This window comes from Streptomyces sp. ITFR-6 (assembly GCF_031844725.1).
In the GTDB taxonomy this organism is placed as follows: domain Bacteria; phylum Actinomycetota; class Actinomycetes; order Streptomycetales; family Streptomycetaceae; genus Streptomyces.
The window spans coordinates 7,365,305-8,288,050 of sequence record NZ_CP134612.1; the positions used below are offsets into that span (position 1 = coordinate 7,365,305).

The 922,746-nt window shown below is 71.0% G+C and carries 739 protein-coding genes, 1 tRNA gene, 57 pseudogenes and 6 riboswitches (2 of these 803 only partly in view); of the genes and pseudogenes, 414 read left to right on the forward strand and 383 right to left on the reverse strand.

The window, feature by feature from the left end; all coding sequences use genetic code 11:
• Positions 1–333, forward strand: partial view of a DNA polymerase IV gene (locus RLT59_RS33535; RefSeq protein WP_311306860.1) — the final stretch only. Its footprint begins 1,152 nt before the window's first position; only the last 333 of its 1,485 coding nucleotides appear in the window; its start codon lies beyond the left edge, outside the window; its stop codon occupies positions 331–333.
• On the opposite strand, the gene RLT59_RS33540 is transcribed toward RLT59_RS33535, so the two are convergent.
• Positions 258–626, reverse strand: coding sequence for a PRC-barrel domain-containing protein (locus RLT59_RS33540; RefSeq protein ID WP_311306861.1), 369 nt, complete (start codon positions 624–626; stop codon positions 258–260). The two genes, RLT59_RS33535 and RLT59_RS33540, sit on opposite strands and share 76 nt — an antisense overlap.
• Before the next feature lie 113 nt (positions 627–739).
• Positions 740–836, forward strand: a riboswitch (glycine riboswitch).
• A 193-nt stretch (positions 837–1,029) separates the two neighbouring features.
• Here RLT59_RS33540 and gcvP point away from each other — a divergent pair.
• Complete coding sequence (gcvP, locus tag RLT59_RS33545) at positions 1,030–3,915, forward strand: aminomethyl-transferring glycine dehydrogenase (protein WP_311306862.1); 2,886 nt, start codon at positions 1,030–1,032, stop codon at positions 3,913–3,915.
• A gap of 97 nt (positions 3,916–4,012) precedes the next feature.
• On the opposite strand, the gene RLT59_RS33550 is transcribed toward gcvP, so the two are convergent.
• Complete coding sequence (locus tag RLT59_RS33550; protein WP_311306863.1) at positions 4,013–4,219, reverse strand: DUF5999 family protein; 207 nt, start codon at positions 4,217–4,219, stop codon at positions 4,013–4,015.
• Positions 4,220–4,533: 314 nt separating this feature from the next.
• Positions 4,534–5,127, reverse strand: a complete 594-nt coding sequence (locus RLT59_RS33555) for a hypothetical protein (protein WP_311306864.1) — start codon at positions 5,125–5,127, stop codon at positions 4,534–4,536.
• 482 nt (positions 5,128–5,609) lie between these two features.
• Here RLT59_RS33555 and RLT59_RS33560 point away from each other — a divergent pair, with 482 nt between their 5' ends.
• Complete coding sequence (locus RLT59_RS33560) at positions 5,610–7,115, forward strand: glutamate-cysteine ligase family protein (protein WP_311306865.1); 1,506 nt, start codon at positions 5,610–5,612, stop codon at positions 7,113–7,115.
• Positions 7,116–7,216: 101 nt separating this feature from the next.
• On the opposite strand, the gene RLT59_RS33565 is transcribed toward RLT59_RS33560, so the two are convergent.
• On the reverse strand, positions 7,217–9,004 hold the full coding sequence (locus RLT59_RS33565) for a substrate-binding and VWA domain-containing protein (protein ID WP_311306866.1): 1,788 nt from the start codon (positions 9,002–9,004) through the stop codon (positions 7,217–7,219).
• A 184-nt stretch (positions 9,005–9,188) separates the two neighbouring features.
• Between RLT59_RS33565 and RLT59_RS33570 the strand changes: the two genes are divergently transcribed.
• Positions 9,189–9,968: a CPBP family intramembrane glutamic endopeptidase gene (locus RLT59_RS33570; protein WP_311306867.1), complete on the forward strand. Its 780-nt coding sequence runs from the start codon at positions 9,189–9,191 to the stop codon at positions 9,966–9,968.
• An 11-nt stretch (positions 9,969–9,979) separates the two neighbouring features.
• On the opposite strand, the pseudogene RLT59_RS33575 reads toward RLT59_RS33570, so the two are convergent.
• A pseudogene (locus RLT59_RS33575) lies at positions 9,980–10,794 on the reverse strand (PhzF family phenazine biosynthesis protein).
• 148 nt (positions 10,795–10,942) lie between these two features.
• On the opposite strand from RLT59_RS33575, the gene RLT59_RS33580 reads away from it, so the two are divergent.
• Both RLT59_RS33580 and RLT59_RS33585 read left to right on the forward strand, forming a co-directional pair.
• Positions 10,943–11,521 carry a carboxymuconolactone decarboxylase family protein gene (locus RLT59_RS33580; RefSeq protein ID WP_311306868.1) on the forward strand — a complete coding sequence of 193 codons (579 nt, stop codon included), beginning with the start codon at positions 10,943–10,945 and terminating at the stop codon, positions 11,519–11,521.
• Entirely contained in the window at positions 11,518–12,390 is an 873-nt protein-coding gene (locus tag RLT59_RS33585) for an RNA polymerase sigma-70 factor (RefSeq protein WP_311306869.1), read from the forward strand. The genes RLT59_RS33580 and RLT59_RS33585 overlap by 4 nt, the downstream gene beginning before the upstream one ends.
• A 202-nt stretch (positions 12,391–12,592) precedes the next feature.
• Here RLT59_RS33585 and RLT59_RS33590 read toward each other — a convergent pair whose 3' ends face one another.
• Positions 12,593–13,156: a DinB family protein gene (locus RLT59_RS33590; RefSeq protein WP_311306870.1), complete on the reverse strand. Its 564-nt coding sequence runs from the start codon at positions 13,154–13,156 to the stop codon at positions 12,593–12,595.
• 183 nt (positions 13,157–13,339) lie between these two features.
• On the opposite strand from RLT59_RS33590, the gene RLT59_RS33595 reads away from it, so the two are divergent.
• Positions 13,340–13,939, forward strand: coding sequence for a PadR family transcriptional regulator (locus RLT59_RS33595; protein WP_311306871.1), 600 nt, complete (start codon positions 13,340–13,342; stop codon positions 13,937–13,939).
• Positions 13,940–14,117: 178 nt separating this feature from the next.
• Positions 14,118–15,254 (forward strand): IS30 family transposase, encoded by a 1,137-nt coding sequence (locus RLT59_RS33600; RefSeq protein ID WP_399127021.1) that lies wholly within the window; start codon positions 14,118–14,120, stop codon positions 15,252–15,254.
• 121 nt (positions 15,255–15,375) lie between these two features.
• On the opposite strand, the gene RLT59_RS33605 is transcribed toward RLT59_RS33600, so the two are convergent.
• Together RLT59_RS33605 and RLT59_RS33610 are read right to left on the reverse strand one after the other, a co-directional pair.
• Complete coding sequence (locus RLT59_RS33605; RefSeq protein WP_311306873.1) at positions 15,376–15,807, reverse strand: type II toxin-antitoxin system Rv0910 family toxin; 432 nt, start codon at positions 15,805–15,807, stop codon at positions 15,376–15,378.
• 108 nt (positions 15,808–15,915) lie between these two features.
• Entirely contained in the window at positions 15,916–16,098 is a 183-nt protein-coding gene (locus RLT59_RS33610; RefSeq protein WP_311306874.1) for a hypothetical protein, read from the reverse strand.
• Positions 16,099–16,341: 243 nt separating this feature from the next.
• On the opposite strand from RLT59_RS33610, the gene RLT59_RS33615 reads away from it, so the two are divergent.
• The 4 genes and pseudogenes from RLT59_RS33615 to RLT59_RS33630 all read left to right on the forward strand — a co-directional run bounded on the left by RLT59_RS33615 (position 16,342) and on the right by RLT59_RS33630 (position 19,734).
• Positions 16,342–16,884, forward strand: a complete 543-nt coding sequence (locus RLT59_RS33615; RefSeq protein ID WP_311306875.1) for a Clp protease N-terminal domain-containing protein — start codon at positions 16,342–16,344, stop codon at positions 16,882–16,884.
• 170 nt (positions 16,885–17,054) lie between these two features.
• Positions 17,055–17,495: a nuclear transport factor 2 family protein gene (locus RLT59_RS33620; protein WP_311306876.1), complete on the forward strand. Its 441-nt coding sequence runs from the start codon at positions 17,055–17,057 to the stop codon at positions 17,493–17,495.
• Between the two features lie 123 nt (positions 17,496–17,618).
• Complete coding sequence (locus RLT59_RS33625) at positions 17,619–18,623, forward strand: EamA family transporter (protein ID WP_311306877.1); 1,005 nt, start codon at positions 17,619–17,621, stop codon at positions 18,621–18,623.
• 152 nt (positions 18,624–18,775) lie between these two features.
• Positions 18,776–19,734: pseudogene (locus tag RLT59_RS33630) on the forward strand (DMT family transporter).
• A gap of 15 nt (positions 19,735–19,749) precedes the next feature.
• Here RLT59_RS33630 and RLT59_RS33635 read toward each other — a convergent pair.
• Positions 19,750–20,445: a pyridoxamine 5'-phosphate oxidase family protein gene (locus tag RLT59_RS33635; RefSeq protein ID WP_311306878.1), complete on the reverse strand. Its 696-nt coding sequence runs from the start codon at positions 20,443–20,445 to the stop codon at positions 19,750–19,752.
• 35 nt (positions 20,446–20,480) lie between these two features.
• Here RLT59_RS33635 and RLT59_RS33640 point away from each other — a divergent pair, with 35 nt between their 5' ends.
• Positions 20,481–21,812 carry an aminotransferase class I/II-fold pyridoxal phosphate-dependent enzyme gene (locus RLT59_RS33640; protein WP_311306879.1) on the forward strand — a complete coding sequence of 444 codons (1,332 nt, stop codon included), beginning with the start codon at positions 20,481–20,483 and terminating at the stop codon, positions 21,810–21,812.
• Positions 21,813–21,961: 149 nt separating this feature from the next.
• Positions 21,962–22,783: an APH(3'') family aminoglycoside O-phosphotransferase gene (locus tag RLT59_RS33645; protein ID WP_311306880.1), complete on the forward strand. Its 822-nt coding sequence runs from the start codon at positions 21,962–21,964 to the stop codon at positions 22,781–22,783.
• Here the strand turns inward: RLT59_RS33645 and RLT59_RS33650 are convergent.
• Positions 22,750–23,781: a DMT family transporter gene (locus RLT59_RS33650; protein ID WP_311306881.1), complete on the reverse strand. Its 1,032-nt coding sequence runs from the start codon at positions 23,779–23,781 to the stop codon at positions 22,750–22,752. The two genes, RLT59_RS33645 and RLT59_RS33650, sit on opposite strands and share 34 nt — an antisense overlap.
• A 74-nt stretch (positions 23,782–23,855) precedes the next feature.
• On the opposite strand from RLT59_RS33650, the gene RLT59_RS33655 reads away from it, so the two are divergent.
• Positions 23,856–24,776 carry a LysR family transcriptional regulator gene (locus tag RLT59_RS33655; RefSeq protein WP_311306882.1) on the forward strand — a complete coding sequence of 307 codons (921 nt, stop codon included), beginning with the start codon at positions 23,856–23,858 and terminating at the stop codon, positions 24,774–24,776.
• A gap of 35 nt (positions 24,777–24,811) precedes the next feature.
• Here RLT59_RS33655 and RLT59_RS33660 read toward each other — a convergent pair whose 3' ends face one another.
• Complete coding sequence (locus RLT59_RS33660) at positions 24,812–25,288, reverse strand: pyridoxamine 5'-phosphate oxidase family protein (protein ID WP_311306883.1); 477 nt, start codon at positions 25,286–25,288, stop codon at positions 24,812–24,814.
• Between the two features lie 149 nt (positions 25,289–25,437).
• On the opposite strand from RLT59_RS33660, the gene RLT59_RS33665 reads away from it, so the two are divergent.
• A complete protein-coding gene (locus RLT59_RS33665; protein WP_073739272.1) occupies positions 25,438–26,088 on the forward strand; it encodes a cysteine hydrolase family protein in 651 nt (216 codons plus the stop codon).
• On the opposite strand, the gene RLT59_RS33670 is transcribed toward RLT59_RS33665, so the two are convergent.
• The 3 genes from RLT59_RS33670 to RLT59_RS33680 all read right to left on the reverse strand — a co-directional run bounded on the left by RLT59_RS33670 (position 26,072) and on the right by RLT59_RS33680 (position 30,050).
• Positions 26,072–26,530 (reverse strand): Rieske (2Fe-2S) protein, encoded by a 459-nt coding sequence (locus RLT59_RS33670; RefSeq protein ID WP_311306884.1) that lies wholly within the window; start codon positions 26,528–26,530, stop codon positions 26,072–26,074. The genes RLT59_RS33665 and RLT59_RS33670 overlap by 17 nt on opposite strands.
• Before the next feature lie 73 nt (positions 26,531–26,603).
• The gene (locus RLT59_RS33675) at positions 26,604–28,799 is read right to left on the reverse strand and encodes a S9 family peptidase (protein ID WP_311306885.1); all 2,196 of its coding nucleotides are present in this window, start codon (positions 28,797–28,799) and stop codon (positions 26,604–26,606) included.
• A 45-nt stretch (positions 28,800–28,844) separates the two neighbouring features.
• The gene (locus tag RLT59_RS33680; protein ID WP_311307949.1) at positions 28,845–30,050 is read right to left on the reverse strand and encodes a cytochrome P450 family protein; all 1,206 of its coding nucleotides are present in this window, start codon (positions 30,048–30,050) and stop codon (positions 28,845–28,847) included.
• A 302-nt stretch (positions 30,051–30,352) separates the two neighbouring features.
• Here RLT59_RS33680 and RLT59_RS33685 point away from each other — a divergent pair, with 302 nt between their 5' ends.
• The 3 genes from RLT59_RS33685 (at position 30,353) to RLT59_RS33695 (ending at position 31,951) form a co-directional block, all read left to right on the forward strand.
• A complete protein-coding gene (locus tag RLT59_RS33685; RefSeq protein ID WP_311306886.1) occupies positions 30,353–30,580 on the forward strand; it encodes a hypothetical protein in 228 nt (75 codons plus the stop codon).
• Between the two features lie 19 nt (positions 30,581–30,599).
• Positions 30,600–31,088 carry a hypothetical protein gene (locus RLT59_RS33690; protein WP_311306887.1) on the forward strand — a complete coding sequence of 163 codons (489 nt, stop codon included), beginning with the start codon at positions 30,600–30,602 and terminating at the stop codon, positions 31,086–31,088.
• Between the two features lie 110 nt (positions 31,089–31,198).
• Entirely contained in the window at positions 31,199–31,951 is a 753-nt protein-coding gene (locus tag RLT59_RS33695; RefSeq protein WP_311306888.1) for a thioesterase II family protein, read from the forward strand.
• An 81-nt stretch (positions 31,952–32,032) separates the two neighbouring features.
• Here RLT59_RS33695 and RLT59_RS33700 read toward each other — a convergent pair whose 3' ends face one another.
• The 7 genes from RLT59_RS33700 to RLT59_RS33730 are packed head-to-tail and all read right to left on the reverse strand — an operon-like array spanning position 32,033 to position 51,906.
• Complete coding sequence (locus RLT59_RS33700) at positions 32,033–34,069, reverse strand: beta-ketoacyl synthase N-terminal-like domain-containing protein (RefSeq protein WP_311306889.1); 2,037 nt, start codon at positions 34,067–34,069, stop codon at positions 32,033–32,035.
• A complete protein-coding gene (locus RLT59_RS33705; protein WP_311306890.1) occupies positions 34,066–37,362 on the reverse strand; it encodes a non-ribosomal peptide synthetase in 3,297 nt (1,098 codons plus the stop codon). Before RLT59_RS33705 ends, RLT59_RS33700 begins: the two co-directional genes overlap by 4 nt.
• A gap of 5 nt (positions 37,363–37,367) precedes the next feature.
• Positions 37,368–41,318 (reverse strand): non-ribosomal peptide synthetase, encoded by a 3,951-nt coding sequence (locus RLT59_RS33710; RefSeq protein ID WP_311306891.1) that lies wholly within the window; start codon positions 41,316–41,318, stop codon positions 37,368–37,370.
• Positions 41,315–46,024 (reverse strand): non-ribosomal peptide synthetase, encoded by a 4,710-nt coding sequence (locus RLT59_RS33715; RefSeq protein WP_311306892.1) that lies wholly within the window; start codon positions 46,022–46,024, stop codon positions 41,315–41,317. The genes RLT59_RS33710 and RLT59_RS33715 overlap by 4 nt, the downstream gene beginning before the upstream one ends.
• Positions 46,024–47,076: a MupA/Atu3671 family FMN-dependent luciferase-like monooxygenase gene (locus RLT59_RS33720; protein WP_311306893.1), complete on the reverse strand. Its 1,053-nt coding sequence runs from the start codon at positions 47,074–47,076 to the stop codon at positions 46,024–46,026. The genes RLT59_RS33715 and RLT59_RS33720 overlap by 1 nt, the downstream gene beginning before the upstream one ends.
• Positions 47,061–50,576: a non-ribosomal peptide synthetase gene (locus RLT59_RS33725; RefSeq protein WP_311306894.1), complete on the reverse strand. Its 3,516-nt coding sequence runs from the start codon at positions 50,574–50,576 to the stop codon at positions 47,061–47,063. The genes RLT59_RS33720 and RLT59_RS33725 overlap by 16 nt, the downstream gene beginning before the upstream one ends.
• Positions 50,560–51,906 (reverse strand): MFS transporter, encoded by a 1,347-nt coding sequence (locus RLT59_RS33730; protein WP_311306895.1) that lies wholly within the window; start codon positions 51,904–51,906, stop codon positions 50,560–50,562. The genes RLT59_RS33725 and RLT59_RS33730 overlap by 17 nt, the downstream gene beginning before the upstream one ends.
• Positions 51,907–52,227: 321 nt before the next feature.
• Here RLT59_RS33730 and RLT59_RS33735 point away from each other — a divergent pair, with 321 nt between their 5' ends.
• Positions 52,228–52,620, forward strand: a complete 393-nt coding sequence (locus tag RLT59_RS33735) for an ATP-grasp domain-containing protein (RefSeq protein WP_311306896.1) — start codon at positions 52,228–52,230, stop codon at positions 52,618–52,620.
• 369 nt (positions 52,621–52,989) lie between these two features.
• A complete protein-coding gene (locus RLT59_RS33740) occupies positions 52,990–53,262 on the forward strand; it encodes a hypothetical protein (protein ID WP_311306897.1) in 273 nt (90 codons plus the stop codon).
• A gap of 121 nt (positions 53,263–53,383) precedes the next feature.
• Here RLT59_RS33740 and RLT59_RS33745 read toward each other — a convergent pair whose 3' ends face one another.
• Positions 53,384–56,398, reverse strand: a complete 3,015-nt coding sequence (locus RLT59_RS33745) for an AfsR/SARP family transcriptional regulator (protein ID WP_311306898.1) — start codon at positions 56,396–56,398, stop codon at positions 53,384–53,386.
• Between the two features lie 277 nt (positions 56,399–56,675).
• Between RLT59_RS33745 and RLT59_RS33750 the strand changes: the two genes are divergently transcribed.
• Positions 56,676–58,040: a helix-turn-helix domain-containing protein gene (locus RLT59_RS33750; protein WP_311306899.1), complete on the forward strand. Its 1,365-nt coding sequence runs from the start codon at positions 56,676–56,678 to the stop codon at positions 58,038–58,040.
• Between the two features lie 78 nt (positions 58,041–58,118).
• Positions 58,119–59,045 carry an ornithine carbamoyltransferase gene (locus RLT59_RS33755; RefSeq protein WP_311306900.1) on the forward strand — a complete coding sequence of 309 codons (927 nt, stop codon included), beginning with the start codon at positions 58,119–58,121 and terminating at the stop codon, positions 59,043–59,045.
• A gap of 90 nt (positions 59,046–59,135) precedes the next feature.
• Here the strand turns inward: RLT59_RS33755 and RLT59_RS33760 are convergent, their stop codons facing one another.
• Entirely contained in the window at positions 59,136–59,348 is a 213-nt protein-coding gene (locus RLT59_RS33760; RefSeq protein ID WP_311306901.1) for an MbtH family protein, read from the reverse strand.
• 154 nt (positions 59,349–59,502) lie between these two features.
• Positions 59,503–59,784 (reverse strand): hypothetical protein, encoded by a 282-nt coding sequence (locus RLT59_RS33765; protein ID WP_311306902.1) that lies wholly within the window; start codon positions 59,782–59,784, stop codon positions 59,503–59,505.
• Between the two features lie 366 nt (positions 59,785–60,150).
• Between RLT59_RS33765 and RLT59_RS33770 the strand changes: the two genes are divergently transcribed.
• The 15 genes and pseudogenes from RLT59_RS33770 (at position 60,151) to ilvC (ending at position 93,439) form a co-directional block, all read left to right on the forward strand.
• Positions 60,151–60,498: a cobalamin B12-binding domain-containing protein gene (locus RLT59_RS33770; RefSeq protein WP_399126554.1), complete on the forward strand. Its 348-nt coding sequence runs from the start codon at positions 60,151–60,153 to the stop codon at positions 60,496–60,498.
• Positions 60,495–61,892 carry a methylaspartate mutase gene (locus RLT59_RS33775; protein ID WP_311306904.1) on the forward strand — a complete coding sequence of 466 codons (1,398 nt, stop codon included), beginning with the start codon at positions 60,495–60,497 and terminating at the stop codon, positions 61,890–61,892. The genes RLT59_RS33770 and RLT59_RS33775 overlap by 4 nt, the downstream gene beginning before the upstream one ends.
• Positions 61,889–62,905 (forward strand): asparagine synthetase A, encoded by a 1,017-nt coding sequence (locus RLT59_RS33780; protein WP_311306905.1) that lies wholly within the window; start codon positions 61,889–61,891, stop codon positions 62,903–62,905. The genes RLT59_RS33775 and RLT59_RS33780 overlap by 4 nt, the downstream gene beginning before the upstream one ends.
• Positions 62,902–64,164, forward strand: a complete 1,263-nt coding sequence (locus RLT59_RS33785; RefSeq protein WP_311306906.1) for a glutamate synthase-related protein — start codon at positions 62,902–62,904, stop codon at positions 64,162–64,164. Before RLT59_RS33780 ends, RLT59_RS33785 begins: the two co-directional genes overlap by 4 nt.
• Positions 64,165–64,321: 157 nt before the next feature.
• Positions 64,322–75,703, forward strand: a complete 11,382-nt coding sequence (locus RLT59_RS33790; RefSeq protein WP_311306907.1) for a non-ribosomal peptide synthetase — start codon at positions 64,322–64,324, stop codon at positions 75,701–75,703.
• On the forward strand, positions 75,700–82,785 hold the full coding sequence (locus RLT59_RS33795) for a non-ribosomal peptide synthetase (RefSeq protein WP_311306908.1): 7,086 nt from the start codon (positions 75,700–75,702) through the stop codon (positions 82,783–82,785). Before RLT59_RS33790 ends, RLT59_RS33795 begins: the two co-directional genes overlap by 4 nt.
• Positions 82,786–83,050: 265 nt before the next feature.
• Positions 83,051–83,896 (forward strand): GHMP family kinase ATP-binding protein, encoded by an 846-nt coding sequence (locus tag RLT59_RS33800; RefSeq protein ID WP_311306909.1) that lies wholly within the window; start codon positions 83,051–83,053, stop codon positions 83,894–83,896.
• Position 83,897: 1 nt separating this feature from the next.
• On the forward strand, positions 83,898–84,947 hold the full coding sequence (locus RLT59_RS33805) for a PLP-dependent cysteine synthase family protein (RefSeq protein WP_311306910.1): 1,050 nt from the start codon (positions 83,898–83,900) through the stop codon (positions 84,945–84,947).
• Complete coding sequence (locus tag RLT59_RS33810; protein WP_311306911.1) at positions 84,944–86,209, forward strand: ATP-grasp domain-containing protein; 1,266 nt, start codon at positions 84,944–84,946, stop codon at positions 86,207–86,209. Before RLT59_RS33805 ends, RLT59_RS33810 begins: the two co-directional genes overlap by 4 nt.
• Complete coding sequence (locus RLT59_RS33815; protein ID WP_311306912.1) at positions 86,206–87,672, forward strand: argininosuccinate lyase; 1,467 nt, start codon at positions 86,206–86,208, stop codon at positions 87,670–87,672. The genes RLT59_RS33810 and RLT59_RS33815 overlap by 4 nt, the downstream gene beginning before the upstream one ends.
• Positions 87,669–88,961, forward strand: coding sequence for an MFS transporter (locus RLT59_RS33820; RefSeq protein ID WP_311306913.1), 1,293 nt, complete (start codon positions 87,669–87,671; stop codon positions 88,959–88,961). Before RLT59_RS33815 ends, RLT59_RS33820 begins: the two co-directional genes overlap by 4 nt.
• Positions 88,962–89,006: 45 nt before the next feature.
• A complete protein-coding gene (locus RLT59_RS33825; RefSeq protein ID WP_311306914.1) occupies positions 89,007–89,783 on the forward strand; it encodes a 4'-phosphopantetheinyl transferase family protein in 777 nt (258 codons plus the stop codon).
• A gap of 133 nt (positions 89,784–89,916) precedes the next feature.
• Positions 89,917–91,779 carry an acetolactate synthase large subunit gene (locus tag RLT59_RS33830; RefSeq protein WP_311306915.1) on the forward strand — a complete coding sequence of 621 codons (1,863 nt, stop codon included), beginning with the start codon at positions 89,917–89,919 and terminating at the stop codon, positions 91,777–91,779.
• A 14-nt stretch (positions 91,780–91,793) separates the two neighbouring features.
• A complete protein-coding gene (gene ilvN, locus RLT59_RS33835; RefSeq protein ID WP_311306916.1) occupies positions 91,794–92,366 on the forward strand; it encodes an acetolactate synthase small subunit in 573 nt (190 codons plus the stop codon).
• 67 nt (positions 92,367–92,433) lie between these two features.
• Positions 92,434–93,439, forward strand: a pseudogene (gene ilvC, locus RLT59_RS33840) (ketol-acid reductoisomerase).
• Positions 93,440–93,535: 96 nt separating this feature from the next.
• Here the strand turns inward: ilvC and RLT59_RS33845 are convergent.
• The 5 genes from RLT59_RS33845 to RLT59_RS33865 all read right to left on the reverse strand — a co-directional run bounded on the left by RLT59_RS33845 (position 93,536) and on the right by RLT59_RS33865 (position 101,004).
• Positions 93,536–96,910, reverse strand: coding sequence for a pyruvate carboxylase (locus RLT59_RS33845; protein ID WP_311306917.1), 3,375 nt, complete (start codon positions 96,908–96,910; stop codon positions 93,536–93,538).
• Between the two features lie 225 nt (positions 96,911–97,135).
• The gene (locus RLT59_RS33850; protein WP_311306918.1) at positions 97,136–97,921 is read right to left on the reverse strand and encodes an SDR family oxidoreductase; all 786 of its coding nucleotides are present in this window, start codon (positions 97,919–97,921) and stop codon (positions 97,136–97,138) included.
• A 73-nt stretch (positions 97,922–97,994) separates the two neighbouring features.
• On the reverse strand, positions 97,995–98,981 hold the full coding sequence (locus RLT59_RS33855) for an acyl-CoA dehydrogenase family protein (RefSeq protein WP_311306919.1): 987 nt from the start codon (positions 98,979–98,981) through the stop codon (positions 97,995–97,997).
• Entirely contained in the window at positions 98,981–100,156 is a 1,176-nt protein-coding gene (locus RLT59_RS33860) for an acyl-CoA dehydrogenase family protein (RefSeq protein WP_311306920.1), read from the reverse strand. The genes RLT59_RS33855 and RLT59_RS33860 overlap by 1 nt, the downstream gene beginning before the upstream one ends.
• A complete protein-coding gene (locus RLT59_RS33865) occupies positions 100,156–101,004 on the reverse strand; it encodes an enoyl-CoA hydratase (protein WP_311306921.1) in 849 nt (282 codons plus the stop codon). The genes RLT59_RS33860 and RLT59_RS33865 overlap by 1 nt, the downstream gene beginning before the upstream one ends.
• A gap of 117 nt (positions 101,005–101,121) precedes the next feature.
• Here RLT59_RS33865 and RLT59_RS33870 point away from each other — a divergent pair, with 117 nt between their 5' ends.
• Genes RLT59_RS33870 through RLT59_RS33880 form a run of 3 tightly spaced genes read left to right on the forward strand, consistent with a single transcriptional unit; the run spans position 101,122 to position 103,696 of the window.
• Positions 101,122–101,907, forward strand: a complete 786-nt coding sequence (locus tag RLT59_RS33870) for an SDR family oxidoreductase (RefSeq protein WP_311306922.1) — start codon at positions 101,122–101,124, stop codon at positions 101,905–101,907.
• Positions 101,904–102,506, forward strand: a complete 603-nt coding sequence (locus RLT59_RS33875; RefSeq protein ID WP_311306923.1) for a TetR/AcrR family transcriptional regulator — start codon at positions 101,904–101,906, stop codon at positions 102,504–102,506. The genes RLT59_RS33870 and RLT59_RS33875 overlap by 4 nt, the downstream gene beginning before the upstream one ends.
• Positions 102,507–102,538: 32 nt before the next feature.
• The gene (locus RLT59_RS33880) at positions 102,539–103,696 is read left to right on the forward strand and encodes an acetyl-CoA C-acetyltransferase (protein ID WP_311306924.1); all 1,158 of its coding nucleotides are present in this window, start codon (positions 102,539–102,541) and stop codon (positions 103,694–103,696) included.
• A 24-nt stretch (positions 103,697–103,720) separates the two neighbouring features.
• Here RLT59_RS33880 and RLT59_RS33885 read toward each other — a convergent pair whose 3' ends face one another.
• The 7 genes and pseudogenes from RLT59_RS33885 to RLT59_RS33915 all read right to left on the reverse strand — a co-directional run bounded on the left by RLT59_RS33885 (position 103,721) and on the right by RLT59_RS33915 (position 107,959).
• Positions 103,721–104,068: a hypothetical protein gene (locus tag RLT59_RS33885; protein ID WP_311308004.1), complete on the reverse strand. Its 348-nt coding sequence runs from the start codon at positions 104,066–104,068 to the stop codon at positions 103,721–103,723.
• Positions 104,069–104,125, reverse strand: a pseudogene (locus tag RLT59_RS33890) (hypothetical protein); the annotation flags it as partial.
• Entirely contained in the window at positions 104,122–104,391 is a 270-nt protein-coding gene (locus RLT59_RS33895) for a hypothetical protein (RefSeq protein ID WP_311308005.1), read from the reverse strand. The gene RLT59_RS33895 and the pseudogene RLT59_RS33890, both read right to left, overlap by 4 nt.
• A 100-nt stretch (positions 104,392–104,491) precedes the next feature.
• Complete coding sequence (locus RLT59_RS33900; protein ID WP_399127024.1) at positions 104,492–105,550, reverse strand: NAD(P)H-dependent flavin oxidoreductase; 1,059 nt, start codon at positions 105,548–105,550, stop codon at positions 104,492–104,494.
• Positions 105,551–105,564: 14 nt separating this feature from the next.
• Positions 105,565–106,344 (reverse strand): CoA-transferase subunit beta, encoded by a 780-nt coding sequence (locus tag RLT59_RS33905; protein WP_311306926.1) that lies wholly within the window; start codon positions 106,342–106,344, stop codon positions 105,565–105,567.
• The gene (locus tag RLT59_RS33910; protein ID WP_311307950.1) at positions 106,341–107,189 is read right to left on the reverse strand and encodes a CoA transferase subunit A; all 849 of its coding nucleotides are present in this window, start codon (positions 107,187–107,189) and stop codon (positions 106,341–106,343) included. Before RLT59_RS33910 ends, RLT59_RS33905 begins: the two co-directional genes overlap by 4 nt.
• 14 nt (positions 107,190–107,203) lie before the next feature.
• Entirely contained in the window at positions 107,204–107,959 is a 756-nt protein-coding gene (locus RLT59_RS33915; protein WP_311306927.1) for an enoyl-CoA hydratase family protein, read from the reverse strand.
• A gap of 148 nt (positions 107,960–108,107) precedes the next feature.
• Here RLT59_RS33915 and RLT59_RS33920 point away from each other — a divergent pair, with 148 nt between their 5' ends.
• Positions 108,108–109,028, forward strand: coding sequence for an SDR family oxidoreductase (locus tag RLT59_RS33920; protein ID WP_311306928.1), 921 nt, complete (start codon positions 108,108–108,110; stop codon positions 109,026–109,028).
• A 47-nt stretch (positions 109,029–109,075) separates the two neighbouring features.
• Here RLT59_RS33920 and RLT59_RS33925 read toward each other — a convergent pair whose 3' ends face one another.
• The gene (locus tag RLT59_RS33925) at positions 109,076–109,288 is read right to left on the reverse strand and encodes a hypothetical protein (RefSeq protein ID WP_311306929.1); all 213 of its coding nucleotides are present in this window, start codon (positions 109,286–109,288) and stop codon (positions 109,076–109,078) included.
• 328 nt (positions 109,289–109,616) lie between these two features.
• The gene (locus tag RLT59_RS33930; protein ID WP_311306930.1) at positions 109,617–111,773 is read right to left on the reverse strand and encodes a ricin-type beta-trefoil lectin domain protein; all 2,157 of its coding nucleotides are present in this window, start codon (positions 111,771–111,773) and stop codon (positions 109,617–109,619) included.
• A gap of 625 nt (positions 111,774–112,398) precedes the next feature.
• Between RLT59_RS33930 and RLT59_RS33935 the strand changes: the two genes are divergently transcribed.
• The 3 genes from RLT59_RS33935 (at position 112,399) to RLT59_RS33945 (ending at position 117,748) form a co-directional block, all read left to right on the forward strand.
• Positions 112,399–115,011: a lectin gene (locus RLT59_RS33935; RefSeq protein ID WP_311306931.1), complete on the forward strand. Its 2,613-nt coding sequence runs from the start codon at positions 112,399–112,401 to the stop codon at positions 115,009–115,011.
• A gap of 152 nt (positions 115,012–115,163) precedes the next feature.
• The gene (locus RLT59_RS33940; protein WP_311307951.1) at positions 115,164–116,570 is read left to right on the forward strand and encodes a glycoside hydrolase family 76 protein; all 1,407 of its coding nucleotides are present in this window, start codon (positions 115,164–115,166) and stop codon (positions 116,568–116,570) included.
• Between the two features lie 44 nt (positions 116,571–116,614).
• The gene (locus tag RLT59_RS33945; protein WP_311306932.1) at positions 116,615–117,748 is read left to right on the forward strand and encodes a ricin-type beta-trefoil lectin domain protein; all 1,134 of its coding nucleotides are present in this window, start codon (positions 116,615–116,617) and stop codon (positions 117,746–117,748) included.
• A gap of 23 nt (positions 117,749–117,771) precedes the next feature.
• Here RLT59_RS33945 and RLT59_RS33950 read toward each other — a convergent pair whose 3' ends face one another.
• The gene (locus tag RLT59_RS33950; protein ID WP_311306933.1) at positions 117,772–118,614 is read right to left on the reverse strand and encodes a FadR/GntR family transcriptional regulator; all 843 of its coding nucleotides are present in this window, start codon (positions 118,612–118,614) and stop codon (positions 117,772–117,774) included.
• 243 nt (positions 118,615–118,857) lie between these two features.
• On the opposite strand from RLT59_RS33950, the gene RLT59_RS33955 reads away from it, so the two are divergent.
• From RLT59_RS33955 to RLT59_RS34055, 21 genes and pseudogenes are all read left to right on the forward strand, one after another.
• A complete protein-coding gene (locus RLT59_RS33955; protein ID WP_311306934.1) occupies positions 118,858–119,700 on the forward strand; it encodes a fumarylacetoacetate hydrolase family protein in 843 nt (280 codons plus the stop codon).
• Between the two features lie 33 nt (positions 119,701–119,733).
• Complete coding sequence (locus RLT59_RS33960) at positions 119,734–120,660, forward strand: VOC family protein (protein WP_311306935.1); 927 nt, start codon at positions 119,734–119,736, stop codon at positions 120,658–120,660.
• 4 nt (positions 120,661–120,664) lie between these two features.
• A complete protein-coding gene (locus tag RLT59_RS33965; RefSeq protein WP_311306936.1) occupies positions 120,665–122,296 on the forward strand; it encodes a bifunctional 3-(3-hydroxy-phenyl)propionate/3-hydroxycinnamic acid hydroxylase MhpA in 1,632 nt (543 codons plus the stop codon).
• An 81-nt stretch (positions 122,297–122,377) separates the two neighbouring features.
• Positions 122,378–123,160: a CoA transferase subunit A gene (locus RLT59_RS33970; protein WP_311306937.1), complete on the forward strand. Its 783-nt coding sequence runs from the start codon at positions 122,378–122,380 to the stop codon at positions 123,158–123,160.
• A complete protein-coding gene (locus tag RLT59_RS33975) occupies positions 123,160–123,819 on the forward strand; it encodes a CoA transferase subunit B (RefSeq protein WP_311306938.1) in 660 nt (219 codons plus the stop codon). The genes RLT59_RS33970 and RLT59_RS33975 overlap by 1 nt, the downstream gene beginning before the upstream one ends.
• A 57-nt stretch (positions 123,820–123,876) precedes the next feature.
• On the forward strand, positions 123,877–125,898 hold the full coding sequence (locus RLT59_RS33980) for an ATP-binding protein (protein WP_311306939.1): 2,022 nt from the start codon (positions 123,877–123,879) through the stop codon (positions 125,896–125,898).
• Positions 125,838–126,251 carry a helix-turn-helix domain-containing protein gene (locus RLT59_RS33985; RefSeq protein WP_311306940.1) on the forward strand — a complete coding sequence of 138 codons (414 nt, stop codon included), beginning with the start codon at positions 125,838–125,840 and terminating at the stop codon, positions 126,249–126,251. Before RLT59_RS33980 ends, RLT59_RS33985 begins: the two co-directional genes overlap by 61 nt.
• Before the next feature lie 408 nt (positions 126,252–126,659).
• Positions 126,660–127,679, forward strand: coding sequence for an ABC transporter substrate-binding protein (locus tag RLT59_RS33990; RefSeq protein WP_311306941.1), 1,020 nt, complete (start codon positions 126,660–126,662; stop codon positions 127,677–127,679).
• A 10-nt stretch (positions 127,680–127,689) separates the two neighbouring features.
• Positions 127,690–128,547, forward strand: coding sequence for an ABC transporter permease (locus RLT59_RS33995; RefSeq protein WP_311306942.1), 858 nt, complete (start codon positions 127,690–127,692; stop codon positions 128,545–128,547).
• On the forward strand, positions 128,544–129,173 hold the full coding sequence (locus tag RLT59_RS34000; protein WP_311306943.1) for an ABC transporter permease: 630 nt from the start codon (positions 128,544–128,546) through the stop codon (positions 129,171–129,173). Before RLT59_RS33995 ends, RLT59_RS34000 begins: the two co-directional genes overlap by 4 nt.
• Positions 129,170–130,002, forward strand: a pseudogene (locus RLT59_RS34005) (ABC transporter ATP-binding protein). The gene RLT59_RS34000 and the pseudogene RLT59_RS34005 overlap by 4 nt, the downstream one beginning before the upstream one ends.
• 155 nt (positions 130,003–130,157) lie before the next feature.
• Positions 130,158–130,754, forward strand: coding sequence for a flavin reductase family protein (locus RLT59_RS34010; RefSeq protein ID WP_311306944.1), 597 nt, complete (start codon positions 130,158–130,160; stop codon positions 130,752–130,754).
• Between the two features lie 13 nt (positions 130,755–130,767).
• Positions 130,768–131,982, forward strand: a complete 1,215-nt coding sequence (locus RLT59_RS34015; RefSeq protein WP_311306945.1) for an acyl-CoA dehydrogenase family protein — start codon at positions 130,768–130,770, stop codon at positions 131,980–131,982.
• Between the two features lie 229 nt (positions 131,983–132,211).
• Complete coding sequence (locus RLT59_RS34020) at positions 132,212–132,673, forward strand: SRPBCC family protein (RefSeq protein ID WP_311306946.1); 462 nt, start codon at positions 132,212–132,214, stop codon at positions 132,671–132,673.
• 329 nt (positions 132,674–133,002) lie between these two features.
• Positions 133,003–133,854: a HipA family kinase gene (locus tag RLT59_RS34025; RefSeq protein WP_311306947.1), complete on the forward strand. Its 852-nt coding sequence runs from the start codon at positions 133,003–133,005 to the stop codon at positions 133,852–133,854.
• Positions 133,851–134,234 carry a DUF3037 domain-containing protein gene (locus RLT59_RS34030; protein WP_073736285.1) on the forward strand — a complete coding sequence of 128 codons (384 nt, stop codon included), beginning with the start codon at positions 133,851–133,853 and terminating at the stop codon, positions 134,232–134,234. The genes RLT59_RS34025 and RLT59_RS34030 overlap by 4 nt, the downstream gene beginning before the upstream one ends.
• A 172-nt stretch (positions 134,235–134,406) precedes the next feature.
• On the forward strand, positions 134,407–135,168 hold the full coding sequence (gene fabG, locus RLT59_RS34035) for a 3-oxoacyl-ACP reductase FabG (RefSeq protein ID WP_073736284.1): 762 nt from the start codon (positions 134,407–134,409) through the stop codon (positions 135,166–135,168).
• Positions 135,169–135,188: 20 nt separating this feature from the next.
• Complete coding sequence (locus RLT59_RS34040; protein WP_311306948.1) at positions 135,189–135,944, forward strand: SDR family oxidoreductase; 756 nt, start codon at positions 135,189–135,191, stop codon at positions 135,942–135,944.
• A 118-nt stretch (positions 135,945–136,062) separates the two neighbouring features.
• A complete protein-coding gene (locus RLT59_RS34045; protein WP_311306949.1) occupies positions 136,063–137,643 on the forward strand; it encodes an ABC transporter substrate-binding protein in 1,581 nt (526 codons plus the stop codon).
• A 120-nt stretch (positions 137,644–137,763) separates the two neighbouring features.
• Positions 137,764–138,447 (forward strand): uracil-DNA glycosylase, encoded by a 684-nt coding sequence (locus RLT59_RS34050; RefSeq protein WP_311306950.1) that lies wholly within the window; start codon positions 137,764–137,766, stop codon positions 138,445–138,447.
• Positions 138,448–138,587: 140 nt separating this feature from the next.
• Complete coding sequence (locus RLT59_RS34055; protein ID WP_311306951.1) at positions 138,588–139,073, forward strand: hypothetical protein; 486 nt, start codon at positions 138,588–138,590, stop codon at positions 139,071–139,073.
• A gap of 41 nt (positions 139,074–139,114) precedes the next feature.
• Here the strand turns inward: RLT59_RS34055 and RLT59_RS34060 are convergent, their stop codons facing one another.
• Both RLT59_RS34060 and RLT59_RS34065 read right to left on the reverse strand, forming a co-directional pair.
• Positions 139,115–139,582, reverse strand: a complete 468-nt coding sequence (locus tag RLT59_RS34060; protein WP_311306952.1) for a hypothetical protein — start codon at positions 139,580–139,582, stop codon at positions 139,115–139,117.
• Between the two features lie 4 nt (positions 139,583–139,586).
• Positions 139,587–140,375, reverse strand: a complete 789-nt coding sequence (locus tag RLT59_RS34065) for a TetR/AcrR family transcriptional regulator (RefSeq protein ID WP_399126570.1) — start codon at positions 140,373–140,375, stop codon at positions 139,587–139,589.
• Positions 140,376–140,465: 90 nt separating this feature from the next.
• On the opposite strand from RLT59_RS34065, the gene RLT59_RS34070 reads away from it, so the two are divergent.
• The 3 genes from RLT59_RS34070 (at position 140,466) to RLT59_RS34080 (ending at position 143,098) form a co-directional block, all read left to right on the forward strand.
• Positions 140,466–141,716, forward strand: coding sequence for an FAD-dependent monooxygenase (locus RLT59_RS34070; RefSeq protein ID WP_311306953.1), 1,251 nt, complete (start codon positions 140,466–140,468; stop codon positions 141,714–141,716).
• 19 nt (positions 141,717–141,735) lie between these two features.
• Entirely contained in the window at positions 141,736–142,635 is a 900-nt protein-coding gene (locus RLT59_RS34075; RefSeq protein WP_311306954.1) for a Gfo/Idh/MocA family protein, read from the forward strand.
• A 250-nt stretch (positions 142,636–142,885) separates the two neighbouring features.
• A complete protein-coding gene (locus RLT59_RS34080; RefSeq protein WP_311306955.1) occupies positions 142,886–143,098 on the forward strand; it encodes a DUF8108 domain-containing protein in 213 nt (70 codons plus the stop codon).
• Between the two features lie 32 nt (positions 143,099–143,130).
• Here RLT59_RS34080 and lnt (RLT59_RS34085) read toward each other — a convergent pair whose 3' ends face one another.
• Positions 143,131–144,741, reverse strand: coding sequence for an apolipoprotein N-acyltransferase (gene lnt / locus RLT59_RS34085; RefSeq protein ID WP_311306956.1), 1,611 nt, complete (start codon positions 144,739–144,741; stop codon positions 143,131–143,133).
• Between the two features lie 127 nt (positions 144,742–144,868).
• Entirely contained in the window at positions 144,869–145,372 is a 504-nt protein-coding gene (locus RLT59_RS34090) for a nuclear transport factor 2 family protein (protein WP_311306957.1), read from the reverse strand.
• A gap of 118 nt (positions 145,373–145,490) precedes the next feature.
• Here RLT59_RS34090 and RLT59_RS34095 point away from each other — a divergent pair, with 118 nt between their 5' ends.
• Complete coding sequence (locus RLT59_RS34095; protein WP_024494038.1) at positions 145,491–145,868, forward strand: hypothetical protein; 378 nt, start codon at positions 145,491–145,493, stop codon at positions 145,866–145,868.
• Positions 145,869–145,890: 22 nt separating this feature from the next.
• Here the strand turns inward: RLT59_RS34095 and RLT59_RS34100 are convergent, their stop codons facing one another.
• Positions 145,891–146,883, reverse strand: coding sequence for a helix-turn-helix transcriptional regulator (locus RLT59_RS34100; RefSeq protein WP_311306958.1), 993 nt, complete (start codon positions 146,881–146,883; stop codon positions 145,891–145,893).
• Positions 146,884–146,939: 56 nt separating this feature from the next.
• Between RLT59_RS34100 and RLT59_RS34105 the strand changes: the two genes are divergently transcribed.
• From RLT59_RS34105 to RLT59_RS34145, 8 genes are all read left to right on the forward strand, one after another.
• Positions 146,940–147,407 (forward strand): hypothetical protein, encoded by a 468-nt coding sequence (locus RLT59_RS34105; protein ID WP_311306959.1) that lies wholly within the window; start codon positions 146,940–146,942, stop codon positions 147,405–147,407.
• Positions 147,404–147,652, forward strand: a complete 249-nt coding sequence (locus tag RLT59_RS34110; RefSeq protein ID WP_311306960.1) for a hypothetical protein — start codon at positions 147,404–147,406, stop codon at positions 147,650–147,652. Before RLT59_RS34105 ends, RLT59_RS34110 begins: the two co-directional genes overlap by 4 nt.
• A 261-nt stretch (positions 147,653–147,913) precedes the next feature.
• On the forward strand, positions 147,914–148,582 hold the full coding sequence (locus tag RLT59_RS34115) for a hypothetical protein (RefSeq protein ID WP_311306961.1): 669 nt from the start codon (positions 147,914–147,916) through the stop codon (positions 148,580–148,582).
• Between the two features lie 46 nt (positions 148,583–148,628).
• Positions 148,629–149,240: a class F sortase gene (locus RLT59_RS34120; protein WP_311306962.1), complete on the forward strand. Its 612-nt coding sequence runs from the start codon at positions 148,629–148,631 to the stop codon at positions 149,238–149,240.
• A 267-nt stretch (positions 149,241–149,507) separates the two neighbouring features.
• Positions 149,508–150,251: a hypothetical protein gene (locus RLT59_RS39495; protein ID WP_399126574.1), complete on the forward strand. Its 744-nt coding sequence runs from the start codon at positions 149,508–149,510 to the stop codon at positions 150,249–150,251.
• 197 nt (positions 150,252–150,448) lie between these two features.
• Positions 150,449–150,607 carry a hypothetical protein gene (locus RLT59_RS34135; RefSeq protein ID WP_311306963.1) on the forward strand — a complete coding sequence of 53 codons (159 nt, stop codon included), beginning with the start codon at positions 150,449–150,451 and terminating at the stop codon, positions 150,605–150,607.
• Between the two features lie 157 nt (positions 150,608–150,764).
• Positions 150,765–151,403: a TetR/AcrR family transcriptional regulator gene (locus RLT59_RS34140; protein ID WP_311306964.1), complete on the forward strand. Its 639-nt coding sequence runs from the start codon at positions 150,765–150,767 to the stop codon at positions 151,401–151,403.
• 107 nt (positions 151,404–151,510) lie between these two features.
• A complete protein-coding gene (locus RLT59_RS34145; RefSeq protein WP_311306965.1) occupies positions 151,511–152,452 on the forward strand; it encodes an alpha/beta fold hydrolase in 942 nt (313 codons plus the stop codon).
• A 48-nt stretch (positions 152,453–152,500) separates the two neighbouring features.
• Here RLT59_RS34145 and RLT59_RS34150 read toward each other — a convergent pair whose 3' ends face one another.
• Complete coding sequence (locus tag RLT59_RS34150) at positions 152,501–153,052, reverse strand: excalibur calcium-binding domain-containing protein (RefSeq protein ID WP_311306966.1); 552 nt, start codon at positions 153,050–153,052, stop codon at positions 152,501–152,503.
• A gap of 249 nt (positions 153,053–153,301) precedes the next feature.
• Between RLT59_RS34150 and RLT59_RS34155 the strand changes: the two genes are divergently transcribed.
• Complete coding sequence (locus RLT59_RS34155) at positions 153,302–154,141, forward strand: hypothetical protein (protein ID WP_311306967.1); 840 nt, start codon at positions 153,302–153,304, stop codon at positions 154,139–154,141.
• 36 nt (positions 154,142–154,177) lie between these two features.
• Positions 154,178–154,747, forward strand: a complete 570-nt coding sequence (locus RLT59_RS34160) for a GNAT family N-acetyltransferase (protein WP_311306968.1) — start codon at positions 154,178–154,180, stop codon at positions 154,745–154,747.
• Positions 154,748–154,774: 27 nt separating this feature from the next.
• Here RLT59_RS34160 and RLT59_RS34165 read toward each other — a convergent pair whose 3' ends face one another.
• Both RLT59_RS34165 and RLT59_RS34170 read right to left on the reverse strand, forming a co-directional pair.
• Positions 154,775–155,647 (reverse strand): undecaprenyl-diphosphate phosphatase, encoded by an 873-nt coding sequence (locus RLT59_RS34165; protein WP_311306969.1) that lies wholly within the window; start codon positions 155,645–155,647, stop codon positions 154,775–154,777.
• 184 nt (positions 155,648–155,831) lie between these two features.
• On the reverse strand, positions 155,832–156,545 hold the full coding sequence (locus RLT59_RS34170; protein WP_311306970.1) for a TVP38/TMEM64 family protein: 714 nt from the start codon (positions 156,543–156,545) through the stop codon (positions 155,832–155,834).
• Between the two features lie 176 nt (positions 156,546–156,721).
• On the opposite strand from RLT59_RS34170, the gene RLT59_RS34175 reads away from it, so the two are divergent.
• From RLT59_RS34175 to RLT59_RS34185, 3 genes are all read left to right on the forward strand, one after another.
• Positions 156,722–156,856, forward strand: a complete 135-nt coding sequence (locus tag RLT59_RS34175) for a hypothetical protein (protein WP_311306971.1) — start codon at positions 156,722–156,724, stop codon at positions 156,854–156,856.
• A 92-nt stretch (positions 156,857–156,948) separates the two neighbouring features.
• Positions 156,949–158,118, forward strand: coding sequence for an elongation factor Tu (gene tuf, locus RLT59_RS34180; protein ID WP_311306972.1), 1,170 nt, complete (start codon positions 156,949–156,951; stop codon positions 158,116–158,118).
• Between the two features lie 112 nt (positions 158,119–158,230).
• Positions 158,231–159,076 carry a spermidine synthase gene (locus RLT59_RS34185; RefSeq protein WP_311306973.1) on the forward strand — a complete coding sequence of 282 codons (846 nt, stop codon included), beginning with the start codon at positions 158,231–158,233 and terminating at the stop codon, positions 159,074–159,076.
• Here RLT59_RS34185 and RLT59_RS34190 read toward each other — a convergent pair.
• Together RLT59_RS34190 and RLT59_RS34195 are read right to left on the reverse strand one after the other, a co-directional pair.
• Positions 159,038–160,342 carry an MFS transporter gene (locus RLT59_RS34190; RefSeq protein WP_311306974.1) on the reverse strand — a complete coding sequence of 435 codons (1,305 nt, stop codon included), beginning with the start codon at positions 160,340–160,342 and terminating at the stop codon, positions 159,038–159,040. The genes RLT59_RS34185 and RLT59_RS34190 overlap by 39 nt on opposite strands.
• A 54-nt stretch (positions 160,343–160,396) precedes the next feature.
• Positions 160,397–161,479, reverse strand: a complete 1,083-nt coding sequence (locus RLT59_RS34195) for a DUF8017 domain-containing protein (RefSeq protein ID WP_311306975.1) — start codon at positions 161,477–161,479, stop codon at positions 160,397–160,399.
• 154 nt (positions 161,480–161,633) lie between these two features.
• Between RLT59_RS34195 and RLT59_RS34200 the strand changes: the two genes are divergently transcribed.
• Together RLT59_RS34200 and RLT59_RS34205 are read left to right on the forward strand one after the other, a co-directional pair.
• Positions 161,634–162,071 carry a DUF4442 domain-containing protein gene (locus tag RLT59_RS34200; protein ID WP_311307952.1) on the forward strand — a complete coding sequence of 146 codons (438 nt, stop codon included), beginning with the start codon at positions 161,634–161,636 and terminating at the stop codon, positions 162,069–162,071.
• 155 nt (positions 162,072–162,226) lie between these two features.
• On the forward strand, positions 162,227–162,886 hold the full coding sequence (locus RLT59_RS34205; RefSeq protein WP_311306976.1) for a DedA family protein: 660 nt from the start codon (positions 162,227–162,229) through the stop codon (positions 162,884–162,886).
• Positions 162,887–162,985: 99 nt separating this feature from the next.
• On the opposite strand, the gene RLT59_RS34210 is transcribed toward RLT59_RS34205, so the two are convergent.
• Positions 162,986–163,516, reverse strand: a complete 531-nt coding sequence (locus tag RLT59_RS34210) for a gamma carbonic anhydrase family protein (protein ID WP_311306977.1) — start codon at positions 163,514–163,516, stop codon at positions 162,986–162,988.
• Between the two features lie 170 nt (positions 163,517–163,686).
• On the opposite strand from RLT59_RS34210, the gene RLT59_RS34215 reads away from it, so the two are divergent.
• From RLT59_RS34215 to RLT59_RS34225, 3 genes and pseudogenes are all read left to right on the forward strand, one after another.
• Entirely contained in the window at positions 163,687–164,424 is a 738-nt protein-coding gene (locus RLT59_RS34215; protein WP_311306978.1) for an acyltransferase, read from the forward strand.
• 141 nt (positions 164,425–164,565) lie between these two features.
• On the forward strand, positions 164,566–165,138 hold the full coding sequence (locus RLT59_RS34220; RefSeq protein WP_311306979.1) for a helix-turn-helix domain-containing protein: 573 nt from the start codon (positions 164,566–164,568) through the stop codon (positions 165,136–165,138).
• Positions 165,139–165,182: 44 nt separating this feature from the next.
• Positions 165,183–165,742, forward strand: a pseudogene (locus tag RLT59_RS34225) (YbaK/EbsC family protein).
• On the opposite strand, the gene RLT59_RS34230 reads toward RLT59_RS34225, so the two are convergent.
• Positions 165,732–166,571 (reverse strand): AAC(3) family N-acetyltransferase, encoded by an 840-nt coding sequence (locus tag RLT59_RS34230; protein WP_311306980.1) that lies wholly within the window; start codon positions 166,569–166,571, stop codon positions 165,732–165,734. The pseudogene RLT59_RS34225 and the gene RLT59_RS34230 overlap by 11 nt on opposite strands.
• 524 nt (positions 166,572–167,095) lie before the next feature.
• Here RLT59_RS34230 and RLT59_RS34235 point away from each other — a divergent pair.
• Together RLT59_RS34235 and RLT59_RS34240 are read left to right on the forward strand one after the other, a co-directional pair.
• Positions 167,096–168,301: a type II toxin-antitoxin system RelB family anti-toxin gene (locus RLT59_RS34235; protein WP_311306981.1), complete on the forward strand. Its 1,206-nt coding sequence runs from the start codon at positions 167,096–167,098 to the stop codon at positions 168,299–168,301.
• Between the two features lie 280 nt (positions 168,302–168,581).
• Positions 168,582–168,851 carry a DUF7848 domain-containing protein gene (locus RLT59_RS34240; RefSeq protein ID WP_311306982.1) on the forward strand — a complete coding sequence of 90 codons (270 nt, stop codon included), beginning with the start codon at positions 168,582–168,584 and terminating at the stop codon, positions 168,849–168,851.
• Between the two features lie 217 nt (positions 168,852–169,068).
• Here the strand turns inward: RLT59_RS34240 and RLT59_RS34245 are convergent, their stop codons facing one another.
• The gene (locus RLT59_RS34245) at positions 169,069–169,479 is read right to left on the reverse strand and encodes a CoA-binding protein (RefSeq protein WP_311306983.1); all 411 of its coding nucleotides are present in this window, start codon (positions 169,477–169,479) and stop codon (positions 169,069–169,071) included.
• Positions 169,480–169,538: 59 nt separating this feature from the next.
• On the opposite strand from RLT59_RS34245, the gene RLT59_RS34250 reads away from it, so the two are divergent.
• The 3 genes from RLT59_RS34250 (at position 169,539) to RLT59_RS34260 (ending at position 174,531) form a co-directional block, all read left to right on the forward strand.
• Positions 169,539–170,165 (forward strand): YigZ family protein, encoded by a 627-nt coding sequence (locus RLT59_RS34250; protein WP_311306984.1) that lies wholly within the window; start codon positions 169,539–169,541, stop codon positions 170,163–170,165.
• A 137-nt stretch (positions 170,166–170,302) separates the two neighbouring features.
• On the forward strand, positions 170,303–171,469 hold the full coding sequence (locus RLT59_RS34255) for an exonuclease SbcCD subunit D (RefSeq protein WP_311306985.1): 1,167 nt from the start codon (positions 170,303–170,305) through the stop codon (positions 171,467–171,469).
• A complete protein-coding gene (locus RLT59_RS34260; RefSeq protein WP_311306986.1) occupies positions 171,466–174,531 on the forward strand; it encodes an AAA family ATPase in 3,066 nt (1,021 codons plus the stop codon). Before RLT59_RS34255 ends, RLT59_RS34260 begins: the two co-directional genes overlap by 4 nt.
• Here RLT59_RS34260 and RLT59_RS34265 read toward each other — a convergent pair.
• On the reverse strand, positions 174,521–174,967 hold the full coding sequence (locus RLT59_RS34265; protein ID WP_311306987.1) for an Lrp/AsnC family transcriptional regulator: 447 nt from the start codon (positions 174,965–174,967) through the stop codon (positions 174,521–174,523). The genes RLT59_RS34260 and RLT59_RS34265 overlap by 11 nt on opposite strands.
• A 93-nt stretch (positions 174,968–175,060) precedes the next feature.
• On the opposite strand from RLT59_RS34265, the gene RLT59_RS34270 reads away from it, so the two are divergent.
• Positions 175,061–175,549, forward strand: coding sequence for a rhodanese-like domain-containing protein (locus RLT59_RS34270; RefSeq protein WP_311306988.1), 489 nt, complete (start codon positions 175,061–175,063; stop codon positions 175,547–175,549).
• 51 nt (positions 175,550–175,600) lie between these two features.
• Here the strand turns inward: RLT59_RS34270 and RLT59_RS34275 are convergent, their stop codons facing one another.
• Together RLT59_RS34275 and RLT59_RS34280 are read right to left on the reverse strand one after the other, a co-directional pair.
• Positions 175,601–177,286 carry a DUF885 domain-containing protein gene (locus RLT59_RS34275; protein ID WP_311306989.1) on the reverse strand — a complete coding sequence of 562 codons (1,686 nt, stop codon included), beginning with the start codon at positions 177,284–177,286 and terminating at the stop codon, positions 175,601–175,603.
• Positions 177,287–177,324: 38 nt separating this feature from the next.
• Positions 177,325–177,843 (reverse strand): Lrp/AsnC family transcriptional regulator, encoded by a 519-nt coding sequence (locus RLT59_RS34280; protein ID WP_311306990.1) that lies wholly within the window; start codon positions 177,841–177,843, stop codon positions 177,325–177,327.
• Between the two features lie 59 nt (positions 177,844–177,902).
• Between RLT59_RS34280 and RLT59_RS34285 the strand changes: the two genes are divergently transcribed.
• A complete protein-coding gene (locus tag RLT59_RS34285) occupies positions 177,903–179,153 on the forward strand; it encodes a trans-sulfuration enzyme family protein (protein WP_311306991.1) in 1,251 nt (416 codons plus the stop codon).
• Here RLT59_RS34285 and RLT59_RS34290 read toward each other — a convergent pair.
• Positions 179,083–180,519: a GNAT family N-acetyltransferase gene (locus tag RLT59_RS34290; protein ID WP_311306992.1), complete on the reverse strand. Its 1,437-nt coding sequence runs from the start codon at positions 180,517–180,519 to the stop codon at positions 179,083–179,085. The genes RLT59_RS34285 and RLT59_RS34290 overlap by 71 nt on opposite strands.
• Positions 180,520–180,671: 152 nt before the next feature.
• On the reverse strand, positions 180,672–182,141 hold the full coding sequence (locus tag RLT59_RS34295; RefSeq protein ID WP_311306993.1) for a MocR-like pyridoxine biosynthesis transcription factor PdxR: 1,470 nt from the start codon (positions 182,139–182,141) through the stop codon (positions 180,672–180,674).
• Positions 182,142–182,188: 47 nt separating this feature from the next.
• On the opposite strand from RLT59_RS34295, the pseudogene RLT59_RS34300 reads away from it, so the two are divergent.
• A pseudogene (locus RLT59_RS34300) lies at positions 182,189–183,037 on the forward strand (DMT family transporter); the annotation flags it as partial.
• A gap of 57 nt (positions 183,038–183,094) precedes the next feature.
• Here RLT59_RS34300 and RLT59_RS34305 read toward each other — a convergent pair.
• Positions 183,095–183,925: an alpha/beta fold hydrolase gene (locus RLT59_RS34305; RefSeq protein WP_311306994.1), complete on the reverse strand. Its 831-nt coding sequence runs from the start codon at positions 183,923–183,925 to the stop codon at positions 183,095–183,097.
• A gap of 153 nt (positions 183,926–184,078) precedes the next feature.
• On the opposite strand from RLT59_RS34305, the gene RLT59_RS34310 reads away from it, so the two are divergent.
• Both RLT59_RS34310 and RLT59_RS34315 read left to right on the forward strand, forming a co-directional pair.
• Positions 184,079–184,963 (forward strand): RNA polymerase sigma-70 factor, encoded by an 885-nt coding sequence (locus tag RLT59_RS34310; protein WP_311306995.1) that lies wholly within the window; start codon positions 184,079–184,081, stop codon positions 184,961–184,963.
• Between the two features lie 363 nt (positions 184,964–185,326).
• A complete protein-coding gene (locus tag RLT59_RS34315) occupies positions 185,327–186,094 on the forward strand; it encodes a GntR family transcriptional regulator (RefSeq protein ID WP_311306996.1) in 768 nt (255 codons plus the stop codon).
• A gap of 52 nt (positions 186,095–186,146) precedes the next feature.
• Here the strand turns inward: RLT59_RS34315 and RLT59_RS34320 are convergent, their stop codons facing one another.
• The 3 genes from RLT59_RS34320 to RLT59_RS34330 all read right to left on the reverse strand — a co-directional run bounded on the left by RLT59_RS34320 (position 186,147) and on the right by RLT59_RS34330 (position 189,432).
• The gene (locus tag RLT59_RS34320) at positions 186,147–187,304 is read right to left on the reverse strand and encodes an ROK family transcriptional regulator (protein ID WP_311306997.1); all 1,158 of its coding nucleotides are present in this window, start codon (positions 187,302–187,304) and stop codon (positions 186,147–186,149) included.
• A 300-nt stretch (positions 187,305–187,604) separates the two neighbouring features.
• Complete coding sequence (locus tag RLT59_RS34325; protein WP_311306998.1) at positions 187,605–188,255, reverse strand: response regulator; 651 nt, start codon at positions 188,253–188,255, stop codon at positions 187,605–187,607.
• Between the two features lie 4 nt (positions 188,256–188,259).
• Positions 188,260–189,432 carry a sensor histidine kinase gene (locus RLT59_RS34330; RefSeq protein ID WP_311307953.1) on the reverse strand — a complete coding sequence of 391 codons (1,173 nt, stop codon included), beginning with the start codon at positions 189,430–189,432 and terminating at the stop codon, positions 188,260–188,262.
• 108 nt (positions 189,433–189,540) lie between these two features.
• Between RLT59_RS34330 and RLT59_RS34335 the strand changes: the two genes are divergently transcribed.
• Positions 189,541–190,476, forward strand: a complete 936-nt coding sequence (locus RLT59_RS34335) for an ABC transporter ATP-binding protein (protein ID WP_311306999.1) — start codon at positions 189,541–189,543, stop codon at positions 190,474–190,476.
• Between the two features lie 2 nt (positions 190,477–190,478).
• Entirely contained in the window at positions 190,479–191,216 is a 738-nt protein-coding gene (locus RLT59_RS34340) for an ABC transporter permease (protein WP_311307000.1), read from the forward strand.
• Between the two features lie 162 nt (positions 191,217–191,378).
• Here the strand turns inward: RLT59_RS34340 and RLT59_RS34345 are convergent.
• Positions 191,379–191,786, reverse strand: a pseudogene (locus RLT59_RS34345) (mismatch-specific DNA-glycosylase); the annotation flags it as partial.
• Between the two features lie 66 nt (positions 191,787–191,852).
• Between RLT59_RS34345 and RLT59_RS34350 the strand changes: the two are divergent.
• Genes RLT59_RS34350 through RLT59_RS34360 form a run of 3 tightly spaced genes read left to right on the forward strand, consistent with a single transcriptional unit; the run spans position 191,853 to position 196,101 of the window.
• On the forward strand, positions 191,853–193,049 hold the full coding sequence (locus tag RLT59_RS34350; protein ID WP_311307001.1) for a tyrosine-type recombinase/integrase: 1,197 nt from the start codon (positions 191,853–191,855) through the stop codon (positions 193,047–193,049).
• Complete coding sequence (locus RLT59_RS34355) at positions 193,042–195,393, forward strand: tyrosine-type recombinase/integrase (RefSeq protein WP_311307002.1); 2,352 nt, start codon at positions 193,042–193,044, stop codon at positions 195,391–195,393. Before RLT59_RS34350 ends, RLT59_RS34355 begins: the two co-directional genes overlap by 8 nt.
• Before the next feature lie 27 nt (positions 195,394–195,420).
• Complete coding sequence (locus RLT59_RS34360; protein ID WP_311307003.1) at positions 195,421–196,101, forward strand: hypothetical protein; 681 nt, start codon at positions 195,421–195,423, stop codon at positions 196,099–196,101.
• Between the two features lie 35 nt (positions 196,102–196,136).
• Here RLT59_RS34360 and RLT59_RS34365 read toward each other — a convergent pair whose 3' ends face one another.
• Together RLT59_RS34365 and RLT59_RS34370 are read right to left on the reverse strand one after the other, a co-directional pair.
• On the reverse strand, positions 196,137–198,599 hold the full coding sequence (locus tag RLT59_RS34365; protein ID WP_311307004.1) for a tyrosine-type recombinase/integrase: 2,463 nt from the start codon (positions 198,597–198,599) through the stop codon (positions 196,137–196,139).
• Entirely contained in the window at positions 198,596–199,852 is a 1,257-nt protein-coding gene (locus RLT59_RS34370) for a tyrosine-type recombinase/integrase (protein WP_311307005.1), read from the reverse strand. The genes RLT59_RS34365 and RLT59_RS34370 overlap by 4 nt, the downstream gene beginning before the upstream one ends.
• A gap of 170 nt (positions 199,853–200,022) precedes the next feature.
• Here RLT59_RS34370 and RLT59_RS34375 point away from each other — a divergent pair, with 170 nt between their 5' ends.
• Positions 200,023–200,247, forward strand: coding sequence for a recombinase (locus tag RLT59_RS34375; RefSeq protein ID WP_311307006.1), 225 nt, complete (start codon positions 200,023–200,025; stop codon positions 200,245–200,247).
• A gap of 7 nt (positions 200,248–200,254) precedes the next feature.
• Here RLT59_RS34375 and RLT59_RS34380 read toward each other — a convergent pair whose 3' ends face one another.
• The 4 genes and pseudogenes from RLT59_RS34380 to RLT59_RS39500 all read right to left on the reverse strand — a co-directional run.
• Positions 200,255–201,013 (reverse strand): class I SAM-dependent methyltransferase, encoded by a 759-nt coding sequence (locus RLT59_RS34380; RefSeq protein ID WP_399126584.1) that lies wholly within the window; start codon positions 201,011–201,013, stop codon positions 200,255–200,257.
• A 136-nt stretch (positions 201,014–201,149) separates the two neighbouring features.
• Positions 201,150–201,308: pseudogene (locus RLT59_RS34385) on the reverse strand (uracil-DNA glycosylase family protein); the annotation flags it as partial.
• Between the two features lie 19 nt (positions 201,309–201,327).
• Positions 201,328–202,770 (reverse strand): adenylosuccinate lyase, encoded by a 1,443-nt coding sequence (gene purB / locus RLT59_RS34390; protein WP_311307007.1) that lies wholly within the window; start codon positions 202,768–202,770, stop codon positions 201,328–201,330.
• Between the two features lie 376 nt (positions 202,771–203,146).
• Positions 203,147–203,803: pseudogene (locus RLT59_RS39500) on the reverse strand (CHAT domain-containing protein); the annotation flags it as partial.
• A gap of 3,997 nt (positions 203,804–207,800) precedes the next feature.
• Here RLT59_RS39500 and RLT59_RS34400 point away from each other — a divergent pair.
• Both RLT59_RS34400 and RLT59_RS34405 read left to right on the forward strand, forming a co-directional pair.
• Entirely contained in the window at positions 207,801–208,187 is a 387-nt protein-coding gene (locus tag RLT59_RS34400) for a hypothetical protein (protein ID WP_311307009.1), read from the forward strand.
• Positions 208,188–208,193: 6 nt separating this feature from the next.
• Complete coding sequence (locus tag RLT59_RS34405; protein WP_311307010.1) at positions 208,194–209,012, forward strand: hypothetical protein; 819 nt, start codon at positions 208,194–208,196, stop codon at positions 209,010–209,012.
• 270 nt (positions 209,013–209,282) lie between these two features.
• Here RLT59_RS34405 and RLT59_RS34410 read toward each other — a convergent pair whose 3' ends face one another.
• Positions 209,283–210,416, reverse strand: coding sequence for an FAD-dependent oxidoreductase (locus RLT59_RS34410; protein WP_311307955.1), 1,134 nt, complete (start codon positions 210,414–210,416; stop codon positions 209,283–209,285).
• 130 nt (positions 210,417–210,546) lie between these two features.
• Between RLT59_RS34410 and RLT59_RS34415 the strand changes: the two genes are divergently transcribed.
• Positions 210,547–211,239: a TetR/AcrR family transcriptional regulator gene (locus RLT59_RS34415; protein ID WP_399126587.1), complete on the forward strand. Its 693-nt coding sequence runs from the start codon at positions 210,547–210,549 to the stop codon at positions 211,237–211,239.
• Positions 211,240–211,357: 118 nt separating this feature from the next.
• Complete coding sequence (locus RLT59_RS34420; protein WP_311307011.1) at positions 211,358–212,098, forward strand: class I SAM-dependent methyltransferase; 741 nt, start codon at positions 211,358–211,360, stop codon at positions 212,096–212,098.
• Between the two features lie 46 nt (positions 212,099–212,144).
• Here the strand turns inward: RLT59_RS34420 and RLT59_RS34425 are convergent, their stop codons facing one another.
• The 4 genes and pseudogenes from RLT59_RS34425 to RLT59_RS34440 all read right to left on the reverse strand — a co-directional run.
• Complete coding sequence (locus RLT59_RS34425; protein WP_311307012.1) at positions 212,145–212,930, reverse strand: PIG-L deacetylase family protein; 786 nt, start codon at positions 212,928–212,930, stop codon at positions 212,145–212,147.
• On the reverse strand, positions 212,927–215,266 hold the full coding sequence (fxlM, locus tag RLT59_RS34430; protein WP_311307013.1) for a methyltransferase, FxLD system: 2,340 nt from the start codon (positions 215,264–215,266) through the stop codon (positions 212,927–212,929). Before fxlM ends, RLT59_RS34425 begins: the two co-directional genes overlap by 4 nt.
• A 103-nt stretch (positions 215,267–215,369) precedes the next feature.
• Positions 215,370–216,410 (reverse strand): GNAT family N-acetyltransferase, encoded by a 1,041-nt coding sequence (locus RLT59_RS34435; protein WP_311307014.1) that lies wholly within the window; start codon positions 216,408–216,410, stop codon positions 215,370–215,372.
• 177 nt (positions 216,411–216,587) lie between these two features.
• Positions 216,588–217,304, reverse strand: a pseudogene (locus tag RLT59_RS34440) (ATP-binding cassette domain-containing protein); the annotation flags it as partial.
• Between the two features lie 231 nt (positions 217,305–217,535).
• Between RLT59_RS34440 and RLT59_RS34445 the strand changes: the two are divergent.
• The 8 genes from RLT59_RS34445 to RLT59_RS34480 all read left to right on the forward strand — a co-directional run bounded on the left by RLT59_RS34445 (position 217,536) and on the right by RLT59_RS34480 (position 229,555).
• Positions 217,536–218,276: a TnsA-like heteromeric transposase endonuclease subunit gene (locus RLT59_RS34445; RefSeq protein WP_311307015.1), complete on the forward strand. Its 741-nt coding sequence runs from the start codon at positions 217,536–217,538 to the stop codon at positions 218,274–218,276.
• Positions 218,273–220,459, forward strand: a complete 2,187-nt coding sequence (locus RLT59_RS34450) for a TnsB C-terminal domain-containing protein (protein WP_311307016.1) — start codon at positions 218,273–218,275, stop codon at positions 220,457–220,459. Before RLT59_RS34445 ends, RLT59_RS34450 begins: the two co-directional genes overlap by 4 nt.
• On the forward strand, positions 220,456–221,577 hold the full coding sequence (locus RLT59_RS34455) for an AAA family ATPase (protein WP_311307017.1): 1,122 nt from the start codon (positions 220,456–220,458) through the stop codon (positions 221,575–221,577). Before RLT59_RS34450 ends, RLT59_RS34455 begins: the two co-directional genes overlap by 4 nt.
• Entirely contained in the window at positions 221,574–224,843 is a 3,270-nt protein-coding gene (locus tag RLT59_RS34460) for a TniQ family protein (protein ID WP_311307018.1), read from the forward strand. The genes RLT59_RS34455 and RLT59_RS34460 overlap by 4 nt, the downstream gene beginning before the upstream one ends.
• Before the next feature lie 1,379 nt (positions 224,844–226,222).
• Entirely contained in the window at positions 226,223–226,486 is a 264-nt protein-coding gene (locus RLT59_RS34465; protein ID WP_311307019.1) for a helix-turn-helix transcriptional regulator, read from the forward strand.
• 225 nt (positions 226,487–226,711) lie between these two features.
• Positions 226,712–227,530, forward strand: coding sequence for a DUF6083 domain-containing protein (locus RLT59_RS34470; RefSeq protein WP_311307020.1), 819 nt, complete (start codon positions 226,712–226,714; stop codon positions 227,528–227,530).
• 14 nt (positions 227,531–227,544) lie between these two features.
• Positions 227,545–228,060 carry a Rossmann-fold NAD(P)-binding domain-containing protein gene (locus tag RLT59_RS34475; protein WP_311307021.1) on the forward strand — a complete coding sequence of 172 codons (516 nt, stop codon included), beginning with the start codon at positions 227,545–227,547 and terminating at the stop codon, positions 228,058–228,060.
• Between the two features lie 25 nt (positions 228,061–228,085).
• Positions 228,086–229,555: a UvrD-helicase domain-containing protein gene (locus RLT59_RS34480; RefSeq protein WP_311307022.1), complete on the forward strand. Its 1,470-nt coding sequence runs from the start codon at positions 228,086–228,088 to the stop codon at positions 229,553–229,555.
• Positions 229,556–229,914: 359 nt separating this feature from the next.
• Here the strand turns inward: RLT59_RS34480 and RLT59_RS34485 are convergent, their stop codons facing one another.
• A complete protein-coding gene (locus RLT59_RS34485; protein WP_311307023.1) occupies positions 229,915–230,151 on the reverse strand; it encodes a phosphopantetheine-binding protein in 237 nt (78 codons plus the stop codon).
• Positions 230,152–230,441: 290 nt separating this feature from the next.
• Here RLT59_RS34485 and RLT59_RS34490 point away from each other — a divergent pair, with 290 nt between their 5' ends.
• On the forward strand, positions 230,442–230,663 hold the full coding sequence (locus RLT59_RS34490; protein ID WP_311307024.1) for an MbtH family protein: 222 nt from the start codon (positions 230,442–230,444) through the stop codon (positions 230,661–230,663).
• A 435-nt stretch (positions 230,664–231,098) separates the two neighbouring features.
• Here RLT59_RS34490 and RLT59_RS34495 read toward each other — a convergent pair whose 3' ends face one another.
• The 20 genes from RLT59_RS34495 to RLT59_RS34590 all read right to left on the reverse strand — a co-directional run bounded on the left by RLT59_RS34495 (position 231,099) and on the right by RLT59_RS34590 (position 267,017).
• Entirely contained in the window at positions 231,099–231,974 is an 876-nt protein-coding gene (locus RLT59_RS34495; protein ID WP_311307025.1) for an LLM class flavin-dependent oxidoreductase, read from the reverse strand.
• A gap of 1 nt (position 231,975) precedes the next feature.
• A complete protein-coding gene (locus tag RLT59_RS34500) occupies positions 231,976–233,253 on the reverse strand; it encodes an MFS transporter (protein WP_311307026.1) in 1,278 nt (425 codons plus the stop codon).
• A gap of 32 nt (positions 233,254–233,285) precedes the next feature.
• Positions 233,286–234,179, reverse strand: coding sequence for a branched-chain amino acid aminotransferase (locus RLT59_RS34505; RefSeq protein WP_311307027.1), 894 nt, complete (start codon positions 234,177–234,179; stop codon positions 233,286–233,288).
• On the reverse strand, positions 234,176–234,757 hold the full coding sequence (locus RLT59_RS34510; RefSeq protein WP_311307028.1) for a bacilysin biosynthesis protein BacA: 582 nt from the start codon (positions 234,755–234,757) through the stop codon (positions 234,176–234,178). Before RLT59_RS34510 ends, RLT59_RS34505 begins: the two co-directional genes overlap by 4 nt.
• A 227-nt stretch (positions 234,758–234,984) precedes the next feature.
• Positions 234,985–236,667, reverse strand: coding sequence for a DUF885 family protein (locus tag RLT59_RS34515; protein ID WP_311307029.1), 1,683 nt, complete (start codon positions 236,665–236,667; stop codon positions 234,985–234,987).
• A gap of 49 nt (positions 236,668–236,716) precedes the next feature.
• A complete protein-coding gene (gene asnB, locus RLT59_RS34520) occupies positions 236,717–238,540 on the reverse strand; it encodes an asparagine synthase (glutamine-hydrolyzing) (RefSeq protein ID WP_311307030.1) in 1,824 nt (607 codons plus the stop codon).
• 18 nt (positions 238,541–238,558) lie between these two features.
• A complete protein-coding gene (locus RLT59_RS34525; RefSeq protein ID WP_311307031.1) occupies positions 238,559–239,704 on the reverse strand; it encodes a GNAT family N-acetyltransferase in 1,146 nt (381 codons plus the stop codon).
• On the reverse strand, positions 239,701–240,120 hold the full coding sequence (gene panD, locus RLT59_RS34530; protein ID WP_311307032.1) for an aspartate 1-decarboxylase: 420 nt from the start codon (positions 240,118–240,120) through the stop codon (positions 239,701–239,703). The genes RLT59_RS34525 and panD overlap by 4 nt, the downstream gene beginning before the upstream one ends.
• Positions 240,121–240,160: 40 nt before the next feature.
• A complete protein-coding gene (locus tag RLT59_RS34535) occupies positions 240,161–241,522 on the reverse strand; it encodes a DUF6002 family protein (protein WP_311307033.1) in 1,362 nt (453 codons plus the stop codon).
• A gap of 92 nt (positions 241,523–241,614) precedes the next feature.
• Positions 241,615–242,709 carry a branched-chain amino acid aminotransferase gene (locus RLT59_RS34540; RefSeq protein ID WP_311307034.1) on the reverse strand — a complete coding sequence of 365 codons (1,095 nt, stop codon included), beginning with the start codon at positions 242,707–242,709 and terminating at the stop codon, positions 241,615–241,617.
• Between the two features lie 27 nt (positions 242,710–242,736).
• On the reverse strand, positions 242,737–243,111 hold the full coding sequence (locus RLT59_RS34545; protein ID WP_311307035.1) for a nuclear transport factor 2 family protein: 375 nt from the start codon (positions 243,109–243,111) through the stop codon (positions 242,737–242,739).
• A gap of 32 nt (positions 243,112–243,143) precedes the next feature.
• Positions 243,144–246,110 (reverse strand): non-ribosomal peptide synthetase, encoded by a 2,967-nt coding sequence (locus RLT59_RS34550; RefSeq protein WP_311307036.1) that lies wholly within the window; start codon positions 246,108–246,110, stop codon positions 243,144–243,146.
• A 77-nt stretch (positions 246,111–246,187) separates the two neighbouring features.
• Entirely contained in the window at positions 246,188–247,483 is a 1,296-nt protein-coding gene (locus tag RLT59_RS34555) for a glutamate synthase-related protein (protein WP_311307037.1), read from the reverse strand.
• Positions 247,480–248,496 (reverse strand): asparagine synthetase A, encoded by a 1,017-nt coding sequence (locus RLT59_RS34560; protein WP_311307038.1) that lies wholly within the window; start codon positions 248,494–248,496, stop codon positions 247,480–247,482. The genes RLT59_RS34555 and RLT59_RS34560 overlap by 4 nt, the downstream gene beginning before the upstream one ends.
• Positions 248,493–249,857: a methylaspartate mutase gene (locus tag RLT59_RS34565; protein WP_311307039.1), complete on the reverse strand. Its 1,365-nt coding sequence runs from the start codon at positions 249,855–249,857 to the stop codon at positions 248,493–248,495. Before RLT59_RS34565 ends, RLT59_RS34560 begins: the two co-directional genes overlap by 4 nt.
• Entirely contained in the window at positions 249,854–250,309 is a 456-nt protein-coding gene (locus RLT59_RS34570) for a cobalamin B12-binding domain-containing protein (RefSeq protein WP_311307040.1), read from the reverse strand. The genes RLT59_RS34565 and RLT59_RS34570 overlap by 4 nt, the downstream gene beginning before the upstream one ends.
• 31 nt (positions 250,310–250,340) lie before the next feature.
• Complete coding sequence (gene ccrA, locus RLT59_RS34575) at positions 250,341–251,540, reverse strand: crotonyl-CoA carboxylase/reductase (protein WP_399126597.1); 1,200 nt, start codon at positions 251,538–251,540, stop codon at positions 250,341–250,343.
• A 78-nt stretch (positions 251,541–251,618) separates the two neighbouring features.
• Positions 251,619–258,545, reverse strand: coding sequence for a non-ribosomal peptide synthetase/type I polyketide synthase (locus RLT59_RS34580; protein ID WP_311307041.1), 6,927 nt, complete (start codon positions 258,543–258,545; stop codon positions 251,619–251,621).
• Positions 258,545–265,030, reverse strand: a complete 6,486-nt coding sequence (locus tag RLT59_RS34585; protein WP_311307042.1) for a non-ribosomal peptide synthetase — start codon at positions 265,028–265,030, stop codon at positions 258,545–258,547. The genes RLT59_RS34580 and RLT59_RS34585 overlap by 1 nt, the downstream gene beginning before the upstream one ends.
• Positions 265,031–266,336: 1,306 nt before the next feature.
• Positions 266,337–267,017 (reverse strand): LuxR C-terminal-related transcriptional regulator, encoded by a 681-nt coding sequence (locus tag RLT59_RS34590; RefSeq protein ID WP_311307043.1) that lies wholly within the window; start codon positions 267,015–267,017, stop codon positions 266,337–266,339.
• A 382-nt stretch (positions 267,018–267,399) separates the two neighbouring features.
• Between RLT59_RS34590 and RLT59_RS34595 the strand changes: the two genes are divergently transcribed.
• Positions 267,400–268,542 (forward strand): acyl-CoA dehydrogenase family protein, encoded by a 1,143-nt coding sequence (locus RLT59_RS34595; protein WP_311307044.1) that lies wholly within the window; start codon positions 267,400–267,402, stop codon positions 268,540–268,542.
• Positions 268,543–269,888: 1,346 nt separating this feature from the next.
• On the opposite strand, the gene RLT59_RS34600 is transcribed toward RLT59_RS34595, so the two are convergent.
• Positions 269,889–270,188 (reverse strand): hypothetical protein, encoded by a 300-nt coding sequence (locus RLT59_RS34600; RefSeq protein ID WP_311307045.1) that lies wholly within the window; start codon positions 270,186–270,188, stop codon positions 269,889–269,891.
• 157 nt (positions 270,189–270,345) lie between these two features.
• Here RLT59_RS34600 and RLT59_RS34605 point away from each other — a divergent pair, with 157 nt between their 5' ends.
• From RLT59_RS34605 to RLT59_RS34615, 3 genes are all read left to right on the forward strand, one after another.
• Positions 270,346–271,140 carry a transposase family protein gene (locus tag RLT59_RS34605; protein ID WP_311307046.1) on the forward strand — a complete coding sequence of 265 codons (795 nt, stop codon included), beginning with the start codon at positions 270,346–270,348 and terminating at the stop codon, positions 271,138–271,140.
• 213 nt (positions 271,141–271,353) lie between these two features.
• Positions 271,354–271,644 (forward strand): hypothetical protein, encoded by a 291-nt coding sequence (locus tag RLT59_RS34610; protein ID WP_311307047.1) that lies wholly within the window; start codon positions 271,354–271,356, stop codon positions 271,642–271,644.
• A gap of 541 nt (positions 271,645–272,185) precedes the next feature.
• Positions 272,186–272,977 carry an IS5 family transposase gene (locus tag RLT59_RS34615; protein WP_311304303.1) on the forward strand — a complete coding sequence of 264 codons (792 nt, stop codon included), beginning with the start codon at positions 272,186–272,188 and terminating at the stop codon, positions 272,975–272,977.
• On the opposite strand, the gene RLT59_RS34620 is transcribed toward RLT59_RS34615, so the two are convergent.
• A complete protein-coding gene (locus tag RLT59_RS34620; RefSeq protein ID WP_311304304.1) occupies positions 272,934–273,482 on the reverse strand; it encodes a hypothetical protein in 549 nt (182 codons plus the stop codon). The two genes, RLT59_RS34615 and RLT59_RS34620, sit on opposite strands and share 44 nt — an antisense overlap.
• Before the next feature lie 353 nt (positions 273,483–273,835).
• Here RLT59_RS34620 and RLT59_RS39505 point away from each other — a divergent pair, with 353 nt between their 5' ends.
• Both RLT59_RS39505 and RLT59_RS34625 read left to right on the forward strand, forming a co-directional pair.
• On the forward strand, positions 273,836–274,024 hold the full coding sequence (locus RLT59_RS39505) for a helix-turn-helix domain-containing protein (RefSeq protein ID WP_399126601.1): 189 nt from the start codon (positions 273,836–273,838) through the stop codon (positions 274,022–274,024).
• Positions 274,025–274,439: 415 nt separating this feature from the next.
• Positions 274,440–275,654, forward strand: a complete 1,215-nt coding sequence (locus RLT59_RS34625) for an ATP-dependent nuclease (RefSeq protein ID WP_311307048.1) — start codon at positions 274,440–274,442, stop codon at positions 275,652–275,654.
• On the opposite strand, the gene istB (RLT59_RS34630) is transcribed toward RLT59_RS34625, so the two are convergent.
• Positions 275,597–276,394: an IS21-like element helper ATPase IstB gene (gene istB, locus RLT59_RS34630; RefSeq protein ID WP_311307049.1), complete on the reverse strand. Its 798-nt coding sequence runs from the start codon at positions 276,392–276,394 to the stop codon at positions 275,597–275,599. The genes RLT59_RS34625 and istB (RLT59_RS34630) overlap by 58 nt on opposite strands.
• A 248-nt stretch (positions 276,395–276,642) precedes the next feature.
• On the opposite strand from istB (RLT59_RS34630), the gene istA reads away from it, so the two are divergent.
• The 4 genes and pseudogenes from istA (at position 276,643) to RLT59_RS34650 (ending at position 279,990) form a co-directional block, all read left to right on the forward strand.
• Complete coding sequence (gene istA / locus RLT59_RS34635) at positions 276,643–278,061, forward strand: IS21 family transposase (protein ID WP_311307050.1); 1,419 nt, start codon at positions 276,643–276,645, stop codon at positions 278,059–278,061.
• Positions 278,058–278,828, forward strand: coding sequence for an IS21-like element helper ATPase IstB (istB, locus tag RLT59_RS34640; protein WP_311307051.1), 771 nt, complete (start codon positions 278,058–278,060; stop codon positions 278,826–278,828). Before istA ends, istB (RLT59_RS34640) begins: the two co-directional genes overlap by 4 nt.
• A gap of 95 nt (positions 278,829–278,923) precedes the next feature.
• A pseudogene (locus RLT59_RS34645) lies at positions 278,924–279,311 on the forward strand (VOC family protein).
• A 130-nt stretch (positions 279,312–279,441) separates the two neighbouring features.
• On the forward strand, positions 279,442–279,990 hold the full coding sequence (locus tag RLT59_RS34650) for a hypothetical protein (protein WP_311304304.1): 549 nt from the start codon (positions 279,442–279,444) through the stop codon (positions 279,988–279,990).
• Here the strand turns inward: RLT59_RS34650 and RLT59_RS34655 are convergent.
• The 14 genes from RLT59_RS34655 to RLT59_RS34720 form a co-directional block, all read right to left on the reverse strand.
• Positions 279,947–280,738 carry an IS5 family transposase gene (locus RLT59_RS34655; protein ID WP_311304303.1) on the reverse strand — a complete coding sequence of 264 codons (792 nt, stop codon included), beginning with the start codon at positions 280,736–280,738 and terminating at the stop codon, positions 279,947–279,949. The genes RLT59_RS34650 and RLT59_RS34655 overlap by 44 nt on opposite strands.
• 165 nt (positions 280,739–280,903) lie before the next feature.
• On the reverse strand, positions 280,904–281,779 hold the full coding sequence (locus RLT59_RS34660) for a Mu transposase domain-containing protein (RefSeq protein ID WP_311307052.1): 876 nt from the start codon (positions 281,777–281,779) through the stop codon (positions 280,904–280,906).
• Positions 281,780–281,969: 190 nt separating this feature from the next.
• The gene (locus RLT59_RS34665) at positions 281,970–282,884 is read right to left on the reverse strand and encodes a site-specific integrase (protein ID WP_311307053.1); all 915 of its coding nucleotides are present in this window, start codon (positions 282,882–282,884) and stop codon (positions 281,970–281,972) included.
• Positions 282,885–283,512: 628 nt separating this feature from the next.
• A complete protein-coding gene (locus tag RLT59_RS34670) occupies positions 283,513–283,833 on the reverse strand; it encodes a helix-turn-helix domain-containing protein (protein ID WP_311307054.1) in 321 nt (106 codons plus the stop codon).
• Between the two features lie 154 nt (positions 283,834–283,987).
• Entirely contained in the window at positions 283,988–284,365 is a 378-nt protein-coding gene (locus RLT59_RS34675) for a hypothetical protein (protein ID WP_311307055.1), read from the reverse strand.
• A gap of 3 nt (positions 284,366–284,368) precedes the next feature.
• Positions 284,369–284,509 (reverse strand): hypothetical protein, encoded by a 141-nt coding sequence (locus RLT59_RS34680; protein ID WP_311307056.1) that lies wholly within the window; start codon positions 284,507–284,509, stop codon positions 284,369–284,371.
• A 62-nt stretch (positions 284,510–284,571) separates the two neighbouring features.
• The gene (locus RLT59_RS34685; RefSeq protein ID WP_311307057.1) at positions 284,572–287,043 is read right to left on the reverse strand and encodes a site-specific integrase; all 2,472 of its coding nucleotides are present in this window, start codon (positions 287,041–287,043) and stop codon (positions 284,572–284,574) included.
• On the reverse strand, positions 287,040–287,390 hold the full coding sequence (locus tag RLT59_RS34690) for a helix-turn-helix domain-containing protein (RefSeq protein WP_311307058.1): 351 nt from the start codon (positions 287,388–287,390) through the stop codon (positions 287,040–287,042). The genes RLT59_RS34685 and RLT59_RS34690 overlap by 4 nt, the downstream gene beginning before the upstream one ends.
• Before the next feature lie 16 nt (positions 287,391–287,406).
• Positions 287,407–287,619 carry a tyrosine-type recombinase/integrase gene (locus RLT59_RS34695; protein ID WP_311307958.1) on the reverse strand — a complete coding sequence of 71 codons (213 nt, stop codon included), beginning with the start codon at positions 287,617–287,619 and terminating at the stop codon, positions 287,407–287,409.
• Positions 287,620–287,720: 101 nt separating this feature from the next.
• Positions 287,721–288,482, reverse strand: coding sequence for a metallophosphoesterase family protein (locus tag RLT59_RS34700; RefSeq protein WP_311307059.1), 762 nt, complete (start codon positions 288,480–288,482; stop codon positions 287,721–287,723).
• A 135-nt stretch (positions 288,483–288,617) separates the two neighbouring features.
• Complete coding sequence (locus RLT59_RS34705; protein ID WP_311307060.1) at positions 288,618–289,079, reverse strand: hypothetical protein; 462 nt, start codon at positions 289,077–289,079, stop codon at positions 288,618–288,620.
• Positions 289,076–291,280, reverse strand: a complete 2,205-nt coding sequence (locus tag RLT59_RS34710; protein ID WP_311307061.1) for a site-specific integrase — start codon at positions 291,278–291,280, stop codon at positions 289,076–289,078. Before RLT59_RS34710 ends, RLT59_RS34705 begins: the two co-directional genes overlap by 4 nt.
• Positions 291,277–292,983 (reverse strand): hypothetical protein, encoded by a 1,707-nt coding sequence (locus RLT59_RS34715; RefSeq protein ID WP_311307062.1) that lies wholly within the window; start codon positions 292,981–292,983, stop codon positions 291,277–291,279. The genes RLT59_RS34710 and RLT59_RS34715 overlap by 4 nt, the downstream gene beginning before the upstream one ends.
• A gap of 8 nt (positions 292,984–292,991) precedes the next feature.
• Positions 292,992–294,464 (reverse strand): site-specific integrase, encoded by a 1,473-nt coding sequence (locus RLT59_RS34720; protein WP_311307063.1) that lies wholly within the window; start codon positions 294,462–294,464, stop codon positions 292,992–292,994.
• 206 nt (positions 294,465–294,670) lie between these two features.
• On the opposite strand from RLT59_RS34720, the gene RLT59_RS34725 reads away from it, so the two are divergent.
• Positions 294,671–295,219, forward strand: coding sequence for a hypothetical protein (locus tag RLT59_RS34725; RefSeq protein WP_311304304.1), 549 nt, complete (start codon positions 294,671–294,673; stop codon positions 295,217–295,219).
• Here the strand turns inward: RLT59_RS34725 and RLT59_RS34730 are convergent.
• The gene (locus RLT59_RS34730) at positions 295,176–295,967 is read right to left on the reverse strand and encodes an IS5 family transposase (RefSeq protein WP_311304303.1); all 792 of its coding nucleotides are present in this window, start codon (positions 295,965–295,967) and stop codon (positions 295,176–295,178) included. The genes RLT59_RS34725 and RLT59_RS34730 overlap by 44 nt on opposite strands.
• A 381-nt stretch (positions 295,968–296,348) precedes the next feature.
• On the opposite strand from RLT59_RS34730, the gene RLT59_RS34735 reads away from it, so the two are divergent.
• Entirely contained in the window at positions 296,349–296,897 is a 549-nt protein-coding gene (locus RLT59_RS34735) for a hypothetical protein (RefSeq protein WP_311304304.1), read from the forward strand.
• Here the strand turns inward: RLT59_RS34735 and RLT59_RS34740 are convergent.
• The 4 genes from RLT59_RS34740 to RLT59_RS34755 all read right to left on the reverse strand — a co-directional run bounded on the left by RLT59_RS34740 (position 296,854) and on the right by RLT59_RS34755 (position 300,894).
• Positions 296,854–297,645, reverse strand: coding sequence for an IS5 family transposase (locus tag RLT59_RS34740; protein WP_311307064.1), 792 nt, complete (start codon positions 297,643–297,645; stop codon positions 296,854–296,856). The genes RLT59_RS34735 and RLT59_RS34740 overlap by 44 nt on opposite strands.
• Before the next feature lie 265 nt (positions 297,646–297,910).
• Entirely contained in the window at positions 297,911–298,633 is a 723-nt protein-coding gene (locus RLT59_RS34745) for a tyrosine-type recombinase/integrase (RefSeq protein ID WP_311307065.1), read from the reverse strand.
• Between the two features lie 296 nt (positions 298,634–298,929).
• The gene (locus tag RLT59_RS34750; protein ID WP_311307066.1) at positions 298,930–299,976 is read right to left on the reverse strand and encodes a tyrosine-type recombinase/integrase; all 1,047 of its coding nucleotides are present in this window, start codon (positions 299,974–299,976) and stop codon (positions 298,930–298,932) included.
• 123 nt (positions 299,977–300,099) lie between these two features.
• Positions 300,100–300,894: a hypothetical protein gene (locus tag RLT59_RS34755; RefSeq protein ID WP_311307067.1), complete on the reverse strand. Its 795-nt coding sequence runs from the start codon at positions 300,892–300,894 to the stop codon at positions 300,100–300,102.
• A 326-nt stretch (positions 300,895–301,220) separates the two neighbouring features.
• On the opposite strand from RLT59_RS34755, the gene RLT59_RS34760 reads away from it, so the two are divergent.
• From RLT59_RS34760 to RLT59_RS34785, 7 genes and pseudogenes are all read left to right on the forward strand, one after another.
• Positions 301,221–301,742 (forward strand): TOPRIM nucleotidyl transferase/hydrolase domain-containing protein, encoded by a 522-nt coding sequence (locus RLT59_RS34760; RefSeq protein ID WP_311307068.1) that lies wholly within the window; start codon positions 301,221–301,223, stop codon positions 301,740–301,742.
• A 45-nt stretch (positions 301,743–301,787) separates the two neighbouring features.
• Positions 301,788–302,096, forward strand: coding sequence for a transposase (locus tag RLT59_RS34765; protein ID WP_311307069.1), 309 nt, complete (start codon positions 301,788–301,790; stop codon positions 302,094–302,096).
• Positions 302,093–302,341 (forward strand): annotated as a pseudogene (locus tag RLT59_RS39510) (IS3 family transposase); the annotation flags it as partial. The gene RLT59_RS34765 and the pseudogene RLT59_RS39510, both read left to right, overlap by 4 nt.
• Positions 302,342–302,364: 23 nt before the next feature.
• Complete coding sequence (locus RLT59_RS34770) at positions 302,365–303,009, forward strand: IS3 family transposase (RefSeq protein ID WP_399127026.1); 645 nt, start codon at positions 302,365–302,367, stop codon at positions 303,007–303,009.
• Between the two features lie 92 nt (positions 303,010–303,101).
• The gene (locus RLT59_RS34775; protein WP_311307071.1) at positions 303,102–303,254 is read left to right on the forward strand and encodes a hypothetical protein; all 153 of its coding nucleotides are present in this window, start codon (positions 303,102–303,104) and stop codon (positions 303,252–303,254) included.
• 3 nt (positions 303,255–303,257) lie between these two features.
• Entirely contained in the window at positions 303,258–303,662 is a 405-nt protein-coding gene (locus tag RLT59_RS34780) for a UvrD-helicase domain-containing protein (RefSeq protein WP_311307072.1), read from the forward strand.
• Positions 303,614–305,191, forward strand: a complete 1,578-nt coding sequence (locus tag RLT59_RS34785; RefSeq protein WP_311307073.1) for a UvrD-helicase domain-containing protein — start codon at positions 303,614–303,616, stop codon at positions 305,189–305,191. Before RLT59_RS34780 ends, RLT59_RS34785 begins: the two co-directional genes overlap by 49 nt.
• 96 nt (positions 305,192–305,287) lie before the next feature.
• Here the strand turns inward: RLT59_RS34785 and RLT59_RS34790 are convergent, their stop codons facing one another.
• Complete coding sequence (locus RLT59_RS34790; protein WP_311307074.1) at positions 305,288–306,289, reverse strand: IS630 family transposase; 1,002 nt, start codon at positions 306,287–306,289, stop codon at positions 305,288–305,290.
• A 744-nt stretch (positions 306,290–307,033) separates the two neighbouring features.
• On the opposite strand from RLT59_RS34790, the gene RLT59_RS34795 reads away from it, so the two are divergent.
• The 5 genes and pseudogenes from RLT59_RS34795 to RLT59_RS34815 all read left to right on the forward strand — a co-directional run.
• A complete protein-coding gene (locus tag RLT59_RS34795; protein ID WP_311307075.1) occupies positions 307,034–307,576 on the forward strand; it encodes a hypothetical protein in 543 nt (180 codons plus the stop codon).
• A 269-nt stretch (positions 307,577–307,845) separates the two neighbouring features.
• Positions 307,846–309,900, forward strand: a complete 2,055-nt coding sequence (locus RLT59_RS34800; protein WP_311307076.1) for a hypothetical protein — start codon at positions 307,846–307,848, stop codon at positions 309,898–309,900.
• A complete protein-coding gene (locus RLT59_RS34805) occupies positions 309,884–310,675 on the forward strand; it encodes a hypothetical protein (RefSeq protein WP_311307077.1) in 792 nt (263 codons plus the stop codon). Before RLT59_RS34800 ends, RLT59_RS34805 begins: the two co-directional genes overlap by 17 nt.
• A gap of 157 nt (positions 310,676–310,832) precedes the next feature.
• Positions 310,833–311,941 (forward strand): annotated as a pseudogene (locus RLT59_RS34810) (thiolase family protein).
• A 213-nt stretch (positions 311,942–312,154) separates the two neighbouring features.
• Positions 312,155–312,490 (forward strand): annotated as a pseudogene (locus RLT59_RS34815) (aminotransferase class I/II-fold pyridoxal phosphate-dependent enzyme); the annotation flags it as partial.
• Between the two features lie 343 nt (positions 312,491–312,833).
• Here RLT59_RS34815 and RLT59_RS34820 read toward each other — a convergent pair.
• From RLT59_RS34820 to RLT59_RS34845, 6 genes and pseudogenes are all read right to left on the reverse strand, one after another.
• Positions 312,834–314,003, reverse strand: a pseudogene (locus RLT59_RS34820) (ABC transporter ATP-binding protein); the annotation flags it as partial.
• Between the two features lie 575 nt (positions 314,004–314,578).
• Positions 314,579–315,421, reverse strand: a complete 843-nt coding sequence (locus tag RLT59_RS34825; RefSeq protein WP_311307078.1) for an SGNH/GDSL hydrolase family protein — start codon at positions 315,419–315,421, stop codon at positions 314,579–314,581.
• Between the two features lie 110 nt (positions 315,422–315,531).
• On the reverse strand, positions 315,532–316,551 hold the full coding sequence (locus tag RLT59_RS34830; RefSeq protein WP_311307079.1) for a hemolysin family protein: 1,020 nt from the start codon (positions 316,549–316,551) through the stop codon (positions 315,532–315,534).
• Positions 316,548–317,885 (reverse strand): hemolysin family protein, encoded by a 1,338-nt coding sequence (locus RLT59_RS34835; protein ID WP_311307080.1) that lies wholly within the window; start codon positions 317,883–317,885, stop codon positions 316,548–316,550. Before RLT59_RS34835 ends, RLT59_RS34830 begins: the two co-directional genes overlap by 4 nt.
• A 171-nt stretch (positions 317,886–318,056) precedes the next feature.
• Positions 318,057–318,482, reverse strand: coding sequence for a GNAT family N-acetyltransferase (locus tag RLT59_RS34840; protein ID WP_311307081.1), 426 nt, complete (start codon positions 318,480–318,482; stop codon positions 318,057–318,059).
• Positions 318,483–318,566: 84 nt separating this feature from the next.
• Positions 318,567–319,847 carry a cytochrome P450 gene (locus tag RLT59_RS34845; RefSeq protein ID WP_311307082.1) on the reverse strand — a complete coding sequence of 427 codons (1,281 nt, stop codon included), beginning with the start codon at positions 319,845–319,847 and terminating at the stop codon, positions 318,567–318,569.
• Positions 319,848–320,137: 290 nt separating this feature from the next.
• Between RLT59_RS34845 and RLT59_RS34850 the strand changes: the two genes are divergently transcribed.
• Both RLT59_RS34850 and RLT59_RS34855 read left to right on the forward strand, forming a co-directional pair.
• Positions 320,138–320,365, forward strand: a complete 228-nt coding sequence (locus RLT59_RS34850) for a hypothetical protein (RefSeq protein WP_030921856.1) — start codon at positions 320,138–320,140, stop codon at positions 320,363–320,365.
• Positions 320,362–320,733 (forward strand): fic family toxin-antitoxin system, toxin component, encoded by a 372-nt coding sequence (locus RLT59_RS34855; RefSeq protein ID WP_311307083.1) that lies wholly within the window; start codon positions 320,362–320,364, stop codon positions 320,731–320,733. The genes RLT59_RS34850 and RLT59_RS34855 overlap by 4 nt, the downstream gene beginning before the upstream one ends.
• A gap of 173 nt (positions 320,734–320,906) precedes the next feature.
• Here the strand turns inward: RLT59_RS34855 and RLT59_RS34860 are convergent, their stop codons facing one another.
• From RLT59_RS34860 to bioB, 4 genes are all read right to left on the reverse strand, one after another.
• Positions 320,907–322,304: an IS1380 family transposase gene (locus tag RLT59_RS34860; RefSeq protein ID WP_311307084.1), complete on the reverse strand. Its 1,398-nt coding sequence runs from the start codon at positions 322,302–322,304 to the stop codon at positions 320,907–320,909.
• 178 nt (positions 322,305–322,482) lie between these two features.
• Entirely contained in the window at positions 322,483–323,172 is a 690-nt protein-coding gene (bioD, locus tag RLT59_RS34865; protein ID WP_311307085.1) for a dethiobiotin synthase, read from the reverse strand.
• 1 nt (position 323,173) lies between these two features.
• On the reverse strand, positions 323,174–324,478 hold the full coding sequence (locus RLT59_RS34870; protein ID WP_311307086.1) for an adenosylmethionine--8-amino-7-oxononanoate transaminase: 1,305 nt from the start codon (positions 324,476–324,478) through the stop codon (positions 323,174–323,176).
• Positions 324,471–325,664 (reverse strand): biotin synthase BioB, encoded by a 1,194-nt coding sequence (gene bioB, locus RLT59_RS34875; protein WP_311307087.1) that lies wholly within the window; start codon positions 325,662–325,664, stop codon positions 324,471–324,473. The genes RLT59_RS34870 and bioB overlap by 8 nt, the downstream gene beginning before the upstream one ends.
• A 142-nt stretch (positions 325,665–325,806) precedes the next feature.
• Here bioB and RLT59_RS34880 point away from each other — a divergent pair, with 142 nt between their 5' ends.
• Positions 325,807–326,949, forward strand: a complete 1,143-nt coding sequence (locus RLT59_RS34880) for an 8-amino-7-oxononanoate synthase (protein WP_311307088.1) — start codon at positions 325,807–325,809, stop codon at positions 326,947–326,949.
• A 48-nt stretch (positions 326,950–326,997) separates the two neighbouring features.
• Here RLT59_RS34880 and RLT59_RS34885 read toward each other — a convergent pair whose 3' ends face one another.
• Together RLT59_RS34885 and RLT59_RS34890 are read right to left on the reverse strand one after the other, a co-directional pair.
• Entirely contained in the window at positions 326,998–327,204 is a 207-nt protein-coding gene (locus RLT59_RS34885; RefSeq protein WP_311307089.1) for a DUF397 domain-containing protein, read from the reverse strand.
• Positions 327,205–327,229: 25 nt separating this feature from the next.
• Complete coding sequence (locus RLT59_RS34890) at positions 327,230–328,090, reverse strand: helix-turn-helix domain-containing protein (RefSeq protein WP_311307090.1); 861 nt, start codon at positions 328,088–328,090, stop codon at positions 327,230–327,232.
• A gap of 219 nt (positions 328,091–328,309) precedes the next feature.
• Between RLT59_RS34890 and RLT59_RS34895 the strand changes: the two genes are divergently transcribed.
• Positions 328,310–328,741 (forward strand): ATP-binding protein, encoded by a 432-nt coding sequence (locus RLT59_RS34895; RefSeq protein ID WP_311307091.1) that lies wholly within the window; start codon positions 328,310–328,312, stop codon positions 328,739–328,741.
• A gap of 18 nt (positions 328,742–328,759) precedes the next feature.
• Here RLT59_RS34895 and RLT59_RS34900 read toward each other — a convergent pair whose 3' ends face one another.
• Positions 328,760–329,677 carry a LysR family transcriptional regulator gene (locus RLT59_RS34900; protein WP_311307092.1) on the reverse strand — a complete coding sequence of 306 codons (918 nt, stop codon included), beginning with the start codon at positions 329,675–329,677 and terminating at the stop codon, positions 328,760–328,762.
• Between the two features lie 72 nt (positions 329,678–329,749).
• Between RLT59_RS34900 and RLT59_RS34905 the strand changes: the two genes are divergently transcribed.
• A complete protein-coding gene (locus RLT59_RS34905) occupies positions 329,750–330,403 on the forward strand; it encodes a LysE family translocator (protein WP_311307093.1) in 654 nt (217 codons plus the stop codon).
• A 33-nt stretch (positions 330,404–330,436) separates the two neighbouring features.
• Here the strand turns inward: RLT59_RS34905 and RLT59_RS34910 are convergent, their stop codons facing one another.
• The 3 genes from RLT59_RS34910 to RLT59_RS34920 form a co-directional block, all read right to left on the reverse strand.
• Positions 330,437–330,910: a C40 family peptidase gene (locus RLT59_RS34910; RefSeq protein ID WP_311307094.1), complete on the reverse strand. Its 474-nt coding sequence runs from the start codon at positions 330,908–330,910 to the stop codon at positions 330,437–330,439.
• Between the two features lie 3 nt (positions 330,911–330,913).
• Positions 330,914–331,086: riboswitch (cyclic di-AMP (ydaO/yuaA leader) on the reverse strand.
• A 329-nt stretch (positions 331,087–331,415) separates the two neighbouring features.
• Positions 331,416–331,724 (reverse strand): hypothetical protein, encoded by a 309-nt coding sequence (locus tag RLT59_RS34915; protein WP_311307095.1) that lies wholly within the window; start codon positions 331,722–331,724, stop codon positions 331,416–331,418.
• 7 nt (positions 331,725–331,731) lie between these two features.
• A complete protein-coding gene (locus tag RLT59_RS34920; RefSeq protein WP_311307096.1) occupies positions 331,732–332,367 on the reverse strand; it encodes an ATP-dependent Clp protease proteolytic subunit in 636 nt (211 codons plus the stop codon).
• A gap of 98 nt (positions 332,368–332,465) precedes the next feature.
• Here RLT59_RS34920 and RLT59_RS34925 point away from each other — a divergent pair, with 98 nt between their 5' ends.
• On the forward strand, positions 332,466–332,750 hold the full coding sequence (locus tag RLT59_RS34925; RefSeq protein WP_311307097.1) for a type II toxin-antitoxin system Phd/YefM family antitoxin: 285 nt from the start codon (positions 332,466–332,468) through the stop codon (positions 332,748–332,750).
• Between the two features lie 65 nt (positions 332,751–332,815).
• On the opposite strand, the gene RLT59_RS34930 is transcribed toward RLT59_RS34925, so the two are convergent.
• Complete coding sequence (locus tag RLT59_RS34930; protein WP_311307098.1) at positions 332,816–333,805, reverse strand: ABC transporter permease; 990 nt, start codon at positions 333,803–333,805, stop codon at positions 332,816–332,818.
• 134 nt (positions 333,806–333,939) lie between these two features.
• On the opposite strand from RLT59_RS34930, the gene RLT59_RS34935 reads away from it, so the two are divergent.
• From RLT59_RS34935 to RLT59_RS34965, 7 genes are all read left to right on the forward strand, one after another.
• A complete protein-coding gene (locus tag RLT59_RS34935; RefSeq protein ID WP_311307099.1) occupies positions 333,940–334,569 on the forward strand; it encodes a TetR/AcrR family transcriptional regulator in 630 nt (209 codons plus the stop codon).
• A gap of 138 nt (positions 334,570–334,707) precedes the next feature.
• Entirely contained in the window at positions 334,708–335,010 is a 303-nt protein-coding gene (locus RLT59_RS34940) for an urease subunit gamma (RefSeq protein ID WP_311307100.1), read from the forward strand.
• A 13-nt stretch (positions 335,011–335,023) separates the two neighbouring features.
• On the forward strand, positions 335,024–335,335 hold the full coding sequence (locus RLT59_RS34945) for an urease subunit beta (protein ID WP_311307959.1): 312 nt from the start codon (positions 335,024–335,026) through the stop codon (positions 335,333–335,335).
• The gene (locus RLT59_RS34950) at positions 335,328–337,049 is read left to right on the forward strand and encodes an urease subunit alpha (RefSeq protein WP_311307101.1); all 1,722 of its coding nucleotides are present in this window, start codon (positions 335,328–335,330) and stop codon (positions 337,047–337,049) included. The genes RLT59_RS34945 and RLT59_RS34950 overlap by 8 nt, the downstream gene beginning before the upstream one ends.
• 31 nt (positions 337,050–337,080) lie before the next feature.
• Positions 337,081–337,743, forward strand: coding sequence for an urease accessory protein UreF (locus RLT59_RS34955; protein ID WP_311307102.1), 663 nt, complete (start codon positions 337,081–337,083; stop codon positions 337,741–337,743).
• Positions 337,744–337,805: 62 nt separating this feature from the next.
• Positions 337,806–338,483, forward strand: coding sequence for an urease accessory protein UreG (gene ureG, locus RLT59_RS34960; protein ID WP_311307103.1), 678 nt, complete (start codon positions 337,806–337,808; stop codon positions 338,481–338,483).
• On the forward strand, positions 338,480–339,253 hold the full coding sequence (locus RLT59_RS34965; protein ID WP_311307104.1) for an urease accessory protein UreD: 774 nt from the start codon (positions 338,480–338,482) through the stop codon (positions 339,251–339,253). Before ureG ends, RLT59_RS34965 begins: the two co-directional genes overlap by 4 nt.
• Before the next feature lie 4 nt (positions 339,254–339,257).
• On the opposite strand, the gene RLT59_RS34970 is transcribed toward RLT59_RS34965, so the two are convergent.
• The 3 genes from RLT59_RS34970 to RLT59_RS34980 all read right to left on the reverse strand — a co-directional run bounded on the left by RLT59_RS34970 (position 339,258) and on the right by RLT59_RS34980 (position 343,373).
• Positions 339,258–340,307, reverse strand: a complete 1,050-nt coding sequence (locus tag RLT59_RS34970) for an NAD-dependent epimerase/dehydratase family protein (protein WP_311307105.1) — start codon at positions 340,305–340,307, stop codon at positions 339,258–339,260.
• 64 nt (positions 340,308–340,371) lie between these two features.
• Positions 340,372–341,085 (reverse strand): lysophospholipid acyltransferase family protein, encoded by a 714-nt coding sequence (locus tag RLT59_RS34975; RefSeq protein ID WP_311307106.1) that lies wholly within the window; start codon positions 341,083–341,085, stop codon positions 340,372–340,374.
• Positions 341,086–341,312: 227 nt separating this feature from the next.
• Entirely contained in the window at positions 341,313–343,373 is a 2,061-nt protein-coding gene (locus tag RLT59_RS34980; RefSeq protein WP_311307960.1) for a glycoside hydrolase family 6 protein, read from the reverse strand.
• 1,091 nt (positions 343,374–344,464) lie between these two features.
• Here RLT59_RS34980 and RLT59_RS34985 point away from each other — a divergent pair.
• Positions 344,465–344,863 carry an SSI family serine proteinase inhibitor gene (locus RLT59_RS34985; RefSeq protein ID WP_311307107.1) on the forward strand — a complete coding sequence of 133 codons (399 nt, stop codon included), beginning with the start codon at positions 344,465–344,467 and terminating at the stop codon, positions 344,861–344,863.
• Positions 344,864–344,917: 54 nt separating this feature from the next.
• Here RLT59_RS34985 and RLT59_RS34990 read toward each other — a convergent pair whose 3' ends face one another.
• The 10 genes and pseudogenes from RLT59_RS34990 to RLT59_RS35035 form a co-directional block, all read right to left on the reverse strand.
• Positions 344,918–345,076 (reverse strand): hypothetical protein, encoded by a 159-nt coding sequence (locus RLT59_RS34990; protein ID WP_037778359.1) that lies wholly within the window; start codon positions 345,074–345,076, stop codon positions 344,918–344,920.
• Positions 345,077–345,142: 66 nt separating this feature from the next.
• A complete protein-coding gene (locus RLT59_RS34995; RefSeq protein ID WP_311307108.1) occupies positions 345,143–346,093 on the reverse strand; it encodes a cytochrome c oxidase assembly protein in 951 nt (316 codons plus the stop codon).
• Between the two features lie 119 nt (positions 346,094–346,212).
• On the reverse strand, positions 346,213–347,238 hold the full coding sequence (locus tag RLT59_RS35000; RefSeq protein ID WP_311307109.1) for a 6-phosphofructokinase: 1,026 nt from the start codon (positions 347,236–347,238) through the stop codon (positions 346,213–346,215).
• A gap of 143 nt (positions 347,239–347,381) precedes the next feature.
• Positions 347,382–348,110 (reverse strand): type 1 glutamine amidotransferase, encoded by a 729-nt coding sequence (locus RLT59_RS35005; protein WP_073736191.1) that lies wholly within the window; start codon positions 348,108–348,110, stop codon positions 347,382–347,384.
• Between the two features lie 34 nt (positions 348,111–348,144).
• Complete coding sequence (locus tag RLT59_RS35010) at positions 348,145–349,383, reverse strand: Mur ligase family protein (protein ID WP_123528582.1); 1,239 nt, start codon at positions 349,381–349,383, stop codon at positions 348,145–348,147.
• A gap of 287 nt (positions 349,384–349,670) precedes the next feature.
• The gene (gene sbnA, locus RLT59_RS35015; protein WP_311307110.1) at positions 349,671–350,678 is read right to left on the reverse strand and encodes a 2,3-diaminopropionate biosynthesis protein SbnA; all 1,008 of its coding nucleotides are present in this window, start codon (positions 350,676–350,678) and stop codon (positions 349,671–349,673) included.
• A gap of 53 nt (positions 350,679–350,731) precedes the next feature.
• Positions 350,732–351,259 (reverse strand): annotated as a pseudogene (locus RLT59_RS35020) (2,3-diaminopropionate biosynthesis protein SbnB); the annotation flags it as partial.
• Positions 351,260–351,372: 113 nt separating this feature from the next.
• The gene (locus RLT59_RS35025; RefSeq protein ID WP_311307111.1) at positions 351,373–352,416 is read right to left on the reverse strand and encodes a TauD/TfdA family dioxygenase; all 1,044 of its coding nucleotides are present in this window, start codon (positions 352,414–352,416) and stop codon (positions 351,373–351,375) included.
• 27 nt (positions 352,417–352,443) lie between these two features.
• Positions 352,444–354,963, reverse strand: coding sequence for a non-ribosomal peptide synthetase (locus RLT59_RS35030; RefSeq protein ID WP_311307112.1), 2,520 nt, complete (start codon positions 354,961–354,963; stop codon positions 352,444–352,446).
• Positions 354,960–357,385, reverse strand: a pseudogene (locus tag RLT59_RS35035) (Pls/PosA family non-ribosomal peptide synthetase). Before RLT59_RS35035 ends, RLT59_RS35030 begins: the two are co-directional and overlap by 4 nt.
• Before the next feature lie 317 nt (positions 357,386–357,702).
• On the opposite strand from RLT59_RS35035, the gene def reads away from it, so the two are divergent.
• Positions 357,703–358,257, forward strand: a complete 555-nt coding sequence (gene def / locus RLT59_RS35045) for a peptide deformylase (protein WP_311307114.1) — start codon at positions 357,703–357,705, stop codon at positions 358,255–358,257.
• A 23-nt stretch (positions 358,258–358,280) separates the two neighbouring features.
• Here the strand turns inward: def and RLT59_RS35050 are convergent, their stop codons facing one another.
• Positions 358,281–358,931 carry a TetR/AcrR family transcriptional regulator gene (locus RLT59_RS35050; RefSeq protein WP_311307115.1) on the reverse strand — a complete coding sequence of 217 codons (651 nt, stop codon included), beginning with the start codon at positions 358,929–358,931 and terminating at the stop codon, positions 358,281–358,283.
• 186 nt (positions 358,932–359,117) lie between these two features.
• On the opposite strand from RLT59_RS35050, the gene RLT59_RS35055 reads away from it, so the two are divergent.
• Entirely contained in the window at positions 359,118–360,347 is a 1,230-nt protein-coding gene (locus tag RLT59_RS35055; RefSeq protein ID WP_311307116.1) for an acyl-CoA dehydrogenase family protein, read from the forward strand.
• Between the two features lie 158 nt (positions 360,348–360,505).
• Entirely contained in the window at positions 360,506–360,904 is a 399-nt protein-coding gene (locus tag RLT59_RS35060; RefSeq protein WP_311307117.1) for a hypothetical protein, read from the forward strand.
• Positions 360,905–360,971: 67 nt separating this feature from the next.
• Here RLT59_RS35060 and RLT59_RS35065 read toward each other — a convergent pair whose 3' ends face one another.
• Positions 360,972–361,460, reverse strand: coding sequence for a glutathione peroxidase (locus tag RLT59_RS35065; protein ID WP_311307118.1), 489 nt, complete (start codon positions 361,458–361,460; stop codon positions 360,972–360,974).
• 55 nt (positions 361,461–361,515) lie between these two features.
• The gene (locus tag RLT59_RS35070; RefSeq protein WP_311307119.1) at positions 361,516–362,520 is read right to left on the reverse strand and encodes an Lrp/AsnC family transcriptional regulator; all 1,005 of its coding nucleotides are present in this window, start codon (positions 362,518–362,520) and stop codon (positions 361,516–361,518) included.
• 151 nt (positions 362,521–362,671) lie between these two features.
• Between RLT59_RS35070 and RLT59_RS35075 the strand changes: the two genes are divergently transcribed.
• The 4 genes and pseudogenes from RLT59_RS35075 (at position 362,672) to RLT59_RS35090 (ending at position 366,698) form a co-directional block, all read left to right on the forward strand.
• Complete coding sequence (locus RLT59_RS35075) at positions 362,672–364,006, forward strand: amidase (RefSeq protein ID WP_311307120.1); 1,335 nt, start codon at positions 362,672–362,674, stop codon at positions 364,004–364,006.
• 249 nt (positions 364,007–364,255) lie between these two features.
• A pseudogene (locus RLT59_RS35080) lies at positions 364,256–365,392 on the forward strand (MFS transporter); the annotation flags it as partial.
• A gap of 261 nt (positions 365,393–365,653) precedes the next feature.
• Positions 365,654–366,211, forward strand: a pseudogene (locus RLT59_RS35085) (amidohydrolase family protein); the annotation flags it as partial.
• 193 nt (positions 366,212–366,404) lie between these two features.
• The gene (locus RLT59_RS35090) at positions 366,405–366,698 is read left to right on the forward strand and encodes an amidohydrolase family protein (RefSeq protein ID WP_311307121.1); all 294 of its coding nucleotides are present in this window, start codon (positions 366,405–366,407) and stop codon (positions 366,696–366,698) included.
• On the opposite strand, the gene RLT59_RS35095 is transcribed toward RLT59_RS35090, so the two are convergent.
• From RLT59_RS35095 to RLT59_RS35105, 3 genes are read right to left on the reverse strand one after another with little or no spacing between them, the layout of a single operon-like run.
• A complete protein-coding gene (locus tag RLT59_RS35095; protein WP_311307122.1) occupies positions 366,668–367,225 on the reverse strand; it encodes a GNAT family N-acetyltransferase in 558 nt (185 codons plus the stop codon). The two genes, RLT59_RS35090 and RLT59_RS35095, sit on opposite strands and share 31 nt — an antisense overlap.
• Before the next feature lie 13 nt (positions 367,226–367,238).
• Positions 367,239–367,811, reverse strand: coding sequence for a helix-turn-helix domain-containing protein (locus RLT59_RS35100; RefSeq protein WP_311307961.1), 573 nt, complete (start codon positions 367,809–367,811; stop codon positions 367,239–367,241).
• Positions 367,812–367,856: 45 nt separating this feature from the next.
• Complete coding sequence (locus tag RLT59_RS35105) at positions 367,857–369,617, reverse strand: cation:proton antiporter (RefSeq protein ID WP_311307123.1); 1,761 nt, start codon at positions 369,615–369,617, stop codon at positions 367,857–367,859.
• Positions 369,618–369,872: 255 nt separating this feature from the next.
• On the opposite strand from RLT59_RS35105, the gene RLT59_RS35110 reads away from it, so the two are divergent.
• Positions 369,873–370,103, forward strand: coding sequence for a DUF6011 domain-containing protein (locus tag RLT59_RS35110; protein ID WP_311307124.1), 231 nt, complete (start codon positions 369,873–369,875; stop codon positions 370,101–370,103).
• A gap of 35 nt (positions 370,104–370,138) precedes the next feature.
• Here RLT59_RS35110 and RLT59_RS35115 read toward each other — a convergent pair whose 3' ends face one another.
• Both RLT59_RS35115 and RLT59_RS35120 read right to left on the reverse strand, forming a co-directional pair.
• Entirely contained in the window at positions 370,139–371,020 is an 882-nt protein-coding gene (locus tag RLT59_RS35115) for an acyl-CoA thioesterase (protein ID WP_311307125.1), read from the reverse strand.
• A 46-nt stretch (positions 371,021–371,066) separates the two neighbouring features.
• Positions 371,067–373,580 carry a DEAD/DEAH box helicase gene (locus RLT59_RS35120; RefSeq protein ID WP_311307126.1) on the reverse strand — a complete coding sequence of 838 codons (2,514 nt, stop codon included), beginning with the start codon at positions 373,578–373,580 and terminating at the stop codon, positions 371,067–371,069.
• 182 nt (positions 373,581–373,762) lie between these two features.
• Here RLT59_RS35120 and RLT59_RS35125 point away from each other — a divergent pair, with 182 nt between their 5' ends.
• Positions 373,763–374,554 carry a metal-dependent hydrolase gene (locus RLT59_RS35125; protein ID WP_311307127.1) on the forward strand — a complete coding sequence of 264 codons (792 nt, stop codon included), beginning with the start codon at positions 373,763–373,765 and terminating at the stop codon, positions 374,552–374,554.
• Between the two features lie 9 nt (positions 374,555–374,563).
• Here the strand turns inward: RLT59_RS35125 and RLT59_RS35130 are convergent, their stop codons facing one another.
• A complete protein-coding gene (locus RLT59_RS35130; protein WP_399127028.1) occupies positions 374,564–375,556 on the reverse strand; it encodes an Lrp/AsnC family transcriptional regulator in 993 nt (330 codons plus the stop codon).
• A gap of 164 nt (positions 375,557–375,720) precedes the next feature.
• Here RLT59_RS35130 and RLT59_RS35135 point away from each other — a divergent pair, with 164 nt between their 5' ends.
• Both RLT59_RS35135 and RLT59_RS35140 read left to right on the forward strand, forming a co-directional pair.
• Positions 375,721–377,310 carry an MFS transporter gene (locus tag RLT59_RS35135; RefSeq protein ID WP_311307129.1) on the forward strand — a complete coding sequence of 530 codons (1,590 nt, stop codon included), beginning with the start codon at positions 375,721–375,723 and terminating at the stop codon, positions 377,308–377,310.
• A 105-nt stretch (positions 377,311–377,415) separates the two neighbouring features.
• Positions 377,416–378,288 carry a methylenetetrahydrofolate reductase gene (locus tag RLT59_RS35140; RefSeq protein ID WP_311307130.1) on the forward strand — a complete coding sequence of 291 codons (873 nt, stop codon included), beginning with the start codon at positions 377,416–377,418 and terminating at the stop codon, positions 378,286–378,288.
• A gap of 12 nt (positions 378,289–378,300) precedes the next feature.
• Here RLT59_RS35140 and RLT59_RS35145 read toward each other — a convergent pair whose 3' ends face one another.
• Genes RLT59_RS35145 through RLT59_RS35160 form a run of 4 tightly spaced genes read right to left on the reverse strand, consistent with a single transcriptional unit; the run spans position 378,301 to position 385,518 of the window.
• On the reverse strand, positions 378,301–380,091 hold the full coding sequence (locus RLT59_RS35145) for an ABC transporter ATP-binding protein (RefSeq protein WP_073736167.1): 1,791 nt from the start codon (positions 380,089–380,091) through the stop codon (positions 378,301–378,303).
• Positions 380,088–381,836 (reverse strand): ABC transporter transmembrane domain-containing protein, encoded by a 1,749-nt coding sequence (locus tag RLT59_RS35150; protein ID WP_073736166.1) that lies wholly within the window; start codon positions 381,834–381,836, stop codon positions 380,088–380,090. The genes RLT59_RS35145 and RLT59_RS35150 overlap by 4 nt, the downstream gene beginning before the upstream one ends.
• Before the next feature lie 53 nt (positions 381,837–381,889).
• Positions 381,890–383,671: an ABC transporter ATP-binding protein gene (locus RLT59_RS35155; RefSeq protein ID WP_311307131.1), complete on the reverse strand. Its 1,782-nt coding sequence runs from the start codon at positions 383,669–383,671 to the stop codon at positions 381,890–381,892.
• Positions 383,668–385,518 (reverse strand): ABC transporter transmembrane domain-containing protein, encoded by a 1,851-nt coding sequence (locus tag RLT59_RS35160; RefSeq protein WP_311307132.1) that lies wholly within the window; start codon positions 385,516–385,518, stop codon positions 383,668–383,670. The genes RLT59_RS35155 and RLT59_RS35160 overlap by 4 nt, the downstream gene beginning before the upstream one ends.
• Before the next feature lie 247 nt (positions 385,519–385,765).
• Here RLT59_RS35160 and RLT59_RS35165 point away from each other — a divergent pair, with 247 nt between their 5' ends.
• The gene (locus RLT59_RS35165) at positions 385,766–386,506 is read left to right on the forward strand and encodes a L,D-transpeptidase family protein (protein WP_399126630.1); all 741 of its coding nucleotides are present in this window, start codon (positions 385,766–385,768) and stop codon (positions 386,504–386,506) included.
• On the opposite strand, the gene RLT59_RS35170 is transcribed toward RLT59_RS35165, so the two are convergent.
• Positions 386,497–389,436: an FAD-binding and (Fe-S)-binding domain-containing protein gene (locus RLT59_RS35170; RefSeq protein ID WP_311307133.1), complete on the reverse strand. Its 2,940-nt coding sequence runs from the start codon at positions 389,434–389,436 to the stop codon at positions 386,497–386,499. The two genes, RLT59_RS35165 and RLT59_RS35170, sit on opposite strands and share 10 nt — an antisense overlap.
• Positions 389,437–389,479: 43 nt before the next feature.
• The gene (locus RLT59_RS35175; RefSeq protein ID WP_311307134.1) at positions 389,480–389,923 is read right to left on the reverse strand and encodes a MarR family winged helix-turn-helix transcriptional regulator; all 444 of its coding nucleotides are present in this window, start codon (positions 389,921–389,923) and stop codon (positions 389,480–389,482) included.
• Positions 389,924–390,020: 97 nt separating this feature from the next.
• Here RLT59_RS35175 and RLT59_RS35180 point away from each other — a divergent pair, with 97 nt between their 5' ends.
• The 3 genes from RLT59_RS35180 to mltG all read left to right on the forward strand — a co-directional run bounded on the left by RLT59_RS35180 (position 390,021) and on the right by mltG (position 394,045).
• Positions 390,021–391,826 (forward strand): ABC transporter ATP-binding protein, encoded by a 1,806-nt coding sequence (locus RLT59_RS35180; protein ID WP_311307135.1) that lies wholly within the window; start codon positions 390,021–390,023, stop codon positions 391,824–391,826.
• Positions 391,827–391,979: 153 nt separating this feature from the next.
• Entirely contained in the window at positions 391,980–393,122 is a 1,143-nt protein-coding gene (locus RLT59_RS35185; RefSeq protein ID WP_311307136.1) for an FAD-dependent oxidoreductase, read from the forward strand.
• Between the two features lie 80 nt (positions 393,123–393,202).
• Entirely contained in the window at positions 393,203–394,045 is an 843-nt protein-coding gene (gene mltG, locus RLT59_RS35190; RefSeq protein ID WP_311307137.1) for an endolytic transglycosylase MltG, read from the forward strand.
• A gap of 30 nt (positions 394,046–394,075) precedes the next feature.
• Here the strand turns inward: mltG and RLT59_RS35195 are convergent, their stop codons facing one another.
• The 6 genes from RLT59_RS35195 to RLT59_RS35220 form a co-directional block, all read right to left on the reverse strand.
• Entirely contained in the window at positions 394,076–395,164 is a 1,089-nt protein-coding gene (locus RLT59_RS35195; protein WP_311307963.1) for an NAD(P)-binding domain-containing protein, read from the reverse strand.
• Positions 395,165–395,242: 78 nt separating this feature from the next.
• Positions 395,243–396,451: an LLM class flavin-dependent oxidoreductase gene (locus tag RLT59_RS35200; RefSeq protein WP_311307138.1), complete on the reverse strand. Its 1,209-nt coding sequence runs from the start codon at positions 396,449–396,451 to the stop codon at positions 395,243–395,245.
• A complete protein-coding gene (locus tag RLT59_RS35205) occupies positions 396,448–397,476 on the reverse strand; it encodes an ABC transporter substrate-binding protein (RefSeq protein ID WP_311307139.1) in 1,029 nt (342 codons plus the stop codon). Before RLT59_RS35205 ends, RLT59_RS35200 begins: the two co-directional genes overlap by 4 nt.
• Before the next feature lie 47 nt (positions 397,477–397,523).
• Positions 397,524–398,303, reverse strand: a complete 780-nt coding sequence (locus tag RLT59_RS35210) for an ABC transporter ATP-binding protein (RefSeq protein WP_311307140.1) — start codon at positions 398,301–398,303, stop codon at positions 397,524–397,526.
• On the reverse strand, positions 398,276–399,178 hold the full coding sequence (locus tag RLT59_RS35215; protein ID WP_311307141.1) for an ABC transporter permease: 903 nt from the start codon (positions 399,176–399,178) through the stop codon (positions 398,276–398,278). The genes RLT59_RS35210 and RLT59_RS35215 overlap by 28 nt, the downstream gene beginning before the upstream one ends.
• Before the next feature lie 207 nt (positions 399,179–399,385).
• Positions 399,386–399,469: a putative leader peptide gene (locus RLT59_RS35220; RefSeq protein WP_311307964.1), complete on the reverse strand. Its 84-nt coding sequence runs from the start codon at positions 399,467–399,469 to the stop codon at positions 399,386–399,388.
• Between the two features lie 92 nt (positions 399,470–399,561).
• On the opposite strand from RLT59_RS35220, the gene RLT59_RS35225 reads away from it, so the two are divergent.
• From RLT59_RS35225 to RLT59_RS35245, 5 genes and pseudogenes are all read left to right on the forward strand, one after another.
• Positions 399,562–399,984 (forward strand): YjbQ family protein, encoded by a 423-nt coding sequence (locus RLT59_RS35225; RefSeq protein WP_311307142.1) that lies wholly within the window; start codon positions 399,562–399,564, stop codon positions 399,982–399,984.
• Between the two features lie 365 nt (positions 399,985–400,349).
• Positions 400,350–400,682 (forward strand): SseB family protein, encoded by a 333-nt coding sequence (locus RLT59_RS35230; RefSeq protein WP_311307143.1) that lies wholly within the window; start codon positions 400,350–400,352, stop codon positions 400,680–400,682.
• Positions 400,679–401,323, forward strand: coding sequence for a hypothetical protein (locus RLT59_RS35235; protein WP_311307144.1), 645 nt, complete (start codon positions 400,679–400,681; stop codon positions 401,321–401,323). The genes RLT59_RS35230 and RLT59_RS35235 overlap by 4 nt, the downstream gene beginning before the upstream one ends.
• A 14-nt stretch (positions 401,324–401,337) precedes the next feature.
• A pseudogene (locus RLT59_RS35240) lies at positions 401,338–405,677 on the forward strand (putative T7SS-secreted protein); the annotation flags it as partial.
• A 519-nt stretch (positions 405,678–406,196) separates the two neighbouring features.
• Complete coding sequence (locus tag RLT59_RS35245) at positions 406,197–406,526, forward strand: hypothetical protein (protein ID WP_311307145.1); 330 nt, start codon at positions 406,197–406,199, stop codon at positions 406,524–406,526.
• A gap of 61 nt (positions 406,527–406,587) precedes the next feature.
• Here RLT59_RS35245 and RLT59_RS35250 read toward each other — a convergent pair whose 3' ends face one another.
• Positions 406,588–407,856: a DUF6357 family protein gene (locus tag RLT59_RS35250; protein WP_311307146.1), complete on the reverse strand. Its 1,269-nt coding sequence runs from the start codon at positions 407,854–407,856 to the stop codon at positions 406,588–406,590.
• Between the two features lie 39 nt (positions 407,857–407,895).
• Positions 407,896–408,972 carry a recombinase RecA gene (gene recA, locus RLT59_RS35255; protein WP_311307147.1) on the reverse strand — a complete coding sequence of 359 codons (1,077 nt, stop codon included), beginning with the start codon at positions 408,970–408,972 and terminating at the stop codon, positions 407,896–407,898.
• A gap of 234 nt (positions 408,973–409,206) precedes the next feature.
• Here recA and RLT59_RS35260 point away from each other — a divergent pair, with 234 nt between their 5' ends.
• Positions 409,207–409,812: a class I SAM-dependent methyltransferase gene (locus RLT59_RS35260; RefSeq protein WP_311307148.1), complete on the forward strand. Its 606-nt coding sequence runs from the start codon at positions 409,207–409,209 to the stop codon at positions 409,810–409,812.
• Between the two features lie 110 nt (positions 409,813–409,922).
• Here the strand turns inward: RLT59_RS35260 and RLT59_RS35265 are convergent, their stop codons facing one another.
• Positions 409,923–413,351, reverse strand: a complete 3,429-nt coding sequence (locus RLT59_RS35265) for a GH92 family glycosyl hydrolase (RefSeq protein ID WP_311307149.1) — start codon at positions 413,349–413,351, stop codon at positions 409,923–409,925.
• Between the two features lie 242 nt (positions 413,352–413,593).
• Here RLT59_RS35265 and RLT59_RS35270 point away from each other — a divergent pair, with 242 nt between their 5' ends.
• From RLT59_RS35270 to RLT59_RS35310, 9 genes and pseudogenes are all read left to right on the forward strand, one after another.
• Complete coding sequence (locus tag RLT59_RS35270) at positions 413,594–414,688, forward strand: substrate-binding domain-containing protein (RefSeq protein WP_311307150.1); 1,095 nt, start codon at positions 413,594–413,596, stop codon at positions 414,686–414,688.
• A 112-nt stretch (positions 414,689–414,800) separates the two neighbouring features.
• The gene (locus RLT59_RS35275) at positions 414,801–415,394 is read left to right on the forward strand and encodes an ABC transporter substrate-binding protein (protein ID WP_311307151.1); all 594 of its coding nucleotides are present in this window, start codon (positions 414,801–414,803) and stop codon (positions 415,392–415,394) included.
• Positions 415,391–416,104, forward strand: coding sequence for an extracellular solute-binding protein (locus RLT59_RS35280; RefSeq protein ID WP_311307965.1), 714 nt, complete (start codon positions 415,391–415,393; stop codon positions 416,102–416,104). The genes RLT59_RS35275 and RLT59_RS35280 overlap by 4 nt, the downstream gene beginning before the upstream one ends.
• 123 nt (positions 416,105–416,227) lie before the next feature.
• Positions 416,228–417,124: pseudogene (locus RLT59_RS35285) on the forward strand (carbohydrate ABC transporter permease).
• Positions 417,125–417,132: 8 nt separating this feature from the next.
• A complete protein-coding gene (locus RLT59_RS35290; protein WP_399127030.1) occupies positions 417,133–418,095 on the forward strand; it encodes a carbohydrate ABC transporter permease in 963 nt (320 codons plus the stop codon).
• A 21-nt stretch (positions 418,096–418,116) separates the two neighbouring features.
• On the forward strand, positions 418,117–419,115 hold the full coding sequence (locus tag RLT59_RS35295; protein ID WP_399126638.1) for a hydroxyacid dehydrogenase: 999 nt from the start codon (positions 418,117–418,119) through the stop codon (positions 419,113–419,115).
• Between the two features lie 78 nt (positions 419,116–419,193).
• Positions 419,194–419,865, forward strand: coding sequence for a ThuA domain-containing protein (locus RLT59_RS35300; RefSeq protein WP_311307152.1), 672 nt, complete (start codon positions 419,194–419,196; stop codon positions 419,863–419,865).
• Positions 419,866–419,937: 72 nt separating this feature from the next.
• Positions 419,938–420,951, forward strand: a complete 1,014-nt coding sequence (locus tag RLT59_RS35305) for an NHL repeat-containing protein (protein ID WP_311307153.1) — start codon at positions 419,938–419,940, stop codon at positions 420,949–420,951.
• Complete coding sequence (locus tag RLT59_RS35310; RefSeq protein WP_311307154.1) at positions 420,948–421,925, forward strand: PQQ-binding-like beta-propeller repeat protein; 978 nt, start codon at positions 420,948–420,950, stop codon at positions 421,923–421,925. The genes RLT59_RS35305 and RLT59_RS35310 overlap by 4 nt, the downstream gene beginning before the upstream one ends.
• A 70-nt stretch (positions 421,926–421,995) precedes the next feature.
• Here the strand turns inward: RLT59_RS35310 and RLT59_RS35315 are convergent, their stop codons facing one another.
• The 7 genes and pseudogenes from RLT59_RS35315 to RLT59_RS35345 form a co-directional block, all read right to left on the reverse strand.
• Complete coding sequence (locus tag RLT59_RS35315) at positions 421,996–423,033, reverse strand: ABC transporter permease (protein ID WP_311307155.1); 1,038 nt, start codon at positions 423,031–423,033, stop codon at positions 421,996–421,998.
• Positions 423,030–424,616 (reverse strand): sugar ABC transporter ATP-binding protein, encoded by a 1,587-nt coding sequence (locus tag RLT59_RS35320; protein WP_311307156.1) that lies wholly within the window; start codon positions 424,614–424,616, stop codon positions 423,030–423,032. Before RLT59_RS35320 ends, RLT59_RS35315 begins: the two co-directional genes overlap by 4 nt.
• A gap of 99 nt (positions 424,617–424,715) precedes the next feature.
• Positions 424,716–425,759, reverse strand: coding sequence for a substrate-binding domain-containing protein (locus tag RLT59_RS35325; RefSeq protein WP_311307157.1), 1,044 nt, complete (start codon positions 425,757–425,759; stop codon positions 424,716–424,718).
• Between the two features lie 326 nt (positions 425,760–426,085).
• Positions 426,086–427,367, reverse strand: a pseudogene (locus RLT59_RS35330) (ABC transporter substrate-binding protein).
• A gap of 67 nt (positions 427,368–427,434) precedes the next feature.
• Positions 427,435–428,314 (reverse strand): annotated as a pseudogene (locus RLT59_RS35335) (carbohydrate ABC transporter permease).
• A 3-nt stretch (positions 428,315–428,317) separates the two neighbouring features.
• Positions 428,318–429,244: a carbohydrate ABC transporter permease gene (locus tag RLT59_RS35340; RefSeq protein ID WP_311307158.1), complete on the reverse strand. Its 927-nt coding sequence runs from the start codon at positions 429,242–429,244 to the stop codon at positions 428,318–428,320.
• Between the two features lie 312 nt (positions 429,245–429,556).
• Positions 429,557–430,540: a LacI family DNA-binding transcriptional regulator gene (locus RLT59_RS35345; protein ID WP_311307159.1), complete on the reverse strand. Its 984-nt coding sequence runs from the start codon at positions 430,538–430,540 to the stop codon at positions 429,557–429,559.
• Between the two features lie 400 nt (positions 430,541–430,940).
• Here RLT59_RS35345 and RLT59_RS35350 point away from each other — a divergent pair.
• Positions 430,941–432,245, forward strand: a pseudogene (locus RLT59_RS35350) (RICIN domain-containing protein).
• A 57-nt stretch (positions 432,246–432,302) separates the two neighbouring features.
• Here the strand turns inward: RLT59_RS35350 and RLT59_RS35355 are convergent.
• The gene (locus tag RLT59_RS35355) at positions 432,303–434,051 is read right to left on the reverse strand and encodes a glycoside hydrolase family 35 protein (RefSeq protein WP_311307160.1); all 1,749 of its coding nucleotides are present in this window, start codon (positions 434,049–434,051) and stop codon (positions 432,303–432,305) included.
• 439 nt (positions 434,052–434,490) lie between these two features.
• Here RLT59_RS35355 and RLT59_RS35360 point away from each other — a divergent pair, with 439 nt between their 5' ends.
• The 9 genes and pseudogenes from RLT59_RS35360 (at position 434,491) to RLT59_RS35400 (ending at position 444,092) form a co-directional block, all read left to right on the forward strand.
• Complete coding sequence (locus tag RLT59_RS35360; protein WP_311307161.1) at positions 434,491–434,967, forward strand: hypothetical protein; 477 nt, start codon at positions 434,491–434,493, stop codon at positions 434,965–434,967.
• A complete protein-coding gene (locus tag RLT59_RS35365) occupies positions 434,964–435,983 on the forward strand; it encodes an alpha-1,3-galactosidase-related protein (protein ID WP_311307162.1) in 1,020 nt (339 codons plus the stop codon). Before RLT59_RS35360 ends, RLT59_RS35365 begins: the two co-directional genes overlap by 4 nt.
• Positions 435,984–436,046: 63 nt before the next feature.
• On the forward strand, positions 436,047–436,658 hold the full coding sequence (locus tag RLT59_RS35370) for a hypothetical protein (protein WP_311307163.1): 612 nt from the start codon (positions 436,047–436,049) through the stop codon (positions 436,656–436,658).
• Between the two features lie 603 nt (positions 436,659–437,261).
• Positions 437,262–438,542, forward strand: a pseudogene (locus tag RLT59_RS35375) (glycosyl hydrolase family 95 catalytic domain-containing protein); the annotation flags it as partial.
• Positions 438,543–438,810: 268 nt separating this feature from the next.
• Complete coding sequence (locus RLT59_RS35380) at positions 438,811–439,503, forward strand: RICIN domain-containing protein (RefSeq protein ID WP_311307165.1); 693 nt, start codon at positions 438,811–438,813, stop codon at positions 439,501–439,503.
• Between the two features lie 207 nt (positions 439,504–439,710).
• Complete coding sequence (gene thpR, locus RLT59_RS35385; RefSeq protein WP_311307166.1) at positions 439,711–440,319, forward strand: RNA 2',3'-cyclic phosphodiesterase; 609 nt, start codon at positions 439,711–439,713, stop codon at positions 440,317–440,319.
• Positions 440,320–440,353: 34 nt separating this feature from the next.
• Positions 440,354–441,300 (forward strand): annotated as a pseudogene (locus RLT59_RS35390) (aldo/keto reductase).
• Positions 441,301–441,321: 21 nt separating this feature from the next.
• Positions 441,322–441,672 carry a MerR family transcriptional regulator gene (locus tag RLT59_RS35395; RefSeq protein ID WP_311307167.1) on the forward strand — a complete coding sequence of 117 codons (351 nt, stop codon included), beginning with the start codon at positions 441,322–441,324 and terminating at the stop codon, positions 441,670–441,672.
• Positions 441,673–441,875: 203 nt separating this feature from the next.
• Positions 441,876–444,092 carry a serine/threonine-protein kinase gene (locus RLT59_RS35400; protein WP_311307168.1) on the forward strand — a complete coding sequence of 739 codons (2,217 nt, stop codon included), beginning with the start codon at positions 441,876–441,878 and terminating at the stop codon, positions 444,090–444,092.
• 109 nt (positions 444,093–444,201) lie between these two features.
• On the opposite strand, the gene RLT59_RS39515 is transcribed toward RLT59_RS35400, so the two are convergent.
• Together RLT59_RS39515 and RLT59_RS35405 are read right to left on the reverse strand one after the other, a co-directional pair.
• Complete coding sequence (locus tag RLT59_RS39515) at positions 444,202–444,318, reverse strand: 50S ribosomal protein bL37 (protein WP_399126645.1); 117 nt, start codon at positions 444,316–444,318, stop codon at positions 444,202–444,204.
• Positions 444,319–444,401: 83 nt separating this feature from the next.
• Positions 444,402–445,583 (reverse strand): PP2C family protein-serine/threonine phosphatase, encoded by a 1,182-nt coding sequence (locus RLT59_RS35405; protein ID WP_311307169.1) that lies wholly within the window; start codon positions 445,581–445,583, stop codon positions 444,402–444,404.
• A 336-nt stretch (positions 445,584–445,919) separates the two neighbouring features.
• Between RLT59_RS35405 and RLT59_RS35410 the strand changes: the two genes are divergently transcribed.
• Positions 445,920–446,882, forward strand: a complete 963-nt coding sequence (locus tag RLT59_RS35410) for an NADP-dependent oxidoreductase (RefSeq protein WP_311307170.1) — start codon at positions 445,920–445,922, stop codon at positions 446,880–446,882.
• Positions 446,883–446,945: 63 nt separating this feature from the next.
• Here the strand turns inward: RLT59_RS35410 and RLT59_RS35415 are convergent, their stop codons facing one another.
• From RLT59_RS35415 to RLT59_RS35430, 4 genes are all read right to left on the reverse strand, one after another.
• Positions 446,946–447,578, reverse strand: coding sequence for an isochorismatase family protein (locus tag RLT59_RS35415; protein WP_311307171.1), 633 nt, complete (start codon positions 447,576–447,578; stop codon positions 446,946–446,948).
• 79 nt (positions 447,579–447,657) lie between these two features.
• On the reverse strand, positions 447,658–449,283 hold the full coding sequence (locus RLT59_RS35420; RefSeq protein ID WP_311307172.1) for a (2,3-dihydroxybenzoyl)adenylate synthase: 1,626 nt from the start codon (positions 449,281–449,283) through the stop codon (positions 447,658–447,660).
• A complete protein-coding gene (gene dhbC, locus RLT59_RS35425; RefSeq protein WP_311307173.1) occupies positions 449,280–450,485 on the reverse strand; it encodes an isochorismate synthase DhbC in 1,206 nt (401 codons plus the stop codon). Before dhbC ends, RLT59_RS35420 begins: the two co-directional genes overlap by 4 nt.
• 56 nt (positions 450,486–450,541) lie before the next feature.
• Positions 450,542–451,372 (reverse strand): 2,3-dihydro-2,3-dihydroxybenzoate dehydrogenase, encoded by an 831-nt coding sequence (locus tag RLT59_RS35430; protein ID WP_311307174.1) that lies wholly within the window; start codon positions 451,370–451,372, stop codon positions 450,542–450,544.
• 465 nt (positions 451,373–451,837) lie between these two features.
• Between RLT59_RS35430 and RLT59_RS35435 the strand changes: the two genes are divergently transcribed.
• The 10 genes from RLT59_RS35435 (at position 451,838) to asnB (RLT59_RS35480) (ending at position 471,628) form a co-directional block, all read left to right on the forward strand.
• The gene (locus RLT59_RS35435; protein ID WP_311307175.1) at positions 451,838–452,077 is read left to right on the forward strand and encodes a phosphopantetheine-binding protein; all 240 of its coding nucleotides are present in this window, start codon (positions 451,838–451,840) and stop codon (positions 452,075–452,077) included.
• Positions 452,074–452,925 carry a siderophore-interacting protein gene (locus RLT59_RS35440; protein WP_311307176.1) on the forward strand — a complete coding sequence of 284 codons (852 nt, stop codon included), beginning with the start codon at positions 452,074–452,076 and terminating at the stop codon, positions 452,923–452,925. The genes RLT59_RS35435 and RLT59_RS35440 overlap by 4 nt, the downstream gene beginning before the upstream one ends.
• Positions 452,926–453,026: 101 nt before the next feature.
• The gene (locus RLT59_RS35445; RefSeq protein WP_311307177.1) at positions 453,027–454,025 is read left to right on the forward strand and encodes an ABC transporter substrate-binding protein; all 999 of its coding nucleotides are present in this window, start codon (positions 453,027–453,029) and stop codon (positions 454,023–454,025) included.
• Positions 454,022–455,047 (forward strand): FecCD family ABC transporter permease, encoded by a 1,026-nt coding sequence (locus RLT59_RS35450; RefSeq protein ID WP_311307178.1) that lies wholly within the window; start codon positions 454,022–454,024, stop codon positions 455,045–455,047. Before RLT59_RS35445 ends, RLT59_RS35450 begins: the two co-directional genes overlap by 4 nt.
• 50 nt (positions 455,048–455,097) lie before the next feature.
• Positions 455,098–456,039, forward strand: a complete 942-nt coding sequence (locus tag RLT59_RS35455) for a FecCD family ABC transporter permease (RefSeq protein ID WP_311307968.1) — start codon at positions 455,098–455,100, stop codon at positions 456,037–456,039.
• Positions 456,036–456,821, forward strand: a complete 786-nt coding sequence (locus tag RLT59_RS35460) for an ABC transporter ATP-binding protein (RefSeq protein WP_311307179.1) — start codon at positions 456,036–456,038, stop codon at positions 456,819–456,821. Before RLT59_RS35455 ends, RLT59_RS35460 begins: the two co-directional genes overlap by 4 nt.
• Before the next feature lies 1 nt (position 456,822).
• The gene (locus tag RLT59_RS35465; protein WP_311307180.1) at positions 456,823–466,791 is read left to right on the forward strand and encodes a non-ribosomal peptide synthetase; all 9,969 of its coding nucleotides are present in this window, start codon (positions 456,823–456,825) and stop codon (positions 466,789–466,791) included.
• Entirely contained in the window at positions 466,788–468,221 is a 1,434-nt protein-coding gene (locus RLT59_RS35470) for a DHA2 family efflux MFS transporter permease subunit (RefSeq protein ID WP_311307181.1), read from the forward strand. The genes RLT59_RS35465 and RLT59_RS35470 overlap by 4 nt, the downstream gene beginning before the upstream one ends.
• Before the next feature lie 9 nt (positions 468,222–468,230).
• The gene (locus RLT59_RS35475) at positions 468,231–469,646 is read left to right on the forward strand and encodes a hypothetical protein (RefSeq protein ID WP_311307182.1); all 1,416 of its coding nucleotides are present in this window, start codon (positions 468,231–468,233) and stop codon (positions 469,644–469,646) included.
• Positions 469,647–469,786: 140 nt separating this feature from the next.
• A complete protein-coding gene (gene asnB, locus RLT59_RS35480) occupies positions 469,787–471,628 on the forward strand; it encodes an asparagine synthase (glutamine-hydrolyzing) (protein ID WP_311307183.1) in 1,842 nt (613 codons plus the stop codon).
• Between the two features lie 113 nt (positions 471,629–471,741).
• On the opposite strand, the gene RLT59_RS35485 is transcribed toward asnB (RLT59_RS35480), so the two are convergent.
• The 3 genes from RLT59_RS35485 to RLT59_RS35495 all read right to left on the reverse strand — a co-directional run bounded on the left by RLT59_RS35485 (position 471,742) and on the right by RLT59_RS35495 (position 474,989).
• A complete protein-coding gene (locus tag RLT59_RS35485) occupies positions 471,742–473,943 on the reverse strand; it encodes a hypothetical protein (RefSeq protein WP_311307184.1) in 2,202 nt (733 codons plus the stop codon).
• A gap of 77 nt (positions 473,944–474,020) precedes the next feature.
• A complete protein-coding gene (locus RLT59_RS35490; RefSeq protein WP_311307185.1) occupies positions 474,021–474,410 on the reverse strand; it encodes a hypothetical protein in 390 nt (129 codons plus the stop codon).
• 162 nt (positions 474,411–474,572) lie between these two features.
• Positions 474,573–474,989: a Fur family transcriptional regulator gene (locus RLT59_RS35495; protein WP_311307186.1), complete on the reverse strand. Its 417-nt coding sequence runs from the start codon at positions 474,987–474,989 to the stop codon at positions 474,573–474,575.
• 397 nt (positions 474,990–475,386) lie between these two features.
• Between RLT59_RS35495 and katG the strand changes: the two genes are divergently transcribed.
• On the forward strand, positions 475,387–477,615 hold the full coding sequence (katG, locus tag RLT59_RS35500) for a catalase/peroxidase HPI (RefSeq protein WP_311307187.1): 2,229 nt from the start codon (positions 475,387–475,389) through the stop codon (positions 477,613–477,615).
• A 65-nt stretch (positions 477,616–477,680) separates the two neighbouring features.
• On the opposite strand, the gene RLT59_RS35505 is transcribed toward katG, so the two are convergent.
• The 4 genes from RLT59_RS35505 to RLT59_RS35520 all read right to left on the reverse strand — a co-directional run bounded on the left by RLT59_RS35505 (position 477,681) and on the right by RLT59_RS35520 (position 482,953).
• A complete protein-coding gene (locus tag RLT59_RS35505; protein ID WP_311307969.1) occupies positions 477,681–480,962 on the reverse strand; it encodes a GH92 family glycosyl hydrolase in 3,282 nt (1,093 codons plus the stop codon).
• 279 nt (positions 480,963–481,241) lie between these two features.
• Positions 481,242–481,697: a tellurite resistance TerB family protein gene (locus RLT59_RS35510; protein WP_311307188.1), complete on the reverse strand. Its 456-nt coding sequence runs from the start codon at positions 481,695–481,697 to the stop codon at positions 481,242–481,244.
• 49 nt (positions 481,698–481,746) lie between these two features.
• Positions 481,747–482,328, reverse strand: coding sequence for a TerD family protein (locus RLT59_RS35515; protein ID WP_311307189.1), 582 nt, complete (start codon positions 482,326–482,328; stop codon positions 481,747–481,749).
• Positions 482,329–482,377: 49 nt separating this feature from the next.
• Positions 482,378–482,953, reverse strand: coding sequence for a TerD family protein (locus tag RLT59_RS35520; RefSeq protein WP_311307190.1), 576 nt, complete (start codon positions 482,951–482,953; stop codon positions 482,378–482,380).
• Between the two features lie 265 nt (positions 482,954–483,218).
• On the opposite strand from RLT59_RS35520, the gene RLT59_RS35525 reads away from it, so the two are divergent.
• Together RLT59_RS35525 and RLT59_RS35530 are read left to right on the forward strand one after the other, a co-directional pair.
• On the forward strand, positions 483,219–483,641 hold the full coding sequence (locus tag RLT59_RS35525; RefSeq protein WP_311307191.1) for a BlaI/MecI/CopY family transcriptional regulator: 423 nt from the start codon (positions 483,219–483,221) through the stop codon (positions 483,639–483,641).
• A gap of 3 nt (positions 483,642–483,644) precedes the next feature.
• The gene (locus RLT59_RS35530; protein ID WP_311307192.1) at positions 483,645–484,577 is read left to right on the forward strand and encodes a M56 family metallopeptidase; all 933 of its coding nucleotides are present in this window, start codon (positions 483,645–483,647) and stop codon (positions 484,575–484,577) included.
• 143 nt (positions 484,578–484,720) lie between these two features.
• Here the strand turns inward: RLT59_RS35530 and RLT59_RS35535 are convergent, their stop codons facing one another.
• Together RLT59_RS35535 and RLT59_RS35540 are read right to left on the reverse strand one after the other, a co-directional pair.
• The gene (locus tag RLT59_RS35535) at positions 484,721–486,931 is read right to left on the reverse strand and encodes a HelD family protein (protein ID WP_311307970.1); all 2,211 of its coding nucleotides are present in this window, start codon (positions 486,929–486,931) and stop codon (positions 484,721–484,723) included.
• A gap of 230 nt (positions 486,932–487,161) precedes the next feature.
• Complete coding sequence (locus tag RLT59_RS35540) at positions 487,162–487,737, reverse strand: CGNR zinc finger domain-containing protein (protein WP_311307193.1); 576 nt, start codon at positions 487,735–487,737, stop codon at positions 487,162–487,164.
• 103 nt (positions 487,738–487,840) lie between these two features.
• On the opposite strand from RLT59_RS35540, the pseudogene RLT59_RS35545 reads away from it, so the two are divergent.
• Positions 487,841–488,866, forward strand: a pseudogene (locus RLT59_RS35545) (epoxide hydrolase family protein); the annotation flags it as partial.
• Here RLT59_RS35545 and RLT59_RS39520 read toward each other — a convergent pair.
• Positions 488,776–489,644: pseudogene (locus tag RLT59_RS39520) on the reverse strand (LLM class flavin-dependent oxidoreductase). The pseudogenes RLT59_RS35545 and RLT59_RS39520 sit on opposite strands and share 91 nt — an antisense overlap.
• Before the next feature lie 70 nt (positions 489,645–489,714).
• Between RLT59_RS39520 and RLT59_RS35550 the strand changes: the two are divergent.
• Positions 489,715–490,464, forward strand: a complete 750-nt coding sequence (locus RLT59_RS35550; protein ID WP_311307194.1) for an MmyB family transcriptional regulator — start codon at positions 489,715–489,717, stop codon at positions 490,462–490,464.
• A gap of 131 nt (positions 490,465–490,595) precedes the next feature.
• Positions 490,596–491,153, forward strand: coding sequence for a nitrobindin family protein (locus tag RLT59_RS35555; protein WP_311307195.1), 558 nt, complete (start codon positions 490,596–490,598; stop codon positions 491,151–491,153).
• Between the two features lie 57 nt (positions 491,154–491,210).
• On the opposite strand, the gene RLT59_RS35560 is transcribed toward RLT59_RS35555, so the two are convergent.
• The gene (locus RLT59_RS35560; protein ID WP_311307196.1) at positions 491,211–492,026 is read right to left on the reverse strand and encodes an alpha/beta fold hydrolase; all 816 of its coding nucleotides are present in this window, start codon (positions 492,024–492,026) and stop codon (positions 491,211–491,213) included.
• A gap of 451 nt (positions 492,027–492,477) precedes the next feature.
• Positions 492,478–492,666, forward strand: a riboswitch (cyclic di-AMP (ydaO/yuaA leader).
• A gap of 3 nt (positions 492,667–492,669) precedes the next feature.
• Between RLT59_RS35560 and RLT59_RS35565 the strand changes: the two genes are divergently transcribed.
• The 3 genes from RLT59_RS35565 to RLT59_RS35575 all read left to right on the forward strand — a co-directional run bounded on the left by RLT59_RS35565 (position 492,670) and on the right by RLT59_RS35575 (position 495,301).
• Positions 492,670–493,569, forward strand: coding sequence for a LysM peptidoglycan-binding domain-containing protein (locus tag RLT59_RS35565; protein ID WP_311307197.1), 900 nt, complete (start codon positions 492,670–492,672; stop codon positions 493,567–493,569).
• Positions 493,570–493,745: 176 nt separating this feature from the next.
• Positions 493,746–494,825 carry an NAD(P)H-dependent amine dehydrogenase family protein gene (locus RLT59_RS35570; protein WP_311307198.1) on the forward strand — a complete coding sequence of 360 codons (1,080 nt, stop codon included), beginning with the start codon at positions 493,746–493,748 and terminating at the stop codon, positions 494,823–494,825.
• Positions 494,822–495,301: a carboxymuconolactone decarboxylase family protein gene (locus RLT59_RS35575; RefSeq protein ID WP_311307199.1), complete on the forward strand. Its 480-nt coding sequence runs from the start codon at positions 494,822–494,824 to the stop codon at positions 495,299–495,301. The genes RLT59_RS35570 and RLT59_RS35575 overlap by 4 nt, the downstream gene beginning before the upstream one ends.
• A gap of 158 nt (positions 495,302–495,459) precedes the next feature.
• Here RLT59_RS35575 and RLT59_RS35580 read toward each other — a convergent pair whose 3' ends face one another.
• Entirely contained in the window at positions 495,460–497,103 is a 1,644-nt protein-coding gene (locus tag RLT59_RS35580; protein WP_311307200.1) for a GMC oxidoreductase, read from the reverse strand.
• A gap of 188 nt (positions 497,104–497,291) precedes the next feature.
• Between RLT59_RS35580 and RLT59_RS35585 the strand changes: the two genes are divergently transcribed.
• On the forward strand, positions 497,292–497,480 hold the full coding sequence (locus tag RLT59_RS35585; protein ID WP_311307201.1) for an antitoxin: 189 nt from the start codon (positions 497,292–497,294) through the stop codon (positions 497,478–497,480).
• A gap of 125 nt (positions 497,481–497,605) precedes the next feature.
• On the opposite strand, the gene RLT59_RS35590 is transcribed toward RLT59_RS35585, so the two are convergent.
• Positions 497,606–497,776, reverse strand: a complete 171-nt coding sequence (locus RLT59_RS35590; protein WP_311307202.1) for a hypothetical protein — start codon at positions 497,774–497,776, stop codon at positions 497,606–497,608.
• A 167-nt stretch (positions 497,777–497,943) separates the two neighbouring features.
• Between RLT59_RS35590 and RLT59_RS35595 the strand changes: the two genes are divergently transcribed.
• A complete protein-coding gene (locus tag RLT59_RS35595) occupies positions 497,944–500,505 on the forward strand; it encodes a SpoIIE family protein phosphatase (protein WP_399126658.1) in 2,562 nt (853 codons plus the stop codon).
• 7 nt (positions 500,506–500,512) lie between these two features.
• On the opposite strand, the gene RLT59_RS35600 is transcribed toward RLT59_RS35595, so the two are convergent.
• Positions 500,513–502,027, reverse strand: a complete 1,515-nt coding sequence (locus RLT59_RS35600; protein ID WP_311307203.1) for a DHA2 family efflux MFS transporter permease subunit — start codon at positions 502,025–502,027, stop codon at positions 500,513–500,515.
• Positions 502,028–502,106: 79 nt separating this feature from the next.
• Here RLT59_RS35600 and RLT59_RS35605 point away from each other — a divergent pair, with 79 nt between their 5' ends.
• A complete protein-coding gene (locus RLT59_RS35605) occupies positions 502,107–502,790 on the forward strand; it encodes a TetR/AcrR family transcriptional regulator (RefSeq protein ID WP_311307204.1) in 684 nt (227 codons plus the stop codon).
• Positions 502,791–502,854: 64 nt separating this feature from the next.
• On the opposite strand, the gene RLT59_RS35610 is transcribed toward RLT59_RS35605, so the two are convergent.
• Together RLT59_RS35610 and RLT59_RS35615 are read right to left on the reverse strand one after the other, a co-directional pair.
• A complete protein-coding gene (locus RLT59_RS35610; RefSeq protein ID WP_311307205.1) occupies positions 502,855–504,177 on the reverse strand; it encodes a geranylgeranyl reductase family protein in 1,323 nt (440 codons plus the stop codon).
• 408 nt (positions 504,178–504,585) lie between these two features.
• Positions 504,586–505,071: a potassium channel family protein gene (locus tag RLT59_RS35615; RefSeq protein ID WP_311307206.1), complete on the reverse strand. Its 486-nt coding sequence runs from the start codon at positions 505,069–505,071 to the stop codon at positions 504,586–504,588.
• Positions 505,072–505,426: 355 nt separating this feature from the next.
• On the opposite strand from RLT59_RS35615, the gene RLT59_RS35620 reads away from it, so the two are divergent.
• On the forward strand, positions 505,427–508,030 hold the full coding sequence (locus RLT59_RS35620; protein ID WP_311307972.1) for a SpoIIE family protein phosphatase: 2,604 nt from the start codon (positions 505,427–505,429) through the stop codon (positions 508,028–508,030).
• A gap of 76 nt (positions 508,031–508,106) precedes the next feature.
• On the opposite strand, the gene RLT59_RS35625 is transcribed toward RLT59_RS35620, so the two are convergent.
• Positions 508,107–510,290: a pectate lyase-like domain-containing protein gene (locus RLT59_RS35625; RefSeq protein ID WP_311307207.1), complete on the reverse strand. Its 2,184-nt coding sequence runs from the start codon at positions 510,288–510,290 to the stop codon at positions 508,107–508,109.
• 472 nt (positions 510,291–510,762) lie between these two features.
• On the opposite strand from RLT59_RS35625, the gene RLT59_RS35630 reads away from it, so the two are divergent.
• Positions 510,763–512,208 (forward strand): helix-turn-helix domain-containing protein, encoded by a 1,446-nt coding sequence (locus RLT59_RS35630; protein ID WP_311307208.1) that lies wholly within the window; start codon positions 510,763–510,765, stop codon positions 512,206–512,208.
• 96 nt (positions 512,209–512,304) lie between these two features.
• Here the strand turns inward: RLT59_RS35630 and RLT59_RS35635 are convergent, their stop codons facing one another.
• Positions 512,305–515,787, reverse strand: coding sequence for a M28 family peptidase (locus tag RLT59_RS35635; RefSeq protein WP_311307973.1), 3,483 nt, complete (start codon positions 515,785–515,787; stop codon positions 512,305–512,307).
• A gap of 490 nt (positions 515,788–516,277) precedes the next feature.
• Here RLT59_RS35635 and RLT59_RS35640 point away from each other — a divergent pair, with 490 nt between their 5' ends.
• Positions 516,278–517,192, forward strand: a complete 915-nt coding sequence (locus RLT59_RS35640) for an oxidoreductase (protein ID WP_311307209.1) — start codon at positions 516,278–516,280, stop codon at positions 517,190–517,192.
• Between the two features lie 73 nt (positions 517,193–517,265).
• Positions 517,266–518,258 (forward strand): annotated as a pseudogene (locus RLT59_RS35645) (aldo/keto reductase).
• A gap of 9 nt (positions 518,259–518,267) precedes the next feature.
• Here the strand turns inward: RLT59_RS35645 and RLT59_RS35650 are convergent.
• The 11 genes from RLT59_RS35650 to RLT59_RS35700 all read right to left on the reverse strand — a co-directional run bounded on the left by RLT59_RS35650 (position 518,268) and on the right by RLT59_RS35700 (position 532,226).
• Entirely contained in the window at positions 518,268–519,440 is a 1,173-nt protein-coding gene (locus RLT59_RS35650) for a serine/threonine-protein kinase (RefSeq protein ID WP_311307210.1), read from the reverse strand.
• 326 nt (positions 519,441–519,766) lie between these two features.
• Positions 519,767–520,252 carry an Lrp/AsnC family transcriptional regulator gene (locus RLT59_RS35655; RefSeq protein WP_311307211.1) on the reverse strand — a complete coding sequence of 162 codons (486 nt, stop codon included), beginning with the start codon at positions 520,250–520,252 and terminating at the stop codon, positions 519,767–519,769.
• 137 nt (positions 520,253–520,389) lie between these two features.
• Entirely contained in the window at positions 520,390–520,980 is a 591-nt protein-coding gene (locus RLT59_RS35660; RefSeq protein WP_311307212.1) for a lytic polysaccharide monooxygenase auxiliary activity family 9 protein, read from the reverse strand.
• A gap of 209 nt (positions 520,981–521,189) precedes the next feature.
• The gene (locus RLT59_RS35665) at positions 521,190–523,304 is read right to left on the reverse strand and encodes a ricin-type beta-trefoil lectin domain protein (protein ID WP_311307213.1); all 2,115 of its coding nucleotides are present in this window, start codon (positions 523,302–523,304) and stop codon (positions 521,190–521,192) included.
• A 113-nt stretch (positions 523,305–523,417) separates the two neighbouring features.
• Positions 523,418–525,061 carry a beta-N-acetylhexosaminidase gene (locus tag RLT59_RS35670; protein WP_311307214.1) on the reverse strand — a complete coding sequence of 548 codons (1,644 nt, stop codon included), beginning with the start codon at positions 525,059–525,061 and terminating at the stop codon, positions 523,418–523,420.
• Complete coding sequence (locus RLT59_RS35675) at positions 525,058–525,909, reverse strand: carbohydrate ABC transporter permease (protein ID WP_311307215.1); 852 nt, start codon at positions 525,907–525,909, stop codon at positions 525,058–525,060. The genes RLT59_RS35670 and RLT59_RS35675 overlap by 4 nt, the downstream gene beginning before the upstream one ends.
• 20 nt (positions 525,910–525,929) lie before the next feature.
• A complete protein-coding gene (locus tag RLT59_RS35680; RefSeq protein WP_311307216.1) occupies positions 525,930–526,892 on the reverse strand; it encodes a carbohydrate ABC transporter permease in 963 nt (320 codons plus the stop codon).
• A gap of 61 nt (positions 526,893–526,953) precedes the next feature.
• Positions 526,954–528,279 carry an extracellular solute-binding protein gene (locus RLT59_RS35685; RefSeq protein ID WP_311307217.1) on the reverse strand — a complete coding sequence of 442 codons (1,326 nt, stop codon included), beginning with the start codon at positions 528,277–528,279 and terminating at the stop codon, positions 526,954–526,956.
• A gap of 67 nt (positions 528,280–528,346) precedes the next feature.
• Positions 528,347–529,537: an ROK family transcriptional regulator gene (locus tag RLT59_RS35690; RefSeq protein ID WP_311307218.1), complete on the reverse strand. Its 1,191-nt coding sequence runs from the start codon at positions 529,535–529,537 to the stop codon at positions 528,347–528,349.
• A gap of 133 nt (positions 529,538–529,670) precedes the next feature.
• A complete protein-coding gene (tsaD, locus tag RLT59_RS35695) occupies positions 529,671–530,738 on the reverse strand; it encodes a tRNA (adenosine(37)-N6)-threonylcarbamoyltransferase complex transferase subunit TsaD (protein ID WP_311307219.1) in 1,068 nt (355 codons plus the stop codon).
• A gap of 75 nt (positions 530,739–530,813) precedes the next feature.
• On the reverse strand, positions 530,814–532,226 hold the full coding sequence (locus RLT59_RS35700; RefSeq protein ID WP_311307220.1) for a prenyltransferase/squalene oxidase repeat-containing protein: 1,413 nt from the start codon (positions 532,224–532,226) through the stop codon (positions 530,814–530,816).
• A gap of 122 nt (positions 532,227–532,348) precedes the next feature.
• Positions 532,349–532,423: riboswitch (cobalamin riboswitch) on the reverse strand.
• Positions 532,424–532,507: 84 nt separating this feature from the next.
• Positions 532,508–532,653, forward strand: a riboswitch (cobalamin riboswitch).
• A gap of 200 nt (positions 532,654–532,853) precedes the next feature.
• Between RLT59_RS35700 and RLT59_RS35705 the strand changes: the two genes are divergently transcribed.
• From RLT59_RS35705 to RLT59_RS35725, 5 genes are read left to right on the forward strand one after another with little or no spacing between them, the layout of a single operon-like run.
• Positions 532,854–535,562, forward strand: a complete 2,709-nt coding sequence (locus RLT59_RS35705) for a prenyltransferase/squalene oxidase repeat-containing protein (protein ID WP_311307221.1) — start codon at positions 532,854–532,856, stop codon at positions 535,560–535,562.
• A complete protein-coding gene (locus RLT59_RS35710) occupies positions 535,559–536,500 on the forward strand; it encodes a hypothetical protein (protein ID WP_311307222.1) in 942 nt (313 codons plus the stop codon). Before RLT59_RS35705 ends, RLT59_RS35710 begins: the two co-directional genes overlap by 4 nt.
• 4 nt (positions 536,501–536,504) lie before the next feature.
• The gene (locus tag RLT59_RS35715) at positions 536,505–537,689 is read left to right on the forward strand and encodes an energy-coupling factor transporter transmembrane component T (protein WP_311307223.1); all 1,185 of its coding nucleotides are present in this window, start codon (positions 536,505–536,507) and stop codon (positions 537,687–537,689) included.
• The gene (locus RLT59_RS35720; RefSeq protein ID WP_311307224.1) at positions 537,686–539,350 is read left to right on the forward strand and encodes an ABC transporter ATP-binding protein; all 1,665 of its coding nucleotides are present in this window, start codon (positions 537,686–537,688) and stop codon (positions 539,348–539,350) included. Before RLT59_RS35715 ends, RLT59_RS35720 begins: the two co-directional genes overlap by 4 nt.
• Positions 539,347–540,174 (forward strand): ECF transporter S component family protein, encoded by an 828-nt coding sequence (locus RLT59_RS35725; protein WP_311307225.1) that lies wholly within the window; start codon positions 539,347–539,349, stop codon positions 540,172–540,174. Before RLT59_RS35720 ends, RLT59_RS35725 begins: the two co-directional genes overlap by 4 nt.
• A gap of 30 nt (positions 540,175–540,204) precedes the next feature.
• Here the strand turns inward: RLT59_RS35725 and metE are convergent, their stop codons facing one another.
• Positions 540,205–542,523 (reverse strand): 5-methyltetrahydropteroyltriglutamate--homocysteine S-methyltransferase, encoded by a 2,319-nt coding sequence (gene metE / locus RLT59_RS35730; RefSeq protein WP_311307226.1) that lies wholly within the window; start codon positions 542,521–542,523, stop codon positions 540,205–540,207.
• 162 nt (positions 542,524–542,685) lie between these two features.
• Positions 542,686–542,902, reverse strand: a riboswitch (cobalamin riboswitch).
• Between the two features lie 289 nt (positions 542,903–543,191).
• Between metE and RLT59_RS35735 the strand changes: the two genes are divergently transcribed.
• Together RLT59_RS35735 and RLT59_RS35740 are read left to right on the forward strand one after the other, a co-directional pair.
• Complete coding sequence (locus tag RLT59_RS35735) at positions 543,192–544,703, forward strand: FUSC family protein (RefSeq protein ID WP_311307227.1); 1,512 nt, start codon at positions 543,192–543,194, stop codon at positions 544,701–544,703.
• A gap of 105 nt (positions 544,704–544,808) precedes the next feature.
• Positions 544,809–545,879: a lactonase family protein gene (locus tag RLT59_RS35740; protein ID WP_311307228.1), complete on the forward strand. Its 1,071-nt coding sequence runs from the start codon at positions 544,809–544,811 to the stop codon at positions 545,877–545,879.
• A 77-nt stretch (positions 545,880–545,956) separates the two neighbouring features.
• Here RLT59_RS35740 and RLT59_RS35745 read toward each other — a convergent pair whose 3' ends face one another.
• The 6 genes and pseudogenes from RLT59_RS35745 to RLT59_RS35770 form a co-directional block, all read right to left on the reverse strand.
• A complete protein-coding gene (locus tag RLT59_RS35745; RefSeq protein ID WP_311307229.1) occupies positions 545,957–546,880 on the reverse strand; it encodes a sirohydrochlorin chelatase in 924 nt (307 codons plus the stop codon).
• Positions 546,881–546,975: 95 nt separating this feature from the next.
• Positions 546,976–548,040, reverse strand: a complete 1,065-nt coding sequence (locus RLT59_RS35750; protein WP_311307230.1) for an N-acetylglucosamine kinase — start codon at positions 548,038–548,040, stop codon at positions 546,976–546,978.
• Entirely contained in the window at positions 548,037–548,714 is a 678-nt protein-coding gene (locus RLT59_RS35755; RefSeq protein ID WP_311307231.1) for a uracil-DNA glycosylase, read from the reverse strand. Before RLT59_RS35755 ends, RLT59_RS35750 begins: the two co-directional genes overlap by 4 nt.
• Positions 548,715–548,748: 34 nt before the next feature.
• A pseudogene (locus RLT59_RS35760) lies at positions 548,749–549,879 on the reverse strand (WD40/YVTN/BNR-like repeat-containing protein).
• Between the two features lie 174 nt (positions 549,880–550,053).
• Positions 550,054–550,345: pseudogene (locus RLT59_RS35765) on the reverse strand (hypothetical protein).
• A 66-nt stretch (positions 550,346–550,411) separates the two neighbouring features.
• Positions 550,412–551,089 (reverse strand): annotated as a pseudogene (locus RLT59_RS35770) (substrate-binding domain-containing protein); the annotation flags it as partial.
• Between RLT59_RS35770 and RLT59_RS35775 the strand changes: the two are divergent.
• The 11 genes and pseudogenes from RLT59_RS35775 to RLT59_RS35825 all read left to right on the forward strand — a co-directional run.
• Positions 551,085–552,041: pseudogene (locus RLT59_RS35775) on the forward strand (extracellular solute-binding protein); the annotation flags it as partial. The pseudogenes RLT59_RS35770 and RLT59_RS35775 sit on opposite strands and share 5 nt — an antisense overlap.
• 2 nt (positions 552,042–552,043) lie before the next feature.
• Entirely contained in the window at positions 552,044–552,925 is an 882-nt protein-coding gene (locus RLT59_RS35780) for a carbohydrate ABC transporter permease (protein ID WP_311307233.1), read from the forward strand.
• Positions 552,926–552,929: 4 nt separating this feature from the next.
• Positions 552,930–553,823 (forward strand): carbohydrate ABC transporter permease, encoded by an 894-nt coding sequence (locus RLT59_RS35785; protein ID WP_311307234.1) that lies wholly within the window; start codon positions 552,930–552,932, stop codon positions 553,821–553,823.
• A 52-nt stretch (positions 553,824–553,875) separates the two neighbouring features.
• Positions 553,876–555,686: pseudogene (locus tag RLT59_RS35790) on the forward strand (glycoside hydrolase family 3 protein).
• A 58-nt stretch (positions 555,687–555,744) separates the two neighbouring features.
• The gene (locus RLT59_RS35795) at positions 555,745–555,906 is read left to right on the forward strand and encodes a hypothetical protein (RefSeq protein WP_311307235.1); all 162 of its coding nucleotides are present in this window, start codon (positions 555,745–555,747) and stop codon (positions 555,904–555,906) included.
• Entirely contained in the window at positions 555,903–556,286 is a 384-nt protein-coding gene (locus RLT59_RS35800; protein ID WP_311307236.1) for a hypothetical protein, read from the forward strand. Before RLT59_RS35795 ends, RLT59_RS35800 begins: the two co-directional genes overlap by 4 nt.
• Before the next feature lie 84 nt (positions 556,287–556,370).
• A complete protein-coding gene (locus RLT59_RS35805) occupies positions 556,371–556,643 on the forward strand; it encodes a DUF1876 domain-containing protein (protein WP_311307237.1) in 273 nt (90 codons plus the stop codon).
• 179 nt (positions 556,644–556,822) lie between these two features.
• Entirely contained in the window at positions 556,823–557,920 is a 1,098-nt protein-coding gene (locus tag RLT59_RS35810) for an NADH:flavin oxidoreductase/NADH oxidase (protein WP_311307238.1), read from the forward strand.
• 260 nt (positions 557,921–558,180) lie between these two features.
• The gene (locus tag RLT59_RS35815; RefSeq protein WP_311307239.1) at positions 558,181–560,619 is read left to right on the forward strand and encodes a GH92 family glycosyl hydrolase; all 2,439 of its coding nucleotides are present in this window, start codon (positions 558,181–558,183) and stop codon (positions 560,617–560,619) included.
• Positions 560,620–560,817: 198 nt separating this feature from the next.
• Positions 560,818–564,111, forward strand: a complete 3,294-nt coding sequence (locus tag RLT59_RS35820; protein ID WP_399126672.1) for a LamG-like jellyroll fold domain-containing protein — start codon at positions 560,818–560,820, stop codon at positions 564,109–564,111.
• A 105-nt stretch (positions 564,112–564,216) separates the two neighbouring features.
• Positions 564,217–564,729: a GNAT family N-acetyltransferase gene (locus RLT59_RS35825; RefSeq protein ID WP_311307241.1), complete on the forward strand. Its 513-nt coding sequence runs from the start codon at positions 564,217–564,219 to the stop codon at positions 564,727–564,729.
• A gap of 94 nt (positions 564,730–564,823) precedes the next feature.
• Here the strand turns inward: RLT59_RS35825 and RLT59_RS35830 are convergent, their stop codons facing one another.
• Positions 564,824–567,094, reverse strand: a complete 2,271-nt coding sequence (locus tag RLT59_RS35830; protein WP_311307974.1) for an AbfB domain-containing protein — start codon at positions 567,092–567,094, stop codon at positions 564,824–564,826.
• Between the two features lie 178 nt (positions 567,095–567,272).
• Positions 567,273–569,342: pseudogene (locus tag RLT59_RS35835) on the reverse strand (beta-L-arabinofuranosidase domain-containing protein); the annotation flags it as partial.
• A 532-nt stretch (positions 569,343–569,874) separates the two neighbouring features.
• On the opposite strand from RLT59_RS35835, the gene RLT59_RS35840 reads away from it, so the two are divergent.
• From RLT59_RS35840 to RLT59_RS35870, 7 genes are all read left to right on the forward strand, one after another.
• Positions 569,875–570,960 carry an ABC transporter substrate-binding protein gene (locus RLT59_RS35840; RefSeq protein ID WP_311307242.1) on the forward strand — a complete coding sequence of 362 codons (1,086 nt, stop codon included), beginning with the start codon at positions 569,875–569,877 and terminating at the stop codon, positions 570,958–570,960.
• 192 nt (positions 570,961–571,152) lie between these two features.
• A complete protein-coding gene (locus RLT59_RS35845) occupies positions 571,153–572,880 on the forward strand; it encodes a sugar ABC transporter ATP-binding protein (RefSeq protein WP_311307243.1) in 1,728 nt (575 codons plus the stop codon).
• Positions 572,877–573,851, forward strand: coding sequence for an ABC transporter permease (locus tag RLT59_RS35850; protein WP_311307244.1), 975 nt, complete (start codon positions 572,877–572,879; stop codon positions 573,849–573,851). The genes RLT59_RS35845 and RLT59_RS35850 overlap by 4 nt, the downstream gene beginning before the upstream one ends.
• Positions 573,848–574,909 (forward strand): ABC transporter permease, encoded by a 1,062-nt coding sequence (locus RLT59_RS35855; protein WP_311307245.1) that lies wholly within the window; start codon positions 573,848–573,850, stop codon positions 574,907–574,909. Before RLT59_RS35850 ends, RLT59_RS35855 begins: the two co-directional genes overlap by 4 nt.
• A gap of 97 nt (positions 574,910–575,006) precedes the next feature.
• Entirely contained in the window at positions 575,007–576,029 is a 1,023-nt protein-coding gene (locus RLT59_RS35860; protein ID WP_311307246.1) for a LacI family DNA-binding transcriptional regulator, read from the forward strand.
• 38 nt (positions 576,030–576,067) lie between these two features.
• Positions 576,068–577,135, forward strand: coding sequence for an aldose epimerase family protein (locus RLT59_RS35865; protein WP_311307247.1), 1,068 nt, complete (start codon positions 576,068–576,070; stop codon positions 577,133–577,135).
• A 323-nt stretch (positions 577,136–577,458) separates the two neighbouring features.
• Positions 577,459–577,857 carry a hypothetical protein gene (locus RLT59_RS35870; protein WP_311307248.1) on the forward strand — a complete coding sequence of 133 codons (399 nt, stop codon included), beginning with the start codon at positions 577,459–577,461 and terminating at the stop codon, positions 577,855–577,857.
• Positions 577,858–577,893: 36 nt separating this feature from the next.
• On the opposite strand, the pseudogene RLT59_RS35875 reads toward RLT59_RS35870, so the two are convergent.
• A pseudogene (locus tag RLT59_RS35875) lies at positions 577,894–578,854 on the reverse strand (SDR family NAD(P)-dependent oxidoreductase).
• Between the two features lie 130 nt (positions 578,855–578,984).
• Between RLT59_RS35875 and RLT59_RS35880 the strand changes: the two are divergent.
• Positions 578,985–579,353: an ArsR/SmtB family transcription factor gene (locus RLT59_RS35880; protein ID WP_311307249.1), complete on the forward strand. Its 369-nt coding sequence runs from the start codon at positions 578,985–578,987 to the stop codon at positions 579,351–579,353.
• 99 nt (positions 579,354–579,452) lie between these two features.
• On the opposite strand, the gene RLT59_RS35885 is transcribed toward RLT59_RS35880, so the two are convergent.
• Positions 579,453–580,124 (reverse strand): DUF305 domain-containing protein, encoded by a 672-nt coding sequence (locus RLT59_RS35885; protein WP_399126677.1) that lies wholly within the window; start codon positions 580,122–580,124, stop codon positions 579,453–579,455.
• A gap of 175 nt (positions 580,125–580,299) precedes the next feature.
• On the opposite strand from RLT59_RS35885, the gene RLT59_RS35890 reads away from it, so the two are divergent.
• Complete coding sequence (locus tag RLT59_RS35890) at positions 580,300–581,790, forward strand: LVIVD repeat-containing protein (RefSeq protein ID WP_311307250.1); 1,491 nt, start codon at positions 580,300–580,302, stop codon at positions 581,788–581,790.
• A 127-nt stretch (positions 581,791–581,917) separates the two neighbouring features.
• On the opposite strand, the gene RLT59_RS35895 is transcribed toward RLT59_RS35890, so the two are convergent.
• The 7 genes from RLT59_RS35895 to RLT59_RS35925 all read right to left on the reverse strand — a co-directional run bounded on the left by RLT59_RS35895 (position 581,918) and on the right by RLT59_RS35925 (position 586,228).
• On the reverse strand, positions 581,918–582,142 hold the full coding sequence (locus RLT59_RS35895) for a hypothetical protein (RefSeq protein ID WP_311307251.1): 225 nt from the start codon (positions 582,140–582,142) through the stop codon (positions 581,918–581,920).
• Positions 582,143–582,254: 112 nt separating this feature from the next.
• The gene (locus RLT59_RS35900) at positions 582,255–582,434 is read right to left on the reverse strand and encodes a hypothetical protein (protein WP_311307252.1); all 180 of its coding nucleotides are present in this window, start codon (positions 582,432–582,434) and stop codon (positions 582,255–582,257) included.
• 70 nt (positions 582,435–582,504) lie between these two features.
• Positions 582,505–583,206, reverse strand: a complete 702-nt coding sequence (locus tag RLT59_RS35905) for an HAD family hydrolase (RefSeq protein WP_311307253.1) — start codon at positions 583,204–583,206, stop codon at positions 582,505–582,507.
• Positions 583,207–583,253: 47 nt separating this feature from the next.
• Positions 583,254–583,949, reverse strand: coding sequence for a phosphatase PAP2 family protein (locus tag RLT59_RS35910; protein WP_311307254.1), 696 nt, complete (start codon positions 583,947–583,949; stop codon positions 583,254–583,256).
• Positions 583,950–584,081: 132 nt separating this feature from the next.
• Positions 584,082–585,017 carry a M56 family metallopeptidase gene (locus RLT59_RS35915; protein WP_311307255.1) on the reverse strand — a complete coding sequence of 312 codons (936 nt, stop codon included), beginning with the start codon at positions 585,015–585,017 and terminating at the stop codon, positions 584,082–584,084.
• 87 nt (positions 585,018–585,104) lie between these two features.
• Positions 585,105–585,698: a DUF5134 domain-containing protein gene (locus tag RLT59_RS35920; protein WP_311307256.1), complete on the reverse strand. Its 594-nt coding sequence runs from the start codon at positions 585,696–585,698 to the stop codon at positions 585,105–585,107.
• Positions 585,699–585,841: 143 nt separating this feature from the next.
• Entirely contained in the window at positions 585,842–586,228 is a 387-nt protein-coding gene (locus RLT59_RS35925; protein ID WP_311307257.1) for a VOC family protein, read from the reverse strand.
• A gap of 75 nt (positions 586,229–586,303) precedes the next feature.
• Between RLT59_RS35925 and RLT59_RS35930 the strand changes: the two genes are divergently transcribed.
• Positions 586,304–586,861, forward strand: a complete 558-nt coding sequence (locus RLT59_RS35930; protein ID WP_311307258.1) for a GNAT family N-acetyltransferase — start codon at positions 586,304–586,306, stop codon at positions 586,859–586,861.
• Positions 586,862–586,868: 7 nt separating this feature from the next.
• Here the strand turns inward: RLT59_RS35930 and RLT59_RS35935 are convergent, their stop codons facing one another.
• Positions 586,869–587,552 (reverse strand): glycerophosphodiester phosphodiesterase, encoded by a 684-nt coding sequence (locus tag RLT59_RS35935; protein ID WP_311307259.1) that lies wholly within the window; start codon positions 587,550–587,552, stop codon positions 586,869–586,871.
• A gap of 92 nt (positions 587,553–587,644) precedes the next feature.
• Positions 587,645–587,770: a hypothetical protein gene (locus RLT59_RS35940; RefSeq protein ID WP_311307260.1), complete on the reverse strand. Its 126-nt coding sequence runs from the start codon at positions 587,768–587,770 to the stop codon at positions 587,645–587,647.
• 303 nt (positions 587,771–588,073) lie between these two features.
• Here RLT59_RS35940 and RLT59_RS35945 point away from each other — a divergent pair, with 303 nt between their 5' ends.
• From RLT59_RS35945 to RLT59_RS35960, 4 genes are all read left to right on the forward strand, one after another.
• The gene (locus tag RLT59_RS35945) at positions 588,074–589,471 is read left to right on the forward strand and encodes a DUF6421 family protein (RefSeq protein WP_311307261.1); all 1,398 of its coding nucleotides are present in this window, start codon (positions 588,074–588,076) and stop codon (positions 589,469–589,471) included.
• Between the two features lie 26 nt (positions 589,472–589,497).
• A complete protein-coding gene (locus RLT59_RS35950; protein WP_311307976.1) occupies positions 589,498–590,265 on the forward strand; it encodes an SDR family NAD(P)-dependent oxidoreductase in 768 nt (255 codons plus the stop codon).
• On the forward strand, positions 590,244–591,323 hold the full coding sequence (locus RLT59_RS35955; RefSeq protein ID WP_311307262.1) for a threonine aldolase family protein: 1,080 nt from the start codon (positions 590,244–590,246) through the stop codon (positions 591,321–591,323). The genes RLT59_RS35950 and RLT59_RS35955 overlap by 22 nt, the downstream gene beginning before the upstream one ends.
• 75 nt (positions 591,324–591,398) lie before the next feature.
• The gene (locus RLT59_RS35960) at positions 591,399–591,998 is read left to right on the forward strand and encodes a transglutaminase domain-containing protein (RefSeq protein WP_311307263.1); all 600 of its coding nucleotides are present in this window, start codon (positions 591,399–591,401) and stop codon (positions 591,996–591,998) included.
• Positions 591,999–592,078: 80 nt separating this feature from the next.
• Here the strand turns inward: RLT59_RS35960 and RLT59_RS35965 are convergent, their stop codons facing one another.
• Positions 592,079–592,801: a lysophospholipid acyltransferase family protein gene (locus RLT59_RS35965; protein ID WP_311307264.1), complete on the reverse strand. Its 723-nt coding sequence runs from the start codon at positions 592,799–592,801 to the stop codon at positions 592,079–592,081.
• 218 nt (positions 592,802–593,019) lie between these two features.
• On the opposite strand from RLT59_RS35965, the gene RLT59_RS35970 reads away from it, so the two are divergent.
• The 5 genes from RLT59_RS35970 to RLT59_RS35990 all read left to right on the forward strand — a co-directional run bounded on the left by RLT59_RS35970 (position 593,020) and on the right by RLT59_RS35990 (position 597,529).
• Positions 593,020–593,346 carry a TlpA family protein disulfide reductase gene (locus RLT59_RS35970; protein ID WP_311307265.1) on the forward strand — a complete coding sequence of 109 codons (327 nt, stop codon included), beginning with the start codon at positions 593,020–593,022 and terminating at the stop codon, positions 593,344–593,346.
• Positions 593,347–593,545: 199 nt separating this feature from the next.
• Complete coding sequence (locus tag RLT59_RS35975) at positions 593,546–594,052, forward strand: flavin reductase family protein (RefSeq protein WP_311307266.1); 507 nt, start codon at positions 593,546–593,548, stop codon at positions 594,050–594,052.
• A 201-nt stretch (positions 594,053–594,253) separates the two neighbouring features.
• Positions 594,254–595,039: an electron transfer flavoprotein subunit beta/FixA family protein gene (locus RLT59_RS35980; RefSeq protein WP_311302742.1), complete on the forward strand. Its 786-nt coding sequence runs from the start codon at positions 594,254–594,256 to the stop codon at positions 595,037–595,039.
• Positions 595,040–595,099: 60 nt separating this feature from the next.
• On the forward strand, positions 595,100–596,062 hold the full coding sequence (locus tag RLT59_RS35985) for an electron transfer flavoprotein subunit alpha/FixB family protein (protein WP_311302743.1): 963 nt from the start codon (positions 595,100–595,102) through the stop codon (positions 596,060–596,062).
• 168 nt (positions 596,063–596,230) lie between these two features.
• Positions 596,231–597,529, forward strand: a complete 1,299-nt coding sequence (locus tag RLT59_RS35990; RefSeq protein WP_311307267.1) for a DUF6986 family protein — start codon at positions 596,231–596,233, stop codon at positions 597,527–597,529.
• 31 nt (positions 597,530–597,560) lie between these two features.
• On the opposite strand, the gene RLT59_RS35995 is transcribed toward RLT59_RS35990, so the two are convergent.
• Complete coding sequence (locus RLT59_RS35995; RefSeq protein ID WP_311307268.1) at positions 597,561–598,589, reverse strand: LacI family DNA-binding transcriptional regulator; 1,029 nt, start codon at positions 598,587–598,589, stop codon at positions 597,561–597,563.
• Between the two features lie 183 nt (positions 598,590–598,772).
• On the opposite strand from RLT59_RS35995, the gene RLT59_RS36000 reads away from it, so the two are divergent.
• On the forward strand, positions 598,773–599,729 hold the full coding sequence (locus RLT59_RS36000; RefSeq protein ID WP_311307269.1) for an ROK family protein: 957 nt from the start codon (positions 598,773–598,775) through the stop codon (positions 599,727–599,729).
• Positions 599,730–599,847: 118 nt separating this feature from the next.
• Here the strand turns inward: RLT59_RS36000 and RLT59_RS36005 are convergent, their stop codons facing one another.
• Both RLT59_RS36005 and RLT59_RS36010 read right to left on the reverse strand, forming a co-directional pair.
• On the reverse strand, positions 599,848–601,896 hold the full coding sequence (locus tag RLT59_RS36005; RefSeq protein ID WP_311307270.1) for an NPCBM/NEW2 domain-containing protein: 2,049 nt from the start codon (positions 601,894–601,896) through the stop codon (positions 599,848–599,850).
• 211 nt (positions 601,897–602,107) lie between these two features.
• The gene (locus RLT59_RS36010) at positions 602,108–603,010 is read right to left on the reverse strand and encodes a LysR family transcriptional regulator (RefSeq protein WP_311307271.1); all 903 of its coding nucleotides are present in this window, start codon (positions 603,008–603,010) and stop codon (positions 602,108–602,110) included.
• Positions 603,011–603,123: 113 nt separating this feature from the next.
• On the opposite strand from RLT59_RS36010, the gene RLT59_RS36015 reads away from it, so the two are divergent.
• The 3 genes from RLT59_RS36015 to RLT59_RS36025 all read left to right on the forward strand — a co-directional run bounded on the left by RLT59_RS36015 (position 603,124) and on the right by RLT59_RS36025 (position 605,016).
• The gene (locus RLT59_RS36015; RefSeq protein ID WP_311307272.1) at positions 603,124–603,936 is read left to right on the forward strand and encodes an inositol monophosphatase family protein; all 813 of its coding nucleotides are present in this window, start codon (positions 603,124–603,126) and stop codon (positions 603,934–603,936) included.
• 56 nt (positions 603,937–603,992) lie between these two features.
• On the forward strand, positions 603,993–604,640 hold the full coding sequence (locus RLT59_RS36020) for an NADPH-dependent F420 reductase (RefSeq protein WP_311307273.1): 648 nt from the start codon (positions 603,993–603,995) through the stop codon (positions 604,638–604,640).
• 109 nt (positions 604,641–604,749) lie between these two features.
• Positions 604,750–605,016, forward strand: a complete 267-nt coding sequence (locus RLT59_RS36025) for an MDR/zinc-dependent alcohol dehydrogenase-like family protein (protein ID WP_024490055.1) — start codon at positions 604,750–604,752, stop codon at positions 605,014–605,016.
• A 74-nt stretch (positions 605,017–605,090) separates the two neighbouring features.
• Here RLT59_RS36025 and RLT59_RS36030 read toward each other — a convergent pair whose 3' ends face one another.
• On the reverse strand, positions 605,091–605,267 hold the full coding sequence (locus RLT59_RS36030; RefSeq protein ID WP_311307274.1) for a DUF8839 family protein: 177 nt from the start codon (positions 605,265–605,267) through the stop codon (positions 605,091–605,093).
• A 207-nt stretch (positions 605,268–605,474) separates the two neighbouring features.
• Here RLT59_RS36030 and RLT59_RS36035 point away from each other — a divergent pair, with 207 nt between their 5' ends.
• Complete coding sequence (locus RLT59_RS36035) at positions 605,475–606,512, forward strand: NUDIX hydrolase (RefSeq protein ID WP_311307275.1); 1,038 nt, start codon at positions 605,475–605,477, stop codon at positions 606,510–606,512.
• 99 nt (positions 606,513–606,611) lie between these two features.
• On the opposite strand, the gene RLT59_RS36040 is transcribed toward RLT59_RS36035, so the two are convergent.
• On the reverse strand, positions 606,612–607,976 hold the full coding sequence (locus RLT59_RS36040) for a dipeptidase (protein WP_311307276.1): 1,365 nt from the start codon (positions 607,974–607,976) through the stop codon (positions 606,612–606,614).
• Between the two features lie 183 nt (positions 607,977–608,159).
• Here RLT59_RS36040 and RLT59_RS36045 point away from each other — a divergent pair, with 183 nt between their 5' ends.
• Positions 608,160–609,377, forward strand: a complete 1,218-nt coding sequence (locus RLT59_RS36045) for a geranylgeranyl reductase family protein (RefSeq protein ID WP_311307277.1) — start codon at positions 608,160–608,162, stop codon at positions 609,375–609,377.
• 42 nt (positions 609,378–609,419) lie between these two features.
• Here RLT59_RS36045 and RLT59_RS36050 read toward each other — a convergent pair whose 3' ends face one another.
• Positions 609,420–609,872 carry a nitroreductase family deazaflavin-dependent oxidoreductase gene (locus tag RLT59_RS36050; RefSeq protein ID WP_311307278.1) on the reverse strand — a complete coding sequence of 151 codons (453 nt, stop codon included), beginning with the start codon at positions 609,870–609,872 and terminating at the stop codon, positions 609,420–609,422.
• Between the two features lie 152 nt (positions 609,873–610,024).
• On the opposite strand from RLT59_RS36050, the gene RLT59_RS36055 reads away from it, so the two are divergent.
• From RLT59_RS36055 to RLT59_RS36065, 3 genes are all read left to right on the forward strand, one after another.
• Complete coding sequence (locus RLT59_RS36055) at positions 610,025–610,792, forward strand: TetR/AcrR family transcriptional regulator (protein ID WP_311307279.1); 768 nt, start codon at positions 610,025–610,027, stop codon at positions 610,790–610,792.
• 160 nt (positions 610,793–610,952) lie between these two features.
• Positions 610,953–612,362: a sensor histidine kinase gene (locus tag RLT59_RS36060; RefSeq protein WP_399126688.1), complete on the forward strand. Its 1,410-nt coding sequence runs from the start codon at positions 610,953–610,955 to the stop codon at positions 612,360–612,362.
• Positions 612,337–612,993 carry a response regulator gene (locus tag RLT59_RS36065; protein ID WP_311307280.1) on the forward strand — a complete coding sequence of 219 codons (657 nt, stop codon included), beginning with the start codon at positions 612,337–612,339 and terminating at the stop codon, positions 612,991–612,993. The genes RLT59_RS36060 and RLT59_RS36065 overlap by 26 nt, the downstream gene beginning before the upstream one ends.
• Here the strand turns inward: RLT59_RS36065 and RLT59_RS36070 are convergent.
• The 4 genes from RLT59_RS36070 to RLT59_RS36085 form a co-directional block, all read right to left on the reverse strand.
• Complete coding sequence (locus RLT59_RS36070; protein WP_311307281.1) at positions 612,954–613,316, reverse strand: DUF6332 family protein; 363 nt, start codon at positions 613,314–613,316, stop codon at positions 612,954–612,956. The two genes, RLT59_RS36065 and RLT59_RS36070, sit on opposite strands and share 40 nt — an antisense overlap.
• Positions 613,317–613,402: 86 nt before the next feature.
• Complete coding sequence (locus RLT59_RS36075; RefSeq protein WP_311307282.1) at positions 613,403–614,164, reverse strand: maleylpyruvate isomerase family mycothiol-dependent enzyme; 762 nt, start codon at positions 614,162–614,164, stop codon at positions 613,403–613,405.
• Positions 614,165–614,184: 20 nt separating this feature from the next.
• The gene (locus tag RLT59_RS36080; RefSeq protein ID WP_311307283.1) at positions 614,185–614,565 is read right to left on the reverse strand and encodes an SCO4225 family membrane protein; all 381 of its coding nucleotides are present in this window, start codon (positions 614,563–614,565) and stop codon (positions 614,185–614,187) included.
• 67 nt (positions 614,566–614,632) lie between these two features.
• Entirely contained in the window at positions 614,633–615,862 is a 1,230-nt protein-coding gene (locus RLT59_RS36085) for an MFS transporter (protein WP_311307284.1), read from the reverse strand.
• A 122-nt stretch (positions 615,863–615,984) separates the two neighbouring features.
• On the opposite strand from RLT59_RS36085, the gene RLT59_RS36090 reads away from it, so the two are divergent.
• Positions 615,985–617,199 (forward strand): ROK family protein, encoded by a 1,215-nt coding sequence (locus RLT59_RS36090; RefSeq protein ID WP_311307285.1) that lies wholly within the window; start codon positions 615,985–615,987, stop codon positions 617,197–617,199.
• 55 nt (positions 617,200–617,254) lie between these two features.
• On the opposite strand, the gene RLT59_RS36095 is transcribed toward RLT59_RS36090, so the two are convergent.
• From RLT59_RS36095 to RLT59_RS36130, 8 genes and pseudogenes are all read right to left on the reverse strand, one after another.
• Positions 617,255–618,163, reverse strand: coding sequence for a phosphotriesterase family protein (locus RLT59_RS36095; protein WP_311307286.1), 909 nt, complete (start codon positions 618,161–618,163; stop codon positions 617,255–617,257).
• Positions 618,157–618,738 carry a DUF4865 family protein gene (locus tag RLT59_RS36100; RefSeq protein WP_311307287.1) on the reverse strand — a complete coding sequence of 194 codons (582 nt, stop codon included), beginning with the start codon at positions 618,736–618,738 and terminating at the stop codon, positions 618,157–618,159. Before RLT59_RS36100 ends, RLT59_RS36095 begins: the two co-directional genes overlap by 7 nt.
• Before the next feature lie 34 nt (positions 618,739–618,772).
• Positions 618,773–619,171, reverse strand: a complete 399-nt coding sequence (locus tag RLT59_RS36105; RefSeq protein ID WP_311307288.1) for a (R)-mandelonitrile lyase — start codon at positions 619,169–619,171, stop codon at positions 618,773–618,775.
• A gap of 43 nt (positions 619,172–619,214) precedes the next feature.
• Positions 619,215–619,784: a TetR/AcrR family transcriptional regulator gene (locus RLT59_RS36110; RefSeq protein WP_311307289.1), complete on the reverse strand. Its 570-nt coding sequence runs from the start codon at positions 619,782–619,784 to the stop codon at positions 619,215–619,217.
• Positions 619,785–619,857: 73 nt separating this feature from the next.
• Positions 619,858–620,617: pseudogene (locus RLT59_RS36115) on the reverse strand (glycosyltransferase); the annotation flags it as partial.
• Positions 620,614–621,345, reverse strand: coding sequence for a MerR family transcriptional regulator (locus RLT59_RS36120; protein ID WP_311307978.1), 732 nt, complete (start codon positions 621,343–621,345; stop codon positions 620,614–620,616). The pseudogene RLT59_RS36115 and the gene RLT59_RS36120, both read right to left, overlap by 4 nt.
• Before the next feature lie 191 nt (positions 621,346–621,536).
• Positions 621,537–622,058, reverse strand: a complete 522-nt coding sequence (locus tag RLT59_RS36125) for an ATP-binding protein (RefSeq protein WP_311307290.1) — start codon at positions 622,056–622,058, stop codon at positions 621,537–621,539.
• A 187-nt stretch (positions 622,059–622,245) separates the two neighbouring features.
• The gene (locus tag RLT59_RS36130; protein WP_311307291.1) at positions 622,246–622,563 is read right to left on the reverse strand and encodes a hypothetical protein; all 318 of its coding nucleotides are present in this window, start codon (positions 622,561–622,563) and stop codon (positions 622,246–622,248) included.
• A gap of 229 nt (positions 622,564–622,792) precedes the next feature.
• Here RLT59_RS36130 and RLT59_RS36135 point away from each other — a divergent pair, with 229 nt between their 5' ends.
• Positions 622,793–623,956 carry an L-cysteine desulfhydrase Cds1 gene (locus tag RLT59_RS36135; RefSeq protein ID WP_311307292.1) on the forward strand — a complete coding sequence of 388 codons (1,164 nt, stop codon included), beginning with the start codon at positions 622,793–622,795 and terminating at the stop codon, positions 623,954–623,956.
• Positions 623,957–624,004: 48 nt separating this feature from the next.
• Here RLT59_RS36135 and RLT59_RS36140 read toward each other — a convergent pair whose 3' ends face one another.
• From RLT59_RS36140 to RLT59_RS36155, 4 genes are all read right to left on the reverse strand, one after another.
• Positions 624,005–624,487, reverse strand: coding sequence for an SRPBCC family protein (locus RLT59_RS36140; RefSeq protein ID WP_311307293.1), 483 nt, complete (start codon positions 624,485–624,487; stop codon positions 624,005–624,007).
• Between the two features lie 125 nt (positions 624,488–624,612).
• Positions 624,613–626,616, reverse strand: a complete 2,004-nt coding sequence (locus tag RLT59_RS36145) for a hypothetical protein (protein ID WP_311307294.1) — start codon at positions 626,614–626,616, stop codon at positions 624,613–624,615.
• Between the two features lie 119 nt (positions 626,617–626,735).
• Complete coding sequence (locus tag RLT59_RS36150) at positions 626,736–627,188, reverse strand: SRPBCC family protein (protein ID WP_311307295.1); 453 nt, start codon at positions 627,186–627,188, stop codon at positions 626,736–626,738.
• Between the two features lie 81 nt (positions 627,189–627,269).
• On the reverse strand, positions 627,270–628,112 hold the full coding sequence (locus RLT59_RS36155) for a DeoR/GlpR family DNA-binding transcription regulator (protein ID WP_311307296.1): 843 nt from the start codon (positions 628,110–628,112) through the stop codon (positions 627,270–627,272).
• Between the two features lie 184 nt (positions 628,113–628,296).
• Here RLT59_RS36155 and RLT59_RS36160 point away from each other — a divergent pair, with 184 nt between their 5' ends.
• A complete protein-coding gene (locus tag RLT59_RS36160; RefSeq protein WP_311307297.1) occupies positions 628,297–630,672 on the forward strand; it encodes a hypothetical protein in 2,376 nt (791 codons plus the stop codon).
• Here RLT59_RS36160 and RLT59_RS36165 read toward each other — a convergent pair.
• From RLT59_RS36165 to RLT59_RS36190, 6 genes and pseudogenes are all read right to left on the reverse strand, one after another.
• A complete protein-coding gene (locus RLT59_RS36165) occupies positions 630,632–633,064 on the reverse strand; it encodes a right-handed parallel beta-helix repeat-containing protein (protein ID WP_311307298.1) in 2,433 nt (810 codons plus the stop codon). The two genes, RLT59_RS36160 and RLT59_RS36165, sit on opposite strands and share 41 nt — an antisense overlap.
• A 197-nt stretch (positions 633,065–633,261) precedes the next feature.
• Complete coding sequence (locus RLT59_RS36170; RefSeq protein WP_311307299.1) at positions 633,262–633,870, reverse strand: Rv1733c family protein; 609 nt, start codon at positions 633,868–633,870, stop codon at positions 633,262–633,264.
• A gap of 358 nt (positions 633,871–634,228) precedes the next feature.
• A complete protein-coding gene (locus tag RLT59_RS36175) occupies positions 634,229–634,705 on the reverse strand; it encodes a DUF6643 family protein (RefSeq protein WP_311307300.1) in 477 nt (158 codons plus the stop codon).
• A gap of 298 nt (positions 634,706–635,003) precedes the next feature.
• A complete protein-coding gene (locus RLT59_RS36180; RefSeq protein ID WP_311307301.1) occupies positions 635,004–635,378 on the reverse strand; it encodes a RidA family protein in 375 nt (124 codons plus the stop codon).
• 42 nt (positions 635,379–635,420) lie between these two features.
• Complete coding sequence (locus RLT59_RS36185; protein WP_311307302.1) at positions 635,421–636,548, reverse strand: mandelate racemase/muconate lactonizing enzyme family protein; 1,128 nt, start codon at positions 636,546–636,548, stop codon at positions 635,421–635,423.
• A gap of 41 nt (positions 636,549–636,589) precedes the next feature.
• Positions 636,590–637,030, reverse strand: a pseudogene (locus tag RLT59_RS36190) (creatininase family protein); the annotation flags it as partial.
• Here RLT59_RS36190 and RLT59_RS36195 point away from each other — a divergent pair.
• The 4 genes from RLT59_RS36195 (at position 637,028) to RLT59_RS36210 (ending at position 641,021) form a co-directional block, all read left to right on the forward strand.
• Entirely contained in the window at positions 637,028–637,699 is a 672-nt protein-coding gene (locus tag RLT59_RS36195; protein WP_311307303.1) for an IclR family transcriptional regulator domain-containing protein, read from the forward strand. The pseudogene RLT59_RS36190 and the gene RLT59_RS36195 sit on opposite strands and share 3 nt — an antisense overlap.
• Positions 637,696–638,736 (forward strand): serine hydrolase domain-containing protein, encoded by a 1,041-nt coding sequence (locus RLT59_RS36200; RefSeq protein WP_311307304.1) that lies wholly within the window; start codon positions 637,696–637,698, stop codon positions 638,734–638,736. The genes RLT59_RS36195 and RLT59_RS36200 overlap by 4 nt, the downstream gene beginning before the upstream one ends.
• Positions 638,737–638,858: 122 nt before the next feature.
• Positions 638,859–639,329 carry a MarR family winged helix-turn-helix transcriptional regulator gene (locus RLT59_RS36205; RefSeq protein ID WP_311307305.1) on the forward strand — a complete coding sequence of 157 codons (471 nt, stop codon included), beginning with the start codon at positions 638,859–638,861 and terminating at the stop codon, positions 639,327–639,329.
• A 138-nt stretch (positions 639,330–639,467) separates the two neighbouring features.
• Entirely contained in the window at positions 639,468–641,021 is a 1,554-nt protein-coding gene (locus tag RLT59_RS36210) for an MGH1-like glycoside hydrolase domain-containing protein (protein WP_311307306.1), read from the forward strand.
• Positions 641,022–641,023: 2 nt separating this feature from the next.
• Here the strand turns inward: RLT59_RS36210 and RLT59_RS36215 are convergent, their stop codons facing one another.
• From RLT59_RS36215 to RLT59_RS36240, 6 genes and pseudogenes are all read right to left on the reverse strand, one after another.
• Positions 641,024–642,559 carry a purine-cytosine permease family protein gene (locus RLT59_RS36215; protein ID WP_311307307.1) on the reverse strand — a complete coding sequence of 512 codons (1,536 nt, stop codon included), beginning with the start codon at positions 642,557–642,559 and terminating at the stop codon, positions 641,024–641,026.
• Positions 642,560–642,616: 57 nt separating this feature from the next.
• A pseudogene (locus tag RLT59_RS36220) lies at positions 642,617–643,387 on the reverse strand (ABC transporter substrate-binding protein); the annotation flags it as partial.
• A 15-nt stretch (positions 643,388–643,402) separates the two neighbouring features.
• A complete protein-coding gene (locus RLT59_RS36225; protein WP_311307308.1) occupies positions 643,403–644,122 on the reverse strand; it encodes an ABC transporter permease in 720 nt (239 codons plus the stop codon).
• Positions 644,123–644,128: 6 nt separating this feature from the next.
• The gene (locus tag RLT59_RS36230) at positions 644,129–644,545 is read right to left on the reverse strand and encodes an ABC transporter permease family protein (RefSeq protein WP_311307309.1); all 417 of its coding nucleotides are present in this window, start codon (positions 644,543–644,545) and stop codon (positions 644,129–644,131) included.
• Positions 644,542–645,534 (reverse strand): annotated as a pseudogene (locus RLT59_RS36235) (ABC transporter ATP-binding protein). The gene RLT59_RS36230 and the pseudogene RLT59_RS36235 overlap by 4 nt, the downstream one beginning before the upstream one ends.
• Positions 645,535–645,719: 185 nt before the next feature.
• Positions 645,720–646,190 carry a hypothetical protein gene (locus RLT59_RS36240; protein ID WP_311307310.1) on the reverse strand — a complete coding sequence of 157 codons (471 nt, stop codon included), beginning with the start codon at positions 646,188–646,190 and terminating at the stop codon, positions 645,720–645,722.
• Between the two features lie 1,311 nt (positions 646,191–647,501).
• On the opposite strand from RLT59_RS36240, the gene RLT59_RS36245 reads away from it, so the two are divergent.
• From RLT59_RS36245 to RLT59_RS36260, 4 genes are all read left to right on the forward strand, one after another.
• Entirely contained in the window at positions 647,502–652,592 is a 5,091-nt protein-coding gene (locus RLT59_RS36245) for a non-ribosomal peptide synthetase (protein ID WP_399126699.1), read from the forward strand.
• A gap of 33 nt (positions 652,593–652,625) precedes the next feature.
• Entirely contained in the window at positions 652,626–654,095 is a 1,470-nt protein-coding gene (locus RLT59_RS39525) for an alpha/beta fold hydrolase (protein ID WP_399126701.1), read from the forward strand.
• Positions 654,092–655,120: a threonine ammonia-lyase gene (locus tag RLT59_RS36255; protein ID WP_311307311.1), complete on the forward strand. Its 1,029-nt coding sequence runs from the start codon at positions 654,092–654,094 to the stop codon at positions 655,118–655,120. The genes RLT59_RS39525 and RLT59_RS36255 overlap by 4 nt, the downstream gene beginning before the upstream one ends.
• 68 nt (positions 655,121–655,188) lie before the next feature.
• Positions 655,189–655,929, forward strand: a complete 741-nt coding sequence (locus RLT59_RS36260; protein WP_311307312.1) for a 4'-phosphopantetheinyl transferase family protein — start codon at positions 655,189–655,191, stop codon at positions 655,927–655,929.
• Between the two features lie 30 nt (positions 655,930–655,959).
• Here the strand turns inward: RLT59_RS36260 and RLT59_RS36265 are convergent, their stop codons facing one another.
• Positions 655,960–656,505: a helix-turn-helix transcriptional regulator gene (locus RLT59_RS36265; RefSeq protein ID WP_311307313.1), complete on the reverse strand. Its 546-nt coding sequence runs from the start codon at positions 656,503–656,505 to the stop codon at positions 655,960–655,962.
• Positions 656,506–656,818: 313 nt separating this feature from the next.
• Positions 656,819–656,965, reverse strand: a pseudogene (locus tag RLT59_RS36270) (helix-turn-helix transcriptional regulator); the annotation flags it as partial.
• 146 nt (positions 656,966–657,111) lie between these two features.
• Here RLT59_RS36270 and RLT59_RS36275 point away from each other — a divergent pair.
• The 6 genes from RLT59_RS36275 (at position 657,112) to RLT59_RS36300 (ending at position 662,825) form a co-directional block, all read left to right on the forward strand.
• Positions 657,112–657,501, forward strand: a complete 390-nt coding sequence (locus tag RLT59_RS36275) for a hypothetical protein (RefSeq protein ID WP_311307314.1) — start codon at positions 657,112–657,114, stop codon at positions 657,499–657,501.
• Positions 657,502–657,622: 121 nt separating this feature from the next.
• A complete protein-coding gene (locus RLT59_RS36280) occupies positions 657,623–657,856 on the forward strand; it encodes a hypothetical protein (RefSeq protein ID WP_311307315.1) in 234 nt (77 codons plus the stop codon).
• A gap of 108 nt (positions 657,857–657,964) precedes the next feature.
• Positions 657,965–659,224, forward strand: coding sequence for an MFS transporter (locus RLT59_RS36285; protein ID WP_311307316.1), 1,260 nt, complete (start codon positions 657,965–657,967; stop codon positions 659,222–659,224).
• A 946-nt stretch (positions 659,225–660,170) separates the two neighbouring features.
• Entirely contained in the window at positions 660,171–660,422 is a 252-nt protein-coding gene (locus RLT59_RS36290) for a helix-turn-helix domain-containing protein (RefSeq protein WP_311307317.1), read from the forward strand.
• Complete coding sequence (locus RLT59_RS36295; protein ID WP_311307318.1) at positions 660,419–661,873, forward strand: DUF6221 family protein; 1,455 nt, start codon at positions 660,419–660,421, stop codon at positions 661,871–661,873. Before RLT59_RS36290 ends, RLT59_RS36295 begins: the two co-directional genes overlap by 4 nt.
• Positions 661,866–662,825, forward strand: a complete 960-nt coding sequence (locus tag RLT59_RS36300) for a TniQ family protein (protein ID WP_311307319.1) — start codon at positions 661,866–661,868, stop codon at positions 662,823–662,825. Before RLT59_RS36295 ends, RLT59_RS36300 begins: the two co-directional genes overlap by 8 nt.
• A gap of 57 nt (positions 662,826–662,882) precedes the next feature.
• Here the strand turns inward: RLT59_RS36300 and RLT59_RS36305 are convergent, their stop codons facing one another.
• The 5 genes from RLT59_RS36305 to RLT59_RS39530 all read right to left on the reverse strand — a co-directional run bounded on the left by RLT59_RS36305 (position 662,883) and on the right by RLT59_RS39530 (position 669,346).
• Positions 662,883–664,010, reverse strand: coding sequence for a TniQ family protein (locus tag RLT59_RS36305; protein ID WP_311307320.1), 1,128 nt, complete (start codon positions 664,008–664,010; stop codon positions 662,883–662,885).
• A gap of 46 nt (positions 664,011–664,056) precedes the next feature.
• The gene (locus RLT59_RS36310; RefSeq protein ID WP_311307980.1) at positions 664,057–665,262 is read right to left on the reverse strand and encodes a TniB family NTP-binding protein; all 1,206 of its coding nucleotides are present in this window, start codon (positions 665,260–665,262) and stop codon (positions 664,057–664,059) included.
• Positions 665,262–667,424, reverse strand: coding sequence for a TnsB C-terminal domain-containing protein (locus RLT59_RS36315; protein WP_311307321.1), 2,163 nt, complete (start codon positions 667,422–667,424; stop codon positions 665,262–665,264). The genes RLT59_RS36310 and RLT59_RS36315 overlap by 1 nt, the downstream gene beginning before the upstream one ends.
• Entirely contained in the window at positions 667,414–668,211 is a 798-nt protein-coding gene (locus RLT59_RS36320) for a TnsA-like heteromeric transposase endonuclease subunit (RefSeq protein ID WP_311307322.1), read from the reverse strand. The genes RLT59_RS36315 and RLT59_RS36320 overlap by 11 nt, the downstream gene beginning before the upstream one ends.
• Positions 668,212–668,389: 178 nt before the next feature.
• Positions 668,390–669,346, reverse strand: a complete 957-nt coding sequence (locus tag RLT59_RS39530; protein ID WP_399126706.1) for a TniQ family protein — start codon at positions 669,344–669,346, stop codon at positions 668,390–668,392.
• 235 nt (positions 669,347–669,581) lie between these two features.
• On the opposite strand from RLT59_RS39530, the gene RLT59_RS36325 reads away from it, so the two are divergent.
• The 3 genes from RLT59_RS36325 (at position 669,582) to RLT59_RS36335 (ending at position 673,553) form a co-directional block, all read left to right on the forward strand.
• Entirely contained in the window at positions 669,582–671,138 is a 1,557-nt protein-coding gene (locus RLT59_RS36325) for an aromatic amino acid ammonia-lyase (protein WP_311307981.1), read from the forward strand.
• Between the two features lie 112 nt (positions 671,139–671,250).
• Positions 671,251–671,961 carry a DUF4232 domain-containing protein gene (locus RLT59_RS36330; RefSeq protein ID WP_311307323.1) on the forward strand — a complete coding sequence of 237 codons (711 nt, stop codon included), beginning with the start codon at positions 671,251–671,253 and terminating at the stop codon, positions 671,959–671,961.
• Between the two features lie 230 nt (positions 671,962–672,191).
• On the forward strand, positions 672,192–673,553 hold the full coding sequence (locus RLT59_RS36335) for a TerD family protein (protein ID WP_311307324.1): 1,362 nt from the start codon (positions 672,192–672,194) through the stop codon (positions 673,551–673,553).
• Between the two features lie 16 nt (positions 673,554–673,569).
• Here the strand turns inward: RLT59_RS36335 and RLT59_RS36340 are convergent, their stop codons facing one another.
• Positions 673,570–674,742 carry a glycosyltransferase gene (locus RLT59_RS36340; protein WP_311307325.1) on the reverse strand — a complete coding sequence of 391 codons (1,173 nt, stop codon included), beginning with the start codon at positions 674,740–674,742 and terminating at the stop codon, positions 673,570–673,572.
• 58 nt (positions 674,743–674,800) lie between these two features.
• Between RLT59_RS36340 and RLT59_RS36345 the strand changes: the two genes are divergently transcribed.
• The 5 genes and pseudogenes from RLT59_RS36345 to RLT59_RS36365 all read left to right on the forward strand — a co-directional run bounded on the left by RLT59_RS36345 (position 674,801) and on the right by RLT59_RS36365 (position 680,478).
• The gene (locus tag RLT59_RS36345; protein ID WP_311307326.1) at positions 674,801–675,586 is read left to right on the forward strand and encodes a glutamate racemase; all 786 of its coding nucleotides are present in this window, start codon (positions 674,801–674,803) and stop codon (positions 675,584–675,586) included.
• Positions 675,587–675,654: 68 nt separating this feature from the next.
• Positions 675,655–676,218, forward strand: coding sequence for a hypothetical protein (locus tag RLT59_RS36350; RefSeq protein WP_073738060.1), 564 nt, complete (start codon positions 675,655–675,657; stop codon positions 676,216–676,218).
• Positions 676,219–676,479: 261 nt separating this feature from the next.
• Positions 676,480–678,075 carry an apolipoprotein N-acyltransferase gene (gene lnt, locus RLT59_RS36355; RefSeq protein ID WP_311307327.1) on the forward strand — a complete coding sequence of 532 codons (1,596 nt, stop codon included), beginning with the start codon at positions 676,480–676,482 and terminating at the stop codon, positions 678,073–678,075.
• A 30-nt stretch (positions 678,076–678,105) separates the two neighbouring features.
• Positions 678,106–678,585: an NUDIX hydrolase gene (locus tag RLT59_RS36360; RefSeq protein ID WP_311307328.1), complete on the forward strand. Its 480-nt coding sequence runs from the start codon at positions 678,106–678,108 to the stop codon at positions 678,583–678,585.
• 223 nt (positions 678,586–678,808) lie between these two features.
• A pseudogene (locus tag RLT59_RS36365) lies at positions 678,809–680,478 on the forward strand (protein kinase).
• A 31-nt stretch (positions 680,479–680,509) separates the two neighbouring features.
• On the opposite strand, the gene RLT59_RS36370 reads toward RLT59_RS36365, so the two are convergent.
• Together RLT59_RS36370 and RLT59_RS36375 are read right to left on the reverse strand one after the other, a co-directional pair.
• Positions 680,510–681,151, reverse strand: coding sequence for a hypothetical protein (locus tag RLT59_RS36370; RefSeq protein WP_311307329.1), 642 nt, complete (start codon positions 681,149–681,151; stop codon positions 680,510–680,512).
• 95 nt (positions 681,152–681,246) lie between these two features.
• Entirely contained in the window at positions 681,247–681,813 is a 567-nt protein-coding gene (locus RLT59_RS36375; RefSeq protein WP_311307330.1) for a TetR/AcrR family transcriptional regulator, read from the reverse strand.
• Positions 681,814–681,932: 119 nt separating this feature from the next.
• On the opposite strand from RLT59_RS36375, the gene RLT59_RS36380 reads away from it, so the two are divergent.
• From RLT59_RS36380 to RLT59_RS36395, 4 genes are all read left to right on the forward strand, one after another.
• Complete coding sequence (locus RLT59_RS36380; RefSeq protein WP_311307331.1) at positions 681,933–682,862, forward strand: SDR family oxidoreductase; 930 nt, start codon at positions 681,933–681,935, stop codon at positions 682,860–682,862.
• A 229-nt stretch (positions 682,863–683,091) separates the two neighbouring features.
• On the forward strand, positions 683,092–684,252 hold the full coding sequence (locus tag RLT59_RS36385; protein WP_311307332.1) for a DUF6236 family protein: 1,161 nt from the start codon (positions 683,092–683,094) through the stop codon (positions 684,250–684,252).
• Between the two features lie 186 nt (positions 684,253–684,438).
• On the forward strand, positions 684,439–684,810 hold the full coding sequence (locus RLT59_RS36390; protein ID WP_311307333.1) for a DUF4267 domain-containing protein: 372 nt from the start codon (positions 684,439–684,441) through the stop codon (positions 684,808–684,810).
• A gap of 34 nt (positions 684,811–684,844) precedes the next feature.
• A complete protein-coding gene (locus RLT59_RS36395) occupies positions 684,845–685,339 on the forward strand; it encodes a cupin domain-containing protein (RefSeq protein WP_311307334.1) in 495 nt (164 codons plus the stop codon).
• A gap of 19 nt (positions 685,340–685,358) precedes the next feature.
• On the opposite strand, the gene RLT59_RS36400 is transcribed toward RLT59_RS36395, so the two are convergent.
• The 5 genes from RLT59_RS36400 to RLT59_RS36420 all read right to left on the reverse strand — a co-directional run bounded on the left by RLT59_RS36400 (position 685,359) and on the right by RLT59_RS36420 (position 689,273).
• A complete protein-coding gene (locus tag RLT59_RS36400; RefSeq protein ID WP_311307335.1) occupies positions 685,359–685,895 on the reverse strand; it encodes a GNAT family N-acetyltransferase in 537 nt (178 codons plus the stop codon).
• A 75-nt stretch (positions 685,896–685,970) separates the two neighbouring features.
• A complete protein-coding gene (locus tag RLT59_RS36405; protein WP_311307336.1) occupies positions 685,971–686,603 on the reverse strand; it encodes a class I SAM-dependent methyltransferase in 633 nt (210 codons plus the stop codon).
• A 67-nt stretch (positions 686,604–686,670) separates the two neighbouring features.
• The gene (locus RLT59_RS36410; protein WP_311307337.1) at positions 686,671–687,684 is read right to left on the reverse strand and encodes an NAD(P)/FAD-dependent oxidoreductase; all 1,014 of its coding nucleotides are present in this window, start codon (positions 687,682–687,684) and stop codon (positions 686,671–686,673) included.
• The gene (locus tag RLT59_RS36415) at positions 687,681–688,205 is read right to left on the reverse strand and encodes an isoprenylcysteine carboxyl methyltransferase family protein (RefSeq protein WP_311307338.1); all 525 of its coding nucleotides are present in this window, start codon (positions 688,203–688,205) and stop codon (positions 687,681–687,683) included. The genes RLT59_RS36410 and RLT59_RS36415 overlap by 4 nt, the downstream gene beginning before the upstream one ends.
• 12 nt (positions 688,206–688,217) lie before the next feature.
• On the reverse strand, positions 688,218–689,273 hold the full coding sequence (locus RLT59_RS36420; RefSeq protein ID WP_311307339.1) for a type III polyketide synthase: 1,056 nt from the start codon (positions 689,271–689,273) through the stop codon (positions 688,218–688,220).
• 150 nt (positions 689,274–689,423) lie between these two features.
• Between RLT59_RS36420 and RLT59_RS36425 the strand changes: the two genes are divergently transcribed.
• Positions 689,424–690,293 carry a UbiA family prenyltransferase gene (locus tag RLT59_RS36425; RefSeq protein ID WP_311307340.1) on the forward strand — a complete coding sequence of 290 codons (870 nt, stop codon included), beginning with the start codon at positions 689,424–689,426 and terminating at the stop codon, positions 690,291–690,293.
• 27 nt (positions 690,294–690,320) lie between these two features.
• On the opposite strand, the gene RLT59_RS36430 is transcribed toward RLT59_RS36425, so the two are convergent.
• The 3 genes from RLT59_RS36430 to RLT59_RS36440 all read right to left on the reverse strand — a co-directional run bounded on the left by RLT59_RS36430 (position 690,321) and on the right by RLT59_RS36440 (position 691,689).
• The gene (locus RLT59_RS36430; RefSeq protein WP_311307341.1) at positions 690,321–690,470 is read right to left on the reverse strand and encodes a hypothetical protein; all 150 of its coding nucleotides are present in this window, start codon (positions 690,468–690,470) and stop codon (positions 690,321–690,323) included.
• 117 nt (positions 690,471–690,587) lie between these two features.
• Positions 690,588–691,322 carry an SDR family NAD(P)-dependent oxidoreductase gene (locus RLT59_RS36435; protein WP_311307342.1) on the reverse strand — a complete coding sequence of 245 codons (735 nt, stop codon included), beginning with the start codon at positions 691,320–691,322 and terminating at the stop codon, positions 690,588–690,590.
• Positions 691,323–691,506: 184 nt separating this feature from the next.
• Positions 691,507–691,689 carry a DUF6381 family protein gene (locus RLT59_RS36440; RefSeq protein WP_311307343.1) on the reverse strand — a complete coding sequence of 61 codons (183 nt, stop codon included), beginning with the start codon at positions 691,687–691,689 and terminating at the stop codon, positions 691,507–691,509.
• Positions 691,690–691,861: 172 nt separating this feature from the next.
• Between RLT59_RS36440 and RLT59_RS36445 the strand changes: the two genes are divergently transcribed.
• The gene (locus tag RLT59_RS36445) at positions 691,862–692,572 is read left to right on the forward strand and encodes a ribonuclease H family protein (RefSeq protein WP_311307344.1); all 711 of its coding nucleotides are present in this window, start codon (positions 691,862–691,864) and stop codon (positions 692,570–692,572) included.
• A 124-nt stretch (positions 692,573–692,696) separates the two neighbouring features.
• Positions 692,697–693,437: a CDP-alcohol phosphatidyltransferase family protein gene (locus RLT59_RS36450; protein WP_311307345.1), complete on the forward strand. Its 741-nt coding sequence runs from the start codon at positions 692,697–692,699 to the stop codon at positions 693,435–693,437.
• On the opposite strand, the gene RLT59_RS36455 is transcribed toward RLT59_RS36450, so the two are convergent.
• Positions 693,406–693,852 (reverse strand): FAD synthase family protein, encoded by a 447-nt coding sequence (locus tag RLT59_RS36455; RefSeq protein WP_073738042.1) that lies wholly within the window; start codon positions 693,850–693,852, stop codon positions 693,406–693,408. The two genes, RLT59_RS36450 and RLT59_RS36455, sit on opposite strands and share 32 nt — an antisense overlap.
• Before the next feature lie 214 nt (positions 693,853–694,066).
• Between RLT59_RS36455 and RLT59_RS36460 the strand changes: the two genes are divergently transcribed.
• The 3 genes from RLT59_RS36460 to RLT59_RS36470 are packed head-to-tail and all read left to right on the forward strand — an operon-like array spanning position 694,067 to position 698,375.
• Positions 694,067–695,350, forward strand: a complete 1,284-nt coding sequence (locus RLT59_RS36460; RefSeq protein ID WP_311307346.1) for a glycosyltransferase — start codon at positions 694,067–694,069, stop codon at positions 695,348–695,350.
• The gene (locus tag RLT59_RS36465) at positions 695,347–697,134 is read left to right on the forward strand and encodes a P-loop NTPase family protein (RefSeq protein ID WP_311307347.1); all 1,788 of its coding nucleotides are present in this window, start codon (positions 695,347–695,349) and stop codon (positions 697,132–697,134) included. Before RLT59_RS36460 ends, RLT59_RS36465 begins: the two co-directional genes overlap by 4 nt.
• Positions 697,131–698,375: an MATE family efflux transporter gene (locus RLT59_RS36470; RefSeq protein ID WP_311307348.1), complete on the forward strand. Its 1,245-nt coding sequence runs from the start codon at positions 697,131–697,133 to the stop codon at positions 698,373–698,375. Before RLT59_RS36465 ends, RLT59_RS36470 begins: the two co-directional genes overlap by 4 nt.
• Here RLT59_RS36470 and RLT59_RS36475 read toward each other — a convergent pair.
• The gene (locus RLT59_RS36475) at positions 698,344–699,858 is read right to left on the reverse strand and encodes a hypothetical protein (protein WP_311307349.1); all 1,515 of its coding nucleotides are present in this window, start codon (positions 699,856–699,858) and stop codon (positions 698,344–698,346) included. The genes RLT59_RS36470 and RLT59_RS36475 overlap by 32 nt on opposite strands.
• 104 nt (positions 699,859–699,962) lie before the next feature.
• Between RLT59_RS36475 and RLT59_RS36480 the strand changes: the two genes are divergently transcribed.
• The gene (locus RLT59_RS36480) at positions 699,963–701,123 is read left to right on the forward strand and encodes a glycosyltransferase (protein WP_311307350.1); all 1,161 of its coding nucleotides are present in this window, start codon (positions 699,963–699,965) and stop codon (positions 701,121–701,123) included.
• A gap of 1 nt (position 701,124) precedes the next feature.
• Here the strand turns inward: RLT59_RS36480 and RLT59_RS36485 are convergent, their stop codons facing one another.
• Genes RLT59_RS36485 through gmd form a run of 5 tightly spaced genes read right to left on the reverse strand, consistent with a single transcriptional unit; the run spans position 701,125 to position 706,325 of the window.
• A complete protein-coding gene (locus RLT59_RS36485) occupies positions 701,125–701,952 on the reverse strand; it encodes a glycosyltransferase family 2 protein (protein WP_311307351.1) in 828 nt (275 codons plus the stop codon).
• Positions 701,949–702,647 carry an Rv1352/Rv1906c domain-containing protein gene (locus RLT59_RS36490; protein WP_311307352.1) on the reverse strand — a complete coding sequence of 233 codons (699 nt, stop codon included), beginning with the start codon at positions 702,645–702,647 and terminating at the stop codon, positions 701,949–701,951. The genes RLT59_RS36485 and RLT59_RS36490 overlap by 4 nt, the downstream gene beginning before the upstream one ends.
• The gene (locus RLT59_RS36495; RefSeq protein WP_311307353.1) at positions 702,644–704,896 is read right to left on the reverse strand and encodes a LamG-like jellyroll fold domain-containing protein; all 2,253 of its coding nucleotides are present in this window, start codon (positions 704,894–704,896) and stop codon (positions 702,644–702,646) included. Before RLT59_RS36495 ends, RLT59_RS36490 begins: the two co-directional genes overlap by 4 nt.
• Positions 704,896–705,315, reverse strand: a complete 420-nt coding sequence (locus RLT59_RS36500) for a hypothetical protein (RefSeq protein WP_311307354.1) — start codon at positions 705,313–705,315, stop codon at positions 704,896–704,898. Before RLT59_RS36500 ends, RLT59_RS36495 begins: the two co-directional genes overlap by 1 nt.
• Entirely contained in the window at positions 705,312–706,325 is a 1,014-nt protein-coding gene (gene gmd, locus RLT59_RS36505; RefSeq protein ID WP_311307355.1) for a GDP-mannose 4,6-dehydratase, read from the reverse strand. The genes RLT59_RS36500 and gmd overlap by 4 nt, the downstream gene beginning before the upstream one ends.
• Positions 706,326–706,437: 112 nt before the next feature.
• On the opposite strand from gmd, the gene RLT59_RS36510 reads away from it, so the two are divergent.
• The gene (locus RLT59_RS36510; RefSeq protein ID WP_311307356.1) at positions 706,438–707,421 is read left to right on the forward strand and encodes a GDP-L-fucose synthase family protein; all 984 of its coding nucleotides are present in this window, start codon (positions 706,438–706,440) and stop codon (positions 707,419–707,421) included.
• Positions 707,422–707,511: 90 nt separating this feature from the next.
• Here the strand turns inward: RLT59_RS36510 and RLT59_RS36515 are convergent, their stop codons facing one another.
• Positions 707,512–709,026 carry a sugar transferase gene (locus tag RLT59_RS36515; RefSeq protein WP_311307357.1) on the reverse strand — a complete coding sequence of 505 codons (1,515 nt, stop codon included), beginning with the start codon at positions 709,024–709,026 and terminating at the stop codon, positions 707,512–707,514.
• A gap of 406 nt (positions 709,027–709,432) precedes the next feature.
• Here RLT59_RS36515 and RLT59_RS36520 point away from each other — a divergent pair, with 406 nt between their 5' ends.
• Entirely contained in the window at positions 709,433–710,692 is a 1,260-nt protein-coding gene (locus RLT59_RS36520) for an FAD-binding protein (protein WP_311307358.1), read from the forward strand.
• Between the two features lie 18 nt (positions 710,693–710,710).
• Here RLT59_RS36520 and RLT59_RS36525 read toward each other — a convergent pair whose 3' ends face one another.
• Positions 710,711–711,709: an MASE1 domain-containing protein gene (locus tag RLT59_RS36525; RefSeq protein ID WP_311307359.1), complete on the reverse strand. Its 999-nt coding sequence runs from the start codon at positions 711,707–711,709 to the stop codon at positions 710,711–710,713.
• A gap of 66 nt (positions 711,710–711,775) precedes the next feature.
• Complete coding sequence (locus RLT59_RS36530) at positions 711,776–712,609, reverse strand: PP2C family protein-serine/threonine phosphatase (RefSeq protein WP_311307360.1); 834 nt, start codon at positions 712,607–712,609, stop codon at positions 711,776–711,778.
• A 268-nt stretch (positions 712,610–712,877) separates the two neighbouring features.
• Between RLT59_RS36530 and RLT59_RS36535 the strand changes: the two genes are divergently transcribed.
• The 3 genes from RLT59_RS36535 (at position 712,878) to RLT59_RS36545 (ending at position 714,756) form a co-directional block, all read left to right on the forward strand.
• Positions 712,878–713,177: a DUF1876 domain-containing protein gene (locus RLT59_RS36535; protein ID WP_311307361.1), complete on the forward strand. Its 300-nt coding sequence runs from the start codon at positions 712,878–712,880 to the stop codon at positions 713,175–713,177.
• Between the two features lie 105 nt (positions 713,178–713,282).
• On the forward strand, positions 713,283–713,918 hold the full coding sequence (locus RLT59_RS36540; protein ID WP_311307362.1) for a DUF6629 family protein: 636 nt from the start codon (positions 713,283–713,285) through the stop codon (positions 713,916–713,918).
• Positions 713,919–714,315: 397 nt separating this feature from the next.
• A complete protein-coding gene (locus tag RLT59_RS36545) occupies positions 714,316–714,756 on the forward strand; it encodes a lamin tail domain-containing protein (protein ID WP_311307363.1) in 441 nt (146 codons plus the stop codon).
• Positions 714,757–715,026: 270 nt separating this feature from the next.
• Here the strand turns inward: RLT59_RS36545 and RLT59_RS39535 are convergent.
• The 8 genes and pseudogenes from RLT59_RS39535 to RLT59_RS36580 form a co-directional block, all read right to left on the reverse strand.
• Positions 715,027–715,185, reverse strand: a pseudogene (locus RLT59_RS39535) (protein phosphatase); the annotation flags it as partial.
• A 265-nt stretch (positions 715,186–715,450) separates the two neighbouring features.
• Positions 715,451–716,452: pseudogene (locus RLT59_RS39540) on the reverse strand (PP2C family protein-serine/threonine phosphatase); the annotation flags it as partial.
• A gap of 124 nt (positions 716,453–716,576) precedes the next feature.
• Positions 716,577–716,930 (reverse strand): annotated as a pseudogene (locus tag RLT59_RS36555) (PAS domain-containing protein); the annotation flags it as partial.
• Positions 716,931–717,052: 122 nt separating this feature from the next.
• Positions 717,053–718,693: a phosphoglucomutase (alpha-D-glucose-1,6-bisphosphate-dependent) gene (gene pgm, locus RLT59_RS36560; RefSeq protein WP_311307365.1), complete on the reverse strand. Its 1,641-nt coding sequence runs from the start codon at positions 718,691–718,693 to the stop codon at positions 717,053–717,055.
• Between the two features lie 52 nt (positions 718,694–718,745).
• The gene (locus tag RLT59_RS36565) at positions 718,746–719,477 is read right to left on the reverse strand and encodes a 4'-phosphopantetheinyl transferase family protein (protein WP_311307366.1); all 732 of its coding nucleotides are present in this window, start codon (positions 719,475–719,477) and stop codon (positions 718,746–718,748) included.
• Positions 719,478–719,571: 94 nt separating this feature from the next.
• A complete protein-coding gene (locus RLT59_RS36570) occupies positions 719,572–720,126 on the reverse strand; it encodes a cysteine hydrolase family protein (protein WP_311307367.1) in 555 nt (184 codons plus the stop codon).
• Positions 720,127–720,172: 46 nt separating this feature from the next.
• Entirely contained in the window at positions 720,173–721,603 is a 1,431-nt protein-coding gene (locus RLT59_RS36575) for an MFS transporter (protein ID WP_311307368.1), read from the reverse strand.
• Positions 721,596–722,042 (reverse strand): MarR family winged helix-turn-helix transcriptional regulator, encoded by a 447-nt coding sequence (locus RLT59_RS36580; protein WP_311307369.1) that lies wholly within the window; start codon positions 722,040–722,042, stop codon positions 721,596–721,598. The genes RLT59_RS36575 and RLT59_RS36580 overlap by 8 nt, the downstream gene beginning before the upstream one ends.
• Positions 722,043–722,464: 422 nt before the next feature.
• On the opposite strand from RLT59_RS36580, the gene RLT59_RS36585 reads away from it, so the two are divergent.
• The 13 genes from RLT59_RS36585 to RLT59_RS36645 all read left to right on the forward strand — a co-directional run bounded on the left by RLT59_RS36585 (position 722,465) and on the right by RLT59_RS36645 (position 739,863).
• Positions 722,465–726,754: a discoidin domain-containing protein gene (locus tag RLT59_RS36585; RefSeq protein ID WP_311307370.1), complete on the forward strand. Its 4,290-nt coding sequence runs from the start codon at positions 722,465–722,467 to the stop codon at positions 726,752–726,754.
• A 328-nt stretch (positions 726,755–727,082) separates the two neighbouring features.
• Positions 727,083–728,510 (forward strand): extracellular solute-binding protein, encoded by a 1,428-nt coding sequence (locus tag RLT59_RS36590; RefSeq protein ID WP_311307371.1) that lies wholly within the window; start codon positions 727,083–727,085, stop codon positions 728,508–728,510.
• Between the two features lie 92 nt (positions 728,511–728,602).
• A complete protein-coding gene (locus tag RLT59_RS36595; RefSeq protein ID WP_311307372.1) occupies positions 728,603–729,562 on the forward strand; it encodes a carbohydrate ABC transporter permease in 960 nt (319 codons plus the stop codon).
• A 15-nt stretch (positions 729,563–729,577) separates the two neighbouring features.
• Positions 729,578–730,537, forward strand: coding sequence for a carbohydrate ABC transporter permease (locus RLT59_RS36600; protein ID WP_311307373.1), 960 nt, complete (start codon positions 729,578–729,580; stop codon positions 730,535–730,537).
• Positions 730,538–730,667: 130 nt separating this feature from the next.
• Positions 730,668–732,290 carry a glycoside hydrolase family 13 protein gene (locus RLT59_RS36605; RefSeq protein ID WP_311307374.1) on the forward strand — a complete coding sequence of 541 codons (1,623 nt, stop codon included), beginning with the start codon at positions 730,668–730,670 and terminating at the stop codon, positions 732,288–732,290.
• 88 nt (positions 732,291–732,378) lie between these two features.
• Positions 732,379–732,705 carry a cupin domain-containing protein gene (locus tag RLT59_RS36610; protein ID WP_311307375.1) on the forward strand — a complete coding sequence of 109 codons (327 nt, stop codon included), beginning with the start codon at positions 732,379–732,381 and terminating at the stop codon, positions 732,703–732,705.
• A 173-nt stretch (positions 732,706–732,878) separates the two neighbouring features.
• A complete protein-coding gene (locus RLT59_RS36615; RefSeq protein WP_311307982.1) occupies positions 732,879–733,445 on the forward strand; it encodes a GNAT family N-acetyltransferase in 567 nt (188 codons plus the stop codon).
• A 98-nt stretch (positions 733,446–733,543) separates the two neighbouring features.
• Positions 733,544–734,416 carry an ABC transporter substrate-binding protein gene (locus RLT59_RS36620; RefSeq protein ID WP_311307376.1) on the forward strand — a complete coding sequence of 291 codons (873 nt, stop codon included), beginning with the start codon at positions 733,544–733,546 and terminating at the stop codon, positions 734,414–734,416.
• Positions 734,417–734,539: 123 nt separating this feature from the next.
• Positions 734,540–734,803, forward strand: coding sequence for a type B 50S ribosomal protein L31 (locus tag RLT59_RS36625; protein WP_311307377.1), 264 nt, complete (start codon positions 734,540–734,542; stop codon positions 734,801–734,803).
• A gap of 86 nt (positions 734,804–734,889) precedes the next feature.
• Positions 734,890–736,131, forward strand: a complete 1,242-nt coding sequence (locus RLT59_RS36630; protein ID WP_311307378.1) for a beta-ketoacyl-[acyl-carrier-protein] synthase family protein — start codon at positions 734,890–734,892, stop codon at positions 736,129–736,131.
• A 68-nt stretch (positions 736,132–736,199) separates the two neighbouring features.
• On the forward strand, positions 736,200–738,116 hold the full coding sequence (locus tag RLT59_RS36635; protein WP_399126726.1) for an acyl-CoA dehydrogenase family protein: 1,917 nt from the start codon (positions 736,200–736,202) through the stop codon (positions 738,114–738,116).
• A 266-nt stretch (positions 738,117–738,382) separates the two neighbouring features.
• Positions 738,383–738,643 (forward strand): acyl carrier protein, encoded by a 261-nt coding sequence (locus tag RLT59_RS36640; RefSeq protein WP_311307379.1) that lies wholly within the window; start codon positions 738,383–738,385, stop codon positions 738,641–738,643.
• Positions 738,640–739,863: a beta-ketoacyl-[acyl-carrier-protein] synthase family protein gene (locus tag RLT59_RS36645; RefSeq protein ID WP_311307380.1), complete on the forward strand. Its 1,224-nt coding sequence runs from the start codon at positions 738,640–738,642 to the stop codon at positions 739,861–739,863. The genes RLT59_RS36640 and RLT59_RS36645 overlap by 4 nt, the downstream gene beginning before the upstream one ends.
• A gap of 127 nt (positions 739,864–739,990) precedes the next feature.
• On the opposite strand, the gene RLT59_RS36650 is transcribed toward RLT59_RS36645, so the two are convergent.
• Positions 739,991–741,007: a PRC and DUF2382 domain-containing protein gene (locus RLT59_RS36650; RefSeq protein ID WP_311307381.1), complete on the reverse strand. Its 1,017-nt coding sequence runs from the start codon at positions 741,005–741,007 to the stop codon at positions 739,991–739,993.
• 424 nt (positions 741,008–741,431) lie between these two features.
• On the opposite strand from RLT59_RS36650, the gene RLT59_RS36655 reads away from it, so the two are divergent.
• From RLT59_RS36655 to RLT59_RS36680, 6 genes and pseudogenes are all read left to right on the forward strand, one after another.
• Positions 741,432–742,232 carry an IclR family transcriptional regulator gene (locus RLT59_RS36655; RefSeq protein ID WP_311307382.1) on the forward strand — a complete coding sequence of 267 codons (801 nt, stop codon included), beginning with the start codon at positions 741,432–741,434 and terminating at the stop codon, positions 742,230–742,232.
• Positions 742,233–742,350: 118 nt separating this feature from the next.
• Positions 742,351–744,005 (forward strand): annotated as a pseudogene (locus RLT59_RS36660) (OPT/YSL family transporter).
• An 86-nt stretch (positions 744,006–744,091) separates the two neighbouring features.
• Entirely contained in the window at positions 744,092–745,150 is a 1,059-nt protein-coding gene (locus RLT59_RS36665; RefSeq protein WP_311307983.1) for a 2,5-dihydroxypyridine 5,6-dioxygenase NicX family protein, read from the forward strand.
• A 171-nt stretch (positions 745,151–745,321) separates the two neighbouring features.
• Positions 745,322–746,623 (forward strand): alpha/beta fold hydrolase, encoded by a 1,302-nt coding sequence (locus RLT59_RS36670; protein WP_311307383.1) that lies wholly within the window; start codon positions 745,322–745,324, stop codon positions 746,621–746,623.
• Positions 746,624–746,773: 150 nt separating this feature from the next.
• The gene (locus tag RLT59_RS36675; protein ID WP_399126729.1) at positions 746,774–747,397 is read left to right on the forward strand and encodes an adenosylcobinamide amidohydrolase; all 624 of its coding nucleotides are present in this window, start codon (positions 746,774–746,776) and stop codon (positions 747,395–747,397) included.
• 55 nt (positions 747,398–747,452) lie between these two features.
• The gene (locus RLT59_RS36680; RefSeq protein ID WP_311307384.1) at positions 747,453–748,361 is read left to right on the forward strand and encodes an NAD(P)-dependent oxidoreductase; all 909 of its coding nucleotides are present in this window, start codon (positions 747,453–747,455) and stop codon (positions 748,359–748,361) included.
• A 53-nt stretch (positions 748,362–748,414) separates the two neighbouring features.
• Here the strand turns inward: RLT59_RS36680 and RLT59_RS36685 are convergent, their stop codons facing one another.
• The 9 genes and pseudogenes from RLT59_RS36685 to RLT59_RS36725 all read right to left on the reverse strand — a co-directional run bounded on the left by RLT59_RS36685 (position 748,415) and on the right by RLT59_RS36725 (position 757,225).
• Positions 748,415–749,686: a sulfite oxidase gene (locus RLT59_RS36685; protein ID WP_311307385.1), complete on the reverse strand. Its 1,272-nt coding sequence runs from the start codon at positions 749,684–749,686 to the stop codon at positions 748,415–748,417.
• Between the two features lie 46 nt (positions 749,687–749,732).
• Positions 749,733–750,905 (reverse strand): homoserine O-acetyltransferase MetX, encoded by a 1,173-nt coding sequence (locus RLT59_RS36690; RefSeq protein ID WP_311307985.1) that lies wholly within the window; start codon positions 750,903–750,905, stop codon positions 749,733–749,735.
• Positions 750,902–752,263: a bifunctional o-acetylhomoserine/o-acetylserine sulfhydrylase gene (locus tag RLT59_RS36695; protein ID WP_311307386.1), complete on the reverse strand. Its 1,362-nt coding sequence runs from the start codon at positions 752,261–752,263 to the stop codon at positions 750,902–750,904. Before RLT59_RS36695 ends, RLT59_RS36690 begins: the two co-directional genes overlap by 4 nt.
• 107 nt (positions 752,264–752,370) lie before the next feature.
• Positions 752,371–752,463 carry a putative leader peptide gene (locus RLT59_RS36700; RefSeq protein WP_311307387.1) on the reverse strand — a complete coding sequence of 31 codons (93 nt, stop codon included), beginning with the start codon at positions 752,461–752,463 and terminating at the stop codon, positions 752,371–752,373.
• 260 nt (positions 752,464–752,723) lie between these two features.
• Positions 752,724–753,221 (reverse strand): thioesterase family protein, encoded by a 498-nt coding sequence (locus tag RLT59_RS36705; RefSeq protein WP_311307388.1) that lies wholly within the window; start codon positions 753,219–753,221, stop codon positions 752,724–752,726.
• Positions 753,218–754,267 (reverse strand): 3-hydroxyacyl-CoA dehydrogenase NAD-binding domain-containing protein, encoded by a 1,050-nt coding sequence (locus RLT59_RS36710; RefSeq protein ID WP_311307389.1) that lies wholly within the window; start codon positions 754,265–754,267, stop codon positions 753,218–753,220. The genes RLT59_RS36705 and RLT59_RS36710 overlap by 4 nt, the downstream gene beginning before the upstream one ends.
• A gap of 54 nt (positions 754,268–754,321) precedes the next feature.
• Positions 754,322–755,215, reverse strand: a complete 894-nt coding sequence (locus tag RLT59_RS36715) for a beta-keto acid cleavage family enzyme (RefSeq protein WP_311307390.1) — start codon at positions 755,213–755,215, stop codon at positions 754,322–754,324.
• Positions 755,216–755,352: 137 nt separating this feature from the next.
• Positions 755,353–756,243, reverse strand: coding sequence for a TetR/AcrR family transcriptional regulator (locus RLT59_RS36720; RefSeq protein ID WP_311307391.1), 891 nt, complete (start codon positions 756,241–756,243; stop codon positions 755,353–755,355).
• Between the two features lie 101 nt (positions 756,244–756,344).
• Positions 756,345–757,225 (reverse strand): annotated as a pseudogene (locus RLT59_RS36725) (SigB/SigF/SigG family RNA polymerase sigma factor).
• A 708-nt stretch (positions 757,226–757,933) separates the two neighbouring features.
• On the opposite strand from RLT59_RS36725, the gene RLT59_RS36730 reads away from it, so the two are divergent.
• The 7 genes from RLT59_RS36730 to RLT59_RS36760 all read left to right on the forward strand — a co-directional run bounded on the left by RLT59_RS36730 (position 757,934) and on the right by RLT59_RS36760 (position 764,221).
• Entirely contained in the window at positions 757,934–758,854 is a 921-nt protein-coding gene (locus RLT59_RS36730) for an NADP-dependent oxidoreductase (protein ID WP_311307392.1), read from the forward strand.
• On the forward strand, positions 758,851–759,609 hold the full coding sequence (locus tag RLT59_RS36735) for a GNAT family N-acetyltransferase (protein ID WP_311307393.1): 759 nt from the start codon (positions 758,851–758,853) through the stop codon (positions 759,607–759,609). The genes RLT59_RS36730 and RLT59_RS36735 overlap by 4 nt, the downstream gene beginning before the upstream one ends.
• A 292-nt stretch (positions 759,610–759,901) precedes the next feature.
• Complete coding sequence (locus RLT59_RS36740) at positions 759,902–761,119, forward strand: PP2C family protein-serine/threonine phosphatase (protein ID WP_399126734.1); 1,218 nt, start codon at positions 759,902–759,904, stop codon at positions 761,117–761,119.
• A gap of 126 nt (positions 761,120–761,245) precedes the next feature.
• Positions 761,246–761,917: a TetR family transcriptional regulator gene (locus RLT59_RS36745; protein ID WP_311307394.1), complete on the forward strand. Its 672-nt coding sequence runs from the start codon at positions 761,246–761,248 to the stop codon at positions 761,915–761,917.
• A complete protein-coding gene (locus RLT59_RS36750; RefSeq protein ID WP_311307395.1) occupies positions 761,914–762,687 on the forward strand; it encodes an SDR family NAD(P)-dependent oxidoreductase in 774 nt (257 codons plus the stop codon). Before RLT59_RS36745 ends, RLT59_RS36750 begins: the two co-directional genes overlap by 4 nt.
• Before the next feature lie 57 nt (positions 762,688–762,744).
• Complete coding sequence (locus RLT59_RS36755) at positions 762,745–763,785, forward strand: NAD(P)-dependent alcohol dehydrogenase (protein ID WP_311307396.1); 1,041 nt, start codon at positions 762,745–762,747, stop codon at positions 763,783–763,785.
• Between the two features lie 130 nt (positions 763,786–763,915).
• Positions 763,916–764,221 (forward strand): DUF6191 domain-containing protein, encoded by a 306-nt coding sequence (locus tag RLT59_RS36760; protein WP_311307397.1) that lies wholly within the window; start codon positions 763,916–763,918, stop codon positions 764,219–764,221.
• A 33-nt stretch (positions 764,222–764,254) separates the two neighbouring features.
• Here RLT59_RS36760 and RLT59_RS36765 read toward each other — a convergent pair whose 3' ends face one another.
• Both RLT59_RS36765 and RLT59_RS36770 read right to left on the reverse strand, forming a co-directional pair.
• On the reverse strand, positions 764,255–764,869 hold the full coding sequence (locus RLT59_RS36765; RefSeq protein WP_311307398.1) for a phosphatase PAP2 family protein: 615 nt from the start codon (positions 764,867–764,869) through the stop codon (positions 764,255–764,257).
• Positions 764,869–765,513: a DedA family protein gene (locus tag RLT59_RS36770; protein ID WP_311307987.1), complete on the reverse strand. Its 645-nt coding sequence runs from the start codon at positions 765,511–765,513 to the stop codon at positions 764,869–764,871. The genes RLT59_RS36765 and RLT59_RS36770 overlap by 1 nt, the downstream gene beginning before the upstream one ends.
• 267 nt (positions 765,514–765,780) lie before the next feature.
• On the opposite strand from RLT59_RS36770, the gene RLT59_RS36775 reads away from it, so the two are divergent.
• The 3 genes from RLT59_RS36775 to abc-f all read left to right on the forward strand — a co-directional run bounded on the left by RLT59_RS36775 (position 765,781) and on the right by abc-f (position 768,985).
• Complete coding sequence (locus tag RLT59_RS36775; protein WP_311307988.1) at positions 765,781–766,137, forward strand: BlaI/MecI/CopY family transcriptional regulator; 357 nt, start codon at positions 765,781–765,783, stop codon at positions 766,135–766,137.
• Positions 766,134–767,075 carry a M56 family metallopeptidase gene (locus tag RLT59_RS36780; protein WP_311307399.1) on the forward strand — a complete coding sequence of 314 codons (942 nt, stop codon included), beginning with the start codon at positions 766,134–766,136 and terminating at the stop codon, positions 767,073–767,075. Before RLT59_RS36775 ends, RLT59_RS36780 begins: the two co-directional genes overlap by 4 nt.
• Before the next feature lie 266 nt (positions 767,076–767,341).
• Complete coding sequence (gene abc-f / locus RLT59_RS36785; RefSeq protein WP_311307400.1) at positions 767,342–768,985, forward strand: ribosomal protection-like ABC-F family protein; 1,644 nt, start codon at positions 767,342–767,344, stop codon at positions 768,983–768,985.
• 12 nt (positions 768,986–768,997) lie between these two features.
• On the opposite strand, the gene RLT59_RS36790 is transcribed toward abc-f, so the two are convergent.
• Complete coding sequence (locus RLT59_RS36790; RefSeq protein WP_311307401.1) at positions 768,998–769,576, reverse strand: TetR/AcrR family transcriptional regulator; 579 nt, start codon at positions 769,574–769,576, stop codon at positions 768,998–769,000.
• A gap of 223 nt (positions 769,577–769,799) precedes the next feature.
• On the opposite strand from RLT59_RS36790, the gene RLT59_RS36795 reads away from it, so the two are divergent.
• Complete coding sequence (locus tag RLT59_RS36795) at positions 769,800–771,221, forward strand: MFS transporter (RefSeq protein WP_311307402.1); 1,422 nt, start codon at positions 769,800–769,802, stop codon at positions 771,219–771,221.
• Between the two features lie 106 nt (positions 771,222–771,327).
• A complete protein-coding gene (locus RLT59_RS36800) occupies positions 771,328–772,221 on the forward strand; it encodes an SDR family oxidoreductase (RefSeq protein WP_311307403.1) in 894 nt (297 codons plus the stop codon).
• Positions 772,222–772,337: 116 nt separating this feature from the next.
• On the opposite strand, the gene RLT59_RS36805 is transcribed toward RLT59_RS36800, so the two are convergent.
• The 5 genes from RLT59_RS36805 to RLT59_RS36825 all read right to left on the reverse strand — a co-directional run bounded on the left by RLT59_RS36805 (position 772,338) and on the right by RLT59_RS36825 (position 775,749).
• Positions 772,338–772,844, reverse strand: a complete 507-nt coding sequence (locus RLT59_RS36805) for an NUDIX hydrolase (protein WP_311307404.1) — start codon at positions 772,842–772,844, stop codon at positions 772,338–772,340.
• 56 nt (positions 772,845–772,900) lie between these two features.
• The gene (locus tag RLT59_RS36810) at positions 772,901–773,311 is read right to left on the reverse strand and encodes a PTS sugar transporter subunit IIA domain-containing protein (protein ID WP_311307405.1); all 411 of its coding nucleotides are present in this window, start codon (positions 773,309–773,311) and stop codon (positions 772,901–772,903) included.
• The gene (dhaL, locus tag RLT59_RS36815) at positions 773,308–773,922 is read right to left on the reverse strand and encodes a dihydroxyacetone kinase subunit DhaL (protein WP_311307406.1); all 615 of its coding nucleotides are present in this window, start codon (positions 773,920–773,922) and stop codon (positions 773,308–773,310) included. The genes RLT59_RS36810 and dhaL overlap by 4 nt, the downstream gene beginning before the upstream one ends.
• A gap of 69 nt (positions 773,923–773,991) precedes the next feature.
• On the reverse strand, positions 773,992–774,978 hold the full coding sequence (gene dhaK / locus RLT59_RS36820; RefSeq protein ID WP_311307407.1) for a dihydroxyacetone kinase subunit DhaK: 987 nt from the start codon (positions 774,976–774,978) through the stop codon (positions 773,992–773,994).
• Between the two features lie 375 nt (positions 774,979–775,353).
• Positions 775,354–775,749 carry a TOBE domain-containing protein gene (locus RLT59_RS36825; RefSeq protein ID WP_123467041.1) on the reverse strand — a complete coding sequence of 132 codons (396 nt, stop codon included), beginning with the start codon at positions 775,747–775,749 and terminating at the stop codon, positions 775,354–775,356.
• Positions 775,750–775,977: 228 nt separating this feature from the next.
• Between RLT59_RS36825 and RLT59_RS36830 the strand changes: the two genes are divergently transcribed.
• Both RLT59_RS36830 and RLT59_RS36835 read left to right on the forward strand, forming a co-directional pair.
• Positions 775,978–777,471, forward strand: a complete 1,494-nt coding sequence (locus RLT59_RS36830) for an MFS transporter (protein ID WP_311307408.1) — start codon at positions 775,978–775,980, stop codon at positions 777,469–777,471.
• 81 nt (positions 777,472–777,552) lie between these two features.
• Positions 777,553–778,584 carry a glutathione S-transferase family protein gene (locus RLT59_RS36835; protein ID WP_311307409.1) on the forward strand — a complete coding sequence of 344 codons (1,032 nt, stop codon included), beginning with the start codon at positions 777,553–777,555 and terminating at the stop codon, positions 778,582–778,584.
• A 14-nt stretch (positions 778,585–778,598) separates the two neighbouring features.
• Here the strand turns inward: RLT59_RS36835 and RLT59_RS36840 are convergent, their stop codons facing one another.
• Positions 778,599–779,099 (reverse strand): tetratricopeptide repeat protein, encoded by a 501-nt coding sequence (locus RLT59_RS36840; protein ID WP_311307410.1) that lies wholly within the window; start codon positions 779,097–779,099, stop codon positions 778,599–778,601.
• A 194-nt stretch (positions 779,100–779,293) separates the two neighbouring features.
• Here RLT59_RS36840 and RLT59_RS36845 point away from each other — a divergent pair, with 194 nt between their 5' ends.
• The 4 genes from RLT59_RS36845 to RLT59_RS36860 all read left to right on the forward strand — a co-directional run bounded on the left by RLT59_RS36845 (position 779,294) and on the right by RLT59_RS36860 (position 785,448).
• Positions 779,294–781,516 carry an NADP-dependent isocitrate dehydrogenase gene (locus RLT59_RS36845; RefSeq protein ID WP_311307411.1) on the forward strand — a complete coding sequence of 741 codons (2,223 nt, stop codon included), beginning with the start codon at positions 779,294–779,296 and terminating at the stop codon, positions 781,514–781,516.
• Between the two features lie 328 nt (positions 781,517–781,844).
• Positions 781,845–783,575 carry an aa3-type cytochrome oxidase subunit I gene (gene ctaD / locus RLT59_RS36850; protein ID WP_311307412.1) on the forward strand — a complete coding sequence of 577 codons (1,731 nt, stop codon included), beginning with the start codon at positions 781,845–781,847 and terminating at the stop codon, positions 783,573–783,575.
• Positions 783,576–783,610: 35 nt separating this feature from the next.
• Positions 783,611–783,955 (forward strand): hypothetical protein, encoded by a 345-nt coding sequence (locus RLT59_RS36855; protein WP_311307989.1) that lies wholly within the window; start codon positions 783,611–783,613, stop codon positions 783,953–783,955.
• 131 nt (positions 783,956–784,086) lie between these two features.
• Positions 784,087–785,448, forward strand: a complete 1,362-nt coding sequence (locus tag RLT59_RS36860; protein WP_311307413.1) for an NAD(P)/FAD-dependent oxidoreductase — start codon at positions 784,087–784,089, stop codon at positions 785,446–785,448.
• Positions 785,449–785,503: 55 nt separating this feature from the next.
• Here the strand turns inward: RLT59_RS36860 and RLT59_RS36865 are convergent, their stop codons facing one another.
• The 7 genes and pseudogenes from RLT59_RS36865 to mutA all read right to left on the reverse strand — a co-directional run bounded on the left by RLT59_RS36865 (position 785,504) and on the right by mutA (position 796,064).
• Positions 785,504–786,502: an aldo/keto reductase family protein gene (locus tag RLT59_RS36865; protein ID WP_311307414.1), complete on the reverse strand. Its 999-nt coding sequence runs from the start codon at positions 786,500–786,502 to the stop codon at positions 785,504–785,506.
• A gap of 58 nt (positions 786,503–786,560) precedes the next feature.
• Positions 786,561–787,727 carry a transcription termination factor Rho gene (rho, locus tag RLT59_RS36870; protein WP_399126743.1) on the reverse strand — a complete coding sequence of 389 codons (1,167 nt, stop codon included), beginning with the start codon at positions 787,725–787,727 and terminating at the stop codon, positions 786,561–786,563.
• Positions 787,728–788,006: 279 nt separating this feature from the next.
• A pseudogene (locus RLT59_RS36875) lies at positions 788,007–789,843 on the reverse strand (hypothetical protein).
• Positions 789,840–790,901 (reverse strand): ATP-binding protein, encoded by a 1,062-nt coding sequence (locus tag RLT59_RS36880; protein ID WP_311307416.1) that lies wholly within the window; start codon positions 790,899–790,901, stop codon positions 789,840–789,842. Before RLT59_RS36880 ends, RLT59_RS36875 begins: the two are co-directional and overlap by 4 nt.
• 118 nt (positions 790,902–791,019) lie before the next feature.
• Positions 791,020–792,003, reverse strand: coding sequence for a methylmalonyl Co-A mutase-associated GTPase MeaB (gene meaB / locus RLT59_RS36885; protein ID WP_311307417.1), 984 nt, complete (start codon positions 792,001–792,003; stop codon positions 791,020–791,022).
• Positions 792,004–792,015: 12 nt separating this feature from the next.
• Positions 792,016–794,217, reverse strand: a complete 2,202-nt coding sequence (gene scpA, locus RLT59_RS36890) for a methylmalonyl-CoA mutase (protein WP_311307418.1) — start codon at positions 794,215–794,217, stop codon at positions 792,016–792,018.
• Entirely contained in the window at positions 794,217–796,064 is a 1,848-nt protein-coding gene (gene mutA, locus RLT59_RS36895; protein ID WP_311307419.1) for a methylmalonyl-CoA mutase small subunit, read from the reverse strand. The genes scpA and mutA overlap by 1 nt, the downstream gene beginning before the upstream one ends.
• A gap of 220 nt (positions 796,065–796,284) precedes the next feature.
• On the opposite strand from mutA, the gene RLT59_RS36900 reads away from it, so the two are divergent.
• The 3 genes from RLT59_RS36900 (at position 796,285) to RLT59_RS36910 (ending at position 798,012) form a co-directional block, all read left to right on the forward strand.
• Positions 796,285–796,713 carry a DUF6325 family protein gene (locus RLT59_RS36900; RefSeq protein WP_311307420.1) on the forward strand — a complete coding sequence of 143 codons (429 nt, stop codon included), beginning with the start codon at positions 796,285–796,287 and terminating at the stop codon, positions 796,711–796,713.
• Between the two features lie 53 nt (positions 796,714–796,766).
• Positions 796,767–797,060, forward strand: a complete 294-nt coding sequence (locus tag RLT59_RS36905) for an SHOCT domain-containing protein (protein WP_311307421.1) — start codon at positions 796,767–796,769, stop codon at positions 797,058–797,060.
• A 154-nt stretch (positions 797,061–797,214) separates the two neighbouring features.
• Positions 797,215–798,012 carry a tyrosine-protein phosphatase gene (locus RLT59_RS36910; RefSeq protein WP_311307422.1) on the forward strand — a complete coding sequence of 266 codons (798 nt, stop codon included), beginning with the start codon at positions 797,215–797,217 and terminating at the stop codon, positions 798,010–798,012.
• 23 nt (positions 798,013–798,035) lie between these two features.
• On the opposite strand, the gene RLT59_RS36915 is transcribed toward RLT59_RS36910, so the two are convergent.
• Together RLT59_RS36915 and RLT59_RS36920 are read right to left on the reverse strand one after the other, a co-directional pair.
• The gene (locus tag RLT59_RS36915) at positions 798,036–798,248 is read right to left on the reverse strand and encodes a hypothetical protein (protein ID WP_311307423.1); all 213 of its coding nucleotides are present in this window, start codon (positions 798,246–798,248) and stop codon (positions 798,036–798,038) included.
• 283 nt (positions 798,249–798,531) lie between these two features.
• A complete protein-coding gene (locus tag RLT59_RS36920; RefSeq protein WP_311307424.1) occupies positions 798,532–799,107 on the reverse strand; it encodes a hypothetical protein in 576 nt (191 codons plus the stop codon).
• Between the two features lie 210 nt (positions 799,108–799,317).
• On the opposite strand from RLT59_RS36920, the pseudogene RLT59_RS36925 reads away from it, so the two are divergent.
• Both RLT59_RS36925 and RLT59_RS36930 read left to right on the forward strand, forming a co-directional pair.
• Positions 799,318–799,723: pseudogene (locus RLT59_RS36925) on the forward strand (DUF1992 domain-containing protein).
• Between the two features lie 57 nt (positions 799,724–799,780).
• Complete coding sequence (locus RLT59_RS36930) at positions 799,781–800,272, forward strand: GNAT family N-acetyltransferase (protein ID WP_311307425.1); 492 nt, start codon at positions 799,781–799,783, stop codon at positions 800,270–800,272.
• A gap of 69 nt (positions 800,273–800,341) precedes the next feature.
• Here RLT59_RS36930 and RLT59_RS36935 read toward each other — a convergent pair.
• From RLT59_RS36935 to RLT59_RS36945, 3 genes and pseudogenes are all read right to left on the reverse strand, one after another.
• Positions 800,342–800,730, reverse strand: a pseudogene (locus tag RLT59_RS36935) (VOC family protein).
• Between the two features lie 117 nt (positions 800,731–800,847).
• Positions 800,848–801,675: a VOC family protein gene (locus RLT59_RS36940; protein ID WP_311307426.1), complete on the reverse strand. Its 828-nt coding sequence runs from the start codon at positions 801,673–801,675 to the stop codon at positions 800,848–800,850.
• Between the two features lie 128 nt (positions 801,676–801,803).
• Entirely contained in the window at positions 801,804–802,136 is a 333-nt protein-coding gene (locus RLT59_RS36945; protein ID WP_311307427.1) for a DUF6479 family protein, read from the reverse strand.
• A gap of 200 nt (positions 802,137–802,336) precedes the next feature.
• Between RLT59_RS36945 and RLT59_RS36950 the strand changes: the two genes are divergently transcribed.
• From RLT59_RS36950 to RLT59_RS36980, 7 genes are all read left to right on the forward strand, one after another.
• Positions 802,337–802,741 (forward strand): hypothetical protein, encoded by a 405-nt coding sequence (locus RLT59_RS36950; protein WP_311307428.1) that lies wholly within the window; start codon positions 802,337–802,339, stop codon positions 802,739–802,741.
• A 103-nt stretch (positions 802,742–802,844) separates the two neighbouring features.
• The gene (locus tag RLT59_RS36955; protein WP_311307990.1) at positions 802,845–803,399 is read left to right on the forward strand and encodes a 2Fe-2S iron-sulfur cluster-binding protein; all 555 of its coding nucleotides are present in this window, start codon (positions 802,845–802,847) and stop codon (positions 803,397–803,399) included.
• Positions 803,396–804,382, forward strand: coding sequence for an FAD binding domain-containing protein (locus RLT59_RS36960; protein WP_311307429.1), 987 nt, complete (start codon positions 803,396–803,398; stop codon positions 804,380–804,382). Before RLT59_RS36955 ends, RLT59_RS36960 begins: the two co-directional genes overlap by 4 nt.
• A 14-nt stretch (positions 804,383–804,396) precedes the next feature.
• On the forward strand, positions 804,397–806,496 hold the full coding sequence (locus RLT59_RS36965; RefSeq protein WP_311307430.1) for a xanthine dehydrogenase family protein molybdopterin-binding subunit: 2,100 nt from the start codon (positions 804,397–804,399) through the stop codon (positions 806,494–806,496).
• 173 nt (positions 806,497–806,669) lie between these two features.
• Positions 806,670–807,188 (forward strand): ATP-binding protein, encoded by a 519-nt coding sequence (locus tag RLT59_RS36970; protein ID WP_311307431.1) that lies wholly within the window; start codon positions 806,670–806,672, stop codon positions 807,186–807,188.
• A 170-nt stretch (positions 807,189–807,358) separates the two neighbouring features.
• Positions 807,359–808,771 carry an NADP-dependent succinic semialdehyde dehydrogenase gene (locus tag RLT59_RS36975; protein WP_311307432.1) on the forward strand — a complete coding sequence of 471 codons (1,413 nt, stop codon included), beginning with the start codon at positions 807,359–807,361 and terminating at the stop codon, positions 808,769–808,771.
• Between the two features lie 54 nt (positions 808,772–808,825).
• Positions 808,826–811,213: a phosphoketolase family protein gene (locus tag RLT59_RS36980; protein ID WP_311307433.1), complete on the forward strand. Its 2,388-nt coding sequence runs from the start codon at positions 808,826–808,828 to the stop codon at positions 811,211–811,213.
• A 61-nt stretch (positions 811,214–811,274) separates the two neighbouring features.
• Here the strand turns inward: RLT59_RS36980 and RLT59_RS36985 are convergent, their stop codons facing one another.
• Positions 811,275–812,390, reverse strand: coding sequence for a baeRF3 domain-containing protein (locus tag RLT59_RS36985; RefSeq protein WP_311307434.1), 1,116 nt, complete (start codon positions 812,388–812,390; stop codon positions 811,275–811,277).
• A 182-nt stretch (positions 812,391–812,572) separates the two neighbouring features.
• On the opposite strand from RLT59_RS36985, the gene RLT59_RS36990 reads away from it, so the two are divergent.
• Complete coding sequence (locus RLT59_RS36990; protein ID WP_311307435.1) at positions 812,573–813,136, forward strand: hypothetical protein; 564 nt, start codon at positions 812,573–812,575, stop codon at positions 813,134–813,136.
• A 10-nt stretch (positions 813,137–813,146) separates the two neighbouring features.
• Positions 813,147–814,481: a glutaminase A gene (gene glsA / locus RLT59_RS36995; RefSeq protein ID WP_311307436.1), complete on the forward strand. Its 1,335-nt coding sequence runs from the start codon at positions 813,147–813,149 to the stop codon at positions 814,479–814,481.
• Between the two features lie 32 nt (positions 814,482–814,513).
• Here glsA and RLT59_RS37000 read toward each other — a convergent pair whose 3' ends face one another.
• Positions 814,514–815,338, reverse strand: coding sequence for an endonuclease I family protein (locus RLT59_RS37000; RefSeq protein ID WP_311307437.1), 825 nt, complete (start codon positions 815,336–815,338; stop codon positions 814,514–814,516).
• Between the two features lie 230 nt (positions 815,339–815,568).
• On the opposite strand from RLT59_RS37000, the gene RLT59_RS37005 reads away from it, so the two are divergent.
• The 3 genes from RLT59_RS37005 to RLT59_RS37015 all read left to right on the forward strand — a co-directional run bounded on the left by RLT59_RS37005 (position 815,569) and on the right by RLT59_RS37015 (position 818,327).
• On the forward strand, positions 815,569–815,793 hold the full coding sequence (locus RLT59_RS37005; protein WP_311307438.1) for a hypothetical protein: 225 nt from the start codon (positions 815,569–815,571) through the stop codon (positions 815,791–815,793).
• Between the two features lie 92 nt (positions 815,794–815,885).
• Positions 815,886–817,043 (forward strand): methyltransferase, encoded by a 1,158-nt coding sequence (locus RLT59_RS37010; RefSeq protein WP_311307439.1) that lies wholly within the window; start codon positions 815,886–815,888, stop codon positions 817,041–817,043.
• A gap of 105 nt (positions 817,044–817,148) precedes the next feature.
• Positions 817,149–818,327 (forward strand): acyl-CoA dehydrogenase family protein, encoded by a 1,179-nt coding sequence (locus RLT59_RS37015; protein ID WP_311307440.1) that lies wholly within the window; start codon positions 817,149–817,151, stop codon positions 818,325–818,327.
• A 114-nt stretch (positions 818,328–818,441) separates the two neighbouring features.
• Here RLT59_RS37015 and RLT59_RS37020 read toward each other — a convergent pair whose 3' ends face one another.
• A complete protein-coding gene (locus RLT59_RS37020) occupies positions 818,442–819,437 on the reverse strand; it encodes a winged helix-turn-helix domain-containing protein (RefSeq protein ID WP_311307441.1) in 996 nt (331 codons plus the stop codon).
• 78 nt (positions 819,438–819,515) lie between these two features.
• Between RLT59_RS37020 and RLT59_RS37025 the strand changes: the two genes are divergently transcribed.
• The 7 genes from RLT59_RS37025 (at position 819,516) to RLT59_RS37055 (ending at position 828,336) form a co-directional block, all read left to right on the forward strand.
• On the forward strand, positions 819,516–820,424 hold the full coding sequence (locus RLT59_RS37025; RefSeq protein WP_399127037.1) for an oxidoreductase: 909 nt from the start codon (positions 819,516–819,518) through the stop codon (positions 820,422–820,424).
• Positions 820,425–820,567: 143 nt separating this feature from the next.
• A complete protein-coding gene (locus RLT59_RS37030) occupies positions 820,568–821,437 on the forward strand; it encodes a helix-turn-helix domain-containing protein (protein ID WP_311307443.1) in 870 nt (289 codons plus the stop codon).
• Between the two features lie 166 nt (positions 821,438–821,603).
• Positions 821,604–822,473: an ABC transporter ATP-binding protein gene (locus RLT59_RS37035; RefSeq protein ID WP_311307444.1), complete on the forward strand. Its 870-nt coding sequence runs from the start codon at positions 821,604–821,606 to the stop codon at positions 822,471–822,473.
• Positions 822,474–822,664: 191 nt separating this feature from the next.
• A complete protein-coding gene (locus tag RLT59_RS37040; protein ID WP_311307445.1) occupies positions 822,665–823,729 on the forward strand; it encodes an iron-siderophore ABC transporter substrate-binding protein in 1,065 nt (354 codons plus the stop codon).
• A complete protein-coding gene (locus RLT59_RS37045; protein ID WP_311307446.1) occupies positions 823,726–825,828 on the forward strand; it encodes an iron ABC transporter permease in 2,103 nt (700 codons plus the stop codon). Before RLT59_RS37040 ends, RLT59_RS37045 begins: the two co-directional genes overlap by 4 nt.
• A gap of 100 nt (positions 825,829–825,928) precedes the next feature.
• Positions 825,929–827,053 carry a peptidase C39 family protein gene (locus RLT59_RS37050; RefSeq protein WP_311307447.1) on the forward strand — a complete coding sequence of 375 codons (1,125 nt, stop codon included), beginning with the start codon at positions 825,929–825,931 and terminating at the stop codon, positions 827,051–827,053.
• Positions 827,054–827,103: 50 nt separating this feature from the next.
• On the forward strand, positions 827,104–828,336 hold the full coding sequence (locus tag RLT59_RS37055; protein WP_311307448.1) for a GNAT family N-acetyltransferase: 1,233 nt from the start codon (positions 827,104–827,106) through the stop codon (positions 828,334–828,336).
• A 22-nt stretch (positions 828,337–828,358) separates the two neighbouring features.
• Here the strand turns inward: RLT59_RS37055 and RLT59_RS37060 are convergent, their stop codons facing one another.
• Entirely contained in the window at positions 828,359–828,988 is a 630-nt protein-coding gene (locus RLT59_RS37060; protein ID WP_311307449.1) for a TetR/AcrR family transcriptional regulator, read from the reverse strand.
• 73 nt (positions 828,989–829,061) lie between these two features.
• On the opposite strand from RLT59_RS37060, the gene RLT59_RS37065 reads away from it, so the two are divergent.
• The 5 genes from RLT59_RS37065 to RLT59_RS37085 all read left to right on the forward strand — a co-directional run bounded on the left by RLT59_RS37065 (position 829,062) and on the right by RLT59_RS37085 (position 835,527).
• Positions 829,062–829,889, forward strand: a complete 828-nt coding sequence (locus RLT59_RS37065) for a class I SAM-dependent methyltransferase (protein WP_311307450.1) — start codon at positions 829,062–829,064, stop codon at positions 829,887–829,889.
• Positions 829,890–830,053: 164 nt separating this feature from the next.
• Positions 830,054–830,659, forward strand: a complete 606-nt coding sequence (locus RLT59_RS37070; RefSeq protein ID WP_311307451.1) for a GOLPH3/VPS74 family protein — start codon at positions 830,054–830,056, stop codon at positions 830,657–830,659.
• 65 nt (positions 830,660–830,724) lie between these two features.
• A complete protein-coding gene (locus tag RLT59_RS37075) occupies positions 830,725–831,624 on the forward strand; it encodes an oxygenase MpaB family protein (protein WP_311307452.1) in 900 nt (299 codons plus the stop codon).
• Positions 831,625–831,641: 17 nt separating this feature from the next.
• Positions 831,642–833,903, forward strand: a complete 2,262-nt coding sequence (locus RLT59_RS37080; RefSeq protein ID WP_311307453.1) for a serine/threonine-protein kinase — start codon at positions 831,642–831,644, stop codon at positions 833,901–833,903.
• Positions 833,904–833,982: 79 nt separating this feature from the next.
• On the forward strand, positions 833,983–835,527 hold the full coding sequence (locus tag RLT59_RS37085) for a phytoene desaturase family protein (protein WP_311307454.1): 1,545 nt from the start codon (positions 833,983–833,985) through the stop codon (positions 835,525–835,527).
• Between the two features lie 17 nt (positions 835,528–835,544).
• Here the strand turns inward: RLT59_RS37085 and RLT59_RS37090 are convergent, their stop codons facing one another.
• The 11 genes from RLT59_RS37090 to RLT59_RS37140 form a co-directional block, all read right to left on the reverse strand.
• Positions 835,545–836,519: an acetylxylan esterase gene (locus RLT59_RS37090; protein ID WP_311307455.1), complete on the reverse strand. Its 975-nt coding sequence runs from the start codon at positions 836,517–836,519 to the stop codon at positions 835,545–835,547.
• A 4-nt stretch (positions 836,520–836,523) separates the two neighbouring features.
• Complete coding sequence (locus RLT59_RS37095) at positions 836,524–839,010, reverse strand: polysaccharide lyase 8 family protein (RefSeq protein ID WP_311307456.1); 2,487 nt, start codon at positions 839,008–839,010, stop codon at positions 836,524–836,526.
• A complete protein-coding gene (locus RLT59_RS37100) occupies positions 838,967–840,127 on the reverse strand; it encodes an SGNH/GDSL hydrolase family protein (RefSeq protein ID WP_311307457.1) in 1,161 nt (386 codons plus the stop codon). The genes RLT59_RS37095 and RLT59_RS37100 overlap by 44 nt, the downstream gene beginning before the upstream one ends.
• Positions 840,115–841,194, reverse strand: a complete 1,080-nt coding sequence (locus RLT59_RS37105; protein WP_311307458.1) for a DUF1565 domain-containing protein — start codon at positions 841,192–841,194, stop codon at positions 840,115–840,117. Before RLT59_RS37105 ends, RLT59_RS37100 begins: the two co-directional genes overlap by 13 nt.
• On the reverse strand, positions 841,191–841,793 hold the full coding sequence (locus tag RLT59_RS37110; RefSeq protein WP_311307459.1) for a DUF624 domain-containing protein: 603 nt from the start codon (positions 841,791–841,793) through the stop codon (positions 841,191–841,193). Before RLT59_RS37110 ends, RLT59_RS37105 begins: the two co-directional genes overlap by 4 nt.
• Before the next feature lie 3 nt (positions 841,794–841,796).
• Entirely contained in the window at positions 841,797–843,776 is a 1,980-nt protein-coding gene (locus RLT59_RS37115; RefSeq protein ID WP_311307460.1) for a DUF4962 domain-containing protein, read from the reverse strand.
• A 3-nt stretch (positions 843,777–843,779) separates the two neighbouring features.
• Entirely contained in the window at positions 843,780–845,567 is a 1,788-nt protein-coding gene (locus RLT59_RS37120; protein ID WP_311307461.1) for a heparinase II/III domain-containing protein, read from the reverse strand.
• Positions 845,555–846,319, reverse strand: a complete 765-nt coding sequence (locus RLT59_RS37125; protein ID WP_311307462.1) for an SDR family NAD(P)-dependent oxidoreductase — start codon at positions 846,317–846,319, stop codon at positions 845,555–845,557. The genes RLT59_RS37120 and RLT59_RS37125 overlap by 13 nt, the downstream gene beginning before the upstream one ends.
• 44 nt (positions 846,320–846,363) lie before the next feature.
• Entirely contained in the window at positions 846,364–847,287 is a 924-nt protein-coding gene (locus tag RLT59_RS37130) for a carbohydrate ABC transporter permease (protein WP_311307463.1), read from the reverse strand.
• Positions 847,274–848,116, reverse strand: a complete 843-nt coding sequence (locus RLT59_RS37135) for a carbohydrate ABC transporter permease (RefSeq protein ID WP_311307464.1) — start codon at positions 848,114–848,116, stop codon at positions 847,274–847,276. Before RLT59_RS37135 ends, RLT59_RS37130 begins: the two co-directional genes overlap by 14 nt.
• A 138-nt stretch (positions 848,117–848,254) precedes the next feature.
• Positions 848,255–849,523: an ABC transporter substrate-binding protein gene (locus tag RLT59_RS37140; RefSeq protein ID WP_311307465.1), complete on the reverse strand. Its 1,269-nt coding sequence runs from the start codon at positions 849,521–849,523 to the stop codon at positions 848,255–848,257.
• A gap of 225 nt (positions 849,524–849,748) precedes the next feature.
• Between RLT59_RS37140 and RLT59_RS37145 the strand changes: the two genes are divergently transcribed.
• A complete protein-coding gene (locus tag RLT59_RS37145; RefSeq protein ID WP_311307466.1) occupies positions 849,749–850,864 on the forward strand; it encodes a LacI family DNA-binding transcriptional regulator in 1,116 nt (371 codons plus the stop codon).
• On the opposite strand, the gene RLT59_RS39545 is transcribed toward RLT59_RS37145, so the two are convergent.
• Positions 850,746–851,267 (reverse strand): SbtR family transcriptional regulator, encoded by a 522-nt coding sequence (locus RLT59_RS39545; protein ID WP_399126760.1) that lies wholly within the window; start codon positions 851,265–851,267, stop codon positions 850,746–850,748. The two genes, RLT59_RS37145 and RLT59_RS39545, sit on opposite strands and share 119 nt — an antisense overlap.
• Positions 851,268–851,497: 230 nt before the next feature.
• On the opposite strand from RLT59_RS39545, the pseudogene RLT59_RS37150 reads away from it, so the two are divergent.
• Positions 851,498–852,525 (forward strand): annotated as a pseudogene (locus RLT59_RS37150) (aldo/keto reductase).
• Positions 852,526–852,568: 43 nt separating this feature from the next.
• On the opposite strand, the pseudogene RLT59_RS37155 reads toward RLT59_RS37150, so the two are convergent.
• Positions 852,569–854,419, reverse strand: a pseudogene (locus tag RLT59_RS37155) (serine hydrolase).
• Between the two features lie 181 nt (positions 854,420–854,600).
• On the opposite strand from RLT59_RS37155, the gene RLT59_RS37160 reads away from it, so the two are divergent.
• The 3 genes from RLT59_RS37160 (at position 854,601) to RLT59_RS37170 (ending at position 858,870) form a co-directional block, all read left to right on the forward strand.
• Entirely contained in the window at positions 854,601–855,710 is a 1,110-nt protein-coding gene (locus RLT59_RS37160; RefSeq protein WP_311307467.1) for an NAD(P)H-dependent flavin oxidoreductase, read from the forward strand.
• Complete coding sequence (locus RLT59_RS37165; RefSeq protein WP_311307468.1) at positions 855,707–857,248, forward strand: acyl-CoA synthetase; 1,542 nt, start codon at positions 855,707–855,709, stop codon at positions 857,246–857,248. Before RLT59_RS37160 ends, RLT59_RS37165 begins: the two co-directional genes overlap by 4 nt.
• 83 nt (positions 857,249–857,331) lie before the next feature.
• Positions 857,332–858,870, forward strand: coding sequence for an acyl-CoA synthetase (locus RLT59_RS37170; protein ID WP_311307469.1), 1,539 nt, complete (start codon positions 857,332–857,334; stop codon positions 858,868–858,870).
• Here the strand turns inward: RLT59_RS37170 and RLT59_RS37175 are convergent.
• Positions 858,843–859,631, reverse strand: a complete 789-nt coding sequence (locus tag RLT59_RS37175) for an SAM-dependent methyltransferase (RefSeq protein WP_311307470.1) — start codon at positions 859,629–859,631, stop codon at positions 858,843–858,845. The genes RLT59_RS37170 and RLT59_RS37175 overlap by 28 nt on opposite strands.
• A gap of 172 nt (positions 859,632–859,803) precedes the next feature.
• Positions 859,804–861,099, reverse strand: coding sequence for a phenylacetate--CoA ligase PaaK (gene paaK, locus RLT59_RS37180; RefSeq protein ID WP_311307471.1), 1,296 nt, complete (start codon positions 861,097–861,099; stop codon positions 859,804–859,806).
• A gap of 209 nt (positions 861,100–861,308) precedes the next feature.
• Here paaK and RLT59_RS37185 point away from each other — a divergent pair, with 209 nt between their 5' ends.
• Positions 861,309–862,832, forward strand: coding sequence for an alpha/beta fold hydrolase (locus RLT59_RS37185; RefSeq protein WP_311307472.1), 1,524 nt, complete (start codon positions 861,309–861,311; stop codon positions 862,830–862,832).
• A gap of 17 nt (positions 862,833–862,849) precedes the next feature.
• Here the strand turns inward: RLT59_RS37185 and RLT59_RS37190 are convergent, their stop codons facing one another.
• Positions 862,850–864,484 (reverse strand): FAD-dependent oxidoreductase, encoded by a 1,635-nt coding sequence (locus RLT59_RS37190; RefSeq protein ID WP_311307473.1) that lies wholly within the window; start codon positions 864,482–864,484, stop codon positions 862,850–862,852.
• A gap of 276 nt (positions 864,485–864,760) precedes the next feature.
• On the opposite strand from RLT59_RS37190, the gene RLT59_RS37195 reads away from it, so the two are divergent.
• The 7 genes from RLT59_RS37195 (at position 864,761) to RLT59_RS37225 (ending at position 870,092) form a co-directional block, all read left to right on the forward strand.
• Positions 864,761–865,882 (forward strand): TcmI family type II polyketide cyclase, encoded by a 1,122-nt coding sequence (locus RLT59_RS37195; RefSeq protein WP_311307474.1) that lies wholly within the window; start codon positions 864,761–864,763, stop codon positions 865,880–865,882.
• 77 nt (positions 865,883–865,959) lie between these two features.
• Complete coding sequence (locus RLT59_RS37200; RefSeq protein WP_311307475.1) at positions 865,960–866,394, forward strand: cupin domain-containing protein; 435 nt, start codon at positions 865,960–865,962, stop codon at positions 866,392–866,394.
• The gene (locus tag RLT59_RS37205; protein WP_311307476.1) at positions 866,391–867,659 is read left to right on the forward strand and encodes a beta-ketoacyl-[acyl-carrier-protein] synthase family protein; all 1,269 of its coding nucleotides are present in this window, start codon (positions 866,391–866,393) and stop codon (positions 867,657–867,659) included. The genes RLT59_RS37200 and RLT59_RS37205 overlap by 4 nt, the downstream gene beginning before the upstream one ends.
• Positions 867,656–868,903, forward strand: a complete 1,248-nt coding sequence (locus tag RLT59_RS37210; RefSeq protein ID WP_311307477.1) for a beta-ketoacyl synthase N-terminal-like domain-containing protein — start codon at positions 867,656–867,658, stop codon at positions 868,901–868,903. The genes RLT59_RS37205 and RLT59_RS37210 overlap by 4 nt, the downstream gene beginning before the upstream one ends.
• Before the next feature lie 40 nt (positions 868,904–868,943).
• Entirely contained in the window at positions 868,944–869,201 is a 258-nt protein-coding gene (locus tag RLT59_RS37215; protein WP_311307478.1) for a phosphopantetheine-binding protein, read from the forward strand.
• A gap of 1 nt (position 869,202) precedes the next feature.
• Positions 869,203–869,682, forward strand: coding sequence for an SRPBCC family protein (locus RLT59_RS37220; RefSeq protein ID WP_311307479.1), 480 nt, complete (start codon positions 869,203–869,205; stop codon positions 869,680–869,682).
• A gap of 77 nt (positions 869,683–869,759) precedes the next feature.
• Entirely contained in the window at positions 869,760–870,092 is a 333-nt protein-coding gene (locus RLT59_RS37225; protein WP_311307480.1) for a TcmI family type II polyketide cyclase, read from the forward strand.
• Positions 870,093–870,165: 73 nt separating this feature from the next.
• Here the strand turns inward: RLT59_RS37225 and RLT59_RS37230 are convergent, their stop codons facing one another.
• From RLT59_RS37230 to RLT59_RS37240, 3 genes are all read right to left on the reverse strand, one after another.
• Positions 870,166–871,242, reverse strand: coding sequence for a methyltransferase (locus tag RLT59_RS37230; RefSeq protein ID WP_311307481.1), 1,077 nt, complete (start codon positions 871,240–871,242; stop codon positions 870,166–870,168).
• Positions 871,243–871,277: 35 nt separating this feature from the next.
• The gene (locus RLT59_RS37235; RefSeq protein ID WP_311307482.1) at positions 871,278–872,351 is read right to left on the reverse strand and encodes a right-handed parallel beta-helix repeat-containing protein; all 1,074 of its coding nucleotides are present in this window, start codon (positions 872,349–872,351) and stop codon (positions 871,278–871,280) included.
• A 225-nt stretch (positions 872,352–872,576) separates the two neighbouring features.
• Positions 872,577–874,205 (reverse strand): acyl-CoA synthetase, encoded by a 1,629-nt coding sequence (locus RLT59_RS37240; RefSeq protein ID WP_311307483.1) that lies wholly within the window; start codon positions 874,203–874,205, stop codon positions 872,577–872,579.
• Between the two features lie 166 nt (positions 874,206–874,371).
• On the opposite strand from RLT59_RS37240, the gene RLT59_RS37245 reads away from it, so the two are divergent.
• The 7 genes from RLT59_RS37245 (at position 874,372) to RLT59_RS37275 (ending at position 881,882) form a co-directional block, all read left to right on the forward strand.
• A complete protein-coding gene (locus RLT59_RS37245) occupies positions 874,372–875,172 on the forward strand; it encodes a crotonase/enoyl-CoA hydratase family protein (RefSeq protein ID WP_311307484.1) in 801 nt (266 codons plus the stop codon).
• Positions 875,173–875,187: 15 nt separating this feature from the next.
• The gene (locus RLT59_RS37250) at positions 875,188–876,138 is read left to right on the forward strand and encodes a Zn-ribbon domain-containing OB-fold protein (RefSeq protein ID WP_311307485.1); all 951 of its coding nucleotides are present in this window, start codon (positions 875,188–875,190) and stop codon (positions 876,136–876,138) included.
• A complete protein-coding gene (locus RLT59_RS37255; RefSeq protein ID WP_311307486.1) occupies positions 876,139–877,191 on the forward strand; it encodes a thiolase family protein in 1,053 nt (350 codons plus the stop codon). It begins immediately after the preceding gene.
• A complete protein-coding gene (locus RLT59_RS37260) occupies positions 877,184–878,350 on the forward strand; it encodes a thiolase family protein (RefSeq protein WP_311307487.1) in 1,167 nt (388 codons plus the stop codon). The genes RLT59_RS37255 and RLT59_RS37260 overlap by 8 nt, the downstream gene beginning before the upstream one ends.
• 67 nt (positions 878,351–878,417) lie before the next feature.
• On the forward strand, positions 878,418–878,825 hold the full coding sequence (locus tag RLT59_RS37265) for an ACT domain-containing protein (protein WP_311307488.1): 408 nt from the start codon (positions 878,418–878,420) through the stop codon (positions 878,823–878,825).
• Positions 878,826–878,914: 89 nt separating this feature from the next.
• A complete protein-coding gene (locus RLT59_RS37270; protein WP_207314634.1) occupies positions 878,915–879,415 on the forward strand; it encodes a hypothetical protein in 501 nt (166 codons plus the stop codon).
• A gap of 226 nt (positions 879,416–879,641) precedes the next feature.
• Entirely contained in the window at positions 879,642–881,882 is a 2,241-nt protein-coding gene (locus RLT59_RS37275) for a glycoside hydrolase family 95 protein (protein ID WP_311307991.1), read from the forward strand.
• Here the strand turns inward: RLT59_RS37275 and RLT59_RS37280 are convergent.
• On the reverse strand, positions 881,858–884,071 hold the full coding sequence (locus tag RLT59_RS37280) for a terpene synthase family protein (protein WP_311307489.1): 2,214 nt from the start codon (positions 884,069–884,071) through the stop codon (positions 881,858–881,860). The genes RLT59_RS37275 and RLT59_RS37280 overlap by 25 nt on opposite strands.
• A gap of 296 nt (positions 884,072–884,367) precedes the next feature.
• On the opposite strand from RLT59_RS37280, the gene RLT59_RS37285 reads away from it, so the two are divergent.
• Complete coding sequence (locus RLT59_RS37285; RefSeq protein ID WP_311307490.1) at positions 884,368–885,705, forward strand: N-acetylmuramoyl-L-alanine amidase; 1,338 nt, start codon at positions 884,368–884,370, stop codon at positions 885,703–885,705.
• A gap of 89 nt (positions 885,706–885,794) precedes the next feature.
• Here the strand turns inward: RLT59_RS37285 and RLT59_RS37290 are convergent, their stop codons facing one another.
• On the reverse strand, positions 885,795–886,931 hold the full coding sequence (locus RLT59_RS37290; RefSeq protein ID WP_311307491.1) for an aminoglycoside phosphotransferase family protein: 1,137 nt from the start codon (positions 886,929–886,931) through the stop codon (positions 885,795–885,797).
• A 231-nt stretch (positions 886,932–887,162) separates the two neighbouring features.
• Between RLT59_RS37290 and RLT59_RS37295 the strand changes: the two genes are divergently transcribed.
• On the forward strand, positions 887,163–888,662 hold the full coding sequence (locus RLT59_RS37295; RefSeq protein WP_311307492.1) for a DNA-binding protein NsdB: 1,500 nt from the start codon (positions 887,163–887,165) through the stop codon (positions 888,660–888,662).
• Between the two features lie 40 nt (positions 888,663–888,702).
• On the opposite strand, the gene RLT59_RS37300 is transcribed toward RLT59_RS37295, so the two are convergent.
• Positions 888,703–890,160, reverse strand: a complete 1,458-nt coding sequence (locus RLT59_RS37300) for a PP2C family protein-serine/threonine phosphatase (protein ID WP_311307493.1) — start codon at positions 890,158–890,160, stop codon at positions 888,703–888,705.
• A gap of 632 nt (positions 890,161–890,792) precedes the next feature.
• Between RLT59_RS37300 and rpmG the strand changes: the two genes are divergently transcribed.
• The gene (gene rpmG, locus RLT59_RS37305; RefSeq protein ID WP_311307494.1) at positions 890,793–890,957 is read left to right on the forward strand and encodes a 50S ribosomal protein L33; all 165 of its coding nucleotides are present in this window, start codon (positions 890,793–890,795) and stop codon (positions 890,955–890,957) included.
• A gap of 197 nt (positions 890,958–891,154) precedes the next feature.
• Here rpmG and RLT59_RS37310 read toward each other — a convergent pair whose 3' ends face one another.
• The 4 genes from RLT59_RS37310 to RLT59_RS37325 all read right to left on the reverse strand — a co-directional run bounded on the left by RLT59_RS37310 (position 891,155) and on the right by RLT59_RS37325 (position 895,730).
• Positions 891,155–891,823: a DUF1275 family protein gene (locus tag RLT59_RS37310; protein ID WP_311307495.1), complete on the reverse strand. Its 669-nt coding sequence runs from the start codon at positions 891,821–891,823 to the stop codon at positions 891,155–891,157.
• A 103-nt stretch (positions 891,824–891,926) separates the two neighbouring features.
• Positions 891,927–893,300, reverse strand: a complete 1,374-nt coding sequence (locus RLT59_RS37315; RefSeq protein ID WP_311307496.1) for a cryptochrome/photolyase family protein — start codon at positions 893,298–893,300, stop codon at positions 891,927–891,929.
• 69 nt (positions 893,301–893,369) lie between these two features.
• A complete protein-coding gene (locus RLT59_RS37320) occupies positions 893,370–894,908 on the reverse strand; it encodes an SDR family oxidoreductase (protein ID WP_311307497.1) in 1,539 nt (512 codons plus the stop codon).
• Positions 894,909–895,112: 204 nt separating this feature from the next.
• Positions 895,113–895,730, reverse strand: coding sequence for a sigma-70 family RNA polymerase sigma factor (locus tag RLT59_RS37325; RefSeq protein WP_311307498.1), 618 nt, complete (start codon positions 895,728–895,730; stop codon positions 895,113–895,115).
• A gap of 171 nt (positions 895,731–895,901) precedes the next feature.
• Between RLT59_RS37325 and RLT59_RS37330 the strand changes: the two genes are divergently transcribed.
• From RLT59_RS37330 to RLT59_RS37355, 6 genes are all read left to right on the forward strand, one after another.
• Positions 895,902–896,912, forward strand: coding sequence for a MerR family transcriptional regulator (locus RLT59_RS37330; RefSeq protein WP_311307499.1), 1,011 nt, complete (start codon positions 895,902–895,904; stop codon positions 896,910–896,912).
• A gap of 135 nt (positions 896,913–897,047) precedes the next feature.
• Positions 897,048–898,298, forward strand: a complete 1,251-nt coding sequence (locus RLT59_RS37335; protein WP_311307500.1) for an NAD(P)/FAD-dependent oxidoreductase — start codon at positions 897,048–897,050, stop codon at positions 898,296–898,298.
• Positions 898,299–898,418: 120 nt separating this feature from the next.
• On the forward strand, positions 898,419–899,273 hold the full coding sequence (locus tag RLT59_RS37340) for a VanZ family protein (protein WP_399126771.1): 855 nt from the start codon (positions 898,419–898,421) through the stop codon (positions 899,271–899,273).
• A 129-nt stretch (positions 899,274–899,402) separates the two neighbouring features.
• The gene (locus tag RLT59_RS37345; RefSeq protein ID WP_311307501.1) at positions 899,403–900,230 is read left to right on the forward strand and encodes a DUF4389 domain-containing protein; all 828 of its coding nucleotides are present in this window, start codon (positions 899,403–899,405) and stop codon (positions 900,228–900,230) included.
• A gap of 177 nt (positions 900,231–900,407) precedes the next feature.
• The gene (locus RLT59_RS37350; protein ID WP_311307502.1) at positions 900,408–901,130 is read left to right on the forward strand and encodes a DUF4230 domain-containing protein; all 723 of its coding nucleotides are present in this window, start codon (positions 900,408–900,410) and stop codon (positions 901,128–901,130) included.
• Between the two features lie 284 nt (positions 901,131–901,414).
• Positions 901,415–901,930: a lytic polysaccharide monooxygenase auxiliary activity family 9 protein gene (locus RLT59_RS37355; protein ID WP_073738892.1), complete on the forward strand. Its 516-nt coding sequence runs from the start codon at positions 901,415–901,417 to the stop codon at positions 901,928–901,930.
• Between the two features lie 124 nt (positions 901,931–902,054).
• On the opposite strand, the pseudogene RLT59_RS37360 reads toward RLT59_RS37355, so the two are convergent.
• Positions 902,055–903,525: pseudogene (locus RLT59_RS37360) on the reverse strand (transposase).
• A 284-nt stretch (positions 903,526–903,809) separates the two neighbouring features.
• On the opposite strand from RLT59_RS37360, the gene RLT59_RS37365 reads away from it, so the two are divergent.
• The 3 genes from RLT59_RS37365 to RLT59_RS37375 all read left to right on the forward strand — a co-directional run bounded on the left by RLT59_RS37365 (position 903,810) and on the right by RLT59_RS37375 (position 905,374).
• Complete coding sequence (locus RLT59_RS37365) at positions 903,810–904,214, forward strand: hypothetical protein (protein WP_311307503.1); 405 nt, start codon at positions 903,810–903,812, stop codon at positions 904,212–904,214.
• Positions 904,215–904,338: 124 nt separating this feature from the next.
• Positions 904,339–904,785: a nitroreductase family deazaflavin-dependent oxidoreductase gene (locus RLT59_RS37370; RefSeq protein WP_311307993.1), complete on the forward strand. Its 447-nt coding sequence runs from the start codon at positions 904,339–904,341 to the stop codon at positions 904,783–904,785.
• A gap of 190 nt (positions 904,786–904,975) precedes the next feature.
• Entirely contained in the window at positions 904,976–905,374 is a 399-nt protein-coding gene (locus RLT59_RS37375) for a DUF6221 family protein (RefSeq protein WP_311307504.1), read from the forward strand.
• A gap of 67 nt (positions 905,375–905,441) precedes the next feature.
• On the opposite strand, the gene RLT59_RS37380 is transcribed toward RLT59_RS37375, so the two are convergent.
• Positions 905,442–905,630, reverse strand: coding sequence for a DUF6381 family protein (locus RLT59_RS37380; protein ID WP_311307505.1), 189 nt, complete (start codon positions 905,628–905,630; stop codon positions 905,442–905,444).
• Positions 905,631–905,796: 166 nt separating this feature from the next.
• Between RLT59_RS37380 and RLT59_RS37385 the strand changes: the two genes are divergently transcribed.
• A tRNA-Met gene (locus RLT59_RS37385) sits at positions 905,797–905,870 on the forward strand.
• Between the two features lie 85 nt (positions 905,871–905,955).
• On the opposite strand, the gene RLT59_RS37390 is transcribed toward RLT59_RS37385, so the two are convergent.
• The gene (locus RLT59_RS37390; RefSeq protein ID WP_311307506.1) at positions 905,956–906,354 is read right to left on the reverse strand and encodes a MerR family transcriptional regulator; all 399 of its coding nucleotides are present in this window, start codon (positions 906,352–906,354) and stop codon (positions 905,956–905,958) included.
• 53 nt (positions 906,355–906,407) lie between these two features.
• Here RLT59_RS37390 and RLT59_RS37395 point away from each other — a divergent pair, with 53 nt between their 5' ends.
• Positions 906,408–907,520, forward strand: a complete 1,113-nt coding sequence (locus tag RLT59_RS37395; protein WP_311307507.1) for an alkene reductase — start codon at positions 906,408–906,410, stop codon at positions 907,518–907,520.
• Between the two features lie 25 nt (positions 907,521–907,545).
• Here the strand turns inward: RLT59_RS37395 and RLT59_RS37400 are convergent.
• Positions 907,546–907,629, reverse strand: a pseudogene (locus RLT59_RS37400) (AraC family transcriptional regulator); the annotation flags it as partial.
• Here RLT59_RS37400 and RLT59_RS37405 point away from each other — a divergent pair.
• On the forward strand, positions 907,601–908,800 hold the full coding sequence (locus tag RLT59_RS37405; RefSeq protein ID WP_311307508.1) for an MFS transporter: 1,200 nt from the start codon (positions 907,601–907,603) through the stop codon (positions 908,798–908,800). The pseudogene RLT59_RS37400 and the gene RLT59_RS37405 overlap by 29 nt on opposite strands.
• Here the strand turns inward: RLT59_RS37405 and RLT59_RS37410 are convergent, their stop codons facing one another.
• Positions 908,801–909,592, reverse strand: coding sequence for an AraC family transcriptional regulator (locus RLT59_RS37410; RefSeq protein WP_311307509.1), 792 nt, complete (start codon positions 909,590–909,592; stop codon positions 908,801–908,803).
• Positions 909,593–909,685: 93 nt separating this feature from the next.
• On the opposite strand from RLT59_RS37410, the gene RLT59_RS37415 reads away from it, so the two are divergent.
• Both RLT59_RS37415 and RLT59_RS37420 read left to right on the forward strand, forming a co-directional pair.
• Entirely contained in the window at positions 909,686–910,489 is an 804-nt protein-coding gene (locus tag RLT59_RS37415; protein ID WP_311307994.1) for a sulfite exporter TauE/SafE family protein, read from the forward strand.
• Between the two features lie 38 nt (positions 910,490–910,527).
• Positions 910,528–911,067 (forward strand): AAA family ATPase, encoded by a 540-nt coding sequence (locus tag RLT59_RS37420; protein ID WP_311307510.1) that lies wholly within the window; start codon positions 910,528–910,530, stop codon positions 911,065–911,067.
• A 213-nt stretch (positions 911,068–911,280) separates the two neighbouring features.
• Here RLT59_RS37420 and RLT59_RS37425 read toward each other — a convergent pair whose 3' ends face one another.
• The 9 genes from RLT59_RS37425 to yhfZ form a co-directional block, all read right to left on the reverse strand.
• Entirely contained in the window at positions 911,281–911,532 is a 252-nt protein-coding gene (locus tag RLT59_RS37425; protein WP_311307511.1) for a hypothetical protein, read from the reverse strand.
• 99 nt (positions 911,533–911,631) lie between these two features.
• Positions 911,632–912,873: a phosphopentomutase gene (locus tag RLT59_RS37430; protein ID WP_311307512.1), complete on the reverse strand. Its 1,242-nt coding sequence runs from the start codon at positions 912,871–912,873 to the stop codon at positions 911,632–911,634.
• A gap of 10 nt (positions 912,874–912,883) precedes the next feature.
• Positions 912,884–914,047, reverse strand: coding sequence for an alanine racemase (locus tag RLT59_RS37435; protein ID WP_311307513.1), 1,164 nt, complete (start codon positions 914,045–914,047; stop codon positions 912,884–912,886).
• 2 nt (positions 914,048–914,049) lie between these two features.
• Positions 914,050–915,174, reverse strand: a complete 1,125-nt coding sequence (locus RLT59_RS37440) for an aminotransferase class V-fold PLP-dependent enzyme (protein ID WP_311307514.1) — start codon at positions 915,172–915,174, stop codon at positions 914,050–914,052.
• Between the two features lies 1 nt (position 915,175).
• Entirely contained in the window at positions 915,176–916,132 is a 957-nt protein-coding gene (locus RLT59_RS37445) for a phosphotriesterase family protein (RefSeq protein WP_311307515.1), read from the reverse strand.
• An 89-nt stretch (positions 916,133–916,221) separates the two neighbouring features.
• Entirely contained in the window at positions 916,222–917,556 is a 1,335-nt protein-coding gene (locus RLT59_RS37450) for a YhfT family protein (RefSeq protein WP_311307516.1), read from the reverse strand.
• Between the two features lie 43 nt (positions 917,557–917,599).
• Complete coding sequence (locus RLT59_RS37455; RefSeq protein WP_024491812.1) at positions 917,600–917,956, reverse strand: DUF2620 domain-containing protein; 357 nt, start codon at positions 917,954–917,956, stop codon at positions 917,600–917,602.
• A gap of 61 nt (positions 917,957–918,017) precedes the next feature.
• Entirely contained in the window at positions 918,018–918,404 is a 387-nt protein-coding gene (locus RLT59_RS37460; RefSeq protein ID WP_311307517.1) for a transcriptional antiterminator, read from the reverse strand.
• Between the two features lie 95 nt (positions 918,405–918,499).
• Positions 918,500–919,438 carry a GntR family transcriptional regulator YhfZ gene (gene yhfZ / locus RLT59_RS37465; protein WP_311307518.1) on the reverse strand — a complete coding sequence of 313 codons (939 nt, stop codon included), beginning with the start codon at positions 919,436–919,438 and terminating at the stop codon, positions 918,500–918,502.
• A 91-nt stretch (positions 919,439–919,529) separates the two neighbouring features.
• Between yhfZ and RLT59_RS37470 the strand changes: the two are divergent.
• Positions 919,530–920,918 (forward strand): annotated as a pseudogene (locus RLT59_RS37470) (MFS transporter); the annotation flags it as partial.
• Here RLT59_RS37470 and RLT59_RS37475 read toward each other — a convergent pair.
• The 3 genes and pseudogenes from RLT59_RS37475 to RLT59_RS37485 all read right to left on the reverse strand — a co-directional run.
• Positions 920,917–921,012 (reverse strand): annotated as a pseudogene (locus RLT59_RS37475) (DUF1905 domain-containing protein); the annotation flags it as partial. The pseudogenes RLT59_RS37470 and RLT59_RS37475 sit on opposite strands and share 2 nt — an antisense overlap.
• A 141-nt stretch (positions 921,013–921,153) precedes the next feature.
• Entirely contained in the window at positions 921,154–921,810 is a 657-nt protein-coding gene (locus tag RLT59_RS37480) for a class I SAM-dependent methyltransferase (RefSeq protein ID WP_311307519.1), read from the reverse strand.
• 50 nt (positions 921,811–921,860) lie between these two features.
• Positions 921,861–922,637: an IclR family transcriptional regulator gene (locus RLT59_RS37485; RefSeq protein ID WP_311307520.1), complete on the reverse strand. Its 777-nt coding sequence runs from the start codon at positions 922,635–922,637 to the stop codon at positions 921,861–921,863.
• Here RLT59_RS37485 and RLT59_RS37490 point away from each other — a divergent pair.
• Positions 922,630–922,746: the 5' end (the start) of an OPT/YSL family transporter gene (locus RLT59_RS37490; RefSeq protein WP_399127040.1), read on the forward strand. 1,422 nt of this gene lie beyond the right edge of the window; the window shows 117 of its 1,539 coding nt (coding positions 1–117); it begins with the start codon at positions 922,630–922,632; the stop codon falls past the right edge of the window. The genes RLT59_RS37485 and RLT59_RS37490 overlap by 8 nt on opposite strands.

The following is a 922,746-nucleotide window of genomic DNA, read 5'->3' on the forward strand; positions in this document are numbered from 1 at the left end:
GCGGACGAGGACAGACCGCAGCCCGTGGAGCCGGAACCGGAGAGCGCGGAGCAGCTCGCCGCCCGGCGCTGGCCGGCCGGACACGACGTGCGGCACGACACCCACGGCCATGGCTGGGTACAGGGCAGCGGGGTCGGCCGGGTCACGGTGCGCTTCGAGGAGCCGGAATCGGCGCCCGGCCGGGTGCGTACGTTCCGCATCGACGATCCGGAACTCCGGCCGGCCGATCCGCTGCCGCTCCTACGGGACCCGGCCGACTACTCGTCCTGGCCGGCCAGCCTGCCGAAGTCCCGGTCGGGGGCGGTCTCCTCGGGCGGGGAGTCCAGACCGTAGTGCCGGTAGAGCTGGAGCTCCTGCTCCGGTGAGAGGTGCCGGCCGACCCCGAAGTCGGGTGCGTCCCTGATCAGCCTGCGGTCGAAGGGGACGTGCAGCACGTCCTTGACGAATTCGCTGGGCTCCAGCGGGACGAAGGCGTCCCGGCTGAACAGTCCGGTGCGTACGGCCGCCCACTCCGGCACACCGGTCGCGTCGTCGAGGTACACCTCGTCCACGGTTCCGATCTTGGTGCCCTCGCGGTCGAAGGCCTTGTGGCCGATCAGGCTGCGCGGATCGATGTCGGTCTGCACGGTCCCTCCCACGGGTCGCGGGTACTCCACAGGAACCACAGAAGTGCAGATCCGTGGGGTTGGCCACTCGAAAACTCTGCCGGGCACCCCGCTGGTAGGCTGGGGGCGGCTGCTTACCCCGTGCGGGAGAGTCCTCCGGAGCGAGTCCGGAGGCGCCGAAGGAGCAAATCCTCCCCGGAATCTCTCAGGCCCCCGTACCGCACGGACGAGGTCACTCTGGAAAGCAGGGCGGGTTCCGCACGGCCGGGTGCCGAGTGGGTCCCTCCCTCACCGACGGTGAAAGCCGGTGCGCGCAGTGGGCACCGGTGAAGCTCTCAGGTTGAGATGACAGAGGGGGAGGCCGTTCGGGCACCCCGCGCCGCGGTGCCCCTCGCAGGTCGTGACAGACCAGGAGGCCTCCACCATGACCCCCCGCCGCACTTTGCTCTCCCAGCTGGAACAGGGAATCCCGTTCGAGCAGCGTCATATCGGTCCCGACGCCGCGGCGCAGGCGAAGATGCTCGCCCAGGTCGGTTACGGCTCGCTCGACGAGCTCACCTCGGCCGCCGTGCCCGATGTCATCCGCAGCGCGGAGGCGCTCCAGCTGCCGGAGGCCCGCACAGAGGCCGAGGTGCTGGCCGAGCTGCGGGCGCTCGCCGACCGCAACCAGGTGCTGGTCCCGATGATCGGGCTCGGCTACTACGGCACGTTCACCCCGCCGGTGATCCTCCGCAACGTGATGGAGAACCCCGCCTGGTACACGGCCTACACGCCGTACCAGCCGGAGATCTCACAGGGCCGCCTCGAAGCCCTCCTGAACTTCCAGACGATGGTCGCGGACCTGACCGGGCTGCCCACCTCCGGCGCCTCGCTGCTCGACGAGGGCACCGCCGCCGCCGAGGCGATGGCGCTGGCGCGGCGCGTCGGCAAGGTGAAGAACGGCGTCTTCCTGGTCGACGCCGACGCCCTCCCGCAGACCGTCGCCGTGATCCGGACCCGCGCGGAACCGACCGGTGTCGAGGTCGTCGTGGCGGACCTGGCCGACGGCATCCCGGCGGAGATCGCCGAGCGCGGCGTCTTCGGCGTACTGCTGCAGTACCCGGGCGCCTCCGGAGCCGTGCGCGACCTGCGGCCCGTCATCGAGCAGTCCCACGAGCTGGGCGCGATCGTCACCGTCGCCGCTGACCTGCTGGGGCTCACCCTGCTCACCTCGCCCGGCGAGCTGGGCGCGGACATCGCGGTGGGCACCACCCAGCGCTTCGGCGTGCCGATGGGCTTCGGCGGACCGCACGCCGGCTTCATGGCCGTGCGCGAGAAGTTCGCCCGCAGCCTGCCGGGCCGCCTCGTCGGCGTCTCCGTGGACGCGGACGGCAACAAGGCCTACCGGCTGGCCCTCCAGACCCGCGAGCAGCACATCCGCCGCGAGAAGGCCACCAGCAACATCTGCACCGCTCAGGTGCTGCTCGCCGTGATGGCCGGCATGTACGCCGTCTACCACGGCCCCGACGGGCTGCGGACGATCGCGCGGCGCACCCACCGCTACGCCGCGATCCTCGCGCAGGGCCTGCGGGCCGGCGGCGTCGACGTCGTCACCGACTCGCACTTCGACACGCTCACCGTCCGGGTGCCCGGCCGGGCCGCGGAGGTCGTGGCCGACGCCCGCGAGCGCGGTGTGAACCTGCGGCTCGTTGACGGCGACCTCGTCTCGCTCGCCTGTGACGAGACCACCACGCGTACGGAGATCGTGTCCGTCTGGGCGTCCTTCGGCGTCAGCGGTGACATCGAGGCGCTGGACGCCACGACCGCCGACGCGCTGCCCGAGCGGCTGCTGCGCTCCGACGACGTGCTGACCCACCCGGTCTTCCACCAGCACCGTTCCGAGACCGCGATGCTGCGTTACCTGCGCAAGCTCGCCGACCGCGACTACGCGCTGGACCGAGGGATGATCCCGCTCGGCTCCTGCACCATGAAGCTGAACGCGACCGCCGAGATGGAGTCGATCACCTGGCCCGAGTTCGGCGCGCTGCACCCCTTGGCGCCGGCCGAGCAGGCCCAGGGCTTCCTGACGCTCATCCGCGAGCTGGAGGAGCGCCTTGCCGAGGTCACCGGCTACGACGCGGTGTCCATCCAGCCGAACGCCGGCTCGCAGGGCGAGTTCGCCGGGCTGCTGGCTGTCCGCGCGTACCACCGTGCCAACGGTGACGACGGGCGGACGGTCTGCCTGATCCCGTCATCCGCGCACGGCACCAACGCGGCCAGTGCGGTGATGGCCGGCATGCGGGTCGTCGTGGTGAAGACCGCCGACGACGGCGAGGTCGACATCCAGGACCTCCGAGCCAAGATCGAGCAGTACCGCGACGAGCTGGCCGTGCTCATGATCACCTACCCGTCGACGCACGGTGTCTTCGAGGAGCACGTCGCGGACATCTGCGCCGAGGTGCACGACGCGGGCGGTCAGGTGTACGTGGACGGCGCCAACCTCAACGCGCTGGTCGGCCTCGCCAAGCCGGGCCACTTCGGCGGCGACGTCTCGCACCTGAACCTGCACAAGACCTTCTGCATCCCGCACGGCGGCGGTGGCCCCGGCGTCGGCCCGGTCGGGGTGCGCACGCACCTGGCGCCGTACCTGCCGAACCACCCGCTGCAGCCCGCCGCCGGTCCGGAGACCGGGGTCGGCCCGATCTCGGCTGCGCCGTGGGGCTCGGCCGGCATCCTGCCGATCTCCTGGGCGTACGTACGCCTGATGGGCGGGGAGGGTCTGAAGCGTGCGACGCAGGTCGCCGTACTCGCCGCGAACTACATCGCCAAGCGGCTGGAGCCGCACTACCCGATCCTGTACAACGGCCCGGCCGGGCTCGTGGCGCACGAGTGCATCGTGGATCTGCGGCCGATCTCCAAGGCGACCGGAGTCAGCATCGACGACGTGGCCAAGCGGCTCATCGACTACGGCTTCCACTCGCCGACCATGTCGTTCCCGGTCGCGGGCACGCTGATGATCGAACCGACCGAGAGCGAGGACCTCGCGGAGCTGGACCGCTTCTGCGACACGATGATCGCCATTCGCGGCGAGATCGAGAAGGTGGCCTCCGGCGAGTGGAGCGCGGACGACAACCCGTTGGCCAATGCTCCGCACACGGCGGCCGCGCTGGGCGGGGACTGGGCGCACGGCTACAGCCGTGAGGTGGCGGTCTTCCCGGCCGGGGTCACCGCCGCGGACAAGTACTGGCCGCCGGTCCGCCGGATCGACGGTGCGTTCGGTGACCGCAACCTCGTCTGCTCCTGCCCGCCGCTGGACGAGTACGACAACTGACGGGACCGACGTCACGGACGTCGTCGTATGACGCGGGACCGCGCCGGGGCCGGTTCGGAGATCTCTCCGGGCCGGCCCCTTTCCGTATCTGCCCCGGTCAGGCGGCCCTCACCACCCGGCCCGTTCCCAGCGGCCGGTGGGGCGCGATGATCTGCCCGTCCGGGAGCAGCTCACCGGTGTCCTCGAAAAGCAGGACGCCGTTGCACAGCAGGCTCCAGCCCTGCTCCGGATGGTGTGCCACCGGGCGGGCTGCCTCCCGGTCGGCTGAGTCGGCTGTGGGGCAGGGTGGCTGGTGCTGACACATGGCTGGGTTCTTTCGCTGCGTTGAGTTGAGTGTCCTGCGGCTTGAAGAGGTGTTCACGGCCGCCCCCCGTATCGATCGGTCCGGTCCCAGTGTTGCCCCACGGGCGTCAATCCGCAGGGATTTCGCGGCAGCGCTGCTTCTCCTCTCATGACGCATCACCCGGCCGGACGGTTCAACGCAACTGCCCTGTCACTTCGGGTGGTTCGGGGTGGCCTGATGGGGCTAGTCCGGATGGGGCGCGGAGGCGTCCCCGCGCACTGTGCCCCGCCACCGGAATCGGAGGCGGGGCACAGTGAAGTGGGGGCGGCCGGAGATCAGGCCGGGGAGCCGAGCAGGGGGCCGGGGCCGCGCGTGATGCGGGTGGTGATCACGGGAAGCAGATCGGCGACCTGGTGCGGACGGTGTGCCGCGATGCCCGGAGGGGCGGGAGCCAGCGGCACCAGCAGATCGGCGGGTGCGGGGGACCCGGTGGACGCGTCGGCCTCGGTGTCCTCGTGCAGCCACAGCGCCAGCATGTAGAGCTCGGGAATGGACAGCAGCCTCGGTTGGTAGGACGTGCTCACCGCCTCCGCCTGGCGCAGGGCGAGTTCGGTCGAGGCGATGTACGGGCCCTCGAAGAAGTGCGAGAAGGTCCAGCCGTCGGGGGTGAGGATGGTGTCCGCCGCGGCGATCGCCCGCTCCGCGCCGCGGATCTGGAAGCGCCAGGCGGCGAGCCGGGTGGTGGGTGCGAGTCCGCCCGGTCCGCTGCCGTCCAGCACGTGTACGGGGAGCGGGTGTTCGGGGCTCAGGGGGCCCTGGGCCGACCGCAGGGCAGGTGTTCGGGCCTCGCGGACCGCGGTGGGTGAACCGAGTGCCGCGAGGACGCTTCTCAGCGCGGGCGCGGGGGCCGGAGGAACATGCAGGGGCATAGTGGGTCGCCTCTCACTTCGGAGACACGGTGGAGCGTGGGCGGGTGCAGACGGCGCTGTCGGCGTGCGGGGCCAGAGGAGGCCGGTGACTGAGCCGGTGCGTCAACTCTCTGCCTCGTCCGCGGAGTTTATACGACACGTGTTCACGCGGTGATTCCACTAGCCGTCACTACTATTGCCGGCAAGGCAGTATCCAGACTTTATTATGCGGTGATTATGCTGATTCGGTGTGAGCGGCGCCGCTGCCGCCTCGGGTTTTCCCTCCGACGCGGTAGGCTGAAACACGTCGGTGTATTTCCCGCACCCCGAACGGTGGAAACCGCTCACTGTGTCATGCCGAGTGAATGTGCCCCGGGCCGCGGTCATCAGATTAGCGGGTGCGCACCGTCCGCGGGGCGTTATGGATCACCCCGTCTGGGCATTATCGATCGTGACGCGAGCTGCCTGGGCCGCGGGCTGCCCACTCATGGAGGGACACGTCGATGGGGGAGAAGGTCGTGGCGGGCGCCTTTGACCTGTCCGATCGGCAGAGGTACCGACGGAAGCTCCACCAGTGCCTGGAGGGGCTGGAGAGGCTGCTGGCGGAGCGGAGATTCGACCGGCCGCGCAACCTCATGGGCATGGAGATCGAGCTGAACCTGGCGGGTCCCGACGGCATGCCGAAGATGTTGAATGGACAGGTTCTTGAGCGCATCGCGAGCCGGGATTTCCAGACGGAACTCGGGATGTTCAATCTGGAAGTGAACATTGTCCCCCATCGGCTGGACGGCCGCGTTCTCGATCAGCTGGCGGAAGAGCTGCGGACCGGCCTCGGATATGCCGATCGGAAGGCCGGTGAGGTCGATGCCGGGATCATGATGATCGGAATCCTGCCCACCGTCGGCAGTGCGGACATGGTCCGCGGGAACCTCTCCGATGTGGACCGCTACGCGCTGCTGAACGACCAAATGGTGGCGGCGCGCGGGGAGGATTTCTCCCTCGATATCGAAGGTGTGGAGCGCCTGGTCTGCACCTCCGGGTCGATCGCACCGGAGGCGGCCTGCACCTCGGTCCAGCTCCATCTGCAGGTGACCCCGGAACGGTTCTCCGACGTCTGGAACGCCGCCCAAGCGGTTGCCTCGGTCCAGGTGGCCCTGGGAGCCAATTCACCCTTCCTGTTCGGCCGGGAGCTGTGGCGGGAGTCGCGTCCGCCGCTCTTCCAGCAGGCCACGGACACCAGGCCGCCCGAACTGCAGAACCAGGGGGTGCGTCCCAGGACCTGGTTCGGGGAGAAGTGGACGGGTTCGGCGTACGAGCTCTTCGAGGAGAACGTGCGCTATTTCCCCCCGCTCCTGCCCATCTGCGACGAGGAGGAGCCGCTGCGGGTCCTCGACGAGGGCGGGGTGCCCCGGCTCCAGGAACTCGTGCTGCACAACGGCACGGTCTACCGCTGGAACCGGCCGGTGTACGGGCTGGCGGACGGCGTTCCCCACCTCCGGGTGGAGAACCGGGTGCTGCCCGCCGGACCGACCGTCGCGGACGTGATCGCCAACGCCGCGCTCTACTACGGGCTCGTGCGGGCCCTGGCGGAGGAGTCCCGCCCGGTGTGGACCAGGATGCCGTTCGCCGCCGCCGCCGAGAACTTCGACACCGCCTGCCGCCGGGGCATCGACGCCGAGCTGCTCTGGCCCCGGCCCGGCCGGGCCGGCGGGCTGACCCGGGTGCCGGTCACCAAGCTCGTACGGGACGAACTGCTGCCGCTGGCGGCCGCCGGGCTCGACGCGTGGAACATCGAACCCGCCGACCGCGACCACTATCTCGGGATCATCGAGGAGCGCTGCAAGCGGCGGACCAACGGGGCGTCGTGGCAGGCGGACACCTATCACCGGGCGCGCGAGGCCGGACTGGGGCGGGACGCCGCGCTCGCCGCCATGACCCGGCGGTACGCGGAACTGATGCAGTCCGGAGAGCCCGTGCACAGCTGGCCGGTGGGCATCGCGGGGACATGAGCGGCCGGGGCCGGACCGGGGCGGGTCCGGCCCCCGCGCGCTCGGGCCCGGCCCGAGGACGGGACCGCCCCGCCCCTCGCGTTCGACGCGGCGCGGCGGCGCTACTCCTGGGCGGCGCGGCCGCTCTGCCCGGCGGTCATGACCGCCTGAAGGATCACTGCCTGGATCTCGGCCGGGTCGTTGACCTGGTAACCGCCGCCACCGGTCACCTTGGCTATCTCGTTCACCTCTTCGCGGTCGGCGTCGGGGCCGACGGCGATGGCGAGCAGCGGAACCGGTCGCTCGGGGGCGGCGATCCGGGTGAGTTCCGCGATCAGGGCGCTGCGCGAGATGGAGTGGTCATCCTGGTTCGAGCCGTCGGTGAGGATCACGACGGCGTTGAACTTGCCTTTCACATAGGTGCGCTGCGCCTCCTTGTAAGCGGCCAGCGTGGTGTCGTACAGCCCGGTCGCCCCGTCCGGCACGGGCTGCAGCGCCGAGAAGGCTTCCGTGAGCTTCGCACGGTGGGTGCCGCCGTCCTTCGCCTTCTCCCCGAGCCGGCTGGTCGCCACCAGCCGGCGGTAGTCCTTGTCGCCGTCGAGCCTGGTGGCGAACTCCCAGAGGCCGATCTCGTCGTTCGGGGTGAACTGGTTGAGGGCCTCGATCAGGGACGCCTTGGTGACGTCCATCCGGGACTGGTTGCGGCCCGGCACGATGGTGGACATCGACCCCGAGGCATCGACGACGGTGGTGAGCCGGGCGCTCTGCACGGTGATCGTCCACATGCCGAGCGTTTCCTGAAGTGTCTCGTCGGAAGGCGCCGTGGCGGGTGAGATGGCGTACGGCTGAGGCGACCTGCCGCCCGCAGAGGCGACCAGCGCGCCGCCGGCCGTGCCGTCGACCGTCCGGAAACCGTGCTCCTCCAGTGTGCGCTGCGAGCTCTCCTCGGACAGCAAGGTCATGAACCGCAGCGCCGCCCGGCTCTTGTCCGTGCTGAGCTGATCCTCGTTGACCAGCGCGAAGGGATAGTCGAGCAACGGGGTGCCATCCTTGGGGTAGAACAGCTTGAGCTTCCCGGCCCCGGTCGACTCGGCGTTGTGGGCGAACGCGGCCTGCTCGGACAGCAGCACCGCCTGGTTGCGGGCGGGGTTGCCCTCCTCGGCGCCCGAGTCGTCGCCGGCCAGGGTCCCGAGCACCTGGGTGTCGCCGTCCGACATCCGCTGGGCGAGGAGCTTGGCGGTGGCCGCGACCCTGGTGTCGCTGTCCCCGCCCTGCTTGTCGGAGGACGCGCCGATGCTGGTGAGCGCGAGCAGCCCGGTGGCGCTGCGAGCCGGGTCGGCCGAGCCCAGCCGTACTTTGTCGGACTCCATCGCCGTGGCCATCAGCTCGGCCCAGGTGTACTTCTTCTTCGGCCAGCCGAGGGTCTTGGCGGCGGAGGGCACCATGGCCAGGGCCACCGGGGAGGTGGCCACGGAGTCGCCCGGGGTGACGGGCACGGCGTCGCCGGTCCCCTTCGCCCGGCTCAGCCAGAGGTCGGAATCCGGCAGCCACATCTGGTAGTCGGGCTTGCTGGTGCCGGCGGCGAGCGCGTCGGCGACCTTGTACGAGTCACGGGCCAGCACCTCCACGTCGAGGCAGTGTCCGTCGGATCTCAGATCGTCCTTGCGGGCTTTGTCGGCCACGGCGCGCACAGCGGGCGCGATATCGGGCGAGGCCACCATGGACAGGTGCACCGCGGAGTCCTCGCAGGACTTCGAGAACGACAGCAAGCCCCCCTGGGCCGCTACCGCCGTCCCCGCCGCCACGGCGAGAACGAGCGCGGTGGCGATGGCTACGGTACGACGGCGGTTCGGTGGACGGTCCCCGCTTCCGTCCGTCGTGTAGTCGTCGGGCAAGCTGTGACGTCCCATGTCGGTGGTGCCCCTCCTTGAGGATGAACAAGGAAAAGGGGGACCACACCATCGGCAATGGTGCTTGTCCCCCGGCCTGTCGCGCATGATCTTCGTACCTGTATTCGAGACCCTAGCGGGGCGGGGAGCGGCATGGGACGTGAATGCACAACTGAAGGCAGGTGTACAGGTGGAGGCGGGGCGCGTGGCTGATTCTTATCCTCAGGAGGCCGTGTCACGACGGATCTTGCGGTCCGAGACGGTGGTGGTGCTGGCGCTCTCGCTGGGAGCCAGCGGGGTGTCTGCCCTGATCAGTTTTGTCGGATCACTGACGAAACCAGGGGGTTTGAAGGACCAGGCGGCGACGCTCAACAGCTCCTACGCACCCGGCCGTCCCTGGCTGGATCTCGCCTGGCAGCTCTTCGGTATCGCGACCGCGCTGGTGCCCGTCGTGCTGGTCGCCCATCTTCTGATCCGTGAGAGGACGGGCCTGCGGGCGATCGGTCTCGACCGGACCAGGCCGGGATCGGATCTGGGGCGCGGCACGCTGGTGGCGGCGGGCATCGGCAGCGCCGGACTGGCCTTCTATCTGGTGGCGCGGGCCGCCGGATTCAACCTCACGGTCGTCCCCGAGTCGCTGCCCGAGGTGTGGTGGAAGTTCCCGGTACTGATCCTGTCGGCGGTCCAGAACTCCGTACTGGAGGAAGTTATCGTCGTCGGATACCTGCTGCGCCGGCTGGGGCAGTTGGGCTGGACCCCGATGGCCGCCCTGGTGGCCAGTTCGGTGCTGCGGGGCTCCTACCACCTGTACCAGGGGATCGGCGGGTTCATCGGGAACATGGTGATGGGCGTCGTCTTCGTGCTGCTGTACCGCCGTTGGCAGCGGGTGGGGCCGCTGGTCGCCGCGCACGCCCTGCTCGACATCGGGGCGTTCGTCGGATACGCGCTGCTCGCCGGAAAGGTGGGCTGGCTGCCCACCCCGTGAGCGGCCGGCCTCTACCGGGCGACGAGCAGTTCTCCGTCCCAGGCCGTGACGGCGTCGCCGGTCAGCAGGGTCCGGTCACCGCGCAGGGCGGTGCGGACGAGACCGGACCGGGCGGAGGCCCGGAGGCCGGTCAGGTCGTCGCGGCCGAGCCGGGCCGACCAGAACGGCGCCAGGGCGGTGTGGGCGCTGCCCGTCACGGGGTCCTCGTCGATGCCCACGGCGGGGAAGAAGCCGCGGGAGACGAAGTCGTAGCCGGACCCGGTGGCCGCGGCCGTGGCGATGACGCCGCGCCGCGAGTGGGCGGCCAGTGCCGCGAGATCCGGGGTCAGTCCCCGTACGGCCGCCTCGGCGGCCAGTTCCACGAGCAGGTCGCCGAGGTGCGGGCCCGTGTCGTGTACGGATACGGGCTCCGCGCCCAGTGCGGCGGCCAGCCAGTCCGGCGTGGCCTCGGGGGCAGCGGCGCGGTGGGGAAGTCGAGCGTGAGCGAGCCGTCCGGGCGGGCGGTCGAGGTGAGGACGCCGCAGCGGGCGGCGAAGCGGACCGTGCCGCTCGCGACGGCTGTGGTGTGCAGGACGTGGGCGGTGGCGAGGGTGACGTGGCCGCACATGTCGACCTCTGTGGCCGGGGTGAACCAGCGCAGCGCCCAGTCCGCGGCGCCGCCCGGCGGCAGCGGGTGCGCGAACGCGGTCTCGGAAAGGTTCAGCTCCGCCGCGATCTGCTGGAGCCGGCTGTCGTCGGGGAAGCCTTCCGGGCCGAGCAGCAGGACGCCTGCGGGATTGCCGGTGAAGGGGCGGTCGGTGAACGCGTCGACGATTCGAATCCTCATGCCCCGACCGCAGGCGCGCCGCGAAGCCGTGGGCCAAGGCCAATTCCGGATCCGCGGACTGATCTGTCCCGCCTCCGGGCGGGTGTCACATCCGCGGGCCCGGCGGTGTCTTCATGCCAAAGCAGGAAAACGCCCAGAGGAGAACACGATGGCACTGCGCATCCCGAAGGCCGAGCTCCCCGCCGAGCTCCGCGAAGACCTGATCAAGCAGCTCGGTTCCGTGCCCGAGCCCAACGAGGTGCTCTGGATAAACCCCAAGCTCGCCGAGGCCAACCAGGAGTTCTCGGCCAGGGTGGGCACCTGGGACGCGGCCGACGCGAGCCTCAAGACATTCGCGCACATGGCCGTCGCGGCCCAGATCGGCTGCAGTTGGTGCCTCGACATCAACTATTTCGCGGCACTGAACCAGAAGCTGGACCTCACCAAGGCGAGCCAGGTGCCGCGCTGGCGGGAGTCGGAGGTGTTCACGTCATTGGAGCGGGAGGTGATGGAGTACGCCGAGGCCATGACGAACACGCCGCCGACCGTCACCGATGAGCTGTCGGAGAGTCTGCTCGGCCGGCTCGGCCCGGCGGCGCTGGTCGAGATCACCGTGTACATCGGCTTCGCCAACCTGGCAGCCAGATGCAAAACGGCGCACGGGATCACCTCGCAGGGCTACTCCGATGCCTGCGAGATCCCGCTGGCCGCGCGTCCCGGGACGTCCGGTATAGCGTCGACGGCATGACCGAGGACCCGTTCGTCGCCCATCGCGGTCTGCTGTTCACGGTCGCCTACGAGATGCTCGGCTCGGCGGCCGACGCGGAGGACGTGCTGCAGGAGTCCTGGCTGCGGTGGGCCGAGGTCGACCGGTCGCGGGTGAACGACGCGCGGGCGTACCTCGTCAGGACCGTCACACGGCAGGCGCTCAACCGGCTGCGAACGTTGGCATGCAGCCGCGAGGACTATGTCGGAGAGTGGCTGCCGGAACCGTTGCTGACCAGCCCTGATGTCGCGGAGGACGTCGAGCTCGCGGAGAGCGTCTCGATCGCGATGCTGACCGTCCTCGAAACGCTCGGGCCGGTGGAGCGGGCGGTGTTCGTGCTCCGCGAGGTCTTCGAGCTGCCGTACGGAGAGATCGCCGGGGCCATCGGGAAGTCCGCGGCCACGGTGCGGCAGATCGCGCGGCGCGCACGCGAGCATGTGGCGGCCAGGCGTCCGCGGGTGCGGGTGAGCCGGTCGGAGCAGCCGGCCGTGGTGGAGCGGTTCTTGCGGGCTCTGCGCACGGGGCAGTTGCAGGAGCTGGTCGAGGTCATGGCGCCGGACGTGGTCCTGATCGCTGACGGTGGCGGGCCGACGGCCGCCGCTCTGGCTCCGATCCATGGGGTCGAGCTGGTGGCGAAGGTGCTCGCGCGCACCGATCAGTTCGACGCGGCCGCGCTCGTGACGACTGCCGTGTGGCTCAACGGCGCACCCGCGGGCCGGATCGAGATCGACGGCGAGCTGGCCACGGCGGTGAGCCTCGTGGTGGAGAGCGGGCAGATCACCCGGGTCTACTTGGTGAGAAACCCGCGGAAGCTGACGCGACTGGACGAACCGGCCGAACTCACCAGGTGAGCCGGCTGCTGCTCCGGTGTCGTGAGTGTTCCGGGCGAAACCGCCCGGAACACTCACGACTGTGCGGAGGGCCCGAACCTGACGGCGTGCCTGTCCGGTCCGCGAAGGCCCCCGACGCCGAGCACCGCGAAGAGCCGTCCCGAAGAAGAACGTAGGAAGGCCGAGTGGTCTCACCGAAGCTCGGTCGCCGGTCGCCGCAAAGTCATATCCGGTGCGGTACGGCTCCGTCCTGCCGACGGTAGAGGTCGCGCAGCAGGGAAATCTCGGCGCCGTGATGGATCAGCTCCCTGTTGACGTGCAGGACCCGGTTCTCCATGGGAAACCGCTCGGGACCCACCTTGGGCGGATTGTCCAGGTCGGCGTCCGAGAGCTCGCGGACCCCCGCGTTCCACCTCCCGTACATCTCATCGAGCTGTTTCAGGGCCTCGTCAGCGGTCCCCGCGTAGGCGAATGTCCGGAAGTCGATGTCCTGGCCGCCGAAGTGCCATCCGACCCGATAGCCCAGGCAGGAGACGGTGATGTGCGCCAGCCGCCAGGCAATCGTGGTCACCGGCGCTGGCACCGGGTCGGGGGACGCGGAGTCCATCGTCCACTTCCCCGAACCCGCCGACTCCGGTGCGGCCGACGTGCCACGCGGGCGGATGCTCCAGCAGTCGCGCACCGGCTCCCAGAAGTACTCCTCGTCGGTAAGACCGTCCAGCCGTGGTCGCAGGTTCTTGCGCCAGTACCAGTCCAACTGCTCCGCGAGTCGCTCGCTTCTTGTCATTGCCGCACGTTACAGACCCGTCGGGCAGCGCCACCGTCGCCGTCTCCGGTCGGCCTTCGCCTGCGATCGATCAACAACCACTGACGCAGGTGACGACCGGTTTCAGCAGGAGGTTTGTCAGGCGACCGGTTCCGATATATCGTTGAAGCATCGCGACCGATCAACGATAGAAGGCGTGCAGTCATGCGATCCCACGGATATGAACACGGACACGGCGAGCGTGGACGGGGCGACTTCGAGGGGCGCCGGGCGGCCTTCGGGCAGTTCGGTCCGCCGTTCGGTGGCGGACCGTTCGGCGGTGGCCCCTTCGGGGGCGGGCGCGGCCGGGGGGGTGGCCGGGGAAGGGCGCGCCGCGGTGACGTACGTGCGTCGATCCTGGCTCTGCTGAAGGACCGGCCGATGCACGGCTACGAGATGATCCAGGAGATCGGCGAGCGCAGCGGCGGGGCCTGGCGGCCCAGCCCCGGCTCGGTGTATCCGACCCTCCAGCTCCTGGAGGACGAGGGCCTGATCGTCAGCGCCAGCGAGGGCGGCAAGAAGCTGTTCACGCTGACCGACACCGGCCGTACCGAGGCGGAGTCGGGCCCCGAGGCGCCCTGGGAAGAGGCCGGCCGAGGCGTCGACTGGGAAGGGGTCAACGAGATCCGGCAGGCCGGATTCGGCCTGATGGAGGCGTTCGGCCAGGTCTGGAAGACCGGCTCTGCGGACCAGCGCGAGAAGGCGCTCGCGGTCATCAACGACGCCCGCAAGAAGCTCTACCTGATCCTCGCCGACGAGCACTGAACCGGCGGTGCGAAGGCTGATGAGCTGTACGTCGAAAAGGCCCCGCGGATGTCTTGAGTTCTAGTGGTCGTTGCAACACCCCAGCTCAGGGGATGCGATGGACTTCGAGAGACGCAAGGACCGGGGGCCGCAGGGGCCACGGAAGCTGACCCGTGAGCGGGCGGCATACTTCCAGCTCATGCAGCAGGGCTGCAGCAGCAGGGAAGCCTGCCGGATCGTCGGTATCAACCTGCGGACCGGCAGGAAGTGGCGCGACGGGTCACACGCGCACATCGGCAAGAAGAAGGCGGCGCCTCCGGTCCACCAGGATGCGCCGCCTTCTGGCCCGTCCCGCTACCTGCGTGAGGCCGACCGTATCCACATAGCCGACCGGCTGCGGGAGAAGGCCACGGTCCGCGCGATCGCCGCCGAGCTGGGCCGCAGCCCGTCGACAGTCAGCCGTGAGATACGCCGCAACCGGCACCCCGGCAACGGTCAGTACCGGCCGCACGCCGCCCAGGCCCGCGCCGATACCCGCCGGCCCCGCCCCAAGGCGGGGAAGATCGGCCAGAACCCCGAACTGCGGGACTTCATCCAGGACCACCTGACCCTGCGCTGGAGCCCCGAGCAGATCTGCCACGCTCTCCACAGACGGTTCCCCGACCGGCCGGAGACGCACGTGACCCACGAGACGGTCTACCAAGCCCTCTACGTCCAAGGACGCGGCGAACTACGGCGCGAACTCACCCGGGCCCTGCGGACCGGCCGCGCCCGCCGCCGCCCCCACCGCCAGGCAGCCAAACGCCAGCCCCGCTTCACGACCCCGATGGTCATGATCAGCGACCGCCCGGCAGAGGCCGAAGACCGGGCCGTCCCAGGCCACCGGGAAGGGGACCTCATCATCGGCAAGAACAGCGGATCGGCGATCGGCACCCTCGTCGAACGCAGCACCCGCTACCTGATGCCGGTCCACCTGCCCGGCGACCACAGCGCCGAAAGTATGCGCGACGCCCTGACCGACACCGTGAAAACACCGCCGCCCCACCTGCTGCGGTCCCTCACCTGGGACCAGGGCTCCGAGATGGCCGCCCACCACGCCTTCAGCATCGCCACCAACATCCCGGTCTACTTCTGCAACCCCGCCAGCCCCTGGCAACGCGGCTCGAACGAGAACACCAACGGCCTGCTCCGCCAGTACTTCCCCAAAGGCACCAACCTCGCCACCCACAGCCGCGACCACCTCGACGCCGCCGCCGCCGAACTCAACAGCCGCCCACACAAAACGCTCGGCTGGGAAACCCCAGCCGAGCACCTGCATAAACTACTCGCGGCCTGAACAACCGACCACGTGTTGCAACGACCCCTCGAATTCGCCATGTTCTGCGGGGCCTTTTCGGTGCCGGTGTGTGAACGGATGGTGTGGGCGGCCGGTTCGCCGGTACGGCCGTCCGTCGGTTTCAGGCGACGATCAGTCCGTCCAGTTTGCGCAGTGACTCGATGAGGGCGGCAGTGGCTGAGTCCTTGAGCTTGCCGGCCATCAGGGAGACCGCCGCCCCCGTGAACTCGCCGTCGATGCGGACCGTGGTGGCGTCCCCGTCCGGTGTCAGCGCGTAGCGCATCTTCAGGTTGACGCCCATGGGGCCCTTCCCGGTGGTCGTCAGCAGGCGGCCGTCTTCCAGCTCGGCGATCGTCCACGTCACCTCGGCCGGGAACCCCATGAGCTTCATGTTCTCCTCATAGGTGCCCGCGAGCTCCAGCGTGGCCGGTCCGCCCTTGGGGAAGCTGGTGTGGGTGGCGTTCCACTCCCCGTACGTGCTGAAGTCGGTCAGCTGGGCCCAGACCTTCTCGGCCGGTGCCTCGATGCGCGCCTCTGCACTGACTTCGGCCATGCGACCACCCCTTCTCGGCGGGTTACGGTGTCGCGGAACGTAGCCGCAGGGGCTTCAATATTCAATACTGATGAACTGTCAGGTCCAAGGTTCTGTCCAGATGCAGGGTTACGTTCCGGTCCGCCAGATCCGCGCGGAGTCGAAGCGGTCGGAGGCGCGCGGGTGCGGACCGTCGTCGTGGCAGTGGAACGCCGCCCAGAACAGGTCGGCGGGCAGCGCGTCGCGGGGTGCGTGGACCCGGTAGACGTAGTCACGCCCGTCCAGCGCGGGCAGGGCGACCAGCCAGCTCACCTCCGGCACCCCTCCCGTCGCCGCAACAGTGCTCCGGGCTGTGGGACGTGTGCGGAGACGGTTCCGGTTGCTCCGGGAGCGCAGGGCAAGGCGGCGCGCGCCGATTCCCGGGATTGGTTTCCAGAACGGCGTGATCTCATCCGTGAGGAGGAGGAGTCGCGCTTCTGTGCCCAACTCGGGTGGGATGCGTCAATGGGCCTCTCCGGGGACGATCCGGTCTGTCAGGGCTGATGAGGTGGGAGTGTGCAGAACCGGACACCGCGGATTTCTCAGCAAGCCGCACCGAACCACCGTGCCGAGACCGACGCCGAGCTCACCGACGAGCTGGCCGCCGTGGTGACGGGTGCGCGCAGGCGCGCCCTGCGTGACGGTGATCAGCAGATCGACACGGCTCATCTGCTGCACTCCCTGATCGAGTCCGACCCTGCGGTCCGCACCGCCTTCGACGGCGGACCGCAGCTGGCCAGAGTGCTCGGCTATCTCGTCCAGCGCAGTATCGGCTACGGGCTCCGCTGGCAGGGTGCGATCGAGGACTCCGGGGCCATCCCGGTCGTCCCGGCCGCGCCGAACGCGGTGGCCGAGGGCTGGTCGCCGGCCGCCGGGTCCGCGATGGACGAGGCCCACCAGCGCGCCCGGCTGCTGGGCCGGGAACGGGCCTGCGGGCTCGATCTGCTCGCCGCGATCGCCGCGGACCGGCAGTGCCGGGCCGTCGAGGTGCTGGAGCGGGCGGGCGTGGACGCGGGACTGCTCGCGGACCGGATCGTCGACACCTCCGGCCGGGGCTGACCGCCGGGCCCGAACCGATGGCCCCGCGCTCGGTGGTGAAGTGCTCCGTCAGCAGCGCCGCGTCCGCGTCCGCCTCTGTGGCCGACGGGTTGGCTCCACGGCTGTTGACCGACGGTGGGCCGACTCGTATCGTTTTGCTCAACGAGCGTTGAGTTAATGGAGTAGGTTCCATGGTGACGTCACAGCCGGCCGGGCCTCCCGATGCGCGCACGGTGCTGAACCGGTACCACCAGGCCATGCGGGACAAGTCGGCGGACGGTCCGGCCGATCTGTACGCCGTGGACGCGGTGCACGAGTTGCCGTTCTCCGCGCCCGGCTTCCCCGAGCGATTCGAGGGCCGGGAGGAGGTCCGGGCGGGTTACCGGGCAGCCTGGGGCGCCGGCCCGTTCCGGGTGGTCGAGATCACGGACGTGGTGGTGCACGGGACCACCGGTCCGGGCACGGTCATCGCCGGACACGTGGCTGTGGTGGAGTCCGCCAGGGGCGAGCGGGCCCGCGTCCCGGGACTGCTGATCATCGAGGTCGACGAAGGTCTGATCACCCGGGTCCGCGACTACATGGACGCGCCCGCCGTGGCCCGTGCGGCGGCGTCGGCCGCCGGGAGGTCCTGACGGGTGGTTCCGGCGGGTTCCCGTGGGTGGTTCCCGCAGGAGCGGGGGCGGTGACGGCAGGCTGTCGGCCGCGTCAGGTGTCACCGGGGTGACGCTCCTGTCGGCAGCTGTCATGATGTGCCGATGCACGCGTCTCAGGGTAGAAGCGCCGGCCTGGGACTCGCCCTCGCCTCGGCCTTCGCGTTCGGCGGTTCCGGAGTGGCGGCCAAGCCGCTGATCGAGGCGGGGATCGACCCGCTCCATGTGGTGTGGCTCCGGGTGGCGGGCGCCGCGCTCGTCATGCTGCCGGTGGCCTGGCACCACCGCGCTCTGGTGCGCAGCCGGCCCGTGCTGCTGCTGGGCTTCGGGCTGCTCGCCGTCGCGGGCGTCCAGGCCTGCTATTTCATGGCGATCTCCCGCATCCCGGTCGGTGTGGCGCTGCTGGTCGAATATCTCGCGCCGGCGCTCGTCCTGGGCTGGGTGCGCTTCGTCCAGCACCGCCCGGTCACCCGGGCGGCCGCGGTGGGCGTGGTCCTGGCCGTGGGCGGTCTGGCGTGCGTGGTCGAGGTGTGGTCCGGGCTGACCTTCGACATCGTCGGCCTGCTGCTCGCACTCGGCGCCGCCTGCTGCCAGGTCGGCTACTTCGTCCTCTCCGATCAGGGCAGCGGCGAGCAGGCGGCGGGTGCCGGGACTCCGCACCCGGTCGGGGTCATCGCCTACGGGCTGCTGATCGGTACCGCCGTCCTCACCGTGGTGGCCCGGCCCTGGGGCATGGACTGGTCCCGGCTCGGCGGGAGCACCACCATGAACGGCACGGATGTGCCGGCCTGGCTGCTGCTCGTCTGGATCGTGCTGCTCGCCACCGTCATCGCGTACGTCACCGGAGTGATCTCGGTGCGGATGCTGTCCCCGGCCGTCGCGGGCGTCGTCGCCTGTCTGGAAGCGGTCATCGCGACCGTGCTCGCCTGGGTTCTGCTCGGGGAGCATCTGGCGGCCCCTCAGCTCATCGGCGGATTCCTGGTGCTGTTCGGCGCCTTCATCGCGCAGTCCTCGACACCGAAGGCGCCCTCGGGACCCGTCGCTTCAGGACCGGGCGGTCAGCTCGCCGGGGCCGAGGGGGAGTTGTCCGCAGGCCGTGCCGCTCCGTAGGGTGACGATCATGCCTCTCACCGTACTTCCGCCTCCCGCCGCTTAGCGCGGGCGGCCACCTCTGACGAAGACCGGGCTCGGGCAGTCCCCGAGCGGTTCGTCGCTGCCCGCGTGCGGAGCGACCACCTTCCCGTCTTCCTTGGAGAAGTCACGTGTCGAATCCTGCTTCCGGCCTGTCCACCGGGCGGAGCCTGTGCTATCTGATCATCGCAGGAGTGGCCTGGGGCACGGCCGGTGCCGCTGCCTCGCTGATCTTCGGGGCCAGTGATCTCGGCCCCCTCGCGCTGTCGTTCTGGCGATGCGCGAGCAGTCTCGTACTCCTGCTCTCCGCGCCGGCGCTGCGGCCCCCGCGCGGGCCGCAGCCGCTGCCGAGCCCCGCCGTCGCCGGCTGCTGCGGATCGTCGGTACCGGCGTCGGGCTCACCGTCTTCCAGACCGCCTACTTCGCCGCGGTCCAGGTCACCGGCCTCGCGGTCGGGACCGTCGTCACGCTCGGCGCGGGCCCGGTGCTCATCGCCGTCGGCGCCCGGATCACCATGGGCGAGCGGCTGGGCGGCGGCGGGATCGCCGCGGTGGCGGGCGCGCTGACCGGGCTCGCCGTACTGGTGCTCGGCGGCGACGCCGGTACGGTGCGGCCCGCCGGTATCGCGCTGGCGCTGCTCTCCGCGGCCGGTTACGCGTCGATCACCCTGCTGACCCGTTGGCTCGGCCGGGACGGTGGCGGCGCCGACACGCTCGCGACCAGCGCCTGGGCGTTCGCCGTCGCGGCGGTGCTGCTGCTGCCGTTGGCCGCCGGTGAGGGAATCGTGCCGGCGACCGCGCACCCGGTTCAGGTGGTGGTCCTCATGGCGTACGTCGCCGCCATCCCGACCGCACTCGCCTACGCGCTCTACTTCGCGGGGGCCGCGGTGGTGCGCGCCGCCACCATCTCGGTGATCATGCTCCTCGAACCGGTGAGCGCGGCGTTCATCGCCGTCGTCGTGCTTCGCGAGGAGCTCACCGCCGCCACCGTCACCGGGACCCTGCTGCTGCTCACCGCGGTGGCCGGGCTGGCGGTGACCGAGATGCGGGGCGCCGCGAACACCCGCCGGGAGGCGGCTGCCCACGTATGACCGACGGAGGGCGGTTCAGAGCGCCTTGAGGTACTCCGGAACCGCGATGGCGGGATCGAGGTCGGCCGCGGGGACGGGGGCCGTGAAGCCGTGCGTGAGCGGGACGACACCGGTCCAGTGGGGCAGCGCGAGATCTTCGGGTTCGTCGTTCGGACCGCCGGTGCGGACCTTGGCGGACACCTCCCGCAGATCCAGCCGGAGCACGGCGGTGGCCGCCAGCTCCTTCTCGTTGGCCGGACGTGAGTCCCGTGAGCGCCCCGGAACCACCTGCTCCACGATCGCGTCGAGCGCGGTGCGCCGCTCCTCGGGGTCCGTCACCGTGTGCGCGGTCCCGTGGACCACCACCGAGCGGTAGTTGATCGAGTGGTGGAAGGCGGAGCGGGCCAGCACCAGCCCGTCGACTTGCGTCACCGTCAGGCACACGGCGAGTCCGTCGGAGCTCCCGCCCGCCGCCCGCAGCGGGCGGGAGCCGGTGGAGCCGTGTACGTAGAGCCGCTCACCGATCCGGCCGAAGAGCGTCGGAAGGACGACGGGGGCGCCGTCGCGTACGAAGCCGAGGTGACAGACATAGGCCTCGTCGAGTATCGAGTGGATCTGCTCGCGGTCGTAGGCGGCCCGTTCGCGGGAGCGGGTCGGGACCGTGCGCCCGGTCGGTTCATAGGCGGCTGCGGCGTCCGGGCCCGTGGTCTGCGGCGGTTGGGTGTCCGGCATTGCGCACTCCATTGCACTAGTGCATACTGTTCTTTGTGCTAGGAGAGTATCGGATCACCGGACGGCGTGCATCGGAAATTGCCGCCAGCGTGGAGCGGGCGGTTGGCTCGGGGGAGCTGACCCCGGGCCAGGCGCTGCCGTCGATGCGGGAGTTGGCGACGCTGCTGGAGTTGAATCCCAATACGGTGGCGGCCGCCTACCGCACCCTGCGTGAGCGCGGGGTGATCGAGACGGCGGGGCGCAGGGGCAGCCGGGTCCGCCCGCGCCCCGCCAGTACGGCGCGAGGATCGCTGCGGATCGAGGCGCCGCCCGGGGTGCGGGACCTGGGCACGGGGGATCCCGATCCGGCACTGCTGCCCGGCCTGCGCGAGGCGTTCGCGGCGGTCACGGAGGCGTATGCGCAGGCGCCCGGGATGTACGCGCAGGCGCCCGTGGATCCGGAGTTCGCCGCGCTCGCGCGAAGCGCGTTCGACGCCGACGACATCCCGGCCGGGCCGGTGATCGCCACCTCGGGATCGCTCGACGCCATCGAGCGGGTGCTGACCGCCCATCTCAGACCGGGCGACGCGGTCGCCGTCGAGGATCCGGGCTGGGGCAGTCTGCTGGATCTCGTGCCCGCGCTGGGGATGCGCCCCGTCCCGGTGGCGCTCGACGACGACGGACCGTTGCCGGACGCTCTCGAAGCGGCGCTGCGAGCGGGCGCCCGTGCGGTCGTCGTCACCGGCCGGGCGCAGAATCCGACCGGAGCCGCGATCGGTGCCGGGCGCGCGGCCGAACTGCGCGCGGTGCTCGCGGGACACCGGGGCGTGCTGCTGATCGAGGACGACCACGGGCACGCCATCGTCGATCTGCCGCTGCACACCCTGACGGGCGCCACCGACCGCTGGGCGGTGGTCCGTTCGGTGGCCAAGGCGTACGGGCCGGATCTGCGGGTCGCCGTGCTGACGGGCGACGCGGTCACGGCCGACCGGGTGTCGGGGCGGCAGCGGCTGGGGCCCGGCTGGGTCAGCAAACTGCTGCAGCGGGCGATGGTGCACCTGTGGACCTCGGGCGCCGTGGATCCGCGCGAGGTGGCCCGGTCGTACGCGCTGCGCCGGGACGCGCTGGTGCGGGCGCTGGAGGCCCGGGGTGTCGAGGCGCACGGCCGGAGCGGGATGAACGTGTGGGTTCCGGTGAGCGACGAGACGGGGGCCGTGGCGCGGCTGCTGCACACGGGCTGGGCGGTGGCGCCCGGGGCCCGGTTCCGGCTGTCCGCGTCGCAGGGGATCCGGATCACCGTGTCCCCGCTCGTCGACGCGGACATCGGTCCGCTGGCGGACGCGGTGGCGGCAGCGGCGGGGCCCGCCCGGCCGCTGAGCTATGGCTGAGCCGGTGCTCCGGCGGGGAGATGGGAGGGCGCGGCGGCCCGGACGCGGAACAGCGCGAGCGCCTCGGTCGGTGGCTCGGGCGCAATGCCGGGGGGAGAGGGACCTGCGGTCCTGGCCCCCCGTGCCGGGCCGGATGGGAAGTGGCCGCAATGAGTGACCGCCGCGGAACCCGGACTCCGTCGCCGGTGCTGCTCGGCGTGGATGACGGCGGCTGGTCGCCCGTCACCGCGGGCGAGTCGGGAGCGACTGTCTTTCGCAGTGCGGACGCCACTCGGTACGCCAAGTGTGTGCCCGCCGCGGACGCGGCCGATCTGGAGGCGGAGCGCGACCGGGTCGCGTGGCTGAGCGGTCAGGGCGTCCCCGGACCCCGCGTGCTCGACTGGCGGTCCGGTGCCGACGGCGCCTGTCTGGTGACGCGTGCTGTCTCCGGTGTACCCGCTGATCAGGTGCCCGCCGAGGACCTGTGGGTCGCCTGGGAACACATCGCGGACGCCGTCCGCCGGCTGCACGATCTGCCCGTGTCCCGGTGCCCGTACCGCCGGAGTCTGGACGACATGGTCGCCTCGGCGCGGGACGTCGTGGCCCGTGACGCCGTCAGCCCCGAGTTCCTCCCCGTCGAACAGCAGCGGACACCCCCTCCTGAGCTGCTGGACCGCCTCACCCGGCAGGTCTCCCGGCGACGGGAGCAGGAAGCCGCCGACACGGTCGTGTGTCACGGGGACCTGTGCCTGCCCAACATCGTCCTCGATCCGCAGACCCTGGAGGTGTCAGGCTTCATCGACCTGGGCCGCCGAGGACGGGCCGACCGCTGTGCCGACCTGGCACTGCTGCTCGCCAACGCGCGAGAAACCTGGCCGGACGAGGAGCGCGCTCGGGCCGCCGATACGGTCTTCGCCGCGAGGTACGGCATTGCGTTCGACCACGACCGTCTGCGCTTCTACCTCCACCTCGACCCGCTCACCTGGGGCTGACCGATTTCCGCAGCCGGTTGCGGAAGCCTCGCCGGTTGGGCGGTGGCGCTGGTGAGCCGGGGTCTGCTCTGGGTCAGAGCGGCCCCCGCCAGGACCACGAGGGCGCCGACCGGGGTGTTCCAGTCGAGCTGCTCGCCCAGCACGGTGACTCCGGCGGCGGTGGCGATCACCGGGATGAAATAGGTGACCATCTGCGCGGTCGTCGGGCCGACCTCGGTGACCAGTCCGTACTGGAGGAGTACCGCGAGTCCCGTTCCGAGCGCCCCGAGAGCGATTACGGCCAGGGTGGGGAGCAGCGGGAACCCTGCTGGGGCCGAGGTGAACAGCGGTGTGATCAGGGCGAGTTGCATGGTACCGAGAAAGAGCTGACTGCCCGTCAGTGCGAGGGTCGAGGAATCGCTGCCCGCCAGCGTCCGGCGTACGTAGATCCAGCCGACCGGATAGCTGAGGGAGGCCAGGAGCGCCATCGCGGTACCGGTGAGGTCCAGTCCGGAGAATCCCTGCCAGGCACCCAGTACGGTCAGCACCCCCAGGAACCCGAGCCCGAGGCCGGCGACCCGGCGGCGGGTGGGCCGGTCCTCCGAGAGCGCGACCACTGACAGCGCCATGCCCCACAGGGGCGAGGTCGCGTTGCAGATGCCGGCCAGCGTCGAGGGAATGGTGAGCTCGGCGTACGCGAAGAGCGAGAACGGCAGCGCGTTGAGGAAGAAGGCGGCCACGGCCAGATGGCCCCAGGTGCGGGCCGTGCGCGGCAGTCGCTCCCGCTTCACCGCCATCGCCACGGCGAGTACCGCCGTGCCCGACAGCAGTCGGCCGAGGGTGACCTGGAACGGTGCGTACCCGTCGGTGCCGACCTTGATCAGGAGAAAGCTGAAACCCCAGATGAGCGACAGCGCCGCGAAACGCAGCCGCCAGTCCAGAGCCGGCCGGGCCGCTGCGGGAGATGAGGGAGATGCGGGAGGTGCGGGGGACGGGAGAGAAGCAGGCGGTGCGCTCATGCGGTCTACGATGACGAAGGCAATCTCGTAGCACAAGTGACAGTTTGTGCGGCCATCCGCGTAGCATCGCTTACATGTTGAATCTGGAGCGCCTCCGCACCCTGGATGCCCTGGCCCGGCTCGGCTCTGTCAGTGCCGCCGCCGAGGGACTGCACGTCACCACGTCGGCCGTCTCTCAGCAGATGGCCAAGCTGGAACGCGAGGTCGGGCAGCAGCTGCTCGCCAAGAACGGCCGCGGGGTCCGGCTCACCGACGCGGGGCGGCTGCTCGCCGATCACGCGGCCCGGATTCTCTCCCAGGTCGAGCTCGCCCAGTCCGACATCGAGGCGCAGCGGGGTGAGGTGGTGGGCGAGATCCGGCTGGCCGCGTTCCCCACCGCGGCGCGCGGCCTCTTCCCGTCCGCCCTGCTCGCCCTGCGCGCGGATCACCCCGAACTCAGGCTGCGCACCAGCGAGCTGGAGCCGGAGGCCGGAATCCGTGCGGTGTTCAGGGGGGATGTCGATCTCGCGGTGGTGCTGGACTGGAGCAATAAGCGGCTGCCGGTGCCGGGCGGCCTCGCCACGGCGCAACTGCTCGACGACGTGCCGGACATCGCGATGCCGGCCGGGCACCGGCTCGCGGACCGGGCGGAGGTGGACCTGGAGGAGTTCGCGGACGACGACTGGGTTTCCTGGCCCGAGGGCGAGTTCTGCTACGAGTGGCTCATGTTCACCCTGCGCTCCAAGGGCATCGAGCCGCGCATCGCCCATCTCGCGGGTGAGCACCACACCCAACTCGCCCTGATCGCAGCCGGTATGGGGGTGTGCGTGGCACCCAGGCTCGGTCGCGGTCCGGTGCCGGACGGGGTGCGGCTGGTTCCCGTACGGCAGCGGATGCGGCGTCACGTCCATGCCGTCTGGCGGGTGGACGCGGACCGACGGCCCTCTATCAGGGCGGCGGTCGCGGCGCTGCGGGAGGCGGGCCGGGCCCTGAACGAGCCGCTGGAGGGGGAGTAGGGGGGGCAGAGTCGCGATGTGCGGCCCCGTCGCCGTCAGATGTCGGGCAGGGCAGCGAGTTTGCCGAAGTCCCAGGAGGTGACGGCCTCCGGTGTGAGCCGCAGCCACGCGTGCCGGCCGTCGTGCGGCATCACCTCCATGTCGAAGTATTTCGCCGCGAACAGCTGCTCGGGGACGACGAGTTCAGGGCAGGGCTCGCCCGTGCGCGGCGCCTCCCCGACGAACACCGCGTCGCCCGAGAGCTCGATGCCGCGCAGCTCCCCGTACTCCACGCCGTCGTCGACGACCACCGCGATCCTCGGGTCCCGGCCGAGCTGTGACCAGCGCAGACTACGGGTGATCGAGTACAGCCACAGCGAGGTGCCGTCCCAGCAGAACCAGAGCGCTCCGACATGCGGGCGTCCGTCGGGGCCGACGGTGGCGACCCGGCAGGTGCGCTGCTGTGCGAGGTAGGCGTCGCGTTCCTCGTCCGTCATCATGATCCGGCGGCCCCGTCGCTGTATGACGGCCATGGGGAGCCTCCTCCTGGTAGCTGACTATGTGTCAGGAATCATGGAGGCTCTTCCCTCATCGCGCAATGGCGGTTAGCCTCGCGCGCCCGTTCCTTCAGCGACTTCACCGATGCGACTTCACCGAGCGACTTCATCGAGAGGGGCAGCCCGTGCCGTCCAGGCAACAGCTCGCGGAGCAGATCGATCCGGCCTCCACCGTCCTGCTGACGGTGGAGTGCCAGCAGGGGGTGGTGGGGACCGACAGCGCACTGCCCGAACTCGCCAAGGAGGCAAGGTCGTCGGGGGCGCTGCACAACGTGGCCAGGCTGGTCGCCGCCGCTCACGAGAGCGGTGTCCAGGTGCTGCACGCCGTGGCCGAACGCCGCCCGGACGGCCGGGGCGCCAACCACAACGCCCGGCTCTTCCGCGCCGCCGGGCGGCTGCCCGTACAGCAGCACTCCGGAACCACCGCGGTACGGATAGCCGAGCCGATCGAGGTGGCGGACGAGGATCTCGTCGTCCGCAGACTCCACGGGCTCTCGCCCATCGCCGGCACGGACGTGGACGCGCTGCTGCGCAACCTCGGCTGCCGCACGCTCGTCGTCACCGGGGTGTCGGCCAACGTGGCCATCCCGAACGCGGTGTTCGACGCCGTGAACCTCGGCTACACGGCGGTGGTGCCGTCCGACGCCATCGCGGGGGTGCCCGCCGAATACACCCCCGCGATGATCCGCAACACCCTCGCCCTGGTCGCCACCGTCGCCACCACCGACGACGTGCTCGGCTGCTGGCTGGGCCGGGGCCCTACGAAGCGAGGCTGATCGAGTCGCCCTGCACGCTGATCGGGGCGGCCGGCAGCGGTTCGGTGGCGGGGCCCGCCTTCACATCGCCCGTCGCCACGTCGAACTTGCTCCCGTGACAGGGGCAGTTGATGGTGCCGTCCGCGACGCTCGACACCGCACAGCCCATGTGCGTGCACTTCGACGAGAACGCCTTGAACTCACCGGCCGCGGGCTGCGTCACCACCACCCCCTGCTCCGTGAAGATCTTGCCGCCGCCCTCCGGGATGTCCGTGGTCCTCGCGAGGACGGAGCCCCCGCCGCCGGCCCCGCTCTCGCCGCTCTGTTTCACGGCGCCGGAACCGGCGGACGCCTCCTTCGGCCCGCCGCACGCGGTGAGTACGGCGGCCACGGAGACGGCACCGGCCGCCGTGACGACGTTTCGGCGTCCGGGACGGCCCTCGTGGTCCTGCGATGCGCTCATACTGGCTTTCCCTTCCACGGTGTACTCGGCTCCGGGGATCCGTCCACGGGCGCGTCCGGCGGGCACCCCGTGGTCAAAGCCCCAGGGACTTCCTCAGGAAGTCCCGCTCCAGCAGCAACAGACCGCTCGCTGTGCGCTCCTGGCTGAGCAGATGGCCGGCGCCCGACAGCGGCAGCACCGTATGCGGCCGGCCGGCGGCCAGCAGCGCTGCGGAGAACCGCAGCGTGTGAGCCACGGCCACATTGTCATCGGCAAGACCGTGCACCAGCATGAGCGGCCGGACCAGGGCCCCGGCCTCGTCCAGGAGGGAATTACGGGAGTAGTGCTCCGGAAACACCTCCGGGTGGCCCAGGAACCGTTCCTCCCAATGGGTGTCGTAGAGCCGCCGGTCGACCGACGCGGCACCCGCGACCGCGGCGTGGAAGACGTCCGGATGACGCAGCGCGGCGGCCGCCGCCAGATAGCCGCTGAACGACCAGCCGCGCATCGCCACCCGGGTCAGGTCCAGCTCCGGGTGGAGCGCGGCCGCCGCGTGCAACGCGTCGATCTGGTCCCGCAGCACGGCGGTGAGACGGTCCCCGTGCACCGCCTTCTCCCAGGCCTCACCCCGCCCCGGCGTACCCCGCCCGTCGGTCACCAGGACCGCGAAGCCCTGCTCCGCGAACCACTGGGCGACCGCGACCCACCAGGTACGCACCTTCAGCACCACCTGCATGCCGTGGCCCGCGTAGGGGCTGAGCAGCACCGGCAGCGGACCGTCGCCCGGCCGGTGCCACGACGGCAGGTACAGCCTGCTCCGCAGCTCCCGCTCCCCGAGGCTCAGCGCCAGCGGCCGAGGGGTGACGAGCGGTTCCTCCGCCAGTACCGCGATCCGGCCCGCCGGAACGCCGGCCCGCAGCACCGTCACGGTGTGGCCGTCCGGAGTCCTGCTGTCGAGCACCACCGTCGGTCCGCCGACCGACGCCGTGTGCACACCGGGTGCGCCGCTGACCCGTACGAAACCCTCCTCTGGCGCGTCGGCCGCGTACGACCAGACGTGGGTCTCGGTCGGCTCCTCGCAGGCGGTGAAGTACACCCGCCCGCCTGCTGCGCCCACCACCTCGTGGACCTCCAGGCCCGCCGGTGTGGGGGTGCCGCCGATGTCCAGACCCTGGCTGTCGCCGCCCGGCCGTGCGGCGGTGATGAGCGCGCCCGAGGCGAGACGCAGCGGGGTGCCCCGCCGCAGCGACACCCAGGCGGGATCGTGGGTCGCGTGCACCGCCCGGGTGCCGCCCGTCCGCTCGTCCACCTCCAGGACATGGACGGACCGCTGGTCACGCGTCTGCACCGAGACCAGCGGTCCACGGCTGTCCCAGCCCGCCGACACGACGTACTCGAAGGCCCGGTCCGTCCAGCCACCCTCGGGGTGGTCCGGGCCGGCGGCGGAGGGCAGCCGGACATCGGTCCGTTCCCCCGACACCCGGACCAGACGCAGCGAGACCTTAGCGTTCGGTGTGCCGGCCGCCGGGTACGGCACCGCGCGCGGCGGCCGCTCCGGGTCCGTCGGATCACCGACGTACCGGCGCCGGACCCCGGCCGTGTCCACCCGCGCCACCAGCAGGGCATCGCCGCGCGGCGACCACCAGTAGCCGCGTGAGCGCCCGACCGACTCCTGCGACACATAGTCCGACAGCCCGTAGGTCACCTGCTCGCCGTCCGGACCGGCGAGCGTCCGGACGCCCGTCCCGTCGGCCCGCACGATGTGCAGCGCGCCGTCCGACACATACGCGACCAGGGAGCCGTCGGGCGAGGGGCGCGGGTCCACCACCGGCCCCGGCGTGCGGATCCGGCGCGGCTCCCCGCCGTCGGGACGCACCACCCAGAGCGCGCCCCGAAGCGCGAAGGCCACCAGCCGTACGGCCTCGTCCGTCGCGTAGGAGACCACCCCGGAGGAGGTCTCCCGGGCCCGCTCCCGCCGCGCCAGCTCCTCCGGCGGCACCTCGCCCGACGGCTCGTCCGCGAAACCGGGCCCGACGGGGTCCGCGAGCATCCGCTCCGCGCCGTTCTCGTAGAGCCAGAGGCGGCTCACCGGGTCGGTGCCCGAGGTGCCGCGTACGAACAGCACCCGTTCGCCGTCCGGGGAGACGGTGAACTGCCTGGGCACCCCGAGCGAGAAGCGCCGGGTACGGGCGAACTGGAGCGGGAACGGCTCGGCAGCGGTGGCGAGGGCACCGGCGGTGGCATCGGCATCGGCATGGGCGGTGGCCGGGGCGTCGGCGGAGGGAGTCATGGCGACACCATGACAGGTCGGAATCCGCCGGAGCCGCCGGCCTCCTCAGCCGCGCAGTCGTACGGGCAGCTGCCGCACGCTGTTGCCCACGAAGGACGCGTGCCGGGGCAGTCCGGACTCGGGCACGGCCAGATCGAGGCCGGGGAAGCGCGCGGAGAGCTGCTCCAGTGCCGTGACGCCCTCCATCCGGGCCACTTGGGCGCCCATGCAGTAGTGCGCGCCATGGCCCAGGGAGAGGTGCCGGACCCCGTTGTCGCGGGTGATGTCGAAGCGTGCGGCATCGGGGCCGTGGGCCGACGGGTCGCGGCCGGCGGCGGAGTACCCGGCGAGCACCGGGGTGCCCTTGGGGATCACGGTGCCGTCGATGTCGAGGTCGCGGGTCGGGTAGCGGAACGGGAAGTAGCTGACCGGGCTGTCCCAGCGCAGCGTCTCCTCGACCACGTCTGCCCAGCTCGCGCCGCCGGAGCGCACCAGGTCGAGCTGGTCGCGGTGGGCGCACAGGGCCCGTACGGCGTTGGTGATCAGATTGAGCGTCGTCTCGTGGCCGGCGATGATCGTGAGCATCAGGGTGCCGATCAGCTCGTGCGGGCCGAGCCGGTCGCCGCCCTCCTCGCGGGCCGCGATCAGGGCGCTGGTGAGATCGTCCCCCGGACTCTCCGTCCTGGCGGCGGCCACCGCGCTCAGCAGCTCCACCATCTCCCGGTTGGCCGCCCTCGCCTCCCTCGGACCGATGTCCGTGGCGACGATCCGGTTGGACAGCTCGTGCAGCCGGCCGTGGAGCGCGTCGTCCACGCCCAGCAGTTCGCAGATGACGCCCATCGGCAACGGCAGCGCGAACTGCGCACGCAGATCGACGACACCGCCGCCGGCTGCGGCCGCCGCTTCGAGGCCGTCCAGCAGCGAGGCCGTCAACGCCTCCGTGCGCGGACGCAGTTCCTCAACCCGGCGGGCGGTGAACGCCTTGCTCATCAGCGAACGCAGCCGCCGGTGATCGGCTCCGTCGGCGGTGGTCATCCCCTGCACGGTGGCGAAGGTCCGCAGCGGCCATCCGTCGTCGATCCCACCGGACTGGAGCGCCTCGAAGTGCCGGGCGTCCTTGGCGACATCGGGGTGCGAGAGGAACTCCCTGAGCGCGTCGTGGCCCAGCACGGCCATCCCCGCCACCTCGCCGGGGAGGATCACAGAGGCGACGGAGCCTCGGGCCAGCAGCCGGGCGTTGGCCGCGTGCGGACAGCCGCCCGCCGGGTCCATGCGGTGCGGGAGGTCGGCAGCGGGGTTCACCGGTGAAGTGCTCAACAGGGCTCTCAGTTCATGAGTTACCCAGGTTTGTACCAGATCGGACGAGGTCGCGTGCCGGACCCCGCGAGCCCGGCCCGGCCCCGCCCGACCCGTACGGGTGGACTTGGGCCAACGGGTCTGATTCGGGGAGTCGCCGGGGAAGTGTCCCGTCGGAACCGGGCGGCGGAAGATGCCGCCGTAACTGCCGATCGTGGCCGGAGGAGGAACCTAACGTCAACTCCCGTAAGCGATATCCGACGTCTTGGAGGACAGGCATGAACAACAGCATTCGCACGGCTGCCGCTGCCGCGGCTCTCGTCGCCGGTCTCGTCACGGTGGGCGGCACCGCCAACGCCGCCGAGCGTCCGGACCGGATCACCGGCCAGGAGCAGCTGGCGCAGAGCATCGCGAAGGCGGTCGCCGCCGAGCAGGCGAGCGGCGCCGTCACCGACGGGGTCATCGGCGGCATAGTGGTCAACCCGTCTGTCGCGAGTTCCTGCTGACGAAGAGGAGGTGAGCACCGTGGACAGCACTGCGGACCTCGCCCGGGAAGGGCAGGAGACTCCTCTGAGATGGTGTCCGAGCGGCGATGCGAGCCGCCCGGAGTCCGTCGTCCTCGGCGTGCGGTCCGGGGACGACGGCCAGGTCGCGTACCTGGCGGAGCCCGTACCCGCCGCCGATGTCCTCGGGGCCATTCCGGAGGGGATCGCCCCCAACCGGGTGCTCCGGTTCGCCTCGCACTGCGTGTCGGACTGCGCGAACCGGGTCGGAGAGGCCTGTGGGCTGATCGAACGGATCACGACCGTGCCGGCCGGGACCGTACCGGCCGCCGTGCCGCGGTGCCACCTCCGCCCGCACTGCAAGTGGTGGAACCAGACCGGTGTCGAGGCCTGCCACCGCTGCCCCGCCCTCACCACGCTGGAACCCCGCGACGACGAACTCGCCGTTCTCGTCGCGGACCCGGCGACCACCCGCGAACAGCTGGAGAGCTGGGTTGCCGCCGCACAATGAGGTAGGCCTTCACAGGAGCGGGTCCGTTCACGGGAGCGGGCCCGCTCACTGTGCGTGTCCGCTCAAGGAGCCGGTCGCGGACCGGACCGAGCACGAGAGAAGGGACAGTTGTGAACGACTGGATACGGTGCTTCCGCCCGGCCCCCGACGCCGGGGTCCAGGTGCTGTGCTTCCCGCACGCGGGAGGTTCGGCCAGTGGCTACTATCCGCTGTCGACCGAGCTCGCGGGGGTGGCGGAGACCCTGGTCGTGCAGTACCCGGGGCGGCACGACCGGCTCGCCGAACCGTTCGCCGAGCGGTTCGGTGAGGTCGTGGACGCGGTGCTGGCCTCGCTCCCCACGAGCGACGGCCGGCCCCTCGTGCTGTTCGGTCACAGCATGGGCGCGCTCCTCGCGTTCGAGACGGCGCGACGGCTGGCGGCGAAGGGACGGTCGCCCGCCGCGCTGTTCGTCTCCGGGAGCGAGGCCCCGGCGCTGCCGCGGCACGCCCGGCTGCCCAACCCGCCGAGCGACGACGACCTGATCGGAGAGATGCGGCTGCTGTCCGGCACGGGCGAGGAACTGCTGACCGATCCCGAGATCCTCCGGCTCGCCCTGCCGCCGCTGCGGGCCGACTACGCGATGCTCTTCGCCCGCACCCACGTTCCCGGGCCGCCGCTGCGCTGCCCGGTCGTCGCGCTGACGGGTGACAGGGACCCCCGGGTCTCCGTCGAGGGCGCGCGGGCCTGGGAAGGGGAGACGGTGGGCCCCTTCGAGTTGCACGTGCTGTCCGGCGGTCACTTCTTCCTGAGTGAGCACCTGAACCGTGTCGCGGGACTCGTCGCGGCGTACGCGCCCGGCCGGGCGGTCCAGGTCACCGGCTGAACCCGCTGAACCCGCTTACACAGCACAGGGGTTGGGCCCCGACCGGAAGGTCGGGGCCCAACCCCTGTGCTGTGTGCTGACTCACTCCGCCTCGAACTCCGCGAGCAGCGCGTCGAGGGAGTCGTCACCGTCCCGCACCGCCATGATCTGACGGGCCATCTCGTGCAGCGTCAACTGCTCCAGGAACAGCGTGATGGGGACATCGAGGCCGTACTCGTCCCGCAGGCAGCCGACCAGGTGGACGGCGGTCAGGGAGTCGCCGCCGGCCGCGAAGTACGTCATCTCCGGGTCGTCGGCGTCCGCCAGCCCCAGGGCCCCGGCGATCAGCGCCCGGATCTCCTGCTCCAGGTCCGCGGTGGGCCCACCCGCCTCCGCCTGCTCCCCGGCCTGCGCGACCGGTGCGAGGCGGTACGCGCCGTGGCTCTCCCCGGCGAAGGGGTAGGAGGGCAGCGCGGTCCGCCGGCCGCCCCCCTCCACCGCCTCCGGCACCGGCTCGCCCGCCAGCCACGCCTCGCCCAGCGCATCGGGTCCGCCCGCGGCCGGCGCACCGCCCGCCGCCAGTCCGGCCAGCAGCTCCGCCGCCTCCGCACGGTCCACGGCCCGCACATAGCCGCGCACCGCCATCGGGGCACGGCCCACCCGCAGGGTGTAGGCGGTGTCGGTGAGGGACGGGGCGTCCGGGGCCCGCAGCGCCTCGGCCAGCCGGCCGGCCAGCGCGTCGAGGTCCCTCCGGGTGCGGGCGGACAGCAGCAGCACCTCCGGGCCGTCCGGCGCCCCGGCTCCACCGCGCGGTGGAGCCTGCTCCAGCACCACGTGCACGTTCGTGCCGCCGATGCCGACCGAGCTGACCCCGGCCCGGCGGGGGCCGGAACCGGGCTCCGGCCAGGAGGCCGCCCGCTCGATCAGGTGGAACGGCGAGTCCTCGAAGCCCAGTTCGGGGTGCGGGCGGCCGGCGTCGGCGTTCGGCACCAGCGTGGCGTGCTCCAGCATCAGCACCGACTTGATCAGCGCGGCCACGCCCGCCGCCGCGTCCAGGTGGCCGATGTTCGACTTCACCGAGCCGATCCCGATCCGCCCGGTGCCGAGCGCCCCCTTGAACGCGGCGCTCGCCGCCGCCGCCTCGATGCGGTCACCGAGCGCGGTGGCCGTACCGTGCGCCTCCAGGTACTGGGCGTCCGCCGGGTCGAGACCGGCCGCCGCCCACGCCTCCACGATCGCCGCGGTCTGCTGGTCGACGCCGGGCGCGGTGAACCCGACCTTCGTGGCACCGTCGTTGGTGACGGCGCTGCCCCGGATGACCGCCCTGACCGGGTCGCCGTCCGCGAGCGCGTCGCTCAGCCGGCGCAGTACGACCACCCCCACCCCGTTGCCGGGCACGGTGCCGCCGGCCCGCTCCTCGAAGGGGCGGCACCGGCCGTCGGGGGAGAAGATGCCGCCCTGGTGGTGGACGTAACCCTTCTTGTGCACGGTGTCCACGGCGACGCCGCCGGCCAGCGCCGTGTCGCACTCCCCGAGCAGCAGCGACTGCACCGCGAGGTGCACGGCGGTCAGCGAGGTCGAGCAGGCCGTCTGCACCGTCAGGCTCGGGCCCTCCAGACCCAGCCGGTAGGAGATCCACGGGGCGAGGAACTCGCGGTCGGTGAGGATCCGCACCTGGAGCGCCCCGATGGTCGCGGCGAGCCCCGGATCGGTCTGCGCCGCCAGCATGTGCTCGGTGACCCCGCCGCCGACGTACACACCGGTACGGGCCGGGCCACCGCGCGGATTGCGGCCGGCGTTCTCCAGCGCGGACCAGGCCGTCTCCAGGAGCAGCCGGTGCTGGGGGTCAAGGGCCGCGGCCTCCGTGCGGTTGAAGCCGAACAGCTCCGCGTCGAAGCGGTCGGCTTCCGCGAGACGGCCCTTGGCCGGTACGTAGTCGCGGCCCCGGACCTCCTGCGGGTCGGCGCCGTCTGCTATCAGCTCCTCCTCGGTGAAGTCGGTCACCGAGCAGAGGCCGCCGAGCAGGTTGCGCCAGTAGGTGTCCAGGTCCGGGGCGCCGGGGAAGCGTCCGCTCATTCCGACGACCGCGATCGCGGAGTCGGCTGCGAGGGGCTCGGCGGCGCTTGCGTTCTCGGTCATCGTGTGGAGCCTTTCCGGTAGCTGAGTCGTCGGGCGGCGGCGGTGCGTCGTGCGTGCCGGTCATCGCCGCGCGCGGCGGCCGTCGCGGCGGTGGGGCCGGTGTCGGGGGACCCGGCGGCAGGGCCGGGGACCGACCGGTCGAGGTGGGCGGCGAGGTCGGCCACGGTGGGGTGGCGGAACAGGTCGACGAGGCTGAGTCCGCCGTACGTCCCCAGCTCGCGCAGGGCGGCCAGGACGCTGAGCAGCCGGATCGAGTTGCCGCCCAGTTCGAAGAAGTGATCGGTGACGGCGACCCGTTCGAGGTTGAGGACCCGCGCCCACAGACCGGCCACCAGCTGCTCGGTGGCCGTGCCCGCGACGGTGGCGGATCCGTCCGGCCGGCACGCCACGGTGACGGGTTCCGGCAGCCGGGCCCGGTCGAGCTTGCCGTTCCCGCTGACCGGCATCTCGTCCAGCCGCACGAACACCTCGGGCACCATGGAGCCGGGCAGCCGCCGGGCGAGATGGGCGCGCAGCTCCGCGTCCGGCGGCGCGGCCCCGTCCCGGCCCACCACGTACGCCACCAGCCGTTGTTCGGTGCCCGTACCGCGTACGGTGGCCGCCGCCAGGGCGACCCCCGGCGCGCCGGCCAGCAGGGTCTCGATCTCGCCGAGTTCGATGCGTACGCCGCGCAGCTTGACCTGGAGGTCGGTGCGTCCGAGGTAGTGGATGAGGCCGTGCGCGTCGATCCGGCCGAGGTCGCCGGTGCGGTACATCCGGGTGCCCGGTGCGCCGTGCGGGTCCGCGACGAACCGTTCGGCGGTCAGACCGGGCCGGCCGATGTAGCCGCGCCCCAGTGAGGCACCGGCCACGTAGATCTCACCGGCAACCCCGGCGGGCACCGGCCGGAGCCGCTCGTCCAGTACGTAGACACGGGCCCCCGGCACCGCGCCGCCGAGTGCCACGGGTTCGCCGGGGGTGAGGTCCCCGGTGGTCGCGTAGACGGTCACCTCGCTGGGCCCGTACGCGTTCACGACGCGCCGGCCGGGCGCGCTGAGCCGTCCGACCAGCTCGGGCGGGCAGGCCTCGCCGCCGACCGCGACGGTCCGCAGGTCCGGCAGCTGCCCGGTGAGGTCGGGCAGCAGCATCGCGGCGGACGGCGGCAGGAACACATAGGTGATGCGGGAGTCCCGCAGCCGCTTCAGCAGCCCCTCACCGATCCGCTCGTCCTCGCTCGGGATGTGCAGCTCCGCCCCGGCCACCCAGGGGAAGAACAGGTCGGAGACGGCGACGTCGAAGCCGAACGAGACGAACTGCAGCACCCGGTCCTCGGCGTCGACCGGGAAGGAGTGCCGGACCGCCCGGGTGAGATTGACCAGCGCCCGGTGCTCGACGGCGACGCCCTTGGGGACGCCGGTGGAGCCCGAGGTGAACAGGACGTAGGCGAGATCCCCGGCGGACGGTGCGGCGGCGGCCTCCGCGGGTGCGGGGGAGACGGGGTCCGTGACGGCCGGGCGGTCGACCCGGATGCACGGCACCCCCAGGGCCGTCCCTGTCTCCGCGGTCTCCCGGGCGGTCAGCAGGAGCCCGGTGCCGGAACTCTCCAGCATGTGGCGGAGCCTGGCCTCGGGGTGCGCCCGGTCCAGCGGTACGTAGGCGCCTCCAGCGCGCAGGACGGCCAGGGCCGCGATGCCCTGGTCCGCCGAGCGGGGCAGCAGCAGGCCGACCCGGACGCCGGGCCGCACCCCGGTGGCGCGCAGCCGGGCGGCCAGCGCGTCGGCCCGGCCGAGCAGTTCGGCATAGCTCAGGCGGAGGTCGCCGCAGACCAGGGCCGTGGCATCGGGGTGCTCGGCCGCCCGGTCCGCGATCAGCTCGGGCACCAGGCGGTCCAGCGGCGCGGCCTCCGCGAGTCGGTCGGCGCCGTCGATGGTCCGGGCGCGTTCGCCGGGCCCCACCAGCTCCACGGTGGACAGCGGTGCGGACGGGGCCGCGAGCAGCCCGGCCAGCAGGGTGCGGAAGTTGTCCGTCCAGCGGCGGACCGTCGCCGCGTCGAACAGGTCGCTGCGGTAGATGAACTGGGCGGCCAGCTCGTCGCCCCAGCGCTCCATGAACAGGTGGAAGTCGAACTTGGCGGTGTCCAGGGTCAGGGCGAGCCGCTCGGTGGCGGCACCGGTCAGCCGCAGACCGGGCGCCGCCTCGTCCTCGTAGCTGAGCGCCACCTGCACCACCGGGTCGTGGCTGGTCTCACGGACCGGGGCGAGGGTGTCGACCACCGCTTCGAACGGCGCGTCCTGGTACGGCTGGGCCGCCAGCAGGGATGCCCGGACGCGGCGGGTCAGCTCGTCGAGCGAAGGGTCACCGGACACGTCCACGCGCAGCGCCAGGGTGTTGGTCAGCATCCCGACCATCTCCTGGAGCTCGGGCCGTTCACGGCCGGACGCCGGGTAGCCGACGACCAGGTCCTCGCCGCCCGAGAGCCGGGAGAGGAACGCGGTGTACACCGCGAACATCGTCATGAACGGGGTGGCGCCCTGGGCGGCGGCGACCTCGGCCAGCCGCGCCCTGACATCGGCGCCGAGCAGGAAGCGCTCGGCGCCGCCCGCGGCGGTGCGGACCGGCGGGCGCGGGCGGTCCAGCGGCAGTTCCATGACGGTGGGCGCGCCGCGCAGCCGCTCTGCCCAGTGCCGCACGGACCCCTCGAACGCGCCGTCCGCGGTGCGTTCGCGCTGCCAGGCCGCGTAGTCGGGGAACTGGAGCGGGAGTTCGGCCGGCCGGTGGACGGTTCCCCGGATCTCGTGCGCGTACGCCTCCGACAGGCCGTCCAGCATCAGGCCGAGTGACCAGCCGTCGCAGACCAGGTGATGGGCGACCAGCAGCACCCGGTGGCTGCCGTCGTCCACCGCGTACACGGCGCAGCGCAGCAGCGGCCCCTCCGCGGTGTCGAAGGGGCGGGCGGCCTCCGTGCGGACCAGGGCGTCCGCACGGTCCGCCGGCACGTCCCGGTGGATCGCCGGCCGCACCCGCCCGACGGAGGACACCCGCTGGGCGGGGGTGCCGTCCTCCGCGGTCCGGAAGACGGTGCGCAGGGCCTCGTGGCGGGCGACGAGTGCGTCCAGCGCCCGGCCGAACGCCGAGGTGTCGAAGGGCCCGTGCACGGCGAAGGCGACCGGCACGTTGTACTGGGCGGTGCCCGGATTCAGCTGGTCGAGGACCAGCAGGCGGCTCTGGGCGTCGGAGGCGGGGAACTCGTACTCCTCGTTCCCGCCGCCCTCCCCGGCGTAGAGGTCGATGAGCTCGACGGTGTCGACGGTCATGGGTTTCAGTCCCCTCGGAGGGCGGATTCGAGGACCGCGGCGATCTCGGCCGCCGGGCCCGGATTGAGTACGTCGCTGTGACCGCAGTCCAGTTCGTGGACGTCGAGCGAGGCGGTCACGCGCTGCCAGGCCGCGGTCTTCTCGGCCGTGCCCGGCCAGCTGTCGTGCGTCGCGGAGAAGAGCGTGAGCCCGCCCCCGTAGTCGGACGGCCGCCAGGTCCGTACGAGCGCGCTGTGGTGCGCCCCGATGTCGACCAAGGTGTGCAGAACGGCCTCGGAAAGGCCGTCGAAGGCTCCCTGGTGGGCGGTGGAGAACACCGTGGCCCGGTCCAGCGGCCCGTCCGGTACCGGTGCGCCGGGGGCGTGGGAGTGGAGCAGGATGCGCAGCATCTCGTCCTCGACGGCGGCGGGTTCCAGGGGCGTGTCGAGGATCTCCTCGGGCATCGGCATGGCGTCCACCACGGCGAGCATCCGCACATCCTCGCCGGCCCGGCGCAGCCGCACCGCCAGCTCGTGCGCGAGCGGTCCGCCGAAGGACCGGCCGAGGAGCAGGTACGGCCCCCGGGGCTGGAGTTCCCGGACGCGCGGCAGGTAGAGGTCCGCCATCGCGCCGATCGACGCCGGGAGCCCGTCGGCCCCGGTGAGCAGCGCCGGACTCTGGAGGGTGTGCACGGGGCGGGCCGGATCCAGGTGCGGCAGCAGGTTCGCGTACGACCAGCCGAGGCCGAGCCCCGGGTGCACGCAGATCAGCGGGGCGAGGTTCCCGCCGGCCCGCAGGGTGAGCACGGGCCCCAGGCTGTTGTGCTGCGGTTCTGACCCCTGCTTCCCGGTCACGGGACCGCTCCGGCCGGGGCGCAGCGCGATCCGCGGAGCCGGGCCCTTCCCGGCCGGCGGTGCGTCGAGCCGGGCGGCGAGAGCGGCCGGGGTGGGGGCGTCGAACAGGGCGGAGAGCGGGATGCGGACCCCGAGCACCGTCTCGATCTTCGACTTCAGCCGCAGCGCGGTCAGCGAATGGCCGCCCGCCAGGAAGAAGTCGGTGTCGGGCCCGACCGTCGGCAGGCCGAGCACCGTGCCGAACAGGGCGCACAGCTCGCGCTCGCGTGCGGTGCCCGGACTCCGTGGCGCCGCCGGCTGCCCGGCGGGCCCCGGCTCCGGGAGCGCGGCCCGGTCGGCCTTCCCGTGCCGGGTGAGCGGCACCTCGGCGATACGGGCCCACAGCGACGGCACCAGGTGCGCGGGCAGCTGCCGGGCGGCATGCTCCCGTGCCCGGTCCAGGAGGGCCTGCCACGGCTCGGCCGCGTCGTCCGGCACCAGCCAGGCGGCCAGCAGTTTGCCGCCCGCCGCGTCGGTCCGGGCACCGGCCACGGCCCGCGCCACGCCGGGGCAGCCGGTCAGCGCCGCCTCGACCTCGGCGGGCTCCACGCGGAAACCGCGCACCTTGACCTGGTCGTCGGCCCGGCCCGCGAACTCCAGCGCGCCGTCGGGCATCCGGCGGGCCAGGTCCCCGGTGCGGTACATCCGGCCGCCCGGCGGACCGTACGGATCGGCGACGAACCGCTCCGAGGTGGCCACCGGCCGTCCCAGGTAGCCGTGGGCCAGCCCGCTGCCGCCGAGGTACAGCTCACCGGTGGCGCCCGCCGGAACGGGGAGCAGCCGTTCGTCCAGGACATGCGCGCGGGTGTTGTCCAGGGGGCGCCCGATGGGGATGCCGCCCGGCTGACCGGCCGACTCCTCCGTGGCGGTGTGCGCGGTGGCGAACACCGTCGTCTCTGTGGGCCCGTATCCGTTGACGACGACGGTCCCCGGGCAGTGCTCGTGCAGACGGCGCACGGTGCCGGGCGCGAGGACGTCGCCGCCGGACCACACCTCGCGGAGTCCGGACAGCGCGTCCGGCGCGATCTCGGCGACGGTGCGCAGCAGTTCGGGCGTGAGCATCAGCGCGGTGACCCCCCGGTCGGGGACCACCCGCTTCAGCAGGTCGGGGGTGACCGCCTCCTCGGGGGCGACGACCACGGTCCCGCCGTTCAGGAGCGGGACCCACACCTCGTAGGTGGAGGCGTCGAAGGTGTACGGGTTGTGCAGCAGCACCCGGTGGTGGGCGCCGCCCGCGAACCGGCCGTCCGCGGCGAGTTCGGTGATGGCACGCTGCGGGACGACCACTCCCTTGGGCTCTCCCGTGGAGCCTGAGGTGTAGATGACGCAGGCGGCGGCGTCGGGGGAGGACTCCACCCCGTCGAAGGGCTCGGGGCCGGACTCCTCCGTGAGGTCCAGCACCGCCGTCCCCCCGGGCAGCCGGTTCGCGGCGGAGTCCGGCCGGTCGGTGAGGACGAGCGCGGGCTCCGCCGCCGTCAGGAGCCGGGCCAGCCGCTCCGCCGGGTGCGCCGGGTCGAGGGGGAGCCAGCAGGCGCCCGCCTTGAGGACCGCGAGCTGGGCGACGACCACGGCCGAGGAGCGGGCCAGCAGGAGGCCCACGGTCCGGCCCGGCGCGATCCCGGCCCGGACGAGCCGGCCCGCCAGCCGGTCGGAGGCCGCGGCCAGCCGGGCGTAGCTGAGGATCTCGCCGTCCGTGTCGACGGCCGGGGCGTCGGGCGTGCGGGCCGCCTGGGCGGCGAACCGTCCGACCACGGTGGCGGGCGCGGCGGGCGCCCGGGACGGGCCGTCGGCCAGGGCCAGCAGCTCGTGCCGCTCCGCCACGGGCAGGGCGTCGATCTCGTCCACGGGAGTCTGCGGGGAACGGGCCAGCCGCTCCAGCACGTGCGCCAGCCGGGCGGTGACCGCTGCCGCCGAGATGCCCCGGCGGCAGCTCACCGAGAGCAGCAGCCGGTCCTCCGCGACCGCCGCGATGGTGACCGGGTAGTGGGTCGCGTCCGTCACCTTCGCCAGGCGTACGGAGTCCGGGGCGTCCTCGCCGCCCTCGGCCCGGGGGAAGTTCTCGAAGGCGAGGATCGAGTCGAAGAGTTCACCGGCCCCCACCGCACGCTGCACCTCCGCGGCGCGGGCGTGGTGGTGGGCCAGCAGCCGCGACTGCTCGTCCTGGATCCGGCGCAGCAGTTCGTCCACCCGCTCGCCGTCCCGCAGTTGGACCCGCACCGGCAGGGTGTTGATGAACAGGCCCACCATGGATTCGACACCGGGCAGATCGTGCGGGCGCCCGGAGACGACCGCGCCGAAGACCAGGTCGCGGGAGCCCGTCAGCCTGGCCAGCACCAGGGCCCAGGAGACCTGCACCAGGGTGTTCAGGGTGACGCCCGCCGCGGCGGCCCGCCGGACCAGCATTCCGGTGAGGCCGGTGGTCAGCCACATCCGGTCACGGTCGGGTGCCGTGTCCGGACCGGTGGGGGCCAGCAGCGCGGGCCGTTCCAGGCCCTCCAGCGCCTCGCACCACGCGGCCTCCGCCCTGCCGCGGTCCTGGGCTCCCAGCCACACCAGGTAGTCCCGGTAGGGCACGGCGGGCGGCAGCGGACGGCCCGCCACCAGGGCCGCGAGGTCCCGTTCGACGACCGGCATCGACCAGCCGTCCAGGAGGATGTGGTGGAAGGACACGACGAGGTCGCCGCCGGAGTCGTCCCGCAGGAACGTGGCCCGCACCAGCGGCGGCCGCGCCAGGTCGAAGCGGAGCGCCGCGTCCTCGCGCAGCACCTCGTCGGCCCGCACGCCCACCTCGTCCGGGGCGAGGCCCGTCAGGTCCACCTCTGTCCACGGCACCGCGACCGCCTCCGGCACCACCTGGACCGGCCGGTCCAGGCGTTCGTGCCGGAAGCAGGAGCGCAGGTTGGGGTGCCGGTCCAGGAGCGCGGTGACCGCGTTCCGTACCGTGGGCGAGGCTGTCGCGGCACCGATCCGGAACCGGGCCTGCACCAGATAGGGGTCCGGGCCGGATGTCTCCCGGGCGGCGTGGAAGAGAAGGCCCTCCTGGAGCGGGGAGAGCGGCAGTACGTCCGCGATGCGCGCGTTCATCGTCGTTCCCCTTCTTCGTCGTTGTCCCCCGTGGGGCCGAAGCCGTCGAGGTCACCGAAGTCCATGTCCTGGGCGAGCAGTTCGAGCTGGTCCCCGGTGAGGTCGACGAGCGGGAAGTCGGAGGGGGTGTGGACGGCCGCGCCATCGGATCCGCCGTGGTCGGCGAGGACGCCGAGCGCCTCGGACCAGGCCCCGGCCAGGGCGCGCACCTCTTCCTGCGTGAACACCCCGGACGGGTAGGAGAAGCTCGCCTCCAGCAGGGGTTCGCCGTTCTCCTCGCGGGCCAGCACGTCCACCTCCAGGGTGTGCGCGAGCGGCACGGCGTCCGGCCCGAGATCGAGCAGCCGCCCGCCCGCCGCGTCGGTCGCGGTGAACCGGCCCAGATAGTTGAAGCGGACATCGGGTGCGGGCAGCGCGGCGAGCGCCGGGCCGGTCTCCGGGTGGAGGTAGCGGAGCAGCCCCCAGCCGAGCCCGCCGGACGGCACCGCCCGCAACTGCTCCTTGACGCACTTGAGCGCCTCGCCGGGCCGGCCGCCGGGCTCCACGGTGGCGGCGCCGAGGTCCAGCCGGACCGGGTACTGCGTGGTGAACCAGCCGACCGTGGCGGAGACGTCGACCTCGGTGGAGATCACCTCGCGCCCGTGCCCCTCCAGGTGGACGAGGAGAGCGGAGCCGGTGCCCCGGCGCCGGACGGCCGCTGCCGTGAGCGCGGTCAGCATCACCGCGTCGGGGCGGCAGTTGAAGGTGGCCGGCAGCGTGATGAGCACACTCCGGGTCAGCTCCGCGCCCAGTTCGAAGGTGAACGTCTCCCGGTGCCCGCCCGGCTTCCCGCCCTCGGTGAGGCGTGCCGCGGGGTCCGCCAGCTGCCTTTCCCACCAGGGGAGTTCATCGGTGCGCAGGCCGGCCTCCTGGGAGAGCAGCCGGGACCAGCGGGTGAACGAGGCGGTGGCGGGGGCGGATTCGTGACCGGGGCGCGGATCGAGGGCAGAGGCGAGTTCCTGGCCGAGCACCCGCCAGGAGAACCCGTCGACCGCCAGATGGTGCACGGTCAGGACCAGGGCGCCGGCCCGGCCGGGCCCGGGGTCCAGCCACAGCGCCCGCACCATCTCGCCGTCCTCCGGCCGCAGTGTGGCGGTGCGCGCCAGCTTCGTAGCGTGCGCGTGCAGATCGGTGTCCGCCGGCACGGCCAGCCGGACGGCCCGCGCCCCGGCGGGTGTCCCGGCGACGGGCACGTCGAACTCCCAGCCCGTGTCGTCGTCGCGCACCAGGCGCATCCGCAGCGCGGAGTGCCGCTCGGTGAGCGCGGTGACGGCCGCCTCGATCGCGGCCAGTCCGGTGCCGGGTGCCAGCGGGAACAGCATGGACTGGGTGAACGCCGAGGTGTCCCCGGCCTGTTCGCGCCACCAGTGCATCACCGGGGTGAGCGGCAGCCGCCCGGTCCCGGTGTCCTCCTCGGCCGGGCCCTCGCTGTCGGGGGTACGGGCCAGCACCGCCAGCCGGGCCGGGGTGCGCACGGTGAACACGTCGTGCGGTGAGAGCACCAGACCGGCCGCACGCGCCCGTGCGGCGAGCTGGATCGCCATGATGCTGTCGCCGCCGAGCCGGAAGAAGTCGTCGTCGGCACCGGCCTGTCCGACGTCCAGCAGCTCCGCGAAGAGCCCGCAGAGGATCTCCTCGCGCGCCGATCCGGGCAGCCGGACCGTGTCCCCGGTCCGCTCGGCCGGGGCCGGCAGCGCGGACCGGTCGAGCTTGCCGTGGGACGACAGCGGCAGCGCGTCCAGCACCACCACGGCGGCCGGGACCATGGCCGCGGGCAGCCGTTCGGCCGCGTGCAGGAGCAGCGCGTCCTCGTTGGTCTCCGCACCCCGCGCGGGCACCACGTACGCGACGAGCTGCGCGGTGCCCCGGTCGTGCCGTACGACGGCCACCGCCCGCTCCACGGTCGGGTGTTCCACCAGGGCGGCGGCGATCTCGCCCGGTTCGATCCGCAGCCCGCGCAGCTTCACCTGCTCGTCGCCGCGACCCCCGTAGTACGTGATCCCGCTGTCGTCGCGGTGGACCAGGTCGCCGGTGCGGTACATGCGGCCGCCGGGCGGGCCGTAGGGATCGGCGACGAACCGCTCTGCGGTGAGCGCGGCACGCCCGAGATAGCCGCGGGCCAGGGCGGCGCCCGCGAGGTAGAGCTCGCCGCCCGCCCCGGCCGGGACCGGCCGCAGCCGCTCGTCCAGGACGTAGGCGGTGGTGCCCGCCACCGGAGAACCGATGGGCGGCACCGCCGTGTCGGCGTCCAGCGGCCCGGAGACCGTGGCGACGACGGTGGACTCGGTGGGCCCGTAGGCGTTGTGGAAGCGCCGCCCCCCGACGGCCCAGCGCGCCACCAGGTCCGGCGGGCACGCCTCCGCGCCGACGACGAGCGCGCGCAGCCACGGGTGCGGACCGGCCGGCACCGTCGCGAGCACGGACGGCGGGACGAACGCGCAGGAGATCCGCCGCTCCGCCAGCACCGCCCCGAGATCCTCGCCCACCAGCGGCCCCGGCGGCGGCAGCACCAGGGTGCCGCCGGAGCCGAAGGCCAGGCACAGTTCTCCGACGGAGATGTCGAAGGTGGGCGGTCCCAGCTGGAGCACCCGGCTCCCCGCGCCGAGCGCGACGCCGTCCACCAGGCTCCTGGTGAGCGCGGCCACACCGGCATGGGTCACCAGCACGCCCTTCGGGGTGCCGGTGGAACCGGAGGTGTGGATGACATGGGCCACGTCGTGCGGTTCCGGACCGCCCGGCGGCAGCGGCGGACCGGCCCAGGCGTCCTCGTCGAGGACCAGCACCGGGACGTCCGGCACCGGGGGCACGGCACCCGGCTCGGTGATCAGGAGCACCGGCCCCGCCTCGTCGAGGACCCGGCGGACGCGCTCCGCCGGGTGGGCGGGGTCGACGGGCAGATACGCGGCCCCGGCGCGCTGGACGGCCAGCGCCGCCACCGGCCAGTCGCTGCCGCGCGGCAGGGCGAGCGCCACGGCCCGCCCGGGGCCGGCCCCGAGCCGGACCAGCCGGCCGGCCAGCCGGGCGACCCGGTCGTCCAGTTCTCCATAGCTCAGACCGCGCCCGGGGAACGGGTACTCGACGGCCGGCGCGTCCGGCGTCCTGGCCGCCCGCCGGCTCACCAGAGCGGGCAGCGACTCCGGGCCGGGAGCGGCGGATCCGGCGGAGGCGGCGAGCAGTTCACCGCGCATGGCCTCCGGCACCAGGTCGATGTCCCCGATCAGCGCCGAGGGCTCTGCGGTGATCCGCCGCAGCAACTCGACGTAGCACTCGGTCCAGCGGGCGACCGTCGCCGGGCTGAAGACATCGGTACGCAGACCGAAGCTGCCCTCCATGCCGTCGCCGCTGTCCTTCACCACACCGACGAGGTCGTGCTCGCCGCCCGTGTGGATGCGCTCGGGCTCCGCGAACTCCTTCAACACCGTGACGCTCGGCTGCTGCGTCAGGTGCATGAAGACCCACTGGTACAGCGGGGCCCGGCCCGCGCTGCGCTCGGGCGCGGCGGCCGACACGATCCGGCCGACGGGCACGTCCGCGTTGGCCATCAGATCCGGGAAGTCGGCGGCGAACCCGGCGAGCACATCGGTGAACGACCGGTCGGGGCGCACCTGCCAGCGGGTCGGCACGGCGTTCATGACGTACCCGATGACCTGGTCGAGTCCCTTGGCCGCCCGGTTGGCGATCGGGGTCCCGATCACCAGGTCCTCGGCGCCGCTGACCCGGTGCGCCAGGACCGCGAAGGCGGCCATCAGGACGACGTAGACGGAGGAGCCGCGCTCCCGCGCCAGGGCCCGGACGGCGGCGGTGGTCGCCGCGTCGATACGGAAGGGGACGTTCGCGATGCCGTCGCCCTCCGTGGTGGTGCCGGTACCGGCACCGGGCACGGTCAGCGGACCGGGCGGATCCGCGAGATAGCGGCGCCAGAAGTCGAGCCGGCTCCCGAAGACCCCGGCCTCCGTCAGCTCGCTCTGCCAGGACGAGAAGTCGGCGTACTGGATACGGGGCCGGGTCAGGGGCGGCTCGACACCGTCGCGCAGGGCGCCGTACGCCTGGGCGAACTCGTTCTGCAGCACATCGAACGACCACCAGTCACTGATGGTGTGGTGCAGGCTCAGCATCAGCGTGGAGCGCCGCTCGTCGACCCGGACGAACCTGGCCCGGATCAGCTTGTCCCGGCTGAGGTCGAACGGGCGGTTGCGGAACGCCTCGAAGGCCGCGTCGATCGTCCCGCCGGTGCCCCGCAGATCCTCCCGCTCCAGGTCGAACTCCCCGTCTTCGGGGAACTCGACGTGCAGTTCGCCCGCCGGGTCCGTGACGATCCGGGTCCGCAGGATGTCGTGGTGACGCTGGATCAGCGTCAGCGCCGCCGCCAGATGCGCCGGGTCCACCGGCCGCTCGAAGTGGTACGCGGCGCACAGGTTCAGCGCGGGGGTGCCCGGATACAGGGAGTCGTACACCCACAGGTCGTGCTGCGCCGGACTGAGCGGCACCCGGCGGGCCGGATCGCGCGGCGGAATGACGGCGGGTATCTCACGGGCCCGGCCCGCCTCCAGGAGGCGGCGCATCAGCCGGACCCGCTGCTCCCGGCCGAGCGCGCCGAACCGGTCGGCCATGGAAAGGGAAGGGGACGCGGCGCCCGGAACGGCGCGCGCGACGGTGGGGGCGCTCATCACAGGTTCTCTTTCAGTTCGGCCAGCCGGTGCAGCCCGGCCAGTACGTCGTCCCGTCCGATACCGAAGTCGATGAAGCAGGCGACCTCGTCGACGCCCAGCTCGGCCAGAGCGGCGAGCATCTTGGCGCAGTGCCCCGGGGAGCCGAGCAGACTGCCCCAGCTCAGATAGCGTTCGAAGGCGAAGTCCGCGAGCATCGCGGTCTGTTCCTCGGTGAGCCGCGCGGTTGTGGGGTCCGCCGCCCGGTTGGCCGCCGTCTGGCGGACGTACGAGGCGAGATACGTCTTCAGGGGCGCGCCCGCCATCCGGCGCACCTCCGCGTCGTCGGCGCCGACGAAGGTGTGGGCCATCAGCGTGACCCGGCCGTGCGCGTCGGTGCCGCGCTGCTCCGGGGCGGCCGCGCAGGCGGTGCGGTAGAGGGCGATCTTCTCGGCCAGCTCCTCCCGGCTCTGCCCGACGGTCGCGCCGAGCACCCCGGCGCGCAGTGCGCCGGCCGCCGACCAGGTCTCCGGGTTGCCGGACGTGGTGACCCACAGCGGCAGGGTGTCCTGGACGGGCCGGGGCTGGGGCGTCACGGAGACCGGGGTGCCGGTGCCGTCGGGGTACTCGGCGGATTCGCCGGCCCACAGTGCCCGCAGCCGGGGGATGGTCTCCAGGGCGGTCCGCCGCCGGTCCGCGTACTGCTCCGGAGCCAGTGTGAAGTCCTTGGAGTGCCAGCCGGTGGCCACGGAGAGCCCTACCCGGCCGTGCGAGAGGTTGTCCACGACGGCCCAGTCCTCCGCGACCCGCAGCGGGTGGTGGAGCGGAAGGACGACGCTGCCCGCGCGGATCCCGATCCGCTCCGTGGCGACGGCGAGCGCCGCACTGAGCACCGGCGGGCTGGGGAAGACCTGCCCCACCTGCTGGAAGTGGCGCTCGGGGGTCCAGACGGCGTGGAACCCGAGCCGGTCGGCCGTCCGGGCCACGGCGAGGATGTCCTCGTACGTCTCGGTGTGCCGGGCCTCGCCGGCGGTGGTGCTGTCCGCACCGAAGAACATCACACTGAGGTCCACTGCCGCTCCTCCTGCTTCCTGCTGGGCTGGGTCGGGGTTTCCGGACGGCGCGGCACCCGGGGGCGGCGCGGGATGGGGGCGGAGGCGGCCGGTCCGGGCAGGGCCGCGGCCCGTTCCAGCTCGGCCGCGAAGGCGGCGACGGTCGGGGCGGCGAACAGCTGGGCCACCGTCACCGGCCGGTCACCGGCCAGCCGGGCCACGACGCGTACCGCGCGCAGCGAGTTGCCGCCGAGCGCGAAGAAGTCGTCGTACGGGCCCGCGCTCGGCACACCGAGGACCTCGCACCACACGGCGGCGGTCTGCTGCTCCAGGGCGGTCATCGGACGATCGGCGGGGCTCGGCCGGCCGGTCGCGGCCGTGATCCGGTCGCCCTGCCCGGCCCGCCTCGGTGGCGGGGTCGCGACCAGCCGCGACAGCGGGGTACCGGGCTCCGCCGCGGCTGCCTCCAGGGTCTCGGGGAGGGCGCGGGCGAGCCACTGGACGAAGTCCGCCTCCAGCGCCTGGTCCCGGTACTCGAAGGCCAGGGTCAGCCCGTCCGGGGACCCGTCCGGTGCGGTGGAGTCCGTGACGTCCACGAGGAGTTCGAACCGGGCGGCGCCGGTGCGCACGACCTCGACGCCGTGCTCTGCGCCCGGCAGCGCCACCTCGGCCCGCGCGTTGTTCTGGAGCGCGAGGACCACGTCGGTGAACGGCTGACGGCCGGGGGAGCGCGGCGGGTTGAGGGCCCCGACGACGTCCTCGAACGGCACGTCCTGGTGGCTGAACGCGGCGAGGTCCGTCTCCCGTACCCGGGCGAGCAGCTCGCCCGCCGTGGGGTCGCCGGACAGATCGGTGCGCAGCACCAGCATGTTGACGAAGAATCCGACGACGTCCTCGACGCCGCCGTCCCCGGCCCGGCCGGCCACCGGTGCGCCGACCGCCAGGTCCTCGTCCGCACCGGCCCGTACGAGGACAGCGGCCAGCGCGGTGTGCAGGGCCATGAAGAGGGTGGCGCCCCGGGAGCGGGCCGACTCGACGATCCGGGCGTGGGCCGCCGCGTCCAGGCGGGCCACCATGACCCGCGCGTCAGGCCCCGGTACGGCGGGCCGGCCGGCGCGGCGCGGCAGCAGCGGCCCGCCGGCCGGCAGACCGTCCAGCTCCTTGCGCCAGTACCTGAGCTGGCGGGCGGCGAGCGCGTGCGGATCGGCCGGTGAGCCGAGCCGGCCGAGCTGGTCACGGGCGTGGACCGGGTACGGGACGGCGAGCGGCTCAAGTCCGCTGCCGGCACCGGAGACCCGGGCCGCGTAGGCGCGGGACAGATCGCGGAAGAGCGGGCGCAGGGACCAGCCGTCCCCGGCGATGTGATGGACCAGCACCAGGAGCGCGTGCTCGTCCCCGCGCTCCCGGGTGGTGAACAGGGTGGCCCGGAACGGGATTTCGGCCCCGAGGTCGAAGCGGCGGCGGGCCTCCCGCTCGATCTCCCGGTCCAGCGAGCCTGCGGAGACGCTCAGCTGACGCAAGGGCGGCCGCGCGGCCGCGCCGCTCAGGACCCGCCGTACGGGGGAGCCGTCGGCCTCCTCGAAGACGGTACGGAGCACTTCGTGCCGCTCCGCGACCTGCGCCAGGGCGTCGCCCAGCGCCGTCGCGTCGACCGGGCCCCTCAGCCGTACCAGCATCGGCAGGTTGTACGCGGCCCCCGCTCCGGTCCGGTCCAGGAACCACAGCCGGTGCTGGGCGTGCGAGACCGGGAGCCCACCGGGGGCGGGGCCGGCCGGGGCCTCGGGCGGCACCGGGGGAGCGGTGTCGACGAAGGGCGCGAGGAGCGCCGGGGTGGGTGCCTCGAACAGCCCCCGGATGTCGATCTCGGCGCCGAGCACGGTGCGGATCCGGCCCAGCAGCCGGGCGGCCAGCAGGGAGTGGCCGCCGAGGGCGAAGAAGTCGTCGTCCGGGCCGACCGCCTCCGAGTGCAGCACCTGGGCGAAGAGCTCGCACAGCGCGGCCACGTTTCTGTCCGCCGCCGGCCGGCCGGTCACGGCGGCCACGGCTGCGGGCTCCGGCAGCGCGGCCCGGTCCAGCTTTCCGCTGGGCGTCAGCGGCAGCGCGTCCAGCACCACGAACGCCGCAGGCACCAGGTACTCGGCCAGCGTCTCGCGGGCGTAGGTGCGCAACTCCGCTTCCCGGAAGGCCTGCCGGCCGCCGCCGCTCGGGACGACATACGCGGTCAGCTGCCGGTCACCGGCCGGGTGCTCATGGGCGACGACCGCCGCCCGGTCGACGCCGGGGTGCCGGGCCAGCACGCTCTCCACCTCGCCCGGCTCCACCCGGAAGCCCCGGATCTTCACCTGGCTGTCGGCCCGGCCCAGATATTCGAGGACCCCGTCGGCACGCCGCCGGCCGAGGTCACCGGTGCGGTAGAGGCGCTCGCCGGACGGAGCCGCGACGAAGCGCTCGGCGGTCAGCGCGGGCCGGCCCCGGTACTCACGGGCGAGGCCCGCGCCGGCCGCGTAGAGCTCACCGGCCGCCCCGTCCGGTACCTGCCGCAGGTCCTCGTCGAGGACGTACAGCCGCTTTCCCGCGAGCGGGCGGCCGATCGGCACCGGTCCGTCGTCCAGCCCGTCGCGGGTCACCGGGTGGACGGTCAGGAAGACCATGCACTCGACGGGACCGTAGCCGTTGCTCAGCCGCAGTTCCGGGCTGCGCTCCAGGGCGCGGGCCGCGTGCGGCGCGGACAGCGCCTCGCCGCCCACCACGAGCTCCCGCACCTCGTCCAGCAGGTGCGGGTACTCGTCGACGACGACGTTGAACAGGGACGCCGAGAGGTACATCGAGGTGATGCCGTGCTCCGCGACGAGCCGCGCCATCAGGAGGGGCTCCGGCCGCCCGGCGGGATGCAGCACGCAGGTCCCGCCGTTCATCAGCGGACCCCACAGCTCCAGGGCGAACGCGTCCCAGGACAGCGGCGCGCACTGGAGCCAGACGGCGCCGGGGCCGAAGGAGGCGAAGTCCTGTCCGGTGAGCGTGGCGGTGAGCGCGTGGTGCGGTGCGGCGATGCCCTTGGGCCGCCCGGTCGATCCGGACGTGAACATCACGCACGCGATGTCGTCCGGCCGGACCTGGACCGTGCCGTGCGGCAGCGGCCGCGCCCCGGCGGCGTCCTCGATGTCCACCCGCGCGGCGCCGAGCCCGTCGAACGCGGTGCCCCTGGCCGAGACGACCAGGGCCGTACGGGCGTCCTCGGCCATCACCCGCAGCCGTTCGGCGGGGAAGCCCGGGTCCAGCAGCACATAGCCGGCCCCGGCCTTGAGGATGCCGAGCACCGCCACGACGAGCGAGGCGGAACGGTCCAGGTACACCCCGACCGTATCGCCGGGGCGGACGCCTCTCGTGGTCAGCAGACCGGCCAGCCGGTCCGCCCGTGCGTCGAGTTCGGCGTACCCGATCCGCTCGTCGCCGTGGATCAGCGCGGTCGCGCCGGGGGTCAGGGCCGACTGCTCCTCGAACAGTTCATGCGCGCACCTCATCGCGTTCACCTCCCTGGTGGTCGCTCTGCTCGACCGGGTCCAGCGGAGCGTCGAGATCGGGCAGCAGGGTGTCGATGTCCCTGATCGAACGGCTGGCGAGTCCCCACAGGGCGACCCCGGTCCCGCCGATGCCGGCCAGGAACAACATGGCCGCCATGCCGCTGCCCGGAGAGTCACCGACGAGCGGGCCGAGCACGGTGAAGAGACCGGATCCCTGGGCGGCCTGCGGTTCGAAGACGTGGTCGGCCAGCGGTCCGGAGACCGCCATGGCCAGCGGGACGGAGATCTGCGACAGGAACATCACCGCGCCGAAGACCCGGCCCTGCCACTCGTGGGGGACCTTGGTCTGCACGATCGTCTGCATCGAGGCGTTGACCACGTTCATGAGCAGGGCGCCGACCAGGATGGTCAGACACCAGCCGGTCACACCGCCCACCAGTCCCATCGCCACCAGGCCGGAGAGGCACATGCCGACGACGCCGAGCATCATGCCCCGGCCCCGGTTCGCCGGGCCGCCCCAGGCCGCCATGAGGAGGGCGCCGGCCACTCCGCCGACGCCCACCGAGGTGTTCACCGCGGCGAGCGCGCCGTTCCCGGCCCGGAGCAGCACCATCGGCGAGATGAGCGCGAACCCGAAGACCATGACCAGGTTGACGACACAGAAGTTGATGATCAGGTCGCGCAGGCTGGGCACCCGGAACAGATAGCGCAGCCCCTCGACGGAGTCGGCGGTGATCCGCCGCCGAGGCGCGCCGGGCGTGGTCGTCACCCGGTCACCGACGAAGCGCACGATCCGGACGCCGATGAGGGCGAACGTGTAGCTCGCCGCGTCGAGCAGGAGCGTCGGGCCGATCCCGAAGAGCGCGAGCATCAGACCGCCCAGCGCCGGGCCGCCGATCCCGGCAGCGCTCTTCGCCCCGGCCAGCAGGCCGTTGGTGCGGTCCAGTTGGTCCTTGCGGACCAGCAGCGGAACGGCGGAGGACAGCGCCGGGAACTGGAAGGCGGCACAGACCCCGAGGAGCACCGAGGCCGGATAGACCTGCCAGGCCTGGAACGCGCCGATGTAGTGGAGCAGGGCCAGTGAGCCCACGACGAGAAGCCCGCCGGCGTCGGCTATCTGCAGCGCGGCGCGCTTGGATATCCGGTCGACGATTGCGCCCGCAATGGGACTGAAAATGGCCTGCGGCAGCATGGCGCACAGCGAAAGAATGGTGACGGCGGTCGCCCGCTCACCGGACGACCACACCTCGACGATGAAGGCGAACCGCACCGCCGCGCTGCCCGCCAGGGAAACCGCCTGACCGGACCAGACGAGGAGAAAGGGCCCCATTCCCGAGAATCGACCGGGAATGTCCGTTGATATCCGGGCGCCCATCAGGAGTCGGGCCCGTCGTGCACCGGCGTCCGGCGCCATGTGCCGCCGCCGTCGAATAATTTGGTTACCACGCCTCTGTCTCCCGGATATCGCATCCCCTGCGGATCACCACGGATCCCTGTCTGATCGGAACGGGGTCATCATGCGGCCACCGATTACCGCTGCGTTCCCTTGGCGAACGAGGGAACGGGAAGGAAGCGGGAACGGAACGGGAGGGAACCGGGAGTCCGGACGGCGAGGGTGGCCGGGAAGCTGTCTGCAGTAAGGAGTACTCAAGTGAAGGACCCCAGGGATCGCTCCCCCGACGGGACGGAGCTGCGCCAGGCCTTCCAGGACCTGTCCACCGTGGAACGGTGGGCCGAGCACGTCGCGTCCGGCGTCCATTCCCACCCGTACACCATGCCGGAGTCCCTGGAGGGCCCCCAGCTCAGCGTCGAGACCAGAACCGAGGACGGCATGCACACGGTGGCGGGGATCGAGACGTGGCCGCCCGGGGGTGACGGCGGAGCGGCCGTCCTGGACGAGACGGAGCGCGCGGTGCTCCGCTCCCTCGTGAGATCGCTGCTCGACCTGGCCGGCCACGAGTCGGGAACCGCCCGCACCCGCGTGGTGCTCACGCCGGTCGGCCCCCGCGTCGCCGCCTGCCAACTGGAGCCGGACCGGGCCTAGAGCCTGTCTTCGAACTGCCGTCTGCCGGGCGACGCCATGCACGCACTCTCGCCGCACCGGCCCCAGACCCCGGTACGTCCAGTACAGGGGCCTGGGGCCGGCACGCCGAGAAATGGGGTCTCCCCTGCTCGAACGAAGCCGAGAGCTTGGGGAAGCACCTGACGCCGCCCGGCCGCCCTTCGGGCAACGACGGCAATTTGAAGACAGACCCTAGCCCCGCCGTCCGCAGGCGATTCCTGCCCCGTTCCTGCGGCAGTTCCGGGGGCGGTATCGGGGCAGGAACGGACCGGGAACGCCGGTCAGCAACATCAGTGGTGTCGGGAAGCGGAACACCGCAAAAACCCACAAACACCACTTAGGGGCGGGACCATGGGACACAAGCTTGCTGGGCTCTTCGGGATCATCGCGGCGACGCTGGCCTTCGGTATCGGCGTGACCGCCGAAGCGGGACAGACGCACAGCCCCCGGAGTACTCAGCAGGTCGTGGCCGACGACAAGGGCCCCACGGTGATCGGCACCCACACACTCGCCGACGACAAGGGCCCCACCGTCATCGTCGCCACCCCGAACGACGACAAGGGCCCCACGTCCGTCACCGACACGACCAACGACGACAAGGGCCCGACGTCCCCCGCGATCTGAATCCCGCATCTCGACAAGCGCGCCCCGCACCGGAGTCACGGTGCGGGGCGCGGTGCTGTCCGGGAGTTGATCGTCCGCGTCGATCGTCACGCGTCGTGCGACACCCGTCGTGCGTCGGCCGTCAGCCGCGGCGGTGTTCCGCCGGCACACCCAGGGCGGCGAAGAGCTTCTCGGCCTCGGCCCGGTACTGGACCGCGTCCGGCGTGTCACCGAGGGCGTCGGCCATGCCCGAGAGAGCGTACGCCTCCTCGATGCGGTAGCTGAGGGACGAGGAGAGGCCATGGGCGTGGGTGTGCAGTGCGAGCGCCGCCGCCGTGTCGCCCTGGCGCCGGCGCAGCCGCCCCACCATGTTCTCGACCTTCGCCCGGCGCAGGGGGGAGGAGTTCGTCCGCATCATGCCCAACGCCCGCTCCGCCTGGTCCGGTTCCCGGGGAGGCCGGCCCAGCAGATCGTCCACATCGGCGGACAGCGCCAGGGTGAGTGCGAGGTTCACCTCGTTGCCGGCGTCCCCGTAGAGCGCGCGGGCCTCCGCCAGGCAGCGGTCCGCCTCCTCGTAGGCACCCAGGCCGACGTGGGCGAAGGCGAGATCGGTGATGGCGCCGGGCAGACCCTCGTGCTGCCCCAGCTGCCGGCTCAGTTCGGCCGACCGCTGGGCCGCGTCCCGCGCCTCCTCGTACCGCCCCCACTGTTCGTACAGCGTGCTCAGGATGGTCAGGCTCTCGGCCTCGGCGCGCGGCATGTCCAGGTCCCGTTCGTGCCCGATCGCCGTCTCCATGTGGCCGAGGGCCTCGGAGAAGTCACCGAGCAGGCTGTTGAACTGGCCGAGGATGCTCTCGCTGTGGGCCTGGGTGTGCAGATCGCCGAGCTGGATCGCCACGTCCCTGCTCTTCCTGGCGGCTTCGAGCCCCTCGGTGAGACGGCCCAGTTTCCAGCAGGCGACACCGAGGTTGGAGAGGCTCACCCCCAGCAGCGCCAGATCCTGGAGCCGTCCGGCGGCGGCGACCGCGACCCGGCTCAGTTCACCGAACTCCTCCAGGAGGCCGAGGTCGTTGAGCTGGAAGACGAGATTGCGGGACAGGCACACCACATAGCGGTCGTGGCCCTTGCGCTCCGCCAGCGTCACGGCCGCGAGGAGCGCGGTCTGCTCGCGCAGGAACCATGTGCGCGCCCGCTGGGCCGTGCTGAGGTCGGGCATTTCGGCCGTGGAGGGCGGGATACCGGTGCTGCGGCGGCGCCGCCCCGAGTAGAGGAGGTCGCACGCCTCCTCCGTGGCGGTGAGATAGTAGCACAGCAGTCGCTCCACCGCGTCCGAGCTCTCCGCGGGCTCGGCGGACTCGACGAGCAGGCTCTGCGCGAAGCTGCGGACCAGATCGTGGAAGGTGTAGAGGCCGATCTCCGGCTGCTGTACGAGATGGACGTCGAGCAGCATCTCCAGCAGATCCTCGGCGTCCCGTGCGCCCGTACCGAGCAGCGCACCGGCTGCGTGGATGTCCATGTCGCTGCCCGGGTGCAGGGCCAGCGTCGAGAACGCGTTCCGGCACTCCTCGTCCAGGGCCTGGTAGGACAGGCGCAGGGTGGCGGAGACGCTGCGGGCGCCGGAGCTGAGCTCGTCGAGTCTTCGGGTCTCGTCGCGCAGCCGCTCGGCCAGGTACTGAAGGGTCCAGCGCGGGCGGTTGCGCAGCCGGGCGGTGGCGATCCGCAGGGCGAGGGGCAAGTGGCCGCAGAGCCGGGCGAGTTCGGCGGCGGCCTCCGGCTCCGCGGCGACCCGCTGGGCACCGAGGGTCTCGGCCACCAGCATCGCGCTGTCCTGGGGCGGCATCACGCCGATGGAGATCCACCGCGCGCCGTCCAGATCGACCAGCCGGGCCCGGCTGGTGACCATGATCAGGCTGCCGGAGGAGGCGGGCAGCAGCGGCCGCACGGTAGCGGCGTCCGCCGCGTTGTCGAAGAGGATCAGCAGCCGCTTGCCGATCAGGGTGGCCCGCCACAGAGCGGTGCGGGCGGGTACGTCGTCGGGTATGAGGTTGCCCGGCACGCCGAGCGCCCGCAGCAGGGTGTCGAGGGCCATGCCCGCGGTCACCGGCTGGTCGCCGGGCGTGTACCCGCGCAGGTCTATGTGGAGCTGGCCGTCCGGGTACTGCGGTGCGAGCCGGTGCGCCGCCCGCACCGCGAGCGAGGTCTTGCCGCAGCCGCCCATGCCGTCGATGGCCACGATCTGCGGGCCCTGCCCGCCACCGTCCTCCGCGGCACGCTGGATCTCAGCCAGTTCCCGGTCCCGCCCGGTGAAGTCGGAGAGGTCGTACGGGAGGGTGCTGGGCGGTTCCGCGGGCAGGGCCACCGGTGCGACCGGGGCGGCCGCCGGGCCGGGGCCCGCCAGCTCGGGGCTCTCCCGCAGGATTCCCTCGTACAGCTTGGTCAGATTGGGGCCGGGGTCGATGCCCAGTTCCTCGACGAGGAGTTCGCGCACCCTGCCGTACTCGTCGAGGGCCTCCGCCTGCCGCCCGGACCGGTACAGGGCGATCATCAACTGCCCGCGCAGGGACTCGCGCAAGGGGTGCTGCTGGACCAGCTCGCGGAGTTCGACGACGAGTTCGGCCGCCTCACCGAGACCCAGGTGGAGTTCGAAGAGCTGTTCCGCGGCGGTCAGCCGGCGCTCCTCGATGGAGGTCGACGCGGCCTCGATGACCGGGCCGCCGCCGCCGGACAGAACGGGCCCCCGCCACAGGGCGAGAGCGCCGCGCAATATCTCCGCGGCTTCGGCCGCGCGGCCCTCGGAGGCCGTCTGCTTCGCTTTCCGTATCAGTAGGCCAAATTCGGCCAGGTCGATTTCGCATTGCTCGTCCGCGACGCGGTAGCCGGGCCCATCGGTGAGCAGGACGTCGGCGCCGCCGGGTATCCGCCTGCGGAGATCCGCGACCGCCTTGCGTACTTGGTGCGGTGCCGTCGGCGGTGGTTCTTCGTCCCAGGCCGCCTCGACCAGACGCGAAACCGGAAGCACCTTTCCGGGCTCCAGAAGCAGCGTGGCCAGAACTCGCTCCTGGATGACTCCCCCCAGCCGGAGCCGCGTCCCGTTCGACCACCCCTCGATCGGGCCAAGAATGTTGAAGCGCAGCCGAACCTCTTCCGCTGTTGACACGCATCCTCCCGTCAGCTCTGCCCACCCGCAGCTCTACCCAGGCGCGAAGTGATCGTAGCCCCTCGGTGAAGGAAGTCGCGGTACCGCACCGGGAAGACTTCGGGAATGGCTCGATGGACGCTGTTCATCGACGGCGGACCTTCGCTGTCACGGAGAGTACGGAGCGTGAGCGGGCCGGAATGATCCCGATCCGGGGGGGGGCGCGTTCCGGAAAGTCCTTGGAGGCCGGACAGCCGGCTATTGCCTTTCTGATCGTGTGGAGACCGAGGAGACAATGATGAATTCCCAGCCTGCACACGGGCTTGACGTTCTTCTGCAGAATGCGCGCAGACGGGCGGGGCTCACTCAGGAACAGCTCGCCGGGCTTTCCACCGTGAGCGTCCGGGCCATTCGGGACCTGGAACTGGGGAGGGTTCAGCACCCGCGCAGGGAAACGCTGAAGCTTCTCGCCAACGCCATGAGACTGAGTGACACCCGACGTGTCGAGCTCGAACTCGCCGTCGACGCGAAGGCGGTGGGCCGCGTCTTCCAGGACAGTTACGGGGCGGATCTCGCCACACCACCCCCGGCGCTGCGCCCACTGGTGGGGCGGCGCCCCGAACTGGAGGCACTCACCGCCCGGTTGAGTACGGATCACGAGCGGCTGCTGACACTGGTGGGCCTGCCGGGAGTGGGAAAGTCCCGGCTCGCCCAGGAAGCCGCGTCCGTCATTCACGCCAGGGACCGGGTTCCGGTCCTGTGGGTGAGTCTGGACGACCCGGCAGAGACCTCGGAAATTGGCGACGGCAGCCCGCAGTCGACCGTGGCCGGCTGGGTGCGCGCACTCGTCCGCGACGGCGGGGAATTCGAGGAGCTCGCCACGCTCATAGGGTCCAAGGAGACCCTGATCGTGCTGGACGGTCACGATGCGTCACCGAATGTCACCCCTCGGCTGCTGAATCTGCTGCGCGCCTGCGAGCGCCTGAAAATACTCACCACCTCCGACCGGCCGGTGCAACTGCCCGGCGGACGGCTGCTGCCACTGGCCCCGCTCGCGGTGCCGTCCGCCGCGGAATCGGCCGGCGAGGTGGCCGGTGACACGCTCGTCACGGACGTGCCGGCCGTCGAGCTGACGCTCTCCCATGTCAGCTACGCGCGGCCCGACTTCCTCCCGACGGACACCGTCGTCACCACCGTCGCCCACATCTGCCGGGCGCTGGACGGGATGCCGCAGGCACTGGAGGGCGCGGCGTCCTGGCTGCTCCTCTACTCGCCCCAGCAACTCCTGGACATCGCCCGCACCACTCCACTGGTGCTGCTCGACGGCGTCACCCCGTCCGATCCCGCCGCCGGTCCCACCCTGAGCGAACGGCTCACCGCCGCCGTGACCGGGCTTCCCCCGCAGGCAGCCGCTCTGCTGCGCACACTGGCGAGCCTGGAGGACCCGTGGACGGTGGACGGCGCCGCCCGCGCCTGCGGAACCCCGCTGGCCGGGACCGCCCGTGACGTACATGCCCTGCTGGTCCGCGGCCTGATCCGCAGACTGCCCGCCACGGCGGGCGACCCGGTCGGCTTCACGGTGCTCAACCTGGTCCGTGCGGTGCTGACGGCACAGGACCGGGAGCAGGCGCCCGCCGCTCTCGTCTCCGCCTCGGCCGAATGAGCCGGGCGGCACCGGCCGCCCGGCTCATTCGGCCCTTCGTCCCACCCCGCTCCCGCCCTCACGAAAGGCACCTCACCCATGCGCAACCTGATCTCGCTCGCCGACCTCACGCCCGCCGAGCTGGACCAGCTGGTCCAGCGCGCCGTCTCGTTCGGCCGCGACGGCATCGTGCCGAAGCCGCTGGCCGGACGCCAGGTCGGCCTCTACTTCCGCAAGTCCTCCACCCGGACCCGGACGTCCTTCTGGAGCGGGGCGACCCGGCTCGGCGCCGACGTGATCACCTTCGGCCCGAGCGAACTCCAGCTCACCACCGGCGAGACGGTCGAGGACACCGCCCGGGTGCTCGGGCAGTACCTCGACGCCCTCGTCGTCCGCACCAACGGGGACGTGGAGGAGATCCGGCGGCTCGGCAGCAGTGAGGACCTGGCCGTCGTCAACGCCCTGAGCCTGGACGAGCACCCGACCCAGGCGATCGCCGACCTCGCCACGCTCACCGAACGGTTCGGCTCGCTCGACGGCCTGCACCTGCTCGCCGTCGGCGAGGGCAACAGCTCCGGCGCCGCCCTCGCGCTCGCCGCCGCGCTCACCCCCGGTCTGCGCCTCACCCTGCTGTGCCCGCGGGGATACGAGGTGCCCAAGGAGACCCTGGACCTGGCGGCCGAACTCAGCGGCGGCAAGGCCCTGGTGGACCAGGTCGTGACGCCCGAAGAGGTGCGGGGCCCGGTGGACGCGGTGTACACCAGCCGCTGGCAGACCATGGGTGTGACGAAGGAGAACCCCGACTGGCTCCGCGACTTCGACGGCTTCCAGATCAACGCCGGCTTCCTGGCGCGCTTCGGCGGCCCGGACACCGTCTTCCTGCACGACCTGCCCGCGGTCCGGGGCGAGGAGGTCACCGACGAGGTGCTCGACGGCCCGGCGAGCCTGGCCTGGCGCCAGGCCCACCACAAGATGACCGCCGCCGCCGCGGTCCTGGAGTGGTGCGTCACCGGCTCCCTGGGCTGACCGTCCATTCGTATCCCGTACGGAAAGGGCGGGTGCGAGACGCGTACAGCGTCTCGCACCCGCCCTTTCCGTACGGGAGTGGCGACCGGATCAGCCACCCATCGCCGCGATGACCGAACGCGGCCGCATATCGGTCCAGTTCGCCTCGATGTATTCGCCGCACTCCTGCTTGCCGGCCTCGCCCTTCACCAGTTCCCAGCCCGCCGGCTGCTGGATCCGGGCCGGCCACAGCGAATACTGCCCCTCCTCGTTGGCCAGCACCACATAACGGCCCTGAGCGTCCTCGAACGGGTTGGTTGCCATGATTTTTCACCTCGGGTCATTGGAATATCGGGTCTGACGGACTGACTGCTTCGTCGCCTGTTGTTCTGTCGTCGCCTGTATCAAAGGCTAGGAGCCGCCGACCGGTTCGCCGGGCAGAAGCCCAGGCAGATCGGCGGCACCACGCGGCGCGGGATCAGGCGGGAACACGGGCCGTCCGGTGCGCGTACGTCAGGGCGACCCCGGTGGCCACGGTCGCCGCACGCACCGCGCCGAGCGCCTCGCGCACCAGTTCCGACCGCTCCGCCGGCATCGCCTCCGACCCGGTCTGACCGGCACGGACGATGTTCACCGCCGCTTCGAGCACGGCGACCTGCGCCTCACCGAGCGCCTCCCGCCGGTCGACCCTCTCCCGAACCTGTGCCAGGACGTCCGCGAGCACGTCCGCCGCCCGGACGCTGTGGCCGGTCTCTGCCATGTCATGACTCCTCGGTCGTTCGCCGGCGGTGTGCACAGGGCCGGGCGCTGAATTCTGCGGGCGCAGTCCGGCCAGTCTCACGCCCCGACACCCGCCCGGCACGGCACTGTCGGTCAACTGCTGCTGTCCTGCCGCCCAGTTGCCGCCGGTCACGCCGGATTCGGCTCCGCGGCGAATCTACGTTGGTCATCGAAAGGAAGTTCAGGCCACGTCTGGACCTCTTTCTCCCCCTGTCATCCAATGATGTGGACGAAGCGAACAATGAAGCCTGCGGAATGGGCGGCTCGTCATCGATCCGGGCCGCTGGATGTTGTTGTCACCGGACTGCCATCCGATGCGCACACCTGGAATCTCATCTACATCCAATTGCTGCTCGAAGACCTCGGGCACAAGGTCGTCAATCTGGGTTCCTGCGTGCCCGAGGACGAGATCGTCGAGTCCTGCTGCAAGTTCCAGCCCGACCTGCTGGTCGTCAGCAGCGTCAACGGACACGGCTTCAACGACGCGCAGCCGCTGATCGGGGCCATCCGGGCGCGCTGGGAGCTGACCGGCCTGCCCGCCGTCATCGGCGGCAAGCTCGGTGTCGCGGGCGGCGGGGAGAAGGAGGCCGACGTCCTCAGGAGGGCCGGGTTCGACGCGGTCTTCCAGGACGGCGTCGACCTCACCGCCTTCGAGTCCTACGTCGGCTCACTGCCCAGGGAGGTGGAACGATGACCCCGCAGACCCTCGCGGCAGCCCCGGACAGCCGCACCACCGTGCACCGGCGCCCGCTCTCCTTCGGCCGCTTCGTGGCCGAGGCCCAGAACCGGGGCGCCCTGGTCGTACAGCCCCGCATGGGCTTCTCCGGACCCGCCCTGATGCGGGCCGGACTGCTGGCCACCAAGGGCGCCGCCGACGCGGTCGTCGGCACCATGACGATCGACAGTTACACGCGGGTGAGCGACGAGGCGTCCGCGGTCCGCGCCCTGAACAGCGGCGTCCCGCTCAACGGGTTCCCCATCACCTCCTACAGCCCCCACACCTCGCACTGGGTCCTGGACGGTGTCCGGGACGCCGGATTCCCGGTCCAGATCCGGCACGGCTCCGCACGCCCCCAGCGGATCGTCACCGCACTGGCCAGGCTCGGCCTGGACGCGACGGAGGGCGGCCCGGTCTCCTACTGCCTGCCCTACGGCCGCACCCCGCTCCTGGACTCCGTACGCAACTGGCAGGAGAGCTGCGAGTTCCTGGCCGGTCTGCGCGCCACCGGGGCGGAACCGCACCTGGAGACCTTCGGCGGCTGCATGCTCGGGCAGCTCTGCCCGCCCGGACTCCTCGTCGCGATCAGCGCCCTGGAGGCGCTCTTCTTCCACCGTGCCGGACTGCGCAGCATCTCGCTCAGCTACGCCCAGCAGACCAACGCCGCGCAGGACCGCGACGCGGTGCACGCGCTGCGCCGGCTGGCCGGCGAGTTCCTGCCGGACACCGACTGGCACATCGTCCTCTACACCTACATGGGCCTCTACCCGCAGACCCGCAGCGGCTCCCTGGACCTCCTGGAGCGCTCGGCCGAACTGGCCGTGGAGACCGGGGCGGCCCGGCTGATCGTGAAGACGGTCGCCGAAGCACACCGCATCCCGACGGTGGCGGAGAACGTCGAGGCGCTGCGGGTCGCCGCACGCGCCGCGGCCCGGCACCGGGCGGCGGCCGGTCCCGGAATCCTGCCGGACCCGCCCGCCGCCGCCGACAACGCCGTCTACGCGGAGGCCCGCGCCCTGGTGGAAGCCGTGCTGAACCTCGACGGCGACCTGGGCCAGGCGCTGCTGAAGGCCTTCGCCCGCGGCTACCTCGACGTCCCCTTCTGCCTGCACCCCGACAACGCGGGCCGCTCCCGGAGCCGCATCGACGGCTCGGGCCGCCTCACCTGGTCCGAGATCGGGGCGATGCCCCTGGGGCCCGTCCGCGACCGGGGCCGACGGCTGACCGCCGCCGGGCTGTTCGACGCCCTGTCCTTCGTGCAGCGCCGGCACGACCGCACCCTTCCCTCGTCCCTCTCCCGCACCCCGCTTCCCTCGGCGGCCCGTCGACCGGCGGCCCATCGGCAGCACACCCAGGAGGTAGCACCATGACCAGCACGAGTGCCGAGCCCCGCGCCCGCGTCGCGCCCACGTTCCCGGTCTCTCCCGACCAGCACCTGATGGCAGAGCCGACCCGGGCGACCCTGCGGGTGCAGAGCCGCATGCTCGCGGCGACCCGCGCCTTCCTGACCGGTCAGGGGTTCCAGGAACTGCTGCCACCGGTCATCGGACCGGTCACCGACCCCGGGATCCGGGGCTCCAAGCAGGTGGACATCGACTTCTACGGCCACAAGTACAAGCTGATGACCAGCGCGATCCTCTACAAGCAGGCCTCCCTGATGGCCTTCGAGAAGATCTTCTACATCGCGCCCAACGTGCGCCTGGAACCGCTGGAGACGGCCGTCACCCACCGCCACCTCGCGGAGTTCCACCAGATAGACGTGGAGATCCGCGACGCCGGCCGCGAGGACGCGATGGAGCTGGCCGAGCGGCTCGTGGCGCACGTCGTCGACGAGGTCGTCCGCGAGATGCCCGGCGACCTGGAGCTCCTGGGCCGGGACCGGGACGCGTTCCGGGAGGTGGTCCGGGGGGCGTTCGCCCGCACCACGCACCAGGAGGCCACCGCGGACCTGGTGGCGCTCGGCCACCCGCAGGACCCGGGCGCCGAGATCGACTGGGAGGGGGAGGAGATCCTCTCCGCGAAGACCAGCCGCCCGTTCTTCGTCGTCGACTACCCCAAGGGCTCGCGCGGCTTCTATGACCAGGAGGACGCCGAACGCCCCGGCATCCTGCGCAACTTCGACCTGATCGCCCCCGAGGGCTACGGGGAGCTGGCCAGCGGCAGCGAGCGCGAACACGACTACGCGGCCCTGGTCACCCGGATGCGCGAGACCGGCGAGAACCCCGCGAAGTACGGCTGGTACCTCGACCTGGCCCGCCGAGGCATCCCCGCCAGCTCGGGCTTCGGCATCGGCCTGGAGCGCTTCACCCGGTACGTCACCGGACGCACCGCCGCCTGGGAGGCCAGCGCCTACCCGAAGCTCCCCGGAGTGGTGTCGGCATGAGCGTACTGAGCGCCGAAGGCTTTCCCGAGGAACAGGTGCGGCACCGGGCCAGGGCCGGAGCGGCGGCGGTCTTCCCCGCCCTGGAGTCGTACGGCAGCAGCCTGCTGGGCGCGATCCCGGCCGGCCACGACCCGCAGGACCTGCTGGAGCGGGCCAGGATCGTCCCCCCGGTGTTCATGCCGGAACGGCTGAAGAAGCTCATAGACCTGGCCCGTGAACCGCTCTACACCGATGTCGAACTCGGCACGTCCGTCGGCGGGTTCGCCTCCCGGCTGCCGTTGTACGTCTCCGCGTTCGGCTCGACCCAGGTCGCCAGCCACGACCTGGGCGAGGCCGCCGGACGCCAGGCCGGACAGCTCGGCATCCCGATGGTCATCGGGGAGAACGTGGTGCCGGTCAACGGCTACCGCGCCGCCTCCGACTCCGCGACCTCCCCGCTGCTCGGCCGGATCGCCGCCTACACCGCCGCCGCCGACGACGAGCACGGCGGAGTGGTGGTCCAGCAGTCCACGGAGGACGCGGACGCCGAGGTGTGGAACCTCGTCTACAGCGACCCGGTCTCCGAACCGCTGCTCGCCACCGGCCGGCTCGCCTTCGAACTGAAGGTCGGCCAGGGTGCGAAGCCGGGACTCGGCGGCCTGACCGTCCTGGGCCGCGAGGCCGGCGGCAGGGTCGCGGAACAGTACGCCATGGACGCGGTGTTCGGCCCGGACAGTGACTCCGTCCTGCGGATCAGCAGCCCCGGCACCTTCACGGAGGAGATCCTGCGCCAGCAGATCCGGCTGATGCGCAACAACTTCCCGCGCGTGAAGGTGTGGGTGAAACTGCACCCCGGGCGTGACATCGCCCTCGCGGCCGCCACCGCCTGGGCGGCCGGCGCCGACTCCGTCACGGTGGACGGGGCGGAGGGCGGCACCGCCTGGGCGCCGACCGGCTTCCTCGGCCAGGTGGGACTCCCGCTCGGCGAGTGCCTCACCCGCATCGGGCCCACGGACCACTGCCTGCTCGCCAGCGGGCGGATCTGGGAGGGCGGCAGAGCCGCGAAGGCCCTGGCGCTCGGCGCCCGCGCCGTCGGCCTCGGCCGGGCCGCGCTCCTCGCCGTCGACGAGGACGCCGACGCCGGGCTGGTCCGGCTGGCCGAGAGCATCGCACTGGAGCTCCGGCTGCTGATCAGCTCCGTCGGCAAGTACCACGCGAACGCACTGGAAGCGGACGACATCCTGCTCCCCGCCGACGCGGCGGCGTCCCGCACCGGCTGATTCCCCGCCCCGCCGGCGCGGCGGTGGCGTCCGCACCCGCCGACTCCCGGCCCCGCCGCACGACTTCGCATCAATCCGCACGTCATCCACCGTGGCTCCGTCGGTCTCCCGGCACGCCGCGAGACCACGAGATCCGAGCTACCAAGAAGGTGTCGAGATGTCCCAGCCGCAAGCAGACCCAGCCCTCTCCCTCGGCGTCGGCGAACCCGCGCACGTCCCCGCGCACGTCGCCACGTACAACAGCACGGCGGAGGACCTTCCCGAGGGTGCGCTGCACACGCTCTTCGCCGCGCAGGCCGCCCGCACCCCGGAGGCCGTCGCCCTCGTCCACGAGGACCGAGGTCTCACCTACCGGGAGCTGGACGGCGCGGCCAACGCACTCGCGCACCGGCTCGTCACCGACGGCCTGCGGCCCGGCGACGCCGTCGGACTTCTCTTCGACCGCTCGGTCGCCTACGTCATCACGGTCCTCGCCGTGCTCAAGAGCGGCTGCGTCTACGTTCCCCTCGACCCCCGCCAGCCCGCCGAGCGGCTCAGCTGGATCCTCGACAACACCGGCGCCACCCTCCTGGTGACCGACCGGACCGCCGGGGAGACGGACTTCGCCGCCGGCCTGCCCACCCTGCGGCTCGACGACCGGAGCGCCACCGCCGACACCGCGCCCACGGCGCCCGATGTCACGGTCCACCCCGACCAGCCGCTGTACATCATGTTCACCTCGGGCTCCAGCGGCACCCCCAAGGGCGTCGTCAACACCCACCGCAACGTCGTCGAACTGGCCCTCGACCCCGGCTTCGGCGCCCAGGCCCATCAGCGTGTGCTCGCCTACTCGCCGCTGCCCTTCGACTCCTCCACCTACGAACTCTGGGTCCCGCTGCTCCGAGGCGGACTGGCCGTCATCCTGTCCGCCCCGAAGATCGACATCGGTGAGCTGGCCGAAGCCATCACCCGCAACGACGTGACCGCCGCCTACTTCACGACCGCCCTCTTCGACGCCATGGCCGGCGAGGCGATCGACGCGCTCAAGCAGCTGCGCGAGATCTGGACCGGCGGCGACGTCCTGTCCGGGGTCGCCCTCCAACGCGCCCTCGACCACTGCCCGGACACCACGTTCGTCCACGTCTACGGCCCCACAGAGGCAACGGTCTTCTGCAGCTACCAGGCCTTCACCCCCGAGACCCGCACCCTCGACCGGCTGCACCTCGGCATCCCGATGGCCAACACCGCGATGTACGTCCTGGACGCCGGACTGCGCCACACCGCCCCCGGCGAGACCGGGGAACTTTACGTCGCCGGACCGCACCTCGCCCAGGGCTACGGCCGGCTCCCGGCCATGACCGCCGAACGGTTCACCGCCAACCCGTACGGACCCGCCGGCAGCCGCATGTACCGCACCGGCGACCTGGCCGCCTGGAACGAGCACGGCGAGATCGTCTTCCTGGGCCGCGCGGACCAGCAGGTCAAGCTCCGCGGCAACCGCATCGAACTAGGCGAGATCGAGACCGTGCTCGTCCGCCACCCCTCCGTCGCCCAGGCCGCGGTCATCGTCCGCGAGGACCGGCCCGGCGACAAACGCCTGGTGGCCTACGCCGTACCGGCGGAAGCCGGGGTTCTGGACGGGGCCGAACTCCTCCGCCACGTGGGCGAACAGCTCGTCGAGTACATGGTGCCCTCGGCCGTCGTACCGCTGGGAGCCCTGCCGCTGACCCCCAACGGCAAGCTGGACCGGCGCGCACTGCCCGCCCCCCGAGCGAACGCCGCAAGCAACGGCCGGGCCGCCCGCAACCCCGTCGAGGAGGTCCTCTGCGGGCTGTTCGCCCACTCCCTCGGCCTCCCGTCGATCGGCATCGACGATGACTTCTTCGCGGTCGGTGGCCACTCACTGCTCGCCACCCGGCTGGTGAGCCGGGTGCGCGGCGTCCTCGACGTCGAGCTGACGCTACGGCAGTTCTTCGAGTACCCGACCGTGGCGCTGCTCGCGGAGTACGTCGCCACGGGCGGCGGCGAGCCCGCCCGCCCGGCTCTGACGGAGCAGGCGCGGCCCGAGCCGATGCCGCTCTCGGCGGCCCAGCAGCGGCTCTGGTTCCTCGACCAGCTGGAGGGCCCGTCGGCCACCTACAACATCCCGCTCGCCGTCCGGGTGCGCGGCGAACTCGACGTCACCGCACTGGAAGCGGCGTTCACCGATGTCGCGGGACGGCACGAGAGCCTGCGCACCGTCTTCGGCCAGGCCGAGGGCCGGACCTACCAGCGGATCCTGCCCGCCGACAGCGTCCGGGTCGAGCTGCCGCTCACCACCGCCACCGAGGAGACCGTGGCCGCGCTGCTCACCGCCGAGTCGGAGCGCGTCTTCGACCTGGCGGCCGATCTGCCTTTCCGCGCCCGCCTGTTCAGCCTCGGCACGCAGGAGTACGTACTCCTGGTGGTGATGCACCACATCGTCTCCGACGGCTGGTCCTACCAGCCGCTCATGCGCGACCTGAGCACCGCGTACGCGACCCGCTCCCGCGGCGAGCGACCCGCCTGGGACCCGCTGCCCGCCCAGTACGCGGACTACGCCCTCTGGCACCGAGGCGTCCTCGGTGACCCGGCGGACCGGGACAGCGTCTCGGCCCGGCAACTCGATTACTGGAAGCAGACGTTGGCCGAGCTCCCGGAGGAGGCCAACCTGCCCGCCGTCCGGCAGCGGCCGGCCGTCGCCTCCTACCGGGGTGCCACACACACCGTGCACTGCTCCGAGACCGCGCACACCGCGCTCGCCGAGCTGGCGAGCGAATCGGGCGCCTCGGTTTTCATGGTGGCGCAGGCGGCGGTGTCGACCCTGCTGTCGCGGTCCGGTGCCGGGCACGACATCCCGCTCGGCTCACCGATCGCCGGACGTACGGACCAGGCCCTCGACGACCTCGTCGGGTTCTTCGTGAACACCCTGGTCCTGCGGACCGATACCAGCGGTGACCCGAGTTTCCGGGAGCTGCTGACCCGGGTCCGGGAGACCGACCTCGCCGCCTGGGCCAACCAGGACCTGCCGTTCGACCGGCTGGTGGAGGCACTCAACCCGGACCGCTCGGCAGCCCGGCACCCGCTGTTCCAGGTGATGCTGACGCTCACGGATGCGGCCACCCCGACACTCGTCGCCGGGGGCCTGGACACCGAGTCGGAGTTCACCTGGCTGCGATTCGCCAAGTTCGACCTGACGTTCTCGTTCGCGGAGCATCGGACGGATGAGGGCCGGCCGGGTGGGCTGGACATCACGATCGAGTATGCGACTGATCTGTATGACGCGCGGTCGGTGGAGTTGGCGGGTGAGCGTCTGGTGCGGTTGCTGGAGGGTGCGGCGTCGGCTCCGGATGTGCCGGTGGGTGAGCTGGAGCTGTTGTCCGCGGGCGAGCGTGAGGTGTTGTTGGGGGGGTGGTCGGGTGAGGTGACCGGTTCTCCGGGTGTGGGGCTCGGGGCGTTGTTCGCGGCGCAGGTGGCGCGGACGCCGGATGCGGTGGCGGTGGTGGGTGAGGGGCGTGAGCTTTCCTACCGAGAGCTGGATGCGCTGGCGAATGCTGCGGCGCGTGGGTTGATGGGTGAGGGGGTGCGGCCGGGGGGTCGGGTGGCGTTGTTCCTGGAGCGCTCGGTGAGTGCTGTGGTGATGACGTTGGCGGTGGTGAAGGCGGGTGCGGTGTATGTGCCGCTGGATACCCGTTATCCGGCTGATCGGGTGGAGTTGATTGTTGGGCAGTCGGGTGTGTCGCATGTGGTGACGGACCGGGACGCGGGTGTGTGGACGGTGCCGGCCGGTGTGCGGGTGCTGAGTCCGGGGTTGGTCTCCGACGGGGTGGGTGATGGCTCCGATCCGGCGGTGGTCGTGCATGCGGATCAGCCGGTGTACGCGATGTTCACGTCCGGTTCGACGGGGGTGCCGAAGGGTGTCGCGGTCACGCACCGCAACGTCGCGGATCTGGCGGCGCAGACGATGTACGCGAACGGTGCGCACAGCCGGGTGCTGTTCCACTCCGCGATGGCGTTCGACGCGTCCACGTACGAGATGTGGGTGCCCTGGCTGAACGGCGGCACCCTCGTCGTCGCCCCCGCAGGACACCTGGCCCCGGCCGACTACCAGCGGCTGTTGGCCGAACACGGCATTACCTCGCTGTGGCTGACGGCGGGGCTGTTCCGGGTGATGGCGGAGGAGGTTCCGGAGGCGTTCGCCGGGGTGCGTGAGGTGTGGGCCGGTGGTGATGTGGTGCCGCCGGAGGCGGTGCGCCGGGTCATGGACCGGTGCCCGGAGGTGACCGTGGTGAACGGTTACGGTCCGACGGAGACCACCACCTTCGCCACCACCCACCGCATCCACCGCCCCCTGGACTACGCGGGCGCGATCCCGATCGGGGAGCCGCTGGACAACCACCGGGTGTACGTCCTGGACGAGGGGCTGCGGCTGGTCGCTCCGGGTACCCCCGGCGAGCTGTATATCGCGGGTGCCGGTCTGGCGCAGGGCTATCTGGACCGGCCGTCGCTGACCGCTGACCGGTTCGTCGCTGATCCGTACGGTCCCGCCGGTACGCGGATGTACCGGACCGGTGACCTGGTCCGCTGGAACGCCGAGGGTTCGGTGGAGTACCTGGGGCGTGCCGACCAGCAGGTCAAGCTGCGCGGCTTCCGCATCGAACCCGGCGAGATCGAGACGGCGTTGAGCGCCCAGGAGGGCGTGGGCCAGGCTGCCGTCGTCGTCCGCGAGGACCGGCCGGGCGACAAGCGCCTGGTCGCCTATCTCGTCGCCGCCGGCCTTGCCCGCATCGACACAGAGGCCGTGCGCCGCGCGCTCGCCGGCATCCTCCCCGAGTACATGGTCCCGTCCGCCTTCGTGGTCCTGGACGAGATCCCGCTCACCGTCAACGGCAAGGTCGACCGACGCGCCCTGCCCGCACCGCAGACCGCCAACGACACCACCGGGCGCGCACCCCGCGGACCGGGCGAGGAAGTGCTGTGCGGCCTCTTCGCGGAGGTTCTCGGACTGACCTCGGTCACCATCGACGACCACTTCTTCCACCTCGGCGGGCACTCCCTGCTCGCCACCCGTCTCATCAGCCGCATCCGGCAGACCTTCGGCGTCCAGATCACCGTCAGGGACCTCTTCCAGGGCCCGACGGTCGCCGCTCTGGCCGAGTACGTCGAAGCGGGCGGCGAGCAGCAGGCCGTACAGCGCCCCGCCCTGCGGCAGGCCGACCGGCCCGAGCGGGTACCGCTCTCCTCGGCCCAACAGCGCCTCTGGTTCCTGCACCACCTGGAGGGCCCGTCCGCGACGTACAACATTCCGCTGTCGCTGCGCCTCAAGGGCGTACTCGACACGCAGGCCCTTCAGCTCTCGCTCACCGACCTGGTGGTCAGGCACGAGTCGCTGCGCACCCTCTTCGGCATGGCGGACGACGCCGCATATCAGTGGCAGCTCCCGGCGGCCGAGGTCGAGGTGGCGCTGCCCGTCGTCGCGGCGGCCGAGGAGACGCTGAAGGCGCAACTCAGCGATCACGCGGCCCGCAGCTTCGCTCTCGAATCCGAACTGCCCTTCCGAGCGGTCCTGTTCGCGCTCGGGAGCGAGGAGCACGTCCTGCTGGTGGTCATGCACCACATCGCCTCCGACGGCTGGTCCACCACCCCGCTGCTGCGGGACCTCACGGCCGCCTACACGGCACGGACCCGGGGCGACGCGCCCGACTGGGAGCCGCTGCCGGTCCAGTACGCCGACTACACCCTCTGGCAGCGGGAACTGCTCGCGGCGGACGGGGAGCGGCAGGCGGAGTTCTGGCGCGAGACCCTGGAGGGGCTGCCCGACGAGGCCACGCTGCCGGCCGACCGCCCCCGCCCGGCGGTGGCCACCTACCGAGGCACCACCCACAGCGTTCACGTTCCGGCGGCGTTGCACGACGCGCTGACGCGGCTGGCCCGGGAGACCGGCAGCACGCTGTTCATGGTGGCCCAGGCCGCTGTCGCGACCGCGCTGTCCCGCTCCGGCGCCGGGGAGGACATCCCGATCGGCGCCCCGATCGCGGGCCGCTCCGAACAGTCCCTCGACGACCTGGTCGGCTTCTTCGTCAACACCCTGGTCCTGCGCACGGATCTCACGGGCGACCCCGGATTCCGTGAGCTGCTGACCCGGGTACGGGACGCCGACCTGGCGGCCTGGGCCCACCAGGACCTGCCCTTCGACCGGCTGGTGGAGGCCCTCAACCCCGAGCGCTCCACCGCCCGCCACCCGCTCTTCCAGGTGGTCCTCACCCTTCAGGAGGCCGTCACCCCCACCGTCGAACTGCCGGGAATCGCCGCTGAGTCGGGCTTCACCTCGCTGGACATCTCCAAGTTCGACCTGACCTTCTCCTTCCACGAACACCGCACGGCGGCCGGCAGCCCGGCCGGGATGGACATCAGGGTCGAGTACGCCACCGACCTGTACGACGCCGGGACCGTAGAGGCGGTCACCGACCGACTGGTCCGGCTGCTGGGCGACGCCGTCGAACGCCCTGAAACCCCGGTCCGCGAGCTCGACTTCATCGGCAGCGACGAGCGGCACCAGCTGCTGGAGGGGTGGAACGGCACGATCACCGCCGCCCCCGAAGCCGGGCTCGCGGAGCTGTTCGCCGCACAGACCGCCCGCACCCCGGACGCGATCGCCGTGGTCGACGGTGTCCGGGAGCTGACCTACGCGGAGCTGGACGCGGACGCCAACCGGCTCGCCCGTCACCTCGTGGGCCTCGGCGTCGGGCCGGAGAGCGTCGTCGCCGTCCTGATGGAGCGGTCGGCGGACCTGCTCACCGGGCTCCTCGCGGTGGTCAAGGCCGGCGGCGTCTACGCCCCGCTCAACACCGCGGACCCGGACAGCCGCCTGCTGCGGATCCTCGCGGAGACCGGGGCGCCCGTCCTGCTCACGGACAAGGTGCTGGCAGAGCACCCGGTGGTGGCCAGGACCACCGCGGAGACCGTCGTGCTCGACGGGGCCTCGGGCTTCGCCCACCTTCCGTCGACGCCGCCGACCCTGCCCACCCACCCCGACCAGTGGCTGTACGTGATGTTCACGTCCGGTTCGACGGGGGTGCCGAAGGGCGTCGCGGTCACCCACCGCAATGTCGCGGACCTGGCCGCCCAGACCATGTACGCCAACGGCGCCCACACCCGGGTGCTCTTCCACTCGCCGCACACCTTCGACGCCTCGACACACGAGATCTGGGTGCCGTGGCTGAACGGTGGCGCGGTCGTCGTGGCACCCCCCGGCTACCTCGACCCCGGGACCCTGGGCGGACTGCTGACCGAGCGCGGCATTACCTCGCTGTGGCTGACGGCGGGGCTGTTCCGGGTGATGGCGGAGGAGGTTCCGGAGGCGTTCGCCGGGGTGCGTGAGGTGTGGGCCGGTGGTGATGTGGTGCCGCCGGAGGCGGTGCGCCGGGTCATGGACCGGTGCCCGGAGGTGACCGTGGTGAACGGTTACGGTCCGACGGAGACCACCACCTTCGCCACCACCCACCGCATCCACCGCCCCCTCGACTACGCGGGTGCCATCCCGATCGGGGAGCCCCTGGACAACCACCGGGCGTATGTGGTGGACGAGGGGCTGGGCCTCGTACCCCCGGGCACCCCCGGCGAGCTGTACATCGCCGGAGCCGGTCTCGCCCGTGGCTACCTCGGCCGGTCGGGCATGACGGCGGAACGCTTTGTCGCGGACCCGTTCGGTGAGCCGGGCACGCGGATGTACCGCACGGGCGACCTGGTCCGCTGGAACGCCGAGGGTTCGCTCGAATACCTGGGCCGCGCCGACCAGCAGGTCAAGCTCCGGGGCTTCCGTATCGAACTGGGCGAGATCGAGACGGCGTTGACCGCACACCCGAGTGTGGGCCAGGCGACCGTCGTCGTCCGGGAGGACCGGCCCGGCGACAAGCGCCTCGCCGCCTATCTCGTCGCCACCGAAGGCGCCCGCATCGACGTGGCAGAACTACGGGCACACGTCACGGCCGCACTGCCCGAATACATGGTCCCGGCCGCCTTCGTGGTCCTCGACGAGATTCCGCTCACGACCAACGGGAAGGTCGACCGGCGCGCCCTGCCCGCGCCTCAGATCGCGCACGCCACCAACGGACGTGCGCCGCGCACACCGCAGGAGGAAGTGCTCTGCGGTCTCTTCGCGGCCGTTCTCGGACTGCCGTCCGTCACGATCGACGACCACTTCTTCCACCGGGGCGGGCACTCGGTGCTCGGCACCCGGCTGATCAGCCGCATCCGGCGGGCGTTCGGCGTCCAGCTCGGCGTGAAGGACCTGTTCCGCAACCCGACCGTGCTCGCCCTCTCGGAGTGCGTCGCCGAGAGCAGCGGCGAACTGCCCAGGCCGGCCCTGATGCCCGAGGAGCGTCCGGAGCGCATCCCGCTCTCCTCCGCTCAGCAGCGGCTGTGGTTCCTCGACCAGATGGAAGGCCCGTCCGCCACCTACAACATCCCCCTCGCCCTGCGCCTCAAGGGTGCCCTCGACCACCGGGCGCTCCAACTGGCCCTCACCGACCTCACTACGCGCCACGAAGGCCTGCGCACCGTCTTCCCCACCCACGAGGGCACCCCGCACCAGCACGTCCTGCCCCCGGCCGACATGGAGCTGCCCCTGATCAACACCACTGAGGAGGAGCTCATCGCACGGCTGGCGGCCCTCTCGGCGGCCACCTTCGATCTGGCCGTCCAGCCGCCGATCCGCTCGCATCTGGTCTCGCTGGGCGAGCAGGAGCACATCCTGCTGGTGGTCATCCACCACATCGCCTCCGACGGCTGGTCCAACGGCCCGCTCTTCCGCGACCTGGCCACCGCCTACGAAGCCCGCACCGAGGGCGTCGCCCCCGCGTGGGAGCCGCTCCCCGTCCAGTACGCCGACTACTCGCTCTGGCAGCAACGGCTTCTGGGCAGCGACGAGGAACGCCAACTCGACTACTGGCGAGCGGTGTTGGCGGAACTGCCGGAGGAGGCCACGCTGCCGTCCGACCGGCCCAGGCCGGCCACCGCGTCCAACCGGGGCACCACCCACACCGTGCACTGCACGGCCGGGCTGCACGATTCGCTGACCACGCTGGCCCAGGACACCGGCAGCACCCTGTTCATGGTGGCGCAGGCGGCGGTGTCGACCCTGCTGTCACGGTCCGGTGCCGGGCACGACATCCCGCTCGGCTCACCCGTCGCCGGTCGCACCGACCCGGCCCTCGACGACCTCGTCGGGTTCTTCGTCAACACCCTGGTCCTGCGGACCGATACCAGCGGTGACCCGAGTTTCCGGGAGCTGCTGACCCGGGTCCGGGAGACCGACCTCGCCGCCTGGAGCCACCAGGACCTGCCGTTCGACCGGCTCGTCGAAGCCCTCAACCCCGAGCGCACCACCGCCCGGCACCCCCTCTTCCAGGTCATGCTCACCGTCGGCGACATGTCCGCAGAGGCCCCCGAACTCTCCGGCCTGGAGGCGGAGTACGAGTTCTCGAAGGTGGAGATCGCCAAGTTCGACCTCACCTTCGGCTTCGCGGAGCATCGGACGGGTGAGGGCTGGCCGGGTGGGCTGGACATCACGATCGAGTATGCGACTGATCTGTATGACGCGCGGTCGGTGGAGTTGGCGGGTGAGCGTCTGGTGCGGTTGCTGGAGGGTGCGGCGTCGGCTCCGGATGTGCCGGTGGGTGAGCTGGAGCTGTTGTCCGCGGGCGAGCGTGAGGTGTTGTTGGGGGGGTGGTCGGGTGAGGTGACCGGTTCTCCGGGTGTGGGGCTCGGGGCGTTGTTCGCGGCGCAGGTGGCGCGGACGCCGGATGCGGTGGCGGTGGTGGGTGAGGGGCGTGAGCTTTCCTACCGAGAGCTGGATGCGCTGGCGAATGCTGCGGCGCGTGGGTTGATGGGTGAGGGGGTGCGGCCGGGGGGTCGGGTGGCGTTGTTCCTGGAGCGCTCGGTGAGTGCTGTGGTGATGACGTTGGCGGTGGTGAAGGCGGGTGCGGTGTATGTGCCGCTGGATACCCGTTATCCGGCTGATCGGGTGGAGTTGATTGTTGGGCAGTCGGGTGTGTCGCATGTGGTGACGGACCGGGACGCGGGTGTGTGGACGGTGCCGGCCGGTGTGCGGGTGCTGAGTCCGGGGTTGGTCTCCGACGGGGTGGGTGATGGCTCCGATCCGGCGGTGGTCGTGCATGCGGATCAGCCGGTGTACGCGATGTTCACGTCCGGTTCGACGGGGGTGCCGAAGGGTGTCGCGGTCACGCACCGCAACGTCGCGGATCTGGCGGCGCAGACGATGTACGCGAACGGTGCGCACAGCCGGGTGCTGTTCCACTCCGCGATGGCGTTCGACGCGTCCACGTACGAGATGTGGGTGCCCTGGCTGAACGGCGGCACCCTCGTCGTCGCCCCCGCAGGACACCTGGCCCCGGCCGACTACCAGCGGCTGTTGGCCGAACACGGCATTACCTCGCTGTGGCTGACGGCGGGGCTGTTCCGGGTGATGGCGGAGGAGGTTCCGGAGGCGTTCGCCGGGGTGCGTGAGGTGTGGGCCGGTGGTGATGTGGTGCCGCCGGAGGCGGTGCGCCGGGTCATGGACCGGTGCCCGGAGGTGACCGTGGTGAACGGTTACGGTCCGACGGAGACCACCACCTTCGCCACCACCCACCGCATCCACCGCCCCCTGGACTACGCGGGCGCGATCCCGATCGGGGAGCCGCTGGACAACCACCGGGTGTACGTCCTGGACGAGGGGCTGCGGCTGGTCGCTCCGGGTACCCCCGGCGAGCTGTATATCGCGGGTGCCGGTCTGGCGCAGGGCTATCTGGACCGGCCGTCGCTGACCGCTGACCGGTTCGTCGCTGATCCGTACGGTCCCGCCGGTACGCGGATGTACCGGACCGGTGACCTGGTCCGCTGGAACGCCGAGGGTTCGGTGGAGTACCTGGGGCGTGCCGACCAGCAGGTCAAGCTGCGCGGCTTCCGCATCGAACCCGGCGAGATCGAAACCGTACTCGTCGGCCGGCCCGGCGTGGCCCAGGCCACCGTCGTCGTCCGCGAGGACCGGCCCGGCGACAAGCGCCTCGTCGCCTACCTCACCGCGGCGGACGGCGCACGGATAGAGCCAGGCGACGTACAGCGACAGGTGTCCGGGCTGCTGCCCGACTACATGGTCCCGTCCGCCTTCGTGGTCCTGGACGAGATCCCGCTCACCGTCAACGGCAAGGTCGACCGGCGCGCCCTTCCCCTACCCCAGACCGTCAACGACACCACCGGGCGCGCACCGCGTACCGCCAAGGAAGAAGTGCTCTGCGGCCTCTTCGCGGAGGTCCTCGGACTGACCTCGGTCACCATCGACGACCACTTCTTCAACCTCGGCGGACACTCCCTCCTCGCCACCCGGCTCGCCGGCCGGATCCGCACCGTACTCGGGGTCGAGCTCTCCGTGGCGACCCTCTTCGAGAACCCGATCGTGGCCACGCTCGTCGAGAAGCTCGACGGCGCCTCGGCCGCGCGGCCCAGACTTCGGCCGATGCGCCGGATGGGAGCGACCAAGTGATCCCCTTGTCCTTCGCCCAGCAGCGGCTCTGGTTCATCGCCCAGATGGAAGGGCCGTCGACCACCTACAACATCCCGCTCGCCGTGCGACTGAACGGCGAACTCGACCGCCCGGCCCTTCAGTCGGCGCTCCTGGATCTGGTCGGCAGGCACGAGAGCCTGCGGACCCTCTTCCCCGACCAGGACGGCACCCCGTATCAGCGCATCCTCGACGAGGAAGAGGTGGAGCTCGCGCTCGACGTCGTACCGGCCGACGCCACGACGCTGCCGGCCGTCCTCGCTCAGGAGTCCGCGCAGGTCTTCCACCTCGCAGAGGACCTGCCGGTCCGGGCGCGACTGATCGCTCTCGGTGAGCGGGAGCACGTCCTGCTCATCGTGATGCACCACATCGTGTCGGACGGCGGCTCGACCGCTCCGCTGCTCCAGGACCTCGCCACCGCCTATGAGGCGCGGGTCCGGGGCGCCGTGCCCGACTGGGAGCCGCTGCCGGTCCAGTACGCCGACTACACCCTCTGGCAGCAGGAGCTGCTGGGTGAGGGCGACGACCCCGAGAGCGCCGGATCACGCCAACTGGACTTCTGGCGCTCGGCCTTGGCGGACCTTCCCGAGGAAGGAACGCTGCCGGCCGACCGGCCGCGCCCCGCATCGGCCTCCTACGTGGGCGCGACCTGCGACGCCCGGCTGTCCGCCGACGTCCACACCGGTCTGACCCACCTCGCGCGGGAGTCCGGCGCCACGCTGTTCATGGCGGTCCAGGCCGCCGTCGCGACCGCCCTGTCGCGCTCCGGCGCCGGCCTCGACATCCCGATCGGCTCCCCGGTGTCCGGGCGCATCGACGAGGCGCTCGACGGGCTGGTCGGCTTCTTCGTCAACACCCTGGTGCTGCGTACGGACGTCACGGGCGACCCGAGCTTCCGCGAACTGCTCTCCAGGGTCCGCAAGACGGATCTGGCCGCCTGGGACAACCAGGATCTGCCGTTCGACCGGCTGGTCGAGGTGCTGAACCCCGAGCGCTCCGCCTCCCGCCACCCGCTGTTCCAGGTGATGCTCACCATGGGCGAGGCCGGCTCCGACGTCATCGGCTTCCCGGGGCTCGACGCCCGTACCGAGTACGGCGCACTGCAGATCGCCAAGTTCGACCTCACGTTCGGCTTCGCCGAGCACCGCACCCGCGACGGCCGCCCGGACGGTCTCGACATCACCATCGAGTACGCCACTGACCTCTACGACGCCCGGACCATCGAGGCGCTCATGGCGCGCCTGAACCGGCTCCTGGAGGCCGTGGTCACCTCGCCCGACTCCCCGCTGTCCGTCCTCGACCTGCTGGGCGAGCACGAGCGGCGGCTGCTTCTGGAGGAGCGAAGCGGCGCCGTCACCGGATCGTCCGGGAAGAGCCTGGCGGAGCTGTTCGCCGCCCAGGCCGCCCGCACCCCGGACGCGATAGCCCTGGTGGACGAGGACCGCGACCTGACCTACGCCGAACTCGACGCAGCCACCAACCGGCTGGCCCACCACCTCATCGGCCTCGGGATCCGGCAGCACGACGTGGTCGCCGTCCTGATGGAGCGGTCCACCGACCTGCTCACCGCTCTCCTCGCCGTGGTCAAGGCCGGGGCCGTGTACGCCCCGCTGAACACCAGCGACCCCGACAGCCGGCTCGTCCGGATCCTCGCTGACACCCGGGCGCCGGTCCTGCTCACCGACCGGGCGCTGTCGGACCACCAGGTCGTCCTGGACGCCGACGCGCAGGTCGTCGTGCTGGGCGCCGGCATCGAGCTGGGCCACCTTCCCGCCACCGCTCCGGCCCGCTCCATCCACCCCGACCAGCCCGTCTACGCGATGTTCACCTCCGGCTCGACGGGGGTGCCGAAGGGCGTCGCGGTCACCCACCGCAACGTCGCGGACCTGGCCGCGCAGACCATGTACGCCAACGGCGCGCACCGGCGCGTGCTGTTCCACTCGCCGGCCGCCTTCGACGCCTCGACGTACGAGATCTGGGTCCCGTGGCTGAACGGCCGCACGGTCGTGGTGGCGCCGCGCGGCCACCTCGCCCCGGCCGACTACCAGCGGCTGCTGGCCGAGCACCGCGTCACCGCGCTCTGGCTGACGGCCGGGCTGTTCCGCGTGATGGCGGAGGAGGCGCCCGCGGCGTTCGCCGGGGTCAGCGAGGTGTGGGCGGGCGGCGACGTGGTGCCGCCCGAGGCGGTACGCCGGGTCATGGACCACTGCCCGGAGGTGACCGTCGTCAACGGCTACGGTCCGACGGAGACCACCACCTTCGCCACCACCCACCGCATCCACCGCCCCCTGGACCAGGCGGGAGCCATCCCGATCGGGGCGCCCCTGGACAACCACCGGGCCTACGTCCTGGACGCCGCCCTGCAACTTGCCGCGCCCGGCGCCCCCGGCGAGCTCTATGTCGCGGGGGCCGGTCTGGCGCAGGGCTACCTCAACCGCGCCACGCTGACGGCGGAGCGTTTCGTCGCTGATCCGTACGGTCCTGCCGGTACGCGGATGTACCGGACCGGTGACCTGGTCCGCTGGAACGCCGAAGGGTCGCTCGAATACCTCGGGCGTGCCGACCAGCAGGTCAAGCTGCGCGGCTTTCGTATCGAACTGGGCGAGATCGAGACGGTGTTGACCGCGCACCCGAGTGTGGGCCAGGCGACCGTCGTGGTCCGGGAGGACCGGCCCGGCGACAAGCGCCTCGCCGCCTATCTCGTCGCCACCGAAGGCGCCCGCGTCGACACCGAGGCCGTGCACCGCGAGATCTCCGGCGGACTCCCGGAGTACATGGTCCCGGCCGCCTTCGTGGTCCTCGACGAGATCCCGCTGACCGCCAACGGCAAGGTCGACCGGCGCGCCCTGCCCGCACCGCTGCTGACCGCCGACGCCGGGGGCCGCCCGCCCAGGACGCCCGCGGAAGAAGTCCTGTGCGGCCTCTTCGCGGCCGTACTCGGACTGCCGTCGGTCACCATCGACGACCACTTCTTCCGGCGCGGCGGACACTCCCTGCTCGCCACCCGCCTCATCAGCCGCATTCGTGCCGTCTGGGACACCGAGATCACCATCCGGGACCTGTTCCAGTACGCGACGGTCGCGCAGCTGGCCGAGCGGATCGCGGCCGAGGGCAGCGGGGAACAGCGGCCCGCGCTGACACCGCAGGAGCGTCCGGAGCGCGTACCGCTCTCCTCCGCCCAGCAGCGGCTGTGGTTCCTCGACCAGCTGGAAGGCCCGTCCGCCACCTACAACATCCCCCTCGCCCTGCGCCTCAGGGGCACCCTCGACCACGGGGCACTCCAACTGGCCCTCACCGACCTGATAACCCGTCACGAAGGCCTGCGTACCGTCTTCCCCACGCACGAGAGCACGCCGCACCAGCACGTGCTGCCCCCGGCCGGCCTCGACCTCCCGCTGATCGGCACCACAGAGCAGGCGCTCCCGGAGCGGCTCGCCGCCGAGGCCGCCCGCACCTTCGACCTGGCGGCCGAAATGCCCTGCCGGGCCCGGCTGTTGAGGATCGGGGAGGTGGATCACGTGCTGCTGCTCGTGATCCACCACATCGCCTCCGACGGCTGGTCCAACGGCCCGCTCTTCCGTGACCTGGCCACCGCCTACGAAGCCCGCACCGAGGGCGCGGCCCCCGCCTGGGAGCCGCTGCCGGTCCAGTACGCCGACTACACCCTCTGGCAGCAGGGGATCCTGGAGCGCGACGAGGACCGTCAGCTCGACCACTGGCGCGAGGTGCTCGCGGACCTGCCGGAGGAGGCCACCCTCCCCGCGGACCACGCCCGTCCCGCGTCCGCCTCCAACCGGGGCCGCACCCACGCCGTGCACTGCCCCGCCGAACTGCACACCGCCCTGATGTCGCTGGCCCAGGACACCGGGACCACGTTCTTCATGGTGGCCCAGGCAGCCGTCGCGACGCTCCTCGCCCGCTCCGGTGCCGGGCACGACATCCCGCTCGGCTCACCCGTCGCCGGACGCACCGACCAGAAGCTCGACGACGTCGTCGGGTTCTTCGTCAACACCCTGGTCCTGCGCACCGACACGAGCGGCGACCCGACCTTCCGGGAGCTGCTGACCCGGGTCCGGGAGACCGACCTCGCCGCCTGGGCCCACCAGGACCTGCCGTTCGACCGGCTCGTCGAAGCCCTCAACCCCGAGCGCACCACCGCCCGGCACCCCCTCTTCCAGATCATGCTCACGGTCGGGGACACCAGCAACGAGGCACCGCAACTCACCGGACTGGAGGGCGAGTTCGCTACTCCGGCTGCGTCGGTGGCCAAGTTCGACCTCACCTTCGCCTTCGCCGAGAACCGCACCGCGGACGGCCGCCCCGACGGCCTCGACATCCTGATCGAGTACACCACCGACCTCTACGAGGCACGCACCATCGAGGCCACCGCGGACCGGCTGGTCCGGCTCCTCACCGGGGCCGTGGCAACCCCCGACCTGCCGCTCGCGGAACTGGAGACCGTCTCCGAGGACGAGCACGGCCGGCTGCGGGAGTGGAGCGGCGCCCGGTCGCCCGCGCCGGACCTGGCACTCGACGCGCTGTTCGTACGGCAGGCCGCCCGCACCCCGCACTCGGTGGCGCTCGTCCACGAGGAGCAGCAGGTCACCTACCAGGAGCTGGACATCTGGTCCAACCGGCTGGCCCGCCACCTGACATCACATGGCGTCACACCGGGCAGCATCGTCGCCATCCACCTGGAGCGCTCCCCGCAGCTCATCGCCTCGCTGCTCGCCGCCCTGAAGGCCGGGGCCGGATACACGCTGCTCGACCCGCAGTTCCCGGCCGACCGGCTGAACACCGTGCTCGGCCAGACCGGACCGGCGGCGCTGGTCACCCAGGCCCATCTGACAGCCCTGTCGACCCGGGCCACCGTCGTCGACCTCACCGAGGAGATCCCCGCGATCAGCGGCCTGCCCGGGACACCGGTCGAGACGGGCGGCCACCCCGAATCCATCGCCTGCGTGATGTTCACCTCCGGTTCGACCGGACTCCCCAAGGGAGTGGCCGCCTCGCACCGGGCACTGGCCGCCACCTTCATCGGCCCCGACTACCTGGACTTCGGACCGGGCCAGACCTACCTGCAGAGCTCGCCGGTCTCCTGGGACGCGTTCGCCCTGGAGGTCTTCGGGCCCCTGCTGCACGGCGGAGTCTGCGTCCTGCAGCCGGGCCAGCACACCGACCCGCACCAGATCGCGGAACTGGTCGAACGGCACGGAGTCACCACGCTCCAGATGTCGGCGAGCCTGTTCAACCACATGCTCGACGAGCACCCGGTGGTGTTCGCCCGGATCAAGGAGGCGATGACCGCCGGTGAGGCGGCCTCGCCCGCCCACACCGCCAAGGCACTGGCCGACCACCCCCACCTCCGCCTGGTCAACGGCTACGGGCCCGCCGAGAGCATGGGCTTCACCACCGCCCACACCCTCACCGGGCCGGCGCCCGCCGTCCCGATCGGGCGGCCGATCGCCGGCAAGCACGCCTACGTCCTGGACGAGAACCTCCGGCTGCTGCCCCCGGGTGTCCCCGGTGAGCTGTACGTCGCCGGACACGGACTCGCCCACGGCTACATCGGGCAGCCCGTACTGAGCGCCGAACGCTTCGTCGCGGACCCGCACGGTGCGCCCGGCTCCCGGATGTACCGGACCGGCGACCTGGCCCGCTGGAGCCAGGACGGCGCGCTGGAGTATTTCGGCCGGGCCGACCAGCAGATCAAGTTGCGGGGCTTCCGCATCGAGCCGGGTGAGATCGAATCGGCGCTGCTGCGGCACCCCTCCCTCGCGCAGGCGGCGGTGCTGATCCGGGAGGACCGGCCCGGTGACAAGCGCCTGGTGGCCTACGTGGTGCCCACGGAGGGCAGCAGCCCCGACGCCTCCGAACTGCACAGGCACGCGGTCGCCGCACTGCCCGAGTACATGGTGCCGGCGACCATCGTGCCGCTGGACGCACTGCCCCTCACGGTCAACGGCAAGCTCGACCGCCGCGCCCTGCCCGAACCGCCGCAGTCCTCCACCGGCGGCGGCCGGGCACCGCGTACCCCGGCGGAGGAAGTCCTGTGCGGGCTCTTCGCGGCCACCCTCGGGGTGCAGTCCGTCACCATCGACGACCACTTCTTCCAACTGGGCGGCCACTCACTGCTCGCCACCCGGCTGATCGGCCGGATCCGCTCCGTCTGGGAGACCCGGGTCACCATCCGCGACCTGTTCCAGTACCCGACGCCCGCGCTGCTCGCCGAACACATCGCCTCCGACACGAGCGGCGACCCGATGGAGACGCTGCTGCCGATCCGGGCCGCGTCCCCCGAGGCCGATGAGGCCCCGCTGTTCTGCGTCCACGCGATCTCCGGGATGAGCTGGTCGTACGCCGGACTGCTCCGGCACATCGGCGGACGGCGGCCGCTGATCGGCCTCCAGGCCAAGGAGCTGACGAACCCGGCGGACCGGCCGGCCGGTATCGAGGAGATGGCCGACGGCTATGCGGCCGAGATCCGCTCGGTCCAGGCCCACGGCCCGTACCACCTGCTCGGCTGGTCGTTCGGCGGCCTCGTGGCGCACGCGGTCGCGGCCCGGCTGGAGGAGCAGGGCGAGCAGGTGGCCCTGCTGGCGCTGCTCGACTCCTACCCGCTGCCCGACGGTTTCCGGCCCCCCGCCGTCACCGGCCGCGAGGTGCTGACCGCGCTGCTCGGGGGCCGGGGCGCCGAACTCGACGTGCGGTGCGCCGACAGCGCCCCGGACGCGGCGGAGCTGGCCGCCGTACTGCGCGCGGAGGACGCGATCCTGGGCGCGCTGGACCCGGCCCAGGCCGCCTCCGTCGTCGCCGTCACGGCCGGGAACCTGGAGATGCGCTACCGGTACGTGCCACAGCGGCGGTTCGGCGGCGACGCGGTGTTCCTCAACGCCGCCCGCACTCCCGCGGAGACGACCGGAGCGGAGGCCTGGGCACCCCATGTCCTGGGCCGGGTCGAGGAGTACGACATCGACTGCGCGCACTGGGACATGACCACCGCGGAGCCGCTGCGCGAGATCGGAAAGGTGCTGGCCGAGGAGTTGCGCGGAGCGCGTCACTGATCTCCGCCGACACCGCACAGGTGCCCGGGACCGCCCACCACGGCGGTCCCGGGCACCTGTGCGTGCGCGGCCGGCCGGGGCGGCACCCCAAGTTGCCCGCGGGCTGCCGCTCATGCCGCCGGGCGGCACGTTCCGGCCTGCATAGCGTGAAGCCATCCGCAGGCCACGGTCCCGGCAACAGAAAGTCAAGGAAATGGTTGATCATTCCGGCTGGCGTGTCGGGGTAGCCTCAGCCCCCGTCCACCACGGTGAGATCCTGCAAGGCGTGTTCACCGGTGACGGAGGGCTCACCCGAGGTCTCGTCACTCTTCCCTGCACCATTCACGCGACCCGCGCGACGTTCATCCCCGCCCCCGGCGACGAGGTCACCGTCACGCCGCACTGGAAGGGCAAGGCACGGCGCGCGGCCGAACTCGCGGTCCGCGCGGTGACCCCGCCGGGCGCAGAGCCGGCGGGCGGCCACCTCGACCTCACCGGTGACGTACCGCTGTGCCGGGGCTTCGGCTCCTCCACGAGCGATGTGCTCGCCGCCATCTGGGCGGTCAAGGACGCGTTCGTCAGCCCGCTGCCGCCGCAGGAGGTCGCCAGGATCGCGGTACGGGCGGAAACCGCCTCCGACTCCCTGATGTTCGAGGAGTCCACCGTCCTGTTCGCCCAGCGCGAGGGCACGGTGATCGAGGACTTCGGTTACCGGATGCCGGCCCTGCGGATCCTCGGCTTCGGCTCACGGCCCGAGGGCGGCGGGCGCGGCGTGGACACCCTGGCCTTCTCGCCGGCCCGCTACGGGCAGGACGAGATCGACCTCTTCACCCGGCTGCAGTCCATGCTCCGGGAGGCCATCCAGATGAAGGACGTGGCCCTGCTGGGATCGGTGGCCACGGCCAGCACGGAGATCAACCAGCGCCATCTGCCGATCCCGCGGCTCGACCGCATCCGGGACATCGCGCGGACCACCGGAGCCGTCGGAATCCAGGCGGCACACAGCGGGGACATCGCCGGACTCCTCTTCGACCGGGACGACCCCGAGGTCGAGGCGCGGACCGGCACGGCCCAGGACCTCCTGCAAGAGCTCGGAATTCACGAGCAGTGGAACTACACAACGGGTGACTGACATGACGACGACGACTCTCCCCAAGGCTCACTCCTCGATCGTGGAGGCGACGGAGCTGCCCCGCATCATCAAGGTGACCGACAACCTCTACGCGGCCGCCTTCAGCCTGATGAAGCTGCTGCCCGCCCGCTACATCCTCGACCGGGCGGAGGCCGCCGGCCTGATCTCACCCGGCACCCGGATCATCGAGACCTCCTCCGGCACCTTCGCACTGGGCCTGGCCATGGTCTGCCGGCTGCGCGGCTACCCGCTGACCATCGTCGGTGACTCGGCGATCGACCGCGATCTGCGGACCCGGCTCGAAATGCTCGGCACGACCGTGGAGATCGTCGAGCACACCGGCCAGGCCGGCGGCATCCAGGGCGCCAGGCTCGCCCGCGTGGCCGAGCTGCGCCGGCAGGACCCGGAGGCCTTCGTCCCCGGCCAGTACGACAACCCGGACAACCCCGGCGCGTACGGCATCGTCGCCGACCTGATCGGGGACACCGTGGGCGCCGTGGACTGCCTGGTGGGCCCGGTGGGTTCGGGCGGCTCCACCGGCGGACTCGCCGCCGCGCTGCGGCAGACCGGGCCCGCACTCCACCTGGTCGGCGTCGACACCCAGGGGAGCATCATCTTCGGCAGCCCCGACGGACCGCGCACCCTGCGCGGACTCGGCAGCAGCATCCACCCGGGCAACGTCAGCCACACCGCGTACGACGAGGTCCACTGGGTGACCGCGCCCGAGGCGTTCCACGCGACCCACCAGCTCTACCGCGAGCACGGCCTGTTCATGGGCCCGACCAGCGGTGCGTCCTTCCAGGTCGCCTCCTGGTGGGCCGAGCAGAACCCGGGGAGCACCGTCGTGATGGTCCTCCCGGACGAGGGCTACCGCTACCAGTCCACGGTGTACAACGACACCTGGCTGAACGAGCAGGGCATCGTCCCCGCCCCCGCCGCGGACGGCCCCCGCACCGTCGAGCACCCGCTGGACGCCACCGCCGCCTGGTCCCGGCTGCTCTGGGCCCGCCGCGGCTTCGACGACGTGGTGATGCCGGTGGTCGGCTCATGAGTGAGCGCCTGCTGCTCCTGGTGGAGAGCAACACCACAGGCACGGGACGGCTGTTCGCCCGCCGCGCGGCCGAACTCGGCGTGGTGCCCGTGCTGCTCTGCGCGGACCCGGGCCGCTACCCGTACGCCGCCGAGGACCGGCTGCGGACCGTCACCGTGGACACCTCCGACGAGGACGCGCTGTGGGCGGCCGTGCGGACACTGGAGGACGGGGCGACCGTCGCGGGCGTCCTGACCAGCTCCGAGTACTACGTACCCACCGCCGCCGCACTGGCCTACCGGCTCGGGCTGCCCGGCCCGTCCGCCGACGCCGTACGGGCCTGCCGCGACAAGGCCGAGCAGCGCCGGGCCCTGACCGGCGCGGGCGTCGGCTCCGCGGGCTTCGCCGCCGTCTCCGAGGTGACCGGCGCACTCGCCGCCGCCCGCCGCATCGGACTGCCCGTGGTGGTCAAACCGGTCCAGGGCTCGGGAAGCCTGGGCGTCCGGCTCTGCACGGACCTCGACGAGGTCGCCGAGCACGCCGGAACCCTGCTCTCGGCCACCGTCAACGAGCGGGGCATCGCCGCACCGGGCCGGATCCTGGTCGAGGAGTACCTGACGGGCCCCGAGTTCTCCGTCGAGGTGTTCGGCACCGAGGCCGTCGTCACCGTCGCCAAACACGTCGGCCCGCTCCCGGCGTTCGTCGAGACCGGGCACGACGTACCGGCCGCGCTCCCCGGCGAACAGGAGATCGCCCTGCGCGAGACCGCGGTTCGCGCGGTGCGCGCGCTCGGACTCGGCTGGGGCGCCGCCCACGTGGAACTGCGACTGACCGGAACCCGCACCGCCCAGGTCATCGAGGTCAACCCCAGGCTGGCCGGCGGCATGATCCCCGAACTGGTCCGCAGGGCCTGCGGGATCGACCTCGTACGCGCCCAGGTGCTGGCCGCGCTCGGGTCCGCCCCGGAGCTGGAACGCGTCGGCCACGCCCGCGCCTCGATCCGCTTCCTCACCTGCGACCGGGACGGCATCCTCGTACCGCCTGCCGCCCTGCACGAAGCCGTGGACCGGGCCCGCACCGTACCGGGCACCGTCGAGGCACTGCTCTACCGGGCACCCGGCGAACCGGTCGGCCCCGCCGAGGACTTCCGGGGCCGCGTCGGTCACGTCATCGCCGTCGCGGACCGCTCGGGACGGGCGGCGGAGGCAGCCGGCCGGTCCGTGGCCCTGCTCGGCGAAGCCGTGTCGTACGCGGATCTGCACACAGAGGAGGCATACGCATGACCACAGCGCCCGCGCACGGCGTCGACACCGGCCGGCTCAAGGCCGCGCTCGACGCCGAGGCGCACCGCATCGTCTACGACCAGTACCTGCCGGACACCGCCGACGGACTCGGGCAGGAACTGCGCGGCATCAGCGAGGTCGACCGGGCCCACCTGATCATGCTCACCGAACGCGGCATCGTCGACCGGGACCGGGCCGCGGCCCTGCTGCGCGCCATCGAGGAACTGCGCGGCCAGGACTTCGCACCCGTCAGGGCCAGACCGATGCCGCGCGGCGTCTACCTCGCCTACGAGGGCCACCTCATCGAGCAGCTGGGCGACCGGACCGGCGGCATCCTGCACACCGGCCGCTCGCGCAACGACCTCAACGCCACCACCACCCGGCTCAAGGTCCGCGGTCCCTATCTGGTCCTCCTCGACGCGGTCGACCGGCTGGCGGGCGTACTCCTGGACAAGGCGGAGGAGTACCGGGGCGTGGTCATGCCCGCCTACACCCACGGGCAGCCCGCCGTGCCGATCGGCTACGGCCACTACCTCGCCGGTGTCGCCGGCGCCGTACTGCGTGCGTACGAGTCGCTGCTCGACGCCGGACGCCAGATAGACGTCAACCCGCTGGGAGCCGGCGCGATCGGCGGGACCTCCGTTCCGATCGACCCCAGGCGCACCGCCGAACTCCTCGGCTTCAGCTCCGCCGCGCCCAACTCGGTCGACGCGGTGGCCTCCCGCGACTTCGTCCTGGACCTGCTGTCCGCGTCCGCCGTCCTCGGCGTCGCCCTGGCCCGCACCGGCCGGGACCTGAGCACCTGGACATCGGAGGAGTCCGGACTGCTGAGGGTGGGCGACACCCTCGTCGGGTCCAGCTCGATGATGCCGCAGAAACGCAACCCGTTCCTCCTCGAACACATCCAGGGCCGGTCCGCCGCGAGCCTCGGCGCCTTCGTCGGCGCGGCGACCGCCATGACCACCGGCGGCTACACCAACGCCATCGCGGTCGGCACCGAAGCCGTACGCCACCTGTGGCCCGGACTCAGCGACACCACCGACGCGGTGACCCTGCTGAGCCTGGTCGTCGCGGGCACCGAACCCGAACGCGAACGCATGAGAGACCGGGCCGTGGACGGATTCACCTCGGCCACCTACCTGGCGGAGCGGCTCGTACTGGACGGGATGCCGTTCCGGGCCGCGCACCATCTGGTGGGCGAGACCGTGCTCGGCGCCCTGGACTCCGGCCGGTCGCTGGTGGACGCGGCCCGCTTCCCCTCGGTCGAGGACGGCGGACTGGCCCCGGACCTGGTGGCCCAGGCCTGCGCCCACGGCGGCGGACCCGGCTCCACGGCCGACGGGATACGCGCTCTGGCGGCCCGGCGGGACGTACTCAAGGCCGAGCTGACCTCCCGGCGCACCCGCTGGTCGGACGGGAGCGCGCTGCTGACCCGGGCCGTGCTCCAGGCGGTGACGTCATGAGCGCCGGACTGTCGGAGCGGGCCCCCGGCATGGACCACGAACCGCCCCCGCGCGGCGGGCTGCGCGGCCACCGGGACTTCCGGCTGCTGTGGATCGGCGAGACGACCAACCGCGTCGGCATCAACATCACCTCGGTCGCCATGCCCATGGTCGCCCTGGTGACGCTCAAGGAGAGCGTCTTCTCCGCGAGTCTGCTGGCCGCCGCGCCCTGGCTGCCCTGGCTGCTGATCGGCCTGCCGGCCGGTGCCTGGGTGGACCGGATGCGGCGGCGGCCGATCATGCAGATCTGCAACGTGGTTCCGCTCGTGCTCCTGGCCAGCGTGCCGGTCGCGGGCTGGCTCGGCATCCTGACGATGACCCAGCTGCTGACCGTCGCGCTGATCAACGGTTTCGCCGCGGTGTTCTTCGGGATCTCGTACAAGGTCTACGTGCCGTCCATCGTCGAGCCGGAGGACCTCCAGGAGGCCAACGCCAAGCTCCAGGGCAGCGAATCGGTCGCCCAGGTCGCGGGTCTCGGCGGCGGTGGACTGCTCGCCCAGGCGTTCGGCGCCACCTCCGGCCTCCTCGTGAACTCCGCGACGTTCCTCGTCTCCGCGCTCTGCCTCTCCGGCATCCGCAGCCAGGAGCAGCTGCCGGAGCGGCCCTCGGAACGCCCGGCGCTGAGGCAGGACATCAAGGAAGGGCTCGGCTTCGCCTTCAAGGACCCCTACCTGCGGGTGCTCACCCTCTACGGCACCGCCACCAACCTGGTGCTCACGGCGGAGGCGGCGATCCTGCCCGCCTTCATCCTCCGCGTACTCGGGGTACCCGAAGGCGCCACCGGATGGCTCCTCGCGTCGAGCAGCATCGGCGGCATCCTCGGGGCCACCCTCGCGAAACGCCTGATCGCACGGTTCGGCTCGGCGCACGGGCTGCTGGGCGCCACGATCGTCAGCGCCCCGTTCGCCCTGCTCATCCCGCTGACCGGGGCGGGCTGGACACTGGCCGCGCTGGTGGCGGGAAGCGCCGTGCTCTCGCTCGGTGTCGTCCTCGCCAACGTGATCCAGGGCGCGTTCCGCCAGCGCTACTGTCCGCCCCAGCTGCTCGGCCGGGTCTCGGCCAGCATCTCGGTCGCGAACTTCGGTGTGATCCCCATCGGTTCACTGCTCGGAGGAGGCCTCGGCACCCTGCTCGGCCTGCGGCCCGCCCTCTGGGTGCTGACCGCAGGGCTCGCCCTGACCCCGCTGCTCCTGCTGACCGGGCCGCTGCGCGGAAGGCGCGACCTGCCGGTCGCGCCGGCCACGCGGTGAGACCCGGCTCGCCTGTCTCACTCCCGTACGAACAGGAGAGACCCCGTGGAACAAACCCTGCCGTGGGTCGTTCGTGAGCTGCCACCCCCAGGCTCACTGGACCTCTGGCTCCTGAGGGTCTCGGATGTCCCTCTCGGCATCCTGGACGAACAGGTACTCGACGCGACCGAGCGTCAACGTGCCGCCGGCCTCATGCACGCCGCCGACCGCACCCGGTTCACGGCCGCGCACGTCGCCCTCCGCCGGCTGCTGGGCTCGTACCTGAGCCTGCGACCGGAGGACGTCCACCTCGGCCGGGACACCTGTCCCTGCTGCGGCGGACCGCACGGCCGGCCCACCGTGCTCGACGCCGAGGAACGGCTGTTCTTCTCGCTGTCCCACCGGGGCGACCTCGCCGTCGTCGGCACCGCGGCGGCCCCCATAGGGGTCGATGTGGAGCTGGTGGGCGACGAGGAAGGCACCGCGGAACTCGCCTCGATGCTGCACGTGGACGAGCAGGCGGAACTGGCCGCGCTCAGCCCGGCGGAACGGCCTCGGGCGCTGGCCCGGCTGTGGACCCGCAAGGAGGCCTACCTCAAGGGCCTCGGCACGGGCCTGGGCCGCGACCCCGCTCTCGACTACGTCGGCTCCGGACGCCCCGAGGGGCCGTACCCGCCGTCCGGCTGGACCCTGCTCGACGTCCCGGTGGACCGGGGCTACGCGGCGGCGGTGGCGGTGCGCGGCGAGCTGAGCGTGGAAGGACCGTTCGTCAAGAGGCTCTCCGGCCTCGACGTCGTACGGCACGCCCACGATGCCCTGCGGACGGCGGGGGCCCCGCCCTGACCCGCCCGGTCCGCCGGGTGCACCCGATGCGGTGATCACCCGGCGGCGGGCACGTACCACCGGCCGCCACCGCCGCGGCTCCCGATCACCGGAACGGACTCGACAACACCCCTACGGACTTTTGGAACTGACGATGTCAAACGCTGTGCAGCAGGCCCCCGCGCCCCTCCTCCCGCAAGTGCGGACCCGTCCCACCGGGCAGCCGGACACCGGCGCCGAGCACGTGACGGGTGCCCAGTCGCTCATCCGCTCTCTCGAAGAGGTCGGCGCGGACACCGTGTTCGGCATCCCGGGCGGCTGCATCCTCCCCGCGTACGACCCCCTGATGGACTCGGCCAGGGTCCGCCATGTGCTGGTCCGCCACGAGCAGGGTGCCGGCCACGCGGCCACCGGATACGCCCAGGCCACCGGCAAGGTCGGGGTGTGCATGGCGACCTCGGGTCCGGGCGCCACCAATCTGGTGACCCCGATCGCGGACGCGCACATGGACTCCGTGCCGCTCGTCGCGATCACCGGCCAGGTGCCCTCCAAATCGATCGGCACGGACGCCTTCCAGGAGGCGGACATCGTCGGCATCACCATGCCGGTCACCAAGCACAACTTCCTGGTCACCGACGCCGACGACATCCCGCGGACCGTCGCGGAGGCCTTCCACATCGCCGCAACCGGCCGCCCGGGACCGGTGCTCATCGACATCACCAAGGACGCCCTCCAGGCGGCCACCACCTTCCAGTGGCCGCCGGTGCTGGAACTGCCCGGCTACCGCCCGGTGACCAAGCCGCACGCCAAGCAGATCCGCGAGGCCGCCCGGCTCATCGGCGAGGCCCGCCGGCCGGTCCTCTACGTCGGCGGCGGGGTGCTCAAGGCACGCGCCACCGCCGAGCTGCGCACCCTGGCCGAGCTGACCGGGGCCCCCGTCGTCACCACCCTGATGGCGCTCGGCGCTTTCCCCGGCAGCCACCCGCAGCACGTCGGGATGCCCGGCATGCACGGTGACGTCGCCGCGGTCGCCGCGCTGCAGAAGGCGGATCTGATCGTCGCCCTGGGGGCCCGGTTCGACGACCGGGTCACCGGCAGACTGGACGGCTTCGCCCCCTACGCCAAGGTCGTCCACGCCGATATCGACCCGGCGGAGATCGGCAAGAACCGGCTCGCGGACGTCCCGATCGTCGGAGACGCCCGCGAGGTGCTCGACGCCCTGGCCGTCGCCGTGCGCGGCGAGCGGGACGAGGGGCGCTCGGGCGACTACACGGCCTGGTGGCGGGAGCTGGACCGCTGGCGGACCACCTACCGGCGCGGTTACGAACTCCCCGCGGACCCGGGGTTGCTCTCCCCGCAGCAGGTCATCGAACGGATCGGCCAACTCGCTCCGGACGGAACGCTGTTCGCGTCCGGTGTGGGCCAGCACCAGATGTGGGCGGCGCAGTTCCTCCCGCACGAGGAATCGGACACCTGGTTCAACTCGGGCGGTGCGGGGACGATGGGGTACGCGGTTCCGGCGGCGATGGGGGCCAAGGCCGGGATGCCGGACCGTACGGTCTGGGCGATCGACGGTGACGGCTGCTTCCAGATGACCAATCAGGAGCTCACCACCTGCGCGCTGAACAACATCCCGATCAAGGTCGCGATCATCAACAACGGCGCGCTCGGGATGGTCCGCCAGTGGCAGACCCTCTTCTACAACCAGCGGTACTCCAACACCGTGCTGCACTCCGGCGCCGACACCGACGGCCTCCCGGCGAAGGGCACCCGGGTGCCCGACTTCGTACAGCTCTCGGAGGCGATGGGCTGTGTGGGCCTGCGCTGCGAGAACCCGTACGAGCTCGACGCGATCATCGACAAGGCCAACTCGATCAACGACCGCCCCGTCGTGGTGGACTTCATCGTCCACGAGGACGCGATGGTGTGGCCGATGGTCCCCGCCGGCACCTCCAACGACGACATCATGGCCGCACGCGACGTACGCCCCGACTTCGGCGACTCCGCGGACGACTGAGAGGACCTCCCGACATGTCCCAGTACACGCTCTCCGTCTTGGTCGAGAACACGCCCGGCATCCTCGCCCGGGTCGCCGCCCTGTTCTCGCGCCGCGGCTTCAACATCGACTCGCTCGCGGTCGGCACCACGGAACACCCCGATCTCTCCCGCATCACGATCGTCGTCCGGGTCGATCACGAACTCGCCCTGGAGCAGGTGACCAAGCAGCTCAACAAGCTGGTCAACGTCCTGAAGATCGTCGAGCTGGAGGCCGACTCGGCCGTCCAGCGCGAGCTGGTCCTGGTGAAGGTGAGCGCCGACAACGCCTCGCGCGCCCAGATCGTGCAGATCGCCGAACTGTTCCGGGCCAGAACCGTGGACGTCTCGCCCGAAGCGGTCACCCTTGAGGCGACCGGCTCCGGCGACAAGCTCGACGCGATGCTCAGGATGCTCGCGGCCTTCGGCATCAAGGAGCTCGTCCAGTCCGGCGCGATCGCGATCGGCCGGGGCTCCCGGGCGCTGGCCGACCGCACCGCGCGCGAGGCCCGGCCGGTCCGCCTGACCCCGGCCGGCAGCACCACCGCGGTACGCGCGCAGAGCGCGTAACCCCCCGGCCGCCCCCGCTGTTCCCGTCCGTACATCCTCGTATTCCAGGAACCAAGGAGAACTCCCCATGCCTGCCGAGCTGTTCTACGACGACGATGCCGACCTGTCCGTCATCCAGGGCCGCAAGGTCGCGGTCCTCGGCTACGGCAGCCAGGGCCACGCCCACGCGCTGTCGCTGCGCGACTCGGGTGTCGACGTCCGTGTCGGTCTGCACGAGGGCTCGAAGTCCAAGGCCAAGGCCGAGGAGCAGGGCCTGCGCGTGGTGACGCCCGCCGAGGCGTCCGCCGAGGCCGACGTCATCATGATCCTGGTTCCGGACCCGATCCAGGCCCAGGTCTACGAGGAGTCCGTCAAGGACAACCTCAAGGACGGCGACGCGCTGTTCTTCGGCCACGGCCTGAACATCCGCTTCGACTTCATCAAGCCGCCGCATGGGCGTCGACGTCTGCATGGTCGCCCCGAAGGGCCCGGGTCACCTGGTCCGCCGCCAGTACGAGGAGGGCCGCGGCGTTCCGTGCATCGTGGCCGTCGAGCAGGACGCCACGGGCAAGGGCCTGGAGCTGGCGCTCTCGTACGCCAAGGGCATCGGCGGCACCCGCGCCGGCGTCATCAAGACCACGTTCACCGAGGAGACCGAGACCGACCTCTTCGGTGAGCAGGCAGTCCTCTGCGGTGGCACCGCCGCCCTGGTGAAGGCCGGTTTCGAGACGCTGACCGAGGCCGGTTACCAGCCGGAGATCGCGTACTTCGAGTGCCTGCACGAGCTGAAGCTCATCGTGGACCTCATGTACGAGGGCGGCCTGGAGAAGATGCGCTGGTCGATCTCCGAGACCGCCGAGTGGGGCGACTACGTCACCGGCCCGCGCATCATCACCGACGCCACCAAGGCCGAGATGAAGAAGGTCCTCGCCGAGATCCAGGACGGCACCTTCGCCAAGGCCTGGATGGCGGAGTACCACAACGGTCTGCCCAAGTACAACGAGTACAAGAAGGCCGACAGCGACCACCTGCTGGAGACCACGGGCCGTGAGCTCCGCAAGCTCATGAGCTGGGTCAACGACGACGACGCGTGACAGCGCACGGGCCGCGGCACAGGGGCCGCGGCACACCGGCCGCCGGATTCCGGCGGCCGGTGGCCGGTGCTCTGCGGGCCTCCTCCAGGGGGTCCGTCAGGCGATCTCGATGAGCAGATCGCCCGCCTCGACCTGCTGGACCCGGCCGATCGCGAGCCGTCGGACCGCCCCGGCGGACTGGGCGGTGATCGACGCCTCCATCTTCATGGCCTCGATGGTGGCGACGGTCTGGCCGGCGGAGACCGAGGCGCCCTCCTCCACCTGGAGGGTGACGACCCCGGCGAACGGGGCCGCGACATGGCCCGCGTTGCCCCGGTCCGCCTTCTCCGCGGCCTTGACCTCGGTGGCGACGGACCTGTCCCGCACCGAGACCGGCCGCAACTGCCCGTTGAGGGTGGCCAACACGCTGCGGAAGCCGCGCTCGTCCGCCTCCGAGATGGCCTCCAGCTCGATCAGCAGGGTGACACCCGGGTCGAGCGTGACCGTGTGCTCGGTCTCCGTCTCCAGCCCGTACAGGAAGTCCTGGGTCGGCAGGACGGAGGTGTCGCCGTATGCCTCGCGGTGGGCCTCGAACTCCTTGGTCGGGCCGGGGAAGAGCAGCCGGTTCAGGGTCGCGCGCGGCGACTTCTCCAGCCCCTCGCGGTCCTCGTCCGAGAGCCGCGGCGGCTGCGCCTTCTCCGGGCGGCCCTTCAGCGCGCGGGTACGGAACGGCTCGGGCCAGCCGCCGGGCGGGTCACCCAGCTCGCCGCGCAGGAACCCGATCACGGAGTCCGGTACGTCGAACTTGCCGGGGTCGGACTCGAAGTCGGCCGCCTCGACGCCCGCGCCCACCAGATGCAGTGCCAGATCGCCCACCACCTTGGAAGACGGCGTCACCTTCACCAGCCGCCCGAGCATCCGGTCGGCCGCGGCGTAGCAGTCCTCGATGAGTTCGAAGCGGTCGCCCAGACCGAGGGCGATGGCCTGCTGGCGCAGGTTGGACAGCTGTCCGCCGGGGATCTCGTGATGGTAGATCCGGCCGGTGGGCGAGGCGAGACCGGACTCGAAGGGGGCGTAGACCTTGCGGGTCGCCTCCCAGTAGGGCTCCAGGTCACCGACGGCCTGGAGCGAGAGGCCGGTGGCCCGTTCGGTGTGGTCGGTGGCGGCGACCAGTGCGGACAGCGAGGGCTGGCTCGTCGTACCGGACATGGAGGCGACCGCCGCGTCCACCGCGTCGACTCCCGCGTCGATGGCGGCGATCAGGGTGGCCAGCTGCCCGCCGGGGGTGTCGTGGGTGTGCAGATGGACCGGCAGGTCGAACCGTTCGCGCAGCGCGGTGACCAGGGTGCGGGCGGCGGGCGGACGCAGCAGCCCGGCCATGTCCTTGATGGCGAGGACATGGGCGCCCGCGGCCACGATCTGCTCCGCGAGACGCAGGTAGTAGTCCAGCGTGTACAGGGTCTCGCCGGGGTCCGAGAGGTCCGCGGTGTAGCAGAGCGCCACTTCCGCGACCGAGGTGCCGGTGGCGCGCACGGCGTCGATGGCCGGGCGCATCTGGGAGACGTCGTTGAGGGCGTCGAAGATCCGGAAGACGTCCATTCCGGCGGTCGCGGCCTCGGCGACGAACGCCTCGGTGACCTCGGTCGGATAGGGCGTGTAGCCGACCGTGTTGCGGCCCCTCAGCAGCATCTGGGTACAGATGTTGGGCACGGCCTCCCGGATCTTCACCAGCCGTTCCCACGGGTCCTCCGCCAGGAAGCGCAGCGCCACGTCGTAGGTGGCGCCGCCCCAGCATTCGAGGCTCAGCAGCTGCGGGGCGGTCCGGGCCACGTGCGGGGCGACGGCCAGCAGGTCCCGGGTCCGCACCCGGGTGGCCAGCAGCGACTGGTGCGCGTCGCGGAACGTGGTGTCGGTGACGGCGACGGCCGGCTGGGCGCGCAGCTCGGCGGCGAAGGCCTCCGGGCCGAGGGCCGCGAGGCGCTGCCGGGAACCGGCGGGCGGCGACCCGGTCGGCAGGGCCGGCAGCTTGTCCGCCGGGTCGATGACGGACGGGCGGGGGCCGTAGGGCCGGTTGACGGTGGTCTCGGCCAGGTAGCCGAGCATCCGGCTGCCCCGGTCGGCCGAGGGGCGGGCCCGGATCAGCTCCGGGTGCTCCTCGATGAAGCTCGTCGTGATGCGCCCGGCCCGGAAGTCGGGCTGGTCCAGCACGGCGCCCAGGAACGGCAGGTTGGTCGCCACACCCCGGATGCGGAACTCCGCGACGGCCCGGCGCGCCCGGCGGGCCGCGTTGGTGAAGTCGTGCCCGTGGCAGGTGAGCTTGACGAGCATCGAGTCGAAGTGGGCGGACACCTCCGCCCCGGTGTGGACGGTGCCGCCGTCCAGCCGCACCCCGGGACCGCCGGGGGAGCGGTAGGCGGAGATGGTGCCGGTGTCCGGCCGGAAGCCGTTGGCCGGGTCCTCTGTGGTGATGCGACACTGCATCGCGGTGCCGTTGAGGGTGATGTCGTCCTGGGAGAGGTGCAGTTCGGGCAGCGTCATGCCGGCGGCGATGCGCAGCTGGGCGATGACCAGGTCACGCCCTGTGACCTGCTCGGTGACGGTGTGCTCGACCTGGATGCGCGGGTTCATCTCGATGAAGACGTGGTTGCCGCGTTCGTCGACGAGGAACTCGACCGTGCCCGCGTTGACGTAGCCGATGTGGTGGGCGAAGGCGACGGCGTCGGCGCAGATCCGGTCCCGCAGCTCCGGGTCGAGGTTCGGGGCGGGTGCGATCTCGACGACCTTCTGGTGGCGGCGCTGCAACGAGCAGTCCCGCTCGTACAGGTGCACGACGTTGCCCTCCGCGTCGGCGAGGATCTGCACCTCGATGTGGCGGGGGTTGATCACCGCCTGCTCCAGGAAGACCGTCGCGTCACCGAACGCGGAGCGTGCCTCGCGCATGGCCGCGTCGATCGACTCGCGCAGTTCGCCCGCGGCGGCGACCCGGCGCATGCCGCGCCCGCCGCCGCCCGCGACGGCCTTGACGAAGACCGGGAAGCCGATGTCCTCCGCCGCGGCGACGAGCGCGTCGACGTCCTCCGAGGGCTCGGAGGACTTCAGTACCGGCACCCCGGCCTCCCGGGCGGCGGCGACCGCGCGGGACTTGTTCCCCGTCAGGTTCAGTACGGAGGCGGGCGGTCCGACGAACGTGATGCCGGCCTCCGCGCAGGCGGCCGCGAGGTCCGGGTTCTCCGACAGGAAGCCGTAGCCGGGGTAGATCGCGTCGGCGCCCGCCTTCCGGGCGGCCTTGACGACCTCGTCGACCGAGAGGTAGGCGCGCACCGGATGTCCCGGCTCCCCGATCCGGTACGCCTCGTCCGCCTTGGCCCGGTGGAGTGAGTTGCGGTCCTCGTGGGGATACACCGCCACCGTGGAGATTCCGAGCTCGAACGCGGCGCGGAACGCGCGGATCGCGATCTCACCACGGTTGGCGACCAATACCTTGTCGAACATCAAACTCCCCAGTCGTGTCACGAGCGCGTGGCGTCAGGACGGGCGATGTCGCACGGGCGCACCGTTCGGTGTCCCGTGGTCACTCGGCGGCGGCGAACCGCTCCGTGCCTTCCAGGGTCTGTCCGGCCCGAAGCGTTCGACACCGTACCGGAGACCTACCCACGGATCGCGGACACAGAGGATGGTCTGCGTCACGTGGGCCGGTCGCGTCCCGGCACCCAGGCCTCAGCCCGGTTCGCCGGCCGCCTTCGCGGCGAGGTAGCGGGCCGGGAACTCCCCGCCGCCGTGCACCGCCAGATCCGCCCCGTTGACGTATCCGGACAGCTCGCTCGCGAGGTACAGGCAGGCCTGGGCGACGTCCTCCGGTACGGCCATCCGGCCCATCGGGATGACGCCCGCGACCGAGGCGCCGCCGTCCGCGCCGTAGACCGAGGCCGCGCCCGGCGTGCGGATCAGCCCGGTGGTGATGTGGTTGACCCGGACCGCCGGCGCCCACTCCAGGGCCAGCGCCCTGGTGAGTGCGAGGAGCCCGGCCTTGGCGGCGGTGTAGGCGGCGGTGCCGGGCTGCGGGTGGTGGGCGGAGACGCTGCCGATGTTGACGATCGAACCGCCACCCTGGTCCCGCATGACGCGGTGGGCCGCCTGCGCCACGTAGAAGGGCGCGAGCAGATTGAGCGCGACGACCTTCTCGACGAAGCGCGGTGAGACGGTGGCCGCGGCGGCGTCCGGCGAGCCGCCCGCGTTGTTCACGAGCACGTCGAGCCGGCCGAAGCGCTCCACCGCGCTGTCCACCAGCGAGGACGCCGCCGCCGGGTCGCGCACGTCGGCGGCGAGGAAGACGGCCTCCCGGCCCCCCGCGCTGGGCAGGGTGTCCGGGGTGGTGCGGCCGCAGACGACCACGTGCGCCCCGGCCCCGAGGAAGGCCGAGGCGATGGCGGCCCCGATGCCCTTGGTGCCGCCGGTGACCAGCACCACCTGCCCGGTGAAGTCCAGCGGGCTTTCGCTGTCCATGATGTGAGGCCTCTCTTGTCCGACGGGTTCAGCGGGTCGCCGGCCTCATCCGGCTGGTCTCCCGGGTGTGCGGTCAGCCGGCCAGTACCCGCGCCCGGCACGCGGCCGGGGTGCCCCAGGCGTCCCGGAGCGGACGGGCCTTGCGGATCCACAGCGACAGGTCGAGCTCGTCGGTGTACCCCACCGCACCGTGCAGCTGGAGGGCCGTGCGCGCCGCCCGGTACGCCGCCTCGCCCGCGGTGACCTTGGCCGCGGCGATCTCGCGCCCCGCCCCGTCGTCCCCGGCGGCGAGCGCGAGGGCGGCGCCGTGCACCAGCGGCTCGGTGAACTCCAAAGCCAGCAGGGTGTCCGCCAGCCGGTGCTTGACCGCCTGGAAGGAGCCGATCGCCACCCCGAACTGGGTGCGCTGGGTGACGTAGGCGACGGTACGGGCGAGCAGGGTGCGGCCGACCCCGAGCGCCTGGGCCGCCGTGGCGAGCGCGGCGACATCGGCCGCGTACCGTGCCGCGGCGGTCACCTCGGGACCCCGGGCGACGACCGCGCCCCGGGACGGCCGCGACAGCCGCCGCGCCGGATCGGCCGAGGGCTGCACGGGACCGGGGCCCGCGGCGAGGCGCAGGGTGTCGCCGTCCACCACGAACACCGCGTCGGCCGCGTCCGCGTCCAGCGCGTACGGGCCGAGCGAGGTCAGGCGGAGCGAGACGAGGGACGTGCCGGAGGCGATGGCGGGGAGCCGGGCGGCGGCCGTGTCCGGGTCTCCGAGCCGGTCCAGCAGTGCTGCCGAGGCCACCGTCTCGACCAGTGGCCCGGGAACCGCGTGGCGTCCCAGCACCTCGAAGGCGACGGCGAGTTCGACCGGCAGCGGGCCGAATCCGTCGTGCTCCTTCGGGACCGCGAGGGCGAACACCCCGGCCTCGGCCAGCCGTGTCCAGAGGGCCCGCCCCGGACCGTGCTCGCCGGTGGCCCAGGACCGGATCACGGCCGGGGTGTCGCCGGCGGTGAGCAGGGCGTCGAGGGAGCGGGCGAACTCCCGCTGCTCGGCGTCGGGGAAGAATCGCATCACCGGCGTCCCTTCGGCAGGCCGAGCAGCCGCTCGGCGATGATGTCGCGCTGGATCTCGTTGGTGCCCGCGTACACGGGTCCGGCCAGGGAGAAGGTGTAGCCCTCGGCCCAGGCCCCGCCGGCGGGCGATTCGGCCGCGTGGTCCGCGAGTTCGCCGTACGGGCCGAGCAGGTCGAGGGCCGTCTCGTGCAGGGCGATGTCCAGTTCGGACCAGTAGATCTTGTTGAGGCTGGAGGCGGCCCCGGCGGGCCCGCCCTCCTCGTGCAGCACGTGGGAGGCGCCCCGGTAGGAGAACAGCCGGTAGGCGCGGGCCCCGATCACGGCGTCGGCCACCCGGTCGCGCAGCGCCGTATCGGCCGGATCGCCGTGTGCGCGCCACAGCGCGGTCAGCCGGTCCGCGGCGGCCGTGAACCGGCCCGGACTGCGCAGGGTGAGTCCGCGTTCGTTCCCGGTGGTGCTCATCGCGACCCGCCAGCCCTGTCCGGGCTCACCGATCACGTCCTCGTCCGGGACGAACACCTCGTCCAGGAAGAGTTCCGCGAAGGCGGGCTTCCCGTCGAGCCGCCCGATGGGCCGCACGGTGACACCCTCCGCGTTGAGCGGGAACATCAGATACGTCAGTCCCCGGTGCGGCCGGTCCGCGTCCGGGTCGCTGCGGAACAGACCGAAGGCGCGGTCCGCGAAGGCGGCCCGCGAGGACCAGGTCTTCTGGCCGCTGAGCAGCCAGCCGCCCTCGGTGCGTACGGCCGTCGAGCGCAGCGAGGCCAGGTCCGAGCCGGACTCCGGCTCGGACCAGGCCTGCGCCCAGATGACCTCGCCGCTCGCCATCGGGGGCAGGATCCGGGCCCGCTGCTCGGCGGTGCCGTTCTCGAAGAGGGTGGGGGCCAGCAGACTGATGCCGTTCTGGCTGACCCGGCCGGGCGCCCCGGCGGCGTAGTACTCCTCCTCGAAGACCAGCCAGCGCAGCAGTGAGCCACCGCGGCCGCCGAACTCCTCGGGCCAGGACACCACCGACCAGCGGTCCGCCGACAGGGTGGCCTCCCACTCCCGGTGGGCGGCGAACCCCTCGCGGGTCTCCAGGGACGGCAGGGGGACGGCCGGCACATGGGCGGCCAGCCAGTAGCGTACCTCTGTCCGGAACTCCTCGTCGGTCGCGTCGAGATCGAGGTCCATCAGGCACCCGCCTCCTTCATCGCCCGGATGTCCATGCCGCCCAGCGCGTCGTGCGCGGTCTCCGCGTTGTGGGCGTGCGCCAGGTGGTGCAGGCCGAACACCGAGTCCATGCCGGTGTGCATGCCCTGAAGATCCTCGGCCTGGTTGACGGCGCGCTTGGTCAGGGCGAGTCCCAGGCGCGGCATCTGAGCGATCCGCAGCGCCAACTCGTTTGTTCGCTGCGGAAGTTCCACTCTGGGGACGACCCGGTTGACCATGCCGACCTCGTACGCGCGCCGGGCGCTCATCCGGTCTCCGGTGTACAGGAACTCCTTGGCGATCCGGGGTGGCATCACCCAGGGATGCGCGAAGTACTCGACACCCGGGATGCCCATGCGGACCACCGGATCGGCGAAGTACGCGTCCTCGGAGGCCACGATCAGATCACACACCCAGGCCAGCATCAGGCCGCCGGCCACACACGCGCCCTGTACGGACGCGATGACGGGTTTGGGCAGCTCCCGCCACCGGCGGCACATCCCCAGATACACCTCGGACTCCCGGGCGAAGCGGCTCTCCGCGCCCTCCTTGTCCGAGTGGTCCCACCAGAGCCCCGCCCGGCGTTCGAAGGGCAGATGGGCATCGCGCTCAGGGGTGCCGATGTCGTGGCCGGCGGAGAAGTGTTTGCCCGCTCCCGCCAGTACGACGGTCTTCACCTCGCTGTCGTCGGCCGCGCGGTAGAAGGCCCGGTCCAGGGCGTAGGTCATGGCGGAGTTCTGGGCGTTGCGGTGGTCGGGCCGGTTCATGGTCACCGTCGCGACGGGTCCCCGCTTCTCGTAGCGCACCGGTTCGTCATGGGCAGCGGACATCGGCCCCTCCTTCCCTAACAAGTGTTTGGTAGATTAACGTACCGGCATGAGCAGCGTCGAGGAGTTCCGCACCGTCACCGTCGAGCGCGTCCTCGGCCGGCCCAAGGAGAGTCGCCCGTGACCACCCAGCCGCCCCATGTAGCGGGGCACTCGCTCCTGGCCGGACGCACCGCTGTGATCACCGCCGCAGCGGGCGCCGGGATCGGCGGCGCCACCGCCCGCAGGTTCCTGGAGGAGGGCGCCCGGATCGTCATCGGTGACGCCCACGCACGCCGGCTGGGGGAGAGCGCCACCGCGCTGGCCGAGGAGTTCGGCGCGGACAACGTCGCCGCCCTGCCCTGCGACGTCACGGACCAGGAGGAGGTCGACGCCCTGTTCGGCTTCGCCGCGGAGCGCCACGACGGCCTCGACATCATCGTCAACAACGCGGGACTCGGCGGCACCGCGGACCTCGTCGACATGACCGACGAGCAGTGGTCGAAGGTCCTCGACGTCACCCTGAACGGCACCTTCCGCTGCACCCGCGCCGCCCTGCGCCACTTCAAGGACCACGGCACAGGCGGCGTCGTCGTCAACAACGCCTCCGTCGTGGGCTGGCGCGCCCAGCGCGGCCAGGCCCACTACGCCGCCGCGAAGGCCGGCGTGATGGCCCTCACCCGGTGCGCCGCCCTGGAGGCCGCCGACTTCGGCGTCCGCGTCAACGCCGTCGCCCCGAGCCTGGCCATGCACCCGCACCTGGTGAAGGTCACCACCCCGGAACTGCTGGCCGAACTCACCGAACGGGAGGCCTTCGGCCGGTACGCCGAGCCCTGGGAGATCGCCAACGTCATCGTCTTCCTGGCCAGCGGCTACTCCTCGTACATGACGGGGGAGACCGTCTCCGTCAGCAGCCAGAGGGCGTGACCCCGATCGCCGGGAACGCCAACGCCGAACGACGCGCCGAACTCCTGGCCACCGCCGCCGAGGTGTTCGCCGCCCTGGGCTACAACGCCACCACCGTCCGCCGGATCGCGGACGAGGCGGGGCTGCTCGCGGGCAGCCTCTACTACCACTTCGACTCCAAGGAGTCGATGCTCGACGAGATCCTCTCGGCCTTCCTGGACGAACTGTGGGCTGGCTACGGCACCGTTCTCGCCGCCGGACTCGGACCCGGCGCGACCATCGAGGCGCTCGTCACCCAGTCCTTCCGGCAGATCGACCGGCACGGCCCGGCGGTCGCCATCTACCAGAAGGAGTCCGGCCGGCTCTCCGCCCAGCCGCGGTTCGCCTACCTCAGCGACTCCCGGGCGAAGTTCGAGGACGCCTGGCTGCGGACCCTGGAGCGCGGGGTGGCCGAGCGCGCCTTCCGAGGCGACCTGGACGTCAGGCTCGTCTACCGCTTCGTCCGCGACACCGTCTGGGTCGCCGCCTCCTGGTACCGCCCCGGCGGCACCCACAGCCCGGAGGAGATCGCCCGCCAGTACCTGTCCATGGTCCTGGAAGGCATCACCCCACGCACCTGACATGCCATCAACACGCTTACGAGGGAGCAGTCATGGCCGAGGCCTATATCGTCGACGCGGTACGCACTCCGGTCGGCCGGCGCAAGGGCGGGCTGTCGGCCGTCCACCCCGCCGACCTCGGGGCCCACGTCATCAAGGCGCTGATCGAGCGCAGCGGGGTCGACCCGGCGGCCGTGGAGGACGTCGTCTTCGGCTGCCTGGACACCGTCGGTCCGCAGGCCGGCGACATCGCCCGCACCGCGTGGCTCGCCGCAGGCCTTCCCGAGGAGGTGCCCGGCACCACCGTCGACCGGCAGTGCGGCTCCTCCCAGCAGGCCGTCCACTTCGCCGCCCAGGGCGTGTTGTCCGGCACCCAGGACCTGGTCGTGGCGGGCGGCACCCAGAACATGTCGATGATCCCCATCGCCTTCGCCAGCCGCCAGGCCGCAGAGCCGCTGGGGCTGACCGACGGCCCGTACGCGGGCTCCGTGGGCTGGCGGGCCCGCTACGGCGACGCGCCGGTCAACCAGTTCCACGGCGCCGAACTCATCGCGGAGAAGTGGGGCATCAGCCGCCAGGACATGGAGGAGTTCGCCCTGCGCTCGCACCGGCGGGCCCTGCACGCCATCGACGAGGGCCGCTTCGACCGCGAGACCGTCGCCTACGGGGACGTCCGGGTCGACGAGGGACCGCGCCGCGACACCTCGCTGGAGAAGATGGCCGGGCTCAAGCCGGTAGTCGAGGGCGGCAGACTGACCGCCGCGGTCTCCTCGCAGGTATCCGACGGCGCCTCCGCGCTGCTCATCGCCTCCGAACGGGCCGTCGCGGAGCACGGCCTCACCCCCCGTGCCCGCGTGCACCTCCTCTCGGTGCGCGGAGAGGACCCGATCCGGATGCTCTCCGCACCGATCCCGGCGACGGCGTACGCCCTGAAGAAGGCCGGAATGTCCATCGACGACATCGACCTCGTCGAGATCAACGAGGCGTTCGCCCCGGTCGTCCTGGCCTGGCTGAAGGAGACCGGCGCCGACCCCGGCAAGGTCAACGTCAACGGCGGCGCCATCGCGCTCGGCCACCCGCTCGGCGCCACCGGCACCAAGCTGATGACGACCCTCCTGCACGAACTGGAGCGGACCGGCGGGCGCTACGGCCTGCAGACCATGTGCGAGGGCGGCGGCCAGGCCAACGTCACCATCATCGAACGCCTCTGACACGTCCCGGCCGGGCCGGGTGACTCATCGGGCCGCCCGGTCCGGGACCGTCGGCAGAACCTCCTCCGCGAGGTTGAGGAGGACACCGTCGTCAGGAAGGGCTCCGGTCCTGCTCCATACGGTGATGTCGTAGTAGCCGCCCGCGTCCTTCCGGTCGAGAGCCACGGTCAGCGTCCTGGCGAGCGGGCCTTCCTCGACCGGCGCGCTGGATTCCCTGCCCCCGAGGCTGATCTCGAACTTCATGGTGGGATCCGAGGAGAAGAGCGCGGGCCGGCCGAGAATCGTGTCCGCCCTGTTGTCCTCACCCGCGGTCTTCTTCATCTTCACGTACTGGGCGACCGACAGCTTGTTGTACGTGGCCGAGAGGTTCACGGTGTACGTGTCGAACTCGACCTGGGCCTCCGGCTCGGCGACCCTCCCGTCGGTCAGGGCCGCGGTTCCGCTGGTGCCTGTGGCGGCACGGTGCCGCCCGCCGGGGCCGGCTGGTCCGGGCTCCGGCGGGCGCGCAGCGCACGGACCACCGTGTGGACGCGAATCGCGGTGAACACGAGGAAGACCGTGCCGATGCCGGCCGCGGCCCAGTTCTGTTCGTGAGCGGCGAGATACATGATGCGTACGCCGAAGACGGACCCGACCAGGATGAAGACGGGCTCGCGGACCCAGAAGGGCAGGAGGCGAAAGGGGGGACCGAGCATTCGGTGATCTCACCAGAGCACCTCGGTAACTGCTGTGATGGAAGCCATAATTCCGGCCTGGTTCAGACTTTTCCGGCGCCACGTCCTCCATTCGCGTACGTCAGGGGCTCTGTTCCGCCCCCGGCAGCGACTTCAGTACGGCCAGCGCCTCTGACATGATCCGCTCGACCAGCTCCGCGCAGGACGGCAGATCCTCGATCAGGCCGGCCACCTGCCCGGAGGCCATCACCCCGATATCGGTACGGCCCTCGACCATCGAGGCCTTGAGCAGCATCGGCGTGTTGGCTGCCAGCAGCACCTGGCTCCACGCCAGTTCCCTGCCGTGTTTCATCGCCAGTCCGTCGCGGATCAGTCCGCGCCAGCTCGAACCGGTCTCCTTCCGGAAGGCAGAGGCGTGCCGTACCGCCCCCAGCAGTGCGGCGGCCCGGCCCGAACGCTCAAGAAAGTCGACCATCTCCGTGCGCAGCATGCGGTGCGGCATTCCGTCGACCCGGTCGGTGACCGTGACGTCCTTGACGGTGGCGGCCAGGTACTTCGCCTTCACCGCCGCCGGGACGGTGCTGTCGGAGGTGAGCAGGAAGCGGGTGCCCATCCCGATGCCGGCCGCCCCGTAGGCCAGCGCGGCGACCAGGCCGCGGCCGTCGTGGAAGCCGCCCGCCGCGATGACCGGGATGTCCACGGCGTCCACGACCTGGGGGAGCAGCACGGTGGTGGCCACGTCGCCCGTGTGGCCGCCGCCCTCGCCGCCCTGCACCATCACCGCGTCGGCGCCCCACGCGGCGACCTTCTCCGCGTGCCGCCTCGCGCCCACCGACGGGATGACGACGACGCCCGCGTCCTTGAGCCGCGCGATCAGCTCCTTCGACGGGGCGAGCGCGAACGACGCCACCCGCACACCCTCCTCGATCACGATCCGTACCCGCTCGGCCGCGTCGCCCGCGTCCGCCCGCAGATTGACGCCGAACGGCGCGTCCGTACGGGACCTGACCTCGCGGACCGCCGCGCGCAGCTGCTCCACGGTCATGGTCGCGGAGGCCAGGATGCCGAGCGCCCCAGCGTTCGCGGAGGCGGACACCAGCCGGGGGCCGGCCACCCAGCCCATGCCGGTCTGCACGAGGGGATACCGCACCCCGGTCAGTGCGGTGAGCGCGGTCGGCAGCGGCGCCGGCCCGGTCATGCCGGAACCTCGCGCTCACGCAGCCCCTTCGGGTCGATGACCTCGCGGATCAGGCGAAGTTCAGCCTCGGACGGGTCCCGGGTGAGCGGCACCCGGTCGGGGATCGTGAGGGCGAAACCGGTGGCCCCGGTGACGTCCTCGACGCTCACCCCGGGGTGCAGCGAGCGCAGCCGCATGGTGCGGTCGGGGGTCTCGAAGTCGAAGACGCCCAGATTGGAGACGACTTCGGGGATCCGGTGGTAGCGGGTCGCGGAGGGACCGGCCGCCGCCGCCCGCTCGTATCCGACCCCGCTGACCATGTCCACGTGCTCCACGAACACCCGGGACGAGTGCTTCGGCACCCAGTAACTCGTCGGGTTGTTCAGGGTGTTGACCGGGGCACCGCGGACCCCGAGCAGCTGCCGCACGGGCCTGTCCCACGGGCCGATGCAGGAGATGTTCTGGTTGCCGTGCCGGTCGATCTGGCTGGCACCCATCATCACGTGCCGGCGGCCGGTCGCGGTGAGCGTCAGGTGCTGACGGAACGGCAGCCAGCCCTCGATGCTCGCGGCCCGCGCCCCCAGCGCGGGGGTGTCGCCCGTCAGCAGCGCCTCCCCGTCGGTCAGCAGCAGATCGGGCGAGAAGGTCAGCCTGGCCAGCCGCGCCCCGACGGCCGGGACCGTGCCCATCGGACTGGCGAGGATCTCGCCGGCGTCCCGCCACGCCTCGGCGCACGCCACCACGCAGTACTCCGCACGGCTCGCCGCCGCGATGCCGGTGGACTCGGTGCCGCTCATGCTTCCTCCTGGTGGAACGCGGTGACGGCGGCCTGATAGGCGGCCTCGTCCCCCGACAGGAACCGTTCGACGAAGGCGGGCCAGGCCTCGGGGTCGCGGGCGGCCCGGACATAGACGCGCTGGAAGCTCTCGTCCCGGTCGTGGTCGGGCACGCAGGAGGTGAAGTGCGCGCCGTTCGGCGTCTCGACGACCCCGTCCACGAACAGCCGCTTGACCAGCAGCGTCTGCGGCCCGTGCTCCTTGAGCAGATCCGCCGTCTCGACGATCCGTTCGCAGGAGACGTAACTGTGGTCCGCCGACTCGCAGAACAGGTCGTCGAAGTACGGATCGGGTCCCAGGTACTGGCCGTTGCCCTGGACGTCCGCCCGGTTGAGGTGGACCAGGGCGGCGTCCAGGCGCAGGGCCGGCGCGGCGACCAGCTTCTCCCCGTCCTCGTACGGCGAAGTGACCGTACGCAGACCCGGGTTGACCTTCATCAGGTCGGAGCCCAGACCGGCCCGCACCGGCATGAACGGCAGCCGCTGCGCGCCCGCCGTCAGCCCCCACATCATCATCGCCTCGTCGAGCTCGACCATCTCGAACGCGCCGCGCTGCCGCGCCGCGGTGAAGTGCGGCTCCAGCGGTATCGAGTCGAGCGTCCCGAACGCCGCGACCAGCTTGCGGATCCGTCCCGCGGCGGCGAGCAGCCCGACATCGGGCCCGCCGTACGACACCACGGTCAGATCGGTGACGTCAGACCGCAGCACCGCCCTGACCAGGGCCATCGGCTTGCGGCGCGAGCCCCAGCCGCCGATGCCGACCGTCATCCCGCTCTCCAGCCGGCCGACGACGTCGTCGGCCGTCATCGTCTTGTCCTGTGTCACGTCTGCTGCTCCTTGTCCGTGCCGAAGGTGTCGCGCACGCGGTCGGCGACGCCACTGAGGTTGGCCTCGAAGGTGAAGCCCTGCTCGAAGCGGTAGCTGCGGCGTACGTCGACCGGGTCGATGCCGTTGATGGCCGCCTTGGCGAGCCGGATCAGGTATCCGTCCTTGGCCGCGATCTCCCGGGCCAGCTCCGCGGCGGCCCGGGGCAGCTCGGCGCGCGGGACGACGCTCCACACCGAGCCGTGACCGTGCAGCTCCTGGGCCGTGACGGTGCGCGAGGTGTAGTACAGGGTCCGCATCAGGTGCTGCGGAACCAGCCGGGCCAGATGCGTGGCCGCGCCGAGCGCGCCCCGGTCCAGCTCCGGCAGTCCGAAGGTCGCGTCGTCGCTGGCCACGATCGCGTCCGCGTTGCCCACCAGGCCGATACCGCCGCCGAGGCAGAAGCCGTGTACGGCGGCGACCACGGGCACCTCGCACTCGTAGACCGCCGCGAACGCCTCGAAGCAGCCCCGGTTGGCGCCGATCAACGCCTCCGGACCGTCCGTGCGCTGCATCTCCTTGATGTCCACGCCCGCGTTGAACCCGCGGCCTTCGGCGCTGAGCACCACACAGCGGACGTCCCGGTCCGCCCCGGCGGCGCGCACGGCGGCGGCGAGGTCGTACCAGCCCTGTACGGGAAGGGCGTTGACCGGAGGGAAGTCCACGGTGACGACGGCGACGCCCTCTTGAGGGGCGGAGGTGGAGACACCCATGAGTAGATCAGCTACCTTTCCACCAAACGTTTGTTAGATTCAACGTAGCAGTGATACGGACCCCCCGGGAGAGCGTCGGTCCACTCGGTCCACTCGGTGCTCCCGCCGCCTCGTTCTCCGCTCCTCGCCCCTCGAAAGGACACTCGTCATGACCTCATCGACAGCCCTGTGCGCCGGTCGCGTCGCCGTCGTCACCGGCGCCGGCCGCGGTCTCGGCCGGGCCCACGCCCTGGCCTTCGCCGCCGAGGGCGGGCAGGTCGTCGTCAACGACCTCGGCGTGGGACCCGACGGCTCCGGTACGGCCGCCGGCCCCGCCCAGCAGGTCGTCGAGGAGATCCGCGCGGCCGGCGGCGAGGCCGTCGCGCACCACGGGGACATAGCCACCGCGGACGGCGCGGCCTCGCTCGTCGCGACCGCCCTCGACTCCTTCGGCCGCCTCGACACCCTGGTCAACAACGCCGGATTCCTCCGCGACCGGATGCTGGTGAACCTGGAGGAGGACGACTGGGACGCGGTGACCCGCGTCCACCTCAGGGGCCACTTCCTGCCGCTCAAGCACGCGGCGGCGCACTGGCGCGCCGAGGCGAAGGCGGGGCGGGTGCCGGCGGCGAGGGTCGTCAACACCGGTTCCGGAGCAGGGCTGCTGGGCAGCGTGGGCCAGGGCAGCTACTCCGCCGCCAAGGCCGGGATCATCGCCCTGACCCTGGTGGCCGCCGCCGAGATGGGCCGCTACGGGGTGCAGGTCAACGCGATCGCCCCGGCCGCCCGGACCAGGATGACCGAGGAGACCTTCGCCGAGACCATGGCGGCGCCGGCCGGGGGAGGGTTCGACGCGATGGCCCCGGAGAACGTCTCGCCGCTCGTCGTCTGGCTGGGCTCCGAGGCGTGCGCCGGGGTCAGCGGCCGGGTCTTCGAGGCCGAGGCCGGGCGGATCACCGTGATGGAGGGGTGGCGGCCCGGCCCCACCGCCGACAAGCGCGCCCGCTGGACCCCGGCCGAGGCGGGGGCGGCCGCGGCGGAACTGCTCGCGGCCGCCGTGACACCGCAACCGGTGTACGGGGCGCGCTGAGCACGGCGGTCCGGGCGCCCCGTACCTCCGTCACCGTCCCCGGACGGTCAGTCCTCTTCTGTGGTGTCGCGGAGCCGCTCGATGGCGTGCCGGAGTTCGTCGAAGGCCCGCTGCTCCTCCCTGGGCGTGACCCGGGAGGCCGGCAGGATGCTGTCGCGCGTCCCGTGGACCCGGGCATAGGCATCGAAGCAGGCGAGCACCTGCTGGATCACGGAGTCCTGGGGTATGGCGGGAGGCGACGAGGGGCGCTGCGGGGACATCTCTGAACTCTCATCCAGTCGAAGCTGCCGGGCGGACCGAAGCCGGGCGCCCACAGGGCACCGAGGGATCGGCTCGCGCGGCACACGGGGTGCGGCCCTGTCGACGACGAGTCGCACGCCGGACCGGCGGACACGAGAAGCGATGGGCACGGCAAGCCTTTCCGGGCGCACGACTGTGACGTCGCCGACCAGGCTTCCCGGCACACCACTCGCTCCTCAGCAATGAGTAATGAGACGAGACGCGGACATGCTATCCGCCCAGGCGGATCGGTTCACCGGCCGGGCGGGTGCGGTCTCCCGCACCCGCCCGGCCCGGCTCACCGGTGGATCAGGAAGGGATGTTCCATTTCTGGTTCGGTCCGTTGTCGCAGTCCCAGATGTCGAGCTGGGTGCCGTTGGCCGTGTTGCGGGCGGGGGTGTCGAGGCAGCGGCCCGACTGGGGGTTGACGAGGGCCCCGTTGCTCACGTGCCACTGCTGGTTCGCGGAGCCGTTGCAGTCCCAGATGTCCACGACGGCGCCCGCGGTGGTCGACCCGGTGAAGTCGTCCAGGCACTTGTCGCCGTTGAGGACCGAGCTGACCTGTCCCGTGCCGCCCGTGGGGGGACTGCCCGTGCCGGGGGTGATGGACAGGTTGTCGAACTGGTCGGTGCGGTAGCCCTGGATACCCAGGCCCGCCTGGCCGGTCTGGAAGGAGGCGTCGCTGACCGACCCGAACGGGGTGCCGTCCAGCTCGGCGGTGATCTGTGAGCCCTGGAAGGTGAGTGACAGGTTGTGCCACTTGCCCGTTCCCAGGGCGGTGGTGGTGCCGGTGGCCAGGGTGTGGTTCGAGCCGTCCGTCTGCATCTTCTCGATCCACCACTGGCCGGTGTCACGGATGCGGAGGTAGTAGGCGTTCATGTGCGACTGCGGACGCAGCTGGGTGTTGGTGCGGCCCAGTAGTTCGGTCGTGCCGGCGCCGCGCAGGAACACGTCCGAGCTGACGGTGTAGTTGGACCAGCTCGGATCTCCGGTCAAGGTGTACGAGTCGGAGTCGTCCTGCCACTCGATCGGCTTGACCGGAGCCATCTGCTGCACGCACTTGCCCGCCCGGCCGGCCGCACAGGGCTGGACCTCGAACGAGCCCTGCATATCGGACATGTACTTGGCCTGGGTGCTGTCCTCGTAGCCGTCGAAGTCGTCGCTGTACGGCAGCGCGAGCGGGTGCGCGGCCGGGGCCGTCGCGGTGCCCTTGCCCTGACCGCCGAGGGTGCTGACCGTGTAGACGTAGCCCGGCTCCATCGTGAGTGAGTAGGAGCCGTTGACCGGAGTGATGTCCTGGGTGTGGATGAAGGACGTCGCGTCACTGGGGTTGTTGACGTTGGTCGCCCACACGTGCACGGTGCCGGCCGACAGGCCGCCCCGGACGGTGAAGTCCGCTGTCTGGGGCCCGGTGGACGTCGTCGTCTCCAGGATCGTGGAGTAGTCGGAACCGGTGTCCGACTTGACGGTGACGTACGTGCCGTTGTTCTCGTCGCCGCCCAGGTAGCCCGAGGCCGAGTCGATGAACTTCCATCCGGGCTCGGTGAACTGGGTGACCTGGGCGGTGGCCCAGGTGCTCGCGCCGATCCGGTAGTTGCCCGACCAGGGCGAATTCGCGGTCGCGAGGCCGACCGTGTTGTACGGCAGATTCGGGTAGATCGCGGCCAGCAGAGGCCAGTTGAAATAGCTGGTCATCCTCGCGTCGGTGTAGCCGCGGGTGATCGCTCTGATCAGTGCGGGGGCGCCGGTGTCCATGTCCTGGGAGCCGTTCTCGCTGTCCCACAGCGGCTTGCCGTTGTCCTTCGCCGCCGTGCTGCTGGAGCAGGTCCTGGCGTCGCCCCCGTCACCTCCGTTGCAGGAGTAGTGCGCGCCGATGATCGAGACGGCGTCGTTGGACGCCTGGTTGTTCGCCATGTCGTCGGCGACGCCCCAGCCGCTGTCGTCCGCGACGAGCTGGACGCCTGAATAGCCGGCGTCGTCCAGCGCGGAACGCAGCTGGATGAACCAGTCGACGTCGTGGCCGCGCTCGTTCCAGCCGCCCAGGTACTTGATGTCCAGGTTGTGCTGCTTGGCGCAGTCCAGCCAGGAGACCAGGTAGTTGATGGTGTCGGTGGACCAGAACCCGCCGTCGATCCAGCCGGGCGCGGCCCAGGCCAGCCCGTACGGACCGATGTCGGGGTTACGGGCCTTGGCCTGCTCGGCCAGCCAGAACTCGTAGCCGGCATCGCAGTTGATGGTGCCGCGAGAGTGCTCGATCGACGGCTCCGATCCGTCGGTGGAGTTCGCGTCGCCGCCGATCTCCAGTTTGAGCAGCTGGAGGTTGGCGCCGTACCCCGGCTTGAACATGTAGTCCAGGATCTGGGACCACTGGGCCGCCGGACAGTCCGTCAGTAGACGGGAGTTGCCGCCACCGCCGCTGATCGCGCCGATACCGTCGAAGGTCCGGCCGCTCTGGGCTCCGTCCACAGTGATGGACGTGGTCGCAGCCTGTGCGGGGCGGCACTCACCGCCAGCACGGCGGCGAGAAGGGTCAGCACCCATAAGGGGGCAAGTCTCCGTAGCCGTTTCATCATCGACATCCTTCTTCCGGGAGAACTTCGGCCAACGCGGTGCGGCGTTCGTCTCCGGACCCCCGTCCCCGACCGGCAGGCGGACGTGAACAGGGCGGCGACCAAGGCGTCTGCCGGCGCGGGCGGTCCGGAACTGTGCTGCGCATGGTGCCTGACAACGTTGTCTTTCTGTGGCCAATCCACCCCGGCCGAGGCTTCATGGGGGCTTCCGAGGCGCTCCCGAGAGCTCTGGCCGGGATGTGAGGGTGTGCGTGGGTGACCAGGGAGAGCGCTCTCTGAAGCTAACCAGTCGACATGACCGCGTCAACGGTCTGGACATGTCGTCGGGTCAATCGGAAGGCGTCCGCGAGCCACGGCTCTCCGGTCCGGATGCTCAACAGCCTCTGCTCCGACGTTTGTTGGTCTCTGTTCGCGATTTCGGTCGATTGCGTTGACAAGTGTCGCGGCCCTGCCTTTTGCTTTCGGGGATTCACCCCACCGGTCCGGTGACAGCCGTGCTGTCCGTACCTGGAGCCGCAACGATGAAAAGATGGCGCACCTTCCTCGCGACCTGTCTGCTCTCTGTGGGACTCGCCGCGCCGACCACTGTCGCGCACGCCGCCACGCCGGCCGAGGTGACCGACCCCGCCTCCCTGGTCAATCCGCTGCTGGGCACCTCCAACGGGGGCAATACCTTCCCCGGAGCCGACATGCCGTTCGGCATGGTCTCGTGGAGCCCCGACACGGACTCCCATCCGCCCGGCGGTAACTACGCGTATTCTGACAACGTTGTCACCGGGTTCAGTCTCAACCACATCTCCGGTCCCGGCTGCGGTGCGATGGGCGACATCCCGGTCCTGCCCACCACTGGCGGCGTCGACGGAAACGAGACCGTCGGCTTCTCGCACAGCAACGAGACGGCGAGCGCCGGCGCGTACTCGGTCGACCTCGACAACGGGGTCAGCACCGAGCTGACCACGACCGCGCGCTCCGGCATGGCGCGCTTCACGTTCCCGGCGACCACACAGGCCAATCTCCTGTTCAAGCTGAACGCCGACAAGGCCACCAACCTGCACTTCGACAAAGTGAGCAGCACCGAGGTCAGCGGCTCCGTGGACGCCGGCCTCTTCTGCGCCTCGGCCCCGTCGTACACCGCGTACTTCGACATGGTCTTCGACCGGCCGATCACCGCGAGCGGCACCTTCGACGGGGGCGATTCGCTCACCTTCGACACGACCGGCAACCGCACGGTGCAGGCCAAGGTGGGCCTGTCGTATGTCTCGGTCGCGGGAGCCACGGCCAACCGCGAGGCGGAGAACCCGGACTGGGACTTCACCGCAACCCGGACCGCCGCACACGACGCGTGGAACGACGTGCTCGGCAGGATCGCTGTCACCGGCGGCTCGTCCGACCAGAGGCAAGTCTTCTACACCTCGCTCTACCACTCGCTGCTGCACCCGAATCTGCTCAGCGACAGCGACGGGAAGTACTGGGGCTTCGACAAGAAGGTCCATAGGTTGTCCGGAGGCCAGAAGGCCCAGTACGGCACCTACTCCGGGTGGGACATCTACCGCACTCAGGCACAGCTGGAAGCCCTGGTCGCACCGGAGCAGGCCGGCGACAGCGCCCAGTCCCTGGTGAACGACTACGAGCAGGCCGGGTTCTTCCCGAAGTGGTCGCTCAACTCGGCCGAGACCCAGGTGATGAACGGCGACCCCGGCCCGGCGATCATTGCCGACTACTACGCCTTCGGCGCACGCGACTTCGACACCGCGGCGGCCAAGGCGGACATGATCAAGGAGGGCACGACCACCAACCCGATCCGGATGGGCCTGGACCTGCAGACCAAGTACGGCTATCTGCCGTCCGACGGCTCCTACCCACGGGACTTCTACGGTTCCGTCGCCACACTCCTGGAGTACAGCGCACAGGACTTCGCCACCTCTGCCTTCGTGGGCGCGCTGGGGGACACCACCACTCAGTCGCAGTTCGCCAACCGTGCGCAGGACTGGAAGAACGCCTTCAACGCCTCCAGCGGCTTCATGCAGCCCAAGCGGCTGGATGGCTCCTGGAAGCCGGAGTTCGACCCGAGCAGCAGTGACCAGTTCGTCGAGGGGACGTCCTGGCAGTACACCGGGGCGGTGCCGCACAACATCCGCGGGCTGGCGGACGCCATGGGCGGCAACAGCGAGTACGTGGACTACCTGGACAGTGTGCTGTCCGAGTTCAACGGATCCGGCGGATCGCACGCGGACCTGGGCAACGAACCGTCCATCGAGCTGCCGTGGGAGTACGACTACGTGGGGCAGCCCTGGAAGACGCAGGAGATCGTCCGCGAGGTCCAGGACAAGCTGTGGCCGAACGACCCGGCGAAGTGGGGCGTCGGAAACGACGACCTGGGCACGATGAGCGCCTGGTACGTCTGGTCCGCGATGGGCTTCTATCCCGAGACCCCCGGAACCTCCGATCTCGCTCTGGGCAGCCCGCTGTTCACCCATGTGGACGTGACGCTGGGCAACGGCCGGCACATGGTCGTCAACGCTCCGAAGGCGGCCGGCAACGCCCCCTACGTACAGAGCGCCACCCGCGACGGCGCCGACTGGAACAACGCCTACCTGCCGGCCGGCTTCGCGACCGGAGGCGGGACGCTCGACCTCGACCTGGGCACCGGCGCCAACACCGAATGGGCCACCGCCGCGTCCTCCGCGCCGCCGTCGTACGGAGGCGATGGCGGAGCCAGGCCCCCGGGGCCGCCCGTAGCGCCCTCCGGTGCGGTGAGGTCGGCGATCGGTGACAAGTGCCTGGACGACGACTCCGGTTCGGCAGCGAACGGCAACAAGATCCAGCTCTGGACCTGCAACGACTCCACCGCTCAGCGCGTCACGGTGGCCGTGGACGGATCCCTCCAGGTGCTGGGCAAGCGTGTGGAGGTCACGGGTAGCGGCGGAGCTGCCAACGGCACGCCGGTCGAGCTGTGGGACTGCAGCGGCGGCAGCAACCAGAAATGGAGTTACACCGCCTCGACCGGCGCACTGGTCAACCCCCAGTCCGGCCGCTGTCTCGACGTACCCGACGCGAGCACCGCCGACGGCACCCAACTGGAGATCTGGGACTGCCACGGCGGGGACAACCAGAAGTGGAGCCTGCCCTCCTGAGACCGCGGCGCTCCTGCGTCCCGGGCCGTCCGACGTACAGGCTGGAGAGCGCTCTCCTTCAACGGTGGAGCGTCTTCCGGCCGTGACCGAGAAGTATGGGAGTCCGTTTCATGAAGTCACAGAGGTCCACCACGTCAGCTCTGTTCGTGCTTATGGCGACGCTGTCCTCCTTCTCTGCCGGGGTGCCGACGGCTGCCGCGGCATCGGACTCGGCGGCCGTGTGCAATACGTACTGCGATGCGCGGGATCCGGCGCTGAGCACCCAGGATCGTGTCGCGGTCACCGCCTCGGCTGCCGGGAGGTCGATCGAGCTGCACTTCGACGATGCAGCCGCGATGGGCTGGGCGTCCATCGACGGCGGCGGCTCCGGCGACCAGGTCTGGCTGGACCGTTCGATGGACGGGGGCCGGACGTGGGGCTCGGGCAGCCGTCTCGGTGATACCGCCGTGCCCGATGGCGGGCAGGGCTGGCGTACCCAGATGTACAACGTGGACGACTGGAACACCGAGGGGGTGGGGGCTCTTCGGGCCTGCGGGCAGCCGGCCGGGGGAGGGATCGCGTGTACGCCCTGGGCGCGGACGACCTGGAACGCGGGCAGCCGCAGTACCGCGGCTGCCACCGGGTTGATGATGTCGTTCGACCGGAGCAGCAAGCTCTTCGGCGGAAACGGCTGGTGGACGGCGGCGAACGCGCTGACGGCGGTGATCGACAACAGCCGGATCAGTGGCATGGGCAGCTACACCTACGCCATTGCCGAGACGTACGACAAGAACATCGACGCGCAGGGAGGGCAGTTCCGGAACGAGTATCTCGACGACACCGGGTGGTGGGGGCTGGCCTGGATCGACGCGTACGACGTGACCGGCGACAGCCGCTATCTGGAGACGGCGCGGGCCGACGCGGACCACATGAACGCGAACTGGAACGACACCTGTGGTGGCGGGGTCCGCTGGAGCACGGACGGCAACTACAAGAACGCCGTCACCAACGAGCTGTACCTCCAGCTCAACTCCGCCCTGCACAACCGTATCCCCGGCGACAGCGCGTATCTGGACCGGGCGAAGAGCGAGTGGGACTGGTTCCGGAACAGCGGCATGATCAACGGTGACCGCATGATCAACGACGGTCTCACCGATGGCTGCGCCAATAACGGCCAGCCCACCTGGACCTACAACCAGGGCGTCATTCTGGGCGCGTTGACCGAGTTCCACACGGCCACCGGTGACGACGGTCTCCTGACGACGGCGCGCGAACTGGCCGACTCCTCCACCACCCGGCTCGAGACGGACGGCGTCCTGCGCGAACCCGGCGAGGGCGACAGCTGCACGGGGGACGGCCCGAGCTTCAAGGGCGCCTACGTACGCGGCCTCGGCGCGCTCAACCGCCGGCTGTCCGACCACCCCTATGCCCCGGCCCTCACCCGTTGGGCGGACAGTGCCTACGACCACGACCGCAACGCGCTCGACCAGTACGGCCCGCACTGGAGCGGCGGCGACGGCGCCGGCGACTACGGCTGCCAGCAGAGCGCTCTCGATCTCCTCAACGCCGCCGCCGGCTGAGGGCCCCCCGAGACATTCACACTCCACCCGATGAGGACTTGGTGATGAAGAAGAGATCCATCGCAAATCTCGGCCTGATGCTGGCCACCGCCACCGGGCTGCTCTGGGGCGGCACGCTGCCCGCCACGGCGGCCGAGCGGGCCGAGGCACCGGGCCGGCAGTCCGTCGCGGCGGCCTCCGCCTTACGCGTCATGCCCCTGGGTGACTCGATCACCGACGGCCTCGGGAGCAGCACCGGAAACGGCTATCGAGGCCCGCTCTGGGACGAGTTGAGCGCCAAGGGCTACTCGTTGGACTTCGTCGGCACGTCCCGGGCAGGCTCCATGACGGACCCCGACAACGAAGGCCACTCCGGCTGGCGCATCGACGAGATCGCCTCCATCGCGGACGCCTCGTTGTCCCGCTACCGGCCCAACGTCGTGACCCTGATGATCGGCACCAACGACCTGGGGCAGGACTACCAGGTGCCCACCGCACCGGACCGGCTGGACTCCCTCATCGACCAGGTGATGGCCGACGCGCCGGACGCGACCGTGCTGGTCGCGTCCCTGACCGTCTCCACGGACCCCACGATCGAGGCGAACAGGGGTGCGTACAACCAGCGGATCCCGGGGATGGTCCAGGCGAAGCAGGCGGCCGGCCGGCATGTCCGCTACGTCGACATGGGCGGCCTGACCACCGGTGACCTGTCCGACGGGCTGCACCCCAATGACGCCGGCTACCGCAAGATGGCCGACGCCTTCAACAGAGGCATCCAGGCCGCCGACGCCGCCGGCTGGATCGGCGAACCCGTCGGCACCGGCGGTCAGGTGAGATCCGCGCTCGCCGACAAGTGCATGGACGTCAACGGCGGCGGTTCCGCGAACGGCACCGCGGTCCAGCTGTGGTCCTGCAACAACACCGAGGCGCAGTGGTGGACCGCGGGATCCGGCGGAACGCTACGCGCACTGGGCAAGTGCCTGGACGCCACGGGCTCCGGCACCGCCAATGGCACCCCGGTGGAGCTCTGGGACTGCGACGGCGGAACCAACCAGGTCTGGCAGGCCTACGACGGCGGCTACCGGAACCCGGCATCTGGACGGTGCCTCGACGACCCGGCGGTCTCCACCACCGACGGCACCCAGCTGGTTCTGTGGGACTGCAACGGTGGCCCCGACCAGAAGTGGACGGCCGTCTGACGACCAGCCTCCACACCGAGGGGTCAGCGCTCTGGGGCGGGCTCCTCGGACTGGAGACTGGTGTTGTGCTCACGGATCAGCCGGAGCGCCGCCTCGCGGTCGCGCCGTTCGAGGGCATCGACGAGATCGCGGTGGAGCTCGTGGCGGTGAGCGATGTAGTGGTCCAGCGGTTCCTCGCTGGCCGGCAGCACCGTCAGCGTATGGGCCTCGATGAGGTCCAGCAGGTTGGAGTACAGGGAGCTGAGCAGGGCGTTCGGGCTGATCGCCGCGATAGCGGCGTGCAGCCGCCAGTTCGCGTGCACGAACGCCACAGGGTCAGCGGTGCCCACGGCCGTCTCCATGGCCGCGATGTGGTCCTTGAGGCCGGAGATGTCGGCGGGCGAAGCGTGCCACAGGGCGTCCTCGATCAGCAGAGGGTCGAGGGCGTCCCGGATCCGTACGGCGTTGGCGACGTCACTCTGCTGCGCGTCGAGGGCGAGGACCGAGTTCCCCAGCCGGACCATGGGGGACTGTTCGGCGCTGAACAGGCCGCCGCCGGGTCCCGGCTTGACGGTGACCAGTCCGCGGGACTGCAGCAGGCGCAGCGCCTCGTTGAACGTCCCCACCGATACGCCGCACTGGCTGCGCAACTCTTCTTTGGTCCCCAGCCGCGCCCCTGGCTCGGCCGCGCCGACCAGGGCCGCGACGTGCTCGGCCGCCCCTTCGGCGCGGCCGGACGACGGACCCCGGGACGTGCTCCCGGGCTTCCGGGACGCCTGCGAGGGCCCGGCCCCGACGACCGGGCCGGGGGAGGAGTGCGGGGCGGAGCCGTTGTGGGCGGGGGTGCGCTGTCGCGCTCCCCGCGCGCTGTCCGGTGTGGCCGTCAAGACTTCTCCCAGTGGTTCGTCATATTCATCATGAAGGTTATCGCTGAAACTCTTGACGTCGCGGGTGACGCCGACGCAACATCAAGGTAATCATCATGCTGAATACCCGGCGGGTGAGGCAAGGGCTCCTTCGTCACTGGCGGGCCCCTACTCATCCGGACCGGCTGCTCCGTGGTCCCTCCGCCGGACGTCACAGCCCATCACCGCCCAGGGACCTTCGCTTCCCTTGTCAGGAGTGCATCCATGCGTATCGCCAACCTCTCCGGCCGCCTGGTCCTGATCGCCGAGGACCGTGCGATCGACGTCGAGCGGGCCAGCGGAGGCGTCTTCGCCGCCGACCCCCAGGCCGTTTACGAGCGCTGGGACGAATTCCGGGCGTGGGCCGACGGCGCCGGTCTGTCGGCCGGTGTCCCCTTCGAAGCCTCGGACCTGGGGTCTCCCGTGCCGGCGCCCCGCCAGACGCTGGCGATCGGGCTGAACTACCGCGATCATGCCGCCGAGTCCGGTTTCGTCGCTCCTGACGGCCTGCCGCCGGTGTTCACCAAGTACGTCACCAGCATCAGCGGCCCGGTCACGAAGGTTGCCCTGCCGCCGGGCGGCCACACGGACTGGGAGGTCGAACTCGTCGCCGTCATCGGCGCCCGCGCCGAGAAGGTCACAGAGGCGGACGCGTGGAGCCACATCGCGGGACTCGCCGTCGGTCAGGACATCTCCGAACGTGTCGTGCAGCTCGCCGGGCCCGCTCCGCAGTTCAGTCTCGGCAAGTCCTACCCCGGTTTCGCTCCCATCGGACCGTGGCTGGTCACCCCGGACGAGTTCGACAACCCCGACGACCTCGAACTGCGGTGCGCGATCAACGGCGAGGAGGTCCAGAAGGGCCGCACCCGTGACCTGATCTTCTCCCTGACGGCTCTGATCGCCGGTCTGTCCGCGGTACTGCCGCTGCTGCCCGGAGACGTGATCTTCACCGGCACCCCCGCCGGCGTCGGCCTGGGGCGTGACCCGCAGCGCTTCCTGGCTCCCGGGGACGAACTCGTCTCCACGATCGAGGGCATCGGCGAACTCCGGCAGACCTTCGTCGGCTGACCGGCCGGACCGACGGACAAGGGAGTCCCTCTCATGGCACTGCACCGACTGACCTCCCTCACCATGGGGGTCCCCAACGTGGCGCAGACCGCCGCGTACTACACCGACTTCGGGCTCACCCCCGGCGGCGACGGCTGGTTCAGCACCCGGGACGCCGGACGCCAGTTGCGGATCGTTCACGCGCCGACCCGTCGCCTGATCGAGGTACGCATCGGCGTGGACACGCCCGACGACCTGGCGGCAGCCGCCTCCCGCCTGAACCGCCTCGGAACGGCACGCGAACTGGCGGGCACCACGCTGACCGCCTACGACAAGCCCACCGGTGTACGCGCCGTCCTCGAAGTCACCCCTCGGCTCGTCCAGGACCCGGTCACGGCCACCGTCTACAACGGACCCGGCCGCACCGAGCGCCCCGGAACCCGCGCACCCGGCATCCTGCGCACCGACCGGGTACGGCCGCGCAAGCTCGGCCACGCCGTCATCGGGACGACCGACTTCGAGGCCACGACCGCGTTCTTCCGCGACGGCCTCGGCTTCAAGGCCTCGGACTACATCAAGGGCCACGGGGCGTTCCTGCGCTGCTCCACCGACCACCACAACATCCTGGTCCTGGCCGCGCCGGTCGCCTTCCTGCACCACTCGTCCTGGCAGGTCGACGACATCGACGAGGTCGGCCGGGGTGCCACCGCCATGCTGGAGGACCACCCCGAGCGTCACATCTGGGGGCTGGGCCGCCACCACGCCGGTTCCAACTTCTTCTGGTATCTCAAGGATCCGGCCGGCAACTTCAGCGAGTACTACTCCGACATGGACTGCATCGTCGACGACCAGCTGTGGACGCCCGAGGTCCTGGAGGGGGCCAAGGGACTGTTCAACTGGGGCCCTCCGCCGCCTCCGTCCTTCCTCGACCCAGAGGATCTCGCCGCGCTGATGACCGGCACCCACAGCGAGTCGAGGTAACCCCATGAACCAGGAATCCACCGCCCCCGTGCACGATGTCGCGATCGTGGGCTTCGGCCCCGTCGGACAGATGCTGGCCCTGTTGCTGGGACGCGCCGGACACGATGTCATCGCGCTCGAACGATGGCCCAAGCCCTACGAACTTCCCCGCGCCGTGCACTTCGACGACGAGATCGGCCGGATCTTCCAGGCCGCCGGTGTCGGCGAGGCGGTGCGCGCCGTCACCGACCCGGTCCCCGACCACTACGAGTGGCGCAACCAGGAGGGCGAGGCCCTGGTGCGCATCGACTGGTCCGGCACCGGGCCCTCCGGCTGGCCCACCGCCAGCTTCTTCTCGCAGCCCGACCTCGAAGCCGTACTGGCGAAAGCGGCGGAAGACCTTCCCTCGGTCACGGTTGTCCGTGGCTGCGAGATCACGGATCTGCGGGAGGCAGAAGGCCTCGTCCACTTGACCACGTCCGGGCCGTGCGGCCCGGGGGAGGTACGTGCCCGGTACGTGATCGGCGCCGACGGCGCGAACAGCTTCGTCCGTTCCCGTATGGCCACCACCGTCACCGATCTGGGCTTCTTCTACGACTGGCTCATCATCGACACCCGGCCCCATGAGCAGGCGACGTGGTCGCCGATGAACTGGCAGCTGTGCGACCCCGCACGGCCCACGACCATCGTCTCCGGCGGTCCCGGAAGGCGCCGTTGGGAGTTCCTGCGCCTTCCGCACGAGAGTGTGGAGGAGCTAAACACCCTCGAAACGGCCTGGAAGCTGCTCGAACCGTGGGGGCGTACCGAGCGGAACACGACGATCGAGCGCCACACGGTCTACACCTTCCAGGCACGGTGGGTCGACCGGTGGCGCGAAGGGCGACTGCTGCTGGCCGGCGACGCCGCCCACCAGATGCCTCCGTTCGCGGGCCAGGGAATGTGCTCGGGCATCCGGGACGCGATGAACCTGGCGTGGAAACTCGACCTGGTCCTCGCCGGCCGGGCCCGGCCCGGCCTGCTCGACACCTACACCAGCGAACGCAGCGACCACGTCCAGCACGCCATCGGCATGTCCATGGCTCTTGGCCAGGTCATCTGCGTCCTCGACCCCGAAGAGGCGGCCGAACGCGACGCCCGCATGATCGCCACCGGCGCCGACCCCAGGTACGCGCTGCCCGCACCCCCGCCGCCGGTCCTGGGCGACGGCGTCCTGCGGCAGACGCCGGACGGTGAACGAGCCGGGAACGTCGGCCACCTCACCCCCCAGTACGAGGTCACCCATCAGGGACGGACCGCCTTGCTGGACACCCTCACCGGTGGCGGTTTCACCGTCCTGACCGACGGCCACCGGCCGGCCGAGGCACTCAGCGACGCCGAACGGGACTTCCTCACCGGCATCAGGGCCACCATCGCGCCCCTGTACAGCGAGGACGCACCCGCCGACGGGTACCTCGACACAGCCGCCGGCTTCCTGCCCCACATGCGCGAGCACGGCCACGTCGCCGCGATCGTCCGGCCCGACTTCTACCTCTTCGGGGCCGCGTCCACCGGCAAGGAGCTCCGCGAGCTGATCGGCCAGCTGAGCGAGCAACTGCACCACCCGATGTCCCCCGGCGCGGTCAGTCCCGCTCCCGAACCGCTCATGGCCGTGGAGTAGACGCGCCCCGCCACCGCTGCCGCGCGGCCCGGACATCGCGCGGCGTTCGGGCCGCCCAGACAGAAAGAACACAAGGACTCCATGGACAAGACAGCAGCCTCCGCGGCGCGGGCCGTGGCCGACATCAGGGACGGCACCTCGCTCGCCGTGGGCGGATTCGGTCTGTGCGGCATCCCCGCGACACTGATCTCCGCCCTCTACGACCAGGGCGCCGCGGACCTGAGCGTGGTGTCCAACAACTGCGGCACCGACGAGCACGGTCTGGGCATCCTGCTGGGCGCGGGCCGCATCGCCCGGGTGACCGGCTCGTACGTGGGAGAGAACAAGGAGTTCGCCCGTCAGTACCTCAACGGAGAACTGGAGGTCGAGCTCGTACCACAGGGCACCCTGGCCGAACGCCTGCGAGCAGGAGGGCACGGCATACCCGCCTTCTACACCCCCGCCGGTGTGGGTACCCCCCTCGCCGACGGCGGGATCCCCTGGCGTCACCACGCCGACGGCGGCGTCGCCGTCGCCTCGCCGGCCAAGGAGACCCGCACCTTCGACAAGCGCCACTTCGTCCTCGAAGAGGCCATCACCTGCGACTACGCCCTGGTACGGGCGGCCCGGGGGGACCGGCACGGCAACCTCGTCTTCGACAAGTCCGCCCGCAACTTCAACCCCCTGGCCGCCATGGCGGGCCGCGTGACCATCGCCGAGGTCGAGGAGCTGGTCGACCCGGGAACCCTGAACCCGGACGAGATCCACCTGCCCGGCGTCTTCGTCCAGCGCGTCGTCGCCCTCACCCCGCGACAGGCCGGCGACAAACAGATCGAACGGCGCACGGTCTCCGCGCCTCCGGCGCGAGAGGCGGTGGCCCGCTGATGACCTGGACCAGGAACGAAATGGCCGCCCGAGCCGCGGCCGAGCTGCACGACGGCGACTACGTCAACCTCGGCATCGGACTGCCCACCCTGGTGCCCGGCTTCGTACCCGAAGGCGTGCATGTGGTGCTCCAGTCCGAGAACGGCATCCTGGGCACCGGCCCCTACCCGGCCGACGACCAGGTCGACCCCGACCTCATCAACGCGGGCAAGGAAACGGTCACCGTCCTTCCGGGTGCGGCCTACTTCGACTCCGCGCTGTCGTTCGGCATGATCCGAGGCGGCCACATCGACACCGCCGTCCTCGGCGCCATGCAGGTCTCCGCCGGCGGCGACCTCGCGAACTGGATGATCCCCGGCAAGATGGTGAAGGGGATGGGCGGCGCGATGGACCTCGTTCACGGTGCCCGCCGCGTCATCGTGCTGATGGAGCACACCGCCAAGGACGGCTCCCCGAAAATCGTTGCGGAATGCACGCTTCCGCTGACCGGCCGGCGCTGTGTCCACCGCGTCATCACCGACCTCGCCGTCCTCGACGTCACCGACCGCGGGCTGGTCCTGATCGAAACGGCCCCCGGCGTCACACCCGAGCGGGTCGCCTCGGCCACCGCGGCACCGCTGCACGTCCTGGAGCGGGCGGGAGATGACGTAGGTCACTGAGTCTTGACAGGCGAGAGTGCCTGCTCGGAGCCTTGGGGCCTCGATGACGGGGAGCCTGTGAGCGGACCTGGTGAGATGAACGGTGCTGGTGGTCGTGGTGAAGACGTCGCTCCGGTGGTGCGGCTCCTGGAGGATCCCGAGGTGCGGCTGCTGACGCTCGTCGGGATCGGCGGGGTCGGCAAGAGCCGGCTCGCGCGGCAGGTGTGCGAGGAGTTGGGGCGGGGCGGCACGGAGATCCGTGTCGTGGAGCTCGCCGGGGCCTCCGGACCCGAGGCGGCGCTCGCCCTCCTCACCGACGCACTCCCCGCCGACCCGGCGGAGGGCGCGGCCCCGCACCTGCTGCTCGCCAAGAACCTGGAGGCCGTACTGCCGCTCGCGCCTGCCCTCGGCACCCTCCTGGCCGAGCATCCCCGGCTCACGGTGCTGGCGACGAGCCGCGCGGCCGGCAGGCTCACCGACGAGCATCTGTTCCGCGTCCGCCCGCTCGACGTCACGGACGGGGCCGCCGCCCGCGAGCTCTTCCTGTGGCACGCACGCCGAGTCGCGTACGAGGGCGGGCTCGACACGCACGAGCAGACGGTCACAGCGATCTGCCGCCTGCTCGAAGGGCACCCGCTCGCGCTGATCATCGCGGCCCGGCAGCTCGCCACCCTGCCCGCGGAGGCGCTCCTCGCGCGGCTGCGCGAGGGCTGGGCCCTCAGCATGAAAGGCGCCGTCGATCTGCCCGACCGGCACCGCAGCCTGGGCCGGGTCATGGACGACAGCGTCACCGCACTCTCCCGGGCGGCTCAGCAACTCCTCGCCCGCCTCAGCGTGTTCGAGGACCGTTTCGCGTACGCCGCGGTCGCCGACGTCCTCGCCGATGTCCCCGCGGAGGAGGAGACGGACGAGACGCGGTGGGAAGGCATCAGCGAGCTCGTCGCCCACGGGATGCTGCACCCCGCTCCCTCCGCCGACGGCAGCTCCGGCATCGCCTTCCGGATGCCCGGCGTCGTACGCGAGTACGCGCGTCGGCTGCTGCGCGACGATGCCGGAGCGCAGACCGCCCAGGCCCTGCGCCGCGCACACGCCCGCCATTTCGGCGGACGGGTCCTCGACGGGCACGAGGAGCACGGCGTGGCAGCCGAGAACTGGGCCCGCCGGGTCAAGGAGGAACTGCCCGACGTGCGGGCGGCACTCCGGTTCCTCATCGACTCCGCCGACGGCCGTGCCCTCGACCTGGCAGCCGCCCTGCGCGGCCCCTGGCTCGCCCGGGGCCGGCTGCGGGAGGGCATCGGCCTGCTCGACGAGGTGCTCGCGCTGCCGGCCGAGGGGGACGGCGCCGCCCGGCTGTGGGCGCGCGAGGCTCACGCCGTGCTCACCGGGGCGTCCAGCTCCTACGCCCACGCGCTGCCCGCGCTCCAGGAGTGCGCCGACGGGTGGCAGGAGGCCGGGGAGACGACCGCGCGGGCCCGGACCCTGGTCGACCTGGCCGCGGCCGAGTTCGAGGCGCACGGCTTCGACCGCGCCGGGCCCCTGTACCGGGAGGCCATCGGCGTCCTCGACGCAGCCGGGGACCGCTGGTGGGCGGCGCGCGCACGGAGCCTGCTCGGAGCGTCCGCCGCCACCACCGAGACGCACCGCGCACTCGCCAGAACCGCGCTGGACGAGGCCGTGCGGGGCTTCCGGGAACTCGGCGAGAGCACCTGGACCCACGTCCCGCACCAGCAGCTGGGGAGGATGCTGCACGAGGAGGGACACGATGTGCAGGCCGTCGCGCTGCTCAGCGAAGGGCTCGGTCTCGCGCAGCGCAACGGCGACGACTGGAACGCCTCGGTCTTCCTCAACCTGCTGGCCGACGTCCGGCTCACCCGGGGGAGGCGGCGCAGGCCGCCGGGCATCACCTCGACAGCCTGCGGCTTGTCGAGGGTATCGGGGCCAGACCGCGCTACGTCTGGTGTCTCGAAGGGCTCGCGGCCTGCCTCGACGACCTCGGCGAAACCTCCTGCGCCGCGAGACTTGTGGGTCTGTCCCGGGCGGTGCGCTCCCAGCTCACTCTGGACGGCTGGGTCGAGTTCCCGGCCCGCGCGATCGACCTGAGCAGCGTCGAGTGGAACCTGCCCCGCCCCCTCTTCGAGCGGCTGTGCGCCGAAGGGGCCGAGCTGACCGTGGGCGACGTCCTCACCGAAGTGCCGCCGCTGCTCTCCGCGAAGGGCTCGCCCGGCCCGCGCAGGGAACGCCGCAGACGCCATCCCGACGGACTGACCGGACGCGAGGTCCAGGTACTGCGGCTCATCGCCTCCGGCGCGACGAGCCGGGCCATCGCCTCCGAACTGTTCATCAGCATCGAGACGGTGGGCCGCCACATCAGCAACCTCTACCGCAAGATCGGCGTCTCCGGCCGGGCCGAGGCCACCGCGCACGCCATCCGCTCGGGCCTCCTGGAGGAGTGACCCGGGCAGGTGGCGCGGCTTACCGCCCCGCGATCCCGCCGCCTCCAGTGTCCCCGATTTCCGCTCCCCGAAGATGACCAGTTCCTGTGACGGAACAAGGGGTGGACACAGCCGCGCCCCCACCCCGTCCCGGGCGCGCCGCACCGCACCGCCGTACGCACCCCTCTTGCCAGGTCATCGGCAGCATCGCCGGGGACACATGGGCGAGACGATCCGTTCACGCCGGATACACACGGCCGTCCGTGCCCGGTCATCCGGAATACCGAGTTCTCGTCATTGCCACTCCCGAGGCCCGCACAGCACGCTCTGTCTGTCGGAACTCCCCTCCCGACTTCCTCGTACCTCCTCTCCCGCCTCCGGTCCTGCCGGGGTCCGGAAGGCGGCCGGCGTCGATCGAAGGACCACCCCATGGACTTCCCGCCACCCCTCATACCTCCCACCCCGCACCGGCGGCCCACCCGGAGCGGACGCCGGCCGCGCCACCGCGTCCTCGCCGCCGCCTCGACCGTCCTCGCCCTCAGCGCTCTCGTGAGCTGCGGGCCCGCACGGGAACTCAGCCGGCACGACGGGCTCGCCGTCGTACACGTCGGGCACATCCCGGTCGTCGACGCGGCCGCCTTCACCCTCGCCGTCGACAGAGGCTGGTTCCGGGACGAGGGCATCGACGCACGGGCCGACGCGACGAGCGCCGGCGCCCTGCTCACCAACCTCATCAACGGCACCGACCAGTTCGCCCTCTGCGAGACCGCCGGAGTGGTCTCCGCCTACGCGAAAGGGCTGCCCGTCCACGTGATCGGCGGGGTCAGCAAGGCCGCGCCCAGGCCCGAGGACGACAGCGGCGCACTCCTGGTCATGAAGAACGGGCCGGTCAAGGAGCCCGCCGACCTCAACGGGCGCACCATCGCCGTCGGCCAGCTCAAGGGCGGCGGAGAGGTCGCGCTGCGCGCCGCGCTCGACCTGGCCGGGGCCGACAGCGACAGGGTCAAGATCCTGGAGATGCCGCTGTCCGACATGACGGCCGCGCTCGTCAAGGGACGCATCGACGCCATGAGCACGATCTCGCCCTTCGATACGCCCGCCCTCGCCCAGGGCGCCGTCCGCATGATGTCCCCCGGAGTCGAGGCAGCCCCGCACGGCATGCAGATGGCTGTGGCCACCTCGTCCGTCTTCGCGAGGAAGAACCCGGAGATCGTGCGCGGATTCAGGCGCGCACTCGACAAGGGCATCGCCTATGCCGCCACCCACCCCGCGGAGGTGCGCAAGGTGCTGCCCTCGATCAGCCCGCTGCCCAAGAATTTCATCTCCACGATGAAACTTCCCGTGTTCGACGCCTCCGCCCCCCGCTCCTCGCTCAAGGTGTGGGTCGACCTCATGGAGCGTTATCGGTTCCTCTCCGAGCCCGTCGACGTCGACAAGCTGCTGAGCTGAAGGGCACCGCATGACCACCACTCCGTCTCAGGCTCTCGCTCAGCCCGGCGTCCCCGCCGCCCGGTCCACCTCACACCGGCCCGGCCGCGCCCCGCGCCCGTACGGCAGGCCCCTCAGCCAGCTCGGCTTCGCCGTCGCCGCCCTGCTCACCTGGGAACTGGCCGTACGCCAGGGACTGCTGCCGCAGAGCTCCGTACCAACCGCGAGCGCCACCGCCTCCGCGCTGCGCACGATCGCCGGCAGCGGCGGCTTCTGGCACGCCCTGGGGCAGACCGCACTCGGCTGGTGCGCCGGACTGCTGCTGTGCACGGCCATCGGCGTGCCCGCCGGACTGCTCATCGGAACCTCACGGTTCCTGACCCGCAGCACCCGGCTGCTCACCGACTTCCTGCGCGCCATCCCCGCCGTCGCCCTGTGCCCGGTGCTGCTGCTCACGCTCGGCTCGACGATGACGATGAAACTCGTCCTCGTCGTCTCCGGAGCGCTCTGGCCGCTGCTGACAGCGACCATCGACGGGGTGCGGCACGTGGACCCGGTGGCCGCCGACACCTTCCGCACCTTCCGGCTGCCCGCCCACCAGCGGGTGCGCCGCCTCGTCCTGCCGTCCGCTCTCCCCTTCCTGGTGACCGGGGTGCGCAACTGCGCCGTCCTCGCCCTCATGCTCACCACGGCCGGCGAGTACCTCGGCGCCGCCCCCGGCATCGGCAACGAACTCTCCCGCGCCCAGCAGGCCGGGGCCGTCGACCGCATGTTCGCGCTGCTGCTCGTCGCCGGGCTGCTTGGCGTCGCCCTCAACAGCCTCCTGCTGACCGCGGAACGCCTCGCCCTGCCCTGGGCGCCCGCTCAACGAAAGGGGGCCCGAGGATGAACCGCGTCCCACGGCTGCTGAGGGCCGCCGCCCACGAACTGTGGCTGCCTGCCCTGCTGGTCGCCGTCCTCTGGGTGGTCAGCGTGCGACACCACTCCTTCTTCCTCCCCTCGCTGCTCAGAATCCTGCGGGCCTTCAAGGAACTGTGGCTCTTCGACCGGCTCGGTTCCGACGCCCTGCCCAGCGTCCTCAACCTCCTCGCCGGTCTCCTGCTCGCCGGACTCCTCGGCATCGCCCTCGGACTGCTCCTCGGCCGCGCCGGGCGGCTGTACGACGCCACTCGGCCGGTCCTGGAGTTCCTGCGCGCGGTCCCCGGCATCGCCCTCGTCCCCGTCGCCCTCGTCCTGCCCGGTGCCGCCCCCCAGATCCTGGCCGGCGCCCGGGTCAGCGTCGCCCTCGGCGTGGTCCTCATCGTCGCCAGCGAGTACACCGCCTCCACCCACGGCATCGGCTACCTGCAGCTCCAGTCCCAACGCACTTTCGACATAACCGAGATGTGGGCCTCGCTCCTGCTGCTCGGCATCCTCGGCTACGCGAGCAACCTCGCCTTCCGCGCCCTCGAATCACGTCTGCTGCGCTGGTACACCGGGCAGCGCGCCGCCGGACAAGGAGACACCCCGTCATGACCGCACCCGCAACCCACCCCGCCACCGGCCACCCCCAGGGCGCTTCCGGCCCGGAGCGGGCGGTCCCGCTCCTCGAAGTGCACGGCATAGCGAAGTCCTACGGCAGCGGCAACACGGTCCGGCAGGTGCTCGGCGGCATCCACTTCGACGTCCACGACCGTGAGTTCGTCACCGTCGTCGGCCCCTCGGGTGCGGGCAAGACCACTCTGCTGCGCTGTCTGGCCGGGCTGCTCGCCCCGGACTCCGGGGAGGTCAGGCTCGCCGGTGCCCCCGTACACGCCCCGCCGGAGGGACTCGCCCTCGTCTTCCAGGACTACTCCCGCTCGCTGCTGCCCTGGATGAGCGTCCTCGACAACATCCAGCTTCCCCTGCGTCGCCGGGGTACCCGCGTGGCGGAACGGTTGGCCGCGGCCGGGGAGGCATTGTCCGCCGTCGGGCTCGCCGACGCCGGGCGGCTCTACCCCTGGCAGATGTCCGGTGGCATGCAGCAGCGCGCCGCCATCGCCCGCGCCCTCGCCTGTGCTCCCCGGGTGCTGGTCATGGACGAACCCTTCGCCTCCGTCGACGCGCAGACCTTGAGGACCTCACCCTTCGTCTGCAACGGCAACGCGGCATGACCGTCGTCCTGGTGACCCACGACATGGACGAGGCCGTGTACCTCGCCGACCGCGTCGTCGTCCTGTCCGGCGCCCCCACCACCGTCAGCGAGATCGTGCCCGTGGACCTGGGTGCCGAACGCGAGCAGCTGGCCACCAAACTGATGCCCGCCTTCGCCGAACTGCGCGCCCATGTCCTCGGACTCGTCCGCAGGCCCGCACCCGCGCGGTGACGGCAACTGGCCAGCAACCGGTAGCGCCCCCGCATCACCGTCCGCGCGGGATACCGAGTTCCGGGGATGAACCGGCCGGGCCCCCCGCCCCACGATGAACAGGCAGCCGGCCCACTGCCCGGGGAACCGGCCCGACGAAGAACGGGAGGACCGCCATGTCCGCCACAGCCCAACCGCGCCGGAGCGAAGCAGGGCACACGCTCGCCGCCGACTTCAAGGACGCGATGGCCGCACTCTGCTCACCCGTCACCGTGGTCACCGCCCTACGCGAGGACGGCAGCCCCTGCGGGGTGACGGTGAGCGCCTTCGCGTCCCTGTCCCTCGACCCGCCCATGGTCACCGTCGCCCTCGACCGGCGCTCCAGCCTCCTGCCGGCGGTCAACGCCACCGGCAGGCTCGGCGTCTGCCTGCTGGGCGCGGAGGACCACCAGCTCGCCCTCACCTTCGCCACCTCCGGAGCCGACCGCTTCGCCGCGGTGCCCTGGCACCACGAGAACGGACTGCCCCGCCTCAGCGAGGCCCCGGTCTGGCTGGAGTGCGAGGCCACCACCCTCGTCGAGGGCGGCGACCACGTCCTGGTGCTCGCCGCCGGCAGCCGGGAGGCCCCGCCCCTCGCCTACCAGAACCGGCGCTTCGGCACCCACCGCGCGCTGCCCGCACCGGACGAACGCATCGAGCCCGCCACCACGAGCACCGCACGCCGCGGCACCCTCCGCGGCGCGCACACCCGCCGCGACACCGCCCACACCTGAGAACGGGACCGCCATGACCACGTACGCCACCACGACCGCCACCACGGCCGCCTGGCCCACGGAGCCGGCCGCGCGCCGCGCCCACGCCCTCGCCGCTGTCGAGGAGATCCGCGAGGAACTCACCCTCGGTGCCGCCGAGTCGGAGGAACAGCGCCGGCTCAGCGACCGGTCCGCCGCCGCACTCAGGTCCTCCGGACTGCTCGGCATCATGACCCCCGACGACCTCGGCGGAAAAGTGGTCGGCGCCGTGACCGCCTTCGAGATCATCGAGAAGATCGGCCACATCGACCCCGCCACCGCCTGGACCGCCACCATCCTCCTGGAGGGCGCCGGGGAACTCGCCACCGTCGTCGCCCCCGCCACCGCCCGGAAGCTCTTCGCCGGCGACCTCGCCCTCAAGGCGGCATCGCTCAAGCCCGGCAGCGCCGAACGCGTCGAGGGCGGCTATCGCGTCACCGGACGCTGGGACTTCGTCAGCGGACTCCACCACGCCGACTACGTCGGTGCCACCTTCCTCGTCGACGACGCCGAGGGCCGCCCGGTGCGCCGCGCCGCCGTATTAGGCAAGGCCGACATCCAGATACTCGACGACTGGCGGGTCCTCGGCATGCGCGGGACCGGCAGCAGCAGCTTCGCCGTCGAAGGGGTCTACGCACCCGACGAGATGATCTACGACCCGATGGGTTACGGACAGCGCGAGGACACCCCCCTGGCGCGGCTCGGTATGGTCCCCTACGTCCTCCAGATGCACCCCGGCATGGTCCTGGGCGCCGCCCGCCGGGCCCTCGACGAGATCATCGACGCCGCGCCCCGTATCCGCCGGGGCAGCCGCATCAACCTCAGCCGCCCGCCCGCGCTGTCCGAACTCACCTGGTTCCAGCAGGAGCTGGGCGAACTCGACGCCCGGGTGCGTTCCGTTCGCAGCCTCGCCATGGAGACCCTGGCCGAGGTCGACCGGGTCATCGCCCGGGGCGGGAGGGCCGAACTCCCGCTCCTGGACCGGATGCAGGCCACGGCCTCGCTCGCCGCGAAGACCGCCGTCGAGGTCGTCACCCGCGCCTTCCGGCACGCCGGCGCCGCGGCGATCCTTGAGACCTCGGTCCTCGGCAAACTCGTCCGCGACCTCAACACCATCTCGGCCCACGGCGTGATGTCCGAGGCCGGCTTCGAGAGCCACGCCGAATTCGTCGTCGGACTCCAGACCCCGGAGACCCGCCGCATGGTCTGACGCGAACGTCGCCACCTACGGCCAGGTCCAGCCCGTTGCTGCCGGCCCCTGCGCGACGGCCAGGGGCGGGGCCGCGTCGGCCCGCCCCGTACCGGCCGGGCTCACCTGGTGGAAGCCCGGCCCAGGGCGGGGCGGGCAGAGTGCTGACGATCAAGCCGGGGGTGCTGCGCGCCGTCATCGTCGTCTTACGGCTCCGGCCACCCGGCCGGCCTGTGCGAGGCTGACCGGCATGACGACAGACCGATTCGAAGTGCGGCGCCACATCGCCGCGGCCCCCGACAAGATCTTCGCCCTGCTGAGCGCCCCCTCGGGACACGTGGCGATCGACAGTTCGGGGATGCTGCAGTCCGCCGACGGCGAACCGGTGCGCGCGGCTGGCGACGAGTTCGTCGTCCACATGGACCGTGAGTCGCTCAACGACTACCCGCTCGGCAAGTACGACGTCACCGTGATCATCACGCGGTTCGAGCGGAACGCCCTCATCGAGTGGACGATCTCCGGCCAGGTGCAGCCCCCGATGCGACACCTCTACGGCTACCGGCTGGAGCCCACCGAGGGCGGAACGCTGGTGACGTCGTACTACGACTGGAGCGAGATCGACGAGCGCTACCGGGAGGCGGGCATCTTCCCGGTCGTCCCCGAGGCCGGACTGCGCGCGACCCTCGGCATCCTGGCGCGGACGGTGGGGTAGGAGGTACCCGCCCGTCGACCCCTCCACAAGCAGGTCGTCACGACAGGCACCCCCTCCTCATCGGTGAACGCCGGCTCCTCGACGAAGGTTCTGAAGGGCTCGGGCACTCCTCGCCGTCGATCACTCTCGGCTATTATGTTCACTTCACGCCGGAGGCCGGCAGCAAGGGGCGCGGCACCGTCGACGGTCTGTTCGGGGAGCGGGAGAACGGCTGGCCGGGCGCGCCTTCCCGGGGTCTCCCCGGTGTGCCGCCAACCGGCGGTTCCCTCCTTGTGCCCTACCGGAGTCCTCCATGGGTTACAAGGCTGAAAAGACAGGTGGCCTGGGAAATGCTCAAAGAGGTGATTGCGACCCGGTACGTCACGCCCCTGCGTGAGGGCGGTTCGCTTCCGGGGATCGTCGAGGCCGACGACTTCGGCACGTACGTCATGAAGTTCACCGGGGCCGGTCAGGGGCGCAAGACGCTGGTCGCCGAAGTGATCTGCGGGCAGCTCGGCCGCCGGCTCGGGCTGCGCGTGCCCGATCTCGTGCAGATGCAGCTGGACCCGGTCATCGGTCTCGCCGAGCCCGACCAGGAGGTCCAGGAGCTGCTGAAGGCGAGTGGTGGCCTCAATCTCGGGATGGACTTCCTCCCCGGTTCCCTCGGGTTCGACGCGCTCGCCTACCAGGTGGATCCGCGCGAGGCGGGGCGCGTCGTCTGGTTCGACGCGCTGATCAACAACGTCGACCGGTCCTGGCGCAATCCGAACATGCTGATCTGGCACGGTGACCTCTGGCTCATCGACCACGGCGCCACCATGATCTGGCACCACAACTGGCCGGGCGCCCAGGCCTCCGCCGCCAAGGCCTACAACGCCTCGGACCACGCGCTGGCACCCTTCGCCCCCGACGTCGCCGCGGCCGCCGCCGAGCTCGCCCCGCTGGTCACGGAGGAGCTGCTCACCGAGGTCGCCGCCGACGTGCCCGACGAGTGGCTGGTGGACGAGCCCGGGTTCGACTCGACCGATCAGCTCCGGCGCGCCTATGTGGAGGCGCTGCTCGCGCGGGCGGCGACCATCCACGAGCGGATCACCCTGGACGCGCCCACGGCGGACAAGCCGTCCCAGGCCCCGGGCTGGCTCACCGAACGTCTCGCCCCGAGGCGTGACACCAAGAACAGCGACGAGAGCGGCCGGCCGTGACTGAGCGTGTTGTCTTCGAGTACGCCCTGCTGCGCGTGGTGCCGAGGGTCCAGCGCGGCGAGTTCTTCAACGCCGGCGTGGTCGTCTACTGCCGGGCGAAGGGGTTCGTCGCCGCCCGCACCGAACTCGACGAGGTGAAGCTCAAGGCGCTGGACCCCGACGCCGACGTCACCGGCGTGCGGGCCGCGCTGCACGGCGTCGAGGGCATCTGCCGGGGCGGTACGGAGGCGGGCCAGGCCGCGGGCGACGACGCCGGGCGGCGCTTCCGCTGGCTGATCGCCCCGCGCTCGACCGTCATCCAGCCGAGCCCCGTGCACAGCGGTCTCACCACCGACCCCGCGGCCGAGGTGGAACGGCTGCTCGACCTTCTGGTGCGCTGATCGCGGTGTGACATGCGCCGCTGCGTCCGTGGGCCGTTGACACCGGGTGCCAGGCCTTCTAGCGTCTCGACCGGAGAAGGTACTAAGCGGTTGCTCAGTTATCGGGAACCATTTCGCAGGGAATGTGCCTGACGTCCGCTGAGCCGCGATCCAAGGGCGAGGAGAACCAAGCATGTCCACCACCGAGCAGCGCGTAGCCATCGTGACGGGAGCGGCACGGGGTATCGGTGCCGCCACCGCGGTACGCCTGGCGGCCGAGGGCCGCGCCGTCGCCGTACTCGACCTGGACGAGGCGGCCTGCAAGGACACCGTCGAGAAGATCACCGCGGCCGGGGGCCGGGCTCTCGCCGTCGGCTGCGACGTGTCGGACAGCGCTCAGGTGGAAGCCGCCGTCGCGCGGGTCGCCGCCGAGCTCGGCGCCCCGACGATCCTCGTCAACAACGCGGGCGTGCTCCGTGACAACCTGCTCTTCAAGATGAGCGAGTCCGACTGGGACACCGTGATGAACGTGCACCTCAAGGGCGCGTTCCTGATGGCCAAGGCCGTCCAGAAGCACATGGTGGACCAGAAGTTCGGCCGGATCGTGTCGCTGTCCTCCTCCTCGGCGCTGGGCAACCGGGGTCAGGCCAACTACGCCGCGGTCAAGGCGGGCCTGCAGGGCTTCACCAAGACGCTGGCCAAGGAGCTCGGCAAGTTCGGCATCACCGCCAACGCCGTCGCCCCCGGCTTCATCGTCACCGAGATGACCGCGCAGACGGCGGCCCGGGTCGGCATGGGCTTCGAGGAGTTCCAGGCCGCGGCCGCCACCCAGATCCCGGTGCAGCGCGTCGGCTTCCCCGAGGACATCGCCAACGCCATCGCCTTCTTCTCGGGCGACGACGCGGGCTTCGTCTCCGGCCAGGTCATGTACGTCGCCGGCGGACCGCTCAACTGACGCGAAGGGCTGCGGACATCATGACTGTGCAGGACAGCGGCAAGGTCGCGCTGATCACCGGCGCGAGCCGGGGCATCGGCTACGGCATCGCCCAGGCGCTCGTGGCCCGAGGCGACCGCGTGTGCATCACCGGACGCGGCGAGGACGCGCTCAACGAGGCCGTCGAGGCGCTCGGCTCCGACCGCGTCATCGCCGTGGCGGGCAAGGCGCACGACGAGGCACACCAGGCGGTGGCCGTCGAGCGCACCATGGAGGCGTTCGGCCGGGTGGACTTCCTGGTCAACAACGCCGGTACGAACCCGGTCTTCGGGCCGATGGCCGAGCTCGACCTCAACGTCGCCCGCAAGGTCTTCGAGACGAACGTGGTCTCGGCGCTCGGCTTCGCGCAGCAGACCTGGAAGGCGTGGCAGAAGGAGAACGGCGGGGCGATCGTCAACATCGCCTCCGTGGCGGGCGTCTCCGCCTCGCCCTTCATCGGCGCCTACGGCATGAGCAAGGCCGCGATGATCAACCTGACCCTTCAGCTGGCGCACGAGTTCGCGCCGGTCGTGCGGGTCAACTCGATCGCCCCCGCGGTCGTGAAGACCAGGTTCGCCCAGGCGCTGTACGAGGGCCGCGAGGCTGAGGCGGCCGCGCCGTACCCGCTGGGACGGCTCGGTGTTCCCGAGGACATCGGTGGCGCCGCCGCCTTCCTCACGTCGGAACAGTCCGACTGGATCACCGGACAGACCCTGGTCGTCGACGGCGGGATTTTCCTGAACGCGGGCGTTGGCTGAGAACGGCCTGAGCGGGTTTGGCCCTGATTGACTCAAGTGCCCCGCCGGGCCTGCGGTTCGACCCGGCGGGGCGCTGCGGTATGGTCTGCCGACCCATGGCTGATCGAGGAGCGTGCACGTGTTCTACCGGGCCAGTCTGCAGGCCGCTGCAGCCCTTGCTTCCCTGTCTCTGCTGGCCGGTTGCGGTCTGTTGTCCGACAGCGGTTCGGATGTGGAGCAGAAGCTAGCTGTCGGGACGACCAGCCAACCCTCCACCCTCGACCCGGCGGCGGCGTGGGACGGTTCCTGGGAACTGATGCGCAACGTGTTCCAGACCCTGGTCAGCTTCCCCACCGGAAGTACGAGTCCGGAGCCGGACGCCGCGGACCACTGCAAGTTCACCGACACCACCAGCACCGCGTACCGCTGCACGCTCCGCGAGGGTCTGAAATTCTCCAACGGTGAGAAGCTCGACGCCGAGGCGGTGAAGTACTCCATAGACCGGATCAGGACCATCGCGGTCAAGGGCGGACCGGTCGGCATGCTCGGCTCGCTGGACCGGGTCGAGACCAAGGGCGACCTTGAGGTGGTCTTCCACCTGACCAAGCCGGACGCCACCTTCCCGTTCATCCTGGCGACGCCCGCCATGTCGCTGGTCGCGCCGAGCGAGTACTCGGCACACAAGGTCCGCGACGACGGCAAGGTCACCGGGTCCGGGCCGTACCTGCTGGACGCCTACAAGCAGGGTGACCGCTCCGAGCTGGTGAAGAACCCCGACTACAAGGGCTTCGCGGACCGCAAGAACGACGCCGTGACCATCCGGTACTTCAAGGAGTCCGGCTCCATGGTGAAGGCGCTCAAGAAGAACGAGATCGACGCCACCTACCGAGGGCTGTCCGCGGAGGAGGTGGTCAGCCTGGAGGACAACCAGGACGAGAAGAGCGACCTCCAGCTCGTCGAGTCGGTCGGCGCCGACATCCGTTTCCTGGTCTTCAACCCCAAGGACCCGGCCGCCGGGAAGCCTGCGGTCCGGCGGGCGATCGCCCAGCTGGTGGACCGGGACGCGCTGGTGGCCAAGGTCTACCGGGGCACCGCGGAACCGCTCTACTCCATGGTTCCCAAGGGCATCGCCGGCCACACGACCAGCTTCTTCGACACCTTCGGCGACCCGGACCGTAAGAAGGCCAAGAAGATCCTCACGGACGCCGGTATCACCGAGCCCGTGGCGATGACCTTCTGGTTCACCACCGACCGGTACGGATCCTCGACGGCCCCCGAGTTCGACGAGCTCAAGCGCCAGCTGGAGGCTTCCGGCCTCTTCAAGATCACGCTGAAGAGCCGGCCCTGGAACACCTTCCAGGAGGGTTTCACCAAGGGTGAGTACCCCGTCTTCGGCCGCGGCTGGTTCCCGGACTTCCCGGACCCGGACAACTTCATCGCCCCCTTCGTGGGCAAGGACAGCATCACGGGAATGCCGTACGCGAAGGATGAGATCACCAAGCAGGTGCTGCCCCAGACCCGCAAGGAGAGCGACCGGGGCGCGGTCAGCCAGCAGTTCGAGGTGGCCCAGAAGGCCCTGGTCGACGACGTCCGGCTGCTGCCGCTGTGGCAGGGCAAGCTGTACGTGGCGGCCGGCGAGGACATCGGCGGCGGCGAACGGGCCCTGGACCCGCAGACGGTCATGCAGATGTGGGAGCTGTACCGCAAGGCCAGCTGGTAGCCCGGCGGGCCGCCCACGGCCCCTCCGGGGAGCGCGGCCGGGAGGCTCCCCGGCCGCGTTGTCAGTGGTCGCCGGTAGGTTCTGGGATCAAGAACCGATTGCTTACCGGAGGTTGTTGACGTGACCGACACCGACCAGCTGCCCGAGTCCTGGCGCGGCGTCCTCGGCGAAGAGCTGCAGAAGCCGTACTTCAAGGAGCTCACCGAGTTCGTCGAGGAGGAGCGGGCCGCAGGACCGGTCTATCCGCCCCGTGGGCAGCTGTTCGCCGCGCTCGACGCGACCCCTTACGACAAGGTGAAGGTCCTGGTCCTCGGGCAGGACCCGTACCACGGCGAGGGACAGGGGCACGGGCTGTGCTTCTCCGTGCGCCCCGGTGTGAGGACCCCGCCGTCCCTGCGCAACATCTACAAGGAGATGAAGGAGGAGCTCGGCCTGCCGGTCCCGGACAACGGGTACCTGATGCCATGGGCCGAACAGGGCGTGCTGCTCCTCAACGCCGTACTGACCGTCCGCGCGGGCGAGGCCAACTCCCACAAGGGGAAGGGCTGGGAGAAGGTGACGGACGCGGTGATCCGCGCGGTCGCGTCCCGGCCCGACCCGGCGGTCTTCGTGCTCTGGGGCAACTACGCGCAGAAGAAGCTCCCGCTGATCGACGAGGAGCGCCATGTGGTGGTGAAGGGCGCGCACCCCTCGCCGCTCTCGGCCAAGAAGTTCTTCGGGTCCCGCCCGTTCACCCAGATCAACGAGGCCGTCGCCGCGCAGGGGCACCAGCCCATCGACTGGCGCATCCCCGACCTGGGCTGATGGCGCGCCGGAGCCTGGGTGCGATTGTGCGCCGCTGCGGTTAGCGTCGAACCGGCCGGAATCATCCGGAACGGTCTGAAACCGTACGGAACCTCATGGTTCCGGTCGGTCGCAGGCGGACGGGTACGAGGGAGACCGCGGTGACGGAGCAGCAGGAGGCGTCGCAGGACGTCGTCATGACCAGAATCGGCCAGGCGGTCATGCTGCTGCACGGCGGTGACCGCGAGGAGGCGCGCAACCGCTTCGGCCTCCTCTGGGCGGAGATCGGTGCGGACGGTGACGCACTGCACCGGTGCACCCTCGCGCACTACATGGCGGACACCCAGGACGACCCCGCCGATGAGCTGGCCTGGGACCTGCGGGCGCTGGCCGCCGCGCAGGCACTGACCGACGAGCGCGTCGCGGAACACGGCGACGCGCTCGCGGTGCGGGCCTTCTATCCGTCGCTGTACCTCAACCTGGCGGCGGACTACGTGAAGCTCCGGCGCCCGGCGGCGGCCCGGATCCATCTCGACCGGGCCCGGAAAGCCTCAGGGGTGCTCGCCGAGGACGGGGCCGACGACGGCTACGGGGGAGGGGTCCGGGCGGCCATCGAGCGGCTGGAGCTGCGTCTGCGGGAGCTCTGAGGGGGGAAGCGGCGGGCGGCGCTCCGGGCCGGTCCGCCCGGTCAGTGCCCGTAGGTGCGGTCGCAGATCCGTGACTGCGGACTGCCGGCCGGCCAGTGCCCGTACCCCCGTCCGAGCGCGCAGACATCCGTCCCGGTGACCGGAGCCGGCAGGGTCGGCGCGGGAGGCGCGGGCACGGTCCTGCGCGGCGGCCGGGGCTGCGCCGGGCCGGGGTCGTGCCGGGGCTGCGGGGCGCGGGGGAGGGCGCGGGGCCCGGTGTGGCGCGCGGCCGGAGGCGCGGCGGGCGACCGGCCGGTGCCGGCGGAGGCGGTGGACGGTTTCGGGTCCGGGACGGCCTCCAGGGCGTCGCGGACCGGGGGCCGGCCGATCTGCGGGGCCAGATCCTGGGCGGCCGGGCGGGGCGAAGAGGCCGGCGGGGCGCTCGGCCGAGGCTGCACGGACACGCACCCGGACAGGGCCGTGACCGCCACGGCGACCAGGAGCTTCACGGTGGTACTGGTTCGATGCACCTGATCAACTCTGCGGTGCGGACCGGCCGTCGAGTGAGCCGGAACCCCCGGATTGATCCGCACGAGTGACCCCGGTCAGCGCGGCGCCCCGCGGGTCGCGGCCCGCGGCCCGGTGGGCGGGGGCCGCGCCTCGGGGCCCGAGCATCCCGCGCAGCAGTTCGCCGAAGCCGGTGCGCAGTTCGGCCTCGGTAGGCACGGAACGGCTGTAGGAGCCAACCGCGCACGAGAACATCAGCCCCTCGCACCAGGCGACCAGGGACAGGGCGTGCCGTTCCGGCTCGGGTGATCCGGCCGCCGTCATCAGCGCGACCAGCGGTTCGCGGAACTGCCGGCCCGTCGCGTCGAAGAAAGCCCGCAGCTCGGGGCGGCGCGTGGCCTCCAGAGCGAGTTCGTACCGGCAGACGAGCAGTTCGGGGTGGCGGGTCAGATAGCGGTGCAGGGCCAGCGCCAGACCGGCGATCAGCGCGTCCTGGCCGGGGGATGCGGAGGCGTCGGGTGTCTGGCCGGGAGGCGCGGAGGCGTCGGGTGCCCCGCCGGGTGGCGCGGACGGGTCGGGTGCCGGGAGTTCGCCCGGTGCCAGTACGCGGGCCTCCCGTTCTGCCAGGCGGCGCACCGCCGCCTCCAGCAGGGACTGCCGGGTGCGGGCGTAGTTGGACGTCGAGCCCTGGGGGAGCCCCGCCCGTTCGTCCACCGCCCGGTGCGTCAGCCCGCGCATGCCGCGTTCGGCCAGCAGATCGAGAGCGGCGTCGGTGATCAGATCGGCGCGGGCCGAGCCGGTGGTGCGTGTGGCCATGAGGTCAACCTACCGCTCGCACTACAGATGTTGTACGTTGTAGTTGTTACTACAGCTGTAGTTTCCGGATGCCGGGATCGAGGAGGAGTCATGCGCGCACCCCGTGCGGTCGTCATCGGCAGCGGAATCGGTGGACTCACGACGGCGGTGGCCCTGCACCGGTCGGGATGGCAGGTCACCGTGGTGGAACGGTCCGCGTCGCTGGAACCCGTAGGCGCCGGAATCAGCCTCGCCCCCAACGCCCAGCGCGCCCTGGACGTCATCGGGCTCGGCGACGAGATCAGGTCCCTGGCCGCCTGGCAGGGCGAGGGCGGCATGCGTTCACCGGACGGCCGCTGGCTCGCCAGGACCGACAGCGCCGCCTCGGCCGAGCGGTTCGGCGGTCCGCTCGTCCTGCTGCACCGGGCCACCCTGGTCGGCCGCCTCGCCGCAGCGCTCCCCGCGTCCGTCCTCCGCACCGGCTGCCCGGCCCGACTGGTGGACCCGGGCACCGCGGGCGGGCGGCCCGCCGTGATCGGCACCCCGGACGGGACCGTCGAGGCCGACCTCGTGATCGGCGCCGACGGTATCCACTCGGCCGTACGGGACATCCACTTCCCGGACCACCCCGGCCCCTCGTACGCGGGCTTCACCGCCTGGCGCGTCCTGGTGCCCGCGCCCGCGGAGCCCTTCGCCCCGCACGAGACCTGGGGACGCGGCGCGCTCTGGGGCACCCAGCCGCTCAAGGACGGCCGGATCTACGCGTACGCGGCCGCGGTCGCCCCGGCGGGTGCGCGCGCCCATGACGACGAGCGGGCGGAACTGCTGCGCAGGTTCGGCGACTGGCACCGGCCGATCCGGGGGATCATCGAAGCCGCCGCACCGGAAAGCGTCCTGCGTAACGACGTCCACCAGATGACAGACCCGCTGCCCGCCTTCCACCGGGGCCGCACAGCGCTCGTCGGGGACGCCGCCCATGCCATGGCCCCCACCCTGGGCCAGGGCGGCAACCAGGCCATCGAGGACGCCATCGTGCTCGCCCACCACGTCGCGCCGGGCACGGACCTGGGTGCGGGCCTCGCCACATACACCGCCGAGCGGCTGCCCCGGACCACCGCCATCGTGCGCAAGGCGGCTCAGGTCTCGCGGCTGATGCGCCTGTCCGGGCCCGTCTCCGTCGCGCTGCGCGACTTCACGATGTCCACGGTCTCCCGGCTCGGACCCGGTCTCGTGCTGCGCACGTTCGACGGCATCGCCGACTGGTGCCCGCCGCCGCACACGTATGCTGCCGGGACGAACGACGCGCCGGTCGTACAAACGCGGCGGACCACCACGGACGAGAACCGCGACGCACGGCGCTGAACAGCGAGAGGGAAACCCTGTGAAGGTCGGCTGCATCGGGCTCGGAGACATCGCGCAGAAGGCGTACCTGCCGGTACTCAGCACCCTCCCGGGGGTCGAACTGCATCTGCAGACCCGTACCCCCGCCACCCTGGCCGCCGTCGCGGAGACCCACCGGATCCCCGCCGGGCAGTGCCACACGGACCTCGGCTCGCTGCTCGCCCAGGGACTGGACGCCGCCTTCGTGCACGCCCCCACCGCGGCGCATCCGGAGATCGCGGGCCGGCTGATCGGGGCCGGCGTCCCCACCTACGTCGACAAGCCGCTCGCCTACGGGCTCGCGGAGTCCGAGCGGCTGGTCGAGCTGGCGGAGGCCCGCGGAGTCGGCCTCGCCGTCGGGTTCAACCGCCGCCTGGCGCCCGGCTACGCCCAGTGCGCCGAGCACCCGCGCGAGCTGATCCTCATGCAGAAGAACCGGGTCGGGCTGCCGGAGGACCCCCGGACCATGGTGTTCGACGACTTCATCCACGTGGTCGACACCCTGCGTTTCCTGGTTCCCGGCCCGGTCGAGCACACCGTCGTACGGGGCAGGATCCGCGACGGCCTGATGCACCACGTCGTGCTCCAGCTGTCCGGCGACGGGTTCACCGCCATCGGGGCGATGAACCGGCTCAGCGGCTCGACCGAGGAACGCCTTGAGGTCTCCGGCCAGGACTCCAAGCGCGAGGTCGTCAACCTCGCCGAGGTGATCGACCACAAGGGCCAGCCGAGCGTACGGCGGCGCGGCGACTGGGTGCCGGTGGCCCGCCAGCGCGGTATCGAGCAGAGCGTGCTGACGTTCCTGGACGCCGTGCGGGAGGGGCGGACGCCGAGCGCCCGGGACGCCCTGGAGACGCACGAGCTGTGCGAGCGCGTCCTGCGCGACCTCGACTGCGCGTAGGACTCCGCGCGGGAAGCTCGCGGGGCCGCCCGCCGGTCCTGGGGATGCGTGCGGACCGGGGGCGATGCAGGCTGAGGAGATGGACCCCCGGCCCGCGGAGGTGACCTCGTGAAACCCCGCCACGAGCCCCAGGGCCGGAGCGCTCTCCAGCCTCCGCCCGGCTACTACTCGGCGGACGGCCGCCCGCCCGACGCGGCGCGCCCTGATCCTCGACTGGGCGGTCAGCCAGCGGATCGCGAGCGGCTGGCGCGTGGAGTCCCGCTCGGAGAACCAGGTCGTCATGGTGAGGGGCCGCCCCCTGAACCACGTGCTGCACGCCGTCCTGACGGTCTTCAGCTGCTTCCTGCGGGGCGTGGTGTGGCTGGTGCTCGGCGTGACCAACAAGGTCGAACGGATCGCGCTCACCGTCGATGCCATGGGCGACATCATCGCCGTGAACGGTCCGGGCCGGAACACGTTCTGAACGCACACCGCTCACGAGTCACCGCGCGGACCTCACCGCGGTGACTCCGTCCGGGGCCCCGCCCCCGAGGAGAGCGCACCCACCGGAACGGACCGGCCCGGCCTGCCGCGCACGGACCGCACGCCCTCGAACGCGCAGAACGCGGCCAGGACCACCAGCGCGCCGTACAACGGCCAGTCACCCAGCCGGACGTAGAGCGTGGTGCCGCCGGCCATGGGCACGCCGAACACCTCGGCGCCGCTCGTGCCCGTACCGAGCGGAGTCCCGACCCGCTCGCCCTCCGGGCCGTACACCGCGCTGACGCCCGTCAGCGTGGCGTGCACCATCGGGCGGCCGTTCTCCGCGGCCCGCAGCGCGCCGAGCGAGGCGTGCTGGGCGGGTGCCCAGCCGTGCTGGAACGACGACGTGGAGGACTGCGCGACCAGCACCTGCGCACCGTCCCGGGTCAGCTGCCGGCTCATGTCGGGAAACGCGGACTCGAAACAGACCAGCGGGCCGATGCGCGGCCGGTCCGCACCGGACAGCGCCATCGTCACCTGCCGGGCGCCGCGCAGCCGGTCCTCGCCCGCGGCCCTGCCCATCGAGGTCGCCCAGCCGAGTGCCGAACGGGCCGGGATGTACTCGCCGAACGGAACGAGCCGCATCTTGTCGTAACGGTCCCCGGTCAGCCCGTCCGGACCCACCAGCACCGCGCTCTTGAAGATGCCGGTCCGGCCGGAGGCGTCGGTCTGTCTGGCGTCAACGTTCACCAGCACGTCCGCGCCCACCAGCCGCGACAGCGCCGCGATCCGGGCAGCGACATCGGGCCGCCGGACCGGATCCACCGCGACACTGCTCTCGCCCCACACGACCAGGTCGAGATCCCGCCCGGCCAGCGAGCGCGTCAGCTCCTCGCTGCGGGCGAACCGGCGCTGCACACTGCCGGGCCCCTCGATTACGCCGGGCTGCACGACGGCGATGCGCGCCACCCCCGACTGCTCCGGCCTGGGCGCCCACACCCACACCGTGCCCACCACCACAGCGCCCGCCAGGAGCGAGACGACCGCCGCCGTGCGGGCGGCCGAGGCCACCAGCAGCACGGTGAGCGCGGTGTTCACCGCCACCACCAGCAGACTCACCAGCCACACCCCGCCCACGGAGGCCAGCCGGAGCGCCGGCGTCACCTGCCACTGGCTCGCGCCCAGCAGCCCCCACGGGCCGCCGAGCGCCTCCCAGGAGCGGGCCAGCTCGATCAGCAGCCAGCCGCACGGCACCACGATCACGGCCGCCACCACCGCCGCTCCGGACAGCCGCCCGCCCAGCAGACGGGAGACGAGCAGGCCCCACGGGGCCCACAGCAGACCGAGCAGCGCGGCGAGCACCACGATGAACACATGGAGACTCGGCATCAGCCAGTGGTGCACGGCCAGCATGTATCCGGTGCCGCCGAGCCACCCGTCGACGGCCGCCCGGCGGCCGGTGCCGGCGGACCGGATCAGCAGCAGCAACGGCACCAGGGCCACGTACGCGAACCACCAGAGCGCGGGAGCGGGGAACGCCAGCGCCGGCAGCGCACCGGCGAGGAGCGCGACGACACCATGCCACGCGGTGGATCCGAGTATCCGTTCGCCCCACTCGCGCCGCTGCCCGGCCCCGGTCCACATGGAGCGCCTCCTCGTCCTGCCCGCATCGTCCTGCCCGCGCCGCCCGGTCCCCGGGGAACCCGGTCTCCCGGCAACCCGTTCCCGTGTTCTCCCCCAGTGTGGGGCAGCGGAAGCGGACCGGCGCGGATCAGTCGGCGGCGAGGGCGCCCGTCATGCTCCGCCACTTCTCGTGAACGGTGACGCTCCTGATCCGCCAGCCGCCCTCCGTGCGGACCAGCTCGAAGGCGTAGCGCCCGCCGGAGACGAAGTTCGGCACGGTCCGGCGGGCTTCGTCCGTACCGCTCCCGGCGCCATCGGTGTCCTCGCCGAGCCGCATCGGGTTCATGTAGTCGGCCCGCACCCGGGCGCCGTCACCCGGGTAGCCACCGAGATCCTGGAGGTCGAGCCGGCGGTTGACGATCAGATGCTGCCGTACGGGAAAGAGCAGCATGGTCTGCGAGAGCCATTGCGCCACCTCGGCGGCGGGCCCTTCGATACCGCCCGCGGTGCGGTAGTCGGCGCGGCCGTCCGGGGTGAACAGTGCCCGGTAGTCCGCCCATTCGCCGTCGTCCACCGCCACCGCGTAGCCGGTGATCACTGCGTCGATGGAGATCCGGTCCATCACGGTCGAGAGATCCACACGCTGCGTCATCGGGTCAGTCTGGGCCCAAGGGCGTCAGGGGCCAAGAGCCGTGCACCGGCCGCGTAGATCACGCGTGACATGGACGCTTGTCCTCGTCTGCCGTCGCGCCTGCACCTATGCTCGCGGGATGGAGCAGAGCGAAGTCGTGAAGCGTGTGATCGGCATCCTCACCGAGGCGGGCGAGATGCGCAGGCTCTTGGAGGAGAGCCCTGACCGCGGTGACCCCAGCAACGACTCGACCGTGGTGACCGCCCTCCTGAACGAGACGATGCCGCGGATCGCGATCCCGGAGGACGCCACGATCGAGGACGTGGTGGGCCTTGTCGGCCGCGAGGTCGGCGGTGCGGTGGAGCAACTGGTCGGAGCGTTCACCCTGGCGTTCGCGATGCTGGCGCAGGTGCACGACTCCGGCCAGACGGATGTGTCGTCCGCCGATGTGCTGCAGGACCTCGCCCTGCGGGCCGAACAGTTCGGCACCGAGGGGCCGGGGGAGACGGAAGTCTGAGGTCTCCCGCCCGGGGTGTGATCTACCGGCCGCTCACCGGTTCTCCCGGCCCTGCGCCCCGGCCGGGAGAAACTCCTGCCGCGGGCCCCGCTCCGTAGCGGTTGGCCAGGGCCCGTACCGTCGCGGCGATACGGTCGCGGAGTTCAGCCGGTGCCATGACCTCGATGTCGGTGCCCAGCCGCAGGAATTCTCCGTGGGCGTGGTCGATCGACTCGATGGGCACCCGGGCCTCCGTCCATCCGTCGCCGGCAGAGGTGACGCCGAGGCGGCGGGCGCCCTCCGGGGTGAGCCGTAGCAGGGCCTCCCCGGTGTGCAGCCGTGCTCGGGAATCGGCCAGATAGCTGCTCCAGTGCCTGGTCAGGTCGAATCCGTCCTGGACGGTGAACTCCTCTTCCAACGACTTGAGTTCGAGGATCTGGTCGATCCGGTAGGAGCGGATCCCGGTTGGCCCGTCAGCGACGAGATACCAGCGGCCGGCCTTGAGCACGAGCCCGTACGGTTCCACCCGCCGCTCGATCTCCTCCGGCGCCCGCCAGCGCCGGTATCGCAGCACCACCGCCCGGCGTGCCCATACCGCCGCGGCGGCGGCGGTCAGGTGAGGAGTACGGTCGGCGTCGCCGTACCAGCCGGGGGCGTCGAGCAGGAAGCGCTCCTGGATCCGCTCGGCGTGCTTGGGCAGCTCCGCCGGAAGGGCCGCCCGCAGCTTGAGCCGGGCGGTGGCGAGCGCCTCGCCGAGGCCGAGCTCGGCGGCGGCGCCGGGGAGCGCGGCGAGGAACGCGGCCTGCGCCTCATCCGCGGTCAGTCCGGTGAGCCGGGTCCGGTAGCCGTCGATCAGGCGGCAGCCGCCCGCGTGCCCGGCGTCACCGTAGAGCGGGATACCGGCGGCGCCGAGCGCCTCGACGTCTCGGTAGACGGTCCGTACCGAGACCTCCAGTTCCTCGGCCAGCTGCCGGGCCGTCATCCGGCCCCGGTTCTGGAGCAGCAGGAGCAGGGTGACCAGCCGACTCGCACGCATGCCGCCCAGTATCCACTGACAGGGGATGTCAGTGGACCGGCCCTAACCTGCGGCGCATGGACGACTTCGACTTCCTGCACGGCTCCTGGGACGTGGCCAACCGCCGCCTCACCACACCGCTCGGCTCGGGCCCCGGCACCTGGGTGGAGTTCCCCGGCCACGCGGTGGTCCGGCCGCTCTTCGGGGGCGCCGGCAACATTGACGAGATCAGCTTTCCCACCCTCGACCTGCGGGGTGTGACCCTGCGCCTGTTCGACCGGGAGACGGAGCGATGGTCTCTCCACTGGTCCGACAGCCGGACGGGCCGACTGTATCCGCCGCTGACCGGCGGCTTCACCGGTGATCGCGGTGATTTCCACGGAGAGGACACCCCCGAAGGCCGACCCGTCCGGGTGCACTTCGTCTGGTACCGCCTCGGCCGGGACGCTGCCCGCTGGGAGCAGGAGTTCTCCGCCGACGACGGCCGCTCCTGGGAGCTCAACTGGATCATGGACCTCAGCCGCACCGGGCAGGCCGGCGGATGAGCATCGTCGAACTCCGTCAGTACACCCTGCGTCCCAGAGCCCGGGAGACGCTGATCGAGCTGTTCGAGCGTGAGTTCGTGATCGGTCAGCAGGCGGTCGGGATCACCGTGGGAGCCCGTTTCCGCGACCTCGATGACCCGGACCACTTCGTCTGCCCGTCCGTACCGGGGAGGACGCCCGCGTCTGGTTCGGCCCGGCCGAGCCACCCCCCTGGCCGGCCGGGCGGCTGCGACTGGAACCCGTGACGCCCTAGCCGCAAGCTGATCGATGACCCAGCAGGTCTGTGGTCAGTGGCGGAGGTGGCCGGGCGAGGCAGCCTCACGGGGTGATGTGTACCTGACTGCGCGCCCACCCGCACGGCCCTCTGACCCCGGCTCGTTATCGGCTGCTCAGGGTATGTGTCGGCTTTTTCGGAGTGTTAAGTCATATTTTCGCACTCATTCATGCGATCTCTTAGGTGATCAATCGATCAGTACGACAATCGTCTCGGTTTGAAGGAGTTCAGCATGCGTATTTCCGCTTCCGTCCGTACCCGCAGTGTCCGTGCGGGTGGTGCCGCAGTCGCTGCGGTCGCCATCGCCGGAGCGACGCTGGCTGGAGCATCCGCCGCCTACGCCGTCCCCGGCGACAGCGGCAACATCGACGTCCGCTCGGTCGGCTGGAACTCGCGCGGCCAGGACGGCGTGGAGGTCTGCAAGTTCGTCCTCAACGCGAGCAACTTCGAGTCGTTCCCGGCCGTTCCCTGGACGATCACCGCGCAGCCCCCGACCGTCCCCCCGGGCGACACCCTGCAGAGCACCCTCCCCCTCGTGAACGGATCGGCCCGCAGCCAGGAGTACCTGCTTCCTGAGGGTACGTACCAGCTGGTGTGGATCGTCCCGGCGGGCCCGAAGCAGAAGAGCTTCCGGGTCGACTGCTCCAAGCCCGCCAACAACGGCGGCCGTGCGGACAGCAACGACCACGACTCGTCCGCTTCCGGTGCCGAATCGAACTACGAGCGGCCGTCCGGTGGCGTGCCCGCCGGTGGCGGCGGCGTCCCGGACATGACGAACCTCAGCTCCGACAGCGACTGGAGCCTCGGTACGTCCGCCGCGCTGGCCGCCGGGACGGTCGGAGCAGCAGGTCTGATCATGGCCCGCCGAGCCGCACGCCGCCGTGCCCGCAACGAGGCATAGGGCCCGCAGACGACGGCGGGGGCCGACCCGTGCATGCCGTCTCACGATGACACTGTGCGTGTTCTCCTCGCTGATCGCCGGCATCGTCTGGGCGAGTTCGTCCGACGATCCGTCGGCCTCCACCGCCTACGGCGGCGATGCCGCAGGCGGTGGGGACCGGCCGGCACAGCGAGTCAAGCACCCGCCTCTGTCACCTTCACGGCCGGTGAAGATCGCGGTTCCCGGCATCTTCATCGAGGCCCCGGTCGTCGGTCTCGGTCTCGACGCCAAGGGGCATCTCGGCGCCCCGCCGCTGAGCAAGCCGAGGGTGGTGGGCTGGTATCGGAACGGCCCATCACCCGGTGACGCGGGGACCTCCCTGATCGTCGGTCACCGCGACACCGAAACCGGGCCGGCCATCTTCCTCAACCTCAACGCCCTGCACCGGGGCGACAAGGTGAGGGTCTCCAGGGCCGACCGGCGTACCGTGGTCTTCGCCGTGGATGAGGTCAAGACCTACACGAAGGACGATTTCCCGGACGACAAGGTGTACGGCACCACCAACCGACCGGAGCTCAGGCTCATGACGTGCGGCGGGCGCTTCAACAAGAAGAACGGCTACTCGGCCAACGTGGTCGTCTTCGCCCACCTGACGTCCATGAAGAAGCAGGCGGCCTGAAGGCCGTCAGCGGCACGGGAGCGGTCGGCACCTCGGGGGCGAGGTGCCGACCGTCCGCGTTTCCCCGTGTCCCTGCCGGGGCGGTCCCGCCGAAGCCGTGCGAAACATCCCTGCGGCCGGGCGGGCGGGGTTCTGGCGCCACCTGGCCCCCGGAGCCCCTCCGGCCGAGTGACAGGCTGAGCAGCGCGACCGCGGCATGCGGCAGCTCGGCGTTCCGACGCGCCAGACTGCCCAGGGCCCATCGTCACCGCAGTCCGGAGCACCCTCATGCCCCAGTCCTCCACCGGCCCGGCCGAAGCCCATGCCTACCTGGCCGTATGCGGCCACACTCACCTGTTTCCAGGCGCCCGCTGCCGCGTGCGGGGGCTTCCCGATCCCCGGGCCTTCGCGGCAGACCCGAGGCCGGTCGACCTGGCCCTGCGCTTCTCCGACGATGTGGTCACCGACGCGGAGTTGCGTGTCGAAGACCCGGCGGGCGTCGTACTCACCGTCCCGGCCTACACCACTGTGGCCGGCACACCCGTCGACAGTCACCAGTGGCTGATCCGGGAGGTCTTGGGAACGGGAGACGAGGTCGAGCTGACGGTGGGAAGCCGTCCCTCGGCCTGCCGACCGCGCCCCCGCCCGCCGCTGCTCCACCGGGCGTACGGCCACCGCCTTCCGGCCGTACCGATCGCGTCGGGGCTGGTCCGCCGCGCCGTCCTCCGGGCCCGGCTGCGGGATTCTCCTGTCCGGGCTGCTGTCGGGTGCGGCCATGACCGCGCGCGGGGCGCATCTCACCCGTACCGGGCACCAGTTGGCCGGGTACGCCGCCACGGCCTCGCTCAAGCCCCCGCACGGCGTCAGCCGCACGCCGTCCTGGTGCTCCCGGTACTGGCACGCCTCCTGGCCATGACATCGTGGAGCCCACACACCCGCGTGTCCGCCGTGCGGGCCGCCGCCGGCTGCCGCGCGGCAGCCGGCGCGGCGGCGCTGGTGTGGGCGGCCCGTCGCTCACTGATGCGGCCGTGAAGGCGAACACGGGGCGCACCGGCGACGGTGCCGACGGCCGGACCAGCGGCAACGGATAGGCTCTGCAAGCCTCGTCGGATATACCGGTGCCCTGGTGGGTGTGGGACCGGGACGATGCCACACCCCCGTCGTCGCCGTTGTCCACGGACCGGCCGGCCACGGGGCTCTCACAGCAACTGCGATGTACAGGAGACCCGATGGCTGATACCCCGCCCCGCCAGGCCCAGCGCCGCTCGGACGAGAGCGCCGCAGGCCCGGCGGCCGAGGCCCCGGGCCGTGTCGAGGCTGTACCGACACCGCGCTACCAGGGGCTGTTCGTCGAACCCGATCTTCCGCCTTTCGTCGAGACCGAGTGACGAGACGCGTACCCGGGGCACCCGTAGGCCCGCCCGGCCCCTGTTCCCGTTCCGGCGGGCGCGGGGGCAGTCGCGGTACCGGCCCCGTCCCGTGGCCCTTGGCGGTCCGGCGCGGGGCGCGGCTGTGCGTGCGCGCCAGATCATGGAAGCTGTCGGCATGAACATCTCTGCCTCTGCCGGCGACGGCTCACCGGACCGAGCGGGCTACCGGCGATCGGCGGGATCGCCGCGCGGTGAGGCCCGGCGCCGGGAACTGCTGGACCGGGTCACGGAGGACCTCGCGGCCAACGGGATCGTGGACTTCTCGCTGCGACGCGCCGCACGCGCGGCCGGCACCACGCACAAGGTGCTCCTCTACCACTTCGACGGCGCCGACGACCTTCTCGTGCAGGCCACCGTCCAGCTGCGCCGACGCCGCATCGGAAAGGCCCTGGCCGCCGCCACCGAGGGAGGGGCCCGCCGGTCACTGGGGGACTGGGTGCGCGCGATCTGGCCCATTCTGCTGAGCGACGACGAGGCGGCGGTGCTCGATCAGGCCATCGGCCTGGCGATGTACGACCCCGGACGCTACGCCGCACTCGGCCGCGAGGCGTCCCAGCAGTATCTGCCCACGCTGCTCGCGGTCTGCCCGGAGCACTGGTCCGGGCAGCGGAAGCTGGAGGTCGCCGAGATGGTCCTCGCGACACTCCGCGGCTTCCTGGTGGACGCCCGGACCAGCGGCGACACCGCGGGGGTCGCCGCGGGGTTCGAGGCGTTGGTGCGCGCGCTGGAGCGGGAGGAAGGGGCCGGGGAGTGAGCGTGCGCGCCCGGAGCGGCGGAGCGGGGCAGTCGGGCGATGGACATGATGTGAACCACTTGGTTCACTTTTTGGGAGGGACGAATCCCGCCCACCCGGAGGTCGTCATGAGCACGTCCGCGGAATCCCAGAAGACCCCATCCGCCAGGAGCGCCCCCGGGAACCCCGGAGGCTCCACCGGGACGACGGGCACGAAGGAGATCGAGCTGTCTGCCGGGACGGTCGCCTACGAGGACACCGGCGGCGACGGCCCCGCGGTGGTCCTGCTGCACGGACTGATGATGGACGCGTCCCTGTGGGACGGGACGGTGGCCGGACTGTCCGCCGGATACCGGTGCCTGGCGCCGACACTGCCCCTCGGCGCGCACCCGCATCCGATGCGCGCGGACGCCGACCTGTCGCTCCGCGGGACGGCCCGGCTGGTCGCGGAGTTCCTCGACCGGCTGGACCTGCACGACGTCACGCTCGTGGGCAGCGACACCGGCGGGGCCCTGGTCCAACTGCTCATCGCCGAGGGGGGCGGCGGCCGCGCCGCGCGGGTGGGACGGATCGTGCTCGTCTCCTGCGAGGCGTTCGACAACTACCCGGCCCGGATGACGGGCAGGACCCTCGCGCTCGCCGGCCGGATGTCGCCCCGTCTCTTCGGCCTGTTCATGCAGCAGATGAGGCTGCGCCCGGTCCGCCGCCTCCCGGTCGCGTTCGGATGGCTGACCCGGCGGGGCGACGCGGCCACCCGGCGGTGGACCCGCCCCGTCATGACCCGGCCGGGCATCCGCCGCGACGCGGTCCGGACGCTGCGGGCGGCGGCCGCGGACGCCAGGGGGCTGGCGGGTGCCGCCGATTTCCTGGGTTCCTTCGACCGCCCCGCACTTGTCGTCTGGGCGGCCGGGGACCGCGTGATGCCGCCCGCACACGGCCGGCGCCTCGCGGAACTCCTCCCGCAGGGGCGGCTGACCGAGATCCCCGACAGCCGCACGCTCGTGCCGCTGGACCAGCCGGAGCGGCTGGCCCTGGCGATCCGGGAGTTCGTGCCCGCGCGCCATCGGTGACGCGGGGGCCGAACCGTCGCACCCCCGCGCCGCCGGACGGCCGTACGCCTATTCGCAGCCGACCCCGTCACCGTCGCGGTCCAGGTGCCGCCCGTAGCCGGGTTCCCCGGCGTGGATGGGGGCGGCGCCGGCTGCCCGGACAGCGGTGCAGTTGGCGTAGTACGCCGACTCGGAGCCACCGCCGGACGTGGAGCCGCCGGAGGTGCCGGAGCCGCCGGACGTACCGGAATCGGGCGCGACGGTGACCCGGACGGTCTTCGTCTTCGTCACGGCCGGAACCGGCTTCGGGGTGGCGGTCACGGTCTCTGTCACGGCGGGCAGGGGATCGGCCGACGCGGTCGCCGTGGCCGTTGCCGTTGTGGTGACGGTCGCCGCGGGCGCGGCTTTCGCGTCGGCGGTCTTCTCCGTCCCGGCGCCTTCGTCGGAGGCACCGATGGCGACGCCGACGAAGAGCAGGACGACCGCCGCGGGAATGATGATCCGCTTCCTCGTCCAGCCCGGCCGGCCCCCGGAAGGCGCCGCCGGCACATACGGGTTGGGCCCTGCGGGCTCGGGCGGCTGCCCCCACGGCGGCGGCTGCGGCGGCGGAGTGTGTGACATGGGTCCCCCAGGTGATGCGGTGAGGGATGACCGTAGCGAGGCCGTACCGGCCGGTGTGAGCCGTACATTCCATTAGTGATGAAGTTGTGACCAACTGATGGACAAGCAGTGGGCACTTCGCTGGCCGCGCCTGAACCCCGCACGGGAAGACCGCGCGAATCCGGCACCGAACGGGCGTCCGAGGCCTACGCTCGACGGGGTGGGAGCAGCCCGCCGCCACCGGCGACACCGACCGAACAGGAGAGGTGATTGATCACCCCAGCACCGCCCCGGCGCCCGTGCCGCCGTTACGGCGCCGACGGCACCGCGTGCTCCAACACCACCAACCGCGCCGACGGATGGTGCGGCCGGTGCGACGGGTACACGACCGTGACGCCCGCCGTGACCCGTGACGCCCCCGGCCCGCGCCGCTCCGAGTGGCGATGGGGCCCCGGCGCCTGGACACCCGGCGCCCTCGGCATGGATTCCGACGAGGCGTACGAAGTCGACGTCACGCCCGGCGCGGTCGCCACGTACGCCAGAGTGCACTCCGTCGCACCGCAGATCGCCGAGACACAGATCCGCTCCCTGCTCGAAGACCTCATCTCCGAGCAGGCCACCACCGAACGAAGCGCTACCGGCACGTGGCGGATCTACTTCCGCAGACACGGATACGGCCTCGTCATCAGCGCGGACCGCAGCCACGTCCTGCGCTACTGCACCCGTCACGCGGAACGCACCTGGGCCCAGTACCGCACAGGCGTCACCTCGCGCATCAGCGGATCCGGGGGCATGGCGGCCTGGAAGCGGGAAGCCGTGTCCGGACACGTCCCCCTGCCCGTCGGCGGCAAGGCGCTCAGCCTGTACGCCAGGCACACCCTCGGCCTGAAGATCACCCGCGACACCATCGACGAGATCGCGCGGCGGCTCGCCGCGCACCTCGCCGAGAACGTCCTGCCGCACTGGCCCCGCACCGACGAGGCGGTCATCGAGGACGGCCACGGGAACACCTGGGTCCTGCTGCGCAACGAGCGGTTTCCCGACGGCGTCATCGCCACGGTGTACGCCACCGGCAGCGAGCCGGTGAAGCCGCCGGACCGGCCAAAATAGCTGCGGCGGACCCGTTCACGAACAATCATGGCTGCCATGGAACGACCAAGGCCCGTCATCGAGTGCGGAGATGTCGCCCTGCGCAGCTGGCGGGGACAGCGCGACTTCTCCTCTGCGCACCGGCTGATCGAGGAGTCCGTGGACCACCTGAGCCCCTGGGAACCGTGGGTCGCCCTGCACAGCGAGGCGAACACCCGGGGCTTCCTCGCCAAGTCCGGTTCCGGCTGGGCCGGTGACCAGGTGTACAACTACGGCATCATCGAGCACGGCACGCTCGTCGGCATGTGCCAGGCCTACCGGGGGGCCGAACCGACGGGCTGGTTCCTGGGGTACTGGCTGCACCCCTCCGCCACCGGCCGGGGCATCGCGACGCGAGCGATCTCCGCACTGATCAGCGAGATGTTCACGCTGCCCGCTGTGCGGTACCTGGAGATCGCGCACGACTCGGCCAACACCGCGAGCGCGGCCATACCGCGCCGGCTGGGCTTCACCGAGGTCCGGCGTGAACTCGCCACACCGCCCACGGCCCCCTCGGGGACCGGGATCGAAGTGATCTGGCGGCTCTGCCGCCCCGCACCGCCCGCCGACGCCATTCCCCACCCGTGACCGGCCACCGGGAGAGACCGGTGGGGCTCAGCCCGCGGACTCACCCGCGTGCGGGCTCAGGGACCCCGCGCCGACCAGGACGAACAGCGCGACACCCAGAACGATCCGGTAGATCACGAACGGCATGAAGCTCTTCGTCGTGATGAACTTCATGAACCAGGCGATGACGACGTACCCCACACCGAACGCGATGAACGTGGCGAAGATCGTCGGCCCCCAGGCCACGTGCCCCTCGCCCGCGTCCTTCAGCTCGAAGACGCCGGAGGCGAGGACCGCCGGGACCGCGAGCAGGAACGAGTAACGTGCCGCGGCCTCACGGGTGTAGCCCATCAGCAGACCACCGCTGATCGTGGCGCCGGACCGGGAGACGCCCGGGATCAGGGCCATCGCCTGGCAGAAGCCGAAGATCAGACCGTCCTTGACGCCCAGTTCCTTGAGGGACTTGCGCTCCCTGATCGCCCGGTGCTTTCCGCCGGTCTCGTCACGGGCGGCCAGGCGGTCGGCGACGCCGAGGACGATGCCCATCACGATGAGCGTGGTGGCGATCAGCCGCAGGTCGCGGAAGGGGCCCTCGATCTGGTCCTTGAACGTCACGCCCAGCACACCGATCGGAATGGAGCCCACGATGACCAGCCAGCCCATCTGGGCATCGTGGTCGCTCCGCATCGAGCGGTCCGTCAGCGACCTGAACCAGGCGCCGACGATCCGGACGATGTCCTTGCGGAAGTAGATGAGGACTGCCGCTTCCGTGCCGATCTGGGTGATGGCGGTGAACGCCGCTCCCGGATCGTGCCAGCCGGCGAACGCCGCGGTGAGCCGCAGATGCGCGCTGGAGGAGATCGGCAGGAACTCGGTCAGTCCCTGAACGAGGCCGAGGACGAAGGATTCGAACCAGCTCATGGGGCTTGGGCCATCCTGAAGTGATCATGCATCGTCCGCCGGGCATCGGCCCCGGTCGGCAGCGTGCGGATTGCGGGCGTGTGAGGGCAGGGCCGCCTGGGGCCCGGAGATCGTCTGTCGGTCGCGGGAAGCGTATCGCCCCCGGGTGAACAGGATTACGACAACCCCCGGCCGTACCGCCGCGTCACTCGGCGCCCAGCCGGTGACGCCTGCGCCAGGCGACGACCGCCGCGCCGAGCCCCGTCAGCACGATGAACCCCATCGCCGCGAGGAATGCGGGTGAGGTCGGTGAGGAGGCCTCGCTCCCGGCCACGACGTACGCGGCCGTGTTCGGGATCGAGCCGAGACCCGTCGCCACCAGGAACGGGGGATATCCCATCCGCGACACGGCGGCGCAGTAGTTGGCGGCGGCGAAGGGCACTCCGGGGAAGAGCCGCAGCGCCAGCATCGAGCGGAATCCGTGCCTGCTCAGCTGCCCGTCCGCCGCCCGCATCCAGCGCCCGCGCAACAACGTGCGAAGCGCGTCCTGCCCCAGCACCCTGCCCAGCGCGAACGAGACGCCCGCGCCGAGCACCGTGCCCGCCAGCGCCGCCGCGAGACCGGCCTGAGTGCCGAACAGCGCCCCGGCGGCGAGATTGAGCAGCGGACGCGGTACGAACGCCACCGTGCAGATGCCGTACGCGAGGCCGAAGAGCAGGACCGCGGCGGCGCCGCCGCTCAGCTGGGCCGGCCAGCCGGAGGCGAGCAGCCGGTGGGGCTTGAGGAGCAGCATCGTCGTCGCGGCGGCCAGCAGCACGGCCACGAGCAGCGAGAACCTGGACCAGGGCGAGAACAGCACCCGTGTGCAGCGCGCGCAGAGACCGACGGCGGACCGGGTGGCGGGGACGGGGTCGAGCATTCGGGGAGAGTATCCGAACACCAGGTGTGATCGTCGTAATGTGACCGTTATAGGGACGGAGTCGGAACCGTCCGCGGCGTGCGTACGAGCTGCGCCACGTCTCCGACGCCGCCAACTCACCTGCCGCCGCCCGAAAATCGCTCGACGGGACCGCCTCGGCCGGACATGATCGAAGCATGTTCCGGTACGCCTTCCTCGCAGCGCGGTCCGCAGTCGCGGACGCGCCGAAGGCTGCCGTGAGCCCCACCACCGCAGCAGTCACGGCAGCCGTCACCGCTGCCGCAGCGCCCATCGGCGGCGCCCGAAGCTGACCCTCCCCCGACAGTCCGGCGGACCCCGTGAGGGGAGGGTCGGCGGGGCCCTGGGGTCTTCTCTCTCAGCTTCGAGAACCAAGGAACGAGCCATGTCCAAGACGGCATACGTGCGCACCAAGCCGCACCTCAACATCGGCACCATGGGCCACGTCGACCACGGCAAGACCACCCTCACCGCCGCCATCACCAAGGTCCTCAGCGACCGGGGCACCGGCACCTTCGTCCCGTTCGACCGCATCGACCGGGCGCCGGAGGAGGCACAGCGCGGCATCACGATCAACATCGCGCACGTCGAGTACGAGACCGGCACCCGGCACTACGCGCACGTCGACATGCCCGGACACGCCGACTACATCAAGAACATGGTGACCGGCGCCGCCCAGCTCGACGGGGCGATCCTCGTCGTGTCGGCGCTCGAAGGGATCATGCCGCAGACCGCCGAGCACGTGCTGCTCGCCCGTCAGGTGGGCGTCGACCACATCGTCGTCGCTCTCAACAAGGCGGACGCGGGTGACCCCGAGCTGACCGACCTGGTCGAGCTGGAGGTGCGCGAGCTGCTGTCCGCGCACGGCTACGGCGGCGACACGGTGCCCGTCGTGCGGGTCTCCGGCCTGCGGGCGCTGGAGGGCGACCCGCGCTGGACGGGGGCGGTCGAGGCGTTGCTCGACGCCGTCGACACCTATGTACCGATGCCGGTGCGCTACACCGACGCGCCGTTCCTGCTGCCGGTGGAGAACGTCCTGACCATCACCGGCCGGGGCACGGTCGTCACCGGTGCGGTGGAGCGCGGGACCGTCCGCGTCGGTGACCGCGTCTGCGTGCTCGGCGCGGACATCGAGACGGTCGTCACCGGTCTGGAGACCTTCGGCAAGCCGATGGAGTCCGCGGAGGCCGGCGACAACGTCGCGCTGCTCCTGCGCGGGGTCGAGCGGGACCGGGTGCGCCGAGGGCACGTCGTCGCGGCGCCGGGCAGCGTGACGCCGAGCCGGCGCTTCACCGCGCAGGTGTACGTCCTGTCCGGGCGGGAGGGCGGCCGAACCACGCCGGTCGCCACCGGCTACCGGCCGCAGTTCTACATCCGCACCGCGGACGTCGTCGGCGACGTCGACCTCGGCGCGGCGGCGGTGGCGCGCCCCGGTGAGACGGTCACCATGACCGTCGAGCTGGGCCGGGACGTACCGCTGGAGACCGGCCTCGGTTTCGCCATCCGCGAGGGCGGCCGCACGATCGGGGCCGGTACGGTCACCGGCCTGCTCTGAGCCCGGAGCCGTAACGCCGCACGGTCCGGTCCGCCTTCCGAACCCCGGGAGGCGGACCGGGCATCCGACTCGGCGGTCATGAACAGCCGGCCGGGCACCGCACAATGGGGGAGTGAACGAGTCGATACCGGTCATCCGCGACGTGGACCAGGGCACCGCCAGACTGCTCCCCGACGTGGACCGGGAGCGGGCCTGGCTGCTGACCGTCGACGGGGCACCCCAGTCGTACGTCGACCTGGACGATCCGGAACACCTGGAGTTCGAGTACACGAGACGGCTCGGCCACGTCGTGGACAGCGTCGCGGAACCGGGCGCACCGCTCGACGTGCTGCACCTCGGCGGCGGCGCCCTCACCCTGCCCCGCTACGTCGCGGCGACCCGCCCCGGATCCCGGCAGGACGTCGCGGAGGCCGACCGGGGCCTGCTCGCCCTCGTGGCCGAGCACCTTCCGCTGCCGGACGGCAGCGGGATCACCGTGCACGGCACGGACGCCCGCGAACACCTGGAGGCGACCGCACCCGGCTCCGTGGACCTCCTGGTCGCGGATGTCTTCGGCGGCTCGCGGGTGCCCGCCCACCTGACCACCCTGCCCTACGCGCGGGCCGCGGCACGAGTGCTGCGTGCCGACGGGGTCTACGCAGCCAACCTCGCGGACGGGGCGCCGTTCGACTTCCTGCGCCCGCAGCTGGCCACCTTCGCGGCCGTCTTCGAGGAGCTCGCGCTGATCGCGGAGCCGGCCGTGCTGCGCGGCCGGCGCTTCGGCAACGTCGTCCTGGTCGCCTCCCGCACCCCGTTCGACACGGCCGCGCTGACCCGCCGTTGCGCCGCCGATGTCTTCCCCGCCCGCGTCGAGTACGGCGCCGCCGTGACCGCGCTCGTCAGGGGCGCCGCGCCGGTCGGTGACGAAGAGGCGGTCGACTCACCCGAGCCGCCCGACGGCTCCTTCGGCATCGGCTGACGCCGGGGCACCCTTCGCCACCACCTCGGTGGGGGCGGTTCTGCGGGTCAGGTTGCGCACGTCCGGTACGAACAGCACGGCGCCGGTGACCAGGACGACCAGCGCGGCGCAGCCCCACAGCGCCTGGCTGCGCCCGACGAGCGACTCCACCGGACCGGCGAGCGCGGTGGCGAGCGGCACCATGGCCACGGAGCCGAACCAGTCGTACGCCGAGACCCGCGACAGCTTCTCCTCCGGAATCTCCTGATGCAGGGCCGTCATCCAGGACACGCCGAACACCTCGATGGCGGCGCCGCTGACGAACATCACCGCGCAGAGCCCGGCCACCGGGAAGGGCACGGCGAGCCCCGCGGAGGGCAGGGCCAGCGGGAAGACGCAGAGCGTCCCGGCCAGCAGCAGCCGCCGCGGCTTCCACCGCATCATCAGGACCGCCCCGCCCAGGGTGCCGACGCCGAACGCGGCGAGCGCGAGGCCCCAGGGGCGGGCGCCGCCGAGTTCGTCCCTGGCGACCAGCGGCCCGTACACCGCCTCCGCGGCCCCGACCGCGGCGACGACCACGGAGAACTGCGCCACGACGGCCCAGAGCCAGGTGCGGCCGACGAACTCCTGCCAGCCGTCCCGGAGATCGGCGAGCAGCCCGCCGCCGGGTTCGCGGGCGGGGATGTGGCTCACGTCGAGGAAGGAGCGCAGCGCTCCGGCCACCGCGAAGGCGGCGGCGTCGATGGCCAGTACCCAGCCCGGGTCCATCGCGGCGATCATGGCGCCGCCGAGCGCCGCACCGCCGATGGCGGCGCCCTGCATGGACATCCGGAAGAGGGCGAAGGCCCGGCTCGCCTGTTCGCCGCTGACCGTGGACATCAGCATGCCCTCCGCGGCCGGGTTGAAGAAGGCCTGCCCGGTGCCGCAGAGCGCGGTGAGCACCATCATCTGCCACAGCCGGGCGTCACCGGCCAGGACCAGCCAGGCGAAGACGGCCTGCGAGACGCAGTTGAGGGTGTTGGCCGCCACCATCACGCGGTGGCGCGGCAGCCGGTCCGCGACCGCTCCGCCGATCAGCAGGAAGAGGACCAGCGGCGCGGTCCTGGCGGCGGCCACCAGTCCCACGTCGCCGGCGTCGCCGCCCGATTCGAGAACCGCGAACGCCGCCGCGATCAGCGCGCCGTTGGTGCCCAGGCCCGTGATGATCGCGGCGGCGGTCAGCAGCCGGTAATTGCGGCCCGCCCGGGAGGGGCGGTCCGATGGGGGTGCGAGGTCGGCGGCTGTCACCAGGGGACTATCGCTGGCTTGACCCCGTGGTGCCAAATGGATTGCCGCGGAGTGTCAGGACTCGGTGATCTTCACCAGGCGCACGGTGCTCAGGATCTTCATGATCGTCGTGTCCGGCAGCTCGTCCGGGACGGAGTCGGCACCGTACAGAACCCAGGAGGAGAACGCCCCGTTGCTGTTCTTGAAGGTGAAGGCGATGGACTTGCCGTCCGTGTCGCACTTCTTCTTCTTGGTGACGTTGGGCGCCTTGGCGGTCACCAGGCTGCCGGTCAGACCCGACTTGGTGGTGTACTGCTTCGGCTTGCTGATCTTGATGGTGCTCTTCGGCATGTGCTGCGCGTAGGCGGCCCATACCCAGGTGCCCGCCTCGTTCCTGGCGTTCACATCGGCGTCCGTGGCACCTTCGGCGCCGCGGGTGCCGGTGCCGGCCAGGCTGCTGTTCTCCTTGATGCCGTCGTGGTCGGAGTCGTCGACGCACCACTTGCTCTTGAGGTCCGCGGGCGCGGAGAACCCGATGAGTGGCGTGTCGTCATCCTTCTTCTCATCCACAAAGTACGAGGCCTTGCCGGGGGACGAGACCTCCCAGTCGCCGGGCACGTCGAACTGCGTGCCCCACTTCGGGTTGGTCACCACCTTCCAACCGGCGATGAGCGGCTTGGCGTCGTCTTCGGCACCGCGCGGGTTCTCCTCCGGCGGCGACGCGGATTCGGAGGGCTTGGCGGGCGCGGACGACTTCTTGTCGTCGGCGACGTTCTTGCCGTCCTTGCCGTCGTCCTTCTTGTTCATCACGACGACACCGGTGACCACCGCGGCCGCGACGACCGCGATCGCCGCGACGATGGCGACGACGGTCGTCTTCTTCTTGTCGTTGCCGGGCTGAGGCGGACCGGGCGGACCGGGCGGGCCGGGAACCGCGTACTGCGGAACGGTCGGCTGCTGGTACGGGTTGCCCTGCGGGTAGCCCGGCTGACCCTGCTGCGGGTAGCCGTATCCGGGCTGCTGCCCGGACGCGCCGGGCTGCTGGTACCCCGGCTGCTGGTAGGGATTCGGATGCTGGTAACCCGGCTGCTGATACGGGTTCTGGTTCTGGTCCTGCGGGTTTTGCTCGCCCCCGGGCGGCTGCTGTCCTGGCCACATGGCGAGTAACGATAGAGGTGCGCCGCCCGAGCGGCTACGGCCGCCCCCGTGCGCGGACGGTGGAGGGCGTGACCGGATGCGGACCCGGTGATCCCCGGGGCATGGCCTAACATGCCTACCGGCCGGTAACATCGAGTCCATGAGCGCTGAACAGATGACCGCGGGCGAGATGGTCGCCGCGACGGTCCCGATGGTCCGGACCCTCAACCTCGAATTCCTGGAGTCCACCGCGGAACGCGCGGTGGTCCGTCTGCCGGACCAGGCGGACTTCCACAACCACATCGGTGGGCCGCACGCCGGGGCGATGTTCACGCTGGCGGAATCGGCGAGCGGCGCGATAGTCATCGCAGCGTTCGGGGATCAGCTGACGCGTGCCGTCCCGCTCGCGGTGAAGGCGGAGATCGGCTACCAGAAGCTGGCCATGGGCGATGTCACCGCAACCGCCACCCTCGGCAGGCCGGCGGCCGAAGTCGTCGCCGAACTGGACGAGGGCAAGCGTCCCGAGTTTCCCGTGGCCATCCGGATCCAGCGCGCGGACGGCGCGGTGACCGGCGAGATGACGGTGGTCTGGACGCTGCGCCCGAACGCCTGATTCCGGCCGGCCCGGCAGGGCCGCCTCCCGCCCGTAAGGGGTGCGGGGGCGGCCCTTCGCGCTGTCGGTGCCGCCGGGGCGGCCGGTAGGGTTACCTCTGTGCGCCGAGGGAGCTGTCCGGCGGCCGACAGGACATCACTACGGAGGAACCGGCGTTGCACATCCAGGAGTGGCTGGAGACCGTCCCCGCGATCAGCGTCTACCTCCTGGTGGGCATCGTCATCGGAGTGGAGAGCCTCGGCATCCCGCTGCCGGGCGAGGTCGTCCTGGTCAGCGCGGCTCTGCTGGCCGCGGGGCACGACGGCATCAACCCGTGGATCCTGGGTGCCTGTGCGACGGCCGGGGCGGTGATCGGTGACTCGATCGGATATGCCATCGGCCGCAAGGGCGGACGTCCGATGCTGGCCTGGCTCGGCGGGAAGTTCCCCCGCCACTTCGGCGAGAGCCAGATCGCCACGGCGGAACGCTCGTTCCAGAAGTGGGGCATGTGGGCGGTCTTCTTCGGCCGCTTCGTCGCACTGCTGCGCATCTTCGCGGGACCGCTCGCCGGGGTCCTGCACATGCCGTACTGGAAGTTCCTGATCGCCAACGTGCTCGGCGGGATCATCTGGGCGGGCGGCACCACGGCCGTCATCTACTCGGTGGGTGTCGTCGCGGAGGACTGGCTCAAGCGGTTCTCGTACCTGGGACTGGCGATCGCCGTCCTGATCGGAATCGGCTCGATGCTGGTCGTCAGGAACCGGGCCAAGAAGGCGGCCGCACGCTCCGCCGCGCAGCCCGCGCCCGAACCGGGCACCGTACCGGCGGCCGACTGACCCGCGCGGATTCCGGCCGGCCCGCGCGGCCCCCGCAGGGCTGTCCGCGCGGCGTCCGGCCGGGATCTCCGCGCTCAGCCCTCGGGGGCTGACCCGCGCTCAGTCCTCGAACGCCTCGCGGTGTGCCTTCGCCAGCTCCACGTAGCCGACCGCGTTGAACTTCACGCCGTCGAGCTCCTCCTGGGTGAGCTGCCGCTTGACCTTGGCGGGCACCCCCGCGACCAGCGAGCCCGGCGGCACCCGCATCCCCTGCGGGACAAGTGCCTGGGCGGCGACCAGCGAACCGGTGCCGATGTGCGCACCGTTCAGGACGGTGGCCCCCATGCCGATCAGCACGTCGTCCTCGACGGTGCAGCCGTGGAGCACCGCGTTGTGCCCGACGGAGACGCGCTCGCCGACCGTGACCGGGAAACCGGGATCGACGTGGACGCTGCAGTTGTCCTGGATGTTGGAACCGGCGCCGATGACGATGGGGCCGCAGTCCGCCCGCAGCACCGCGTGGTACCAGACGCTGGAACCGGCCGCCATGGTGACCTCACCGATCACGACCGATGTCGGTGCGGTGAAGGCGGACGGGTCGATGTCCGGCTCCTGACCTCCCATTGCGGTGATCAACGCCTGCTCTGCCATCGCGCGTTCCTCCGTGCTCCGGTGCTGTGGGTCGCGGTCGTCCGGCCGGGAGCCGTGCGCTTCCGCCGGGCAAACGGTATGCGACGGGCCCGCCGGCCGGCGGCCGGGTGGGGTGAAGATCACAGGCCGGGGCGGATACCGGTCCCGGGCGCCCCGACTACCGTGTGCGGGTGCCGAAGAACAGAGACACGGTCTCCTCCCTGACCGCCTGGCGGCGGCGCGCCCTGTCAGGGGCCGTCCACCGCTGCTGGCGCTGGGTCCGGGAGGCGGGCGCGGTCACGGCCACGCACCCCGGCGGGCTGTGGTTCGGCCGGATCGGCGAGGGCACCCGGCTCGCCTTCCCGCAGGGGACGGTCTTCGGGGAACGGTGGATCGAGCTCGGCAACCACTGCGTCATCGGCGAACAGGTCACCCTCACGGCGGGCCTCATGCCCGATCTGGACCTGGGCGCCGATCCGATCCTGACCCTGGGCGACGGAGTGGTGCTCGGCCGGGGCAGCCATGTCGTCGCGGACACCACGGTGACGATCGGCTCCGACACCTACTGCGGGCCGTACGTCTACATCACCTCGACCAACCACAGCTACGACGATCCGCAGCAGCCGGTCGGCCGGCAGTGGCCGCGGATGGAACCGGTCGCCATCGGCCCCGGCTGCTGGATCGGCACCGGAGCGGTGATCCTCCCGGGCGCCCGGCTCGGCCGCAACGTCGTCGTCGCGGCCGGCGCGGTGGTCCGGGGCGAGGTGCCCGACCACGCGGTGGTGGCCGGCGCCCCCGCCCGCGTCGTACGCGGCTGGGACCCGGACAAGGGCTGGCAGCCGCCCCTGCGCACGCCGGCCCCGGTACCGATCCCGGAGGGCGTCACGCCCGAGCAGCTGCTGGCCGTGGCGGAGCTCGACGAGAGCTGAGGGCCGGGCCGTGAGGAGCACCGCGACCACGGTGATCGGCACGGGCACGCGGAGGCCTCGCAGTACAGTGCGGTGAACGGTGGGTACAGCACACCGTAGTGCAGTATTTTTGACTCCGGCATTCAAAATATTGGACGGAATGTGACTGATCTCGACCAGCTGACCCAGTCCCTCGCGCGCAACCTCAAGCGCTGGCGCGGGGAGCGGGGCTTCACACTGGACGCCCTCGCCACCCGCGCCGGGGTCAGTCGCGGCATGATCATCCAGATCGAGCAGGCCCGCACCAACCCGAGCGTCGGCACCACGGTCAAGCTCGCCGACGCGCTCGGCGTAGCCATCACCACACTGCTCGACCACGAACAGGGCTCCCCGGTCCGGCTGGTCCCCGCGGACCAGGCCGTACGCATGTGGTCCACGGAGGCCGGGAGCGCCACCACCCTGCTGGTGGGAACCGAGGCCCGGGGCCCGCTGGAACTTTGGCACTGGCGGCTGGCGCCCGGTGACGGCAGCACATCCGACCCGCACCCCGAGGGCACCGTGGAGCTGCTTCACGTCACGACGGGCGAACTCACCCTCGTCGTCGACGGCGTTTCGTACACCGTCCCCGCCGGAACCTCCGCGACGTTCGAGGCGCACCACCGCCACGCCTACCGCAACGAGGGCTCGGAGCCCGTCGAAGCCACCATGGCCGTGTCCGTCCCGCCCGTCAGATGAGACGTCCGACCGGGCGGGTGCGCGGGGCTGTTAGCGTGATACGCATGCGCGCCCCCATCGGCTCCTTCGAGGAAGCCTGCCCCGCGGCCGAACGCCTCGAACTGCTCACCGCTCCGGTGGCCGCAGCTGTCCGGGAGGGCTGGGGCGGGTTCCCCGCCGAGCAGATCATCCACGTCGACACGGACCCCGAGATCGCTGACACGGCGGCGTTCGTCGAGCACCACGGGGCCGAGCTGCTGAACTGCTCGGCCACTGTGTCGTCGTGGCCGGAAAGCGCGGGGGAGACGTCACCCTGGCCGCCTGCCTGGTGCTGTCCCACTCCCGCGTCGACGTGAACGGAGTCGTCCGCCGGCACCTCGACGCCCGCAAGGTGCGGTTCGCCCCGATGGACACGGCGGTCGGGGACACGGGAATGGAGTACGGCGGCATCACACCCGTCGGACTCCCGGCCCACTGGCCCCTGTTGATCGATCCCGCCGTCGTGGACCAGGAATGGGTCCTGATCGGCAGCGGCAGCCGACGGGGCAAGCTGATCATGCCGGGCAAGGCGCTGGCGGCGTTGCCGGGGGCTGTCGTCGTGGCAGGTCTGGGTATCAGCGGCTGATTCCGCGGCCGCGGTGCGTCGGCAGCCACCCCATGGCGAAGGCGACCGCCGCCGGGAAGCGGAACAGCCGGCCCGTGGCGGAGCCCACCGCGGCGCTGCGAACGGCGGCACCCCGGTCCGACCGCGCGAAGTCCTCGCCCAGTCGCGCGAAGTCGCCGTCGTCCAGGGCCACGTCCTCGTACTCCCACCACCGCCGCCCGCCGCCCTCCCGCACCACACAGCGATAGGTCCGACGGGGCGGCGAGGGCACGCGGTACTCCGCGAGGTGAAACGCCGTGCAGGAGCCGAATCCGGTGCCGAGCAGCAGGACCTGCGCCCGCAGTTCGTGAAGGCGGGCCAGCGGGGAGTCCTCTCCGAGATGGCAGTCCGGACGGTGGTCCGCCACCACGTGGCCGGCCAGCGGGCCCAGGGCGGCGAAGGAGGTCTGCGGATGCGCGCTGCGGACCGAACCGGGGGAGCGGCGCACCGCTTCGGAGAGCCGGCCCATCGACGGGGCCGCCGTGATCGCCGGGTCGAACGCGGGCATCGCCGCCCGCACGGCCTGCCGCTCCCGCTCCCCGAGGCCGTGGACCCGGGCGCGGTACTGCGGGGAGGTGTCGGAGTTCTCCGGAGTGAAGGAAGGAACCACCAGCGTGCCCTCCGGCCCCAGCGCCTCCCGCAGCGCGGCGCCGACCGCGTCCGCACCACCGTCGACCGCCCCCACCGCGCTCAGTGACGCGTGCACCATCAGGACACCGCCGCGCTCGACGCCGAGCTCGGCCAGCTGACGGGACAGGCGGGCCCGGCTGTGGTGGACGGCGGACACGCTCGGGGCGTAGGCGGTACTCACAGCCGGTCATCCTCCCAGCCAGGAGCGGAATGTGATACCCCGCACATTTGGCCGCCGGGTGCTCTCAGCCGTTCAGCGCGGGGATCTCGATCGCCCGGACCGCGAGATCGCGGACATCGTTTATCACCGCATCACGGTTCGGGATGCCGAGGCCGGAGGCGCAATCGAGACTGGTCGCTACGCCTGAGCAGCACGCAGAGGTCACTCCCCGACACGACGGAGTGGCGCCACGCATTCCCCAACTCGACCTGTACGGCGCTGTCATAGAACCGTACGGCGTGTTCCCGGAATTTCGAGAGAGGCAGCCCCGTGAACCACTGCGAGCCCGCCACGAACCAGCCCGTTTCCTGCCGGCAGTGCGGTGCCGAGGTAGCGCAGGTGCCTGGCCGCGGACGGATCAACCAGTTCTGCATCCCGTCGCACGGCCGGTCGTGGCGCACCCGCATGCGGTCCGCCGACTGGTTGTGACGTCAGGATGCGTTCTTCTCGACCCTGTAGCCTGCAGCCGGCGTACCGTCTGAGCTGTGAGCGAGCATCTCGGAGACAAGCTGAGCCGCCTCCGCCGGCTGTCGAATCTGACACAGGAAGATCTGGCGGAAAAGTCAGGCGTGTCGGTTGACGTCATCCGAAAGCTGGAGCAGAGGCGGAAGGGGTCTGCACGCCTCCCCACCCTGCACGCACTGGCCGACGGGCTGGGCGTCGAACTGACGACGCTGCTGGGCGATCCGCCCGGAGTCCCGTCGACGGGGGAGGCCGACCCGCCGCAACTAGTTGCCGTGCGACGAGCCGTGCACCCGCTCATGTTCGCGCCGCCGCAGGAGTCTGACGGGGCGGAGATGCTCACGTCCGACCTCCTGCGCGCTGAGATCGCAGACGCATGGTCGATGTATCACTCGGCAGAGTTCCCGCAGCTTCTCAATCTGCTGCCCGGGATTCTTGCCGACGCCCGGCTGACAGCCTCGCAGGATGCCGACGGAGGGCAAGCCGCGCTCGGTAAAGCTTTCCAACTGGCCGGGCACCTGAGTATCCGACTGGGCAAGATGGACCTTGCCCTTGCCGCCCTTGAGCGTGCAATAGCTGCCGCGGAGGCGTCGGAGGACCCGCTCCTTGTCCCGATGATCTGCAACTCCCTGGCGTGGGCCTATCAGCGGTCCAACCGGCTGGACGATGCGACGGCCATCGCCCTGCACGCCGCTGACAGTCTGGAGCGGGACGGGCTCACCAATGACGCGTCGGGGCTGCGGGTGTGGGGTGGCCTGACGATGAGCGCCGCCACCTCGTACGCCAGACGTGACGACTACGAACGCGCTGACGAGATGATGCGCGCCGCGGAGACGGCTGCCGGCCGGCTCGCGAAGATGCCGCCCACAGAGAGCGACGGGCGCCTTCTGTCCGTCTTCAGTAAGTCGTCGGTCCGCATTGAGCGCGTACGCCTGGCCGTCCAGCACAGCCGCCCGGAGGAAGCTCTCCGCCTCGCCAAGGGAATGCGGCTGAGCAAAGATACGCCCCCCTCCTGGCGCACCTGGCTGCTTTTGGACGTGGCGCGGGCACACACCGACCTAGGAGACGCGGAAGGGGCTGTAAAGGCCCTTGAGAGCCTCCGCCGGGTCGCCCCGACGTGGATGCGCCACCACACGCTTGCAGTCGCCATCGTGAGCGACCTCCAGGAGCTTCCGTCTCACCCCGCGGGGCTTCGGACGCTGGCCGAGTTCCTGGGCGTGGAGAAATAGCGTCGCGGAACTAGGACGTTCCATCCCTGTTTCGCAACCCGCCATGACGAAATGCTTGTCACCACAACCACGGCGGAGGTGCGGGAATGGACGACACAGCGATGCAGGGCCCGGTCTTTCTGACGGATCCACTGACGCCACCCGAGCCACTCCCCAACTTCGGCTGTGACGCCTGCGCGACGCTGGGCCGACAGCGGGAGGCGGCACGCAACAGTGGGGACCCGTCGGCCGTCTCGGACTGCAACGTCGAAATCCGGCAGCACCCCCACGGAGCGAGTCGATGAGGGCCCGCACCCTGCTCCGCAGCATCCCTCACACGATCGTCCCGCACCCCGACACCGACGTCACGTACGAAGCCGACTGTCTCGGCTGCGGCTGGAGCGCTGAGCCGTCCGTCAACGTCGCAGCCGTCGACGTGGAGTGCCTGAACCACGCCGGCAAGAGCAACCACCGAGGGTTCCGCCGGATCGTGACGGGCTTCGCGTTCGTCGTCCGCGCCGGAGAAGACCCCGTACCTCCCAGGGCGTCCACCACGCCTGCTGACGGCTAGGTACGGGCCGTGTCCGTCGGCGGGCACGGCAGGAGGGGGCGGAACCCTTCGACATGGAGTGCCGCCCCCTCCCACAGACCCGCGCCAGGGGCGTCACCTCCAGCGCACGGAGGGCGGCAGGGGAGAGGTTGGCATACCGCCCCCCGCTGCTCGCTGAGCCCTCGTCGTCTCATTAGGGATGGAAACCCTGGAGGGGCGGGGGCTCTCTCGCGTGCTCTCAGCCGTTCAGCGCGGGGATCTCGATCGCCGGGCAGCGGTCCATGACCATTTCGAGCCCCGCCGCCCGGGTGCGCTCGTACGCCTTCTCGTCGATCACTCCCAGCTGGAACCAGACCGCGGAGGCGCCGATCGCGACCGCCTCGTCCGCCACCGCGCCGGCCAGCCCGCTGTTGACGAAGACGTCCACCACATCGACCGGGAAGGGGATCTCGGCCAGCGAGACGTAGCCGTCCTCGCCGTGCACCCGCTCGGCCTTGGGGTGGACCGGGATCACCCGCTTGCCGAAGCGCTGGAGCACCTCGGCCACCCCGTAGGCCGCGCGCGAGCGGTTGTCGGACAGCCCCACCACGGCCCAGGTGTCGCCCGTCCCGGTCAGAATCCTGCGGATCGTCTCCGTGTCTGCGTACATGATCGGCACAACGGACGGCCGCCCCCGGCCATTCCCGGGGCTGCGCATAGGCTGGCCGGATGCAGGAGCAGTACTGGACAGTCGCCCGCGCGGGCGTGCACGAGACCGAGATCAACCGCTCGCGCTTCATCTGCGCGCTCGCCCCCGCCGCCACCGAGGAGGAGGCCCAGGACTTCGTCGCACGCGTCCGCAAGGAACACCCGGCCGCTTCCCACAACTGCTTCGCGTACGTGATCGGCGCCGACGCCTCCGTACAGAAGGCCAGTGACGACGGCGAGCCCGGCGGCACCGCGGGCGTTCCCATGCTGCAGATGCTGACGCGCCGCGAGATGCGGTACGTCGTCGCCGTCGTCACCCGCTACTACGGCGGCGTGAAGCTCGGCGCCGGCGGGCTGATCCGGGCGTACGGCGGGGTGGTCGGTGAGGCCCTCGACGCGCTGGGCACCCTCACCCGGCAGCGGTTCCGGATCGCGACGGTCACCGTGGACCACCAGCGGGCCGGGCGGCTGGAGAACGAACTGCGGGCCACCGGACGCAGTGTGCGCGAGGTCCGGTACGCGGAGGCGGTGGCCATCGAGATCGGGCTGCCGGACGCCGATGTGGAGGAGTTCCGCCGCTGGCTGGCCGACGCGACGGCGGGCGAGGCGGAACTGGAGCTGGGCGAAGAGGCTTACGGGGACGCCTGAGTACTGTGGTGCGGGAGCGCGGGCCCGGGGCCGCGCCGGAGTGACGGACACCGGCCGCGGGGTCCGGGCCGCGCCGAATCGCGAGGGACGCGGCCGCACCGGTGGAGGAAACGAAACATGCAGGTCGGAGCCGGGTCTTGAGGATTTTGCACACATCGGACTGGCACCTGGGCCGGTCCTTCCACCGGGTGTCACTGCTCGAAGCCCAGGCCGCCTACCTCGACCACCTGGTGGCGACGGTCCGTGACCACGAGGTCGATGCCGTGGTCGTGGCGGGTGATGTGTACGACAGGGCGGTGCCGCCGCTCTCCGCCGTCCAGCTCTTCGACGACGCGCTGCACCGGCTCGCCGAGGCCGGCGTACCCACCGTGATGATCTCCGGGAACCACGACTCGGCCCGCCGGCTCGGCGTCGGCGCCGGTCTCATCGGGCGCGCCGGCATCCATCTGCGTACCGACCCCGCGCACTGCGCCACCCCGGTCGTCATCCCGGACGCGTACGGCGACGTCGCGTTCTACGGGCTCCCGTATCTGGAGCCCGCCCTCGTCAAGGACGAGTTCCGGGCGGAGCGGGCCGGGCACGAGGCCGTGCTGAGCGCCGCCATGGACCGGGTCCGCGCGGACCTCGCGGCACGGCCGGACGGCACCCGGTCCGTCGTCCTCGCCCACGCCTTCGTCGCGGGCGGCGAGCCGAGCGACAGCGAACGCGACATCACCGTGGGCGGCGTGGCGGCCGTCCCCGCCGGGGTCTTCGACGGCGTCGACTACGTGGCACTGGGGCACCTCCACGGCTGCCAGACCGTCTCCGAGCGGGTCCGCTACTCCGGCTCCCCGCTCGCGTACTCCTTCTCCGAGTCCGGCCACCGCAAGACCATGTGGCTGATCGAGCTGGACGGTACGGGCGCGGTCACCGCCGAACGGACCGACTGCCCGGTGCCCCGCCCGCTCGCCAGGATCACCGGCCGGCTCGACACCCTCCTCGACGACCCCGCCCTCGAACGGCACGAGCACTCCTGGGTGGAGGCCACCCTCACCGATCCGGTCCGCCCGGCCGAGCCGATGGCCCGCCTCGTCGAGCGGTTCCCGCACACCCTCGCCCTCGCCTTCGAACCGGAACGCGACCCGGAGGACCCGAGGACCTCCTACGCCGAGCGGCTGCGGGGACGCGACGACCAGAGCATCGCGGAGGACTTCGTGGCCCATGTCCGCGGCGGGTACGGCATCGACGAGTCGGAGCGGACGGTGCTGCGCGGCGCCTTCGACCACGTACGCGTCGACGACGGTGTGCGCGAGGTGAACCGGTGAGGCTCCACCGACTCGGCATCACGGCCTTCGGACCGTTCGGCGCCACTCACGAGATCGACTTCGACGCACTCTCCGCAGCTGGGATCTTCCTGCTGCACGGACCGACCGGCGCCGGCAAGACCTCGGTCCTCGACGCCGTCTGCTACGGCCTCTACGGCGCCGTGCCCGGCGCCCGGCAGAGCCCCGGGACCTCGCTGCGCAGCGACCACGCCCCGGCGGACCTGCCGACCGAGATCCGGCTCGAACTCACCGTCGGCGGGCGACGGCTGGAGATCACCCGGAGCCCCGCCCAGCCCCGCCCCAAGAAGAAGGGCGACGGCTACACCACGGAGAAGGCGCAGAGCCGGCTGCGCGAGTACGTCGCCGACGAGGGATGGCGGGCGCTGAGCCGGTCCAGCCAGGAGATCGGCGAGGAGATCACCCAGCTCATCGGGATGAGCCGGGACCAGTTCTGTCAGGTGGTCCTGCTGCCGCAGGGCGACTTCGCCCGCTTCCTGCGCGCCGACGCCGAGGCTCGCGGGAAGCTCCTCGGACGGCTCTTCGACACCCGTCGCTTCGCCGCGGTGGAGGAACACCTCGCCGAGCTGCGCAGGGCCGCCGGGACCCAGGTCAGGGCCGGGGACGAACGGATCCTCGCGGTTGCCCAGCGGATCGCCCAGGCGGCCGGGCCCGCCGCCGAGGAGCACCCGCTGCCCGGCGTCCAGCCCGGCGACCCTGGGCTCGCGGGCGCCGTACTGGAATGGGCGGCCACGGCGCGCAGCGGCGCCCGGGAACGGCTCGACATCGCCGCCTGCGTCCTGTCCGCGGCCGAGGCCCGGCAGTCGGCCGCCCGGCAGGCCCTGGACGCCGAACGCGAGCTGGCCGGGCTCCAGCAGCGGTACGCGGAGACCCGGCGGCGCGCCACGGAGGTGGAGGCCGGCCGGGAGGAGCACGATCAGGCACAGGAGCGGCTGCGACGCGCCCGCAAGGCGGATCTCGTCGCCCCCGCGCTGGAGCTCCGCGAGGAGGCCGGGCGGGCGCACCGGCGGGCGGGCGCGGCCAGCGACCGCTACCGGGCCGGGCTGCCCGGCGAGCTGGCCGACGCGGGCGCCGAGCAGCTGACCGCGCTGGAACGACGGCTCCGCGAGGAACTCGGCGGGCTGGACGCCGCCCGTCGCGCCGAGCGGCGCAGCGCCGAGATCGACAGCGAACGCGCCGCGCTGGAACGGCAGGCCGGGGTGGACGACGAGCTGATCCGGGACGCCCAGAGCTGGCTGGCCGGCTGGGAAACCACCCGGCACCGTCTGCTCGCTCGCATCGAGGCGGCCCAGGAAGCGGCGACCCGCGCCGAACTGCTGGCCGGGCGACTGGACCCGGCGCGCCGGCGGCTCGACGCGGCCAGGCGCCGTGACGCGCTGGCCGCGCGGGTGTCGGAGGCGGAGGACCGTCTGACCGCGGCCCGGGAGGACGCCCTCACCACCGGCGAGGCCTGGCTGCGCCTGCGCGAGCGGCGGCTGCGCGACATCGCGGCCGAGCTTGCCCGGGAACTGGTCGAGGGCGAGGCCTGCCCGGTCTGCGGATCGGCCGGCCACCCGGAGCCCGCACGGGCCGGGGACGGACACGTCGACCAGGCCACGGAGGACGCCGCGCAGGCCGCCCACCGCCGCGCAGAGCAGGCGCGCACCGAGGCGGAACACGCGCTCGGAGCCGTACGCGAGCGGTATGCGGCCGCCCGCGCGGAGGCCGCGGACAACCCGGACGGGCAGACGGCGGACGCGGCCGGCGGCAGCCCGTCCGCAGGCTCCGAGCCGACCGTCGGAGCGCTCACCGAACTCGTGGACACCCTGACCAGGGAGCACGCGGAGGCCTACCGGACCGCCACCGGGACGCACGCGGCGCGCGAGGCCCTCGCGGCCGCCGAACGCGAGCAGGAGCAACGGGCCGGAGACCGGCAGCAAGCCGAACGCCGGGCCGCCGCCCGCACCTCCCGGCGCGAGGGACTCGACGCGGAACAGGCGGCCCTGGCAGAGGCGCTGGCCCAGGCGCGCGGCGGCTCCTCCAGCGTCACCGAGCACGCCGCCCTTCTGCAGCGCCGGGTCGCCCTGCTCGTCGAGGCGGCCGGGGCACTGCGTGAGGAGGAGAGCGCGGCGGCCCGGCTGAAGGAGGCCGACGACCGGCTCGCGGACGCTGCGTTCCGGGCCGGCTTCGACACGCCGCGGGACGCCGCCGCGACGATGCTCCCCGACTCCCGGCAGCGGGCGCTCCAGCACCGGATCGACGCCTGGCAGGCCGAGTCCGCGGCCGTCACCGACCGGCTAGCGGAGGCCGACGCCCGCACTGCCGCCGGCCGGCCCCCGGCCGACCCCGGCGCCGCGCAGTCGGTGTACGACAGGGCCGAGCGGCTGCTGCGGGACGGGGCGGGTGCCCACACCGCCGCCCGGGAGCGCTGCGCTGAACTCGGCCGGCTGTCCCGGCGCGCGGCGGACGAGGTGCGGGCACTGGGACCGGTGCGCGAGGAGTACGAGCGCATCGCACGGCTCGCCGGACTCACCGCCGGCACCTCGGCGGACAACGAACGCAAGATGCGGCTGGAGTCCTACGTACTGGCGGCCCGCCTCGAACAGGTGGCCGCGGCCGCCACGGCCAGGCTGCGGCGGATGTCGTCCGGCCGCTACACCCTGGTCCACTCCGACGCCCGGACCGGCGGCCGCAGGGCCGGTCTCGGACTGCATGTCATCGACGCCTGGACCGGCCGGGAGCGCGACACGGCCACGCTCTCCGGCGGCGAGACGTTCTTCGCCTCGCTCGCCCTCGCGCTCGGCCTCGCGGACGTGGTCACCGACGAGGCCGGCGGCGTCCGGCTGGACACCCTCTTCATCGACGAGGGGTTCGGCAGCCTGGACGACCAGACGCTCGACGAGGTGCTCGACGTGCTGGACTCGCTGCGGGAGCGGGACCGCAGCGTCGGCATCGTCAGCCATGTCGCGGACCTGCGCCGGCGCATTCCGGCCCAGCTCGAAGTGGTGAAGGAGCGCCACGGATCCGCGGTTCGGCACCGGGCGGCGGACGGAGTCAGCGGCTGACCGCCCGGCGCGGCAGCGGCGAGGAGTAGACGACGCTCGTGGTGACGGACCCCAGGGCGCCGATCCTGCCCGACACCGCTTCCAGATGGCTCATGGAGCGGGCCGTCACCTTCAGCACGAAGCAGTCGTCGCCGGTGACATGGTGGGCCTCCAGGATCTCGGGCGTGGCGGCGACGAGATCGTGGAACGGCTTGTAGTTGCCGTTCGGATAGCGCAGCCGGACGAAGGCGAGGATCGGCAGTCCGAGGCGGTCCGGATCGACCACCGCCGCGTATCCGCTGATGATTCCGGCCTCCTCCAGCCTGCGGACCCGCTCGGTCACGGCGCTCGACGACATCGCGACCGTCCGGGCGATGTCGGCGAAGGTGGCGCGACCCTCGCGCTGGAGGACATCGAGGATGCGCCAGTCGGTGTCGTCCGGGGAATAGTCGGTCATACATAGAGAGAACAGGGGAACGCCCGGCGGATCAAGCCCGGTGCCGGGGATCTCTTCTTCCGGCAGGGCGCCGCCGGTCATAGATTTTCGACCATGACTCCATCGCCCGCCATCACCGCGGACAACCCGGTACTTCGGGTTTCGCCCGCTGCTCCGGCCGAAGCCGCTGCCTATGTCGGCGCCTCGCTCGCCCTCCACGCCGATGTCTCCGACGTCGCCGCCGCACTGGCGGCAGACGGGGACCCCGGCCTCGTACTCCTCGACTCCCGCTCCACCGAATCCTGGGACCAGGGGCACATTCCCGGCGCGGTCCACCTGCCGACAGCGCTCATCGCCGGGCGGGCGTCCGGACTGCTCGATCCGGCCGTGCCCGTGGTCACCTACTGCTGGGGTCCCGGCTGCAACGGCGCGGCCCGTGCCGCGCTCGCCCTCGCCGGACTCGGCTACCGGGTCAAGGAGATGCTCGGCGGCTTCGAGTACTGGGTGCGCGAGGGCTTCGCGTTCGAGACCCGGCAGGGACCCGGGCGGCGCGCCGCCGACCCGCTCACCGCACCGGCCGGCTCCGGGGACTGCGGCTGCTGACGGCGGCGGGCCGGGCCCGGATCAGTACCCGGGTCCGGCCCGCCAACCAGGTCAGAGCTTGGAGAGCTCGTCGACCAGGTCGTCCAGACCAAGCGGCCCCTGCGAAAGGGCGGCCATGTGCCAGGACTTGAGGTCGAAGGCGTCCCCGTGCGCCGCGCGGGCGTTCTCCCGGCCGAGCAGCCAGGCGCGTTCACCCAGCTTGTAGCCGATGGCCTGCCCCGGCATCGAGAGGTAGCGGGTCAGCTCGCTCTCCACGAAATCAGCGGGCCGCCCGCTGTGGTTGCCGAAGAACTCCTGGGCCAGCTCCGGCGTCCACCGCTCACCGGGGTGGAACGGGGAGTCGGCCGGAATCTCCAGCTCCACGTGCATGCCGATGTCCACGATCACCCGGCAGGCGCGCATCATCTGCGCGTCCAGATACCCCAGGCGGCGCTCCGCGTCGGGCAGGAAGCCCAGTTCGTCCATCAGCCGCTCCGCGTACAGTGCCCAGCCCTCGGCGTTGGCGCTGACGATGCCGATGGACGCCTGGTAGCGCGAGAGGCTCTCCGCGACGTGCGCCCACTGGGCGAGCTGGAGGTGATGACCGGGAACGCCCTCGTGATACCAGGTGGAGACCAGGTCGTACACCGGGAACCGGGTCTCGCCCATGGTCGGCAGCCAGGTGCGGCCGGGGCGGGAGAAGTCCTCGGACGGGCCCGTGTAGTACGGCGCGGCGGCGCCGCCGGGCGGGGCGATCCGGGACTCCACCTTGCGGACCCGCTCGGCGAGTTCGAAGTGCGTGCCGTCCAGGGCCTCGATCGCCTCGTCCATCAGCCCCTGCAGCCAGGCCTGGACCTCGTCGACGCCCTCGATGTGCTTGCCGTGTACGTCGAGATGGGCCAGCGCCTCCCAGGGGCCCGCGCCGGGCAGCACCTTCTCGGCCTCGGTGCGCATCTCCGCGAGGAGCCGGTGGTACTCGGACCAGCCGTACGCGTACGCCTCGTCGAGATCGAGGTCGGTGCCGTTGAAGTAGCGCGACCAGCGGGCGTACCGCTCGCGGCCCACCACCTCGGGCGCGCCCTCGACGGCGGGGGCGTACACCTCGCGCATCCACTGCCGCAGCTCCTTCAGGGCCCGTGTGGCCTGCCGGGCTCCGTCGTCGAGGCCGTCGCGCAGCGCGGCCGGACCGGCGGCGGCGAAGTCCTGGAAGAACCCCGTGGTGCCGTCCCCGATCCACTCGTCGAGCTGGCCGATGAAGGTGGTCGTGGCGCGCGGACTGCCGTACAGCTTGCGCTCCAGACCGAGCGCGAGGGACTCGCGGTAGCCGGCCAGCGCGGCCGGGACGGCGCGGAGCCGGTCGACGACCGCCGCCCAGTCCTCGTCCGACTCGGTGGGCGTCACCGTGAACACCTCACGGACCGAGTGCGCGGGGGAGTGCAGGTTGGAGACGGCGCGCAGCGCCTCATCGGCCTCGTGGACGGCGAGTTCGGCCGTCAGCCGCTCACGGAGGAGGCGGCCGCAACGCCGTTCGGCGTCATCGGCCGCGCCGGGCAGCTGTTCCGCGCGGTCGAGCCGGGCGAGTGTGGCGCGGGCCAGCGCGGCCAGTTCCTCCTGGCCGGCGGGGGAGAAGTCGGGAAGGCGGCGCGAGCTTTCCGCGACACCCAGAAAGGTGCCGGAAATCGGGTCGAGCCGGATGAACGCGTCGACGTAGGCGTCGGCGACCTGGCGGGGCAGTGCGCTGCTAGGAGTGTCTGACATGTGGACATCCTCATACGGGGAGGGGCTCCCCGTCACCATCAACCGGGCTCCGAGGCCTGACCCGTACCTGGCCCGGCCGTGGTAGCGGCGGGCGGCAGCAGTGGACCGCACTCCCACTGCTGGAAGATCAACCGGGTCTCCACCCGGGCCACTTCGCGGCGCGAGGTGAATTCGTCCAGCACCAGTCGTTGCAGGTCGGCGGTATCGGCGACGGCCACATGGACCAGATAGTCGTCCGGACCGGTCAGGTGGAACAGGGCCCGGGACTCGGGGAGCGTCCTGATCCGGTCGACGAAGGGGCCGATGAGCTCCCTGCGGTGCGGCCGTACCTGTACGGACAGCAGCGCCTCCAGGCCGCGTCCCATTCTGGCCGGGTCCAGTCGCAGCTGATGGCCGAGGATGACGCCCGTGCGGCGCATCCGGGCGACCCGGTCCAGGCAGGTCGAGGGGGCGACCCCGACCTCGGCCGCGAGATCGCGGTAGGTGGTCCGTGCATCGTTCTGCAGCAGGCGCAGAATATGCAGATCCACCGTGTCCAGGGCGATGGGATCGGTCATCTGCCGAACGTAGCACGGCCCTTGATGCCGATTTCCCGGCAGCTGTTCAGAGTGGTGACATGGACACCGAAGCCTCGATGGCGCCCTCGACGACAACCCGGTCCAGGGCGCTGGCCACCGAAGCCGTACACGCCGGACGCGACGATCTCGCGGCTCTCGGCCTGCACGCCCCGCCGATCGACCTGTCCACCACCTACCCCTCGTACGACTCCAGGGCGGAGGCGGAGCGGATCGACTCCTTCGCCGCCACCGGCGCCCGGCTCGACGGGCCGCCGGTCTACGCCCGGCTCGACAACCCGACCACCGCCCGCTTCGAGACGGCCCTGGCCCGGCTCGAAGGGGCCGCGAGCGCCGTGGCGTTCGCCAGTGGGATGGCCGCGCTCACCGCCGTCCTGCTGGCCCGCGCGAGCATCGGACTGCGCCACGTGGTGGCCGTCCGCCCGCTGTACGGCTGCAGCGACCATCTGCTCGGCGCCGGGCTGCTCGGCACCGAGGTGACCTGGACCGATCCGGCGGGCATCGCCGACGCGATCCGCCCCGACACGGGCCTGGTGATGGTGGAGACACCGGCCAACCCGACGCTCGGGGAAGTGGATGTCAGGGCGGTCGCGCACTCCTGCGGCTCCGTGCCGCTGCTCGTCGACAACACCTTCGCGACCCCGGTCCTCCAGCGGCCCGTCGAGCACGGGGCGCAGATCGTGCTGCACAGTGCGACGAAGTACCTGGGCGGTCACGGGGACGTGATGGGCGGAGTCGTCGCCTGTGACGAGGAGTTCGCCGCCCGGCTGCGCCAGGTGCGCTTCGCCACCGGCGGGGTGCTGCATCCGATGGCCGGATACCTGTTGCTGCGCGGTCTCTCCACGCTGCCGGTCCGGGTCCGCGCCGCGTCCGCGAGTGCCGCCGAACTCTCCCGCAGGCTGGCCGCCGACCCGCGGATCGCCCGCGTCCACTACCCGGAACTGGGCGGCGCGATGGTGTCCTTCGAGGTCTTCGGAGACCCGCACCGGGTCATCTCCGCGGTACGGCTCATCACGCCCGCCGTCAGTCTCGGCAGCGTGGACAGTCTGATCCAGCACCCCGCCTCGATCAGCCACCGCATTGTGGATGAAGGAGACCGGCGGGCCGCGGGGGTGGGCGACCGGCTGCTGCGCATGTCGGTCGGACTGGAGGACGTCGAGGACCTCTGGGCCGATCTCTGCCAGGCGCTCAGCGGCGAGGAGCCCGTGGTACGTCAGGGATTCAGTGATGTGCCCGCAGGTGCGGGGGCAGCGGCAGGGACCGTTCCGGAGCCGAGTTCAGCCGGGCGGTGATCACCAGCGTGCCTTCCTCGATCTGGTAGTCGAGCGGCAGCGAGAGCGCGCGCATGGCGGCGACCATGCCGGTGTTGGACGCCTGGGTGACGGCGTAGACGCTCTCGCAGCCGGCCTCGACGGCGAGCGCGACCAGCCGGGCGAGCAGTTCGGAGCCGATGCCCCGGCGCTGCCAGTCGTCCTCGACGAGGAGGGCCACCTCGGTCTCGTCGCCGTCCCAGAGCAGATGGCCGAGGGCGACCAGCCGCCCGGAGGCCGTCTGCACGGCGAGGGTGCGGCCGAAGCGGGGGCTCAGCAGGTGGTCGAGGTAGCGGTCGGCGTCGCGGACCGGACCGTGGTAGCGCAGCCGCAGTGTCTGCTCGGTGCAGCGGTCGTGCATGGCGCGGGCCGCTTCGAGGTCGGCGTGGTCCGCCCGGCGCACGGTGATCTCGTTGCCCTCGGGGAGGGTGAGCACGTGCTCGCTGCGCGGGACCCGGGGGCCGAGCCGGGCGTCCAGCTCGACCAGAGCGCGGGCCCTGGCGAACTCGGTCGGGGTGAACGGGAGATAGGGGCGCTCCACCGTGATGGCGCCGCCCGACGGGTCGCGCAGCCGCATCACCGTCTCCTCCAGCACCCCTTCGACGGGCGCGGTCTCCCCGGTGGCGCGGCCGGTGACCGAGACGGCGGGCAGCGAGTGGATGGTGCACCGGCCCAGCAGCTGCCGCAGGGCGAGCGGGAGTTCGGCGGCGTCCAGTGCGGTGCGGGTGGCGAGGCCGAGCACCCGGGTCGGGGCGTCCACCAGGTCATGGGCGTCGGCGCGCTCGATCCAGGTGGAACCGCCGCCGGCGGCGGAGATCGCCCGGGTCAGCCGCGAAGCCGGCAGTTCGGCGGGGGCGCGCAGCAGGAACTCGTCGACCGTGCCCTGGGCCAGGGGGTGCGTCTGCAGGGTCAGGATGTCGATCCGGTGCTGGGCCAGCACGATGCAGAGGGCGGCCAGGCTCCCGGGCGCGTCCCTGACCGTGGTGCGCATCCGCCACAGCGCCGTTTCGGTGGGCTCGGAGCCGGATGCCGCCTCGGATGCCGGGCCCGGGTTCAGGTGGACGGCCGCCGTGACCGGCCGTGGGGCGGCGTCGGGGCCGGTCACTCCGTCGGTATCCGGCGGCGGCGCGTGACTGTGCCGCCGCGCCCACCAGGTGTGGAACGCGGCGGTTGCGGTCAGCGCCAGGGCCGAGGCGATGAGCAGATACGGGCCGTCCGGCTGGTGCCCGATCAGGTTGGCGATCGCGTCGGCCACGGCGACCGCGGTGAACAGGGCGGCGAGTTCGATGAGATCCCGACGCCATTGGTGCGGGCGGCGGGCGCTCTTGGCGGATGTCACATCAGTCATGCCTTCACTGTGACGGAGCGGTGTTGCCTGATCACGAACGCCTTGTGACCGATGGGTTAAGTGTGGATCTAGCCGCCTATCGTCGGTTTTTGGCCGGTTGCCCGGGGTGTTCGAGCCACGCCCCAGGCGGCCCCGGACGGTGGGCGTTCCGCTCAGCGCGAGCCCTGCTGAGCCTCCGCCAGCAGCCGTACCCCGCGCGCGATGTCCACCGGCGCCAGTTGCGCGTACCCCAGCACCAGGCTCACCGAACGGTCCGCCGGACGCACGGTTCCGCAGTCGCTCATCAGCCGCAGCGCGATTCCGGCCTCCGCGGCACGGGCGGCGAAACCTGCCTCGGGACCGTACCGTTCGGGCAGCCGGGCGATGATGTGCAGCCCGGCGGCGATACCGCTCACCTCGGTACCGGGGAAGTGCTCGGCCAGCGCGGCGGTCAGGGTGTCGCGGCGCGCCCGGTAGGCGCGCTGGCAGCGCCGCAGCTGACGGTCATAGCCGCCCCGGGTGACGAAATCGGTGAGAACCGCCTGGTCGACGGCGGGATTGCCGAGATCCATCGTGCGTTTGCGGTCGACGATCTCGTCCGTCATCGAAGCCGGTGCCAGCAGCCAGCCCAACCGCAGACCGGGTGCCAGCGACTTGCTCACGGACCCGGTGTACACGACATGTTCCGGATCCAGCCCCTGCAGCGCTCCGACGGGCGCCCGGTCGTAGCGGAAGTCACCGTCGTAGTCGTCCTCCATGATCACCCCGTCCACGTCCCTCGCCCAGTCCAGGAGCCGGCTCCGGCGGGCGGCGGAGTACGCGATTCCGGTGGGGAACTGGTGGGCCGGTGTGGTCATCACGGCACGCACCCCGGAACGCGTCAGCGGCTCCATGGCCAGCCCTTCGTCATCGAGCGGCAGCCGGGCCGTGGCAAGTCCCGTCGAGGCGAAGAGCGTGGCGTGCTCGGGGCTCCCCGGATCCTCGACACCGACGGTGCGCATCCCGCGTTCGCGCAGTACGAACCCGAGCAGCGTCGTCGCCTGCGCCACGCCCGAACAGACCAGCAGGCGCTCCGGATCTGCCACCACCCCGCGACGCCTCGCCAGCAGCCCGGCCAGCGCGACCCGCAGCTCCGGCAGCCCACGTGGATCGGGATAGCCCATGGCGCTGTGCGGCAGCCTGCCGAGCACCGAACGGTGAGCGGCGGCCCAGGCACTGCGCGGAAAGAGCGAGAGGTCCGGCGTACCGGGCCGGAAGTCGACGAGGGTGCCGGGGCCGCGCGGCGCGAGATCGCGGGCCCGGTCCGCGGCGGCCCGCGCCGATCCGCTCACCCAGGTACCCGACCCGCGCCCGCTGTGCAGGTAGCTCTCGGCGGTCAGCTGCTCGTACGCCTCGGTGACCAGACCCCGTGAGACGCCGAGATCGGCCGCGAGCTCACGACTGGACGGAAGCCGGGTCCCCGGCGTCAAACGGCCGGACCGGACGGCGTCGCGCAACGCCGACTGGAGGGCACGACCGCGGCCGCGGGCCGGGGTGGACGCCGCCGGAAGCAGCAGCTCCCAGGCTGCGGAGACCGGTTCCCCGTCCCCGTCGCCCCCGCCGCCGTCGCTGTCCGGTCCTGGATTGGTCCCCGAAGACGTCATGGAAGTGGACCTTAAACCGGACCGCCGCGCTCCATAGCGTTGGCACCATGAATTCGACCTCTCTGCGCGGCGCACTGCTCGCCGCCTTCGCCTGCATCCTCGTGGGTGCCTCCTTCACCGCCAACAGTGTCCTCGGCGACTACCCGTACGCGGGCGGCCAGGCGCTGCGCTACGGACTGGCGGGCCTGCTGCTCCTGCCTCTTCTGCGACGGGGCGGGGCGCCCCCGCCCACGGCCACGCTGCGCACGCTCAGCGGCCGCCAGTGGGCGCGGCTGGGTCTGCTCGCGGCGGTCGGAATGGTGGGCTTCAATCTGGCCGTCCTGACCGCGGAGCGGAGTGCGGAACCTGCTGTTCCGGGCGTCTTCGTCGGGTGCGCCCCGATCGTCGTGGCGGTGCTCGTGCCGCTGCTGGACGGGCGCCGGCCGACGCGCCCCGTGATCTACGCGGCGGGGCTGGTCGCCGCGGGAGCCTTCACCGTGCAGGGCTGGGGCCGTACCGACCTGGCGGGCATCCTCTGCTCCGTCGGCGCGCTGGCCGGTGAGGTGGGCTTCGCGGTCATCGCCGTACCCGTTCTGCGGCCGCTCGGTCCGCGGCTGCTGTCCGCCACGGTCTGTGTGATCGCCGCGGTGGAGTCGGTCGTACTGGGCCTGCTGCTGGACGGCGGAGGCTTCCTGCCGATGCCCACGGGCGGTGAGGCGCTGGCGCTCCTGTGGCAGGCCGCCGTTGTCACGGTCATCGGGTTCGTCTGCTGGTACATGGGCCTGCAGCGCATCGGTGCCGAGCGCGCCACGCTCTTCTGCGGGCTGGTCCCGGTCTCCGCCGCGCTCACCGCCCCCCTGGTCGGCACCGGCTCCTACGGTGTCGCGCAGGCCGCCGGCAGCTGCCTGGTCGGGCTGGGCGTGGCCTTCGGCTCCGGTGTCCTGAACCGGCGGGAGGCCGTGCCCGTGCCGGACTCAGCGGCTGGTGTCGAGCACGACCCGCGCCACAAGAGCGGGGTCGTCGCTCATCGGGACATGGCCGCAGCCGGGCAGCCGGACCAGCCGGGCACCGGGAACGGTGTGCTTGGCCCGGATCCCCTGGCGGCGCAGGAGCAGCCGGTCGCCGCTGCCCCACGCGATGGTCACCGGCAGCCCCGGCACGTCGTCGGTGAACATGATGTCGCGTCCGGCGGTCAGCGTCTGGTGGAAGCCGGCAGCCTCGCGCAGGGCGACCGTCTCCCGGACCGCAGCCTCAGGTGAACGGCGGCCGGGCCGGGCGTAGATGGTGCTGGTCAGCACCGCCCGGCCGGCCGGTGTGCAAGAGAGCCGCCCTATGAGCGGCAGTGGTATCGAACCGGCGGCCAGCCGCATGGCGCGCAACGTGCCGAACGCGTAGCGCCGCTCGCGCTCGGTCCAGAACCCGGCGGGCGAGAGCGCCGTCACCGAGCGCACGCGCTTCTCGCGCCCCAACTCCAGCGCCAGCAGCCCGCCGAGCGAGTTGCCCGCGACATGGGGGCGGTCCAGGCCCAGCTCCTCGCAGAAGGCGCCCAGCAGCGACGCCACGGTCGTCAGGTCGTACGGGAGACCGTCGGGCAGTGCGGGCGAGGCGCCGAAGCCCGGCAGGTCGACGGCGATGACATCCCGTTCCACGGCGAGGACGGGGATCACCGGGTCCCAGGCCTGGCGGTGGTGACCGATGCCGTGGAGAAGCAGCAGCGGTTCCCCGGCACCTGTCCGCTCGTACGCGACGGACACGGGCCGGGGCCCGCCGGGGGTGCCGACGGTGAACGAGGCCATGGTTGCCATGGGGATACTCCCGGATGCTCCGGCACGGCTGGGCCGCGCCTGCCGACGACTTAGACAAGTCGTCAACAACAATTACCGTCAGGTAGCTTGAAGTTCAAGAGGTCCTCACGATTCGAACTGGACACCGCGCGGCCCGTCGGCTGGGATGGGGCGGTGACAACCGACATCGTGACCGACGTCTTTGAAGAGCACAGACCCGTGCTCACCGGGGTCGCCTACCGCATGCTCGGCCGGATCGCCGACGCGGAGGACGTGGTCCAGGAAGCGTGGCTGCGCTGGTCCTCCGCGGTGCGGGAGGATGTCCGCGAGCCACGCGCCTTCCTGGTCAGGACCGTCACCAGGCTGGCCATCGACCGCCTGCGTCAGCTCCGGTCGCGGCGCGAGGCATACGTGGGGCCCTGGCTGCCCGAACCCCTCGTCACCGACTTCGGTCCCGCGGTGCCCGATACGGTGGAGCGGGCCGTGCTCGCCGACTCCGTCTCCGTCGCGGTGCTCGTCGTCCTCGAATCGCTGTCCCCGCTGGAGCGCGCCGTCTTCGTACTGCGTGAGGCCTTCGGTTTTCCGTACGGCGAGATCGCCACGACGCTCGACCGGACGGAGGCCGCCGTCCGCCAGCTCGCCGGGCGGGCCCGACGCCATGTGGAGGAGCGCAAACCGCGCTACGACGTCGATCCCGTCCAGCGCCGCGACCTGACGGACCGTTTCCTCGCGGCGGCCGCGGGCGGGGACATCGATGCGCTGCTCGCGCTCCTCGCGCCGGACGTACGGCTCGTCGGTGACAGCGGAGGGAAGTCGAAGGCGCCCCTGCGGATCCTGGAGAGCGCGGACAAGGTCAGCCGCTTCCTCCTCGCCACCGCACAGGAGCCGATCCCGGACGTGGAAATCCGGAGCCTTGAGCTGAACGGCGGGCCGGCGCTGCTGGTCCTTATCGGAGGCAAGCCCGATTCCGTCATGCAGGTGGATGTACGGGACGGACTTGTCCAGTGCGTGTATATCGTTCGAAACCCTGACAAGCTCACGTCTTTCGACGGGGCATAACCGGCGGGATCCGTCGCCTGTCGCAATCGTCTGATCCTTGCGCATCCCCACTGATTTCCGCACATTCTATTTCGGCTGCCCCTGCGTGAAGTCGCCGCCGGCTCGCCGTCGTCGGCCGCCAGCGGGCAGAACGCTCCCGAAGCCCCATGGACCTGCTCGGACGTGGGGCTTTGTGCTGCGTACGGCGCACCGGTCCGCGAACGCCCTGTGAACGCTCTGCGACAGCGACTCGTTTCACAGGGTTACCGGCTAAGGATTGGTCTTGACCAAGGGGGTGCGCCGTCCTATGGTCGCAACGTTAAGACAGGAACCTTTAATAAATAACGTCGCGGAAAAGCCGCTGGGCGATTGCGGAGGACAAGGGTGGGGACCACGCAGCTGGAATCGGTACCGGAGCCGAAGTACTGGCACCTGAAGACCGTGCTCAGTGAGGCACTCGACTCGGACTTTGCGGTGGGGGAGATCCTCCCCAACGAGCGGGACCTCGCCGCCCGGTTCGGCGTCGCCCGAGCGACGCTCCGGCAGGCGCTGGAGCAGCTTGAACTCGAAGGCAGACTGCAGCGCCGGCGGGGGGTCGGGACCACGGTCGCGCCGCCGCGCGTGGGTGTGGCCGTCTCCACCGCTCAGCACGACTGGAGCGGAGGCGGCGCGGGCGAGGCGTGGCAGCCGGTGGACTGCCGGACCGCGACCGCCCCCGCGGCGGTGGCCGATGTGCTCGACGTGGCAGGCGACGAGCTCGTCCACGTCGTGCGACGGATCCGCGTCTCCCACGGGCAGGCCGTCGCGGCAGAGCTGCTGTACGTGCCGTCGTCCTCCGTTCCCGAGCTCTCCGCGATAGACGCACCGTCCGGCTCCGCCAGGGCCCGCGGTGTCGTGCGTGAACTGCACCGGCTCGGGCTCGACGGGCAGGACCGCTCGGTGGAGCTCGGCTCGGCCCGCGCGGACGATGCCAAGGAGCTCGACCGGCTTCCGGGGGCCCCTGTCCTCGTCGTCACCACCCGCTACCTCGCCGCAGGCGGCACGGCGGCCGTTTCCATCGCCACCTACCGGGCCGACACCTGCCGACTCACCTTCGGTGACTCGGGCGACGTGGAGATCAGCCACCACGAGCAGGAGCGCCAGGCCTCCTGACCGGCTGCCCCCGGCGCGCCCGCCGGGACCCGTGCCCCACGGCCCGTCGCGCTCAGCGGCGGGCCGTCACCGTTCCCTCAACCGCGAACAACTGCTCCTCCACGTGGTCGAGGGCCAGCCGCAGCGCCCCCGTCGCCACGGCCGCCTCGCCGAGCAGTGACAGCGCCACCCGTGGGGGCCGCAGACAGTAGCGGGCCAGCTCGCCGCGGAGCGGGTTGAGTACCCCGTCCAGTCCGGCCGCCCAGCCTCCGACGACCACCAGCTCAGGATCGAGCGCCAGCACCAGCGCGGCGACATCGTGGACCAGCCGCTGAATGAAGCGCTCGACCGCCGCCTGCGCCTGCTCGTCGCCGTGCCGCGCCTTCGCGAACACCGCTGCCACCGCATGCTCGTCGAGCGGGTCCAGCGGTGTGTCCGTCGTGGACAGCAGCCGCTCCGGTGTGACGTCACGGCCGAGCAGATGCAGCGCGCCGATCTCGCCCGCCGCACCGCCGAAGCCGCGGTGCAGCCGTCCACCGATCAGCGACCCCGCTCCAGGACTCAGCCCCGCCAGCACGAACACGATGTCGTCGGACTCGGTGGCCGCGCCCTTCCAGTGCTCCGCGACCGCTGCGGCGTTCGCATCGTTCTCCACGAGCACCGGGCACCGGAAGGACCGCCGAAGCCGCTCACCGAGGGCCAGCCCGGTCCAGCCCGGAAGCGCGGTGCCCAGCCTGACCGTGCCGTCGGCCTCCACGATGCCGGGGCTGCCGACCCCAACCGCGCGCAGGCTGCTGCGGGCCACGCCGGTCCGCCGCAGGATTTCGGCGACCACGGTCCGCACCTTGTCGAGACGGTCGTCGGCGCAGGCGGTCTCGGACACCGCACGCGAGCCGGCGCCGATGATCCGGCCGTCCAGGCCCGACAGCAGCGCCGAGACCCGGTGCGGGCCGATCTCGATGCCCAGCAGGTGCCCGGCCTCGGCCCGGAACCGGAAACGCCGGGCCGGGCGCCCCTGCCTTCGTGCCTCGGCGCCGTCGGGCGCCGACTCGACGACCAGGCCGGCCTCGAAGAGCCCTTCCACGACGCCCTCGACCGTCGGCCGCGAAAGCCCGGTGATCCGCGTCAGGTCCGTGAGGGTCGGGGAACCGGCGCCCCTGAGGGCGTGCAGTACCACCGCGGAATTGATCCGACGCAGCAACGACGGGTCCCCACCGGTCAGCCGGCCCACGGTGTGTCCTCCCAGCTCGTGCGCATGTCAGGCGGATGGTACTCGTTGCGCAGGGGCAGGGCGACCGCGGGACGCGACGCCGCCCGCGAAGGACCGGGACCATCCTGCGCTCGGCCCGATTCCGCTCCGGTCCCACCCCGCTGCCGGCCCGGGTTCAGCCCGGCTTCGGCTCGGCGCCGGCTCGGCTTCGGTCCGGCTTCGGTCCGGCTTCGGTCTCTGCTGTGGGCTCTGCTGTGGTCGTGCTCCGGTCCGGCTTCGGCCCGTGCTGGGGTCCTGCTCTGTTCCTGGTGCGGTCCGGGCTCAGCTGGGTGCGACGAATCCGGACTCATAGGCGGCGATGACGGCCTGTGTGCGGTCCCGGGCGCCCAACTTCGCCAATACGGCGCTGACATGGGTTTTCACCGTCTCGACACCCACCACGAGCCTGTCCGCGATCTCTGCGTTGGACAGCCCCCGGGCCATCAGCCGCAGCACGGCGGCCTCGCGCTCGGTGAGCGAAGCCCGGTCCATTGCCTCGCGCGCCCTGTTCGTCCCGTACTCGGAGGCCAGCTGCCGGACCGCCGCCGGGAACAACAGGGACTCGCCCTCCGCCACCAGCCGCACCGCGTTCACGATCTCGGCGGGCCGGGCCCGCTTCAGGAGGAAACCGTCCGCCCCCGCACGCAGCGCCTCGTAGACGTACTCGTCATTCTCGAATGTCGTCACCACCAGGATCTTCGGCGGATCGGGCACCGTGCGCAGCACCACTCTGGTCGCCTCGATCCCGTCCATCAGCGGCATCCGGACGTCCATCGCGACGACATCGGGCCGCAACTGGCGGACCAGGGGGATCACCGCGGCTCCGTCTCCCGCCTCACCGACGACCTCGATATCGGGCTGGGCCTCCAGGACCGCGCGCAGACCCGCGCGGACCAGGGGTTCGTCATCGACGAGAAGAATGGTAACCGGCATCCGGTCAGGGTATGCGGTTCAGCGGAAGGCTCGCGTGCACCATCCATTCCCCTTCGTATAGGCCCGTCTTGGCGTTTCCGCCCAGCAGGGCCGCTCTCTCCCGGATTCCCCGCAGCCCGGTTCCACCCCCGGGCGTACCGGTCGAACCCGTGAACGGGTTGGTCACCTCCAACTCCAGGCGGCCCTCCGCCACGCTGATCCGGACCCGGACGGGGGCGGCCCGCGAGTGCCGCAGGGCATTGGTGAGGGACTCCTGAAGGATGCGGTACCCCTCACGCGATACCGACCCCGGCACTTGCTCCAGGGGCCCGGACACCTCGGCATCGACTTTGGCCCCGGCCCCCCGCGCGGAGTCCAGCAAGCGGTCCGCCTCGATCAGGGACGGCCGTTGCCCCGGCGGCGTACCCGACTCGCGCAGCACCCGCAACACCCGCTCCAGGTCTTCGAGCGCGCAGCGGCCGGTCTCCTCGATCGCCACCAGCGCCCGCTCGGTGAACTCCGGGTCGCGCGCCGCCCTGGCGGCCCCCGCCTGCACCACAGCCACCGTCAGGGCGTGCCCGATCGAGTCGTGCAGTTCGCGCGCGATCCGGTTGCGTTCCAGGAGCTGTTCGGTGCGCTCCTCCAGCACGGTCAGTCGCTGGACGGGGGTCGGACCCAGCAGCCAGCGGGCCGCCGCAGTGATCAGCTCGCCACAGCCCACGATCACCGGAAACATGATCAGTAGGGGGACGGGCGCGAGGAGCGCGGCCCACCAGTGCGGTCCGAGGCCGGTGGCGAACCATTCGTCGCTCGGTTCCGAACCGAGCGCCGAGCGGACGAGGTCGACTGTCGTGGCCGGCAGCCACACCGTCGCGAGACCGGCCAGGCCCGCACACAGCAGCCGCACCTCCAGCCAGAGAGCGGTCCGCCAGCGCTCGGACCAGGAAGTGGAAGGCGCGACAGAGATGGTCGCGTCGGGGGCGCCGCGCTCCGCAGGCGTGAGCAGGAGTTGCGCCTGGATCCCTTCGGCGAGCCGCATGCCGGGTATCAGGCCGACCAGCGCCGCGAGGACGACGGGAACCCACGGCGTGTCCATCGAGATGAACAGCCACACGCTCACGGCGGCGGACGGCATGAGCAGATGCAGCCAGCGGGTGTAGGTGACCTGCGCGGTCAACGGGTGGAGGAAGCGGAGCATGCTGCCCATCGTGCCAGCGTGCACCGGGGAGGCGGCTCCCCCGAGCGAGGGAGATGATCCACTCCTGCGGGGGAGGATCGTCGCCGGCGGGGCGGCCAGGCTGAGGACATGACCAGTATCGACGTCCACGAGCTCACGAAGGACTACGGCGGGACCCGCGCCGTGGACCATCTCACTTTCAGCGTGCGGCCCGGCAGGGTCACCGGATTCCTCGGGCCCAACGGGGCAGGCAAGTCCACCGCCATGCGGCTGGTCATCGGGCTGGACCGGCCCACAGGCGGCTCCGCCACCGTCGGTGGTCAGGCCTACGCGGCCCTCAACGAGCCGTTGCGCCGGGTTGGGGTACTCCTCGATCCGCAGGCCGCTCACGGTTCGCGGACTGCCCGCGACCACCTCCTGATGCTCGCGAGGAGCAACCGCATCGGCCGCGGCCGAGTCGAGGAGGTGCTGGAGGAGACCGGCCTCGCTCAGGTGGGCGGACGCCGGATCAAGACGTTCTCTCTCGGCATGCGCCAACGGCTCGGCATAGCGGCGGCGTTGCTCGGTGACCCGGAGGTGATCATGCTGGACGAGCCGTCGAACGGGCTGGATCCCGAGGGCATCGTCTGGATCCGGGAGCTGATGAAGCGGCTCTCCCGCGAGGGCCGCACCGTGCTCGTTTCCAGCCACCTGATGAACGAGACATCCTCGTTCGCCGACCATCTGATCGTGCTCGGGCGCGGACGGCTCCTCATCGACCTGCCGATGCAGGAGTTCCTCGACTCCCGTAGCCGGCCCAGGGCGCGGGTGCGCACGCCGGACTCCGCCCGGCTCGGCGAGGTCCTGACACGCAGCGGATACCGGGCGGCGCAAGGTGAGGACGGCCGGTGGACCGTCGAGGGCGTCAAAGCGCAGGAGATCGGAGCGATGGCAGCCAGAGAGGGCATCGCGGTCCTGGAACTCATGGACGAGCAGGCCACCTTGGAACAGGCCTACCTGGATCTCACCGCCGGTGCCGCGGAATTCGCTTCCGCCGCCGCGCCCACCACACCTCAGGAGGCCTGACCATGTCCACAACCGCACTCCTGCGCTCCGAGTGGATCAAGATCAGATCGCTGCGCTCCGTCGCGGGATCCCTGATTGCCGTCTTCCTCGTCACCATGGCCGTCGCCGTGCTGACTTCCGCCACAGTCGGTCAGGCAGAGGCCGACGAAGCGGACGCCGAACTCGTCTTCGGTGCCTTCTACGCGCTGAACTTCGGTCAGATCGCGGCCATCAGCTTCGGCGCGACGGCGATTTCGTCCGAGTACCTCAATGGCGCGTTGCGCATGTCGCTCGCGGCGGTTCCGCGCCGCACCCATTTCTACACGGTCAAGATGGCGCTCATCGGAGGAGCGGCGCTGGCGGTCGGCCTCATCACCACCTTCAGTTCGTTCCTGTCGGGACAGCTCTTCATGGGGGAGTACGCCATGGGCCTCGGCGAACCGGGCGCTCTGAGAGCAGTAATCGGAGGAGCGATATATCTGGCGCTGATGGCACTGTTCGCGGCGGGGCTGACCGTCCTGCTGCGCTGCGCGATCGCCGTGCTCAGTCTGCTCATCCCCTTCATCCTGATCGTCTCGTTCGTCGTCGGGGACGTAGCCGGCGGCGCGGCCGACTATCTGCCGGACCGAGCCGGACGGCTGGTGCTTCACCAGCACCCGGAAGGCAGCCTGGGCCCATGGACGGGACTGGCCGTCACCGCCGGCTGGGCCGCGGTGACGCTGTTGGCCGGATGGTGGGCGCTCCGACGCCGCGACGCCTGAGCACAGGAGTCTCCGCCACGGTGAGGATGAGGCAGCGGTGCGCGCATAGCCTCAGGCCCCTGAGGGCGGGCAGCAGCCTCACCTGTGCTGATCATGTCGGGCCCGGGGCCAGGACCCCGATCCCGGGCCTCGGACCGAGGCCCGGAGCTCAGACCCCGGAGCTCAGGTCTTGGTGGTGTTGGTAAGAGAACCCGCGGTGACAGCACTGCGGAGCCGTCCGTACTCCGCGGCCATCGTCTGAGCGGTCCAGTGGGCGTTGAGGCCACTGGGGTTGGGCAGAGCCCAGACGCGGGCTCCGCCGATCGTCCGTTCCTGCCGTCCGATGTGGGCCCGCCGTTCACCGAATGCCGTCCGGTAGGCCGTGATGCCGACCACCGCCAGCCACTGCGGTCGTAGCCGTTCCACCTTGGCGGTGAGGATTTCTCCCCCGGCGCGGAACTCCTCGGCGGTGAGTTCGTCGGCACGGGCTGTGGCCCTGGCGACCACGTTGGTGATGCCCAGCCCGTACTGAAGCAGCTCGGACTGCTCGGAGGGCTTCAACTGCCTCGATGTGAAACCCGACAGATGCACAGTTATCTGCACCTTCTTTGCTCGTTGATACCGGTGATGGTCCCCGAGATCAACGAGGAGAGTGACATGGACCTACGGCATGAACTGATGGAGGGGCGGGCGGAACTTCCCCGCGTCGGAGCGGTGTTTCCGGCGAGGGGAATCCACCCGCCGTACGTCGTCGTCAACGGGTACGACGATGAGATCAAACCCGTCACCGCATACCTGCGCGACCTGGCACTGAACGACAGCAGCCCGCTGACGGTCCGCAGCTACGGGTACGGGATGCTTCGTTGGTTCCGGCTGCTGTGGCTGCTCGATGTGGCCTGGGAGAAGGCGACCGAAGCGGAGACGGCGGTGCTGACCGGGTGGCTTCGGTCGGCGGCGAACCCCCAGCGGCAGCGTAAATCGGCCGGTGGACAGGCCCCGGGCTCGGTGAACCTGCGCACCGGCAAGCCGGTCCTGCGGGCTGGGTACGCGCCACGGACGATCAACCACGCCCTGTCGGTGGTGAGCGGGTTCTACGAGTTCCACGCTCACCAGGGCAATGGCCCGGTCACCAACCCCGTTCCTGTCTCGCCGCAGAGGCGTCGGGCCCTGGCCCACCGCAGTCCGCTGGAGCCCATGCCGGTGCTCGGGCGGGCCCGGCTGCGACAGAAAGTCGCCGACCGGCCGCCACGGTCGATCCCCGACCGGCTGTGGGACGAGCTGTTCGAGCGCATGGCCTGTGAGCGCGACCGGGCCCTGCTGGAGTTCTACGTCTCCAGCGGGGCCCGAGCCGAGGAACTGCTCGGAGTCGGCATCGGAGACCTCGACTGGGCAGGACAGAAGGTCTACGTGATCTCCAAGGGCACGCGCGAGCGCCAGCCCGTTCCGGCGTCGCCGCAGGCATTCGTACGCCTGGCCCGCTACCTCGATGAGGTCGGCACTCCGCCGGCGGATGAGCCGTTGTGGCGCACCCGCCGGGGTGCGGACCGGCCGATGTCCTACTGGGCGATGCGCCGCATCCTCCAGCGCGCGAATGAGGTCCTGGGCACGAACTGGACCCTGCACGACCTGCGGCACACCGCCGCCAGCCGGATGGCGAACGGCGGCAAGCTGACACTGCCGGAGGTTCAGGCTGTCCTGCGGCACGCCAACATCCAGACCACCAGCCGCTACCTGGCGGTGCGCGTCGAGGAGATCTTCGACAAGCTCACCGAGCACTACAACGCTCCGCGTGTTGAGCGGAGCTACCCCACCGGCTACGACGCCGACGACATCGCGGCGGTGTTCGGTGCCTGAGACAGAGCTCCGTACCACCGGTCTCAGCCGTCGCCACGGCCCGGTCGCCGAGGGCCTCCAGTTCCCGAGTCGCTTTGTTGGCGGCCCCATCACGCCTGAACCCGCCGCCGCGGCTACTCTGCCCCGGCCGCATGGAGAGTTCGCCACCGCCTCGGTCTCGCTCCTGTCACAGGTGGCCGGTTCCTCCTCGATCTGGCCCGACACACCCCGCGCCACTCGCCTGAACTGGAAGAACTCCACCCGCGCACTGCTGGAATACCTCCTCGACTTCCGCGGGGAGACATGGCAGGAGCGATGGGACGCCAGTCCACTCGGGCAGGGACAGATCGACGCCGACGAAGTGGGATCGCGCCGGACCACGGGCATCGGCGTCATCGCCGGGATCCGGGCTCTCTACTGCCTCCGCGTCATCCAGCCGACCCCGCTGGCTTTTCGGCGCAACCCGCTGCCCAACTACGGGGCGTTGTTCATCGCAGCCCAGGAGGACCCGCTGCTGCACCAGTACACGGAGGAGGTACGCGCCCACCAGTTTCGCCAGGTGCACCGCCGCGACGCGATCAACGAGTTGTGCATGCTGTTGACCGTCCAGGGCGTCGCCCTCAGCGATGTCACCCCCGCCGCGTTGCTGCACTTCACCCACGAGAACAGGAAGGCGCGCTGCACCCTGCAACCGGGCAGCCAGGCGTCTAACCGGCTGATCGGCCGCGGCGTCTGGAACGTCCTGCGCACGATGGGGCACTTCCCGGCGTCCACGCCCGAATCGATGCGGGCCGCCCTGCTGCGCGGGCAGCGCAGCGTCGAGGAACTCGTCGACCAGTACGAGATCGCCGACCAACCCGTGCGCGGCCTGCTGATCGAATACTTCACTCGTCGCAAGGCCGACACCGACTACGCCACCCTCAAGGACCTCATCTGCAAGCTCACCCGGCACTTCTGGAAGAACATCGAGACGATCAACCCGGACCAAGCCGACCTGCGGATCTCGCCCGAGGACTACACGACCTGGCGCCAGATGATCACCGTCAAGGACGACGGCAAGCCCCGCGTCGGCCAGGACAGCATCGTCATTGCGCTCCGCAGCTTCTACTACGACCTGCACACCTGGGCCGCCGAGGAACCTGAACGCTGGGCGGCCTGGGTCGCCCCCTGCCCCGTCCCACCCGCTGAACTGCGCGGCCTGGGCGCGCGGCGCCGGCGCATCAACGAACGCTCTGCCGACCGCACCCGGCAACGGCAGCCGCTGCTGCCTTTCCTGGTTAACCACGTCGAAACCCGTTACGACCGTGCACGCCTCCTCGTGGAACGGGCTGACAAGGCGGCCGAAGGTGAGGTTTTCACCCACGGGGGCACCGAGTACCGGCGCGTCCTCACCGAGGCCGACCGCAAACTCCGCCGCTACGGCGATGCGGTTCCGACCCGCGTCCAAGAGATTGCCAGTGGCCAGATCGTCCACATCGGCACCGATGAGGAAGCTGCCTTCTGGGAGTGGGCCACCATCGAGACACTGCGGCACTCGGGAGTACGCATCGAGGAGCTCTGCGAGCTGACCCACATGAGCATCCGCCAGTATCAACGGGCGGACGGCGAGGTCATCGCATTGCTGGTCATCGCTCCCTCAAAGACCGACCGTGAACGCGTCATCCCGATGTCCGCAGAGCTCTTCCACGTCGTCGCCTCGGTCGTCCGACGCCACACCCGCACCGGCCGCACGATTCCGCTGGTCAGCCGGTTCGACTACCACGACAAAGTGTGGAGTGCTCCGATGCCGTTCCTCTTCCAACGGCAGAACGGCACTACCCCGATGGTCTTCAGCACGGCGACCTTTCAGGTCATGCTCGGCAGACTCTGCGAGCAGCTCGCTGAGACGCACCACGAGTTCCGCGGACTGAAATTCACCCCGCACGACTTCCGCAGGATCTTTGCCACGGAACTCGTGAACAGCGGCCTGCCGATCCACATCGGCGCGGCCCTGCTGGGCCACCTCAACATCCAGACCACCCGTGGATACGTCGCGGTCTTCGATGAGGACGTCGTCCGCCACTACCAGGAACACCTACAGCACCGCCGCCAGATCCGCCCTGACGGCGAGTACCGCGACACGACGGACGAGGAGTGGTCGGAGTTCGAGGAGCACTTCGACCGACGCAAGGTCGAACTCGGATCCTGTGGACGCCCCTACGGCACCCCATGCCAGCACGAACACGCCTGCTTATCCGAACTAGCGCAGTGTGACGGCGGGTTCGTCTCGGCACTGTCGTCATCACGGAAAGTAGCTCTGGAAGAGTTGGGCGGACCGGCGCCCTTGGGCGTGTCGCTGGCGCCCAACCTGTGGCACGGAAGCTAGGCCGCGGTCCCCGCTATAGTCCCGGGCATGACCGATCCAGCGCTATCAATTCGGGCTCTCGGGCAGCTCGCCAATGCGGCCCGTGCGGCGTCGAACCCGATCACGGTGGTCAGGCATGGCCGCCGCGAGGACCGCGCTGGCGTCTACGACCGCTTCGTTCAGGCATGCAGTCAAGCTGTGGCCACGCACGATCGCGAGGCGATGGCCGAGGTCTGGGCCGCATTGCAGGCCATCAAGCTGCGCGCCGACAGGACCGTTCACGAGGCCGCCGAAGCTCTGTTCGAGCGGGTTGCAATGGTTGCCGATCCCGGCGCAACGGGGATGTGGGCGCGGTGGGTCGCCGACATCGAGATGGAGGGTGCTGAACGTCCGGATTTGGAGCAGGAGTTCGGCACAGATCTTTCCCGCGACGACGACGTCCTGTTCCTATCTGCGCTGGACGACTTCGTCACGCTGGCCAGGCTGGACCTGCTTAGCCGCTGGTGGCACAGTCCTCTCCCGAGCCCTGTGCGTCGCTGGTATATGGGCCGGAAGCATGGAAACCAACGCGGGGGTCCCGGCCGCCCGTGGAAGCAACCCCGAGTTGAGTTGCGACTCTCAGAGGATGTCCTCGCCCGCGTTGACGAGGCCAAGAAGGGCTTCTTTGATACTCGTGGGAGAACGCTGCGTCGGCTGATCGTCCGGGGGCTGGAAGCGGAGTCAGAGTAGACGGGTCTTGCCGATTCTCTGGCCTTGGCCAGGGGCTACTTCCCGTTGGCGGTCGCAGCATCGCCGGCCGTCCTGGAAATCGGTCTTGCATTCTCCTCGGCCGAGTCGGGAGTGAGCCGGCCAGCGGTGGTACGAAATTCGGGCATGCCGAGGTGAACGGTGGACGGCTGTGCTGCGCGGTCGCGCATGGCCTCCAGCTTTTGCGTGGTGGCGGCCATGGTGGTCTCGATGGCGGCGACCTCGCCGAGCCAGCCCTGTTCCTTGGCCTCCTGGAGGCGGTCGATGAGGTTGCCGTGGATCTCCTGGAGGCGTGGCATCTGGGCTGGGTCAACGAGCAGTAGGGGACACCTGACACAGGCGTTTTCATGCTGGCACGGGGTCGCGTAGTCGCGGCCGCAGGTTCCCAGAGCGACCTTGCGTAGTTCGAAGTGCGAGAGGAACTCGTCCCACTCGGTAGCGGTGAGCTCGCGGTACTCCTCGCTGGGCCGCTCGGTTCTGCGGCGGGCGATGAAGGCCCGGTGATGGGTGATCACGTCCTCCGGGTAGATCGCGGCATAGCCCATGGTGGTGTCCAGAGCGGCGTGGCCGCAGATCTTCGCGGCGATGTGCGGGGGCAGTCCGGAGCGGATGGCGTCGGTCACGAAGATCCTCCTGAAGTCGTGGGGGCGCCATTCGAGCGGGTCGCCGGTCACGGTGATCTGGGCGGACTGCGAGGTCGCAACCAGGCACTCGCGGATGTAGCTGCGGGTCAGCGGCCGGTCCTCGGTGCCGTACCTGCGTTGGAACAGGAACGGCATGGGCGGGCTCCAGGTCTGCTCGAACACGTCGTAGGCCGACACCAGCGGCAGGGCGGCGTTCCCGGCTCGGACCCGGAAGATGACCGCGGTCAGCACCTCCGCGAGCTCCGGGGAGACCAGCAGCAGGCGCTCCGAATCGGTCTTGGACGGGGCGACCTGCAGCATCGGAACCACCTCGCCGGTGGTGGGCAGGGTGTAGGCGATGAAGCTGTGGTGGGTGAGTTCCAGCATCTCCTCGATCCGGATGCCGGTGTGCCGCAGTACCTCCACCGTCGCCCAGGACCAGAACGCCGCCTCCTCCTCGTGGGTCAGGTTCCGCCGCCTGCCGGCGGCCACCTCGGTAACGTAGACGCGGCGGGCCTGCCCGGATCCGCAGCGCTCGAACTCCTCCCCGGCAACGAGGAACCGTCCACCGACCGGCGTCGCGTGAGCTGCGGTGATGCGGGCCTCAGCGTCCTTGCGCTGCCGGTCGACGGAACGGAGCAGGGCGGGCAGCAGCGGCAGCTGGGTCCGGGTCCGCTGGTCCATCCGGGACTTCACCCCGGACCTGGACTTCTTCGTCGCGCACTCGTTCGCCCTGATCGGACACGGTGCCACCCAGGGCGCCCACCGCGCCGGGTCGTCGGCGGCCCAGCGGGCGATGTCCTGGTAGAACGCCCGGACGAACACCAACTCGCTGCGGAAATTCACCCGCGCCCGCACCGGGTGGCCTTTGGCGTCACGGATGAAGGCCAACCGTTCCTTCCACGCCTGCGCGACATCGGGCGCCAGCCGCAGCGAGTCGATACCTGGGTGGTGGATCTCCAGGTCGCGCCAGAACAACCGGCACAGGTTGCGGGCGATCGACCGCAGCGAGACGTGGTCGAGCTCGGGAGCCCGCTCGGTGAAGTACTCGACCAGCAGATCCCGGACGGCCCGGCATTCAATGCCGTACGCGTCGACGATCTGCTCGACGCTGCGGCGGCCCTCGATGCGGAGCGCCCGAAGCCGCAGCGGTGCGCTGGCCGGGAGCACGCCGGTCTCCTTGAGCAGGGCGTAGAACAGCGGCCGGCCCGCGCTGCCCCGGAAGTGGTGTTCCTCCAGAGCGGCGGTCAGCTCGATGCAGTCGCCGACGGTGATGTCGCTGACCAGGCCGCCCTTGCGGATCACGATCCAGGTGAGCTTGTTCAGGGCGTCGGACCTCGCTGTGGCCGTCGCATGCTGAGCCAGCTGTTCGAGCCGCTGGAAGGCATCGGGGTCGCTGACGGCCCGGGACTCGGTGAGCATCACCGTCACGCGCTGCCGCAGCAGCCACGGGTAGCCGGGGCGGATCGCCTGCCCGGCGACCAAGAGCACCAGCCCCGTGGCCAGCTCATCGCGCCAGTGGCTCTTGGGCGTGCCGCGTCCCCGCAGGGGCAGATCGGTCCACTCGAAGCCGGCGTCGTCCGCCCCGCTGGCCATCCAGCGATCCTGCCAGGTCTCTCCGGGCTGGCCTTCGAGCCAGTCCAGCAGCTTACCCAGGCCCCGCCGCCGGGTCTTGTCGCGGGTCAGGCCCGCACCGGGGTCGGTGAACAGTCCCAGCAACCGCTCGACCAGGCTCTCCCGGCTCTGACGGGTCTGCCACCAGCTCGCTTCGCCGACTCGCGGTTCCCACTCCAGGGCGTTCCCCACCTCATGTGGTTCGACGGGCCTGGCGACGCCGACGTTCACGGTCGGGTTCACCGGCTCTCCCCGCCTACGGTCGAGGTGCCGAACAGCGCTGCCAGCACCTCGGGGCGGTAACCCGGCGCCGGCGGGGCCGGCGGTTTGGCCTGCTCGGCGCGCTGCCGCTCGTGGTGGGCCAGGACGTGGGCGACGACCTCATCGGGCGTGGGAGCGATATAAATTTCAGTGGTGGTGATGTGGGCATGTCCCATGACCCACTGCACGTCGGCGAGGGTCAGGTTCGGATCGCGGACCATCCTCTTGGCCGCGCTGTGCCGCAGGTCGTGCAGGGTCCAGTTCGCGCCGAGCAGCTGGTTGGCACGGGTGAAGACCATCCGGGCCGCGTCGTACTCCAGCGGGCGGAAGGGCCGTCGCAGCGTCCACCACAGCGGCTCCGACGGGTGCTTGGGGACCATGCCGCGCAGTTCTTGCTGGTAGAGCCGCAGCCACACGAACGCGTCGGCGGAGGCGGGAAGGTGCTGCAGGACCTGACTGCCCTTGCGGACCACCCCGATCGTCTGGTCCCCGGGCGCGACCAGGCCCTGCGGGACACCCAGCAGCTCAGAGGCGCGGGCACCGGTGGAGATGTAGAACGCGATCAGAGCCCTGTCCCGGTTGTATTTCAACCCGGCGAACAGGTCGTTGAGCGCCTGGTCAGGAATGATCCTCGGGGTGGGCTTGGGTTCCTTGGGCTGATAGGTGCCTCGGCGCGAAGGCCGTCGGAAGGGCTGCATCGGGTTGTGATGCGCATTCGGACTCCCCTCCTCGGCAGCCCCGCCCTGCGGGAACGGGTTGATCAGCGGCCGGCCGTGGGTCTCGCGGTGGTACTCGTAGAACGAGCGGATCACCGCGCGAGCGTGCCGCCTGGTCCGAGCGGCATAGTTCTCGCCGGGCGCGGCCTTCCCCGTGACCGGGTTCACCGATCCCGGGGCGGGTGCGTCGGGACGGCGCTGCCGCGGCGGCTTCTTCGTGGTCTTCAGCCATAGTGCGAAGTCACGGGCCTCGACCCTGCTCGCGAGATACCAGGGAACGTCCACGGCGCGTAAGAACCGGACCCACGCCAACAGCTCATAGGCGTAGGACCGCAGCGATGTCGGACTCGCGTCGTCGGCGAGCATGTGGTGCAGGAACTCACTGACCGCCGCCACCTCGGTGCCATTGGCGTCCACGAGCCGAAACGGCTGCAGCGGGTCATCGCGCTTCTCGACGCGGCCGACCCGTGCCACCTTCAGTGCCGCCACGTCCCGGACCGTCGTGCTGTGCTCTGGCATCCATACCTCCACGGGTCGACCTATTTGACGACACGCGATGAAACCAGATCCATCACCACACGCGCAGTCACCACGACCCGCCGGCGGCAGCCACAACGTCCTTATGATCACTATGAGTTGACCTGGGAGGGAACCCAAACTAGTTCGGTCAATGGGACATCCGTTGCCCGGTGCTGCACATCAATCCAAAGATGCTCGATCGCCTCGAAGAGCTCGAAGCTGACCTCCTCGTCCGCCTACGACGGGCCGAAGAGGAGCACTGGCTCGGCGAAGTAGAAGGCATCAACCTCACACTCACCTTTCTCCGCTCCAAGCGCGAAGAAACCCAACGCCGAACCCGACGCCCAGCCGTCGACCTCGGCATCCCCACCCCCCGCAGGAAGGAGAACCAGTGACTGGCGCCTACCGGCGGCGGGCGATCGTGATGATTTCCCGGCTGGAAGCAGTGACCGGTTCCCGGTCCCAGCTGCCGTACTGTGCCTTGATCTCAAAGCCCGCCCCGTCGAGGAACTCGCCGAGTGCTGCAACGTCGAGAAACCGCAGGCTTTCGCTGAAGACCCGCAACACCGTGCCATCCGGCAGAGCCACCGTCCCACGGATTGTGACCACGTCGCCGACGACCGAGTCGACGTCGTGCCAGTACTGCAAGGCGCGGCCAGCCTCGTCAACGACGTCGACCACGTCATCCGGGTTCGAAGGAGTCCAACCTTCCCAAGCCCGTGCCTGCGGATGCCTCGTCTCGAATACGAAACGGCCGCCTCGACGCAGGGCGCCATAGATCGCGGCGAGCGAAGCACGCACGTCATGATCAGTGACCAGGTCCTGGAAGGCATGGCCGGTCATCGTCGCGAGATCGAAGTCGGCGCCGCTCTCTGCTTCCGCCGCAACGCCTTCCACCCACTCGACGTCAGCCCGGCGCCGGGCCCGCTTCAGCGCGGCCCGGTCCGGGTCCAGGCCGACCAGCCGACCATGATGGCCGCGCTCACGAGCAAGACGCAGCATGGCACCGGTGCCACAACCGACGTCCAAGACCGACTCCGCACCCATGACGAACGGGAAATAGAAGCCGTCGTCGGACCTCCCGTCAGGATCCCAGGGGTTCAGCACGTCGTACAGCGCGGCAGCGTCAGCATCTGAGAACACCGCGACAGTGTCCGCCACCCGTTGCCCTGGCAACAAGCGATTATTTCCGCAGCGCGATGCCAGACCCGCCGGCCGCCCCCACTGCCCCCTCAACAATGGAGCACCTGCTGTCCAGCCACACACCCATCACCCTTTCGAGTGAAGTGCAGAGAAGGAGTACCGGCCAGAAGCGATTGCCGGGGAAAGCGAAGTGGTGGCCCGTGGCACCAGTCATCAGGCTCGGATTGATTCCGCAGAACAGCACGCGGAGGCCGCCCGCGGCCACATCGGGAACAGTGTGGCCACGGGCGGCCTGGAGCTCTTCGGGTGTCATCGTCCGGGGCCGCGCGACATCAGAGGATGGAGCCAGGCGCGTACCCGGCAGCCTCCGGGTGCTGCTTCGTGATCTCCTCGATCCGGGAGACGAGCGCTGTGACCTGGTCACCGGCGGCGCCCGTGAACGAGAGCTTGTCGGCCATCAGCGCGTCCAGCTGGGCGTGATCCAGCGGAATGCGCTCGTCGGCGGCCAGCTTGTCGAGCAGCTCGTTGCGCTCCGTGCCCTGCTCACGCATGGCCAGGGCGGAAGCGACCGCGTTCTCCTTGATGGCCTCGTGGGCGACCTCACGCCCGACACCCGCGCGCACCGCGCCCATCAGCACCTTGGTGGTGGCGAGGAACGGGAGGTAGCGGTCCAGCTCACGGGCGACCACGGCGGGGAAGGCACCGAACTCGTCGAGCACCGTCAGGAAGGTCTCCACCAGACCGTCGAACGCGAAGAACGCGTCCGGCAGCGCCACCCGGCGCACCACGGAGCAGGACACATCGCCCTCGTTCCACTGGTCGCCCGCCAGCTCGCCGGTCATCGACGCGTAGCCGCGCAGGATCACCATCAAACCGTTGACGCGCTCGCAGGAGCGGGTGTTCATCTTGTGCGGCATCGCGGACGAGCCGACCTGGCCGGGCTTGAAGCCCTCGGTCACCAGTTCGTGGCCGGCCATCAGCCGGATGGTCTTCGCGACCGAGGAAGGAGCGGCTGCCAGCTGTACCAGCGCGGTCACCACGTCGTAGTCGAGCGAGCGCGGGTAGACCTGGCCGACGGAGGTGAAGGCCTGTGCGAAGCCGAGGTGGCCGGCGATGCGCTGCTCCAGGTCGGCCAGCTTCCCGGCGTCGCCGCCCAGCAGGTCGAGCATGTCCTGGGCGGTGCCGACGGGCCCCTTGATGCCGCGCAGCGGATAGCGGCCCAGCAGATCCTCCAGCCGGCCGTAGGCCACCAGCAGCTCGTCAGCCGCTGTCGCGAAGCGCTTGCCGAGCGTCGTGGCCTGGGCGGCGACATTGTGGGAGCGACCGGCGATGACCAGCTCGCGGTACTCGCCGGCCAGCCTGCCGAGCCGGGCCAGCACGGCCACGGTGCGGTCACGCATCAGTTCCAGGGAGAGTCGGATCTGGAGCTGCTCGACATTCTCGGTGAGGTCCCGGGACGTCATGCCCTTGTGGACCTGCTCATGGCCGGCGAGAGCGTTGAACTCCTCGATGCGGGCCTTGACGTCATGCCGGGTGACCTTCTCGCGCTCAGCGATGGAGGCCAGGTCGACCTGATCGAGGACGCGCTCGTAGTCGGCGAGAGCGGCGTCGGGTACCTCGATCCCGAGGTCCTTCTGGGCGCGCAGCACCGCCAGCCACAGCTGACGTTCCAGCTTCACCTTCTGCTCGGGGGACCAAAGGACAGCCAGCTTCGTGGAGGCGTAGCGGCCGGCCAGGACATTGGGGATGCGAGGCTTCGCAGACACAGCAGTCACGTGTCGTGAGCTTACCTGTCTTCTCCAGCGGCTCGTGAGCGTGCACCGGCTCCCGAAGGTCCAGGTCGGAGGCTTCTGGGCCCGGCCGCACGCGCAGCGTACGAGATATCCGTGAGCCGAAACGGCATCGGGGGCGGAGCTCACGGCCCCAGCGGGACCGTGAGGAGAATCCGCTCAGGGCGGAGAAGCCGGAACCGTGCCGGGCCGTTGCCGCAAGCGTGGTGTGTGGTGTGTGGTGCGCTCGTCGCTTGGTGCGTCGGTGTGCAGGTATGTAGCTGTTCAGCTGCGCCGCTGCCCAGCCTGCGGCATGGGGCTCCGAGGGCGGATCGTGGGCTACGCCCCGGCGTGGACGTACGTTGCCCAGATGTGCGGTCTCCGGGGTGCGGCGTCGTAGCTGGCGGACCGTGTCGTGCAGCGCGTGCGCGGCACTGGGGCTGTCGGGGGCGGTCGTGCGGCGATAGAAGTCCCGCGTCATGTGGTCCGCGTGCATGCTGTCGATCGTCCACAGCGTGCCGACCGCCGTCGGGAATCCCGCAAGCAGGAATGAGCTCGTGATGTGGATGGCCTCGTCAACCAGGCGTTCTGCCGTGCGGGCGGTGCCGCAGGCCGCGAGGAAGACGAGCTGTGCCGAGCGCGGGCGGACCCGGCAGATCTCCAGGACCGAGACCGGCTCGCCACTGGGTAGATGAAGCAGGGCGCCGGAGGGCTCCGCCGGGTCCGACGCCGCGTGGCAGCCGAAATGCGCCCACGAGGCGCTGTGCAGCGCGGCGAGCACGGCCTCGCGGCTGGCGGCCGGGCCGATCAGCGGTGGCCGGGCACCGAGAAGCTCGGCCGCGTGGGCCGCCGCGGCCGCCACGCCGGGGAGATCGTCCTCGGCGTGGCGACGAGGAGCGCGCTGCCGTGGTCGGCCGTATCGCGCCGCCGGGCGCGTGCTCGCGCGTACGCGAGGGTCTGCAGGCCGGGCGCGTAGGACGAGATCACGGTGTCGAGGGCGGCGCCGCAGCCGTCCTCCGAGCAGCCGGGCGCCGTGCATTCGGCCGCGTGGAGCGGCAGGGCGCTGAACGCACCGGTCGCCACCCACCAGACGCGCGGCCACGCGCCGTCACGGGGGACGGGTTCCACCGGTCCGACGGCCTCCAGGACCGGGCGCACGATCCGGTGCCAGGTCCAGGCCAGAGTCTCGCGGACCGTCCTGGCCGCGGCGACGAGCTGAAGCGGGGAGGGGCGGGACATCCCCCTGGCGTTGATGGCGTCGACGGCGTCACGCAGCCGTCGCGCCGCGTCGGTGATCTCGTCGGCCTCCGGGGCGAGGAGCAGCGAGGCGACCGACTGCTGGGTGATGACGAGGGCGTGGCACCGGTTCTTGCCGTGATTGAGGACGACGATGGGGCCATCGGCGGCAAGCGCCCTGAACCCCTCAGTGGTCAGCGGCCGCAGGAAGCCCTCGAACCCCGGCCGTGTGCGGATGTGCCGTACGAGATCGTCCAGTTCGTTCGACGCGCGCAGGGCTGCGAGGCGGGCCCACTCGGCGGCCCCCGGTGTCCCGGCATCAGGTTCGGAACCGGTGTCGAGCCGGTCGGTCAACCGCTGGAAGGATTCGGCAAGTTCCGGGAAGGCGGCCTGCAGATCGCTGATGTCGGCGCGGGCCTCGATGCGGCGCGCCAGCAGCAGGCCACGGCCCCGCTCCAGCAGTTCGGCGGTACGTGCCACGTCGGGGCCCCGGACCGTGTGGTCCAGGGCGGGGAGGCCGTCGAGGCCGGGAGCCTGCCCCGCCTTCTGTCCTGCCTTCGGCGCTCGCACGTCCCCTTCCATGAGCCGCATCCGCTCCGCGATCTGCGCTGCGGACTCGCGCATTTCGAGGGTGCGGAGGATCAGCTCGACGAGCCCTCTGATGTCGCCCTCGAAGATGGACAGGCCGTGCTCGGCGGACGTCTGGTCACTGCCCCGGTCGGTGATCCCGGTCATCGCCTCGACGGCCGCTTCGAGGTGCGTCAGCGCCGGGCCGATCCCCTGCTCTCCGCGGCCGATCTCGCGGGCCGCCGCGCCGATCTCGCCGTTGGCGCGCATCCACGCGGAGCCGACGAGGTCGTCCCAGCCCGCGGCGGGCTCACGGCCGGCGAGGCGGGAGCGGAGGCCGTCCGCGAATGCGGCGAGCGGGCCGAGCAGGATATTGGCACCCCGCGCCGGCTCGGAGCCGTCCGGGGCTTCGCCGTCGGCCCTGGACGGCTCCGAGCCGGGTACGGGACCGGAGGCGTGGTCCGTCCCCGGTGCCTCCGGGGGGTGCACGGGCCCCCGGGCGTCCGTGGCGGACATCTCCGGAAGGCGGTCCAGGCCGATCAGGTCGAACATCGGCCCCATCACGTCGGCCAGGTCGACCGGTGACTGGTCCGGCGTCACGTCCTTCAGGACGCTCTCCAGGGTCCGTGCCTCGGCGAGCAGTGCCCGCGCCCTCTCCGGTTCGCGGGTGCGGAGAGCCGCGGAACGCTGCATCAGGACTCTGACGAGCGTCATGGCCGTCATGGGCCGCATCGGGTGTCCGACGGGACAGGCGGCGAATGCCCTGCGGCACTGTTCGACGACAGCGTCGTCGAGGTCGGGCCGTGGGCCTCCCGGCCCCACGGATTCGACCAGGTCGACATAGGCGTCGCCCATCAGGTCGTACCAGGGCGGGTCCTCCCCGTCGGACGTCTCCGCCCGGGTGAGGTCCCGCATTTCGTGGGCGATCCGCCGGGCCCGTTCCAGCTGAGCGGGGTCGTGGCCGAACACGTAGTTCTGCAGGGCGTTGTGGAACTCCGCGCGAGCGGCCAGCACTTTCTGATCGGTCCGGGTCAGGCCCGCGTCCTCGTGCAGCGCCGCTTCCTCGGCGGTCGGCGGGGGTGCGGAGGCGAGCAGGGCCGCCGCCTCGCGTGCGCCCTCCGCGTCGTGGGAGCCGAGCGACAGAATGCTGAGGGCGTGTGCGAGCGTCCGGTCGTACTCGCTGGGTGAGTCGCCGGAGTTGGCGTCGGCCTCGCGGAGCAGTCGTACGACCTCTTCGAGGACAGCGGGATCGGGGCGTTCCGAGGTACCGGCGGACAGGGCGCTGCCGAGGGCTCCCGCGAGGTGCCGGCGCAGCTCGGGGTCGTCATCGTCCGTGGAGTCGAGGATCTCGCGGAGGGTCGCGATGGCGGAGTCGAGGTGTTCGGGGCGGTCGAGGCGGATGCCGGACATCCGGGACAGTGCGTCGAGCGTCCGGCGGATCTCGTCGGGCATGTCCTCCTCCCGCGTGATGTCCGCCGTGACGGCGAGGACCGCGACGGGCAGCGCCACGTCCAGGATTCCGCGGCGCAGCAGGTCCGTCGCGGGAAAGCTGGGCGGGGCGGTGGTGAGCGCCTCCTCGGTCAGCTCGCGGGATTCGATATCGAGCAGTCCGGCGCGGGCCGGCGCGCTGGAGCGCAGGGCCTCGGCGCGCAACCCGGTGAGGGCGGCCAGGACCGCGAGGTGCGCATGCCGCTTGGGGTGATCGGCCGGGAGGACGGCGAGGGCGGAGCGGTAGCGGCTGATGCGCTCGTCGGCGCGCTCCGCGCCGCGTTCCACGGAGTCGGCCTCGGCGTGTCTTCCAGAGCCGGCGTCGCCGTGTTCGCCGAAGCCGATGTCGGCGCGTGCCTCGGAGCCCGCGCCGGCTGCGACGTCAACATTATCGGTGGGGTCAGCCGGGTCGGTGGGGTCGAATCCGCCGATCAGTGAAAGGGCTTCGATGTCGAGGTCGATCGGCCGGCCCTCGCGGGCGGCACTCTCCCTCTCCTGTGCGGCGAGGCGGTCCAGGAGTGGCGCGGCCCGTTTCAGGGCGTCCGGATCGTCACTTTCGCGCAACGACTCGAATTCCTGGTACGTGGCGAGCATGTCGCTGTGCTCGTCGCTCAAGGCACCGGCCGAGGCGAGCAGCCGGGCCGCCTCCAGGGCCATGTTGTCGTCCTCGCACGCCTGGGCCAGCGCGCTGAGCGCCCGGCCGAGGGCTACGGCGACCGCGCCGTGTTCGGGGTGACCCGCCGGAGTGTCGGTGTACGCCGCCCGCAGTCGGCATACACCGCACGCGACACGTCCCGCGTCCTGCTCGGCGATGCCCGCGTCAGCGATCGCCGTACCGACGTGCAGGTCGAATTCACCGGGCCAGGTGACGGGCTGGGCAGCCAGCATCCGCAGGAACCGCAGCCCTTCCGCGGTCTCCGGGGTGACGGCGTCGTCCGGCACTGCCTCGACCAGCCGCTCGACCCGCGCGAGCCCGGGAGAGCCGAGGAGCCGGGCGGAGTCGACCACCGTGCGCAGGCAGGCGGAGTTCGCGGCGCGTGCCGCGTCGGAGTCGAACAGGCAGGGCGCGACGGCCATCCGCCCGCACACCTCCCGGCCGTAACGGGCGGCATTGGCCAGGCCGTCCGGGTTGGCCTGCGTCTGGAACCGGAGCATCCACAAGTCGTGTGCGTAGATGGATAGTTCAACGAACGCCAACTGCTTTTCTGCACCCACGAGTTCAAGAGCGGCGTCCGACCAGGCGAGCGCGCGGTCGAGCGCGGCCGGCCGCTCCGGAGGAGCCCCGCCCACCGCGACGCCGGCATGGACCGAGCACACCAGGTGCGCGAAGCGCGCTTCGCGCGACGGGTCGGTGGCGTCGAAGCCCTCCTTGAGGGAATCGGGGAGTCCGGCCTCCGGGGGAAGACGCGGGCACAGGAAGCCGAACGTGCAGACCGCGACCTCCGTGTTCTGCGCGGCGTCCGGATCCTCGGCGCCCTGGTGGCGGCCCCAGAACGTCCAGAACACCGCGGCCACCGCGTCGAGATCGATTGAGTCCTCCGGTGAAGGCGTCACCTCAGCGAGCAGAGCCAGCGCCTCGATGACGGCCTCCTCGCCGCGCAGAGGCGTGACATCGCCGGTGCCGAACGCGGCGGTGAGACGTTCGATCACTCGTTCCCGAATCTCGGACATCACACCTACATTAGTCTGATCAACAGTCAGAGAGCCTGGCGCACAAAGGATTAAAGGGTTAACAGGGGGTCCGTGTGGGCGACGGGGCGAAGGCGCACGGCGTGTACGAGGACGCCGTGGAATACCTGTGCCGCAACGTCGGGGAACTGCGTCCGCTCGTCTCGTCCGCCGTATGGCACTCGGCCTTCCCGGTCGTACGGGACGCCGATCCGGCCGGTGCCGAGTGGTGGGACGCCGTACGAGCGCTGCACGACGCGGTCGAGGCGGCCGGCGTCCCGAACGGGCTCGGGCTGCCCGCCACCATGGGCGTCGGTGACTGGCCCGGCGCCCCCACCCCGCAGTCGGTGGGCTGGGTCTGCCCCACGAGCCGCTGCGGCCGGGTCGAACTGCGCACCGGGACGGTAACCGCCACACCGGGCTGTGACCTGGCCAGAGGTCCGATGCGACTGGTGGACGGCTGACGGGCGATGGGCCTGCTCATCGAGTTGCAGAAGCGCATACCCGACGGCTGGTTCCTGCGTCGGCTGCTGCCCGCCGCACTGTTCGTCGTCGTCGCGGTCGGCGGCGGCGGGGAGCTGGGCCATGCCCACTGGAACGACATCGCCCTCGCGCGCGGGCGGATGGCCGATGCCCTGCGAACGGGCGGCGGCCCGACAGCGGACACCGTCGCCTCGCTCGTACTCGTCGCGGTGCCGGTACTGGGAGCCGCCTTCGCGGTGCCCTACGCGGCAGCCTCGATCGGCTCTCTCGCGGCGGGCGCCTGGCCGTGGTGGCTGATGCCGGTGGGCCGGCGGGTGACCAGGTGGCGGGTGCGGCGCTGGGCCGAACCGGACGTGCTGGCCCGGCGCTCCGTGCGCGCCCGCGCCGACGGCCACGCGCTGCGAGCCGACCGCCTCGACGCACGGGCCGCACGGGCCGGAACGGGCGGGCGGCCGAAGTCCCCGACCTGGTCGGGCGACCGCCTCCGCCGCACCGAGGAGAACGTCGGACGGCAGACCGGCGGGGACGTCGCCGGAGGCTGGACCGTCCTTCTGCTCAGTGCGGCCGACCAGCCCCGCGCGGCGCTGGCCCAGGCCCGCGACGCCTATGACGCGGCCTGCGAAGGCCTCGTCTGGAGCACGGCATTCACGGTGCTGGGCGCCTGGTGGTGGCCGGCGGCTCCCTTCGGTGTCCTCCTGGGCCTGGCTTCCTGGCGCTCCCCGCGCCATGCGGTGCAGGCGCTGTGCCGCACGACGGAGGCGGCGTTCACGCTGCGCGGAACGGGAGAGCCGGGCACGCAGCCATGAACCGGGCGGCGGCGGACACGCAGCGAAGCCGCCCGCGTGCGCCCACCGCGCGGGAACGGCGTACACAGTGTGCGGAAGCGGAGCCGGCCCGTGCCGGCACGGGAAACGAAGCCTGGCCCGTGCACGGGGCGCGGGAAATGGAGCCCCGGCCCGTGCCCAGCACGTGGGAACAGAGCCGGCCCGTGCCCAGCGCCGGGAGTGACCGGCCTCCGGGCCGCCGCGCCACTGAGCCGGCCTGAACGGGGCCGCGCGCGTCGACGACCGCCGCGCTCATGACGGCTGGCCATCGCCCCCGGTCATCATGGCGATCCAGCTGTGGGGTGCGTCGTCGCCGAGCATGATGCCGTAAACGTCCTCGCCTGCCGCTTCGGCGGCGCGCGCGAACATGGCATGCTCGTACTCGGCCAGCGCCTTCTCGATGTCGTCGGGATACCGGGCGACTGCCCGGCCGAGCTCGGCGCCGTCCAGCATGGCCAGATTGGCGCCTTCACCGTTCGGCGGGGCGAGGTGGGCGGCATCGCCCAGCAGCGTGATCCCGGGCATCGGATCCCAGTGGTGCCCCACCGGCAGGGTGTGGAGGGGGCGCAGGAACGGCGCGGTGTCGCTGTCCGTGAGGAGAGCGGTGAGCTGCGGGGCCCATCCTTCGAACTCCGCAACGACCCGTGCCGTCAGGGCCGAGGCGTCGGAGGCATCCGTGTCGGCGGGCCAGCCGAGCGGTTTCACGAGCTGGGCGTAGGAGTGCAGGCTCCCATCGGCCTCCCGCATGGCGAGAATTCCCTTTCCCGGCGCGAGCGCGAACAACGAGCCGGGGCCCACTGCTGCCGCGGCGGCGGGGTGACGGCCGACCGCGTCGGACAGGAACGTCTCGACGGAGGTGACGCCCGCATACGTCGGGGTGGCGTCCGACAGGACCGGCCGGACCCGTGACCACGCCCCGTCGGCCCCGACCAGCAAGCCCGTGGTGACAGTGCCGCCGTCGGCGAAGCGCACCTCGTGGCGGCCGTTGCCGAGGGCCCGTACGTCAGTGACCTTGTGCCTCCACCGGACGGTGCCGTCCGGCAACGAGTCCAGCAACAGCTGCCGCAGCCGACCGCGCTGTACCTCCGGACGTGAGCCCGTCCCGTCGTCGGGCAGGTCGAGCAGTACGGACCCCGTCCGGTCCACGACCCGGTAGGACTCGCGCCCCTCCAGGACGAGTCCGCGGAACTCCTCGATCAGCCCGGCGGCCGCCAGCGCGGGCTGGCCGTTCCAAGGATGTATGTCGAGCATGCCGCCCTGAGCGCGTGCGGTCGCGGAGGCCTCCGCTTCGTAGACCGTGGCCGGAATGCCGTGAACGTGCAGGACGCGGGCCAGCGCGAGACCGCCGAGGCCGGCTCCCACGACTGTGACTACCGGTGCCGTCATCATCCTTCTCTTCTCCTTCTTCTGCTTCTGCTCCAGAGCTGACCCCATGGCCAGAGTTCTTTTGGATCGTCGATCCAAAAGAAGGTGCACCTTGGAGCGCCCCTTTGGAGCGGCGATCCAAGGTGACAGAATGAAGAACATGACAACCAAGGGCCATCGCGCAGCGCGGCGCACCGACGCACTGTCCAAAGAGGTGATCGTCCAGGCCGCGACCGAGATCCTTGACACCGGCGGCGAGGCGGCGCTGACCTTCCGCGCGCTCACCCGCCATCTGCAGACGGGCTACGGGGCGATCTATCACCGAGTGGCCAACAAGAGCGACCTGCTCGCGGCGGCCGCCGACGGTGTGATCGACCGCGTCGTCGCCGGCCCCGCCGCCGACGCGAAGCCCCGGGAAGCGCTGCGAGCCCTCGCCCTCGGCCTGTTCGACGCGATCGATGCGCACCCCTGGGTCGGGGCCCAGCTCACCCGGGAGCCCTGGCGCCCCACGCTGCTGGAGGTCTACAAGAGCGTCGCTGAGCAGTTGCAGGCACTCGATGTGCCCGAGGATGCCGTGTTCGACTCGGCGGGCGCGCTCGTGAACTACATCCTCGGGGTCGCCGGGCAGAACGCCGCCAACGCCCGCGTGCTCGCCGGAGCCGAGGTGGAGCGGGACCGTCTGCTGGCGGAGATCGCCGCGCAGTGGGCCCAGCTCGACCCGGTGCAGCACCCTTGGGCGCGCGGTGCGGCGAAGCGTCTGCCGGATCACGACGACCGTGCGCAGTTCCTCGCCGGAGTCGACCTCATCCTCGCGGGCATCGAGGCCGTGAACTGTGGGCGCTGAGCCGGAGCGGACCAAGGGCTGTCCGGCGGATCGAGTGACCGCCAGATCCCCGGATCGTCCTTCCCGGTCGCAGCACAATCGTGTTGACCGTCCCGGCAGGCAGTGCTTGAGTCGGCACGTGGACAGCATTTCGGCCAACCGGCAGTTCTGGAACCGGTTCAGCGGCGCCTACCAGGACAAGCACGACCCGCAGATCGGCGCAACGCCCCGGCTGTGGGGCACCTACGCCATCCCCGACGCGCACCTGAACGCCCTGGGCGACGTCACCGGCAAGCGCGTCCTCGAACTCGGCTGCGGCGCCGGCCAATGGTCCAGGGCGCTCGCCGCCGAGGGCGCCACCGTGGTCGGGCTCGACCTGTCCGAGGCCCAACTCGCCGCGGCGGCCGGCGCGATGGGAGCGGCCCGCTACCCGCTGGTGCAAGGCGCCGCCGAACACCTCCCGTTCGCCGCCGACAGCTTCGACCTGGTGTTCTGTGACTACGGCGGGCTCAGCTGGGCGCCCCCGCAGCTGGCCGTCCCGCAGGCCGCACGCGTCCTGCGGGACGGCGGGTGGCCGGTGTTCAACGTCGCCAGCCCATGGTTCGAAGCCTGCTACGACGAAGCCGCCGGCCGCGCGACCACGACGCTGCAACAGGACTACTTCGGGCTGGACAGCATCGCGGAAGACCAGGGTGCGGTCAGCTATCAGCTCGCCTACGGCGACTGGATCAGGGTCCTGCGCGGCGCGGGACTCGTCATCGACGACCTCATCGAGCCGCGGCCCGGACCCGGAACAGCCAACGGCTACAACCATACCGACCCGCCCGACTGGGGACACCGCTGGCCGGCGGAAGCGCTCTGGGTAACCCACAAACCGTAGACAGGCCGCACCGCCGCACCGCCGCACCGAAGCGTGGAGTAACCCCTCAGCCGGGGCCGGGGCCGGGCTTGAGGCGTGTGAAGTACTCGGTCCGGATGATCTTGAGGCGGGATTCCGCCGGCTGACGGGCGAGGATGCCGGGCAGAGACCGTTCGCGGGCTGCTTCGCTCCGATGGGCAAGGATCGCGCGCCATTTGGCCGCGACCCACGGGGTCACGTCGACGGTCGTGCTCACATACGTGTCCGGGACGCTGAGCAGGGTTTTGCCGACCCCGGTCAGCAGGGGCCCCAGTTCGCCGATGCCGCTGTCGGGGTGGGTGGCCGCGTACAGGGCGCGAGGCTGCCAGGGAGGCCCCGCTTCGGGGTAGAGCGGCCCGACTCCTGCGGCTTCGACGGCGAGCAGGGTGACCTGGTGGGTACGGCGGTGGTCCGGGTGGCCGGTCAGCTGTCCGAGCACGTCGTGCGTGACCACGACATCGGGACGGAACTCCCTCAAGTGGTGCACGACGTGGCCGACGGCCTCGTCGAGCGGTACATCGACGAGCCGGGCCCGGCCGGGGGCGGACGCGGGGTTGCGGGCATCGGCGTGGCCGAGCATGCGCGGCTCGCCGGCGCCGAGGGCACGCAGGGCGTCGCTGAGTTCAGCCGCGCGGGGACTGTCCGGGGCCCATGTGGTGGTGACGACCGCCGTGCGGGCACCGTCGGCGGAGCTCCGCGCGAGCACTCCGCCTGCCAGCAGGGACTCGTCGTCGGGGTGGGCGAACACGCCCATCAGTGAGGGGGCGAGCCGGTTCGTGCCACAGCCGGACGGCCCGTTGACCAGGTTCGTCATGTGCTCTGCCCCGCGACGACGGTTTCGGACGGAGCGTCCGGCCCGGTGACCCGGACGTCACGGCCGGGCCAGCCGAAAACCAGTCGCGAGGCCGGCTTTTCGAGCACGTCGCCGGGTGGCAGGTGGTCGTCCGGGGTTCCGGCCGGGTGGACGCTCATGGAGGGGTAGCCGCTCGCGCGCACGTCCCGGTCCCACGTGCGCACGCACGCGGCGAACCGCCGCGCCAGCTCCGGGCCGGCCGGCCCGTACGCGTGGATGTGGAACGCGTGGCGGGAACCGGCTGGTTCAGGCGCGTCGTGGAGCTTGACGAGGGTCAGATAGGCGAGCGAGCCGTCGGCCACGACCGCTGCCGCGTCACGCTGGGCGACGAGCGCGGATCCGTCCGGGACGGTCAGCCGGCAGAACCCGGCCAGCGTGCTCGCCGCGAAGATCTGCAGCGTCTCGAAATTGAACCGGCCGGCCACGACGAGGCCCGTGGCGAGCTCGTGGCGCGGCCCGCGCAGGGCCTCGTCCAGACCGCCGGTCCTACCCGGGACACCGTTCTCCCACCGCACCGTGACCGCCCCGTCGGCCAGCCGGACCAGGGGGACCGTGCGGGCGGCGGCGCCGCGGTCGCGGACGAACCCGCAGTACGTCCAGTGCTCCGCGTACAAGGTGTCCGCACGCCGGACCAGGGTGACCGAGCGGGTGTAGCCGCCGATCTCCAGGGGGACGACCAGCCGTCCGCCTTCGGCCAGTTGTTCACGCCAGGCCGGGGCGATGTCCGTCGCGGTGTGCGTGATGACGATGCCGTCGAACCCGCCCGCCGGTACATGCGAGGGCGCTCCCAGGCCGCCGTCACCGAGTACGGCCGTGACCCGACCGCTTCCGGCCTCCGCGCACAGCCGTCGGGTGCGGTGCACCACGTACGGGTCGAGATCTACGGTCACCACACGGCCCCGCTCCCCGACGATGTGCGCGAGCAGCTCCGCGTCGTACCCGCCCGAACCGACCTCCAGCACGTTCATCCCCGGCTCCAGCCGGAGTCGCCCGGCCATGTCGGCCTGGAGCCAGGCCGCCGAGACCGAACTGACGGCAGTCCCGGGGGCCCCGCGAACGGTCACTACGGCGTGGTCGTCGTGGTAGGCCGTCGAGAGCGGGACCTCGGGGACGAAGCGGTGCCGGGGCACCGCGCGGAGCGCGGCCCGCACCCGGGCGGAGGGGGCCCAGCCTTTGCGGATCACGCGGTCCGCCATGCGCTCGCGCAACCGGGCCGCCTCCGCGGGTTCACCCGGCACGGGCGGGACGGCGGAGGTGCACGGGTAGGAGTGCACCGGCGGCAGTCCCGGAAGCACCCCGGGGAAGACCGCGTTCAGCGACTGGGCGGAGGGCATGAAGACCGCCCCGAGTGCGGCCAGGGTATGCAACGGGTGCCACTCCCAGCGGACGAACTTCTCCGGCTCCCTCAACGTGAGTCCGCCGTCCCATGCGGTGATACGGACGACGGGGGAGATACGGCGCATGTCCAGCCGGTCGTCGTGCAGGACGGTGATGACATGGGCGTCCTCCACACGGGCCGTCAGCCCGGTCTCCTCCGCAAGCTCCCGTACGGCCGCGGCCTGAGCGGACTCGCCCGCCTCGATACGGCCGCCGGGCAGCTCCCACATGCCCTTGGTGGAACGGCCCAGCAGGACCCGCCCGGCCGCGTCGGTGACCACGGCCGCGGCGCCCGCCACCGCTTGGGGGTTCGGCCGTCCCTTCTCCACCGCGGTGAACGAACCGCCCGCACCGCGCAGCACCAGCACCGCCAGGCCATCCGCTTCGAACCTCAGGGCCTCCTCGAAGCCGTCCGCGATCGCGCTGAGTTCGTTCTCGTCCAGGGCGATGTGCCGCCTCTCCGGCGGGGTGTGCTCCACCACCGGCGTGATGACGACGATCGCGCCGCCCTCCCGCAACAGCGCCCCCAGAGCCCGCAGCACGGACGATCGGTTGCGGAAGAAGGCGACGCTCAGCCGGAGGGTGACCAGGTCGTATCCCCCCTCGGCCCCTTCGGCCGGGCCGGGCAGGCCGCATTGCTCCAGGTCCAGCCGCAGCCAGCGCACCCCGGGCACCGCGGCGTGCTCCGCTCGGGCCCGGACGAGCGCGCCTTCGGTGAAGTCGACCGCGTCCACCTGATAGCCCATGCCGGCCAGCGCCACGGCAAGCTCCCCGGTTCCGCATCCGGCGTCGAGGGCCCGTCCGCCCTCCGGCGCCGGGACGTGCTCAGCCAGCAACGCCCGCTCCGCGTCGCCCGGTGGACGGAACCCCCGGCCGCCCTCGTAGTGCTCCTGCCAGGCTTCCTTCCGGACCTGCCTCAACGTGTCGCTCCCCTCACCGTCGTACGGTCCCTGACGTCTGATCGCTGAGCGCCCGCGGCCCGGATGCCATCGGCCTCCCGCAGGTCGCCCGGCGGCATGATGGTCAGCTGTTCCCCCAGCCCCAGGAGTCGAAGTACGCGGTCGTGCCGGTCAGCCGAGCCGTCATCACCGCGTCCAGACGGGCGAAGTCCTGCGAGGGCATGAGCGGCTCCCACTCCTTCAAAGTGAGGACACGCACGGCGTCGTGTTCGTCCGGGTCCAGGACGATGGACCGGATCTGTGCGTCGGAGAGCCGGCCGCCGTCGAAGACGCATCCCGTCGTGGAGTACGGCCAGTCGCCCCCGGGCGGTCCGAAGACCGAGGCGAGCAGCCGGGGCGGCCCCGCCACGTCGAGGCCGGTCTCCTCACGGCATTCGCGCTGCGCCGTCTGCCAGGGCCGCTCGCCGTGATCCATCGTGCCGCCCGGGAACTGCCAGGGATGCGCCTCGGAGTAGGTGGCCCGCAACTGCACCGGACGGTTCTCCCGGTCGGTGAAGAAGATGAAGGCCGATCCGGTCGACTTGGGTACGGAAGAGGCGTACTCCTCCGGTGGGAGCAGCACACGGCCGGCGGGCGGCTCGACGCGGGCGGCCGCCCCCACGAGCCGCGTCATCCGCATCAGCGCGGGATCGGCCGCGAACCCCAGCTCCCGGTACAGCGGTGTGGCCTCCTCGCCGGCGTGCAGTTCGAAGAGCGTGACCCCGTCCGACTGGAGGCGGTCGAGGAGGTCGGACAACAACTCCCTGGCGAGGCCGAGGCGCCGGAACTCTGGTCGTGTGGCCACCGCGTGCACGCGCGCGGCCAGCCCCTTGGGGTAGGCGGGCGCCGGGAGGACCGGGTGGATCAGGCCGAGCGCGCAGGAGACGACCGACCCGTCCGCTGCCAGCGCGACGTGGGCGCGGGCGTCTCCTCCCGGGGACAGGCGGCGGGCGAGCTGGGTACTGCACAGCGTCGTCCACTCGGCGTCGAGGGGCTCGGAGAGGATGAATTCCGACCTCAGACCGATGATGCCCTCGGCGTCGGCGGGACCGGCCGCGCGGGTGGCCGGGCGCTCGGTCCGGGCCTGCGGCCCCACCGTGGCGGTGGGGGCGAGGTCGCGCTTCATGGAACAACTCCTGTCGTCGAGTGGGATGGGCGGCGCTCGGCGCGCGGCCGGGTCGGCGCCCGTCGGCCCTCCGGGGGCGGCCGTCGGGACGATGCGGTCGTCCGGCGCCGGGAATCCCGCCACGGCACGTACGCGGCCCTGCGCGGCCACCGCCCCGGTTCCGCGCTGCGGGAGCCCTCATGCGCGGGTCGCCCCGTGCGCGTCGTCGTTCGCCTCGGAGGTGACCTGGTAGGACAACAACTGCTTGAACAGGCCGTCTTGTTCGGCGAGCACCTTGTAGATGCCCTCCTGCACGACCCTCCCGCCGTCGAGGACCACGATCCGGTCGGCGACGGCCACGTTCGTGATCCGGTGGGTCACCAGCAGGACGACCCGGTCCCGGGCCAGGTCCCGCAGCCGCTGGAAGATCCGGTACTCGGCGCGCGGGTCGAGGTTGGCGGTCGGCTCGTCGAGAACCAGGAGCCCGGCCTCGCGGAAGAACGCCCGTGCGAGGGCGATGCGCTGCCACTGGCCGCCGCTCAGCTCCTCGCCGTTCAGCCACTCGCGGGCCAGGAGGGTGTCCAGGCCGGCGCCGAGCCTGTCGATGACCTCGTCGGCGTCGGCTGCCTCGCACGCTTCAAGGACCGCGGCGTCACCACGGGCCGTGGGCTGCCCCTGGGTCACGTTCTCCCGCACCGTCAGCGGCCAGTGCGCGTAGTCCTGCGGCACCAAGGCCACCTGCTGCCACAGCGCCTGCGGATCGGCGTCGCCGGTGGGGACGCCGTCCCACAGCACCTGCCCGCACGTAGGCAGGCACAGACCGCTGACCAGCTTCGACAGGGTCGACTTTCCCGAGCCGTTGAAGCCGACCAGTGCGGTGACCTCGCCGCGGCGCAGGGTGAGTGTAGGTTCCGCGCCCGAATGAACAATGCGGGTACTTCCTGAACACTGCTTGAACAGTGCCCGGGAACGCGCCGCTGAGCATTTCGCAATCATGCCCGCTGCGGAGTGGTGCATGCGCGGTACCCCGAACTTCTACCGGTGAGAGTGAAGTTCAGTGATTTATAAGGGTGTTCGGGAGTCGACTGCGTGATCGTGTGGGCCAGTTGCTCGTGATCAGCACGGGCTTGGGCGCGAAGGTGCGCGATGGTCGCAATACGTGAGCGTGGTGCCGCAGGAGCGGCGGTGTGGATCCGGTACGGCGCCGATGAGGTGCGGGAAGTCTCGTTCGAGCGGCTTGGGCAGCGGCATTTCGACGGTTCGGTTCCGTGGCGGGCGATGCGGTCGAGACGCGGGCAGACACATCTGCCTGGCAGTTACTGGTCGTCGACGATGGGCACCCAGGTGATCTTCGAGAGTCAGCTGGAGCTTGCCCGGCTTCTCCTGGCGGACTTTGACCCGGAGGTGGTCGGGATTCGGGCGCAGCCGTGCTGGATGCGGCACCGGGTGAAGGGACGGGTGCGGCGCCATGTCCCGGACTTCCTGCTCACGCTGCGTAGTGGTCTGGCGCGGGTGGTGAATGTGAAGCCTGCCGACCGGGCGAAGGATCCAAAGGTGCGGCATGCGCTGGCGTGGCCAGGTGAGCTGTTCTCCGCGCACGGGTGGCTGTATGAGGTCTGGTCGGGCTGTGAGCCCGTGGTGTTGAAGAACGTGCGGTTCCTTGCTGGGTACCGGCGGCCGTGGGTGGTGGACAGCGATCTCGTCGACCGAGCATGTGAGCTGGTGAGGGACGGCGACGAACTCGCGTTGGCCGAGCACAGATTGAGCCCTTACGGCGAACGTGACGATGTGCGTCCGGCGTTGCTGTCGCTGTTGTGGCGGGGGCATTGGACGACGGATCTGACGCGTCCGCTCGGTGGCGGCTCGGTGCTCAGGAGGTGCGCGTGAGCGGGGGTGTGGCGACACTGCGGACCGGGCTGGTTGTACAGCACGACGGTGAGCAGTTCACGGTGGTGGAAATATCCGGCAGCCGCATCCTGCTGCAGGACCGTTCTGGAGGACTGCGGCAGGTCGATCTGGGCTGGCTGCTGTCGCACCCGACCACCCAGATCCCGGAGACCACCGTCGTGCCGTTGCCGGGGCTGGGGGCACAGTACTCGGCACTCAGCGAAGAGGAGCAGGCGGCGCTTCGGGAACGCTATGAGCACCTGCTGGAGGTGGAGACCGGATACCGGCACGGATCAGCGGAGTTGGCGCTCGGCGGCGAACCGCGCCCGCAGTACGCGCCCGATGTGCCGAAGATGGACCGCTACGAGGCGAAGGCCGCTGAACTCGGTGTGAGTGTCATGACGGTGCGGCGTTGGCTGATGAAGGTCAAAGGCCCCGAAGGAGTGGCCGGACTGCTGCCTGGGGATCGTGGCCGCAGCCCACTGGGGGAGACGGATCCACGCTGGATCGACATGTGCCGCAAGGTGCTTGACGAGTACGTCGACAAGAGCACTCCGCCGCGGCATCTGATCATCGCGACCATCGAGGAACGTCTTGCTGCCGAGTTCGGGCGGGACACGGTGAAGCTGCCGAAGAAGACCGCGGCGTACGCGCTGTTGAAGGAGCTGGGCCGGGGACGCAACGCCTTCTCGGGCAGCGCGAAGGGGCGCCGCTCGATCGCGAACCGCCCGCCGGGCGTCTACGGCAAGCTGAGGGCGACCCGCCCCGGCGAGTATGTGCTCGTCGATACGACACGGCTGGACGTGTATGCGATGGAGCCGGTCACGTGCCGATGGGTGCAGTGCGAGCTGACCGTCTCCATGGACCTGTACACGCGCTGCATCACGGGGCTGAGGCTGACGCCGGTGTCGACGAAGGCCGCAGACGTCGCAGCCGTCCTGTATGAAACCGTGCGCCCGCGAACGGAAGGAGAGCGGGCGGTGCTACCGCATCACGGGGTTCCGAGCGCGGTGGTCGTGGACGCGGCACGGCTGGTGGACGCGCGAGGCGAGTGGCTGTTGCCGTCGGTGGCGGCGGAGACCCTGGTGTTCGACCACGGCAAGATCTACCTGTCGCAGCACGTGCAGGCCGTCTGTGACCGCCTCGGCATGTCGCTGCAGCCGGCCCGGCCGTACACACCGACAGACAAGGCACCACTGGAGCGCTGGTTTCGAACCCTGCGCGAAGGAGTCCTCGCAGCGCTCCCCGGCTACAAGGGCGCGGATGTGCACAGCCGCGGCAAGGACGTGGAGGAGAAGGCGTTCTTCTTTCTGCCGGAACTGGAAGCGATCGTCCGTGAGTGGATCGACTTGATCTACCACCGGCGCGTCCACTCCGGCTTGTGCATCCCGGAGGCGCCGGGCCTTGAGATGAGTCCGCTCGACATGTACGAGCACGGCATCCAACGGGCGGGGCATCTGCGGATCCTGGGGCGGCCCGATCTCGCGTACGACTTCCTCGAGGTGAAGTGGACCACGATCCAGCACTACGGGGTGGAGATCGGCACCCTGCGCTACAACGGACCCGCTCTGAAGGGCCGACGCAACACCACGAGCCCGTACGGCGGGATCCACAGTGGGAAGTGGCCGATCGCGATCGACCCCGGGGACATCACCCGTGTCTACTTTCAGGACCCCGATCCCAAGAGCAGGCGGTGGCATGAGCTGCGGTGGGAGCACGCGGATGCGCTCGATGGCCCGCTCAGCCGTGAGGCGTTGCAGTACGCGCGCCGGCTGGCGGCCAGGACCCAGCGGTTTCCCGATGCCAAGCGCACACTGATCGAGCTGCTGGAGCGGTGGGGCGCGGGCCTGACCGGCAGCCGGGAAGAGCGGCGCATCGCGCTGCGGCTGTCGGATGAGCGACTGTCCATCATGGGCGCCGATACGGTTGCGCCTGGCACAGATGAGGACGATCCCCAGGTGTCCGTTGCGCAGTTGCCGTCGGTGCGTCAGCTCACGGCGCTGGCCCCCACCCGGCCCGAGGCCGACGACCGGGATCTGTTCGAGTCGCCCGCCGTGGATGGGCCTGAGGTGGGGGAGGGCGGCGATGATGACGAGGACGGTGATCTCGATGCTGTCCTGGCCGAAGACGCGGGTGCGGTGAGTGACGAGGAGTACTACGCGGACGCCTGGGAGGTGTCATGACCGCCGCGTTCGAAGAGGGGGAGCGTAACTACAGTCCCGTGCAGTTGACGGGTTTTGTGGAGATGTGCGAGCGGCCCGACCGCGAGCGTCCCCGGCAGTTGAGCCGGGTGGAGATCAAGGATCTGACGCGCCGTGAAATCCTCGTCTACAAGGAGCAGCGCGCGGTGTGGCATGCCAACCTCGGGCCGATCAAGACGGCCCAACTGCGGGAACTGCATGACGGCCTGGCGGAGATCGTGGACTCGAACCGGCAGGACGGCGACAAGGTGAAGCCCTCGGCGGTGGTCGACGCGTTTCCCGGGTTGGGCAAGACGACCGCGGTCTTGGACTACGTGAAGAAGTACCACCGTGATCAGATTCTGGTGCATGGCGCCACGACACCCAGCGGGCACCGCCGCGTCCCGGTCGTGAACATCACGCTCACGGGCAACATCACGATCCGCGGACTGAACGAGGCGATCTGCCGGTTCTATGAACTGCCCGAGAGCGGCAACGCCGACCAGCTCGCCGCCCGCGCAGCCCGGGCCGCCCGGGCCATGTGTACGACCGTCATCGTCGTCGACGACATCCACTTCCTCGACCTGCGCCGCACCAACCACCGGGTCGTGGCCAACCACTTCAAGCACCTGTCCACCGTCTTCCCCGTCACGTTCATCTACGTCGGAGTGGGCGTGGCAGCGCGCGGGGTTCTCACCGACGGCCTTGATGACGAGGACGTGGACCTCGCGCAGGCGGCCCGCCGGATGACGACGTTGACACTGCCGCCGTTCACCGTGGACACGGAGGCCGGGCGGGCGCAGTGGCGCAAGCTGATGCTCACCATTGAACGGCTCCTCGTCCTCGGCGACGCCTACCGCGGCATGCTCGCCGAAGACCTCGCCGATTACCTGTATGCCCGCTCCACCGGCCACTTCGCGTCACTGATGACGCTCATTGCACGCGGCTGCCGGCGCGCTGTGGACAGTGGTGAGGAGCGGCTGACCGAGGACCTGATGGACACCGTCAAAAACGATGTGGCGGCCGAGCGAGGACGCCTGGAACTCCAAGCGGCCCTCGAAGCAGGCACCCTCACCACCAAACCCCGCCGCAAGAAGAAGGGGCCGGGCCAGCTCCCATGACCACCGACACCGTGGCCATGGCGCCCACGTTCTCGACCGAGCGGCTCCCCTATGTGGTGGAGCCGCTGCCGGGCGAGGCCCTCGACAGTTGGATCGAAGCCTACGCCCGTCAACTCATCGTCACCTCCCGTGAATTCCTGACCTTCATCGGACTCCCCGGCACCCACCCCGAACGCATGCTGGTGAAACTCCTTCCTGAAGAGGCGGCTGTGCTCGCCCGGCGTACCGGAGTTCCGCCCGAGGCGTTGCGTGCGATGACGCTGGAGCCCTTCGACCAGATCACTGTGGCAGTCCGGCACACCACGCGCGGGCTCGGCTCCCCGCCGCGCTGGCGACGGCACAAGGGCAGCAGATACTGCCCCACCTGCCTGGCCAGAAACGGCGGCCGCTGGCAGCTGTCTTGGCGCAGCCCCTGGACCTTCGCCTGCACCCGGCACGCCCAACTCCTGGTGGAGACCTGCGAGGGGTGCGGTCAGCGGCCGCACCCCGCCAGCCGTCACCCCGCGGGCGTGACGAACCCGGCTCGCTGCACCATGGCGCGCGACCTCGCGCGCGGCAGCAAAGGCGCGCGCCTGCCCTGCCACACGGACCTCACCGCTGCTGTGGCCCAGCCGATCCCCGCCGACGGCCGGATCATCCGCGCCCAGCACCATGTCGACACGGTCGTCCGCGGCCGCACCGACCGCGGCCGAGATCCCGACCAATCGCACCCGAGCCTGGAAGAACTCTTCTTCCTGGCCTGGCGGGGTCTGGCCACGCTCCACGACGACACCCTCCCCATCCCCCAAACGGCTTCGGATCTCCTGGAAGAAGCGGGCGGACACGCCCTGGCCCTACTGACCGGGCTCAGCAACGAGACTGCCACTGACGTGGCGGTCGGCACCGCGCTCGCCATGACCGTCTTGGAGCGCGACCACCCCCACAGTGATGCGGTACTGCGCTGGATCGCCGACTCGCACCTGCGCAAAGACGGCTCCATGGAAGTGTTGTTGAAGTTCAACTCCTGGCGCACGTCCTGCTCAACGGCCACCGTGACGCGCGCGTTGACGGTCATCGACACCCGCCTGCGGATCATCGACCGGCTGCGCTTCGCCACGACCTCGCCCACCCCACAACCGCCCGCCGCGCACCCCGAGCTGATCGAGCGCCGCGCCGCGGCGATCCCGGCGACGCTGTGGCCGTCGTGGAGCATGAGGCTCATGCCGCACCAGATCGGCGGGCCCAGGGGCGCGAAGGCCGCCGAGTTCCGGGCCGGGCTCAGCGCACTCCTCCTGGTCGTCCGCTCCACCAGCCGTGTCTATCGCGACGCACTCGCACTTCTCGGCGACCCCGTGCCCCCGAGCTTCGTCAAAAGTATGATCACCCGCCTCGACCGCCAGTATCTGACCCCTCTGCTGGCCGCACTGACACAACTGGCCGACGCCCTCGACGATCATGGATCGCCCATCGACTACCAGCGGCGCCGGAGCCTGGCCGACACAGGACTGGTCATCGACCGTCCGGCCTACCGGCAACTCGCCGCCCAAAACCGCTGGCGCACTCCCACCGACCGAAGCCTCGACGCCCTGGACCACTATCTCAGGGCGATGTGGACCGGCACGCTCACCGACACCGACTACCGCCTGAACGTTCTGCGCTTTCGTGCGGATCCCGCGGTGCGCGCCTTCCTGTTCGACCAGGCCGCCGGACACCTGAAGCGGCTGGGCATCGACGAACCCGTCACTTGGGAACCATCGCCTGAGTGGGTAAGCGGTATCCCCTGGCCCGGCACCGAACCGGCAGCCATCAGCGCGGAGGAATTCCGTCGCACCGCAGCACGCCACCACAAACTCACCGATGTCGCCGACTCGCTTGGCATCGGTATCGAGCACGCCCGCCTGTACGTCGAACTCGCCAGCACCATCCCCACAGTTCAACGGAAGACTCTCGGCCCCCCTCGTGGTCCGCGTACCACGGCGCCAGACGCGGCCACCCTGCATGACCTGTACGTTACCCAGGGCCTCTCCCTTCGGGGTATGGGCAAGGCCACCGGCTCCAGCGTGGAGGTGCTCAAGGTGGCACTCGGGGAAGCTGGCATCGCCATACGCCAACCCCGGGAGCGGGCCAGCAGGGGATGCCGCCTCGATCGTGAGTGGCTCTATGAGCAGTACGCCGTGAAGTGCCGAGGCTTTGCCGAGATAGCCGAAGAAGTCGAAATGCATGCGCGCACCGTTCGCCGCATCGCCCGCACGCTCGGCTTCTCGATCAGGCGACACGGCGGAGTACCCCGGGATTTCACCGAGACCACCCGCGGACTGGATCTGCCCCCCGCCGTGTATCAGGCGTTCTGCGGAAGCAACGCGGTGCAGCGGGTCAGAAACGTCAGCCTGCTGATCGATCACCCCACGGTCCCCGAGGCCGCCGCAGCCTGCGACATCCGCGTCGCGGACCTTCAGCGGCAGACGGTAGTCATCGAGAATTCCACCGGGTTCCGCCTCCTGGACACCTCGGAACCGCCGCGGCTCACCGCCCAGGGTCGACAACTCCTGCACGACGCCAGACCGGTACTCGACCGCTACGCCCGGCTGTACGCCGATAATCCTGGCGCCGCATCTGGCGTGCACGGGAGAAGTCCCCGCACCGTCACCCCCGCCCCCGCCCCAGACATCCTTCGAGATCTCTATGTCGACCAGGGACTCTCCCTCCATAAGCTCAGGGACATCACCGGCGCCAGCATCACCGTTCTCCAGCAAGCCCTGAGCACCGCCGGAATCGAGATCCGCAAACAGGGGCACCGCCCCGGATACCCCTACCGGATCGACCGCGACTGGCTGTACGAGCAGTACGTCGTGCAGCACCGCACCTTCAGCGACATCGCCGATGAGCTCGGGACGGTCTCGACAACCGTCCTCAACATCGCCAGAAGACACGACATCCCGATCCGGAGCGCGGTCGGAGTACCCCGGGACTTCGCCGCCACCACACAGGGACTCGTCATCCCTCCCGTCGTCTATCGGGCGTTCTCCGGATGGAAGTCCGTGGGACGGCTGAAGAAGATCAGCCTGCTACTTGAGCACCATGCGCTGGAAACCGCCGCCGATGCGGCCAACGTGCGGCCGTCAGAGCTGAAGCGGATCGCCGCAATCGTCGAGAAGGACACCGGCATTCCCATACTGGAAACCGTGAAGCCCCCGCAGCTCACAGCGGCAGGCCGAATGCTTCTGCAGCAGGTCATGCCGGTCCTTCACCGCTATGACGCCAGGGCGAGCAGCATTTCCGCGCCATAAGCGTCCGTGACGTGCTGAGGGCATAACGGGGCGAAGCCGGGAGCATTGCCCGGACGAAGCGCCACCATTGTTCGTGGTCATTCGCGGGCGGTCTGAAGCCGATCACCCCCCAGTCCTCGGCCGGGGTGAAACGAAGGAGCCGAAGGGCACTGCGGAGCTCCACCGATCCCGGCGCGCTTCGCTACGGTTCCTTTTTCGCCCAGCCGATGTTGGGTGATCGCAGTGGTTGCATCAGCATCCAGCAGAGATCGTCGAACGGCTGGCCTGCGCTCCAGGACCTCAAAATCCCCTCACCAATCAATTGATCCAGGACGGCCAGAAGAGAGGAAGGGGGGATCCCGCATTCGCGTGCCACCTGTTCTGTTTCGGCCGTCCCCTGGACGTCGCCCGGGGCACAGTGGGCGGCGAGACAGAGGGTGACGAGCCGAGGGAGAGGGGCCGAGTCCGTACGGATGCAGCAGGCGCGGCGCAATGCCCAGTCGGCAGCGCGGAGTCGGTCAGGGCGTGCCGGGTGGTGCGTGAACAAGCCCGGGTCGAGAAGTTGGACTGCCACCACAGGAGGCACCCTTGGGACAGGGACAGTGCGCAGCCATCGCGCTTGAGCGAGCTCGCGGAAAGGGTCCGTGGCATCCCCCAAGCGAAGGCTCCGGAGCAGACCCAGGGGAAGGCGCACTTGACCGGCACCGCTCATGCGTAGAGCGCACTGAAGCGCGATGAGCCGCGAGGCTGCTCCAGTGTCGGGAGGGAGCGCGGACGCAAGATAGCTGAGCATCTCTCGTACCCGCGTTTGGCTGTCGGGTCCTTTGGCGCGGCGCCGTCTGCGGTTGGCCGTCTTCCGCTCCGACGCCGAAACCTCAACGGTCAGGTTCGTTTCGGGGATCACCGCGGCCTCATCGGTGGCGGCCGCGCATGCTCTGCATGTATCGCTGAGCCGCCAGATCCGACCGCCGCGCTCGCGCGCGAGCAGGAGTCCGATGGGGCCCTGGCATCCCCGATGGCGGCGGTGCCAGCAGCAGCCCCGCTCGAGGCACTGACACGTCCGCAGATGTGGGGGCAGCGGGGCTCGGCGCGCGTGCAGAGCCAGATGGGCCAGGAGCTCGGCTCGAGCTGACAGGCCGCTGAGCAGTCGGCCGCTGTGTGCGCAGTGCTGGCATACGAGGACCGGCCCGCCAGGCTGCGGGCGCAGTTCAACTGTCCAAGTGCGTCGTACTTCGGGGTGGGCGAAGCGGGGCCTCATGGCAGGCGCCTTCCTCCTGTCGTTTCCGCGCCGACCCCCGTCGGGCTGGGATCGGCGGCACACGGTAGTGCAGACCCCTGCCCTTTGCTGAAGGCTCGACGGCTGGGAATTAGGGCAGAGGTCTGCACCGTCGGATGGTCGGGTGACGATCTTCCCGCCCGATCCGGACTTCGAGGCTCTGCGTCTGGAGTTGGCCCGGCTGCGTGCGGCGCGGGGATGGACCTATGACGAGCTCGCGGACCGAAGCGGCCTGGCCAGAAGGACGCTCATCGAGATCGAGCAAGGTCGCACGATCGGCACCCTGAAGTCGTGGCACGCCCTCGCTCATGCCCTGGGTACGCCCCTCGATGAACTCTTTGGCGCTCTTTGCAGCGGGCACGAACCCCCTCGGTCGGCGAGTAGCTGACGGCTCGTTCGAGCCTGCGGTGCATTCACCCGATCCAGCGCATCGATGTGAACAATTGATCGACTCATCGAATATGCGTGGCCGCGGATGGGGCCGTTCGGTGGATGCCGACGCCCCTGACACTGTGTGCACGGCGTGCGGCCTGGCATCTTCCCGCCCATGCAGCCTTCATCCGCAGCCCGACACGGGGACTCAAGCCCTGCCCTTGCCTACCGGCGACGCTCGTTGCGTATCGATCCCGACAGCCCGACCCGGCTACTGCGCTGCGCTCAGCGCGGCCGTTGCCGCGACTGCGGCAACCACGTCGAGTGGTACCACCGGGTCCGCGACCGCCCCGTCCGCCTGCATCCCCATGAACTGTCGGCAGCCGAGGTGCCCGCCGAACACCGCTGGCACGTCAGCTCCGGCCTCGCCCACCCTGCCGGGGACGGCAGCGCCTGGTGCCGACTGGCCCATGCTCTCGTCTGCCCGAACGGCGACGCCGGCACCCTCCTCGTCCCCACCCTGACAAGACTGCGCCGGGCGCTGGCCGTGAACTCGCGCCGCCTGACCGACGCCGGCGTCTTCACGCCCGCCGCACCGCAAGACCGTTCTGCGCGGCAGTCGGAGGATTCCTGCCGACCCGCCAGACCCGTCGTCCAACTCCTGTACGTGCGCTATCTCGCCGCCCGACCTGTGGACGAGATCCAATGTGTGGCCCAGGCACGGCAGCGTGACCGATGCACCCACACGGTGCTGGCTCCGGATGGCCCGGCCGGAGTCTGGAAACTGGTTCCCGCAACGACTGCTCAAGGTCAACTGGCACCGCCCGCTGAGGTGATGGCTCTCTACGATCTGTCTTCCCTGCCCTACACCGAGCAGCGGCGCTGGCGCACACAGCGCTGCCCTCGGCACGCGGCTGCCCCGACCGCAGCGGACCTCGCGTTGACAGACTGGGAACCCTTCGACTCCCTGATCCACCACGCACATACGCACCCCCGGCTCCCGACCGACGCTCGTCGGCCGCGCCCCAGAGGCGATGCGCGAAAGGCGGCGCGGACGTGAGACGACAGCACGCCGTGGAGATCGTCCTGACTCGGTCGGCCACACGCAGAGAACTTCACCGCGCCTGTCGCGCCGTGCCCCTCGCGGCGAACGCCGACCGCACCCGGCTGATGACCGTACGTCCGGCAAAGTCGCCGGGGCGTGCACTGCGGTCACTCCGCCATGAACTCGATCGACTCCTGCCCATCGACGTGCTGACCACCCACTACCCCGACGCGTCGGGCAAGGTCCTGATCAACCTGGTCCTCACTCGGGCCACGCGCTCGGTGATCAGGCGGGCCGCAGCGGCTCGCGGTCAGAAGCCAGCAGAGTTCGTCGCTCGGGCCGTCGGCGCAGCCGTCGAGCGCGACAAGCAGGACCGTGCCCAGCAACTGGCCGTACAACTCCGGGGCCTCCTCGTCCATTACGCCCCCGAGGACGTGCTTACCTGCACGGCCCGCATCCTGCTCGACCGCCAGCACTTCGCGTCGCCTACCCAGTGCGATGCCGATGGTTCACGACCGAGCAGCAGTTCCCACACGACCCCTTGATCCCCTCCTCACTGCGGAGCCCTCGTTGCACACGCCCACCGACGAACAGACCCACGCCATCGACACCTTCCGCGCGGGTCACCATGTGGTGCTGCAAGCCGGTGCCGGCACCGGCAAGACCAGCACGCTGTGCCTCCTGGCCGCGAGTACCAAACGACGTGGCCGCTACGTCGCGTTCAACAAGGACATCGCGGTCGATGCCGCCGCTCGATTCCCACGCTCCGTGCTGTGCAAGACCGCGCACGCCACGGCCTACGCAGCCGTCGGCCACCGCTTCGCCGGTCGCCTCAGCAGCCCTCGTCAGCCCGCATGGCGCATCGGGCAGGCCCTCGGCGTCAGATCGTCCATCCGCATCGGTGATCACGAGATCAGCCACAGAACCCTGTCCCATTCCGTGCTGCGCACGGTCACCCGCTTCTGCCACTCCGCCGACAACGCTCTGGCACCCCACCACGTACCGGCCCTGCGGAGGCTCGGAACACCGGCCGAGCGCGCCCAACTTGCTGACGCAGTCTTGCCGTTCGCTGAGAAGGCGTGGACCGATCTGCAGAATCCCGAGCGAGGCGAGGTGCGCTTCGAGCACGACCACTACCTGAAGATCTGGGCCCTGACCGAGCCGAAGATCGACGCCGACTTCCTTTTCCTGGACGAAGCCCAGGACACCAACCCGGTCCTCGAGCAGGTCTTCGCCGCTCAACGAGGCCATGCCCAACTGGTGATGGTCGGCGACTCCGCCCAGGCCATCTACGGATGGCGAGGCGCCCGGGACGTGATGACAGGCTTCGACGCCACCCACCTCACCTTGACCCGCTCCTTCCGCTTCGGTCCCCTCCTGGCCGAACAGGCCAATCGGTGGCTTGCCTTCACCGACGCGCCGATCCGACTGACCGGCACCGACACCATTCCCACACACGTCGGCCAGGTCACCTGTCCGGACGCGGTGCTGTGCCGCACCAACATCGGTGCCATGACCGAAGTCATGCGGCAGCTGGAAGCCGGCCGTCGTGTGGCGCTGACCAGAGGCGGACAGGCCCTCACGGCGCTGGCGCTCGCCGCTCAGGACCTCAAAGACGGCCGTCGCACCTCCCATCCCGAGCTTGTCCTCTTCACCTCCTGGGGCGAGCTACAGGACTACGCGGAACACGATCCCGCCGGCCGAGACCTCCAGCCATTCGTTGAACTCGTCGACGACCACGGCCCCGAAGCCATCATCGCCGCCGTTGACGCACTGACCGACGAAACCAACGCGGAGATCACCATCTCCACCGCCCACAAAGCAAAAGGCCGGGAATGGCCCAAAGTCAGAATCGCCGACGATTTTCCCCCGCCGCCGGACAGCGACCAACAGGACGCCAGTGGCCGCCCCATCCCGGAACCTGTCAGCGATACCGACGCACGCCTCGCATACGTCGCGGTCACTCGCGCCCGGCGACAGCTGGACCTCGGGGGACTTGCGTGGATCGAGGACCATACAGCTGCCCTCAACGGCAGGTGACAAGCCAACGAGCGGGCCTCCTCCTGTGCACAGAACCCGGCGTACAGCCCGACTCGTCTGTCGCTTTCTATTTCAGCAGGTCTATGTTTCTTGGTTGAACAAACTGCTGGGGTCGAATCCGGGTCGCATTTGAGCCAGTGTATTGTCCGTCCCGTCCGACGTGTACGCGGGCATGAGGTGTGTATCGGGCATCTTGAAGGTGTGGAGTGCGGCCAGTACCAGGCGGACAGTGAGTTGGGAAGCCTCGGGCCCGCTCGAAAGTATCGTCCGGCGTGTCCGCCCTGCGGAAGCGGTCTGCTGTCGGACGGCAGGGCCGGGTTGGATCCACGCCAGTCGATGGACTTGTTCCCGATGGCGCATCACGAGGAACGCGTCGCCATCTTCCGGGCCATGCCGGCCAGTTCGGCCACGCTCTGACATCGGAAGGCGCCACGCTGGGTGATGACCAGTCCTGCCTCCCGCGCTCGACTGACCAGCTGCATTGCTGTGATGCTGTCTTCGCCGAGGTCGAAGAACCTGTCGTCGACGTCAACCCGGGCCCGCCCCGCCAACTCGGCCATGAGTCGGCACAGAATTTCCTCTGCGGGCGTGTGCATGCTGGCGTCCCCCGTATCACGCTGATCCTCTGTCAAGTCTCGGGAGATCTCAGTCCGAGACTGACTTTCACAAGCCGGGATCGTATGTACTCCGATGTTTCGAGGTAAATCGTTCCATCGGCGCGATTCATGATCGCCTCCTCCTATCGGAGGGGGATGGCTGCTTTCTGGTCCTCCAATAGTGCGAGAGGACTTCGCCGTGCCTCGATGGGAGGGTTTACCGCCGCGCGTACCGGCCTTAGCCTGAGCCAGGCATAACGGATTCAGAATTGGAAACGGTGGAGACGTGGATGACGAACCATTTTGAGAACGACGACGCGTACTACCTGGTACTGCGCAATGATGAGGGACAGCACTCCCTGTGGCCCGCCGCCAGTGACGTCCCCGTCGGCTGGGTCATCGCGAAGCATGCGGACAATCGGGCTGCCTGCCTGGAGTTCGTGGAGCAGCACTGGACGGACATGCGACCGAAGAGCCTGGCCGTGGCCATGAATGACGCTGCCCAGCAGTAACCGTCAACAGGTCAGCCCGGGCTCGTGCCCGGGCTGTCGGCACCGGTGCTCTACTTCTGCTGGTCGTCGTTGTCGGGGCGGCGTACAACGATGACGCCCGTCTTGAATCCAGGTCCGTCGGCGGGGCGGCGTCGCCGGCGTCTTGCTAGTCAGGCACTGCCGTTGGACCTCTTCGCTGACGTGTCGCTGAGACGGATGGAGCACTTCGAGGACTTCGAAGTTTCCGGCGAATCCAGAGGGCTCGCGACGCCTCCTATTGATCCAGCGCGAACCATCTGCCCGCCAGGAAAAACATGACAAAGCAATAAATAGTAATCCATACGCTCAACTTGAGTGTCACCTCCAGTCGCTTTTCGAGTGGCTCGGCCTACCTGAAAGGGCCTCTCAAATCTCACCCCCGCCCGCAGCTGCGGGCCTTCGATCCGGGCAGATCGGCTACCGAAACGCCGTGGCCGCTATCTGTTCTAGCACTTTTAGATCTCCGTGGGCGCTGGACGTCTCGTGCGGGAATGGAACTACCAGATCAGTGGCGCCGGCTTCCCGGTATTGCGTCGCAAGGTCGACAAACACTTCCACTGATTCAAGGATCGATCGATCCTGGGTTAGGTGCACGAGCCTGCGGATGGTGAGTGGATCACGATTCTCGTCCTCACAGATTCGCGAGAGTTGACTGATTTGTTCTCGCACCAGGTCTGGCGTCGCACTCGGTGCGATCAGACCGGGCTTGGGGGAGTGTCCGTTGGTCACCCAGATATCAGCGTGCCGAGCAGCAGTCCGCATGCCTCTCGGGCCGGTGGCTGCGACGGCGATCGGTACCCGAGTGCGAGTCCGACCATCCGGATCGATACAGGCTCCTTTCGCTCCATAGTATCGCCCCGAGTGGTCGGTGTTTTCCGTGCGGAGCAACTTGTCTGTCAGCTCGACGAACTCCTGGAACCTTGCGGAACGCTCGGCTGCCGACCATGGTTCCTTCCCCATCACCCTGGCATCGACACCGCTGGATCCGGCTCCCAGCCCCAGTATGAAACGCCCCTCCGACAGGTCATCCAGCGTCACGATCTCTTTCGCGAAGGGTACCGGATGGCGGAAATTGGGTGAGGACACCAGGGTTCCCAAGTGGATTCTCTCCGTTATCCCCGCAGCGGCCGCAAGTGTGGGCATTGCGGCATACCACGTGTTCCCAACGCGCTCACGCCAGGCCACATGGTCGTACGTCCATGCATGATCGAATCCCATCTGGTCGGCCAGACGCCAAGCACGCTGAGCGGACTTCCAGTGCTCTGACGGGAGAATTCGTGCACCGACCTGCATATTACCTCCTATGATCGGGCTCGCGCAGGGAAGGGGCGTCCATCTGCTCGGGCAATTTACGCATGGTGCGAAGCGGAGACAGGAAGTTCGGGAGGATGCTCAATGTCATTCCCACAGCGCCGATCCACAGAGTGGCCGTTGCTCCGAATGCGGATCCCGAGACTCCGCCCAAGAATCCGCCGAGTGGAATACCACCCCAGGACACGAATCGGGCCGTTGCGCTCATGCGACCCAGGAGATGATCCGGCGTGAGGGCTTGCTGGAAGCTCGATTGAGCCACGACGCGGACGACTCCGCCCAGCGAGAGTGACGCGAGTCCGACCGCAGCCACGTACAGGCTCCAGCCCGGTTGCGCCAACGGCATCAAGGCTGTCAGAGGGCACGTGACGAGCGGGGCGAGCCAGATGACGGGGCCCTGACCGACCCGCTTGGAGATCCTGGTAGCCAGCAATGCGCCCAGCAGGGCGCCGCAGCCCATTCCCGACAGAACAAGGCCGATACCGAAGGAACCGAGGCTCATCTCTCTCTCCAGGAAGATGAGCAGCATGGCTTGGTACATGACCAGGAAGAGATTGAATATCCCGTCCCCCAGCATGATTGCGCGCAAGGCAGGATACTTGAGAACGAACTTGAGCCCTTCCTTGATTTCCCGGCCCAGTTGAGGGCGCTCACTCGGCTCCGACTTCTCTTCACATTTACGGATGCTGATCGCGAGCAGACCCGACATGGCCATCCCGATCGAACTCACCAATAGTGTCGCAGGGGCTCCGACTGCTCCGACCATCGGGCCCGCGATCGACGGCCCGCTGATGCTCGTCACCGAACGTATCGCCGACAACCTGGAGTTTCCCTCGACAAGATGGTCGCGGCCCACCAGGTGTGGTAGATAGCTGACGTACGCGACATCGAAGAAAACAGTCAGAATCCCGTGAAGCAACGCGACCGCATAGAGCCACCAGATCGTCAGCAAGTCCGCCGACCACGCCACCGGTATCGTCAAAAGAGCCAGCGCCCTTGCCATATCGGTGGTGATCATCACTGACCGCTTCCGCATGCGGTCCACCCATGCCCCTGCTGGCAGGCCGACGAGGAGTGAACCTGCTGTGGTCATCGCGGTCAGCAACCCGACCTGGAACTCATCGGCATCCAAAGCCATGATCGCCACCAGGGGAAGGGACAGAAAGAGGATTCGATCTCCCAGCTGGCCGAGCGCAGTGGCGGCAAACAGGCGTCCGAAGTCCGGATCCCGAAGGAGTCCGAGGCGAGAGGATTTTGGCATTCAAGCACCTACTAGGGGGAGAATTGTAAGGGTCACGCCATAGCCTGGTGAACCAGCTGACTGTAAGCCTCTGTCACTGCGGTGGTCGTCTTGCCTACCCGGTACTCGTGCCCGTCGATCGCCCGTACAGGTTGGATCTCGTATGCCGTGCCAGTGAGGAAGCACTCGTCGAATTCACCAAGTTCCCGGGGGAGGATATGTCGTTCGACCACCTGGATTCCGAGGTCGGCTGCCAGGTCGAGCACCGTCCTGCGGGTGATGCCAGCAAGGAAGCAGTCTGCCACGGGCGTGTGCAGAGTCTCCCCGGCCACGAGAAAGAGGTTGGCCCCTGTGGCCTCCGCGACATAGCCGCGGTAGTCCAGCAGCAGGGCGTCGTCGAAGCCGGCTCGGTGGGCGGCATCACGTGCAAGGGTGCAGATGTTGTACAAGGAGGCCGCTTTGGCCCGGACAGGAGCGGTTTCCGGCGAGGGGCGCCGCCAGCGCGAGGCGCCCAATCGGATGCCCCGCTCTTTGGCATCGGCCGAGAAGACGTGGGGCCACTCCCAGGTGGCGATCGCGACATGGACAGACGTGTCCCCACTGGACACGCTGATGTGTTCGCTGCCACGCCACGCCACCGGTCGGACATAGCCGTTGTCGATGCCGTGCCGACGGACCGCTTCGAGCGTCGCCTCGTTCAACTCCGCGACGGTGAAGGGAAGTTGGTAACCGAGTTCGCGTGCCGACTCGTGGAGCCGCCGGGTGTGCTCAGCCAACTTGAAGATGCGGCCGTCGTAGACGCGTTCGCCCTCGAAGACACTGCCGCCGTAGTGGAGACCGTGGGTCAGGACGTGCAGTCGGGCGTCCCGCCAGGGAACGAACCGACCGTCGAGCCATATGACCCCATCGCGGTCGTCGAGAGCCGAGACATTCACTGCACGCGTCACCGCAGAACTCCGACACTCTCCAGTCGACTGTCCACCGCGAGCACTTGGTGGATGGTGAAGACCATGGGCACCGGGCCGAAGTCCCGCAGGACTCGCAGTCCACGTTGTTCAGCTGCGACGACGGTCGTGACGCATCCCTCGCTGAGGCCGGCAGCGCAGTCGATCGCGGCCTGGGAATTGCTCAGCACCAGCCGCGGCTCGGCGCCCTCCGGGACCAGTCCGATCGGGGCGGGATGTGTGGACACGATACGAGGAGCTGCCTGTCCCGTACTGGCCAGCACCATGTTGTGGGTCGGCATGATGAAGCTGTCGACCATGTGCAGACGGTGCAGGTTCTCGAATGTCAGTGTGTGCAGTGCGGGATATACCGCGCAGGCCACCAGCGCGTGTTCCCCGTCATCGGGCACCGCGTCGAGGGCAGTCTCGAGCGATGAGTGAAGTTCGACCTTCCCGTCAATGCCGCGTCTGTCCAGCCATTCATGCGCCGCAGATTCCAGGTTGGTCCCGTGCGGGCCGAGCGTATGGACGTAGCGAATGCTTCCCATGGCTGCACCCGTAGGGTGACTGGGCTCGTTCATGTTCATTGCCTAGGTCTTTCAGAAGAGTGATCCAACTGGTGAGTTGTCACGAATCCAGCGAGCGGGTGATCCTTTTTTGCTCCGGACCATCCTTTTCGGGTTCCTCGGCCGTTTCCAGCCTCTTCGACGCAAGCGCGTGGACCGCTACCGTGCCGCAGGCCAGGCCCGCCAGGATTCCGGCTCGCCAGTGCGACCTCCTCCAGTTGTCCGGGCCCGTGCCGTCTTCGTCACCCGCCAGCAGATTCCGCCAGGCTGAGAGCAGGCGCACCGCGGTCACCTCCCCATCGCTGAGCCGCGTCCATGTGGTCCCGGTCGCCGAGCAGTTCCCAGCGCTGCAGGGTGAGGGGGACGTTTCCCTCGCGCCACAGACGGCCCAGGAAGGAATCGAGTCTGAAGGCCTCGCCCTGGCGCTGTGCGGCGTCAGCGAGGAGACCATGGATCTGGATCTTTCCGGATAGGTAGCTCAGTCCCTGTCCCGGATGCCCGGCGAAGAAAGCTGCTTCCTCCCACGCCGTGGCGTGGTCCAGGGGAACCTGCTCGGCGAGCCTGGCAGCGGCCTGTTCCAGGGTGAGTTCGCCGATCGCGAGGGAGATGTCGACCTCCACCCGCAGAGCACGCAGGCGCATCGCGTTCACCACGAACAGAGTGCTCGCCGGGACGTCCTCGAACAGTCCCGCCTGCAGGGCGAGTTCCTCGGCATGGAAGGCGATGCCCTCGTTGGCTGTCGAGTCGTAGTAGTGGCGCCGCACTGGATCGGGGTGACGCCAGGAGAGCGCCGACTGCCAGGCGTGGACGCCCTCGTGGACGACGCCCACGCGCGGATCGAAGGCCTCGACCCGCTGGAAGTAGGGCAGGTCCCTTCGGGGTGGACGCACGTACCGCAGGGCATCGTCGCCGGGGCGCTGTGCCGAGGCGATGTAGTGCGGGACGCCGAGCCACGTCAGCGGTTCCAGGTACGCCGGCATGGGAGCGTTGCGGTAGTGGCGCAGGTCGTCGGGCAGGTCAATGATGCCTTCGTGGCGCAGGAAGGCCCGGATGTCCTGCTCGTCGGTGCGCTGTTGCTCGACCTGCCGCGCGGTGTCGGCGAGGAGCGCCGGCTCGACGAGGTCCCGGTGGCGGCGGCGTAGCACGAGCTCGGCCGCGGCGGTGCGAGCGTACTCCTGGCGGCTCATGTCCAGCAGTTGCCGCATCGAGTATGGCAGTAAGGCCACATGGTGCAGGAAGTAGCGGAAGGCTTCCGGGCCGATGCTGATGGGGGCGTCGAAGGTGGGCAGATGCTCCCGCAGCCATTCCCGGTAGTCCACGAGTGCGCGCTGCGCGGCGCCAGTGGCGGCGGCGAGCCCTTCCGCCTGCGCGGAGGCCAGGAGCGGGTTCAGCGCCGTCATGGCCGTCCCCAGTGCCTCGTCGGCGGTGTCGAGCAGGTGCAGCGCGTACTGGGCGAAGGGTCCCGCCGCATGCCCGATGAGGTTTTGTTTCGCCTGTTCCAGGATGTTCGGCACGTGGCCGAGGAGAGTCACGACCTCCTGGTCGCGCGTGCCGGGCCACGGCCTTGGCTGGAGCAGCAGGTTGTAGAGGGGCACCAGAGCCTGGTCGACGTAGAAGCAGGGGTTTCGGCGCCAGTCGCGCAGCAGGTCCAGCTCCCAGTGCACTCGGGCGAGAGCGGAACCTAGCAGGGCGGCGTCGACCTGGTCGGCGACCGGTTCCGCTGAAACCTTCAGGTCGCCATGGCGGCGTGTGAACCCGGCCAGGGCACGCCGCCGCTGAGAGATCGCGTCGGGCGACCAGTCGGGCAGCCAGCCCGCCGGTCGCTCGACCCGGGTGACATCGTCGTAGGAGTCGGGCTGGGCGGCGATACGCCATTCCCAGAACTCGTCGGTCACGCGGTCGAGTTCCGCTCTGCCGCCGCTCATCGTCCTCTCCTCGCTTTCGATCTGTCGGGCACCCGGGGAAGTCGGGCCCTCATGCGGTCAACGAGACGTTGTAACCGCGCATCCAGCGATCCACCTCGATCAGGGGCAGGAGCAGGTGCAGGTTGTCCGCCATCGTCATCATCTGGCCCTGCCCGGAGGCGAGTTCACGGATCTTGGGCACGTCGAGTAGCCCGGCCAGCGGCGAGTCGCCGTCGTCCAGTACGGCGTCCAGCGCGGCGCGGACCGCCTTGGCGTGGGCCGGCGAGAAGGTGGCGGGGTAGGCGCTCTTGCGGCGTTCGAGCACCTCGGCCGGGAGCAGGTCGGCGACAGCGGCACGCAGCAGGCTCTTCTCGCGGCCGTCGGCGACCTTCATCTTCCACGGCACGTTCCACACGTACTCGAGGAGCGTGTGGTCGCAGAACGGCACCCGCACCTCCAGGCCCACGGCCATGCTCATCCGGTCTTTGCGGTCCAGGAGATAAACGAGCGGCCCCTGCAGGCTCAGGTAGAGCACCTCGCGCATCCGGGCCTGAAGGCCTGACTCGCCCGTCAGTCGCGGGACACGGGCGCGGAGCGTGGCGTAGCGGTCGCGTTCGTCGTCGTCCGGGCGGATCCGGGCCCGGACGTCGGGTGCCAGGCAGTCGGTGAGCCGCGGGCTGTTGCCGAGCCAGGGGAAGGTGTTACCCCAAACGGTGTCCTGATCGAAGAACCAGGGGTACCCGCCGAACACCTCGTCGGCCGCCTCCCCGGACAGGGCGACCGTGGACCGCTCCCGGATCGCCCGGAAGAGCAGGTACATGGAGGAGTCGAACTGGCCGAGACTGGGCGTGTCCCGTGCGAGCAGCGTCTCCGGTACGACCCCAGGCAGCGCCTCCGGGTCGAGCATCAGTGAGGTGTGCTCGACGCCCAGGTGCGCGGCGGCCGCCAAGGCGAACGGGGTGTCGCGTTCGGGGCGCAGGGCAGTGGCGCGGAAGTCGTCGTCGGCGCCCTGGAAGTCCACGGAGAAGGAGCGCAGCCCCGGCGGCTGGTGTGCGGCGGCCATCGCGGTGATTGCCGACGAGTCCAAGCCGCCCGACAGCAGCGTGCACAGCGGCACGTCCGCTATCAGCTGGTGGATGACGACGTCCTCCAGGATCTCGCGGACCCGGGTCGCGGTGGTCGCGGTGTCGTCGTGATGCTCCCGGCTCACCAGCCGCCAGTAGGGCGTCTCGTGGGCGCCCGCCCGGTCGAAGCGCACCATGTGGCCCGGCTGCACCTGACGCAGATCCGTGAAGGGCGTCTCCCACGGCATGGACAGGCGGGGGTTGAACAGGATGGGGAGCTTGTCCTCGCTGGTGCGGGCCGTGAACAGCGGGTTGGCCAGGACCGCCTTGGGCTCGGAGCCGAACAGCAGGCCCCCGTCGTAGACGTGGTAGTACAGGGGCTTCACGCCGAGCCGGTCGCGCACCAGGAGCAGTTCCTCGCGGCCAGCGTCCCAGATCGCGAAGGCGAACATCCCCGTCAGGTGATCGACGAAGGCCGCGCCCCACTCCAGATAGGCGTGCAGCAGGACCTCGGTGTCGGACACCGTCTCGAACCGGTGCCCGCGTGCCGTCAACTGGGCCCGCAGCTCACGGAAGTTGTACACCTCACCGCTGTACGTCAGCACCACCGGCGCCCCGGTCGCACGCGGGTGGACCACCATGGGCTGCTTGCCGCCCTCCAGGTCGACGATGGCAAGACGTCGGTGACCGAGGGCGACGTGCGGGGCGAGCCACACCCCGTCCGAGTCCGGGCCCCGCCGGTGCAGGGAACCGGTCATCGCCTCCACGGTCTGCCGTTCCAGGGTGAGGTCCCGGGAGAAGTCTATCCAGCCGGCAATGCCGCACATCATGCGCTCCTGGTGCAATCGTCAGGGAAGGTTCGGGTGGACGGCGGGCGGCTGCCGCGCGGTGTCCGGGAGGCCTGCGAGGAAGTCGTCGAAATGGACGAGGCGCTGCCCCCGTACCCCGGGACAGTTCCAGCGCAGGTCGAGCCGGGGCGGACGGTCCTCGTCGTGGAAGTAGACCGCCTCGAAGCCCTGCTCCTGCCCGAACGCGAGGACGGGGTTGGCGGCCAGGAAGTCGCGGACCGACGGGCTGTCCCGGCGGACCCGCAGCATGAGCCGCTTGCCCGCGAAGTGGTTGCCGGGCAGGGCCACTTCAGGGTGCATCTTCCGTTTGAACTGGAAGATCCCCTTGCTCAGGAACGGCTCGCACCCCGACAGGTCCACCCGGGTGAGGCCGTGCTCGGCCGCCCATTGCAGGATCAGCACATACATCGCCAAGTAGGTCCCGGAGGCGTACGCCTCATCATCGCCCCGGGCCACGCCGGCCAGGCGGACGACCAGCGTCCGCCCTTCGAGCCGGCACAGCATCCCCGCCACCCGGCGGCCCGACTCGCACAGGAAGAACAGCACCCCGCGCCGGAAGAGACACACCAGCGCACTGTCCCGGTCCTCCGAACGGGCGGCATCACCATGCCTGTTCACCATGGTCGGCCGGTGCATGCCGTCGTAGAAGAACGCGAAGTCGTCCCCGCCGGCGGCCACTTCGAGCGTACGGTGGTGAGAGCGCAGTTCGCGCGCATGCTGCTGCCGTGCCTTGCGGGAGAGCCTGCCGAGCACGTCCTGCGGGTCGGGTCCGACCGGCACGGCCAGAGTGACCCGGAACGGCAGCAGCAGGCTGTGCCGTGGCAGCCGGGCCGGGACGCGGTCGCGCAGCATCCCGACCGCGAGGATGTCGGCACCCGGGGCAGCCCGGCCGTGCATCAGATCGGCCCACGTCGTGCCCCGCCGGGTGCGCTGCGACGCCGTACCGCGCCGCTGCTCCAGGAAAGGCAGTACGTGCGTCAGGCCCTGGGACAGACCGCCGTACGCCAGCACCGGGCCGGCACCGTCCGGCCGGGACAGCGTGACCCGGGGCCGCGCGGCGAGAGCGGCATCGGCCAGGGTGTGCGCCCGGACGACGCGAGGGTCGGCGCTGTTGTTCCAGACGTACCGCCAGGTCGGTGGGATCACCCCGCATCCACCGTGTCCCCGGCGGTCAGACCGGAGCCGGCGGGAGCGGACGCGAGGGCGGCGTCGCGGCCCACGACACAGTTCTCCTCGTCCACGAACACCACGCTGGGCACGAGCTTGGCCGCCTCCTCGTCGGGCACCGTCGCGTAGGCGATGACGATGACGAGGTCACCGTTCTGGACGAGGCGGGCCGCCGCACCGTTGACGCCGATGACGCCACTGCCGCGCGGCCCCTCGATCACATACGTCTCGAGCCGGTTGCCGTTGTTGATGTCCACCAGGTGGACCAGCTCGCCGGGGAGCAGATCGGCGGCGTCCATCAGATCGGCGTCGATGGTGAGTGAGCCGACGTAGTTCAGATCGCACTGGGTGACCGTGGCGCGGTGGATCTTGGATTTCAGCATTGTACGGAACATGGATGTTCCCTCTCGGGCCGGTAGGCCGGTCGGGCCTGGGCTAGGCGTGGGCGGCCGCGAGCACGACCTTGGCGAGGTCGTCCGCGGTGGCAACGCGCGTGAGGTGTTCGTCCCGCAGCGGGGCGAGCAGTTCGTCGCTGTAGTAGCCGGAGGCGTGCACCACCACGTCGGTGTCTGCCGTGATCAGGCCACGTTCGCGGGCCACGAGCACACCGGTGATTGCCTTGACCAGGGACCACTCGCGGATCAGGGTTGGGTCGGCGGCGAGCGTGATGCCGGCGTCGGCGGCGAGCGATCGCACCTCCTCGAACTTGTCGAGGCACTCCCGGCGGGACACCACGACACCACCGCCTCCGTGCCGGGCGACGATCTCGTTGACCTGTGTCCGTGTCGGCGGTTCCTTGGTGTAGAAGGTGGCGTCGATCACCTCCTGCGGGTGGTCCGTGACCGCGGGGAACTCGGCCGCTGTGGACTGCCGCCAGAGCCCGGACTCCTCGTCGTGGGTGTACTCGGGAACCTTCATGCCGAGCAGGCTGGTCACCATGTCGGCCGTGGCGAGCTGCTGGACCAGGAAGAACCCGGGGTGCCGGGCGGGCGTCGGCAGGCCGGTCGCACCGTCGCCGAGCAGCTGGTGCCCGAGGTGGTAGCCGAGCAGGCCGAAGGCGCTGGAGACGGCGTGGGCGTGGAGGCGTGGCGCGGACTGCTCGGTGACGGGCAGCAGTTCGGCCTCCACAAAGGCGCGCGCCGCGTCCGCGATGCGGTAGTTGTCGAGGTCGAGGGTGTACCAGATCCGGAAGCCAGTGGTGTCGAAGACCTCCGCGGCGGACCGTTCGACGATCTCGCTGCTGAGCAGCTTCACATCGCCCGGCCGCTCGACATCGGCGACCACCACGGGATTCGCCGTCCGCAGCGACGGCTCGGCGGTCAGTGGGCAGTCGCGCAGCTTGGACCGCGACGCCTCGGGGGCGAGGATGACGATCCGCAGCTCGTCGGGAGTGGCCAGGCCGGTCTCGTAGGCGCGGGCCACCGCGTCGCGCAGCGCCGTCCCCTTGTTGCCGGAGGTCGGCGTGACCAGCAGCACCCGCTCGCCGGTGCGGCGGATGTGCGCGGCGGCGCGGGCGATCATCAGCAGCGACGCGACCGTCTTCGTCGTCCGCGCACCCGGATTGCGCATCAGGTCCAGCAGGTACAGCTGCGGCCGGACCTGGGTCAGGCCGACATCCGTGACCTCGGTGAACCTGGTGAACGCGGCTGGTTTCGCGTCCATCTCCAGAGGGATCAGCGGTGGCGCGGTACGCACGGCAGCGGTCTTGCGCGCGGCCGCCTGGATCTGCTGGAAGTACCGGTCGAGTACGTTGCGCACGACCTGGCCGGTGACGGCCGCCTGGCCCACAGCGGGCATGAGGGATCCACTCCTTCGGGAAGCTGTTGGATTCGCGACGATGACGTCGTTCATGTCGTCGATGGGCACAGAGCCCTGCCGGACGGGGCGGCTCAGTGCCCGGCGCGGCCCGGCCCGGCCGGAGAGTGCAGCCAGCCGTCCGGATCCGGGGCCAGCCCGTGGTGCAGATCGGTCAGCGCCCTGCGCAGCGCCAGCGTGACCGGGCCCGGCTTGCCCTCCCCGATGGTCCAGGTGCTGCCGCGGTCCACGACGGTGCTGATCGGGGTGACCACGGCGGCCGTTCCGCAGGCGAACGCCTCGGACATCAGGCCCGCGTCGCACTCGGTACGCCACTGGTCCAGGGCGATGCGTTCCTCCACCGCGTCGTAGCCGAGGCGTTCGGCCAGGGTGAGGATCGTGGTCCGCGTGACGCCGGGCAGCAGGGTGCCGGTCAGCTTCGGAGTGACCACCTGAGCCTGCGCTCCCTGGCCACGGACCAGGAAGAGGTTCATCCCTCCCATCTCCTCCAGATAGCGCCGCTCGGCGGCGTCCAGCCAGAGGACCTGCTGGCAGCCCGCGGCTTCCGCCTGACGCTGGGCCAGGAAGGAGGGGGCGTAGTTGGCGGCCACCTTGACGTCACCGGTGCCGCCGGGGAAGGCGCGGCTGTACTCATGGCTCGCGAAGACCGAGACCGACTCGACGTCGTCACCGAAGAAACCGCCGGCGACAAAGGCCATGACCAGGAACCGGTACGTCCTCGACGGTCGCAGCATGAGCGACGTGTCGGTCCCGAACATGATCGGCCGTACGTAGATGCTGTGGGCGGGATCGTCGGACAGGCTGCCCTCGTCCGCGTTGATCAGCTGATCGATGGCCGCCACGAAGGTCTCGACGGGCAGCTCGGGCATGGCGAGCCGCTGGCAGGAACGCTGGAAGCGCGCGGCGTGGTCGTACGGACGCCAGACACCCATCGAACCGTCGGCGCGCCGGTGGGCCTTCAGCCCCTCGTAGGCGACCTGACCATAGTGCAGGCCGATCATCCCGGGGTGAACGGACAGGTTCTCCAGCGGAGTCATCCTGCCCTCGGACCAGCCTTCGCCCTCGGTCCACTCCATGCTGATCATGTGCTCGGTGAACGACTCGCCATGGCCAGGGTGCCGCACCACACGGCTGGGTGAGGCGGTGCTCGGTTCGGATATGGCGGACATGTGGGCGGCTCCTTCGGAAGGGTGGTCTCAGACGAGAGGGGCGAAGAAATAGGTGTCGCGGCTGGAGAAGAGGCCGTCGGGACACACGGTGAAGCTGTCGGCGAAGCGCAGGTGCACCGGGGTGCCGTCGTGCAGCTCGCCCTGGAACTCGCCGAACACACCGACGGTGTGACCGTCCGTGAGCAGCGTGGTCAGAGCGTGCCGGCCGGCGCGGATAGTCCGGTCCCGGCCGTAGAAGCCGCGCAGGCCCTCGGGTCCGACCATGAGGTCGTAGCCCGGCCGCCGGTATGCGCCGTCGGGGGCGAACAGAGCGGCCAGGCCGTGCACGTCTCCGCTGTCGACCAGGTCGTAGAAGCGGCGAACCGTGCGGATCGCGAGCTGTTGGTCGGGAGCGGTGGTCACTGTCGTCGTACCTCCTCGATGCGGACGGGTGGTCATGAGTTGCCTCGGCGGCGGGCGGTCAGCACGGGTCCGGCGGTGCGGGCCGGTGCGAGCCGGCCGACGAGGACGGCGACCGTGGGCGCTTCGAAGACCGACTTGATGGACAGCTCCGCCCCGAGAGCCAAGCGGACCCGGTTGATCAGCTTGGTGACGTGCAAAGAGTGACCGCCCAGCTCGAAGAAGCTGTCGTCGATGCCGACCCGGTCGATTCCGAGAACCTCGGCGAACAGGTCGCACAGCACGGCTTCCTGCTCGGTGCGCGGTTCACGGCCGTCTCCGCGCGGAGCGAGGACGGGGACCGGCAGGGCGCGGCGATCGAGCTTGCCGGTCGCCGTCATGGGGAGCGCGTCCACCGGGACCACCGCGGACGGCACCAGGTGGTGGGGCAACCGTTCGGCCAGGAACGCACGGACCGCCGCGGGATCCACACCGCTGCCGTCCCGGGCCACGACGTACGCCACCAGACGCTTGTCGCCGGGCACGTCCTCCCGCACGACGACCGCGGTACGCACCAGCCCCGGGTAGTCGGCCAGCGCCGACTGCACCTCACCGGGTTCGACCCGGAAGCCGCGGATCTTCACCTGGTCGTCGGCACGTCCCAGGTACTCCATGACTCCGTCGGCCCGCCAGCGCACCAGATCGCCGGTGCGGTACATGCGTTCGCCGGGCGGGCCGAAGGGGCAGGCGACGAACCGCTCGGCTGTCAGGTCCGGCCGGCCGAGATACCCGTGGGCGAGCCCCACCCCGGACATGTAGAGCTCACCCACGGTCCCCGGAGCCGCCAGGGCGAGGCTGTCGTCCAGCACGTACAGGCGCTTGCCGTGCAGGGCCCGCCCGACCGGGATGGAGGCTCTGGCACCGTCCCCGGCGGTGATCCGGTGGGCCAGGGTGAAGATCGTCGACTCGACCGGCGAGTAGCCGTTGATCAGCCTGATCTGCGGGAACTCCCGCACCAGCCGCATCACATGGTGCACCGACGCGGCCTCCCCGCCGGTCATCACCTGCTGCAGGCCGGTGAAGGTCGCCGGGTGCTCGTCCAGCAGGAAGTTCAGCAGGCTCGCCGACACATGCAGCGTGGTGATGCCGTGCTCCCGGACAAGGGAGGCGATGACCGCCGGTTCGGGGCGCCGCCCCGGCTGGAGCACACACACGCCGCCAGAGAACAGGGCACCGAACAGTTCGAGCGCGAAGGCGTCCCAGGACACGGGCGAGCACTGAAGCCACACCTGGGAGGGCTCCATCGCCGCGAAGTCCTGGCCCAGCATCGTGCCGACGATCGCGCGGTGCGGAGTCACCACGCCCTTGGGCGCGCCCGTCGAGCCCGACGTGAACATCACACAGGCGGCGTCCTGCGGGTCGGCACGGTGCCCGAGCCCCTGGGCCAGCTGCCGGGCGATCGCCTCCGCGTCGGCGTCGACATGCACGAGCAGATCGGGACGCACGGGCAGCCGCCCGGCGAACTCCGTCCCGGTCACCACGGCCCGGGCAGAGGCGTGGGCGAGCAGCGCCTCCACACGAGCGACCGGCAAGTCGGGGTCGAGCATCGTGTACGTTCCACCCGCCTTGAGCACGGCCAGCACAGCGACCACCAGCTCGATTCCGCGCTCCAGATACACCCCGACGACATCGCCGCGCCGCAGCCCGGCGGCGACGAGGTGGTGGGCCAGCCGATCGGCCCGCACATCCAGCTCGCGATACGACAGCCGCTCCCGCTCGAAGATCAGGGCGTCGGCGTCCGGCCGCTCCGCCGCCCGCTGCTCGAACAGCTCATGCACCAGACGGTCTGCCGGCTGCCGTGCCGGTGAGCCGTTCCAGTCGACCAGCAGCGTCCGGTGCTCGGCGTCCGACAGCACCTCCAATCGGCTCAACGGCCGCTCCGTGTCAGCGAGTGCCGCCTCCAGGAAGCGAACCAGACGATCCGTCAGGGCGACGATCGACGATCGGTCGAACAACTCGGCGGAGTACCTCACCGAGATATCTATGCCGGCCGCGGACCCGTCCGAGTGGTGTCCCTCGGAGAGCTCCATGACGAGATCGATGGCGGTGAGGTTCAGGTCGAGCACCCGCGCCTCGGCTGCCAGGCCAGCGAACTCGACCTGCGCTGTGATGAGTTCGCCGGGGGCCAGCAGCACCTGGAAGAACGGGTGGCGGGACGGGGGACGAGCGGGTGCCAGTTCCTCCACCAGACGCTCGAAGGGCACGTCCTGGTGGGCCTCGGCCTTGACGGCGGTCTTGCGGACCCGCGCGACGAGTTCACGGAACGAGGGGTCACCGGACACATCGGTGCGCAGCACCAGGGTGTTGACCGCGCCAGCCATGTCTCGTCCGGGAGCGGGGGTGCCCAGGGGAATGTCTGTGCCCACGCCCAGCCGGGACAGCAGGCCCGCCATGGCTGCCTGGAGCACCAAGAACACCGGCACCTGATGCTCCTGCGCGAAAGCGATGAGCCGTTCGTGCGGTCCGGCCCCGATCCGTCCCGCATGAACCGCGGCGCGCAAGGACGGCGAGGCAGGGCGGGGCCGGTCGGTGGGCAGGGCCAGCTCTTCGGGGAGATCGGCCAGGACACGGCGCCAGTGCGCGAGTTGCCGCGACAGCTCGCTCCGCCCGTCGGGCACCGGTGCCTCACCACAGAGGCGCACGTCAGGCGTGCCGCCCTGGCACCGCGCGGTGTAGGCCGCGGCCAGATCGCCGAGCACCTGATCGAGCGACCCGTACGCACCGGCCGGGTGCCGTGTCACCAGCAGCACCACATGGTCCTCGGCGCTCACCGAGAACAGCTGAGCGTGCACGGACGCCTCGCCCGCTCGCACGCAATCGCGCACGGCCGCTGCCAGAGTGTTGTGAAGGTCCTCCTCGGAGCAGTGGTGCACCGCCCGGGGGAGTCGTGTCTCCGGTACGAGGTCAGTCACCGCGTCCCGCAGGGCGTCCACGTTCAACGGTCCCCGCAGCCTGATGCTCAACGGGACGGTGCTCTGCGGGCGGGGACCCTCCGGTAGGTCGTGAAGCCAGAGCCGGGCCTGATCGAAAGCTGGTGGAGTCATCGAAGATTTCCCAAGGGGCAGCCGGTCAACTGGTCGCGGGAGCCGCCGCCGAAGGCGGGCACGGGCCATAGATCCTCGGGCCCCAGGGAAGCGGGGGCGTACTTGCCCAGCGCGCTGATCAGCAGCCGCAGTTCGAAGGCCAGACAGGACACCAGGCGGGTCAGTCCCGCCGCCGGATCCTCATCTACGGCGATGAGCGCCGAGCGCCCGAGTCCGACGGCGGTGGCACCCAGAGCCAGGCACTTGACGGCTCGGCTGCCCTCCCACATTCGGCCGGAGGCGAGCAGGCACGCAGCACGGTTCCCGATCCGGGCCAGGCCTTCGCCCAGCGGCAGTCCGACCTGGCCGATCGTGGCGAGGGGGGCCCAGCCGGTGCCGCCCTCCGCCCCGTCGAGGACGACGGCGTCGGCGCCGGCTTCCCACGCGGTGGCCGCGGCGTGCGCGATGTCCCGCCCGGGATGCAGCTTCACCCATACCTTCACCCGGGGGAAGTTGTTGCGCATCAGCCGGATCTGCTGGCGCAGGATCTCCTCCGTGAACGTCCCCGCGCTGCCCGACCGCAGGACCTCATCGGCGTCCGGGCCGAAGATCTCGTCCATCGCGAACTGCTTGTCCATCTGCGCGGCGGCCGAGCGGTTCAGCAAGGTCATCCCTCCGAGGCCGGGCTTGGCCCCCTGACCGACCTTGAGCTCGAACGCCAGCCGCCCGCTGTCCAGCAACGGCCTGGCGGACGGGTCGCTGTAGACGAGGTTCCACACCTCGGCATCGGCGTCCTCGGTGCTCTGCTGGATCACCAGCCCGCCGTAGCCGTCCGGCAGTTCCTCCTGGTAGGCGGCGAGCCGGACGAGGACACTGCGACGGGTCTGCTCACCGGCCCTGCCGTAGCCCGTCACGGGCACGATGTTTTCGCCGATGGTCATCGGGATTCCCAGACGACCGGCCTGCCGGCCGGCATTCAGCACCTGCTCCGTGCCGGCGGCCCTCGTCGATCCGAAGGCGGACACGTAGAGCGGCAGAGTGGAGCGCAGGCCACCGAGCACCGTGTCCAGGACCACGTCGCTGTGCAGGGGTTCCCGGCCGAGTTCGAGCAGCTTCTCCAGGCGCTGCGGCATGAACACGGGCGGGGTCAGCCGCATGCCGTCCAGGGGATCGCCGGTGCCGGCGGGCGCCGGGGCCGAGCCGAAGAGGCGCTGTCCGTAGTCCCGCCGGTCGGGGAAGGCCGCCGCCATGCCCTCGCGAGCGCGTCTTCGGACCGCTTCCTCGTCGAAGCCGTGGGTGTGCAGATCGGTCACGGCGACACCACTCCCGGCAGCTTCGGGAACGCGGACGCTTGCCAGACACTGTCGAGGCCGGCGATGTAGCGGGTGAACCGCTCCAGGCCGATCCCGAAACCGGCGCTGGCGGGAATGCCGTCGCGCAACAGGTCCAGATACCAGCCGTACTTGGCCGGGTTCTCGCCGGTCTCTCGGATGCGGCTGACGATGCGCGTGTAGTCGTACTCCCGCTCACTGCCGCTGCACAGCTCGCCGTAGCCTTCCGGGGCCAGCAGGTCGAAGTTGCGCAGCACACCCGGTTCGGTCTGGCTCTCACGGTCGTAGAAGCCGCGTGACCCCTTCGGGTAGTCGGTGACGAACACCGGCTGGCCCAGGTGGCGGGACAGCAGCGCCTCACCCGACCATTCGATCTCGGTGTCCGTGTTCTGCGCATGGCCCAGTCCCCGGAGCTGCTCCAGGGCCTGAGTGTGTGTCATGGCCGGAAACGCCTGTGTGACCAGCGATTCGAAGGCCGAGGGATCACGTCCCAGGGTCTCCAGCTCCGCCGGCAGATCGGCGATCACCCGCCGCACGATCTGCCGGACCAACTGCTCCAGAACACCGGTGATGTCCTCGCGGGAGGCACCGGCCATCTCGACGTCGATCTGATGGAACTCGGCGAGGTGCCGGCTGGTGTTGGTGGTCTCCAGCGGCTCCAGGCGAACATTGGGCGCGATGTAGAAGATCTTGTCGTACGTCAGCAGCGAGGCCTGCTTGTAGAGAATCGCACTGGTCATCAGCTTGTACCGGTGGCCGTAGAAATCCACGTCCACCTGCTTCGAGCCACGGGTCCCCGGGTCGGTCACCGGGCCGATGATCGGCGGCAGCATCTCCACGAACCCGGCCCCGGTGAGGTGCTCACGGGCCACGGCCAGCATGTGCCGCTGGACGGCCAGCACAGCCCTGGTGATGTCCGAGGTGAGGTGCTGCCGGAGCGGACCGGGGGACGGCAGCGGCTGCTCGAGCAGCGCGGACTCCGGAACATGCGTCATGAGACGGATTCCTTCTCGTGTCGGGTTCGAGTGACTCGGGAGATCGTCGCGCCGGCCAGAGCGAGCTGGTCGTAGGTGCGCTCGGCGAAGGAGAGGGAGCCAAGCAGGTCGGCGGACGAGAGCCGGACTCGGCCGTGGACCGTTCTGCGCACCGGCATCGAGCCGACGTCGCACCAGTGCAGCCGTCCTTCGCCGTCCAGGTAGCTCCGCGTGCGCCCGACGTTGTCCGGATGCAGGCAGTACGGAACGTCCAGCAAGCCCGTCGCGAACGCCTGGACCAGCGCCCTGCCGACGGAGGGGGCGAGAGCAAGAACGGCATCGATGATCGTCCGCGCCTCGTCGAGGATGCCGGTGTTCTCACTGTCGGCCGCTGTGCGCCCGGCCGGTTCACGTGCGGCGGCTCGCGCGGCGAGCTCCAGGGCCGCGACGTTCTCCGCGATGTTCGGGATCCGGTACGCCTCGGCGGCGGTCTTGACGATGAGCCGGGCCGCACCGGTCCGCACCGCCAGCCGAGCGGCGTCCTCCAGGAGCAGCGCGGCCCCGGCGGACGTACGCGGAAACACCCCCATGTACGCGTAGAGAACGACGTGCCAGTCCATACCGCCCAGCAGTTCCCCGGCGATGGTGGCGAGCGCGGCGATCGCCTCTTCGTCCTGCGTGGCATTCGTCTGCTGCGCATAGCTGAGCGAGACGCTGCACAGCCCGTGCTGCTTGAAGAAGAGCGCCTCCAGCACCGACAGAGCGACCAGCAGACCGGGCGGGCACAACTGGCCCATCATGCAGCCACCGAACGTCTCCAAGTGCGGCTCGGCGCCTGTCTGCTGTAGCCGCGCGAACATCTCACAGCAGCGAGCCCAGTCCGCGACGGACTGCTCCAACGGGTTGCGGCTGTACGGCAGACAGTAGGAGACCGGGCCGCCCTCGGTGGCGGCTAGTCCCGCAGCCGTCAAGGCCTCGAAGATCGCGTAGGGAGAAGGCGAACCGTGCCGGACCTGGACCGGGAAGTCCGGGCCGGCGATCCCTTCGATGACGTCGAGCGTGGTGGCGGTGCCGTGGGCCACGATGGGGTAGCCGTTGAGCGCCACGCCCTCGGCCAGCGAGCGACGAGCGAACTCGTGGGAGTCCAGGCGGGTATAGCTGTCCAGCGTGATCGTGCCCACCGTAACCGCGTCGGCCTGCCGAGTGGCCAGCAGCCCGGACCGCATCAGCTGCGGATCACTCATTCCCATCCGCGGTTGGACCACCAGATGACCGGCGCGCTGAGCGGCGCCGACGAAGGCCCCGAAGGACCTGATCGACGGCCCGGTGCCGGGCCGGCTGCCGAGGTGCCGCACGGGCCGTGCGTGATCGCCCCCGCTCATCGCGTCACCCCGGACGGCAGCGACTGGACGAAGTCACGGAAGCTGACGATCCCGGCACTCTCCTCGAAGACCGCGTCGAAACCGGCCTCGATCAACTCCCGGGAGCCGCGCCCTTGTTCTCCGCCAGCGATGCCGAGCTTGCCTCCGATGACGAGGGGTGTGGCGTGCAGTTCGGGGCAGTCGCGCAGCAGCCTCACCACGCGCTTGCCGTCGACGAAGCCGTGCCCGTTGACTGTGGAGACCACGATCAGATCGGGACGCCGGGCACGACATTCGTCGACCACCAGCTGGTCGGGCACACAGGCGCCGAGGTTGGTCACCCGGTGCCCCAGCTCTTCGAGGAGGAGCTGTAGGTAGACCAGATTCCACGTGTGAGCGTCCGAAGCCACGCTGGTAACCACGACGTCCAGGCCCGCGATGTCGGGTGGATGCGCGTAGAACTGCAATTCCACAGTCGTTTCCCGTCGAACGGCTTGACCTGAACTAATTGCTTGCGCCGACCAACGCGGCGACATTGCCCGGTGCCTGTACACCTTCGAGAAGGTGCTGATGGGCCTGGCCGATCTGGTCGAAGGTGTAGGTGTGGCCGAGATGGGGAGGCAGAAGACCCATGTCGACCAGACGTGTTACGGCCTGGCACTCTCGCGGATTGGCGAAATGAGACCCCTGGAGCCGCTTCTGTCGCATCCAGAGATATCTGAGGTCAACGTCGACATCGAAGCCGGACGTGGCACCGCAAATCACGATCATCCCACCCGGGGCGCACACGAAAACTGACGTCGGTATGGTGTCGCTGCCAGGATGTTCGAACACTATCTTGGGAGACGCCTTTTCGCCAAGGATATTCCAGATCTCCCGCCCGAAGGCCCGGAGATCGGCGGCCCATCGTTTGTGTTCCTCGGTACCGGCTGGCGGGACGCGTCCCCAATGGTGGTATTCGGTGCGGTCGATGACTCCCGCGGCGCCCAACTTCAGGCAGTACTCGGCCTTCTCCGGAGACGACACCACGGCAATGGGCTTTCCTCCCATCTGGAGCGTCAGGGAGATGGCCATCGAGCCGAGCCCGCCGGACCCGCCCCAGATGAGGACTGCGTCCCCGGGCTGCACCGTGTTGGGCGGCCAGCCGTTGAGCTGCCGGTACGCCGTAGCACCGGTGAGCAGGTACCCCGCCGCCTCCGCCCAGTCGAGCCGCGCGGGCTTGTGCAGACACTGGAACTCGGCCACCAGCGTGAACTGGGCGAACGACCCCCAGTTCAGTTCGTACCCCCACACCTGCTGCGACGCCGCGAGCATGGGATCGACGCCCAGCCGGACGTCGGGGTCGTCCTCTTCCCACCGGCAGCCGGAGAGCACGACCTCGTCGCCCACCTTGACTCGTCGTACTCCGGCTCCGACCTTCCAGACGATGCCGGAACCCTCCGAACCGCCGATGTGAAACGGCTCATTGCTCCCTTGCTTCTGGCGCATCGCGACGACATCGACGGGCTTGCCCTTGGCGGCCCAGACATTGTTGTAGTTGATTCCGGCGGCCATGACCGCGACCAGAACGAATCCCGGCGGAACCTCGGGGGTGTCGACGACTTCTGTCCGGAATGCCGTTTCCGGATCGCCGTACCGCTCGGGACGAATCACCGACGCGTACATGGAGCGGGGAACGGTCCCGAGTGGGGGCAGATCGCCCACCTCGTACAGAGTGCTGGTGCTCGAGGAGTCCAACGCAATCTCCCGTTTTCGAATGATGAAGGTTCGGACGACAAGCCGCTAATCCCGGAGCTTCGCCATGTGCCGCACGATGTCGTCGGCAATCAGGCCAATGCTCGGGAGCCGCATGATCGAGTAGTGATCTCCCGCCAGGTCCGACCCTTCGATCGTGTTGACGAAGGGGCTCCAGACGGCTTCCAGGGAATCCATCCACTGGTTGTCGAGGGCGGTGTACAACCGAAGGTCGCAATGGACGGGGCGTGGCACGAACGAGGCCATCGCATGGAGCTGGAATTTCCTGATCCTGAGGTGGGATTCCACCGCGCCGTGACCCAGCAGCAGGATGTCGTCGCTCACCCCGGCCGCTCGCAAGACGTCCATCGCGTCCGGCCTGATCCCGTTCGGCTGGTCGGTGCTCCGCAGGCCGTCGATGTCCGCGAGCAGACCGTCGATGGTTTCGGTGTCCTCGATGGTCCGCTTCCGCACCTGCTCCGACGGGAGCACGGAATCGATCACGGCAAGCATGCCGACGTCCAGGTTCGACGCCCCGGCCTGCCTCGCCATCTCCATCGCCATGAGCCCACCGAACGACCAGCCGGCCAGACAGTAGGGCCCTTCGGGGTCGAGCTCACGAACGGCCGCCACGTACAGCGCGGCCTGCTCGGTGATGTCTCTCTCCACCGCGGTCCCGTCCGCCGGCACATCGATCCCGAGCACGTTCACCTGCCCGTCGAGCTGATGGGCCAGATGAGCGTAGGCACTCGTGCCGCCACCGATCTCGTGCACGCAGAACAGCGTCGGACGAGCCGGTACGTGGGCGTTCAGGCGCACGATCTCCGGCGCGGACGGATCCGGCACCGACAGGGCCCGGACCGCCTTACCGGGCGACCGCAAGCCGGCACCGAGGCCGGCGACCGTCGGAGTCTTCAGGATGTCCTTGGGCAGCAGATGGAAGCCCCGTGCGCGGGCATCGACCACCACTCGGGTGGCGAGGAGGGAGTGTCCGCCGAGGTCGAAGAAGTTGTCGTGGATGCCGACCCGGTCGACGCCGAGCACCTGGCCCCAGATGCCGGCGATGGTCGCTTCGACTTCGTCCCGCGGCGCCACGTACGAGGCGGCGAGGTCGGGCCGGTCGCCGTCGGGAGCGGGCAGCGCCCGGCGGTCCACCTTGCCATTGGGCGTGAGCGGCAGCTCACTCAGGACCATGAAGGCACCGGGCACCATGAAGTCGGGCAGGCTGTCGGCACACCAGCGACGCAACGCCGACGCCGGCCGCGCACCGGGTCGCGGCACCACATAGGCGGTCAGGCGTTTGTCCCCCGGAGAGTCCTCCCGGACGTCGACCACCGCCGACGCCACGTCCTCGTGCGCCACCAACCGTGCTTCGATCTCACCCAGTTCGACGCGGAAGCCGCGCATCTTGACCTGGGTGTCGATCCGGCCGAGGAACTCCAGGTCACCGCTGGGCAGCCACCGGACCAGGTCACCGGTGCGATACACCCGACGGGTCTTTCCACCGATCTCCACTTCGACGAACTTCTCGGCGGTCAGCTCCGGCCGGTTCAGGTATCCCCGCCCCACACCGACTCCACCCACCAGCAGCTCCCCGGGCACACCGACCGGCACCAACCCGTCGGCACGGTCCACCACGAACACCTCGGTGTTCGCAACGGGACGACCGATCGGCACACCGACATCCGCGGACGCGATGATCGCCGTCGTCGCGGTGACCGTGGTCTCCGTCGGACCGTAAGCGTTGACGAGCGGAACCGAGAACCGCTGGAACCACTGGGACACGAGCGCCGCAGAGAGCGCCTCACCCCCGAGGACCAGCCGCCGGAGCGAAGCCGCCTTCGAAGGATCGAGATGAGGGAGCATCTGCTCCCAGACCGCGGGAGGCAGATTCGCGGCGGCGATCTCCCGGCCCATGATGATCTCGGCCAGCTCTTCCGGCGTCCACTCCGCAGCCCGCAAGACCAGCTGTCCGCCCGCCAGCAGCGTGGTGAACACGTTCTCCGTACCCACGTCGAACGTCATCGAGGCGAACTGAAGAAACGTGTCACCCTGACCGAGCCCGTAGTGCCGCCGCATGTCCCAGACCCGGGCACTGAGTGATCGGTGCTGGATCATCACACCCTTGGGGGTGCCGGTCGATCCGGAGGTGTAGATGACGTAGGCGAGGTGGTACGGGGTGGTGTGGTGCTCCGGGTTCGTGTCGGGGGAGTCGCTGATGGTGTGGGTGTCGATGCACACCGTCTGGGCGCTGTGGTCGGGCAGTTGGTCGCGGAGGTTGCTCTGGGTGAGGAGGACGGGGGCGGCGGTGTCGGCCAGCATGAAGGCGAGCCGTTCGGCCGGGTATTGGGGGTCGAGTGGGACGTAGGCGCCGCCGGCTTTGAGTACGCCGAGGAGTGCGATGATCATGTCGGGGCTGCGTTCGAGGCATACGGCGACGAGGGTGTCCGGGCCCACGCCGAGGGTGCGCAGGTGGTGGGCGAGCTGGTTGGCCTTGGCGTTGAGCTGGGCGTAGGTGAGTTCCTGGTCGCCGAAGACCACGGCGGGGACGTCTGGGTGTTCGGCGACCTGCGCTTCGACGAGTTCGTGAACGCACTGGTCGCGGGGGAAGTCAGCCGCAGTGTCGTTCCATTCGACGACCAGCTGGTGCTGTTCCTTGTCGGAGAGCATGTCCAGGTCGCTGAGCGATGCCGTGGGGTCGGCCACCACCGAGGCCAGGAGATTCTGGAAGTGCCCGGCCAGACGCTCCATGGTCGGCGCCTCGAAGAGGTCCGTGCTGTAGAGGAGCAGACCCTTCAGCCCCTCGCTCGTCTCCTGGACGGAGAGGGTCAGGTCGAACTGGGCCACTCTCGATGCGTTGGGGTAGGTGTCGATGTCCAGGTCGGCGAACTGCCAGGCCTCTTCACCGGCGTTCTGGAGGATGAACATGACCTGGAAGAGGGGGGTGCGGGAGAGGTCCCTTTCGGGGGCGAGCTCCTCCACGAGCCGCTCGAAGGGCAGGTCCTGGTGCTCGTACGCGGCAAGGGTGGTCTCTTTGATCTGGGCCAGGAAGTCCTCGAATGAGGGGTCCGGGGAGAGATCGCCGCGGATGACGAGGGTGTTGACGAAGAAGCCGATGAGGCCTTCGATCTCGGCGCGGTTGCGGCCGGCGATCGGAGTGCCGATGGCGACGTCGTCGCGGCGGGCGTAGGTGCCCAGCAGGATGTTGAACGCGGCCAGAAGCACCATGTAGAGCGAGGTGCCGGTGTCGGCGGCCACGGCACGCAGACCGGCTGTCAGGTCGCCGGCGAGGTCGAATTGCAGTGAGGCGCCGTTGCCGGTGCGTTCGGCCGGCCGCGGATGGTCGGTGGGGAGCTCCAGCGGCTCCAGTCCGGCCAGCTGGTCGCGCCAGTAGCCAAGCTGGCGCTCCAGGACGTCTCCCTGGAGCCATTGGCGCTGCCAGATCGCGAAGTCGGCGTACTGCACGGGCAGTTCGGGCAGTTTGGCGTCGCGGCCTTGCACGGCTGCGGCGTACAGCTCGCCCAGCTCCCGGGTGAGGACGCCGATCGACCAGCCGTCCGAGACGATGTGATGCATCGCCAGCACCAAGACATGGTCCTCGTCGCTGACACGGACCAGGCACACACGCAGCAGAGCATCGGCCGCGAGATCGAAGGGCCTGAGGGCCTCCGCGTCGACCGTGTCGCGCACCTGCGCCTCACGGGCCTCCGGGTCTTGCACACCGGACAGGTCGATGAGTCGTATCCCTACCCGTCCGGGCTCGTCGACCACCTGAACCGGCTCGCCCCCGGCACCGATGACGAACCGCGTACGCAGCACCTCATGCCGCGCCGTCAAACCCGAGAACGCTGTCCCCAATGCCTCGACGTCCAGACCACCCCGTACCCGCAGCATCCCCGGGATGGACAGATCCAGCCCGTCCAGCCCCAGTTGTTCGAGGAACCACAGCCGCTGCTGTGCGAACGACAGCGGCAGGCTGCCCTCTGCACGCGGCACCGGTACGAGCGCCGCCCCGTCGGATGCCGCGGCATCGTTGCGGTCGGCAGAGGCTGAGGTCAGCTTCGCATCGACGAGCTCAGCGAGTGCCGCGACCGTCGGTGCGTGGAACACCTCCCGGACTGAGACTCGAATGGACAGATCCTTGCGCAGCCGGGAGGTGAGCTGCGTCGCCAGCAGGGAGTCGCCGCCCAGCTTGAAGAAGTCGTGTTGCCTGGCGGGCTGGGAGATTCCGAGTACTTCCTCGAAGACGCGTGCCACGGCGGCTTCGGACGCCGTGCCCGGCGCCTCCAGCAGCACTTCGGGATCGACGTCCACTACGGCCACCCGCTCGATGGACACCGGCTCCTCAGCGGTGAGGTCCAGCCGGAACCTCGTGCGCTGGAACGGGTAGGTGGGCAGCGCGATGCGCCGCCTGTCCGCCCCGGAGTGGACTCCGTGCCAATCGAGGTCGTGGCCGGCACTCCAGAGGGAGCCCGCCGAGCCGAGAATGTGCTCGAGATCGGAGACCGGAGCCGAGGGGTGAGGCAAACTCGAGACGACGAGGTGGTCCTTCCTGAGATCTGGATGCCTGCGGACCAGAGTGGTCATGCTGCGACCCGGCCCTACCTCGAGGATCGTTCTGTTGTCGGCATGGAGCAGCGTCGAGACGACGTCACCGAAACGGACGGTGTTGCGCATGTGATCCACCCAGTACTGCGGGGTGGTCAGCCGATCCGGGTCCATGAGGCGGCCGTCACTGTCGGAGACGAACGGGACAACCGGTCGGCCGAACTCGACGGACGTCATGTAGTCGGCGAACCGCCCGGTGATCGAGTCCACCAGCGAGGAGTGACCGGCGCCCGGGATGTGCAGCCGACGAACGTCGACTCCGCCCTTCTCCAACCGTGCGGCCAGTTCCACGACAGCGGTCATCGGTCCGGACACCACACACTGATCTGGTCCGTTCACGGCTCCGAGCGAGACTCCATCCGTCAGGAGCCCGGACACCTCGGACTCCGGCAGGGACACTGCGAGCATCCCTCCGCTCGGAAGCGTCTCCAGCAACCGGCTTCGGCAGGTCACGACCGCCGCCGCGTCGGCCAGAGTGAAGACCCCGGCCACACATGCTGCCGCGTAGCTTCCGAGACTCTGACCGGCGACCACGCCCGGCGTGATCCCCCATGACTCCCACAGCCGATACAGAGCCATCTCGACGCTGAAGATCGCCGCGTGCGCGACGGGCAACTCCGCGAAGTCCGTCCCCGCCGACGGGGATGGATCGCCGAAGAGGACATCGGGCAGCGCGACATCGAGGTGGGGAGCGAATGCCGCCGCGCATGCGTCGAAGGATGCTCTGAAGGCCTCCTCATTGAGGTAGAGCTCCCGGGCCATGCCCAGCTTCTGACCTCCATGGCCGGGAAAGACCATGGCCACGGAACGGTCGGTGCCATTGACTGGCTCGACCGGGGCGGGGTCGGTGTCGGCCAACCGCGCCGCGAGATCGTGCGCGGTCGAGGCGACGAAGGCCTGCCGGTACGGGTGGCCCTGACGGCCCATCTGGGTGGTCCAGGCCACGTTCGCGAGGTCGGTGGCGGGATGCTTCTCGAGGTGCTCGGCGAGCCGAGTGCGCGCCTCGGAGAGGGCCGGACGGGACTTGGCCGAGATCACCACCAGCTGGGACGGCTTCTCCGCCGCCGTACGAGGGATCGGTGGCGCCTCTTCGAGAAGGACGTGGGCGTTGGTGCCCCCGACACCGAGGGCGTTGACCGCCGCCCGGCGAGGAGCGCCGTAGGACTCCCACTCGCGCAGTGCCGCGTTCACCCGGAAGGGAGAGTTCTCGAAGTCGATCTCCGGGTTGGGCGTCTCGAAGTTCAGGCTCGGCGGTATCAGCCGGTGGCGCAGTGCCAGGATCGTCTTGATCAGGCCTGCGACCCCGGCGGCGGCATCGGAATGGCCGATGTTGGTCTTCAGCGAACCGATCCAGATCGGACCCTGCGGCCGATCAGCCACCCGCCCCGGCCCGTATGCCGCGGTGAGCGCGGCGACCTCGATCGGATCACCCAATCGTGTGCCCGTGCCGTGGGTCTCGACATAGGACACGGTGTCAGGACTGACCTCCGCGATCTTCAGCGCGGTCCGCATGACCTCGGCCTGCCCCGACACGCTCGGCGCTGTGAATCCGATCTTGTCGTGGCCGTCGTTGTTCACGGCGGTGCCTATCAGCACGGCGTGAATCGTGTTCCCGTCCGCTACCGCGTCCTCCAGACGCTTCAGGACCACGATGCCCACGGCATCACCCCCCACCGAACCTCCGGCGGCAGCGTCGAACGCCCGGCAATGCCCATCGCCGGACATCGCCCCGTCCTCGGTGTACTCGGCTATGGGCGTCGGTATGTGAACACTGGCCCCGCCGGCCAGCGCCATGTCGCAGTCACCCGCCAGCAGCGCCTGCGCGGCCTGATGGACGGCCACCAGCGACGTGGAGCAGGCGGTCTGCACGGTGACGGCGGGACCCCGGAGGCCGAGCTGATAGGCGACGCGTGTGGTCAGAAAGGCGATGCCGGTGCCGAAGCCGAGCATCATCTCGCTCGGATTCCCCAGCCGGTCCCGCACGGCACGCAGCGACTCCAGGTGGCCCGTCTGACTGCCGCCCGCGTAGACGCCGATGGGCCCGGGGAAACGCGCCGGGTCCTCACCCGCGCATTCGAGAGCCTCGACCGCGCATTCCATGAACAGTCGATGCTGCGGATCGATGATCAGGGCTTCTCGTGGCGCGTAACTGAAGTAGTCCGAGTCGAAGCAGTCGGGATCGCTGAGCTCGGCGAACGCGGGACTGTGCGACACATCGTCGGAGACCTGTACGGGCTTGACCGACTCCACGCCCTGGGCCAGGTTCTGCCAGAACCCGTCCAGGTCCTCCGCCTCCGGGAAGCGGCCCGCCATCCCGATGACGGCGATATGCGAAGGGTTCACCTCGAAGGTGTCGCCGTCGGTCATCAGCTGTCTCCCTTCGAAGAGCTACGGCGGCGCCGCTGGCTCAGCCTCGTCCTGCCGCTCTGCCGGGACCGCGCGAGCGCCGTGTCGTCCACCGGCGTTGTGTCGCGGTCGGAGAGATACCGGGTCAGGGCGCGTACCGAGGTGTGCTGGAACAACGCGACCATGGGAATCGACACGTCCAGTCGTGTGGCGAGGTGACCGCGCACCTGTGCCAGAAGCAGGGAGTGTCCGCCCAGGTCGAAGAAGTTGTCGTGAATGCCGACCTGGTCGACGCCCAGCACCTTGGCCCAGATGCCGGCGATGGCGGTCTCGATCTCGTCGTGCGGAGCCACGTACTGGGCGGCGAGATCGGGCCGGTCACTCTCGGGGGCGGGCAGGGCCCGGCGGTCCACCTTGCCGTTGGGCGTGAGCGGCAGCGCGTCCAGGAACACGAACGCGGCGGGCACCATGTAGTCGGGCAGGCTGTCGCCGCACCAGCGCCGCATCCCCGTGGTGTCCAGCGTGACGCCCTGGCGCGGTACAACGTAGGCAACGAGCCGCTTGTCCCCGGCGGACTCCTCACGCACGACCGCTACGGCCGCCGCCACGTCCTGGTGCGCCACCAACCGTGTCTCGATCTCGCCGAGTTCGATGCGGATGCCCCGCATCTTGATCTGGGTGTCGATCCGGCCGAGGAACTCCAGGTCACCGCTGGGCAGCCACCGGGCCAGGTCGCCGGTGCGATACACCCGACGGGTCTTTGCACCGATCTCCACTTCGACGAACTTCTCGGCGGTCAGCTCCGGCCGGTTCAGGTAGCCCCGCCCCACGCTGGCCCCACCCACCAGCAGCTCCCCGGGCACACCGACCGGCACCAGCCGGTCGGCCTGACCCACCACGAACACCTCGGTGTTCGCGACAGGACGACCGATCGGCACGGAGCCCGACACGGCTTCCTTTCCGTCGTACGTGACGACGCACACGGTCGCCTCAGACGGGCCGTAACCGTTGATCAGCCGCGGGCACCGCTGCCATGCCTGCCAGGACTCCGGATTGGACGCTTCACCGCCGACGATCAGAACGTCCAACTGCTCCAGGAAGCTCGTGTCCGCTCGCTCGAGAACCGAAGGAGGAAGCGTGATCGTGTTGATGCCGTAGGTCCGGATGGTGTTCTCCAGCTCACCTCCGGGCATTAGCTGCGGGCGAGAGGCGAGTACCACCGTTCCGCCGACCCCGAACATCGAGAAGATCTCGAAGGCCGAAGCATCGAACGCGAGCGACGCGAACTGGAGAATCCGGCTGCCGGTGTGGAGTCGGTATTCCCTCCGCAGCGCACCAGCCATGTTCACCACCCCGGAGTGCTGGATCATGGCGCCCTTGGGGGTGCCGGTCGATCCGGAGGTGTAGATGACGTAGGCGAGGTTGTCCGGGGTGGTGTGGTGCTCCGGGTTGGTGTCGGGGTAGCGGGTGATCGGGGCGGTGTCGACGCATACCGTCTGGGCGCTGTGGTCGGGCAGTTGGTCGCGGAGGTTGCTCTGGGTGAGGAGGACGGGGGCGGCGGTGTCGGCCAGCATGAAGGCGAGCCGTTCGGCCGGGTATTGGGGGTCGAGTGGGACGTAGGCGCCGCCGGCTTTGAGTACGCCGAGGAGTGCGATGATCATGTCGGGGCTGCGTTCGAGGCATACGGCGACGAGGGTGTCCGGGCCCACGCCGAGGGTGCGCAGGTGGTGGGCGAGCTGGTTGGCCTTGGCGTTGAGCTGGGCGTAGGTGAGTTCCTGGTCGCCGAAGACCACGGCGGGGACGTCTGGGTGTTCGGCGACCTGCGCTTCGACGAGTTCGTGAACGCACTGGTCGCGGGGGAAGTCAGCCGCAGTGTCGTTCCATTCGACGACCAGCTGGTGCTGTTCCTTGTCGGAGAGCATGTCCAGGTCGCTGAGCGATGCCGTGGGGTCGGCCACCACCGAGGCCAGGAGATTCTGGAAGTGCCCGGCCAGACGCTCCATGGTCGACGCGTCGAACAGGCTGGTGCTGTAGAGCAGTTGAGCCCTCAGCCCCGGGCCCGTCTCCTGGACGGAGAGGGTCAGGTCGAACTGAGCCGCGCTCGATGTATTGGGGTAGGTGTCGATGTCCAGGTCGGCGAACTCCCAGGTCTCTTCCCAGGCGTTCTGGAGGATGAACATGACTTGGAAGAGGGGGGTGCGGGAGAGGTCGCGTTCGGGGGCGAGCTCCTCCACGAGGCGTTCGAAGGGGAGGTCCTGGTGGTCGTAGGCGGCGAGGGTGGTCTCTTTGATCTGGGCCAGGAAGTCTTCGAAGGTGGGGTTGGTGGAGAGGTCGCCGCGGATGACGAGGGTGTTGACGAAGAAGCCGATGAGGCCTTCGATCTCGGCGCGGTTGCGGCCGGCGATCGGAGTGCCGATGGCGACGTCGTCGCGGCGGGCGTAGGTGCCCAGCAGGATGTTGAACGCGGCCAGAAGCACCATGTAGAGCGAGGTGCTGGTGTCGGCGGCCACGGCACGCAGACCGGCTGTCAGGTCGCCGGCGAGGTCGAATTGCAGTGAGGCGCCGTTGCCGGTGCGTTCGGCCGGCCGCGGATGGTCGGTGGGGAGCTCCAGCGGCTCCAGTCCGGCCAGCTGGTCGCGCCAGTAGCCAAGCTGGCGCTCCAGGACGTCTCCCTGGAGCCATTGGCGCTGCCAGATCGCGAAGTCGGCGTACTGCACGGGCAGTTCGGGCAGTTTGGCGTCGCGGCCTTGCACGGCTGCGGCGTACAGCTCGCCCAGCTCCCGGGTGAGGACGCCGATCGACCAGCCGTCCGAGACGATGTGATGCATCGCCAGCACCAAGACATGGTCCTCGTCGCTGACACGGACCAGGCACACACGCAGCAGAGCATCGGCCGCGAGATCGAAGGGCCTGAGGGCCTCCGCGTCGACCGTGTCGCGCACCTGCGCCTCACGGGCCTCCGGGTCTTGCACACCGGACAGGTCGATGAGTCGTATCCCTACCCGTCCGGGCTCGTCGACCACCTGAACCGGCTCGCCCCCGGCACCGATGACGAACCGCGTACGCAGCACCTCATGCCGCGCCGTCAAACCCGAGAACGCCGCCTCCAACGCCTCCACATCCAAACCACCCCGCACCCGCAACGGGTACGTCAGCCGGTCGATGCCGAGTTCGAGCTGTTCGAGGAACCACAGCCGCTGCTGCGCGAAGGACAAGGGCGACCCGCCCGCGCCGTGCGCGACCGGCACCAGTTTCACGCCATCCGCCGCTGAGTCGGCTCTGCTGATCGCCTCGGCCAGTTGCTCCACCGTGGGGGAGGTGAACAACTCCCGCACCGGCACTTCCCGACCGAGTTCCTGCCGCAGAAGAGAGACGGTTCGGGTGGCGAGGAGGGAGTGTCCGCCGAGGTCGAAGAAGTTGTCGTGGATGCCCACCCGGTCGACGCCGAGGACCTGGGACCAGATGCCGGCGACGGTGGTTTCGATCCGGTCGCGCGGCGCCACGTACTGCACCGCGAGGTCGGGCCGGTCATTGTCCGGAGCGGGCAGCGACCTGCGGTCCACCTTCCCGTTCGGGGTCGACGGCAGTTTCTCCAGGACCGCGAAACCGGCGGGCAGCATGTAGTCGGGCAGTCTGTCGGCACACCAGCGCCGCAGCATCGACGTCTCCGGCCGTGCACCCTTGCGAGGGACCACATAGGCGATCAGACGCTTGTCCCCCGGAGAGTCTTCCCGGACGGTGACCACCGCTGACGCCACGTCCTCATGCGCCACCAACTGCGATTCGATCTCACCGAGTTCGATCCGCATACCGCGGACCTTGACCTGGTCGTCGATCCTGCCGAGAAACTCCAGCACGCCGCTGGGCAGCCACCGGACCAGGTCGCCGGTGCGATACACCTGGCGCGTTGTGCCCGCGATGCGGACCGTCGCGAACTTCTCGGCGGTCAATTCCGGGCGGTTCAGATAGCCTCGCGCCAGCCCCGTGCCGCCCACCAGCAGTTCCCCGGGCACACCGATCGGCACCAGCCCGTCGGCACGGTCCACCACGAACAGGTCGGTGTTTGGCGCCGGTCCACCGATCGGCATGGAGGCTGCGCTCGGGCTGTCCGGGAACACCCGTAGCAGAGTCGTGTCTCCCCAGTTCTCCGTCGGACCATAGGTGTGCAGCAAGTATTCGGGTGCGCGCACACCGCGAATCAGGGAGTCGGCTTCGGCCCGGGTCACCTTCTCACCGCAGTACTTCGTGTACCGCACGGTCTCAAAGACGTCCGGGCAGGCCGTTACATGGTGATTGAACAGCGACGCGGTGAGCATCATCGCCGTCACGCCACGCTCGCGTACGACGGTCCGGAGCTGGAACGGGTTGCGGATCTCGTCAGGCAGAAGTATCGCTAGCCTGGCCCCCGCAACCAGCGCGCTCCAGCATTCGATGGCACACGCATCCCAGGAGAAGCTCGTCACCTGGGCCACACAGTCATCAGGGGTGAGCGGCTCCAGCCAGTTATAGCGCACCTGCCGTACGACGGAATGGTGCTCGACCATGGCGCCCTTGGGGGTGCCGGTCGATCCGGAGGTGTAGATGACGTAGAAGAGGTTGTCCGGGGTGGTGTGGTGCTCCGGGTTGGTGTCGGGGTAGCGGGTGATCGGGGCGGTGTCGACGCATACCGTCTGGGCGCTGTGGTCGGGCAGTTGGTCGCGGAGGTTGCTCTGGGTGAGGAGGACGGGGGCGGCGGTGTCGGCCAGCATGAAGGCGAGCCGTTCGGCCGGGTATTGGGGGTCGAGTGGGACGTAGGCGCCGCCGGCTTTGAGTACGCCGAGGAGTGCGATGATCATGTCGGGGCTGCGTTCGAGGCATACGGCGACGAGGGTGTCCGGGCCCACGCCGAGGGTGCGCAGGTGGTGGGCGAGCTGGTTGGCCTTGGCGTTGAGCTGGGCGTAGGTGAGTTCCTGGTCGCCGAAGACCACGGCGGGGACGTCTGGGTGTTCGGCGACCTGCGCTTCGACGAGTTCGTGAACGCACTGGTCGCGGGGGAAGTCAGCCGCAGTGTCGTTCCATTCGACGACCAGCTGGTGCTGTTCCTTGTCGGAGAGCATGTCCAGGTCGCTGAGCGATGCCGTGGGGTCGGCCACCACCGAGGCCAGGAGATTCTGGAAGTGCCCGGCCAGACGCTCCATGGTCGACGCGTCGAACAGGTCGGTGCTGTACATCAACTGGGCTCTGAGCCCATCGCTGGACTCCTGAAGGGACATGACCAGATCGAAGGTCGCCGCGGTCTCGCTCGGCGCCCCGAGTTCCGTGTCCAGGTCGGCGAACTCCCAGGTCTCTTCCCAGGCGTTCTGGAGGATGAACATGACTTGGAAGAGGGGGGTGCGGGAGAGGTCGCGTTCGGGGGCGAGCTCCTCCACGAGGCGTTCGAAGGGGAGGTCCTGGTGGTCGTAGGCGGCGAGGGTGGTCTCTTTGATCTGGGCCAGGAAGTCTTCGAAGGTGGGGTTGGTGGAGAGGTCGCCGCGGATGACGAGGGTGTTGACGAAGAAGCCGATGAGGCCTTCGATCTCGGCGCGGTTGCGGCCGGCGATCGGAGTGCCGATGGCGACGTCGTCGCGGCGGGCGTAGGTGCCCAGCAGGATGTTGAACGCGGCCAGAAGCACCATGTAGAGCGAGGTGCTGGTGCCGGCGGCAAGCGTGCGCAGGCCGGCCGTCGTCTCGGGTGATACGTCGAATTGCAGTGAGGCGCCGTTGCCGGTGCGTTCGGCCGGCCGCGGATGGTCGGTGGGGAGCTCCAGCGGCTCCAGTCCGGCCAGCTGGTCGCGCCAGTAGCCAAGCTGGCGCTCCAGGACGTCTCCCTGGAGCCATTGGCGCTGCCAGATCGCGAAGTCGGCGTACTGCACGGGCAGTTCGGGCAGTTTGGCGTCGCGGCCTTGCACGGCTGCGGCGTACAGCTCGCCCAGCTCCCGGGTGAGGACGCCGATCGACCAGCCGTCCGAGACGATGTGATGCATCGCCAGCACCAAGACATGGTCCTCGTCGCTGACACGGACCAGGCACACACGCAGCAGAGCATCGGCCGCGAGATCGAAGGGCCTGAGGGCCTCCGCGTCGACCGTGTCGCGCACCTGCGCCTCACGGGCCTCCGGGTCTTGCACACCGGACAGGTCGATGAGTCGTATCCCTACCCGTCCGGGCTCGTCGACCACCTGAACCGGCTCGCCCCCGGCACCGATGACGAACCGCGTACGCAGCACCTCATGCCGCGCCGTCAAACCCGAGAACGCCGCCTCCAACGCCTCCACATCCAAACCACCCCGCACCCGCAATACCCTGGGAACCAGGTACTCCTGTTGGTTGAGACCCAACTGGCTCAGAAACCAAAGTCGTTGCTGCGCAAATGACAGCTGCAACCCATCCTTATGACGTGATGTCATCCCATTCGCTTGGGCTGAATTCCCCTGCCTATGAGGGTGGACTGGCCGCCGAGGCTCAGTGTTGAATTCATAGGAGGTCATCGCGACTCAAGCCCTTCCGTATAATCCAGGGAAATACATTGCTATGGGTAGAGGACCTGGCGTCGAAGTTGCATCTGAAGTGGTGGTTTCCGGTCGCCGATGGCAGGTTGCCGCAGAATCCCGCGGGGTTGTTGGGTAGATCTAAGGGAAGCAGCCACGCCGTGGTGCCGCTGGCAAGGCTGACCCGAGGGCGATTGTCACGCCTGGCCTGAAGTCCGTTACGATCGACAATCGGGAATTCCCTACAGTGTCCTCAGTTGTCTAGTTTCACGTGAAGGTGCATTTCGAGAACACCGAGGCTTCGCGAAATCCTAGGGAGTGGAATGCGTTTCGCGGTCCAATGCTTAAATTTCTTCCCGATGATGCGTGATGGGTTAGAATTAAAGGAGACGATAGTTCTTGGAAGGTCGACGTGCGATTAACTGGATGTGGGGAGTAGTTTCATGCGCTCGACCCATGAAAATGGGGGTGGCGCGCCGTGTGCGTCATATCCCTTTTATGCTTTACAATCGGGCCGACGCGTCGAGTGCGGCAGGTCAGAATGTAGGCTGGCGTTCGCTGGTCTGCAGGTTGAGGTATTTGGCGACAGCGGAGTTAAAATACTTGACACGGTTGATCCCTCCCTGAATCGCCGAGGCATGGGCTTTCGGCTGCCCTGATGGCAGACGCTATGTTGCGCAGCGCTATCAGTAAATCCCCCTCCAGGATTAGCGTCACAATAAATAGGTCCATCGGGGGAGCGTGTTTTCGGCTAGTTCTCCTCCGATGGGAGGAAGGGGCCCATTGTCGGTGATCCTGTGACGGTCGACGGCTGGGAAGGCGACGCCGGTAGTGGGGGGACTGGTTGACGGTCCGGGTCTCTGCTATGCGAGTTTCCAACCGGCTGTGGCCGTGTGTGGCGTGGGGTCTCGGGTCGGACAGCCCGTCAGAGCAGGTTTCAAATCGTCCGGTGGGGTGGTCGTTTAGGACTTTCCGGGAATTAAGTCATGGCTTCCGACGGCCTCCGCCCGGGCCAAGAAGGTTACTCCGTAGGGGATCTACGACACGGTGGCGTTGTCCGTCGCCTCGATCCGTCGCTGGTGACAGGTCCGGGGCGGCATGACTACCCCCGGGTACACCTGCTGTTGATCACTGCCGACGTCGGGGGGAACTCCATCGGATCCCGCCCCGCGGCTGGAAGACCCATCTGGTCAAATCATTGAGAACGGCTGGCCGATGGCAGGAAAGTCATTCGCCCGGCTGCTGCCGGCGGCAGATCATTCGCGGCAGGTTTGCGCTCAGCGAGGAGTGGGCGAGACATGCGCCTTCAGTTGGAACGAACACCTACGAGCCCTGCTTCGTAGGCGTAGATGACTGCCTGGATGCGATCGCGCAGGTCGAGCTTGTTGAGGATGCCCTGCACGTGCGATTTGACGGTTGACTCGGCGACTTTGAGGTCGGCTGCAATTTCCGGGTTGGAGAGTCCCTGGATCATGAGCTCGAACACTCGACGCTCGCGGTTCGTCAGATTTCGCACCCTTTCCCCTGCTGCCGCGCTGGCCCCTTTGAGACTAACCGACGCTCGCGCCAAGTTACCGGCCAGATCGCTGCGTACAGGTAGGTAACCGGCGGCTGTTATGCGGATGGCGGCGATGAGCTCGGCCGAGCTCATGCGCCGATCGAGCACGATGCACCGGTCGATGCGCAGCAGTTCGATGCCCTGATCGTCCAGTGACGATAGCAGGACGATGAAATGGACGGGCCTGGCTTCCTCGGATCTCTCTGTAATTTTTTCGGCAAGCTCGATCGTCTGATGTGAAAGTGCTCGCTCACTGCACAGGATCACGTCTGGTTTGAGAGAGGAGGTCAATCTCTGCGCCACCGCTACAGAGGGGGTATCTCCGACAATTGAAATTCCCCGATCCTTACTGAGGAGGGCAACCAAGCCGGCACATTCCAATTGGTCTTCGCAAACTAGAAGAATTTCAATAATCTCTCGCTCGGTCACCTGTTTCCCCCGTTTTCCTGGAAAGGGCCGATGGTACGGATGATCTTAACTTGTGTGATGCATCGACTCAACCGTGTTTCGCATCACTCCGCCATATCCCGGAAGTCGATCTTGCCCGGAAAGATGCAGTATAGGCGTCGATGAGAAGCGTAAGGGAAGTCTTAGAGTGGGGCACAACTGTAGTGTTCGCCTGCTCGGGTCTACGGCGTCCAGTCCTCGGTGCGGCTGGGGTTGTTTCGTTCAGCGCAATCCGGCCACGTGGCTGATGCGTGATACTCCTTGCTCCGCGGGGTGGAGGCGGTTATATGCTAATTCGTGGACTGCGCTACGCCCGTATTAGGGCATTTCTGCACCGGATAGCGAGTGAAGACGGAGAAAATCTATGGACTGGCCCACCACACTCCCCATTACGCCGGGTCTCCTGGGGCTCCCCGAGGTCCTGGCGGCACTACGGGCGGAGGTTCGTGATGACAACAGCGGGCGCCCAAGTGACCGGCTTCTGGCCACGCTACGCACCGCTGCCGTCCTCCGACTGCCGATTCCGACCGAATATGGCGGCCTCGGTGCGAACTGGCGCGACGCGAACGCAGTGATTACCGCATTGGCGCGAGCCGACGCATCGGTAGGGATCATCGTGTTCCTGCACTACGCAGCCATCAGCCGAATCATTTCCTACGGGTCCGATGAGCAACGGAAGCGGCTCTTGACAGCAGTCGCTCGTGATGGCCGGATCCTCGCCTCCTCGTGGAGCGAGCCGGGCACCGACGCTGCCAAGCAGAAGATCTCGACCAGCGCGACCCGGCGGGCAGAGGGGGGCTGGGAACTCGATGGAGCCAAGACCTTCACCACCGGCGCGGGTGTGGCCGACTTGTATCTGGTCCTGGCTCGCACTGGTGAAGATGAGGGGGCACAGGGCAGTTACGGTCGGTCCAACCAGGGAATTTTCGTGGTCGACAGCTCACGGCCAGGCTTTGTGGTTGAAGGGGTCTTGGATCTGTCAGGGATGCGTCGCTCTGCGACCGGGCTGATTCGGCTAAGCGGGTACATGGCTGAGGCAGGAGACGTGCTGACGCACTCCCGCGAGACCCCTGAGGCCATCGGCTACCCACACACTCTCGGCCTGACCCTCGGGGCCGTCGCGCTAGGCATCGCTGAAGAAGCCCACGACATCGCGGTGGAGGTAGGACGTCGGCGCAAGCTTTTGGACAGCCCGCTGCATCGGCACCACATCTTTGAGTTGGGCTCACAACTGGCCGCGGTCCGGGGCGTGGTGCAGTCTGCGACCGAGGCGCGGGGAGACCGCACGGGGCCTGCGTTGACGGCTAAGGTGTTTGGTTCTGAGACGGCCGAGGCGATCTGCCGGACGGCACAAGGGCTGGCCGGTAGCGCCGCCTTCTCCCGCGACCATGCCCTGAACCGCCTGTCCCAGGACGCACGTGCCCTCACGTTGATGGGTCCGCCTAACTATCTCTGCCGCGAACTGGTCGCTGCCCGCGTAGCGGAAGGTGTACGTCTTGGTGGTTGAGTGCCGGTGGCTTCGACAATGTGAGCCGGGATATGGCACAGGTTCCGGAACGGCGGACGGCTCTGTCGGAGTGAGCGGTGGAGTATCACCTGCAGATACTGCGCGGAGAGCGGGCTGCTGGCGTGGGAGGCGCCAGATACGCGGGTGCGCGGAGGGCCGGCGCAGGCCTCGGTGCACGTGCGGATACTTCCGCCGGAGTTTGATGCCGCGCTCAGGATCCGCACGTACTACGGGATGAGGCCGCGCCCGCGCATACGCGTGTGCCGTCACCGAGATCGTGGAAGCGGGGCCGGAGTTGAGGCGCATCTGGGGGTAAAGACGTCCCGGAAGGGGTGGCGGCCGTGGTCGGCGACGTCCTCGAAGGCCGGGGCGAAGGGTGCCCGGAAGGGGTTCTCTGGGGCGTCTGTGATAGCTGGTTCGGATGGGCCTCGTTGCACCCCAACGGGGGGTCTACTGGTGGTTCTTCTGCGGGTGGTACTTCTCTCCCCCTGAGAGCAAGCTCGCCAGCGGAGCAAGCAAGCCCCCCATCTCGAAGAAGTCCAAGGGAAAGGCCGGCGGTCGCCGGGACTTGAACAAGATTGGACGGCGGTTCCAGCTGGCTGGAGAGCTGATCTGCCGGGTGCCGTGGTCGGGAAGGCTGCCCGGCCGCGGATCGCGGTGGTCGTCCGACATGTCGCCGATGCGGGCTGGACCGCGGATGAAGTGATCGCCTGGCTGGACCTGGAGGATGCCCCGGCAAGGGTCCTGCACCCCTCCGGGTTGCTCGCCCGGCGCCTGGACGGAGCGCTGCGGTTGTGGCCGACTGCGGAGGAGCGGGCCCGCGTGGTGGCGGTGTACCGGGAGCCCCGCCGTGCGGAGCAGGCCCGGCACATCGAGTGGGAGGGATCCAGTGGGCCTGCCAGGCAGTCTGTGGCTCGCCTGGTCGACGAGCGTGCACCCCGCGGTCGGGCCGCTGGGCTCCAGGTGACCAAGGTGCCAACGAAGGATCCCGGACCGGAACCCAACTGGGAGACGCAGAACAAGCCGACAACGGTATTCGCGCACAGTGGCGCCAGCCACAGGACGCCGCGGCGGAGACCGGAGATACGCGCTAGGCGCTCGGGAAGGCCAAGATCATTCTCACAGGGGCTTTCTGTACGCCAAGTACTCGCCCGCAGGTCAAGGGCACCTTCGGCGTCGCTCACGCGATGCGCTGCGTGCATCCTGGACTGGCCACCACGGCCTTGGTGCTGGCTGGCTATCGGGCGGCCCCTTCCTCGTGGCGCCCAGTCGGAGCTCAGCGCGCAACGGCCTGGGGAATCAAGCCGAGCAACTCTGGAGTCACCCCGAGCAGGGGGTGGGGGGGTTCAAATGTCCCCATCAGAGTTGGCAGATTCTTGCTGACCGCTCTCTGAGCGATGGATCCATGCGACGCCCTGGTCTAGGTTCACATCGAGTGGCGTGCCCTCGCCAATCCGGACGTTCTTACGGAACCTCTCCTGCTCCATCGCCTGCTTCATCGCCTGTGCGGCAGGGGAGATCCCCTCTACCAGCGCGGAACCACGCCCCCGCGTCTTACGGTAGTAGATCCACCCCCGGCGCTCTGCCCACAGCAGAGCGCGATCCACCAGAGTCAGACAAACGCCGGCAGCAAGGCCGACCGTCACCACAAGCACAGTACTTCCCATGTCTCTTGAACGCCGCAGCCCCCTCCTGTGTTCCAGGTTGGGTGCGACTCGCGGCTCATACAAGATTTTCGTAGCCGGTGATCGCTGCCGTTCTGATTGCACGTGACGCGGAGGCCCTGTGGCGGGGTGCTGGGTCGTGTCCGACGAGGTCTTGATCCTTCTGCTGCCCCAACTGAAGGCAGTTGTCGACGAGTTAGTGGTGGCCGTCTACGGCGTAGTGGTCATCACGGCGCGTACCCGCGACGGCCCGGCCGCCTGCACGGGATGCGGGCAGAGCTCCGACTGGCTGCACAGCCGCTACCAGCGGCACATCGCTGACGAGGCGGTCGGCGGCCGACCGGTGCGGATCGACTTGACGGTCCGCCGGCTGTACTGCGAAAACGCCAACTGCCCGAAGGTGACGTTCGCCGAGCAGGTAGACGGGCTGACGGTGCGCTACCAGCGGCGTTCTCCCGCTCTGCAGGTGATGGTGACCGCGGTCTCGGTGGCGCTGGCGGGGAAGGCCGGATCCCGGCTGCTGCTCCACCTGCACCAGACGCTCAGCTGGGCCAGCCTGCTCAACTGCCTGATGAAGGTGCCTGATCCGCTGGGCTCGACCCCGCGGGTGCTGGCTGTGGACGACTTCGAGCTGCGCCGCTCCCGCCGATGCTTCGACGGGAGCGATGGATGGAGCGGGCTGAACTCGCGGCTCGTCGGCAGCGGGCCGACCTTCGCCCTGGGCGGCGGCCTGTTCAGCGGCGAACTGCTCGGGGGTGAGCTCGGCGGCCGGGGGAGGAGGCGGCGGGGCCGTTTTCTTGGCTCCGCCCAAGGTACGACCACCCGTGCGGCGGGCCGGGGGCCTCATTCGTTCGGTCATGCCGCGGTCAGCTCCTTCATCAGCTTGGCGTACTCGCTCAGTTCGGTGGGGATCTCGCCGAAGGCCTCCATGTAGTGCACCCAGGAGTGGATGGTGGTCTCGGCGAGCGGGAACGGCTCGTCGCGCTCCGGGCCGATGCCTTCACCCTGGTCGGGATTGAGGAGCTAGTCCTTGGCGTTGCGGGGCAGGCTGGTGCGGTCGTCGGCCTTGACCATCACGACGTGGGCGGTGACGCCGTGCTCGTTGCGGGCGGCGGCGCGCTCGGCCTCGTCGAAGGTGGCCACGAGCTTGCGGCGCTCGATCTTGGTGGGGGCGACCGGGACGAGCAGGAGGTTCGCCTCGGTGACGGCCTCGTGGAAGATGCGGGCGCTGCCGCCGCCGGCGTCGACGACGATCGCGCCGAACTCGGCGGCGCAGGCTGCCTGCCGGGCGGTGGCCGGCGAACGGCAGGATGTGGCTGCGGAGATGACTTTCGTAGGTGTCGCAGGTAATGGCGTTCTTCTTCCGCTTGCGCCTCCTGTTCATCATCTCGGCTGCGAAGTATTCAACCTGCAGGCTGCCCGGACTGTTGTCTCGTGACGCTTGCCTTTGGGATTCCATGAGCGTCTTGTCGATGTGCTCGCGGGCTTCCTGCCAGGTGGCAAAGGCCAGCCGTTTCTCATTTCCTGAGCAGTCGGTGTACCGGGCCTGCCAGCGATGGCCGCGGCCGTGGTCCGCAGACGGATACAGCGGCTCAAGTGGCCTCCCGCATCGGCACGGTGTGTCACCGCGATCTGGTTTCGGATACCTCTTATGCCAGCGGTCGAACGGCTCGATCGGCTTGCTCATGTGCCCTGCCCAAGAAACTGAGCTGAGTAGCTGTTGTCGTTCCGATCGTGCGGGGTGGGCGTCGAACGGGAGTCTCGATCGGGTGACCGTGGCCGGCTGCGGGCATGAAGGCAGGGCCTCTTGGTAGCTCGGGGTTGCGAAGCCAACCGAGATCCAGGAGACCCTGTTGCCGCAGTTGTACGTGCTCGCGCCGGTGGAGTTCAACTCGGCTGCTCTGTCGTGTGATTGTGTCGCTCACCGGTTCGGGAATGCGGCCGACCATCCGGAGCGTGTTCGGCGGTATCCCTCGGACATGACGGACGCGGAGTGGGCCGTGGTCCGGCCGCTGCTGCCGGTGCCGGGCTGGCTGCGAGGTCGGGGCGGGCAGCCGGAGGCGTACTGCCACCGGGCGATGCTGGACGCGATCCGCTATCTGGTCGACAACGGGATCAAGTGGCGGGCCATGCCGGCCGACTTCCCGCCGTGGGACCGGGTCTATGCGTTCTTCCGCCGCTGGCGCGACCACGCGCTGGTCAGAGAGTTCCACGACCGGCTGCGCGGCCGGGTCCGCGAGGAGTCGGGGCGAGATGCGGAACCGACGGCCGGCGTGATCGACTCGCAGTCCGTCAAGGCGGACGCCGTCGTCGGCGCCGACAGCCGCGGCTTCGACGGCGGCAAGCTGATCAACGGCCGCAAACGGCACGTGGTGGTCGACACCCTCGGCCTGCTGCTGGGCGTGATGGTCACCGCGGCGGACATCGGCGACCGCGCCGCCGCGAAGGTGCTGCTTGAGCGGGTGACCGACGCTCACCACCGGCTGGAACTCGTCTGGGCCGACGGCGGCTACACCGGCAGCCTCGTCAAGCACTGCCTGGCCGCGCTCGCGCTGGTCCTGGCGATCGTCAAGCGGAGCGACGACATGCGCGGCTTCGTGGTGCTGCCCAAGCGGTGGATCGTCGAGCGGCTCTTCGCCCACCTGATGCGAAGCCGCCGTCTGGTGCGTGACTTCGAACGATCCATTAGCAGCGCCGAGGCGATGATCTACTGGTCGATGACCATGATCATGACCCGCCGCCTGGCCCGCTCACGCTCCGCGCGAGGGTGAACCGGCCCGGTGCCGACTCGGCCAGCCAGCCCCGCGCGACCAGGCGTTTCGCCTTCGACCGCAGCCCCTCCACCTTGGCAGGCACCACGTCCAGGCCGAACGCAGTGGCCATCTCCTGACAGGTCAGCGGCCCTTGACCGAGACGGCCCCGATCCTCGATCGCGGCCAGGATGCGCTGGTAGTCCACCGACAGTGCCGTCCCGGCCAGCCCCTCGCGCCACATCGGAACCTGCGACCTCGCCTTCACCACCAGAGGTGCAGACGCCTCCACCTCGGTTCCCGTCACAACACCCTCCGGCACGTCAATGGCGCCCACGCCGGCTGAGTCACCGCCCGGCGCGGACAGCACCGCACCGACACGCTCGCGGGCGATCGTCCACTCCGACCACTCCTGCTCGGCCACCGCGAGCTCGGCCTGGATGCGGTCCGCTTCCTCACGCAGCCCGTCCACACGACGACGAGCGGCAAGCTCGTGCTGTTCCAGCAGTCCGACAACCGACGGCATCCACGGCCTCCACGAGAGCGACGAAACGACACCCCATCACTCCCACACCGACGCCGCCCCTACCCCTGACCAGCGAAAACACAGTCGTCAGACTCGGAAAGACAACAGCGTCTGAATACTGGACCCGCCGCTGACCCTTTCGCTCTGGCTTGGCGACGTGTGCGGCGGCCTCGCTGCTGGCCGCCAGGGGCGATGCTGTCCACTACAACCAGTAGTTATGCACAGCTGTTCATGGTGCACGCAAAGGTGTGACGGTCGAGTCGCGGTGTGCCAGCACGTGAACCGTCACCGGACCCGCGGCTCCTGTCCCTGGGTATGCAAATCCGTCGCCTCGAGAGGAGCGGGGATACAGCTTGGAAGAACTCGCAGAACGCAGCGGTCTCAGTTTCCGCGGTCTCATCTATATCGAGCACGGGCAGCGTAGCCCCAGCGTTCTTACGCTCCTGGACATCGCGGCAGGACTCGATGTGGAACCGGGGGAACTCGTCAATCACATCGCCCAGGAAGAATCCAGTAAATCTGCCCCTGATGGTTCGAGGTGAAAATCCGAGAATCGTGATTTTGTCAGGCGGTGCTGGGTCGCGGCCTGTCCTCGCCGTCTCGCGGTCCGTCCAGAGGCTCGCACGTGTGGTGTACAGGAACCCGTCGAGGCGCCCAGGCATTGCTGTACTGCCGTGCGTGGGCGGCCTGTTGTCGTGCCGACTGCGGGCGCTCCCCTTCGATCCCCTTTCGGCCGCGGCAGGGTGACCTGACTGAAGTGCCCTGACCCTGGAGGCTGCCCAGGCGATTCGGCGTGCCCATTTCCAGCAGTGGGGAGGTATTTCGTTCCTGAGGTGCAAGTGCCGGGAGTGATCGTATGATGCGTCAAAGCCGCGTGCGGGTGGGGCACTTGATGCGGTTGCAGCCGCCTGTGTCGTCGAGGGCATAGGCCTCAGGCTCTCGGGGGCGTCGTTGTACTTGGCTTGTCTGTACGCGGAGAATTTCCGGATCTTCGGTTCGTTGCCGCAGAAGGACGGCGACCCGGACGCCAGCCTTTGTCTGGAGTTCGGTCCCGCCACGAACGTCCTCGTCGGCGAGAACGACAGCGGCAAGACGGCCATCATCGATGCGATCCGCCTGTGCCTGCTGACGACGGCGGCTGACTTCTACCGGATCACGCGTGACGACTTCCACGTCGGACCGGGCGGCCGAGCAGGCACCTGCAAGATCACCTGCGGTTTCAAGGATCTGACGACGGAAGAACAAGGGGTCTTCCTGGAACTGCTCACCACCGACGACGAGGGCAACGCCGCCCTCTATGTCACCGTCAAAGCGGAGCTGATGGAGCCGCTGCCTCCCCACAGGGTCTCGGTAACCACTCGTACCGGACGCGACGGGCAGGGACTCGCTCTGGACGGTGCCGCGCGTGAACTGCTGAAGGCCACCTACCTGCGCCCGTTGCGGGACGCCGAGGCCGAACTGCGCTCCGGCCGGGGATCGAGGCTGTCGCAGATCCTCGCCGGCTACCCGGCCATGCGCGCACAAGGTGAGGACGACTTCGACGAGGAGAGCGACAGCGCCAGCACGCTGGTCGGAATCCTACGCCGCGCGGAACACCACATCAGCGACAACGATGCGGTGGCCGCGGCCCGGAACGACATCAACACCGGCTACCTGCAGAAGTTCTCCATCGGCTCCGACGTCCTGCGCGGCGAGATCGGAGTCGCCCGCGACGCCACCCTCGCCCGTGCACTGGAGCGGCTGGAGCTGACCCTCTTCGCGGGAACGGGGGAGTGGACCAGGCACGGCCTGGGCTATAACAACGCCCTGTTCATGGCGGCCGAACTGCTCCTGCTACGCAACAGTGCCTTCGCCCCTCTCCTGCTGATCGAGGAACCCGAAGCTCACCTCCATCCGCAGCTGCAGACCCGCATCATGGACCTCCTGCGGGAACGCGCCGAGGCTGCCAAGACGTCCGGGACACCGCCGGTCTGGCTAGGGCGTCTTCTTTTGGCCCCACCAGGGCGACTCCAACTGGCCCCACTTCGTGGCGGGTTGGTGAAGATCGGGCGTCTTAAAGTGGCTCCGGGAGGCGGCTTGATTCGGGACCACTTCACTGCTCGAGCAGGGTGGAGTCAGGCGGGCTGTTCGCCGTTCATGCCCTGTTTGGCCTTGGAATGGGCGAGCCGGTAGGACTGGGTTCCGGTCTCGATGATCGTCGCGTTGAAGGTGAGACGATCGACGATGGCGGTGCAGAGCCGGGGATCGGTGAAGGTCGAACTCCCGCCGGTGAATGCCGCGTTGGAGGCCGCGGCGATGCTGTTCTTCTCCTCTCGCTCGGTCAGAACCTGGAAGAGCATCTCGGCTCCACGTCGGTCGAGTTCGAGGTAGCCCAGTTCGTCGATGCAGAGGAGATCGACGCGTCCGTAGCGGGCGATGGTCTTGCCGAGCTGCTTGTCGTCGGCGGCCTCGACGAGCTCGTTGACCAGGGCGGCAGCGGTGATGTAGCGGACGCGGTAGCCGGCCATCGCGGCGGCCGTGCCGAGCGCGATCAACAGATGCGACTTGCCGGTGCCGGAGTCGCCGATCAAACAGAGCGGGTATCCGTTCTTGACCCAGTCGCAGGTGGCGAGGTTGTTGACCACGGCGGGATCGATGTTGGGGTTGGCGGTGTAGTCGAAATCGCGCAGGTACTTCTCCCGCGGGAACTTCGCGGCACGAATCCGGCGCTCGGACCGGCGGCGGTCGCGGTCCTCGCACTCGGCCATCAGCAGCTCGGCGAGGAAGGCCGCATAGGACATGCCCTCGCGTTCGGCCCGGCCGATGATCTCGGCGGCCTGGGCCCGCATGGTCGGCAGCCGCAGCAGTCGGCAAGAGGTATCGATGGCCACGTCGGTGGCCTGCGCGGTCAGGGTGTGATGGGCCGTGGTCATGACGATTCCTTCCGGCGGAGGCTGAGCAGTTCGTCCCACTGCTCCAGCCGGGGCAAGGGACGGTCGTCCTCGGGCAGCGCCTGGGCAGGACGGCGTGAGGTGAGGTCGCTGATCTGTGGCAGGTGTCGGCGTACAAGTGAACGTGCACCACCTCGTACGAATGAGAGTGCACCAAAGCTGATGCGGTGACGGGGTGGATGCCGCGAGTCTTTTGTCGTCGGTTTCGGGGTGGCAGAGGGGCGGCTGATGTGGTCTTGGACCCGCATCGTTGGCTGGAGTTGAGGCGGTTTCGCGGGCTGTACGAGTCCGGCGCGATGAGTCTGCGGGAGATCGCAAAGGAGACCGGGCTCAACCGTCGTACGGTCACGAAGTACCTGTCGGGTGAGGCGCCGGTCGCGCCGCCGAAGCGGGCGGCCGAAGGGCGGCAGCATCGGCGGGCGGTCGACCAGGTCGCTCCGCTCATCGACGCGATGCTCAGGTCGGAGATCCTGCTCAAGGCATCCGTGATCCACGAGCGTCTGGCCTCGGAGTACCAGGTCACCATCAACTACCAGCGGGTGAAGATCTACCTTCAGGAGGCCCGGCCCCGGATCGCCGAGGAGCTCGGCATCAGCCCGGGTGAACTGGCCGGTCTGCACCGCCGGTTCGAGGTGATCCCGGGCGCCCAGGCCCAGTGCAACTGGGGCGACGAGGGCAAGGTCCTCGCCCATGTCGGGATCCCCAAGGTCTACTCGTTCCACATGACGCTGTCGTACTCGCGCGACCCGTTCTGCTGCTTCACCACCAGCCAGGACCTGGCGAGCTTCTTCGACTGCCACCGGGCCGCTTTCGCGCACTTCGGCGGGGTACCGATGACGATCGTCTACGACCGCACCAAGACGGTCGTGCGTCGCCATGTCGCTCCGGGCGAGGCGGTCCCGCTGCATCCGGAAGCGGTCGCGTTCTCCGGGCATTACGACTTCGACATCGACGTCCTGGCCGCCTACCGGCCCCAGGGCAAGGGCCGGGTCGAGCGCCAGGTCCTGATCGTCCGTGACCATGTGCTCGCCGGGCGGGCATTCTCCTCGATCGAGGAGATGAACGCCGCCTTCGCGGCCTGGGTGCCGCTGCGGCGGGCGAAGGTGCACGGCACCCACGGCGAGATCATCGGCCACCGGGCCGTGCGGGATCAGATGGCCCTGCGACCGCTGCCGCCCACTCCGTATGTGGTCACCCAGCGGCATCTGCGGCACGTCGGCAAGGACTGCCTGGTCGCCTTCGACGCGAACCTCTACTCGGTGCCCGCCCGCAAGGTCCGTCCGCGTCAACTGGTCGAGATCCGGGGGACGAAGTCGCAGATCACCCTGTATTCCACCACCCCCGGCGCCGGCGGGGACTCCCTGCTGGCCACCCATCCGCGGGCGGTGGGCCGCGGCGCGAGGATCGTGGACGAGAGGCACTGGGAGGGCCTGCCCGCCGGCACCGGACGCCGCGTCACCACCGGCGACAACTCATTCCCGCCCCGGCGTGACCAGCTTCCCGGGCCCGAAGCCGGCTCGCTGCAGGCCCTGCTGAACCGGGCCGCTGCCGCCAGCGTCGAAGTCGGCCGCCGCCCGCTCTCGGTCTATGACGAGCTGACCGGAACCCGCCCCTTCACCACCACCCGCACGACGAAGGAACCCTCTTGAGCGAGCTGACCGGCACCCGTATCCGCACCACGGCCGGCAAGCTCGGCCTGCCCCATCTCGCGGAGACCATCAACGAGTTCACCCGCCGGGCCGACGAGGCGAAGATGGGCTACCTCGACTTCCTCGACCTGGTCCTCTCCGAGGAACTCGCGGTCCGCGACGACCGCCGGTTCCGCCAAGGGCTGCGGACCTCGAAGCTGCCGCACCACAAGACGCTCGATGAGTACGACTTCGCCTTCCAGCCCGACCTCGACCCGCGGAAGGTCAAGGACCTCGCGACCCTCTCGTTCGTCGAGGCCAGGGCCAACGTGGCTCTGCTCGGGCCGCCCGGAGTCGGCAAGACGCATATCGCCGTCGCTCTCGCGGTCGCGGCCTGCCGGGCCGGTTACTCGATCTACTTCACGACCCTCGACGACATGGTCCGCAGCCTCAAGACCGCCGAGGCCGCCGGGCGGCTGGTCAACAAGCTCGGCACCTACCTGCGGCCCAGCGTCCTGGTGGTCGATGAGGTCGGCTACCAGCCCCTCGAACGCGCCGAGGCCAACCTTGTCTTCCAGGTGATCTCCAAGCGCTACGAGAAGGGCTCGGTCATCCTGACCTCGAACAAGACCTTCAGCGAGTGGGGTCAGGTCTTCGGCGACGAAGTCCTCGCCACCGCCATCCTCGACCGCCTCCTGCACCACTGCGAGGTCGTTCCCATCAACGGCAACAGCTACCGGCTCAAGAACCGGCTCCAGGCCATCGAGCGGGACACCGACGTGGCCTGAGCAGCCAGAAGGCCAATTGCAGTAGGTGAGCGAACGTGCCGCCCACATCACAAGTAGGACCCAGCCTGTCCTAGATCCCTAATACCGTCCCGCCCATGAGCCATGAAGACACGTCGGCATCCACGTTCCGCTACTCGGCTGTCACCTTCGACTGCCCTGACCCCGCCGAGCTGGCCCACTTCTACGGAAAGGCCCTCGGCCTGCCTGTGGTCCTCTCCACCGAGCATTTCATTCTGCTCGGCCAAGAGGGAGCTGCAGGACTGGGATTCAACCGGCTAACCGACTACCGCCGCCCCACCTGGCCGGACCCCTCCCAGGAGAAGCAGGCCCATATAGAACTAGGCGTCGACGATTTTGGACGCCGCTCAGGCTCGCCTGCTCGCTCTGGGGGCCGTCAAGCCCGAATTCCAGCCGGACCCCGACCGGTGGCGGGTCTTGCTGGATCCCGCAGGCCACCCGTTCTGCATCTCCACTCTGGTCTGAGCACGACCGCCCCTCTGAGACGCTGTTGTCTTTCCGAGTCTGACGACTGTGTTTTCGCTGGTCAGGGGTAGGGGCGGCGTCGGTGTGGGAGTGATGGGGTGTCGTTTCGTCGCTCTCGTGGAGGCCGTGGATGCCGTCGGTTGTCGGACTGCTGGAACAGCACGAGCTTGCCGCTCGTCGTCGTGTGGACGGGCTGCGTGAGGAAGCGGACCGCATCCAGGCCGAGCTCGCGGTGGCCGAGCAGGAGTGGTCGGAGTGGACGATCGCCCGCGAGCGTGTCGGTGCGGTGCTGTCCGCGCCGGGCGGTGACTCAGCCGGCGTGGGCGCCATTGACGTGCCGGAGGGTGTTGTGACGGGAACCGAGGTGGAGGCGTCTGCACCTCTGGTGGTGAAGGCGAGGTCGCAGGTTCCGATGTGGCGCGAGGGGCTGGCCGGGACGGCACTGTCGGTGGACTACCAGCGCATCCTGGCCGCGATCGAGGATCGGGGCCGTCTCGGTCAAGGGCCGCTGACCTGTCAGGAGATGGCCACTGCGTTCGGCCTGGACGTGGTGCCTGCCAAGGTGGAGGGGCTGCGGTCGAAGGCGAAACGCCTGGTCGCGCGGGGCTGGCTGGCCGAGTCGGCACCGGGCCGGTTCACCCTCGCGCGGAGCGTGAGCGGGCCAGGCGGCGGGTCATGATCATGGTCATCGACCAGTAGATCATCGCCTCGGCGCTGCTAATGGATCGTTCGAAGTCACGCACCAGACGGCGGCTTCGCATCAGGTGGGCGAAGAGCCGCTCGACGATCCACCGCTTGGGCAGCACCACGAAGCCGCGCATGTCGTCGCTCCGCTTGACGATCGCCAGGACCAGCGCGAGCGCGGCCAGGCAGTGCTTGACGAGGCTGCCGGTGTAGCCGCCGTCGGCCCAGACGAGTTCCAGCCGGTGGTGAGCGTCGGTCACCCGCTCAAGCAGCACCTTCGCGGCGGCGCGGTCGCCGATGTCCGCCGCGGTGACCATCACGCCCAGCAGCAGGCCGAGGGTGTCGACCACCACGTGCCGTTTGCGGCCGTTGATCAGCTTGCCGCCGTCGAAGCCGCGGCTGTCGGCGCCGACGACGGCGTCCGCCTTGACGGACTGCGAGTCGATCACGCCGGCCGTCGGTTCCGCATCTCGCCCCGACTCCTCGCGGACCCGGCCGCGCAGCCGGTCGTGGAACTCTCTGACCAGCGCGTGGTCGCGCCAGCGGCGGAAGAACGCATAGACCCGGTCCCACGGCGGGAAGTCGGCCGGCATGGCCCGCCACTTGATCCCGTTGTCGACCAGATAGCGGATCGCGTCCAGCATCGCCCGGTGGCAGTACGCCTCCGGCTGCCCGCCCCGACCTCGCAGCCAGCCCGGCACCGGCAGCAGCGGCCGGACCACGGCCCACTCCGCGTCCGTCATGTCCGAGGGATACCGCCGAACACGCTCCGGATGGTCGGCCGCATTCCCGAACCGGTGAGCGACACAATCACACGACAGAGCAGCCGAGTTGAACTCCACCGGCGCGAGCACGTACAACTGCGGCAACAGGGTCTCCTGGATCTCGGTTGGCTTCGCAACCCCGAGCTACCAAGAGGCCCTGCCTTCATGCCCGCAGCCGGCCACGGTCACCCGATCGAGACTCCCGTTCGACGCCCACCCCGCACGATCGGAACGACAACAGCTACTGAGACTGGTGCACATTCCTCCATACTTCGTGGAGCACTCAGAACAGTACGGGGACAGCAGGCCGAGATCCGCCGGTTCGGGCAGGACATGGATCGGGGCGGCGGTCACGGTCGGGGCCCGGCCGGCGGCCTGGGCAGCTTTGCGGGCTTCCAGCGCGACGATGTCGTCGTTGCAGCTGTTGATCGACAGAGCGGCGCGAAGACCGGTCAGGACATCGGCATGCGGCTGGTGCCGGTGCAGTAGCAGGATCCTGACCAGTGCTTTCGTCCCGTCGCTGTCGCCGAGTTGACGCTTGGCCAGGGCCCAGAACGCCTCATGCTCGGGGGTGAACGTGCCCTCGGAGCGGGCCTGGTGCAGGGCCTGGGAACGGCCCAGAGCGCCGGGCTTGAGCAGAAGCGCTTCGCGATAGTGGTCCAGGACGAGGTGTTCCGGACCGCGGCCGATGAGGCGGGGGTGGCTGGCCACTTCACGCCGGTTGTCGAAGACGATCAGCGCGTCGCCGGTGAGGTGGACGGTGACCTTACGGTCGATGAGCCGGACCGGGACGGAGTACCGGCACATCTTCACTGTGATCATGCTGTAACGGTCGACCCTGGGCATCAGCGTGAGCGCGGTCTCGAACGGATCCGCCGGCAGCGGCAGTAAGTGCGGGACCTCGCGGTCGAAGTCCTGAGCGATGGTGCGGATCCGAGACCCGATCCGCCGTTCGTTCTCCTTCGCCTCGCAGGCCGCGATGTGCGCGTTGAGTTCCTCCAGGGACTCCACCCGGGGCACCGGGGTGGGGTAATTCCGCCGGAAGTACCCCACTTGACCCTCAACCCCTCCCTTCTCATGTGCTCCGCGAAGCCCCGGTTCGCAGTAGAAGGGGGTGAATCCGATCCCCCGTGGGTTCACGAATTCTGAAGGGTGCTCGGGGCGAACCCACGGGTGCTGACCGGAGCTTGGCCCATATGGGCACTGCGGTTCAGGGGGTGGGCGGTCCCTGCTCAGCGGCCGAGGTAGCGACGGCGGACGTGTAGCGAAGGCTGGTCCTGGTGCCGAGAGAGAAGACGTGCGCGAGGTGCAGGGGGTCGGCACCATTGGCCAGGGCTTCTTCGAGGATGCGGTCCTGCCGCAGCCGGTCGACGCCCACTGGCAGTTCCTTGACCAGCCGGTCCATCCAGAATGTGCCCACCGCCGCTGTGGTGGTGGCCGTGTTCCTGCTGATCAGCAGGTGCGGGTTGGTGCTGTTCGGCCAGCGGCGGTGACGGTGGGCGAGGTAGTCGGTGATCGCCTCGGCGGTGTAGTCGTCCAGAGGGCGGTCCAGGCCCTCGGGGTCGAGACGGCGTCCGGGCAGGTCCGCCTCTTCCAGCAGCATCGAGCGGATCCGGCGGGCGGGCAGCGCATGGATGCCAGCCAGGGCGACGACCACGCGAAGAGCCGGGTCCTGCCGGGCGGCCTGGGCGACGAACTCCACCTCGTCCGTGGTGAGCGATGTGGGGATCGTGGTTGCTGGCTTGCCGCCGTTGACGCCGCGCATCGGGTTGGCGAAGACCAGTCGCTCGGCCTTGAGCGTGCGGAACAGCGACCGCAGGGCACTGGCATCGCGGGCGCGATAGGGGCGGTGGGCAAGCCAATTGGTGATGTCGTCCCGCGTGACCTGACGCAGCGTTGTGTATTTTGCAGCGTACTCGGTCAGGAACGGCAGGATGTTCCTCAGATAGGTACCGATCGTGGCCTGGGCTCGGGGGCCTCGGCGAGGAGTCCCGTGCCGAAGGATCTTGACCCAGGTGTCCAGCTCTGCCCGAATGTCCGGGGCGAGGAATGCGAGGTGTTCTGTGCACCAGGCGTCGAGGGCGTCTGGCCGGTCATCGAGGAAGATCTCCAGGTCTTCGAACACTTCCAGACATGGCTGGCCGGCACTGCGGTGTGGGTGAGCTGGGCGATGGCCGAGGCCCGGATCCGCTCACCCGGCCGGTGGACCGGGCAGAGGATCCGGATGCCGCGTCCCACTGATCCGAGGGTGCGGGGCGGCCAGCCGCGCAGTTCCGCGATCCGGGCGGCCCGGGTGCTCAAGAACGCGGACAGCTGCGGGTCCAGAAGTGGTGCTTTGCTGCTGACGCCGCGCAGGTCGCGGGGTATCTCGAAGAGTGTGAGCTCGGTCCAGTGCGGCGGAACACGGTGCAGCCGCACCTCCGATGGCCCTGACGAGACCGGTCGCGGTGGCGGTCCGCCGCGAGACCGCAGGGTGCCGATGATGAACAGCTGGTGTCCGGTGCGGGCGGCGACCGTCAGGTCAACGCGCGTCTTGTTGCCGGGGCCGGCGATCAGGCCGGCCTGGCGGCGGCAGAGGCGGCAGATCCCGTCCAACGCGGCGACCTCGCGTCGGCAGACGTCGCAGTGGCGGTCGGTCGCTTTCGCGATGAAGCCCCAACATGCCTTGCAGCGGGAGCGGTCGAGTCGGCCCTAGCCCATGCAATCCCGGCAGCTGCGGGTGGCCCAGGGCCGTGATCGCCGGACGGGCGTGCTCACAGCGGCGGCCCCGAACGACCTTGTCGATGCTGGTGGGTGATCGGGGTGCCGCCGACGACCTGCTTCTCCGTCTCCGCTGTCGTGGCTTCCCGCCGACCGGTGCTTTTCTCTGGGATGAGGAGGTCGGCCGGCGTGCAGTTCAGCACGTCGCAGATGATGTCGAGGTCGCCGAGGCGGACGGTCAGCGGCCGTCCGGACCACAGATGGGACATTTTTCCCGCCGAGATCGCCAATCCAGCGTCAGCAAGCAGGCGTTGGAGCTCTGAGGCTTTCCAGATGTCGCGCTGAGCGGCGACCATCCGCAGATTCCACTTCATCGGTTTGTCCCTCCAAAACGTGCGGTGGCGCGTTGACCGGCGCGGATCCAGGCGTCTTCGACGTGGGACTTCTCGACGTGTAATGGTGTAGTCGGGTATTGGAACTGCCTGAATACCCCCATCTCAAGCGTCTGTGGCGCTGACCGCGGTGGCGTCAGTCGTCAGCTGCGACGAGGAGAGTGAGTGTCGCTGCCGGGCGGTCGATGAGGGCGAGTTCGTGGTAGTCGATGTGGATCGGTCCGTAGTCGTGGAACGCATCCTCGGGGAGCTGTCCCAGTAGGTATCTGCTGGTTGCCTTGCGGATCTGGGTGTAGATCTCCTGACGCAGACGTGATGCGAGCGATTCCGGGACGTCTCCATGCTGGTTGGCCCAGGAATGGACGACATCGACCGCCGTCTCGGCATCGACGGTGTCGTAGGTGTCAGGGGTGATGCGGTCAAGCCACCATTGGCCGTGCCGTGGCCAGTCTTGAACGCCAGCTCCGTCGTAGGTGTCCCGAAACTGAGGATGCGCGATCAAAGCAGCCAGCACCTCTCAGTCGTCCAGCGCCTCGGACGATAGCTGGAAACGCTTGGCGTCGATCCAGCGGTAGCCGTGAGAGCCCTCGCCGAAGTCGAAGTCTCGGAAGTTGATGAAAGGGCTGTCCAGGTGGACGAGGGTGGGCACGGGTTCCATGGTGGTCATCGTAGATCTTGACGGTATTCAACCTCGTCGGTGATATGCGGCCTGACCAGTGACTATTCCTCCTGGTGCCCCGGTCCGGGCCCGGTACTTCCGTTCGGATGCACTGCTTGTGAGGTCGCGCGTCGGCTGACTTCGGCTGCGTAGGCGCCCCAGTCTCCGGCGGCAGCTCGCTGCCATTTGACGGCGACGGTGATGTCGATGCCGAGAGTGCGGGCAAGGACCGCGGCGGGCAACTCGGTGGCGAGCTGGAACAGGGCGGTCGAGCGGGTCTCGGCGAGCCGGATGCCGAGTTTGCGGAGCCGTTCGCCCATGGCCCAGACGCTGATCGGGCGGCCGGGCTGGCCGCCGGGGAAGAGCCAGGGTGAGTCTGTCCGGGCGAGGACGGCATGGCTGCGGCGGACCGTAACCTGGTGAAGGGCAAGCTCAGCGACCGGGCCGGGCAAGTCGACGGGGACGGCGCCGAGGTGGAGGCGGACGGCTCCGCCGGTCGCTTCGATGTGGTCGACGGTGAGCCGGGAGATCGCCGCAGGCCACTGGGCATAGAGGAGCAACAGCAGGCTGGCGAGGCGGTCTTCGGACTTCAGGGTGTCGTCGTGCAGCAGACGGCGGGCGGTGGCCCAGCGGGCCTCGTCGTCCATCGCCTGGGAGGGGCCGTTCCATCGGACGGCCGGGAAGCTGAAGTCGCGGGCGATCTTCTGGGCGAGAGCCCAGCGCACGAAGTGGCCCGCCTCCCGGCGGTGCCGGACATCGTCGCTGGTCATCCAGCGTTCGAGGTCGGCCTGACGGCAGGTCGCGAGTGTCAGGCCCTGGGCCTCGATCCAGTTGAGGAGGTGGACGGCTGCCCGCAGATGCTGGCGGACGACGGTGAGTTGGGTGTGCGTGATGTCGTTGCCGCGGCTGCGTCGGCGGAGCCGTCGCAGGAGGTGCCAGGTTGCGTACCGGTGCAGGATCTTCCGTCCCTCGGCGGTGGTGTGCGAGGTGACGAGGTCGTTGACGTGCCGTTCCAGGCGGACCATCTGCTCGTCCCGCTGGGGCAGCGTGCCGGTGGCCACGAGCACGCTTCGGATGTGCTCGACGACCTTGCCCGCCGGGAGTTCGTCCAGGGCCTCGTGTGTCAGGGGTCGACGGCCGGATCCGAGATCGGACAGGACGGTGGAGACGATGCCGCCGGAGAGCCAGCGCATCGCCGTGCCGGCCCGTTCCGTCTCGGCCAGGGCGTCGTTGAGGGCCTGCAGCTTCGGGGGTATGGAGCCCGAGGCGTCGGCGAGAAGCTCGTGGAGCCGTTGCTTGAGAGTGCAGCGAGGGCATGGGCCGGCGGCTCGCAGGCGTTCCGCTTCCCCGCAGGTGGGACATGGGCGCCAGAGCTCGGCGTCCGGTGCGGTGCAGGGGCCGCAGACCGGTGCTTCGGCGGTCCCGGAGTGGATGCCTCGAAGCCGCCCGCATGCGGTGCAGTGAGCCTGGCGTCGGTCGCAGCTGCCGCAGCGGGGCAGACCGGTCAGACGGGAGTGGGTGCCGGGTGCGGTGCGGCCGCAGATCGAGCAGACGAGGACGGGCAGGGGGCAGCAGTTCGAGCAGAGAGGACCGTTGGAGGTGCGGTTCTGTACTCGCTTCCGCTTGCCGCAGTTGATGCAGACCTCGACGTTCGCGGGGTCGTTGGCCAGGCAGTTCGGACACAGCGGGCGCCCCTGGTCGTCGCGGGTGGCCGGCTCGCGCCGGGCTCCGCAGCGTACGCATTCTTCGACGCGGGACCTGGCGATGCAGTTGCGGCAGACCCGCTGACCGTCGAGCGGCTTGTCGATGCGAACCACTCGGTGGCAGCGAGGGCAGGACGGCCGGGCGATCCCGGCGACACCGGCCTCGTGCAGAAGGTCGATGAACCTCAAGATGGCGCGGTGCGGGGAGAGATGGGCCTCGCCGGTCAGCAGGCGAGGGTTCTCTTCCAAGGCCCAGACCACTCGCTGGCGATAGTGGGGACGGTGGGGCGCCGACCGGCGCAGAGCCTCGGCGACCACGTCATAGTCGGCGCCCGGGGCGATCGTGTTGATCACCGCGTGGATGACCGTGGCTGGGTCACGGTCATCGTGGTCGGGACACATCGAACAGCGTGGCAGGCCCTTGCGGTCCCGGAAGGTGACGCGCCGGGTGTTGCCGCAGGCGGCGGACTCGCTGGTCTCCTTGATGCAGACCGAGCAGTACCAGTCCTGGCCCTGCCGCTGGAGGCTTCGCAGCCCCTTCCCGCAGTCCGCGCAGACCGGTGGCGAGATCGCCGAGGCGCCGGCCTTGCGAAGGGCGATGAGGAGATCGCCGACGGCCCGTGGCGCCGGGGACCGGCCATCGCTCAGGACGGCGGGTCGCGTCTCCAGGAACTTGGCCAGGTTCCGTGACTTCGCGCGGCCGCCCGCGACCGCGGTGACCACGGTCCAGATGGTGTCGGAGCCGAGTTCGCTCTCGGCATCCGCGACAAGGTCCGTGATCAGGCCGATCGGGTCCGCGACGGAGCGGTCGAGAGAGCCGGTGGTAGTCACGGCCGGTCAACACCCTTGATTCGGGCCCGCTTTGGCCGCAGTCCGCCGAGTCCTTCCGAGTCGGGGGCCGTGCCGCCGACGGCTGCCTTCTTCGGCTTCTTCACGGCCCCGACCACCGCGATGGGCTCGATGAGGTCGTCCATGGTGCAGTCCAGGATGTCCAGCAAGGCCATGAGAATCTTCAGGCTCAGTCGCTCGGGCCGCTCCACGACAAGCCGGTAGACCTGGCTCGTGGACAGCGTGATGCCGCGTTCCTTCAGCGGAGGCAGCAGGTCGGTGGTGGAGAACATCCCGCGGTCGGCCATGACTTTGCGCAGGTGCCAGTGGTAGTCGAGCTTGGCGGCCATCGCCGGGTCCCTCCTGTCAGGCCCCGGCGAAGGCCGGGGCCAGTGCCTTGTGTAGGGAAGTGTTCATGAAGTCATCGCTGACGTGTGTGTAGATGGCGAGGGAGCTGTCGCTCTCGTGGCCGACTTGCTGCTGGATGAAGCGGCGGTCCACCCCGTCCTCGGTCAGATGCGTGACGTACGTGTGCCTTGTGTCCGCAGAGGTCGTGTGCGGACACCCCCGTGTAGCGATTCACCAGGCGGGTCAACGCGAATACTTTCGCGACGCAGTCCGTCGACCGTGTTGCATTCCGCCCTGTCGATCATGATGCAGATCACATCCTCCGGGAGGCGTCATGGTGTGTGACTGCGTCCGTCCCGTGGGCCGAAGGCTTCGAGGGCGTCTGCATCGGTAGCTCGCGCGTGAAGGAAGTAGTCGGCCCATTCAGCGATTTCGGGGTAAGTGGAGTCTTGAGTGACCTGGGCGACGGCGGCCTCGATGTCGAAGTGCGTGGAGCGTAGTTCGACGCCGGGGCCCAGGAGCGCCCAGTGGGCCCCGGCCCGTCCGTAGGGCATGCCGACACTGCCGGGGTTGATCACGAGTCGGCCGTGGGCGAGGCGGACGAACGGCATGTGCGTGTGCCCGCAGACCACTGTGCGGGTGTCGCTGTCGAGCCCGCTGAAGACCTCTCGCCAGCGGTCGAGGCGTGAGTCGACCAGGACGACTTCCTCGTCGTCTCGAGGGGTGGCGTGGCAGAACAGCACCTTCCCCAGGCCACGCACTGGCAGAGAGAGTGATCGCGGCCACTGACTGAGAAGGTCGAGGTGTTCTTCGCGTAGTTGTTCGGCAGCCCATGGGGCGATTGGATCGGGGATCGAGTCGCGTTGACCGCGGCGGTATTCGAGGAGTTCGCGGTCGGCGTTGCCGCTGATCCAGACGATGCGGTCGCCGAGACTGGTCAACAGGTCGAGGACCTGGGTGGGCTGAGGGCCGGCGGTGATGTCGCCGGTGAGCACGATGCGCTCGGCAGCGCTCACCTCTGGTTCGGCGAGCACGGCCTCAAGGGCGGGCAGGACTCCGTGAATGTCGGACAGGACGGCTACTCGGTTCAGCATGGGCACCACTGTGGGATGAGGTCCGCTTGGAGGTGAGACCTTTCGCCTGACGCGTAGTTCGGGGAGTGACTGCTTGCGAGAGTCGCGGGGTCCATCGGCCAGTCTGCTGACGACGCCCACCAGTGTCGTCCCCCCTCAACTGCAGGTTCCGATCACCGTGGTTCGCGGAGCGGGAAGGCGACTCACCCGGCTTGTCCCGGCCGCGGACTCTCGCAGGTGAGCGATTTCGTCATGCTGGGCGGCGAGCCGGGCCAGGGCCTGGGTGCGGAAGTCCGCGAGCTCGCCGATCGCCTGTTCCGACTGGGCCAGCCGTTCTTTGAGCTTTGAGTTCTCTGCCTTGAGCCGGGCGATCTGGGCCTCGCGGGGGTCGGAGATCTCGCCAGCGTCTTGGAGTGCCTGGAGGCGCCGTTCGAACTCGGTGCGGAGGTGAGCGTAGGGGCGGGTGCCGTAGAAAGCGGTGCGGTCGACGCCCGCTTCGCGGGCGAGGGTCTTGATATCGCATTTTCCGCCGGGCGGGATCTCGCCGCGCAGGAGCCGGTCCATGGCGGCCCGGATGCGGTTCTCGTTCTCCGTGCGCTGGGCTGCGGAGATTCTCATGCGGACTCCTCGTCCATGGTGGCGCTGGCGGCGTCGATCTCGGCGACGACCCGGAGGGCTCGGTCGTAGTCGGCCTGGAGTCGGGTGCGTTCGGTCTTGCGGGTGGTGCCGAGTTCGCCGATGAAGATCTTTGTTCTGTCGGCGTGCTCGGCCCAGACGGGGCGGTGGCCGGGATGGTGGGTGGCCTGCGGACAGCGGGCGGAGTCACACATCCCGATCAGCGGACGGTCCGCGGCGGGGGTGCCGGCGAGTTTGAGACAGAGCGCCCGGGAAGGATCGGTGAACCAGCAGTAGTTCGCCGGTCCGAGGTGCAGGACGTTGGCGCGTTTGGTCAGGAGGTTGAGGACGTCGCGGTCGTTGCGCTGGGTTTTCGGGGCCGTGGCCGAGGCGGTGTCGAGTTGGGCGTCGATGCCGGCGAAGAACTCGGTGAGGCTGCGGGCGCCGGGACCGGCGGGCAGAACGCCTTCCTGGTAGTTTCGGAACTCCTCCAGTACCAGCTGGAGATTGCGCTCGCTCTCGTGCTTGTTGACCTCGGCCAACAGCTCGGCCTGGGCCCCGCCGGGGCGCGAGGCGTAGCCTTCCGTTGTGGCCACGGCGATATGTTTCATGTGGATCTTGGTGGCCAGGACGCCGCCGGGCCGGTAGGCCATTTCGAGGGACAAAGTGCGCCGCAGCATCCGCAAGTTGACTGGTCCCCCGGGGATTGGCGCCAGGCCAAGGCGCCTCCCGGCCTCGGAGTTGGCCCAGTTCTTGAACCACTTGAAGCGGACGTTGAAGGAGAACCTGCCGATCAGCAAAGCCCCTTCTGCCGGGGCGTCGTGCAGTTGCTCGAGGAGTTCGATCGCTCGATAGACCGGCTCGATAACGACCCACTCGTCGTCGGTGCCGCCCAGCGGCTGCCCTTTGACGATCTTGCTGGCGATCCGGTAGCGGGTCAGGCCCGGGACGGCCTCGTCGGGCGGTCGTCGGCAGCCGATGCGCAATTCCATCAGCTCACTCGCACGCATGCCTGAGATAGCGGCAGCGGTGATGATCGCGGCGGTGCGGACGATACCGACCAGGGCGACGGCCTGGAGCCGGGACACCGGCAGGGTCCAGGGTAGTGACGATGTTCCGTCGGCCGCGGGGACCATGTCGACATCACGGCCGAATGGTCTCTCGACGCCGACCTGCGCGAGGGTGGCTTCCAGCGCCGGCCTCATGGTGGGCAGCCACGGATTGCAGAACTGGCTCAGCCCGGCCCGGCGGCCGAGGGTGCCCATGGCCACCAGGAGAAGGGGGTCGTCCTCAGCCCAGCCCTTATCGAGGCGCTTCGCGACGTAATGGTCCTCCAGCATGGGCAGGGCTGTGCACGTTCGCGTGTACTCGGCGAGGATTTCGCTGAGCTCCAGGACCGGGACGCGGTTCTTGGGCCCGACCCGCCGGAGTCCTTGTGCTCGTCGGGCCGAGTGGCGGTCGGATTCGCGGATCTTGTGTGCCAGGTCGACGGCGTGCGGACCTAGTGTGGACATCAGATAGAGGGCGGCCGCGAGCATCGGCTGCATGATCTCGTCCGCGACCGGTTGGGTCTTGTTCTCGTCTCGGCCGCTGGGCATCTCGGCGACGGCGGAGGCGGTGGCGCCGCCCCAGGGCCGCAGCCCGGCGGGGACGCGGTCGGCGGTGAACAGGTCGCGGTAGTTCACCAGGTCGACGACGACCTGGGCGGCGGATCTCCTGGTCGCGTGGCTGTTCTCGCCGATCACGGCTCCGTCGTCGTCGAGCACGTAGCGGCGGTGAGCCAGGTATGCCTCACAGTCCCGGGTGGTGACCTGCTGCAGGCTGCTGGTCGCCCGTTCGCCCAGCCAGTTGAAGAAGCGGACGAGTTCGTCGAGACGACCGCGGCAACTGGTGACGTGGAGCGGGTTGCGGAAGGCGCGGGGCAACGGGGCGACCGTCTGGTGGCGTGGTGCGAGCATCGCCAGGACCAGTTCCTTGGCCACCAGTCGCCAACGCGAGTCCGTGATCAGGGTGAAGTCGAAGCGCCTCACCGAGGGGCTCAACTGGGTCGGCAGCCCGATGACGTGGGTGAAGTCCCAGATGTCGTCCTCGAACGTGGGGCGAGCGGCGTTGTCCGGAAGGGCCAGCCCGGCTTCATCGCAGACATCGGCGCCCGCAAAGACGGCGGAGCGTCCGTCGAAGGCCGGATCGAAAGCCGTGCTCATGCGGTCATCTCCTCGGGCCGCAGGGGAAGTTCGTCGTCCCGGTCGGTGACATGGGCTGCGGCCGAGGTGACCACGGCCGGATCGAAGCGGTCCAGGACCTGCTGGATGCGGGCGGCATAGGGGCCGAAGACCGCCATGAAGTGAGCGGCGGGCATCTGCTGCCACTGCCGGGAGAAGAACGCCTTCAGCCGCAGCAGGTTGACCGCATGCCGTGGTGCGAACACCGCCAGGGGACACAACAGGCAGACCCAGGGGCGGGCCGGACAGGGTTTACCCTTCGGGCCGTGTAGTCCGGACAGCTGATCGCCGCAGGCGGCGGTGAACACATCCCGCTGGCCGCCGATGAGTTCGGCGATCACCTCATTCTCGAGGGCAAGGTCCGCGAGCAGCTGCGGATAGCCCTCGGCCAGGGCGGCGGCCTCTTCCTCGGTGATCACCGTCGGCGGATGCGACCTTCGCAGCAGGTCATGCTGGGCGTCTTCGATCACAGCCTCGACCGCACGTTGCTGGGCCGGGGTTGCGGCCGTCAGATAGTGGTCGCCTTCGACGGCGGGCGTGTGGTTGGGGTCGATGGTGGCCCGGCCGCTGCCGTTCCACGTGCTCTTGTCCCGCATCGCCTCGTGCGTGGTGCGGATCCGGGACCGGTGGATCTTCAAGGGCTGTCCGTCGTCCCCGACCAGCTGGTGGCGCTGGACCCACCGCTGGATGGCGACGCGGTCGAACTGTCTCACCCGCCGGTCACCGCCGGCCCGGCTGAGGCCCAACCACAGTTTGCGGCCCTCGTCCGGCGGAACGAAGCTCCGCAGCAGCGTGGAGTGGGCCAGCCACTGCTCCAGCAGACGCACGGCCCTGCGTGGCAGATTCAGGCTCTCGGCCGCGGTGCGGCCCTTGACGTAGGAGAGCAGGATCGTGGAGTCCCCGGCCCAGTCGACGTCCTGTGTGACCAGGTCCTCGATGCCGTCCGGCACGATCCCGGAGTAGATGCCGAACAACAGCCGGTAGGCGATGAGTACTTCCAGGTGCGGGAACAGGGCCTGCGTCGCGTCGTGGAAGCCGCCGCGGCGGTGGACCAAAGCGGCCGAGATGCCGATGTTGCGGCCGAACTCGGAGATGCTCACAGGTCCGACGGTGGCCAGCAGCCAGCGAAGATTCTGGGGAGTCCATCCGCCCTCGGCGGGATGCTGTCCGTGGGCGACAGCGGTCAGGGCCTGCCGGTGGGCCGCGTACGACTCCTCGACGAGCCGTCGGCAGAGGTCGCCCAGCCGCTGCCACTCGGTCTCCGAGTAGGGAGGCAGGGCGTGGTGGTTGGACTGAACGTTGAAGTTCCGTCCGGCCGCGAGCTCCAGCACGCCGTCCGCCAACGAACCGCCGGCCTGACCGAACGCCTCGACCATCGCGCGGGTGCACGCCTCCCGGCCGCCCGAGCATCCCATCAAATACTCGGCCAGCCTGCCCCGTCTGAGCTGGTCAAGGCCACCGGTGAAGCCCTGCGCGGCCAGGGTCCGCACCATGCCCCGGATCGCCTGGACGTAATGGTTGACCGTGCCCGCGGAATCCGCAGTTCCGTGCGGGTGGATCACATCCACCAGGCCGGTGGCCAACTGCCGGGCCAGCAGCGGATTCGGCAAGCCGTCCAGCGAGAACGCCGCACGGCATCCATCGCTGAACACGCAGGTGATTCCCAGGGGTTGACCGATCAACATGGTCGGCATCAGAGAGCCCCGCCCTCGATGTCGTCGTCGAACTCGGCGGCGGCTTCCCGGTCGGCGCCCGCGCCGTCGGTCAGCCCGGCCGCAGCGCCGGCCCCCTCGTATGCATCCCGGAAGATGCGCGTCGTGTCCAGGCGCCGGAGGTACTTTTCCGTGGTGAGGACGGTGGAATGTCCTAGAAGATCACGAAGCACCAGCAGTGGGTCGGCCTTGCTCAGGTAGAAGACCAGCGCGGCGTCGGCATCGGTGTCCCGCACGAGCTTCGCAGCCTGCCGGTAATGCCCTGTGACCAGGTATTCCAGGGTCCTCATGGAGAAGGTGTGGCGGCATCGGTGGGGCCAGACGTGCGGGAACCGCGGTTCGAAGCGGGCCCGGATCCGGTCGGATGTCCGCTCGAAGACCGTGCCCCAGGCGGTGAACGGGCCGCCGCCGTTCTTCACCGCCAGCAGACACGAACCGCCCTCCGGAGCGACCAGACGACGCCGCTCGGCCGGAGTCAGCGATTCCCAGGGCCGCCGGATCCCGTTGATCAGCCCGCCCCGGGCGTCCGGCTCGGTCACCATCAGCGGTTCGCCCCACCGCCGTGGCGGCCGCCAGAGCGAGCCGTCCGTCGTGGCGGCCCGGTCCAACTCGACATAATCGTGCAGCCCGGCCAGGGCCTCGTAAGAGGTCCACGTAGTGCGGAACTTCTTGCCCTTGGTGATCCCGGCCGGCACCGGGAACGGGATCGGAACCCCGGTCACCTCCGGCGGCAGGGCGGGGATCTCCCAGGGCAGCAGATAGGTGAACTCCTGCAGTCGCATCCCGGTGGCCAGCGCGTGATCCCCGACCGCCCCGTTGCGGGTCAGCTCCCGCCCGTGGAAACCGGTGTCCTGCGAGCCGTCCGGGGCCAGCCCACGCAGGCCCTTGCGGAACAGCTCGGTGAAGTCCGGCTCCAGGTACTTGATCGTCACGTGCGGCTTCGGCGTGCGGCGGACCGCCAGATTCACCTTCACCTCCCGGCCGGTCCCGGCGAACAGGGCCCGCGCGGCCCGGTAGGTGAACGGCTCGGCCGCCGCGTACTCCTCATGCATCGCCCACCGGTAGAACAGCGACAGGATGCTCATGTGCTGGCCCCACGTCGTCGCCGCGAACCGGGCCTTCAACGGCCCCGCCGCCCGATGCTCGGCGTACCGGCTCAGCCCGGCCTTCAACCGCTCCCGCGAGTCGAACAGTCCCACCCCGTGTACGGCCAGGAACTCCAACCACTCCTTGAGGACTCGCGCGTAGTTCTCCCATGAACTCGGCGCGGGCGCCCCGCTGACCGGGAGTTCACGCAGCCACCGGTTCACCACCGCCGTCGGGCGCAGCGCAGCCGGTCCGTCCTCGAAGCGCAGGTCGTCGTCGATGAGCACGGGCATCCCCTCGGGGACCAACGGCCGATGCTCGATGTCCCAGGACTCCCAGCCCCGGGACGAGAAGAAGCTCAGGATCATGAGCGCTGACAGTAGAAACACCACATGGCTCAGCGCAAAGCCCAAACAACCAGGCCAACAACCCAGTTGCAGCCAATCGCCACACGGAAACTAAGACGCTGTTGTCTTTCCGAGTCTGACGACTGTGTTTTCGCTGGTCAGGGGTAGGGGCGGCGTCGGTGTGGGAGTGATGGGGTGTCGTTTCGTCGCTCTCGTGGAGGCCGTGGATGCCGTCGGTTGTCGGACTGCTGGAACAGCACGAGCTTGCCGCTCGTCGTCGTGTGGACGGGCTGCGTGAGGAAGCGGACCGCATCCAGGCCGAGCTCGCGGTGGCCGAGCAGGAGTGGTCGGAGTGGACGATCGCCCGCGAGCGTGTCGGTGCGGTGCTGTCCGCGCCGGGCGGTGACTCAGCCGGCGTGGGCGCCATTGACGTGCCGGAGGGTGTTGTGACGGGAACCGAGGTGGAGGCGTCTGCACCTCTGGTGGTGAAGGCGAGGTCGCAGGTTCCGATGTGGCGCGAGGGGCTGGCCGGGACGGCACTGTCGGTGGACTACCAGCGCATCCTGGCCGCGATCGAGGATCGGGGCCGTCTCGGTCAAGGGCCGCTGACCTGTCAGGAGATGGCCACTGCGTTCGGCCTGGACGTGGTGCCTGCCAAGGTGGAGGGGCTGCGGTCGAAGGCGAAACGCCTGGTCGCGCGGGGCTGGCTGGCCGAGTCGGCACCGGGCCGGTTCACCCTCGCGCGGAGCGTGAGCGGGCCAGGCGGCGGGTCATGATCATGGTCATCGACCAGTAGATCATCGCCTCGGCGCTGCTAATGGATCGTTCGAAGTCACGCACCAGACGGCGGCTTCGCATCAGGTGGGCGAAGAGCCGCTCGACGATCCACCGCTTGGGCAGCACCACGAAGCCGCGCATGTCGTCGCTCCGCTTGACGATCGCCAGGACCAGCGCGAGCGCGGCCAGGCAGTGCTTGACGAGGCTGCCGGTGTAGCCGCCGTCGGCCCAGACGAGTTCCAGCCGGTGGTGAGCGTCGGTCACCCGCTCAAGCAGCACCTTCGCGGCGGCGCGGTCGCCGATGTCCGCCGCGGTGACCATCACGCCCAGCAGCAGGCCGAGGGTGTCGACCACCACGTGCCGTTTGCGGCCGTTGATCAGCTTGCCGCCGTCGAAGCCGCGGCTGTCGGCGCCGACGACGGCGTCCGCCTTGACGGACTGCGAGTCGATCACGCCGGCCGTCGGTTCCGCATCTCGCCCCGACTCCTCGCGGACCCGGCCGCGCAGCCGGTCGTGGAACTCTCTGACCAGCGCGTGGTCGCGCCAGCGGCGGAAGAACGCATAGACCCGGTCCCACGGCGGGAAGTCGGCCGGCATGGCCCGCCACTTGATCCCGTTGTCGACCAGATAGCGGATCGCGTCCAGCATCGCCCGGTGGCAGTACGCCTCCGGCTGCCCGCCCCGACCTCGCAGCCAGCCCGGCACCGGCAGCAGCGGCCGGACCACGGCCCACTCCGCGTCCGTCATGTCCGAGGGATACCGCCGAACACGCTCCGGATGGTCGGCCGCATTCCCGAACCGGTGAGCGACACAATCACACGACAGAGCAGCCGAGTTGAACTCCACCGGCGCGAGCACGTACAACTGCGGCAACAGGGTCTCCTGGATCTCGGTTGGCTTCGCAACCCCGAGCTACCAAGAGGCCCTGCCTTCATGCCCGCAGCCGGCCACGGTCACCCGATCGAGACTCCCGTTCGACGCCCACCCCGCACGATCGGAACGACAACAGCTACTAAGACGCTGTTGTCTTTCCGAGTCTGACGACTGTGTTTTCGCTGGTCAGGGGTAGGGGCGGCGTCGGTGTGGGAGTGATGGGGTGTCGTTTCGTCGCTCTCGTGGAGGCCGTGGATGCCGTCGGTTGTCGGACTGCTGGAACAGCACGAGCTTGCCGCTCGTCGTCGTGTGGACGGGCTGCGTGAGGAAGCGGACCGCATCCAGGCCGAGCTCGCGGTGGCCGAGCAGGAGTGGTCGGAGTGGACGATCGCCCGCGAGCGTGTCGGTGCGGTGCTGTCCGCGCCGGGCGGTGACTCAGCCGGCGTGGGCGCCATTGACGTGCCGGAGGGTGTTGTGACGGGAACCGAGGTGGAGGCGTCTGCACCTCTGGTGGTGAAGGCGAGGTCGCAGGTTCCGATGTGGCGCGAGGGGCTGGCCGGGACGGCACTGTCGGTGGACTACCAGCGCATCCTGGCCGCGATCGAGGATCGGGGCCGTCTCGGTCAAGGGCCGCTGACCTGTCAGGAGATGGCCACTGCGTTCGGCCTGGACGTGGTGCCTGCCAAGGTGGAGGGGCTGCGGTCGAAGGCGAAACGCCTGGTCGCGCGGGGCTGGCTGGCCGAGTCGGCACCGGGCCGGTTCACCCTCGCGCGGAGCGTGAGCGGGCCAGGCGGCGGGTCATGATCATGGTCATCGACCAGTAGATCATCGCCTCGGCGCTGCTAATGGATCGTTCGAAGTCACGCACCAGACGGCGGCTTCGCATCAGGTGGGCGAAGAGCCGCTCGACGATCCACCGCTTGGGCAGCACCACGAAGCCGCGCATGTCGTCGCTCCGCTTGACGATCGCCAGGACCAGCGCGAGCGCGGCCAGGCAGTGCTTGACGAGGCTGCCGGTGTAGCCGCCGTCGGCCCAGACGAGTTCCAGCCGGTGGTGAGCGTCGGTCACCCGCTCAAGCAGCACCTTCGCGGCGGCGCGGTCGCCGATGTCCGCCGCGGTGACCATCACGCCCAGCAGCAGGCCGAGGGTGTCGACCACCACGTGCCGTTTGCGGCCGTTGATCAGCTTGCCGCCGTCGAAGCCGCGGCTGTCGGCGCCGACGACGGCGTCCGCCTTGACGGACTGCGAGTCGATCACGCCGGCCGTCGGTTCCGCATCTCGCCCCGACTCCTCGCGGACCCGGCCGCGCAGCCGGTCGTGGAACTCTCTGACCAGCGCGTGGTCGCGCCAGCGGCGGAAGAACGCATAGACCCGGTCCCACGGCGGGAAGTCGGCCAGCATGGCCCGCCACTTGATCCCGTTGTCGACCAGATAGCGGATCGCGTCCAGCATCGCCCGGTGGCAGTACGCCTCCGGCTGCCCGCCCCGACCTCGCAGCCAGCCCGGCACCGGCAGCAGCGGCCGGACCACGGCCCACTCCGCGTCCGTCATGTCCGAGGGATACCGCCGAACACGCTCCGGATGGTCGGCCGCATTCCCGAACCGGTGAGCGACACAATCACACGACAGAGCAGCCGAGTTGAACTCCACCGGCGCGAGCACGTACAACTGCGGCAACAGGGTCTCCTGGATCTCGGTTGGCTTCGCAACCCCGAGCTACCAAGAGGCCCTGCCTTCATGCCCGCAGCCGGCCACGGTCACCCGATCGAGACTCCCGTTCGACGCCCACCCCGCACGATCGGAACGACAACAGCTACTAAGCAGAGACAAAATGCCTCAAGCAGTGCGGGACCAGCTCTTTCGGAAGGCCAAGGGCGTCGCGGTATGCCTCGAACCGGTCGTTGATCGAGCCGGGCCGCAGGCGTCCACCGCGTTCGGTGATCCACAAAGCGGGGTGGTCGGGGAATCCGAAGCGCGGACGGACGTTCTCGACGTAGTCGGCGACTGCCTCGACGGCCCAGTCCATCACCGAGAGCACGTTCCGGCGCCGCGGAGGCTGGCCCTTCTTGGCCTTGCCGTAGCGGACGTTGAGCGTGCCGTACCGGCCGAACTGGCCGGCCTGCGGGTTGCGCCCGAAGTCGACCACGTCGAGCTTGGAGGTCTCGGTCCACCGGAGCCCCCACCCGTAGATCACCTTGAAAAGGGTGGCGTCGCGGTAGGCCGCCAGGGCGCCCTTGCGTTTGGCTCGTACCGCTCGTTCGACCTGGTCATCGGCGTAGTCGAGGAACAGCTGAAGCTGTTCCCGGGTGAACGGCTTCGCCTCCGGGTCGCCCTCGTAGTCGTTGAGGTGGGCGATGGTGTTCCACTCATGACAGACCGCCACCGGGAAGGTGCCGAAGGCTTCCTCGCAGGCAGGGCCCCAGCCGTAGCGGCCGTCGATGAGGAACTCGCTGAACAGTCGCACGGTGCCCTGGTAGCTGCGGATCGTCGACGGTGCCAGATGCTTCTCGCTGGTCAACGAGACCGACCACTCGTCCATGTGGGCCGGCGTCCACTGCCACGGGTAGTCGTTCGCGAACTCCAGGAACCGACGTATGAGTCGTTCCCGCGGATCGATCGTGTCGTCCTTCAGCCCCCGCGACTTCTGCTGAGCACGCTAGCCCCGCAGCATCGCGTCGAACATCGCGTCCTCGGGACGCAGTTGGACCACCCCAGAGACGAGCTCCAGTTGAGCCGACCCCTCCAGGGCCACCTTGCGCTGATGCACCACTCCAGACCATCCCTTCTGGAGGGAGGATCATGCATCAGAAGGCATATGATCGGCAACATGCCTGGTCAGGCAGCTAGCTCGTAGTGGCCTCGGAGTCCTTCAAGCCCTCGCCGTGACCTGGCGACCTGGTACTTCTCGCCCGTCTGATGCAATTCCCGAGGGTTGACGTAGATCATGGTCGTGTTGAGCCATTCGTGTCCGAGCATCTCTTGGATGGCAACGACGTCCATGCCGTTGCGGTAGAGGTCGGAGGCCGCGAAGTGCCGCAGCAGATGTGGCGTGAGCTGGCCGGCCTGATGAGGCAGATACCGGGCGACCGTCTCGGCCAGCCCGCTTCGCAGGGCGTCGTCGGTCACGGGTCTGCTGGAGCCGTCGCCGTAGCGACGCTCGGATGGAAACAGCGGGGCCCGAGGGTCGTTGACCTTGTCGTCGAACTCCCAGCGAGGCCCGGTGATCCACCATTCCAGCAGGTCGCGGGAGCCGTTGATCAGCGGGACGAGCCGTTCCTTCTTGCCCCGGCCCCGGCTGCCTTTGCCCTTGAGTAGGACTTTACCGAACCGGCCCAAGTCCCAGCGGACATCGCCGATCTGCAACAGGCACAACTCCGATATTCGGGGTCCGATCAGGCTGGCCAGCCGCGAGGCGGTGTAGTTCCTGGCGGCCGGTGCGTACTTGCGAGCCTCTTCCATGCCGGATCGCCAGCCGCCGAAGAGCGTGGCGATCTCGGTTTCCGGCGGCGGGATCCGCAGCCTCCCCGAGGTGCCCCCGCGGGGCCGGTTGACCTCGTCCAGCGGGGATTCGACGACGAAGCCGGTGGCGGCGTGGATGGCTGCCTTGTGGCGGAGTTCGAGGAACTCAAAGAACACCGCGAAGGCAGCCGCCTGGCGGACCTTGGTACCCGAAGCCGAGTCGCGGCGGTGCCGGCCGAAGTAGCGGTCGAGATCCTGAGGCTCCATCTCCCACAGAGGCCGGCCGAACCACTCACGCAGGGCAAGGACGGGTCCGACGTCACCGCGGATGGTGCCGTCCAGGACGCCGGCGGAGGCCCGGGCGAGGACGAACTCGGCCAGCAGATCCTGCTCGAAGGCAGCGACCTCCTCGGCTGCTTCCAACCGGAGTTACGGCCGTAGATCGCGCACGACAGCCAATGCCATCCCGGTCCTCCTCTTCAGCTATCCGACGACTCTGCTGCAACAGCCGAGAATACTTCAGGATTTCCGAGAAGTGAGCACTAATCACCCTGCCGTATCGTGCCGGAGGGAAGACCAGGTCAGGAAGCCATCGAGGTCACCAGCGAAGCCCAGGGGCCCAGGGAACCCACGGGAACATGGACATAGAACTCGTGGAACCGCGTCCAGCGCTCGTTCTCCTCCCGCGACCGGCTCTTGAAGATGACCTTCTACACCGCCCGGCGTGAGGTTGTCGTAGCGGACCTGCCCGGCCGGCACCCCGCCCAGCCTGTTCAGCGCGTGAACATGTCCTTCGAAGAACGCCTGCTGCCCCTGCGAGCGCGAGATGCGGTGGACCGCCCTGCCCGAATACGCCAGCCGGAAGGCGAACAGATGACACTTCACCGCGTCCTCCCGGCCGCCCAGACGCACCCAGACCTCGCCGAAATCGACCTCGGCATCCGCCCCCAGAGCGTTGCGCCGGGTCAAGAACGCCTCGGCCGGCGCCCCGGCCTCCTCGGCGATCGCCCGGCGCCGGACCGTGACGAAGTCCCGCACCGTGGTGTAGGCGAGCGTCACCCCGAACTCCTCCTCGAGCCGGGCCCCGATCCGCTTCGCGGTGTGCCGCTGCTTGCGCGGCGCCTCCAGATCCTCACGCAGCCACTTGTCGACCGTCTTCTTGTACGGCTCCATGCGAGGCGAGACCCGCCTGGGCATCTTGCGCGGCGCGACCATCGACGAGGTCAGCGCCTCGCGGACCAGCCGCCGGTGCACGCCGTACTTCCGTGACAACGACCGGATCGACAGCTTCTGCTGCCAGCTGTCCCGACGGATCCGGTCGAACAGCTCCTGCTTGGACAACGACATCCAAAGCCACTACCCTCGACAGACCATAGAAAACGTCTCACCGCAAGGACAGAGGTGGGGCCACTTCGCGTCGCCACTACCCCTCAACACCTCCGTACGCCCCACGAAGTGGGGCCAGTTGGAGTCGCCCTGGTGGGGCCAAAAGAAGACGCCCTAGCCAGCCGGTCCAGGTCATCCTCACCACCCACAGCCCGAACCTGGCCTCGGCCATCCCGGTCGAACACCTCACCCTCGTCGCCCGCGGATCGACCTTTCGCCTGGCCCCGGGACTGACCTGTCTCGACGAGGGCGACTACGCCTTCCTCACCCGCTTCCTCGACGTGACCAAGGCCAACCTGTTCTTCGCCCGCAGCGTCGCCATCGTCGAAGGCGACGCCGAAGCCATCGTTTTGCCCGCCCTCGCACAGGCGGTCGGCCGGTCCTTCAGCGAATGCGGCGTCAGCGTCGTCAATGTCGGCGGCGTCGGTCTCTTCCGCTACAGCCGGATCTTCCAGCGCGACGGCGAGCAGATCCCGATCGCGGTGGCCTGCATCCGGGACCGGGACCTGGTGCCCGCCGGCACTTCGGAGGAGATGCGCAAGCAGCTGAAGTGCTCAGTGGAGATGACCGGGCAGCAGATCGCCGATCACGTCGCTGCGCTGAAGGAAAGGGACAGCGGCCACGTGCGCACCTTCGTCTCCGATCACTGGACGGTGGAGTACGACCTGGCCGCAGCCTCCTGGACCATGGCGACCCTCATGCACCAGGCCGTCCGCGCTGCTGTCGCCTCCAAGACCACCTGGCCCACTGCGGACAGGCTCGCCGACCTGGACCGCTCTGAGCTTCCCCCGAGATGCGGGTGAGTTGACAGGGGGGGGCAGATGGGACTCATGAGAGGAACATCGACCATGGCTGCCCCCAGAAAGTACTCGCTGGAGTTGCGTGAGCGTGCGGTGCGGATGTATCGCACCGCCGATCCGAAGCCGCAGATCAAGAAGCTCGCCGTCGACCTCGGCGTGCATCCGGAGGCCCTGCGCGGCTGGATCCGTCAGGCCGAGGCGGACGCCGGCGAGCGCGATGACCGGCTGACCACCGATGAACGCGCCGAACTCGCCGCCCTGCGCAAGGAGAATGCCCAGCTCAAGCGGGCGAACGAGGTGCTGCGGACGGCCTCGGCGTTTTTCGCGGCGCAGCTCGACCCGACCCGGCCCAGGTGACGGCGCTCGTTGACGAGCACCCGCATCTGGGGGTCGAGTGCGTACTCCGGGAACTGCACATTGCCTCCTCAACGTACTACCGCTGGCGCCGTGCCGAGCGCGAGCCGTGCGAGCGCGTCCGCCAGGACGCGGAGCTGACCGAGCAGATCCGGCAGATCCACGCCGACTCGGGCGGGATCTACGGCTCGCCGCGCGTCCACGCGACCTTGAAGCGCGAAGGTGTGCCCGTGGGCCGCAAGCGGGTCGAGCGGCTGATGCCCCGGCCGACATCGCGGGCGTCAGCCCGCGCCGGGGCGGCTTCACGCGCCGCGATCCCAAGGCCACGCTCGCTCCGGACCTGGTCAAGCGGGACTTCACAGCGCCCACGCCGAACCGGCTGTGGGTCACCGACCTCACGATGATCGCCACCGGAGAGGGGCCCTTGTGGCTGTCCGCGATCCGGGACGCGTTCTCGCGCCGGGTGGTGGCCTGGGAGACCTCCGCCCGCGCGGACGCCGACCTCGTCCTCGCCACGCTCGAGTACGCCCTCGCCTCCCGCGAGGTCGAGCCCGGCATACTCGTGCACCATGCGGACCACGGCTGTCAGTACACGTCCGTGAAACTGACAACTCGCTTGTTGCGTGCGGGAGTGCACGCGTCCATGGGCTCGGTCGGGGACTCGTACGATAACGCTCTCGCGGAGAATTTGTGGATGCTGATCAAGACGGAGTGCATCCGCGACCGCGTCTTCGCGACCAGGGCCGAGGCGAACCTCGCGCTCTTCGAGTACATCGACGGCTTCTATAACTCCCGGCGCATCCAGAGACGGCTCGGCTACCTCAGCCCGCTCGAGTTCGAAGAGAAGCACTACGCCAACCAGGCAACGACCGAACGAACGAACCTGAAACCCCGTCAACCCGCCCTGACCAGCTGATCAGCACCTCCCGCACACCGGGGGAAGCTCACTCGGCCAAGGAGGAGGTCACCAAGTGGCGCGAGAGCAACGTTCCCCTGAAGAAGGCGGCCTTGGACATTTATGAGCCGTTGCGGATGGGCCGGGGCAACAAGCCGATCGCCGCTCAACACGCGGCCCGGCTCCTGCAGAGCACCTCGGTGACCGATGACGATCTGCCGCCCTACCTCGTGGCCGCCTTCACCTATCTGTGCAGCGAGGTCTGAGCGATGACACCCCTCTATGCCCCCGACGTCTTCATCAAGGACAAGGTCGAGGCACTCGCCCAGCAACTCGGCCTCGAACTGCCGCACCAGGAGCAGTGGGACTTCATCCAGAGCGCGGAATCCCTGGACCTGCAAGCAGCTCCCGGCTCGGGCAAGACCAGCCTGATCGGGCTCAAGCTCGCGCTCCTGAGCCAGGGATGGACCTCGCCCACGCGCGGCATCTGCGTCCTGTCCCACACCAACACGGCCAAGGACGAGATCACCAACCGCCTCACCGCCTCACCGCCACACCGGCGGGACGCCGCCTGCTGCAGTACCCGCACTTCATCGGCGCGATCCAGGCCTTCACGAACACCTTCTTGGCCCTGCCAGCCCTGCGGTCCCGGGGTATTGAAGTCCAGACCGTAGACGACCAGGCTTACGCGGACGAAGCTCTCCGGCTGCTCGAACGCCACCTCCGGTTCCGGAAACTCAACACCGCGCTCGGGCATCGCACGAATGGCCCCGCACTCGTCGCCGAGGCCCGCTACGTCTGCGACGCCGGAGACCTGATTGCGGCGGGCCCTGATGGCACCCCGCCCTTCAAAGCATCCAGCGACAGTGGCCAACAGTTCGCCGCTCTCAAGGAAGCGCTCACCGAGCGAGGTGTCTTCCGCTATCACGACATGTTCGCCCTCGCCGAGCACCACCTCTTTCATCACCCCCAGCTCGCGCTGGCCGTCGCCCACCGCTTCCCCTTCGTCCTCCTGGACGAAATGCAGGACACCAGCGATCTCCAGCAACGCCTGCTCGACAAGGTCTTCGGCCCGCCGGGCACGGTCGTTCAGCGTGTGGGTGACGTCAACCAGCGCATCTTTGCCGACGCACCGGATGCCGCACAGCCCTCGTCGTTTCCCCTGCCGCACGCCGCCCAACTTCCCGTCAGCCGCCGGTTGGGCAGCAAGATCGCAGCACTCGCCAGCGACCTCACGGTCCACCGCCGCCAACGCATCGACGGCGGCGGCCACGACGGTACCGTCGCCCTGCTGCTCTTCGACGACGACACCGTCGCCGAGGTCGTACCGGCCTTCGAACGGATGGCGGCGGCCACCGTCCCCCGCCAACTGCTGCTGGACAACCCGCCCCGCGTCCTGGGCGCCCGCCTCACGCGGGGAAGCGCCAAGGCCTTTCCACAATCCCTTTCCTGCTATGTACCCGGCTTCACCGCCACGCCGGTCCAGACAACCGGCAGTTTCATCACGACAGCACGTGCCGCCCAGGCCCTGCGGCAATCCGGCGACAACCACGCAGCCGTCACGCTCCTGTGGAACGCAGTCCGTGACGTAGCCCGACTCGCCAGTTCCGGCGGCCTGCCCCCGCTGAGGCGACTGGACCGAGCCCCGGCCACCGCCGGAGGCCGGGCACGCCTGCTCCTGCACGACATGCTGACGTACCCACTCGACAGCCCCGTCGAATGGACTGTCCTCACCGCCCGGCTTCTGCGGCTGCTGCCGGACCTGACTCAGAGCCCCTTGAAGGGGGTCGCCCGTCTCGCAGATCCCCTTGCCCACATCCCGTACGTCGCCCAGCCCACGCCCACGCCCGCGCCCGCGCCCGTGCTCGATGCGTTGGCTGATGCGGACCAGGGCGTGGTGGCGTCGGTTGCGGGATCGATCCAGAGCGCCAAGGGCGAAACCCACGCGGCCACGCTCATCCTCGAATGCCTGGAACGCAGCGGCAAGAAGTACGACGTACACGAGGTCCTCGGGCTCCTGAGCCGACAGCAGGACGCCTCCCGGGCCCTGGTCACGATCCAGCGCGCGGCGCAACTCGTCTTCGTGGGCGCTACCCGCCCCACTCACCTGCTCGCCTTCGCCGCGCACCGCACACGAGCCGAACCGCACATCGAGGCTATGACGGCCCGCAGCTGGTCTGTCCACGACATCCGCGCTCTTTGAGCGGCTGCTGGCTGGTCATGCATGACCGGGCAGATGACCGGGTCGTTGCGAGCAATCGGTCTGTGCTGGAGTGTGAGGAGCGGCACAGGCTATTGATCAGAAACTCATGGGGTTCTCGTCCAGGACGTAGCGGACGTGCGGGCCGCCGAAGTAGCCGCGGATGATGTGTGGCTGACGTTGTCGGCGGTGGAAGAACCTTCGGGTTTCGGCGGCGAGTTCGGCCTGGTTCCTGGCCCGGTGGGTGTGGGGCAGGCTGCGTTTCAGGTCGGCGTTGACCAGCTCGTCGGGGTTCAGTTCGGGTGAGTACGAGGGCAGGAAGTGCAGCTCGATTCGGTCCTGGTGGTCGGCGAGCCAGGCCCGGACGGTCTTCGAGCGGTGGGCCGAGTGCCGGTCGACGATCAGGTGGACCTTGTGGTCGAAGTGCCCGACGAGCCGGGAGAGGAAGCGGCACATCACCTTCGCGTCGAACGACTCGGTGAAGACCATGAAGTGCATCCGGCCGCGGGTGCTGATCGCGGACATCGCGTTCACGGAGCACCGGTTCCCGGTCCGGCGGACGATGGGGGTGGAGCCTTTGGCGCCCCAGGTGCGGCCGGTGACCTGGTCCGAGCGGATCCCGACCTGGTCACCGAAGAGAACCTCGGCGTTCTCCGCCTTCGCCCTGGCCCGGATCGCCGGCCAGGTCTCCTCGCGCCAGACGCGGACCGCTTCCGTATCCTGCTCGATCGCCCGCTTGTCCGGACGCTGGAAGGTCAGCCCCCAGCGCCTGAGGTACTTGCCCACCCCGGGCTCGGTGAACCGGACCCCGTACAGCTTGAAGATCAGCTCGCCTATTTGCCCCCGCGTCCACAGCTGACCCGAAAGCCCCAGCTCAGAGGGGATGTGATCGAGGATAGCCTGCCGCACAGCGGCCTGCTCGGCCTCGGACAGGACCTGGTGCTCGCCCACGCGGCGGCCTCGCGGGCGCGACAGCAGTGCGTCCCGGCCACCGGCCCGCCACCTCACCCACCAGTTGTCCACGGCCTTGACCGACACCTTGAACAGGGCGGCGACCTCCACCCGGTCCCGGCCCTCCACCAACGCGGAAACCGCCAGCAACCGCACAGCTTCCTGCGCGTTCGGCGACCACGTCCGCGCGTCCCCCACCAGATCACTCACACACCATCAACGAGCCTGAACTCAAAGCGTTTCGGATCAATAGAACGCGCCCTTGCGTCCGGTCAGGAAATGCGATCAGGAAATCGCTTTGGGTGCGATGTCAGGGGGAGCGCGGCTCTGCCTGGAAGGAAGCGGAGGGTGCAGGCTCTAAGAGGAAAGAGCCTTGCTCGCCAATATTGCGATGTCTGGTTCGTGATGCGGGCGCGTTCTGCGTCGCAAGAGTGCGAGAAAAACGTCAGTCGGCCGCAATCTGAGCGGTCACGCTGAATGGCATGCGTCTGACTCTCGCGCGATTACTGCTGTCCCCCGTCACCAGCGGCCGTGCCACCTGGGCGGTGGCCCGTAGTCGGGGCCGACTCTCCTTCGATGTTGCCTGGCGCCGAGAACGCCTGGCCAGGCACCCTGATGAGTTGGTCTACCGGCTGCACGGACACCTCCCGCTGCAGAGCCCAGGAGTCGGACGTGACACCGGACCTGTACACGGGCAACCGGACGCAGAACCTGGCCGCGAATACGAGACGTGAAGTCATTAGCGTTCGCGCTTAAGTGACTCCTGATACGGGAGAAACGTGTGTGACAGGGGGGGAATGGATGCCTTTCGGTCATGTTTTCAAAGGGGTGATTTCGCCGTTGGTGTGCGAGCGAGAATTTCTGGCATGAATCGACGCGAGCCAGGGGGAGTTCATGTCTGACTTCAGTGCTCTATCCGCGTTGTTCGGTGCCGGGCTGCCGGCCACGTTCCTCTACCAGCGTCTTGCGAACCTTCTGGACCGGCATGGCGCATCTGAGGCCGACTTGGCGGCACCAGTGCCGCTGCGGGGCGAGTTGGCCCTGCCTCTGACCGTCGATGAGGAGCAACTCGCGACGCATCGGGGAGAACTGGAGCTGCTGCGCGATGCTCTCGGCTCGTACCACCGCGGTGAGTCGCCCGTCGACGTTGGCAATCCCGAGCTGCTACGGGTGCTGGGGCGGCTGCGCGGCAGGCTAGAGGAGCTCTACGGACAGCGGCTGACGTTCCAGGGTGAGGAGGACCGGCAGCCTTCTGGTCCGTTCTCGCGGCAGAAGATCGACACTGTGCGCGGCCACGTCACCGGCATGCATGCCGACGAAACCATCAGTGGATACGCGGAGACAGACCAAGACATCACCACGGTCGCCGAAGGGGCCACAGTCACCGGCATGCGTGCCCGGAACATCGGAAGCCCTGCCAGGCGCCCTAAGGACTGAACCGTCACTTCCCGTGCCAGCCTCCAGAAGGGCTTCCTGTGACCTCGAGTGCCGCTTCGCCGCAAACCCCGGACGCACCCCCGGCCACTGCCTCATCCCCTGCACCACACCTCATCTCGGGACCCGCTCCTGACCCAACCACGGGGTCATCCAAAGCATCCGAACCCGGCGAGCATGAAGCCTCCCCTGTCCCCGGCTTCCCCGAAGACGTCCCGACACCCCACATCCCGGAGAAGTCGGACGTTCCCGCGCAACAAGGAGCCCCTGAAGTGGACGGCAGCTCCGAAGACACCGACCTCCACGATGAGATCACCGAGCCCACCTGGACCGGACAGGTCAGCCAGCGCATCGGCACAAACCGCGGCACGGTCATCGGCACTCTCATCGAGCAGGGATTCCGCCGGCTGCGAGGCGTCACACTCCCTCCCGCGGAAGTCACTGCACAGCTGAAGACCTACGTCCGCCACGAAGACGACGACCAGGCCATACACAAGATCCTGGACCAATGGCCGGTCGTCGTCCTGACGGGAGCAGACGGCAGTGGCCGCTTCAGCACCGCCCTGGACGTACTGCGCCGTCGTGTTGGCGAGAACATCCGCCAAGTGCGCCGGGAACCAGATGAAGCGTTCCACATGGCTGGACTGCAAGAGACCAAGACCGGATGGATCCTGGACCTGCGCGCGGAACAGCCCCCAGTCGGCTTCGGCCGCGAACTGGTCGAGGACGCAGACCGGCTGCCCGAGGGATCCTGTCTCGTTGTCCTGATGAGCACCACGGCCTGGGCCAAATGCGGTCAGGGAGCAACGGAAATCGCCAGGCCACTGGAAGGGCCACCACGCAAGGACATCCTGCGCAAGCAGCTGAAACATGCTCCGTTCGCTATAAAAATCGACAAATGGCTCGCGCCCGAGCCCATCAGCAGGAGCCTCGACTCCCTTCTGCCGACGCAAGTGGCCGCCTGGGCGAATGCCATCATCACCACCGAGGACATCGAACGCCGCAACGGCCGCCCGGCATCCGACGCGTCGCCCGACACCGACTACTTCAAGGGCTTGGTCCTTGAGGTGGTCAAGGCCGCTGAAGACTGGCGCACCGAGCTTCTCAACTGGCACAACACCCATAGCGACAGCGCCTACCGCAACTACCTCCTGGCGGCCGCTGTACTGGAGGGCGCGAGCTCGGACAAGATCTACGAGGCATCCGCCAGCCTGGCCACGGCACTCAAAGAGACGCCCGAGCCCCGCAGCGGCCAGCAGGGGCTGGGGGTCGTCGCACTGACACACACAGCCAACGCCGACCTGCAGCCCGACGGCACCATCCGCTTCCGGTACCACAACTACGCCGAAGCGGTCGTCGACTACTTCCTCGACGACCGCGCTCACCTTCTGGAGGAGTTCACCCGCTGGACCGCCGCCCAAGTCACCACTCTGGGCGAATCAGACCTGGCCGCACCACTGGCCCAGCGAGTCAGCCACTGGACCGTGCACTACACCGCGCGCCACCGCAGGACGAGCCTCCTGCGCTCGCTGGCCGAACAATGGTCCTCCTCCTACGCCGACGCCGCATGCGACCTGCTGGTCCTCGCCGCAATCGACGACCACGCCGGCGCTCTGGCCCGCAGCGCCTACCGGAGATGGACCAAAGAGACGGACACTCTCGGCACCGACTTCAAAGTCGTCCTCATCCGGGCCTCCCAGCGCCTCGCCACCATCTACCCGACCAGCATGCTGAGCAGAATCGCTGAACTGGCCACCCCCGCAAACCAGGACGCCGTGCACAGCGACAAGGTCACCGCAGCCATCAGTCAGGCCCTAAACGCCCTGTGGGACCAGGACGACCAACGATCGGCCATCCATAAGCAGCTCACCCAGTGGGCTGGGGACCACCGCAAGCCCCAGCAGTCGGCGGCGCAAAGCACCTTCGCCCACCTCGCCACCCGCCGCACGCCTAACGGGCCAGCCCTGCTGACAGACTCACAGATCACGACTGAGTGGCTGACCGACATGTGGCGCAGCGCCCTGCCCGCGAACGCCTGGTCCCCGATCGTGGCCCAGGCATTCGCGTACTGGATGCAGACCGCACTGGACACACCCGACTTGAGCCCCACCATTCAGCAGATCTTCCTGCACGCCGTACACTGTCCCACCGACCCCCACTACAGCGCACCACGCATGATCGCCATGCAGAACCTTCTCTACAGCTGGGCCCCCGCGCCGCCCTCGCAACAACCCAGCGACGCCACCCAGCTGCGCGACCAGCTGTTGACCCGCCTGTGGGCCGAAGACCCTGCCGCACCCCCTGACGCGCATGCGCCGCGACCGTGACCGAGCCGGCTGGCCCGCCCCACGGGCCGGCAAGCTCACCGACAGCGACAGCATGTACGCGCTGCCCAGCAACGCCCCCGGCTACAACTTCCATGCACACCTGACGGGACGATGGGAGGAAACACCCGCCGCCCGGCAACACCACGACCCCCGTGCGGCAGCCACCCACCACGCCCTAGAAACGGCCCGCACCGTGAGCGGTCTGTATCCCCTTACGGAACACCAGACTGCCCAAACCCACATCAACAGCCGACTGGGCACCTCACACGACCTTGACGATGCTCCCGTCCGCCTCCTGTGGGCCCAGGTGCACCTGACAACTGACAGCTCAGACATCGACGCGGTCGTCTGCCTCCAACGCCAGATGCACGACGAGGCCCAGAACGAACATGCCATCCGCCAACGCAAATACCAGGCAGAAGAACTGCACCGAGCCCTGTCCACGACGCCTACCATGGCGCTCGCCTATTGGCTCATCCGTCAACCCGAAGCCGCCGACCGAAACACCATCGACGCCCTGAGCCAGCTGACACGAGAAATCACTGCCTACGCCCCACATACCGCTTGGGTCCAAGTTGCTCACCTGCTCCACACCTTCGTGCAGGGCCTCCCCACGCCCGCCCGCGTGAACCTCGTCGACAGCCTCGCCCAGATTTTCACCCGCTATGACCAGCCAGAACTTGCCGACCGTCTGCGTGCCCTCGCACCGCAGATCCAGTCCGCCAACGGACACCTCCCAGACAGTGCACCAGGCGGACCGCGCCTCGGCGCGTGAGGTGCTCCAATGGTCACTGATGGGTGCCGGGGTGAGCACGGAGCGCGGATGCCACGACCACTGCGGTGTGCTCAGTCACCGCGCGTAGCCAGCCTTGGATGGTGTTGCGTAGTGTCTGCCGGTCCCAGAAGCCGTCCCCGGCTGCTATCCCAGTGACATGACGGATGCGGAGTGGGCCGAGGTCCGCGCCGCGATCGTCATGCGCGCGACCGTCGAGCGCACGGGCCTTGATCCCGCGCACATCGACGACGTGATCTTCGGCGATGCGAACCAGGCAGGCGAGGACAACCGTGACGTCGCACGCTTCGGCGCGCTGCTCGCCGGATTCCCCACCTCGGTCACGGGAGTCACGGTCAACCGCCTGTGCGGGTCCTCGGTCGAGGCCGTCATCCAGGCGTCCCGGGCCGTCGAGGCAGGAGACGCTGACATCGTGCTCGCGGGCGGCGTGGAGTCGATGAGCCGCGCGCCGTACGTCGTCGAGAAAAGCACCAAGTCCTTCCCCGCGGACAACCAGACGATGTGGAACACGTCGATCGGATGGCGCATGGTGAACCCTCGCCTGCCGAGGGAATGGACGATCTCCAACGGCGAGAGTGCCGAGAAGCTGGCCGGCATCCACGGGATCTCACGCGAGGAGCAGGACGCGTTCGCGGCGCGCAGCCATCGCCTGGCCGCCCGCGCCTGGGCGGACGGCATCTTCGACCGCGAGATCGTCCAGGTCGACGGTCACCACCTCGCCCGCGACGAAAGCATCCGCGATGAGTCCACTGTCAAGGTGCTCGCCGGCTTGCGCCCCGCGTTCGCCGCCGACGGCACGGTGACCGCCGGGAACTCCTCGCCCCTCAATGACGGCGCCTCCGCCGTGCTCGTCGCACGCGAGGGTGTGCTCGACGGCGAACCCCTCGCCCGTATCGCCGGCCGCGCGACGTTCGGCAATGACCCCGACGTCTTCGGAGTCGCTCCCGTCGAGGCGGCCAACCGCGCACTCGCGCGTGCCGGGCGCACATGGGCCGACGTCGACCTGGTCGAGCTGAACGAAGCTTTCGCGGCGCAGTCGCTCGCCTGCTGCGGCGGTGGAGTGACCTCGACCCGCAGAAGGTGAACGCGCGCGGAGGCGCGATCGCGATGGGGCACCCGCTCGGAGCGTCCGGAGGACGCATCATCGGTCGCTCGGCCCACGAACTCGCCCGCCGGGGTAGTGGCATCGCAGTCGTGGCCATCTGCATCGGCGTCGGCCAAGGTCTCACTGTCGTGCTCGAGAGGTGAAGGGAGGTCGAGCCGCGGGCCGGAGCCCGTCGCAGCGTCTTCGCGCCGAGCGATAGTCGGCAGCACCTACAGTCCCGTAGGCACAGCCCTTCAGCGATGTGGCCGCCCGCCGATGGGGCTGGAACACGATCGACGTCCTGCGAACAGCGGTCGTGCCGGATGTGATGACCGGTATGTTCGGCGTCATCCGTACCCCTCACGGACCCGGACGACTTCGTCATCGTGAACCGGCCCATCTACACGCTGTTCTACGTGTACACGGCGCATGCTTCACGCGAGATCCACGAACCTCCACCGTGGCAGAACGGCCGCATCGAACTCGGCACCCTCGAGGATGTGTTCCGTCATGTGAGTGCGCGAGGCAAGCGGGCGGTCTATCTGCTGTCCAACCCGCACAACCCGACTGGAATCGTCCGCACTCGGGAGGAACTCACGTCCGTTGCTTCGCTGGCCCGCGAGTACGCGGGAGGGTGGTCGCTGAAGAAATCCACGCTCTTCTGGTCTTGTTGGGAGCCGTCCGAGTTCACAGGCCGCCGCATCGGGCTTTGACACTGCTCAGTGGGTGAAGTGGTTGCTCAAGTCCTAAGCCGTGCGCCCGCCCTGGCAGCGACGGAAGAGTCGCAGTGTTCGGTCATGGTGCTGCCGGCTGGGTTACTTCAGTTCGGGTGATAGCCATTCGTGCGGAGCCACAACGCCGCTGCCCGCCTGCTTGTGTCTCCTGCTTCGTCCGTTCAAGCCGCCGTTGTTCGCAGGTGTTGGCACGTTGTCGGCCATGCGGAACAGCTCTGAGGGATTGTTCACTCTGTTCCCGCAGGTGCAATGTTCACGTGTTTGGATCGGTGAGATGCAGCCGTGGTCATGGCGTCGACCGTGTTCAGCGCTACATGGCGCCTACAGTGAGCGAGACGTCTGACAGCGCGTCCTGGTCCTTTCCGGCGTAGCGGTGCGAGACCGACCTGATCTCGATCTCGTCCGGCGGTTCCGGCCGGTGCTCGCCGCGGCGCATGGCGTACCCGCCGGCGAGGTCGAGGAACCGTGACCAGTCGTCCATGTACAGGCCCGTGCGCACGGCCCTGGCCCCGACGGCGACGAGCCCGCGCACCGACTGGCCCACCGTCTGCAGCGCGAAGACGGCCGTCCCGGCGTGCCCGACGCTGATGCGCCCGGTGGCCAGCAGCCACACCACCGCCGCCCACACGACGGCAGAGCCGAGACCGCTGCAGAGCGCGCCGAGCAACGACATGCGGGCGCCCTTGTCGGCCGCGGTGCGGTCCTCGCGGTTGATCCGGGCGACCGTCTGCCGGTACCGGCCGGAAAGGAAGGCGGCCATCGTGCCGGCCCGGATCTGGTCGGCGGCCTCCCTGGTGAAGATGTGCCAGCGCAGGACCGACAGTATGCGGTTGTCGCCGTTGCTGCGGAGGTTCGCCAGGTAGCGCACCCGGGCGGCGCTGACCTGCGCGAGGGCCTGCGGCAGGCTGGCCGCGATCAGGAGGGGGAGGAGCGTCCAGTTCACCCCGGCGAGCACGGCGGCACCGGCGAGGAAGGACGCGGTCGAGGCGATCAGGTCCTGACCCTCGTTGATCAGGTCGCCGGTGACCTGTGCTCCGCGGTCGGCCGCTTCCCGGTCGCGGTTGAAGTCGGGGTCGTCGTAGGCGGAGAGCTCCACCGTGGCGCAGCCGGTGAGCAGCATCTGCTCGGCTTCGCGCGACATGAGGGGGCTCAGCCGGGAGGAGAGCCAGCTGACGGTGATTCTCAGCAGGGCCCGTACCCCGGAAGCGGTGGCCAGCAGCGCCACGGACGGCCATGCCTGCAGGAGCCGGTGGTAGACGTCTCCGCTGGTCAGCAGTGCGGTGAGGGTGCCGCTGATCGCGATCAGGCCCAGCGCCTGCATCACGCCGGCCGCCGTCTGGCACAGCAGAAGGCCGATGGTGGCCCGTCGGTCGACGCGGTGGGCGAGAGCGAGGGACCGCCGGACCAGCTGGGGCAGGCGCCGGGCCATGTCGCGCATCCGGATCGACCGCCCGGCCGCTTCCCGGCTGCCCGTCAGGTCCACGTACCGCATCTCCGGGACGGCGGAGGCCTGCTCCGGCCCGGTGTCCTTCGCGCGTCCTGTTGCCGAGGCGGGCGGGGTGGGGCGCGGCCCCGGGACGCTCCCGGTCGATTCATCGGTCGACTCACTCATACCTCCCACCCCGTATCCGGACGTGATGAGCGGCGGGTGTCGTCCATACGGAGCATCGTCGCGGCGGCAGGGCGCCGTTCGATTCCGGAAGGCTGATGCACGGGGGCGGGGGCGGGATTCATGGCGTTGCTCCATCCGGGCGGCGAAGTGGCACTGGTGCTCTAATAACGCCCCGGTTCGGGCTCCGTCACGGCTCATTTTGTGAACACACGTTCTGATTGGGCGGATTGGGCGGGCAGGGCGCGGTAGCGGGCGCTGAAATCAGTTCGACGCGGCCGCTCACCCTTCCGGGGGATTGCCATACCGACCGCGGCGCCGGTGCGGCGGCATGGCTGAGCGGGCCGTGGCGAGGATGCGGCACGACCCCGGAGTGATCTTCGGTGTACTTGGTGGTGGCCGTCGGGCGCGCCTGGTCCGGCTGGACCGGGCCGGCGGCGGACGGCTGACGGAGTACGCTATTCGCCCGCGTCCACGCGGCGCCAGGTGGCGACCGGGCCCGGGGTGACGGCGTCGTCGGGGGTCACCCAGAAGGCCAGCCCCTGCTCGGCGCTGAACTGCGCACCCCAACGTCCGTCCCCCGAGGAGCGGCCGGTCAGCCGCCGCCCTATCCAGGGGAACAGGTGCTCACGCGCGAAGCGCACATCATCGACGCGCCGGGTGGCCCAGTGCGGCGGGACGGAGGCGGCCAGCGGCGTCCGCCAGTCCATCTCCGCGGGCAGGCCGAGGGTCTGCCAGACCGCCTCTGCCACCCTGCGGTGACCCTCTGCGGTCAGGTGCAGCCGGTCGACGTCCCACATCCGGGGGTCGCCCAGCGCCTGTGCCCCGTACAGATCGACGACCTCCGCGCCATGCCGGGCGGCCAGATCGTCGACCAGGTAGAACAGTTCCTCCATCCGGGGCCGGAACCGTTCCATCACCGGTCCGTTGCGCCCCGGGCTGCGCATCAGCACCAGCTTCTTGCACGACGGCGCGAGGCGTTCCACGGCCTCCTCCAGCCGCCCGCGGACCATGCCCATGTCGCACTTGGGGCGCAGGGTGTCATTGAGGCCGCCGACCAACGTCACGACGTCCGCCCGCAGGTCCGCGGCGACGTCCACCTGCTCGTCGACGATCTGGCCGATGAGCTTCCCGCGCACGGCGAGGTTGGCGTACCGGAATCCGGGAGTCCGGGCCGCGAGCCGGGTGGCGAGGACATCGGCCCAGCCCCGGTACGAGCCGTCGGGCAGCCGGTCCGACATGCCCTCGGTGAACGAGTCGCCGACCGCGACGAGACTGGTGTAGGTGGCATTCATTTCCATGGCGATGTGATGATATCGCGGGGCCGTCCGCCCCTTCCCGGAGCGCGGGGCCGGGCAGCCCGGCCCCGCCCCGGCTCGCGCACCGGAGCCGGGGCGGGGGACCGGGTGGGTCACCGTGTCTGTGGACGTCCTACGAGTTCCCGGAGCACGTCCTCCATCGTCACCATTCCGGCCAGCCGGTCGTCCTCGTCGACGACCGCCGCGAGATGCGTACGGCTGCGCCGCAGCGCGGTCAGGACGTCGTCCAGCGGAGTGCACGCCCGGACCCGGGCGATCGGCCGCATAGCCGTCACCGGGAACGGCTCATCGCGGGGTGTGACATCGAGGGCGTCCTTCACATGGAGGTAGCCCAGGATCCGCTGCTCGCTGTCCATCACCGGGAAACGGGAGAACCCGGTCTCGGACGAGAGCCGCTCCAGCTCCTCTGGGCTCGTACCGACCCTCGTGTACATCACCCGGTCCACCGGCAGCACCACATCGCGCACCGGCCGGCGGCCCAGCTCCAGCGCGTGGTGCAGCCGCTCCGCCGCCCGGTCGTCGACCAGTCCGGCGTCCCCGGCGTCCTTCACCAGGCGGGCCAGCTCGTCGTCCGAGAAGGTGGCGGAGACCTCGTCCGTCGTCTCCACCCGCAGCAGCTTCAGCAGCGCGTTGGCGAAGGCGTTGATCGCGAAGATCACCGGACGCAGTGTCCGGGCCAGCGCCACCAGCGGCGGACCCAGCAGCAGCGCGGTCCGCACCGGCTCCGCGAGCGCGATGTTCTTCGGCACCATCTCGCCCAGCAGCATGTGCAGATACGTCGCCACGGACAGCGCGATCACGAACGAGACCGGATGGACCAGCCCGTGCGGCATGCCCACGGCGTCGAAGACCGGCTCCAGCAGATGTGCGATGGCCGGTTCCGCGACGATACCGAGGACCAGGGTGCAGAGCGTGATGCCCAGCTGTGCGGCGGCGAGCAGCGCGGAGACGTGTTCGAGCCCCCAGATGACGCTGCGCGCGCGCCGGTTCCCGTCCTCCGCCTGCGGCTCGATCTGACTGCGCCGTACGGAGATGAGCGCGAACTCCGCGCCGACGAAGAAGGCGTTCACGACCAGGGTCATCAGCCCGATGAAGAGCTGTACGGCGGTCATCGGCCGTCCTCCGGCGCGTCGTCGGAGCCGGGCAGCGGCGCGTGCAGCAGCGCGCGGGCGGCGCGGCGCCCGGAGGCGTCCACCACGTCGAGCCGCCAGCCGGCGAACTCGACCACGTCACCGACGACGGGGATCCGGCCCATTTCCGAGGCGATCAGACCGGCAAGGGTCTCGTACGGTCCGTCCGGCACGCGCAGTCCGATCCTCTCCAGCTGGTCGGCCCTGGCGGCGCCGTCGGCCGACCACAGGGTGCGTCCGTCGGCGTCCTCACCGGCAGGCGCGAGATCCGGTGTCTCGTGCGGGTCGTGCTCGTCGCGCACCTCGCCGACGACCTCCTCGACGATGTCCTCCAGCGTCACCACGCCGGCCGTGCCGCCGTACTCGTCGATGACGACCGCCATGGCGAGCTTCCCGGAGAGCCGGTCCAGCAACCGGTCCACGGTCAGCGTCTCCGGTACGAGCAGCGGCTCGCGCAGCATGTCCCCGACCCGCTTACGGGGCCGCTGTTCCGCAGGGATCGCCAGCACGTCCTTGATGTGGGCGACGCCGACGACGGTGTCGAGGCTGCCCCGGTACACGGGGAATCGGGACAGGCCGGTCGCCCGGGTGGCGTTGGCGACGTCCTCGGCGGTGGCCCGCACCTCCAGCGCGGTGACCTGGACCCGCGGGGTCATCACGTTCTGCGCGGTCAGCTCCGCGAGGTTCAGGGTGCGGACGAAGAGCTCGGCGGTGTCCGCCTCCAGGGCGCCGGCCTTGGCCGAGTGCCGGGCCAGGGCCACCAGCTCCTGAGGGCTGCGGGCCGTCGCCAGCTCCTCGGCGGGTTCGAGCCCGAAGCGGCGCACGATCCGGTTGGCCGTGTTGTTGAGGTGGCTGATGAAGGGCCGGAACAAGGCGGTGAAGACCCGCTGCGGGGTGGCCACGGTCTTCGCGACCGCCAGCGGCGAGGAGATCGCCCAGTTCTTCGGGACGAGCTCGCCGACGACCATCAGGAACACGGTGGACAGGGCTGTACCGATCACGAGCGCCAAGGACGACGCCACGCCGGCGGACAGCCCGACGGCTTCGATCGGTCCCTTGATCAGTTTCGCGATCGAGGGCTCGGAGAGCATGCCGACCACCAGATTGGTGACGGTGATGCCCAGCTGGGCCCCGGAGAGCTGAAAGGTGAGGCTGCGTACCGCCTTCATGGCGCTCGAAGCGCCACGTTCACCCTGCTCGACAGCCCGTTCGAGCTGTCCCCGTTCGACGGTGGTCAGGGAGAACTCCGCCGCGACGAAGGCGCCGCAGGCAAGGGAGAGCAGTACCGCCACGAGCAGCAGAAGCACTTCGGTCATCGGTTCACCTCCGTCCCATGATCGGGCAGGGACAGAAGGATCGCTCGGTATTGGCGATGTCGGCTACTGGGAGGCTCGCCCATGGATGGACGCTCACACCTTTCGTAAGGAGACCGGCAGGGAGACACCATGGTAAAGGATCAGCAAAGTCGCCCGCTGTCCCGCGCCTCCTCACCCGCCCAGCGGCTTCACCCAGCGCCGCCAGTGGTCCTCGCGCCGGTAGCCGGCCGCGTCCCAGGTGTGGTGCGCCCGCTCGTTGGCCTCCAGGACCATGGCATCGACGCGGCGCCCGCCGAGCGCGGCGAACCGCTGCTCCGCCGCGGCCATCAGGGCGGTGGCGATGCCCTGCCGGCGGCAGTCCGGAGCGACGGCCAGCCGGTAGGCGGAGCACCGCCACCCGTCGAAGCCGGCGATGACGGTACCGACCAGAACCCCGTCGCGAACGGCGAGGAGCAGGGCCTCGGGGTCGCGCGCGACGAGCCACCCCACCCCGTCGCGGTCGTCGGTGATGCTCGTGCCTTCCGCCGCCGCACGCCAGAACCGCAGTACGGAGTCGATGTCGGCGGGGGTGGCGCACGTGATGTGGAGATCACTCATCCGGCGAGCCAAGCAGAGTGCCGCCCGGCGCCGCCAGCCCATACCGGCCCGGCCGCGCGCCACGGGCGGGCACCCGCACCGGCCTCAGCGCAGGTGTACCGGCAGCGACTCGATGCCGTAGACGATCGACAGCTTGCGGAAGGCGAGGTCCTGCGGCGGCACGGCGAGCCGCATCCCGGGAAACCGCCGGGCCAGCGCCGGGTAGGCCGACCGCAGCTCCATGCGGGCCAGTTCGGCGCCGATGCAGCGGTGGATGCCGTGTCCGAAGGCGAGATGCCCCGAAGGGGTGGCGCGGTCCGGGTCGAAGCGGCCGTCGTCCATGACGTAGGACTCGTCCCGGTTGGCGCCGCTCAGGGAACACAGGACCATGTCCCCGCGCGGAATGACGACCCCGGCTATCTCGATGTCCTGGCGGGCGAACCGGGGGAAGGCCATCTGCACGGCGGAGAGGTAGCGCAGCACCTCCTCGACGAACGGCACGGTCGTGGTGTCGTCCGTCCGCAGCCGGGTGAGCACCTCCTCGTTCCGCAGCAGGACGAGCGAACCGAGCGCGATCGTGCTGGCCGTGGTCTCGAACCCGCCGGTGAGTACGCCGTCGGCGAGGCCCGCGAGTTCCTCGTCGTCGACGCTGTCCCCGTGCTCCCGCACGATCATGCCGAGCAGGCCGTCACCCGGCTTCGCGCGCTGCGCCCTGACGACCCCCCTGAAGTAGTCCAGTGATGCGGACATGGCGCCGAAGGGTGCGGTCGTTCCGCCGAAGAGGTCGAAACGGTCCATGGCCAGTTGCTGGAAGTCGTTGCGGTCCTCGTACGGCACGCCGAGCAGTTCGCAGATCGTGAGTGAGGGGATGGGCAGCGCGAACTCGTGCACCAGATCCACCGGGCCCCGCGCGGCCTCCATCGCGGCCAGGCGCTCCTCGACGATGGCATCGATCCGCGGAGCCAGCCGGCGGAGCCGGCGCATGGTGAACTCAGGGGTCAGGATGCGGCGCAGCCGGGTGTGCACCGGCGGATCGCTGAACCCCAGCCCGCCGGGACTCTGCTCTGCGGCTATTCCGGCGTTCGTGGCGAGGTGGGCGAAGTCGGTGCTGAATCCCTCGGCGGAGCCGAGCACGGCCTTCGACTCCTCGTATCCGGTGACCACCCAGGCGTCCATGCCGAACGGCAGCGAGACCTTGGACACCGGTGCGGCGGCCCGCGCCGTGGCCAGTTGCCGGACCGGGTCAAGACCGTCCCTGCGCAGCAGCATCAGGAGATCCTTGGGCAGCAGCCTGATCGTGGAGGATCCGATTCCGTGCTTCTGAATCCTGGCCAGGTAGCTGCGGCCGAACCTGGCGGTGATACGAGAACGGAACGTCGTACTCAAAGTGGACTCCATGAGTAGTCGCGGGATGCTGGACGGCCGGCACGCGATTCGACGCCTGGACGTGGCCGACCGCACCGGCGTCGCCTGCCTGACCTGGAATTATGACTACTTGTTCGGACGGGGAAGCGGTGGGGTGGGGTATCCGTCGGTTATCTCCGACCGAAGGTGTGCCGGGGCGCCCACGCCGGGGCCCGGCCCGGCGGCCGGAACGGGCCGGGCGGCCTGCGCAGATGCGCTCTGCGGGCCGCTTCCCCTTGCCGGTGCTAGCGATCCCGCGCTAGCGTGATGGAGTGCCCAAGACTCAGCTGAACGTACGAGTGGACGAGGCCACCGCCGAGGCCGCGCGACAGCGCGCGCTCCAGAGGGGGATGAGCGTGAACCGCTATATAGAGGAGCTCGTCAAACAGGATGCGGGCGAGGTCGGACACACCTTCGTCGAAGCAGCCGCCGACTTCATGAAGCAGTACGAATCGGTGTTCGCCGAGGAGTTCGGCCCGGAGCGCAAGGGTACCCGTTGAATCTCCGGATCCAGCTTTCCTGGCTGCTCATGGTCGCTGAGCACAAGACGCCCGGCGACCCGCAGGTCACCGACTGGGGTGCGCTCGTCGCCGCCGTCGCCCGCCACGAGGCGGAGATCTTCGGCAGCCCCGTCTACAGCGACCCGCACTCCAGAGCCGCGTCACTGCTCCAGTTGCTGCTGCACGTCCCCGCGCTGGAACGGTCCAACGCGATGTTCGCCTCCGCCGTGGCCTACGCCTATCTCGTCGCGTCGGGCCTGAAGGTCATCACCTCGCCCGAGCAGGTGCGCGATCTGGCGCTGCTGGTCAAGGAGGGCAAGGCGGACGTCCGCGCGATCGCCGACGAACTGCGCCAGTGGAGCCTGTGAGCGGCCGCCCTTAGCCTCGATTCACCGACGTGGTTTCGAAATGATCTGCGAGGGTTTTTGGGGCGGGGTCTCGGACTGTCAGCTGAGTGCGGACAGGGTGTATCCGCTGGTCTGCCCAGCTTTTCCACGATTCGGCTTGGGTCGGGCCCTGGCGGGCGGGGTGGGGAGTGGCGTCAGGGTGTCTCGGGCGGCGCGTGGACGGTGGCAAACAGTTGTGCCCACGCGTCTTGCCAGGGCCATCGCTGCGGTAGGTGCAGGGTGAGGCGCCGGGCGGAGCGGGCGATCCGGGCGGGAACGTGGACCAGGTGAGCACGCAGGGTGGCGGTGGTGGCCTTGGCGTGGAAGGCGTCGGCCAGAGCGCCTGCGGCGCGCAGCAGGTTGTAGGCCATCGCCCACAGGGTCAGCCAGGCGGCGTTGGCGTGGAAGTGTGCCGAGGGCAGGTGGGCCAGGGCGGAGGCTTTGCTGTCGGCGATGACCTGCTCGACGACGGCGTGGTGGCGGTGTTCCCGCTCGGCCTGGAAGGTTGGGGCGGGGTTGTCGGTGAAGAACGGGTGGTAGCGCCAGGTGGGGAACAGCTCGCCCTGCTCGCCGGTGGTGGGCGGTTTGGCCAGGTCGCGTACCCGGCGCACGATCAGCCGGGCCGTTACCTGCTCGCTCTTCTTGCGCCCGGTGAACGCGGTGTATGCGGGGATCTCGGCGACTTCGGCGTCGGAGATGAGTTCTCCGGTCTCTGGGTCGGGGACTGCGGTGGGGTAGGTGATCTGCTGCCACGTGGTGTCGGGGATGCTGTGGATGGCCCGCTTGATGGAGGGGTTCATGCCCGTGGTGATCGAGAAGTGGGCGCCGTTGCGGCGGCAGGCGGCGATGACCCCGGCGTTGTAGAACTGGGAGTCCGCGCGCAGGACGCGTAGGCCGGTGCAGCCGGCCTCGGCCGCGGTGGCCAGGGCCTCGGCGGCGAATTTCGGGGCGCCGCGGGAGTCGGCTGCTTTGCCGCGGCGCATCCGCACGGTGGCGATCACCGGCCGCGAGGTAGGGGTGCAGATCGTGGAGAGCAGGGGGTGCAGGGTGCGGATGCCCTTGAACCGGCCATACTCGGCGCCCCGCTTGGTGCGGCCGTAGACCCGTTTGTGGGTGGAGTCGACGTCGATGAACGCCTTCTCGCCCGAGCCGGGCAGCAGCGGGGTGTGCGCGGCCAGTTCGCCGAGGAACCTGCGGTGCACCGCGTGCAGTTGGAGGGCGTGACCGTGGGTGAACGCGCGGAGGAACGTGCCCAGTGTGGACGGGGCACGGACCTCTCGGAACACGGTCGGCATCGCACCGTGGCGCAGCATGTCCAGGTCATCGATGCTGTCGGCTCCTGCGGCCATGCCTGCCACGATGCTGGTGACCTTGGCGTCGGCTGCTGCACCCGCACCGTTTGCCGCCCCGGTCAGCATCACCTTCTCCGACACCAGGCGCGAAAGCCCGCACCGTTCGGCCAGCCGCATCACCGGGACCAGCCCGGCATCCGCGATGAGATTCTGATCGTCGAACGCGGCCGACACCGCCGAAGCGGCATGGGAAGATTGCATCTCGCGGGTGCTCTCTTGCTCTGTGGATATGGAACCGTAGGAAGTCCCATCGTCCCAGCTCAGAGAGCATCCGCGCCTTCATGTCCAAGCCCTGGACCGGCTGTTCATCGGTGGATCAAGGCTTAGTGAGACCCGGGTCCGCCGGGCTGACGGTCGCGTCCCGCTCCGCCTGCGGCTGTCAGCCCGATGGACGGGCCCCGCCCAGCCCGGCGGCCAGCCAACTGTCGGCCCGCGCACGGAATTCGGCGGGTGGCAACGCCCCCGCACCCGCCGGGATCACGCCGAGCAGCGGTGCCCCCGCGGCCACCGGGAGATCTGTGAGATTGCAGCGCTCCGCCAGATCCGGCTCTGCGGGCATGCTGCCCACCACCACCCCGAGGCAGTCGAGCCCACGGGCGCGCAGCGCCTCCGAGGTCAGCGCCGTGGAGTTGAGCGTGCCGAGTCCGGCCGGTGTCACCACCAGGACCGGCGCCGAGAGCAGCCGTGCCGCGTCCGCCAGGGTGGCCCCTTCGTCGTCGAACCGTACGAGCAGCCCGCCCGCGCCCTCGACCAGGACGAGATCGTGCTCGGCCGCCAGCTTCTCGGCGGCCTCCGCCACCTCGTACGGGCGCACCGGCGGGAGACCGGCTCGTCTGGCGGCCGTGGCGGGCGCCAACGGTTCGGGGAAGCGGGCCAGTTCGACGGCCGTCACATGGCCGCCCGCCAGGCGTACGACCTCGGCGGCGTCGCCCGGCTCACCGGGTGCCAGCCCCGTCTGGGCCGGTTTGAGCACGGCCACCCGGCGTCCTGCGGAGGCCGCCGCCACGGCTGCGGTCACGATCGTCTTGCCGATCTCCGTGCCCGTACCCGTCACTACCAGAACGTTCATCTCAGCCCTCCCGTGCCGCCGCGCACACCGCGCGGCAGATCCGTGCCACATCGTCGTCACCGGTCACGTACGGCGGCATGGTGTAGACGAGATCGCGGAACGGCCGCAGCCACACGCCCTCGCGCACCGCTGCCCCGGTCGCCGCCGCCATGTCCACCTCGTGGTCGAGCTGGACGACGCCGATGGCGCCGAGCACGCGCACGTCCCGGACCCCGGGCAGTTCCGCCGCGGCGGCCAGGCCGTCGCGCAGACCCGCCTCGATCCGCTTGACCTCCTGTTCCCAGTCCTGGCCGAGCAACAGCTCGATGGAGGCGCAGGCGACCGCGGAGGCCAGCGGATTGCCCATGAACGTCGGGCCATGGGCGAGTACGGGCACCTCGCCGCGCGAGATGCCCTCGGCCACCTCGCTCGTGCACAGGGTCGCGGCCATCGTCAGATAGCCGCCGGTCAGGGCCTTGCCCACGCACATCACATCGGGGGAGACCCCGGCGTGTTCAGCGGCGAAGAGCTTCCCCGTACGGCCGAATCCGGTGGCGATCTCGTCGAACACCAGCAGCACACCGCTGGCGTCGCACGCCTCGCGCAGCACGCGCAGATAGCCAGGCGAGTGGAACCGCATCCCGCCGGCCCCCTGGACCACCGGCTCCACGATCACCGCGGCCAGCTCATCGGCGTGGCGGGCGATCAGTTCCCGCAGGTGCGTCGCGTACGCGGCGTCCGGCTCCGTGTCGAAACCGGCCGGGGGCTCGTCCGCGAAGACCTGCCGCGGCAGCGCCCCCGACCACAGTTCGTGCATGCCGCCCTCGGGGTCGCACACCGACATGGGCTGCCAGGTGTCCCCGTGGTACCCGCCGCGCCAGGTCAGCAGCCGCTGCTTCGCGGGCCGGCCGGCCGAACGCCAGTACTGCAGGCACATCTTGACGGCGACCTCGACCGAGACCGAGCCCGAGTCGGCGAGGAACACGTGCTTCAGCGGTTCCGGGGTGATCTCGACCAGCCGGGCCGCCAGCCGCACGGCGGGCTCATGGGTGAGCCCGCCGAACATCACATGGCTCATCCGGTCCAGCTGGCCTCTGGCCGCCTCGTTGAGCACCGGATGGTTGTAGCCGTGCACCGCCGACCACCAGGAGGACATGCCGTCCACCAGCTCGCGCTGCCCCTGGGCCGGTTCGGCGAGCCGGAGCCGTACCCCGGACGCGGACTCCACGACCAGCGGTTCCTGCCGGCCCGGCATCGGGCCGTAGGGGTGCCAGACGTGGGCCCGGTCCAGGGCGCGCAGACCGGCGGGGGAGAGCGGCTCAGGCATTGGGTGCGAGATCCGTTCCCGCGCCGCGGCGGCGGACCGACACCAGATCCGTGCGTGCCGCCGGGACCTCCGCGGCTTCGGCGGCATCCGCCTCCGCCACCGGCCCTTCGCCGCAGGGCGCACAGCCGTCGGAGTGCGAACCGCAGGCGTCCGCCTGCGAACCGCAGCCGACGCCCGCGTCCGCGCGGTGCCGGGGGAGCGTGGTCGTGCCCGCACCCTCGACCTCGAAACCGGCGTCCGCGATCATGTCGAGGTCGGCCTGTCCGGCCTGGCCCTCGCTCGTCAGGTAGTCGCCCAGGAAGATCGAGTTGACCAGGTGCAGGGCGAGCGGCTGCATCGAACGCAGATGCACCTCACGCCCGCCGGCGAGCCGTACCTCGACATCCGGGCAGACGAAGCGCACCATCGCCAGGATCCGCAGGCAGCGCTGCGGAGTCAGGTTCCACTCCTTGGCGAGCGGGGTGCCCTCGAACGGGATCAGGAAGTTGACCGGCACCGAGTCGGGGTCGAGCTCGCGCAGCGCGAAGACGACATCGACCAGATCGGAGTCGCTCTCGCCCATTCCGGCGATCAGCCCCGAACAGGCGGAGAGCCCGGCCGCCTGCGCCTGGTGCACCGTCTCCACCCGGTCGGCGTAGGTGTGGGTGGTCGTGATCGCCCCGTACGTCCCCTCGGACGTGTTGAGGTTGTGGTTGTACGCGTCGGCCCCCGCAGAGCGCAGCCGGCCGGCCTGGCCGTCGGAGAGCAGACCGAGGCAGGCACAGACCTCGACGCCCTCGTTCTGTTCCTTGATCGCCTCGATGGTCTGCGAGACCCGGTCGACGTCCCGGTCGGTCGGACCCCGGCCGCTGGCCACCAGGCAGACCCGCTTGGCACCGCCCGCCACCCCGGCGGCGGCCGCCTTGGACGCCTCATCGGGCTTCAGCCAGGTGTACTTGAGGATCTCGGCCTTGGAGCCCAGCCGCTGCGAGCAGTACGAGCAGTCCTCCGGGCAGAGCCCCGACTTCAGATTGACCAGATAATTGAGCTTCACGCGCCGCCCGAACCACTGACGGCGTACCTTTCCGGCTGCGGCCACCACGTCGAGCAGATCGTCGTCAGGGGTGGCCAGTACGGCGAGCGCTTCTTCACGGGTCGGCAGCTCGCGCCGCAGCCCCTTCTCCGCCAGCGTGTTCAGGAGGTCCATGGCGATGATCCTGACGCACGGCACGCCTCCGAGCCAAGGAAGAACCGGACAACAGAGAGGCATCAGGGTGTGTGCATGGCCACACCCTGTCCGGCTTCGCCCCCGGTTAAGGTCTGTGAGTTGCCTACAAAAGGGACTGCCCATGCCCTTCGCCCCGTTCGACTGGATAGACGACGAGGCCCGCCGCCGTGCGGACGCCGGACTGGTCCGGACGCTCCGTCCCCGGCCCGCGGAACCGGAACTGCTGGACCTCGCCAGCAACGACTACCTCGGGCTGACCAGACACCCGGAAGTGACCGGGGCGGCGGCGGATGCCGCGCGCCGCTGGGGTGCGGGGGCCACCGGATCGCGTCTGGTGACCGGCTCCACCGCGCTGCACGCCGAGCTCGAACGGGAACTGGCCGACTTCTGCGGTTTCGAGGCGGCCCTCGTCCTGTCCTCCGGCTACGCGGCCAACCTCGCCGCCCTCACCGCCCTCACCGGACGGGGCGCCCTGATCGTGTCGGACGCGGGCAACCACGCCTCGATCGTCGACGGCTGCCGGCTCTCCCGGGCCGAGACCGCCGTCGTGCCGCACGCCGACCCCGACGCGGTGCGCAAGACCCTGCACGCGCACGACGGCAGGGCGCTGGCGGTCACCGACTCGGTCTTCTCCGTCGACGGCGACGCCGCGCCGCTGGGCGCACTGGCCGAGGTCTGCCACGACGAGGGCGCCGCGCTGCTCGTCGACGACGCGCACGGCCTGGGGGTCCTCGGAGAGGGCGGGCGCGGCGCGCTCGCGGCCGCGGGCCTGGCGGGGGCGGAGGGCGTCGTCGCCACGCTCACCCTCTCCAAGTCGCTGGGCAGCCAGGGCGGCGCGGTCCTCGGCCCCGCCCGCGTCATCGACCACCTGGTCAACACCGCCCGCACGTTCATCTTCGACACCGGGCTAGCCCCGGCCGCCGCCGGCGCCGCACTCGGCAGCCTGCGGCTGCTGCGCCGCGAACCGGAACGGGCGGGCCGGGCCCGTACGGTCGCCGCCGCGCTGTACGACCGGCTGACCTCTGCCGGTCTGACCGCCGTACGCCCGGACGCGGCCGTGGTCTCGGTGCGGGCGCCCTCGGCCGACGCGGCGGTCCGCTGGGCGGCCGACTGCCGTGCGGCCGGTATGGCGGTGGGGTGCTTCCGGCCGCCCTCGGTGCCGGACGGCATCTCCCGGCTGCGGCTGACCGCACGCGCCGATCTGACGGAGGAGCAGATCGCGACCGCGGTCACGATCGTGCGGCGGACCGCTCCGGGCGCCTGAGACGACACCCGCGTCGTCCGCCGCCGTTGACCGGTCCGCCGCGTCGCGTCAGCGGACCGGGCCGAGGCTCAGACCGGCGACGAAGGAGGTCCAGGCCTCGGCCGAGAACTGCAGCGGTGGCCTGGACACATCCTTGGAGTCGCGCACGGCCAGCCGTCTGCCGCCGAACGGCGCGGTTTCCACGCAGTTGTTCATTCCCGTGCTGCGGCTGCTGCGCCGCCACCGTAACGCGTGCTGTGCGAGGCAATCCGACATGACGCCCCCCTCGGGCAGTCCGTAGTTACTGACCGTCGCGGTCGATCGTGGCGATCAGGTCCAACGAGTGCTCCGGCGACAGCGCGTGCGCCTGCAGAGTGCGGAAGGCCGAGCTGTACGCCTCAAGGTCTTCTTTCCGCTCCAGATAGAGGCTACTCGTCAAGTGGTCAAGAACGACCACATCCAGATCAGAAGTGCTCGGAAAGGAGAAGATAACGAAAGGTCCGGTGAGGCCGACATAGCCGCCGACCGAGAAGGGCAGCAACTGGAGGTTCACATGCGGAAGCCGGGCCAGCCGGATGAGATGGCGGAGCTGCTCCCGCATGACCCGCCGGCCGCCCACCGCACGCCTCAGCACCGCCTCGTCGAGCACCGCGCTCAGCCTGAGCGGCGGATCGCCCCTGAGCACCCTCTGCCGGGCGAGCCGCACCTCGACCAGCGAGTCCAACTGGCCGGCCGGCAGGCCGTCGAGCGAGGCCCGGGTCACCGCGCGTGCGTAGTCCGCGGTCTGCAACAGGCCTGGAACCACCGAGGTTTCCAGGGTGCGGGCGCTGCGCGCCTGTGACTCCAGACTGATGAAGTCGCGGTACTGGGGCGGGATGAGCCCGCGATACGCGTGCCACCAGCCCGCGCCGCCACCGCCCGCGGAGCCCGCGAGTTTCTCCAGGACCTCCCGCAACTGCGGGTCGTCCACGGCGTACGCGTCCAGCAGCCGGGTGACGTCCGCCGGCCGCACCCCGCTGACACCCGTCTCGATCCGGCTCACCTTCGACTGGTGCCAGCCGAGCAGTCGCGCGGCCTCCCGGCTGGTGAGGCCGGATGTGTGGCGCAGACTCCGCAACTCCTCCCCGAGCTTGCGGCGTCGCACCGCAGGGCCGTGCTGCATATGGTGGCTCCCCTCCCAGTCCGGCCGGTCACTCCGGGCCGAGCGGACAGTGTGCCGCTCCCGCACGGTATCCAGGGAAGAGTTCACCGCTTTGAGCGACAGATATATGCATATCTTGGTGGATCGCCGTCACAGAGGGCAGCATCAGTGGCAATCTGGCGCGAAGCACAGCACGGACCGGTCATGGGCCGGTTCCGGGCGGGAAAGGGGCGGCCGGTCATGGCGGACCAACAAGAGGCGAGTGTCACGCTGCCGAGCGAGCCGGTCTCGGTCTCCGCGGCCCGCAGGTACGTGGCGCGAGTATTGGCCGAATGGGGGCTGTCGGAGGGGAGCGATGGAGCCGACACCGTCCGGCTCATCGTCTCCGAGCTCGCCACCAACGCCGTCCAGCACACGTTCGGCCAGTCGCCCACCTTCACCGTGGACCTCCGCCTGGAACGCGATGAACAGCTGCACCTCGGGGTGACGGACAGTCACCCGCGCTGGCCCCAGCGGCTGCCCGCCGCCGTCCAGCAGGACAACGGGCGCGGCATGGTGATCATCCGCTCACTGGCCAAGGAGTACGGCGGCCGGCTGACCGTCACACCCACCGCGGAGGGCGGCAAGACCGTCTGGATCATGCTCCCCTGGAGCGTCCCCGTCCAGAGCTGACCGCACCCGGGCCCCGGGTCACTGCGCCGCGGCGGATCGGCTGAACCCGCTGCGCAGCAGGGCCCGCAGGGTCGCCGCCGCGGCGTCCGGCCGGTCACCGCGGTGCACCACGGAGATGGTCCGCCGGAACGCGGCCGGCTCCAGCCGCCGCACCGACAGCGGCGTCGGTGACATCGCCGCCACCATCTCGGGCACCACCGCGATCCCGATGCCCGCGCTGACCAGCGCGCACACCAGCGCATAGCCGGGCGACTCGCAGACCACCGCGGGCAGCGCGCCCGCCTCGGCCAGCGCGTTCTCCACCCCGCGCCGCGGCGGATGCGTGGGCGCGCTGCTGATCAGCGGCCGGCCCGCGAGGTCCGTCACCGGCAGCCGCCCGCTGCCGTCGGCCAGCACCTGACCGACGGCGGTGATCAGTACCAGCTCCTCGACGAGCAGCGGCTCGGCGCTGATGCCCGAGGGCAGCGGCGCCGTGGCGGCCGGTTCGTACGCGTGTGTCAGCGCGAGATCGACCTCTCCCGAGGCCACGGCCGCCACCCCGCCGGGCGGCTCGTACTCCGTGACGAGCAGCTCCACATCCGGGTGCGCCCGGCGGAAGGCGCTCAGCACCGGGGGCAGCAGATGGATGCCGGCCGTCGTGAAGGTGCCGACCCGCAGCCGCCCGCCGGAGAGCCCGGCGAGTCGGGCCAGCTCATGGCGCGCCTGGCCCATCTCGTCCAGGACCCGCCGCGCCCGGCCCGCGAGCAGCTCGCCCGCGGCGGTGAGCCGGGCGCCCCGGTGGTGCCGGACCAGCAGCGCGGCGCCGGCCTCCCGCTCCAGCTTGGCGAGCTGCTGGGAGAGGGCGGGAGCGGTATAGCCCAGCCGGGCGGCGGCCCGGGTGATCGAACCGGCCTCCGCGACGGCCACCAGCGCCGCCAGCCGTGTCGGGTCGTACATTAAGCGTTCCTTTTGGCAGACCCACAAGATTGCAAGTACATGCTAAAGGCCGTTCGGATCCAGGGTGGAGCCATGGACGCCCAACTGACTGCCTTCCTCGGAGTCGCCGCCGTCATGGTCGCGCTCCCCGGAGCGGACTTCACCGTCGTCGTACGCAATGCTCTCGCCTCGCGCTCCGCGGGGGTGGCGACCGCGCTGGGCGTGGCCGGTGGCCTGCTCGTACACACCGCGCTCGCCGTCGCCGGGCTGGCCGCCGTGCTGGTGGCGGTGCCGGTGCTGTTCCGCACGGTTCAGCTCCTGGGCGGGGCGTACGTGCTCTACCTGGGCATCAGCGCGCTGCGTGCGGCCCGGCGCGGCACCGGGCAGGCGGGGGCCGCCGAAGCCGCGGCCGGCCGGGGCGACGGCCAGCACGCCACGAACGGGACGCGGCGCGCGCTGCGCCAGGGGTTCCTGACCAACGCGCTGAACCCCAAGGCGCCGGTGCTCTTCCTCAGCCTGCTTCCGCAGTTCGTCCCGCCCGGGGCCGCCCCGCTGCCGCGGACGCTGCTGCTCGCCGCGATCGTCGTGCTGCTCGCGCTGATCTGGTTCCCGGCCGTGGCGCTCCTGGTGGACCGGCTGGGCCGGTGGCTGCGCCGGCCGCGCACCGCCCGCGCGATCGAGGGCGGCAGCGGCGCGGCGCTCACCGTACTGGGGGCGGTACTGGTGACCGGCACCCTGCCGCACTGACGCGGGGTGCGCGCCGACGGCGGGGCGGTGGCGTCAGCTGACCCGGCCGTAGTAGACGCTCTTCGTCCAGATCTTCTCCAGCCGCACCACGGCACCGGTCTTCGGCGAGTGCCAGATCTTGCCGCTGCCCGCGTAGATGCCCACGTGGAAGACGCTGCGGCCGGAGTGGAAGAAGACCAGATCGCCGCGCTGCCGCTTCGAGGCCGAGATGTGGCGGGTCTTGTTGTACTGCTGCTGGGCCGTGCGCGGGAGCTTCTTGCCCGCCTTCTTGAACGAATACAGCGTCAGACCCGAACAATCGAAGCGGCTGGGGCCGGTGGCGCCCCACCGGTACGGCGATCCCTTCTTCGACGCGGCGATGTTGAGCGCCTTCATCGAATGAGTCGCGGCCTGGGCGTCGGTCACGGCGCCGGGGACGAACAGCGAGCCGCCGACTGCGGCGAGAGTCAGAGCCGAGGCCGTCGTGGCTCGGGCGAGGAGAGACGGGACATGAACCTGCGCAGTCATGCGCAACCCTTCGTCAGCCGCCTGTGAAGGATGACCTGTCGGGTTCGGGCTGGCGAAGTCGCCCGGCCGCACGTGGCGGCTTCACCCCGAGGGACGACCGGATCTCCGGTCGGCCCGTTGTGCTCGGGTCCTCCACTCCTGCCGATCCACTCCTGTCGACCAGGCATCCGGACAGCGGCAGGACTCGGCGTCCGCCCGGACCGCCCCGCCGCGGTGGCGGGGGCTTGTCGTCCCAGGGATCTTGACTCACCGAACGCCGGATTTCCGAGGTGAAACGGTGATATGTGAGGCTCATCACGACTGACCCGTTCGGGTGGACGGGGGGCCTTGAGGGGAGTTTCCGCACCTCCGCTTCCGGTGCCGCATCAGGGACGGAACGGGAGATTTCACCCATGACCCACTTCGAAAGCGCAAGTTGGCCTGTCCCTCCTGCGAGGTAACACCTACGCCGAACGAGCGAGATAATTCGGTCCGCCCGTCGGGCGTGTCGGCGCAAGGGAGTTGATCAACTCGGCGGGTCGGGTGGCACGGTGAGCCGCCCGGCGCGGCGTTCCCCGTCCAGCACCCGTAACGCTCGCGTCAACGTGGCGGAGTGGACCCGGCTTTCACCCCGCTCGTGCATCAACGCGAGCGCGTCCCGCAGTGCCGCGGCGTGCGAGGCGAGCGCCTGTGCGGCGCGCAGGGCCCGGTAGGTGTCGTCGGCGCGGGCCGGGTTGATCCGGCCCAGCTGGTCGACGACTTCCAGGTAGCGGTCGATGAACTCGCCCTCGGCGCGGGTCAGGGCGGGCAGCGGCGGGAACTCGGGTGGCCGCATCGCGGGTTCACCCCGCGGCGGGCGGCAGCAGTGCGGGCCCGCGGTTCTGCACGATGTGGTCGATCAACCCGTAGGCCTTGGCGCCCTCGGCGTCGAGGATGAGGTCGCGCTCGGTGTCCTCGGTGATCTTCTCGGCGGAGCGGCTGGTGTGACGGGCCAGTATGCCCGTCAGCGTCTCGCGCATCCTGGCCAGTTCCCGGGCCTCGATCTCCAAATCGGACGGCTGTCCCCGCACCGGCTCCGGGAGTTCGGGCTGCTGCAGCACGACCCGTGCGCCGGGCAGCGCGTGCCGTCGGCCGGGAGCTCCCGCGGCCAGCAGGACGGCCGCGCCGGCGCCGGCCTGGCCGAGACAGAACGTCTCCACCTCGCAGGTGAGGAAGGACATCGTGTCGTACACCGCCGTCACGGCTCCGAACGAGCCGCCGGGGGAGTTGATGTAGAGCTGGATGGGCCGGTCGGGTGCGTCGTGCTCCAGGTACATGAACTGCGCGACCAGGTCGTTGGCCGCGACGTCGTCGACCGGGGTGCCGAGGAAGACGACGCGTTCGGCCAGCAGTTTGGAGTACGGATCGAGCGTGCGCGTCCCCTGGGACGTGCGCTCGGTGAACTCGGGAAGGACGTAACGGGCGGCGGGGCGGTGCATGGCGCGGGACCTCTCCTCCGGGCGTGCGGGTGCTTTGGGGGCGCCGCGCACGCTTCCGTAAAAAATGTACAGGACGTACGGAAGTTACGATGTGGAGCATGGCCTACGAGATTCCGGTTACGCAAGCCCGAGCTGAGCTCGCCGAGCTGATCAACCGCGTCGTCTACGGCGGTGAGCGAGTGGTCGTGACGCGGCACGGCAAACCGCTCGTGGCCCTGGTGTCGGCCGCTGACCTGGAGAGACTTGAGGACGAGGAGGCGGCGGAGCAGGAGCAGGTGGTCAGTTCGGTCTCCTTGATCCACTCCTCCTCTTCCGCTTCCGGCGAACGGAGCCGGTTCGGGATCGCGGCGGAACACCGAGGGCGGCACGAGCCCGGGAACTGACACGGAAACGCCGTGGGCCCCCGGCCCGTGGAGGACGGAGGGCGCACGGCGTCGCGCGGGGTGGGTCAGCCGGCCAGTGCGGGCTGGCGCTCGGGTGTGGGGGCGGGATTCACGGTCCTGCCCCGGCGGCGGGCGCCGACGAGCACCGCGGCCAGCCCCAGTACGGCCCACAGGCCGAGGGCGAGGAGTGGCAGGCCCACCGCGTTGCCGTCGAAGAACGCGACGGACCGCAGCAGCGATCCGCCCGCGCCCGGCGGCAGCCACTGGCCGATCGCGCCGATCGGCCGGGGGAGCAGCTCCGGTGCGCTGGTGACGCCGGAGAAGGGGTTGCCGACCAGCACCATCACCAGCGACCCCAGCCCGATGCCCGCCGTGCCGATCAGCGCGGCGAGCCCCGCCACCGTCCCGCCGATCGCGAGCACGGTGAGCCCGAACGCGCCCGCCTCGCTCCACCAGTCGCCGGTCAGCACGCCGAGCCAGTTGTCCGTGAGTGCGGCGGCCACCATCCCCACCAGGGCGGCGACCCCGAGCAGTGCCGCGGCCGCCCGGCCGCCGCGCAGGCCCAGCAGGGTCACCGCGGCCCCCGTGGCGACGCCCGCGCTGGCCAGGGGCAGGATGCTCGACCCGAGGACGCTGCCGCGCGGATCCTCGGCCGGGGTCGCCACCACATCCGTGACCGGGACCGCCGCGCCGTCCGGGGCCTGGGCGGCGACCGCGTCGTGCAGCAGCTGGGCCACCACCGGGCTCGCCGCGGAGGCGGTCAGCAGCTCGGGGCCCCGCGCGGTGACCGCGACCGCCCCGTATACGGTCCGGTGCTCGATCGCGGTGCGGGCGGCGGCCCCGGAGTCGTACCGGTGGATCTCGAAGGCGCCGTCCCGCGCCTCCAGCCGGTCCTGGAGCTGATCGGCGGCCGGTCCCGAGCCCACCACACCGACGGGCAGATCGCGCGGGGCCAACCGGGCGGCGGGCCAGGCGAAGGCCCGGAGGGCCAGGGCCACCACGAAAGGGACCAGGAGAACGACCGCCACCAGGCGGCGGTTGGGGGCAGCGGACATGACGCGGACCTCGATTCGGAGAGACTGATCGATTTGAGGACGACCAAAAAGAATGATCGTTCGTTTTATCTGGCTCCACTGTCCCGGCGGTGGTGGAGCTTGTCAAGAAGGAACGTTCGTTTTAGATTGGAGGCATGGCCCGTGTATCCCAGGAACACCTCGATGCCCGCCGCCGGCAGATTCTCGACGGCGCCGCCCGCTGTTTCGCCCGCGACGGCTTCCACGGCACCTCGATGCAGGACGTGCTGAAGGAGGTCGGGCTGTCGGCGGGCGCCGTCTACCGTTACTTCAGCGGCAAGGACGATCTGATCGCGGCCATCGCGGGAGAGGCGGTCGGTGGTGTCAGGCAGGCGTTCGAGCGGGCCTCCCAGGTCGACCCGCCGCCCACGCCCGACGTCCTGATCGGCCGCGTGGTGCGCACCCTGTTCGCCCAAGGGGTGGACGGGGGGCGCGGCCTCGACCGGCGGGCGTACGCCGGGCTGATCGTGCAGGTGTGGTCGGAGGCCCTGCGCGGCGACCGGGTGGCGGCCACCCTCGTCGAGGCGTACGAGGGGCTGCGGGCATCCTGGTCCGAGCTGGTCAGGGTCTACCGGGAGCGGGGCGTGCTCACCGCCGACGTGCCGGACGGGCGGGTCGCGCGCATGCTGATCGCCGCCGCCCAGGGGTTCATCGTCCAGATGGCGATGTTCGGTGACCCCGGGCCCGAGACCATGGAGGACGGCCTGCGGGGGCTCATGTCCATGGATGTGCAAAAGATCAGTTAACGCGCCGGAAAAACTTCGGCTCTAACGTGCAATACCTCGCCACGCACCACCAGTTCGGTATTCAACAGTCTGTTGAAGAGGGCTAGTGTCGCGCTGCGCCCAGGGCCGGTACTGGGCGGACGACTGTGAGGTGGACACGTGCAACTGACCCCGCACGAGCAGGAACGTCTGCTCATTCACGTAGCCGCGGAGGTGGCGGAGAAGCGCCGCGCCCGCGGACTGCTGCTCAACCACCCCGAGGCGGTGGCCCTCATCACCGCCCATCTGATGGAGGGCGCCCGCGACGGCCGCACGGTCACCGAGCTGATGGCGTCCGGGCGCAAGGTGCTCAGCCGGGACGACGTCATGGACGGCATAGCCGAGATGATCCACGACGTGCAGGTCGAGGCGACCTTCCCGGACGGCACCAAGCTCGTCACCGTCCATGACCCGATCGTCTGACGGGCCGCCGTCGATGATCCCGGGCGAAATCCTCTACGCGGACGGGCCGGTGCCGCTCAACGAGGGACGCACCGTCACCCGTCTCACTGTCCTCAACGCCGCCGACCGTCCGGTCCAGGTCGGCTCGCACTACCACTTCTCCGAGGCGAACCCCGGTCTGGAGTTCGACCGGACGGCAGCCCGCGGCCTGCGGCTGAACATCGCCGCCGGAACCGCTGTCCGCTTCGAGCCCGGTATACCCGTCGGCATCGAACTCGTGCCCCTGGCCGGACGGCGGATCGTCCCCGGCCTGCGCGGCGAGACCGGAGGTGCTCTCGATGGCTGAACTCCATCGCGCCGTGTACGCGGACCTGTTCGGTCCCACCACCGGCGACCGGATCCGCCTCGCCGACACCGATCTGCTCGTGGAGATCGAGGAGGACCGCTGCGGCGGACCCGGACTCGCGGGCGACGAGGCGGTGTTCGGCGGCGGCAAGGTGATCCGCGAGTCCATGGGGCAGGCGCGCACCACCCGCGCCGAGGGCGCCCCCGACACGGTGATCACCGGCGCCGTCATCATCGACCACTGGGGCATCGTCAAGGCGGACATCGGCATCCGCGACGGCCGGATCACCGGGATCGGCAAGGCCGGCAACCCGGACACCATGGACGCCGTCCATCCCGAACTGGTCATCGGTCCGGAGACCGAGATCATCGCGGGCAACGGGAAGTTCATCACCGCGGGCGCCATCGACGCGCATGTGCACTTCATCTCTCCGACCCTCATGGACCAGGCGCTTTCCAGCGGCATCACCACGCTCGTCGGCGGCGGCACCGGACCGGCCGAGGGCAGCAAGGCCACCACCATCACCCCGGGCCCCTGGCACCTCGCCCGGATGTTCGCCGCGCTGGAGGCCTACCCCGTCAACATCGGCCTGCTCGGCAAGGGCAACACGATGTCCCGCGACGCCATGCATTCCCAGCTGCGCGCGGGGGCGCTCGGATTCAAGATCCACGAGGACTGGGGAGCGACCCCGGCCGTCATCGACGCCTGCCTGGGCGTCTGCGAGGAGACCGGCGCCCAGCTGGCCATCCACACGGACACGCTCAACGAGGCCGGGTTCGTCGCCGACACCCTGGCCGCCATCGCGGGGCGCTCCATCCACGCGTACCACACCGAGGGGGCGGGCGGCGGGCACGCACCCGACATCATCAGCGTCGTCTCGGAGCCGTACGTCCTGCCCAGCTCCACCAACCCGACCCGGCCGCACACCGTCAACACCATCGAGGAACACCTCGACATGCTGATGGTCTGCCACCACCTCAACCCCACCGTTCCGGAAGACCTGGCCTTCGCGGAGTCACGGATCAGGCCCTCCACCATCGCGGCGGAGGACATCCTCCACGACCTCGGCGCCATCTCCATCATCTCCTCCGACTCCCAGGCCATGGGCCGCATCGGTGAGGTCGTCCTGCGCACCTGGCAGACCGCGCACGTGATGAAGAGGCGTCGTGGCGCACTGCCCGGTGACGGGCGCGCCGACAACCGCCGAGTCCGTCGCTACGTCGCCAAATACACCATCAACCCGGCGGTCGCCCAGGGCCTCGACCAGGAGATCGGCTCCGTCGAGAGCGGCAAGCTCGCTGATCTGGTGCTGTGGGAACCGGCGTTCTTCGGAGTGAAGCCGCAGACCGTCATCAAGGGCGGCCAGATCGCATACGCGCAGATGGGGGACGCCAACGCCTCCATCCCGACCCCGCAGCCCGTCCTGCCCCGGCCGATGTTCGGCGCCGTCGGCCGGGCCCCGACCGCCAACTCCTTCAACTTCGTGGCGCAGGCGGCGATCGACGACGGGCTGCCGGAGCGGCTCGCACTCGGGAAGCGCTTCGTCCCGATCACCAGCACCCGGGCGGTCGGCAAGGCCGACATGCGGGAGAACGACGCACTGCCACAGGTCGACGTCGACCCCGACAGCTTCGCCGTCACCATCGACGGCGATCCGGTCGAACCGGCACCCGCCGCCGAACTCCCCATGGCCCAGCGCTACTTCCTCTTCTAGTACGTCCGACCCTTCTGAGAGCGGTCCCCTGATGAACCGAGCAGCCCTGCTCGTACTGGCCGACGGCCGGTTCCCCGCGGGCGGCCACGCCCACTCCGGCGGCGCCGAACCGACCGTCGAGGCCGGGCGCGTCCGCAACGCGGAGGACCTCGCCGCGTTCTGCCGGGGCCGCCTCCACACCGCCGGGCTGACCGCCGCAGCGCTCGCCGCGGCGGCCGCCCACGGGCACGACCCGCTCGCGCTCGACGAGGCCGCCGACGCCCGCACCCCCTCGCCGGCGCTGCGCGCGGTCGCCCGCAGACTCGGCCGCCAGCTGATGCGGGCAGCCCGTGCGACCTGGCCCAGCGGCGAACTCGACGCGCTCGCGCGGGCCCGGCCGCGTGGCGTCCACCAGCCCGTCGTGCTGGGTCTCACCGCCCGCGCGGCCGGGCTCGGTCCCGAGGACGCCGCGTACTGCGTCGCCTACGAAGCGGTGAGCGGGCCGGCCACGGCGGTGGTCCGGCTGCTCTCCCTCAACCCTTTCGACGCCACCGCCGTCCTCGCTCGGCTCGCTCCCGAACTCGACCATGTCGCCGGGCTGGCGGCGGCCGCCGCAGGCGGGAGCATCGATGAGCTGCCCGCCGCCTGTGCCCCACTGCTCGACGTCGCCGCCGAGGCCCACGCGGCCCGGCCGGTCCGGCTGTTCGCCTCGTAACCCCGCCCGCAGATCAGCCCGCAGACCCGCTCGTCCGCCCGAAACAGCACAGGAGCCGCACCATGCACCTCGACCACTCCCATCCCGGCCCGGCAGCCGTCGGCGCCGACGCGGCCCGCCCCGACGGCACCCGGCGAGCCCTGCGCATCGGACTCGGCGGACCCGTCGGCTCCGGCAAGACCGCGACCGTGGCGGCGCTCTGCCGCACCCTGCGCGACCAGCTGTCCCTCGCGGTCGTCACCAACGACATCTACACCCGCGAGGACGCCGCGTTCCTGCTGCGCAACGCGGTACTGCCGCCCGAGCGGATCCAGGCCGTGGAGACCGGCGCCTGCCCGCACACCGCGATCCGCGACGACATATCCGCCAATCTCGAAGCCGTCGAGGATCTGGAAGACGCGGTGGGACCGCTCGATCTCATCCTGGTCGAATCCGGCGGCGACAACCTCACGGCCACTTTCTCCAAGGGGCTCGTCGACGCCCAGATCTTCATCATCGACGTGGCGGGCGGCGACGACATCCCGCGCAAGGGCGGACCCGGGGTCACCACGTCCGACCTGCTCGTGATCAACAAGACCGACCTGGCCCCCTATGTCGGCTCCGACCTCGGCCGGATGGCCCGGGACGCCGCCGAGCAGCGGGGCGAACTGCCCGTCCTGCTCACCTCGCTCACCTCGGGCGAGGGCGTCGGGCCGGTGGCCGACTGGGTGCGGGGGCGGCTCGCCTCCTGGCACGCATGAGCGTCCGGGCCACCGCCCGCGTCACCGCCGTACGCGACGACCGGGGTGCCACCTCGCTGCCCGTCCTGGAGAGCGAGGGGCCCCTGGCCCCGCGGCGGACCAGGTCCCTGACAACCGGGTCGGCCCGCGTCACCGTCGTCGGCGCGATGAGCGGGCCGCTCGGCGGTGACCGGCTCGCCATCGAGGTCAGGGCCGAGCCGGGAGCTCGGCTCACCGTCGACTCCGCCGCGGCGACGGTCGCACTGCCCGGCCCGGGGCCCGGCGGCGGACCCGCCCACTACGAGGTACGGCTGATGGCCGGAGAAGGCGCCCGGCTCGACTGGCTGCCGGAACAGCTCGTCTCCGCCCACGGCAGCGAACTGATCATGAGGACCACCGCCGAACTCGCCCCTACCGCGCGGCTGGTGCTGCGCGAGGAACAGATCCTCGGCCGCCACGGGGAGACCACCGGCACCCTGTTCAGCCGGCTCACCGTCCGTCGTGGCGGGCGCCCGCTCCTCGACCAGCAGACGGCCCACGGACCCGGCGCCCCCGGCGGCTGGGACGGTCCCGCCGTGCTCGGGGGCCATCGCGCCGTCGGACAACTGCTTTTCGTGGACCCGTCGTTCGAGGAGCGGGGGCCGGAGAGCAGGCTGCTGGGGCCGACCGCCGTGCTCACCCGCCTCGCCGGTCCCGCCGTGCTGGTCACCGCGGTGGCCGCCGACGCCAGGGAGCTGCGGGCCGTGCTGGACCACGCGCGGGAGGAGCTGAAGACCGACGGGCCCGGCTGACCGCTCACCCCGTACGGTCGTACCGCTCCAGCCAGGCGTCCTCCGCCGCGTAGTCGAAGAGTCCCGTCCCGTAGGACCGCGCCATGGCGGGGTAGGCGTCCGTCCAGTCGCGCCCCGCCAGTTGGGCGGTGATCCACTCGACGGTCTCCGGGAGCGACTCGGCGTAGCCCGTCACCGGCCGGTAGCCGAGCTCCCGTTCGGCGGCCGTCAGGTCGTACACGATCGGATGAGGCGCGCCCCAGGGTGACAGGCCGACGCCCTCGGGCGGGGCGGCGCCCGCGATCAGCACGGTCTCGGTCTCCCGGCCCAGCACCGCGTCGACCGCCTCGCCGATCTCCGCGACCGTCGGCGCCTGCGGGTCGGCCGCGTTGAGCACCCGGGAGCCGGGGCGCAGGGCGGCCAGCCGGACCAGCTCGGCGGCGTTGGAGGAGTGCAGCGGATGGAAGCGCGAGCTGCCCCCGTACGCCAGCACGCGCCTGGTGCGGCCGTCCAGAGCGCGTTTCACGAAGTAGAGCTCGCGCGGCGAGCGGCAGTACGGACCGTGCACCGCACCCGCCCGCAACAGCGTGACGGCCAGCATCTCGCCCGCCGCGAGGAGATCCCGCTCCAGCTGGATCTTCCGGGTCCCGTACGTGGAATTGCCCGGCGCGACGGTCGGCTGCGACTCCGGGATCGGCACCGGGTAGCGGGGCGATCCGCCGGGCTCGCTCTGCGTGTCGAAACTGCGGCCGTGCTCGTCCGCGTACACCGCGCCGCTGGAGACGACGACGGCCGAACCGATCCGGTCCGCGAGGTCCGTCAGCTGCCGGGCGTGCTGCCCGTCGTACGCGACCATGTCGACCAGTACGTCGCAGCCGTCCCCGAGCGCCGCCGCGAGCGCGCCCTCCTCGTCGCGGTCGAGTGCGACCGTGCGCACCCCTTCGTCCCAGCGGTCGTCACGGCCGCCGCCGCGCGAGGCCGCGGTCACCGTCCAGCCGTCCTCGACGAGCGAGCGCACGGCCGCCCGCCCGATCTGGCCCGTCGCTCCCAGCACCCATGCGTGTCCCTTGCTCATGCAAAGCACACTATGAGGCGCGCGGGGCCCCGGCCAGCGGGGTTCACCGACCGCGAATCCGCCGTCAGCGTCGCAGTTTTGGGAACTTTCCCGGGCGTTCCGCCTGCTCGGCGGCCTTCACCTTGGCCGCGTACTCATCGACGTACTCCTGTCCCGAGAGGCCCAGGATCGCGTACATGATCTCGTCGGTGACCGCCCGGATCGCCGCCTTCTCGTTCTCAAGACCGGCGTAGCGGGAGAAGTCCAGCGGCTCGCCGAAGCGGATGGTGACCTGCTTGAGGCGCGGCACGACCTTGCCGGGAGGCTGGATCTCGAAGGTGCCGACCATGGCGCACGGCACCACCGGCACCTGCCCCTTGATCGCCATCACCGCGACCCCGACCTTGCCCTTGTAGAGCCGGCCGTCGTGCGAACGGGTGCCCTCCGGGTAGATGCCCAGCAGCTCACCCCTGCTCAGCACCCCGAGCCCCTCGCGGATCGCGGCCTGCCCCGCCTCCTTCCCGGACCGGTCCACCGGGATCTGGCCGGCGCTCCGGAAGAACGCGGCGATCAGCCGGCCCTTCACACCGGGACCGGTGAAGTACTCGGCCTTCGCCAGGAAGGTGATGCGGCGCTTGATGATCGCGGGCATCAGGAAGTGGTCGGAGAACGACAGATGATTGCCGGCGATGATCGCCGCCCCGTCCGCCGGAATGTGCTCCGTCCCTTCGATGCCTGGGCGGAAGAACAACCGCAGAAGCGGCCCCAGGACGACGTACTTGAGCAGGTAATAGAACACGGGGCGGCTCCCAGTTCGACTCCACAGCTGCGTTGTGCCAGGTCAGCGGAGATCTCGGCAGAGGACACCATATGTGCAGCCGTCGACCCGTCTACCCGCCTCCGGGCGAGTCGATGCCAGTGCGTCGGCATCGGCTCCGGGACGCCCGGGAACCACACCGCCCCCTGCCGGACGTCCGGCAGGGGGCGGTGGAGCGGGCGGGGCGGGTGGAGCGGGTGGGAGGACGGTCAGGGCGCGGTGCCCCAGGAGAGCGCGCCGGTCACGTACACACCGATCTTCGGCGCGTCGGCGTAGCTCGTGGTCGTCGAACGGCTGTAGTCGTCCGCCTCGTTGAAGTTGGACCAGTCGCTCTTGTTCAGCCGCAGCTGCATCTCACCCGTGGAGGCGCCCGCGGCGAGCGTGCCGCTGCCGAAGCCGACCTCCAGGTAGTGGCTGGCACCGGCCGCCGAGCTGCCGGAGGACCGCACACCGTGGGTCAGGTTTCCGCAGCCGGTCACCGCGTAGTCGCACGCGGTCCCGAAGGTGGAGGCCCCGGCCTCCGGGGTGAACCAGTACCTCACCTTCACCGTGGACAGGTCCACAGAGGCGCTGCCGGTGTTGACCAGTTGCAGACCCATCCGGATCTGGTTGTCGGTGGCGGAGGAGTCGGTGTTCTTGTACTGGACCTTGAGCGCGCCCGTGCCGGTGCCGCCGCCCGCGGAGGTGGTGGCGGAGAGCGCCCCGGAGGCCGCAGACACGTTGCCGGCCGCGTCCTTGGCCTGGACCGTGTAGCTGTAGGCGGTCGAGGCCGTCAGACCGGTGTCCGTGTACGAGGTCGTGGTGGTGGAGCCCACCTTCACTCCGCCGCGGAACACGTCGTATCCGGCCACCCCGGTGTCATCGGTCGACGCGGTCCAGGACAGCGAGACGCTGCCGCTGGTCTTCGCCGTGACGGTCACTTCGGTGGGCGCGGTCGGCGCCTGGGTGTCGTCGTCATCGCCGCCGCCACCCGGGGTGCCGTCGAGCGCGGGGTAGGCGTTGCGGACGAGCTCCTGGAACTGCGCGGAGAACCAGTGGCCCGCCAGCGGGGAGTTGGGCAGTGCGCCGGTCAGGTTGTTGCCGTTGCGTCCGTTACCGGTGTACGTGGGGTCGCACATCCGGTCGAAGCCCTTGCCCTCGTCGTTGTCGATGGGGGCGCTGTTGCCGTCCGACTCGCCCGGCGGCTTGGCCCAGACGTACGCGTCGATGCCGGGCTCCGGGGCGGTGGTGGGACGTTCACCGATGCCGGCGCCGCTCTGGTTGCACCAGTTGCCCGCGTGGATGCGCCGGTCGACCCGACCGCCGTCGATGTAGGCGTCCACACTGGTCTGCGGTCCGGGGCCGGCGGGCCGGTCGCTGCCGCCCCAGCCGTTGCGGGCGGTGTCGATCAGCATGCCGATGTCCGAGGCGAAGCCCTGGCTCACCAGCTCGGTGCGCAGCGCCTGGGCGAACGACAGCTCATCGGTGTAGTAGTTCCAGTCGAGCCACTTGGACTGACGGACCTGGGCGCCGTTGACCGTGTCGGTGATCTTGAAGTTGGGCTCCTTGAGAGCCGAGTAGTTCGCCGTGTTCACGATGAAGCCCGTGACGTCGGAGACCGTGGCCCCCTCGGATGTGGCGGCCTTCTTGAACTCCTGGGCGGCCGGGACGAAGTTGGAGTCCCAGCCCAGCCAGCCGTGGTGGGCGGCGTCGATGTAGTTGTACACGTTGGGGATGGCACCGAGGGTGTGCAGGGCGTAGCCGACGCCCTTCTCGTAGTTGCCGTTCGCCTTCATGGTCGCGCAGGCCTCGGTGGAGCCCGCCGAACCGTCCGCGTTGGTGACGATGTTGGGCAGCGAGTCGGGCTCGATGATCGTGACGATGCGCAGGTTCGCGTACGCCGGGTCCGCGAGGATCTCGGAGATCGGGTCGATGTACTCGTCCTTGTACCGGTCCAGCTCGGTCGGCCCGAGCTCCCCGTTGGACGCCAGCGCGGCGCAGTCCCGTCCCGGCAGGTCGTAGATGACGACCTGGAACAGGTTGGCGCCCTGGTCCAGCGCCGTGTCCAGGTGCTCGCGCAGGCTCATCGCCTCGGACGAGCCCTCGATGGCCGCGATGCGGTCCATCCAGACGAATCCCGGTTCGTCGGCGATGGCACTGCCGCCCGGCTCGGCCGCCGCCTTGGCGGACCAGTCGGGGTTCACGTATGCCGTGGCGCCCACATAGGGGTTGTCGACCCGTGCCGCCGCCGAGGCGGGGGCGGGGACGGCGACCGCCAGTGCCGCGCCCATGGCCAGGGCGGAGAGTGCGGCCAGCCTGCTGCGTCGCCGGTGCGTGATGGTGTCTCTGGTTCTCATTGCGGCTCCGTGCTCCTCTCGTACGTCCGCGGAATCTCCCCGCGGACGGATTCGTGGGGTGTTGCCAGGGGTGGGGCGGATGGGCGACCCGCCATCGGGAGTGCGGTGCGGTGCGGTGGTCGTGACGGTGGCGCGGCAGGAGTCGGCGGCCGCGTCGAAGCCGGACCAGCCGGTGAACCCTTAGCGGGTGGTCACTTCCGGGAGCCCGGCCGCTGTGGTATCGGCGTTCACGAGTTGGAGACCCCGGCTCGTTGCCAGGCGGACCACGACGGTCTGCCGGCAGGGGGGACCGGGATTCGTCCGGTGCGGCGGTGCCCGCAGCGCTTCATCAAGCTCATGACAAACGCCTTCCTCTGCCGGGCGGCGAGGAACGGGCCGGGAGCGCGGCTGCGCCCCGAAGCGCCCGTCTCGGCACCCGGTATTGGGGGAGAAGGGAGGGTGTGGAGTGTGCGAGTCTTGATTGTGGGAGCGCTCCCAAAGTGGCGTGGTGATAGGCACCTGTCAAGACTTAAATCACAACTGGCTTACGGGTGCGTTAACGCGGCCATACGTCGAACGGGCCCTGAAAGGCGTTTGGTTGACGGCCCCCGGGCGCGGCCCCCGACCCCGCCCACAGGTGTTCGCATACGCGTCGGAGCGGCTGCGCACAGCGCCTTCGGGATGTGCGCGGTGGATGCGTACGGTGACGGGGGAGGCACCTCGCGTCGGATGCGTGCCGTCCCGGGGCGGGGGCGGCGGGACGAGCGCACCCTGGATCATACGGTGCGGAAACGCTCGTGTCAGGGCGGCGGCTCCTCGTACACGCGCCGGGCGGGCGCAGACCCCCCGCTACGCAGAGTGCCGGACAGTCGCTCGGTGCCCTAGGGGCCGCGACGTGCCCCAGCCGGGCATTCCCCGTACGCGATGGCACACGGCCGCGAACGCGGGCCAGGGGCGCGCGGCGCGGCTGCTTGCCACGGCGGCGGTGCCGGGGTGGGGTGGACCCGCAGTTCCGAGCCACTGATCCCGGAGCACCGGAGCCCGACATGCGCGTGCGCGCCGCCCTCACCACCGCCGTCCTCACCGCCCTGCTGCCCCTCGGTTCGGCCGTGCCCGCCGCGGCCGTACCACACCCGGCTCCGGACCGTGGGGTCCTCCTGACCGTTTCCGGCAGCGCGAACACCTGGATCCGCGGGGTCGTCCTGCACTGCCCGCCGGGCCCTGACGACCGGCATCCCGATGCGCTCGGCGCCTGCACGGCGCTCGACGCGGCCGACGGCGACTTCGACGCCCTCGCCGGTGACCCGCACCCGTGCACCTATGAGGACGACCCGGTGACCGTCACCGCCGAGGGAGTCCGGCAGGGCGACGCCGTCGACTGGCGGCACACCTACTCCAACGCATGCCTGATGGACGCGGTCACCGGCCCGGTGTTCCGCTTCTGAGCCGCTGGGTCGGGTGTCACCGCGTTTCGAGTCACCGGCCCCGAGCCGCCGGGCTCAGGTCTCGCGGGTGGCGACCATTCCGATCGTGATCAGCCCCAGCACCACCCAGCCGAACCAGAGCCAGCCGTTGCTCCCCAGCGCCACCGTGTACCCGGTGACCGTCACCAGAGCGCCTACGGTGAGCACTCCCATGGTCTTCGTGGATCCCGACATGCGCGCACGCTCCTCGTCGGCCGCGCGGCCGTTACCGCCATCGTCACCCTGAAGGCCGGTCCAGCGCTACTGTCCGCGCGCCTGCAACGAGGCGAGATACGCGTTGTACGCGTGAAGCTCCTGGTCACCGTCCCGGTCCGCCGCACGGTCCGAGCGCTTCGCGGCCCGCTGATCCGAGCGGTACCACTGGAAGACCAGGGCGAGCAGCACCAGCACCGAGGGGATCTCGCTGAACGCCCAGGCGATCCCGCCCGCCGCGTTCTGGTCGGACAGGGCATCGATGCCGAGGGAGGCCGACGGGTGCTTGTAGACCTCGACCATGGGCTGGGAGGCCATCATCAGCGCGATGCCGAAGAACGCGTGGAACGGCATCCCGGCGAACAGCTCCAGCATCCGCAGCAGATAACCAGGGCGGTGCGGCCCCGGGTCGATGCCCATGATCGGCCAGAAGAAGACCAGACCGACCCCGAGGAAGTGCACCATCATCGCGAGGTGCCCGGCCGTCGAGCCCATCAGGAAGTCGAAGAGCGGGGTGAAGTACAGGCCGTACAGGCTGGCGATGAAGAGCGGGATGGTGAACACCGGATGCGTGACGACCTTCATGTACCGGCTGTGCAGCAGCATCAGGAGCAGCTCGCGCGGCCCCCTGCTGCCACGCGAAGCGACCGGCAGCGCACGCAGCGCGAGCGTCACGGGCGCGCCCAGCAGCAGCAGGATCGGCGACAGCATGCTGATCACCATGTGCTGCACCATGTGCACGCTGAACATGACCATGCCGTAGTCGTTGAGCTTGGTGCACATCACCAGGGCGATGCTCAGCACACCGATGACGAAGAAGACGATCCGGTTGACCGGCCACCCGTCCCCGCGTCTGCGCAGCCGCACCACCGCGTATCCGTACAGGAGCACGGCGAGCACGCAGCCGATCAGGAAGATCGGGTCCGCAGAGAACTGGAGCCCGCGGCCCAGCGTGAACGGCGGCAGATCCATGTTCATGCCGTGCCCGCTGTGATCCATCTGTTCACTCCTGAAGGGGGCGCCGGGACGTCCCCGTTTCGTGCCGGTTGTCCCGACCAGAGTAGAACTGCCCCCGGCCGCACTCGCGGCCGGGGGCAGTCCTCAGACGGTGGTGTCGCTCAGAGCACGCACTCGGCCTCGCCGTACCGCTCGGCCGGCACCGTCTTCAGGGTCTCCACGGCCTCCGCGAGCGGGACCATGGTGATGTCCGTGCCGCGCAGCGCCGTCATCTTGCCGAACTCGCCCCGGTGCGCCGCCTCCACCGCGTGCCAGCCGAACCGGGTCGCGAGGACCCGGTCGTACGCGGTCGGCGTTCCGCCGCGCTGCACATGGCCGAGGATCACCGGGCGGGCCTCCTTGCCCAGGCGCTGCTCCAGCTCGATGGAGAGCTGGGTCGCGACGCCCGCGAAGCGCTCGTGTCCGTAGATGTCCTTGACGCCCGACTGGAACTCCATGGAGCCCTCGCGCGGCTTCGCGCCCTCCGCGACCACCACGATCGCGAACTTCTTTCCGGCCGAGAAGCGCCGGCCGACCAGCTCGGTCAGCTCGTCGATGTCGAAGGGGCGCTCGGGGACGACGATGGCGTGCGCGCCGGCCGCCATGCCGGAGTGCAGGGCGATCCAGCCGGTGTGACGGCCCATGACCTCGACGATCATGACGCGCTGGTGGGACTCCGCGGTGGTCTTCAGCCGGTCCAGGGCCTCGGTGGCCACGCCCACGGCGGTGTCGAAACCGAAGGTCACATCGGTGGAGGCGATGTCGTTGTCGATCGTCTTCGGTACGCCGACGATCGGCAGCCCCGCCTCGGACAGCAGGTTCGCCGCCTTGAGGGTGCCCTCGCCGCCGATCGGGATGATCGCGTCCAGGCCGAGGTCGTTGACATGGCCCCGGGCCGTCTCGACGCCGCCGCGCAGATGCGCGGGCTGGACCCGGGAGGAGCCGAGAATGGTGCCGCCGCGGGCGAGGATGCCGCCGACCGCGTCGAGGTCGAGCTTGCGGTAGTCGCACTCCAGGAGGCCCCGCCACCCGTCGTGGAAGCCGATGACCTCGTCACCGTGGTCGACCACCGCGCGGTGGACGACGGAACGGATGACCGCATTGAGGCCGGGGCAGTCGCCGCCGGAGGTGAGCACACCAATTCGCATTGCCCGGGAAACCTTTGCAACGTGGGCCGACGACCGGACCACGTCGTCCGGCTGGAATCCCGCCACCCTACCGGCGCAGGGTGGCGGGACCGAACCGGGCGTCCGCCTGCTGGACTCCGCTCAGCTGAGCGAATTTCGCCTCATCAGACGGGCTGTGTCGCGGACGCGATCCGCTCGGCGCGCAGCGCCTCGTACCAGCGGTCGTCGGTCGGCGGCAGCGCGTTCACATCGAGCGCCAGCTTCAGCAGCAGGTCCGCGATGAGCGGGTTGCGCGCCATCACGGGCCCGTGCATGTAGGTGCCGAACACGGTGTCGTTGTACGCGCCCTCCGTGCCGTCCCCGGTGCCGTTGCCCCGGCCGAACTGCACCCGGGCGAACGGGCGTGCCGTCGGTCCGAGATGGGTGACGCCCTGGTGGTTCTCGAAGCCCGTCAGCGGCGGCAGCCCCAGGTGCGGGTCGATGTCCGCGAGCACGTCGCCCACGCACCGGTCGCCCTCGCCGCGGGTGGAGACCACGTCGAGCAGCCCGAGACCCTGCTCGCGCTCACCGAGGTCGTTGACGAACTCGTGGCCGAGGATCTGGTAGCCGGCGCAGACCGAGAAGATGATCGCGCCGTTGGACGCGGCCCGGCTGAGACCGCCGTCACGGCGCAGCCGCTCCGCGGCGAGCCGCTGCGGACGGTCCTCACCGCCGCCGATCAGATAGATGTCGCCCGACGTGGGAACGGGCTGGTCGCTGCGCACGTCGACGCGCGACACGTCGAGTCCGCGCTGGCGGGCCCGGCGCTCCACCACCAGGGCGTTGCCCTGGTCGCCGTAGGTGCTGAGCAGGTCCGGGTAGACCCACACCAGCCGCAGGCTGTTGTTGCTCATGCTTCGTCCTCTCCGGAGGGGGCCGGGGCCGGGGTCAGTTGCCGACACGACGGCGCAGATCCTGGAAGGCGGTGTAGTTGGCGATGACCTCGATACGGCCGGGCGGTGCCTGCTGCACGGCCTCGTCGAGGTTCTCGCAGACCCGGAAGTCGAGACCGGCCACTTCGAGCCGGACCGCGAGGTCGAGCTTGCGGTCGCCGAGCACGAAGATCGGGTGACCCGCGAGCTGGGTGTAGTCCACGTCCCACAGCCAGGAAGTGTCCGTACCGTCGGCGCCGCGTGCGTTGACGGAGAGGATCACCGGGGTGGGCGGCGGGTCGATCAGCGAGAACGTCTCCAGCCAGCCCGCCGGGTTCTTCGCCAGCAGGAGCCGCAGCTCACGGTTGAGGAAGGTGACGACGTCGTAGCGGCCCGCGACGGCCTGGACGTGGTACATCCGCTCCAGGGCGACCTGCGGCGGTACGCCGAAGACGGCGGCCACGGCGGCCGAGCTGGTGGCGTTGGCCTTGTTGGCGCGGCCGGGCAGCTGGAGGTGGATCGGCCAGGCCGAACCGTGCGGATCGAGCACGTAGTCGCCGTGCAGCACCCAGCTGGGCGGCGGCCGGCGGAAACCGCACTCGCCGCAGAACCAGTCGTCGCCGGGGCGCTGCATCACACCGCCGCAGGACGGGCAGGACCAGGCGTCGTCCTTCCACGCCTGTCCGGCCGCGACCCACACCACGTTGGGGGAGGAGGAGGCCGCCCAGACGATCAGCGGGTCGTCGGCGTTGGCGATGATCACGGCCTTCGAGCCGGACAGCCCCTCGCGCCACTTCTCGGCGAGCATCCGGGTCTCCGCGGCCCGGTCCAGCTGGTCGCGGGAGAGGTTGAGCAGCGCGATCACCTTGGGCGTCGTGTCGCGGGCGACCCCCGCGAGGTACTTCTCGTCCACCTCGATCACGCCGTACTGCGCGTCAGAGCCGCCGGCCAGGGCCGAGGTGATGCCCGCGGGCATGTTGGCGCCGAGCGCGTTCGACACGACCGGGCCGGCGGCCCGCAGTGCCTCGGCGATCAGCCGGGTCGTGGTCGTCTTGCCGTTGGTCGCCGACACCAGGATCACGTCCAGGTGCTGTGCCAGCCGCCCGAGCAGGTCGGGGTCGAGCCTGAGCGCCACCCGGCCGCCGATCACCGATCCGCTGCCCCGCCCGGCTGCCCGCGACACCGCCGCAGCGGCCTTGCCCGCCGTCACGGCCAGCTTGGCCCGCGGCGACAACGGCTCCGTGTTGCCTGCCATCGTCCTAGATCCTCCTTGCATCGGTCCGCGCCCAGCCTATCGATGTCCGGCGCGGCGGAGGCACGGCGGCACCGCTCGGTGCGTGGAGTTCCGGTGGAATGTGGGGCGCGTGGCGTACCACCGGCGCGAAAATCCCGTGGGCGGGCGGTTGCGCAGGCTGCTCACGGGCGGGCAGGAGGGTTCGGCGCCTCGCTGCGGGCAGGCCTGACCTCCCGTCATCACCCACCGCCCGTGCCCGCCTTCGGGGGTGCGGGCGGCGACGGCCGGGTGACCGAGGTCACGCCCTTTCAGGCCGCGGGTGGACCGGGTGCGGCCGGAGCGCGCCCGGCCGGGACGGGACCGACGGCGTCGAGCGGGCCCCGCCCGTACAGGTCCCGGACCCAGTTGTCCTGGTACACGGTGTCGAGGTAGCGCTCGCCCAGGTCGGGTGCCACGGCTACCGCGGTGAGGTCCCGGGCCCGCCGCCGGTCCAGCCAGTCGACCGCGCCGCTCACCACCGTGCCCGTGGAGCCGCCGAAGAGGAAGCCCCGTCCGGCCAGCCGGCGGCAGGCGCGGATCGTGTCCGCCTCCTCGACCCGGACCACCTCGTCCACGTAGGACTCGTCCAGCAGCGGCGGGCGCATGCTCATGCCCAGCCCCGGGATCATCCTGCGGCCGGGGGCGCCGCCGAAGGCGACCGAGCCGACGGTGTCCACCGCGACGATCCGCACCGGCAGCCGCAGGTCCCGGAAGTAGCGCGCGCAGCCCATCAGGGGCCCTGTCGTTCCCGCGCCGACGAACAGGACGTCCAGGTCCGGGAACGAGCGGGCGATCTCCGGTGCCGTCGGCAGGTAGTGCGCCCGCCAGTTCGCGGGATTGGCGTACTGGCTCAGCCACACGCACCGCTCGTCGGCGGCGCAGAGGCCCCGGACGTAGTCCAGCCGCGCGCCGAGGAAGCCGCCGTCGGACTCCTCGCCCGCCACGCAGCGCACCTCGCCCAGCGCCTCCATCAGCAGCCGCGTCGTGAGATTGCAGCGTGAGTCCGTCACGCAGACGAACCGGTAACCCTTGCTCGCCGCGATCATGCTCAGCGCGACGCCGAGGTTTCCGGACGAGGACTCGACCAGGACGGAGCCTGCTCTCAGCGAGCCGCCCCGCTCTGCGGACGCCACCATCTCGGCGGCCGCCTTGAGCTTGATGGAGCCTGCGAAGTTGAAGCCCTCGCACTTGAGGAGCGGCGAGCGGCCGAAGACCGGCTCCACATCGACGTAGAGGTCCTCCTCGTTGAAGTCCTGGGGGACGGATATGACCGACACGGCTAACTCCTCCTCGGGGTGGTGCGTCTCGTCCGTGCTGCGGGCCGTGGCACTCACCCGTACCGGCGGCGTTCGTGGAAGAAGTCGTCGACGGTCCGCAGTTCGCCCGAGCGGTCCACCTCGTCGTAGACGTAGGCGCCGACCGCGAGGTCGAGCACGCCGAGACCGAAGGGCGAGAACACCACGGGCCGGTCCGCCGGCACGTCCACCCGGCCCGCCATCACGTCGTCGAGCGTGCCGCTGACGAAGTTGCGGCTGCCCGTGAGCTGTTCGGTCAGATGCGCAGACGTGCCGGCCTTGAGGCAGTGCTCGATGTCGTCCACGATGTTGGTCGAGGCCAGCAGGACCTGTGGGGCGAGGTCCCGCAGCGACACGTGGAGCACCACGGGGTTGTGGCCGAACCACGCCGGGTCGCTGACGTGCGGCTGCCCGGCCACGGTCGCGAAGACCATGAGATCGCTCGTACGGATCAGCTCCTGCGGCTCCCGGTGCGCGGTGACGGCCGCCGGGCTGCCGGACTGTTCCACGTACACCCGGAAGCCGGCCGCGCTCTCCGCGGACACGTCGTACACCCCGATGTCCTTCTCGCGCCCCTCCAGGGCCCGCCGGACCTGGCCGCCGGGGATCACCGCGAACGAGGGCACGGAGATGTCGCCGGGTGCGGTGTACCCGGGCGTGCGGTCCTGGACGGTGCTCATCGCTGCCCCGCCTCCGCCGTCGGCGAGCAGGTGTCCAGCCGGGTGGGCGACGCCATCGCGGCGACCACGTCGCGCGGTCCCTCGTAGGCCTCCCTGCTGTGCGCGGTACGGATGTTGTCGACGAGCAGCAGGTCACCGGCGCGCCACGGCAGCCTCACGGTGTGGTCGGCGTAGACCGAACCGATGAGCCGGACGACCTCCTCCTCCAGGGGCTCGCCGTCGCCGTACCGGGTGTTGAACGGCAGTCCGGCGGGCCCGTACTCGTCGACCAGGTACTCCCGCACCTCGGGTGCGAGCGTCCATTCGTTCAGGAACGCGATCTGGTTGAACCAGCAGCGCCGTCCGTTGACCGGGTGGCGCACCACCGCCGCGCGGTGCTGCGTGGTCCGCAGCCCTCCGTCGGGCTGCCAGTCCCAGCTGATGGCGTGGGCTCGGCAGTAGCTATCCATGGCGTCGCGCTCTGCGGTGCCGAACGCCTGGGAGACGGTGGCCCCGATCTCGTCGTTGTAGCTGCGGTCCAGCAGCCAGCCCTCCCGCTCGAACCGTTCGACGAGGTCGCGGGGCAGGGCGTCGAGGACGGCCGCCGCGTCGGCCAGGCCGACGGCTCCGCCGCTGGTGGGGCCGGTGAGGCAGGCGAAGAGCAGCAGGGCGGGGAAGCCGAGCGTGTAGCTCAGCTCGTGGTGCATGCACATCGGCTGGTCCGGTGGCCAGGGGGACGCGGAATGCACTCCGGGGGCGTAGCTCTCCCTGGGCGCGAAGGCCTCCCGTTCGGTGACCGGTTCGACGGCCAGTCGCTCCAGTACCGCACCGACGTCCGCCGCCTCGCGCAGCTCCAGCCCGCAGACCAGGACCGCGCCGTGCGTGAGGAGCTCGGTGCGGAGGCGTTCGCGCGCCCCGGTGGCCCAGCCGGCCGGGTCGTCGGTGTCCGGGACCCGCAGCACCGGGGGCCGACCGGGCACGCCGGGCTCCGCCTCCGGGCCGGGCGGTGAGGCCGTGATGTCGGCGATCTCGTTGTTCTCGGTGATCTCGATGGAGGACATGTCACTCTCCTCAGGGTGGTGATCGGTTCACCGGGCAGCGCGTTCGTCCACGAGCGCGGCCAGGTCGGTCAGTACGGGGTGGCGTACGAGGTCCTTGAGCGAGACCTCCCGGTCCAGGGAGATCACGACGCCGACCGCGGTGAGCGAGGTGCCGCCCCGGTCGAAGAAGTTGTCCCGCCGCCCCACCCCGTCCGCCGGAACGCCGAGCGCCTCGGCCCAGGCGGCTGCCAGCCGCCGCTCGGTACGGGTGCGGGGGAGCGCGGCGCTCCCGTGGTCGCCGGATGCCCCGAGTTCGCCGGCGAGCCGGGTCAGTTCCGTCCGGTCGGTCTTCCCGTTGGCGGTCAGCGGCAGGGTCCGCCGCCAGTGGACCGCGGCCGGAACCATGTACGCGGGCAGGGATTCGGCCAGGTGCTCGCTCACGAAGGCGGCCGGCAACGGCTGTGCGCCGCTGCAGAAGGCGATCAGCCGCCTCCCGTCGGCCGCCGCCGTCTCCCCGGTGACCACGACAGCGGCGTCACGGACGCCGGGGACCGCCAGCAGGGCGTTCTCGATCTCGCCGGTCTCGATGCGGAACCCGCGGATCTTCACCTGGCTGTCGCGGCGGCCGAGGAATTCCAGCTGCCCGTCCGGGAGCCAGCGGCCGTAGTCCCCGCTCAGGTGCAGCCGCTCCCCGGGCCGGTACGGATCCGGCAGGAAGGCGGCCCGGGTCCGCTCGGGATCGTTGATGTACCCGCGGCCGACGCAGATCCCGGAGAAGGCGATCGCGCCGGGCGCGCCCAGCGGCACCGGGCACCTGTGCTCGTCGAGGAGGTACATGCGGGCGTTGCGGACCGGGCGCCCGATCGGCACCGCTTCGGTTTCCGGCACCCGGTGCATGACCGCGTGACTGGTGTCGTCCGATGTCTCGGTCAGCCCGTAGGCGTTGACGAGCGGGACTCCCGGTCGGGCGCTGAACCAGCGCCGGACCAGATCCTTCTTCAGCGCCTCCCCGGTGACCGATACGCAGCGCAGGTCCGGCAGTTCGCGCGGGTGCCGCTCCAGGAAGTTCAGGACGGCGTCCAGGTAGGAGGGCACCACCTGGACCACGCCGGCCCGGCCGTCGGCCGGCGTGTCGAGGAAGCGCCGTACGTCCAGGACGTCGCCCTGGCCGACCAGGAGGGTGGTTCCGCCGGTGAGCAGGGGGCAGAGCAGCTGCCACAGCGAGATGTCGAAGCACTGGGGGGCGGTCTGGGCGACCACGTCCGTCTCTCCGATGTCCAGATCGTCGGTCTTCGCGAGGAGATGGTTGAGCAGACCGGCGTGCTCCACCATCGCGCCCTTCGGCTCGCCGGTCGAGCCGGAGGTGAAGAAGACGTAGGCCAGATCGTCGGCGCCGACCGGGACGCCGGGTCCGGCGCGCGTCCCGGAACCGGTGTCGTCCGGACGCGGTTCGCAGAGCGGGCCGATGAGCAGCTTCCGTACGTCCGGCAGGGAGTCCAGCGCGCGGTCGAGCGTCGCGGTGCTGCCCGATTCGGTGAGCACCAGCTCGCAGCCGGCGCGGCGGAGCATGGCGGCGATGCGCCCGGCCGGGAAGTGCGGATCGACGGGGAGGTAGACGCCGCCGGACTTGAGGATCGCGAGCACGGCCGCCGCCCATTCCAGGCTCCGTTCGGTCACCAGGGCGACGACCCCCTGCCTGGTCAGCCCCGCGCCCAGCAGGGCGTGTGCCAGCCGGTTGGCGCGGGTGTCGAGGTCGCGGTACGTCCACCGCCGGCCGCCGTGGACCGCCGCGACGCGGTCCGGGTGCGCGCGCACCCGCTGTTCGAAGAGCTGGTGGGAGCGGAGGTCGGGCAGCTCGCGGTGCGGCCCGGCGAGTCCGTCGAGTTGCAGGCGGAGTTCGCCGGGTGACAGCAGGCTCTGCCGTCCGTGCGCCGCGTCGGGGGCGGCGGCGATCAGCCGCAGCGCGTTGAGGTGGTAGCCGGCGATCCTGGTCGCGGCCTCCGCGTCGAGCGCGTCGGTCCGGTAGCGCAGCCGCAGCACGTCGCGGCCGTCGCGGCGCGTGAACCCGACGTTGATGACGGCGCCCGGTACGGGTCCGGCCGCGCCGGTCGCGTCGAACACCGCCTCCGGCACGGTGGCGGGGAGGCGCAGCCGCTGCCTGAGAGCCTCCACCGGGTATCCCCGGTGGGCCAGCAGTTCCGCCTCTGCGCGGTCCGGGTGCAGCAGGAGGGCCCGCCACGAGGCGGCACCGGTCGTCAGCCGGCAGAGCAACGGCCCGGCGTCCACGGCGGGGACGTATCCCGTGGTGACACCGGGTTCGCCGGACAGTGCGGCGAGGACCCGGGCATGGCCGGCCAGCAGCGGCGCGGTGGGCGAGACGCCCATCGAGCGCGCCAGCACGTTCAACTCTTCGGCCAGGGCGTCGGGGACGGCAGTCTCGACCGTCGCGGTGCCCGGCGTCGGACCGCGCGTCCACCTCGGGACGGCGGTGGCGCCGCCGGCGGTCAGCACATCGCGCCAGTACTCGGCTCCGGTCCGTGCGGGCGTGTTCATCGCGGGCGTGTTCATCGTGGAGCCTCCTCGCTCCGGGCGCCGCCGGCTCGTAGCTGGTGTGCGGGGTTGCCGCCCCACAGCGCGTCGCGCGGCACCGACTCGGCCTTCATCAGGAAGGAGTCCGCAGCGAGAGCGGCCCCGTCGTCGATCGTCACGCCGTAGTGCACGAAGGCCCCGACGCCGAGGGTGCAGTGCGATCCGAGCGTGGTGGGGGCGGATTTGAAGGCGCCGTCCTCCTGCGAGTGGCACTGGACGACGCTGCCGGCGTTGAGCGTGCAGCGGTCCCCGATGGTGACCATCGTGCGTTCCGTCAGATAGCAGCCGTCGTCGAAGACCTCGCGGCCGATCCGGACCCCCAGCGACCGCCAGATCAGACTCTTGAAGGGTGTCCCGTCGAAGACCCGGAGGTACGTTTCGGACGGCACCTTCCAGAAGCGTTCGCGCCGCCAGAAGCGGCGGTCGTAGATCGAGCAGAACAGCGGGCCCGGCGGGTGGAACGCCGTGACGAGGCGTTCCACCAGGACGAAGTACCCGGCGCTCACCACGACGAGGAGCACATTGCCCAGCGCGACCGCCGCCGCGCCCACCGAGGTGTACAGCTCCGCCGCCCCCGACATCACCAGGGTGACCACGAAGGCGTAGCACCACCGCGCCATCAGGTACAGCCCCATCGATGCGGCGTTGTGCCTGTTCTTGGCCGCGAGGCCGCCGCGCAGCGTCTCGCCGCTCTTCATGCGGTCGAAGCCGCTGTCGCGCTGGATTGACCGGGGGATCTCGAAGCAGGGCGAGCCGAGGAGGCCGACGCCCTCACGGGTCCTGCCGTCGACCGGGACCATGACCTTGGTCGCCAGCAGGCAGTTGTCCCCGGCCCTGCTCCGTGCCGGGTAGGTGATCCTGTTGCCCAGGAAGCTGTGTGCCCCGATGGCCGTCCGCGAGACGCGGAACGAAGTGCTGGAGTATTCGGCGTTGTTGACCGACAGCCCGTCGGCCACCATCGTTCCCGTCCCGACCGTGCTCAGATACGGCGTCTCGTGCTTGACCTCGGTACCGAAGTTCGACCCTGTCTGCTCGACGCGCGAGAGGTCGTACCCGAGCAGGCGGAGGTAGGGGACGATGCCGGAGCTGTCGCCGAACAGGCGGGTCAGGAAGCGCCGGTTGGTCAGCAGTGTGATCGCGCGGTGCACCCCGTAGTGGAAGCCGTAGAGCGGATAGACCTTGTCCGGCTCGATGGTGCGGCTCAGCAGCCGGGGGACGGTGGCGAGCAGCAGGAAGGCGAGCGGCACGACCACGAAGAGCAGGACGAACGACGCCGCCAGGGTGTCCCGGTAGAAGGCCCAGGTCGTGAGGACGGTGGGCCCCGGGTCCAGTACCGCCGAGAGCTGCGGGGCCCCGGCGAGCAGCATCCCGATCCCGTCGACGGCCAGCGGCAGGTACACCAGGAGCGCGCTGAGCAGCTGGGTGCCGCTGTGGACCGCCCGGCGCAGGGTGCCGCAGGGCGCCGGTCCCACCACCTGGTACTCCGCCCCGGCCCGCTGCGCGGGTGAACCGTGCCAGTGCTCGCCGGCGGGTACGCGCCGGCCGCGGTGCAGGGCGGAGGCGTGGGCCAGGCGGGCACCGTCGCCCATGGACGTCCCTATGTCGAGCACGGAGGCCTCGGCGACGACGACGTCCCTGCCGAGGGTCACGGTGCCGGTCTGGATCAGACCGTCATGGGCCCGGTAGCAGGAGAGGAACGCGTCCTTGCGGATGACGGAGGAGTCCCCGACGGTGAGCAGGTCGGTGCAGAGGGGCACGTTGCGGGAGAGGATCACCACGCCCTTCCCGATCCGCGCGCCCAGCGCCCTGAGGTAGAGCGTGTACAGCGGCGATCCGGCGAACAGCACCAGCGGGTCGGCGCGGACGAGCGTTCTGACGATCCAGAACCGGACGTACGCGAGGCTCCAGATACGGATCTCCCGGGGCCTCCAGCGCCCGATGAGAGCCCATTTCGCCGCGATCGGCAGCACCGAGAGCCCCAGCAGGGCCCCGGCGCCGAACGTGACAGAGCGGAGGTACCCGGAGAGCAGGCCGGACCCGGCGGATATCCACTCGTAGCCCCGGACGGTGATGAACGCGATGACGCACGAGTAGCCGACGAAGGCCACGAGCTGGAGCGCCCCGTAAAGGAGATATCCGGCCCGGCCGGTGGGGGCGGACCGCGGGGGAGCGGGGAGAGCTCTCGCAGCGGGCTCGGCGTGCCCGGCGGGGGACGGGGGTGCGGCGGCCGCCAGGGCGTGGCCAGTTCACCGGCCGTGGGGTGCGCGTAGACATCCCGCATCGAGACCGGCGGCAGATCCGCGCGCTTTCTCACCCGGGCGCAGAAGTGGGCCATCACCAGGGAGTCGGCGCCCAGATCGTCGAAGAAGTGGCTGTCCGCCGTCACCCGGTCGAGGTGCATGACATCCGCGAGGACGTCCCGGAACGCCGCTTCGGCGTTGCGCGGTACGGCAGCGGCCGTACCGGGGTCCGGGGGCAGTGTGGCGACTCGCTTTCCTGTCATGGGGGCTCCCTGGGCGGCAAATGGCGTCACCGAGGGCGCACGGTGGTTCTGTCCCGATGGCTCCAGCTCGGTGGCTCTATGAGGGATTCGAGACCGATGGAGGGGCGGATTGCCGCATATGGAAGAAATCTCCTTATTTCTCCCAGGGATGTGCGGGCGCGGCCGCCCCGGGGCCGGGTGGCGGCCGTGTGTCCGGCGCTGTCCCGGACCGTACGATGGCCGCCATGCGAAACCGCCCGATCCCCGGCAGTTCCGGACGCGTCCGGGCCATGAGCCTGCTCGGTGACCCCGTGCTGCACGGCGCCTGCGAACCCGTCACGGACTTCGGGCCCGCGCTCGCCCGGCTGGTCGAGGACATGTACGCCACGATGTACGCGGCGAACGGCGTCGGGCTCGCGGCCAACCAGGTCGGCGTGGCGCTACGGGTGTTCGTGTACGACTGCCCCGACGACGAGGACGTCCGGCACCTGGGGCACCTGGTCAACCCCACCCTCGTCGAGGCCGACGGCATCACCGTGCGGGGCCCGGAGGGCTGCCTGTCGCTGCCGGGCGTCGAGGCCGGTACGCCCCGCTTCGACCATGCGGTGGTCGAGGGGGTCACGGTCGAGGGCGAGCCGGTGCGGGTCAGCGGCACCGGCTTCTTCGCCCGTTGCCTCCAGCACGAGTGCGACCACCTGGACGGCGCCGTCTACACCGACCGGCTGACCGGACTGCGGCGGGCGCGGGCCCTGCGCGCGGCCCGCCGGGCGCCCTGGGGGCGGCCCGGCTGACCGGCGAGCGGTATGCGCGGCTTTCAGAACCCGGGGCCGCCGGGGCGGTCGCCCGCCGCGGACAGCCTGCCCCACAGCAGATCGGCCAGGCTGCTCACCAGCTGGGCCCGTGAGCAGGGGCGTTCGCCCAGCCACCAGTCGCCCGCCGCGTGCATCATGCCGACGATGCCGTGACCCCAGATCCGGGCCATGACCTGGCTGTCGGCCCCGAGGTCCACCCGCTCCGCGATGACCGTGGCGAGCTCCTCGCCCAGGCGGCGCAGCAGCGGGGCGGAGTGGCGTCCCACGTCGAAGCCCTGCTCGGAGGAGTGCGCCGCGTCGTCGGCGGGGTGCATCAGGAACCGGTAGACCTGCGGACGGGCCTCGATCGCGGCGAGATAGGTGTCGAGCGTCGCCTCGACCCGGGCGCGGCGGTCGGCGGGGGCGTCGAGCGCCGCCCGCAGTGCGCCGAGGAGCGCGTCGGTGTGCCGTTTCGCGAGGGCGCGGTAGAGCCCGCCCTTGTCGCCGAAGTGCCGGTAGAGGATGGGCTTGGTGATCCCGGCCTCCGCCGCGATGGCGTTCATCGAGGCCCCGGGGCCGTCCCTGAGCACCACGCGGTCGGCGGCTTCGAGCAGCTCCCGGCGGCGGCGTTCTGCCGCGGACCGTTGCCGCTCCGCCTGTCGTGTGGTCTCCATGCTGTTTCTCCCACCCCTGGCCGTGCCTGTCCGTCCTGCCTGCGCAACGTAACACCCTGTCCAGCGGTGCGCGGATCTGCGGTTGAGCGGTTGACAGAGGCTACTTGCCGGTAACAGACTGTTGTTACCGCAAGTAACGAATGATTTTCGACAGCAGTACTTTGACAGCAGTACGTGGAGGGGAACATGGCCGAGTTCACGCTCGAACTCAACGACGACCAGAAGCAGGTCCGTGACTGGCTGCACGGATTCGCCGCGGATGTGATCCGGCCGGCCGCTTCGGAGTGGGACGAGCGTGAGGAAACGCCGTGGCCCGTCATTCAGGAGGCGGCCAAGGTCGGCATCTACTCCCTGGACTTCTACGCCCAGCAGTTCTTCGACCCGACCGGCCTCGGCATTCCGATGGCGATGGAGGAGCTGTTCTGGGGTGACGCGGGCATCGCGCTGTCGATCGTCGGTACGGGCCTGGCGGCCGTCGGCGTCCTCGCCAACGGCACGGAGGAGCAGATAGGCACCTGGATCCCGCAGATGTACGGCGACGCGAACGATGTGAAGGTCGCCGCCTTCTGCTCCTCGGAGCCCGACGCCGGCTCCGACGTCGCCTCGATGCGCACCCGCGCGGTGTACGACCAGGCCAAGGACGAGTGGGTGCTCAACGGCACCAAGACCTGGGCGACCAACGGCGGCATCGCCAACGTCCACGTCGTGGTCGCGGTCGTCGACTCCGAGCTCGGCTCCAAGGGGCACGCCTCCTTCATCGTGCCGCCGGACACCCCCGGGCTCTCCCAGGGGCAGAAGTTCAAGAAGCACGGCATCCGCGCCTCGCACACCGCGGAGGTCGTCCTTGAGGACGTGCGCGTCCCGGGCCACTGCCTGCTCGGTGGCAAGGAGAAGCTCGACCAGCGCCTCGCGCGGGCCCGGGAGCGCGCCGCCTCCGGTGGCGGCGAGCGGGTGAAGAACGCCGCGATGGCCACGTTCGAGGCATCCCGCCCGGCGGTCGGCGCGATGGCGGTCGGCACCGCCCGTGCCGCGTACGAGGTCGCGCTCGACTACGCGAAGACCCGCACCCAGTTCGGCCGCCCGATCATCGACAACCAGGGCATCGCCTTCCAGCTCGCCGACATGCGCACCCGGATCGACGCGGCCCGGCTGCTGGTCTGGCGCGCGTCCTGGATGGCGGCCGCCGGCAAGCCGTTCGAGTCCGCCGAGGGCTCCATGTCCAAGCTGTACGCGAGCGAGACGGCCAAGGAGGTCACCGCGCAGGCGGTCCAGATCCTCGGCGGCAACGGCTTCACCCGTGAGTACCCGGTGGAGCGGATGCACCGGGACGCCGCGATCTACACGATCTTCGAGGGCACCAGCGAGATCCAGCGGCTGGTGATCGCCCGCACGCTGTCCGGGATGCCCATCCGCTGACAACCGGCCCAGGCCGCATGCAGGTTCCGGCCCCCGTCCCCCGCCGCACCGGCAGGGGACGGGGGCCGGTCCTGTGTCGTGGGTGAATGGTGTGCACCTGCCATGCACCTGTAGATTCCCCGTGAAAATCGTGACCGGCCGATGAAGGGGAACGCACCATGCTGAAGTTCACCGGGGGGCGGGTCGTGGCCGCCGCCGTGGCGGCGTTCGGCCTCGTCATCGCCGCACAGGGCACGGCCGCGGGCGCGCCGAAGCCGATCGAGGCGACCTTCGGCGGGTACGGGGAATGGAACCCCGACCCCTACGGCAGCATCCCCGGCGACTCGATCCGCGCCTGCGACACGGGCGCGGACGGCTGGGGCATCGAGGTGAAGCTCGACATCGGCCGCGACGGGACCTGGGACCGGGTCGCGAGTACCCGAGGTCACAATTCCCCCTACTGCAGCCCCTGGAAGAGCGGCAACATCAAGGAAGGCACGCCCGTGAGCATCCAGGTGGCGAATGTGAACGCCGGCGTCACCTACCCCAAGGGCTCGCTCCTGCTCAGCCACGCCTGAGCGACGGGCCCGAGAGCCACCGGGTGGCGGGCGGCGATCCGGCCGCAGGCCACCCGACGGCATCGCCTCAGGCGGGAAGCTGGGCCTCGATGGCCGCGACGAGCTCCGGGGCCTCCGGCTCGGTGGCGGGGCGGAGCCGGGCGACCGGCTCGCCCGCGGGGGAGAGCAGGAACTTCTCGAAGTTCCACTTCACGTCACCGGCTTCGCCGTCGGCGTCCGCGAGCTTCGTCAGCTCCACGTAGAGCGGGTGCCGGCCCGCGCCGTTGACGTCCGTCTTGGCCAGCAGCGGGAAGCTCACCCCGTACGTCGCCGAGCAGAACGCCTGGATCTCCTCCGAGCTTCCGGGCTCCTGGCCGGCGAACTGGTTGCACGGCACGCCGAGCACGGTGAACCCCCGGTCCCCGTAAGTCTTCTGGAGCCGCTCCAGGCCCGCGTACTGCGGGGTCAGCCCGCACTTGGAGGCGACGTTCACCAGCAGGACGGCCTGGCCCCGGTAGGCGCCCAGGGTGGTCGGCTCGCCGGTCAGGGTGTGGAGGGGAATGTCGTAGAGCGTCATGAGGATCTCCTAGTAAATGGCTTTCACTGCCATTCTTACGCCCCTGGGCCGCCACTTATGCCCACAGGTTCATCGGGACGAAGCCGACCGCACGGCCGTCCGGATCCAGCAGCCTGCCCATCAGTTTGACCGCACGCAGCGCGACCGCCCGGTCGGCGATCCGCAGATGGGGGAGGGTCGCGGCCAGACGTACTTCCAGGTCCTGGGCATCCACCAGCGAGGAGACCCAGACCGTCGCGATCAGATTCTGCGGACCGGCCAGGCCGAGGCACTGCCGGATCTCCGGAAGCCTCGCCAACTCCCTTGCCGTGGAGTCGAGATGCTCGGGCGAGACAGTGCCGAAGAAGGTCACGGCAACCGGTGAGCCGGACAGCGAGCGGGCCAGATCGCAGCGCAGCACCAGCCGTCCGGACTCCAGCAGCCGGTTCAGTCGCCGGCTCGCCGTGTTCACAGAGACGCCCAGTATCTCGGCGAGTTCACTCAGCGACATCCGCCCGTTCTCGCCGATCGCCGTGACCAGCTCCGCGTACTCGGGAGACTGCTGGGAGCCGCCCAGCGCCGAGCGCCGGGACGCGGCCAGCGCCTCCTGCTGGGAGCGGCTCAGGCTCGTCAGCCGCCAGACGCTCCCCTCCGTGTAACTACGGGTGACCAGACGGGCCCGGGTCGCCGTGATCCCGGGGATCGTGCCGAGCCGGTCCACGATGTAGCGCGAGAGCGCGCCGAAACCGGTGGCCATGGCCGTGATCAGCAGGTCCCGGCCGCCCGCCGCGTGCTCCACGGTCACCGCGTGCGGGTCCGCGGAGAGCTGCTCGGCCACCGCACCCGCCTGCCCCGGCGCACAGTCGATCTCGATCAGCGCACCGGCTCCGGAGCCGCCGAAGGGATAGGCGGTCACCCAGGCATGGCCCGCCGTCCGCAGCCGCTCCCAGCGCCGGGCGACGGTGGCGGCGTCGATGTCCAGCGCCTTCGCCAGCTCTGTCCAGGGCGCCCGTGGGCTGATCTGCAGGGCGTTCACCAGGGCCAGATCGAGTTCGCTGAGCGGGGGCAGGTTTTCAGTCATCTGAGATCCGCATCGGGAAGCGTTGTGGGAAAAAACTGCATTGGATCGTGATTCATGACAGAGATAAGCAATTCGATGTCACCTCATGATCGGAGATTAGCATCGCCCTACCTCATCAGATCCAGCCAGTTCCTTGCCCCGGAGGCGCCCCGTGCAGCAGCCTTTCGCCACCCTCGCCGAGGCCGCCGCCGCCCTTCGGTCGGGCGCCGTCGGCAGCCGTGAGCTCGTCGCCGCCGCACTCGCCGACGCCGACACGCTCGATCCGCTGCTCGGCGTGTACGTGACCCGCTTCCCGGAACAGGCACTCGCCGCGGCCCGCGCGGCCGACTCCCGCCCGGCCGCCGAACGCGGCCCGCTGCACGGGCTGCCGCTCGCCGTGAAGGACAACCTCGCCACCGTCGAGGGCCCGGCCACCGCACAGAGCCCCGCCCATGACCCGCACTGGTGGTGCGGGCGCGACGCGCCCGCCGTCGCCCGGCTGCGCCGCGCCGGGGCCGTCGTCCTCGGCAAGACCACCATGGCCGAGTACGCCATGGGCCGGCCCGACCCCGCCCACCCCTTCCCGGTGCCCCGCAACCCCTGGGACCCGGAGCGGTGGACCGGCGGATCGAGCACCGGCAACGGTGCGGGCATCGCCTCCGGCCTCTTCCTCGGGGCCCTCGGCAGCGACACCTCCGGCAGCGTCCGGCTGCCCGCCGCCCTGTGCGGCACCACCGGCCTGAAGACCAGCTTCGGCCTGCTGCCCACCGACGGCTGCCTGCCGCTCAGTCCCTCGCAGGACGTCCTGGGCCCGATGGCCGTCAGCGCCGGAGACTGCGGGCTCCTCCTCGACGCGCTGACCGGGCAGCCGGGCCGCGCTCCCGGCCCCTCGGACATCCAAGGACTGCGCGTCGGCGTCCCGTACGGGCTCCTCGCCGCGGCGGGCGGACTGATTCCCGCGCACCTCTACCTCCGCGCCCAGCGGACCCGCGAACGGCTCACCGCCGCGCTGCTGGAGCGGCTGGACGGCCCGGCCGGGGCCGACGTGATCGCCACCCCGACCTGGCCCGCGCCCGCCCGCCCCTACGCCCGGGAAACCGCGCCCGGCGACGAGCTCAACCTCACCGCCGTCTGGAACCCCACCGGCTTCCCGGCCCTCGCGCTGCCCATGGGCGCCGACCCGGCCGGGCTGCCGCTCTCCCTCCAACTGGCCGGCCGCCCCCGCGGCGAGCACACCCTGCTCCGTGCGGGCGAGGCCTTCCAGTCCGTCACCACCTGGCATCTGCGCAGGGCCGCGCCCGACCCCCGGCACCGGCCCGCCCCGCTCCGCGACCCGGACCGCGAAGAACCGGCGCCCGCCCCCTCCCTGCCCGGCCCCGGCCACGCCCCGGCCGGCGTCGAGGAAGCCCTCGCGGCCGTCGGCATCAAACCGGGCCCGGCCGATCTGGCCGTCGTCGGCGCAGTGGCCCGCGGGATCCTCGCGGCCCCCCGCCGGCCGGCCGCCTGACCCGCTCCCGCCCCCGAAGCCTCATCGCAGCGAACTCTTCCCGCCCCACCACCCTCCGCCGCGCCCGTGTGCGCGGCCGTGCCCAAGTGGAGATCCCCATGTCGCGTATCCAGCCCACCGCGGGCGCCGGCGCGCCTGGCCTCGGCGGCGCCCGCGTCGCCGCGGTCGTCGGATTCCTGGTCTTCGTCGAACTGACCAGCGGCATCATCCAGGGGATGATGCCGGCCCTTCGCGGTCCTCTGCCTCGTCGCCGGCTCCGTCCTGGTCGCCTGGTCGCCCTCCTTCGAGGTGCTGCTCGTCGGGCGCGTCCTGCAGGGACCGCTCGCCGCGCTCCTTCCGCTGGAGATCGGCCTCGTCCGCGACCGCCTCGACGCGGCGGGCGCCCGGAGCGCCATCGCCCTGCTCGTCGGCGCCCTCACCTTCGGTGCCAGCGCCGGCATGGTCATCGCCGGTCTCCTGCGCCAAGTCATCTCCTCGGTGCACGGCGTGCTCTGGATCCCGGCCGTCACGACCGTGCTGTGCGCCGGAGTCGTCTTCTTCCTGGTACCCGAATCGAAGACCCGCGCCCCGGGCCGGGTCGACTGGGCCGGAGCCGGGCTGCTCAGCGTCGGACTCGCCACGCTGCTCCTCGGCATCTCCCAGGGACCCAAGTGGGGCTGGAGCGACGGCTGGACACTGACGCTCCGCGCGGTCGCCGCCGCCACGCTCGTCGTCTGGGTCCTGGTCGAACTCCGCGTCGCGGAGCCCATCGTCGACATCCGCCTCACCGTCCGGCGCACCCTGCTCCCCGTGTACGCGGCCAGCTTCCTGCTCGGCACCGCGCTCTTCGGCGCCCAGACCGCCGCCGTCCTCTTCGTCTCCTCGCCCGGCGACAAGCTCGGATACGGATTCGGCTACGACGCCCTCGGCATCGCGTGGCTGATGCTGCCGTCCGGCGTGATGGCGTTCGCCGCCTCGCTCGTCGCCTCCCGGCTCTTCCGGCTGATCGGCGGACGCGGCGCCCTCGCGCTCAGCGGGTTCCTCATGGCGGCCGGCTACGTGCTCCTGATTGTGGCGCACGACGAGCCCTGGCAGTTCGTCGTCGTCAACGCCATCGTCGGCTCGGGCTTCGGACTGGCCCTCAGCGCCATGCCCGTCCTCATCGTCGAAGCCAGCCCGCACGAGCGCACCGCGATCGCCACCCGGATCTACAACACCGCCAAGACAGTGGGCGGTTCGGTCGCCGGAGCCGTCTTCGCGGCCATCCTGACCGCGATCACCTTCAAGGGCACGGAGATACCCACGATCGACGCCTACACCACCGTCTGGTGGTGCTGCGCGGGCGTGTCGGTCCTGGTCGCCGGCGCGGCGGCCGTCGTGGCCCGGCCCCGTACCGCCCTCGACTGACCGGCCACTCACCCCGATCCGCACCCCCAGGGAAGGAACAGCGCCATGCCCGCTCCCACCACCCCCGTACTCCTGCACAACGGCCTGCTCATCGACGGCACGGGCGCCGAACCCGTCCAGGACGGCGCGGTCCTCATCGAGGACGGACGCGTGCGCTGGGCGGGCCCGTCCGCGGACTGTCCGGCGACCGAGGAGGGGACCCGGCGCGTCGACGTCCGAGGCGGCACGATCCTGCCCGGCTTCATCGACTGCCACGTCCACATGGCCGCCCCCGGCACCGCACTGAGCCACGCCGAGATCGCCACCATGCCCCGCAGCCTGCTCACCTTCCTCGCCGTACCCCGGATGCGGGCGACGCTCGAAGCCGGGGTCACCACCGCCAGGGACCTCGGCGGGGCGGATGCCGGACACCGGCGGGCCGTCGAGTCCGGGCTGCTGGTGGGCCCCCGGCTGCTGGTGGCCGTCGCCATGCTCAGCCCGACCGGCGGGCACGGCGACTTCCGGCCGGGGAACGACGACCGCGCCAACGACAACACCATGGGGCGGCTGGCCGACGGCACCGCCGAATGCCGCCAGGCGGTGCGCGGCGTGCTGCGCCAGGGCGCCGACTGCGTCAAGATCGCCGCGACCGGCGGCGTCTGGAGCCCCACCGACCAGCCCGACGACGACGGATTCCTGGAGGACGAGATCCGCACGATCACGGAGATCGCCGCCGGACACCGGGGCAAGAAGGTCGCCGCCCACGCCCAGGGCAGGGGCGGCATCCTCAACGCCGTACGGGGCGGGGTCGCCAGCATCGAGCACGGCTACGAGATCGACGACGAGGCCATGGACCTGATGCTGGAGCGCGGCACGTTCCTCGTACCGACCCTCACCACCGCCCACACCGACCCGGACCCGAAGAAGGCGGCGCCCTGGGCGTACGCGAAGAAGAAGCACTGGCAGGAGGTCGCCCGCACGCACATCCCGCACGCACATCCCGCACGCCATCGAGCGCGGGGTGCGGGTCGCCATGGGAACCGACTGCGGCATCGCGGAACACGGCACCAACCTGCGCGAGCTGGGCCACCTCGTGGACTGCGGCATGACCCCGATGGGCGCGCTGCGCGCCGGCACGGCCGAGGCAGCGGAGCTCCTCGGCATCGCCCACGAGACCGGCACCCTGGAGCCCGGCAAGCGCGCCGACGTCGTCATAGCCCGCGGCAATCCGCTCGACGACATCCGCGCCCTCGGTGACCCCGCGAACGTCCTGGTGGTGATGAAGGACGGCGTTGTCTACAAGGACCCCGACGGGCTCGCCGGCTGAGCAGGCCCCGGGCCGACCTCCTTGTAGTAGTAGGTGGTCGGCCTGAGGGCCCCCGCCGGATCGGCGGCGTAACCGGGGACCGAGCCGCACGCCGTCCAGTCCGCGGAGCGGTAGAGCCGCTCGGCGGCGCTGTCGCTCTCGGTGTCCAGCACGAGCAGGGTGACGCCGTCCCCGGCCGCCGTCTCCTCGACCGCGTCCAGCAGCCGCCGGCCCAGCCCCCGGCCCTGCGCCGACGGACGCACCATCAGCTTGGTGACCTCCGCGCGATGGCGGGCGTTGGGCAGCGGCGCCCGGACCAGGCCGATGGTCCCGGCGACCCGCTCACCGTCCCGGGCGATCCAGACCTGGAGGCGCCCGGCGGACACCGATGCGGCCTGCTCCCGCCACCAGCAGGCCGACGCGTCCCGGTCCAGCGGTGCCAGGAATCCGACGGAGGCCCCGCCGTCCACGATCTCCACCAGGAGTGCGGCCAGCTCATCGGCGTACGTGACCAGTTCGGGTCCGGACACCTGGACGATCTCGGTCATACGACAGGTCCTTTCAGGGCAGAACGATCATCAGTGCGTAACGGACCCCGGCCGGGTCCGGACAGTGGAAACGCGAGGGCCCGCGGAGCCGGAAGCGCAGGCAGTCCCCGGTGCGGACGGTGTGCACGGTGCCGTCCACGGTGATCTCGACCGTCCCCTCCAGGACCCAGATGTGCTGTTCGAGGCCGGGGACGGGCGGATTCTCGTACGCGATCGAGGCGCCCGCGCCGAGCACCCCCTCGACGACCTCCGCGCGCAGCCCCGGGTGCGGGGGCGAGACGGAGCGGCGTACGAAGCCGGACTCCTCGTCGCGCCAGACCGGCTGGCGCGCGGCGGGCACCAGCTGCGGCGGCTCCGCCTCCACTTCGAGGAGCAGCCGCGACATGGTCCGCCCGTGGACCGTGCACAGCCGGCCGAGCAGGGCCGCGGTCGGGCTCAGTTCGCCGCGCTCCAGCCGTGAGAGCGTCGAGCGGCTCACCCCCGTGCGGTGCGCCAGCTCCTCCAGGGACCAGCCCGCCTCGGCGCGGAGTTCGGCCAGCCGTGCCGCCAGCCGGGCATCGACGCTGCCCGGCTCTGCGCTCTCCATTTCTCTCACATCGGAGATTGTATCTCTGATCCGGGAAGACCTGGTTCAGGGCCGCGACGGCGGGCTCAGCAGGACGAGGGTCTCGCCCCGTACCGGCGCGGCCGTGCCGGCACCGCTCATCGGGGTGAGCCGGCCGGCCGCGCTCACCACGAACAGCAGCTCGTGCCCGGCCGGGACCTCTCCGTCGAAGGGCCGGCTGACCACCCGCGCCCCGGACTCGTACCTGCGGGTCAGCTCGGGACCCGTGAGCCCCGGACCGAACAGCGACTCACCACCCGTGTACGGAGCCACCACCCCGTGATCCGCGGACGGCGGCCGGAGCCGGTGGACCGGGCCCTCGACGGACTCCCGGAGTGTCATCGACGCGAGCGCGTTGGAGTCGTCCTCGCCGGTCAGCAGCAGCACGTCGCTGATCCCCTCAAGTTCCGCTCCGGCACCGGTGGCCGAGGTGAGCAGCTCACCGGGGGCCAGCTTCAGCCCCGCCTCCTCGATCCGCGCCCGCTCGGCGGCCGCGCCCGCCCACATCAGTACGTCAGGACCTGCGGAGCGCAGCGCGCACGCCAGGTCGACCGTCCACGGGTCGCCGCCCACCAGCAGCGGCCTGGACCTCGCCGGGCGCAGCACCCGCAGCCTCCGGGCCACCGGGAACGCCGTCAGCCCGTAGAGCGTGACGGTGGCGACGATCACCACGAAGGTGGCCGGGAGGATGCGTTCCGCGCCGTCGATGCCCTTGTCGGCCAGGGTCGCGGAGAACGTGGAGGCGGTGGCCGCCGCGACGATGCCCCGGGGGGGCATCCAGCCGATGAACCACCTTTCCCCGCGCGGCACATCGGTTCCGAGCGTCGCGAGGTGGGCCACCAGGGGCCTGGTCACCAGGACGAGCAGCGCGACCAGCGCCAGCGACGGCAGCACCACTTGCCGCAGGGAGGCGGGAGTGACCGTCGCCGAGATGGAGATGAAGAGCAGACCGATGGTGAGCGAGACCAGTGTGTCGAAGAAGGGCCGCCGCACCGGGACGTCCGGGCCCGGCAGGTGGGCGACGGCCATCCCCATGACGACGGCGGAGATCAGCCCCGTGTCGTCGCGCAGCGCGTCGCACGCCGCCGCCACGCCGATCACCGCGGCGAACTGCACCGACGTGCCCAGCTCCTCGCTCAGCCGCACCCGGCTCAGCAGCAGCCACAGCAGACCCGCCCCGACCGCGCCACCGGCCACGCCCACCGCCGCGCTGGCCGCGAACTGCCCCAGCTGACGGCCGAACCCGGGCCGGTCGCCCGCGAGGACCCCGTGGAAGACCAGCGCCCCCAGGATCCCGCCGACCGGATCGATCAGGGACCCCTCCCAGATCAGCACGCGCTGCAACCGCTCGCTGGGCCGGACGAAGTTGAGCAGCGGCCCGACGACCGTCGGACCGGAGACGACCAGGATCGACGCGAGCATCACGGACCCGGACATCGACATGTCGAGTACCGGCACGGCGAACAGCGCGGCCGACACCACGGTGAGCACCGTCCCGATCCAGAGGAGCCGGACCACGACACGGCGGTTGTGGCCCTTGAGCCTGCTGATGTCCAGCCCCAGCCCGGCGTCGTAAAGGATCACCGCCACGGCCAGCGACACCAGCGGGGAGAAGGCGGTGCCCAGCAGCCGTTCCGGATCGATGTCGTCCGTCAGCGCGCCGGCGGTGAAACCCACCGGCAGCAGGACGAGCAGCGCCGGCACCCGCAGCCGGCCGGCCAGCAACTGCGAGCCGACCGCCAGCACCACAATCAGTCCCAGGCCGAGGAACACCTGATCGTCCGTCATGACCGCGCCTCCTGCGGTGAGGCCGGGGCGGCGCTTCCGCCCCGTGGATCACCGCGCGCGACCACCCTCCGTGGCGGCGAACGACAGAGGGGGAAGGGCTCGCGCCGGGAGGCGGCCGAGTCCCGCGCTGTCCGCCGGACGGGCTAACGGAGCGCGGACCGGTGCCGCCGGGGCGGACGCCGGCCGCCCGCGGGCTCCTCCGGGTGCGGGGGCGGGAAGTCGCGGAGCGGTCCGGGGGCTTGAGAGGATCGACGGGTGGAGTCTCCCGAACCCTTCCCCGGATCAGGTACCGAACCGCTGCCCGAGGCCGGCCGGGCGGCGGTCCGCCGCACCGTGCGCTGCCGGCTGTGCGGACGCCCGCTCACCGGCACGGCCTCGCGCCTCAGCGGACTCGGCCCCGCCTGCGACGCCAAACTGCACCCGGCGCCGCCGGACATCCGCACCCGCCGGCATGAGGTCGAACAGGACCCGCTGCCCGGCACCTGAGCCCGCGCCGGGCGGGCCCGGCACGGGCTCGGCCGTCAGGAGGGCTGCTCGCCCAGCCGCCGGAACAGTCCCTCCTGCACCACGGACACCAGCAGATTTCCCTCGCGGTCGTAGATCCGGCCACGCGCCAGACCCCGCCCGCCTGTCGCCACGGGTGACTCCTGGTCGTACAGGAACCACTCGTCGGCCCGGAACGGACGGTGGAACCACATCGCGTGGTCCAGGGACGCCATATCGAAGCCGCGCGGCCCCCACAGCGGCTCCACCGGGATCCGTACCGCGTCCAGCAGCGTCATGTCGCTCGCGTACGTCAGCGCACAGGTGTGCACGAGTGGGTCGTCACCGAGCGGGCCGACCGCACGCATCCAGACCGCGCTGCGCGGGTCGGCGTCCGTGATCTCCTCCCGTGTCCAGCGCAGCCGGTCGACGTAACGGATGTCGAACGGCTGGCGCCGCGCCATCCGCTCCAGCGCCTCGGGAAGCGCGCCGAGGTGATCACGCACCTCGTCCGCGACCGTCGGCAGCTCCTCCGGATCCGGGACCACGCGCGCCGGGGGCAGCTGGTGCGCGATGCCCGCCTCCTCCGGACGGTGGAAGGACGCCGTCAGATCGAAGATGGTGCGCCCCTGCTGCACCGCCGTCACCCGGCGGGTGGTGAAGGACCGGCCGTCCCTGACCCGCTCGACCTGGTAGACGATCGGCACTCCCGGACGGCCGGGCCGCAGGAAGTAGGCGTGCAGCGAGTGGACCGGCCGGTCCCCGTCGGTGGTGCGGCCGGCCGCCACCAGGGCCTGCCCGGCGACCTGTCCGCCGAAGACCCGCTGGAGGGACTCGTGCGGGCTGCGGCCGCGGAAGATGTTGACCTCGATCCGCTCCAGGTCGAGCAGGTCGACCAGGCGCTCTGCGGGGTTCGTCATGCTGTTCGTCTCCACTCTCGCGACGCCGCCCGCGGTACGGGCGGGCTCACAACTGGCCCACGGAGGTGACCCGGAGCACCGCCCGGCCCTCCTCGTCGGACGCGGCGAGATCGACCTCGGCGCTGATGCCCCAGTCGTGGTCGCCGCTCGGGTCCGCGAACGTCTGCCGGACCCGCCACAGACCGTGCTCGGCGTCCTCGTCGATCTTCAGCAGCTTCGGGCCGCGGGCGTCGGGGCCGGTGCCCAGCTCCTCGTGCTCGTCCCAGTACGCGTCCATCGCCTGGCCCCACGCGTCCTCGTCCCAGCCCGCCTCGCCGTCCAGCTCACCGAGATCGCGGACCCGGTCCAGGGCGGCCAGCTCGACCCGGCGGAACATCGCGTTGCGCACCAGTACCCGGAAGGCGCGGGCGTTCGCCGTGACCGGCTTGACCTCGTCGGCCCGCTCCTGCGCCTGCTCGGCCGTCTCCACCTCGGGATTGGCGAGCTGCTCCCACTCGTCGAGCAGACTGGAGTCCACCTGACGCACCATCTCACCGAGCCAGGCGATCAGGTCCTCCAGGTCCTCGGACTTGATGTCGTCCGGGATGGTGTGCTCCAGCGCCTTGTACGCGCCCGCGAGATACCGCAGCACGATGCCCTCGGTGCGGGCCAGCTCGTAGTTCGAGGTGAACTCCGTGAACGTCATGGCGCGTTCGTACATGTCACGGACCACCGTCTTGGGCGACACCGGGTGGTCACCGACCCACGGGTGGCTCTGCCGGTAGACGTCGTACGCGTGCCACAGCAGCTCGCTCAGCGGCTTCGGGTACGTGACCTCCTGGAGGAGCTCCATCCGCTCCTCGTACTCGATGCCATCGGCCTTCATCTGGCCGATCGCCTCGCCGCGCGCCTTGTTCTGCTGGGCGGCGAGGATCTGACGCGGGTCGTCGAGCGTCGACTCGACCACAGAGACCATGTCCAGCGCGTACGAGGGGGAGTCGGCGTCCAGCAGCTCGAACGCGGCGAGCGCGAACGTCGACAGCGGCTGGTTCAGCGCGAAGTTCTGCTGGAGATCGACGGTGAGCCGCACGATGCGGCCCTCCGCGTCGGGGGTTTCGAGCCGCTCCACCACGCCGCCGTCCAGCAGCGAGCGGTAGATGGCGATCGCCTGGCGGATGTGGCGCAGCTGCGCCTTGCGCGGCTCGTGGTTGTCCTCCAGCAGGTGCCGCATCGCCTCGAAGGCGTTGCCGGGACGTGCGATGACGGACAGCAGCATGGTGTGCGTGACCCGGAAACGGGAGGTCAGCGGCTCCGGGTCGGACTGGATCAGCTTGTCGAACGTCGTCTCCGACCAGGCCACGAAGCCCTCGGGGGCCTTCTTGCGGACGACCTTGCGCTTCTTCTTCGGGTCGTCGCCGGCCTTCTTGACCAGCTTCTCGTTCTCGACGACGTGCTCTGGGGCCTGCGCGACGACGAAGCCCGCCGTGTCGAAGCCCGCCCGGCCGGCCCGGCCGGCGATCTGGTGGAACTCACGGGCGCGCAGCGTACGCACCCGGGTGCCGTCGTACTTGGTGAGCGCGGTGAACAGCACCGTGCGGATGGGGACGTTGACGCCGACCCCCAGCGTGTCCGTACCGCAGATGACCTTGAGCAGACCCGCCTGCGCGAGCTTCTCCACGAGCCGGCGGTACTTCGGCAGCATGCCCGCGTGGTGCACCCCGATGCCGTGCCGCACATAACGGGAGAGGTTCTGGCCGAACTTGGTGGTGAAGCGGAAGTTGCCGATGAGGTCGGCGATCTTCTCCTTCTCCTCCTTGGTGCACATGTTGATGCTCATCAGCGACTGCGCCCGCTCGACGGCCGAGGCCTGGGTGAAGTGCACGATGTAGACCGGCGACTGCCGGGTGTCCAGCAGCTCGGTGATGGTCTCGGTGATCGGCGTCAGCCGGTACTCGTAACTGAGCGGGACCGGACGCGTCGCGGACCGCACCACGGAGGTGGGCCGGCCGGTGCGGCGGGTCAGGTCCTCCTCGAACATCCTGACGTCACCGAGGGTGGCGGACATCAGGACGAACTGGGCCTGCGGCAGCTCCAGGATCGGGATCTGCCAGGCCCAGCCGCGGTCCTGCTCCGCGTAGAAGTGGAACTCGTCCATCACGACCTGGCCGATGTCCGCGTACTTCCCGTCACGCAGGGCGATGGCGGCCAGCACCTCGGCCGTGCAGCAGATCACCGGGGCGTCGGCGTTGACCGAGGCGTCGCCGGTGAGCATGCCGACGTTCTCGGTGCCGAACAGCTTGCACAGGTCGAAGAACTTCTCCGAGACCAGCGCCTTGATCGGCGCGGTGTAGAAGGTGACCTTGTCCTGCGCCAGGGCCGCGAAGTGCGCACCGGCCGCGACCAGGCTCTTGCCGGAGCCGGTGGGGGTGGACAGGATCACGTTGGCCCCGGAGACCACCTCGATCAGCGCCTCCTCCTGAGCCGGATAGAGGGTGATGCCCTGCGTCTCGGTCCATGACGAGAATGCCTCGAAGAGGGCGTCGGGGTCGTCGGTCGGGGGCAGCTGATCGATTAGGGTCACGCCCCCATCTTGCCTGCCTTCCGCCCGGATGAGGGAACCGGACGACGGCACGAAGATCACGGACGATACGCTTCCCCCTCAACTCGACGACAGCGCAACGGCGGTGGTCCGCGCCCGGACAGGGCGACATCCGTTCACGCGTTGTCCGTCACTGGTCAATACCTACGGGGGCGGCAACAGACATGATGGGACCGGCACACTCTCTGTCAGGGGCGGCGGCCTGGCTGGGGGTGGGTGCGGCTGCGGCAGCCGCGGGACACACGATGCCGTGGCCCGTCCTGGTCGTCGGCGCGCTGATCACGGCCGGTGCCGCGCTGGCACCGGACCTGGATCACAAGTCCGCGACCATCTCACGCGCCTTCGGACCGATCTCCCGGGGCCTCTGCGAGATCGTCGACACGCTGTCGCACGCCGTCTACAAGGCGACGAAGATGCGGGGCGACTCGAACCGCAACGGCGGTCACCGGACCCTCACCCACACCTGGCTGTGGGCGGTCCTGATAGGTGCCGGCGCCTCCGCCGCCGCCATCACCGGCGGCCGCTGGGCGGTGCTGGCGATCCTCTTCATCCACCTGGTGCTCGCCGTCGAAGGCCTGCTGTGGCGGGCCGCCCGGGTATCCAGCGACGTCCTGGTGTGGCTGCTCGGCGCCACCAGCGCGTGGATTCTCGCCGGCGTCCTGGACAAGCCGGGCAACGGCTCCGACTGGCTCTTCAGCGCCCCCGGCCAGGAGTACCTCTGGCTCGGGCTGCCGATCGTGCTGGGCGCTCTCGTCCACGACATCGGGGACGCGCTGACCGTCTCCGGCTGCCCGATCCTCTGGCCGATCCCGGTGGGCCGCAAGCGCTGGTACCCGATCGGCCCGCCGAAGGCCATGCGGTTCCGGGCCGGCAGCTGGGTGGAACTGAAGGTGCTGATGCCGGTGTTCATGGTGCTCGGGGGCGTGGGCGCCGCGGCCGCGATGAACGTCATCTGAGGCCTGGCTCTAGACCTGTACGGGATGCACCAGGCGGCCGTGGGAGATCAGTGAGGCGGCCTGCTTGAGGCGGCGGACCCGGATGCTGACCCCGTAGGCGTCGATGCCCGGCACCGCCGCCAGGCGGGTGGTCAGATAGCGGTAGAAGTCCTGGGCGTCCCGGCAGGTGACGATGGCCATCACGTTGTGGTCGCCGCTGATGGCGCCGGCGAACGCGACCTCCTCGTGCCCGGCGATCTCCTGCCCGGTCCGCTCCAGACGGGCCGGGGCGACGCGCAGCCACAGTGTCGCGTTGAGGCGGTAGCCGAGGCGCTCGGGCAGCAGATCGATGTCGTACGAGAGCGCGCCGGACGACTCCAGGGACTCCAGGCGGCGCGCGACGCGGCCCTTGGACCAGCCGGTGATCTCGGCCAGCCGCGTGTGCGAGGTACGGCCGTCCTCCGCGAGAGCGGCCAGCAGCGGGGCGTCCTCGGCGTCCGGAGGCGGCGGAGGGCCGGCCGGAGCGGGGGAGGGGCCACCGGTCAGCCGCTGCTCCTGCTCGGGCGTGAGGTGTCCGCCGTAGCCGGTCCACCCGGGCGCGCCGGGGGCGTCGAAGGGGTGGATGAGCAGATCGATGCGCAGGTCGAGCACGGCGGCGGACCTGGGCAGCTGCTGGAGCAGCATGTCCTCGCGCTGGGCGTCCAGCGGTGAGCGGATGACGCAGATGATCTCCGAACCGCCCGAGGCGATGCTCGCGTAGGCGATGTCGGGACGCCGGGTGAGGGCGTCGGCCAGCGGACCGACCCGGTCCGGGCGGCAGCGGATGCGCGCGACCCACTGCGCCTCCCCGTGCACGGCGGGGTCGACCAGGCCCACCACCCGCATCACACCGCTGCGGCGCAGGGCGTGGTAGCGGCGGGCCGCGGTCTGCTCCGACACCCCGTTCACCTCACCGATGAGCCGGAACGGGGCCCTCGGCGCGCACTGGAGCGTACGGAGGATCTGCGTGTCCACTGCGTTCATCACGGTGGAAGTGTGCCACGGAATGCCGCGCCTATGGAGGTTTCGGCCCGATCCGGGCAGCTGCTTCGTTGATTTCGGCCGATGTCACCGATGCTGGCGACCGGGGCGGACGAGCCCCCGCTGAACATCAACCGCGGCGCCGAGCGCCGCCGAGGAGCGCATCCGTGAACGTCACACCCCCGGCGAGCGGGCCGGCCGAACGGCGGGCGGCCACGCTCGCCATGGCCTGCCTGGGCGTATTCGTGGCCTACTTGCCGGTGACCACCGTCTCCGTGAGCCTGCCCGCCATCCAGGCGGCACTGGGCGCCTCGACGGCCCAGCTGGCGTGGGTCCAGGACGCGTTCGTCCTGCCCATGGCCGCGTTCATCCTGACCGCCGGAGTGTTCGGAGAGGTCCACGGGCGCAAGAAGGTGTTCCAGGCGGGGCTGGCGTCCTCCGCCATCGGGGCCGCCGTCGCCCTGACCGCCCCGTCGATCGAGCTGCTGTGGGCCGGGCAGGCCCTCGCCGGACTCGGTGCGGCCGCGCTGCTGCCCACCACGCTGGCCCTGATCAGCCACGCGGTTCCCGACCACCGGGAGCGCGGCAAGTTCATCGGCCTCTGGGCCACCTCGCTCCTGCTGGCGCTGGCCGTCGGACCGCTGATCGCCGGAGCCGTCCTGGAACACGCCGCCTGGCGGTGGATCTACCTCCTGGTCATCCCCGTCTCGCTCATCGCGATGGCGGTCGCCGCGCGGCTGCTGACCGACTCACGTGCCCCGCACGGGCGGCGGCTGGACTGGCCGGGCCAGATCACGGCCGCCTCCGCGATCACCGCGCTGGTGTACGGCGTGATCGAGGGCGGCGCCGGATCGTTCACCGACACCCGGGTCCTGGTGGCGCTGCTCGTCGCGGTGGTCGGTGCCGTCGCCTTCGTCCTGGCCGAGCGGCGCAGCGACAGCCCGATGCTGGACCTGGCGCTGTTCCGCAGCGCCGCGTTCACCGCGACCACCCTCGTCGCGATGATCACCTTCCTGGCGCTGATCGGCTTCTTCTTCCTCCTGAGCCTTTACTTCGGCCTGGTGCAGCAGCTCGACACCCTCCAGGCGGGCTGGCGGCTCCTCATGGTCACCGGCGCCGCCATCGTCGCCGGCGCCCCCGTCGGCCGGCTGATGCACCGGGTGCCCGCCCGCGTCCTGATCACCGCCGGACTGCTCGTCGTCACCGGCTCCCTGCTCTCGCTGACCACCGTCGACGCGGACACCTCGTTCGCCTCCATCGCCTGGCGGCTGGCGCTGCTGGGCCTGGGAATGGGCGGCGTCCTGACGCCCATGACCGCCACCGCCGTCGCCTCCGTGCCCGTCCACCTGGCGGGCATGGCCGCAGCAGGCAACAACGCCTTCCGGCAGGTCGGAGGGGCACTCGGCCCCGCCGTCCTGGGCGCCCTCCTCACCGCCCGCGCCCTCGACACCTTCCCGGCGCACCTCGCGGACGCCGGGATCACCGGAGCCGCCGGGCAGGGCATCACCGAGACCGCCGGCTCGGGCGGACTCGGCGCGGTCGCCGGAATGCACCTGGGCGCCGCCACGGGCCCGGCCCTGGGCGCCGTGGGCGACGCCTTCCTCGACGGCCTCCGCCTCTGCCTGATCGTCGCCGCCTCCTTCACCCTGCTCGCCGCCCTGGTCTCCGCGGTACTCCTGCGCCGCCCGCGCCGGGCCTCCACCGTCGCGGCCTCCTCCAGCGGCGCGCCCGCCGCCGCGCGGGCCCACGTGGGCTGACGGACAGGCGCCCGCGACTGACACACCACCGGGGGGCTCCCGGCGGTGTGTCAGCCGCTACGGGCAGAATTGGGGCAAGGGAGAACCGCACGAACGAGGAGCACGATGGATTCCCTCTCCACGGCCACCGCCCCGGCCGTCGCCCCGCTGCTCGACGACTTCTCCCTGGAGATGACCGGCAAGGACATCCCCGGGCTCGAAGCGGCCCGCGACCTCATCCCGGCCGGCACCCGGATCAACATCACCTTCCTCGGCACGGAGGACCTGGACACCAGGCTGGCCGCGGCCCGTACCGTCCGGCGGCTCGGCTGCACCCCGGTTCCCCACATATCGGCCCGCCGGCTGCGCTCCCGGCCGGAACTGGAAGAGCTCCTCGCCGCCCTCCGCTCCGACGGCACGGGGGACAACGTCCTGGTCATCGGCGGCGACCCGGCCGAACCCCACGGCCCGTACGACGACTCCCTCGCGCTCATCAGGTCCGGGCTGCTCCAGTCGTACGGCGTACGGCACGTCGGCATCGGCGGATACCCGGAGGGGCACCCGGCCATCGAGGGCCCGGCGCTCTGGTCCGCGATCGAGGACAAGACCACCGCCCTCGCCGGTCAGGGCCTGTCCGGCGACGTCATCACCCAGTTCGGCTTCGACGCCGACCCGGTCCTCGCCTGGGTCGAGGCGGTACGGAAACGGGGCATCGACGCACCCGTGCGCGTCGGGATCCCGGGCCCCGCCGGAATCAAGCGGCTGATGACGTACGCCACGCGCTTCGGCGTCGGCACGAGCACGTCCATCGCGAAGAAGTACGGATTCTCGCTCACCAACCTGATGGGCACGGCCGGCCCCGACCGCTTCATCCGTGCCCTGGCCGAGGGGTACGACGCCCGCCGCCACGGCGTCCTCAAGCTGCACTTCTACACCTTCGGCGGGATCGGGGCCACGTCGCGGTGGGTCACCGAATTCCGGGCCGGCGCGGGCGGCTGACCACCGTCCGTTTCAGGACGAGGGCGGCCGCCCGCCGTGCCACGAACGCCAGAGCGCGGCGTACGCGCCGCCGGCCGCGACGAGATCGTCGTGGGTGCCGAGCTCGGTGATCCGGCCGTCCTCCATCACCGCCACCCGGTCCGCGTCGTGGGCCGACTGCAGCCGGTGCGCGATGGCCACGACCGTCCGGCCCTCCAGCACGGCGGCCAGCGCGCGCTCCGTGTGCCGGGCCGTCCTCGGGTCCAGCAGCGCGGTGGCCTCGTCGAGGATCAGTGTGTGCGGGTCGGCCAGTACCACCCGCGCCAGGGCGAGCTGCTGCGCCCTGGCCCCGTCCGGCCGGTGCCCGCCGTGGCCCAGATCGGTGTCCAGGCCGTCCGGCAGCTCCTCGGCCCACTCGGCGCCGACGGCGGCGAGCGCCGCGCGCAGCTCCGCGTCGGTGGCGTCGGCCGCGGCGATCCGCAGGTTCTCCCGGACCGTGCCCAGGAACACGTGGTGCTCCTGGGTGACCAGGACGACGTGCCGGCGCAGCCGGCCGGGGTCCAGACCGGCCACCGGGACCCGGCCCACCGTCACCGAGCCGGTGTGCGGTGCGTCCATGCCCGCCAGGAGTCTGCCCAGGGTGGTCTTGCCCGCGCCGGAGGGGCCGACGATCACCAGTCGCTCGCCGGGCCTGACCGTCAGGTCGACCCCGTGCAGGACGTCGTCCCCGTCGTCGTAGGCGTAGCGCGCCCCGGCCACCTCGATCACGTCGTGGACCGGCGCGGGAGAGGCAGCCGGTGCGGGAGGGACGGCCGACAGGGCCTGTGCCGCCGTGCCGATCCCCTCCACCCGCGCGAACGAGGCGCCGCTGCTCTGGAGCTGCTCCATCTGCTGGAGGATGACGTCCAGGGGCTGGGACAGCTGACGCAGGTACAGCGCGGAGGCGACGACCGCGCCGAGGCTCATCGCCCCGTGGTCGTGCAGTACGCCGCCGATCAGCAGGACACCGGCCACCGGGATGACGTAGGAGATGTCCACTGCAGGGAAGAGCACACTGCGCAGGAACAGCGTCCGGGTCCGGGTGCGCCGGCACTTCTCGGTGCTCTCCCGGCATTCCGCGATCCGGCGCCGCTGAAGCCCCAGGGCCTCGACGGTGCGGGCGCCCGCGGCGGTGGCGGCGAGCTGCTCCGCGAGCTCCGAGTTGGCGGCTCCCTCCGCCAGGTACGCGGTGAGCGCCCGGCGCAGGTACCAGCGGGCGGCGAACCGGATGCCGAGCAGGCCCAGCACCCCGCAGGCGCCGAGCAGCGGATCGAGGACGAAGACCGCGCCGAGGATGAACAGCGCCTGGACCCCCGCGACGAGGACCTCAGGACCGGAGTTCCGGAGGGTGGCGCCGACCGCGGCGACATCCGTGGTGCCGCGAGTCATCAGGTCTCCGGTGCCGGCCCGCTCGACGGCCGTGGCGGGCAGTGCGAGCGCCCGTTCGGCGAACTGTTCCCGGATACGGGCCAGGGTCCGTTCACCGAAGCGGTGCGCGACGAGCCCGGCGTAGCGGACCAGCAGCAGCTGCGCCACGGCGAAGACGAGGATGGTCAGCGCGAGGCGGTCCACCTCGGCCACCCCGCCGCCCGCCCGGACCTCGTCGATGATGCGCCCGAGCAGCCACGGGCCGACGAGCCCGGCAGCCGCGGCGAGGGCGTTGAGCGCGGTCATGGCGGCGAAGGCGCGGCCGTCCAGCCGGATCAGCCGGAGCGCGGCCAGGCGGACCAGGCGTGGTCCGGCGACGGGCAGGGCCCGGTCCGCCGTCCCGGAGCCGGCCGTCATCGCCCGGCCTCCCGGGACGCCGGGACGGTTGTGCCGGGGGCGTCGTCGTCCGCGCCGCGGGACACCAGCCCGCGGTATCCGGGCTGCCCGTCCAGGAGCTCGCGATGGCTTCCGACCGCCGCGACGGAGCCGTCGACCAGGTAGTACACGGTGTCCGCCCGGTCCAGCAGGAGCGGCGACGTGCTGGTGACGACCGTGGTGCGGCCGGACCGCGCGGTGTGCAGCCGCGCCGCGACGGCCGCCTCGGTGTGGGCGTCGACCGCAGAGGTGGGCTCGACCGCCAGGAGCACCTCGGGATCGGCCAGCAGGGCCCGGACCAGCCGGACGCGCTGGCGCTGTCCCCCGGAGAGGTTGCGGCCCTGTGCGTCGACCGGCGAGTCGAGCCCGTCCGGCAGACCGCGCACGATGTCCTGCGCCATGGCCGCGCGGACGCTGCGGCCGATGGCCTCCTCGTCCCGGTCCCGCGCGCCGCAGATCACCTCGCGCAGCGGTCCGGCGAACAGATCGGCCTCGTTGTCCGCCACCAGGATCCGGCGGCGGACCCGCGTCAGGTCGATCTCGTCGAGGCGGATCCCGCCCCAGGTCGCGGCCGACTCCGCGAACCGGCCGAGACGGTCGACCACCGCCGCCGAGTCCGAAGGGCGGGCGCTGACGAGCGCGGTCAACCTGCCCGGCTCCACCTCGACGCCGGATTCCGGATCACGCAGCGCGGACGGCTCGGAGGGCCCGTCCGAGGTGGCCTCCGTGCCCGGGGAAGCGGGCTCCAGAGCCAGGAACCGGATGATCCTGCGGGCGGCGACCAGCCCCCGGCTGAGGGAGTAGCCGCCCTCGATGAAGAACGAGACGGGCACCACCAGCACCGCCGTGTACCCGTACACCGCGACCAGCTCGCCCACGGTGAGGGTCCCCTGAGCGGCCATCCGGGCCGCCAGCCAGGTCACGACGCCGAGGAACAGGGTCGGCAGCCCGACACCGAGGGCCTGGATCCAGCTGGTCACCGTACCGACCCGGTACCCCTCCGCCGTCAGCTCCCGCGAACCCCGCCGGTAACGCTCGCCGTACACCTCCTTGCCGCCGATCCCGTTGAGGACGCGCAGGCCCCCGACGATGTCCTCGAAACGGGCGGCGAGCGTGCCCTCCTGCTCCCGGTACGCCGCCTCGACGCCCTGCAGCCGCCACAGCAGCGGGCCGGCCAGCACCGCGAGCAGCGGCACGCCGAGCAGCACCACCACCGCGAGCAGCGGCGAGACGGTCAGCAGGAGCACGGCCACCACGACATAGGCGAGGACCGCGCCGACCCCGGGGCCGGTGATGGTCAGCGTCGCGGCCATCACGGCGACATCGCGGAACCCGATCGTGACGACCTCCCCGCCCGTGACCCGGCGCGGCAGCTCCGCACCCAGCACGGTCGCCTGCCTGACCACGACCGCCACGGACCGGAACGCGGCGTCCATGCGCACCCTGGTCATCGTGCGGTGCCGCATGATCGCCAGCCACGCGTTGAGCACCCCGACACCCAGCAACGCAGCGACCCAGCCCGCCAGCGCGGACCACCGCCCCGGTTCGAGCCCGTCGTCGATGGCGCGCGACAGGAGGTACGGCGGCAGCGTCAGACAGACCATCCAGGCACTGCCGAGCAGCGCACCGGCGGCGATCCGGTGGCGCTGGCTGGTGACCAGCCACCACAGGTAGCGCAGTGCGCTGCGACAGTCGGGCGTTCCCGGATCCGCATAGGAATCTGTCATGTACCGACATTAACGATCCCCGGATGGCCGGTGGATCCGGGGGACCTCCCAGCTCAGCCGTGCCAGGACCGCCACAGCGCCGCGTAGGCGCCGTCCGCCGCCACCAGCTCGTCATGGCTGCCCAGCTCGCTGATCCGGCCCTCCTCGACGACCGCGATCACATCCGCGTCGTGCGCCGTGTGCAGCCGGTGCGCGATGGCCACGACCGTACGGCCGTCCAGCACCCGGGCCAGCGAGCGCTCCAGATGACGGGCCGCGCGCGGGTCCAGCAGCGACGTCGCCTCGTCCAGCACCAGCGTGTGCGGATCGGCCAGCACCAGTCGGGCCAGCGCGATCTGCTGCGCCTGTGCGGGAGTGAGCACCAGACCGCCCGAGCCGACCTCACGGTCCAGCCCCTCGTCCAGGGCCCTGGCCCAGCCGTCCGCGTCCACCGCGGCCAGCGACGCCCACAGCTCCGCGTCCTTCGCACCGGCACGGGCCAGCAACAGGTTGTCCCGCAGGGTCCCCACGAACACATGGTGCTCCTGGTTCACCAGTGCGACATGCGTACGCACGTGCTCCGCGGTCATCCGCGACAACTGCGCACCGCCCAGCGAGACCTCACCCGTGCGCGGCGCGTAGATACCGGCCAGCAGCCGCCCCAGCGTCGACTTGCCCGCACCGGACGGGCCGACGAGCGCCAGCCGGGTGCCCGGAGCGACGTCCAGCGACACCTTGTGCAGGACGTCGAGCCCGGCCCGGTAACCGAAGCGCACCTCGTCGGCGCGCACGTCCCGGCCGTCCGGGGCCACCGACGCGTCGCCCGCGTCCGGCTCGATCTCGCGGACCCCCACCAGGCGCGCCAGTGACACCTGGGCGACCTGCAACTCGTCGTACCAGCGCAGGATCAGGCCGATCGGGTCGACCATCATCTGGGCGAGCAGGGCGCCCGTCGTCAGCTGCCCCACCGTGAGCCAGCCCTCGATCACGAACCAGCCCCCGAGCATCAGGACCGCGCCCAGGATCGTCACATACGTGACGTTGATGACGGGAAAGAGCACGGACCGCAGGAACAATGTGTACCGTTCCCATGCCGTCCACTCCCGGACCCGCTGGTCCGACAGCGCGACCCGGCGCGCACCCAGCCGGTGCGCCTCCACGGTCCGCCCGGCGTCCACCGTCTCCGCGAGCATGGCCGCGACCGCCGCGTAACCGGCGGCCTCCGAGCGGTACGCGGACGGCGCCCGGCGGAAGTACCAGCGGCAGCCGATGATCAGCACCGGCAGCGCGACGAGCACCGAGAGCGCCAGCGGGGGAGCGGTGACCGCGAGCGCGGCCAGCAGCAGACCCGCCCACACCACACCGATGGCCAGCTGCGGTACCGCCTCGCGCATGGCGTTGGCGAGCCGGTCGATGTCCGTGGTGATCCGCGAGAGCAGATCACCCGTCCCGGCCCGCTCCAGCACGCCCGGCGGCAGCCGGACGGAGCGCACGAGGAAGTCCTCGCGCAGATCGGCCAGCATCTCCTCACCGAGCATCGCGCTGCGCAGCCGCATCATCCGGGTGACCACGGTCTGGATGACCAGCGCGATGGCGAACACCGCGGCGGTGCGCTCCAGATGGAGGTCGGTGACCCCGTCGGACAGGTCCTCTACGAGCCCGCCCAGCAGGTAGGGCCCGGCGATCGAGGCGACCACCGCGACCGTGTTGAGCAGCGTCACCACGATGAACAGCCGCCGGTGGCGCCGCATCAGCTCCCCGACGTGACTCCGTACGGTCGCGGGGGTGCCGACCGGCAGGGTGGTGGCCGACTCGGGCGCGGCCGGGTCGTAGGCCGGTGGTGCGAGGCCGGTCATGCCCTCTCCTCGATTTCCTCGTGGGTGCCGATCGTGTGGACCTCTCCGTCCCCGCCCGGCTGGGCGGGGATCTCGTCGTCGGTCTCGCGGGTGACGACGGCCCGGTACCGCGGTTCGCCGAGCAGCAGTTCACGGTGGGTGCCGACGGCCACCACCGTGCCCCGGTGGACCAGCGCCACCCGGTCCGCCAGGTCGAGCAGCAGCGGCGAAGAGGCGAAGGCCACCGTCGTACGGTCCTTGCGCAGCGCCTTGATACCCGCGGCGACCCGCGCCTCCGTGTGCGAGTCGACCGCCGAGGTCGGCTCGTCGAGCACCAGCGCCTCCGGGTCGGTCACCAACGAACGGGCCAGGGCGAGCCGTTGGCGCTGGCCGCCGGAGAGCGACCGGCCGCGTTCGGTGATCCGGGTGTTCATCGGATCGCCGTCGGAGTCGACGGACGCGTGCGCCAGGGCGCTCAGCACGTCGTCGCACTGGGCGGCCGACAGCGCGTCCCCGGCGGTCACCCGGCCGGACGAGGGCACGTCCAGCAGCTCGCACAGGGTGCCGGAGAGCAGCACCGGGTCCTTGTCCTGGACCAGGACGGCGCTCCGGGCCGCGTCCAGTTCCAGTTCGTCCAGAGGGACTCCGCCGAGCAGCACGGACGGCACCTCGTGGTCCGCCGTCCCGCCCTCGACGGCACCGCCCTTCGCCACCTCCGGCTGGGCGTGGCCACCGAGCCGGTCCGCGAGCCGCCCCGCCTCGTCCGGGTCGCCGCAGACCACCGCGGTGAACAGGCCCTCGGGCGCCAGCAGTCCGGTGACCGGGTCGTGCAGGTCCCCGGCCGGTGCGGTGTCGAGCGTCGAGGGACGGGCGACCCGGCTCAGCGACAGCACCCGGACCGCGCGCTGTGCGGACGGCCGCGAGAAGGAGTACGCCATGGCGATCTCCTCGAAGTGGCGCAGCGGGAACAGCAGCAGCGTCGCCGCGCTGTACACGGTCACCAGCTGACCGACCTCGATCTTCCCGTCCCGGGCCAGGGCGGCACCGTATGTGACCAGCGCGATCAGCAGAACGCCCGGCAGCAGGACCTGGACCGCGGAGATCAGCGACCACATCCGCGCACTGCGGACGGCGGCCCTGCGTACCTCCTGCGAGGCCTGCCGGTAGCGGCCGAGGAACAGCTCCTCGCCGCCGATACCGCGCAGCACCCGCAGCCCGGCCACGGTGTCGGAGGCCAGTTCGGTGGCCTTCCCCGCCTTCTCGCGCTGGAAGTCGGCGCGCCGGGTGGCGCGGGGGAGGAGCGGCAGCACGCCCAGCGCGAGCACCGGCATGGCCAGCACCACGAGCACGCCCAGCGAAGGCAGATACAGCACGAGGCCGACGCAGATGATGACCAGGGCGGCAGCGGCCGCCACGAACCGCGAAAGCGCCTCGACGAACCAGCCGATCTTCTCCACATCACCTGTGGACACCGCTACGACCTCGCCCGCGGCGACCCGGCGGGTCAGCGCGGAGCCGAGCTCCGCGGTCTTGCGGGCCAGCAGTTGCTGGATCCGGGCGGCCGCGGTGATCCAGTTGGTGACGGCGGTCCGGTGCAGCATGGTGTCGCCCACCGCGATCAGCGCGCCGAGCACCGCGATCAGCCCTCCGGCCAGTGCGAGCCGCCCGCCGGACCGGTCGACGACCGCCTGCACGGCGAACCCGACGCCGAGCGGCAGCCCCGCGATGGAGCACTGGTGGAGCAGGCCCCAGGACATGGCCTTGAGCTGTCCGCGGATCTGGTTGCGGCCGAGCCAGATCAGAAAGCGAGGACCCGACCGGACATCGGGATCGCCGGGATTCGGGTACGGAAGATCGCGAATGTGCATGACGTCCCGAAGATCGGAAGGAGCCGAGGTCCGCGAGGACCTCCAGAATCACGTGGGCAGAAGCGTGTGGGGGGACCAAACCATCCAATCCTCGCGTCCGGCCATGGGCGCGGCAAACCCTTTTACGCACGGGGGACCGCGCGCACCGATGCCGGTCGGGGGTGCCGGGGGTAAAGATTCGGCACGCATTCGCCGTGGCCCGCACGGGCGGGCGGGGCCGGACGCCGCCGGATGCGACCATGGACGGATGCATATAGCCGGTGCGGTACGAGTGGTGGTCTCGGCGGCCGCCTGCGGAGTCCTGCTCACGACCCTGACGTCATGCGGCGGGGACCAGGACGCGAAGAAGGGCGGCGCGCCGTCCGCCGATGCCCGGAAGCCGAAGGACAAGGCGCAGACCACCGACCTGAAGCGCATTCCGGACGTCGGCGACCGTTGGCAGTCGAAGATCCCGGGCAACTCCCGTCAGGTCGTCACCGTGTACGGCGAGGGCAAGAACTCCGCGGACTCCACGGTCGTGCTCTACACCAAGTCAGGCTCCACCTGGGACAAGGCCGCCGACTGGAAGGCCCACAACGGGAAGAAGGGCTGGGCCGACAACCACCACGAGGACGACAAGCGCAGCCCGGTCGGTGTCTTCACCCTCACCGACGCGGCCGGCGTACTGCCCGACCCGGGTGCCCGGCTCCCGTACACGCAGTCGGCGTCCATCCAGGCCCCGCGCTACTGGGCCAAGTCCCACTGGCACGACTTCGACTACGTCATCGCCATCGACTACAACCGCGTCAAGGGCACCCCGCCCAACGACCCGACGCGGCCCCAGGGGCAGACCAAGGGCGGCAGCATCTGGCTGCACATGGACCACGGCAGCGGCACCTCGGCCTGTGTGAGCCTGCCGAAGGCGGCCATGGAGAAGCTGCTGCGCACCCTCGACCCCAAGCAGCACCCGGTCATCGTCATGGGCGACCGCGCGGCCCTTCAGGCCTGACCGGGACCGGGCCGGGTCGCCCGCTCCAGCTCCATCAGCACCGAGTAGTACGAATGGCCCGTCGCCCGGTCCATGCCGATCTCGCACATCCGGTTGGCCGAGAGATACGTGTCGTACTCCCGGGTGTTCACCTCCGCGGCCTCCTTCGCGGTCGCGGAGGCCGTCAACTCCTCGTGCAGCATGCCTCGGTCGCCCGCGAATCCGCAGCACGCGGCGTCGTCCGGGACGACGACCTCCCGGGCGCAGGCCTCCGCGACCGCGCGCAGGTGCGCCACATCACCCAGATGCTCCATCGAGCACGTCGGGTGCAGGACCGCGGAGCCGGTCCGGCGCAGCATCGTCAGCTCCGGCAGAAGCTCGTCGGCGGCCCAGACCAGTGAGTCGACGACGGTCAGCTCGCGGTGCAACGCCCGGTTGTCCTCGGTCAGATGAGGCACCACCTCATGGGCGATGCCCAGCGTGCAGGAGGAGGCGTCGACGACGAGCGGCAGCTTCCCGCCCGCGGTCCAGCCCCAGGCGGCCTCCACGATCCGGTTGGCCATCACGGCGTTCGCCGTGTCGTACCCCTTGGAGTGCCAGATCGTCGCGCAGCAGGTTCCGGCGACATCCTCGGGGATCCAGACCGGCTTTCCGGCCCGCGCGGAGACGGCCACCACGGCCTGCGGCAGCGACGGGTGGTGCTGTCCCTCCGGGCCGCCGAAGATGCGGTTGACGCAGGCCGGGTAGTAGACGGCGCTCGCTCCCGCCCTCGATGTGGGCGGCAGCTTGCGGGCGGCGGCGCCGGGGATCTCCGGCAGCCACGCGGGCATCAGATCGGGGCGCACCGCCCGGCGGGCGAGACCGGTGACGCCTTCGAGGAGCCGGTCGTCGATCCGGCTGGCCGCGGCGACCGCGAGCCGGGCCGCCGCCTCCACCGCGCGGAAGTTCTTCGCCGTGAGCGCGGCGGTCCGCTCCTCGCGCGGGGAGTGCCGCTGGTGGCGGAAGCCCTTCATCATGGCGCCCGTGTCGATCCCGACCGGACAGGCGAGCTTGCAGGTGGAGTCGCCCGCGCAGGTGTCGACGGCGTCGTAGCCGTAGGAGTCGAGGAGCCCGGTCTCCACCGGGGAGCCGTCCGGCTGCCGCATCATCTCCCGGCGCAGCACGATGCGCTGGCGCGGTGAGGTGGTCAGGTCGTGGCTGGGGCAGGTCGGTTCGCAGAATCCGCACTCGATGCAGGGGTCGGCCACCGGCTCGACGCGCGGGATGGTCTTCAGTCCGCGCAGATGGGCCTTCGGATCGCGGTCCAGGACGATCCGGGGCGCCAGCACACCGTCGGGGTCGATGAGCTGCTTGGTCCGCCACATCAGTTCGGTCGCCCTCGGCCCCCACTCCAGCTCCAGGAAGGGCGCGATATTGCGGCCGGTGGCGTGTTCCGCCTTGAGCGATCCGTCGAACCGCTCCACGGTCAGCCGGCAGAAGTCCGCCATGAACGCGGCGTACCGGTCCACGTCGGACGGCTTCGCCGCGTCGAAGGCGAGCAGGAAGTGCAGGTTGCCGTGGGCCGCGTGACCCGCGACGGCGGCGTCGAAACCGTGCTCGGCCTGGAGCGCCAGCAACGCCTCGCACGCGTCGGCCAGCCGGGAGGGCGGTACGGCGAAGTCCTCCGTGATCAGCGTCGTACCGGACGGGCGGGAGCCGCCCACCGCGGTGACGAAGGCCTTGCGGGCCTTCCAGTAGCCGGAGATGGTCTTCGCGTCCCGGGTGAACTCATTGGTGACAGAGGTGACGGGCCGGACCAGCTCCAGCCGGCGCACCACACCGGCCGCCGCCCGCTCGTACGCCTCCTGGCCCGCGTCGTCCGGCGCGCGGAACTCCACCAGCAGCGCCGCGGTCTCCTTCGGCAGCCCGGCCCAGTCGGCGGGCACACCCTGGACGCTGACGGAGGCCCGCAAGGTGTTCCCGTCCATCAGCTCGACGGCGATGGCGCCCGCTTCGTTGAACAGCGGTACGGCGGCCGCCGCCGCGGTCAGGGACGGGAAGAAGAGCAGCGCGGTGGAGACGCGGCGGTCCAGTGGCAGTGTGTCGAAGACGACCTCCGAGATGAAGCCGAAGGTCCCCTCTGAGCCGACCATGAGCCCGCGCAGGATCTCCACGGGCGTCGTGCCGTCCAGGAAGGCGTCGAGCCGGTAGCCGTTGGTGTTCTTGATCTCGTACTTGGCCCGGATCCGGGCGGTGAGCTCCGTATCCGCCTCGATCTCGGCCTTCAGCGCGAGGAGCCCCGCGCAGAGCTGCGGTTCCGCGTGCGCCAGGTCCTCGTCGGCCGAGGGATCGCCGGTGTCCACCACCGTGCCGCCGGGCAGCACGAAGGTGAGCGAGGACACGGTCCGGTACGAATTGCGGCTGGTGCCCGCCGTCATCCCGGAGGCGTTGTTGGCGACGACCCCGCCGATCGTGCAGGCGATCGCGCTCGCCGGGTCGGGGCCGAGCAGCCGGCCGTGCCGGGCGAGGGTCGCGTTGGCCCGCATGACCGTCGTCCCCGGCCGGATGCGGGCCCGCGCCCCGCCGTCCAGGACCTCGATGCCCGCCCAGTGGTGCCGTACGTCGACGAGGATGTCCTCGCCCTGTGCCTGGCCGTTGAGGCTGGTGCCCGCGGCCCGGAAGACGACATTGCGGCCCTTGCCGTGCGCGTACGACAGGATCGCCGAGACGTCGTCGATGTCCTCCGGGACGAGCACGACCTGGGGCACGAACCGGTAGGGGCTGGCATCGGAGGCGTACCGCACCAGGTCGGAGATTTTCCACAGCACTTTCCGGGGCCCCAGCAGGGCGGTCAGCTCGCTCCGCATCGGCTCGGGTGTGCCCGGTGCCTGCTCTTCGGGCACCCGGTCGTGGGCGGGGCTGCGCATCGCCCCGGGGCTCAGGGCTTCCGGCTTCGGCTCCAGCAGCGGCATTCGAGGTCCCCTCGGCGGCTCGGTGGGGTGCTTCGCCCCCGTGTCAGCAGCGGCGCTCCGGCATTCCGTCGACCAGAGCGGTCAGCAGGCCGCCGAGCACGTCACGCTGATCGGCGGTCAATGGAGCCAGGATCTCCTCCGCGGCCGCCCGGCGCCCGTTGCGCAGCGAGCGGAGGGTGGCGATTCCCTCGTCGGTGATCTCGATCCGGACCACCCGGCGGCTGTCCGGATCGGAGACCCGGCGCACCCGGCCGCTGGCCTCCAGGCCGTCCACCAGGGTGGTGACGGCGCGCGGGACCACATCGAGGCGCTGCGCGAGATCCGCCATCCGTGGCGCACCGTCGTACTGGGCGACGGTGCGCAGCAGCCGGAACTGCGCGGGAGTGATGCCGGCCGGCTCCAGCTGACGGCTCTGAATGCGCTGGAGCCTGCGGGTCAGCCGCAGCAGCTGTTCGGCGAGCAGGCCATCGGGGTCGGGGGAATCCATAGGGGGAACAATATCAGGACCTGGTTCATTGTGAGTAGAGGTAACAATGAGCTATGCTCCTATCTGCTGAACTGTCGCACGCCTGACGAAGGAGCCCATGAAACCCGACGAACCCACGTGGACACCCCCGCCACCGGATGCCGAGCAGCCGCCCGCCGAGCTGCGCCGCATCCTCCGTCTCTTCCATCCGTACCGCGGCCGCCTGGCGGTGGTCGGACTGCTCGTCGGCGCCTCGTCGCTGGTGTCGGTCGCCTCGCCGTTCCTGCTGCGGGAGATCCTCGACACCGCCATCCCGCAGGGCCGGACCGGCCTCCTGTCGCTGCTCGCGCTCGGCATGATCCTCACCGCCGTGATGAACAGCGTCTTCGGCGTGCTGCAGACCCTCATCTCCACCACCGTCGGCCAGCGCGTGATGCACGATCTGCGCACCGCGGTCTACACCCAGCTCCAGCGGATGCCGCTCGCCTTCTTCACCAAGACCCGCACGGGCGAGGTCCAGTCCCGGATCGCCAACGACATCGGAGGCATGCAGGCCACCGTCACCTCGACGGCGACCTCGCTGGTCTCCAACCTCACCGCGGTCATCGCCACCGTCGTCGCCATGATCGCGCTCGACTGGCGGCTGACCATCGTCTCGCTGCTCCTGCTGCCGGTCTTCGTCTGGATCAGCCGCCGGGTCGGCCGGGAGCGCAAGAGGATCACCACCCAGCGGCAGAAGCAGATGGCCGCCATGGCGGCCACCGTCACCGAATCGCTCTCCGTCAGCGGCATCCTGCTCGGCCGCACGATGGGCCGCTCCGACTCGCTCACCAAGGGCTTCACCGAGGAGTCCGAGCGGCTGGTCGACCTCGAAGTGCGCTCCAGCATGGCCGGACGCTGGCGGATGTCGACGATCGGCATCGTCATGGCCGCCATGCCGGCCGTCATCTACTGGGCGGCGGGCATCACCCTCCAGTCCAGCGGGCCCGCCGTCTCCATCGGCACGCTCGTCGCCTTCGTCTCGCTCCAGCAGGGCCTGTTCCGGCCCGCCGTGAGCCTGCTCTCCACCGGCGTGCAGATGCAGACGTCCCTCGCGCTCTTCCAGCGGATCTTCGAGTACCTCGACCTCACGGTCGACATCACCGAGCCGGAGAACCCGGTCCGGCTGGAGAAGATCCGCGGCGAGATCCGCTTCGAGAACGTCGACTTCAGCTACGACGAGAAGGGCGCGCCCACGCTCAGCGGCGTCGACGTGGCCGTGCCCGCCGGCGGCAGCCTGGCCGTCGTGGGCCCCACCGGCTCCGGCAAGTCCACCCTCAGCTACCTGGTGCCCCGGCTGTACGACGTAACCGGCGGACGGGTCACGCTCGACGGCGTCGACGTACGGGATCTGGACTTCGACACCCTCGCCAGGGCCATCGGGGTGGTCTCCCAGGAGACGTACCTCTTCCACGCCTCGGTCGCAGAGAACCTGCGCTTCGCCAAGCCCGGCGCCACCGATGACGAGATCGAGGCTGCTGCCCGCGCGGCCCAGATCCACGACCACATCGCGTCGCTGCCCGACGGCTACGACACCCTGGTCGGTGAACGCGGCTACCGGTTCTCCGGAGGCGAGAAGCAGCGCCTGGCCATCGCCCGCACGATCCTGCGCGACCCGCCGGTGCTGATCCTCGACGAGGCGACGAGCGCCCTCGACACCCGTACCGAATTCGCCGTGCAGGAAGCGATCGACGCCCTCTCCGCCGGGCGTACGACTCTCACCATCGCGCACCGGCTGTCCACCGTGCGCGACGCGGACCAGATCGTCGTTCTGGACGGAGGACGGACCGCCGAGCGCGGCAGTCATGAGGAACTGCTCGGCCAGGACGGCCGCTATGCGGCTCTGGTCCGCAGGGACACCCAGCTCGCCCCGGCGGCAGGCTGACGGGCCGGGGACACGCCGAGTATGTGAACGAACTCGTTCGTTACGAACGTGTTTGTCACGGTGGTTGTGTGCCCCTCGCCGTTCTGTCGCCGCCGAGGGCGCCGGCCCCTGGGAATCCCGCGGCCGCATTCCCGACGAGCCGGAGGTATCACCATGAGCACCGCGCACCACCCCATCGCGATCATCGGCGCAGGCCTAGGCGGCCTCACACTCGCCCGCGTACTGCACGTGAACGGGATCGAGGCGGCGGTCTTCGACCTGGAGGCCGACCGGAGCGCCCGTACCCAGGGCGGCATGCTCGACATCCACGAGGATTCCGGCCAGGCGGCCCTGCGCGCCGCCGGCCTGCACGAGCTGTTCCGGGAGAAGGTCCACCCCGGCGGCGAAGCCATGCGGATCCTCGACAAGCACGCCCAGGTGCTGCACGAGGAGGCGGACGACGGTTCGGGCGACCGTCCCGAGATCGACCGGGGAGACCTCCGCGATCTGCTGCTCGACTCGCTGCCCGAGACCACCGTGCGCTGGGGCAGCAGGATCACCGGCGCCGCGCCCACCGCCGACGGCCCGCACGAGGTGACGCTCGCGGACGGCACCTCCTTCACGGCCGGACTGCTGGTCGGGGCGGACGGAGCCTGGTCCCGTGTCCGTCCGCTGCTCTCCGATGCCGTCGCCGCCTACACGGGCGTCTCCTTCGTGGAAATGGACCTCTTCGAAGCCGATGCCGACCATCCCGAGTGCGCCGAGCTCATCGGCGGCGGGATGTTCTTCGCGCTCGGTGACAACAAGGGATTCCTCGCGCACCGCGAATCCGACGGCAGCCTTCACGTCTACGCAGGGCTGCGCGCCGCCGAGGACGGACTGTCGACGATCGACTTCACCGACGCCGAAGCCTCCAAGGCCGCCGGCGTCCAGCTCTTCGCGGACTGGGTGCCCGGTCCCCGGCGGCTGATCACCGACGCCGACGGCCTGCTGACGCCGCGCCTCATCCACGCACTCCCCGCCGGACACCACTGGAAGCGCACTCCGGGCGTCACCCTGCTCGGTGACGCCGCACACCTGATGTCACCCTTCGCCGGCGAAGGCGCCAACCTCGCCATGATCGACGGCGCCGATCTGGGCCTGGCGCTCGCAGCTCACCCGGAAGACGTCGAAGCGGCGCTGGCCGCGTACGAGGAACCCCTCTTCGTGCGCAGCGCGAAGAGCGCCCAGGAGTCCGCCGAGGGCCTGGAGACGATCTTCCATGACCGGGCACCGCAGCCGCTCGTGGACATGTTCACCTCATTCGCCGCGGGGTGAGCCATGGACGGGGAGTCCGGGCGCGTGTCGCCGGAGGCGAGGTGCCCGAGGAGCGGACGGGTGCGGGATAGCGTGCCCGCATGGTGAACGAGTCCCCGGACACCCCGCCCCCTCGCAAGCTCCGCCCGACCCGGCGCGGCCAGCTGGTGCTGCTCATCGGCGCCGTGCTCGTCCTCGCGGTGGCCGCCGCCGTACTCGTACCCCTGCTGACACGGGAACAGGGGAACGAGCCGACCCGCTCCCTCCTGGTCCCCGAGGGGTGGCGGGCCTCCCAGGTGTACGCGGCCGTGAACAAGGTTCTCGATGAGCCGTCCGGCACCACGGAGAAGGCCGTCGCCACGGCCGACCTGCCCCTCCCAGCGGCGGCGAAGGGCAACCCGGAGGGCTACCTCTTCCCGGCGACGTACCCCGTCACCTCCGGCACCACCCCGGAGAGCCTGCTGCGCTACATGGTGGACACGGCGGTCAAGCGGTTCGGCGCGGACCACATCACGGCCGGGGCGCAGCGCAACGGCGTCACGGTCTACCAGACGGTGACGGTCGCCAGCATCGTGCAGGCGGAGGCGGACACCGAGCCGGACATGGGCAAGGTGGCCAGGGTCGTGCACAACCGGCTCGCGCGCGACATGCCGCTCCAGATGGACTCCACGCTCAACTACGCGCTGAACCGCAGCACCCTGGACACCACCACGGGCGACACGAAGATCGACAGCCCGTACAACAGCTATGAACGCAAGGGGCTGCCGCCCACCCCCATCGGCAATCCGGGGGAGCAGGCGATGGTCGCCGCGATCAGCCCCACCCCGGGCCCCTGGCTCTACTTCGTCACCGTCGCGCCGGGCGACACCCGTTTCACCGCCGACTACGCGGAGCACCAGCGCAACGTAGCGGAGTTCAACCGCAACCGGCGCGGCGACGGCTGAGTCGCATCCGGGTCTCCGCGGCGGGGCCTTTCACGCCGCGGACTCCGCAGGTTCGGCGGCCGGCCCGGTGCCCTCCAGCAGCCGTCCGACCGCCCGCACGGCGGCCCGCCCCGCCCGGTTGGCGCCGATCGTGCTGGCCGACGGACCGTAGCCGACGAGTTGGACACGCTCGTCACGTACCGCCTGAGTCCCCTCGACCCGGATGCCGCCACCCGCCTCGCGCAGTCTCAGCGGGGCGAGGTGGTCGACGGCGGGCCGGAATCCGGTCGCCCAGAGGATCACATCCGCCTCGACGGCGCGGCCGTCGTCCCAGGCGACACCGTCCGGTGTGATCCGGTCGAACATCGGCAGACGGTCGAGCACCCCCGACTCGCGGGCACGCCGGACGGCGTCGGTGACCGGCAGCCCGGTCACGCTGACCACGCTCTGCGGAGGCAGCCCGCGCCGCACCCGGTCCGCCACCATGGCGACCGCCGCGCGTCCCCGGTCCGCGTCGAACGGACCCTCGCGGAAGACCGGCGGCCGCCGCGTCACCCAGTGGGTGTCCGCCGCCACCTCGGCGATCTCCATCAGGTGCTGGGTACCGGAGGCCCCGCCGCCCACCACGACGACCCGCAGTCCGGCGAACCCGGCGGGCCCCGGATAGTTCGCCGTGTGCAGCTGACGGCCCCGGAAGGTGTCCTGGCCCGGGTAGCGCGGCCAGAACGGCCGGTCCCACGTCCCCGTGGCGTTGATCAGCGCGCGCGTCACGTACGTCCCCTCGGACGTCTCCACGAGCAGCCGCCCACCGTCGCCCTCGCGCACCGCGCTCACCTCCACCGGCCGGTGCACCCGGAGGCCGAAAGTGTGCTCGTACGAGTCGAAGTACTCACCGATGACCTCGGAGGAGGGCCTGCTGTCATCGGCGCCGGTCAGCTCCATGCCGGGCAGCGCGTGCATGCCGTGCACCTTGCCGTACGTCAGGGACGGCCAGCGGAACTGCCAGGCGCCACCGGGGCGCGGCGCGTGGTCGAGCACCACGAAATCGCGGTCCGGCTCCAGGCCGGTACGGCGCAGGTGGTAGGCGGCGGACAGACCTGCCTGCCCGGCACCCACCACCACGACATCCACTGACTGCACCCCGATGTTGTTCACGCTTCTACCAACCACGCGGGGTGCGTCGATCTTCCCGGGCCCGTCCCCGGCCCGTCCCGGGGCTCAGCGCCCCCCGGCGATCAGCAGCGGTGCGCCACCCGGAGCGGAGGCAGGGCGGCCGTTCGCCGCGGGCACCCCGGAGAGCGGGGACGCCGGGACCGTCGACAGCAGCCCACGCGCCGCCAGCTCCGGAGTCACACCCTCACCGAACCAGTACGCCTCCTCCAGATGCGGGTATCCGGAGAGCACGAAGTGCTCCACACCCAGCGCGTGGTACTCCTCGATCCGGTCCGCGACCTCGGCGTGGCTGCCGACCAGCGCGGTGCCCGCACCACCCCGTACCAGACCGACGCCGGCCCACAGATTGGGCGCGATCTCCAGCTTGTCGCGTGAGCCCCCGTGCAGCGCCAGCATCCGCTGCTGCCCCACGGACTCGCTCCGCCCCAGCGCCTGCTGGGCCGCGGCGACCGTGTCGGCGTCGAGGTCGCCCAGCAGCCGGTCGGCGGTCGCCCATGCCTCGCGGGACGAGTCGCGCGAGATCGTGTGCAGCCGGATCCCGAACCGCACGGTGCGGCCCTGCTCCTCCGCGAGCCCCCGGATCCAGTCGATCTTCTTCTTCACGTCGGCGGGCGGCTCGCCCCAGGTCAGGTAGACATCGGCGTGCGCGGCCGCGACCGGCCCGGCGGCGGCCGACGAACCCCCGAAGAAGATCTCCGGCAGCGGATCCGGCGGCAGCGCCGTCAGCCCGCCCTCCACCTGGTAGTGCTCACCGTCGAAGTCGAACGGCCGGCCGCTCCACGCGCCCCGCACCACCGACAGGAACTCCGCGGTCCTCGCGTAGCGCCGGTCGTGGTCCAGATGGTCACCGAACCTCCGCTGCTCCGTGGAGTCACCGCCCGTCACGACGTTGAGGAGCAGCCGCCCCCGGGTGATCCGCTGATACGTCGCGGCCATCTGCGCGGCGAGGACCGGCGAGATCACGCCCGGCCGGAACGCCACCAGGAACTTCAGCCGCTCGGTGTGCTGGGCCAGCGCCACGGTCGTGAGCCAGGCGTCCTCGCACCAGGTCCCGGTCGGTGTCAGCACGGCCTCGAACCCCAGCTGCTCTGCGGCCTTGGCGATCTGCGCCAGGTATTCGATGTCGGGTGCGCGCACCCCGCTGACCGGAGTGATCCGGTCCCGTTTGATCCCGCCGTCGGTGTACGCGTGCCGGTCGACGAGCGTGCGTCCGTCGCCGCCCGTGGGCAGGAACCAGTGCAGGTGGACGTTCATGAGGAGGCCTTTCCGTACGAGCGCGGGGTCGCGGAGGACGCGGGGAGGTCGCGGTTGAAGCGGGTGTCGACGAAGTCCTTGAAGACGAAGCGCCGCGGGATGAGTTTCAGATCCGCGAAGGTGTCCGCGATCTCCTGCTCGGAGGCGATCGCGGCCGGATCGATGGCGACGGGGACCCTGGTACCGGCCGTCAGCTTCACCGCGTCCAGTGCCACCTCGTACGGCAGCCCGGTCTCCTTCGCCCAGACCTTCGCCCACGCGTCGGGGTGTTTGAACACCCAGCTCTGTGCCCGGTTCAGCCGGACGAGCAGATCACCGATGGCCTTGGACTTCCCGGAATCCTTGAGCGCCGCGGGCGAGGCGACCTGGAACCCCAGACCGTTGACGACCCCTTCACCCGTCGTCAGGACCCGCGCCTTCCCGCCGCGCAGCACCTGCGAGGTGTACGGGTCCCAGATCGCCCAGGCGTCGACCTTGCCCCGGGTGAACGCGGCCAGCGCGTCGGCCGGCTGAAGGTACTTCAGCTTCACGTCCGAGAGGCTGAGCCCCGCCTTCTTCAGCGAACTGATCAGCTGGAAGTGGGCGGAGCTGCCCTGGGCCACGGCGATCGACCTGCCCTTGAGCTGGGCCGGACTCCGCAGCGGTGAGTCCTTGGGCACCACGATCGCCTCACCGGCCGAGGAACCGTGCGTGGCGCCCACCACCACGACCTTGGAACCGGCGCCCGCCGCGAACACCGGCGGGGTGTTGCCGACTCCGCCGATGTCCACGGCCCCGGCGTTGACCGCCTCAAGTAGGGGCGGGCCGGAGGTGAAGGTGGACCATTTGATGCGGTGGTCGAGGTCGTCCAGCTCGCCGGAGGCGCGCAGGATGGCTTCGTAACCACCCTTCTGGTCACCGATGTTGAGTGTGACGCTGCCCTTGCCGTTGGTGCTGCCCGCGGTGGAGGCGGAGCTCGCGCCACCGCAGGCGGTGAGCAGCAGGGCAAGGGGGAGCAGGAGCGCGGGCAGGGTACGGCGATTCATATCGTCTCTCTCCGGTCCGGACAGGGGAGGTTCAGGGGATCGATGGTTCAGGCGGCGTCGGCGGGCGCGGGAACTGTCTCCACGCCGAGTTCGGTGAGCAGCCGGGTGCGCAGCGCGGCGAACTCAGGGGTACCGGGGTTGCGCGGCCGGTCCAGGCCCACCGGTGTCTCGTACGCGATGGCGCCGTCCCGCATGACCAGCGCGCGGTCGGCGAGGAGCAGCGCCTCGTCCACGTCGTGCGTGACGAGCAGTACGGCGCAGCCCCGGCGCTGCCAGAGCTCGGCCACCAGCTGCTGGGCCTTGATCCTGGTCAGCGCGTCGAGGGCGCCGAACGGCTCGTCGAGCAGCAGCAGATCGGGCTCGCGGACCAGCGCCCGCGCGAGCGATGCGCGCTGTGCCTCACCGCCCGAGAGGGTCCTCGGCCAGGCCCCGGACCGCTCGCTGAGCCCGACCTCCGCCAACGCCTTCTCCGCGACGTCCCGTTCAGGCTTCCCGGGCAGCCCGAGCAGTACGTTGCGCCAGACCCGCTTCCAGGGCATCAGCCGAGGCGCCTGGAACGCGACGGCCCGGCGCCGGGGCACCAGCACCGTCCCCCGGATCTCCCGGTCGAGGCCGGCGAGCACCCGCAGCAGGGTCGACTTCCCGCACCCGCTGCGTCCGAGCAGCACGGTGAACTCCCCCGCGCGCAGGGTCAGATCGAGCCCGTCGATGACGTCCCGGCCGTCGAAGGAACGGGACAGCCCCTCGACCCGTACGGCGGCTTCCGGCAACGTGCCGGACTGGCCGGGGGAGCGGTTGGTCACTGGCCCGTGAAGGTCGGTCGCCATTGCAGCAGCAGCCTTTCGAGAATGCGGACGATGACATCGGCGGCGAGGCCGAGGAAGGCGTAGACCACCAGGCAGACGACGATGACGTCGGTACGGAAGAACTCCCGGGCCTGGTTCATCAGGAAGCCGATTCCGGCATCGGCGTTGACCGACTCGCCGAACACCAGCGCAAGCCACGCGGTCGCCAGCGAGTAGCGCAGCCCCGTCATGGCCCCGGGCAACGCCCCCGGCAGCACCACATGCCGCACCAGCCCCCAGCGCCCGAGACCCAACGACTCCCCGGCCTCGATGAGTTGGGGATCCACGCCGCGAATTCCCGCGTACACGTTGAGATACAGATGGAACGCGACCCCGAGCGCGATCAGCGCCACCTTGGGGGCCTCACCGATTCCCAGCCAGATGATGAACAGCGGGATCAGCCCGACCCACGGAACGGTGCGCAGCATCTGGACGCTCGCGTCGACCAGATCCTCGCCCAGCCGGGAGAGCCCCGAGATCAGCGCGAGCGCCGTCCCGACGGCGCCCCCGAGCACCAGCCCCACGGCCACCCGCTGGAGGGAGACGGCCATCGCGGAGGTGAGGGTCCCGTCCGCGATCAGATCCCATCCCGCGCGGGCGATGGTGCCGGGCGAGGCCAGCACGTCCGGATGCAGCACGCCGGTGGCGCTGAACACCTGCCACAGGGCCAGCAGCAGCAGCGGCCCGGCGGTACGGCGGAGCCACCGCGGTACGTTCCGCAGCCGCACCCCGCGGACGGCGGCCGGCGTCACGGGCTCCAGGTCGAGCGGCCGAGACCGGACCGCACCTTCCGCCTGGCCGGATTTTGCCCTTTCGGCGGATATATCGGGTGGGGTGAGAGCGTGATCGAGAGTCATGTGGGCTCCACGAACGGTTCATGCGATGGAGGTGCCCCGGCACCGGGCACCCGGGCAGACGACGGCCGTGCGGTACCGGCGGGGGTCACGAGGAACCACCGCGAGCATCCGGAAGGGCCGAGCGGCACGGGGGCTGGACGCGTACTACGTCAGGAGCGGTCGGGCGCCTCGCGCCCGGTCACTGACGGGAAAAGTGCTGAGAGAACGTCAGCAGCCGCGACAACAAGCGGCGGAGGCCACCCGCAGCAGGTCGATGTGACCGCGCGAAGTGAGCAGAGCTGATCGGAACATGGCGCTGAACGTAGCGATCCCTCAATGAAACGGTCAATGGTGTCTCGGCACGTGGACGCGCGATCGCGCGGCACAGGCAGGAGAATGACCCCATGTCCACCGCCTTCACCACCAGCGTCCTGCACATCACCACAGGAACCACGGAGACCGTCACCGATCTGACGTCCGACTGCGAACAGTTCCTCACCCGGGCGGCCGCCGGCCGGGACGGACTCCTCAACATCTTCGTACCGCACGCGACAGCGGGGATCGCGGTCCTCGAAACCGGCGCGGGCAGCGACGACGACCTCCTCTCCGCCCTGCACACCCTGCTCCCCGCCGACGACCGCTGGCAGCACCGCCACGGCAGCCCCGGCCACGGCCGCGACCACGTACTGCCGGCCCTCGTACCGCCGCACGCGACACTCCCGGTGATCGCGGGGCGGCTGGAGCTGGGGACGTGGCAGTCGGTGTGCCTGGTTGACACGAACGTGGACAACCCGGAGCGTCAGGTGCGGCTGAGCTTCCTGGGCTGAGGAGATCGCTCACCGAGCCGAACTCTTTCCTGCCGGTGCGCCTACGCCCTGGGCGCCCGGTTTGCGCACAGGCCCGAACAGAACGAACCGATCCCACGTCGGACGCGGTCCGAGCCCAGCCGGCCGCCGGGCTCGGACTCAGGATCTCGGGCAGTCGGGGACGGTCCGGCCGGCCGGACGTGGTTCGACCCGGGCAGTCGGCGGAGTCGTCGAACTGCTTTGCGAGCACAAATGACTTGTCTTACACTCCCCCCCTCTGAGACGAGCGCGGGGGAGGGGTCTTGGATGAGGATGGAGCAGCGCTGGCCGAGCGTATAGCCGAGCGCAGAAGCGGTGTTGGTGACCCTCGGGCGCTGGTGGGTGAGATGCGGCGTTCGGTCCTTCTGGTGCCGGTGGCCGATGAGCGGCTGTGGTCGGTGCGGATGGGTGGGGTGCGGTGGATCTGCGGGTTCACCGATGAGACGGCGCTGGCCCGGTTCGCCCTGCACCACGGTCCGGGGGACCGGCCCATGGACTACGCGGCGCTACTGGGCGCGCGGATCGTCGATGAGATCGTGCCCGCGCTGGGTGAGCCCGCGGGCCTCGCCGTGGACATCGCGACCGAGGACGGGTCGATGTTCTTCCCGCCGGTCGCCGGCATCGTTCCGGAGGCGGTCGCCGTCGATACGGGTGAGGGCGACGAGGGACCGGGCCGGTGAGCGGTGACGGGGCGGATCTGCATCTTGACAAGGAGTCGGTCACCAAGTTCACCAAGGGTCTGAACTCGACGATCGATGAGCTGGGTGATCTGGGTGGTGCGACGGGTTCGGTGATGGGCAAGGGTTTCTCGTCGTTGGCGATCACGGGGATGGAGGCCGGGCATCACGGTGTCTCGGTCGACTTCGAGGACTTCTGCGAGCGCTGGGAGTGGGGGGTGCGCGCCCTGGTGCGGGACGCGAGCGGGCTCGCGAACCGGCTCGGCCTGGCGGCGGGCACGCAGTGGGAGAACGACCAGTACCTCGCGGGCACGCTCAAGGTGGGTGCCAATGCCGTGTTCGGCGGGAACCCGCACGCGAGTGAGGAGGAGATCGCCAAGCAGAACTGGGGCGACATCTTCACGCCGGACTACCTGGACCCGGACTACAGCCCGGAATTGTTCGAGAAGGCCGGCCAGGACATGGGCCAGACCTGGAAGGACACCGGCCGCACCGTCCTCACCGAAGGGTATGGCGGGCGGCAGTCCGACATGTTCAACAGCGCGCTGGGCATATCCGACGAGCAGTTCAACCAGTCGCTGGACGACACGCTGGGGCCGTCGCCGGAGGAGCGCGCCGAGCAGGCGCGGCAGCAGGGTGAGTAGGGGGACAACTGACCGTGGGTATAGGCGACTTCATCAAGGACATCACGCCCGATTCGGTCGAGGACGTGGTCGAGGACGGTGTCGAGTGGGCCGGTGACCGGGTCGAGGACGTCGGGAACTGGACGGCCGACCGGCTGGACGACGTCGGCTGGGAGTCCGGGGCGGACTGGGTGCGCGAGCAGTCGCGTTCGGTCGCCAACCGGATGGGCGCCGAGGTCGACGAGATGGACCTCGGTCAGACCGAGGACAAAACGAAGCTGATCTACGGCAGTACGGGCAAGCTGGATGCCACCGTCTCCAAGCTCCGCGCGTTCCAGGCGGCCTTCGACAGCACCGGCGACGGGTTGAAGGGGCTCGACTCGGGGCAGCTCAAGGGCGAGACCGCGAACGCGCTGCGCAGCGCGGTGAGTACGCAGCCGGCCAAGTGGTACGCGGCGGCCGATGCCACCTCGAAAGCCCTCGGGGCTCTGGATTCGTTCGCGTCCACCGTCACCTGGGCGCAGGGTCAGGCGCAGACCGCGATCGACAAGTGGAAGGAGGGCGTCAAGGCCTCGGAGACCGCTGCCGACGCCCATCGCAAGAAGGTCGACGACTACAACAAGGCCGTCGACCGCTACAACGCCAAGCCCTCGGACAAGCGTGACCCCTCCGAGCTGCCGCCCAGGCCCGCGTCCACGTTCACCGACCCCGGCAAGAAGCTGATGAAGGATGCGCAGGACATCCTGGCCGAGGCCCGCACCCAGCGGAACACAGCGGCGCAGACCGCCCGAACCGCGATCAGCGCCGCCCGCGACATGGCACCGAAGAAGCCCTCGTACACGGAGCAGCTCGGTGACGGGTTCGAGGAACTCCAGGTCATGGGGATGCATCTGGACGGCGGCATCATCAAGGCCACGGCGGGCACGCTGAACTTCGTCCGCGGCATCAACCCGATGGACCCGTACAACCTGACGCATCCGGCGGAGTACGTGACGTCCCTGAACAGCCTGGCAGCGGGTCTGGTGGTCGCCGCGAACGACCCGACCGGCACGGGCATTCAGATGGCGAAGGACTTCATGAAGGACCCGGCCGAGGGGTTCGGGCGGCTGATTCCCGATATCGCGATGACGATCGCCACCGGTGGTGGGGGTGCCGCGGTGAAGGGTGTGCGTGTTGCCGATGAGGCGGCCGAGGCTGCCCGGCTGCGCCGGCTGGTCGATGACGCCCCGGAGGGCACCCATGGCCGGACGGACGTGAAGCGTGTCAGTAAGGACACCGACCCGGTCGACCTGGCGACGGGCCGGATGTACTTGCCGCAGACCGATGTCACGATCCCCGGCATCCTGCCGCTGGTGTTCACCCGCCGCACCGAGTCCGGTCTGACGGCCGGCCGCTTCCTGGGCCCGTCCTGGACGTCCACCGTCGACGAACGCCTCCAGGTCGACGCCATCGGCGTCCTCCACGTCACCGCCGACGGCCTCCTGATCCACTACCCCCACCCGGTCCCCGGCGCGCCGTCCGTGCCGGAGTCGGGCGCCTCCCGCACCCTGCTGGCCCGCGACGCCAACGGCGACTACACGATCACCGACCCCGACAGCGGCCTCATCCTCGACTTCGACGCCCCGTCGGGCAGCGAACCAGGCGGCGACGGAGTGGCCTGGCTGTCGGACATCACCGAACGCAACGGCCACCGGGTCACCGTCGACCGCGACGAGGACGGCCTGCCGCTGGCCCTGGCCCACTCCGCAGGCCACCAGATGAACCTGTCCACCACCAACGGGCTGGTCACCGCCCTGTCCCTGGCCGGTGCGGGCGAGAACGGGGCAGACCTGCCCCTGATGAGCTACGGCTACCAGGACGGCGTCCTCACCACCGTCACCAAACCGTCCGGCGCCACCACCACCTTCCTCCACGACGACCGCCACCGCGTCACCGCCTGGATCGACTCCAACAACAGCCGCTACGACTACGTCTACGACGACCACGACCGCGTCATCGCCGAAGGCGGCCAGGCCGGCCACGTCCACATCACCCTCACCTACACCGAACCCGACCCCACGACGGGCCACCGCACCACCACATCACCACCGCCGACGGCCACGCCACCCGCCATGTCTTCGGCTCCGGCTGCCGCCCACTGGCCGTCACCGACCCACTCGGCCACACCACCCGGTTCACCTACGACCCCCGCGGCAACCTCCTCACCCGCACCGACCCCCTGGGCGCCACCACCGCCTTCGCCTACGACGAAGACGACCGACTCGTCACGGTTACTCGTCCCGATGGCACCGAACTCCGTGTCGAGATAGGTCCGTTCGGCCTGCCAGTGGAGCGCCGCGACGCGGACGGTGCTCGGTGGCTTCAGGAGTTCGACGAGCGGGGAAACCGCACAACGTGCACCGATCCGGCCGGCCACTCCACCCGCTACAGCTACGACGATTCCGGTCTCCTGACATCCGTCACCGATGCCCTGGGGGCCATCACCGTCGTGCGTTGCGACGAGGCCGGTCGCCCCGTAGAGGTCACCGACCCAGCCGGCGGCACCACCCGCCTGGAACGCGACGTCCTCGGCCGTCTGGTCCGGATCACCAGCCCGGTCGGCGCCGTCACCCGACTGGATTGGCACGCCGACGGCAAACTCGCCCGACGCACCGGACCCGACGGCGCCACCGAGTCATGGACCTATGACGGCGAGGGCAATTGCCTCACCCACACCGATGCGGCGGGAGGTGTATCCCGCTTCGAGTACACCCACTTCGATCTCCTCGCTGCCCGCATCCGGCCCGACGGCGCCCGCTACGAGTTCCAGCACGATGCCGGTCTGCGGCTCATCCAGGCCACCGACCCGCAGGGGTCTGTCTGGAAGTACGAGTATGACCGGGCCGGCCGGCTCGTCTCCGAGACCGACTTCGACGGCCGCACCGTCACGTACGGCCTCGACGCCGCCGGACAGCTCACCACCCGGACCGACCACCTCGGCGGCGTGGCCGCATACACGTACGATGAGCTCGGCCGGGTGATCCGCAAAGAGGCCGCAGGCCGGGGCGTCGTCCACGCCTACGACCGCGCCGGACGGCTCATCCAGGCATCGAGCCCGGATAGTGAACTGGTGCGCCGCTATGACCGGTGCGGCCGACTCAGAACTGAACTCGTCGACGGCCGTGCCCTCGATCACACTTATGACGCCGTCGGCCGCCGGGTCCGTCGAACCACCCCCACCGGACAGGTCACGAGCTACGTCCACGACGCCGCGGGTCGGCCCACCCGGGTGGCCTCCGGCTGCCACGACATCACCTTCACGTATGACGCGGCCGGACGCGAAGTGGAACGCGTCTTCAAAGACATCTTCACCCAGACCTCCGCCTGGGACGAGGTCGGCCGACTGTCCGCTCAGCGCTTCACTGCCGGTTCCCGCACGCTCAATGAGTACACGTACGCCTACCGCGCCGACGGCCGTCTCATCGCGACGTCCGACCGGACGTCGGGGACGCGCACCTTCGACCTCGACCCGATCGGCCAGGTTACCGCCGTCCACGCACGCGGCTGGAGCGAGCGGTACGCCTATGACGCGAGCGGCAACCAGACCTCGGCCTCCTGGCCCGACTCGCACCCCGGTCACGAGGCCACCGGCCCTCGCGCCTACACGGGTACCACCGTCACACGTGCGGGTGACGTCCGCTTCGAGCACGACGTGCTCGGCCGCGTCACCTTGCGCCAGAAGACCCGGCTCTCCCGGAAACCGGACACCTGGCGCTACACGTGGGACGCCGAGGACCACCTCGCCTCCGTAGTCACCCCCGACGGCACCCGCTGGCGCTACCGCTACGACCCGCTCGGCCGCCGCACGGCCAAGCAGCGTCTGGCGGCGGACGGCGAGACAGTGACGGAGGAGGTCCGGTTCACCTGGGACGGCCTGACCCTCTGCGAACAGACCACCGTTTCCGAAGACCTGCCACATCCGGTGGCGCTCACCTGGGAGCACCGCGGCCTCGTCCCCTTTGCACAGACGGAACGCATCCTCACCCCCGACGACCGTCAGACGGAGATCGACCGCCGCTTCTTCGCCATCGCCACCGACCTCATCGGCACCCCCACCGAACTCATCGACGAGTCCGGCGACATCGCCTGGCGCACCCGCACCACACTGTGGGGAACGACCACCTGGCCCCGCTCCAGCACGGGCTACACCCCGCTCCGTTTCCCCGGCCAGTACTACGATCCGGAGACCGGTCTCAACTACAACCTCTTCCGGCACTACGACCCTGAGACGGGGCGGTACACGTCTCAGGATCCTCTGGGGCTCTCGCCGGCGCCGAACCCGGTCGCCTACGTGACCAACCCGCACACAATCTGCGATCCCGTTGGCCTGGCGCCGTCCGACTACGCCGACGGCCCGCCCATCGGCGAGTACACCTCCAAGGGCGAGGGACAGGACCTCAAACGTTCCGCCAAGGTGGGCGACGACCAATGGCACTTCAACACCGGTCACGGCTACGATCGAGCCCACACCGGGCCGGGCGGAACCATGAACGACCTGCGCTCCACCAACTTGAAGCCCGATCAGATCGAACAGGCGATCGTCTCGGACGTGTACACGTACATGAGGGACGGCGGGGTCGTTCCCCGGCCCGGGGCCCCCGAGTTCACCGGTCCGCTCGAAAGATCGGTGCAGCTGGACGGGCACGACATCGGCTACCGGGTCATCCAGAGGCCCGACGGCGCCTACCAATTGTCCACCTACTGGCTCAACCCCTAACGACCGGACCCCGGCCCCGGCCCCGCACAGGCCACCGGGGCGAAGGGGAGCCGACTGCTAAGGTCTGGGCGCCCATACCGTCAACGAACTCCGCTGCCCTCCGGAGCGCCGGAAAAAACTTGTCAGGAGAAGCGTGAGATGCCCGATCCGACCCTCGCCGCCAAAAGCCTGAGCCAGGCGATCGACAGCGCCGAAGGCCAGCAGATCAGCGAAGCGGGCCGTGACTTCATCGAGAAGCTCACCTTCGCAACGGCCGACGAGATCCTCACCATGCTTCGGGAGCTCCTCGCCGAGGACTGGATGGCGCTGCCGCCCTGGGCCCGGAATCTCGCCTACCGCCTGGCCTGCCTGCAGCGTCCTGATGACCCGCGACTGCTCCGGGAAGCGGCCGCGGACCTGTTGTGCTTCGGACCCGACTGGGACGAGTTCGCCGAGGACCTCAAAAGGCGCGCGGCGGAACTGGAGTAGGGCCTGCTTTCCATTCCTGTGCGGGCCCTTCCGGCGGAGCGCGCGCGGGCTCCCGCCGGGGCTACTGGGCGCCGCGCCGCCGTCGGCGGGCCCGCTCGAACTCGGCGGCATCCGACATCCAAGGGCCGTGGTGGTCGAGTGCGGCGCAACCGCCGCGGACGAAGGCACTCACCAGGTTCCGGTACCCGCCGATCCCCTCGACCAGGCTGTACTCGACCCGGTACTCCGGATCCGACCCGCTGCCCGCTCCCTCGCGCACGGTCGTGACCCGTGCGATGGAGTCCGCGTAGAAGTGGAGCTGGATCCCTTCGCCCATCTCCTCGTCCTCGATGGTGAACACATCGTTGTCCGCGGCAGAGCGATCGCCGACGAACTCCCAGAACTCGGCGCCGGCGGAGCGGGGACTACCCGGGAGCCACTTCTTCTCGACGCCCTTGTCGTCGGTGAACGACAGGCCCCTCTTCCGCGCACCCCCTCCGGAGTGGGCGCGGTCGCCGGCAGTCTCCGCGTCGTCCTCCATGGGCGCACTCCTGGAGCGGTCCGCGGCCTCCGAGCACATCAGGAAGCCCAGGGTGCGCACCGCCTCATCGACGAGCTCAGGGTGTCCACGGCGCACGGCCGCATCGACCGTTGCTGCCATCCGCTCCCAGTCCTGTTTGTCCGTGGCACGTTTTCCGCGCCGCGGATCACGGCCGATCCACATCCCGGCGCATGCCTGTTCCGCGGTGGCGATCACACGTAGGACCTCGGGGAGCAGAGTGGGGTCGACCGCATCGGGCATCCGTCTCGGAACCGTCGAGCCGTGCAGGTACTGGCCGGTGTACTTCAGAATCGCGGTGTCGAGGGGACCGAGTACTGCTCCGCGGTCGGCGCGACGGCGATTCGCGTGGTACTCCCGAGCTCGTTTCTCGTTGGGCGTCTCTGTCGCCGCGCGCATCGCCGCGCAGACCTGGCCGCGTCCGAGCAGTTCGATGTCGGCCCCATGGGCGATGAGCCGGCTCCTGTCCCACTGGATGCGCCGGAAGAGCGCGTCGACGTCCGGGGGCGTGGAGAGGAGGACCGGGTCCAGGAGCGTGAAGGCGGCGTTCTCGTCGAGCCGGCCCCGGGTTCCGGCGGCGTCGCACAGCGGAAGGACCGCACTCCACAGCAGCAGGTGTCTGGCCAGGTCCTCCCGGATCACCGCGAGATGGGCTTCCCTGATCGGGAACGTGAACGTGCGGGGCTCATGGTTGGCGTCGGCCCCGGCACCGAGCATCAGCTTGAGCTCGCCGTCCTCGCGGATCACGTTCGGTATCCAGCCGCTCTGCCGCGTGAAAACGATGTCTCTCATGGACTCAGTCTTCCCCACCGGACGAGGCCGGCGAGCCCGTCAGGCGGCGCTTCCCGCCAAGGCCCCGGCGGCATCAGGAACAGGGACGGTGCCGGTCTCGTCGGCGACCGCGGCCTTCGCCGCTACCCCGATTCCGAGCTTCTCCAGGATCTTCTTCTCGATCTCGTCGGTGAGATGAGGGTTGTTCTTGAGGAAGGTACGGGCGTTCTCCTTGCCCTGGCCGAGCTGGCCACCCTCGTACGTGTACCAGGCGCCAGCCTTCTGTACGAACGCATGCTCCACGCCCATGTCGATCAGCCCGCCCTCACGGCTGATCCCCTGGCCGTAGAGGATGTCGAACTCCGCCTGTTTGAAGGGCGGCGCGACCTTGTTCTTGACGACCTTGACGCGGGTGCGGTTGCCGACCGCGTCGGTTCCGTCCTTCAACGTCTCGATCCGTCGGATGTCCAGACGCACCGAAGCGTAGAACTTCAGCGCCCGGCCGCCGGTCGTGGTCTCCGGCGAGCCGAACATCACGCCGATCTTCTCGCGCAGCTGGTTGATGAAGATCGCCGTCGTCCTCGTCTGGCTGAGCGCACTGGTGATCTTACGGAGCGCCTGGCTCATCAGGCGGGCCTGTAGACCCATGTGGGAGTCACCCATGGCGCCCTCGATCTCGGCACGTGGCACCAAGGCCGCCACGGAGTCGATCACGATCAGGTCGATCGCGCCGGAGCGGATCAGGATGTCGACGATCTCCAGCGCCTGTTCACCGTTGTCCGGCTGGGACAGGATGAGGTTGTCGGTGTCGACACCGAGCTTCTTCGCGTACTCGGGGTCCAGTGCGTGTTCGGCGTCGATGAACGCCACCGTGCCGCCGGCCTTCTGCGCGTTCGCCACGGCGTGCAGCGTCAGCGTCGTCTTACCGGAGGACTCCGGCCCGTACACCTCCACCACACGGCCGCGCGGCAGACCGCCGACGCCGAGCGCGACGTCGAGCGCCGTCGAACCGGTGGGGATCACTTCGATGGGCTCGTTCGGCCGCTCACCAAGGCGCATGACCGCGCCCTTGCCGAACTTGCGCTCGATCTGTGCGAGCGCGGTGTCAAGCGCCTTCTCTTGGTCGGTTCCTGCCATGAGCTTCACCCGGTCCGATTGAGTGGCCCGCCGCACGTCGGAGAACGTGGGCGTCTGCTGCCGACAACGGACGTGTCGGAAGTCCAGAAAACGAACATCCGATCGATTTGCGTGTCAGTGAAAGGTACCAAACGGAGGGAAGCGGAACAGGTTGCGCTCCGGACCGCTCCGGACCGCTCCGGACCGCTCCGGTGTTCGTATCCCGTCGGCGAGCGGCACCCTATGCTTGGCCTCATGAGCCGTTGGACGGATTTCGCCGGGAAAGCGTCCGGAGAGGACTACGCCGTACGGTTTGCGGCCCTGGCCCGTAGCGGCAAGGACGTGCACGGTGAGGCGCGGTTCTGCGCCGCTCTTCTGCCTGCCGGAGCGCGGGTGCTGGACGCCGGGTGCGGTACCGGGCGGGTCATGATCCGGCTCGCGGAACTCGGGTACGACTGCGTCGGGGTGGATCTTGACGCGTCGATGCTGGCGGTGGCGCGGAAGCAGGCGCCGGGACTGCCGTGGTTCCAGACCGATCTGGCCGAGTTCGAGCCGGCCCGGCTCGGTTTCACGGGAGGCTTCGACCTTGTCGTTGCCGCGGGCAATATCTTCCCGTTGCTCGCCCCCGGCACCGAGGCGGCGGTGGTGAAGCGTCTCTCGGCGGCCCTGCGCCCGGGTGGTCTGCTGGTCGCCGGCTTCGGCCTCGACGAAGCCCACCTGCCGGTGCCGCCCGGCCTCACGCTGTCGGACTACGACGACTGCTGCGCCGCGTCCGGACTGTCCCTCGTCGACCACTTCGCCACCTGGGATGCCGACCCTTACGACGACGGCGGCTATGCCGTAAGCGTTCACCGTCGATGAGGACGTGCCGGACGCCGTGATCGACGGGAGGCCCGGTGCTGGTGAGCACCGGGCCTCCCGTCGATCACGGCGAATCTGTATGGCAGGAGTGCAGGAGTGGCCGTGACCGGTCAGCGCTCCAGGGTCATCGCGTAGATCTCCAGGTCGCTGTCGCGTTGCCAGTCGAGTCCTCCGGACCCGGGTGCGACCCATGCCGGCACGGATGGTGTTGCCAGGGAGAGGGACCGGACCTTCTTCCCGGACTCCAGCGGGACGGTCGTTTCGTAGAGCGATGCCTTGGTGGTGGTCTTCCCGGTTCCGGCCTTGAGCTGGTACGCGGTCGTCAGCGCGACGGCGTTGCCGAAGTCCGGAGCCTTGTTCGCCCAGCCGGTGAGTTCCAGCGGAACGGTCGCGGTGCTGCCGTCGGTGTAGGTGACGATGGCGGTGGCCGACGCGGCGCCGGTACTGCCGTTGTCGGAAGCGCCCACGATGTGGAGGCTGTGGTAGTCGCCGGAGGGCAGGGCGATTGCCTGCCCGGTGGACTTGACGAAGTTCTTGCTGGTGCCGGAGGTCTTGGGCGCCTGGTAGGTGACCCCGCCGAAGGTGACCGGTCCCGGCGCGGGCAGTTGGTCGGCTGCGAAGCTCGTACCCGTGCCGTCGAAGTCTCCCTGGCCCGGTGCGGCGAGCGTGGCGACGCCGTCGTTGTTGTAGGTGTCGTTCAGGTCGACGGCGCATGAAGTCGTCGTCCTGATGGCGCAGTTGCCGTCCTTCTCGACCACGATGCTCACTGTCTTCCTGACCGGCGCGGCTCCGGGAAGCCTGGCGGTGACCGTCACCTTGTAGGTGCCTGCCTCGGTTCCGGCCGGTGTGGTGATCCGCAATCGCTTGTCCAGCTGGGCGGGGAGCCCGTTCGAGTCGGCCGTCACCGTCGCGCGGGAGGGTGATACCGACCATCCCTTCGGCGCCTTCGCGGTCACGGTGACCCGCGCGGTGTGCGGGGCCGTGGCCAGCAGCGTCAGGTCTGCCTGCTGCCGCGAGGCGTGATCGGCCGTGGGCTCCACGACGACCTGGTCGGGGCCGACGTCGGCGCTGAGCCGATGCTGCGGATTCGGCGTCGTGTTGATCGACGGCGGGGCGTCCTTCGCGGCCGTCGCCCACGCGGTGGGCTCGGTGCTCAGGGCGTAGTCGATGCGCCCGCCGTGGGCGATGTCGGCCTGCGCGACCCATGCCTTGTCCCAGGCCCTGCCGTTCACCGTCGCGGAGGCGATGTAGCGGTTGGCCATGCTGGTGCCGGGCGCGGAGATCGTCAGAGTTCCGCCCTGCGTCTTCCCGTACTCACCGATCCTCAACCGGGCGTTGGGGAACTGCGGTGTGGTGATGACGTCGAAGTTGCCGCCGCTGGTCGTGGGGTAGAGCCCCAGCGACGACATCACGTACCAGGCGGACATCTCGCCCATGTCGTCATTGCCGGGGATGCCGCCGGGGCTGTTCGTGAACAGGGTCTCCTGCGCCTTGACCACCGTCGCGGTGCTGCCGGGCTGCCCCGTCCACGCGTAGAGGTACGGCGCGATGAGGTTCGGCTCGTTGTTCGGGTTGTACTTCGTGGAGCCGTAGTAGTTGTACGGGTCGCTGACCCAGGCCGTCCGCGCGGTCCCCGCCGGGTCGGTCAGGAGGCCGTCATAGGCGAAGAAGTCGTTCAACCGCTTGTTCGTCGCGTCCTTGCCACCCAGCATGCCGACGAGCCCCGCCGGGTCCTGGGGCACCGACCACTGGTACTGGCTCGCGTTCTGCTCGTGGAACGCGTGGTCGCTCGTGACCGGGTCGTACGGGGTCAGCCAGGTGCCGTCGGCCGCGGTGCGCGGCCGGAACTGGCTGGTCTGTGTGTCGAACACGTTCTTGTACGACTGGCCGCGCCGGGCGAACATCGTGGCGTCGGCCGGGTGGCCGAGTCCCTTCGCCATCAGGGCCAACGACGCGTCGGCCGCCGCGTACTCCAACGTGGCCGAGGTCCCGTAGTAGCAGTCGTTGTCGTTCGACTTGGTCGGGCAGCAGTTGCCGCTCGTTCCTCCGTCGCAGTCGGCGCTCGACTTCACGTTGAGGCCGTAGGGGATGTACCCGCGTTCCGCGTAGTACGCGGCTCCGGCCCGCCCGTTCTCACGGACGTCGGCGGGCGGCACCTCGGTCGCGTTCGCCCGGAGGTACTTGTATGCCTCCTGGGCGTCCGCTCCGGTCAGTAGCCCTTTTGACCAGCCCTCGACCAGGAACGGCGTGACCGGGTCGCCGGTCATGATGTTGCCTTCCTCGCCTTCCAGATACCAGCGTGGAAGCGCGCCGCCCTCCCGTGCGATCGCCAGGATCGACATGTCGATGTCGTGTGCGACCTGGGGAACGAGCATCTCAAGGAGCTTGTTCTGCGTCCGGTAGGTGTCCCACAGCGAGAGGTTGCTGTAGGGGGTGTAGCCCCTGGCGGTGTGGATCTTCTTGTCGGCTCCGACGTAGCGGCCGTCGACGTCACCGATGATGTTCGGATCAACCATGGAGTGGTACAGCGCCGTGTAGTACGCGACCTGCTGGTCATGCGAACCACCACCGATCGCGGCCTTGTGCAGCATCGCGTTCCACTCGGTGTTCGACGCCCTGTGCACGGCGTCGAAGTCGAAGCCGAACTTCCCCGTCTCCGTCGCGAGGTTCTTGCGGGCGCCGTGCAGCCCGGTGAAGGAGAGCCCCACCTTGGCGACCACAGGAGCGTCGTTCTTCCTCGTGTCGAACGACACCCACGCCCCGTTGGCACCCTTGGCGGCCGATTCACGGGACCCCGGGCTGCGGTCGGTGCCCTTCCACGTGCCGTACGACGTGAACGGCCGGCTGAGCTGTGCGACGAAGTAGGTCTTCTTGGAATCCTCGACCCAGCCCTCCACCGTCCGGTCACCGACGACGTGGATCTCGGAACCGGCCACGCCGGAACCGGCGTTGAACATCACGTTCGCCCGACTCGTCCGCGGGAACTCGTACTGCTGCCACCCGGTCCGTTCGGTCGCCGTCAAGGCGGCGGTCACGCCGTACTTGTCGAGCTTCGTCCGGTAGTAGTCGGGGCCCGTCGTCTCGTTCTCATGGCTGAAGGCAGAAGCGTACTGTGCCGGATCGGTCGAGGTCACCGCGCCGGTCGTGGGCATCATCGGCAGATAGTTGAACCGGCACCCGTTGATCGTCGTCTGGCTGAACCCGATGACCGTGTCGGACGACTCCTTGTCGCACCCCGTGCCACCGGACGTCTTCATCAACGGACTCTCCTGCACCAGCCCGAACGGCGCGCCCGCGGCGGGGAAGGTCAGCCCCTCGTTCTCGGTCCCGATGAACGGATTGACCAGTTTCGTCAGATCGGTCCCCGCGCCCGGCGTCGCTTCGGCCGTCGGCCGCGTGGCGGCGACCGCGCTCGCGGCGGTCCCGGTGACAGATCCCGCGGCAGCGAGGGCGATACAGAGCGCAGCCGTCCCCAGCCGGTTCCTCAGACGCTGTGCCGTCGACCCGCTCTGGGCCGGTGCGTATCGCGTTGATTGCATACCACTCCCGTCGTGCGCCTGCTCGTAGACATCGTTGTCATGCACCGAACGTGACGCTAGATCGTCTCCTCCACCCCGGCAAGGGGTTACTACTGCGTCACTTGGCTGAGGTGACGACCGCCTACGTGCTGACCGTGACCGCTCCCCGATTCGCCGCTCCGGGCCGTCGTTGACCTTTGATTGATATCTTTCGGTTGTGAGTGAAGGTCGATGGCTCACTCGTTACCGAGAGGGGACTGAAGGTGTTGGCTAACGAGCGGCGGGAAGCGATCCTGCGCGCGGTGGAGCGCCAGGGTTCGATCACCGTGAAGGTGCTGGCGGAGGAGATGGGGGTCTCCGCCGTCACGTTGCGGCAGGACGTGCGGGAGCTGGCCGGTCAGGGGCTGCTGAACCGTGTGCACGGCGGGGCCACGGCCCTGGCGCCGGACGTCGCCGTTTCCGCTCCCGTCGAAGCCTCGGTCACCGCCCCGGCCCCCGCGGGGGAGAAGTACGCCGTCGGGCTGGTGGTACCGCCGGGCGGTTACCACTACGCGGAGGTCATCCGGGGCGTCCAGAACGCGGCCCGCGCGCGCGGCGTCCGCGTCGTACTGGCCGTCTCCGGGGAGTCGCTCGCGGAGAACCAGGAGCAGGTCCGCCAGCTCGTGGCAGGCGGGATCAACAGCCTGCTGCTCATGCTGCACCCGGGTCTGCGCCCGCTGGAGGCGGCCGAGCAGTGGCTGAGCACCCTCGATGTGCCGGCCGTGCTGGTGGAGCGCCGGGCCGGGATACAGGCCGGGCGACTGGAGCAGGTGGCGTCCGACCACGCCTACGGCGCGGCCCTCGCGGTGCGGCATCTCGCCGGGCTCGGGCACGACAAGGTGGCACTCGTCGCCAGGATCGAGAGCCCCAACACGGCTCTTCTCAGTACGGGGCACGGCGACGCCGTGAAGGCCATGGGGCTGACGCCGGGGCCGGAGTTCCTCATCAGCACCACCGGGGACGCGGTTGTGGCCGACGCCCGATTCGAGGAAGTGGTCAGAGCCGTGGAGTCCGGCGAGGTCCGGGCCGCACTGGTGCACAACGACATCGACGCCATCGCTCTCGTCGGCATCCTCCGCGCGCGAGGTCTGCGCGTGCCGGAAGACCTGGCGCTGGTCACCTACGACGACGAGGTCGCCGAGCTGAGTGATGTCCCCCTGACCGCCGTCGCGCCCCCCAAGCAGGCGGTGGGGTCATGGGCGCTGGACCTGGCACTGCGCCGGCTGTCCGACCCGGCCACCCCGCTCGCGGAGATCCTGCTCCGCCCCGAACTGCGGATCCGCGCGTCCTGTGGAGCCGGCCGGCGGAGCGAAGCGTAGCCAAGTGATGCCAAGTGGTTTCGTTATCAAAAAACGAAATCAGAGACATTGACTCGATGTCGTATGTAACGAATGATTGCGGTGGCACCCAAGCAACGGTCGGTGGCACATCATGTTTCGTAGACGACTGACAGCACTGGTCGGCTCCGTCGCGGCAATCGGCCTTCTCGCCACGGGGTGTGGAGACTCGGACAGCGGGACCTCCACGGCGGACAAGGGCACCGGAAAGGTCACCTTCTGGTCCTTCGTCAAGGGCTCCGACGAAGTGGCGAAAGCCTTCAACCGGACCCACCCGGACATCAAGGTGACCTTCGAGGCGGTGCCCTCGGGCCAGGAGTACTACTCCGAGCTCACCAACGCCGTGAAGGCCGGCACCGCCCCAAATGCCGCGGTCGTCGAGTACCCGCAGCTGCCCGAGTTCGCCACCCAGGGCAGGCTGGAGCCGCTGAGCGATTCGCTCGGGCCTCTGGTCAAGGACCAATTCTCCGAGTCCGTCAGGCAGTTGGTCGAGCTGGGCGGCCAGACGTGGGGCGTTCCCCGCGACGCGGCCCCGCTGATGCTGTACTACCGCAACGACTTCTTCAAGAGCCACAAGATCAGCGTCCCCAAGACCTGGGACGCCTACCGGAACATGACCGAGCAGGTGAAGAAGGCGGACCCGAAGGCCCGCGGCGGGTTCTCTACACCGACAACCCGGGACTGCTGACCGCCCTCGCCTGGCAGGCCGGCTCGCAGTGGTTCGGCACGGAGAAGGACTCCTGGAAGGTCTCGCTGGACGACGCCCCCTCCTGGAAGGTCGCCGACTACTGGGGTGACCTCGCCCGGAAGGACCTCATCAGCTCGGTCAGCTCGCTCGACCCGTTCTGGACGAGCGTCCAGCAGAACCGCACCGTCGCCTACGTCTGCGCGAGCTGGTGCGCCGGGTCCCAGCAGGCGACCGTCGCCGACCAGAAGGGCAAGTGGTCGGTGGCCCCGGTGCCCACCTGGGACGGCAAACCCGCCTCTGCCATGTACGGCGGCTCCTCCTTCGTCATACCGAAGGGCGCCAAGAACAGCGCCGCCGCCGCGGAGTTCATCAAGTGGATCACCACGGACCCCGAGGGCATGAAGGCGTGGGTCTCCTCCGGGACCAGCAGCATGTTCCCCGCCGATCCCAAGCTCGTGCCGGTCACCAAGGCCGCCTTCCCCACCGACTACTTCGGCGGACAGGACGTGTACGCCCTCGGCAACAAGTCCTACGCGGCCGTCCGGCCCGGCTGGACGTGGGGCCCCGTCACGGGGACCACGAACACGGCCGTCGTCGACCAGCTTCCGAAGGTCGCCCAGGGCAAGGTCAAGCTCTTCGACGTCCTCACCGGTGCCCGGCAGGCGACCGTCCAGGACATGAAGCGACGCAGGATGAAGGTCGCCCCGTAGGGCGTGTCCGCAGTACGCGATGCAGTTCGCGAACCCCCGTGGGCCGATGCCCGGCCCGTAGGCCGAGGCCGGCATCGGCTCCCGCCCCGACGCTTCCCGCTCCCCTTTCCAGAGAGGCCCGGTATGACAACTCCGTCAGCCCGCGCCCAGCGCCGCACCGCCACGCTGCTCCTGGCACCCTTCTTCATCCTCTTCGCCGCCGTCACCCTCGCCCCGCTGGTCTACGCGGGCTGGATGAGCCTGTTCACCACCCACACCTCCGGCCTCGGCTTCGGCGGGACGGAAGAGGTCTTCGCCGGACTGGACAACTACGTACACGCGTTGTCGGACCCTGGCTTCCGCGGTGGATTCCTCACCATCGCCGCCTACGTCGCGATCTACATCCCGGTGATGATCGGGGGCGCGCTCGTGCTCGCTTTGCTGCTCGACTCGGCACTGACCAGGGCACGGACCTTCTTCCAGCTGGCCCTGTTCCTCCCGCACGCGGTGCCCGGTCTGATCGCGGCCCTCATCTGGGTCTACCTGTACACGCCCGGACTCAGCCCGGTGATCGACTTCCTCGACGCCGGCGGCCTCGACATCGACTTCCTGTCGGCCGACAACGCGGTCTTCTAGGCGGCGAACATCGCCGTCTGGGAATGGATCGGGTACAACATGGTCATCTTCTACGCGGCCCTCCAGGCGGTGCCGACCGAGGCCCTGGACGCGGCGAAGATCGACGGCGCCGGACAGATCCGTACCGCCCTGTCGATCAAGGTCCCGATGATCCGCCCGGCCATCGCCCTGGCCGTGCTGTTCACCGCCATCGGATCGGTTTAGCTCTTCACCGAACCGAAGGTCATCTACAGCGCCTCCAGTTCCATCGGCAGCAGCTGGACCCCCAACATGTTCGTCCAGACCGCCGCCTTCACCCACAACGACTTCGGACTGGCGGCAGCGGCCTCGCTGCTCATCGCGCTGTTCGCCGCGCTGCTGTCATTCCTCGTCACCCGCTTTTCGCGCAGCAGGAGCAAGCCGTGACCAAGACCATGACACGCGTTGCCCCCGACGGCTCCTGTCCGGCTCCGGACCGGACGGGCAGGAACGGTACGGAGAAGAGCCGGCCGGACAGGAGCGGGCCGGGGCGGCGTGGGTCCGGGAACCGCCCATCGGTCCTGCTGTCCAGAGCCGGTGTGACCGCCATGCTCGGCTTCGCCGCCCTCTACACGCTTCTGCCGATGCTCTGGCTGTTCCTCTCCTCCACCAAGAGCCGCCAGGACCTCTTCGCCACCAACGGCTTCGCCCCGGGCAAGGACTTCGTACTCGTCGACAACCTCACATACCTGTTCCAGGTCGACAACGGGATCTTCCTGCGCTGGCTGCTGAACACGGTCCTGTACGCCGGTGTCGGCTCGCTGCTGGCGACCGTGTTCAGCGTGGCCGCCGGGTACACGTTCGACAAACTGAACTTCCCCGGCAAGGAGAGGCTCTTCTCCTTCGTCCTGCTGGGCGTGATGGTGCCCGGGACGGCGATGGCGATCCCGCTCTACCTGCTCGCTGCCAAAGCCGGTCTGGTGAACTCCTTCTGGGGCGTGTTCATCCCGGGCCTCGTGTTCCCGTTCGGCGTGTACCTGGCCCGCGTCTTCAGCGCCTCGTACATCCCCAACGAGGTCCTGGAGGCCGCCCGTGTGGGCGGGGCGGGAGAGTTCAGGACCTTCTGCCGTATCGGCCTGCCGATGATCGCACCGGGCTTCGTGACCATCTTCCTCTTCCAGTTCACCCAGATCTGGAACAGCTTCTTCCTTCCCCTGGTGATGCTGTCCGACAAGGACCTCTTCCCGGTCAACCTCGGTCTGTACGTCTGGTATTCGTCCGCGCTCTCCCAGGGGCACCCACAGGACTACCTCCTGGCCATCGTCGGATCGCTGGTGTCCGTGGTCCCGCTGGTCATCCTCTTCCTGATGCTCCAGCGGTTCTGGAAGTCCGGCATGACAGCCGCCGCCGTCAAGTAGGCCATCGTTCTGAGGATCCCCATGTCATCCACCCCGCCCCGCCCGCGTGCCCTGTTCGCGATGGGCCGGCCGCACCGGGACGCACTCTTCCCGCGTGCCGCGATCGACCGCCTGACCCGTCTCGTCGACATCGAACCGGACCTCGTCGCGGAGGACTTCGACCACGTACCCCACCTGGCCGCCGTCGAACTCCTGATCACGTCCTGGGGATGCCGCCCGCTCGACGACGCCGTACTGGCCCGCATGCCGGCGCTGAAGGCAGTCGTGCACGCGGCGGGAAGCGTCAAACACCATGTGACGGAAGCCTGCTGGGAACGCGGCCTGCACGTCTCCACGGCGGCCGCCGCCAACGCCGAATACACCCTCGCCGCGATCCTCTTCGCCAATAAGCGCGTCCTGGAGATCGGCGGGCTCTACCGCGAACACCGCGACGCCCTGGACTGGGCGGCCCACTTCCCGGGGTTCGGCAACTACCGCCGGACGATCGGCCTGGTCGGCGCTTCCCTGGTCGGACGCCGGGTGCTGGAGCTGCTCCGGCCCCACGCCTTCGACATCCTGCTGGCCGACCCGCACCTCGACCCCGAGGCGGCCCGGTCGATGGGCGCCCGGCTCGTCGAGCTCGACGAGCTGCTCGCCGTCTCCGACGTCGTCTCGCTGCACGCACCCGCGCTGCCCGAGACGTACCACCTCCTCGACGCCCGCAGACTCTCGCTCCTGCGGGACGGCGCCACGCTCGTCAACACGGGGCGCGGCTCCCTCATCGACACCGCGGCCCTCACCGCGGAGGCGCTGTCGGGGCGCATCCACGCCGTCCTCGACGTCACGGAACCCGAAGTGCTGCCGGCGGCCTCACCGCTGTACGCGCTGCCGAACGTGCTGCTGACCCCGCACATCGCCGGATCGCTCGGCGGCGAACTCGCCCGCATCACCCGCAGCGCCCTGGACGAGGTCGAACGCTACTGCGCAGGGCGGGAGTTCGCGTATCCGGTGAACCGCGCGGCCCTGACCACCTCGGCCTGAACACCCGGGCTGCTGCCGCGCCGCCCCGCCCTGTGAGACTGCCGACCACCCCGCACGTCCAGAACCAGGAGCGCCAGCATGTCCCAGCCCGACCGCCTGTCGGACGTTCTCGTCTTCACCCGCACCACGGCCTACCGCCACGACTCGATCCCCGCCGGACAGGCGGCCCTGCGAGAGCTGGGGGAGGAGCACGGCTTCACCGTGGAGACCTCGGAGGACCCCTCGGTCTTCACCGACGCCTCCCTCGCCGGGCGCAGCGCGGTGGTCTTCCTCTCCACCAGCGGCGAGGTGCTCACCCCGGAGGGGCAGCTGGCGCTGCGGCGCTGGACCTCTGACGGCGGCGGCTTCATGGGCATCCACTCCGCCGCGTGCACCGAGTACGACTGGCCGTACTACGGGGAGTTGCTCGGTGCACGCTTCGCAGGCCACCCGGACTTCCAGCCCGGCACCGTCCTCGTCGAGGACCTGAACCATCCGTCGACGCGCCATCTGCCGCAGCGGTGGCACTGGAACGACGAGTGGTACGACTTCCGGAGCAACCCGCGGCGCCCCGGCGTACAGGTCCTCGCGACCATCGACGAATCCGGCTACGAGGGAGGCGGCATGGGCGCCGACCACCCCCTGGTGTGGTGCAGGGAATCCGGCGCCGGCCGCTCGTTCTACACCGCGCTGGGCCACGCGGCCGACGCCTACACCGACCCGGCCTTCCGAGACCACCTCCTGGGCGGTCTGCGCTGGACCGCCGCCTGATCCATCCGGCCACGGGAAAAGCCATGCACTCCCCGTGCGCATCCTCAGAAACCCTACGAAGGAGCACTGAACATGCAGGACGGACAGATCACACGACGGAAGCTGATGCAGTGGGGAGCCGTCGGCGCGGGTGCGCTGGCCGTCACCGGCCTGCCCGCGACCGACGCCCTGGCGGCGCAGGGCGCACGGGTGCGGGTCACGGACCTCGGCCCGGGGGTGAACAACTTCTCGCTCGCCGCCGCCATTCCGGTGGGCGACAAGGCCTACATAGCCTCGCGCAACATCGATCCGACACGGATCATCGGCTTCGACTTCGGCACCGGGAAGGTCACCAGCGTCACCGAGGGCCCCGGGATCAGCACGCAGCTGCTCGCCGTCGACCCGGACGGGCGGTATCTGTACTCGGCGATCCGTGAGTACGACTCCGCTCCGGGACCGGGTTTCATCCGGATCGACCTGTCCGCGGCCGACGCGCCGAAGGAGGATCTCCACTCGATCCCCGGCCTCGATCCGTACGCGATCAGCGCGTCGCCCGACAACAAGATCTTCTTCGGCGGCCGGGAACCCCAGCCCAGGCTGCGCCAGTACGACCCGGCCACCGGTGAGCTGACCGAGATCGCGATTCCCGACCCCGACGTCCCGATGATCCGCTGTCTGCTGGCCACCCAGGACAAGATCTACATCGGCACGGGCGCCTCGCTGGGCGCGACTCCGACCAGCACCAAGGCCGGACTCTTCGTCATGGACCGCGCCACGAAGAAGATCACCTCGATCCTTCCGAAGGAATTCGCGGGGCAGGTGGAGGTCCGTGACGTCGGCCTCCACGAAGGCACCCTGTACGTGTGCTCGACCACCGCGGACGGTGCGGCGGTCGCGATCATGGACGCCGAAGACCCGGCTCAGTACACGCTCGTGCAGAGCGAGCAGTCCTTCCTCCGGCTGCCGCGCAAGCTCGGCGACAAGATGTACTTCAACGGCGCCGCGCTGATCGAACTGACGCTGAGACCGGGAAGTTCCGCGAGATCAAGCTCAAGGAGGGCGATTTCGGCGAGATCTGGGGCCTGTGGATCCGCGAGGACAAGGTGATCGTCGTCTCGGCCTTCGGCCTGATCTTCGAGGTCGACCCGAGCACCGGCTCCGACACCTCATGGGACCTGATCAAGGCAGGCGCTCCGATCGGCCCCCAGCTGGCGATGTCGGTGGCCGCCGACACGCACAACGTGTACGTCGGCGGGACGAACACGGTGGCACGGCACGACCTGCGCACCGGCAAGCAGAGCAGGGTGCTGGCGACGAGCGAGGCCAAGGACATCGTGCTGCACAAGGGCACCGCCTACCTCGCCCAGTACAACGCGATCGGCCTCCTGGCCTACAACCCGCGCACGGACGACAAGTGGCCCCGCAAGCTGGCCGACCTGCCGCCGAAGCAGAACCGCACGCACCAGATCGTCTGGGACGACCGGCACCGACTGGCCCTGATGGGCATTCAGTCCGGTGACGATCTGGGCGGATCGCTGATGACGTTCGACCCGAGGAACGGCGCCACCACGGTCGCCGTCAACCCGATCGACGACGACCAGATGATCCGTGCGGTCGTCGCCTACGACGGCGTGGCCTATCTCGGCGGCCAGAACGGCGCCTCCACCGCCGGCAGACTGGTCGCGTGGGACCCGGTCCGCAGGCGCGAGCTGTGGCGGATGACGCCGCAGGCCAAGCCCACCGGTATCACCGGCCTCACCGTGCTCGGCCATCACCTGTACGTCATGTGCTACAGGGGTGACTTCTTCGTGATCGACCTGCGCACCCGAAAGGTGATCCACTCCGCCAACCACGGCCCGGTCGTGCCGAACTTCGGGACCTTGCCGGCCGACCGGGGGTACGTGTACGGGGCGTCCAGCTCGGACTTCGTGCGCTACGACCGCAGGACGTTCGCGCGTACGGACCTGGTCGCGCTCGACGCGGACCGGTACGGCATCCCGCGAGCCGCGGTGGACGAGCGTGGCAGGTACTACGCCATCCGCGGGCGCAACCTGATCCGGATCGAGGTCGGCCGCCGCTGAGCGACCGGTCACGACATACGTCCGGCGTTCCTCGCGCTGAGCGGGCCGTCGCCGCGACGGCCGGGCGCGGTCAGTGGGGCAGACCGACAGCCCTCTCACCGCTGCGGCGCTGCTGGATGACGACGGCGATGACGAGCAGCGCGCCCTGGGCGACGTTCTGCCAGAAGGTGTTGATGCCCTGGACGGTGAGTCCGTTCTCCAGGCAGCCGAGCAGTGCCACGGCGAGCAGGGTGCCGCCGATCCCTCCCTTGCCGCCCTTGAGCGCGGCGCCGCCCAGGGCCGCCGCGGTGATCGCCTTGAGTTCGAGGCCCTCGCTGCCGGAAGTGGGCTGACCCGAGCCGGTGCGGGCGGTGAGCAGGATGCCGGCGATGGCGGCGACGACGCCGATGAGGGCGTAGACGCAGATCAGGTACTTGTTGATGTTGATACCGGCCAGGCGGGCGGCGGTGTCGTTGCCGCCGATCGCGTACAGGTTGCGCCCGATGTCGGTGTACTTCAGCAGCAGGTGGACGATGACGGCCACCACGATCAGGATCCAGACCATGACCGGCAGGCCGGCGATCTTGCCGCGCCCGAGGAAGATGAAGAAGTCGTTGTTGAGGACGTAGCCCTGGGCCCGCCCGTCCGACAGGAGCTGGGCGAGGCCCTTGTAGGCCGCGAGCCCCGCCAGGGTGGCGATGGTGGGGTTGACCCGGCCGTAGACGATCACGAGGCCGTTCAGCGCGCCGATCAGGACACCGACGCCGACGGCCGCGGCCATGCCGAGGAAAGCGTTCGAGCCCGCTGAGGTGAACACCATGGCGCTGACGACCGAGGCCACGCCCACCTGCGAGCCGACCGAGATGTCCAGACCGCCGCAGATGATGACCACGGTCTGCACGATCGCGAGCAGTCCGGTGATGGTCGCCGCCTCGGCGATGACCTGCATGTTCGACAGGCTCAGATAGTTGTCGTTCAGGACACCGAACAGGATGAGAACGACGGCGAGCGCACCGATCAGGCTGACGTTCTGGCCGCCCAGGCCGGAAAGGAGCTTCGAGCGGTGCGGCGCGGGGCTGTCGTCGGGGGTTCCCTTCACAGACGGAGAGGGGGAACTGGTGAGGGTCATGAGGAGGCTCCGGGGGCGGTGCCGACTATGTCATCGGCCATGGCGAGCTGGAGGATGGATTCTTCGGTGGCCTCACCACGGTCGAGTTCGCCCGTGATGCGGCCGTTCTGCATCACGATCACGCGGTCCGCGAGGCCGAGGAGTTCGGGAAGCTCGGAGGAGATGACCAGCAACGCGACCCCCTCGGCCGCCAGGTCGGCGATGATCTGGTAGATCTCCGCCTTGGCACCGACGTCGATGCCGCGGGTCGGCTCGTCGAGGACCAGCACCTTCGGCTTGCGGGCCAGCCAGCGGGCCAGGACCACTTTCTGCTGGTTGCCGCCCGACAGTTTGCGCACCTCGTGGTCGACCGAAGGGGCCCGGACCCGGAGCCGGTCGGTGTACTCCTGCGCGAGGCGGCGTTCGGCCGTGCGCCGGACGAAGCGGAAGCGTCGCAACCGGTCCAGCACCACGAGCGAGGTGTTGTCCTTGATGGACTGCTGCAGGAACAGCGCCTGGGCCTTGCGTTCCTCGGGCGCCAGCCCGAGACCCGCGCTGATGACCTCGCCCGGCCGGCCGCTGCGCAGCGGCGTGCCGTCGAGGGTGACCGTGCCCTCGAGGACGGGCAGGTCGCCCGCGAGCGCGAGGGCCAGTTCCGAGCGGCCGGCCCCGATCAGGCCGGCGAGGCCGACGACCTCGCCCGCGTGGACCTGGAGCGAGATGTCGGTGACGTCGTCGGTGGTGAGGTGCTGGACGTCGAGGACCAGTCGGTCGGTCGCCACGTGCGGGCGTACGAACCCGGCGGACAGGTCGCGGCCGACCATCTGGCGCACGAGCTCGCCCTCGTTCGTGGCGGCGGCGTCCTGGACGCCGACCAGGCTGCCGTCGCGAAGGACGGCGATGCGGTCGGCGAGCTGGAAGATCTCCTGCATGCGGTGCGAGACGTAGACGATGGCGATGCCCTCGTCGCGAAGCCGCCGGATGAGGGTGAACAGGGCGTCCACCTCGTGCTCCGACAGCGACGACGTGGGTTCGTCGAAGGCGATCAGCTGAGCGGTCGTGGCACCGGTCAGCGCGCGCATGATCTCGACCAGCTGGCGTTGGGCGGGCGTGAGCTGGGAGCCGAGCAGCGCCGGGTCCAGGACGTGGGCGAAGCCCAGCCGGTCCAGGTCGGCCCTGATGCGCCGGTTGAGTTCGGCCCGGTCGAGCACCCGTCCGCGCTTGCGGGGGAGGGCGCCGGCGTAGACGTTCTCCGCCACGGAGACATGGGGGATGATCTCGGGTTCCTGCGGGATGATCCGGATACCGGCGGCCCGTGCGCGGGCGGGGGAGTCGAGGGTGATGTGCTCCCGGTTCATGACCACGCTCCCCTCGGTGGGCTGGTGGTCACCGGTGAGGATCTTCAGGAGTGTGGACTTGCCGGCGCCGTTCTCACCCATCAGCGCGGTGATCTGTCCGGCGGGGAAGTCGAGTGTGACGCCGCCGAGCGCCTGCACGGTGCCGAAGCGCTTGGTGAGGCCAGAGACGGCGACGGGAGTGGGGTGGGGCGCCGCCGGGCCGCCGGGGGGTTCCGGTGCGGCGGCCGGGTGTTGCTCTGGGGTCATGGGGTCGGTTCACCTCGATGGCATGGTGCAGGCAGGGGTCGGAAGCGGGGTGGGGTCACCGGCGGGCGGCAGCGTGTCGCGGCCGCCCGCCGGGGGCACTCAGCTGCAGGTGACTCCGGCGCCCTTCCACGAGGTGTGGTCGACCATGGTGGTGGGGGCGAAGGCCTCGGCGGGGAACTTCTTGTCCTTCTTGAGCTTGTCATACATGGTCTGGACGGCCAGGGCGCCGACGTCCTTGCCGTTGATGAAGAGGGCGGCCTTCATGCCGGTCGGCTTGTCGGACTCCCACTCCTTGCAGGCGAGGTAGGCACCGAGCCCGACACCGATAACGTTGTCCGGGCTGACGTCCGCGTTGGCGAGCGCGGTGACGCCGCCCATGACGTTCTCGTCGTTGCAGCCCCAGACGACCCAGTGCTTCACCTTGGAGTTCGCGGTGATTGTCGCGGCGATCTTGTCCTGCGCGCCCGTTGGGGTGTTGTCGGTGGGGACGTTGATGGTCTTCACACCGGGAACGGCGGCCTGGAACGCCTTTTTGGCCCCTGCCACCCGGTCGCCGCAGACGGTGACGTCCTGCTTCCAGGCCGAGACGATGCGGGTGTCCGCGGCCTTCCAGCCGGCCTTCTTGTACTCGGCGGCGGCGCGCTTGCCGACCTCCCCGCCCATCTGGGCGCCGCTGAATCCGATCCGCGGGACGAGGTCGTCCTTGCCGCACTTGGCCGGGTCGGGCCCGGTGGCGCAGATCTGGTCGTCGGAGGTCAGCAGCGCGACCTTGCCCTCCTTCGTGGTCTGTACGACCTGCGGGCCGACGGCCGGGTCCGGAACGACGATGATGACGCCGCTCGTCTTCTGCGCGATCGCCGACTGCACCTCGCTGACCGTCTTGTTGGCGTCGTTGCCCAGGTTCACCACCTTGAGGCCGATGCCGAGTTCCTTCGCCTTCGCCTTCGCGCCCGCGGCCTCGCCGATGAAGTACTCCTGGTCACCCTGCTTCTGCAGATACGTGAGCGAGATCGCGCCCTTGACCTTGCCGCCGCCCTGGTCGTCGGTCGTGGCCTCCTTGCCCGAGGAACACGCTGAGGTGAGGCCGAGGGCCAGGAGGAGACCGGTGGCGGCGGCCGCGCGGCTGGAGGTGGAACGGAACATCAGGGGCTCCTTTGTACTGACAGCGGCCGCCGCTGCACAGTCGCGCGGAGGCCGGTTCGAGAGAGGCTGCGGGCTGAGGGTGCCTCGGTAGGGAACCGGAATCGTCGAAATCAAACACATTCAAACGTTTAACTGCATAACATAACGTGGTTTCCTCTGCGTCAAGAGGCGTGACGGTTTGAAATACGCCTGTGATGTTCACGGGTCGAATCTGTGAACAGGGCGGAAAAAGCTCCCAGTTCGTCTGGGCGTGCCATCGATGCCGGTGGCACGCCCAGACGTTCCGAGAGCGCAAAGTAAACAAACAGCGGGAATCGGCGGTCGGACTAGTCGACGGTGAAGCCCTGGTCCTTGCCGTACTTGACGCTCGCGTCCTGCCAGGCCTTCAGTCCTGCGGAGAGAGTGGTGGAGGAAACATACGCCTTGCCCGCGGTGTCATTGAAGATGGAGTTCGCGTAGACCTGATAAGGCAGGTAGGACCAGTCCGCACCGACGTTACGGGCCGACTCGGCGAACACCTGGTTGGCCTTCTGCCCGCCGAAGTACGGGAACGGGGCGTCGAGGAACGCCTTCGACTCCAGGTCGGCGCGGGTGGCCGGGAAGGCGCCCTGGGCGACACGGGTGCTCGCGCCGGCGCCGGTCGTCGCGAACTGGGTGAAGGCGTAGGCCAGTTCCTTGTTCTTCGCGGCCTTCGGCACGGCCAGCGAGCTGCCGCCGTTCTCCGCGCTCGTCCGGTCGCCCTTCGTCCACTGCGGCAGCGGTGCGACCCGCCAGTCGCCGGAGGCCGCCGGGACAGGGAGCCGTCGGCCAGGCCCTTGTACCAGGCGTCGCTCCAGGAGCTGACCGGCGCGACCAGCTTCTCGTCGAGGAGCTTCTGCCAGGTCGCGGTGTACTTCTTGGTGCCCGCGTCGTCGAATCCCACGCTCACGTTCGTGCCATCGGCCTTGTAGGGGCGCCCGCCGGCCTGCCAGATGAGACTGGTGGTGGCTCCGGCGTCCCCGGTGTTATTGGTGATGAAGATCTTGGGGTCGGCCTTGTGGAGGGTGCGGGCCGCTTCGACGTACTCGTCCCAGGTGGTCGGCACCTTGACGCCGTGCTTGTCGAAGACCTTCTTCTTGTCGAAGAAGGCCATGGGGCCGGAGTCCATGGGCAGGGCGTAGACCGCCTTGTCCTGCGTGACCGCGTTCCACGGGCCGGTCGTGAACGTCTTGTCGTACTTCCGCGCGCGGTAGGGGGCCAGGTCCTCGACGGACTTGGCGATGGCGAACTGGCCGAGGGCGTAGTACTCGACCTGGGCGACATCGGGGGCACCGGAACCGGCGGACATTGCGTTCTGCAGAGCCGTGTACTGCTTGTCGCCGGTGCCCGCGTTGACCAGTTCGACGTCGACGTGGGGGTACTTCTTCTCGAGTCGGCCGCCACCTTCTTGAGCGTGGGCTCCCAGGCCCACACGGTCGCCTTCCCGCCCTTCTCAAGCGCTGCCGCGACGTCCTTGGGGGAGCCGGCGCCGGCGTCGGAGTCCGAATCGCCGCAGGGCGTGGCGGTCAGCGCGAGAGCGGAGGCGACGGCGAGCGCGCCGAGGAGCCTGCGGGTGGAGTGCGTTCTCATGGGATGTGCTCCTGGTCGGGGAGGGGATACGGCGGAGAGGAGGGGCGAGGAGGAACGGGAGGCGGCGTCATTCCTTGACGCTGCCCGCGGCCAGGCCGGACTGCCAGTAGCACTGGAGCAGCAGGAAGGCCGCCACGATCGGCACGATCGTCAGCAGGGAGCCGGTGATGATGAGGTCGAAGACGGCTTCGCCGCCCGCCGTCTGGGCCTGGGCGTTCCAGGCGTTGAGGCCGAGGGTCAGCGGATACCAGTCCGGGTCCTTGATGATGATCAGCGGCAGGAAGTAGTTGTTCCACGTCGCGACCATCGAGAACAGCAGAACGGTGATGGTCCCCGGCATCAGCAGGGGCAGCGCGATCGTGAAGAAGGTGCGCAGCTCACTGGATCCGTCGATCCGCGCGGCCTCCAGCAGCCCGGCGGGGACGGCCTCCGAGGCGAAGACCCACATGAGGTAGAGCCCGAAGGGCGAGATCAGGGACGGGATGATCCCGGCCCAGGGGGTGTTCGTCAGGCCCATGTTGCTGAACATCAGGAAGGTGGGGACGGCGAGAGCCGTACCGGGCACGGCCACCGCGCCGATGACCACGGCGAACACGGCGCGCCGGCTGGGGGAAGTCGTACTTCGCCAGGGCATAGCCGCCGAGAACGGCCAGGACGGTGGCGCCCCCGGCTCCGAGCGTGACGTACAGCAGGGTGTTGAGGAACCAGCGGACGAAGGCGCCGTCGTCGTAGGTGAGGGTTCGGGTGATGTTGTCCCAGAGGTGGAAGTCGTCGGCGAACCAGAGGCCGAACGAGTCGAAGAGCCCCCGCCGGTTCTTCGTGGCGTTGATGACCAGCCACAGCAGCGGGGCCAGTGTGTACAGGACGACGACGCCGGTGAGCAGGGTCAGCGGGATGCTGCGGCGTGGGTTGAGCGGCGTGTGCGGAGGCCGCCGGGAGGTGGTCATGGATCAGCCCTTCCGCATGCCGCGCAGTTGGACCGCGTAGGCGATGATCGCGGTGATCACGCCCATCACGATGGCCACGGTCGTGGCGTAGTTGTGCTGCTGTCCGGCGAAGGACAGCGAGTACGTGTAGAGGTTCGGGGTGAAGTCGTTGGTGATCGCGTTGGGCGCGAGCTTCTGCAGGATGCTGGGCTCGTTGAACAGCTGGAAGCTGCCGATGACGGAGAAGATCGTGGCGATGACCAGGGCGCCGCGGATCGCGGGGAGTTTGACCGCGGAGACGATCCGCCATTCGCCGGCTCCGTCGATGGCCGCGGCCTCGTAGAGCGAGCGAGGCACCACCCTGAGGGTCGAGTAGAAGATCAGCATGTTGTAGCCGACGAACTCCCAGGTCACAATGTTGCCGATCGAGGCCGGCACGAGCGAGGGGGAGAGCGGGTTGGGCAGTGACAGGCCGAAGGTGTCGTTGATGTTGCCGACCAGCCCGAACTGCGTGCCGTAGATGAATCCCCACATGAGGCTGGCGACGACGGCCGGAACCGCGTACGGCAGGAAGACGGCGATGCGGAAGAACGACCTCCCGTACAGCCTGCCGCTGTCGATCGCCAGGGCGACCAGCAGGGCGATGCCCAGCATGATCGGCACCTGGACGGCCAGGAAGAGACCGACGCGCTCCAGGCACTCCCAGAACTGCGGGTCGGTCAGCGCCTGTTGGTAGTTGTCCACGCCCACGAACGACCTGCCGCCGATCATCCGGTCCCGGAAGAGGCTCAGGTAGGCGGCGTATCCGATCGGCGCGAGGAAGACGAGCGCGAAGACCGCGACGAACGGTCCGGCGAATCCCCATCCGGTCAGGCCGTACCGCCCACGAGGGCGGCGCCGCCTCGGCCGGGGTGGCCGGGCTGCCTGGGCGGACGTCGACAGGAGCGTCATGGTGGTTCATTGCGTCGTTGAGCGACCGTCGGGAACGGAGCGGGGGAGGGGGAACCTCAGGGCCGACGGGCCGGAAGGAGACTGGACCGATGAACCATGTTTACGTGATCATCGATAGCTGATGGTGGCACCAACCCGAGACGGGCGTCAAGCACGGTGCGGTAGCGAACAGCGGGGAATCGGGCGAGAGCCGAGGGCCCGGCCGGGTCCTGGGACGTGCCGCGGGGCGGGCGAACGCCCGGCCTCACGGATGCGACGGAGCGCGGCCCGCCCACGCGTTGGCGGGCGGGCCGTTGCGGGACTGTGAGCCGGTCAGGCGGGCGGAGGAGCCGTGCTGGCCCGGACCACGAGAGTGGGTTCGACGGCGAGCCGGTGCGGGCCGCCCGACCGGCGCTCGATCTGCTCCAGGAGCAGGGTCACGCAATGCCGCCCCACCACGTCGAAGTCCTGGTGGACCGTGGTCAGCGGCGGCTGGAAGAACCGGGCCTCGGGGACGTCGTCGAAGCCGGCCACGCTGACCTTCTCCGGTACCCCGCGCCCGGCCTCGTGCATGGCGCGCAGGACTCCCAGCGCCATCTGGTCGTTGGCCGCGAACACGGCCGTGGCGTCGGGGATCTTCGCCAGCGTCCGGCCGGCCAGGTAGCCGGACTCGGCACTCCAGTCCCCGTACAGGGCGGGGTGCAGGGGGGCTCCGGCCGCGAGGACGGTGTGTTCCCAGGTCTCGGCGCGCCGCCGGGCGGCGAAGGAGTCGCGCGGGCCGCTGACGTGGTGCACCGTGCGATGGCCCAGCTCCAGCAGGTGGGCGACCACGCTCCGGGTGCCGCGGGCCTGGTCGAAGTCGACGTGGGGGTAGCGGTGCCCGGTGTCGCCGTCCGCGACGACGATCGGCATGGTCGGCGGCAGCCGCAGCCACGGCGTGTCGAGCATCTGCGACTCGATCAGGACGATGCCGTCGACGGACTGGAGCATCAGGTGCCGGAAGGCCTGCTGCACGGCGGCTTCGGTCTGCGCGCGGATCCCCATGAAGTTCACGGAGAAGCCGGCCTCGCGAGCCGCGTCCGCGATGGCGGCGAGCGTCCGGGCGTTCCCGTGCGCGCCGACGTCGAAGCTGACCACGCCCAGCGCCCCGAACTTGCCCGTGACCAGCGCACGGGCCGCCGCGTTCGGGCGGTATCCGAGCGCCTGCATGGCGTCGAGGACCTTGGCGCGCGTCGTGGCGTCCACGTTGTCGTGGTTGTTGGCCACGCGCGAGACGGTCTGGGAGGACACCCCGGCCTTCGCCGCGACCTCGGCCATCGAGGGCCACTTCCGGGGCGTGCGTGAGCGGGGTGCTCTCGTCGCCTTCTCCGCCACAGCCGACCGCCTTCTCTCGGGGCCCATCGCGGGCGCGCACCTGGTGTGCCCCCGCTCCGCAATGTTGACGCAAACGCACCGTCGGGTCAAAAACCTGGGCCGTCTCTGCCCGACTCCTTGACAGTATCCCGCGGCCCTCACACACTTCCGGACACATTGTGTTTACGAAAACATTGCGTAGGTCGGTGATCGTTCACGATCCGGATCGGCCGGCCACAACTCCCCACCGGCCGGTTTCCGGCCCCCCACGCTCCGGGCCCCCACGCTCCGGGCCCCACGCGGTCCGGGATCTCGCAGGCCGCGCGGAGCGCCCGGTCCGACGAACACCACGAGGTATCGCCGTATGCGACTCACATTCTCCGGAAGGGCGGCGGCCCTGTTCTCCGTCCTCGCCGCCCTTCTCCTCTCCCTGCTCGGCTCCGTGGGCACCGCCCACGCCGCCGCGGTGACCATCACCAACGGGACGCAGTTCACCGCGTCCGACAACAGTCCCGTGCACGCCCATGGCGGTGGCGTGCTCAAGGTCGGCGCGTACTACTACTGATTCGGCGAGAACCGCAACGCCGACAACACCTTCCGGTACGTCTCCGCCTACCGCTCGACCGACCTCAAGGCCTGGGAGTTCCGCAACAACGTCCTGACCGAGGCCTCGGACCCGGAACTGGACCAGGCCAACATCGAGCGCCCCAAAGTCGTCTACAACAGCTCCACCAAGCAGTTCGTGATGTGGATGCACAAGGAGAACGGCTCCGACTACGGCGAGGCCCGAGCCGCGGTCGCGGTGTCCTCCACGGTGGACGGTGACTACACCTGGCGCGGCAGCTTCCGGCCGCTGGGCAACATGTCGAGGGACATCACGACCTTCGTCGACAAGGACGGCACCGGCTACATGATCTCGGCCGCCAACGAGAACGCCGACCTGCACGTGTACCGGCTGACCGCGGACTACACGGCGGTCGAGTCCCGGGTCCAGAAGCTCTGGGCGGGCCAGTCGCGTGAGGCCCCCGCGATGTTCGAGCGCGACGGCGTCTACTTCCTCCTCACCTCCGGCGCCACCGGCTGGTCCCCGAACCAGCAGAAGTACGCCACCGCCACCAGCGTCACCGGCACGTGGAGCGACCTGAAGGACGTGGGCGACGGCACGGCCTACCGGAGCCAGACCGCGTACGTCCTCCCGGTCCAGGGCACCGAGGGCACCGGGTACCTCTACATGGGGGACAGCTGGGGCAACGCCATGGGCGGCACGGTCTCCGACTCCCAGTACGTCTGGCTGCCGCTGAAGTTCCCCAGCGGCACCAGCATGACGATGGACTACTCCCCGCAGGTCACCGTCGACACCGCAGCCGGAACCGTGGCCGGTATGGACGGCGACTGGGAGAAGCTGACCGGGCACCAGAGCGGCAAGTGCGCCGACGCGTCGGACCACGACTCGGCGGACGGCGCCCAGCTGATCCAGTGGGGATGCGGCGCGGGCGTCAACCAGGACTTCTGGATGAAGGACCTGGGCACCGGCTACGTCCAGATCATGGCCCGGCACAGCGGTAAGTGTCTCGACGTTCTGAACCAGTCCAGGTCCGACGGCACCGCTCTCGGCCAGTGGACCTGCAACTCGGGCGACAACCAGAAGTGGGACCGCGCGGTGGCCTGACCGGCCGGGGCCCGCGGCGGCGCCGCGGGCCCCGGCTCACCACGTCCGCCGCCGGATTTACTCGTCGGTGGGGCCGAGGTCGGCGCTCTCCCGGAGTCCGACGGTGCGGGCGCGGTGACCGGCGTGCAGCTCCAGCACGACGATCTCGTTGGTTCCGGTGCGCAGGACCGGCGCCGGGACGTAGAGGGAGTTCTGCGGGCCGCGCGACCAGTACCGTCCCAGCGCGAATCCATTGATCCACACGCAGCCCTTCGTCCAGCCGTCGAGGTGGAGGAAGGCGTCCGCGGGTGCGTCGGTTTCGAAGGTGCCCCGGTGGAACGCGGGACCGGCCGGTACCGGTCCCGCCGTGAACGGCAGCGCGCTCCGGTCGGTCAGCGGGAGCGGCCGGCTGGTCCAGCCGGTGACGTCGTCTCCGTCCAGCAGGACCTTGCCCAGCAGACCCTTGCGGTCGTGGATGCCCGGCCCGTAGTTGACCCGTCCCTGGTTCTCCACCAGCACGCTGAGGACGGCGCCCGCGCGGGGAGCGGTGACCGTCAGGGCGTGCTCGTGGCTCTCGCGTTCCAGCACGCCTGCCGGGATCCCGTCGACGAAGAACTGGGCGCGGTCCCGGACCTGTTCCACCTCCAGGAGGGCGGGCCCCGCGGACACCAGGGCCGTCTCGTACAGGACGAAGCCGAAGTCCTGGCCCAGCTGCTCCATGGTCAGCGGCCGCGGTGCGGCGACGGCTGTGCCGAGCGCCCCGGCGCACTCCAGCAGTCCGGCGCTCCCGCTGAGTGCGACGGTCCTCGGCGCGAGCTTGGGACCGTGCGGGGGGACGGGCTCGGCCGGGACCGGCGCGTACTTGGCGATCACGTCGCGGAAGGCGGTGAACTTCTCGGTCGGGTCGCCGGCCTCGTCGAGCGGGGCGTCGTAGTCGTACGAGGTGACGGTGGGGCGGTAGGTGTGCTTGTCGTTGGCGCCATTGGTGAAGCCGAAGTTCGTGCCGCCGTGGAACATGTAGAAGTTCACGGAAGCGCCGGTGGCCAGCAGTTCGTCCAGTTCACGGGCCGCGTCGCCGGCGTTCCGGATCACGTGGCGGCTTCCCCAGCGGTCGAACCAGCCGATCCAGAACTCGGTGCACATCAGGGGCCCTGTCGGTCGCTGGGCGCGTAGTTCGGCCATGCCCTGCGCCGAGCGGCTGCCGAAGTTGGCGGTGGCCAGGACCCCGGGCAGGCTGCCGCGCGCCAGGTCGTCGGGCTGGTCGCACGTGAACAGCGGTACGTCCACCCCGCGGCGGCGCAGCGAGTCCGCGAGATGCTCCAGGTAGGCGCTGTCTTCGCCGAACGCCCCGTACTCGTTCTCCACCTGGACCGCGAGCACCGGGCCTCCCCGGGTGGCCAGGTAGGGCCTCAGAGAGGTCAGAAGCCGCTCGAAGTAGTCGTCGACAGCGGCGAGGAAGCGCGGGTCGCGGGTCCGCAGCCGGATGCCGGGGTCCGCCAGCAGCCAGGACGGCAGGCCGCCCCCCTCCCACTCGGCGCAGATGTACGGGCCGGGACGCAGCAGTACGTGCAGTCCTTCGGCGGCGGCGAGGTCGAGGAACCGGGCTATGTCCAGTCCGTCGTCCGTCCTGAACTCGCCGGGCCGCGGCTGGTGGAGGTTCCAGGGCACGTAGGTCTCGACGGTGTTGAGGCCCATGAGCCGGGCCTTGCGCAGCCGGTCGGCCCACTGGCCGGGGTGCACGCGGAAGTAGTGCAGCCCGCCGGACAGGAGCCGGAACGGTTCGCCGTCGAGGGTGAAGCCGCCGTCGTCGATCTGAAGAAGGGGCATGTACGAGTGCTCCTGTGCTGAGGTGAGGTGCGCTGTCGCGGGGCCGGGCGTGCCCGGCCACAGCTATGTTTACGTGAACACTCCTAGATGGCAAGCTTCCGGGAACCCAATGACCCGGGGATTGTTGGGTGGGAGTGGGTGTGGGGTCCCCTCCCTTGCCGCGAAGGGTCGGCCGCGTCGGGCCGTCACGCCCGTCAGCGGGGGGTGAACCCCACAGGGTGCAACATAACTGCACAGATATTGACGCCGGTTGGGCGGCGTGCTGGACTGAATCCAACACGCAAGCCGAACCTGCACATCGCGTCACTCTCTTGAATGTTTACGTTCCCAGCTGGCGTGTGCTCCCGCGGCCGGGACGCCGCCCGGGTCGCGCGCCGCATGGCCCAGTGCTCTCCGACTGGCTGTCTCCTTCCCCCACCAGAGCCGCAGGAGTTCCCCCATGCAGCCCTTTCTCCGCTGGCCGGCGCTCGCCCTGGGCGCGGCCGTGGCCCTCACCGCCACCACGCTGCTCGGGCCCCTGCCCGCGCAGACCGCCCGAGCGGGCTCCGAGACCGTGGTCGAGGTGACGGCGTTCGGCGCCGGCCCGACGGGACGGAGCGACAGTGCCGCCGCGGTCGCGGAGGCGGTGCGGATCGTCTTCCCGCACGGCACCTACCAGATCTATCCGGAGCAGGCCGAGGTCCGCGAGCTGTACGTCTCCAACACCGTGGGCGCCGACCAGTCGTACAGGGACAAGCGGATCGGCGTCCTCCTTGAGGACATGGACGACGTCACCGTCGACGGATCGCGGCTTCAGTTCCACGGGCTGATGACCGCCTTCGCGGCGATCCGCTCCCACCACGTCGCCGTCAGGAACTTCAGCTTCACTACACCGCCCCGAAGGTCGTCGACGCGACCGTCAGCGCAACCGGGGTGACCGACGGGCACGCCTACCGCGTACTGAAGATCCCCGCGGGCAGCGGGTTCTCGGTCGGAGACCGGGAGGTGACCTGGCTGGGGGAGACCAGTCCGGCCATCGGCCGGCCGTACTGGTCCGGGGTCAACGGCATGCAGTACACCCAGATCCACGACCCCGCGGCCAAGCGCACCTGGCGCGGTTCCAATCCGCTGTTCGAGGACGTGGCCGCCACGACGGACCTCGGGGACCGGAAGCTGCGCATCGGCTACAGCACCGGGACGCCGCCGGACGACCGGGGACTCGTCTACCAGATGCGCCAGACCACCCGGGACACTCCGTCGGACCTCCTCTGGGAGTCGGAGGACGTCACCGTGGAGGGGCTGAAGGCCCGCTATCTGCACGGCTTCGGCTTCGTGGGACAACTCAGCGAGAACGTCACCATCAAGGGCAACGAATTCCGCACGGACCCCGCCTCCGGACGCACCACGGCAGGATTCGCCGACTTCGTCCAGACGCCGGGGGTCAAGGGGCAGGTGAACATCACCGACAACGTGTTCGACGGCGCTCACGACGACGCGATCAACATCCACGGCACCTACCTGGAAGTGACCGGACGCCCCGCCCCGAACGCGCTCAGCCTGGAGTACATGCACAACGAGACGGCCGGGTTCCCGCAGTTCCACCCCGGCGACACGGCGGAGATCGTGGACAAGCGCACCATGCTGCCGGTGCCCGGCGTGACGGCCAGGGTCGTGTCCGTCGACGGACCCTCGGGCCAGGACCACGACAAGTCCCTGACCGGCATGGTCGTCACCTTCGACCAGCCCGTGCCGGACTCGGTGACCCCCCGGGACTTCGTGGTGGAGAACACCACGTACACCCCGTCGGTCGAGATCAGCGGCAACACCTTCCGGGACATCCCCACGCGCGGTGTCCTGGTCACCACCCGCAAGCCCGTCGTCATCGAGGACAACGTCTTCGACGGCATGTCGATGGCCAGCGTCTTCATCTCCTCCGACGCCTACCAGTGGTAGGAGTCCGGGCCGGTCACCGACGTCCTGATCCGCCGCAACACCTTCCAGTGGCCGGCTAGCCCCGTGATCTTCGTCGAGCCGACCAACCAGACCGTGGATCCCGCCCACCCCGTGCACCGTGGCATCCGCGTCGAGGACAACACCTTCAGGACCGGAGACGTGCGGCTGCTCGACGCCAAGAGCGTGGGCGGCATCACGTTCACGTCGAACAAGGTCGCCCGTCTCAACCGGAACACCACCTTCGCCGCGGAGGCGGAGAACCCGTGCCCGGCGCCGGGCGCCACGACGTCCGTGCGTACCGTCGCCACCGCCTCGCCGTACTCCACCTCACCGTTCTCCTACCGGGGCTCGTCCGGGGCCGTCATCAGCGGCAACGACTTCGACAACGGCCTCAACCTGCGAGCCGACCTCGACGCCACAGACCCGGACCAGGTCACCGGTGACGAGGTGGTGAACGGCGCCGACCACGTACTGCCGCTGCTGCCGACGACGGGCTACACCAGCAGCAACGCGGCCGTCGCCGCTGTCGACCCGACCGGAAAGGCCACGGCCGGGTCCGCGGGCACGGCCGTCATCACGCCCGTCACACAGAGCCAACTCGGGGACGCCACAGGCGTTCCGGTCGAGCTCACCGTGGGCGCGGACCCCGCCTCGCCTGCCTGCATCCGGCGCTGACCGGAACTACGGGTGTTGGTGACCGTCGCCGTCGCGGTGTCCGAGCGGTAGCGGTCCTCGGACGCCAGGGGTACGCGCTCATCGAAATCAGATAGGAAAGCGATGAGGTGATGGTTGACCAGATTGTTCACCCAGTCAAGGCCTTCCTGGCGTCAAATCCTTGCGTGCTAGCTGCGCACAGCTTCGGGGTCCGGTGGTTCCGGCGTGGGGTCCAGGCCTGCGAGAAGGGTGGCGATCGATGAAGAATCAAATAGGAAACATCGGACGAAAGGATTGACAGGGCGCGCCGCTGCCGCTGCACTTCTGCCGAGGCGCCGCCTCGCAGCCGCCTTGGCCCCACGATTCGAGCACCGCTGCCCCAGAAGGAGCCGCAGTCCATGTCCCGTCGCACACCTGCACAGCACCCCCGCCCAGGACGAGGGCGGAATGTCGCGTCGCGGCCTGCTGCGCGCCGCCGCGTCGATGACCGCGCTGTTCGCACCGTCGTCACTGCCCGAATTCACCGACGTGGCCGCTGCCGTATCGCGCCCCGACGCGTTGTCGCTCGTGCCGGAGGGGGAGGCGCTGACGCTCCGGTACTCCCGGCCCGGCGCCGAGAACCGGATGACGGAGGAGGGCCTGCCGATCGGGAACGGCCGGCTGGGGGCGCTCGTCACCGGCGACCCCTCGCGCGACACGGTGGTTCTGGCGGACGCGACGCTGTGGACCGGTGACGCCAATGCCGTGCTCCAGTCGGACGGGCAGTTCCCTTACGGCACAGGCGATTTCGGTACGTTCGGGATGCTGGCCAGGACTGTGCTGGAGATCCCGGCCCACGGCCTCGGGACCGTCAGCGACTACCGCCGCACGCTGGACATGAGCAACGGCCTGGTGACCGCCTCGTACCGGACCGGTGGTGTCACCTACCGGCGCGAGGTCTTCTCAAGCCACCCCGACGACGCGGTGGTGATCCGGCTGACGCAGAGCGGCGGCGGCTCGTACACGGGTTCCCTGACGCTGTCCGGGACCCGCGGCGAGACCGTCGCGGCGGACGCCGGCGCCGCGGAGGTGTCGTTCTCGGCGGCGCTGCCGAACACGCTGAAGTACGCCACCGTGGTGAAGGCGGCCGGGACCGGCGGCACCGTGTCGGCGTCGGGCGCGAAGGTGACGTTCAGCGGCTGCTCCGAAGTGGTCCTGGTCGTCTCGGGCGGCACCAACTACAAGGCCGACGCGGCCGTGGCGTACAAGGACGCGTCACTCGTGCCGCTGGATGTCGCCCGTGCCAAGGCGACGCGGGCGGCGGCGGCCACCGGCACGGCACTGCTCGCCACGCACGTAGCCGACTTCCAGCCTCTGCAGCAGCGGACGGCCGTGGGCCTGGGCACGTCGTCGGACGCGCAGCGGGCGATGGACACGCCGGAGCGGCTCGCGGCACGGGCCGCCGCCGGCTCCGCGCCCGACCCGGAACTGGAGGCGTCCTCCCTGCAGTTCGGCCGCTACCTGACGGTGTGCGGGTCCCGCGGGAGTCTCCCCACCAACCTCCAGGGTCTCTGGATCGACACCAACGCTCCTTCCTGGATGAGCGATTACCACAGCGACAAGAACGTCCAGATGAACTACTGGCTGCCCGACCGTGCCGGACTGCCGGAGTGCTTCGACGCGTTCACCGAGTACTGCCTCGCCTAGCTGCCCGGATGGCAGGCGGCCACCAAGAACCTCTTCCAGGACTTCCGCAACCGCTTCCGCAACACCTCGGGCAAGGTGGCGGGCTGGACCCTGGGCATCTCCACCAACATCTGGGCCGGCAACGGCTGGTGGTGGCACCCGGCCGGCAACGCGTGGATGTGCAACTCCCTGTACGAGCACTACGAGTACAGCCAGGACGATGCTCACCTCGCCAGAATCTACCCGCTGCTCAAGGGGGCCTGCGAGTTCTGGGAGTCGCGCCTGATCACCACGACCGTGCCCGCCACGCGAACGGCGGAACGAGGGAGGTCCTCGTCGACGACCACGACTGGTCGCCGGAGCACGGGCCGGAGGACGCACGGGGGATCACCTACGCGCAGGAGCTGGTCTGGCAGCTCTTCGGGAACTACCGGGCCGCGGCCGCCGCCCTGGGCAAGGACGCCGGCTACGCCTCCACATCGACGCCAACTTCGGCACGCCCGTGGCGATGATCCAGATGCTGGTGCAGTCCCGCCCCGGACGGGTGGAGCTGCTGCCGGCCCTGCCGCGCGCCTGGGCCGCTGCCGGGTCCATCACCGGAGTCGGGGTGCGCGGAGGCTTCACGCTCGATATGCGGTGGAAGGACGGCCAGGTCACAGAGGCGACACTGCGGGGCGCGGCGGGCGGGTCCACCCACGTCGTCTTCGGGGAGTGGAGCAGCCACGTCACGATCCCCGCCGCCGGGTCCGTCACGGTCTCGCCGCCCGCCCAGACTTCCGTCTTCCAGCTGGTCAACCGCCGGTCGGGCAAGGCGGTCGATGTCGCCGGTGCCTCCACCGCCAAGGGCGCCGGACTGATCCAGTACACCCCGAGTCCGGCCGTGAACCAGCAGTTCCGCTTCATTCCGGTGGGTTCGGAGCAGTACGAGATCTACACCACGCACGGCAGTACGCCCATGGTCTGGGCGGTCTGGGGCGGCGTCTCCGAGGCCGGCGCGAAGATCACCCAGTGCACTCCTGAGCACAGCACCAGCCAGCGGTGGACGATCGCCGACGCCGGCGACGGCTACATCACACTCACCTGCGTCCGCAGCGGCAAGGTCCTCGGCACAGCCGACGGCTCGGCCGCCAACGGGGCGACGGTCGAGCAGCAGGAAGCCGACGGCGGCGCGGGCCAGCAGTGGCGGCGCGTCGGCAAGTGAACCGACGGCCGCTCACCGCGCGCCATCTCGACGGCCCGGCTCCGGCAGCCGGGCCGCCGGGCCGCCCCGCGCAGTGGCCGGATCACGCCGCCCACCGCCCTCTGGCGCGGCTGGACGCCGCGCAACCAGGGCCGGGCGGCGGTCACCCGGCCCCTTCGCCGCCATCGGCTTCGCCACAACCGGTCGGAATGCGGTACGAAGTCCGGTGTGAACGAACAGACTCAGCCCACGACCGTTCGCGTGTTCATCGCCCTGGCCCCGCCCGACCACGCGAAAGACGAACTCGCCCGGGAACTCCGCCCCGCCTACGACACGCACCCGAACATGCGCTGGAACCGCATCGAGGACTGGCACATCACCCTGGCGTTCCTCGGGGAGCTCCCCGTCTCCACCGTTCCGCTCCTGCGCCCGCCGCTGGCCGGGCTCGCGGCTGCCCGCCGGCCCCTCTCACTGGCACTGCGCGGCAGCGGGACGTTCGACGACCGGGTGCTGTGGAGCGGCATCGACGGCGACCTGGACGGGCTGCGGACGCTCGCCACCGACGTACGCGCCCTGGTCAGGGACTGCGGCGTCGCCTTCGAGGAGCGGCCGCTGCGCCCGCATCTGACGCTGGCCCGCGCGCGACGGGACGACCGGTCCTCGACGGCGGAGATCGCCGCCCGGCTCGCCGGATTCACCGGCAGCCCGTGGCCGGCGAGACGCCTGCACCTGGTCGGCAGCAACGCCGGCCGGGGCACCGCGCCGATCCGCTACCGCGACATCGAGGCATGGGCCCTCGGGGGCGAGGCGCAGAACCTTTCCCACAGAGGCACTTGACCTGGAGCGCGCTCCAGATCCGAGAGTGGAGGACATGAACACCACAGCTCCTCAGATCGTCCTCGGAACCATGGACTTCGGCACCCGCGTCGCCCCCGAACAGGCCTTCGAGATCCTCGACGCCTTCGTCGCGGGCGGCGGTGTCTGGCTCGACACCGCGAACTGCTACTCCTTCTGGGCCGATCCCAGCGGCGTCGGCGGCGCCAGTGAGCGCGTCATCGGCGCATGGCTCCGGGCCCGCCCCGGCGCCCGCGACGCGGTGCGCATCGCCACGAAGGTCCGGCAGAACCCGCTCGTCGCGCACTCCTGGCCGCAGAGCGCCGAAGGGCTCTCCGCCGACGCCGTCCGCGCCGGAGCGCAGGAGCGCAGGAGAGCCTCGGACGTCTCGGGGTCGACCACGTCGACCTGCTCCGGGCCCACGCGGAGGACCGGGGCGTGCCGTTGGAGGAGATGGTCGGCGCCTTCGGCGAACTGGTCGCCAAGGGAACGGCGCTACGGGTCGGCGCGGCGAACCACGCGGCGTGGCGGGTCGAGCGCGCCCGGTCACTCGCACAGGAGCGGGGCGTGGAACCGTGGACGGCCCTCCAGCTGCGTCACTCCCTCGTCCAGCCCCGCCCCCTCACCCCGCTCGCGGAGGCCGGCCACCGCCTGCTCACCGCGGACGACCTGGACCTCGCGCAGGAGCAGGGGCTCACCGTATGGGCGTACACCTCGCTGATGTGGGGTTCCTACGTACGCGCGGACAAGCCGCTGCCGCAGACCTACGGTCACCCCGGGAACACCCGGGTGCTCTCGGTCCTGGACGACACGGCCCACGACGTCTCGGCATCGAGGAATCAGGTCGTCCTCGCCTGGCTGATGCGGCAGGGCATCGACCCCATCGTCGGCGCGAGCCGGGTGGAGCAGATCGAGCAGGCACTCGCCGCACGCGATGTGCGGCTCGGTGACGACCATGTGGAGCGCTTCGCCCAGGCGCGGTAGCAGCAGCCGGAAAGAGAGTCCATGACCACCGCCCTCACCCCCGCGACAGCCGCGGAACGCACCGGTGTCTCCATCGACACCCTGCGCTACTACGAACGCGAAGGGCTCATCGGCCCGATCCGGCGCCCGGCCGGCGGGCGCCGCGAGTACACCGACGACGACGTCTTCTGGATCGGCCTGGTCACCTGCTTCCGCGACGCCGGCCTGGGCATCGCGGACCTGCGAGGGTTCGTCGCCATCCTGCGCGCCGAGCACCCCGCGCAGGACCGGGTCGCCTTCCTGCGCGAGCACCGTGCCGAGCCGGAGCGGCGGGTGACGGCGCTCCGCCGGGCCATGGAGGTCCTCGACGGGAAGATCGCCTACTACAGCTGAGCCGGGACGGCTGAGCGCGAAGGGCCCGGCGGCCGGCTCCGGGGCCCGCTCGTCGCACCCCGGACCCGGCTGTGAACCAGCTCTGAGCTCCCCTTTCGTCCCCCGCTTTGCCCCGGCGGACCGCCTAGCGACTAGTTTGTGTGCAGCACAAATACGCAGGCCCGTGGTGGCAGAGGTGCACGGGGGACGGGAGGTCGGGGAGAGTGTCGCTTCGCGGAGGTGATCCAGCCGAGATCGGCGGCTATCCGCTGGAGGCGCGGCTCGGCTCGGGTGGCATGGGCACGGTCTTTCTGGGCCGGACCAGTTCGGGGCGGCCCGTCGCCATCAAGCTGATCCACCAGCAGTACGCCGGGGACGACGAATTCCGCATCCGCTTCCGGCAGGAGGTGGCGGCGGCCAGACGGGTGAGCGGCGCGTTCACCGCTGCCGTGGTCGACGCCGCCCCGGAGGCCGAGCAGCCGTGGATGGCGACGACCTACATCGAGGGGCACACGCTCGCCCAGCACATCGCGGAGAAGGGCCCGCTGAACGGGGCGGAGCTGCGGCTGCTCGCCATCGGACTGGCAGAGGCGCTGCGCGACATCCACCGGGTGGGCGTCGTCCACCGTGACCTGAAGCCCTCCAACGTCGTGCTCTCGCCCGAGGGCCCGCGCGTCATCGACTTCGGCATCTCGCGCGCCGCGGACCAGCAGACGCTGACGATGACGGGGCGGGTCATCGGGACGCCGCCCTTCATGTCGCCGGAACAGCTCCAGGCCCCGCGCGGGGTCGGGCCGAGCTCCGATGTCTTCTCGCTGGGGACACTGCTGGTGTACTCGGCGACGGGACACGGGCCCTTCGACGCGGACAGCCCGTACATGACCGCGTACCAGGTGGTGCACGAGGAACCGTCGCTGGGCGCCGTGCCGGCGGCCCTGCGCGCGGTCGTCGAACCGTGCCTGGGCAAGGATCCCGAGGGGCGTCCCTCGGCGGACGAGCTCCTCGTGCTGCTGCGGGATCTGCCCGCCGACCTCGGCGGCACCGAGACGAACGGGGCCGGCAGGGGCCGCACCCGCGACATGATCACCCAGGCCCACCTCGCGACGCGTGACACCGGGGCGTCGTCCGGCCCGGACGGTACCGGCAGCCCCGTCGCCCGCAGGCTGCGCCGTAACTGGCGCCCCGTGCTCGCGGCCGCCGTGGCGGTCGCGGCGATCGGCGGGGGAGCCGCCGCACTGAACGCGGGCGGCCTCGGTGTCGGCAGCGACGACGGCAGGGGCACCACCGTCGCGGCGCCGGGTGCCGCGCTCCCCGCCGGCTTCCGGCCGTGGCACAGGACCGTGCCGAGCGGGCACGCGGGCATCTCGGACGAACTGCGGTGCGTCTCGCGCGGCGAGGCGCTGTTCTGCGGTGGCGGCGGGGTGGTCGCGACCCGCGTCCGGGCCGAGGACGGCTCCCGGGTGTGGACGGCGAAGAGCCCGGGAGTGCCCGTCCAGGGCATGCACCTGGTCGGCGCCACCGAGGACACGGTGCTCGGCTACCGCTTCGCGGACCAGGACGCCCCGCAGGGCCCGCCCCGCGAGGTGGTGGCCCTCGACGCGGACACCGGCCGCGAGCTGTGGTCCGTGCCCTCCGGCGCCCAGTCGATGGCCGTCACGGGCCGCAGCCAGGACGCCGTCGTGGCCGGATCCGCCGTCGTCACGGTCGACTCCTCCGGCTCCCGCTTCGAGGCCCGGGACGCGCACAGCGGGAAGACCGTCTGGACGACGCCGTTCCCCTCGGGTACGCAGTGCGCTCCCGTCCAGGCCGGCCCGCGGCTGATGGCGATGTGCGCGACGAACACGGAGGTGGACGCCCTGGAGGTGCGCCACCCCACCCTGTACACGGTCGACCGCGGCTCGGGGACGCTGGGCAAGCCCATCGAGGTCGACGGCCCGGCCGTTCCGGTGGGCGCCGCCGAAGGCAGGCTCGTCCTCCTCCAGGAGCGCCGGGAGGGCACGGCGATGGCCGGCTACCGGGGCGTGGCGCGGGTCGACCCGCGCTCGCGGAAGGTCACGTACTCCGCACTGGCCAGGACGTACGAGGGAACGCCCGGCATGGCCGGCGGCACCCTCTGCATGAGCGGACAGACCGGGCTCGTCACCGCGTTCGACCCCGCCACCGGCCGGGAGAAGTGGTCCCGGCAGACGAACGTGGAGGGCGCGTCGGGGCCCGTCGCGGGAGGCGGCGCGCTGTACTTCAGCTCGGCCACCGGCCGGGTGGTCGCGCTGTCACCGTCCGACGGCAAGGCCCTGTGGTCGACGGACCCGCAGGCCGACGGCCTCACGGGCGAGTCGGGCGCGGACCCGCGGGCGACCGTCGTGGGGCGGGCGCTGGTCGTCGCCGCGGACAAGAACACCCTCTTCGCCTTCGACGCGCAGCACCCGCAGAAGTCGGGCTGACGCCCGGCGGCACTGCCACCGGGTGAGGTGTTCCGCTCCCCGGCCGGGCAGGGAGCGATGCGGGGCTCCGGGGGGTGGCGCGTGCCACCCCCGGGGCCCCGGCACGTTCTCAGGTCTGTGGACGGCTGCCGTGGTTCGCGCTGTTCTTGCGGCGGGCCTTCTTCTTGCGACGTCGCTTCGAGGACATGGATATCTCCTTGAACTGCCGTTCTGCCTCAGTATCCAACGGAATGCGTTCCGCTGCGATCGCTGTGCCCCTACCCACGGAAACGGTGCCAGACATCCGGTGTGGCCCCCTCCGGCGCCCGGTCAGGAGAGGGGCGGTCGCCACTCGAACATGAGGATCGTCGCGTCGTCCCGCAGGCCCGTGCTGCCGGAGTCCAGGATCGCGTGGATGAGCCGGCGCAGCGTCTCCGGCGCCAGCTCACCGGCCGCCGAGGCCCGCACGACGTAGTCGACGAAACGCTCCAGGCCGAACTCGGTGCCGTTGCGCATGCGGGACTCCGTCGCCCCGTCGGTGTACAGCAGTACCCGGTCCCCGGGCTCCAGCGAGATGCGGTGCACCTGGCGGTTGGGGGCGCTCAGCGTGGACAGCAGGCCCATCGGCGGTTCCGGGTCGCGTTCCATCGCGCCCGGCACCAGTGTCTGCCCCCGGATCAGCAGCGGGGCGGGGTGTCCGCAGTTGCTCCAGCGCAGTACTCCGCCGGCCAGGTCCAGCTGGAGCAGCACGCCCGTACAGAACTGGTCGGGCAGCCAGGTGGCCAGTGCCGTATCGACGCTCTCGACGAGTTGCGGCAGGTCGGCACCGGTGCGGCGGGCGTTGCGGCAGGTGGCTGGGGAGACGGCCGTGGTGAGCCCGGAGGCGAGATCGTGCCCCATGGAATCGAGGATCGTGGCGTGCAGCGTCGTCTCGGTCAGTGCGTGATCGAACGCGTCCCCGCCGATCTCGTAGGCGGGCTCCAGCACCGCGGTCGAGACGACCGACGCCGTGCCGATCGTCCAAGGCGGCAGGAACGCCCGCAGCATCTCGGCAGGCAGCTGCATCGGTTCGGTCCGGGTGCGCCGTACGAAGCTGTCCTTGTACGAGCGTTTCGAAGTGATCATCATGGCGAGGAACGAGGCCAGTCTGCGGGCGCGGCGCAGGGTGTCCGGGTCCAGGCCGGGGGAGTGCACGGCGACGACCCCGAGCCGTTCCGCCCCGTCCAGGAGGGGCAGCCAGGCGATCAGTTCCCCGGCGCCGGAGTCCTCGACCCGCAGGGACTGCGTGCGGTAGGCCCAGCCCGCGAGGGAGCCGTCGATGTGGAGCTGAGAGGTGCTGAGGGTCAACGGCACCAGCAGGCGCTGCTGGAGGTCGGCCAGATAGATCACGGACCGCCGCAGCCCCCGCGCCTCGGAGCAGCGCGCCGCGGCGGTGACCAGGTCGAGCGTCGAGTTGGCCGGATCGGCGAGGAACTCGCCCAGCAGGCCGTCAGCGGCCTCGGAGGACCACACGTCAGCTCCCTTCGCCGCGATCCGGTGCGGCCCGCGTCCCGGACACCCGGCGGACGCGGGCGATGCGCCGCGTGCACGATTCTGGTGGGACATTTTCCGGGCCGCACACGCGGCGCCGCTGTTCGGAGCAGTGGCGCCGCGTGCGCGGCGCCCGGCCGAGGCACTGGTGCGGGTACCCGTCGCGTACCTTGGCGACTGTTCTCGCGGAGTCCGGCCGCCACCGGCCGGGGCAGCCCTGACCAGGGCGGTTCCGGCGGCCCGGTCCGGCGGACGAGACCTGGCCGCTGCCGCACGGGCGGCGGCCGCGCGACACCTGAGTCGAGATCGGAGCGCACGATGAAGGCAGTCCGTTTCAGCCGGTTCGGAGGCCCGGAGGTCCTGGAGATCGTGGATCTTCCCGACCCGCGTCCGGGTCCGGGGCAGGTCCGGATCGCCGTGCGCGCGGCCGGGATCAATGCCAGCGACTGGAAGAAGCGCCAGGGGCTGATGGATCAGGAGCTCCCGCAGACCATGGGCTACGAGGCGGCGGGCATCGTCGACGAGCTCGGTGCGGGCGTCGCGGACGTGGCCGTCGGTGACCGGGTGTTCGGCTTCTGCGCGGACGGGGTGGCCCAGGCGGAGCTGGCGGTGCTGGCCTCCTGGGCGCCGGTCCCGCCGTCGCTCGGCTTCGCCGCGGCCGCCGCGCTGCCGGCCGCCGTCGAGACGGCCACGCGGGCGCTCGACCAGCTGGGCGTGGGGGAGAGGACCGCCGGGACCGCACGAGGCCGCGAGCCCGGGGACGGCGGCACGCTGCTCATCAGCGGCGCCTCCGGAAGCGTCGGCAGCGCCGCCGTACAGCTCGCCGTGGTGCGCGGCGCACGCGTGATCGGCACCGCCAGTCCGGCGAACCACGCGTACCTCCGCTCGCTGGGGGCCGAGCCGGTCGCCTACGGCGAGGGCCTCGCCGAGCGGGTTCGCGCGCTCGCGCCGGACGGCGTCGACCTCGCGCTCGACGTGGCCGGGAGCGGTGTCCTGCCCGAGCTGATCGAGCTGGCGGGCGGCGCCGGGAACGTCGTGACGCTCGCGGACTTCGTCGGCGCCCGGGAGCACGGGGTGCGGTTCAGCAGCGGGGACGCCGGACGCGCGCTGCACGCGCTCGGCGGGATCGGCGAGCTGATCGAGTCCGGGCGCTTCGCCCTCCCGGTCGCGGAGACCTTCCCGCTCACCGAGGTCGCGGCGGCGCACCGGGCCGGGGAGGGCGGCCACGCGCGCGGGAAGCTCGTGCTGCTCGTCGACGGCCCGGAGCCCGGAGCCGAGTGATACGCACGCCGGGCCGGCCGGCGTCGCCGGACAGCCCGACGACGCCGGCCCGCGGCAGCCCGGTCAGGCTCCTGCGAACACGGCTCGGGTGCTGGTGACGACGGCACACTTGCCGGCCGCCCAGCGCAGTGCCATCGCATGGTCCCCGGCGGAGAAGTCGGCCACGGCGTCGGCCACCACGAAGGCCTGGATGTCCTGCATCCAGGCGTCGCACGCGGTCATCAGGACGCCGATGTGGGCGTAGACGCCGGTGATGACGATCTGGTCCCGGCCCTGTTCGCGCAGCCGCTCCAGGAGATCGGTGCGCACGAAGCCGCTGTACTTCCACTTGGTGAGCACCGCGTCGTCCTCGTCGGGCGCGATGTCGTCCGCGATGGCGGCGGCGTGCGGGTCGTCGGGCAGGCCGGGACCCCAGAAGTCCTGCTGCAGGCCGCGCTCGCCGGGGCTCTGCCCGCCGGGCTGCGCGGTGTACAGCACCGGTACGCGGAGCCGCTTCGCCTCCTTCCTCAACTGCGCCACATGCGAGAGCAGTTCGGGAACGGGTGAGGACCGGCGGTCGTAGGCCGACAGGAAGTAGTTCTGCAGATCGTGGACGAGGAGTACCGCACGCGCGGGGTCTACGGTCCACTCGACCCGGTTGGCGGGCAGTTCCTCGGCCCTCGGCATGGGGTACGGGGCGATGGCGGGCAGGGCCATGGTGCTGGGTTCCGTTCGGGTTCGTCAGGTTCGTGAGGTTCGGAGAGGGTGAGTGCCGGAGGTCGTCCGGCAGCGGTGGTCAGGCGACCGGGGCGGCGGCCGCGGCGGTCCGCAGGTCCTTCTTGGAGATCTTCCCGACGCCGGTCTGCGGGAACGTCTCCACGAACTCGACCCGGTCCGGCACCTTGTACGCGGCCAGCCCCCGTTCCCGTACAAACCGTTTGATGTCCACCGGCTTCACCGGGCCCTCGCCCGGGTGCAGGATCACGTACGCGCAGACACGTTCGCCCAGATACGGGTCGGGCTCGGCCACCACATTGGCGTCGTGCACCGACGGGTGGGCGAGGAGGTGGTTCTCCACCTCCTCGGCGGCGATCTTCTCGCCGCCCCGGTTGATCTGGTCCTTGGCGCGTCCCTCGACGACGAGGTGTCCGCTCGCGGTGACGCGGACCACGTCGCCCGTGCGGTAGAAGCCGTCCTCGGTGAACGAGCGGGCGTTGTGCTCGGGCGCCCGCCAGTAGCCGCGGATCGTGTAGGGGCCGCGTGTGAGCAGGTGGCCCGTCTCGCCCGGGGCGACCTCGCGGTCCTCGTCGTCCACGACCAGGATCTCGTCGTCCGGCGAGATGGGCCGCCCCTGTGTGGTGACGATCGTCTCGACCGGGTCGTCCAGCCGGGTGTAGTTGACCAGCCCCTCGGCCATTCCGAAGACCTGCTGCAGGGTGCAGCCGAGCGCCGGGCGGACCCGCCGTGCCGCCTCCTCGCTGAACTTGGCGCCACCCACCAGCAGGACGGCCAGGCTGCTGAGGTCGTGCGGGGTGGTGGTGGCCGCCCGGGTCCACAGCAGGGCGAGCGGGGGGACCAGGCCGGTGATGGTGACCTTCTCCCGTTCGATCAGCGGGAAGGCGGCCTCGGGGGAGGGTCGGGGGCACAGCACCACGCGCCCGCCGGCGTAGAGGGTGCCGAGCGAACCGGGGGAGGAGAGCGGGAAGTTGTGGGCCGCGGGCAGCGCGCAGAGGTAGACGCTCGTCTCGTCGACGCCGCAGATCTCGTTGGAGCCGCGCAGCGAGTAGATGTAGTCGTCGTGGGTGCGCGGAATCAGCTTGGGAACGCCGGTGCTGCCGCCGGACAGCTGGAGGAAGGCCAGTTCGTCGGGGCGCGGGGCGCCGTAGCCGACCGGATTCTCCGCGACGTCGGACAGCGCTTCGAACTCGCCGGGGTCGCCGGCCGCGACGAACACGTGCCGCAGCGTGTCGGCGCCCGCGCGGGCCTTCGCCGCCAGCTCGCGGTAGTCGTAGCCCTCGTGCTCGGCCGGGATGACGTACGCGACCGCCTCGGTGAACTCGCAGAAGTACGAGATCTCCGTCTCGCGGTGCGCGGGCAGGGCGAAGACGGGCAGCGCGCCGATCCGGAACAGCGCGAAGACGACCTCGAAGAACTCGGCGATATTGGGCAGTTGCACCACCACCCGGTCGCCCTTGGTGATGTTCCGGGCGAGGAGGCCCGCGGCCAGCCGGTCGGCGCGCCGGTCCAGTTCCCCGTAGCTCCAGCGCGTTCCGGCGGCCGGATCGACCACGGCGATCCGGTCGGGGTGCGCCTCTGCGCGCTCCCGGAGCATGGAGCCGAACGTCTCTCCGCGCCACCAGCCTGCCCGCCGGTACCGCTCGGCGAAATCGGCCGGCCAGGTGGGTGCGTCGTACTGGCTCACAGCTCGGCCCCCACAGCGCTGAGGAAGGTACGGAACTTGGCCGCCGTCTCCGCGGTCTCCGCCTCCGGCTCCGACGCCGCCACGATGCCGGCGCCCGCGTAGAGGCGCAGCGTGCGCTCCTCGGCCTCGGCGCAGCGGATCGTGACGACCCACTCGCCGTCGCCCGCGGCGTCGCCCCAGCCCACCACTCCGGTGAAGAAGCCTCGGTCGAACGGCTCGGTTTCCGCGATGACCTGACGGGCCGTCGCGGTGGGTGTGCCGCACACCGCGGGTGTCGGGTGCAGGGCGCACGCGAGCGCCAGGGCGGAGATGTCGGGGGAGGAGAGCGTGCCGGTCACCGTGGTGGACAGGTGCCACATGGTGGCGGTGCGGATCAGGGTCGGCCGGGCCGGGACGGCCAGCTCGGAGCAGTGCGGGGCGAGGGCCTGGTGGACGGCGTCCACGACGACGGCGTGCTCGTGCAGGTCCTTCACGGACTCCAGCAGGGTGGCGGCGCGGCGGACGTCCTCTGCCAGGTCGCTGCTGCGGGGGGTGGACCCGGCGAGCGGATTGGCGACGACCTGCTGCCCGTGCCGGGAGACCAGCAGTTCGGGGCTGGCGCCGATGAGGGTGCGGCCCTGACCGGTGGGCAGCGAGAAGGTGTAGCCGACCGGGTCGCGGCGGGCCAGCCGCTGGAGCATGGCGGGCAGGTCCAGCGGTTCGGTGGAGGTGAGTTCGAGGGTGCGGGCGAGCACCACCTTGCTGAATTCCCCGCGCCACATGCGCTCCACCGCGGCGGCGACGCCCGCTCCGTAGACCTCGGGTGCCGGCACCGGGCGTATCCGCCAGTCCGCGGAGCCGGAGACGCCGACGGGCAGGGCGATCAGCGGGTCGGAGGCGAGCGGCGGCGCGATCCGCAGCTCCGCCGGCACGCCGAGGGCGGCCGGTGACTCGTGGTCGAAGGGGACGGCGCCGATGACCACCGGCGATGCCTGCCCGGCCGCACGGGCCTCGGCCAGGGTCGCGGTCACCCGCTCGTCGAGCGGCCGTCTGTCGTGCGGCACGGGGCGCGCCGCACCGGATGCCAGCAGGGTGCGGCCGGGTGTGGCGAGGAAACGGTCACCTGGCCGGTAGCCGTCCAGCAGCGAGGTGGCCGCGCCTACGGCCGGGTGGGCCGGATCGGCCGGGGGTACGTGCGTGGCGACCTGGGATGCCGTCGGCACAGGGACTCCATTCTCGATGTTCCGTCAGTGGGGGGTACGTACGGGCTGGACGCGGTTCAGCGCAGGGTCGCGCCGCCGTCGACGTACAGCTCCTGCAGGGTGATGTGGCGGGCGCGGTCCGAGGCGAGGAAGGCGACGGCGTCGGCGATGTCCTCGGGGGCGGCGATCCGGCCGAGCGGTATGCCGGTCCGGTAGGTGGCCGGGTCCCCGTCGATGACCAGCTGCTCCGCGCCGGAGTCGGTCCACAGGGCGCGTTGCATCGCCGTGTCGGTGGACCCGGGCGCGACGACGTTGCAGCGGACGTCGCTGCGGGCGAGTTCGAGGCCGAGACATCGGGTGAACATGGCGGCCGCCGCCTTCGACGCGGCGTAGGCGGCCATGCCGGTGCGGGGAATCCCGGCGGCGTTGGAACCGACCGTGATGACACAGCCGTTGCCCCGGCCGGCCATCAGCGGTGCGACGGTCTGCGAGACGTGGAAGACGCCGGTCGTGTTCACCGCGAACGTCTCCGACCAGTCCTCGGCGCTGAGTTCGGCGGCCGGGCCGGTGCGCAGAATGCCCGCGACGTTCACGAGTACGTCCACCGGGCCGAGTTCGCGCTCGACACCCGCCACGGTGCGCTCCACGGCGGGCCGGTCGGTGACGTCCATGACGTACGGCTCCAGCCGGCCCGCCGAGCGGTCGTTCCCCGGCTTCTCGGCCTGTAGCCGATTCCACCGCAGGGCCAGGGCGTCGATGCCGTCCTGCACACGGTCGGTAGCGGCCACCCGGGCACCGAGGGTGGCGAACAGCTCGGCGACGGCCGCCCCGATGCCTTGTGCGGCACCGGTCACCAGGACAGTACGGCCATCGAACTCGCCGTTTCTGCCCGGTATGCGCTCAAACATGAGCAACCTCCTACGGGGTAGTTAGGTAAGGGTAACCTAACTTATTCTGCTGATCGATGCGAGATGGCCGATGAGTGTCGGTGCGTACCGAAGTGACGGACAGTCACAGGTGTGTGCGGGGTTCGGGAGGGGGTGTGACGCCGGGATCACGTTCGGGTGTTCGGTGTCAATGGGTTAGGTTAGCCTTGCCTGACCTTAAACGGGAGAGGGGGCGGTCATGTGCGCGGAACCATCGAGGGGGACGTGCGAGGCCATCTCCGCCGGCGCCGGGGGCGAGCGGACCGAGCGGCCGCGCGACCCGGTGGGTTCGCCCGCCGAGCGGCCAAATGGCCGACGAGACAGCCGAGTTCTCCCGTGAACGCCATGACCGGGTGCGTGCGTACGCGCCGCCCCGTGACGTGGCCCCGTAGTCATCTCCGCCGACGCGCACCGCGCGGTCGGCGCCCGTCCCGCAGGAGCCGTCCGATGAACCAGACCTTGTCGCCCGAACGCGTCCGCGCGGATGTCGCGGAACTGCTCGACTGCGACCCCGCCGAGATCGCGTCCGAGGGGAATCTGGTAGACCTGGGCCTGGACTCGATGCGGATCATGGCCCTGGTGGAGCGCTGGCGTGCCGCGGGGGCATCCTCACTGGAGTTCCCCGACCTCGCGGAGAAGCCCGAACTCGCGCACTGGATCATGCTTCTGACGGGTCGTACGGCATGAGCGGGACCGACCACCGGCACCGTCACCTGGACCGGATCGCCGAGGTCAGGGAGGGCCGGCACGCGGAGAAGGTGGGCTACCCGATCGGCATCCGGGCGACCGAGGTCGTCCGCACCGCCATGATCGGCACCGGCCTGCTGCGGGTGACCCTGGGCGGGCCGGGCGCCGAGGGGTTCGAGGCCCACGCGCCCGACGAACACGTGAAGCTGATCTTCCCGGATCCGGACGGCACGCTGCGACTGCCGGAGCGGAACGGGGCGATGCTGCGCTGGCCCCGGCCGGCACTCGTCTCGCGCGAGTACACGGTGCGCCGCTACGACCCGGCCGCGCGGGAGATCGACATCGACATCGCCCCGCACGACGGCGGACTCGCCTCGGACTGGGCGCACGCGGCCCGGCCGGGCGACGTCATGCACATCGCGGGGCCGCCCGGCGGGCTGATCGTCCCGGACTCCTACGACCGGTATCTGCTCGCCGGCGACATCACGGCGCTGCCCGCGATCGCACGCCGGCTGGAGGAGCTCCCCAGGGGTGCGAAGGGCTGGGCGTTCATCGAAGTCGCCGATGCCGGCCAGGAGATCGAGCTGTCGGCGCCCGAGGGCTTCGAGGTCCGCTGGCTGCACCGCGGCGGCCTGCCGGCCGGAACCGGCGACGCGCTGGTGCGGGCCGTGACCGAGGTGGCCGTGCCCGAGGGGGAGCGGGCGTACGTGTGGGTCGCGGGCGAGGCGGGTCAGATCAAGCCGCTGCGCCGCTGGGTCCGCGACGAGTTGGGGCTGGCGAAGGCCGACCACGACATCACCGGCTACTGGAAGCGCGGCGTGGCCGACTTCGACGAGGACGAGCACTGATCCGACCGGCCGCGCGGGCGGGTGTGACGCCTGGCGCCTGGTTGCTCTGCCCAAAGATCATCACGTAAGGTAAGCCTTACCTAAGTAACAAGGAGTTTCGCATGTCCATACGCAGATCGTCCGGCCTCGTCGGCGCCGTGTCGCTGGCCCTCCTCCTGACCGCGTGCGGGTCGTCATCGGACGGCGGGTCCGATACCTCGAAGGGGAGCGGGACCCGGGTGTTCGCCGCGGACAACGGCAAGATCACCATCCCCGCCCACCCGAAGCGGGTCGTCGCCACCGGCTACGCCGTGCCCGCCATGATCGAGGCCGACGCGCCCCTGGTCGGGATCTCCTCCTGGCAGCGCGGCGAGCCGATGATGACCAAGGAAGACCTCGCCACGTACAAGAAGCTCCCCAAGGTGGCGGGCGAGCAGGCGGCCGAGACCAACTACGAGGCCGTGGCCGAGGCCGAGCCCGACCTGATCATCATCGGGGTCCCCGCCCCCGTGCTGGGCGACATCGACATCAAGCGCCTGGAGTCCATCGCCCCGGTCGTGGCGATCGGCCCGACCGTTCCCTCCGCCTGGCGCGAGCTGTCCCGCAAGCAGTCCGACGCCGCGGGCGCGCTCAAGCAGTTCGACGTGGCGAAGAAGGCGTACGAGAAGAAGGCCGCCACCCTGGCGGAGAAGTACAAGAGCGTGCTGCCCCAGCTCAAGCTGGGCCACGTCGGCGCGTACGGTGACACCGCCAAGGGCACCTTCCAGCGCGAGTTCGACGGCTCGTGGGGCACCAACATCGCGGACGACATCGGCGCGAAGTACTACGGCAAGGTCAAGAAGTCGGGGCCGGGCTCCCAGTCGGTCAGCGAGTACCCGTCCATCGAGGAACTCCCGGCCGCGTTCCGCGAGGCCGACGTCATGACGTACTCGGTCAACGCCGACGGCAGCGTCCCCAAGCCCGTCCAGTACGTCCTGGACTCCAAGCTCTGGAAGAAGCTCCCCGCGGTCAAGGCCGGGAAGGCCTTCCCGTTCCGCTACACAGAGGCCGCGACCTACGGGGAAGCCATGAGGACCCTGGACGCGATCGACAAGTCGCTCGCTCCGCTGCTGAACCGGTGACCGTCGCGGGCCGCGCGTACCGGGCGGCGAGATCCGGGCGGGCCATGCCGCAGATCGGCCTGCTCGCCGGCGGACTGGTGCTGCTGGCGGCGGTCGCCGTACTCAGCATGGGCGTCGGAGCCCGCCACGTTCCGCCCGCCGACGTCGTACGGGCCCTGCTGGACTTCCGGCCCACCGACGACGACCACGTGATCGTGCGGGACATCCGGGCGCCGCGCGCACTGCTGGCCGTCGCGGTCGGCGCCGCGCTCGCGGTGTCCGGCGCGCTGATCCAGACGCTGGCCCGCAACCCGCTGGCCGAGCCCGGCATCCTTGGGGTCACCGCGGGCGCCGGGTTCGCCGTCACCGTCGGCTCCGCGCTCGGCCTGGCCACCGGCCAGGCGGGCGAACTCGGCTTCGCGATCACCGGATCCGTACTCGCGGCGCTGCTCGTCGCCGCGGTCGGCCGGCGCTCACCGCTGCGCCTGGTGCTTACCGGCGTCGCCCTGACCGCGGTGCTGGGCGGTGTCGCGCTGGGCATGCGGCTGATGCTCCCGGACACCTTCGACAGCTACCGGTTCTGGTCGGTCGGATCGCTGGCCGGGCGCGAACAGGTGCCCCTGGCTCTGCCGTTGACCGCGATCGGGGTGTCCCTGCTCGGTGCGCTGCTGCTGAGCCGGGCGCTCAACGCCCTGACGCTGGGGGAGAGCGTGGCGCACACCCTGGGCGCCGGGGTGGGCCGGGTACGGACCGTGGCCCTGGTGCTGATCACCGTGCTCAGCGGGGCGGCCACCGCGGTCGCCGGTCCCATCCTCTTCGTCGGACTGATCGTGCCGCACCTGGTCCGCAGACCGGCGGGGGGCTCGGTGCCCTGGCTGATCCTCTACACGATGGTGCTGGGCCCGGTCCTGCTGCTCGTCGCCGACATCTGCGCACGGGTCCTGCTGCCCACCGGTGAGGTGCCGGTGGCCATCGTGACCGCCTTCCTCGGCGGCCCCATGCTGATCTGGGCCGTCCGCCGCTACGGGGCGGGGTCACTGTGAACGGCCTCGGACTGAGGGCAGAACGCCGCACGGTGCTGCTCGTCGCCGTGATGGTGGCCCTGATGCTCGCCCTGGGCCTGCTCGGACTCTGCTACGGGGCGTCATGGTCTTCGCCCGGCAAGGTGTTCGCCGTGCTGAGCGGCGCGGACCATTCCGTGGTGATCCGGGACTGGCGGCTGCCACGGGTGCTGGCCGGACTGGTCTTCGGCGCCGCCCTCGGGGTCGCGGGGGCGATCTTCCAGAACCTCACCCGCAACCCGATGGGCAGCCCGGACGTCATCGGCCTCGACGCCGGCGCCTACACCGGCGCCCTGGTCGCCATGACCGTACTGTCCGGCACATCCGCGCAACTGGCCACCGGCTCGGTGCTCGGCGGACTGCTCGTCGCGGCCGCCATCTACCTGCTCTCGCTGCGCAGCGGCTTCTCCGGGCTGCGGCTGGTGGTCATCGGAATCGCCTTCAACGCGATGGTGACCGCGATCAACTCCTGGATCGTGCTGCGCGCCGAACTCGAAGTGGCGATCGCCGCCGTCGGCTGGAGCGCCGGCTCGCTCAACGGCGTGGGCTGGTCCGACCTGGGGATTCCGTTCACGGTGATCGCCGTGCTGCTGGCCCTGATGACCGCACGGTCGCATGCCATGCACCAGGCCTCGCTCGGTGACGCGGTCGCCGTGACCACCGGGGTCGGTCTCGGCCGGCTGCGGTTGCTCATGGTGCTGGTCGGCGTCGGCTGCACGGCCACGGTGACCGCCGTGGCCGGGCCGATCGCGTTCATCGCCCTGGCCGCCCCGCAGATCGGCCGCAGGCTCGCGGGCGCCGCCGGAGTGCCGCTGCTCCCGGCCGCGCTGACCGGGGCGGTGCTGCTCCAGGGCGCCGACCTGATCGCCCAGATGCTGCTCGCGCCCGTCGCGCTGCCCGTCGGCGTGGTGAGCACCGCGATCGGCGGCTGCTATCTGATCTGGCTGCTGACCAAGGAGGTGAGGCGCGCGTGACCGCACGCCTGACGGCGCGGGAGATCACCCTGCGCTACGGAGACCGCGTCGTGTCCACACGGCTGAGCCTCGACATCCCCGACGGCGCGTTCACCGCCGTCGTGGGCCCCAACGCCTGCGGGAAATCAACCCTGTTGAGCGCACTGGTCCGGCTGCTGCGCCCCGACTCCGGCCAGGTGGAGTTCGACGGCCGCGACGTCGGCGGCTACGCGACCAAGGCACTGGCCAGAGAGCTCGGCTTCCTGCCGCAGGACCCCCTGGCCCCCGACGACATCAAGGTCCGCCAGCTCGTGGGCCGGGGCAGGTTCCCGCACCAGTCGATGCTGGCGCTCTGGTCCGCAGAGGACGAGCAGGCCGTTACGGAGGCCATGGCCGCCGCCGGCGTCGAGGACCTGCACGGCAGGCCGGTGCAGGAGCTCTCCGGCGGACAGCGCCAACGGGTCTGGATGGCCATGGTGCTCGCCCAGCAGACGTCCTATCTGCTGCTCGACGAGCCGACGTCGTTCCTCGACATCACCCACCAGTACCAGCTGCTCGGACTGCTGGCCAGGCTCCGCGACGAGGGCCGCACGGTGGTCGCCGTCCTGCACGACATCAACCAGGCCTGCCGTTACGCGGACCACCTGATCGCCATGAAGGACGGCCGGGTGGTCGCGGAAGGCGTTCCCGGGGACATCGTGGACGCCGCGCTGATCAAGGACGTGTTCGACCTGCCGAGCGTCATCGTCCCCGATCCGGTGACCGGCACGCCGATGGTCGTACCCACACTTCAAGGAGAGTAAGTTGAGCACCGCAAGCGCGCCCTCGGACGGCCTTCTCGCCCTGACCAGTGCCCAGTTGGGCATCTGGAACGCGCAGCGCCTGGAGCCCGACTCGCCGTACTACGTGGTCGGCGACGTGGTGGAGATATCCGGCACGGAGCCGGTCGACGCGGACGCGCTCGCCGAGGCGGTCCGGGCGACCACGGAGGAGGCCGAGACCCTCCGGCTGCGGGTGTACGACACCCCGGACGGGCCCCGCCAGAAGGTGAGCGGGGAACCGGTCGGGCTGCCGGAGGTGGTCGACGTCAGCGCCTCTGCGGACCCCGTCGCCGCCGCCCAGGCCCTCGTCGACGCCGAGCGGGCCCGGACGGGTGAGGCATGCCGGGGGATGACGGACCGGGTGCTGTACGCACGTACCGTCATCAGGCTGTCCGACCACGAGGTCTGGTACACCCAGCTCGGCCACCACCTGGTCTTCGACGGCTACACCGCCGCGATGCTCGCCCGTCGCACCGCCGCCCGCTACACCGCCCTGGCGCGCGGGACGGAGCCGCCCGTCTCCACCTTCGGCGGGTTCGCGGACCTCGTCGCCGCCGACCGGGCCTACCGGGAGAGCGACCGGTTCACCGAGGACCGCGCGTACTGGGTCGAGCGGTTCACCCCGCTGCCCGAACTCGACGAGGCGACCGGGCCCGACACCGCAGGCGGTTCGCCCGAGCACACCCTGACCGCCCGCGCCGTCGTCACCCCGGAGGAGACGGCGAGGCTGCGCGCGTTCGCCGGCCGGGAGGGCGTCGCCTGGGGCGAGGCGCTGATCGCCTGCTACGCCGCGTTCCTGCACCGCATGCTCGGCCGCACCGACCTGGTGTTCGCGCTGCCGCTGATGTGCCGGGCGGGCTCGGCCGAGCTGCGCACCCCCGCCATGGCCGTCAACGTGCTGCCGCTGCGGGTCACCGTGCGCGGCGGGGACGGACTGGGGGAGCTGAGTCGGCGGGTCGCCGCCGCCATGCGCGAGATGCGGGAGCACCAGCGCTACCGGGGCGAGGACCTGCCCAGGGACCTCGGAGTACCCGGCGCGGGCGCCCTGCTGCACGGACGCGGGATCAACCTCAAGGCGTTCGACCTGGCGATCGACTTCGCCGGGGCCGGCGGTGTGATGCGCAACGTCGCGGGCGGACCGCCGGAGGACATGGGCCTCAGCGTCCTGCAGAGCCGGGACGGCGGGCTGCTGCTCGGCTTCGAGGTCGACGCCCGGTCCAAGGACCAGGCCTCGGTCGACGCCCTGCTGTCCGGGCTGCTGGCCCTGCTGTCCGGGCTGACCGACGGACTGCCCGTCGGCCGGATCGCCCTGACCGGCGACGCGGAACTTCCGGCCGAGTGGTGCCCGCCCGCCCTGCCCGGCACACCGCTGGACGTACCGGCCACGTTCGCCGCGATGACCGCCGCGGGGCCCGGCCGTACCGCCCTGGTCTGTGAAGGAGACCGGCTGACCGCGGCGGACCTGGCGGACCGGGTGCACCGGCTGGCCCGCGCGCTGCGGGCCCGGGGCATCGGCCCCGACGACGTCGTGGCGCTCGCGCTGCCCCGCTCCGCGGACTCGGTGGTCGCGCTGCTGGCCGTGCTGGACGCCGGCGCCGCGTTCCTGCCCCTGGACGCCGCACACCCGCCCGAGCGGCTGCGGGAACTGATCGAGGACACCCGCCCCGCGCTGGTACTGACCGCAGGCGCGACCGAGGGCCTTCCGTGGGAGACCCTGCTCGACGAGGCGGCCATGATGTCCGGCGCGCCCCTGACGGCCGGTGAACTGGCCGCGCCTCGGCACCCCGACCACCTCGCCTACGTCATCCACACCTCCGGGTCGACCGGACGCCCCAAGGGTGTCCTCGGCCGGGCCGGCGGGCTGGCCTCGCTGCTGCACCACCAGCGGGCCACCGTCGTGGCCGAGGCCGAGCAGGCGGCCGGCCGGCGACTGCGCGTCGCGCACACCTACTCCTTCGCCTTCGACTCCGCGTTCGACCACCTGGTGTGGCTGCTGTGCGGGCACGAACTGCACGTCTACGACACCGAGACCGCCCGCGACGCCGACGCCCTGCTCACCGCGTACTCCCGCGACGGCATCGACATCGTGGACACCACCCCGTCGATGGCCGCACCGCTGATCGAGGGCGGGCTGCTGGACCTGCGCCCGACGCTCCTGGTCCTCGGCGGCGAGGCCACGCCGCCCGCGCTGTGGCGCCGCATCACCGAATCGGGCGTCACCGCACGCAACATCTACGGGCCGACCGAGGCCACCGTGGACAGCACCACCGCAAGGATCGAGGGCGACGGGCCGACGATCGGCCACCCCCTCGCCGGCACCCGTACCTACGTCCTGGACAGCGCGCTGCAACCGGTCCCGCACGGCACGGCCGGTGAGCTCTACCTGGCCGGGCCGCACCTCGCGCGCGGCTACCTCGGCATGCCGGGGGCGACCGCAGAGCGCTTCGTGGCCGACCCGTTCGGCGCACCGGGCGAGCGCATGTACCGCACCGGAGACCTGGTCAGGTGGCTGCCCGGCCAGGGCCTTGAGTACCGGGGCCGGGGCGACGGGCAGGTCAAGATCCGCGGCCACCGGGTGGAGACCGGCGAGGTCGAGGCGGCGCTCGCCGCACTGCCCGGAGTCACCGCCGCGGCCGCCGGAGTGCGGTCGTCCCGGCTGGTCGGCTACGTCGTGTCCACCTCGCTCACCGGCGACGCTGCCCGTGCCCACCTGGCCGGACGGCTCCCCGAGCACATGGTGCCCGCGGCGGTCGTGGTGCTGGACCGGCTGCCGGTCACCCCCAACGGCAAGCTCGACCGCGCCGCCCTGCCCGCGCCCACCCTGCCCGGCGGCTCCGGCCGGGAGCCCCGCACCGAGCGGGAGCGGCTGCTGTGCGCGGTCCTGGCCGAGGTGCTGGACGTCGAACGGGTCGGCGTGGACGACGACTTCTTCGCCCTCGGCGGCGACAGCATCACCGCGATCACCGTCAGCAGCCGGCTGCGGACGGCGGGCCTCGCGCTGCGCCCCCGGGATCTGCTGGCCCGCCGTACCTTCGCCGCGCTGGCGGCCTCCGCGGAACCGCTGACACAGGCGTCCGAGCCGGCGGACGAGCCGGTCGGGCCGGTACCCGCGCCGCCGATCGTACGCGGCCTGCTCGACCCGCACCCGGACACCGGCGTCGTCGCCGGATACGCCCAGTGGACTGCGCTGCGCGTCGACGGCCTCGCCCACCACGACCTGGTCACCGGCGTACAGGCCGTGCTCGACCACCACGACGCACTGCGGCTGCGGGTGGCCGACGGGCTGGAGGTCCTGCCACGCGGCACGGTGCGGCCCGTCGTCGACGAAGTCCTCGGTCAGGACGTGACCGCCCTGGCGGAGCGGCTGGCGGCCGAACTCGACCCGAGCTCCGGCGACCTGCTGCGGGCGGCCCTGCTCCGTACCGGACAGGACAGACCGGACCGGCTGGTCGTCGTCGTGCACCACCTCGCCATGGACGGTGTGTCCTGGCGCGTCCTGCTGCCCGACCTGCACACCGCCTGTACCGACGGCACGCTCGAACCGGTCGGAGCGTCCTGGCGCCAGCACGCGCTGCTCCTCGCCGGACAGGGGGAATCCGGCGCGCGGCGCGGCGAACTCGACCACTGGCGGACCGCGCTCGCCGCCGCCCCCCGGCTCGGCGCCCGGCCGCTGGTCCAGCGGCGGGACACCGTCGCCACCGCCCACCGGTCCGTCACCGTCGCCTCCGCCGAGGCCACGGAGGCGCTCCTGACCACGCTGCCCGCCGCCTACCGAGCGGGAGTCGACGAGGTGCTGCTCGCCGCACTCGTCCTCGCGCTGCGCGGCTGGGGTCTGCCCGGCGACGCGCTGACCGTCTCGATGGAGGGCCACGGCCGCGAACACCTCGACCTGGCCCGCACGGTCGGCTGGTTCACCAGTGAGTACCCGGTGCGCGTCCCCGTCCGCGACGACGTCGGGCAGGCGATCCGCGCCGCCAAGGAGGCCCGCCGCGGCGTCCCCGACGGCGGGGTCGGATACGGCGTCCTGCGTCACCTCGACCCGGAGACCGGACCCGAGCTGGCCGCCACCCCGCCGCCGGACGTACTGCTGAACTACCTCGGCAGGTTCGCCCCGTTGTCCGCGAGCGGCTGGCGGCTGCCGGAGCGCGACGCCTTCTCGGTGATCGAGCCCGGAGCCAAGGCCCTGGAGCAGATCCTCGCCCTCAACTGCTTCGTCCACGAGGAGGGCGAGCCCCGGCTCGCCGTCGAGTGGACCGCCGCGACCGGAGTGCTCGGCGCCGACGCGGTGACCGCCCTCCAGCAGGCCTGGGCCGCCGCCCTGGACGCGCTGGCCGCGCACGCGCTCCACACCGAGGGCGGCCTCACGCCGTCCGACCTCCCGCTGGTCGGCCTCGACCAGCCCGCCATCGACGCCCTCGAACGCACCGGCCCGATCACCGACATCCTGCCCGCCACCCCACTCCAGGTCGGGCTCTCCTTCCACACCATCGTCCGTGAAGAGCAGGACACCGACGTCTACGTCGTCCAGGCCGTGACCACCCTGGCCGGCGAGCTGGAGCCGGACCGGATGGCGGAGGCCGCCCGCGAACTGCTGCGCCGCCACCCCGCCCTGCGGATGTACCTGGGCACGGCCGGGGACGACGTCGTCCAGGTCATCCCCGCCGAAGTCGCCCTGGAATGGCGCCAGGACGACCGGTTCCCCGAAGCGGCCCGCGCCGACCTGGAACGCCCCTTCGACCCGGCCCGGCCCCCGCTGATCCGCTTCCTGCTCTCCCGCGTCGGCCCCGCCGAGCACAAGCTGGTCATCACCAACCACCACGCCCTGCTGGACGGCTGGTCGATGCCGCTGGTCGGCCGCACCCTGCTCGCCCTCTACGCCGAACTGAGCGGCGGCCCCGCCGTACCGGCCGCCCCACCCCTGTCGGAGTACTTCCGCTGGCTGGCCGGTCGGGACCGGGGGGCGTCACTCGCCGCCTGGCGCAACGCCCTCGACGGAGTGGACGGTGCCACCCGGCTGGCACCCGCGAGCGTCGCGGCCGGCGTCGAGCGGCCCGGCCGCGAGACCATCGCGCTGGGCCACGAGTTCAGTGATCGGCTGCGCGCGTTCGCCCGCGAGCAGGGCGTCACCCTGACCACCGTGCTCCAGACGGCGTGGGGCCTGCTGCTGGGCCGGCTCACCGGACGCCGCGACGTCGTGTTCGGCTGCCCGGTCTCCGGCCGGCCCGCCGAGGTCGACGGCGTCGAATCGATGATCGGCCAGCTCGGCACCACCATCCCGGTACGCGTCCGGCACACCCAGGACCAGACCGCGGCCGGACTGATGGCACAGGTGCACGCCGAGAGCGTCGCACTGGCCGAACACCACCACACCGGCCTGCCCGAGATCCAGCGGGCCGTCGGCGTCGGTGAACTCTTCGACACGATGCTGGTCATGGAGAACTTCCCGCTCTCCAGCCGGAAGCGCACCCCGCTCACCCCCGGACTCGACCTGGCCGGGGTGGACATCACCGACGCCACGCACTACGCGCTCACCGTCATCGTCATCCCGGACGACGAGATCACCATCGGCCTCGGCTACCAGCCGCGCGCCTTCAGCGCGCGGACCGTGCGCGACTACGGCCGCTGGCTGCGCAACCTCCTGCGGGAGATCGTCGACGACCCGGCCCGGCCCGCGCTCCGCCTCCCCGCACTCGACGCGGAGGAGCGGGCCCTGATGCTGCGTACCGGCACCGACGCCGTACCCGCCAGGGAGCGCGGGCACTGGCTGGACGAATTCGCCGCGTGGGTACGCCGCAAGCCCGGCGCCGAGGCCCTGGTCTGCCGCGACCGCGGCCTCAGCTACGAGGAACTGGACCGGCGGGCCAACCGCCTGGCCCACGCCCTGATCGCCCGAGGGGTACGGCCCCAGGACCCGGTCGCCGTGCTGCTCGGACGCGACATCGAGATGACCGTGGCGCTCTTCGGCGTCGCCAAGGCCGGCGCGGTGTACGTACCGATGGACACGAGCTACCCGCGCGAGCGGCTGGCCTACATGTTCGACGACATCAACCCGGCCGCCGCCGTGACGGACGGCGCCGAACTGCCCGTCGACCGCGACATCCCGGTCCTGCGGCTCGACGACCCGGCCACCCTCACCGCCGTCCCCGACACCGACCCGGCCGAGGCACGTGCCCGGCTCACGGAGGACGCGCTCGCCTACGTCATCTACACCTCAGGAACCACCGGGCGCCCCAAGGGCGTCGGCGTGACCCACCGGGGCGTTCCCGACCTGATCGCCCTCCAGGAGGAGGTCGTCGGAGTCACCGAGCACGACCGGTACCTGCACTTCGCCTCGACCGGTTTCGACGTCGCGTTCTGGCAGACCATGGTGCCGTTGCTCTCCGGCGGCACCTCCGTGATCGCGCCGGAGGAGGTGCGGGTACCCGGCGACGAACTGCTCGACTACATCACCGAGCACCGGGTCACCGGAGTGAACCTGCTGCCGTCGTTCCTGGCCGCGATGCCCGACGACCGCACCGTCGACCCCGACGTGTTCTTCGTCGTCGGCGCCGAGCGCCTCGACCCCGAGCTGGCACGACGCTGGGGCGAGGGCCGCCGGGCGCTGTTCAACGCCTACGGCCCGACCGAGGTCACCATCAACTCCGTCACCTGGCAGTACGACCCGGACGACACCGGACCGCTGCCGATCGGCCGCCCCGACCCCAACGTCCGCGCCTACGTACTGGACAGCGGACTCCAGCCGGCCGGCACCGGCGTCACGGGAGAGCTGTACCTCGCCGGGCCGAGCCTGGCCCGCGGCTATCTGGGCCGCCCGGGGCTGACCGCCGCCGCGTTCGTGGCCGACCCGTTCGGCCCGCCCGGCGAACGGATGTACCGCACCGGAGACCTGGTGCGGTGGCGGCCGGACGGACAGCTGGTGTTCCTCGGCCGCGCCGACCACCAGATCAAGATCCGCGGCTTCCGCGTCGAGCTGGGCGAGATCGAGTCCACCCTGACCGGCCACCCCGACGTGCGCGCCTGCGCCGTCATCGTCCGCGAGGGCAGGCTCGTCGGCTACGTCATCCCCGTCGACGGCGCCGGCCTCGACACCGCACAGGTCCGCGCGTACCTGGCCGGGGAGCTGCCTGACCACATGGTGCCGACGGCGCTCGTACCGATCGACCGGCTGCCGCTGAGCCCCAGCGGCAAGCTCGACTCCGCCGCGCTGCCGGCCCCCGAGACAGAGACGGCGGCCCGGCGCGAACCCGCGAACCGGGCCGAAGCCGTTCTGCTCGGCGTGTTCCGCGAGGTCCTCGGCACCGATGACATCGGCCCCGACGACAGCTTCTTCGCCATCGGCGGGGACAGCATCGTCTCGCTGCAAGTGGTCTCGCGCGCCCGCCGCCAGGGACTCGGCCTGACCGCCAAGGACGTGTTCGAGGGGGAGACGGTCGCCGGGATCGCGGAGCGGGCCGCCGCCCTCGACGCCGGACAGGCCCCCACGACCGGAGACGCCCCGCTGACCCCGCTCATGCGCGACCTGCTGCGCCGGGCGGGAACGGCCGCGGACGGCTTCTGCCAGTGGGTGGAGGTCTGCGTCCCGCCGGGCGGCGACGAGAAGGGCTGGCGGTCCGTGCTCGACGCGCTGCTCGCCCGACACGACGTACTGCGGGCCCGACTGACCGGCGACACCCTGCACATCCCGCCGGCCGGCGCCGTGACCGCCGCCGACGTACTCACCCGCGTCACGGCGACCGGCGACCTGCGGGCCCCGTCCGACGCCGCGATCGCCACGGCCCGCGCGTCGATGGACCCGCGCACCGGCCCGCTGCTGCGCGCGGTCTGGGTGGACGCCGGAACGGACCGGCCGGGCCGGCTCCTCCTGATCGCCCACCACCTGATCGTCGACGGGGTGTCCTGGCGCGTCCTGCTGGACGACCTGGAGCACGCCCACTCCGGCGGAACGCTGACCCGGCACGGCCAGTCGTTCCTCGGCTGGGCACGCTCACTGCGCGACGCCGACCGGAGCTCCGAACTCCCGCACTGGCGGCGGATGACCGCCACCCCGGCGCTCACCCGCCCCCTCGACCCTGCCCGCGACACCGTCGCCACCGCCCAGCACCACGAGATCCGGCTCGACCCCGGACCGACCCGCGCCCTGATCACGACCCTGCCGGCCGCATACCGCACCACGCCGGACGCCGTGCTGCTCACCGCACTCGCGCAGGCGGTACGGGACTGGCGCGGCACACCGGAGGTGCTGGTCGCGCTGGAGAGCCACGGCCGCCCCCGACAGGTCGACCTGTCCCAGACCGTCGGCTGGTTCACCGCCGTCCACCCCGTCAGGCTCGAAGCGGGCGACGACGTGAAGGCGGTCAGGCAACGGCTGCGCGCCCAGGGCGACGGTCTCGGCCACGGCATCCTCACCGCCGCCGGCCTGCTGGACCCGGTGGCACCGGAGATCGCCTGGAACTACCTCGGCCGCTACCCCGGAGCCCCGGACCGGGAGACGCCGTGGCAGGCGCCCCCGGACGCCGACCCGCTCGGCTCGAACGGCTCCGACGCGATGCCCCTGCCGTACAGCCTGATGGTCAACGCCCTGGTGCGCGACGACGCGCTGGGGATCCGGATCACCTGGCCGTCCGCGCTGTTCACCACCGCGGAGACCGAAGCCCTGGCCGGGCACATCCGGGACGCGCTCCTGCGCGTCGCCGCCGCCCCCGAGCTCAGCGCACTCGACCACGACCGCCCGGCCGCCGACGTGCAGCCGCTGACTCCGTTGCAGGAGGTGATGCTGCGGCACTCGCGCACCGAGCGCCCCGACCCGTACACCGTGCAGTCGGCGTTCTCCCTCGCGGGACCGCTCGACATCGGCGCCCTGCGCGCTGCGGGCACCGACCTGCTGGAGCGCCACCCGAACCTGGCCGCCGTGTTCCCCGCCGATCTGGCGGTGATCCCGCGATCGCCCCGGCCGGACTTCCGGGTGGCGGACGGGTCCGTAGCCGAGGTGCTGGCGGCCGACCTGGCCGAGCCGTTCGACCTCGCCCAAGGCCCGCTCCTGCGGCTGACCGTGATCCGGTGCGGCCCCGAACGCGCGGAGCTGGTCCTGACCAGCCATCACGTGCTCTCCGACGGCTGGTCGGCCCCGCGCATCCTCACCGAACTGTTCGCCCTGTACACGGCGAGGGTGCGCGGCGAGGCCCCGGAGCTGCCCGCCCCCGTCCCGTTCGCCGGCTATCTGCGCTGGAGCGCCGAGCACGAACCCGACCTCGGCGCGTGGGCGGCCGAACTGGACGGACTGCCCGAGGGCGACTACCTGGGCGGCGGCGAACCCGGCCCGGCCTGGCAGGAACCCGAGGTCATCGAGTTCGACGCGGATCTGGTGGCCCGCCTCACCCGCCTCGCGGCCCGGCGCGGTCTCACCCCGAACACGCTGGTGCAGGGCGCCTGGTCGGTGCTGCTCGCCCGCCGGTCCGGCCACCAGGACGTCTGCTTCGGTGCCATGGTGTCCTGCCGCCCGCCGGAACTGGAGGGCGTGGAGGAGATCATCGGACTGCTGGCCAACACCGTGCCGGTACGGGCCCGGCTCGACGGCACCCTCGCACAGACCCTCACCCGGCTCCAGTCCCGGCAGCGGGCGCTGATCGAGCACCACCACGTGCCCCTGTCGGAGCTGGAACGGCTGACCGGACGGCGCAGGCTGTTCGACAGCATGGTGGTGTTCGAGAACTACCCCGTCGACCCGGACCGCCTCCGCGAACCCGCCCCGGGCCTCACCGTCGTCGGAACCCGCTTCCGCGAGGCCACCCATCACCCGGTCACCCTGACCGTCATGCCGGACGGCGACGGCTGGACCGGCGTGCTCGCCCACCGGATCGACGCCCCCGGACTCGCGGAGGAACTGCTCGACCTGCTCCGCGACATGGACGAGCACCTCGACAACGACGTCCTCGGCCTCCTGGAGGGCCGATGAGCGCGGACGCCGCACCGCCGCGGGATCGGGTCGACCGGGAACTGCTGCGGATCGCGTTCATCCTGGTGCTCGGCACCTTCATGGCCACGCTGGACGCCACGATCGTCAGCGTCGGAATCGACCGTCTCACCGACGAGTTCGACGTGTCCGTCGCCGGGATCCAGTGGGTCACCACCGGCTACCTGCTGGCCGTGGTCGCCGCCGTGCCCGCGTCCGGCTGGCTGGCCGACCGCTACGGCGGCCGGCGGACGTGGCTCGCCGCCGTGGGCGTCTTCCTGCTCGGCTCCGTGCTCTGCGCGTCGGCCTGGTCGGTGACCAGCCTGATCGTGTTCCGGGTGATCCAGGGCCTCGGCGGCGGCCTGCTGCCCGCGACCGGACAGGCGCTGCTGGCCCGCGTCGCGGGGCCCGGCCGCACCGGGCGGGTGATCAGCGTCGTCGCGGTCGTCCCGCTGCTGTCACCGGTGTTCGGCCCGCTGGCAGGCGGCTCCATCCTCTCGGTGGCGCCCTGGCCCTGGCTGTTCCTGGTCAACCTGCCGATCGGCCTTGCCGCCGCCCTGCTGGCCCGCCGCTATGTGCCGGCGGTGCCCCCGGCGAACCGGCGGACGCCGTTCGACCTGCGAGGAGCCCTGCTGCTCTCGCCCGGACTGGCCGTGCTGGTGTTCGGCCTGACCGAGGTCGCCCACGGCCGCACCGTCCCGGCCACCGCGGGCCTCATCGTGGGCCTGGCGATGCTGGCAGGCTTCACCGTGCACGGCCTGCGGACCCGTGGCACCCCGCTGGTCGACCCCCGCCTGTTCACCCGGCCCCCGTTCGGCGCCGCCGCGCTCTCCCTGCTGGTCCTGGGCGCGTCGGTGTTCGGCACGATGTTCCTGCTGCCGCTCTACTTCCAGACCAGCCGCGGTATGTCGGCCTGGGAGGCGGGTCTGCTCCTCGCCCCACAGGGGCTCGGCGCGGCGGCCGGCTCCGTGCTGGTCACCCGAACGATCAGCAAGGTCGCGCCGAGGACCCTTGTGGTCACCGGCATCGTCCTGATCCTCGCCGGCACCGCCCCCTTCACCCAGCTCCACCACGGCCTCCCGGACGCGGCGATCGCCGCGGCGCTGGCGGTCCGCGGCTTCGGCATGGCCATGGTCGGCGCACCCGTGATGAACATCGTCTACAGCCGCATCGAGCCCGAACACCTCCCCCGTGCCTCCGGCGCGCTCAACCTGCTCAACACGGTCGGCGGCTCGATCGGCACCGCCGCCCTCGCGGTGGTCCTGCAGAACCGGCTGTCGGCCCGCGCCCCGGATATCCCCGCCGCCTTCGGTGACACCTTCTGGTGGGTCCTCGGCTTCTGCCTCTGTGCGGCGGCGGGTGCGACGAGGCTGCCCAGGACCGGGGTCAGGAGGGAATCCGGCCCGGAACTCGCTCCCCGCGGCCGCCAGTAGCATCCGGACATGCGAAACATCGAGACGCTGGTGCCGTCGGCGGGCCGGGCGGACACCGTCGGCCTGAGTGAGTTCGACGCCGGCGAACTCGCCCGGTACGTGGCCGACCCCGCACACCCCTGGTGGCGGCGCAGATCGTGCGTCCTCGCGCCCGCCGGGCGGGTGCCGGAGCGGTACGCCGCCGAGCTGATCGCACGCGTATGCGATCCGGAGGATGTGGCCGAGGTGCGCATCGCGCTTTTCGACCTGCTCGCGGACCGGGGAGCGGAGCTGCTGCCCTGGCTGAGGCACGAGGACCGGCGGCACGAGCGTTCGTACGCCATGCCGGATGCGATCCTCAAAGCGCGTGGTCTGTTCGGAGACCGGTCGGCCGCACCCGGTCTGGTGACGCTCGCGGCCTCTCCGTGGCCGCACCGGCGGGCAGCCGGTGCGGCCACGCTGGACGCGTTGGTCACGCGGTACGGGGCCGAGCGATCCTTGCCGATATCGGTGCCGAGCGGCCCGAGGACCGCGCCTTTCACGTCCGGATCCGGCATCGTGCGGGGGGCGGACGTGACCGACGCGCTGGCGGACCCCGATCATGGCGTCGCGTACCTGGCCCAGTCGCTGCTGTCCGATCCGGTGCGGCTCCGCGGCTACTTGGGCGAGGCGCCGACGACGGATGCCGCGCTCTGGGCCGCGTACGCCCTGCACCGCCTGACCGGTGACGCGGAGGAGACCCGAGCCGCGTACGAGGCCCGGGGGAGCCCCCGGGTCGAGGTGGACGGACTGGACGAGGAACTCCGCGGTGCGATCGTGCACGAGTACGCGAACCGCTGCGAACGGCAGAGCGATCCCCGCTGGCGCGTCGAGGCGCTGTGTACCGATCCGCCCGTGCGCCCGGATCAGGACGGGAGACTCCGCCGGGCGACGGCTGCGCTGACGGCGGCGGGGACGGCACCGGAACCCCCTGTCCCGTGCGGCGAGTACCACCACCAGGGCGGTGGGACCTATCACGTGATCGAGTGCGGCGAGAGCGAGGTGTCCGTCAGCACCCTCGGGCCGTTCGTGGCCGGGGCCGCCACCGATGCCGCCGCCCGCGACGCCCTCGAATCGGCCGGCTTCCGCTGGATCGACGAGACCACCGGGGCGATCCGGGTCACCGGCCTCTGCGTCTACTACTTCGGTGAGCGTGAACCCGTCGGCGTCGACACCCTGTTGTTCTACTGGCAGGACGGAGGGCTGTCCCGCAATCCCCGACGGGTGAGTGCTTCGCGACCATGGGTAAGTCTTTGCCCATGGCCGGAATGTGTTGCTCCGCCTCGTCCCCGCTGCCCGTCCGGGCCGCTGCGGTGCGGTTCGTCCCGGACGGTGCGATGCCGGGTCGTACGGCGGGCGGCCGAAAGCGTGCGGGTGGCGGCCCCGGCCGTGTTACGGCCACGTTGACCGTATGCAATGGCGCGACGCACTCTCGTTACGTAACTGCGCAGTACATCTAGTTCGGCCGGGAGTGGCACAGGCCTCGAATCCGCTGCTCAGCTGTGGTTCCCGGGCCCCGGCCGACGAGAGCACGCAGGAGGTAGCGCATGTGTGGCATCACCGGCTGGGTCTCCTTCGAACGCGACCTGAACAGTGAGTCCGCGACCGTGGACGCGATGACGGAGACGATGTCCTGTCGCGGCCCCGACGACCGCGGCAGCTGGATCAACGGTCCGGCGGCCCTCGGGCACCGTCGGCTGGCCATCATCGACCTGCCCGGCGGGCGCCAGCCGATGACGGCCGACACTCCGCAGGGCACCGTCGCCCTCGTCTACTCCGGGGAGACGTACAACTTCACCGAGCTGCGACGCGAACTGGCGGCGCGCGGGCACCGGTTCACCACGGACTCCGACACCGAGGTCGTACTGCGCGGGTACCTGGAGTGGGACGAGGCGGTCGCTGAGCGGCTCAACGGCATGTACGCGTTCGCGGTGTGGGACGGCCGCCACGACAAGCTCGTCATGATCCGCGACCGGATGGGCATCAAGCCCTTCTACTACTACGAGACCCCGGACGGCGTCTTGTTCGGCTCCGAACCCAAGGCGATCCTGGCCAACCCGCTGTCCCGCGCCCGCGTCGGTCTCGACGGGCTCCGTGAGCTCTTCGCCTTCGTCAAGACACCCGGCCACGCCGTGTGGGAGGGGATGCGCGAGGTCGAGCCCGGCACCGTCGTCACCGTCGGCCGCAACGGGCTGCGACGGCACGTCTACTGGCAGCTGGAGACCCGCCCGCACACCGATGGCAAGGTCGAGTCCATCGCCCATGTGCGCTCGCTCCTCGACGACATCGTGCGACGTCAGATGGTCTCGGACGTGCCACGCTGCACCCTGCTCTCCGGCGGTCTCGACTCCTCCGCCATGACGGCCATCGCCGCCCGCCAACTGGCCGAGAACGGCGAGACGGTGCGCAGTTTCGCCGTCGACTTCGTCGGCCAGGCGGACAACTTCGTCGCCGACGAACTGCGCGCCACCCCGGACACGCCGTACGTGCACGACGTCGCCCGGTCATCGGGCACCGAACACCGGGACATCGTGCTGGACTCGCACGCACTGGCCGACCCGGAGGTGCGGGCCCAGGTGATCCGGGCGCGGGACATCCCGATGGGCTTCGGTGACATGGACGCCTCGCTGTACCTCCTGTTCCGGTCCATCCGGGAGCACTCGACCGTCGCGCTCTCGGGGGAGTCGGCCGACGAGGTCTTCGGCGGGTATCTGCAGTTCTTCGACGAGGAGGCGCGGCGCGCCGACACCTTCCCCTGGCTTGTGCGCTTCGCCCAGCACTTCGGGGACGACTCCGATGTGCTGAGGCCCGATCTGACGGCCGCCCTCGACATTCCGTCGTACATCCAGGACAGCTACGGCACAGCGGTCGCCGGTATACAACGCCTCGACGGGGAGAGCGACTTCGAGTTCAGGATGCGCAAGATCTGTCATCTGCACCTGACCCGCTTCGTGCGCGTCCTGCTCGACCGGAAGGACCGGGCGAGCATGGCGGTCGGACTCGAAGTGCGCGTGCCCTTCTGCGACCACCGCCTCGTCGAGTACGTCTACAACACACCCTGGTCGCTGAAGTCCTTCGACGGCAGGGAGAAGTCCCTGCTCCGCGAGGCCACGGCGGACGTGCTGCCGAAGTCGGTCTACGACCGGGTCAAGAGCCCCTACCCCTCCACCCAGGACCCCAAATACGCGCTCGCGTTGCAGGGACACGCCAAGGACCTGCTGGCCCGGCCCTCGCACCCGGTCTTCGACCTCGTCGACCGCGACCGGGTCACGCGCGCGGCGCAGCACGACGCACCGCAGATCACCCAGGCGTCCCGGCGCGGTCTGGAACGCACGCTGGACCTGGCACTGTGGCTCGACCTCTACAAGCCGGACATCTCGTTCTCCTGAGCGGTGGCCGCGGCCGGGGACCGGCCTGATCCCTTTCTGTCCGCGGTCCTGTCCGCGTTCCTGTCCGCGCCGGGATCGAAGCCTGCCCCCGCCGCCTATGCCCCCTATGCCCCTTACTGACCGGTACGCCCGCCCAGGTCCTCCACGGTGTCCCGCATCGTGCGGACCGAAGGCAGCGTCCGGGCCAGATTCCGGGCGGCTTCGGCCCCCGCCTTCCCGGCCAGGGGCCGATCGATCCCGGCCTTCGCCGCCGCGGCCGACACCGCGGTGAGCGATGCCTCCACCCGCTCCGCAAGCTCCAGCAGCTGTCGGGTCAGGTCCACCGCCGCGTCCACCTGCTCCTCGAAGGTGGGCTCGGCGGGCCAGGGACCGGGACCGGCCGCCTCGGACGGTACGGCCGCGCCGGACACCGTCGCACCGATCCCGGCCGACACCCCCATGGCCGGTGCGGTGCTCTCCCCGGCCGACGGGGACAGGGCGGGGAGGGGCGGGGCGGCCCCGTCCCCGGGCTGATCGCGCCACTCCTGCTGGGAGAACCACTGGGTGGAGGCCCCGGTGCCGCCGGGGTCGTTCCGCGCCGCGTCCGAAGCGTTCCCGCCCTGCCGGGGGGCGGGAACCTTGGGCCGGCGCTTGCCGGAATCCTTCGGGAACTCCCTGTCGAACCAGGCCGTGCTCATCTCCTCGATCAACAGCGCCCCGGAACGGCTGACCCGGACGGGCCTGCGGTCTCCCTCGTCCATGGCCCTCGCCAGCTCGCGCAGCACGGCCACAGCCATGACCCGGTTGCTCCGCAGGGCGTTGAGGTGGTTCTTCACCGTGCGCCGGACCCGTGCGGCCTTGGCGCCGTCGTCGTCGTCCGTCTTCTGGCCGGTGAGCGAACCCCGGTCGGCGTCGATGATGTCGAAAGCGGCCAGCCAGTGGGCTGCCCGGTAGGCCACCAGCTCCTCGAAGGCGTTGTCATCCTTGTCCGCGGCGTTCAGCAGTTCTCGGAGCGGGCGTCCGGAGAAGTGCAGCCCGGCCCGGACGGACCCGGCATTGAACACCTCGGCGATACGGGGATTCCACGGGGCCGGGTAGCTCTCCGACGTCAGAGCGGACCAGGCGCGGGCACGCCGGTTGATCTCGGGGCTGCTCAGCTGCGAGGGAGGCGACTCGCTGAGCGCCCGGCGGATCAGCAGCTTCTTGTGAGGATCGGTCGGAAAGAGCTCCCGCAGGATCATCATGGAGCGCAGATCGCGCAGCTCAGAGACCGTGGCGTCGTCCGCGGCGAGACTCAGTTCGCTGACGGGCGCCAAACCCGACAGAACCTGTGATTCCTTCTCGTCGAGAACCCCTCGCGCCACGTACATTCCGAGCACGCTGCGCCCCAGGGCCCGTCCCCGGTCATTCGGTACGAACTCCAGCGGTGGATGCACGTGATCGCGGCGGTTGCTCATCTGCACGATGCGATAGAGGCGTTCAGGGGTCGGCGTGCCGACGACCAGGTGAGCGGTCACCACCGCCACATTGGTCGCACGGATCGCCGTGGCCTCTTCGTCACCCGCGAGCCGGGCTTCGGCCCATTCCTGGTTGAGCCGGTCGGAGAGCTTCTCCAGCCAGAACTGCGGGTCGAAGAAGACTTCGTCACCGGGCAGACCGAGCTTGCTTGCCGGAACACCGGTGAGAACCTCGGCCGACGTCAGCCCAAAGATGTCCTGACGTCGCTTCGTTCGATTATTTCCTCGAACGGCCATCCAGCCCACGTATTCGGTGGGGTGCATCGGCTCGCCGTCGGCATTCAGCTGAGGGCGTTCGGTGAGGCAGAACCGTTGCGGGATGTACATGCCCGGTTCCTGCTGGCCGTTGAGGACCAGGTCTTCCTTGAGGTCGTACGAACGCAGTCCGTCCCGGCGGTCCAGTTCGTCAGAGGCCTCTTCCGTGTTCGAGGTGAGCCACTGCCGGTTGGGGGGATGGCTGAGCAGCGCCGCGTACGGCTGCTCGCCGTCGTCGGGACTCTCGCGAGGCCAGGGGTGCACCCTGGTGAGGGAACGCTTGGTCCGTCCGCCGACCGCGGGGTCCGCCGTCGAGTGCCAGAGGGAGCTGATCCGTTCGTTGTGCTCCCATACGACACCGCCCACCCCGTGCATCTGCACTTCGACCACCAGCATTTCGCCCGCGTCGGTACGCACCGTCCGCAGGGACCCCTCCCTGAGGGTGCGGACACCATGGGCGTCCGGCTCGCTCAGGGAGTGTTCCGGGTCCACGAGAAATGCGGCCGCGTTCTGCAGGGCGGCACGAGGCGACTTCACATGCGGGGTCGCCAGGGCGGCTTCCACCCAGGCATTCTGACGTTCTATCGAAACCGGAGGCCGGAATGGGCCGTCGGTCTGATGGTCGCTCATCACGTACCTCTTCACTTGTCGAACAAGTCAAACAACTTGGCGAATTGCCTGGCCGACCTTGCCACCACGGCCCAGACCTCACTGTCCGATCCGTCGAGTGCTTCTCGGGCGGCGGAGATGAGACTGACCATTCGTGCAGCCTGACCGAAACGGCGCTGCTTCCGCAGTTTGGCCAATTCGCCCTCGATCGACCTCAGTTGGCGGGAGAGTTCGTGGTCGAGATCAGGTTCGGGACTGTGGTCAGGGTCCGGTGAAGGGTCCGGGGTTGCGTGGGCGGACATCGAGAATGAACCCTTCGAGCGGCGGCTTGGATTGACTACCGTGCCATCGTCCGGAGTGAGGTTGCGCGCGATGACCGCATGAAGAGCCAAACTGCTTGGTGTTTGCCGTATCGAGGTCATCGACGAGGCGACGTGGTCGCCTCGTCGATTAAATACGATCAGAAGTGAAAGCAGCTTAGAAAAACGAACGCGCTAGCCGTCCTTGCGACGCGCCGGGTCGATATGGCTAGCGTGTTGACTAAATATCAACTGGTGTGATATTGGGGCGCTTGCAGGTGTGGATCATCCGCCGACGCAGTCGGGGCACAGTCCCCGGTACGTCACCTCGACCTCGGAGACGGTGAAGCCGAACCGTTCGGAGTCCGGCAGCCCGGTCAGCGGGTCGGTGTCGGGGTGGACGTCCCGGATGGTGCCGCACGCGGAGCACACCAGGTGCTGGTGCGGGTGGTGGGCGTTCGGGTCGTAGCGCCTCGCCCGGCCGTCGGTGCCCACCTCGACCACCTCGCCGAGCGCCACCAGTTCGCCGAGGGTGTTGTAGACGGTGGCGCGGGAGATCTCCGGCAGCCGGGCGACGGCGCGCACGAGCACCTCGTCGGCCGTGAAGTGGACGTGCTCGCCCGCGAGGACCTCTGCGACCACCCGGCGCTGCGCGGTCATGCGCCAGCCGCGTTCACGGAGTCGTGTCAGCAGGTCACTCATGCCCACCAGCCTAACTGTGCGTTGTCCGGCGAATGATTCGCGCAGACCCGTCTGTCGTATTGACTTGGACTAGGTCCATCGTAGGATCGGTTCCGGCTGACAGCCAAGGGTCAGGTCAACAGCAGGGGAAAATGCGTGGCTTCAGGAGACGGGTGCGCTCACGCCGGCATCCGGACCGTGACCGCCTCCAGCGGGAGGCGATCGCCTTCGGGGCCCCGGCACGTGCGCGCCGCCGCGGCCGCCCCGCGAGCCCGTCACCGTCGGTGCCACCAAGCTCAGTGCCGTCACACACGGATCCATCGCCACCCTCGGTTCCACCACCCTCAGTACCACCGCCTTGGGTCCCGCCACCCTCAGTTCCAAAGCAATGTGATCCGCCCCGTCCGGAAGGATTTCCATGACTGAGAACCACGACGCGATCGTCACCGACCCGAAGACCGAGGAGGTCTCCGGCTGCCCGGTCGCGCACGGTCGCGCGCCGCACCCGACCCAGGGCGGCGGAAACCGCCAGTGGTGGCCGGAGCGGCTCAACCTGAAGATCCTCGCCAAGAACCCCGCCGTGGCGAACCCCCTCGGTGAGGACTTCGACTACGCCGAGGCCTTCAAGAGCCTCGACCTCCCGGCCGTGAAGCGGGACATCGCGGAGGTGCTCACCACCTCGCAGGACTGGTGGCCCGCCGACTTCGGGAACTACGGCCCCTTCATGATCCGGATGGCCTGGCACAGCGCCGGTACCTACCGGATCAGCGACGGACGCGGCGGCGCCGGAGCCGGCCAGCAGCGGTTCGCCCCGCTCAACAGCTGGCCGGACAACGCGAGCCTCGACAAGGCCCGCCGGCTGCTGTGGCCGGTCAAGAAGAAGTACGGCAAGAACCTCTCCTGGGCCGACCTCATCGTGCTCACCGGGAACGTCGCCCTGGAGTCGATGGGCTTCAAGACCTTCGGCTTCGGCGGCGGCCGCGCGGACGTGTGGGAGCCCGACGAGGACGTCTACTGGGGTCCCGAGACCACCTGGCTCGGTGACGAGCGCTACACCGGCGACCGTGAGCTGGAGAACCCGCTCGGCGCGGTCCAGATGGGCCTCATCTACGTCAACCCCGAAGGCCCGAACGGCACCCCGGACCCGATCGCCGCGGCCCGTGACATCCGCGAGACGTTCCGCCGGATGGCGATGAACGACGAGGAGACGGTCGCCCTGATCGCGGGCGGCCACACCTTCGGCAAGACCCACGGCGCGGGCCCGGCGGACAACGTCGGCCCCGACCCCGAGGCCGCCCCGCTCGAACAGCAGGGCCTCGGCTGGCAGAGCACGTACGGCACCGGCAAGGGCGCCGACGCGATCACCAGCGGGCTGGAGGGCATCTGGACGGACACCCCGACCGCCTGGGACAACAGCTTCTTCGACATCCTCTTCGGGTACGAGTGGGAGCTGTTCAAGAGCCCTGCGGGCGCCCACCAGTGGCGGCCGAAGGACGGCGGCGGCGCGGGTACCGTCCCTGACGCGTTCGACGCCTCGAAGACCCACGCGCCGACCATGCTGACGACCGACCTCTCGCTCCGGTTCGACCCGGCGTACGAGGAGATCTCGCGGCGCTTCCACCAGAACCCCGAGCAGTTCGCCGACGCCTTCGCCCGCGCCTGGTTCAAGCTGACCCACCGCGACATGGGCCCGGTCGTGCGCTACCTCGGCCCGGAGGTCCCGGCGGAGACGCTCGTGTGGCAGGACCCGCTCCCCGCCAGGACGTACGAGACCGTGGACGCCTCGGACGTCGCCTCGCTCAAGGCGCAGATCCTCGATTCCGGCCTGAAGGTGTCGGAGCTCGTCTCCGCCGCGTGGGCGGCGGCCTCCTCCTTCCGCGGCAGCGACAAGCGCGGCGGCGCCAATGGCGCACGCATCCGTCTGGAGCCGCAGAACGGCTGGGCGGTCAACGAGCCGGACCAGCTGGCGTTGGTGCTTCGTCTCCTGGAGAGCGTCCAGGAGACCTTCAACTCCGCGCAGTCCGGCGGCAAGCAGGTCTCGCTCGCCGACCTCATCGTGATCGCGGGTGCCGCAGGCGTCGAGAAGGCGGCCAAGGACGCCGGCTTCGACATCGAGGTCCCCGTCACCCCGGGCCGCGTCGACGCGTCGCAGGAGCAGACCGACGTGGAGTCCTTCGTCGAGCTGGAGCCGGCCGCCGACGGGTTCCGCAACTACCTCGGCAAGGGCAACCGGCTGCCGGCCGAGTACCTGCTGCTCGACCGGGCGAACCTGCTCACCCTGACCGCCCCCGAGCTGACGGTCCTCGTCGGCGGGCTGCGGGTGCTCGGCGCGAACTACCAGCAGTCCTCGCTCGGTGTCCTCACCGAGACCCCCGGGGTGCTGACCAACGACTTCTTCGTCAACCTGCTGGACCTGGGGACGACGTGGAAGCCGACGTCCGAGGACGCCACCGCCTTCGAGGGCCGCGACGCCTCCGGCAAGGTGAAGTGGACCGGCAGCCGCGCCGACCTCGTCTTCGGGTCCAACTCGGAGCTGCGCGCGGTCGCGGAGGTCTACGCGAGCGACGACGCGAAGGAGAAGTTCGTGAAGGACTTCGTCGCCGCGTGGGACAAGGTCATGAACCTGGACCGGTTCGACCTCGTCTGATCACAGGGACGGGCCGTCGCGGCAAGGGAACCCCCTGCCGCGACGGCCCGTTCCCGTCGGGTGCGTCAGGCCGTGGCCACCGCGAAGACGTGGATCACTCCGCCTTCCGTGGTGGACGGCAGGGTCACGCTCGCGAGCTGCTTGCCCGCCTGGAGCGCGATCGGGGCGGTGGCGAAGATCTCGGTGCCCACCGGGTCCGTACCGCCGCCCTGGACGTCGCGGTACTCGGTGTGCACCGCGACGGTGTTGCCGAACGACGGCTTCTCCGCGCCGCCGCCCAGCGTCCAGTCGCTGAAGCCGATCTCCGCCTGCTGCGTGGTGCCGTCGGTGTACGTCAGCGTCGCCTGCCCGGAGGCCGATCCCTCGGCCGCGCTGCCCAGCAGGCTGAGCTTCGTGTCACCGGAGGCCGAGGGAACGTTCAGCACCTGTGGTTCGGTGCCGGCCACCTCGATGTTGTCCGGGTCGCCCGCCGCCACCTCGGGCCAGCCGAAGTCGAAGCCGCCGGACGAGACCGTTCCGCCCGGCGCCGCGCCCGCCGCGGCGAGCGCTTTGGCCGAGTAGCTCCAGCCCTCACCGTCGAAGTTGGCCTGCGGGTTCTCGTCGTCGGCGGAGATGGCCGTGCTGTTGCGGTTCCACAGCATGCCGTTCTTCTCGGCCACGGTCACGGAGGCCGAGGTCTTCGGGAGCTCCTCACCCGTGGACGACTTCAGCGTCACCGGGACCGTGTAGTGGCCCTCTGCCGTGTCCGCGGCGGCCGACACCTTGAGCGCGGCGCTCACCGAACCGCGCGCCGGGACGGTGAAATCACCCTCCGCCGGAGTCACCGTGACACCGGCCGGAGCCTTCGCCGTCCAGTGGACCGTGGTGGCCTTCGTCTCGATGCTCCGCACCTTGACGGTGGTCTCCGCGCTGCCGGAGCCCGGCTCGATCTTCAGCCGCTCGGGAGTGGCGCCGGTGAAGTACTTCAGACCGCCGCCGGGGAAGGACGGCGGGACGTCGGCCTTCGCCGCACCCCAGAAGGTGTCCGCCGTGGTGCCGAGGGTGTAGTCCAGCCTGCCGCCGTGCGTGACGAGCGAGGCGGGCACCCAGGGCTTCGTGGAGGCGCGTCCGTTGACCTTGAGACCGTGGATGTAGGTGTGGTCCGCAGAGGCGGCGGGTGCGTCGACCGTGATCGTCTTTCCGTGCCCGGTGTGCACCACGGCGTGCGGGAACAGCGGCGCGGTCAGGGTCAGATCGGCCCGGCTGGGGTTCTGCGGGTACATGCCGAGCGCCGAGAAGACGTACCAGGACGACATCGTCCCCGCGTCGTCGTTGCCGGGGATGCCGCCCGGGGTGTCGGTCCAGAGCTGGTCCAGCTCCGCGCGGACCGTCTCCTGCGTCTTGTACGGGGCACCCAGGTAGTCGTACAGATAAGGGGCGTTGATGTCCGGCTCGTTGGTCGCGTCGTACCGGGTGTCGTCCTTCGCCGAGAAGTCGAACTTGCCGTCCGGCGTGCGGAAGAAGGCGTCCAGCCGCTTCACCGCCTGCTCGTCACCGCCCATCGCGGCGGCGAGGCCCGCCACGTCCGAGTACACCATCCAGGTGTAGCGCGCGCTGGTCCCCTCGACGAAACCGCTGCCGGTGCCGGGCGTGAAGGTGCCCGCCCAGGTGCCGTCGGCCTTCCGGTCGCGGATGTAGCCGCCCTGCGGGGTGGCGTTGGCGTCGAAGACGTTCGTCCAGTTCCCCGAGCGGTCCAGGAACCTCTTCGCGTCGGCGGTCCGGCCGGTCTGGCGGGACAGCTCGGACAGTCCGTAGTCGGCCGCCGCGTCCTCCAGCGTCTCGGCCGCGCCGCCCCAGCAGTGGCAGTTGTCCGCCGGTACGTACCCGAGCTCCAGGTACTTGTCGAGCGCCGGCCGCTGGCCCACGCACTCGACGTTGCAGCCGGAGCTGTCCGAGTCGTTCGCCGTGGGCACCGTCGCCGCCTTGACCAGCGATTTCAGCGCGCCCTTGACGTCGAAGTCATGGCCGCCGAAGGCGTAGATCCCGGCGAGAGCCGCGTCGGAGGGATCGCCCGACATCACACTCGTCTTGCCGTTCTCCAGCAGCCAGCGGTCCCACTCGCCGCCGCGCTGGCCGGCGTAGTTGTAGAGGGACTGCGCGTAGTCGCTGCCCGCCTTCGGGTTGAGCAGCGTCATCAGCTGTACCTGTGCGCGGTACTGGTCCCAGCCGGAGAAGGTGCCGTACTGGGCCTGCTGGCCCTTGGTGATCCGGTGCGGCTTGCGGTCGGCGCCCAGGTAGCGGCCGTCCACGTCGCTGGTGAGGGTGGGCTCCAGCATGGAGTGGTAGAGCGCGGTGTAGAAGGTGGAGCGCTGGGCGTCCGTGCCGCCGCCCACCTCGACCGACTTCAGCGTCCTGTTCCAGACGTCCGCCGCCCGGTGCCTGATGGAGTCGAAGCTCTCGTGGGGGCCGTTCTCCGCACGGAGGTTGGCCTCGGCGTTCTGCGGGCTGACGTAGGAGACGGCGACCTTGGCCCCGGCCTGTGTCGTGCCGTCGGCGAAGGTGACGTACGCGCCGGAGCCCTTGCCCTCCACGGCGTTGCCGGACGAGCTGTACCCCGTACCGCCGGATGCCTCGGTGGAGCCGGGCTCGACCGTGCCGTCGGTCCAGGTGCCGGTCTTCGCGAACGCCTTGTCGAAGTGGGCGGTGAAGTAGAGCGTGTAGAGGTCCTTGCGGTTGTTCGCGCTCTGCGGGCCGCAGAAGTTGCCCGCGGTGACGGAGCCCGTCACCGTCCGGGCCGCCTTGTCGATCTTCACGGTGGCGCCGGTGCTGCCGCTCTCCGAGTTCGAGGTCCGGAAGAGCATGCTCGCGGGCTTGTCCGCGGGGAAGCCGAACTTCCCGGAGCCGGTCCGGGCGGTGGTCGTGAGCGCCGCGGACGCGCCGCTCGCCAGACCGACCTTGTAGTAGCCGGGAGTGGCGGTCTCGTCGGCGTGCGAGAAGTCGCTGGCGTACTTCGCGTCGGCGGTGTCCGCGCTGGGCGAGGAGTCCACGTCACCCACGTACGGCATGATCGGGATGTCGCCGTTGGCGCCCGAGCATCCGACGCCGTTGAGATGGGTGAGGCTGAAGCCGCGGATCTTCGTCGCGTCGTACTGGTAGCCGCCGGGAGCAGGGGTCGAGACCTGCTTGCCCTTCGAGTTCTGCGGGCTCCAGGCCAGCATGCCGAACGGCTGCACCGCGCCCGGATAGGTGTTGCCCGCGTTCGATGTGCCGATCAGCGGATCGACGTACGAGACGGGGTTCTTGACGGTGCTGTGGGGGGAGGCCGCCGAGGCGGGGGAGGCCGTGGTGGCTGTTCCCAGCACGGCCATGGCGGCGACGGCGACGGAACTGATGACTCTGAGCCCGGCGTGGGTCCGGTGGTTGTGCGTGTCTGACACCGTTCCTGCCCTTCGTGTATGACGAACGGTCAACGCGGCGGGAGCGGGTACGCCGTGACCACTCCGCGACGGCGTCGCTCCCGACAACGTTGTCAACGACGTGAGGATGCTCCTCCTGACGCTCCGGGGTGTCAAGGAAAGGCTTGGGGAACGACGGAGGGCGTGCCGCTGGTGAACAGCGGCACGCCCCTGGGCCCGATGCCCGATGGACTACAGGTCGAACTCGGCCGGAGCGATACCGGCCGAGAAACAGGCCTCGCGGACCACGGCGCGCTCGGTGGCGTCGAAGTTGCCGTCGGCGCCACCGATGACGATGCCGATCTGGATGACCGCGCGGGCCTCGGTGGGCTTCTTGCCGACCTTGCCGATGGTCTGGAGGAGGCTGACCTTCCCGAAGTCGAAGTCCGAGATCAGCTGCTGGCAGTAGTCGTTGAACCGGCGCTGCAGATCCTCTGCGGGGAAGTTACGCAGTACTTCGTTCCCCGCGATCAGGGAGGCCACCCGCTGCCGCTCCGCGGGGTCGATGGAGCCGTCCGCCGCGGCCACGAGGGCGCACATGGCCATGCTCGCGTCGCGGAAGGCGCCGCTCTTCAGGTCGTTCTTCTTGGCGTTGAGCTGCGTCTGCATCGTCGAAGCCGATTCCTTGACGCGGTCCCACAGTGCCATTCGAAATACTCCAGTGTCGGTCGAAGTGGTGAGTGCCGGCGGGAGGCTGCTACAGATGCGCGGCGACGGCCGGCATCAGGTCCTGGAAGGTGCGCCCCTGTGCCGCGGTGCCGATGGCGGTCATCTGCCATCCCGCCCCGGACCGCTGGACCTTGGCCATGATCTGCGCGGTGTGGCGCCCGCCGCCGGTCAGTGTGTAGCGCGCCAGTTCCTGTCCGGTGGTCTCGTCGACCAGCCGGCAGAAGGCGTTGTCGACCTCCTCGAAGGTCTGGCCGGTGAACGAGTTCACGGTGAAGACGATCTGGTCGACATGGGCCGGGACGCGCTGCAGGTCGACGACGATCGACTCGTCGTCACCGCCCTCGCCCGCGCCGCCGACCCGGTTGTCGCCGTTGTGCCGGACCGAGCCGTCGTCGCTGGTCAGGTGCTGGAAGAAGACGACGTCCTGCGGGGCCGTGCCCGCGAAGAGGACGGCGGAGGCGTCGAGGTCGATCTCACGGGCGGTCAGCCGGGCGAGGAACCCCCTGCGCGGCGCGGACTTCCAGCCCAGACCCATGCGTACGACGGTGAGTTCACCGCCGCCCGTCTTGGTGAGGCTGATCTGCTGGCCCTTGGTCAGGTTGACGGTCATGGCTCCACTCTCGGCAGGGGGCGGCGGTTCGACGGTGACCCGGAGCGGGTCAGAGGCTTACTCCGAAGTCGGCGACGATCCCGCTGAGCCCGGCGGCATAGCCCTGTCCGACGGCGCGGAACTTCCACTCGTCGCCGTTGCGGTACAGCTCACCGAAGACCATGGCCGTCTCCGTGGAGGCGTCCTCGCTGAGGTCGTAACGGGCGATCTCGGCCCCACCCGCCTGGTTGACCACGCGGATGTAGGCGTTGCGGACCTGGCCGAAGCTCTGACCGCGTCCCTCCGCGTCGTGGATCGAGACGGGGAACACGATCTTGGCGACCTCGGCCGGTACGCCCGCGAGGTCGACCTTGACGATCTCGTCGTCGCCCTCGCCCTCGCCGGTGAGGTTGTCACCGGTGTGCTCGACCGAACCGTCGGGGCTCTTCAGGTTGTTGTAGAAGACGAACTGCTCGTTCGAAGGAACCTTCCCGGACTCGTCGCACAGCAGGGCGCTGGCGTCCAGGTCGTAGTCCGTGCCGGTGGTCGTACGGACGTCCCAGCCGAGACCGACGAGGACCGCGGTCAGTCCGGGGGCCTCCTTGGTCAGCGAGACGTTTCCGCCCTTGGCGAGGCTCACTCCCATGGTTTTCTCCCTCTGCACATAGTTCAGCGTTCAGTGGTCTGCGAACCGCGCACCGTCGCGACCGCACGTGATCGCGCGGTCGCCGAGTGCGGCACCTGAAATCTACAGCACTGTAGAGTTTGTACGCGGAGTGCGGCGTAAAGCGTGTGCGGAGCGCGGTGCGGGGCTCCGCCGGGCCCACGGGACGTCCGGGCGGCTCGGTAGTATGCCCCGGCGTCCGGCAGTTGAACGAGTGGCCGGGCAGTCGTGCGAAAGGGGCCGCGTCGTGGGCGGAGAGAAGGACGGCCGGCCGCAGGAGCCTCGGGCCCGCCGCCGGGGCCAGGGCGAGCTGGAGACCCAGGTGCTGACCGTACTGGGCGGAGCGAGCGAACCCGTCGCCGCGGCGTGGGTGCAGGAGCGCCTCGACGGCGGGCTGTCGTACAGCACGGTCATCACCATCCTGACCCGGCTGCTCGACAAGCAGGCGGTCACCCGTACGGGTTCGGGCCGTCCCGTGCTGTGGCAGTCGACCGCGAACGGGGCCGGTCTCACCGCGTTCCGCATGCGCCGGCTCCTCGACCAGCGGGACGACCGGGACGCGGTGCTGTCCAGCTTCGTCTCCGCCCTGTCGCCGGACGACGAGGAACTGCTGCGGTCGCTCCTCGGCGAGAGCGGCTCGGGTCCGGCCGCGGACGAGTCGGAGAGTTGACCGATGGGTGTCTTCGTCTGTCTGCCCCTGGTCCTGCCTCTCACCGCGCTGCCCATCGCGCGCCTGGCCGAGCAGCACCTGCACCCGCGAAGCGCCGCCCGTCTGCTCGCGACCATCGCCGTGATCCTGGCGTCGTGCAGCACCGTCTGCCTCGGTCTGCTGGCGGTGGTCGGCACGGCCCAGCTGCCCGGCAACCCGCTCCCCGACGGCTGGTCCGACGACGAGGTCAGGAAGGCCGTTCCGCACGACAGGTTCGTCGGCAAGACGGCGATCGCCGCACTCGTGACCGTGGCCGCGGGCTGCGCGTCCGTCCTGTGGCGCCACTACCGGTTCCGGTCCCGGGCGCACCGCACGCTCGCCGGACTGCCGACGACGGCCGAGGTCGCCGTACTGCCCGACGGCGTGCCGTACGCCTACGCACTGCCCGGCTCGCCCGGCCGGATCATGGTCTCCTCTGCGATGCTCGACTGCCTGACGGAGGCCGAGCGACGGGCGCTCCTCGCCCATGAACGGGCCCATCTCGCCGGCCGGCACCACCGGCTTCTGCTGGCCGTTCAGCTCGCCGGCTGCGCGAACCCGCTGCTGCGACCGCTGCGCGCGGCCATCACCTACAGCACGGAGCGCTGGGCCGACGAGGAGGCGGCGGTCACAACCGGGGACCGGCGGCTCACCGCCCGCACGGTCGGCAAGGCGGCGATCATCTCGCACCGGGCCGCCACCGAGACCGTCGCGGCCTTCGCCTCCGCCGGTCCCGTCCCCCGGCGGGTCGCCGCGCTGCTGGGGCCGGTGCCGCCGGAGCAGGGCTGGCCGCCGGTCCACACCCCGACCGGGATCGCCGCCTTCGTCGCCGCCGTGGGCACCGCCCTGTCGACGCTGTCCTCGCTGAACGCGGCCTTCGCGCTCTTCGTCGCGCTCGAAGCGGCGACGCCGCTGTAGGCCCCGCCGGGCGGCCCGTTCACAGGACCCGGCGGAACCCCGGTATCCGGCGCAGCACTTGGGCGGCCGCGAAGCCGGCCGGTACCGCGCAGGCCATGACGAGTGCGAACGCGCCGAGCGCCCTGAGCACCTTCCGGACGCTGTCAGCGCAGCGACTCGGGCAGCTTCTCCCGGTGGATGACGCCCAGTCGCTGTGTGGCGCGGGTCAGCGCCACGTACAGATCGCTGGTTCCGTACCGGGCCGGTTCCACGACCAGTACATGGTCGAATTCCAGCCCCTTGGCCTGCCTGGGTCCGAGCAGCACCACCGGGCGGGTCAGATCGGGCTCCGCACCGGCCGTGACCCCGTCGAGCGGGGCCGCGATCTCCGCGTGGAGCGCCGTCGGCGCGATCACCGCGAGACGCCCCTCCTCGGGCGTCAGCTCAGAGACCGCCCGCGCCACCGCGCCCGCCAGATCGTCCCCGGCGTCCCGGATCCACGGCACCTCGCCGGTGGACCGCACGGAGCCGGGCGGCTCGAAGGAAGGGTCCTGCGCCCGGACGACCCGGGCGGCGAGCTCCATGATCTCGGCGGGCGTACGGTAGTTGACCTTGAGCGCGGTGTGCTCGAAGCGGTCACCCACGTACGGCTCCAGGATCTTCTCCCACGAGCCGACGCCCGCTTCCTCCGAGGTCTGGGCGGGGTCGCCGACCAGGGTCATCGCGCGGGTCGGTGAACGGCGCATCAGCAGCCGCCACGCCATGGGCGACAGCTCCTGTGCCTCGTCGACGATGATGTGGCCGAACGCCCAGGTCCGGTCGGCGGCGGCGCGCTCCGCCGCGCTGCGGTGGTCGGCCTCCTCCTGCCGCTCCGCCATCCGTTCGGCGTCGATGATGTCGTGCGCGGCGAGCGTCTCGGACTCCTCGTCCTCGAACTCGTACGACTCCGAACCCCTCGACAGCTCCAGGACGCCCTGCGCGTAAGCGATCCGCTCCTGGCGCTCGGCCTCGGCGGCGGCCCGCTCGGCGCTGTCGTCGACCCCCAGGAGCTCCGCCACCTCGTCCAGCAGCGGGACATCGGCGGGGGTCCAGGAGCCTTCGCCGGGCGCGCGCCGAATCGCTTCGGCGTCCTCGTCCGGTACGTACCCGGGCTCGGCGAGATAGCCGGTGAGGAACCCCTCCGGGGTGAGGGGCGGCCACAGCTCGTCGACCGCGGCGTGCACCTCCTTGCTCAGCGCGACGTTCCTGCCGAGCTGGGCGACGTCGTCGGGGCCGAGGAAGTTGGGCCCGCCGTGCGGGTCGGCGCCGATGAGCTCGGTGAGCTGCGAGGTGAGGGCGTCGATGATCCGGAAGGCGAAGTGCGGCCGGGCCAGGTTGTGGGGCAGCCGGGTGTCACGGGCCGCCTGCCGGGCCTCGTAGGCGATCTCCCAGTCCAGGACGAGGTCGCCGTCGTCGTGCCGGATGATCATCGGGGCGCCGGGCTCCGGCAGCTGTTGCCGGTCGCGGACGGCGAGGGCGAGCGCCTCCGCCATCGCCGCACCGCCCTTGACGGCGGCGGCGCGGCGGGTCTCCGTGCCGTCGGCGTGCACCCCGGGGAAGAGCTCGGCCTGGGTGGCGAGCAGGACACCGGTCTCGCCGAGCGCGGGCAGCACCTCGCCGATGTAGCGCAGGAAGGCCGGGTTCGGGCCCACGATCAGGACGGCCCGTTTGGCGAGCAGCTCGCGGTGCTCGTACAGCAGATAGGCCGCCCGGTGCAGCGCCACCGCTGTCTTGCCGGTGCCGGGGCCGCCCTCGACGACCAGGACACCGCGGTGCGGGGCACGGATGATGCGGTCCTGCTCGGCCTGGATGGTCCGCACGATGTCGCCCATGCGGCCGGTGCGGGCGGAGTTCACGGCCGCGAGGAGCACCGCGTCGCCGCTCGGATCCTCGAAGCCGGTGCGCTCCCGGTCCCCGACGTCGAGGATCTCGTCGTGCAGCTCGGTGACGGTGCGGCCCTCTGTGGTGATGTGGCGGCGCCGGCGCAGCCCCATGGTGGTGTGACCGGTGGCGAGGTAGAAGGGGCGGGCCACCGGCGCGCGCCAGTCGATCAGCAGGGGAGTGTGCGCGGTGTCGTCCTCGCGGATCCCGATCCGGCCGATGTGGTGGACCGTGCCGGTGGCGAGGTCGATGCGGCCGAAACACAGCGACCCGTCCACGGAGTTCAGGGCAGCCAGCAGACCCGAGCGTTCGGCGACGAGCACGTCGCGCTCGTGACGGGCCTGCAGTCCGGTACCGACCGGGGTCAGCGCGTCCTGGACGTGCTGGGCGGCGACTCCGCGCAGTGCGTCGACACGGTCGTAGAGCCGGTCGATGAATTCCTGCTCCCCCTGCAATTCGGAGCTTTCCCGAGTTGACAAAATGGCTCCCTGCCGGATATGGTCTTGCTTAGTGGCCCCCGGTGAGGGGCCTTTTCTGTGGGCGCACAGAAACACTCAATATACCTGGGAAAATCCCCGGCCCGCAATCGCGGACCGGGGATTTTTCGGCTGTACTCATCGGCGGCGCTCATCGATGCGTGACCCGCGATGCCCAGGCAGGTCGCGCAGTGGCGCCGAGGTGACGGTCACTCCGCCGAACTGGGGCTCCTGCGCTGGTTGGCGTTGAAGCGTGCTTTCTTCTGACGGTTGCCGCACGTGTTCATGTCGCACCATTTGCGGGTGCGGCTCTGGCTGGTGTCGAAGAAGGCGGCCCGGCAGGTGGGCGATGCGCACAGGGCCAGCCTTCCGTCCCGTTCGTCCGAGATGACGCTGATCGCGTCGGCGGCGATCACGCCGAGGGCGTCCTCCACACGGGAACCCGAGCCGAGCTGCCACCGCCGCCTGCCCTCGGGTGTCAGGACGGCGGCGGCCCGGCCCTGTGTGCTCCGGTCGTTGATGATCTGGACAGCGGACGCGGGGAGAGCTTCGCCGGTCGCGGCGGCCGTCGCCGCGGCGTGAATCGACTCCCTCAGCTCCCGGGCGAGGCCGAGTTGAGCGGTGCCGCAGGACTTCACGGCCAGGCCGTTCAGCGCCAGCCAGTCGACGAGCCGGTGCGGCGCGGGAATGCGCTCCACAGGCGTGCCGTGACGCTCCGACAGGGTCCCGGTGAAGCTGGTCGCCAGCACGCTGCCGAGGCGGAAGTCAGGGAACTCAGCTCGCATGGAACCACCTTAGCCGGTTGCGTATCGCTGTGTCGGCATAGGAGAACCGCCTTAGACGGTTCGCGATGGTGCGCGGCCGGTTCCGCGATGGCCTGGAGGTCTCATGCCGCGTCAAACCAGTGACGTTCAAGCGTTTGAAGCCCACGCGACAGACGCCGACCTCGACGATCTGCGCGCGAGACTGGCCTCGGCGCGACTGCCGGAGGCCGAGACGGTCCGTGGGGCCCCGCCCGGCCCCCGCCGATGGGAGCAGGGCGTTCCGCTCGCCGACCTCGTCGATGTCGTGAACTACTGGCGCACCGAGTACAACTGGCGGCCCTTCGAGGAGCTCCTCAACCGCATCGGTCAGTTCCGCACGACCATCGACGGTCTGGGAATCCACTTCCTGCATCGCCGGTCCAGGCGCGCGGATGCCACCCCTCTGCTCCTGACGCACGGCTGGCCGGACAGCATCGCCCGGTTCGTCGACGCGGTGGAGGAGCTGGCGGATCCGGAGGACGCCGCCGCGCCGGCGTTCCACGTCGTGGTGCCGTCGCTGCCGGGCTTCGGCTACAGCGACAGGCCGGCCACCACCGGATGGGGAACCGAGAAGATCGCGGCCGCGTGGGTGGAACTGATGGGGAGGCTCGGCTACAGCAGGTTCTTGGCCCACGGCGGCGACTGGGGAGGCAACATCACCACGGTCCTCGGCGGCAGGTTCCCGGCACACGTTCTCGGCATCCACACCACGTTCGCCGAGGCGCCGCCCGGATTGACCACGGACGGACTGACGGCGACCGAGCGCGAATGGACCGAGGAGACCGCCGGCTTCTGGCGCCACCGCGCGGCATACGCGAAGCAGCAGGCGACCCGCCCGCAGACCATCGGCTATGCGCTCGTCGATTCACCGGTCGGGCTTCTTGCCTGGATCCTCGACAAGTTCGCGGGGTGGTCGGATACCGAGGACAGCCCCTTCGAGAGGATTTCCATCGACCGCGTTCTTGACGACGTCACCCTCTATTGGCTGACGCGGACCAGTGCTTCGGCGGCCCGTATCTACTACGAAAGCCACAACTCGCTGGACCCCGGACTTCGGGTCGACGTCGCGTCAGCACTCACCATGTATCTCCGCGACGTCGAGATATGCCCCTCCAACTCCTCCAGCGGCATGCCATAGGTGGCGCGCGCGTAGTCCTCCAGGGCCCGACGGCCGCTCTCGATGTCGTCGTCGATCCTTACCGAGACGAAGAGCGCGGGGGCGATGTCCTCGGTCTCGCGTCCTGCGTCGGCCGCAGCTTCGCGGACTGCGCGGAGGCCTGACGCGTAGTCGGCGGGGTGGGGCGGGTAGGGAAGCCATCCGTCGTACATCCGGCCGGTGCGGGCCAGCGCCGCGGGGGTCGCGCCGCCGAGCCAGACGGGCGGGCCGCCGGGCCGGGGCGGCCGGGTCGTGGGCGGGATGTCGTCGAACCGGAGGATCTCTCCGTGGAAGGAGCCGGCGCCGTCCCACAGGGCCCGCCACAGTGCGACCGTCTCGTCCAGACGGGCGAAGCGCCTTTCCCACGGCAGCTCGGACAGAGGGGCCGCCCCAGGCGGCCGGGGAAGCCCGCGCCGACGGTCACGGTGAGCCGGCCACCGGACAGCAGGTCGACCGACGCGAGTGCCTGAGCGGCCTGGACCGGACGGCGGAGGAACGGCATCAGCGCGGCGGTGCCCAGCGTCACGGTCTCGGTCACCGGGGCGAGAGCGGCCAGCATCGTCAGCGTCTCGACGCGCGGGCTGAGCAGGGAATCGTTGGCGAAGAGCGAGGAGAACCCCAAGCGTTCGGCATCGCGGCCGAAGGCGATCAGTTCGCGAGGGTCGCCGGCAGGCCCCCACTGGGCGGTTCCGGTCGGAAGCAGTACACCGATGTCCATGCCGGGAATGCTCATGGCCGGTGCGAGTGGCGACAATTCCCCGCAGGGAATGGCCCGGACCCTTCGGTGCCGTTACAAAAGGACCGTGGACTTCCCCCGTACGCTTCGTGAACGTCGCACCCGCCGTCATATCAGCCAGCTCGATCTGGCCCTGCGCGCGGGCACCACCCAGCGCCACCTCAGCTTCATCGAATCCGGCAGGTCCATCCCGGGCCGGAACATCGTCGTGCGCCTGGCCGAGTCGCTGGAGCTGCCGCTTCGGGAGCGGAACGAGCTGCTGCTGGCCGCCGGGTACGCGCCCGCCTACCCGGAGAGCTCACTGGACGACCCGGTGCTGGCCCCCGTGCGCGCGGCGATCGACCACATCCTCCGCGGGCATCTGCCGTATCCGGCGCTGGTCGTGGACCGGGGCGGTGACCTGATCGCCGCGAACACCGCATTCGACCTGATCACCGAAGGCGCGGCTGCCGAGCTGGTGGGTCCGGGGACGAATGTCTACCGCCTGGCGCTGCATCCCGACGGACCGGCCCCCCGCATCCTCAACCTCGCGGAGTGGGCGCGCCACATCCTGGTGCGTCTCGACCATCTGGAGGAGTTGCGGGCCGAGCTCACCGGGTACGTTCCCGAACCGGCGCCGTCCGCCGGGCAACTCGGTTTCGCGGTGCCGCTCCGCCTGCGGTCCTCGTACGGTGGGCTCCGCCTGATGACGACGGTGACCACCTTCGCCACCGCGGTCGACGTGACGCTTGCCGAACTGAAGCTGGAGGCGTTCCTGCCGGCCGACCCGGCGACAGCCGAGGCCCTCTCAGCAGCCGCCGGGGCAACGGCGGTGTGATGGCCAGGTCCAGCAGCTGACACGGTCCGCCCCGGGGACAGCGCGGCGTACCGGCCCGGCACCGGATCGACGGGAGAGCCCCCAGGCTGCCAACCGTCACCGTCACCGTCACCGACCCAGGAGCGCGCACGATGTTCGACCCCGCCCAGCAGCACCCGTACCCCGACGCGTTCCGGCCGGACGCGGCGCCTGCCCCGCACGCTCTGCTCGCACCGCTGAGCGGGTTCCTGGGCACCTGGGCCGGGCGGGGCAGCGGTGAGTACCTGACGCTCGCCGAGGAGTTCCGGTACGCGCAGCAGGTGACCTTCAGTCACGACGGGCGGCCCTTCCTCCATTACGAGGCGCGCGCCTGGCTGCTCGACGCGGACGGCGCCCTGTTGCGGCCGTCCGCACGGGAGAGCGGCTGGTGGCGGATGCAGGCGGACGGGCGGGTGGAGGCGCTGATCACTCAGCCCACCGGTGTCGCGGAGATCCTGACGGGCCGTGCGGCCGACGGCGTGGCCGACCTCGCCACCCATCAGGTCGCGCTCGCGCCCACCGCCAAGGAGGTCAGCGCCACCCGCCGTCGCTACACCCTGACGGATGACGGCACGCTCGAATTCGTCCACGACCTCGCGGCGGTCGGCCAGCCGCTCCAGCACCACCTCTCGGCGCGGCTCCGGCGCGAGGGCGGTAGCAGGCCGCACTGATCCGCTCGCCGTGACGGGGCGGCGGCCGTCGTCCCGTCCGTCCGACAGCGCCCCCGCTCATACCCCGGACAGCACGTCCCGCAGCCGGGTCGCGAACGCCCGCGGATGCGTGGTGTTGCCGTTGTGCCCGCCGGGGAACGGGACGGTCTCCCGGCCGACCAGTCCGGCGAGGCTCTGTGCGCACTGGCCGACGAAGACGGATGGCGCCGTGGTGCTGCCGCTCGCGGGCACGATGCGTACGGGAGTCGCCCGCAGCGCCTCCCGGTCGAGCTCGGCTTCGATGACCGCGGTGAAGTCGCGCTCGATGAAGAAGCCGAAGTTCGCCACACGGCGCGGGGTGAGCGGCATCGGGGTGAGCCCCGGTTCGGTCTCCTGGCGCGCCGGGTCGATGCCGAGGACCCGGGCGATCTCGGGGAAGGCCGCTGCCAGACCGCCGTCGCGGTGGATGTCCTGAAGGTGCGCCAGCTCGGCGGTGTGCTGCTCGCGCTGTCCGGCGGGCAGCAGGGACGGCGTGACCGGGTCGTGTGCCCCGAGCAGCCCGAGCTGCTCGGGGTGGGCGAGCGCCAGGTGCAGCCCGATGGCGGCGCCCATGCTGCATCCGAGCATCAGGGCGGGCTCATCGGTCAGTTCGGCCAGCAGCCGGTGCACGTCGTCGGCGTGCCGCGCCATGGTGACGCGCTGTCCGGGATCGTCGAGCGTGCTACGGGAGAGGCCCCGGCGGTCGTAGGTGACCACGGTCCAGCTGTCCACGAGCCGGTCGACCAGGTCGGTGCTGCGGTCGGCGTCGCCCTCACCGCTCTGGGAGACGAGCAGCAGGGGACCGGAGCCGCGGATCTCGTAGTGGAGCGTGGCGCCATCGGTGTCGAGGAACATGGGGTTCTCCCGGTCTCAGTGGTGGGCGGCGCCATGAGCGCCGACCGATGCCTCACACCGTAGTACATCTATTTAGATGCATCAATAGAGATGTATTGACGGAGGCGCCACGCCGCGAGTGCTGCGGCCGTCCGGCTGTAGAGCTTGATGGAATGTCCTAATTGTGTAGTTAGTCGTATTCATCATTAATAACCCACCGAAGAACCTTTTTTCATAGTCCAAAGGTGATGAATATTGAGCAAATCACCCTTTTCGGGCTCAGTGGTCAGCATCACCTTCCCGGCCCCGGACGCGGTGCGTCCGGCCTCGGTTCCCTGCTGTGCCAAGAAAGTTGACTTCCCCCGAGAGGTCTGATGCTGGGCATTTCCTTTAATTGATCTTGCGAATCAATTGGGATCAAGAATTCCGGGCTTGTTTCGTCCGGCGTTTTTCGCTTACGGTCACCGTCAATCCGGATGGAACGCCGAATCCTGCCGCCGTCCGGGAACCCGACCCACTCACCTACGGCAGGAGCGGGGGACCCAGGTTTACTGCCGGTCCGGAATCCGGAGCGGCTTGGGGTTAAGTCGCCATCATGTGCGGCCGGACATCTCCAGTCCGAACCCGACAGCTCACCTCGCAGGCGGCGGAGAGGAAATACGCCATGCCCATCACGGGTAAGTACCGTCGTTTCAAGTCCACCACCCTGACCCGCGGCTTCATCGCCGTGAGCACGGGCGGAGTCGTTCTCGCGCTCCCCCTGATCGGTGCCGGATCCGCTTCTGCCGCACCGGCGCACCCCGCCGTCGCGGAAAAGTCGGCGTCCTCGACCCCCTTTGCTGCCAAGGGAATTGCGGCCCACAAGGCGGAGTCCACCGTCTATTCCGTGGTCTCCGGCGATTCGCTTGCCAAGATCGCCCGTGGGCATTCCCTCAGTGGTGGCTGGGAGCGGCTCTACCAGGACAACCGGAGTGCGGTCGGCGGAAACCCCGACCTGATTCACCCGGGCCTCAAGCTGACCATCGGCGCCAAGTCCGCCGCCGTAGCCCCGAAGGCGGCTCCCACCGCCGAATCGAAGGCCGCGACCGAATCGAAGCCCGCGACCGACGCCGCGCAGTCGTCCGACCGGTCCGAGGGGACCGACCGCGCCGACCGCTCCGAGCGGACGGCCGCGCCCGTCGCGGAGAAGACCACCGCCACCGAGACCGCTGCCACCGCCCCCGCGCAGGCCGCGACGGCGTACACCGACGACCTCGACGGCTGGATCAAGGAGTCGCTCGCCGTGATGGCCCAGAACGGCATCCCGGGCAGCTACGACGGCATCTACCGCAACGTGATCCGCGAGTCCTCCGGCAACCCGCAGATCGTGAACAACTGGGACTCGAACGCCGTCGCCGGCACGCCCTCCAAGGGTCTCCTCCAGGTGATCCAGCCCACCTTCGAGGCCTACCACGTGGCCGGTACGTCGACGGACATCCTCGACCCGGTCGCCAACATCACCGCCGCGTGCAACTACGCCGCGGCCACCTACGGCTCCATCGACAACGTCTTCGGCGCCTACTGACATGCCCCGGCCCCGCCTTCGGGAGGGACCGGGCGCAGGGGTGGGAAGGAGCCACGCGGCTCCTTCCCACCCCTTTCGCGTGCCGTGCGGCCCCCCTCGGGCCCGCTCAGGCCGCCCCGCAACCGGGTGCGCGATGGCACTATGAACCTTTCATCTCGCGCGCTACCCTCCGCCGCATGATTTCCACGGTGGTCTGGGGAACCGGCAATGTCGGCCGCGCGGCCATCCGCGCCGTCGAGGCCCATCCGGCCCTGAAACTGGCGCATGTGCTTGTTCACGATCCGGGCAAGGTGGGCCGCGACGCGGGCGACCTCGCCGGGACCGGCCGCGATCTGGGCGTCGCGGCGACCGACGACATCGACGCGGTGCTGGCCACCGCTCCCGGCGCGGTCGTGTACGCGGCCTCCGGGGACATCCGCCCCGACGAGGCGCTCGCCGACATCACCAGGGCGGTCCGGACCGGGGCGGTGGTCGTCACCCCCGCCCTGTACGCCCTCTACGACCAGCGGAGCGCCCCGCCCGAGCTGCGCGGCCCGGTGCTGGCCGCTGTCGCGGACGGCGGCGGCTCACTGTTCGTCTCCGGCGTCGACCCGGGCTGGGGCAACGACGTGCTGCCCCTGATGATCAGCGGACTCGGCAGCACGGTCGACGCGATCCGCTGCCAGGAGATCTTCGACTACTCCACCTACGACCAGCCCGACGCGGTCCGAGACCTGATCGGCATGGGCCATCCCATGGAGTACGAGCCGCTGATGCTCGCGGCCTCCGTCCCGACGATGGTGTGGGGCGGGCAGCTGCGGCTGATGGCCAGGGCCCTGGGTGTGGAGCTCGACGACATCCGCGAGACCATGGCCCGGCGGCCACTGGAGACGACGGTCACCACCCGGACCATGGGCGAGTTCGCGGCGGGCACCCAGGGCGCGGTGCGGTTCGAGGTACAGGGCATCGTCGGGGGCGAGCCCCGCATCGTCATCGAGCACATCACACGCATCCACCCCTCCTGCGCCCCGGACTGGCCGTCGCCGCCCGACGGCGCCGGCGCCCACCGCGTGATCATCGAGGGCCGTCCGCGCATCGAGGTCACCGTGGAGGCCACCGACGAGGACGAGAACCGCTCGGCGGGCGGCAACGCCACCGCGGTCGGCCGGCTGGTGAACGCCATCGACTGGCTGGTGGACGCGGAACCCGGACTCTACGACGCACTCGACGTCCCCCTGCGCCCCGCAGCCGGCAGACTCGGAAGGAAGCAGCCATGATCATCGACATACCCGAGGGCCAGGAGCCGATCGGATACGTGTGGGGCGACATGGTCCCCGGAATCGGGATGGCCGCCGCGAACTTCTCCCTGTCGGTGTACGAGCACACCACGCTGGGCCTGCGGGAGTTCGAGGCCGCCCGGCTGCGGATCGCCCAGATCAACGGGTGCCTGTTCTGTCTGGACTGGCGCACCGAACGGGACGGCGAGAAGGTCGAGGAGGAGTTCGCCGACGCGGTGAACGAGTGGCGCACCACCGCGGCCTTCGACGACCGGACCCGGCTGGCCGCCGAGTACGCCGAGCGGTACGCCGTGGACCACCACGGTCTGGACGAGGAGTTCTGGACCCGGATGACCGCGCACTACAGCCAGCGCGAGATCGTCGAGCTGAGCATGAGCATCGGCTCCTGGCTGGCCTTCGGCCGGCTCAACCACGTACTGGGTCTCGACGCCGTGTGCGTGCTGCCCGGCCACTGAACCGTGAGCCGGAGGCCCCTGGCCCGTGCGTCCGGCCACTGAGCCGTGAGCCGTGAGCCGGACGCCCCGGGGCCCGTGCGTCGCACCCCGGGCCCGGGGCGTACCCGGGAGGAGAGCCGTCCCGGCGTCTCCTCCCGGCCGGCCGGACCGGGCCGGTGTCACAGATCGGTCGCGATGATCTTCTCGATGTTCCGTTCGGCGAGCGCCGTGATGGTGACGAACGGATTGACGCTGGTGTTGCCGGGGATCAGCGCGCCGTCGATCACGTACAGGCCCGAATACCCGTGCAGACGGCCGTAGTTGTCGGTTGCCCTGTCCAGCACCGCGCCCCCGAGGGGGTGATAGGTGAGGTGGTCGCCCCAAATCTTGTACACACCGAAGAGGTCCGTCCGGTAGATCGTCCCCTCCTTCGCGTTGATCTTGTCGAAGATCGTCTTGGCCATGTCGATGGACGGCTGCTTCCAGGCGGTCTGCCAGTTCAGGTCGACCTTGCCCGTCGCGGGGTTCCAGGAGAACTGGGCGCGGTTCGGGTTCTTCGTGATCGACAGGTAGAACGAGGCGAACGTCTCGATCCCGGTCGGCAGCGGCGCGACCTCGGCGAACGCGCCGCCGGCGGCCCAGTTGTCGATGCCGCCGCAGGGGATGCTCGACTGGACCGCGCCGGTCGGGTCCCACAGGTGGTTGGCGCGGCCGCACATGACGTTGCCGTTGTCGCCCCAGCCCTTGCCGATCTCGTTGTTGAGGGCGGGCAGCTTGCCGGTCGCCTTCAGCTCGGTCAGCAGCTTGCTCGTGCCGACGCTGCCGGCCGCGAAGAACACCTTGTCCGCGGTCACCGTCTTGGTGGCCTCCGTGCTCCCGTCGGTGCGCAGCTGGTCGATGACGACGGTGTAGCCGCCGGCCGACGCCGGAGAGACCGAAGTCACCTTGTGCAGAGGCGAGATGGTGACGTTCCCGGTCGCCATGACCTGGGCGAGGTAGGTCTTCTGCAGGGACTTCTTGCCGTAGTTGTTGCCGTAGAGGATCTCACCCGCCAGCGCCGACTTGGGTACGGTGCCGGCCGCCTCCTGCTCCATGTAGTCCCAGTCGTACACGTCCGGCACGAAGACGAACGGGAAGCCTGAGCGCTGTGCCTGCTTGCGGCCGACCCGGGCGTACTTGTAGCAGTCGACGCTGTCGAACCAGGCCGGGTCCACGGTGCCGACGCCGAGGCCGTAGTTGGCGCGCGGGTAGTAGGTGGAGTACATCTCGTCGGCGTTGACCGTGGGGAGGACGGCGCCGAAGTTCTCCCGCTTCGGGGTGACGGCCATGCCGCCGTTGACCAGCGAGCCACCGCCGACGCCGCGCCCCTGGTAGACCGTGATGCCGCTGAAGTCCTCCGGGTCCAGGATTCCGGTGTAGCGGGGGATCGACCGGTCGATGGGGAAGCCGAGGAAGTTGCTGAGGGGCTGCTTGGTCTTGGTGCGCAGCCAGTACGAGCGGCCGTCGGGGCTTGTCGTGTTGGCGAAGATCTTGCCGTCGGAGCCGGGGGTGTCCCAGGACATGCCCATCTCGACCATGTGGACCTTGATGCCCGCGCGGGCGAGCCGCAGGGCGGCCACGGAGCCGCCGTACCCGGTGCCGATCACCAGGACCGGAACGTGCTCCCCGCTGCCGATCACCGTGGCTCGGGCGCGGCTCGCCGCCTGGGCGACGGTGGCGTGTCCGGAGAGGGCCGCAGCCCCCACTATGAAACTTGTTCTAGCGATGAATCTGCGACGCGAGACACCGCTCGATCCCTTGTCGGGTAAGCTTGAGTCCGTCATGTGACGTTCCTCACTCTCGATCGAATGGGAACGAGTTCTAGTGGCGCCCGCGCAAGAAGTCACTACATACCTGCGAGTAATTTCTCGGAGGCGCGGCCGCCCGGCGGCCGCGCCTCATCGCCTCCAGGTGCGGCACCCGGGCGCCGCGTGGATGCTGGGAGGGTCAGCGTTCCATGAGGAGGAAAGTCATGAGCATGCTCGACAAGATCAAGGACCTGATGAAGGGGCACCCGGACCAGGCCCGCCAGGGAGTCGAGAAGGGTGGCGATATCGTCGACAAGAAGACGGGTGGCAAGTACAGCGGCCAGGTCGACTCCACCCAGCAGAAGCTCAATGACCAGCTCGGCGACAAGCGGCCGCCCGCCGACGACCGGTAGAGCGCCCCGGAGGTCCCGAGAACCCTCGAACGGTCGCAACGAGCGGCGGTCGCCATCGATGGCGACCGCCGCTCTGTTCGTTCGTGGGCGACTTCTTCGTGGGTGACTTCGTTGCGCGGGGGAGGTCAGTTGTGGCCGAACTTCCGCTCACGCCTGTGCGAGACCTGCTCCGAGATCGCCTTCACCCCTTCGGGTGCGGGCGCGGTGCTCGTCTGCTCCTTGGGCTGCGCGGTCGCGGAGTGCTCATGGCCTCCGGTGCGGGCGTCACGGTTGTGCCGGCTCTGCTTCTTGCCCATGATCGTGCCTCCTGTGCGGATGTCGGACGATGGGCCGCCTTTCACGCTCGTATACAAGTGTAAAGGGTGTATTTACATGCATACGGTGCCTCTCTGCCCTGCGGTGCCCCTGCCCGGCGCCCCCGTCTGAAGTGCGGAGCACGGCTGCCGGGGAGCATGCTGGGTGGGTGACCTGGTACGGCGCGGCCCGGGGTGCTCCGCTCAGCGAGGGCGACGGTGTGCCCGGGAGACTGAGGGACGGCCGGGCGCCGGACGAACTGTCCCTGGTGCTCGCCCAGGCCGTCGTGAGCGGGGTCGAGGCCGCGGGCGGGCAGGCGGGCGGTGCCTATCTCCGCTCCCGCACACCGGGACTGCTGCGGCTGGCGGTGCTGGCGGGACTGCCCGGACCGCTCTTCCGCCCCTGGTGGCGGATGCATGTGAACCGCCCGTTCCCGGTGGCCGACGCCTTCCGCAAGGGCCAGGCCGTGCACCTGGCCGACCCCGAGGAGGCCATGCGCCGTTACCCGCAGCTGATGGCGGGCCTGCCGTTCCCGTTCGGCTCCCTGTACGTGCCGGTCGACTGCGGCGGCGAACCGGTCGGGGTCCTGATGATCCTGCGTCCGGCGACCCCCGGAAAGCCGGTGGGAACCGCGGAACGGCGCAGGCTCGGCACGGTCGCCGAAGAGCTGGGCACCGCACTGACGGAGCTGGCCTCCGCCGGTACGGAACCGCGCTGGGACGAGGAGCCGCTCCCCGTCCAGTTGCCCGCGGGCAGTTCGCCGCCCGTGCGGATCGGCCGCTTCGACTGGGACCTGGCCAGCGGCGCCGTCGGCGCCGACGCCGAACTGTGTGCGATCCTCGGCACCGAGCCCGCCGAGTTCCCGGGCACCATCGACGCGCTGGCCGCGCGACTGGCTCCGGAGGACGTCTACGGACTGTGGACCCTGGCCCGCCAGGCGGCGGGATCGGGCGGCCCCGTCGTGCGCAGGATGCGGCTGCGCGGCCCCGACGGCCGCTCGCACCTGCTGGAGGTCTCGGGCCGCCGGGAGGGCGGGGCCGGGCCGGGGGCCGGTGCGGCGAGCCATCTGACCGGATTTCTGGTGGACCTCGGCATCGGCCCGGTCGTCCCCGAGGCGGCCGACCGGCTGCCGAGGGGGATCTTCTCGCTGGACCGCTTCGGCCGGATCACCTACCTCAACGACCTGGCCGAGCAGATCCTCGGCCACGCCAGGTCCGAGCTGGTCGGGCGGGTGCTCTGGGAAGTCCTTCCGTGGTTCGCCAACCCCGCGTACGAGGACCACTACCGGTCCGCCATGATCTCCGACGACCCGGTCCACTTCCTCGCCCGGCGCAACCCGCCCCCCTGGCTCGCGATCTCCCTGTACCCCGGCCACGAAGGGCTGACGGCCGTACTCACCCCCACGGAGGAACCCTCCTACGCGCCGGGCTCCGTGTCCTCTCCGGGGCTGGGCCTCGGCTCCCCGGCCGACCGCTCCGCCGCGCTCTACCGGCCGGTCGCGCTGGCCATCGCGCTGACCGAGGCGGTCACCGCCCGGCAGGTGTCCGCCGTGGTGACCGAGGAACTGCTGCCCGCGTTCGGCGGCAGGCGGCTCGCGATCTACCTGCTCAAGGAGGGCCGCCTCTACCTGGAGTGGGAGACCGGATTCCCCAAGGGCTTCCTCGACGGATTCGACGGCGTCGGCCTGGACGCCCGCATCCCCGGTGTGGAGACGCTGACCTCCGGCCGCCCGATCTTCTTCGAGTCCATGCAGCACCTGGGCGCCGCCTACCCCGGCATCCCGATGGACGCGGATGTCGGCGCCCGCGCGTTCCTGCCGCTGATCGCCTCCGGACAGCACGTCGGCTCCTGCATCCTCGGCTTCGACCAGCCGCGCGGCTTCAGCCCGGAGGAGCGCACGATCCTGACCGCGCTGGCCGGCCTCATCGCCCAGGCCCTGCAACGGGCCCAGCGGTACGACACCGAGGCCGCCCTCGCCCGCGGACTGCAGGACGTGCTGCTGCCGCACCGGCTGCCCGTCGTCGACCACGTCGCCACCGCCGGCCGCTACCTCGCGGGCACCCAGGGCATGGAGGTCGGCGGCGACTGGTACGACGTCATCGAGACGGGCGAGCGGGTGGCCCTGGTCATCGGGGACGTCCAGGGCCACGGCGTCTCCGCCGCCGCCACCATGGGCCAACTGCGCAGCGCCGTAAGGGCCTTCGCGCTCAGCGGACACGATCCGCAGGAGGTGATGAGCGGCACCAACCGGCTCCTCATCGACCTCGACCCCGGCCAGTTCGCCAGCTGCTGCTACATCGTCCTGGACCCGGCCACCGGGATCGCGCAGGCCGTGCGCGCGGGACATCCGCAGCCCGTGCTGCGCCATCCGGACGGCACGGCCGAGGTGCTGGACCTGTCGGGCGGAATCGTGCTCGGTGTCGCACCCGACGCCTCCTACCCCGTCAGCGAACTGCACCTGGCCATGGGCGCGATGCTCGCCCTGTACACCGACGGGATGGTCGAGCAGTCCGGAACGGACATCGACGTCGGCATCGAACGGCTGCGCCGCACCATCGCCGATTTCGGCCCGGCCCCGCTGACCGACACGGCGGACCACGTGATCGCACGGGCCAGACAGGCCCCGGACCGGCCTGACGACATCGCCCTGCTGCTCGCCGCCCGCTGGGAGGAGACGGACGACGCGAACGGCACGGAAGGCGACGCGGACAGGACGGCCCGGACCCCGTGAGCGCGGCTCAGGCGCGGTCGGTGACCGGCCGCGTCTCCGGCGTACCGACCCCGCCGCCGGACGTGGCGTCGCCTCCGGTCTCGGCCTTGGCCCCGGCGGCTTCGGGGGCGGCCGGCTCGGGCCGGGGCCTGCCCGGCAGCAACAGCCCCGCGGCGAAGACCACGACGGCCGCGGCGACCGGCCACCAGAAGGCGTCGCGGTACGAACCGGCGGTAGGAGCCGCGTGGGCGCCGCCGCCCTGCAGGATCAGCGCGACGACCGCGATACCGAGCGAGGCCCCGATCTGGTTGAGGATGAACACCGCACCGGTGGCCCCCGCCACCGCCCCGCCCGGCACCGTCCGGTAGACCGCACCCATCGTGGGCGCGCCCACCAGGCCCATGCCGAAGCCGGCGGCGAACTGCGCCGCGGTCAGCGCGATCTGGGAGGTGCCCGGACCGGACTGGGTGAAGACCAGGGCCCCGGCCCCGATGAGCAGGGCCCCGACCGGCACCAGCCGCCGGGCGCCGGCCCGGTCCGCGAGGTTGCCGGCGACCGGCATGCCGATCAGGGTGCCGAGGCCCAGCGGCGCGAGCAGCAGACCGGATTCGAGCACGCTGTGGCCGTGCACCTGCTGGTAGTACAGCGGCAGCAGGAAGAGCAGCGAGAAGAGTCCGCCGCCGAGCAGGAACATGGTGGCCACGCTCGCGCCGAAGCCCCTGCTCGCGAACAGGCGCAGGTCGAGCAGCGGGGTGGCGGTGGTGCGCAGCGCGTGCACGGCGTACGCGGTGAACAGCGCGATGCCGACGGCCAGTCCGGCGTTCACCCCGGTGCTGCCGAAGCCGTCGCCGCCGGCCCGGGACAGGGCGTAGACGAGTGCGGCGAAGCCGGGGGAGAGCAGGGCGACCCCCAGGGCGTCGATCGGGACGCGGTCGGTGCTCGGCGGCGGGTCGGCCGGCAGCACCCGGACCGCCAGCACGATCGCGGCGAGCGCGAACGGGATGTTGACCAGGAACATCCACTCCCAGGAGAAGTTGTCCAGCAGCAGTCCGCCGATGACGGGACCGACCACCGGGCCGAGCGTGATCGGCACCGAGACCAGGCCCATGACCCGGCCGATCCTGGCGGGCCCGGCGGCGCCCGCGACGACGGTCATCATGACCGGGTCGACCATGCCGCCGCCCAGCCCCTGGACGACGCGGAAGGCGATCAGGCTCTCCGCGTTCCGGGCGAGGGCGCAGAGTGCCGAGCCGATCAGGAAGACCGAGAGGCCCAGCAGCCACACGCGCTTGGCGCCGAAGCGAACCACGGCCCAGCCCGCCACCGGAATCGCCAGGGCCACCGCGAGCAGATAGCCGGTGGTGACCCACTCGATCGTGGCCAGCGTGGCGTGTAACTCGCCGCCCAGCGTGCTGATCCCGACGTTGACGATCGTCGCGTCCAGGTAGGACATCATCCCGCCGAGCACCATGACGCCGACGAGTGTGAGCAGCGGGGCATCGAGCCGCGAGGGCCCGCCGCCTTCCGTCTTTATGTCAGACACGGCAACTCCTTTTAACCAGCCTACTCAGTAGATTTGACTGGGTAGTTAAATTCTGTGGCTGGCACGGTAGCATGGCCGCATGAGTGTCGGGGAGAACGGGCAGACGGCCGGGGTCCGGGCGGACCGGGGGCGGCTGGACAAGCGCCGGGCGATCGTCGAGGCGGCCCTGCGGGTCTTCGCGCGGGTCGGATACGCGCAGGCGAGCCTGGATGTGATCGCCGCGGAGGCAGGGGTGTCCAAGCCGACGATCTACAACCATCTGGGGTCGAAGGAGAAGCTGTTCCGGTACGTGATGACGGAGACGGCCGCCCGGTCGAACGCCAAGACCCTCGACGTGCTCACCGAGTTCCCGGCCGGTCCGGACCGGCTGCGGCCGGGGCTGGAGGCCGTCGCGCGGGGGCTCGTCGACTGCTACTGCGACGAGCAGTCCGAATCCGTGCGCCGGCTGCTGTACGCGGAGGCCGTGCGCTTCCCGGACCTCTTCGACGAGGTGCGGGCCAGCGGGCCCAACCAGTTCACCGAGGCGCTCGCGGGCCGGCTCGCCCGCCTCGCGAACGCCGGGCACCTGAGGGTGGAGGACCCGGTCAGGGCGGCCAACCAGTTCATCGCCCTGGTCTACGAGGAGTTGCCCGGGATGAGCGCCCTGGGCACCCGTCCGCTCGACCCGGCGCAGGTCGCGGAGGTCGTCGGCGCGGGCGTCGACACCTTCCTCCGCGCCTTCGGCACGGCGCCCTCCGCCACGGCTCCCGGACGTACTGACTGAACGGCGAAACCCCTAAGGCGTGTTCTGGAAGTCCCGCGCTCTCCCCGCCGGCCCGGCAGGGCGCTCAGCGCCGGCGGGTCTTCGGGGCGGGAACGAGGCGTACCGCGGTGTTGAGGACATGGTCGATCACATCGCGCGAGGGGTTGTCCGTCAGATTGCTGAGCAGCCTGGCCAGCGTGTTGAGCAGGAACGGCGAGCCCATCACGTACCGGTTCAGGACGGGCTGGAACCCCGACCGGCTGAAGACGAGATCGGCGGCCGTGTTGCCCAGCCGGTAGTAGCGCCCCCAGCGCCGGTTCAGCTCCGCCGGATAGTGGTGGAGCGCCCGCTCCCGCCGGGGGCCCGCGGGCATCGCCAGGGCCAGTGCGGCGCTCTCGGCGGCGACCTCACCGGCCTCCAGGGCCTGCCCGATGCCCTCGCCGTTCCACGGACTGATCATGCCCCCGGAGTCACCGACCAGGAGGAGGCCCCGGGTGTACAGCGGATGACGGTTGAGGCCCAGCGGAAGCGCCGCGCTGCGCACGGGCCCCTCGGCGTTCTCCTCCCGGAGCCCCCACTCGGGCGGTGTACGGGCCAGCCACTGGTCCATTGTCGCCCGCAGATCGGGCTTGCCGTGGCGGCGGTGCGGGATCGCGCCGAGTCCCACGTTGACGCGCCCGTCACCCATCGGGAAGATCCAGCCGTACCCCGGCAGGAAGCGGTCGCTCCTGGGGAAGCGGAGGTCGGCCCAGAGCTCCAGGTACTCCTCCCGGGAGCGCTCGGGGCTGCGGTAGTAGCGGCGGGCCGCCGTGGCGATCTGGCGCCTGGTGTCCCGTTGCAGGCCCATCGCGAGAGCCAGCCGCGCGGAGGCGCCGTCGGCGGCGATGACGACCGGCGCCCGGTGCACCACCGGGTCCGCCTTCCCGGAGACCGCGCTCACGCCGGTGATCCGTCCGGCCCGGTCGGTCACCGGCTCCGTCACCTTCACGCCGGTGCGCAGCCGCGCCCCGGCGGCGACGGCGTGGCGGGCCAGGATGTCGTCGAAGTCGTGGCGGCTGCGGGTCAGGCCGAAATCCGGGTAGCCGCCCAGCGCGGGCCAGTCGATCCGCACCTGCCGGTCCCCGGTCACCCAGCGCATCCCGCGCGACCGCGTCCAGCCCGGTGCGTCGATGTCGACGCCCATCCGGATGAGCTGGTGCACCGCGCGCGGCGTGAGGCCGTCCCCGCACACCTTCTCCCGGGGAAAGCCGGACTTCTCCAGGAGCAGCACGTCCACGCCCGCGCGGGCGAGGTGGAAGGCGGCGGAAGACCCGGCCGGACCCGCCCCCACCACGATCACCTGCGCCTCCTCCGGCCCGTTGGGGGACTGTTCGTCGGGCGGGGCCTGGTCTGCACGCGCTTTCCGCATCGGGAACCCTTTCCTGGGGCGGCCGGCGCCGCCCGGCGAGGCGGCCATGTACACCGACATCCTGCCGGTTCGCACCGCTCGGCGGCAGGGTGATCACGCGTGCGAGGTGTGTGGGCTCGGTGGGGCCGCCGCGACGCGCCCCGGGGCCGCACGGTGTGCGGCCCCGGGGCGGACGGACGGACAAGTGGTGAAGGGACGAGAGGCGGACGCTGACGGGTCAGTACGGGAGCGGACGCCCGGACGGCGTGCGCAGATCGAGCGGCGGCGGCCGCGACGGAAGCTGGGGACGTCTGACAACCCTGATGCGGCCCACTGCCACCACCTCCTGTCGGTCACCCGACCTATGCCCTGCGGTGCGCCGTTCACACCCCGCAGGGCCGGTGATCGCTTTCCGTGACCGGGCCCGGCCTACTCGCGCGGACCGCGCCCCGCGTCGGCGAGCAGCCGCTCGATCCGGTCGAAGCGCTCGTGCAGCAGCTGGGCGGTCTCCTCCCGGACGTGACGCGCGCTCTCCTCCGCCGCGGCCGTGAGCCGGTGCCGACGTCTCTGTTCGTGCCCCACGAACCAGGTGGCGAGAGCCGCCGTGACCATCCCGTAGGTGGTGATGCCCACTCCCATCACCACGACAGCGACGATCCGGCCCCACAGGGTCACCGGGTAGAAGTCGCCGTACCCCACGGTCGTCGCGGTCTCCGCCGACCACCACAGCGCCCGGGGGTAGCTGGTGATGGTGGCGTGCCCGGCGTGCTGTTCCGCCGCGAGCACCGCCCAGGAGCCGGCGAGCACGGTCAGCGCGAGGAGTACCGTCGCCCAGCCCACCGCCTTCAGATGAAGTGAACGGCCTTCCCGGCCGAGCAGCAGCTCGACCGCCTTGGTCAGGAACGCAGGCACCATTTCGGGATCATGCCCGGCCGCCGCCGGAGCCGGCCGACGGGCGCGCGCCGGCGGGAGTCCGCGTCACCCGTTCGGAACACCCTGCCGGATCCCGGCAGAGGATGCCGGGCCCGCGTGACGGGCCGTCCTCCGCATTCCGGCCTCGGCATTTCATGTTAAACCTGGATATGTGGGTGGTTCTGGTCGGTTCCGGGCGTGGTTTCACCACCCCGCCCGGCGGCCGCATCGGCACGGTGGCGGACGCGCGGGCGGTGAGCGGCGTGCGTCCTTCGAACCGGACGTGAAAGGGCTCTCGGCCGGCCGCAAGGTGCGCGCTCTCTTCAGCGCCCGCACCGTCGCGGGCCAGGTCTTCTTCATGACACTGGGGATCGTGCTGCTGCTCGTGGCGGCCGCGGTCCTCTCACTGGTGCTCCAGGGCAGACGCGACAGCACGCACGAGGCCGAGGCCCGCTCGCTGAGCGTGGCGCAGTCCTTCGCCAACGCACCCGGAACCGCCGCGGCGCTGGACAGCAAGGACCCCACCGCCGTACTGCAACCGCTCGCGGAGAGAGTCCGGGAGCGAACCGGCGTGGAGTCCATCGTGGTGGCCGGGACCAATGGCATCCGCTACACCCACCCCGACCGCGAACGGATCGGCAAGCACATCATCGGCCCGTACAAGGAAGCCCTGGACGGCCGCGCCTTCACCCGGACCTTCACGACGAGCCGCGGCCCCGCCGTCGTCTCGCTGGCCCCCGTCCTGCGGCTCGACGGCACGGTCGCCGGGCTGGTGTCCGTGGGCATCACGGTCGAGACCGTGAACGCCGTGGCACAACCGAGCATCCCGTTCGCCATCGGCGCCGCGCTCGGCGCACTGGTGCTCACGACGGGTGCCGCCGCCCTGGTGAGCCGTCGGCTCGGCCGCCAGACACACGGCCTCGGCCCGACCGAGATGACCCGGATGTACGAGCACCACGACGCGGTGTTGCACTCGGTCCGCGAGGGCGTCCTCATCATCGGCGCCGAACACCGGCTGCTGCTCGCCAACGACGAGGCCAGGAGACTCCTCGGACTCCCCGCCGACGCCGAGGGACGCGCCGTGACCGAGCTGGGTCTGGAACCACGCACCGCCGAACTGCTGGCCTCCGGCGAGGTCGCCACGGACGAGGTCCGGCCGGCCGGGAACCGGCTGCTCGCCATCAACCTCCGTCCCACGGCAGAACGCGGCGGGCCCCCGGGCGCCGTGGCGACCCTGCGCGACACCACCGAGCTGCGGGTCGTCACAGGCAGGGCCGAGACCGTGCGGGAGCGTCTGACACTGCTCTACCGCGCGGGCGCCCGGATCGGCACCACCCTCGACGTCACCACGACCGCACGGGAACTCGCCGAGGTCTCCGCCCCCGGATTCGCCGACTGCGCGACGGTCGACCTCGCGGACGCGGTGCTGCGCGGAGAGGAACCGGAGCCGCCCTCCGGCGACGCGATCAACGTACGCCGCACCGCCGTCTCCGGCGCCGTGAGCGGCCACCCCCTCTACCCCCTCGGCCGCGTCATCGGCTTCGTACCCACCGGCCCCGAAGGCATCGGCAGCAGCAGCGGCCACACCTGGATGGTGCCCGACCTGACCGCGTCCGAGCAGTGGCGGCAGGCCGACCCGGAACAGTCCGCGAGAATCCTGAAGTACGGATTCCACTCGCTGCTCTCCGTGCCGCTGCACGCCCGCGGTGTCATCCTCGGCATGGCGAACTTCTGGCGCGCCGAGAACGAGGAGCCCTTCGACTCCGAGGACCTGTCCTTCGCGGAGGAACTGGTGGCCCGCGCGGCGGTCAGCGTCGACAACGCCCGGCGCTACACCCGCGAGCACGAGATGGCCGTGACCCTGCAGCGCAGCCTGCTCCCGCGCGGTGTGCCCGAGCAGAACGCCCTGGACGTCGCCTTCCGCTACCTGCCGGCGCAGGCCGGGGTGGGCGGGGACTGGTTCGACGTGATCCCGCTGTCCGGCGCACGAGTCGCCCTCGTCGTGGGCGACGTCGTCGGGCACGGTCTGCACGCCGCGGCCACCATGGGCCGGCTGCGCACCGCGGTGCACAACTTCTCCACGCTGGACCTGCCACCCGACGAACTCCTCGGCCACCTCGACGAACTCGTCGTCCGGATCGACCAGGACGAGCAGACCGACGACGGCGTCGCCGTCACCGGGGCCACCTGCCTCTACGCGATCTACGACGCGGTCACCGGGCGATGCTCGGTGGCTCGGGCCGGCCACCCTGGACCCGCGCTCGTGCTGCCCGACGGCACCGTCGAGTTCCCCGAGATCCCGGCGGGGCAGCCCCTCGGGATCGGCGGGATGCCCTTCGAGACGGTCGAAATGGAGGTGCCGGAGGGAAGCCGGCTGGTCATGTACACGGACGGCCTGATCGAGCGCCGGGACCGGGACATCGACGACGGCCTTGAGGAGCTGCGCCGGGCCCTGGCCGACCGCGACCGGACCCCGGAGGAGACCTGTGACGACGTGCTGGAGGCCTTGCTGCCCACCCGGCCGGGCGACGACGTCGCCCTGCTGGTGGCCCGTACCCGCACCCTGGATCCGGCCCGGCGCGTGCAGTGGGAAGTGGCCCCGGACGCCTCGGCCGTCTCGGGTGTCCGCAAGGAGGCCACCCGGTGGCTCAGCGCCCAGGGGCTCGACGAGGAGGGGTTCGTCACCGAGTTGATCCTCAGCGAGCTGGTGACCAACGCCATCCGCTACGGCTCAGAACCCATCACCGTACGGCTGCTGTACGACCGGGCGCTGATCTGCGAGGTGGCGGACTGCAGCAGCACCTCGCCGCATCTGCGCTACGCCGCCACCACCGACGAGGGCGGGCGGGGCCTTTTCCTGGTCGCCCAGTTCGCGGAGCGCTGGGGCACCCGGTACACCGCGCGCGGCAAGGTGATCTGGTCCGAGCAGGCGCTCGGTGACCCTGAGCCGCCCCCCGGATAGAGGCCGCACCGACGGCGGTGCGGGGTCCGGCAGCGGCTGCCGGACCCCGCACCCCTCGTTCACCTCATGAGCGGTGTCACGGGAAGGACACCACGTTGGACGGAACGGTCGACGTCCCCGAGGTGGGCGCTCCGGTGTTGTTGATGACGTGTTCGTACTGGCCCTGGCCGCCGAGCGAGACGACGAGCAGGTCGTGGAACTTGACTCCGGGCTTCACCGGGGCCTCGAAGCCGTGGCCCTGGATGATCGTCGGGTCCACGTTGTAGTAGCAGTAGCTGCCCAGGCCCCATCCTTCGTGGGTGTTGACGGAGTCGTCGACCTTGTAGGCCGCGTACCCCTTGGTGTTGCCGTTCTGGATGGCCGCCTGGTTGGGGGCGTCGTACGACTTCTCGTTCTGGAAGAAGATCGTCTTGCCCCGCTCGCCGGACCAGCGCACGTCGTACTTGTTGAAGTGCTCGACGAACAGTCCGGTCGCCAGCACGTCGTCGCCGTTGACCTGGAGGCCGTAGTCGGACCGGTTGGTCTCCCAGCCGACCCCGTCTCCGTGGTCGGCGCGCCACAGCCAGGTGTGGTCGACGATGGTGTCGTCGTTGTTGATCACCATGGCGGTGGTGGCCTTGCCCGCTCCCGCGCCGCCGACCCGGACGAACACGTCCTGGACGGTGGTCGGGTTCGCCGAGTGGTCGGCGGAGGCGCCGTCGGGGCCGACCTGGACCAGGACCTGGGAGTTCTGCGGACCGGCGTCGACGAGCAGGCCTGCGAGCTTCACGCCGTCCACGTCACCGACCTTGATCGCGGTGACCCCGTTGTCCGGGATGACCGTGGCGAGGCCGAGGCCCAGGACGACCGTGTTGGCGCGGTCGATGTTGATGGTCTGGTTCACGTGGTAGACGCCGGGCGTGAACAGCAGGTGCAGGCCCTGCTGCACGGCCGCGTTGATGGTGGCGGCGGAGGCCCCGGGCTTGACCACGTAGAACTGGCTCAGCGGGATGGACTCGCCCTGCGGCGTGCCGTTCCACGAGACACCGCGCGCGTTGGTGCGCTTGGCCGGGACGAAGACCTTGTAGTCGTTGCCGTCCAGGTAGAGGAACGGCTTCTCACGCGAGACGGTGGTGGTGTCGAGGGTGGTGTACGGGGGGTTGGGGAAGCTCTGGGCGGGGGCGCCCTCGACGCCGGAGAACGTCATGTTCCAGACGCCGTTGCCCCAGCTGCCGATCGAGCTGTCGCGGGTGTACCACTGCTGCTGCGAGTACGGGCCGACCTGGCCGTCGATCTTGCTGTCGGCGATGTACCCGCCGCTCGCCCAGCCGTAGCCGTTCGGAGCGAGGTTGAGCCCGCCCTTGACGTGCATCCGGCGGAACGGGGCGGCCTGCGAGACGGCCCAGCGGTCGGTGCCGCTGACCGGGTTGAGCGCCAGGTTCTCCGCCGAACGCCAGAAGTTCTGGGTGGCGTTGCCGTCGAACCAGCCCGCGTCCACGGTCACATCACCGTTGAAGGTGGTGTCGTCCGGCTTGAGGCCGAGACCGGCGATCGAGGTGTAGAACCCGATCTGCGCGTTGAGGTTGTCGTACGTGCCCGGCTTGAACATCAGCGCGTAGCGGCCGTCACCGAACTGCGCCGACTCCTGCTTCTTGAAGATCTCGTCGACCTTGGCCTGGATATTGGGCATCGAGGGGTCGAAGACCAGCACGTTGGGGCCGAGGTCGCCGCCGCCGGGAAGCTGCGGGCCGCCTCCGCCGCCGGTGGTGCCGAAGACCTGGAACTCCCAGAGCGAGTAGCCGTACTGGGTGGCTCGCGTGGTGCCCGTCAGCCTGACGTAGCGCGCGGTGCCGGAGACGTTCAGCGTCTCGTTCCCGCCGGGCCCGGTGGTTGTCGAATAGGCGGTGCTCCAGGCGTTGTTGTCCGTGGAGAACTCGATCTTGTAGCTCTTCGCGTAGGCGGTTTCCCACTTCAGCGCGATCTGGCTGACCGAGGCGGAGGCGCCCAGGTCGACCTTGATCCACTGGGGGTCGGAGGCGGCGCTCGACCAGCGGGTGCCGTTGTCGCCGTCCACCGCGGAGGCGGCGGGCGTGCCGTAGTTCTCCTGGCTGGAGGCGGTCACTGTCTTGCCCTGCGAGAGCAGGGTGGGTGCCGCGCTCGCCGGGGCCGAGGGGACGAAGGCCAGGAGCGAGACGACGAGACCGGCGACGGCGGTCAGTACGCCGGTACGTCTTCTTCTGGTCGAGGCCACGGGTCTGTGGAACACGGGGGGTGCGTACATGGGTGAGTCTCCTGAGTCGCGGTACGGGTGCACGACACGAAGCCGGAGAGCGCTCTCTCCGACCGATGGGGATACTTCTCCCTCCGTTCCCTACGCGTCAATAGGTGCGCAACACCCGCTTGTTCGGCGGTCGTTGAGAACAAGAGTTGACGACTGATATCTCGCGTTTGACCCGGTTCCACACGCCTTCGTGGACAACTGGCCATGGATCCGGCACGGCGTCGATTCAGGGGATGATGGTGTGTACACATGGAGTGACGGAGGCGATGCGCGCCGTTGCCACCGCAACGGAATACCGTCCCGACCCACCGCCGAGGGCCGGAGGATCTGCGCACCGGAGGCCACCGCGCCTGTTACCGGACATCTTGCCGACGCCCCGGGGACAGCGGGCGCGCGTGCTCGCTATCCTCCGGGACATGAGCCGTGAGCATGGCACGCGCGGCGCCCTTGACCAGGCGCGATGGTGTTTCCGGTGACCGGTGACATGGGCCCCGCGCCGTCGGGGCCCGGTGGCGCGGAGGCGTGGAGATCCTTCGGGGTCCGGCTTCGCCAGTGGCGGCGGCGGGCCGGGCTGACCCAGGTTCAGGTGGGCGCCCGGGTCGGCTACGACCACACCGCCATCAGCAAACTCGAACACGGCAGCCGCCGGACGCCGCCGCCGCTGGCCCGCAGGCTGGACGACCTGCTGATGGCGGGCGGTGACCTGCTCGCCGCCTGCGAGGCGGCCGAGGCGCTGGAGGCCGCGCGGTCCTCGGGCGGGACACCCGGCGGGCCGCCCGCCGCCCCGGCGCGCCGGGGTCCGCTGCCCGGAGAACCCGCGGGCGGGGCGCTCCTCGCGATGCTGCCGCCGGGCGCCGCGCTGCCCGCCCGCCTTCCGGCGTACGGACTCGCCTGCCCGGTGCACGGCCGGGACGGCTGCGCCGTGCCCGCGCTGGCCGACGTCGTCGAACTGCACGCCGTCTTCTGCGCCCTGGGCCCGGAATCCTCGTCCCACCCCGCGCTGGACGACGAGACCATGCACGCGCTGACCGCCCTGCTGGCCGTCTGTCTGCGCGCCGACGAGGAACGCGGCTGGCCGGGAGCGACCGCGGTCGTCGAGCGCACCCTGCACGCGATGCTCCGGTGGATGGCGCTGCCCGCCGCCCCCTACCAGCACCAACTCGCCCCGCTGGCAGCCGAGTACGCGCAGTCGGCCGGCTGCCTGCGGCTGCTGTGGGGCCGCAACGGCACCGCGATGGCCTGGCTCGACCGCTCGTTGCTCTGGTCGGCGATGGCCGGTCATGTGGGGACCGAGGTCGCCGCCCTGAGCGATATGAGCACCCTGGCCCGGCTGGAGGGTGACGGCCCGTCGGCGCTGGCGTACGGCGGGGCCATCCGGCAGGCCGCGGCGGGCCGGGCCTGGGCGGGGGCGCTGAGCGATCTGTACCAGGCGCGCGGGCACGCGGTCCGGGGGGACGCCGCGCAGACCCTGAGCCACATCGACCGGGCCTGGTCCCAGCTGGACCGGGTCGGGGAGCGGGACGAGACGGAGGCGCCCTGGCTCTCGGTGGCCTCGGTGCGGCTGCGGGTGGAGTCGGGCGCCGCCGGAGCGCTGCGCGATCTCGCGGCGGCCACCGGGGACCGCCGGTTCGCGCTGCGCGCGGTCGGGGCGGCCGGCGCCGCGCTCGGACTGCTGCCGGCCGGGATGCTCTCGGCCCGGATGCTGTTCCTGGCCCGGCTGGCGGACGCGCATGCCTGCGCGGGCGATCTGTCGGCGGCGCAGGCCGTGGCCGGACCGGTGCTCGACACGACGGAGGTGACTCCGTCGACCCTCCTCGGCCAGGAACTGCGCGGGCTGCACGGCAGACTGACGGCCCGGGGCGCCGGCCGGTCGGAGACAGAGGACTTCGTCCGCAGACTGGCGGCGGTGATCCGCTGAACCAGCGAGGCGTCAAGGCCGCGGTCGTCCGCCGGAACGCCGGGGGCGGGGCGCGTCGCCCCGCCCCGCCCCCGCCCCCGTCACTCTGACCCCGGATCAGCTCACGTCGAGCGCGACATCGTCCACGACGAAGCTGGTCTGGAGGTAGGCGTCCTCCTTACTGGTGAACCCCAGCGTGACCGTCTGCCCCGCGGCGGAGCCGACGTCGAAGCTCTGCTGGACGTACCCGCCGCCCGCGTCGAGATTCGAGTACGTGGCCAGCGTCCGGGTCCCCAGCTTGACGGTGAACGTGTCGTAGGCCGTCGCGTCGCCCGCCGACTCGGCGGTGTCGGTGCGCAGGAAGAACGACAGCCTGTACGTCGAGCAGCCCGCCGGAACGGTCAGTGACTGCGAGGCGCTGTCGGTGTGGGTGCTGCCCCAGCCGCCGAACCAGGCCTGGTAGGAGCCGGTGTGCGCCGGCTTCTCCGACGTCCGGTTGTTGATGACCCCGTCCGTCTGGGTCCACGGCGCCGTGCCGTTCTCGAAGCCGCCGTTGGCGACGACCTGCCGGGCCTGGCAGTTGCCGCCGCCACCGACGACCAGCGAGTAGGTGGTGGTGTGGGTGGCGGTGCCCGTCGCGGCCACCGTGAGCGTGTAGGTGCCGGCCGCGGCCTGGGCCCCCGCGGAGACGGTCATCGTCGAGGACGATCCCGACTGCACGGTCGCCGGGGCGAAGGAGACGGTGACCCCGCTCGGTGCGCCGGAGGCCGTCAGGCGGACGCTCTGTCCGGAGCCGCTGGTGGTGGCCGTGGATACGGTCGCGGTCGCCGAGCCGCCCGGCTGGACGTTGCCGGACACCGGGTTCACCGAGACGGAGAAGTCGTCGGCCGGTGCGGTGGTGCCGACCGCCGTCTTCCACAGCGTGTAGGCGACACCGTCGGCGCTGCGGTCGAGAGCGGTCGCGTTGATGTTGCTGGTCGTGTCGCACGACTGGTGGTAGCAGGGATCGTACGAACGCCCGGCCGTTCCGCCCCACTTGGCGGCCTGGGCCGAGGTCTTGGTGTCACTCGCGCCGGTCGCGTACCCCGAGGTGGCGATGCCGGCCTGCTGGAAGGAGTAGTCGTCGGAGCGTCCCTGGCCCTCGACGTTCTCCTCCGGAGCCAGGCCGAGCGAGGTCCAGTACTCCTTCATCGGGTTGGAGGCCGCGGAGTTGAGGTTGTTGATGAAGTAGCCGCCGTTGGTGGAGGCGATCATGTCGAAGTTGTAGTACGCGCTGATGGCGGCGCGCTGGGCGGAGGTGAGCTGCCCGACATAGTACTGGGAGCCCTGCAGGCCCTGCTCCTCGCCGTTCCACCAGGCGAAGCGGACGTGCTTGGTCATCGTCGGGTTCTGCTGGGCCAGCGCGAGGGCGTTCTCCAGCAGGGTGGCCGAGCCGGAGCCGTTGTCATTGATGCCGGGACCGGCGCTGACGCTGTCCAGGTGGGCGCCGAACATCACGGTCTTGTCCGCCGGGCCGCCCGGCCAGTCCGCGATCAGGTTCTTGCCCGCGTAGGTGCAGCTGCCGCAGGTCTGCTCGCTGACGGTGTAGCCGGCCGCCTGGAGCTTGCCCTTCACATAGGCGAGTGAGGCGGTGTAACCGGCGCTGCCGGCCCGGCGGTTGCCGCCGTTCTGCGAGGCGACGGTGCTGAGCTGCGAGAGGTGCGACTGCACATTGGCGACGCTGATGTCGGGAGGCGTGCCGCCCGGGGTGCCGCCGCCGTCATTGACGGTCAGTGTGTACTGCGCGGTGTGGCTCTGGGTGCCGGTGCCCTTCACGGTGAGCGTGTAGGTCCCGGGGGCCGCGGCCGATGTCGTCGAGGCGGTCATGGCCGAGGTCGCGCCCGACTGCACGGCGGACGGGCTGAAGGAGACGGAGACCCCGCTCGGCTGACCGGTCGCGGAGAGGTTCACCGGCTGCGCGCTGCCGGAGCTGACGGTCGTCCTGACCGTGGCCGTCACGGAGTTGCCGGGCTTCACCGAGCCGGTGGCCGGGTCCAGCGACATCGAGAAGTCGTTGTTGCCGCTCGGGGTGCAGGCCGGGTCACCGCTCTGGGCGGGCACGCTGACGGCGTCCCAGGCGGCCTTCGTCCGGTTGAACAGCACGCAGCTCGCGTCGAGGGTCTTGGCCGAGGTGAGCGTGGCCGTGCGGTAGCGCTTGTACGTCATGCCGCTGGTCTTGAGCAGCATGCCGCCGTAGAAGACCTTGCCGGCGCTCTGGATGCCCACGCCGGTGACCGAGGAGCTGTTGCACGTCGGGCTGGACGGCTTGCCGCCCCCGGGGCTGGAGCCCTCGGCCAGCAGGTAGAACCAGTGGTTGAGCGGACCGGCCGCCGCGTGCTCCTCCGTGCTGGGTATGGAGGAGCTGTAGCAGTTCGGGTCACCGATCTGCCCCGGGTTGTACATGATCCGGATCGGCCCGCTGCCCACGAGGTTGATCTTCTCGCCGACGGTGTAGTCCGGGTCGTCGTACGGGGCCGGCTCGTTGGTGTACGCCTCGGTGAGCGCCCCCATGATGTCGCCGGTCGCCTCGCCGAGACCGGACTCGTTGTTGGCGCCGCCGGGCGTGTACTGGTCGATGCCGTGGCCGAACTCGTGGCCCACGACGTCCATCGCGCCGATCCACTGGTTGGCGTTGTTGTGGCCGATGGAGACGGTGGAGCCGTCCCAGTAGGCGTTCACGTCGTTCAGCCCGACCTTGACCGGCCAGCTGCGGCCGTTGCCGTCGTGACCGTTGCGCCCCAGCCAGTCGCGCAGCATGTCCCACTCGTGCTGGGCCGCCCACATGACGTCGACGCAGCCGGTCTCCTTGCTGGCGGCGTTGCCGGTGCCCCAGGAGTCGGAGGACTTGGTGAAGACGCCTCCCGTGCTGTAGTCGGCGCAGCTGAGTCCCGGCCTGCCGGGGTCTCTGAGCGAGTAACTGCCGCCAGAAGAGGTGGTGTTGATCGACAGCGGGGAAGGCCCGTTCCACTGGCTGTTGCCGGTGCCGGCCTTGACGTCGTCGTAGCTGTCGAGCACCGCGCCGTTACCGGCGTCGACGAAGACGTGCAGATGGCTGGGCGCCTTCGCGGTCCGGCCGGTCAGCACCGTTTCCCAGGCCAGCCGGGACTTTTCGCCGGTGGCCCGTACGACCAGCCGGTGGCTGTCGACCCGCTCCACGGACTTCAGCTTCTTGCGCGCGGCGGTCTCGGCCCTCGCGGCGGAGACGGTCGCGGTGGTCGGTACGTTGATCCGCCGGGAGACCGCCGACTGCGCGCCGCGGACCCGCCCCTTGGAGTCGGCCACCACGACGGCGTCCCCGCCCACCACCGGGAGTCCGCGGTAGGTGCGCTGGTAGGCGATCGAGTAGAGCCCGTTGACCCAGGGGGTCACGTTCTGCCGCTCGTAGCGTTCCTCCGGCCCCTTCGCCAGGGCGTCCAGGCCACTGGCGGCGGCCCGGTCGGCGGCCGACACGGCGGCCGCGAGGGGGGTGGGGGCGGGCGGGGCCGGTTCCGCGGAAGCTGACTGGCCATTCGTGGCGACCAGCATCGCGGCGAGGACGGCCAGGGTTGTCCCGGCCGTCATCGGTCTGCGTTTCATCGAGGCTCCTCGGTTCGTGGGGACCTCGGTCACGGGCGGCGGCGTGGACAGACGCCCCTCCCGTGCGGCTGCCGTCGGCCGTCCGCCCGGGTGGTGTCCCGTGATCGAGCGACCGAACACTCACACGTGGCCCTCGGCGGGTCAACGAACTGGGAGTGCTGCGAAGGGAGTTGGCAAGTCTGGTCAAGTCGGCCCGGTGGGATCGCACAGCGTTCGCACAGGGTGGTGGTAAGGCTGCGTGTGCACCAGGTGGCTCGCGAGAGGATCGACGGCGCGGCGGAATCCGGGCGCCGGAGGAACGCGAGGGGGAGTGGACAGGTCGGCGGCGAGGGGTTTAGTATGCACCCGCACTCAATGATCTTGCCGTGAAAATGTCCATCGCGAGTATATCGCCTCTCGGTCAATTACGCAAACCCTCCTGACGTACCGTCACGTGGCCGGCTCCGGCCCGCCGCCAACGAGGAAGACGACAGACATGACTTCGGGAACCATCACCGCGGCGGACGCCGGCACCTGGCAGCTGGGCGACCTGACCGTCAACAGGATGGGTTTCGGCGCGATGCGTCTGACCCAGAACGGCGCCGCGCTCAGCACCGCCCGCACCCCGCACGACCGGGACCGGGCCATCGCCGTGCTCCGCCGCGCCGTTGACCTCGGTGTGAACCACATCGACACGGCGGCCTTCTACTTCTCACCGATGAGCTCGGCCAACGAGCTGATCAACCGGGCGCTCGGGCCCTACCCGGACGGCCTGGTCATCACCACCAAGGTCGGCCCCGGCCGGGGCCCGTCCGGCGACTGGCTGGACTGGGCCCGGCCGCAGGACCTGCGTGGCCAGGTCGAGGAGAACCTCCGCCAGCTCGGCCGCGACCACCTCGACGTGGTGAACCTCCGCATGAACGGGCCCGCCTCAATCGCGGACAGGTTCGGCGCGCTGGCCGAGCTGCGGGAGGAGGGGCTGATCCGCCACCTGGGGCTCTCCAACGTCGGGGCAAACCAGATCGCGGAGGCCCTGCCCATCGCACCGGTCGTCTGCGTGCAGAACCGGTACGGCATAGCCACCCGCCGCGCGGACTCCGACGATGTGCTGCGGATCTGCGGGGAGCGGGGCATCGCCTTCGTCCCGTTCTACGCCATCGCGGGCGAGGGCCGGGAGTCCGGTGCGGCCGCCGCCGCGGAGAGCGAGGCGGTGGCGGCCGTCGCCAGGGCCCACGGAGCCTCGCCCGCCCAGGTCCGGCTGGCCTGGACCCTCCAGCGCGGCCCGCACGTACTGGCCATCCCGGGCACCGGCGACCCGGACCACCTCACCGAGAACGTCGCGGCGGCCGCCCTGCGGCTCAGCGGGGACGAACTGCGGCTCCTCACGGAACTGGGTCAGCACGCCTCCTGAGCCACCACCGCAGGCCGGCCCGGGGTGACCCGGGCCGGCCGGAGACCCGGGGCCGGCCCCGTAGCGACGTAGCATGATCCTCATGGAGCAGCGCGAACTGGGCAGGACCGGACGGGACGTATCGGTCGTCGGGCAGGGCACTTGGCAACTCGGCGGGGACTGGGGCGAGGTGCGGGAGGAGGACGCCTTCGGTGTGCTCGACGCGGCCGTCGAGTCAGGAGTCACCTTCTTCGACACCGCGGATGTGTACGGGGACGGCCGCAGCGAACAGCTCATCGGCCGCTATCTGAAGGAGCGTCCGGACGCACGGGTCTTCGTCGCGACGAAGATGGGCCGGTGAGTCGAGCAGCTGCCGGAGAACTACGTCCTGGACAACTTCCGCGCCTGGAACGACCGCTCGCGGTCCAACCTGGGCGTCGACACCCTGGACCTGGTGCAGCTGCACTGCCCGCCGACCGCCGTCTACTCCTCGGACGCGGTCTACGACGCCCTCGACACACTGGTCGAACAGGAGCGGATCGCCGCCTACGGGGTGAGTGTCGAGACCTGCGCCGAGGCGTTGACGGCCATCGCCCGCCCCGGCGTCGCCAGCGTCCAGATCATTTTCAACCCCTTCCGCCTCAAGCCGCTGGACGAGGTGCTGCCTGCCGCGCGCGCCGCCGGTGTCGGCATCGTGGCGCGCGTCCCGCTCGCCTCGGGGCTGCTCTCCGGCAAGTACACCAAAAACACCGTCTTCGGTCCCGACGACCACCGCACGTACAACCGGCACGGGGAGGCGTTCGACCAGGGCGAGACCTTCTCCGGAATCGACTACGCGACCGGGATCGCCGCCGCGGCCGAATTCGCCGGGCTCGCTCCCCAGGGGGCGACGCCGGCCCAGACCGCACTGCGCTGGATCATCCAGCAGCCGGGCGTCACCAGCGTGATCCCCGGCGCGCGTTCGGTGGAACAGGCCCGCGCCAACGCGTCGGCGGCTGCGCTGGAGCCACTGGCGGACAGGACGCTCGACGCGGTACGTGACCTCTACGACCGCAGGATCCGCGCGGCGGTGCACAGCCGCTGGTAGCGGGCGGGGCTACCGGCCCTCGTCATCGGGGGCCGGTGACTGCGCATCGCTCGTCGAGGTGACCTCGTCCGGGGTGGAGGCCGAACTGGAATCGGGGGAGAAGAGACTCATCCCCAGATACACGGCGGCGAGAAAGGCGACGGTGCCCGCGATGGCACTGGCCACCCTCGGGCGGCGTCTTATTGCCTCACGGGTGCTGCGCCGGGGGGCGTTCCTCGACCGGCCTGCCGCGCGCCGCCCGTGGCCGCCGGCCGCCTGCGGCAGCCGGTAGGTGGTCGGAGCGCCGGAGTCCTCACCGGACGCGGCGCCGGGCCCGGCCTTGGCGGGGGACCGGTGCGGCGCGGGGGAGGACGGTGCGGGCGCCGACGGGTAGGACGCTGCCGGTGGAGGAGCGGGCCGGTACATCGGCAGCGGCTCCGCCTGCCCCCGCCAGGCCTCGCCGCTGAACCAGTCGGCCACCTGCTGAGCCGTCGGCCGGTCTTCCGGCTGCTTCGCGAGCAGGCCCAGCAGGTACGAGTCGAAGGCGGCGGACATCTCGACCCCGCGCTGCCGCAGCGGCACGGGAGGGGTGTCCACGTGCTGGTAGAGGGTGGCGGTCGGGGTGTCGGAACGGAACGGCGGCTGACCGAGAAGCAGCTGGTAGATCACGCAGCCGAGGGAGTACATGTCCGAGGCGGCGTCGGCCGTGCGGCCCAGCGCTCGCTCCGGCGCGAGGTAGAGGCTCGTGCCGACGATATGGCCGGTGGTGGTGAGCGCGGCGGACGGATCGTCGACGAACTGGGCGATGCCGAAGTCACCGATCTTGACGGAGCCCTCCGCGTCCAGCATCAGGTTTCCGGGCTTGATGTCCCGGTGGACTATGCCCTGCCGGTGGGCCGCGGCCAGTCCGGCGGCGGCCTGGCCGGCGATGCGGGCGACCTGTTCCGGGTCCAGCCGTTCCTGGGCCAGCAGCAGATCGGCGAGGCTCCTGCCCTCGACCAGCTCCATCACGAGGAAGAGCCGGTCCTCCCAGGACCCGAAGTCGAACACCGCCACCAGATGCGGATGGCTCAGCCTGGCAGCGGTCTGGGCCTCCAGCCGGAATCGCGCGGTGGCCGACTCGTCGGCATGCTCTCCCAGCAGCAGCTTCACGGCGACGGATCTGCCGAGGACCTCGTCCGTGGCCCGCCAGACCTCACCCATCCCGCCACGACCGATGGCGGATATCAATCGGTACCGACCAGCAACCAGCACCTGCGCACACCTATCCAGAGTTTGGGCCGAGGACCGCTTCGACTACCGCGGCTGCGACCTCATCTGTATCCGACGGGGTGGGGGGTACGCAGCATGATCAGGATATCCGGCGGACGACCGCCGGACGACCGCCGGGCGGCATCGGCACGGATCGGGCGAACGACCACGCGCGGGCGGCCCGCGCGCCGAACTCGCCCTGGCCGCTGGGAGATCCTCCGTCACCGCGGAGGGCACGGGCTTTCCGGGTCCGTGGCGGCCGCGCTCTCAGCCGCCGGTCATCCCGGGTCGCCCGCGGCCGCCCGGCCCACCGATTCCACCAGGGGCAGCAGCCGGTGCGGCACCCGTTCCCGCAGGGCCACCTCGGTGCGGGTCCTGACCACGCCCGGCAGCTGGATCAGCTGCTGGATCACGTCCTCCAGATGCCCGTTGTCCCGGGCCACCACCCGGGTCAGCAGGTCGCCGCCGCCCGTGGTGGAGAAGGCTTCGACGATCTCCGGTACGGCGGCGAGCGCTTCGCCCACATCGTCGAGGTGCCCCTGCGTCACCTCCAGGTGGACGAAGGCGAGTACCGGGTGGCCGAGCGCGGCGGGGGAGAGGGCCGGTCCGCTGCCGGTGATCACCCCGTCGCGTTCCAGCCGGTCGATGCGGGCCTGGAGGGTGCCCCGGGCGATGGAGAGAATCCGGGCGTACTCCCGCACGCTGGTGTGCGGCTGCTCGATGAGCAGCCGCAGGATGCGGGTGTCGAGCGCGTCCACCGCCATGGTCCGCCGGCCTCTCGCTGGTACGTCTGCTGGGGCGGCGACTGTACCAATGGCACACCGGTGAGCCTGTGGGGCGGGCCGCCGCCCCATGCGTTCGGCCGGTGGCCGGGTGGCTCGGAGCGGCGGCTGGGACGGTGTCAGAACTGCACGTCGGAGCAGGCGTAGAAGGCGTTCTCGGTGTCGGAGATCGTCCAGACGCCGAGGATCAGGTGCTTGCCGGACTTCTGCGGCAGTACGCCCGAGTGGGTCACGGTCGAGCCGGGCAGCTTGCCGCCGAAGGGGACGGTGAGGAACGGCTGCGGTTCCAGGTCGGCCCGGGTGAGCGGCTGGGACGGGTCGTAGCCGTCCTTGGTGATGTAGTACCGGAAGTCCGTCGTGGCGTGCCGGGCCTCGATCCGCCAGTTGAACGTGTAGTTCTGCCCCGCGGGGACCTTGGTGGCGGGCCAGGCGCCGCCGCGCGGGTCGTCGAGCTCGGAGAACCGGCCGATGCCGCCCGAGCAGATGTGGCCGTCGGCCGGTCCGCGGGTGGGGAAGCCCTTGGGGCCCTCGACGCTCGGGGGCTCCCACTGGATCTGCCCGCAGTGCTTGACGGTGCCGATGCCGCAGAGCTGCTGACGGCTGATGGGGGAGTCGGTGTAGCCGTGGCTCTGGGCGCTGCCGGAGGTGGCGAAGAGTGCCGCACCGGCCAGGCCGAGCCCGGCCAGTAAGGAAGTGATCCTTCTGCGCATACGTAGCTCCTGGAGATGTGGGGTGATGTCCGGAGAGTTCTGCGGTCTAGACCAAGGGTGAGCGTAGTCATGTCAACTCACCCTGTCCATACCGTCCGAGAGGCCTCTGCCGGGCCCCGCCCACGGGCGTACACGCCGCTCCCGGAGCGCGCTGCCGGGCGCGTCGCGGAACCGGTGCCCCGGTCCGCGACCCGCCCGTCCCCCGGCTGTCAGGGGCGGAACGACATCAGCTGGGCCGCGTCCGCGTGCTGCGGTGCGGTCGAGACGGAGCCGTGGCTGTCGATGCTCAGGGCCAGCCCGCTGTGGCGGTTGACCAGACGGTACTTACCCGTGGCCTGTGAAGCGCCGCCCGCGGCGGGGGACTTCACGACCTTCTGCAGGTACCACTGGGAGGTGGCCGACACCTTGGCGTCCTTCGCGCTGAGCGAGACCCGCGCGCCCCAGGCCCGCCCGTTCGCACCGTCCGCGACGCGCAGCGGCCGGCCGTCAGGTCCGGCGACGGTGTAGAAGCCGTCGCCGGTGCTCGTGACCTTCCACTTCTGGGCCCGTCCGCCGGACAGCGCGAGTGACCTGCCGTTCGCGGCCCTGATCTCACGGGTCCTGCCGCCGGCCGGGGAGACGGGCAGCGCGGTCTTCGAGGTGGGCTCGATGGTGATGTCGGCGTACTCACCCGTGTACGTGTCGCAGTAGAAGGAGCAGTACGAGCGGAACGTCCTGCCCACCACGCTGGACGTGGTCCTGCTTCCCGAGTCGAGGAACCACCGGTACCACGAGGCGTTCTGGTTCTCCGCGACGCTGCCGATGTTCTCCCACTTCTGGGTGGCCAGGTCGTCCGTCGCGTAGAAGTGCAGCGGGGAGTCGGTCTCGGTCGCCTGGGCGATGTTGTTCTGCGGGGTGCCGATGTACTTGCCCAGGTAGGCGCTCCAGGTGATGTTCATGACGGTCAGCTGGGAGTTGTCCGGCATGGCGCCCCGCGCGACCTGGTCCGCCGCCTTGCCCGCGGTGGACGGCTGGTACTCGTCGGCGGGCGCGGTGTAGCCGGTGCCGTTGCCGTCCGCCGGGATGATGTTGGATTCCTCGCCGCCGGTGCCCGGCGACTGCCAGGCCCCGTCATGCCACTTCTTCCACGAGGAGGGCGCCATCTTTTTTGCGATGGGAGCGCGGGCCACGTGCTGGTGCCAGACGCTGCCGCCGCCGGACTTGTTCAGCACCCGGTCGGCGTAGAAGACGTAGAAGTAGCCCGAGGCGTTGTCCACGAACAGGCGCGGGTCGCCGTCGCCGTAGTCGTACGTGTCCTTCGGGAACTGGCCGGTGTCATCGCGCTTCGTGCTGTACGGCGAGGTGATGACGTGGTCCTCGATCGACCAGGTCCTGCCCTGGTCGCGGGAGACGGCGTCATCGATCCCGTCGTAGTGCATGCCGTCGCCGAACGGCTGCGGCGTGAACTCGTTGTGCACCAGGCCGTACCAGTCGCCGCTGTCCGGGTCGACCCAGACGCCCGCCAGATCACAGTAGTTGGGGTGGGCGTAGCTCGACGTGTCGGTGGCCGGTGTGGCTTCCTTGCCGGTGGGGCTGTTGTCGCAGCGCCACGTGGTGTCGTCGTTGCGGTCCCGCTCGTTGGCGGGGTTCACCGCACCGGATATCGGGTCGAGCCGCGCGGAATCGAAGTCGTCGCCGTTGAAGAAGTTCCACTCGCGCGGGTCGTCCGCGCTGTACAGCGCGTGTGCCTGCTGGTAGTAGAACCGGCCGTCCTTCGCCGTGAACACTCCGGCCGGGGTGTCATCGGGGTTGGCGTACTCGACGGGGGCGCCGGCCGAGAGGCTGTACCCCGGGCCGGGCGCCGACGCGGCGGTCCAGTTCTGCGACGTCTGCTTCGGGTCGCACGGAGCGAGGCCGGTCCTCGCGTGGTTCGCGACCCCTCCCAGTACGGCCACGCACTTGCCGGACTTGGCGCTGTAGATCGTGCCGTCGGGCAGGTACTTGAACTTCTGCTGGTTCACCGGTGCGCAGTCGTAGAGCTGGACGCGCGCCCCGTTGGCATCCGAACCGCCGGTCACATCAAGGCATTTGCCGAGCACCTTCACCGAACCGTCGTCCGCCCAGCTGAACTGCTGGGCGGTGTCGCCGTTGCAGTCGAACAGCTGGATGGCGGTGCCGTTGGCCGAGCTGCCGTCGGTGACGTCCAGACACTTCCCGCCGATGGTCACCGTCCCGGATGGAGCGGCGGCGTCCGCGGCGGGCAGGGCCACCACTCCCGTCGCCACCGCCATGGTGAGCGCGGACGCGGCCGCGAGGCCGGCCCGTCGTCCTGTTCTCTGCTTCACTGTTTCTCCTTCGGAGAGATGCGGAATCGGAGACGTACAGACATACAGACGTCCGGACATGCTGAATCGCAGTTCGTGCGGGGAGCTGTCCGGAGCGCTGGGGGTGAGCGTGCTCAGGTTCTGATGGGGGCCACGAGTCCGTCGATGAACTCGGTCCAGTCGGCGCGTGTCGCCGGTTTGCCCGGGACTCCGGGCCGGCTCTGCCACGGCAGCGGGCCGTCCTCCCGGCGGTACTCGACACCGAGTGCGTCGAGCCGGACCAGATGGGTGCGCAGCCGTACGAGGAAGTCGTCGAAATCGCGCTCGCCGTCGCTCCAAAGAGCCTCGGCGATGGCGCACAGACGCGGGAAGACGTAGTAGTCGACCGTTCGGGGCGAATCCATGTGCTCGGTCCAGATGTTGGCCTGCCCGCCGAGGATCCGGGCCGTCTCCCGCTCGGTGAGCCCGTCGGGCACCGGGTCGAAGCCGTACGCGTCCGCAAGCGTCAGCGGCACCGCGAACGGGATCGGTTCGCTCTCCAGCTCCGACTGCCGGTAGTCCAGGTACGCCAGGTCGTCGGGGCAGGAGATCACGTCGTACTCCCGGCGCGCCGCGGTGCGGGCGCCGGTCATGCCGCGCCACGAAGCGACCGCGACGCCTTCCGGGACAGCGCCCTCCAGGATCTCGTCCCACCCGAACACCCGGCGGCCGCGCGCCGCGACGTGCGCGCCGATCCGGCCGAGGAACCACGCCTGGAGCTCCTTCGAGCTGGCGAGCCCCCGCTCCGCCATCAGTTCCCGGCTGCGCGGATCGGCTTCCCACTGGTCCTTGGGGCACTCGTCGCCGCCGATGCCGATGAAGGGCCCGGGGAAGAGTTCCATCACCTCGTCGAAGACGCCGAGGAAGAAGTCGAGCGTCGACTCCTCGGCGTTGAGGATGTTCTTGTTGACCCCCCAACGGGGGCTGGTCTCCAACCGCTCCCCGCGTACGCCGAGTTCGGGATAGGCGGCGATGGCGGCCTGGGAGTGGCCCGGTACGTCGATCTCCGGCATGACCGTGATGTGCCGCCGGGCGGCGTACGCGACGATCTCACGCAGGTCGTCCTGGGTGTAGTAACCACCGTGCGGGCGGCCGTCGTTGGGGGCGTCCTCGGCGGCACCGAGCTGGGACTCGCGGCGCCAGGAGCCGACCTCGGTCAGCCGGGGATGCCGCAGGATCTCCACCCGCCAGCCCTGGTCGTCGGTCAGGTGCAGATGGAGCGTGTTGATGCGGTGCATCGCCAGCAGGTCGAGGAAGCGGAGCACGTCGTGCTTGGGCATGAAGTGCCGGGCCACGTCCAGCATCGTGCCGCGCCAGCGGAAACGGGGCGAGTCCTCGACGGTGCCGTAGGGTACCGCCCAGCTCACCCCGGCCGACTCGGCGGCGCGGTAGATCTGCGGCGGCAGGAGCTGGCGCAGGGTCTGGCAGCCGTAGAACACACCAGCGGTGTCGCCGCCCGTGATGGTGACGCCGCCCGGACCGCAGACCAGGCGGTAGCCCTCTGCGGGGAGGCGCGGATCCAGGGTCAGCGCCAGCGCGGAGCCGGCCGGGGCGGGTTCGGCGCCTGTGGTCACCGGCAGCGCCAGTCCGGTCGCCGGACGCAGTACCGACTGCAGCCAGTGGGCCGTCGGTGCCAGTTCTGCGGGCGCGCTGATCCGGGTGGACGTGTCCAGCAGAAGCGCGCCGTCGCCGGACGCGACCGAGTGGGGGCGGGGGAGGAGGAGCATGGTGGGGGTCATCCCTTCACGGCTCCGGCGGACATGCCGGACACCAGCTTGCGTTGGATGATCAGGAAAAAGACGACCACCGGCAGCGAGAAGAGCACCGAGCCGGCCATCTGGCCGCCGAAGTCGGTACCGGTGGCGGGAGTGGAGAACGACGCCAGCCAGACGGGCAGCGTGTAGTGGTCCTGGTCCTTCATGAAGGTGTAGGCGACCAGATAGTCGTTCCAGGCCGTGATGAACGCGAAGATGCTGGACGCGATCAGACCCGGCGCCACCAGGGGGAAGAGGATCCGGGTCAGGGTCTGCCAGGTGGTCGCGCCGTCGAGCCGCGCGGCCTCCTCGATCTCTGCCGGGACCGTGATGAAGAACCCGCGCATCACCCAGATCGAGAAGGGCAGCACGGTGGCCACGTAAGCGAGGACCAGCCCGGTGTACGTACCGAGCAGCCCGATCTCGTTGAAGATCAGGAAGGTCGGGATGAGCAGCGCCGTGATCGGCAGCATCTGCACGATCAGGATCGACACCATGATGGTGCGCCGGCCCCGGAAGCGGAACCGGGACAGCGCGGCCGCGGCGAACGCCCCCAGGACCACGGCGAGCAGCACGGCGCCGCCCACCACGATCAGACTGTTGCGCAGGTCGGTCAGGAAGCCCGTCTGGTTGATCGCCGCGTCGAAGTTGCGCAGGGTCGGGGAGGACGGCCAGAAGTGCGGCGTCGGCGTCATCGCCTCGGAGCGTGCCTTGAATGCGGTGTTGACCATCCAGTAGACAGGGAAGATCCACACGAGGCAGAAGACGGTGGCGAGGGTGTTGTTCAGCCATCCGCCCCGTGGGCTCCCCGCCCGGTATGGACGGCGCGTCACCCGGTTTCCCGTACGGCTTCTCACAGGTCCTCCCCCGAGCGAAGCAGATTGCGGATGTACACCGCGGTGATCCCCAGCAGGATCGCGGTGGTGATGACCGACAGGGCCGCGCCCTGGCCGATCCGGAAGGACACGAACGCCGTCTTGTACGCGAAGATCCCGAGCGTGCTCGTCGCGTTGTCGGGACCGCCCGCGGAGACCAGCCAGATCTGGTTGAAGACGTTGAAGTCCCAGATCACCGACATGATCGTGACGAGCAGCAGGGTCGGCCGCAGGAACGGCAGTGTGACCGACCACCACACCCGCCACTCGCCCGCCCCGTCCAGCCGCGCGGCCTCCGGCAGCTCCAGGGGCAGCTGCGTGAGCGCCGCGTACAGGGTCAGCGCGATGAACGGCACCGCCTGCCAGACCACCAGCGACCAGATCGAGAGATACGCGAGAGAGGCGCTCTGTCCCCAGTCGGTATTGGTCATGTCGCCGAACACGTGCATCTGGGTCAGCAGCCAGTTGACGACCCCGTAGCCCGGCTGGAACAGCCACTTCCACACCAGGGAGGAAGCGACGTTCGGCATGGCCCAGGCGAAGATCAGCACGACCGTCACCGTCATGCGCATCGCGGTCCGCAGCCGGGTGAGCAGCTGGGCCACGCCGACGCCCATCGTGATGCTGCCCGCGACCATCGTTACGGTGAACAGCATGCTGCGCACCAGCGACTTCCAGAACTCCGGGTCGTCGAACATGTCGGCGTACTGCTTGGTGCCTACCATGCTGAACTCGCCTGTGAACAGGGTGCGTTGGTTGTAGTCCGTGAACGAGGTGAAGACTAGGAACAGGACCGGCGCCACGCTGAAGGCGGCCATCACCAGCCCGGCCGGTGAGAGCAGCCACACCACCGCCCACTGCCGTCGGCGTCCTTCCGGCCGCTTCCCCGGCTCCGCCTGACGGACCGCGCGAAGCGGCCTGGCGCCGGCCGGCGCTGTCACGGGTTCCGGATCCTTGGTGAGCAGGTCATGGGCGCAGGACGGGCGGGGGCGGCCCGCTCCGTCAGCCGGCCGCATTGAGCGCCTTGTCCACCGCGGCGTCGAAGCTCCGGGCCGCGTCCGCCGGGGACTTCTTGCCCGAAGCGACCCCGGAGAACAGCTGGTTGACCGACTTGTCGGCCTCCAGTGACGCCCACTTCGGGCTCGCCGGGGTGGCCCGGGAGTTCAGCGCGGCTTCGAAGAAGCCCTTCTTGAGCGGGCCGGCTTTGGCCAAGGCCTTCTCGTTCGCTTCGGCGCTGTTCGGATTCCAGCCGTCGTGCCCGCCGATCCAGGTGTCCTGGATGGCGGGGCTCGCGGCGGTCTTCATCCACTGGAGCGCCAGGTCCTGCTGCTCGCTCTTGGCCGCCACGCCCCATACGGCGCCGCCCAGCATCACCGGCTGGGCCCTGCCGGAGGTGCCGGGCAGCGCGAACGCCCCGAGATCGGCGTCGGTGAGCTCGGGGTTGGCCTTCTCGATCTGGGCGATCTGCCCGCTGGTCGCGGTGATGGCGCCCGCCTTGCCGTCGGCGAACACCTGGAGCTGGTCCGGGTTCTGCGGATCGGCGGTACGGGAGGCGGGCGCGGAGTACGCGTTCTGGAACTTCCTGAACACGGCGAGACCGGCCTGGGCCTTGGCGGAACCGATGCCGGCCGACCACTTGCCGCCCTGCTCGGTGGCTATCTCGCCACCCGCGTCCCAGATGAACTGCAGCCCGGTGGCCCAGTGCTGGCCGGGCAGGTAGAACGGCGAGAAGTCGGACGCCCTGTTGGCCGCCCGGACCTTCCCGAGCGCCGCGGTGAGCTCGGCGTAGGTCTTCGGCGCCTTCTTGACGCCGGCCTTCGCCCACATCGTCTTGTTGTAGATCACCGCGCGGGCGGCGGCGAAACCCGGCACGGCGTACAGCCTGCCGCCGACCGTGGAGGGCTCCTCCAGACCGGGAAGCCATTTCTGGCCCTGCCTGAGGTCCTTGGCGTACGGAGTCAGATCCAGCAGGCCGCCGCTGGAGGCGTAGCTCGCGACCTGGGTGTTACCGAGATCGAGAACGTCCGGCGGGCTGTCGGTGGCCAGCGCCGTCGTGAGCTTGGTGGCGATGCCGTCCCAGCTCTGGGTCTCGATCGTGACCCCGGCGCCGGTCTTCGCGGAGAACTCCTGCTTCATCGCCTTGAGCGACTCGGGGGAGTAGTCGTCCTGCATGATCCACACGGTGAGGGTCTTGCCCTCCCCCTTCGCGTCGGAGACCTTCTGCTCACCGCCGCCCGCGCCGCCCGTCCCGGAGCCGTTGCAGGCCGTCAGGGTGAGAGCGGAAGCCAGGCCGAGGGCGCCGGCCACGGCGAACCTTGAGTGTTTCATCGCAACTCCTGTGGTTATGAGGCGGTTTCAAGCAAGGAGAAGGGTGCGGACAGGGGGTGAGTCCGGGTCAGAGCACCCCGAGCTCACCGGCGAGTACCAGGCACGCGCCGCCGAGCAGGACCAGATCGTTGTCCCCGGCGAGGGAACGGATGTCGAGAGCGGCGTTGACCGGGCCGAGCGTGCGGGCCCGCACGACCTCCAGCGCGGCGTCGAGGAACTCCCCGTCGACCAGCTCGGGAGGGCCGGTCAGCACGATCTCGTTCAGGTTCAGGACACTGATGATCGGGGCGAGTACGGTGCCCAGCGCCCGGCCCGCCTCCGCCCGCAGGACCGGCCACCGCTCCTCTGGCGCCAGCTCAAGACGCCGCCTCAGGTGCCCCGCGTCGATGGACAGGTCGAGACAGCCGCGCCGCCCGCACATGCAGAGCTCGCCGCGCTCGTCCACGGTGACGTGACCGATCTCGCCCGCCGCGAACTGCTCCCCCTCGACCCGCTCGCCGCCGACGATCAGCCCGGCGCCGACGCCGTGCTCGATCGAGATCACCATGAGGTTCTGGGTCCGCGCGTCCCGGAAGTGCAGCACCCCGAGCGCCGCCAGGTTCACGTCGTTGCCGACGTACGCGGGGATGCCGAAGCGTTCGGCCAGCTCGGCCGCCAGTGGGAGACCCGTCCAGCCGAGGTGGGCGGCGAGCCGGATGACCCCGGTGTCGTCGATGATGCCCGGCGAGCCGACGCCGATCCCCAGCACCCGCCGGGGCGCCGCCTCGATCAGATCCGCGGTGAGCCGGAGCACCAGCTCGTGGGCGGCCGTGCCCAGGGCATCGTCGAGCGGCACATCCCGGCGCTCGACGGCCTCGCCCCGCAGATTGAGCACCGCGCCACTGAACCGGTCGCTGTGCGACAGGTCCAGGACCACGAGGTTCACCGCGTCGTCCTCGATGCGCACGAGACTCGCGGGTTTGCCGAGCCGGGCGCCGCCCTTCCGGGGGCCGATGTCGGTGACGAGCCCGTCCTCCTCAAGATCCGCGACGAGCGCGGAGATCGTCGGCGCGGTCAGCCCGGACGCCCGCGCGATCTCCGAACGGCTCTTGGGCCCCTCGTGGTACAGCGTCGCCAGCACCAGGGACCGGTTGTGCACCCGGCTGTCCAGCGTGCTCGCCTTCTGCCGCTCCGGGGGCCGGCGCGGGAGCGCGGGTACCTGGAGCAGGCTGCGCTGCGGACGGAGGGGCCCGGAGGGGGGAACGGCGGATTCGCCCATGGAGTGAGACTGCTTCCTAAGGCGGCTTTACTTAAGATGCTTTAGATAGTCAGTCGCATTTCTGCCACCGTCAAGGGGGTGGACGTGCGTTTTTCGGCCATGGCCGTGGCCGTCGTCATGCTGGAGCGGACCGTCAGGCGGCCCTGGCCGTACGGGCGATGGGATGCAGCGCGGCGTACTCCAGAGGTGCGGACGGGTCGATGGAGACGTCCAGGGGCGCGGGTTCGGCCCCCGCCCGGACCAGGAGGTCTCCGACCGAAGCGATCATCGCCCCGTTGTCGGTGCACAGCTTCGGCGGCGGGACCCGCAGTGTGATGCCGGCGGCGAGGCAGCGTTCCTCCGCGAGTGCCCGGACACGGGAGTTGGCGGCCACTCCGCCCACCACGACCAGGGTGTCCACGCCGTGCTCACGGCAGGCGGCGACCGCCTTGCGGGTCAGCACGTCGGCCACGGCCTCCTGGAGCGAGGCGGCCCCGTCCGCCAGCGGCGGTTCCTCGCCGCGCAGCCGGTGCCGCTCGGCCCAGCGGGCGGCGGAGGTCTTCAGCCCGGAGAACGAGAAGTCATGACGCGAGTCCCGCGGGCCGGACAGCGGGCGCGGGAACGCCACGGCGCGCGGATCGCCGTCCCGGGCGGCCCGGTCGATGGCCGGCCCGCCCGGGTAGGGCAGCCCGAACACCCGGGCCACCTTGTCGAAGCACTCGCCGGCCGCGTCGTCGATGGTGTCGCCCAGGTGTGTGATCGGGTCACGGGCCAGATCCCGTACGAGCAGCAGGGAGGTGTGGCCGCCGGAGACGATCAGCACCATGCAGGGGTCGGGCAGCGGCCCGTGCTCCAGGGTGTCGGCGGCCACGTGCCCGGCCAGATGGTGCACCCCGTACAGCGGCACCCCGAGTGAGAACGCCAGGGTCTTCGCCCCGGCGAGCCCCACCTGGAGCGCCCCCGACAGCCCGGGGCCGGTGGTGACCGCGACGGCGCCGATGTCCGCCATCCGCAGCTCCGCCCGGTCCAGGGCGTCCCGCACGACAGGTGTGAACGCGTGCAGGTGTGCCCGCGCCGCGATCTCCGGCACCACACCGCCGAACCGGGCGTGCTCGTCCATGCTCGACGCCACCGAGTGCGCGAGCAGACGCCCGTTCCGCACGAGACCCGCGCCGGTCTCGTCGCACGAGGACTCGATGCCGAGCACCACCGGGGACCCCATGGCGTACCCTTCTGCACTGAATAACTAATTGCAAGCTGTGTGCAATAAGGATACGCCGTAGCTCACCCGGGCCGGTCAGGCACCCCGGCGCAGGGCGACCGTGTCACCGGCGTTGAGCACCTTCGCGCGGGTCGCTCCGGCGAAGGCCGAACCGTCGATGCTGACCTTCCACGTGTTCGTCCCGCTGTTCGCCTTGCCGTTGAGGGACGTGATCGCGCCCGTTCCCGAGGAGGGCGTCACGCCGCCCACGCAGCCGGACGGGGTCGCGCCGGCCGTCGCCGCGTCCAGGAGAGCGCCGAGCGTCGCCGTGGTTCCCGTGGGGGTGAAGGCGACGGAGCACACCTTCAGGCCGCCCGAGCCGTCGTCCACGGTCAGGGCCAGTTTCGTGGGGGCACCCGAGGTGAAGGCGGACTCCGCCACCCACTGGGGCGCGCCGCTCGTGGCGGGGACCGGGGGAGCGGTGGTGAAGCCGCCGCCGGCGACGGCGCGCAGTCCGTCGATGGACGCGTACGCGGAGGGCGCGGTGTCACCGGGCAGGTACTTGAAGCCGCCGCCGGGGCTGAACTGCTGGCTGATGAGGAAGTCGACCGGGGTCTTGCCGGCGGAGGTGAGGAAGTCACCGGTCTGCGGGTTGACGCCGCAGGCGTTCAGGCCGGAGACCGCCCAGCTGTTGGAGTCGGTGTTGACGCCGAACATGGCGTTGAAGGCGCCGCTCGTGGGCACCAGCTTGCTCTTGAGGAACGCCTTGGCCTGCGTGATGTCCGTGTCGGTGTCCGGGACGCCGGAGACGCAGAGCGCGGCCATCGCGGCGCCGGTCATGTCGATGTCACTGGTGGCGGCGAGCGCCGCCGGATCGCCTTCGGCCTTGCTGTAGTTCCAGCCGCCGTCGTTGTGCTGGTTGGCGCGGATGCGGGTGACGAGCGAGTCGCGCAGGGCCTGGGGTATGCGCTGGGCACCGGCCCGGGTCCTGGCCCCGCCGAGGGCCAGGGTCGCGAAGACGGTGCCGTTGAAGTTGGCGGACGGGCCGAAGTAGCCGGGCTCGGCGTTCTGCCAGTAGCCGTAGATGTCACCGATCAGGTTGCGGGAGGAGGAGACCCGGGCGGGGTCGATACCGGCCGCATAGGCGTTGAGCGTGGCGCGTTCGTAGTCGGTGACCACAGGCTCCGCCGACGGCCAGCTCGCCGTGGCGAGCAGGGCGCGGTAGACCGTTCTTGCGTTCTTCGAGGCGTCGCCGCCGGGTGTGACGTCCACCGCAGCGGTTCCGGCGGAGGCCAGGGCGCTGAACGCCCACTCGTTGGACAGTCCGCCCGAGGCGTACGAACCGTCGGCTGCCTGAAGGGACTTGAGATACGCGACACCGTTCGTCTTCGAGGTGGCGATCTGGGCCGGAGTGGCGGTGGCCGCCGCCGGCAGGGCGCTCAGACACAGAGCCCCGAGGGAGACGGCTGCTGTGAACACAAGACGGGGTGAGACCGAAGGACGAGGCATGGCCTGCTCCTGGGATGAGGGGCGCGCCGGCCAGGCCCGCGTCCTGGTCCGAAGAGGGGCGGCAGCGGGAAGGGCCGCCGCCCGAACGCGTGGACCGGCTTCCTGTGATGCACCGCCGACATGGGCATTCGGGCTCGGAACGGCCCCCGCCGTCCCACACCGCTGCGCGTCAGCCCCGGACTCTCACCGGGTTCCCCCATGTGGCAGTCCAGGACGCTACCCCAGCCGGAGCCGTCCTGTCAGCAGCCCCCGAATCCGGTCCGGACGGCGCGGCCGCCTCTTGACGTTGCGTGCGGGGGCGTGCTCAAATCCGCCTGATAAGCACTGAGTTCCGGGGGAAGCCGGTCGAAATCCGGCGCTGACCCGCAACCGTAGGCCCGGCATCGCCGGGCGAGCCGGATTACCTGGGGCCTGATCTGCAGCGAGAAGCGCCGTCGCGGACTACGGCGTGGTCGACCAGCCCCGCCATGCGGTGAACCACGCGTGGTCGCGGTGGGCTCAGCCACGTTCGTGTCCCCACGGAGACAGAACGAGGGGGCCGCGGTGGGGACCGCACAGCGAACAGACCGGAAGCCGGGGACCAGAGCGTTCCTCTCCCTGGTGGCGGTGGCATTTCTCCTGCTTGCCATGTGCGTGACACTCGGCACGGGCACCCCGGCCGCGGCCGGTCCCGTCGACGCGTGCACGGCCGGCAAGGGCGCCGTCGTCGCTGTCGACTTCGGCCCCTTCGGCGGCAAGGTCGAGCGCGGCTGCGACACCACGCCGACCACCGGATACGAACTCCTCCACGAGGCGGGCTTCACCACCGAGGGCACGCAGCACGACGGCCCCGCCTTCATCTGCCGCATCGGACTCGGCTCCGGAACCCAGTACCCGACGACGGACCAGGAGTCCTGCGTCCTCACCCCGCCGGCCACCGCCTACTGGTCCTACTGGGTCGCCTCGCCGGGGCAGACCAAGTGGACGTACAGCCAGTACGGCGCCATGAGCCGCGACCTGAAGGACGGTGACGTCGACGCCTGGGTGTTCGGCGGGACCGACATCGGCGGCACGACCGGCAGGCCCACGTTCACCCCGGACGACGTGCGCGCAGGCGGGGGCGCCGAGACCCCGGACCCCGGCGGCAGCACTCCCACGGTTCCGGCCGGTGAGATCGACACCGCGGCCGCGGCGGCCTGGGCCAAGGGCGCGCTCAAGGACGGCGAACGCATCGTCGACGACGGCACCGACACCCCGGACTACTTGTTGACCACAGAGGCGGCCTACGCGCTTGCCGCCGCCGAGGGCACGAGCGGCACGCTCGACAAGGTCACGGCCTTCCTCGCCGCCCACACCGACGACTACGCCTACCCGTCGGGCGAGGACCAGGCACCCGACGCGGCAGCGGCCGCTCGGCTCGCCCTCCTCGCCGAGGCCACGGAGGGCGACCCGCACGCCTTCGGCGGCCACGACCTGATCGCGGACCTCATCGGCAGCGTCTGCGCCGCCGGCCCCGACTCCGTCACCTACACCCCCGGTTGCTCCGCGAAGGGCGACTTCCACAACGCCTCGTACGGCGAAGGACAGGCACTCGCGCTCCTCGCCGTGCTGCGCTCCGGTGCGACGCCCCCGACGGCGGCCGTCGAGCGTCTCACCCAGCTCCAGTGCGACGACGGCGGCGTCACCAGCATCCTGATCCGCCCCGGCGAATACTGCGACGGAGACCCCGCCACCACCGGCCTGGCGGTTCTGGCCCTGCGCGAGGCCGCAGGCCAGGACGCCGACGTGGCGAAGGCGCGTACGTATCTGAGGAAGGCCCAGCGCGAGGACGGGGCGTTCCCCGGCTACACGGGGTCCACGGCCGGCAGCGTCCAGGCCACCGCGTACGCGGCCCAGGCGCTGCGCGCCCTCGGCGACACCACCCGGGCCGACGCGGCTGTCTCCTGGCTCTCGCGTGAGCAGCTCGACGGTGGCGGCTTCGGGTTCGAGGAGGACGCCACGGATCCGGCGCTCTACCCGACCGGCCCGGCGGTCCTGGCCGGCGCGGACACCGACCTCACCCGCCTGACGACGAAGAAGCCGGACCCGACGGACCCGCCGACCACGGACCCGCCGGCCACTGAGCCCCCGACGACTCGTCCGCCCACCACGGACCCGGCCCTTCCGGCCGGTGAGGGCCCGGATATGAAGAAGGGCGTCGCCTACCTCACTCGTGCGGCAAACCTCAAGCAGGGCCAGTACTACGGAGACGGCACGGGCCGCGCGGACTTCGGGCTCACCATCGACGGTGCCTACGCCCTCGTGGCGACCGGCATGAACAACGGCAAGCTCCGCGGCATCGTCGACTTCCTCGACAAGGGCGGGAAGGACGGGGCCGGCCGGACCCTCCAGGACTGGACCGGGACGGGGACGAAGTACGCGCTCGGCGGTTCCATCGGCAAGGCCGCCCTGCTCGCCGAAGCGGTGGGCCGCGATCCTCGCTCCTTCGGCGGCAAGGACCTCATCGCCGCGCTCGACAAGGCGGTGTGCGCCGGGCCGAGCAAGGCCCCGGACCGCAGCTGCGCGGCCAAGGGCGCCTACACCTACGCCCCTTCGGTCTTCTCCCAGTCCCTGGCGGTCATGGCCCAGGTGCGCGCCGACGAGAAGCAGGCAGCCCAGGCGCCGGTCGCCTACCTGCGGAGCCTCCAGCACGGCAGCGGTGCCTGGCCCAGCCTGATCCCCGCCACGGGCGACTCCGACGTCGACTCCACCGCCATCGCCGCCATGGCCCTGGACCTGGCCGGTGGTGAGAAGGCGGACCAGGCCGTGGACAAGGCACTCGGCTGGATCGCGGGCGAGCAGCTTCCCGACGGCGGCTTCCCCGGCGCGGCCGGAAACTCCGTCAACTCGGCCGCCCTCGCCGTTCAGGGACTCTCGCTGGACGCGGATCGGTACGCCTCCGAGATCGCCAAGGCGCGTAAGTTCCTCGCGGGCCAGCAGAACACGGACGGCGGCTTCAACGTCGCCAGGGAAGGGCAGCGCGGATCGGACCTGCGCGCCTCCACCCAGGCGGTCGGCGGTGCCACCGGGATCTCGTTCGGCACGCTCGGGCGGAGCCTGGCCGGTACCTCGCCCCAGCCCACACCCAGCCCCGGCGCGTCCACCCCGTCGATCGTCACCACCGACGACTCGGCAGGCGGCACAGGCGGCACAGGCGGCATCGTCGACACCGACGGCGGCGGCTCCGGCGGGGGAGCGCTGGCCTCGACCGGTGTGCGGGCCGGTGTGCTCGCCGGGTTCGCGGCCCTGCTGGTGGGCGCCGGCCGGTGGATGGTCGTCGTGGCCCGTCGCCGGGCATCGGAGGCGGGACGGATATGAGCATCCCTGTATGGCGCCGAGCCGCTCGGACGGTCGCGGCCCTCCTCCTGCCGGCTGCGGCGCTCATGGCGAACGCGTCCCCGGCGGCGGCGGACCCGCAGCCCATGGGCCGCTGCACCACCACCTCCGGAGCCGTCCTGGCGGTCGACTTCAGCCACTGGGGCGGCCCCGTATACCGCTCCTGCGGCACCACGCCCACGACCGGGTACGAGCTGCTCAACCAGGGCGGCTGGCGTACCACCGGCACCGGTCACGACGGTCCCGCCTTCATCTGCCGGATCGGCTACAGCGGTCAACAAGGCGGCAGGCAGTATCCGACGCCCCAGCAGGACGACTGCGTGCTGACGCCACCGGCCTCCGCCTACTGGTCCTACTGGCACGCCGATCCGGGCGCGGACTCCTGGGAGTACAGCCAGCTCGGCGCCATGCTCTACAAGCCGAAGCCCGGCAGCGTCGACCTGTGGATCTTCGGCGGTACGAACATCGAGGGCACCGAGGGCCGGCCCACGCTCACCCCCGGACAGCTCCGCGCCCACAACACGAAGGCGCGGGGCAACGTCGGCGAGCCCGCCTCGACCGAACGCGCCCCGGCGCTCCCTCCGGGCACCGACACCGGACCGAAGGCGCCCGAGCCGAAGAAGCCGGCCCCACCGAGGCCGGCCCCCTCGCAGCCGGCCTCCGCCGAGGCGAAGCCGTCGAAGAGCCCGTCGCCCAGCGCGTCCAAGTCCGCGTCACCGAGCAGCCCTTCACCGGCCGTTTCGCCCAGTCCCGCCGGGAGCGCGCCGGGGGCCGGGACCAGGGTGGTCGACGCCGCCCCGGCCGCCGACGCGAAGGTCGACGCCGGGTCCCGTGTGCCGTTGCTCGTGGGCGGCTCGCTGGTCGTACTCATAGGCGGGGCGGCCGTGTTCGCGGCCAGGCGCCGCCGGCGTACGGAGTAGTCGAGTGGCGGGTGCCGCCCCCACAGCGACCACGCCCGTGTCCGGCCGGGCGCCGGACACGGGCGGCCGCCGGCTGCCCAGAACGCTCCATCCGGTCGCGTGGTGGATCTGGGCACTCGCGCTGGCCACCGCCGTCAGCCGCACCAACAACCCGCTGCTGCTGTTCCTCGTGCTCGCCGTCCTCGGATACGTCGTCACCACGCGCCGGACCGAGGCGGCCTGGGCCCGCGGATTCACGTACTACCTGTACCTCGCCCTCACCGTCGTCGCGATCCGCGTCCTGTTCCGGGCCGTCTTCGCCACCGGCATCACCCCGCACGACCACTTCCTCTTCTCCCTCCCGCACATCCCCACCCCCGACTGGTACGCGGGCATCCAGCTCGGCGGACCCGTCTCCCTCGAAGCGCTCCTGTCCGCCGCCACCGACGGACTGCGCCTCGCCTGCATGCTCTGCTGCGTCGGCGCCGCCAACACCCTCGCCAATCCCAAACGCGCCCTGCGGATCCTGCCCGGCGCCCTGCACGAACTCGGCGTCGCCGTCACCGTCGCCATCAGCGTCGCGCCCCAACTCGTGCAGAGCGTGCAACGAGTGGCCCGCGCCCGACGGCTGCGGGCCGGACGCGGCAGGGGGCTCAAGGCCCTGCGCGGCATCGTCGTCCCTGTCCTGGAGGACGCCCTCGAACGCTCCCTGCGCCTGGCCGCCGGAATGGACTCCCGGGGATACGGACGCGCCGGCACCGCCACCCGCCGCTCGCGGCGGGCCACCGGGGCGCTCATGCTCCTCGGGATGTGCGGCCTGTGCGCCGGGGCGTACGGCCTTCTCGACGCGACCACCCCCGCCTTCCTCGGGTTCCCGGCGATGGCGGCGGGGGCCGTGCTGTGCGTGGCGGGCCTGCGGCTGGGCGGACGGAGGGTCTCGCGCACCACCTACCGGCCCGACCCGTGGCTGCTGCCCGAATGGGCCGTCGCCGGAGCCGGTGTGCTCTCCGCCGTCCTTCTCTTCAGCGACATGGGCTACGACGCGGCCGAGCTCAACCCCTCCATCTACCCGATCAGCTGGCCGGCGCTGCCGCTGGTGCCCACCTGCGCGATCCTGCTCGCCGGGACCGCCGGGTTCCTCGCACCGCCGCCGGCCCCGCCCCACCCGATCGTCCCCCGACAGGGCACCGAGAAAGCCGAAGCCACGTGATCACCTTCGACCAGGTCACCGTCAGGTACGACGGGGCGGCCGAACCCGCCCTCCGCGAGGTCGACCTCGTCATCGAGGAGGGCGAACTCTGCCTCGTCGTCGGTCATACGGGTGTCGGCAAGTCGACCCTCCTGGGCGCCGTCAACGGGCTCGTACCCCACTTCACCGGCGGCACCCTGTACGGCCGCGTCACGGTCGACGGCCGGGACACCGCGAGCCACCCGCCACGGGAACTCGCGGACGTGGTGGGCGTGGTCGGGCAGGACCCGCTCGACGGATTCGTCACCGACACCGTCGAGGAGGAACTCGCCTACGCCATGGAACAATTGGCGATCGCGCCGCCGGTCATGCGTAAACGGGTCGAGGAGACCCTCGACCTGCTGGGCCTGGCGGACCTCCGCCACCGCGCGCTCCACGAGCTCTCCGGCGGACAGCAGCAGCGGGTCGCCATCGGATCGGTCCTCACCGCCCATCCCCGCGTCCTCGTCCTCGACGAACCCACCTCCGCCCTGGACCCGACGGCGGCGGAGGAGGTCCTCGCCGCCGTCACCCGGCTCGTCCACGACCTCGGGGTCACCGTCCTCATGGCCGAGCACCGCCTCGAACGCGTCGTGCAGTACGCCGACCGCGTCGTGCACCTGCCCGGTGACGGGCGCGTCGTTCACGGCACCCCCGCCGGCATCCTCCGTACGTCCTCCATCGCCCCGCCGATCGTGCAACTCGCCCGCACCGCCGGCTGGCACCCGCTGCCGCTGTCCGTCCGCGACGCGCGCCGTGCCGCCGTCCTGCTCAGGACCGAGCTGGCCGACGCCACGCCCGCCCCGGTGCGCCCGGCTCCCGCAGCCGACGCCCCGCGCCTGCTGACCGGCCGCGGAATCACCGTCAGCTATCACGGTGTCGCCGCCGTCCGCGAGGTCGACCTGGGCCTGCGGAGCGGTGAGATCACCGCGCTGATGGGGCGCAACGGCTCCGGAAAGTCCTCCCTGCTGTGGGCGTTGCAAGGGTCCGGTCCGCGAAGGGCCGGCACGGTCCGCGTCACGGGAGGCGGCTCGGCGCACGATCCGCACGCGCTGCCCGCGGCCCACGCGCGCCGCCTGGTCGGCCTCGTCCCGCAGACACCCGCCGACCTGCTCTATCTGGAGAGCGTCAAGCAGGAACTCGCCCAGGCGGACAGCGAGTCGGCGGACGGGGACACGAACCCGGGTGCGCGGGAGATACTCGACCGGCTGGCGCCGGGCATCGCGGACGCGACCCACCCACGCGACCTGTCCGAAGGGCAGAAACTGGCTCTCGTCCTCGCGATCCAGCTCGCCGCGACACCTCGGGTGCTGCTCCTCGACGAACCGACGCGCGGGCTGGACTACCGGGCGAAGGCGGAGCTGACCCGGATCGTCGCCGCACTCGCGGCGGAGGGCCGTGCGGTCGTCATCTCCACCCACGACGTGGAGTTCGTGGCCCGGACCGCCGACCGGGTCGTGGTGATGGCCGAGGGCGACATCGTCGCGGACGGCCCCACTCCCGAAGTCATCGTCGCCTCACCGGTGTTCGCACCGCAGACCGCGAAAATCCTGGCACCGCTGCCGTTCCTCACCGTCGACCAGGTGACCTCGGCACTCGCTTCGCCCCGCCCCGCGCCCCGCGACGGCGAGGACCCCGCATGAGCACGACCGCCTCGACGGCCATCCGGCTCACCACCCGTGTCTCACTGGTCATCGCGCTGGCAGCGTTCCTCGGCGTGGTGGCCTTCTTCTGGCCCTTCGTCGTCGCACCCGGAGAGTTCGGCTCGAACTACGCCCCGCCCCTGATCTTCGGCGTCCTGCTCGTCCTCGTGCTCTGCGTGGTGCTCTCCGAGATCGCCGAGGGCGGCATCAGCTCCAAGGCCCTGGCCATGCTCGGCGTCCTCTCCGCCGTCAACGCGGCGCTGCGCCCGCTGGGCGCCGGAACCGCCGGGATCGAGACGGTCTTCTTCGTCCTGGTCCTGGCCGGACGCGTCTACGGACCGGGCTTCGGCTTCACCCTCGGCTGCACCTCGCTCTTCACCTCCGCCCTGATCACGGGCGGTGTCGGGCCGTGGATGCCGTACCAGATGTTCGGCTGCGCCTTCGTGGGCATGCTCGCCGGCCTGCTGCCCCGGGCCACCGGCCGCCGCGAGGTCCTGATGCTCGCCGCCTACGGTTCGGTCTCCGGCTACCTCTTCGGCTTCCTGCTCAACCTCTCCTTCTGGCCCTTCTCCCTCGACCCGAACAGCTCCCTCGCCTATCTGCCAGGCCTGCCCTTCACCGAGCAGTGGCACCGCTACCTCGCCTTCGACCTTGCCACCTCCCTCGGCTGGGACACCGGCCGGGCCGTCACCAACTTCGTCTGCGTCACGCTGGCCGGCCCGGCGGTACTCACCACGTTCCGCCGGGCCGCCCGACGCGCCCGCTTCCAGGCCCCGGTCCGCTTCACACCCGCCGGACCGGCCGACCCGGACGCCCGCCCCTAACCTCCGGCCGCCGCCCCGGGTCCTGCGCGATCAGGAGGCGGGCAGCTCGCCGCGGACGGTGCGGGCCGCGGCGACCAGGTTCTCCAGGGACGTCCTGGTCTCGGGCCAGCCGCGGGTCTTCAGGCCGCAGTCCGGATTGACCCACAGGCGCTCGGCGGGGATGGCCTCCAGCCCCTTGCGGAGCAGGGCGGCGGCCTCGTCGGCACCGGGTACACGCGGTGAGTGGATGTCGTACACGCCGGGACCGGCCTCGCGCGGGTATCCGTGCGCGGCGAGTTCGCGGGCGACCTGCATGTGCGAGCGGGCGGCCTCCAGGCTGATGACGTCGGCGTCCAGGTCGTCGATGGCCTGGACGATGTCACCGAACTCCGCGTAGCACATGTGGGTGTGGATCTGGGTGTCCGGCCGTACCCCGCTGGTGGTCAGGCGGAACGACTCGGTGGCCCATTCCAGGTACCCGGCGTGGTCCGCCGCCCGCAGGGGGAGTGTCTCGCGCAGGGCGGGCTCGTCGACCTGGATCACCGAAGTGCCCCCCGCCTCCAGGTCGTCGACCTCGTCGCGCAGCGCGAGCGCGACCTGGCGCGCGGTGTCACCGAGCGGCTGGTCGTCGCGGACGAAGGACCAGGCCAGCATGGTCACCGGGCCGGTGAGCATGCCCTTGACCGGGCGCCCGGTGAGCGACTGGGCATACGAGGTCCAGCGCACCGTCATCGGCTCCGGGCGGGAGATGTCGCCCGCGAGCACCGGCGGCCGGACGTAACGCGTGCCGTAGGACTGGACCCAGCCGTGCTGGGTGGCGAGGTAACCGGTGAGCTGCTCGGCGAAGTACTGCACCATGTCGTTGCGTTCGGGCTCGCCGTGCACCAGGACGTCGATGCCGGTCTTCTCCTGGAAGGCGATGACCTCACCGATCTCGGCCCTGATCCGCTCCTCGTAGCCCGCCGTGTCGATCCGTCCCGCGCGCAGGTCGGCGCGGACGGTACGCAGTTCGCTCGTCTGCGGGAACGAGCCGATGGTGGTCGTCGGCAGCAGCGGCAGCCCGAGGTGGGCCCGCTGGGCGGCGGCGCGTTCGGTGTACGGCTGGGAGCGGCGGCCGTCGGCGTCCGTGACGGCCGCGGTCCTGGCCCGGACGGCGGGGTCGTGGGTGATCGGGGAGTCGGCGCGGGACGCGAGGTCGGCGCGGTTGGCGGCGATCTCGGCGGTGATCGCGCCGGTGCCCAGGGTCAGTCCCTTCGCGAGCGTGACGATCTCGGCGGTCTTCTGCTCCGCGAAGGCGAGCCAGCGCAGGATCCGCGGGTCGATGTCCCGCTCCGGCGCGGTGTCGAGCGGGACGTGCAGCAGGGAGCAGGACGCCGCCACGTCCACCCGGTCCGCGAGGCCGAGGAGGGTGGCGAGGGTGGCTAGGGACTTCTCGTAGTCGTTGATCCAGATGTTGCGGCCGTTGACGACACCCGCGACGAGGCGCTTGCCGGGAAGCCCGCCGGCGGCGGCGAGGTCTTCTAGGTTGGCTGCGGCGGCATCGGTGAAGTCCAGTGCCAGACCCTCTACCGGGGCCTTCGCCAGGACGGGGAGTGCCTCACCGAGCCGCCCGAAGTAGGAGGCGACGAGCAGCCTGGGCCGGTCGGTGAGGCCGCCGAGGTCGCGGTAGGCGCGGGCGGCGGCGTTCAGCTCGGCCGGGCTGCGGTCCTGGACCAGGGCGGGTTCGTCGATCTGCACCCACTCCGCGCCGGCGGCACGCAGATCTGCGAGGACCTCCGCGTACACCGGCAGCAGCCGGCCCAGCAGGGTGAGCGGCTCGAAGCCGGCGGCCACCCCGGGGGCGGGCTTGGCCAGCAGCAGGTAGCTGACCGGGCCGACGAGCACCGGCCGGGCGGTGTGCCCGAGCGCGACGGCCTCCCTGAGCTCGGTGACCTGCTTGGTGGAGTCGGCGGTGAAGACGGTGTCAGGACCGAGCTCGGGGACGAGGTAGTGGTAGTTGGTGTCGAACCACTTGGTCATCTCCAGCGGTGCCACGTCCTGGGTGCCGCGAGCCATCGCGAAGTACCCGTCGAGCGCGTCGGCGGCGACGGCCGCACGGTGCCGCTGGGGGACCGCGCCGACCATGACGCTGGTGTCCAGGACGTGGTCGTAGTACGAGAAATCGCCGGTCGGGACCTCATGGACGCCGACGTCCGCCAGCTGCTTCCAGTTGGACCGGCGCAGTTCTGCCGCCGTCTCCCGGAGGGCACCGGCGCTGACGCGGCCCTTCCAGTACCCCTCGACGGCCTTCTTCAGTTCCCGGTTCCGGCCCTGTCGGGGGTAGCCGTACACGGTGGCTCGTGCTGCCGCGGCTGCGGGCTTGGGTGTCACGGAAATCTCCTTCGCGAGATGACTCCTGAACATCCCGGAGACGGGACACGGACGCGAAGGGATGACGGACCGGACGGATATCGCACACGCCTCGGCGCGGATTCTCCGTCTGACACGCACGCCGACCCGCCCACGAGGTCACCGGGATATCCGCATCCGAGGGTTCGGGTGCGGGCAACGGGCAGGTCTTCGGACTCGTGGGCGCGTCTGCCGGAGCAGACTCCTACTGGCCGTCGCTTCCCGGATCCGAACGGATCCAGTGCGTATGACGGCGGTCGTTCCCACTTACCGCTGCGGGGCAGTCCCGGAATCACACCGGGTTCCCTCTTGCGACGCGCCTGCCTGGCGGACAGGGCGAACCAGCTGCACCGGTCAGCCTAGGGGGTGGACCGCCTCCGTGGCACCGCTGTTCACATTCCGGGATCCGGAAGGGGCGGACGGCGGTGCTCCCGGGCCTCCTGGTCCTCGCGCTGGTCCGTTGGCTCTGCCGTGGTCAGGCAGGATGCGGTATCGCTGGGCCATTGGTACATAGAGATGGGGTCGAGTTGAACCATTAGCTCCCCAGGTGTTGAGATAGTGGAGTCAATGGCGCTGCGGGTCCCTCTGGGATCTCTGTGGCGCCTTTCTCATGTCTGCGCTGGTGTCATGCGCGAAAGGGGCGAGGCGACTTGCTGAAGAGGGCGTTCGTCGCACACGATCCCGGACGGATCCGGCTGCGGTTCGCATCCCGGGCCGTGCTCGGCATCGGGCTCGCCGTCACGCTGTGCGGGGCGGCGGGGCACTCGCTGGTGGCGGCCATCACGGGGGGCCTGGCCGCGCTGCTCGCCCTCTTCACGGTGACCGACCCGACGGTGCGCGGACAGGCCACGACGACCGCGCTGCTCCCCGTCGTCGGCCTCCCGGTGCTCACGCTCGCCGCCGTGCTGCACGACGTGCCCGTCGCCCGCGACCTGGCTTTCCTCGCCGTCGTCGGCGCGGGGGTGTACGCGCGGCGGTGGGGGCCGCGCGGGCACTCGCTGGGCGTATTCGCCTTCATGGCCTACTTCTCCGCCCAGTTCCTGCACACCGTGCCCGGCCAGCTGCCCGAGTTGTACGCCGCGGTGCTGCTGTCGCTCCTCGCGTCGTCCTTGGTCCGGTTCGGGGCGTGGTGCTACGAGCGCCGGATCGCGGCGCCGGTGACGGTCGGCCTTCCCCCGGGAGCGGCGGGGCTGCGGCGGATCACGACGCGGCAGGCCGTACAGGCGACCCTGGGCGCGGGATTCGCGCTCGCGGTGGGGCAGCTGCTTTCCGACCAGCGCTGGTACTGGGCGGTCGGCGCCACCTGGTGGGTGTTCGTGGCCACGACCTCGCGCGGCGAGACGGTCGTGCGCGGGTTCAGACGGTTCCTGGGGACCTTGCTCGGCATCGGGCTGGGCTTCGCCGTGGCCGTGCCGCTGCACCACGAGCCGGTCGCGGCCGCCGCTGTCGTGGCGGTGGGCGTGTTCGGGATCTTCTACACCGCCGCCGTCTCCTACACCTGGATGATGCTGGCCGTCACCGTGATGGCGAGCATGCTGTACGGGCTGCTCGGCGTGCTCGACGCGGGACTTCTCGTACTCCGGGTCACCGAGACGGGGGCCGGTGCGCTCGGTGCCGTACTCGCGGTGCTGTTCGTGCTGCCGGTGACCACGCACTCGGTGACCGAGGCCTGGGTGGAGCGGGCGCTGCGGTGCGTGCACACCTGTACGGCGGAGGCCGCTGCCCGGCTCGCGGGAAGCGAGGACGCCGACCCGCCCCGGCACGTTGCCGAGCTGGAGGCGATCCTCGGCCGGGTACGGCTGTCGCTGGCGCCGCTGGTGCATCCGCTCAACCCGGTGAGGGCCCGCAAGGCGCGGGCGCGTCAGGTCCTCGCACTGCTCGACGACTGCGCGCGCGAGGTGCGCGGACTGGCCTCCGTCGCCGCCGATCCGGAGGCCTCGCACGACGCCCGGCTCGCCGCCGCCTGCTGGCGCGTCGAGAGCGCGGTGGAAGCGCTGACGGCTCCCGAGCGGCCGGCCCGTACCCCGCTCGCCGCGGGAAGTCCGGCGCACGCCGCGGAGACGGAACCCGCCCTCGCCCACCTGCACGGCCTGGAGCGGGCGCTGGTCGAACTGGCCGCGCCGCTGCACAGCCCGCCGAGGGCCCCGCTCGCCGCCGCCTGATACCCGCACCCTTTGGTCCAGACCACCTGCCGCACTGCTACCGTCGCCGCGGAAGATCGCGACGGTCCCCACTGTCGCGATCAGTCGGCGGAGAGAGGCAGTGCGGTGGACAGCAGCAACGGTGCCGGACGGGCATTCATCGGGTCCTTCACCTCGGCGGGCGGGCGGGGCATCACCGTCGCCGCCGTCGACCAGGAGACCGGGGCGCTCACCGTCCTCGGCGCGACGGATTCCGTGCCCAACCCCTCCTACCTGGTACTGGGCCGGGGCGGGGGCCCCGACGGTGCGGTCCTGTACGCGGTCAGCGAGACCGAGCCGGGAGCGGCCGCGGCGCTCGACGTCACCCAGGACACGCCCCGGCCGATCGGCGCCCTCCAGCCGGTGGACGGGGATGCCCCCACCCACCTCGCCCTCGCGGGCGGCCGGCTGCTGACCGCCAACTACGGCTCCGGCAGCGTCACCGTGCTGCCCGTGGGCGCGGACGGTTCACTGGGCGCCCCCGACAGCGTGCTCCAGCACGAGGGAAGCGGTCCGGACGCCACCCGGCAGGAGGGCCCGCATGCCCACCAGGTGCTCCCCGACCCCTCGGGGAACTGGGTGCTCAGCGTCGACCTCGGCACCGATTCGGTACGGATCCGCGCGCTCGACGCGGAGACCGGCGCGCCGCGCCCGCACGGCGAGACGGCGCTGCGGCCGGGTACCGGACCGCGCCATCTCGCCTTCCACCCCGACGGTGCGCACGCCTATGTGCTGAACGAGCTCGAACCCACGGTCACCGTGTGCCGGTGGGACGCCGCAGCCGGAGTCCTCGAAGCGGTCGACGAGACGTCCCTGCTGCCCGTGGAGGCCACCGGGGACGGCGCCGCGGCGAGCTACGCGTCCGAGGTCGTCGTCTCGCACGACGGCCGGTTCCTCTGGGCGGCCAACCGCGGACACGACAGCATCTCGGTGATCGCTCTCGACGCCACCGGAGAGAAGGCGTCCCTGGTCACCACGGTGGGCTGCGGTGGCCACTGGCCGCGCGACCTGGCGCTCGACCCCGCCGGGCGACGGCTGTACGCGGCCAATGAGCGGTCCGGGAACGTCGCCTGGTTCGCCGTGGACCCGGAGACCGGTATCCCGGTCCAGGAGGGCTCCCTGGAGGCTCCTGCGGCCTCCTGTGTGATCTTCGCCTGACAGGCGCGGGCGTGTGGTGGTGGTAGCCGGCTCACCACCACACGCCCGTCAGGAAGCGGAACGCACCCCGGAACTGATCAGAGGGCCTGTGCGCCCTGCGCCACCGGGGCGGCGATGCCGAGTGCCGTGGTGTACATCGACATCACCAGCTTGCCGATCGCCGGGTAGGCGCCGAGCGGCTCGGCCGCCGCGCAGCCCGCGTCCTTGACGGCGGAGTCCAGCAGCCCTTCGGCCACCTCGGGGCCCACCAGGTACGGCGCGACCGCCAGCTGGAGCGAGCCGGAGTCCTTCAGCTGCGCGGCGATCGACGAGACGGAACCCTCGACGTCGAGCGCGGCGGCCATCACGGGAACCGCCAGCCGCGCGGCCAGCAGCATGCCGGTGATCCCGGCCGCCTGCACGGCCTCCTCACCGCCCACCGTCGCCAGTACGATCCCGTCGGCGGCCGTGGCCACAGTGAACAGCCTCGCCCGGTCGGCGCGGGCGAGACCGGCCTCGGAGAGGCGCACGTGCAGCGCCTCGGCGAGCAGCGGGTGCGGGCCGAGCACATCGGTCAGCTCGGCCGGTGCCTGGCTGTCCCTGATCGCTTGGCGTATCCGCTGCACAAGGGCGCTGTCCGGTCCCGCGAGCAGCGGCACCACGACGGCGGCCGGCCCCTCGGGCGGAGCGACCTCGCGGCCGGCGGCCGCGGCCTGCTCGAAGCGTGCGGTCCGCTCGGCGGCGCAGTGGGCGAGGGCGGAGACAAGGGACGGGTACTCGGCATCGTCGCCGTCGAGGTAGCCGATCACGGCGTTCAGACCGGGCAGCTCGGAGCGGGCAATGCTGATCACCTCTTCGGCCAGACTGCGGCTGGCCGAAGAGGGGGTACCGGGAACGGCGAGAACGAGCGCGGCAGCGCCCTCAGGTGCGACCACGGGCTCCGGGCGGCGGTGCCGTCCGGACTGGCGAGGTCGCGGCATTCGTACAGGCAGGCCGGAAGCGGGCCCAGTGGGGGTGCTCATGGCGCCGCATGCTACTGGTTTTGGGTACCCCATTGCGCGGGGAGGGTCCGGTCGAGCGTTGTCTGTCCGCATTTATCCGTTGGGCGGCTTACCGGTCAACTGCCCTGCTCTGTCACCCCTGCGGTGGACTGTTGGTCCACTCCGGACAACGGGATGCTGAGCAGTGTCGGATGACGCGGCAGGAGCAGACCGCCGGTGGCCAGGGCCCGCGCGATGCGCAGGGAGCCGACCAGGGGATCACCCGAACCGGGGACCGCCCGCGCGTGCGGCAGCAGCCGGGCCAGCTCCTCGCGCAGCGGTACGAGCAACGGCTCGCCCATCCGGAACAGGCCGCCCGTCAGCGCCACTTCGTATCCCTCGTCGCCTGCTTCCGCCGTCGGGCAGACGGCGGCGGCGGCCTCCGCGATATGTCCGGCGGCGTCGCGGAGAATGCCCTCGGCCACCGGATCGTGCGCGGCGCACCCGGCCACCTCCGGAGCGAACGAGGCCAGCACCGCGGGCCGGTCGGTACGCGGATAGAGCAGGGCGGGAAGTCCGGGCGCCGGGCCGAACACCGCCTCCAGCCGGCCGAGCAGCGCCCGGGATCCGCCGCGCCGCCCGTCGTGGGCGCGCATCGCCGCGTCGAGACCGGCCCGGCCGATCCAGGCACCGCCGCCGCTGTCGCCCAGCAGATGACCCCAGCCGTCGGCCCGCCGCCACCGCGTCAGATCCGTGCCCAGGGCGATCAGACCGGTGCCGGCCGCGACCACGGCGCCGGGACGCTGTCCGACCGCGCCGGCGTACGCGGTCACGGCGTCGGCGGCGAGCGCCAGCCGGCGCACCCCGAGCGCGTCCGCCAGGGCGGCGGGCAGTTCGGCCCGCAGCCGGTCCCCGAGGGTGCCCATACCGGCCGCGCCGATCGCCGCGGCCGCGATGCGGCTGCCGCCGCCGTGCCGTGCGAGCAGTTCCCGGACGGCGGGCAGCAGTTGTTCCAGCAGGTGGGCGGCGTCGATGCCGGAGGGCCCGGTCCGCACCGGTTCGGCGGATGCCGCTGTGCCCAGCGGGGCGTCCGGGCCCACGGTGCCCAGCGCCACCCGCAGGCCGGAGCCGCCCGAGTCCACGCCGAGGACGTACTCCCCGACGGGGTCCGGCAGTCCGGGGCCGCCGGGCGCGCTCGTCACGGCAGTCGCCAGTCCACCGGGGCGGCGCCCTGGCGTTCCAGCAGCTCATTGGTCCGGCTGAACGGGCGCGAACCGAAGAACCCGCGGTCCGCCGACATGGGGGAGGGGTGCGAGGACTCGATCGCCGGGAAATCACCCAGCGAGGGGCGCAGATTGCGGGCGTCGCGCCCCCACAGGACCGACACCAGCGGGGTGCCGCGCGCGACCAGCGCCGAGATCGCCTGCTGGGTCACCTCCTCCCAGCCCTTCCCGCGATGCGCGGCGGGCCGGCGGGGCGCCGTGGTCAGCGCCCTGTTGAGCAGCAGGACGCCCTGCTCGGCCCACGGCGTCAGATCACCGTTCGAGGGGCGCGGAAGCCCCAGGTCCGAGTGGAGCTCCCGGAAGATGTTCTCCAGGCTGCCGGGCACCGGCTGGACGTCGGGTGCGACGGAGAAGCTCAGCCCCACCGCGTGCCCCGGTGTCGGGTAGGGGTCCTGACCGACGATCAGGACCCGTACCTGATCGAAGGGTTGCTGGAACGCCCGCAGGACGTTCGCGCCCGAGGGGAGATAGGTGCGCCCCGCGGCGATCTCGCCGCGCAGGAATTCGCCCATCGCCGCGACGCGTTCGGCCACGGGCTCAAGGGCCCGCGCCCAGCCGGGCTCGATGATTTCGTTCAGAGGTCGTGCTGCCACGGGCGGCACTCTACTGCTGATACGACGGTAGGGATCAACCGCCGGTCGCAGCCGCCCGCACGCACAGGACATCGGGCAGGTGCGAGATGAACTGCTGCCTGCTGCCTGCTGCCTGCTGCCTGCTGCCTGCTGCCTGCTGCCTGCTGCCAGCTGTCGCCGTCGTCCGCGCTCACGCACACCTCGCCGTTGCGGTTGCCGAAGTAGACCCCCGCCGGATCGGCGTCGTCCGTACAGAGCGTGTCACGCAGCACCGTGCCGTAGTGGGCCCCCTCCGGGAGCCCCGCGGACAGCGGCTCCCAGCTGTCGCCGGCGTCGCGGGTCCGGAAGACCCGGCAGCGGTGCTCCGCCGGTACCCGGTCGGCGTTGATCGGGAAGACGTACGCCGTGTCCGCCCGGTGCGGGTGCGCGGCCACGGCGAAGCCGAAGTCGGACGGCAGTCCCTCGCCGATGCCGGTCCAGTTGCTCCCGGCGTCGTCGCTGCGGAAGACACCCCAGTGGTTCTGGAAGTAGAGCGGTCGGTATCGACCGCGTCCCGGCTCACCTTGTGCACGCACTGGCCGAACTCCGGGTCGGGGTCGGGCAGGAAGACGGCCGACACCCCCTTGTTGGCGGGGGCCCAGCTCTCGCCGCCGTCCGCGGTCCTGAACACGCCGGCGGTGGAGACCGCGACCGTCAGGGCCTGCGCGTCCCGCTCGTCGGTGAGCACCGTGTGCAGCCCCTCGCTGCCCCCGCCGGGCACCCATTTCGAGCGCGTCGGGTGCTCCCAGAGCGGCCGGACCAGCTCGAACGACTCGCCGCTGTCCCGGGACCGGAAGAGCGCGGCCGGTTCGGTGCCCGCGTCCACGACGTCGGGGGCCTCGGGGCCGGCCGGATGCAGCTGCCATACCCGCTCCAGCGATGTGCCGGTGAACTCCGGGAACTTCACGGCGGGCTGTCTCGGCTCGACCCCGGTGGCGCCCAGGTCGTCGGAGTGGAATACGGAGGGGCCCCAGTGCGCGCTGTCGCCGCCGACCAACAGTCGGGGGGTCGTCCTTCGGGCGTCGATGGCGACCGAGTAGATGGCCTGCGCATTGAAATGCGGACCGTCGAACTCCCACGCGCCGTCGCGCCCGTGGCCGATGAAGAGCCCCTTGCGGGTGCCCACGGTGAACAGAACCTCGGTCATGACCGAACCTAACCGAAACGCCGTTGTGCCGGATACTGGCCAGTCTGCACCCGGCCACTGACAGCGGCGCGCAGGACGGGCCGGACCACCGCCGCTTCCACGGCCGCCCCGTCTACCCGCAGGTCACCGCCGGACCCGCCCTTCAGGCGGACGGCGCTACTTTCGAAACACGCCTTAGCGCTGTCCGCCCTCGTCCGGCGTCGCGCGGCGGGTGAGGAGCAGGGTCGTGCCGCCGTCCTCCTCGGTGATGTCCCGTACGTGCCGGAAGCCGATCCGGTCCAGCAGCGCGAGCGAGGCCTCGTTGCCGTCGGCGACGGTCGCGTGCACCTCGGTCAGGCCGAGCGTGCCCTTCGCCCATCCAGTGGGACACCCGTTGGTCCTGGAGCAGTGCGACGAAGGCGTCCCCGTCAGCAGGTGTGTACGGCTCCAGCCGCAGTCGCGCCGTGTGCAGAACGGGAGTTCTCATGGCGTGCGACGCTACGCACGCCGGCCCCGCCCCGCCCCGCAACGGCCTTTCTCGGCGTCGGACCGGTCAGCGCCCGGGTGCGGCCGTGCTGCTGCGCACCACCAGATTGGTGGCCAGGTCGACCCGGGTGGTCGCGGGCTGCCGGCCCCGGCCCAGGTCGATGACCAGCCGGGCGGCGGTCTCGGCCATCTCTGTGAGCGGCTGGCGCACCGTGGTCAGCGGCGGGCCGATCCACCCGGTGAGCGGCAGGTCGTCGAAGCCGACGACGCTGAGATCCTCGGGGATACGCAGGCCCAGCTCCCGCGCCGCCTCGTACACGCCGAGCGCCTGGAGGTCGTTGCCGGCGAAGACCGCGGTCGGCCGGTCGGCCTGGCGCAGCAGCTCAAGCCCCGCGGTGTAGCCCGCCTCGTGCTGGAACTCGCCCTCGCGGACCAGGGCGGGATCGATCGGCAGGCCCGCGGTCCGCAGGGCGGCGCGGTAGCCGTCCACCCGGGCCCTGCTGCACATCATCCGGGACGGGCCGCTGATGACCCCGATCCGCCGGTGCCCGAGTGCGGTGAGATGGCGGGTGGCGGCCAGGCCGCCCTGCCAGTTCGTCGTCCCGACCGAGGGGACGTCGTCGCCGGGATCGCCCGCCGGGTCAACCACCGCGTAGGGGATGCTGCGGCTGGTCAGCTGGGCGCGCTGGGTGGCGGTGAGGTCCGAGAGCACCAGGATCACCCCGACCGGCCGCCTGGCCCTCACCTCGACGATCAAGAGCGACCCCGTCCTCAAGGACGGCTTCCTCCCGTCGATCGTCGAGGCGGGCAGCCTCGACGGGAAGGTGTACGGCGTCCCGATGCGCGGCATGCAGCCCGTCATGCTCTTCTACAACAAGACCCTCTTCGCGCAGAACAAGCTCCAGCCGCCCAGGACCTGGGAGGATATGCAGAAGGCCATCACCGTCTTCAAGGGCAGGGGCATCACGCCGTTCGCCCTCGGCGGCTCCGACAAATGGCCCGAGCTGATGTGGATGGAGTACCTCCTCGACCGCATCGGCGGCCCCGAGGTCTTCCGCAAGATCCAGGGCGGCGACAGCTCCGCCTGGGGCGACCCCGCGGTCCTCAAGTCGGCCCAAACCGTGAAGGAACTCGTCGACGGCGGCGCGTTCGGCAAGAACTTCAACTCCGTCGACTACGGCAACGGAGGCGCCCCCACCCTGCTCAACAAGGGCAAGGCCGCCATGCACCTGATGGGCTCGTGGGAGTACTCGACACAGCTCGGCAAGGCGCCCGCGTTCGCCAGGAAGGACCTCGGCTGGACCGCCTTCCCGACCGTGGCAGGCGGCGTCGGTGACCCGGCCGACGTGGTCGGCAACCCCACCAACTACTGGTCCGTCAACACCAGGACCAAGCTCAAGGACGCGGCCATCGCCTTCCTGAAGACCATGGCCGCCAAGTCCTACAGCAAGGCCCTGGTCGACAACGGCGACATCCCGACCACGTCGGACGCCGCCTCGACACTGGACTCCTCGCCCAACCCGCGGTTCGCGCACGACCAGTACTCGATGGTCCAGAAGGCGCCGAGCTTCACCCTCTCCTGGGACCAGGCGCTGGAGTCGCAGATCGCCACCCCGCTGCTCACCGAGATCAGCAAGCTGTTCGCCGGCAAGTCCACGCCCGAGCAGTTCGTCGCCGCGATGAAGGCCGTCAAGTAACGATGTCCCAGCTCTCTTCGTACACCAAGGTGCGTGGAGGAAGGAAGGCGGCCGCCGGCGACGTCGGCCGCCCCTCGGTCGCCTGGGCCCTCCCCGGGATCGTCTTCTTCGCCCTCTTCGCGATCGTCCCGCTGGCGATCGCCGTCTACCTGTCCTTCTGCCACTGGGACGGGCTGAACTCCCCGACCCCGGTCGGCACGGACAACTGGACCCGGCTGTTCAAGGACCCCGAATTCCGTCAGGCCGCCTGGCTGAGCCTGCTCCTCACCAACGTCAGCTGGGCCTTCCAGACCCCGGTGGCGCTGCTGCTGGGCGTCTGGGCGGCAGGCAGACAGCGCAGCCGGATCTTCCTCTCCGCCGTCTTCTTCATCCCGCTGCTGCTCTCCACCACCGCCATCGCGATGCTCTTCCACGCCCTGCTCGACCTCAACCTCATGGGCTCCTCCACCGGCGCCCTGCTCACCGTGGCCTTCGTCGGCGGCTGGCAGTTCATGCCGTTCCACACCCTGATCTACCAGGGCGGCGCCCGGCAGATCCCCGAGGTCCTCTACCAGGCGGCCGCCATCGACGGCGCCGGAATGCTGCGGCAGTTCTTCCACATCACCCTGCCGCAGCTGCGCAACACCATCACGACCTCCTCGGTCCTGATGATCGTCGGCTCACTGACGTACTTCGACACCGTGCTGATCATGACCAAGGGCGGTCCGGGCACGGACACCACGATCCTGCCCTACCTGATGTACCGCACCGGCTTCCAGACGTACGACCTCGGCTACGCCGCGGCCATCGCCACGGCCCTGGTGGTCGTCGCCACCGGTCTGTCACTGATCCTGGTGCGCTTCAGCGGCTTCGGCTCCATGCGCTCGACGCGGGAAGGTGTGTGACGTCATGTCGGTCGACACCCGTCGTGCGGCGCCGCCCACGACATCCGCGCCCCGGGCCCGGAGCACCACCGCCCGCCGGCCCAGGAGATGGGGCAATCCGCTGGCCGGCCTCGGCTCGCTGGTCTGGCTCGTCATCGTCCTCGTACCGCTGTACACACTGGTCTCCTCCTCGCTGATGTACCAGGACGAGGGGCTCAGCGGCGATCCGCTGGCGCTCCCGTCCCACCCCACGCTGGAGAACTACAACAGCGTGCTGCACAGCGGCTTCCTCACCCTGCTGGGCAACACCGCGATCGTGGCCGCCGCCACGGTGGCCATCGTGCTGGTCCTCTCGGTGCCCGTCGCCTATGTCGCGGTACGCACCCGCAGCCGGCTCTCCTCGCTGGCCTTCCGGACGTTTCTGCTCGGCGTGGCCATCCCGGCGCAGGCCGTGATCGTGCCGCTGTACCTGCTGATCGGCAAGATGGGCCTGTACGACACGCTGCCGGCGATCATCCTGCCCACCGCGGCCTTCGCGATGCCGGTGGCCGTCCTCGTCCTGAGCGGCACCATGCGCGACGTCTCCGAGGAGATGTACGAGGCGATGGCGCTCGACGGCGCGACCCCGCTGCGGATGCTGTGGCAGCTCGCCATCCCGATGTCCAAGGCCGGCATCAGCACCGTGGCGATCTTCTCGGCACTGCAGGCCTGGAACGAATTCCTCTTCCCGCTGATCCTCACCCAGTCGGAGGAGAAGCGTGTCCTGACGCTCGGTCTCTTCAACTTCATGTCCCAGTTCGGAGTGAACATCCCCGCCGTACTCGCGGCGATCGTGCTCTCCGTGGTGCCGATCTTCGCCGTGTACCCCGTGGCGCGCAGGGCGCTGGTCAACGGACTGATGGGGGTGGGCGGCAAATGACGCATCTACGCCGCCCCGCACCACCGCACTCATGAGAGGAACCCCTGCCCCCATGGCAATCCCCGCTGTCCCGCACACCCGCCGCACCGAGACGGCCCCCGGGACCGACGGCCCCTGGCGCGACCCCTCGCTCACCCCGCGGGAACGGGTGGCCGACCTGATCCCCCGGATGACCCTGGAGGAGAAGGCCGCCCAGCTGTACGGAGTCTGGGTCGGCGCCGACGCCGACGGCGACGGGGTCGCCCCGCACCAGAACGACATGGTCGACCCGGTCGACTGGGACGACCTCACCACCCGTGGCCTCGGTCAGCTCACCCGCCCCCGTCGACCCCGGTCTCGGCGCGCTCGCCCTGGCCCGTGCCCAGCGCCGGATCGCCGGGGCCGGACGGTTCGCGATCCCGGCCCTCGCCCACGAGGAGTGCCTGGCCGGCTTCACCGCCTGGGGCGCCACCGCCTACCCCGTGCCGCTGTCCTGGGGCGCGGCCTGGAACCCGGAACTGGTCACCGAGATGGCCCACCGGATCGGCCGGGACATGCGCTCCGTCGGCGTCCACCAGGGCCTGGCCCCCGTCCTGGACGTGGCACGCGACCTGCGCTGGGGACGCGTCGAGGAGACCGTCGGTGAGGACCCCTACCTCGTCGGGACCATCGGCACGGCGTACGTACGCGGCCTGGAGTCCGCCGGCATCGTCGCCACCCTCAAGCACTTCGCCGGGTACGCGGCATCGGCCGGCGCCCGCAACCTCGCGCCGGTCCGGGCCGGGGCCCGCGAGATGGCCGACGTGACCCTGCCGCCCTTCGAGATGGCGCTGCGCGAGGGCGGCGCCCGCTCGGTGATGTCCTCCTACGCCGAGGTCGACGCAGTGCCCTCCGCGGCCGACCCGGCCCTGCTCACCGAACTGCTCCGGAACACCTGGGGGTTCACCGGGACCGTCGTCGCGGACTACTTCGGCATCGGCTTCCTGGAGACCCTGCACAAGGTCGCCGCCGACCGCGCGGACGCCGCCCGGCTCGCCCTGGGCGCCGGCGTGGACGTCGAACTGCCCACCGTCCGCAGCTACGGGGACGCCCTCGTCGCCGCCGTACGCGACGGGTCCGTGGCCGGGGAACTCGTCGACCGGGCCCTGTACCGCGTACTGCTGCAGAAGTGCGAACTCGGCCTGCTCGACCCCGGCTGGTCGCCGCTGCCCGCCGCTGCCCGCCGCTCTGCGGGACACGGAACCCGGACGGGCCCGGGGCACCGTCGACCTCGACCCGCCGGAGAACCGGGCGCTGGCCCGCGAACTCGCGGAGCAGGCCTGTGTGCTGCTCGCCAACCCCGACGGCGTGCTGCTCTGCAGCCGCCGCTGGGGCTCGCGAGCGGGGTCAGCAATCTGGACCCGACGCCGCTCCACCCCTTCGGGCACGGCCTGTCCTACACCTCCTTCGACTGGGAACAGGCCGGTCCGGTCCCGGCCGAGATCCCCACCGACGGCTCGGCCGACATCGAACTCACGGTCCGCAACACCGGTGACCGGGAGGGCGCCGAAGTGGTGCAGCTGTACGTCCACGACCCGGTCGCCCAGACGACCCGCCCCCCAGGCCCGGCTGATCGGCTACGCGCGAGTGCCGCTCGCCGCCGGGGCGGCGGCCAGGGTCCGGTTCCGCTTCCACGCGGACCTGGTGTCCTTCACCGGCATCGGCGGCCGCCGGATCGTCGAACCCGGCGAGCTCGAACTGCGGCTCGCCGCCTCCAGCGCCGCCACCGCCGTCCGCCGGACGGTACGGCTGCGGCTGACCGGGCCCGTGCGGACGGTCGACCACCGGCGGCGGCTCGTCTGCGGGACCGCGGTCGAGCCCGTGACGGCGCCGGCCGCGCGCTGACCGGCCCGCCCGTGAACCTCCCCGCCGGACGTGCGGGGAGGTTCACGAAACTTTCGACATGCCACCGCGGCCGGGCCGTGCGGGCGGCGGCACCGACCGGGGGGACGTCAACATCACCGGTACCGTGCACCGCATCGCCGCCGCCGGTGCGCATGTGCTCAAATTCTGGATGGGCGACCCGGCGGGGGAGTCCGGGCAAGGGGAGCAGCGGAGCGGATGAAGAGCGTGAACGAGGACAGCGGTGCGCCGGCCGGACACCTTGAGGTGGCCCCCGTCGGCGAGGGCGTCGGGATCAGGCTCGGCACGGCGGCCGGAGAGCTCTCGCTGATCTGCACCCCGGAGCGGGCCCGCGAACTGGCCACCGCCCTCGGCCTCGCGGCGGACGAGGCCGACAGTGTGCGCACGGCCGACCCCGTCACGGTCAGGGCGGACGAACTGCGCCGAGGAGACGTGCGGGACGGCGACCGCGCGATGACGGTGGACGGGGTCAGAGTCGACGGGGCCACCGTCCACGTCACCTGGAAGTCGGGCGCCGGACGCGGCTGGAACCAGCTGTACGACGCGGAGGCCCGCATCACCCTGCGCCGCCGCGGGCGGTAGGCGCCCGGTCGCCCCTCCCCCCCGCCGCGCACCGCCGGACCAAGGGGCGCACCCTGGAGGAAGAACCTCCGGAGGTGAGCACCCATGACGCAGACCGCTGTCGGATGGCACATCGAGCTGGAATTCGAGGAGGACTCCCACCACACCCGCGCCGCCGCCCTGGTGCGGCTCTCCGACGGGAGCGAGGTACGCGCCCACGGCTACGCCAGCCGGCACCCATCGGACTCCGAGCAGCCCCGGGTGGGCGAGGAGATCGCGGGTGCGCGTGCGCTCAACGAGCTGGCGATGGAGCTGCTGACCAAGGCCCACGACGAGATCGACGAGGAGTCCGGCCGTACGTCCTATCCGCTGACCTGAGGGGCCTGGGCCGGGCCCGAGGCGTCGCGGGAGCGCGTTCCCGCCCTCGTACGGGACTCGCCCTCGTACGAGACCTTGCGCCATAACCTTGTACGAGACTCGTCGTAATGTGACGGACGTCGTAGTACGGGATGTATCGTACTAGCGATCCTTCCGTACCCGGCGAAACGGAGTCCGTCGTGAGTGCCCTTTTCGAGCCCGTCACCCTGAGGTCGCTTGTCGTGCCCAACCGGGTGTGGATGGCGCCGATGTGCCAGTACTGCGCCGAACCGGTGGGGCCCTCGGCGGGCGTGCCCACCGACTGGCACTTCGCCCATCTCGCGGCCCGCGCCGCCGGCGGCACCGGGCTCATCCTCACCGAGGCGACGGCCGTCAGCCCGGAGGGCCGGATCAGCCCGGCCGACCTCGGCATCTGGAACGACACCCAGGCCGCGGCCTTCCGCCGGATCACCGACTTCGTCAAGGCGCGGGGCTCCGTGGTGGGGATCCAGCTGGCGCACGCCGGGCGCAAGGCGTCGACCGCCGCACCGTGGACCGGCGGCGGACCCGTCGGTCCCGAGGCGCACGGGTGGACGCCCGTCGCGCCCAGCCCGCTGCCGTTCGACACCGGCCACCCCGTGCCCCACGAGCTGACCACCGGGCAGATCCAGGCCGTCGTCGCGGACTTCCGCGAGGCCGCGCGCCGCTCGCTCGACGCGGGCTTCCAGGTCGTCGAGGTGCACGGCGCGCACGGCTACCTCATCGGGCAGTTCCTCTCCCCGCACAGCAACCGGCGCACCGACGAGTACGGCGGCAGCTACGAGAACCGCGTCCGGCTGGCCCTCCAGGTCGTCGACGCGGTGCGCGAGGTGTGGCCCGAAAACCTGCCCGTCTTCTTCCGCGTCTCCGCGACGGACTGGCTCACCGAGAACGCCGACGACGAGCGGGAGGGCTGGACCGCCGACGAGACCGTCCGGCTCGCCGCCGAACTGCGGGACCACGGGGTCGACCTCCTGGACGTCTCCACCGGGGGCAACGCCCCCCGCGCCCGCATCGCGGCCGGGCCCGGCTACCAGGTCCCCTTCGCCGAGCGCGTGAAGCGGGAGACCGGCCTGCCCGTCGCGGCCGTGGGCCTGATCACCGAGCCGCAGCAGGCCGAGAAGATCCTCACGGAGGACCGGGCGGACGCTGTGCTCCTGGGCCGCGAACTCCTGCGCAACCCGTCGTGGGCGCAGCACGCGGCGCGTGAACTGTGCGGCACGGTACGCGTTCCCGAGCAGTACGAGTACGCGATCTGACCACCGTCCCTACCACTGTCCGAACGCTGTCCGCCCTCTGCGCACACTCCCTCCCGGCCCGCCCGGGACGTGCGCGGAGGGCGGACGCGTGCGCGCCGCGACAAGGCAACCGTTCACCGCGCATTCATCAGGGATGACGGCTGGGGCATTCCCTCCCGCGCCGGAGGGATCTACGCTCGGCCGCGAATCGATCACCGTTGTCCCCGGCCGGACCCCGGACGAAGACAACGTTGTCCGAACTCCCTGGAAGGTACCGCGACATGCCCACCAGACCGTTGCCCGCGGCCCGGCGCCTCGCCGCGCGAACAGCCGCCGTGCTCGTCACCGGCGCACTCGCCGCCGCAGTGCTGCCCCCGGCGGCAGAAGCCGCCGCCCCCGCCGCCCGCCCCACCGCCTACGTCGACCCGCTCATCGGCAGCGCGAACGGCGGAAACACCTTTCCCGGCGCCACCCTCCCGAACGGCATGATCGCCTGGTCGCCCACGAGCACCAAGGGCGACCAGACGAGCACCGGCGCCGCGAACGGGTACCAGTACGACACCACCCGGCTGCGCGGGCTGAGCCTCACCCACGTCAACGGCGCCGGGTGCGACCCGGGCGCGGCCGGTGACATCCCGATCATGCCGTTCGTCGGGGACGTCACCTCCTCGCCGTCGGCCGACACCAAGGACGCCGTCTACGCCGCGGACTTCTCGCACGACGACGAACGCGCCGTCCCCGGCCGCTACACCGTCGGCCTGGACTCCGGTGCCGAGGCCGACCTCGCGGTGAGCCGGCGGGCGGGCGTGGCCGACTTCTCCTTCCCCGCCGGGAAGCCCGCCAGCCTCCTCTTCCGGGTCTCCAACTCGCTCAACGGCAGCGAGGACGCCCAGATCGACATCGACACCGCGCACCGCAAGGTCACCGGCTCCGTGCTCACCGGCGCGTTCTGCGGGCGACGGGCCAACGGCGGTACCAACAACCGCAAGAGCTACTACCGGCTCTACTTCAGCGCCTCCTTCGACCGCGCCTTCTCCACCACCGGCACCTGGAAGGACGGCACGCTCGCCCCGGGCTCGACCTCCGGCAGCGGCGGCGAGGGCTACGCCACCGGAGCGGACCGGGCCGGCCGCGGATCGGGCGGCTGGGTCGGCTTCGACACCGCCTCCGACAACGATGTCCACATGCGGATCGGCATCTCCTACGTCAGCCTGGCCGGCGCCGAGGCCAACCTCCGCGACGAGATCGCCCCGCACGCGGGCGTGGCAGACGTGGCGGCCGCCGCGAGCCGGAGCTGGGACAAGGAGCTGAACTCCGTACGCGCCGGAGGCGGCACAGAGGCGCAGCGCACCACCTTCTACACTGCGCTGTACCACTCGCTGATGCAGCCCAACATCATCAGCGACACCGACGGCCGCTACCCGGGCATGGACGGGAAGGCGCACCGGATCGAGCGCGGGCAGGGCGCGCAGTACAGCAACTTCTCCGGCTGGGACCAGTACCGGGCGCAGATACAGCTGCTCGCCCTGCTGAAACCGGAGATCGCCGGGGACTTCGCCCAGTCGCTGTACAACTTCGCCCGGCAGAACGGCGGCGTGTGGGACCGCTGGGTGCACATCAACGGCGCGACCCATGTCATGACCGGTGACCCCACGGCGGCCACCCTCGCCACGTTCTACGCCATGGGGGTGCGGAACTTCGACTACGAGGGCGCCTACGAGTCGCTGGCCCGTCAGGCGACCGTCCCCGCCGACGACGGCCTCTCGGACGCCGGCTGCCCGGGGCAGTGCACCGGCCAGCGGCCCAACCTGGCGCAGTACCTGGAGTCCCACTACGCGCCGCAGGACGTCTGCCACTGCTGGGGCGGAGCCGCCGAGACCCTGGAGGACGCGGTCGCCGACGACGCGCTCGGCCGCTGGGCCGCGCTGCTCGGCCGGGACGCGGAGGCCAAGTCGTTCAAGGAGCGCGGCGGCTGGTGGCGCAACGTGTTCAACGCCGGGGCCACCGACGGGGCCGGCACCAGCGGCTACATCCAGGCCCGTGACCTCGACGGCTCCTGGGTCTCCCCGTTCAGCCCGGGAAGCGACCTCGGCTTCGCGCAGGGCACCAGCGCCACGTACACCTGGATGGTGCCGCAGGACGTCCAGGGGCTGGCGGCGGCGATGGGCGGCCGGGACGTCGCGGCGCAGCGCCTCGACGGCTTCTTCCACAAGGCGGACGGCTCCTGGTCGGTGAAGGGCGGCGACTCCCTGCGCTACGACCCGACCAACGAGCCCGGCATCCACGCCCCCTGGCTCTACAACGCGCTCGGCCGGCCGTGGAAGACCCAGGCGACCGTCCGCGAGATCCTGAACACGGTGTACGGGACGGGCCCGCGCGGTCTGCCCGGCAACGACGACCTGGGGACGATGTCCGCCTGGTACGTCTTCTCCGCGCTGGGGCTGTACCCGCAGTCGCCGGGCAGCGGCTCGATGCTGCTGGGCGCCCCGCTGTTCCCGAAGGCGGTGATCGACCGGCCGCACGGCAGGGACATCACCCTCACCGCCCCGGCCGCCGACGCCGCACACGCGTACATCGACGCGGTCACGGTCAACGGCAGGCGCAGCGACCGCTCATGGACGGACGCGAGCCTGCTCACCAAGGGCGGCACGCTGGCCTTCAGGCTCTCCGGTGAGCCCAACACCAGCTGGGCGACAGCCACTTCGGGACTGCCGCGCTGACAGCTCGGTGACCCCGTGCCGGATCGCCGCGAACGGGGCGCGGCGATCCGGCACGGCGTCCGCCGACCGGCTTTTCTATCGTTGCAAATTTCCTGTGCATGACTGTTGTTTTACGTTTGTTGCTGTGGCTGAATGTTCGATTGTGTGCTGTGCCTCACAGGTTCGAGGCACTTCTAGCTCTCTCGACAGGACGACGCCTTGAGACGACAAATGCCCCGCCCCCGCGCTCTGTTCCGAACGGCGGCCTGTGCCGCCGCGCTGCTGATCCCCGTCGGGGCCGCCCTGGTCCCGGCCGCCGCAGCCACCCCCGCCGCAGCCGCCGGCGCCGCCTCCGCGACCACGTTCAAGGCCGGTGACCCGGCCACCGAGGTCCACGGGCTCAAGGGCGAGTACTTCAGCATGTCCGCGCCCGGCGCGCGGGACTTCGCCAAGCTCGGCGGGGTCGCCCTCGACCCGCAGATCAACTTCCCCGGTCTCACCGGCACGTTCGAGTCCACCACCCGACAGACCGAGAACACCACCGCCCGCTGGACCGGCGGCATCACGGCCCCGGAGGACGGTGACTACACCTTCGCCGCGAGCGGCGACAACGGCTTCCGCCTCTACATCGACGGCAAGGTGGCCATCGACCACTGGGAGCCGGACTGGGACAACGAGCAGACCAGCGAGCCGATCGCGCTCAAGGCCGGCGAGACGCACGAGTTCAAGCTGGAGATGTTCCAGGACACCGGCGGCGCCAACATGTTCCTGCGCTGGTCCAGCGCGAAGCTCGCCAAGGAGGTCGTCCCGGAGTCGGCCTTCACCCCGCCGGCCGACTTCGAGGTCTACCCGGTCGGGCTGAGCGTTCCGAGCGACGGACAGCGGCTCCAGCTGGCGTTCGACGACAAGGTCGGCGCGTTCTCCCAGGTGAAGGACCACCTCACCCTGGAGGCGGACACCTCACCGATCCCCGTGAAGTCCGTCGCTCGCGTGCCCGGCAACGCCAAGGCCCTGCTCGTCACCCTGACCGCCCCCGTCCAGAAGGGCCAGCAGGTCCGGGTCGCGTACGACGGCAAGGCCGGGCTTACGGTGGGCGGCAAGGCCGTACCCCAGATCAGCCGCACCGCGAAGAACCTGTCCACGCACCGGCTGACCACGACGTGGGGCGACAAGCTCGACCGTAACCACCCGCTGCCCGAGTACCCCAGGCCGCAGCAGGTCCGTGACGACTGGAAGAACCTCAACGGCCCATGGGAGTTCGCCGGGGCCAAGGCCGGCGAGAAGCCCGTCTTCGGCAAGAAGCTCGGTGAGCGCATCACCGTGCCGTTCCCCGTGGAGTCGCAGCTCTCCGGCCTGGAGCGCCACGAAGACCACATGTTCTACCGCAAGCTCGTCACCGTTCCGAAGAACTGGTCGGTGAAGGGCGACAAGCACGGCAAGGGCGGCAGCAACCGCCTGAAGCTGAACTTCGGTGCCGTCGACTACCAGGCCACCGTCTGGGTCAACGGCAAGCAGGTCGCGGAGCACACCGGCGGCTACACCTCCTTCACCGCCGACATCACCGACGCCGTCAAGGGCAGCGGTGAGCAGGAGATCATTGTCGCGGTCACCGACACCACCGGTGACGACCAGCCGAAGGGCAAGCAGTCCCGCGACCCCGGCGGCATCGTCTACACGCCGTCCTCCGGCATCTGGCAGACCGTCTGGATGGAGCCGGTGGCCCCCGCCTCCGTGGACTCCCTGACGACGACGCCCGACATCGACAAGGGCACCCTGGCCCTGAAGGTCAACTCCGCACAGGCCTCGGCCGGTGCGCGGATCACCGCCGTCGCCCGGGACAAGAAGGGCAAGGTCGTCGGCACGGTCTCCGGACCGGCCAACCGCGCGCTGAGCCTGCCGGTGAAGAAGCAGCACCTCTGGACCCCGGACGACCCGTACCTGTACGACCTCCAGGTCAGCCTCATCGACGGCCGCTCCAAGGACACCGTCGACAGCTACTTCGGGATGCGCTCCCTCGGCATCCAGAAGGTCGGCGGCTACCAGAAGCTCGTACTCAACGGAAAGCCGTTCTACTCCCTCGCCATGCTCGACCAGGGCTTCTGGCCCGACGGTCTGTACACCCAGCCGAGCGACGCCGCGCTGACCTTCGACCTGAAGGCGCAGAAGGAGCTCGGCTTCAACGCGGTGCGCAAGCACATCAAGGTGGAGTCGGCGCGCTGGTACTACCACGCGGACCAGCTCGGACTGCTGGTCTGGCAGGACTTCGTCTCCTCCGACATCACCGGCGAGAAGGGACAGCAGGCCTTCCTCTCGCAGGGCAAGCAGATGATGGAGCAGCTGCACAACTCGCCCTCGATCGGCGGCTGGATCGTCTTCAACGAGGGCTGGGGCGAATGGGACCGCACCGAGACCGGCAAGATCGCCGAGTCCGTCAAGGCCGCCGACCCCTCCCGTGTCGTCAACGCGCACAGCGGGGTCAACTGCTGCTCGTCCAAGGGTGACTCGGGCAAGGGCGACATCATCGACCACCACGACTACCTCAACAACGAGGCGCCCTTCCCGGACGACCGGGCGGCCATGGACGGCGAGCACGGCGGATTCACCCTCCGTACCGCAGGCCACATGTGGCCGGGTGCCCCCGCCGCGATCTACAGCGGGGTCGCGGACAAGGACGCCCTGACGGCCAAGTACGTCGACAACACCCGGACGTACTACCTCGCCGCCGCCGGAGCCGAACTGTCCGGTTCGGTGTACACCCAGGTCAGCGACCTGGAGAACGAGCTGAACGGCCTCTACACCTACGACCGGCGCGAGATCAAGGTCGACCCCAAGAAGGTCCGCCAGATCAACCAGCAGGTCATCGCGGCCGGTGCCAACGCCGGCCACCGCGACGAGGTGAAGGGCGGAGCCGCCTGGAACCTCGACGAGGGCAAGGGCACCAAGGCCGCCGACCAGGGCCCCAACCGCCTCCCGCTCACCCTCTCCGCCGGCACCGCCTGGACGCCCGGCGTCCAGGGCTCCGCCCTGAAGTTCAACGGTGAGGGCCAGTACGCCCAGACGGCGGGCCCGGCCGTCGACACCACCGGCGACTACACGGTCTCCGCCTGGGCCTCGCTCGACGCGCTGCCCGGCAACTACGCGACGGCGGTCAGCCAGGACGGCCGCCGCACGGAGAACCCGTTCTATCTCCAGTACGGACAGGGCGCGTTCGCCTTCAGCACCCCGGGCGGCAAGCGCGCGCGGGCGGAGATGACGCCCGAGACCGGCAAGTGGTACCACCTGGTGGGCGTCCGCGCGGGCGACGAGCTGCAGCTGTACGTCGACGGCAGCCTCGCGGCCACCGCCCCGGCCGGCCCCGCCGACGTGAGCACCGGCCCGCTCTCGGTGGGCCGGGGGCAGTACGCCGGAGAGAAGGGTGACTTCTGGAACGGCTCCATCGACCAGGTCAGGGTGTACGACAAGGCCCTCACCGCCGACGAGGTGAGCGCGCTGCACGACGCCGGACAGCCGTAGCAGGTCCGGTACGGTGACCCGCTGCCTGCCCTCGCACCCATGCGACGGCAGGCAGCGGCATGCCCCGCAGTCGGTCAGGGACCGGCGTCGTGTGAGGATCGGGGGATGGATGATCCGGAGATCCGCCGCCGCCGCGACGAAGACCTGAAGGCCTGCGTCGTGGCACTGGCCACGGTGTACGAGGCGGATCGCTACCCGGCCCGGTGGCCGGACGACCCGGCGGGCTGGCTGACCCCCGAAGGGCTGCTCGGCGCCTGGGCGGCCTGGGACGGCCCCAACGTCCTGGGGCATGTCGCGCTGACCCGGACCGGGCACGCCATGGCGGCCGAGGTCGGGCTCCCACCGGACGGACTGGCCTCGGTGTCACGGCTGTTCGCGACGGCATCGGCCCGGCGGCGCGGGGTGGCTACCGCGCTGCTCGCGACCGCGGTGGCCGCCGCGACCGCCGACGGTCTGCGGCCGGTGCTGGAGGTGGAGGACGGCGGAATCGCCGCCGTGCGGCTCTACGAGCGGGCCGGCTGGCGGCTCGTCTCCAGCCGGGAGGGCGACTGGACGACGGCCGACGGCCGGACGGCGCTGCTGCACACGTACCTCGCCCCGGCCGGTGAGGCGCGGTAGCGCACCCGCCGAGGACGGACCGACGGCCCGGACGCGACGCGGACGCGTCACGGCCGGGCCGTCGGTGTGCTGCGGAAACGGTCCCGAGGGCAGGTCAGGGAGCCCAGGGCGCCTCGACCGCCCAGGTGGTGTCCTCGGTGAACGTGGCGGGGTTGTCCCAGGCGTGGGTGCCGCCCGGTGTGGCGAGCCACACCTCCGAGTCGATGTGGCGCAGGAAGCTGCCCGGCAGGTTGGCGCTGGACAGCCGCACTCCGCCGCTGCCGGCGACCGCGCACCAGGTGGCGTCGGCCTTGAAGAGGGCCGATCCGTCGTCGGCTTCCCGCCGGACCCGGAAGTTCTGGTGCCGGAGGTACTCGCCGGGATAGTTGCGGGACTCCAGCGAGTAGCAGTTGCCGTTGCCGAGACCGGTGACGATCTTCCAGGTGGCGTCGTTCTTGAGTACGGTGTCGCTTCCCGCGCCGACGACCGAGGTGAAGGCCAGCGCGTCCTGGTGGCGCAGGTACTTGTCGGTGTAGCCGGGGGTGGTGACGCGCAGCGACTTGTACTGGCCGGTGGGCAGGGTCACCGGGGGAGCGGGGTTCCGTGAGGCGTCGATGAGCGCCTGGTTGGCGGCCTTCACCCGTGCGGTGTCCACCTTGACGACCTGACGGTCGTAGGTGAGCAGCCCGTTGGCCTCGTTCTCCACATCGGTGATCTCGGTGTAGACCGAGGCGGAGAGGCCCGCGGGCAGCTGGCCGACCCGGATGCTGTCGAGCAGTCCGATGAACCGGTTGTTCAGCGCGGAGACGCTCGGCTGGTCCTCGTAGCTGAAGCCGCCGCCGGGGAACCACTCGTGTCCCGGGACCTTGTAGCCGAGGCCGCCGAACTCACCGAGGACCGCGGCCCTCGTCGCGGTCGGGGCGGTGTTGCCGGGGCCGACGTAGATGTGGTTGTCGACCACGTCCCCGTTGCCGCCGTCCACAGAGCCGCAGCAGTTGACGCCGCTCATGTTGTTCACCAGCCGGGACGGGTCGTACGCCTTCACCTCGTTGGCGATCCTGGCCTGGTCGTACTGGCCCCAGCCCTCGTTCTGGTCCACCCACATCACGAGCGAGGGCGAGCTGCGGTGCTGGTCGATGATCGCGTGGAACTCGGACTCCCACTGGGTGCGGGCCGCGGAGTCGGGGCTCCTGCCGGTGTCCATGGCGGGCATGTCCTGCCAGACGAGCAGACCCAGCTTGTCCGCCCAGTAGAACCAGCGCTGCGGTTCGACCTTGATGTGCTTGCGGACCATGTTGAACCCGAGGTCCTTGTGGGCCTGGAGGTCCGACTTCAGGGCGGCGTCGGTCGGCGCGGTGTAGATGCCGTCCGGCCAGTAGCCCTGGTCCAGGGTGCCGGTCTGGAAGACGAACTTCCCGTTCAGGACCGGGCGCAGCACGCCGTCGACCTTCGCCACGGCGATGGAGCGCATGCCCGTGTAGCTGGCGGCCGAGTCGGTGACGGCCGAGCCGTCGAGCAGCTCCGCCCTCACGTCGTACAGGAACGGGTCCTCCGGGGTCCACAGATGCGCGTTCGGCACCGCTACGGAGATCTCGGAGCCGACGGTCCCGGTGGCCGTACCCACCACGGCCCCGCCGCTGGAGACGGTGACCCGGGCGCTGCGGCCGGAGGCGGACGCGCCCTGCACCTTCACCCGCAGGGTGCTGTCGCCCAGGTTCGGAGTCATGTCCAGGCGGGTGATGTGCGCGGCGGCGACGGGTTCCAGCCAGACGGTCTGCCAGATGCCGGAGGCGGCGGTGTAGAAGATCCCGCCGCCGTCGTGCGGCCGCACGTCGTTGATGCGCTGCTTGCCGACGGCCTGCCCGCCGGTCTGCGTCGGGTCGTAGACGGAGACCACGACCGTGTTCGTCCCGCCGTTGAGCTGCGGCGTGATGTCGTACCGGAACGAGTCGTAGCCGCCCTTGTGGGCGCCGACCTGGGTGCCGTTGACCCAGACCGTGGTCTGCCAGTCGGAGGCGCCGAAGTTCAGCTCGACCCGGCGGCCGTTCCAGTCGGACGGCACGGTGAAGGTGCGCTTGTACCAGAGCTTGTCGTTCTCGGTGATCTTCCGCTGGATGCCGGACAGCGCGGACTCCGCGACGAACGGCACCCGGATCTGATCGGTGAACGACGCGGGCTGCCCGGCGTCGCGGCCGGTCACCGCGAAGTCCCAGATGCCGTTGAGGTTGGCCCAGTCGGGCCGGGTGAGCTGCGGGCGCGGGTACTCGGGCAGCGGCTTGTCCACCGGGACCTGGTTCGTCCAGGGCGTGGTCATGGGGGCGGGCTTGGGCGTCCAGGACGCCGCGCCGGCCGGTGCCGTGCCGATTCCCACCAGGGCGGTGGCCACAAGCGCCAGCAGTCCGGTGGTGGCGATCGTCCGTCTCCACCACGGCCTGCGGCCGGGAACACGTAAGCGGCTCATGGGTTTCGTCTCCTTCGTCGGGTCCAGCTCCGTTATGGGGGCGCTCCCCGCGCCGGGTGGCGCGGGGAGCGGTACGGGGGTCGCGTGGAAGCGCTGCGGGTCAGACGAGCTGCCAGAGGTGGTCGTCGGTGCCGTTGTCGTCGAACTGGACGACGTGGGCGCTGTCGGCGGTGGACATGTTGTCGACGCCCAGCACCTTGCCGGAGTGCCGGTTGCGGACGCGGTACCAGCCGTTGGTGAGCCAGGGCGCCCCGTCCGGACCGGCGGTCGGGAACGAGGTGATGCGCAGCCGCGCCGCTCCCATGGGGACGAGCGTGACCTCCTCCACCGGCTCCGTGCTGCGGGCGGGGCTGTCCTGGAGCGGGGTGACGACATGTTCGCCGTCCGCCGTCCACTCCGGGATCCGGCGGGCCCGCGCGGTCATGGTCAGCGGGGTGCCCTCCAGCGTGAAGGGGTTGTCGTCCCTGACGTGGCGCCCGGTGTGGGCGTGCAGCGAGGCGGCCGACTTCTTCCCGTCCAGGACAAGCCCGTAGTTCCACGGGCCGGTGGCGTGCACCTCGTACTCCGGGAACTGATCGGTGCCGCCGATGCGGCGGTACTCCTCACCGATCCGCAGCGAGTACGTGAGCGGGCCCCGGTCGACGCTGACGGAGCGGTGGTTGTGCTCCCAGGTGCGGACGGTGGTCGTCTGCGGGAACCGCAGGGTCACCCGGTCACCATCGGCCCAGGTGCGTTCGACCCGGGTGAAGGCGGGACCGGCCGGGGCGTCCACCCGGCGCCCGTTCACCTTGATCTCCGGGGCTTCGCACCAGGCGGGCACCCGCAGCACCAGCGGGAAGCGCAGCTGACCCGGCGCCTTCAGGGTGAGCGTGACCGAGTCCGTGAACGGGTAGCCGGTCTCCTCGGTGAAGTACGGCCAGCCCATGCCGTAGTTGTGCGGGCAGCAGCGGTACTGGTCGACGCCCGGCAGGAACGCCTGCATGGCGAAGCCGTTCTGGAACTGCCGGTCCTTCTTGGGGACGTTGTCCAGATCCACGCTGTTGGCGCTGGTGACGTAGTGGATCGCCTTGCCCGAGGGGTCGAGCGAGGCGGGCAGCGAGTTGAAGGCCAGTTCCTCGCAGCGGTCGGCCCACAGCGGGTCGCCGGTGATCCGGGTGAGGAGCTGGTGGCTGGCCATGAACTCGACGATCCCGCAGGTCTCGAAGCCCTGCCGGGGGTCGCCGTGCCCAGGGCGGGCGTTCTCGTCCCCGGCGAAACCGCCGCCGGGGAACTGCCCGTACTGGTCCATGGCCTTGCCGTACGTCCCGTACGTGTTTCGGGTGTCCTGGGCGGAGCCGCTGCGCAGCGCGTACTGGGCGGGCTCGCGGAAGCCCTGTGCGATGTTCACGTTGTGCGGGTTGACCAGGTTGTCGCCCCAGTCGGCGCCGTTCGCGTGGATCTTGTCGGCGAGGTCGAGGAGGAAGGTGTCGCCGGTGCGGTTGAAGAGCCAGAACACGCTGTCCAGCCCGTCGCCCCAGCGCAGCGCGATCCAGCTGGTGTTGAAGGCGCCCGGCCCCTGGGCGTTCATGTAGCGGAAGAACTTGGCCAGGAACGGGATGATCCGGGTGTCGCCGGTGTACTCCTGCCAGGAGCGCAGCGCCTGGACCAGCGGCAGGAAGGGCCAGAAGTCCGGGCCGCCGTTCAACGAGGTACGCAGCGACTTCGGGCCGAAGAAGCCGTCGGACTGCTGGGTGGTGAGGATGGCGTCGAACCAGCGGCGCACCGCCGCGAGGGCAGTGGCGTCGCCCGTGACGATCGCGAGGTCGGTGTAGCCGCGCAGCCGGTACGGGACCTCCTCCCAGTCGCCCAGTTCGGGGCGGACCCAGCCGGTGGCGGCGAAGTCGAGGAAGTGGGAGAACTCCTCGTACCGGCCGCAGAGACCGTCCAGCTGGAGTTTCAGCTGTCCGGCCAGCCAGCCGCGTGCGGTGACCCGGCCCGGCGGGAGTTTCAGGAACGCCGTCGGGTGCAGTGGCGCGGCGTTGGGGGAGTAGTGACCGCCATGGGCCGGCTTCACCCGGTGTTCGGCCGCGGTCGCGGTGGTGGCCCAGCGGCCGTTCGCCGCCGTGGCGGCGGCGGCCGTGGCGGCGGCCGTGGCCAGCGCGCCTGCCATGAGTTGTCTGCGGTTCAGGGGCATGGAGGGATCCTCCTGCTCTCTGCCGGCCGTGCGGGGCTCCGGCTCGGGGAAGGCACGTGACACGTGTGGGGCCGTCGTGACGCGGCGGACCGGGGGAGCCGGAGCGCGTGCATGGCGAGAAGCGCCGTCGCGGCCGGAAGGGCTGCGCGGCCCGGTGCTTGCAACGTTGGAAATTTGGCTACCGGCGGTATGACAGCACGGGCCTCGTGCGGCTGTCCAGGGTCTCGGCAGTAACCGGAGCCCGGTGGCCGCCATTTCCCCCCGGTCGGCTCCGACACATTTTGGAAACGCATCGACAACGCTCTTGCCGCCCGTGCCGCGCCGCCTATATAACGTTGTAAACCGAGCCGCCGAGAGGCCGCGCACGCTCTCACGACCGCAGTTCGTGCAGTTGGGGCCCACCCCCGCGAAGCACTGGCGGGGGTCGTGAGGAATGCAGTGACATCAGCCGCCGCGCGGCCGATGCATCGTCCAGCCATGCCCGACCGCACACCCGCCGGTGTGCCGTCAACCCGCCAAGGAGCTCCCGCGCATGATGATCCAGCGCCGAACCCGTACCCTCGCCGTGGCCTGCCTCCTCGCCGCCACCGCCACGCTGGCCGCCTCCGGCTGCTCCAAGTCGGAGGGCTCGGACAACGCGAGCGCTGACAGCAGCCAGGGCGCCCAGGAGGCCAAGTCCCCCGAGTCCTCCTCCGGTTCCGGCTGCTCGCTGCAGAGCTACGGGGCGCCCAAGCTGGACCTGAAGAACGCGGTGGTCGGCTTCTCCCAGTCGGAGAAGGAGGCCAACCCGTTCCGGATCGCCGAGACCAAGTCCATCAAGGACGAGGCGGCGAAGGTCGGCGTCAAGAAGCTGCTCACCACCAACGCCCAGTCGCAGCTGTCCAAGCAGATCAGCGACATCCAGGACATGCTCTCGCAGGGTGCCCAGTTCCTCATCGTCGCCCCGCTGAACTCCGACGGCCTGGAGCCGGCGCTGAAGGCCGCCGCCGCCAAGAAGGTCCCGGTCCTCACCATCGACCGCAAGCTCAACTCCACCGCGTGCAAGGACTACGTGTCCTTCCTCGGCTCCGACTTCGTCGAGCAGGGCAAGCGCGCGGCCGACGCGATGATCAAGACGACCGGTGGCAAGGGCAAGGTCGCCATCCTGCTCGGCACCTCGGGCAACAACACGACCACCGACCGCACCAAGGGCTTCGTCGACCAGCTCAAGGCCAAGGCGCCCGGACTGCAGATCGTCGCCCAGCAGACCGGTGAGTTCGCCCGCGACAAGGGCCAGCAGGTCATGGAGCAGCTCATCCAGTCCAAGCCCGACATCACCGCCGTCTACGCGGAGAACGACGAGATGGGACTGGGCGCGCTCACCGCGCTGAAGGCCGCCGGCAAGAAGCCCGGCAAGGACGTCAAGATCGTCTCCGTCGACGGCACCCGCAACGCCGTCCAGGCCCTGGTCAACGGCGAGTACAACGCCGTCATCGAGTCGAACCCGCGCTTCGGCCCGCTGGCCTTCTCGACCGCCCAGAAGTTCTACGGCGGCGAGTCGATCCCGGAGAACGTCATCATCTCCGACCGTGCCTACGACGAGTCCAACGCCAAGGGCTCGCTCGGCGGCGCGTTCTGACCGTCACCGGCCCCACCTGCCCGTAGTAACCGCGGGGGAGTTCGCCGGGCCGGGGGCGGGACGCGTACCGATCCGTACGCGCCCGCCCCGGCCCGCACCGCCCCCGGCGTAGCACCGCCGCCGTGACGCTCCCACCCGTCACGGCGGCCACCGGGCCCACATCCTTGGAAGAGCGGAAGGCCAAGACCAGCCATGGCACCACCCGAAGCAGTACCGCAGCCGCCGCAGCCGGCCGCCGACGCGGAGGAGCCGAGCACGACCGGCGCCCTCGTGAAGGAGGCCACCGGCACGAAGGAGGCCACCGGCACGAAGGCCGCCACCGGCACGAAGGCCGCCACCGGCACGGGCGCGCCGGACGGCTCCGCCCCGGCCGTCCTCGAAGCGCGCTCGGTGAGCAAGCGATTCCCGGGCGTCGTAGCCCTGGACGGCGTCTCCTTCTCCCTGCGCGCCGGGGAGACCCACGCACTGGTGGGGGAGAACGGAGCCGGAAAGTCCACCCTGATCAAGGTGCTGACCGGGGTGTACCAGCCCGACGAGGGCGAGCTGCGGCTGACCGGAGAACAGATCGCCTTCGGCCGCCCGTTCGAGGCTCAGCAGGCGGGCATCTCCACGATCTACCAGGAGGTGAACCTCGTCCCGCTGATGAGCGTGGCGCGCAACATCTTCCTCGGGCGAGAGCCCAAGAACCGTTTCGGCCTGATCGACTTCTCCCGGATGAACCGCGAGACCAGCGAACTGCTCGACGGCTTCGGCGTCCGCGTCGACCCCAAGCGGCCGTTGCACACCCTGGGCATCGGCACCCAGCAGATGGTCGCGCTGGCCCGCGCCGTCTCGGTCAACGCCCAGGTCGTCATCATGGACGAACCCACCTCCTCGCTGGAGCCGCGCGAGGTCGAGACCCTCTTCCGGGTCATCGAGGACCTGCGCGCACGCGGTATCGCGGTGCTCTACGTCAGCCACCGCATGGACGAGCTCTACCGGATCTGCGACCGCGTCACCGTGCTCCGCGACGGCCGCCACATCCACACCGGCGACCTGGCCGACCTCGACCGCATGCAGCTCGTCTCGATGATGCTCGGCCGCGACATGGCCGAGGTCCGCCGCTCCGGCGTCACCAGCTTCGGCTCCGAGGGCCACGACGCCTCGCGTACCCCGGTACTCACCGCTTCCGGCCTCTCCCGCAACCACCAGCTCCACGACATATCACTGTCGTTGTACGCCGGTGAGGTGCTCGGCCTCGGCGGACTCCTCGGCTCCGGCCGCAGCGAGACCGCGAAGGCCCTGGCCGGTGCGCTCAACCTGGACTCCGGCGAGATCGGGATCGGCGGCCGCACCCTGCGCCGGCTCACCTCCGCCGGAGCCATCCGCGTCGGCATCAGCCTGCTCCCCGAGGACCGCAAGGCCGAAGGCATCGTCCCCGGACTCTCGGTGCGCGAGAACATCGTGCTGGCCGCGATGCCGCGCCTCTCCCGCGCGGGCGTCGTCTCCCGCGCCAGGCAGGACCGCATCGTCGAGATCTTCATGAAGCGGCTGCGGATCAAGGCGGCGAGCCCCGAACAGAAGGTCGGCGAGCTCTCCGGCGGCAACCAGCAGAAGGTACTGCTCGCCCGCTGGCTCTGCCTGGAACCCAAGGTGCTGCTGCTCGACGAGCCCACCCGGGGCATCGACGTCGGCGCCAAGGCCGAGGTCCAGAGCCTCATCGACGACCTCGCCCGCGAGGGACTCGCCGTCCTGCTCATCTCCTCCGACATCGAGGAACTCATCGAGGGCGCCGACCGCATCGTCGTCCTGCGCGGCGGCGCGGTCGCGGGCGAACTGGCGGGCGACGAGGTGGCCGAGAGCCATCTGCTCGAAGTGCTCGCCGACCACTCACCGGCGCCCGCAGGGAAGGCCCCGGCCGCTCAGGAGGACCCCCGATGACCCAGGCCACACTCTCCACCCCCGCCGCCCGCCCGTGGGCGCGGCTGCGCGACCCCGCCTGGTACCAGGAGTACGGGGTGTACCTCGCCGTCGCGGTGGTGCTCCTCTTCAACGCCCTGTTCACCGAGCACTTCATGACCGCGGACAACCTCCGTACCCAGCTCGTCCAGGTCGCGCCCATCGTCATCGTCGCCCTGGGCATGGCCCTGGTGATCGGCACCGAGGGCGTCGACCTCTCCGTCGGCTCGACCATGGCGGTGGCCGCGGCCCTCCTGCCGCTCTACCTCGGCTACGGGCTGGTCCCCGCGCTGGTCATGGCGCTGCTGGCCGGTGCGCTCGTCGGAGCGGTCAACGGCACGCTGGTCTCCCTCGTCGGGCTCCAGCCGATCGTCGCCACCCTCGCCCTGTTCGTCGGCGGCCGGGGACTGGCCCTGGTCATCGCGGACGGCCAGCTCAAGCAGATCGTCAACCCCGACCTGCTCTCGCTCGGCACCGGATCCTTCCTCGGCATCCCGCTGGTCGTACTCATCGCCGCGGTCCTCGCGGCCGCCGTCGCCTTCCTGGTCCAGCGCACCACCTTCGGCCGCCAGATCGTCGCCATCGGCGGCAACCGGTCCGCGGCCTCGCTCGCCGGACTGCCGGTGCGCCGCGTACTGATCGGTGTGTACGTGCTCTGCGGGGTGCTGGCGGCACTGGCCGGCATCCTCGCCACCGCCAGGCTCACCGCCAGCGACCCCTCCTCGCTCGGCTCCCTCATGGAGCTCTCCGCCATCACGGCCGTCGTGGTCGGCGGCACCCCGCTCAACGGCGGCTCCGTCCGGGTGCTCGGCACGGTCGCCGGCGCCCTGCTCATGCAGCTCCTGCGCGCCACCCTCGTCAAGCACGACCTGCCCGACTCAACCGCACAGATCGCCCAGGCGGCCATCATCATCGCCGCCGTCTACGTCGCCCGGGAGCGTCGGTCCCGATGAACGAAACCTCACCCGCACCGGTGGCCCAGGCCCCCGCACCGCGCAAGACCCCCGCAGCCGCGGCCGGTGGCCCGCCCGCCCCCGTGACCGGCGCACCGGCCCCGTTCGGACAGCGGCTCGCCGAGCTCCTCCAGCGCCAGGGCGTGCTCGCGGTCCTGCTCACGGTCGTGATCGTCGCGTCGTTCGTCTACCCGACGTTCGCCACCCTGGACAACGCCCGCGGCGTGACCGTCCAGGCGTCGTTCCTGGCGGTGGTCGCCCTCGGCATGACCATGGTCATCATCACCGGCGGCATCGACCTCTCCGTCGGATCGGTCTTCGCGCTGGGCGGTGTCCTCGCCGCCTGGGCCTCCCAGTGGGGCTTCCTGGCCGCACTGCTCGTGCCACTCGTGGCGTGCGGCGCCGTCGGGCTGCTCAACGGCTTCCTGGTCGCCCGCGCCGGAATGGCCCCCTTCATCGTCACCCTCGCCACTCTGCTGGGGGCCCGCGGCATCCTCCTCGCCATCACCGACGAGGGCGCCACCACCTACCTGATCCCCAAGGGCTCCGCCTTCGCCGAGCTCGGGCAGGGGAGCGTCTGGGGCTTCGGCTACCCGATCCTGATCGCCCTGGTGCTCTTCGGCGTCGGCGGTCTCCTCCTCCAGCGCACCTCGTTCGGGCAGACACTCTTCGCCGTCGGCGGCAGCAGCGACGCGGCCACCCTGATGGGCCTGCCCGTGGCCCGTACCAAGATGCTGGTCTACACGCTCAGCGGACTGCTCGCCGGACTCGCCGGCGCGCTCAACGCGGCCAGGCTGTCGTCCGGGGTCACCATCGTCGGCGTGGGCATGGAGCTCGACGCGATCTCCGCCGTCGTCATCGGCGGCACGCTCCTGATCGGCGGCGCCGGATCGATCAGCGGAACGCTCTGGGGCGTACTGCTGCTCGCCGTCATCCAGAACCTGATCAACCAGATCGGCTCGCTGAACTCCTCGTACCAGTCGGTGGTCAGTGGAGGGTTCCTTATCGTTGTCGTCGTGGCCCAGCGCTATCTGGCGCGCAGCCGCAGAACCACTTGAACCTGTGCCGGGGCCCAGGCCCCGGCACAGGCCGAGCCGAACCGGCGGAGCCGGGCCACCGCGCCTCAACGCGCGTCAAGTCGATTCAGGGAGTGCCGTGGGCGTCAGCCTCAAGGACGTTGCGCAACGGGCGGGCGTATCCATCAAGACCGTGTCGAACGTGGTGAACAACTACCAGCACGTCACACCGAAAATGCGCGCCAAGGTGCAGCAGGCCATCGACGAGCTCGGCTACCGGCCGAACCTCACCGCACGGCATCTGCGCAAGGGCCGCACGGGCATCATCGCGCTCGCCGTCCCCGAGTTCGGCAACCCCTACTTCGGGGAGCTGGCCGGAGAGGTCGTCGACGCGGCCGCCCGGCACGACTACACCGTGCTGGTCGACCACACGGGCGGGCTGCGGGAGAAGGAACTCCTGGTCAGCCAGGGATTCCGGTCCCATGTGATCGACGGCCTCATCCTCAGCCCCATCCACCTGGAGACCGAGGACCTGATGGCGCGGGCCGAGACCGCCCCGCTGGTGCTGCTGGGCGAGCGCGAGTACGAGGCGCCCTACGACCACATCGCCATCGACAACGTGGCGGCCTCCCGCGAGGCCGTACGCCACCTCATCGACCAGGGGAACCGGCGGATCGCCTTCCTCGGCTCGCGCACCGGCCGCGAACGGCAGCCGGCCCATCTCCGGCTGCGCGGCTGGCGGGAGGAGCTCGCCGCGGCGGGCATCACCCCCGACGAGTCACTCGTCGTGGTCACCGACGGCTACGGCCGCGAGGACGGCGCCACCGGGATGGCCGCACTCCTGGACCGGGGGGAACAGCCCGACGCCGTGTTCGCGTACAACGACCTCATCGCCATCGGGGCGATGCGCACCCTCTCCGAACGCGGTCTGCGCATCCCGGAGGACATCGCCGTCGTCGGCTTCGACGACATCGAGGAGAGCCTCTACGGAGCCACCACGCTGACCACGGTCGCCCCGGACAAGGAGGCCATCGCCCGGCTCGCCGTCGACAGCCTCGTGGAACGGCTCTCCGGCGACGCCTCGCCCGCCCCCCGGCGCCCCCGGCCCGGCTACCGGCTCATCGTCCGGGAGTCCACCGTCCCCCGGCCGGCCGGATCGTAGTACCCGTCCCGGCCGTCCGCTCCTCGCAAGGACCTCTGATGCCTCGCCCCACCGTGAACCGCAAACCGTTCGGCGCCCATGGCAACACGGACGTCGATGTCTGGACGCTCGACTCCGGCAGCGGAGTCCGCGCCGAGATCCTCACCTACGGCGGCATCCTGCACCGTCTCACCGTGCCGGACACCGGGGGAGCCCCCGCGTCGGTCGTCCGGTCGCTGCCGGGCCTGACCGACTACACGGGCGGCAACCCGTTCTTCGGCGCCCTCATCGGCCGCTTCGCCAACCGCATCGCGCACGGCCGCTTCACCCTCGACGGGGTGGCCCACCAGATCCCCGCCACCGACCGGGGACACGCCCTGCACGGCGGGCCCGAGGGATTCCACACCCGCGTCTGGCAGGCAGGCGGGGAGGCCACCGAGGTGGCCGCGAGGCTCCGGCTCACCCTGCACAGCCCCGACGGCGACATGGGATTTCCCGGCGCGCTGGACGTCATGGTGACCTACACCCTCAACACGGCGGGCACCCTCACCCTCGGCTACACCGCGACGACGGACCGCCCTACCGTCGTCAACCTCACCAACCACGCCTACTTCGACCTCGCCGCCAAGGGAGACATCCTCGGCCACACCCTCCAGGTGGACGCCGACAGCTACCTCCCCGTCGACGAGGACGGCATCCCCGAGGGCCCGGCCGCGCCGGTGCACGCCACCCCGTTCGACCTCACCACCCCGCGCACCGTCGGCGACCGGATCGCGCTCCCCGACGAACAGCTGCGCAGGGCGGGCGGCTTCGACCACTGCTGGATCATCCGGGACCGCAACACCGGTCTCAACCGCGCCGCCCGGCTCACCGCCCCCGGGGGCGGACGGATCATGGAGGTGTGGACCACCGAACCCGGCATCCAGGTCTACACCGCCAACCAGCTCGACGGCACCCTCGCCGCCCTCGGCGGCGGCCGCCACGACCGCCACAGCGCCGTCTGCCTGGAGACCCAGCACCTGCCCGACTCACCCAACCGGCCGGACCACCCCGGCACCGTGCTGCGCCCGGACGAGGTCTTCCGCAGCTACACCGAGTTCAGGTTCCCGCACCTCGCCGCTGGTTAGGTCCCGCGAATCGGCCCGGCCCGCGGATGTCGCACCCTCCGCGGGCCGGGCCTCCTGCGTGCGCCGCGCCACTCGCAGGTACGGACCCGCTGAACCGGCCTGCCCCGACGCGGCGTTGCCGCCACCGAGGTCCAGGACGTAGACCTGCGGGTCGTCCTTGCTGCTGCCCGTGCGGGTGGCCTGATACCCCGTCACTCCCCGCTTGGCGGTGGATGGTTCCCAGGTGAGGCCGGAGCCGCTGAGCATACGCATATCGAGGGCCCGAACGAGGGCTTTATCGGCAGAGCCGTCCCATGGCACAGGCGGTCCGGGAGGATGGCCGCGTGTTGGTCAGAACAGAGACGGTGCGGCAGGTCCCTTCGACGCCCGCGGTGGTCCGCGTGCACTGCGCGGTGGGAACCGCCGTGGTGCACTGGCAGGGCGCTGCGGACGGGCCGGACGCCGAACACCATGTCGAGTGGACCGTCGACGAGGACATCACCTGGGCCGCGAACACCCGGCCTGCCGCGTCCCCCACACCCAGACTCTCGCAGGACGCCGGCCGCGTCGTCTTCCGGGGCCGGCTCAGCCTCACGGAGGACAGCGTGGCCGTCCTGGACATGGGCGGGGCGCTGATCCTTTTCGACCTCGCCGGCCCGCGGCCCCCGGACGGCGCCGACGGGTCGTGGATCGAGGTTCACGTCGGCGGGGACCGCGTCAGCGTCTGGCCGTACCTGCCCTGACCCGCCATCACCTGAACGGCTCGCCCGCGCTCCCCGTCAGAACGCGTCCAGCCCGGTCAGCCCGGCGGAGAGCTCCCAGAGCCGGGAGGCCTCCTCCGGGTCTGTGGCCCAGGGCTTGACCCCGCCGACGAGCATGTCCTGCGTGGTTGCCGGTTCCGCGATGTCGCAGTCCTGGCAGTAGGCGCCCCCGTGGCTCTCCAGCAGCGGTGACGTCGCCGCCCATACAGCCGTCGCGGCGCCCTGCTCCGGGGACTTGAAGCCCGCCGCCGGCTTCCCGTCCGGGGTCACCCAGCCCTGCGCGAGCCACTCCTCGCGAGGGATGTGACGCTGCAACGGGGTGAGGATGCTGCCGGGGTGCACCGAGAAGGCCCGCAGGCCAAGGCCGGAGCCGAGGCTGTCGAGGTGCCGGGCGAAGAGGGCGTTGGCGGTCTTGGACTGTGCGTAGGCCAGCCAGCGGTCCTACCCGGCGCGGAAGTGGATGTCGTCCCAGCGGATGCCGGACAGGAAATGACCGGACGAGGCCACGGACACCACCCGTGCCCCCCCCGGAGGCAGCGGCCAGGGCGGGCCGGAGGTGGTGGACGAGCGCGAAGTGGCCGAGATGGTTGACCGCGAAGTGCGCCTCCCAGCCGGGTCCGATACGTGTTTCCGGGCATGCCATCACGCCCGCGCCGTTGATAAGGATGTCCAGGGAGCGGCCGGTGTCGAGGAAGCGCTCGCCGAAGGCCCCGATGCTCTCCTGATCCGCCAGATCGAGTGCGTGCACCTCCGTACCGAGGATGCCGTGCAGAGCGCGTTGGGCGGTCGCGGGCCGGCGGGCGGGGACGACGACATGTGCGCCCGCTCGGGCGAGAGCGCGGGTGGTCGCCAGCCCGGAGTCCGGAGTACCCGCCGGTGACCAGGGCGGTCGTGCCGGTCGGATCGATTCCGGCGAGAACGTCGTCGGCCGTGCTGTGGCACCGAATCCGGTGCCGATCCTGAGCTGCTTCGTGATCATCCCCCGACGCTAGGACTTGGACCGCACTCAAGGTCAAGGCGCAGGGCCGGCGTCCTCGGCAGACCGGCCCCAAGCTACGACGGATCTCGTATTATGGGAGCCCCGGACGAAGCGACGATGTGGAGCCACCGTGACCCCTGCCAGTGCGACAGAGCAGGCCGTCGGCGCGCGCACGCTGGCCCACCCGGCGCGGGAGGACATCAGGATCGAGGCGGTGCTGCACGCGCTCTCGGACCCGGTGCGGCTGTGCGTGGTGCGTGAACTGGCCGCCGCCGAGGAGGAGCTCACCTGTTCCCGGTTCGACCTTCCGGTGACAAAGTCGACCACCACCCACCATTTCCGGGTGCTGCGCGAGAGCGGCGTCGTCCAGCAGGTCTACCGGGGCACCGCCAAGATGAACGGGCTGCGCCGAGCGGACCTGGAGGCACTGTTCCCCGGACTGCTGGACCGGGTGCTGGAGGCGGCGAACCGGCAGGCGGACCGGCTCGGCGAGGGCTGAGGGCCCCCGCGCCGCCGCCGTCCGGTTCCGTACGGGCGAACCGCACGCCCGCCACCCGCCCCCGGCGCTCAGGGCGCGCGCGGGGTGTTCCGTCTTCCGTCAGGAGGTCAGGGCCCGCATCCGGCTGATCTCGGTGGTCTGCTGGGCGACGACGTCGTCGGCCATCTCCTCGACCTGGATGTTGTTGCCCTCCGAGAGCGCCTCTGTCGCCATGGTGACCGCGCCCTGGTGGTGGGTGATCATGAGCTTGAGGAACAGCTGGTCGAAGGCCTTGCCCTTCGCGGCCCGGAGCTTGTCCAGCTGGGCGTCGGTGGCCATGCCGGGCATGGCGTCGTGGTCGTGGCCCTCGGCCTGCTCCGGTTGGCCGTGGCGGCTGAGCCAGCCCTTCATCGCACCGATCTCCGGCTGCTGGGCGGCGGTGATGCGTTCGGCGACCCGCTTGACGGCGTCCGAGCCGGAGCGGGCGGGAACCAGCCGGGTCAGCACCAGCGCCTGGCCGTGGTGCTGGATCATCATGCGTACGTAGCGGACGTCCGCCGAGTTGGGGGTGTCCACACCCGCGGCGGCCTTCGCGGCCTGGGAGGCGGAGAGCGTACGTGCGGGCTCCCCCGGCTTTCCCGGCGCCACGACAGAACCGCCGCCGGCCGCACGGTCCTTGGAGCCGTCGCCGCCGCCTCCTCCGTCGCAGCCGGCCGAGGTGAGCACGACAGCGGTCACGGCGACGGCGAGTGCGAGTCCGCGGAACCGGCGGACATGACGACGAATCAACAAAGAGGCCTCCGTTGATATATGGCTGGTTGCGCTCTGTACTAGCACGTCAACGCACAGGTGCGCTCAGAAACTTTCATTACGTTCCTGTTGCCGTCTGTTGGGATGTCCATGGCAAAGACGATACTGCCGGAGTCCGTGAACCGGTCAACCACATTCGGCTCCATGGGAGGACGCAGTGACCCCGTTGCACACCATCCCGGTGCGGCGCAGACGTCTGGGCGTGGCGGCTGCCGCCGCCGGGCTCTTCGCCGCTCTGCTGATGGCCGGACCCGCGGCCGCCACCCCCGACCCGGGAGACTCGGCCGCGACCCCGGCCGAGGTCTCCACGAGTCAGGAGGCGGAGGCGACCGCCGCGATCAGGAGCGGTGAGATACCCGGCGTGGACGAGATCATCCACAGCCGCAACATCACCCACGTCGCCAACGTCCCGAAGGACGCCCTCCAGGGACTGAACACCGACCTGGCCTTCCAGGGCAAGTACGCCTTCGCCGGGAACTACGACGGCTTCAGGATCTTCGACATCAGCAACCCGAAGTCTCCGAAGACGGTCGCCCAGGTCCTGTGCCCAGGATCGCAGAACGACATCTCCGTCTCCGGGAACCTGCTGTTCCTGTCGACGGACTCCTCGCGCAGCGACAACTCGTGTGCGAGCACCACCCAGCCCGCCACGGAGAAGTCCTCCTGGGAGGGCATGAAGGTCTTCGACATCAGCGACAAGCGCAATCCGAAGTACGTCGCCGCCGTCGAGACCGCCTGCGGATCGCACACCCACACCATCGTCCCCGAGAGCAAGAACGTATACGTGTACGTCTCCTCGTACTCGCCGAGCGAGACGTTCCCCGACTGCCAGCCGCCGCACGACGGCATCTCCATCATCAAGGTGCCGCGCCAGGCACCGGAGAAGTCCCGCATCGTGAACTTCCCGGTGCTCTTCCCGGACGGCGGGAACCCGGGCGCGCCCGCCAACCCGGGTGTGTCCAAGACCACCGGCTGCCACGACATCACCGTGCTGCCCTCCAAGGACCTGGCCGCCGGCGCGTGCATGGGCGACGGGCTGCTGTTCTCCATCAAGGACCCGGAGAACCCCCGGATCATCGACCGGGTGCAGGACAACGTGAACTTCGCCTTCTGGCACTCGGCGACGTTCAACCAGCGTGCGGACAAGGTCGTCTTCACCGATGAGCTCGGCGGCGGTGGCGCCGCCACCTGCAACAAGGAGATCGGCCCCAAGCGCGGCGCCGACGGCATCTACGACATCGTCGGCAGGGGCGACCACCGCAAGCTGGTCTTCCGCAGCTACTTCAAGATCGACCGCCCGCAGGCCGACACCGAGGTCTGTGTCGCACACAACGGGTCGATCATCCCGGTCAAGGGCCGCGACCTGATGGTCCAGGCCTGGTACCAGGGCGGGGTCTCCATCTGGGACTTCACCGACTCGTCGAAGCCGAAGGAGATCGGCTACTTCGAGCGCGGACCCGTCACCCTGGACGAGGTCACCACGGCCGGCCCGTGGTCGGCGTACTACTACAACGGCTACATCTACTCCAACGACATCGAGAAGGGCTTCGACGTCCTGAGGATCGACGACCGGCGTACCGATCCGGCGAAGCGGGTGCGGACGGACGAGCTCAACGTCCAGACGCAGCCGGACTACTTCGACCGCTGAGCCGACGGCCGGTCCGCTGCTGGGGCGGGCCGGCCCGCGCGTCACCGCCACAGGATCCCGCCGGGTGCCTCACCCGGCGGGATCCGGCGGTTCCGGCGACGCCGGGGATCGCCGGACACCGGATGTCTCAGGCCGCCTCGTACCGGTGTGCCCGGCCGCCCCGCCACTCGACCCACTCGGGGCTGTCCAGAATCCGCTCGGGGTCGTCGAGCCCCGCGCCCTCCAGGAACACGATCACATCGTGGTCGGAGTGCGCGAGGCCGAGTATCTGGACCCGCCCGCCGCGCTGCACGGTGACGCGTCGCCCGCCTGAGGGGGACGGGCGGAAGATCACGATCGGGGGAGGTGTCATGCCTCCAGGGTGCGACGCGCCGGAGGCCGCCGCACCGTGAACCGGAAACCCGGCGCGGGGGCGTATCAGGGAGGCGCGCGGAGGATGGGCGGGGATGCCCGGCGGACGGCGCTCAGGCCGCGGACCGGTTGCCGGCGCCCGTGGCCGCGGCCCACTCGACCAGCAGTCGCTGGTACTCCTCCTCGTCCTCCGGCGAAAGATGTCCGCCCGAGCGCTGCCACAGCCGGCGAATGTCTTCATTCACCACTGCGGCGGAACGCACGGAGCCGGACGGGCACGGAGTCGGGGACATACCTACCAGGCTAAGGCCCGGATGTGACTATCAGACCCATTGCGCGCAAGGGACATCTCTCACATGTTCCTCAGGCAACCCCGGGCGCCAATCCGAGCTCCAGCAGCCCGTGCGGCCGCTCGGCCAGCGGCGCGTGCTCCACGAACCGCACCTCGCAGCCCACCGCGGCGGCCCCCGCGTCCGCGTGCCGGTCGTCACCGACCATCACCACATCCGTCGGATGCTGTCCGAGAAGTGTGCAGGCCGTGTGGAAAAGCTGTGCGTCCGGCTTCCGGGTGCCGTGCTCGAAGGACAGTACGTACGCGTCCACGAAGGCGTCCAGACCGTGTGCCCGGAAGACCGGCCGCAGGTCCCAGCCGATATTGCTCACCACGCCGATCCGGACGTCGCCCGAGGCCAGCGCGCCCAGCACCTCGGCCGCGTCCGGATACGGGCACCAGGCCTCCGGCGTCCGGTGCCGGTCGTACAGTGCGTCGTACAGCCCGGGATCCGGCAGTGCGACCTGGCGAGCCAGCCCGGTGTACGCGGCCCGGTGCGCGTCCGCGCTCCTGTCACGGGAGGCCCAGACCTCCGCCAGGTGCTCCGGAACCCGCTGCGGAGCGGGCCCGCCCGGCAGCGCGCCGGTGGCCTCCAGCTCCCGCGCGTACCGCTCGAAGGCGGCCTCGTCCACGCTCACCTTCCGCTCGGAGAGGGCGGCGGAGAGCCAAGACCGGACGGATTCGTTCCGGAACAGCGTCCCGGAGAAGTCGAAGAGCACACCCTTGATCGGCATGGCCACGATCCTCGCCGATGCGCCGACGGCGCCGCAAGGATGCCTGTTCAGGCGTCGTCCGAAGGCTGCTCACGGGCCCCGTACCGTTCGAATCCGGTCACCGTGAACGCGACCAGCGCGGCCCCCAGCAGCCACCCGCCCAGCACATCCGAGGGCCAGTGCACCCCCAGGTAGAGCCGGGTGGCACCGACCCCGAGCACCGAGACCCCCGCCGCCACCAGGGCCGCCCGCCACATCCCCGGGCCGGCGCCGTGCCGCCGCAGCAGCCACAGCAGCAGCCCGCAGCTCACCGTGGCGGTCATCGCGTGTCCGGAGGGGAACGCCGCGTAGTGGGCGGAGTCCACCGGGTCGGGCCACTGGGGCCGCTCCCGGTCCACAGCCGCCTTGATCGCCTGCTGGAGCAGGCTGCAGAGCACGCTGCTCGCGGCGACCCAGACCGCGAGCAGCCGGGCGCCGCGCCACCACAGGCCCACCACGGCGACGGCGATCAGTGCGCGCATCGTCCAGGGGTCCCACAGCCAGTCCGTCAGCACCCGGTTGACGTGGACGAGACCGGGCTCTGTCACCGCCCGCCGGTGGAGCGCTTCGACGACCGTGCGGTCCAGGCTCATCAGCGGAGACCACCGCGCGGCCATCAGGACCAGCAGTGCCAGGAAGAGGACCGCACAGACCGTCCCGGTCCGCAGGGCCTGCCGGGAGGTGCGGATGCGGTCCGGACGGGGGAGCGGCGGGGAGGAGAGCATGGGGGAATCCTCTCCGACACGAGGTGTACCGGGCCATTCGCGCTGCCCCGGCCCCGTACGTGTCCTGGCCCGGAGGTCGTGCCCCGGAGGCCGCGTCCAGGCTGCGAGCGTGTCCCGTCGGCAGGTGTGCCGCTAGCCCAGCGCGCTGATCGCCGGAACGAGCGCGACCAGCAGGGGGATCGCCGGGACGAGCGCGGCCGCCGCGGTGAGCCGCAGCCGACGGGCCGCGGTGAGCCGCCCGGCGGGGGCGAGCAGCCGGTCGACCCGGAGCGGCACCTGCGCGTCCGGTGTCGGGCTCGGGCCGAACACGCCCCGGTCCTCGTTGAGTTCGACCAGTGCCAGGGCGGTCGTCAGCCGGCCGAAGCGGCGTGACGCCACATCGTCGGCGGCCAGTTCGACGAGCCGGTGCATCTCACCGCGGAACGCCGCGAACACCGGCACCTGCGGAAAACCGGAGGCCAGCGCCGCGGAGCAGTTCAGCAGCCAGTCGTGGCGCGCCTTCGCGTGGCCCTGCTCATGGGCGAGCACCGCATCGAGCTGACGGCCCTTCAGCCTTCCCAGCGCTGCGGTGGTGATGACCAGTTGGGGCGCCGTACCGGGCAGCCACCAGGCGTCGGGGCGCTCGCCCTCCAGTACCACCAGCCGTTCCGCGCCGGGCTCCTCGCCGGGCATCAGCGGGGAACGCACCAGGAGTTCGGCGCGCCGCTGCCTGCGCCGCCGCCGCGACCGGCGGATCTCGCGGGTCAGCATGGCGGCCGTCCACACCCCGCCCAGTGCCAGCAGCACGGCCATCACGGCCGACCAGGGTCCGTACGCCGCCAGGGCGTAGGCCTCGACCACGGCGTGCGGCGCGGGCGCGAACACATGGCCTCGTACCGCCTGCCAGGCCGCGGCGGCGCTGAACGTCATGGACAGGGCGAAGGAGATCAGCACGCCGGCCACCACGCACTGCCACACCCACAGCGCCACAACGGGCTCGCGCTCCGGCCATTCGGCCCGCGCCATCAGCCGCGGGGTCACGACGGCGGCCAGTGCACCGAGCAGCAGCAGCGCGAGGGAGACCAACATGGGCGTCACCCTATGAGGGGCACGGTTCACACGGGTATGGCTGCGCTCGGCAAGTGACGTACGCCACGGTTTGCCGGGCCCGCTGTCTCACAGGGTGAGCAGCATCGCGAACATGGATATCCCCATGGTCAGGCGGCAGGCCAGGGCCAGCTCCGGCCGGGCCGCCCAGCCCCCCGGCACCGGCCCGCCACCGGCCACCACCCCGCCACCGCTCGCCGTCACGGCCACCGGGATCAGCCGGGCGCCCGAACGCAGCACATAGGCGGCGTAGTAGACGAGGAGCAGCCCGGTCAGCAGCGGAACGCCCCCGGCCGCGGCCATGGTGTGGGCGCCGTGACCGCCGTGGGCCGCCGTTCCCGGGCCCGCCATGGCGACGGCCATGTAGACCATCGCCGACGAACCGACCAGATGATGCAGATGGTGACCGCTGCGGCGGGAGAACCAGAGGGCGCGCAGGGCGGCGACGCCGAACAGTGCCGCGTACACGGCCCATGCCCACGCGGGCGGGGCGAAGACGGCGGCGGGCACCGCCATGGCGGCCATGCCGAAGCCCATCAGCGCCTCCGCGCGCGCCGTTCTGCGCTCCTCGCCGGTCCCGGCGCGGGTACGCAGCAGGCAGTACGCGCCCGTCAGCGCGCACAACGCCATCAGCAGCCAGCCGGACATCGCCGGTCCATGCACAGCAGACCTCCCCCGGGCGAACGACTTCGCCGTCGCCTAGTCGATGCCCGGGGCCGGACGCCTGTACGCGGCGCACTGGAGTACTGGGGGAGCGCGCGGCGGTGGTGTATTGCGGATGCGCCTGGTGCGAGCGGTCCCGGACGTCAGGGCCTGAACCGCAGAGGATGGTCCTCCGGCACCTCGACGACGGCGATCCGGACCCCGTCCGGATCGGAGATCCACATCTCGTCGAGCCCCCAGGGCTCACGCCTCGGCGCCCGCAGCACCTCCACGCTCCGGGCCGACACCTCCTCGTACGCCGCCCGCACATCGGCCACCTGGAGCCACAGCAGCAGCCCGGGGGACGGTGGCGCGTCGCCCCGGCCGGACACCTCCAGGAAACCGCCGCCCAGGAAGTAGACCGTCCCCCGCTCGGGGCCGGTACCGAACTCCCGGTAGACGGGCAGGCCGAGGGACTCCCCGTAGAAGACACGTGACCGTTCGGGATCCGTGGGGCGCAACAGGATCCGGCTGCTCAGCACATGAACCATGCTCCGGAGCGTAGGCCGGTTCCGGAGAGCTACGCTGCTGCGGCACGGCTACACGGAGAATCGGAGAGACCCCTCATGGACACCGCACCGCCCCGGGACTCGGGAGAGCTGACCTTCCGCGACGCGACCGACGCGGATGTGCCCGCACTCGTGGAGCTCATCCAGGCCGCGTACCGCGGTGACTCCAGCCGTGCGGGCTGGACCACGGAGGCGGACATCCTGAAGGGGCAGCGGACCGACCCGGAGGGGGTCCGTGCGGTGGTGGAGGACCCCCGCAGCAGGCTGCTCGTGGTGGAGCGCGACGGCGCGCCGGTCGCCTGCTGCCAGCTGGAGCACCGGGGAGAAACCGCCTACTTCGGAATGTTCGCGGTCCGCCCCTCGCTCCAGGGCGGCGGCCTCGGCAAGGTGATCATCGCGGAGGCCGAGCGCACCGTCCGGGAGAGCTGGGGGGTGCGGGAGATGCAGATGACCGTGATATCGGTCCGGGAGGACCTGATCGCCTGGTACGAGCGCCGCGGCTACCGCCGTACGGGAAAGATGAGTCCGTTCCCGTACGGCGATGAGCGCTTCGGGATCCCGCAGCGCGACGATCTCGCCTTCGAACTGCTGGTCAAGGACCTGCCGGCCGGCTGACCAGCGGCTATGCGGTGAAGCGGCCCGCGCGGCGGATCTCCGGGAAGTCGGTCGTCGCGCCGTCGAGCCCGAGTCCGCGCGCGAGCCGCAGGTGGTCCTGGGTGTTGACCACCCAGCCGACCACGGTCAGCCCCTCGGCGTGCGCCTTCTCGACCAGCTCCAGGGTGATGCGCCGGACGTTGAGCACCAGCCGGGTGGCGCCCACCGCCTTCGCGCGGTCCACCACGTCCTTGCCCCAGCGGCTGGCCACGAGCGCCGTCCGCACCCCCGGCACCAACTGCGCGATCTCGGCGATGGCCTCGTCGTGGAACGAGATCACCTCGACCCGGTCGACGAGTTCGCGCCGCCGCATCACCTCGGCCAGGGTGCGGGCGGCGGCCACGTCCTTGATCTCGGCCTGCATCGCGGAGCCCACCGCGTCCAGGACCTCCTCGAAGAACGGGACCCGTTCGCCCTGGCCGGCGTCGAGTCCGCGCAGCTCGGCCCTGGTCTTCTCGGCGATCGGGCCCTTGCCGTCGGTCGTACGGTCGACGTCGGCGTCGTGCATGACGGCGAGGGCGCCGTCCTTGCTCAGGTGAAGATCCAGTTCGATGAGGTCCATCCCGGCCTGCTCGGCGTGGACGAACGAACGCAGGGTGTTCTCCGGTTCGACACCCATCACGCCGCGGTGACCGATGGTGAGAAAAGACAAGGCACTCTCGCTTCCGATTTCGACGGCGTCTCCCCGTGTTCTGCTCATACCCACTACCCGCAGGGCGCCGCGGCATGACCCCGTTCCGGCCCTCAGTACCCCGTAGCGGCGAGCGGGGCGGCCGGGCGGGGGAGCGGGGCGCCGTAACCCCGGACATCGGCTGCACCGAGCAGGAACCCGGTGATGACTGCGGCGATCAGGACGGCACGGATGCTCACGCGGTGGTTCTCCGGAGTGCTGCGGGAAGGTGGTACGGGAAGAGCTGACGCCGTCCGTCCTATCGGCCGCGGCGCGTGCTCCGCGAACTGCGTCACTCATGCGTGGGCGTGTCCCGCGCGGAGTTGTCGGACCACCCCTCCCATGGGTACTGGCGCAACGAAGGGGTCCCGCACTGCCACGCGACAGGAAAAAACGCGGTGACCATGGGGTCGGACAGGATAATTTCCATGACTCCACTTGTCTCGGGGAACCGCAGACCGATACGGTTACTTGACGCGAGGTTCTCCCGTGGAGGAAGTGTTATGACGGAAATTCTTGTGCACGACGTAGCAGCCAACGGCATATCTGCCGCCCAGCGGGTGATCGATCACCCGGCCTGGCCTGCGCTCAAGAATGCCGTGGAGGAGATCCGCCCCTGGCAGTCCAAGGACGGGTCCATTGACTTCGGGGCCGAGGGCGCGCCTTCGCCCGCCGTCGCCGGGGCGGCCCTGGAACGGGTCACCGCCGCTGTCGAACAGCTTGCCCCGCTGCTTCCGCACGACGCCGCGTACCACCGGGCCCTGGTCGAGGACCTGCGCCGCTGGGCGTCCGAAGGCTTCGGCATCCCCGACTTCCTCGACTCGCTGCTCGCCTTCCAGCCGGCCAAGGGGCGCGCCGACGGCCTGCAGCACCTGGTCGTCTTCGCGATGTACACGCAGAACGGCAACCCCGACCGCAACCTCGAAGCGGTCGTGCTCCGGATGGTCTGGCCCGAGTGGCTCGCGGACCTGGAGGCGACCCGCTACGACAACCCGCTGTTCTGCGGGATCACCTTCGAGGACTTCACCTCCGGCTACGACACCAACTCCGCGGTGCTCTTCCCGGAGACGATCGCGGTGCGTGAGGCCCCCGAGCGCTTCAGCTGGGGCGGCATCTTCTGCGACCGAGAGGCCGCCCGCTTCCGCCGGGTCACCGAGGCGTCCGTCGAGCTCCTCGGCGTCGAGCTGCCCGACGACATCCGCGAGATGGTGGGCGACCAGCGACGCTGCGAGCAGGCCTTCGTGCTCTGGGACATGGTCCACGACCGCACCCACAGCCACGGTGACCTGCCGTTCGACCCGTTCATGATCAAGCAGCGCCAGCCGTTCTGGATGTACGGCCTCGAAGAGCTGCGCTGCGACCTCACCGCCTTCCGGGAGGCCGTGAAGCTGGAGGCCGACGGCTTCGGCCAGGGCCGCGACGTGCAGTACGCCGTGCTGTTCGACCGGATGTTCCGCTTCCCGGTCACCGGCGAGCGCGTCCGCAACTACGACGGTCTCGGCGGCCAGCTCCTCTTCGCGTACCTCCACAAGCACGATGTCGTGCGCTGGACCGACAACACCCTGAAGATCGACTGGGAGCTGGCCCCGCAGATCACCAACCAGCTCTGCGGCGAGATCGAGAAGCTCTACCGCGACGGCATCGACCGCCCGAAGCTCGTCCACTGGTTCGCCGCGTACGACCTGGTCTCCACCTACCTGGCACCGCACCCCGGATCCCGCTGGGCCAAGGGTCCCGACGCCCTGGACCTCTCCCAGCCGCCCCGCAAACTCGTTGACGACGTGCTTCCGGACGAGTTTCCCCTGAGCATGTTCTATGAGGCGCTTTCCAAGAAGCTGAAGAACGTGATCGCCTCCACCAAGGGCATCACCGCCGCGGACGCCGGGCAGGCGGCCGCGTGAGCACACGGAGCGAGGAGGCGGTGGCCATGAACGGAAACGGCAAGGACAGCGGGAGCGGTGCGCTGGAAGGGGCCGTGGTCGCCGTGGCGGGAGCGGCGGGTCCGGCCGGCCGGGCCACGCTGCTCCGGCTCGCCGAGGCGGGCGCGGTCGTCGTCGCCTCGGACGCGAACGCGACCCGCCTCGCGGAGGCCGTGGACGCGGCCCGCTACGCCCACGGCGGCGCGACGGTCACCGGCGACACCGTGGATCTGCTCGACCTGGGAGCGGCCCGGGAATGGGCGGACCGGACGGAGAAGGAGTTCGGCAGGATCGACGGCCTGGTCCACCTGGTGGGGGGCTGGCGCGGCAGCTCGACCTTCGCGGACACCGACCTCGCCGACTGGACGCTGCTGGAGAAACTGCTGATCCGCACCGTCCAGAGCACTTCGCTCGCGTTCCAGGAGGGCCTCCAGCGCAGCGACCGCGGCCGCTACCTGCTGATCAGCGCGGCCGGCGCGAGCAATCCCACCGCGGGCAACGCCGCGTACGCCGCGTCGAAGGCCGCGGCCGAGGCCTGGACCCTCGCGCTCGCGGACGCCTTCCGCAAGGCGGGGGGCGAGGACGGGACCCGCAGCGCGGCTGCGATCCTGGTCGTGAAGGCACTGGTGCACGACGCCATGCGCGCCGAGCGCCCGAATGCGAAGTTCGCGGGCTTCACCGACGTCAAGGAACTGGCCGATGCCATCGCCGGCGTCTGGGACCGGCCCGCCCCGGAAGTGAACGGAAAGCGCCTGTGGCTGACCCCGCAACCCTAAGGACCGACGCCCGTCGTCATCACGACCCGCAGGTACGCGGCTTCGCCAGTGACAACTACGCGGGGACCCATCCGGAGATCCTCGCGGCCCTCGCCCTCGCCAACGGCGGCCACCAGATCGCCTACGGCGAGGACGACTACACCGGTCACCTCCAGCGCGTCATGCACAGCCACTTCGGCCCCACCGCCGAAGCCTTTCCGGTGTTCAACGGAACCGGCGCCAACGTGGTCTCGCTCCAGGCGATGACCGACCGCTGGGGTGCGGTCATCTGCGCCGAGTCCGCGCACATCAACGTGGACGAGGGCGGCGCACCGGAGCGGGTCGGCGGCCTCAAGCTGCTCACGGTGCCCACGGAGGACGGCAAGCTCACGCCCGAGCTCATCGACCGCCAGGCGTACGGCTGGGACGACGAGCACCGCGCCATGCCGCAGGTCGTCTCGATCACCCAGAACACCGAGCTCGGAACCGTATACACACCCGGTGAGATCCGCGCCATCTGCGAGCACGCCCACGGGCACGGCATGAAGGTCCACCTCGACGGGGCGCGGATAGCCAATGCCGCGGCTTCGCTGGACGTGCCGATGCGCACCTTCACCAACGCCGTCGGCGTCGATGTGCTCTCCTTCGGCGGCACGAAGAACGGTGCCATCTTCGGTGAGGCGGTCGTGGTCCTGAACCCCGACGCCGTCCGTGCCATGAAGCATCTGCGCAAGCTCTCGATGCAGCTCGCCTCCAAGATGCGCTTCGTCTCGGTACAGCTGGAGGCGCTGCTCGCCGGCGACCTCTGGCTGCGTAACGCCCGGCACGCCAACGCGATGGCCCAGTGGCTGGCCGAGGGGGTCCGCGCGGTGGGCGGCGTGGAGATCCTCTACCCGGTCCAGGCCAACGCCGTCTTCGCCCGGCTGCCGCACGCGGTGAGCGAGCGGCTGCAGAAGCGGTTCCGCTTCTACTTCTGGGACGAGAAGGCCGGGGACGTGCGCTGGATGTGCGCCTTCGACACCACGGAGGACGATGTCGACGCCTTCGTCCTCGCGCTGAAGGAAGAGATGGCGGCCTAGCACTCGCTGCATGATTATGCGCTCGACCGGAAAGTGATTGACTCCCGGTCGGCCGCATATCTACGCTCGGCGGCCATGGAGCTCATTCAGCAGGTCCCCGGGAACTCGGCCTACCTAGCAGCCGACGAGGCCATCGACCACGACCACCCACTGGTCCGGAAGACGGCCGCGCAGCTGCGCGGCGCAACCGATGACGCATATGCATGCGCGGCTGCCGCCTTCGACTTCGCACGCGACACGATCACGCACTCCGCCGACTCGGGCGACACGTGGGCCCCCTGGCGCGCCTCCGACGTGCTGGCGACCCGCAACGGCATCTGCCACACCAAGTCCCACGCCCTGGCCGCTCTGCTGCGCGCGGAGGGCATCCCGACGGCCCTCTGCTACCAGCGGCTCGCGGACGACAACGGGGACCCCGGGCCGGTGCACGGGCTGATCGCGCTGCGGCTGCCCGGCCGGAACCGCTGGGACCGGCAGGACCCGCGGGGCAACCGGCCGGGCGTGGACACGCGGTTCTCGCTCGACGAGGAGCGGCTGGCCTGGCCCGTGCGGCCGGAGTTCGACGAAGTGGACTACCCGGTGCTCTACGCCGCACCGCATCCGCTGGTTCTGCACGGCCTGCGGCCCGCGGCCGACCGGGTCCGGCTCTGGCGCACCCTTCCGGTGGCGCTCTGAACCGCCGACCGGTTCACGGCCGCAGCTGAAACGTCACTCCGGCGAAACGTCACTCCTGTGAAACGTCACTCCGGCCCGCGTCAGCCCCGCTCGCGGACCTCGGCGGGTGTCGGGGCCGTACCGCCCAGATGCGCGGGCACCCACCAGGTGTCGTTCGCGTCCCTCGGGCGTACCGGGTAAGCGCGCTGGGCGGCTTCGAGCAGCTCCTGCACGTGCTCCCGCAGCCGGCGGGTGATCGCGCCCGCGTACTGGTCGGTGGGGGCCTCCATCGGCTCGCCGACGCGGATCGTCAAGGGGATGTGGCTGCGCCTGAAGTTGCGCGGGCGGCCCTTGGTCCACAGCCGCTGCGTTCCCCACAGCGCCATCGGGATCAGCGGCACCCCGGCCTCCTGGGCCAGCCGCGCGGCACCCGACTTGAAGTTCTTCAGCGTGAAGGACTCCGAGATCGTCGCCTCGGGGAACACCCCGACGATCTCGCCCGAACGCAGCGAGGCGAGGGCGTGCGCATAGGCGTCCTCGCCCTGCTTGCGATCCACGGGAATGTGCTTCATGCCGCGCATCAGCGGCCCGGAGATCTTGTGCCGGAACACCGATTCCTTCGCCATGAAGCGGACGAGCCGCTTCTGCGGCAGCGTCGTGAGACCCGTGAAGATGAAGTCCAGATAGCTGATGTGGTTGCTGACCAGAACCGCGCCACCAGTCTTCGGGATGTGCTCCGAACCCTGGGTGTCGATCTTCAGGTCGAGCGCCTTGAAAAACGTACGAGCGGCGCCGATGACCGGCCGATAGACGAGTTCTGCCATCTGGGGGAAACCCTTCTTCAGCGCCTGGGGAGGGTTCTCCCGGCGGAAGTTACGCAGCCGTAGGTTTTCGGCATTGGGCCGATCGTGCCCCATGCGCGTCGCGCTGGCCAGTCTCGGCGGGCGCGGGGCGCGAGATTCTCGTCACGTGGAACGGCCGGGAATGTCCTGGCGGCCGGGGGTGCTGACTCTTTGGGCAGGGCTCCGGCAGGAGGCCGAAGATGGACGGGCAGGTACGGGTGAACAGACTGGATATCGCCCAACTCGGCGTGGAACTGGGGGAGCGGGCGACACTCGTGCAGTTCTCCAGCGCCTTCTGCCAGCCGTGCCGGGCCACCCGTCGCACGCTCGCGGAGGTGGCCGCCATGGTCGAAGGCGTCACCCACGTGGAGATCGACGCAGAGGCGCATCTCACTCTGGTGCGCGAGCTCGGCATCAGCGCGACCCCGACCGTTCTGGTGCTCGACGCCTCCGGCCGCATCGTCCGACGGGCCACCGGACAGCCGCGCACCGCCGATGTCGTGGCCGCACTGGGACGGGCGATATGACGGACCGTGACGCATCTCCCACCTTGCGGGACGGTCTTGACCGCACCCACCAGTCATCGTCAGTCTGACGCTATGCCGCCAGTACTCCTTCTCCACGGCCGGGTCCACGTCGATCTCGCCCGCTGCGCGAGTGCGCGCTGTCCGGATGCCTGAGCATCCACGGCCCCGTACCTCCGACGCGCAGAAGGAAGACACCCCCATGACGGCATCACCCGGGCTCGGCAACGCCCGCACGGCATCCCCTGACCTCCTGCGCTCCGTGTTCCGGCAGCACGCCGCCGGAGTCGCGGTGATCACCGCGGTCGGTGACCGGCCGGTCGGCTTCACGGCGACCTCCCTCAACTCCGTGGCCGCCGAGCCACCGCTCATCTCCTTCGGCGTGGGCACCTCCTCCTCCAGCTGGCCGGTCGTCGCGGAGGCGGAGCACATCGGGGTTCACATACTCGGTGAGCACCAGCAGGAACTGGCCGCCACCTTCGCGCGCAGCGGCGCCGACCGGTTCGGCCCGTCCACCTATTGGCGCAGTGGCCCGGAAGGCGTCCCGCTGCTGGACGGCGTGCTGGCATGGCTGGTCTGCCGGGTCGTGGCACGGATTCCCGCGGGCGACCACCGGATCGTGATCGCCCAGGCGGTGGTCGGGGATCCGTCCGGTTCCGGGCGCCCGCTGGTCTACCACCAGGGCCGGTTCACCGCTCTGCGAGACTGAGGACGCCTTGGTGGCACGGGGCGGGCCGGCGTTGGACAGATCACAGTTCACAGCGCTTGCCCATGGGGCAGGTACTGGATGTACTGGCGAGTAATATTACGGTCGGAGCGTCGGTCGCACCGACCGGAAATCGCCCCATCAGGCGCCTATGCTGCGTGCAACAAGGCAGCCCGGAAATGACGATGCAGTAGGAGAGCCGGCGTGAGCTTGAGGATCGTTGTCTGTGTGAAGTACGTGCCCGACGCGACCGGTGACCGGCATTTCGCCGATGACCTGACGTTGGATCGTGAGGATGTCGACGGGCTGTTGTCGGAGCTGGATGAGTACGCGGTCGAGCAGGCGTTGCAGATCGCGGACGGTGCCGATGACGCGGAGGTGACCGTGTTGACGGTGGGTCCGGAGGATGCCAAGGACGCGTTGCGCAAGGCGTTGTCGATGGGTGCGGACAAGGCTGTTCATGTCGAGGACGACGATCTGCACGGCACGGATGTGATCGGTACGTCGTTGGTGCTGGCGAAGGCGGTCGAGAAGACGGGGTTCGACCTGGTGATCTCGGGGATGGCGTCGACGGACGGCACGATGGGTGTGGTTCCGGCGCTGCTCGCGGAGCGGCTGGGGGTGCCGCAGGTGACGCTGCTGTCCGAGGTGTCGGTGGAGGGCGGTGTGGTGCGGGGGCGTCGGGACGGTGACACGGCGTCGGAGCAGTTGGAGGCGTCGTTGCCGGCGGTGGTGTCGGTGACCGACCAGTCGGGTGAGGCGCGTTACCCGTCGTTCAAGGGGATCATGGCGGCGAAGAAGAAGCCGGTGGAGTCGCTGGATCTGGATGATCTGGGGATCGAGGCGGATGAGGTGGGTCTGGGTGGTTCCTGGACGGCGGTGGATTCCGCGGCCGCGCGTCCGGCCCGTACGGCGGGCACGATCGTGAAGGACGAGGGCGAGGGCGGCAAGGCGCTGGCGGAGTTCCTGGCCGGGCAGAAGTTCATCTGAGTCGTCGCGCTGTTCATCCCCGTTTCGTCGTTCGTCTCAATCGCAGGAGATTGAAGTTCCATGACTGAAGTTCTTGTCTATGTCGATCATGTGGACGGTGCTGTCCGCAAGCCCACCCTGGAGCTGCTGACGCTTGCCCGCCGTATCGGTGAGCCGGTCGCTGTCGCTCTGGGCAAGGGTGCCGCGGACACGGCCGCCACACTGGCCGAGCACGGTGCGGTCAGGGTGCTGACCGCGGATGCACCGGAGTTCGCCGAGTATCTGGTCGTGCCGAAGGTCGACGCGCTGCAGGCCGCCTTCGACGCGGTGTCCCCGGCCGCCGTGCTGCTGCCTTCCTCGGCGGAGGCCAAGGAGATCGCGGCGCGTCTCGCGGTCCGGATCGGGTCGGGCATCATCACCGACGCGGTGGATCTGGAGGCGGGTGAGCAGGGTCCGGTGGCCACGCAGTCCGCGTTCGCCGCTTCGTACACGACGAAGTCGCGTGTTTCCAGGGGTGTTCCGGTTGTCACGGTGAAGCCGAACTCGGCGCCGGTCGAGGCGGCTCCGGCCGCCGGCGCGGTGGAGTCCCTTACGGTGTCGTTCTCGGAGCGGGCCACCGGTACGAAGGTTGTGTCCCGTACGCCGCGTGAGTCGACGGGGCGTCCGGAGCTGACGGAGGCCGCGATCGTGGTCTCGGGTGGCCGGGGTGTCAATGGTGCGGAGAACTTCGGCATCATCGAGGCGCTCGCGGACTCGCTGGGTGCGGCGGTGGGTGCCTCTCGGGCGGCGGTGGACGCGGGCTGGTACCCGCACACCAACCAGGTCGGTCAGACCGGTAAGTCGGTCTCGCCGCAGCTGTATATCGCGTCGGGTATCTCGGGTGCGATCCAGCACCGGGCGGGGATGCAGACGTCGAAGACGATCGTCGCGGTCAACAAGGACGCGGAGGCGCCGATCTTCGATCTCGTCGATTACGGCGTCGTGGGTGACCTCTTCGATGTCGTGCCGCAGCTGACCGACGAGGTCAACACCCGCAAGGGCTGACCCGCACCCGCACCACGATCCAACGGCCCGGGGCCGCACGGTGAACACACCGCGCGGCCCCGCACCGTTTCCGATCACCATTGACGCGGGTGCGGAGGCCTTATAACTTCACTATACGGATTGTTGATTCCGGGAAGCGGAAACAACGAGAGCGTGGAGGGTGCGGAAATGGGTCAGCAGGAGAAGGTGGCGACGAGTCTCGCCGGAGCGGTCAGCGACGGGATCAGCGCCTCCCTCGCAGAGGTGGACGCCGAGCTCGCCCGCCGCTACCCCGGCGACCCCGGGACCCGTCAGCCCGTCCACACGGTCTACGTACCGGGGGACACCTTCACCGCCGGCACCATCCGTTCCTGGGGCGACCAGGCGCTGAAGGCGCTCGACGAGCACGCCCCCGACGCGGACTCCCTCGCCGCGGTTCTCGGCATCCCGGACGAGCTCGCCGGGGCCGTCCACGACCGGGTACGCGCCAAGCTGGAGCGGGAGCCCGTCGAGGACCTGCGGATCGACTTCGAGGACGGCTACGGCCCCCGCTCCGACGCCGAGGAGGACGAGACCGTCGCCCGCGCGGCCCGGCTGGTCTCCGAGGCATACGCGAACGGCACGGCCGCCCCGTACATGGGCATCCGGATGAAGTGTATGGAAGCCGCCGTACGGGACCGGTCCATCCGCACCACGGACGTCTTCCTCACGGGCCTCATGGAGGCGGGCGGCCTGCCCGAGGGGCTCGTCCTCACCCTGCCCAAGGTGACGTACCCCGAACAGGTCACCGCTTTCGTCCAGCTCCTCGAAGCCTTCGAGGACGCGCACGGTCTGCCCGCCGGACGGATCGGCTTCGAGATCCAGATCGAGACCAGCCAGTCCATCCTGGCCGCCGACGGCACCGCCGCGGTCGCCCGGATGATCGACGCCGCGCGGGGCCGGGCGACCGGTCTGCACTACGGCACGTTCGACTACAGCGCCTGCGTCGGAGTCAGCGCCGCCTACCAGGCCAGCGACCATCCGGCGGCCGACCACGCGAAGGCCGTCATGCAGGTGGCCGCCGCCGGCACCGGCGTACGGGTCTCCGACGGCTCGACCAATGTCCTCCCCGTCGGCCGGAGCGCGCAGGTCCACGAAGCCTGGCGGCTGCACTACGGACTCACGCGGCGTGCTCTGGCGCGCGCCTACTACCAGGGCTGGGACATGCACCCGGCGCATCTGCCCACCCGTTACGCGGCCGTCTACACCTTCTACCGCGAGGGCCTGGAACAGGCCGCGGCCCGGCTCGCCGCGTACGTGGCCAAGGCGGGCGGCGACGTGATGGACGAACCCGCCACCGCCAAGGCGCTCAGCGGCTACCTGCTGCGCGGCATCGACTGCGGAGCGCTGGACACCGCGGAGGTGGCCCGGCTGACCGGGCTGACCCGCGCGGACCTGGACGCCTTCGCCTCACCGCGGCGCGGCGGGCTGACGGTCACCGCGCCGTAGCCGGTAGGGCCTGCCGAACTGCGGCCGCCGCTCAGGACGGCCGCAGTTCGCCAGAACCGCGTGCGATGAGCCTGGTGGGCAGCTCCACCCGTACCGGGGCGTGGTCGGCGCCGTCGAGGCGGCGGAAGAGGTGTTCGGCCGCGGTACGGCCGACTGCCGCGGCGTCCTGGGAGATGACGGTGATGCCGAGCAGATCCGCGAGTTCGATGTCGTCGAAACCGACCAGGGCGACCGGGTGCTCCCGGTCCGCCAGGACCCGCACAGCGGTCACCGTCACGCGGTTGTTGCCCGAGAAGAGCGCGGTGACCGGCTCCGGTCCGGACAGCATCGTCTCGGCCGCCAGGCGGACCCGCTCGGGTTCCGTCGAGCCCAGGGAGACCCAGGAGTCCCGCACGGTAATCCCGGCGTCCGTCATGGCGGTGTGATACCCGCGCAGCCGCTCGGTGGCGGTGTGGATGCGGGGCTGGTCACCGATGAAGCCGATCCGGCGGTGGCCGTGCGCGATCAGATGGGAGACGCCCTGGCGGGCGCCGCCGAAGCTGTCGGAGAGCACCATGTCGGCATCGATCCGGCCCGCCGGACGGTCCACGAAGACGGTCGCGATGCCGGCCCTTATCTCCTGCTCCAGATAGCGGTGGTCGTCGCCGGCCGGGATCACGATGAGCCCGTCGACCCGGCGCGCGCACAGTGCGAGGACGAGCTCCTGCTCACGCTTCGGGTCCTCGGCGCTCGAACCGTTGATGAGCAGGGCGCCGTGTGCGCGCGCGACCTCCTCCACGGCACGGCTCAGCGGCCCGTAGAAGGGGTCCGCGAGGTCCTCCAGGACGAGGCCGATGGAGGCGGTGCGGCCCTTGCGCAGCACCCGCGCGCTGTCGTTGCGGCGGAAGCCCAGCGCGTCGATGGCCTCCTGCACCCGGCGCTCGGTGTCGGGTGTGACGCCCGGCTCGCTGTTGACCACCCGGGAGACCGTCTTGAGCCCCACTCCGGCGCGCGCGGCCACGTCCTTCATGGTCGGCCGGTTGCCGTAACGGGGCTCGGGGTGACGGGTGGTCTCGGCCACGGTGCGCTGTCCTGTCGTCGGGTGCGGGCGGTCCGGCGGGACCACGGAGGGTACCGCGTGGGGGCGCCGGAGGCTGTGGCCTTGAGCATAGGCCCTGGACAACGTTGTCAGCTGAATGGAGACTATGCAGACTATTCACTGAAGCCGCAGGTCCCACTGTCTCACCATCCGGAGCCCACACCGATGCATACCGACCTCGTAGCCGCGCTGGACATCGGCGGCACCAAGATCGCCGGAGCGTTGGTCGACGGCAACGGCAAGCTCCTCGTACGCGCGCAGCGCCCGACGCCCGCCCGCGAGAGCGGGGACAGGGTGATGGAGGCGGTCGCCGGCGTGCTCGCCGAGCTGAGCTGCTCCCCGCTGTGGGGACGGGCATCGGCCGTCGGGATCGGCAGCGCCGGGCCCGTGGACGCCACAGCCGGGACGGTCAGCCCGGTCAACGTGCCCGGCTGGCGCGACTTCCCGCTGGTGGAGCGGGTGAGCCGGGCGACCGGCGGACTGCCGGTCGAGCTGGTCGGTGACGGGGTCGCGATGACCGCGGCCGAGCACTGGCTGGGCGCGGCCCGCGGCTACGACAACGCGCTGTGCATGGTCGTCTCGACCGGCGTCGGCGGCGGGCTCGTCCTCGGCGGCACCCTCCGCCCCGGCCCGAGCGGCAACGCGGGTCACATCGGCCACATCAGCGTCGACCTGGACGGCGATCCCTGCCCGTGCGGCTCGCGCGGCTGCGTCGAGCGCATCGCCAGCGGCCCCAACATCGCCCGCAGGGCCCTGGAGAGCGGCTGGCGGCCCGGTCCGGACGGCGACACCTCCGCCGCCGCGGTCGCGGCCGCCGCGAGGGCGGGGGACCCGCCGGCGGTGGCCTCCTTCGAGCGGGCCGCGCAGGCCCTGGCCGCGGGCATCGCCGCGACGGCCACCCTGGTCGAGATCGACATCGCGGTGATCGGCGGGGGAGTGGCCGGTGCGGGCGACGTCCTGTTCGCCCCGCTGCGCAGCGCCCTGCGCCGCTACGCCACGCTCTCGTTCGTCCAGCAGCTGGCCGTGGCGCCCGCGGTCATGGGCAACGACGCCGGACTGGTGGGCGCGGCCGCCGCGGCGTTCGCGGTCCGCACGGGCACGGACGGTGTGGTCCCGGTCTAAAGGGGGTGTCTGACACATGAGCGTGCGTGCCGGGGCCCGCGATACCGCGGGCAATTGCCGGACACCCCCCAGGGCCTTGGCCGGGCGCCCTCCGTGTGAAGGGCGCCCGGCCTCCCGGTCAGCAGGTGATCCGGGGATCCCCCCAGTCCGCGTGGTCGGAGTCGTCGCCGTCCCCGCCGTCGGTGACGACGAGACGGACGACCTGCGCGCCTGTCACGTCCGCCGAGACGGGCTGCGCCGGCATCGCGTTGGTCAGCACCCCGGTGGAGGCCGCCTTCGTGCCGTCCGCCCAGATCTCGAAGGCCACGCTGCCCTTGGCGCCCTTCTCGTCGTCCACGCCGACCCGGGCCGTCACGGCGCTGCACGCGCCGCCCGCGTAGTACTCGACGGTGCTGGCCGCGTGCACGCCCAGTCCCTTCGCGTACACCTCGCCGCCGATGGTGATCGGGTTCCCGTCACCCGCCGCGCTCTCACCGTTGCTGGTGTCCTTCTCGACCGGTCCGTAGCCGTTGGAGGCGGACAGCTGCGGCAGATCGCTCAGATGGCCGCCACCGGCCGGTGGCGGCACCACCACATGGGCCTGGAAGGGCACCGAGGACCGGACCTTTTTTCCGGTGGGGGAGCGGTACTGCGCGGTGAGTGTCAGGTCGTAGCCGCCGGTCGCGGTGCCGGCCGGGGGTGTCACCCGCCAGCGCGTGGTCAGCGCCCGTCCCGTGGGCAGTGCGGCGGCGGTCGTCGCGGAGCCGGCGCGGACCTTCCAGCCCGACGGTCCGGTGAGGGCCGCCGAGACCTTCAGCGCGGGGGTGCGGCCCAGGTCGGTGACCGTGGTCGTCAGCTCGGCCGTACGTCCGGCCTCGACCAGCGGGCTGCCCCTCAGGCCCAGTTCGGTGGCCGGGGGATGCGAGGCCCACGCGTTGCCGACGGTCACGCGCAGCAGTACGGTGCCGTGCGCCGGAACGGTCGCCGAGATGTCGCCCGCCGTGTTGTAGTCCGTGTGTTCCCACAGGTCGCGCATGGTGTACGCGGCCGCTCGCGGCAGGCCCACCGCCGCTGCCGTCGTCGAGATCCGCTGTGCGCTCCCGGTCTCGTTGAACAGCGCCACCGCCCGGCTGCCGTCCCGCAGTTCCTTGGCGATGACCCAGCGCCCCTCGTCGGAGGAGAGCACGGTGCCCTGCTTGCCCAGCGGGTCCTGGTCGACCGCGATGACCTCGTGGTTGGAGAGGATGTCGAACGTCTCGGGCGTCGCCTTGCGCAGATCGGAGCCGATGAGCAACGGCGCCGCCATCACCGACCACATGGAGAAGTGGGTGCGGTACTCGGTGTCCGTCATCCCGCCGTTCCCGACCTCCAGCATGTCGGGGTCGTTCCAGTGCCCCGGTCCCGCTGCCGAGGCCAGCGGCAGGTTCTGCTTCATGATCGACAGCATGCTGCTCCAGCTGTCGTTGATGTCGCCCGTCGTGCGCCAGAGGTTGCCGAGTTCCGCGGCCCATTCCCAGGGCTTGTTCTCCCCCCATTCGCAGATGCTGTAGACGATGGGCCGGCCGGTCGCGGCAAGCGCGTCCCGCATCGTCGTATAGCGCTCTTTCGCGTCGACGCCCTGGTTGTTGCAGTTGTCGTACTTGAGGTAGTCGACGCCCCAGTCCGCGAACTGCTGTGCGTCGCTGTACTCATGTCCCAGTGCGCCGGGAAGTCCGACACTGTCGCAGGTCTTCGTGCCCGCGCTGGTGTAGATGCCGAGCTTCAGTCCCTTTGAGTGGACGTAGTCCGCGACGGCTTTGATCCCGTTCGGGAACCGCGTCGGATCGGCCTCCAGTTTGCCGTCCGCGTTGCGCTGCGGGACGGCCCAGCAGTCGTCGAGATTGATGTACTGGTAGCCGGCGTCCTTGAGGCCCTTCTCGACAAAGATGTCCGCGATGCCCTTGACCATCGTCTCGTCGAACTCGGCCCGGCAATGGGTCGAGTTCCAGTTGTTGAACCCCATGGGCGGTGTGAGAGCGAGACCGTTGTCCGCCTTCGCGGCCGCCGAGGGCGGCGGGGCGGGCGCGGGTCCCGGGGAGTCCGCGGCGGCGGGAAAGGCGATACCCGCCGCGCACAGAAGGCCTGCGGTCAGCGCTCCGACGACTCTGCGCGGGCCTGTGCGGGTTGTACGGGCTGGAAGATGACGCATCGTTACGTTCCTCCGGACTCGTGCCAAATCATGCGACGTCATGTGCATGCCAATACGGGCGAGCATGTTAGAGCCTGTTGAAGTATGTTGGAAGAGGGGGGTGTCGTTTGTTCGTTATCGCGTCAAAACCCTTGACCGGCACGCTGGTTGAGGGTGTGATCCAGGCATGCGTTCGGTTGTGTTGGGTCGCCTTCGGGGGCGGCGGTCGGTCTCACGGCTGGAACAGGGCCTGGGCGGTCCGGCCGGCCTGCTCGCGTAGCCAGGTGTGGGCGTGATCGTTGTCGTAGCGCTGGTGCCACACCAGGTGGAGTGGGATGGCGGGCATCTGAACCGGCAGTGGCAGCGTGAGCAGGCCGAGCCGGTCGCGGGCGGCGCGGGTCACCGCGTCGGCCAGGGTGACCACCAGGTCTGATTGCAGGGCGAGTTGGAGCGCGGTGGTGACGGTCAGGCCCGCCGCGACGACCCGGCGTTCGAGGCCTTGGACAGCAAGGGCGTCGTCGACCGGGTCGTGCAGGCGTCCGCGCCGCGAGACGGCGATGTGTTCCGCGGCTGCGTAACGGCCGGCGCTCATGGAGCCCTCCGTGAGCGGGTGGCCGGCCCGGACGGCGACGACCAGCTTGTCCTCGCCCACGAGGCGGGAACGGATGCCGGGCAGTGCCGGCCGGGTGGAGCTGGATTCGAGGTCGATCTCGCCGCGGTGCAACTCCGGCGTGCCCGATCCCGGTTCGGCCAGCAGCCGGAGCCGGACGCCGGGGGCCTGACGGTGGACGGCGGCGATCAGGGCCGGCCCGCAGGCCGCCGTGAGGGCGTCGTGCCAGCGCACCGTGAACACCCGCTCCAGCGTGGTCAGGTCCACGTCCTGCTCCGCGGACAGCAGCAGCTGTGCCTGCTGTACGAGGTCGTGGACCTGCGCCCGGATCGCCAGCGCGTGTGCGGTGGGGACCATGCTGCGGCCGGTGCGGACCAGGATCTGGTCCCCGGTGGCCTTGCGGATGCGGCCCAGTGAGCGGCTCATCGCCGGCGGGGTGACGTGGAGGCGGGCCGCTGCCCCGGCGACGCTGCCCTCCTCCAGGAGCGCGTCCAGGGCCGTGAGCAGATTCAAATCCAGTTGCATGACAGTAACTCTACAAGTGCAAAGCATGCACTTGCTGTTAATCGACGGGCTGCCTACGGTCGAAGAGCGAGCAGGGACGACCCGCCGCATCGACCGCATCAGAGGAGCCGATCATGTCCACAGCCATGCCCTTCACCGCCGGTTCCACGCACATGTCCGAGGTGACCGGCGCGGTGACGGCGGCCGGCACGGTGCTGCGCGACCGGTACACCCCGCACGCCCGGGGCGTGCGGCTGACCGGGATCGTGGACGAGATCCACGCCAACGACGACGCCGTCCTCGCCGTGCTGCGCGAACCCCTGTTGCGGGCCCGGCCAGGATCGGTGTGGGCCGAGGACGAGCTGGCCGGCGGTGCGCTCCCGCAGGGGGAGTGGTGGGCCGTCGACCCTGCGGAGGGCAACATCAACCACGTCCACGGCATGTCGGACTGGGCCGTCACCGCCACCCTGGTCCGCGACAACCGGCCGGTCCTCACCGTCGTCCACCTGCCACTGACCGGCGACACCTACACCGCGGCCGCGGGAGCCGGCGCCCGTCTGAACGGCGTGCGCCTCAAGGCGTCCGCCAAGACCGACCTGGGGGCCGCCCTGACCGGCACGGGTCAGGCCAGACCCGGCGAGGACGAGCGCACCCTGCGCCGGATCGGCGACTCGGTCACCGCCATGCTCGTCAACGGCCTTGTCGTGCGCGTCTCGGTCCCCGTCACGTTGCAGCTCATCCACGTCGCCGCCGGGCGGATGGAGGCGTTCTGGCAGTTCTCCGACGTGCGTTCCGGGCTGGTCGCCGGCGCCCTCCTGGTCTCCGAGGCGGGAGGCGTCGTCACCGACCTGGCGGGCGAACCCTGGACCCTGGCCGGCCGCGACTTCCTGGCCGCCGCCCCCGGCGTCCACCCCGCCGCCCTGAAGGCCCTGTCCTCGGTCGCCTGACCCGGAAGACCGGTCCCGCGCCCCGCTCATCCCTCCCGAGAACCCCAAGGAACATCATGACCAGCATCGGAATCCTCGGCGCCGGCCGCGTCGGCGGCAATCTCGCCCGCGAACTCGCCGCGAGCGGGCACCAGGTCACCCTCGGTTGCCGGCACCCGGAGGAGGTGGCCGCCGCCCGCGCGGCCGGAACCGGCCCCCGTATCCGGTACGCCGACCACCTCACCACCGTCCGCGCCTCGGACGTCGTGATCAACGCGACGCCCGGCGACACCGCTCTCGAACGCCTCACCGGCCTGCGCTCCCAGCTCGCCGGAAAGATCCTCGTCGACGTCTCCAACGCGACCCGCGACACCGACGACGGCCTGCCCGGCGACCTCTGCTACCCCGGCAGCAGTCTCGCCGAACAGCTCCAGACCGCCCTGCCCGGTACCCGGGTGGTCAAGACCCTCAACACCATGCTGTTCATGGTTATGACAGCCCCCGGGGCCCTGCCCGTCCCGCCGACCGCCTACCTGTCGGACGACGACGAGGACGCCAAGAAGACGGTCACCGGCCTGCTCGGCGACCTGGGCTGGCAGCCCGGGTGGATCGAGGACCTCGGCGGCATCACGACCGCCCGCGCCACAGAGGCCATGATCCTGCTGGTCCCTCACATCCTGCGCAAGCACGGCTTCCAGCCCTTCGCCATCACCGTGGCCCGCTGACCCCGCGCAGAGCCGGGGCCGGAGACCCCGGGCGGCGGAGATGCCTCCGATCGAGTCACCCGGGCCCGCCGATTGAGGAACTGTCAGTGGTCGGTGCGATCCTGCTGGTATGGACGAGATCATGCGGCGGCGCGTGTACGGCGCCGATCACGACGACCCCGACCCGGGGCCCCGGCCGGGGCGTGTCTACCGGGAGCTGGTGGGCGGCCCGCTCGACGGGCTGCTGCTGGACGTGACGGGCTGGACGGAGGTCGCCCTCGCGGACGGCTCCGCCCTGATCACCGAGATCGGCTCCTACGGGGCCGGCGGCAGGGCCGAGTACGGACCGAGGCCGAACGAGCCGTACAAGTGGGACTGGAGGGGCGACACGCCCTGAAGGGCAGGGCGTGTTCCGCGCGTTCCCGGCTGCCCTGCCTTGCCCCGCCGCTCCGGCACCCGGGCGGCGGGCGCTCAGCGGCCCCGGTCCGGATGCTGCTGACCCACGACCACCAGGAACGCGTCCTGCTCCAGATCCATCACGACCTCCGCCGCGACGCCCTCGCCGCGGCGGGCCGCCGCGAACTCCTCGGCCGGCCAGCTTCCCCGCGGGTCCCCTGCGGGGAACTGCTCAAGCACGGTGCGAAGCACGGTCCACCCCCTGTCGTTCGTTCTGCTGTCCGCTCCAACGACGTCCGGGCGGTCCCCGTCACGGCCTGCGCGGACGCCGCTTGCCGTGCCCCGGGACGTCCACGGAGGCCATGAAAGGCCGCGTTCGTACAACGGCATCGCCCCGAACGGGTTTTCGCGGCAGGGTGATGCGGGCAAGCCACAGGGGGCTACGGAAGAGGGGGAACCGTGATCGTCTGGATCAACGGTGCGTTCAGCGCGGGGAAGACCAGCGCCGCGCGCGAACTGATCGATCTGATCCCGAACAGCACCTTCTACGACCCGGAACTGACCGGCGCGGGGCTGCGCAGTCTGCTGCCCCAGAAGAGGCTCGCCGAGGTGACCGACTTCCAGGACCTGCCGATCTGGCGGCGCCTGGTGGTGGACACCGCGGCGGCCCTGCTCGCCGAGGTCGGCGGGGTACTGGTGGTGCCGATGACGCTGCTGCGACAGGAGTATCGCGACGAGATCTTCGGAGGGCTCGCCTCCCGGCGCATTCCGGTGCGCCATGTGCTGCTCTCACCTGAGGAAACGATCCTGCGGCAACGGATCGCCGACCGAGTGGAAGCCGACGACGACCCCGAACGCAGCGAGCAGGTCCGCCAGTGGGCGTACGAGCACATCGGGCCCTACCTGTCGGCGCTCGACTGGATCACCGGGGACGCCCACACCATCGACAACAGCGCCCTCACCCCGAGGGAGACCGCCGTACGGATAGCAGAGGCCGTGCACAGCGGGGCCGCCCCGGCCTGCGGGATCGTGCAGACACCCGACCCGACCGCGGAGACCGTCGCGGCCGGTGTGCTGCTCTTCGACGAGGAGGACCGGGTGCTGCTCGTCGACCCCACCTACAAGCCCGGCTGGGAGTTCCCCGGCGGCGTCGTGGAGTCGGGCGAGGCACCGGCCCGTGCCGGGATCAGGGAGGTCGCGGAGGAGATAGGGATACAGCTCGAACGCATACCGAGACTGCTGGTCATCGACTGGGAAGCGCCCGAGCCGCCCGGCTACGGCGGGCTGCGGCTGCTCTTCGACGGGGGCCTGCTGCCGGACCGGGACGCCGAGCGGCTGGTGCTGCCCGGTTCCGAACTGCGCGGCTGGCGGTTCGTCACAGAGGCGGAGGCGGCCACCATGCTGCCGCCCACCCGTTACGAACGACTGCGCTGGGCGCTGCGTGCCCGCGAGAAGTCGGTCGTGTTCAACCTGGAGGCCGGGGTCCCGGTGGGCTGAGCCCCGAGGTGATCAGTGCGGGCACGTACGCGGCTGATCCGTGCGGCGCATGTACGCGGCGGACATCCGCCGCGTACATGCGCGCCGTGCGTGCCTCGCTCAGGCCTTCTTGGAGGCGGCGTAGTTCCGCAGGAACAGCGCCTCGGCCACCGACATCCGCTCCAGCTCCTCGGGCGACACGCTCTCGTTCACCGCGTGGATCTGTGCCTCGGGCTCGCTCAGCCCGATCAGCAGGATCTCCGCCTCCGGGTACAGCTCGGCGAGCGCGTTGCAGAGCGGGATCGAGCCGCCCATGCCGGAGGACTGCATCTCCTCGCCCGGATACGCCACCCGCATGGCGTCCGCCATCGCCGTGTACGCCGGGCTGGAGACGTCGGCGCGGAAGGGCTGCCCCTGGCCGACCTGCTCGACCGACACCCTGGCACCCCACGGGGCGCGTGACAGGAGATGCGCGGTGAGCAGCTTCGTCGCCTCGTCGGCGTCGCCGCCCGGCGGCACCCGGAGGCTGATCTGGGCGCGCGCGGCCGCCTGGACCGAGGGCGTCGCGCCGACGACCGGCGGGCAGTCGATGCCGATCACCGTGACGGCCGGCCGCGCCCAGATCCGGTCGGCGACCGTATCCGTGCCGATCAGCTCCACCCCGTCCAGCACCTTCGCGTCCTTGCGGAAGTCGGCCTCCGGGTACTGAAGGCCGTCCCACTTCGCGTCGGTGGTCAGGCCGTCGACGGTGGTCGTGCCGTCCTCCGCGCGCAGCGACGCGAGCAGCTGGATCATCGCGGCCAGCGCGTCCGGCGCGGCGCCGCCGAACTGCCCGGAGTGCAGGTTCCCTTCGAGGGTGTCGAGACTCACCCGCAGCATCGTCATCCCGCGCAGGGTCGAGGTGACCGTCGGCAGACCGGCGCGGAAGTTACCGGTGTCGCCGATCACCACGGTGTCCGCGGCGAGCAGCTCCGGATGGGCCTGCGCGTACTGTTCCAGGCCGCCGGTGCCCTGCTCCTCCGAGCCCTCGGCTATCACCTTCACGGAGACCGGCACCCCGCCGTTCGCCTTCAGGGCGCGCAGCGCGAGGAGGTGCATGACGAAGCCGCCCTTGCAGTCGGCGGAGCCCCGGCCGAACCAGCGGCCGTCGCGTTCGGTCAGCTCGAACGGAGGGGAGAGCCAGGCGGACTCGTCGAGCGGCGGCTGCACGTCGTAGTGCGCGTAGAGCAACACGGTGGGCGCTCCGGCCGGACCGGGCAGCAAGCCGTAGACGGCCTTGCTGCCGTCCGGGGTGTCGAGCAGGGCGACGTCCTGGAAGTCCTCGTCGCGCAGCGCCCCGGCGACCCACTCGGCCGCGGCGTCGCACTCGCTCCTGGGGTACACAGCGGGATCCGCCACCGACTGGAAGGCCACCAGCTCGGTGAGCTCCGCCTTGGCGCGGGGCATCAGCGAGGCGATGGTTTCGGAAATCGGATGGGCGGTCATGGGCACGCTCCTAGCAGGTGCGACGTTATGTCTACGAATCCGTGTACTTGAACGCCGCGAACGCGGCGTTGTGGTGACGACGGAGGCACGGTCGATCCTCCCACAGCAGGGGTCGGCCCGAACGCGCCGTAGGATGCCGTGAGCAGCTTGGGCCACTGGTCGGATCGGGAGCAGAAGCACATCGTGAGCAGCGAGAACGCAGACGCCGGACATGAGCACGAAGAGTCGTCCGTGTGGGATGTCGTCGTAGTCGGCGCCGGACCGGCGGGCGCCTCCGCGGCATACGCGGCGGCGGTAGCCGGCCGTCGGGTGCTGCTGCTGGAGAAGGCGGAACTGCCCCGTTACAAAACATGCGGCGGCGGAATCATCGGATATTCACGTGATTCGCTGCCACCCGGATTCGAACTGCCCTTGCAGGACCGGATTCACGCGGTCACGTTCTCGCTGAACGGCAGGCTCTCGCGGACCCGCCGCTCCAAGCGCATGCTCTTCGGGCTGATCAACCGCCCCGAGTTCGACGCGGGGCTGGTCGAGGAGGCGCAGAAGGCCGGAGCCGAACTGCGCACCGGGGCGACGGTGTCCCGGGTGGAGCAGCACGGGGCGGCGGTGCCCGACCGGCGCACGGTCGCGGTCGTGCTGTCCGGCGGTGAGACGGTCCTGGCCCGCGCGGTGGTGGGCGCGGACGGCAGTGCCGGGCGGATAGGAGCCCATGTCGGGGTGAAGCTGGATCAGGTGGACCTCGGCCTGGAGGCGGAGATCCCCGTTCCGCGGACGGTCGCGGAGGACTGGGCGGGCCGGGTCCTGATCGACTGGGGCCCGATGCCCGGCAGTTACGGCTGGGTCTTCCCCAAGGGCGACACCCTGACGGTCGGTGTGATCTCGGCGCGCGGCGACGGTGGCGGCACGAAGCGGTATCTGGAGGACTTCGTCGCGCGGCTCGGCCTGGCCGGCTTCGAGCCGAAGATCTCCTCCGGCCATCTGACGCGCTGCCGCAGCGACGACTCGCCGCTCTCGCGCGGCCGTGTGCTCGTATGCGGTGACGCGGCGGGTCTGCTGGAGCCGTGGACCCGCGAGGGAATCTCGTTCGCGCTGCGTTCCGGGCGGCTCGCCGGGGAGTGGGCGGTCCGGGTCGCGGAGTCGCACGACGCGGTGGACGCCCGCCGCCAGGCACTCAACTACGCCTTCGCCATCAAGGCCGGGCTGGGTGTCGAGATGAGCGTGGGGCGGCGGATGCTGAAGCTCTTCGAGCGCCGCCCGGGTCTGCTGCACGCGGTGCTGACGGGATTCCGTCCGGCGTGGAACGCGTTCGCGGGGATCACCCGGGGAACGACTTCGCTGGCCGAACTGGTCCGTTCGCATCCGCTGGCGCAGCGGGCGCTGTCGACCATGGACCGCACATAACCGTCGTGGTACGGAGGGGAGCCGTCGGGACCGGCCGTCCGGTCAGTCCTCGACGGTGATCCGGAAGACGGGGTGGTCGGGGCAGGCCGCGAGGAGCTCGGCATCCGTCGACTTCGCCGTGATGCCCTGGAAATACTGATTGACCTCCCAGCCCCAGCGCTTCAGGTAGGCGCGGACGACGATCGCCTTCTGCTCGTCGTCCGCGATCTCCACGGCGGTGAAGGCGCGACTGCTGCGGCCCTTGCGCAGTTCGCCGCCGCCCGCGGCCCGCATGTTGCGCACCCACTGCGAGTGGCCGCGTGCCGAGACCAGGTACTGAGCGCCCTCGTGCTTGTGAGGATTCACGGGGATGCGCTGCACCCGGCCGCTCTTGCGTCCGCGGACCGACAACTCCTGGGTGCCGAGCAGACTGACGCCGTGCCGGGCGAGCCGGCCGACGAAGCTGTTCAGACGGACGGTGAGCGGGCTTCCCTGAAGGTAGTAAGCCTGCGACATGGTGACCCCCACTGTTGGGAGAGCGGTGCTCTCGCCTCACTTGGAGAGCAGTGCTCTCGCTTGGTATCAGTGTGCACGAGAGTGGCGCTCGAAAGCAAGAGCAGTGCTCTCGATATTGGTCGCCGCTCTGATCGCGTGACAGGATATGGCCCATGAGCGCCATCAGAGGAGCCAGGGAACGGGCCCGTATCGAGGTCACCGCCGCCATCAAGGACGAAGCGCGGAGGCAGCTCGCCGCCGAAGGAGCGGCCAAACTCTCGCTGCGCGCGGTGGCACGGGAGCTCGGCATGGTCTCCTCCGCCCTCTACCGCTATTTCCCCAGCCGCGACGAACTGCTCACGGCCCTGATCGTCGATGCCTACGACTCCGTCGGGGAGGTCGCGGAGAGCGCCCACCGCACCGCCGCCCCGGACGGCTCCGCGCCCGTCGCGCATCTGGCCCGCTGGGTCGCGGTCGCCTGTGCCGTTCGAGACTGGGCGCTGGCGCACCCCCACGAGTACGCCCTGATCTACGGTTCGCCGGTGCCCGGCTACACGGCGCCGCAGGTGACCATCGCCCCTGCGTCGCGCGTCGGCCTCGTCCTCGTCGCCGTTGTCGAGGACGCCCACCGCGAGGTGGGGCTCGCGCTGCCGCCGCTCACCGAGGAGCTGCGCCCCGAGGCCGAACGGCTCGCCGCAGACCTGGCCCCCGGCCTGCCCCCAGCCGTCGCCCCGCCGATCGTCGCCGCCTGGGCGCAGCTGTTCGGGCTGGTGTCGTTCGAGGTCTTCGGCCAGTTCGACCGGGTGGTCGAGGCCAGGGCGACCTTCTTCCGCCAGGCCGTCGAGGAGCTGGGCCGCACGGTCGGCCTGCTGGGCGCTGCGGCGCGCGGCGCGGCGGGCCAGCGCGGCGCGGCGGGACAGGACGGCCGGGCGCGGCGCTGAGCGCTGAGCCGCTGCCCCGCCCGGCTGTCTCCGCCCCGACCGCTCCCGCCCCGGCTGTTCTCTCCCCGCCCTCCCCGTCCGCCGTACTCCACAGGGAGTACGAGTGATCGCCACGCCCGGCGGACGCCCCCGGGGTGGTCCTCGGTCTAGCGTGACCGGCATGGAAGAGCAGCGCTCACAGGAAAGCGGCGGTCCCCCGGGCGGCCGGGGCGGGCCGTCGCGGCGGCGGCCGTGGGCGCACGGCGGGACGGGCGGCGGGATGGGTGGCGGGCCGGGCGCCGGACGGGCGGGACGGCCGGCGGGTCCCCACGCACCCGGCCCGCCCTGGAGCCGCGGAGGGCCGCCGCGCTGGCTGACCGGAGCACGGGGGAGCTCCGCCGCTCGCCTGCCGTGGGTCTCGACCCTGCTGCTCGGCGTCGTCGTCATGGTCGGGTTGAGCATCGCGGCCCACGGCCAGCTCGGCGAGAAGGCCCCGCTGGACCTCTTCGCCCGGCTTCTGCTCCTCGTCTCGGTGGCCGTGCTGCTGGTGCGCCACCGGCATCCCGTCGTGGCCGTCTTCGTGAGTTCGGCCGCGGCGATGGTCTATCTCGGTGCCGGATATCCGTACGGGCCGGTCTTCCTGGCCGTCGCCGTCGGGTGCTTCAGCGCCGTCGTCGCCGGGCATCGCCGGGCCGCCTGGTCGGCCGTCGGCATGGTGTGGCTGGGGCATCTGCTGGTCGCCCACTGGCTCTACCGGTGGCTGCCTCCCTCGGGCGACTCGGCTCCGCCCTGGGGGCAGGAAGCCGGGGTCGCCGCCTGGGTGGTGGCGATCGTCGCCGCCGCGGAGTTCGTCCGGGTACGCCGCGAGCAGTGGGCGGCGCAGCGGATGGAACGGGCGGCCGCGGAGAGGCGGCGGGCCGACGAGGAGCGCCTGCGGATGGCCAGGGAGCTGCACGACGTCCTCGCCCACAGCATCTCTGTCATCAACGTCCAGGCCGGGGTCGGCCTCGCCCTGCTCGACTCCGACCCCGAGCAGGCCCGCACGGCGCTCACCACCATCAAGGCCGCCAGCAAGGAGGCGCTCGGTGAGGTCAGACAGGTCCTCGACACGCTTCGCACCCCGGGGGACGCGCCCAGGGCCCCGGCTCCCGGACTCGACAGACTGCCCGAGCTGGTGGAGCAGGCCGCGAGCACGGGCCTGACCGTCACGGTCACGACGGACGGTAGGCGCGGCGCCGTGCCGCCCGGCGCGGACCTGGCCGCGTTCCGGATCGTGCAGGAGGCGCTGACGAATGTGGTGCGGCACTCCGGTTCGCGTACCGCGGAGGTCGCGGTCGGGTACGGGCCCGGCCGCATCCGGCTCCGGATCGACGACCGGGGACCCGCCACCGGCACCGACGCCGGGGGCAGCGGTAACGGACTGGCGGGCATGCGGGAGCGGGCCGCGGCACTCGGTGGCACGATCGAGACGGGTACCCGGCCCGACGGCGGCTGGCGGGTGGAGCCGAACTTCCGCTGCCGGCCGGGGCGACCGGCGGGGCACCCCCGCACGAGAAGGAGACACCGTGATTCGCGTACTGCTCGCCGATGACCAGCTGCTGGTCCGGGCGGGATTCCGGGCCCTCCTGGACGCCCAGCCGGACATCGAGGTGGCGGCCGACGGCGAGGAGGCCGTCCGGCTGGTGCGCGAACTGCGCCCGGACACCGTGCTGATGGACATCCGGATGCCGCGTCTCGACGGCCTCGCCGCGACCCGCGCCATCACCGGGGACCCCGCGCTGAACGAGGTGAGGGTGGTCATGCTCACCACCTTCGAACTCGACGAGTACGTCTTCGAGGCGATCCGCTCCGGAGCCTCCGGTTTCCTGGTGAAGGACACCGAACCGGAAGAGCTGCTGCGGGCCGTCCGTGCGGTGGTCGCCGGTGACGCGCTGCTGTCCCCGGGCGTCACCCGGCGGCTGATCGCGGAGTTCGCGGCCCGTTCCAAGGAACCCGTGGCGGCTGCCGGCCTGAGTGAACTGACCGAACGGGAACGGGAGGTGATGGCCCTGGTGGGCATAGGGCTCTCCAACGAGGAGATCGCCCGCAGGCTCGTCGTCAGCCCGCTCACGGCCAAGACCCACGTGAGCCGGACCATGGTGAAGCTCGGCGCCCGCGACCGTGCCCAACTGGTCGTGCTCGCCTACGAGTCGGGGCTCGTACGTCCCGGCTGGCTGGGCTGAACCGCCGCTGCCGGACCATATGCGGCACCACCCGCCGCACCTCCCGCCGCACCATTCGCCGGACCCGCGGGGCCGAGCTCCACAGCGGAGTCCCGGCGGCCGAACCGCCACAGTACGTCGATGACCCGCCCCATGAGGACGAGCCCCGCCACGCCCGACGCGACCATCAGCAGCACGGACCGCAGTCCGCTGTGCGGTGCGAGGAAGGCGGTGGGGACGCAGACCACGACGAACGCCCCGGCGGCCATCACGGCCCCGGTCAGCACGGCGAAACCGATCTCGACGGTCATGGCGTCCCGGTCGGCCTGGCTTCGGTGTCCCATGTCCGAAGTGTCACAGCCGAGATGGCAGGCGGACAACCCCGCCTCCGGTGCGGAGCGGGGCCCCTGCGACGGAGGTGGGCGCCGGATCAGTTGACCGCGGACTTCTCGCGCCACAGCCGGGCGAGAGCGGGGTCACCGGTCACGGTGAGGGCGGTGAGCGGTATCCGGTTCCAGAGCGAGAGGTACAGGTCCCGGGCCGTGCCGCTCAACTCGCAGTCCACGAAGTGGTCCGTGGCGTGGTCCGTCGGTGCTCCGGTCCCGCGTACGGTGCGCGGCGGATCCGCCGAGAGTTCCACGGTCCACACGTCGCCGGTGTCGGTGCCCCGCACCCGCAGTGTGCGGGGCACTTCGGTGCGCAGCCGGGTCTTCGGCCGGGCGTGGAAGCCGCGGAGCAGCTCGTCGACGCCGTCCTCGGCGTGCGCGGCTGCCACCGGGGACAGCGCGCCGCCCCGTGCGGACTCCGCGTCGACCCGGTGGACGGCCGTCTCGTGGGCCTGCCGCCGTGCCCAGAAGGCGAGCGGCGAGGGCGCGGCGAAGAAGGTCCAGCACTGTATGTCCGGCGAGGCGCCCTTCAGGGCGTCCACCAGCCGGCGGTGCCCCTCGCGGAACCGGTCGAGCAGTTCCGGCCCGTCCAGTTCCGGTTCGGCGGGGCCGGGGACGTACGTGGTGTGCCCCTCGGTCACGAAGGCGGTCGCCCAGGCGTGCACCATCGCGGTGTGCCGCAGCAGATCCCGCACCTGCCAGTCCGGGCAGGTCGGCACGGGCGCGCCGGTCCCGGCCTCCGTGGCGGCCTCGGCCAGCAACCGGCCCTCTTCGGCCAGGGTGTTGATGTGCTCTGCGATGTCCATGGCAGGGATTGTGCCAGCGGTCAGGCGCCCTGCGGGTGGGCCGAGCGCGAGCGCGTACGCCCCGGGCCGCCGCGCAGCAGACGTACGAACCAGCCGAGGGCGAACGACTGCACCAGCACGGATACGACCAGGGCCAGGTACATGTACCAGTCGGGCCCGGCCGAATCCGCTCCCCACAACGTGCTGTCGAGGAGGAGGAAGAGGAACACGGTGGGGGCGGCCAGGAAGAAGAGCCAGATTCCGGAGAACGAGGCGTCCTCGTGGGTGACGAACAGCGTGTCCACCGTGACGAACACGGCGGTGGCCGCGACCACACCCAGATAGATCAGTGACGCGGCGTTGCCGAAGGTCAGGCGCGCGACTGTGCGGAGGTGCCGCGTGGTCGTAACCGTCTTGTTCATCGTTGCTCCCCTTTGGTGGCTGACCTCTCCATCGTGCGTTCGGGGAACCGTTTCTGCCTGAGTACGGCTACTCACTCGTGGCGGTATGCGACACATTGCGGGCCGCGTACCCCAGCGCCGCCGCCGCGGCCGCCAGCAGGGTTACGGTCGTGAGGGCCGCGGGCAGCGAGAACCAGTCGGTGAGGAACCCGATCGCGGGCGGTCCGAGGAGCATTCCGCCGTAGCCCAGCGTCGAGGCCGCGGCCACCCCGCCGGGGCCCGCCAGCTCACCGGCCCTGCTGACCGCCACGGGGAAGATGTTGGCCAGTCCGAGCCCGGTGATCGCGAACCCGAGCAGTGCGAGCCAGGTGGTCGGGGCGAGCGCGCCGAGCAGCATGCCCGCCGCGGCGGTGCCGCCGCCCGCGACCAGGGTCCGGGTCTGGCCGAGCCGTTCGAGCAGTGCCGTACCGGTGAGCCGGCCCGCCGTCATCGCCAGGGCGAACAGCGAGTAGCCCGCCGCCGCGATCCCGGGATGGGCGTGCAGGTCCTGCTCCAGGTGGAGCGCGCCCCAGTCGGCCAGGGCGCCCTCGCCGTAAGCCGTGCAGAGCGCGATCATGCCGAAGAGGAGCACCACGCGGCGGTCCCGACCGCCCAGGCGCTTGGGGCGCTCGCTGCTCGCGACCGCCTCCGCAGGTGGCTTCGCGACGGTGTTACGGAGCAGTACGGGGCCCGCGAAGGCGGTCACGAGCAGTCCGAAACCGGTCAGGATCAGGAGATGCACGGAGGGGGAGAGGCCGCCCGCGACCAGTCCGCCGAGCCCGGCACCGACCATGCCGCCGAGGCTGAACGCGGCGTGGAAGCCGGGCATCACGGGGCGCCGCAGCGCGTTGACGAGATCCACCGCGGCGCTGTTCATCGCCACGTTCATCCCGCCGTACGCGGCGCCGAACACCAGCAGTACCAGGCCGAGTGAGAGTGCGGAGTGGGTCTGTGCGGGCAGCGCGATGCTGAGCGGAAGCAGGACTCCGCAGACCACGGTCACCGCATGGCTGCCGAAGCGGTTGCAGAGCCTGCCGGTGAGCATCATGGTGATCACGGCGCCGGCGGACACGCCGAGCAGTGCGAGGCCGAGGGTGGCGGCAGAGGCGCCGGTCTGGTGCTTGATGGCGGGGATACGGACCACCCAGCCGGCGAAGATGAACCCGTCGAGGGCGAAGAACACGGTCAGCGCGGTACGGAGACGGGAGGACGAGGGTGGGGCGGGGTTGCCGCCCGGTCCCCCCGGCAGGGCCGTCCGCAGTTTGTTTAGTTGCGGCACAAAGTCAGCATAGAGGCCTGCGGACAACGGGCGCAAGACGGCTGCCGACGGGCTTCCCACAAGGGGCGATCCCGGCCACCGCTGCGTCGGCAGCACCTCCGGATCATGGGAGACTCGCCCCCATGAACGGCAAGGTGACCCACACCCGGACGAAGTTGGAGAGGGGCCGCAGCGCGCTGGGCCCCGCGCTGGAACTGGTCCATACCGGACGCGCGCCCACTCGTGCAGTCCTCACCTCCGAGCTCGGCGTCACCCGCGCCACGGCGGGCGCGGTCGCCGCCGAGCTGGAGGCGCTCGGCCTGATCAGGGTGGACTCCAGGCCCGGCTCCGCGGCGGGCTCGCAGGGGCGCCCCTCGCACCGGCTGGCGGTTAGGGAGTCCGGGCCGGTGGCCGTCGCGGCCCAGGTCCACTCGGACGGCTTCCGGGCCGCGCTGGTCGGACTGGGCGGCCGCCTCGTCGCGACCGCCCCCGGATGCGTCACCATCACCGCGGACCCGGCGCAGGTCATCGGTGAAGTCGTCGACGACTGCGCCCGGTTGCTGCGGGACAGCGGGCTGCGGTGCGTGGGGGCCGGACTCGCCGTGCCGTCCGCGGTGGCCGAGCCGGAGGGCACCGCCCTCAACCCCCTCCACATCGCCTGGCCGGCGGGCGCCCCGGTCCGCGAGATCTTCGCCACATGCGTCCGCGAAGCGGGCATCGAGGGACCGGCGTTCACCGGCAACGACGTCAACCTCGCCGCGCTCGCCGAGCACCGGCACGGAGCCGGGCGCGGCGCCCAGCATCTGCTCTGCGTGGCCACCGGCCATCGCGGCGTCGGCGGGGCGCTCGTCCTGGACGGCCGCCTGCACAGCGGGAGTTCGGGGCTGGCCCTGGAGGTCGGCCACCTCACGGTCAACCCGGAGGGCCGGCCCTGCCACTGCGGCGGCCGGGGCTGCCTCGACGTCGAGACCGACCCGCTGGCCTTCCTGACCGCGGCCGGGCGCCGGCCCGGCCCCGAGGAGTCACTCCTCAAGCAGTCCGGGGACCTGCTGCGCAACGAGTACGACGACATGGCGGTGCGCGTCGCGGCAGAGGAGCTGATCGACCGCCTGGGACTCGGTCTCGCCGGGCTGGTCAACATCCTCAACCCGGACCGGATCATCCTGGGCGGGCTGCACCGCGCGCTGCTCGACGCCGACCCGGAACGGCTGCGGGCGGTGGTCGCCGACCGCAGTCTGTGGGGGCGCAGCGGAAGTGTGCCGATCCTGCCCTGCACCCTTGACCACAACAGCCTGGTCGGTGCGGCGGAGCTGGCCTGGCAGCCGGTGCTGGACGACCCCCTGGTCGCACTCGCCTGAGAGGACGCGGCTGGGAGGACGTGGCTGGGAGGGCGGGGCGGTGCCCCGCCGGCCCTCAAGCCTCCCGGTCCGGTTCGGACCGGACCGGTTCGAACGCGAACGCCCGCGCCGGATTGCCGACCAGCGCCGCCGCCATGAACTCCGCCCCCAGGGCCTCCTCCAGGCGCGGACGCAGCCGGCGCAGCAGGTGCGGCATCCCCGGCGTCTCCGGCACGGTGGTGTCGCCGCCCAGCAGCAACTGCCCGCCGAACCCCGCCTCTGTCAGCGCCGCCAGCTCCGAGGGCAGTCGCCAGTCCGTCGCGTGGTGGGCCCGGGACGGACCGTCGAACGCGAGGAACGCCCCCGCCCGCGCCGCCTCCCGCTGCACGGCCCCGTCCGGTGAGCGGCCCAGATGCCCGAGGATCACCCGTTGCGGCGCGACGCCCAGCTCACCGCAGAGCAGATCGAGCGCGGCGGTGCCCAGTTCCAGATGGACGGCGATCGGCGCCCCCGTGCGGTGGTGCGCCTCGGCCGCCGCCGTCATGGTGAGCCGGGCGTGCGCGTCGACCGCGTGGAAGGCCCCGGCGACCTTGATGAGCCCCGCCCGTACCCCGGTGGAGCCGATGCCCTCCGTGAGCTCCGCGACGAAGAACGTGGCGAGCCGGTCCCGGATCCGGTCCAGCAGTGCGGGCGGATAGTGCGCCGCCTGGTGCAGCCCGGTGGCGGCGACCACGTGCACGCCCGTCGAACGGGAGAGGGCGGCCAGCGATCCGGCTCCGCGTCCCATCCCGTGCGGCATCCACTGCACCACCGCGCGGCCGCCCAACTCCCTGAAGGAGCCGAGCCGTCGGGCGGCGTCCCGCGGGTCGGCCAGTTCCTGTCCCGGCAGCAGCGGGCTGCGCAGGAAGAGGTGGTCGTGGGCGTCGCATATGCCCAGTTCCCCGGCTGGGACGTCTCCGAGGACGGTGCGGACCGTTGCTACCACTGGCGCCCCTCCCCAAGGTCTTCGAGTCCGGGCCGGCTGACGTGGAGCACCTCGAAGCGCTCGCCGGGCTCCTCGGGCGCGGGGCCGTCCCAGAGTGTGAAGTGGACCAGTTCCCAGTGGAGGGGGTCCACGGCGAGCGCCGTGACGACGGCGCCGGGCGCCTTCGCGAGCCGACGGCTCTCCTCCAGCGCCGCTTCGACCGCGTCCGCCGGGGCGGCCGACTCGGGAACGGGTTCGCGGCGGCGGGTGGCTGAGCGGGGGAGCGCGGCCGACGAGGCGCCCCGCGTGAACGACAGCCCTGTCCAGTGCCGCACCTCAGGGCGCCCGAAGTCCCGCACGACGCCCTGGAATCCGGGGCTCCAGAGGAAGGAGTTCATGCCTTCGGGTGTCGACCACAGGTAGAACGGCGCGTACTGGTTGACCGGCGAGTCCTCGCCGCGCTCCCGCATCAGGTAGGCCTTGACGCCGAGTCCGGGGAAGTCGTCCAGGAGGTGGCCCCTGGTCGCCACCCGGTCCCGGATGATGCCCATGTCGTAGTCGGCGGGAAGGGTGATCTCGTACTGCATGGCGTGCATCGTCTGTTCCTCTGCCCCTCAGGTCCGCTGCTTTTCAGGCCGCCGGGTATTCGGAGACGCGGGCGTCGGGGTGCCAGTGGATGGTGGCGCCGTCCCCGGCCGCCTCGACGAGAGCCAGATGGGTCATGAAGGTGCGGGGCGCGGCCCCGTGCCAGTGCCATTCGTCCGGCTCGATCCACACGGTGTCACCCGCCCTGATCGGCTCCACCGGACCGCCCCGGCGCTGCACCAGGCCCTCGCCCTCGGTGACATGGAGGACCTGGCCGTGCGGGTGGGTGTGCCAGGCGGTGTGCCCGCCCGGGGCGAAGTGAACGCTGAACATCCGGAGCCGGGAAGGCGGTTCGGGCGCCGCGAGCTCGTCGAGCCAGACGCTTCCGGTGAAGTGCTCGGGCGGCCCGGTCTGGGTGTCCGGACGGTTCCTGGTGATGCGCATGTGTGGCGTGCTCCTTGTACGGTCGGTCGCGTGTGACGGGCAGTCAGCCGGCGTCGGTGGCGGGGGCGAGCAGCGTGAGCAGCCCCCGGACGGCGGCGTCGAAGGCGTCCGTCGAACCGGAGGCGCGGGCCAGTACATAGCCGCCCTGCACCGTCGCGACGATCGTCGCCGCGACATCGTCGGGCACCAGGCCGCGGGCGAACTCGCCCCGCTCCAGGCCCTCCTGGACGATCGCGGCCAGCCTGCCGCGCAGCCACCCGATCGTCTCGTCGACCGGGAAGCGCAGTTCGTCGCTCACGATGACGTCCGGGTCCATCGTCAGCCGCCCCACCGGGCAGCCCCGCAGCACATCGCGCTCACGCAGCAGGTAGCGCGAGATGCGCTCGTACGCGGAGCCGGGCGCGTCGAAGGTGCGGCCGGCCGTCTCGCGCATCTCCGCGGACGTACGCCGGATGGCGGCGAGAGCCAGCTCGGACTTCCCGCTGAAGTGGTGGTACATGCTGCCCTGGCCGGCGTCCGCCCGCTGCTGGATGGCCTTGGGGCTCGTGCCCACGTATCCGCGCTCCCACAGGAGCTCCTGGGTGGCTTCGATCAGACGGTCCGGAGTGCTCATGCAGACACTGTACATACTAGTAGGTACAGAATCCACGGCCGGATCAGGAAGCCGCGGCGGGCGGGCGGGAGCAGCCGCCCGCCATGCTCCCGAAGCCGATGAACACGGGCGGGGGACCGGCGCGCAGGAAGTCCTCCAGATCGGCGGACAGCCGCTCCGCCGGGTCGAGAGCGGGCCACCAGTTGCCCACGACGTCCAGGCCGGCGCGCCAGTCGGAGGGGCGGGGCACCAGTGCCGTGCTGAAGCCGTGCAGGACGGACCAGCCGGCCTGTTCCTGCCGGCGGCGCATCGCGGACGCGGCGACCGGGGGCAGTTGGAGGCTCCGGCGCAGCTCCGCGGCGGCGTGCGCGTAGACACGGTCGGCCATGCGGAGGGCGAAGCGGCCGGAGGCCCGGTTGGCGAGCCTGCCCAGCGAGCGGGAACCCGTGACGACGGGCGGGAAGTCGCCGGTCGGTGCGGTGGGCTGAAGGTACACGCCCAGGCTCGGGGCGCCGGTGGCCTCGGCCAGGTGCCAGCCGAGCGGGGCCATCGTGGTCGAGAGCAGGAGCAGATCCGTGCCGTCGGCTGTCGCGTCGGCGAGCCCCTGGCCCAGCCCGGCGATGAACGCGGCCGCGGTGCGCATGAGGTCACGGCGGTCGGTGCCGCCAGCGGCCGGCCGCCTCGGGCCCGGCGGCGAGGCTGCGGAACTCCAGCCCGGCGTCCCGTACGAGAGGGGCGAAGGCGTCGGTGGCGGCGAGGGTGACGTCGTAACCGGCCCGGCGCAGTTCGGCGCCCAGGCCCGTGTACGGGGCGACGTCGCCCCGCGATCCGGCCGCGGCGATCAGGATTCTCATCGGCAGTCCCGCGAGCCGGTGCGGTCGTCGGGGTCGGCCGGGTGGCGGTCCGCGTTGGCGTGCACGGCCTTGCGCACGTACGCGGACAGGCCTGGGCGTTGCTGCGACGCCGGTACGACGAGGGCGAAGGCGCGGGGGTCGGCCACGAAGTCGTCCGCGGTGCGCCGGTGCATCCCGGGCGGGCAGGAGGTGAACCAGCGTGAGATGTGCAGCCGGTGCTCCTCCGCGAGGTCCATGGCCCGCTCGCCGTCGCTCGGCTCCCCGTCGTCGAAGGCGGCGAGCAGCTCCGCGCGCCAGGCCGCGGCCTCCCGCATGAGCTGCCGCCAGTCGTCCTTGGTGTGGGCGGCCGCGCGCGACATCGCCTCACGCTGTCCGTCCGAGTGCGCCCACTTCCGCTCGGCCTCCGCGGCGTAGCTGAGGTCGAAGGTGATCTCCCCGAAGACCTCGAACCGTTCCTCGGGGGTGAGGGCCACACCGGTCTGCTGGACCTCGATGGCCCGTTCCGCCACCTCGGCCAGGTGCTGGAGCCTGGCGATCTCCTCACCGAGCTCCCGCTGCCGGGACCTCAGGTGTTCCAGGGCGCTCGCCCGGGGATCCTTCAGGATCGCGGCGATCTCGTCGAGGGAGAAGCCGAGTTCGCGATAGAAGAGGATCTGCTGGAGACGCGCCAAATCGGCGTCGCTGTGGACCCGGTAGCCGGCGCCGCTGCGGCCGCTGGGCGAGAGCAGTGCCGTCTATTCGTAGTGGTGCAGTGTCCGCACCGTCACCCCGGCAAGAGCCGAGACCTGTCCCACCGAGTAACTCATGTACCAGCCCTTTCGTCGCCCGACAGTCTTGGGCCTGACGTAAGGGGAGGGTCAAATCCGCTCTCACCACGGCGAAGGCGGGACGCCCCGGAAGGCGCCCCGCCCTTGCCGTGTCAGCCGACCGACACGGACCGTGCCACCGAGGGCTGCACACCCTCCGGCGACATGATGCCGCTCAGGTCGAACGGTCCGTCGGTCGTCGCCCCGTACACCGAATGCGGTGGCTGGACGGCGAACAGGGAAGGGGCCGGAAGGGAGAACCAGACGATCTTTCCGGCTCCGCCCCGGGGGCGGACACCCCAGCTCTCGCTGACCGCGGCGATCAGTGCGAGTCCGCGCCCCGACGTACTGGAGTCGTCGGCCTCGCGCACGGTCGGCAGCCGCGGGTCGTGGTCGTGGACGGACACCGTCAGCCGTTCGAGCAGCAACTCGACCTCGACGGTGCATGACTTGTCCGGCTGCGCATGCCGGTGGACATTGGTCAGGAGTTCCGTGACGCCCAGCGCTGCCTGGTCGATCAGGGGATCGAGATGCCAGTAGCGCAACTGCGCCGAGATGATTCTGCGGACCTGACCGATCCGCGACGGCAGGGCCTGGAGCTCCACCGTGCAGTGCCTGCTTGGCTCGCTGATCACGGCTGCGACTCCCCGAAATAGGTCCGGAAGAAGACGAAGGGACGGATCCAGCAGATGGCTGACTGCTGATTCCGGGCCGGCGGCCTGGATCACAGTGTGACCGCCGGTAAACCATGAGTGACGTGACTCCAATGTCGCTCAGGGGTTCCGGCTCCGCAACTCGCGGTGTCCCCGTGGCACCGCTCCGTCAGCCGTGCGCGGCGGCCGCCCCGCGCAGTGCTTCGAGGAACCGGCGCGCGGGACCGGCCTCGTCCGGCTTGTCCGGGCGGCGCGGCATCGTCAGCCGGTACCGCGTCCCGTTGACCCGTGCCACCGTCGCGTCCGCGCCGGAGAACCACGCTCTGCCCGTGCTCACCGTCCCCACCGGTGCGCTGTCGATCTCCCGGCCGTAACTGGTCAGCAGCGCCAGCCGGCCGTCCTTGACGGTCACCTGCCCGGCCCGTGAGAGCGAGCGCGCCCACCGGTCGATCCGTACGCCTGTCTCACTGAACTCCGTTTCGGACATGGCCCCTTCGCCCCCTTCGTCACGCCCCCGAATGAAAGTGTGCACAACCCGGACCGGCTGCACCAGACCGGGGCGGGGCGCAAAGACGCATTCGCGCCGCGACGGCTCTCGCAAGCGCCCCGCCCGCAACACCAAGGGAGGGCTATGGAGTATCAAAGTCAATGTTTGTGCAGGTAGGGGGCATATCGTGGGGCGCGCCGAGACCGGTCGTACGAGGAGAAGCGCGCTGATGGACACGAGTGAGCACAGAAGTGAGCACAGAGACGGCGGCGAAGCGGTGGCGACCGTCGACATCGACCGCACCGACCTGGCGTACCGGGCCTGGCTCAAGGAAGCCGTACGCAAGGTCCAGGCCGATGCCAACCGCTCGGCCGACACACATCTGCTGCGCTTCCCGCTGCCCGAGAGCTGGGGCATCGACCTCTACCTCAAGGACGAGTCGACGCACCCCACCGGCAGTCTCAAACACCGGCTGGCGCGCTCGCTCTTCCTCTACGGGCTCTGCAACGGCTGGATCCGTCCAGGACGGCCGGTGATCGAGGCGTCGAGCGGTTCGACCGCCGTCTCGGAGGCGTACTTCGCCAAGCTGATCGGGGTGCCGTTCATCGCCGTGATGCCCCGCACCACCAGTTCCGAGAAGTGTCGGCTCATCGAATTCCACGGCGGCCGCTGCCACTTCGTGGACGACTCGCGCAGGCTGTACGAGGAGTCCGCCACGCTCGCGGCGGAGTCCGGCGGCCACTACATGGACCAGTTCACCTATGCCGAGCGGGCCACGGACTGGCGCGGCAACAACAACATCGCGGAGTCGATCTACCAGCAGCTGCGGCTGGAGCGGTACCCGGAGCCCGCCTGGATCGTCGCCACGGCGGGGACCGGTGGTACCTCGGCGACCATCGCGCGGTACGTGCACTACATGCAGCACGACACCCGGATCTGTGTGCCCGACCCGGAGAACTCCTGCTTCTTCGACGGCTGGACCCATCACGACCCGCTGGCCACCAGCGACTGCGGATCGCGGATCGAGGGCATCGGCAGGCCCCGGATGGAGCCGAGCTTCGTCCCGGGAGCCATCGACCGGATGATGAAGGTCCCGGACGCGGCGACGGTCGCGGCCGTGCGCGCGCTGGAGCGGTCCATCGGCCGCAAGGCCGGCGGCTCCACCGGGACGGGGCTGTGGAGCGCCTTCAAGCTGGTCGCGGAGATGCTCGCACAGGGCGCCACCGGCAGCATCGTCACGCTGATCTGCGACCCCGGCGACCGCTACCTCGACAAGTACTACTCCGACTCCTGGCTCGCCGCCCAGGGCCTGGACATCGCGCCGTACACCCGGACCATCGACCACTTCCTGACCACCGGCAGCTGGCCCGGCCCGCAGGGCAGCGACGCCTGATCCGACGGAGGCCGTACCCGCCGTACTCCGGAGCCGCCGCCGCCCTCCTCAGGACCCGGCCGGTCCGGAGAGCCGCCGGCCGAGGTTGCGCACGGCGTCCCTGAACGACTTGCCCACCGCGGGCCGGGCCCGCCGCATCGCGAACCGGAACAGCGCGGAGCCGTCGGCGGTGAAGGTCCACCGTACCCGGGTGCCGGTACCGGCCGGGGTCAGCAGCCACTCCTCCACCAGGGCGTGCAGACCGGGGGCGTTGGAGTCGTCGATCCGGTAGGCGTACCGGCTGCCGGGCTCCGCGGCGACGATCGTCTCCCGGAACCTGATCCCGCCCCGGAGCCGCACCTCGCGGCCCGCGCCCGCGTCGACCGGCCGCGCCGACGTCAGCTGGGTGAACCAGCGGGGCCAGCCCTCGACGTCCTCGGCCAGAGCGCGGTACACGGCATCGGGCGGCGAGGCCACCTCGGCGGCGAAGACCAGTCGCAGCGGAGCGGACTCGACGAAGTCGAGGTCCACGGAGCGGAGTCGGCGGGTCATGGAACGCACCTCCCGTGCGGTCGGCGGCGGGCCGCCGCCACCATATCTGTCACACCGTCAGATGTTCCCTGTGGTACCTGTGCTGACCCGGCCCGATCCGGACCGCGGGCCGTACGCGGGCCGGGTCAGCGCACCGCCGTGAGTGAACCGCCCTCCGTGAGCCGGGCCTTCAGCTCCACCGGGGCGTCGCGCGGCGCCCGCACCGCGAGCGTCGTGCCGGAGGCCGATGCGCGGACCGCCCCGGTGGCCTGGATCCGGTCCACCGCACGGCTTCCCGCGGCCAGCACGTACCACCGCCCCGAGGGCGCCTTCCAGTGCGTGCCGCCCAGGACGTGCTGGCCGAACCGGCTGCACAGCGCCGTGTCCCGCTGGTCGCCCACCACGGTCGCCGGGGCGGCCTCCGACGGATCGGGTCCCAGGAACTGCACCAGCACGCGGCCGGGCCCCTGCCAGGTGTCGGCCCGGGTGCAGACCCACTGCGCCGGGGCGCCGCCCTCCGGGAGGCGCTGCTCGGCGAAGTCCCAGTTGTTGACCGCCCGCACACCGCCAACGCCCAGCGCACGCAGCGAGCACGCGGTGCGCGCCCAGCTCAGCAGTGCGGGGCCGCCCGTCGCCTCCCTGGGCTGCCGTGCGGGAGCGCCGCCGCCGGGTTTCGGCGTGAAAGTGAGGTGAACCGGAGCGAGATCGCCCAGGTCGGTGACGAGGAACGCGTGCTTCTCCACGATGCGCTCCGAGGACCGCAGCTGCATCACCGGCCAGGAGTCGCAGCCGCCCTCCAGCGACGGACGCGGGACGGCGGCCGTCACACCGTCCGCCCCCACCTTCAGCGCGCGTGCCGGAGTGTCCGGCCGCAGCAGATCGCGGGTCGTGGACTCGGCGATCCAGGGCGCCAGCAGAAAGCGGGCCCGGCCCCCGCCGCGGCTGACGACCACGGCCGCACCCGTCGTCACATCCGCGTCATCGGTCCGGGCGAAGTCCAGGGCCGGCGCCCCGGTCCCGGACAGCGGCTCCGCGTAGCGCACCACCCGTACCCCGCCGTCGTGCAACAGCACCACGGCGGCGCCGTCCACCTCACCGGCGTACAGCAGCCGGGGCGGCTGGGCGGGGGGCACCGCGAGCGCCCCAGGGGTGGTCGAGACCGCGGTTCCGCTCGGGGTACGGCCCCAGGCCGACAGCGCCCGGCCGAGCAGCGCCCGGTCATCGGTGCGGTCACCGCGGGCCGGCCACGCGGTGAAGTCGACGCGCGAGGTGTCCGCCCACTCCTCCGCCGCGGTACGCAGCAGCGCCGCCGGATCGAGAGCCGGGGCGAGCGTGCTCCCGGCGTCGGGGAGACGGACCGCCGAACCCTCCTCGGCCAGCGCGACCACACCGCCCGCCACCACGCACAGCGCGGCGACGCCCGCCACCACCCGCATCCGGTGCCGGCGTCGCAGTAGATCGCTCGGCCGGGTCTGGAGCACACACGGATCGAACTCGCCGGAACGCAGCAGCGCCTCGGCCCCCGCGCGGTCGCCGGCCCCGAGCCGCCTGGCCGCCCGTACCGCGCTCGCCGGGTCCCGTGCGTCCGCGCGGGCGAGCAGGGACTGCGCCTCCGGCTCGTCGAGCTCCTCCAGCAGCCGCAGCGCGAACGCCGCCCTGACGGCCGCCGACACCGTCGACAGCTCCTGGTCCAGCGCCAGTTCGGCCGCTCCGCCGGCCCGAGGGAAGAGCCGCAGGCCCCAGACGGCCGGGAGCGAGGGGCGCAGCGCGGCCGGTGCCGGCAGCCGCCCCGGCCACCACCGCGGCCGCCGCTCGTGGGCCAGCGCGGTGCGCAGTACACGTAACCGCATCCAGGCGTAGGCCGAGGTCACACCGTCGTCCGGAGCGGGGGCGGGGGAGGCGCCGCGGGTCTGTGCCGGAACCCGGGCGGGTGCCGGAGCCTCCGGCGCCTTACCCGCCCCGGGCAGCGCACGCTGCACACAGGCGTGGGCGGCCAGCACCCGGCGATGCCGGCCGAGGGCGGGCGGCAGCACCAGATAGGCGAGCCGGACGAGACGCGGGTAGTGCTCCACGAGCGCGGCCTCGGCCTGCGGGACGCCGGGGCGTTCGCTGCTGCCGGAGGACCGCTGCTGCGGTTGGTGGATCGGCATGAATTCGATGCTTCCTGAGCCGTAGGCGGAAACCGTCACACCGACAAACGACTCGATCGTGTGACGGTCACATCACCTGCTCAGGGCACCCGTCAGCACCGTAGGGATCCGGCCACCGGTCACTGACAGCCCTGCGCCGGCCGGTCGAGCATCGAGTCGAGCACCCGGCCGAAGATCCGCCGCCCCGCCCCGGAGATCAGCGGATCGCCCCACCTCGGCAGCAGCCGCACGCTCAGCTCCTCCACCCACACCACATGGGAGCCGGAATGAGTGGGGTACACATCGATCGACGCCCGGCCCAGCACCACCCGGCCACGCTTCTCCAGACGGCACATCCCCGCCCGGCTGCCGGACGGCGGTGACCACCGGACCACTTCCATCGGATCGTCGAACGCCAGCGGACCGATTCCGGTGCGAGCCACGAAGACCGTCCCGGCCCGGGTCGCCGTCCCCGCGGGCACCGTGATCGTGGTCAGCGGGACCTGCGCGGCATGCCGTTCCCAGTCCGTCACCCGGCGCCAGGACTCGGCTGCGGGCAGTGGGGTGAAACGCTCGATCCGGAAAACGGCCACCACATGATCCTAGGCGGCGCCCGGCCTCCCGCGAGCTGAGCGGAATCCGGGACTCACCGCAAGGCCGGGCCGGACGGCCGCTCAGCCCCGGGCGGGCCCGCCGTCGGCGTCCCGGCCCGCGACCACCAGACCGGGCAGGTGCTCCTCGATCTCCTCGCGGACCTCGTCCGACAGGCCCGCGTCCGTGACGAACGTGTTCACCTGCTCCAGCGTGGCGAACGAACTCAGCCCCACCGTGCCCCACTTGGTGTGGTCCGCGACCACCACCACGCGCCGCGCCGACTGCACGAAACGGCGATTCGTCTCGGCCTCGGCCAGATTCGGGGTGGACAGGCCGGCCTCGACCGAGATGCCGTGCACCCCGAGGAAGAGCACATCGAAGTGGAGCGAGACGATCGCCTGGTCCGCGACCGGGCCGACCAGCGAATCGGACGGCGTCCGCACCCCGCCCGTGAGCACCACGGTCGCGGCACCCGGCCGGGCACCGGGCGCCCCCGGACGCTGCGCGGCGTGGAACACATCGGCGACCCGCACCGAGTTGGTCACCACCGTGAGGTCCGGCACGTCCAGCAGGTGCTGGGCGAGCGCGTAGGTCGTGGTGCCGCCGGACAGCGCGATCGCACTGCCGGGCACGGCCATCGCGGCGGCGGCCCGCGCGATGTCCTCCTTGGCGGTCAGCTCCAGCGTCGACTTCGCCTCGAACCCGGGCTCGTGCGTACTCGCCTCGACCACCGGTACGGCGCCGCCGTGCACCTTCTCGATGACACCCTGACGGGCCAGCGCGTCAAGATCCCGGCGGACGGTCATGTCGGACACGCTCAGCTTGCGGGTCAGCTCATTGACCCTGACCCCGCCTCGCCTGCGCACCTCGTCGAGGATCAGCGCGCGCCGCTGCTCCGCGAGCAGATTCTGATTCTCGCTCAACGCCGGGTCCGGTCCTTCCCTGTGGCCGTGCAGGAGTCCGTTCGGACGGGGCTCATCCTGCCACGCGGTGTCGCGGGCCGCCGCACTGGGGAGATTTCGTGAGAGCGGCACGGACACCGCCGCCCGGCCGCGACTCTGGTGACCGGCCATCAGCCGCCATCCCCCTCCGAGAGCGAGTCACCCAGTGCCACCTCCCACCCAGGCCGCCCGGAGCACCGGGCCAGCGCTGGAACTGCTGGTCCACGGTGTGGGCGGAACCACGCCCCAGGAGATGCTCGTCGACCCGCGTACGGTCCGCGTCACCGGCGACCCCACCGCCGCCATCTACCGGCGTTCCGGCGACATCGACGCGGAGCGGCACCCCGAACGGTACCGGGACCGGCCCATCCCCGAGGCCTACTGCTGGTCCAACCTCACCTCCGGCAACGGCTCCCGTGCGCTGTGGCTCCTGCTGCTCCCGTTCATGGTGATCAACCTCGCCCACTGGATGCGCCCGGCCGCCACCGGCCGCCCCCGCACCGTCCGGCTCTACGGGGCGCTGGTCCGGCTGGTCGCGCTGAGCCTCACCGTCCTGCTGACCGCCGCGGCCTGCGAGGTCGCGCTCGACCTGACCGCCTGGCAGTGCGCCGGGGTGGCCGCCTGTTCCGACCAGCGTTCCTGGCTGGGCTTCCTCTCCGCCGCCCAGGGCGGCTGGTGGTCCCAGCCGGGCCGCCGGCTCGCCCTCGCGGCCCTGGTGCCCACCGCGCTGGTGGGACTGCTCTGGTACCTGTCCAACCGCACCTGGAGCGCCTACGAGTCCCAGCGCCCGCTGACCGGCACCGTCCCCGACGACGATGACAGCGCCGGGACCGTCCCGGCCGAGCCCCTGCGGCCCGCGCTCGGGCGCCCCGGATTCTGGTTCGGGCGCCGGCTCGTCGCCCGGCTGCGCGCCGCCCACACCGCCGCCGGGTTCCTGACCGTCACCGCCTCCGTCGCGGGCGCCGCGGCCCGGCACGACCGGGCCGCGGCGGGTTCGGTCCCCGCGGTGTACGGCCGGGTCATCGAGGCGCTGCTCGTCCTCGGGGGGCTCGTGGTGCTCTGGGTCGTCTGCCGGCGCGGCCGCAGCGAACGGCGCCTCGACAACCGGCTCGACCGTGCCGTCACCACCTGCCTGCCGGGGTTCGCGCTGACCCTGCTCGTCCTCGCCTCCGTGCACGCCGCCTGGTCCCGCCCCGGCTGGGCCTCCTCCGGCACCCTCCCCGGCGACGTCACCTTCCCCGTCGTCACCCTCGCCCAGGGCGCCTTCGTCGTCGCACTGGCCGCGGTGGCGTGGCGCCTGTACCGGTGCGGCCCCGAGCCGCGCACCGTGATGCGGGGCCTCGGCGGCCCCTCGGTCGCGATGCTCGCCTGCGCGCTCGGCGGCGTGATGACCGGCGGGGTGGCCCAGCGGGTGGCCGACTGGCTCGACGGTCCCGGCAGCCCCGGCATGGGCCGCAGCGCCGTCATAGACGGGCCGCCGGTCCTGCTCAGCTGGCAGGCCTCCGTCATCCCCGTGCTGCTGGTGCTGCTCCTGCTCCCCGGCGCGGCCCTCGGCGTACGGACCTACCTCGCCGCCCGCCGCCTGGAGCCCGCGGTCGACGCGGAGTACGAGGAGCGGCGGCCTGACCCCGCCCGTACCAAGCAGATCGCCCGGACCCGGGCCACGGCCGCGCTCACCGACTCCGCGCCCGGCATCGTCGGCCTGGTCTCCGGCGCCTCCCTGCTGCTGGGCGCCGGGGCGGTCGGCGGGGCCTGGGCGAGCGGGCAGGTGCCGGGGCTCGCGATGGACGGCAGCAGCCCCTTCGTCGAATCGGTGGCAGAGGCGGCGCAGTCGACCGGCTCCTGGATGATCGGCTTCGGCTTCCTGGTCTTCGTCGCCTGCGGCCGGCGCGCCTACCGGGACGCCTCCGCCCGGCGCACCATCGGCATCCTCTGGGACGTCGGTACGTTCTGGCCGCGCGCCGCCCATCCCTTCGCGCCGCCGTGCTACGCCGAGCGCGCCGTCCCCGACCTGGCCTCACGCATGTCCGGCTGGACGGCGAGTACCCGCGGCCGGCTCGTCATCTCCGGCCACTCCCAGGGCAGCGTCCTGGCCGCGTCGGCTGTCTGGCAGCTGCCCGCCGGGACCCGCCGCAGGGTCGCCCTGCTCACCTACGGTTCACCGATCGAGCGGCTCTACGGGCGCTGGTTCCCCGCCTACTTCGGCCCCGCCCAACTGCACGGACTGCACCGCTCCGTGCACTGTTGGCGCAACCTGTGGCGGGCCACCGACCCGATCGGCGGCGAGATCCGGCTCGGCGAGGAGTCCGGGCCGGAGGTGGACCGGGGGCCGCTGAAGGACCCGCTGGTCTACGGACGCACCTTGGAGCACCCGCTGCCCGAGCCGGTGCTGGGCCACTCCGACTACCAGGCCGACCCGGTCTTCGCCCAGGAACGGGCCGCGCTCCTGGAACGGCTGACCCCGCTCCTGCCCCAGCAGGCCGACGAGCCCCGCCAGGAGCTCAGGGAAGCTCCGGGAGGTCCTCCGGGTACAGCAGGGTGAGGTCGTCCGTGCTCGTTTCCGCGAGCTGGGCGACCCGGCCCGCGTGCCGCTCCACCATCGACTCGAAGGTCTGGCGGGCCGTGCGGCCGTTGCCGAACGCGGGCCCCTTGGGCAGCTCGGTGAAGTACTTCAGCAGCGCCTCGTCGGTCCCGGAGGCCAGGCTGTACTCCTGTTCCTCCGTCTGCTGCTCGACGATCCGCAGCAGCTCGCGCGGCTCGTAGTCGCTGAAGATGATCGTCCGTGAGAAACGGGACGCCACACCGGGGTTGACGGTGAGGAACCGCTCCATCTCGTGGGTGTAACCGGCGACGATGACGACCACCGCGTCCCGGTGGTCCTCCATCAGCTTCACGAGCGTGTCGATCGCCTCGCGGCCGAAGTCCCGCCCGGAGTCCTCGGGGGACAGGGCGTATGCCTCGTCGACGAACAGCACCCCGCCGCGCGCCCGGTCGAACGCCTCCTGGGTCCGGATGGCGGTCGAGCCGATGTGCTCGCCGACCAGATCGACCCGGGACACCTCGACCAGATGGCCCCGCTCCAGCACGCCGAGGGCGGCCAGGATCTCGCCGTACAGCCGGGCCACCGTCGTCTTGCCGGTGCCGGGGGAACCGGTGAAGACGAGGTGGCGGCGGACAGAGGCGGCCTTCAGACCGGCCTGCTGGCGTCGTCGCCCCACCTCGATCATGTCGGTGAGGGCGCGCACCTCGCGCTTGACGCTGTCGAGCCCGACCAGCGTGTCCAGCTCGCCCAGGACCGCCGCGGAGGTGCGCACCGGCTGGGCCGGGGGCTCCACGGCGACGGGCTCGACGGCGCGCGACGCCGGGACCGCCCCGAGCAGTCCGGGCGTCGTCTGGGTCGCGGTCAGGACGGCCGGCGGCGGGGGAGTGGCGGTGCGCAGCGCGCTCTCGTCGCTGCTGCAGTCCTCCACGACCGGGCCTGTGCCCGATCCGTCGCTCTGGGCGCCGCCCTCCGGGAACTCGTAACCCCCGCGGGCACAGCGCTCGGTACGGCAGCGGGTCAGCGTCGTACGGCAGCCGTCCATCACGTGGAAGCCGTAGCCCTCGCTGCCGGTGACCCGGCAGCCGTGGAAGGTGCCGCGGCCCTCGGCCGACACGTAGAAGCCGGCCTCCGCGGGTGAGGTGACCGTGCAGCGCTCGATCGTGGGATCGGCGCCCTTGGTGACGATCACCCCTGTCTGGGCGGCATCGATGGTGCAGTTGTTCAGGGTGCCGCCGCTCCCGTGGTCGCGGAACCAGGCGCCGGTGGACGTCTCACGGATCCGGCAGTCGTCGAGCTGTGCCGTCGCCCCGTCACTCACCGAGACCGCCGTGTTGCGGATCTGGGAGAGATCGCTGTCCACGACGTCGGCGCGCGAGCCCCGGTCGAGTACGAAGATGGCGTCCGGCACGTCGTGGACGCGGCAGGAGTCCAGTATCACCGTCGCACCGTCGCTGACCCAGACCGCCGGGTAGTCGCCCGTACTGTCGTGGATCTCGCACTGGTCGGCGTCGACCCGGGTGCCCGGGTCCCAGACCGAGAGCCCGTTGCGGCCGAACCGGCGCACCGTGGAGCGGGTCAGGGTGAGGACCGAGCGCGAACGCAGGTCCACCGCGTTCTCCGGGATGTCGTGGATGTCGCAGTCGGCCAGCGTGAGCACCGCGTCGGTGTCGAGGGTGACCCCGTCCGCGGAGGTGCGGTGGACGGTGCAGTCGGTGAGGTGGGCCGAGGCGCGGGCGGCCACCTGTATGCCGCTGCCCTTGATCTCGTAGATCTCGCAGCCGACCGCCTCAAGACCGCTGCCCTCACCCGTGACGGACAGCCCCGCCCCCGAGGAGTGGTGGATGCGGCAGCGCTCCAGCCGGGGATGCGCGCCGTCGCGCACCGAGACGCCGGACTGACCGGCCGAGACGATCTCGCACTCCTCGAACACGCCGCCCGCGCCGTCGAGTACGGCGATGCCGACGCCGGCCGGATTGTCGACGGTGCAGCGGCGCACGGTGGGCCGGGCCGCGCCGCGCACCTCAAGGCCGGCGGCGGACCGGGTCACGATCCGCAGGTCCGCGAGTTCCGGGGCGCCTTCCTCGATCAGCAGGGCGGGGGCCGTCGAGTCCTGGCCCTCGACATGGAGATCCTGGACGACGGCGGAGGCGCGCAGCGTCAGCGGTACGCCGTCCACGGGGGCGATCCGGACGGACCCGAGGGAGCCCTCCGGCCCGCGCAGCGTCACCGCGCGGGCGATGACGAGGTTCTCCCGGTAGGTGCCCGGCGCGACGGTGAGCACATCACCGTCCGCCGCCGCTTCCAGCGCCGCGGTGAGGGAGGCGTATTCGCCAGTGCGGCGCCGCCACCGCGATGTGCCGGTGTGCGTCACCTGGACCGTGCCCTGTGCCATGGCGCTGACGTGCCCCCGCCTCGTGCGTGTGTGATGCCCTGGTCACCGGCCTCGCGGCAGTGACCACCCAGAGTCCGCCCTGCCGAAGTGAGAGGCGGGCCGGTCCACCGTAGCGCGCGCGGAGGGCGGGAGTTGACCTGATGGGCAGCCTCGCGCTGCCGTGACGGGCAAAGCCTGCCGGGCGGGACGGACCCGGCTCAGATGCCGGTACCGGTCCTGCCCCAGTCCGGACCGGCCTTGGCCCAGGCCCGGTCGAGCCGCTCGTACCGCTGCCGGACCATGCGCCAGACGATCAGCCGGCGTCCGGCCTCGATCAGCAGGGCGGCGAGCATCGTGGCACCGAGCCCGGCGAGCACGGCGTGGGTGTGTGCCGTCGGCGCGTCCATGGGGCGCAGGGTGGGATGCCCCTCGGGGTCGGTCCAGATTCTGATCCGGGCCCCCGGAGCGGTGTCGCGCGAGGAGGTCGTCACCGTGGCGCTGCGGGCCGTGCCGTCCGGTGCGTGCCAGCGGGCCAGCACCGTGGTCATGGCCGCGCGGTCGGTGGAGCTCTCCGGGTCGGCGGCGAAGCGCCGTGAAGCCGTGGAGCGGCGCACCATGACGGCGGTGGTGAGATGGGTCCGCGTCTGCTGGGCCCGCACGGATTCCTGCAACGCGCTGTCGACGCGTGAACCGGACAGCCAGCCGGACGCCGGCGCCGCGAGCACGAGCAGCACGAACGCGACCAGGGCCACCCACGCCTCGTGCCGGTCCGTGGCACGGCGCAGAGGGTTGTGCCGCCAACGCCAGACTCCCCAAAGTGCCCGCACAGTCCTGCACCCCCTTCCGTATCCGTCTTAACCCGATACGGTGCGGTCCGCGCGCCGGAGCGACCGGGAGAGAGCAACCTCACCCCGCCCAACGCACCGGCCCGCTCCGGGAGTTCCCGTCGATGGGGGACGGTTCGTCACGGGCATCCGGCGGGAGCCGCCGTCGAGTCCCCATGGCTCGACCGCACTCTCGCCGGCCGCCGGTGCCGTCGGCACTTTGGACGGGCGGCTGTGGACGGCACGGGGTACGGCAGGGCGCATGCGCCCATTCTGCCAGCAGCCGCCGACAGCACGCCGCCTGCGCCGCGTTACCCCTTCAGGACGCCCTCGACGTCCCCAGGTCCCGGTACCGCGGGCCCTAGTACCCCCGGCCCTGGTACGGGCGGTTGTACGGGTCCTCGTACGGCGACTGAGCGGGAACCGGACGCGGCGACGCCGGGCGCATCGACTCGTAGCCGGTGCCCGGCGCGGGCCGCGGCTGCTGCTGTTGCGGCGGCGACTGGTAGCCGCCCCGGCTCGCGGCCGGCTGCTGCGGGATGTACGGCGCCGGGGCGTGCTGCAAGTGGGCCGGCTGCATCGGCGCGTAGCCCTGCTGCGCGGCCGGCTGCGGGTAGCCGTACGACGGAGCCGGCTGGGAAGGCGCCGACGGAAGGGCGGGCAGAGCCGACGGGAGCGCCGGCAGATAGCTGCTGCCGGTGTCGTAGGCGGCAGGCACTCGGATCGGCGCGATCTGAGGGGTGCCCCGCTCCGCGACGAGGGAGTCGTAGATCGGAGTGTCGGGGAACGACGGCGCGGCGTAGTAGCCACCACCGTAGGTGGAGCGAGGGGAGGTCATGCCACCTAAGTTAAGCCCACGATGTGCCGATTGGGGAGTCCCAATCTTGCGGTTATCCGTTTTACGCGGATTCTGCCGTCCTGACCTGCCAGAACAATGTTAAAGCCTTCGTTAACAGAGGGGGCTTTTCAGTGGGAGGTTCCGCAGGACGTGAATAGGGCTTGGCCGAATCGGGATTAGTGAGCCGGCCGCTTGCCTAAGGGAGTTCGGCGGCAGGATGGCATGAACCACTCAGAGACAGGGAGGGGCCGCCGCCGAGGACGGCCCCGCTCCCTCCCTGTCTCTCCTCGGCGTCCGGTCAGGCGGCCGGGTCGCGCCGCAGTGCCGCCACGTCGATCTCCACGAGGATGTCCATCAGCTCCGAGCCGACGGTGGTGCGCACCGGGCGCGGATCGCTGAAGTGCTCCCGGTAGACCTCGTCGTACGCCGCGAAGTCCCGGTGCAGGTGCTGGAGGTGGACCGTCGTCTTCACCACGTCGTCCAGGTCGAGTCCGTCCGCCCGGAGCAGGGCGCGCAGGTTCGCCAGGACCTGGCGGGTCTGTTCCTGGACGGTGTCGGCCACCGCCCCGGTGTCCGGGTCCTGGGGACCCAGGCCCGAGGTGAACAGATACGGACCGGCGGCGATCGCCTTGCTGTAGCCGCCGGCCGGCGGAGGCGTGCGGTCGCTGTGCACGGCGCGCTTGACGGGGGGCCGAGGCGGGCCGGGGAGCGGTACTCATCGGGTCAGGTCCCCCTCGCGCTCGTTGACGCCCGCGTAGTGGCGCAGCTTGTCCTCGTCGACGATGACGCCCAGCCCGGGTCCGTCCGGCACCTGCAGCCGGCCGTTCTCCAGCGTCAGCGGCTCGATGATGTCGTCCGCGTGCAGGTAGTACATGGAGTCGATGGCGCGCGACAGCACCGGCGTGGAGGCAACCACCGCGAGGTGCGCCGCCGTCGCGATGCCGAGCTCGCCACCGCTGTGCAGGTTCATGCCGAGCCCGAACGTCTCGCAGTGCGCGGCCAGTGCCTTCGTCGGGGCGATGCCGCCCCACTTGTACACGTCACCGTGGATCACGTCGACGGCGTTCAGCCGCATCGCCGGCGCGAAGTCCTCGAAGCGCACCACGCACATGTTGGTGCACAGCGGGATACGGACCTTCTGCCGGACCTGGCTCATGCCCTCGATCCCGACACACGGGTCCTCCAGGTACTCCGGGTCCAGCTCCTCCAGGGCGATGCCGGCCCGGACCGAGTCCGGCACCGACCAGGCCGCGTTCGGGTCGACGCGCAGGTTCACGTCCGGCAGCGCCTCGCGCACGGCACGCAGGATGGCGACGTCGCCCTCCACGTCCTTGGTGCCCTTGAGCTTCACGGCCGTGAATCCGCCCTCCGCCACCACCCGCACGGTGTGGTCGGCCAGCGCGCCCGGCAGCTCCGAGGGGAGGGCGCCGGGCGCGTCGGCACGCGTGATCAGCGCGGTCAGCGGCACCTCGTCGCGGACCCGGCCGCCCAGCAGGTCGGTCACCGACTGGCCGGTGGCCTTGCCCATGGCGTCCCAGCAGGCGACGTCGAGCGCGGCGAGCGCCGCGTAGCCGAGGTAGCCGTAGAAGAACGGCACCATGTGGTGGCGGTGGTGGAAGGACTCCAGGGCGAACGGGCTCGTCCCGATCAGGTCCGCCGCGAGGTCGCGGACGATCGCGGCGACGGGCTTGCCCCACATCGTCTCGCCCCACCCCTCGACGCCGGAGTCGGTCCTGATGCGCACCACGGTGCGCGTCTCCCCGGTCTTCGTCTCGAACGAGCTGGTGAACGGGTTGACCAGGGGAAGGTTGACGACCTGGACGTCGACCTCGGTGATCTTCATGGGGTGCGGGTTCCTCTCGGTGGGGGCAGCTCGTGGGCGGGTCACGCGGTGGGGCGGGTGGCGGCGTCGAAGGCGAGTACCGCGCGCGCCAGGCCGAGGGCCCGGCGCTTCAGCAGTCGGGCCCCGCTCCCCGCGTCGGCTCCGGACGCGTCGTCGGTGGAGCCGCCCACCCGCTCCCACTCGCCGTGCCGCTCCACGGTCAGACCGGGGTAGGGCGGCTTGTCGAACAGCGGCGGCGGGTCGACGGGCTCGCGGCCGGCCCGCTCCGTCCGCACCAGCTCGGGCCGGGCGGCCAGCATCAGCGAGGTCTCGAACCAGCCGGCGTGCCCGGGGATCAGCACGCTGTCCCCGTCCCCCTCGGGGCCCTCCCCGGGCTCCCCGGTGTCGGTGAGCGTCCAGTACGAGCAGGCCGCCGCGGTCACCTCGGCGCGCAGCGCGAACCGCTTGACGCCCGCCACACGGGCCTCGCCAAACCCACCGTGCACCGCCTGCTGCGCGCTCTCGCGGCCAGTGGCTACGCCGAACCGGCCGCGGGCGGCAGCTACCGCCCCGGGCCCCGCCTCCTCGGACTCGCCGCGGGCGTCCTCGCCGACGACGCGGCTACCCGCCGGGCCGGCCCCGTCCTGGAGGAACTCCGCGTCCGCACCGGCCTGTTCGCCTCCCACGCGGTGCGCGACGACAGGGCCCTGGTCCACCTGCGCGTCCACGCGCCCGCCCATGGGCCCGCCCTCGACCTGCGCCCCGGAACGCGTGAGTCCGTCACCGCGGGCGCCGCTGGGCTCGCCCTGCTGGCGGCCCTTCCCGGCGAGGACGCCGAAGCCCTGCTGACCGGCCCGGACGGCGTTCCCGCCGACGAGGCGACACGCACCGCGCTGGCCGCCGCCGCCCGCGACGGCTATGCCTTCGACAGCGCCGACCCCTGGCGGGACCGCCGCGCGCTCGCCGCCCCGGTCCGCGACGCCGCGGACCGTCCGGTGGGCGTGCTCGTCCTCACCGGCCTCGCCTTCACCTTCGACGAGGCGGCCGCGCACCTGTACGGGCCGATGGTGCGCTCCGCAGCGGCCGCGGTCTCCGCGGGCCTGGCCGCACAACCGGGAGCGCGGCTCGGCCTGGTGGCGGAGCCGTACCAGGGGACGGGACGGAACCGATGAGCACTCAGCACACCACCGCACGCCGGCACCTCCTCGAACAGGGGCGGGCGCGCGGCCTGTACTCCGGCGCCGCCTGGTCCCTGGGGGACGCGGACGGGCCGTACGACCGGGGCTGGACCGGCACCCGGGCCGACGGTGGGGCCCCGCTGGACGGCACCGACCTGTGGGACCTCGCCTCGGTGACCAAGCCGATCGTGGGCCTCGTCGTCATGGCACTCGTCGAGCGGGGCGTACTCGGCCTCGACGACACCGTGGGCCACCACCTGGACCGGTACCGCGACAGCCCGCACGCCGCCCGCACCCTCGCCCAACTCCTCGACCACACCTCGGGACTGCCCGGCGGCGTCCCCCTCTACCGCGAGCACCCCACCCGCGAATCGCTGCTCACCGCGCTCGGGACACTGGAGCGCACCGCCGGACCCGGCACGCACGTTGCGTACTCGTCCCAGGGGTTCATGCTGCTCGGCCTGATCGCGGAACAGGCCACGGGCCGGGGCCTGGACGCGCTGGTGACGGAGTTCGTCAGCACGCCGCTCGGACTCACGGACCTGTGCTTCCGGCCCGGCCCCGGACGGCGGGCCCGTGCGGTGGCCACCGAGGACTGCCCCTGGCGCGGCCGGATCGTGACCGGCGAGGTGCACGACGAGAACGCCGTCGTGCTCGGCGGCGTCGCGGGCCACGCCGGTCTCTTCGCCACCCTCACCGACCTGGAACGGCTCGCGCGCTCCCTGCTCGGCGGCGGCCCGGCGCTGCTCGCACCGGACACCCTCGCGCTGATGACCGCACCCCGCACCGACCACCTGAACCTGCGCCGCGCCCTGGCCTGGCAGGGGACGGATCCGCACACGTCACCGGTGGGCGACACCTTCGGGCCCGCCTCGTACGGGCACACCGGATTCACCGGCACCAGCCTGTGGATCGACCCGGAGGTGGCGCGTTACGCGATCCTGCTGACCAACCGCGTCCACCCGGACCGGGCGGAACGCGGATTCGTGGCTCTGCGACGGGAGTTCCACAGGGTTCCCGTCCGTCCCTGACCGCCGGCCGGCCGGTGTGCGCCGGTCTCCGCGCGTTCACGGCTCAGTCCGCCCGCCGCGTTCACGGCGACGCATCGTTGGCGATACATCGGTAGTGATGGGTCTGGCGTAGGGTGCGGGCCATGAGTTCCTCGACGACCCCGGTCCAGCTGTTCCTCCTCGGCCGGACCCTCATGAAGATCGGGGAGGAGGCGCTTCCCGAGCTGCCGCCGGGTGCCGACACCCACCGGGCCGGCACCCGCGCCGCCCTCGTCGTACTGAGCGACCTCCTCGGCCACCCGGACACCTCGGTGAGCGCGATCGCGGTGCGTACGGGTCTGCCTCAGAGCCAGGTGTCCGGAGCCGTGGCCCGGTTGAAGGACGCGGGTTCGATCGTGACCGCACCCGATCCGGCCGACGGCAGAAGGCAGTTGATCCGCCCGGCGCCCCGCACGTCGGAGCGGGTGTCAGAGGTCCGGGCGTCCCGTATCGACGACGCGCTGGCCACCGCACTCGGCACGGACGACCCCGAGCGGCTGCGCGAGGTCGCGGAGGCCGTCGACGTGCTCGCCCGGCATCTCACCCCGGAGGCGGCGGGCCGCCTGCGGGCGTGAGGCGGTCCGGGAAGCCGGGGCCGGACGGGGCCAGGCCCTGAGTAGCAGCCTTCCCGCACCTCATTGACAGCGCTTTCCGCGGTGGGCGAGTATCCGTCCCGAACACCTCTGACAACGTTGTCCAGGGCGGGAGATCTCATGCAATCGCACGAGCGCCAGGGTGGACTTCCACGACGGCGGCTGCTCCAGGCGGGCGCCGTACTCGGTCTGGCCGCCGCCCAGGTGGCCAACGCGTCGCCCGGTCACGCGGCCGCGCGCACGGCGGCCGGGCCGCCCGGCATCGAGTTCGGCGGCGGACAGGACCAACTCCTGGGCGCCGCCTACCGGTCCGCGTGCCACAACCTGCTGGACATCAACACCGTCCCGTACGACCCGGCGGAGTACAACCAGACCGGTCTGATGACGGACTCACCCGGTACGTTCATCCGGGCGGGCGGCGGATACGAGCAGCCGTGGACCCGCGACGCGTCGGTCAACTCCTGGAACGCCGCCAGCCTTCTGACGCCGCAGGTGGCACGCAACACCCTGTGGGCGGTGTGCCGTCGGCAGGACGACGGCACGCTGATCGTGCAGCAGGACAACCAGTGGTGGGACCAGATCGTGTGGGCGGTCGCGGCCTGGCACCACTACCTCGTCACCGGGGACCGCGCGTTCCTCACCGATGCCTTCCAGAGCGCCGTCAACACCCTGCGGGCCGACCGCGCTCAGCACCACAACGAACGCTACGGGCTCTTCGGGGGCCCCGCGTTCCTCCAGGACGGCATCGCCGGCTACCCCGCCCCGCCCGCAGATCCGGACAACCCCTCCTCGTTCGTGCTCGACCACCCGGGCACGGACAAGATGATGTGCCTGTCCACCAACTGCCTCTTCCACGCCGGGTATCTCGCCACCGCCGCGATGGCGCAGGAGATCGGCGACCGGCGCACCGCGCGGGAGTTCCGGCTGGCCGCCGCTCGGCTGCGCACCGCGATCAACGCCCACCTCTGGCGGCCCGCCGCCGGAACCTACGGCTACTTCATCCACGGCGAGGGCGAGCGGGCCGGCCGGCTGGAGACGTATGAGGAGGCCAACGGCCTCGCCTTCGCGGTGCTGTGCGGGGTGGCCTCGGAGAGCCAGGCGCGTACGGTCCTGGACCGCACCCATCACGAACCGCACGGCGTGGTCAACGTATGGCCGCACTTCGCACGCTTCGACGACCAGCATCCCGGCCGCCACAATGCGATCGTGTGGCCGATGACGGTCGGGATGTGGGGGCACGCGGCCGCGGCCGGCGGCCGGACGGACCTGCTGGCCCGCGCGGTCACGGACATCGCCACCCTCGAACACCGGGACGGCCACTTCTGGGAGATCCACAACGCACTCACCGGCGAGGTGGACGGCGGCTGGCAGAACGCGCGCCAGTGGGGCTCGGAACCGGACCAGACCTGGTCCGCGACGGGCTACCTGCGCCTCATCCACCAGGGCGTGTTCGGCATCCGGCACGAGCGGGACGGGATCCGGTTCGCCCCGAACCTGCCGCCCGGCTGGGGTCCGGTGACCCTGCACGGCCTGCCCTACCGCGGCATGACCCTGGACATCACCCTCACCGGCTCCGGCCGCCGGGTGGTCTCGTCCACCGTCGACGGACACCACCGCACCACGGTCCCCGCCGGCCTCCGGGGGCGGCGCCGGGTGCGGATCGAACTGCGCTGACTTCACGCGGTCCGGTTTCCGGGCGCAGCGCCCCTGCCGCAGTTCATGCGGAGCCTGACGCTCGTGCCGCACCGACTGGGCCGGCAGCCGCGCAGAGACCGTCCCCGTGATCGCCCGACGCCGCGGGACCGCTGCCACCGGGGAGGCGCCATGGTGTACCGCGTCACCCCGGGGATATGGGACGTGTCCCGGCGGGCCAGCAGCCAGTACAGGGCCGCCGGGATCACCAGGCCCACGATCCAGGAGATGTCCGCGCCGCCCAGCGGATCCACCAGCGGCCCCGTGTAGAAGTTCGTCGCGAGGAACGGGAGCTGGGCGAGGACGCCCGCCCCGTAGACCGTGAGGGCGTCCCAGCGCCATGCCCCGTAGCGGCCCCCGGGGTCGGAGAGCGCCGGAATGTCGTACCGCTCCCGCGAGATCAGGTAGTAGTCGACCAGGTTGATCGCGGACCACGGCGTGAAGAACGTCAGCAGGAACAGCGGGAAGTCCTTGAAGGACGTCAGGAAGCTGTCCTTGCCCAGGAGCGCCACCGCCGTTCCCGCCACCATGATCACCGCGATGTAGACGGCCCTGCCGCGCTGCGAGAGCGTCTTCTGGCCCCGGAATCCGCTGACGCCGGTCACCATCGACATGAAACCGCCGTACGTGTTCAGCACGTTGATGGTCAGCTTGCCGAACGCGATCACGAAGTACAGGAACGACGCGATCAGGCCCGCACCGCCCAGGCCGACCACGTATCCGACCTGGTTGGAGAGGAAGGCGTCCCCCGCGCTCGCCGCCACCAGCACCCCGAACGTCATCGACCACTGCGAGCCGACGGCCGACCCCGACAGGGTCCACCAGAACGTGGCCCGGCCGGACGTCGCGCGCGGCAGATAGCGCGAGTAGTCCGCGACGTACGGCCCGAAGGCGAGCTGCCAGGACGCCGAGAGCGACACCGCGAGCAGGAACATCGGCAGACCGAAGTGCGCGTCGCCGAGCAGTGCCGACAGGTCCACGCGGTCCAGGAGCCGGATACCCAGGTAGATGAACGCCAGCGCGCAGACCACGCTCGCCACCCGCCCCAGGGCGTGGATCACCCGGTAGCCGACCGCCGCCACCACCCCGGTGACCAGCGCGAAGACGATGATGCCGGTGGTGTCGTTCGGGTGCGTCAGCTCGGCCGTGGCCTGTCCGGCGAGGACGCTGCCGCTCGCGAAGAATCCCACGTACATCAGGACGACCAGGAGGAGGGGGACGACCGCGCCGCGCACCCCGAACTGGGCGCGGGACTGGATCATCTGCGGCAGACCGAGCTTCGGTCCCTGCGCGGAGTGCAGGGCCATGACGGCGCCGCCGAGCAGATTGCCCAGCAGGAGGCCGGCCAGCGACCACACCACGTCGCCGCCGAAGACGACGGCGAGCGCGCCGGTGACGACCGCGGTGATCTGGAGGTTCGCGCCGAGCCAGAGGGTGAACTGACTGAACGCGGTTCCGTGCCGTTCGCCGTCCGGGACGACGTCGATGGAGCGCCGCTCCACCAGGTCTTCAGCTGCCATGACTCGGTTCCCCGGCCTCTCGTTGATGTGTCCCGCCGTGCGGTCCGGCGGTGGGTGCTACTTGATTCCGTGCCGCGCCGCCCAGTCGCCCGCGACGTCCTCCGGGTCCTTCTTGTCCTTGTCCACCAGCCGGTTCAGCTCGGTGAGGTCCTCGGTCGTCAGCGCGTTGCCGAGCCGGGCGAGCGCCTTGCGGACCGTCGAGTCGGCCTTGCGGTCCGCGATGAGCGGGACGACGTGCCGGCCCGGGACCAGGTTCTTGGGGTCGGTGAGCACGACCCAGTGCTCGGCCGCGATGTCGGTGTCGGTGGTGAAGAGGTTCGCGACGTCCACGTCCCCCTTCTTCAGGGCGCCCTTGACCAGCGGCCCCGAGGAGTCGAGGGACTTGAACTCCTCGAACTCCACGCCGTACACGTCCTTGAGGCCCACCGCGCCGACCGCGCGCTTCTTGACCTCTGGCGCCGCGCCGATGACGAGCTTGCCGTTGTGCCGGGCGAGGTCCGCGAGCGACTTGAGACCGTACTCGGCGGCGGTCTCCCGGGTGACGACGAACGCGTCGGAGCCCTCGGCGCGCCCGTACGGCAGGATCTGCAGTCCGGCGGGCAGCGCCACGGCGAGGGCGTTCTGCATCTCGCCCTCCTCCGCGGCCGTCGACTTGGTGTCGAGGTAGTGCAGCAGGGCGCCCTGGTACTCGGGCAGGAGATCGATGTCGCCGCCCTTGAGGGCCGGGATGAGGATCTCGCGGGTGCCGAGGTTGGGGCGGACCTTGGTCTTCACACCGGCCGCTCCGAGCGCGGCGGCGTACAGGTACCCGAGGACCTGGTTCTCGGAGGAGGTTTCTGCGGTTCATCGTGTGTGCTCCTGGGCCGACTTGGCGGGGTGGGAGGGGGTGTCTCCCATGCCCTTGAGGCGATGGGGGCGGAAGAGGACGCGTTGCAGGGTGGAGAGCGCGAGGTCCAGGACGACGGCGACGACCGCCACGAGCACGGCTCCGCCCAGTACCTGTACGAGGTCGCGCTGGGCGAGCCCGTCGAAGACGTACCGGCCGAGCCCGCCGAAGGAGACGTACGCGGCGATGGCGGCGGTCGCGACGACCTGGGTGAGGGCGAGTCTGAGCCCGGTCATGATCAGCGGCATCGCGAGGGGCAGTTCCACCTGGAGGAGCACTTGGTGCCAGCGCATCCCCTGGCCGCGCGCGGCGTCCCTGACCTCCGGGTCCACGGCGGTCATCCCGGCGTAGGTGTTGGTGACGATGGAGGGCACGGCGAGCGCCACGAGGGCGATGTAGACCGGCCACATCGAGAGGCCGCCGGCGAGGAAGACCAGCACGACGAGTCCGACCGTGGGCAGTGCGCGCCCGAAGCTGGAGAGGTTGATCGCGAGGAAGGCGCCGCGCCCGGTGTGCCCGATGAGCAGGCCGACCGGCAGCGCGATCGCGGCGGCGATCAGGGTGGCGAGAGTTGAGTACTGGAGGTGTTCCACGAGGCGGTGCCCGATGCCGTCGGGACCGGTCCACTGCTCACCGCTGACCAGCCAGGCGCCGAGGTTCCTGAAGAGTTCGTACATGAGCGCTCATGCCCCCTGCTTCTGCCGGCGGGTCCATGGAGTCAGGACGTACTGGAGGGCGACGAGCACCGCGTCCGCGACGACCGCGAGGAGCAGGGTCAGGACGACGCCGACGATGACGGGGGTGGGGAAGTTGCGCTGGAAGCCGTCCGTGAAGAGCTGGCCCAGCCCGCCGTCCCCGATGTACGTGGCCACGGAGACCAGCGAGATGGCCATGACCGTCGCGATCCGCACGTCCGCCATGATCACCGGAAGGGCGAGGAGCAGTCCGCGCAGCCGGCGCACCCGGTGTGCGAGTACGGCCAGCGGGAGCGATACGACCAGGCCCAGGAGTACGGCGGTGAGGGCGGCCTGGAGGTGGGAGACGGCCAGGGTGGTGAGATCACCGGAGTGGTCGGATATCCACGACCAGTCGATGCTCATGCGCCCACCGTGCTCGCCGCGCTGTGGACGCGCCCCGCGTGGTCGTGGATGTCCTCGCGGGACGTCACACCCGTGAGAGCGCCCTCCGCGTCGACCCGGGCGACCAGTCCGCTCGGCGCGGCGATCGATTCGTTGAGGGCCGCGAGGAGCGAGTCCGTGTCGCGCAGCGGCCGGACCGGGGTCTCCGCCTCGCTCTCGGTGTCGCGCCACGTCAAGGGCTTGCGGGCGGCGTCGAGGGTCAGCTGCCAGCGGGTGCCCTTGGGGGCGGGGCCCTGGGTGACCTCCGTCAGCGCGGTCAGCGACAGCAGCTTCAGACCGCGCTCCGCGCCGAGGAAGTCCGCGACGAACGCGTCCGCGGGGCGGGCCAGCAGCTCGGCGGGGCCGGCGCACTGGACGAGATGGCCGCCGGTACGGAAGACGGCTATGCGGTCCCCGAGCCGGACGGCCTCGTCTATGTCGTGCGTGACGAAGACGATGGTCTTGTTCAACTCCCGCTGGAGACGCAGTAGGTCATCCTGGAGCTAGGTGCGCACCACGGGGTCGACGGCGCCGAACGGCTCGTCCATCAGGAGTACCGGCGGGTCTGCGGCGAGTGCCCGCGCCACGCCGACCCGTTACTGCTGGCCGCCGGAGAGCTGGTGCGGGTAGCGCTTCCCGGCGTCGGCGGAGAGGCCCACCGTCTCCAGGGGTTCCGCCGCCCGCGCCCGCGCCTTCTTCCGGCCCCAGCCGAGCAGCAGCGGCACGGTCGCGATGTTGTCGAGGACCGTGCGGTGGGGGAAGAGCCCGGACTGCTGGATCACGTAGCCGATGGAGCGGCGCAGCTCGGCGGCGTCCTGCTCCAGGACGTCCTTGCCGTTGACCCTGATCGTCCCGGAGGTCGGATCGACCATCCGGTTGATCATGCGGAGCGTTGTCGTCTTGCCGCAACCGGAAGATCCGACGAGGACGGTCACGCCGCCTTCCGGCATCTCAAGCGTGAGGTCGTGCACCGCGGTTGTGCCGTTCGGGAAGCGCTTGTTGACCGTGTTGAGAGCCGCCGCTGAAGATGAGACTTGACGTGCCCTCCGACCTGACCACTGTCAATTTGATAAATATCTAATCGAGGCCATTCTGGGGCATGGGAAATGAGAGTGGAGCTGACCAGGGGGTTCTCTCGTGTGAGCTCAGATCGCCATCACGCCGCCGCTGTTGTCGTGGACGATGGTCTGCCACTCCAGCACCGGGCAAGCCGCGACCAGCAACGTGTCCAGCCCATCCACGCCAGCCGCGGCGACGCGGCCCATTGCGCGTCGTGGACGGGGAAGTTGCCCTGCAGCGCGTCGCAGTGACCGCAGCCGTTGGACAACTGCCGCTCGTGCATGGTCCTGCTGTAGCGGCTCTTGACGGTCGCGGCCAGAGCCGCGTGGCCGTGATGCTGGAGCAGCCGCCGCACCAGCGTCATCGTCTTGGCGTTGTCCGTGGTGAACAGCCCGACGTAGCCGCGAGCGGGACGCTGCGGGTAAAGGCCGCTCAGACACACCGTGTCCTTTCCGCAGGACCAGCATGCCCGGCTCAGCGTGAGGACGCGCAGGGTCACGGTGGTTGCGCTGCCGGGCGACGGCACCGTCGGCAACTCGATGGCCTCCGGGTCGAAGTCGTCGGCCATAGCACGCTCATCCACGTACCGGCAGGTCGCGCACCGCACTTCCCGGCCTCCGTCGAGGCCCTTGCCGAGAAACCCGCCGCCCGCCGACACCCACACCGAGCACGACGCGCACCCGCCCGCGAACCGATTCTTCACGCCACTCCCTTCCGGCTACGCTTCCGCACCGACTCCATTCGAGGGGCCATTTTTTGCCCCGGTCCGATGTGCCGACGGACGATCCCCTGGTGGGGCAGACGGCCCGGCTGCCGTCGGTCCGGCGCGCGTTTGTTATCTGTCAGCGAGCAGCGTTCAGTAACCGACGGCGCCTGATCACTCTATTCCGCCACCGCTCGCGGGTGCGCTCTTCCCCGTCGATCCACCGTGCCCGCGCGGCCTGTTCGGGGAGCGGGAGGCCGGCCATGAAGTGTGCGATGTCGACGTAGTACGTGCAGTCGCCGCTCTGCGTGAGCTCGCGCAGGTGGGCGATGCCGGCCGCGAGATCGTTGGGTGCGTCGAGGACGGCGTAGTGGAAGCACAGGGCCAGTTGGAGCTTGGCCGCGGCGTAGGAGACGCCGGAGACGCCGATCGCGGCGAGAAGGACAGCAGCCCGCCCCGGCAGGTCTGTGGCGAGCCCGGCATCGCGTACGAGGGCGGCGATGCGTGCGGTCAGCTCGGTGGAGCGCAGACTGAGGCGCGCCAGCAGCCAGGTAGGCGGCTGCCGCGCGGTCCATGTCTCCCTACACCCACCACGCGTCGCCCAGCACCCGCTGGTGACGCCCCGGCCAGCCCAGTCGCCCGGCGGCCTCCACGGTCGCAGGAAAGTCTCCCGACAGCCGGCTGAGGGCGGCAGGTGAGGCGGGCGATCGGCCAGGACGGTTTATGACGGTGCCGTTTCCGTCCACCGGCCAGGTCTTTCGCTGCTCCGAGGAGAAGGTAAAACTGTGATCACCGGGGACGGTTCCCCGGGAGACAGTAAGGCAGCGTCGGCTGTTCAACCTTGATATCTGCATGTCGACGAAAGAAGACGAGAACGGGAGTGAATGTGATTATTGACACGCTTATCCATGTTGGCGTGACGCCTAGTCCAGTCGCTTCGCCAGACTCGTCCGGCTCGGTCGACGCATCAGTAATGATGAGAAGTAGGTCATAGGTAGTCGCCCTGACCTCGGACTCTCCGGTGGACCGAACTTCCGGTTGCGTCGACGGCAGCAATTTTCGATTTCGCGCCGGGTCCCTCCTTCATTCTGCCCGACCGGCAGTTCCTCTCCATGTACTCGGCGCCCTTCCTGCTGGCGCTCTCGAATCCGAATCGGTGACGACATGACCCTTTCCATGGAATTCTTCATATCAGCTGACGCGCTCGACCGGCAGCTGGAATTCTGGAGAAGGAGCCTGGCCGGGGTGGGGCCACTGGAGTTCCCGACCGACCGGCCCCGGCCACTCAGCCATCCCGGTATCACCGACGTGGTCGGCTTCAGCATTCCCGCCGCCACGGCTGAGGGATTGAGGAAGCTCGCCTCGGAACAGGACGCCTCCGTGTTCGCGGCGGGTCTTGCGGGCCTCCAGGCGCTGCTCTCCCGTTGGTCGCGGCAGGACGACATCGCTGTCGGCGTCCCCATCGACGTGGGTGCGGGCGAGGCGTTCCCCAATGTCCTGGTGATGCGGGCGCACCTCTCCGCTGGCCCGTCCTTCTCCGCTCTCCTCGACCAGGTCCACGCTACGGCCCTGGCCGCCCACGAGCACCAGGACCTGCCGTTCGGCCGGATCGTGGAGGAGATCGCCCCCGAAAGCGACCTCTCCCGCAACCCTCTCTTCCAGGTCATGTTCGAGCTGCGCGAGGACGGGCGGCGCACGGGGTCGGAGGGAACGCCGGGGGTCGAGGCGTGCGACCTTTCGCTGGTCCTGAGGCCCTCTGCGGACGGCGGCTTCGCCTGCACGCTTGCCTACCCGGCGGAGCTGTTCGACCGGGCAACGGTCGAGCGGCTCACCGGCCACTACGGCAACCTGCTGGCAGCGGCCGTCGCCGACCCCGCCCGGCCGGTCGGCCGGCTCGATATCCTCGACGCGGCGGAGCGGCAGCAGCTCCTGATCGGCTTCAACGACACCACCGTGCCGTACCAGGACAGCACCACCGTCCACGAGCTCTTCGAGCGGCAGGCCGCCCGCACCCCGGACGCCCCCGCCGTCGCGTTCGGCGCCGAACAGCTGTCGTACGCGCAGCTCAACGCCCGCGCCAACCAACTGGCCCACCACCTCACCGACCGGGGCGTCGCCAAGGGCGACCTCGTCACGGTGTGCGTGGACCGCGGCACCGACATGATCGTCGCGCTGCTCGCCGTGCTGAAGGCCGGTGGCGCGTACGTCCCTCTCGACCCGGACTACCCGGCCGCCCGAATCGAGTTCATGCTCACGGACACCCGGGCGCCGCTCGTCATCACGCAGTCCCACCTCGTCGACCGGCTCCCGGTCACGGCCCCGCAGGTCCTCATCGACACCGACTGGGACACGGACATCGGCACCCGGCCCGACACCGACCCGGTACCGCAGGGCGGACCCCAGGACCTCGCGTACATCATCTACACCTCCGGTTCCACGGGCACGCCCAAGGGCGTGATGGTTCAGCACCAGGCGATCTGTCGGCTGATCGACAACAACTGGTTCGCGGACGTCGCCCCCACTGATGTCGTCGCCCAGACCTGCAACTTCTGCTTCGACGTGTTCACTTGGGAGTGCTGGGGCGCCCTCACCTCAGGCGCCTCGCTCGCGATCGTCCCCAAGGCCGCGCTCGTCGACACCGCGCTCCTCGCCACGACCCTCCGCGCGCACGGCGTCACCACGATGTGGCTGACGGCGCCCCTCTTCAACCACCACGTGTCCGAGTGCCCCGACCTGGTCGCCGGGATGAAGACGGTGATGTACGGGGGTGACGCGGTCGAGCGGTCGGTCGCGGACGCGCTGCGCGCCGGTCCGTACGCGCCGCGGAACCTGGTCAACGGCTACGGCCCGACGGAGGCGGCGGTCTTCGCGACCTGCTACGTCGTTGACCCGGACGGCCCGCGGCTCACGTCCATGCCCATCGGACGTCCGATCGCCAACACCCAGGCCCTGCTCGTGGACCGCTTCGGCGGCCTTGCTCCGGTCGGTGTCCCCGGCGAGCTGTGGATCGGCGGCCCGGGGGTCGCCCAGGGCTACTGGAACCGGCCGGACCTCACCGCCGACCGCTTCGTCGCCCACCCTTTCGCCCAGGGCACCGATCAGAAGGTCTACCGCACCGGTGACCTGGTGCGCTGGCTGCCCGATGGCAACATCGAGTTCCTCGGCCGCATCGACCAGCAGGTCAAGATCCGCGGTCTGCGGATCGAGCTCGGCGAGATCGAGGCCGCGCTCGCCGCCCACGAGGACGTCGCCAACGTCACCGTCGTGGTCCGCGAGGACACCCCCGGCGACAAGCGCCTCGTCGCCTACTGCGTGCCCGTCGCCGGCCGCGCACTGACCGTCGCGGGGCTGCGCGAGCGGCTGCGGGCGAGCCTGCCGGACTACATGGTCCCCAGCTGGTTCGTCTTCCTCGATGTGCTGCCGCTTACCCCGAACGGCAAGGTCGATCGCCGGGCGCTGCCGGCCCCCGAAGCGGCCCGTGAGGATGCCGGCGGCGGCTTCACCGCCCCACGCACCGAGACCGAGCGGATCGTCGCCGACATCTGGTGCGAGGTCCTCGGCTTCGACCAGGTCAGCGTCCACGACGACTTCTACCAGCTCGGCGGGCACTCCCTGCACGCGTTCCAGATCGTCTCGCGGGTCGCGAAGCGGCTCGACGTGGAGGTGACCGTCCGCGACATCTTTAACGCCCCGACGGTCGCGCGGCTCACCGAGGTCCTCACCAGCGGCGACGGCGGCCTCGCCGTGCCGCTCCTCCCGCGCCCGACCGGAGCGGACGGCACCGACGGTACGGCCTCACTTCCGCTGTCGTTCGCCCAGCGGCGCCTGTGGTTCCTGGACCAGCTGGAGCCGGGCAGCGCCGAGTACGTCATCCCGTTCGGCTTCCGGGTCGACGGCGCCCTCGACCCGGCCGCTTTGGAGACCGCGTTCTCCGGCCTCGTCGCCCGCCACGAAGTGCTGCGCACCCGCTTCGTCGCCGACGAGCAGGGCGAGCCGCTCCAGGTCGTCGACGCCCCCTGGCCGGTCACGGTCGAGCTCACGGACCTGTCCGGCACGCAGGACCCGGAGACCCGGGCGCGGAAGGTCCTCGACGCGAAGGCGCGCGAGCCGTTCGATCTCGCAGCCGGCCCGCTGCTGCGCGTCACCGTCGTCCGGCTCGCGCAGGACGAGCACCTGCTCCTGGTCGCCATTCACCACATCGTCGCCGACGGCTGGTCTGTCTCCGTCCTCACCGACGAACTGCGCGAGCTGTACGCCGCCGCCCTCGACCACCGCACCCCTGAGCTAGCCGAACTCCCTGTGCAGTATGCGGACTTCGCGCTCTGGCAGTGCCGGTGGCTCACCCCCGAGCGGGAGCAGGGCCAGCTCGGCTACTGGCGGGAGAACCTCTCCGGCGTCGAGCCGCTCGAACTCCCCACCGACCGGCCGCGCCCGCTGGTCCGCTCCGGCGCGGGCGATTCGCTCACCTTCACCATCGGCGCCGACCTGGCCCAGGGCCTCCAGAGGCTCGCCGCCGACCAGAACGCCTCGCTCTTCATGGTCGGCATGGCCGCCTTCCAGGTCCTGCTGTCGCGCTGGTCGCGGCAGGACGACATCGCCGTGGGCACCCCGGTCGCCGGCCGTAACCGCGCCGAGGTCGAGAACCTGGTCGGCTTCTTCGTGAACACCCTGGTCATGCGGTCGGATCTGTCGGCCAACCCCACCTTCACCGATCTCCTCGCCCAGGTCCGCGAGACCGCCCTTGGCGCCTACGCCCACCAGGACCTGCCCTTGGAGCGCATCGTCGAAGACCTCGCCCCCGAGCGCGACCTCTCCCGCAACGCCCTCTTCCAGGTCATGTTCGCCCTCCAGAACCTGCCCGACAGCACCTGGACCCTCCCCGGCCTGACCCTCGACACCATCGAGGTGCGGGGCGAGACACCCAACTTCGACCTGGTCTGCCTGCTGGACGCGGACGAGGCCACCGGGGCCGTCGAGGGCCGCATCCTCTTCTCGCCGGAGCTGTTCGACCGGACGACGGTCGAGCGCCTCGCCGGGAACTACGTGAGCCTGCTGGCCGCCGCCGTCGCGGCCCCGGCAACGCCGGTCGGCGAGCTGGATGTGCTCACGGCCCGGGAACGCGAGAGGCTCCTCGTCACCTTCAACGACACCACTGTGCCGTACCAGAACGACATCACCGTCCACGAATTCTTCGAGCAGCAGGCCGCCCGCACCCCGGACGCCACCGCGCTCCTCTTCCAGGACGTCGAGCTGACCTACGGGGAGCTGAACGCCCGCGCCAACCGGCTCGCGCACCACCTCATCGGCCGGGGTATCACGGCCGAGGACCTGGTCACGGTGTGCGTGGACCGCGGGCCGGACATGATTGTGGCCCTGCTCGGGGTGATGAAGGCCGGTGGCGCCTACGTGCCGGTGGACCCCGACTACCCCACCGCCCGCATCGAGTTCATGCTGTCCGACACCCGCGCGCCGCTCGTGATCACCCAGTCCCACCTGGCCGACCGGCTCCCCGACGGCTCCCCGCAGGTACTCATCGACACCGAGTGGGACACCCTGATCGCGGCCCACCCCACGACGAACCCGGAGCCGCGGAGCGGCCCCGACAACCTCGCGTACATCATCTACACCTCCGGATCCACCGGCACCCCCAAGGGCGTCATGATCCAGCACCAGGGCGCGGTCAGCATGGCGGAGCACCTGCCGGGCCGACTGCGGCTGGACGCCGCAAGCCGGGTGCTGCAGTTCGCGTCGCCGAGCTTCGACGCTTCGATGTACGAGGTGATCACAACCTGGGGTGCCGGTGCGGCCCTGGTGCTCGCGCCACGCGAGGACCTGTTCCCCGGTAGGCCGCTGGAGACGACGGTGGCCCGGCACGGGGTCACCGCGGTCACGATGTCGCCGTCGCTACTCGCCGGGGTGTCCACCGAGGCGATGGAGAGCGTCCGGACGATCGTGGTGGCCGGCGAGGCCTGCCCGACGGACGTGCTGGCCACCTGGTCACCGGGGCGGGTGTTCGTCAACGCGTACGGGCCGAGCGAGGACACCGTGTGCAGCACCCTGCACGAGTACGCCGAGGCCCGGGACCGGGTACTGATCGGGACGCCGATCGCGAACCACGAGGTGTTCGTGATGGACCGCTTCGGCGGCCTGGCGCCGGTCGGCGTCCCGGGTGAGCTGTGGATCGGCGGCGAGGGCGTGGCCCGCGGCTACTGGAACCGGCCCGAGCTGACCGCCGAGCGTTTCGTCCCCCACCCCTTCGCCCCGTAAACCGGTCAGAAGGTCTACCGCACGGGCGACCTGGTGCGCTGGCTCCCGGAGGGAAACCTGGAGTTCCTCGGCCGGATCGACCAGCAGGTCAAGCTACGCGGACTGCGGATCGAGCTCGGCGAGATCGAGTCGGCGCTCGCCGCCCACGAGGACCTCGCCGCGGCCGTGGTGATCGTCCGAGAGGACACCCCCGGCGACAAGCGGCTCGTCGGCTACTGCGTGCCGTCCGCCGGCCGGGAGCTGACGGTGGCGGGCCTGCGGGCCCGGCTGCGGGCGAGCCTGCCGGACTACATGATCCCGAGCTGGTTCGTCTTCCTCGAAGGGCTGCCGTTCACCCCGAACGGCAAGATCGACCGCAAGGCGCTGCCGCAGCCGGAGGGCGACCGCCCCCACACGGACACCGAGTTCGTAGCCCCGCGCACCGAGACCGAGCGGATCGTCGCCGACATCTGGAGCGAGGTCCTGGGCCTGGAACAGGTCGGCGTCCACGACGACTTCTTCCAGCTCGGCGGGCACTCGCTGCGCGCCGTACGGCTGGCGACCCGGCTGCAGAACGCGGGCTACGCGATGTCGGTGCGGGCGGTGATGCAGTACCCGACGGTCGCCGAGGCGGCGGACCTGCTGTCCCGGGCCGGGACGGTGTCCCGCTCCCTGGCCTTCGAGCTCGGCGGCGGCCGGCCGGACGACGCCACCGGGCGAAGCACCGGAGAGGCGGCGCGGAAGAACCTGTTCTGCGTCCATCCCAGCGGCGGCAGCGCGCACTGGTTCACGGCGCTCGCCGGAGAGCTCGCCGACGAGTACCGGACGTACGGCATCCAGGCGCCCGGCATGGAGCCGGACGAAGAGACGGTGCAGGGCGTGCCGGCGCTGGCCGCGCGCTACTGGGAGGAGATCCGGGCGATCCAGCCGGAGGGCCCGTACCACCTGCTCGGCTGGTCGCTGGGCGCCGTCATCGCCCACGAGATGGCCCGGCAGGCCCCGGCGGACACCGCGCAGGTCTTTCTGGTGGAGCCGCCAATCGTCGAACCGCAGGTCAGGAAGCGCCTGATGGGCTACGTGGCCGACTACCACCGGGCGGTCGCCCTCTGGGAGAAGGGCCGCAGGCAGCAGGGCGCGGAGCGCGAGCGGACCGAGATGGCGCTGCGGCAGCTCGCCGGGATCCTGGAGGTGCCGGACGAGTCGGCGACGCTCGACGAGTGGCTTCCGTACGCCACCCTCGGCGGGCTCCTGGAGTCGGTGGCGGCCTATGAGCCGCCGGACTCGGCGGCCCCCTGCACGCTCGTCGTCAGCGACGACGTGCGGCTCAGCGGAGAGGGCTCGAACGCCAGCGACGGCAGCGCCGAGGAGTACACGGACCACTGGCGCGGACTCTATCCGGGCGGCCTGCGGCAGGCACACACACCGGGCACGCACATGGACATGATGACGACTCAGGAAGCCGTGTCCGTCCTGGCCCGCACGATCATCAGCAACTCGACCGAGTACGCGAGGTGGCAGGCATGAGCAGCGCCGAGAAGACAGCCAGCACGACCACCGACACCGCGGCCGGCGTGCGGATTCCCACCTTCCAGGACGTACGCGCCGCCGGGAGGCGGATCGCCCCGGTGGTCCGCCGGACGCCGCTCTGGCGGGTGCCCGGCACCCCGGTGCTGCTCAAGCGGGAGGACCTCCAGAAGTCGGGTTCGTTCAAACTACGCGGCGTGACCAACGCCTTCGCCGTCGCCGCGCCCACCCGGGTGGTGACCGCCTCCTCCGGGAACCACGGCAAGGCGGTGGCGATGCTGGCCCGCGCCCGGCGGATCCCAGCGACGGTCGTGATGACCGCGCAGTCGGCTCCGGAGAAGGTGGAGCAGATTCGCGAACTGGGCGCCCGCGTACGGTTCGTGGAGGGCGGGGTCGCGGAGCGCAACCGCCTGGCGGAGGTCCTCGCCGCGGAGCAGGGTGCGACCCTGATCCCCTCCTCCGACCACGCCGACGTCATCGCAGGCCAGGGCACCACGGGCCTGGAGATCGCCGCCGCGGCGCCGGGGATCGAGGCGGTGTACGTGCCCGTCGGCGGCGGCGGGCTGCTGGCCGGCATGTGCCTCGCGAAGCAGGCCTGGGCGTTGTCCGGGGCACGGGATCGGGCGCCAGCGGTGGTCGGTGTGGAGCCGGTCTCGGCACCCCGCTACGCGCTCTCCCTTGCGACCTGCCGGCCGGTGACTGTCCCGCCATCTGCGTCCGTCGCCGACGGGCTGCGAGGTCAGGCTCCGGGCCGGGTCGCCCTCCCGATTGTGGCCGCCGGAACGGACCGGCTCACGGTCGTCGACGACGACGAGATCGTCCGCACCATGGCCCTGCTGCTCGGCCACGGGGTCGTGGCCGAGCCCAGCTCGGCCGCGGCGGTTGCGGCGGCGCTGCGCGTCGAGCACACCCGGGACGTCGTGGTGGTCCTCAGCGGCGGCAACATCTCCCGCGCGCGCTTCGACAAACTGCTCGCGCCCGCCGGCCGCGCCCGGGACGCCCTGGTCGCGCTGGCCGCCACCTGACGGCGCGGGCCGCCGCCCCGCGCGGCCCGCACCCCCGCACCCCATTTCGTCCTCGTCGAAGGAGCCCCATGTCCACGACGCTGCTGGCCCACGAGACCACCACGGCCCCGGCCCCCACTGCCCTGCTCACCCCGCGGCTCTACCGCACCGACCACCTGGCCGAACTCGTCCAACCCTCCGCGGGCCCGCGGCTGTGGCTGGTAAACCTGGCCAGGGGAGGCGCCGAGCCCGACCTGTCCCTGCTCGACGCCAAGGAGCGGGCCAAGGCGACGGCCTTCCGCTCGCCCCTGGACCGGGCGCACTACATGGCCTCGCACATCGCGCTGCGCCGCATCCTCGGCGCCCACCTGGGGCGGGCACCCGAGGACGTGCGGCTCTCGCAGGCCGACTGCCCAGTGTGCGACGCCGGCCACGGCCGACCGGTCGTCGAGGGCAGCTCGCTGCAGTTCTCGCTGTCCCGGCGGGCCGGCTACTGCCTGATCGCCCTGGCCCGTACGGCGGTGGGCGTGGACCTGGAGGTGCATCCGGCGGTGGAGGTGGCCGATGAACTCGCCGACACGCTGCACCCCCGCGAGCAGGCCCTTCTGGAGCTGGCCCCGCCCGAGCGGCGGGCAGCCGTCTTCGCCCGGGTCTGGGCGCGCAAGGAGGCCTACCTCAAGGGCCTGGGCACCGGGCTCGCCATGGGCGCCGCCCACGACTACGTGGCGGAGGGCGCTCAGGTGCCCGACTGGAGCCTGTACGACGTGGCTGCCCCCACCGGCCTCGCCGCCGCCCTCGCGGTCAAGGACCCGGCCGACGCAGGGGCCTGAGCCGAAGGCGACTCTTGGGCCGGGGCGGGCTCACTCCTCGCCGGTCAGCCAGCCCTTGGCCACGGCCCGGGAGCCCGCCTGGAAGCGGCTGCGCGCCCCGAGCTTCTCCAGCAAGTCCGCGGCGATGCGGCGGGCGGTGCGGGGCGAGACGCCGAGGCGCTTCGCGACAGCATCGTCGGTTAGGCCCTGGCCCAGAAGGCGGAGCGCCTCCGACTCCTGGGGGGAGAGGCCGCGGTCGTCCTCCCGCTCGCGGGAGGATGCGCTGCCCAAGGGTACGGCGCTGTCCCAGATGGTGTCGAAGAGCGCACAAAGGGCCGTGACGGTGCCGCTCCCGCTGAGTACGAGCGCCCCGGCGCGGCTGTTCCCCTCGTCGGTCGGGACGATCGCGATCTGCCGATCCAGGACCATCAGCCGGATCGGCAGGGACGGGGTGGTACGGACCTCGCCGTTCAGTTCGGTGAGCCAGTTCGCGTAGGCCACGGTCGTCGGACTGTTGCGGACGCTGTCGAGGTAGAGGGTCCGCATCCGGACACCGCGCTCCAGGAGTGCCTGGTCCTGCGGCTTCGCTGCCTCCATGCTGGCCTCGCTCTGCGCTCCCCCCGGGCGCCAGCGTCATAACCTCGGTGCGGACGTCGCGGACGAGGAGCGAGATCCGTTCTCTGATCTCCTCGATGCCGTCGAGGCGTTCGATGCCGTCGATTTGCTTGTGGGGCCGGGCGACGGTGAAGTCCGCGGCCAGCTGTGCGGCGGCGAGGCGCATCCGCTCGATCCGCTGCTGCTCGGCCGCCAGCCGCTCCTGCTGGCGGGCGATGACGGCCTGCATGCCGACCTCAGGGTCCACGGCTCGGAAGTAGTGCGGCTGGTCGAACGCGGGCCGGACCAGGGCCAGTTCGCTAAGCCTGTCCAAGGCCTGACGCAGTTCGGCCTCGGGCAGGCCGAGTCTCTCGCGGAGCGTGTCGAACTCGGCCTGTGGGTGTGCCAGTACGGCGCGGTACACGTTCTCGCAGACGCCATCCAACCCCAGTGCTTCCAGCATATTTCGTCCTCCCCCAACTGATGATCAGGACGAATCAAAGCATGCTCCGCCGATAGGACTGCTACAAAGGCGCGGATCCGTGGCATGCTCACCGGGCACTGTGGCCGGATTCGGCAATGGCATAAACAGTCCGGTATTGGCCGCTGTTGAACCTTCTGTACTTCCGGAAGGCTAGGGTTATGCGTTTGATCCACGTCCGCATTCAGCTTCCCGACACCCCTGGCGCCCAGAAGCTCCTCAAGGACGCATTCCTCTCCCACATGCCCCCCGAGGGCAAGGTCTGTCACATCAGCATCCACCCCGGCGACGGGGGCGAGCTGACGGTCGGGCTCTTCGTCAACGCGGCGACCGTGTCCGCGGCGGAGACCGTCGCGTACACGGCGGCGCTCCGGGTGCTCGACAGCGAGCCTGCTCTCCAACATGGCTACATCACAAGCTACTCAGCGGCGATGGTGCCAGCCTTGTTCGACCGGATGCTCCAGGAGCCGCAGGACAGAGGACGGAATAGGCGAAGGCCGAATGAGGTCAACCCATAGATCTAGGCAGCGACTCTCGAGCAGGCAAGACTTGTCCATGTCAGCAGGAACGGGCCCAAGCGATACACGGGACACCGAAGCTGACAAATCCCTGTCTTCCCTCTCGCAGAAAGAGTTTGGCATGTCTGAAAAGAGCCTGCGTCTCGCCGCGAAGTTCGCCGCTACGCTCGCACTCGTCGCCCTCCCGACTCTCGGCATTGCAGCGCTCGCCACCCACGAGGACGCCCCGGTCGCCTACGCCGCCACCACCACGGACAGTGAGAGCGCTACCACCACGAACGGCGAGGCAGAGCCCGCTGCTGTCGAGCCGACTCCCATCCCGACCACGTCCAAGGACACCACCGGCTGGGACTAGTACCTTGCTTGCGCGGTGGCCTGCGCCTACGAGGGCACGGACCGTCGATGTCACTTCCCTTGCGTTCAACCAAGTTGCCACGACTTCACAGGAGGAGAGGACACCCCGATGACGGATTGCACCCGCGCCCTGAGACCAGAACATTCCGCGGTTAAGCCCGCGTACAAAGACGGAACCGTGATGCGATGGCTCGCCGCCTACACTCTCTCCATCCTCGGCGACAGCATCTACTTCATGGCTCTGGGCTGGGCAGCTAACCGCATAGCCGGCCCCGCGGAAGTCGGGTTGATCGTTGCGTCCGGCGCGGTTCCCAGAGCCCTGCTCATGCTCGGCGGAGGGGTGATCGCAGACCGCTTCGGGCCACGCAGGGTCGTCATCGGCAGTGACGCGGTACGTTTCGTCATCATTGCAACCGCGGCCGCGGCGCTCGCACTTACGCCTGGCCACGTCTGGCTGCTCATCACCGTCGCCGTTGTCTTCGGTGCTGTAGACGCCCTGTTCATGCCCGCTGTCGGGGCGCTTCCGCCTCGGATTTCCACGCCGGACCAGCTAGTACGCATCCAGGGTATGCGGGCACTCGCTGTACGCGGCGGCAACACCATGGGACCACCGCTCGCTGGTTTCGCAATGGGCATCAGCGGGCCGGAAGCGGCCTTCGCGCTCGCAGGCGTCCTGTTCGGCGTGTCGCTCCTGCTCCTCCTCACCGTCCGTATGCGGCCACTTGAGCAGCACCAGGACGCCGATGCACCGGTCCGCGAGAACTCAGCCCGCCGTGACCTCGTCGAAGGTCTCATCTTCGTCCGCCGCCACAAGCTGATTGGTCCGCTGGTGCTCGCAGCCGCCCTCAGCGAGCTGGGATTCGCCGGGCCCCTCAACATCGGCTTCGTCTTCCTCGCCTCGGACCGCGATTGGGGAGCCGCCGGAATGGGCTGGATCGTCGCCGGTTTCGGCGGGGGAGCGGCGGCTAGTGCCCTCATGCTCGCCGTCCTGGGACGCCTGCCGAAGGCGGGCTACGTGCTCATCACCACCACCTTGGTGACCTCCACCTGTATCGCCCTGTTTCCCATCGTCCCGGAGTTGGGCCTCACGGTGGCCCTCGCCGCCCTCGCTGGACTGACGGGCGGGATCGCCGGAGGCCTGGCGCAGGCCTTCATCCAGACAGCCACAGATCACGCCTACCTGGGGCGGGTCACAGCGGTGACCAGCCTGACGGCGCTCGGGCTCGCCCCGCTGACCTTTCCGGCCTTCGGCGCTCTCGTCAGCTATGGCGGTGTCGCCATGGCCTTCCTCGCTGGCGGTGTCCTCAGCGCAATCGGCATGATCGTGTGCCTCGCGTCTTCCACGGTGCGCAAGGCCGAACTCGCCTGAGAAGGCTTCCGCTTTCCGAACGTGATCGCTGGGTTTGTGCTGGTCAAGCATGAACTCCGGGTGTCGGCGGCCGTGATGGGGAAGCGATTGTGTCGAGAATCGGCGGTAGCTCTGGGCACGGTCCTCGGCACTGCCAACGCGGGCGACCTCGGCGCGACGGTAGTGCCTGAGGACTGCTTTGGTGACCACAGCGGCGGCACGGATTGCTGTGGGGGCAAGAGGTTCCATCCCGCTGTTGTGCAACGGCCTTCGCTGTGCCGGTGGGCCCATAACCCGCTCTGCCGCCCTTCTGCGGCCCGCAGTTCGGCCAAGACCCTGTGGGTCCGATCAGCCGGGAAGATACCGGGCCGAACCCAAGTGCCCACCTGGACGTCTTGGCCCGGGACCAGCCACACCAGCACCTCGCTGAGCACGGCCCACGGGGCCATGTCCGAGATGCCGCCGCTGGCAGGGGCGAAGTGGTCGTGGAAGGTGATGACCAGCCGGGGGTGCTCGTTCAACAGCATGCGCGTGTTGCGTTCGGGGTCGGCCATCCGCCACCGGTCAGGGCGGGCCCGCTTCTCGGCTGCCCAGTCCACCGGATAACAGCGGTGCCGGTCCTCACCGAGGCCGTGACGTCCGCACCAGTCGTGGGCGGCCCGGTCCGCGCCGGTCGCGGCCCCTTCGATGACGATCAGGTCCCGGCCGTAGTGCCTGGTGAGCTCGTCGAGGACGGCTTCGACAGTTTGTGGCCACGGCCAGGTAGCGGCTCCGGCACACCAGCACCCTCGGCTCGCTCAGCTCCAGCATCGCCCTCACCACGTTCTCCCCGCCAGCGTGCCACCGGATCCGGATATCACGCGACGGAAGATCGCTGTTCGTCCGGCACCGCACGCGAGCGGCCAGCCCATCGATACTGCACTATCGTTCATGGTCATCTCTCCGGTGTGCCTGCTGGCATCACGGGGTGCCCCACTACGCTCCCCATCCACGACTGCAGGCTTTCGGTTTCGCCGTCCGTGACGCTCGGGAGAGCTGCGGGATGAGCATCGAAGCGCTCGCCGAAGCCGCCGACCTGTCCGCCCGCATGGTCATCGGTATCGAGCACGGCAAACGGAACCCGTCACTGTTGACCATCCTCGCCCTGGCTCAGGGGCTGGGTGTCACTCCAGGTCGGCTGCTCGAATCCGAGACGCCCCGGCGGGGGTCTGGGACATGAGTCCACGTCGGCTCGCGCTCGTACCCGATCCTCATCCCGGTGAGTCTCTGCTGAGCTGGGGGGACGCGCTCGCGCGGCTCAACCAGGTCTCCCGGACCGAGGCGCTGCGCATGGCGGGTCTGATCAGCTCAAGCACGATGTCGGCCGTGTTCGGCTACCGCGTCAGCGACCCGGTCGTGCGTGCGGTGAGCCAGAGCACCGGGGTGACGGCGCAGCGGCTGCGGAGCATGACGCTCGCTCACTACGCGGGCAGTGCGCTGGAGCCGCTGCCGCCGGACGACGCGAAGGAGTACGGGGCCTGGGCCGCGTGGCGGTATCGGCAGCGGACGGTGCTGCCCAAGCACTCCAACGCCTGTCCGTCGTGCCTGCGGCAGAACGGCGGCCGCTGGCTCCTGAAATGGCGGCTCGTCTGGTCGTTCGCGTGCGTCAGGCACCAGAGGTACCTGATCTCGCAGTGCTCCGGCTGCGGTTCCGCCCTGCACCGGGTGTGGCCCGGGGATCCGCAGTCCTGGATCTGTCCCGGGGCCTCCCGGGGTCTGGGGCTGCGTACACCGGCACAGCCGTGCGGGCGCGACATCCGCCGCATGCGGGGCAAGCCGCTCCGCGACCCCCGGCTCCTGGCCTGCCAGGGGGCCATCGACCGCCTACTCGACGGCCCGCACACCACGACGTCGGAGGAGGCACGGGACATCCTCAGGGCGCTGTACCGCTCGATGCAGGACGCGTGGTCCTCAGTGCGGCCCCTTCGGCTGCCCGCGACCGACGAGGCGGTCCATCGGGCCTGGGACCGCTACCTCGCGCCCGGCGGAAGCGGCGAGCAGTACCGCCCTCTGCTTGTAGCCGCCGCCGTGAAGATCGCCACCGAGGCCGGCCCCGACACCGCCGATGGCGAGATGACCGGAAGCGGACGCACACGGCCGAACTGGGGCGCCAGGCAGTCCGGGCAGCGGGGCGAGATCGAACTGGCAGCAAACCGGTTCGGCGGCCGCTGCCGCCACAGCGGCTGCTACGCCTGGGTGCCGGCCGGGCACGGCGTCGTGCTGGGCGACACCGACGGCTGGGACACCTACTGCCCGCGGCACGCGCAGGCGTTCACCCTGAGGGCTCGGTCCCGCGAACACACCGGTCCGGACGCCTTCACCGAGCCGTGCCTGCGGTTCCTCGACGCGCGCCTCCGTGAAGAGGAACAGCGCCTGGGCGAGGACGATGACGATCTGCTCCACCAGAGAATCGAGGCCCAGCGGCTGATCCTGGACGCCTGCGCGGCCACCGCTGCCCGTACACGCGAGGGCAGGTCCCTTCGGTACGCCGTACGGTGCCTGCTGCTGCCCTACGTGGGGCATCCGGACTTCCGTACGGCGTGGCTGCCCCGCGAGGGCGAGAACCCGGCGCGCCCGCTCGTGGAGAGCGCGGCCGGGGAAGAGGGGCGGGGAGGGACGGGCCGTGGCTGAGGAGGAGCCGGTCCGGAGGCTCGGGGTGGTTCCGGCCCCGTTTCCGGGGGAGGCGTTCGTCAGCTGGGTCGACACGGTCGCGGTGAGTCTGCGGGTGTCGCGGGCGGCGGCCCTGCGGGCCCTGGGACTGCAGGGAAGCGCGAGTTTCAGTACCCACCAGTTCCATCTGAGCCCGGAACTGCTGGAAGGACTGCGGCGGCGTACGGGGCTGAGGCCGGCGCAGGTGGAGCGGATGCTGTTCGGCTTCTACACGCCGACGGCGCTGCCGCAGCTCGCCGAGGACAACGGGAGCGTCGGTCAGGGTATGCGGGCGAGCCAGCCGTGGCTGCGCCGCGATCACTCGGCCGCGTGCCCGCTGTGTATCGAGGCCTCGGGCGGCCGGTGGCTGCTCAGCTGGCGGCTGAAGTGGACCTTCCTGTGCACGGACCACCTGGTGTACCTGGTGGACCGCTGTCCGCGCTGCGGCCTCAGGTTGTACTGGCGTCTGGAGGCGACCGGCGCCGGACAGCGCACGCACTGCATGCGTCCGGCGGCGCGGAACGGCCGCGGCGCACGGCGCCTTGGGGCGACGGTGTGCGGGTTCCCGGTGGCGGAGATGCCGGTGCTCCCGGTGGGTGACGAGGAGGCCGTTCACGTCCAGCGTCGCGTCCAGGCGCTGTTGACGCCCGCCGACGTCTCGCACAATGAGACCTCGCGCCGCATGTTGCAGCAGCTCGTCCTGATCGTCCGCGACGTGACACACCGTAAGACGCTGGCGGGTCTGCTCGACCGGATGGAGAGCTTCGTCGTCGACGCCGTGCACGAGACGCAGGGGCAGCCGTGGCAGCCGCCACTGTCGTGGACGCTGGAGAGGGGCACGCCTGCCGCTGTGTCTGCCCTCGTGCGCATCGCCGCCCGGTCCGTACGGTGGGACACGCCCGGGGTGTCAACCGGGGCGGGGCCGTCTGGCTGACGGGCCGCCCACAACCACGAGAGTCACCTGGCCTGTTCCGTCGGGCCACGGCTTTCGTCATCGAGTGGTGCTCAGGTGAAAAGTCTGGGGGCGAGGTCCGCGGCGCTGGGCGTGATGAAGTGATTCGCGTGTGCGGGGCACAGGACCTGCGTTTTCACCCACGTGGCCCTGGCCGGGCGGCACCCAGGTCGTGCAGGCGGTGGCGCGGCACGTGCCGCCGAAGCGGTTGGCCGGCGGTGCGCTGGTGCCCGTGGGAAGGGATCCGTCGGCAGACCACGAGGCCGTGTCGGCCTGCGTGCGGGTGTCCTGCGAAGCGGCGCGGTCGCCCGCCGTCGCGATCTTGATGAGAGCGGCCGTCAGCAGCGGATCGTTCTGGTACCACAGGGCCCCGCCATGGCCGTGCCAGCGCCGGTGGAGGGCGGCGTCGGTCTCGGGAAGCGGCGGGGCGTCGTCGTAGCCGATGCGGATGCCCTCCAGTGCCACGTGCAGCGACTGGAGGATGTCCCGGCCGCCGTCATCGTGCGGGTGGTCGACGAGGCGGTCGAGACGGCGCTGGCAGTGAAGCAGATGCGGGTCGGACAGCCGGGGAGGACACATGCGGGAGATGACCCGGAGACAGACGTGTCTCTGGCTGCTTCGCTCGTACTGGCCGCACACGTTCGCGTCTGCCGGGCCGGGGCCGAGCCGGTGCAGGCCGTTGCCGCACCCGCGGCAGGCGCCGAGGAGATAGACGCGGTGGCGTACGCAGGCGAAGGACCAGACGAGACGCCACCGCAGCAGCCAGCGCCCACCGTTCTCGCGCAGGCACGCCGGGCACGCGCGCGATCGCAAGGGCAGGGCGAGGCGGAGTCGGGTCACCCAGACGGCGGTGGTCCGCGAGTGCGGGGGAGAGGGGAACGCGTACAGAACGCCACCGGCGTAGTGCGCGAGCGTCATCTCCTGCTGCCGGGCGGCGGCCAGTCCGGTGGCGCTCTGCACGCGCGCTGTCGTCTCCGCGGTCAGGGAGGTGCCGAAGTGCACGCTGGGCCGGTACCCGGAGACATCGGGGCGGGCGAAGCCCGCGAGCCGAAGGGCGTGCAGGCGGCTGACGCGGTTCAGGCGGGCCAGCGCGTCGACCCAGCTCAGGAGAGACTCACCGGGGTACGGCTCGGGCACCAGGGTGAGACGGCGCAGTGATGTGGACATGGCATCGATCCTGCAAGCGGGCATCGGGCGTTCGCCCCCGGCCCCCTTACGCACTTCCGTCAACAGCGGCCCGCTGACCGCCCTGCTTCTGCTTCGCTTCCCTCGCTTCCTGGCGGGATTTCAGTTCCGTGACCTTGGCGTAGGCGCGTTCGTGGGCGTACGACAGGACGATGGAGTCCATGACCTCGCGTGTGATGGCCTCGGAGCCCTGCTGGACGGCGCGTACGGCGCTGCGGCGGATGAGGGCGTGCAGGCCGGCGATGCTGCCGTCGGTGCGTTCGTGCAGGTAGCGCCAGTGCCGACGGGTCAGGCTCTCCTCCTCGTGCCGGTATAGGGAGAGCGACCTCTCCAGGGAGCGGATGACGCCGACCCACTGGAGAATGCCGTCGTCGCTGTCGAGGGTGAAGGGCGCGAGTTCCTGGCGGCTGAAGCGGCCGGCGGTCTGGGTCCGGACGTCGCCGGCCGGAGCCGGAGCTGGAGTCCTGGTGCGGGCGGAGCGTTTGCGGGGGGTAGCGGGGCCGCCCTCGCTGAGCAGCGGGCTGTTCTCGAGGTCGGCACCGGTGCCGATGATGGTGCACGGGGCGTGGTTGGCGAGGAACTTGATGTGGTCGTTGGAGGCCCGGCCTTCCTTGAAGGAGCAGTCCAGGAAGTGCAGGTCGTCGAAGATGATCAGCTGGGTGCCGCTCGCCGCGAGGGCGGTCAGGACGCGGTCGTCGACGGTGTCCTTGGTGCCGCTGGTGGGGACGTTGAGGTAGCGGGCGATCGCGAGGGAGATCTGCTTGGGGGTGACCTGGTCGGTGAGCGAGATGTAGACGACGGGGACGTAGTCGCCGAGCCGGTCGGGGTCGAACCGTTCGGGGAAGTCCTCCCGCAGTTCCTGCTCGAACTTCCGGGCGATCATCTTGACCAGGGTGGACTTGCCGACTGTCGGCGGACCGTCGATGAGCAGGCCGAGCCGGGCGCCGGGCGGCGCCATCTCGTTGGCGGCCAGCAGTTCCATGATCTCGGTCTCGAAGTGCCGCACGGCCGGTGTCCAGGCCAGCACCAGGGCGCTGTGGTAGCGGTTGCGGCTGCGATTCAGGCGACGCCGCTCAGCATCGTCCTCGTCCATCGCCAGGTAGACCTCGTACGGCGGCAGCAGTGGCCGCGAAGGCGGCTCGTAGAACACATACCCGAACCAGTCTTCCTTGGTCCGGGGTTCGGCCAGCCCGGGATGCAGACAGTCGCCCGCGCCGACGGCCGGCGGGGCCATCACGGTGCGCCGTCCTTCTCCGGGCGGCCGCCCCACACCTCGTACGAGGGCAGGGCGTCGAAGTCGATCGTGACCTCTTCCTCGTTCTCGTTCCCGGGCGGCAGCGGTGGCACGGCGCGGAGGCGGAGCTCTGTGGCGGGGGTGTCGGCGGCGGAGTCGACGAGTTCGGTGCGGGCCCTGTCCCGGGCCGCGGCTCTGGCGCGTTCGGCGTCGCGGGCGCGTGCCCGGCGGGAGCGGGCGGTGGACGCCTCGGCGGCGTCCGTGCGGTTCTGCAGGTCCAGCAGCGCGTCCAGGACGGCTTCCTGGTCCTGCGGGTCGCGGCCACGCGCGCGCAGTTCCTGCTTGACCTGGCGCAGGGTGATGTCGGTGAACGGCTCCAGACCGGTCAGCGCGTGGCTCCAGCGCAGTGTGTGCCAGACGCCGGTGTGCGGGTCGTGGAAGTAGACCTGGGTGACGTCCCGGGGGTCGTAGCGGACCGGCCAGGTGCCACCGGCTTGCGGGTAGGGGGACTTGGTGCCGTTGTGGGCGCGGAGGACGGGCGCGCTGTAGTGCAGGTAATCCTTCTGGATGCGGCGGTTGGTGATCGTGCACCAGTGGATGGGCAGGAGTTCCAGGAACAGGTTGGCATCGCGCGGGGCGGCGATGTAGCCGCAACGGTGCACGGCCAGCCGGTAGGCGTCGTTCGGCGACAGGTTGATCTCCGGGAAGCCCGGCAGCACCAGCCCCTTGTGCCGGCGACCCTGGTAGACCGCGACGACGTACTCGGCGAAGAATCCCTCCAACTCCTCGATCGTCCAGCGGGCCACCGCGTCCACGTCCCGGCCCCGGTGCACCACGTGATTGCCCTTGTAGCCGGCGATGTGCTGGGAGAACTGGCTCCTGATTGTCTTGAACGCGGCCTCGACCTGCGGCTTGTCGGTGGGACGGTATTTGCGGGTGTCCTGGATGGTGATCCCGTATCGGCGGCACACGTTCTTCACCGCCTGCGAGGCGAACGCCTTGCCATGGTCGATCACGATCTTCTCGGGAAACACCACCGGGCGGGCCGCGGCGGCGGCGAACCGCTCGTCCTGTGCGAGCAGTGGCTCGCACGGCAGCCGCAGCATCCGGTGCCGCAGCCCGTCGGGCCAGCCCGGACGCATCGGTTCCGGCATCATCGCGTCCGCGATCACCAGGCCCGCGTCCACCGCCTTCGTGCCCTTGGGAACCAGACGCCACCCCAGCAGACTGCGGGTGCACACGTCGATGGCGATCGTCAGGTCCACCGAGAAGACGACGTCCTCAACCGGATCGTAGGCACGCACGTCCAGCCAGCTGGTGTCGATCATCACCAGCTCACCGGGACGGCCGGCGGTGATCGGCTGATAGTGCCCGTCCGGCCGGTTCGCCGCCGACTGACGTGTCGTGGCCCGCCCGGTGGTGTAGAGGCCGGGCAGAAGAGCGGCCACGTACCGGTTGAACGACTTCTGCGACGGCATCTTCACCACGTCCGGGCCGTGGACGTCGGCCAGACGGCGTTCCACGCGGCGCCGCAGCCGGTTCAGGCTGCCGGTCGAGTCATCGGCCTCCGTCACATGATGCTGGGTGAGAATCGCGTCGATCAGCCGGGGATCCACACCCGCCAGCGGATCCGAGGGGCGGTGGCTGCGCCGGTCCACCAGCCCCCACGGGCCCTCCTCCCGCCACCGGCGCAGCCGCCGCCAGATCTGCTGCTCGCTGTAGCCCAGCTCCCGCGCCTTGCTCCGTACCCGCTGGACAGGCGCCAGGTCCGGGGCGTACTCCGGCCTCGGCTCGTCGGGCCGTGCGTTCCCCGGATCCCCGCTGCGATAGCCAGTGGTCATCTCCAGGAGGTGCTCCTGGGCGCTCTGAAGGTCCTCCAGCTGCTTGTCGGTCAGCTTGTCGAAGAGCGCGGCGGCATCCAGCCACAGTTTCCGCTCCACAGCATCCTGTTCACCGCTGGGTTCACCCTCGGGGACCTCGCTGTCGTCGCTGGGGCGGAAGGTGGGGTCAGCGAGCAGGTGCCCCACACCGATCACGGTCCACGCCCCGCTTTCCGAACGCAGCCGCACCCCGTCGTCGGTCACCCCGGTCACGGTGTGCACCTCGTCGTCCAGCAACAGCCGCGTTCCCTGCCGCAGCCTCACTGCGCCGTCAGCCGTCATGCCCCACCTCCGCCGCGGTTTTCACCAGCGTCGTATCCCGCAGTGGACGGTCTAGATCCGTGACGATCCGCTGATGCCACATCAAGTGGTACAGGACCCCGCGCGCCAGATCCGGGAACTCCATGAACCGCATCAGCTCCCCGATCTCCACCGGCTCACGGGCCAGTTCCAGCAGACGCGGCACCAGATCCGCACCCAGATGCAGCGGGCGCCGGGCACTGGACAGCAGATCAACGTTCACCCACAGTTGCCCGCTCGGCTCCGACACCATCGCGTACTCCCAGCCCAGCCGCTCACACACGCGACGAGTGCGCTCCTCCTGCAGCAGCACCTTCGGGTCATCCCGCAGCTCGGGGTTCTTCACGTCCAGCAACAGAACGCTGCCGTCACGGCGGCGCGCGAAGACATCCGGCGTGTGCCGCCACGCTCCCCGGGCGTCGATGGCATCGAACTCCAAAGGCTGCGTGACGAAAGCCGACACCCGCGGATCGAAGTCCAGCAGCATCAGCCACTTCGACTCCAGCACGCTCTCGTACTCGGCGAAGTCGCCCCACTTCGCCACCCAGTACTGACCCGGCATGTGCCCCTGGTCCCGGTGGCTGGGGATGGCCCGCACCATCCGGCCGTCCTCGAACCGTACGTCGGCCGCCTCCTCCAGCCGCACCAGATGCTCGGCCCCCTCGGCATCGATGTACCGGACCCGCACCAGATCGATCTCCCGGACCGACGCATCCGACGGTTCCGGCACTTCCGTGTCCCCGCTCACCGCGATCTCCCCTTCTCCCATGGACTCCTGGCCGAACGTCCCACCGGCACCTGAGCCGCCACCGCCTCCGCGAAGACCTCCGGCACCGCGAGCCGCGCCAATGGCCGAGCCGCCAGACACCCCTCGTCCGCCGCCGTCCGTACCAGCGGCGCAAGCCGCCGTGACAACTCCCGCACGTCCTCCGCCGCCAGCAGGGGCATCACCACAGTGAGAAACGCTGCCGCCGCCCCGGCCGACGCCGGACCCCACCCGAACCGGCCACCATGCGCCCCGCGTTCGACGCGCTCCTCCAGCAGAACCCGGGCACACCAGGCAGGCACATCCGGCAGACGCCCCAGAACCCTCGGCAGCCCCAGCCGCAACTCGGCAGCCCCAGCCGCAACAAGATCACACACGCGCGAGACGCCGCGAACCACTCACCTGCCGCCACCTCCACGCCCCCTAGCCCCGGGCGCACCCGCCCGCACGCGACGTCCAGCCACCGCCGTTGCGCCTCGACCGTTCCGCTATCCGCCCGGCTCACACGAACCGCGGGCAGCCACTGCGAGCACGGCCTCCCTCGAACGGAGTTCGCACAGCAGGTCGGCGGCCTGACCCACTGCGCCGGCACGACCCGAGGCCGCTCCCCACCCCACCGCAGCACCCAGCCGCACGACGGACAACGATCCAGCAGCACCACCCGGTGCTCGGGGCATACCGCCGCACACGACAGCTTCCACCACAGCTGCCACACCCCACCCGATACGAGCAGACAGCACGGACACGCCCGGCTTCCATGCACCGCCGCCCACTCCTGCCCCGCAGATGGCCGCCGCGCCCGTCCCGCCGCGAGTACCGCCGACACACTCAACGGACCCCCCTCGAAGACGGACAGGTGCATCGCGTCCACCCGCTCATCGGGCACACCCGTCGCCGCGAACACCGTTCGCCGGACCACCTCGTCGGACCGCACCCCGAACAAGGGAGGCCGCACATCCGCGGAAGCCCCCCGCAGGCCAAGCCCCATCATGGTCGCGACCTCGGCCGGCGGACACCGGTTCACGCGTGCCATCCGGTCCACCCACGACTCGTACGCCTCGCCTGCCGGCGGAGCCGTGACCAGCGCTAATCGCCGTGGCGACACGCACACCCCCGAAGGAGACCTCATCACTCTCATCTAGAGGGTCACGCTATCAAGTGCACTGCCAGGTTGGGGTTCACGCTCTCATTCTGAGCTTCGGCTCTCAGTCGAATTGGATCATGTGCAGTCCCTTGCCGGCTGCATATCATCATGCAGAGTTCTTGGTATCTGAATAGATTGCCGATAGTCAGTCGCCGTTCAGCGGTAAATCCCTGGTGACAAGTGGCCGTAGGGCAAGACGGAGCTTCCGGTTGAGGAGGAATTGCGCGTGATGTCGTCTCATATCGCGGACGGGGTGACTGCCGGAAGCGATTCGGTTGTCATCCTCGACGGCCGCGGACTGATGGTCGCAGATGTCGTACGCATGGCCGAATCCACCGTAAAACCCGTCCTGGGGGCGGATGGTATGAAACGTGTGGAGACCTCGTGGATCGCCGCCCGTGAGATCGCCTCATGGGGGCGCGTCTACGGCCGCTCCACCGGTGTGGGTGCCAACCGGAATGAGTCCGTACCGACGGAGGCGGCCGCCGACCACGGACTGCGACTGCTGCGCAGCCACGCGGGATCGATCGGTGAGGAGCTGCCCGCGCGACAGGTGCGCGCCATGCTCGCCGTCCGGGCCAACCAGCTGCTCGCGGGCGGCGCCGGTCTGCGCCCGACCGTCGTCACGGCACTCTGCGAGGCGCTGGAGACGGGCGCCCATCCGAAGGTCAACGAATTCGGCTCGGTCGGCACCGGCGACATCGCCGCCCTCGCGCAGATGGGCCTCGCGCTGGCCGGTGAACACCCCTGGCAGGGCCCCGGGGCGGCCCCGGACCCGCAGCCCCTCGACAACAACGACGCCCTCGCACTGATCAGCAGCAACGCGCTCACCCTCGGCCAGTCGGCCCTCGCCCTGCACGAGCTGCGCGGCCTGATCGCGGCCACACAGGTGGTGGCGGCGCTGTCCCTGATGGCGACCGACGGTTCGTACGAGGCGTACGCGCTGCCCGTGCACGAGGCGCGGCGGCACGCCGGTTCGTACGCGGTCGCGGAACGGATGCGGCTGCTGCTCGGCGCCGCCGACCGCCCCACGCCGCCGCTCGGCCGGATCCAGGACCCGTACGGCTTCCGCTGCGTGCCCCAGATCCACGGACCCGCGCACGATGCGGCGGACGCGCTCGAAGACGTCCTCACCGTCGAGATCAACGCGGCGGCGGAGAACCCGCTGATCTCGGCGGACGATATGGCGGCCTACCACCACGGCGGCTTCTACATCGCCCAACTCGCGCTTTCCCTGGACCACTTCAGGCTGGCCGTGACGCAGGTGGCGCGGCTGTCGACCTCGCGCCTGTCCACGCTGAACGAACCGGCCTTCACCCGGCTGCGGCCGTTCCTCGCGGACGGCGCGCCGGCCGCGTCGGGCGTGATGATCCTTGAGTACGCGGCCGGGGCGGCGCTCGGAGATCTGCGCGCCTTCTCCGCGCCCGCCTCGCTCGGCCATGCGGTGCTCTCGCGCGGGGTCGAGGAGCAGGCCAGCTTCGCCTCGCTGGCGGCCCGGCAGACGTTGCGCGCGTGCGAGGCGTACCGCCTGGTCGTGGGCTGTGAACTCGTCGCGGCGGTAAGGGCGTTGCGCCAGCGCGACATGCGGCTCGACCCGGAACTGCCCGTCGGCCGGGCCTTCGCGCTGGCGGACGCGGTGCTCGACGCGGAGCTGGCCGACCGGCCGCTGACGGACGATGTGACCGCGGCGGCCGGGCTGCTCGACCGGTTCACCGAACTGTGGCTGGACCTCGGCTCGCGGAACGACACGGCCTTCGACGCCCGGGGCGCGGTGCGGCGCGGGTGAAGAGCGGCCGTGCGGGCGGGTGACGGTCCCGGGACGCGGCCGTCCCGGCTGCGCGACCGGAAGAGTTTCCCCCAGTAGGTGCAGACCGCGAGAAATTGAGCAGGCGAGAGATATGAGCTCACTTCTTCGAACCACCCCATCACCGTCCGAGCAGTCGCTCCGGTCGCGGGAGAAGACGACGGCTCGGCGGGCCGGTACGCGCCGGCCCCGGCTTCTCGCCCCGGTCGCGGCCGCGTCGATCGCGCTCGTCACGGCCGGCTGCGGCGGCACCGCGGCCTCGGCCGGACAGCCCGCCGGGAGCGGCTCCGCCACCGCGAGTACGCCGACGGCGCGTCAACCCGCAGATCCGGCATCCTCCCCGGCGGCGCGTCAGCCAGCCGCCCCGTCGTCCTCCCCGTCGGCAGCGGCCGCCGGGGCGCCGGAAGCCGCACGGTGCACGACCAAGGGCCTGGCGATGCGCCTGGGCACCGGCGACGCGGGAGCGGGCCAGATCCGCTACCGCCTCACGTTCACCAACAAGTCCGGGCACCCCTGCGCCCTGCAAGGGTTTCCGGGTGTCTCGATGATCAGGCGCGACGGCAGCGTGATCGGCGTCCCGGCCGAGCGTGAGGGCGCCCCGGGGAAGCAGACCGTGATCGGCGCGGGCGGGACGGCGGCCGTCACGCTGCACACCCTGAACCAGGGGATCAAGGGTTCCGGGTGCTGGCGCAAGCCCGACTACCTCAGGGTCTACCCGCCCGGCTCCAAGGAGGCGCTCACCCTGCGGACCTCCGGCCTCCGGGTGTGCGGCGACCGCTTCACCACCACAGCGGTGGAGGGCTGAAGCGGCGCACTGCGTGGATCCGGCCACCGCCCCGAAAAGGCTGCGGGAGCGGGGAGTGGGGCTGACCGTCCGGCGACCGGTGTCGTCACGAGTGGATCAGTTCTGACAACACCCCCGGGACGCCTCCGCACCTTCCGCTCACCGGCCACGCGGCTCACGCGGCCGAGGCTGGAGGCCCCGCCGCGGAAACCATTAGGTTGACCGGGAAGGTTTCGGCAGCCGGACTCACGATGGGGGCGAGCATGACCATGCTCAAGGGAACCAATGTTTCAGTGGCGGCACAGGCCGTGCGCGTCGAGCTGGGGTGGCACACCACCCCCGGGACGCCGGACGTGGACGCCTCCGCTCTCCTTCTCCTCGGATCGGGAAAGGTGCGCGGCGACGCGGACTTCGTCTTCTACAACCAGCCGGCCCACGCGTCCGGCGCGGTGCGCCACGAGGGCAAGCGGACCGCCGGCGGTGCGGCCACCGACAGCCTGGCCGTCGATCTGGCACGGGTGGAGCCCGCCGTGGAGCGCATCGTGCTGGCCGCCTCCGCGGACGGCGGCACATTCGGCCGGGTGACCGGGCTGTACGTGCGGATCACGGACACGGCGAGCGGCTCGGAACTGGCCCGGTTCGACAGCGCCGACGCCACCGTCGAGACCGCGTTCATCCTCGGCGAGCTCTACCGGCGCCAGGGCGCCTGGAAGTTCCGGGCCGTGGGCCAGGGATACGGGAGCGGGCTCGAAGGCCTCGCCACGGACTTCGGGATCTCCGTCGACGAGCCGCAGAAGGCCCCTCAGTCGCCAACACCGCCGCAGCACCGGCAGCCGAATCCGGCAACACGGGTCGATTCCGTGCCGCCGCCGCACCTGTCGCCCCAGCAGCCGCCCTATGCCCAGCCGGCTGCCGCCGCCCCGATCGCGCCCCCGGTCCCGCCCGCTCCTCCGGCGCCTCCGGTCACCCAGCCCGTCCGGCTCACCAAGGTGACGCTCACCAAGGAAGCGCCGTCGGTCTCGCTCGCCAAGCAGGGCGGCACCTCGGGATCCATGCGCGTCAACCTCAACTGGGAGGTGCGCAAGCAGTTCAAGGGGTGGGGGAGCAAGCTGGGCCGGGCCGTCGCGAACCACGCGGACCTCGATCTCGACCTCTGTGCCCTCTACGAGCTGACCGACGGGCGCAAGGGCGTGGTGCAGGCGCTCGGAAACGCCTTCGGATCCCTCCGGCAGGCGCCCTACATCCACCTCGACGGCGACGACCGGACGGGTGCTGTCGCCTCCGGTGAGAACCTGACCATCAACCTCGACCAGAAGTCCAGGATCCGCCGGATCCTGATCTTCGTCACCGTCTACGAAGGGGCCCGGAGCTTCGCCGACCTGCACGCGACGGTGACCCTTCAGCCCCAGCACGGTGCCGCGATCGACTTCTCGCTCGACGAGTGCACCGTCCCGTCCACGGTCTGCGCACTCGCGCTCATCAGCAACGACGGGGGCGATCTCACCGTGCAGCGGGAGGCCCGCTACCTGGTGCCGCAGCGCGGCGTGAGCCCGCAGCGCACCATCGACCAGGCCTACGGCTGGGGCATGAACTGGACCCCCGGCCGCAAGTGAGCCCCGGCCCGCCGGTTCACCGGTCCGGTGCGGCCTCGGGACGCGCGTACGTACGCCCCTTCCAGGCCGCACCCCGGCCCCGGTAGTGCTGGACGGCCGAGTCGACCGTCATCAGCAGGTACAGCAGCGCGGTGAACGGCAGCAGCGGCGCCAGCCACAGGGACTGCCGGTAGTACCCCAGCATCGGCATGTACGTACCCGCCATCACGACCCAGGCGACGCCCCCCGTCCAGGCCGCCAGGGAATTGGGGGCCAGCAGCCCGGCCACGAGCGTCACGGGCGGCGCGAGGTAGACGAGCGCGAGCCCCAGCACCGTGCCGAGCAGCAGCAGCGGACTGTGCCGCAGCTGGGCGTACGCGCTCCGGGAGATCATCCGCCACAGGTCGGCCAGGCAGGGGTACGGCCGCACGCTGTCCACCCGGTCCGCGAGCCCCAGCCAGATCCGGCCGCCGCTGTCCCGCACCGCACGGGCCAGCGACACGTCGTCGATCACCGCCTGCCGGATCGACTCCGGCACCCCCGCCCGCACGGCGGCCTCGGTCCGCAGCAGTACGCAGCCGCCCGCGGCCGCGGCGGTGCGCGCACCCGCCCGGTTCACCCACCGGAACGGGTAGAGCTGCGAGAAGAAGTACACGAAGGCCGGGACGACGAGCCGCTCCCAGGTGCTCTGGACCCGCAGCCGCGCCATCTGCGACACCAGGTCGAACCCGCCCGATCCGGCGGCCGCCACCAGCTCCCGCAGACTGTCCGGCTCGTGCGCGATATCGGCATCCGTGAGCAGCAGGTACTCCGGGTCCCTGGTCCGGGCCAGCGCCATCCCGTGCCGCACCGCCCAGAGCTTTCCCGTCCAGCCGGGCGCGGGCTCCCCGGGCGACACCACGGTCACCGGCAGCCCACCGTGCCGCACGGCCAGCGCGCGGGCCAGATCCCCGGTGCCGTCCTTGCTGCAGTCGTCGACCAGGAAGATCTCGGCCGGTCCCGGATAGTCCTGCGCCATCAGCGACGGCAGGCTCATCGGGAGCATGCCGGCCTCGTCCCGCGCGGGGACGACGATCGCGACGGACGGCCAGTCGCCGGGCTCCGTGCTGTCCGGCAGCCGCTGGTCCGTCCGCCAGAAGAATCCCTGGCCCAGCAGCAGCCACACCCAGGCGGCGAGGGAACCCACGGCGATCCAGACAATGGCGCTCATTGGCCGAAGTCTGCCCCACTGAGCCGGGACCGCAAGGGTCGTCGACTAAGGTGACCGGGTGAAGATCGCGCTCATGGACTCCGGAATCGGCCTGCTCGCCGCCGCCGCAGAAGTGCGCCGGCTGAGGCCGGACGCCGATCTGGTGCTCTCCTCGGACCCCGACAGCATGCCCTGGGGCCCCCGCACCCCCGAGTACGTGACGGAGCGCGCGCTCGGCGTCGCCCGCGCCGCCGCCGCCCACCGGCCCGACGCGCTGATCGTCGCCTGCAACACCGCCTCTGTGCGCGCGCTCCAGGCGCTGCGGGCGGAGCTCGAACCCGGCCTGCCGGTCATCGGGACCGTTCCCGCGATCAAGCCGGCCTCGGCCGCGGGCGGACCGTTCGCGATCTGGGCCACCCCTTCGACCACGGGCAGCCCGTACCAGCGAGGACTCATCAGGGACTTCGCCGGCGCCGCCGCCGTCACCGAGGTCCCCTGCCCCGGTCTCGCCGACGCCGTGCAGTACGCGGACGAGGAGGGCATCGACCGGGCCATCGCCGCGGCCGCCGCGCTCACCCCGCCCGATGTCCGGGCCGTCGTGCTGGGCTGCACCCACTACGAGCTGGTCGCCGAGCGCATCCGCGACGCCGTGCGCCGGTTCGGCCGGCCCGCCGTGGACCTGTACCCCTCCGCCGGAGCCGTCGCGGCCCAGGCGCTGCGCCGGATCGGGGCCGAACCCGCTCCGTCGGCCGAACCGGGCGCCGGTCTCGTCGTGCTCCTCGGCGGCCGGGTGTCCGAGCTGCCCGCAGCCGCTCTGGCCTACCCGGAGGGGCGTCGGCTCATGGTGGCCACCCCCGCCCGCTGACCGTCCGGCGACCCGGCCGGAGCCGCCGACCCGTTCCGTCGCGCGGTTTCTTCAGTACGCTGCTTGGCATGAGGGACCACCCCCGAGAACCGAGGCACAGCGGAGCCGACTCCCACCCGGCGGTCTGGACCGGCCGGGCCACCAACCGGACCCAGTGGGTGCTGGCCGCGGCGGGCGCCGCCTGCCTGGCGCTCGGCATCCAGCTCGCCGTCAGCTCCACCTGGACCTCCGGCATCGCACCGCTGCTGATGTCGGTGATCGGCTGCATGGCGGCCGGTCTGCTGATGCTCTTCGGCACCCTGGCCTTCGTGAACGTGGCCGTCCGGGTCGACGGCGACGCACTCGAAGTGCGCTGCGGCCACATGGGCCTGCCGCGCCGCCGAATCCTGCTTACCCATGTGGTGGGCGCCGAGTTCGCCCCCCGGGTCACCCCGCGCCAGTGGGGCGGCTGGGGCTACCGCTGGCGCCCCGAGCAGGGCACCGCCGTGGTCGTACGACGCGGCGAGGGCCTGGTGCTCCGGCTCGGTGACGGCAGGACCTTCACCGTGACGGTGGACGACGCGGAGGCGGGCGTCCGGTTCATCCGCGACCGGCTGCACCTGCCGGCCACCGGCGCCCCGGCCGGAGCCTGAGACACCGCGACGGCCCGGGGTCGGACGACGCGGTACGACGACGCCGCGGAAGGCCTCAGGACGGCGCCCCCGGCCTGTGACGGTCCCGTGCGCGACGGCCGGATCCGGCCGGTCGGCGGGGGCTGCCGCACAGATCAACGGCCCCGGCGGGCACCCGGCAGGGATATGTGCGGAACATGCGGAGAAACGATCCGGGGGTCAGGATTCCGCCATCGGGACAGGGCTCCCGGACGCACAGCGGGCCACCGTAGACTCCGCCTGGTGAGCACCACCATCGCCCCGGTCGGCGACCCGCGGCAGCCCGATTCCGTCCATCGAGCCAGGCGCCTGCTGCCTCGACTCCTCCGTCCCTGCGCAGCCGTGCTCTCCGGGCTGATGCTGTACGCGAGCTTCCCGCCCCGGCCCCTGTGGTGGCTGGTTCTGCCCGGGTTCGCCCTGCTGGGCTGGGTGCTGTTCGAGCGCAGGCCCCGCGCCGCGTTCGGCCTCGGTCTGCTCGCCGGGCTGGGCTTCATGCTGCCGTTGCTGCACTGGACCGGGGAAGAGGTCGGCCCGGTGCCGTGGCTGGCCCTGGCAGCCGCAGAGGCACTGTTCATCGCGCTGGGCTGCATCGGCATCTCCGCAGTGTCCCGGCTCGCAGGCTGGCCGTTCTGGGCGGCCGCGGTCTGGGCCCTGGACGAGGCGGCACGAGCCAGGGTGCCGTTCGGCGGCTTCCCCTGGGGCAGGATCGCCTTCGGCCAGGCCGACAGTGTCTTCCTGCCGCTCGCCGCGCTCGGCGGAACACCGCTCCTCTCCTTCGCCGTCGTGCTGTGCGGCTTCGGGCTCTTCGAGGCGGTCCGCCGCTTCCGGGCCCGCCGCGCCACCGGTGAACTGCCCCGGCTGGCCGCCGCGGTGACCGCCGCGGCCGTCCTCGTCCCGGTCGCCGCAGCGCTCGCGTCGCTGCCGCTGGTGGACGACTCTGCCGAGGACGGCACCGCCACCGTCGCCGCGATCCAGGGCAACGTGCCCCGGCTCGGCCTCGACTTCAACTCCCAGCGCCGCGCCGTCCTGGACAACCACGCGAACCGCACGGAGCAGCTGGCCCGGGACGTGAAGGCGGGCAAGGTGCCGCAGCCCGACTTCGTCCTGTGGCCGGAGAACTCCTCCGACCTCGACCCCTACCGCAACGCCGACGCGAAGATCGTGATCGACGACGCGGTGAGGGCGATCGGGGTGCCGACCGTCGTCGGCGCGGTCGTCGAGCCCGACACCGGCAACCTGCGCAACACCCTCATCCAGTGGGACCCGGACAAGGGCCCGGTGGCCACGTACGACAAGCGCCACATCCAGCCGTTCGGCGAGTACATGCCGATGCGTTCCTTCGTGCGCCTCTTCAGCTCGGACGTGGACCGGGTGCAGCGCGACTTCGGACCGGGCAAGAAGGTCGGCGTCTTCGACCTCTCCGGCTCCTACGTCGGGCTCGTCACCTGCTACGAGGCCGCGTTCGACGACGCCGTGCGCGACACGGTCGAGCACGGTGCCCAGATGATCGCGGTGCCCAGCAACAACGCCACCTTCGGCCGCAGCGAGATGACCTACCAGCAGCTCGCGATGTCCCGGGTGCGCGCGGTGGAGCACAGCCGGTCCGTCGTCGTCCCGGTCACCAGCGGCGTCAGCGCGGTCATCCGCCCGGACGGCACCGTCGTCCGCAAGACGAAGATGTTCACCCCGGACGCACTGGTGGAAGAGGTGCCCCTGCGGTCCTCGCTGACCCCCGCGACCAGGATGGGACCGCTGCCCGAAGGGGTGCTCTCGCTGCTCGCGGTCATCGGCCTCGGCTGGGTCGGCACGCGGGCGGTCCGGAAGCGCCGCGCCCTCTGAACTGCTCCGCACGCGACGTAGGCTCATCTCATGGCAATTCCTGACTTCATCCGAGAGATCCGCGCCACGGCGGGTCAACAGTTGCTCCTGCTGCCCGGCGTCAGCGCCGTCGTATTCGACGACGAGGGCAGAGTGCTGCTCGGACGGCGTGCGGACACCGGAAAGTGGTCGATCATCGGAGGCATCTCGGAGCCGGGGGAGCAGCCGGCGGCGACGGCGGAGCGCGAGGTGCACGAGGAGACGGCCGTGCGCTGCGTCGCGGAGCGCGTCGTACTGACCCAGGCGCTGCCCGCCATCCAGTACGACAACGGCGACCGGTGCCAGTTCCTGGACATCACCTTCCGCTGCCGGGCCACCGGCGGCGAGGCCCGCGTCAATGACGACGAGTCGCTGGAGGTGGGCTGGTTCGGCGTCGACGCGCTGCCGCCGCTGGACGAGTTCGCGCTCCTGCGCATCAAGCAGTCGCTCAACGACGGACCCACCTGGTTCGAGGCCACAGACCCGCAGTGAACGTGACGGACCGGGCGGCGGCGCGAACGGCCGCCGCCCGGTCCGCGTCACGGCACGGAAACCGACGGGCCCGCCGCCCCGCGCGCGGATCCCGGTCGTGCGGGCGGGAGTTGTGGTCCGGCGTGTGCGGATGTGGCACAGTCGGGCCGTGGACGCACTGAGGCCCCAGGACCCCGCCCGCATAGGCACCTACCAGCTGCTCGGCCGTCTCGGCGCGGGCGGTATGGGGCAGGTGTACCTCGGCCGGTCACCCGGCGGACGGCTGGTCGCCGTCAAGGTCATCCGCGACGAGATCAGCGATCACCCCGAGGCACTGGCCCGGTTCCGGCGCGAGGCCGCGACCGTCGAGACCGTACGCAGCGTGTACACCGCCCAGCTGATCGAGGCCTCCCTCGACGCGTCCCCCTACTGGCTGGCCACGGAGTACGTACCGGGGCCCACGCTGCGCGCCGCCGTCCGCTCGGGAGGCCCCTTCCCGGCGGACAGCGCCCTGCGGCTGCTGGCCGCACTCGCCGAGGGACTGGCCGCGGTCCACGTGCGGTCACACACCGGGACCTGAAGCCGCACAACGTCATCCTCTCGCCGCAGGGACCCCAGCTGATCGACTTCGGGATCGCACGGGGCATCGAACAGTCGGTCCACACCCCGGAGGGGATGGCATCGGGGACACCCGGATACACGGCCCCCGAGGTGCTGCTGCGCAACGAGGCGGGCCTGGCGGCGGACGTCTTCGCGCTGGGTGCGACGGCCGCGTACACGGCGACGGGCCGGCCCCCGTTCGGCACCGGCGACGCCGCCTCGGTGAGTTACCGGACCGTGCACGAGGAGATCGACCTGGCGGGGGTGCGGCCGGACCTGGCCGCACTGATCCGGATGTGCGTCGAGAAGGACCCCGCGGAGCGGCCGGCGCCCGCCGTCGTGATCGCGCTGTGCGGGGTGGACCCGCCGCCGGCGTCGGACGCCCACTACGGCGCGCTGGTCCGCGCCGCCGGAGCTGCCGTCGCACCGGGGGACATCGGGGCCACGGGGGACGCGACCACGGAGCCCACGGCGTCCGGTGCGCACGCGGCGCCGGAGACGGACACGGTGCCGGCCCGGGGGACCGCCGCCCCGACCCGGCGGGCGGAGCCCGGCCCCGTCGATCAGCCGGTGGCGGGATCCTCGACGGCCGGGGCCCTGGGCCGGCGCCCGCGGCGGGGGAGGATCTGGGCCGCCGTGTGCGCGGTGGCGATCGCGGTGCCGGTGACGGTCTGGCTGCTCCCGGAGACGGACGGCGGGGGCGCCGGCGCCGTGGCCGGGCCCGGTGCCACCGCGTCGGAGCGGCCGGCCGCGAGCCGTTCGGCAGCCGCGGAGAAGCCGAAGAGCCCACCGGACCACATAGCGAGCGACCGGGTCTCGCAGGACCGCTGGACCCTGTCCGACGACCCGGACCAGGCCGCTCCGGGCAGCGGCGGCTGCGATACGGACGAGGTCCCCGAGTCCTTTCCGCCGTCCGGTCTGACCTCCACCGTGTCGCACACCACCGGCTCCGACACCGCCTCGGTGTCGATGCGGTTCGAGGACGCCGGGAAGGGAGAGAGACCGGCGCCCTACTACGTCTCGGTGGGCGTGCGGCCCCCGCACGAGACCGACCGCGCCACCGGGCGGCCGCTCCGGTCCGGGGCCAAGGGCACCGGTTTCACCAGCAGGCCGGTCGACATCTACTCCCACTGGTCCTCCGGCGGGGCCCTCAGGCTCAAGTACCCCGACGCCTTCCGGGCCCACTTCGGAACGAAGACCCTCGGCGCGATTCCGGTCGGCGACGACCGCGGAGACTGGACGGTGGTGATCTACCGCGTCGACGGCGGGCCGGAGGGCTACACCCCCGTCGTGTGCAACGGCTTCCACGCCTGAGGCAGCGCGTTTTCCTGCCCTGCGGGCCGGGTCAGGCGGCGTAGGCGGAGATCTTCAGCGTCTCGGCGAGGACGCGCCACAGGACCCGGGCACCCGTACGGCTTGCCGCGCTGCACCACGCACTCTCGCTGCACGGGGTGGGCCCGTCCTGCCAGGCGCTGACCACCAGGCAGTGCAGCCCGAGACGCCGGGCGAACGTGAACCGGATGTGCATGCCGTCGCCCAGGTCGTGGCCGGGAAGCGTCGCGATCTGCAGGCTGTCGTACCCGATCGCCTCCACCCGGACCGGGTTTCCGCCCAGCAGGTCGCATTCGTCCGCCGGGTGGATCACGGCCGGGCAGTCACCGCTCACCGGGAACAGCCAGAAGTTGCCGGTGAGCTGCTCGGTGACGTCGTGCGGGCTGGTGAAGAGGTGGAAGCCCAGCGAGTAGCCGTACCGGTAGACCGGGTTCGGACCGGTGGACGGCGACCGGGATCCGGCGGACGGCGAACGGCTCGGCGGTGAGCCGGCGTAGGACGGGGTCGCTGTCGCAGCCGCCTTGGCTGTCGTTGCTGTTGTCGTCGCCGCCGTCGTCGCGAGGAGGAGCGCGGCGGCGAGCAGGCCTGCGGGCGCGGTACGGGCCCGCAGGGTGCGGCCTGCCTTCCGCATCAGCACCTCCCGAAGCGCGAACATGAGCCAAGTGGAAGGTATGCGCCGGTACGTGCTTCGGCATCTCGGCATCCGCGCGGTGTGGGCCGGTGCGGAGCCGCGAGGACCGTGGCGCGGGGTTATCCGCCCGCCGTCACGGCCTTCAGCTCGTCGAGGACCTCCCGGATGAGCTGTGACATGTCCGGAGAGCCGGTCCCGTCGATCCAGCGCTCGAACGTCACCTTGAAGACGGCGATCCCCGCCTCCGCGGCCAGGCTCGCGGCCGGTTCCGCGACGCCGCGCCGGCGCAGGGTGCCGGAGATGGCCGCGGACAGCCTCGCGAGCTTGATCAGCTCGCGTTCCTGCAGCTCGGCGTTGGCGTTGATGATCGCCTGGCGCTGCCGGGCCTGTTCGTGACGGTCCTGGAAGACGGTCGCGGCCGCATCGAGCGCCGCGGCCACGGCATCGATGGGGGCCGCCGATTCGGGTATGCCCGCGAGCGTGTCCACGAAGAGGTCCTGGAGCGTGGACGAGCCCGCGAACAGGACCTCGCGCTTGTCGCTGAAGTGCCGGAAGAACGTCCGCTCCGTCAGCCCCGCCCGCCTGGCGATCTCGGTCACGGTGGTCTGTTCGAACCCGTGCTCGCTGTAAAGCAGCATCGCGGCCTGTTCCAGCCTGCCGCGCGCGTTCGGCTCCCATCTGCTCATAGCGGAGATTCTATGTGATGACAGTGACTGGCATCAGGTGTACGGTGATGACAGTTGCTGACATCGACTGTCCACTGAGAACTTCGCCGTGGGCGGTCGGCATACCAGGGAGGTTTCCCATGCGTGTCTTCGTTACTGGAGCGTCCGGCTGGATCGGATCCGCCGTCGTTCCCGAGCTCATCGGCGCGGGCCATCAGGTCGTCGGACTCGCCCGTTCGGACGCTTCGGCCGCCGCGCTCGACGCGGCCGGGGCCGAGGTGTTCCGAGGCAGCCTCGAAGATCTCGACGCTCTGCGGAGTGCGGCCGAGGCCTCGGACGGCGTGGTCCACCTCGCGTTCAAGCACGACATCGCCTTCTCGGGCGACTTCCAGGGTGCCGCCGACGCGGACCGCGCCGCCATCGAGACGTTCGGGGACGCGCTAGCGGGCTCCGGCCGGCCCTTCGTCATCGCGTCCGGGACGATGGGGCTCGCGCCTGGGCGGGTCGCCACCGAGCGGGACGGGCTCAGCTCCGACGGCGAGGTGCCGTTCGAGGGGGCGGGGGCCCGGCTGGCCAACGCGCAGCTGACGCTCTCCCTCGCCTCACGCGGTGTCCGCCCGTCCGTCGTGCGGCTCCCCCCGACGGTGCACGGCGACGGGGACAAGGGCTTCATCGCGTCCGCGGTCGGCGTCGCCCGCGACAAGGGCGTCTCCGGCTATGTCGGTGACGGCTCCAACCGCTGGCCGGCCGTCGCCCGGCTCGACGCCGCACGCCTCTTCCGTCTGGCGCTGGAGCAGGCTCCCGCAGGATCCGTACTGCACGCGGTCGCTGACGAGGGGGTCCCGATCCGCGACGTCGCCGAAGTGATCGGACGCGGTCTGGATCTCCCCGTGGCCGCCGTCCCGGTGGAGGACGCGAGCGAGCACTTCGGCTGGCTGGGCGGGCTCCTGGGTCTGGACGGCCCGGCGTCGAGCGCCCTGACCCGCGAACTGCTCGGGTGGCGGCCGACCCTCCCCGGGCTCCTTGAGGACCTCGGCAAGGGGCACTACTTCGACAGCCCGTCCGCGTAACGTCCCGAGCGCGACAGCGCTGGAGGCGTCGAGGGCGGTTGCCGGCCGGGGACCGGGCCGGGTGTGCCCCAGAAGGCGACGTGAAGGCGCGCCGGCGCCGACGCGGTCGGACATGACGGCCCGGCTCCGGGACAGCGGGGCGGATCCGCCGCTACATTTTGGCCTCGCTGGGCACAACGACTGCCGGTCGGGACCGGCAGGTTGGGGCCGCGACGGGGAGGAGCCGATCGTGCGGGACATCGCTCTGTACTACCCGTACATCCACGTCCGTGACGAGCGGGGGCTCAAAGCGGCGGCGCTGTACTGGCCCCGGATCGCGCGTGTGGTCCCGGAGGGGTACCCGACAGCCGACACGGACACCGCCCGCGTTCTTGACGACGAACTCCGGTTCATCGTCCCGGTGCCCCCGGACGCCGCCGCCCGGACCGTCGCGCCGGTCTTCCTGGAGGTTCTCGACGCCCACCACGACCGACTGGTGGTCGCGCTGGGAGGCCCCGTGGCCCGGAGCCGGATCGGTGACGCCACAATCGCCCCCTACGCCGGTGCCCAGCACCGGGTGAACGCCGGGCTGGCGGCCGTGCACCGGGACGAGATGGCGGCCGGCCTGGGCGAGGCGCTGATCAGCGCGGGGCTGGCCGTCGAAGCCACCAGGGCCTCGCCCGGCGGCGGGCCGCTGCTGCACTGGATAGCCATGCACCCGCGCCTGGCCTGGATCTACAAGTGCGTTCTGAGCGCGCAGATCGCCGGGACGGGACAGTTCACACCCGCCACCGACCAGGACGACGCTCACCTGTCGCTCCACAAGTGGTCGGGCGATCTCCTCCTTTCGGCGCTGGCGGGTACGCCACCTGACGACGGCGCCCTGCCTGACCCGACGGACGCCGTCGGGCTGCTCGCGATCCGCACGGTGCTGCCGCGGGATCTGGACGCGGTCGTGGCCGGCAGGATCGCAGCCGTACGCCGTCGCCACCGGGCGGAGTTCGAAGCCTTTCACGCCGCTGTCGGTGATGTTGTGGATCTGTTGCGCGACCGGCTGGCCGATGTCTCGCTGCCCGCCGCGCAGTTGCAGTACACCGCGATCGAGGTCGAGCGCCGCTTCGATACGCCGCTCATGGAACTGCGCAGCGCGTTGAAGAGCGCACGGATCGACACCGTGTTCAGCGCCGCCAATCTCAAGTTCGACCTGCCGGCCGGAATCGCTGCCGTCGGCGGCGGCGCACTGGCCGGACAGCCTCTCATCGGTGCGGCCGTCGGTGCGGCCTTCGGCCTGTCGGCCCTCCGTCGGACGGTTGGCCGGGACCGCGGCGATCTCCGCGCCGACGCTCCCGTCGCCAGCTACCTCCTCAGCGTCGAGCAGGCCCTCGCCCCCGGTCGCTCCTGCGACGCCTGACCCTGCGCGGGTGAGACCCACGAGCAAGGAGACCGGGGCGAAGCCTCAAGGCCGCTGAACGCGACTCCAGCTGTTCCGGCATGACAGCAGAGGAAGCACGGATTTTGTATAGCGATGCTAGGAATACTTTCGATGACATGCTAGTGTCGACATAATTCCTTGCGGTGCTAGAAATGGAAACGAATCATGCTCGCGCCCCTCGCCTACGGCTTGGCCATCCTGCTCAACGTGATGATCATCTTCATCGGGGTGCGGTTTCTGGTGGTGCCGCACCCCGCTGCCGCCGCCTACGGGGTGCCGGCGAAGGAGAACGGGGATGCGGCCTACCTGTCCATCAAGGGCGTGCGCGACCTCAGTTACGGCATACTCGGCTTCGCTCTGCTGGCCCTCGCGAGTGCTCAGACCGCCGGATGGTTCATGCTGGTCGTCACCATCGCCCCGCTCGGTGACACCCTCATCGTTCTGCGCAACGGCGGCACCAGGGCGGTCGCGTTCGGCATCCACTTCGCCACAGCCGTGGTCATGCTCATCAACGCGGCTCTCCTCTTCGCCGTCTGACGCGAGAACCCGCCCCTCCCGATTGGAGTCACAGATGTCGCTCATCGTTCCGGACTTCGACGAGTCCGTCGTCGTCCGCTCCGCCGACGCCGAAGTGATCGGCCGGGCGCCCACCACCATCAGGCTGCTGGCCGACAGCAGTTCGACCGGCGGAGCGCTGTCCACCCAGCGGGTCAGCCTGGTCAACGGTGCGGACGGCGCGAAGCCGCACCATCACTCGCGGTCGGCCGAGCTGTTCTACGTACTGGATGGCACGGCCCAACTGCTCTCGGGCGAACAGCTCGTGACCGCCAAACGGGGTGACCTCGTCATCGTCCCGCCCGGTCTCGCGCACGCCTTCGCCGCCGCACCCGGAGAGGACGCCGACATCCTCATCGTCATCACCCCGGGCGTCGAACGCTTCGAGTACTTCCGCCACCTGGAGCGCATCGCCTACGGAAAGGTGCCACCGGAGAGCCTGCTCGAAGTCCAGGAGCTGTACGACACCTACTTCCTCAACAGCGAGGCCTGGGCCAGGGCGAGGGGGTGAACGGCTCAGGCGCACCCGGTCATCGTGCCGGGGGCCGGACGCCGAACCACTGCTCGGCGCCGAAGGCCTGATACCGCTCCACCTCGGTGAATCCCAGCTTGGCCGCGAGGCGCATCGAGGCCTTGTTGGCGGACTGGGTGCGGAGCACCACCGCCTCGCCGGGGAGCTCGCCGGCCAGCCAGGCAAGGGCCGCCGCGCACGCCTCCGCCGCGTACCCGTGTCCCCACGCCTGCGGCAGGAACAGGTAGCCGAGCTCGCTCCTCCCGATGTCCGGGCGGATGTGCCCCGGACGCTCCGCGTGCGGATCGAGCAGGATCGTGCCGATCGCCGCCCCGTCGAGCTCGACGACGAAGAAGCCGGGGCGCCGTCCGGGCACTTCGGGCACCGTGCGTTCGAGCTCCTCGCGCGGCTGCGGGCCACCGAGGTACGTGGTCACCTCCGGCGAGGCGTTCAGCTCGATGGTCACCGCACGGTCCCGCGCCTCGGACTGACGCAGTACGAGGCGCTCGGTCCGTATCGGGGCGGTCGGCCAGGTCGGGGGCCGGGTATCAGTCATGCCGCGCCACTTAACCAGCAAGCCCGACGATGATCAAGGTTCGCTCTGTGAGCTCTGCGGGTTCCGCGGGTTCCGTCAGCTCCGGCGGGCGAGCAGGAACAGGTGGGGTTCGGGCACGGCCGCCGGATGGGCCGGTGTGAACACGCTGCTGCTCTCCGACAGGAGCGTGAATCCGGCCCCGGTCACCAGCGCGGTGAATTCCGCGGGCCCGAAGCTGGTCACCCGCGCGGGCCGCCCCATGAACTCACCGCTCACGTCCTCCAGGTCCAACGGGACTGTCGCTACGGCCAGATGGCCGCCGGTCCGCAACGCCCGCCCGAGCCGGGCCAGCACCGCCGACTGGTCGGCGCGCGGCATCTGGAGGAGTGAGAAATACACGCAAGCGGCGTCGAAACTCCCGTCCTCCAGAGGCAGCTCGCGGATATCGGCACAGCGGAACTCGGCCCGGGGCACCTGCCTGGACGCGATGTCCACCATGACCGGCGAGACATCGACGCCGAACACCTCATGGCCGGCGCCGGTCAGGGTCTGTGCGGTCGGCCGTCCGGTGCCGCTGCCGACGTCCAGTACCCGGCTGTGCGGTGTCAGGTGCTCCAGCAGCAGCGCCAGCGAGGCTCGGTGTGCGGCCGATCCGGCGAACGCCTGCTCGTACTCGGCGCCGATGGCATCGAACAACGATGCGGCGGTGGACTGTTGACCTGCATCCATGACGATCCACTCTCTCCCGGGCCATGTCACCGGCCCCCGTGACGACAGTATTCGCACCCATCGTGGATTACTGCAACGCGTGTACGGCCGCCCCGAAGGCGGCTGGTGCGCGGTATGCGACGGGGACGATCAGGCGTGCGGTCGCCGGATGCCGTGCCATCGCCAACAATCCCTCGGTGAGCAGGCGGTGACGCCAAGTCAGGCTCCGCCACCGGGCCGGGTAGTCCTGTGGCCGGCCGGCCGCCACCGCGTCCACCGCGGCCTCGGCCGTCGCCAGGGCCAGCGCCACCCCCTCTCCGGTCAGCGCGTCCACATAGCCCGCGGCGTCACCGACCAGCAGAACCCGGCCGGCCCGTCGGTCCAACGCCCGCCGGAGCAGCGGTCCGGCGCCGCGTACGGGCCCAGCCTCCCGGCCGGCGAGCGAGGCGGCCAGCCGGGGGAAGGCCGTCAGATGCTCCTCGTAGGAGCGCCGTTCCCGGCTGAGTACGGCCACCCCCACCAGACCGTCCCCGAGCGGCGTCACGTACGCCTCCCCGCGCCGGGACCAGTGGACCTCCACGAACTCCGTCCACGGGGCGATCCGGTAGTGCCGGCGCTGCCCGTACCGGCGTACCGCCGCGCCCGGTCCGTCCAGGCCGAGTTCGCGGCGGAGCGGCGAGTGCAGCCCGTCCGCCGCGACCAGCCAGCGTGCCGTCAGCCCGCCCGCGTTGACCCGGTCGTCGCTCTGCGTCACGCCGGAGAGCTTGCCCGGCACGATCCGGACGCCGAGCTCCACCGCGCGGCCGTGCAGGGCGGTGTGCAGCTCGGTCCGCCGCACGCCGAGCCCCGTCCGCCCCCGGAACGCCGCCTCCGCGCTGCGCGTCCCCTCCAGGTACCGGATGCCGCGCAGCCGGTGCCCGGACACCTCGACGCCGAGGGCGCGCAGGGCGGCGACCCCGCTGGGCATGATGCCCTCGCCGCAGGCCTTGTCGATGGGGGAGGCACGGGGTTCGACCACGACCGTCTCCAGGCCCAGCCGGGCCGCCCGGATCGCCGCCGCCAGACCGGCCGGACCGCCGCCCGCCACCAGCACGTCGATCACGCCGTCACGTCCGCCGGCGCGGCGGTCAGAGCCGCCTCCTCGCACCTCACCCGTACGGTCATGAGCGCCGCGTTGAGCACGGTGAAGAGCGCCGCGGTCAGCCACGCACCGTGGACGAGCGGCAGCGCGAGCCCCTCGGTGGCGACGGCGGCGTAGTTCGGGTGGCGCAGCAGCCGGTACGGCCCGCCGGTCACCAGCGGCAGTCCCGGAACGACGATCACGCGGGTGTTCCACCGGTGGCCGAGCGTACGGATGCACCACCAGCGCAGGCCCTGTGCGGCCACCACCACGGCCACCATCGCCCAGCCGAGCAGCGGTACGAACGGCCGGTCCGCCAGTTGGACTTCCACGAGACAGCCCAGCAGCAGGGCCGTGTGCAGCGCGACCATCGCCGGGTAGTGGGCGCGGCCGGTCTCGACACCGCCCCGGGCCAGTGCCCAGCGGGAGTTGCGGAGCGCGACGACGAGTTCGGCCAGCCGTTCGCCCGCCACGGCCAGCACCAGCGCTGTGTACCAGATCATGTGTCCTCCGACCTACCAGCGCAGCAGCACCAGTTCGCAGCAGAATCCCGGTCCCATCGCCAACAGCAGCCCCGGCGACCCCGGCTCCGGCCCCCGTTGTTCCAGCGTGTCCCGCAGGACGTGGAGCACGGAGGAGGACGAGAGGTTCCCCACCTCGGCCAGCGAGCGCCAGGTGACGTCGAGAGCGCCGTCGGGGAGCGAGAGGACCTCGGAGACGGCCTCCAGGACCTTCGGACCACCCGGGTGGCACACCCAGTGCGCCACGTCCTTCGGCTTGAGCCCGTGCTCCGTCAGGAAGTCGCTTACGTCGTCGGCGAGATACCGGCGCACGACGTCGGGGACGGCCGGATCGAGCAGCACCTTGAAGCCGGAACCGCGGATATCCCAGCCCATCACGTGCCCGGTGTCCGGATACATGCGGCTGCGGGTCGCCACCACCTGCGGCCCCGCCCCGGCCGCCCGGCCCGCGCCGAGGGCCACCACGGCGGCCGCCCCGTCACCGAACAGCGCGGTCGCCACCAGGTTTGCCATCGACGCGTCGTGGCGCTGGAACGTCAGGGAGCACAGCTCCACCGAGAGGAGCACCGCCACGTCGTCCGGGTGGCCGAGCAGGTAGTCGTGCAGCCGGGCCACCCCGGCGGCCCCGGCCACGCAGCCGAGCCCGAAGACCGGCAGCCGCTTCACATCGGGGCGCAGACCGAGCCGCCCCACCAGCCGGGCATCGACCGAGGGGGCGGCCACCCCGGTGACGGACGTGAACATCAGGAGGTCCACGTCCTCCGGCCGCAGCCCGGCCGTCCGCAGCGCCCCGCGCAGCGCGTCGGCGCCCAGGTCCACGGCCGCGGCGATGAACATGTCGTTGGCGTCGCCGAACCCGTCCAGCTCCGCATACCGCTCCAGGGGCAGCACCATGTTCCGGGCACGCACCCGGGCGTTCTCGTGCAGCCGGTCCAGCACCCGCCGGTCGGCCCCGGGCGGCAGACAGGTGCGGGCCACCATGTCGGTGACCTCGTGCTGGGTGTGGCGATACGGAGCCGGGGTGCCGTGAACGGCGGCGATCCGGGTCATCCCGGGTCCTGGTGGCGAGGCGTCATGGCCCAACCCTGCCCCACTCGGCGGACAAAACGCCGCAAAAGTGCCGGGCATGGCAGGCGAAACGTCGCAAACGGCCCGTGTGGCTGTCATGTTCCTCCGGCGTGGAGTACCTACGATCACCGGATGGGTACCCCAGACCCGCCGCGCGTCTACGCCGCGACCGGCTGGCCGCCGCGCCGTACGACGGCACTCGCCCGCTCCTGCCACCCGGGCCCGGTGGTCGCGGTGAGCGCGCTGGCCGGCGCCCTCGGCTTCGGGGCGGGCCTCGACGGGGTCCGCCGCGTGCTTCTCGTCGCAGCGGTGCTGAGCGGTCAGCTCTCGGTGGGATGGTGCAACGACGCGTTCGACGCGCGGCGGGACGCCGCGTCCGGCCGTCGCGGCAAGCCGGTGGCCGACGGGTCCGTGAGCCGCCGGGCGGTGTGGACGGCGGCGTTCACCGCCGCGCTGCTGTGCGTTCCGCTCTCGCTGGCCTGCGGACCGCTCGCCGGTACCGTGCACCTGGCCGCGGTGGCGGCGGCCTGGTCGTACAACCTGGGACTGAAGGCGACGGTCCTGTCCTGGCTGCCGTACGTCATCGGTTTCGCCGCCCTGCCCGCGGTGGCCGCCCTGACCCTGCCCGGCAGTGCGGGCCCAGCCTGGTGGGCCGTCACGGCCGGTGCGCTGCTGGGTCTGGCCGCCCATCTGGGCGATGTGCTCCCCGACATCGACGACGACCTGCGCAACGGGGTGTGCGGGCTGCCCCACCGGCTCGGTGCCACCGCCACCCGGCTGCTGCTGCCGGTGCCGCTGGTGGCGGCCTCCGCGGTCCTGGCGTTCGGCCCGGCCGGACCGCCGGGCCGGTGGGGAGCGGTGACCCTGGCGGTGGCGGCGCCGGTCGCGCTGGCCGGGCTGGTGCTCGGCCGGTACTGGCGCGAGGCCGCCCTCGCCGCCGCCGTGGTCGTGGCGGCGGCCGATGTGGCACTGCTGCTGGTGCGCGGCGCCGCCCCGCTGTGACCTGGACCGGGGCCGGCCGCTGAAGCCTCACACCGTGCGCAGCCATGCGTCCAGCTGCCGGAAGTCCGCGTCGGTGAGACCGCGCCCGGGGTCGACGCGGTGGAGCAGGGCCCGCCCGCCGTGGTGCGCGGCCACCCACCTCCGGTCCGCCGCACCGATCTCGTCGTCGACCCACACGAAGGCCCGCCCGGCGGCCCGGTCGCCGGGCCGAACGGCAGGAATGGGCCGTCGACGCCGAGGAAGAGCAGCGGAGCCCCGCCGGAACCGGTCACCGCCGCACCGTACCGCCGGACGTCAGCGGCCGCCCGCCACCCGCAGGATCGCCCCCGTCGTGTAGGACGCGTCGTCCGAGAGCAGCCAGGCGACGGCTCCGGCGACCTCGTCCGGGCGTCCGGGCCGGCCCAGCGGGATGCCGGCCGCGGCCTTGTCGGGGCGCTCGGGGTCCTCGTGGAACTCGGTGCGGATGATGCCGGGCGACACCGCGTTGACCCGGATGCCCGCCGCGGCGGCCTCCTTGGACAGTCCGATGGTCATCGTGTCCACCGCGGCCTTGGCGGCGGCGTAGTGGACGTACTCGCCGGGGCTGCCGAGGGTGGCGGCCGCCGAGGACATGTTCACGATGGCCCCGCCCCCGGTACGGCCCATGTCGCGCACGGCGCGCCGGGCGCAGAGCAGGTACCCGATGACGTTGACGTCCAGGGCGCGCCGGAGCCCGGCCGGGTCTGCGTCCGCGAGCGGGCCCGTCGGGCCGCCGACGCCCGCGTTGTTGACCAGCCCGGTGACCGGGCCGAGCCCGTCGGCCGCCGCCTCGAAGAGCCGGTCGACACCCGACTCGTCGGTCGTGTCCATCCGCACCGTGACGCAGCGCCGGCCCGCCCCGCGTACGGATTCGGCCACGGCCTCCGCGGCCGCCACGTCGGAGCGGTGGCCCAGCGCGATGTCGTGGCCGTCGGCGGCCAGACGCAGACAGACGGCCGCGCCGATCCCGCGGCTGCCGCCGGTGACCACAGTGACCGGATGACGGCTCATGAATTGGTTGCCCCTGAACTCCCGTGCGAGGACCTGGTGGCCCCCGCCGAGGGACCATCGTAGGGAGTGCTGATCGAAGGCCGTCCGGCGACGGTCCGGAAGCGGCCCGTCCGGAAACGGCTCGGTGGACTGTCACCCACTCATGGAAGAGTGACAGTCCACCGGCGGTACACGTGAGGCGGTGCTACACGGGGAGGTCGCTGCCGCCCCGGCCGGCCGGCCGCTCGCTCTGCTCCTGCAGCTTCCGGGCCTTCTCCTGCAGCCGTCGGCGCTGCTCGGGGTCGTTGGTGCGCTCCGCGGCGTCGGTCATGTGCCTGGCCTTCTCGCGCATCTGGTCGGCTCGGCCGGTTTCTCCTGCAACGCTCATCGTCGCTCCTTGGACGGTAGGGAAGAGCGGGCTCACTCAGAGAACCAGCGCTCCGGGACCGCCGCACCCCGAAGCGTTACGTACCGTGAAGGTGCCAGGTGCGACGGGCTCCGGGAGCGGGCCACGGCACCGTCGGGACTCGCGGGCCCGCGACGCTGGCATGATCAGGGGTATGAACGAGCGCATGATCGCCGCGTGTGACGGGGCATCGAAGGGGAATCCGGGGCCCGCGGCCTGGGCATATGTGGTGGCCGACGCGGACGGCAGGCCGTTCCGGTGGGAGGCGGGGCCGCTGGGCACCGCCACCAACAACGTCGCCGAGCTCACCGCGCTCCAGGAGCTGCTGGAGTCCGTGGACCCGGCTGTGGCGCTTGAGGTCCGGATGGATTCGCAGTACGCGATGAACGCCGTCACCAAGTGGCTCCGGGGCTGGAAGCGCAACGGCTGGAAGACCTCGGCCGGCAAACCCGTCGCCAACCGCGAGCTGGTCGTCCGCATCGACGCCCTGCTGACCGGCCGGTCCGTGGAGTTCGTCTACGTGCCCGCCCACCAGGTGGACGGCGACCCGCTGAACGCCCTGGCCGACCAGGCGGCCAGCGAGGTGGCCGTGGCGCAGCGCGCGGCAGGCACCTCCCAGGGTTCGGCGGACCTGCCGGTGCCCGTGGCCGCCCGTGCCTCCGAGGGGCGCCGGACCGGCGGTACGGTGAAAAGCGCGACGAAGAGCCCGGCGAAGAGCACCGGCGGGGCGGCCCGTACCGGTGCCACCATCCGCGCCAGGTACGCGGGGCGGTGCCACTGCGGCAAGCCGTACGCGGCCAAGGACACGATCGCGAAGAACGACCAGGGCTGGGGCCACCCGGAGTGCCGCACCGCCTCCGCCTGAACCGCCTCCGCCCGAACCCTAGGAATCGCCCCGCGCGGCGGGTTCCGCGTGCCATGATGCGGCTCCGGCGGAGCGGTCGACGCGCCGCGGGAGCCGTGGACGACGGCGACACGCTGGGGGGCGTATGGAAAGCACGGGAACGGTGCTGCGTGAACTGCGCGGGGCGCAGAAATCGGCCAAAGGGGTGTCGCTCTACTCGCGGTACGTGAACCGGCCCGCCGGGCGGATCTTCGCGGCCGGCGCCTTCCGATTGGGCATGACGCCCAATCCAGTCACATTGGTGAGCGCGGTGTTCACCTTCGCAGCCGTCGCGTCCGTGGCGCTGGCCAGGCCCACGTGGGCGCTGGCCGTGCTGGTCTACCTGGGGCTCGCCGTGGGGTTCGCGCTGGACTCGGCCGACGGGCAGCTCGCGCGGCTCACCGGCCGGGGAGGCCCCGACGGCGAATGGCTCGACCATGTCGTCGACTGCGCCAAGATGATCCTCGTCCACACCGCCGTACTGATCTCGTTCCACCGCTTCTTCGCCCTGCCGGCGGACGGCTGGCTGCTGCTGCCGCTCGGCTTCCTGTTCGTGGCCGTGCTCACCTTCTGCGCGGGGCTGCTGCGGGAACAGCTCGGGAAGGCGGCCGCCGCCGCCCGGCCGGAGCCGGACGGCGGCGCAGTACCCCCGGGGGCACCCTCCCGGCTGCGGGCCGCGGCGCTGCTGCCGGCCGACTACGGGGTCTTCTGCCTGGTCTTCCTGCTGCTCGGTGACGAGACGGCGTTCCGGATCGGCTATGCCGTGCTCGCCGCCGTGCACGCGCTGTTCCTGGTGGCGTTCCTGGCCAAGTGGTTCAGGGAGCTGAAAGCGCTCCGGGCAGGCTGACCAGCGAGTCCAGCGCCCGGCGCAGCTGGGTGCTGGACGTGTGAACGGTGTACGGGAAGTAGACGACCTCCACGCCGACCTCCGCGAAGTCGCGTTCGAGCCGTCTGCCCTTCTCCGTGTCCCGCCAGTCGTCGCCCTTGAAGATGACGTCGAACCTGACCTGCTGCCAGGTCTCCACCTTGTCGGGGACGGTCTCGACGAACGCGGCGTCCACGTACCGGACGCTCCGTACGATCTCCAGCCGCTCCGGCAGCGGAATGACCGGTCTGTGACCCTTCGCGAGTGCGGCCATCTCGTCCGAGACGACCCCCGCGACGAGGTAGTCGCACTGACTGCGGGCATGCCGCAGGATATTGAGGTGACCTACGTGGAACAGGTCGTAGACACCCGGCGCGTAGCCGACCCTGTGCACCATCCGTTCTCTCCCCCCACGGTGAACGCGATGTCCGTCTCCCACCGGCAGGTTTCCGGACATGGCGTCCGGTCCGGTGGGATATCGGTATCGGTGTTGATCGTGCAACGACCTTACTGTGAAGACCACTTGCGCATCTCGTGAACGGATAAGCTCACTTTTGGGGCTGTTCCTTGGGGGGAACACAGGTGGCTCCGGGGGGGAAGGCGACCGTCCGATGCCAGACGCAGATCAGCTGCCGTACGCGGATCAGCACGAGCCGTTCAGGAACCGCCGCCTGCTGGTCGTCTCGACCAACTACGCGCCGGAGCTGACCGGAATCGGCCCGTACGCCGCACAACTCGCGGAACACTGGGCCGCGTCCGGTGCCGAGACCCATGTGCTGACCGGCATGCCGCACTATCCGTCCTGGCGGACCGAGCCGGAGTACCGGGGCGTGTGGCGGGCAGAGGAGGAGCGTTCGGGGGTGACGGTCCACCGGCGAAGACACTATGTGCCGCCCCGTCAGAGCGCCCTGCGCAGAGCAGCCTTCGAGGCAACCGTCCTCGCGCACGGACTGGTCTCCCCGCCCCGGGTGCGGCCGGACGCGGTGATCTCCCAGATGCCGAGCCTCGCGGGCGGCGTCCTCGGCGCGCGGCTGGCCCGTCACCACCGCGTCCCCTACATACCCGTCGTGCAGGACCTGATGGGCGCCGCCGCCGCGCAGAGCGGAGTCCGCGGCGGGGACAGGGCGGCGGCGGTGGCGTCCCGGGCCGAGCGGTACGCGCTGAGTGCTGCCGCGCTCGTCGGCGTCATCCACGAGAGCTTCGTCCCCCGGGTCACCGCCTACGGAGTGGACCCGGAACGCATCCGGCTCGTCCCCAACTGGACCCATGTGAAGCCCCCTTCGGCCGACCGTGCCGTGACCAGGGCGCGTCTCGGCTGGGACGAGGGCGCCCCGGTGGTCCTGCACTCCGGGAACATGGGGCTCAAGCAGGGGCTGGAGGTCCTGGTCGACGCGGCCCGGCTCGCCCCCGGGATACGCGTCGTGCTGATGGGCGACGGCAACCAGCGCGAAGCCCTCCTGGCGCGCGCGGCCGGGCTGCCCAACGTCGAGTTCCGGCCGGCGGCGGAGGCCGACGAGTTCACCGACGTGCTGGCCGCCGCCGACGTCCTCGCCGTGACCCAGCGCGCGTCCGTACTCGACATGAGCGTGCCCTCCAAGCTGACCTCGTACCTCGTCTCCGGCCGGCCCGTCGTAGCCTCCGTGGCGGAGGAGGGCGGCACCGCCCAGGAGGTGCAGCGCTCTGGAGCCGGGCTGCTCGTCGCGCCGGAGGACCCGGCCGCGGTGCTGGCGGCCGTCCGCAAACTCGTCGAGCAGCCGGCCGCCGCCGACGAACTCGGCGCCCACGGCCCCCGCTACGTGGCACAGCACCTCGGCCGGGAAGCCGGTCTCGCCCGCTTCGACGCACTGCTCACCGAGGTCCTTCAGGACGCCGCCCAAGGGAGACCACGCCGATGACCCAGCCGATCCGTGCCCTGGAGGACCAGGACGAACCCGCCCTGCTGCGGGATCAGTTCAGGCAGCTCCTGCGCTACCGCGTCCTGCTCGTGTGCGGCGTGCTGCTCGGGCTGCTCGGCGGCGGCTGGCTCGCCCTGAGCGGCGAGGACACCTACACCTCCGTCGGGGAGGTATCGGTGCGCTCGGCCACCTCCGACCCGTTCGCGGCGGGCGCCTCGGCCGACAAAGGCATCAACATCGGCTCCGAACGACAGACCGCCGTCAGCGACGTCGTGGGCACCGTCGCCGTCGGCTCGCTGGTCAAGCACGGCGACCGGATCGAGGTCGGCAAGCTGCTGACCGGCCTCCAGGTCACCAACCCGCCCAACACCCTGGTGCTCAGGTTCTCCTACACCGCCCGCGACCCGGAACAGGCCAGGGCGCGCGCCCAGGCACTCGCCGAGGCCTACCTGGAGATCCGCCGCGAGCGCACCGAGAACAGCATCGACAACATGGTCGACGGCTACCGCGCCCAGCTGAAGCCGCTCACGGAGCAGCGCGACCGACTGGCCGAGCAGGAGACCGGTACCGTCGGCAGCGACGTCACCAGCGCCCGCGCCAACATCATCGTCGCCATCTCCGAACTGAGCCAGAAGATCTCGGAGTTGCGCGCCCTCGACACCACGCCCGGCTACCTGAACAAGAAGCCCGTCGCGCCCGAGCGGCCCACCGGCGCGGGACTGCCCCTGCTCCTCGGGCTCGGCGGCGTCGTCGGACTCGCCCTCGGCCTGCTGCTGTCCTGGGTGCGGCTCGTCTTCGACCCGGCGGTCCGCTCCACCAAGGAACTCGTCCGCTCGCTCGGTGCCCCGCTGCTCGGCACCCTGCCCCGGGAACGCGCCGGGGCGGGCCGGCTGCTCGCCATCGGACGCGGCGGCAGCCGGCTGGCGGAGGAGTACCGTGCGGTGGCCTTCCGGCTCGCGTACGACCCCTCGTTCGCCGAGCGGCGACGGCTCCTGGTCACGGCGCCCCGAGGGGACAACGCCATGGCCGCCGCCGCGGCGGTCAACCTTGCGGCCGCCTTCGCGGAGATGGGGCGTGACGTCCTGCTGGTCGAGGCCGATCTGCGCACCCCGTCACTGGCCAGGGACCTCGGCGCCGCGAACCGGGGCGGGCGGCCCCGCTGGTCCGCCGAGCGCGCCGAGCGCGGCTGGCCCTCGGACAGCCGCACCAATGTGGACGTGCCCGGCTCCGGGGCCTTCACCCTGGTCGCGGGCCGCCGGATGGACAACGTGCCGCGCGCCCTGACCTCGGCGCCCGTCGGCCGGATCCTCGCGGAGGGCGGCCGGCCCGGAGCCGTCGTCATCGTGCTCGCCCCGCCCGTCCTCTCGTACGCCGACGCCGTCGCGCTCGTCGACCGGGTGGAGGGCGTCGTGGTGGTCTGCGACCCGCGCGAGGTGCACCGCAGCGATCTGGAGCGGATCCGCGAGATCATCGGCGCCGCGGGCGGGTCCGTGCTCGGCACCCTGCTGCACCCCGGTCACGGACGGCTTGAGCGCCGGGGCCGCCGGAAGGCGGCCGAACGCCGCGCCCGTGACGGACGGACACCGGGACCGGGGAGCGACGGACAGGGCGGTCGCGCACAGCCGGACGGACCCGGCCGGACCGGCGGCGGGCGGGCCGGAGACCCCGCGGAGACGCTCGCCCTGCGCACCCTGGACGGCGGCAGCACCTGGCACGGCGGCGGCAACGGCCACCCCGGCGGCAGCGACCACAGCAGTTCCGCGGGACAGCCGGGACAGCGGTGAAGGCACGCACCGCGGTCGTCTGCTCGGTCGCGGACCAGGGGGTGGCGGCGCTCACCAACATCCTGGTCCTGGTGGTGGCGGCCCGGCTCTCCACCGTCTCCGACTTCGCCCGGTTCTCCGGCGTCTACCTGGTCTTCACCGTGCTGCTCGGCGTCTTCGGCGCCTACACCGGTCAGCCGCTGGTGCTGCGCCGGGGCGCCGGAGAGGAGACCCGTGGCGCCTGCCGCTCGGCCGTCGCCTTCACCCTGCTCGTCTCGGCCGTCCTCGGCGGCGCGCTCGCCGGGGTCTGCGCGATGCTAGCGGGAGACACCGCGCGGGCCCTGATGACGCTGGGACTCGTCCTGCCCGTCGTCCTCGCGCAGGACACGTCCCGCTACGCCTTCGCCACGCTCCAGGCCCAGCACCTGGCCCTGGGCGCGGACACGCTCCGGCTGGCCTGCGTGCTGGGCGCGCTGACCGTACAGCCGCACGGCGCCCCGGCCGCCCGGCTCGTCACCGTCTGGGGCCTGTCGGCGCTGCCCGCCCTCCTGCTGTCCGTCACCCTGCTGCACCGGCGGACCGCGAAAACGCCCGTGCGGCTGGCCCCGCTGCTGCGGCGCGGACACCTGGGACGGCGGTTCGTCGTCGAGTTCGGGGTGGGCAACGCCACCAGCCAGCTCTCCGTGCTCGGCCTGGGCGTGGTCGGCAACCCCCTCGTGGTCGGGGCGCTGCGCGGCGCGACCACCCTCTTCGGCCCGCTGAACGTGCTGTTCACCTCCGCCACCGGCTTCGGCCCGCCGCTGCTCGGGCGGCTCGCCACCGACCGGCTGCGGGTGCGGGCGACCGCCGCCCTGGCCGCCGTACTGGCGGCGACCGCCGCCGGCTGGGCGACCGTGCTGGCGCTGCTGCCCGGCTCGGTGGGCCGCCATCTGCTGGGCGACACCTGGCCCACGGCGGCGACGCTCCTCCCCGCGACCGGCAGCCAGTACGCGGCGATGGCCGTCGGCACCTGCGGGCTGCTGGCGCTGAGACTGCTCGATCCGCGCACCACGCTCTCCATCCAGGTGGTCTTCTCGCTCGCCTCGGTGGGCTTCCTGGCCGGCGGCTACTGGCTCGGCGGGGTGCCGGGCGCGGCCTGGGGCCTCTGCCTGGGCTCCGCATGCAAGGCGGTCGCCACCTGGACCCGGGTGGCGAGGCTGAACCGTCGCCGTGCCGCCGAGGGGATCCCGGTCAGCGCGGCCGCTGTCCGTTCCGGTCCCTGAAACTCGTCACCAGTGCCAGGCACAGCGCGGCGATGGCCAGCTTCCCGGCCGCCTGCAGCAGCGGGCCACGCAGCAGGATGAAGGTGTACCCGGCGATCAGCGGCGCGGCGACGGCCAGGACGCTGCCGGGCCCGGGTCCGTCCCGGGAGACCGCCCGCGCGTAACGGCGGTCGGTGCGCGCCGCCGCGTACCCGATCAGGGCGAAGCCGCCGATCATGCCCGGGGTGCCGAAGTCGACCCACAGCTCGGTCCAGAGCGGCGCCGAGAGGTTGGTCATGTTCATCCCCATCCACTGCCCGACCCGGACCCCGGTGTCCTCGGGCTTGCCGCTCCAGGCCGCCCGGGGCACGAAGAAGAAGGCGGAGCCCGCCAGTTGACGGCCGTAGGTGTGGCCCCGGGTGTCGACCCAGGAGATGGTGTTGGCGAACATGACGGTCTGGTCGTAGTCCTTGGTAACCAGCGGCTCGAAGACCGAGGACGACTCGACGGGCCGGTACCCGGATTCGTCGTAGCGGAACCGGTCGGCGTACGGGAACAGCACCAGCGCCCCGATCACCCCCGTCGCCAGCACCGAGCGGTACATCGCCGCGCTGCTCGGGAACGCGGTGAACAGGAGCGAGACCAGCACCGTCAGGAACCAGTAACGGGCGTTGGAAACAGGGTTGTTCACGATCAGGTTCACGATCAGCAGCGCGCACCAGACCAGCACGGTCGACGGCGCGCGACGGGCCCGGCGCGAGGTCACCAGCCGCCGGGTGAAGAAGAGCAGCGCGAGCAGCGCCGGAACCGTGCCGAACCCCTTGAGGAACGCGGAGCCCACATTGGACCCGCCGGACACCACCCCGCTCTCCGCGACCGAGGCGCTGATCTCCTGCCTGCTGGAGAAGAAGACCGCGGGCCCGCCCAGCTTCAGCACGTAGTAGCCGCTCGCGGCGAACGCCAGCAGCACCAGCAGCCGCAGCCGGACCGGGTGCGCGGTGGCCCGGCCACCGCCCCCGCGTGCGGCCGTACGCCTGCGCAGCGGACGCCGGGACGCCAGCAGCGCCCCCAGGTCGAACGCCGCGCACCCCACCAGCACGAGCGCGATCGCGGTCACCAGATCGGAGCGCGGCCCGACCATAGGAGTCGGGGTCTGCCCGATCACCGCCTGGGCGAACGGGGCCACCCCCATCGAGATGTACACGAACATCCAGAAGACGCCCTGGAGCAGCCGGCGCCGGGTGGAGAGGATCATGGTCGCCAGCCGCGCCCCCGAATAGCAGGTCAGCACGAGTTGGAGCCAGTACCCGGTGTCCCGGGTCCCGCTCCCGGGCTGCGCGGCGATCAGCGCGGGCAGGAAGCAGACCAGGCCGAGGATGAGCGGTACGGCCATCGCCCGCGACAGCATCGCCCAGGACATGGGCTTGGCGGGCAGCTCCACCGGACTCGGCGGACCGCCCCCCAGGACGGGACCGGACGGCGCCACCCCGTGCACGGACGTCATCTGTTCCCCGTTCCGTGAGCGTGTGAACACTCTAACGAATCAACCCACTTGGGGTGATGTGATGACTAGTCTGTGCACAGCTGCCGAGGTCGAGGGGAACCCTGGTGAAGATTCTGCACGTCGTCACACTGCACACCCCGGACCACGCCTTCGGCGGTCCGACCCGGGTGGCCCTGAATCTCTCCCGGGTCCAGCGCGCCGCGGGGGACGACGCCCGGATCATGGCGCTCGGCGACGGCTTCGAGGGGCTGCTGCCGTCCCTCGTGGAGGGGGTGCCCGCCCACCTCTACCAGGCCCGCCACCTGCTGCCCCGGTTCGAGGTCAGCGGCATCACCTCTGGACCGCTGCTGCTGGCCGCGCGCCGGATGATGCGCGGCGCCGACATCGTCCACGTGCACCTGATGCGCGATCTGGTGACGCTGCCCGCCGCCCTGCTCGCACTGGCGTCGGGGACCCCGCTGGTCGTCCAGACACACGGCATGGTGGACCCGACGGAGAACCGCGTCGCGCGGCTGACCGACCTGCTAGGCGTACGCAGGGTGCTGCGCGGGGCGGACGCGGTGCTGCACCTCACAGAGGCCGAGCGCGTCGATGTGAACGCCGTCGCGGCGCCGGTACCGCTCCGCCGGACCGTGCGCCTGGTCAACGGCGTACGGCCGCAGGAGCGCAAGCCCGCCCGTGACCCGGCGCGGCCGCCGACGGTGCTCTTCCTCGCCCGGATACAGGAGCGCAAGCGCCCGCAGGACTTCGTCGCCGCGATGCCCGCCGTGCTGGCCGAGCACCCGGACGCCAGGTTCGTGCTGGCCGGACCGGACACCGGGGCCCTGCCCGGCACCCTCCGGCTGGCCCGCGAGCTGGGCGTGCTCGGCTCACTCGACCACGTGGGACCGCTCGGCCACGAAGAGGTGCTGGCGGCGGGGCGGCAGGCCGATGTGTACGTCCTCCCGTCGATCGAGGAACCCCTCGGCGTCTCGGTCCTGGAGGCGATGTCCGTCGGCACCCCCGTGGTCATCACCCGCACCTGCGGCCTCGGGCCCGATGTCGCACGGGCCGGTGCGGGCCGGGTGATCGACAGCCGGGTGGGCGAGGACGGGGCCAACGCGCACAAGGTCGCGCGGGCGGTCCTGGAACTGCTGGAGCCGAAGGCCAACGCCGAGGCGGGACAGGCGGCTTGGGAGCTGGTCGGGAAGGACTTCACCATCGACGCCGTGACCCGGACGCTCCGGCGGACCTACGAGGACGTGGTCCGCCGGAAGCGCCGGTGACTCAAGGAGTGGGCGCCTCACGCGACTTAAGGGCGATCTGCCACCGGTAGAAGCTCATCGCCAGGGCGAAGTCCAGGCCCGCCCGGCCGTCCAGGAAGCCCCGCCGGTACACGTACATGTACGCGAACGACACCAGCGGCTTGAACGGCGCCTTGTGGAACAGCTGCCCCTGGCGGGACTTGGCCCTGCGCACCTGTTCCTTGACCTCGGGATGGTGCTCCAGCCACGCCTCCCAGTCCGAGTACCGGTTGTGCCGTTCGAACCAGGCGGTCACCGGGTCGAGATCCTGGTGCTCGATCGGGTTGCGGAGGGTACCGGCGCTCTCAGCGACCGGCTGGTAGTGGCCCTCGACCTCACCGATGCCGGGTGCGTCGAGATCCCCGATCTCCGGGTACCGGCTGCGGGTGCGGTCGGTCAGCGACCGCTTGCGGATGGTGTAGCCGTGCCGCAGCCGCTTCCCGGAGAACCAGTACCCCAGCGGAATGTCGTACGCCGCGGGCTTCGGCGCCTCCGGGTCCGCGAAGATCTGCCGCAGTTCGGCCAGCAGACCGGGGCTCAGCCGCTCGTCACCGTCGAGCAGCAGGATCCAGTCCAGGTCGGTGCGGACATGGTCCAGGCACCACTGCTTCTTCCGGGGATGCCCGCCGTCCCAGGTGTACATGACGACCTCGGCCCCGCACTCCGCGGCGATCTTCGCCGTGTCGTCCGTGCTGTGCGAGTCGACCACGACGACCGCCTCGAAGTGGCCGAGGACCGACTTCACCGCCTCCGCGATGTTGAGCCCCTCGTTCTTCGTGGGGATGGCCACGGCTATCGGCAGCCTGTTCATCCGTTGCCTCCTTCGGGCAGCCAGGCGTAGCAGCCTGTGGAGGTGAAGGCGGTGGCCCCCGCCGGGATCGTGATGCGGCTGGCCTTCCCGTCGTCGGACGAGCCCGACGCCACAACCTTGCCGTTCGCCCCGGTGATCTCCCAGCCGCAGTTCTTCGTGGGCGCGACATCGCGGTAACGGCCGGGCCGCAGCCGCGCACCCTCGTAACGTCCGTCGGGGTAGGCCCGCGAGGCCTGTGCCACCAGCTCCTTGTGCTGGGTGCACAGCTGCCCGGCCGCGGGCTCGGCATCGGCGATCTCGCCCGTGGCCACGGCGCCGATCGCGATGTCCCGGTCGACCTTGACCAGATAGGTCAGCCGGTCGCAGGTCGCCTGTCCGGTCTGGAGTACCGCCGCCGGGTCCATGCCCTTGGGCACCCGGTCGACCAGGTACTTCTTCTGCTTCTTGGTGAACGTGCCGGTGGCCGGGGTGAGTTCGTCGGTCGGGGTCTTGGGCGGCTCACTGGAGTGCGAGGCCCGCGGACCGGCCGGATCGGAACCGGACGGCTCCGCGGGCGCGCCGGCCACCGGCCCCGCGGAGGCCGAGGGCCCGGAGCCGGCCGTCTTCTCCCCGCCCCCACCGGAGGAGGAGCCGCAGGCGGCCAGCGCCGCCGCCGCGATCACGGCGGCGGCGCCGGCCAGGAACGGATGTCTCATCCACCTGTCCTCAGGGCGTAGTGGGCGCTGACCTGGGCTGCGGTCAGCGCGGTCGGGTACACGGCGGTCTCGTCGATCTGTCCCGCGAAGAAGTTGCTCGTCGGACGGTTCGGCCAGGTCGCCAGATTGTCCCCGCCCACCCGCCAGTAGCCGTTGTAGGTCTCGTTCCTGGTGTACGACGCGTTCGAGGCACGAAGCTTTCCGTCCACGTACAGGGCCATTCCGCCCGAACCCTGGGTGGCGACCACATGGTGCCAGGCGCCGTCGTTATAGGCCCCGGTCGTGCTGACGGTCTGCCCGCCGGTGTTGTGGGTGCCGAAGGTGAGGCGCCCGTTGTTGCGCATGTACACATGCTTGTCGTACTTGCCGCTGAGCTCCATGGTGTTGGTGCCGAAGCCGATGATCTTCCCTCCCCGGGTCGTCGTCGTCTTGATCCAGGTCTCCACCGAGAACTTCGAGGTCTGGTTGTGGGCCCGGTTGCTGTACGCGTACTGGGTGGACCCGTTGAACCCGATCGCGGTCGAGGGGCCGGACACGGCCGCCGGGGTCTGCCGGTAGGAGGGCGAGTTGCGCAGGAAGCCGTTGTCCTTGCCCGTGCTGGTATCGGCGGCGAAGGTGGACGTGCCCTCGTCGTAGCGCCAGTACAGGCTCGCTCCGTCGGACAGCACCCTGGCCGGATAGCTCGCGGCCTTCGCCGCCACGGTCGCGGTCACCGCGGGCGACTTGGCACTGGTGTTGGTGCCGTCGCTCGCACTGATCCGGTAGGTGTGCGTCTCGCCCGGTGCGACAGCGGTGTCGGTCCACCGCAGCTGCGGCCGGTCCCAGAACACCGAGTAGCCAGTCGTGGTGTGGACGGGAGTGCTCGCGCCGTCCTTGTAGATCCGGTAGGTCAGCTCACCGTCGTCCGTGTCGAAGCTCGTCTGCCAGTTCACGTTCACCTTGCCCGCCGCGACCGTGGAGACGCTGACGTTGGGCACCCAGGGCGCCCCCGTGTCGGGCCCGTCGGCGAATCGGGTCAGCCCCTGCTGGGGTGAGCTGTTGACGGTCGTGAACTCGCCGCCCACCCAGAGGTAGTGGTGGCCGCCCTTGTCGGCCTGGGCCATCGCCCGGGGGCCGACCGGTTCCCCGATGCCGTCGTTGGTGTCCGGGAACCACGGCAGCAGTTTGGGATCGTCCACGGACTGGGCCAGCAGATGCTTGCGCGGCTGCTCGGGGAACTCGCCCATCGACGAGCAGTCGTGTGCGTGACTGCCGCTGTAGAGCACCCCCTTGTGCACCAGGATGGCCTGGGTGGCACCGAGGCAGGTGTCGCGCCAGACCTGCTGGAAGGTGGTCAGGTCCACCGCGATCCGGCCGTCGAAGACACCGCCCCCGGTGCCCTCGTTGGCGGTGTAGAACTTGGTGGCGTCCGCGGTGAGGTCCTGCACCGTCGAGGTGTTCGGGATGAAGCCCGGATAGCTCTTGTCCAGGGCGCCCGTCGTCGCGTTCACCACCGCGAGCGCGTGCGACGTGGTGCCGTTGACGGTGAAGAAGTCGCCGCCGATCACGACGTGCTGACCGTCGGGAGTGACCTGGACGGCCCGGCCGACCTCATCCGTGTTGGCCTTCCACGGCTTCAGTGCCGCGCCCGTGGTGACCGCGGCGAACTTGTTCCGGGTCTGCCCCGCGACACTGTTGAAGTCACCGCCGAGATACACCGTGTCGTCGGTGACAGCCAGCGCCCGTACCGTCGCGGAGACGGCGAGCTTGAAGTTCGTACGCGGAGTGCAGCTTGCCGTGTCGATGGCCGCGATGTTGCTCACCCCGACGCCGTTCACCGAGGCGAACTGGCCCCCGGCGTACAGGGTCTTGCCGTCGGGGGAGAGGGTCAGGGCCCGCACGGTCGCGGTGCCGGAGGACTGCGTGAACGACAGTTCGCAACCGGTCGGCGCACCGGTCGCGGCGTCGAACGCGGCGAAGTTCACCGCCGGCTGCTCCGACGTCCCGGCCGGTGCGTCCGGCGGCCGTACCGTGGAGAACGTGCCGCCCGCGTAGACGAGTCCGTCGTCCGTCGCGGCCATCGACCAGACGATTCCGTTGGTCTGCCAGGTGGAGAGGTCGTCCGCGGTGAGCGAGACCGGAGGGGTGAGCGCCGTTGCCGGAGAGCCCCCGGCAGCGGCGCCCAGGGCCCCGGCGAGCAGGCAGAGCGCGGCGGCCGCGGCCCGTACCCGGCCGTGGCCACGGGATCTGCGCCCCGTACTTTCGTTCATCATTCAGCTCCGAAGGTGAGAACGAGCTGCGGCCGGTGGGCCGCGGTTGCGACGTCGCCCGACCAGACGCGGAGCGAATCCGCTCCGTCGCTGGTGAGGGTGGACGAGTAGGCGGAGCCCAGGGCCGGCGCGTCCAGCTCCACCGAGTTGCTGGTGGAGACGGCGGTCGCGCCGGAGACGGTGCCCGGCACTGGCGACGGCCGGGAGTTGTAGGTGACCGCCGATTCCGTCCACGCGCCGGTGACCGGCACGAGACGGTGGCTGTCGGCCGAGCCCGCGGTGGGGTCCGGCGAGGTGTTCGCGGCGACGCTGCTGACCGCCAGGACGGTATCGCTCACGGTGAGCACCCCGGCGGTGAGCGCGAGGACGGCGGCGAAGACCCCGCCCCGGGTGGGCCCCGGGCGCCCGGGGCCGCTCACCGGTCCACCCGCACCGCGGCCCCGGTGAGCTGGTCGGCCAGCTGCCTGACATCCGCGTCGACCATGATCCGGGCCAGCTCCCGCGACTTGACGGCCGGCTTCCAGCCGAGCAGCTCCGCCGCCTTCGACGCGTCCCCGATCAGCGCGTCGACCTCGCTGGGGCGCTCGTACTTCGCGTCGTAGCGGACGTGCTCGCGCCAGTCCAGGCCGGCGTGCTCGAAGGCGTACTCCAGGAACTGCCGCACGCTGACCCCCTCGCCGGTGGCCACCACGTAGTCGTCCGGGGCGTCGCACTGGAGCATCCGCCACATGGCGTCCACGTACTCGGGGGCGTAACCCCAGTCGCGGACCGCGTCCAGGTTCCCCAGGTGCAGCCGCGTCTGGAGACCCGCCTTGATCCGGGCCACCCCGCGAGTGATCTTCCGGGTCACGAAGGTCTCGCCGCGACGCGGGGACTCGTGGTTGAAGAGGATCCCGTTGACCGCGAACATTCCATATGCCTCACGGTAGTTGACCGTGGACCAGTACGAGTAGACCTTCGCGACGCTGTACGGGCTGCGCGGGTGGAACGGCGTCCGCTCGTGCTGCGGCGGCGGGCTGGCGCCGAACATCTCGGAGGAGGACGCCTGGTAGACCCGGGTGTCGATGCCGCTGGCGCGCACCGCTTCCAGGAGGCGGGTGGTGCCGAGCCCGGTGATGTCCCCCGTGTACAGCGGCGCGTCGAAGGAGACCCGGACGTGCGACTGCGCGCCGAGGTTGTAGACCTCGTCGGGCCGGATGTCGCGCAGCAGGTTCACCAGGGCGACCCCGTCCGCGAGATCGGCGTGATGCAGGACGAACGAGCGGTCCGCCTCCTCCGGGCCCTGGTAGATGTGGTCGATCCGCTCGGTGTTGAAGCTCGACGAACGGCGGATGAGTCCATGGACCGTGTATCCCTTGTGGAGCAGCAGCTCGGACAGGTACGAACCGTCCTGTCCGGTCACGCCGGTGATGAGCGCGGTCTTCGCCACGTCTCCCCCTTCTGTGGTCGCCCGAGAGGCTGTTGACCGTCGAAATTTCAGAGTTTGAGCGATCTGCGGTAAAACGTCACCGCGTCATGGAGCTGCTGGCACAATCCGAGCCATGACGACTGATCTCCCCGGCCCTTCCCAGGAATCCGTCCCGTCCCTGCTACGGCCCGGCGCCCGGGTGTTCGTCGCCGGCCACCGAGGTCTGGTGGGCTCCGCGGTGGTGCGCCGCCTCACCGCCGAAGGCCACGAGGTGGTCACTCGCGGCCGCGACCGCCTGGACCTGCGCGACGCCGGGCGCACCGCGGCCTTTCTGCGTGACGCCCGGCCGGACGCCGTGGTGCTGGCCGCCGCCAAGGTCGGCGGGATCATGGCCAACAGCACCTACCCGGTGCAATTCCTGGAGGAGAATCTGCGGATTCAGCTGAGCGTGATCTCCGGGGCGCACGCGGCGGGCGTCGAGCGGCTGCTCTTCCTGGGCTCCTCCTGCATCTACCCCAAGCGCGCTCCGCAGCCCATCCCCGAGAGCGCCCTGCTGACCGGCCCGCTGGAGCCGACCAACGAGGCGTACGCGCTCGCGAAGATCGCCGGGATCGTGCAGACCCAGTCCTACCGCCGGCAGTACGGCGCCTCCTACATCAGCGCCATGCCCACCAATCTCTACGGGCCCGGCGACAACTTCGACCTGGAGACCTCGCACGTCCTGCCCGCGCTGATCCGCCGCTTCCACGAGGCAGGGCGTGGCGGGGCTCCGGCCGTCACGCTCTGGGGCTCCGGCAGCCCCCGGCGGGAATTCCTGCACGTCGACGACCTGGCCGCCGCCTGCGTGCTGCTGCTGGAACGCTACGACGGCGAGGAGCCCGTCAACGTCGGTTCCGGCGGAGATCTGACGATCCGTGAACTCGCCTCGACAGTAGCTGATGTGACGTCCTATCAGGGCCGAATCGAATGGGACGGCGGCAAGCCGGACGGCACCCCGCGCAAGCTGCTGGACGTGTCCCGGCTGGCCTCCCTCGGGTTCGCGCCACGGATCGCGTTGCGTGACGGAATCGCCGCGACCTACGCCTGGTGGCTCCAGGAGCAGGGCGCCCAGGTCTGAGCGGCGGTCCGCCCGGCCGGCCGGCTGGGCGGACACCGTCACGCCGCCGCCCGCCCGGCCCCCTCCCGCTTCCCGCATCCGCCGCCGCACTCAGTACGCCCCGCGGCCGTCGGTGACGGCGCGCAGCGTGCGGGCCATCAGCCCCATGTCCGTGGCCACCGACCAGTTGTCCACGTACCAGAGGTCGAGCGAGACGGTCTCCTGCCAGGACAGGTCGGAGCGCCCGCTGACCTGCCACAGGCCGGTCAGCCCCGGTTTGACCGAGAGCCGTCTCAGCTCGCGCTCGTCGTAGCGGGACACCTCGTCCGGCAGCGGCGGGCGCGGACCGACCAGGGACATGTCACCTCGAAGGACGTTGAGGAGCTGGGGCAGCTCGTCCAGGGACGAGCGGCGCAGCAGCCGGCCCACCCGGGTGACGCGGGGGTCGCGGCGCATCTTGAACATCGGGCCGTCGGTCTCGTTGCACGTGGCCAGCCGCTCGCGGTGCTGCTCGGCGTCGGCCACCATCGTGCGGAACTTCCACATGGTGAACGGCCGGTTGTGCTGCCCGTGGCGGATCTGCCGGTGGAAGACCGGCCCGCCGGAGGTGAACCTCACCGCCGCCGCGACCAGCAGCAGCAGCGGGGCCAGGGCGAGCAGGCCGAGGACGGCGCCGCTCCGGTCCACCGCGGCCTTGAGCGCGGCCTGCGGTCCCCGTCGCAGCGGAGGCACGATGTGCAGCAGGGTCAGCCCGGCCGCCGAAGCGGGGCGGACCCGGCCCGCCGCGATCTCCGAGAGGTGCGAGAGCACGGACAGCTCCAGCCCGCCGTCGTGGAGCCCCCAGGACAACCGCCTTAATCGCTCCTCCGTGAGCTCCGGCCCCGGTATCACCAGCGCCAGATCCGCCTCGTACGCGAAGGCCGCGCCCAGTACCGTCGAGGCGTCGTCATCGGCCGGCGCGGGCGCGAGCCGGCCAGGCACCGGAGAGTCGCAGCCCAGCGCGGCCGTCCCCACCGGCACGGCGGCCACCACGACGTAACCGTGGTCCGCGCGGGAGTCGAGCAGCCGCACCGCCCGGTCCACCCCCGCGGCCGCCCCGACCACCAGCACCCGGCGGGCCGTCCGCCGCTTCCCCCGCGCGGGCAGCCGGCGGACGCCGGACACGGCCGTCGTCGCCAGCAGGCCGGGAATCAGCGCCACCACCGCCGACGCCGGATCGATGGCCGGGTCGGTGACGGTCCAGAGCACCGCCAGCACACCGATGAGCAGCAGCCAGTCCCCGGACGCGGTCAGCGCCCCCGGAGGCCGGCCGGGCGCCCGGAGCGAGTACCGGCCGCGCGCCGCCCGTACGCACGACCAGGCCAGCGCCGCCGCGACCGCACCGGCCAGGGCCCGGGGCTCGCCGTCGGTGCGCAGCACGAGCCAGCCGGGAACGCCGAGGCCCAGCAGGTCGAAGCAGACGACCAGCGGCAGATACCGGCCAGGCCCTCTCCTCGGCCCTGGCCGGGCGGAACGCTCGCGCTGTACGGTCGGGCCCTGCGGCAGCCGGTCGAACTCCTGGCTGCGGGGCCGGTTCGAAGCGGTCCGTGGTAATGGCGCCCCCGCCAGTCCCACGGGTCCTGACATTCCGGTTTCGGGTAGCTCGACATGCCCCATGAACCCCCCAGTCACAGTTGCATCTCCACAAACAGGGCGCATCCGTCGATCCTGGGGACTGACGGACGCGCCCTCGCTCGGTGCACGATATCCACACACGTGCCATTTCGCTGGAGTTCCAGTGAAGTTCAGACATGCGGTGTGAGCTGGAACTCGTCCCGTTCCGGGCTGGATCACAGGTTCTGTGCGGGGGTATCGCTATCGGGGACGCACCGGAATCGGGCGGTGTGCGGATATGTACTGGCGCTCCGCCAACCACCCTACGTGGCCGGTCGGTTCGGTTGTGCTGCCGCCTCGGTCGAGGGGCCCGCAGCGCCTTCTGGGAGAATGCACCGCCGGGGGACTGTGCCCGGACACGAGTGAAAGAGGACGCACGGTGACTCCCGCGGAGAAGAACTGGGCCGGCAATGTCACGTTCGGGGCGAGGCGCCTGTGCGTACCGCGCTCGGAGGCCGAGCTGCGGGAGACCGTGGCCGCTTCCACCGCGGTACGCGCACTGGGCACCCGGCACTCGTTCAACACCGTCGCCGACACCGCCGGGGACCTGGTCTCGGTGGCGGGCCTGCCGCGCGTCGTCGAGATCGACCCGGGCGCGGGAGCGGTGACGGTGAGCGCGGGGCTGCGCTTCGGTGAATTCGCCGGGGAACTGCACGAGCGCGGCTTCGCCCTGCACAACCTGGGTTCGCTCCCGCACATCTCGGTGGCCGGCGCCTGCGCGACCGGAACCCACGGCTCCGGCGCCGGGAACCGCTCGCTCGCCGGCGCCGTCCGGGCACTGGACATGGTCACGGCGGACGGCGGGACCGTCTCGCTGCGACGCGGTGACGCGGACTTCCCCGGAGCGGTGGTCGCCGTGGGCGCGCTGGGCGTGGTGACCCGCCTGACGCTGGACGTGGTCCCGGCCTTCGACGTACAGCAGTGGGTGTACGAGGACCTGCCCGAGTCCCGGCTGACCGGCGGTTTCGACGAGGTGATGTCGGCCGCGTACAGCGTCAGCGTCTTCACCGACTGGCGCCCGGGACCGGTCGGCCAGGTGTGGCTCAAGCAGCGTGTCGGGAGCGGGGGAGCGCGGCAGGCACCGGCGGAGTGGCTGGGCGCGCGGCTCGCGGACGGCCCGCGCCACCCGATCCCCGGGGCGCCGGCCGGTAACTGCACCCGGCAGCAGGGCGCGGCCGGCGCCTGGCACAGCCGGCTGCCGCACTTCCGGCTGGAATTCACCCCGAGCAACGGGGACGAGCTGCAGTCGGAGTACTTCGTGGCCCGCGAGTACGCCGCAGCCGCCTACCGGGAGCTGGGCAGGCTACGGGACCGGATCGCCCCGCTGCTCCAGATCTCCGAGATCCGCAGCGTCGCGGAAGACGAGCTGTGGCTGAGCCCGGCGTCCGGCCGGGACTCGGTGGCCTTCCACTTCACCTGGATACCGGACACCGCGGCGGTGGCGCCGGTGCTCGGGGAGATCGAGGAGGCGCTGGCCCCGTTCGGCGCCCGGCCGCACTGGGGCAAGGTGTTCACCACCGCCCCCGATGCGCTGCGCACGCTGTACGGGCGGTACGCGGACTTCGAGAAGCTGATGGCCCGCTACGACCCGCAGGGCACCTTCCGCAACGACTTCCTGGACCGGCACTTCCCGCGCTGAATACCAGCCAGGCGCGGGTCAGCGGCTCTCGCGCTCGTCCCTTGCCCTGGACGGCCAGGCGGCCGCCGAGCGGCCCGGCGCGAGATGGTCCACCACATCGGCCAGCTCCTCGCAGGCGCGCTCGATCCGGCGGCGGATGTTCTGCTGCTCCGCGACGACGGAGGCCAGCAGCAGCGAGGTCAGTGCCACGGCCCCGTTGAGCACCGTGAGGTTGATCATCACCTCCAGCGTGCTGTTTCCGTCGAACGGCCCCACCTGCTCCGTACCTGCCACCACCGCCAGGACGGACACCAGCAGCGCGCACGGCGCGCTGCCCGCCAGCTGGAACCGCAGCGCCGCCCAGATGAGGATCGGGAACACCAGATAGAGCATCGACAGCGGACCGCGGGTGGCCACGAGCGCACCGGCGACCGTGACCACCAGCAGCGCACCGGCCTCGATCCACCGGTCAGACGTCCGGGGCAGCCGCGCCTTGCGTAGCACCACGAGCACCAGCGGGGTGACCACGAGCACCCCCATGGCGTCCCCGGCCCACCATGCCACCCAGACCGTCCAGAACCCGCTGGAGGGCAGCTTTCCGTCCACCGCGAGCATGGCGCTGCCCGTGGTCGCGCTGACGGCCATCCCGGCCAGCGCGCCCAGGAAGACCAGCAGGACTCCGTCGCGCAGCCGGTCCAGCTCCGTCCGGAAGCCGACCCGGCGCAGCATCAGGCAGGCGCAGACGGGCGCGAGCGTGTTGCCCGCCACGACGGCCGCCGTCGACGGCGACACGTAACCGCTGAGGGTTGCGATAACGACCAGCGAGCCGATGGCGATCCCGGGCCAGACGCGCAGTCCCATGACGAGCAGGCAGCCTAAGGCGATACCGGTCGGCGGCCAGAGGGGTGTGACCACCGCGCCGTTGACGGTGATCTGTCTCAGCAGGCCCAGGCCGCCGGACACGTAGTACGCGGCGGCGACTGCCAGGATGCGCAGCAGTTCCACGGCCCTGCGCCGAAATTCCTCGCTACGGATCACGGTCCTCATCAGACACCGGATCCGGTCGGCGGAGGTGGCGTGACACGCACCTCCCGGATCACCGCGTCATCCGGGAGCGGCGGGAAACGCGTCGTGGCGCACGACGAGCACGGCGGCGTCGTCCTCGTGCCCGGTGCGCTCCGCCGCCCCCAGGATCGCGTCGGCCAGCTCGTCCGCGTCGTCGCCGACCCGCGAGCTCACCAGCCGCACCACGGCGTCCAGCCCCTCATCGATCGAGTAGGAGGGACCCTCGATCACCCCGTCGGTCAGCAGCACGAAGGCGCCGGGGGTCGTGAGACGCCGCGTGGTGACCGGATAGTCCTCACCGGCCTGGATCCCGAGCGGCAGCCCGCCCTCGTCCGCGGTGGTACCCGCCCGTCCGTCCACCGTGGCCCACACCGCGGCGACATGTCCCGCACGGGCGCTTTGGAGCACCCGGGTGACCGGGTCTATCCGGACGAAGGTGCAGGTGGCAAGGAGACCGGAGTCCACGGACAGCAGCAGGTCATTGGTCCGCCGCACGACTTCGCCCGGATCGACCGCGGTGACGGCCAGCGCGCGCATCGCGATCCGGATCTGGCCCATGAAGGCCGCCGCCTCGACATCGTGCCCCTGTACGTCCCCAATGGCGAACGCCAACGAACCGTCCGGGAGCCGGAAGCCGTCGTACCAGTCGCCCCCGATGTCCAGACCGCTGCGTGCGGGCGCGTATCGGGCGGCGGTCTGCAGCCCAGGCAGATCGGGCAGCGACGAGGGCAGCATCTCCCGCTGGAGCGCCTCCGCCAGCTCCACCCGCGCCTGATGCAGCTCCACCTCGCGGCGAGCCCGCGAGGTGAGCTGCTGGAGCGTGGTCAGCAGTTCCTCGGAACTGGCCGAGCGGGGAGAGTGACGCCGGTTCATGGGCCGCTCCCCAGTGCGTGTGGTGGTGAGCCGCACCACAGGGTGTGTCGTGGCGGACGATCCGGGAGGTCAACGTTTCGGATCCGGTACGGGGCCGCGCGCCGGTTGTTCCGGACGAGGCTCCGCTCATCCTATTTCGGCGCGGTGATCCGCGCAGTCCGAGGCGTCCCCGGCGGCAGGCGCGCGGGGCGCGCCGGTTGGGTGGATGCTGGGAGTGAACCCGCGTGGCGGCGTCGTACGGCGGCCGGCGCGGGCCGGGAGGTGTGCGATGAGCCGGACGATGGAGTGGACAGTCCACGTCGACCTGTCAGAACAGGACGGTGCGACCAAGGCGGAGGCGGTGCTGGACACCGGCACGGCGAGACTCACCGGTCACGGGGTCGCCCGCTGCAGCCCGCAGGACCCGGATGTGCCTACCATCGGTGACGAGCTCGCGGCGAGCCGTGCGATGCGCGACGTCGCGGCCCAGCTGATGAGCGTGGCCGACCGGGAGATCGGAGAAGCCGGCGCGGGGCACCCCGACGGGCCGGTTCCGCCGCCCTATGCCTGGTCGGACGCTACATCCTGAGCCTCACCGCGCGCGGCCGCGTCAGCTGTCGCGCCCGCCGCGGGGGCCGTAGCGTGACCGGCGAGTGGACCGGTTCACGCGAACGAGAGACCCCCGGGTGACGCCATGTGCTGGAGCGCGACCGCGGACCTTGTGGCGGGCTCCGCCATCGCGGCGGTCGGCACAGCCTGTGTCCTGCGTACCCGCCGGGCCCGGGATCTTCCGCTCGCCGCGCTCCCGCTGCTGCTGGGCGCCCATCAGATCATCGAGTCCGCGGTGTGGCGTGCGGAGGGCGGCACCGGCCCGGCGACCGTGGCCTGGGCGGTCATCGCCCTGCCGCTGCTGGCGCTCTGGGTGCCGGCGGGCGTCCTGTGCGCCGCGCCGCCGCATGCCCGGCGCCGCCTGCTGGTGCCGCTGGCGGCCGGGGCCGCGACATCCGCCGTCCTCGGGTACGGCCTCGCCGTCCGGCCGGTGACCGCCCGGATCAGGGGACACACCCTGGGCTATGTGCTCGACCTTCCGCTCCCCGTGCTGCTCGTCGCGGGCTATCTCCTGGCCACTGTCGGATCGCTGCTGTTGTCCGGCGACCGGTGGCTGACGTGGCTCGGCGGACTGGCCGCGGCCGGGGCCGCGGTCTGCGCCGCGCTGTGGCGGCTGGAGTTCGTCTCGACCTGGTGCGCGTTCGCCGCCGTGTGCTCGGTGGTCCTGCTAGGCCGGTCCGGGAGGCGCCCCGTCCCGGACGCCGCACCCGCCGGGTCGTGAACCTCGGTTCATCAGGTGTTCGGGTGAACCTCCGTGCGTGCTTTCCGGCGGTAACGGAACGGGCGTTCAGGTCCGTCCGCGCGGTGACTGTTACTGGTTTCGGTACCGGATTCAAACACCGGGTGTGGGCCCGCGACGCTGGGAGAGCAAGGAGCGTACGGCCCCGTCAACCCGGCGTCGTACGGGTAGGTGCAGCGGACAGGGATTGACAGGTACCCGGAGGGTTCGGTGGGTGGTGCCTGCAGCCGCGTGTGACGGAAATGTCTGCACTTCGTAACACGTACCGGGGCGCTGTCCACGGAACGGGCAACAGGTTCAAAGTGCGGCTTCCCGGCATGACGCCGGGGCCGGACAACGCCCGGACCGCACGGTCCTGGCCTGCACCTGAGGGGTCTTCATGTCCCGTTCCGCACGGCGGATCACCGCCGCCCTTCCTGCGGCAGCAGACGGCTACGGCCACGACCACAGCAAGCCGGCCCCGCGCTCGGCCGTCGTCCTGGGCAAGATCCAGTACGACAGCCCCGGCCGCGACAACGGATCGAACCGAAGCCTGAACGGTGAGTGGGTCACCGTCACCAACACCGGCCGAGGTTCGGTCAACCTGCGTGGCTGGACCCTCAGTGACGAGAGCCACCGCACCTACCGCTTCGATCTGCGCCTGGCGGGCCGCTCCTCGGTGCGCGTGCACACCGGTGTCGGCCGTGACAACAGCCACGACGTCTACCAGGACCTCCGCCGCTACGTCTGGGACAACAGTGACACGGCGACCCTCAAGGACGCGCGCGGCCACAAGGTCGACTCGAAGTCCTGGGGCCGCCACCACTGCGGCCGCCCCTGAACCCGGGACCGCCGCCGGCTTCCTGACCGCGGCGCACCACGGCCCACCCGGCCGCGGTGCGCCGCCCCCGTTCCTCAGCCGCCCTCCGGAGCAGGGGACTGCGGACCGGGGACCTCCTGTTCGGTCCACAGAGCCTTGCCCTCTGCGCCGTACCGGGTGCCCCAGTGCGTGGCGAGCTGGGAGACGATGAACAGGCCGCGGCCACCCTCGTCCAGGGTGCGCGCGTTGGCGCAGGTTGGGCGCCATCGGACTGGTGTCGTGGACCTCACAGGTCAGGGTGCGGTCCAGCAGCAGACGCAGATGCAGCGGCGGGGTTCCGTAGCGGACCGCGTTGATGATCAGCTCGCTCACGATGAGTTCGGTCGCCTCGATTGTCTCCTCGTCGAGGTTCCACCCTTCCAGCCGGTCCCGGACGAGTGAGCGGGCCATGACGGGTGTGGTCCGGTCGTGGGCCAGTTCCCAGGTCGCGACCCGGTCGGCCGGGACGACGCCGGTCCTGGCGAGAAGCAGCGCGGCACCGTCGGGATGGGCGCCGGCGGGCAGGTTGTGGACGACCGCGTCGCACAGCTGCCGCAGCGGGCGATCCCGGAATGGCGAGCGCTTCCCGCACCCCGGCCATGGACCGGGCGTCCGACACCAGCGAACCGGTGAGGAACGCCAGCACGCTGCCCTCGTCGAGCCGGACCGTCGCCGTGGCGACGGGGGCGCTGTCGTCGGAGAAGAGCGGCGGGCCCTCGGGGACGTCCAGGACCACCGGGCTGCCGTCGGGCCCGACGGCCACCGGCGCCGGATGCCCCGCCCGCGCCACGGCGCAGGTCCGGGCGAACGGGTCGTAGACCGCGTACATGCACGTAGATGTCAGGGCCTGGTTGTGCAGCGAGTCGCCGGGCGGCAGCGACCTGCGCTCGCGGGCCAGCCGGTCGGCCGTGTCGTTGAGCCGGGCCAGCACCTCGTCGGGCTCCAGGTCGAGGCCGGCCAGCGCGTGGATGACCGTGCGCAGCTGCCCCATGGTGATGGCCGTCTGCAGCCCGTGCCCCTCGACATTGCCGATGATCAGCGCGGTACGCGCACCCGACAGCCCGACCGTGTCGAACCAGCAGCCGCTGTTGCGCCCCGGCAGCAGGATGTGCGCGGTCTCGACGGCGACCCGGGCACGGTCGTGCGGGGGGAGCAGCCTGCGCTGGACGGTGGAGGCGATCACGTGGTCGTGCTCGTAGCGCCGGGCGTTCTCGATGCTCAGCGCGGCGTGGGCGGCTGCCGTCAGCGCGAGCGCGACGTCGTTCTCGTCGTACGGCTCGGTTCCGCGGAACCGGTAGAGGCTCACCAGGCCCAGCACGGCGCCGTGCAGCTTCAGCGGCACCACGATCAGTGAGTGTGCCCCGGACACCTCGATCATCCGCGGCTGTCCGGATCCGCGGCCAGCCACGGGGTGTCCGGGCCGAGCGGGGACAGCCGGGGCGCAGGTCCGTGACGGCGAGCGCGAACGGCGTGGGTCCGGCAGCCGCCGCATGTCCTCGGCCATGCCGTCGCCACCGGCCCCCCCGTTGCGCCGCCCGGCGCAAGGGGACTTCGCGTCCCAGCGGACCGGCCGGCGGGGGCGAGCCCCGCAGGACCTCGTCCACCACCTCGACCACGGCCAAGTCTGCGAACCTCGGTGCCAGGGCCGCGACCAGGCCCTCGCAGGTCGCCACCACATCGAGGGAGTGGCCCACCTCCGGCGCACCGCCGTCAGGCAGTCCGCGCGGGCACGGGCCTTCTCCCCGCTCGTTGATGTCGACGACCGCGGCCAGCACCCCGAGGGGCCGCCCCGTCGGGCCGTCCAGCCGGTGCAGGGTGACCCGCAGGCTGTGGGCGGGGCCGGGCGCCTGCGCCAGCCGACCCCGGATCACCTGGTCGAGCAAGGGTCTGCCGCTCTCCAGCACGCCGCGCACCAGCTGTTCGGCCCCGGCCGGATCGTCGAACCGGTAGGCCTCGGTGAAGTGCAGTCCCACGATCTGTTCGGCGTCGACCACGTCGGACAGCGGGTTGGCGCGCTCCACCCGCAGCTCCGTGTCCAGGACGTGCAGGCCTACCGCGGACTGGCTGAACAAGGCGTCCAGGAGCGCCACCGACATGACGTCACCCGTGGACGTCCCGGGGACCGTTCCACCGGCGTCCGACACGTCGACCCCCATCGGGCTCCGCCGTCCCAGCGAATCGACGGCTCTCGGACAGCCTGCGCACCTCCCGTCCGGCCCGCCACCGTGCGGGGCCGGACGGGTGAGGCGGGACCGAGGCCGTGCGGGGTGCGGTGGGGTCAGCTCTCCAGGGCGGCCGAGACGACGGCCTTGGCCTCCTCCTGGACCCGGCCGAGGTGCTCGGTGCCGAGGAAGGACTCAGCGTAGATCTTGTAGACGTCCTCCGTGCCCGAGGGCCGGGCGGCGAACCAGGCGTTCTCCGTGGTCACCTTGATGCCGCCGATCGCCTCCCCGTTGCCCGGCGCCGAGGTGAGCACGGCCGTGACCGGTTCGCCCGCGAGGGTGTCGGCGCCGACCTGCTCGGGGGAGAGCCGCGCCAGCACGGCCTTCTGCTCGCGGTCCGCCGGGGCGTCGATCCGGGCGTACGCCGGCTCGCCGAACCGGGAGACCAGAGCGGCGTAGTGCGCGGACGGCGATTCGCCCGTGACCGCGAGGATCTCGGAGGCGAGCAGCGCGAGCAGGATGCCGTCCTTGTCCGTCGTCCACACCGATCCGTCGTGGCGCAGGAACGAGGCCCCGGCCGACTCCTCGCCGCCGAATCCCAGCGATCCGTCGGCCAGACCGTCCACGAACCACTTGAATCCGACCGGCACCTCGACCAGTCGCCGGCCGAGACCGGCGGCGACCCGGTCGATCATTCCCGAGGACACCAGGGTCTTGCCGATACCCGCTTCCGCCGGCCACCGGTCCCGGTGCCGGTACAGGTAGTCGATGGCGACGGCGAGGTAGTGGTTCGGGTTCATCAGGCCCGCGTCGGGGGTGACGATGCCGTGCCGGTCCGCGTCGGCGTCGTTGCCGGTGGCGATGTCGAAGCGGTCGCGCTGCCCGATCAGCGAGGCCATCGCGTACGGGGACGAGCAGTCCATCCGGATCTTGCCGTCCCAGTCCAGCGTCATGAACCGCCAGGTGGGGTCGGTGAGCGGATTGACCACGGTCAGGTCGAGCCGGTGCTGCTCCGCGATGCGGCCCCAGTACGCGACCGACGCCCCGCCCAGCGGGTCGGCGCCGATCCGCACCCCCGCGGCGCGCACCGCGTCGAGGTCGAGCACGGACGGAAGATCCGTCACATAGCTGCCGAGGAAGTCGTACGTCCCGGTCGTGGGCGCCGCCAGCGCGCGGACGCAGGGCATCCGGCGGACGTCCTTGAGCCCGCCCGCGATGATCTCGTTGGCCCGCTCCTGGATCCAGCCGGTCGCCGCGGACCCGGCCGGACCGCCGTTCGGCGGGTTGTACTTGAACCCGCCGTCACCGGGCGGGTTGTGGGACGGCGTGACCACCACACCGTCGGCGAGACGCGAGGTACGGCCCCGGTTGTGGGCGAGTACGGCGTGCGAGACCGCGGGCGTCGGGGTGTAACCGCCGGCGGAGTCGACGAGGACGGTCACCTCGTTCGCCGCGAACACTTCGAGGGCGGTGACCCGGGCCGGCTCCGACAGCGCGTGGGTGTCGGCCCCGAGGAAGAGCGGCCCGTCCGTGCCCTGGCCGGCCCGGTACTCGCTGATCGCCTGGCTCGTCGCGGCGATGTGGTCCTCGTTGAACGCGGTGGCCGTCGACGAACCCCGGTGCCCCGAGGTGCCGAACGCCACCCGCTGGCCGGCCTCCGAGGGATCCGGGTGCAGCGTGTAGTACGCGGTCACCAGCCGGGCCACATCGGTCAGGTCCTCGGGGCGCGCCTGCTGTCCGGCTCGTGTGTGCGGCATCTGCCACTCCTCCGTATCGGTCGGTCGGTGCGATCTGCCCGCCGGGCCATCTTCACCGTTCGTCTTCGTGTGCGGGCGGGCGCCCCGCCGTGCGGACGGCGACCGCCGCCGCGTATCCGAGGGGGACCGCGACATCGGTGACGGTCCAGCCCGGGGGGCCCGGCTGCGGCACCGGGCCGGTCCCCAGGTGGTCGTGCGAGATCCCGTCGGCCAGCCCGATCCCGGTGCCCTTCAGATACGCCTCCTTGCGCGTCCAGGCGCGTACGAAGGCGGCCGGCCGCTCCTCGGCGGGCAGCGCCGCCAGCTCTTCGCGCTCCGCCGGATGCAGCTGGTCCCCGATCTCGGAGACGATGCGGTTCTCCGGGGCGCGTTCCACATCCACCCCCACCGGCTCGTCCGCGAGCGCGAGCAGCGCGACGCCCCGGGTGTGCGACAGCGAGAAGTGCACGCCGCCCTCGGTCGCGGGACGGCCGTGCGGCCCGCCGCAGGACGGACACGGCTCCCGCGTCAGCCGCACGGCCTCGGGGGCGACGCCGAGCCGCGTCCCCAGCAGCATCCGCAGAGCCACGTGCGAGGCGACGAAGCAGAAGCGGTCGGCCTCGACGGCCAGGCTCCCGGCCCGCGCGAGCTCCTGCGCGTCGAGGATGGCCGGGGCCAGCGCCTGCGCCCGTTCGCCCTCCCGCTGCGCGTCCACGATCCACAGCGCGGGAACACCGGTGCTCCGGGCGGCCGTCGGGGCCCGCCAGCCGGTCTCGGTGAATGCGAACTCGTCGGGCTGGTACACCGTTGCGTCTTCCCTCGGCCGGGCGGGCGCCGTGAGCAGTCGTCAACGGCGGGGCGGTCGCTCACATTCTATGGAGGTCCGAGCCCCGGTGCGCTCAGGAGGTCTTGAGGGCGAGAGCCCATTCCGCGACGGTGGCGGTCTCGCAGCGGCGGGCGAGGAGGTCGTTCACGAGCGTGCGGTGCAGCGCGGGATCGGGGTCGGCGCAGGCGTCGGACAGGACGGTCACCCGGTAGTCGAGGTCGGCCGCCTGAAGCGCGGTGGACAGGACGACGCCCCCCGTGGAGACGCCGGCCAGGACGAGATGACCGATGTCCTGGACCGCGAGTATCTGCTGGAGGTTGTTGCCCGCGAACGCGCTGACGCGGTTCTTGTGGACGACGGTCTCGCCCTCGGCCGGGGCGGCGTCCGGGTGGATCGCGGCGCCCGGGTCGTCGGCGGTGAAGAGGTGGGCGGCAAGCGATCCGAAGGTCTTGTTGCGGGGATGGGCGTCGGCATGGCCGGGGCGCAGCCGCAGCGTCACGTGGATGACGGGGATTCCCGCGGCGCGGGCCGTGGTGAGAGCGCGCACGGCGTGGGGCAGGTAGTCGGCGGGCATGTGGCCGAGGTGGCCGAGCTGGAGATCCATCGAGAGCAGCGCGGTACGGGACATGGTGCGGGCCTTTCGGTGAGTTGAGCGTGCGACGGGCGGTCGGGGGCTAACGCGCTTGCGGCGCCGCGGCCGGGGAGTCCTTGCCCGGCGCACGGCTGAGGGTGCGGTAGAACAGGGTCATCAGGAGGTAGAGCACGGCCGCGCCGAGCATGATCCAGGCGAGGTGGTGCATACCGCCGGTGTCCACGCGCCGGCCGAAGGAGGCGGCCGCCGTGGAGGAGGCGACCATCGAGCCCACATAGGCGAAGGTGCGCAGCAGTCCGGCCGAGGAGGCGGTGCGCTCGGGATCGGCCTGGAAGTAGACCGAGTTCTGCAGGGCCAGGCTGTTCAGCCCCTGCGGGACGCCGAATATCAGGGCGACGAGTATCAGCGTCCACACCGGACTCGCCCCGGTGAGCGTCAGCATCACCGCACAGGCGGCGATCTGGCCGAGCCCGCCGGCGATCAGCTTGCCGCGGACCCCCTTGCGCCGCCCGGTGAGGACCGAAACCCCGATGGCCACCAGGAACATGGGGATCTGGACGAGCCCGGCGTGGAAGGGCGAGAGCCCGAAGCCCTCCTCCGTCCACTGGGTGAACCCGTAGAGGAAGGCGTACGAGACGACGTAGGCGACGAGCGCGCGCCCGTAGGTGGCCAGCAGCGGCGTGTTGCCGCCCAGCACCCGCAGGTCGATGAACGGGGTGGGCGCCCGCAGCTCCCGTACCGCGAACGCGGCGCTCGCGGCGGCGGCGATGGCCAGGAGGTACCAGTCGCGCAGGTGAAGGTTCATCAGGAAAAGCAGCAGGGAGACGAGCATCGCGGCGAACAGTGCCATCCCGGGCAGGTCGAGCTGGGCGGCGATCCGTCCGCGCTGCGGGGACTCCCCGGTGCCGGCCTCTCTGGGCAGCCGGAGCAGCCCCAGCAGCAGGGCCGCGCCGGCGAGGGGCACGTTCAGTGCGAACGTGGTGCGCCAGCCGCCCAATCCGATCAGCAGGCCGCCGAGCAGCGGGCCGATCACGGCGATGGTCTGGTTGGCGACGGCCAGGGCGGTCAGCACCTCGCCGGGGCTGTCCCGGCCCGTCCGCCTGGCCTCGCTGCGCAGCAGCGCCATCGCGGCGGGATACCCGGCACAGGTGCCGAACCCGAGCAGGACGCGTGAGGCGATCAGCACGCCCAGGTTCGGCGCCACGGTGCCGATGGCGCCGGCGACCCCGACCAGGGTGGTGCTGACGAGGAAGAGCCTGCGCGGCCCGAAGATGTCGATGAGCCGGCCCATGACGGGCTGCCCGAGGGCGGTGGCCAGGTAGAGCGCCGAAACCAGCCACGCGGTCTGGGCGGGCGGGGCGCCGAGCGCTTTGCCGATGGGTATGAGCGTGACGGCGATGATCGTCGAGTTGACCGGGTTCAGGACCGAGCCCAGCAGCATCGGCGGCAGCAGCCGCCGGTCGAAGCCCGCCGTCGCCGCGCGGCCGCGCTCCGCTTTCGTCCGGTCAGTCATGGGTCAGGCGCTCCAGTACGGCCATCGCGGCGATCACGGCCTGCCGTTCCTCCTCTGTGCACCGCTCCTGCAGCTCACCGGCGAGCCACTCCTGCCGGGCCTGGCGTCCCTCCGCCACCCGTTGGTGCCCCGCCTCGGTCAGCGCGACCAGCAGGCGGCGCCCGTCACCGGGGTCGGGGCGGCGTTCCACGAGCCCCAGGGCGGTGAGCGACGCGAGCGTCGCCGTCACCGACTGGTGGCGCACGCCCTCGGCCGTGGCCAGCTCACTGGCCGTGATGCCCGGACTGGCGGACAGCCGGGTCAGCACGGACTCCTGGCCGAAGGTGATGTCCTCTGCCTCTGCGGCGTTCAGGATGCGGCGCCGCAGCCGGCCGATGACCGTACGGACCTCTCGTGAGGCCTGAACCGCTGAGGGCGACGTGCGCGGGCTCTCGTTCATGCGCTCCACGGTAGAACGTACAGGACGAGTTGTACAGTTTCAGCTGTATAACTCGGCCGGCCCCTCCGGCGTTTCCTTGTCCGTCCGGTCCCTGTCCGAGCTGGCGCTTTCAGCGCCTTTCACTTTTACGCAAATCTATTGCGTAAATTGCAGCCCATTTGCAGGACCTTCTGCGTGGGCTCGTTGATGGCCGATGAGCCATCTATTGCCTTATTTGTCAGGGCAGTTGAGCCGGTGTGAGTCAATCCGCTTAGGTCGCGGTTTCTGTCACGACGGTGGACTCACCGTCATTTTTCTGCAACTCTCTGACCGTAATACGCAAAAGTCCATCCTGTGGGCGCAGGAAAGCATGCCCCCAGCAGGTACGCAGAAAGAGCCGCGCCTTGGACGCGCCCTGCGCCGAGGCCGAAGATCGGGGACCTATGAGAACGCAACGCTGGAGATGGCGGGTTCTCTCCGCCACTGTCACCACCAGCCTGCTGATGGTCGGGTGGCCGGCGATCAGCGCATCCGCCGCCGGCGGCCCGAACATCGCCGCCGACCAGAAGGCGGCCGCGAGCAGCGCCGGCAGCGGGAAGGCCGCCGGGAACATCGCCGACGGCGAGCAGTCGACGTACTGGGAGGGGTCGAGCAGCGCCCTGCCCCAGTGGGTACAGAGCGACCTGGGCAAGGTCACCCGCATCGACCAGGTCACCCTGAAGCTTCCCGCCGACTGGAAGACCCGCCGGCAGACCCTGTCACTCCAGGGCAGCGCCGACGGCACCAGCTTCGCCACGCTGAAGACCTCGGCCGCCTACACCTTCGCGCCGGGCAGCTCCAACAAGGTGACCATCAGCTTCCCGGCCACCCGGACCCGGTTCGTACGGGCGAACATCACCGCGAACACCGTCGCGAAGAACGGCCAGCTCTCCGAGCTGGAGGTCCGCGCGGCGGCCGAGTCGTCGGTGAACCTGGCCGCCGGCCGCACGCTCACGGCCAGCAGCTACATCCAGACCTACATCGCCGCCCAGGCCAACGACGGCAACGCGGCCAGCTACTGGGAGAGCCGCAACGGCGACCTTCCGCAGTGGATCCAGGCCGACCTCGGCTCCTCGGTCCGGGTCGACCGCGTGGTGCTGCGGCTGCCCGACGGCTGGGAGTCGCGCACCCAGACCCTGAAGATCCAGGGCAGCACCAACGGCTCGGACTTCACCGACCTGACGCAGTCCAAGGCCTACACCTTCAGCCCCACGGCCGGTGAGACGGCGACGATCGGCTTCGACGCCACGACCACCCGCTACGTACGCGTCCTGGTCTCCGCCAACTCCGTCCAGCCCGGCGCCCAGGTCTCCGAGCTGGAGATCTACGGGCCCACCTCGGGCGACACCCAGGCGCCCACCGCCCCCTCGCAGCTGGCGTACACCGAGCCGGCCACCGGGCAGATCAAGCTGACCTGGAAGGCGGCGACGGACGACACCGCCGTCACCGGCTACGACATCTACGCCAACAACACGCTGCTGACCAGCGTGGCCGGCAACGTCACCACGTTCACCGACACCCGTCCGGCCGGCTCGACCGTGTCGTACTACGTCCGGGCCAAGGACGCGGCGGGCAATGTCTCGGGGAACAGCAACACCGTCACCCGGACCGGCGACTCCGGCGACACCCAGGCACCGACCGCACCGGCCGGCCTGAGCTTCACCGAGGCGACCGCCGGGCAGGTCAAGCTGGTCTGGCAGGCGTCCACCGACAACAAGGGCGTCACCGGGTACGACATCTACGCCAACAACGTGCTGCGCAAGAGCGTGGCCGGCGATGTCACCACCTACACCGACACCCAGTCGACCGCCACCACGGTCTCCTACACCGTCCGGGCCAAGGACGCGGCGGGCAACGTGTCGGGCGACAGCAACACCGTCACCCGCAACGGCAGCACGAGCGCGGCGTCCAACCTCGCGGTCGGCAAGCCCATCACCGCCTCGTCCGTGGTCCACACGTTCGTCGCGGAGAACGCCAACGACAACAGCCTGAGCACCTACTGGGAGGGTGCCGGGGGCAGCTACCCGAACACGCTGACGGTGAAGCTGGGCGCGAACGCCGGGACCGACAGCGTCGTCGTGAAGCTGAACCCGGACAGCAGCTGGGGGCCCAGGACCCAGAACATCCAGGTCCTGGGCCGGGAGCAGAGTGCCTCCTCCTTCACCAGCCTGGTCGCGGCCAAGGACTACGCGTTCAGTCCGGGCAGCGGCAACGCGGTGACCATTCCGGTCAGCGGCCGGGTCGCCGACGTCCAGCTGAAGTTCAACTCCAACACCGGCTCCGGTGCCGGTCAGGTCGCGGAGTTCCAGGTGCTGGGCGCCCCGGCACCCAACCCGAACCTCCAGGTCAGCTCGGTGACCGCGGCTCCCGCCGCACCCGTCGAGTCGGACCCGGTCACGCTGACCGCGACGGTGCGCAACAGCGGCTCCGTCGCGGCACCGGCGAGCAAGGTCGAATTCCGGCTCCGCGGCAGCAAGGTCGCCACCGGGTCCGTGGGCGCGCTGGCCGCGGGTGCCTCCACCCAGGTCAGTGCGGCGATCGGACCGCGTGACGCCGGCAGCTACGAGGTCAGCGCCGTCGCGGACCCGGCGAACGACGTCATCGAGCAGAACGAGACCGACAACACCTACACGAGCACGACCGCTCTGGTCGTCAAGCCGGTCGCCAGCTCGGACCTGGTCTCCACCGGGGTCAGCACCTCCCCGTCGGCCCCGTCCAACGGCCAGAACGTCACCTTCTCCGTCGCCATCAAGAACCAGGGCTCCGTGGCGTCCGCCGCGGGCGGCCACGCCGTCACGCTCAGCCTGCTCGACGCCAAGGGCGCCACGGTGAAGACCCTCACCGGCACCTACAACGGGGCCATCGCGGCGGGCGCGACCAGTGCGCCGGTGAGCCTGGGCAGCTGGACCGCGGTCAACGGCTCGTACACCGTGCGGACGGTGATCGCGGACGACACCAACGAACTCCCGGTGAAGCGGGAGAACAACACCGCCAGCAGCTCGTTCTTCGTCGGCCGCGGCGCCAACATGCCGTACGACATGTACGAGGCGGAGGACGGTGTCACCGGGGGCGGCGCCAAGGTCGTCGGTCCGAACCGGACCGTCGGTGACATCGCGGGCGAGGCGTCCGGCCGCAAGGCCGTCACCCTCGACAGCACCGGCAACTACGTGGAGTTCACCACCAGGGCGAGCACCAACACCCTGGTGACCCGGTTCTCCATCCCCGACTCCGCGGGCGGCGGAGGCATCGACTCCAAGCTGAACCTCTACGTGGACGGCACCTTCCTCAAGGCGATCGACCTCACCTCGAAGTACGCGTGGCTGTACGGCGCCGAGACCGGACCCGGTAACTCCCCGGGCTCGGGTTCGCCGCGGCACATCTACGACGAGGCGAACGTGATGCTGGGCAAGACCGTCCCGGCGGGCAGCAAGATCCGGCTCCAGAAGGACGCGGCGAACACCTCCACCTACGCGATCGACTTCGTCAGCCTGGAGCAGGCCACGCAGATCGCCAACCCGGACCCGGCCGCCTACGCCGTGCCCACCGGATTCACCCACCAGGATGTCCAGAACGCCCTGGACAAGGTCCGGATGGACACCACGGGCAAGCTGGTCGGCGTCTACCTGCCGGCCGGTGACTACCGGACCGCGAGCAAGTTCCAGGTCTACGGCAAGGCCGTGGAGGTCGTCGGCGCGGGTCCCTGGTACACCAGGTTCTTCGCACCGTCAGGCCAGGAGAACACCGACAACGGATTCCGTGCGGAGGCCAGTGCGAAGGGCTCGTCGTTCGCCAACTTCGCGTATTTCGGGAACTACACCTCGCGCATCGACGGACCGGGCAAGGTGTTCGACTTCTCCAACGTCTCGGACATCACGATCGACAATGTCTGGAACGAGCACACGGTGTGCCTCTACTGGGGCGCGAACACGGACAGCATCACCATCAAGAACTCCCGCATCCGTGACACGTTCGCCGACGGCATCAACATGACCAACGGCTCGACGGACAACCACGTCGTCAACAACGAGTCCCGCGCCACGGGCGACGACAGCTTCGCCCTGTTCTCGGCCATCGACTCCGGTGGCTCGGACATGAAGAACAACGTGTACGAGAACCTGACCTCGATCCTGACCTGGCGTGCGGCGGGTGTCGCCGTCTACGGCGGCTACGACAACACCTTCCGCAACATCCTGATCGTGGACACCCTGGTCTACTCGGGCATCACGGTGAGCTCGCTGGACTTCGGCTACCCGATGAACGGGTTCGGCACCGAGCCGACGACCATCGAGAACGTCTCCGTCATCCGCTCCGGAGGCCATTTCTGGGGGACGCAGACCTTCCCCGGTATCTGGCTGTTCTCCGCCTCCAAGGTGTTCCAGGGCATCCGGATCAACCATGTCGACATCGTCGACCCGACGTACAGCGGCATCATGTTCCAGACCAACTACGTGGGAGGACAGCCGCAGTTCCCGATCAAGGACACCGTACTGACCGACATCTCGATCACCGGCGCCCGCAAGAGCGGGGACGCTTTCGACGCCAAGTCCGGCTTCGGACTGTGGGCCAACGAGATGCCGGAGGCCGGCCAGGGGCCCGCCGTCGGTGAGGTCACCTTCAACGGCCTGAAGCTCAGCGGCAACGCGCAGGACGTGAAGAACACGACCTCCACCATGAAGATCAACATCAACCCGTAACCCCCTCGCACACAGGAACGCCGTCCGGCTTGCCGGACGGCGTTCCGTGGTGCGCAAATTCCTTGCGCCCACCCGTGCGAAGTTTGCGGAAGCGGAACCGCGGAGCGGTCACGAACCGTGCGGAACCGCCCTTGGCATGCTGTCTCGGCTGTGTGGAGCCGGGTGGCATGCCTCTGTCGTACCTCACAGTGGCGCGCAACGGACTGTCAGACTTTTACGAAAACTGCGCGAGATATTGCGTTCACATGTCGGCGCTGGTTGAGTGAACCTCGCCCCGGCAGAGAGCCGGCCGAGGGCCTTCCATGCTCATGCCCGAAGGGGACCATCGATGAGAAGTGCTGGGTTCAGCCGCACCCGCCGTACAAGCCGTGCCTCAGCGGCTGCCCTTGTCACCGCACTCGCCCTGACCGCTCTCGCCTCCTGCGGCACGAGCAGCAGCAGCGACAACGGTGACAACGGCAGTGGATCCAAGGGATCGTCCGACCCGTCGGCGCCGCTCGACCCGAAGACGAAGGTGACGATCTCGATCGACTGTATGCCGCCGGCGGCCAAGGCCGCGGAGCTGCGTGAGTGGAACGAGGACATCAAGACGTTCAACAAGCAGTACCCGAACGTCACGATCAACGGGAAGTCCACTCCCGGCCAGTGCAACGAGCCGCCCCGCTTCACGGCGATGCTGAAGGGCAAGTCGCAGCCCGACGTCTTCTACGCGTACTTCAGCGACCTCCAGCAGGTCCTGGACAACGACGGCGCCGAGGACATCTCCGCCTACGTCAACGACAAGTCGGTGCCCGCGCTCAAGGACATCCAGACCCAGGTCGTCGATGTGGCCCGCAAGGACGGCAAGCTCTACGCCCTGCCGACCAGCAACTACACCATGGGCCTGATGATCAACCGGAAGCTGTTCAAGCAGGCCGGTCTGGACCCGAACAACCCGCCGTCCACCTGGGAGGACGTCCGCAAGGCCGCGAAGAAGATCGCGGGCCTGGGCAAGGGCATCTCGGGCTACGGCGAGTACAGCGCCGGCAACAACGGCGGCTGGCACTTCGCGGCCACCCAGTTCGGCCTCGGCGGTGACATCGTGGACGCCTCCGGCAAGAAGGCGGCCTTCAACAACGCCACCGGCAAGCAGGTCCTCCAGCAGCTGCACGACATGCGCTGGGAGGACGACAGCATGGGCAAGACCCAGCTGCTGAAGTGGGGCGACCTCCAGAAGCAGATAGCCAGCGACAAGCTGGGCATGTTCCTGGCCGCCCCCGACGACATCGCCTACATGGTCCAGCAGCTCGGCGCGGAGTACGAGACCTTCGGCCTCGGCCCGATCCCGGGCGGCAAGGGCACTCTCTTCGGCGGCAACAACTACATGATCAAGAAGGGCAGCTCGCCCGACCAGATCAAGGCCGGCATCGCCTGGCTCAACTTCAAGAACCTCACCCCGGGCAAGGGACAGTTCGACTGGGCCCGCACCAAGGCCGACAAGCTCCCCGTCGGGCTGCCGCAGCCGAACTTCTTCCTCAACGACTCGAAGACCAAGGACGACGCCGCACGGGCCAAGGACGCGACGATGCCCGTCGAGAACTTCAAGGCCTTCATGGACAACCCCGTCCCGGGCAAGGCCGAGCCGCCGAAGGCCCAGGAGATCTACAAGATCCTCGACAACGCCATGTCCGGTGTCCTGACCAACAGGGACGCCGACATCGACAAGCTGCTCTCCACCGCTGAGCAGCAGGTCAACCAGGTTCTGGCGAACCAGTAACGGACGCGCGGGACCGGGTCACGCGGACCCGGTCCCGCATTCCGGCCCCGTCCGACTACTGCGCTTCAGTTCACCGGCACCTAGGAGACACCATGTCGGCCCCTACCCTGTCCTCCCCCAAGGCCGCCAGGCCTGGGCCAGGACTTCCAGGCCCCGCACGCCGGACCTCCGCCCGCGAGGAGTTCCTGCGCGCCGTGCGCCGCAACATCTCAGCCCACGGCTTCCTCATCGGAGCGGTGCTCTGCTTCTCGTTCTTCTCCTGGTATCCGATGGTCCGGGAGTTCATCCTGGCCTTCCAGAAGTCCGAGAACGGCGAAACCACCTGGGCCGGCTGGTCCAACCTGACGTACGTCTTCAACGACCCGGCCTTCTGGCAGGCCTGGCGCAACACCCTGCAGTACACCGTGCTCGCGCTGCTGCTCGGCTTCGTCGTCCCGTTCGTCGTCGCCATCGTGCTCAACGAGTTCCGGCACGCACAGGGCTACCTGCGGCTCCTGGTCTACCTCCCCGTCATGCTGCCGCCGGTCGCCTCCGTACTGCTCTTCAAGTACTTCTACGACCCCGGATACGGCCTCTTCAACCGCATCCTGGAGATCTTCCACCTGCCCGCACAGCAGTGGCTCCAGGACACCGACACCTCCATGCTCTCCGTCGTCATCGCGGCGACCTGGATGAACATGGGCGGCGCGACGCTGATCTACCTGGCCGCCCTCCAGGGCATCCCCGGCGAGCTGTACGAGGCGGCGGAGCTCGACGGCGCGGGCCTGCTGCGCAAGATCTGGCACGTCACCATCCCGCAGACCCGGCTCATCCTCTCGCTGCTCCTGCTCATGCAGATCATCGCGACGATGCAGGTCTTCACCGAGCCGTTCCTGCTCACCAACGGAGCCGGCCCGGAGGGGTCCACCACCACCGTCGTCTACCTCATCTACCAGTACGCCTTCAACTTCAACAACTACGGCAGCGCGGCGGCACTCGGCCTCGTCCTGCTCGTCGTCCTCGCGGGATTCTCCGCGGTGTACGTACGACTGAGCCGCAGCAGCGAAGACTAGGACGGGAGCACGACCATGGCATCGAACACGCTAGTCTCCCGGCGCGGGAGCGAGAGCCGCAGAGCGGTCCGCCGCAGGGCCGAACGCGCGGCCGACCTCGGCCGCCAGCGGACCCTGATCTCACCGGCCCAGCTCGGCAGACGCCGCGGCAAGACGTTCTACTGGATCACCTTCGCCGTAGTGGTCATCGTCTTCACCGTGGCCTTCCTCGGACCGCTGTACTGGATGGTCACCGGTGGTCTCAAGACCACCCAGGAAGTCGTACAGAGCCCGCCCACGGCCTTCCCCAGCTCCGTCCACACCGAGAACTACAGCCAGGCCTGGACCGTGATGGACCTGTCCAAGCTGCTGTTCAACACCCTGTACTACGCCTTCGGCGCGCTCGCCTTCCAGCTGATCTTCGACGTCGCGGCGGCGTACTCGCTGTCCAAGCTGCGACCGGTGTTCGGCAAGGTGATCCTCGGCATGATGCTGGCCACCCTGATGATCCCGGCCACCGTGCTGGTCGTCCCCCAGTACCTGACCATCCTGGACGTCCCGGTCTTCCAGCGGAACCTGGTCAACACCCCCTGGGCGATCTGGCTGCCGTCGGTCACCAACGCGTTCAACATCTTCCTGTTGAAGCGATTCTTCGACTCGATCCCGCGTGAGCTGCTCGACGCCGCGTCCATCGACGGCGCCTCACCGCTGCGCACCCTGCGCTCGATCATCCTGCCGATCTCCCGGCCGATCCTTGGAGTCGTCTCCATCTTCGCCATCGTCGGCGTGTGGAAGGACTTCCTCTGGCCGATGCTCACCCTGCCCGACCCGAGCAAACAGACCCTCAACGTGGGCATCTACTCGCTGGCCAGCGGCGTACCGGAGAACATCCTGATCGCCGCGCTCACCATCGCCTCCATCCCCACGCTGCTCATCTTCCTGATCTTCCAGCGCAACATCATGGGCGGTCTGACCGCGGGCGGCCTCAAGGGCTGACCCCCGCCACACCGCCCCGCGCCGGGACCCCGCACAGCCGCCTTCCCCTCAGCACTCCGCCGCCGGCCCGACCGTCCTGCCCCGCTCGGGGGCCGGCGGCGGAGTACCACCTGCCCGAAAGGAACGCCACGTGGCAGCCAACTGTCCGTCCGAGCCCACCGCGAACTGGTGGCGCGACGCAGCCATCTACCAGATCTATGTACGCAGCTTCGCCGATGGCGACGGTGACGGCACCGGCGACCTCGCGGGAGTACGGGCCAGGCTGCCCTACCTCGTCGAACTCGGCGTGGACGCACTCTGGTTCACCCCCTGGTACCTCTCGCCGCTCGCCGACGGCGGCTACGACGTGGCCGACTACCGCACCATCGACCCCGCGTTCGGCACCCTGGCCGAGGCGGAGAAGCTGATCGCGGAGGCCCGCGAACTCGGCATCCGCACCATCATCGACATCGTGCCCAACCACGTCTCCGACCAGCACGCCTGGTTCCGGGCCGCCCTCGAAGCCGGCTCCGGCAGCCCCGAGCGCGACCTCTTCCACTTCCGCAAGGGACGCGGCCCGGACGGCGCGATCCCGCCCAACGACTGGGTCTCCGAATTCGGCGGCACCCCCTGGACCCGGCTGGACGACGGCGAGTGGTACCTCCACCTCTTCGCCACCCAGCAGCCCGACCTCAACTGGGCCCACCCGGCGGTCCGCCAGGAGCACGAGGAGGTGCTGCGCTTCTGGTTCGAACGCGGCGTCGCCGGCGTACGGATCGACTCCGCGGCCCTGCTCGCCAAGGACCCCGCGCTGCCCGACTTCGCCGAGGGCGACCCGCACCCCTTCGTCGACCGCGACGAACTGCACGACATCTACCGCGCCTGGCGCGCCATCGGCGACGAGTACGGCGGCGTCTTCGTGGGCGAGGTCTGGCTGCCGGACGCCGAACGGTTCGCCCGCTACCTGCGCCCCGACGAACTGCACACCGCTTTCAACTTCAACTTCCTGGCCTGTCCCTGGGACGCCGGACTGCTGCGGACCGCCATCGACGACACGCTCTCCGAGCACGCCTCGGTCGGGGCCCCCGCCACCTGGGTCCTGTGCAACCACGACGTGACCCGCACCGTCACCCGCTACGGCCGCGCCGAGACCGGCTTCGACTTCGACGCGAAGACCTTCGGCACCCCGACGGACCTGGCCCTGGGCACCCGCCGTGCCCGCGCCGCGGCCCTCCTCTCGCTGGCCCTGCCCGGCGCCGCGTACCTCTACCAGGGCGAGGAACTCGGCCTGCCGGAGGTGGACATCCCGCTGGACCGCATCCAGGACCCGATGCACTTCCGCAAGGGCGGCGCGGACCCCGGCCGCGACGGCTGCCGGGTGCCGCTGCCCTGGTCGGCGCAGGGCCCGTACGCCGGGTTCGGAGGCGACGCGGAACCCTGGCTCCCGCAGCCGGACGACTGGGCCTCGTACGCCGCGGACCTGCAGAGCGACGACCCGGAGTCGATGCTCACCCTGTACCGCGAGGCGCTGCGGCTGCGCCGCGAGGAGCCGGGGTTCGCCACGACGGGGGAGCCGGGCGCGCGCGAGCTGACGTGGCTGGACGCGGCGCCGGGGGTGCTCGTCCTCAGCCGCACCGACGGACTCCTGTGCGTGGTCAACCTGGCCGCGGAGGCGGCCGAGCTGCCCGAGCACACCTCGGTACTGCTGGCCAGCGGCCCGCTCGACGGCGCGGGCAGGCTCCCGCAGGACACCGCGGTCTGGCTGCGGGCCTGACCCCGGAACCCGGACGCACCTGCTCATGGACCCGGAGGGGCCCATGGGCAGGATCGCGGGGGGACGAGGGCTGCGGCACAGTAGGGATATGTATGCCGCGAATGATCTGAACGCCCTCGCCGCCGAGCACCTGGCCGCGGCCCGCACCTCCGCGCACGGCCGCAGCGCGCACCTCCTGCTGCACGAGGAGCCGCTGCGGCAGACCGTCATCGCCCTGACGTCGGGCTCCGCGCTCGACGAGCACAACGCCCCGCCCGCCGCCTCCCTCCAGGTGCTGCGCGGCAGGGTCCGGCTCACGGCCGCGTCCGGCGATGTGGAACTGGCGCCCGGACGGCTGCTCCCCATCCCGCAGGAGCGCCACGGGCTGCTCGCGCTGGAGGACGCCGTGGTGCTGCTGACGGCGGTCAACGGCTGACAGCCCCGGCCGGTCGCGCCGGGCGGGACCGACCGGCAACTGTCCTCCTTCGCCAAAACCTTTTGGGAGCGCTCCCAAAGGCAGGCAGGATGACGGTATGACCTCACGAACCGGCCTCCGTACGAACCGGCCTCCGTGCCTACCACCCGGACGACCGTGCGGCCCTTGCGGACATCTGCGTCCGGACGGCCGACAACGGAGGCGACTCCAGCCACCTGTACCCGGACCCGGAGCTGATGCCGTCGATCTTCGCTGCCCCGTACGCGTACCTCGAACCCGGTCTGGCCTTCGTCCTCGACGACGGTACGGGCCGGGCGGTCGGATACATCCTCGGAACGGCGGACACCCCGCGGTTCGTGACGGAGTTCCGCGAGCGCTGGCTGCCCCTGGTCGAGGACCGCTACCCGCGGCCGCAGGGCGAACCGCGCGGTCCCGCCGACGAGATGATCGCCCTCCTGCGCAACCCGGAGCGGATGGTCCTGCCCGAACTGGCCGGCCGCCCGGCCCACTTGCACATCGACCTGCTCCCCGACTGGCAGCGCAAGGGGTACGGGAGAGAGCTGATGCGTACGTTCCTGGCGGCCCTGTGCGCCAAGGGGGTCACAGGGGTGCACCTGTCCATGCTCACCGCCAACACCCCGGCCAGAGCCTTCTACGACCGGCTGGGCTTCACCGGGATCCGGGTGCCGGATCCTGGTCCCGTCAGCTACCTGGTGCGCGGCACGGAGGCCGGCCTGTAAACGGCGCGGCGGCGGGGGTGCCACCCCTCATCGCTGGGCAGGTACTGGTGTACGAGCCCGAAACGGGGCGAAGTGGCCGGTGGCGAAAGGCGTGTGACGTGAGCGAGCAGACCTTATGGCAATTCTCCGACGACCGCGGACAGTTGTCGTCCGCCGAGCGGCGCCCGACGCGGGTGCTCGCCTACGTGCAGGCCGGAGCGACGTTGTGGGACCACGGGATACGGCCGGTCGGGATATTCGGCTCCGGCCACGACGACCCGGCCGTGCCCGACCCCGCGAAGACCGGATCGCTGCCGCTGGCCGAGATCGCCTACGCCGGTGCGGGCCCCGCTCTGGACGTCGAGACGCTGCTGGGCTCCGAGCCCGACCTCGTGGTGGCCGTCAGCTACGGCGGCGGACAGGTCTACGGCCTCGCCCCGGAGACGGCCAAACACCTGGAGGAGCACGTCCCGGTCGTCGTCATCGACGTGGGCCAGGCGCGCACCCTCGCGGAGACCGGCTACCGGTTCGCCCGCCTCGCCCGGTCGCTGGGCGCGGCCGAGCCCGCCTCGGCCGCCCGGGAGCTGGACGCCGCCCGCGACCGGCTGCGCGCCTTCGCCGCCGGACCGGACCGGACCCGGGTCCTCGCCCTGTCCCCGGCCGGGCAGCAGCAGGCGCACCTGGCCCGCCCCCGCATGTGGCCCGAACTGCGGGTACTGGCCGAACTCGGCATCGACCTGGTCGAACCGGCCGACGGGCCCGGTGCGAACTGGTCCACGGTCGGCTGGGCGGAGGCCGGGGCGCTGCGCCCCGCCGTCGTGCTCGCCGACATCCGGGTCAACGCCACCCCTCTCGGTGAGCTCGGGACGAACGAGGCGTGGGCCTCGATCGAACGCACCGCCCGGGTGGTGCCCTGGAACCCGGAGCCGGTGTGCAGCGCCCACGCCCACGCCAGGTTCCTGGCCCTGGTGGCCGACGCGCTCGGAGCGTAGCCGGGCCGGGCGCCGCCACGCCGATGCCCCGTACGGCCGTGTCCGATCGCGCGGGACGCCCTGGTTCGCGAGGCTGGCCGGAGTGTTCCGAGCCGGTAACCCGCACGTCCCCAGGAGCAGACCATGCAGCAGGACAAGCACCCCGACTACCGCCCCGTCGTCTTCCGTGACCGTGCGGCGGGCTACGCCTTCCTGACCCGGTCCACCGCGTCGAGCGAGCAGACCATCGGCTGGGACGACGGAAACAGCTACCCCGTCATCGACGTCGAGATCTCCGCGGAAAGCCACCCGTTCTTCACCGGAAAGGCCCGGGTGGTCGACTCGGAGGGCCAGGTCGCCAAGTTCGAACGCAGGTACGGCGACGACGGGGGAGCGGCCGCCTCCTGACCCGTTCGGCCCAGTGGCCGCATCCTCGGCGGGGGCCCGGCCGTTCGGCCTGCGGGGGCGTGAACGAGCGAGGGGAGAGCCGAGGCATGGTGCGGGACGGGACAGCGACGGTGGTGACGGGCCTGGGGCTGGTGACCCCGGTGGGCGCCGACGAGCACACCTTCTGGGCGGGGCTGTGCGCCGGCGCCGGGGCGGCCCGGCACTGCGAGGAACTGGCCGGCCTGCCGGTCGACTTCGCCTGCCGGGCCGACGGCCCCGACCTGGACGAGGCGGTGGGCGGACGCGCCGTCTTCCGGATGGCGCGGTTCGTGAAGATGGCCCTGGTCGCCGCCCGCCGTGCCGTGGCGGATGCCGGTCTGCGCCCGGACCGCTGGGACGGCGGCCGGGTGGGCGTCGTACTGGGCGTCGGTGTCGGAGGCGTCTCCGTACTCGTCGACAACGTCCGCAGGCTGGACGCCGACGGGCCGTCCGCGGTCTCCCCGCTCCTCGTGCCGATGATGATGCCGAACGCGGCCGCCGGGGAGATCGCCATCGACCTGCGCGCCCACGGGCCGAGTCTGGCCCCGGCCACCGCCTGCGCGTCGGGTGCCACCGCGATCGCCCTCGCCGGCGACCTGCTGACGAGCGGGAGCTGCGATGTGGTGGTGGCGGGCGGCGCGGAGTCCGTGGTGACCCCGCTGGTGGTCAGCGCGTTCGCGGGCATGGGGGCGCTCTCGGCGCGCACCGGTGACCCGGCGGCCGCCTCCAGGCCGTTCGCCTCGGACCGTGACGGGTTCGTCCTGGGCGAGGGCGCCGCTGTTCTCGTACTGGAACGGGCCGACGACGTCCGGGCCCGCGGCGGTCGGGCGCGTGCCGTGCTGGCCGGTGCCGGAGCGGCCACGGACGCCCACCACCCCACCGCGCCCGAACCGGGCGGCCGGGGTGCGGAGCGGGCGGTCGAGGCGGCGCTGGACCGGGCGGGCTGGGCCGCCGGAGAGGTGGATCACATCAACGCACACGGCACCTCCACTCCGCTCAACGACGCCATGGAGAGCGCGCTGATCGCCCGGCTCTTCCCGCACCGGCCCTCGGTGACCGCGCCCAAGGGCGTCATCGGGCACACCCTCGCGGCGGGCGGCGCGATCGAGGCGGTGGCCACCGTACTGACCCTGGAACACGGCCTCGTCCCGCCGATCGCCAACCTCGACGCCCCGCCGCCGGACTCCGGCCTCGACTGCGTGACCAAGCAGCCCCGCAGGCAGCGCGTCGAGCGGGCCCTCAGCCACTCCTTCGGATTCGGCGGCCACAATGTCGCCCTCGCCTTCCAGCGCGCCCCTTCACCTCGCTGAACAGGAAGTAAACGGCCGCGAATGCCGGAATCCGGGTGTCCTGGCTGATTCCTGATCGTTTCTGTCGTATGACCACAACGATCGACAGCCCCGTCATGGCCGAGGCCGGCCAGGAGCGCGCCGCGGACCGGCTCACCTCGGTGCTCCTCGGCGCGGACGCCCGCCGGGAGCACGGATTCTGGCAGCGGCTCATCGCCACGGACCCGTTCCGCAGGCCCACCGTCCCGCCGCCCGGCCCCACCCCCGACGAACGGCTCGCCCTCGCCCACGCGCGGCTGCGCACGCTCAACAACACGCTGGACAGCGGCGCCAGGCTGGCGGCCGACCCGCGCGCCCTGGCCGCCCTGCACGAATGGCTCGCCCCGGTGGACCCCTCGCTCGCCACCGTCGCGGGGATCCACTACAACCTCTTCCTCGGCAGCCTCCTGGACCACGACACCGACCGGTCCCGCGACCTGTCGGACTTCCTCGCGATGCGACGTATCGGGACCTTCCTCTGTACGGAGGTGGCGCACGGCAACGACGCCGCCGCGGTCGAGACGACGGCCACCTACGACCGTGCCCGGGACGGATTTTTGCTGCACACCCCGCACCTGGGCGCGCAGAAGTTCATGCCCAACACCAGCCCGGCGGGCGGTCCCAAGTCGGGACTCGTCGCCGCGCGGCTGCTCGTCGGGGACACCGACCACGGGGTCTTCCTGCTGCTGGTGCCGCTCACCGACGCCTCGCAGGCCTTGCCAGGGGTACGGATCCGCAGGCTGCCGGCCCGGATGGGCAGCCCGGTGGACCACTGCCTGACCTCTTTCGACCAGGTGTTCGTGGGGCGCGAGGCGCTGCTCGGCGGCAAACAGGGGCGGGTCGGCGACGACGGGGTGTTCCGCAGCGGCACCACCGGGCGCAGACGCCGGTTCCTCGCCTCCATCGCCCGCGTCACCACGGGCCGCATCTGCATGAGCGCGAGCGCGATCGGCTCCGCCCGTGCCACTCTCGCCATCGCGGTCCGCTACTCAGGACACCGGTATGTCTCCGGGGGCCGCGCGCTGCCGCCGCTGCCGGTGATCGCCCACCGCAGCCATCACGGCCCGCTCGCCGGGGCCATGGCCACCGTCTTCGCGATGAGTCTGCTGCACCGGCGGGCCCTCGACCGCTGGGATGCGGCGGCGCACGGCCCCGAGCCGGAGCGCGAGGCGGCCGGCCGGCTCGTCGACGTCGCGAAGGGCTGGATCACCTGGCAGGCCCGCTCGGTGATCGTCGAATGCCGTGAACGGTGCGGCGCCCAGGGCCTGCTGGAGCACAACGGGATGAGTGAACTCGTCACCGGGGTGGAGGGCGCCATCACCGCCGAGGGCGACAACATGGCCATCCACGCCAAGGCCGCCTCCGAGATGGTCATCTCCGCGATGCTGGACGCACCGGACGCCTGGGGCGTCACGGCACCGGACGCCGGCCCGCAGACCGGTGACCTGGACGATCTGCGGTTCCTCGGCCGGCTCCTGGCCCATGTGGAGCGGATCCAGTTCGCCCGCTCCCGCGCGCGGATGGCGCGGGCCCCGCACGGCGGCCCGCTGAAGCGGTGGAACGCGGGGTCCGGGCCCGCGCTGCGGGGAGTCGAGGCGCACGCCTGCCGGCAGGCGGCCGAAGCCTATGCGGACGCGGTCGAAGGGCTGCCGCAGGGGCCCGCCCGGGACCGGCTGACCGAACTGGCCCGGCTGTTCGCGCTGCGCCGGATCCAGCAGCACAGCGGGGACCTGCTCGTCGCCGGGCACCTCACGGCCGGTCAGGTGGAAGACCTCACGGAGACCACAGAGCGGCTCGTCGCCGCCGTCGCGGCCCATCTGCCGGAGCTCGCCGACTCCTTCGCGCTGCCGGAGGAAGTGCTCGCGGACTGGCCCATCACCGGACCCCGCTATGCCGAGGCGTACGACGACCCGGGCGCCTCCTGGCACACCGCGGAGCGCCCGGTGCCCGCCGGGAGCGAGCGATGAGGGCCGCGCCGGAGCGGGCGGCACCGCCGGGCGTGCGCCGGGCGGCCGAAGCGGTGCGGGGGCTCGGCGTCGGTCTCGTACTCCTGGCCTTCTGGGGTACCTCGGCCGTGCTGGCGCGGTGGTATCCAGGAGCGGGAACGCCCGGAGGCGAATCGGTTCGCCGCAAGGCGTAACCGGCCGGACGCTGCTCAGTTACTTCGGCGTCGGGGTGGTGAGAGGCACCACCCCGGGACCCCCGCCGGACGGGCATGATGGAGAGGAAGACCATGAGCGCGATTCACCCCACGATCACCGAGGTACTCAGCCGTACCTTCAGGGTGCCCGTGGCCGAGATTCTCCCGGAATCCACGATGGACAGCCTCGACATGGACTCCCTGGCAGTCGCCGAGTTCGCCGTCGTCATGAGGGAGGCCGTCGGCGTCGAACTGGACCCGGGCACGCTGCACCGGGACACCACCCTCGCCGGACTCACGGAGTTCCTGCGCGCGAAGGCCGGCGGCGAGGCTCCCGTGAGCACCGTCCGATGAAGATGCCGTCCATCGCTGTCACCGGTCTGGGAATGATCACCCCGGTCGGCAACGACACCGAGTCCACCTGGGACGGGGTGTGCGCCGGGATCAGCCCGGCCCGCACCGTCCCCGCCCTCGCAGGGTGCGCCATCGACTTCGCCTGCACGGTCGACGGGATCGACCTGGACGCCGCGGTCGGCCGGCGTACCGCCTTCCGCATGGGCAGGTACACGAAATTCGCCGTACTGGCCGCGCGGGAGGCGGTCTCCGACGCGGGACTCGACCCGCGCGGCTGGGACGGCAGCCGGGTCGCTGTCGTCGTCGGCACCAGCAGCGGCGGTTCCGCCGGACTCACCGATCAGGCCCTGGTGCTGGAACGGCGCGGGCCGGAGGCGACCTCGCCGTCCGGGATCCTGCTCACCATCCCGAACATGCCCGCGGCGGAGATCGCCATCGAGATGAGTGCCACGGGCCCCAGCCTGGCGCCCTGCACGGCCTGCTCGTCCGGGGTCACCGCACTGTCGGTGGCACGGGACCTGCTGGTCACCGGGCAGTGCGATCTGGCGATCGCGGGAGCCACCGAATCGACCCTGTTCCCGATCGCCATGACCGGGTTCGCCAGATCCGGCGCGGCCGCCCTCGCCGACCGCGACCTGTCCCGGCTCAGCCGGCCCTTCGCGGCCGACCGGGCCGGGCTCGTCATGGGGGAGGGCGCCGCCGTCATGGTGCTGGAGCGCGCGGCCGACGCCGAGGCCCGGGGTGCGGAGCCGCGCGCGCTGCTCGCGGGCACCGGCGCCACCACCGACGCCCACCACCCCACCAGCCCGCACCCCGACGGCCGGATCGCCCAGGCGGCCGTCGAGGCCGCGCTGCGCGACGCGGGCTGGCAGGCCGGGGACGTCGAGCACATCAACGCCCACGGCACGGCCACCCCGCGCAACGACGCGGCCGAAGCCGCCCTGATCGGCCGGGTCTTCCCGCACCGGCCGCCCGTCACCGCGCCCAAGGGCGTGCTCGGCCACTGCATGGGGGCGGCCGGGGCGATCGAGGCGGGGCTCACGATCCTCACGCTCCAGCGCGGAATCGTCCCGCCGGTCGCCAACCTGGACGCGCCCGCGCCCGGGTTCGACATCGACTGCGTGACCAAGCAGCCGCGGGAGCTGCCCGTCCGGCGTGCCGTCAGCCACTCCTTCGGATTCGGCGGACACAACGCCGTGGTCGCACTCCAGCGGCCCTAGGGCCTGTCCGGCGGATCAAGGCCGGGCGGCCCCGTTCCACCGGTTGCGCACGAGAGGGCGGACCCCCGTGATGCGGGTCCGCCCCTCGCTCCTGTCCGGCTCGGCCGGTCCGGCGCGGTGCGCGGGGTCAGCGGCGCCGTCCCTGACCGAACTCGCCGCCGGCGTCCTTGCCGCCCATGTCCTTGCCGTCCTTGGTCATGCCGTCCGCGTAGTCGATCTGCTCCTTGCGCAGTTCCGCGGAGACTTCCTTCTGCTCGGTCACCTTCTTCGTTTCCATCCGGACCCGTTCGACCGGTACGGTCTCCTTCCGCGTCGTGGCGCGTTCGGCGTGCAGGGTGACCTCCACATCCTGTTCGTTGATGTCCGAGCGGGCCGCCTTGTCACCGGGCTGGAGCGGCTCGCGCACCACGCGAACCTCCTCGTGCGTCACCGGCACGGTCCTGGTGACGTTCTCGGTGACGACGTACTTGTGCAGGCGGGCCTTGCCGCTCTCGTACTCCTCGGTGCCGACGCGCAGCTGTTCCTCGGAGCGGATGAGTTCCTCCTTGCCGCCCAGGTCGGCGGAGGCGGACCGCTCCGCGTCCGCTCCGGCCAGCGGACGGGCGGTACCGGAGGTGTCGGTGTCCCGGTGCTTGCCGGTGCCCGTACCCGCGGTGCCGGAGGCCTTCGCGCTGTCGGTGCCGCGTGCCGCGCCCATGGCCCCGGCTCCTGCCCCGGCGGCCGCGCCGGCTCCGGCAGCGCCCATCGTTCCGGTCCCGGACGTGGTCGGCGCACCGGCCGTGCCGGCGGCCCCGGAACGGTCACCGAGCTTCCCGCCGGTGTTCCTGGTCAGGCCGTAGTGCCGGTAGAGCTCCTCCTCCTCGGAGACGGAGAGATGAGCGTCCGCGTCCACCCGGGGGGCTTCCTTGACGCGGTCCTTCGGATGGGAGATGTGCAGGTCGGAGCCCACGCGACGGGCTCCGGCGAGAGGCACGAAACTCTCCTTCATACCGAACAGGCCGGTCTTCACCGTGATCCAGTCCGGTCGGCCGGTGCTGTCGTCGACATACACCCGCCCCACGTTGCCGATCTTCTCGCCTGCGGTGTCGTACACCGTCAGGCCGTCGAGCTCTCCGGAATCCGTGAAACCGTCAGCGGCTCCCATGACCGATTCCTCCTAGCTCGGGCGCGTCCTGTGGGTGGGTCCAGCAGGTGAGGCGCGTCCGGATTCCATCGCGCCTCACCTGGATGGACGCTGCAACTTCCCGGCCGGCGGGGGCGGGGCGCCCCAGCCCCGACGGATGGGGCGGGGCCCCGCACGATGGCGCTGGGGCCCCCGCGATCCAGTTAGGCCAATCGAGTGAACGGCCGGTGGGGGGCGGCCCGCCCCGGCGGGTCCCGCCGCGCCGTCCTCGGCAATCGCCGCTGAGCAGGCCGTTCCCTCGGCGCGGCGAATTTCCGGCAAACCCTTGACACCCGCTGGACGCGGCACCATTCTTTCGCCAGAAATCGCAACGGCATTGCGATTTCCGCACCGACAGATGGACGAAACCGACAGATGGACGAAGCGGACGAAGGAGGCCCGGCCCATGGCTGAGCGCAGCACGGACACCACCACCCCGGCCCGCGAAGGACAGCAGGCCCCGGGAGTGCTGCAGACCGTCGACCGGGCCCTGCTCGTCCTGCTGACCTTCACCGAGCAGCGGCCCGAATGGGGCGTCAGTGAACTGGCCCGCCACCACGGCTGGGACAAGGCCGTCGTACAGCGGCTGCTCACCACCCTGAGCGCCCGGGGCTTCCTGCTCTGCGACGACAACAGCCGCCGCTACCGCCCGGGTCCCGCGCTGTCCCGGCTGGCCAGGGTCAGCGAGCACAGCGGAGTGCTCTCCTCGATCTCCCGGCCGGTACTCGCCCGGCTGCTCCGCGAGACCGGCGAGAGCGTCGTCCTCAACGTCCCGCACGGCGGCAGCTACCGCTGCGAAGCCGCCGTCGACGGCACCGGACCCGTCCGCTACACGGCGATCATCGGCGCCGTCATGCCTGGTCACGCCGGGGCGTCCGGACACACGATCTTCGCCTACCACCCCGAGCGCGAGATCCGGCAGATGTTCGGCGCCACCGGACTGACGCGCTTCAACGACCGCACCATCACGGACCTGGACGCCCTGCTCACCTGCTACGCGCAGGTTCGCGCCGACGGGTACTGCGTCAGCCACGGCGAGTACGACGAGGCCGTCACCGCGGTGTCCGCCCCCGTCTTCCAGGGCGACGGCGTCCCCGCCTCCCTCACCGTCATCGGCCCGTCCCACCGAGTGGACCGGGCCGCCGACATCCTCGTGACCCTGGTACGCGCCGGGGCGGCGGAGATCACCGCCGCCCTCGGCGGCTGAACCAGCCCCGGTCACCGTCCGGCCGCGACCTCCCCAGTCGCCGTCGTGCCCCCGGGCTCCGCCCTGCCGCGGAGACCCGGACCCGCCTCCCAGCCCTGCAAACCGAAGGGGGTGCCCCATGGCGCACCACGTCTCAGCGCCGCACCCTGCCCCGCCGCCGTCCGCCCCCGACGAGCTCCGGTCGCACCCCAGGGTCATGGAACCCGTGCTGCTGGTGATCCTGGTCGTGCTCTCCGCCGTGGGAGCCGTCATCGGCATCGACCTGGTCTCCAAGCTGGGCATCTCCGCCAACACCTCGGTCGTCGGTGCGCTCGTCGCCATGCTCATCGGCCGCATCCCGCTGGGCTTCCTGCGCCGGATGCGGTCCGTGCACCGGCAGAACCTCGCCCAGAGCGCGATCTCCGCCGCCACCTTCGCCTCCGCGAACGCCCTGCTGACCTCCGTCGCCATCCCGTACGTCTTCGGGCGCCAGGACCTGGTCTGGCCGATGCTCGCGGGCGCGTCCGTCGGGCTCGTCGTGGACGCCTGGGTGCTCTACCGCGCCTTCGGCTCACGGCTGCTGCCCGCCGACGCCGCCTGGCCGCCCGGCACCGCGGCCGCCGAGACCATCAAGGCCGGCGACCGGGGAGGGCGCCGGGCCCTGATCCTCGCGGGCGGCACCGCCGTCGGCCTCGCGGGAACCCTCTTCAGCCTGCCGCTCTCGGCCGCCGGGGTCGCCTTCCTGGGCAACGTCTGGGCGCTGATGATGTTCGGCATCGGACTGATGCTGCGCCAGTACGGGATGGACCTCTTCCACACAGACCTGGGCGCCGGATACATCCCGCACGGCGTCATGGTCGGCGCCGGCGTCGTAGCACTCGGTCAGGCCGTCCACCTGCTGATCGGCCGTCGCGAGCGCAAACGAACGGCCGCCGCCGCAGAGAACCGTAGCGTGGCGCACGTCGAGCCGGCGGACCCGAGCACCGCCTACACCGTCGACGAGCGCGCACTGCGGCTCTCCCTGATCCGCGGCTTCGCGCTCTTCACCGGCGGCGCCGCGATCCTCGCGGTGCTCGGCGGGCTGATCGGCGACATGAGCCCGCTCGGCATCGTCGGCTGGGTGTTGTTCGCCGCCTTCGCCGCCCTGGTGCACGAACTGATCGTCGGCCTCGCGGCCATGCAGTCCGGCTGGTTCCCGTCCTTCGCCGTCACGCTGATCTTCCTCATCCTCGGCGTCGCCATAGGAATCCCCTCGGTGCCGCTCGCCCTCCTGGTGGGGTACGTCTGGCCTTCGCGGACATGGGCTACGACCTCAAGGCCGGCTGGCTGCTGCGGCGCGAGCACCGCCCCTGGGACCCCTTCGAGCGCGAGGGCCGCCGCCAGCAGTTCCTGGCCGCCCTCATCGGTTTCGCGGTCGCCCTCGCCGTCGTCGCCGTCGCCTGGCGCTCGTACTTCGGGCAGGGACTCATCCCGCCCGTCGCGAAGGTGTACGCCGACACCATCAAGAGCGGCCTCAGCGACCCGGACGCGGTCCGCACCATGCTCGTCTGGGCCATCCCCGGCGCCGCCATCCAGCTGCTCGGCGGCACCCGCCGACAGATGGGCGTCATGCTCGCCACCGGCCTGCTCATCCTCACCCCGCAGGCCTGCTGGCTGGTCCTCGGCGCCCTCGTCGTCCGGGTCGGCTACCGCAGGCTGCGCGGCCCCGCGGCCGACGAAGAACTCAACCTGGTGGGCGCCGGACTGATCGCCGGCAGCTCGCTCGGGGACTCGGCCCAGATCCTCAAGACCTGAGCCCCGCCACCCCGCCCCCGGACCACATCCCGTACCACCGCACCACTCAGCACCACCTGTATGGCAAGGAGAACCACCCCGTGGACATGTACAGCAGGCTCGAACCGCGTCCCGAGTACCTCAGCTTCGAACTCGCCCTGGCCGCCCGCAAGCTCGTCGAGGAGGTCATGCTCGTCAAGCGCGGCGAGCACGTCGTCCTCACCGGCGACACCAGCAGCGACCGCCGGGTCATCGAAGCCACCGCGCAGGCCGTCGCCGCCGCCGGGGCGCACCCCGTCGTCGTCTGGTACGAGACGCTGCCCGGCGCCTCCATGGAGCCGCCCCGGCCGGTCGCGGGAGCCATAGCCGACGCCGATGTGTGGATCGAGTTCGCCGTCTCGTACCTGATGCACTCCGACGCGTTCCGCGCCGCCATGGCGAACGGCTGCCGCTACACCAACCTCACCGCGATGGACGTCCAGATGCTGGTCGCCACCGTCGGACGCCCCGACTTCCAGGGCGTCATCCGCCTCGGCAAGGCCCTCGTCGCCCTGCTGGAGGCGGCCGACGAGGTCCGGATCACCTCCGCCAACGGCACCGACCTGGTGGGCCGCAACGGCGACCGGCCGATCAACCTGCGTGGCAAGCCCGCGGAGAAGCCCGGCGAGACGGTCATGCTCTCCGGCCAGATCTCCTGGAACCCCCTTGAGGAGACCCAGGACGGCGTACTCTTCTTCGACGGGGCCCTGTGGCCGCCGGACGAGATCGGCCTGCTGCGCTCCCCGGTCCGCTGCACCGTGGAGAAAGGTGTCGTGACCAAGATCGAGGGCGGCGCCGACGCGGACACCTTCCGGCGCTGGATGGAGTCCTTCGACGACCCGAACATGTTCCGTGTCGCCCACTGGTCGCTCGGCTTCAACCCCGGCGTCCTCGCCCCGACCGGCCGCATCGTCGAGGACGAGCGCGTCTTCGGCTGCGTCGAACTCGGCATCGGCACCAAGGGCGCCTGGATCGGCGGCGAGCCGTGGGTCGCCGCCGCCCACACCGACGGCAGCATCCTCGGCCCGTCCGTCTACCTGGACGGCGTCGCCATCGAGGAGAACGGGCGCTACGTGCACCCGGACCTCGTGGCGATCTGCCGCGACCTGGGCGTCGCCGGCTACTGACCCCTCCCTGACGGGCACCGCGCCCCCCGGTGCGGGCCCGTCCGCCACCCGTGCAACCGTTCCGCGACGCGAGACAACGCCAGACACGCGAGGCCACGCGAGACGCGCGACGACAGAGACACACGACGACAGAGACACACGACGCGAGATACGCGACGTGAGAGGAGCGCCATGTCCACCCCAGCCCCCGTCACCTACCGCCACAGCGGCCTGGTCTGCACCGACCACACCCTTGACGTGCCGCTCGACCACAGCGACCCCGAGGGCCCCGCCATCGCGCTCTTCGCCCGCGAAGTCGTCGCGGAGGGACGTGAGCACGAGGACCTTCCCCGACTCCTCTGGCTCCAGGGCGGACCCGGCGGCCGCGCCGAACGCCCCAACGCCGCAGGAGCCTGGCTGCGCCGCGCGCTCACCGAGTACCGCGTCGTCCTCCTCGACCAGCGCGGCACCGGCCGCTCGACCCCCGCCGACCGGCGCACCCTGGCCCGGTTCGGTACGGACCACGCGGCGGCCGCCGGGTACCTCGCGCACTTCCGCGCCGACTCGATCGTCCGCGACGCCGAACTCCTGCGCCGCCGGCTCCAGGGCGAGCAGCCGTGGAGCGTGCTCGGCCAAAGCTTCGGCGGCTTCACCACGCTCACCTATCTCAGCCTCGCCCCCGAAGGGCTCACCCGGGCCTACATCACCGGCGGACTGCCGACGCTCACCGGCCACGCCGACGACGTGTACCGCGCGGCCTACGCCCGTACCCTCACGCAGAACGAGCGCTACTTCGACCGCTACCCCGGCGACCAGGCACTGGCCGACGCCGTCGCGGCACGCCTGGAGAGCCACGACGTGCGGATGCCGACCGGCGAACGCCTCACTGTGCGCCGTTTCCAGACCCTCGGCATCACGTTCGGCACCGCGTCGAAGTCCGAATCGCTACACTACCTCCTGGAGACCGCCTTCACCGAGGGTGCCGACGGGCCGGAGCTGACCGACACGTTTCTGCGCGGCGTCGACGCCGCCGTGTCCTTCGCCGAACGCCCCCTGTACGCCGCGCTCCACGAGCCGATCTACGCCCAGGGCGGCCGCGCCACCGACTGGTCGGCGCACCGCGTCCGCCGGCAGTTCCCGGCCTTCGACGCCACCGCCGGCGGACCGCTCCGGTTCACCGGCGAGATGGTCTACCCCTGGCAGTTCGAGGAGGACCCCGCGCTCGTGCCGCTGCGCGGCGCCGCGGAGGCGCTCGCCGCCCGCACCGACTGGCCGGCCCTGTACGACCTGGACCGGCTCGCCGCCAATGAGGTCCCGGTCGTCGCCGCCGTCTACCACGACGACATGTTCGTCGACCGCGAGCACGCGCTGGCCACCGCCGAGGCCGTCCGCGGCCTGCGCACCTGGGTCACCGACGCCTACGCGCACGACGGAGTCAGGGCCGACGCCGCCGTGCTCGACCGGCTGATCGCGATGGGCCGCGGCGAAGCCTGACGCCGGACGCGGCGCGGGACGCACTCCGGGGCGCCCCGCTCCGGCGCATATGATCTACGGGCCCGCAGGGCGACCACCGTCCTGCCGCGCCTTTGGGGGTGTCTCATCGGTTCCGCACGCGTCCAGCTCCCCGAACAGCGCGGTGAACTGTTGACCAGGCAGGAGGACGGCGAGGACCTGCACCATCTGGTGTGGCGGCTGCGACCCGGCTGGCGGGTCTGCAGCAGCGCCGTGCTCGGCGGCGGCATCGGCCCGCGTGAGTGGATCCTCAACGCCCAGGTGCGCGGCGGCTATCCGCGTACGGACCCGGACCGGCACCTGGCCGAGATCGCCGCGGCCGAACACCTCACCGGGCCCGGCGCCGGACTGCTGACGGCCGCCGACGTCACCGCGTACACGGTCGCCGTGGACGGGGAAGCCACGGCCACCGCCACCTGCGGCCTCGGAGTGCGCGGCTGGGCGGCCGCCCCGGCGGCGGACACCGGGGCATGGCCGGAGCCGGGCACGGTCAACATCGTCGTCGTCCTGCCCGTGCCGCTCTGCGACGCCGCGCTCGTCAACGCCGTCGCGACCGCCACGGAGGCCAAGGTCCAGGCCCTCCTGGGGGCCGGACTCTCCTGTTCCGGCACCCCCACCGACTCCGTCTGCGTCGCGGCGCCCGAACCGGCCGACGGGCCGGGCGAACTGTTCGCCGGGCCCCGCTCGCCCTGGGGATCGCGGCTGGCCAGGGCCGTGTACACCGCGGTACTCGAAGGCGCGCGCCGGCAGTCCTGAGCATCCGAAACGCCGCGCGCGAATCCGGGCGCGGCCGACGAAGGGAATGGCCCCCATGAATTCAGCGACAGCCGGAGCAACCCCGCGACCGCCGGTCGTCGCCGTCCTCGGCACCGGGATCATGGGGTCCGCGATGACCCGCAGCATGATCCGGGCCGGGCTGGAGGTCCGCGCCTGGAACCGTACGCCGGCCAGGGCGGAGCCCCTGACGGCGGACGGTGCCACCGTGACCGAAACAGCCGCGGAAGCGGTACGCGGCGCCGACGTCATCCTCACCACGCTCAACGACACGACCTCCGTGGCCGCCGCGCTCACCGCCGCCTCCGACGGGGTGCGCCGGGGCCAGGTCCTGCTGCAGAGCTCCACCGTCGGGCCGGACGGTGCGGTCGAACTGGCCCAGCGCGCCGCGGACCTGGGCCTCGTCTTCCTCGACGCGCCCGTCTCCGGGACCAGGCAGCCCGCGGAACAGGGCGCGCTGACCGTCTTCGTCTCCGGCCCTTCCGCCGCCCGTGCGGTGGCGGATCCGGTGTTCGACGCGATCGGGCAGCGTACGGTCTGGGTCTCCGAGGAACCGGGGGCCGCGTCCAGGCTCAAGCTCGTGGTCAACACCTGGGTGATGAACATGGTGGGCTGCGTGGCGGAGAGCCTCAACCTCGCGGAGGGACTGGGCGTCGACCCGCAGCTGTTCCTCGACGCCGTGCGGGGCGGCCCGCTGGACTCCGGCTATCTCCAGAGCAAGTCCGCCGCGGTGCTGTCCGGCGATCTCACTCCGAGCGTCTCCCTGAGCACGGCCCTGAAAGACACCCGCCTCATCCTCGACGCCGCCGAGCAGACCGGCGTACGGCTGGACCTGACCGCCGCCTCCGAGGTCCGCTTCGCCCGCGCCGAAGCGGCCGGGCACGGCGGCGAGGACATGATCGCCACCTACTACGCGGGCCGGACGGCGGACCGGGACGGCGACTGAGTCCGGGGCGGGCCGCCGGGGGCCGGGCGACTCGGTCCGGCCCCCGCCGCCGCTCAGACGACCCGCACCTCGTGCCGGACCACGGCGTCGAAGAGATAGCCCTGCGTGTTGGGGACGGCCTTCTCCGGCTGGGTGCGGCCCGACCGCTCCGTCGCCCGCGCCAGCAGGACGGCCGGTCCGCGGTCCCTCGGTACCCAGTCGGCCGACCAGCGGACCCAGCTTCCGCTCCGCGGCTCGTCGCGCAGCCGTGCGCGACGCCACCGCGCACCGCCGTCGGTACTGACCTCGACCGTGCGCACCGGTGCCCCGCCCGACCAGGACCTGCCCGTCAGCACATGGCGCCTGCGGGCGTGGAAGGACGCGCCGGGCGACACCTCGAAGGCGCTCTTCAGCGTCTGCCGGGTCAGCGGCGCACTGCCCTCGGGCGGATAGCCGGGCCCGAACAGCCGGTACAGGCCGGTGTTCCACGGGGAGAGCAGCGGCGAAGCGCTCACCTCGATGTCGCCGACCCACTTGATGTTGGCGACCCCGACCCAGGACGGCACGATCAGCCGCACCGGACTGCCGTGGTCGGGCGGCAGCGGTTCGCCGTTCATCTCGTGGGCGAGGATCACGTCGTCCAGCGCCTTCGCGACCGGCAGCGGCCGACGGACCCGGCCGAGGTTGATCCCGTCACTGATCACCTCGTCGTCCAGTCCGCGCGGCAGCACATCCACCGCGCTCCGGGTGATGCCCGCCCGGCGCAGCACGTCGGCCAGCCGCACCCCGCGCCAGCGGGCCGTACCGATCGCGCCGAGCGTCCAGGCCGTGCCGCTGACCTGCTCGCCCTGCTGCGTCGTGTAGTAGCTGCGGGCATTGCCCGCGCACTCCACGAACGAGGTGACGGTGGCCGTGGGCAGCGCCCGCAGCTCGTCGTAGGTGAACTCCACGGCCGGGCCCCGCAGCCCGTCGCCCCACACCTTCAGCCTCCAGGCGGCCGGGTCGATCCGCGGGGTGGCCGTGTGGTTGCGCACGAAGAAGCGGTCGGCGGGAGTGAGCAGCCCGGTCGGGCGCAGCGCCGCGAAGTTGGTCTCGGCGTTGGTGCCGCGCACCGTGAAGAACTCGGGCGGCAGCGGCTTGACGATCCCGGGCGCGGGGTCGGCCGCCCCGGTGGCCGCCTGAGCGGGGGACGGGAGACCGGCGGGCAGCGTGGCGGCCGCGGAGGCGGCCGCGACCAGCCGCAGCAGGTCACGGCGTTCGATGCCGGCGGAGCGCGCGGCGCCACGCGACCACTGACGCAGCCGCATCCCGTCGTAGGCGTCCTCGGACGGCGGAACGGATCTCATGAGCGACAACTCCCGGGGCGAGTGGACGGAAACAGTGGTGCGGGCATCAGCGGTCCGGATCCGGCCGGCTCGGTAGCAACTGCCTCACCAGAGCGCCTACCTGAACCGTCTCGATCAGGAATCCGTCGTGGCCGTGCGGCGACTCCACGATCCGGGACCGGTCGGCGCCGGGCAGCAGCGCGGCCAGCTCCGCCTGCTGGGCGGGCGGATAGAGACGGTCGGAGTCGATGCCCGCGATCAGCGCGGGCATCCGGGCACGGCGCAGCGCCTGCGCGGTGCCACCCCGACCACGCCCGATGTCGTGCCCGTTCATCGCCTCGGTCAGGGCGACGTAGCTGCCGGCGTCGAAGCGGTGCACCAGTTTGGCCGCGTGATGGTCGAGATACGACTCCACCCGGTACCGCCCGCCGTGCCGGGGATGCTCACCCGGCTGCGCCTCGCCGCCGAACCGGGAGCCGAGCTCGGGCTCGCTCCGGTAGGTGATGTGGGCGATCCGGCGGGCCAGGCCGAGGCCCCGGTGCGGGCCCTCGCCCGGGGGCGCGTCGTGGTAGTGGCCGCCGCGCCAGCCGGGGTCGGAGCGGATCGCGGAGATCTGCACGGAGCCCCAGGCGATCTGCTCGGCCGAGGCCGCGGCGGGCGCCGCGAGCACCAGCAGCGAGCCGGTGCGCTCCGGCCTGCCGACGGCCCATTCGAGCGCCCGCATGCCGCCCATCGAGCCGCCGATCACCGCCGCCCACCGGCCGATTCCCAGCGCGTCGGCCAGCGCCGCCTCGGCCGCCACCTGGTCACGGACCGTCAGGCGGGGGAAGCCGCCGCCCCAGTGCGCCCCGCCCGGACCGATGGACGACGGACCGGTGCTGCCCTGGCAGCCGCCCAGCACATTCGGCGCGACGACGAACCAGCGCTCGGTGTCCAGCGCCTTGCCGGGGCCGACCAGCGCGTCCCACCAGCCGGCAGTGGGATGGCCGGGCTCCGCGGGCCCGGCCACATGGCTGTCCCCGGTCAGGGCGTGCAGCACCAGGACCGCGTTGGAACCGTCGGCCGCGCGGCGTCCCCAGGTCTCGTAAGCCAGTTGCACACCGGGCAGCTCGTCGCCCGACTCCAGCGGCAGCGCCCGGTCCAGGCGGACCCAGGAGCGGCGGCCCGGCGGATCCCCCTCCCGCCGGCCTCCGGTGGCCGGCGGGAGGGGGAGCGTGGTGAAGGGGGCCGTCCGGTTCAGGACGCCGCCTTCGCGGCCCGGAACCCGGCCTCCAGATCGGCCTTGAGGTCGTCCACGTTCTCCAGACCGACGGAGAGGCGGACCAGCCCGGCCGTCGCTCCGGTGGCGGCCAGCTGCTCCTCGGTCAGCTGGCTGTGCGTGGTCGACGCCGGGTGGATGATCAGGCTGCGTACGTCACCGATGTTGGCGAGGTGGCTGAACAGTTCGACCGCGTCCACGAACCTCTTGCCCGCCTCCACCCCGTCCCGCAGCTCGAAGGCGAGCACGGCGCCCGCGCCGCGCGGCAGATAACGGCGCCCCGCTTCGTACCACTTGCTCGATTCGAGCCCGGCGTAGTGGACGGCGGACACCTCGTCCCGGCGCTCCAGCCATTCGGCCAGCGCCAGGGCGTTCGCGGTGTGCCGCTCCAGCCGCAGGCTCAGTGTCTCCACGCCCTGCAGCAGCAGGAAGGCGGAGTGCGGGGAGAGCGCGGGGCCGAGGTCGCGCAGCAGCTGTACCCGGAGCTTGACCGCGAAGGCGCTGGGGCCGAGGTCCGGCCAGTAGCGCAGACCGTGGTAGCTCGGGTCGGGGGAGCTGAAGTCGGGGAACCGCTCCGGGTGCGCGCCGAAGTCGAACGTACCGCCGTCCACCACCACACCGCCGATGGTGGTGCCGTGCCCGCCGAGGAACTTGGTCGCCGAATGGATCACGACGTCAGCGCCGTGCTCGATCGGACGCAGCAGGAAGGGCGTGGGCACGGTGTTGTCGACGACCAGCGGCACCCCGGCCGCGTGCGCGGCGTCGGCGACCGCCCGGATGTCGAGGACGTCACCGCGCGGATTGCCCAGCGTCTCCGCGAACAGCGCTTTGGTGTTCGGCCGGATCGCCGCCGACCACGCCTCGATGTCGTCGGGGTCGTCGACGAACGACACCTCGATGCCGAACCGGGGGAGCGTGTGCCGCAGCAGGTTGTAGGTGCCTCCGTACAGCGAGGTGGACGAGACGATGTGGTCCCCCGCACCGGCCAGCGTCAGCAGGGCGAGTGTCTCGGCGGCCTGCCCGGAAGCGAGGGCCACCGCAGCGACTCCGCCTTCCAGCGCGGCGATCCGCTGCTCCAGGACGTCCTGGGTGGGGTTGTGGATCCGGGTGTAGATGTTGCCGGGCTCGGCCAGCGAGAACAGGTCCGCGGCGTGCTGGGTGTCCCGGAAGACGAACGACGTCGTCTGGTAGATCGGCACCGCACGGGCACCGGTCGCCGGATCGGGGACGGCCCCGGAGTGGATCTGCTTGGTCTCGAACGACCAGGCGGCGCCCGGGTCCTGACGGTCCTGGTCCTCGGGGGTGTGACCTGCGGTGACGGAGTCTACGGGCTGGCTCATGGTCTTCCTCTGCGGTTCTCGGTGCGGGCACGGCGAAGCCAGGGTGGTGGCTGGGCGGTGCCTGGGGCGGGAGTCGACGCTGCGGTGCGTCCGGGCAGGTCAGCTGCTCAACGGAGCGCGGCGCGGCGGCTACACGCGGAGGACGCGAGGCGTCCCAGATCGACGTGGCGACGCGAGACGAGCGGCAGGGTCGCGGGCATGCGGCGAGCGTGTCAGCGGGCCCGGTGCGCGTCAACCGCCCGGCACCTCGGCCGAGTCGTCCGCGAGGACCGTCCGACGCGTACGCGGCAGCGGGCACGGGCCGACGGCGTGCCGCACCCGAACAGCGTCTGACCTGCACGGACGTGCGGAGGCGTGCGGCGGACAGCCGACTGCCCGGACCACCGGGGGAACCGGTGGTCCGGGCAGGGCACGCGCACGATTTCATCGGACCGAAACAACGGCGGCCCGTGGCCGCCGCTCAGCGTGCGGCGGGGACCTCCACGATCGAGCGGCCCGCCCAGCCGGGTGCCGCTTCGGTGAGGGCGACGAGGCACTCGCGTACCCGGTCGGGGAAGGGCGCGGTACGGCCGGCCTGCTGGTCCACATGGAGGGCGAGCAGTTCGCTCGTCGCCACGGGCTCGGCGTCGGGGTCCGGTTCGGTGTCGTCCTGCGCGTCGGGCCCGAGCACGTACAGCTCATGGGTGAACCGGGTCTTCTTCGCGTCGGCGCCGAGCACCCGGGTCCGGACGGCGAGCCGGTCGCCCTCCGCGACGTCGCGCAGATACCGGATATGCGACTCGACCGTGTACAGCGAACAGCCGGTGCGCTCCCGGTACTCGGAGTTCAGACCGGTCTCGATCATCATCCGGTCGGTCGCGAAACCGAAGACGAGTACGTAGAACGCCTCGCTCATGTGGCCGTTGTAGTCGATCCACTCCGGGCGCACGGTCTCCCGGTGCAGGGGCAGCGCGGTCACTTGGCCACCTCCTGCGTGCTCTGCCCGGAGAGCCGGCCGGTGGCGCGCAGGACTTCGATGACGCCTCGGTCCCGTTCGGCGACCAGGTCCGCGATGCTGCGGCCGTCCGCCGCTTCGTCGCAGCCGCGCACCACGGCGTCGTACAGCTCCCGGTCCAGTTCGGGGGCTTCGAGCCGGGTCCACGGGGCCTTGAGGGAGGGGCCGAAGTGGTCCAGCATGTGCGCCATGCCGCCCTCGCCGCCCGCGAGCGCGAAGGTCAGCATCGGCCCCATGCAGGCCCAGCGCAGTCCGGGGCCCTCGGTGATGGAGGCGTCGATCTCCGCGACCGTCGCCTCACCGTTGGCGACCATGTGCAGCGCCTCGCGCCACAGTGCCTCCTGGAGGCGGTTCGCGATGAAACCGGGGACCTCGCGTTCCATCGTGATGACGGACTTGCCCGCGACCTCGTAGAACCGGGACGCCCAGCCGACCGCGGACGGTGCGGTCAGCTCGCCGCCCACCACCTCGACCAGCGGGATCAGGTACGGCGGGTTGAACGGGTGCCCCACGACCAGCCGGTCGGCGCCCTCGGCCCGGGTCTGCATGTCGGTCATCGGGTAGCCGGACGTCGAGGACGCGATCACGACCCCCGCGGGCGCGGCGGCGTCGAGGCGGGCCAGCAGATCCCGCTTGAGCTCCAGCTTCTCCGGAGCGCTCTCCTGGACGAACTGGGCGTCGGACACCGCCTCTTCGAGCGTCGGTACGACCGTGAGCCGGTCCGGCGACGCTCCTTCCGCGAGGCCGAGCTGCTCCAGTGCGGGCCAGGCGGCGTCCACCAGCCGGCGGAGCTTCTCCTCGGCGTCGGGGGCCGGGTCCCAGGCGGTGACGTCGTAGCCACGGGCCAGGAAGTGCGCGACCCAGCCGCCGCCGATCACTCCGGCGCCCACGCACGCCACGCGGCGTACATCCTCGGGGGCGCAGGGGGCGGCGGGGGTGGCCGGTTCGGACTGAACAGCGGGCGCGGGCGCGGTGGTTCCGGCGGGCTGTGCGGGCTGTGCGGCGTTCATCGTGCGGTTCTCCAGAACGAGTGGGGGAGGAGCGGGTGGCGGCCGGTACGCGTCTCAGCCGCGGGGCTTGAGGCCGAGCCGCTGACGGGCCTCGTCCGGGGTGGCGACCCGGGAGCCCAGCGCCTCGGTGATCTGCACGGCGCGCTCCACCAACTGGGCGTTGGTGGCCTTGACGCCCTTGCCGAGGTACAGGTTGTCTTCAAGACCGACCCGGACATGGCCGCCGAGAAGGATCGACTGCGCGACCCACGGCATCTGCATCCGGCCCAGCGCGAAGCTCGCCCACTGCGCGCCCTCGGGCAGCATGTTCACCATCGACTGGAGCACGCCGGGATCGGCGGGCGCGCCCCACGGGACGCCCATGCAGAGCTGGAAGACGGTCGGGGCGTCGAGCAGCCCCTCAGCGAGGAGCTGCTTGGCGAACCACAGCTGCCCGGTGTCGAAGATCTCCAGCTCCGGGCGCACCCCCAGCTCCTGGATGCGGCGGGCGCCCGCCCGGAGCATGTCCGGGGTGGAGACGTACAGGTTGCTGCCGTCACCGAAGTTGAGGGAGCCGCAGTCGAGCGTGCAGATGTCCGGCAGCAGGTCCTCGACATGGGGGAGGCGTTCCAGCCCGCTGACCAGGTCGGTGCCCGGCAGCTGCCGCAGCGGGGCGTCGGGGTCGATCACCAGATCGCCACCCATTCCGGCGGTCAGATTGATGACGACATCGGTTCCGGTCTCCTTGATCCGCTCGACGACCTCCCGGTACAGGCGCGGATCGCGGGAGGGTGCGCCGGTCTCCGGCTCACGGACGTGGATGTGCACGACAGCGGCGCCGGCCCCGGCCGCCTCGACGGCGGAGCGGGCGATCTGCTCGGGAGTGACGGGCACGTGGGGGCTCTTGCGGACCGTGTCACCGGCTCCGGTGAGAGCACACGTGATGATGACGTCCTGGTTTACGGGCATGCGGAAGCGGCTCCTGATTCGAGGGGGTCTGCTGAGGTGAGGAGATGAGCTGAGGTGGGGATGTGCTGAGGTGAGGGTCTGCCGGGGTCGGGATCAGCCGTGCCGAGTGGGGAACGGGGGCACGGGGCAGGCGGAGGTCAGCCGGCGGTCAGGGTCGCGTCCACGTAGCGGAGCAGCGCACCGTGCATGTCCTCCGCACTGGTGCCCGGTTCCCCCGGTGCCGTGGCGAGGACCTGGGTGGCGAGCCCATCGATGAGGGCGGTGAGGCCTATGGCGGCGGCCTCCGGATCGACCGGCCGGAACACCTCCTGGGCGACGCCGCGCGCGATCACCTCCGCGACCGTGGCCCGCCACTGCCGGTAGTACTCCACATGGAGTGCACCGACCGCGGTGGAGCGCGCCGCCTCGGCCCACAGGTCGAGCCAGACACTCCACTGGCGGCGCTGCTGGGGGGTGTACGGGGTCTGGAGTTCGATCAGCAGGCGGAGTTCGTCGCCGGCGTGGTGCGTGTCCGCGGTCCCGGCCGCGCGTCTGGCGGTGTCCTCGTCCATGCACCAGCGGGCGGCCGCCTCCAGCAGCTCGTCACGCCCGGGGAAGTGGTAGTGGATGGCGGCGGTACTGGTTCCGCAGGCCTCCGCGATGTCGGAGACCCGTACGGAATGGAATCCGTGCTCCGCGATCAGCCGGACGGTCTGCCGGACGATCTGGAGCGGTCGGCCGCTGTCCGCCGCCGGTCGTCCGGCGGCGGCGTTGCGGACGCGCCGGGGGCGGGCGGCCGACAACGGGGCCCCGGTCTGCGGCGAGGGCGCCGCGCCCTGCTCGGGCTGTGTCCCGAGCAGCCAGCCGACGTCGACCCCGGCGATGTCGGCCACCCGGGCCAGCTCGGCCGCGGTGAAGCGGCGGGTGCCGCCGAGCGAGCGCGAGAGCTTCGACGGATCGATGACCATCCGCCGCGCGAACTCGCGCTGACTCACTCCGGCATTCCGGATCACCTGCCGGACCCGCTCGGCCGCCTCATCGTGCTGCATGGTCGGTCACGTTACCCATGTGTTGAGAGGATCTCAACATCAGTCGGGGCTAATGCCGCGACAGAGTGTGCATTGAGGTGCTGACTGATGCATCAGTCAGTTCATTCGTCGACGAGCATCCCGCTGCGGAGCTTGCCGAGAATCCGGCTGATCAGACGGGAGACGTGCATCTGCGAGATGCCGAGTTCACTGCCGATCTGCGCCTGCGTCAGCTCCTGGCCGAAACGCATCTCGATGATCCGGTGCTCGCGCGCGTCCAGATCACCGAACAGCGGGGCGAGCGTCTGCAGGTTCTCCACCGTCTCCATGGCGGGGTCCGCCTCGCCCAGCGCGTCGGCGAAGGTGCGCCCCGGAGTGCCGTTGCGGCTCGTGTCCGTCGCGTCGGTCGCCATGTCCAGGGACCCTGCCGTGTATCCGTTGGCCGCGACGATGCCCTCGGTCACCTGCTCCTCCGTGATGCCGAGGTGTCCGGCCAGCTCGTGGACCGTCGGCTCCCGGTCGAGCTCCGTGGCCAGGCACTCCTTCGCCTTGGCGATGTCGACGCGCAGCTCCTGGAGCCGACGCGGCACGTGGACCGCCCAGGTGGTGTCGTGGAAGGACCGCTTGATCTCTCCGACGATGTACGGGACCGCGAAGGAGGTGAACTCGACCTCGCGGGACAGGTCGAACCGGTCGATCGCCTTGATCAGCCCGATCGTGCCGACCTGGACGATGTCCTCCATGTCGCCGCTGCCGCGGTTACGGAACCGGCCCGCGGCGAACCGGACCAGCGAGAGGTTCATCTCGATGAGCGTGTTGCGCGCGTACTGGTGGGCGGCGGTGCCCTCCTCCAGAACCTGGAGCCGGTCGAAGAAGAGCTTCGACAGCGCCCGCGCGTCCTTGGGGGCGATCTTCCGGCGTCCTCGATCCACGGAAGTTCCTCCGTGGCCCCCGGGGCGCCCGCGGCGTTCCCGCCGCCGGTCACGCCCGCCACACCCGTCATGTTGGTGGTGTCCACCATGACCGCGGCGGCTGCCGAGGCTGTCGCGGCAGAGTCTCCCGCCGCCGTCGACCGTGCACTCTCCGCTCGCTCCGAACCGGCGGTCTGCGCAGTGTGCGCCGTCATCTCGTCACGCTCCCCTGCTCGTAGGCCATGAGGTGTAGGCGTATGCCCGCAGAGAGCCCACCCATGCGGGCAGCTGAGAGTTGATCAGGTCACAACCAGTCAATGGCCGAGAATCGACGTGAGCCCTTGTCACATCCGTGCAGGGGAACGGATTCGGCAGCAGAACCGCCCCACCGGTACGGGGGAGCCCGGTGGGGCGGTCGTCACCAGAGTGCCACAGCCCCGGCGCAATGGGCACCGACCGGCGCATATCCAGCGGTAGTTGAGTCGAAATCGACGGTGACCCGGATCGCGGTTTCCGGCCGGGGCCCGCGGTCGCGCGGATGAGCTGCGGCGGGGGAGCGGAGGACGGCCACGACCCGACTGGCGGGAATCGGTCAGTGGGCGGGGCGGTGTCGTGTCACGGTTCCGTGAACCCGGCACCTCCCCGGGAATAGCCGCAACCGTGTGGGACTTCCTGCTGCTGTGGGCGCCGGCCGGGTGGCCGGTGCCGTGGGAGACGGCCGCCACGACCAGTCGTGGCGAGCAGTTCGTGGCGAACGGCCGTGGCAGACAGTCGTGGGAAAGAAACAGGAGAGGGAGCTCATGCCGAAGGCGTACGTGTTCACCCGCAACGGCGGGCCGGAGGTGGAGGCCCTCGTCGAGCAGGAGGCCCCGGTGCCCGGTCCCGGCGAGCTGCTCATCGCCGTACGGGCGGCGGGCGTCAACCCGGTCGACTGGAAGCTGCGCACGGGTTACACCAGGCCCGGCAGCGAACCGCAGCCGTTCCCCACCGTCCTCGGCAGCGAGGCCGCCGGGGCCGTCGTGGCGGTCGGCCCGGACGTCGAAGGGTTCGAGGCCGGCGACCAGGTGTTCGGCAGTCCGGTGACCGGCGGGTACGCCGAGTACACGCTGCTGCCCGCCGCGGTGACCGCGCACAAGCCGGCCGGGCTGTCGTTCACCGACGCGGCGGCGCTGCCCGTCGCGGCCGCCACCGCCTACGACGGGCTGCGCCAGCTCGCTCCCGCCGCCGGCTCGACGCTGCTGGTCACCGGCGCCGGCGGCGGCGTCGGAAACGCCGCGGTCCAGCTCGCACACCACGCGGGCGTCAAGGTCGTCGGGGTGGCGGGCGCGGCCAAGAAGGACTTCGTCGAGTCGCTCGGCGCGGTGCACGTCGAATCCGGCGCCTCTCTCGCGGAGCGGGTAAGGGCGGCGGCCCCCGACGGCGTCGACGCGGTCTTCGACCTGGTCGGCGGCGACACCCTGCGGGAGGCCGCCTCGCTGCTCGCCGATCCCGCCGCCCTCATCAGCGGGGCCGACAAGGCGCTCGCGGTGGAGCTGGGCGGTGCCGCGGTGGTCCGGGCCCGCACCTCCGCGGTCCTCGGCGAGGTCGCGGACCTCGTCGTCACCGGAGCCCTGCGGACCCATGTCACCCGGACCTACCCGCTGAGCGCGGCGGGCGAGGCGCTGCGAGCCGTGGAGAGCGGCCACGCCAGGGGGAAGACCGTGATCGAGGTGACCGCATGAGCACGCGGCAGCCCCTGTCCGGCGGCGGGCACCCGCTGGACGACCCGGTCGGCTCCTCGCTGACCGGGCCGCACGCCCGTTTCGCGGAGCGTCGCGGCCGCGTCCTGCGCTATCCGGCCGCCGTCACCCCCTGGGTCGCCCTTCCCGACCGGCCGGGGCCGGCGGACTGGGCCGACGCCGCGGCGCTCGCCGGGCCGGGCGGAGAGATCACCATCACCGCGTTCCGGGAGCCGCCGCCGGACGACTGGGAGCGGACCTTCCACGCCGAGGGCGTCCAGCTGGTCGACGCGGGCGTCGCGGCCGCCCCGGACCCGGAGGCGGTGCGGCTCGGACCCGCCGACGTGCCCGAGATGCTCGACCTGGTGGCACGTACCCGGCCGGGACCGTTCCTGCCACGCACCATCGAGCTCGGCACCTATCTCGGAATCCGGCGCGAGGGGGCGCTGGTGGCCATGGCCGGGGAACGGCTGCACCCGCCCGGCTGGAGCGAGATCAGCGCGGTCTGCACCGACGAGTCCGTACGGGGTCAGGGGCTCGCCACCCGGCTGCTGCTCGCCGTCTCCCACGAGATCCGGGAACGCGGCGAAACGCCGTTCCTGCACGCGGCGGCGGACAACGTCCATGCCGTGCGGCTCTACGAGTCCCTCGGATTCCGGCTCCGCAGGCGGACGGCCTTCCTGGCGGCGCTGGTGCCCGACGCCGAGGCTCCCCGCCCGGCCAGGGGAGAGGCCGCCGACGCGGCGGCCCGCGGCTGATCCCCGGCCGGCTCCCGGCTGATTCCCGGCTCGTTTCCGGCATCCCGGCCGGACGGTGATACACGGCATTCCGGACCGGATGGATGGGCCGGACAGGTGGGACGTCCCGGCCGGGCCTCATGTCCGGGACGTCCGTCCGGGACTTCCGGCCCGAAGAGCGCCGCAGGCCGATGGCCGGTGACCTTCGGCGTGGCTCAAAGGGCCCAAAGCCCCCTGCGCCGATGTCCCGGGTCCAGGTGGACTGGAGATGAGTGCCGGGGCGTGCCCGGCGCCTGCGGGAGGAGAGGGCACAGTGACGATCGGGGTGCGGCGTCCGCCGATGGCGCACAGCGTGGAGTCTCCGGTGGCCGACGCCGGGGAGCGGGCCGCCGTCGCGGCCCGGATCAGTACCCCGGTCCTGATGGGCGGGCTGGCCCTGCTCTCCCTCGCCGTGGTGTGCCTGGACGTCCTGACCGGTGAGGACCTGCAGCTCATCCCGTTGCTGGTCGTCGTGCCCGCACTCGTCTCGGTCTTCTGCACGGTCCGGCAGACCGTCGCGGCGGCGCTCTGGATCATGCCCGTCGTCGTCATCTCCCGGCTGGTGTCGGGGGGCTCGTTCTGGGACCTGGCGAGCGGCGTCTGCTTCACCGTGCTGGCCTGTGCGCTTGGCGTCGCCGCCTGTGCGCGCAGGATCCGGCACGTCAGCGCGATCGCCAGGCTGCGGTCCGCGGCCGTCACCCTGCAGCGGCAGATCCTGCGCCCGCTGCCGGTGCTGACCGACCAGGTCCTCGTGGACGGCATCTACGCGCCGATCGAGGAGGACCACCTGGTCGGCGGCGACATCTACGAGATCGTCCAGTCCCCGTACGGCACCCGCGTCATCATCGGTGACGTACAGGGCAAGGGCCTCGCCGCCATAGGGGTGGGTTTCGCCGCGCTCGGCGCGTTCCGGGAGGCCGCCATCCGCGAGCCCGCCCTGACCGGCGTGGTGGACGCGGTCGAGGACGCGGTCGCCCGGCACAACGCGTTCTCCGCCCAGCCCGGCGAGACCGAACGCTTCGTCACCGCGCTGGTGCTCGGCCTCGACGGCGCCGGGCGGGTGCAGGCCGTCAACTGCGGTCATCTGCCGCCCCGGATGCTGCACGAAGGGGTGGCGGCCGCCGTTCCGCTGCGCCGTACGTCGGTGCCGCTGGGCATGGCGGAGCTGAGCAGCGAGGCGCGGGTCGCGGAGTGGCTGGACTTCCCGCCCGGCGCGACCCTCCTGATGTTCACCGACGGAGTGACCGAGGCCCGCGACGCCTCGGGAGCCTTCTATCCGCTGGACGCCCGCCTGAGCCACTGGACCCGGCTCGGCCCCCGGGAGCTGCTGGACACGCTCCACGCGGACCTGGAGGCCTTCTCCGGCGGTGTGCGGCGCGACGACATCGCGGCGATCACGTTGCGTGCCACCTCGTCGGGGGTCCACCAGCGACGCCCCGAGGCGGCCGGCGTCGGCGCCCGGCGCTCCGCAGAGGCGTTCAGCGGCCGGTAGGCCCGGCTTCGAAGCCACCGGCCCGTCGACCGCAGAACTCATGTGCGACGACCGTGCCGCAGCCCCTTCTGATGTCCCGGAGGGGCATTTGTCGCATCGGGACATTATTGGGTGTACGGTGCATGTATGAACCGGGAACGGAAGACCCCGGAGAGGCGGAGCCGCAAGGCCCGCCGGACCCGGGACACCCTGGCCCAGGCCGCGTTCGAGCTGGTGCTCGACCGGGGTCTGCGGGAAGTGACGGTCGAGGAGATCGCGGAACACGCGGATGTCGACCGCCGCACCTTCAGCCGGTACTTCACCAGCAAGGAAGCCGCCGTACTGGACTCGGTCCGGGGCGACGGCGACCGGATCAACGACGCCCTGCGGGCCCGTCCCGCCGGCGAACCGCCGCTCACCGCCTACCGCCGGGCCGTCCTGGACTGGCTGGAGGATCCCGGGGCGGAGGCCTGGCACCGCCGCCCGAGGATCTTCGAACTGCTGGTCCTCGCCGAGCGGGAGCCGACCCTCTACGCGGCGTTCCACCACATCCGGGTGGACGCCCAGGAGGACTCGGTCGCCATCGTCGCGCAACGGCTGGGCACCGACCCGCGGCAGGACCTCCGTCCCGCCGTCACGGTGGCCGCCGGAGCGGGAGCGCTCCTCGCCGCCCAGGCCGCCTGGGTACGCGGAAGCTGCCCCGAGGAGCTGCCCCGGCTCGTCGCGGAGGCATTCGACGCTCTTTCGGCGGAACTGTTCGCACAGAGTCCCGCCGGACCGGCGTCACACAGCACCACGGAAGGAAACGGAACATCATGAGCACCACCCCCGCCACCACCGAGCAGGAATTCGCCGGACGCACGGCCCTCGTCACCGGAGGGGCTTCCGGCATCGGACTGGCCCTCGCCCACCGGCTCGCCGCCGCGGGCGCGTCCGTGATCGTGGCCGACTACGACGAGGAGAGCGCCCGCAAGGCGGTCACCGCGCTGGAGAGCGCCGGGGGCCGGGCCGCGGCCGTCGCCATGGACGTGACAGACCCCGCCTCCGTCGAAGCGGGCGTGCGGTTCGCCGTCGACACGTTCGGAGCCCTGCACCTCGCCGTGAACAACGCGGGCATCGGCGGGCCCAGCAACCCGACCGGCGACTACGCCGTCGAGGATTGGAACCGGGTCGTCGCCACCAACCTCAGCGGCGTCTTCTACTCGATGCGCTACGAGCTCCCCGCGATCGTCGCCGCCGGCGGTGGCGCCATCGTCAACATGTCGTCGATCCTCGGCACCAACGGCTTCGCCGGCTCGCCCGCGTACGTCGCCGCCAAGCACGGAGTCGTCGGCCTCACCAAGACGGCGGCACTTGAGTACGCGGCACAGAACGTCCGCGTCAACGCGGTCGGCCCCGGCTTCATCGACACCCCGCTGCTGCGCAACACGGACGGTCCCGCCCGCGACCACCTCATCTCGCTGCACCCGGCCGGCCGCCTCGGCACCGCGGAGGAGGTGGCGGAGCTCGCCGCCTTCCTGCTCTCCGACCGGGCCTCGTTCATCCACGGCAGCTACCACCTCGTGGACGGCGGATACTCCGCCTCCTGAATGGCGTACGGGGGCTTCGGGGGTGAGAAATAGAACAGCAGAGGTCAAGGAGGACCCATGAAAGCCGTTCAGTACCGCAGCGTCGGCGCCGCGCCGGAGGTCGTCACCGTGCCGGACCCGGAACCCGGCCCCGGCCAGGTTCTGCTGAAGGTCACCGCCGCGGGTGTCTGCCACTCGGACATCGCGGTGATGAGCTGGCCCGCCGAGCAGCTGACGTTCCCGCTGCCGCTCACCCTCGGACACGAAGGTGTCGGGACCATCGCCGCACTCGGCGACGGGGTCGGAGGACCCACCGTCGGCGACTCGGTCGCGGTCTACGGCCCATGGGGCTGCGGGACCTGCGTCAAGTGCGCCGAGGGCAAGGAGAACTACTGCCTGCGCGCCAAGGAGCTCGGCATCAACCCGCCGGGACTCGGTTCGCCCGGCGCCATGGCCGAATACATGATCGTCGACGACCCGCGCCACCTGGTGCCGCTGGGAGACCTCGACCCGGTCCAGGCCGTGCCGCTCACCGACGCAGGCCTCACCCCGTACCACGCGATCAAGCGCTCCCTGCCGAAGCTGGTTCCCGGCGCGACCGCCGTGGTCATCGGCACCGGCGGGCTCGGCCACGTGGCGATCCAGCTGCTGCGTGCCATGACGGCCGTCCGGGTCATCGCCCTGGACGTCACCGAAGACAAGCTCGCCCTCGCCCGCACCGTCGGGGCGCACGAGACCGTCCTGTCCGACGAACACGCCGCGGCGCGGATCCGCGAGCTGACCGGCGGCATCGGCGCGCAGGTCGTCCTCGACTTCGTCGGCGCACCGCCCACCGTGGCCACCGCGGGCGCCGCGGCCGCCATCGACTCCGACGTCACGATCGTGGGCATCGGCGGCGGGGCGCTGCCGGTGGGCTTCGGCTCCCTGCCGTTCAACACCACGGTGTCCGCCCCGTACTGGGGATCACGCTCCGAGCTGGCCGAGGTCCTCGATCTCGCCCACGCCGGATCGGTCGAGGTGCACGTCGAGACGTACTCGCTGGACGAGGCGCCGCTGGCCTACGAACGGCTGCACGACGGCAAGATCAGCGGCCGGGCCGTCATCCTCCCCAACGGCTGACCGTCCGAGCCCCGACCAACACCGCCCCTGCGGGCCGCCGCACCACGCGACGGCCCGCAGGAGTGTATGCGGCGGCCGGGTTCACGCCACCCGGCACGCGAGGAATACTGCCCACACGGAATTCGCCGCGATGATGACACTGCCCGGACTGGTGATCGGTCTGACCGTCGTCGCCTTCCTCGATCAGCTGATGCTTCGCGCGGGCCGGGCCGGACTGCTGCCGTGGCGGAACAGCGCCCGGCAGGGCCAGGTCTCGGCGACCGGTTTCGAGCAGCTGCACGCGACCTTCTCGCCCGGCAAACAGAGCGAGCTCAAGGAACGGCAGAGCGCCCTGCTGCTCCGCGACGACGAGGGGGACGGTGCCCCGCCGCACCGCTCCACCGTGGACCTCGACGGCGGTCTCGCCGTCATCCGCATGCCCGGCCACGAAGGCTAGACCGGCCAGGGGGGCTGGACCCGGCCAGGAGGGCTAGACCCGGCCTGTCCCCGCCGCCACCAGCGGTCGCAGCCGGCTGTCCCGCAGCAGGGTCACCGCCGGGGCGCAGCGGCCGGCCGCGACGGTCAGCGGCCACGCGACCAGCGCGCCGATCAGCAGCCCGAAGAGCACATCGTGCGGGTAGTGCGCGCCGATCCACACCCGGGACGCCGCCATCAACAGCGCGGCGGTCACCGAGACCGCTCCGAGCCGCCGGTCGGTCAGCCAGACCGCTGTCGCGGCCGCCGCGGCGATGGCGGCGTGATTGCTGGGGAAGGACCAGTCGCCGAGCGCCGGGCACGCCTCCACCGTGACGACATGCAGCGTGTGGCAGGGGCGTTGCTCGTGAAAGGCGGACTTCACCACGTCGTTGACGAGATACGTGGCGACGACGACGAGCGGGGCGCAGAGCGCCATGGCGGTACGCGCCGGGTCCGAGGACCGGGAACGCCACCAGGAGGCGAGCATGAGCACCGCGAACAGGGCGAGCCCGTAGTCGGACCACAGGCGGACGGCGTAGTCCAGGACGGCGGGGGAGTGCTGGGCCGGCTCGGTGACCCAGGTGTACAGCCCACCGTCGATCGAGGTGGCCGCGGAGGCGAGCGGCATCAATTGTTGTCTCCTTCGGCAGTGTTCCGGTCGCGGGAGCGGAGCAGTTCGGCGGCGAGCGGGACGAGGGAGACCACGACCACGAGAGCGACGATCGGCAGCAGGTAGCGGTCGACGTTCGGGACCGAGGACCCCAGCGCGTATCCGGCGAGGACCAGCCCGGCCGTCCACACCACGCCACCGATGACCTGCCACAGGGCGAACACCCTGGCCGGGACGTCGAGCGCACCGGCCAGCGGATTGAGCACCGTGCGCACGACGGGGACGAAGCGGGCCAGCACGATCGCGCGGGCGTGCCCGTACCTGGCGAGCAGCTGCGCGGCGCGGTCGGCCCCCTCGCGCAGTCGCCCGGAGCGGCTGCGGGCGAGCAGTGCCCGGCCGCCCCGGTGGCCGAGCCAGTAGCCCGTCTGCGCACCGAGCAGCGCTCCGGCCACCGCCGCGAGCAGCACCTGCGGCAGCGACAGCCCGACGGGGCCGTGGGCCCCGTCCACGCTCAGCAAGCCTGCCGTGAACAGCAGGGAGTCGCCGGGCAGGAAGAAGCGGACGAGCAGCCCCGTCTCGGCGAAGAGCACGACGGCGACGCCGAGCGCGCCGAACGTGCCGAGCAGCGAACCGGCGTCCAGCAGGTTCACCGCTTGCGGCATGGCCGCCTGTGCAAGTACGGACACGGTGGAGGGTCTCCCATAATGGTGAGCGGGTGCCCCGGTGGAACACCCGGACTGACTACAGTGATGTAGACGGTCTACATGACTGTAGACGCTCGAAGGGGGAGGAGAGTTGCCATGCCACAGGTGAACGGAATATCCGACGGAGAATCCGCCCCCCGGCCGCACGGAGGACCGGGCACCGGGAAGACGCCCCCGGCCCGGCGGCAGCCCGCCCCGCAGGCATCGGACGCCGGTCAGGGACCGGTGGAGCGGCGCCCGTCCGGCGAGCTGGAATCCACGATCCTGGCCGCCCTCTGGGCAGCGGGTGCACCGCTCACCGCCGGCCAGGTGCAGGGCGCGATCGGGCTGGAACTCGCGCGGACCACGGTCACCACCATCCTGTCGCGCCTCCATGAGAAGGGCACGGTCGCCCGCACCAGGTCCGGACGCGGGTTCGCCTACACCCCCACGGAGGACGCCGCCGGGCTGACCGCCCGCCGGATGCACAGCGAACTGCGCAAGGACGAGGACCGGGGCACCGTACTGGCCCGCTTCGTCTCGCAGCTCAGCGACGAGGACGAGTGGCTCCTGCGCGAGCTGCTCGACGGGGAGGCCGGATGATCTACGCCGTATGGATTCCGCTGCTGGTGCCGTTCCTCGCCGTTCCGGCGGCCCGTCGGCTCGCGGACGCGCTGTCGCCCCGGCGGGCCGTCCGGCTGCTCACCGCGACGGGCGCGGGCCTGGCCCTGTGCGCCGTGTGCGCGCTGGCCCTGCTGGTGGTGCCCGGCGCCGCCCGGCTGCCCGTGGTGGCCGCCGCCGGAGAGTTCGTACGCCCGCTGGCGGACGCGGAACCGGCCCTCGCCGTCCCGCTCGCGGCCGCCGCACTCGCGCTGCTCCTGGGCCGCGCCGCGACCGTGACCCGTGCGGCGCGCAGGCACTGGGCCCAGCTCCACCGGGACCCCGGCCTGGTGGACCTGGACGACGGGAGCGAGCTCGCCGTGCTGCGGGACGCCCGGCCCGACGCCTACGCGCTGCCCGGACGGCCCGGCAGGCCCGGCCGGATCGTCGTCACCACCGGGATGCTGCAAGCTCTGGATCCCGTCGAACGGGACGCCCTCCTGGCCCACGAGCGCGCGCACCTCACCGGGCGCCACCACCTGTACCTCGTCGCCGCCGAGCTGTCCGCCCGCTGCCACCCGGCGCTCCGCGCCCTGCGCGCACCCATGGGATACGCGCTGGAACGCTGCGCCGACGAGGCCGCCGCGCAAGCCGTCGGGGACCGGGCGGTCGCCGCCCGCGCCATCGGGCGCGCCGCCCTGGCCACCCGGACGGCCGGAGGAACAGCAGCGCCCCGCCCCGCACCGGCGCTCGCCGCGGCGGCCGGACCCGTCCCGCGCCGGGTCGCCGCCCTCCTCGGCCGGACCGCCGCGCACCCGCGTATCGGCCGCGTCGCGGCGGCGGCCCTGATCGCCTGCCTGGCCGTCTCGGGAGCGGCCGCCCTCGACGCGACGCACGACCTGCACAGCGGCATCGAGACCGCCCAGGGCGAGACCCCGTAGCCACTGCCCAGGACCGGGCATGGCCAGGTCCCGACCACTCGAAAAGTGACCTGACAGCCCCGCGCCCCCTGCCTACACTCACATCCATGGGTTCGTACTACTTTTTCCGCTGATTCCGGCCCGGGGCGCCACCCCGCGCGACGCCGAGCGTCGCCGCCGGCCCGCACGGGCCCCCGGGTGGCACCGCCCCTCCGCCCGTTCGGCATCCCCGCCCGCCGCGCCCGGTCACGGGCCGCGGAGGCATGTCATCCGAGGGAAAGCGACCCATGTCCCCCAAGCACGACCGCGCCCAACTGGCCATGAAGGACGTCTCCAAGGCGTACGGAGACCGCACCGTCCTCGACCAGGTGTCGCTCACCGTCCGACCCGGCGACCGCGTCGGAGTCATCGGTGAGAACGGATCCGGGAAGTCCACGCTCCTGCGGCTGCTGGCCAACGCCGAGACACCGGACAGCGGCGAGATCGCCGTCCGCTTCCCCGGCGGCACCGGCCACCTCTCCCAGACACTCGCGCTGGACCCCGCGCACACCGTTCAGGACGCCGTCGACACAGCTCTGGCCGAACTCCGCGCGCTGGAGCGGCGGATCCGCACCGCCGAAGCCGCACTCGCCCTGCCCGGCGGCCCGGACGACGCCCGGCTCGCCGCATACGGAGACCTGCTGACCGAGTACGAGGAACGCGGCGGCTACCTGGCCGACGCCCGGGTCGACGCGGCGCTGCACGGCCTCGGACTCGGACACCTCACCAGGGAGCGCCGGCTCGGCACCCTCTCCGGCGGCGAGCAGTCCCGGCTCGCGCTCGCCTGTGTGCTGGCGCCCGCTCCCGAACTGCTGCTGCTCGACGAACCGACCAACCACCTCGACCTCAGGGCCACCACCTGGCTGGAGGACCAGCTGCGCGCCCACCGGGGCACCGTCGTCGTGGTCACCCATGACCGGGCGTTCCTGGAGCGGACCACCACCGTCATCGTCGAGGTGGACCGCGACCTGCGAGGCGTCGTCACCTACGGCGACGGCTGGGACGGCTACCGCACGGCGAAGGCGGCCGCCCGGCGCCGCTGGGCGCAGGACCATCAGGAGTGGCGGGACGAACTGGCCCGCACCGAGGAGCTGGTGAACGCCACGGGCCGGCGGCTCGCCGGCACCGGGAGCGACCCGGGGGAGGGCTTCGGCAAGCACCGCCGCTCGCACGAGGCCAAGCTGTCCGGTCAGGTCAGAGCTGCCAGGGCCCGACTGGAGGCACTGCACCGGGCCCCGGTTCCCGCCCCGCCCCGGCCCCTGCGCTTCACGGCCCGACTGGATCTCGCCGCCGAGGGCGAACCGCCGCGGGGCCCACTGGTCGAGCTCGACTCCGTCTCGGTCGGACACCGGCTGCGCATGCCCGCACTGCGGGTGGCGGCCGGTCAGCGCCTCCTGGTCACCGGGCCCAACGGGGCCGGCAAGTCGACCCTGCTGAGAGTCCTGGCGGGTGACCTCGCCCCTGAGGGCGGCACGGTGCGCCGCCGGGCCCGGATCGGGTATCTCCCGCAGGAACTCCCCGCCCGGCCCACCCGCCGCACGCTCCTGGTGACCTTCGCGGCGGGACGCCCCGGTCACGCCGACGAGTACACCGACCCGCTGCTCGCCCTCGGACTGTTCCGCCCCGGGGATCTGGATGTTCCGGTGGCCGACCTCTCCGCCGGCCAGCAGCGCAGGCTGGCACTGGCCCGGCTGGTCACCCGCCCCGCCGATCTGCTGGTGCTCGACGAGCCGACCAACCACATCGCCCTCGACCTGGTGGAGGAGCTGGAAGCGGCGCTGGCGGCGTACCCGGGCGCTGTCGTGGTCGTCTCGCACGACCGAGGCTTCCGCGGCCGCTTCACCGGCGACCGGCTCGAACTCCGCGGGGGTGCGCCGGCCGGGGGCCCCTGACCGGCCGGCGGCTCATCTCCCCGGGTGGTTCAGGGTGCGCACGAACTGCGCGGCGAGCCGCTCGGTATCGAGGTCGTCCGCGCTGCGCCCGGACAGGATGTGGAAGAAGGGCGGACCGATCAGGAGTGCGGTGGCCTGTTCGAGCGAGAGCGCCGTGCCGCTCGACTTCCGCGTCGCCTCCACGACCGCTGCGGCGCTTTCCCCCAGGACGTCGCGGGAGGTGAGCAGCGCGGCGACGTCCGTGTCGTGCTGGGCTTCCCCGATGAGGGCGCGGTAGGCCGCACCCGCGTGGGAGCGGGACAAGAAGGTGACGAGGGCGTCGAGATACGCCTTGAGGTCTTCGCGGGGGTCGTCGCTGACGGGCACGGACAGTTCCTGCCGGGCGTCGATGGCACTGGCCTCGTACAGGACTTCCGCTTTGTTCGACCACCAGCGGTACACGGTCTGACGGCCCACGCCCGCCCGCTCCGCGATGCCCTTCATGGTCAGGGCCGCGTATCCGACTTCGACCAGAAGGTCGTCGACGGCGTGCAGCACGGCGGCGCGTGCGTCCTCACTGCGGGGCCGTCCCCGGCCACTTCCATCCTTCATGCCGCCACCTTATGCGAGTCACGGTGTCTCGTATGTGCTGCCTTTACGGTGCACGTTGACTCGTAAATGGGTGTCCGGCCTTCCCTCGCCTCGCGAACGGCCTGCCGGACGGTTTCCCGCCGTGCTTCGTGTACGTCGACCCCAGAAGGAATCAAGAGCGATGGCTCCCATACCGGAGGGCGCGCCGCGCCCGGCGCGGTGGTCCGGCTCCGTGCTCGCCTGAGTGAGCGTGTGCACCGCCCTGGTCGTCGGATTTGTCGCGGCGATCAACTTGGCAGTGCCGCAACTGGCCGCGAGTTCACTGCGACCGACCTCGTCGAACCTGCTGTGGATCGTCGACGCCTACGTCGTGATCTTCGCCTGCCTGGTCATCCCGGCCGGTGCGGCCGGGGACAAGCTCGGCCGCAAGGGCGTCCTCCTGGCCGGGCTCGGCATATTCGCTTTCGGCGCCGTGGTGTCGGCCATCGCACCGAACGTGGCGGTCGTGCTGAGCGGGCGCGCCCTTACGGGCCTGGGCGCCGCCTGCGTCCTACCCAACTGTGTCGGCGTCCTCCTGCACGCCACGGCCCCCGAGCGGCGTCCTCACGCGCTGGCCGTCTGGGCGGCGGCCACCGGCGCCGGCGGCGTGCTCGGCAACGTGGGAGGCGGCGCGGTGCTGAGCGCGGGCTCCTGGCGCGCCCTGTTCGTGGCGGTCGCTGTCGTCGCGGCCTGCTGCCTGGCGTGGGCGGCGAGGTCGGCACCGCGCAGCGCCCGGCACGAGCGCACCCTCGATCTCCCCGGCACCCTGTTGTTCGTGGCGGCCGTGGTGGCCCTGCTGACCGGAATTATCGAAGGGCCCGAACAGGGCTGGGGCAGCACGGTCGTTCTCACCGCCTTCGCCTGCGCCGTCCTGCTGAGCCTGTGGTGGGTGCGCGTCGAGCGGCGGGCACCCCACCCCATGCTCGACCCGCGGCTGTTTCGCAGCGCGACGCTCAGCAGCGCCTGCCTCGGCATGACCATCACGTTCTTCGGAAGCTTCGGGCTCTTCTACGTCAACGCCTCACTCCTGCAATACGGGCGCGGCTTCTCCGTACTGCAGGCAGGACTCGGAGTCATCCCGCTGACCGTCCCGCTCCTGGTGGGCACCCGCTACGTTCCCGGGCTCATCCGCCACATGGGCGTTCCCGCGACACTCGCCGCGGCCTTCGCGCTGACCGGCGCCGGCCTGTTCGGTCTCTCCTACGCCTCGACCATGGCCTACCCCGTATACGCGGCCGGTCTGTTCGTCATCGGGCTCGGCATCATGCTGGCCGCGCCCTGTCTGACCGCTCAGATCGCCACGGCCCTGCCCGTGGAGCGGGCGGGCATCGCCGGTGGTCTGCAGTCCGCGACCCGCGAACTGGGCAGCGCCCTGGGCGTGGCGGTCGTCGGCACCATCCTCACAGCCGGGTTCACCCGCCACCTGCCTGCCGGCCTCGGCCGGCACACACCGCCCCCGCATACGGTGCGGGAAGCGCTCACGCTGGCCCCGGCCGACCACACCGCCGTCACCGAAGCGTTCACCCACGGCGCGGGCGCCGCGCTGCGCGCCGCGGCCCTCGTGGTGCTCCTGGCCGGAGCCCTCGTCGTCGGTGCCCGCCACGCCCACCGGACCGCCCCGCAGTAACGGAAGGGCCCCACACCACCTGAACCGGCGCTCGCGTCGTGATCAGGGAACTCCCACCCATCTCCGCCACTCACCTGCCCCTTTCGGGGCGAAGGAGGACACGCTCATGCGTGCGTTTGTCACTGGAGCGACCGGCTGGATCGGATCCGCCGTCGTCGACGAACTCATCTCGGCGGGCCACCAGGTCACCGGCCTGGCCCGGTCCGACCGTGCCGAACAGGCTCTCGCGGCCAAGGGCGCCGGCATCGTCCGCGGCGACCTGGACGATCTCGCCTCGCTACGGCGAGGCGCCGCCGAGGCGGACGCGGTCATCCACATGGTTAACAAGCACGACTGGGGCAACCCCGCCGAGTCCGACCGCTCCGAACGCGCCGCGGTCCAGGTCCTCGGCGACACCCTGGCCGGAACCGACCGCCCGTTCGTCGTCGCCGCCCCTCTCTCCGGCCTCGTCGAGGGCCGGCCCGCCACGGAGGCCGATGTCTCTCCGGCCATCGGCCCGGACTCCAACCGGGGCGGCAGCGAGAACCTCGCCCTGGACTACGTGGGCCAGGGAGTCAGGACCGTGATTACCCGGTTCGCACCGAGCGTTCACGGCCGTGGCGACCGGGGGTTCGTCAACTTCCTCACCGCGGCCGCCCGCAAGCAGGGAGTCTCGGGCTACGTCGGTGACGGCTCGGCCGCCTGGTCGGCGGTGCACCGCGGCGATGCCGCCCGCCTCATCCGCCTCGGCATGGAGCGGGCACCCGCGGGGACACGCCTCCACGCCGTCGCAGAGGAGTCCATCACCACCAAGGCGATAGCCGAGGCGATCGGCCGCAGCCTCGGCCTGCCGGTCGACTCCGTCCCCCCACAGGACGCCGAAGCCCGCTTCGGTTTCGTCGGCGGCTTCTTCGCCTCCACCATGACCGCGTCCAGCGGCGCGACCAGGCAGCTGCTCCGCTGGGAGCCCACCGGACCGTCCCTGCTCGCGGACATCGACGCAGGCGCCTACACCACCTGACGAGCCGGCCGGCGGGGGCGCGGGAGGAACGGCCCACAGAGGCCGGCCTCCCGCGCCTGCCCGGCCACCTCGTCGAAACCGGTGACGGGCGAACCCGCGCACCGAGCCCGGGAGGATCAGGACCCGCCCGGCGCGGACGGCCCCCGCTCACCCCTCAGCACATCGCGCAGCCGGTCCACGAAGACCCGCTGCCCCTTGACGAGACGCTCGGCGGCCACCTCCGGCGTGCACCAGGCGAACCGGTCGATCTCCGGGAACTCCCGCCGCACGCCGGACCCCCGGGGCCACTCCATCGTGAACGTCCCCGGAACGGCAGTCGCCGGATCGAGGTCCGCCTCCAGCGCCCACACCGTCACGGTCTTGCCGCCGGACTGCCGGGACTCGCCCAGCGCCACCCACACTCCGTCCGGGGCCGGGTGGCCGAACTCCTCCCCGAACTCCCGCCGGGCCGCGGCCTCTGCCGCCTCCTCAGGGCCGTACTCACCCTTCGGAACCGACCACGCCGCGCTCTCCCGGCCCGCCCAGAACGGGCCGCCCATGTGGCCGAGGAGGACTTCCGGACCGGATTCCCCGGTGGTGCGGAAGAGGAGGAGCCCGGCGCTGCGCCGCTCGTTCGGTGACATGCCGTCAAGTGTGGCGAAGAGGGCTGGGGCCGCGCCGGCGACACGGCGGCCCCGGCCTACACCTTGCGGTAGTCGTACGCCTCCGAAGCGGCGGCCGCCACGGCGTCGAGGTCGCCGCCCGCCGACGCGGTGACCACCGCGGCCACCGCGCCCTCCACCAGGGGCGCGTCCACCAGCCGTGCCCCTTCCGGGAGTTCGTCGCCCTCGGCCAGCATCGCCTTGACGGTGAGCACCGCACTGCCCAGATCGACCAGTACGGCGACACCCGCGCCGGCGTCCACCGATCTGGCCGCCTCCGCGATGAGCTCCGGACTTGTTCCGAGGCCGCCCGCGGGCGTACCGCCGGCGGCGGCCACCGGGGCGGTCGCGCCACCGGCCGCGAGCCCCCTGGCCAGCGCGGCGACCGCCTCCGCCACCGGCCCGCTGTGCGAGACGAGCACGATCCCGACCTGCTTGTCCGCGCTCATTCGGCGCCCCCGGCGGCATCGCCGGTCTCCGCCAGCGCGGCGATCAGCAGCGCGGAGGACGTGGCTCCCGGATCCTGATGTCCGATGCTCCGTTCGCCCAGATAGCTGGCCCGGCCCTTGCGCGCCCGCAGGGGCACGGTCGCCAGCGCGCCCGCCCGCGCCGCGTCCCGCGCGGCTTCGAACGACGCCCCGAGCGCCTCGGCCGCCGGCAACAGGGCATCGAGCATCGTCTTGTCCCCGGCCTGGGCCCCGCCCAGCTGGGCCACCGCCGCCACGCCCTCCCCGAGCGCCCGCGCCAGCTCGTCGCGGGTCACGGCGGGGGAGTCGCCCAGCGCCTTTCCGGTACGCCGCAGCAGCGTCCCGTACAGCGGGCCCGACGCCCCTCCGACGGTGGAGATCAACTGCCGTCCGGCACGTATCAGTACGGCCCCCGGCGTCTGCGGCGGTTCCTTGTCGAGGGCGGCCGTCACCGCGGTGAATCCGCGTTGGAGGTTGCTTCCGTGGTCGGCGTCCCCGATCGCCGAGTCGAGGTCGGTCAGATTCGCCGCCTCGCGTTCCACGGCGGCGGCGGTCGTGGTCATCCAGCGGCGGAAGAAGTCGGTGTCGAGCACATGATCTCCTCGGGTCCATCAGGTCCATCGGGTGTGGCACGGGGCGCGGTGGTGCCGGAGCGAAAAGACTCAACGGCCCCAGCGCAGTGCGGGGGTCTCCACCGGCGCGTCCCAGAGCCGCACCAGCTCCTCGTCCACCTGGCAGAGCGTTACCGAACAGCCCGCCATGTCGAGCGAGGTCACGTAGTTTCCGACGAGCGTTCGAGCCACGGCGACGCCCCGCTCGGACAGCACCCGCTGCACCTCGGCATTGAATCCGTACAGTTCCAGCAACGGTGTCGCCCCCATCCCGTTGACCAGTGCGATCACCGGGCCGTGCGGCCGCAGGTCCTCCAGCACCGCGTCCACCGCGAAGTCCGCGATCTCCCGTGACGTCATCATCGGACGCCGCTCACGCCCCGGTTCGCCGTGGATCCCCACCCCGAGCTCGATTTCGCCCGCGGGCAGATCGAAGGTGGGTGAGCCCTTGGCGGGCGTGGTCACGGAAGTCAGCGCCACCCCGAAACTGCGCGACGACTCGTTCACCTGCCGCGCGATCGCCGCCACCCGGTCCAGCGGAGCACCCTCCTCGGCAGCCGCACCGGCGATCTTCTCGACGAACAGCGTCGCCCCCGTGCCCCGCCGCCCCGCGGTGAAGAGGCTGTCCGTGACCGCGACATCGTCGTTGACGAGTACCTGGGCGACCCGTATCCCCTCCTCGTCGGCCAGCTCCGCGGCCATCTCGAAGTTGAGCACGTCGCCGGTGTAGTTCTTGACGACGAAGAGCACGCCCGCACCGCTGTCGACGGCGGCGGCGGCCCGCACCATCTGATCCGGCACCGGGGATGTGAACACCTCGCCCGCACAAGCGGCCGACAGCATCCCCGGCCCGACGAACCCCGCATGCAACGGCTCGTGCCCGGAGCCGCCGCCGGAGACCAGGGCGGTCTTTCCGGCCACGGGAGCGTCACGCCGTACGACGACACGGTTCTCGACGTCCACGGTCAGTTCCGGATGGGCGGCGGCCATCCCGCGCAGAGCGTCCGCGACCACGGTCTCGGGGACGTTGATCAGCATTTTCAACGGTAACCTCCCAGTAGGGCCATCAGGTGGCGCCCTGATCAGGTTCTCGCAGCTCAGGGGCCGCTTCGTGAGTCGTTGATCCCGCTGTGGCACGGCCTTGCGCGGTCGGGGTCGGACGGGACCGTTGGCGGCTCGCGGCCGAGTCTACTGACGGGCTGTCCTTGCCGCGGTGTGGCGTGTCCCGGGGGTACGCCGGGGGACGGGCGAGGGTCGCGGCGCCGCGGGCCCGCCACCCGGCACATCGAAGCACCGCAGCCGCATACGCGGTTGCGCTTGTCGGTGCCGGTGGTGCCGGTGGTGCCGGTGGTGCCGGTGGTGCCGGGCGTCGTCGTGCCGCAGACGCCGGGGCGGCGGCCGGTCGCGTCCGGGTCAGGTGCGGTCGATGTGCACGCTGGTCGACTTCACCCGGGCGGTCGCCTGCATGCCCACCTCAAGCCCGAGTTCCTCGACCGCTTCCCGGGTCAGCAGTGACACGAGCCGGTGGGGACCGGCCTGGATCTCCACCTGCGCCGCCACGTCCCCGAGCTTGACCGCGGTGACGATGCCGGGGAAGGCGTTGCGGGCCGAGGTGTAGGATGCGTCGTCCTCGCCGGCGCCGCCCTGGGCGACCTCCACGGAGAACGCCGCCAGATCGCGGCCGTCGATGAGGCGTCGCCCGCCGTCCTCGCGGTGCGTCGCCACGCGGCCGGCGTCCGCCCAGCGGCGCGCCGTGTCCGGGCTGACGCCCAGCAGGCGGGCGGCCTGCCCGATTGTGTAGGACTGCATATGCCGCACCATAGGCGATTATTACTTGCATGTGCAAGCTTTTTCTTGGCATTTCGCGGCAGGCGCGAACAGTCGGCGCTCGTTCTCGGCGCCGGCTCGCGCGCGGCGGCCGACTTCCGTTCCGCCTTCCGTCCGCATAGCGGTGACCGCGCCAATGTAGCGCGCGGCGCACGGCCGGGTGGCCCTGCCGGGATGAGGAATCGGGGCGTGCGACCTAGGGTGCGAGCCATGGCAGAGAGTGCGGCGTACGGGGGGTCCGGAGGGCGGGGCGCGGAGTCCGCCGACGGGCCGGACACGCCCGATCCCCGGCGGTGGCGGGCGCTCGCGGTGTGCCTGGTCGCAGGCTTCATGACCCTGTTGGACGTGTCGATCGTCAACGTCGCGCTGCCGTCCATCCGGGAGGGCCTGCACACTCCGGAGTCCGACCTGCAGTGGGTGCTGTCCGGTTACGCCCTTGCCTTCGGACTCTTCCTGATCCCCGCCGGACGGCTCGGCGACGCCCGGGGACGCCGCCAGGTCTTCATGGCCGGGCTGGCGCTCTTCACCCTGTCGTCCGCGGCCTGCGGAGCCGCCCAGTCCAGCATCTGGCTGGTGATCGCCCGACTGGTCCAGGGCCTGGCGGGCGGCCTGGTGTCGCCCCAGATCTCCGCGCTCATCCAGCAGATGTTCTCCGGCCGCGAACGGGGCCGGGCCTTCGGCATGTTCGGCACCGTGGTCGGCATCTCCACCGCCGTCGGCCCGCTGCTGGGCGGACTCCTGATCCAGGCGGCCGGCGCCGAGGAGGGCTGGCGCTGGGTGTTCTACGTCAACCTGCCGCTCGGGGCCGTCTGCCTGCTCCTGGCCCACCGGCTGCTGCCGGACACCCCGTCCGCCGGCCCGGTGCGGCTGCGGGACCTGGACCCGGTCGGAGTGCTGCTGCTGGGCTCCGGGGTGCTGGCGCTGCTGCTGCCCTTCGTCCAGTCGCGCCAGTGGCCGGGTGACGGCAAATGGCTGTTCCTGCCCGCGGCCGCCGTGCTGCTCGCAGCCTTCGTCGGCTGGGAGGCCCGGTGCTCCCGCAGAGGCACCCAGCCGGTGGTGAACCTCTCGCTCTTCCGCGTCCGCTCCTACTGGCTGGGGTGCCTGCTGATCCTGCTGTACTTCGCGGGATTCACCTCGATCTTCTTCATCACCACGCTCTACCTGCAGAGTGGGCTGCACTACACCGCGCTGATGGCGGGCCTCGCGATCACGCCCTTCGCCCTCGGGTCCGCCGTCGCCGCGAGCCCCGGCGGCAGGCTGGTCGGCCGGTACGGGCGTCCCCTCGTCGTCATCGGCATGGCGACCGTGGCCGTCGGACTCGGAGCCACCGCGCTCGCCGTCCACCTGGTGCCCGGCAGGGGCGCGGGCTGGGCGATGGCCGCCCCGCTGCTGCTGGCAGGTCTGGGCAGCGGCCTGGTCATCGCACCCAACCAGACCCTGACCCTGTCCCAGGTGCCGGTGGCCACGGCGGGCAGCGCCGGTGGCACCCTCCAGACCGGCCAGCGCGTCGGCTCCGCGATCGGGATCGCCGCCGTCGGCTCGGTCTTCTTCGCCCGGATGGGCTCGGCCGGCTGGTCCAGCGCGTACGACCACGGGCTGATCGTCTCCGTCGCCTTCGTGCTGGCCGGGCTGATCGTGGCCCTGGCCGACGTCGGCGGGGTACGGCGGGGGAAGAACCGTAACCGGCGGCCCGCCGCCCCGTGAGGCGGCGTCGCTACGATCGCAATCCGCGAACCCGGCCTGATCCGGCACAAGCCCTCAGGCCCTGCCGCAGGGAGAGACACCATGAACGATCCCGCCAGCACCGAACCGGACGGCAACAACGCGTACGGACACAAGCCCTTCAAGCGTTTCCGCAGCCACTTCGCCGACCGGATCACCGCCGACGGCCGGGACGGCTGGCCCGTCGAGGCAGGCCGCTACCGCCTGGTCGTCAGCCGTGCCTGCCCCTGGGCGAGCCGCGCCCTGGTCTCCCGCCGGCTGCTCGGGCTGGAGGACGCGCTCTCGCTCGCCGTCACCGATCCGCTGCAGGACGACCGCAGCTGGCGCTTCACGCTCGACGAGGACGACCGGGACCCGGTACTCGGCATCAAGTACCTCAGCGAGGCGTACGACAAGCGGGAGAGCGGGTACCCCGGCGGAGTCAGCGTCCCCGCCGTCGTCGACATCCCCAGCGGCGAGCTCGTCACCAACGACTACCAGCGGATCACCCTGGACTTCGCCACCGAATGGACCGCGCTGCACCGCCCGGGGGCCCCCGACCTCTACCCCGAGCCGCTGCGCGAGGAGATCGACGAGGTCATGGAGGGCATCTACCGCGATGTGAACAACGGCGTGTACCGGGCCGGGTTCGCGGACGGACAGCCGGAGTACGAGGCCGCGTACGCGGATGTGTTCCGCCGCCTGGACCTGGTGTCCCAGCGCCTCGCGGACCGGCGCTACCTGGTGGGTGACACCATCACGGAGGCCGACATCCGGCTCTTCACCACACTCGTCCGCTTCGACGCCGTGTACCACGGACACTTCAAGTGCAACCGCTCGAAACTGACCGAGGACCCCGTCCTGTGGGCCTACGTCAGGGACCTCTACCAGACCCCCGGCTTCGGGGACACGGTCGACTTCCACCACATCAAGCAGCACTACTACCGGGTCCACACGGGCATCAACCCCACCGGCATCGTGCCCGTCGGCCCCGACCTGTCGGGCTGGCTGTCCCCGCACCACCGCGAACAGCTGGGCGGCCGGCCCTTCGGCGACGGCACCCCGCCGGGGCCGGTGCCGGCCGGCGAGGAGATCCCGGAGGAGGGGCGGCCCTGACAGCCACCGCCTCCTTACTCCGTCTCGTCCAGGCGGTCGGCGTAGTATTCGATCGCCGGCCGGTACGACTGGACCCGGACGTCCGCACTGGTGGCCGCCGTGACCCCGAGCAGGGTCCGTACGGCTTCGCGGGAGTCACCGAGGTTGTACAGGGTCATCGCCAGGAAGGTCAGCAGCGAGGCATCGTGCGCGAACTCCGCCAGGCCGCGGCGGAACACCCCGTGCGCCGCCTCGTAGCGGCCCAGCACCCGCAGCGTGCTGCCGAGGCCGAGGAAGGCTCCGTGACGGTCCTCGGCCGAGAGCCCCGGACCCTCCAGCGCCCGCTCGTAGAACGGCACGGCCTGCGCCTCCAGGCCGAGGGAATCGTGCGACCAGGCGGTCTGGTAGGCGATCGCGGCGTCCTCGGGATACCGCGCCGCCAGGGCCAGCAGCCGCTCGTGCGCCTGCGGGCTCTTCTGCTCGCGCAGCCGCACCGCCAGCGCTACCGGATCACCGTGTTCGATTTCCGTACTCATAACGCCGCACGCTGCCAGGGCCGCGGCGGTACGGCAAATCAATGGCAAAGTGCGGTGGCGGACGCGGCGGCCGGCCGGGCCGCGCGGCGGTACGGCGGGTTCCGGGCCGTGCGGGGCAGGGCCCTGTCGAGGCGGCGGCGATCACGAGATATCTTGATGTCAAGCAATGTTGCAGACGTGGAGCGGAGCACAGGGTGACTGACTCGACCATCATCTATACACACACCGACGAGGCCCCGGCCCTGGCGACGTATTCGTTCCTGCCGGTGATCGAGGCCTACGCCTCCAAGGCCGGGGTCACCGTGGAGAGCCGTGACATCTCCCTGGCGGGCCGGATCATCGCCAGCTTCCCCGACAGCCTCCAGGAGAACCAGCGCATCGACGACGCGCTCGCGGAGCTCGGAGCGCTGGCCACCACCCCCGGCGCCAACATCATCAAGCTGCCGAACGTCTCGGCGTCGATCCCGCAGCTGAAGGCCGCCATCGCGGAGCTCCAGGAGCAGGGCTACGCGCTCCCGGACTACCCGGACGACCCGAAGTCCGACGCGGAGAAGGACGCCCGCGCGCGCTACGACAAGATCAAGGGCAGCGCGGTCAACCCCGTCCTGCGCGAGGGCAACTCCGACCGCCGCGCCCCCGCGTCGGTCAAGAACTACGCCAAGGCGCACCCGCACCGCATGGGCGCCTGGACGGCCGACTCGAAGACGAACGTCGCGACCATGGGCGTCGACGACTTCCGCTCCACCGAGAAGTCCGTCGTGATCGAAGAGGCCGGCAGCCTGCGCATCGAGCTGGTGGGCGACGACGGCACCACCACCGTGCTGCGCGAGTCCGTACCGGTGCTCGCCGGTGAGGTCGTGGACGCCGCGGTCATGCGCGTCGCCGCGCTGCGCGAGTTCTTCACCGCGCAGGTCGCCCGCGCCAAGGAGGAGGGCATCCTCTTCTCGGTGCACCTCAAGGCCACCATGATGAAGGTCTCCGACCCGATCATCTTCGGCCACGTGGTCCGCGCCTTCTTCCCGAACACCTTCGCCAAGTACGGCGAGGCGCTCGCCGCTGCCGGCCTGACCCCGAACGACGGCCTCGGCGGCATCCTCAAGGGCCTGGACGGGGTGCCACACATCGGTGCCGAGATCAAGGCCTCCTTCGAGGCCGAGCTCGCCGAGGGCCCCGCCCTGGCGATGGTCGACTCCGACAAGGGCATCACCAACCTGCACGTCCCCAGCGACGTCATCGTGGACGCCTCGATGCCGGCCATGATCCGCACCTCCGGCCACATGTGGGGCCCGGACGGCGAGGAGGCCGACACCCTCGCCGTGCTGCCCGACAGCAGCTACGCGGGCGTCTACCAGGTCGTCATCGACGACTGCCGGGCCAACGGCGCGTACGACCCGGCCACGATGGGCTCGGTCTCCAACGTCGGGCTCATGGCGCAGAAGGCCGAGGAGTACGGCAGCCACGACAAGACCTTCGAGATCCCCACCACCGGCACGGTGCGGGTCGTCAACGGCAACGGCGACGCCGTGCTGGAGCAGGCCGTCGGCGCCGGGGACATCTTCCGGGTGTGCCAGGCCAAGGACCTGCCGATCGAGGACTGGGTCAAGCTCGCCGTCACCCGCGCCCGCGCGACCGGCAACCCGGCCGTGTTCTGGCTCGACGAGGACCGCGCGCACGACGCCAAGCTCATCGAGAAGGTCAGGACCTACCTGGCCGACCACGACACCGACGGTCTGCGGATCGAGATCATGTCGCCGGTGAAGGCGACCGCGTTCTCCCTGGAGCGCATCCGTCGCGGCGAGGACACCATCTCGGTCACCGGCAACGTGCTGCGTGACTACCTCACCGACCTGTTCCCCATCCTTGAGCTGGGCACCAGCGCGAAGATGCTCTCCGTCGTCCCGCTGATGAACGGCGGCGGTCTGTTCGAGACGGGCGCCGGCGGTTCCGCGCCGAAGCACGTGCAGCAGCTCGTCAAGGAGAACTACCTGCGCTGGGACAGCCTGGGCGAGTTCCTCGCCCTCGCCGTCAGCTTCGAGCACCTCGCGCAGACGACGGACAACGCCGGCGCCCAGGTCCTCGCGGACACGCTGGACCGCGCGACGGCCACGTTCCTGAACGAGGACAAGTCGCCCAGCCGCAGGCTCGGCGGCATCGACAACCGCGGCAGCCACTTCTACCTGGCCCTCTACTGGGCCCAGGAGCTGGCGCAGCAGACCGCCGACGCCAAGCTGGCGGAGGCCTTCGCGCCGCTCGCCAAGTCGCTGTCCGAGAACGAGGGGACCATCGTCGACGAGCTGGTCGCGGTCCAGGGCAAGCCGGTGGACATCGGTGGCTACTACCAGCCCGACCCGGCCAAGGCCTCGGCCGTCATGCGGCCGTCGGCCACGTTCAACCAGGCGATCGCGAGCCTCGTCTGACCGGATGCCGTGGACGGGGGAGAGGCCCAGTCGCTCCCCCCACCCCGCACCGCGCGTGACCGTTCCGCCCCGGCCGACACACCGTCGAGCCGGGGCGGCGCCGTTTCCGGCGGCGGACCGGTACCGCGAAGTGCCTCGGAGGACACCCTGACGGGTGAATGTCGCGCCACGGCGGGCGCAGGGCCACCCCGGGCGGCCACCCGGCTGGTTTGCTGCAACCGGAATCGCGCGTGATGTGCGGGGAGGGCCGTTCGGCCGCCCCCGGTGGAGGCGGCGCCACGCCGGGTGCGCGGTCCACCGGCGGCAGACCAATCGAAGGAGCGTCCCAGTGACGACGACGGGCACAACAGGGACGGCGCAGGACGACGAGTCCTACGCCAACGAGCTTCCGGTACACAACAGGGAACCGGGAAACGTCGTCATCAAGTGGATGACCACCACTGACCACAAGACGATCGGCACGATGTACCTGGTCACCTCGTTCGCGTTTTTCCTCATCGGCGGTCTGCTCGCGCTCGTCATGCGCGCCGAGCTGGCCCGTCCGGGTACGCAGATCCTGTCGAACGAGCAGTTCAACCAGGCCTTCACGATGCACGGCACGATCATGCTGCTGATGTTCGCGACGCCGCTGTTCCAGGCGTTCACCAACTGGATCATGCCGCTCCAGATCGGTGCACCCGATGTGGCGTTCCCGCGGCTGAACATGTTCGCGTACTGGCTCTACCTCTTCGGTTCCGTCCTCGCGGTGGCCGGATTCCTCACCCCGAACGGCGCCGCCGACTTCGGCTGGTTCGCCTACTCCCCGCTGACCGACGCGGTCCGCTCGCCGGGCGTGGGCGCCGATATGTGGATCATGGGTCTGGCCCTCTCCGGATTCGGCACGATCCTCGGCTCCGTCAACTTCATCACGACGATCGTCTGCATGCGCGCACCCGGCATGACGATGTTCCGCATGCCGATCTTCGTCTGGAACGTCCTGCTGACCGCCGTCCTGGTCCTGCTGGCCTTCCCGGTCCTCGCCGCCGCGCTCCTGGCGCTGGAGGCGGACCGGAAGTTCGGCGCGCACGTCTTCGACGCGGCCAACGGCGGCGCGCTGCTCTGGCAGCACCTCTTCTGGTTCTTCGGCCATCCGGAGGTCTACATCATCGCGCTCCCGTTCTTCGGGATCGTCACCGAGATCATTCCGGTCTTCAGCCGGAAACCGATCTTCGGCTACATCGGCCTGGTCGGCGCGACGATCGCCATCGCGGGCCTGTCCGTGACCGTGTGGGCCCACCACATGTACGTCACCGGCGGGGTGCTGCTGCCGTTCTTCTCCTTCATGACGTTCCTCATCGCCGTGCCGACCGGGGTGAAGTTCTTCAACTGGATCGGCACGATGTGGAAGGGCTCGCTCTCCTTCGAAACACCGATGCTCTGGTCCATCGGCTTTCTCGTCACCTTCCTCTTCGGCGGCCTGACCGGCGTGATCCTCGCCTCGCCCCCGATGGACTTCCACGTCTCGGACTCGTACTTCGTGGTGGCGCACTTCCACTACGTGGTCTTCGGCACCGTGGTCTTCGCGATGTTCGCCGGATTCCACTTCTGGTGGCCGAAGTTCACCGGCAAGATGCTGGACGAGCGGCTCGGCAAGATCACCTTCTGGACGCTGTTCGTGGGCTTCCACGGCACGTTCCTGGTGCAGCACTGGCTGGGCGCGGAGGGCATGCCGCGCCGCTACGCGGACTACCTCGCCGTGGACGGCTTCACCACCCTGAACACCATCTCGTCGATCTCCTCGTTCCTGCTCGGGCTGTCGATGCTCCCGTTCCTGTACAACGTGTGGAAGACGGCCAAGTACGGGAAGAAGATCGAGGTCGACGACCCGTGGGGCTACGGCCGTTCGCTGGAGTGGGCGACCTCCTGCCCGCCGCCCCGGCACAACTTCGTCACGCTGCCCCGGATCCGTTCCGAGTCCCCGGCGTTCGACCTGCACCACCCCTCCGTGCGTGAGCTCGATGACGTGTCCAACCGCCTCGACCGCTCGGTCACGGTCGCTCCGGGGGACAAGCAGGCGTGAGCGGGCGGGCCGGCGGAGAGGAGGACCGGGTGTCCATCGACCCCGAGAAGGACAGCGCCCGCGGACTGGCCCAGATGGAGGGCTATCTGCTGTGGAACGCCGAGATCGAGCAGGCGCGCCGGTACGCCCGCCGCTTCACCGACGAGCTGCCCTGGCTCACCACCGCCCAGCGCGAGGACGTGGAACGGGTGTACGCCGCCGACCGGGCCGAGGCCTCGCGGGTCATGCTGCTCCGGGTCTGTGCCCGCGCCAGTGAGCTGCGCGGTGAGTACAGCCGGCGCTACCGCACGCTGCGGGCGCGCTGCGTCGCGGCCGCAGCCGTGGTCTGTCTGGGGACGGCCTGCGGCGCCTGCACGGTGGTGACGTACCTGGTCAGGTGAGTACCGGTCGTCCGTTCTGCCGCCCCAGCAGGCGAAGTCACCGCTGTCTCGTGAAGATGGGAGGTGACGTGCGCGTGCGACGGGGCAGGCGAACGGATGACCGTGCATGACCCCGAGAAGGGACGAACACTGTGGCACGACCCAGGATTCTCGTTGTCGGAGCCGGTTTTGCCGGGGTCGAGTGCGTACGCCGTCTGGAACGCCGGCTCCGTCCCGGCGAGGCCGACATCGCACTCGTGGCCCCGTTCTCCTACCAGCTCTATCTGCCCCTGCTGCCCCAGGTGGCCTCGGGCGTCCTCACCCCGCAGTCGGTCGCGGTGTCACTGCGCCGCAGCAGCCGGCACCGCACCAGGATCATTCCCGGCGGGGCCATCGGAGTGGACCCGCTGGCGAAGGTCTGCGTGATCCGCAAGATCACCGACGAGGTCGTCAACGAGCGCTACGACTACATCGTGCTCAGCCCGGGAAGCGTCACCCGCACCTTCGACATCCCCGGGCTGCTCGACAACGCCCGGGGCATGAAGACCCTGGCGGAGGCCGCTTTCGTGCGCGATCACGTCATCGCGCAGCTCGATCTCGCGGATGCCAGCCACGACGAGGAGGAGCGGGCCTCGCGGCTGCAGTTCGTCGTCGTCGGCGGCGGATACGCGGGCACGGAGACGGCGGCCTGCCTCCAGCGGCTGACCACCAACGCCGTCCGGCACTATCCCAGGCTCGACCCCAAGCTGATCAAATGGCACCTGATCGACATCGCCCCCAAGCTCATGCCCGAACTGGGCGACAAGCTCGGTGAGAGCGCGCTGAAGGTGCTGCGCGAGCGCGGGATCGAGGTGTCCCTCGGGGTGTCGATCGCTGAGGCGGGCCCCGACAAGGTGACCTTCACCGACGGCCGCGTGCTGCCCTGCCGCACTCTGATCTGGACGGCCGGCGTCACCGCCAGCCCGCTGGTCACGACCTTCGACGCGGAGACGGTACGCGGCCGGCTGGCGGTGACGCCCGATATGAGCCTGCCCGGCCACGACGGCATCTTCGCCCTCGGCGACGCGGCGGCCGTCCCGGACCTGGCCAAGGGCGACGGCGCGGTCTGCCCGCCCACCGCGCAGCACGCGATGCGCCAGGGCCGCAAGGCCGCCGACAACCTGCTGGCCACCCTCCGCAACCAGCCACTCCAGCCATACGTCCACAAGGACCTCGGGCTCGTCGTGGACCTCGGCGGCAAGGACGCCGTCTCCAAGCCGCTCGGCATCGAGATGCACGGCATCGGCGCCCAGGCCGTGGCCCGCGGCTACCACTGGTCCGCGCTGCGGACCAACGTGGCCAAGGCGAGGGTCATGACGAACTGGCTGATCAACGCGGCCGCGGGCGACGACTTCGTCCGCACCGGATTCCAGTCCCGCAAACCCGCCACCCTGCGCGACTTCGAGCACACGGACAGCTATCTCACTGCGGAGCAGGTCCGCGAGCACACCGCCTCGCTGCACACCCGAATGTGACCCGGCACAGCGGCGGGGCCCGGCCGGAATCCGGCCGGGCCCCGCCGCTGTCACGTCAGCTGTTCTCCTTGTGTCCGGCGGTGAGCCCGGGATCGCGCCGCGCCACCGGGTCCAGCGCCTGGTCGACGGCCTTCAGCAGGTCCGCGTCCAGTCGCACACCGGCCGCCACGGCGTTCTCCGTCACCTGCTCGGGACGGGAGGCGCCGATGATCGCGGCGGAGACGTTGGAATTCTGCAGCACCCAGGCGACCGCCAGCTGCGCCATGCTCAGACCGGCCTGCTCGGCCAGCGGACGCAGCAGCTGAACCCGCTCCAGCACCTCGTCGCGCAGCCAGTCGGCGACCATGTCGGCCCCGCCCTTGTCGTCCGTCGCACGCGAGCCCGCCGGCAGCGGCGCACCGGGACGGTACTTGCCGGTGAGCGCGCCCTGGGCGATCGGTGACCAGACGATCTGGCCGATGCCGAGCTCCTCGGACGCGGGGACCACCTCGTCCTCGATGACCCGCCACAACGCCGAGTACTGCGGCTGGTTGGAGATGAACGGCACCCGCAGTTCGCGGGCCAGCGCGTGCCCGGCGCGCAGCTGCCCCGCCGTCCACTCCGATACGCCGATGTAGTGCGCCTTGCCGGAGCGGACGACGTCCGCGAACGCCTCCATCGTCTCCTCCAGCGGCGTGGTGTGGTCGTAGCGGTGCGCCTGGTAGAGGTCGACGTGATCGGTCTGGAGCCGGCGCAGTGAGTTGTCGATCGACTCCATGATGTGCTTGCGGCCGAGCCCCCGGTCGTTCTGCCCGGGACCGGTCGGGAAGTAGACCTTGGTGAAGATCTCCAGCCCTTCGCGGCGTTCGTCCTTGAGGGCCCGTCCGAGCACTGCCTCTGCCCGCGTCTGCGCGTAGACGTCCGCGGTGTCGAAGGTGGTGATGCCGGCGTCCAGGGCGGCCCGGATGCAGGCGACCGCCGCGTCCTCCTCCACCTGGGAGCCGTGGGTGAGCCAGTTTCCGTACGCGATCTCGCTGATCGTCAGACCGCTGCGGCCGAGTCGGCGGAATTCCATGGGGCTGCTCTCCCTCTGCTGGTAAGTGCCGCTACATGGTAGGACGGGTGACCGCCGCTCAGGCGGCCGGCACGGTGTTGCGGATCAGTTCGAGGAAGGCGGCGTTGTCCGGGGTGTGCCGGATCCGGTCCAGCAGCGTTTCGAGCGAGGTCTGCGCGTTCCTGGAGTGCAGGGCGCGCCGCAGACCGCGTACGGCGGTCAGTTCCCCGGCCGGTACGAGGAGTTCGTCGCGGCGGGTCCCGGAGGCCGCGATGTTCACGGCCGGGTGGACGCGCTTCTCAGCGAGGGTGCGGTCGAGCCGCAGCTCCATGTTGCCGGTCCCCTTCAGCTCCTCGAAGAAGTACTCGTCGGCGCGTGAGCCGGTCTCCACGAGCGCCGTGGCCAGGATGGTGAGGGAGCCGCCCTCCTCGGTGGGCCGCGCGGCTCCGAAGAGGCGCTTGGGTCCGAGCAGGGCCGCCGCGTCGACACCGCCGCTGAGGGTGCGGCCGCCGGCCGAGGCCGCGTTGTTGTGGGCCCGGCACAGCCGGGTGAGGGAGTCCAGCAGGATGACGACGTCCTGGCCCTGCTCGACCAGCCGCTTGGCGCGTTCGAGTGCGAGCTCGGCCAGCGCGATGTGCTCCTTGGCGGGCCGGTCGAAGGTCGAGGCGTAGACCTCGCCGCGTACCGATCGCCGCATGTCGGTGACCTCCTCGGGGCGCTCGTCGAGCAGCACCACCATCAGGTGGCACTCGGGGTGGTTCCCGGCGACCGACGCCGCGATCTGCTGGAGCAGGACCGTCTTGCCGGTCCTGGGCGGGGCCACGATGAGCCCGCGCTGGCCCTTGCCGACCGGGGCGACGAGGTCGACGACGCGCGTCGACGGGCTGCCCGAGGGGGTTTCCAGGCGCAGCCGCCGCCTGGGGTGGAGCGGGGTGAGGTCACGGAAGTGCGGCCGGCCCCGAAGGGCCTGCGAGGGAAGGCCGTTGACGCGGACGACGGTGCTCAGGGCGCGGGGCCGGTCGCAGGTCCCCTCGACGGCGTCGCCCTTGCGCAGGCCGTGCCGGCGGATGAGCGCGGCCGGTACCTGCACATCGCGCGGGGTGGCGTGGCCGTCGGCGGGGCGCAGGGCGCCGTGCCCCTGCTGGGTGATGTCGAGGACCCCGGCCGCGGCCGTGCGGGCGGCGGGTTCGGTGGTCACGGGGTGTTCGAGTGTGGTGGTCATGCGGGGTGGTCCTTTCGCGGACATGCGAATGAAGGGGCCCGGCAGAAACGGGGGCGGAGATGTCACGCCCCGTGCGGCGGGCAGAAAAGTCCGGTGGGACAGCCCGTGCCGGACTGAGGAATAAAATGCGATAACGCCGGATCACCGTCCGGAATGGACGGGCGCGTCAGCGTGATGAGAAATGAACCGGTACCGGCGTCTGAATTTCAAGGCGTACACACGTACCGAGGGCAATGTAGCACGGCCCACGCCCGGAGGTCACGGTCCGGCGGCCCGGATCGGCGGACGCCGTCCGGGCCGCGCTCAGCTCAGCCGGAACACCGGGCCCCGTGGGGTGAACGGCAGGGATACCCCCTGCGGGATCAGGAAGGCGTGCTCGCGCCGGATCCGCAGGGTGTCGCACCAGCCGTCGGTGATCACGAGCAGCGGGGCCGTCGGTGGGAAGTCGTCCGCCCTGTGCAACAGGTCCACTCCCGGCTGCAGTTCGGTCCCGCCGCGGCCGCGCACCCGTACCCGGCCGGCGATCTCGGCCGGTGGCAGGTAGCCGGCGTCGTACGGTGTCGCGTCGCAGAAGACCACGCGGGCCGCGGGGACGTCACGCGCCTCGGCGTAGGAGGCGATGGCGCCCAGAGCCTTGCCGAGCAGTCCGCTGTTCATCGAGCCGGAGGTGTCGAGGACGACGCCGAAGGTACAGCGGGCCGTCTCCTCCGGCGAGAACCAGCGGCCCGTCCTCGGGATGTCGGGGGTCGATGCATGCCGCCGTGCCGGGCGGGCAAAGGACCGTACGGGCTCCGGCCGGGGGACGTACTCGTCGAACCAGCGGGCCAGTCCCGCGTCCCACGGCACCGGCGGGTGGGCCAGCGCCCGGATCTCCTCGATCAGGCCGGCGGGCAGCAGACCGCGCTCGCCGTACTGGTGCAGATCGAAGCCCTGGACCAGGCCGCGCCTGTAGAAGTCGTCCAGGTCGGTGTACGGACGGGCCCCGGGGCGCGGCAGGGGGTCACCGAGGATGTCACCGGCGCCCTTGCCCCGCAGCGTCGCCTGCCTGCGGCGCCGGCGCAGGTCGCCCGCGATGCGGTCGTACACCTCCTCGGCGGACAGGTCCCGCAGCTCCGGGTCGTACAGGAGGCCGGCGGGCATGTCGCCGACGCGCATCCGGACCAGCCAGTCGTTGACGACGTAATCGGCGGCGACGTTGAACAGGAACGGGTCGCGACCACCGCGGCGTTCGCCGTGGCGGAGCGCGGCGTGCAGCATCTCGTGGGCGAGGACGAAACGCCATTCTTCCTCAGTGAAGGTGCGCAGCGGGTTGATGTAGATCTCGCCCGCCACGGAGCTGACCGCGGCGATGTCGATGCTCTGGGAGCGGGCCAGTTCGGTGTCGGCCACGACCGTGAGCCCGGCGGCGATTCCGCCGAGCAGCGGGTACGAGGAGACGAACCAGTTCAGGGCCCGGTCCCACGGGCGTTGTGGCAGGCGTCCCCGGTCGTGCGGTCGAGACGGCCGCCCGCCAGTTCCATCGCGGCGGAGACGCTGCGGGTGAGGGCGTAGGCGAAGGCGGTCTCCCAGTCCGGGACGGCGGAGTTGTTCCAGGGGCGCCAGGTGGTGAGGATCTGGTCCGCGCGGTCGCCCGCGGTGCCGCAGTGCTCATGGGCGGCGGGGATGCCGTCGCGGCGCCAGCGTGCGGCCAGCTGTTCCTCGTCGCCGCCCGGACTGTCCGCCGGCAGATCGTCGGGGGGCCTGCCCGTCGGATGGGTGAGCAGGAAGCGGTTGACTACCGCGCACCGGGCCGCGAGGTCGAACCGGTCGGGCTGCTCACGCGGATCCGCCGCGGAGGCCGGCACATGACCGAAGCCCAGATGCAGCAGGCAGTGGGCCAGGGCCCAGGCCCATTCGGCCGGTTCCGCCCGCTTGGCGGGGTGGACGTGGATGGTGCCGTTGGAGGTGACGGTGGCCAGCCCTCCCGTCGGGGCGAGGCCGCAGTCGGCCTCTCTGCACACGGACGCCTTCAGGGCGGCGAAGGCGGGATTGCGTGTGACCAGCGCGAGCCCGGCGGCGAAGCGGCGGCGGCCGGGTCGGACGCGGCGCCTTTCCCGCCCGTGCCGCTTCCGCTGTTCGAGCGCCGCGCCGCGGCCTTCATCGCCGGGCCTCGACCAGCCTGGGCATGTCGCGCGCCGCCTCGACGAGGAACCAGGCGGGCAGCACCGGCAGTCCGTCGGCGTCGTCCGCGATGACGGTCTGCGCGACCTCCACCGAGATCTCGGCAAGCTGCACGAGCAGCGACTTGGCCCGGTACGACGTCTGCCGCATCGACGCGGAGACGTGCTCCTTCCGGCGCGGCAGCTCCTTCACGAGCCGGCCGCGAAACGCCTCCGCCAGGTAGTACAGGAGGTCACGGTCCTCCAGCCGGGTGGGCCAGGAGGCGTCGCCCCTGAGGATTGCCTCGATACCGAAGGTGTGGCGCACGATCTTCGCGTATCCGCAGAAGGAGACGGCGTGGGCCGGTGTCAGCGTGCCGTGCACGATCACCTTCAGCGTCTCCTCACCGATGTCAGCGCCGAAGGAGTGCAGGGCGTCGGAGAGCATGTGCCAGGAGCGCGGCGTGGAGAACGGCTCCTCGGTCTTGGGCGGTTGCGACCACAGGTGGTCGGGACGGTCGACGAGGTAGTCCGTCACCCAGGGATGGATGCCGTGCTCGCCCGCCCACACCAGCCAGTCCTGCGACGAGGCCCGCAGATGGCCGTGGGTGAGCCGGTTGACGAGCGCGGACGCGATGGGCCTGGCCAGGGCGTTGCCCGTCGCCCTGTTGCCGGCCCCGATGACGATCGAGCCGGCGGGCAGCTCGTACGAGCCGATCCGGCGGTCCAGGATGAGCGAGTAGAACGCCTTCTGGACATCGGGGGTGGCGGCGTTGAGCTCGTCGAGGAACAGGCAGTAGGGCTCGTCCCGGGCGATGGCCTCCGGCGGGCAGAACACGGAACGGCCGTCCCGGATCTGCGGTACACCGATCAGGTCCTCGGGGGCGAGCTGCGTCCCGAGCAGGCTGACGCACTCCAGTCCGAGCGACTCGGCGAACCGGCGCACGAGCGACGACTTGCCGATCCCCGGCGCTCCCCACAGGAACACGGGCCGCACGGTGGCGAGTCCGAGGAGCAGCTCGGGTATCTGGGCGGGTGTGACGGTGACAGCGGCCTGCACGCGGGGGAGTTCCTTCGGAGTCCGGGAGTTCGGGCCCGCCCAGTATGCGGAGGCCCGGACTCCCGCCGCAGCCCAATTTCCGCCCGCGCTCACCCGGAGCCATGGGCGGGGACAGGCCTCAGCTCCGGAACGCCTCCAGGATCTGTTCGGCGGCCAGCGTGGCAGGCAGGGTGCCTTCCCGGACCCTCAGTTCGAGTTCCGGTGCGAGTGCCCGCACTCCCGGGTGGCTGCGCAGGCTCTCCAGCAGCTCGTCGCGGACCATCGTCCAGGTCCAGTCGACCTGCTGCTCACGCCGTTTCGCCGCCAGCCGGCCGGTCGATTCGAGCAGGGTCCGGTGCTGTTCCAGCCGCTCCCACAGGGTGTCGAGGCCGCTCCCCCCGCGGGCGCTGCACGTCAGTACCGGCGGGGTCCAGGACGCGTCCGCGGGATGCATCAGCCGCAGCGCGCCGGCGAGTTCACGTGCGGCGGAGCGGGCATCGCGTTCGTGCGGCCCGTCGGCCTTGTTCACCGCGATGGCGTCGGCCAGCTCCAGCACACCCTTCTTGATGCCCTGCAACTGGTCGCCGGTACGTGCCAGGGTCAGCAGCAGAAACGTGTCGACCATATTGGCGACCGCCGTCTCCGACTGGCCGACCCCCACCGTCTCCACCAGCACCACGTCGTACCCCGCCGCCTCCATCACCACGATGGACTCGCGGGTCGCCTTGGCCACCCCGCCCAGCGTGCCGGCGGTGGGGGAGGGGCGCACGAATGCCGCCGGGTCCACCGCGAGCCGCTCCATCCGGGTCTTGTCACCCAGGATGGAGCCGCCGGTCCGGCTGGACGACGGGTCGACGGCCAGCACCGCGACCCGGTGCCCGAGGCCGGTGAGCATCGTGCCGAGGGCGTCGATGAACGTGGACTTGCCGACTCCGGGCACCCCGCTGATGCCGATGCGGCGGGCGCTGCCGGAGTGCGGCAGGAGCTCCCGCAGCAACTGCTGGGCCAGTGCGCGGTGGTCGGGGCGGGTGGACTCGACGAGCGTGATGGCGCGCGCGACATGCGCCCGCTTCCCGTCGAGTACGCCCTTCGCGTAGCTGTCGAGATCGATCTTGGGTGCCATGGGTTCAGCGGCTCACAGCTCGTGGCCGAGTGAGGCGCCGAGCCGCGTCACCAGATCGTGGGCCGCGTCCGGGATCACCGTCCCGGGCGGGAACACCGCCGCCGCGCCCGCCTCGTGCAGGGCCTCGATATCCGACGGCGGAATGACTCCGCCCACCACGATCATGATGTCCTCCCGTCCTTCGGCTGCGAGTTCCTCACGGAGTGCGGGTACGAGGGTGAGGTGACCGGCGGCCAGGGAGGAGACGCCCACGATGTGTACGTCTGCCTCGACCGCCTGACGGGCGACTTCGCCGGGGGTCTGGAAGAGGGGGCCGACGTCGACGTCGAAGCCGAGGTCGGCGAAGGCGGTCGCGATGACCTTCTGGCCGCGGTCATGGCCGTCCTGGCCCATCTTGGCGACCAGGATGCGCGGGCGCCGTCCCTCGGCCTCCTCGAACGCGTCGACCAGCGCGCGGGTGCGGTCCACCGACGGTGACTCCCCTGCCTCGTTGCGGTACACACCCGAGATCGTACGGATCTGGCCCGAGTGCCGGCCGTACTCCTTCTCCAGCGCGTCCGAGATCTCGCCCACGGTCGCCATCGCCCGCGCCGCGTCCACCGCCAGCGCCAGCAGATTGCCCTCCAGCCCCGGACCCGGCTCCCGGCCCGCCGCCGCCGTCAGCGCGCGCAGCGCGTCCTGGCAGGCGGTCTCGTCGCGCTCCTCGCGCAGCCGGCGGAGTTTCTCGATCTGCTGGGTGCGGACCGAGGTGTTGTCGACCTTGAGGACGTCGATCTTCTCGTCGGTCTCGACGCGGTACTTGTTGACGCCGATGACGGGCTGGCGTCCGGAGTCGATGCGGGCCTGGGTGCGGGCGGCGGCTTCCTCGATGCGGAGTTTGGGGATGCCGGCGTCGATGGCCTTGGCCATGCCGCCCGCCGCCTCGACCTCCTCGATGTGCTGCCAGGCCCGCCGTGCCAGGTCGTAGGTCAGCTTCTCGACGTAGGCGCTGCCGCCCCACGGGTCGATGACCCGGGTGGTGCCGGACTCCTGCTGGAGCAGGAGCTGGGTGTTGCGGGCGATGCGCGCGGAGAAGTCGGTCGGCAGGGCGAGCGCCTCGTCGAGGGCGTTGGTGTGCAGGGACTGGGTGTGCCCCTGGGTCGCGGCCATCGCTTCCACGCAGGTGCGGGTGACGTTGTTGAACACGTCCTGCGCGGTCAGCGACCAGCCCGAGGTCTGCGAATGGGTGCGCAGGGACAACGACTTGGGGTTCTGCGGATCGAACTGCCTCACCAGTTTCGCCCACAGCAGCCGGGCGGCGCGGAGTTTCGCGATCTCCATGAAGAAGTTCATGCCGATCGCCCAGAAGAACGAGAGCCGGGGCGCGAACGCGTCCACGTCCAGCCCGGTGTCCCGCCCGGCGCGCAGGTACTCGACCCCGTCGGCCAGGGTGTAGGCCAGCTCCAGATCGGCCGTCGCCCCGGCCTCCTGGATGTGGTAGCCGGAGATGGAGATCGAGTTGTAGCGCGGCATCCGCTGCGAGGTGAACGCGAAGATGTCGGAGATGATCCGCATCGACGGCTTCGGCGGATAGATATACGTGTTGCGGACCATGAACTCCTTCAGAATGTCGTTCTGAATGGTCCCGGCCAGCTTCTCGGGCGGTACGCCCTGTTCCTCGGCGGCCACGATGTACAGGGCGAGGACGGGAAGCACCGCGCCGTTCATCGTCATCGACACCGACATCTTGTCCAGCGGGATGCCCTCGAACAGCTGGCGCATGTCGTAGATCGAGTCGATCGCCACCCCGGCCATGCCGACGTCGCCGGTCACCCGCGGATGATCGCTGTCGTAACCCCGGTGGGTCGGCAGGTCGAAGGCGACCGAGAGCCCCTTCTGACCGGCCGCCAGGTTACGGCGGTAGAAGGCGTTGGACTCCTCGGCGGTGGAGAATCCCGCGTACTGCCGGATCGTCCAGGGCTGGTTGACGTACATCGTCGGGTACGGGCCGCGGAGATACGGCGCCACACCCGGATACGTCCCCAGGAAGTCGAGCCCCTCCAGATCCTGGCCGGTGTACAGCGGCTTGACCGCGATGCCCTCCGGGGTCTCCCACCGGAGGTCGCCGTCGGAGCTCCCGGAGGACTCCTTCACCGCCGTACGCCACTGGTCCTCGGTCACCTCGGCGCCACCGCCGGGGCCGAGCTCGATGTCGGAGAAATCGGGGATCCGCATTACGCCACACCCATACGGTCGAGAACGGAGGAGAGCACGGTCACCACATCGCAGCCGGCGAAGACGTACTCGTCGACACCCGTGTAATCGCCCGGCCGCCCCGCCAGATACACCCGCCGCGCACCCGCGGAGACGAGCGCCGCGGCGACCTCGCCGGCCTGCTCGGCGTAGAGCGCGTCACTGGAACACAGGCACGCCACGTCCGTCCCGGACGCCGCGAAGGCCGCGGCGACCGAGGAGGCATCCACCTGGACCGGCTCGATGCCGCCCGCCTGGAAGAGGTTCGCGGCGAACGAGGCCCGTGCGGTGTGCGCGGCCGCGGGGCCGAGCGCGGCGATGAACACCTGCGGACGGCGGCCGGTCGCCGCCAGATGGGCGTCCGAGCGGGACCGCAGCTCCTCGAACGCCTCGTCGCGGCGGACCACCGGCAGACCGCCCCGGGCGGCTGTGGACGGCGCGGCCTCGCGCTCCACCGTGCGCTCGGCGAGCTGCGGGAACTCACTGACGCCGGTGATGGGTTCCTTGCGCCGCGCCAGGTTCTTCTTGCGCGCCGCCCAGGTCGCCGCGAGCCGCTCCGCGACCATGCCGGATTCCAGCGCGGCCGCCTGGCCTCCCGCCCGTTCGATCTCCTGGAAGAAGGCCCAGGCGGATTCCGCGAGCTCGTCGGTGAGCCGCTCCACGTACCAGGAGCCGCCGGCCGGGTCGATCACCCGGGCCAGATGCGACTCCTCCACCAGGATCGTCGAGGTGTTACGGGCGATGCGCCGCGCGAACGCGTCCGGCAGGCCCAGCGCGTGATCGAACGGCAGCACGGTCACCGTGTCGGCCCCGCCGACGCCCGCGCCCAGACAGGCCAGCGTGGTGCGGAGCATGTTCACCCACGGATCGCGCCGGGTCATCATCACCGGCGACGTCACGGCGTGCTGCCGCTGCGCCCCGGCCCGAGCGGCGCCGCAGACCTCGGCGACCCGTGCCCACAGCCGGCGCGCCGCCCGCATCTTGGCGATCGTCAGGAACTGGTCGGCGGTGGCCGCGTACCGGAACTCCAGCTGCGCGCAGCCCTCTTCGACGCCGAGGCCCGCCTCGGTCAGCGCCCGCAGGTAGGCGACCCCCGTGGCCAGTGAACTGCCCAGCTCCTGCGCGGCCGAGCCGCCGGCCTCGTGGTACGGCATCGCGTCGACGGTCAGCGCCCGCAGCCCCGGATACTCACGGGCGCAGCGCAGCGCCCAGCGGACCGCCGCGGCGGGCTCGGGCGCCGCGCCGCTGCGGGCGGCCTGCCCCAGCGGGTCGGCGCCGAGGCTGCCGCGCGCCGACTGTGGCGGTACCCCCCGCTCCGCGTAGAGGCGCAGCAACTCCGTCGCGGCGGCGTCGAGTTCGGAACCCGCGTCCAGGACGATCGGGGCCAGGTCGAGAAGAACGCCGTCCAGCGCACGGGCGAGACCGGAGACCGGCACACCACCGCCGGCGTCCCCCACGGTCAGCCAGAGCGAGGTGACACCGTTCTCCAGATCCGCGAGCACGGCTTCGTTGAGCCGGGCGGGATCGGGGGTGGTGTGGCGTTGCCGGACACCCCAGCCCCCCGCCGTGTTCCCGGCCGGCTTGCCGCCGCGGGTGAAGGGGGCGAAGCCCGGGAGACCGGCATCGGGCGCGTCGTCGCGCGAGGTGTAGAGGGGTCGGGTGGTGAGCCCGTCCTCCACCGTGGTGGACAGCGCTTCCTCGGCGGCCGAACCCGAGACGTCCTTGCCCGACTTGCGCAGCACACCCTCGACGAGGCTCTGCCACTGCTCATGGGCGGGGTCAGGGAATTCGGCGGCCAACGAAAGCCCGTCAGCAGGCAGGACCGTCATGCCCAGATGCTAGGGCAGGTTTCTAGAGGCACAGCAGAGGCACCGGCTGTGACCTTGCCCTCCCCGAGCGCGCTTGATCCTTTACGTACTGTGGAGTAACAAGCGGGGCCGGAATGCCTGGCGCCCTCACTCCGGAGGTAGATGGTTGATTTGTCGCGGTGCGGCGGTAAATGACCGAAGTTATGCTGCTGGCAATCCATCCCCCCGGAGAGGACACCCCGTGGCTGTGGGACCTGTCGAGTACCTGGTCGTCGCCTTCCCCGGCAGCCGGTTCACCGGCGCCATCGCGCCGGCGCTGGCCGACGCGGTCGCCTCGAAGGCGGTCCGCATCATCGACCTGACCTTTGTGTACCGGGATGACGACGGCGCGATCGAGACCGTCGAACTGGACGACCTCGACCCCGACGACCTCGTCTCGTTCGAGCGGGTGGAGGGCGAGGTCACCGGGATGCTGAACGAAGACGACATCCGGACGCTGGGCGAGAGTGTGCCGCCGGGCAGCTCCGCGGCACTGATCGTGTGGGAGGACCTCTGGGCGGTGCCGCTCACCGCCGCCGTCCGCGCGTCGGGCGGACAGCTCGTCGCCCATGAGCGGATCCCGGCCGGTGTCGCGGAGGCGGCCCTGTCCGCCGCCGGTTCCGCCCGCTGACATCGCTCCCGCACGGAAAGGCGTACGGCATGCCGATTTTTCGAGGCCCCGGAATGAATCGCCGCAGACCCGGTCTGCTCGGCGCGATGGCTCCTACGGCCGTCGTCGCGGGCACCGCCTCCGCGGTCAGCGGCCGGGTCCAGCAGGGCCAGCAGGAGAAGTTCACCGAACGGGAGATGGAGCAGCAGCCCGCCGCCGCTCCCGAGCCACCGGTGCGGCAGCAGGCGGCCGCGCCGGCCCCGGACGACCTGATCAACCAGCTGGAGCGGCTGGGCGAGCTGAGGAAGCAGGGCGTCCTCACGGACGCCGAGTTCGCCGCCCAGAAGAACAGACTTCTGGCTGAATGAACGCGACCGCCCCGGCGGGGCCGGTGAACGCGATTACGGAGAAATGACCAGAGGCGTGGTTCCGTAACGTGCCGATCTCCGGACCTCATGCGACTTTTGATCCGGCCAGGCCGAAATCAATTCGGATACGTGCCGGGAAAAGAGGAAGTTCATCGTGCAAACCGTCAGGGCCGTCCCGGCAGTGTCCGTTCTCAATCTGCGTGACCTGGGGGGCATCGCCCTGCGGCACGGCTGTCAGGTCCGGCCAGGCCGGGTGCTGCGCTCCGGCCAGCTCAGCGGCCTCGGCCCGGCGGACGCCGCCGCGGTGGCGGCGCTCGGCATTCGCACGGTCGTCGATCTGCGCACCGCGGACGAACGCGCCTCGGCCCCCGACCGCCTGCCGCCCGGAGCCCGGCTGTTCGTCGCGGATGTGCTCGGGGACAACCCGGGCGTGGCGCCCGCCCGGCTCCGGTCCCTGCTCGCCGATACGGTCGAGGCGGAGCGGCTGCTCGGCGACGGAAGGGCCGAGGAGATCTTTGCGGAGACGTACCGGCAGATGGTGCTCTCGCCCCGCGCCGCGGCCGCGTACCGGGCCTTCGTCGACACGGTCGCAGACAGTGCCGCCGGCCCGGTGCTCTTCCACTGCACGGCGGGCAAGGACCGCACGGGCTGGGCGGCGGCGCTGCTCCTGCTTCTGCTGGGCGCCTCCCGGGACACGGTGAGGGGCGAGTACCTCGCGGTGAACCCGGTCGTGCGGGTCACCTACCGGCCGTATGTGCAGAACTTTCTCGACGCGGGCGGCGACCCCGAGATCGCTTCCGCGATCATCGAGGTCCGCCCCCGCTATCTCGACACGGCACTGGACGCCATGGACGAACGGTGGGGAGGTCTCGACGGCTATGTGCGCGACGGGCTCCGCCTCCCCGAAGAGGCCCTGCGGCGTCTGCGTGCCGAACTGGTGGCTCCGGTCTGAGGACGGTTCCCGTCCCGGTCGTCTCAGACCTTCAGCAGCCGTTCGGTGAGATCGCGGTACTGCTGCAGGACGATCCGGAGTTCCTCGGTCCGGGTTCCGGACTCCCCGCCCTGCTGCTGGACGTCCATCTCGCGCCGGCGCTCCTTGAGGGCGTGCGCGAGGCCGTCGACCGCCGCGTCGAAGGCGCCTTCGGCTTCCTCCACCGCACGCACGGGGTTCTCGACGAATTCGGTCACCGCCTGCTGGAGCCGCAGCGCCAGCCTCTCCTGATCGCCCTCCCGGAAGAGCGGCCGGTCGGGCGCGGAGGCGGGTTCGCCGGTCCGTTCGCCGGCCGGTTCGCCGGTCGCGAAGGACGCTGTGGAGGACTGTCCGGCGGCCCGGGGGACTGTTCCGCAGCCCGGCCGGCGCCTGCCGGAGACTGCTCGGAGGTGACCTGAGACTGCTCGGCGGGGACCGGGGACCGCTCGGCGGCTGTGGGCGATTCGGTGGGGATCCGGGGGGTGCGTTCGGTGTCGTACGTCATGCTGTGCCACTTCCTTCCACATGGTGGTGGCCCTGGCGGACCGGGCTCTTGTTGCCGTTGGAGACCAGGACGTCGAAGAGGCCGCGGGCCTCGATCATGGCTTCGCGCCCTTCCTCCGTGCTGCCCTCGCCCCGCTGGACGGCGTGCACCCGGCGGTAGCCGTTGAGCTGCTCGGCGTGGTGGACGGAGAGGGCCGCGGTCTGCTCCTCGAAGTCACTGCCGTCGGGGAATCCCGTGTCCCGGGCCAGCTCCGCGAGGAGGGCGTCGGCCTCGGCGACGGCCTGTTGCGGCGCGTCGACGAAACCGCCCTGTATCCGGGTCCAGCGCTCGGCGTACCGCGCACGCTCCTCCGGCGACAGCGGACGTTCGTCGAGGGAACGGTGACGCTTCAACCGCTCGCTCAGCTCGTGTTCGGCGGCCTTGGCGTCGCCGTCGTGCCGGGCGACGGTCCGGTCGTACTTGAATCCGAAGCGGCGCTGCAGACCGCGCCCGCCCGGCTGCCGGCCGAAGGCGAAGAAGAGCCCAGCGGCCACCACCAGGACGACCGCGACGATGATCACGACAGTGGTCATGCTCCATTCCTTTCGGTCCGTGCCCGGACGAGAGCCCGTCCGGGCGTGCCGCTCGTGTACCCCGCCGCACGGATTCATGCGCGAACACGGCGAGTTGCTCGCCGGAAGACGGTGGTGCGAACGCTTCGCGACGCCTTCCGGCGCGGGTTCGCCCGCAGCTCCTCGGTATCGTGGAGGGGCCATCACGAATTCTCCGAGAGGGGCGTCACGGTGACCGAACGCAAACCCGCGGGCATCAGTTTCGAGTCCTGGGTGGACAAGCAGATCCGGGAATCCGAACAGCGCGGTGACTTCTGCCAGCTGCCGGGATTCGGCAAACCGCTCGACGGTCTCGACCGCTCGTACGACGAGACGTGGTGGATCAAAGTCGAAGATGCAGCGCGAGGGCGTGTCCGTGCTGCCGCCGACGCTGGCCCTGCGCAAGGAGGCGGAGGACGTCCTCGCGGCTCTGCCCGGGGTCCGGACGGAGGCCGAGGTACGGCGGATGCTGACCGAGGTGAACGAGAAGATCACCGAGGCCGTGAGGCGGCCGCCGCCGGGACCGCTCCTGAACCTCAAGCCGTTCGACGTGGACACCCTGACCGGGGAGTGGCGCGCGGCGCGCGACTCCGCCTGAGCCGAAGGCAGGCGGACCACCGGCCGTCCCGCGCCTCGGATGCGTAATACTCGACGCATGAGATCAAGTGTTACGCGGTCGGGGCGCCCGGCGCCGGGCGAAGGCGTACGGATCAGGCGGGCGGTCGCCCGGGACGCGAGGCGGCTGACCCGGCTGGTCCAGGCCTCGCGGGCCTACGAAGGGCCGTACGCCCCGATGGTCGCCGGATACCGGCTGGGACCCGACTACATCGAGACGCACAGGGTCTTCGCCGCCGTCGAGGAGGCCACCGGGCGGCTGCTCGGCTTCTACTCCCTCGTCCTGGATCCGCCCGAGCTCGACCTCATGTTCGTCGCCGACGACGTACAGGGCGGAGGCATCGGCCGACTGCTCGCCGGACACCTGCTGGACGAGGCGCGGCACGCCGGGCTCACCGGCGTCCGCATCGTCTCGCACCCGCCGGCCGAGGGCTTCTACCGCAGCGTGGGGGCGGTGCGCACCGGCACCGAGCCCGCCGCTCCGCCCGCCGTGATGTGGGACCGGCCCGAACTGCTGCTCCCGGTCAACTGAGAACGGCGAAGGGCCCGGCCGGATCCGCCGCACGCGGATCCGGCCGGGCCCTGGAGCCCGCGCCCGCCGTCAGGACCCGTAGCCTCCGTACGGACGGGTGATGATCTCCATCCCGTGCCCGGCGGGATCGGTGAAGTAGATGCCCGGCCGCCGTCGTTGTGGTTGATCTCGCCCGGCCGCCTCCCGTGCGGATCCGCGAAGTACGGCGCCCCGAGCTCCCGGATGCGGGCGTACGCCGTATCGAACTCCCCCTCCGACACGAGGAAGGCGTAATGCTGGGGAACGATCGATTCGGCGGGAATGGTCGCGAAATCCAGGGTGACCCCGTTGGCCGTGGTGAGCGGGATGTACGGGCCCCACTCCTGGCCGGTCTCCAGCCCCAGGACGCCGGCCAGGAACTCTGCTGATTCCCGGTTGTCCCGGGCGTGAACGATGGTGTGATTCAACTCGACTGACACTGTGGAATGCCTCCAACGGGCATCTCACGGGCACCTCCACGCCTCACCCGGCCGGTGACCGACGCGCGATGCCGTCCGGATATCCTAGGGTCTGTCCGGCGGATCACGCCCGGTCCGTCACGCCGGGGCGGCCGCGGCGGGGTTGTGGACGTCCGTCAGGGTGAAGAGCCCGCCGTCCGGGTCGAGCAGCGTCGCCTCCCTGGCGTCGGGCCGCGACAGCTCCTCGACGAGCGAACCGCCGTGCTCCCGCGCCGCAGCGACCGCGGCTGCCACGTCCGGGACCGGGAAGTTGACCTGCCAGTGCGGCCGGACCAGCGGATCGGGGGCCGCCTCGACCGCGCCCGAGCTGATCCGGGCCAGCTGACGCCCGCCGCACGTGACGACGACCTCGTCCTTCGCGTACGACACCTCGCAGGAGCCGGGCTGTCCGTTCGCCCAGTCCAGCACCTCGCCGTAAAAGATCGCGGCGTCGAAGGCGTTCCTGGTGCGGAGCCGCAGCCAGGCATGCGAATGGCCGTCCGGCGCGGGCGGCGACGTGGCGGGCTCGGTCCGCTCCCAGATGCCGAACCCCGCCCCCTCGCGGTCGGCGGCCAGCGCGCCGCGCCCCTTGCCCAGAGCCAGCGGTCCCACCGCCACCGTGCCGCTGCGCTCACGGATCCGGGAAGCGGCCGCATCGGCGTCCCCGACGGCGAAGTAGGGCGTCCACGCCACCGCGACGCGGAACGTGGTCGCCACCGCGCCGATACCGGCGACCGGGACATCCCCGCGGCGGGCCACGGAGAACTCCTGGCCGAGCTTGCCGGGCCGGAAGGTCCAGCCCATCACCGGGCCGTAGAACTCCTGGGCCGACTCCAGGTCCCAGGTCATGAGGTTGACCCAGCACGGTGCCGCGGGCCCGGTCAGAGGCGCGGGAGCGGGTGCCGGGCCGGAGCTGCTTGCGGTCATGGTCCTACTGCCTTCATGGGGTGTGCGGCGGATGTGTGCCGATGGCCTGCGGCCCTCACCAGCCTCACCGCGGCTGCCTGCTCCCGCAACACGCGCGGCGGTGGACCGGCCGCCCGCGGCCTCCCGTCTCAGTCGCGCCTCTCGTCGTTCTCCTGGCGGACCGTCCCGTCCTGGTGCTCACCGAGCTCGTACGGCGAGAGCCCGTGGCCGTCGGCCGGGAAACTGTCGTCCGCGTGGACGTCGGGCTCCTCCAGGTGGGTGCGGTGGTCCGGTGCCACCGGCTGCTCCTCGGGCCGGGGCGGCGGTGGTTCCTGGGCACGCCGCCGCCTGCCCAGCCACACGGCACCGATCAGCATGGCCACCAGGACCACGCCTACGACGGCCATCACCACCCCGGTCGCTCCCCGCCCGTCCGCGAGGGTGAGGGCCAGAGAATTCAGGGCTCCATCCGATACGTCCATGCATGCGGGATACCCCGGGACCGGGTCATCATTCAGTGCGAAGGTCGAATTCATGTTTTAAGTGGATATCTAAGTGAAAAGCGTTTCGAACGGTACGAGTCGTCTCATGGAACCCGCCCCCGCGGCGGCGGGTTCCGCTCGCCTCGCAGACACCCGGCAGCGGGGAGAGCCTGGAGGTACACCCTCAGGAAGGAACCGCGGTGAACAGCACACGGGAAGCACAGACGGAGGAGAACCAGCAGGGCGGCGAGGTGTCGGTGGTCCTCAGCGGTTGCGCGAAGGACGACGCCGGCACGGTCTTCGACGTGCTGCGGGCCGCGTTCGCCACCGACCGGGCCTCGGCCGACGTGCCGCAGGACGTCACGGGCAAGCGGCCCACCGTCTGGACCGCGACCGTCGACGTCACCGAGGAACGCGTCGTGTCCGGGACCGTACGGCTCGGCGCGACCGTCACGGTCGATGTCCAGGGCGGCTACTGGGCGGTCGAACGGCTCAGGCACAGCCTGGCGGGAGCCTTCGCGGTCCGGGTCGTCGGCACGGTCTCCGGCGACCAGGAGGAAGAAGTGCGGCTGCGGCTGGCGGACAAGCAGGCCGCGACCGCGTGAGGCGGCGTGACGCGCCATGAGCTGAGGCGAGCCGAAGCGATGTGACTCGGCAGGACACCGAGGACCGACCCCGAACGAAAGGCTGCGGCACGTGTATCCCACCATCCGACGGGAGGACGGCGGAGAAGACCCGCGAGCGACCGCCGGCCGCTCCGCACTGACCCTGAACGTCAACGGAACCGAGCGGACCCTGACGTTGGATCACCGCACCACCGTCCTGGACACGCTCCGTCACCACCTGGGCCTGACCGGTGCGAAGAAGGGCTGCGACCACGGCCAGTGCGGTGCCTGCACCGTCCTGGTGGACGGCCGGCGGGCGAACAGCTGCCTGCTCCTGGCCGTCGCGTACGACGGCGCCCGGATCACCACGATCGAGGGACTGGCCGACGGCGACCGGCTGCACCCCCTCCAGGAGGCCTTCCTGGACCGTGACGGGCTCCAGTGCGGCTACTGCACGCCCGGCCAGATCTGTTCGGCCGTCGGAGTGCTGGGCGAGGCGGCAGAGGGCTTCCCCTCCCACGCGACCGCGCACGACGCGCCCGTCACCGCTCCGGCGCACCTGGACGCCGCCGAGATCCGTGAGCGGATGAGCGGCAACCTGTGCCGGTGCGGCGCGTACCCGCACATCGTCGAGGCGATCGAGGACGTGGCACCGTGAAACCCTTCGGCTATCTGCGCGCCGGATCCGTCGCCGAGGCGGTCCGGGAGAGCGCGGCCCACCCCGGAGCCCGGTTTCTGGGCGGCGGCACGAACCTCGTCGACCTGATGAAGCTGGGTGTCGAGACCCCGGGCCTGCTCATCGACGTCAGCCGGCTCCCGCTCGACCGGGTCACGGAATCCGCCGACGGGACGCTGCGCATCGGCGGGACGGTACGCAACAGCGACCTGGCCGCCCATCCCTCGGTACGCACCCGCTATCCCGCCCTCTCGCAGGCGTTGCTGGCCGGCGCCTCCGGGCAGCTGCGCAACACCGCCACCACCGGCGGCAACCTCCTTCAGCGCACCCGCTGCCCGTACTTCCAGGACACCTCCAAGCCCTGCAACAAGCGCGAACCCGGCGGCGGCTGCCCGGCCCGCGAGGGAGCCCACCGCGACCTCGCCGTCCTCGGCCACTCCACCGCGTGCGTCGCCACCCACCCCTCGGACATGGCGGTCGCCCTCGCCGCCCTCGACGCCACGGTCGTACTGCACGGACCGGACGGCGAACGGACCGTGTCCGCCACCGGCTTCCACCGGCTGCCCGGGGACGACCCGGCCACCGACACCGTGATCAGGCCGGACGAACTCATCACCGAAGTCCTCCTGCCGCCGCTGCCCGACGGCACGGTCTCGCTCTACCGCAAGGCCCGCGACCGCGCCTCGTTCGCCTTCGCCCTGGCCTCCGTCGCCGTCGTCCTGAACGTCCGCGACGGGCGGGCCGAACACGCCGCCCTCGCCTTCGGAGGCCTCGCACACCGCCCCTGGCGGGCCCGCGCCGCCGAGGAGATCCTCCGCGGCGCACCCGCCACGGACGGGACCTACGAAGCCGCGGTGGACGCCGAACTCGCCGCGGCCCGCCCCCTGCGCGACAACGCGTTCAAGGTCACCCTGGCCCGCCGGCTGGCCGTCGACGCCCTGGCCGAACTCGCAGCCCGCCCCTGAAGAGGACCCCCACCATGAGCGACACCCTCCAGCCCCTGGGCGCCCCCGTCGTCCGCCGCGAGGGCCGGGACAAGGTGACCGGCACCGCACGCTACTCCGCCGAACGCAACCTGCCCGGCTGCCTGTACGCCTGGCCGGTGCCCGCCACCGTCCCGCGCGGCCGCGTCACCGCGATCGGCACCGCCGACGCGCTGGCACTCCCCGGAGTCCACGCCGTCCTCACCCACGAGAACGCGCCGCGGACCCGCGAACCGGACGATCCCATCCTCGCCGTTCTCCAGGACGACCGGGTGCCGCACCGGGGCTGGCAGATCGCCCTCGTCGTGGCGGACACCCTGGAAGGCGCGCGGGCGGGTGCGCAGGCGCTGGACATCAGCTACGAGAGCGCCCCGCACGATGTCGTACTGACGGCTGACCACCCCGGCCTGTACACCCCGGAGACAGCCAACGGCGGCTACCCGGCCGTCCGCGAACGCGGCGACTTCGACCGGGCGTTCGCCGCCGCGCCGGTGAGGATCGACGCCACGTACACGCTCGGCGCCCTGCACAACCACCCCATGGAGCCGCACGCCACGACCGCCCACTGGTCGCCGGAGGGGCATCTCACCGTCCACGACTCCAGCCAGGGCGCCACCAAGGTGCGGGACAGCCTCGCCACCGTGTTCGGACTGCGGCCGGACCAGATCACCGTCGTCTCGGAACACGTGGGCGGCGGCTTCGGCTCCAAGGGCACCCCGCGCCCCCAGACCGTGCTCGCCGCCATGGCCGCGCTGCACACCGGCCGCCCCGTCGAACTCGCCATGCCCCGCCGCCACATGCCCGCGGTGGTCGGTCACCGCGCGCCCACCTTCCAGCGCGTACGGCTCGGCGCCGAGGCCGACGGCACCCTCACCTCGGTCGCCCACGAGGTCGTCACCCACACCTCCACCGTCAAGGAGTTCGTGGAGCAGGCCGCCGTACCGGCCCGGGTGATGTACGGCTCAGCGCACAGCCGCACCGTCCACCGGGTCACCGCCCTCGACGTCCCGAGCCCGTCGTGGATGCGCGCCCCGGGCGAGGCTCCCGGCATGTACGCGCTCGAATCGGCCCTGGACGAACTCGCCGCTGCCCTGGACATCGACCCCGTCGAACTGCGCCTGCGCAACGACCCGGCCGAGGAGCCCGACTCCGGGAAACCCTTCAGCAGCCGGGGCCTGGCCGGCTGTCTGCGGGAGGGCGCGGAGCGCTTCGGCTGGCACGGCCGCGATCCCCGCCCAGCGACCCGCCGGGAGGGGGCGCTGCTGCTCGGTACGGGCGTCGCCTCTGCCACGTACCCCGTCTACCTGAGCGCCTCCCACGCCTCGGCCCACGCGGCGGCCGACGGCTCGTACCGCATCGCGGTCAACGCCACCGACATCGGCACCGGCGCCCGCACCGTCCTCGCCCAGATCGCCGCGAGCGTGCTGGAGACCCCGGTGGAGAACGTGAGCGTCGACATCGGCAACAGCGACCTGCCGGACGCTCCGCTGGCCGGGGGCTCCTCCGGCACCGGCTCCTGGGGCTGGTCGGTCCACAAAGCCGCGGCCGGCCTGGCGCGCCGGCTCGGTGAGCGCACCGGAGCGCTGCCCGAGGAGGGAGTGACGGTGACCGCCGGCACCGACAGCGAGACGGCGGCCGAGTCCCCGTACGCCCGGCACGCCTTCGGGGCGCACTTCGCGGAGGTCGCCGTCGACAGCAGGACCGGCGAGGTCCGGGTGCGCCGGATGCTCGGGGTCTTCGCTGCCGGACACATCCTCAACTCCCGCACCGCGCGCTCCCAGTTCATCGGCGGAATGACCATGGGGCTCGGCATGGCGCTGACCGAGTCCAGCACCATGGACCCGGTCTTCGGGGACTTCACCGAGAGCGATCTCGCCTCATACCACGTCCCGTCCTGCGCGGACGCGGTCGGCATCGAGGCGCACTGGATCGACGAGAAGGACCCTCACCTCAACCCGATGGGCAGCAAGGGCATCGGTGAGATCGGCATCGTCGGCGCGGCGGCGGCGATCGGCAACGCCGTCCGGCACGCCACCGGTGTCCGGTTCCGCACCCTCCCGCTCACCCCGGACCGGCTGCTGCCGCACCTGCCCTGAAGGAAGCAAAAGCCCCGGTCACCGGGGGTACGCGGCCGGATGTGTTGCGCAACCGGCTCCACCGGGTCACCCTAAGGAGTGACCCAGAAGTGACATCTGCTCACTCTTTGCATTCGGGGGTCGTTAGTTCAACGGGGCGAAGCATGTGGGCCTCGATGTGAGGAGCCTCGACGATGACCGTTCCACTCGACCGGCACTATCTGGTCGAACTCCAGGTTTCGGCAGAGCGCGTGTCCCAGCTGCGGCGGATCATCGCCGCGCATCTGCGCCACTGGAGTCTCGAACTTCACGTACGGCCCGTGTGCCGTGCTGTGGAGGAGCTGCTGACCAACGTCCAGCGGCACGTCGGTGACGACAACACCTGTGTCCTCGAACTCCGCTGGTCCGGACGGCACCTCACGGTCTCCGTCTCCGACAACGGTGCCGAGATGCCCCGGCTGCTCCACGAGGGCGGTGGGCTCAGCAGGGTGATGGCGCTCAGCGACAGCTGGGGCACCTGCCGGACCGCCGAGGGGAAGGTCGTCTGGTTCACCCGGTACGCGCAGGAGCCGCAGCACATCGCGCTGGTGCCGCTCCCGCCGCTGCCCGGCGTCCGCGAGTCCCGCCGCCCGCCCGCGGTGGTCACGGACTTCCCGGCGGCCGAAGCCGAAGCCCCCGCCGGGACCGACGCCCCGGCCCCCGCCTTCGTCTGAGGCGTGCGGCACGGGACGCGCGGCCACCCCGCGGTCCTCCCGTCCGGCGCGGATCGCGTGCGTCCCGCACGCATGATCCGCACCGGACGGGTACGCGTGTGCCGGGCCCGCGTTGCGTCACCGGACGCGGCGCGGCACGGTCGGAGTACCGAGGCAAGGAGGCCACAGTCATGCCCATCGCGACGGTCAACCCCGCGAACGGCGAGACCCTGAGGACGTTCGACGCCCTGGAGGCGGACGAGATCGAGCGGCGGCTCGCCGCGGCGGACACCGCCTTCCGGGAATACCGCACCACCGGGTTCGCCGAACGGTCCCGGCTGCTGAACCGGGCCGCTGATCTCCTGGACGAGGACCAGCAGGACATCGCCCGCACCATGACCCTGGAGATGGGCAAGCCGGTCAAGGCGGCCCGCGCCGAGGCCGCGAAGTGCGCGAAGGCCATGCGCTGGTACGCCGCCCACGCGCAGGAGCTCCTCGCCGACGAACACCCCGCGCCCGCCGACGTGGAGGACTCCGGTGCCTCCCGCGCCTATGTCCACTACCGGCCACTGGGCACCGTGCTCGCCGTGATGCCGTGGAACTTCCCGCTCTGGCAGGTCGTACGGTTCGCGGCCCCCGCCCTCATGGCGGGCAACACCGGGCTGCTGAAGCACGCCTCGAACGTGCCGCAGACCGCGCTCTACCTGGGCGATCTGTTCCGCCGGGCCGGATTCCCCGAAGGCTGTTTCCAGACCCTGCTGGTGGGCTCCTCCGCGGTCGAGGCGATCCTGCGCGACGGCAGGGTGGCCGCGGCCACCCTGACCGGCAGCGAACCGGCCGGCCGCGCGGTGGCGGCGGTCGCGGGCGACGAGGTCAAGCACACCGTCCTGGAGCTGGGCGGCAGCGACCCGTTCCTCGTCCTGCCCTCGGCCGACGTCGCGCGGGCGGCCCGTACCGCCGTCACCGCCCGGGTCCAGAACAACGGCCAGTCCTGCATCGCCGCCAAGCGGTTCATCGTGCACACCGAGGTGTACGAGGAGTTCGCCGAACGCTTCACCGTGGGCATGCGCGCCCTGACCGTCGGCGACCCGCTGGAGGAGTCCACCGACGTCGGCCCGCTCTCCAGCGAGCAGGGCCGCACAGACCTGGAGGAGCTCGTCGACGACGCCGTACGGCGGGGCGCTGTCGCCCTGTGCGGCGGCGGCCGGCCCGAGGGACTGGGCGGCGGCCTGGAGAACGGCTGGTTCTACGCGCCCACCGTCCTGACCAGCATCACGCCCGCCATGCGGATCCACCGCGAGGAGACCTTCGGTCCCGTCGCCACGCTCTACCGGGTCGACAGCCTCGACGAGGCGGTGGAGCTCGCCAACGACACCCCGTTCGGGCTCAGCTCCAACGTGTGGACCCGTGACGCCGAGGAGAGCCGGCGCTGCGTCCGCGATCTGGAGGCGGGCGGCGTCTTCTTCAACGGGATGACCGCCTCGCACCCCGCGCTGCCTTTCGGCGGCGTGAAGCGCTCGGGCTACGGGCGCGAGCTCGCCGGACACGGCATCCGCGAGTTCTGCAACGCCACCACCGTCTGGTACGGCTCAGAGCCGCAGTGAACGCCTCCTCGGCCCCCATGCCCGTCCGCTGTTCCGCTCGCTGAGAAGGTGACCATGAGCGACGCCCCACCGGCCTCACCGACGGCCGGCCCGTCCGAAGAAGAGCTCTCCGCGCTCGACGCGCACTGGCGGGCGGCCAACTACCTGGCCGTCGGCCAGATCTACCTGATGGACAACCCGCTGCTGAACCGGCCGCTCGCCCCCGAGCACATCAAGCCCAGACTGCTCGGCCACTGGGGCACCTCACCGGGGCTCAACCTCGTGTACACGCACCTCAACCGGGTCATCGCCGCACGCGGCATCCCCGCGCTGTGCGTCTGGGGCCCCGGCCACGGCGGTCCCGCGGTGCTCGCCAACTCCTGGCTGGAGGGCAGCTACTCGGAGACGTACCCCGACGTCAGCAGGGATGCGGCGGGCATGGGCCTGCTGTTCAAACAGTTCTCCTTCCCCGGCGGTGTGCCCAGCCACGTCGCACCCGAGACCCCCGGCTCCATCCACGAGGGCGGCGAGCTCGGCTACTCCCTCGCCCACGCCTACGGGGCGGCCCTCGACCACCCGGAGCTGCTCGTCACCTGCGTCATCGGTGACGGGGAGGCGGAGACCGGGCCGCTCGCCGGCTCCTGGCACGCCAACAAGTTCCTCGACCCGGTCCACGACGGGGCCGTCCTGCCCGTCCTCCACCTCAACGGCTACAAGATCGCCAACCCGACGGTGCTCGCGCGCCTCCCCGAGGAGGAGCTGGACGCCCTGCTGCGCGGCTACGGGCACGAACCGCTGTTCGTCTCGGGCGACGACCCGCTCACCGTGCACCGGGCGATGGCCGCCGCGATGGACCGGGCCGTCGACCGCATCGGAGAGCTCCAGCGGGCCGCCCGGACCGGCGGCGACACCGGCCGCCCGCGCTGGCCCATGATCGTGCTGCGCACCCCGAAGGGCTGGACCGGCCCCGCCGAGGTCGACGGGCTGCCCGTCGAAGGCACCTGGCGGGCCCACCAGGTCCCGCTGCCCGGAGTCCGCGACAACCCGGCCCATCTGCGCCAGCTGGAGGCGTGGCTGCGCTCCTACCGGCCGGAGGAGCTCTTCGACGCCGAAGGACGCCCCTCGGAGCAGGTCCTCAGGTGTCTGCCCGCGGGTCCGGCCCGGCTCGGCTCCACCCCGTACGCCAACGGCGGGCTGCTCCTGCGCGATCTGCCCGTTCCGCCGCTCGACGCGTACGCGGTCCAGGTGGACCGGCCGGGCACCGTCCTGCACGAACCGACCCGGGTCCTGGGCGGACTGCTGGAAGCCGTGATGGCGGCCACCGCGGACCGCAGGGACTTCCGGGTCGTCGGCCCCGACGAGACGGCCTCGAACCGGCTCGACGCCCTCTACGAGGCCACCGGAAAGGCCTGGCAGGCCGGGACGCTGCCCACCGACGAGCACCTGGCCCGCGACGGCCGCGTCATGGAGGTCCTCTCCGAGCACCTGTGCCAGGGCTGGCTGGAGGGCTACCTGCTCACCGGCCGGCACGGACTGTTCTCCTGCTACGAGGCGTTCGCCCACATCGTCGACTCGATGGTCAACCAGCACATCAAATGGCTGCGGACCTCGCGCCGGCTGCCGTGGCGCCGCCCCATCGCCTCCCTCAACTACCTCCTCACCTCGCACGTCTGGCGGCAGGACCACAACGGCTTCTCGCACCAGGACCCCGGCTTCGTCGACCACATCCTCAACAAGAGCCCCGAGGTCGTCCGCGTCTACCTGCCCCCGGACGCCAACACGCTGCTGTCCGTGGCCGACCACGCGCTGCGCAGCCGCGACTACGTCAACGTGATCGTGGCCGGAAAGCAGCCCGGCTTCGACTGGCTCACCCTCGACCAGGCCCGTGCGCACTGCGCACGTGGCGCCGGGACTTGGGAGTGGGCGGGGACGGACGACGGCAGCCGGGAACCCGATGTGGTGCTCGCCTGCGCCGGGGACGTCCCCACCCTGGAGGTCCTGGCGGCGGCCGCTCTGCTCCGGCACCACCTGCCCGAGCTGGCGGTCCGGGTGGTGAACGTCGTCGACATGGCCCGGCTCATGCCGCACGACGAGCATCCGCACGGGATGCCCGACTCCGAGTACGACGCGCTCTTCACCCGCGACAAGCCGGTGATCTTCGCGTACCACGGCTATCCCTGGCTGATCCACCGGCTGGCCTACCGTCGTACCGGTCACGCCAACCTGCATGTGCGGGGCTACAAGGAGGAGGGCACGACCACCACGCCGTTCGACATGGTGGTCCGCAACGACCTGGACCGCTACCGGCTGGTCATGGACGTCATCGACCGGGTTCCGGGCCTCGGCGTCCGGGCCGTGGCGGTGCGTCAGGCGATGTCCGACACCCGTACCCGTCACCACGCCTGGATCCGCGAGCACGGCACCGACCTGCCCGAGGTCGCCGACTGGACCTGGGAGGGCTGAGGCCCGCCGCGCACGGCAGGGGCCCGGACGGACGACCGTCCGGGCCCCTGCCGTGCGACGTTCAGTAGCGCAGCGCCGCCGCGATCCGCCCGTGCTCCCTGAGCGAGTCGTCCGCGACGAACACCACCTCCGCGCCGCTGTCCAGCGCCGCCTCGACCAGCTCGTCGACGATGTCCTCGCGGACCTGCTCGTCCGCCGGGTCCAGGGCGTCCGCGCTCATCGGCTCAAGGTGCTCCTGGGCGACCCGGACCGTCTGCTGGTAGTGCTCCTCCACCGCCACCAGGCCGGCCCGCGCCTCCCGTACGGCGGCCCACACCTCGTCGAGACCGCCGGCGAAGGCGTGACGGCCGCGCGCTTCGTCCAGCCTGCCGTCGATCTCGGCGGCGAACCGCTTCTGCCGGGCCTCCAGCGCGGGACGCAGCTCGGTGAGCAGGTCGCCGGGCGTGGTGTCGGCGGGAGCGCCCTTGGTCACCCGTCCGGCCGCCGCCCCGGTGCTCTCACCGACCTCGTCCAGCATCGCCAGCGCGGGAGCGAGGCCGACCAGGTACAGCGGGCGCGGATCCGTGGCCAGGACGCCGCGCAGCTTCTCGTCCACCGTCCGCAGGAACTGGCGGGTGTCCTCGTCGGTGAAGGTGCTCGGGGTGTCCCCGATCCGCTCCTCGCGCTGCGGGTTGGGCGGCTCGTGCGGAGCCGTCAGCGGGAAGCCGCCGATCCGCTCCTCGTGCGCCGCGTCCCCCGTGCCGCTGAACAGGGCCGCGTGGTCGGCGGAGACGGTGAGCGCCCAGAACGGCCGGGCCTGCGCCTTGGCGGCGACCAGGTTGCGGGTGAGGTAGGTGTCGCTCAGCACCACTCGTTCGGGTGCGGTGCGGGGGAGCTGCCAGATCTGGTACTCGTCCGCTGTCGCGAGGACCACCAGCGAGTCCAGGGCCCGGCGCGGATCGATCTCCGCGACCGCCCGGTCGAGCTGCTGCTTGACGGCGGCCCGGGTCTCCCGGCCGACCCGGGGGTCGGCGTCGAGCCGGTTTCCCGCGGCGGCGACCAGGTTGCGCAGCCGGACGGCGTCCTGCGCGTTGTCGGGGGCGCGCCGGTGGGTCGGCATGGTCAGGGACAGGGCGGGATAGGGCTTGGCCGCCCGGAGCTCCTGCAAGAGGCCGGCGGTCAGGGCATCCGTGTCCATCTGTTCCCTCCCGGGGACTTGGCGTACCGCGGTGCTGAGCGGATGATTCGACGAGTCGATTCATACCTTTTGATCCTAATGTGAGCGAATTGGTGTTCCCGATTCCAGGAGGTAGGCGCGATGTCCACGCTCACCCTGGACCGCGGGAGCGAGAGCCGTACTTCCGAGCAGACGGAGCGTCCGTGAACCAGACCAGCCCCGTGCGGCGCGCCATCGGCCGCCGTGCCGCCCGCAGCCTGACCCCCGCCGTGCTGGCCGCGGTGGTCGTCGCCTCCGCCGCCTGCGACAGCTCCGACACCTCTTCGCGGGGGACCGCCAGGAGCACCCGTACGGTGTCGGCGGAGCCGACGGTGTCCCCGCGGGCCACGGAGAGCCAGCGCACCCAGCAGGAGTTGGCGGCCTCGGTGTCCGCGGAGGTGGAACGCAACCGGCAGAAGGCCGTCACCACGCTCAAGGGTGTGAAGGGCAAGGGCGACGCGGTCGAGGACGTCTCCGTCAACGGCCTCGCGGTCAAGCCCTCCGAGCAGTTCCGCAGCGCTCTCGTCCGGGTGACCAACCCGACCGGCAAGGCCGCCTTCTACGCGGTCAAGGTGGACTTCACCGACTCCTCCGGCAAGGTCCTGGACTCGGTGGTGCTCGGCTTCGTGGACGCCCCGCCCGGCCGCACCGTCAGCCAGCACGCCAACAGCCGCAAGGCCGCGGGCGTCAAGTCGTTCCCACGGATCGCGCAGGCCGAGCGCGGCTGACGGCCGGCCGGTGAACGCCGCGGAGGCGGTCACGGACGCTTTGCGCGAACTGCACACCCGGTTCGGCGGTCTGCGCGACGGCAGGCTCGCCGACTACATCCCGCAGCTGGCGCTGGCCGACCTCGACGCCTTCGGGCTGGCCCTGATCAGCATGGACGGCCACCGCTACAGCACCGGTGACGTCGAGGTGCCGTTCACCGCCCAGTCCGTCTCGAAACCGTTCGTCTACGCCCTGGCCCTGTCCGCGCTGGGGCTCGACGAGGTGGGCCGCTGGGTCGGCGCGGAGCCCAGCGGCGAGGCGTTCAACGCCATCAGCCTGGAACCGGGCACCGGGCGACCCGCCAACGCCATGGTCAACGCCGGCGCCATCGTCACCACCGCGCTGGTCCCCGACACCCGGGACGCCCCCAGGTTCGACCGGATCCTCGACTTCCTGAGCCGCTTCGCCGGCCGGCGGCTGGACGTCGACGAGCAGGTGTACGCCTCCGAGGCGTTCGCCGGCGACCGCAACCGCGCCCTGGCGTATCTGATCCGCAGCGCGGGTCCGCTGCCCGTGGACCCGGTGGCGGCCGTGGAGACGTACTTCCGCCAGTGCGCGGTACGGGTCACGGCGCTGGACCTGGCCGCGATGGCGGCGACCCTGGCCAACGGGGGAGTCCATCCGGTCACCGGGGACGCCGTGGTGCCGGAGCCCGTCGCCGCGCACGTCCTGGCGGTGATGGCGACCTGCGGGATGCACAACGCCTCGGGCGACTGGCTGCTCCGGGTGGGGCTGCCGGCCAAGAGCGGGGTGTCCGGCGGTCTGATCGCCGCCGGACCGGCCCGGTTCGGACTCGCGGCGTACAGCCCGCTCCTCGATCCGGCCGGAACCTCCGTGCGGGGACAGCTGGCGCTCGGCGCGCTCTCCGAGCGTTTCGGGCTGCACCTCATGCACAACCCGGCCCTGGCGGGCTCCACCGTCACCCTGGTCACCACGGCCGACGATCTGCCCTCCGCGCCGGCGGGGGAGCGGGAGCGCGCCCGCCGCGAGCGGGTGGCGGTCGTCGCGGCCCAGGGCGCGCTGGACTTCACCGCGGCCGAGCGGGTGCTGCACGCCCTGGACGAGTCGGGCCCGGGGGACACGGCGGCCGTGGTGCTGGATCTGCGCCGGGTGACGGCCATCGACACGGTGGCCCGGACGATGCTGAACGGCGGACTGGCCCGGCTCACGGCGGGCGGCCGGCGCGCCGCCGTGGTGGACCCGGCGGGCCGGCTCGCGGGACAGGGCGCCACCGCCGGGGCTTCCCGGTACTTCGTCTCCCGCGAGGACGCCGTGGACTGGTGCGCGCCGGGGCGGACCGGCTGAGGCCCGGCCCGCCCGTCCCGCCGGCCGGCGGCCTACCAGATGGCGTCCACCCATTCGGGGTGGTCGACGAACGGGTTCCGGTTGTGCTGGTACTGGTCGAATATGACGTCGTTGCGCCGCTTCTCGAAGGTGTCCGGCGGGTCCTCCTGGCTCCACGCCTTCAGTACGGAGAGCCTGCCGATGTTCGGGGCGGAGCCGTTCGACACCTGGTCGTTGGGTTCGAGGTCGGCGAAGGAGTCGTCGCCCTCGTACCGCACGGCCATGTAGAGGATCATGCGGGCGACGTCGCCCTTGACGGCGTCGCGCGGTTCGAAGGAGTCGCCGTCGGTGTAGTTGCCGGGCGCCCCGCTCACCGCGCTGCCGCCGTTGTCGAAGTCCTTGTTGCCGCGGACGGAGTTGACCGACACGTCCTCCGGGCGCAGGTGGTGGATATCGGTGCCGGGGCCGGTGGCCGTGCCGAAGTCGCCGTGGGACTTGGCCCAGACGTGCTCCCGGTTCCACTGGCCGGTGCCGCCGCCGTTGTCGCTCTTGGGCTCGGAGATCCCGGAGTAGAGGAGGATCACGTTCGAGGAGTTCGCCGGGTCCTCGTCGGTGTCCTTGAGTGCGTCCCAGACCTGGCTGTAGGTGAGCGTGGACTGGTCGCTGATGATCGTGTGCAGGGCGCCCTTGAGCGCGGTGCCGGTCTTGCCGAGCGCGTCCTGGTAGTACGTGTCGTCCAGCGCGCCGAGCGGGGTGGCGGCAGTCGCCGGAGCCGGCGGGGAGCCGGCCGGTGCGGCGGCCGCGGTGCCGGTGAGCACCGCGAAGGCGGCGAGAGTGGCCAGCAGCGGGCGCCGGTACGAAAGGTGACGACGGGACATGTGGGGTGTCCTCTCCGGAAATATGGGCACCGCGGCGCCGGCGAAGGGTGGGGGGCGGCTGCCGCGGTGGTCGTGTGATGGGTGGTCAGCGGGAGCCTTCCACACGCACCGTGACCCGGGTGTGAACGCTGCGCACCTATCATGTGCAGGTCAAGTGAGGGTCGGTGCCGGGCATCGGATGCGCCCCCGTCGGCACGGGGCGAGAATTGCCGCAAGGACGAGGAGGCGGCATGAGCGACGAGCCCGAATCCGTATCCGCACCGCTGCGAGCGGACCCATCCGCACTGCGGAGCGTGACCCCCGACAGTCTCCTGCACACCGGCGCGAGCGATGATCCGTCGCCCGAGGACCTGGTGCTCGCCTCCGGGCGGGACCTGACCCCGCAGACCCTTGAGTGGGCGCGGCGCAGGCTGGCCAGGGAGGGCCGGTCGGCGATCGACAAGCAGCTGCCGTAGCCGCGGCCGGGCGGCGCGGCGGCTGTCGCGCGCCCTCCTGGCGGCCGGAAGTGTTCGGGTGTCTCCCGCCGCTCGGTTAGCCTGAACGCTATATGAACCGTTTGACGACGTCAGGGGCCGGTTACGACCTCGCCCGATCCCCCGAGGACCCCCGCGACCCCTTCCGCGCCTGGGACGCGGCCGACGAATACCTGCTGCGGCACCTGGAGGGCATCGACGGGGCGAGTCCGGTCGACCTGTCCGGCAGCGTCGTCGTGGTCGGTGACCGCTGGGGCGCGCTGAGCACGGTACTGGCCGGCCACCGGCCGGTACAGATCACCGACTCCTACCTCGCGCAGCGGGCCACAGCGGCGAACCTGGAACGCAACGGGGCCGGCGCGGACGCCGTACAGCTCCTGTCCGCGCGTGACACCCCGCCGGAACGCGTCGACGTCCTGCTCGTACGGGTACCCAAGAGCCTCGCGCTCCTGGAGGACCAGCTGTACCGGCTCGCGCCCGCCGTCCACCCCGGGACCGTCGTCATCGGCACCGGGATGGTGAAGGAGATCCACACCTCCACCCTCAAGCTGTTCGAGCGCATCATCGGCCCCACCCGCACCTCCCTCGCGGTCAAGAAGGCCCGGCTCATCCACTGCACACCCGAGCCGGCCCCGGTCCGCGCGAGCAGCCCGTGGCCCCACCGCTACGAGCTGCCCGACGACGTCGGGGCCGTCGCGGGGCGGACTGTCACCAACCACGCCGGGATCTTCTGCGCGGAGCGGCTCGATATCGGCACCCGCTTCTTCCTGAAGCACCTGCCGGCGCGCAGCGGGCCGGAACGCGTCGTCGACCTCGGCTGCGGAAACGGCGTCCTCGGGCTGTCCGCCGCACTCACCAACCCCGAGGCCGAGCTCACCTTCATCGACGAGTCGTACCAGGCGGTCGCCTCGGCCGAGGAGACCTTCCGGGCCAATACCGACGCCGGCGCCGAGGCCCGCTTCGTCGTCGGGGACGGGCTGGCCGGCACCGCGCCCGCGAGCGTCGACCTGATCCTCAACAACCCGCCGTTCCACTCGCACCAGGCCATCACGGACGCCACCGCCCGGAACATGTTCCACGGGGCGCGTGCCGCGCTGCGCCAGGGCGGCGAGCTGTGGGTCGTGGGCAACCGGCACCTCGGCTACCACACCCAGCTGCGCCGTACGTTCGGCAACTGCACCACGGTGGCGGGCGACCCCAAGTTCGTGGTGCTGCGCGCCGTCAAACGCTGACGCCCGGACGCCGGGACTCCGTGCCCCTTCCGGATTCTTGCAACACGTTCTACTGTGTGCGCCGCCACACACGGGCGACGCGAACGCGAGACTCCTGGAGGGGCCGTGCACCTCGAATACACGCCTGAGCAGCAGCGGTTGCGCGCCGAACTGCGCGCGTACTTCGCCGCGCTGGTCCCCGACAACGCCTACGCGCGTTACGCCGACCCCGCGGAGCAGAAGCGCTTCTACCGGGACACCATCCGGCGCCTGGGGGCCGACGGCTGGCTCGGCGTCGGCTGGCCCGCGGAGTACGGCGGCCGCGGCCTGTCACCGATGGAGCAGTTCATCTTCTTCGACGAGGCCGCACAGGCCGGTGTCCCGCTGCCGCTGATGGCCCTCAACACCGTCGGCCCCACGATCATGCAGTTCGGCACCGACGAGCAGAAGGCGTACTTCCTGCCCAAGGTGCTCGCCGGGGAGCTCGACTTCGCGATCGGCTACAGCGAACCCGACGCGGGCACCGACCTCGCGGCCCTGAAGACCCGGGCGGTGCGCGACGGCGACACGTACGTCGTCAACGGGCAGAAGATCTGGACGACCAACGGCGACACCGCCGACTGGGTCTGGCTCGCCGCCCGTACCGACCCGGAAGCGCCGCCGCACAAGGGCATCACCATGCTCCTGGTCCCGACCTCCGACCCCGGCTACTCCTGGACCCTGATCAACACCCTCGCCTCGCACGACACCACCGCGAGCTACTACGAGAACATCCGCGTCCCCGTCTCCCGCCGCGTCGGTGAGGAGAACAAGGGCTGGCGGCTCATCACCAACCAGCTCAACCACGAACGCGTCACCCTCGCCGCCCACGGCACCATGGCCATCCGCGCCCTGCACAACGTCCGCCGCTGGGCCGCGGAGACCCGGCTGGCCGACGGCCGCCGCGTCATCGACCTCGGCTGGGTCCGCGCCCGCCTCGCCCGCACCCACACCCGTCTCGACGCCATGAAGCTGCTCAACTGGCAGATGGTGTCGGCCGTCCAGCACAACACCCTCACCCCGCAGGACGCCTCCGCCGTCAAGGTCTACGGCTCCGAGGCGCGCCGTGACGCCTATGCCTGGCTCATGGAGGTCGTCGGCTCGGCCGGCCCGCTCAAGGAGGGCTCGGCCGGCGCCGTCCTGCACGGCGAACTCGAACGCGGATACCGCTCCGCCGTCATCTTCACCTTCGGCGGGGGCAACAACGAGATCCAGCGGGAGATCATCTCGTGGATCGGCCTCGGGATGCCGCGCGTACGGCGCTGAGCGGGTGGGACGAGCGCTGAGCGGGTGGGACGAGGAATCCCGGCCGGCGGAATCGGCGGAATCGTTCGCGACGGACTCGGCGGCCGTCTCCGGAGCCCTTCGGCCCGACCGGGGTCAGGGGCGGGCGGCTTCGAGGAGCGTCTCGGCCGCGGCGGTGCGGGCGTAGAGGACGGAGCGGCCGGCCCGGTGGGCACTGACCAGGCCCGCTTCGCGCATCGCGGTCAGATACTGGGAGACCCCAGGAGCGGAGAGTCCCGTGCGGTGGGCCAATCGTGTGGTGGAGGCCGGGATCTCCAGTTCGGCCAGCAGCAGGGCGCGCGAGCGGCCGAGCACGGCGGAGAGGGCGTCGGCCGGAGTGGCGGGCCGCGCCTGCCAGAGCGAGCCGACACCGCGCGCGGGATAGACGAGTTGCGGTGGATCCGGCAGCGTCGTCCGGGTGCGCAGCCGCGGTCCGGTGAAGGCCGAGGGGATCAGCAGCAGTCCCGTGCCCGCCGTCGCACGGGCCAGTGGCTGCTTGCGGCCCGACATCCGCAGCGCGTTGCCGTCCCAGCTCACCGACGTGTGCAGGTCGTTGAGGAGGTGGCCGGTGCCGTGCTCGGCGGCCGCGCGGGCCCGGTAGAGGATGTCCGCTTCCAGTACGGCCCGGATCCTGGCCCAGTAGGGGGCGAGTGCCAGCTCCCAGTACGTTCCGATCTCCTCGGTGACCTTGGCCAGGCGGCCCCGCGGGTCGGCGTGCAGGGTGCGCAGTCGGGGGCCGAGGTTTCCCTGGTGGCGGGCCAGGTGGTCGAGGTCCTGGCGTACCCGTTCGGTGCGCGAGATCCGGATCGCGTCCCGCTCCGACTCCGGGGTGGGGGCCGGTGCGGCGGGTGCGGGGTTGAGGAAGTCGGGGACGTAGCCGGCGGGCGGGATCAGCTCGGACAGCCAGCCCCGGTCCAGCCCGGCGGCCAGCAGGCGCGGCCGTACCTGGTCGGCCCAGCGCCGGTGGACCGGATGCGTGCTGCCGGAGACCAGCAGCCGGAAGCTGGGCGCGACCTCCCACATGGGCGAGACGGCGAACCGTACCTGCGCCAGATCGCTTGCCGAGAACGCCAGCTCCGCCAGGACGACCACCCCTCATTGAATTCAGGAATATCCTAATCAATGGCGACCAGCCTACCGTGCGGACATCATCGCGCCATGACTTCCGCCATGACCTCACAGACGACCGGCGCAGCGGCATCCGGCACCTGGACGCTAGGCGACCGCACGGTCAACCGGATCGGCTTCGGCGCGATGCGACTGGCGCAGCACGGCGAGGCGTTCGCGGCCGACGCTGTCCCGCGCGACCGCGATCAGGCGATCAGCGTCCTTCGCCGCGCGCTCGACCTGGGCGTGAACCACATCGACACCGCCGCCTTCTACTTCTCCGCACTGCGCTCGGCCAACGAGCTGATCAATAGGGCCCTGGCCCCCTATCCGGCCGACCTCGTCATCACCACCAAGGTCGGCCCCGGCCGCGCCCCCTCTGGCCGGTGGCTGCCGCATGCCACCCCCGGGCAGCTGCGCGGCCAGGTCGAGGAGAACCTGCGCCAGCTCGGCCGCGACCACCTGGACGTGGTGAACCTCCGCATCGTCGGCACCGACTCCATCGCCGAACGCTTCGGCGCGCTCGCCGAACTGCGCGCGGCCGGACTCATCCGTCACCTGGGCCTGTCCAACGTCCGCCCCCACCACCTCGCCGAGGCCCGGCGCATCGCGCCGGTGGTCTGCGTCCAGAACATGTACGGCCTCGGCTCATCGCCCGAGCAGAAGGAGCTTGTGGACAGCTGCGGTGAGCAAGGCATCGCGTTCGTGCCCTTCTACTCCATCGCCGGCACCGGACGCACCGCCGGCGCGACCGCCGACCACAGCCCTCAGGTGCACGCCGTCGCCCGCGCCCGCGGCGTCAGCGCGGCCCAGATCCGGCTGGCGTGGACCCTGCACCAGGGGTCCCACGTCCTGGCCATCCCCGGCACCGGTGACCTCGGCCACCTCGCCCAGAACGTCGCGGTCGCCACTCTGCGGCTGTCCCGGGACGAACTCACCGCCCTGGACCCCCTTCACCACGAGAGGGCATGAGCCGGCCCCCTTCCGTCGCGATCCGCTTCTGCCTGTCCGGGTGTCCGCTCCAGTACCCGCTCCGCGCTGGGGCGACGATGGGCTGGACGCGTGTGCCATGGCTCCGGAACCGGCGCTGACAGGCACCGAATAGACTTCCCGGCATGGTTCGAGTGTCCCGTGGTGCGGTGACCCCCGGGATGTGGCGGCGCGAGGCGGGCACTGTGGTGCGGCCGGCCGCACCGCTCCCGGAACCGGCGGCGGGTGCCATCCTTGCCGGGTTCCGGATCGTCCCCGGCCCCACGGAGTGGTCGCCGCACTCGCATTCCCTGCACGAACTCGTCTGGGTGCGCGGCGGAACGCTGACGTCCCGCGTGGGGGACCGGGTGCTGACCGTGGTCGAGGGGCACGGGCTCTGGATGCCCGCGGGGATGGTCCACGGGGGCCGGGCGACGGCCGGTGCGGAGTTCTCCGACGCCTTCTTCGTCCCCGACCGCACCCCGTTCGCGTTCACGGAACCCATGGCGATCGCGATGACGCCGTTGCTGGAGTCGCTGCTGACCCATCTGGCCGCCGCGGACCTCGACGCGGCGGCCAGGGCGCGGGCCGAGTCGGTCGTCTTCGATGTGATCCGGCCCTCGGAGCGTCAGTTCGCGTTGCAGTTGCCCGGCGATCCGAGGATCGACGCCATCGCCGAAACCCTGCTGGACGATCCCTCCGACGGCCGCTCGCTGGAGGACTGGGCGCGGCGACTGGAGATCAGCGACCGCACGATCACGCGCGCCTTCCGGCAGGCGACGGGTCTCTCCTTCGCGCAGTGGCGCCAGATGCTGCGCGTGCACCGGGCGCTGATGCTCCTGGCCGAAGGCTCCGAGGTGACCACGGTCTCCGAGGTGCTCGGCTACGCGCAGCCCAGTACCTTCATCGTCGCCTTCCGGCGGGTCACGGGAGTGACGCCGGGTGCGTTCTTCGACGCGGCCGCCGGACCGTCGGGCGATGTCCGGAATTCCGTATCGCGTGACCAGAACTCCTGATTGTCCACGCGGCAAGCGGAATGCTACCTTCACGGAGTTAGGTAACCCTTAGTTGGTGCTCGCCGCGCAGGACGCTGTCCGTGCGTGGGCGAGCGCACGTCCTGTGCCGCTCGGACCGGACGGAGGTTACCGCGGTCCCCGCCCCTCCGATCGTCCGGACATCGTCATGTTCACAAGCCCCTTCCGGTCTGCCGGAGAACCCACGGCCGCCCCTGCCGTCGCCGCCCCGGTGGTCGCGCTCATCGGGCACGACCTGGTGCTGCGCTACGGCGGCAAACCCGTCGTCCATGGTGTCTCTGTCGCGCTGGAACCCGGCCGTGCGACCGCTCTGGTGGGGCCGAACGGCAGCGGGAAGTCCACGCTGCTGCGGGCGCTCTCCCGACTGCACCGGCTGGACGGCGGCCGGGTGACGCTCGGCGCCCCCGAGGGGGAGCCCGAACGTGACGCGTCCCTGCTCAGCTCCCGTGGGTTCGCGCGCGAGGTCACCCTGTTCTCCCAGTCGAGGCCCGCTCCCCAAGGGCTGACGGTCGCCGAGGTCGTCGCGTTCGGGCGCCATCCCTACCGGCGTGGCTTCGCCGGGCCGACCGCGCAGGACCGGACCGCCGTCGACCACGCCATGGGGGTCACCGGAGTACGCGACATGGCCGCGCGGCAGGTCGGGGAACTCTCCGGCGGGGAGATGCAGCGTGTCTGGCTCGCGTCCTGCCTGGCCCAGGGCACCGGCGTCGTGCTGCTGGACGAGCCGACCAACCACCTCGACCTGCGTTACCAGTTCGAGACGCTCGACCTGGTGCGGGATCTCGTCGAGGAACACGGCATCGCGGTCGGGATCGTGCTGCACGACCTCGACCAGGCCTCCTGGGTCGCGGACACGCTCGTCCTGATGCGCTCGGGCCGGGTGTACGCGGCCGGCGCACCCGCGGACGTCCTCACCGCCGAGAACATCGGTGAGGTCTACGACATTCGCGTCGAGGTGGCCGTCGACCCCCGAACGGGGCGGCTCCGCATCGATCCACTCGGCCGCCACCTCTCCTGACCCGGCGACACGTCTTACCTGTCACCTCCCACCTCTCACCTCCCACCTCTCACCTCTCACCTCTCCTGAACACGGCGGCACCTCGCCGGAACGGCATATGGGCCGCTCCGGGGAGGCGCCGGGCCGACTTGAAGACACCGACGTACCGTCCCCGCGTCGCCCACACCTCACCTGTGAAAGAGGAACCCCTCATGAACCGTGCCCGTCGCCTGGCGGCGTCAGCCTCGACCGGGATCGCCCTGCTCGCCGCGACGGCCTGCGGAACGACCGACGTCGACAAGGCAACGGCCGGCAGCAGCGCCGCCGCGTCCCCCGCGTCGAAGGACTGCGCGCAGGACACCACGACCCCCTCGACGGGGCCCGTCTCCCTCAAGGACGGCGTCGGCCGACAGGTGAAGCTCGACAAGCCCGCCAAGCGGATCGCCGTCCTCGAATGGCAGCAGGTCGAAGACGCGCTGACGCTGTGCGTCACCCCCACCGCCGTCTCCGACGCCAAGGGATACCGCACCTGGACCAGCGCGGAGAAACTGCCCGGCGGCGTGACGGACATCGGCACCCGTGAGGAGCCCGATCTCGACACCCTCTACGCGGCCAAGCCCGATCTCATCGTCGTGGAGGCGTTCGACGCCAAGGACGAGACGATCAAGAAGCTGGAGAAGAGGGGCGTCCCGGTGATGGCCACGCGCGGGGCGGACCCGAAGGACCCGATCGGGAACATGCGCAAGGTGTTCAGCATGATCGGCGAGGCGACGGGACGCACGGACCGGGCGGACCAGGTGCTCAAGGAGTTCGACCAGCACCTCGCGACCGCGAAGCAGCGCGTCACCGACGCGGACCTGCCGACGAAGGACTTCCTGTTCTTCGACGGCTGGCTCGAAGGAGGCAACCTGACCGTACGCCCCTACGCGAACGGCGCCCTGTTCACCGAGATAGGCAAGGAACTCGGCATGACCCCGGCGTGGAGCAACGAGATCAACAAGAAGCACGGCGACGGAGGCGTGGACGCCGCCTACGGCCTCGCGCAGACCGACGTCGAGGGACTCACCGCCGTGGGCGACGCCAACCTCTTCTACGCGAACGACGACGGCGCCGGCGGATACGTCGCGGCGCTGAACAAGAACCCGATCTGGAAGAAGCTCCCCGCCGTGAGGGAAGGCCGCGCCCACGCGTTCCCGGCACGGGTCTGGGGCGCCGGCGGCCCGCGCTCCTGCGCGCAGGCGATCGACGCGTACGTCGACGTACTTGACAAGAAGTGAGCACTGTACGCACAGCGGCACCCGAGGCCGGACCGCTGCCGAGCACGGAGCGCGGCAGCGGCCCCGCCGGGGCGGCCGTCCTGGCCCTCCTCCTCGCCGCCACCGTCCTGGTCGGCCTGTGGCACCTGACGCAGGGGACATCGGGCGTCGGCGTCGGCGACCTGGTGCGCCATCTCACCGGGGGACACGAGAGCGGAGACGGGGCGCCCGTCGGGGAGATCCTCACCGGCTCGCGCCTGCCGCGCCTGTTCGCGGGCGTCGCGGTGGGCTTCGCCCTCGGCTGCGCCGGCACGCTGCTCCAGTCCGTCACCCACAACACGCTCGCCTCGCCGGACACCCTCGCGGTCACGGCCGGGGCCTACTTCACCCTCACGCTCGTCGCCGCCTTCGGCCTCGCCGTCCCGCTGTGGGCGTCGGGCGCCGTCGCCTTCGCCGGCGGCCTCGTCGCGGCGGCACTCGTGCTGCTCCTCGCGGGCCGGGCCGCGGGCACCGCGGGCACCCGCCTCATCCTCGCCGGTTCCGCGACCGCGATGGCCCTGGACGCGGCGACCGGGATGCTCCTCATCCTGTTCAACCAGAACACGACCGGCCTCTTCGCCTGGGGGAGCGGTTCGCTGGCGCAGCTGAACATCGACGCGTCGGTACGCGCCGCCCCGCTCGTCGTGGTGGTGCTCTGCGTCGCCCTGGCGCTGTCCCGGCGGCTGGACGTGATGAACCTCGGCGACGACGCCGCGTCCACCCTCGGCGTGCCGATCCGGACCACCCGGGTGACCGCGGTGATCTGCGCGGTGCTGCTGACCAGCACCGCGGTGACCCTCGCAGGCCCGATCGGCTTCGTCGGTCTCGGCGCGCCCGTCGTGGCCCGCCTGATCGCGGGACGGGTTCACGCGCTGCGCCGGCACCTGCTCCTGATCCCGGCGGCCGGACTGCTCGGCGCGCTGCTCGTCCTGCTCGCGGACGCGTCGCTGCGCGCGGTGCAGGGAGCGGACGGGGCCGCCTCCATCCCTACCGGTGTGCCGACCGCGCTGCTCGGCTCCGTCGTCATCGTGGTCCTGGCCCTGCGGCTGCGCGACACGGGCGGTGTCCGGCAGCCACCGCGCGCACGGGTCGCCGCACGCTCACGGGGCGCCTTCCTCCTCGTCACGTCCGGGGCGGTGGTCCTGCTGGCCGCGGCGGCCCTCACATCGGTCCTGGCCGGAAGCCTCTGGCTGCGGACCGGGGACATCGTGCAGTGGTTCCAGGGTGCCGCCCCGGACCTGATCGGCCAGGCGCTCGACGACCGGGTCCCGCGCGTGACCGCCGCGGTCCTCGCCGGTGCGGCGCTCGGACTGGCCGGCTGCGTCGTGCAGAGCTCGGTGCGCAACCCGCTGGCGGAGCCCGGCGTGCTCGGCATCTCGGCGGGCGCCGGCCTCGGCGCGGCGAGCGTCGCCACCTCCGGCCTGTCCGGCGGCCGGCCGGTACTCATCGCGGTAGCGGTCACGGCGGGGCTGGCCACGTTCGCGCTGATCGCCCTGCTGGCCCGGCGCGGCGGGTTCCTGCCCGACCGGTTCGTACTGATCGGCATCGGCATGGGGTACGGACTCAGCGCCGTCACCACCTTCCTGCTGCTGCGGGCGGACCCGTACAACACGCCCCGGATCTTCACCTGGCTCTCCGGCACGACCTACGGCCGCACCTTCCCCGACGTCGTCCCGGTCGCGGTGGCCCTGGCTCTCGCGCTTCCCGTACTGCTGTTCATGCGCGGCCGGCTCGACCTGCTCGCCGTCGATGAGGACACCCCGCGCATCGTCGGCGTCAAGGTGGAACGCACCCGCTTCGCCGCCCTGTCGATCGCCGCGGTGCTCGCGGCCCTCAGCGTGATCGCCGTCGGCGTCGTCGGGTTCGTGGGGCTCGTCGCGCCGCACCTCGCCCGTTCCCTGGTGGGGGCCAGGCACGGCCGCGCGATCCAGGTCGCGATGGTGCTCGGCGGACTGCTGGTGTGCGTGGCGGACGCCCTCGGCCGCACGGTCGTCGCCCCCGCCCAGGTGCCGGCGGGCCTCATGATCGCGCTGGTCGGCGGACCGTACTTCGTGTGGGTGCTCAGGAAGTCCCGCGCATGACCCGGGGGAGGGGCGGGTCCCGCGCCGACAGGTCCGGGCCCCGGCCCGTCCCCTTTCTCTGATCCTCCCCGTCCCCACCCGTCTCTTCAGGAGCACCGGAATGCTGCCCCATCAGGAAACGCCCGCGCGGCTCGCCGAGCCCGTGCGGGACGCGGAAGGCATCGTCGTCCCCTATGAGCCCGACAGCCCGCCGGCCCGGCTGGCAGGGCTGGCCGACCGCGAGGTGTCGGAGCGCTGGCGTGCGGTCGACCGCTCCGCCCACGCCCCTCACCTCGTGGCCGTTCCCGGAGCCGACGGCGAGGACTGGACCGCTGCGGCGCTCGTGACCGCACGTCCGGACACGGCTTATCTGAAGATCGTCGATGCCGTCGGTGACGTGCGCGCGGCCGTGGAGGCTGTCGTCGCCCACGCGGAGCGCCGGGCACTCGCGCAGGTCAAGTGGGAAGGGTGGACGGCGCGTTCCGAGGACGTCGCGGCCACCGGCTTCGCCGCCCTGACCCCGCCGCTCACGCGGCCGGAGGGCGCGGCCGGGCCGGCCGCCGGATACGTCCGCTGGCTGCACGACGGCATCACCGGCGCACCCGCGTACTACGGGCAGACCACGCACTTCACCTGCGGCGCCGTCACCGCTCTGGTCGCGCAGGCGCACGCGGGCGTGCTGGAGTGGGAGGCGCTCGACCGGCAGGCGGAACTGACGCTGTGGCGCGACGCCACCAACTTCCTCGCGTGCGAGCCCGTCGGACTGGGCGTCGCCCTGGGCCGGGCCTGGCCCTCGTCCCCGGTCACGGTCCATCTGGACACCGACCGGCCGGTGTTGCTCGGCCACCTCCCGGAGAGCGACCAGGAGTGGCGTGCCCTGCTCCAGCGCGCCTCCCGGACGGAGGCGGAGCGCAGCGGTGTTCCCATTGACCCGGGCCGCCTCTCCCTCACCGCGATCCGGGACGCGATCGGCCGGCGCGAGCACGTGCTGCTCCTGCTCTCGCTCGCCGGGATGCAGGGATTCGACGTGCCGCACTGGGTGCTGTGCCACGGCGCGGTACCCGGCGCCATCGTGATCGAAGACCCCTGGGCCAACGCGACGACGGGAGACACCTGGGTCGACGCACACCTCCTGCCGGTCCCCGACGCGTCGCTCGACACGATGTCGGTGATCTCGCCGGAGGGCCTCAGAGGCGCGGTGACGATCGGCCGCCCCCAGGCACGGGACGCGGCGCCATCCTTGTGAACGAACACCATGACTGACTGTGCCGGTACTGCGAGAGGGAAGCGACAGCGATGGAGATCCGACCCACGACCGATGCGGACCTGGATGTCTTCGTCGACACGGTCCACACAGCGTTCGGGATGTTCCCGGAGACCCCCGTCGCGGACGGCGGACGCTGGTGGTCCGCGCTCGAAATGGACCGCGGCCTGCTCGCCCTGTCCGAGGACGGCCGGCCCTTGGGCACCGCCGCCGCGTACTCCTTCGAACTCACCCTGCCCGGCCGGACCCTCGCTCCGGTCTCCGGGGTGAGCGCGGTCGGCGTCCTGCCCTCGCACCGGCGGCGCGGTGTGCTCGGCGAGCTGATGCGGCGGCAGCTCTCCGACGTACGGTCCCGGGGTGAGTTCCTCTCGGTGCTGCTGGCTTCCGAGGCCCCGATCTACGGCAGGTTCGGCTACGGACCGGCGACCTTCACCACCCGGCTGACGGTCCCGCGTCACCGGGCAGCCCTCGTGGTTCCCCGTGCTCGTGCGACGGCCGAGACCCCGGCGTCCGGAGCGGGCGGCGGAACGGTCGAGGTGCTGCGGCGTGCCGAGTGCGGCGAGATCCTCGAAGAGGTCTACGACCGGTACCGCCGCGCCCAGCCCGGCGCGCTGTCCCGGCCGCACCGCTGGTGGGCCCTGGGCGCGGGACAGCCGCCGGTCTCCTCCGCACCGCGCTACGTCGCCGTCCACCGGGGCGCCGACGGAACGGCGGACGGGTATGCCAGCTACTCGATCGGTGAGCACACGACGTTGACGGTCGACGAGACCGTCGCCACCGACGACGCGGTCTTCACGGCCCTGGTCCGGTTCGTACTCGGCCACGACCTGGTCTCACAGGTCGTGTTCCGGCATGTCCCGCCCGAGCACCCGCTGCGCTGGCAGCTCGCGGACATCCGCGCCGGTGAGGTCGGCGACCACGCCGACTGGCTGTGGGTACGTCTCCTCGATGTGCCGCGCGCCCTGACCGCACGCGGCTGGTTCGCGGACGGTGAGCTCGTCCTCGACGTGGACGACCCGTTCCTCGGTGAGCGGGGCCGCTACCTGCTGACCGTCCGCGCTGGCAAGGCCGAATGCGTCCCCACGGACCGGCAACCCGACCTGGCGCTGGACGTGCGCGACCTCGGCTCGCTCTACCTGGGCGGTATCGCCCCGAGCACGCTCGTGCGCGCGGGACACATCCGGGCCTGCCGTCCGGGCGCCGCCGCCCTCGCGGACGCGCTCTTCCGCACGGAAGGCGCCCCGCACTGCCTGCACTGGTTCTAGGGAGACGGCTTCGGGAGACGGTCTAGGGAGAGATGGCCCAGGGAGTCGATCCGGCCGGTCGTCGCTGTACGGCGTCCGCGATGACCGCTGTCACCAGCTTGTTGACGGCCTCCTTGGACGGCGGCCCTGCGGCGCTGTCCGCGAACAGGAGGTGTCCGCCGCCGACCAGGGAGAGGGCCAGCGAGTCGATGTCGGCGTCCGCCGCGATGCGGCCCAGCTCGCGCTCGGCTGCCAGACAGGCGGAGACCGCGGTCGTCACCTGGGCCAGGATCGCGATGCCGCCTCCGGGCATCGCCCGCCGCAGCCGTGCGCGCAGCTCGTCCCGGAAGGTGATCAGCGGGATGATCGCCACCGGAACCGGGCCGAAGAGGGTGGCCAGCACGGTGGTGAGGTTGTCCGCCACCGTGCCGGTGCCGACGGACCCGGCCAGTGCGTCCGACTCCCGCTCAAGCTGCGCCGCCCGGTCGAGCACCAGGTCGACGAGGAAGGCGTCGAAGTCGCTGAAGTGCCGGTGCAGGACGCCCTTGGCGCAGCCCGCCTCGTCGGTGACGGCCCGGCTGGTCAGACCGTTCGCCCCGGCCCGCAGAAGGACGCGTTCGGCAGCGTCGAACAACTGCTGCCGCGCGTCGCGAATGTGCACCCCGGTCGGCACGTGCGGCTCCTCCCGTGCGGGCTGCCCGTCGGCATCCGTTGTCCAGTGGGCATGCGCCCACTAGGGTGGGCGCATGCCCACTCTACCGCGAGAGCAGTCCGAACCGTCCCCGCAGGAGCCGCACCGGGCCCGGCAGATGGCCGAGTCGTTCGGCGTGGACGCACAGCGCTACGACACGGCCCGGCCCGGATACCCGGACGCGCTGGTGGCCCGGATCGTCGCCGGGAGCCCAGGGCGCGAGGTGCTCGATATCGGCTGCGGCACCGGCATCGCCGCCCGGCACTTCCAGGCCGCGGGCTGCGCCGTGCTCGGGGTCGAGCCCGATGCGCGGATGGCCGGCTTCGCGCGGACCCGGGGCCTGCCGGTCGAGGTGGCGGCGTTCGAGGCCTGGCAGCCGGCCGGGCGGAGGTTCGACACGGTCATCGCCGCCCAGTCGTGGCACTGGGTGGATCCGGTCGCCGGCGCCGCGAAGGCGGCACGCGTGCTGCGTCCGGGCGGACGGCTGGCGATCTTCGGGCACGCGTACGAGCCCCCTGCCGAGGTGGCCGAACCATTCGCCGCCGCGTACCGCCGGGTGGCGCCCGACTCCCCGTTCAACGGCATGCCGGCCCGGCGGCCGCTCGATCTCTACCGGGCGGCGTACGCGAAGTCCGCCGACACGATCCGCGAGACCGGGCAGTTCGACGAGCCCGAACAGTGGCGGTTCGACTGGCGGCAGTCCTACACCCGCGGCCAATGGCTCGATCTGCTGCCCACCACCGGCGGCCTCACGCGGCTCGGCCCGGATCAGCTGGCCGAAGTACTGGACGCCGTAGGGACCGCCATCGACTCCCTGGGCGGACACTTCACGATGGAGTACACCACCCTGGCCGCCACCGCTGTGCGTGCCGGAACTTCTTGAGGCCCTCCGTCCGTTCGTACCGCAGGCCGGAAGGTGTCACCGGCGCCTGGCGGGATTCGACGCCGCCGGGCGAAAGAGCTCCGGAGCGCGGGGGCGGGAGCGATACTGATCGTGACAGCCGTTCCGGGGCGCACCATTGTCGATGTCTCAGAGGGGAGCCGTTCATGACCACGGCGAAGGACCTGTTCACGATCGCCACGGACCCGGGGCCGAGGAATTCCGTGGGACAGGGGGACCTGTCGCTCGCGCTCGCGGGAGCCGAGCTGATCGATCTCATCGGGGTGGAGGCGGTCGCGGTGGACGGCGACCGCATCGTTCCGGGTGTGGTGCTGGAGCAGGACGACCGGCTCATGGGCGAGGCCGCCGGGGCGCTCGTCCGGGAGACACCCCACGAGCGGATCGAGGACTGGCTGTGGCGCCGGGGCCGGGACCTCTCGGCCGCGTACCAGAGCGCCCTGGAGGAGGCCGGTGAGCTGACGCCGAAGCGCGGCGGCCGGCTCTCCTTCGGCTCGCAGCGCGTGGAACCGGCCGACACACCCGCGCGCCGCCGGGCAGCCGAGCGCTGGGAGCAGCGGGAGCCCGTCCTGACCGCCCTCGCCTCCATCGTGGGCCTCGACGGCGAAGACGCCGACGAGGAGCCCGGCTTCGACGACGAGGCGGTGACGACCGTCGTGGCCATCGTCCACGACGCGGTGATGGAGCTGGAGGCCGTACGCCAGCGGAGGTCGATCGAGAACGCGGCGTTCGCCAACGTCTGGCGCGGTCCGTGAGCCGGGCGGGGGCGAGGTAGGGCCCGACGGCGAGGGGCGCACGGTCGAGCGGGAGGCGGGACCACATGACGGAAGCCGACCCCGGGCTCTTCGGGCCCGAATCGGTCACCTGGCAGATACACGGCGACCCGATGATGTGGGTGGCGGGGGTGCGCGCCCTGTACCTCCAGGCACTGCACCCCCGGGCGGTGCGCGGCGTCATGCAGAACTCCGACTTCCGCAAGGACGCCTGGGGCCGGCTGATGCGCACGGCCGGATTCGTCGGGACCATCACCTACGGCACCACGGAGGCGGCCGAGAAGGCGGGCGCCCGGGTCCGCCGGATCCACCGTCTCCTCAAGGCCACCGACCCGCGCACCGGCGAGACCTACGGCATCGACGACCCCGAACTGCTGCTGTGGGTCCACTGCGCGGAGGTCGACTCCTACCTCCAGGTGGAGCGGCGCTCCGGCTTCCCGCTCACCGGCGCGCAGGCCGACCGGTACATAGACGAACACCGCCGCGGCGCCCGGCTCGTCGGCCTCGACCCGGCCGGTGTACCCGCCACCACCGCACAGCTCGCCGCGTACTTCGATCGGGTAAGGCCCCAACTGGCCGCCTCACCCGATGCGCGGGAGGTCGACGACTTCCTGCGACGGCCCCCGGTCCACCCCCTGCTGGTGCCCGCCCGCGCCCTGCTGTGGCGGCGCGTCGCGACGCTCGCCTACCAGTCGCTGCCCCCGTACGCCCACGAGCTGTACGGCAGACCCGCGCCCGCGGCCGCCACCGTCGACCGGCGGCTGCGCACCGCCGGGACCGTGCTGCGGGGCATCCCGGCCCGGCTGCGCTGGCAGCTCCCGCCGGGTCATATTCTGAACGCGATGGCACGGCTGGGCCCCGGCAGCCGCCCCACCCCGTACAAACTGAAGAGGCAGGCAGCCATACTGGACGGGCCGGGGAGGGCGCAGCAACAGCAGGCGGAGTGACGGGGGCGACAGCGGGGATGGCGGAAACCAGGCTGATCCAGAGCCGGTACCGACTGCTCGATCTGATCGGGCGCGGCGGCATGGGCGAGGTGTGGCGCGCCCGTGACGAGTCACTCGGCCGCCAGGTCGCCGTCAAATGCCTCAAGCCGATGGGTCCCCAGCACGACCAGGACTTCACCCGCGTCCTGCGCGAGCGGTTCCGCCGGGAGGCCCGGGTCGCCGCCGCGCTCCAGCACCGGGGCATCACCGTCGTCCACGACTTCGGTGAGTACGAGGGCGTGCTCTACCTGGTGATGGAGCTCCTGGACGGCCGCAACCTCAGCCAGCTCCTGGAGGACAACGAACAGCATCCGCTGCCGGTCGACGACGTCGTCGACATCGCAGAGCAGGTCGCCGACGCCCTCGGCTACACCCACCAGCAGGGCATCGTCCACCGCGACCTCAAGCCCGCCAACATCATGCGGCTGGCCGACGGGACGGTGAAGATCTGCGACTTCGGCATAGCCCGACTCGGCCACGACATAAGCGTCACCTCACGCCTCACCGGTGTCGGCATCGCCATGGGCACCCCCCACTACATGTCGCCCGAGCAGATCAGCGGCGGCCACATCGACCACCGCAGCGACCTCTACTCGCTGGGCTGCGTGCTGTACGAGATCGCCACCGGAGCACCGCCGTTCGACCTCGACGACGCCTGGGGCGTGCTCGTCGGACACCGCGACACCGAGCCGGAGCCGTTGCGCAGCCACCGCGCGGAACTCCCCGGATTCTTCGACCGCGTCGTCCTGGAGCTGCTCGCCAAGACCCCGGAGCAGCGGCCCGCCGACGCCGGCGACCTGCGCCGACGCATCGCCCTCGGCCGCACCGGCGGACAGCCCTACCTGGAGCCGGCCGGCCGGGTGCTGCTCGCGCCGCCCCTCCCCGTCGGGCCCCCCGGCACCGGCCCGCTGCCCCGGCTGCCCGGCTGGACCCGCGGCATGACCAGCGGCATCAAGGCGACGGGCAGCACCTCACCGGGCCTCCCGGTGCCCGACCACTCGGCGGGCCTGACCGGGGAGTGGACCACCGGCACCGGCCCCCGGCCCGGCACAGGAGCGGCGCCGGCGGCCGGGGCCGAGCGGCCCACGCCCTCGCCGGAACACCTCGCGATACTCGCCGGCCGCCACAGCGCCGGCATCGACCTGGGCCGCCTCGGCCACTGGGACGAGGCGGGCGAGGTCCACCGGGCGGTCGCCGCCGAACGCGAGCACGCCCTGGGCGCCGACCACCCCGACACGCTCGCCAGCCGCTACGAGGTCGGGTTCACCCTCAGCCGCACCGGTCGCGCGGCGGACGCGCTGAGGGAGTTCGGCCTCGTCGCCGAGGGCCGCGAGAGGGCGCTCGGCCCCGACCACCCGGAGACCCTCGCGGCCCGCCAGGAAGTGGCGTACGTACTGGGGCAGCTCGACCGCCACTTCGAGGCCCACCAGATCTACACCGCCGTCCTCCTCTCCCGGGAACGCTCGATGGGCCCCGACCACCCCGACACCCTGCGCTGCCGCCACAACCTGGCGTTCAACCTCAGCCGGCTCGGGCGTCTTGAGGAGTCGTACCGGATGGCCCACGACGTGGCGGAGGCCCGCTCCCGGCTGCTCGGCGCGGTCCACCCCGACACCCTGGTCACCCGTTACGAGGTCGGCTACACGCTGGGCCGGCTCGGCCGGTGGGCGGAGGCCCTGCAGACCTACCGGGAGGTGGTGCGGGGCCGGACGCAGGTGCTGGGCGCCGACCACCCCGACACCCTCGCGGCCCGCTACGAGGTCGGCATCAGCCTCGGCCGGCTGGGCCGCAGCGCCGAGGCGCTGGAGCTGTACCGGTCGCTCGTCGAGGACCGGACCAGGGTCAGCGGTCCCGACGACCCCGAGACCCTCCGCGCCCGCCACGGACTGGGCGTCAACCTGGGCCGGCTGGCCCGCTGGGAGGAGGCGCTGGCCGAATCGCGCGAGGTCTGCGCGACCCGCACCCGCGTCCTGGGCGCCGACCACGCGGACACCCTCGTCAGCCGCCGCGAGGTCGCCGTCGGCCTCGGCTGGCTCGGCCGCTGGGCCGAGGCGCTCACCGTCTACCGGCAGGTCGCGGAGGTGCGGACCCGGCTGCTCGGCGCCGACCACCCCGACGTCCTCGCGAGCCGCAACGACGAGGCGCACTGCCTGGAACAGCTCGGCCGGGGGACCGAAGCGGTCGGGCTGTACCGGCAGGTCGCGGCGCTGCGCCGGCAGCGGGCTGTTCCGCCGTCCTGACGCACGGTTCCGCCGTTCTGCCGCACCCCGCCGCCGCGCCCGCTCTGGCCCGCGGCCGCCGTCCGTGCTACCAAGAGCCATGCCTGTACCCGACAGCTATGACGCGGTCATCGTGGGCGGCGGCCATAACGGTCTCGTCGCCGCCGCCTACCTCGCCCGGTCCGGGCAGTCCGTCCTGGTCCTGGAACGCCTGGGCACCACCGGGGGAGCGGCCGTCTCGACCCGGCCCTTCGCGGGCGTCGACGCCCGTCTGTCGCGCTACTCGTACCTGGTGTCCCTGCTGCCGCCGAAGATCGTCCGGGAGCTCGGCCTCGACTTCGCCGTACGCAAACGGACCGTCTCCTCATACACCCCGGCTGTCCGCGACGGGCGCGCCACCGGGCTGCTCGTCGGCGGCGACGGTACCCGCGAGTCCTTCGCCGCGCTCACCGGCTCGGAGCGCGAGTACGAGGCGTGGCAGCGGTTCTACCGCCGTACCGGTCAGGCCGCCGAGCGGGTCTTCCCCACCCTCACGGAGCCGCTGCCGGCCCGCGACGCGCTGCGGGAGCGGATCGGTGACGCGGACACCTGGCGGATGCTCTTCGAAGAGCCCATCGGCGTCGCCGTCGAGGAGAACTTCGACGACGACCTCGTACGCGGCGTGGTGCTCACCGACGCGCTGATCGGCACCTTCGCCGACGCGCACGATCCCTCACTGCTCCAGAACCGCTGCTTCCTCTACCACGTCATCGGCGGCGGCACCGGCGACTGGGACGTGCCGGTCGGCGGCATGGGCGCGCTCACCGACGCCCTCGCGGCGGCGGCGCGCGCGGCCGGGGCCCACATCCGCACCGGCCACGAGGCGATCCGCGTCGAAACCGACGGGACGCACGCCGAGGTGACGGTACGGACGGACGGCGGCGAGCAGACCGTCGGCGCGCGCCGTGTCCTGGTCAACGCCTCGCCCCAGGCACTCGCGACCCTCCTCGGGGACGAACCGCCGGAGCCCGCCGAGGGCGCCCAGCTGAAGGTGAACATGCTGCTCACCCGGCTGCCCCGGCTGCGCGACCGCTCGGTGGACCCGCGTGAGGCGTTCGCCGGGACCTTCCACATCGCGGAGGGGTACGGGCAGCTGGCCGACGCCTACCGGGACGCGGCGGCGGGCCGGCTGCCCGCCGCCCCGCCCTCCGAGATCTACTGCCACTCGCTGACGGACCCCTCGATCCTCGGCCCGGAACTCGCCGGCCGCGGCTACCAGACCCTGACCCTCTTCGGCCTGCACACCCCCGCCCGGCTCTTCGCCGCGGACAACGGGGCGACGCGCGCGGCCCTGCTCAAGGCCACCCTCGCGGAACTCGACTCCCACCTGGAGGAGCCGATCGCGGACTGTCTGGCCCTCGACGGGAACGGCGAGCCCTGCGTCGAGGCGAAGACCCCGCTGGACCTGGAGCGGGAGCTGCGGCTGCCGGGCGGCCACATCTTCCACCGCAACCTCGCCTTCCCGTACGCCACTGAGGCGACGGGCCGCTGGGGTGTGGAGACCGCGCACCCCAACATCCTGCTGTGCGGCGCGGGCGCGGTGCGCGGTGGCGGCGTCAGCGGGGTGCCCGGCCACAACGCCGCGATGGCGGCGCTGGGCCGGTGACCGGAACCCGCCAGTGCCTACTGCCCGAACGCGCCGCGCAGGGCCGCGATCTTGCGCGGCAGGTCGTACTCCGCGCCGCCCTCGTGGCCGTTGTACGTGAACACCTCGATCTCCGCCGGACCCGCGTAGCGGTGGTAGGCGGCGAACACCGTGGACGACGGGCAGACCTTGTCCATCAGGCCCACGGAGAACCACGCCGGGGCGGTGGCCCGTGCCGCGAAGTTCACCCCGTCGAAGTAGGACAGGGTCTCCATCGCCTCGTCGATCCGGAACCGGTGCCCGGACAGCCAGCGCGCGATCTCCGCGTACGGACCCGTGTCCGTGATCTGTGAGGCGCGCCGGTAGTGGCAGAGGAACGGCACATCGGCGACGGCCGCCACGACATCGTCCCGCAGCCCGGCCACGGCGAGCGCAAGGCCGCCGCCCTGGCTGCCGCCGAGCACCGCGATGCGTGAGGCGTCCACCGCGTCGTGTGCCTTCACCGCGTCCACGGCGCGCACCGCGTCCGTGATCAGCCGGCGGTAGTAGTGCCGGCAGGGGTCCTCGATGCCCCGGGTGAGGAAGCCGGGGGAGGAGGAGCCGTTGCCTTCGGGCCCGATGTCCACGGTGTCCGCGGTGTTCTTGCCGCCGCCGCCCTGACCCCGGTTGTCCATGATCAGGTGTGCGTAGCCCAGGGCGCTCCAGGTGAGCCAGGAGTAGGGGATGCCCCGGCCGCCGTTGTAGCCGATGTACTGCACCACGGCGGGCAGCGGGCCGGAGCGGGCCCTGGGCAGCATCAGCCACGCCTTCACCGGCTGTCCGCCCCAGCCGGTGAACGTCACGTCGAGGACGTCGACGGTGCTGAATCCGGCGTCGTACGGGACGAACCCGGCGTCCAGTTGGTGCCGGGACGTCTCCGTGAGGGTCTTCTCCCAGAAGGCGTCGAAGTCGGCCGGTTCCTCCGGCTCCGGCCGATAGTCGCGCAGCCGGTCCAGTGGCATGTCGAACAGCAAGGGTCTAGCTCCTCTTCAGGGTGAGGTTGAGGGTCGCGCCGTGGCGTCCGGCGGTGTCGGCGGTGATCCGGATGCCGCTGCCGGACGCCGCGGCGCTCACACCCGCGTCTGCGGAGACCACGGTCAGCCCCCGCAGCGCCAGGTCCAGCACGACGGAGGACCGCAGCTGGGTCGGGTCGGAGAGGGAGACGGTCACCGTCTTCCCCTCGGGCCTGACCAGGACCGAGGCCGGGCCGTCCGCCGTGAGCTCCTGCGCGGTTCCCGCCGCCCAGAAGTTCGCGGCGAGCAGCCCGTCCGCGCCGCGGCGTACCGCGTGCACGGCGGTGGAGTCCGCGACCAGGGTCACCGGGGGCGCGGACGACCACTGCTTCGTGCGCTCGGCGGATGCCGCCGGGGCCTGCAGCCAGAAGTAGCCGGCCCCGTCCGGTGCGGTTCCGTGGTCCTGCCACAGCGTCAGATAGGGGCGGGTCACGGAGGTGTCGGTGCCGTACTTGAGGTTGATCTCGCGCCAGGTCGCCGTCCGGTCCTCGCGCAGCCCGTGCACGGTGACGGGCTCCGGGAAGACGTATCCGCCGGTCCCGGCGACGTGCAGCCACCGCACCCCGTCCAGCCGCGCCGACCAGCCGGTGTCCGAGGGGGCGGCCTCGCCGTTGACGAGCAGGGCCGCCGCCGGGTCGCGCAGCTTCCGGTTCTCCACGACCGTCTCGGCCGTGCCGGCGCCGGCGGTGATGCCGGAACCGACACACGCGATGACGTCGTCCAGGCAGAACCAGCTCTTCAGGCCCTCCAGCGAACTGCCGAACGCCCGCAGCTCCATGCCGTACGCGCCGAGCGTCGTGCCCGGCAGCGCGGTGCCGCCCGCCCAGTCGGCGGTGCTGGTGGTGCGCTGCCCCGCGGCGTCGGCGGGCCGGCCCGCGATGACCGTGGTGCCGGGCAGCCGCGCCGGGTCGACCGTCGGCCAGTAGTCCTCGCTGTAGTGGCCGAGGTCGTCCGTGTAGAGGAGCACCATGCCGTCGGAGAGGTGCCAGGCGTGCAGGTTCTCGTTCTGGATCGACTCGTAGTTGTAGATCCGGGACGAGTACGCGGAGATGCCGAGCGCGAACGAGGGGCGGTGGTGGGCCGCCTTGTCCATCCTGGGGTGCTGCTTGTGGGCGACCAGCGGACCGCGCGCCGGCACGGGAGAGGCGATGACCTGCCGGGCGGCGACGAGCGAGGCGAGGTCGGTGACGGCGAGGAAGTCCCGGTAGGTGTCCTCCGCGATCCACTGCTTGACCAGGGCGGTGAACCGGTCCGCGGTCTCGCCGGGGAAGCCCGGGATCAGCCGGACCACCGCCTCGATGACCGTCTGCGCGGAGACGTGGCCCTGCTTGCTCGGGCGGGCGATCTCGCGCCCGCACACCGACGCCATCACGTCGCCGCGTGCCAGCAGCGGATCGAAGCCCTCGTCGACCCAGCCCCGCACGTTGTCCAGGTCGGGATCGGTGACCGTCCACGCCGTACCGGCCAGGAGGTTCAGCAGCCGGGAGAGGTTGTTGAGCAGCTCCTTGCCGTAGCCGCCGTTGTACGGGTGCTTGTAGTGCTGGAGGAAGGAGCCGTCGGAGTAGAAACCCTCGCCGGTTCCCTCGGCCGCAGCACTCACGTCGTTGTACGCGAGGACGCTGTTGGCGCCCGAACCCTCGACGTCCGAAAGAGCGTCACGGACCCGGGCCAGGTCGTCCCCGCTGTCGCGCAGCACCGCGTTCACGGCGACGACGGTGGAGATCCACACCCGGTTGGCGCCGGTCGCGATCTGCCGGTCGGCCCGCCACAGGTTGGGGTCGGGTGTGTAGTGCAGGACGGCCGAGGTGATCCGGGCGAGCCGCTCGGCGCCCAGCGCGTCGTACAGCAGCACCGCCGCGTCGTTGAGCGCGAGCGCGGAGCCGATCTCCCAGTCCCAGTCGTTGTCGAACCGGGTGTGCTCGGGGCCGTAGCGGTTGGCCAGCATCCAGTCGATGCCGCCCAGCAGCAGATCGCGCAGCGCGGTGTCGCCGTACTGCGGGGTGCCGGGCACGGCCCAGGCGGTCGCGACCGTGGCGAGCCGCTTGAACGAGGTGGTGACGTGGTTGGAGAGCGTGGTGCTGGTCAGGTCCGGGAACAGCCCATCGGTACGCGAGGGGTCCAGGCCCTTGGCGGAGGTCGTCGCGGCCTTGCCGATCCGGGCCACGGCGGCGGCGATCTGCGGGTCCGTCAGGTCGAGGCCGGGGCCGCCGGTCAGCAGGGTGTGCCACCGGGTGCGCAGCGAGGCGGCGTCGTCGACCGGGTCCGCCGCGGCGGCCCGTGCGCTGTCCGCCGGGAGTACGAGCGGCAGGGCGGCGGCCGCGCCGAGGGCCGCCGCGCCCGCCAGGACGGTGCGGCGGGTGGTGGTGCCGTTGGTGCCCGGGGTGGTGCCTGGGTTCATGGCGCTGCCCTCACAGAAGGTGTCGGCGGTCGACGGCCGCGGCGAGCGCCGCATGGCCGGAAGGGTTGGGGTGGAGCCCGTCGCCGCTGTCGTACGCGGGCCGCAGCCGCTCCGGGTGGTCCGGGTCGCGGAGCGCCGCGTCGAAGTCGGCCACGGCGTCGAAGACGCGGCCGGTCCGCACCGCGGCGTTGATCCGCAGCCGCACCGTCTCCAGCTCGGGCGTCCAGCGGGTCCAGCCCCCGAACGGGGCGATGGTCGCGCCGACCGCCCGCAGCCCGGCGTCCCGCGAGCGCAGCACCAGCTGCCGGTAGCCGGCCAGGACGAGCGCGGGGTCCGTCTGGCTCGGCGGCTGCTGGAGGTCGTTGACGCCGAGGTGGACCAAGACGGTCCGCAGCCCGGGGAGCGACAGCACGTCGCGGTCGAAGCGAGCCTGTCCGCCGGGGCCGAACCGGGCGTCGTCCAGCAGCACCCGGTTGCCGCTGATCCCGAGATCCGCGACAGAGGAGCCGGGCAGCCGCCGGGCGAGCTGGTCCGGCCAGCGAAGACCGGAGTCGTCCGGCGTGCCGACGCCCTCCGCGATGGAGTCGCCGAGCACCGCGACCACCGGCCCGTGCGCGCCCGTCACCTCGACGCCGGTCAGCAGGTACACCGAAGTGGTGCGCTCCCCGTCGACTTCGTGCGAGGCGTGCGTGTTGCGGTGGAAGGACAACGGCCCGGTGGGGCCCGGCAGTTCGGTGCGCACGGTCAGCAGGGAGCCCTCCGCCGCCCGCAGTCCGGCGACCGTGTCACTGGTCAGCGAGGCACCCGCGGCGAGCCACGCCCGCCGCTGTCCGCCGAACGTCACGGGACTGCCGCCCGCGGTCACCGGCCCGATCAGTACGGGTACCGTGCCGAAGGCGTGCCCGTAGCGCAGCCGGACCTGTCCACCGGCCGACAGCCGGACGTGCGCGGTGAACGTGCCGCCGGTCAGCCCGGCGCTCGCCACCGGGTCGGTCTCCGTCGGCGCGGTCTGCGCGGCCGCCCAGGAGGTCGTCCAGCGTGAACGCCGCGCCTCGCCGGCCGCTGCGTCGGCGGCGTGCGCGCCCGGCGCCGCCACCGCGACGGCGGCCAGTCCGGCCGCGGCCGTCAGTACCCCGCGTCTCGCGGGCCCCCGGCCGCTCACTGCGGGCACGCGCCGGTCGGGGCGTACTCGCTGCCGTAGGTGCCGACCGCGTTGCCGCCGGTGTTGCCGCTCATCGTGTTGGTGCAGACGGGGCCCTGCGGGGTGCGCATGAACTTGATACCGCCGCCCGCGTTGTTGGTGATGGTGTTGCCGTAGACGCTGGTCGCGGTGCCGTCGGTGGCGGTGTCACCGCCGAGCCGGATGCCCGCGCCGACGTTGTCGTGGATGGTGTTGTAGCGGAAGATGTTGCCGCTGCCGCGTGCGTCGAGCCCGCCGGAGCTGGGGTCCTGCTGCTGACCGCAGTCGTTGTACTCGACGTAGTTGTTGGTCGAGTTCTCCTTCACGTCGACGCACTCGTTGCCCCGGGTGGCGATCGTGTTGTGGTGGATGCGGTTGTTCCGGCTGATGTCGGGGGCCGCGTCCGGGGCGCCGTTCGCGCCCTGCTGCTCGGGGGCCGTGCCGAGGTAGATGCCCTCGCCGTTCTTGCCGCCGCCGCCGAACTTGAAGTCCGCGACACCGCAGTCCGTGATCGTGTTGCCGGAGATCTCGGCGCCGGTCACCAGGTAGCGCACCCGCAGGCATTCGTCCGCCGCGTTCTTCAGGGTCATACCGGTGATGCGCAGACCGCCCACACCGTTCCCCGGAGTCGTGCTCATGACATAGATGAGCTTGAGGCGGTACCCCGACACATCGGTGGACGAGCCGTGCAGCCCGTCCACGGTGAATCCGCTCAGCGTCGTCGAGTCGTGCCGCACCTGGATGATCCGGGTGTCACCGGCGCCCTTCACCACCGCGTTCGACGGGCCCGTGAGGGTGACTCCGGCGCGCTCGGTGACGACATCCTGCTTGTACGTGCCCGCGGCGAGGTTCACCACCGCGCCGGCCGGCGCCAGGTCGAGGGCCTTCTGGATGGTGGCGAACGGGGACCCCGCCGACGTACCGGAGTTGGTGTCGCTGCCGGACGGCGACACGTAGTAGGAGGTGGCGGCCGGAGCGGCCACCGACGGCGGGGCGAGCGCGAGCGGGGTACCGGCCGCGAGTGCGGCGACGAGGGTGGTGCGCAGTGCGTGGCTCATGAGGTGTGCCTCCTGGGATCAGCGAAGGACAGAGCGAGCAGTACGGGGATGCTCGGGCCGAGAAGCAGTGGCCCCAGCGGTACGACGAGGGAGAGCAGTACGGCGGAGACCACCGCGCCGAGCAGGGCGGTGCCCCGGGCGGCCGAGCCGAAACCGAGCGCCAGCGCGCGGCGGGTCCAGTCGCGGAGGGTCCCGCCGGGCGTACGAGCGGCCTCGGCCGCGAGTGCCACGTGGTGGATGACCAGGGCGGCCGCGATGCCCGCCTGGGCGGCGAGCAGCACGAATGTCCACGGCTCCGAACGGCCGAGCAGGTAGACGATGTTGGCGGTCAGTACGGCGGCCACCGCCGTGGAGGCGAGCCCGTGCCGCCACAGGGAGCGCCAGTACCGGGGGAAGGACGCGAAGGTGTTGGCGAAGCAGTGGCTGTCTCCCTCGGCCCGCCAGCGCTGGAGCCCGTGCGCCATCGCGGCGAGCGCGGGCAGCCAGGTGACCACCCCCAGCGACAGCACGACGAACGCGGCCCCGGCGGCGGCCGGGTAGGCCACGAACTCCAGCCGCCGCAGCAGCGTCGGCCAGTTGGACGAGAGAGTTGCCCGCATCGGTCAGCCGGCCTTTCCTGTGTACGGTTCCGGCACGTCGAGGACGACCTCGCCGTCCAGTTCGAGCCGGGTGGCCGCCACCACGTACGGGGCGCCGTCCGAGGTGAGCAGCACGGCCGCGGCCTCGGCCTCGACGCCTGCGGTACGGATCCGGCGGGCGACGGGGGAGAGCAGCACGGTCTCCGTACCGAACGCCACTCCGTGCCCCGCCGCACAGGGCACCTGCGCCGCGTCCGCCCCCGTCTGCGGGCCGATCGCGGTGAGGAACAGCCCCTCGGCGGACCTGGCGGTCGTCGTACGCAGCGTGTGCAGGGTCCGGGTGAGGCTCAGCTCCGGCGTGCTGGACGTCGGATTGGCCACCACCTCGGTGACCTCGCTGACGGTCCGGCCGTCGGCGGGCGCGAACTGCCGCACCCGCGCGGTGGCCTCCCCGGAGCGGATCAGCCGGCTGCCGTCGGGCCGGGCCTCCGTGGGTCCGTCGGTCTGGAGCAGGAACGTCCACTCACGTGATGTGTCCGCCTCCGCGAGGTCCAGCAGCACCAGGCGGCCCGAGGGGGTGAACACCAGCGTCCGGTCCAGCCTCCGCACCCCGAGCGCGGGGTCGTACATCGCGGCGATCTCCGCCGTCGCGTGCGCCCATCCGCAGTCGGGGGAGAGGAGCACATCGCGCTGCCTGGCCTGCCGTTCGAAGGGGATGTCGCGGTACACGTGGTACCGGTCCTCGTCCGCGTACCCCTGGCCGTCCACCAGCAGCAGATTGTGGTGCGCGGCCTTCTTGCGGTTGCTGTAGCCCTCGTCCACCGCGAGGAACGCGCCCTGCGAGACCAGCACGAACGAGCCCGAATCGGGGTGGTGGTGGCCCTGGTTGAGGGTCTCCCAGCCGTGTTCCGCCCGGTGCTTCGCGGCCGTCTCCCAGGCCCGGTGGCCCCCGCCGGGGCTCGCCTTGAACGAGACCAGGGTGGCGTCGTCGTCCCAGCCGGTACGGGCGGCGAGCAGTCCCAGGTCCGGGAAGAACGCCCGGGTCTCGGTGGGCCTCGCGGCCTCCACGGACGGGTCGTACCAGAGGTATTCGAGGTAGGCCTCCGGCAGGATCCCCGGCCGCACACCGCTCTCGGCCGCCTCCTTCCACAGCAGCTCGCCCGAGGCCAGATCACCCATCCACTGGGCCTCCGGGATGCCGTACTGCGCACCGAGGCGGTAGTAGAGCCCGGCACTGTGGCCGCTGCGCCGGTCGTGGCAGTCACCGTGGTCGACGTTGAACGCGAAGCCGGGCGCGGTCTGGTGCAGCCGATAGCGGAACGTGTGGGACATGAACCCGCCCCGGTCCCACCAGTCGATACCCTCGGCCTCCTTCAGGAGGTCCAGGTGGATGGCGAGGAAGGGCACGCCGTAGCGCCAGTACACGACGCCCTCCGCGTGCGAGCCGTCCTCCGGCATCAGGTCGAGCACGGTCCCGAGGTTGTCCTTGGCCCGCTCGGTCCACTCCTCCTTGCCGAGCACGTACCCGGCCGTGGCCAGCCCCGCGTAGCAGATCCAGTTGTGGTTCTGCCAGTACGAGGACGACCACCAGCTGCCCTCGCTCGCCACCGCGTACTCGTACATCCGCCGGCCCTGGAGCAGCAGCTTGTACCGCAGCAGCGCCCGTACCCCGTCCGGCAGTTCGTCGCCGATCCACTTGTACGCGAGGGCCAGGTGGTGCAGCAGCCAGCCGGCGTCCAGATCGTGGTCCGGCATATGGGCCTTGCCCCAGTGGGGCAGCCGCACCGCGGCCTCGATCCACCGCCGGCTCTCCGCCAGATGGGCCGGATCGCCGCCCACCCGGTAGGCCAGCGCCGGGTTGGACGCCGCCGGGCCCAGCCAGGTGATGCTGGCCAGCGGGTGCGTACGGGGCGGGGTCAGCCCGCGGTGACGGGCAGCCTCCTCGTACAGCCGGGTCTCCTGCGCGGGGCGCGGTCCTGGCGGCGGGGTCGCCGAGAGCAACAAGGGTCAGTCCTCCGATCGGAACCGTGTGGTGCTGCCGTCCGCGAGCCGGACCGTCAGCCCGTCCTCCGCCGGCGTCACGTCGGTGACGGCGGGCCCGGCGGACCCGGCCTGGTACACCGAGGCGAAGGTGACCCGGTCGGTGACGGCGGTGAAGTCGACCCGGGTCCGCACCCGCTGGGGGTCGTCGGCCGAGCCGGGGCCCGGGGTGCTCACCGGGCGCACCGGCACCCCGGCGAGGTGCGTGTGCCAGCCGTGCAGCGTCTCGTCGCCGTACCAGGTGGTGCGCACCGGCCCTGCCCCCTGCGACTGGACGTCCAGGGCGGTGCCGGGTCGCAGCTGCGCGGTGATGCGCCGGTCCTCCCCGGCGGTCACGGTCAGCAGGTCGACGAGGAAGCCCTCGCCCGCCACGATCCGCCGGACCGCCCGCACGCCCTCGTACGCGGTGGTCACCTCCGCGGTCACCGAGCGGTCGTCCGAGTGCAGCAGCTTGCCCGTGCACTCGGCCTGCTCGCCGCCGTCCACCCGGAACGCCGGATGCGCCTCGGTCGACGCGTACAGATCACGGAACTCGGCGTGGGCGTAGGGGACCTGACCGGGGTCGGGCTGCCACGGAGTCGTATCGCCGTAGAGATAAAGAGACAGCTTGTCCCGGTGGCCGTGCGAACCGCCGTGCGGGCCGAAGTCCAGCAGCGCGTGGATGCCCGCGACCCGCAGCACCCCGTAACCGGCTGACCCGAACACCGTCAGCGCACCGGGCGCGGCCCGTTCCGGCAGCGGCGGGCCGGCGAACCAGCCGTCCAGCTCCCGGTCGAGACCGTCGTCCGCGTCACCGAGCTCGGCACGGGCCCGCCCGGCCACCGCCTCCAGTGCGGGGGACGGCACCAACTGCTGAGCGAGCGCGATGAGTTCGAGCCATTCCAGGGCCAGCGGACCGCGCAGGTACGGACCGTCGTGCAGCGCCGGCAGAATGCCGCCCGGTGTCACGATCGTCGCCAGCACGTCCGTCATCCCGGCCAGCACACCCACCACATCGGCTGGGACGGCCGCCGGATCGGTTCCCCGGAGCGCGAGCAGCGCGGCCCGCAGTACGAACCCGTGGTAGTAGGTGCTGCCCTCCCACTCCCAGCCGTCCTCCGCGACCGCGACCCGCAGATGCGCGTACAGGCCGTGCTCGCCCTCCAGCCACTCCTTGCCGCCGTCCCACTCCTGCCCGCGCGCCGCGGCGGCGCCGCGACCGGCGGCCACCCCCGCGGCGTTGAGCCACGCGGTGTAGTTGGAGGCGAGCTGCCCCTTTCCGGTCAGCACGTTCCGGGCGTCCAGGGCCGCCCGCTCCAACGCGTCCAGCAGCGGCAGCACTCCGGCCAGATCATCCGTGCCGTGCTCGGCCAGCGTGCTGGCCGCGTGACCGATGTTCACCGCCCAGATCGCGTCCGTCAGCGCCTGGTGGAAGAGCCGGCCGCGCAGCATCCAGCCCTGCGCCTCGCCGTGCTGCGCGGTGGCCAGCTCCTCGTACAGACCCGCGTACTCGACGAGCCGGGCCACCGCCTCCGCGCGCTCGCCGCGGTGGGCGAGCACCCGCAGATGCCGGGCCCATGCCTGGTGCGACAGCACCAGCCAGGCACCGCGCACCGCCTCGTCGTCGACCCGGCAGCCGTACGCGCAGCGCGCGCCGCCCTCGGGGAACACCCCGCCGAGCACATCGCCGTGATCCAGCTCCACCCCGTGCGCCGGGCACACGTACGCGTGCCACCAGCCGCCCCGCTCCCGGGCGATCCCCCTCAACGCGGCCACACGCCACCGTCGATGTCCACCGTGGTGGCGGTCAGGAAGCCGGACGCGGGCGACGCGAGGTGGACGACGGCGGAGCCGACGTCCTGCGGAGTGCCGGCCCGGCCCACCGGGATGCCCGCCTCCATCGCCTCCTGCGCCTGGGGCGCGGTGAACGTGTCGTGGAAGGCGGTGCCCTTGATGAAGCCGGGCGCCACGGCGTTCACGGTGATGCCGGTGCCGCCGAGCTCCTTGGCCAGGCCCTTGGTGAAGCCGACGACTCCGGCCTTGGCCGCCGCGTAGGCGACGGAGCCGGGGCCGCCGCCGTTGTGCGCGGCCAGCGAGGCCATGGTGATGACGCGCCCGGCCGACGACTTCGTCAGATGCGGCAGAGCGGCCCGCACGGTGCGGAACGTCGAGGTCAGATTGGTGGAGATGACCTGCTCGAAGTGGTCGTCGGACATCTCGGCGATCTTCGTCCGGCCGATCAGATGGCCCGCGTTGCAGACCAGGACGTCCAGGCCGCCGAGGAATCCGGTCGCCTCCTCGACGAAGCGGTCCACCTCGGACGACACCGTCACATCGGCCTGGAATGCCTTGGCCCGGCGGCCCAGCGCCTCGATCTCGGAGACCGTCTTCGCGGCCTCCTCCGCGGAGGAGTGGTAGTGGACGGCGACATCGGCGCCGGCCTCCGCGAGGGCGACGGCGATGGCACGGCCGATGCCGTGGCCCGCTCCGGTCACCAGCGCGCGGGAACCTTGGAGAGCAGCAGACATGGGGGGAAACCTTTCGATATCCGGTCACTCAGGACCGGGACCGGTCACTTGAGACCGGCGGTTGCGAAGCCCTGCACGAAATAGCGCTGGCCGATGAGGAAGAGAACGACCATGGGCAGGGTGGCGAGCGTGGTGCCCGCCATCAGGAAGTGCCACTGGGTGCCGTTCTCGGTCTTGAAGACGGAGAGCCCGACCTGGATCACCCGGAGGTTGTCCGAATGGGTCACCAGCAACGGCCACAGGAAGTTGTTCCAGGACGATTCGAAGGTCAGCAGCGCCACCGTGATGAAGGCCGGCTTGACCTGCGGGGACATGATCCTGGAGTAGATCCGGAACTCCCCGAGCCCGTCGAGCCGGGCGGCCTCCTCCAGTTCCACCGGGAGGTCCAGGTAGAACTGCCGGAAGAGGAAGACGGCGAACGGGGTGACCGCGCCGGGCACGATGAGTGCCCACCAGGAGTCCAGCCAGCCGCTGCCGCCCTGGCCGAAGAGGTCGTTTCCCCCGGCCAGCGGCATGAAGCGGACGATCAGGAACTCCGGCAGCACCTTGGTGTACGTCGGGATCATCAGCGCCGCGATGAACAGGTAGAAGATGACCTCGCTGCCCCGGAACCTGATCCGGGCCAGTGAGTACCCCGCCATCGACGCCACCAGGACGTTGATGAGGGTGTGGCTGAACGCGATGATGAAGCTGTTGCGGGCGTACGTGGCGAAGGGCGCGGCCTTGAGCGCGTCGACGTAGTTGCCGAACTCCCAGTGCTCCGGCAGCAGTCCGGCGTCCTGCGACGCGATCTCCACGGGTGTCTTGAGGGAGGTCAGCACCATCCAGACGAACGGCACCACCATCAGCAGCGAGACGGCGCAGAGCGTCAGGAACAGCGCGATCCGGCCGGCGGAGCGGCGGTTGCCCTTCGCGGCGGGCCGGGGCGGACGCAGGGCCCCGGGCTTGTGCAGCTCAGCTGTGGCCACGGGTGCCTCCCATGATCCGCCGGTTGACCAGGGTGAAGCCCATCAGCAGGACGAACAGCACCAGGGACTGGGCGCAGGCGTAGCCGACGCGGAACTCCCGGAAGGCGGACTTGTAGATCTCATACGTCATCATCGTGGTGCTGTTGGCCGGTCCGCCGTCGGTCAGGATGTAGATCTGGTCGAAGGACTGGAACGCGTTGATCATCGAGGTGATGAGCACGAAGAACGTCGCCGGTTTCAGCAGCGGCAGGGTGATCGAGAAGAACTGCCGGACCTTCGAGGCGCCGTCCACGGAGGCCGCTTCGTACAGCTCCTTCGGCAGGGACTGCAACGCGGCCAAGTAGATGAGCATCTTCATGCCGATGCCCTGCCAGATGCCGACCAGGATCACCGACGGCATCGCCCACGATGTCGAGGAGAGCCAGGCCGGGCCCTGGATGCCGACGAATGAGAGCAGGGTGTTGAACAGCCCGTTGCCCGGGTTGTAGATCCACAGCCAGACCAGGGCGATGGCCACCGTGGCGGTGACCTGCGGCAGGAAGATCGCGGTGCGGAAGACACCCCGCGCCTTCAGCCCCGTGTGCAGGGCGAGCGCCATCAGCAGCCCCAGCGCCATGCCGAACGGCACGGTGAAGAAGGTGTAGATGACGGTGTTCACGATGGACTTGCGGAACACCGCGTCGTCCAGCATGTCCCGGAAGTTGTCGAACCCCACGAACTGCGGCGGCGTCAGCACGTCGTATTTGGTGAAGGCCAGGACGACCGAGGCGACGACCGGCAGCCCGATCCAGAGGGAGGCGTGCAGCAGGGCGGGTGCCACCATGAACATGCCGGCCCGTTGCCTGCGACGCCCGGGACCCGTCGGGGTCCTGCGCGACCGCCGGGTCGGCGGTGCGCTGTGCTCAGTCGGGGAAGGAGGCCGCGCGGGCCGTGCCTTCAGTACGGATACAGCTCCCACAGTGACGCCTCACATCCGGCCGATGGCGGCCTCGGCCAGCCGGCCGAGTTCCGCGATGGCGTCCTTCGCGGACTGTCCGCCCACGATCGCGGGCTCAAGGGTCGGCTTGATCTTCTCGCGGATCTCCATCCACGCGGCCGTGCCGCCCTCCGAGCGCGCGGCGCTCATGTTCCGCAGTGACAGGTCGACGAACTTGTTCTCCTTCACATAGCCGGATTCGTTGAGGTCCTTGAGCCCCGGCACGGAACCGCGCTGCTTGGCCGCGCCCAGGATCGATTCCGGCGTGGAGAGGTACTCGACCAGCGCACGGGCCGCCGAGGGGTGCTTGGAACTCGCTGACTGGGTGACCAGGGTGCCGCCCTGGAGCATCGCCGGCCTGCGGTTGGCGAGGACGAAGCAGCCGAGCGTGTCGTTCTTGAGAAGGTCCGGCGACTGCTCGCGGCACTGTTCCCACAGGGCGCTGGTCGTCATCATCATCGACGCCTTGCCGGTCTGGACGTTCGACGGTGCACCGGCGTCCGTCTTCTTCGTGTAGTCCGCGGAACCGTCCTTCGACAGGTCCTTGAAGAACTGCAGTGCCTCGACGCCCCGGCTGTCGGTGAACAGCACCTTCTTGCCGTCCTCGCTGAACAGCTGACCGCCGTTGGCGAAGAGGAAGGTCTCCCAGCACTGCCGAAGATCGATGGAGAACGGGTCGAAACCGATCCGGCCGCCCTTCGTCAGCTGCTTGGCGACGGCCCGCAGCTCCGCCCAGTTGGCCGGGGTCTTCTTGATCCCGGCCTCGGTGAAGTGGTCCTTGCGGTAGACGACGATGCGGGTGTCCAGCACCACCGGCAGCGCGTACAGCTTGCCGTCGTAGCGGGAGGGCTCCAGCACCCGCTTCTCGTAGTCGTGCGCGGTGGCGAACTTCTCGGGCAGCGGGGCTATCGCCTTCTTGGCCGCGAACGGCGGGATCCAGCCGACGCCCATCATCAGCACGTCGGGCAGCAGGCCGCCCGCGAGTCCCGTGGTGATCTTCTCGTTGAGCTGCGCGTACGTGGTGTAGTCCACGTTCACCTTGACGTCCGGATACTTCTTCCGGAAGCCGCCGAGGATCTGCTTCTCCAACAGCGTCTTGCCGTCGGCGCCCTCGTAGATCGGGGTGAGCAGCGTGATCTCGCCCTCGGCGGGACCGTCGGCGGAGCCGGCCGCGGAGGAGCCGGTGCCGCAGCCGGAGAGTGCGGCCGCGGCAGTGCCGGCGCCGATGGCAGCCAGCAGCGACCGTCGTTTGAGTTCCATGGGCACCCCTTTTGAGGTGGAGGCAGTGGATCGATCCAGCGATGGCAACCCGGCCATGGCTGGGAAGCGCTGGTAAATCGATGCACTGAGACTAGGAACGCCCTGAGAGGCGCGTCAACAGCTGATGCACAACAATTTTCAGGGAAGTTAACAGGTGTACCGGTGAAGAGAGTTCAGTAAATCGGTACACTAGTCTGGCTGAACGCGTTCCGAACCGGAGGTGGCATGAGCGGGGTAACGATCCATCAGGTCGCGGAGGCCGCGGGTGTATCCGCGAGCACCGTGTCGAACGTCCTCAACGGGCGTACGGACCGTATGCAGGCGGCCACCCTGGCCCGCGTGGAGCAGGTGATCGAGCAGCTCAGCTACCGGCCCAACCGCGCGGCGCGGATGCTGCGCACCGGCCGGATCAAGGTCATCGGCCTGATCGTGCCGTCCGTCGCCAACCCCTTCTGGGGTTCGCTCGCCCGCGAGCTGGAGGCCATCGCGCTGGCCGACGGCTACCACGTACTGCTCTGCAACAGCGAGCGCGACCCGGCCCGAGAGCTCAAGTACAGCGAGGAGCTGCTGGCCGACGGGGTGAGCGGGGTGGTGCTCTGCTCCTCACTGCCCTCGCTCGACCACGTCGCGCCGCTGCTCGGACGCGGCCTGAAGATGGTCGCGTTCGACCGCACCGCCCAGGCGGGTGACCCTCCCTCGCTCTCCTCCATCAGCGTCGACAACGCGATGGGTGCGGAGCTGGCCACCCGCCACCTGCTCGAACTGGGACATCGCAGGCTGGCGTTCGTCTCCGGCTCGGTCAACAGTGTCAACCGCCGCGAGCGGCTGCGCGGATTCCGGGCCGCCCTGGAGTCGGCCGGCCTCGACCCCGCCGACGCGATCGTCTGGCCCGGCGCCGACACCGCCGAGTTCGGTGACAAGGACGCCGCCGAACTGGGCCGCAACGCCGCCCGCGAGCTTCTCGGCCGGCCGCGGCCGCCCACCGCGTTCGTCGCCATCAACGACATGTGCGCGATCGGGATCTGCCGGGGCGCGAAGGACGCCGGGCGCAGCGCCGGTCAGGACGTCTCCGTGGTCGGGTTCGATGACATCCTGCTCGCGGACCTCTTCGAGCCACCGCTCACCACGGTCCGCCAGCCGCTGCCGGAGATGGCCGCCGAGACGTTTCAGCAGCTGCGCGCACGCATCGACTCGGCACCGGTCGCGGGGCGTTCGCTCCTGATCAGGCCGAGGCTCGTCGTACGGAAGTCGACCGCGCAGGCACCCGAGGGGGCGGTGGTGCCGGCGAGCCGGGCGCGCATCGGTGAGCCCACGGCCCCGACGGCGGGGGCGCGCGGCTGACCGGGCGGCGGTGAGCGCGAGGACGCCGCCCCGGGCGCGCCCCCGAAGCGCGGATCCCGGGAGGCGGTACGGGCGTTGACGGCGGGAGGTCGGTTCCCCCGGGGCCGGGCGCCGTAGCGCGGCCCGTCGACGAGTAGCGCGACCATCCGCCGGGTGTGGCCCTCCCGTCGTCGTGGGCGGGCATGGCCAGGTTGCCCGTGGCGCGCAGCAGATCGTCCGGGCCGATGGCGGAGCGGATCTCGCCCGCCCGCGCCGCGGTGTCCAGGAGTGCGCCGAGTACGGGTACGAATCGCCGCCGGAAGTAATCGGGCAGGCTGCCGTAGGCCCGGTCGCCCGAGTGGAGGGCGGCGCCCAGCCCGCGCTTCGTGCCGATGAAGACCGCGCATCGCTGCAGCCACCCCACGAGCGCCTCAGCCGGCTCGCGCTGCGCCGCGCGTGGGCGCGCGGACGCTTGCCGGGCTGCGCACCGGTTGCGCCGGCTCCGCTCCCGCCGGCCGTGTCCTCGTGTGTGACGCCCCCTCCTCGCTAAGCGGAGCGATGCTCCGTATCGTCTAAGTCGAACGATGGTCCGTTTGCCGCGGCGTAGCGCCTGGGCGCGCTCTGCCGGGCACCGGTCAAGGCACGAGGAGAATCATGAACTACCGCACACTGGGACGGACAGGCATCAAGGTCAGCCCGTACTGTCTCGGCGCGATGATGTTCGGTGCCGCGGGCAACCGCGATCACGACGAGTCCGTCCGGATCATCCACAAGGCGCTGGACGCGGGGATCAACTTCGTCGACACCGCCGACGCCTACTCGCGCGGTGAGTCCGAGGAGATCGTCGGAAAGGCCCTCAAGGGCCGCCGTGACACGGTGGTGCTGGCCACCAAGGCCCACCTCCCGATGGGCGACGACCCCACCCAGCAGGGCAATTCGCGGCGCTGGCTGGTCCGCGCGCTGGAGGACTCCCTGCGCAGGCTGGGCACCGACCACGTCGACCTCTTCCAGGTCCACCGACCCGCCCCCGACACCGACGTGGAGGAGACCCTCTCCGCCCTCACCGACCTGGTGCGCGCGGGCAAGGTCCGCGCCATCGGCTCCTCCACCTTCCCCGCGTCGGACATCGTCGAGGCGCAGTGGACCGCCGAGCGGCGCGGCCTGGAGCGCTTCCGCACCGAGCAGCCGCCGTACTCGATCCTCAACCGGGGGATCGAACGCGAGGTGCTGCCCGTCTGCGAGCGCTACGGCATGGGCGCCATCGTCTGGAGCCCGCTCGCGCAGGGCTGCTCACCGGCCGCTTCCGCAAGGGCGCCGGGACCGACAGCGTCCGGGCGGCCCCCGGATACCGGTACCTGAGCGACGAGCGCCGGCTCGACACGGTCGAACAGCTCATCCCGGTGGCCCAGGAGGCGGGGATGTCCCTGACCCACCTGGCGATGGCCTTCGCCATCGCCCACCCCGGTGTCACCTCGGCGATCATCGGCCCGCGCACCATGGAGCACCTCGACGACCTGCTCGCCGGTGAGGGGACCGTGCTCACCGACGAGGTCTTCGACCGGATCGACGTCATCGTGCCGCCCGGCACCGACGTCGGGACGCTCGACATGGCCTACGACCCGCCCGCCATCGGGCAGGCCGCGCTGCGCCGCCGCGTGCCCGGCGAGCGCTCCGCCGCCTGATCAGGCGGCCCGGACCCGGTGCGGGCCGCGGGCCGCACCGGACTCAGTCCGCCGAGGGGGCCCAGCCGTTCGCCTCGATGCGGTGGGCATCGCCCGCCCGGCCCTCGTCGAAGACCGTGCGGCCGCCGTCCTCGACCCGGATCGCGTCGACATAGACCCCGCGGCCGACGTACAGCTGGTCCGTGGCATACCGCCACCTCAGCCGCAGCTCCGTGCCGTGCCAGGCCGACAGGTCCGCGTCCAGCCGGTGCCAGACCCGGCCCGACCAGCCGGAGACGGAGCCGGCCGGATGGGGCTCCGGCCGGGGCCGCCGGTCCTGCGGCGCCGGAACGGTACTGAAGGGCACCGACTGCCAGCTCTTCCCGGCGTCGGAGGAGCCCTCCAGGAACAGGAAGTCGGAGTCCGGTTCGGTGTCCCACCACAGGGCGCAGCTCAGCCGGGCGCGCGAGGAGCTGAGGGACAGCGGCGGGAGCGCCAGGGTGGCAGCGGACGCACTGGCCAGGCCGGAGAACCAGGCCGTACGGCCCCGGACGGGCGGGACCGCGACGGCGCGCGCCATCTGGTTGGCGGTGGCGACGCGTGGCGCGCTGCCGGAGCGCCAGTCGCGTACCGGGTGGACCGAGTTGCCGAGGACGATCAGGAACGAGTCGGTGCTCGGGTCCAGGACCAGGCTGGTGCCGGTGAACCCGGTGTGGCCAGCGGTGCGCGGGGTGGCCATCGCGCCCATGTACCAGTGCTGGTAGAGCTCGAAGCCGAGGCCGTGCGCATCGCCCGGGAACGCCGTGTTGAAGTCGGTGAACAGCAGGTCCACCGAATGGGCGGAGAGGATCCTCGCGCGTCCGTAGACCCCGCCGTTGAGGAGTGTGCGGGCGAGGACCGCCAGGTCCCAGGCGCAGGAGAAGACGCCGGCGTGACCGGCGACGCCGTCGAGGCTGTACGCGTTCTCGTCGTGCACCTCGCCCCAGACGAGTCCCCGGTCGAGGCCGGACCACGGCGGCCGCTCGTCCTCGGTCGCGGCGATCTTCGGCCGCCAGGAGGCGGGCGGGTTGTAACGGGTGCGGTGCATCCCGAGCGGAGCGGTGATCTGCTTGCGGAGCAGGACGTCCTCGGTGCGGCCGGTGATCTTCTCCAGCACCAGCTGGAGCGAGATCAGATTGAGGTCGGAGTAGAGGTACGCCGTGCCCGGCGGGCTCGCCGGCACCTCGTTCCAGATCAGCGCCAGCTTCCCCTCCCGGGTCGGCGCCGAGTAGAGCGGAATTCAGGCGCGGAAGCCCGAGGTGTGGGTGAGCAGCTGACGGATCGTGATGTCCTGCTTGCCGCCGCCGGCGAAGTCGGGGAGGTACGAGGCGACCGTCGCCTCCAGCTCCAGCGTGCCCCGTTCGATCTGCTGCACGGCCAGGATCGAGGTGAACAGCTTCGACACCGACGCCAGGTCGAACACCGTGTCCTCGGCCATGGCGATCTGCTGCTCCGGCGGGAACTCCACCCCGGTGTCGGTCTCCTCGTCGTACGCCGCATAGCGCACCGCCTTGCCGATCGGCCGGTGCAGCGCGACCGTCCCGCCCCGCCCGGCCAGCAGCACCGCGCCCGCGTACCAGGGGTGCTCGGGGGAGTCGCCGAGATATCGCTCGGCCTCGGTGACGAGCTGGTCCAGCGGCTCCTGGAGCAGCCCGGCCCGTGCCGCCGAGCCGCGCCGCAGCGTCGGCCGGTGCTGCCCGGACGGTGATCCCGCCGCGGTTCCTGCGCGCATGTCCGACGCCCCCGCCTCCGGCTCCGTGGCAGACGCCCGCTCCGCGAACGGAATCGGCGCCAGGGCGAGTGCTCCGCCCAGGGCCAGCATCCCACCGCCCAGCCTCCGCCGGCTGATGCCCCCGCCCGCCGTGTCCTCGGCCATCCGGAACCCCTTTCCTGCGTGAAAGTAACTTTCGAAATCTCTTCCGAGCCTGAAACTTCCTGCCGGACCAGAGAGTACTCACACCCTCCGCCGCCCCACAGGTCTCCGGAGCCATGAAGAATCTGACACTGCATCAGAAAAGCTCTTCCTTCGGCTGTCCGACTGCGGCATCCTGCCGCCCATGGAGACGGAGCTGAGCAAGAAACTGGGGATCGAGCACGCCATCTTCGGCTTCACGCCGTTCCCCGCAGTGGCCGCGGCCATCACCCGGGCCGGCGGATTCGGTGTGCTCGGAGCGGTCCGCTACACCGCCCCCGACGACCTCGCACGCGACCTCGACTGGATGCAGGAACACACCGACGGCAAGCCCTACGGCCTCGACGTCGTGATGCCCGCGAAGAAGGTGGAGGGCGTCAGCGAAGCCGATGTCGAGGCGATGATCCCGGCCGGACACCGGCAGTTCGTCCAGGACACCCTCACCAAGCACGGCGTCCCCGAACTCGCGGAGGGCGAGGCCTCCGGCTGGCGCATCACCGGCTGGATGGAGGAGGTCGCCCGCAACCAGCTCGACGTCGCGTTCGGCTACCCCATCAAGCTGCTCGCCAACGCACTGGGCTCGCCGCCCGCCGACGTCATCGCCCGCGCCCACGAGCAGGACGTGCTCGTCGCCGCCCTCGCCGGCAGCGCCCGGCACGCCCGGCACCACGCGGACGCCGGCATCGACGTCGTCGTCGCGCAGGGCTACGAAGCCGGCGGCCACACCGGGGAGATCGCCTCCATGGTCCTCGTCCCGGACGTCGTCGACGCGGTGGGCCCGCTCCCCGTCCTCGCCGCCGGAGGCATCGGCAGCGGCGAGCAGATCGCCGCCGGGCTGGCCCTCGGCGCCCAGGGCGTCTGGCTCGGCTCCCTCTGGCTCACCACGGAGGAGGCCGACATGCACTCCCGCGCCCTGACCGCCAAACTCCTCGCCGCGGGCTCCGGCGACACCGTCCGCTCCCGCGCCCTCACCGGAAAACCCGCGCGCCAGCTGCGTACCGAATGGACCGACGCCTGGGACGACCCGGCGGGCCCCGGCCCGCTGCCCATGCCGCTCCAGGGACTCCTGGTGGCCGAGGCCGTCTCCCGTATCCAGAAGTACGAGACGGGATCGCTGCTCGGCACCCCCGTCGGCCAGATCGTCGGCCGGATGAACACCGAGCGCGGCGTGCAGGCCGTCTTCGACGACCTCACCCGGGGGTTCGAACGCGCCGTGGACCGGATCAACCGCATAGCCGGACGGAGCACCTCATGAACCAGCCGCCCAACGGCTTCTGGGCCCAGGCCACCGCAGACCCCGACCGCACGATCCTGATCGCACCCGACGGCGAGAACTGGACGGCCGGCCGGCTGCACGCCGACGCCAACCGGATGGTCCACGGGCTGCGCGCCGCAGGCCTGGAGGAGGGCGACTCCTTCGCCGTCGTGCTGCCCAACGGCGTCGAGTTCCTCACCGCCTACCTCGCCGCCTCGCAGGCCGGGTTCTACCTCGTCCCGGTCAACCACCACCTGATGGGCCCCGAGATCGCCTGGATCGTCTCCGACTCCGGCGCCAAGGTGCTCATCGCCCACCAACGCTTCACGGACGCCGCGACCGCCGCCGCCGACGAGGCGAAACTGCCCACCAGCCACCGCTACGGCGTCGGCGACGTCGAAGGATTCCGCCCGTACGCCGAACTGCTGGAGAACCGGCCGGTGTCGCCCCCCGAGGGACGCACGCTGGGCTGGGTCATGAACTACACCTCCGGCACCACAGGGCGGCCGCGCGGCATCCGGCGCCCGCTGCCCGGAAAGCTGCCCGAAAAGACGTACCTCGGCGGCTTCCTCGGCATCTTCGGCATCAAACCCTTCGACGGCAACGTCCATCTGGTCTGCTCACCGCTCTACCACACGGCGGTGCTCCAGTTCGCGGGAGCCGCCCTGCACATCGGCCACCCGCTGGTCCTGATGGACAAGTGGTCGCCCGAGGAGATGCTGCGGGCGATGGACACCCACCGCTGCACCCACACGCACATGGTCCCCACCCAGTTCCACCGCCTCCTCGCGCTGCCCGAAGAGGTGAAGCGGGGTTACGACGTCACGGCGATGCGGCACGCCATCCACGGGGCGGCTCCCTGCCCCGACCACGTCAAACGGGCCATGATTGACTGGTGGGGCCAGTGCGTCGAGGAGTACTACGCGGCCAGCGAGGGCGGCGGCGCCTTCGCCACTGCGGAGGACTGGCTGAGGAAGCCGGGCACGGTCGGCCGGGCCTGGCCGATCAGCGAACTCGCGGTCTTCGACGACGAGGGCAACCGCCTCGCACCCGGCGAGCTCGGCACCGTCTACATGAAGATGAGCACCGGCGGATTCAGCTACCACAAGGACGAGGGCAAGACGCGGAAGAACCGCATCGGGGACTTCTTCACGGTGGGCGATCTCGGCATCCTCGACGAGGACGGCTATCTCTTCCTCCGCGACCGCAAGATCGACATGATCATCTCGGGCGGGGTCAACATCTACCCCGCCGAGATCGAGAGCGAGCTGCTCACCCACCCCGCCGTCGCGGACGCCGCGGTCTTCGGCATCCCGCACGCCGACTGGGGCGAGGAGGTCAGAGCGGTCGTCGAAGCAGCCGAGGGGTACGCGGAGAGTGACGCGCTCGCCGCCGAGATCCTCGGCCACTGCGCCGAGCGGCTCGCCGGGTACAAACGCCCCAAGACCCTCGGCTTCATCACGACGATGCCCCGCGACCCCAACGGCAAGCTCTACAAGCGGCGTCTGCGCGAGCCGTACTGGGAGGGGCACAGCTGAACCGCCCCCAGACGCACGCCTCCGACATCCCGAGCGGTATCCGGACCCTTGACCGCCGAGCCCGGCCCGCACAGGATCACGCCATGACAGGTGTACGAAGCAGCACAGTCGACGGCGTCCTGACCCGCAGCGCACGGCGCACCCCCGGCCGCACCGCCCTGCGGTACGCGGAGCGGGCCTGGTCCTACCGGGAACTGGAGGAGGCCGTCAATACCGCGGCCGCCGTCCTGATGGACGGCCACGGGCTGAGCCCGGGGGACCGGGTGGCCTCCTACGCCCACAACTCCGACGCGTACCTGATCGGCTTCCTCGCCTGCGCCCGCGCCGGCCTCGTCCACGTGCCCGTCAACCAGAACCTCACGGGCGAGGACCTGGCGTACATCCTGAGCCAGTCCGGCAGCTCCCTGGTCCTCACGGACCCGGACCTGGCCGGGCGGGTCCCGGACGGCTACCCGGTACGCGCACTGCGCGATGCCCCGGATTCCCTGCTGGCCGCACTGGCCACCCCGCGCGCCTTCACGCCCGGCCGCGAACCGGACGCGGACGACCTGGTCCAGCTGCTGTACACCTCGGGGACCACCGCGCTCCCCAAGGGCGCGATGATGACGCACGGCGCCCTCGTCCACGAGTACGTCAGCGCCGTCACCGCCCTCGACCTCCGGGCCGGCGACCGGCCCGTCCACGCGCTGCCGCTCTACCACTCCGCGCAGATGCACGTGTTCCTGCTGCCCTACCTCGCGGTCGGGGCGGAGAACACGCTCCTGGACGCGCCGGACGCCGGACGGATCTTCGACCTCGTCGAGTCCGGACAGGCCGACAGCGTCTTCGCCCCGCCCACCGTCTGGATCGGCCTCGCCAACCACCCGGGATTCGAACGGCGCGATCTCGACGGGCTGCGCAAGGCGTACTACGGCGCTTCGATCATGCCCGTACCGGTACTGGAACGGCTCCGCGACCGGCTGCCCGGACTGGCCTTCTACAACTGCTTCGGGCAGAGCGAGATCGGCCCGCTCGCCACCGTCCTGGGACCCGAGGAGCACGAGGGCCGGATGGACTCCTGCGGCCGGCCCGTCCTCTTCGTCGAGGCCAAGGTGGTCGACGAGGACGGCGCGGACGTCCCCGACGGCACGGCCGGCGAAGTGGTGTTCCGCTCACCGCAGCTGTGCAGCGGCTACTGGGACAAGCCGCAGGAGAGCGCCGAGGCGTTCCGCGAGGGCTGGTTCCACTCCGGCGACCTCGCCGTACGCGATGCGGAGGGGTACTTCACCATCGTCGACCGGGTGAAGGACGTCATCAACTCCGGCGGCGTCCTCGTCGCCTCCCGCCAGGTCGAGGACGCCCTCTACACCCACCCCGCCGTCGCGGAGGCGGCTGTCGTCGGACTGCCCGACGAACGCTGGATCGAGGCCGTCACCGCCGTCGTCGTGCTGCGGGGCGAGGCGACGGAGGCCGAACTGATCGGCCACGCCCGCGAGCGGCTCGCCCACTTCAAGGCCCCCAAGAAGGTCCTTTTCGTCGACGGCCTCCCGCGCAACGCCAGCGGCAAGATCCTCAAGCGGGAGCTGCGCGACCGCTTCGGGACAGCGCGTGGGGCTCAGACCACGCGGGCGACCCCGGCGTAGAAGCTGTCGGTCGCCCCGGTGCTCTCCGGGAGCGGCGTGTCCTGACGCCACCGGGGAGCCGTGGTCAGACCGGGCTCGACGAGGTCGAGCCCGTCGAAGAACCGGGCGACCTCCGAGCGCGTCCGCGGCCGCAGGCTGATGCCGCTCGACCTGTACTCATCGGTCTTGTCCTGCTCGGCGGAGAGGAAGTCCTTGGTGAAGTGCGAAAGCACCAGGCAGCTGCCGGAGGGCAGCGCGTCCAGGAGGGTGCGGGTGATGCCGTAGGGATCGTCCTCGTCGGGAACGAAGTGCATGAGGGCGACCAGGGACAGCGCGACAGGCCGGCCGAAGTCCAGCAGGCCCCGGGCGTGGTCCAGGATCTTTTCCGGCTCACGCACATCGGCGTCGAGGTAGTGGGTGGCGCCCTCGGGGGTACTGACGAGCAGCGCCTCGGCGTGGCGCAGGACGATCGGATCGTTGTCCGTGTAGACGACCCTGGCCGCCGGGTTGGTCTCCTGCGCCACCTGATGGAGGTTCGGCCGGGTCGGAATACCCGTGCCGATGTCGAGGAACTGGTCGACGCCCGCGTGCGCGGCCCAGGCCACCGCCCGGTGCATGAAGGCGCGGTTCTGCGCGACGGCGGCCTTCGCCACGTCCGGCATCCGCTCTCCGAGCTCCTGGTCCACCGGGTAGTTGTCCTTGCCGCCCAGCAGATAGTCGTAGACACGCGCCGGGTGCGGCCTGCTGGTGTCGATGGGCGAGCCGGCCGTGCCAGACGTCATGGAGAGCTCCAGAGCGCTTCGGTGCGCAGCCGGTGCGCGTGCGCGGAACTGGACGGGACGGGCGAGGGGCAGAGCGCGACCGCGCAGCGGACCTTCGCCACGCCGCCGTATCCTGTCACAGCAATCAGGCGGATACCGTGGTGTGTTGAACCGTAATGGCAGACGGCCGATGTCAACTGCCCGGCTTGTCCCGCTCGTCGACGATCCTCCTGAACTTGCCGACCGACCTCTCCAGCGTCTCCGGGTCGAGGATCTCCACCCCGACGGAGACCCCGATCCCGTCCTTGACGGCCGCCGCGACCGAAGCGGCGGCGGCGGCGCGCTGCTCGGGCGTCGCCCCTGCCCTGGCCTCCGCCCGTACCGTCAGCACGTCGAGCCGGCCCTCGCGGGTCAGCCGCAGCTGGAAGTGCGGCGAGACCGCCGGGGTCCGGAGCACGATCTCCTCGATCTGCGTCGGGAAGAGGTTCACGCCGCGCAGGATCACCAGGTCGTCGCTGCGCCCGGTGACCTTCTCCATGCGCCGGAAGACCCGTGCCGTCCCCGGCAGCAGCCGGGTCAGGTCCCGGGTCCGGTAACGGATCACCGGCATGGCCTCCTTGGTGAGCGAGGTGAACACCAGCTCGCCCTCCGCCCCCTCGGGCAGCACCTCGCCGGTGAACGGGTCGACCACCTCCGGATAGAAGTGGTCCTCCCAGATGTGCAGCCCGTCCTTCGTCTCCACGCACTCCTGGGCGACGCCCGGCCCCATCACCTCGGACAGCCCGTAGATGTCGACGGCGTCGATCGCGAACCGCTCCTCGATCTCGCGCCGCATCTCCTGCGTCCACGGCTCCGCCCCGAAGATCCCCACTTTCAGGGAGGTCGTCCGCGGATCGACGCCCTGGCGCTCGAACTCGTCCAGGAGCGTCAGCATGTACGAGGGCGTCACCATGATGATCTCGGGCCGGAAGTCCTGGATCAGCTGGACCTGCCGGGCCGTCATGCCGCCGGACGCGGGAATGACCGTGCAGCCGAGCCGCTCCGCCCCGTAGTGCGCGCCGAGTCCGCCGGTGAACAGCCCGTATCCGTAAGCGATATGGACCTTCTGCCCCGGGCGGCCGCCTGCCGCCCGGATGGAGCGGGCGACCACGTCCGCCCAGGTGTCCAGATCCCCCTGGGTGTAGCCGACGACGGTCGGGCGGCCGGTCGTGCCGCTGGAGGCGTGGATCCGGCGCACCCGCTCCTCGGGCACCGCGAACATCCCGAACGGGTAGTTGTCCCGCAGATCGGCCTTGGTGGTGAAGGGGAACCTGGCGAGGTCGGCGAGCGAGCGGCAGTCGTCGGGGTGCAGTCCCGCGCGGTCGAGCGCGGCCCGGTAGTGGCCGACGTGGGTGTACGCGTGCAGCAGTGTCGCCCGCAGCCGTTCGAGCTGGAGCGCCCGCAGCTCCTCGCGGTCCATCCGTTCCGCCGCGTCCAGCAGAGCCGTCATGCGGATCTCCCTCTTCCGTGCGCATCGTGCAGACGACCGATCATTCGGTCGCTCCTCCCGGGAGCAGTAATTCAGGATCTTCGGCCCGCTGGCAAGAGGTGGGACCGGACGCATGTCGCGCGGCCGTCCCCGACGCGGCCGGTCCGTCGCGGATACGCTCGTACCGAACAGAGCCGCATCACCCGGTCGGCCCTGTTTGGATGGTTTCCATGCCGACTTTCCACACGTACGACGGAACCGAGCTCGCGTATCACCTCGAAGGACAGGGCACGCCTCTGATCTGCCTGCCGGGCGGGGCCATGCGGGCCAGTACCTATCTCGGACGCCTGGGCGGACTCGACGGCCACCGGCAACTGGTGCTGCTCGATCTGCGGGGCACCGGGGACTCCGCCGTACCGGACGACACCTCCACCTACCGCTGCGACCGGCTGGTCGACGACGTCGAGGCACTGCGCGAACACCTCGGGCTGGAACACATCGATCTGCTCGCCCACTCGGCGGCGGCGGACCTCGCCGTGCTCTACGCCGCGCGATACCCGGGAGCGCTGCGCCGCCTGCTCCTCGTCGCCCCCACCACGCGGGCCGCCGGGCTCGGATTCGCCGAGCGCGAGGCCCGCGAGGCCGCCGCGCTGCGTAGCTCGGAACCGTGGTACGAGGAGGCGCTCCCGGCCCTGGAGGAGATCTGGACCGGACGCCTCGACGACGAACTGCGCGCCGCCTCCCGGCCGTTCCTCTACGGCCGCTGGGACGCCGCCGCGCAGGCCCACGCCGCCTCGTCCGCCGCACAGATCAACGCCGTTGCCGCACAGGGCTATTACGCGCCCGGCGCCTTCGACCCGGCCGCGACGGTGGCCGCGCTCCACGCGCTGGCGTCCCCGGTGCTCGTCCTCGCCGGGGAGTACGACGGCGTGACGACCCCCGACCGTGCCGCCGAACTCGCCGCGCTCTTCCCGGAAGGCGAGTTCGCCGTCCAGCGCGGTGCCGCGCACTTCCCGTGGCTGGACGATCCCGGGGCCTTCGTCCGCACCGCCGCAGCCTTCCTGGACCCGGAGGTGCACAGCGTGCAGGCCGGCGGGACACGGCTCGCCTACCGGGTGTGGGGAGACCCGTCCGCACCGCCGGTCGTGCTGGTCCACGGCCGCTGCGACGACAGCCGCACCTGGACCCGGGTCGCCGGACAGCTGGCCGCCCGGAACCGGGTGTACGCCATCGACTTCCGCGGCCACGGCCTCAGCGACTGGCCAGGCCGCTACTCCTTCGAGCTGTTCCGCGACGACCTGCACGCGTTCCTGGAGGCCCGCAACCTGTCCGGCGCCACGGTCGTCGGGCACTCCATGGGCGGCGCGGCGGCCTGCCTGCTGGCCGGGCGGCAGCCCGGACTCATCGGCCGGCTCGTCCTGGAGGAGGCCCCGCCGCCCTTCCCGCTCGACCCGCCCCGCGGACCAGCGGAACGCCCCGACGGGGAGCTCGGCTTCGACTGGCCCGTGGTGCCGTCCATCGACGCCCAGCTCAACGAGCCCGATCCGGCGAGCCGGGAACGCCTCGGTGAGATCACCGCGCCCACCCTGGTCATCGGCGGCGGACCACGAAGCCACATCGACCAGGAGGACCTCGCCCGGATGGCCCGGCGGATCCCCGGCGGCCGGCTCGTCACCATCGACGCGGGCCATCTCGTCCACACCGAACGGCCGGAGGAATTCCTCGCGGCGCTCCGGTCGTTCGGCGTGGCCTGACCCGGCCGCCCGCCGGGTCAGCCCCGGCGCAGCAGCGACACCATGACGTCGCGCAGCGTCGCCTCCGCGTCCGCGACGCCCGCCGCTGAACGCCAGGCGACGAACCCGTCGGGGCGGACCAGCACCGCGCCTTCGGTGCTCGTCCCGTGCGCCTCGGCCCAGTCGGCACCGGCCTCCGGCTCCAGATCGCCGCCGGGACCGGTGCCGATGCCGAACGCGTCCAGCCGCACCGACAGCTGGTCACCGACCCGGGCCGCCGCCCGCCGCCACGCCACGTCCGCGCCATCGGTGAGCAGCACGAACGAGCGCTCGTACAGGTCCAGGGTGGAGATCCGCTCCCCGGCGCGCCGGACCCACAGGTGCGGTGCGCGGCTGCCCGGCTCACCCGTCAGCTGCATCCCCTGCGGCACCACCGGCTGATCCGGGGCGACGCCCAGCACCGCACCCTCCACATAGCGGTAGCCCAGCGCCACGTTCAGCATGCCGCCGCGCTTGCCGCCGCCCACCGTGGGCGGCGGCGCGTACCCCGGGTGGCTGTGCTCGCCGGAACGCGCCGAGGCCCGCTCGCTCGTCGCCCGCGCCACCGGCAGCCGCTCCGCCCCGTAGGTGTCCAGCAGACCCGGACCCGCCTCACCGCGCAGCACGGCGGCCAGCTTCCACGCCAGGTTGTGCGCGTCCTGGATGCCGGTGTTGGAGCCGAACGCCCCGGTGGGCGACATCTCGTGCGCCGAGTCACCGGCGAGGAACACCCGGCCCCGTGAGTAGCGGTCCGCCACCCGCTCCGCCGCGTGCCACGGCGCCTTGCCGGTGATCTCCACATCGATGTCCGGGGCGCCCACCGCCTTGCGGATGTGCTCGGCGCACCGCTCGTCCGTGAAGTCCTCCAACGTCTCGCCCCGGTCGGACTGCCACGGCGCGTGGAACACCCACTGCTCCTCGTTGTCCACCGGCAGCAGGGCGCCGTCCGCCTCCGGATTGGTCAGGTAGCAGACGATGAAGCGCCGGTCACCGAGCACCTCGGCGAGCCGGCGGGAACGGAAGGTGATACTCACGTTGTGGAACAGGTCGCCGGCACCCGAACGGCCGATACGCAGCTGCTCGCGGACCGGACTGCGCGGGCCGTCGGCGGCGATGAGATAGTCCGCCCGAACGGTGGTGTGCTCACCCGTCTCCCGGTTCTTCAGGACCGCCCCGACACCTGAGCCGTCCGGGTCGAACGACAGCAGTTCGGTGGAGAACCGAAGGTCACCGCCCTGCTCCCGGGCCCGGTCCAGCAGCACGGGCTCCAGGTCGTTCTGGCTGCACAGACACCAGCCCGTCGGGCTGAACCGGGCGAGTGCGCCACCCGGGTCGATCTCCTTGAACAGCCACTCCTGGTCGTCACCGGTCAGCGAACCCGCCTGCAGGATGCCGTGGTTCTCCGCCAGCACCGACGCGGCCGCCCGGATCCGCTCCTCCACCCCCGCCCGGCGGAAGACCTCCATCGTGCGGACGTTGTTGCCTCGGCCGCGCGGATGCGTCGAGGTGGCCGCGTGCTTCTCGACCAGCAGATGCTCGACGCCGAGCCGGCCGAGGAAGAGGGACGCGGACAGACCCACCAGGGATCCGCCCACGATGAGGACCGGTACATGGAGGTCGACGTTCTCGTTCATGAGTTGCTCCAGCTCGGACGCCGTACAGATGCAGTGTCCATGCCCCTGCCGGAGCCCTCTCGGAGCGGTTCGGACGCCCGCTCACCTGAACGGTTCATAAATCTCGCGTCAGCCGGACCAGCGTTTCACGATCGGTGACGGAGACGACGCCCGCGGTCCTGGGCGGACCGTGCGCAGCTGCCGGGAGACTCCCCGCTCCGATTCCACTCGACAGCCACCGGTTACCCAGCGAACCGGCGGGCCGGGCCGCCCCACCGTCTCGAAGGAGTTCGAAAGATGACCACCACCCTCTCGGAACGGACCTCCCAGTCCGCCTTCGACGGATCAAGGCTGCGGGTCATCCTGCTGCTTGACCTGCACGACGGCGCCCAGAAGCAGTTCCTGGAGGCCTACGAGCACATGCGCAACCAGGTGGCCTCCATCCCCGGCCACATCAGCGACCAGTTGTGCCAGTCCATCGAGAACCCCTCCCAGTGGCTCATCACCAGCGAGTGGGAGAGCGCCCCGCCCTTCCTGGCCTGGGTCAACAGCGAGGACCACGTCGCCACGGTCCAGCCCCTGCACAGCTGCGTGCGCGACACCCGCTCGCTGCGCTTCAGCGTCCTGCGCGAGACCGGCGCCGCCTTCGAGGAGAGCTTCGAGCCGGCCAAGGGCGGCCTGCAGGCGGCGCCCCGCCTCGGGGACGGGATCGTGCGCCACGCGCTGACCTTCACCGTGAAGCCGGGCACCGAGGAGCGGGTCGCGAAGATCCTCGCCGACTACGACCCCCCGAAGGCACGGGTCGACGAGCACACCCGGCTGCGCCGCACCTCGCTCTTCATGCACGGCAACCGCGTCGTGCGCGCGGTCGAGGTCGAGGGCGACCTCCTCGCGGCCCTGCGCCACGTCTCCCGGCAGCCGGAGATCCGGGCCGTCGAGGAGGCGCTCAACCCGTACCTGGAGCAGGACCGCGACCTGGCCGACCCCGACTCCGCCCGGATGTTCTTCACCCGCGCGGCGCTGCCCACCGTCCACCACGTGACGACGGGCCGCCACCCCGACCGGGACCTCAAGCGCCACGCGCTGTTCTACCAGGCCAAGGAGGGCTGCGGCATGGCCCTGGCCCGCCTCCTGGCCGAGCACGACGAGGAGGAGGCCGACGACACCGGCAGCCCCATCGACAGCAGCACCATCTTCCAGCGCGACGACATCGTCGTACGGCTGCTGGAAGTGGACGGCCCCCTCGACGCCCAGCCCGACCGGTCGCTGGGTATCCACGGCCCCGGCAAGGCGGCCCGGCTCGCCCGCCTCCTCGACGGGGAGGCGAACCCCGTGCCCACCGGCGACCAGGACGCCATGCGCTTCCTCGGCCGCGCCGGGATGCACCTGATCACCGACCGGCGGGCCGCGGAGTCCTGAACCGCGTACCCAGCAGAGCGGGGGGTTCTCGCTCGACCCGTCGACACAACGCGCAACGCGCCAGGAGGAAGACACTCATGACCACGCACCGGCCACGCATCGTGGACCTCAGTGAGACCCAGCCCAACACCAGGCGCGGAGGCGACCTGCGAGCCCTGCTCACTCCGACGGCCGTAGGCGCCACCAGCGGCTTCATGGGGCTGGCCACAATCCAGCCCGGCGACCGCATCGCGGAGCACTACCACCCGTACTCGGAGGAGTTCGTGTACGTGGTGAACGGGCTCCTGGAGGTCGACCTGGACGGTGAGCCGTACGCGATGCGGCCCGACCAGGGGCTGCTGATCCCGCTGAACGTACGCCACCGCTTCCGCAACGTCGGTGACACCGAGGTCCGCATGGTCTTCCACCTCGGCCCCCTCGCACCGCGCCCGGAGCTCGGACACGTCGACACCGAGCAGACCGAGGCCCCCGAGCAGGCCGCGCCGCCAGAACGAACCGAGGCCGCTTCATGACCCGGCGGGTGGCGGTCACCGGGGTCGGGGTCGTCGCTCCGGGCGGGATCGGCGCACCGGCCTTCTGGGACCTCCTCGCCAACGGCCGCACCGCGACGCGCGGCATCACGCTCTTCGACCCGGCCGGCTTCCGGTCCCGGATCGCCGCCGAGTGCGACTTCGACCCGGCGGCCCACGGGCTCGACGAGGACGAGGTCGCCCGCTCCGACCGGTACGTCCAGTTCGCGATGGTGGCCGCCCGCGAGGCACTCGCGGACGCGGGCCTGGACCAGGAGCGCACCGATCCCTGGCGGATGGGCGTCTCGCTCGGCACGGCCGTCGGCGGAACCACCCGGCTGGAGCACGACTACGTCGCGGTCAGCGGCAGCGGCGCGCGCTGGGACGTCGACCACCGTCCGGCCGGGCCCCATCTGGAGCGGGCGTTCTCCCCGAGTTCGCTGGCCTCCGCGGTCGCCGAGCAGGTCGGGGCGCACGGTCCGGTGCAGACCGTCTCGACGGGCTGCACCTCCGGTCTCGACGCGATCGGCTACGCTTTCCACTCCATCGAGGACGGCCGCGTCGACGTCTGCGTCGCGGGGGCGTCGGACTCCCCGATCACCCCGATCACGGTGGCGTGCTTCGACGCGATCAAGGCGACCTCCGCCAACAACGAGGACCCGGAACACGCCTCCCGGCCCTTCGACTCCCGCCGTGACGGCTTCGTGATGGGCGAGGGCGGCGCCGTACTCGTGCTGGAGGAACTGGAGCACGCCCGCGCCCGGGGCGCGACGGTGTACTGCGAGATCGCCGGCTACGCGACCTTCGGCAACGCCTACCACATGACCGGGCTGACCCCGGAGGGCCTGGAGATGGCCGAGGCCATCAACCGGGCACTGGGCCACGCCCGGATCGCCGCGTCGGACATCGACTACGTCAACGCGCACGGCTCGGGCACCAAACAGAACGACCGGCACGAGACGGCCGCCGTGAAGCGGGCGCTCGGTGCGCACGCCCACGACGTACCGATGAGCTCCATCAAGTCGATGGTCGGCCACTCGCTCGGCGCGATCGGGGCGATAGAGATCGCGGCCTGCGTACTCGCGCTGGTCAACCAGACAGTCCCGCCGACGGCGAACTACGAGTCCCCGGACCCCGAGTGCGACCTCGACTACGTGCCGCGCACCGCACGCCCGCTGAAGCTGCGCAGTGTTCTCTCCGTCGGCAGCGGCTTCGGCGGCTTCCAGTCCGCTGTCGCCCTGACCAGAACCGGTGGGAGGACACCATGAGCACCGACAAGGCCCGGCAGACCGTCATCACCGGCATCGGCGTCGTCGCCCCCAACGGCACGTCCACCGAGACCTTCTGGAAGCGGACGCAGGAAGGCATGAGCGTCCTGGACCGGGTCAGCCGCGAAGGGTGCGAGGAGCTCCCGCTGCACGTGGCCGGCGAGGTCAGGGGCTTCGATCCGGTCAGCCTGATCGAGGAGCGCTACCTCGTCCAGACCGACCGGTTCACGCACTTCGCGATGGCCGCGGCGGACATGGCCCTGGACGACGCCCGGCTGGGCCGCGCCGACTACGAGGACAAGCCGTTCAGCGTGGGCGTGGTCACCGCCGCCGGTTCCGGCGGCGGCGAGTTCGGCCAGCGCGAACTGCAACGGCTGTGGGGCCAGGGATCCAAGTACGTCGGCCCCTACCAGTCGATCGCCTGGTTCTACGCCGCGAGCACCGGCCAGATCTCCATCCGGGGCGGCTTCAAGGGGCCCTGCGCGGTGGTGGCCAGTGACGAGGCCGGAGGCCTGGACGCCCTGGCCCACGCGGCCCGGTCCGTCCGGCGCGGCACCGACGCGGTGGTCGTCGGCGCGGCGGAGGCCCCGCTCGCGCCGTACTCCGTCGTCTGCCAGCTCGGATACCGCGACCTGAGCGCCTGCGAGGACCCGACGCGGGCCTACCGCCCGTTCACCTCGGACGCCTGCGGATTCGTGCCCGCGGAGGGCGGCGCGATGTTCGTGGTCGAGGAGGAGGGCGCGGCCCGGGAGCGCGGCGCCCGGGTCAGGGCCGAGGTCGCCGGTCACGCGGCCACCTTCACCACCGCGATGCGCTGGGAGGAGTCCCGCGAGGGGCTCGCCCATGCCATCGAGGGGGCGCTGCGGGAGGCCGGCTGCGCGCCCGAGGAGATCGACGTGGTCTTCGCGGACGCCCTCGGCGTACCCGCCGCGGACCGTGCGGAGGCGCTGGCGCTGGCCGACGCCCTCGGTGCGCACGGCACGCGGGTTCCGGTGACGGCGCCCAAGACCGGCATCGGGCGGGCGTACTGCGGTGCCCCCGTCCTCGACGCGGCGGCCGCCGTGCTCGCCATGGAGAACGGTCTGATCCCGCCGACGCCGAACGTGTTCGAGGTCTGCCACGACCTCGACGTCGTCACCGGACGGGCCCGTGCCGCCGAACTGCGGACGGCGCTCGTGCTCAGCCGCGGCCTCATGGGCTCCAACGCGGCGATGGTGCTGCGGCGCCCCGACCGCGGCGCGTGAGAGCCCACCGAAAATCCCCGCGAGAAGGAAGAAGCCCCTCATGACCGATCGACTGACCTACGACGAACTCGCCGCCCTGATGAAGAAGGGCGCCGGACTGACCGTCGACCCCCGGGAGATGGAGAACCGCTCCGGCACCGCCTTCGACGAGTTCGGCCTCGACTCCCTGGGCCTCCTCGGCATCGTCGGCGTGCTGGAGAACCGGCACGGACAGCCGCTGCCGGCCGACGCCGACCGGTGCAAGACGCCCCGAGAGTTCCTCGACCTCGTCAACAACAGCCTCATGACAGGAGCCTGACGTGTCCGGACACACCGAGAACGAGATCGTCATCGCCGCCCCCCTGGACCTCGTCTGGGACATGACGAACGACCTTGCGAACTGGCCAGACCTGTTCAGCGAGTACGCCGCGGTCGAGATCATCGAACGCGACGGCGAGCGGACCACCTTCCGCCTGACCATGCACCCCGACGAGAACGACAAGGTGTGGAGCTGGGTCTCCGAGCGCACCACCGACCGCCGCGCCCGCAAGGTCCGCGCCCGTCGCGTCGAGCCCGGCCCGTTCCAGCACATGGACATCCACTGGGAGTACTCCGAGGTCCCCGGCGGCACGCGCATGCACTGGGCGCAGGACTTCGCGATGCGCCCGGACGCCCCGGTCGACGACGCCTGGATGACCGACAACATCAACCGCAACTCGCGCGTCCAGATGGAGCTCATCCGGGACAAGATCGAGCAGCGCGACCGTGAGCGCCGCTCGGCGTCCGTCACGGCCGGCTGACGCCCCGTCCGCCGACGGTCCGGCCACCCGGCCCCCGTGCCGGGTGGCCGGACCGGGTATCAGAAAGGCACCACCCGATGCACCACGCACTGATCGTCGCCCGGATGGCACCGGAGTCGGCGCCGGACATCGCAGAACTGTTCGCCGCCTCCGACAGCAGCGAGCTGCCGCATCTGGTCGGCGTCACCCGGCGCAAGCTCTTCCAGTTCGGCGACGTCTACCTGCACATGATCGAGTCCGAGCGGCCGCCCGGTCCGGAGATCGCCAAGGTGACCGAGCACCCGGAGTTCAAGGGGCTCAGCGACCGGCTGACCGCCTTCATCAGCCCGTACGACCCGCAGACCTGGCGGGGCCCGAAGGACGCGATGGCCCAGGAGTTCTACCGCTGGGAGCGCGACGCCTCCGCCTGACGACGACGATCGCCCCGGGCCCGGCCTCTCGGCCGGGCCCGGGGCGATCCGCGTGCTGCCCGGAGCGGACGGGTCAGTCCGGGACCACGCATTCGAACGCGTGGAGGTAGGGGTTGACCTGCCGGATCTCACCGATGAGCAGCCCGGCCTCCGACAGCCGGTCCACCAGACTCTGCCGGGTGTGCTTGGCGCCGCCGACGTTCAGCAGGAGCAGCAGGTCCATGGCGGTGGTGAACCGCATCGAGGGGGTGTCGTCGACGAGGTTCTCGATGACGACGACGCGGGCCCCCGGACGGGCCGCCGCGACGACGCTGCGCAACGCGCGGCGGGTGCTGTCGTCGTCCCACTCCAGGATGTTCTTGATGATGTAGAGATCGGCCGCCACCGGGATGCCCTCGCGGCAGTCCCCGGCCACGATGGCGGCCCGGCCGGCGAGCGGGCCGCCGTCCCGCAGCCGTTCGTCGGCCCGCGCCACCACACCCGGCAGGTCCATCAGGGTGCCGCTCACCGAGGGGTGCTTCTCCAGCAGGCTCGCCAGTACGTGCCCCTGACCGCCGCCGATGTCGGCGACCACGGACACCCCGGTGAGGTCGAGGAGCGCGGCGACGTCCAGCGCGGACTGCACGCTGGACGTGGTCATGGCCCGGTTGAAGACCTGGGCCGACTCGTGCGCGTCCTGGTGGAGGTAGTCGAAGAACTCCTTGCCGTGCACGTCCTCGAAGACATTGCGGCCGGAGCGCACCGCGTCGTCCAGCCGGGGCCAGACGTCCCAGGTCCAGGGCTCGGTGCACCAGAGGGAGATGTACCGGAGGCTGTGCGGGTCGTCCTCGCGCAGCAGCCGCGACATCTCGGTGTGGGCGAACGCGCCGTCCGGAGTCTCGGTGAAGACGCCGTAGCAGGACAGGGCGCGCAGCAGCCGCTCCATCGGTACCGGTTCGGTCTTCACCGCCGCGGCCAGCTCCGCCGCGGTGGCGGGTGTCTCGCCCAGCGCGTCCGCGACACCGAGCCGGCACGCGGCACGCACGGCGGCGGCGCAGGCGGCGCCGAACACGATCTCGCGCAGCCGCATCGCCGACTGCGGTGCGGCCGCGGTGACGGGCGGTCCGGGTGCGGTGGCGGGGGTGGTGGGGGTGGTACTCACGGTGGTCATGCGCTCTCGCTTCTCCTCGTACGGGGGCGCACCGGTCAGCACATTCCGGCCGGTGCGGACGTCGTGCAGACGTTGCCGGTGAAGTCGTTGCCCGTGCCGGTGTCCTCGTTGGCCAGGTCGGCCGGCCGGTTGCCCGTGACCACGTTGCCGGTGATGGTGGTGTCGGTGTTCTTCGCTCCGACGAAGCTCTTGAACAGCACGACGCCGCCCGAGAGCGGGGTGGCGCCCACGTTGTCCCGGACCAGGTTGGAGCGCACCTGGGTCGTCTCGGTGCCGGTGAGGACGATGCCGGAGCCCTGGAGGGCGGGCAGCCGGTCGGTGGCGTCGCAGAACTTGTTGTTCCCGGTGATCCGGTTGGACCGGATGGTCATGGCGCCGGCCTTCGGTGTTCCCTCGTCGCCCACGACGAACACCCCGGTGCAGTTGGCGGTGAGGGTGTTGTCGTCGACGAGCAGGTTCCGCACGCGGCGTGCGGTGAACCCGATCCGGTTGTCGGTCAGCGTGTTGCCCCGGACCCGGGTGCCGAGGGTGTCCGTGGCGCCGCCCTCCTCGTCGACGCTGTTGGCGACGAAGATGCCCGCGTCGCCGTTGGCGCGGGCGGTGTTGTCCCGGATGTCGGAGCGGGTGGAGCGCTGCTGGGCGATGCCCCAGGTGCCGTTGGAGCCGGCGGTCACGTCGCGGACCTCCAGCCCGTCCGTCCAGGAGGCCCAGACGCCGTTCTTGGCGAACCCGGTGACCGCGAGGGACCGGACGGACACGTGGTCCACGGTGTGCTGGGCCGTGCCCAGGACGCAGACGCCGTTGCCGGCCTTCGCACAGGCGTTGTCCGGCTGCGCGCGGCCGGTGTCCGGCACGATGACCGTACGGTCCCCGGAGCCGCGCAGGGTCAGGCCCGGTGTGCTGATGAGCACGCTCTCGCGATAGGTGCCGGGCCGGACGACGATGGTGTCACCGGTCCGTGCGGCGTCCACGGCCGCCTGGATCGACTGGCCCGGATACACCACACGGTCGCCCGCCGCAGCGGCCGAGGCGGACGGAACGGCCGCGCCCAGTCCGGCGGCCGAGACGGCTGCGATGCTCACGAGGGATGTGAAGTGTCGTTTCCTCATGAGCCGAAGCTATGGGCGATCACCCCCCGATGCCACGCAGGGTGAGCGGTTGGGTACCGGACGTGCCCGAATGGCTTACGCCACGCCCCGCGCCCCCCGTCCGCGACGGACGCGGGGCCGCGCACTCGGGTGATATCGGCGCCGCCCGCCACGCCCGTCCCGGCTGCCCGCCACGCCCGTCCCAGCCGTCGTCCGGGCGGGCTTCTCAGCCGTCGGCCGGGCTTCTCAGCCGTCGGCCGGGCCGGCCGGAGCGACGACCGAGCGGGCCCACCGGTAGTCCGCCTTGCCGCTGGGGGAGCGCCGGATCTGCGGGGCGATCACCAGGTGCCGGGGGATCTTGTAGCCGGCCAGCCGGGTCCGGCAGTGCGCCTGGACGTCGTCGAGCGAGGGGGCACGAGCGCCCTCGCGCAGCTGCACCACGGCGGCGACCTGGCTGCCCCAGCGCTCGTCCGGCGCGCCCGCGACCAGCGCGTCGTACACGTCCGGATGCGCCTTGAGGGCCTGCTCGACCTCCTCCGGATACACCTTCTCGCCGCCGGTGTTGATGCACTGCGAACCCCGGCCCAGCACGGTCACGATGCCCTCGGCGTCGACCGTCGCCATGTCGCCGAGCAGCACCCACCGCTCCTCGCCCTTGCGGAAGAACGTCTCTGCGGTCTTGCGGGGGTCGTTGTAGTAGCCGAGCGGCACATGGCCGCGCTGCGCGATCCGTCCCGGCTCGCCGGGGGAGACCGGCTCGTACGTCGCCGGGTCGACCACCGCCGTACGGGAGTTCATCCGCAGCCGGAAGCCGTTCTCCGGCCCTGAGTCGGCCGTCGCGGTGCCGTTGAATCCGGATTCGGACGAGCCGAAGTTGTTGAGCAGCATCACCGTGGGCACCAGCGCCTGGAACTCCGCCCGTACCGAGTCGGACATCACGGCGCCCGAGCTGGAGACGGAGAACATCGATGAGCAGTCGGTGCCCTTCAGCGGCCCCTTGAGCGCGTCGATCAGCGGCCGCAGCATCGCGTCGCCGACCAGCGACACGCTGGTGACCTTCTCCCGCTCGATCGTGCGGAGCACCTCGTGCGGCACGAACTTGCGGTGCAGCACGACCCGCTGCCCGAAGTTGAAGCCGATGAACGCCGTGAGCGTCGAGGTGCCGTGCATCAGCGGGGGAGTGGGGAAGAAGGTGATGCCGTCCCCGCCCGCCGCGACCCGCTCGGCCAGCTCCTGCGGGGTCTTCACCGCCTCGCCGGTCGGTGCGCCGCCGCCGAGGCCGGAGAAGAAGAGGTCCTCCTGACGCCACATCACACCCTTGGGCATGCCCGTGGTGCCGCCCGTGTAGATGATGAACTGGTCGTCGGGCGAGCGGGGGGCGAAGCCGCGGCCCGGATCCCCGGCGGCCTCGGCCGCCGCGAACGCCACGGCGTCCGGACCGGGCGCCCCTTCCGGGGGCGTTCCCACCCGGACGAGATGGCGGAGCTTCGGGGCCTGCGGCGCGGCGGCGGCCACCCGCTCGTCGAACTCGGCGTCGAAGACGAGCGCCGCCAGGTCCGCGTCCCGGTAGAGGTAGACCAGCTCCTCCTCCACGTAGCGGTAGTTGACGTTGACCGGGACGATGCGCGCCTTCAGGCAGGCCAGCACCGTCTGGAGGTACTCGACCCCGTTGTACAGATGCAGCCCCAGGTGCTCGCCGGGAGCGATGCCGGCCTCGATCAGATGATGGGCGACGCGGTTGGCCGCGGCGTCCAGCTCCGCGTAGGTGAGCCTGCGCTCGGCGCCGGTCCCGGGATGGTCGAGGTAGACGAGCGCCTCGCGTTCCGGGGCAGCGTCGACGACCGATTCGAACAGGTCGGCAAGGTTGTACTCCACCGTTCCTCCTGACCCCGGTTGCTGAGTGGCCCGGCGGTCATTAGAGCGCCGACCGGCACAAGTGGGAAGGGGGCCAGGCGAAGAAAACTGACTGACTGTCAGAAAACTATTGAACTGCCTCCCCGACTACTGCAACCTGTTCTAGCCTTACGACGGGAGACAGACCATGGGCGGTACGGAACACCTCACCGTGCAGCGCGAAGGCGCCACACTGGTGCTCACGCTGAACAGGCCGGAAGCCAAGAACGCGCTCTCGCTGCCGATGCTGGTCGGCCTGTACGACGGCTGGCTGGCCGTCGACGCGGACGACGGGATCCGCTCCGTCGTCCTCACCGGCTCCGGCGGCTGCTTCTGCGCCGGCATGGACCTCAAGGCCCTCGCGGGCGACGGCATGGACGGCGAGAGCTACCGGGACCGGATGAAGGCCGACCCCGACCTGCACTGGAAGGCCATGCTGCGCCACCACCGCCCACGCAAACCGGTCATCGCCGCGGTCGAGGGCCACTGCGTGGCGGGCGGCACCGAGATCCTCCAGGGCACCGACATCCGCATCGCGGGGGAGGGCGCCACCTTCGGCCTCTTCGAGGTCAGACGCGGCCTCTTCCCCATCGGCGGCTCCACCGTCCGGCTGCCCCGCCAGATCGCCCGGACCCACGCCCTCGAAATGCTCCTCACCGGCCGCCCGTACGACGCCGCGGAAGCGGCCCGGATCGGTCTGATCGGCCGGGTCGTCCCCGACGGAACCGCGCTGGAGGCGGCCCTCGCGGTCGCCGAGCAGATCAACGCCTGCGGCCCGCTCGCCGTCGAGGAGGTCAAGGCATCGGTGTACGAGACCGCCGAGATGACCGAGACCGACGGCCTCGCCGCCGAACTCAAGCGCGGCCGGCCGGTCTTCGCCACCGCCGATGCCAAGGAGGGCGCCCGCGCCTTCGCCGAGAAGCGCCCGCCGGTCTACCGACGCGCCTGACCCATAGGAGCACCCGTGCCCGACATCCTCAGCGCACCGCTGGTGGTCGAATTCCCCTTCACCCGCTCCCTCGGCCCGGTCCAGAGCGCCTTCCTCACCGGACTGCGCGAACGCACCGTGCTCGGCGTGCGGACCGGCGACGGCAAGGTCCTTGTCCCGCCCGTCGAGTACGACCCCGTCACCGCGGAGGAGATCCACGACCTGGTCGAGGTCGCCGCCACCGGTACGGTCACCACCTGGGCCTGGAACCCGCAACCCCGCCGCGACCAGCCCCTGGACACCCCCTTCGCCTGGGTGCTCGTACGGCTCGACGGAGCCGACACCGCGCTCCTGCACGTACTGGACGCACCCGGGCCCGAAGTTGTCCGCACCGGCATGCGCGTCCGCGTCCGCTGGGCGCGGGACCGCACCGGAGCCATCACGGACATCGCCTGCTTCGAGCCGTACGGGAGCGAACCCGGCGAACCAGGCGAACCAGCGGCGCACGACGGCGAGTTCAGCGATCCCGTCACCGGCATCGTCACCCCCGCCCGGCTCGACTACACCTACAGTCCGGGCCGCGCCCAGAGCGCCTACCTCGAAGCGCTGGCGGACCGACGCGTCGTCGGCGAACGCTGCCCGTCCTGCCGCAAGGTGTACGTACCACCGCGCGGTGCCTGCCCCACCTGCGGCGTCGCCACCGACGAACGGGTCGAGGTCGGACCGCGCGGCACGGTCACCACCTACTGCGTCGTCAACATCAAGGCCAAGAACCTCGACATCGAAGTCCCCTACGTCTACGCGCACATCGCCCTGGACGGCGCCGACCTCGCCCTGCACGCACGGATCGGCGGCATCCCGTACGACCAGGTGCGGATGGGCCTGCGCGTCGAGCCCGTATGGACAGAGGGAAGCCGCCACCCCGACCACTACCGGCCGACCGGAGAACCGGACGCCGACTACGACACGTACAAGGAGCTGGTCTAGATGCGGGACGTAGCGATCGTCGCCTTCGCGCAGACCGGCCATCTGCGCCGCACCGACGAACTCTCCGAAGTCGAGATGCTGATGCCCGTCCTGCACCAGGTCCTCGACGCGACCGGCCTGCGGACCAGCGGCATCGACTTCACCTGCTCCGGCTCCAGCGACTACCTCGCGGGCCGCGCCTTCTCCTTCACCATGGCGCTCGACGGCGTCGGCGCGCACCCGCCGATCTCCGAGTCCCACGTGGAGATGGACGGGGCCTGGGCCCTGTACGAGGCCTGGGTGAAGATCCAGACCGGCGAGGCCGACACCGCACTCGTCTACGCGTACGGAAAGTCCTCGCCCGGCCAGGTGCGCGACGTGCTCACCCGCCAGCTCGACCCCTACTACACCGCCCCGCTGTGGCCCGACTCCGTCGCACTCGCCGCCCTCCAGGCCCAGGCCCTCATCGACGCGGGCGACACCGACGAGAGCGCGCTCACGGCCATCGCCACCCGCAGCCGCGCGGCGGCCTCCGACAACCCGCACGCCCAGCTCGCCGGAGACGTGCCGGCCGGCGACTACCTCGTACGGCCGCTGCGCACCGGCGACTGCCCGCCCATCGGTGACGGCGCCGCCGCCGTGATCCTCGCCGCGGGCGACACCGCGCGGGCGCTGTGCGCGCGGCCCGCCTGGATCCGGGGCATCGACCACCGCATCGAGGCCCACGGCCTCGGAGTGCGCGAGCTGACCGAGTCACCGTCGACCCGGCTCGCCGCCGAACGGGCCGGGGTCTTCGAACGGCCCGTCGACACCGCGGAGCTGCACGCCCCGTTCAGCTCCCAGGAAGTGGTGCTGCGCAAGGCGCTCGGCCTCGGCGACGAGGTCAGCGTCAACCCGTCCGGAGGCGCGCTCGCCGCCAACCCGGTGATGGCCGCCGGGCTGATCCGCCTCGGAGAGGCCGCCGCCCGCATCCACCGCGGCGAGTCGGACCGGGCGGTCGCCCACGCCACGTCCGGCCCCTGCCTCCAGCAGAACCTGGTCGCCGTCCTCGAAGGGGAGAGCACCCATGCCTAAGGAGCCCGTGGCCGTCGTCGGCGTCGGCCAGACCAAGCACGTCGCGGCCCGCCACGACGTCTCGCTCGCCGGACTCGTCCGCGAGGCCGCTGTCGCCGCCCTGAAGGACGCCGCGCTGACCTGGGCGGACATCGACGCCGTGGTCATCGGAAAGGCCCCCGACTTCTTCGAGGGCGTGATGATGCCGGAGCTGTACCTGGCCGACGCCCTCGGCGCGGTCGGCAAACCCATGCTCCGGGTCCACACCGCCGGCTCGGTCGGCGGTTCGACGGCGCTCGTCGCCGCGAACCTGGTCGCCGCCCGGGTGCACCGCACCGTCCTCACCCTCGCCTTCGAGAAGCAGTCGGAGTCCAACGCGATGTGGGGCCTCTCGCTGCCCATCCCGTTCCAGCAGCCCCTGCTGGCCGGTGCGGGCGGCTTCTTCGCCCCGCACGTGCGCGCCTACATGCGCCGGACCGGAGCGCCCGACACCGTCGGCTCGCTGGTGGCCTACAAGGACCGGCGCAACGCGCTGAAGAACCCGTACGCGCACATCCACGACCCGGACATCACCCTGGAGAAGGTCCAGTCCGCACCGATGCTCTGGGACCCCATCCGCTACTCGGAGACCTGCCCGTCCTCCGACGGGGCCTGCGCGATGATCCTCACCGACCGGGCCGGCGCGGAGCGGTCACCGCAGCCGCCCGCGTGGGTGCACGGCGGTGCGATGCGCAGCGAACCGACCCTCTTCGCCGGCAAGGACTTCGTCTCGCCGCAGGCCGGCAAGGACTGCGCCGCCGACGTCTACCGGCAGGCCGGGATCAGCGACCCGCGCCGGGAGATCGACGCCGTCGAGATGTACGTCCCGTTCTCCTGGTACGAGCCGATGTGGCTGGAGAACCTCGGCTTCGCGGACGAGGGCGAGGGGTGGAAGCTGACCGAGGCCGGGGTCACCGAACTCGACGGCGACCTGCCGGTGAACCCCTCGGGCGGAGTGCTCTCCACCAATCCCATCGGCGCCTCCGGCATGATCCGCTTCGCGGAGGCGGCCCTCCAGGTGCGCGGAGGCGCGGGGGAGCACCAGGTGGACGGGGCCCGCCGGGCGCTCGGCCACGCCTACGGGGGCGGGGCGCAGTTCTTCTCGATGTGGCTGGTCGGCGCGGAACCGCCCACGCGCTGACCACGCCGGGTCCCGGGCGGCCGCCACCTGCGGTCCGCCCGGGGTCACCGTGGGTAGCCTGGCGGATGTGACCGCTGAGAGCGACCTTCGAACCCTGCTGAGCGACCTGCGCCCGGAGCTGCACCCCGGCCGGTACGTCTTCGCGACCGTGCCCGACGGAGTGGTGCCCGCCGGGGCCTCTCCTGTCGTCACGGTCGGTGAGACCGAGGGGCTCACGCTGGTGCTGCCGGAGCCGGAGGCCGTGGCGGCGGGGCTGAGCCACTCCTACCCCGCCGGCTGGATCACGCTCCGGGTGCACTCGGCGCTGGACGCCGTCGGGCTGACCGCCGCGGTCTCCCTCGCCCTCACCGACGCCGGGATCAGCTGCAACGTGGTGGCCGGATTCCACCACGACCACCTCTTCGTGCCGCACGACCGCGCCGCGGAGGCCGTCCTCGTACTGGAGAGGCTGGCGGCGGAGTCGGCCGCGGGGTGACCGGATGCCGGACGGATGCCCTCCGTTGCCGTCCGGGCCCCTGCGGGACCGGGCTCCGCGACGTGAGCCCGGCCACGTAACATGTCCGTATGTCCTTCCTCCGCCGCCGTAGCGCCGCCACACCCGCGGGCCCCGACTTCGACGTCCTGGCCATGGACCCCGGGGACTGGCCCGGAAACCTCGGCGCCGGTCTGCTGCCCGCCCCCGACGGGAGCTGTCAGGGCGTCTTCCTCCGCTACGACCTGTTCGGCGGCCGCGGCCCCGCGATGATCATCGGTAACCTCCCGGAGGGCTCGCCCGCCCGTGAGACCGAGGAGGGGCAGGTCCCCTTCGAGGTGGCCCAGCTGCTGCTCGCGCTGGAGAACGACGAGCCGGTCGAGGTCACCGCAACCGAGGACATGCCCGTGATGCAGGGCGACAACCTGCTGATCGTCCGCCGCGTCAAGCTCTCCGAGAGCCGGATCGCCTGCGTCCAGTTCGACCGCAGCGACGGGGTGCTCGTCACGATCGCCAGCTGGGACCGTCCGATCACCGATGACCTCTACACGCTTCTGAAGCCGCTGCCCGCAGAACTCTTCCAGCAGGGCTGAGCCGCACAGAGGCGACTTTGTCATTCGTCTTGTCTAAGTAGTCATCGGACCTCTACCGTCGTTCGGCATGACATCCGGGATGACGCGACGCACCACCATGAAGACTGCGATCGGCGCAACTGGAGCTCTGGCACTGGGAGTTCCGGGCTTGTCCGGTACGGCGGCCGCCGCCGGTACCTCCGATGAATCGATGAAGGTGAGAGACGCGAGGGAGCTGCCGAACCCGGTGCTCCACTACCGCGCCCCGGCCGCCGACTGGGAGAGCGAATCCCTGCCGATCGGGGGCGGCGCCCTCGGCGCGAGCGTCCACGGCACGCTCGCCACCGAACGCCTCACCTTCAACGAGAAGACCCTGTGGTCGGGCGGGCCCGGCTCGGCCGACGGATACGACTTCGGGAACTGGACCGCCCCCAGACCCGGCACCCTTGACGCCGTCCGGCAACGCCTCGACACCGAGGGCGCCCTCGGCCCCGACGCGGTGGCCGCCGAACTCGGCCAGTCGCGCCGAGGCTACGGCGCCTACCAGGTCTTCGGGGACCTCCTGATCGACGTGCCGGGCGCCCCGGCCGCCCCCGACGCCTCCTACCGCCGCGCCCTCGACCTGCGCAACGCACTCGCGACCGTCGGCTACTCCCGGGACGGGGCCGCCCACACCAGGGAGTACTTCGCCTCGTACCCGGGGGCGGTCATCGGCGGACGGTTCACGGCGGACCGGCCGGGACAGGTGACCCTCACGCTGCGCTACACCTCGCCGCGCGCCGACTTCACCGCGGTCGCCACCGGCGACCGGCTCACCGTACGCGGAGCGCTCCAGGACAACGGGCTCCGCTTCGAAGCACAGATCCGGGTCCGCACGGAGGGCGGCACCGTCACCGCCGGCGCCGACGGCAGCCTCACCGTCACCGGCGCCGACAGCGCCTGGTTCTTCCTCGCCGCCGGGACCGACTACGCGGACACCTACCCGGACTACCGGGGCGCGGACCCGCACGACAGGGGCACCGCCGCCGTCGACGCCGCGGCCGGTGCCACGTACGAGCAGGTCCGCGACGCCCACACGGCCGACCACCGCGCCCTCTTCGACCGGGTGGCACTCGACGTCGGCCAGCAACTGCCCGACCCGGACCTGCCCACCGACCAGCTGCTCAGCGGATACACCGGAGGTGCCACCCCGGCCGACCGGGCCCTGGAGGTGCTGTTCTTCCAGTACGGGCGCTACCTGCTGATCGCCTCCTCGCGCGAGGGCTCACTGCCCGCCAACCTCCAGGGCGTGTGGAACAACTCCACCACCCCGCCCTGGTCCGCCGACTACCACACCAACATCAACCTCCAGATGAACTACTGGCTCGCCGAGGCCACCAACCTCGCGGAGACCACCGCGCCCTACGACCGTTACGTCGAGGCCATGCGCGAGCCGGGCCGCCGGACGGCTAAGGAGATGTTCGGGAGCGCCGGCTGGGTCGTGCACAACGAGACCAACCCCTACGGCTTCACCGGCGTCCACGACTACTCGACCTCGTTCTGGTTCCCCGAGGCCGCCGCCTGGCTCACCCAGCAGATGTACGAGCACTACCGGTTCAACGGTTCCACCGACTATCTGCGCGCCACCGCCTACCCGGCGATGGAGGAGGCCGCGGAATTCTGGCTGGACAGCCTGCGCACCGACCCCCGTGACGGGCTGCTCGTCGTGACCCCGAGCTACTCGCCCGAGCACGGGGACTTCACCGCCGGGGCCGCGATGTCCCAGCAGATCGTCCACGACCTCCTGACCAGCACTCTGGAGGCCGCCCGCACCCTGGGCGACGACGCGGCCTTCCGGGGCAGGCTGGAGGCGGCCCTCGACCAGCTCGACCCCGGACTGCGGACCGGTTCCTGGGGCCAGCTCCAGGAGTGGAAGACCGACCGGGACGACCCGGCCGACGACCACCGTCACGTCTCCCATCTCTTCGGCCTCCACCCCGGACGGCAGATCGAGGTCGGGAGCCAGTGGGCCGAGGCGGCGAAGGTCTCCCTCGGTGCCCGCGGTGACGGCGGCACCGGCTGGTCCAAGGCCTGGAAGATCAACTTCTGGGCGCGGCTGCGGGACGGCGACCACGCCCACAAGATGCTCTCGGAGCAGCTGAAGAGCTCCACCCTGCCCAACCTCTGGGACAACCACCCGCCGTTCCAGATCGACGGGAACTTCGGCGCGGCCTCCGGCGTCGCGGAAATGCTGCTGCAGAGCCAGCACGACACGGTCGAGATCCTCCCCGCCCTCCCGGCCGGCTGGCCGGACGGATCGGTGCGCGGACTGCGCGCCCGGGGCGGCTTCACCGTCGACATCGAGTGGGCCTCTGGAACGGCCCGCCGCGTGGTGATCACGGCGAGCCGCACCCGCGAGGTGACGGTCAGCAGCACCCTGTTCGCGAGCGGCACGAAGACCTTCAGGGCGCTCGCGGGGCAGAGCTACCCGCTGACTCCGGAGAGCTGACCGAGGAGCGAGGACACCCGGGCAGCGGAAGTGCCGAGCCCCGTGGGACCGCTGAGGTGCCACGGGGCAGCCGCGCCCTGGCGCAGATCCTCCTCGCGGTAGCGCCGGCAGCCCCGGTGCCAGATCAGGATGCCCGCGATCCAGTGCTTCAGTTCCAGCACGTACCCCGCCAGAATCTCCCGTGCCTCGTCATCCAGGTCGAAGTCGTCGTACAGCACCGGGAGTTCGTGCTCGGCGACATGCAGGAACTGCCGCAGCCGAGACTTCATCAGCTCGTACACGAGCCGCATCCCGGTCGGGTAGTCCACCCCGAAGAAGTTCTGCACCACCAGGACGCCGTTGTGCACCTCACCCTCGTACTCGATCTCCTTCTGGTACGAGAAGAGGTCGTTGAGCAGCGCGGCGTAGTCCGCCGCCGCGTTCTCCAGGGAACGCAGCGGGCCGCTGTCGTAGATCTCCGCAGGAACCTTCCTGCCGTGCCCGAGCCGGCACAGACTCATCGTCAGATCGGAGCCGAAGGTCATCCGCCGCATCTCGACGTAGTCCACCGGATCGGGAATCCGGTTCTGCGCCTGGTTCGCCAGCTCCCACACCCAGCTCGCCGTCATGTCCTCGATGCAGGTACGGAAGGCGCGCCGGCCGCTCCCGTCCATCGGCGCCGCCGTGCGCTCCCACAGATCGGCCAGCCCGCGCTCCAGCGCGTTGACCGGCTCGGGCACGGCCGTCCCGTCCAGCGGCATGAACTGAGACAGACGCGCGTTGGCCACCTTCGCCCCCGCGAGGTCACGGGCCCGCCCGTGCACCACCGGGAACCAGTCGTCGCCATAGGTCCCCCAGGCCAGCCACTGCGAGGAGAGATCGAGTTCGTCCGGGGTGGCGTCGGGATGGATCCCCGCCGCGCACAGCGGCAGGTCGATCGCCAGCAGCCGCCGCTCGTCCCAGATGTGCGAGCCGGGCACCCCCGGCTGCGCCTCCAGGATGCCCATCCGGGACGACCAGTCGACGAGCCGCAGCCGGGCACCTTCCAGATGCGGGCTGAGCGTCGTACCGAACGGCAGGTCGAAATCGGGCAGCAGGGATGGGCCGACGTGCTGGTAGGGCCGATACGTGTGACTCCGCAGCCTGGCCGATTCCGACCGGGGGGTGAACCGGATCGACGCGGCCGCCATCCCGAAGCCGGGCGCCGCCTGTTCGGCTCCTCCGCCGTTCATGTAGCGGCTGGAGCGCATGTGCCACTCGTGGCCCCCGGACTGCCAGTCCTGGAGGCCCTTGACGTAGGCCAGGACCGCCGCCGTCTGCGCGGGATCCAGCGCCCTCTCTGAGCAGAGCGGACCGAGCTCGGTCAGGGCGGTGTTCTCGAACTGCTGGAGCCGCGACGTCAGCAGGTCGTTCACCGCCTCCGCGGCCTCCTGGGTCGAGCACTCCAGGAAGCGCTCAAGGACCAGCACGCCGTTGCTGTTCTCGCCCTCGTCCTCGACCTCGCGCTGGTACGAGAAGAGGTCGTTGCGCAGGTGGACGGCGTCGGAGAAGGCGTCGCGCAGCACCCGCAACGCCCGCTCACCGGCGACCGCTTCGGGTACCTCCGCACCGGCCGCGTACTCCACCAGACCCGCCGACCACGGGGCACCGCCCACCTTGCGGCGCATCTCGATGTACTCGACGGGGTTCGCGATGCGGCCCTCGTTGATGTTCGCGAGCTCCCACAGCGACTCGTTGAGCAGGTTCTTCGTCGCCTCTGCGAACCGGGTCCGCCAGCCGTCGGACATCGTCGGCACGGTCCGCGCCCACAGATCGGCCAGCCCCGCCTCCACCGGGTTCTCCGGCTCCGGCGTCGGCGCGCCGTGCTCCATCGGCATGAAGGCGGGCAGCCGGTCCAGATACCGTTTGCCGCCCTCGCGGTCCGGGGTGCGCTTGAACAGCTCCAGGAAGTGGTCGTCGAAGAAGAAGACCCACACGTACCAGTCGGTCACCAGCGACAGCACCTCGGCCGCGCAGTCGGGGTGGGTGTACGCGCACAGCAGCGCGTAGTCGTGGGAATCGAGGTCCTTCTCCTCCCAGATGCCCGACCCCTCCAGCATCCCTATGGCCCGCGCCCACCCCTTGGTGTGCTGCCGGGCCTCCTCGACATGAGGATTGAGCCGCGCCGGATATGGAACATAGAAGTCCGGCAGGGTGAAGGGCTGAGCCATGTGCGTACGGCCTTTCGATGAGCCTTCGCGTGAGCGTCACGCGGTTCGTGGTGTCCGCGCAGCACTACCCTTCGGCCGTTCGGGGCACGCACAACCCTGAATAGTCATACAAAACTTGATGTTGTCAGAAAGTCGTCGCCCATCGCCCTTCGCAGGTCAGACCCCCTGTCAGTGGTCTGGTCCACTGGCTCAACCCGCCGCTTTCCCAGCGCTCTTGACGACCTCTCATCTCAGGTCACAGAGTGTGCGCGCACGACGCAAAGCCCGGAAAGCGCACAGCTCCAAGAAGGGTTGTCATGACGTCCAAGCAGAGGACCGGACTCGCGGTCGCGTTCACCACCGTCGGCGCGCTGAGTCTCGCGCTGCTCAGTCCCACGGCGCAGGCCGGTGCGGACGGGGTGCGGCCGGAGTGCCCGCGCGGCCTCGAATGCGACTGGGTCCCGGCCGCCTACCAGCAGACCGGAGACCCGGCCGACAAGGAGACGTACGGCAACTACGACACCGCGGACCGGCCCCACACCAACAAGATCAAATTCATCGTCCTCCATGACACGGAGGAGGACTTCGACACCACCCTGGACATCTTCCAGAACCCGCTGAAGCAGACCTCCGCCCACTACGTGGTGCGCTCCGGCGACGGCCACGTCACCCAGATGGTGAAGAACAAGGACGTCGCCTGGCAGGCCGGGAACTGGTACCTCAACTCCAATTCCATCGGCATCGAGCAGGAGGGCGTCGCCGTAGACGGCGCCAAGTGGTACACCCCCGAGATGTACCGCTCGACCGCCGCACTGGTGCGCTACCTCGCCGCCAAGTACGACATCCCGCTCGACCGCCAGCACATCATCGGCCACGACGGGGTACCGCCCACCAGTGCCGCCGGCACCGCGAGCATGCACTGGGACCCGGGCACCTACTGGGACTGGAACCGCTTCATGGCCCTGCTCGGCAGACCCACCGTGCCGACGGCCCGCAAGAACAGCGAACTCATCACCGTCAACCCGCGGTTCAAGGACAACAAGCAGGCGTTCCGCGACTGCGAGAAGGACGTCGATCTGCCCGTCCAGGGCTCCAGCGCCGTCCCGCTCCACACCGGGTCCGCCACCGACGCACCGCTCTTCTCCGACCCGGGGCTGCACACCGACGGCTCGCCCGGCACCAACTGCGCCGCCGACTGGGGCAGCAAGATCAGCGCGACCCAGCAGGCCGTCGTCGCCGGCCACGCGCCCGGCTGGACGGCGATCTGGTGGTACGGCCAGAAGGCCTGGTTCGAGACCCCGGCCCGCACCCGCACCCGCACCACCACCCCCACCGCGGGCTATGTCGTGCGGCCGAAGGCCGGCAGGGCCGAGGTGCCCGTGTACGGCGTGGCGTACCCGGAGAAGTCCGAGTACCCCGCCGACTTCGCGGACCAGCGGGTGGGCACGCCGCTCCAGTACACGATCAAGGCGGGCCAGTCCTACCCCGGCGGCGGCGAGGCGCCCACCGGCTTCTTCTACGCGCCGACGATCGACGCCTCGTACCCGCTGGACCACTCCTTCTTCAAGGGCAAGGAGAAGTACGTGACCGTCCAGATCGGCCACCGCATCGCCTTCGTGAAGGCTGCCGACGTGGACATCGTCCGCGCGCACTGAGAGCGCGCCCGTCCGGCGGCGGGCGCGGCACAGCGCGTTGCGGGTCCGGTGTGTCGGCACCGGACCCGCAACGCGTCCCTCTGGAGGGTCTAGCGAGTGCCGACCGCGGCCCGTACGGCCCGCCTGGCCAGCGCGCAGTCGTCGTGCAGCCGGCGCAGCAGCAGACGCTGCTCCTCGCACGAGGAGAGGGCGCCGGGCCGGTCCTGAGCGACCCGGGGACCCGCGGTGTCCCGCATGGCCCGCTGCACGGCCGTCTCGTACGTACGGATCTCCCGCGTCAGCACGAGCATCAGGTTGACGAGGAACGCGTCCCGCGCCGCCGGGCCCGCGACCTGGGCCAGCTGGCTGATCTGGCGCCGGGCCACCGGGGCGTCGCCCAGCACCGTCCACAGCGTCGCCAGGTCGTACCCCGGCAGATACCAGCCGGCGTGCTCCCAGTCGACCAGCACCGGACCGGTGGGCGACAGCAGGATGTTGGAGAGCAGCGCGTCACCGTGGCAGAACTGCCCCATCCCCTGACGACCGCCGGCATGGGCCAGACCGTGCAGGAGCTTCTGCAGATCACCCAGATCGCGATCGGTGAACAGCCCCAGCTCGTGGTCGCGGTTGATGCGTGCCGCGTAGTCGAGCGGGGCCTCGAAGAGACCGGGCGGAGGCCGCCAGGCGTTGACCCGGCTGACCGCTCCGAGCACCGCCCGCAGATCGGCCCGCGGCGGCGCCTCCGACGGATGCCTCGTCAGCGCCGCCACCCGGCCGGGCATCCGTTCGATGACCAGGGTGCAGTTCTCCGGGTCCGCCGCGATGAGCCGGGGAACCCGTACCGGCGGGCGGTGCCGGACGAACGCCCGGTATGCCGCTATTTCGTGGCGGAACCGCTCCGACCACGCCGGGGAGTGGTCCAGTAAGCACTTGGCGACCGCGGTCGCGCGTCCGGTCGAACCGACGAGCAGCACCGAACGGCCGCTGCGCCGCAGCACCTGCACCGGATTGAACTCCGGGCAGATCCGGTGCACCGAGGCGATCGCCATCCTCAGCTGCGCGCCCTGCGGGCCCGACAGGTCCAGTCTTCCGCTGAGCGAGGGGGTACCCGGCCCTGCCATACGCCGGGCCCGACCCATGCCGGGCGCCGGAACAGCGGCGCGGGGGTCGAGATACGGTCCGCCGCCCGACCCGAGAGGACGGAGCGGCCGGGGCGGGGCGGACACGGAGGACGATGCTGTGTACATGGGCGAGACAGATCCCTTCGTGCGCCGACAAGTTGCGTGCGCCGCCCCGGCCGGCGGCCGTTCGGCACCCTGGGGAGTACCGAGGGCTGCCGGGCGGGGTGGCGCTTTCCTACCTGACACCGGCGCGCGGGTGGCAGACCATGTGGCGGACCCTGGCGAACCCTGGCGAATAGTCGCAGGGCATCTGACAGGGGGTTACTGTCAACACAGCCGAGAACCTGGGGGCTTGACGTGACCGGAGAACCCAACACCCGTCTGTCGGACCTGTTCGGCCTTGCCGGCTGGTCCAAGGGCGAACTCGCGAGAATGGTGAACAGGCAGGCGGCGGCCATGGGCCACCCCCAGCTCGCCACCGACACCTCGCGGGTGAGACGCTGGATCGACATGGGGGAGTCCCCCCGCGATCCCGTCCCTGAAGTGCTGGCAGCCCTGTTCACCGAGCGGCTCGGCCGTGTCGTGACCATCGAGGACCTCGGGTTCGGCCGGCGCGGGCGTGTGGGGAAACGGCGAGAGACCGGGACGGAACACAATCCCGACCAACTCCCCTGGGCGCCCGAGCGGACGGCAGCGGTCCTCACCGAATTCACGGGAATGGACCTCATGCTCAACCGACGCGGCTTGGTGAGCGCGGGCGCCGCGCTCGCCGCCGGCTCCACCATCGCCGGCCCCATGCACGACTGGCTGCACACCGACCCCGTACTGGCGGCCGACGCCCCACGCACCGACGGTCCCGTGCGCGCGGACCAGGCCGGTTTCGACCGGTACGAGGCCGCGCCCATCGGTTCGCAGGAGATCGAGGCGCTGGAGCGGTCCGTGGAGGTGTTCCGCGCCTGGGACGCCTCCCGGGGCGGCGGTCTCCAGCGCAAGGCCGTGGTGGGCCAGCTCAACGAGGTGGGCGGCATGCTGGCCTACCGCCACCCCGACCATCTGCAGCGACGCCTCTGGGGGGTGGCTGCCAACCTCGCCGTACTGGCGGGGTGGATGTCCCACGACATCGGCCTCGAACCAACGGCCCAGAAGTACTTCGTCATCGCGGCGCACGCGGCGCGCGAGGGCGGCGACCGGCCCCGCGCGGGCGAGGCGCTGTCCAGGGCGGCCCGCCAGATGGTCCACCTGGGCCGTCCGGACGACGCGCTCGACCTCATGAAGCTCGCCAAGTCCGGCTCGGGCGACATGGTTCTGCCGCGCACCCAGGCGATGCTCCACACCATCGAGGCCTGGGCGCAGGCGTCCATGGGGCGCGGCCAGGCCATGCGGCGGACCCTCGGCCTGGCCGAGGAGCTCTTCGTCTCGGACAAGGGTGATGTCCCACCGCCCAGCTGGATGCAGATGTTCGACGAGGCGGATCTGCACGGAATGCAGGCACTGGCGTTCCGTACCCTCGCCGAGCACGAGCCCTCGGCGGCCGTCATGGCCCAGCGGCACGCGAAACAAGCACTCGAACTGCGGGTCAACGGGCGCCAGCGGTCGAAGATCTTCGACTACATCTCGCTCGCCTCCGCGTGCTTCATCGCAGACGACCCCGAGCAGGCCGACCGCTACGCCCGGCTCGCCCTGGTGTCGATGGGAGAGACCTCCTCGCACCGCACCTGGGACCGGCTGCGCGAGATGTACCGGCTCACCGGCCAGTTCGCGGGCCACGGCAAGATCGAGGACCTGCGCGAGGAGATCGAGCGTTCACTGCCGCAGAGGTCCCTCATCAAGCAGCGGACCAGGAGCTCCGAGATCTGACCCCGGACCAGGTCCCTGAGCCCCGATCCGGACCAGGTCCCTAAGCCCCGATCCGGGCGATCAGCACACAGGCGTCGTCCAGCCTGCTCGCGCCGCCGAACTCCTCGGCGACGGCGCGTACGCAGTCCTGCGCCGTACGGGCCACGGCGAAACGCGGCGCGAGTCCGAGCAGCGCCTCCGTGCCCTGACGGAGGCCGCCCCGCCCGTCGTCGGTCCTGGCCAGTCCGTCGGTGTGGAGCACCAGCACATCGCCGGGCAGCAGGGCCGCCTCGTCCTGCTCGTAGGCGACCCCGGAGGCCGCTCCGAGCAGGACGCCGTCGGGCTGCGGCAGCGGGCGCCCGGTTCCGTCGCGGAACAGCAGCGGTGCGGGGTGCCCGGCCTGCGCCCAGTCCAGGGTGCGGGTCGTGGGGTCGAACCGGCAGCACACCGCGCTGCCCAGCGCGGGCTGGACCGACGTCTCCAGCAACTGGTTCAGATGCCCCATCAGGGCCCCCGGATCGATGCCGGCCATCGCCATGCCGCGCAGCGCCCCGAGGATCATCGCCATGGCCGAGGTGGCCTGGATGCCGTGACCGGTCAGATCACCGACCGTGAGCAGCGTCCGGCCGTCCGGCAGCTCCATGGCGTCGTACCAGCCGCCGCCGATCAGTTCGCCGGACCCGGAGGGCAGGTAGTGGGCCGCGATGTCCAGGGCTCCGGGCCCCTGGTCCGGGAGGCGCAGCGAACCACGCCACGGCGGAAGTACGGCCTCCTGCAGCTCGACCGCGATCCGGCGCTCGGTCCGGTCGATGTGCTGCTGGCGGCGGAGCGAGTCATGGGTGCGGCGCACCGTCTGCTGGCTGCGCCGCAGCTCGCTGACGTCGCGCAGGACCGCCCACATGGAAGCGGTGCAGCCGTCCGCGTCGAGGGCGGGCTCGCCCATCATGTGCAGCGTCCGGGTCTCGCCGTCGGGCCGGTGGATCCGGAACTCCCCGTCTATCGACTTTCCGTCGACCAGGCAGTCCGTCACCAGAGCAGTGAGCAGGGGCTGGTCCTCCGCGAACAGCACGGTGGGCAGATCGTCCAGGGAGAGCGGTCCGGCCTCCGCGGTCCGGCCGAAGATCTGGAGCAGTTCCTCGGACCAGCTGACCTCGTCCGTGAGCAGATTCCACTCGGCGCTGCCCACCCGGCCGATCAGCGAACCCTCCCGCTCCTCGCTGAGAGGTACCGGGCCCGTGCCCAGTGACAGTTCGGCGGCGAGCTGTTCCGCGGCTTCCGGCGGGAGCCCCTCCCTGAGCTGTCCCAGGTGCGCGCCGAGATCGTCCAGGTGATGGATCGCCAGATCGCAGAGCGCGCGCTGCCAGCGCAGCTGCGGATCGTCCTCGTCGACAGCCACGGCGTCGCGCCGCACCGCGTCCACGTCGCCGCGCAGCCGGCGCGTCCGGTCGATCAACGCGTCGACGGCATCGCGCTCGGGCGGCTGGGGGGCGGGGCGGTCCGCGGACAGATGGGACGGCATGACGTACTCCGATACAGGCGCGGTACAACCAGGTCTGAGGGTGGACCGAATACGACTGTCGCACAGCCGGCTGGGGCCCGTAAGCGGTTTGGCGACACTCGATGCGTTCTTGCTTATGACATATGCCAGCGGCTGGACGGCGCGGCGGTCGTTCTAACAGCCTTTCTTTCCAGGGCTGTTGAGCCGGGCGATCCGTTGCGGGGAGGCCCTCCGTGCGCCCTTTCGCGCTGTACCCGAGCGGTGCGTGCGCCGCGCCTCGGGGCATATGCGGAAGGCGGGCCCAGTGTGCGGCGGGGGTTGCCGGGCCCGTCGCCGTCAGTGCGCGGGTGGCGTCATCGCGGTGGTCGCGACGGGGGATAGGAGGCTCTTCGGGTGCATGGTCACATTCCTCGGGCGGTCGTTCGCTGGGCCGGGCACTGCGGTCAACGAGCGTGGCGGCCTCGCGTGACGGCGTCGCGGGAGAGTGTCCTGCCTGTCGTGGACGAGTGCCGGATCAGTGGCCGTCCGCTCCGGGATCCGGGGCGGGTCCGGGGCGGGAATGCGGCCGTACGCTGTCGCGTTGCACAGGCGTAACGAAAACGAATCCCGTTCCCGTCAAGGGATGGATTCGGTCCGCCCGTACGGAGGTTCCCATGGCCCGAAGTGAAACCCGTCCCGTCGTCACGCTCCGATCGACCGCGGGAACGGGGCAGAGCTATGTGACGCGCAAGAGCCGCCGCAACAACCCCGACCGGATGGTCCTGCGCAAGTACGACCCGGCCGCCGGACGGCACGTCCTCTTCCGCGAGGAGCGCTGACCGCCGAGCGGCTCACGGTGCAGGTGTCCGTGCTTCGGATCACAGTCCGGGGTGCGGATTCCGGGGAACGCGAGGCAGTGGTTTATCGTTCACCTATATGTGATGACGCGCTGAGCGCATACCAAGAACCGCCCCGGCTGGATTCCCCCGATCCGGCCGGGGCTTCCCTTTTGCCCGGTCGCGGCCCCTGCCCCCGTTCACCGCCGGCGCGGTGCGGCCTCGATCAGCAGCGCCGCCGCCGCGAGCGCCGCCGCGGCCATGGCCCCGGTGTCCGGCCGCTCGCGCACGGCCAGCGCTGCCGCCGCCGCTCCCGCCACCAGGGCGGCCAGCCGGCCGGCCACCCAGCCGTCGCCCCGCCGCCAGGAGCCCACGGCCAGCCTGCCGACGAGAGAGGTCAGCGTGCCGGTGAAGTAGTTCGTCGGCGTGGCACGGAGACGGGCCTGGATGCCCATCGCGAGCCCCATGAGAGCCAGCAGACCCAGCCGGTCCGCGTCCGAAGTGATCAGGCCCAGCCCCCACAGCACAGCGGCCGCGGCGAGCAGCGCCACCTCGGCCGCCAGCATGACCGGCAGCCGCCGCCACACCCGCCCGCCCGCCGCCGCACCCCACGCCACCCCGAAGCCGTACGAGACGAGCGCCGTGACCACCCGCAGAGCCACCCCCTCCTCACCCGCCCCGGCGGCAGAGGCTCCCAGCAGGACCAGGTTCCCCGTCATCACCCCGGCGAAGACCTGGCCGACGCAGATGAAGACGAAGGCGTCCGCCGCGCCGGACGCCGCCGACAGGAGCAGCAGGGCCGCGTGACCGCGCGGTTCGTCCTCGGTGGCACGGCCGGCCGGGGCAAAGGGCGCGTCGGGAGTCGGCATGGCCGCATTTTCGCTGGCGCCGGGCCCGCAGGGGTGTGTTGTCCGTCGGCCCGGCGTGCCGCGCCGCACCGGCCGCGGGCACACCGGCGCGCGCCCGCGGCGCTCACTCCAGGCCGCGCGCCTGCTTGAACCGTCCCAGCCCCTCGGCCAGGTCCACCACCGGATCCGGATAGTCCAGCCGGGCACGCTCCGCGCCGCGCAGCTTCCACGGCTCGTGCACGGCGGGCCCCGCCAGTGCCGCCAGCTCCGGCACCCACCGTCGGACGTAGTCGCCGTCCGGGTCGTAGCGCTTGGCCTGGAGCACCGGGTTGAGCACCCGGTTCGGGCGGCTGTCCGTCCCCGTTCCGGCCATCCACTGCCAGTTCAGCTGGTTGTTGGCGACGTCTCCGTCCACCAGCAGATCCAGGAAGTGCCGGGCGCCGACGCGCCAGTCCACGTACAGGGTCTTGGTCAGGAAGCCCGCGGCGAGCAGCCGTCCGCGGTTGTGCATCCAGCCCTCGTGGCGCAGCTGGCGCATGGCGGCGTCGACCACCGGATAGCCGGTGCGGCCCTGCCGCCACGCCTCGGTCTCCTCGGCGGCGGCGGTCCCGGACCGCCAGCGATCGTGCCGGGTCCGGTAGTCGAGGCGGGCCGCGCCGGGCCTGGCCGCGAGGACCTGGTGATGGAACTCGCGCCAGCAGAGCTGCCGGACGAACGCGTCGGCTCCGGTACCACCGGCCGTGCGTGCCCGGTGGATGAGTTCCGCGGGGGAGAGGGTGCCGAAGTGCAGATGCGGCGAGAGGCGGGACGTGGCGTCCCCCGGCAGGTCGTCGTGACGGTCCTCGTACGCCGCGAGTCCGTGGCGCCGCCAGGCCGTGAACCGCTTGCGGGCCTCCCGCTCGCCGCCCGCCGCGAGTCCCGCCGAGACGCCGGACACGGCGGCGCGGACCGGCACGTCCTCAGAGCCCGGACCCGGCGGCACCCGTACCGCTCGCGGCGCACCGAAGGGATCGCGCACCCGCTCCTCCGCCCAGCGCCTGAAGTACGGGGTGAACACGGCGAAGTGGTCGGAGCCCGCAGGGGTCACGGCGCCGGGCGGGACCGCGGTGACCACCCCGTCGTGGACGTGCAGCCGCGCCCCGCCGGACTCCAGGGCCGCCCGCAGCCGTTCCTCGCGGCGACGGGCGTAGGAGCTGACCCCCGCGGCCAGATGGACATCGCCCGCACCGGTCTCGGAGACGATCCGGCACACCTCGCCGACCACGTCGCCCGAGCGGATCACCAGCCGGCCGCCCCGCTCGCGCAGCCCCGCGTCGAGGTCCCGCAGGCAGTCGGCAAGGAAGGCGAGGCGGTTCGGGGCGCCGAACCCCGCCGCGTCGACTCCCGTGTCGCGGACGAACAGGGGCACGACCTCGTCGCAGGACGCGAGCGCGGCACGCAACGGCGGATGGTCGTGCAGGCGGAGATCGGCGGTGAAGAGGACGACCGCTACGGTCATGGCGCAACTCCTGGTGGGGGGGGCGTGGACATGCTTCTGTTCCGTCCGGGGCCCCGGCGGATGCGGTGGTCACCGGGACAGCGAGCCGTGTTCCTCCGCCGCCGGGGAGGGCGGCAGCGCCGCGGCCGCCCGTGCGATGTTGCGGGCCATGCCGCCGAACACGATCGCGTGGAACGGCGACACGCTCCACCAGTACGCGTGGCCGAGCAGCCCGCGGGGATGGAACAGGGCCCGCTGCCGGTAGTGCGCCCGGCCCCGTTCGTTCCGTTCGGCGTACATCTCCAGCCAGGCCAGGCCGGGCAGCCGCATCTCCGCGCGCAGCCGAAGCAGGCGGCCGGGTTCGATCTCCTCGACCCGCCAGAAGTCCAGGGAGTCACCCACCCGCAGCCGGTCGGTGTCCCGGCGCCCGCGGCGCAGACCCACCCCGCCCACCAGCCGGTCGAGCCAGCCCCGTACGGCCCACGCCAGCGGGAACGAATACCAGCCGTGATCGCCGCCGATGCCCTCGACGACCTTCCAGAGGGCCTCCTGCGACGCGTCGACGTCGAGTTCCCGCACATCCGTGTACAGGCTGCCGCCGGCCCAGTCGGGGTCGGTGGGCAGCGGGTCGCTGGGCACGCCGGGCACCGACGCCGACGACCAGCGGGTGGTGACCCGGGCCTCGCGCACCCGCTGGAGGGCCAGCCGCAGGGCCTTCTCGAACGTGAAGGGCTGCCCCGGCCCGTCGGACACGTACCGCGCGATGTTGTGTTCCTGGCACACGACCTCGTATGGCAGCGACTCGGCGAGTGGCCGCGCGATCGACCTGGGGACGGGCGTGACCAGCCCGATCCAGTGACTGGACAGCCGTGGCGTCAGCATCGGGACGGGCAGGATCAGCCGGTGCGGGAGCGCCGCGACCTCCGCGTACCGCTGCATCATCTCGCGGTACGTGATGACGTCCGGGCCACCGATATCGAACGCACGGTTCACGTTCCGGGGCATCCGGGCACTGCCCACGAGGTAGCGCAGCACGTCCCGGACCGCGATCGGCTGGATCCGGGTGGAGACCCAGCTCGGCGTCACCATGACCGGCAGTCGTTCCGTGAGGTAGCGCAGCATCTCGAACGACGCCGAACCGGATCCGATGATGACCGCGGCACGCAAGGCCGTGGTCGGGACCCCGGAATCCAGCAGGATCCTGCCGACCTCGGCGCGCGAGCGCAGATGCGGCGAGAGCTCCCGGTCGGGCACGCCGGTCGGCGTGAGCCCGCCGAGATAGACGATCCGGCCGACGCCTTCCCCGACGGCCGACTCCGCGAAGACCGTGGCCGCCCTGCGGTCCGTCTCCTCGAAGTCCGCCCCGGTAGTCAGCGCGTGCACCAGGTAGTAGGCCACGTCGATGTCCGCCATCGCGGAGGTGACCGAGTCCGCGTCGGTGACATCGCCCCGGACGATCTCGACGTCCGCGGCCCACGGGTAGTCCCGCAGTTTCCGGGGGGTGCGCACCATGCACCGCACCCGGTGCCCGGCCTCCAGGAGCTCGGGCACCAGCCGGCCCCCGATGTATCCGGTGGCCCCGGTCACCAGACAGTGCAGGGGCTTCTCGGGCTTTTCCGTGCTGTTCATCCTCATGGGCTCTCCGCATCGGCCGGTTACCGCTCGCTTCACCGTGCCTCGTCGTCACGCATCACGCTCTCCGAGGCGTCCGGATGCGTCGGCGCACCCGCCCATGGTCGCATTCACGGGGTCCCGGAGCGAGGCGCGTCGATTGTGCGTCGGTGGCCGGCCGCGCCCCGGGCGGCGGTCCGTACCGGTTGCCGATCCGCCCGGTCACGGCTCCGTTTCGCCCCCGCACAGCGAGCGCCGGATCCGGTGCAGCGCGCGGCGTACGTGGCTCTTGACCGTGCCGAGCGGGAGCCCCGTCAGTTCCGCGATGCGGGTCTGGGGGAGGCCGTCGTAATAGGCCATGTGCAGGATGCGGCGCTGTACCTGCGGCAGCTTCCCCAGCTCCGTACCGACCAGGACCCGGTCCAGCGCCGAGTCCGCACCCCCGGCGGCGCCGGATTCCTCGAGCCGCATCCGGGCCGCCGTCGCGGCGGCCAGTCCGGCGCGTCGGGTACGGGCGGCGAGCGCGTCCGCGATCTTGCGCCGGGTGATGCCGACGAGCCAGCCGGGCAGCGGGCCGTGCTCCGGGCGGTAGCCGAGCCTGCCGCGCCAGGCGGCCAGGAACACCTGCTGGGCGATGTCCTCCGCCTCACGGCTGTCGCCGAGGGACCGGGCGGCCAGAGAGTGCACGAGCGCGCCCCACCTCCGGTAGGCGGCGGCGAAGCAGTCCTCGCTGCCGCGCACCAGACCGGCGGCTAGTTCCTCGTCGGCGAGGTCCTGCGCGGCGCACGGTCGCGGACCGGGCCTGCCGGGCCGCGTGTCCTGCGGTGCGAGCGCGGTCATGGCTGTCCTTCCTCCGGGCGCCCCGGCCCGGGAGCCGCGTCTGCGGCCGCGGCCGGCCGGAGAAGTCCGGTCTGCTCTCCGGGCCTCCGACGGGGGCCCGTGACCGGCAGCGTTCCAACAGCGCGCCCGCCCGGACAACCTGCGTCGATTCTGCGTCGTATGATCAAACGTATGCCGTCCTCCACGGAACGGGCCCAGGCAGGAACCGCCGGCCAAGGCCTGACCACCGGCACAGTGGCACGCCGGCTCGGCGTCGCGCCGACGACACTCCGGACCTGGGACCGCCGCTACGGCATCGGCCCCGCCCGTAGGCAGGGAGGCAGACACCGGCGGTGGACGGCCGAGGACATCGCCCTACTGGAACACATGTGTGAGCTGACCGGCTCCGGTGTACCCCCGGCGGAGGCCGCCCGCACGGCACTGAACGCAGCTCCCGGCACGCAGCCTCCGGCCGCCGCACACCACTCGGTGCTGCCCGAGCCCGCGCGCCTTCCGGCGCCCTCCGACGCGGAGGAGACGGATCCGGCCGGGCTCGGACCGGACGCCGCGCGCCACGAACGCCGAGGGCTCATGAGCGCGGCACTCCGGCTGGACGCGCGGACCATCGACGACCGGCTGACCGCCGCGATCGACCGGTACGGACCGGTGGCCGCCTGGGACCAGGTGATCATGCCGACACTGCACGCGGTGGGACGCAAATGGCAGACGTCCGGTGAGAAGTACGTCGAGGTCGAGCACCTGCTGTCCTGGCACGTCTCCAGCGCCCTGCGCCGGGTGGCCGTCCGGCCCGCCGCCGACGGGGACGGCACCGGGCTCACCCTGCTGGCCTGCACACCGGGCGAGACGCACGCCCTTCCCCTGGAGGCGCTCGCCGCCTGCCTCACCGAACGGGGCCTGGGCGTACGGATGTTCGGTGCGTCGGTGCCGGGTGAGGCGCTGAGCGAGGCCGTGCGCAGGACCGGCCCGGCGGCCGTGGTGCTGTGGTCCCAGTCGCGGAACACGGCGGCGCGCCCGCTGGCACATCACGTGGCGTCCAGCGAGCGGGGGGTACGGGGCGCCAGGACCCGTCCGGCCGTGCTGCTCGCCGGACCCGGCTGGGCGGGCCCCCCGATGCCCGGCACCCACCGGCCGCGGGGACTGGCCGAGGCGATCAGGATGCTCACCGGACTGTGCGCCAGATGAGACGCGCCGCCCGCCGCCTGCCGGGCCTGCCCGGCCCGAGCTGGGAGCATGCGCGATGAGCCCGGTCCGGACCGGCCCGGTCGGACGGGTCCGGCTCCCGGCCGTGGCCGGGAGCCCGTACGAAAGGTGAATCCCATGGCGAACCCCGCGCAGCCCCGGCCCGATGTCATCGTGATCGGAGCGGGAGCGGCAGGCCTCGCCTGTGCGGCCGATCTGACCGCCGCCGGACTCTCCGTCCGCCTCCTGGAGGCGTCGGACGAAGTGGGCGGCCGCATGCGTACCGACCGCCGGGACGGCTTCCTCCTCGACCGGGGCTTCCAGGTGTTCAACACGTCCTACCCGCAGGTCAGAAAGCGCCTGAACCTCCGTGATCTGCGGCTGCGTCCCTTCACCCCGGGCGTGCTCGTGCAGACCGGGACCGGCTCGGCCGGCCGGGTCCGGTTCAGCGACCCGACCCGCCGTCCCGGTTCGGCCCGTGAACTGCTGCCCGGACGACTGGCCTCCGGCCGCGATCTGCTGGCGCTCGGAGTGCTCTCTGCCCGGGACATGCTCGGCCCGGTGAGCGCGATCAGGCGGCGCGCCGATCGCACGACCCGCACCGAACTGGCCGACGCGGGCATCTCCGAGGAGCTGGTGCGGACCCTGCTCCAGCCGTTCCTGTCGGGCGTCTTCCTGGAGGAGGAACTGGAGACGTCGTCCCGCGTCTTCCACTTCGTCTGGCGCAGCATGCTGCGCGGCACCCTCTGCCTGCCCGCGGCCGGAATCGGAGCCGTACCGGCGGCGCTCGCCCAGGCGCTGCCGCCGCGCACCCTGTCCGTGGACACCCCCGTGCACAGCCTCACCGACGACGGTGTGCTCGGCGAGGACGGTACGGAGCGTCCCGCGTCCGCCGTGGTGGTGGCGACGGGTCCGGAGAGGGCCGCGCGGCTGCTGCCCGGCCTGACGGTTCCGGAGACCCGCACCGTCACGACGTACTACCACGCGGCCCGTTCGTCCCCGTTGCGGGAACCGACCCTGCTCGTCGACAGCAGGCGCCGCTTCCTGAACACCGTGGTGATCAGCGAGGCCGTACCCGGCTGCGCCCCCGCCGGGTACGCGCTGGTCTCGACCTCGGTGGCGGGCCCCGACGCCCCGGGCCGGGAAGCGCGGGTCCGGCGGGATCTCGCGGAGGTCCACGCGACCGACACCGCCGCCTGGGACCTGCTCGCCACCTACTCGGTGCCGGGAGCGCTGCCGGCCATGCCGCCGCCGTGGCCGTTGTCCCGCACCTCACGGGTCGGACCGGGCCGGTACGTGTGCGGGGATCACCGCGCGACCGGATCGGTGCAGGGAGCACTCGCCTCCGGTGCGCGTGCGGCCCGTGAGGTTCTCGCGGACCGCGGCTGACCGCGCGGCCACGGCTGTTTCGCCGTACGGAGGTCAGCTCCACGGCTCCGAAGGCGCGCCGATTCCGCGGCGGCTCCACCGGCCAGGTGTGGTCCGACCGGACCGGGGCACCTGTTGCCCATGAACGCAGAGGCTGAGAGTGGTACGCAGAGCGGAACGCGGCGCAGAACATGGGGAAGCGTTCTTCTGCAGGTGACCTTTCTGGTGCTGGCCTTCCTGGCCATGGTCGGTTTCTCCGTTGTGCTGGCGAAGGTGACGCTGACCCCGTCGCCGGCCTCGGAGGAACTCGTGAAGTCGAATCTGCGTCCCGGCCGCTCACTGCGGCAGTACGCCGAGGACTACACCTTTCTCGCGGCCTGCAAGCAGGCGGGCGGAAACCTGGTGCTGGGCATGCCGTTCGGCGTGCTTCTGCCCATTCTCGTACCGCGCCGCCTGCGGATGATCCGCATGGTCCTGCTGACCGTGCTGGTCATAGCGATTGTCGAACTGGTGCAGGGCGCGCTCGTCGCCGGGCGGGCCTTCGATGTCGACGACGTCATTCTCAACACTGCCGGAGCGCTCCTCGGCTATCTGCTGCTGGGCCGTCGCCTGAGTCACCGCTACCACGTGCTCGCGGCCGGACCGGAGCCGGTGCCGGAGCCGGTGGAAGAACGCGCCCGTGCGCCGAAGCCGGCAGCCCGCGACGCGCACGAGACGGGTTCGCGCCGTCGCCCCTGGCAGGGCACGTGGGCGAAGGTCGCGGCACGGACGAAGCCGACGACGAAGGCGGGGGCGAACACGAAGCCAAAGCCCAAGCCCAAGCCCGTCGCAACGAGCAAGCCCGAGGTGGCCGCCGCAACGGCAAAGCCCAAGCCGAAGTCCGGTACCACCAAGGCCAGGCCCAAGTCCCCGGCAGCACCCGGCAGGGCCCCGAGTGCGGACAGGGAGCGTACCAATCCGGGCCGCGCGCTGCTGGACCGGTTCCGAGGCCGCTGACCGTCCGGGCCCGGACCGGCGGGCACCCGATCGGCCCGTGGCCGTTTGCGGGCCGGTTTCCCGGGCCCGAGCGTAGGGGACGCGGAGTGCGCAGAGGGCGTACGCGATCACCTGCCGGAGGGGAGCGCCATGGCCGACGCCCAGTGGAGCCCGGGGCGGAGGGCGGGGGACGCGGATGAGTTCCTGCCCGTGCTGGACCTCATCGAGCCCATCCGTCAGCGCCGGCTCACCGTCCTGGTCCGGCTGCTTCTGCTGATCCCGCATTTCGTCGTGCTGTTCTTCCTGGAGATCGCGGCCTTCTTCACCGCCGTGTTCGGCTGGTTCGCCGCCCTCGTACTGGGACGGCTGCCGGAGCCCGTCTTCCGCTTCCTCGCCGGAGTGCTCGGCTACCGGACGAGGGTCGGAGCGAGCGGCATGCTGCTCATCGACCGCTATCCGCCCTTCGCGCTGAACCCGCCGCCCGGCTATCCGGTCCGGATCGACGTCCGCCCGACCCGGCTGAACCGGCTGGCCGTCTTCTTCCGGCTGATCCTGGTGATCCCCGCCGCGATCGTGCAGAGCCTCGTCACGTCCGGCTGGTACGCCCTGGCGGTCCTGTGGTGGCTGATCACGCTGATCCTGGGACGGATGCCCCGCCCCCTCTTCCAGGCCACGGCTGCCATGCTGCGCTACGACATGCGCGTGTCCGCCTACATGTCGTTGCTCAGCCCCGCCTACCCCAAGCGTCTCTTCGGCGAGGACGCGCTGTCCGTGCCGGAGCGGCAGGGGCGCAGCGCCACCCAGCCACTGGTCATGAGCGGCGGGGCCAAGGCGCTGCTGGTGCTCTTCCTGGTCCTCGGGCTCGTGAGCGCCATCACGACATCCGTCACCAGGTCGTCGTCCGACGACACCGATACGTGGATGCGGCAGCAGAGTGGTCGCGTCGTGCACCCGCCGACAGGCATGACCGGGCGATGACATGGACAGCCCCTGAAGCAAGGCGCACCGGCTGGAGGCAGGGACACGGGCTTCGCGCACCTCGATCCGGCCACCGCCGCCGAGGACCGCGCCCGGCCGTCTGTATCAAGGTACGGAATCGAGCGGAACCGCGGCGGGCGGCGGAGTGAATCCGGACAGCCGGGTCACACGGGGAGTATGACTTCCACCGACTTACCGACAGACGCACCGGGCGAGTCCGACGGGCGAGCGGGCGGGCGCCGAGGCAACGGCCCACGCCGCGACCGACGATGGGGAAGGGCGGTCGCGATCGTCGCGCTCGCCGTCGCGCTGCTTCTTCTCGGCACGCGGCTCAGCCTGCTGCCGGGGCTGGGTGACATCTTCGGGGAGAAGACCCATGACCGCTCCGGTCCGGCCGTACTCAAGTCGATTCGTGACATGAGCAGGTACGAGGCGGCGGCGGGCAATTTCCAGGTCGTCGTCGATCTGGAGAAGGACACGAAGTTCCTCCCGGACGCGATCAGGGGCTCCCGCACGCTGTACGTCGGTGCGGGCACGGTCGGCGCCTCCGTCGACCTGGGTGACGTCGCCGACAACGGAGTCGTCGTCAACGAGGACCGGACGACGGCCGAGCTCCGGCTGCCGCACGCCGTCCTCGGGAAACCGGCGCTCGATCCCGACCGCTCCTACGCGGTGTCCAAGCAGCGCGGGCTCTTCGACCGGATCGGGGACTTCTTCTCCGACAACCCCGGCAGCGAGCAGGCGGTGAACAAGCTGGCGGCCCAGCACATCGGTGAGGCGGCGAAGGAGAGCGGGCTGACACAGCGCGCCGAGAAGAACACCACCGCCATGCTCCAGGGCCTGCTCGGCTCGCTCGGCTTCGAGGAGGTCACGGTCCACTACGGTGACGCCCGAAAGTAGGACCCGGCTCCGCCGCCGGGCTCCGGCCCTCGACTTCGCGCCCCGCCCGGCGCCTGGCTCAACTCCCTTGAGACACCGCACCCTTGACGGTCACGCCTCGATGGGTATGGTCTAGTCCAAGTGCAGGGACGGCGCCGGACATCCGCATTCCCGGGGTGTGTCCGGTCGTGGATCCTGCCGTTCCCTTCGCGCCTCTTGGCCCCACACCTGAGAGGCTGGACTGCCGCTATCGGGCTCCCCACAGTCCGCCCGCGTCGCAGCGATGCCTCATGTGAAGGAGAAGCATGCACGCGAAAAGGAAGACCGCCGTAGCCGTCGGTGCCGTACTCGCACCGGTACTCGCCCTGTCCCTCCCGGCGGGGTCGGCCAGCGCGCACGGCTACATCTCGTCACCGCCGAGCAGGCAGGCGCAGTGTGCCGCCGGAACGGTCAGCTGCGGTTCCATCACCTACGAGCCCCAGAGCGTGGAAGGTCCCAAGGGGCTGACCAGTTGCAGCGGCGGCAACAGCGCCTTCGCCGAGCTCGACGACGACGCCAAGGGCTGGAAGGTCACTCCGGTGAGTTCCAGTACCTCGTTCCAGTGGGTGCTGACTGCTCGTCACTCCACCAGTACATGGCAGTACTTCGCGAGCGGCCAGAAGATCGCGGAGTTCAACGACAACGGCGCCCAGCCCGGTGCGACCGTTACCCACCAGGTCGACTTCGGCAGCCTCAAGGGCCAGCAGAAGGTCCTCGCGGTCTGGAACATCGCCGACACGGCCAACGCCTTCTACGCGTGCATCGACGTCAACGTCAGCTGATCCCGCACGCACCGCCCCGCCGTCCCGGAGGGCCGTGGCCGGCCACGGCGCCACCTTCGGCGGGCGCGTAGGAGGAGGGACCCCCGCCCACGAAAGACGCTGTTGGTTAATTCGGGGGCTGGTCCTACTTCGCCCTGCCGAGCATGGGCTCGGCGGGGCGAAGTGCTGCGAAGTAGCTGGTGCGGGTGCGGGCCGGGGGTGTGTCGGTGAGGTGGGCATCGATGCGGGCGAGGTTGGTCGCGGCGCCGGTGAGCTGGTGCTGGAGGCTGGTTTTCGCGAGGCCACGGTAGCGGGATCTGCGCAGGCCGCGGCGCTGGACGCCCTGGGAGATGGTGCCCTCGACTCCTGCGCGGGTCTTGTAGCGGTCCTTCCAGGTGTCGGTGTCCTGTTCGGCGCGGGCCTGGCGGAGCGCTTGGTGTTCTTCGCGGGGCCGCAGGGTCAGGCGGCGGCCGGCGCTGGAGGTGGTGCACTGCTCGCGGACCGGGCAGGGACGGCACTGGCCGCCGTTGAAGCGGACGCGGATCACCGGGGTGCCCTCGGGCGAGCGGTCGGGGTTCCAACGGGTGGTGGTCTGACCGCTGGGGCAGGTGACCTGCTCGTGGTCCCAGTCGATCGAGATGTCGGGAACCGTCGCCACGGTGGTGGCCATGTTCGTGATCAGGTTCGGGATGTCCGGCTCGCAGGTCTCGGTGAGGTGGACCTTGTATCCGTCCCACATGGTGTCGCGTTTGACGCTGCCGCGTGCCTCGGTGTCATAGGGCGTGACCAGGCGCGTCGCGCCCGGCGGCCGGTCTTTTGGGCCCCACCGCCTCACCTCGCCCTCCACCTGCTGGAAGTGCTGGACCCAGACCTGGCGCAGGGTTTCCACCTGCTCCAGCGTGCGTAGTTCTCCGGGTGCCCCGGGTGAGAAGACGGCTTCGAGCAGTCGTGTCCCGTCCCGCCCGATCCGCAGGCCCATCTCGTCCCGTTTGGTGCGGGATCTGGGGAAACGTGAGTCCTCGGCCCGGGTGGCGTAGTGCTTGAACCAGTCCGGTTCCGCCATAGTCAGCAGCCAGCCGGGGGCGGCCTGGGCGATCTCGTTGAGCGCCGCCCTCAGGGTCTCGGCGACCTGTTCCAGCCAGCACAGCTGGCGGGCCGCGGATTGCACATGGGTGGAGTCGGTCCGTGCCCGGCCGCACGGTCTTCAGCAGCCCGCTTTCCCCGGCCGCGGCCAGGACGCCATCCAGCACCCGCCGCCCGGCCTCCGCTTCCACCAGGCGGTCCCGGAACTCCGACAGCACCGAGAAGTCGAAACCAGGATCGCCCAGTTCCAGCGCGAGCGCGTACTTGAAGTCGATCCGTGCCCTCACCGCCTCCGCCGCCTGCCGGTCGGTGAGCCCCTCCACGAACTGCAACACCAGCACGAGCGCCAACCTGCCCGGTGACCAAGCAGGCTTCCCCCGCGCAGGGAACAGATCCGCGAACTCCTCGTCACGAAACAGCGGCCCCAGCTCGTCCCGGACCCGGATCGCCAGACTCCCCTTCGGGAACGCGGCCCGCGCTACCCGCACCGTTTCCGCCGGAATCTCCCCCGACTCCCTCGGCTGCATCGACATCGACATCCACCCCACACAACAACGTCGGCCTTCAAGACCACAACCGAGTCTTGAAGGCCGACGTCACGCGAACCCCCGAATCAACCAACAGCGTCCCGTACCGGGCGGGGGTCCTCTGTCGTGCCGCCGCGGTCCCGTCCGGGCACCGACCCCGGCGGCGGGACGCTTCGGCGGGCGGCACCCGGATGGCAGGCCCCGTCACCCGCATGCTGTCCGGGCCGCGCCGATCCGGCCGGGCACCGCGACGCTGAGTCCGTCACCGCGTCGGCAGAAACGGATTCAGCATGCTCATACCGAACCTCCTCGGCCCCGGCCGCCCGGGTCCCTCCCGGGCGGGGGCGCGTTCGCGTCGCGGATACGTCTTCGCGGTCGTCCTCATCGTGGCGCTGAGCGCGGGAGCGGTGCCGGCCGCGGCGGCGGAGGCCGCGCGCACCGTACCGGGCCGGGACGCGGGCGCCAGGGCGGCGGTGGTGCTGGTGCGCGGTCCGCTCGACGCGTCCGGGCCGGGCGGCAGCGAGGCCTTCGGCGCCCGGTTCAGGGGCGCGCGCGAGCCGCTCGCCCCGCGACGGACCAGGACCTTGTTGCTCGCGGTGATCGGAGGCGCCGCCGGTCTGGCGGCGTTCGCGGTCGGCGGTTTCGTGACGGACGCCCGCAGGCGCGGCGGCTACGGACGCCGGCCCCACGGCTGACACCGCCCGACGCGACACGTCGGCCGCGCACGGGATTCGGGGCGGCCGATACGGTTGAAGCGATGATGAGGAACCGCGGCCGATGAAGCGTCACGGCCGAATCGTCGACGACGGGACAGACATCATGCCTCTCCAGGGTGAGTACGAGCCCAGCCCCTCCGAGTGGGTTCGGGACCAGGTCGAGCAGTACGAGAGTTCGGGCGGTACGGAAGGGACGACGATGCGGGACCTGCCCGTCATCATCCTGACCACCCGGGGCGCCAGGAGCGGGAAGATCCGCAAGACTCCGCTCATGCGCGTGGAGCACAACGGCGTGTACGCGGTGGTCGCCTCGAAGGGCGGAGCCCCCGAGCACCCCGTCTGGTACTACAACCTCACCGCCGACCCGCGTGCCGAACTGCAGGACGGGCCGGTGCGCCAGGACATGAACGTCAGGGAGGTGACCGGGGACGAGAAGGCGGTCTGGTGGGAGCGGGCCGTCGAGGCGTTCCCCGACTACGCCGACTACCAGAAGAAGACCGACCGCCAGATCCCGGTCTTCGTCCTGGAACCGGCGGAGACCGGCCACTGACCTGCCGGGCACGGTACGAGAGCGGGGCGCGGCCGTATCGCTGAGTGCGCCCCGGAGGCCCCACCGGTTCCCCTCCCCGGAAACCGTGGGGCCTCCGGCCGTCTCTCGCCGCTACGGGGCACACGGCGTGGCGGGATACTCTCCAGCACGGCCCCTTGAGGTGCGGGGCATGGGAAGGATTCAGAACCTGATGACAGACAATGTCCGCCTGGTCGCGTTCGTCCGGGCACGTCTCGACGAGGAAGAAGACGTCGCGCGTGCGGCCGGTGGCGAGGGGTGGCGGTGTCCGGCCGAGGTGCCGGGCGAAATCCACGACCGCAGCGGCGCGATCGCGTTCAGCCTGCGGACGCACGGCTACAACCACCACATCGCCCGGCAGGATCCCGCGCGCACGCTCCAGCGCATCGAGACCAGCCGCGTGCTCCTGGACGAGTACGCGGAGGTGGCCGCGCTGGACACCGACCGCCCCGAGCGGGACTTCGCCTCGGGGCGCGCCTTCGGCCTGGGGTTCGTGGTCCGGCAGATGGCCGCTGAGCACGCCGGGCACCCCGAGTACCAGGTGAAGTGGCTTCCTCGGTTCACCCAGTAGCGCCGCGGCCGGGACGCCGCGGCACTACTGGCCTGGCCCCTCCCGGTGACCACCGCCGGGAGGGGGCTCAGAGGGGATTCGCGCCTCGGTCGCCCTTCGTGCTCACCTGATCGCTTCGCTCCTGGAGCCGGCGGGCCTTGTCCTTGAGGCGCTCCCGCTCCTGGGGGTCGGAGGCCCGCTCGGCGGCCTCCTGCATTTCCTGCGCCTTGGCGCGAATACGCTCGGCGCGGCCTCCGGATTCATCCGCAACGCTCATGATCACTCCTGGATCTCGGGGGAGAGCCGACGCCACCAGCGAATCAGCGCTCCCGCACACCTGCATCTCGAACGGTGACCGACCGCAACGGTGACCGACTGCTACGGATGCGCCGCGAGGTGGTCGGGGCACCCGCCGGGGTGACGTAGGGTGGGGATCGCAACGACGCGGGGTGGAGCAGCTCGGTAGCTCGCTGGGCTCATAACCCAGAGGTCGCAGGTTCAAATCCTGTCCCCGCTACTTTCGAAGCAGGGCCCGGAACCACACGGTTCCGGGTCCTGCTGGTTTCCTCCGGGCGGCCGGGGGCGGACCCGCCCGCTGCCGCTCACCGTCGGGACCGCTCCTGGTCCTGCGTGCCGGGAGTGCTCCCGCCCGCCGCGGTGCTGATCACCTGGTCCAGGACGTCGCGCGAGCGGAGCAGGTCGTTGACGGTGCGGTCGATCCGGTCCCGCTCGGTGGTGAGTTCGGCGACCAGCGCCGGGGTCGCGTTGGCGGCCGGGCCGCCGTCGTCGTCACGCATGCAGGGCAGGATCCGCGCGATCGCTGAGCTGTGAAGCCCTGCCGCGTAGAGCTCCTGGATGCGGATGACGCGATCGACGGCGCGTTCGGAGAAGTCCCGGTGGCCGCCGGGCGTCCGGCTGGACGCGAGCAGGCGCTGCTCCTCGTAATAACGCAGCGACCGCTCGCTGACACCCGTGCGTGAAGCCAGTTCCCCGATACGCATGTCCCACCCCACGACTTGAACTTGACATCAATGTCAGGTTCTACGTTACCGGCATGACCAACACACAGCAGGCTCCCGCCACTTCCCGACTGTTCGAGCCCGCCCGCCTCGGCTCCCTGGAGCTGTCCAGCCGACTGGTGATGGCACCGCTGAGCCGCAACCGGGCCGGAGCCGACGGGGTTCCCGGCGAACTGATGGCGACCCACTACGCGCAGCGCTCCTCGGCCGGCCTCATCATCGCGGAGGGCACGACGCCGAACCCCGTAGGCCAGACCTACCCCCACATCCCCGGCATCCACAGCTCCACGCAGATCGCCGGCTGGCGCCGGGTCACCGACGCGGTGCGCGCCGCTTCCGGCACCCGGATGTTCCTCCAGTTGCAGCACGGCGGCCGGGTCGGCCATCCCGACACCGGCGGCCACATCCCGCTCGCCCCCTCCGCGGTGCGGTTCCCGGAGGCGCTGCACACCCCCAGCGGACCGCAGAGCGGTGTCGAACCCCGCGAGATGAGCGTCCGGGACATCAGGTCCACCATCGCGGACTTCGCCACCGCCGCACGCAACGCCGTCGAGGCCGGTTTCGCCGGTGTGGAGGTGCATTCCGCCAACGGCCATCTGCTCCACCAGTTCCTGGCGAAGAACACCAACCGCCGGACCGACGGCTGGGGCGGGCCGGCGGAGGGACGCATCCGGTTCACCACCGAGGTGGTTCAGGCCGTCGCCGAAGCCATCGGCCCCGACCGGGTCGGCGTACGGATCTCGCCCGGAGTGGGCGTCAACAGCATCGAGGAGGGTGACACGGAGGACATCTACCGGGCGCTGCTCCCCGCCCTCGCGCGCGTCGAGCCGGCCTATCTGCACCTGATCTACGCCGACCCGGACAGCGCGCTCTTCGCCGGGATCCGCAAGGCCTGGCCCGGCACGCTGATGGCGAACCCGGTGCTCTCCCGTGCGGAGGGCGCGGCCGACGGCGGCAAGCGGCGGGGCGAGCGCCTGCTGGCCGAGGGCGCCGACCTGATCGCGCTGGGCCGGGGCTTCCTCGCCAACCCCGACTTCGTCGAGAGGCTGCGCACCGGCGCGCCCCTCAACGAGATCCGCCCGGAACTGCTGATGCACGTGCACGGGGCGGAGGGCTACAACGACTACCCCGCACTGGGCCGCCCGTAAGCGCACCCGGCACGTGAAGAGCCGGTCAGCGGGGCCGGTGCGTGCCGGGCGTGTGCCCGAAGGCGCGGCGGAAGACATCGATGAACGCGCTGGCGGACGACCAGCCGCACCCTATGCTGTCGGTCGGCCACGCCTGCGTGGACATCTACCAGGGCGCCGTCGCGTCGCTCGTGCCGTTCTTCGTCTCCGAACGCGCCTACAGCTACGCCGCCGTCTCGGGTGTCGTGCTCGCCGCTTCGCTGCTGTCCTCGGTGGCCCAGCCGGTGTTCGGTGTGCTCACCGACCGCTGGGCGATGCCCTGGCTGCTGCCGGTGAGCACGATCCTGGGCGGGCTGGGCATCGCCCTGAGCTGTGTGAGCGGTTCCTACGCCCTGACGTTGACGTTCGTGGCCGTGTCGGGTGTCGGCGTCGCCGCCTACCATCCCGAGTCCGCCCGCGTCGCGCGGCTCGTCAGCCGGGGCAGTCATACCGCGATGGGCTGGTTCTCGGTCGGCGGCAACCTCGGCTTCGCAGCCGCCCCGCTCATGGTCACCGCGATCTTCGCTTCCGGCGGCCTGCGGCTGGCGCCGCTGTTCGTGATCCCGGCCCTGGTCGGCAGCGTGCTGTGCCTGCCCGTCCTGCGTGCGCTGGAGAAGACGGCACCGTGCGGCTCCCGGAGTGTGGCCGGGGCGGGCGCCGACGACAAGGCGTCGTTCGTGAAGCTGTCGCTGGCCGTGGTCTGCCGGTCCATCGCCTTCATCGGCCTGAGCACCTTCATCTCGCTCTACGTCAAGCAGCGCCTCGGCGGCAGCGCCGCGGCCGGTACCGCGGCGCTGTTCGTGCTCTATCTCGGCGGCGCGGTGGGCTCCGTACTGGGCGGCAGTCTGGCCAACCGGTGGGACCGGGTCACGGTCGCCCGCTGGTCGTACCTCGTCTCGGTGGCCGCCGTCGCGGGGGTCGTGTACGTACCCGGCCCGGCGGTCTACGGATGCGTGGTGCTGACCTCCGCCGGTCTGTACGTCCCCTTCTCGCTCCAGGTCACGCTCGGCCAGGACTACCTGCCCACGCGCGTCGGCACCGCGAGCGATATCACCCTCGGGCTGACCGTCAGCATCGGCGGCCTGGCCGGCCCCCTCATCGGCGTCATCGCGGACGCGGCCTCCCTGCGCACCGCCCTGACCCCGCTGATCCTGATGCCCGCCCTGAGCTGGCTGCTGTTCCGCACACTGCCCGAGCCCACCGCGCCGAAGCCCGCCGTGGCGCGCCGGACCGCCCCGCCCGTCCGGCGGGGGACCCCCTGATCAGGAGCGGCGGCCGCTCCCGGCGCCCTGGCGGTTCGCGGTGAAGCGGGACGGCGGCCGGCCGAAGGTGCGGGTGAAGGCGGCGGTGAACGCGGCGGGGGAGGCGTAGCCGAGGCGGCCACCGACCTCGCTCACCGACGCGGTCCGCAACAGCGCGACGGACGCGAGCAGCCGGGCGCGGGCCCGCCAGACGGCGGGGCTGTCGCCCGTCTCGGAGCGGAAGCGCCGGGTGAAGGCCCGTTCGCTCATGGCCGTCCGCGCCGCCCACGCGGTGTTGGTGACCGTCGCGTCAGGGGCGGCCAGATACTCGCGGCACAGCCTCGCGAGCTCGGCCGAGGCGGGAATCCCGACGTGGAACGGCAGCGGGGCGAGCTCGGCGATCTCGTGCAGAAGGAGCGCGGCGACGGCCCCCGCCCGCCCGGACAGCTCGTAGTCCGCCTCGAACTCGACCGCCGCCAGGAGCAGTTCGCGCAGCAGCGCCGAGACGTCCACGACCATGCAGGTCACCGGCCACCAGGGGACCGCGGCCGGCTCGATGTACAGACTTCTGGTGCTCACCCCCAGCATGTGGACCCGGTGCCGGGTGGCCGCCGGGATCAGTACCGCGCGTTCCGGCGGAACGGTCCAGGTGCCGTCGGCGGTGTCGACGACCATCACCCCGGTGGCGCCGTAGAGGAACTGCGCGCGCCGGTGCTCGTGCCAGTCCAGTACGTGACCGGGCGGGTAGTCGGTGCCGATCGGCAGGACAGTCCGGTCGATGTGGTCGACGTCGGCCAGGGGAACGTTCTTCACCGTTCCAGCCTTCCACGCCGTTGGCCGAAACGCGAAGGAATGGTGCCGATCATCGAATGCGAGCGGCCCGCCCGCGCTGGTGGAGTGGTCTTCATGGATGTGGTGGCATTGGCAGGGATCGGGCTCCTCACGGGGATGACGACGGTGTTGTTCGGGTTCGGCGGCGGATTCGTCGCGGTGCCGGTCGTGGTCTGGGCGGACGCCGCACTCGGCGGGGACGCGATGCGGGTCGCGACAGCCACCTCGGCCCTGGTGATGGTGGTGAACGCGGGCTTCGCGACGGCCGTCACACCGCGCCAGGTGCTCCGCGCGCTCCGCGGGAGCGGCGCGCTGCTCCTCCTCCTGGCGGCCGGCGCCTCGGCCGGAGCCGTGGCCGCCGGGCTCGCCCCGGCCGGTCCGGCGCGCTGGGCCTTCGTCGCGTACGTCGCCCTCACCATCGTCGACCTGCTGCTGCGCCCGGGATTCCTGCGCCCGCGCACGCGGCCCATGGAGACCCCCGGTACTCCACGCCCGCTGCCCGCCCTGCTGGGCGCCCCGGTCGGGGCGGTCGCGGCCTTCCTGGGCGTGGGCGGCAGCGTGATGACCGTCCCCGCGATGCGGCGCGCCGGGCACCCGATGCGAGTGGCGACCGCCCTGGCCAACCCGCTCACCCTTGCCATCGCGCTCCCGGCCACCGCGGTGTCCCTGTTCGGGGCCTCGGTCCCCGCCGCCGCGGACGCGCACGCGCACCTGGCAGGTCTCGTCGACCTCCGAGCGGCCTCGGCGCTGCTGCTCGGAGCTCTGCCGGTGATCGCGGTGCTGCGCCGGCGCCCGCCACGGATCCCGGACCGCACCCATGCCTGGGCGTACGTCGGACTCCTGGCCACGGTGATGGTGGCGATGCCGCTGGCGGCGTAGGGCCGGGTCACGCCGGGACGCCGCAGTAGGATGCCGCAATGCGTGTACACGGCAACGGAGATCGGTCCGCCCTTCTGATCAACGGCACCGTCGGCGTGGGCAAGACGACCGCCGCCGAGGCCGTGGGTGATCTCCTCGCCGACGCCGGGGTCCCCCACGCGGTGCTGGACCTCGACAGCCTGAGGCGGTCGTGGCCCGCGCCGCCCGGTGACCGCTTCAACTTCGGCATTCTGCTGCGGAACGTGCGGAGCGTCGCCGCCAACTATCTCGACGCGGGTGCGACGCGTCTCGTGCTCGCGGGTGTGATCGAGCAGCCGGACGAGCGCCGACGACTGTCCGAGGCCGTGGGCGCCGAACTCACGGTGTGCCGCCTCAGGGCAGATCCCGCTGTCCTTCGTGAGCGCCTGACCCGCCGCCACCACAGCGAACCCGAAGCGCTGCGATGGCATCTGGACCGGTGCGGCGAACTGGACGCCGTCCTCGACCGTTCGGCGGTCGACGACTTCACCATCGACACGACCACGGGTTCGGTCACCGATATCGCCGCGTCGGTCGTCAAGCGAGTCGGCTGGCTGTGACAGGTGAGAAACCGGCGAAGACCATGTTGCAGATCTGACAGGAGAAAGCGGGCTGTGCCGTGGCCGCCCGGCAAGGCGGGCTGCTCCCGCTCGGCCCCGGCGCGCGGGAGCGCCTGGCCGGGTACCTCGGCGGTCACCCGGTACTGATCCCGCGCGGCCACGGACCGCTCGCGGTCGGAGGGAACGCCGCGCAGGTGTTCGCCGGATTCCGGTTCAGGCGGTGCGGGGCCGGCCAGGCGGCCACGGGGCGGACAGGATCGGCACGATGTCGTACTGGTAGCACGGTGTCGTGAAGCACTGCTTGGGCGCCGGGACGCAGACGGAGCCGAGCGGTGCGATGACGGTGGCGCACGGGTTCGCCCGGTGCGCCGCGGAGACGTCCACGGCGTGTGCGGGACCGGTCAGGGTGAGCGACAGGGCGGCGAGAGCGACCGGGGCCCCGGCGCGCAGCAGGTTCTTGGGCATGGACAACAGGCATAGCCGGTCCGCCGGCCCCGGGGAAGGCTCCGGAGGGCCAAGTCACCCGTCCGGGGACCGGAGCCTCTCGTCCGGAGCAGGCTGGGCTCAGGCCGCGCGGCGGCCCGTGTGCAGCGGGGTGCCTCCGGCGAGACCCTCCGGGTCCAGCGCCAGTGACAGGGCGGCGGTCGCGCCGACGTCCGCCAGGCTGTGCGCGTCGGGCAGGAGTTCCACGCCGTCCGCGCCGGGCCGGTGGATCAGCACCGGGACGTACTCCCGGGTGTGGTTGGCGTGGCCGATCGTGGGGTCGTTGCCGTGGTCGCCGGTGACGATCAGCCGGTCACCGGGGGCCGCGAGCAGGGCCATGAGCCCGGCCAGCCCGGCGTCCACCTGTTCCAGCAGCTGCCCGTACCGCCCGGGGTCCTGCTGATGGCCCGCCAGATCCGTCTCCTGGACGTTCGCGACCACCAGGGCGTCGCCCTCAGCGCGTACCGCGTCCAGGGTGTGCGAGAGCACGTCGGCGGTGGCGACGGCCGGATGACGGGTCGCCGCCGCGCACACCAGGATGTCGGCGGCCTTGCCCACCAGGGTGACCGGGATCCCGGCCCGTGCCGCCAGCTCGGGGAGCTGGCGGGTGTGGTCGAGCGGGGCGCCCAGGTGCTGCACCTGGAGCCCGCCGTTGCGGTAGAAGCCGGTGGCGGGGGTGTCAAGACCGACCGTCTCCCCGTCGCCGGGGCGGACGAAGTCACGGAGCGGGCCGTCCGCGCGGCCGCCGACCGCGATGACCCGCGCGACCGGGGCTACGGCGCGCACGGTACGGGCGATGGCGAGGATTCCGCCGGGCCCGTCGAACGGCAGGTCGTCGAGGCGGCCGGAGGCGTTCCAGTTGATTCCCGGATCGGCCTCCAGGTTGTCGTGGACCAGGACCGCCCCGTCGACGACGAGCAGCGGCTTGCCGTCCAGGCGCTCGACCCGGTGACCGGCGGCCGTGAGAGCGCCGGACACCTCGTCGAGGTGGTCGGCGAGCCGGGCCACCGTCACCCGGCTGAAGTCGGCGCCCATCATGGTCTGGTGGCCCGCGAAGGTGTCCGCGCCCGGGTAGCCGAGCGCCGCCCTGCCCGCGGCGACGGGGAGATGGGTGCGGCGCGTCAGGTCCGGGTGCGGGTGGACCAGCCCGAGCCCCAGCGCCCCGAGCACCGGCAGGCGCAACGGGCGCCCGAACGCGGTCCGGCAGTGGTCGAGTACGTGTCCGCAGGTGTCGGCGGTGAGGTCGCCGGGGCGCAGGGTGCCCGCGTCGGGCATGGCGCCGACGCCGAATCCGTCGATGACGACGATGACGGTCTTGGCCATGAGGTGCTCCTTACAGGGCTCGGCCGTGGGCGTCGTAGAGCCCGTTCAGCCGCGGGGTGCCGGAGGCGAGCCCGGAGACGACGGCGACGGTCGAGCGGGTGACGAAGATCTGGGTACGGAAGGCGAGCAGCGCGGTGTCCCCGGCACGGGCGTCCGCCGCGCGGGCGGGCGCGTCGAGGAGCCGGTAGTAGTCGATGTTCTCGGCGGGCGCGTCCTGCACACCGAGGCGGGTTCCGGTGCGCGGCAGGAGGGCGCTGCGGATGTGCGCGCGGGGGTAGAAGCCGCCGCCGAATATCGCCGGGCGGCCGTCGTCCAGGGTGTGGGCGACCTCGCTCACGTACACGTACGCGGGCTTCTCCGGCTGGGCCGGATCGACGGCGTGCAGCGGGGTGGTGCCGGTGAGGGCGTGGCCCGGCTCGCCGTGCGTCGCGCCCAGTCCGGCAAGCAGCGGGAGGGACGCCATCGAGGTGGCGCTGGGGGCGCTGAGCTTGAGGTCGCGGTGTCCGCGTGCGGCCAGGAGTTCGCGGGCCTTGAGCGCCAGGCCGAAGTTGGGGGTGGCGGCGGGCACGCCCGTCACCGGGTCGCACAGCACGCACGGGAAGGCGGTGACACCGGCGATCCGGATGCCGTCCAGTGCCTCGGCCGCCTCGGCGAAGGCGTCCAGGCGGTCGAGCGGTACGCCGCCCTCCTGACCGGGGTAGACATCGCCCTCGGCCCCTTCGAGCCTGATCAGGACGGGCTGGACGAAGCCCAGTTCGAGGGCCGCCTCGGAAACGGCACGGGCGTTGGCCAGGTCGAAGACGGTGACGGTCTCCGGGCGCCAGGCCAGCATCTCGGGCAGCGCGCGCCGGGGGATCTGGACGAGGTGTCCCAGGTTGCCGGGACGGGCTCCGGCGGCGTGCAGGGTGCGGGCCTCCGCCGGGTCGATGGCGGCCGAGCGGGGGATGTGCCGGGCGATGGCCCGGATCAGTTCGGGGTTGCGGCCCAGCTGCTTGACGACGAACCAGAGGCTGATCCCGAGGCGGTCGGCCTCGGCCGCCAGCAGCTCGGCGTTGGCCTCGACGGCGTCCAGGTCGACGACATAGGTGTCCGGCGGGATGTCGCCGGTCCGGTGCAGCGCCGCCGCGGCGTCCACGAGCCCGGGATTGCGGGTGAGTACGGTGTCGAGGAACACGGTCAGTCGTCCTTCGGTTCGTCCAGGGCGGCGAGCGAGCGGCGCAGGATGTCGATGACGAGGTCCGCGCCCGCCCGCATCGGGTTGATGCGTACGGTCCAGTCGGCCAGTTCGGGGGAGTCGTCGAGGGCCGAGCTGGACATCCGGTAGAACAGCGGCGCGATCTCGTACCGGGAGTTGGAGCCGACGGGGTAGGGAGCCGCTCCGAACCGGGCGGCGACGGCGGGCAGTCCCGCCGCGACGGGCCGGTCGAGCCGTACGAGCAGACAGCGGTCCTGGGCGTTGGCGATGCGCACCTCCGCCACCCCGTCCACCTCGCCGGCCGTCAGCCGCTCCGCGACCTCCGCGCCCACCCGGGACTGCACGGACCACATGACGGGAACGTGGGTGAGGGAGCGCAGGGCGTCGAGCGCCTGGTGGCCCTGGACCTGCCCGCCGCCGGAGTAGTTGTCGCGGCGGACGTGCTCGACCAGGTCGCGGGCGCCGACGACGAGGCCGACGCCCTCCGGCCCGTGCAGCTTGAAGAGCGAGAAGCAGGAGGCGTCGGCCCCCAGCTCCACCCCGGCGGCGGGCGTGCGCATCACGGCGTAGTTGTCGTCCACGATCGTGCGCACCCCGGCGGCCCGGCAGTCGGCGATGACCTCGGCCGGGTCGTAGGAGTCCGCGAGCCGCTGCCGGGTGTGCTGGATGTACGCCCACCGGAACCGGCCGGACTCCAGGGCCTGGCGGAGCGCCGAGGCGTCGTTGAAGTCGGCCTCGACGGTGTCCACGCCGATGCCCCGCAGGGTGACCTCTGTGGTCCGGTAGACCGGGGCGCGGTGGATGAGCAGCGGGTCGCCCGCCCGAGCGGCCGCGTTGAGGGTGGCCCGGATCGCGCCGGTGCCCGCGCCCTGGACGAAGGCGGCGTCCTGGGCCCCGAAGAAGTCCGCGAGTACGGCCTCCACCCGGGCGGTGGTGCGCGGCCGGCCGAGACCGGGGACGACGCCCGCGTCGGACGAGAACAGCTGCTGTCCCTCGAAGTGGGCGGCGGTGGCCTCCAGCAGCCGGAACTGCCTGGCCACGGCGTCGTCCAGATCCACCGTCGCCAGCGGGAAGGTGGCGGGAAGCACGGGAGGTACGGGGCTCATGTCAGTTCTCCTCCACGTTCGCGCCGGTCAGGAAGCGCAGCGGATTGCGTCGGGTCAGCAGGTCGATCAGATCGTCGTCGGCGCCCGCCGCGCGCAGCTCGGGCAGGAAGCCGCGGAAGAGGTGCCCGTAGCCCTGGCCGCCTTCGTCCAGCAGGTAGCCGTGGCGGGAGATGTCGCAGCTCAGCAGGGCCCGGTCGGCGTGCCCGGCCTCCACCAGGGCCAGCAGCAGCCGGAGCCGCGTCCGGTCGCTCTGGTAGGACGATTTGCCCACGGTGTCGAAGGCGACGTACGCCCCGCGCGCGGCGAGCTCCCGGTGGACGCCCGGGTCGTCGAGCAGATCCTGATGGCCGATGCTGACGCGGTGGGCGGGCAGCCCCTCACCGGTGAGCAGTTCCAGCTGGGCGAGCCCGCCCCGGCCCAGCTGCGCGTGGGTGGCGAGGGAGAGCCCGGTGGCCCGCGCCGCCCGCGCGCCGGCCCGCAGCACCTTGGCCTCGGGAGCCGTGGGGACGTCCCCGTGGCTGCCGATCTCGCCGAGGACGCCGGGCCGGATGCCGCTCGTACCGATGCCGTCCTCGATCTCGCGGACGAGGACCTCGGTGAGCTGTTCCACGTCGGCGGTGTCGATCTCCGGGGTGTGGAACGGCTCGTAGTACCAGCCGGTCGCGGCGACCACCGCGACCCGCGCGTCCCGGGCGATCGCCGCCAGGGCGCCGACGTCGCGTCCCATGCCCCGGCAGGTCAGCTCGACGACGAGGGAGAGCCCGAACTCCTCCCGCAGCGCGCTCAGCTCGGCGGTCACGGCCGCCGCGTGGCGTCGCGGGTCGAGGACGGCCGCACCGTCGCCCCGCTGGTCCAGATCGAGGACCAGGTGCTCGTGGGCGAGGGCCGGTCCGCGTACCGAAGCGGTCGCGATGTCGCCGGTGACGGTGCGCAGGGTGTGCGGGGCGGGGTGATTCATCGTGGGGTTCCTTCTACGTGTACGGGCCCGGCCCGGTCAGCGGCCTGCCGGCCCTGACACGGGGGTGAACTGGTCCAGCGGCGGGGGTGTCAGCCCTTGACCGGGGTGAACAGATCGAGCCAGTACAGGATGTTGAGCAGGATGCCGCCGATGATCACGGCCGCCGGCGCGGCGGCCATCTTCACGACGGGTCGGCCCATCGCCTCGTTCAGCAGGTAGAGCCCGCCGACGACGAGGATGCCGAGTCCGCCGCCCATGGCGTTGGCGGCCATCAGCGAACCGAACAGGATCGCGAGCTGGAGGGTGTCTCCGATGGCGCTGCGCAGGTGCTCGGAGGAGTCACGGACGCTGGGCAGCTTCCCGAGGAGCCGGCCGATCCAGGAGAGGGCAAGCACCTCGGCCGCGAACACGAGCGCACCGACGACAGCGGCCAGGAACGGGCTCGGCATGAGGTAGCCGATCGGGTACACCAGCGTGAAACCGGCGATGCCGTACGCCCCGGAGGCGAGTGCGGTGGTCGCGATCAGCGGGATGAAGCCGAACACCCGGTAGAAGTCGACCTGGGCGGCCTCCGAGTACTGCCCCTTCGCGATGAGGAAGCTGGTGGCCTCACCGCCGCCGAATATGTGCATCTGGGCGAGCACACAGACTCCGGCCCCGAGCACCATGAACAGCGGCAGATACCTGCGCAGCCGGGCCGCGCTAGCACTGAACAGCGACGCCATCGGATCGTCCTCCAGGACGACCTCCTCGACGCCCGCCGCCCGGTCGGCCCGGCGCTGCCGGACGTCCTTGGCGACCGCGAGGCCGATGAGCATCAGCACGCCGACGGCCATGGCCAGCGCCCCGGCGAACATGTTCGGCCACAGCTTCATCGTCATGACGACGAGGGCCAGTTCGAAGACGCCCGCGATACCGCCCCACTTGCGGCCGAACTGCTTGGTGATGGCGAGCACCGGGAACAGCGAGAAGAGGAAGAGGATCGGCGTCGACATCTGCTGCATCGCGGTCAGGAAGTCGACCGGCAGGTCGTGGGCGACGTTGTTCGCGCCGTTCAGGCCGAACACGACCACCGCGCCCCAGGCGGCACCGAGGATGGGGGCGAGCCACTTCTTCGGTGCCAGCATCCCGAGGATGTCCGTGGGCAGGAAGACCAGCCACGGGTTCAGCACACCCGTGGACAGGGCCATCGGCGCACCCAGTCCGAAGATGAACCCGGCGGACAGGCCGAACGAGACAGCCGTCGTCGCGCTACGGGTGGTGCGCCCCTGGATGAAGTCCAGCATGAAGGGGCGTACCCCGTCGTTGAAGACGGCCAGGGCCATGTGCGAGATGTAGGCCGTCAGCGCACAGAGGGCTATCACGGTCAGTTGCTGGGCCAGCGTGAAGTCGAGGCCGGCGCCGGCGGCGAGTGTGGTGCTCACGAGTCACTCCTTGGTGCCCGGGATGATGAGAACAGGCTGTTGGTCAGCCGCGGGCGGCGATGGCGCGCGCCATGAGGGGGGCGATGATGTCGATCTGGTCCATCGAGAAGCCGAAGACCTTCTTGCCTTCGGCGAGCAGGGCGGTGACCTGCTCCTCCGTCGGAACGCTGCGCCCGAAGGTGTGGCAGGCGGCACTGCCCATGAGGCCGACGAGCACGCCCAGCGAGGCGCCGGCGCCCGTGTGGCAGGTGCCCAGGTAGTAGTCGGCCTGGCCGGCCCGGAGCTTCATCGCCGCGTCCATGTCGCTGGAGGCGACGACGTCGAGCGAGTCGATGCCGAGCTTGCCGATGGCCGCGGTGACCTCGACCTTGCCGACTCCACCGGTGAGGATCTTCGTCATGGCTGTTCTTCTCTCTGCGTCGGTGTCTGCTGCGGGGTGGGGGGACGCCTGCCGTGACCGGTCAGGACGTGGGTGCGGCGGGGGGCTGCTGCGCCAGGACGGCCAGGTGCATCCCGAGGAAGTTGACCTCGGACTCCGGGAGCGCGGCCCCGAGCTCCCGTTCGGCGCGGGCCGATACGGCGCGGGCGCGGGCGACGGCGTCGGGATGTCCGGCCAGCTCGGCGGCGACCTGGTCGTCGGTGAGGAACTGCTCGATCGCCTCGCCGTCCAGGATCCGGCCGAGCGCCATCATCAGATGGCTGGTCAGCATGCCTGCCGTCGCTTCGGTGACCGTGCGGCCCTCCGCCTCCAGGGCGCTCAGCTCGGTGGTGACGAAGTCGGCCACCTCCGGCCGGACCGTGCCGCCCTCGCGAAAGAGCTGGATCCGCAGTGCGAGCTGGTCGTCCATGGTGATCCTCCTAAAATCAACAGTAACCAGGATGTTGTATTTTGAGGGCGAGCGACGCCCCGGAGTTATGAGACCCCGGTCACGGTGCCCGCCGGTCAGTACGAGGGGACGCGCTCACCGCGCAGCACCTCGCTCTGCAGCCGGGTCACCAGCGACAGATCGAGCGAGTCGCGGACCGCGGCGAGCGCCTTGGCCCCCTCTGACCGGCCGATCACCGCGGCGGTGGAGTTGCGCAGTGCCAGCTCCCGGTTGACCTCGTCCCCGAGGGGGAGCACGTCGACGCCGATCCCGAGCCGGTCCTGCGCCTCGTCCAGGTTCCAGACGGTCGCGTCCACCTCGTTCCGCGCGAAGAGATCGCTCAGCTGCATGTACGACGCCTCCCGCCACTCGACATCCTCCCGGCCGGCGAAGACCCGCTCCACGAGCATCCGCAGATCCTCGGAGGCGTGGTCGACCGCCACCCGCAGTCCGGGCGTGTCCAGGTCCACCCCGTGCCGTACCAGCATGCCGTGCGCGCCGACGTAGGTGGCGGAGCCGAGATCGGCCACCAGCTCCACCGGGTGCTCGGCGATCAGCTGGTCGGCGGCGAACCGGGACAGGACGACCAGGTCGACCTTGCCCTCCAGCAGCGCCGCGGTCCGGGCCCCGGCGCCTCGCATGAACGTGATCGCGAACGGTGCGCCCGCCTCCTCGAACGCGCTGCGCAGCCCGGTCGCCAGGCCCTCGTACCGTCGTGAGTAGGGGAGCGGCATCGCCGCGAGCAGGGTTCCCAGGCCGGACAGCCGCCACAGGACGGTGCGGTCCGAGTGGACGAGGAACGTGCCGAGATGGCCGCGCGCCGTCGTCGAGATCGCGCCGGCCTCCTCCAGCAGGTGGAGGGCGGCCTGAACGGTTCCGTTTCCGCAGCCCAGCTCCTGCGCGAAGTCGCGCACACGGGGCAGGCGGGTGTCCGGCTCGTGGTGCAGGAGCAGGACGGCGAGCTGCCGTGCGGCGAGGCCGTTGCGGGTGAGGAAGCGGTCGTCGAAGTCGTTCACAAATCAAACAGTAACCAGGATTCTGGATACTGACAAGACCCCTGCCGGGAGCCGCCTCGGCTGCCCCGCGGGCGCCGGCCTCCTCCCGCTGATCCGCCCGGCGTGCGCCGGTCGGCAGGCGCGGAGAACATGTGGCCATGAGCAACTCGGCGCCTCGGGCGCAGGGTCCGGACCGGACTGCGAAGGCCGGTGCGAGCGGGCCGCCGAACCAGACGCTGGCACTGGCCGCGATGATGTTCGCCGTGTCGATGACGTTCATCGACCGGACCATCGATGCGATCGCCGCACCCGACATCATTCACGAGCTGGGCCTCACCTCCTCGCAGATGCAGTGGGTCATCAACGCCTACCTGCTCACGCTCGCCGCCTTCTTCGCGTTCGGCGGCCGGCTCTCCGACATCCTCGGCCACCGCCGCGTCATGCTCCGCGGCACGCTCGTCTTCGTCATCGCCTCCGCGCTCTGCGGCGCCGTGCCGTCGGGGGACTACGCCCAGGCGTGGCTGATCGGGTTCCGGGCGATCCAGGGGTTCGGCGCCGCCCTGATGTTCCCGGCGGCGCTCGCCGTGGTCATCGCGGTGTTCCCGGTGGAGCGGCGCGGGCGCGCGCTGGCGCTGTTCTTCGGCGTCTCGGGCGGGCTCACGGCCATCGGCCCGCTGCTGGGGGGCTGGCTCACCGAATGGACCTGGCGGGCCATCTTCTGGATCAACGTGCCCGTCGCCGTGGTCGCCATCGTCCTGGCACTGCTCGCGCGCATCCCCGAGAGCTCGAACCGGGAACCGCTGGACGTACCGGGCACCGTGCTGATGGCGGTCGGCATGGGGCTGACCGTACTGGGACTCCAGCAGTCCGTGTCCTGGGGCTGAGACACCTGGTCGACCTGGACGTGCATCGTGGCGGGGCTCGTGGTCCTGGCCTACTTCTGCCGCTTCGAACTGCGCAGGCGCCACTCGCTCGTCAGACTCCAGGTCTTCCGGGACCGGGCCTTCTCCGTCGACATGCTCGTGCTCTTCTTCGCCATGACGGCCTTCGTGCCGGTGCTCTTCTTCGCCTCGGTGTACGCGCAGGTCTCCCTGGGCGCCTCGCCCAACCAGGCGGCGCTCTACCTCCTCTACTTCTTCGTGGGGTTCGCCCTCGCCTCCCAGTGGGGCGGCCGCATCCTGGACAAGCGCGGCGCCCGGCCCTGAAGACCGGTGCCGCGCTCGGCGCGGTCGGCTTCGCGCTCTGGGCCGCCAAGCTGACGACGCTCTCGATGCACGACCAGTGGCCGTACGCGGCGCTCGCGGGCGCGGGCATCGGCTTCCTGCTCGCACCCGCCTCGACCGACGCCGTCAACCGGTCGATCGGCGCCTCCTACGGCGAGGTCACCGGCATCACGCAGACGGTCCGCAACTTCGCCGCCAGCATCGGTCTCGCTGTGTTCGGCACGGTGCTGACGCACGTCACGGTGAACCGTGTCGCTGAGACGCTGCGGGCCGAGGGCGGATGTCGGCGGCCTCCTCGGCGGGCACGGTGACGAAGTAGAACGGCGAGGGCCCGCGCCACTCGATCACGAGGCCGGTGAACGCGACGTTCATGGGGCGATCCGTTCAACGAGGGGGAGCGGGAAGGGGGAGGTCCGGGCCCCGGGCAGCCTACCGGCGGTGCGCCGGGGAGGCGGCGCGGGCCGTCCCGGTGCGCGGGTCTGCCGCCGTGTGCCAACTCGCCTGCGGGGTGCCTCAGTTCTGCTGCCAGACCAGGGTGTACCGCCAGAGGACCCGGCGGCGGAGCCGGGCACCCGGCAGCACCTGCCGGGCCTCACCCGCGATGTCGGCGAAGCTCATCATCGCGGGCCGGGTGGGAGCGGTCATCGACACCGGCCGTGCCGAGCGGCGCCCCCGGTTCTTGATCAGGGCCATGGCGACGTTGAGCGGAACAGCGGCCGCGCCGAGGAGCCGGTCACCGGTCGACTGTGCGTGGGCCAGCCCGACGACGACCAGCGTTCCGCCCGGCGCCAGGTGCCGGCGGAACACGGCGAGGGCGTCGGAGAACGGGAGATGGTGGAGGGCGGCGACACAGGTGATCACGTCGTAGGAGCCGGACGGTATGTCCGTGAGCGCGTCTCCGACGGTGAACGCGACGGGCGCGGCCGACGCGGTGAGCGCGCGTGCCCGACCGACGATCGCGGGGTCGGCGTCCAGGCCCCGCACGGCTCCGGCTCGCGTGCCCAGCAGCCGGGCCAGTTCCCCGCCGCCGGAACCGATGTCGAGGGCGGTGCCGAAACGCTTCGGGAGCTGACGCATGATCCAGGGGTGGTAATGGGCGTTGTGGTCCCACGGGTGGGCGGCGTGGAACCGTTCCAGCGCGGCGAGGAGCCGGGACAGCGGTGTCGTCATCGCACCAGTCCATCACCCCTCGTCCCGAGGCGCGCCGACGGCTCCGAACGTCAGCTGTCGGTCGCGGCGAACCGCAGCCAGTACGGATCACCGATCCGCTTGCCGACGCGCAGGGCGGCGTCCCGCACCGCCCTGCCGAACCGCTCCGGCATGCCGTCGCTCAACTCCTGGGCGGGGAGCGCGATGCCGATCCCGAAGATCTGGCCCGTGTCACCGTCCAGGACGGCCCCCGAGATCCCGGCCACGCCAGGGACGTACTCGCCCCGCGAGAACTCCCACCCGTCGGCCCGGACCCGGGCCAGCTGAGCCAGCAGCTCCTCGCGGGTCTTCGGAGCCTGTGCCACGCTGTGCTCCAGGCGTTCGCCGACGAGGCGCGTGACCTTGGCGTCCTCCAGCCGGGCCAGCAGCGCCCGGCCCATCGAACTGGCGTACGCGGGAGCCCGGGTGCTCGCCGGGGTGTAGGCGTGCGGGGAGCCGATGGCGCTGACGCGCATGTGCAGCACGAGCGACTCGCTGCCGTCCAGGACGTCGACGTACCCGGTGTACCCGGTGTCGGACACCAGCCGGGCGGCCTCCTCCTCCAGCAGGGAGACCGTGCCGCGCGAGGCACGGAAGTGGTATGAGGCCTCCATGATCAGCTCGCCGGGGCGGTAGGCCCGGGTGATCGGGTCGCGCTCCAGGAAGCCGTACTCGGCCATCATGCTCAGGGTCCGCGACACCGAACTCTTGGGAAGCCCGAGTTCGCCTGCCACATCGGTGACGGTGACATCGCGCCGCAGGCGGGCCATCAGACGCAGGACGTCCCGGGCGTTGGCGAGTGTGCTCACCGTCTTCCTCCCTCTCCGGCTCTTCGGCGCCGTCGTCGGCATGCAACTGCTCGCCACCCTGGGCATCACACCGAGCACCTCCCTCGTCGGTGCGCTCGCCGCGATGACG

Coding starts and splice junctions, on each gene's coding strand:
- RLT59_RS33625 (WP_311306877.1), top strand. CDS start 17,619: ATGCACGCGTCTCAGGGTAGAAGCGCCGGCCTGGGACTCGCCCTCGCC.
- RLT59_RS34580 (WP_311307041.1), bottom strand. CDS start 258,545: ATGACCGACGGCGACACCTTCGAGGTGAACCCTTCGCATATCGCCGTC.
- RLT59_RS36940 (WP_311307426.1), bottom strand. CDS start 801,675: ATGACCGCAAGCAGCTCCGGCCCGGCACCCGCTCCCGCGCCTCTGACC.
- RLT59_RS33970 (WP_311306937.1), top strand. CDS start 122,378: ATGGACAAGACAGCAGCCTCCGCGGCGCGGGCCGTGGCCGACATCAGG.
- RLT59_RS34620 (WP_311304304.1), bottom strand. CDS start 273,482: ATGCCGTCGGTTGTCGGACTGCTGGAACAGCACGAGCTTGCCGCTCGT.
- RLT59_RS35895 (WP_311307251.1), bottom strand. CDS start 582,142: ATGACACCTCCCCCGATCGTGATCTTCCGCCCGTCCCCCTCAGGCGGG.
- RLT59_RS36435 (WP_311307342.1), bottom strand. CDS start 691,322: ATGAGCCGTCATCCGGTCACTGTGGTCACCGGCGGCAGCCGCGGGATC.
- RLT59_RS34840 (WP_311307081.1), bottom strand. CDS start 318,482: ATGAGTGATCTCCACATCACGTGCGCCACCCCCGCCGACATCGACTCC.
- RLT59_RS36305 (WP_311307320.1), bottom strand. CDS start 664,010: ATGTCCACATCACTGCGCCGTCTCACCCTGGTGCCCGAGCCGTACCCC.
- RLT59_RS33730 (WP_311306895.1), bottom strand. CDS start 51,906: ATGGGGCCCTTTCTCCTCGTCTGGTCCGGTCAGGCGGTTTCCCTGGCG.
- RLT59_RS35355 (WP_311307160.1), bottom strand. CDS start 434,051: ATGCCCCTTCTTCAGATCGACGACGGCGGCTTCACCCTCGACGGCGAA.
- RLT59_RS35010 (WP_123528582.1), bottom strand. CDS start 349,383: ATGGCAGGCAACACGGAGCCGTTGTCGCCGCGGGCCAAGCTGGCCGTG.
- RLT59_RS36005 (WP_311307270.1), bottom strand. CDS start 601,896: ATGCGTCATCTTCCAGCCCGTACAACCCGCACAGGCCCGCGCAGAGTC.
- RLT59_RS34335 (WP_311306999.1), top strand. CDS start 189,541: ATGACCAGTATCGACGTCCACGAGCTCACGAAGGACTACGGCGGGACC.
- RLT59_RS33810 (WP_311306911.1), top strand. CDS start 84,944: ATGAGTGAGCGCCTGCTGCTCCTGGTGGAGAGCAACACCACAGGCACG.
- RLT59_RS37445 (WP_311307515.1), bottom strand. CDS start 916,132: ATGAATCACCCCGCCCCGCACACCCTGCGCACCGTCACCGGCGACATC.
- RLT59_RS34285 (WP_311306991.1), top strand. CDS start 177,903: ATGGACACCGAAGCCTCGATGGCGCCCTCGACGACAACCCGGTCCAGG.
- RLT59_RS34240 (WP_311306982.1), top strand. CDS start 168,582: ATGAGGGCCCGCACCCTGCTCCGCAGCATCCCTCACACGATCGTCCCG.
- RLT59_RS34835 (WP_311307080.1), bottom strand. CDS start 317,885: ATGACCGAAGTGCTTCTGCTGCTCGTGGCGGTACTGCTCTCCCTTGCC.
- RLT59_RS34830 (WP_311307079.1), bottom strand. CDS start 316,551: ATGACCGCCGTACAGCTCTTCATCGGGCTGATGACCCTGGTCGTGAAC.
- RLT59_RS33715 (WP_311306892.1), bottom strand. CDS start 46,024: ATGAGCGCCCCCACCGTCGCGCGCGCCGTTCCGGGCGCCGCGTCCCCT.
- RLT59_RS36020 (WP_311307273.1), top strand. CDS start 603,993: ATGACCAGCATCGGAATCCTCGGCGCCGGCCGCGTCGGCGGCAATCTC.
- RLT59_RS33685 (WP_311306886.1), top strand. CDS start 30,353: ATGAACAACAGCATTCGCACGGCTGCCGCTGCCGCGGCTCTCGTCGCC.
- RLT59_RS35150 (WP_073736166.1), bottom strand. CDS start 381,836: ATGACAGATTCCTATGCGGATCCGGGAACGCCCGACTGTCGCAGCGCA.
- RLT59_RS36330 (WP_311307323.1), top strand. CDS start 671,251: ATGAGCTCACTTCTTCGAACCACCCCATCACCGTCCGAGCAGTCGCTC.
- RLT59_RS37405 (WP_311307508.1), top strand. CDS start 907,601: ATGAACGCGCTGGCGGACGACCAGCCGCACCCTATGCTGTCGGTCGGC.
- RLT59_RS36445 (WP_311307344.1), top strand. CDS start 691,862: ATGAACGAGCGCATGATCGCCGCGTGTGACGGGGCATCGAAGGGGAAT.
- RLT59_RS36945 (WP_311307427.1), bottom strand. CDS start 802,136: ATGGACGTATCGGATGGAGCCCTGAATTCTCTGGCCCTCACCCTCGCG.
- RLT59_RS36310 (WP_311307980.1), bottom strand. CDS start 665,262: ATGGCCCCGCCGGCCGTCGGCGCGGGCGACTGTCTGCATCCCGGGCTG.
- RLT59_RS34995 (WP_311307108.1), bottom strand. CDS start 346,093: ATGGATCACAGCGGGCACGGCATGAACATGGATCTGCCGCCGTTCACG.
- RLT59_RS34295 (WP_311306993.1), bottom strand. CDS start 182,141: ATGACGTCTTCGGGGACCAATCCAGGACCGGACAGCGACGGCGGCGGG.
- RLT59_RS35915 (WP_311307255.1), bottom strand. CDS start 585,017: ATGTTGGTCTCCCTCGCGCTGCTGCTGCTCGGTGCACTGGCCGCCGTC.
- RLT59_RS35130 (WP_399127028.1), bottom strand. CDS start 375,556: ATGAACGCAGTGGACACGCAGATCCTCCGTACGCTCCAGTGCGCGCCG.
- RLT59_RS37160 (WP_311307467.1), top strand. CDS start 854,601: ATGGAGACGGAGCTGAGCAAGAAACTGGGGATCGAGCACGCCATCTTC.
- RLT59_RS35900 (WP_311307252.1), bottom strand. CDS start 582,434: ATGTCCCCGACTCCGTGCCCGTCCGGCTCCGTGCGTTCCGCCGCAGTG.
- RLT59_RS33880 (WP_311306924.1), top strand. CDS start 102,539: ATGGCCGAGGCCTATATCGTCGACGCGGTACGCACTCCGGTCGGCCGG.
- RLT59_RS37315 (WP_311307496.1), bottom strand. CDS start 893,300: ATGACCGTAGCGGTCGTCCTCTTCACCGCCGATCTCCGCCTGCACGAC.
- RLT59_RS33775 (WP_311306904.1), top strand. CDS start 60,495: ATGACCCCGCAGACCCTCGCGGCAGCCCCGGACAGCCGCACCACCGTG.
- RLT59_RS35170 (WP_311307133.1), bottom strand. CDS start 389,436: ATGCCGCTGCTGGAGCCGAAGCCGGAAGCCCTGAGCCCCGGGGCGATG.
- RLT59_RS34305 (WP_311306994.1), bottom strand. CDS start 183,925: ATGGCAACCATGGCCTCGTTCACCGTCGGCACCCCCGGCGGGCCCCGG.
- RLT59_RS36635 (WP_399126726.1), top strand. CDS start 736,200: ATGACCACAACGATCGACAGCCCCGTCATGGCCGAGGCCGGCCAGGAG.
- RLT59_RS35840 (WP_311307242.1), top strand. CDS start 569,875: ATGATGATCCAGCGCCGAACCCGTACCCTCGCCGTGGCCTGCCTCCTC.
- RLT59_RS37095 (WP_311307456.1), bottom strand. CDS start 839,010: ATGCGGCGCTCGCCGCGGCCGTCGACCGCCGACACCTTCTGTGAGGGC.
- RLT59_RS37395 (WP_311307507.1), top strand. CDS start 906,408: ATGACCAACACACAGCAGGCTCCCGCCACTTCCCGACTGTTCGAGCCC.
- RLT59_RS37330 (WP_311307499.1), top strand. CDS start 895,902: ATGCCGTCCTCCACGGAACGGGCCCAGGCAGGAACCGCCGGCCAAGGC.
- RLT59_RS34460 (WP_311307018.1), top strand. CDS start 221,574: ATGACCACCGACACCGTGGCCATGGCGCCCACGTTCTCGACCGAGCGG.
- RLT59_RS37070 (WP_311307451.1), top strand. CDS start 830,054: ATGACCACGGCGAAGGACCTGTTCACGATCGCCACGGACCCGGGGCCG.
- RLT59_RS35540 (WP_311307193.1), bottom strand. CDS start 487,737: ATGCGAGCTGAGTTCCCTGACTTCCGCCTCGGCAGCGTGCTGGCGACC.
- RLT59_RS35030 (WP_311307112.1), bottom strand. CDS start 354,963: ATGAACACGCCCGCGATGAACACGCCCGCACGGACCGGAGCCGAGTAC.
- dhaK (WP_311307407.1), bottom strand. CDS start 774,978: ATGCTGATCAACGTCCCCGAGACCGTGGTCGCGGACGCTCTGCGCGGG.
- RLT59_RS34455 (WP_311307017.1), top strand. CDS start 220,456: ATGACCGCCGCGTTCGAAGAGGGGGAGCGTAACTACAGTCCCGTGCAG.
- RLT59_RS35590 (WP_311307202.1), bottom strand. CDS start 497,776: ATGGGCAAGAAGCAGAGCCGGCACAACCGTGACGCCCGCACCGGAGGC.
- RLT59_RS36100 (WP_311307287.1), bottom strand. CDS start 618,738: ATGCACGCCATGCAGTACGAGATCACCCTTCCCGCCGACTACGACATG.
- RLT59_RS35305 (WP_311307153.1), top strand. CDS start 419,938: ATGCAGGACGGACAGATCACACGACGGAAGCTGATGCAGTGGGGAGCC.
- RLT59_RS37185 (WP_311307472.1), top strand. CDS start 861,309: ATGCCGACTTTCCACACGTACGACGGAACCGAGCTCGCGTATCACCTC.
- RLT59_RS35780 (WP_311307233.1), top strand. CDS start 552,044: ATGTCCCAGCTCTCTTCGTACACCAAGGTGCGTGGAGGAAGGAAGGCG.
- RLT59_RS37110 (WP_311307459.1), bottom strand. CDS start 841,793: ATGCGGGCAACTCTCTCGTCCAACTGGCCGACGCTGCTGCGGCGGCTG.
- RLT59_RS36025 (WP_024490055.1), top strand. CDS start 604,750: ATGGACGAGATCATGCGGCGGCGCGTGTACGGCGCCGATCACGACGAC.
- lnt (WP_311306956.1), bottom strand. CDS start 144,741: ATGTGGACCGGGGCCGGGCAGCGGCGCGAGTGGGGCGAACGGATACTC.
- RLT59_RS34485 (WP_311307023.1), bottom strand. CDS start 230,151: ATGCACACGCCCGCAGAGGAAATTCTGTGCCGACTCATGGCCGAGTTG.
- RLT59_RS37125 (WP_311307462.1), bottom strand. CDS start 846,319: ATGTCTGCTGCTCTCCAAGGTTCCCGCGCGCTGGTGACCGGAGCGGGC.
- RLT59_RS35570 (WP_311307198.1), top strand. CDS start 493,746: ATGATTTCCACGGTGGTCTGGGGAACCGGCAATGTCGGCCGCGCGGCC.
- RLT59_RS34780 (WP_311307072.1), top strand. CDS start 303,258: ATGACACCCCTCTATGCCCCCGACGTCTTCATCAAGGACAAGGTCGAG.
- RLT59_RS36375 (WP_311307330.1), bottom strand. CDS start 681,813: ATGAGCAGATGGGAGCCGAACGCGCGCGGCAGGCTGGAACAGGCCGCG.
- RLT59_RS35200 (WP_311307138.1), bottom strand. CDS start 396,451: ATGAACGTCCACCTGCACTGGTTCCTGCCCACGGGCGGCGACGGACGC.
- RLT59_RS34565 (WP_311307039.1), bottom strand. CDS start 249,857: ATGAGCGGGGGCGATCACGCACGGCCCGTGCGGCACCTCGGCAGCCGG.
- RLT59_RS34560 (WP_311307038.1), bottom strand. CDS start 248,496: ATGACGCATGTTCCGGAGTCCGCGCTGCTCGAGCAGCCGCTGCCGTCC.
- RLT59_RS35625 (WP_311307207.1), bottom strand. CDS start 510,290: ATGTACGCACCCCCCGTGTTCCACAGACCCGTGGCCTCGACCAGAAGA.
- RLT59_RS33805 (WP_311306910.1), top strand. CDS start 83,898: ATGACGACGACGACTCTCCCCAAGGCTCACTCCTCGATCGTGGAGGCG.
- RLT59_RS33670 (WP_311306884.1), bottom strand. CDS start 26,530: ATGAGCGCATCGCAGGACCACGAGGGCCGTCCCGGACGCCGAAACGTC.
- RLT59_RS33655 (WP_311306882.1), top strand. CDS start 23,856: ATGTTGAATCTGGAGCGCCTCCGCACCCTGGATGCCCTGGCCCGGCTC.
- RLT59_RS37025 (WP_399127037.1), top strand. CDS start 819,516: ATGACCTCACAGACGACCGGCGCAGCGGCATCCGGCACCTGGACGCTA.
- RLT59_RS33830 (WP_311306915.1), top strand. CDS start 89,917: ATGTCAAACGCTGTGCAGCAGGCCCCCGCGCCCCTCCTCCCGCAAGTG.
- RLT59_RS37390 (WP_311307506.1), bottom strand. CDS start 906,354: ATGCGTATCGGGGAACTGGCTTCACGCACGGGTGTCAGCGAGCGGTCG.
- RLT59_RS35160 (WP_311307132.1), bottom strand. CDS start 385,518: ATGCACATTCGCGATCTTCCGTACCCGAATCCCGGCGATCCCGATGTC.
- RLT59_RS36140 (WP_311307293.1), bottom strand. CDS start 624,487: ATGACCCGCCGACTCCGCTCCGTGGACCTCGACTTCGTCGAGTCCGCT.
- RLT59_RS35925 (WP_311307257.1), bottom strand. CDS start 586,228: ATGGTTCATGTGCTGAGCAGCCGGATCCTGTTGCGCCCCACGGATCCC.
- RLT59_RS35315 (WP_311307155.1), bottom strand. CDS start 423,033: ATGACCCTCACCAGTTCCCCCTCTCCGTCTGTGAAGGGAACCCCCGAC.
- RLT59_RS35655 (WP_311307211.1), bottom strand. CDS start 520,252: ATGGCGGTGGACGCGCTCGACACCCGCATCCTGCGGCTGCTCATCGAG.
- RLT59_RS36720 (WP_311307391.1), bottom strand. CDS start 756,243: ATGCAGCACGATGAGGCGGCCGAGCGGGTCCGGCAGGTGATCCGGAAT.
- RLT59_RS36580 (WP_311307369.1), bottom strand. CDS start 722,042: ATGAACGAGAGCCCGCGCACGTCGCCCTCAGCGGTTCAGGCCTCACGA.
- RLT59_RS34935 (WP_311307099.1), top strand. CDS start 333,940: ATGGCCCGTGTATCCCAGGAACACCTCGATGCCCGCCGCCGGCAGATT.
- RLT59_RS34595 (WP_311307044.1), top strand. CDS start 267,400: ATGGACTGGCCCACCACACTCCCCATTACGCCGGGTCTCCTGGGGCTC.
- RLT59_RS36340 (WP_311307325.1), bottom strand. CDS start 674,742: ATGAGCGCCATTGTCTGGATCGCCGTGGGTTCCCTCGCCGCCTGGGTG.
- RLT59_RS35105 (WP_311307123.1), bottom strand. CDS start 369,617: ATGACGGACGATCAGGTGTTCCTCGGCCTGGGACTGATTGTGGTGCTG.
- RLT59_RS36750 (WP_311307395.1), top strand. CDS start 761,914: ATGAGCACCACCCCCGCCACCACCGAGCAGGAATTCGCCGGACGCACG.
- RLT59_RS36200 (WP_311307304.1), top strand. CDS start 637,696: ATGAGCACTCAGCACACCACCGCACGCCGGCACCTCCTCGAACAGGGG.
- RLT59_RS34105 (WP_311306959.1), top strand. CDS start 146,940: ATGGACGACTTCGACTTCCTGCACGGCTCCTGGGACGTGGCCAACCGC.
- RLT59_RS35095 (WP_311307122.1), bottom strand. CDS start 367,225: ATGACCGAGATCGTCCAGGTGTCCGGACCCGAACTGGTCACGTACGCC.
- ureG (WP_311307103.1), top strand. CDS start 337,806: ATGCACCTCGACCACTCCCATCCCGGCCCGGCAGCCGTCGGCGCCGAC.
- RLT59_RS36110 (WP_311307289.1), bottom strand. CDS start 619,784: ATGAGCACTCCGGACCGTCTGATCGAAGCCACCCAGGAGCTCCTGTGG.
- RLT59_RS37255 (WP_311307486.1), top strand. CDS start 876,139: ATGCGGGACGTAGCGATCGTCGCCTTCGCGCAGACCGGCCATCTGCGC.
- RLT59_RS36585 (WP_311307370.1), top strand. CDS start 722,465: ATGAGAACGCAACGCTGGAGATGGCGGGTTCTCTCCGCCACTGTCACC.
- RLT59_RS37380 (WP_311307505.1), bottom strand. CDS start 905,630: ATGAGCGTTGCGGATGAATCCGGAGGCCGCGCCGAGCGTATTCGCGCC.
- RLT59_RS35275 (WP_311307151.1), top strand. CDS start 414,801: ATGTTTCGTAGACGACTGACAGCACTGGTCGGCTCCGTCGCGGCAATC.
- RLT59_RS35225 (WP_311307142.1), top strand. CDS start 399,562: ATGTCCACCGCCTTCACCACCAGCGTCCTGCACATCACCACAGGAACC.
- RLT59_RS35650 (WP_311307210.1), bottom strand. CDS start 519,440: ATGGGTGAGGTCTGGCGGGCCACGGACGAGGTCCTCGGCAGATCCGTC.
- RLT59_RS34330 (WP_311307953.1), bottom strand. CDS start 189,432: ATGCTCCGCTTCCTCCACCCGTTGACCGCGCAGGTCACCTACACCCGC.
- RLT59_RS33820 (WP_311306913.1), top strand. CDS start 87,669: ATGAGCGCCGGACTGTCGGAGCGGGCCCCCGGCATGGACCACGAACCG.
- rho (WP_399126743.1), bottom strand. CDS start 787,727: ATGTCCGCGAAAGGACCACCCCGCATGACCACCACACTCGAACACCCC.
- RLT59_RS35100 (WP_311307961.1), bottom strand. CDS start 367,811: ATGGAGAGCGCAGAGCCGGGCAGCGTCGATGCCCGGCTGGCGGCACGG.
- RLT59_RS35415 (WP_311307171.1), bottom strand. CDS start 447,578: ATGGCCCTGCCCGCCATCGCCCCGTACCCCATGCCGAGGGCCGAGGAA.
- RLT59_RS33705 (WP_311306890.1), bottom strand. CDS start 37,362: ATGACCGTCGACACCGTCGAGCTCATCGACCTCTACGCCGGGGAGGGC.
- RLT59_RS37355 (WP_073738892.1), top strand. CDS start 901,415: ATGCACGCGAAAAGGAAGACCGCCGTAGCCGTCGGTGCCGTACTCGCA.
- RLT59_RS37190 (WP_311307473.1), bottom strand. CDS start 864,484: ATGAACGAGAACGTCGACCTCCATGTACCGGTCCTCATCGTGGGCGGA.
- RLT59_RS33550 (WP_311306863.1), bottom strand. CDS start 4,219: ATGTGTCAGCACCAGCCACCCTGCCCCACAGCCGACTCAGCCGACCGG.
- RLT59_RS35965 (WP_311307264.1), bottom strand. CDS start 592,801: ATGGCAGAACTCGTCTATCGGCCGGTCATCGGCGCCGCTCGTACGTTT.
- RLT59_RS33790 (WP_311306907.1), top strand. CDS start 64,322: ATGTCCCAGCCGCAAGCAGACCCAGCCCTCTCCCTCGGCGTCGGCGAA.
- RLT59_RS37215 (WP_311307478.1), top strand. CDS start 868,944: ATGACCGATCGACTGACCTACGACGAACTCGCCGCCCTGATGAAGAAG.
- RLT59_RS35145 (WP_073736167.1), bottom strand. CDS start 380,091: ATGACGGCCGGCTCCGGGACGGCGGACCGGGCCCTGCCCGTCGCCGGA.
- RLT59_RS36930 (WP_311307425.1), top strand. CDS start 799,781: ATGAGATCAAGTGTTACGCGGTCGGGGCGCCCGGCGCCGGGCGAAGGC.
- RLT59_RS35660 (WP_311307212.1), bottom strand. CDS start 520,980: ATGCGCAGAAGGATCACTTCCTTACTGGCCGGGCTCGGCCTGGCCGGT.
- RLT59_RS33850 (WP_311306918.1), bottom strand. CDS start 97,921: ATGGACAGCGAAAGCCCGCTGGACTTCACCGGGCAGGTGGTGCTGGTC.
- RLT59_RS36490 (WP_311307352.1), bottom strand. CDS start 702,647: ATGAGACATCCGTTCCTGGCCGGCGCCGCCGCCGTGATCGCGGCGGCG.
- RLT59_RS37075 (WP_311307452.1), top strand. CDS start 830,725: ATGACGGAAGCCGACCCCGGGCTCTTCGGGCCCGAATCGGTCACCTGG.
- RLT59_RS37210 (WP_311307477.1), top strand. CDS start 867,656: ATGAGCACCGACAAGGCCCGGCAGACCGTCATCACCGGCATCGGCGTC.
- RLT59_RS37375 (WP_311307504.1), top strand. CDS start 904,976: ATGACAGACAATGTCCGCCTGGTCGCGTTCGTCCGGGCACGTCTCGAC.
- RLT59_RS37310 (WP_311307495.1), bottom strand. CDS start 891,823: ATGCCGACTCCCGACGCGCCCTTTGCCCCGGCCGGCCGTGCCACCGAG.
- RLT59_RS34370 (WP_311307005.1), bottom strand. CDS start 199,852: ATGCCAGAGCACAGCACGACGGTCCGGGACGTGGCGGCACTGAAGGTG.
- bioB (WP_311307087.1), bottom strand. CDS start 325,664: ATGGACCTCCTGAACACGCTGGCGGAGAAGGGGCTGCGGCGCGAGCTG.
- RLT59_RS35580 (WP_311307200.1), bottom strand. CDS start 497,103: ATGACGGACTCAAGCTTACCCGACAAGGGATCGAGCGGTGTCTCGCGT.
- RLT59_RS36325 (WP_311307981.1), top strand. CDS start 669,582: ATGTCGTCTCATATCGCGGACGGGGTGACTGCCGGAAGCGATTCGGTT.
- RLT59_RS36835 (WP_311307409.1), top strand. CDS start 777,553: ATGAACGATCCCGCCAGCACCGAACCGGACGGCAACAACGCGTACGGA.
- RLT59_RS33565 (WP_311306866.1), bottom strand. CDS start 9,004: ATGGGACGTCACAGCTTGCCCGACGACTACACGACGGACGGAAGCGGG.
- RLT59_RS35615 (WP_311307206.1), bottom strand. CDS start 505,071: ATGGTGCCTGCGTTCCTGACCAAGGCGGTCGAGCTGCTGCTCGGCCGG.
- RLT59_RS34540 (WP_311307034.1), bottom strand. CDS start 242,709: ATGTCCGCCATATCCGAACCGAGCACCGCCTCACCCAGCCGTGTGGTG.
- RLT59_RS34405 (WP_311307010.1), top strand. CDS start 208,194: ATGGGCCTGCTCATCGAGTTGCAGAAGCGCATACCCGACGGCTGGTTC.
- RLT59_RS34895 (WP_311307091.1), top strand. CDS start 328,310: ATGGCGGACCAACAAGAGGCGAGTGTCACGCTGCCGAGCGAGCCGGTC.
- RLT59_RS34650 (WP_311304304.1), top strand. CDS start 279,442: ATGCCGTCGGTTGTCGGACTGCTGGAACAGCACGAGCTTGCCGCTCGT.
- RLT59_RS36075 (WP_311307282.1), bottom strand. CDS start 614,164: ATGGACATCGCAGAGCACATCAACACCCTGGCCGAAGAGGGCCGGTTG.
- RLT59_RS36205 (WP_311307305.1), top strand. CDS start 638,859: ATGAGTTCCTCGACGACCCCGGTCCAGCTGTTCCTCCTCGGCCGGACC.
- RLT59_RS36145 (WP_311307294.1), bottom strand. CDS start 626,616: ATGCCGATCCACCAACCGCAGCAGCGGTCCTCCGGCAGCAGCGAACGC.
- RLT59_RS35490 (WP_311307185.1), bottom strand. CDS start 474,410: ATGACCTCGATACGGCAAACACCAAGCAGTTTGGCTCTTCATGCGGTC.
- RLT59_RS33965 (WP_311306936.1), top strand. CDS start 120,665: ATGAACCAGGAATCCACCGCCCCCGTGCACGATGTCGCGATCGTGGGC.
- RLT59_RS34680 (WP_311307056.1), bottom strand. CDS start 284,509: ATGGAACCCGTGCCCACCCTCGTCCACCTGGACAGCCCTTTCATCAAC.
- RLT59_RS34095 (WP_024494038.1), top strand. CDS start 145,491: ATGGAGCAGAGCGAAGTCGTGAAGCGTGTGATCGGCATCCTCACCGAG.
- RLT59_RS35945 (WP_311307261.1), top strand. CDS start 588,074: ATGACGGAAATTCTTGTGCACGACGTAGCAGCCAACGGCATATCTGCC.
- RLT59_RS36210 (WP_311307306.1), top strand. CDS start 639,468: ATGCAATCGCACGAGCGCCAGGGTGGACTTCCACGACGGCGGCTGCTC.
- RLT59_RS36165 (WP_311307298.1), bottom strand. CDS start 633,064: ATGGCACAGGGCACGGTCCAGGTGACGCACACCGGCACATCGCGGTGG.
- RLT59_RS34165 (WP_311306969.1), bottom strand. CDS start 155,647: ATGAGCTGGTTCGAATCCTTCGTCCTCGGCCTCGTTCAGGGACTGACC.
- RLT59_RS36350 (WP_073738060.1), top strand. CDS start 675,655: ATGAGGGACCACCCCCGAGAACCGAGGCACAGCGGAGCCGACTCCCAC.
- RLT59_RS37340 (WP_399126771.1), top strand. CDS start 898,419: ATGAACGCAGAGGCTGAGAGTGGTACGCAGAGCGGAACGCGGCGCAGA.
- RLT59_RS35610 (WP_311307205.1), bottom strand. CDS start 504,177: ATGCGGAAAGCGCGTGCAGACCAGGCCCCGCCCGACGAACAGTCCCCC.
- RLT59_RS35025 (WP_311307111.1), bottom strand. CDS start 352,416: ATGTCCTCCATCGAGATCACCGAGAACAACGAGATCGCCGACATCACG.
- RLT59_RS33845 (WP_311306917.1), bottom strand. CDS start 96,910: ATGTTCGACAAGGTATTGGTCGCCAACCGTGGTGAGATCGCGATCCGC.
- bioD (WP_311307085.1), bottom strand. CDS start 323,172: ATGAACGTTCTGGTAGTGACGGGTACGGGCACGGAGATCGGCAAGACG.
- RLT59_RS33680 (WP_311307949.1), bottom strand. CDS start 30,050: ATGGACCCGGCGGGCGGCTGTCCGCACGCGGCCAACGCCCGGCTGCTG.
- RLT59_RS36575 (WP_311307368.1), bottom strand. CDS start 721,603: ATGACTGACCGGACGAAAGCGGAGCGCGGCCGCGCGGCGACGGCGGGC.
- RLT59_RS37370 (WP_311307993.1), top strand. CDS start 904,339: ATGCCTCTCCAGGGTGAGTACGAGCCCAGCCCCTCCGAGTGGGTTCGG.
- RLT59_RS37425 (WP_311307511.1), bottom strand. CDS start 911,532: ATGCCCAAGAACCTGCTGCGCGCCGGGGCCCCGGTCGCTCTCGCCGCC.
- RLT59_RS35300 (WP_311307152.1), top strand. CDS start 419,194: ATGTCCCAGCCCGACCGCCTGTCGGACGTTCTCGTCTTCACCCGCACC.
- RLT59_RS36630 (WP_311307378.1), top strand. CDS start 734,890: ATGGTGCGGGACGGGACAGCGACGGTGGTGACGGGCCTGGGGCTGGTG.
- RLT59_RS36545 (WP_311307363.1), top strand. CDS start 714,316: ATGTCCCGTTCCGCACGGCGGATCACCGCCGCCCTTCCTGCGGCAGCA.
- RLT59_RS35855 (WP_311307245.1), top strand. CDS start 573,848: ATGAACGAAACCTCACCCGCACCGGTGGCCCAGGCCCCCGCACCGCGC.
- RLT59_RS35575 (WP_311307199.1), top strand. CDS start 494,822: ATGATCATCGACATACCCGAGGGCCAGGAGCCGATCGGATACGTGTGG.
- RLT59_RS36770 (WP_311307987.1), bottom strand. CDS start 765,513: ATGCCGCAAGCGGTGAACCTGCTGGACGCCGGTTCGCTGCTCGGCACG.
- RLT59_RS33765 (WP_311306902.1), bottom strand. CDS start 59,784: ATGGCAGAGACCGGCCACAGCGTCCGGGCGGCGGACGTGCTCGCGGAC.
- RLT59_RS35265 (WP_311307149.1), bottom strand. CDS start 413,351: ATGCAATCAACGCGATACGCACCGGCCCAGAGCGGGTCGACGGCACAG.
- RLT59_RS33895 (WP_311308005.1), bottom strand. CDS start 104,391: ATGCTCGGTCCCCCCTTTCGCCTCCTGCCCTTCTGGGTCCGCGAGCCC.
- rpmG (WP_311307494.1), top strand. CDS start 890,793: ATGGCCCGAAGTGAAACCCGTCCCGTCGTCACGCTCCGATCGACCGCG.
- RLT59_RS36645 (WP_311307380.1), top strand. CDS start 738,640: ATGAAGATGCCGTCCATCGCTGTCACCGGTCTGGGAATGATCACCCCG.
- RLT59_RS34655 (WP_311304303.1), bottom strand. CDS start 280,738: ATGACGGACGCGGAGTGGGCCGTGGTCCGGCCGCTGCTGCCGGTGCCG.
- RLT59_RS36265 (WP_311307313.1), bottom strand. CDS start 656,505: ATGGAGGCAGCGAAGCCGCAGGACCAGGCACTCCTGGAGCGCGGTGTC.
- RLT59_RS35905 (WP_311307253.1), bottom strand. CDS start 583,206: ATGCCGATCAAGGGTGTGCTCTTCGACTTCTCCGGGACGCTGTTCCGG.
- RLT59_RS34885 (WP_311307089.1), bottom strand. CDS start 327,204: ATGTCGGATTGCCTCGCACAGCACGCGTTACGGTGGCGGCGCAGCAGC.
- RLT59_RS34740 (WP_311307064.1), bottom strand. CDS start 297,645: ATGACGGACGCGGAGTGGGCCGTGGTCCGGCCGCTGCTGCCGGTGCCG.
- RLT59_RS37230 (WP_311307481.1), bottom strand. CDS start 871,242: ATGACCACCGTGAGTACCACCCCCACCACCCCCGCCACCGCACCCGGA.
- RLT59_RS35745 (WP_311307229.1), bottom strand. CDS start 546,880: ATGAGCACCCCCACTGGGCCCGCTTCCGGCCTGCCTGTACGAATGCCG.
- RLT59_RS36980 (WP_311307433.1), top strand. CDS start 808,826: ATGAGCGACGCCCCACCGGCCTCACCGACGGCCGGCCCGTCCGAAGAA.
- RLT59_RS34025 (WP_311306947.1), top strand. CDS start 133,003: ATGCTCAAAGAGGTGATTGCGACCCGGTACGTCACGCCCCTGCGTGAG.
- RLT59_RS35395 (WP_311307167.1), top strand. CDS start 441,322: ATGACCACCGCCCTCACCCCCGCGACAGCCGCGGAACGCACCGGTGTC.
- RLT59_RS35565 (WP_311307197.1), top strand. CDS start 492,670: ATGCCCATCACGGGTAAGTACCGTCGTTTCAAGTCCACCACCCTGACC.
- RLT59_RS34985 (WP_311307107.1), top strand. CDS start 344,465: ATGCGCGTGCGCGCCGCCCTCACCACCGCCGTCCTCACCGCCCTGCTG.
- RLT59_RS34500 (WP_311307026.1), bottom strand. CDS start 233,253: ATGCCAAAATCCTCTCGCCTCGGACTCCTTCGGGATCCGGACTTCGGA.
- RLT59_RS35960 (WP_311307263.1), top strand. CDS start 591,399: ATGGAGCTCATTCAGCAGGTCCCCGGGAACTCGGCCTACCTAGCAGCC.
- RLT59_RS33605 (WP_311306873.1), bottom strand. CDS start 15,807: ATGGCCGAAGTCAGTGCAGAGGCGCGCATCGAGGCACCGGCCGAGAAG.
- RLT59_RS35785 (WP_311307234.1), top strand. CDS start 552,930: ATGTCGGTCGACACCCGTCGTGCGGCGCCGCCCACGACATCCGCGCCC.
- RLT59_RS35345 (WP_311307159.1), bottom strand. CDS start 430,540: ATGGCCGAGGTCGCGGCGAAGGCCGGGGTGTCCTCCCAGACCGTCTCG.
- RLT59_RS36090 (WP_311307285.1), top strand. CDS start 615,985: ATGAACGGCAAGGTGACCCACACCCGGACGAAGTTGGAGAGGGGCCGC.
- RLT59_RS37335 (WP_311307500.1), top strand. CDS start 897,048: ATGGCGAACCCCGCGCAGCCCCGGCCCGATGTCATCGTGATCGGAGCG.
- RLT59_RS33580 (WP_311306868.1), top strand. CDS start 10,943: ATGGCACTGCGCATCCCGAAGGCCGAGCTCCCCGCCGAGCTCCGCGAA.
- RLT59_RS36060 (WP_399126688.1), top strand. CDS start 610,953: ATGGAAGAGCAGCGCTCACAGGAAAGCGGCGGTCCCCCGGGCGGCCGG.
- RLT59_RS37085 (WP_311307454.1), top strand. CDS start 833,983: ATGCCTGTACCCGACAGCTATGACGCGGTCATCGTGGGCGGCGGCCAT.
- RLT59_RS36225 (WP_311307308.1), bottom strand. CDS start 644,122: ATGTACGAACTCTTCAGGAACCTCGGCGCCTGGCTGGTCAGCGGTGAG.
- RLT59_RS36700 (WP_311307387.1), bottom strand. CDS start 752,463: ATGCCCGCGACCCTGCCGCTCGTCTCGCGTCGCCACGTCGATCTGGGA.
- katG (WP_311307187.1), top strand. CDS start 475,387: ATGACTGAGAACCACGACGCGATCGTCACCGACCCGAAGACCGAGGAG.
- RLT59_RS37235 (WP_311307482.1), bottom strand. CDS start 872,351: ATGAGGAAACGACACTTCACATCCCTCGTGAGCATCGCAGCCGTCTCG.
- RLT59_RS36370 (WP_311307329.1), bottom strand. CDS start 681,151: ATGTTCGCGCTTCGGGAGGTGCTGATGCGGAAGGCAGGCCGCACCCTG.
- RLT59_RS37455 (WP_024491812.1), bottom strand. CDS start 917,956: ATGACGAAGATCCTCACCGGTGGAGTCGGCAAGGTCGAGGTCACCGCG.
- RLT59_RS35670 (WP_311307214.1), bottom strand. CDS start 525,061: ATGACCCCCACCATGCTCCTCCTCCCCCGCCCCCACTCGGTCGCGTCC.
- RLT59_RS36405 (WP_311307336.1), bottom strand. CDS start 686,603: ATGGATGCAGGTCAACAGTCCACCGCCGCATCGTTGTTCGATGCCATC.
- RLT59_RS34970 (WP_311307105.1), bottom strand. CDS start 340,307: ATGAGCAAGGGACACGCATGGGTGCTGGGAGCGACGGGCCAGATCGGG.
- RLT59_RS35520 (WP_311307190.1), bottom strand. CDS start 482,953: ATGGGAGTGAGCCTCGCCAAGGGCGGAAACGTCTCGCTGACCAAGGAG.
- RLT59_RS37270 (WP_207314634.1), top strand. CDS start 878,915: ATGTCCTTCCTCCGCCGCCGTAGCGCCGCCACACCCGCGGGCCCCGAC.
- meaB (WP_311307417.1), bottom strand. CDS start 792,003: ATGGCACCCAAGATCGATCTCGACAGCTACGCGAAGGGCGTACTCGAC.
- RLT59_RS36360 (WP_311307328.1), top strand. CDS start 678,106: ATGGCAATTCCTGACTTCATCCGAGAGATCCGCGCCACGGCGGGTCAA.
- RLT59_RS34900 (WP_311307092.1), bottom strand. CDS start 329,677: ATGTACGACCCGACACGGCTGGCGGCGCTGGTGGCCGTCGCGGAGGCC.
- RLT59_RS36710 (WP_311307389.1), bottom strand. CDS start 754,267: ATGAACGCCGCACAGCCCGCACAGCCCGCCGGAACCACCGCGCCCGCG.
- RLT59_RS35070 (WP_311307119.1), bottom strand. CDS start 362,520: ATGACTGAAAACCTGCCCCCGCTCAGCGAACTCGATCTGGCCCTGGTG.
- RLT59_RS33620 (WP_311306876.1), top strand. CDS start 17,055: ATGGTGACGTCACAGCCGGCCGGGCCTCCCGATGCGCGCACGGTGCTG.
- RLT59_RS37010 (WP_311307439.1), top strand. CDS start 815,886: ATGAACCGTTTGACGACGTCAGGGGCCGGTTACGACCTCGCCCGATCC.
- RLT59_RS33815 (WP_311306912.1), top strand. CDS start 86,206: ATGACCACAGCGCCCGCGCACGGCGTCGACACCGGCCGGCTCAAGGCC.
- RLT59_RS35060 (WP_311307117.1), top strand. CDS start 360,506: ATGCTGAAGTTCACCGGGGGGCGGGTCGTGGCCGCCGCCGTGGCGGCG.
- RLT59_RS36610 (WP_311307375.1), top strand. CDS start 732,379: ATGTATGCCGCGAATGATCTGAACGCCCTCGCCGCCGAGCACCTGGCC.
- RLT59_RS37050 (WP_311307447.1), top strand. CDS start 825,929: ATGCTGCCCCATCAGGAAACGCCCGCGCGGCTCGCCGAGCCCGTGCGG.
- RLT59_RS36715 (WP_311307390.1), bottom strand. CDS start 755,215: ATGCCCGTAAACCAGGACGTCATCATCACGTGTGCTCTCACCGGAGCC.
- RLT59_RS34160 (WP_311306968.1), top strand. CDS start 154,178: ATGGAACGACCAAGGCCCGTCATCGAGTGCGGAGATGTCGCCCTGCGC.
- RLT59_RS33725 (WP_311306894.1), bottom strand. CDS start 50,576: ATGAGGTGCGCGCATGAACTGTTCGAGGAGCAGTCGGCCCTGACCCCC.
- RLT59_RS36655 (WP_311307382.1), top strand. CDS start 741,432: ATGGCTGAGCGCAGCACGGACACCACCACCCCGGCCCGCGAAGGACAG.
- RLT59_RS33925 (WP_311306929.1), bottom strand. CDS start 109,288: ATGTCCCCGCAGCGCCCCTCGTCGCCTCCCGCCATACCCCAGGACTCC.
- RLT59_RS36070 (WP_311307281.1), bottom strand. CDS start 613,316: ATGGGACACCGAAGCCAGGCCGACCGGGACGCCATGACCGTCGAGATC.
- RLT59_RS35825 (WP_311307241.1), top strand. CDS start 564,217: ATGGATGATCCGGAGATCCGCCGCCGCCGCGACGAAGACCTGAAGGCC.
- RLT59_RS36830 (WP_311307408.1), top strand. CDS start 775,978: ATGGCAGAGAGTGCGGCGTACGGGGGGTCCGGAGGGCGGGGCGCGGAG.
- RLT59_RS34495 (WP_311307025.1), bottom strand. CDS start 231,974: ATGCAGGTCGGTGCACGAATTCTCCCGTCAGAGCACTGGAAGTCCGCT.
- RLT59_RS34725 (WP_311304304.1), top strand. CDS start 294,671: ATGCCGTCGGTTGTCGGACTGCTGGAACAGCACGAGCTTGCCGCTCGT.
- RLT59_RS37365 (WP_311307503.1), top strand. CDS start 903,810: ATGCTCATACCGAACCTCCTCGGCCCCGGCCGCCCGGGTCCCTCCCGG.
- paaK (WP_311307471.1), bottom strand. CDS start 861,099: ATGACGGCTCTGCTGGACGCGGCGGAACGGATGGACCGCGAGGAGCTG.
- RLT59_RS36730 (WP_311307392.1), top strand. CDS start 757,934: ATGCCGAAGGCGTACGTGTTCACCCGCAACGGCGGGCCGGAGGTGGAG.
- RLT59_RS35640 (WP_311307209.1), top strand. CDS start 516,278: ATGACTTCGGGAACCATCACCGCGGCGGACGCCGGCACCTGGCAGCTG.
- RLT59_RS34425 (WP_311307012.1), bottom strand. CDS start 212,930: ATGACGAACCTGGTCAACGGGCCGTCCGGCTGTGGCACGAACCGGCTC.
- RLT59_RS36215 (WP_311307307.1), bottom strand. CDS start 642,559: ATGGCAGCTGAAGACCTGGTGGAGCGGCGCTCCATCGACGTCGTCCCG.
- RLT59_RS34210 (WP_311306977.1), bottom strand. CDS start 163,516: ATGGCAGAGCAGGCGTTGATCACCGCAATGGGAGGTCAGGAGCCGGAC.
- RLT59_RS34945 (WP_311307959.1), top strand. CDS start 335,024: ATGATCCCGGGCGAAATCCTCTACGCGGACGGGCCGGTGCCGCTCAAC.
- RLT59_RS33915 (WP_311306927.1), bottom strand. CDS start 107,959: ATGGGTGTCTCCACCTCCGCCCCTCAAGAGGGCGTCGCCGTCGTCACC.
- asnB (WP_311307183.1), top strand. CDS start 469,787: ATGTGTGGCATCACCGGCTGGGTCTCCTTCGAACGCGACCTGAACAGT.
- RLT59_RS35245 (WP_311307145.1), top strand. CDS start 406,197: ATGCCCGATCCGACCCTCGCCGCCAAAAGCCTGAGCCAGGCGATCGAC.
- RLT59_RS34705 (WP_311307060.1), bottom strand. CDS start 289,079: ATGAGAATCTCCGCAGCCCAGCGCACGGAGAACGAGAACCGCATCCGG.
- RLT59_RS36685 (WP_311307385.1), bottom strand. CDS start 749,686: ATGAGATCCGTTCCGCCGTCCGAGGACGCCTACGACGGGATGCGGCTG.
- RLT59_RS35530 (WP_311307192.1), top strand. CDS start 483,645: ATGGGTGTCTTCGTCTGTCTGCCCCTGGTCCTGCCTCTCACCGCGCTG.
- RLT59_RS33760 (WP_311306901.1), bottom strand. CDS start 59,348: ATGGCAACCAACCCGTTCGAGGACGCTCAGGGCCGTTATGTGGTGCTG.
- RLT59_RS36015 (WP_311307272.1), top strand. CDS start 603,124: ATGTCCACAGCCATGCCCTTCACCGCCGGTTCCACGCACATGTCCGAG.
- RLT59_RS33645 (WP_311306880.1), top strand. CDS start 21,962: ATGAGTGACCGCCGCGGAACCCGGACTCCGTCGCCGGTGCTGCTCGGC.
- RLT59_RS34115 (WP_311306961.1), top strand. CDS start 147,914: ATGCGTATTTCCGCTTCCGTCCGTACCCGCAGTGTCCGTGCGGGTGGT.
- RLT59_RS35125 (WP_311307127.1), top strand. CDS start 373,763: ATGATGGGACCGGCACACTCTCTGTCAGGGGCGGCGGCCTGGCTGGGG.
- RLT59_RS36540 (WP_311307362.1), top strand. CDS start 713,283: ATGTGCTGGAGCGCGACCGCGGACCTTGTGGCGGGCTCCGCCATCGCG.
- RLT59_RS35380 (WP_311307165.1), top strand. CDS start 438,811: ATGATCCAGATGCTGGTGCAGTCCCGCCCCGGACGGGTGGAGCTGCTG.
- RLT59_RS36510 (WP_311307356.1), top strand. CDS start 706,438: ATGACGACTGATCTCCCCGGCCCTTCCCAGGAATCCGTCCCGTCCCTG.
- RLT59_RS35970 (WP_311307265.1), top strand. CDS start 593,020: ATGGACGGGCAGGTACGGGTGAACAGACTGGATATCGCCCAACTCGGC.
- RLT59_RS34410 (WP_311307955.1), bottom strand. CDS start 210,416: ATGACGGCACCGGTAGTCACAGTCGTGGGAGCCGGCCTCGGCGGTCTC.
- RLT59_RS35865 (WP_311307247.1), top strand. CDS start 576,068: ATGCCTCGCCCCACCGTGAACCGCAAACCGTTCGGCGCCCATGGCAAC.
- RLT59_RS34690 (WP_311307058.1), bottom strand. CDS start 287,390: ATGGCCGCCAAGCTCGACTACCACTGGCACCTGCGCAAAGTCATGGCC.
- RLT59_RS35560 (WP_311307196.1), bottom strand. CDS start 492,026: ATGTTCCTCGACACCGATGGCGCCACGCTCCACTACGAGATCCGCGGC.
- RLT59_RS33945 (WP_311306932.1), top strand. CDS start 116,615: ATGAAGAAGAGATCCATCGCAAATCTCGGCCTGATGCTGGCCACCGCC.
- RLT59_RS35815 (WP_311307239.1), top strand. CDS start 558,181: ATGCCCACCAGACCGTTGCCCGCGGCCCGGCGCCTCGCCGCGCGAACA.
- RLT59_RS35260 (WP_311307148.1), top strand. CDS start 409,207: ATGAGCCGTTGGACGGATTTCGCCGGGAAAGCGTCCGGAGAGGACTAC.
- RLT59_RS37415 (WP_311307994.1), top strand. CDS start 909,686: ATGGATGTGGTGGCATTGGCAGGGATCGGGCTCCTCACGGGGATGACG.
- RLT59_RS36135 (WP_311307292.1), top strand. CDS start 622,793: ATGGACACGAGTGAGCACAGAAGTGAGCACAGAGACGGCGGCGAAGCG.
- RLT59_RS35290 (WP_399127030.1), top strand. CDS start 417,133: ATGACACGCGTTGCCCCCGACGGCTCCTGTCCGGCTCCGGACCGGACG.
- RLT59_RS33660 (WP_311306883.1), bottom strand. CDS start 25,288: ATGGCCGTCATACAGCGACGGGGCCGCCGGATCATGATGACGGACGAG.
- RLT59_RS35805 (WP_311307237.1), top strand. CDS start 556,371: ATGACGCAGACCGCTGTCGGATGGCACATCGAGCTGGAATTCGAGGAG.
- RLT59_RS37430 (WP_311307512.1), bottom strand. CDS start 912,873: ATGGCCAAGACCGTCATCGTCGTCATCGACGGATTCGGCGTCGGCGCC.
- RLT59_RS35725 (WP_311307225.1), top strand. CDS start 539,347: ATGAGCACGACCGCCTCGACGGCCATCCGGCTCACCACCCGTGTCTCA.
- RLT59_RS33650 (WP_311306881.1), bottom strand. CDS start 23,781: ATGAGCGCACCGCCTGCTTCTCTCCCGTCCCCCGCACCTCCCGCATCT.
- RLT59_RS34200 (WP_311307952.1), top strand. CDS start 161,634: ATGACCGCGGGCGAGATGGTCGCCGCGACGGTCCCGATGGTCCGGACC.
- RLT59_RS34700 (WP_311307059.1), bottom strand. CDS start 288,482: ATGCTGAACCGAGTAGCCGTCCTGTCCGACATTCACGGAGTCCTGCCC.
- RLT59_RS33975 (WP_311306938.1), top strand. CDS start 123,160: ATGACCTGGACCAGGAACGAAATGGCCGCCCGAGCCGCGGCCGAGCTG.
- RLT59_RS37175 (WP_311307470.1), bottom strand. CDS start 859,631: ATGACGTCTGGCACGGCCGGCTCGCCCATCGACACCAGCAGGCCGCAC.
- RLT59_RS34930 (WP_311307098.1), bottom strand. CDS start 333,805: ATGTCCGCTGCCCCCAACCGCCGCCTGGTGGCGGTCGTTCTCCTGGTC.
- RLT59_RS33785 (WP_311306906.1), top strand. CDS start 62,902: ATGAGCGTACTGAGCGCCGAAGGCTTTCCCGAGGAACAGGTGCGGCAC.
- RLT59_RS36965 (WP_311307430.1), top strand. CDS start 804,397: ATGAGCGACACCCTCCAGCCCCTGGGCGCCCCCGTCGTCCGCCGCGAG.
- RLT59_RS34110 (WP_311306960.1), top strand. CDS start 147,404: ATGAGCATCGTCGAACTCCGTCAGTACACCCTGCGTCCCAGAGCCCGG.
- RLT59_RS34915 (WP_311307095.1), bottom strand. CDS start 331,724: ATGCGGCCACCCGAGTTCCCGCCGCTGCCCGCCCTGACCCGCGCCGAG.
- RLT59_RS34280 (WP_311306990.1), bottom strand. CDS start 177,843: ATGACCGATCCCATCGCCCTGGACACGGTGGATCTGCATATTCTGCGC.
- RLT59_RS35690 (WP_311307218.1), bottom strand. CDS start 529,537: ATGGGCGAATCCGCCGTTCCCCCCTCCGGGCCCCTCCGTCCGCAGCGC.
- RLT59_RS33780 (WP_311306905.1), top strand. CDS start 61,889: ATGACCAGCACGAGTGCCGAGCCCCGCGCCCGCGTCGCGCCCACGTTC.
- RLT59_RS37030 (WP_311307443.1), top strand. CDS start 820,568: ATGGTTCGAGTGTCCCGTGGTGCGGTGACCCCCGGGATGTGGCGGCGC.
- RLT59_RS34140 (WP_311306964.1), top strand. CDS start 150,765: ATGAACATCTCTGCCTCTGCCGGCGACGGCTCACCGGACCGAGCGGGC.
- RLT59_RS34795 (WP_311307075.1), top strand. CDS start 307,034: ATGTCTGACTTCAGTGCTCTATCCGCGTTGTTCGGTGCCGGGCTGCCG.
- RLT59_RS35165 (WP_399126630.1), top strand. CDS start 385,766: ATGCATATAGCCGGTGCGGTACGAGTGGTGGTCTCGGCGGCCGCCTGC.
- RLT59_RS36400 (WP_311307335.1), bottom strand. CDS start 685,895: ATGACTGATACCCGGCCCCCGACCTGGCCGACCGCCCCGATACGGACC.
- RLT59_RS34515 (WP_311307029.1), bottom strand. CDS start 236,667: ATGAGCGGCGGCAGAGCGGAACTCGACCGCGTGACCGACGAGTTCTGG.
- RLT59_RS37000 (WP_311307437.1), bottom strand. CDS start 815,338: ATGTCCCGTCGTCACCTTTCGTACCGGCGCCCGCTGCTGGCCACTCTC.
- RLT59_RS34090 (WP_311306957.1), bottom strand. CDS start 145,372: ATGACGCAGCGTGTGGATCTCTCGACCGTGATGGACCGGATCTCCATC.
- RLT59_RS36920 (WP_311307424.1), bottom strand. CDS start 799,107: ATGACCACTGTCGTGATCATCGTCGCGGTCGTCCTGGTGGTGGCCGCT.
- RLT59_RS36380 (WP_311307331.1), top strand. CDS start 681,933: ATGCGTGTCTTCGTTACTGGAGCGTCCGGCTGGATCGGATCCGCCGTC.
- RLT59_RS35700 (WP_311307220.1), bottom strand. CDS start 532,226: ATGCCTCGTCCTTCGGTCTCACCCCGTCTTGTGTTCACAGCAGCCGTC.
- RLT59_RS35215 (WP_311307141.1), bottom strand. CDS start 399,178: ATGACTCTCGATCACGCTCTCACCCCACCCGATATATCCGCCGAAAGG.
- RLT59_RS37055 (WP_311307448.1), top strand. CDS start 827,104: ATGGAGATCCGACCCACGACCGATGCGGACCTGGATGTCTTCGTCGAC.
- RLT59_RS34265 (WP_311306987.1), bottom strand. CDS start 174,967: ATGACCGACTATTCCCCGGACGACACCGACTGGCGCATCCTCGATGTC.
- RLT59_RS37080 (WP_311307453.1), top strand. CDS start 831,642: ATGGCGGAAACCAGGCTGATCCAGAGCCGGTACCGACTGCTCGATCTG.
- tuf (WP_311306972.1), top strand. CDS start 156,949: ATGTCCAAGACGGCATACGTGCGCACCAAGCCGCACCTCAACATCGGC.
- RLT59_RS37035 (WP_311307444.1), top strand. CDS start 821,604: ATGTTCACAAGCCCCTTCCGGTCTGCCGGAGAACCCACGGCCGCCCCT.
- RLT59_RS36080 (WP_311307283.1), bottom strand. CDS start 614,565: ATGAACAAGACGGTTACGACCACGCGGCACCTCCGCACAGTCGCGCGC.
- RLT59_RS33755 (WP_311306900.1), top strand. CDS start 58,119: ATGCGCAACCTGATCTCGCTCGCCGACCTCACGCCCGCCGAGCTGGAC.
- RLT59_RS34275 (WP_311306989.1), bottom strand. CDS start 177,286: ATGTCAGACACTCCTAGCAGCGCACTGCCCCGCCAGGTCGCCGACGCC.
- RLT59_RS34415 (WP_399126587.1), top strand. CDS start 210,547: ATGAAGAACATGACAACCAAGGGCCATCGCGCAGCGCGGCGCACCGAC.
- RLT59_RS37460 (WP_311307517.1), bottom strand. CDS start 918,404: ATGGACGACCAGCTCGCACTGCGGATCCAGCTCTTTCGCGAGGGCGGC.
- RLT59_RS35585 (WP_311307201.1), top strand. CDS start 497,292: ATGAGCATGCTCGACAAGATCAAGGACCTGATGAAGGGGCACCCGGAC.
- RLT59_RS36640 (WP_311307379.1), top strand. CDS start 738,383: ATGAGCGCGATTCACCCCACGATCACCGAGGTACTCAGCCGTACCTTC.
- RLT59_RS35685 (WP_311307217.1), bottom strand. CDS start 528,279: ATGAAACACTCAAGGTTCGCCGTGGCCGGCGCCCTCGGCCTGGCTTCC.
- RLT59_RS36440 (WP_311307343.1), bottom strand. CDS start 691,689: ATGAGCGTTGCAGGAGAAACCGGCCGAGCCGACCAGATGCGCGAGAAG.
- RLT59_RS36320 (WP_311307322.1), bottom strand. CDS start 668,211: ATGGGAGAAGGGGAGATCGCGGTGAGCGGGGACACGGAAGTGCCGGAA.
- RLT59_RS39530 (WP_399126706.1), bottom strand. CDS start 669,346: ATGAGAGTGATGAGGTCTCCTTCGGGGGTGTGCGTGTCGCCACGGCGA.
- RLT59_RS33595 (WP_311306871.1), top strand. CDS start 13,340: ATGCGATCCCACGGATATGAACACGGACACGGCGAGCGTGGACGGGGC.
- RLT59_RS37345 (WP_311307501.1), top strand. CDS start 899,403: ATGGCCGACGCCCAGTGGAGCCCGGGGCGGAGGGCGGGGGACGCGGAT.
- RLT59_RS33920 (WP_311306928.1), top strand. CDS start 108,108: ATGACCTCATCGACAGCCCTGTGCGCCGGTCGCGTCGCCGTCGTCACC.
- RLT59_RS35210 (WP_311307140.1), bottom strand. CDS start 398,303: ATGGCGACCGACCTTCACGGGCCAGTGACCAACCGCTCCCCCGGCCAG.
- RLT59_RS36625 (WP_311307377.1), top strand. CDS start 734,540: ATGCAGCAGGACAAGCACCCCGACTACCGCCCCGTCGTCTTCCGTGAC.
- RLT59_RS37205 (WP_311307476.1), top strand. CDS start 866,391: ATGACCCGGCGGGTGGCGGTCACCGGGGTCGGGGTCGTCGCTCCGGGC.
- RLT59_RS34670 (WP_311307054.1), bottom strand. CDS start 283,833: ATGAAGTGGAATCTGCGGATGGTCGCCGCTCAGCGCGACATCTGGAAA.
- RLT59_RS34585 (WP_311307042.1), bottom strand. CDS start 265,030: ATGACCTCCTATGAATTCAACACTGAGCCTCGGCGGCCAGTCCACCCT.
- RLT59_RS34990 (WP_037778359.1), bottom strand. CDS start 345,076: ATGTCGGGATCCACGAAGACCATGGGAGTGCTCACCGTAGGCGCTCTG.
- RLT59_RS34010 (WP_311306944.1), top strand. CDS start 130,158: ATGTCCGCCACAGCCCAACCGCGCCGGAGCGAAGCAGGGCACACGCTC.
- RLT59_RS35185 (WP_311307136.1), top strand. CDS start 391,980: ATGAGCACCGCGCACCACCCCATCGCGATCATCGGCGCAGGCCTAGGC.
- RLT59_RS34910 (WP_311307094.1), bottom strand. CDS start 330,910: ATGACTGCGCAGGTTCATGTCCCGTCTCTCCTCGCCCGAGCCACGACG.
- RLT59_RS36765 (WP_311307398.1), bottom strand. CDS start 764,869: ATGCCGCTCGCCTCCGCGGCCACCTCGATCGACGGTGGGCTGTACACC.
- RLT59_RS35475 (WP_311307182.1), top strand. CDS start 468,231: ATGCGAAACATCGAGACGCTGGTGCCGTCGGCGGGCCGGGCGGACACC.
- RLT59_RS34880 (WP_311307088.1), top strand. CDS start 325,807: ATGCCCTTCGCCCCGTTCGACTGGATAGACGACGAGGCCCGCCGCCGT.
- RLT59_RS34615 (WP_311304303.1), top strand. CDS start 272,186: ATGACGGACGCGGAGTGGGCCGTGGTCCGGCCGCTGCTGCCGGTGCCG.
- RLT59_RS37040 (WP_311307445.1), top strand. CDS start 822,665: ATGAACCGTGCCCGTCGCCTGGCGGCGTCAGCCTCGACCGGGATCGCC.
- RLT59_RS36280 (WP_311307315.1), top strand. CDS start 657,623: ATGTCTGAAAAGAGCCTGCGTCTCGCCGCGAAGTTCGCCGCTACGCTC.
- RLT59_RS37280 (WP_311307489.1), bottom strand. CDS start 884,071: ATGGCTCAGCCCTTCACCCTGCCGGACTTCTATGTTCCATATCCGGCG.
- RLT59_RS36970 (WP_311307431.1), top strand. CDS start 806,670: ATGACCGTTCCACTCGACCGGCACTATCTGGTCGAACTCCAGGTTTCG.
- RLT59_RS36825 (WP_123467041.1), bottom strand. CDS start 775,749: ATGCAGTCCTACACAATCGGGCAGGCCGCCCGCCTGCTGGGCGTCAGC.
- RLT59_RS36255 (WP_311307311.1), top strand. CDS start 654,092: ATGAGCAGCGCCGAGAAGACAGCCAGCACGACCACCGACACCGCGGCC.
- RLT59_RS37480 (WP_311307519.1), bottom strand. CDS start 921,810: ATGACGACACCGCTGTCCCGGCTCCTCGCCGCGCTGGAACGGTTCCAC.
- recA (WP_311307147.1), bottom strand. CDS start 408,972: ATGGCAGGAACCGACCAAGAGAAGGCGCTTGACACCGCGCTCGCACAG.
- RLT59_RS35910 (WP_311307254.1), bottom strand. CDS start 583,949: ATGCTCTCCTCCCCGCCGCTCCCCCGTCCGGACCGCATCCGCACCTCC.
- RLT59_RS35710 (WP_311307222.1), top strand. CDS start 535,559: ATGAGCATCCCTGTATGGCGCCGAGCCGCTCGGACGGTCGCGGCCCTC.
- RLT59_RS36760 (WP_311307397.1), top strand. CDS start 763,916: ATGATGACACTGCCCGGACTGGTGATCGGTCTGACCGTCGTCGCCTTC.
- RLT59_RS33990 (WP_311306941.1), top strand. CDS start 126,660: ATGGACTTCCCGCCACCCCTCATACCTCCCACCCCGCACCGGCGGCCC.
- RLT59_RS37005 (WP_311307438.1), top strand. CDS start 815,569: ATGAGCGACGAGCCCGAATCCGTATCCGCACCGCTGCGAGCGGACCCA.
- RLT59_RS37105 (WP_311307458.1), bottom strand. CDS start 841,194: ATGAGCCACGCACTGCGCACCACCCTCGTCGCCGCACTCGCGGCCGGT.
- RLT59_RS35000 (WP_311307109.1), bottom strand. CDS start 347,238: ATGCGAATTGGTGTGCTCACCTCCGGCGGCGACTGCCCCGGCCTCAAT.
- RLT59_RS34720 (WP_311307063.1), bottom strand. CDS start 294,464: ATGATCCTGAGCTTCTTCTCGTCCCGGGGCTGGGAGTCCTGGGACATC.
- RLT59_RS36460 (WP_311307346.1), top strand. CDS start 694,067: ATGCCAGACGCAGATCAGCTGCCGTACGCGGATCAGCACGAGCCGTTC.
- RLT59_RS33860 (WP_311306920.1), bottom strand. CDS start 100,156: ATGGACCTCGATCTCGACGCGACCGACGAGGAGTTCCGGACAGAGGTA.
- RLT59_RS35230 (WP_311307143.1), top strand. CDS start 400,350: ATGCGGCGTTCGGTCCTTCTGGTGCCGGTGGCCGATGAGCGGCTGTGG.
- RLT59_RS37325 (WP_311307498.1), bottom strand. CDS start 895,730: ATGACCGCGCTCGCACCGCAGGACACGCGGCCCGGCAGGCCCGGTCCG.
- RLT59_RS33590 (WP_311306870.1), bottom strand. CDS start 13,156: ATGACAAGAAGCGAGCGACTCGCGGAGCAGTTGGACTGGTACTGGCGC.
- RLT59_RS37320 (WP_311307497.1), bottom strand. CDS start 894,908: ATGAACAGCACGGAAAAGCCCGAGAAGCCCCTGCACTGTCTGGTGACC.
- RLT59_RS37260 (WP_311307487.1), top strand. CDS start 877,184: ATGCCTAAGGAGCCCGTGGCCGTCGTCGGCGTCGGCCAGACCAAGCAC.
- RLT59_RS34065 (WP_399126570.1), bottom strand. CDS start 140,375: ATGGCCACACGCACCACCGGCTCGGCCCGCGCCGATCTGATCACCGAC.
- RLT59_RS34745 (WP_311307065.1), bottom strand. CDS start 298,633: ATGGACGAGTGGTCGGTCTCGTTGACCAGCGAGAAGCATCTGGCACCG.
- RLT59_RS35175 (WP_311307134.1), bottom strand. CDS start 389,923: ATGGATTCCCCCGACCCCGATGGCCTGCTCGCCGAACAGCTGCTGCGG.
- RLT59_RS35090 (WP_311307121.1), top strand. CDS start 366,405: ATGGGAACCGACTGCGGCATCGCGGAACACGGCACCAACCTGCGCGAG.
- RLT59_RS34870 (WP_311307086.1), bottom strand. CDS start 324,478: ATGCCTGAGCCGCTCTCCCCCGCCGGTCTGCGCGCCCTGGACCGGGCC.
- RLT59_RS35845 (WP_311307243.1), top strand. CDS start 571,153: ATGGCACCACCCGAAGCAGTACCGCAGCCGCCGCAGCCGGCCGCCGAC.
- RLT59_RS35930 (WP_311307258.1), top strand. CDS start 586,304: ATGGACACCGCACCGCCCCGGGACTCGGGAGAGCTGACCTTCCGCGAC.
- RLT59_RS36800 (WP_311307403.1), top strand. CDS start 771,328: ATGCGTGCGTTTGTCACTGGAGCGACCGGCTGGATCGGATCCGCCGTC.
- RLT59_RS35320 (WP_311307156.1), bottom strand. CDS start 424,616: ATGACCCCAGAGCAACACCCGGCCGCCGCACCGGAACCCCCCGGCGGC.
- RLT59_RS36455 (WP_073738042.1), bottom strand. CDS start 693,852: ATGGTGCACAGGGTCGGCTACGCGCCGGGTGTCTACGACCTGTTCCAC.
- RLT59_RS34020 (WP_311306946.1), top strand. CDS start 132,212: ATGACGACAGACCGATTCGAAGTGCGGCGCCACATCGCCGCGGCCCCC.
- RLT59_RS35430 (WP_311307174.1), bottom strand. CDS start 451,372: ATGTTTGAGCGCATACCGGGCAGAAACGGCGAGTTCGATGGCCGTACT.
- RLT59_RS35495 (WP_311307186.1), bottom strand. CDS start 474,989: ATGAGTGACCTGCTGACACGACTCCGTGAACGCGGCTGGCGCATGACC.
- RLT59_RS36865 (WP_311307414.1), bottom strand. CDS start 786,502: ATGGAATTCCGCCGACTCGGCCGCAGCGGTCTGACGATCAGCGAGATC.
- RLT59_RS34015 (WP_311306945.1), top strand. CDS start 130,768: ATGACCACGTACGCCACCACGACCGCCACCACGGCCGCCTGGCCCACG.
- RLT59_RS34730 (WP_311304303.1), bottom strand. CDS start 295,967: ATGACGGACGCGGAGTGGGCCGTGGTCCGGCCGCTGCTGCCGGTGCCG.
- RLT59_RS35055 (WP_311307116.1), top strand. CDS start 359,118: ATGGCCGAGTTCACGCTCGAACTCAACGACGACCAGAAGCAGGTCCGT.
- RLT59_RS36975 (WP_311307432.1), top strand. CDS start 807,359: ATGCCCATCGCGACGGTCAACCCCGCGAACGGCGAGACCCTGAGGACG.
- tsaD (WP_311307219.1), bottom strand. CDS start 530,738: ATGGGGTCCCCGGTGGTGCTCGGCATCGAGTCCTCGTGCGACGAGACC.
- RLT59_RS34715 (WP_311307062.1), bottom strand. CDS start 292,983: ATGTTGATCGGTCAACCCCTGGGAATCACCTGCGTGTTCAGCGATGGA.
- RLT59_RS34290 (WP_311306992.1), bottom strand. CDS start 180,519: ATGACTGATGTGACATCCGCCAAGAGCGCCCGCCGCCCGCACCAATGG.
- RLT59_RS33940 (WP_311307951.1), top strand. CDS start 115,164: ATGGCGACGCTGTCCTCCTTCTCTGCCGGGGTGCCGACGGCTGCCGCG.
- RLT59_RS36040 (WP_311307276.1), bottom strand. CDS start 607,976: ATGACCGCCCATCCGATTTCCGAAACCATCGCCTCGCTGATGCCCCGC.
- RLT59_RS34145 (WP_311306965.1), top strand. CDS start 151,511: ATGAGCACGTCCGCGGAATCCCAGAAGACCCCATCCGCCAGGAGCGCC.
- RLT59_RS35975 (WP_311307266.1), top strand. CDS start 593,546: ATGACGGCATCACCCGGGCTCGGCAACGCCCGCACGGCATCCCCTGAC.
- RLT59_RS35990 (WP_311307267.1), top strand. CDS start 596,231: ATGGGTCAGCAGGAGAAGGTGGCGACGAGTCTCGCCGGAGCGGTCAGC.
- RLT59_RS33955 (WP_311306934.1), top strand. CDS start 118,858: ATGCGTATCGCCAACCTCTCCGGCCGCCTGGTCCTGATCGCCGAGGAC.
- RLT59_RS34340 (WP_311307000.1), top strand. CDS start 190,479: ATGTCCACAACCGCACTCCTGCGCTCCGAGTGGATCAAGATCAGATCG.
- RLT59_RS36185 (WP_311307302.1), bottom strand. CDS start 636,548: ATGAAGATCACCGAGGTCGACGTCCAGGTCGTCAACCTTCCCCTGGTC.
- RLT59_RS36010 (WP_311307271.1), bottom strand. CDS start 603,010: ATGCAACTGGATTTGAATCTGCTCACGGCCCTGGACGCGCTCCTGGAG.
- RLT59_RS33635 (WP_311306878.1), bottom strand. CDS start 20,445: ATGCCGGACACCCAACCGCCGCAGACCACGGGCCCGGACGCCGCAGCC.
- RLT59_RS34860 (WP_311307084.1), bottom strand. CDS start 322,304: ATGCAATCTTCCCATGCCGCTTCGGCGGTGTCGGCCGCGTTCGACGAT.
- RLT59_RS36130 (WP_311307291.1), bottom strand. CDS start 622,563: ATGTCCGAAACGGAGTTCAGTGAGACAGGCGTACGGATCGACCGGTGG.
- RLT59_RS36530 (WP_311307360.1), bottom strand. CDS start 712,609: ATGAACCGGCGTCACTCTCCCCGCTCGGCCAGTTCCGAGGAACTGCTG.
- RLT59_RS34890 (WP_311307090.1), bottom strand. CDS start 328,090: ATGCAGCACGGCCCTGCGGTGCGACGCCGCAAGCTCGGGGAGGAGTTG.
- RLT59_RS36105 (WP_311307288.1), bottom strand. CDS start 619,171: ATGCGCATCACCAGGAACCGTCCGGACACCCAGACCGGGCCGCCCGAG.
- pgm (WP_311307365.1), bottom strand. CDS start 718,693: ATGCCGCACACACGAGCCGGACAGCAGGCGCGCCCCGAGGACCTGACC.
- RLT59_RS35440 (WP_311307176.1), top strand. CDS start 452,074: ATGAGCGGGACCGACCACCGGCACCGTCACCTGGACCGGATCGCCGAG.
- panD (WP_311307032.1), bottom strand. CDS start 240,120: ATGTTCCGTACAATGCTGAAATCCAAGATCCACCGCGCCACGGTCACC.
- RLT59_RS37165 (WP_311307468.1), top strand. CDS start 855,707: ATGAACCAGCCGCCCAACGGCTTCTGGGCCCAGGCCACCGCAGACCCC.
- RLT59_RS35620 (WP_311307972.1), top strand. CDS start 505,427: ATGACACTGGGGATCGTGCTGCTGCTCGTGGCGGCCGCGGTCCTCTCA.
- RLT59_RS35410 (WP_311307170.1), top strand. CDS start 445,920: ATGAAGGCAGTCCGTTTCAGCCGGTTCGGAGGCCCGGAGGTCCTGGAG.
- fabG (WP_073736284.1), top strand. CDS start 134,407: ATGTCCACCACCGAGCAGCGCGTAGCCATCGTGACGGGAGCGGCACGG.
- RLT59_RS35250 (WP_311307146.1), bottom strand. CDS start 407,856: ATGAGAGACATCGTTTTCACGCGGCAGAGCGGCTGGATACCGAACGTG.
- RLT59_RS36695 (WP_311307386.1), bottom strand. CDS start 752,263: ATGAGCCAGCCCGTAGACTCCGTCACCGCAGGTCACACCCCCGAGGAC.
- RLT59_RS35065 (WP_311307118.1), bottom strand. CDS start 361,460: ATGACGCTCTACGACATTCCCCTCCACACCCTGACCGGCGAGCCGACC.
- RLT59_RS36600 (WP_311307373.1), top strand. CDS start 729,578: ATGGCATCGAACACGCTAGTCTCCCGGCGCGGGAGCGAGAGCCGCAGA.
- RLT59_RS36735 (WP_311307393.1), top strand. CDS start 758,851: ATGAGCACGCGGCAGCCCCTGTCCGGCGGCGGGCACCCGCTGGACGAC.
- RLT59_RS34040 (WP_311306948.1), top strand. CDS start 135,189: ATGACTGTGCAGGACAGCGGCAAGGTCGCGCTGATCACCGGCGCGAGC.
- RLT59_RS36245 (WP_399126699.1), top strand. CDS start 647,502: ATGGAATTCTTCATATCAGCTGACGCGCTCGACCGGCAGCTGGAATTC.
- RLT59_RS36420 (WP_311307339.1), bottom strand. CDS start 689,273: ATGACCCGGATCGCCGCCGTTCACGGCACCCCGGCTCCGTATCGCCAC.
- RLT59_RS35455 (WP_311307968.1), top strand. CDS start 455,098: ATGGTGGCCCTGATGCTCGCCCTGGGCCTGCTCGGACTCTGCTACGGG.
- RLT59_RS33740 (WP_311306897.1), top strand. CDS start 52,990: ATGGGACACAAGCTTGCTGGGCTCTTCGGGATCATCGCGGCGACGCTG.
- RLT59_RS33865 (WP_311306921.1), bottom strand. CDS start 101,004: ATGTCCGCTGCCCATGACGAACCGGTGCGCTACGAGAAGCGGGGACCC.
- RLT59_RS35325 (WP_311307157.1), bottom strand. CDS start 425,759: ATGTTCCGTTCCACCTCCAGCCGCGCGGCCGCCGCCACCGGTCTCCTC.
- RLT59_RS35005 (WP_073736191.1), bottom strand. CDS start 348,110: ATGAGCAACAACAGCCTGCGGCTGGTGTGGGTCTACCCGGACCTGCTC.
- RLT59_RS34535 (WP_311307033.1), bottom strand. CDS start 241,522: ATGCCCGCTGTGGGCCAGGCGGCCGTCACCGGCCAGGTCGTGCGCAAC.
- RLT59_RS37065 (WP_311307450.1), top strand. CDS start 829,062: ATGCCCACTCTACCGCGAGAGCAGTCCGAACCGTCCCCGCAGGAGCCG.
- RLT59_RS36905 (WP_311307421.1), top strand. CDS start 796,767: ATGAATCGCCGCAGACCCGGTCTGCTCGGCGCGATGGCTCCTACGGCC.
- RLT59_RS34250 (WP_311306984.1), top strand. CDS start 169,539: ATGCAGGAGCAGTACTGGACAGTCGCCCGCGCGGGCGTGCACGAGACC.
- RLT59_RS35800 (WP_311307236.1), top strand. CDS start 555,903: ATGAAGAGCGTGAACGAGGACAGCGGTGCGCCGGCCGGACACCTTGAG.
- RLT59_RS35510 (WP_311307188.1), bottom strand. CDS start 481,697: ATGGCACTGTGGGACCGCGTCAAGGAATCGGCTTCGACGATGCAGACG.
- RLT59_RS34735 (WP_311304304.1), top strand. CDS start 296,349: ATGCCGTCGGTTGTCGGACTGCTGGAACAGCACGAGCTTGCCGCTCGT.
- RLT59_RS35705 (WP_311307221.1), top strand. CDS start 532,854: ATGTGCGTGACACTCGGCACGGGCACCCCGGCCGCGGCCGGTCCCGTC.
- RLT59_RS36230 (WP_311307309.1), bottom strand. CDS start 644,545: ATGAGCATCGACTGGTCGTGGATATCCGACCACTCCGGTGATCTCACC.
- RLT59_RS35555 (WP_311307195.1), top strand. CDS start 490,596: ATGTTCGACCCCGCCCAGCAGCACCCGTACCCCGACGCGTTCCGGCCG.
- RLT59_RS33855 (WP_311306919.1), bottom strand. CDS start 98,981: ATGCGATTCTTCCCCGACGCCGAGCAGCGGGAGTTCGCCCGCTCCCTC.
- RLT59_RS36240 (WP_311307310.1), bottom strand. CDS start 646,190: ATGGCCGACGACTTCGACCCGGAGGCCATCGAGTTGCCGACGGTGCCG.
- asnB (WP_311307030.1), bottom strand. CDS start 238,540: ATGATGTGCGGCATTGCCGGCTGGATAGACTTCTCCCGGGACCTCACC.
- RLT59_RS36595 (WP_311307372.1), top strand. CDS start 728,603: ATGTCGGCCCCTACCCTGTCCTCCCCCAAGGCCGCCAGGCCTGGGCCA.
- RLT59_RS37135 (WP_311307464.1), bottom strand. CDS start 848,116: ATGTTCATGGTGGCACCCGCCCTGCTGCACGCCTCCCTCTGGATCGGG.
- RLT59_RS36745 (WP_311307394.1), top strand. CDS start 761,246: ATGAACCGGGAACGGAAGACCCCGGAGAGGCGGAGCCGCAAGGCCCGC.
- RLT59_RS35050 (WP_311307115.1), bottom strand. CDS start 358,931: ATGGAGACCACACGACAGGCGGAGCGGCAACGGTCCGCGGCAGAACGC.
- RLT59_RS34360 (WP_311307003.1), top strand. CDS start 195,421: ATGACCGATCCAGCGCTATCAATTCGGGCTCTCGGGCAGCTCGCCAAT.
- RLT59_RS36260 (WP_311307312.1), top strand. CDS start 655,189: ATGTCCACGACGCTGCTGGCCCACGAGACCACCACGGCCCCGGCCCCC.
- RLT59_RS36315 (WP_311307321.1), bottom strand. CDS start 667,424: ATGACGGCTGACGGCGCAGTGAGGCTGCGGCAGGGAACGCGGCTGTTG.
- RLT59_RS34925 (WP_311307097.1), top strand. CDS start 332,466: ATGGCCTACGAGATTCCGGTTACGCAAGCCCGAGCTGAGCTCGCCGAG.
- RLT59_RS36590 (WP_311307371.1), top strand. CDS start 727,083: ATGAGAAGTGCTGGGTTCAGCCGCACCCGCCGTACAAGCCGTGCCTCA.
- RLT59_RS36390 (WP_311307333.1), top strand. CDS start 684,439: ATGCTCGCGCCCCTCGCCTACGGCTTGGCCATCCTGCTCAACGTGATG.
- RLT59_RS35360 (WP_311307161.1), top strand. CDS start 434,491: ATGCAGCCCTTTCTCCGCTGGCCGGCGCTCGCCCTGGGCGCGGCCGTG.
- RLT59_RS35515 (WP_311307189.1), bottom strand. CDS start 482,328: ATGACCGTCAACCTGACCAAGGGCCAGCAGATCAGCCTCACCAAGACG.
- RLT59_RS35985 (WP_311302743.1), top strand. CDS start 595,100: ATGACTGAAGTTCTTGTCTATGTCGATCATGTGGACGGTGCTGTCCGC.
- RLT59_RS37245 (WP_311307484.1), top strand. CDS start 874,372: ATGGGCGGTACGGAACACCTCACCGTGCAGCGCGAAGGCGCCACACTG.
- abc-f (WP_311307400.1), top strand. CDS start 767,342: ATGTCCCCCAAGCACGACCGCGCCCAACTGGCCATGAAGGACGTCTCC.
- RLT59_RS37440 (WP_311307514.1), bottom strand. CDS start 915,174: ATGAGCCCCGTACCTCCCGTGCTTCCCGCCACCTTCCCGCTGGCGACG.
- RLT59_RS34350 (WP_311307001.1), top strand. CDS start 191,853: ATGGACCTACGGCATGAACTGATGGAGGGGCGGGCGGAACTTCCCCGC.
- RLT59_RS37300 (WP_311307493.1), bottom strand. CDS start 890,160: ATGCCGTCCCATCTGTCCGCGGACCGCCCCGCCCCCCAGCCGCCCGAG.
- RLT59_RS36665 (WP_311307983.1), top strand. CDS start 744,092: ATGTACAGCAGGCTCGAACCGCGTCCCGAGTACCTCAGCTTCGAACTC.
- RLT59_RS35435 (WP_311307175.1), top strand. CDS start 451,838: ATGAACCAGACCTTGTCGCCCGAACGCGTCCGCGCGGATGTCGCGGAA.
- RLT59_RS35340 (WP_311307158.1), bottom strand. CDS start 429,244: ATGACGCTCCTGTCGACGTCCGCCCAGGCAGCCCGGCCACCCCGGCCG.
- RLT59_RS36465 (WP_311307347.1), top strand. CDS start 695,347: ATGACCCAGCCGATCCGTGCCCTGGAGGACCAGGACGAACCCGCCCTG.
- RLT59_RS35295 (WP_399126638.1), top strand. CDS start 418,117: ATGTCATCCACCCCGCCCCGCCCGCGTGCCCTGTTCGCGATGGGCCGG.
- RLT59_RS36515 (WP_311307357.1), bottom strand. CDS start 709,026: ATGTCAGGACCCGTGGGACTGGCGGGGGCGCCATTACCACGGACCGCT.
- RLT59_RS37140 (WP_311307465.1), bottom strand. CDS start 849,523: ATGGAACTCAAACGACGGTCGCTGCTGGCTGCCATCGGCGCCGGCACT.
- RLT59_RS34710 (WP_311307061.1), bottom strand. CDS start 291,280: ATGAGCACGGCTTTCGATCCGGCCTTCGACGGACGCTCCGCCGTCTTT.
- RLT59_RS36535 (WP_311307361.1), top strand. CDS start 712,878: ATGAGCCGGACGATGGAGTGGACAGTCCACGTCGACCTGTCAGAACAG.
- RLT59_RS36050 (WP_311307278.1), bottom strand. CDS start 609,872: ATGTCGCAGGCTTACTACCTTCAGGGAAGCCCGCTCACCGTCCGTCTG.
- def (WP_311307114.1), top strand. CDS start 357,703: ATGGCCGCCATGCGAAACCGCCCGATCCCCGGCAGTTCCGGACGCGTC.
- RLT59_RS34070 (WP_311306953.1), top strand. CDS start 140,466: ATGCGCGCACCCCGTGCGGTCGTCATCGGCAGCGGAATCGGTGGACTC.
- RLT59_RS36295 (WP_311307318.1), top strand. CDS start 660,419: ATGAGTCCACGTCGGCTCGCGCTCGTACCCGATCCTCATCCCGGTGAG.
- RLT59_RS34245 (WP_311306983.1), bottom strand. CDS start 169,479: ATGTACGCAGACACGGAGACGATCCGCAGGATTCTGACCGGGACGGGC.
- RLT59_RS36805 (WP_311307404.1), bottom strand. CDS start 772,844: ATGTCACCGAACGAGCGGCGCAGCGCCGGGCTCCTCCTCTTCCGCACC.
- RLT59_RS34100 (WP_311306958.1), bottom strand. CDS start 146,883: ATGCGTGCGAGTCGGCTGGTCACCCTGCTCCTGCTGCTCCAGAACCGG.
- RLT59_RS34170 (WP_311306970.1), bottom strand. CDS start 156,545: ATGCTCGACCCCGTCCCCGCCACCCGGTCCGCCGTCGGTCTCTGCGCG.
- RLT59_RS33995 (WP_311306942.1), top strand. CDS start 127,690: ATGACCACCACTCCGTCTCAGGCTCTCGCTCAGCCCGGCGTCCCCGCC.
- RLT59_RS37170 (WP_311307469.1), top strand. CDS start 857,332: ATGACAGGTGTACGAAGCAGCACAGTCGACGGCGTCCTGACCCGCAGC.
- RLT59_RS37195 (WP_311307474.1), top strand. CDS start 864,761: ATGACCACCACCCTCTCGGAACGGACCTCCCAGTCCGCCTTCGACGGA.
- RLT59_RS33750 (WP_311306899.1), top strand. CDS start 56,676: ATGAATTCCCAGCCTGCACACGGGCTTGACGTTCTTCTGCAGAATGCG.
- RLT59_RS36810 (WP_311307405.1), bottom strand. CDS start 773,311: ATGAGCGCGGACAAGCAGGTCGGGATCGTGCTCGTCTCGCACAGCGGG.
- RLT59_RS35605 (WP_311307204.1), top strand. CDS start 502,107: ATGAGTGTCGGGGAGAACGGGCAGACGGCCGGGGTCCGGGCGGACCGG.
- RLT59_RS34490 (WP_311307024.1), top strand. CDS start 230,442: ATGACGAACCATTTTGAGAACGACGACGCGTACTACCTGGTACTGCGC.
- RLT59_RS35205 (WP_311307139.1), bottom strand. CDS start 397,476: ATGAATCGCCGTACCCTGCCCGCGCTCCTGCTCCCCCTTGCCCTGCTG.
- RLT59_RS33905 (WP_311306926.1), bottom strand. CDS start 106,344: ATGAGCGGCACCGAGTCCACCGGCATCGCGGCGGCGAGCCGTGCGGAG.
- RLT59_RS34825 (WP_311307078.1), bottom strand. CDS start 315,421: ATGGAAATGAATGCCACCTACACCAGTCTCGTCGCGGTCGGCGACTCG.
- RLT59_RS35850 (WP_311307244.1), top strand. CDS start 572,877: ATGACCCAGGCCACACTCTCCACCCCCGCCGCCCGCCCGTGGGCGCGG.
- RLT59_RS34920 (WP_311307096.1), bottom strand. CDS start 332,367: ATGCACCGCCCCGCCGCCCGTTACGTCCTTCCCGAGTTCACCGAGCGC.
- RLT59_RS34805 (WP_311307077.1), top strand. CDS start 309,884: ATGCGCCGCGACCGTGACCGAGCCGGCTGGCCCGCCCCACGGGCCGGC.
- RLT59_RS34175 (WP_311306971.1), top strand. CDS start 156,722: ATGTTCCGGTACGCCTTCCTCGCAGCGCGGTCCGCAGTCGCGGACGCG.
- RLT59_RS36780 (WP_311307399.1), top strand. CDS start 766,134: ATGATCTACGCCGTATGGATTCCGCTGCTGGTGCCGTTCCTCGCCGTT.
- RLT59_RS33600 (WP_399127021.1), top strand. CDS start 14,118: ATGCAGCAGGGCTGCAGCAGCAGGGAAGCCTGCCGGATCGTCGGTATC.
- RLT59_RS37285 (WP_311307490.1), top strand. CDS start 884,368: ATGACGTCCAAGCAGAGGACCGGACTCGCGGTCGCGTTCACCACCGTC.
- RLT59_RS33960 (WP_311306935.1), top strand. CDS start 119,734: ATGGCACTGCACCGACTGACCTCCCTCACCATGGGGGTCCCCAACGTG.
- RLT59_RS34120 (WP_311306962.1), top strand. CDS start 148,629: ATGACACTGTGCGTGTTCTCCTCGCTGATCGCCGGCATCGTCTGGGCG.
- RLT59_RS37420 (WP_311307510.1), top strand. CDS start 910,528: ATGCGTGTACACGGCAACGGAGATCGGTCCGCCCTTCTGATCAACGGC.
- RLT59_RS36670 (WP_311307383.1), top strand. CDS start 745,322: ATGTCCACCCCAGCCCCCGTCACCTACCGCCACAGCGGCCTGGTCTGC.
- RLT59_RS36000 (WP_311307269.1), top strand. CDS start 598,773: ATGCATACCGACCTCGTAGCCGCGCTGGACATCGGCGGCACCAAGATC.
- RLT59_RS36840 (WP_311307410.1), bottom strand. CDS start 779,099: ATGAGTACGGAAATCGAACACGGTGATCCGGTAGCGCTGGCGGTGCGG.
- RLT59_RS36570 (WP_311307367.1), bottom strand. CDS start 720,126: ATGTCCCGTACCGCGCTGCTCTCGATGGATCTCCAGCTCGGCCACCTC.
- mltG (WP_311307137.1), top strand. CDS start 393,203: ATGGTGAACGAGTCCCCGGACACCCCGCCCCCTCGCAAGCTCCGCCCG.
- RLT59_RS34955 (WP_311307102.1), top strand. CDS start 337,081: ATGAACCGAGCAGCCCTGCTCGTACTGGCCGACGGCCGGTTCCCCGCG.
- RLT59_RS36285 (WP_311307316.1), top strand. CDS start 657,965: ATGACGGATTGCACCCGCGCCCTGAGACCAGAACATTCCGCGGTTAAG.
- RLT59_RS37200 (WP_311307475.1), top strand. CDS start 865,960: ATGACCACGCACCGGCCACGCATCGTGGACCTCAGTGAGACCCAGCCC.
- RLT59_RS35180 (WP_311307135.1), top strand. CDS start 390,021: ATGAAACCCGACGAACCCACGTGGACACCCCCGCCACCGGATGCCGAG.
- scpA (WP_311307418.1), bottom strand. CDS start 794,217: ATGCGGATCCCCGATTTCTCCGACATCGAGCTCGGCCCCGGCGGTGGC.
- RLT59_RS35140 (WP_311307130.1), top strand. CDS start 377,416: ATGGATTCCCTCTCCACGGCCACCGCCCCGGCCGTCGCCCCGCTGCTC.
- RLT59_RS36395 (WP_311307334.1), top strand. CDS start 684,845: ATGTCGCTCATCGTTCCGGACTTCGACGAGTCCGTCGTCGTCCGCTCC.
- RLT59_RS34510 (WP_311307028.1), bottom strand. CDS start 234,757: ATGAACGAGCCCAGTCACCCTACGGGTGCAGCCATGGGAAGCATTCGC.
- RLT59_RS33935 (WP_311306931.1), top strand. CDS start 112,399: ATGAAAAGATGGCGCACCTTCCTCGCGACCTGTCTGCTCTCTGTGGGA.
- RLT59_RS36175 (WP_311307300.1), bottom strand. CDS start 634,705: ATGACCTCCCCTCGCTCCACCTACGGTGGTGGCTACTACGCCGCGCCG.
- RLT59_RS34435 (WP_311307014.1), bottom strand. CDS start 216,410: ATGAAGCGCGACCTCGCCCCCACCGCCACGGTGGGGCCGCAGGCCCGG.
- ilvN (WP_311306916.1), top strand. CDS start 91,794: ATGTCCCAGTACACGCTCTCCGTCTTGGTCGAGAACACGCCCGGCATC.
- RLT59_RS34980 (WP_311307960.1), bottom strand. CDS start 343,373: ATGGGCGCGGCACTGGCGGTCGCCGTCCCCGCCCCCGCCTCGGCGGCG.
- RLT59_RS36985 (WP_311307434.1), bottom strand. CDS start 812,390: ATGGACACGGATGCCCTGACCGCCGGCCTCTTGCAGGAGCTCCGGGCG.
- RLT59_RS36425 (WP_311307340.1), top strand. CDS start 689,424: ATGGGTACCCCAGACCCGCCGCGCGTCTACGCCGCGACCGGCTGGCCG.
- RLT59_RS35220 (WP_311307964.1), bottom strand. CDS start 399,469: ATGTTCCGATCAGCTCTGCTCACTTCGCGCGGTCACATCGACCTGCTG.
- RLT59_RS34325 (WP_311306998.1), bottom strand. CDS start 188,255: ATGCCGGTTACCATTCTTCTCGTCGATGACGAACCCCTGGTCCGCGCG.
- RLT59_RS39495 (WP_399126574.1), top strand. CDS start 149,508: ATGCCCCAGTCCTCCACCGGCCCGGCCGAAGCCCATGCCTACCTGGCC.
- RLT59_RS33675 (WP_311306885.1), bottom strand. CDS start 28,799: ATGACTCCCTCCGCCGACGCCCCGGCCACCGCCCATGCCGATGCCGAT.
- RLT59_RS33585 (WP_311306869.1), top strand. CDS start 11,518: ATGACCGAGGACCCGTTCGTCGCCCATCGCGGTCTGCTGTTCACGGTC.
- RLT59_RS37145 (WP_311307466.1), top strand. CDS start 849,749: ATGAGCGGGGTAACGATCCATCAGGTCGCGGAGGCCGCGGGTGTATCC.
- RLT59_RS36755 (WP_311307396.1), top strand. CDS start 762,745: ATGAAAGCCGTTCAGTACCGCAGCGTCGGCGCCGCGCCGGAGGTCGTC.
- RLT59_RS34905 (WP_311307093.1), top strand. CDS start 329,750: ATGGACGCCCAACTGACTGCCTTCCTCGGAGTCGCCGCCGTCATGGTC.
- mutA (WP_311307419.1), bottom strand. CDS start 796,064: ATGACGGTCCTGCCTGCTGACGGGCTTTCGTTGGCCGCCGAATTCCCT.
- RLT59_RS35155 (WP_311307131.1), bottom strand. CDS start 383,671: ATGACCGGCCTCGCACCACCGGCCTACGACCCGGCCGCGCCCGAGTCG.
- RLT59_RS34765 (WP_311307069.1), top strand. CDS start 301,788: ATGGCTGCCCCCAGAAAGTACTCGCTGGAGTTGCGTGAGCGTGCGGTG.
- RLT59_RS33560 (WP_311306865.1), top strand. CDS start 5,610: ATGGGGGAGAAGGTCGTGGCGGGCGCCTTTGACCTGTCCGATCGGCAG.
- gcvP (WP_311306862.1), top strand. CDS start 1,030: ATGACCCCCCGCCGCACTTTGCTCTCCCAGCTGGAACAGGGAATCCCG.
- RLT59_RS34270 (WP_311306988.1), top strand. CDS start 175,061: ATGACTCCATCGCCCGCCATCACCGCGGACAACCCGGTACTTCGGGTT.
- RLT59_RS36790 (WP_311307401.1), bottom strand. CDS start 769,576: ATGAAGGATGGAAGTGGCCGGGGACGGCCCCGCAGTGAGGACGCACGC.
- RLT59_RS35470 (WP_311307181.1), top strand. CDS start 466,788: ATGAGCGCGGACGCCGCACCGCCGCGGGATCGGGTCGACCGGGAACTG.
- RLT59_RS36485 (WP_311307351.1), bottom strand. CDS start 701,952: ATGAACAGGCTGCCGATAGCCGTGGCCATCCCCACGAAGAACGAGGGG.
- istB (WP_311307049.1), bottom strand. CDS start 276,394: ATGACCACGGCCCATCACACCCTGACCGCGCAGGCCACCGACGTGGCC.
- RLT59_RS36335 (WP_311307324.1), top strand. CDS start 672,192: ATGGGGGCGAGCATGACCATGCTCAAGGGAACCAATGTTTCAGTGGCG.
- RLT59_RS34000 (WP_311306943.1), top strand. CDS start 128,544: ATGAACCGCGTCCCACGGCTGCTGAGGGCCGCCGCCCACGAACTGTGG.
- RLT59_RS33555 (WP_311306864.1), bottom strand. CDS start 5,127: ATGCCCCTGCATGTTCCTCCGGCCCCCGCGCCCGCGCTGAGAAGCGTC.
- RLT59_RS35445 (WP_311307177.1), top strand. CDS start 453,027: ATGTCCATACGCAGATCGTCCGGCCTCGTCGGCGCCGTGTCGCTGGCC.
- RLT59_RS34445 (WP_311307015.1), top strand. CDS start 217,536: ATGGTCGCAATACGTGAGCGTGGTGCCGCAGGAGCGGCGGTGTGGATC.
- RLT59_RS36495 (WP_311307353.1), bottom strand. CDS start 704,896: ATGAACGAAAGTACGGGGCGCAGATCCCGTGGCCACGGCCGGGTACGG.
- RLT59_RS33700 (WP_311306889.1), bottom strand. CDS start 34,069: ATGACCGAGAACGCAAGCGCCGCCGAGCCCCTCGCAGCCGACTCCGCG.
- RLT59_RS35115 (WP_311307125.1), bottom strand. CDS start 371,020: ATGACGAACCCCGCAGAGCGCCTGGTCGACCTGCTCGACCTGGAGCGG.
- RLT59_RS35635 (WP_311307973.1), bottom strand. CDS start 515,787: ATGACGGCCGGGACAACCCTGGCCGTCCTCGCCGCGATGCTGGTCGCC.
- RLT59_RS35950 (WP_311307976.1), top strand. CDS start 589,498: ATGAACGGAAACGGCAAGGACAGCGGGAGCGGTGCGCTGGAAGGGGCC.
- RLT59_RS36475 (WP_311307349.1), bottom strand. CDS start 699,858: ATGACGTCCGTGCACGGGGTGGCGCCGTCCGGTCCCGTCCTGGGGGGC.
- RLT59_RS36055 (WP_311307279.1), top strand. CDS start 610,025: ATGAGCGCCATCAGAGGAGCCAGGGAACGGGCCCGTATCGAGGTCACC.
- RLT59_RS37225 (WP_311307480.1), top strand. CDS start 869,760: ATGCACCACGCACTGATCGTCGCCCGGATGGCACCGGAGTCGGCGCCG.
- RLT59_RS36415 (WP_311307338.1), bottom strand. CDS start 688,205: ATGATCTGGTACACAGCGCTGGTGCTGGCCGTGGCGGGCGAACGGCTG.
- RLT59_RS34950 (WP_311307101.1), top strand. CDS start 335,328: ATGGCTGAACTCCATCGCGCCGTGTACGCGGACCTGTTCGGTCCCACC.
- RLT59_RS37350 (WP_311307502.1), top strand. CDS start 900,408: ATGACTTCCACCGACTTACCGACAGACGCACCGGGCGAGTCCGACGGG.
- RLT59_RS36680 (WP_311307384.1), top strand. CDS start 747,453: ATGAATTCAGCGACAGCCGGAGCAACCCCGCGACCGCCGGTCGTCGCC.
- RLT59_RS37290 (WP_311307491.1), bottom strand. CDS start 886,931: ATGTACACAGCATCGTCCTCCGTGTCCGCCCCGCCCCGGCCGCTCCGT.
- RLT59_RS33710 (WP_311306891.1), bottom strand. CDS start 41,318: ATGAACGCGCGCATCGCGGACGTACTGCCGCTCTCCCCGCTCCAGGAG.
- RLT59_RS35505 (WP_311307969.1), bottom strand. CDS start 480,962: ATGGCCGTGCTGGGAACAGCCACCACGGCCTCCCCCGCCTCGGCGGCC.
- RLT59_RS36450 (WP_311307345.1), top strand. CDS start 692,697: ATGGAAAGCACGGGAACGGTGCTGCGTGAACTGCGCGGGGCGCAGAAA.
- RLT59_RS34965 (WP_311307104.1), top strand. CDS start 338,480: ATGAGCGTCCGGGCCACCGCCCGCGTCACCGCCGTACGCGACGACCGG.
- RLT59_RS36650 (WP_311307381.1), bottom strand. CDS start 741,007: ATGGGAGCCGCTGACGGTTTCACGGATTCCGGAGAGCTCGACGGCCTG.
- RLT59_RS34195 (WP_311306975.1), bottom strand. CDS start 161,479: ATGTGGCCAGGACAGCAGCCGCCCGGGGGCGAGCAAAACCCGCAGGAC.
- RLT59_RS34150 (WP_311306966.1), bottom strand. CDS start 153,052: ATGTCACACACTCCGCCGCCGCAGCCGCCGCCGTGGGGGCAGCCGCCC.
- RLT59_RS34135 (WP_311306963.1), top strand. CDS start 150,449: ATGGCTGATACCCCGCCCCGCCAGGCCCAGCGCCGCTCGGACGAGAGC.
- RLT59_RS35795 (WP_311307235.1), top strand. CDS start 555,745: ATGCCACCGCGGCCGGGCCGTGCGGGCGGCGGCACCGACCGGGGGGAC.
- RLT59_RS33910 (WP_311307950.1), bottom strand. CDS start 107,189: ATGACGGCCGACGACGTCGTCGGCCGGCTGGAGAGCGGGATGACGGTC.